Here is a 901,851-nt window from a genome sequence, read left to right as displayed (position 1 = left end):
GGCGAAAAGGGTGAGCAGGTCGTGACCTTCCTCAATGCGCTGACGGCTCCTGTCTTCAAACTTGTCGCCATCCTGATGAAGGCCGCCCCCATCGGTGCCTTCGGCGCCATGGCCTTCACAATCGGCAAGTACGGCATCGGTTCGATCGCCAACCTCGCCATGCTGATCGGCACCTTCTACATCACCTCGCTGCTCTTCGTTCTGGTCGTGCTCGGCGCCGTCGCCCGCTATAACGGCTTCTCGATCCTGGCGCTGCTGCGCTACATCAAGGAAGAGCTGCTGCTGGTTCTCGGCACCTCGTCGTCCGAGGCCGCACTGCCAGGGCTGATGAACAAGATGGAAAAGGCCGGCTGCAAGCGCTCGGTCGTCGGCCTCGTCATCCCGACAGGCTATTCCTTCAATCTCGACGGCACCAATATCTACATGACGCTGGCCGCCCTTTTCATTGCCCAGGCAACCGGCATCCAGCTCTCCTGGGGTGATCAGATCCTGCTGCTGCTCGTGGCGATGCTGAGCTCGAAGGGGGCTGCTGGAATCACCGGCGCCGGCTTCATCACGCTTGCCGCGACGCTCTCCGTCGTGCCCTCCGTGCCAGTCGCCGGCATGGCGCTTATCCTCGGCATCGACCGCTTCATGTCGGAATGCCGGGCGCTGACCAACCTCGTCGGCAATGCGGTCGCGACGATCGTCGTGGCACGCTGGGAAAAGGAACTGGATACCGCGCAGCTCGCCGCAGCTCTCGGCGGCCAGACGGAAGAGGCGGCACCGGCCGGCGGACTTCAGCCCGCCGAATAGACCAGCCGATCGTTGGTAATCCTTGCAGCGGCCCGTTCCACAACGGGCCGTTCGCGTATCGAGAATTTCGTTCTCTCGTCGTCATTCCCGGCCATTGTGCAGCCTTGTGCCTAGGATCTGCTACCGACCCGAGGCAGATGCTCCGGACAACCGGGGGACAAGCCCGAGCATGACGAAGGAGGGTCGGCGGACTTTCTTCAGCGGCCCCAGGCCCGTTATCCAACGAGCCCGGTTTCGTTCCGCTCAGCCGCGATTATCGCCGAGTAGGCGATCGTAGACGGCGCCGATCGCGTTTGCTTCCTTCTCCAGAGCGAAATTCGACCTGACATGGCGCAACGCATTCTCGCCATGGGCAATCGCGAGAGTTGGATTTGCGATGTAAGGGGCGATGGCCCGCGTCAGCGCCTCACCATCGCCGGCGGCCACCACCGAGCCGGTCTCGCCTTCGGCGATGAGTTCGGCATAGGCGCCGGCGTCCGATGCCACCACCGCGGTCCGCGACGCCATGGCTTCGAGCGGCGTCAGACCGAAGCCCTCATTGCGGGAAGGGGCTACGTAAAGCGTCAAACGGCGATACCAGATTTTGATATCGGGCACTTCACCGAGGAAAAGGATACGGTCGGCGAGGCCCGCGGCGGCGACATCGGCCTTGAGCTTTTCGCCGAAGGCGGTGTGCTCCGCCGTCACGCGGCCGGAGACGACGGCCGTCCATTCGGGGTGCTGCGGCAAGAGGTCGATCATCGCTTGGACGAAGAGATCGGTGCCTTTCTGATGACGCACGCGGCCGAAGCAGCCGACGAGATAGCGTCCGCGCAGCCCGGTGGCGCCAATGCCATCGTCGGCCGTTTCCGGCGGGTGGAACAAGGAAAGGTCGACGCCGTGCTGGATGACCGTGTGAGGCACCTCGAGAAAGGAGCCGGAACGGTCGCTGGTCGCGATTACCGCATCCATGCGGCGGATCAGCCATCTCGTATAGGCGGTGTGACGGCGTTGCGCGGCCGAGGTGAAGAGCAGCTTCAGCGGCATGCGCAGGACATGACGAAGCAGGATGCCGACGGCCATCTCATTGTTGCGGCGGGCGTGCCAGACGCGGTGACGGCGCCGGGCCGGCGGGCGCCAGAGCCCGAAAAGCTGCGCCCAACTCAGTTTTGGCAGGCCCTCCGGCAGGCCCGGCCCGAGCGTTGCTATGCGCATGCCAAGCCGGATCTGGCACGGGATGAGCTGGACGATGGTCGAGGTGACGCCGGAGAGCCGGCGCTTGAAATTGGGCGCGATGATCTCGACGTCACGAATGTCCGGCAAGGATGGATCTCATGTCTGGCGGGCGATCAGCCCCAGGAAACCTGGAGGATTTCATAGGCCTTGGAGCCACCGGGCGCGTTGACCTCGATGGAATCGCCGACTTCCTTGCCGATCAGCGCACGGGCGATCGGGGAGGAGATGGAGATGCGGCCGGCCTTGACGTCGGCTTCCTGGTCGCCGACGATCTGGTAGGTCTTTTCTTCCTCGGTGTCCTCGTCGACGAGCTTCACCCTGGCGCCGAACTTGATCTTGTCGCCCGACATCTTGGTGAGATCGATAACTTCGGCGCGCGCCGTCAGGTCTTCCAGCTCGGTGATGCGACCCTCGTTGTGGCTCTGGGCTTCCTTGGCTGCGTGGTATTCGGCATTTTCGGAAAGGTCGCCATGGGCACGGGCTTCGGCGATCGCCTCGATGATTCGGGGACGCTCTTCCTGCTGACGCCAGCGCAGTTCTTCCTGCAGCTTGACGAAACCACCCTGTGTCATCGGTACCTTATCAACCATTTTTCTGTCCTTCACTCCTTGCGGCCGCCCGTCTTGCGTCAGCACAGTCAGGCACACACAAAAGAAAACAGGTCCCGAAGGGGAGCTTCGGAACCGTGCCACAATCATAGTTGCATGCTTATAGCAGATCGCCACGGCTGATTTCCAGAAAATTCGCATAAATGAAACCCAACCCGCTGGTACGTCAGGTGATGTGCGCCAAAACGGGGCATAAGCGGGGACGTCGGGATTGACTTTGCAACCAAGAACATATAGTGAACATTCTAATGAAGAAGTCGCTAACCGAACGTTTGGCCATCCTTTCAGACGCCGCGAAATACGGTGCTTCCTGTGCTTCCAGCGGCACAGTGAAACGCGATTCGCGCAGAAGCGGCGGACTGGGTTCGACCGAGGGGTCCGGCATCTGCCATGCCTATGCTCCGGATGGGCGGTGCATTTCGCTTCTGAAGATCCTGCTCACCAATTTCTGCATCTATGACTGTGCCTATTGCGTCAATCGCTCCTCTAGCAATGTCGAGCGGGCACGCTTCACGGCGGAGGAGGTCGTCTGGCTGACGCTCGAATTCTACCGCCGCAACTATATCGAAGGCCTCTTCCTGTCCTCCGGTATCATTCGCTCTTCCGATTACACGATGGAGGAGCTGGTCCGCATCGTGCGTGAGCTGCGGGTAACCCACAATTTCCGCGGCTATATCCATCTCAAAGCGATCCCTGAGGCGTCGCCGCATCTGATCGAGGAGGCGGGGCTTCATGCCGACAGGCTGTCGCTCAATATCGAACTGCCGACCGATAGCGGGATTTCCCGTTTCGCACCGGAGAAGAAGCCTGCCAGTATCAGGCGATCGATGGCTGATCTCAGGTTGAAGATCGAGGCTGCTGATGAACCGACGCTTAAGACCAAAAAACGACAGCGTTTCGTCCCGGCCGGCCAGAGCACGCAGATGATCGTCGGCGCGGACGGGGCCAATGATGCGACGATCCTGGCGAGCAGCGGCCGGCTCTATAGCAGCTATGGCCTGAAGCGCGTCTATTATTCCGCCTTCAGCCCTATCCCCGACGCCTCTAAAAACCTGCCGCTGATCAAGCCGCCGCTGATGCGCGAACACCGGCTTTACCAGGCCGACTGGCTCTATCGATTCTACGGTTTCGGCGTCGAGGAAATCACTGCAAACCAGGCGGGCGGCATGCTCGATCTCAATCTCGATCCGAAGCTTGCTTGGGCGCTTGCCAACCGAGGCGAATTTCCCGTCGACATCAACAAGGCCGAGCGCGAGCGGTTGCTGCGTGTTCCGGGTCTCGGCACTAAGACGGTGAAGGCGATCGTTTCGGCGCGCCGTTTTCGCCGCCTGCGGCTCGACGATCTCTCGCGGCTCGGCGTCTCGATCAAGAAAGTTCAAGCCTTCATCTCAGCGGAAGGCTGGTCGCCCCGACGGCTGATCGACCGCCCGGACCTGCGCGCCATGTTTGAGCCGCAGCCTGAACAATTGTCGTTGCTGTGATGCGCAGGGTCGTGCTTGCGGGACGCGGAGATTTAGGCGAATGGCGGGATGCCGCGCGCGCCTTGGCAGCCGCCGGCATATTGCCCGAGGAGATCGACTGGCGCGGAAAAAGCGCTGAGGCCGATCTTTCGTTTCAACGCGATGCCATGCCGCCGGAGCCTGCGACATCACGCAAGCCGATGACGGTGCCGCCCGCTTTCATCGAGCTTGCGGAGACGGTTCTCTGCCATTCCGATCCCGCGCGATTTTCCTTGCTTTACCGTCTGCTCTGGCGGCTGCAATTGGACCGGCGACTGCTTGAAGTGGCTTCCGATGAGGATGTCTTGCGGGCCAGGCTGATGGCGAAGAATGTTCGGCGTGACGCGCACAAGATGACAGCCTTCGTCCGTTTCAAGGAAGTTGGTGCGGTATCGGCAGCGCGTCGGAAATTCCTCGCCTGGTTCGAGCCCGACCATCATATCGTAAGGCGCACGGCTCCGTTTTTCCAGCGCCGTTTCAACGACATGGACTGGCTGATTGCTACGCCCAAGGGGTCGGCCGCCTGGGACGGCGATCGGCTGACAATTGCCGACGAGCCATGCGACAGACCTAATCTCAGCGATGCCACCGACGAGCTCTGGCGTACCTACTACGCCAATATCTTCAACCCGGCGCGTTTGAAGGTGAAGGCGATGCAGGCGGAGATGCCGAAGAAGTACTGGAAGAACCTGCCGGAGGCCGATCTCATTCCTGGCTTGATTGCATCGGCCGAAAGCAAGGTGCGGGAGATGGCGGCGCGGGAGGCGACGCAATCGCTGCCGTTCCACGACCGCTTGCAGCAGGCGGCACGCAATCTCCCGGCAGAACCTGAGGCTCCAGCGGGCACGCTGGAAGCACTGCGCGCGGAAGCCGCCGTCTGCACGCGCTGTCCACTGCATGCCAATGCCACCCAGACCGTGTTCGGGGAGGGGCCGCGCGATGCGCAGGTGATGTTTGTCGGCGAGCAGCCGGGCGACCAGGAGGATATTGCGGGCCGCCCCTTCGTCGGACCTGCCGGCAGGCTTCTCGATCAGGTGATAGCAGAGGCCGGCATCGACCGATCGAGGCTCTACGTCACCAATGCGGTCAAACATTTCAAGTATGAGCCGCGTGGCAAGCGGCGCATCCACCAAAAGCCCAATATGAGCGAGGTGAAGCATTGCCGCTGGTGGCTCGATCGGGAGCTGGCGCTGATCAAGCCGAAACTGATTGTCGCAATGGGGGCAACGGCGCTTGCGGCGCTGACCGATGTGAAGGAACGGCTGCAGGATGTCAGGGGAAGGGCGATGGCGATCGAAGGAGGGCGTACGCTCTTCGTCACCGTGCATCCATCCTATCTGCTGCGCATTCCTGACGAGCGGCTGAAGGCAGAGGAACTGGCGCGGTTTCGCGAGGATATGATCGAAATTCAGCGGCTTATGGTCTTAGCCGCATAAATTGATTCCGGCGAAATAGCGCCAGCGCCCATCGAGCGATGGCGCTATCTCTTTGTTTTTACGCAATCCAGCAAGACTGCGGCACAGTTCTGCTGGAATTGCTCTCATGTCAAGCGAAGTAGCTCTGCAGCGGCCGGACTTCGAGATTGCCCGCCCTCAGCGCCTTGATCGCCTGAGCGGCGGCTTCGGCGCCGGCCATCGTCGTGTAATAGGGCACCTTCTGCATCAACGTTGCGCGGCGCAGTGACTTGGAATCCGAGATCGCCTTGTTGCCGTCCGTGGTGTTGATGACGAGCTGGACCTGGCGGTTGCGGATCGCGTCTTCGATGTGCGGACGGCCTTCCAGGACCTTGTTGATCTTGGTGGCGGTGATGCCGTTTTCGCCAAGGAAGCGGGCGGTGCCGCCGGTTGCCAGCACCTTGAAGCCTTCTTCGACGAGGATGCGGATCGCCGGCAGCACGCGCGCCTTGTCCTCATCACGCACGGAGACGAAGACTGTTCCATCACGCGGCAACTCGACGCTGGCGCCGAGCTGCGACTTGGCGAAGGCCAGGGCAAAATCGGTGTCGAGGCCGATTACTTCGCCGGTCGAGCGCATTTCCGGGCCGAGCAGCGTGTCGACGCCGGGGAAGCGGGCGAAGGGGAAGACGGCTTCCTTGACAGCGATGTGGGTGAGCTTACGCGGATCGGGCTTCTGCCCATAGGCGGCGAAGGTCGCGTCGAGCGTCTCGCCGGCCATGACGCGGGCGGCGATCTTGGCGATTGGCGCGCCAATGGTCTTGGCGACAAAGGGCACGGTGCGCGAGGCGCGCGGATTGACTTCGAGAACGTAGACAGTGCCGTCCTTAATGGCGAACTGGACGTTCATCAGGCCGCCGACATTGAGCGCCTTGGCCATGGCTTTGGCCTGGCGCTCCAACTCGTCGAGCAGTTCGACCGGCAGCGAACGCGGCGGCAGCGAGCAGGCCGAGTCACCGGAATGGATGCCGGCTTCCTCGATATGCTCCATGATGCCGGCGACATAGACGTCGGTGCCATCGGAGAGGCAGTCGACGTCGACTTCGATCGCGTGGGTGAGGTAGCTGTCGAAGAGCAGCGGATTCTTGCCGAGCAGCGTGTTGATCTGGCCGGTCTTGTCGTTGGGATAACGCTGCTTGATATCCTCAGGCACCAGTTCCGGAACCGTATCGAGAAGGTAGGTCTGCAGCTGGCCTTCCGAATGCAGGATCTGCATGGCGCGGCCGCCGAGCACGTAAGACGGGCGCACGACAAGCGGGAAGCCGATTTCGGCGGCGACGAGGCGGGCCTGCTCGACCGAATATGCGATGCCGTTGTTCGGCTGGTTAAGATCGAGTTTCATCAGAAGCTTCTGGAAGCGGTCGCGGTCTTCGGCGAGGTCGATCGCGTCAGGCGCGGTGCCGAGGATCGGAATACCGTTCTTCTCGAGCGCCTCGGCGAGCTTCAGCGGCGTCTGGCCGCCGAACTGGACGATGACGCCGACGACTTCGCCCTTCTCCTGTTCGGCGCGCAGGATCTCGATCACGTCTTCGGCCGTCAGCGGCTCGAAGTAGAGGCGATCCGACGTGTCGTAGTCGGTCGAGACGGTTTCGGGGTTGCAGTTGATCATGATCGCTTCATAGCCAGCATCCTTCAGCGCGAAGGCGGCATGGCAGCAGCAATAGTCGAACTCGATGCCTTGGCCGATGCGGTTCGGGCCGCCGCCGAGGATGACGACCTTCTTGCGGTCGGAGACTTGAGCTTCCGAGCGGGCGGCGCCGACGAAGGGCGTCTCGTAGGTCGAATACATATAGGCCGTAGGCGAAGCGAATTCGGCCGCACAGGTGTCGATACGCTTGAAAACCGGACGCACGTTCAGGCTGTTGCGGAGTTCCGCGACTTCCTTCGGGCGCTTGCCGGTCAGGGTCGCCAGCCTCGCGTCGGAGAAACCCATGGCCTTCAGCATGCGCAGGTTCGCGGCATCGCCGGGCAGGCCATGCTCGCGGATGCGGGCTTCCATGTCGACGATATTCTTGAGTTCGGCGATGAACCAGGGATCGATCTTGCAGCCTTCATGCACCTCTTCGATGCTGAGGCCCTGGCGCAGCGCCTGGGCGACCATGCGCAGGCGGTCCGGCGTCGGCGTGCCGATGGCTGCGCGGATGGCGTTCTGGCTGGATTCCCCTTCTTCGAAATCGGGGATCTCGATTTCGTCGAGGCCGGTCAGGCCGGTTTCGAGGCCGCGCAGCGCCTTCTGCAGCGATTCGGCAAAGGTACGGCCGATCGCCATGACTTCGCCCACCGATTTCATCGCCGTGGTCAGGACCGGGGAGGCGCCGGGGAATTTCTCGAAGGCGAAACGCGGGATCTTGGTGACGACATAGTCGATGGACGGCTCGAAGGAAGCCGGCGTTGCGCCGCCGGTGATGTCGTTTTCCAACTCGTCGAGCGTGTAGCCGATGGCGAGCTTCGCGGCGACCTTGGCGATCGGGAAGCCGGTGGCCTTGGAAGCGAGTGCCGAGGAGCGCGAGACGCGCGGGTTCATTTCGATGACGACGAGGCGGCCGTCCTTCGGATTGACGGCGAACTGGACGTTCGAGCCGCCAGTCTCGACGCCGATCTCGCGCAGCACCGCGATCGAGGCGTTGCGCATAATCTGGTATTCCTTGTCGGTCAGCGTCAGCGCCGGAGCGACAGTGATGGAGTCGCCGGTATGAACGCCCATCGGATCGATGTTCTCGATCGAGCAGATGATGATGCAGTTGTCCGCCTTGTCGCGGACCACTTCCATTTCATACTCCTTCCAGCCGAGCACCGATTCTTCGATCAGCACTTCGGTAGTCGGCGAAGCGTCGAGACCGCCGCCGACGATCTCGAAGAATTCCGAGCGGTTGTAGGCAATGCCGCCGCCGGTGCCGCCGAGGGTGAAGGAGGGGCGGATGATGGCGGGCAGGCCGACATGGTCGAGTGCCTGGGCGGCGATCGCCATGGCATGGTTCAGGTAGCGCTGCTTGCGGTCGCTCTCGCCAAGATTCCACTGGTTTTCCAGCTCGTCCAGCGCCTTGTCGAGGTCGGGACCGGAGAGGCTTTCGCGCAGTTTGGTGCGCTCGGCTTCGTGCGTCTTGCGGTCCAAATCCTTGATGTCGGTGGCGTTCGCCAGCATCGAGCGCGGCGTTTCAAGGCCGATGCGTGCCATAGCCTCACGGAACAGCGCGCGGTCTTCGGCCATGTCGATGGCCGCCGGCTTGGCGCCGATCATCTCGACATTGTAGCGGTCGAGCACGCCCATGCGCTTCAGGGATAGGGCTGTATTCAGTGCCGTCTGGCCGCCCATGGTCGGCAGCAGCGCGTCCGGGCGCTCCTTGGCGATGATCTTCGCGACAACTTCCGGGGTGATCGGCTCGACGTAAGTTGCGTCTGCCAGCCCGGGGTCGGTCATGATCGTCGCCGGGTTGGAGTTGACGAGGATGACGCGGTAGCCTTCTTCTCTCAAAGCCTTGCAGGCCTGGGTGCCGGAATAGTCGAATTCGCAAGCCTGGCCAATGACGATCGGTCCCGCGCCGATGATGAGGATCGATTTGATGTCTTGGCGCTTCGGCATGGCGATATCCATTTTCTGGCTGCGCAGAAAACCGGCCAGGGTGGGAGATCACCGGGTCGGTTGCGCATGCTGGGTCTTTTCAGGCTAGAAGCGGCTTATAGGCAAATGTATTTGCAAACGGAACCCCATAAATCGCGGAATCGACAGGAATTCGAACCGGCGCGGACGCCTATTCCCGGCCGGGGATGACGAGTGCCCGGATTTCGCCGCTGCGCGCCGGATTGACGATCGCGTCTGGGGCTTCTGCAAGCCCAATCCTGCGGGAGATCAACGGCTCGACCTTGATCCTGCCGGAGGCGATCAGATCGGCGGCGCGGCCATGGGTGAAGGGGTTGACGAAGGAGCTTATCAGCCTGACTTCGCGAAACAGCAGGTCAAAAGGCTCGATCTCGATTTTTGCCCCCTGCGGCATCACGCCGAGAATGACGGCAGTGCCGCCGCGGCGGGCAAGCCGCGGCGTCTGTTCCATGGTTTCAGCGACGCCGGCGCATTCGAAGACGACGTCGGCGCCGCCGGGCAGCAATCCGTCTGCGGCGGTGATGCGGGCAACGATATCGCCGTCGCCTGGATCGGCCGTTGCCGTGGCGCCGAGGATTTCGGCCAAGCGTCGTTTTTCGGCGCTGCGCGTCACCAGCACGACGCGAGTCGCGCCGGCGAGCCTGGCCAACTGAAGGGTGAGCAGGCCGATCACGCCGCCACCGAGCACGATGACTGAGGCGCCGGCGTGCAGCCCGGCAAGATCGACGCCGTGGATGCAGCAGGCGAGCGGCTCGCAGAAGGCGCCGTGGAGCGGATCAAGATCGGTCGGCAGCGCAAAGGCCTGGCTTTGCGGCATGCAGACATAATCGGCAAAGCCGCCGTCGCGGTGAATGCCGATCGCCTGCAGGTTCCGGCAGAGATTGACTCGGCCGCGCCGGCATTCCCCGCAGCCGCCGCAGGAAATGTTCGGATCGCCGGTCACCCGCATGCCGGGGCGGAAATCGGTCACATCAGGTCCGACGGTCTCGACGATGCCGGCGAATTCATGGCCGAGCGTCACCGGCGGCTTCGACGGAAATTCGCCGTGGAAGACATGGCGGTCGGTGCCGCAGATGCCGCAGGCCTCGATCCGGACGAGCAATTCACCCGGGGCTGGTATCGGGTTTTCGACTTCGCAAAGCTGCAACTGTCCTGTCGCTTGCAGGCGCACCGCCTTCATCGCCATCTCCTCCTGCATTCTCCCCTTTCACCAGGAAGAGCGAAAGCGGGAGTCTCGTCAAGCGGTTGAGGCATCTTCTTTACGTGATGGGACGCATGTTGAGGCATGGCTGCGGCCGACCGAACTGACGGAACAATATCCTCTCCCTGAAGTTTTCGAGCCGAGAAACTGGAGGCTGTGATGATGGATCCAAAAGACAAGGAACCGGCAGAAGGCTCGCGGGACACCGTGGATAGTGAGCTAGCACGTCAGGGGGAGGGCAAGCCGCATGGCAGCGGCAAAAGTGGCGGACAAAAGGGACCGGCGCAGCCAAGCCCGAGGAAAAAGTGAGCGGTTCAACCGCCCGTATTGCAGGCGGACGAAGCCGCTGGAATTCCTCGTGCTGGCGGTTATATAAATTCCTTGAGTGCAAGCACGGGCATTGCCGGGGAGAACGAAAATGGAATGGAGAGGCCGGCGTCAGTCCGACAATGTCGAGGATCGTCGCGGCGAGCCCACCGGCGGCGGTTTTGGCCGTGGCGGTGGTTTCAGCTTTCCCTCAGGCGGCGGTGTTCGCCGCGCCGGCGGTGGCTTGAGCATTGGCACGATCATCTTCCTCGTCGTCATCTATCTGATCTTCAAGGCGATGGGCATCGACCTGATGCAGGTGCTGGACACCGGGGGCATGTCCAGCGGCCCCGGCTACGAGCAGAGCGAATCCGGCGCCCGCACCCCCGCCAATGACGAAATGACTGCTTTCGTGCGGACCGTCCTTGCCGAGACCGAGGATACCTGGAACGGCATTTTCCAGGCACAGGGCCGGGATTACGAGGAGCCTCGGCTCGTACTCTTCTCCGACCAGACGCAGTCGGCCTGCGGCTTCGCCTCTGCCGCGACCGGTCCGTTCTATTGCCCTGGAGATCATAAGGTCTATCTCGATACGGCCTTCTTCCAGGAGTTGTCCGATCGCTTCGGCGCATCCGGCGATTTTGCCGAAGCCTATGTCGTTGCGCATGAGGTCGGCCATCACGTGCAGAACCTGCTTGGCATCCTGCCGAAGTTCAACGAGGCCCGTCAGCGCATGAGCGAGGAGGAGGCCAACAAGATGTCGGTCCGCGTCGAGCTGCAGGCCGATTGCTTCGCCGGCATCTGGGGCAAGTATACCCAGCAGAAGGGTATCCTGGAGGCGGGCGATCTCGAGGAGGCGCTGAATGCCGCACAGCAGATCGGCGACGATACGCTGCAGAAGCGCTCGCAAGGTTACGTCGTGCCCGAGAGTTTCAACCACGGCACCTCGGCGCAGCGCGTCAGATGGTTCAAGCGCGGTTTCGACAGCGGGCAACTGACGGCGTGTGATACGTTTTCGGGGCCAGTTTGAGGTTCCAGACCTGCCGGGCAGCCCCCTCATGCGACCCTTCGGGCCACCTTCTCCCCGAGGGGAGAAGGGATTGCCACGACGTCTCGACTCCCTCTTCTCCCCTCGGGGAGAAGGTGCCCGTAGGGCGGATGAGGGGGCTGCAAAGCAAGGCGTTCATTTGCAATCTCTTCAAATCCTCCCGCGTTACCTCTCACTGTCCATATGCTGCAGCAAATGTTCCGGATAACGCCCGCCCGCAGCCGCATCCTTCGGCACGACGCGTTCAATGGCGGCGAAATCTTCTGCCGACAGATCCACCGCAAGTGAACCGAGCGCCTCAGTCAACCGGTCGCGGCGGCGGGCGCCGATGAGGGGAACAATGTTCTGCTTGGATTGATCTGGATGCCGCGGCGATTGCAAGGGAGTTTTATTGCTACGATTCGCCGGAACGACGGTGCGCGTCTACCGGTTGAGGCCCTGACGATTTTCCCGTAGAACTCCTGAGATGCTTCCGGATGTTCACCGATTGTTTCAGTTTCTTTTCTGAGCTATGTCACTTTCCGGCGACGGAGATCGTCTTTTCAGAAACAGCTGCTGTAGAGATGCCTCATGCTTGATCCGAGATTCGTTCGCCGCGGCCTTTTCCTGGTCTTCGTCATCCTCTTCCTCGACATTATCGGCATCGCCATCATCATGCCGGTGCTGCCCGCCTATCTGGAGCAGCTGACCGGCGGCAGCGTCAGCGATGCGGCGATCGACGGCGGCTGGCTGATGCTCGTCTATGCCGGCATGCAGTTCCTGTTCGCGCCGTTGCTCGGAAACCTGTCCGACCGCTTCGGCCGCCGGCCGATCCTTCTGCTTTCGGTGCTGACCTTCGCCATCGACAACTTCATCTGCGGCATCGCCACCAGCTTCTGGATGCTGTTCGTCGGCCGCGTGCTTGCCGGCATCAGCGGCGGCAGCTTCGCCACCTGCTCGGCCTATATCGCCGATATCAGCACGGAGGAGAACCGCGCGAAGAACTTCGGACTGATCGGCATCGCCTTCGGCGTCGGCTTTACCATCGGCCCTGTCATTGGCGGATTCCTCGGGGAATTCGGCCCACGCGTACCCTTCCTCGGCGCTGCCGCTTTGTCGCTTCTCAATTTCATCGCCGCCTGCTTTCTGCTGCCGGAAACGCTGGAGGCGAAGAACCGCCGCCGCTTCGAGTGGAAACGCGCCAACCCCCTCGGCGCGCTGCGCCAGATGCGCCATTACCCTGGCATCGGCGGGGTCAGCCTCGTCATGTTCCTGTTTTTCCTGGCGCATGCCGTCTATCCCTCGGTCTGGTCCTTCGTCTCCACCTACCGCTACGGTTGGAGCGAGGGCCAGATCGGCCTGTCGCTCGGCATTTACGGCATCGGTGCTGCGCTCGTCATGGGCCTTGTCCTGCCGCGGATCGTGCCTGTGCTTGGCGAGTGGAAGACCGCGCTTCTCGGCCTCTGTTTCTCGGCTGCAGGCTTGACCGGCTATGCCTTCGCCTGGGAGGGCTGGGTGGTCTATGTCGTCATCGTGGCGACCGTCATCGAAAACGTCGCCGATCCGGCGCTGCGCAGCATTGCCGCCGGGAAGGTGCCGCCTTCGGCGCAAGGCGAGTTGCAGGGCGCGCTGACCAGCCTCAGCAGCATCACCACCATTGTCGGGCCATTGATCTTCACGCAAATGTTCGGCTATTTCACGCGGCCTGAGGCGCCCGTCACCTTTGCCGGTGCGCCGTATCTCACGGCTGCTGTGCTCATTGTTGTGGCCGCCGGGGTATTCCTCACGAGGGTTCGAGCCGGGGAGCCGGCCGAGGCGCTGGAAGGTGTGGGCTGAACCGATCAGAAATGGTGATGGTATGATGAATTTTTCATCATCTGCCTGTTTTGGGGTAGTTCTTTGCGGGGCTTTGATTTAAGCCCGAGTGATATTTTTGCGCCACTACGCGGCGTTGCAGATCTCAATCACAGGACTGGTGTCATGGACACGCCGATCGACGCGCGCAGCCTTGCGCCGACAAACGATAATCGTTGGGGTGCGCATTTTCGTGCAACACTGGCGCTCGGCATTCCGCTAATCGGCGCACAGCTCGCTCAGCTCGGCATCAATACCACCGACGTGATGATCGTCGGCCGCCTCGGCGCCGAGCATCTGGCAGCGATGGTGCTGTCGGCTCAATTCCTCTTCACCATCCTCATCTTCGGTTCGGGTTTTGCCATCGCCGTCATTCCGATGGTGGCGCAGGCCTATGGCCGCGGCGACGTCGTCTCTGTGCGCCGATCGCTGCGCATGGGTCTGTGGGTGGTGATTGGATATTGGGCCGTCATGCAGCCCGCCTTCTTCTATTCCGAACAAATCCTGCTCTTCGCGCAGCAGAAGCCAGAGGTAGTCAAGCTCGCGCATGGCTATATCATGATCGGTCAGTTCGGTGTGCTGCCGGCACTGCTCTTCAACGTGATGCGCGCGCTGGTCAGCGCCATCGGCAAGGCCGGCATCATTCTCAACGTCACCATCGTGACGCTGGTGATGAACGCGTTCTTCGCCTATGCCCTCGTGCTCGGCCATTTCGGCTTTCCGGCGATGGGGCTCGAGGGTGCGGCGATCGTATCGGTCGTGGTGCAGACGGCTGGTTTCCTCTTCATCCTTGCCTTCGTGCAGAGGCGGGAGGAGACGCGCCGCTACGAGATCTTCGTGCGGTTCTGGAAGCCCGACTGGCATGCGCTGCTGGAAGTCATCCGGCTCGGTTTCCCCATCAGCGTCACCATCCTTGCCGAGGTTAGCCTGTTCACGGTGGCCTCGCTGCTGATGGGCTATATCGGCACGATCGAACTCGCCGCCCACGGCATCGCCCTGCAATGGGCTTCGATCGCCTTCATGATCCCGCTAGGCCTCAGCCAAGCGGCGACGGTGCGCGTGGGCGTCGCCCACGGGCAGGGCGATTATGACGGGCTGGTGCGGGCTTCGATCATGGTGTTCATCCTCGGCTGCGCCATTTCGGCGGTGGGCTCGGTGCTCTTTGCCACAATGCCCCAATTCCTCGGCAGCTGGTTCCTCGACGTCAGTTCGCCCGAGGCGCCCGAGGTGCTCTCCTATGCCGGGCCGCTGATCGTCGTTGCCGGGCTTTTCCAACTGGTCGACGGGCTGCAGGTGATCGCTAATGGACTGCTGCGCGGCCTGAAGGACGCGCGCGTGCCGATGATCATGGCGCTGATAGCTTACTGGCCGATTGGCTTCTTCCTAGCCTGGGCCTTCGCTTTTCCGTTGGGTCTGGGCGGCATCGGCATCTGGTTCGGCTTCCTCGTAGGGCTGGCGGCGGCCGCCGCCATGCTCTGCGGACGCTTCTATCTTCTCGTTCGCCGGGAGGGCGCGATCGCCGGCGTCTGAGCCGGCGTCCTTTCCCTCAGGCCGCGACAGGCTTGTAACTGCCGATATCGGCTCGAATGCCGAGACGCGAGAACATTTCCTGCGGATCGAAATTTGCGGCCTTGTGGGCGGCCGTCACGGCTGCTCGCGCACGCTCGACGACTTCGGTATTTTTCCATTCGGCGATGGTAACGAAATTGAATTCGCCGGGACCTGAGACCTGCTCCAGCACCCGGTGATCGATGAAGCCCTCCTGTGCCTCCAGCAGCTTGTGGGTCATCATCACTTTGACAAGAAATTCCTCACGCGCCGCCGCCGGCACGATGAACTTGTCGACACGATAGAAAGCTCCGCTCATCTATATCTCCTGCATCGGATCTGCGGGTTGTTCTGTAATTCCTCAAGCATGGTTGAGGTCAATAGTGAAAGGGCAGGGGCCGGTCGAATGTCCATTCCTTTCCTGTTTCGGGGACATTGTCCAAGCTTGATGCAACGGTGCGCCAGAAGCGGTTGCTGGCTCGGCTTCAAGTAACGACAGAGCAGGCATTGCGTGCAGCTTCAACGTTGGGTGCGTCGATGAGCGATTGGACAAGTCGATCTCAGCCAAGATCGCTCCAAGCCGCGGCTAGAAGTTCTTTCTTGCCTTCTGTCTCCCTGCTATCCTGGAAGTGAGGAGACCGCGCCATGAGCGAGAACCGAAAGCTGGCTGCAATCCTGGCCGCAGACGTGGTCGGGTACAGCCGGCTTGCCGGCGCCGATGAGGACCGCACCCTGGCGAGGTTACGGGCACTGCGCAGCGATCTCATCGATCCGACGATCGCCGTGCACCATGGCCGGGTGGTGAAGCGCACCGGCGATGGTGCGCTGGTCGAGTTCCGCAGCGTGGTGGACGCCGTGCGCTGTGCCATTGAGGTGCAGAACGGTATGCTGGAGCGCAATGACGGCGTGCCGCAGGACCGTCGCATCGAGTTTCGGATCGGTATTCATCTGGGCGACGTCGTGGAGGAAAGCGATGGCGATCTGATGGGCGACGGCGTCAACATCGCCTCGCGATTGGAGGGCGTCGCCGCGGCAGGCGCGATCTGCCTGTCCGAGGATGCCTATCGCCAAGTCAAGGCGAGGCTCGACCTCTCGGTCAGCGATCTCGGCAGCACGCTACTCAAGAACATTGCCGAACCGATCCGCGTCTATTCGCTGCAAGTCGGCAGCGTCGGGACCAAGGCAGCCGCCACCTCGGAAACCGCAACGAGTCCACCTGCGAGGGCAACGTCGCCGAAGCTGTCGATCGCCGTCCTGCCCTTCGCCAACATGAGCGGTGACGCCGAACAGGACTACTTCGCCGACGGCATCTCGGAAGACATCATCACGGCGCTATCGAAGTTGTCGCAGCTCTTCGTCATCGCCCGCAATTCGTCATTTACCTTCAAAGGCAGGAACGTCCATGTGCAGGAGGTGGGCACGAAGCTCGGCGTGCGGCATGTTCTTGAGGGCAGTGTGCGCAAATCAGGCAACAGGGTACGCATCACCGCGCAGCTCATCGACGCGACCACCGGCGGGCATCTATGGGCGGAGCGGTTCGATCGAGACCTGACCGACATTTTCGCGGTTCAGGACGATGTCACGCAGCAGATCGTCGACGCACTGGCGGTCAACCTGACAGAAGGTGATCGGAAAAGGCTGGTGCCGGGCCAGACCGGTCACCCCGAGGCCTATGACTGCTTCCTGCGTGGCCGGGAGCTGTGGCACCGGCTGACGAAGCAAACGAACAGCGACGCCCGCGATCTTTTGCAACATGCCGTCGAACTGGACCCCAACTTCGCCTCGGCACATGCCTTTCTCGCCCTTACCCATGGGCTCGACTACCTGAACCGGTGGAGCGCGTCGCCGCAACGCTCGCTCCAGCAGGCCGAAGAGGCTGCGATGCTGGCGGTGGCGCGGGATGAGAGCGACCCCGTGGCGCACTGGGCATTGAGTGTCGTCAGGCTTTACTCACGGCAGCACGATAGAGCCATCGGCGAGGCCGAGCGTGCGATAGGCCTCAACCCGAACTTCGCCGAAGGGCAGGTCAGCCTCGGCGAGGCACTTCTCTATTCAGGCAGATCTCACGAGGCACTCGCCTGTTTCGATCGGGCGAGGATCTTGAACCCGTATTTTCCGGATGTCGTTCTCCACTTTCAGGCCTGGGCCTGGTTTCAACTGCGAAGGTACGAAGAGGCCGTTGAATTGTTGGTGCAGCGCGTGAGCCGCAATCCCGTCACCGACGTCTCTCGCGCGCTTCTGGCCGCCTGTTACGGACACCTCGGCCGGTTCGAAGAGGCTCGGGCGACGTGGCAAGAGGTGCTGCGCGTTAATCCCGACTTCTCCTTGGAATACCGCCGCAAAGTCTTGCCCTTCAAGAACCCCGCCGATTTCGACCTCGCCATGGAGGGGCTACGCAAGGCCGGTGTCGTACAATGATGAGTGATCAATGCCCGATCTTGAACCTGTTCGCCATTTCGGCGGAAGATGAACAACAGCCGGTGCCGGCGTAACCACCACCTCCAGCGCAATCTGCCATCAAGGTCTGCTTTCAGGAAGCTGCGAAGTCGCCCTCTACTTGCGGCGCAAAGCAGCCCTATCCTTCAACAAAGAAAAAAGACGCTATGGGCAGATAGCGGTCCTTTCTCTGATAGCTGTCTTTCAAGATTCAAGAGATGCCACATTACGTTGGTGGCTGCCGGTTTAACAGAGTTTGCGAAACCGGCACTTCTTGAAACTAGCGCTCTGCAAGCGCCGGTTCGCCCTTCTTCTCGCGCACCATGTTGACGAAGCGGCGGAAGAGATAGTGGCTGTCCTGCGGGCCGGGGGAGGCTTCCGGATGGTGCTGGACGGAGAAGACCTGCTTGCCGAGCACGCGCAGGCCGCAATTGGTGCCGTCGAAAAGCGAAATATGAGTCTCTTCAACGCCGTCGGGCAGCGACTTCGAGTCGACCGCGAAGCCGTGGTTCATCGAGACGATCTCGACCTTGCCCGTCGTGTGATCCTTGACCGGATGATTGGCGCCGTGATGGCCCTGGTGCATCTTTTCGGTCTTGGCGCCCAAGGCGAGGCCGAGCATCTGATGGCCGAGGCAGATGCCGAAGACCGGGATATCGGTCTTAACAAGCGTCTTGATGACAGGAACGGCATATTCGCCGGTTGCCGCTGGATCGCCGGGACCGTTCGACAGGAAGATACCGTCCGGCTGCAAGGCGAGCACGTCTTCGGCGCTCGTTGTTGCCGGCACGACGGTCACCTTGCAGTCGAGGCCGGCAAACAGGCGCAGGATGTTGCGCTTGACGCCGTAATCGAGGCAGACGACGTGATATTTCGCATCCGCCGCACCGAGTTCGCCGTAACCTTCGTTCCAGACCCACGGCGTCTGCGCCCATTGTGAGGACTGGCCGGACGAGGCGATCTTGGCAAGATCGAGACCTTCCAGGCCGCTCCAGGCCTTGGCTTCGGCCTTCAGCGCCTCGATGTCGAAGACGCCGTTGGCGTCGTGGGCGATCACCGCGTTCGGGGCGCCGTTCTCGCGGATCCAGGCGGTGAGCGCACGCGTGTCGATGCCGCAAAGGCCGATGATGCCGCGGGCCTTGAGCCACTGGTCGAGATGCTTGGCGGCGCGGTAGTTCGAGGGGTCGGTGATGTCGGCCTTGAAGATGACGCCGACGGCGCCGTGGCGGGCGGCAGGCGTCAGGTCCTCGATATCTTCGTCGTTGGTGCCGATATTGCCGATGTGGGGAAAGGTGAAGGTGACGATCTGGCCGAGATAGGAGGGGTCGGTCATGATCTCTTCGTAGCCGGTCAGCGCCGTGTTGAAGACGACTTCAGCCTGGACCTTGCCGGTGGCGCCGATGCCCTTGCCTTCGATCACTGTGCCGTCGGCAAGAACGAGCAAAGCGGTCGGCTTTTCGGTTGTCCAGGGTGCTGTTGCGGTCATCTTCATCCCGTTTCCGGCGGCCGATGCGCTTAGCCGCGCTCGTCGCCATTTGATCTCGCAGACGTGTGGGCACGGCAATGCCGCGCGCTTCAGGCCTGATCACGAATTTTGGTGCAGGTGGCGGTAAATAGCCACGCAATCGCTGAGCGTCAATCTTTGTAGCCGGGATTGCGGCCGTTTTCTTGCGCTTTATCGCGCCGATGGCGCAATTTATTTGATCCGTCGCATCGGCGTGGTTTATGAAGCGGCATCAAAAAAGGAGTGAAGACATGCTGCGCGATCAACTCGCCACCCAGCTGAAAGAGGCGATGAAGGCCAAGGATTCGGAGCGGCTGTCGACCGTTCGGCTGATTCAGGCGGCGATCAAGGACCGCGACATTGCCAATCGCGGTACCGGCAAGGAGCAGGCGAGCGACGACGAGATCCTGCAGATCCTCGCCAAGATGGTGAAGCAGCGCGACGAATCGGCAAAGATCTATGAGGAGAATTCCCGACCGGAGCTCGCTGCCAAGGAGCGTGCGGAAATCGCCGTCATTCAGGACTTCATGCCGAAGCAGCTTTCCGACGGCGAAGTGCGCGCCAATATCTCGGCGATTATCACCGAGACGGGTGCTGCCGGCGTCAAGGACATGGGCAAGGTGATGGCGGCGCTCAAGGAGCGTTATGCCGGCCAGATGGATTTCGCCAAGGCATCGGCAACCGTCAAGGAGCTTTTGAACGGATAAGCCTCAGATGGCCCGTCTCGCCTGCGGCTCTTCACCGACCGCAGGTCCGAGCACGGCCTCGGCGGCGGCATCGACGATCGCAAACTTCGCCGCCTGGTAGTTCCAATATTCGAGGATAAAGCGCCGGGACAGCCAGAAGTCGCCCTTGCGCGAAGGTTCTGTCCAGCCGACGCTTTCCATGGTCGTGGCCTGGGTCAGAAGCCGCTTCAGATGGGTATTCGAAATCATGAATTGCTCGCGGAGCTCCCGGAGCGACAGTGGGCCGATAACGACGCGCTCGGCCGCCCGAGGAAATTGCGGAAGGCGGGAGATCAGGTAATCCATCACCAGTCCGCCGGAATTCGCCCAGTTGAAGAGGTTGAAGGTGGGGCCCGGATTGCGCACGGACTCACTGCCGATGATCGCCCTTGCGATCCGCGGCTGAATCGCAGCCATTGTCGCGGAGGGGTCGGCGGTGATCTGGTCGGCGCGTTCGCCGCCGTCGAGGCTGTCGAGGATCATCATATGGGTGACGAGCCATCGGATGAAATGCTGTTCGGCGATTTCGGTCGGTTCCAGATAGCGTGTGCGCTTGTCAGGTCCAGGCCCCACACGCAAGAAACGATAGGCCAGCATTTCCTGCATGAAGGCCGCGGCCGTGTTGCGGCTGGCGATGTCATTCTTGACTGCGAAATCGACAAAGCGGCCGGAATAAAGGCCACCGCTCTGGCCGTCGTCGGGATGACCGTAATGAAGTGCGAAGCCGGCATGGGCCATCAACCAGCGCTGCTGCGCGGCGAAAATCGATGCGATGCGCGGGCTCTCGCGATAGATCGCAAGCAGTTGATTGGCGCAATAGAGGATCGCAGCGAGAAAGCGATCGTCTGCTGCAAGATTTTCCGCGGTGAAAGCCATTGGGAAGGGTCCAGGAGTTCGGCGCAACATCTTTCATTCACGCGCCGTCTGTCAACGGTTCCGTCGATAAGCGGTTAATTTTAAAGGGAGAGTTGGCAACTGAGCCTAAAATTTAAGAAGGCAGGAGCTGGGGGCGCTCCTGCCTTCTTGCTCTTTGCTTCCGCCGGCAACGCAGGGCTGAGGCCCAAGCCGGAGGGTATTTGCAAAGGCACCCTTGCGAAGCGGCGCCGGGGGTAGGGATGGTGCTTCGCTCGGGGATCGCTTTGTTGAGATCAAACCTATTGCGGTGCGGCCGTCTGTTCAAATTACAAAAAAATAATGATTGCCGGAAAAGGCGCTTCGAGAGGCTTCGAAGCGAAGGTTCGACAAGCGCCGCGAGGATGAGGACGCCCAAGCGGCGGCTGCGATAAGTGACTGTTTTGGAAAGATTTAATTCAACTCAGCCGAACGATCCCGCTCATGCCGAAGCGCCTGCAGTGCCCGGCTTCAGAGACGTTCGGCGACAATAATGTCGCACCCTGTCGCAGTGGTCGGTCACGAGTTTTTGATTGGATAACTGACGCCGCCGACGTCGGTGCACTTGCCTGTGAATAGCGGGTTTTCCTGACGAGTTTCGTGGCATGGCGCGGCAAAGCAGCTTATATGGAGCTTGGCCAAGAGGGATAAATGCGCTTTTCGAACACCTTTCTCGATGAGATCCGCGACCGCGTTCCGATTTCGAACGTGATTGCGCGCCGCGTCAGCTGGGACAAGCGTAAGACCAATGTCTCGCGGGGCGACTACTGGGCCTGCTGCCCCTTCCATGGCGAGAAATCGCCGAGCTTCCACTGCGAGGACCGAAAGGGTCGGTATCACTGCTTCGGCTGCGGCGTCACCGGCGATCACTTCCGCTTTCTGACGGAGCTGGAGGGCTTGAGTTTTCCCGAGGCGGTGCAGCAGATCGCCGACATGGCCGGCGTGCCGATGCCGCTTGCCGATGCCGCGATGGAGAAGCGCGAGAAGGAGCGCGGCTCGCTGATCGACGTCATGGAAATGGCGACCAGCTTCTTCCAGGACCAGCTGCAGACGGCCAATGGCGCAAAGGCGCGCGCCTATTTGCGCGATCGCGGGCTGACGGGGCGTACCATCGAGACCTTCCGTCTCGGTTATGCGCCTGACAGCCGCAATGCGCTGAAGGAATTCCTCGCGGGCAAGGGCGTCTCCAAGGAGCAGATCGAGGCCTGCGGCCTTGTCGTTCATGAAAACGTGCCGGTCTCCTACGACCGTTTCCGCGACCGCATCATGTTCCCGATTCTTTCGTCCCGGGAAAAGGTGATCGCCTTCGGCGGCCGCGCCATGTCATCAGATGCGCCGGCGAAATATCTGAACTCCAACGAGACTGAGCTCTTCCACAAGGGTAATGTCCTTTACAATTTCGCCCGCGCGCGCCGCGCCATACAGGGTCCCGGCCGCGGCGATCAGGATGACAATGCGAGCGGCACCATCATCGCCGTCGAAGGCTATATGGACGTGATCGCGCTCTATCAGGCGGGTATCGAAAACGCCGTTGCGCCGCTCGGCACTGCGCTCACCGAAAACCAGCTCGAGCTGCTCTGGAAGATGGTGCCGCAGCCGGTGCTCTGCTTCGATGGCGACGGCGCCGGCATTCGCGCCGCCAATCGCGCCGCCGAGTTGGCGCTGCCGCGTCTGAAGCCCGGCCGTTCCGTCCGCTTCGCGCTTCTGCCTGACGGCAAGGACCCGGACGACCTCGTGCGCGACGAGGGCCGCGCGCCTTTCGACAAGGTGATGAGCCAGGCAAAGCCGCTTTCGGAGATGCTGTGGAGCCGGGAGATCAACACCGGCAAGTTCGATACGCCCGAGGCGCGCGCCGAGCTCGAAGCGCGGCTGAAGCAGCTCGTCGCCGTCATCGCCGACGAGAATGTGCGCCGTCATTACCAGCAGGATATTCGCGACCGGCTGAATGCCTTCTTCCAGCCGCAGTTCCAAAACCGCAACAGCGGCGGGCGGCGCGGTTTCAGCAGCAGCCCCCGGAGCGCCCTCGACAAAGCGGCCAAGGCAGGACCGAAAAGCCCCAGCCTGATTTCCGATCGGCTCGCCCGCTCAGGCCCGGTGCGCGGACACCGGGACAATACGGCGTTGCGCGAAAGCGTGCTTGCGCTCACCATCGTCAATCATCCGGCCCTGATGATCGATGATTATGATGAAATCGCCGCGATCGAATATGACAGCCGCGAGCTGCAACGGCTCTGGTCGGCGATGCTTGGCGCAGCCGCTGCCGTCGCCGGTCCGCATCTGACGCGCGAATATCTGACTGAGCGGCTGGAATTCGAAGGTTTCGGTCCGCTCATCAAGAGTCTCGACCAGCAGGTGCGCAATGCGAGGCTCTGGACGGCGACCGAGGAGGCGGCGATGGAGGATGCTCGTGAAGGCTATCGTCAGGCGCTCGCCTTCCACAAACGGGCGAAGGCGCTGCGCCGGCAGAAGATGGAACTCGAACGCGAGATTGCGCTGGCGACCGAAGCCGGCGACGGCGAGGCGATCATTCAGCTGATACGGGCGCAGCAGGAAGTGCATCTCGAAGGCGTACGCCTCGAGAACCAGGAGGCGATTATCGACGGCTTCGGCGTGCTTTCCGGCCGTGTCAAAGGGGCGGCGAACCACTGATGCCGCTCAGCGAACGCAAGGAGCCCGGTTTTTTCGTTTCCGATGCGCTGTTTCCCGCCGGCCGCTCGCCTCTCGACGTCCTGAAGCAGGTCTATGGTTATTCCTCCTTCCGCGGCAAGCAGCAGGAGGTGGTCGAGCACGTGGTTTCAGGCGGCGATGCCGTGGTGCTCTTTCCGACAGGTGCAGGCAAATCGCTCTGCTTCCAGATCCCGGCGCTTTGCCGTGACGGCGTCGGCATCGTCGTTTCGCCGCTGATTGCGCTGATGCGCGATCAGGTGGAGGCGATGAAGCAGCTCGGCATCAGGGCTGCGGCACTCAATTCGTCGCTGTCGCGCGAAGAGTTCGTCGAGGTTCGCCGTGCGCTTTCGGCTGGAAAGCTCGACCTTCTCTACGTCACGCCCGAGCGCATCCTGACGGACGGTTTTCGCGAGCTAATCGCCAGTGATAAGATTGCGCTGTTTGCGATCGACGAGGCCCATTGCGTCTCGCAATGGGGCCATGATTTCCGCCCGGAATATCGCGAGCTCGGCCGCCTCGGTGAACAGTATCCCGGCGTTCCCCGCGTGGCATTGACGGCAACGGCCGACCCGCACACGCGTGACGATATCATCGAGCGGCTGGGGCTCGGCAAGGCCGAAATCTTCACCACCAGCTTCGACCGGCCGAATATTGCCTATGAAATCGTCCAGCGCGACCAGCCGCGCCAGCAGCTGCTGCGCTTCCTCTCCGGCCATAAGGGCAACAGCGGCATCGTCTATTGCCTGTCGCGCGCCAAGGTCGAGGATACGGCCGATTGGCTGAACGGGAAGGGCATCCGCGCACTGCCCTATCACGCCGGCATGGACCGGGCGCTGCGCGACGCCAATCAGGATGCTTTCCTGAAAGAAGAGAATCTGTGCCTGGTCGCCACCGTCGCCTTCGGCATGGGCATCGACAAGCCGAATGTGCGCTATGTCGCCCATCTCGACCTGCCGGGTTCGGTGGAGGCCTATTATCAGGAAACCGGGCGCGCCGGCCGAGACGGGTTGCCGTCCGAGGTCTGGATGGCCTATGGCATGGCCGACGTTATCCAGCGCCGCCGCATGATCGATGAGGGCAACGCCGCAGACGAAATCAAGCGGGTTGAGCGCGCCAAGCTCAATTCTTTGCTCGCGATCTGCGAAACCGCCTCCTGCCGCCGGCAGGCGATCCTTGCCCATTTCGGCGAGGCGCATGCCGGCCAATGCGGCAATTGCGACACCTGCCTGAAGCCAGTCGAGACCTGGGATGGCACGGAAGCGGCGATCAAGGCGCTGGCCGCGGTCTACCGCACCGGCGAGCGGTTCGGCGCCGGTCATGTCATCGATGTGCTGGTCGGTAACGTCAACGAAAAGACCGAGCGTTTCGGTCATGTCGATATGCCGGTCTTCGGCGCCGGCAAGGACATTCCGGCGCGGACTTGGCAATCCGTCTATCGCCAGCTGCTCGCCATGGGGCTGATCCGTATCGATCATGAGGCCTATGGGGCGCTGAAGCTGGAGCCGGAGGCGCGCGCCGTCTTCAAGCATGAACGGCAGGTCTTCTTCCGCAAGGACCGGCCGGCATCGGAACGGCGTACGAAGAAGGCCGAGCGCAGCGAGCGCAAGTCAGGCCTGTCGGGCGCCGACGGCACGCTTTTCGAGGCGCTGAGAGCCGAGCGCATGGCGATCGCCAAATCGCTCGGCGTGCCGCCTTACGTCGTCTTTCCCGATACGACGCTGATTGCCTTTGCGACGGAACGGCCGCGCAGCCGCAAGGAATTGCTCGGCATATCGGGCGTCGGGCAATCGAAGCTCGAGCGTTATGGCGACACTTTCCTGGAGATCATTCTCTCGCACAACAAGGATTGAACGGGCTCGCTGATTTTGGCGCAGCGAGAAGACAAGCAAGCAGCGATATGCTAACCCGATTGCTATAAAAAACGTCAGGAAGGGCCGCCCATGACCTCGCCATTTCTTTCTCATCTCCGGGCCGAGATTTCGGCGCTCAGAGATGCCGGCCTCTACAAGTCAGAGAGGGTCATCCGTTCCAAGCAGGCTGGCGAGATTGCGATTTCCACCGGCGAGCGGGTACTGAATTTCTGCGCCAACAACTATCTCGGCCTTGCTGATAACGAAGAGCTGGCCGAGGCCGGCAAGAAGGCGCTCGACCGCTATGGCTACGGCATGGCCTCGGTGCGCTTCATCTGCGGCACGCAGGAGGAGCACAAGCAACTTGAAGCACGCATTTCCTCCTTCCTCGGCATGGAAGACACGATCCTCTATTCCTCCTGCTTCGACGCCAATGGCGGCCTGTTCGAAACGCTGCTTGGCGAAGAGGATGCGATCATCTCCGACGCGCTGAACCATGCCTCGATCATCGATGGCGTGCGTCTCTCCAAGGCCAGGCGCTTCCGGTACGCCAACAACGACATGGCAGCGCTGGAAGAAGAGCTGAAAAAAGCCGAAGGCAGCCGCTTCAAGATGATTGCGACCGACGGCGTCTTCTCCATGGACGGCATCATCGCCAATCTGCAGGGGGTGTGCGATCTCGCCGAGAAATATGGCGCGATGGTCATGGTCGACGACAGCCACGCCGTCGGCTTCGTCGGCAAGAACGGCCGCGGCTCGCCGGAACATTGCGGCGTCGAGGGCCGCATCGACATTATCACCGGAACGCTCGGCAAGGCGCTCGGCGGCGCTTCAGGCGGTTATACCTCAGCCAGGGCGGAGGTCGTCGAATGGCTGCGGCAGCGCTCGCGGCCCTATCTGTTCTCGAATACGCTCGCCCCCGTCATCGCCGCTGCCTCGCTGAGAGTGTTCGACCTGATCGAAAACGGTGATGCCCTTCGCAAGCGCCTTTCCGACAATGCCGATCTCTTTCGTATTGAAATGACCAAGCTCGGCTTCAAGCTTGCCGGCGAAGGCCATCCGATCATCCCGGTCATGCTTGGCGATGCCAAGCTCGCGCAGGACATGGCAAGTCTGATGCTGAAGAAGGGGATCTATGTGATCGGCTTCTCTTTCCCTGTGGTGCCGAAAGGCCAGGCCCGCATCCGCACGCAGATGTCGGCGGCGCATTCGAGGGCGGATGTGGAGCGGGCGATTGCAGCCTTTGCCGAGGCCGGGCGGGAGTTGGGGGTGATTTGAGCGGGGCTTGCTTCCTCTTCTCCCCAGGGGGGAGAAGATGTCCGTCAGGACAGATGAGGGGGGTGAGCGAAGCGAGGTTTCGAGCGGTAAGCGAGAAACAATATTGGATTTGAGCGGTGTGCCGTGTGGCCCCCTCATCCGCCCTACGGGCACCTTCTCCCCGCTGGGGAGAAGAGGGAATAGCGAAGTCTGCGCCAAGCAAGGTGGGATAGTTGAATGTCGAACATGATGAAGGCGCTGGTCAAGTCGAAGCCCGAGGTCGGGCTTTGGATGGAGAATGTGCCGGTGCCGGAGGTCGGGCCGAACGATGTGCTGATCCGGGTGAAGAAATCGGCAATCTGCGGCACCGACGTGCATATCTGGAACTGGGACCAGTGGGCGCAGAAGACCATTCCGGTGCCGATGGTCGTCGGCCATGAATTTTCCGGCGAGATCGCCGAGATCGGTTCGGCGGTCACCCGCTATCATGTCGGCGAGCGCGTTTCCGGCGAGGGGCATATCGTCTGCGGCAAGTGCCGCAACTGCCGGGCGGGCAGGGGGCATCTCTGCCGCAACACGCTCGGCGTCGGCGTCAACCGGCCGGGCTCGTTCGGAGAGTTCGTCTGCATTCCCGAAAGCAATGTCGTGCCGATCCCGGGCGATATTTCAGACGAGATCGCCGCGATCTTCGATCCGTTCGGCAATGCCGTGCATACCGCACTTTCCTTCGATCTTGTCGGCGAGGACGTGCTCGTCACCGGCGCCGGGCCGATCGGCATCATGGGAGCACTCGTTGCCAAGCGTTCCGGCGCCCGCAAGGTCGTCATCACCGACATCAATCCGCACCGTCTGGATCTGGCGCGCAAGCTTGGCATCGACCATGTCGTCGACGCCTCGCGCGAAAACCTTGCCGACGTGATGAAGGCGATCGGCATGACGGAGGGTTTCGATGTCGGGCTCGAAATGTCGGGTGCAGCGCCCGCCTTCCGCGACATGATCGACAAGATGAACAATGGCGGAAAGATTGCCATCCTCGGCATCGCGCCGGCGGGCTTCGAGATCGACTGGAACAAGGTGATCTTCAAGATGCTCAATCTCAAGGGCATCTACGGCCGCGAGATGTTCGAAACCTGGTACAAGATGATCGCCTTCGTGCAGGGCGGCCTCGACCTTTCGCCCATCATCACGCATCGCATCAAGATCGACGATTTCCGCGATGGTTTTGAGGCGATGCGGTCGGGCAATTCCGGCAAGGTCGTGATGGACTGGATGTGAGGGAAGACGACATGCTCTACGAGGGAAGCTGCCATTGCGGCAACGTTGCTTTCGAGGTCGAAGGCGAATTCACCGAGGCGCTGGACTGCAACTGTTCGCTCTGTCGCAGGCGGGGAGGACTTCTCGCTTTCGTCCCGCGCGAGAAACTGGTGCTGAGGACACCGGAAGACGATCTTTCGACCTATACTTTCAACCGGCACGTCATCAAGCATTATTTCTGCGCCAATTGCGGCATCGCCCCCTTCGGCGAGGGCGTGGCGCCGAACGGTGCCGCGATGGCTTCGATCAATCTGCGCTGCATTCCCGCGATCGATCTCGGCGCGCTGAAGGTGACGCCTTACGACGGCCAAGCTCGTTAGCCAATGTTTGCCCGGATCGGGCGAATATACCGTCGGCACAATTGCAAAAAATGGCCGGAACAACTGGGGCGGCGGGCAAAATTCCGGCCGCCCTTGTCTTTTGTTTGCTGCTTCTTAAATAAGGTTCGCAATCGCAGCCGCGGTTCAAAGCCTGTGGATAAGGCTTTTTCCGAGTTTTCGCGGGCTTTTTTGCTGGAAAAGCTTGACGAGAACAAAAAATGTGGGAATCACCGTTCGACTTGTTGAAACGGTGAACAGGGTCAAGGCGGATCGCGCAACCATGGCCGGAAATCCAAAGGCAAGAAAGCTTTGCTGTCCGGTACCGGCGATCGTGGTTAATCAGGCTTTAAATGTCATCCCGTTAGGTGGGCTCAGGTGATTCAAGGGCGACGCGAGCGGCGCGTCAGGCCCTGAGACGGCCCATTCACCGTAGCGAGATTGGATAGCGTCAGGAAGGCGACGATATAAATGGCAACCAAGGTCAAAGAGAACGAAGACGCGGAAGTCGAACGCGACGGCGCAAGCGACGGCCCTCTTCTCGATCTTTCCGACGACGCGGTCAAGAAGATGATCAAGGCCGCCAAGAAGCGCGGCTACGTGACGATGGACGAGCTGAACGCCGTCCTGCCGTCCGAAGAAGTGACCTCCGAGCAGATCGAAGACACGATGTCGATGCTGTCGGACATGGGCATCAACGTCATCGAGGACGAGGAAGCCGAAGAAGCCGGTGCTTCCGGCGGTGGCGATGACGACGACGCCGGCGGCGATGAGGACAGCGAAGGCGGCGAACTCGCGCCTTCGGCCGGCACCGCGCTTGCGACCGCCAAGAAGAAAGAGCCGACCGACCGTACCGACGACCCGGTGCGCATGTATCTGCGCGAGATGGGCTCGGTGGAGCTTCTGTCGCGCGAAGGCGAAATCGCAATCGCCAAGCGCATCGAAGCCGGCCGTGAGACGATGATCGCGGGCCTCTGTGAGAGCCCGCTGACCTTCCAGGCCCTGATCATCTGGCGCGACGAACTCAACGAGGGCACGACGCTGCTGCGCGAGATCATCGATCTCGAGACGACATATTCCGGTCCGGAAGCCAAGGCCGCGCCGCAGTTCCAGAGCCCCGAGAAGATCGAGGCCGACCGCAAGGCGGCGGAAGAGAAGGAAAAGACCCGGCGCGCCCGTTCCGGCGACGACGACATTACCGATGTCGGCGGCGAAGGCCTGCCTCCCGAAGAGGAGGAAGAGGACGAGGACGAATCCAACCTGTCGCTGGCCGCGATGGAAGCCGAGCTGCGCCCGCAGGTCATGGAAACGCTCGACATCATCGCCGAGACTTACAAGAAGCTGCGCAAGCTGCAGGACCAGCAGGTCGAGCAGCGCCTTGCCGCCACCGGCACGCTGTCGTCCGCGCAGGAGCGCCGCTACAAGGAGCTCAAGGACGAGCTGATCAAGGCGGTCAAGTCGCTGTCGCTCAACCAGAACCGCATTGATGCGCTGGTCGAGCAGCTCTATGACATCAACAAGCGCCTCGTGCAGAACGAAGGCCGCCTGCTGCGTCTGGCCGAATCCTACGGCGTCAAGCGCGACTCTTTCCTGGAGCAGTATCAGGGCGCCGAGCTCGATCCGAACTGGATGAAGTCGATCGGCAATCTGGCCGCTCGCGGCTGGAAGGAATTCGCCAAGGCCGAGAATACGACGATCCGCGACATCCGCCAGGAGATTCAGAATCTCGCGACGGAAACCGGCATCTCGATCTCGGAATTCCGCCGCATCGTGCACATGGTGCAGAAGGGCGAGCGCGAAGCCCGCATCGCCAAGAAGGAAATGGTCGAAGCGAATCTTCGCCTCGTCATCTCGATCGCCAAGAAGTACACGAACCGCGGCCTGCAGTTCCTCGACCTCATTCAGGAAGGCAATATCGGCCTGATGAAGGCGGTCGACAAGTTCGAATACCGCCGCGGTTACAAGTTCTCGACCTATGCGACATGGTGGATCCGTCAGGCGATCACCCGCTCGATCGCCGACCAGGCCCGCACGATCCGCATTCCGGTGCATATGATCGAGACGATCAACAAGATCGTCCGGACCTCGCGCCAGATGCTGCACGAGATCGGCCGCGAGCCGACGCCGGAAGAACTGGCCGAAAAGCTCGCTATGCCGCTCGAAAAGGTCCGCAAGGTCCTGAAGATCGCCAAGGAGCCGATCTCGCTTGAAACGCCGGTGGGCGATGAAGAAGATTCGCATCTCGGCGACTTCATCGAGGACAAGAACGCGCTGCTGCCGATCGATGCCGCCATCCAGGCGAACCTGCGCGAGACGACGACCCGCGTTCTCGCCTCGCTGACGCCGCGCGAAGAGCGCGTGCTGCGCATGCGCTTCGGCATCGGCATGAACACCGATCACACGCTCGAAGAAGTCGGCCAGCAGTTCTCGGTCACCCGCGAACGTATCCGCCAGATCGAAGCGAAGGCGCTGCGTAAGCTGAAGCATCCGAGCCGATCGAGAAAGCTGAGAAGCTTTTTGGACAGCTAAGAAACTCCAAGCTGCGCTCGATCCTCGACAGCTGAGGTTTCGACAATTGCCGTCATGATTGGAAAGCCGGGCGTCGTGCCCGGCTTTTGCTTTTGTGATTAATACCAATGATCCCGGCGGCTTTCTTGTCGCTCAGTGGTGACAAGATTATAGTCCGGCCACGGGGGAAGAAATCGATCGCGGTGCGCGAGCGAGGACCGACGCATGCCCGTGTCGGGCGAATCCTCCGTTCGGAGGTGCAAGATGACCACGTACATTGTGTTGATCAACTGGACGGACCAAGGCGTGCGCACTGTTCGCGACTCGTCAAAACGGCTGGATGCGGCGAAGAAACTGCTAGGCGACATGGGCGGCTCCTTCAACCAGTTCTTTCTGACGATGGGCGGCCACGACATGGTGGCTGTCTGCGAAGCGCCTGACGATGCCGTCATGGCGAGATTTGGCCTTTCGCTGGCGATGGCCGGCAATGTCCGCACCCAGACACTGAAGGCATTCCCGGAGGCTGCCTATCGAGAGATCATCGGCTCGCTCAGCTAACGCATGAGAATTTCAGCGCCTCTCCCCATCAAGGGCGCGGCCTCGGCCCCGCTCGTGGGTGGCCCGTTGCCCAGGTCTGAGGAGGGAACGGATGGCGCACCGGCCAGCGGATGGCTTCGGCACGATCACGAGGTTTTTTGCTTTTGCGGCTTGATGCTGCCGGCTTTAAAGGCCACATCGCTGCTGTGACAGACGAAGTGGACTTGGCGGAGACGAATCACGAAACGGCAAAACGGCGGCCCGAAATCCGCTGGGGTATCGGTGTGTCCGTGCTTCTGCACGTGCCGGTCGTTGCGCTTCTGATTTTCGGCTTGCCGAAGATCGAACCGAAGCCCCCGGAGGACGAGAACGTGAAGGTCGAGCTCGTCCCGCCGCCGGAGGAGAAGAAGCCGGAGGAGAAAAAGGCCGAGGAAAAGCCGCCGGAGCCGAAGCCACCGCAAGAGGCTAAGAAGGAACCTCCGCCACCACCACCGCCGCCTCCACTGGCAAGGAAAGCTGTCGAGCAAGCCAAGCCGAAGCCCATGCAGACCCTCAAACCCGTTACTGAATTTGGAGATAAGACTAGCGGTCCTGACAAGGCCCTGGCGGGAAATGCTTCTCAAGGTGCAAAGAAAGCCGCAACAACTCCACCCCAGCACGATGATGCCTCGGCGCAGGAGCCAACAAGAACTGTTGACGCAAAACCCAAAGCTGAGGAGCCTCCATCAAAACCCGTGCCAGATGAGGTGAAGCTGCCGGAGGTGGCTGCGATAGACGTTTCTCCGGAAAGCAAAGGGCCGCCGACGGAAGCCTCCGGCGAAGCCAATACGAGGATCGGGCCGGCCAAACCGCCTGAGCAGAACATCTCCGATAAGCCGAAAATCCTCCCTGAAACCAAGGACCTGCCGGAGGCGAAAACGCTATTTTCTCGGGCTGCCGATGGCAGTTTATTTGCGCAAACGGCGATGGATGGCCTTTCACGAAAACAGCGAGTGGCGACGCTTTGCACCACTGAGCTGCAGGGTCAACTTGTTCACGGCTCGCCGCCCTATTTCCCTTCCGCATTGCCGAGTTTCGGCCTGCGGGCTGGTACGATTCTGGACGTGAAGGATGCAGCCTTTGGCACAGCCAAAGGCTGGTTCCAGGTTCGCTTCCGTTGCGAGGTGGACGAGGGAGCTACCAAAGTGGTGTCCTTTGCTCACCAGGTCGGCGGACGAATCCCTCGCAGCGAGTATTCCAAATATGATATTGATAACTAAAGCGCGCCGCGATCTTTCGTCGTCTCGCAGCCAGCTACGCGCAAGGAACTCTACCTAACCTTTCCTCATTGGCCGTGATGGTACGGTGAAGAAGGACAATGATATGTCGAACGAGATCGAGCGTTTGCTTGAGCGCCAGGACGAAGCCGTCAGCGTGCTGTTCCTGGAAAACAAAGGCGACGAGCTGACCGATATCCTGGTGGCGGCGCTCGAAGAGGCGTTCGATATCCTGCTCGAAGCAGCCCCAGCCGAAACGATTCATTGACATCTTTCAAGACATTGCCGGCAGGACCTTTCGGCGCCCGCCTGTCCGGCTACCGGATGGAGCGGGATGCGCTCGGCCGTTCGGCCGCGAGCGTCTTTCGCCTGGAAGGCGAGGGCCTTCCGGCGCTCTATCTGAAGGTCGAGGCGGCGGGGCCGTTCGGCGAACTTGCCGATGAGGCGGCCCGGCTCGCCTGGCTCAAGGCCTCCGGCCTGCCTTGCCCGGAGGTGATCGCCCGTGAAAGCGACGACGAACGTAACTGGCTGCTGCTCAGCGCGCTGCCGGGAACCGATCTCGCCAGTGCTTCGGCGCTGGCGCCCCTGGCGCGCATCGAATTGCTGGCGGAGGCACTGCTCGATCTTCATCGCCTGCCGATCACTTCCTGTCCGTTCGATCACCGCCTGGAAAAGCGCCTGCCGGTAGCCAAGGCGCGCATGGAAGCAGGAATCGTCGATGAGGAGGATTTCGATCCGGCCCGGCTGGGAAAAAGCGCCGTCGAGCTCTTTGCTGAGCTCGAGAGCATGAGGCCGGGCAGCGAGGATCTCGTCGTCACCCATGGCGACGCCTGCCTGCCGAATTTCGTCGCTTCCGGCGGCCAATTCTCAGGCTATATCGATTGCAGCCGCCTCGGCGTCGCCGACCGCTATCAGGATATCGCGCTCGCCTGCCGCAGCATCGCCGATAATTTCGGCAAGGCGCTGGTGCAGCCATTTCTCCATCGTTACGGCCTGCCGGCGCCCGATCCGGCGAGGCTCGGTTACTATCAGCTGCTGGACGAGTTCTTTTAGATGGTTGCGTCATAAAGGCGCGGCTGGCAGAGTTGCCGGCATCGGACCTGCGGATGTCAAATGCCGAAAAACCAGTTCAGGATGCTGCGCTCGGCGCTTCCAGGCGTCGAAGCGGTGGAAGCCGAAACGCCTCACAGTTTCGCCAGGCACACGCATGAGCAGTTCGGCATCGGCCTCGTGTCGTCGGGGGCGCAGAAATCGCTCAGTGGGCGCGGCATGGTGGAGGCGGAGGCTGGCGATATCATCACCGTCAATCCGAACGAGGTGCATGATGGCGCGCCGATCGGCGAGCGCCGATCGTGGCGCATCCTCTATTTCGATCCGGAGATCGTCACCGGCCTCTCACAAGAGATCGGCGCAAGGCGCTCGGAAATCTCCCATCCCGTCATTCGCGATGCGGCGATCGCCAGCCGCTTCGGAACGCTGTTTCGCGCGGTGACCGCGAGTGCTGCCGACGGGCTGCTCTGCGAGGAACTGCTGCTGCAACTCGTCGCCAATGTCATGCGGGAAGACGACGGCAGCGAGGCGAGGCCGCCGGTGCCGTCATCCATCCGCGCGGCGCGGGATCTGATCGACGACGATCCTCTTGCCGCCGTCTCGCTGGCCGATCTTTCCCGGGAAAGCGGCCTCAGCCGCTTCCAGCTGCTGCGCGGCTTCGCGAAGGCGACGGGACTGACGCCGCATGCCTATCTCGTCCAGGCCCGCATCCATATCGCCCGGCGGCTGATTGCTCAGGGCACGCCGCTTGCCGAAGCCGCCTTTGCCAGCGGCTTTGCCGACCAGAGCCACATGACGCGCGTCTTCGTGCGCAAATACGGCCTGTCGCCGCGGCTTTATGCCGGGGCATTTCTCTGAGCGGTGGAAGGCTGATTCGTGGTGCCGCAGGCTGCGACCTCTCTCCTGCGTCCTCCTAGAGGTGCCCCCGCAAGGGCCTCGAAGGACGGGGCTGGCCACTTTGCTTCGATTCATGCCCTGCAATTTCGTTCAAGACCCCGGCTGACCGCTGCTGTTTCTTCGGCGCATCCAATCGGAGGCGCGGAATGTCGAGACAGGTTCAAGGTTATTTCTATCTGGCGCTCGCCATGCTGACGGTCGGCAGCACTGTCATCGCGAGCAAGATCATTGCTTCAGGACTGCCGCCGTTTACCGCCACCGCCTTGCGCTTCGCCCTCGCTCTTCCCGTCCTCTTCCTGCTGATGCGGGCAAACGGTGCCCGGTTGCCGAAGCTCTCCAGGCATGACCGTCTCGTCCTCGTCATTCAGGCCGGCGCCGGCAGTGTCGGTTATACGACGCTGCTGATATCGGGCCTCAGCCTGACCTCGGCCGCCGATGCGGGCGTCATCATCGGCACGCTGCCGGTGGTCTCGGCGGCGGTTTCGATCCTGCTGCTGCGCGAACGGCCGGGGCGCGCCCTGCTTCTGGCCGTGGCGCTGGCGAGCGTCGGCGTGTTTTCGATCGCCTTCACACCGGAGGCGACCGGCGGTTCGCTTGCCGGCAATCTGCTGATTTTTCTCGCGGTCATCTGCGAGGGCTTGTTCATTCTGTTGAACAAGCGGCTGACCGTCGACATTCCGCCGCTTGCCCAGTCGACGCTGATGACCGGCATCGGCTTCGCCGTCTCGATCGTTCCGGCCATTTTCGAGGCGCCCCTCACGCATGGGTTTTCAGCCAGTGCTGCCGCTGCCGTCGTCTATTATGCTCTGGTACCGACCGTCGGCGGCTTTCTGCTGTGGTATGCGGGGGCAGAGAGGGTGAGCGGCACGGAAGCCGCGCTCTTCACCGCGCTTGCGCCGATTTCGGCCGTCATGCTCGCTTTCGTCATTCTCGGCGAGCCGATCGGCTTCAACCAGATTGCCGGCATTGTCTGCGTGCTGGCGGCCGTGTTCGGGCTCGCCATTGCAGGAAGCCACAGGAAATTCATCGAAGGGAAATGATCATGCAGTTCAGCCATTCCAACGCGATATGGCAGGCTTTTCCGCAGCTTGCCGCCTGCGCGCTTTTTGCCGAAGGCATTCATGCGGCAGCTGACGTCGAAGAGGCGATCGCAAGTTTCAGCGCGATCGCCGCGGCCCGCCTTGCGGAAGCCCAGGAAAGCGGATTCCCGGAGATCCAGGCGTGGCGGCGCGGCTTTTCCCGCATGGGCTTGAAGCCGACGCAGTATCGCGCGGCATCCGAGGCGCTTCTGCGTCGCTTCCGCCAGGAGCACGCCCTGCCGCGCCTTCATCCGCTCATCGATCTCTGCAATGCGATTTCGCTCGCCTTTGCCATCCCTGTCGCCGTCTTCGACACGGAAAACATTGCCGGCGATCTCCAGGTGCGGCATGCAACGGGGCATGAGACCTATCTCACCTTCACCGGTCAAAGCGAACATCCGGAGCCGGACGAGGTGATCTTCGCGGATGACGAAGGCAGAGCACATGCCCGCCGCTGGACGAACCGGCAGGGCGGCCTGTCGGCGGTGCGGGAGATGACGCGCTCGGTGCTGGTCGTCGCCGAGGCGCTGCATGCCGGGGCCGGCGAGGATACCGCCAGCTTGGTTGCGACGCTCGCGGATGCGCTCGCGCGTCACTGGTCGGCGACAGCGGCGACCGCCGCCCTCAGTCAGGCATCGCCGCGTTTCACATTCCAGGTGTAAGGGAAGGAAACGCTCGGGGCTTGGGCCGGCGGCATGAGCGCCCTATCTCAGGGGCATACTTATCTTCTGGAGACGAACCCATGTTGGACAAGTCGATCAAGATTCCGGGGCCTGACCATCCGATCACCGTCGAGCACAATCCCTGCCGCGTCGTCGTCACCGTCGCCGGCCGGACGATTGCCGACAGCCGCAACGCGCTGACGCTGCGCGAGGCTTCCTATCCGCCGGTCCAGTATATCCCTCGCAGGGATGTCGATATGTCGCTGCTTCAACGCACCGATCACGCCACACGTTGCCCTTACAAGGGCGATGCCTCTTATTACAGTATTGCTTTGGGCGGCAAACGCTCCGAGAACGCGGTTTGGACCTACGAAGCCCCGCATGCCGCCGTCAGCAACATCAAAGACCATCTCGCCTTCTATCCCGACCGTGTCGACGCAATCGAGGAATTGGCTTCGCCCGAGGCCGGCGCTTTCTGAGGATCGCCGGATGGCGGGCGCTGAAAATCGTTCGGGCGGAACCTGTCGCCTTCAGCATCGTTAGGGGCATCATCGAAGGAGCATGCTGTGCCGAAATTCCACTTCCAGCTCTTCGATCGCGATGGTGTCGGCACCGAGACCGGATACGAATTCGAATCCGTCGAGGCTGCCAAGGCAGAGGCGCGAAGGGTCCTCGCGGAAATGGCAGCCGAAGGCCTGCCGACTGCGCCTTTGAACATGCTTTCGGTCGAGCTTTTCGACGAAAGCCGCAAACCACTTGCGGAAATTCGGCTGATTCTGGAAGAGATCGCGAAATAGAAGCGACCGGAACTCCACCGGAGAAATGCCTGTCGACGCTTCCCGGCAATCGCGGAACTATGTCAAATTTAATTGCCGCCCGCCGGGGTGGGTCTTAATGCATGTCGCTCCCGGAAGTGTGCGGATGAGGACATGCATGAAAGCAAGGAGCTAGAGCGCATCCATCGACCAGTTGGATTGATGCGTACATGGGACCCCCCGGCTTCCAGAGGCCGTCATCGAATGACGTCGAGCCATTCATTGCTGAAGACGAGACTGGCGACTGTGACAGGATCGCCGCGCTCGTCGCGGACGGTAACGGCAATCGTCATGCGGTCACCTGCCGGCAATTCGTCTCGTGCCACGTCCAGCAGGATGCGGGTCACCTCTTTGGGGATGTCTTCACGAGATTTGAGCTCGGTGCCGTGCTCGTCGCGGGTCGGACCTTCCCCGTTGTGTAGATCGAAATAGTAGCGAGCCATGTTCTTTCCTGCGCGTCAGAGAGGAAATAACCAATGAAGACAATTGTTCCCGAGGCTAGGCCTTGATGCCTACAGAAAATACAGGTCGCACCGAGACGGCCCCGAGCCCTTGCGATAGCGGGAGACAGGAGCGTGATTGAGCCCTTGTTGCTGAACCTTGGAAGCCGTGATGTGCTATCGAACGAGGAGGAAAACCTTCTTCGATCGATCCTCGTCAAGGACAGGCAATTCTCCGTCGGAGAAGATCTCGTTTCCCAAGGCAGCCGGCCGCCCTTCAGCACGCTGCTGCTCGATGGGTTCGCGGCGCGCTACAAGGTGATGGCGGACGGCAGCCGGCAGATCACCGCTCTTCATGTTGCCGGCGACTTTGTCGACCTCCATGCTTTTCCCGTCAAGGTAATGGATCATGGCATCGTTGCGCTGTCACCCTGCCACGTCGCTTTGGCCGATCATGCCGACTTGAGGGCGATCACCGAGCGCATGCCGCATTTGACGCGGCTGCTTTGGCTCGACACGCTGGTCGACGGCGCTATTCACCGGGAATGGATCGTCGCCATGGGGCGGCGCTCCAAACGCGCTCAGATCGCCCATCTCGTCTGCGAACTCTTCATGCGGCTGAAGGTCGTCAGGCGCACCCGGGGTGAAAGCTTTCAGTTTCCGCTGACGCAGATCGAGATGGCGGACGTGCTCGGCATATCGGTGGTCCACCTCAACAAGACGCTGCAGGCTCTCAGGCGGGAGGGCGTCTTCACCTGGGAGAACCGAACGATCACCATCGTCGATTGGGAACGCCTGCAGGAGATCGCCGAATTCGACCCCGCCTATCTCAGCATCTCCAGAGAGCCGCGCTGATATCTGCCGCATCGCATGCGCGTTGAAAGGGAGGAACGGCGCCGTTAGGGTGGCGGGAATCACTTGACGGGACGATGCGTGACGAAGACTTTTCTACCCTACCTATTGGCGGCAGTTTTCGCCGCATTACCGGCCGCGGCGCAGAGCGAATGGCAGGCGGTCGAGGAGGTGCGGCCCTATTCGATTTCAGGCAAGACCGGCGCCGAACTTTATCAATCGATCGGCGCACAAGGCCCCAAGGCCGGCCTCACCGGCCGGGTCATCGCGCATACGACGTTCAAGCTCACCTGGACCCGCAAATACGAGCCGCAGGGCAATGCCTGCGCCATCGTCACCAATCGGCCGAAGCTCATCATCACCTACACACTGCCGCAGCCCTCGGCCGGGCTGCCGCCAGCCGTCAAGAGCAGCTGGGATGGCTTCATTTCAGGCGTTGCCGCGCATGAGCGGGTGCACGGCGAAACCATCAAGGACATGGTTAAGGAAATCGAGGCGATGAGCGTCGGCTTCACCGTTGCCGACGACCCCGACTGCAAGAAGATCAGGGTCGAGCTGACCCGGCGCCTCGGCGAGATTTCCGCAAAGCAGCGCCAGCGCGGCCGCGACTTCGACAAGGTCGAAATGGGCGACGGCGGCAATATCCAGCAGCTCGTTTTGAAGCTGGTGAATGGGCCTTAGCCGATGGCGGGCATCGATCTGCCCATGCGGGGGCCATTGACTTGGCCGTCACGGCGCGCCAACTCGCGGGCAATGTCATTGCGAGACGGAGAACGCCCGTGCCCCAGACAATCCTCACCCTGTCCACGCGCGGCCAGGGACTTTACGAATTCACCGATCAGGCCGAGGCCTTCGTCAGCGCCGCGGGACGGGACGAGGGGCTTCTCACTGTCTTCGTGCGCCACACGTCCTGTTCACTGCTGATCCAGGAAAATGCCGATCCTGACGTGCGCACCGATCTTCTCGCCTTCTTCCGTCGGCTCGTGCCGCCGGCCTCCGACCCATCGATGGGCTGGGTCGTGCACAGGGCCGAGGGGCCGGACGACATGCCGGCGCATATCAAAGCGGCGCTGACGCAGGTGTCGATCGGCATTCCGGTCGCCAGGGGGCGCTTGATGCTCGGCACCTGGCAGGGCCTCTACCTCTTCGAACACCGCGACCGGCCGCACCAGCGCGAAATCGTGCTGCATCTCGGGGCCTGAGAGCGCCGTGCGTCCTTGCCGAGGCTATGGCACGGCCATCAGCCATCGGCCACGCGGCACACCGATCAGCCCACCAGCCGCATGGCACCACGATCAGCCCTCATCCTGAGGCGCGTAGGCCATAGGCCGGAGCCTCGAAGGAGGGGGGCGGGTGATGAGCGATCTCCTTCAGACGAGAGATCACGCGAATCCCGATCGAAAGAAGAGCCGTCAAAAACCGCTCATCTTCTTGTGAATGCAAACTGAATGGTCGGTTCGAACAGCATTCAGCTTGCCGCATTTAGTGTCGAGGCAATCCCTTATGGGAGAGCTTAAAAGACCAATCGACGGAGACACTCCATGACGCATTTCCTCACCAAGGCTTGCCTTGCCGCAGTGCTCGCCCTCTCATCCATTCCGGCCACTGTTTCCACGGCGGCAGCCGCAGGGCCGCAGACGAACTTCATTGTCGAGGCGCAATATTATCGTCCAATCCGCGGCTGCTCGCCGATGCACGCCGTGAACAAGGCGCGCGATTTCGGCCTGCGCAGAGCCCACATCACCCGCATGTCGCCGCGTGTCGTCGTCGTCGCCGGACGCGATCGTCGCGGCTGGGACAGGATGGTCTTCGCCAATGTCCGCGGCTGCCCGCTGATCCGGCGTTGAATATTGCACGGCAAGCGCCTATGTGCGCTTGCCCTTTCGCCTTGACGGCGACACTTTCAGCCGTCTCTTCTCCGATTTGTATAAGTGATTCCACTGACGCTTCGGCGTGATGCGGAGAGTGGGGAGGGCGGCTCGACCGCACCGACTATGGAACGAAAGGTTTTTCGATGATGCAGTTTCTGGCAAAGGCGGGTCTTGCCGCCATGCTTGCCGCAGGCACTCTTGCCGGCACCGTGGTCCCGGCGGCCGCCCAATTCAGTTTCATTATCGGCGATCAGGATCGTGATCCGCCGCGCGATTATCGCCGTCCGCCTCCGCCGCCGGGCTTCGGCCGGCGCCCGCGTGGCTGCGATCCGCGGCTGGCGGAAGATCTCGCCCGCGATTGGGGCTTCCGCCGCCCGCGCGTCGTCGACATCACCCCGCGCCGCGTCATCGTTCAGGGCTGGACCCGCCGCGGCCCCGATGAAATGAGCTTCGCCAACGTCCGCGGCTGCCCCGCTTTACGCCGCTGATTTTCCAGATTACGGGCCTCGTCTCCTCGATGCGGCCCCAGAACCGCCTTTGCCAGTCTCCCCGATCGGCAAGGGCGGTTTTCTTTTTGTGCGATTCTTTACGCTCGGCCTGACTGCGTCCAAGGGCCCCTTCCCACGAGTGGGAGGGGCTAAGCTGCCGCGCTTCCGTTTACTGCTCGATGGCGAAGGTTACGGTGACGCTGACAGTGTAATTGTTCTCGCCGCCCTGGACGGGAACTGCAGCGTCGGCTTCCTTCATCATCGTGGCGCGATAAGCGGGCTGCGGCAGCGGGCGCGGCTCATTCTCGTTGATTTCGATGATGCGGCCGAGCTTGACGCCGGCGGCTTCGCTCAGCGTTTTGGCCTTCTTGACGGCTTCGGCGACGGCGTTCTTGCGCGCCTCTTCGAGCGCCCCATCCGGCTTGTCGTTGGTAAACTGGATGTCGCCGCCCTGATTGATGCCGAGTGTCACCGATTGGTCGATCACCTGGCCGAGCTTGGAAAGATCGCGCAGGCGCACAGTGACCGAATTGATAGTCTGGTAGCCGATCAGCTGCGGCTGCTGCTGCTGGCCATCGACCGGCTGCGGATAATTAAACTGCGGCTGGATGGAGAAGCCCGAGGTCTGCAGGTCGCGCTCGGCGATGCCGCCGTCCTTCAGCGCCTTCAGCACGTCATTCATCGCCTTGTTGTTCTCGTCGAGCGCTTCACGGGCGGTCTTCGCCTGCTTGACGACGGCGAGATTGACGACGGCCATGTCGGGCGCCAAGGACGATTCGCCATCGCCCGTCACCGAAATCACCGCCTCACGCGGCTTTGCTTCCTGCGCCAATACAGGCGCGGCACTGCCGAGCGGCAGGGCCAGAAGGGCAGTCATCACAAGTGTCTTGGACAGAATCGGCGCCATGTTTCATTCCCTAGTTGTCGTTTCCCGATGAGCTTTCTGTCGGTTGATTGTGAAGCTATTGCGGCGGAAGGGAAGGAGGCGGTGAAGGATCGGGAGAAAAATGTGAGGGTGGGAGGAGAGGGCGTTCCGTGGCCGCCCGCTCTGGCCGGGCCATCTACCCCACAAGCGGGGGATTGGCTGGGTGCGATCGCCCGCCAAACGATCAGCGTTCAGCCCGGGGAAACGCTGGAGAGACGCGAAGATTTCGCCACTTATGATCTCCCCACCTGTGGGGGATGCCCGGCAGGGCAAAGGGGCGCGGCACGGAAGGCCTGCATTCCTGCATCTTTTAACGCTCACCTTCCCAAATCCCGCAAAGCTGCTAGCAATGACGGCGGGTTAAGCAACAGGGGCTTCCGGACACGCCATGTCCGGCAAGGGGGCAGCATGCGCTTTATGACAATTCTTTCGATCGGCCTCGCCATCTGTTTGACGGGCTGCAGCCAAGTGGCAGAAAGGGCCGAAAACGCCGCCAACCGCTCATACACCAGCTATGCGCTGGGCAAACCCTATGTGGAGGTCGCCAATCTCGGTCAATCGCCGATGGCGCGGCTCTCCGGCTCCGAAGCAACCTTCGGGCCGATGATCGGCGCAACACCGTTGAAGAACGGCATGACGATCTACCGACATATGGCGCCCGCCGCCAGGACCGAGACCGGCACGAACTTCGTCGGCCTGGTCGGCAGCTCCATGATTTCCGAGAATAACCGGCTTTCCTATTTCCTGGTCGGCGCCGACGGGATCGTCAAGGATTGGGCCACGGGCTCGGTGCAGGGCAGCGCCAGCGACTGCGTGCAATATATCGGCGGCATCATCAACCGCTGCAACGATATGCGCCAGCTCCAGGCTTCGCTGGCACTCTACGACGCCAGGGTGGCGACCAAGGCCGGTCAACCCATTTCTAGCTGGGGCGAACCGTCTGCACCTGCGATCAACTGAGAATGCGCGGCAACCCGGGCGAGGTCTTGTACCTCACCCGGCGGCCGGGACCTTGGGCGGCTGACGCTGTCGCGCAGATCTGTGAAACGGTCTTGGGATAAAATCCTGCAAGACCAGAGGCCGAAGCCCGGGAGCGGATCGAAGGACCCGCCGCGCCTCAGGCGCCGAAATCATCCATGAAGGAGGGATGGATCGCGGGCTTGCGCTCTTCGCGGGCCTCGCGAATGCGCTGGGGAACCGCACCGAGACCGGCAACAAAACGGGTCAGGAGATTGCGATTGAAAAGTTTCTGTAGGCTCATGGCAGTTCACTCATTCTTTTTTTTGTTAGCTGGCGGCATATATTTTGCGCAGGCTGCCTTAACAACGGGCAATTTTGCATGACAGTTATGTGACAGCGGATGGTCATGAAAAAGCGGGTAGAAAAGCGATCACTTTAGCGTGACAAGAACCCGCCGGAGGCAGTCGATTGCCGCAGATCAATGCTCTCTGCACCGCGGCGTGTAAATTGTACGGTTTGGGTGGAAGTCATGCCCCGAGGAGAAGCTCAGATGAACCGATTTTTCGCATTGATCGCGACCGGAACGCTGATCAGCCTTGCCACGCTCATTTCGGCCTGCACATCGTCAGGATACATCGACCAGACTTCGTCGATCGACGGCGGTTACTACTACGAGAGTCAGCCGCTCAACCCGGCCTGCGGTGGTGGGTTCAGGCCAAGCGATGGGCGTTCGTGCAGTTATTAGAGGGTGCGATACTTGCCATGATCGCTTCGGCGGATATGTTCTCTACCGTGCAGTTATGCGAGTGTGTCTTTGGCGTTACAGCTATTTGTTGAACGAGGCTGTATCCTCCAGTTGTGTTGCAAGACATGGGGTCACGAACATGAAGCTCACGATCGCCACCACTTTTCTAGCACTCGTCGCAACGAGCGCCTTTGCAGCGGATGCAGTGCAGGACGTCCCAGCCGCCCCTGTTGCGGCTGCGCCAGTTTTCACTTGGTCAGGCCCGTATCTCGGCATCGATGGCGGCGCCAGTTGGCTAAACGGTGACTTCAGCGCCGGCGGCGCCAGCGATTCTCAGGATTTCAACGGCGGCGTTTTCGGTGCATTTGCGGGTTACAATTTCCAGTTCGACAACAACATCGTCGTCGGCATCGAGGGCAACCTCGAATACAACTGGAACGAAGAGGAAGCGCTAGGAGCGGATGTCGGCACCGATTGGGCCGGCGCTGTTCGTGGTCGTGTCGGCTACGCCTTTGACAGAGCGCTGCTTTATGGCGCGGCTGGCTGGACTGCTACGCGTGGATACGTTGACCTGCCGGGGCTAGACAAGGAAACCGAGACCTTCAACGGCTACACCGTCGGCGCCGGCGTCGACTTTGCCATCACCAACAACATCTTCGCCCGGGGCGAGTATCGGTATAATGACTTCGGCGAGAAAGACATTCTGGGCGTTGATGTCGACCTCAACCAGCACGAACTCAAGTTCGGCATCGGCGTGAAGTTCTAGGCACTGTCGGTTGGTCGGTGAAAAGAAGCCCCGCCAGGATAGCGGGGCTTTTGCGTTTCATGGCAATGCCATTAAGCCTGCCTGCAAGAGATGGTTGAAATGCGCTCGCTCAAGGGTCTAATCTCCAGACAACTGGGGATATACTAATGACAACCGTGCGCCGCTCAATCTTGAGCGCCTTCTTTTCCGCTGCCCTTGCTCCCATATGTCTTGCCGACGGTCCGACGTCGTCAGGTACCGGCTTCGCAGTAACCACGGATGGCTGGCTGCTGACCAATGCGCATGTCGTGCAGGCATGCAAGCGCATCGAAATAAAGGGCAGGGGTGACGCCGCCGACCCCCGGATTGATGCCACCAACGATCTAGCTCTGGTGAGGGTCGACGCGGCGAAGCCGTTGCAACCACTTGTCTTTCGTCGTGCGCCGACGCGGCTCGGCGAAGATATTCTAGCCATAGGCTTCCCGCTGGCAACGCTGCTGTCGGATTCGGTTAAGGTCACCACAGGCAATGTCAACGCGCTTGCGGGGCTTCGAAACGACACCCGATACATCCAAATTTCGACACCGATCCAGCCTGGCAATTCCGGCGGACCGGTCGTCGACCGCGATGGCTTTCTTATGGGCATCACCAGTGCGACGTTGTCGAAAGGCATCGCAGACGAAATCGGCATCACGGCACAGAACGTGAACTTCGCTATCCGCGCCTCGGTTGCGGATCTCTTCCTGCAGTCTCAGGGCATCGCTGGGCAATCCGGCGACAGGGCGGCAGACCAGCAGCCGCTGTCGACAGCCGACCTAGCGGACAAAATCACCCCTTCGGTGTTCCAAATTCTCTGCTACGGCGAGAAAGAGGAACAGGTGTCAGCCACCATGCCACGCGCGGCGACCAATCTGCCCGCACAGCCAACGACTTCATTCATCGATGCTCGAGGCTACGACGCGATCGGCTTCGATTACCGCGCCGTCAAGGACGTCACTTATGCGGGGTGCCACGAGATCTGTGAAGGCGACAGCCAGTGTAAGGCGATTACCTACAACACCAAGCACGGCGTTTGCTTTCTAAAGGATAACGTCGTGGCCCTGATACGCAATGCGGATGCAGTCGCCGCTTATGCATCGTCGAAGTCAGCCGATGTGATCGTATCAGATTTCACCAGCTATTCTGGCATGGATCTTCCCGGCGGTGACTACAAGCGCCTACGAGGCAGCAACTATTTGCAGTGTTTCACCGCTTGTATCAGCGACAACGCTTGCAAGGCATTCTCCTATGTTCCCAAAAAGTCCGAATGTTGGCTCAAGAACACAATCGGTCGGCCCAAGGCGACTAAAGGTGTGGAGTTAGGGGTTAAGTAAACGAAGGCACCTCATCCAGCACACACACCTCCGAGCCTGTTCGGCGCGAAGTTCTCACTTAAGCCATCGGCGAGGGCAAGAATATGGTGGGCCCGGAGGGACTCGAACCCCCAACCAAGCGGTTATGAGCCGCCGGCTCTAACCATTGAGCTACAGGCCCTCCGCGTCGGATGTCCGACGCCGTGATGCCGGAGGCCGGCACCTGGATGCCGGGGCAATGGTTCCCACGACATTGGTTCGCTCTAGCCCAAATTGCAGGGAGCCACAAGCGGGCAGGGCAACATCTGTGGATGATGCATATTTCGTGGGCAGAGGCACTGGAACCTTCGCACAGCGGAAACACTTATTCGAATCATATTCCGCTGAAAAGGGCGATTGCAGATGGTGGCTTCGAGCAGTGCCGTGGTGCTCATCGTGGAGGATGAGCCGCTGATCCGGTTCAATATCCTCGATGTGCTGGAGGATGTCGGCCATGTGGCGTTGGAGGCGGCGAATGCGGATGAGGCGCTGGTGGTGCTGAAGGGTCGGCAGGATGTCGATATCCTTTTCACCGACGTCAACATGGCCGGATCGATGGATGGCATCCAGCTTGCCAAGCGGGTGAGGGCGATGCGGCCGAATATCGGCATCATCATCACCTCGGGCATGGTGCGGCTCGATCCGATGGCCCTGCCTGCCAATACCACCTTCCTGCCCAAGCCCTATCTGCACGATACGCTGATTTCAACGATCGATTCCCTGATGGCTTGACGTCCTTGAGGCGTTGACGACCCGAGGTGACCGGGGGGCGCGCAGCCGCAAAACGGGGACAGGTTTTGCGGCTGCGCGCGAGGCGCTGCGAGGCGTGCCCCTCTTCAGGCGCGGCGGAGGGGACCCGCGCCCTCAGCCGAAGCTGCTCTTCAGCGCCTCATTCTCATGCTGAGCCTTCTTTTCGTAGATTGTGAACAGCGCCATCGAAAGCAGATAGGAGAGGAAGGGATCCCCTATCTGCGTGGCGATGTCGCGGGATGCGAGGACATGGCGCTCCAGCGCGGAGATGTCTTTCGGTGTTGCGGTTTCAACGAGGCGTTTCATGCTGCCATCTCCAGGAATTGCGTCACGACCGAGCGGGCCGGAACATGTCTGACATAAAGGGGTAGGGTCAGGCCGAGGGCGGCGCGCATCTTGCGCAGCACGCGGTCAGATACTTCGAAGGCGCCGCAGCAGACGGGATACTTGCCGTAGCCGTCTGCCCGGCCGAGTTCTTCCACTTCGGCGCCTGCGCGTTTGTAGACACGCTTGAGATAGGGTTCGTAGTTGGAAATCATCGTGTGGATGCCGTGGTCGAGCGCGCATTCGCAGAGCGCCAGCAGCATCATCGAGAAGGCGCGGCCGGCATCGATGTTGGGGAAATCCCTGGCGATCGCCTCTTCGTCGATGCACATACGCGTGCCTTCCCAGATACCCGGAGCCACGAGATCGGCGGCGGCCGGAAAGGTCTCACGGAAGACGTCGTAGAGAAGCGTCGGACCGGTCGTCGGCATCAGGCGCATGCCGCCATAAAGGCGCGTGCGGCTGTCGTTGCACCAGACGAGGTAGGCCGGAGAAAGTGAATCGTAGCTGTCGCGTTCGTAGGGGCCGATGACGGGAACGTCCCAGCCGAGCTGGTCGGCGAAGACCTTCTTGCGCAGGCGGAACATCTGCTCGAGTACGGCGGCGTATTTCTGATACTCATGTGCCTGAATGATAACGAACATTTTGCCCTCCAGCGTTTGCAGTTCGTGGAGAGCAGAATGGTTCAGGCGTGCCGGATCGGAAATTCCCTCAGATGGGCCCCCTCAGATGGGGGGATTAGCCCAAAAGTATGAGGCTTGGGTCACGACCGGCGAAAACGAGGCGCGGCCGGAAGATCGCGATCCTCCGGCATTTGAAGTGACACGTCGTAACTTCGGAAAATCGATTTCGATTCTCAGGGATTGATGATGCGCAGCTGCACCGCCCGCGAGGCGGCGGCCGAAATCGTGGCGCAGCCGAGCTTGAAGCGGGCGGTTTTCAGGTAATCGCGCGTCGTGTGCTCGGATATGCCCAATATCACCGAGATATCCTTGTAATCCTTGCCGAGCGCGGTCCAGTGCAGGCACTCGATCTCGCGCGGCGACAATGTCGGCACCGGATCATGCTCGCCATGCAGTTCATAGACGGCCTTGCGGTGGATCAGATGGGCGATCTCGATCCATTCGTTGCGGCAGCGGCGCACAAGCTCAGCCCATTCCTCGACCGGGATGCGGGCGTTCAGCGACAAGAGCGCGCGGCGTTGCGCCTTGTCGGCGACGGGAATGGAATAGCCGTTGCCGCCGATGCCGTGTTTCTGGGCGTCGACCAGCATGGCATAGGCTTCCGGGGTCGGCTCGACCTCGCTCCAGTCGAAGGGCAGTTGGCGCTCGAAGCCCTGCTTTACGATCGGATCGACTTTCACATAGCTGTTCAAGAGGTAGCGGGAGACCCAGGCATCCGGATAGGTGGTGCGCACGAAGGGGGAATCGATCTTGCTCGCGATCGTCTGGGCGAGATGGTAGGTCACGAAATCGAGACCATATTCTGCCTGGAGAATACGAATGGCGGCATCCACATTGGTTGCAGCCCTGATCTGTTCGAAAGCGGGTTCGAACTTGTCGCTGTAGGTATTCTCGGTCATTTCCATTGTCCCAGTTCTCTCAATCTTACCGCGAGGACCGTCATAAATACAAGGCATCCCCACATATGCGGGGAATGACAATCCGGCCGCCGCCTGCTAGCGCCTTTCATGAGGAGACCTCATATGGACAGCAAGAGACCGTTCGAGATTGCCGAATGCCGACAGGCCGCCAAAGGCCTGAAATCCAGCTGGCAGGACATGGCAGGTTCCGAAGCGTTGATCCGCGCCCTTGTTGCCGAACGCAACGGCGACACCCCTTTGGCGCTGTTCTGGACCGAGGTCCACCGGGCGCTTTGCCAGGAAAACAACGCTTTCTGACATGGCCCGCCCCGGCGGGCGGTGTAAGGCTTTCCCCGACATGAGAGGCCCGGCCCGGCAGCAATCAGCGCCGCGGCCGGATGGAATCACGCTTCGCGCATGCGCACTTTTTCATCACTGTTCCGTTTCCGATTTTGCGGGAAGAGTGTCGAGCGGCAATGTCGCGGGCGGGTGAAAGAAAAGCCCGTACTCCATGGATTTATGCCAATATGCTTGACGAAGTGTTTCAAGCGGAAACAGCGGCGTTCGGGGAAGAGGGTGGACTGTGCCATTATCGACGCTCCCCGTCTTCGGCGCGCCGCTCCGTCTTCCGTTGAAGCAAGCCGCACCCCTCTCCGCCTCCGGCGAGGCAAGCCGCATCCCTCTCTCCGCCATCGTGAGACCACACCTTCTCTCCGCCCTTATCCTCAGGCCCCCCGCAGGGGCCTCGAAGGACGAGGTCGGCCACCGGGGCTTACCTGGCCTTAACCGACCCCCGTTTGGACAAATCTGGCAGCGCCCCGTAGTCCAAGGCGATCAACGCCTCCTTTTTGCGGCGCGACCAGCCTTTGATCTGCCGCTCGCGGGTGATGGCATATGATGCGGTCGTAGGTTTCGGTAAAGACAAGTTCGACCGGAAGGCGTTTGGCAGTGTAGCCGTCATAGGTCGCGGCATTGTGCTCCCACACACGTGCCTCGATCTCTTGCTTGGTCAGCCCGGTATAATAGGAGCCGTCGCTGCAGCGGAGGATATAGACGGTGACTTCCATGGCGGCAGGCTAGCACGGGGAGCGAGCGGGGGGCAATCGCGCGGCAGGGTGCTCCCGCCGCCAGGGAGGCAGGCTGCACCCTCCCTCCGTTCTCCGGTGAGGCAAGCCGCACCTTCTCTCCGCCCTCATCCTAAGGCGCCGCGCAGGGGCCTCGAAGGACGAGGCCGGCCACCGGCGTCCTGGATTAACCGGCCTTGGCGGGCGGAGTGAGCCAGCCGGCGCGCGGCAGTTCCGGCCGTTGCGGCTTCGGGCGGAACTTCACCAGCACTTCACGTCCGTCGACGGAGGCCTGCGTGCGTTCCAGCGCGTCCCGCTCGGCGACTGCCTGGCGCCAATGTTCGCTGTCCCGGCCGTCAGGGCGGCCCTGTTCTTCCCAGATCGCATAGGCCCGTTTGCTGATCCACTCATGGCGTTTGTCGCTCATCTATCGATTCCGTTCGTGAAAGGCGTTATTCGGCAATTCTGTCCGGCAGAACAGGCGCGCGGCGCTTGGCTGCCATCAGCAAATCGAGTTCGATCGAGGAAGGCCCGAAACGGGTAAACAGACTCTCGGCCTGGTCGCTGCGCAGGCCATATTTGGAGGCGAATTCATCAAGGCTGTAAGGACGGCCGCGCAGGACTTTGGCCCGCCGCTCCGGTTCACGGATCTGCGTCATTGGTGGTAACCCCATCTGCTTTTACGAAGTGCGCGAACAAAACAGATTACAGCCGCAAAAGTTCCGTGATTTTTCAGGGTTTTTCCCGCCTCCCGCACAATCACACGCGGCAGGCATGGATTTTCACTAATCCGACTCATTGAGAAATTTTCGCCTAAAACATGCAGGAATTTCATGCGTTTAGAAAAACGGGTGCCGCCTCGGCCGAGAAATGGGCTTTATTCACGAAAGATTACTCTATAGAATCAATCGTGTTATTCGGTCCGCAGGGGCAAAAAACGCTGTGTTCCCCGCGTTCATGCTGAGCGAGCCAGGAGGACTTTGGCTTAATCCATCAAGAGGAGACAGACATGATGAATGCCCTGCCGCCACTTCATAACGGCCACGCGCCGTTTACCCTCCAGCAGCTATTTCGCGAAGCACTTTACGCCTTCGAGGAATGGGACAGCGAATTGACCGAACCGATCGTGACCCATGAAGGAAGGGTCATCCCGATCAGCTTCGTTTTCGAAGCCATGCGCGAATGCACCGACATCGTGCCGATGAATATCGTCGGTGCCGTCACCGAGCGGCTGACCAAGCCCTGGGAGGGCGAAGGTCCGCTTGACCAGATGACCTTCTCGACGGCCGCACGCGTCATGCGCGTGCTGGTGCGCAAACGCCTGCTTGCCAACGGCACAGCGGACCTTGTCGCCGTCTCGGCGCATGCGGCCGAGGACCAGAGCCGCGACTGACGGGAAAGGGATCGCGGCTAACGGATGTTGAGCTGCGATCCTTTTCCGCTTCGTCGGAACCTCCCCCATTTCCAGCCGTTTACTGAATGATCCCAGTTCGTACCGGATTTGGGAATTATTCAGTTATTCAGCGCTTTACAGCGTTCTCGCGCGTCTTGAATGCGCCGGCGCTGGAATGGCGCAGTCACAGCCCGTAGATGACGGGCGAGGAATAGCACCATGCTGAGATCCATCGTTCATGAAATCATCGGCACGCCGCGACGTGAGCCGGAACTTCCGCAATCGCTCGAGCAGTTTCGAGACAGCAAACGGGTGCTGATCATCTTCGCCGATGCGCAGGACGACCGCGCGGCAACCCAGGACGAATGGTTGCGGAACGCGCAGATGCGCCTCATCGAGGAAGACGTCGAAGTGTTCATCATCGCCGGCGGCGGCGCTTTCTCGCTGTTCGACGATGGCTGGGAACTTGATGCGGACGATATTCGCGAGCGGCTGCAAGGGCCATCTTACAGTGAGTTCGGGCTGATCCTGATCGGGCGTGACGGCGCGGTGAAGCTACGTTCAAGCGAGCCGCGGACGGCGGAAGAGATTTTCGCCGCGCTGGACAAGCTGCCGAAGAAGGCGTCGTGATAGCTGCTGGCGACGTGCGCCCAACCGCTCAGAGTTCGAAGGCTTCCTTGAGGCCGAGGCTCTTGCGTTCGCGCAGGTCGAGATCGGACTCGATATGGGCGATATGATGCAGCATCAGCTGGCAGGCGCGGTCGAGTTCCTTGCCTTCGATCGCCGAGATGATATCGCCATGTTCGGAATGGCCGCAGCTGGAAGCGGTCGACTGGCCGTAGAGCGCGATGACGAGGGATGAGCGGGCGACGAGCTCCTCCATGAAGCGCTGCATGATGGCGTTGCCCGAAATTTCCGCCAGCATCAGGTGGAAATCGCCGGATGCCTTGATCTCGGCGCGCCGGGCCGTCTGGCCGCGCTCGCTCATCAGGCGGCCTTCTTCCTGCAAAAGCTCTCGCAGATTCCCGATGTCATCAGGGGTGATCCGCGCCGCCGCCTCCCGCAATATGCCGGGCTCGACTAGGCGCCGGGCAGAAAAGATCTGGCGGGCCTCATCAGGGGAGGGATAGGCGACGAAGGCGCCGCGGTTCTTCTCGACGCTGACGAGGCCCTCATAGGAAAGCGCCTGCAGCGCCGCGCGGGCAAGTGTGCGGCTGACGTTGAAGAGATTGCCGACGTCGCTTTCGGAAAGCTTGGTGCCGGGGGAAAGCCTGCGCTCGACGATTGCCTCGCGAATGGCATCGCGGATCTGATGCGCGCCGGTTTCGGCGACTTCTTCGGCCTGCATGGCCTTGGCGGCGGATTTCATGAAAACTATTCCCTGATGGCGGGCAAACCATACCCGGCTTCGCGGGAAAAGTTAAACGGAATTTGTCATCGAAATGGCGGCTAAATTGTATACGATTTTTTGAGTAAATTGCAGACGATAGCCTAAATCCTGTGCAGGCGATGCGGTGCTTATGAAATGGGCCTGCACGGCTTTGAGTGTTAAAATCCTTTCCCGCTAAGGGCTTAGTTGGCGTTGGAAGCGATTGGCACGGCAGATGCATCATCTTTCCCGAACAGGGGAAGGCATGATGTCGAAAGCGGCAGAGATCGATATAGTATCCGTTTCGAAGGTCTACGGAGCGACGACGGCCGTGCACGGGATCAGCCTGAAGATTCCGGCCGGTTCCTATTGCTGCTTCCTCGGCCCGTCGGGCTGCGGCAAGACCTCGACGCTGCGCATGATCGCCGGCCATGAGAGCATTTCTTCCGGCGACATCAGGCTCGGCAAAACGGTCGTCACCGATCTTCCGCCTGCCAGGCGCGGCACGGCTATGATGTTCCAGTCCTATGCGCTCTTCCCGCATCTCGACCTGGTCGACAATGTCGCCTTCAGCCTGAAGATGAAGGGCGTCGACAAGGCGGAGCGGCGGGCCAAGGCGCTTGAGATGCTGAAGCTGATGCAGATGGAGCCCTATGCCAACAGGCGTCCGGCTCAGCTTTCGGGCGGCCAGCAGCAGCGTGTGGCGCTGGCCCGCGCCTTGATTACCGATCCGGAGGCGCTGCTGCTCGACGAGCCACTGTCGGCGCTCGATCCCTTCCTGAAGATCCGTATGCGCGCAGAGCTCAAGAAGCTGCAGAAGTCGCTCGGCATCACCTTCGTCCATGTCACCCACAGCCAGGAAGAGGCGATGGCGCTCGCTGACGTCATCGTCATCATGAATGACGGCCGGATCGAGCAGGCGGCGGCACCCCGCGAGGTTTTCGAGAAGCCGGCAACCGCCTTCGTCGCGCGGTTCATGGGTGATCACAACGTCTTGTCCGGCCGCGTGACGTCGAGCGCGGACGGCATGCTCGTCATGACCGTGCCGGAGGGGCAGAGCTTTTCCGTGCGGGGCGAGGGCAGGGAAGTCGGCGAACCTGTCGATATCGGCATCCGCACCGATCGCGTGCGTCTGCAGGTGGCGACAGAGTGGACGCTCGGCTTCAACGGCATAGTCTCCAACGTCGAATATCGCGGCTCCTCGGTGAAGATCACCGTTTTCGGCGCCGGCAGCGACGACTTCACCGTCATTGCTGACGATAGCGACTATTTCGCCCGTCCGGTCGCCGTAGGCGACGCGGTCTCGCTCAGCTGGGAGCGTGAGGATGCGGTGCTTCTCGGCCGCGCCTCTGCATGAACAATCAAAAACATCAACTTCCACATCAAGAAAAGGGGAACTGACATGACGACTGAAACGACATCGACTAAGGCGGAAAAGGGTCTTTCCCGCCGCACGCTCTTGAAGACGGGTGCTGCCGCCGTCGGCGCCATCGCCGGCTCCGGAGCCATCACCGGCTTTCCCACGATCTGGGCGAAGACGAACATCACGCTTCGCCAGTTCGGCACTGGCGTTTCGAACATCAACGCCATCGCCGAGAAGTGCAAAGCCGATCTCGGCATCACGCTGGAGATGACCGCGACCGATTCCGACGCTGCCGCCCAGCGTGCCGTCACCCAGCCCGACAGCTACGACATCGCCGACATCGAATACTGGATCGCCAAGAAGGTATTTCCAACGGGCGTGCTCCAGCCGATGGACGTCAAGAAGCTCAAATATTACGACAAGATCGTGCCGCTCTTCATCAACGGCAAGATGAAGCCGGACAGCGTCATCGCCCAGGGCACCGCACCGCACACCGTCGGTTTCGTTGAGGCGCAGGGCGCCAAGAAGTTCGCCAAGGAGCCGACGCAGTGGATGACGATGGTTCCCACCATCTACAATGCCGATACGCTCGGCATTCGTCCCGATCTCGTCGGCCGCGACATTACGAGCTGGGCCGACATCATGGATCCGAAGTTCAAGGGCAAGACCTCGATCCTCAACATCCCGTCGATCGGCATCATGGATGCGGCAATGATCATGGAGGCCTTGGGCAACATCAAATATGCCGACAAGGGCAACATGACCAAGGAAGAGATCGACAAGACGATCGACTTCCTCATCAAGGCCAAGAGCGACGGCCAGTTCCGTGCCTTCTGGAAGAGCTTCGACGAGTCGGTCAACCTGATGGCTTCGGGCGAGGTCGTCATCCAGTCGATGTGGTCGCCGGCCGTCGCCGCCGTCCGCTCCAAGGGCATCGCCTGCAAATACCAGCCGCTCAAGGAAGGTTATCGCGCCTGGGGCGGCGGCCTCGGCCTTGCCTCGCATCTGAAGGGCGCACAGCTCGATGCGGCGTACGAATACATCAACTGGTATACGTCGGGCTGGGTCGGCGGTTATCTCAACCGCCAGGGCTACTACTCCGCCTGCATGGAGACGGCCAAGAACTTCATGACGGCAGACGAATGGGGTTACTGGATCGAGGGCAAGCCGGCGCAGGGCGATATCCTCTCTCCCGAAGGCAAGGTCATGGAAAAGGCTGGTGCGGTGCGCGACGGCGGTTCCTTCGAAGCCCGCATGGGTGCAGTCGCCTGCTGGAACTCGGTCATGGACGAGGACCGCTACATGGTCCGCCGCTGGAACGAGTTCATCGCAGCTTGATCCCTCCTGGAGGGCGGGGAGCTGCTGTCTTTCGCTGACGCTCAAGACGTCGGTTCGCTCCGCCCCCTCAACAGCCCTTCGGGCATCGTCTCCCCACTGGGGAGAAGCGGGAGTTTTGCGGGCGGGCCGCATGACGACAGGTGGAGTTGTGGTAGCGGAGACGCTGCCACGATTCTCTTCTCCCCAGCGGGGGTCCGAAGAACGGGTCGAGACCGGTGGCTCGACCCAGGCACAGGTGCCGGCAGGCGCATGAGGGGGGCCGCACCCACCTTTGTTCCGCTTGATGTAATCAGAACGGAGAACCGGATATGGCGACCATTGCAGTGGAAACGGAGGAAGGCAGCCGCGGCGCAGGCGGCAGACGTTCTTTCCGCCTCTCCCCCTCAGCCATCTCCTATCTCCAGGCGACGCCGCTGATCGCCATTCTCGGCTTCTTCTTCCTGCTGCCGATCGCCATGATCGCTGTCGTCAGCTTCTGGGATTATGACTTCGCCGGCCTCTATCCTGATTTCCTCACCATGAACTACACCGACACGCTCGGCTCATGGGTGACGTGGAAGACCTATCTCAACACGCTGAAATTCACCGCCATCGTCTGGGGGCTGACGCTCGTCATCGGGTTCTGGGTCTCCTATTTCCTGGCATTCCACATCCGCAAGACTTCGACGCAGATGATCCTCTTCCTCGTCTGCACCGTGCCGTTCATGACCTCGAACATCATTCGCATGATCTCCTGGATTCCGGTGCTCGGACGCAACGGCCTGGTCAACTCGGCGCTGATCAAGATGGGCATCATTCCGCAGCCGATCGAATGGCTGCTCTATTCCGATTTCGCCGTCGTGCTTGCCATGGTGCATCTCTATACCTTGTTCATGGTGACGCCGATCTTCAACACGCTGATGCGCATCGACCGGTCGCTGTTCGAGGCGGCGCGCGATGCCGGCGCATCGGGCTGGCAGGTGCTGTGGAACGTCGTCATTCCGCTTGCCAAACCCGGCATGGCGATCGGCACGATCTTCGTCGTCACGCTTGTCATGGCGGATTTTTCGACGGTCCAGGTGATGTCCGGCGGCCAGAGCGCCTCGGTAGCGCTGATGATGAAGAACCAGATGTCGCTGCTGCAATATCCGGCGGCCGCCGCCAATGCGGTGGTGCTGCTTGCGGTCGTGCTGCTGATGGTCGCCGCCATCCTGCGGGTCGTTGATATCCGCAAGGAGCTTTGAGATGAATCACGAAAAACGCGGCCTCGAATTCTATCTGCTGGCGATCTTCTTCATCGTCTTCGTGCTGTTCCTCTACGGTCCGCTCTCGGCGATCCTGATCCTCTCCTTCCAGGGACCGGATGGCGGCCTGACCTTCCCGATGAACGGCGTTTCCACGCACTGGTTCTTCAACCTGTTCGAAAAGCAGGCGGTCGGCGATTTCGGTGCCTCGTTCCGTCGCTCCTTCACTCTCGGGCTGATGGTGATGGTGGTGACCGTCGTCGTGTCGCTGCTGGCCGGCCTTGCCTTCCGCCGCCGTTTCCGCGGTTCGACTGTGCTGTTCTACGCCACGGTCGCCAGCCTGGTCGTGCCGTCGATCATCATTTCGCTCGGCATCGGCGTTGTTTTTCAGGAGGGCGGTCTCAAGCCCGCATGGTATTCCTCGGCCTTCGGCGCACATCTGACCTGGACGCTGCCCTTCGGCGTATTGATCATGTTTGCCGTCTTCAACCGTTTCTCGCCCGCTTACGAGGAGGCGGCCCGCGATCTCGGCGCCACCTCCTGGCAAACCTTCCGCCACGTCGTGCTGCCGATGATCGCACCGAGCCTGATCGGCGTCGGGCTGTTCGGCTTCACACTGTCTTATGACGAATTCGCGCGTACATTGATGACATCGGGCAGCTACAATACGCTGCCGCTCGAAATCTACGGCATGACGACCAACGTCACGACGCCGGTGCTCTATGCGCTCGGGACGGTGACCACGCTGTTTTCCTTCACCATCATTCTCATCGCGCTCGGCATCATGACCATGCTGGGGCGGCGGCAGGCAAAGATAGACTGATATGCGCATCCTCATCGTCAATCCGAATACCACGGCCTCCATGACCGAGAAGGCTGCGGCCGCCGCGCGTGCGGTGGCGGCATCCGGCACGGAGATCGTCGCCGCGACATCCAGCATGGGGCCGGTCTCCATCGAGGGACATTATGACGGGGCGCTCGCGATTCCTGGCCTGCTCTTGGAACTTAAGGAGAGGCAGGCGGCGGGTTACGACGCGGCGGTGATTGCCTGCTTCGACGATACCGGGCTCGAAGCGGCGCGGAGTTTTGCCGATGTACCGATTCTCGGTCTCTGCGAATCCGCCGTGGTCACGGCGGGCTTCCTGGCGCAGCGTTTCACCGTGGTGACGACGCTGGAGCGGTCGCGGGTGCTGATCGACAATCTGGTACGCCGCTACGGCATGGGCGACCGGGCGAAGGTGCGCGCCTCTGATATTCCGGTGCTGGAGTTGGAAAACGCGGCCTCGGGCGCGATCGGCAAGCTGAGGGCCGAGATTGAGCGGGCGCTTGTCGAAGACGGGGCCGAAGCGATCGTGCTCGGCTGCGCCGGCATGACCGATCTGGCCAGGGAATTGCAGGAGATTTACGGCGTGCCCGTCGTCGACGGTGTCGCGGCCGCCGTCAAGCAAGCCGAGGCGCTGGTGTCGCTCGGGCTTTCCACCAGCAAGCGCGGCTCCTACGCCTCGCCGCTGCCGAAACCCTTTATGGGCGCGATGAGCGGTTTCTCGCCGGCCCCGAAAATCGGCTGAACCATGGCGGTCTCTTTCGATTTCAAAGAACTCAGCGAGCGCGAGCGTTACAAGCTGATGATCGGCACGATCATCCCGCGGCCGATCGCGCTGGTGACGACGGTCGACGAACATGGCCGGATCAACGCCGCGCCCTTCAGCTTCTTCAACTGTCTGTCGGCCGATCCGCCGATCCTGGCGATCGGCGTCGAGAACAATGCCGACATGTCATTCAAGGACACCGGCCACAATATTCGCCTGACAGAGGTCTTCACGGTCAACATCGTCTCCTTCGCCATCGCCGAGGCCATGCATGTCTGCGGCAGCAAATATCCGCGTGGTGTCGACGAGTTGAAGAAGGCGGGGTTGACGGCGATACCTGGCGCGAAGGTGGCGTCGCCCTTTATCGCCGAGGCGCCGGCCGCCTTCGAATGCCGGCGGCACGTGACGCTGGAGCTCGGCCGCTCACGGCAGATTATCCTCGGTGAGATCGTCTATGCGCATTACCGCGACGGCGTCGTCGATCGGGAACGGCTGCATGTCGATCCGGCCGCGGTCGATGCCATTGCTCGATTGGGGGGCGATACCTGCGCCACCATCCGCGATCGTTTTGAGATGCTGACGCCGAAGCTCTGAAGACCAAGTTTTGCTTTACTTTTTCTCTTCTGATGAGAATGGTCTGCAGCGGATCATTGCAGGAGAGGAGCGCCTATCATGACAATCGACAACGATCTCAGTCGGATCGCCGAGCAGGAAAAGGCGCTGAGCTTCGATGCCTTCGATCTCACCACTGCCTGGCAGCTCGGCAAGCTTCTGCAGGAGCTCGCCAGCGAGCGCGGCCTCGGCATCGCAATCGACGTGACGCTGCATTCGATGCCGGTCTTCTATGCCGCGCTCCCGGGCGTGACGCCGGACAACGTCAATTGGGTCAGGCGCAAGCGCAACATGGTGCTGCGTTATTTCCGCAGCAGCTATGCCTCCGGCCTGAAGCTCAGCAAGGATGGCAAGACGGTCGAGGACAACGGGCTTGATGGCGCCGATTATGCGCCGCATGGCGGCAGTTTTCCGATCAACGTCAAAGGCACGGGTTGCATCGGCGCCGTCACAGTCTCCGGTCTGCCGCAGCGCGACGACCACAATCTTGTGGTCGAGGCTCTGGCGCTGATGCTGGCGAAGGATCTCGATACGTTGCGGCTCTCTCCGCTGTGACGCCGCCGCATCTGCCGGAACAATCCGAGCGCCGGACGGTCGGCGCCGGCCGCTGAAACAGCCGTCAGAGCCTGCCGCCGGCCTCGGCGATGCCCTTCGTCAGGCTGCCCGTTGCCGGGAAAAGCGGGATGAGGCAAGCCTGCAGGGCGTGATAAATGTCGCCCTTGCCGGGGAAGAGCGCGTGCGAGGGAACGAGATCCTCCGTCAGTTCCTCGTGCCAGCCTCCGTTCCTGTGGTCGATGAAGGCGCGTTCGATCACGTTCCAGATCTTGCGGTAGCATTCCTCGTGATAGTCGCTCGGCAGGTGCTCATTGAGGAAATGCGCGGCAGCCGCACCCTCGCAGGCCGGCCACCAGAGCTTGTTGCGCTTGGCCGGTTTGTCGTCCCAGTCGAGCGTGTAGAAGAAGCCGCCCTTGTCATTGTCCCAGCCGAGGGCCATGGATTGTTCGAAAAGGGCTTTCGCCGCATCCGGCATCCATTCGATGCGTTTGCCGCCGAGGGCCCAGAGCTGCAGGATGAGGCGCGCCCATTCTAACCAGTGGCCTGGCGTCGTGCCGGCCGGGCGGAACATTTCGTTTGGATGATAGTAATCCTTGTCGAGGTTCCATTCGGCGTCGAAATGTTCGGCGACGCGCCAGTCGACCGAACCGGCCGCACGGCGGATGACGAGATCGGCGATGCTTTCGGCCTTGGCGAGGTAATCCCTGTCGCCGGTGGCTTCAAAGGCCGCCATCAGCGCCTCGGTCAGGTGCATGTTGGAATTCTGGCCGCGATAGGCGCCGCCGTCGAGCGGCTGCCACTCGGCGGTGAATTCCTCGGCGATCGCGCCGTGGCGCGGTTCCCAGAACTTCTTGTTCAGGATCTCGGTGATATCGGCCAGCATGCCGTCGGCCAGCGGATGCCCGATTGTCTTTGCCGAGGAGGCGGCGAGCAGGACGAAAGCGTGGCCGTAGCCCTGCTTGTTGGAATCGACCGGACCGTTATTGTCGAGCGACCAGAAATAGCCGCCGTTCTTGCGGTCGCGATGGTGGTTCCAGAGATAGTCCATGCCATGGTCGACGACGTCGCCGGCGCCGGGACGGCCGAGCAGGGCGCCGATCGAGAAACAATGGACCGCGCGCGCCGCAATATGGATGCCGCGCACCTGGCCCTCGGCATCGAGCGGCCTACCGGTGCTGTCGAGATCGTAGAAGCCACCCTTGGGATTGATCGAATCGTGCTGAAAGAAATCGAAGAGGCCATTTGCCTGCGCCAGCAGCCAGCTGCGGTGATAGGCGCGGCTTGTCCAGTTTCCAAGCGCGGCGTTGCCGGTTGCGGGTGCCATGATACTCCTCCGATTTCGTGCACAAGCCTAGCAAAGGCCTATATAGAGCTCGTGCGAGCCTGTCATCGCAGAAGCTTTGCAAAGCACGAAATCGATAGCCATATATTGACATAAAGATATCTTTATGTGATCTGGAAGTCTGGTCTTACGACGTCAAGGAGCCCTCCCGTGTTTGATACTCTCTTTGGTCCGGAAACGGGCAAGCGTGACGGCAGTGAAGTTTTCGCCGCTTTGAAGAAAGCCGCGAGCGAGCGCATCCTTGTTCTCGACGGCGCCATGGGCACGCAGATCCAGGGCCTCGGTTACGACGAAGACCAGTTCCGCGGCACCCGCTTCATCGGCTGCGCCTGCCATCAGAAGGGCAATAACGATCTTCTGATCCTGACCCAGCCGGATGCGATCGAAGAGATCCATTACAAATATGCCAAGGCCGGCGCCGACATTCTGGAGACCAACACCTTCTCCTCGACCCGCATCGCCCAGGCCGATTACCAGATGGAAGGCGCCGTCTACGACCTTAACAAGGAAGGTGCCGAAATCGTGCGCCGGGCAGCAATCCGCGCCGAGCGCGAGGACGGCCGCCGCCGCTTCGTCGCCGGCGCCATCGGTCCGACCAACCGCACCGCATCGATCTCGCCCGATGTCAACAATCCCGGTTTCCGTGCCGTCACCTTCGACGATCTGCGCGACGCCTATGGCGAGCAGATCGACGGGCTGATCGACGGCGGCGCCGACATCATTCTGATCGAGACGATCTTCGACACACTGAACGCCAAGGCGGCGATCTTCGCCTGCGAAGAACGCTTCGAGGCCAAGGGCGTGCGCCTGCCGGTGATGATCTCCGGCACGATCACCGACCTTTCCGGCCGCACGCTCTCCGGCCAGACGCCGTCAGCCTTCTGGAACTCGGTGCGCCACGCCAATCCTTTTACGATCGGGTTGAACTGCGCCCTCGGGGCGAACGCGATGCGTCCGCATCTGCAGGAGCTTTCGGGCGTTGCCGATACTTTCATCTGCGCCTATCCGAATGCCGGCCTGCCGAACGAGTTCGGCCAGTATGACGAAACGCCGGAGTTGATGGCGGCGCAGATCGACAGTTTCGCGCGTGAAGGCCTGGTCAATATTGTCGGCGGCTGCTGCGGCTCGACGCCGGAGCATATCCGGGCGATCGCCGAGACTGTCGCCAAATACAAGCCGCGGCCGATCCCGGAGCATCGTCCTTTCATGTCGTTGTCGGGCCTCGAGCCCTTCGAGCTGACCAAGGACATTCCGTTCGTCAATGTCGGCGAGCGCACCAACGTCACCGGCTCGGCGAAGTTCCGCAAGCTGATCACCAATGCCGATTACACGGCAGCCCTAGATGTCGCCCGCGACCAGGTGGAAAACGGCGCGCAGGTGATCGACATCAACATGGACGAAGGCCTGATCGATTCCGAGAAGGCGATGGTCGAGTTCCTCAACCTGATCGCCGCCGAGCCCGACATCGCCCGCGTGCCTGTCATGATCGACTCGTCGAAATTCTCGATCATCGAATCCGGCCTGAAGCGGGTGCAGGGCAAGCCGATCGTCAACTCGATCTCGCTGAAGGAAGGCGAGGAAAATTTCCTCGCACAGGCGCGGCTTTTGCGCAATTATGGCGCCGCCGTCGTCGTCATGGCCTTCGACGAAGCGGGACAAGCCGACAGTTATGAGCGCAAGGTGGAAATCTGCGAGCGCGCCTATAAGCTGCTGACCGAGAAGATCGGGTTCCCGCCCGAGGACATTATCTTCGACCCGAACATCTTCGCGGTCGCGACCGGCATCGAAGAGCACAACAATTACGGCGTCGACTTCATCGAGGCGACGCGGACGATCCGTGAGCGCATGCCGCTCGTGCATATCTCGGGCGGCGTCTCCAACCTGTCCTTCTCCTTCCGTGGCAACGAGCCGGTGCGCGAGGCGATGCATGCCGTGTTCCTCTACCACGCCATCCAGGCGGGCATGGACATGGGCATCGTCAATGCCGGCCAGCTCGCGGTCTATGACAACATCGATCCCGAGCTGCGCGACGCCTGCGAGGACGTGGTGCTGAACCGCCGTCCCGACAGCACCGAGCGGCTGCTCGAAGTGGCCGAGCGTTTCCGTGGCGCCGGGGCAAAGGAGGGTCGTGTCCAGGATCTCTCCTGGCGCGAATGGAGCGTGGAGAAGCGTCTTGAACATGCGCTTGTCAACGGCATCACCGAATATATCGAGGCCGATACCGAAGAAGCGCGCCGGCAGGCGGCCCGTCCGCTGCACGTCATCGAAGGGCCGCTGATGGCCGGTATGAATGTCGTCGGCGACCTGTTCGGCTCGGGCAAGATGTTCCTGCCGCAGGTGGTCAAGTCGGCGCGGGTCATGAAGCAGGCCGTCGCCGTCCTGCTTCCCTACATGGAAGAGGAAAAGCGCCTCAACGGCGGCGACGACCGACAGTCGGCCGGCAAGATCCTGATGGCGACCGTCAAGGGCGACGTGCATGATATCGGCAAGAACATCGTCGGCGTCGTGCTCGCCTGCAACAACTATGAGATCGTCGATCTCGGCGTCATGGTGCCGGCAACGAAGATTCTCGAAACGGCGATCGCCGAAAAGGTCGATGTCATCGGTCTTTCCGGCCTGATCACGCCGTCGCTCGACGAAATGGTGCATGTCGCGACCGAGATGGAGCGGCAGGGCTTCGAAATTCCGCTGCTGATCGGCGGCGCCACCACCAGCCGTGTGCATACGGCCGTGAAGATCCACCCCGGTTACAACAAGGGGCAGGCCGTCTACGTCACCGATGCGAGCCGCGCCGTCGGCGTCGTTTCGGCGCTGCTCTCGCCGGAGACGCGGCAGGGTTATGTCGAGGATGTCAGAGCCGAATATGCCAAGGTGGCGGCCGCGCATGCCCGCAGCGAAGCGGAGAAGGTGCGCCTGCCGTTGGCACGGGCCCGCGAGAATGCGCATAAGGTCGACTGGTCGGCCTACAAGCCGACGAAGCCGCAATTCTTCGGCACGAGGGTGTTCGAGGATTACGATCTGGCCGAACTCGCGAGATATATCGACTGGACGCCGTTCTTCCAGACCTGGGAATTGCGCGGCCGTTTTCCCGCCATTCTCGAAGACGAGAAACAGGGCGAGGCGGCGCGTGCGCTCTGGGCCGATACGCAGGCCATGCTGAAGAAGATCATCGATGAGAAGTGGTTCCGCCCGCGCGCCGTCATCGGCTTCTGGCCTGCCGGCGCCGTCGGCGACGATATCCGCCTCTTCACGGATGAAAGCCGCAGCAAGGAGCTTGCCACTTTTTACACGCTTCGCCAGCAGCTTTCGAAGCGGGACGGGCGGGCGAACGTGGCACTTTCGGACTTCGTGGCGCCTGTCACCAGCGGCGTGCCGGATTATGTCGGCGGCTTCGTGGTGACGGCCGGAATCGAGGAAATCGCTATCGCCGAACGGTTCGAGCGGTCGAACGACGACTATTCCTCGATCCTCGTCAAGGCGTTGGCCGACCGCTTCGCCGAAGCTTTCGCCGAGCGCATGCATGAGCAGGTGCGCCGCGAATATTGGGGCTATGCGAGGGATGAGCAGCTCAGTAACGAGGATCTCATCGGTGAAGCCTATACCGGCATCCGCCCGGCGCCCGGCTATCCCGCTCAGCCCGACCACACGGAAAAGGCAACGCTCTTCAAGCTGCTCGATGCAGAAAAAGCCGCCGGCGTGAAGCTGACGGAGAGCTATGCGATGTGGCCCGGCTCATCGGTCTCCGGCATCTATATCGGCCATCCCGACTCATATTATTTCGGCGTCGCCAAGGTGGAGCGCGACCAGGTGGAGGACTATGCCAAGCGCAAGGGCATGGAGATTTCCGAGGTCGAGCGTTGGCTTGGGCCGGTGCTGAACTACGTGCCGCGCAAGGCGGACGAGGAGATCGACGACGCGGCGTAGAGGTCCGCTCGTTGCCGTTCTTAATGCGATGAATCAACAGAGGATGAAGCCGGAAAATGATTCACTTTCCGGCTTCATGCTTTTGATGTGGCGCGATAATTTCCCGTGGTCAGGCGGTTTGAATTCGATAGCGGAAATGACGATGGAATGCATCCTTAGCTAGGTGAGGGAATGAGGCTGCAGTGCAAGTTACCATCCGAGCCGCAAAGGCCAGTCTGTCGAAATTGATTGATGCCGCTCCTTCCGGTGAGGAGGTGGTATCACCAAAGGGCGCAAGCCCGCGGTGAAGCTTGATCCGGTTGTACGATCCTCCTTCAAAATTGGCCTGCTCAAAGGACAAGTCTTTGGAGACTGGCCGGATTTCTTTGAGCCGATCGACGAGGGCGCGCCGGCTGTCTGGAAAGGGATCGGTTGGGTTTGCTTCTGCTTGATAGGTTTCCAGCCTTCCCCGAATTATCCGTATAACTTGGATAGCCTCAAGCCGTCAGCTCACGCCGATCGTCAGCTCGGCCACGAAGTCATAGGCATCGCCGCGATAGAGCGAACGGGTGAATTCCACGGCGCGGCCGGAGCTGAGGTAGGAGATACGCTCGATCGACAGGCCGGCCGCACCGACAGGAACGCCGAGAAGCTGGGCGTCGGCTTCCTTCATATTGGTCGCCGAAATACGCTGCACGGCACGCACCGGACGGACGTTGAGGCGTTCGAGCTCGGCGTAGAGCGAATTGGTGACGGCGGAGGGGTCCGGCAGGAATTCGCCGGAGACGCTGGCGTTTTCGATTGCCAATGGCTGGTCGTCGGCGATGCGCAGGCGCGAGAGTCGCGACACCTTCATGCCGGCGGGTAGGCCAAGGATCATCATTTCGTCGGGCGAGGGGGTATGCACGCCCTTGTGCAGCCATTCGGAGCGGGAGGACATGCCGCGGCGCGCCATGTCCTCGGTGAAAGAGGTGAGCTGCGACAGGCGCTGCTCGACCTTGGAGACTGGTTTGGCGACGAAGGTGCCCGAGCCGTGGCGGCGCACCAGCAGGCCATCGGCGACGAGCTCGTCGATCGCCTTGCGGACGGTGACGCGGCTGACGGCGGCAAATTCGGCGATGTCGCGTTCCGGCGGCAGCGCATCGCCCTGGCCGAGCGTGCCGGTGCGCACTGCTTCTTCGAGCGTGCGGCGCAGCTTGACATAGAGGGGTCCGGTACCCGCCGCCTGCAGGCGCTGCAAAGACAGAAGGGTGGCGAGATCGTCGGTCATGCCGCACCTCTCTGCTGATCGTTGAGGAGCTTGACCGCGAGTTCCACCGCGCCCTGCAGGGCATCGTTCTTCGGCCTGGCGAGCAGCGGCTTGTAGCGTTCGGAAAGCCAGGGCTCGTAAGCTTCCGCAAGACCGCCGAGCAGGCAGATCGACGGGCATTCCGGCCAGAGCAGCGCGTCGAGGCTTTCGCCGATCGCCGTTGCGGCGTCCCTGACGATACCGACCGCGACGACGTCGCCTTCTGACGCATGCTTGAAGACCATGGGCGCGTAACGGGCAAAATCCGTTGGCCGGGCCGTATGGGCGAAATTGACGATCTGCTCCGGGTCGTTGCCGTATTCGATCATGACCGCTTCGGTGATCGGCGATGCCGGGCGCACCCCGTCACGGGCGAGTAGCGACCGTTCCATGAGGTCACGGCCGAGGCGGGCGCCGCTTGCCTGGTCGCCGACAACGAAGCCCCAGCCGCCGATGCCCTTCAGCCGGCCATCCCTTCGCGCATTATAGACCGAACCGGTGCCGAAGGCGCCGACAATGCCGTCGGCATCGCCGAGCGCGCCCTGTAGGGAGATCAAGGCATCGGTGACGACACAGCCTTGGGCAAAGGGCAGGGCTCTTTCGATTCGTTTGCCGTAGTCCAAGACGTTGGCGCCCGCGACGCCGACGACCGATACAACGGAGGATAGGGCTTCAGCGTTGAGACCAGCGTCGCTGAGCGCCTGCCGGGCGGATTCGACGATGTTGAGCAGGGAGTTTTCCAGGTCGGACAGGATATTGGCAGGGCCTGCCTTACCGCGGCCAAGGACGTTGCCGTTTCTATCCGCGACCGCTGCCCGGCAGCTCGTCCCGCCGCCGTCTATGCCGATTGCAAGCTCCGTCATCGGGCCTCCGATACGCCGTTCCCCTTGGATTTTCTTACAATACCAAAAAAATACCATTTACCAAGTGGGGGCAGCGGCGAAAATTTATCTTTTTATCGCATTGATTTTGTTCAGCAAAAATTTTTAATGAATTTTTGAAGGCCGAAAAGTTAAATTTCATCTGGACAATTGGTATTTTTTTGGCCTTAATTCGGAAAAAGGGAACAGCATTTCGAAGCCCACGAAACCCGGCAGCAAAGCCAAGCCGGACCCGCTTCGAAGATGATCGGAGAATGATCCGCCGGCTTGGTAGGCTGGCGGATAATTTAGGATCCATAGCTTTCCCCTCAGTCATCGCGCGGTGCAGATTATCTGCAGGGTGCGCAGCCGGACCGCAGGCGATCGCCTTCGGCCTATCGAGCTTTCGGGGCCGGCAGTTGCTGGCGGCCCTCCAAGGGGCATTGGGCGTTTCCTCAGGCGCGCCAATTGCTTGTTTCAGATCGAAAACGGCGCCTCGGCGCTAAAAACAGGAGAGGGAAATGAAAAACACTGCTCTGAAAAGCCTGCTGCTTGCCTCAAGCCTTCTGACCTCGGCAGGTCTCGTCCATGCCGCCGATGTCACGCTGACCGTCGAAAGCTGGCGTAACGACGACCTGCAGATCTGGCAGGAGAAGATCATTCCGGCGTTTGAAGCGAAAAACCCGGGCATCAAGATCGTCTTCTCGCCGACAGCCCCGACCGAATACAACGCTTCGCTGAACGCCAAGCTCGATGCCGGCTCCGCAGGCGATATTATTACCTGCCGTCCGTTCGACGCCTCGCTCGAACTCTTCAACAAGAAGCAGCTCGTCGACATCACCAGCCTGTCGGGTATGGAGAACTTCTCGCCGGTCGCCAAGGCTGCCTGGACGACCGACGACGGCAAGTCCACCTTCTGCGTGCCGATGGCTTCGGTCATCCACGGCTTCATCTACAACAAGGATGCCTTCGACAAGCTCGGCATCTCCGTGCCGAAGACGCAGGACGAGTTCTACGCAGCCCTCGACAAGATCAAGGCCGATGGCACCTATATTCCGCTCGCCATGGGCACGAAGGATCTCTGGGAAGCCGCGACCATGGGCTACCAGAACATCGGCCCGAACTACTGGAAGGGTGAAGAGGGCCGCCTAGCCCTGATCGCAGGCAAGCAGAAACTGACCGATCCCGAATGGGTCAAGCCCTTTGAAGAGCTTGCCAAGTGGAAGCCCTATCTCGGCGATGGTTTCGAAGCCCAGACCTATTCGGACAGCCAGAACCTCTTCACGCTGGGCCGCGCCGCCATCTACCCGGCCGGTTCGTGGGAGATCGCGCTCTTCAACACGCAGGCGCAGTTCAAGATGGGCGCTTTCCCGCCGCCGGTTCCGAAGGCAGGCGACCAGGGCTATATTTCCGATCATCCTGATATCGGCGTCGCCCTGAACGCGAAGAGCACGCATCCTGAGGAAGCCAAGAAGTTCCTCAGCTGGGTCGCTTCGCCCGAATTCGCCGATATCTATGCGAACGCGCTGCCGGGCTTCTTCAGCCTGAACTCCAGCCCGGTGAAGATGTCCGATCCGCTCGCTCAGGAGTTCGTTTCCTGGCGCGGCCCCTACAAGTCGACCGTCCGCTCGACCTACCAGATCCTGTCGCGCGGCACGCCGAACCTCGAGAACGAGACCTGGGTCGAATCGGCCAATGTGATCAACGGCACGGATACGCCGCAGGCCGCCGCCGAGAAGCTGCAGAAGGGCCTCGATCGCTGGTACAAGCCGGCCAAGTGAATGCGATCAGGGGTGGCGTTTGCGGCCCCTCATCCGGCCTGCCGGCCACCTTCTCCCCGCTTGCGGGGAGAAGGAGACTCGCAGCGACCTCCCAGCCCGTTATCGCATCCCCAGCGGGGCGTTCCCTCTCTTGCCAACCGCAGAGAGTTCGGGTGAGGCGCGACATTTTCCATCTGCGCCAGCAAGATTGCGGCGAGGCGACAAGAACAGGCAAAAGCCATGAGCGAAACCGACAACGCGGCCGATATCGTCCCGATCAAGCGCCCGGTGCGCTGGCACATCTTCGTCTTCATGCTGCCTGCGGTGATCGTCTACTCCGCTGTCATGGTGCTGCCGCTCATCGAAACGCTGAGGCTCTCGCTCTATAACACTGTCGACGGGCAGCCGGCCTTCGTCGGGCTTGCGAATTTCAAGGTGCTGTTCGGCGATCCGCGATGGGCGCATGATTTCTGGAACGCCCTCGTCAACAACGTGATCTTCTTCGCCATCCACATGTGCGTGCAGAACCCGATCGGCATTGCGCTCGCAGCCCTGCTTTCGGTACCGAAGCTGCGAGGCGTCGCCTTCTACCGCACGGCGATATTCCTGCCGACGCTGCTCTCCTTCGTCATCGTCGGCTTCATCTGGAAGCTGATCCTGTCGCCGATCTGGGGTGTGGCGCCCTGGATGCTCGACCTCATCGGCTTGAAATTCCTGTTCGCGCCGTGGCTCGGCAAGCCGGGTTCGGCGCTGATCGCCGTGTCGCTGATCTCCAATTGGCAATATATCGGCATTCCGATGATGCTGATCTATGCAGCGCTGCTCAGCATTCCCGAAGAGGTGATCGAGGCCGCCGAATGTGACGGCGTCACCGGCTGGGCCCAGTTCTGGAAGATCAAGCTGCCGCTCATCCTGCCGGCGATCGGCATCATCTCGATCCTGACCTTCGTCGGCAATTTCAACGCCTTTGACCTGATCTACACGGTGCAGGGCGCGCTTGCCGGACCCGACATGTCGACCGACATTCTCGGCACACTGCTTTACCGCACCTTCTTCGGTTTCCAGCTGCAGCTCGGTGACCGCTCGATGGGTGCGACGATCGCGACCGTGATGTTCCTCATCATTCTCGCCGGCGTCTCGCTTTATCTCTTCGTCATCCAGCGGCGCATGCGTCGCTACCAGTTCTGAGGAGCGCGCATGTCCAAGGCACGCACATCTCCGATCCGCACCGGCCTCGTGCACTTGGCGCTCAGCGCCTATACGCTGGTCGCTCTGTTTCCGGTGTTCCTGACCATCGTCAACTCGTTCAAGGATCGTAACTCGATCTTCCGCGAACCGCTGATGATCCCGACGCCGTCGACCTTCAGCCTCGTCGGCTACCAGACGGTGCTGGGGCAGGGCGATTTCGCCACCTATTTCCAGAACAGCTTCGTTGTGACTGTTGTTTCGATCCTGCTGGTGCTGCTGTTCGGCGCCATGGCCGCCTTCGCTCTGTCTGAATACCGCTTCCGCGGCAATCTGCTGCTCGGGCTCTACATGGCGATCGGCATCATGATCCCGATCCGCCTCGGCACGGTGGCGATCTTGCAGGGCATGGTGGCGGCCGCTCTCGTCAATACGCTGACGGCGCTCGTCCTCGTCTATACCGCGCAGGGCATACCGCTGGCGATCTTCATACTGTCGGAATTCATGCGCACGGTTTCGGACGATCTGAAGAATGCCGGGCGCATCGACGGGCTTTCCGAATATGCGATCTTCTTCCGCCTGGTGCTGCCGCTGGTGCGCCCGGCCATGGCGACAGTCGCCGTCTTCACCATGATTCCGATCTGGAACGACCTCTGGTTTCCGCTGATCCTGGCGCCTGCCGAAAGCACCAAGACGGTGACGCTCGGTTCGCAGATCTTCATCGGCCAGTTCGTCACCAACTGGAATGCGGTGCTGGCGGCCCTGTCGCTAGCCATCCTACCGATCCTGATCCTTTACGTCATCTTCTCGCGGCAGCTGATCCGCGGCATCACGTCGGGAGCCGTCAAATGAACCAGGAGAAACCGATCCGCGTCGTCGTTGCGGGCCTCGGCAACATGGGCCGCAGCCACGCGCTCGCCTATCACAACAATCCCGGCTTCGAAATCGTCGGTCTCGTCAATCGCTCGACACCGGAGCTGGAGCCCGCGCTGCAGGGCTATACTGTTCATCCCGACTTCGCGACGGCGCTTGCGGAGCTGAAGCCGGATCTCTGCTCGATCAACACCTATTCCGACAGCCATGCCGATTATGCCGTCGCCGCCTTCGAGGCCGGTTGTCATGTCTTCGTGGAAAAGCCGCTGGCGACCACCGTCGCCGATGCCGAGCGGGTCGTTGCGGCAGCGGAGAAGGCGGGGCGAAAGCTGGTGATCGGCTATATCCTCCGCCATCATCCGTCCTGGATGAAGCTGATAGCAGAGGCGCGCAAGCTCGGCCCGCCTTACGTCTTCCGCATGAACCTCAACCAGCAGTCCAGCGGTCCGACCTGGTCGACGCACAAGTCGCTGATGCGCACGACCCCGCCGATCGTCGATTGCGGCGTGCATTATGTCGACGTCATGTGCCAGATCACCGATGCGAGAGCCGTCGAGGTGCGCGGCATGGGACTGCGTCTCTCCGATGAAATCGCCGCCGACATGTATAATTACGGCCACCTACAGGTGCTTTTCGAGGACGGTTCGGTCGGCTGGTATGAGGCCGGCTGGGGACCGATGATCTCGGAGACAGCCTTTTTCGTGAAGGATGTAATGTCGCCGAAGGGCGCAGTGTCGATCGTCATGGATCCGAATGCCAAGTCCGACGATATAGACACGCACACCAAGACCTCGGTGATCCGTCTGCACACGGCTGAAACCGGCCCGGACGGCAAATTCATCAGGCCCGACCAGGATATGAGGATGACAGGCGAGCCCGGTCATCAGGCGCTCTGCGACTTGGAACAGGCCTTCATGCTGAGGGCGATCCGCGAGGACCTGAACCTCGATCGCCATATGGCGGATGCGGTGGCGTCGCTGCGCATCTGCCTTGCCGCCGACGAGAGCGTGCGTACCGGCCAGCCGGTCAGATTGTAAGGGAAACACAGTGGGATCGCTTCAACTCAAATCCATCCGCAAGACCTATGGCACGCATGAGGTGCTGAAAGGCATCGATCTCGAAGTCAAGGATGGCGAATTCGTCATCTTCGTCGGGCCGTCCGGCTGCGGAAAATCAACGCTGTTGCGCAGCATCGCCGGCCTCGAGGACGTGACCTCGGGCGCCGTCGTCATCAACGGCCGCGACGAGACGCTGACGCCGCCGGCCAAGCGCGGCATCGCCATGGTGTTCCAGTCCTATGCGCTTTATCCGCACCTGACGGTCAAGGACAATATGGGGCTCGGCCTCAAACAGGCGGGAACGGCCAAGGACGAGATCGACAAGCGGGTCGGCAAGGCGTCCGGCATGCTCTCGCTTGCGCCTTATTTGGGGCGGCGGCCAGCCGAGCTCTCCGGCGGCCAGCGGCAGCGCGTCGCCATCGGCCGCGCCATCGTGCGCGAGCCGGAACTCTTCCTGTTCGATGAGCCGCTGTCCAACCTTGACGCGGCGTTGCGCGTCCAGACCCGGCTCGAAATCGCCCGGCTGCACCGCGGCCTGAAGGCGACGATGATCTACGTCACCCACGACCAGGTCGAGGCGATGACGCTTGCCGACAAGATCGTCGTGCTGAATGCCGGCTCGATCGAGCAGATCGGCTCGCCGATGGAGCTTTACAACCGCCCGGCCAACGTCTTCGTCGCCGGCTTCATCGGCTCGCCGCAGATGAATTTCGTCCCCGGTGAAAAGGTGGGCGATCATAGCGCCAAGACGATCGGCGTGCGTCCCGAACACATGACACTGTCGCGCGAGCAGGGGACGTGGCGTGCGAAGGTCGTGCATGTCGAGCATCTCGGCGCCGACACGATCATCTATCTGGAATCCGAGCAGTGCGGCCTGCTGACGGCGCGCCTTTTCGGCGAGCACCAGTATGAGCCCGATGAGATCGTCTATGCGACGCCGGATCAAGCGCGTGTGCATCGCTTTGACGCGGACGACCGGGCGATTCGGTGAGAGCGGCATTGTCAATTGTTTGGCGATAGGCCGGCATTGTGGGTTTCACTGGCAGATGGCATTCCTGACATGAGGGTCTGCGCCCGATTGTTCCACCAGCCAACCCCACACTCCGGCATGCTCGGCCTTGAGCCGAGCATCCAAACCGCATCCATCAGCAGCTACGGGCATGGATCCGAGGCTCAAGGCCTGGGATGACCGAGAGTGGTCAAGCCAAACTTGCCCCTGGCGTAGAGAGGCACACCGCGCCGGGTGTTTCAGGCGGTCACGACCTCTCCTCGATCATTCCTAACAATGAAAAGGCGCCGTTTCGCGGCGCCTCTTGCGTGAGCTATATTGGTGAACTCAGTCGCGGATGATCAGCAAATCGGCAGCCATGAAGCGCAGCGTCACGGTTTCTCCGGCCTGCGGCGGGGTGACGCCGGGGCTGTTGAACATGTCGAAGGAAATGACGTTGCCGCCGACATTCATGCGGGTGCGAATGACCGAACCGAGGAAGTGAGCCGAGACGACCTGGCCGGTCAGCGCCGTGTCGCTTCTGGCGGTGTCGGAGAGCGAGCCTGCTTCCGGGCGCAGCGCCAGCGAGATGATTTCGCCGGCCTTGTGAGCTGCGACCGACTGCTTCAGGGTGATCTTCTGATCGCCGATCCGAATGACATTGGCGTCGGGGTCCACGACTTCGGCTTCGATCAGGTTCAGCGTGCCGACGAAGGAGGCGACGAAGCGTGTGGCCGGCTTGTTGTAGATCTCGAAGGGCGAGCCGATCTGGTCGGCCTTGCCGGCATTCATGACGACGATGCGATCGGAAATCGACAGCGCCTCTTCCTGGTCGTGGGTGACGAAGACAGTGGTGATGCCGAGCTGCTGCTGGATCTGGCGGATTTCCTCGCGCAGTGACACGCGAATTTTGGCATCGAGGGCGGAGAGGGGTTCGTCGAGCAGCAGCACTTGCGGTTTAACGGCGAGCGCGCGGGCAAGCGCCACGCGCTGTTGCTGGCCGCCCGACAGCTGATAGGGGTAACGGTCGGCGAGATGATCGAGCTTGATCAGGCCGAGCATTTCCTTGACACGGGCGTCGATCTCCGGCTTCGGCGCGCCGGCGACCTTGAGCCCGAAGGCGACATTGTCATGCACCGACATGTTGGGGAACAGGGCATAGGCCTGGAAGACCATGCCGATATTGCGCTGGTTCGGCTTCAGCGCGCTCTGATCCTTGCCGTTGATGGTCAGCGTGCCGCCGGTCGGGGTTTCGAAGCCGGCGATCATGCGCAGGACAGTGGTCTTGCCGCAGCCTGACGGGCCGAGGAAGGAGATGAATTCGCCCTTCTCGATGTTCATGTTGAAATTCTTGACGACCTGAACCGGGCCGAAGGATTTCTGGATGTTATTCAGAGTGAGGAAAGACATGAGCCGGTTACCTTAAGCCTTTGCCGGGCGGGCTTTGCCGAAGCGGGAAACGAGATTGAGCAGGCCCATGCTGAGCCAGGTGATCGAGAAAGCGATGACGGCGAGCGCCGAAGGTTCATAGGCCTTGTTGGCGCCGACGAGCTGCAAATAGGGGCCGAAGGCCGGACGGTTGAGCAATGCGGCGAAGGTGAACTCGCCCATGACGATCGCCAATGTGATGAAGGCGCCGGAGAGTACGCCGCTCATGACGTTCGGGAAGATGCAGCGGAACATGATGGTCGTCCAGCGGGCGCCGAGGCTTTCGGCCGCTTCCGTCAACGTACGGACATCGATGGCGCGCATGGCAGTATCGACGGCGCGGTACATGTAGGGCAGGGACAGCGTGATATAGGAGAAGACCAGCAGGGCGTTGGTCCCGGTCGTCGAACCCGTCAGCGGCAAGTAGGATGACGAATTGTACATTCTGAGGTAGCCGAAGACGATGACGATCGCCGGAATGACGAGCGGCAGCAGCGTGATGAACTCGACGACGGGACGCATCTGCGGCAGGCGCAGGCGCACCCAGTACGCCGTCGGCACCACGAGCAGCATGCCGAAGACGATGGTGAGCAACGCCATCAGCATGGAGTAGCCGAAGGTCTCGCGGAATTGTATGTCCGAGAAAACCGACTGATAGGCGTCGAGGCTGTATTCGCCGCGGCGCATGCGCAGCGAAAATTCGATCGTGCCGATCAGCGGAATGATGAAATAGGATGCGCCGAGAATGATGGCGATCCAGGCTCCAAGACGTTGTGTTTTCATTTCTGCCACCGCTCGGCGCGCATGCGCAGCATGAGGTAAAGGACGTTGGAGACGCCTGTGATGACGATCATGCCGAGCGCAATGGCGTAACCAAGATTGGCATTGTGCAGAACGTCGCCCCGGATCTGCGCGTAGAGCAGGATCGGCACGATGTTGAGCGAGCTGCCAGTCAGCGCGAAGGCGGTGGCAATGGCGCCGAAGGCGTTGGCGAAGAGAAGCAGCGTGGTGCCGAGCAGGCTCGGCCACAGGATCGGCAGGGCGACCATCATCCAATATTGGCGGTTGGTGGCGCCGAGAATCTCGGAGGCCTCGCGCCATTCCTTCTTCATGCCGTCGAGCGCCGGCGTCAGGATCAGCACCATCAGCGGGATCTGAAAATACATATAGGTGATGGTTAGGCCGAAGAAGGACAGAAGGTTGAAGCCGGTGCCATAGAGGTTGAAGCCGAACCATTCCCGCAGGAATACCGTCACGAGGCCGGTGCGGCCGAGCGTCGCCAGGAAGGCGAAGGCAAGCGGCACGCCGGCGAAATTCGAGGCTACGCCGGAAAAGGTCAAAAGCGTCGAGCGCACCGAGGCGGGCAGACCACCGAGCACGACGGCCCAGGCGAGAAAAAATCCGATCAGCGCGCCGCCAAGGGCGGATGCCACCGAGACCTTGATACTGATCCAGTAGGCGCTCATGATCGATGGAGTAAAAAGATCGCCGATATTCTTCAGCGTGAAATCGCCCTCGGGCGTCAGGAATGCGCCCGCCACAAGATAGAGCGTGGGGATGATCAGGAACAGCAGAGAAAAAATGATGAAGGGCGCAATGCCCAGCCAGTCGATCACGCGGTCTTTGTTGATCAAGGGGGCGCTGCTCACCATCGGCGTTGAAACGGTACTCATGAAAAGCTCATCCTGGGCATCGGAGTGAGAAAACCTCCCCGCCCCTGGGGCGGGGAGGCCGGATCGGAGTTTACTTAACGTTGGCGCCGACGACGGAATCCCAGTTCTTGGTGATGGTTTCCTTGCCTGCCGCTTGCTCTTCGAGCGTCGGGAAGACGGCCTTTTCATAGGCTGCTGCCGGCGGCAGCTTATCGAGCAGTTCCTTCGGGATCTTGTTGTTCTTGGCAAGATCGTTGAAGCGGATTGGGTGGCAATAGCCCTTCAGCCAGCCGAGCTGACCTTCGTCGGAATAGAGGTATTCCATCCAGAGCTTGGCGGCGTTCGGGTGCGGAGCGAAGGCGGAAATCGCCTGCACGTATACACCGGCGACGACACCCGTCTTCGGAACGACGACTTCGAACGGAGGGTTGCCCTTCAGGCCTTCACCCCAAGACAACGCGTTATAGTCCCAGGCGATGATGATCGGTGTGGATCCCTGCGCGAAGGGAGCGGCCTTGCCGACGACGGGCACGAAGTTGCCGGCCTTGTTCAGTTCGGCAAAGAACTTCAGGCCTTCTTCGCCTGCCTTGGCAGCGTCACCGCCGGATGCGGAAAGCCCGGCGGCGTAGACGCCCTGGACAGCCTGGTTGGCGGTGCGCGGATCGCCTGCCAGCGCGACGCTGTTTGCGTAATCGCTCTTCTTCAGGTCGGGCCAATCAGCCGGCGATTCCTTGACGAGATCCTTGTTCACGAGGAACGAGAGAACGCCGTAGTAGTCGCCGTACCAGTAGCCTTCCGGATCCTTTGCTGTGTCCGGGATCGAATCCCAGGTGGAGACCTTGTAAGGCTGGATCAGACCGTCCTTCTTGGCGGACGGGCCGAAGGAGAGGCCGACGTCGATGACGTCGGGGGCCTGCGGGCCGGTGTTGCCCTTGTTGGCCTTGATCGCTTCGATTTCGTCACCCGAGCCGGCATCCGGGTTCAGCTCGTTGACCTCGAGGCCGTACTTGGCCTTGAAGCCCGCAATGACCTCGCCGTAGCCGCACCAGTCGTGCGGGAGAGCGATGGTGGTCAGCGTGCCTTCTTTCTTAGCGGCGGCGATCAGTTCTGCGCTCGGTTCTGCGGCGGCAATCGCGGTCGAAGCCACGATCATCGCAGTAGAAAGCGACAGGAGTCGAGAAATGTTAGAGATCACTGTTGTTCTCCTTCGGGTTTTCAGTGTCTGGCGATGCTGTTAATCAGCTTACATGAAGCTTGTGTGACGGTTGGATGACGTTAGTTTTGCCGGAATAGCAGGCGCTTGTGACTGATGTTTCATTTGCGACGGCATCGTTCACTTCCGCCAAGTCCGCGTTTGTTTTTCCCTCTCTTTTAGCCTTGCCCTCTTAACCCGGTTTGCGGAAAAGCCTGCTCTGCTCGAACAGCCCTTCCAGCGTCTTCATGCGCTCCTTCGTCTCGTCCCAGGTGGAATTCTGGACGGCCTCGATCAGAGCCTCGACAATGAAAAGAGTGACGACCGACGAATCCCAGGCCGATGGCGCTTCGATGCGGACGCGGAAAGCGTGCCGCGCGAGTTTGGCAGCGGGCGAGGCCCATTGGTCGGTGAAGACGACGATTTCGGCACCGCGCTTGCGGGCGGCGGTGGCAAGGCTGACCATTTCCTGCTCATAGCGGCGGATATCGAAGATGATCAGGATGTCGCCGGCGTTCATGTTGAGGGCATATTGCGGCCAGCTGCTGGAATTGGACGACAGCAGTGTCGTGGCCGGCCGGATGACCTGCATATGGGTGAAGAAATACTCGGCCAGCGCGCCGGTGATGCGGCCGCCGACGAAATAGAGGCCGCGCTTGCGATCCGACAGCAGCGAGGCGACGCTGTCGAAGGTCGCCGTATCGAGATCGGTCAGTGTCTGGCGCAGATTGCCCATGATGGCATCGGCGAAACGGTTGAGGATATGAGTGCCCGGCGCGTTTTGCGCCCAGCGATCGTGCTTGGTGATGGGATTGGAAATCGTCGCTTCGACCTCCTGATGCAGGCGTGCCTGAAAATCGGGATAGCCCTTGAAACCGAGCTTCTGCACCATCCGCACGACGGTCGGTGTAGAAACGCCGGCGTTCTCTGCGATCGTGGTGATGCTGCCGAGGCCGGAAACCGGATAATTGTCGAGAAGGCTTTCCGCCAATTGTTTCTCGGCACGTGTCAACACGCCGAGATGCGAATGTATGACGTCCGAAACCGTCTTCGACGCAGTGGTCACCTGATCTTGCTCCCCGGGGGTGGTCTGGCGCCACTCCTCCGACCAAAGTTAACAACGCTGTCACAATCCATGTCAACCACTGTCATGAAAAGAAATTTTCAGCGACTGCTTGACAGTCGCCAAAAGCTGAAGAATTCTTTTCTATAAAGCTTTTATTAAGGGATAGGAGTGGCGCCGTTGGTGCTGGCCCGGCCAAAAATCCTCAGCGAAGCGGATGGCGATTGCGTCGGGATCGAACGCATCGACGGCCGGAGCCCAGTGTTGCTCGTCTGCGAACACGCTTCGAAGACGCTTCCTGCCCGGTTCGGCGATCTAGGCCTGCCCAACGAAGCGCTGTCGAGCCATATCGCCTGGGATCCGGGTGCGCTCGCGGTTGCCCACGGTGTGTCGCAGGCGCTCGACGCGACTCTCGTCTTCCAGCGCTTCTCGCGGCTGATCTACGACTGCAACCGGCCGCCAAGTTCATTGGGCGCCATGCCGGAAACCAGCGAGATCTATGCCATTCCCGGCAACAAGGATTTGAGCGCCGAGGAGCGTCTGGCGCGCACCGATGCGCTTTACGTGCCTTTCCATGATGCCATCCGCGGACTGATCCGCGATCGTCGGGCGAGGGGGCAGGATACCGTCATCGTGACGATGCACAGCTTCACGCCGGTCTATCATGGACGGCAACGCGCCGTCGAACTCGGCATATTGCACGATGAGGACAGCCGGCTCGCCGACCGCATGCTGGAGGCTGCGGCCGGCGCGCCGCTTTACAGGACTGAACGCAACCAGCCTTACGGGCCTGCGGACGGCGTGACCCACACGCTGATCCTGCACGGGCTTTCGAACGGCTTGCGCAATGTAATGATTGAGGTCCGCAACGACCTCATCGCAGACGATGGCGGCCAAAGGGTCATGGCCGACTATCTGACAGGACTTCTCCAGCAAAGCCTGGAAGCCTGAATAAAAAAGAGAAGACCCGAGGGAGCAGTTTATCTGCGGACGTCCGCATGGCGAAAATGCCGCGGGCAATTGGCACTGAATCGGCCGCAATTCCGCGGCCGATCGTGAACAGGGGGAAGTCATGTCGGATTATACCGAGCTTGATAAGAAGCAGGATGTGCACATCCTGCATTCGATGGGCTATGCCCAGGAACTCGAACGGCGAATGAGCTCATTCTCGAATTTCGCCGTATCATTCTCCATCATCTGCATTCTTTCCGGCGGCATCAATTCGCTGGCTCAGGCGACTTCGGGCGCCGGCGGAGCGGCGATCGGCATTGGCTGGCCGGTCGGTTGCTTCATCTCGCTCGTCTTCGCCGTCGCCATGGCGCAGATCAGCTCCGCCTATCCGACGGCTGGCGGCCTCTATCACTGGGGCTCGATTCTCGGCAACCGCTTCACCGGCTGGCTGACCGCCTGGTTCAACCTGCTTGGTCTCGTCACCGTGCTCGGCGCCATCAATGTCGGCACCTATTATTTCTTCATGGGCTCCTTCGGCACAACTTACCTCGGCCTGACGGATTCCACGACGGTGCGCATCCTGTTCCTGGTGATCATCACCGGCGCTCAGGCCCTGGTGAACCACATGGGCATCGGATTGACTGCGAAGCTGACCGACTTTTCGGGCTACCTGATCTTCGCGACTTCGATCGCGCTGGCGGTCGTATGCCTTCTCGCGGCGCCCTCCTATGAATTCGGCCGTCTCTTCACCTTCGCCAATTATTCCGGCGAAGTCGGTGGCAACGTCTGGCCGTCCACCTCGGGCGCCTGGGTTTTCCTTCTCGGTCTGCTGCTGCCGATCTACACCATCACCGGCTATGACGCCTCGGCGCATACATCTGAGGAGACGGTCAAGGCCGCCCATTCGGTCCCGCGCGGCATGGTGGCCTCGGTTCTATGGTCGGCGCTGTTCGGCTATATCATGCTGTGCGCCTTCGTGCTGATGCTGCCGAACATGGATGAGGCGGCAAAACAGGGCTGGAACGTGTTCTTCTGGGCGATGGACAGCCAGGTGAACCCGGTCGTCAAGGACCTCCTTTATCTTGCGATCTTCGTCAGCCAATGGCTGTGCGGCCTTGCGACCGTCACCTCGGTCTCCCGCATGATCTTCGCCTTCTCGCGTGACGGCGGTCTGCCGGCCTCCAAGGCGCTGTCGAAGGTCAGCCCGCAGTATCGTACCCCGGTTGCCGCGATCTGGACGGGCTCGATCCTGTCGGTGCTGTTCGTCTGGGGCTCGTCGCTCGTTACGATCGGGGATACCCCGGTTTACACGATCGTCGTCTCGTGCACGGTCATCTTCCTATTCTTCTCCTTCGCGATCCCGATCACGCTCGGCCTCTTCGCCTGGGGCACGTCGAAGTGGGACAAAATGGGCCCGTGGAACCTCGGAGAGGGCGTCTTCAAGCTGTTCGCGGTGCTGTCGATCATAGCGATGATGCTGATCTTCATTCTAGGCATCCAGCCGCCGAACGAATGGGCGCTCTACATCACCGTCGGCTTCCTCGTGGTCACCGGCATCGTCTGGTTCGGCTTCGAGAGCCGTCGCTTCAAGGGGCCGCCGATCGGCGCCGACGTGGCGAAGCGCCAGGCCGAGATCGCGGCGGCCGAGGCGGCCGTCGGCGAAAGCGGCGAACGTTAAGCATCGAGGCTTCCCTCTCAAGTGGCGGGGCCGCATCCTGCGGCCCCATCACCGGATCAACGAAAAGGCATCGGGCCGTGATACCAGGCCGAGCGAATGCGATTTCGTTGCCCCGATTTCTTCAATTCCAGTTCAGGCGGATCAATCATGAGCAGCAGCTACACAATCGACGATCTTAGGAAGGATGTTGCCGAAGGGCGAATCGATACGGTTCTCGCCTGCCAGGTGGATATGCAGGGCCGGCTGATGGGAAAGCGTTTCCAGGGGGAATATTTCGTCGAGAGCGCCTGGAAAGAAACGCACAGCTGCAACTACCTGCAGGCGACCGACATAGAGATGGAAACCGTCTCCGGCTACAAGGCGACGAGCTGGGAGAAGGGATACGGCGACTATACGATGAAGCCGGATCTTTCGACGCTGCGCCGCATTCCCTGGCTCGAAGGTACGGCGCTGGTACTCTGCGACGTGCTCGACCATCACACCCATGAAGAGGTTGCCCATTCGCCGCGCGCGATCCTGAAGAAGCAGGTGAAGCGGCTCGAAGACATGGGCATGAAGGCCTATATGGCTTCCGAGCTCGAATTCTTCCTGTTCGACCAGAGCTACGAGGCGGCGCATGCCTCGGGCTACCGCAATCTCAAGCTCGCCAGCGCCTATAACGAGGACTACCACATCTTCCAGACCACCAAGGAAGAAGAGGTGATGCGGGCGATCCGCACCGGACTGCAGGGCGCCGGCATTCCGGTCGAGAACTCCAAGGGCGAGGCCTCCGCCGGCCAGGAGGAGATCAACGTGCGCTATGCCGATGCGCTCGCCATGGCCGATCGGCATGCGATCATCAAGAACGGCTGCAAGGAGATCGCCTGGTCGAAGGGCAAGGCCATCACCTTCCTGGCGAAGTGGAACTACAATGCGGCCGGCAGCTCTTCGCACATCCACCAGTCGCTCTGGAGCCTCGAGGAAAAGCCGCTGTTCTTCGACCATGCCGGCAAATACGGCATGTCGCCGCTGATGCACAATTACGTTGCCGGGCTTCTCGCCCATGCGAGCGAGATCACCTATTTCCTGGCGCCCTACATCAATTCCTACAAGCGCTTCATGGCCGGCACCTTTGCGCCGACCAAGGCGATCTGGAGCAAGGACAACCGCACTGCCGGCTACCGTCTCTGCGGCGAGGAGACCAAGGGTATCCGCATCGAATGCCGGGTCGGAGGCTCCGATCTCAATCCCTATCTCGCCTTCGCCGCGCTGCTTGCCGCCGGTATCGACGGGATCGAGAACAAGCTGGAGCTCGAAGCCCCCTTCGTCGGCGACGCCTATGGCGGCAAGGACATTCGCGAAATCCCGCGCACGCTACGCGCGGCAACGACTGAAATGACGGAATCGGGGATGCTACGCAAAGCCTTCGGCGACGACGTCATCGACCATTACACTCGTGCTGCCGAATGGGAGCAGGAAGAATACGACCGCCGCATCACCGATTGGGAAGTGGCGCGCGGGTTCGAAAGAGCTTAATAGCGTTTTGTGGGTTTGCTTGCCCCTCACCCTAACCCTCTCCCCGCTTGGTGGGAGAGGGGACTTGCCACACGGATCGCTCGAGAGTTCGGAAAATGGTGCGGCATATCCCTCCTCCCTGCGAGCGGGGAGAAGGTGCCGGCAGGCGGATGAGGGGCGGTCGCCCACCCACATTTTGAATGATACGAGGACAGGAAATCGATCATGGCAATGATCCAATGCATTTCACCGGTCGACGGATCGGTTTACGCGGAGCGCGCAGCACTTTCGCTCGACGCCGCCAAGGACGTGGTGGCGCGCGCCCGCGAGGCGCAGAAGGCCTGGGCGAGACGGCCGCTTGAAGAACGAGTTCAGCTTGTCCTGAAAGGCGCCGCACGGCTGAACGAGATGTCCGACGTCGTCGTGCCGGAGCTTGCCTGGCAGATGGGCCGGCCGATCAGGTATGGCGGCGAATATAAGGGCTTTAACGAGCGCTCCAACTATGTCGCATCGATTGCGGCGGATGCGCTGGCCCCGCTCGTCGTCGAAGAGAGCGATCGTTTCGAACGCCGTATCGAGCGCGAGCCGCACGGCGTCGTCTTTGTCGTCGCACCTTGGAACTATCCCTATATGACGGCGATCAACACGATCGCTCCGGCGCTGATGGCCGGCAATACGGTGGTGCTGAAACATGCCTCGCAGACATTGCTCGTCGGCGAGCGGCTGGTGCAGGCCTTCATCGAAGCCGGCGTTCCCGAAGACGTGTTCCAGAACGTCTTCCTCGACCATGAAACGACGTCGGCGCTGATTGCCGCCGGCAGCTTTAACTTCGTCAACTTCACCGGATCGGTCGAAGGCGGCCGCTCGATGGAGCGGGCCGCAGCCGGCACCTTTACCGGCCTCGGCCTCGAACTCGGCGGCAAGGACCCGGGTTACGTGATGGAAGACGCCGATCTCGATGCGGCCGTCGACACCCTGATGGACGGCGCGACCTACAATTCCGGCCAGTGCTGCTGCGGCATCGAGCGCATCTATGTGCATGAATCGCTCTATGACGCCTTCGTCGAGAAATCGGTCGCCTGGGTGTCGAACTACAAGCTCGGCAATCCGCTCGATCCGGAAACGTCGCTCGGGCCGATGGCGAACAAGCGTTTCGCGAAGGTGGTGCGCGAGCAGATCGCCGAGGCGGTTTCCAGGGGCGCCAAGGCGCTTGTCGACCCCAAGCTTTTTCCCCAGGATGACGGCGGCGCCTATCTCGCACCGCAGGTCCTCGTCGATGTCGACCATTCCATGGCCTTCATGCGCGAGGAGACCTTCGGCCCGGCGGTCGGCATCATGAAGGTGAAGAGCGACGAGGAAGCGCTCGCTTTGATGAACGACAGCCAGTATGGGCTGACGGCCTCGCTCTGGACCAAAGATGCCGAGCGGGCAGCACGTCTCGGCCGCGAGATCGAAACCGGCACTGTTTTCATGAACCGCGCGGATTATCTTGATCCGGCGCTATGCTGGACCGGCGTCAAGGAGACCGGCCGCGGCGGCTCGCTGTCGATCATCGGCTTCCAGAATCTGACGCGTCCGAAATCCTTCCACCTGAAGAAAGTCACAGCATGAGCAGCAGCAACATCACCGCAAACTGGAGCTATCCGACATCGGTCAAGCTCGGCCGGGGCCGCATCAAGGAGCTGGCCGACGCCTGCAAGAGCCTCGGCATCAAAAAGCCGCTGCTCGTCACTGACCGCGGCCTGGCCTCGATGGCGATCACCAAAACCGCGCTTGATATCCTCGAAGATGCCGGCCTCGGCCGGGCGATCTTCGCTGACGTCGACCCGAACCCGAACGAGAAGAACCTCGATGCCGGCGTCAAGGCCTTCAAGGACGGCGGCCATGACGGCGTCGTCGCCTTCGGCGGCGGCTCAGGTCTCGATCTCGGCAAGTGCGTTGCGTTCATGGCCGGCCAGACGCGGCCGGTCTGGGATTTCGAGGATATCGGCGACTGGTGGACGCGTGCGAGCCTCGAAGGCATCGCCCCGATCGTCGCGGTGCCGACGACGGCGGGCACCGGTTCGGAGGTCGGGCGCGCCAGCGTCATCACCAATTCCGTCACGCATGTGAAGAAGATCATCTTCCATCCGAAGTTCCTGCCGGGTGTGGTCATTTCCGATCCGGAACTGACCGTCGGCATGCCGAAGATCATCACCGCCGGCACCGGCATGGACGCTTTCGCGCATTGCCTGGAGGCCTATTCCTCGCCCTTCTATCATCCCATGTCGGCCGGCATCGCGCTCGAAGGCATGCGGCTCGTCAAGGAATTCCTGCCGCGCGCCTATCGGGAAGGTACCGATCTCGAAGCCCGCGCCAACATGATGTCGGCCGCCGCCATGGGCGCGGTCGCTTTTCAGAAAGGGCTCGGCGCCATCCATGCGCTCTCGCACCCGATCGGAGCCGTCTACAACACCCATCACGGCATGACCAATGCGGTTGTCATGCCGGCGGTGCTGCGCTTCAACCGCGCCGCGATCGAGGAGAAGATCGGCCGTGCAGCCGCCTATCTCGGCATATCGGGCGGCTTTGACGGCTTCTACGACTATGTGCTGACGCTTCGTTCCGAGCTCGGCGTGCCGGAGACGCTGACGGCGATGGGAATCGCGCCCGACCGCATCGACGAACTGTCAGCCATGGCGATCGAGGATCCGAGCGCCGGCGGCAATCCGGTGGCGATGACGCTCGAAAATACCAAGGCGCTTTTCAAGGATTGCTTCTGACAAGATCGCGGCGGACCTGCAGACCGGCCCGGAAAGCTCTTGCTTTCCGGGCCTTTTCGTCTCGGAAACATCCTGAATTTTAGGGATGTGAAAAATACAGGCTGCAATTTCGCCGCGCGCGTTCGCAATTTGTTAACCATGATTGTAAAGGATGGGTTAACCGCACGATGCTCCGACAGTGCGCACAAGAGCGATGCCGGCTCGCGCCATTTCCTCCGAGGACCGAACATGCCAGTCATTACATTCGCAAATACCAAGGGCGGCGCCGGCAAGACGACCGCTGTTCTGCTGCTAGCGACCGAGCTTGCCCGTCAGGGCTATCGCGTGACCATTCTGGATGCCGATCCGCAGCATTGGATTTCACGCTGGCACGAGATATCGGGGCACGTGCCCAATATTTCGGTGATCGATTTCGTGACGACCGCCTCGCTGCCGCAGCATATCAGCGAGAACAAGCATAATACCGACTATTTCATTGTGGATCTGCCGGGGGCCCGCAATCCGCTGCTTGCCACCGCCATCGGCCTTTCCGATCACGTGCTGATCCCGATCCAAGGCTGTGCCATGGATGCGCGCGGCGGCGCGCAGGTGCTCGAACTGCTGCAGTATCTGGACGAGAAGGCGGGCATCAAGATCGGTCATTCGGTGGTGCTGACCCGGGTCAACTCGATGGTGACGACGCGGGCGCTGCAGCTCGTCAAGTCGCTGCTCAGCGAGCGGCACGTGCCGGTGCTGGACACGGCGATCATCGAACGTTCGGCCTTCCGCGACATCTTCGACTGTGGCGGCACGCTGCAGACCATGGACCCCACGCGCGTCAGCAATCTCGACAAGGCGCGTGAGAACGCCACCTGTTTCGCCGAGGAAATCATGCGCAAGGTGCCTGTTCGGTTGACCGCCTCGGCTCGCATGGCGACAGCGGCCTGAATACACAAGCATTGAAACAAAAGGGCTGTCGGAGCGATCCGGCGGCCTTATCGTTTGTGACCAGTTTGGCTTTGGCTCAGTCGACGAACTCGACCGTCACACCGGGCTTGACCATTTTCGCAAGCTCGGTTGCATCCCAGTTGGTCAGGCGAATGCAGCCGTGGCTTTGGGTGCGCCCGATCTTGGAGGGCTCTGGCGTGCCGTGGATGCCGTAGGTCGGCTTGGAAAGCGCCATCCAGACGGTGCCGACCGGGCCGTTCGGGCCTGGGGGGATGTTGAGGATCTTGTCGTTGGCGCCCTGCTGAAAGTTGATCTTCGGGTTGTAGGTATAACCGGGATTGAACGCGACGCGCTCGACCGTCACCGTGCCGGACGGGGAGGGGGTGTCGGTTGAGCCGATCGAAGCGGGGTAGGCGGCGATGAGATTGCCGGCGCCGTCATAGGCGAAAACCTGTTTGCGCCCCTTGTCGGCGATGATGCGGGCGACCTCGCCGGTCTTCATCTCGCCTGGATTGACGACCTTGATCACCGTGCCGGGAACGCTGAAATCGGCGCCGGGGTTCATCTCCTTAAGGAAGGCCTCGTCCATATGGAAACGCTCGGCCAGCATTTCAGTGGTCGAGGTATAGGCGAGCGACGGCAGCAGCGCCTTATGCGAATAATCTTCCGGGATCTCCGCGACGAAGGGGCCGGCGGCATCGGCCGGCGTGATCGTATAGCTGACGACGGGCAGGCCGCCGTTCATGCGCAGCTCTTCCAGAATGGCATCGGTGTCATTGGGATCGAGATTTGACCCCGTCATCTGATTATAGGCATAAATGCCCTTGGTGACGTTCGAACCCATGTGCCCGTCGATGACGCCAGGAGAGATGCCGGCGCGGTCGAGGAAGACCTGCAGCGCGACGATCTCGGGCTTCGATTTGTTCTTCAGCGTGATCACGGGCTCGTCGGGTGCTGCCTTCGGCGCATCGGCGGGCGGGATCTGCTGATCGGGATCGATCGAGGCGTAATCGTCGCCCGACTGCGGATTGCCGATGCTGTTATCGTCCGGATAGGGCTCCTCGCCGAGCGGCAGGCGCTCGATCGCTGCGTCGCGCGGAATGCCGCCGGTGACGGCGCCACGCTCGGAATAACGCGTGTCGCCATAGGGGTTGTCGTCGGCATAGTAAGGATCGTTGCCGCCTTGGTCGGCATAGACCTCGCCTGGACGGGACCGGGGCGGATAGTAACCGCGGGCGCGCATTTCGGTGGCGACGACGTTGCCGTAGGCGTCGATCAGCACGCGGTTGCCGCTGCGGTCGCGGGCATAGGCAAAGCCGCGGGGGACATAATCGAGGATTTCGCCGTTCGGCGTCACCAGCACGACATCGCTCTGGCGGCGGTCACGAAACTGCTGCGCGCCAGCCTGCGGTGCTGCAGCCGCAACGGCTGCCAGCAGGGCCGCAAGGGAAAATGCCGACTTCAAAAAGCGATTCACGTCTCACACCTCGAACAGTGACTGGGCCGACACACACCCGCGAATTTTGACGCTAGTGTGGAATTTATGAAAGCGTGCTGAACAAAATATGAAAATCCCTAAGATTTCCTTTTACTCATAAACGTTTGCATCCTTGTGTCCGTTCCGCAAAATCCACGGTTGCGGCAAAAGCGCAAGAGGAGAACGGCGCCGATTGACGAAGGCCAGTGCGAAACCTAACGCTACGGCGGCCGATAAATCCTTGAGGAGACCCGAGATGATCGAATTTGCCACTGCAAGCGGGCCGCGCCTGATGCTCGATGAAACATCGGTGCTGGATATCGGCGGATGCATCGTCGACGGCGTCGATATCGCGCCAAAGCGCGCCATTCCCGACGATGGGGATCCGCGAATCGACCACTCGCTCGAAGGTTTTCTCTTCACCTGCGGGCCGGATCATATCCGCCATCGCCAGCCGATCGCCGGCCGTGCCGACGGCAAGGTCTATCCGCTGCACGGATCGGCCTCCGGCCACGCCGCCAAGATCCTGTGGACGAAATACGAGAATGGCAATGCCGAATGCCGCGCCGATATCGACATCATCACCGTCGAGGGATTGCCGCAGCGCATCGAGCGGCTGTGGCGGATCGACGGCGTGAACGGCGAGGTGCGGCTCGAAGACCGGGTTATCAATACCAGCGATCAGGTGGTGCCGACCTTCCTGATGTACCATATGAATGTCGGCGGCAAATGGCTGGACGACGGCACGCGGCTCGAAGGCCGGATGCTGGAGACTGGCGGCTTCCCCTGGACATTCGGCGAGGAGCCGGGCGGCATCTTCTGTGTGCCGGCGACGGCGACGGCGGAGGGCTTGGCGGAAGTCCGGCTCGGGCCGATCGCCGCAATCGGCGGCAGGACGCTCAGCGTGCGCTTCCGCGCCGATACGCTGCCTTATCTGCAGGTCTGGCGAAACCAGAAGGCGCCCGCTCATATTATCGGCATCGAGCCGGTGTCGCATCGCTGGGTATCGCGCGACGAGCTTCAGGCGGCCGGTGAATTTAACATGCTCGCCCCAGGCGAAAGCCGCAGCTATGCGCTGACCTTTGCGTTCCTGTGAGTGAAGTGTTGTTGACGCTTGCGGGCCTCCCGTCGTAGACCATCAGCCCACGATCTTTGAGGAGACAAGACGATGGATATTCGCCAGATCGACGATGAATATTCGGTTTCGGGGCAGATCACGCTTGAGGACCTCGACGAGATCAAGGCGCTCGGCTTCAAATCGATCGTCTGCCATCGCCCCGACCATGAAAGCCCCGACCAGACATCATTCTCCGTCATCGAGGCGCGTGCCAAAGAGCTCGGACTCGATATCGCCCACGTGCCGGTTGGACCGATGGGCGTGACCGAAGAGGCGGTGCAGGGAATGGTCGACGCGCTCGATGAATTTCCACGGCCGATGCTCGGCTACTGCCGCTCGGGCGCGCGCTCGACGGCGATCTACCAGAAAACCCACCATATCCGCAGTTGAGCATCGTGCGGGACGCTGATTTTCAGGCGCTGCTCCGCAGCGCCGCCACTTCCCATCACCCAGGAGACGATAATGAGCATTAAGCGTATCGACGTCGGCGCACGTATGAGCGGCGCCGTCATTCACGGCAACACGGTCTACCTCGCAGGCCAGGTGGGCGAGGGCGAAAGCGTCACCGATCAATGCAAGTCGGCGCTCGCCGAAGTCGACCGTCTGCTGGCGGCCGCCGGCAGCAGCAAGTCGAAGATCCTGCAGACCCTCGTCTATCTTTCCGACATTGCTTATTTCGGCGAGATGAACGCAGCCTGGGAAGCCTGGATCGATCCGACCAATCCGCCGGCCCGCGCGACCAGCGAAGCCAAGCTCGCCGCACCGAAGTACAAGGTCGAGTTCATCGTCACGGCTGCGCTCGACTAAGGTCGCCGCAGTTCCGTCTCTCAAAGCCGGTGGGGCAACCTTACCGGCTTTTTGTTTGCGCGATTTCCGAAAGCGTTCTGGTCGGTGTGATCGCTTCCGGATCGAGCTTCACCTCGATGATCGCCGGTTTGCCGCTTGCGCGTGCGCGCCCGAAAGCCGGCGCGAATTCCTCTGTGCCTTCCACCGTCTCGCCGTGGCCGCCATAGGCGCGGGCAAGGGCTGCGAAGTCGGGGTTGGTCAGATCGGTGCTGCTGACGCGACCGGGATATTCACGCTCCTGGTGCATGCGGATCGTGCCGTACATGCCGTTGTTGATAACGATTGCGATGATCGGCAGATCGTAGCGGATGGCGGTTGCGAATTCCTGGCCGTGCATCAGGAAGCAGCCGTCGCCGGCAAAACAGATGACCTCGCGCTCGGGAAAGAGCCGCTTGGCAGCCACTGCCGCCGGCAGGCCGTAACCCATCGAGCCGGAGGTGGGGGCTGCCTGTGTGTTGAATCGGCGGAAACGATGGAAGCGGTGCAGCCAGGTGGCGTAGTTGCCGGCGCCATTGGTGAAGATCGTTTCCGGTCCTATATTACTTTCGAGCCACTCCATGATCGGTCCCATATGGACGGCGCCCGGACCCGTGGCCGGCGGCTTCGACCAGGCGAGATAGACCTGATGCATATGCGCGGTCCGCTCCGCCCAGCGCGGCTCGGCTGGGGCTTCGAGATCGGCGAGTGCTTCGACAAAATCGGGGGGGCTGGCGCAGATGGCAAGATCGGGACGATAGACGCGGCCGAGCTCCGACGGGTCCGGATAAATATGAACGAGCGACTGGGCCGGGTAGGGGATGTCGAGCAGCGTATAGCCGGAGGACGGCATCTCCGACATGCGGCCGCCGAGCAGGATCAAGAGGTCGCTCTCCTTGATCTCCTTGGCGAGCCCCGGATTGATGCCGATGCCGACATCGCCGGCATAACAGGGGTGAAGATGATCGAACAGCATCTGTCGGCGGAATGAACAGCCTACCGGCAGCTGAAAACGTTCGGCGAAGGTTGCGAAATCGGCGACGGCATCGGCATCCCATCGCGTGCCGCCGAGGATTACCATCGGCCGTTCGGCCTTCAAGAGTCTTACATAAAAGTCGTCGATCTGGCTGCGGCCGGGATGGGCCTCGACTCTGGCATAACGCCTGGCGCGGGGCGCCTCGACCTCGTCGCGCAGCATGTCTTCCGGCAGGGTGAGCACCACGGGGCCGGGACGGCCGGAGGTTGCGACCGCAAAGGCGCGGGTGACGAATTCGGGAATGCGGGCGGCGGCGTCGATCTCACCAACCCATTTGGCGAATTCGGTGAAGGCGCGGCGGAATTCGACCTCTTGAAAAGCCTCCCGTTCGCGCGCCTCTCGTTGCACCTGGCCGATCAGGAGGATCATCGGGATCGAATCCTGCTTGGCTATATGCAGGCCGGCGGAGGCGTTGGTGGCGCCGGGGCCGCGCGTCACCATGCAGATGCCCGGTTCGCCGGTGAGTCTGCCCCAACAATCCGCCATCATCGCCGCCCCGCCTTCCTGCCGGCAGACGAGGACGTCGATATCGCTGTCGCGCAATGCGTCGAGAACGGCGAGGAAACTCTCGCCGGGCACGCAGGAGAGGCGTTTGACGCCATTTGCCTTCAGCGCCTCGACAATCAATTCCCCGCCCGTCTTTTTCATGATGATACCTTCTTCATGACGATGCCTTCCTCTCAAGCTCGGCGAGTTCCGCCAGAATTTCCTCTCTATGCTCGCCGAGACGCGGGCTGGGCCTGACGTAGCGCAAAGGTGTTTCCGACAGCACGACTGGCGTCCTGACCCCGGGGATGACGGTGCCGGCGGAATCGGCAAGGTCGATGCGAAGACCGCGAGCCTTCACCTGCGGGTCGGCGAACATTTCCTCGATTGTGTTGATCGCGCCTGACGGAACCGCGTTCTGCTCGCAGGCCTTCAGGAGATCCGCTTTCTGCCATTTCAGCGTCTCGGTGGAGATCAGGCGACGCACCTCGCCGCGGTTGGCGACGCGGGCTTTGTTGGTGGAGAAACGCTCGTCATCCGCGATCGTCTCCAGGCCGAGGATGGTAGAGAGGCGGCGGAACTGGCCGTCGTTGCCGACGGCCAGGATGAGATAACCGTCGGCCGTCGGTACGACTTCATAGGGCGAGATGTTCGGATGGGCGTTGCCGAGGCGGGGCGGTGCGGCGCCGGAGACGAGGTAATTCATGTTCTGATTGGCGAGCACGGCCGATTGCACGTCAAGCAGGGCCATGTCTATCAACTGGCCTTCGCCGGTTTTCAAGGCATGGATCAGGGCGGCCTCGATCGCCGAGACGGCATAGATGCCGGTAAAGATGTCGGCGATCGCCACGCCCGCCTTCATCGGCTGGCCGTCCGGCTCGCCGGTTATCGACATGAAGCCGGACATGCCCTGAACGATGTAATCGTAGCCGGCGAAGCCGGCATAGGGGCCGGTCTGGCCGAAGCCTGTGATCGAGCAATAAACGAGCCTCGGGTTCACCTCGCGAACGCTGTCGTAATCGAGCCCGTATTTGACGAGGCCGTCGACCTTGAAATTCTCGATTACCACGTCGGCAGTGGCTATGAGACGACGGACGAGCTGCTGGCCCTCAGGGCTCTTGAGGTCGACGGTGATGGAGCGTTTGCCGCGATTGGTGGCGTGGTAATAGGCGGCCGAGAGATTTTCGCCGTCCGCACCTTCGACGAAGGGCGGCCCCCATTGGCGAGTATCGTCGCCGCCATCGGGATTTTCAACTTTGATGACGTCGGCGCCGAGATCGGCGAGCATCTGGCCCGCCCAAGGGCCGGCCAGCACGCGGGCAAGCTCAATCACCCGGATACCGGTAAGCGGCGGCTTTTTCGTCGCGGTCTCGGTCATGGTCCTCCCGTCCAGTGTCTACGGCGCCAGCGTCACCTCAGATGTATCGGATAAGGGCTTTGAAGCAAAGCGGCGCTCTCGCCAGAGGATGTAGAAGCCCGACGCCATGATGATCGTGATGCCGAGCCATTTGACGGCATTCGGAAAGTCACCGAAAACAAGCCAGGCGAAGATCGTAGCTGAGACGATCTCGAAATATTGCAGCGGCGCCAGCGTCGACGCCGGTGCTGCCCGATAGGCGTAGACGCCGAGGATTCCGGCTGTGGCGGCCATAGCCCCGACGCCGGCGACATAGAACCAGGCGCTGCCTACGGGCATGACGGGATCGAAGAGATCGGAGCCGCTTCCTTCACCGATAAAAAGCAGGAGGGTGCAGAAGAGCAAGCCCCAGATGCCCATCTGAAACTGCATCGACCAAGGGTCCTCGCTGTGTGAGAGGACGCGGGTCATCAACACGAAGGTCGCGACGCAGAGCGCCGTCAGGATGGGCAGGAGCGCGATGTAGCCGACCTCTTCGAAACTCGGCTGAATGATCAGCATCGCCCCGAAGAAGCCGACGCCGCAGGCGGTGTAACGCCGCCAGCCGATCGTCTCCTTGAGGAAAATGCCGCCGAAGATGGTCACGATGATCGGCTCGATGAAGAAGATCGCGATCGCGTCGGCGACCGCCATGTATTTCAACGTGGTGACGAAAGAGATCATCGAGACGGTGATGATGAAGCCGCGGATGGCGTGGAACAGGCTCTGACGCCAAGAGAAATCGGCAAAGCTGCGCCTCCATAGCACGATCGGCAGCATGCAGAGCGCCTGCACGACGAAGCGGCCGGCGGTGATCTCGGCTGACGGGACGGTTACGACGGCAAGCTTGGCGAAGATATCGATGAGCGGCGAGACCATCACCGACAGAAACATCAGCGCCAGCCCTATCGTCACTTCGGAGGCGGACGAAGCGGCGCGGGCGGAGGGGCTACTCATGACGGATTCTTTCTGGCTTTGGATGTCGCGAGTGCCTCTTCGCACCAGTCCGCGAAGGCTGCGATCGCCGCATCGGCGCCAATTTCGTTCAGCGTCTCATGCCGCATACCCTGATATATCACTGTCCTGATACGAGAGAAGCCTCTGGCTTTCAAATTGTTTGACAGCCAGCGCACGGCTTTTCCACTCTCCGTCGCGGGATCATCGGCGCCGCCGACGAGATGGATTGGCATATCACGCGGCAGCCGATCCAGATGGAGTTTCTGCGGCGCGCGAAAAGTCAGCTCGAAGAGATCGAGCCAGAGCGAGACTGATGCGTCAAAGCCGCAGAGCGGATCGGCGATATATTTGTCGACTTCATCGGCGTGGCGCGACAGCCAGTCGAACTCGGTGCGGCGGTCCGGGATCGATTTTCCCCAAGCTTTGAAGGTGAGCTTCGGCAAGAGGCCGCTCGGGACGTCGGAGCCCTTCAGCATACGTTCCGCAAGGAGGATCGCCTGGGCGGCTCGGCCGGCAAGGCCGACTGCGAAATTCGAATTCCAGACGGCGACAGCATCGAAGTCGGACGGAGCGGTGACGGCGGCATTGAGCGCGATGAGGCCGCCCATCGAATGGCCAAATAGGATCACCTTCAGGCCGGGATTGCGCGAGGCCGCATGGGCGCGCATGGCAATGACGTCGCCGATCACCCGATCGACACCATTCCAGCGGGCGAAGCGGCCGATCGGCGCGTCGGGCGCGGTCGTCTCGCCGTGGCCACGGTGATCATGGGCATAGACGTGATAGCCGCGCCCCGCCATCGCCTCGGCAAAGCGGCCATAGCGCTTCGAGTGCTCCGCCAGGCCGTGCGATATCAACAGGATGCCGCGTGCCGGAGCGGCGGCTTCGGCATGGTGATAGGCCAGAGACGCTTCCCCTATGGCGAGCCTTTGCGTATCAGAAAACATCCGGATCCTCCCTGCCGCAGCAGAGCAGATCGCTACTGCATAATTCCTTAAAGCGGAATCGATTTGAGCAGAATATTCTGCAACCATAAGTGCGACAGCGTCCGTGCGGTAACTCAAGAACAGGGAGCTTCCCGGAACAGCCGACTGTTTCCGACGACGCAGTCGAGAACAAATTGCAGGATAGTTGCGATTCAGGGTTGCTGCCGTTTACGCTTTGTGCTTATCTGTTCCTGCATTGTTCTTCTTTTGGGGGTTGAAATGAGCAGCATGCAGTTGCGTACCTTTACATTCGCCGTGTCGATGATCCTTGCCGGCGCTGCCGTGGCGCAGGAGGCCGAGGGCCGTACCCGTTTCATTCTTGCTGCGAGCTGGCAGCCCGCCTTCTGCCAGACGAACCAGAAGAAGCCCGAATGCGCCAGCCAGACCGGCGAGCGCCATGACGCGACGAATTTCTCCCTGCATGGCCTGTGGCCGATGCGGCAGGATTATTGCGGCGTCAGCGACGATCAGAAGGCTGCCGACAAGGACGGCAAATGGGATACTTTGCCTGATGTCGCGCTTTCGGCCGAGGCGAAGGCGTCGCTTGCAAAGGCGATGCCCGGCACGCAGTCCGGCCTCGAACGGCACGAATGGATAAAGCATGGCACCTGCATGAAAATGAGCGTGGAGGATTATTTCGGCGTCGGCGTCCATCTGGTGGATGCGCTCAACACATCGGCCGTGCGCGATCTATTTGCCGCCAATATCGGCAAGACGGTCAAGGCGGAGACGATCAAGGCTGCTTTCGACAAAAGCTTCGGGCCGGGTGCGGGCGAGCGCGTCAAGATGAGCTGCCGGCGAGCCGGCAGTGTCAGGCTGATCAGCGAGTTGACGATCGGACTGTCTGCGGATGCGGGAGCGGCATCGGCCAAAAGCGCAAGCCTTGCCGATCTGATCCAGGGGGCGGGAAAAACCTCGTTCGGCTGTGACGAGGGCGTTGTCGATGCGGCGGGCTTCTGACCGGAATCCGGCGTAAACGGGTTTCGGCGTTGCTCACAGGCGCTGTTTCGCCTACATAGCGGCACGAAACGAAGTTTCCCGCCCGGAGCAGCGCAGCATGGCACGTCAATTCATCTATCATATGTCCGGCCTCAACAAGGCCTATGGCAACAAGAAGATCCTGGAGAACATCCACCTTTCCTTCTACCCGGATGCCAAGATCGGCATCCTCGGACCGAACGGCGCCGGTAAATCCACTGTGCTGCGCATCATCGCCGGCCAGGACAAGGAGTATACCGGCGAAGCCTGGCTCGCCGAGGGTGCCACAGTCGGCTATCTCGAGCAGGAGCCGAAACTCGACCCCACCAAGACGGTTTTCGAGAACGTCATGGAAGGTGTTGCCGCGAAGACGGCGATCGTCGATCGTTACAACGAATTGATGATGAATTACTCGGACGAGACAGCGGAAGAGGGGGCAAAGCTCCAGGACATCATCGACAGCCAGAACCTCTGGGATCTGGAAAGCCAAGTCGAGATGGCGATGGAAGCCCTGCGCTGCCCGCCGCGCGATGCCGAGGTCACCAGCCTGTCCGGTGGTGAGCGCCGCCGCATCGCACTCTGCCGCCTGCTGCTCTCGCAGCCGGATCTGTTGCTGCTCGACGAGCCGACTAACCATCTGGACGCCGAAACCATCGCCTGGCTCGAAAAGCATCTGCGCGACTATCCCGGCGCCGTGATGATGATCACCCACGACCGCTACTTCCTGGATAACGTCACCGGCTGGATCCTCGAACTCGATCGCGGCCGCGGCATCCCTTACGAAGGCAACTACTCCGCCTATTTGCAGGCCAAGGCCAAGCGCATGCTGCAGGAAAACCGCGAAGAGGCATCGCGCCAGAAGGCGATCAGCCGCGAGCAGGAATGGATTGCTTCCAGCCCGAAGGCTCGCCAGGCCAAGTCGAAGGCGCGTATCAAATCCTACGAGCAGTTGGTGGAGGCGGCCGAGAAGCAGCGTCCCGGCGACGCGCAGATCATCATCCCGGTCAGCGAACGGCTCGGCCAGGTGGTCATCGAGTTGGAAGGCATCACCAAGGGCTTCGAGGGTCGCACGCTGATCAAAGACCTGTCGATCAAGCTGCCGCCGGGCGGAATCGTCGGCATCATCGGCCCGAACGGCGCCGGCAAGACGACCCTGTTCAAGATGATCACTGGCCAGGAAAAGCCGGATAGCGGCTCGATCCGCATTGGCGAGACCGTGCATCTCGGTTATGTCGACCAGAGCCGCGACGCGCTGGCCGCCGACAAGACGGTCTGGGAGGAAATCTCCGGTGGCGCCGAAATTATCAAGCTCGGCAAGTTCGACATGAACTCGCGTGCCTACTGCGGCGCCTTCAACTTCAAGGGTGGTGATCAGCAGCAGAAGGTCGGCAATCTCTCGGGCGGTCAGCGCAACCGCGTGCACCTCGCCAAGATGCTGAAGGCCGGGGGCAATGTTCTGCTGCTCGACGAACCCACCAACGACCTCGATACGGAAACGCTCGGCGCTCTCGAAAACGCGCTCGAGAATTTCGCCGGCTGCGCCATCATCATCAGCCACGACCGCATGTTCCTCGACCGTCTGGCGACGCACATCCTGGCTTTCGAAGGCGAGGGCCATGTCGAATGGTTCGAAGGCAATTTCGAGGATTACGAGCAGGACAAGATCCGCCGCCTCGGCCCCGACGCCCTTAATCCTGGCAGTCAGGCTCACAAGCGCCTGACGCGCTGATTCTGCTTTATTTCTGCTTGCAAGGCCCCGGTTCGACCGGGGCTTTTTCATCTCGGGCCCTGTCGCAATTTGCGCAGGCAATTTCGCGAACAGTGTGAATTGCCGCTTGCCACCGCTTTTCAAATCACATAAAGATATCTTTATATCTTGATTGGGCTGATGATGAGCGAACCTTTGAAGCTGGGACTGGATGGGCTGGTGGACGTCTTGAAGGCGGCCGGCGAACCCACGCGTCTGCGTCTTCTGGCGCTTCTCGACGGCGGCGATCTGACGGTGACCGATCTTACCGAAATTCTCGGTCAATCGCAGCCACGCATCTCCCGCCACCTGAAACTGCTCGGCGAGGCTGAACTGATCGAACGCTATCAGGAAGGGGCCTGGGCCTATTTCCGCCTCAAACAGGACGGCAAGGCGGCCATGCTGGTGCGGGCATTGCTGAGACACGTCTCCGAGAATGATCCGACCATCCTTCGCGACGGCGAGCGGCTTTCACAGGTCAAGCGCCAGCGGGCCGAGCGGGCGCAGGCCTATTTCAGCCGCAACGCCGCCGAATGGGACGAGCTTCGTCGCCTGCACGCGGCCGATGAGGAGGTCGACGCCGCCGTCATTCGGCTGCTCGGCAACCAGCCGATCGATTCGCTGCTGGATCTCGGCACCGGCACCGGCCGCATCCTCGAACTCCTCTCCGGGCTCTACCGCCGCGCTGTCGGTGTCGACGCCAGCCGCGACATGCTGAGCGTGGCGCGCGCCAATCTCGACAAGTCGCGTATCACCAAGGCGACGGTGCGCCACGCCGATATCCTCAACCTTCCGTTCGAGGGGCAGGATTTCGACCTGGTGACGATCCATCAGGTGCTGCATTTCTTCGACCAGCCGGAGATTGCGATCGCGGAAGCGGCGCGCATGCTGCGGCCGGGCGGGCGGCTCGTGGTCATCGATCTCGCACCGCACACGCTCGAATATCTCCGCGACGAACATGCCCATGTCCGTCTCGGCTTTTCGCACCAGGCGATGTCCGACTGGCTGCGCAAAGCCGGGCTCGACGTCGAGCAGGTCGTCGATCTTCATCCGGGTCAGCAGGGCGGGCAGGGGTTGACGGTCACCGTCTGGCTCGCGCGCGATCCGAGGCGCCTCATGGCTTCGCAGACCAGCGAAGGCGCCGAAGCTACATTTGCCGGGAGAGTATGAACATGGCTTTGAAAAGCGAAGGACGCGGGCGCAACTTCGGGATCTCCTTCGAGTTCTTTCCACCGAAATCGGAAGAAATGGAGGCGCAGCTCTGGGATGCCGTCGCTAAGCTGCAGGACTGGGATCCGGATTTCGTGTCGGTGACCTATGGCGCCGGCGGCACCACCAAGGCGCCGACGCTGTCGGCGGTGACGCGCTTCCTGTCGCAGACGCCGCTTGCCACCGCTTCGCACCTGACCTGCGTCGGTGCGACGAAGGAGGAAACGCATCAAATGATCGATACGTTTCGCAAGGTCGGCGTAAAGCATTTCGTGGCGTTGCGCGGCGATGCGCCTGGCGGCGTCGGTGCGCCCTATCAGCCGCATCCCGGCGGTTACGCCAATGCCGCGGAACTGGTGGCCGGTCTCAAGTCGGTCGGTGATTTCGAGATTTCCGTCTCCGCCTATCCGGAAAAACACCCGGAAAGCCGTGATACGGCCGCCGATATCGAGATGCTGAAGCGCAAGGCCGATAACGGCGCTGACAGGGCGTTGACGCAGTTCTTCTTCGACAACGACAATTTCGAGCGCTACCTGGAGCGGGTGCGCGCCGCCGGCATTTCGATCCCGATCGTGCCCGGCATCATGCCGATCCAGAACCTGACGCAGCTGAAGCGTTTCGCCGGCGCCTGTGGCGCGGTCATCCCGGCCTTCCTCGATGAGCGTTTCGCGGGCTTCGACGACAAGCCTGAGGATCGGGCAAAGGTCGCGGCCGAAGTTGCTGCCGAGCAGATCGAGGATCTCGTCCGGCGCGGCATCGGTGATTTCCATCTCTATACGATGAACCGCGCGCCGCTGGTTTCCGCGGTGCTCGACAACCTCGGCTACTCCCGTCGGGCGCCAAAGAGCGCGGGCGCCGCCGCCTGATCCTTTCAGATGTTCAAAAGTGAAAAAGCGCATGTCGGGCGGGACATGCGCCTTTTCGTTGGCGGATTGATCAGGGGAGTTTAGGCACTATCAGCGCTACCAGCCCGTCAGCTCAAATAAAGAGCATGGACAGAACGAAAGCAAACGCTGCACTGACCAACAGAACATTCAAGGATTGCGTGAGTCCCATGTCTGTCTCCTCGCGTTAACCGGCCGATATTATGTCTGAAATATGTCGATTGAAAAGCGGATTTTATGCTGCGCTGCCGAAGCGGCCGGCGGATGAGGCGAATAGTGTTTTCGCAAATTATTGATATCACGAGATGATTTCGTGCTTATTTTTGTTCACAGATTTTAACGCGGCGTTAAATCGGGCGATTGCGGATTTACCTATGCGCCCGAAACATGGCGGCTCGGCAACCGGTTGAAAACATAGGGAATATGCAACCAGCTTTCAGGCAGCTTTCACCAGCAGGCGGTAGGCGCGGCCATCGAGGATGACAAGGCCCAAACCGATCAGCGCCATGCCCGTAAATTCGCCCACCGCCAGCCGTTCTCCGAGGAAAAGCACGCCGAGCAGCATGGCGCTTGGAGGCACCAGCAGGGTGACAAGCGAGGCGTTGGTGGCGCCCGCCGCCGCCATGATCCGGAAATAGAGAATGTAGGCGAAGGCGGTCGACACCAGCGCCAACGCCAGGATTGCGAGCAGGATATTGAGCGGCGGCAAGGAGAGCGTCCAGGGGCGATCGGCCATTAACGACAGCGGCAAGGTGATCAGCGAGGACGCGGTCAACTGGCCGGCTGCGGTGACTGGTGCCGGAACGTCCTTGAATCGCTTGCCGTAGGTGGCTGCGAACCCGTAGGAGATGGCGGCAAGCACAGGGAGCAGCAGCGCCCAGAGGGGGGCTTGGCCGCTGGCCGACAGGCCAGGGCCGACCAGTACGATCGTTCCGGCGAGGCCGACGAGGCAGCCGGCGATCTTGGCCGAGGACAGCTTTTCGTCGGAGGTGAGATAATTGGCAATCAGCACGGTCCAGATCGGCGTCGTCGCGTTCAGGATCGCCGCAAGGCCGGCGCCGATGCGGGTCTGGCCGAAGAAGATCAGCGCATGCGGCAGGGCATTGTTGATCAACCCGAGGATCAGGAATTCGCGCCAGCGGGCTTTCAGGGTCGAAAAGATATCGAAACGGCCGGCGATATAGACGTGCAGCGCCAGCCCGGCCAGCAGCAGACGGAGGAAGACGAGCGTCAGCGGCGGGATATGCTGGACGGCGATGCGCGCGAAGAAAAAGGAGCCGCCCCAGATAAGACCAAGCAGGAGCAGCAGGCTCCAGATCCAGGCACTCATTTTGCTGTCCATGCCATCTTCCTCCACCCAAAGCCGCATCGTCTAGACCCGGCGTCGCTCCTCAGCATTATGCTTTAACGCGGACGGTAAGCGGCACCACCCGTTTCTTGCGAAACGAGCGGCGGAAGTGCCGGAGGCGATCAGAGAGCGTTGAGAAGGGCAGGCGTCGCCCAGCCGTCGGCCGGTATGCCCAAGCGCTGCTGTTCCTTCTGGATTGCGATGCGCGTGCCGGAACCGAGAATACCGTCGATCTCGCCGACATCGTGGCCGAGTGACTGCAGCTTGGTCTGCAGCGTCTTCATCTGGTCGTTGGCAAGACCCTGTTCCGGTGTGCCCTTGAGATAGGTCGGGGCGCCGGAAAGGCGGGTGGCGAAATAGGCGGCCGACGTCGTGTAGATGAACGATTTGTTCCATTCGAGATAGATCTTGAAATTGGGATAGGCGATGAAGGCCGGTCCCATGCGGCCCTGCGGCAGGACCAGATCGCCCTCCAACTCACCGAAGGCCGTGTTTCCGTCGCGCGGCTTGACGCCGAGCGCGAACCACTCGCTCGCCTTCATTGCGCCGCCAAGGCCGGATTTCTCCCAAGGCAGGTTGTCGGGGAGGGTGACTTCCTGCAGCCAGGGCTGACCGCGCTCGAAGCCGAGATGCTGGATGAATTTCGCTGCCGTCAGAATGGCGTCCGGGCCGCTCTGCTTCAGGCGGACATGGCCGTCGCCGTCGCCATCCATGCCATAGGCGATGATGTCGCGCGGCAGCATCTGAACCTGGCCTATCTCGCCGGCCCAGGCGCCGGTGTTGGTGGCGGGGTCGAGGTCGCCGTGCTCGACCATTTCGATCAAGGCGATCAGCTGCGGGCGGAAGAGCTCCGGGCGGCGGCAGTCGTGCGATAGCGTCACCAGGGCATTGCGGGTGTTGAAATCGCCCTGGACGGCACCGAAATCGGTTTCCATCGCCCAGAATGCAGTGATCACGCCTGGGGGAACGCCGAATTCCTGCTCGGCCCGGGCAAAGACGTCGGCATATTGCTTCATCTTCTGGCGGCCGATGTCGAGGCGGGCCTGGCTAACAGTGCGCTGCGAGAATTCGAGGAAGGTCTGCTTGAAGACGCCCTGGGCGCGGTCCCGGCTCAGGACCTTGGGATCGATTTCGGCGCCGGCCAGCGCCTCGTCGGCGGCCGCGGCGCTGGCTCCTGCGGCGACCGCATCAGCCTTGACGCCCTGGAGGAAGGCCGACAGATCGCCGCCGCAGGGAGCTGCCGGAGCCGAGGCCGTGGGCGCCTGCTGGGCGGCCGCGCCGCCTGCAAAAGCAAGGCCAAACAGGAGGGCGAGTGCAGAGCGGCTTGCGAGCGAGCGGTGCATGAAGGTGGTCCTTATAGCAAATGGATATCCGTCGCTTTCACAGAGGAATGTGACGGAAGCAAGAAAGATTGAAAGACGTTACTAAGAATTTCTATCCTTGGAAACGGCCGCGACCCAATTGTTCCAGTTCTTTGCGCTGCCGGCAAAGACGTTGATGTCGGTCGGCCCCTTGATGCCGGGAATAACGCCGGTCGAGGTATATTGCCAGAAGGCCCAGCGGCGGTCGGAATAGGTCACTTCGGGATGTTTCGCCACCGAGCGGACCCAGAAATGATAATCCTGGAAATAGCCGGCGAGATTGTCGCGGTGGAAATCGACCGAGGTGTAGATAATCGGGCGCTTGCCGTAATAGGCCTCCAGCCGGTCCATGAAGCGCTGCATTTCGGAGCGCACCGTTACCGGGTCGGGACGATAGCGGCAGGTCTTCGATTCGGCGTTCCACTCGACGTCGAGCACCGGCGGCAGGCGCATGGCCTCCTTGGGCACGTTGCGGATGAACCAGTCGGCCTGCTCATCGGCCGAGGAGCAGAAATAATAGAAATGGTAGGGGGCGTGCGGGATGCCGGCGGCGCGCGCCTCGCGCCAATATTCGTCGAAGCGCGGATCGACCCTGTCCTTGCCTTCCGTCGCCTTGATGAAGGCGAAGCCGACGCCGGAATTCCTCACCGTCGCCCAGTCGATGTCACCCTGCCATTTGGAAATGTCGATGCCGTGGATCGCGTTCTGCTGCGGATGCTTCGAGCCGAAATCCTGAGGATCGGTGTCCTGGAAGCGCGTCTTTGGCTTTATCGATGCGGTTTCGAGATAGTCATGACCGGAGGAGGAGCAGCCCGCCAGCAGGATGGCCAGGGGCAGAACGCAAAACAAAAGCCGGCGCATGGGTATCCCGTCGTGAACCGAATGATCTCTTTGCCCCACAGCCTGACCTTCGAAAATGACGAGCCCAGCAGAGGAATAACCCTCTTTTCATCATATCAACGTAAAAAATCGGTTAGTTTCAAGCGAATTATGAGCGCCTGCTGATAATGGCCGCCCGCCAGGCGTAACCGCCGCCGACTGTTTCAAAGGACAATCGCGCATTGTGTTCCTCGGCCTGCGCTTCCAAGACCTCCTGCAAATCGGCGCGCGGAGTGACATGGAATTTCGCAAGCCAGGCCTGCAGCATGCGGCGGAACCAAGGCGGCAGGCCTTCCTGCTGGCCGAAATCGACGATATGCAGCTGGCCGCCTGGATTGAGTGCGGCGATCGACGCATCGACGGCGCGTTCCCAGTCCGGGATCATCGACAGGGCATAGGAGATCAGGATGCGGTCGAAGCCGCTGACGCCGAATTCGCGCGGGGTAAACGCCGTGGCATCGGCGACGCGGAATTCCGGGATTGTCGCTTTCGTGGCGAAGGTCTTGCGCGCCGAGATCAGCATTTCTTGGGAAATGTCGAGGCCGAACAGCTTGGCGCTCGGGAAATGCCTGTGAGCCAAAGCCATGTTGCGGCCGGTACCGCAGCCGACTTCGAGCAGGGTGCCGCTGTCTGGCACGTCGAGATTGCGAATCGTGCTGTCGCGGCCAAGGAGGTAATATTTGCGGGTCAGGTCGTAGATATGGCGCTGGTAGCGGTACATGCCATCCATCAGGCTGGCATGTTGATCGCCCTTTCCTGCCGTCTCGGCTCCGATCTTGCTCACGCCTTCTTCCCGTAAATGTGGAAGCCGCCGTAGATCGCCGAGCGATCGAGCGCGGTCAGCTCTCGCGACTTCTCTTCGAAATAATCCCATTGGTCGCGGATCGAAGGTGACAGACGGCCTTCGATGATGCTTCTTTCGGCGGCGGTACGGAAGATTACGCGAGCGCCTTCGCGCGCCGTGCGGGTGATCTCCCGCCAGACGTCGTTCAGCTGTCCGTCGGTCATCCAATCCTGCGCGTCGAGCAGGATATAACGGTCGCGGGAAGCCGCCGGCTCGCGGGCCAGAAGTTCGGTGAAGCTTGCGTGGTGGACGTTGACGCGGTCGATATTGGCGCGGATCACCTCGTAGTGCTCCGGCTTCAGATAGGTTGGCAGCGGGCCTTCTTCTTCGGTGCCGTAGCGGCGACCGAAGGCCTGCCAGGCGAAATAGTTGTCGCGCATCGGGAAATGACAGGCGAGCTTTTCCAGGCGATGCTTCAGCACCGGCGCGATCGAATGATCGTCAGAAAGACTTGCGAGCTCATCATATTGCTGCGGCGGAATGCCGAGGCCGAAGAGTGAGCTTTTGCGGCCGGTGATCCAGCGTACGACCGGCTTTTCAAACAGGGGTGCGATCTGCTCGTCGAAGAACTGGCGCTGCTCGCGGATCGAACGGGTTTTGGTCATTTCGCGCAGCTTGACGCCGTGCAGACGGGCAAGGAGGTGGGCAGCACCGATGAAGCGGCCGAGCAGGCCGGTTTCATAGATGTTGCGGTCGAAGACAGTGACGCGGCGGCGACCGAACTTGCGGCCGTTCCAGTAACTGCGCGTCGCCTCGTCGAGTTTGGCAGCGAGATGCTGATCATAAGCGCGGCTGTTCGATTTCTCGTTCGGCATCGCCAGGAAGCGGATGAGATCGGCGTGACAGGGAAGGTGCTTGAAGGCGGCAAGCTTCAGGCGGTTCAGCGCGATATGGTGCGGGTTGAGGTCGACGACGTCGATCGAAGCCGGCGCCTTGGAGAGATAGGCGAGCATGTTGCAGCCGCCCGAACCGATGGTGACGATGCGGTGATTGGGCTTCAACTCCATCGCCTGCATGTCGAGATCCGGATCCTCCCAGATCTGCGGATAGACGAGGCCGGAGAAGAGAAGACCGAAGAGCCGCTCGGAGAAGCCCTCCTTCGAAAAAGCCTTGTGGCGGAGAAGGGCGTCCTTGAGTTTCCGGTTCTTGCGGAAGCCGGCATCCGGTGCAAATTCTGACATGAGTCTGTCACCTTTTTAGCGTTCAGGGCGTGTAGCGCGCCACTGCTACAGTTTGATGACGTGGGCTGTGGGCCTGCGCCGTTCGAGAACGTCGCCCTCCTCGGAAAGTGATTGGGTGACGGAATATTCTTCGCGCCGTGCCCTTTCCGGCAGGCGGAATTCCTGCTTCTCTCCAAGCATTCGGAGGAATGCCATGCGATTTGTCCTGCGTGTCCTGAAGGCGCTTGCTCTCCTTGTCGTTCTCATCGTCGTTGCCGGCGCCGCCTGGCTGTTCGTCCGGCCGCCGGAGCTTCTGCGCGTCGGCGGCGGCTATGCCGCCAAGATCGTCTGCTCCAATGTCTTCATTGCCGGCCGGGAGGCGGACGATGTGCTCCATGACGATGTCCAGGCGCCCGGAAATCCGTTGCTTCGGCTGATGAGTGTAAGCGTCGATCGCGAAAACAGCCGTGTGACGGCGCGCTTCATGGGGCTGTTCGCGCCGAATTACGCCTTCTATCGCAGCGGTCTCGGTTGTACGAGCGTGCCGGACGGCGACTTCGAGGCGGCGGCGAATGCCATGCCCTTCGATGCGACGGTCAAAGCGGAGACGAATGATGCCTTATGGCCGCAGGGCGAGGGCGTAGGTGATCCCGACGAGAAGATCGCCTCGCTGCTGGGCGATGCCGGACTTTCCGGCCCGGCGATGCGGGCGATCGTGGTGGTGCGTGACGGCCGCATCGTCGACGAAGCCTATGGCGCCGGATTCTCCGCGAAGACGCCGCTGATCGGCTGGTCGATGACGAAGACGGTGAATGCCGCGATCCTGGGACGGCTGATGCTCGACGGCAAGATCTCCTTCGACGATGATCATCTTCTGGCGCAGTGGAAGGACGATGCCCGCGCCAATATCAAGGTTTCCGACCTGCTCGGCATGGAGAGCGGCCTTGCCTTCAATGAGAATTATGGCGATGTCGCGGATGTGACGCGCATGCTCTATCTCGACCCCGACATGGTGTCGTTGCCGGCCAATGCCCCGATAGAGGCGCCGCCGGGGCAGCGCTTCCGCTATTCGAGCGGCACTGCGGTGCTCTTGTCGCGTATCTGGATGGACAGGGTAGGCAATGCGCCGGCAGCCTTTTCCTATCCGCACGACGCGCTCTTCTCCACTCTCGGCATGACGAGTGCCGTCTTCGAACTCGACGCGCGCGGCACCTTTGTCGGAAGCTCCTATCTCTACGCGACGGCGCATGATTGGGCCCGCTTCGGGCAGTTCCTGTTGCAGGATGGCGTGTGGAACGGCCAGCGGCTGTTGCCGGAGGGCTTCGTCGGCGCCATGCGCACGCCGACGGCGGCGTCGAACGGCCGGTATACGCAAGGTCAGGCCTGGCTTGCGCCCGGTGGCTCGAGCGCCGCGTTCGGGCTGCCCGAGGATACGTTCTGGCTCATGGGGCATGACGGGCAGAGCATGGCGATCGTGCCTTCCGCCAATCTGATCGTCGTCCGGCTCGGCCTGACGCCGGGCTGGCTCGGCTATCAACCGCAGACGCTGCTGAAGGCAGTCCTGGCGGCGTTGCCGCAAGCGCGAGCGCCGCAACAGCAAGCCGAATCACACCGGCAGGCTCAGCCGCAGCCGTAGGTTACGACCGCTGTTTCAATTGGTTTGTTTTGGTAGCTGCCAGGTTTCAGTAATTACCCTGGGCGACATCATTCATGCCCTTGCGCTTGGCGTCGTAGTAATAGCCGCGCGCATAGAGGCGGACAGCGTCGTCTTCTTTGTTGTCGGAGACGAGCCAGGCGCCGCGCAGATATTTTGCGGCATATTTGATGTTGGTCTCGGCGTCGAAGAGGCCGCCCGGCGCACCGTCATAGCCCATAGATTTGGCGGTGTTGTATTTGATTTGCATGAGGCCGAAATAGCCGCGCTTGTTGTAAGCCTTCGGATTGTAGCGGCTCTCGCGATGAACGATGCGGTGGAGCAGCGTCTCGGGAATTTCATAGATCTTCGAATATTTCTGGATGAGCTTGGTGACGAAGCTCTTCTCGACGGTCGGAGCATCGTCCCTGTCGTCGTCGCTGAACATCGGGGGAGCCGTCGGCGGATCGATCGGTCCTGACTCATCGAAGCCGTAATCCATGGAACGCGGCGTGGTGTCGACTGCGGCAAGTGCTGCAAGCGCGCTGTTCTGCGGGGTGGCGGCAAAGGCAAGCTGCGTCGCCGGCTGTGACGGCGTTCCCGGGCGCGGCGTCGGCACGACGGATTGGATCGCTGTCATCTCGGGAGTCAGGGGGATCTGCGCATAGGCCGCCGGCTGTATGCCGGGCTGCATGGTCAGATCGGCAGGCTGGGAGCCCGGCGCGGTCGGCATCGCCGTTGCTGTGAGCGACGGAGCTGCCTGGGGAAGAACGCTGCCGGCGATCGCCTGGCCGGCAGCACCTTCAGCTGTCGGGACTGCGGCAAGCATCGCATCTTCGCCGGGCTTCGGCGTCGGCACCACGGTCTGAGCGGCTGTCAGTTCGGCCTGAGAGGTATATTCGACGCTCGTGCAGCCGGTGATCACGCCGCAGCAGAGCACCGTAGAAACGACAAGACTGCGTTTCAGGCCGGACAATCCGATCGCTACCATTCCGTCACTTTCGTGAAATCGCGCCGCCCCGGCAGCGTTATAAAAGTTACTAAAAAGCTTAAACCCGATGACCCCATTAACCTATTCGTTGCATTCCGGCAACCACGGAATATTTCTAAGCCGCAATACGGCGATACCCAGCCGTGACGGCGCCTGCAGCGATCAGCAGGGTGCCGCCGGTGCGGTTCACGGCGCGCTGAACGCTCGCCTTGCGAATCAGTCCGCGAGCGGAATGGGCCAGAAAAGCGTAGGTGGCGGCGTTGAGGATCGCCAGCACCAGGAAGGTCGCTTCCATGATCGTCATCTGCCCGAAGAAGGGCAGGGCCGGATTGAGGAACTGCGGCACGAAGGCGACGAAGAAGACGATACTCTTCGGATTAAGGGCGGTGACGATATAGGCGTGGAGGAAGATCTTAAGCGACTTTTCCTCCGGCAGATTGTCGTTGTCGGCGACCGGCTCGCCAATCACCGGAGCCCGCCAGAGCTTGATTCCCAGCCATATCAGGTAGGCGCCGCCGATCCACTTCAAGAGGGTGAAGAGGGCGGCGGAGGTGGCGAGCACCGCGCCGAGACCGAACAGGGACGCGGTCATTGCGGTGAAGTCGCCAAGCGCCACGCCGCTCACCGTCGCAAAGGCCGTCCGACGGCCATGACCGAGCGCATAGGAGACGACGAGCAGTATCGTCGGTCCCGGTATGGCCAGCATGATGGCGGATGCGGCAGCAAAAGCGAGCCAGGCTTCAAGCGACATGGAATCTCCTCCTATTCCGTCGGGAACAAGCAAAGACACCATATTAACCGTCCGTCAATCATGCTTCTTTGTATTTCTGGCCTATATTGTGCATGACTTCGGCAAACCATGCCGTCGACAGGTCAAAAGCTTTGCCACCTTTGATGCGGGGAAATTCTATAGTGCGCAACTTACCGTTCTGCGCTTCGTCATGGCCGGTGACGCCGGAAACCTTATTGAGCGCGCTTTCGACAGCGAGATCGACCATACTCTGGATCAGCCTGAGGTCGTCGGCGTTGGCCGGGGCCGAGCGAGCGAAATAGCCCGATTTCTGCACCAGCGAACGCTCTGCGTTCAGCAGGCTGGCGAATTGCTTCTGGAACCAGGCGCCGACATTGATCGTGTCGATCTTCACGTGACCGAAAGCGTCACGCTTGACGGTCTCACCCGCAGCTTCGCGCTCGGCGACGATGGCGTCGAGGCAGGCGCCTTCCGAGACCAAGACGGTGGCATGGCCGGTGCGGTCCATGATGTCCTTCAGGCGGGCGGCCTCGGCGTCGAGGTCGAAGGCTATTTCGGGCAGATAAACGGCGTCGATGCTCTTCAGATGCGCGTCCATCATCAGGCCGTCGACATATTGGTTGCGGCTGGTGCGCTGAAGATAGGCACGGGCGGTGGCTGCCGTCAGCCAGCCGCAATGGCGGCCCATCACCTCATGGATGACGAGCGTGCGCGGCGCGGCCGTCTGCTCGTTGCTGACATTGTCGAAGAAATGCGCGCCGACTTCGGCGGCCGTCCAGGCGCCGAGCGACTGGCGGATGGGGACGACATCGTTGTCGACCGTCTTCGGCAGACCGACGACCGTCAGGTCGTAGCCGTTGGCGGAGAGGTAGGCGGCAAGGTCGGCGGCGGTGGTATTGGTGTCGTCGCCCCCGATCGTATGGAGAATGGTAATGCCGTCATCGGCAAGACGCTCGGCGGCGACCCTCAGCGGGTTCTCGCCTTCCTTGACAAGGCCGCGCTTGACGCAGTCCGCGGCATTGGTGAGCTTGACGCGGCTATTGCCGATCGGTGAGCCGCCATAGCGGTGCAGCAGCGGCGCCGTTTCCCGCATTTGACTGGTGATCTCGATGCGGTCACCGAGCAACACGCCCTGATAACCGGACTTATAGGCGACGATGTCGATTTCGGGCGCAACGTCGCTGTAGCGTTCGATGAGGCCGCCAACTGCGGAGGAAAGACAGGGCGCCAGGCCTCCGGCGGTCAGCATTGCGACTTTCTGTTTGGCCATGATCCCTCCTATGGTGTTCAGTGCGGCAGCGTTAGCTAGCGCATGGATGCGGCAGGGAAAGGGCTCTGTAAAGTAAAGAATTTACGAAAAAAGCGGCTTTTTGCCGGGTTGAACGGCGAAGGTGGCGCGAAGTATCGATATAATCGTTTTAACCTGCTTTGCTTGTCGGGAACTGTTTGTGGAAATCGGCGGCTAAGTATCGAGTGGAATCGTGCGGCACTTTCTTACGGCAGATCCGGCGAAAGCGACCGACCGCTTGCTGCGATGCAATAATTACCGAATTGTGAAAACTGTTTTCGATCCTACGACCAATCGTCGCCTTGCAAAGGCTCAGATTCTTTGGTCAAGCTGATTGCTCATACTTGACAAGCGTGCGAGAGATTTTCGATGTCCTTCTGGGAAAAACTGTTGAATGCCATTGGCACTACCGCGGGCAATGCGCTTTCCGCGGTCGTCGAGGCAATCCGAACGGTTTTCGAAGGAGATCCCGAAACCCGGCGCAAAGTGGCGTTTTCCGTGGCGATCATTGCGCTTTCGGCCAAGATGGCCAAGGCCGACGGCGTCGTCAGCGAGAAAGAGGTCGAGGCCTTCCGCGAGATCTTCGAATTTCCCGAAGATCAGGCCAAGAATGTTGCCAGGCTCTATAATCTCGCGCGCCAGGATGTCGCCGGCTACGAAGCTTATGCCGAGCGGCTTTCGACGCTCTGCGTTACCTGCGCGGCCAATTGCCCGGTGCTGGAAGACGTGCTCGATGGCCTGTTCCACATTGCCAAGGCCGATGGGCTGATTCACGAGAAGGAGCTGAATTTCCTCAGCCATATCGCCGAGATCTTCCAGATGAGCGAGACACGTTTCGAGCAGATCGCCGCTCGCCACGTCTCGTCCGGCGGCGATCCCTACAAGGTGCTCGGCGTGTCGCCTTCCGACGATTTTCCGACGATCCGCCGCCGTTACCGCGGCCTCGTCAGCGAGCACCACCCAGATCGACTGATCTCGCGCGGGGTGCCGAAGGAGTTTCATTTGATCGCGAACGAGCGCATGGCGGCGCTGAACGCAGCCTATGCGGCGATCGAGAAGGAACGCCGCGCCGCATGACCTCTTTCGAGGCCGATTACCGAGGCGCTTACGTGCGGCCGTCTCCCAACCACGGCGAGCGGGCGGACGGGCGCCGTCCCGATATGATCCTGCTGCATTATACCGGTATGCCGACGGCCGATGGTGCGCTCGACTGGCTCTGTCGGGACGAGAGCCAGGTTTCCAGCCATTATTTCGTGCACGAGAATGGCGAGGTGATTCAGCTCGTGCCGGAGGCGCGGCGCGCCTGGCATGCGGGCAAGAGCAGCTGGCACGGCGAGAGCGATATCAATTCGCTGTCGATCGGGATCGAAATTGCCAATGCCGGTCATCCCGGCGGCCTTCCCGACTATCCGAAGGAGCAGATCGCAGCAGTCATCGAATTGTGTCGCGACTGTGTCAAACGTTGGTCGATTGCGCCGGAAAGAGTGCTCGGGCATTCCGATGTCGCACCGATTCGCAAGGTCGATCCGGGCGAAAAATTCCCATGGGCCGAGCTTCATCGGGCGGGTGTGGGCCATTGGGTCGAGCCAGCGACGATCACCGGTGGGCGTTTCTTTCAGCGCGGGGACGCCGGCCAACCGGTGGAAGCGCTGCAGTCGATGCTGTCGCTCTATGGTTACGGCACTGAAATTACGGGGGAATTCTCCCAGAAGACGGCGGGCGACGTGGAAGCCTTCCAGCGACATTTCCGGCCCGAACGGGTGGACGGGATTGCCGATTTCTCGACAATCGACACGCTGCACCGGCTGCTGTCGGCGCTACCGCGTTACTCCTGATTCTCGGAAATTACTGAGACGCGAAATTCCGCATTGCAGCGCGAAATTCGGCCTGCCACATCATTTCCCTATTATTTCCTCATTGCGATGGTCTAAGAACGTCCGCCAAGCGGTGCTCGGGGTTGTTTTTCGAGTTAAACCACGAGCGATATGTGAAACGATAAGAATTACCGTGAATCCCGATCGGTCCTTGATCTGGTATTCATTATGACAGCGAGGCGCGCGTCCGGAAATTCTTTGGGTCGGAGTGTTCAAGACTACATGAGAAAACTGATTGTTGTTGCTGCAACATGCGTTGGCATGGTGCTGGCGGGAAATAGCTTTGCGTTTGCGAATGATTGGGGTGTGCGAGCCGATGCGCCGGTGAAGAAAGTCGAGCGTCCTTTGAAGAAGGCAGAGCGTCCGTTGAAGAAAGCGGAACGTTCGGTCAAGCCGGCGAAGCGTCCGCTCAAGACGGCGGAACGCCCGCTGAAGACGGTCGAACGCCAGAGCGGTTATCCCGTCGCCAATGTTTCCGGCAATTCCTATTCCGCGCTGATCAGCAAATATGCGAACCAATATGCTGTACCGGTTGCGCTTGCGACCGCGGTCATCCGCGTCGAAAGCAATTTCAATCCGAATGCACGTGGCAGCCACGGTGAAATCGGCCTGATGCAGATAAAGCCTGCAACGGCCCGCATGATGGGTTATTCCGGCAGCGCCAAGGGGCTGTTCGATCCGGAAACCAACATCAAGTACGGCATGAAATATCTGGCTGCTGCTCATGATCTCGGTGGTGGAGAGACCTGCAACACCATCCTCAAGTATAATGCCGGCCACGGCGCAACGCGCATGAACCCGGTCTCGAAGACGTATTGCGGTAAGGTCCTGGCAATGCTCGACTGAGCCGCCGAGCGGACCGGAGGAAAATCCTCCGCCACTGTTTTTGCGATATGAATCGGCACGCGCGCCATGATATCCCAGCTCGAAACGAGGTGGGCCACCTCGAGATGAGGTGAGATATGGCAGTCGATTTCAGGTTCATCGTCATCGGGCGCGGCATGATGGGGGCGGCGGCGGCACGGCACCTCTCCTCCATGGCCGACGGCATCGCGCTGATCGGCCCGCCGGAGCCCGAGGAGCGCAAGGTCCATCACGGCGTCTTTGCCAGCCATTATGACGAAGCACGCATTACCCGCACCTTCGACGGCAATCTTGCCTGGGGAACCTTCGCCGCGCGGGCGCTCGGGCGCTACCGCGAGATCGAGGCGAAGAGCGGCATTTCCTTCTTTTCGGAAGTCGGCTGCCTCTTTACCGGTCCGCCGCCTAGGGATGAGCAGGATTTTCTTCTGAGGGCGCTGGCCGTCAGCCGAAGGCTCGGCAGCGATATCGAAACCGTCGCGCCGGCGGAGCTCGGGCAGCGTTTTCCCTATCTTACCCTCGGTCCTGATTTCATTGGGTATTTCGAGCGCAAGCGCGCCGGGCACATCAATCCGCGGGCCCTGGTGCGCGCGCAAGCCAAGCTTGCCGAGGAGGGCGGCGTCTTGCTGATCGACGCGACCGTGACGTCGGTGCGCGATACAGGCTCCCATGTCGAGGTGACGGCCGGCGACAGAAGCTACAGCGCCGAGCGCGTGTTGGTCGCGGCCGGGGCTTTCAGCAATTTCCATGCCCTGCTGCCGCGTCCCGTCGATTTGAGAGTGATGGCGCGCACCGTTGTCTTCTACGAAATCGGCGAGCGCGAGATGGCGGTTTTCGGCGACATGCCGTCGACCATCGTGCTTGGCGACCGGGAGGAGGACCACATCTATATCCTGCCGCCGGTGCGTTATCCCGACGGCAAGACCTATCTGAAGCTTGGCGGCGATACCGAAGCGCTTTCCTTCAGCCGGCTGGAAGAGGCCGGCACGTGGTTCCGTTCCGACGGCAGTGTGGCCGAGCGCGATCATCTCTCGCGCATCGCCCTGCAACTGATGCCGGAGCTTGCCGGCTGTCCGGCCACGTCGGCTCCGTGCGTGGCGAATTTCACGCCGACCGGTTATCCCTACGTCGGCTTCACGCCGTCGCCGCGGGTCGCAGTGCTGACCGGCGGCAATTTCGTCGCGGCCAAATCCTCCGATGAACTCGGGCGTCTCGGCGCCGTGCTTCTCAGGGAAGGGCGGCTCGGGGATGAGGATTTCGGCCGCGAGCTGACGCCAGTCTTCACTTGAGAGGAATATCATGGCAGTCGATTTCAAATATATCGTCGTCGGCCGCGGGCTGATGGGAGCCGCTGCCGCGCGGCATCTGGCGCGGCAGACGGATGGTGTCGCTGTGATCGGCCCGGACGAGCCTGGTGATCGCAAGGCGCATCAAGGCGTTTTCGCCAGCCATTACGACGAGGGGCGCATTACCCGCACCATCGATCCCGACCGCAACTGGGCGCTGCTCGCCAATCGCTCGATCGGTCGCTACCGGGAGATCGCGAACGAGAGCGGCATCGACTTCTATCGGGAGGCCGGCTGCGTCGTCGTCGCGCCTGATGGAAGCGATTATCTTGAAAGGACTCGGCAGGCCGCCGTTTCGCTCGGCGTCGAGACCAGGCTTCTGGACGTGGGCGGATTGAAGACTTCATTTCCCTTCTTTGCCTTTCCCGCCGGCAGTGCAGGTGTGTTCGAGGCGAGAGGCGCCGGACATATCAGTCCCCGCAAACTGGTGAATGCGCAATCACTGCTGGCAGAAAGGGCAGGCGCGACTGTCATCCGGGATCATGTGGTCTCGATCCGCGAGGAGGGCGGGCTGGCGACCGTCAACACTGCCGGAGGCCTCACCTATCGCGGTGAAAAGGTGCTGCTGGCGGCGGGCGGATTTTCCATTGCCGAGAATCTGTTGCCACGGCCAGTTGCCATGACGATTTATGGCCGGACCGTCACGCTATTCCAGGTCGGCGAGGCTGATGCGCTCCGGCTTGGGGCGATGCCGTCACTCATTCTCGACGTGCCCGGCATCCACATCTATCTGCTGCCGCCGATCCGTTATCCCGATGGCAAACTCTACCTGAAGATCGGCGGCGATCCCGACGATCTGATTTTACACAACGACATCGAGATGCGGGGCTGGTTCAGGACCGAAGGGCGCGAGAGCGTGCGCTCGCATCTGCAGCGCATCATCGCCGACCTCGTGCCTGATATGACGCCGCTGTCGATTTCGACGGCCGCCTGCGTCGTCTCGTTTACGGAAAGCAGCTATCCGATGATCGGCTATACCTCTTCGCCCAGGATTGCGGTGCTGACGGGCTGCGCCGGCACCTCGGCCAAGAGTTCGGACGAAATCGGCAGGCTCGGCGCGGAGCTGCTTTTGTCAGGCAGAATCAACGAACAGGGCTACTCCACGGATTTCACACCTAATTTCCGTTAAGCCTGTCCCCTATATTTCAGTAGCAATTACGGGCTCTCTCGTTTATGGGAGCCCTGCCAGTTGGCCGGGCAGCCGCGCTTTACCAATGCCGAAAGGCGGTAAGGTGAGGAAAGTCCGGGCTCCACGGAAACACGGTGCCGGATAACGTCCGGCGAGGGCGACCTCAGGGAAAGTGCCACAGAAAGCAAACCGCCTGTCATGACAGGTAAGGGTGAAAGGGTGGGGTAAGAGCCCACCGCATCTCCGGCAACGGATATGGCACGGTAAACCCCACCGGGAGCAAGACCGAATAGGGATGACGCGGCGGGCCGAAAGGCTCTCCGGCCGGTTTCCAGGCCAGTCATCCGGGTGGGTTGCGTGAGGCAGCGTGCGAGCGCTGCCCCAGAGGAATGGCTGCCACGTTCCGGTTCACGCCGGAGCCATACAGAACCCGGCTTACAGGCCAACTGGCGATTAACATCCGTGCTGCGGCAGGGCCGGGACTTCACCCTAAGCTGCTGAAACCAGCTGTTTTCAAGCTAAATTAATGCAGTTTTTGGTTGTTTGTTTGTGTCACGCTACCAATGCGCGCCAAGCTGAAAATGGCGCCGCTAACCCTTTGTTAAACTTAACAGCTTATAAATGTTTGATCATGCGTCCGTTGCAAAACGGGCGTATCCCATTGACGCCCATATGGTCCCATGCTATCCCAAATGCGCACTGCATCAGGGCAATCATTTGCCCATTCATCGCAAAGCAAAGGCGTCTTCCTTTCCGGATGCGTCGGGTGGGATTTGGTTCATCCGGCTTGCGAAGCTGTGCCTGATATTGGGACTTTCGGGCGTCTTTTTGTCCGGCTCCCTACGGAAACGGATGTTTCGAGTCATGAGCCGCTTCCTTTCGAACGCGACCAACAGGATCGACGCCAAGGGCAGGGTTTCCGTGCCTTCGGCATTCCGTTCCGTGCTGGCGCAGCGCAACGTCCAGGAGCTCTACTGTTTCCAGGACTTTGTGTTTCCGGCAATCAGCGTCGGTGGCCCGGATCTTCTCGAAAGATTCGAGCGGCAGATTGCTGCGGAAGATCCGTTTTCGCCGGACGCGAACGCGATGTCGCTTCTGATCCACGGAGGCGGGGTCTTCATGAAGCTCGATGCCGAGGGGCGGCTAATGGTCACGGATTTCATCCGCGACTTCACCGGCGTCTCGGACGAAGTGACCTTCGTCGGTCGGGCGGATCATTTTCAGCTCTGGCAGCCGCAGGTATTCTTGGCTGCGCAGGCGCAGGCACGAGGGGAGCGCAAGCTGGCGGGCAAGCGTTCCTGAAGGAACGAGGGAACGGAATGGTGACGAATCCTGGCGGAGGTTCAGCTGATGCCGGTGGCGGACCGGTTCGTCACATTCCTGTTCTTCTCAATGAAGTCCTCGCGGCGCTCTCGCCCGCACCCGGCAAGCTCATTCTCGACGGTACATTCGGCGCGGGTGGTTATAGCGCGGCCATTCTTGCGGCCGGCGCCGAGGTGATCGCGCTCGATCGCGATCCCAGCGCAATTGCCGCAGGCCAGGCCATGGTTGCCGCCCATGCCGGTCGTCTCACGCTCATTCACTCGCAGTTCTCGAATCTCGCCGATCATGCGCCGCGGGGCGGGCTCGACGGCGTCGTGCTCGATATCGGCGTCTCTTCCATGCAGATCGATGAGCCCGAGCGCGGCTTCTCCTTCCAGAAGAGCGGGCCGCTCGACATGCGCATGTCGGCAACAGGTGTTTCGGCCGCCGATGTCGTCAATCGCGCCAAGGTCGCGGATCTGATCCGCATCTTCCATTTTCTCGGTGAGGAAAACCAAGCGCCGCGAATCGCACATGCGATTGAGAAGCGGCGCGAGGAAAAGCCCTTCGAAACGACCCGCGATCTTGCCGGCCTCATCGAGCTGGTCACCCCGCGCAAGATGAAGGACAAGATCCATCCCGCGACGCGCGTCTTCCAGGCCTTGCGCATTTTCGTCAATGACGAACTCGGGGAACTGGCGCAGGCATTGTTTGCGGCGGAACGAGCTCTGAAGCCCGGCGGCCGGCTCGTCGTCGTGACCTTTCATTCGCTTGAAGACCGCATCGTCAAGAAATTCTTCTCCGACCGCGCCGGCAAGGCGACGGGCTCGCGGCACCTGCCGGCCGCACATGAGCGGGCGGCGACCTTCACGGCGATCGGCAAGCCGATGGTCTCGGCGAGCGAGGCGGAGGCCGAAGCCAATCCGCGCGCCCGCTCCGCCAAGCTGCGCGCAGGCCTGCGGACGGAGGCGGCCGCCGAGGCGGCGGATATGTCGCTCTTCGGGTTTCCCAATCTTGCCTCTCTCGGAAAGCTCGGAGGTTGACATGCTGAAAACGTTCGATCTCGTGCTCATCGGCGTCATGACGGCGACTGCCGCCGTCACCTACACGATCAAGCATCGCGCCGAATTGAAGCTCGAGGAGGTTCATCGCCTCGAAGCCGAGATCAAACTCGAGAAGGACACAATCGATCTTCTCAAGGCCGATTGGGCGCTGCAATCGCAGCCGAACCGGCTGGAGCGGCTGGTCAACGCCTACAATGCGGAATTGCAGCTGCAGCCGACGGATTCGACGGCGCTCGTGCATGCGAAGGAGCTGCCGATGCTGAAATCCGAGGTTCCGGTACCCGACGTAACGGAGGCCAAAGCCGGTGCCAAGGGTGCGACCGTGGCCAGCGCCAAAGGCGCGACCGGCAAAGCGCAGCCCCCGCCGATGCCCGTGCCACGCGGCGCGGCACAGCAGCGCGACGCTGTCGAGCAGCGTGGTGTGGTGGCGGATGAAGCAGACGAGATCGAAACGGGGTCGGTGGAATAATGTCGTTTCTTTCCCGCATCATGGTCCTGAAGAGCCAGGCGCATTTCTCCGCCGGCGTCTATAACCGCTTCGGCGGCCCTTCTGCCGGCGTGGCCATCGAGGGGTCGCGCAAGAAGAAGACGGGGCAGGCAAAAAGCCGCGTAGGGCTGCTGATCCTTGGCTTCATGGGTGTCTATGTCGTCATCGGTGGCCGTCTGGTCGAATATGCCATGAAGGATCAGGAGGTCGTCTCCAGCATCCTGCCGCCCGACCGGCTGATGGCCTCGCGGCCCGACATTCTCGATCGCAACGGCGAGGTGCTGGCGACCGACATCCGAACGGTCTCGCTGTTTGCCGAGCCGAACAAGATCGTTGACGTCGACGAGGCGGTGGAGAAGCTTGCAACTGTTCTGCCGGAGCTCGACGTCAAGGACACCTACAAGAAGCTTTCCGTCAAGAGCTCGCATTTCGCCTGGCTGCGCCGGCAGCTGACGCCGAAGCAGCAGAGCCAGATCCTGGCGCTCGGCATTCCCGGCATCGGCTTCCGGCCGGAGAAGCGCCGCTTCTATCCCGGCGGCTCGACCGCGGCGCACATCCTCGGCTATGTCAACATCGACAACCGCGGCGTGGCCGGCATGGAGAAGTTTATCGACGACCAAGGGCTCGCCGATCTCGCCTCGGTCGGGATGACGAGCGACCAGCCGCTCGAGCCGGTGCGGCTGTCGATCGACCTGCGCGTGCAGAACATCGTTCGCGATGCGGTTGTCAACGCCGTCAACAATTTCCAGTCCAAGGGGGCCGGCGCGGCTGTTATCGACGTGCACACCGGGGAAGTGCTCGGCATGGCATCGGCCCCCGACTTCGATCCGAACAATCCGCAGGAGGGCGCCAAGGAAGGCTGGCTCAACCGGATGACGAACGGCACCTTCGAAATGGGGTCGACGTTCAAGACCTTCTCGCTGGCGATGGCGCTCGACAGCGGCAAGGTGAAGATGTCGGACACGTTCGACGCCAGCAAGCCGATCTATATCGGCGGCTTCACCATCCATGACTTTCACGGGCAGCGCCGCTGGCTGACTGTTCCCGAAATCTTCCAGTACTCCTCGAACATCGGCACGGCGCGCGTGATCGATCTCGTCGGCATCGACTCGCAGAAGGATTATCTGACCAAACTCGGCCTGTTGACGAAGATGCAGACCGAGTTGCCGGAAGTGAAGATGCCGAGCCAGCCGCGTGTCTGGAAGAAAATCAATTCGATCACGATTTCCTTCGGTCACGGTGTTTCGACGACCGCGCTGCAGACGGGCGTGGCGGCAGCTGCTCTGGTGAACGGCGGCAAACTGATCGAGCCGACATTCCTGCCGCGCACCCGCGAAGAGGCCGATCAGATCGCCAAGCAGGTGCTCAAGAAGTCGACCAGCGACGAAGTGCGCTACCTTCTGGATTTCAATGGCTACAAGGGGTCGGGGCGCGTCGCCCGCGTGCCGGGCTTTGCCGTCGGCAGCAAGACCGGTACGGCGGACAAGGTGGTGAACGGGCGTTATTCCTCGACGCTCAACTTCAACTCCTTCATCTCCGCCTTCCCGATCGATAATCCCCAATATGTCGTCATCACCTTCTGCGACGAGCCGAAAACAGGCGAAAAGCAATATGGTGGAACGATCTCCGCCGGTACTGCCGGCCCGATCGCTCGTGAGATCATCCGCCGCGCGGCTCCCATTCTCGGCATCGAGCCGAAATTTGGGGAGGGCGGTTCGGCCTTGCTGGTGTCTTATTGAGTGTGAATGAATACCGACGCCGATTCGCGAGGGGTGAACCGGCTTCAAGAGAGAAAAGTGCGTTCGATGAAATTGCGAGACCTGGCCGGAGATCAGTTTCCGGAACTTGAAGCACAGCTCGAAGGCCCGGCAGGCTTGCTTGATATCTCAGGCCTGTCTTCGGATAGCCGCAAGGTGGAACCGGGCATTGCTTTTGTCGCGGTCGCCGGCACCAAGGCGGATGGCGCGGGCTTCATCGCGGATGCCGCCGGCCGCGGGGCCGCCGTCGCGATCACCTCCCAGGCTGTCGATGCTCCCATCCCGGTGCTTGCGGTCAAAGAACCGCGCCGCTTTCTTTCCATCGCCGCCGCCCGCTTTTACGGCAGGCAGCCTGAAACCATGGTCGCCGTCACCGGCACGGCAGGCAAGACTTCGGTCGCCTCTTTTACCCGCCAGATCTGGGCACATGCCGGTCATGCAGCCGCGATGATCGGCACAACAGGTGTCGTTTCGCCGACGCGCAATGAATATGGCGCGCTGACGACGCCGGATCCGGTGTCGTTGCACAAACTGCTGGCCGAGCTCGCCGACGAGGGTGTTACGCATGCCTCGATGGAGGCTTCCAGTCACGGCCTCGACCAGTGCCGTCTCGACGGTGTCAGGCTCGCCGCCGCAGCCTTCACCAATCTCGGCCGCGATCACATGGATTATCATCCCACGATCGAGGCCTACATGTCCGCCAAGATGCGGCTGTTCGATACGCTGCTGCCGAAGGGTGCGCCGGCGGTCGTCTTCGCGGACGATCCGTGGTCGGCGCAGGCCATCAAGGTGGCTGCCGATGCCGGTCATGACGTCCGCACCGTCGGGCGCAAGGGTCAATATCTGTCGCTGAAACGCGTCGAGCATTTCCGCCACAAGCAGACGGCCGAGATCCATATCGGTGACGAGATCTTCGAGGTGGATATTCCACTGGCCGGCGATTTCCAGGTCGCCAATGCGCTGGTCGCGGCAGGCCTTGCCATGTCCACGGGGGTCGAGCCGAAGGTCGCGATGGCGGCGCTTGAAAAACTGGTCGGCGCGTCCGGCCGCCTCGAACTGGTCGGCCATACCAAAGATGGCGCACTTGCTTATGTCGATTATGCCCACAAGCCGGATGCGTTGGAAAATGTGCTGAATTCGGTGAGGCCCTTCACCACCGGCCGCGTCATCGTCGTCTTCGGCTGCGGCGGCGACCGCGACCGCGGCAAGCGGCCGATCATGGGTGAAATCGCCTGCCGCCTTGCCGATGTCGTGATCGTCACCGACGATAATCCGCGTTCGGAGGAGCCGGCTGCGATCCGGGCCGAGATCATGGCGGCAGCAGGTTGCGCCTCCGAGATCGGCGATCGCGCCACGGCTATCCGTGAGGCGGTTGGCATGCTGAAATCCGGCGATACGCTGATCGTCGCCGGCAAGGGGCACGAGGAAGGGCAGACGATCGGGAGCGTCACACTGCCGTTCTCCGATCATGCGGAGGTGCGCAAGGCCTTGGAGGAACTGAAATCTTGAGCTGGCTCTGGACGACCGAGGACATGATTGCAGCAATGGCGGGGCGCCCTTTCGGCACTTTGCCCGAAGGCATCACCGGCATTTCCATCGACAGCCGCTCCGTTACATCAGGCGAAGCGTTCTTCGCCATCAAGGGTGACCGTGTCGACGGTCACGACTATGCATCGATGGCGATGGCGAACGGCGCTTCGCTTCTCGTCGTCAGCGAGGCGAGGCTTCCTGCCCTCGGCCGCCTGACGGTACCGATGATCGTCGTCGACGACGTGCTGGCGGCACTCGGGCGTCTGGGGCAGGCTTCTCGCGAGCGCTCGCGGGCAAAGATCATCGCCGTCACCGGTTCCGTCGGCAAGACGACCACCAAGGAGATGCTGCGGCACGTGCTGTCGCCATCGGGCAAGGTGCACGCCTCCGTCGCTTCCTTCAACAATCACTGGGGTGTGCCGCTGACACTGGCGCGGATGCCTGATGACACGGATTACGGCGTCTTCGAAGTCGGAATGAATCATCCCGGCGAGATCCGACCGCTGGTGGCCATGATCCGTCCCGATGTCGCCGTCATCACGACGATCGCACCGGCGCATCTCGGCAATTTCAAGAGCATAAAGGAGATCGCTGCCGCGAAAGCAGAGATCTTCGAGGGGCTCGAGCCCGGCGGCCATGTTGTGCTCAACCGGGACAATGACCAGTTCAATTTCCTCGATCGAACGGCGCAGTCGCTCGGCATCGAGCATATTCATTCCTTCGGCCAGCATGCCAAGGCGGAATTCCGGCTCGCGGAATTCAACGGTGCGGACGAGAATTCGACACTATGGCTGACGATCGGCGGAGAGACGCTGGAGGTGGCGATCGGTGCGCCGGGCCGCCATATCGCCGAAAATGCGCTCGCTGCCCTCGGTGTCGTCACGATCGTCGGCGCCGATCTGGACAAGGCGATTGCGGCACTTGCGACGCTGAAGCCGGAAAAGGGCAGGGGCAAACGCCACCGGCTGTCGATCGGCGGCGGTAACGGCAGCTTCACGCTGATCGACGAGAGCTACAATGCCAATCCCGCCTCGATACGGGCGGCGATCGCGTTGCTCGCAGCTGCCGAGCCGACTGGGCGCGGACGCCGTATCGCCGTGCTCGGAGACATGCTCGAGATGGGCGAGTATGCCGAAAAGGTCCACAGCGATCTCGCCGGACCGCTGCTTGCGGCCGGCATCGAACATGTCTGGCTCGCAGGCGCCGAAATGACTGCGCTGAAGGAATCACTGCCGGAAAGCGTCCACGTCCAGTATTGCGAAAAGACGGACGACATGACGGACTATGTCTTGAATTCGGTCGCACCGGGCGACGTGTTGATGGTGAAATCGTCTCTGGGCATTGGTTTCGGCAAGATCGTCGCCGCGCTCCTTGACAAGTTCCCGGCATTTGCCGACACGCAACGCGAACTTTGATCGGGTAAACAAGGGGCCCTGAATGCTGATCTGGCTTGTCGAACTGTCGGAATATTTCAAATTTCTGAATCTGTTCAGATATATCACTTTCCGCACAGGGGCCGCTCTCTTCACCTCCGCATTGATCGTCTTCCTGTTTGGGCCGACGATCATCAATTCGCTGCGCATCCGCCAGGGCAAGGGCCAACCGATCCGCGCCGACGGGCCGCAGACGCATTTCAAGAAGGCCGGCACGCCGACCATGGGCGGCCTGATGATCCTGGCCGGCATCGTCGGCGCTTCGCTGCTCTGGGCCGATCTTTCCAACGTCTATGTCGTCGCCACGCTGCTGGTGACGCTGGGATTCGGGGCGATCGGCTTTTATGACGATTATCTCAAGGTGACCAAGCAGAGTCACAAGGGCTTCTCCGGCAAGGCGCGCCTCGGCATCGAGTTCGTCATTGCCGGTATTGCGGTCTATTTCATGATGCGCACGGCCCTTGCCTCCGGGGCGGCGGGCTCGACCTTTGGCTCTTCAATCGCCTTTCCATTCTTCAAGGACTTCCTGATCAATCTCGGCATTATGTTCGTCGTCTTCGGCGGATTCGTTATCGTCGGTGCCGGCAATGCCGTGAACCTGACGGATGGCCTCGATGGGCTTGCCATCGTGCCTGTGATGATCGCCGCCGCCTCTTTCGGCGTCATCGCCTATCTCGCCGGCAACGTCGTGTTTGCGAACTACCTGCAGATCAATTTCGTGCCCGGCACCGGCGAGCTTGCCGTCGTGCTCGGCGCCGTCATCGGCGCCGGCCTCGGCTTCCTTTGGTTCAACGCGCCTCCCGCCGCCATCTTCATGGGCGATACGGGCTCGCTTGCGCTCGGCGGCACCATCGGCACCGTTGCCGTCGCCACCAAACATGAGATCGTCATGGCAATCATCGGCGGTCTTTTCGTCATGGAGACGCTGTCGGTCATCATCCAGGTGGGCTTTTTCAAGATGACCGGCCGGCGCGTCTTCCTAATGGCGCCGATCCATCATCACTTCGAGAAGAAGGGCTGGACCGAGAGCCAGGTGGTGATCCGTTTCTGGATCATCGCCGTCGGCCTCGCTCTGCTCGGCCTCTCGACGCTGAAACTCCGGTGAGGCGGCGATGATCCCGGTCACGACGCTCAAGGACAAGAAGGTCGCGCTCTTCGGGCTCGGCGGCTCCGGTTTTGCCACTGCCCGCGCGCTGGTCGCCGGCGGCGCCGAGGTGACGGCCTGGGACGACAATCCCGACAGCGTCGCCAAGGCGTCGGCGGAAGGCATCCGGACGGAGGATCTGCACAATATCGACTGGGGTCAGCAGGCGCTGTTCGTGCTGTCGCCCGGCGTGCCGCTCACCCATCCGAAGCCGCACTGGACAGTGGACCTTGCGCGGGCGGCCGGCGTCGACATCGTCGGCGACGTCGAGCTCTTCGTGCGCGAGCGCCGCGCCCATGCGCCGGATTGCCCCTTCATCGCCATAACAGGCACCAACGGCAAATCGACGACGACGGCGCTGATCGCCCACATACTGAAATCCGCCGGCTACGACACCCAGCTCGGCGGCAATATCGGCACGGCGGTGCTGACGCTCGATCCGCCGAAGGCGGGACGTTATTACGTCGTCGAATGCTCTTCCTACCAGATCGATCTGGCGCCGACGCTGAACCCTTCCGCGGGCATCCTGCTCAATCTGACGCCCGATCATCTCGACCGTCACGGCACGATGCAGCACTACGCCGACGTCAAGGAACGCATGGTTGCGGGCAGCGATGTCGCGATTGTTGGCATCGACGACAGCCATTCGGCATTGATCGCGGACCGCATCGAGCGGGCTAATGTCAAAGTGGTCCGTATCTCGCGCCGGAGTGCGGTGGCTGACGGTATTTATGCCGAGGGCACCAAGCTCGTTCAAGCCGCCGGCGGCGCCATGCTGCCTTTCGCCGATCTCGACGGCATCCAGACGCTGCGTGGCAGCCACAATGCGCAGAATGCCGCCGCGGCGGTTGCCGCCTGCCTTGCCATCAGGGTTTCCGCCGACGCCATCCGCGCCGGCCTCGTCTCCTTCCCCGGCCTTAAGCATCGCATGCAGCCTGTGGGCAAACGAGGCCGCGTCGTCTTCGTCAACGATTCGAAGGCGACGAATGCCGATGCGGCCGCACCGGCGCTTTCGAGCTACGATCGCATCTACTGGATTGCCGGCGGCTTGCCGAAGGCGGGCGGCATCACGACGCTGGCGCCCTATTTCCCGCGCATCGCCAAGGCCTATCTGATCGGCGAGGCGGCGGCGGAGTTCGCCGCCACCCTCGGCGAGGCCGTGCCCTACGAGATCTCCGGCACGCTGGAGCGCGCAGTCGTACATGCGGCGGCCGATGCGGAGCGCGACGAAGCTGCTGCTTCCGCCGTGATGTTATCCCCGGCTTGCGCAAGCTTCGACCAGTATAAGAATTTCGAAGTCAGGGGCGATGCCTTCGTCAGCCATGTGGCCTCCCTTGACGGAATGACGATGCTGATCGATCCGGCAATAGGAGAGAAATGACATGGTAAGCCGCGCGGAACGTGGGCCTCTGGCCGATTGGTTCTGGACCATCGACCGCTTCTTCCTGGCGATGTTCATCTTCCTGATGGGCATCGGCTTCATGCTGTCGTTTGCGGCATCTCCAGCTGTTGCCGAGCGCATCGGGCTCGAACCCTTCCACTTCGTCAAGCGTCATGCGGCCTTCATGATCCCCTCGATCGCCGTCATGCTCGGGCTGTCCTTCCTGACGCCGCGCCAGGTGCGGCGAACCGCAATCCTGCTCCTGATCATCTCGCTTGCGATGATGGTGCTGGTGCTGTTCGTCGGGCAGGAGGTCAAGGGCGGCAGGCGCTGGATCTGGATCGCCGGCCTTTCGATCCAGCCGTCGGAATTCATGAAGCCCGCTTTCGTCGTCGTCTGCGCCTGGCTGTTTGCCGAGCATGCGCGTCAGCCTGAAATCCCCGGCAATCTCTTTGCCATTATCTTGTTCGGCATTGTCGCCGCGCTGCTCGTTGCGCAGCCCGACCTCGGCCAGACCATCCTGACGACCGCTGTCTGGGGTGGCATGTTCTTCATGGCCGGCATGCCTTGGATCTGGATCATGCTGCTCGGCATCGGCGGCGCCGGCGGTCTGCTCGGCGCCTACTACGTCTTTCCGCACGTTGCGCTGCGCATAGACAAGTTCATGACCGGCGAGGGCGACACGTTCCAGATCGACACGGCCCGTGAGGCGATCATCCGCGGCAGCTGGTTTGGTCAGGGACCGGGCGAGGGCATTGTGAAGCGCATCATCCCGGACGCGCATACCGACTTTATCTTCTCCGTCGCTGCCGAGGAATTCGGCATCGTCTTCTGCATGGCGCTCGTCGCGCTGTTTTCCGTGCTGGTGCTGCGCGGCCTGTCGCATGCCTATCGCGAGCGCAACGATTTCAACCGCTTCGCCGTCGCCGGTCTCGTGCTGCAGATGGGCATCCAGTCGATCATCAACATCGGCGTCAATCTCGAGCTGCTGCCGGCAAAGGGCATGACGCTGCCGCTTATCTCCTACGGCGGCTCGTCCATGGTGGCGATCTGCGTCACCGCCGGCTTTATTCTGGCGCTGACGCGCCATCGCCCGGAAAAACGTGCGCAGGACCGGAGCCTCTTCCGCGTCCCGCACGGAATGCCCGCGGAGTAAGAGGTCATGAGCAAAGGCATCGTGCTGCTTGCCGCCGGGGGGACCGGCGGCCACGTGTTCCCGGCGGAGGCGCTGGCCTTCAAGCTGAAGGAGCGTGATTATTCGGTGCATCTCGTCACCGACAGCCGAGCCGAACGTTATGCCGGCAAGTTCCCGGCCGAGCAGATCCATGTCGTGCCGTCGGCGACGATCGGCTCGAGGAACCCGGTCGCCGTCGCCCGCTCGCTGTGGACGCTGTGGAGCGGCATGCGAGCGGCCAAAAGGCTGATCCAGCGGCTGAAGCCGGTGATTGTCGTCGGCTTTGGCGGTTACCCAACCGTGCCGCCGCTGCTGGCCGCCACGCGGCTCGGCGTTGCCTCGATGCTGCATGAGCAGAATGCGGTCATGGGCCGGGCAAACAAGGCGCTGGCTCCGCGCGTCAAGGCGATTGCCGGCGGCTTTCTGCCGGAAAGCGGCGATGCTTTTTCCGAGAAGACGGTTGCAACAGGCAATCCCGTGCGCCCGGCGATCCTTGCCGCGGCCGAGCAGCCCTACCTGCCCTCGCATCCCGGCGAGCCGTTCAATCTTGTGGTCTTCGGCGGCAGCCAGGGCGCGCAGTATTTTTCCAAGGCCATGCCGACGGCGATCAGCCTGCTCGACGACGGCCTGCGCGGACGGCTCAGGGTGACTCAGCAAGTGCGCCCTGAGGATATGGAGATGGTCAGCGGCTGCGTCGCCAAGCTGGAGATGGGAGCCGATATCGCGCCATTTTTCAACGATATGGCGGAACGCCTTGCCCGGGCACATCTGGTGATCTGCCGCTCCGGCGCCTCCACGGTCTCGGAAATCTCCGTCATCGGACGCCCGGCCATTCTGGTGCCTTATCCGCATGCGCTCGACCATGATCAAGCGGCAAACGCCGCCGCGCTGGCTGCGACCGGAGGAGCGAAGGTGATCCCTCAGTCGGAGCTTTCGCCTGAACGCATCGCCTCTATACTGAGCCATGTGATGAACGATCCGGACAAGCTTTCGCACATGGCGGCGGCGGCCAAGCTCGCCGGAAAACCGGATGCGGCGAACTTGCTTGCCGACATGGTTGAGGCTATTGCCGCCGGCAAGACAGTCTCGGAATTCAAGAGGACACGCGCATGAAACTGCCGAAGGCGATCGGTCTCGTCCATTTCATCGGCATTGGCGGCATCGGCATGAGCGGCATTGCCGAAGTGCTGCACAATCTCGGCCACAAGGTGCAGGGATCGGATCAATCAGACAGCGCCAATGTGCAGCGCCTGCGCGACAAAGGCATTGAGGTCTTCGTAGGCCATCGCGCCGAAAATCTCGGCGATGCCGAAGTCGTCGTCGTTTCGACGGCGATCAAGAAGAGCAATCCGGAACTCATCGCCGCGCGTGAAAAGCTGCTGCCGGTGGTGCGCCGCGCCGAAATGCTTGCCGAGTTGATGCGCTTCCGCAATGCGATTGCCATCGGCGGCACGCACGGCAAGACGACGACCACCTCGCTGGTCGCCACCCTGCTCGAGGCTGGCGGGCTCGATCCGACAGTCATCAATGGCGGCATCATCAACGCCTACGGCACCAATGCCCGCATGGGCGAGGGCGAGTGGATGGTGGTCGAGGCCGACGAATCCGACGGCACCTTCCTGAAGCTGCCCGCCGATGTCGCCGTCATCACCAATATCGATCCCGAACATCTCGACCATTACGGCAGTTTCGACGCCGTGCGCGCCGCCTTCCGGCAGTTCGTCGAGAACGTGCCGTTCTACGGCTTCGGCGTCATGTGCCTTGATCATCCCGAGGTGCAGTCGTTGGTCGGCCGCATCGAGGACCGCAAGATCATCACCTATGGCGAGAACCCGCAGGCCGACGTGCGTTTCAAGAATGTGCGCATCGACGGCACGCGCTCGATTTTCGACGTCGAGATCCGCCGCCGCCGCACCGGCCAGAGGACCGAGCTCAAGGGGCTGGTCATGCCGATGCCCGGCCGCCACAATATATCGAACGCCACGGCGGCGATCGCGGTCGCCAACCGGCTCGGCATATCGAGCGAGGCTATCGCCAAGGGGCTTGCCTCCTTCGGCGGCGTCAAGCGCCGCTTCACGCTGACCGGCGAATGGAACGGCGTGCAGATCTTCGACGATTACGGCCACCATCCGGTCGAGATCAAGGCGGTGCTGAAGGCGGCCCGCGAGGCCTGCAAGGGGCGCATCATCGCCGTCCACCAGCCGCACCGTTACACGCGTCTCGCGAGCTTGTTCGAGGAATTCGCCGCCTGCTTCAACGACGCCGACAGCATCTTCCTTGCGCCCGTTTATGCGGCGGGCGAGGATGCGATCGAAGGTATCGACTCGATATCGCTCGTCTCGCGCATCAAATCCGGCGGCCATCGCGACGCCCGCTTCCTCGCTTCGGCGGAGCTTCTGCCGCAAATGGTTGCGGAGGTTGCAAAGCCTGGCGATTTCGTGGTTCTGTTGGGGGCTGGGAGCATCACATCATGGGCAGCAGCACTGCCCAACCAACTGGAAGGCCTATCGGGAAAGTCCGCATGAAACAGGTGAATGGGGAAAAGCTTCTCGCGTCTCTCGGAGACGGTGTAAAGGATATCCGCGGCCGTATCACGCCGGATGCCCCCATGGATCGCGTCACCTGGTTCAGGGCCGGGGGTCTGGCCGAACTGATGTTCCAGCCGCATGACGTCGACGATCTCATTGCCTTCCTGAAGATATTGCCGGAAGAGGTGCCGCTGACGGTGGTCGGCGTTGGCTCCAATATCTTGGTGCGCGACGGCGGCATTCCCGGCGTGGTGCTGCGCCTGTCGGCCAAGGGCTTCGGCTTCGTCGAACTGGCCGGTGAAAACCGCATCCTTGCCGGCGCCATCTGCCCGGACAAGCATGTCGCGGCGATGGCGATGGACAATGGCATCGGCGGCTTTCATTTCTTCTACGGCATACCCGGCGGCATCGGCGGCGCGGCACGCATGAATGCCGGGGCGAACGGCGTCGAGACGCGTGAGCGGCTGATCGAGGTTAACGCCGTAGACCGCAAGGGCAACAAGCATGTGCTTTCCAATACAGAGATGGGCTATTCCTACCGGCATTCAAAGGCACCCGCCGATCTGATCTTCACTTCGGTGCTGTTCGAGGGCTATCCGGAAGATCGCGCCCAGATTCGCGCCGAAATGGACGCTGTGCGCAATCACCGCGAGACGGTGCAGCCGGTGCGTGAGAAAACCGGCGGCTCGACCTTCAAGAACCCGCCGGGCCATTCGGCCTGGAAGCTGATCGATGAGGCAGGCTGCCGCGGCCTCGTGATCGGCGGCGCACAGATGTCGTCGCTTCACTGCAACTTCATGATCAACATGGGTCAGGCGACGGGCTACGATCTCGAATATCTCGGAGAGCAGGTGCGCCGTGAGGTCTTCGAGAAAGACGGCATCAAGCTCGAATGGGAAATCAAGCGCCTCGGCGTCTTCATGCCCGGCCGGGAAGTGCGCCCGTTCCAGGGCGTGACGAGCGAATAAGCTATTCTACTGCCTGTTTAAGGCCTTCGCGCGGGGTGACGACGGGTGACCAGCCGAGAACGTCGCGCGCTCGGGATATGTCGACCTGCAGCGAACCACAGAGGCGCTGATAGACGGCTTCCTTCCCGAGTGCCTTTGCCGCCATGTGCAGCAGTGCAGGCGGGAAGGGGACCAGCATCGGCTTGACGCCCAGCCCCGCGGCAATTCCCCTGATGAGATCAGGCGTCGAGAGGTCCTCGCCATCTCCAGCAAGGAAAGTCTCGCCCGCAGCGGCGGGATGGTCCATGCAGGCGATGATCAGATCGACGAGATTTTGCACTGCGACCAATGTGCGGCGGTTCTTTAGCGAAGCGAAGGGGAGCGGCAATTTCCTGCGGACAAGATTGACGAGCAGCGCGAAGTTGCCGCGTGCGCCGGGACCATAAACCAGCGGCGGGCGGATGATGACGACTTCCATGCCGGTGCGCGCTGCGATTTCGCGCAGGCCGATTTCGCATTCCAGTTTCGAAATGCCGTAGGGATCGATTGGGTTCGGCCTGTCGTCGTGCCGGAACGGCCGGTCGGTCTGTTCTCCGTTGACCTTGATGGTGCTGATGAAGACGAACCTCTGCACGCCGGCGTGGGCGGCTTGTTCGGCGAGATTGAGCGCGGCGGCGGTGTTGACCCGGCGGAACTCCGCTAGCGGATCGGCTGCGCGGTCGTTCATGATGTGAACGCGGGCGGCGAGATGGACGATGACGTCGACGCCTTCAAGCGCGGCTGTCCAATCGGTTCCGTCGGTAATTTCAATCGGAAAATGCGCTACCTCAGGCGGAAAGGGAGAGGCCTGGGATCTCGTGGTCGCCACGAGCTCGCAAGTTTTGTCTATGTGCAGTCGTTTGACAAGCGGACTACCGACGAAGCCGGCTGCGCCGGTGACGAGGCATCGCATGATTTTCTCCCTGCTCACCCATGCGTCTTCGCTAGCCGGAAGTGATATCGGCATCAATAGAAAAGCGGTGACGCCCGCGCCGAGACCCTTTGCATTAATCAAATCGAGACGCTGGGCCGCCGCCTCACTGTTGCCGGTATCCGGCTGAGAGATGACACCCGATTCTGTTGACTGATTCCATCGCGACTGAGCGCGATTGGATATGTCGTTGAATGAATGGGCTTTTTCGATTCCGCTCGGGTTCATTTCCCGGGCGCGAAGGGAATGGTTGCACAATCAGCAAAAGTTAAAAGGCCGCATAACTCCGGGCTAACAGTTAACGAAAGTAAACACTTCATTAACCATAATGATGCTCTAATGCATGTGAGGCCCGGCAAAGGCGCGAACGACGCAGACAGCTTCGCGCAAGCGTCGATTTCAAAAGTGGAAGTTATTTTTGGGGGTGTTGATGAGTCGCAAGCATGTCGCTGTCCTGATGGGCGGATTTTCCTCGGAAAGGCCTGTCAGCCTTTCCTCGGGAAAGGCTTGCGCAGAGGCCCTCGAAGCCGAAGGCTTCAAGGTGACGTGCATCGACGTGGCGCGCAACGTCTCCGAGAGGCTCGCGGCGCTGAAGCCCGATGTCATCTTCAATGCGCTGCATGGGCCCTTCGGGGAGGATGGCACCATCCAGGGTATCCTAGAATATCTCGAGATCCCCTATACGCATTCGGGCGTGCTTGCCTCGGCTCTGGCGATGGACAAGGACAAGGCGAAGCTTGTTGCCGCTGCCGCCGGCATTCCGGTCGCCGAATCGCAGGTCATCAATCGTTTCGCTTTTCCTTCGGTCCATCCGATGAAGCCGCCCTATGTGGTGAAGCCGGTGCGTGAAGGGTCGAGCTTCGGCGTCGTGATCGTCACCGAAGATCAGACCCATCCGCCGCAGGTGGTCAGTTCGCCCGAATGGCGCTATGGCGAAGAGGTGCTGGTCGAGCGCTATGTCTACGGCCGCGAGCTCACCTGCGGTGTCATGGGCGAGACTGCGCTCGGTGTCACGGAGGTGGTGCCGCAGGGACACAATTTTTATGATTACGATTCCAAGTATGCTGCGGGCGGTTCAAAACACGTCATCCCGGCGAAAATTTCACCGAATATTTACCAAAAAATACAAACATTGGCGCTAAGGGCGCATCAGGCAATCGGTTGTCGCGGCGTCAGTCGGTCCGACTTTCGTTACGACGATCGTTTCTCCGAAGACGGCGAAATCATCTGGCTGGAGGTCAATACCCAGCCAGGCATGACTCCTACCTCGCTCGTGCCCGAAATGGCCGGTCATGCCGGCTATTCCTTTGGTGAGTTTCTCCGGTGGATGGTGGAGGACGCGTCTTGTTTGCGTTGACGGTCAAGAGGATAGGGCGCCCCAGCCATCATGCTGTGCTTCCGATCGTGGAAGCCGAAGAGCGATTCGTGCTGCCGCGTCCGCTGCGCCGCGTCACTCGTTTCTTGATCAGCCTCGGTAGCGGCCGCATCTACATTCCGGCCCATACCGGGACGGTGTCGGCGCTTGCCTTTTTGGCTGCGACCGGCCTCTACGGTATGTCGCTCGGCGGTCACACCGAAGCCGTCGCGCAGGCCACGACGACGGCCGCAGGTTTTGCGATCGAGAATGTGAAGGTCTCCGGCAATTCGGAAACCTCCGAAATCGAGATCCTGCAGCTGATCGGCCTCGACGGCACGACCTCACTGGTCGCGCTCGACGTCGATGCGGCCCGCCGGAAGATCGCGCACCTTCCCTGGGTCGAGAATGTCGAGGTTCGAAAGATCTATCCGAGGACGATCGAAGTGAAGCTCAAGGAGCGTGAGGCCTATGCGATCTGGCAGCACGGGCAGGAGCTTTCGCTGATCGAGAAGAACGGCAGCGTCATTGCGCCGTTGCGCGACAACAAATTTTCGTCGCTGCCGCTCGTCGTCGGGCGCGACGCCGAGACCGCGGCGGCTTCGCTCGGCGACGCCTTCGCGAAGTGGCCCGACGTGAAGGCCCGGGTGAAGGCCTATGTCTGGATATCGGGCCGTCGTTGGGATCTACACATGGATAACGGCGTCATCGTCAAGCTGCCGGAAGACGGCATCGATCAGGCGCTGGCCACGCTTTCGAAGTTCGACAAGGAGCATCAGCTCCTGGAGCGGGACATCGCCGCGGTCGATCTGAGATTGCCCGACAGGACCGCGATCCAGCTGACGCCGGAAGCGGCGGTCCGCCGGCAGGCGGCGGTTACGGAGCGTACCAAGGAATTGAAGAAGGCGGGGCAGAATATATGAGCTTGTTCGGTTCATCCCATTTCGGATTGCCGCGCCTGAAGCCGCTTTCGTCGAAGCGGTCGCATGTCGTTTCGGTGCTCGACATCGGCTCGACCAAGGTCGTCTGCATGATCGGCCGGCTGACGCCGCGCGAGGAAAGCCAGATCCTGCCGGGCCGCACGCACAATATCGAGATCATCGGCATCGGCCATCAGCGCTCCCGCGGCATCAAGACCGGCGTCATCGCCGATCTTGATGCGCTGGAAGGCGTCATCCGTCTTGCCGTCGATGCGGCGGAGCGTATGGCGGGGCTGACCGTCGAGAGCCTGATCGTCAACCTGACGGCCGGCCGCCTTGGCAGCGACATCTACACCGCGACGATTGATCTCGGCGGTCAGGAAGTCGAGCTTAACGACCTCAAGAAAGTGCTCTCGGCTGCCTGCCAGCAATCGCTGCGCCAGGACCGCTCGGTGCTGCATTCGCTGGCGACCGGCTTCTCGCTCGACGGCGAGCGCGGCATTCGCGACCCGCTGGCAATGTACGGCGATGCGCTCGGCGTCGACATGCATGTCGTGACCGCGGAGCGCTCGGCACTGAAGAACCTCGAGCTTAGCGTCAATCGCGCGCATCTTTCTGTCGAAGGTATCGTCGCGACGCCTTATGCATCGGGCCTTGCCGCTCTCGTCGACGACGAGGTCGAGCTCGGCTGTGCGGCGATCGACATGGGCGGCGGCACGACGACGATCTCGGTCTTTGCCGAAGGCAAGCTCGTTCATACCGATGCCGTCGGGCTCGGCGGCCATCATGTCACCACAGACCTCGCCCGCGGCCTTTCGACCCGCATCGAGGATGCCGAGCGGCTGAAGGTCGTGCATGCCTCCGCGCTCTTGAATTCCTCCGATGAACGCGAGCTGATCTCGATACCGCCGATCGGCGAGGACGATCGCGACCAGCCGTCGCAGGTGCCGCGGGCGCTCGTTTCGCGCATCGTATCGGCCCGAATCGAAGAGACGATGGAACTGATCCGCGACCGTATCCAGCGTTCCGGCTTCAGCCCGATCGTCGGAAAACGCGTCGTGCTGACGGGAGGCGCGAGCCAGCTGACCGGCCTTGCCGAGGTGGCGCGGCGCATTCTGGCCCGCAACGTCCGCATCGGCCGTCCGATGGGCGTCTCGGGACTGCCGACGGCGGCCAAAGGCCCGGCCTTTTCGACGGCCGTCGGCCTGATGATCTATCCGCAGGTCGCGGACATGGAGACACATGCGTCACAGAGCGGTCTGCTCATGTCGCTTGGGGGAAATAACAGCCGCATAGCCCGCATGGGTCAGTGGCTGAAGGAAAGCTTCTGAAATTTGCGTAATTGGCCGGCGTGGCGATGCGGCCAGAGAGAGAAGGAACAGGTACCATGACCATCAAGCTGCAAAAGCCTGACATCACAGAGCTGAAGCCGCGCATCACCGTGTTCGGCGTCGGCGGCGGCGGCGGCAACGCCGTCAACAACATGATCACCGCGGGCCTCCAGGGCGTCGACTTCGTCGTTGCCAACACGGATGCGCAGGCGCTGACGATGACGAAGGCCGAGCGCATCATCCAGCTCGGCGCCAACGTCACCGAAGGCCTCGGCGCCGGCTCGCAGCCGGAAGTCGGCCGCGCGGCCGCCGAAGAGTGCATCGACGAGATCATCGATCACCTGAACGGCACGCATATGTGCTTCGTCACCGCCGGCATGGGCGGCGGCACCGGCACCGGTGCTGCTCCCGTCGTCGCGCAGGCCGCCCGCAACAAGGGCATCCTGACGGTCGGCGTCGTCACCAAGCCGTTCCATTTCGAAGGCGGCCGCCGCATGCGCCTGGCCGAGATGGGCATCCAGGAACTGCAGAAGTCTGTCGACACGCTGATCGTCATTCCGAACCAGAACCTCTTCCGCATTGCCAACGACAAGACGACCTTCGCCGACGCTTTCGCCATGGCCGACCAGGTTCTCTATTCCGGCGTTGCCTGCATCACCGACCTGATGGTGAAGGAAGGCCTCATCAACCTCGACTTCGCCGACGTCCGCTCGGTGATGCGTGAAATGGGCCGTGCGATGATGGGCACCGGCGAGGCCTCCGGCGCCGGCCGCGCGTTGCAGGCAGCCGAAGCGGCAATCGCCAACCCGTTGCTCGACGAAACCTCGATGAAGGGTGCCCAGGGCCTGCTGATCTCCATCACCGGCGGCCGCGACCTCACCCTCTTCGAAGTCGACGAAGCTGCGACCCGCATCCGCGAAGAAGTCGATCCGGACGCCAACATCATCCTGGGCGCCACCTTCGACGAATCGCTCGAAGGCATCATTCGCGTCTCGGTCGTCGCGACCGGTATCGACCGGGCGATCAGCGAAGCCGCCGAGCGCAACTTCCAGCCGGCCGCCAGGCCCGCTATCCGTCCCTCCGCGGCTGTTGCTCCGGCAGCGGCCGCAGTTCAGCCTGCGCCGGTTATGCAGGCACCGAAGGCCATCGATCCGATCGCGCAGACCATCCGCCAATCCGAGATGGAACGTGAGCTCGAAATTCCGGCCCCGCGTGCCAGCGCCCCCGTCCAGCAGCCTGCTGCGCAGCAGGAAGTCTTCCGTCCGCAGAGCAAGATCTTCGCGCCTGCACCGGAAGCTCCGGCCATGCGTCCTCAGGTGCAGCAGCAGGCTCCGGCGCCGGTAATGAGCCAGCCGGTGATGAGCCAGCCCGTCCAGCAGCAGCCCATCCAGCCGCAGCCGATCCGACAGGAGCCGATTATCCGGCAGGCGGCTGAACCGGTGCGCATGCCGAAGGTCGAGGATTTCCCGCCGGTCGTCCAGGCTGAACTCGACCACCGCACGCAGCCGGCTTCGGCGCATCAGCAGGAAGAGCGCGGCCCAATGGGCTTGCTCAAGCGAATCACCAATTCGCTTGGCCGCCGCGACGATGACGCGGTTGCCGCCGACATGACCGCCGCGCCGCCGGCCGCATCGCAGCAGCGCCGTCCGTTGTCGCCGGAGGCAAGCCTCTATGCGCCACGCCGCGGCAATCTCGATGATCAGGGTCGTGCAGTTCCGCAGGCTCGCATGATGCAGGAAGACGATCAGCTGGAAATTCCGGCATTCCTGCGCCGCCAGTCGAACTGAAATATCGCGGGCTTCGGCACCGTTCATGCCCGGGATCCAGGTCCCGGGCATTGCTGTTTTCGGCCGAGAATTCCTGAGCGATATCAATCGTGTGACTTCGTAACAAAACGAAAGAAACAGTGATTTGGATTGGAGCGCCGGCGCACGTAAATATGGCGCAAGAAAACTGCGCTGGGAGTCGTCTAGACGAGGCTCTTTCTGCAGAAAGAATGATAACCGCGCCGTGGCACCAACCGCTGGAGCGGAAAAATAAAGGCAGATTTTATGGCTATTGGCTTGCTGGGTTTTCAAACGACGGTATCGCGTCCGGTGACGCTCTCGGGCATCGGCGTTCATTCGGGCGCGAATGTCTCGATCACGCTGAACCCGGCCGAAGCGGACACTGGCGTCGTTTTCCAGCGCCTGCATGATAATGGCGACATCACCGAACTGAAGGCCGTCTCTTCGCAGGTCGGCAATACAGACCTCTGCACGGTGCTCGGCTTCTCACCCACGCATTCAATCGCGACGATCGAACATGTCATGGCCGCCGTCTATGCTCTCGGCCTCGACAATGTCCTCATTGAGGTGCAGGGCGCAGAAATGCCCATCATGGACGGCAGTTCGCTGCCCTTCGTCGAAGCGATCGAGCAGGCCGGTCTCATCTCGCTCGGCGTCAAGCGTCGCTATATCCGCATCACCAAGCCGGTGCGGATCGAGCATGGCGGCTCCTGGAGCGAATTCCGTCCCTATGACGGCACGCGCTTCGAAGTCGAGATCGATTTCGAATGCCCACTGATCGGCCGGCAAAAGTGGGCCGGCGACCTAAACGCCGCCGTCTTTAAGTCCGAACTTTCCCGCGCCCGCACCTTCGGCTTCATGCGTGATGTTGAACGTCTCTGGGCATCGGGCCATGCGCTCGGTTCTTCGCTTGAAAATTCCGTCGTCATCTCGGACGACAATACCGTCATCAATGTCGAAGGCCTGCGATATGCCAAGGACGAGTTTGTTCGCCACAAGACGCTTGATGCCGTTGGCGACCTGTCTCTCGCTGGCGTCCAGTTCATCGGTTGCTACCGATCCTATCGTGGCGGCCATAAGATGAATGCCAATGCTTTGAAGGCGCTGCTCGCCGATCCCTCCGCCTACGAGGTGGTCGAGACCTCGACGCCGCGCCAGCGCGTCGCCGCTCGTGAACTGATCGCCGTCAACGCTTCGGAATTCGCTCCCTGGTCGGCATGACCTCCAGCATATTCTCAAGACCAGGCCGCCTCTTCCCGGAGGCGGTTTTTTTATGTCGGCCCGAGTCTGTGGTGACAGGCATTTTCTCGCAGTTGCTTAGCTGCCACAGGTCGGCAAGAAGGTGAAAAGCCGGCCAATCCGGCGGCGGCTGCCACAAAAATGCGTTAATGCCTTATCATTGCGTTGCTCTTGATGCACATTTGTGGCTAGAAACGCCAGCGAGGCGTGGCTGTCGTGGAGCGAGCGGCGGCATTGGGGTTCTTTTGAATGGCTTATGCAGGATCTGAAGGTATGATGAAGACAGCGCGCGCTTTGTTCGCATCGCTTCTGGTGCTGAGCGCAGGCGCCTCGATCTCCGGCTGCCAGTCGGATCCCGATATCGACATCACCAAGCTTGGCCTCGAAACCGATCCGCCTGACGTGCTCTACACCCAGGGCCTTGCCAATATGAAGGCGGGCAACATGGCGGAAGCAGCGCGCAAGTTCGATGCAATCGATCGCGAGAACCCATTCTCCGAATGGGCGCGCAAGGCGCTGGTCATGAGCACCTTTGTCAAATACCGCCAGGGCAAGCTCGATGATGCGCTTGCCTCGGGTAATCGCTACATGTCGCAATATCCGAAGTCCCAGGACGCTGCCTATGTGCAGTATCTCATCGGTCTCACCTATTCCAAACAGATCGTCGACGTGACCCAGGACCAGCGCGCCTCGGCTAAGACGATCGAGGCGATGCAGGCTGTGATCGACAACTACCCGAACTCCGAATATGTCGATGACGCGCAGGCGAAGATCCGCTACGCCCGTGATCAGCTCGCCGGCAAGGAAATGCAGATCGGCCGCTACTATATGGAGCGGAAGGAATATCTCGCCGCAATCTCGCGTTTCCGCATCGTCGTCGAGAAATATCCGAATACGAACCAGATCGAGGAAGCCTTGGCCCGTCTCGTCGAGGCTTATTACGCCATGGGTATCGTCGACGAGGCGCAGACCGCGGCAGCCGTTCTTGGTCACAACTATCCGGACAGCCAGTGGTACGCCGATTCCTACAAGCTGCTGCAGACAGGTGGCGCCGAGCCGCGTGAGAACAAGGGCTCCTGGATCGCTGCGGCAGGCAAGAAACTCCTGCTCGGTTCCTAAGTCCCATGCTGATCCAGCTTTCGATCCGCGATATCGTCCTGATCGATCGGCTGGATCTTGCCTTCGAGACCGGTCTGTCCGTGCTGACGGGCGAGACCGGCGCGGGCAAATCCATCCTGCTCGACAGTCTTTCGCTGGCGCTCGGCGGGCGCGGCGATGGCGGTCTGGTGCGCCATGGCGAAGACAGGGGCCAGGTGACGGCGGTGTTCGACGTCGGCATGGACCACGGGGCGCGGGTGCTCCTGCGTGAAAACGGCATCGACGACGAGGGCGACCTGATCTTCCGCCGTCAGCAATCGGCCGATGGTCGCACCAAGGCCTATGTCAACGATCAACCGGTGGGTGTGCAACTGATGCGCCAGGCCGGCCAGATGCTGGTCGAGATCCACGGCCAGCACGATGATCGCGCTCTTGTCGACACGAATGCCCATCGCAACCTGCTCGATGCCTTTGCCGGCCTCACCGATGAGGTTGCTGAGGTCTCCCGCCTGTATCGTATTTGGCGCGACAGCGAACGGACGCTGAAAAAGCATCGCGAGAAGGTGGAAAGTGCGGCGCGCGAGGCTGACTATCTGCGTTCCTCTGTGGCAGAGCTGGAGAAACTCTCGCCACAGGACGGCGAGGAGGACGAACTCGCCGAAAGCAGGCAGAGGATGATGAAGGCGGAGCGAATAGCCGGCGACATCGCCGAAGCCTCCGAATTCCTGAACGGCAATGCCTCGCCGGTGCCGCATATCGCCTCGCTGGTGCGCAGACTGGAGCGCAAGAGCCATGAAGCGCCCGGGCTGCTCGAAGACACCGTGACGTTACTCGATGCTGCGCTCGACCAGCTTTCCAATGCGCAGATGGAAGTCGAGGCAGCGCTGCGCAAGACCGAATACGATCCGCGAGAACTGGAGCGGGTGGAGGAGCGGCTTTTCGCGCTCAGAGCCGCGTCGCGCAAATATTCCGTGCCCGTCACCGAACTGCCGGCGCTTGCGGTGCGCATGATCGCTGATCTCGCCGATCTCGATGCAGGCGAGGAGCGGCTGGCGCATCTGGAAGCGGAGGTCGGTCTGGCGCGAGAGAATTACGATTCGGCGGCGCGCTCGCTTTCCGACAAGCGCCATCAAGCCGGCACTGCGCTGGCTGCTGCCGTAATGGCCGAACTGCCGGCGCTGAAGCTCGAACGCGCTCGTTTTATGGTCGAGATCACCACGGATGCGCAGGAGGCGCTTCCCGAAGGCATCGACGTCGTCGAGTTCCATGTCCAGACCAATCCCGGCACGCGCCCCGGCTCGATCATGAAGGTGGCCTCCGGCGGTGAGCTGTCGCGTTTCCTGCTGGCGCTGAAGGTGGCGCTCGCCGATCGCGGCTCCGCCCCAACGCTCGTTTTCGACGAAATCGATACCGGTGTCGGCGGTGCTGTGGCCGATGCGATCGGCCAGCGGCTGAAGCGGCTGTCCGAGCGGGTCCAGGTGCTGTCGGTCACACATGCGCCGCAGGTCGCGGCGCGGGCGGCAACGCATCTGCTGATCTCCAAGGGGCCGGCGGCCGAGGGTTCCGAAAAAATCGCCACGCGCGTCGCGACGATGGCGCACAAGGATCGCACCGAGGAGATCGCCCGCATGCTCGCCGGCGCCTCGGTAACGGAAGAGGCGAGGGCGGCGGCGAAGCGGCTGCTGGCCGGTAACGGCTGATAGCCGCAGCCGGCACGCTGACAAATACCCCGCTTCGCGCTATGCCGATTGCTCCGATTAGCGGCGATACGTTGCCATGCGCCTGTTCCATTTCAGCGATAACTCCGGCATCGCAGCGTTCGAGCCGCGTGCCGTTAGCATCCCCCCAATCCGCCCGGCCGGCCAGGAATGGCTGAACGGTCCGCTCGTCTGGGCGATCGATGCCGATCATGACTTCATGTATCTCTTTCCGCGAGATTGCCCGCGGATTCTGATCTGGGCCACGTCCGAGACGCCGGAAGCCGAGAGGCGGCATTGGCTTGCAGGTTGCCGGGCAGCAGCCTATGTCGAGCGTCGTTGGCTGGAACGGCTCTCGGCGGTGACAGTTTATCGTTACGCGCTGCCGGCCGAAGGTTTCGAGGAGCTCGGCGATGCGGGCATGTGGGTGGCTCGCCGGCGTATAGTTCCGATCGAATGCACCGCCATTTCGCGGCTCGACCGGGAATTCATGCCGCGCGGAGTGGAACTGCGGGTGGTCGACAGTTTGCAGCCGCTGAAAGGCCTGTGGAACAGCGGACTGCATGTCAGCGGCATCCGGCTGCGCAACGCGTTGGATTGGGAATAGGCTGGTAGGCAGTCCTCACCGGTCAGGGTAAGCAGGCTCTCTTTTCATCCGGCGATTTTGCTCTAAAAACAATGCAGATTTCTGGCCAGATTCTCTGGAGTGATGTTCCATGTCCACCGAAGGTTCCGCCATCGACACGTTGACGATCGAAGAGGCTGCCGCCGAGCTCGAGCGGCTGGCAAGGGAGATCGCGCACCACGACGCGCTCTATCACGGCAAGGACCAGCCGGAGATTTCAGATGCCGATTACGATGCGCTGAAGCGCCGCAACGATGCGCTGGAAGCGCAGTTTCCCGAGCTGATCCGTGAGGACAGCCCGTCGCGACGAGTCGGTGCAGCGCCCTCGGTCACCTTCTCGCCCGTCGTCCATGCGCGGCCGATGCTGTCACTCGACAACACGTTTTCGCAGGAGGACGTGCAGGATTTCGTTGCCAGCGTCTACCGCTTCCTCGGCCGCCTGCCGGACCAGTCGATTGCTTTTACCGCCGAACCGAAGATCGATGGGCTATCGATGTCGATCCGCTACGAGAACGGGAGACTGACGACGGCTGCGACACGCGGTGACGGCACCACGGGGGAAAACGTCACCGCCAACATCCGCACCATATCCGAAATTCCCAACCAGCTGCCGAAGGGTGTCCCCGCAGTCGTGGAAATCCGCGGCGAGGTTTATATGGCCAAGAGCGATTTCCTGGCGCTCAACCGCCAGATGGAGGCGGAGGGCAAGCAGACCTATGTCAATCCGCGCAACACGGCGGCGGGATCGCTGCGCCAACTCGACGCCAAGGTGACGGCGAGCCGCAAGCTGAAATTCTTCGCCTATGCCTGGGGCGAGATGTCGGACATGCCGGCCGACACGCAATTCGGCATGGTGCAGACCTTCAAGGACTGGGGCTTCCCGGTCAATCCGTTGATGAAGCGGCTGAATTCGGTCGCCGACATCCTGGCGCATTACGACGAGATCGGCCTCAAGCGCCCGGATCTCGATTACGATATCGACGGCGTCGTCTACAAGGTCGACAGCCTGGAACTGCAGCAGCGCCTCGGCTTCCGCTCGCGAAGCCCGCGGTGGGCGACGGCGCATAAATTCCCGGCCGAGCAGGCCTTCACCGAGGTCGAGAAGATCGAGATCCAGGTCGGCCGGACCGGTGCGCTGACGCCTGTGGCCCGGCTGAAGCCGATCACGGTCGGCGGCGTCGTCGTCACCAACGCGACACTGCACAATGAGGACTACATCAAGGGCATCGGCAATAGCGGCGAGCGCATCCGGCCGAAGGAGCACGATATTCGCGAGGGCGATACCGTCATCGTCCAGCGCGCCGGCGATGTCATTCCGCAGATCCTCGACGTGGTGATGGAAAAGCGTCTCGCCGAGGCGAAGCCATATGATTTTCCCAAGACCTGCCCGGTCTGCGGTTCGCATGCGGTGCGCGAGGTCAATGAGAAGACCGGCAAGATGGATTCGGTGCGCCGCTGCACGGGCGGCTTCATCTGCCGGGCGCAGGCGACGGAGCATCTGAAGCATTTCGTTTCGCGCAACGCCTTCGATATCGAGGGGCTCGGTTCGAAGCAGATCGACTTCTTCTTCGAAAATGAAGATGCGTCGCTGCAGATCCGCACGGCGCCCGATATCTTCACCTTGGAGAAGCGCCAGGCGCAGTCGCTGACCAAGCTGGAGAATATCGACGGCTTCGGCAAGGTCAGCGTCGGCAAGCTCTATGCGGCGATCAACGAGCGGCGCAGCATTGCGCTCCACCGTTTCATCTATGCGCTCGGCATTCGCCATGTCGGTGAAACTACGGCAAAACTCTTGGCGCGCTCCTACGGCACCTATGAAGCCTTTGCGGCCGCGATGAAGGAGGCCGCACCGCTTTCCGGCGACGCCTGGAACGATCTCAACGCCATCGAGGGTATCGGTGAGGTCGTGGCGCGCGCGATTGTCGAGTTCTACAAGGAGCCGCGCAACATCGAAGTGATCGGCCGTCTGCTTGAAGAAGTGACGCCCGCAGCGGCCGAGCAACCGGTGACGACGGGCAGTCCTGTGGCTGGCAAGACCGTGGTCTTCACCGGCTCGCTCGAAAAATTCACCCGCGACGAGGCGAAGGCAAGGGCCGAAAGCCTCGGCGCCAAGGTCGCGGGATCGGTATCGAAGAAGACCGACATCGTCGTTGCCGGTCCCGGCGCCGGCTCGAAGCTCGACAAGGCGCGCGAACTCGGCGTCCAGACGATGGATGAGGATGAGTGGCTGGCGCTGATTGGCGGATGAGGAAGCCGGCGTCAGAATGCCCGCATCCTGTTCGGCGTTGCCTCGGCCTTGTGCGAGGATCTGCTGCGCCCGTTGCCAATGCTCGTGATAAGCCGGGCAAGCCCAAGCATGACGAGGGATGCGGATAGACCCCTCCGACTCAGGTCCTCAGCCGCGCCATCGTATAGGCATCGGCATAGTGTCCGGCGCGATATCCGAAAGCACGCAGATGCCCTTCCTTTTCGAAGCCGAACTTCTCGTAGAGAGCGATCGCAGCCGCGTTGTCGGTATATACGGTCAGTTCGAGCCGCTTGATGTCGAGCCAGTCGTCGGCTGCATCGACCATCGCGCCAAGCAGGATGCGGCCGAATCCGCGACCGGTGAAGTCGTCATGCACGCCCATGCCGAGGCTGGCGACGTGCTGGCGACGGCCGCTAAGGCGGTTGAGCCCGCAATTGCCGACGATCTTGCCATTTAGAGTCACGACAAGGTTGAGCGCGCCCGCCGATGGGTTTTCCATGTTCTTGCGGACCTCCTCAATCCGCTGGTAAGGCGGCCGCAGCGTGCCGGCCCGATAGCCCGGTAAATTTATAAGATCGGTGATCTCTTCGGCGTCGGAAAGACGCACGGCTCGCACGACGACACCGTCGGGCAGGGGCGCCCGGCCGCGGAGTTCATTCTCTTCGTTTTCAGGCATGGCATCTCTCCTTGGGTTACAGCGAGGAGAGCCGGGATTTTTTGGAAAACCCTGCTCGCCTCGGCAGGGTTCTCGGGATGATCGGACGGCTAGAGCACGCTTCGATTTTTCAGAATCGCAGATTCGCAAATCAGCTGAAATATGATTCTCTGTCCTACCGGAAAAGGACGGCCTAAGGATGACGCACCCATATTCTGAGGATCTTCGCGAACGGGCGATGGCGCGCCTGAACACCGGAGAAACGATACGATCGATCGCAGCAGCACTTGCGATTGCTCCCTCCTGTGTTTCGAAGTGGAAGAAGCGCCTTGCGGAGACCGGCGCTCTGACGCCCGGCCGCGTCGGCGGTCGCAAGCAGCGGACTTTGTCCGGCGAACGGGCCGACTGGCTGCGCCAGCGCTGTCGATCCGGCCCGTTCACGACGCGAGGCCTTGTGGCGGAACTGGCCGAACGCGGCATCAAGACCGAGCGACGCGCCGTTTGGGTGTTCGTCCGGGCCGAGGGCCTGAGTTTCAAAAAAAACGGTTCTGCCGGCCGAGCAGACGCGGATGGATATCGCCAGGAAACGGTTGCGTTGGAAGACCCATCAACGGCGGATCGAAGCGCAGCGGCTGGTCTTTCTCGATGAGACCTGGATCAAGACCAACATGGCGCCCCTCAGGGGGTGGGCACCGCGTGGTCAACGCCTATGTGCCGCGGTTCCGCATGGGCACTGGAAAACCCTGACATTCATTGCCGCCTTGCGCTGCGACCGCATCGACGCCCCTTGGGTCATCGATGGGCCGATCAACGGCGAACTCTTTACCCTCTATATCCAGAGGATCCTCGTGCCCACGCTCGCCAAGGGCGACATCGTCATCCTCGACAATCTCGGCAGCCATAAGGGCCAAGCTGTCCGTCGTGCCATCCGGGCCGCAGGCGCGCACCTCTTCTTCCTGCCGCCTTACAGCCCGGACCTCAATCCCATCGAGCAAGTCTTTGCCAAGCTTAAGCACCTAATTAGGAGAGAACAGCCTCGCACAGTCGAAGCGACATGGCGCAAGGCTGGTGAAATGCTCGACTGCTTCTCGCCAGCAGAATGCGCAAACTACCTCACAAACTCAGGATATGCTTCCGTATGAAAGCAGCAGGCTCTAGTGACGCACCATCGCTCCCGCGTACCCTGGAGGGGTCGTGGCGATATGATGCATGGTATGCGTCACAGAGTTGATCATGCGCGAAAGTTTCCCCATCCGCGTGCAGATGTCAATAGGCCGGGATTTGCCTTCGCCTCCGGCTGACATTATGCCGGTAGGGCAGACGATTCGGATTTTACCCTTGAAGACCATTGCCATCGATTTCGAGACAGCCAACGAGCAGCGCGGCAGCGCCTGTTCTGTCGGGCTTGCCTGGATCGAGGAGGGTAGGGTGACGCGCGTCGAGGAGCGGCTGATCCGCCCCAGAGACATGCGCTTTTCCGGCATGAACATCGCGATCCACGGAATTCGGCCGGAGGATGTCGAGGATGCGCCTGAATTTCCCGAGGTGATGGACGAGTTCTACGACGATATCAGCGGCGCGACGATGATCGCGCACAATGCGGCATTCGACTTCAGCGTCTGGCGGGCGAGCCTCGATCTCTACCGGCAATCCTATCCTGAGCTGACCTATCTCTGCAGCCTGAAGATGGCGCAGCGCATCTGGCCGCATTTCCTCTCGCATCGGCTGAACCTGATCGCCGAGCATCTCGGGCTGCGCTTCATGCACCATAATGCCGCCGAGGATGCGGCGGTTTGCGCGGCTGCGGCGATCGAGATGGCAAGGGCGGTCAAGGCGAAGGCCGTGGAAGCAATCCCGGCGCTGATCGGTATGACGCCGGGGCGGCTGACGGCGCGTGGCTATGCGCCCTGCACCTGCCGGAAGGCCTGAACGCCCCGCAACAACAGCGATTTCTTGCAAAGCCCAGGTGCATGCTTATCTAGAATGCGGATCATCCAGGGAGCCGCCATGACCAAGCTTCGCACGTTTCTTCTCGCCGCATTTTCCTTCGCCGCTATTTCCGCGGGCGCCGCCTCGGCCGAAGTCGTCGGCAAGGTCGGGGTCGACTGGATCGGCAACGACATCATCGTCGAGGCACTCTCCGACCCGGAGGTCAAGGGCATCACTTGCCACGTCACCTATTTCGATCGCAGCCTGATCGATCGGTTTAAGAACGGCAACTGGTTCGAAGATCCGTCCAACAATTCGATCGCTTGCCGCCAGACCGGACCAATCGAGATCGGCAACATCGACCTCTCCAAGGACGGCAGCGAGGTGTTCCGCCAGGGCATGTCGCTGATCTGGAAGACGCTGGTTGTCAACCGCATCTACGACAAGGCCAACGACACGCTGATCTATCTCGCCCATTCGCGCCAATTGACCGATGGTTCGGCGAAGATGTCGATCTCGACCGTTCCGCTTTATGGGCAGAGCGTGACTTGGAAGAATGGGAAGCCATAGGGGCTGGAGATCCTTTCTTCTGATGTGCCGTCCGCCTCCTCATCCGACCCTTCGCGCCACCTTCTCTCCTCGGGGGGAGAAGGGGTAAGCCGCACCGTCTCCGCATACTTGAAGGCTTGGTGTGCTACCCCTCTGCCCTTCGGAGTAAGGGACCGCACACGCTAAGCATGTGTACTTTCTGACGAAAAACAGGAAAGGCCCGGACGAGCCGAGCCTTTGAATTTCGTATCTAAAAGAATATCAAGCCGCCTGGTTCAACTCGTCGGCGATGACCGTATCGAGGTTGAGGAAGCAGACCATGGTCTTCTCGAGTGCGACGATGCCGCGGCAGAAGGCGCGCTGGGCTTCCGGGATGATTTCCGGCGGCGGCTGCAGGTCTTCGCTCTTGATGGTCATCATGTCGGAAACCTGTTCGACCAGCAGGCCGACCAGCTTGCCGGCGATGTCGGTGACAATGATCGCCGAGCGCTCGGAGGGTTCGGTCATCTTCATGCCGAGGCGGCAGGCCATGTCGATGACCGGGATCACCGCGCCGCGCAGGTTGATGAGGCCCAACACGTAGGGCGGGGTATGCGGCATCGGCGTCACCGGCGCCCAACCGCGGATTTCGCGGATGGCCATGATGTCGATGCAGAATTCCTGGTCGCCCAGATGGAACGAAACGATTTCGAGATAGGCGCCCGACTGCTTGATGGCGTTGTTGTTCATGATCAGAATTCTTCCCAGTTGTCCCCGGCGGGAGCGGCGATGGCTTTGGCGGCAGAACCGCCGTTGAATGCGCCCGCGACTTTGCCGATCAGGCTGCGTGCGGGAGAAGGTCTCGAATGCGAGGCGGCGGTTGCCTCTCGCGGCGTTTGCCGGGCGCTCATGCCCTCGCCGGTTTTGAACTGCTTGATCAGTTGCGTCAGATTTTCGGCGTCGACGGCGAGCGTATGGCTTGCGGCATTCGTCTCTTCCACCATGGCCGCGTTCTTCTGCGTGACCTGATCCATCTGGCTGATCGAAGTATTGATTTCGTTCAATCCGACTGATTGTTCGCGCGCAGAGGTTACGATTGATTTAACATGTTCGTCGATGCGCAGAACATCTTCGCCGATCTGGCGAAGCGCTTCACCCGCGGCTGTCACCAATTCGCCGCCGATCTTCACTTCCTCGCCGGATTTTCCGATCAACGTCTTGATATCCTTGGCAGCACCCGCAGCACGGCCGGCGAGTTCGCGCACTTCTTGGGCAACGACGGCGAAGCCCTTGCCGGCCTCGCCGGCGCGCGCTGCCTCGACACCGGCATTGAGCGCCAGGAGGTTCGTCTGGAATGCGATTTCGTCGATGACGTTGATGATCTTGCCGATCTCGCGGGAGGCGCCCTCGATTCGCTCCATCGCGGCCATCGCATCACCGACAACGATGTCCGACTTCGCGGTATTCTCGCGGGTGTGAGAGACCATGTGGCCGACTTCCTCGGCGCGGCTCGTGGCGTTACGGACAGTGGCGGTGATCTGGTCGAGGGCTGCCGAGGTTTCTTCCAGGGAAGCGGCCTGCTGCTCGGTGCGCTTGGCGAGATCGTCGGCGGCGGCGCGCATCTGGCGGCTGTTCGCCTCGATCGAGCTGCTGTTGATGGCGATGTCACTCATCGCCCTGCGCAGCGTCGCGGTCGTCTGGTTGAAATCCAGGCGCAAGCGCTCCAGCTCTTCGCGGAACGGCTGGTCGATGGTCACGGTCACGTCGCCGCCCGAAAGGCGGGTAAGGCCGGCGCCGAGAGCGGCGACGGCGGCGCTGAGCGCTTCGGCGTCGGCGAGCTTGGCGGCTTCGCGGGCACGGTGCTCAGCATCGCTGCGCTGTCTGTCTGTCTGGGCTTGGGCTTCAAGGTCGCGCTTCTCGATAGCGGCGAGGCGGAAGCCGTCGGCGGCGCGAGCCATCTCGCCTATTTCGTCGCCGCGGGTCTTTTCAGCGACGTTGCTGGCGAGATCGCCGTTCATGATGCGCTGCATGCTTTCGCGCACGGCGCCGATGCCACGCCGGATCGAGCCGCCATGGACATATTGCAGGACACCCATGACGAGGATGGCTAGGACGCCGAGGCCGATCTGCAGGATGAGGGCCTCTCGCGACACGGCATTGGCGAGCTCGACATGCTGCTGGGCGAAAACCGTGCCTTCAGCGGCGAGCTTGTCGAGGGTCGCGGTCAGCTCTTCGCCGGCGCCGTCGATCGCGTCGTCGATTTTGTCGAATTCCGCATCAGCCGCGCCCTGCTGAACCAGCGCGACGAGATCGACACGTATTGCCTTGCCGATTGCGGCGACATCGGCGTCATAGCTCTTCAACAGGCTGTCGACTTGCATTTCATTCGCAAGAAGGTGCATCTCTTTCGAACCACCCGAAAGAGCAGTCAGCGAATCACCGATTAGTTTGATGCGCTCGGGCTCGACGGCCTTGCTGTCCTTGTCGACGATGATGTCCATCGCGGCCAAGACCATCGTCAGATTCGCAAGCCGCATGTCGCCGATATGGTTGACGCTCGCCTGGATCTCGCCGGCGCGGCGCAACGCCGTGTCGACCCGCATGTTCTCGTACCAGCCGACGCCGAGCATCGTTCCGAAACCGATGAAGGCCGCACCGCCCAGAGTCCAGAGCCGCTGGCTGACCGACAGGCTCTTGCGCACCGATGAATTCGTCATGAAAAGACCCCTCCACAAACCGCTCGGGTTTATGTTTTTCTTACCCTCATGCGGACGTCCGGAGGTTTCGCCACTCGGCAGACTTCATGTCAGAACGGCTCGACCGGGCCGCACGCACTGCTAAATATAGATGTGACGGCTTAAGCCTTTCCTAATGATGTTTATTGTGAGACCGTCGGTTCGGGCAGAAGGGAAGTCGTTCAGGCGCAATGCTTTTTGATGAACTCCAACTCTGGCAGACTGACTTTCGGGTGATCGACGGCTGCGGTTCGTGAGACAATTAATCACGGGTCAAAAAACATATTCTTGAATTGCGCGCCTTCGGCCGAGACGATAATCACGCCGGCAGGGGCGGGTGGCACATCCGCCTGATCGAGGATCACGCCATGAAGAGATTCCGCATCGCCGTCTGGATCGGTGTTCTGATACTTGCTGGGATTCTCGGCGCGGTGAGTTATTCCATGAAGTCGCGGGACGTCGTGGCGGAAGCTCCCTTCGGCGTGCCTTTCACGTTGGTTTCCCAAAGCGGCCAGCCGATCACCGAGCAGGCGCTGCGCGGCAAGCCGACGGCGCTGTTCTTCGGCTTTACCCATTGCCCGGAAGTTTGCCCGACAACGCTGTTCGAACTGAACGGCTGGATGGAGAAGGTCGATCCCAACGGTGACAATCTGCAGGCCTATTTTGTGACCGTCGATCCGGAGCGCGATACGCCCGAGATCATGAACGAGTACTTGTCCAACGTTTCCAAGCGAATTACCGGCATTTCGGGCCCACCGGACAAGATCGCCGAGGTCATCAAGGGGTTCCGCGTCTATGCCAAGAAGGTGCCGGTCGACGAGAAGGATCCAAACGGCGACTATACGATGGATCATACTGCGTCGGTCTTCCTGCTCGATTCCGCCGGGCGGTTTTCCGGAACGATCGCCTATGGCGAAAATCCGGACACGGCGGTAAAGAAGCTGGAGAATCTCGTCCATAAGGGGTGATGGCTTCAGCGTGATGGGACGTTGGCTCGACCGATGGCGGGCAACGGAAACGGGAAAGACCGCCTATCGTGAGTGAAATCCGCCTTTACGTGTCGACCACCGAAAGCCAGGCCGAAGCGATCCTCGATCTCCTGACCCAAGTCTTCGGCGAAGAAGACTTTGCCATCGGCACCACCGAAATCGATGAGAAGAAGGATATATGGGAGGCCTCGGTCTATATGATGGCCGAGGACGAGGCGGATGTGCGCTCCCGCATTGAGGCAGCGCTGAAGGTCGCTTTTCCCGATGCTCAGCTGTCGCGAGAAGTCATCCCGGATGTCGATTGGGTGGCGAAATCGCTGGAGGGCCTGAAGCCGGTCAGGGCGGGGCGCTTCCTGGTGCATGGCTCGCATGACCGAGACAAGGTCCGCTCCGGTGACATCGCCATCGAGATCGATGCCGGCCAAGCCTTCGGTACCGGCCATCACGGAACGACGGCCGGTTGCCTGGAGATGATCGATGCAGTGATGTGTTCGCGCCGGGTTCGCAATGCGCTTGATCTCGGCACCGGCAGTGGCGTCCTGGCGATCGCGGTGCGTAAGCTCAAAAACATCCCGGTGCTTGCGACCGATATCGATCCGATCGCTACGCGGGTCGCTGCTGAGAACGTACGACGCAATGGCATCGCGTCTGGCATCGTCACGAAGACCGCACCGGGGTTCCATTCGACGGCCTTCTCGGAGAATGGCCCCTTCGACCTCATCATCGCCAATATTCTCGCCCGGCCCTTGATTCGGATGGCGCCAAAGCTCGCCACGCATCTTGCGCCCGGCGGATCGGTGATCCTTTCAGGCATTCTCGCGTCACAACGGTGGAAGGTGATCGCCGCCTATAGCGGCGCGCGGCTCCGCCATGTCAGGACGATCTGGCGGAACGGCTGGGTGACGATTTATTTCGATCGGCCTTGAGGAGGGAGAGGATCGGGGCGACGGGTGCGACTTACTCCCTCTTCTCCCCGCTGGGGAGAGGAGGGAACAAGTCGTGACGTCAGTTGTCCCACAGGATAGTGCGGTTTCCGTGCCGTTCTCAAAAGAAAAAGGCGGCGCCGATGGCACCGCCTTGGACCGGTCTTCCGGTCAATGCCCGCGAGCTCGAAGGAGGAGGAGCGCTCGAGCGGGCTCTACTGCATTCCAATAGGCCGGTCCGGGAGGGAGGAGACGGACAGGCTTTAAGCTTAGAAGGCGTAGCTGGGCGCGCCCTGGTGGCGCGTGACGCGCTGGCCGGCACCGAGAAGCTTGAGGCTGTCCTCGTTCTGCGGGCGGCGGGCGCCGATCACGTGACGCACAGTCTGGCGTTCGCCAGCCTGCACCGGGCTGCTGTATGCGAAGCGCGAGAGAGAGGCGGTCATTTCAAAATTTCCTTTGTTTGCTGGCTCATCCGAACCGTTCGATGGTGGCTATATAGCTATTCTCAAATGCGGAGGCAGAGGGTTTTCATCATGGGAGCCATGCGGCCAATGCATAAAGCGTGCCAAATTAACTTTTGGCGTCACAGTTCCGTCAAAATGCCGAGCAGGCCCAACGGTTTCGCCTCGTTTCGTCGCTTTTTCTCCCCATCGATTTAAATTTCGCTAACATGGCCGGCATCCCGTTAACCAGATTCGTTTCAACCATTCGGATTTCCAGCATGTTCCAGTCTTTCGAAGTCACCTCCACGCCGCAGTTCGGCAAGGAACGAGTTTCGGCGCTGCGCGCTACTTTCGATTCGCTAGGCATCGATGCTTTCCTCGTGCCGCGCGCCGATGAGTTCAACGGCGAATATGTTCCGGCCTGCTCCGAGCGGCTGGCATGGCTGACGGGTTTCACCGGCTCGGCGGGCATCGCGCTGATCCTGCGGACGCAGGCGATCGTCTTCGTCGACGGGCGCTATGTGACGCAGCTCGCCGAACAAGTCGACGGCTCGGTGTTTTCGGGCGGCGATCTGGTGAACGAGCCGCCGCATGTCTGGCTTGCCGCAAACGGAACTAAGGGGCTGAGGCTCGGCATCGATCCCTGGCTTCACGCCGGCGCGGAGGTACGGCGTCTGGAAAGGGCACTGGCGGAGATCGGCGGGAGGTTGGTCTTCCTGCCGTACAATCCGCTCGACAGGTTGTGGAGCGATCGGCCTTCCGAGCCGCTCGGCGCCGTCACCATCCAGAATGTCGCCCAAGCCGGCGTGCTGGCAAGCGATAAGATTGCGACGATTGCCGCTGATCTTTCGAAGAAGAACCTCGCCGCGGTGCTGATTGCGGATCCCTCCTCGATTGCCTGGATCTTCAATATCCGCGGTGCCGACGTGCCGCACACGCCGCATCCGCTGGCGCGCGCCATCATCCACGCCGACCGGCGGTCCGAACTCTTCCTCGACAAGCGCAAGACTGGAATCGAGACTGAGGCTTATCTCGGGCAGATATGCACGCAACTTCCGCCATCGGCGCTCGAAGAGAGGCTTGCTGCCGTGTCCAGGGATGGCGGCCGCGTGCTGATCGATGCTGATATCGCCTCCCATGCGCTGGCGGAGATTATCCGCAAGGCGGGCGGCGAAGTGGTGGAGGGCGCCGACCCCGCTAAGCTGCCGCGCGCGGTGAAAAATGACGTGGAAATCAACGGCTCGGCCGCTGCACATCTGCAGGATGGAGCAGCGATGGTGGAATTCCTCTATTGGCTGTCGCAGGAGAAGCCGGGCAGCGTAAGCGAGATTTCTGCTGCCGAACATCTGGAGGCGGTGCGCGCTCGAGTCGGCCAGAGCATGCAGAATCCGCTGAAGGATATATCCTTCGATACGATCTCGGGCGCCGGCGAACATGCGGCGATCATGCATTATCGCGTTACCACCGCGACCAACCGGATGATCGAAGCAGGCGAACTTTTCTTGATCGACTCCGGTGCGCAATACATCAACGGCACGACCGATATTACCCGCACGGTCGGGATCGGCACGGTGTCGGAAGAGCATCGCCGTTTCTTCACGATGGTGCTCAAGGGAATGGTTCAGATCAGCACGGCACGTTTCCCGAAGGGTACACGCGGCTGCGACCTCGATCCGCTGGCGCGCATCGCGCTGTGGCGGTCGGGCGCCGACTTCGCCCATGGCACTGGACATGGGGTCGGCTCTTATCTCTCTGTGCATGAGGGACCACAGCGCATCTCCCGGCTTTCGACGCAGGAATTGCTGCCGGGCATGATCCTTTCGAACGAGCCGGGTTATTACCGGCCGGGCAGCTTCGGCATCCGCATCGAGAACCTGATCTATGTGCGCGGCGCCGAGGAGATCGAAGGCGGCGACATGCCGATGCTCGGCTTCGAGACGCTGACCTTCTGCCCGATCGACCGCAGCCTCGTCATTCCCGAGCTTCTAACCCATGATGAGCTGCATTGGTTCAATGACTATCACCGCCGCACATGCGAGGCGCTGATGCCGCTGATCCACGATCCCGACGTCAGGGCGTGGCTCGAAAACGCGACGCTGCCGCTCGAATATTAGGCAACAGGCGGCGGAATACTGTTTTCGGGCTGCAAGGCCGCGCACTTTCAGGCGCAAGGCCAGGGTTCAGGCGCCGATCGTGTAGCGCCATGCCATCACGACAACCCAAGCGGCAACCAGCATCCATGTATGGGAAATGCGCAGGCCGACGAAGAGGGCAACGATCAGCGCCAGTTTCGATTCCCAGCCGCCAATGAAGAAGGCAGGTGCGACAAGAGTGGTCAGCACGGCGGCCGGCACGGCGTTCAGCGCCGCTTCCATGCGCGGGGGAATGCTCTTCATTCGGGTGATGAGGATATAACCGCCGATGCGGGTGGCGAAGGTGGCGACTGCTGCGGCGAGTATGACGAGCGCCATATGGAGATCGAATTCCATGGCTCAGACCTCGTGCACTTCGGATTGAAGAGCGTCGGCTTCGAGATCCGGCACCTCGCGCGGCAGCGGCAGCAGGGCAGCCAGCACGATGCCGGCGGCCGCACCCAGGCTGACATGCCAGGGCGAGCCGACATAGCGGTAGGCGAGCACTGATGCTACCGCGCTGACGAGCGCCACCGGCAGGAAGTTGTCGCGCTTGCGGAAGCCGAGGACGATGCCGAGGAAATAGGCCGGCAGCAAGATATCGAGTCCAATTGCCTTGGGATCGCCGATGAAGCCGCCGAGCAGGCCGCCGGCGACGCTGATCAGCACCCAGGGAATGTAGATGATGACGCCGAAGCCGAGATACCAGGCGAAGGTAAGCGGTTTGCCGGCTTCGCCCCGCTTGACCGCCTCGGCAAATTGCGGATCGACGAGCAGGAAAAAGGTGAAGAACTTCTGCACCGGGGTGAAATGGCCGATGTAGCGTGCTAAGGCCGCCGAATAGAGCACATGGCGAAAATTGACGGCTAGGATCGACAGCACGATCAGCCAGGCATGAACCTGGTGGCCGAAGAGTTCGATTCCGACCATCTGGCTGGCACCGGCATAGACCGTTGCGCTCATGAAGGCGGCCTCGGAAAGCGACATGCCGTTTTCAACCGCCAGTGCTCCGAACAGCGCGCCAAAGGGCGCCGATGCCAGCGCAACGGCCGAGCCGCCCCGCAAACCTTCAACAAAGTCGGCGCGATTCATGTGAGTGTCCTGTTGGAAATTCAGGTTTTCCTTATGGGCTACGGTCTTCCGCGGCAATTGAATTTCGTTGATTGACCGATCGATTTCGCTGAAGCATCAACGTCGTGATTGCATTTGTCGGAGAACCAGGCATGCAGAAAATCGAATTTTCCAGGGAAGAAAAGGCTGAGATCGTTTCGCGCATCCGCGCTTATTTCGACCGCGAACTGGATCCCATCGGAACCCTGCCGGCCGAATTCCTGCTCGATTTTTTTACCCAGGAGATAGGGCCTTACTTCTACAATCGAGGGCTGAGAGATGCCCAGGCTGCCTTATTGAAGAGAATGGAAGACGTGGCCGAAGATATCCATCTTCTCGAGAGAGAGCAGAAATCCAGCGCCTGAAAATCAGACGGCAGGCCTGCTTAACGCCAAATTATGGCTGCGGCGATACGGTCGGCGCTTTCCTTCACCAGGTTGGTGTCATTTGGCCCTGATTGTCTCTGTTATTGATGAACCACGATCCGCCAGGCTTGCCAACGCGATGCTCTTGCTCGCCTGGCTTGCGCTGGCGTCTGCGCTTTGCTGGTCCGAAACGGTATGGCGTGACGAAGTTCGCGCACTGTCACTGGCCCTTCAGGGAGACAATTTCGCCGCTATGCTTCGCCAACTGCAGGGTGAGGGGCATCCTGCCCTGTGGTATATCCTGCTGCGCGCCGCCTATGTCATAGTCGGCTCACCCGTCGTCTTGAAAATCGTCGCACTGACGATTGCGGCGGCCGCCGCCTACCTTCTTGTTTTCCGGTTGAAACTGCCCCTTCCCATCATGCTGCTGTCGCTGTTCAGCAGCTTCTCGATTTTCGATTATGCGGCAATGTCGCGAAATTACGGCATCAGCATGCTGGTGGTCTTCCTTATCGTCCTGAGCTGGGAGAGGGGAGTACGCAACGGGATATTGCTCGGCTTTTTGTTTGCCTTGCTGGCAAATACCAATGTCCACTCGGTCGTCCTCGTCGGCGGCTTTCTCGCCTATTGGTTTTTCGATCTGGTTCTGGCGCGGCCAAGACCCCCTTTGAGCGCATATCGGGCCTTTGTGACAGCTGCTGCCATTGCCGCGGTCGGCGTTGTTCTGTGCGTCATGACGGTCTATCCGACCTTCAACGATGCCGGGCAGAACGATCTCGCGGACAAGAATTTCGCTTTGCTTGTCCTTTCTGCCTTTACCGCGGCCAGTTCCTATTTCATGGCATTCTACCCCAACCGGGTCCTTGAACTGATCGTGGCTGATCCATTGCTCGCCCGGATTTTCGCGTCGCTCATGGCTGTACTCATCTATGGCAGTCTGTTGGGGCTGGCCAACCGGCGACCGGCGATGTTCGCAGCAGCACTGGTTCTCCTCGGGCTTTCCCTGCTTTTTACGCTCGTTTATCCAGGTAGCTACAGGCATCAGGCGCTGTGGCTGGTCTTCATGATCGCAATCACCGCTTTGACCCAGCCCCCTCGGCTCGGCCCCGTCGATGTTGCCGGCACCGAAGCTGCCGTCGTCGTGAAGATCGGGCGTCTGTGCTTGATGATATTGCTCGCGCTGCAGGTCGCTTCCGGCATCGAGAGGGTCCATCAATTCCTTTTCAGCGATATGCCGCTCAGCCGAGCCCAGGATCTCGGCTCGTTCATTCAATCTCGTCCTGATCTCAAGGATGCGATCATCATGGCGGATCCCGACTATCTCGTTGAAGCCTTGCCCTATTTCGTTTCCAATCGCACCTATCTTCTAAGAGAGGAACGGTTCGGTGCCATTGTGCATTATACTCGCAATGCGCGGCTTTCTCTCAGCCTTGCCGACATTCTGCAGACGGCGCGGCAGTTGCAGCAGAGCGAGCATGCCCCCGTCGTCATTCTTCTCTCACAGCGGCTTGACCGAATTGCCGCGCCGGTCTCATTGCGCGAAAGTTACAATTGGCTAATGTCCCTGACGCCAGAGGACATTTCCGCATTCCGGAGCGAAACGACCCTCGTCAAGCGCTTCGGCCCCGTTGCCGGCAGCGATGAGACATTCGACGCCTATTTGTTGAAATAGTCGGCGATCGCAAGCTCATTGGCGCAAGGCATCTGCGCTTTTAATCACAGCGATGCCATGCGCCCGCATCTCATCGATAGCGGCGGCAACACCTTCGGGGGTAATGCCGCGACTTGCATCCTCGATGAAGCGCACGCGCACACCAGGCATCATCTCGAGCGCGTCGAGCGCCGAGAACTTGACACAGTAATCGGTCGCCAGCCCGCAAACGTCGAGATCGGTGACACCTTGTTCCTGGAGAAAATTGGAAAGACCGGTCGAAGCATCCCGGTCATTGTCGCGGAATGCCGAATAGCTGTCGATCCTGGGATCCTCGCCCTTCTGCTGGATCAGGTCGATCTCTTCGGATCTCAGGTCCGGATGCAGTTCGGCGTCGAGCGTACCCTGGATACAGTGGTCGGGCCACATCATCTGTGGCTTGCCGGACAATTCGCCCATCTCGAAGGGAGCGGCGCCCGGATGGGCAGAGGCGAAACTGCCGTGGCCGGGCGGATGCCAGTCCTGCGAGGCGACGATCAAATCATATTTGCCGCTGTCGATCAGCCGGTTTGCGACGGGAACCACCTTGTCGCCGTCCGGCACCGGCAGATTGCCGCCGGGACAGAAGCCGTTTTGGATATCGACGAGCAGCAGCGCTTTCATCAAGGCCAATCCCTTCGCGTTATTGCAATGCAAATGCCAAATGCACCGAACACACCACTAGTGGATTTCCCAGCGCGGGTGCGCAAGTGTTAATTCTAGTACCTCCGGTAGTGGCTGGTCGAAAAAGCACACGCTAATGCAACCGGGGATATTGGTCGCGCTGACTCTCCTCTCGAAATGGCGGGAGCAGAAGGTTTTACGCTGCGGGATCTCCCCGGCAGAGCCTCATTTTCCCGGTGTCAGCCTTCATCGGTTTACCGGCTGAGGTGCTGCAGCACCGTCTTCGACGGCGACGTCCGCTCGAGCTTGCCCGCCGCCGCGATTTCTGCCTTCTTGGCTCATCAGCAAATCGAGATTGAAGCCATGTCCGAGCCTCAAGCAGATGAAAAGATCGATGCCACCTTCCGCAATGGCTCGCTGACTGCGACCGGGATCATTCTTGGTTTCTCCCTCAATTTCATCAGTCTCTGGGTGTCCAATCCCAATGACTGGAGCCGCGTCGATCTGCTACCGATGTTGTTCCTGACCGTCGGTATCGCCATTCAGGTGAAGGTGTTTGCCGATCTGCTCGCGCGCGACTCCCTGCTCGCCGCAAAATATGACCGGGCTCGGCGACTGTTCCTGATCGGGCTGTCGATCGTCGCCGTCGGAATGGGGATCGCCCTGCTGAACGATATTCTCGGACTCAGCAGTATGCGGATGTTCGGGTAAGGGTTCCCACGCGGTATCACCGCAAATCACACGCGCTCGACGAACCCGTCCAGCACCCGTTTCTGACCGGCGCGATCAAAATCGATCGTCAGCTTGTTGCCTTCGATGCCGGTGATGTTGCCGTTGCCGAACTTCAGGTGGAAGACGCGGTCGCCGAGGGTGAAGCGCGACGGCTCCGAGGACGTGGACTTCGCCACCAGTTCGCCGTCGATCATGCGCCCCTTCGGGCCGCTTTCGCCGTAACCGATGCGTTCGACGGCGTGGCCGGAGCGGGTGCCCCAATTCTCGCGCGTGGCGTCGGTCCTGTTGGCCTGCGCACGTTTCCAGCCGGGGGTCGAATAGGAGTTGGCGAAAGGTTCGGCCTTGTCGAAGCGGGACTGGCCGTAGCCGCCGCGGCCGTAAGCGCCGTAGCTCTGTTCCATCTCGGCGACCTCGACATGGGTCTCCGGCAGTTCGTCCAGGAAACGCGAGGGCAGGGTCGATTGCCAGAGACCGTGGATGCGGCGGTTGGAGACGAACCAGATGTGGCAGCGGCGTTTGGCGCGGGTAATGCCGACATAGGCGAGACGGCGTTCCTCCTCCAGGCCGGCGCGGCCGCTTTCATCGAGCGAGCGCTGGTGCGGAAAAAGGCCTTCCTCCCAGCCGGGCAGGAAGACGGTGTCGAATTCCAGGCCTTTGGCCGAGTGCAGCGTCATGATCGAGACGGCATCGAGGTTCTCGTTGGTCTCGGCATCCATCACGAGGGAAACGTGCTCCAGGAAGCCGCGCATTGACTCGAAGCTTTCCATCGAGCGGATCAGTTCCTTGAGGTTTTCGAGACGGCCCGGGGCTTCGGCGCTCTTGTCGTTCTTCCACATGTCGGTATAGCCGGACTCTTCGAGGATCTGCTCGGCAAGTTCGGTATGCGGTGTGTTTTCAAGCAGCTCCTGCCATCGGCGGAAAGATTGAATCACATCGAAGAGGGCTTTGCGCGCCTTTGGCTTCAACTCGTCCGTTTCGATGATGTCGGCCGCTGCCGCCAGCATCGGGATGTCGCGGGCTCGGGCATAATCATGCAGCGCACGCACCGTTGTATCGCCGAGGCCACGCTTCGGCGTGTTGATGATGCGCTCGAAGGCGAGGTCGTCGGCCGGTTGTGCGACGAGCCGGAAATAGGCCATGGCATCGCGGATTTCGAGGCGCTCATAGAAGCGCGGGCCGCCAATGACTCGGTAGTTGAGGCCAAGGGTGACGAAGCGATCTTCGAATTCGCGCATCTGGAAGGAGGCGCGCACCAGGATCGCCATGTCGTTCAGCAGATGCTTGCTGCGCTGGAGTTGCTCGATCTCCTCGCCAATGGCGCGGGCTTCCTCCTCGGAGTCCCAGGAGGCGTGAACCTGCACCTTGACGTCATCGGGATCGGTGCGATCGGTGAACAACGTCTTGCCCAGACGCCCTTCATTATGGGCGATCAGATGGGCGGCGGCACCGAGGATATGTTCGGTCGATCGGTAGTTGCGCTCGAGCTTGATCACTTTGGCGCCGGGGAAATCCTTCTCGAAGCGAAGAATATTGTCGACCTCCGCACCGCGCCAGCCATAGATCGACTGGTCGTCGTCACCGACGCAGCAGACATTCTGCGGCTCGCCCTTGCTGCGCTGGGCCAGCAGCCTCAGCCACATATATTGGGCGGTGTTGGTATCCTGATATTCGTCGACGAGGATATAGCGGAAGCGGCCGTGATATTCCTTTAGGAGATCCGGATTCTTGCGGAAGATCGCGATCGGATGCATCAGCAGGTCGCCGAAATCGCAGGCGTTCAGCGTCGACAAGCGCGCCTGATAGGCGAAATAGAGATCGCGGCCGCGGCCATTGGCGAAGGCGCGGGCATCGCCTTCGGGAATATCGGCCGGTCCGAGGCCCTTGTTTTTCCAGGTGTCGATCATGCCGGCGAACTGCTTTGCCGGCCAGCGCTTGTCGTCGAGACCTTCGGCCTGGATCAACTGCTTGATCAGGCGGACGACGTCATCGGTGTCGAGGATGGTGAAATCGGAACTGAGGCCAACCAGCTCGGCATGGCGGCGCAGAAGCTTGACGCCGATCGAATGGAAGGTGCCGAGCCAGGGCATGCCTTCGACGGCGCCGCCGACGAGCAGGGCGATGCGCTCCTTCATCTCGCGCGCGGCCTTGTTGGTAAAGGTGACGGCGAGGATCTGCGACGGGAAGGCGCGGCCGGTATTGAGGATGTGGGCGATGCGGGTCGTCAGCACGCGTGTCTTTCCGGTGCCGGCGCCGGCGAGCACGAGGACAGGACCTTCCAGCGTTTCGACGGCTTCAGTCTGTTCCGGGTTCAGTCCAGCGAGATAATCCGGCCGCTTGCCGCCGTCGCGCGCCGCCATGGCGCGGGCGGCGATGCCGCCGCCAGCGGAGGGTCTTCCGGCTGCAGCGACGGACGGCTGCGGCTTGCGCGCCACTTCGCCGGGCTCTTCGTCGAAGAAGGGAATATCGTCGAAACTATTGCTCATGGCGCGTAATGTAGTGATTCGGGAAGGAAAGACCAGAAAAGATGTTCTGCTTTCATTCCCGAACCACCACTATTGCCTGGGTGCGGGTGGCGAGGCTGCCGCGGGTGAGCGGGCGAAAAATTCCGATCGCAGCCTGTCGGAACCGGCGCCGACCAGACGTCCTCGAAGCACGGACAGAAGTCCGGGATACTCGCCAACAAGGAGGCTGTCTATGCCGAAGGTCATTTCAAATCTCTGGTTCGCCGAGCAGGCACGCGAAGCCGTCGAATTCTACGTGTCGATGATTCCGGATTCCAGGATCGGCCGCACCACCATACTTCCGGCGGAAACGCCGAGTGGGCCTCCCGGCAGCGTCGAGCTGATCGAATTCACGCTCGGCAACCAAGCTTTCCTGGCGATGAAGGCCGGCCCGCTCGATAGCTTCAACCACTCGTTCTCGATCGCGGTTCTTCTCGATAGCCAGGCGGAGATCGACCGGATATGGGATGGCTTCCTCGCCAATGGCGGCACGCCGGAGGCATGCGGCTGGCTGAAGGACCGCTGGGGCCTGTGCTGGCAGATCGTGCCGCGCGCTCTCTCCGAGATGATCGCCGACGAAGATCGCGAGCGGGCAAGGCGTGTCACCGAAGTCATGCTCGGGATGGTCAAGATCGATGTGGCTGCGCTGGAGAAAGCGTTCAACGGCTGAGAGCCGGGAGGCGCGCGATCGCAATAAACCGGGCAGGGGTGACTTCGCCCGGTTTCATCCTGCGGGGGCGCGCTCACTGCCCCGCAATCAGAGCCGGCTTGCTCTTGCCGGCGGGAAATCGCCGATTTTCCACGGCTCGAATCACGGGCGCTATTGCACACCTTTTTGACCTTCATGTCACGTCGCTAAATGTGCTGATATCGCGACGCCCCTTTTCTCAACTACAATAAGAAACAGTTTCGTAGAGTAAAAAAATACCGGTGCATGCACAATTTTGTGCATTGCCACAAACGGCCGGTCAGCGTGGAATATACCTACGAAACTATTGATTCTTAGGAACGCCGTGGCCATCTCGATGGTTATACGGCTTAGAGCCTGCGGCATAACCTTAATGGAGGTCCCATGCTGAGTGAATCCGTATTCGATGCGTTTACCCGCAGTTATGAAGCGCGTCGCGAAAGCGACATGTCGGTCTCGGAATATCTTGATCTCTGCAAGACCGATCCGATCGCCTATGCCAACGCCACCGAGCGTCTGCTCGCTGCCATAGGCGAACCACAGATGGTGGACACCGCCAAGGACGCGCGCCTCGGCAGGATCTTCATGAACAGGACGATCCGGGTTTATCCGGCCTTTGCCGGTTTTCACGGCATGGAAGAGACAATCGAACGCATCGTCTCCTTCTTTCGGCATGCAGCGCAGGGGCTCGAGGAGCGCAAGCAGATTCTTTATCTGCTCGGTCCGGTCGGGGGCGGCAAGTCGTCCTTGGCTGAGCGGCTGAAGCAGTTGATGGAAGTGCATCCGATCTATGTGCTGAAGGCGGGCGAAGAGATCAGCCCCGTGTTCGAAAGCCCGCTCAATCTCTTCGATCCGGAGACGATGGGCCCGCTCCTGCAGGAGCAATACGGAATCCCGCAGCGGCGGCTGAACGGATTGATGAGCCCGTGGTGCCTGAAGCGGCTCGACGATTTCGGAGGCGATATCTCCCGATTCCGCGTCGTCAGGATACAACCCTCGCGATTGCGCCAGATCGCAATTGCCAAGACCGAGCCAGGCGATGAGAACAACCAGGACATCTCCTCGTTGGTCGGCAAGGTAGATATCCGCAAGCTGGAAACCTACTCTCAGAACGATCCGGATGCCTACAGCTATTCGGGCGGGCTGAACCGCGCCAATCAAGGCGTGCTCGAATTCGTGGAGATGTTCAAGGCGCCGATCAAGATGCTGCATCCGTTGCTGACGGCAACGCAGGAGGGCAACTATATCGGCTCGGAGAATATCGGCGCCATACCTTTCTCCGGAATCGTCCTCGCTCATTCGAATGAGGCGGAGTGGCAGACTTTCAAGGCCAACAAGAACAATGAGGCCTTCATCGACCGTATCTGTGTGATCAAAGTGCCCTATTGCCTGCGGGTGACAGAAGAACAGAGGATCTACGAAAAGCTGATCGAGGGATCGGAACTGGTGGACGCACCATGCGCCCCGGCAACGCTCGAAATGCTGGCGCGTTTCTCCGTTCTTTCGCGTCTGCGCAAGCACGAGAATTCGACCTTCTTCTCGAAGATGCGCACCTATGACGGGGAGAGCCTGAAAGAAAGCGATCCGCGTGCCCGCAGCGTCCAGGAATACCGGGATGCTGCCGGTATCGACGAAGGCATGGACGGAATATCGACCCGCTTCGCCTTCAAAGTGCTCGCCTCCACCTTCAATCACGACACGACTGACATTGGCGCTGATCCCGTCCATCTGATGTATGTGCTGGAACAGGCGATCCGTCGCGAGCAGTTTCCCGATGATGTCGAGAAGCGTTATCTCGAGTTCATCAAGGCCGATCTTGCGCCACGCTACGCAGAGTTCATTGGCAACGAGATACAGAAGGCCTATCTTGAATCTTATGCGGACTACGGACAGAATCTGTTCGACCGCTACGTAGATTATGCCGATGCGTGGATCGAAGATGTGGACTTCAAGGATCCCGATACTGGTCAGCTTCTCGACCGCGAGCTCCTCAATCAGGAGCTGACGAAGATCGAAAAGCCGGCGGGAATCGCCAATCCGAAGGATTTCCGCAACGAAATCGTCAAGTTCTCACTGAGATCGCGGGCAGCGAATGGCGGAAAAAATCCGTCATGGACGAGCTACGAGAAAATCCGGGAAGTCATCGAGAAGCGTATGTTCTCGCAGGTCGAAGATCTCTTGCCGGTGATTTCCTTCGGATCGAAGAAGGATTCGGAAACAGAAAAGAAGCATAGCGAATTCGTCTCGCGCATGGCCGCGCGAGGTTACACGGAACGGCAGGTTCGGCGCCTCGTCGAATGGTACATGCGCGTCAAACAGGCAAGTTAATGCGGAGCCATTATGCACATTGTCGACCGGCGGCTAAATCCGCGCGGTAAAAGTCTGGAAAATCGTCAGCGGTTCCTTCGACGCATGAAGGGAGCCGTGCAGCAGGCGGTGAAACGTTCGCTGCAAAATCGAAACATTCGAGACGTGCTCGACGGCGGGGAGATCAGCCTGCCGATCGATGGGATGGCAGAACCAAGCTTTCGAAGGGGTGAAGGCGGCATTGCCGACCACATCCTGCCCGGGAACCGGGCTTTCGTCGAGGGGGACATCATTCCGCGGCCGCCGGGCGGGAAGGGCGGAAAACCAAAAGATGCAGGCGAGGGCGACGGTGAGGATGGCTTCCGTTTCGTACTGACGCGGGAGGAATTCCTCGATGTGTTCCTTGACGACCTCGAATTGCCAGACCTCGCCAAGCGGCGTCTAGCCGAAACCGAGGAGGAAACTCCGTTCCGGGCCGGCTATTCCGTATCAGGGTCGCCTTCCAACATTGCCGTCGGCCGCACGACGAAGCTGGCAATGATGCGCCGCGTTGCGCTTGGCCGCCCACGCCGCGAAGAAATCGAAGCCCTGCAGCGGCAGATCGAGGAATGCAAGGACGAGGAGACCCGTCTGGCACTTGAGACAAAACTCAAAGCCCTGACGGAAAAAAGCCGGCGCATTCCCTATATCGATCCGCTTGATGTCCGCTATCGCCGCTTCGAAAACGAGCCGAAGCCAGTCGCTAAAGCGGTGATGTTCTGCCTGATGGACGTGTCAGGCTCCATGTCGGAGCACATGAAGGACCTCGCGAAGCGATTCTATCTGCTGCTCTACCTTTTCCTGTCGAAACGCTACAAGAAGGTGGAAATCGTCTTCATCCGTCATACCGACAGGGCTGAGGAGGTCGATGAGGAAACCTTCTTCTACGGCCCGGCGACGGGTGGCACGCTGGTTTCGAGTGCGCTTGCCGCAATGCGGGCAATTATCGCAGCGCGTTTCGACCCGGCGGAGTGGAATATTTATGGTGCCCAGGCCTCGGATGGCGACAACGCCCATTCGGACGGAAATCTGACCGGGCAGCTGCTGCGCGAGATTTTGCCGCTATGCCAGTATTTCGCCTATATCGAAGTCGGCGAGGAGGGCGGCGATTCTTCAATATCGCGATCGCCGCTGTGGATGCTCTATGATGGGATCCGTTCCGAACCGCTGCCGCTTTCAATGCGCAAGGTCTGCCGGCGAAGCGAAATATTCCCTGTTTTCCACGATCTCTTCCAGAAACGTGAGGCACAGTCGAAGGTGACGCCATGACCATGACGGTGAGGCCAAGAGAGCGGCTCCTATTCGAGGGGGCCGACTGGGACTTTGCAACGCTGCAGCGCATCCACGATGCGTGCGAAGAGATCGCGCTCGGTGAACTCGGCCTCGATGTCTATCCGAACCAGATCGAAGTCATTACCTCGGAGCAGATGCTGGATGCCTATTCCTCAACCGGCATGCCGCTCTTTTACCGTCATTGGTCCTTCGGAAAGCACTTCGCGCATCACGAGACCTTCTACCGCCGCGGGATGCGCGATCTTGCCTACGAGATCGTCATCAACAGCTCTCCCTGCATCTCCTATCTGATGGAGGAAAACACGGCGACGATGCAGACGCTCGTCACCGCCCATGCGGCCTTCGGCCACAATCACTTCTTCAAGAACAACTATCTCTTCAAGCTCTGGACCGATGCCGAGGGAATTCTTGATTATCTCGATTTCGCCAAAGGCTATATCACCCGCTGCGAAGAGCGCTACGGCGAGACGGCGGTCGAAAGAACGCTCGATGCGGCGCATGCGCTCATGTCGCATGGGGTGCATCGATATGCCGGCAAGACCACCATCGACCTTCGCCAGGAGGAGAAGCGGGAACAGGAGCGTCGCGCCCACGAGGAGCAGATGTTCAACGATCTGTGGCGCACGGTTCCCGTCGGGAAGGCGAAGAAGACGGGTGACATAGGCTTGGAAAAGCGGCGCGCCGCGCTCGGTCTCCCGCAGGATAATATCCTCTATTTTCTCGAGAAATCTGCGCCCCGGCTGCAGCCGTGGCAGCGAGAGATCCTTCGCATCGTGCGCCACGTCGCGCAATATTTCCATCCCCAGCGGCAGACCAAGGTGATGAACGAGGGAACCGCCACCTTCGTCCACTATCAGATCATGAACCGACTTCACGAGCGGGGGCAGATCAGCGACGGCAACTTCCTCGAATTCCTGAAGTCGCACGCCAATGTCGTCTTCCAGCCAAACTACGACGATCGGCGGTTCTCGGGTTTCAATCCCTATGCGCTTGGTTTTGCGATGATGCAGGACATCGAGAGGATCGTCACGAAGCCGACGGAAGAGGACCGGGCATGGTTTCCCGATATCGCGGGAAGAGGCGACGCGATGGTGGTCCTGCGCGACATCTGGGCGAATTACCGCGACGAAAGTTTCATCAGCCAGTTCCTCAGTCCGAACCTGATCCGACGGTTTCGGCTGTTCCATCTCTACGACGACCCGGAACAGACCGAAGGTGTGCTGGTTTCGGCAATTCACAATGAACGCGGCTATCTGCGCATTCGCCGCCAGCTCTCCCGCGAATACGATATCGGCTGGACCGATCCGGCAATCGATATCGTCGATGTCGATCTCGCCGGCGACCGTCGCCTGTTGCTGCAGCATATCGTCATGAACGGCTGCTATCTGCAGGAAGGTGACACGAAGCTCGTCCTGCAACATCTTGCCGATCTTTGGGGCTACGATGTGCTGCTTCAGGAAATCGACGGTTCGAGCAGCGTGGCGAAGGAACACACGGCAAGCCCGCGCAAGATCGTTCAATGATCCGGTTTTTTGCAACGTGTCGGGCTAAGGCGCATCGTACGCCTCCATCCTTTGTCCGCATCCGGCGGCGATCGGCAATTATCGATGGCAACAAACACAAAGGCTGCGTAATTTAACGCCGCTGCAATCGTTCATATTGGTCTCCACTCAACCCAAATCCACCTTGCAGCGACCTTTCGGGATAGCGCAAAGGCGAGCGACAATGAGTGAAACGCGGCGGAAGCTGACGACGATCTTCTGTGCTGACGTGCAAGACTACACACGGCTGATGGGGGCCGACGAGGAGGGGACGCTTGCGACGCTGAAGCGCTGCCGCGACGCGATGGCACATTTGATCGAGAGCCATGGCGGCCGCGTCGTCAACACCTGGGGCGATGGACTGATCGCCGAGTTTCCGAGCGTCGTCGAAGCCGTGCGCGCGGCCGTCGATACCCAGAACGAACTTGCCGGCTTCAATGCCGGCCGCCCGAGCGACGGGCGCATGCTCTTCCGCATCGGCATCAATCTCGGCGACGTGATCGTCGAAGGCGATGACATTTATGGCGACGGCGTCAATATCGCCGCGCGGCTGCAGACGTCGGCTTCGCCCGGAGGCATCGTAATATCAAGCACCGTCTACGATCAGGTGCGCAAAAAGGTGGCTGTTGGTTTCGAGTTTCTCGGGCCGCTGACAGTGAAGAACGTCGAAGAGGGCGTGCCGAGCTACGCGGTGAGAATCGGCGAGGGAGGCGACGAAACGCCGCCTGCCGAACGACCCGCCTCCCGGCAACAGCCAGCCGCCGCCGTCACGGCCGAGGCAAGGCCGGTGTCCGGCGGACGGAGGCTGTTTGCCGTGCTTGGCGTCATCGCCCTCGTGCTGATCTTCATCAATCTCCTGTCGTGGCAGGGTGTTTTCTGGGCGCGCTTTCCACTGCTTGCGATAGCCGTTGTTGCAGCGCTCGCCTGGAATCGTGAACAGACGCGTTTCGACCGCAGGATGGCCACGCTCGCGATTGTGGCGCTCGGCATCATCGGCATCAACGTCCTCACCTGGAGCGGGACCTTCTGGGCGGTTTGGCCGATACTGGGGATCGCAGCAACCATCGGCCTGCGGTGGTCGCTGCGTCGATAGCTAGTTCTTCACTGGTTTTGCTGGTTATCTCGCTTCTGTAACGACGGCGACAAGAGGTTTTCGAGTTTCGTTCAAGCAAAAGTGAGCGGCCGGGTTATTTCCAATCTTCGCTGATATTACAAATCGGTAATGCCGGCCGCTTATGCTTGTCGGTAAGCTGTAAACGCGCGATATTGTCGCACCAGATGGGAAGCTTGATCCCGCAGCGCCTCTTTCGACCGGCCCTGGTCCAACCTCGAGTCCCTCCGGAGACGTGAATGGCCTTTTGGAAGCAGTTTATACTTTCACTCATCGTCATCATTGCCGGCTTCGCCGCGTGGGTTTTCCTTGCGCCCGGCGCCGGCGATAAGATGCGTGATGCCGGCATCCCCGACAGTCTCGTTTCGAAGATTGCGCCGAAGGCCGAGGAGACTGCGGACGCCGGTGCTTCCGCCGGGGCACGGGGACAACGGGGCGAGGGGCAAGGACAGGGTCAAAACCGCCGCGGCGGCGGGCGCAACAGCGCCATTCTCGTCGCGACGGAAGCCGTCGTCCAGGGCGTCGTCAACGACCGGCTGAATGCCATCGGTACAGGCGATGCGATCCGTTCCGTCGCGGTAACGCCGCAGGCATCGGGCACGATCCGCGAAATCCTCATCAAGTCGGGCGACAGGGTGAAAGCCGGGCAGGTGCTCGCCAAGCTCGACAGCGAGGAGCAGGTGATCGCCCGCGGCCAGGCGGACGTGGCGGTGAAGGCCGCGGTCGAGAAATCCAATCTCTATCACAACATCAAGTCCAGCGTGTCGCGCATGGACGTCTTCGATTCCGAGATCGCCGAGCAGGGCGCGCGACTGCAGTTGCAGGCCGCCGAACTCAATCTCGCCCGACGCAACATCACGGCCCCGATCGACGGCATCGTCGGCATCGTGCCCGTCAATATCGGCGACAATGTCACCACAACCACGCCGATCGTCACACTGGACGATCGGTCGGAAATCCTCGTCGATTTCTGGGTGCCGGAGCGCTTTGCCAACACGGTTGCGGTCGGCCAGCCGGTTGAGGCGATGTCGGTGGCAAGACCGGGGCAGATGTTTTCCGGCGTGATCGAGGCTGTCGACAACCGCATTGATGCGGCAAGCCGCACGCTGCGCCTGCGCGCCCGCATCGACAATGCCTCCGACGAGCTGCGCGCCGGCATGTCCTTCAGCGTCAGCATGAAATTCCCCGGCGACAAATATCCGGCGGTCGATCCGCAGTCGGTGCAGTGGGATTCGCAAGGGTCCTTCGTCTGGCGTGTGACCGACGACAAGTCGCACAAGGTGCGCGTGAGCGTCGTGCAGCGCAATCCCGACTTCATTCTCGTCAAGGCCGACCTCAAGGACGGCGACAAGATCGTGACGCAGGGCCTGCAGCGCGTGCGTGAGGGTGGCGCGGTGCGTGTTTCCGCCGATGTTGCCGCGAGTGGGGAGGTCGCCACCCAATGAACGTGACGGAACTGCCTCAGGACCGAGCGTCGAGCAAGCAGAGTTTCACCGCGCTTTTCGTTCGCCGGCCGATCCTGGCGCTGGTGTTCAATACGCTGATGGTCGTCGCCGGCCTTGCAGCCTATGTCGGCGTCGAGGTGCGGGAGCTGCCTGATGTCGACCGTCCCGTCGTCACCGTGCGCACCACTTTCGACGGCGCTTCACCGCAGACGATTGACCAGGAACTGACCAAGGTGATCGAGGGTGCAGTCGCCCGCGTCAGCGGCCTGAAGTCGATCTCCTCGACCTCTTCCTTCGGCCAGAGCCGGGTGACGCTCGAATTCTCCGATGCGATCGATCTCGCCGTCGCCGCCAACGACGTGCGCGATGCAATCGGCCGCATCACGCAGAACCTGCCAGACGAGGCAGATGCGCCGCAGATCGTCAAGGCGGATTCGGATTCTTCGCCGATCATGCGCCTTGCCGTCACCTCCACCAAGCTCAACATGGACGACCTGACGCAGCTCGTCGAGAACGAGGTGATCGATCGCCTCGCCTCCGTCGATGGCGTCGCGGATGTCGAGGAATATGGCGACCAGGAGAAGGTCTTCCGCGTCGATGTCGATCAGGGGGCGCTCGCCAGCCGCGGGCTCACCATTGGCGACCTTACCAAGGCGCTCGACAATGCCGCGCTCGACGTGCCGGCCGGCTCGCTGAAGAGCGCGACGCAGGATATCGTCGTGCGTGCCACCGCCAATCTGCAGACGCCGGCGGATTTTTCCGATGTCATGCTGCAAGACCGCGTCCGGCTGGGCGATGTCGCGACGGTGACGCTCGGGCCGCGCGACGGCGATACGGCGCTGCGCTCGAACGGCAAGCCCGGCATCGGCCTTGGCATCATCCGTCAGGCGCAGTCGAATACGCTCAATATTTCGACCGGCATCAAGGCGGCCGTCGAGCAACTATCGAAGACGCTGCCCGAGGGAACGACGATCGCCATCACCAGCGACGATGCGGTCTTCATCCAGGGCGCGATCCATGAGGTGGTGCTGGCGCTGGTGCTTGCCGCCGTCATCGTCACCGCGGTTATCTATCTCTTCCTGCGCGACTGGCGGGCAACGCTGATCCCGGCCGTCAGTATGCCCGTGGCGCTGATCGGCACGCTGGCGGCAATTTACATGGTCGGTTTCTCAATCAACATCCTGACGCTGCTCGCCATCGTGCTGGCGACCGGCCTCGTCGTCGACGACGCGATTGTGGTGCTCGAAAACATCGTGCGCCGGCGCGCCGAGGGCATGGGACCGCGCGCGGCCGCCGTGCTCGGCACCCGCGAAGTGTTCTTCGCAGTTATCGCCACGACAGCGACGCTGGCGGCCGTCTTCATCCCGCTTTCGTTCCTGCCGGGGCAGGTCGGCGGTCTCTTCCGCGAATTCGGCTTTGTACTCGCCTTCTCGGTAGGACTATCGTCGATCGTGGCGCTGACGCTCTGCCCGATGCTCGCCTCGCGCATGCTGACGAAGCCGATGATTGAGGATCACGGAGCGCTCGGTCGCTTCGGCGGCGCGCTCGCCCGTTGCTACAAATGGGCACTGCACGGGTGCCTCAACGCGCCCTTCGTGGTTATCCTGGTCTCGTTGATGTTTGCCGGCGCGGCGCTCATCGCCTTCTCGACGGTCAAGAGCGAGCTCACGCCCGAGGAGGACCGGTCACTGGTGATGATGCGGCTGACGTCGCCGCAGGGATCGAGCCTCGAATATACCCGCGACAAGATGCAGCTCGTCGAGGAATATCTGCAGCCGCTGGTCGATAGCGGCGACATCCGCAACGTCTTCTCGATCTCCGGGCAGGGCGGCTCGCTGAACAGCGGCTTCATGGTGCTGACGCTTGCTCCCTGGGGAGAGCGTCACCGGACCCAGGCCGAGATCGTCGGCGACATCAATCAGGCGGCAGCGAAGGTGCCGGCGCTGCGCGGCAACGCCATATCTTCCAACAGCCTGCGCATCCGCGGCGCCGGCAGCGGCGTGCAGATGGCGCTTGTTGGGAACGATCACGAGGCGCTGACGGCGGCGGCCGCCAAGCTGGTGCAGGGGCTCGACGCCACCGGCCACTACGATACGCCGCGGCTCACCAACGAGCCCAGTCAAGCGCAGGTGTCGGTGGCGATCGACCGCGAGCGTGCTTCCGATCTCGGCATCGACATCACGGGGCTATCGACGGCGATCCAGTCGCTGCTCGAAGGGCGCTCGGTGGTCGATGTCTTCGTCGACGGGGAATCCTATCCCGTGCTTTTGACTTCGACGACGCGGCCTATCGATGATCCCACGGATCTCGAAAACGTGTTCCTGAAAACCGGTGACGGCAAGATCGTGCCGATGTCCGTCATCGCCACGATGAAGGAAGGATCGGTCGCGCCGCAGCTGAACCGCGAGCAGCAGCTCGCCTCCGTCGCGATCACCGCCGGCCTCAAGAACGGCATGTCGCTCGGCGATGCCGTGAGACAGGTGACGGAACTTGCCGAGCCCCTGCTGCCGCCCGGCGCACGTTTGCTGCCGCTTGCGGAAGCCGCGACGCTGGAAGAGAATTCGAGCGGCATGACGCTGACCTTCGGTTTTGCCATCGTCATCATCTTCCTGGTACTCGCCGCCCAGTTCGAAAGTGTGCTCTCATCGGTAATCATCATGTCGACGGTGCCGCTCGGCCTTGCCTGCGCCGTCTTCGCTTTGATCATCACCGGTTCCAGCCTGAACATCTATAGCCAGATCGGCCTGGTGCTGCTCGTCGGCGTGATGGCGAAGAACGGCATCCTGATCGTCGAATTCGCAAATCAGTTGCGTGACAGGGGCGAGAACGTGCGCTCTTCGATCGAGAAGGCCTGCGCGCTGCGCCTTCGCCCCGTGATGATGACGATGATCGCCACCATCCTCGGCGGCGTGCCGCTGGTCTTTGCCCACGGCGCGGGTGCGGAAGCGCGCGTGGCGCTCGGCTGGGTGATCGTCGGCGGCCTTGGCTTCGCCACGCTGGTGACGCTGTTCATCACGCCGGTCGCCTATCTCCTGCTTGCCCGCTTCGCCAAGCCGCATGCCCATGAGGAGGCGCGCCTGCACGAGGAGATGTCGGTCGCGACGGGGCCGCGCGCAGCGCCCGACGAGGAGCAGTTGCAGGCCGCCGAGTAAGCCTTCCATCCGCATTGAACACGCCGCCGGATTGCCATTCGGCGGCGTTTCTTATGGTGTATGAAGCCTTGCGGAATAAGATAAATTTCCTCTGAAGATTAGCCGTTTTTTAAGCATAAGCGGCAATGATCGTGGCCAGGAGCCGACTGGCCTTCTTCGTTTCTTGAAGGCAATGCGCTGGAGACCCAGCGACCCCGGACATGAGTGTCTGTGCGGAAGGTTCATCCCTGTTCAGTTGCGTTCTGTTGTGTTTTTGGAGTCTAGTTCCGTGAGTATTTATCAGCGCGTCTCCGTTGATGCGGCGCTCCATGTGCTGCGTGATATCAATCGCAATATGACGGTCACGCAGAACCACATCACGACAGGCATGCGAGTTGCCAAAGCGGCCGACAACGCTGTTTATTGGTCGATCGCCACCACCGCGCGCACCGACAACAAGGCCATTTCGGCGGTCCAGGACGCGCTCGGCATGGCGGCTGCGACAATGGGCACGGCCTATACCGGTGTCCAGAACGTCATCGACGTTGTCTCCGAGATCAAGGCCAAGCTCGTCGCCGCCACCGAGGACGGGGTCGACAAGAACAAGATCAACGAAGAACTCAAACAGTTGCAGGAGCAACTGCGCAGCGTTTCGGAATCGGCGACCTTCAACAGCGACAACTGGGTGATCCTCACCAATGACGCGACGCCGACGCAGCCGCGCCAGATCCCGGCTTCCTTCATCCGCAATGCCGACGGTACGGTCTCCGTGGGCATGCTGAGCTACCATATCGACAACACGCCTGTGGGGGCGACCACGTCCAAGGATGCGCGCTACCTGATCGATGACCGGGCCACTGGTTCCGGCGAATACGGCGTGTTGACCTCGGCCTATTTCGCTACGGAACTCGGCGCTTCGCAGGACTACGTGCTGATGACCAGCAAGAACGGCACCACCACCGGCCAGGTGGTGATTTCCGTCTCTTCAAGCACGACGAAAGGTCAGCTCAGCGAAATGATCAGCGTGGTTGATGCCGCCCTGACGCAGCTGACCACGGTCGGATCGGCCTTCGGCGCGCTGGAAAAACGCATCGAGCTGCAGAACGACTTCGCCACTCAGCTGCACGACAACATCACCGCCGGCATCGGCCGGCTCGTTGATGCCGACATGGAGGAGGAGTCGAGCAGATTGAGGGCGCTGCAGACGCAGCAGCAGCTCGGCCTCCAATCGCTGAACATTGCCAATGCGACCTACGACACCGTCAGGCAGTTGTTCCAGAATTTCTAAGGGTGAGATTGGGCGCTTGGAGCGGCACCGCAATGTTTGTTGTTTGGAGTCCGAGTATCTCGTAGGAAGATTTGGCGCGCCCACTTCTCCTCCTCATTCCTGTGCTCGTCACAGGAACGAGGAGGAGAACGAAGCGCGCCCGCCGACCCGGTAAAAACTGGTGATATCCGTGCCTTGCTGCAACATGGCTGCTGTTTCGGCGCCTGAAATTCCCCTATCAAGGGAACATCTTCATTTTCTTGCCGTATTCCTTGCCATTTGCTCGCATCAGTTTTGAACGGAGACCGTCCTGTCCATGATCAAGAAATTCATACTTCTGGCTGTCGCAGCAAGCTATCTCAGCGCCTGCACGACGACCGATCCCTATACTGGTGAGCAGAAGGTTTCCAATACAGCGGGCGGTGCTGCTCTCGGCGCGCTCGGTGGCGCTCTTGTCGGTGTGGCCGTCGGCGGCGGCGGGCATGGCAAGCGCAACGCAGCGCTGATCGGCGCAGGTATCGGCGCGCTGGCCGGCGGCGCGATCGGCAACTACATGGACCAGCAGGAAGCCGAACTGCGCGCCCAGCTTGAAGGTACCGGCATCTCCGTCACCCGCCAGGGCGACAACATCATCCTCAACATGCCCTCGAACATCACTTTCGACGTCGACCAGGACGCGGTGAAGCCGGGCTTCTATCCGACGCTGAATTCGGTGGCGATCGTGCTGCGCAAGTTCAACCGCACCCTGATCGACGTCAACGGCCATACGGATTCGACAGGCAGCCTGCAGCATAACCAGGACCTGTCACAGCGCCGCGCGCTTTCGGTTGCCGATTATCTCGGCGGCCAGGGCATCGACCAGCGCCGCGTCTCCGCCGTCGGCTTCGGCCCGTCCCAGCCCGTCGCCTCCAACGCGACCGAGGCCGGACGCGCCCAGAACCGCCGCGTCGAAATCCAGATCGCGCCGATCACGCAGGGCTGAGCAGGCGCTCTCTCAGACAACAGAAGGCCAGGCTCGCCCTCGGCCTCTTTAGTTTCTGCTGATCGCATCAATGCTGCATCGTCGCGCCTTTGGTGATCTTGTCGACAATCTTCTTGTCGGCTCTGATCGCGATGCCGACGATATTGGCGTCGTCAGGGGCATACTCGGCAAAGACGGCGCGGTTGGCGGCGTCATGGCCGGTGGCAAACATCTCCTCGATGAATATGGAGGCGGTTACCTCACGTTCCAGCGCGCGGCGGTGGATGGTCGATATCGTCGCTTCGTCGGCGGAAAGCACGATGATTGGCTGGATCGATAGCGGATTGTAGAGATTGCCGGCGCGGTCCTTGTATGGCTCTCCGATGATCTCGGGATATTGTCCGGCGATGCCTGTCGACAGGAAGGCTGTGACGTTCAGCTTCTGCCAGCCGGCAAGATTGTTTCGCAGGACGATCGCAATTTTGGTATCAAACATTCCAGTCTCTCTCATCAGGGTATCGAAACGCGTTGAGCCAGGATCTAACGCCGCAGGTCTTCGAGGGTCTTGAACGTTTGTGCGAGCCGCAGGTGGGCAGCGGCATGCTGGCCGCGCCCGCTGGCAGCGGCATCCTGACTGCGCCCGCCTTTCCCGGCATCGAGCGGATCGAGGCGCAGTTTTCCGGCAACGTCTTCGAGCCGCATCGGCACGATACCTATGCGCTTGGTGTCACGCTGCACGGCGTTCAGACTTTCACATATCGCGGCAAGCGGCGCTTCAGCCTGCCGGGGCAGGTGATCGTGCTGCATCCCGACGAGGAGCATGACGGCGGGGCGGCGACCGAGGCCGGGCTGCATTACCGCATGCTATACATGGAGCCTTCACTGCTGATGGAATGCCTTGGGGCGGAGAAGATCGGGCTTCCCTTCGTCGAGCAGCCCGTGATTGCCGATAGTGCGCTGGCGAAGGTGCTTTTGGGAGCGCTCGGCGCACTCGATCGGGAGCTGGAAGAGCTTTTCGTCGACGATTTCGTCAGCCGCGTCGCCGGCGGCCTGTCACGGCATTCGCAGATGCGCCGCCGGCCACTGGGCACGGTCGCCTGGCGGCAGGTACGGGCAGCACGCGATTATCTGGAGGCGCATGCGCTGAGGCCCGTGCGCTCGGGCGAACTGGAGAAGATTACCGGCCTTGACCGCTTCACGCTGTCACGGCATTTCCGCACGGCCTTTGCCACCAGCCCGCACCGCTACTTGCTAATGCGGCGCCTGCAGCAGGCGAGGGCGCTGATAGGTGCCGGCGAGGGTTTTGCCGATGTGGCGGCCGCGACGGGTTTTGCCGACCAGGCGCATTTCAATCGCCATTTCAAGAAGGCCTACGGCGTCACTCCCGGCCAGTGGGTCAGTCTCAGACGGGGTTTTCCGCAAGGCCGGAACGGCGCGCGATGAAGCGGGCGAGCGCCGGGCCGATCAGCAGAATGACCAGGAAGCGGCCGGTCTGCATGGCCATCACGAAGGGCACGTCTACATCGCTTGATGCGGCGATGATGGCGACGGAATCGGCGCCGCCGGGGCTGGTGGCGAGATAGGCGGTCAGCGGATCGATGCCGGCGAAGACGTGCAGTGCCGCTGCCATGCAGCCGCAGAGCGCCATCAGCAGCACAATGCAGGCCGCGACTCGCGGCAGGGCGCGCGCCACATGGCTGATGATCGAGCGGGTGAAACGCAGGCCGATGCTCCAGCCGACGAGCGCATAGGCGGTGGCAAGCAGCCACATCGGCAGCTCGATCTTCAAAAGGCCAACGCCCTGCAGGAAGGCGCCGAGAAAGAGCGGCACGATGATCATGCCTCCCTGTATGCGCAGGCGCCGCACGCCATGGGCGCAAAAGCCGGTAAAGGCGATCGTCGCGGCAAAGGCTGGCCAGTCTACCGGGGGAAAGAGGACGAGCGGCGGTGGCTCGCCGCCATCGGCCGCCACCCACAGCCGCGATACCACCGATGCGCCGACGGCGACGAAGACGACGCGCAGATATTGCATGAAGGCGACGAGGCGGGCATCGGCGCCATAGGCTTCGGACATGATGACCATGGCGGAAGCGCCGCCCGGCGAGGAGCCCCAGACGGCAGTCGTTCCCGGCAGCACCTGCCAGCGCGTCAAGAGCCAGCCGAGGCCGGTGGCGATGGCGATGACCGAGAAGATGAACAGCAGGAAGATCGGCGCGTCCTTCGCCATCGTGCCGAGAATATCAGGGGTGATGGTGCGCGCCATCATCAGGCCGACGAGGACTTGGCCGAACTGCAGCGGCAGAAGTGGCACGCGAAGCCTTCCCTTGCCGACGGTCAGCGCCAGCACGATGGCCGCGACCATCGGCCCGATCAGCAGCGAGGCGGGCAGGGCCAAGAGTTCGAGGAAGATGGTGAAGACTGTGGAAAGCGCGAGCAGCAACGCCCATTTCGGCAGGCCGGCATCCCGCAGCAGGCGGTGCGCGTGGCTGAGTGGCATGAATCCCCGTATGTTTCTCGGCCGGTGCCAAGCCCTGACGCTGAAGATGGGAGGAAGCTCCGGCATGACGAAGAGAGGCCGGCTCAAGGGCCGGTCGGTGCTGCTTCGGTATAGGCGGGCGCCGCGAGCGCGGTCAATTGCGAAATCTGGCTTCCGGCGAGGCAGCATGCGAATTTGATTCAAGCCGCCGCATCAAGTCCTTGTTATCTCATCTGAGTCGAACATGTTGGACGAGGAAATCGAGCAGGGCGCGCACACGCGCCGGCAGCGGTCCGCCCTGTCCCATATAGACGGCATAGAATTCTTCGATATCGCCGGGATTGGCGGCTTCCAGTACCGGCACCAGCCGGCGGGCATCGATATCGGCGCGCACGGTGAAGGCGGCCAGCCGCGCAAGACCGGCGCCAGAGAGCGCGAGATGGCGCATGGCTTCCCCGTCTCCAACCTGCACGCCCGGCGTGATCGGCACCGTCATCGTTTCGCCGTCCTCGCGCAGCGGCCAGCCCTCGACGGCGCGGGCATAGGAAAAGCCGATGCGGCAATGGCAGCTGAGATCGGCAACGCCACACGGTTCGCCATGACGCCTGAGATAATCGGGCGAGGCGACGATGAGCTTGCCGGTGGTGCCGAGCTTGCGGGCGATCAGGCTAGAGTTCTTCAGGGGGCCGGTGCGGATCGCAACGTCGGCGCGCTCTTCCATCAGGTCGACGATCCTGTCGGTGTGGGTGATATCGAGCGTAACGGCGGGATGAAGCGCCATGAAGGCAGGCACGAGCGGCGCCAGCACATGATTACCGAAGGAGGCGCTGGTGTTGATGCGGATGCGGCCCGAGGCCTGTTCGCCTGACGAAGCCTGGCGTTCGGCCTCGGCGATATCGGCAAGGATCGCGATGCTGCGCTCATAAAAGGCGCAGCCCTCCGGCGTCAGTTGCAGCTTGCGGGTCGAGCGGTTGACGAGGCGGGCGCCGAGGCGCGCCTCCAGCCGGGCGACGAGCTTGCTGACGGCCGACGGCGTCATGCGCCGCGCCGAGGCGGCTGCGGAAAAGCCGCCACGCTCGACAACACTGACGAAGACTTCCATTTCCCCCGAGCGGTTGATGTCCTGACGGCCCATGATGAATTCAAGTCACAGATGATGTTCTGTTTCGCAATCTATATCAACGGAAGTGCCGGGTCTATCTCGGAGGAGACACAGGAGACAGATCGATGGAGTACAGAAATCTCGGCGCATCGGGCCTCAGAGTGCCGGTCCTTAGCTTCGGCGCGGGCACGTTCGGCGGCAGCGGTCCGCTGTTCGGCGCCTGGGGCAATACCGATGCCGAAGAGGCTCGGCGGTTCGTCGACATCTGCCTCGAAGCCGGCGTCAATCTCTTCGATACGGCCGATGTTTATTCGGCCGGCGCTTCCGAAGAGGTGCTCGGCCAGGCGATCCGCGGCCGGCGCAACGCAGTGCTGATCTCGACCAAGACCGCGCTGCCGATGGGCGAGGGGCCGCAGGACTGGGGCACGTCGCGGGCGCGGCTGATCCGGGCGACGGAGGATACGCTGCGTCGGCTCGGGACCGATTATATCGACCTTTTGCAGCTTCACGCCTTTGATGCCTCGACCCCGGTCGAGGAGGTGCTGTCGACGCTCGATAGTCTCGTCGCCGCAGGCAAGATCCGCTATCTCGGCGTCTCGAATTTTTCCGGCTGGGAACTGATGAAGTCGCTCGCAGCGGCGGAGCGCTCGGGCTATCCGCGTTATGTCGCCCATCAGGTCTATTATTCGCTGGCGGGGCGCGACTATGAGTGGGAGTTGATGCCGCTCGGCTCCGATCAGGGTGTCGGTGCGCTCGTCTGGAGCCCGCTCGCCTGGGGGCGGCTGACTGGCAAGATCCGCCTCGGTGAGCCGCTGCCGGCCGCCAGCCGATTGCACGAGACGGCCCAGTATGGCCTGTCGACGACGAGAGGCTGTTCGACATCATCGAGGTGCTGGATTCGATCGCAGCGGAGACCGGCAAGACCGTGCCGCAGATCGCGATAAACTGGCTGCTCGGCCGGCCGACGGTATCGAGCGTCATCATCGGCGCCCGCAACGAAGATCAACTCAGGCAGAACCTTGGCGCGGCCGACTGGAGCCTGTCGAAGGATCAGATCGAAAGGCTCGACGCGGTCAGCGCGGTGACGGCGCCTTATCCTTATTTCCTCTATCGACGGCAGAAGGGCTTTGCGCTCCTCAATCCACCGATCGTCTGAGGCGGTCGGCCCGGCCTGTCCATGGCTCCTGGTCTACAACAAAAGGGGAGTGAAATCTTTTCCCAATCTTAACTGGACAGCCGCTTTGACTTGCCCCATACCGAGCCTGCCGCATATCTCCTTAAATCGGAATCGATGTAAGACGAAATTATGCAGCAATTTTAAAGTTCTACAGCGTCGATGTACGTCTGAACGGACGTGCTGCGCAGTAGTCTGCGGGACGCGGTCTCGTCCACGCGGAATGGGAGGGAGATCAATGGGATGGCGCTGAAGGATGCAAAGACTGGAACACGCAACGAGCCGGGGATATCGGCTGTGCTCGGTATTCTCAAACAGAGCTTCGGCGAGCGTTTCCAGACCGGCCAGTCCTTCCGTGAACAGCACGCCCATACGACCACCTATATCCCGCCGCAACTGCCCGACGGCGTTCTCTTTGCCGAAAGCGCCGACGATGTGAAGATGGCGGTCAGGGCCTGTGCAGCGCACAGAGTGCCGGTGATCGGTTTCGGCACTGGTTCCTCGCTGGAAGGTCAGGTCAATGCCGTCAACGGCGGTATTTCGATCGATTTCAGCCGCATGAGCCGGGTGCTCGAGGTCAATGCGGAGGATCTCGACTGCACGGTCGAGCCCGGTATCACCCGCGAGGCGCTGAACGTCCATCTGCGCGATACCGGCCTGTTCTTTCCGATCGATCCCGGCGCCAATGCCTCGATCGGAGGCATGGCGTCGACGCGGGCCTCCGGCACCAATGCGGTGCGCTACGGCACGATGAAGGACAATGTGCTTGCCGTCACGGCAGTCACCGCCAATGGTGAGGAGATCCGCACGGCGCGGCGCGCCCGCAAGTCTTCGGCCGGCTATGACCTGACGCGGCTCTTTGTCGGCGCCGAGGGCACGCTCGGCATATTGACCTCGGTGACGCTGCGCCTGCAGGCGATCCCGCAGAAGATTGCCGGCGGCGTCTGCGCCTTTCCGAGCATCAAGGCGGCCTGCGATGCCGTCATCATGACGATCCAGATGGGCATTCCGGTGGCCCGCATCGAGCTGCTCGATGCTGTGCAGATGCGGGCGTGCAACGCCTATTCCGGGCTGTCTTATGCCGAAAGCCCGACGCTTTTCCTTGAATTCCACGGCACAGACGAGACCGTGCCGCTGCAATCGGCAGCCTTCGCCGAGATTGCGGCTGAATGTGGCGGGAGCGAGTTTCTGTGGACCGCCAATGCCGAGGAGCGGACCAAGCTCTGGAAGGCGCGTCATAACGCATACTTTTCCGCGAGGGCGCTGGCGCCGGGGCTTGCCGCACTTTCGACCGATGTTTGTGTTCCGATATCGAGGCTTGCCGATTGCGTTTCCGAAACGCAGGCGGATATCGAGGAACATGGGCTGCTCGGCCCTATCGTCGGCCACGCCGGCGACGGGAATTTCCATGTGCTGCTGTTGTTCGATGACAAAAGCGCCGGAGACATAGCCAGGGCCGAGAGCTTCGTTGAGCGGCTCAACCGCCGGGCACTCGATATGGACGGAACATGCACCGGGGAGCACGGCATCGGGCAAGGCAAGATGGCCTTTCTGGAGCAGGAGCTCGGAGGCTCGGTGGATCTGATGCGACAGGTGAAGCAGGCGCTCGATCCGGACGGCATCTTCAATCCCGGCAAGATTTTCCACCAAGGCTGAAAACGGAATATTCTCATGAACTTGGGCCTTGCCCATCGCATGAATAGCGCTAGTGTCGACAACAGAACCCTGAACAGTGTCGGCAACACAATCCCGAATGGAGAATCCTTGCATTGGTAGGCCGGTTCCTCGTCTTTCTGGGGGGAGTGATCGTCGTAGTGCTGTTTGTGGCGCTGCTTGCGCCGTTGTTCATCGACTGGACGGATTTCCGGAAGAACTTCGAGGATCAGGCAAGCCGCATCATCGGTAAGAAAGTCACCGTCCACGGCACGGTGGATGCCCGTCTGTTGCCGTTTCCGTCGGTGACGCTGCATGACGTGCGTGTCGGTCAGGAGGCTGACGGCACGCCGATCGTCAAGGTCGAACAATTTTCCATGGATGCCGAGCTTGCGCCTTTCCTGTCGGGCGAGGCGCTGATCTTTGATATGCGCGTCGTCAATCCGAAGGTGCGCCTCAGATTGCTCAAGGACGGCACACTCGACTGGATGCGCGGCAGCCGCGCCGAAATACCGGCCAAAACAGTCGTTCTGGAAAATGTGCATGTCAGCGGCGGCGAAGTCGATTTCCTTGACGACCAGTCGGGCCGGGCGCGCCGTATCACTGGCCTGAATGCGGAGATGTCGGCCAAATCGCTCGCCGGCCCCTGGCGCGTCGAGGGCGATGCGGCCCTCGACGGCGAACACGGCAATTTCTCGGTTTCGAGCAGCCAGCCGGACGAGAAGGGCGTGCTGCGCATGCGCACGAAGCTGTCGCCGGACAAACATCCGGTCAGTATCGATCTCGACGGCGAACTGAAGCTGGTCGACCGCAAGCCGAACTATCAGGGCCAGCTTTCGGCGGCGATCGAAAACCGCAACAGCGCCAGGTCGGCCAACAAGAACGAGCAGCCGCCGAGGCTCAAGGGCCGCTTCGAGCTTACCAACGAACGTATCCGCATTCCCGAATACCGGATGGAGATCGGCCCGACGGACGATCCCTATGTGATAACCGGGGAAGCGACACTCGATACCGGCAACGCGCCTGAGTTCTTGTTGACCGCCGACGGGCAGCAGATAGACGTGAACCGCATCGGCAATCAGGGCGCGGCCGGCAAGACGACGCGGGATGCCGCGGTTTCGGCGCGCCAACGGTTGAATTCTCTGATCGATATCGTCGCGCAGGTGCCGATCCCGCAGGTGCCCGGCAAGGCAAGCGTCAAACTGCCGGCCATCGTTGCCGGCGACACAACGCTACGCGATGTGCAACTGGAGCTGGAGCCGGCCGGTACCGGCTGGATGATCGACAGCGCCGTCGGCACGCTGCCGGGGCGCACGCAGGTGGAAGGCAAGGGCAAGCTCCTGCTTCAGGGAGACCCCTCGTTCAACGGCCAGATCGTGGTTGCCTCGAACCAGCCAACGGGGCTAGCCTCCTGGCTGGCCGGCTCGGTCGACCCGGCCATCCGCCAATTGCGGCAGGCGGGTTTTTCCGCCAATGTCAGCCTGACTCATGAATTGCAGCGTTTCGAAAATCTCGAAATCGCCATCGGATCGGCGACGCTGAAGGGCCGGCTGGAACGGCAGGCGATCTCCGGCCAGACGCCGACGCTGTCGGTGGCGCTGAATGGCGACACGCTCGATCTTGACGCGCTGCAGGCGCTGGCCGGTCTCGCGACCGGCCAGGAGAGCGGCGACAATGTCCTCGACCATAAGATCGCCGCGCAGCTCAAGGCCGACAGGTTCACCGCCTTCGGGGTTGACGCCGAGAATGTCGAGACCACCTTCACGATTGCCGACGGGGCGCTTGCGGTCGACCGGCTGTCAGTCAAGAATCTCGCGGGCGCCGAGCTGACGGCGACCGGCCGGGCAGAAGGCTCGCTGCTCGACTATAAGGGTGCGGGTGAGATCACCTTCAAATCGGCCGATCCCGGCGGTTTCTTCACCATGCTGCGCGAGCATCTTCCGCACCATCCCGTGCTCGATCGGCTGGTGCGCAATGCCGGCTGGTACGGCAATACGGCGTTGCGCGGTGCGCTGACGCTCGGCGGCGACGAGGGCGATGCGATGACAGTGACGCTGGCCGGCGTCTCGAACGGCAGCCGGGTCAACCTCGATTACCGCATGTCCGATCTCCTGGCGCTGACCGGCAACGGCACGACGAGCCTTGAGGCGACGCTCGAAAACGCCGTGCCATCAATCCTGTTCGGTCAGGCCGGGCTCGACCCGCTGCCGGTCGATGTCGGCGCGAATGGCCGCCTGACCCTCAAGGTTAAGGCGTCGGGCAACGATCCTGCCGATGCGGCGCTGACCTTTGCGACCGACCGGACCTCGTTTACCGCAAAGGGCAAGGTTGACGTGCGGCCGGAGAGCTTCATGAATGGCCAGATCGCGCTTTCGCTCGACAGCGCCGATATCGACCCTTATCTCATCATGAACGGTATTGCCCTGCCGCAGACCGGAACGGGGTTGCCGCTCGGCCTGCAGGTCAATGCCGCCGTCGATAGCGACAAGATCGTTTTGTCCGATCTCAAGGGACATGCGGCCGACAACGCGTTTTCCGGTGCGCTGACATTCGATCGCAAGGCTGCGAAGACAACGGCGAGCGGCGAGCTGACGCTTGCCAAGGCAGATGCCGGCTGGCTCGGCGAGGCGGTGTTCGGCCAGATCGTCGATCCCGCCAGCGGCACGCTGTCGAAGGCGCCGCTGGGCCTGCCCACCTTCAAGGATCTGGACGTCAGGGTGAAGCTGTCGGCCAAGGAATTCTGGCCCGGCCTGCCGGAAACGGCCGTGTCCGATTTCACCAGCAACGTCGCCTATAAGGGCGACGAGTTGCAGCTCAACGACATGGCCGGCAACTGGGAAGGCGGCAAGCTCACCGGCAATCTTCTCTTCACCAATGCCGACGGCACCGGTTTCCTGCAGACGAAGCTGGCGCTTGCCGATTCCGATCTCGCCGGGGTCATCTGGCTGCGTGACGGCGCGCCGGTCGCCAACGGCAAGTTCGGATTGTCGCTGTCGATGGAGGCCTCGGGCAAGACGATCAGTGAGATCGCCAGCTCGCTCAATGGTTCGGGGGAGCTGAGACTCGGCGATATGAGCATACGCGGACTGAACCTTGCCATTCTTCCGCCGCTGCTTGCCGCCACCGACCCAATGCAGGAACAGATCAACGCCGGCAAGGTGCATCCGATCGTCGAGACGTTGCTCAATAACGGCGAGGCGAAGCTGCCGCCGCTCGGAATACCCTTCAACGTCACCGACGGGACGCTCAGGGTGCAGAATGTGACCGTGGCCAACGATCTGGCCCGGGTTACCGCCGACGCGCAGATCGCCTTGCCGGAGCAGCGGATCAGCGCGACGGTCGGTATCGGCCTCAATCCAGGCGCGGAGGCGCTTCCTGGTGTCGAACCGGCGCTACGGCTGAACTTTTCCGGCATGTTGCCGTCACCCGGCAAGACGATGGACGTGACCGATATCACCAGCTACCTGTCGCTGCGTGCTTTTGAGCGCGAGCGGCGGCGGGTCGAGCGGCTGCAGGCGATCGTGCTCGAAAAGCAGCGCCTGCGCCGCGAGGTGGCGCTCTATCGTTTCAATGGCGCCGAGCGCGTCAGAGCGGCCGAAATCGAACGGCAACGGCAGGCGGAGGAAGAGCGGCTGCGAAGACTGGCGCAGGAGGCGGCTGCGCAGAAGGCTGCTGCCGAGGCGGAGGCCGCACGTGCGGAGGCAAAAGCCAAGGCTGATGCGCAGGCGAGGGCGGCTGCCGAGGCGGAGGCGGCCCGGCGCTCCGGGCAGATGCAGCCCGGTCAGCTCGATTTCGACCATCTGCCGGGCATTCAGGCGCAATGAAGACGCGCGGGGTTTGCGTCGCCTGATATTTCAGATTTTTATTTGAATTCCCGGCGTCACGGCCGGCGGCCACAGCCGGCCTTCGCCCACGAAAGCACATGGAGCCGCAGCGCTGAGGACAGGTTGCTGTCCGGGGGGCGGTGGTCGTCGATCTCGGAAATCAGGGCGGCAAGCGACATGGAACGGCTTGCCGCAATCGTCTTCAGATCGGCCCAGAATTCATCTTCCAGCGAAAAGCTGGTGCGATGGTCATGCAGTGTCGCCGAGTGCTTGCGGATCATCAGCCGGTTCACATCGCAATCGGCTTGGAGGATCGATTCAAGGAAATCGCGCAAGTGGCTGATCGCCGATTCGTTTCCGGCTCTTCAAGCTTTGCGTGAAGCTTCATGCGCCGTCGTCATCCGTCTCGATCCGGCCATCGCGGTGAGCCTTGTCGGCCTTCTCGTTCAGAGTGCGGGTGAGCTGCTTTTCGGCCTTGGTGCGGCCGAAGGAAATACGGTTCTGCTCGGCCTGCTTCTCCTTTTCGGAGCGGGCCTGCTTTTTGCGAAACTGACGCAGATTGATGATTTCGGCGCTCATGCGCGAGGCTTGATCCTTATGAAAAAAGGGAGGCTCGGCCTCCCTTTGAAATCACTGCTTCTTGCGGAAGGAGTCGAGCGAGACGACGGAGCCAGGTTTTTTCTCTTCGCCGTCGGCCGTTTTTGCGCCGGCGGCTTCATCGGACTTTCCTGCCGCGTCGACGGGATAGGCGGTGATCTCACCGGACGGCAGTTCCTCGCCGTCGGCGAGCGGCACGTCGAATTCGAGCTCGAAATTGACCGAGGGATCATAGAAGCCGCGGATCGCATTGAACGGTATGACCAGCTTCTCCGGAACGTCGGAGAAGGAAAGGCCAATTTCGAAATGCGTTTCGGTGATCTTGAGATCCCAGAACTGATGCTGGATGACGATAGTCATCTGCTCGGGATATTTGGACTTCAGGTGCTGGGAGATGCGCACGCCGGCGGCACCCGTGAGGAAGGTGATGAAGAAGTGGTGGTCGCCGGGCAGACGACCCGTCGTTGCTACCTCCGCCAAAACCTTGCGGATGACGCCGCGAAGTGCATCCTGCGCCAGAATGTCGTAGCGGATATGATCCTGCCCCATGCTTTTCCTGTCTTTCGTCGGTTCTGAAGTCTTTTCACAAGGTTTATGGCACGTTCAGGCGCCTTGGGAAAGTCCGGAGCCGAGTCACGCATAGATCAGCATACATGATTTCAGTCTGAGGGAGAAGGTGAAGGCTTCTGTTGCCAGGTGCCTTCGGACCCCGCCTAGAGGTGCGAACCACTAGGACTTTGATTGAAGTGTCACACCGCGATTAAGCAGCGAGACGAGCTTCCGCATAGTTGTCGTTTGCAACTACAATTTTAGCCCGATAACGGCGGTACAATGCCGAGCAAAAAGTCGATCTTTACACCCTTGTCGATCCTATTTCGCCCCCATCAAAAGCCGGCCTTGATACCGCCGGTTTTTGGTGGAGGCGCCGGGTACCGCCCCCGGGTCCAATAGGTTTATTACACCGCTCATTTATTGCCATAGCCGGCCCGAGAGCCAGCAGGGCTGATATAGTGATTTCCGTCGTCCAAGGAAAGGGCAAACGTCATAAAAGCTTTAGTCGGGCGACAGAAAGAACGGGAAAATATCCGCCTGCGATTGGTTTCCTCAAAGCGAAGGCTTAAATTGGAGAAAACGGAATCAGCGCGACATGCAGCAATATCTCGATCTCCTCACCCATGTGATGGAAAAAGGCTCCGACCGGGGCGACCGCACCGGCACCGGCACGCGTTCGGTCTTCGGCTACCAGATGCGCTTCGATCTCGAGGAAGGCTTTCCCGTCCTGACGACGAAGAAGCTGCATCTGCGCTCGATCATCCACGAGCTTTTATGGTTCCTGAAGGGCGAGACGAATATCCGCTATCTCAAGGAGAACGGCGTCTCGATCTGGGATGAGTGGGCCGACGAGAACGGCGATCTCGGGCCGGTCTACGGTGCCCAGTGGCGCTCCTGGCCGGCACCGGACGGTGGCCATATCGACCAGATCGCCAATCTCGTCAAAGGTATCGTCAACAATCCGAACTCACGCCGCCACATCGTCTCAGCCTGGAATCCGGCCGAGGTCGACCAGATGGCGCTGCCGCCCTGCCATTGCCTGTTTCAGTTCTACGTGGCCGACGGCAAACTCTCCTGCCAGTTGTACCAGCGCTCCGCCGATATTTTCCTTGGCGTGCCCTTCAACATCGCCTCCTATGCGCTTTTGACGATGATGGTGGCCCAGGTGACGGGGCTCAAAGGGGGCGATTTCGTCCATACCCTCGGCGACGCGCATCTCTATCACAATCATTTCGACCAGGCGAAGCTGCAGCTGACGCGTCGGCCAAAGCCGCTGCCCTTCATGCGGATCAATCCTGAAGTGAAGGATATCTTCGGGTTCAGGTTCGAGGATTTCGAGCTGATCGGCTATGAGGCCGATGCCAATATCAAGGCGCCGATCGCCGTCTGAGCCGGGACTTTTCATGGCTGAAATCCGCAGGACCATCATCGCCGCCGTCGCACGCAACGGGACCATCGGCCGGGAAGGCGACATGCCATGGCGGCTATCGAGCGATCTCAAGCGCTTTAAGGCGCTGACGCTTGGCAAGCCTGTCGTGATGGGCCGCAAGACCTATGACTCGATCGGCAAGCCGCTGCCGGGGCGGCCGAACGTGGTCATTTCGCGACGAGCAGCGATCGAACACCCCGATGTCGGCATGGCCCATTCGCTGACCGAGGCGATCGACGCTGCCGACAGATTGGCGCTGCAAACCGGGGCCGGCGAAATCTGCATCATCGGCGGCGGGCAGATCTATGCTCAGGCCATCGATCTTGCCGATCGGCTATGCATTACGCATGTCGAGGCCGATCTTGACGGCGACGCGTTTTTTCCGGCGATTGATGCGGGCGTCTGGCAGGCGGGGGAGGTAGTCGCCGTGCCCGCTGGCGAGAAGGACAGCTACCCCACGCGCTACGTCGTCTATGAACGCCGTCGCGCCTGAAAACGAACTATTTTCCAATTAAATTGACCAAGTTTCTCACGCTGCGTTGAAAGCCGGTGCGGCGATACCTATAACGGTCACCAACGCATCGGCCGGTCAGCCCCCACGGTCCCGAATGCGGGGAAGACTTAACGAACAACGAGGTTTTGATGCCCTGGAGCAATCAGAATGGCGGCGGCGGCCCTTGGGGCGGCGGCGGTAACAATCAGGGACCATGGGGCCAAGGGCCGAACCGCCCACGTGGCGGCAAGGGCGGACCGCCTGATCTGGAAGACATCATCCGGCGCGGTCAGGATCAGCTGCGCAATATCGTTCCCGGCGGTTTCAATGGTGGCGTGGCGGCGATCGTCGTGGCGATCGTCGCTGTTTTCTGGCTGATCCAGTGCGTCTACACCGTCCAGCCGGACGAACGTGGCGTCGAGCTGCGCTTCGGCAAGCCGAGAGAAGAGATTTCCATGCCCGGCCTGCATTTCCGCATCTGGCCGATGGACGCGGTCGAGATCGTGAAGGTGACCGAGCAGCAGCAGAATATCGGCGGACGCAACAACAGCAATTCGACGGCTGGACTGATGCTTTCCGGCGACCAGAACATCGTCAACGTGCAGTTCTCCGTGCTCTACACGATCAATGATCCGAAATCCTATCTTTTCCGTCTCGAAAATCCGGCTGAAACGCTGCAGCAGGTTTCAGAAAGCGCCATGCGCGAAATCGTCGGCCGGCGCCCGGCACAAGATGCCTTCCGTGACAATCGCGGACCGATCGAAACCGAAGTGCGCAACATCATCCAGGATACGATGGATCGCTATGGCGCCGGCATTGCGATCAACCGCGTGACGATCGAGGACGTCGCACCGCCGCGCGACGTGGCCGATGCCTTCGAGGAAGTGCAGCGTGCCGATCAGGACAAGCAGCGCCTCGTGGAGGAAGCGAACCAGTACGCCAATCAGAAGCTCGGCCAGGCCCGCGGTGACGCGGCCCGCATCCGCGAAGCCGCAGCGGCCTATAAGGACCGGATCGTCAAGGAGGCTGAAGGTGAAGCGCAACGCTTCGTTTCGATCTACGACGAATATTCCAAGGCTCCTGACGTGACGCGGGAGCGGCTGTTCCTGGAAACGATGGAACAGGTGCTGAAGGGTTCCAAAAAAGTGATCATAGACCAAAAGGCGGGCGCCGTGCCTTATCTGCCTCTCAATGAGGTCGGCAGGCCGACGCAGCAACAACAGCAGCAGGGAGGCTGAGACCCATGTCGAACAGACTTCCGGTAATTCTGATCCTCCTGGCGGTCGTGCTGGTCGGGATCTATTCCTCGGTCTTCGTGGTGAGTGCCCGCGAACAGGCCATCGTCGTTCGCTTCGGTGAAATCCAGTCGGTCAAGACTGACCCTGGCATCTATTTCAAGCTGCCTTTCGCTTTTGCCGATGCCGACAGGGTGCAATACGTGCCGAAGCAGGAACTCCGCTTCGATCTTGACAATATCCGTGTCCAGGTTTCCGGCGGCGCATTTTATGAGGTAAATGCCTTCCTCATCTACCGTATCAATGACGCGCGCCGCTTCCGCGAAACCGTTTCGGGCGACAGGGAGGCGGCAGAAGCGCGGCTTCGTACCCGCCTCGATTCCGCTTTGCGCAGGGTCTACGGCGTGCGCAGCATCGAAGCCGCGCTCTCCCGGGAACGCGTGGCGATGATGCTCGAGGTTCGCAACGAACTGCAAGCCGATGCGGAGACGCTCGGAATCACGCTCGACGACGTGCGCATCAGCCGGACGGACCTCACTCAGGATGTTTCCGAGCGCACCTACAACCGCATGCGGGCCGAGCGACTGGCGGAAGCCGAACTGCTGCGGGCGCAGGGCACTGAGGAAGGCCAGCGCCGCCGCGCCATCGCCGACCGCCAGGTCGTTGAGCTGACCGCCGGCGCACAACGCGACTCCGAGATCCTGCGTGGCCAGGGCGATGCCGAACGCAACCGCGTCTTCGCCGAGGCATTCTCAAGGGACCCGGGTTTCTTCGAGTTTTACCGCTCGATGGCGGCCTATGCGGCGACGCTTTCGTCGCAGGACACAACGCTGGTTCTGTCGCCGGATTCGGAATTCTTCCGCTATTTCAACAACGCCGCCGGCGCCGCGCCGGCGAGCCCGGCTGCGTCGGCTCCCGCAACGCCCGGAACAACCGCTCCGGCGCCAGCCCAGCCGGCGAACTGAAAGCGCCGGGATCTGTTTCCCTCCAAGATCGAGAAAGGGTCGGCCCAGCGCCGGCCCTTTCGATTTCAAGAGGTAAGGCCGGGCTTTTGTGATGGTCCGTCAGATTGCACGGGGATTTCGCGAAAAGGTGATTTCACCCTCCATCATTCCGCCTTATGCTGGTGCTGAATATGCGCATTTACGCCTTATGAGGAAGCTTGATGGCCCCGACGATTCGCTTGCCCTTCAGACGAACGCTCGCGCTTCTGGCCAGCGCCACCATCCTGGCGCAAGCCGGCGTGAGCGGGGTGGCTTTTGCGCAAACCACGCCTGAAACAGCAGCGCCCGGGGTTGCCGCGCCTGTTCCGGCTGCTCCCACACCACCTGCATCTACCACGCCGCAGCAGACGCCACCGGTTCAGACCGTCATGCCGACCAACGGTCCGGCTTCCGTTGCCGATCTCGCAGAAGGGTTGCTCGATGCTGTGGTCAATATCTCGACCTCGCAGAATGTGAAGGATGACGAAGGGGTCGGCCCGGCGCCGCGTGCCCCTGACGGGTCACCATTCCAGGAATTCTTCAACGACTTCTTCAACAAACAGCAGGGCAACAAGGGCCCCAACCATAATGTCAGCTCGCTTGGATCCGGTTTCGTCATCGATCCGGCCGGCTATATCGTGACCAACAACCATGTGATCGAGGGCGCCGACGACATCGAGGTCAATTTCGCCAACGGCTCGAAGCTCAAGGCGAAGCTGATCGGCACGGATACGAAGACCGATCTTTCCGTGTTGAAGGTCGAGCCGAAGACACCGCTGAAATCGGTGAAATTCGGCGACTCCAGCGAGATGCGCATCGGCGACTGGGTCATGGCGATCGGCAATCCATTCGGCTTCGGCGGTTCGGTGACGGTCGGCATCATTTCCGGGCGCGGCCGCAACATCAATGCCGGCCCCTACGACAACTTCATCCAGACGGATGCGGCGATCAACAAGGGCAATTCCGGGGGGCCGCTCTTCAACATGAAGGGTGAAGTGATCGGCATCAACACGGCGATCATCTCGCCGAGCGGCGGCTCGATCGGCATCGGCTTCTCGGTACCGTCCGAACTTGCTTCCGGCGTCGTCGAGCAGTTGCGCCAGTATGGCGAGACGCGGCGCGGCTGGCTCGGCGTGCGCATCCAGCCGGTGACCGACGACATCGCCGACAGTCTCGGGCTCGACACCGCCAAGGGCGCGCTGGTCGCCGGCGTCATCAAGGGCGGTCCCGTCGACGACGGCTCGATCAAGGCGGGCGACGTCATTCTGAAATTCGACGGCAAGGCGGTCAATGAAATGCGCGACCTGCCGCGCGTCGTGGCGGAAAGCACGGTCGGAAAAGAAGTCGACGTCGTGGTGCTGCGCGACGGCAAGGAGCAGACCGTCAAGGTGAAGCTCGGCCGGCTCGAAGACAGCGATCAGGCGGCATCCGGCGATGCAGCGCCGGATGGCGTGATCACCCCTGATCCCGACGAAAACGACGATATGGATCAGCCGGATACTGGCGATCAGGCAGCGCCCGCACCGGGCACACCGGCGCCGGACCAGCACCAACAGGGCCAGGTATCGCCGGATGCGGCCATGCCGAAGAACGTGCTCGGTTTGTCGCTGTCGCTCCTCAGTCCCGAAACACGCAAGGCTTTCGGCATCGCCGAAAGCGTCGACGGCGTCGTCGTGACGGAGGTGGAGGCCGGCTCCGCCTCGGCCGAAAAGGGGTTGAAGCCAGGGGACGTTATCGTCGAGGTGGCACAGGAGTTCATGAAATCCCCGGATGCGGTCGCGGCCAAGGTGAAATCGCTGAAACAGGAAGGGCGCCGCAACGCCCAGCTGATGATCGCATCGGCAAACGGCGATCTGCGGTTCGTTGCGGTGCCGATGGAATAGGAGAACTGCGGCGGTGGCGACTAGGTGCCGCCTTCCTGTTCTCGCTCCACTCCTCCCGCATTCCTGTGACGAGCGCAGGAATGCGGGAGGAGGGGCGTTTCGGCCTTCTTAGCCCATCACGAAATCGGTCTTCCGATAACCCTGGATATAAAGAAGTGCCGTCAGGTCGGCGTGATTGATGCGCATCCGCGCCTGAGCGGCGACAGTGGGCTTGGCGTGAAGGGCGACGCCGGAGCCGGCGAGTTGCAGCATGCCGAGATCATTGGCGCCGTCGCCGACGGCGATTGCCTCCTGTGGCGAAATGCCGAGGCTTGCTGAAATCTCGTTCAGCGCATCCACCTTTGCCTGCTTGCCGAGGATAGGTTCGGCGACGAAGCCGGAGAGAATGCCATCCTCGTCCAGCAGCGTATTGGCGCGGTTTTCGTCGAAGCCAAGAGTGGCGGCGATGCGGCTGGTAAAGACGGTGAAGCCGCCGGAGACGAGGGCGGTGTAATGACCTTTCGATTTCATGGTGGCGATCAGCTCCGGCCCTCCCGGCGTCAGCGTGATGCGCTTGGCGATGACCTCGTCGACAACCGAGATCGGCAGTCCTTTCAAGAGGGCGACGCGCTCGCGCAGGGCGGGCTCAAAGGCGATCTCGCCATTCATGGCGCGGGCGGTGATGTCGGCGACCTTCTCCTTCAGGCCGACTTCTGCGGCGAGTTCGTCGATGCATTCCTGGCCGATCATCGTCGAATCCATGTCGGCGATCAGCAGCTTCTTGCGGCGGCTGTCCTGCTCCTGGATGACGAGGTCGATGGGGGCGCTCGAAATGACGGCGAGAAGATTGGCCTCGGCCGCTTGCGCATCCGCGCCGTCGCGCAGTGCGATGTCGCAGGCAACGCCGTCGGCCAGCCAGTAGAGGCCGGAAGCGGTTACTGCCTCGGCCGCTTGTTCGGCAATGCTGGGAGTAAGCACAGGATTTGACGGATTGGCAACAAGCGTGGCAACGAGGGCCATGATGGAAAACCTTCTGAGCGTAGAGAACGCGATCCTGATAACCGGGCCGACCGCCAGCGGCAAGTCCGCCCTTGCCGTGGAATTGGCCAAGCGCCATGACGGCGCGGTCGTCAATGCCGACAGCATGCAGGTCTACGATACGCTGCGGGTGCTGACCGCGCGTCCGTCGGAAGAGGAGATGCAGGGCGTGCCGCATCATCTCTACGGTCACGTGCCGCCGGGGGCCGGCTATTCCACAGGCGCCTGGCTGCGCGATGTCTCGGCGCTTTTGCCGGCCCTCAGGGCCGCCGGGCAGCTACCGGTTTTCGTCGGCGGCACGGGGCTTTACTTCAAGGCGCTGACCGGCGGTCTCTCCGAGATGCCTGATATACCGGAAGTACTGCGGGAAGACTTGCGCACGCGACTCGTGGAGGAGGGGCCGGATGCGCTTTACGTTGAGCTTTGCGAGGCCGATCCCGCCATGGCGGCAAGCCTCAACCGCCAGGACGGTCAGCGCATCGTCCGGGCGCTGGAGGTAATCAAAGCGACGGGACGCTCGATCGCCGATTTCCAGGTCCGGTCCGGGCCTGTGGTGATCGATGCCGACGAGGCCCGCAAGATAGTCGTTCTCCCGGACCGGGCGGTGCTGCATGCTCGCATCAATGGCCGTTTCGAAAAGATGCTGCAACAGGGTGCGGAAGACGAGGTGAAGGCGCTGCTTGCGCTCGACCTACCGGCCGAGGCGCCCGTCATGAAGGCCATCGGTGTGTCGCAGATCGCGGCGATGCTGAAGGGCGAGATGACCCGCGATGAGGTGCTGGAGAAGGGGGCTGCGGCGACACGGCAATATGCCAAGCGGCAAATGACCTGGTTCCGCAATCAGATGGACGAAAGCTGGGAGCGATTGACGCTTTAGCATGAGGCGATATCGTCTGGCTCGTTGCCAATCAACTGTCTTTCAGGATCGCATCATGCCTGCCATTTCTACGTTCCATGGCCTCTCGGCCTTTCCGCCGACGCCTGCCGATCCCGATGGCCGGGTGGACGTTGAGGGGCTCTGCCGCTTGCTGGCCCCCCTGTGCGAGTCAGGTGTGGCCTCCATCGGCCTTCTCGGCAGCACCGGGATATACGCCTATCTCACGCGCGAGGAGCGGCTGCGGGCCGTCAAGGCGGCGGTCGAATGCGTCAACGGCCGTGTTCCACTCCTCGTCGGCGCCGGCGCCCTGAGGACGGATCATGCCGTGGATCTCGCCAGGGACGCCGAGGCTGCCGGCGCGGATGCGCTTCTGCTTGCGCCTGTTTCCTACACGCCGCTGACCCAGGAAGAGGCCTACCAGCACTTCCTCGCTGTGGCCAAGGCAACCAGACTGCCGCTCTGCATCTACAACAATCCCGGCACGACGCACTTCATCTTCAGCCGCGAGCTTCTGCAGCGCCTCTCCGATGTCGAGACGATCAAGGCGGTGAAAATGCCGCTGCCGGCAGACGGCGATTTGCTTGGCGAGCTTGCGACTTTGCGGGAAAAGACCGATCTCGCGATCGGCTACAGCGGCGATTGGGGTGCGGCGGAGGCACTGCTTGCAGGCGCAGACGCTTGGTACAGCGTTATCGGCGGGCTTCTTCCCCGCGTAGCGCTCGCTCTGACCAAGGCCGCGATCGCCGGCAATGACGGCGAGGCGCGCCGGCTCGATGGTCTTCTGCAGCCGCTCTGGCACGTGTTCAAGGCGTATGGAAGCATTCGCGTGGTCTATATGCTGGCCGAGCATCTCCTTGGCGTTCGGGCGGAGCTTCCCCGGCCGCTCCTGCCGCTCGGGCGGGCGGATCGCCAGCGTGTGCTCGATGCTGCCCGGCCGTTGATCGCGCTGGAGCATCAATCCTTGTTGTAAAGGCTGCTCAGCGGCTTTTTCAGGATGCTTTCACGCAGAGACGGGCCGGGTTCCCGGCGGGTGATCTGCGGCTGGTCGGTCGGCGGCGCCGGCCGAGGAAAGACCGGCTCCTCGCGACGCAGTTCGCGGCGCAGCGCGTCCAGCCGCGGATCGATCGGGGCCGGTTCGGCCGGGTCCAGCCGCGGCGCCTGCGGCAGCAATTCGCGCCGGTAGGATTGGAGTGGCGCCGAAGCCGGTGCCGACGGGGTAACGGGTTTGGCATCGGAAGCATCGTCGGTTTCCTGAGCCTCGTCGAAATCTGGCATGGATGCCGCAACGCTCTGCTGAAAATTCGAAATGTCAGGCCCGACGGTCACCGCCCGCATGCGGGTGACGATCTTGCGCAAATCGACCGTATCGGGATCTTCCTCGCTATGCTTGCTGTTGGCGCTGGCGGCCTTCGGCAGGAGGTTCTCTTCAACACGGGAGAAGCGCATCCGCATCGGCACGCTGATCGCCTCGCCGAAGGCGATCGCCTCACCGTTGCCGATCGAGGAGATGAAGCTCGTCGTCGAGATCGATGAATTCGGGATGGCTGAACGAATGATTTCCTGGTCACGGTCATTGGCAAGGCGCATGGCAAAGAGCGTCGAGCACTGTGACAGGATCGTCTGGTCGAGCTCGCCTGGCCGCTGAGTGATGATGCCCAGCGAGACACCGTATTTACGGCCCTCCTTGGCGATGCGGGCGATCGCCTGGCGCGTAGGGATGAAGCCGAGGTTCGGATCGGACGGGATGTAGCGGTGGGCTTCCTCGCAGACGACGAGCATGTGGATGGCGCCGTCACTCCACAACGCCACTTCGAAAGCCATGCGGCAAAGCACGGAGGCGACCGAATTAACGACTTCGGAGGGAATGCCGGCAAGCTGGAAAGTGCAGATTGGTCTGTTATCTCCGGGGATGCGGAAGATCTGCGCGATGGTATCGGTGATCGTGTCGCTGATCGTGTTGTTGGAGAACATGAAGTGATAGCGCGGATCGTTGATCGCGGCGATGAGGCGCATCTTCAGCGACCGCAGGGAGGGCTTTTCCGCCCGGCCTTCGAGGCGGCCGATGCGCTCGTCGATCAGCGCCAGCAGATCGGCCATGCGGTAGGGAACCGGCGTATCGGCGGTGATCGAGCTCTTTTCCGTCGTGCGGCGCACCAGCGAGTTGTCGCTGCCGCGGAAGGCGCGTTTGGCCTCCGGCATGATGTCGCGCAGCATGTCGAGCTCTTCGGGCACGGGCGGGCGGCCGCGAAACACGACTTCGGCAAATTCCTCCAGCCGCATCAGCCAGAAGGGCAGGTCGAGCGTATCCGTATCGATGGTGACGGCGTGCTTGGGAAAGGCGGCGGCGAATTCATTGTGCGGATCGAGGATCAGCACGCGCAGCTTCGGATCGGCCGCGATCGCCTTGTGCAAAAGTAGCGATACGGCGGTCGACTTGCCGACGCCGGTCGAGCCGACGACGGCGAAATGCTTGGAGAGCATTGACGGGATGTGGATCGCCGCATCGATGCTTTCATCCTGCGTTAGCTTGCCGATGATGGCGGTCGTACCCGTTCCGGCATCGTAGATGCGCATAAGGTCGGCGGCGCGGATGCGATGGGCGATGGCGCCGAGATAGGGATAACGTGAGATGCCGGTCGAAAATTCCTCGCGCCCGTCCTCATCGACGCGGACTTCGCCGAGAAGCTCGGTCTCGATTCTGAACTTATTGTCCTCGCCTTCGCCCCAGGCATGGCTGCCGGTGTTCATTTGATAGACCAGGGCGACGACACGGTTGCGGCCGACGCTGATCGAAATCAGCCGGCCGACGGACCAGAGTTCTGTAAGATCGGTGCCGCCCTCAACGGCGACAGCGGCAATCGTGGCCCTGGAGCCGCTGCATGCAACGACGCGGCCGAGAAAGCGATTTCCCGGCGTATGGCCGTCGCGTCGATCGTGCTCGCTTGCCTTGCCAGACATGCGCAAGTCGTTGTTGAGCAAAGGCTACTCCCTGCGGTAGCGTTAAAGGATAAAGTCGATCCTTTAACAAATCCTTCATCCTATCGATTTTGGGAGGCGGGGGCCCAGGGCAGTTTTTTGTTGCGGCATGCGTTGACGCTGCGAAATTTTCTGTCTATCACTGCCGGCCATGAAAATCGCAACGGCTCTTATCGTGGTGGGAAAGCGCATGGGCAGGATGGTGTAACCATCCGGCGACAGCCACCCATGCGCTAGATGACAGGCTCCTCCGGGGCCTTTTTTTGTGCCCGAAATCGGGCTCCCGGCCACAAACGCAAATCCAGCATCAAACGGAACAGACACAGATGAGCACGGACAATCAGGCGGCAGGCAATCGGATGACGGGAGCGGAGATCGTTCTCAAGGCGCTGAAGGATAACGGCGTCGAACATATCTTCGGCTATCCCGGCGGCGCGGTTCTGCCGATCTATGACGAGATCTTCCAGCAGGACGAGATCAAGCACATTCTCGTTCGCCACGAGCAGGGGGCCGGCCATGCGGCCGAAGGCTACGCCCGCTCCACAGGCAAGGTCGGCGTCATGCTGGTGACCTCTGGTCCTGGCGCCACCAATGCGGTCACGCCGCTGCAGGATGCGCTGATGGATTCAATCCCGCTCGTCTGCCTGACCGGCCAGGTTCCGACCCCATTGATCGGCTCCGACGCCTTCCAGGAATGCGACACGGTCGGCATCACCCGGCCCTGCACCAAGCACAACTGGCTGGTCAAGGACGTCAACCAGCTCGCCGCCATCATTCATGAGGCCTTCCGCATCGCCCAGTCCGGCCGTCCAGGCCCCGTCGTCGTCGATATTCCGAAGGACGTGCAGTTTGCGACCGGCACATACACGCCGCCCGCCGATTACGCGATCCAGAAGAGCTACCAGCCGAAGATCCAGGGCGACCTCAACCAGATCCATGCGGCGATTGAGATGATGGCGAATGCGCGCCGTCCGATCATCTATTCCGGCGGTGGCGTCGTCAATTCCGGCCCCGAGGCCTCCAAGCTGCTGCGCGAGCTGGTCGAGCTCACCGATTTCCCTATCACTTCGACGCTGATGGGCCTCGGCGCCTATCCGGCTTCGGGCAAGAACTGGCTGAAGATGCTCGGCATGCACGGCTCCTACGAAGCAAACATGGCGATGCATGATTGCGACGTCATGGTCTGCATCGGCGCCCGCTTCGACGACCGCATCACCGGCCGTCTTAACGCCTTCTCGCCGAATTCGAAGAAGATCCATATCGATATCGATCCGTCCTCGATCAACAAGAACGTCCGCGTTGACATCGGCATCCGCGGAGATGTCGGCCATGTCCTCGAAGACATGGTCCGCCTGTGGCGGGCGCTGCCGAAGAGGCCGGAGAAGGGCCGCCTCGAGGATTGGTGGAGCGATATCGCCCGCTGGCGGGCGCGCAATTCCTTTGCTTTTACCAAGAGCAACGATGTGATCATGCCGCAATATGCGCTGGAGCGGCTCTATGCGCATACCAAGGACCGCGACACCTACATCACGACCGAAGTCGGCCAGCACCAGATGTGGGCGGCGCAGTTCTTCGGCTTCGAACAGCCGAACCGCTGGATGACCTCAGGAGGCCTCGGCACGATGGGCTACGGCCTGCCGGCGGCCCTCGGCGTGCAGATCGCCCATCCCGAAAGCCTCGTCATCGATATCGCCGGCGATGCCTCGATCCAGATGTGCATTCAGGAAATGTCGACGGCGATCCAGTACGACGCGCCGATCAAGATCTTCATCATGAACAACCAGTATATGGGCATGGTGCGACAGTGGCAGCAACTGCTGCACGGCAACCGCCTGTCGCACTCCTATACGGAAGCGATGCCCGATTTCGTCAAGCTTGCGGAAGCCTATGGCGCGGTCGGACTGCGCTGCGAAAAGCCGGACGAGCTCGACGACGCCATTATCGAGATGATCGAGGTCAAGAAGCCGGTCATCTTCGATTGCCGCGTCGCCAATCTCGCCAACTGCTTCCCGATGATCCCCTCGGGCAAGGCGCATAACGAGATGCTGCTGCCCGACGAAGCCACCGACGAAGCCGTCGCCAACGCGATCGACGCCAAGGGCCGTCAGCTCGTATAACGATAAGGTAGGAACCCAGGACCATGAACGCACATCTTCAGCCCACGGGCTCTGCCTATTTCATCTCTCCGGAAACGACCGCAGTCGAGAGCCATACACTTTCGGTTCTCGTCGACAACGAGCCCGGCGTCCTTGCCCGCGTCATCGGCCTGTTCTCCGGCCGTGGCTACAATATCGAGAGCTTGACGGTCTCCGAGACCGAGCACCAGGCGCATCTGTCCCGCATCACCATCGTGACGCGCGGCACGCCTCATGTGCTGGAGCAGATCAAGGCGCAGCTCGAACGCATCGTCCCTGTTCACCGCGTTGTCGATCTGACGGTGCGGGCCCGCGAACTCGGCCAGGACCGGCCGATCGAGCGGGAAGTTGCGTTGGTCAAGGTGATCGGCGAGGGCGAAACACGCGCCGAGACGCTACGGCTTGCCGATGCCTTCCACGCCAAGGTGGTGGACGCGACGATCGATCACTTCATTCTGGAGATAACGGGCAAATCCTCCAAGATCGACCAGTTCATCGCGATCATGAAGCCGCTCGGCCTGATTGAAGTCTGCCGTACGGGCATTGCGGCGATGAACCGTGGTGCGCAGGGGATGTGACCCTGCTAGCTCTGTTAGGTTTGTGCTGATAGCTGCCCCTCACCCTAACCCTCTCCCCGTAAACGCGGCGAGGGGACGCTCCAAACGAGAGCATGATGGGGACCGGAGAGGTTGCGACGTGTCCTTTCTCCCAGCTGACGGGGAGAAAGGTGGCGGCAGTCGGACGACGGGCTTTTCGGTCGGACAGCTACCGGAAATCACAGCATCTCCAGCGGCTTTTTCCCGGCCGGCGGCGGGAAGGCAGCGTCGAGCGCTTCCCAATCGTCGTCGGTGATATCAAGCGAGACACAGTCGCGGTTTTCGCGAACACGTTCGGCATTCGAGGTCTTGGGGATGGCGATGACGCCGTCGCGTTTCAGCAGGAAGGCGAGCGCCAGTTGGGCGGGTGTCGCCTGGTAGGCCTTGGCGATGTGGATCAGTTCCGGATGATGGAGGATATGGCCCTGCTCGATCGGCGAATAGGCCATTACGGGAATGCCGCGGCTTCGGCACCAGGGCAGGAGGTCGAATTCAATGCCGCGGCGAGAGAGATTGTAGAGCACCTGGTTGGCGGCGACATTGACGCCATCCGGCACGCCAAGTAGTTCCTCCATGTCATCAGTGTCGAAGTTGGAGACGCCCCAGGCGCCGATCTTGCCTGACGCCTTTAACATTTCGAAGGCGGCGACAGTCTCGGCGAGCGGATAGTTGCCGCGCCAATGCAGGAGATAGAGATCGATGCGGTCCGTGCCGAGGCGTTCGAGGCTGTGTTCGCAAGCCTCGATCGTGCCTTTCAGGCTGGCATTCCAAGGATAGACCTTGCTGACGATGAAGACCTCGTCGCGCCGTCCCCTGACCGCCTGGCCGACGATTTCCTCGGCGCCACCGTCGCCATACATTTCGGCGGTATCGATCAGCGTCATGCCGAGATCGATACCGACTCTGAGGCTTTCGATCTCGGCCTTGGCATGGCCGGCATCCTCGCCCATGGCCCAGGTTCCCTGGCCGAGCACCGGCACTTCCGCGCCGTTCGGGATTGTGATCGATGAGATAGGGTCGTCCTGCATGGTCTTGATCCTGGTCAGGAGATTGGGCTGCGCCGCTATCTTTCAAGTAATCCTGTCACCATGACAATGATGTATTGGTGTCGGCGATTTAGGACAGTTATGCTGACCTAAATAAAAGCTGGCTGCTGGAAAAGCCGGCTTCGGGAGGTTTCATGCCGCTGGATACGTTTCTCGCTCTCGTTCTCTTCGCCTTTACGACGTCGATCACGCCGGGGCCGAACAATATGATGCTTTTCGCTTCGGGCGTGAATTTCGGCTTCCGCAGGACTGTCCCGCATATGTTCGGCATCGGCGCCGGCTTCTTCTCGCTACTCATTGCCGTTGGTCTCGGGCTCGGTGCGCTGCTGCACACGATACCGATGCTCTATACCGTGCTGAAATTCGCCGGCGGCGCCTATCTCCTCTGGATCGCCTGGAAAATCGCTTCGTCGCGTTCGCTCAGCGAAGGCAAGAGCGGTGCGGCGCCAATGTCCTTTGTCTCGGCGGCGGCTTTCCAGTGGATCAATCCGAAAGCCTGGGTGATGGCGGTCACCGCAATGGCGACCTATACGAATCCGGAGCTTTATCTCGTCAGCGTGTTGATCGTCGGCCTGGCTTTCGCGGTGGTGAACGTGCCGAGCGTCTCAAGCTGGGCAGGCTTCGGCTCGGCGCTCAGGGAATGGCTTTCCGATCCGGTGCGGCTGAAGTGGTTCAATATCAGCATGGCCGTGCTTCTGGTGGCGAGCCTCTGGCCGATGCTAAAATAGAGCGATCGACGGTTTGGTCAGCATCAGCCAGAAAATGCCGAGGACGGCGGAGAAGGCCGGAAAGCCGAAGGCGAACCAGATGCGGTAGAGGCTGTTATAGCTGGGCGGCAGAGCGCCTCCCGAGCGTGCCGCGGCGCGGGCGAGGTCGCGCAGTTGGAGCTGGATCCAGACGACCGGCAGCCAGAACAGGCCGGTGACGACATAGAGCAGCAGTGACAGCGCAATCCAGCCCTCCGAAAGATTCCAGCCGATCGACCGCGCCAGCAGATAGCCGGTGACCGGCTGGAGAATGGCGGCGGTCGCCGTGAAGACGGTGTCGGCGATGACGACTGTTGCGGCGACATGGGCGATCAGGATGGGATCACGCGTGCGGTGCGCCATCACCATGAAAAAGGCGATGCCGGCGCCGGTGCCGAAGAGAACGGTCGCGCCGATGACATGGGCAAGCAGGAGCCATTCTTGGAGCATCAGCGTTCATCCAGGGTGGCAAGGGCCGTGAGCGTCAGCAGGATCGACGGCAGTACCTTGACAAGCGGGCCGAGCGGATCGAGCCAGAGCGCCGGTTCGAGAAGTGTGCCGCCGGTGAGATAGGCCAACGAGACGGCCAGCATGCCGAGGAGGGCGCGTTTGGCGAGCGGGCGGATTAGGACGGCGGCGCCGAGCGCGATATCGATGAGACAGGTGACAAGCGTCAGCATCGCCGCTGCCGCCTCGGGCATGAAGGGCAGGAAATGCGCGGATGCCTTCTCCAGCACCAGCGGCGGGATCAGGCCGGAGAGCAGCCAAAAGGCCGACAGGCCCGAAATGACGAGCGGCTTCAGCAGATAGAGCCGGGCGAACCAGAGATCCTGCACGCCGGAAGGATTGGCTGAAAGCGTTGCCGCGGCTGATGTCGCGGCAAGGCCGCTCTCCGCCTTCGCGCTTTTAATGCCTTCCGACATGACGGTCATTGCCGTCGAGCGCAGCGGCGACCGCCAGCCGAGCACGCCCGCGACATCGGCGAGCCATGTCACGGGCTGCGCCAGCCGCGGAGCAAGCGAAAAGACGCGGGCGGGCGGCAGGCCCAGCCATTGCCGGTGAAGGCGCACGAGATCGGCGAGCGTCAGCACCTCGTCGGCGGCAAGAACGATATCCCCGCGCAGATCGCCTGAAACCGCCCGCGACACGGCTTCCGCCACGTCGTCCACCGACAGGGTTTCGACCCCGCTTTCGGCGTGGATGAGCGGCAGCGCCAAGGGGAAGGCGGCAAGCGCCCGGATGAGCGACGAGCCGCCATGGGCATTGCGGCCGAGAACGAGGGCAGGGCGTAGGATGAGGTGGGGCATGCCGCTTGCCGCCAGCGCCTCATCGGCCCGCCGCTTGGTGGCGAGGAAAGGCAGATCGCCGGCCGCGCCCGCCGTCCTTGCCGATATCTGCACCATCAAAGGCTGAGAGCGTTTCGCAGCGGAATAGAGCGCCAGCATCGCATCTCCCTGTGTGGCTGCCAAATCATCCGACAGGCCGTCCTGCAGCGCGCCGGCGCAATTGACGACGGCATGCTGGTCCTTCAGGAGATCCTCCCAGTCCTCGGCCTTCGTCATGCGGGACAGATCGGCCCGCCGCCAGTTTATCGCAGGCTGCTTCAAACGCGCACGCTCAGGATTGCGGCCGAGCCCGGTCACGGCATGCCCATCGGCCGCGAGCCGGGCCGCGACGACGGAGCCTATGAAGCCGGTTGCGCCGAGAATCAGGATGTTCATGGCTGGAGATTAGCGGAAAAGTTTAAGGGGGATAGGAGGGGTTGGCGGGTGCGTGGGGTGTGATAGAAAAGGGGATGTTTGCGCTGCTTTCCACGGGCGATACTTTGAGAAGGGCGGGGCCTTGCAATGATTCCCCTTCTCCCCAGCGGGGAGAAGATCCTATCTGTCGTTTGGGAGAACATCGCATTGCACGACCATGATCACGACGACCATCACAACTACGACCATCACCACGACAACCGCTACTCCGACATGCAGGCGCGCGTCAAAGCGCTGGAGACGCTGCTGACGGAGAAGGGGTTGATCGATCCGGGGGCAATCGATGCGATCGTCGAGACTTATGAGAGGAAGGTGGGGCCGCGCAACGGTGCGCGTGTCGTCGCGAAAGCATGGAGCAACCCCGAATTCGCGGACTGGCTGAAACGCGATGCGACGGCGGCGATTGCGAGCCTTGGGTTTACCGGCCGGCAGGGCGAGCATATGCGCGCCGTCTTCAATACGCCCGACACCCATAACCTGATCGTCTGCACGCTCTGCTCCTGTTATCCCTGGTCGGTGCTCGGCCTGCCGCCGGTCTGGTACAAGGCTCCGGCCTATCGCTCGCGCGCCGTCATCGATCCGCGCGGCGTACTGGCCGAATTTGGGCTGGTGCTGCCTGCGGAGAAAAAGGTCCGCGTCTGGGATTCGACGGCGGAGTTGCGTTATCTCGTAATCCCCGAGCGGCCGGCGGGCACGGAAGGGTTGGATGAGACCTCATTGGCCGATCTCGTCAGCCGCGATGCGATGATCGGGACGGCGATCGCGGGCAGCTCGAAAATTTCAGCTGCCGGCAGTCCGGAGGCTCTGCCATGAACGGACCCCACGATCTCGGCGGGCAGATGGGTTTCGGGCCTATCGCCCCTGAAAAGGATGAGCCCTCTTTCCATGCCGACTGGGAGAAGCGGGCTCTCGGCATCACGCTTTCCTGCGGCGCTTTCGGCGCCTGGACGATCGATGAGAGCCGGCATGCCCGCGAAAACATTCCGCCGGCCGATTATCTTGCCGCCAGCTATTACGAGATTTGGATCCGCGGCGTCGAAACGCTGCTCGAACGGCACGGTTTTGCGACGCGCGAGGAGTTGCTGTCTGGGCGCAAGCTGCAGGAGGGCGCGACGCCGAAACGGGTGCTGAAGGCCGAGATGGTACAGGCGGTTCTCGCGAAAGGCGGGCCATGCGATCGTCCTTTCGAGGCCGCGCCGATATTTGCGATCGGCGAGACGGTGCGGACGAGGAATTTCAATCCGGCCACCCATACGCGCTTGCCGCGTTATGCCAGGGCCAAGACCGGCATCGTCGAAGCGGTGCAGGGTTCCTTCGTCTTTCCCGATGACAATGCGCATGGCAAGGGCGAGAACCCGCAATGGCTCTATACCGTCATCTTTGATGGCACGGAGCTCTGGGGTGAGGGTGCTGACCCGTCGCTGACGGTCTCGATCGATGCATGGGAGAGCTATCTTGAGCGTGTGTGAAATACCCTCTAAGCTCTCGCAACCGCCGGGTTTACCGAAGTCGCCGGAGGGTGATCCTGTTTTCCCTGAACCTTGGGCGGCTGAAGCCTTCGCCATAACCGTGCATCTGCTTGAGAAGGGGCTGTTTTCCTGGGCCGAGTGGGCCGAAACCCTCTCGCGGGAATTGCATCAGCCAGGCCGAGCCGAGGACGGCAGCGATTATTTCGACAGCTGGGTGGCGGCGCTCTCGGACCTGCTGGTCAGTCGCGGCGTCGCGGATGCATCCCTACTCCTCGACCTGCAGAAGAGCTGGCAGCGGGCGGCCGAAGCGACGCCGCATGGCAAGCCGATAGAGCTTGCCAACGATCCGCTGCGCTAAACGTCATGACGGGAACTGCCGATAGCACTCCTCGGCCACCGCGCGCAGCGCTTCGCGCGAGATTTCGCCGGTGACGGCATAACCGAGTTCGCCGTCGATCCAGTAGAAGGTTTCGAGATTGCCCGATGAGGCGAAGCGGAAGCTCGTCGTGCGGTTTTCCCTGTTGCGGCCGACCATGACGGTCAGGCGCTCGCCGGCCTGGTTCTCGTACATGAACATCGCGCCCGGCCGGCCGTCGACCGGCAGCAGGCGGCCGCCGACCAGCTTGAAGCCGAGGGGCTGCAGGTTCGGGATCTTGAGGTTCTCGATCGCCAGGCGCTTGCCGAGCCAGGTGGCGAGATGGGCTTCCTCGTCGGCGAAGACCTCGACGGGATGACGGACCTCGGCGGCATAGACGGTAAAGGCGGTCTCGGCCTGTTTCGGGAAGGTTTCTGAGCCGGTAAGCTGCAGCTCCGGCTTTTCTAGAAGAGCCGGGTCATAATACCCGCTGACGGCGCCGAGCGCAAAAACGAGGAGGGCCGCGGCGGCGAGTGCCCAGCGCTTCCGCGTGGGTGCGACCGCGCGTGAGGGCGCAACGAGCAGAGGATCAGTGTCCCTGGCCTTCTCGTACCCGGCAAAGAGGGAACGGATGCCTGCGTTCTGCGCCTGCCATTCGGCGATCATCGCCGCTTCGTCCGGGTTGTCCGCGAGGTAGGTCTCGATGCGGGCCCGCGAGCTTTGCGGCAACTGGCCGTCGGCATAGGCGTGGAGATCGGCTTCGGTGACGATCGGGTTGGTCTCGTTCATTTCGGTCTCCGAAGCGTAATGACGTTATCGGCCTTCAGATGCTCGGCGACGCGCCGGCGGGCGCGCGACAGGCGCGACATGACGGTGCCGATCGGGATATCGAGAGCGGCGGCGACCTCGCTGTAGCTATAGCCCTCGATGACGACGAGCATCAGCACGGCGCGGTGCTCCTCCGAAAGGCTGTTCAGCGCATCGTTGAGCCGGGCGCGCTCCAGCGGATCGGCCGGCGGTTCGGGCGCTGCCATATCCTCCGCAGCATTGAGCTCGACCAGGCCGTCGCGCGCCTTGCCGCGCCGGCCGTTGCGATAGAGATTGGTCATGATGGTCAGGACCCAGCCGCGCAGGTTGAGGCCGCGCCATTGGCCGCGGCGCGCCAGGACCTTCTCGACACAGTCCTGGAGCAGGTCCTCGCCATCGGCATCCGAGCGCGTCAGGCTGCGCGAATAGCGCCTGAGCGAGGGCAGGAGGGCCAGGATCTGGCCCTCGAACGTTTCCGGTGCGGGTATCTTCACGCCGGTTCCCTTGGCGTCAAGGTTTTGCGAGGTCCCAGTTGCCGCCGACACCGTCGCCGGTGATGTCGCCGGCCTTCTTGTCCTTGACCCAGTAATAAAGCGGCATGCCGTCCTTGGCCCATTGCTTCTTACCATCCTTGCGTTCAATGATCGAATATGCACCATCGGCCTTGGCATCGGAAGCGGCCATCAGCGGCGGCCAGTTCTTGGCGCAATCGCCGTTGCAGTTGGAAACGCCCTTGGCGTCTTTCTTGAAGGTGTAGAGGGTCATGCCATTTTCGCCGGCAAGCACCTTGCCCTTGGCGGTTTCGACTTCCTTGACGGGAGGGGCTGCGAAAGCAGCTGTCGCGGCAAGCGCGGCTGCCGCCGCGACGGACAGGAATTTCACGGATGTCATGATGTCTCTCCTCAGGTTGGGCACGCAATGCTGCGATACCTGATATGAGACACGGGGCGAGGCGGTTTTATTCCCGGCTGAGCGAAAGTTTTTCGCGCGCTCAGGATGAGGCTGGAGAGAGGCCGCGGAGAGCACAATACAAGCGAGGGATGCGATCTGCTCGGCGAAGGTGGACATCTTCGTTGTCTGCCGGTCATTTACATCATGCAGCTTTGCGGATATCCTGTATCCTTAATTTGGTTCGCAGAACCAGCCATTATGAGTTGCTGAATGATCCTGAAAAGCCAGGTCGAGTGGGCGCTGCATTGCTGCGCCATTCTCGCGGGCCTGCCCGAGGGCAGGTATCTCTCCACCAAGGCGCTCGCCGAGCTTCACGGTCTGCCGAAGGAATATCTCTCCAAGGCGCTGCAGAGCCTTTCGCAGGCCTCCCTGGTCGATACCACGCTCGGCCCGAGCGGGGGCTACAGGCTTGCGAGATCCCCATCCGAGATCAACTTCCTTGATATTGTCGAGGCTGTGGAGGGAAAGGCGCGTAGCTTCACCTGCACGAATATCCGCGAGAACAATCCGTGCCGGCCGGCAGGCTATTGCGACAGTAAGCCTTGCCCGGTTGCGCGCGTCATGTGGGAAGCCGACGAGGCTTGGCGAAATACGTTGAGAGCCGTCCGGCTCTCCGATCTTGTCGGCACCTTATCCGAGGAGGTGCCGGCGGACATCTGGCAAGACACGTTCCAATGGGTGCTCCAGCGCGCCGGCTGATCATGCCCTGAAGATGGTTCTGATGGTGTTCAGGATGGCATGCGCGTTGCGGACCTGTTCCGCAGGCAGGCCAGCGCTGTCGCGGAAGCGTTCGGCGCGGCCGGCGAGGGCTTCGGCGATTTCTTCGGCCAAACCGGGTCGTCGGGTGAACAGCGGCGCGAAGGCTTCCTGGTCGATTTCATAGACCGTCGCCGGGGTCAAGGCCTCCAAGGTGCAGACTTCCTGCATGCCGGCGAGCAATCCTGTCTCGCCGAAAAAATCGCCCGGTGCGAAGCGCCCGCGCTCTTCGCCTTCGCGCCGCGCCACGATGATGCCGGCGCGCACCATAATCAGCGAGGGCAGCATTTCGCGCTCCCGCACGATCACATCGCCCTTGCGGAACTGCCGGACAGTCGTGGTTTCGGCGAGTTTCTGCTTTTCATCTGACGTCAGTGTCGCAAAGACCGGAATGGCTTCGATCAGCGCAAGCGGCGTGACGCTCGGCGGCCTGGCGTTTTCTTCGGTCGGCAGATCGGCGGTCAGCACTTGGGCCGCGGGCGGAACCGCGAGAAGCAGGCCGGCGGATTTGCAATGACGATAGACGAGATCGAGCACCTCGTTTCGCGCCGTCACACGCAGGCTGGGGCTCGTCACCCGAAACAGCAGCTCGACCTCGAGTGCGGTGGCATCCAGCCCTTTCAGCGCGACGACCGGCGCAGGCTCCCGCACAATCGAATTGCAGCTCGTGAGCGCGGCGATCATGATCTGGCGGATCGATGCCGGCATCCGGGTCGGGGCGATGCGGATGGTGAGGATCAGCAGATGGGTCTCGTCCGGACGGCTAATATTGGTCAGGCCGAGTTTCGCCAGGAAGCTGTTGGGCAGAACGACGATATTGTTGGCGCCGGTCAGAATGTGCGTCGCGCGCCAGTTGCTTTCGACGACGCGTCCTTCCGTGCCGTCGCTCAAGAGAATCCAGTCGCCGATGACATAGGGCCGGCCGAGCGTCAGCGCGATGCCGGAAAAGACGTCGGCAAGCGTGTTCTGAAGCGCCAGACCGAGAATGATGGCGACCACGCCCGATGTCGCGACGAGGGTGCCGATCGGCACGCCGAAGACGTAGGCGAGGATCGAAAGCGCGATGCCGATATAGACGATGCCGACGACGAGATCCTGGAGCAGGCGGGCCTCACGCGGGCTGCCCTCCAGCACCAGATAGAGCCTGATGAAGCCGATGACTGCCCATGCCAGATGGACCCACCAGAGCGATTTCGCCAGGATGACGAGTAGGGCTCGCGGGTCCTCGGATTGATACCCCCTGAAACGATGCGGTTCGATGCCGCTGCCGACGAGGATCAGCGTCATCACCGCAAAGAAGAGGATCTGCACCACCAGCCGCGTCGTCGGCCGCTGACTGGAGAGGAAATACCAGACAATGATGCCGGCAAAGCCGACCACGATCAGGGACATCAGCGGCCTACCGAAGAGCGCGTCGTAGATCATCTCTGTCTGTCTCCGGAAGGGGCGGCGGCACATGATTCAGCGTGTCGGCCACCCGCGAAAGCGGCCGGCTCTCCGCGGGTGGCCGTCAGCGAATACTCACTTTTTCAGCGGGAAAGTCAGTTCTTTCTGATCGGTGTCGACGACGAAGACGGCGAGCAGGCGGGCGGGCTCGGTCTCGCTGCCATTGGCGCTGACGCCATGGCGGTCGCCCGGCATTTCGGAAAAGCTCTCTCCGGCCTGATAGACCTTGACCGGGCCGTCATTGACCTGGCTGCGGATCGATCCTTCGAGCACGGTGGCGTAGATGAAGGCCGAGTCCGGATGGGTATGGCCTCCGGAGAAGCCGCCCGGGCCGTATTCGACCAGCACGCCCTTGATGCTCTTGCCCGGCACGTTCGGCAGTTCGTGCTCATAGACGAGCGTCACCTTCGCGGATTTGCTGCTGTCGTGGGCGGCGCCACCGGTCGCTGTGAGAAAGGCGAGTGCGGCGGCGAGCATTGATGTCCTGATCATGGGAATCTCCTGTGTTGCTGGGATGGAGAGGACGCGCCCAAGCGACCGCGTCCTGAGGCAAGTCAATCACTTCGACTGGCTGATTTTGCGAACCACTCTTCGAAGGTGATCGTACCGAGCCGCGGATTGTCGTCGGAGACGAGCGACTGATCGTTCAGCCTGGCGCCGAAATATCTTGCCTCTGCATCGGCTTCGACAGTCCTCGGGTCCTTCATCGCCTTTAGATAGCTGGCGACGAGATCGCTGAGGCGAGCGCGTTCGGGACCCGATATCTCGATTGTCTTGTTGGCGGGGGCGGAGAGCGCCACGTCGGCCATGGCGTCGGCAACGTCATCGGAGGCGATCGGCTGCACATAGGCCGGCGACAGGCGGACCGTCTGGCCGACGGTGCCGGACTGGGCGATGCCGTTCAGGAATTCCATGAACTGCGTCGAATGCACGATGGTATAGGGAATACCCGAGGCCCTGATCAGCTTTTCCTGAGCGAGCTTGCCGCGGAAATAGCCGCTTTCCTGCAGGCGCTCAGTGCCGACGACCGACAGCGCGACATGATGCTTGACGCCAGCGGCCTTTTCGGCGCCGAGAAGATTGCGTCCCGAGGTCTCGAAGAATTCGAGCACGGCCTTGTCCTCGAAGGAGGGTGAATTGGCAAGATCGAGCACGACCTCTGCGCCCGCAAGCGCTTCCGCCAGTCCTTCTCCGGTGATCGTGTTGACGCCTGAGTTCGGCGAGGCGGCAATCACCTCATGGCCGCGCTTGCGCAGGCGCTCGACGGTTTTCGAACCGATGAGACCGGTTCCGCCAATGACAACGATTTTCATAACGGATCTCCTTTCGCTGCCGGGGTGCGGCAGCGTCAAAATGAATCTTCTCAATGAATTGCGAGGGTTAGTTCAGGCCAGCCTTATCGAGGCCGTAGGCCTTGTCGGCCGTGCCGGGCACAGTCTTGAAGCCGACATTGACGCGGTTCCAGGCATTGATTGCCATGACCACGAAGGTCAGGTCGGAGATTTCCTTTTCGGAAAGCTGGCCGCGAACCCGCTCATAGATCTCGTCGGGAACGCCGCCCTCCGGCAGTTTCGTCAGGGCTTCGGTCCAAGCCAGCGCGGCGCGCTCGCGGGGAATGAACAGGTTCGATTCCCGCCAAATAGCGACGTGATAGATCCTGAGCTCACTCTCGCCGAGGATTTTGGCCTGCTTCACATGCATGTCGAGGCAGAAGCCGCATCCGTTGATCTGCGAAGCGCGGATCTCGACCAGGGCCTGCAGCTTCTCGTCGATCACGCTGCTGCGGAGCGCCATGCTGAATTCCATGAACTTCTTGAAGAGCTCGGGTGACTGCTGGGCGTAGTTCAATCGCTGGGTCATGTCTTTCTCCTCTAATTAAGGACATTTAATATCCTTATGGATAGAAGATATCCTTAATTGCTGGACTGTAAAGTCATTCTCGCTTAGTCTGGCGGCATAAAGCCTATGCGCAAAAGTATGAGGAGGAGGGGATGGATATCGTTTCGGCATTACGGACCTTTCAGCGCGTCGTGGAGACGGGCTCGTTTTCAGCCGCGGCGCATGATCTCAATGTGACCCAGCCCGCAGTCTCCCGGCAGGTTGCGGCACTCGAGGGCCATTTCAACACGCGCCTGCTGCATCGCACGACGAGCGGCCTGTCGCTGACGGCGGAGGGGGAGAGGATGCTGCCGATGGCGCTCCGGATTCTCGAGGCGGTGGAAGAGCTCGGCGATGCCGCCGGATCGGATGGAGCGATCGCTTCTGGCAAGGTCAGGCTCAGCGTTCCGGCACCGCTCGGCCTCTATCTCAGCGAGCGGCTGGGCGATCTTCTCGCCGCTCATCCCAAACTCTCGGTCGAACTGCTTTTCAGGGAGCAGAGCTCCGATATGATCGAGGAGCGCCTCGATCTCGAAGTGCGCCTTGGCCCGGTCGCCGACAGCAGCCTCGTCTGCCGGCGGATCGGCTGGACGACGGCCTTCCTCGTCGCGTCTCCCGCCTATCTCTCGCGCAGGGCGGCTCCACGCGCCCCGAAGGACATCAAGGATCATGAATGCCTGTGCTACGCGAGGGCAGGCGAGGCCAACACATGGTCCTTTTCGAACGGCTCGGAAGATATATCGGTCAGGATCTCGCCGCGCCTGACCGCATGCAACGCCGTCGCCATTCACAGAGCCGCCCTTGCCGGCGCGGGACTGGCGGTGCTCTCCCACATCATCGCCATGTCCGATATCGCCGCCGGCCGGTTGATCCAGGTGATGAAGGATTTCCAGCCGAGCCGGCTGCCGGTCACCGTCGTCTATCCCTCGCGACGTAACATGCCGCTGCGCGTCAAGACCGTTCTGGATTTTGTGATGGATGCGATGGGGCAGGACCCGTCCATGTGTGCAGGCGCCGCGGACCGGGCCTGGAACGGATGAGCGCCGGGATCTGCCGTCGTCGGCCATGCCGCGTCAGTTTCCGCCTTGCCTAAGTCAGGCGAATCCTGCCAAGTCGTCTGATCATGCAATTTGCGCCGCAACAAGACGAAGCCCTGAAGGCTGTTTCGAAATGGCTGAACGAAGGGCGCTCGCCGCTCTTTCGCCTGTTCGGCTACGCCGGAACGGGCAAGACGACGCTTGCCCGGCATTTTGCCGAGAATGTCGACGGCGACGTCCTGTTTGCCGCTTTTACCGGCAAAGCCGCGCAGGTGCTGCGTTCGCGCGGCGCCTCCAACGCCAAGACCATCCATTCGCTGATCTATCGCCCGCGCGGCGAGGAGGCGGTCGAAGACGAGGAAACCGGCAAGACCTCGATTGCGCCAATGTTTGCGATCAACCGGCAAAGCCCGGTGGCGAAAGCGGCGCTGATCATCGTCGACGAATGCTCGATGGTGGACGAGGCGCTCGGCAAGGACCTGATGAGCTTCGGCACGCCGATTCTGGTGCTCGGCGATCCCGGCCAGCTGCCGCCGGTTTCGGGCGGCGGCTATTTCACCAACCAGGAGCCGGATTATCTCCTCACGGATATCCACCGGCAGGCGCGCGACAATCCGATCATCAAGCTCGCCATGCAGGTGCGCGAAGGCAACGAGATCATGTATGGCGACTACGGCACGGCCAAGGTGATTTCGAAGAACGAGGTGACGCAGCAACTCGTGCTCGACGCCGACCAGGTGCTTGTCGGAACCAACAGGACGCGGCGGCGCTACAATCAGCGCCTGCGTGAATTGAAGGGTTTTTCCGCCGATTATCCGCAGACCGGCGACAAGCTGGTCTGTCTTCGGAACGATCCTGCCAAGGGCCTGCTCAACGGGTCGCTGTGGCAGGTGATGACCTCGTCCAAGGAAACGACGAAGCCCGGCATCAACCTGCTCGTCCGTCCCGAAGACGACGACATGGACCGCGGGGCGGCTAAGATCAAGCTGCTCAAGCAGGCCTTCGAGGATGTCGAAGGCGAGATCCCCTGGAACACCCGCAAGCGTTACGACGAGTTCGACTATGGTTATGCCCTGACCGTCCACAAGGCGCAGGGCTCGCAATGGAACGAAGTCGTGCTCTTCGACGAGAGCTGGGCCTTTCGCGACACGCGGGAACGCTGGCTGTATACGGCGATCACACGTGCGGCGGAGACGCTGACGATCGTTCGCTGATCCCGATCGGGGCCGGCCCCTCATCTGCGTTCATCGCTGCGAACCGGACAGTTATGGTTGAAAGTGGAAGGAGACAGTGGCGCTCGTCAGGGGAATTAAGCCTGCACGATGCCCAGCAGCACGGCCTTGGCGATCGCCTGGAAGCGGTTGTTGGCGCGGAATTTCAGGATGATTCCGGCCTCGAGATCCCTGGTCTCATCATGCTTCAGATCGAGTGCCCGGGCGATGCGCTGCGTGGAATATCCCTCTGCCATCAGTTCCAGGCAACGCAGTTCCTGCGCGGTCAGGCTGGAACTGTCCTGATTGTCGTTGAGCGGCTGCGTCTCCATGCCGTCGTCGAAATCCAGGAGATCGCCGACCTGCTGGAGCTGGCGGTGCAGCGTCGACATTTCGGCCGTCAACTCGCGCTTGCGCACCTGCAAGACCTCGCGGAACATCGCCTCGGCCGATTCCTGCGAATCGGCGTTGCGAAGCTCGTCCATCAGTTCCTGGATAACTGCAATCGGCATGCCTGTCTCGCGGCAGACGGTGATGACGGCCATGCGCATCACGTCGTCCTGGCCATAAACGCGCATCAGGCCGATGCGATTGGCCGAGATCAATCCCTTTTCTTCGTAGAAATGCAGTGTCCTGTGCGTAACGCCGAATGCGTTGGCCATATCGGCGATAGGCACCGGACCTTCCGGCAGATCCGGCGGCAGCGCGGCCAAAGGCAGGAACCGGTATTTCGACCGGGCCTCCGAAGCGACACCGGCGGCAGCAAACAGGCGTTTGGAACCGTCTGGCATGAACCCTCCTAGGGCAGCTTGTTGCACCTCATGCGGTTTTGCCAGTTGCTTCCCGGTCGCGGCGAGTGGGGTTTCCTCTGAGCGTCTTCTATGGGAAAGAAGCAGTACGCGGCCTACGTTTACGCGACACAATGTCCACGTTATGCGTGAACGATCTTTTTTATAAGTGCTAAAAATAATCTCTTTTAAATGGGATAGCAACGCGACGGCGCGCTCTACAGGTTTTGCGCGAAGGTTCCAGCAAAACACGCGCTGCGCCCGCCGCATCTTCGCAGCCGGCGGGAACCGCTATTCCTGGTACGCCCCTCACTGTTGTGATGCCGATCCATCAATATCGGCGTCGCATTCATCTGCGATTCTCGTTGGCCATCGCCGGGCACTTGGCTTAAAAAGCGTGGCCTCCCGTTTCCGAGACCGATGGATAATCCGCCATGCCAGCCAAGCTCTCCGTGAACCTCAACGCCATCGCCATGCTGCGCAACCGGCGCGATCTGCCCTGGCCGAGCGTCGAAGCCCTCGGGCGCATAGCCCTTGCATCAGGCGCCAGCGGTCTGACGGTCCATCCGCGCCCCGACCAGCGCCATATAAGATTTTCCGACTTACCCGTCATCCGCAACCTGATCGACGACGAATTCCCGAAGGCCGAGTTCAACATCGAGGGTTATCCCACAGAGGAATTCCTCGAACTCTGCGCTGGCGCTGCACCCGAGCAGGTGACGCTGGTGCCCGACGACCCGTCGCAGGCGACCTCCGATCACGGCTGGGACTTCCGCAAACAACAGGCGTTCCTCACCGATGTCGTGGCGCGGCTGAAGAAGATGGGATGCCGGGTCTCGCTCTTTGCCGACGGCGATGGCGATGCGGAAGCGGTCAAGATCGCCAAGGCGGTCGGCGCCGACCGGATCGAACTTTACACCGGCCCCTATGGCGGCTGCTACGACGCGCCGGAGCGGGCAGCCCCGATCCTCGAAGCGCTTGGCCAGACCGCGGATGCAGCCCTGTCGATCGGCCTTGCCGTCAATGCCGGGCATGATCTGACGGTCGCAAACCTGCCTGATCTGGTGAAGCGCATTCCTGATCTTGCCGAAGTTTCCATCGGCCATGGGCTGACCGCCGATGCGCTGGAATATGGCATGGCGGAAACGGTGCGGCGGTTTTGCAGGGCTTGTGGGCAGAAGTTTTGACGATGGCGTCCAGCGATGGTACGGCGGAATCAACTGGTTTTGTCGTCGCATCGGTAGCGCCTGGGGTTACCCCCTCAGTCCTGCCGGACATCTCCCCCACAGGCGGGGAGATCGGCTGGGCGAGATGGCTTCTCCAAACAACTACCCTATAGCTGCCGCGCTACGGTAGCGAGGGAGCGATGGTCTAACCTCCTGCAACTCTCCCCTGTGGGGGAGATGCCGAAGGGCAGAGGGGGTGTCACACGGCACTCCCTCCTCCTCCGTCATTCGTGTCCTCAGGGCTTTACCGCGCGATGTTACAGGCATTTACGCACGGCGCGTCCACGCCGTGCGTAATTTATTCGACGTGGAGCTTTCTCGCTCGCGCTGCATCCCCGAGACGTTGCGCAGGGATGCATATCGGCTCAATGCCCCTCGGCGCTGCCAGCCGCCGTCAGTGCAGCCTTATGCGCCACGAAGAAATCCTTCAGCGGCAGCGGCTGTCTACCCGTTAGTTTGGTGAAGTCTCCGGTCACGATCTCGAATTTGCCGGCGCGGATGTTGGCGTCGGCAGAGACCAGCATGTCGGCGATGAAGCCGGGGAGGCCGGCGCCGCGGATGCCCTGGCCGAGCTGTTCGTCCGTGACGTCGACCACATCGAGCGGCTTGCCGGCGGCTTCGGAGACGGTGGCGGCGACCTGCCGATTGGTCAGAAGTTCAGTGCCGGTCAGCGTGTAGGTGGCGCTTTCGGCGGTGCCGGAGGCAAGGGCTGCGGCGATCGCCAGGGCGCAGTCGTCGCGCGATATCGTCGAGATTTTGCCATCGCCCGTGGCGCTGAACCATTTGCCGCCCTGTAGATTGTGGGGCATGCCATGCAGATAGTTGTCGTGATACCAGGCGTCGCGGATGATCGTGTAGGCGAGGCCGCTCGCCTTGATAGCATTTTCGGTGCCGAGATGGTCGGGTGCGAAAGTGACGAGCGAATCGTCGGGCGCCGGCATCGAGGTGTAGGCGATGTGCTTGACTCCTGCCTTGGCGGCGGCAGCGACGGCGGCCTTGTGCTGGGCCAGACGCTTGCCTGGGGTGTCGAGCGCGTCGGTGCTGATGATCAGCAGCCGGTCGACGCCGGCGAAAGCCTTTTCCAACCCTGCCGCGTCATCGAAATCGGCCTTGCGGGTGACGACGCCCTTGTTTGCGAGCTCTGCGAGCTTCTCGGGGCTGCGCGTTGCCGCGACGATGTTGCCGGGGGCAACCCTGTAGGTTTCGATGAGGTGGTGGATGACACGCTGGCCGAGCTGTCCGGCGGCGCCGGTGACCAGGATGGTTTCGCTCATGGGGTCGTTTCCTTTTGCGTTGGGCGGGGTGGTCTCAAAAAGAGACTAACTCTAGAATAGGAATTGACTTCGCGGTGTAAAGGAGGCAGTTTTTCGGCTCTACGTTACCAAAAGGGAACCAGCAGATGAGCGGCGCGGTCCTCAGTCTGAAGAACAAAATGGCGGGGGCGCGGCGCGAGATCGACCTTGCCGACCTCGATTTTTCCAATTGCCCGGTTCGGGACATGATGCAGCAGATCGGCGGCAAATGGTCGACGCTGCTGCTCGAGGTGCTGGCGGCCGAGCCCCGTCGGTTCGGCGAACTCAGGCGGATGCTGCCCGACATCTCGCAGCGTATGCTGACGCAGACGCTGCGCGATCTGCAGAGGGATGGTTACATCGCCCGCGAGGTCTTCCCGACCAAGCCGCCGAGCGTCGAATATTCTATGACCGATCTCGGCCGCTCGCTCTATCAGCCGCTGTCGCAGCTTCTGAACTGGGCGGAAGCGAATCACGATGCCGTTCGCGCCGCCCGTTCGCGTTTCGATTCCGCAGAGAGCTAAGCTTTGCCGCGGCGGCCTTCCGTCAGGAACAGCAGGAAGGCCAGTGCCGGGAAGGCGAAACCGATCCAGGCCGTCATCGTCCAACCGCCGGTCGCATAGGCCCAGCCGCCGAGCGCCGAGCCGAGCGCGCCGCCGGCAAAGAAGGTGGCCATGAAGAGGCCGTTCAGCCGGCTGCGATGTTCCGGGTTCAGTCCGTAGATGGCGCGCTGGCCGCAGACGAGATTGGTCGTTACTCCGAAATCGAGCATGATCGCCGCCACCGTCAGAAGGATCAGGGCGGTGAGCGAGCCGTCGTCTGCGAAATGACTGATCACGAAGGAAACCATGCCGAGCAGCATGGCGATCGTCGTGGCGATCCTGGTCATGCCGCGGTCGGCAAGCCGGCCGGCGATCGGCGAGGCGACGGCGCCGGCCGCACCTGCCAGCGCGAAGAGGGCAATGCCGTTCTGCGTCAGGCCGAAGGCCGGGCTTGCGAGCAGCAGAGGCGTCGTCGTCCAAAACAAGCTGAAGGCGCCGAACATGCCGGCCTGATAGAGGGCGCGGCGCTGCAGCACGCGCGAGGTCATCGCCAGATGGGCCATGGAGGCGAGCAGTTCGCCATAACGCAGCTTCGTCTTCGGCAGTCGCACTGGCAGGTTGGCGCGCAGGACGATGGCGAGCGCGATCATCAGCCCGGCGGTGAGGTAATAGACGACGTGCCAGGAGGAAGCTTGGGCGACGAAACTTGCGAAGGGCCGCGCCAGCATGATGCCGGCGAGCAGGCCGCTCATGACATTGCCGACGACCTGGCCGCGTGTGGCATCCGGCGCCATGTTTGCGGCAAAGGGTACGAGTACCTGGACGGCGACCGAGGCGAGGCCAATGGAGAGCGAAGCGGTGAGGAACATCGCAGGCGTCGTCGACAGTGCGGCGCCAATCAGTGCCGCGGCAGAGACGGCGATCAGCAGCAGCACCAGGCGGCGGTTTTCCGTGAGATCGCCAAGCGGCACGATCAGCAGCAGGCCGAGTCCGTAGCCGATCTGCGTCAGCGTGACGATCAGGCCGGTGGCGGCGGGCGTGAAACCGAGATCGGCGCTGATCGGGCCGGCAAGCGGCTGGCCGTAATAAAGATTGGCGGCCACCAGCCCGCAGGCGGCGGCGAAAAGGAAGGTGAGCCAGGGGGACAGCGTTCGTGGAATGGCCTTCTCAGGCGTCGTGGCTGAAATGCTCATCGGAAACTCCGGTATCCAAGGATTTGCGAGGATTGAATGCAAAAATGCTGGCTGCGGCCACCCGATCCTTGATCGGATGCCGTTATTTTCGATCGTCTCGCGCCCGACCTCAGGTCACGAGCTTCATCGACGCTTCGGCCGCGGCGAGCATCTCCTGCCTGCCTCGTCCTGTTTTGCCGATGACGCGCAAGCCCTTGGTGAAGCAAAGAAAGGCGAGGGCGGCGGCATCGGGGTCCACGGTCTGCGGAATGGTGCCGTCGGCCTGGCCGAGGCGGATGAGATCGGCCATCAGCTTCTCGTCGGCGGCAAAGGCGGTCGCGACGTTGGCGGCGGCTTCCTCGTCGAGCAGGGAGAAATCGTTGGCACCGCCGACGACCAGGCAGCCTTTGCGGCCGACATCGCCATAGGAGAGCTCGGTATAATACATCACCATCTGGAAGACTTTTTCGCGGCCCGTCTGCACGGACGCGATCATCGCTTCCAGACGCCGGCGGCCGAGCTGGCGGTAGCGCGCAAAGGCGGCAAGAAAGACGCCGCGCTTATCCTTGAACGCCTTGTAGATGCTGCCCGAAGCGAGATCCATCGCCTCGGTCAGATCGCTGATCGAGGTGGCGTGGTAGCCGCGTTCGGAAAAGACCCGCAGGGCCGCATCCAGAGCGGCGTCCATATCGAACTCGCGCGGACGGCCACGACTGCGAGCTTTTCCATCTGAGGTGAGGTTGTCAACGGTCATGATCCCTAATTAGGAAATGTCCGTTTCCAAATCAAGCGAAATTTTTGCGACGCAACAATCGGGGGCGACATCAGAGGGTAAGAACCCAGTTCTGGCCGTTCGCCTCGGGGCCGAACATGCGATGTCTCTCCTCGGAGACAAGTCGGAAGCCTGCTTTGACGTAGATGGCGCGGGCGGCTTCCAGCATGTCGTTGGTCCAGAGGGAAAGCTCGCGGTAGCCCTTCTGCCTGCAAAAGCGGATGCATTCGTCGACCAGCAGCTTGCCGAGCCCGAGACCGCGGGCCGATTTGTCGACATAGAGCAGGCGTAGCTTGGCGACGCCGTCGCCGCCATTGGTGACGAGGACCGAGCCGAGATTGATGCCTCCGCGCGCGGCAATCCAGCAATATTCGAGCGCCGGATCGAAATTGGCGAGGAATTTTCCGGCGACCTCGGCGACCAGCGCCTCGAAGCGCAGGTCCCAGCCATATTCCTCGGCGTAGAAGCGGCCCTGGCTCTGGACGATCCAGCCGATATCGCCGGCGCGATGGGGGCGGAGGATGGCCGGCGCCGGTTTGACGGCCGGATCGAGCAGAGCGCGGATGGTGCCCATAGCCGAGACGACAGCCTCCGGTTCGCCGTCGGCCAGCGTGTCGAAACGGGCTGCAATCTGTGCATTGGCGCGCCGGCCGAGTTCCTCGAACTGCTCTCGTCCCTGATCGGTGACAGTGATGACCTGGCTGCGTAGATCGGCCGGGTCGGGGCTGGTCTCGATCAGTCCCTCGGCGCGGAAACGCTTGAGGATGCGGCTGAGATAGGCCGGGTCGAGATGCAGGTCGCGCACGAGGCCGGCCGCGCTGACGCCGTCATGCGAGCCGATCTCAAACAGGATGCGGGCATCGGTCAGCGTAAACGGCGAGTCGAGATAGGCCTTGTTCAAGAGGCCGAGGAAGTTCGTGTAGAAGCGATTGAAATCGCGCGCGGTTTCGATGAGCGGGATATCGGACATGGCGAAAGGTCTCCAAGTGGAGACACCGAGGTTGCCGACAAAACCCGCGACTTCTCTTTCGTCATGCTCCGGCACCCCCCGAGCATCTGCCGTCAGTCGATAGGCAGCAGATCCTCGGCACAAGGCCGAGGATGACACCGGGTGAGATGAGGCGCGTCAACAACTGACAAAAGTCTCCGTATGAAGACTTTTGTCACGCATTTAATGGACTGAGTCAACTAAATTATCGCTGCGATTCAGGCGGCTTCTTCTTCCGTTTTTTTCTCAGCCCCAAAAGCGAACTCGACTGCCGCGCGCGCATGGATCGTCGTCGTGTCGAAGCCCGGCAGCGGCAGGCGGTCAGGATCGAGGATCAGGCAGATCTCGGTGCAGCCGAGGATGATGCTGTCGGCACCTCTTTCCATGGCGCGGTCGATGATCGCGATCAGCTTTTCGCGTGAACTATTGCGCACCCTGCCGGCGCAGAGCTCGTTGAAGATGATGTCGTGCACGGTGGTGCGGTCGGCAGCATCCGGCACCATAATGTCGAGACCGAGGCTCTTCATGCGGTCGGCGTAAAAACCGTGCTCCATCGTGTAGCGGGTGGCGAGCAGCAGCGGGCGTTTGCGGCCGGCGGCATGCAGCGATTTCGCCGTCTCGTCGATAATATGGATCAGCGGCACGGAGATCTTCTTCGCAACCTCGTCAGCGATCAAATGCATGGTGTTGGTGCAGATGAGGACGCAGCCGGCGCCGCCTACCTGCAGGCGCAGAGCCACATCGGCGAGGCGGCGGGCGGCCATGTCCCAGTCGCCGGCCTTCTGAAGCGCGACGATTTCCTCGAAATTGACCGAATGCAGGATGAGCTCCGCCGAAGCGAGGCCGCCTTTGCGGGCGCGCACCATCTCGTTGACGAGACGATAATAGACCGCCGAACTTTCGAAACTCATGCCGCCGATCAGGCCGATCGTTTCCATCACTTTACGCTCCCATGCTTCAACTTCCAAAATCATGCCGCAATCTCGGCGCGGCGTGTTTGCGTTATTTGTCCTTCACGCTTAATGTGTGCTATAAAATTGCGCGATTTTGAAAAATCGCGCAAAATGAAGGCGCAAGGTTGACTTCACACACATGCTGGACGATCGCGACAGACGTATTCTCGACATGCTGCAGACGGATTCAGGCATATCCGTCACCGACCTCGCGGAGCGCGTGGCGCTTTCCGTCTCAGCTTGTTCGCGGCGCATTCAGCGGCTGGAGGAGACCGGCTATATCGCCAGGCGCATCGTCGTGCTCGACCGCGAAAGGATGGGCGTGCCGACCACGGTCTTCGCGCTGGTCAAGACGGCCCATCATTCGGACGAATGGACGGAGAGTTTTCGCAGAATCATCAGAGATATTCCCGAGATCGTCGAGGCGCACCGGTTGACCGGCAATCACGATTACATCCTCAAGATCGTGCTGCCGCGCGTCGAGCATTACGATGTCATCTATAAGCAGATCGTCCGTAAGCTGGAACTTTTCGATGTGTCGGCTTCGATTTCGATGGAAAAGTTGAAGCATGGGATGGCGATACCCGTGGGTTACGCTCGGTGAACAGCGGTATGCTGAAAAGCAGAGTTGGGTCGCCCGAGGAGCCGTTACCCTGACTTCCATCGATAGGAATTGATTTTTCTCGATACGGAACATTTTTCGATGTATTATGTTCACCTTTGGTTCAGGAGGAGGGGAGGATATTTCCTCCTCTTGAAGGAGGAGGAGAACAATCATGAGAAAGCTGACTGTCGTTACGTTATGCTTGATCATGGGTGCCCCCGGCATCACGCCGGCACAGGCGTTTCCGGCTATCAATCCACCCAGGATCGAAGCGCAGCAGCAAATCGAGCATGTGCGATGGCGCGGCCACGGCGGCCACTGGGGTGGCGGCTATTACGGAGGCGGCTATCACGGCCATCATCACCATGGATCGGATTGGGGCTGGGCCTTAGGCGGTCTGGCCGTCGGCACCATCATCGGCGGCGCCTTGGCGCAGCCCTATTACGGCTCGTACTACGGTTCACCCTACGGCTATTACGGCTCGCCCTACGGCTATTACGGCTCGCCTTACCGCTATTATGGCTCGCCGTACCGCTATGGCGGCTATTATGGCCGGCCCTATCGGGCCTATGCATATGGAGGGGGCAGCAGTCACGTGAGCTGGTGCTACTCCCGGTATCGTTCGTACCGGGCGTATGACAATACCTACCAGCCCTATTATGGCCCCCGTCGTCAGTGCGTCGGTCCCTATTGATTGGCACTGACGCCGTCTGCATTATGAGCTGTTTTCAGGCCGCCCAACTTCTTCCGATCCGTTGGGCGGCCTTCTTCGACTGCGATCGGCGCAGGGGAGACATGCCGAAACGGCGGTTGCAACCTTCGCGGCGAAGGCCACATTGGCTCTAAGCGAAATGACGCAGAAGGGCAGGTCATGGGCGATCATCATGTGGTTGTTGTCGGCGGCGGTTTCGGCGGACTGCAGCTCGTCAACGGGTTGAAGGGCGCAGGGGTGAGGATCACGCTCGTCGACCGGCGCAACCATCATCTCTTCCAGCCGCTGCTCTATCAGGTGGCGACGACCATTCTCTCCACCTCGGAAATCGCCTGGCCGATCCGCCGCCTCTATGCCGACCGGCCCGACGTGACCGTGCTGCTCGGCGAAGTCGCCGATGTCGACAGCGGCGCGAAGACGGTTTCGTTACGCAACGGCATGACTCTCGGATACGACACGCTGGTGCTGGCGACCGGCGCGACACATGCCTATTTCGGTCATGACGAATGGGAGCCGGTAGCGCCCGGTCTGAAGACCCTGGAGGACGCGACGACGATCCGCCGGCGGGTGCTTCTTGCGTTCGAGAAGGCGGAGTTGGAGGCCGATCCGCTCGTGCGCGACGCGCTGCTCACCTTCGCCATTGTCGGCGCTGGGCCGACCGGCGTCGAGCTTGCCGGCATCATAGCCGAACTCGCGCATTTCACGCTGCCAAACGAATTCCGCAACATCGATACGCGCAAGACCCGTGTCGTGCTGGTCGAGGCCGGCCCGCGGGTGCTGCCGACCTTCGCCCAGGAGCTTTCGGCCTATGCCCAGAAGGCGCTGGAGAAACTGGGGGTCGAGATCCTCCTCGGCAAGCCGGTGACGGACTGCGGCGCCGACGGCGTGCAGATCGGCGAGACCTTCATCCCGAGCCGGACGATCGTCTGGGCCGCCGGCGTCACAGCTTCGCCGGCAGCTCGCTGGCTCGGCGTGCCGGCCGACCGGGCAGGGCGTGTGGTCGTCGAAGAGGATCTGAGCGCGCCCGGCCTGCCCGATGTCTTCGTCATCGGCGACACCGCCTCGGTGATGCGCGAGGACGGAAAGCCGGTGCCGGGTATCGCACCCGCAGCAAAGCAGCAGGGCGCTTATGTCGCCAAGGTCATCCGCGCGCGTCTTTCGGGCAAGCCGGCGCCGGCGCCCTTCCGTTACCGGCACCAGGGGAGTCTCGCGACGATCGGCCAGAGTGCGGCGATCATCGATTTCGGCCGGATCAAGCTGAAAGGCTGGATTGCTTGGTGGATTTGGGGCCTCGCCCATATCTACTTCCTGATCGGCACCCGCTCGCGCTTCGCTGTCGCCTGGAGCTGGCTGTGGATCTATCTCAGCGGTCAGCACAGCGCCCGGCTGATCACGCAGCGGGAGACGATGCGAGAGGAGGCGTAGGTTTTCTTCTTTTCGTCAGCTGAAGGACGGCGCGCCCGCAGCGTAAATGCAATACACCCAAGCTTGACATATCTCTGCACCCAGCCTTAGCATCCCGCCCGCGTCTTTCCACCACCTGGGTGTCGCATCCAGCCGTAACAACGGACAGAGGTTCCAATGCGCCAAGCCACTTCTCACGAAAATCACATTCGGATTTCTGAGAAATTGGTGGTTCATGCGCACTTTGAATCTGGGCATCCTCGCCCATGTGGATGCAGGCAAGACTAGCCTTACCGAAAGACTGCTTTTCCACGCCGGCGTCATCGACAAGCTCGGTAGCGTCGATAGCGGCGATACGCAGACGGACAATCTCGAACTCGAGCGGCAACGCGGCATCACGATCAGGGCCGCGGTGGTGTCGTTTAAGATCGGCGACAGGACCGTCAATCTGATCGATACGCCAGGCCATCCCGATTTCATCGCCGAAGTCGAGCGCGTGCTGGGATTGCTGGATGCCGCGGTCGTCGTCGTCTCGGCGGTCGAAGGCGTGCAGGCGCAGACGCGCGTGCTCGTGCGGGCGCTGCGGCGGCTCGGCGTTCCCTTCATCTTCTTCGTCAACAAGGTAGATCGCCTTGGCGCCCGCCATCAAGAGGTGCTGGAGGCGCTTGCCGCGCAGCTCTCGGTCCGGCCGGTCGCCATGTCTTCGGCCGTTAATGCCGGCACCAAGCTCGCCTGGGTCGAGGCGTTGGCAATAGGTCGTGAGCCGCTTTTTTCCGCGCTTTGCGAGGCGCTCGGGGAAAACGACGAGGCATTGCTCGATGACTATGTGCTCGCTCCCGATCGGCTGACGGAGGAAAGGCTCGGGACGTCCCTGGCAGATCAGGTGGCGCGGGGCCTGATACATCCCGTCTTCGCAGGCGCTGCGATGACCGGCGCCGGCATCTCAGCCCTGGCATCGGCCATTGGGACGATCCTGCCCGAGCGGCGCCCCGATCCGGATGGTCCGGTTGCCGGCAAGATTTTCAAGATCGAGCGCGGCTGGGGCGGGGAAAAGCTGTGCTATCTCTCCCTGACTTCGGGCACGATATGGCTGCGGCAATATCTGGATCTGCCGAAAGGCCCGGGGCGGGTGACGGCGATCCAGCTGTTCGAGGATGGCCGGATCCATGGCGCCGAGAGCCTCCGCGCCGGGCAGATAGCACGAGTCAGCGGCCTGGCGGGAGCGCGGATCGGCGACGCAGTGGGCGGCGATCGGTTTTCCGGCGGGCAGGCTCACTTTGCGCCGCCGACACTCGAAACCCGCGTGCTTGCCCGCCGCCCGTCCGACAAGGCGGCGCTCTGGCTGGCGCTGAACCAGATGGCCGAACAGGACCCGTTGATCAATCTGCGCCGGAACGAAGACACCGACGAGGTCTTCGTATCGCTCTATGGTGAGGTACAGAAAGAGGTTGTCCAGTCGACCCTGCTGGCGGATTACGGCATCGAGGCCAGCTTCGAGGAAAGCACAGTCATTCTGGTCGAGAGGCCTGTGGGAATTGGGACCGGTCTGCAGGTTCTTTTCAAGGAGCCCAATCCGTTTCTCGCCACCGTTGGCCTGCGGGTCGAGCCGCGTCCTCCGGGGGCGGGCAACAGCTTTGCGCTCGAAGTGGATGTCGGCCAGATGCCCGCCGCCTTTTACCGGGCGGTCGAGGAAACCGTGTTCGAAACGCTGAAGCAGGGTATGTCAGGCTGGCAGGTCGTCGATTGCCACGTGGCGATGACGGCGGCCCGGCACAGCTCGCCGGCAAGCACTGCCGCAGATTTCCGGCAGCTGACGCCCTGGGTGCTGGCAACGGCGCTTTCGAACGCGCAGACGGTGCTTTGCGAACCGGTCGACCGCTTTCATCTCGAAACGCCGGCGGAGAGCTTGAGCGGTGTGCTCACCTTGCTTGCGAAATCTGCTGCCATGGCGACGGATTCGGTGATCGCCGATGGCGTCGCTCGGCTGGAAGGCACTATCGCATCTCAGATGGTGCGGAGCGTCCGGCAGCAGTTGCCGGGGTTGACGGGCGGGACGGGGGTGATGGAAACCGCTTTCGATGACTATGCGCCGACCGCTGGCCCGCCGCGCTTGCGCCGGCGCTCGGGGCCCGATCCATTCAACCCTGTCGAATATCTGTTGCGCCTGCGCGGGAATGTCTAGGTCGCGCTCGATTGGGGAACATGGCCCTTCCCCGCCTATTATTATCTCAGAGTCCGGAGGCTTCCATGCCCGATATCAATACGTTTCTCACCTTTTATGTTGCCGTTCTGGCCATTCAGCTGTCGCCGGGGCCGGACATGATGCTTGTCATCGGGCGAGGTGTCGGGCAGGGGCGGCGCACCGCTCTTCTGAACGCGGTCGGCATCACGCTCCTTGCCGGGGCGATCCAGATCTTGTTGCTGATCCTGGGCGTAGCCTCGCTGCTTCAAGCCTCGCCGCTTGCTTTCGACATTCTGCGCTGGGCGGGAGCCGTCTATCTGGTCTGGCTGGGCGTCAAGCTGCTTTGCGGAGCGGGGCGGCATGGCGACGGCGCACGGACTGCGGCGCAGTCCGTCTCGACCGCGGCGGCGCTTCGCGAGGGCACGATCAACAATCTGACCAATCCGAAGGCGCTCGTCTTTCTCTTCGCCTTCCTTCCGCAATTCGTGAACCCTGAGAGTTCCTGGCCGGTGGCGGTGCAGCTTCTTGTTCTCGGGGCGGTGACCAAGCTTTCGAACTTCGTCATCCTCGGCGCCGTCGCATTCGGCGCGGGCGCGTTCGGCGGCTGGCTCTCGCGCCGGCCGATGCTGATCGTTTGGCAGGAGCGGTTCGCCGGTATCGTTATGATCCTCCTCGGTCTTCGCCTTGCCTTTTCAGGGGATGCCCGCCCCGTCCGATAACTGCCATCTTCCATAAAAACAGCCGTCGAAGTCGAGCTTTCCACGACTTCGGCGGCTGCGGCATTTCGCATCAGGGCGGCTGCCTGAGCAGCCGCCTTCCATTATCCTCAGGCCGCCAGCGAGGCGATGTCGATGACGAAGCGGTAGCGGACGTCGCTCTTCAGGACGCGTTCATAGGCTTCGTTGACCTGGTCGATGTTGATCTTCTCGATTTCGGAGACGATGTTGTGCTTGCCGCAGAAATCGAGCATTTCCTGGGTTTCCTTGATCGAGCCGATCATCGAGCCGGAGATGCTCTTGCGGCCGGGAATGATCGAGAAGGCGTGCACCGGGATTGGGTTTTCGGGCGCGCCGACGACCACGAAGGAGCCGTCCACCTTGAGAAGGCCGAGATAGGCGTTCCAGTCGATCTCGGCGCTGACAGTGCAGATGATCAGGTCGAAGGTACCGGCGAGCTTGGTGAAGGTTTCCGGGTCGTTGGTGGCGTAATATTCCTTGGCGCCGAGCTTCAGACCGTCTTCCTTCTTGGAAAGGGTCTGGGAGAGAACGGTGATGTCGGCGCCCATCGCCGAACCCAGCTTGACGCCCATGTGCCCGAGGCCGCCCATGCCGACGATCGCGACCTTCTTGCCGGGACCGGCGTTCCAGTGGCGCAGCGGCGAATAAAGCGTGATGCCGGCGCAGAGCAGCGGTGCGGAGGCGTCGAGCGGAAGGTTGTCCGGGATGGACATGACGTAGCCTTCCTTGACAACGATCGAGTCGGAATAGCCGCCCTGGGTGCGCGTCTTGCCGTCGGCTTCGAAGTCGTTGTAGGTGCCGCAGAGGCCCGGCATATACTGTTCGCGGTCGAGATCGCGCTCGGCGCAGCCGACGCAGGAATCGACGAAGCAGCCGACGCCGACACGGTCGCCGACCTTGAACTTGGTGACGGCGGAGCCGACGGCCGAGACAATGCCGGCGATCTCATGGCCCGGTACGATCGGATAGACGGCGTTCTTCCACTCGTTGCGGACGGTGTGAATATCAGAATGGCAGATGCCGGCGAACTTGATGTCGATGACGACGTCGTCGGGTCTGGGGTCGCGGCGCTCGAAGGTAAAAGGGGTCAGCGGTTTGGAAGCATCGGTCGCGGCATAGCCTCTTGCGATAGGCATGGGAACCATCCTTTTTCGGTTGTGGGGTGGGGTTGAGCGGGATGGCGCACTATTGCCCGGAACGCGGCGAGGGCGTTAGAGTGATCCTCTCAGCTTTTTGCACGATCCTGCAAAAGTGGGGTGCCTGCCTGTTTGAGAAATGTTCCAGACACTCTAAATGACGGCAGTAACGACGGCGTCGAATAGTTGACAGAAAGAGTTGCCGCATGACCTTGCCTTTCAGCGCCTATCAGGAGATCGTCGACCTCGCCATGCGCTTCGCGCCCGGGGACGGCGAGTTCTCGACCGCTGTCGGCAATCTTCATATCAGCCGCAGGTCGAAGCCCAGCGATCCCTTGCACAGCAGCTACCGACCCTGCTTCGCCTTCGTGCTGCAGGGGGCCAAAAGCCTGCAGCTCGGCACGGAAATGATCAGCTACGGCACCGGCGATTATCTCTTGACCTCGCTCGATCTGCCGGTCGCCTGGCGGGTTACGGAGGCAAGTCCCGAGGTGCCGCATCTCTGTCTCGGGATGGCGATTGATTCCGAAAAGCTGCTGGAGCTGCTCAGCCGCATCGATGTTCCGCGCCCGGCCTCCCATACCGACGGGCAGCGCGGAATGGTGGTCAGCGTCGCGCCGCCGGAACTCATGGATGCCGCCGTCCGCCTGCTGCGTTTGCTCGATCGTCCAGGCGACATTCCAGCCATGGCGCCGCTGATCGAGCAGGAAATTCTCTACAGGGTGCTGACCGGGCCGCACGGCGCCCGGCTGATCAACATCGCCACGGCAGACAGTCACAGCAACAGGATTGCCCGCGCCGTCGCATGGCTGAAGGAGAATTTCGCGCGGCCGTTGCGCATCGAAAACCTTGCCGAACGCGTCAATATGAGCGTCTCTTCCTTCCATCACCACTTCAAGTCGGTGACGGCGATGACGCCGGTGCAGTATCAGAAGCAGCTGCGGCTGCACGAGGCCCGACGGCTGATGCTCGTCGAGCGGCTCGATGCGGGCACGGCCGGCCACCGCGTCGGCTATCAGAGCCCGTCGCAATTCAGCCGCGAATACAGCCGCCTCTACGGCGCTTCGCCGGCCCGCGATATCGACGGCGTGCGCGAGATGGTGGCAGCGGAATAGACGCAGGTGGCTCCGGCCAAAGCGCGGTATTAAAGGATGCTTGACGTTTCCCGGCTAGGCTGGCGCCATCAATCAAGCAGGCACCGCCGTTCGCATGACGCAAGCACCGTTTCTTTCCATCGTCGCGCCTTGTCACAACGAGGAAGAGGGCCTGCGTGAATTCTGCCGCCGTGCGGCCGCTGCTGCTCGGAGCGTCGCCGGCGATGCATTCGAGATTATCCTTGTCGATGACGGCTCGTCCGACGGCACCTGGGAGATCATTTCGGAACTGGCGGCAAAAGTTCCGCAGGTGCTCGGCGTTCGCCTCCTGCGCAACCACGGCCACCAGCTGGCGTCGACGGCCGGCCTTTCGGCTTCGCGGGGCGAGCGCGTTCTCCTGATCGACGCCGATCTTCAGGATCCGCCCGAGCTGCTTTTGATGATGATGCCGATCATGGAGCGCGGCGCCGACGTCGTCTACGGCCAGCGCACGCGCCGCGAAGGCGAAACCTGGTTCAAGCTCGCGACTGCTTCGCTGTTCTATCGCGCGCTTTCCAGGCTCGCTTCCGTGACCATTCCGCGCGACACCGGTGATTTCCGGCTGATGCGCCGGCGCGTCGTCGATATCCTGCTGGCGATGCCGGAGCGCGATCGCTTTATCCGCGGCATGGTGAGCTGGATCGGCGGCCGGCAGGTGGCTCTGCCTTATGAGCGGGACGCGCGCCTTGCCGGCTCGACGAAATATCCGCTGCGCAAGATGATCAATTTCGCGCTGGATGCGATCACCAGCTTTTCGACGACGCCGCTACGCATCGCCACATGGCTCGGCATGATCAGCGCCGGCATCGCGATGGCGCTGCTCGTCTATACCTTCGTTCGCTGGCTGCAGGGCGAGACGGTCACCGGCTGGTCGTCCATCATGGCCGCCGTTAGCGCGTTCAGCGCCATCCAGCTGATCTGCATCGGGATCATCGGCGAATATCTCGGCCGTCTCGTCCAGGAGAGCAAGAAGCGGCCGATGTTCATGATCGAAACGATCCTGCGGGGCAGCGAACACGCCGAGCTGCCGACGGTCTTTTCGGAGATGGGAGCCGGCGACAAGCGCGCCGCGCTGGATGCGGCCTTCGGATTCGAAGAGTTGGCATCGTCGCAAAAGAGTAATCGGATCGGATAATGGACCAGATTTCCACACCTGCTGTAGCCGCAGCCGGTTCTGATGAATTGGCAGCCCGGCAGGATTCCACCATTGCGATCGCCGTTTTCGTAGCGTCTGTCGCCATCCTGGTCGTGTTGTTCCGCTTTCCGCCAGTTCTTGATTACGCCAATCACTATGCCCGTATCTGGCTTCTATCCGGAGGCATCGGCGAGCAGCCGTTTCCCGAGATCTATGCGGTCGATTGGAACCGCACCTTCACCAATGTCGGCATCGATCTTCTGGCGATCAGGATAGGGCCCCTTGTCGGCGCGGACAGGCTGGCGCGCGCCTTGCTTTTCCTGGCGATCGTGCTGCCGCCGCTTGGCGCGATCGCGCTGCACCGGACGCTTTTCGGCAGCCGGTCCTACTGGCAGATCGCCATGCTGTCGCTTGGTTGGTGCGCCACCGTGATTGGTGGCTTCATCAATTTCCAGATCGGTCTCGGCATGGCCTTGTTCTTCGCATGCGCCGATCTTCGGCTGCAGCGCCGCAACTTCGCCCTGCTGTTTGCCTGGCGGCTTGCCGCCGCGCTGCTGCTGACGGTGATGCACATCTTCTCGCTCGGCTTCTATATGGCGATCATCTGCGGCCTCGAATTTTCCTGGCGTTTCGACATCTTGCGATCGAAGTCCCGCCTGGTGAGACTCGCCAGTCGGTTAACACCGGCGCTGGGCGCCTGCGTTTTGCCGCCGATCGCACTCTATCTCCGTTCGCCAGCTTTGCCCAACGCCGGTGATAACGGCCTTGCCCTTGCCTGGAATGACAGCGTCGTCCTGATTGTCATGAATGTGCTCTCCGCGATCACCACATACATTCCGGTGGTAGACGTGGTGATGGTTCTGCCATTGATCCTCATCTGCACCCGTGCTTCACGCGCGGGCGATATCCGCGTGCATGCGGGGCTTGCCGTGGCCGCCAGCGGACTGCTGCTGCTCTCTTGTGTTTCGCCTCGCCATATGCTCGGAACCGGATGGATCAGTTGGCGCTTTCCGATCATGACGGCGCTCGTCGCCATGGCGATGGTGTGTCCTTTCGCCAGTCTGGCGCGCCGCCAGGCGCTATTGCTGGCGCTTATCGTCAATCTCGCGGTTTTCGGCCGGACGGGCTGGATCGGTTGGAACTGGTGGCTTGCACAAAAGGACGTCGCTGCCGTAGAGACCGTACTCAAAAAGGTGCCGGTTGGCGCGGCCGTTCTGCCCCTCGGGCATGACCCGAGGATGGTGAGTGGCCTTGCGCACTCCAGCCGGTATTTTTTCTTCAGAGAGGAGACTTTCTGGCATCTGCCGACGCTTGCCACGCCTTTCGCGCATGCGTTCGTGCCGACGCTCTTCACCGCGAACGGCAAGCAGCCGCTATCGGTTCTGACACCATGGTCTGAGATCGCGGTCCCCGAAGGCAATCTGCTGTCGATCGGCGTGCTTTCGTGCCCGGCGATGATGCAGGTCTATGAAAACTTCACACCCTATCTGTCGGACTGGCGCGGGCGTTTCGATTTCATCCTCGTCGCGAACGCCGATATTCCCGACCGCTATGTCGGCACCGCGATGCCGGCTGGTCTGACGCTGATCGAGGATGCCGGTTTCGCCAAGCTCTACGCGATCGACAAGGCGGCGCCGGCAAAACCGCTTTCGATTCCCGCCGGCTGCGCGGCGGCTCTATGACCCGCTGCCTGCCCTGAGATGGAGCGCAAGCTCTCGCGCTTGCCTGGCCGTGTCTTCGTCGCAGACCAGCACGTTGCCGAGGCCGGACAGCAACACGGCGGCGATCGACTGCGCCTTGTTCAGGCCGCCTGACGCGAAGACGACATTGGGAATGGCGCGCAGCGCTTCCAGCTCGGGCGCGATCGCGCATCTGTTGATCGCATGGTCGATCGGCTGCCCCTTCTTATCGACGAACTGGCCGAGCACGTCACCACAGGCACCGGCTGCGAGCAATTCCTCGATGTTGATGTTGCGTGGCAAGCCGTAGCGCATCAGCAGCGAACGCTCGGTCATGTCGCCGATGCTGAGCACGATGACGTCATTGGTCTCGATCTGTCGAAAGGCCGATTCAAAAACATCCTGCCGGATGATTGCCGTCCGCGATTCCGGGCTGCCGGCATAGATCGGTGCAGCAAGATAGGAGCATTCCGCATTGAGCTGGCGGGCAAGGTCGCTTGCAATGTCAAAGGTATTGATTTCGATGCCGTGCGTCAGCCCGCCCATGACCGAATTGACGCAGATATCAGGCCGTCTGAGCGAAGGCATATGCCGCACCATTTCGCGGAGGGTCGCTCCCCACCCGACGCCAACGCCGCGGATATTGCCGGCGTTCAGCAACTGGACGAGATAATCGGCCGCCGCCTGGCCGAGCAGGACGGGAATGAGCTCTTCGTCCTCCGGTGTCGGTACGATGATCGCGCGATTTAGAGAGAATTCCGCCGCCAGCTGCTGCTCCAGGGCGACGCATGAGGTCAGCCGGGAATTGAGGGTAATCGTCACAAGGCCGGATCGGCGAGCCTCGGCGATGATCTTGTTGACGCGAAGCCTGTTGGTCGAAAGCGCTTCTGCGATTTCGCCCTGCGTGCGTCCCTCCATGTAATAGAGCCAGACCACGCGCACCTGCATCTGCTCGTCCGAGAGCGCTACGGGCGCGGAAGAAGCACTTCTGTTCTGTGACATGCGATAATCTGCGCCTCCGCTTCTACGCCATGGATCTCAAATCCCCGGAGCTTGTCAATCGCAGGAGCCCGTCGTCAGCCGCTTCACCTGTCAGTCGGTTCTCCGGCCGGTCGACTTGTTGAAGGGATGCAAGGCTTCCGTGCCTACATGACACGAAATGCGGTCGTTTTCCCGCAGATGTCGATCAGTAGGCACGCTCGCGACGATGCGCTTCCGGCTTTCGTCGATGCGCAGATGCACGTTGTTCTCATCGCCGACGGTTTCGATCAATTCGACATGGCCATCGAACCGGAGATCATGCGCCGATCCGGCGCCGAGGCTGATCGAACCGGGTCTGATGCCGACGAGATCCGTGTCTCTCGGAAGCGCGAGGTCGCTGGGGCCGAGTTCATCCAGTTCGATCAGGTTCATCGGCGGAGAACCGATGAAGCCGGCAACGAAGACGGTTTCGGGACGGCGATACACCTCGATCGGTGTCCCGATCTGCTCGATTCGGCCGCCGTTCATGACGACAAGCCTGTCGGCGAGCGTCATCGCCTCGAGCTGGTCGTGCGTCACATAGAGGCTGGTCGTCTTAAGCTGCCGCTGCAACCTCCGAATTTCGACGCGCATTTGCACGCGAAGCTTCGCATCCAGATTGGACAAGGGTTCGTCGAAGAGGAAGGCGGCGGGATCGCGGACGAGAGCGCGGCCCATGGCGACGCGTTGGCGCTGTCCGCCTGAGAGCTGACGGGGGCGTCGCTCGAGAAATTCGCCGATTTCCAGAATGTCGGCGGCGTCAGCGATCCGCCGGTCGATCTCGTGGCGAGGAACGCGGCGGTTCTTAAGTCCGTATTCGAGATTCTGCCGAACGGTCATGTGAGGATAGAGCGCGTAGTTCTGGAAGACCATCGCGATGTTGCGGTCGGCCGGATCGACCTGGCCAACGTCATTGCCTGAAATCCTGATGTGCCCGGAGCTTATGGCTTCCAGGCCCGCAATCATCCGCAGCAAGGTCGATTTTCCGCATCCTGATGGGCCGACCAGCACAATCATTTCGCCGTCCGCGACAGTCAGATTGATGCCTTTCACTGCCGGAACCGGTCCGTAGTTCTTCTTCAGGTCGATCAGTTCGATAGCCGCCATGATATCCTTCCCCCGAGGTCGTCATACATTTGTAACACGCTATTGACATTTGTAACAAGTGACCCCAACCTTGTTTTATCGCCGCTCTGGGAGGGGTTGACCGGCGCTCCACGCACCGGTCGGCGAACAAAGGCAATGGAGAGGAAAACGAAATGACGGCAATGTCTTTGATAGGATCCCGTTTCGGACGGACAATCCGGTCATTCGCGGCGGGCGCTGCACTGGTGGGGCTCGGGCTGACGAATGCAGGCCACGCCAGCGCCGCCGATCGCGTCAAGATCGAATGGTGGAATGCGGCAGGCGGCCGCTTGGCCGAAATCACCACCCAGCTGATTAAGGACTTCAACGCCTCGCAGGACAAATACGAGGTCGTCGGCATCGGCAAAGGCAATTACGAGGAGACCATGGCGGCGATGGTGGCCGCCTACCGCGTCCATCAGCAGCCGGTGCTGATCCAGGCCGCCGAGCGCGGGTTCCTCACCATGTACAATTCCGGCGCCATCATTCCAGTGCCGCAGCTGATGGAGAAGGAAGGCTACAAGGTCGACTGGAATGATTTCGTCGCGCCGGTCGCGGGCTTCTATCTGGTCGACGGCAAGCCGGCGGCGATGCCCTTCAACAGCTCAACGCCGATCTTCTGGTACAATGCCGATCACTTCAAGGCAGCCGGCTTCGACAAGCCGGGCCAGACCTGGCAGGAGCTCGACAAGCAACTGCGCGCTATCAAGGAGAAAGGTGTCTCGAAGTGCCAGATGGCGCTTGCGAACGACTTCTACTGGAGCCTGATCGAGAACTACGCGGCGATCCAGGACCAGCCTTACGGTACCAAGGCGAATGGCTTCGGCGGCCTCGACACCGAATTCATCTTCAACAAGAGCCCATTGATGGTCGGTCAGGTGACACGCCTCAAGACGTGGATGGACGCCGGCATCCTGCAGATCGCCGGGCAGGGGCTCTCGCCGGACCAGCTGTTCACCTCTGGAACCTGCTCGACTTATGTGGCCTCCACCGCGGCGCACGCCGCCGTCGAGAGCGGCGCGAAATTCAATTGGAGCGCAACGTTCCTGCCGCATGAGGAAGGCATCGAGCCGAAAAACAGCACCATTGGCGGCGGGGCGCTCTGGGTTCTCAAAGGCAAGTCGGAAGAAGAATATGCCGGCGCGGCGGCCTTCCTGAACTTCGTCGCCTCACCGAAGACGCAGGTCTGGTGGAGCAAGCAGACAGGCTATGTCCCGGTGACGAATACAGCCTATGAGCAGGCCAAGTCCGAGGGCTACTTCAAGGACCACCCGACCCGCGAGATCGCCATTCTCCAGCTCACGCGCGGTACCCCGACAGACAATTCGCGCGGCTTCCGCTTCGGCAATCATAACCAGTCGATGGCACTTCTGGTGGAAGAGATCCAGGGCGTCTGGACCGGCCAGAAGACCCCGCAACAGGCGCTGGATGCGGCGGCGACCCGCGGAAACCAGATCCTTCGCCAGTATGAGCAGCTTCATGCAGCAAAGTAGAACCTTGGGAAGGATGGAAGGCGCCGCGCGGCGCCTTCGCATCCCCGATCTTCTGTCGACGGGCCGCTCGGTCGCGCAGCCGTCGGAGCCCGGGTTGAAGTCCGCCCACTTCAACAGACCGTGGCTTGCCTTCGGCCTTGTCGCGCCGCAGCTGCTGATCCTGCTGTTCTTCTTTTTCATTCCCTCTTACAAGGCGCTATCGCTGGCCTTCGTTCAGGTCGATCCCTTCGGCGGCACCGAGATTTTCATCGGACTGACAAATTTCTACAATCTCTTCGCCAGCCCGGAATATCGCGGCAGCGCGCTGTTCACGCTCTGGTTCACCGTTGCACAGAACTGCGCGACGCTTCTGCTTGCCGGGCTGTTTGCCTTCGCGACCGATTTTGTGATCAGGGGCAGGGGGATCTACAAGAGCATCATCCTCCTTCCCTATGCGATCGCGCCTGTCATATCGGGCGTGATCTGGGCCTTCCTGTTCAATCCGGCGGTTGGGCCGATCGCGCAGCTTCTGCACGGGTTCGGCTTCGACTGGGATCCGAACCGGCGGCCTTTCGATGCGCAGCTGCTGGTGACCATCGCTTCTGTCTGGAAGAATGTCTGCTACGACTACATATTTCTCGTCGCCGCATTGCTTGCTGTGCCTGTCTCGCTTCTGGAAGCGGCAAAGCTCGACGGCGCAAGACCCGTCCGGCGCTTCTTCACGATTTCACTTCCGCTGATCTCGCCGACGATCTTCTTCCTCGTGGTGATGAACTTCGTCTACGGCCTGTTTGAAACCTTCGGCATTATCGACGCGGTCACCCGCGGCGGCCCGGCCGGGGCGACGAACAGTCTGGTCTACAAGGTGTATCAGGATGGTTTCGTGCAGCTAGACCTCGGCTCGTCGGCCGCGCAATCCGTGCTTTTGATGCTGATTGCCATCCTCTTCACCATCGTTCAATTCCGCGCTCTCGAGCGCAAGGTCAATTACCAGGTGTAGCCATGCCCGAACGCCATCTCGGTCTTTCGATCTTCTGCCACGCCATATTGCTGATCGGCGCGGCTTTTGTCTGCCTGCCGCTCTACTTCGCCTTCGTCGCCGGCTCGCTGACCTTGCAGGAGGTTCAGCAGGCGCCGTTCCCGGTGGTGCCGGGCTCGCATTTCTTCGAAAACCTGGCCGCCGCCTGGCAACAGGGCGAGTTCTCCCAGCTGTTCCTGAATTCGATCATCGTCACCGCCGGCATCGTCGTCGGCAAGCTGGCGATCTCGCTGATCGCCGCGTTCGGCGTCACCTATTTCCGCTTCCCGTTCCGCATGACGGCGTTCTGGCTGATCTTCGTGTCGCTGATGCTTCCGGTCGAGGTCCGCATTATTCCGACCTATGAAGCGGTCGCAGATGCGGCCGGGCCGATCCGCTGGCTGGCTGGCACGATCGGCCTGTCCGGTATCGTCGAAGACCTGACCGGATACAGCATCGAAGCCTCGTTGAAATGGACCATGGTCAACAGCTATGCTGGCCTGATCCTGCCGCTGATCGCCTCCGCCTCGGCGACCTTCCTGTTCCGGCAGTTTTTCCTGACCGTTCCCGACGAACTTTGCGAGGCGGCCAAGCTCGACGGCGCCGGCCCTCTGAAGTTCTTCAAGGATATCCTGCTGCCGCTGTCGAGCGCCAATATCGCTGCGCTATCGATCATCCTGTTTCTCTATGGCTGGAACCAGTATTTGTGGCCGCTGCTCTTCACCACCAACAAGGAGATGGGAACGGCCGTCCTCGGGCTGAAGCAGCTCGTCCCGGTCTCCGACTCCGCGCCCGCCTGGAACATTGCGATGAGCGCTGCGCTGCTCGTCATGCTGCCGCCGGCGGCTGTCATTCTCTTCATGCAACGCTGGTTCACAAAGGGACTGGTGGACTCCGGAAAGTAACACGCGACATCTCAAGGATATTCAGACGATGGTGCATATCATCGGCCACCGTGGCGGCCGCAATCTCTGGCCCGAGAACAGTCTCTCGGGCTTCCGCAAACTCGCGCAGATGCCTGTCGACGGCGTGGAGTTCGACATCCACCTGACGCGTTCGGGCGAAATGCTCGTCATTCACGACCCGACGCTGGAGCGCACAACGGATGCGCGCGGGCCGGTCGCCGATCTCGGCTCAGGAAAACATCGTGAAATCAGCCTCAAGGACAGTGACGGGGAAGCGATCCCCACCCTGGAAGAGGTCCTCGCCGTCTTCAAGAATACGCCCCTCGAGCTTCATATCGAACTGAAGACCCACGCCGATGGGACGCCTTACGAGGGGCTCGCCGCCGAGGCATTTGCCGCCGTCGAGCGGCTTGGTCTTATGGAGCGCTCGATCCTGACGAGTTTTCATCCCGACGTGCTTGCCGATATTCGCAAGGCCGCCCCTGGAATTCGCACCTTGTCGTCCTTCGACGCCAAGTCTGCCGAGCGTCTCGGCCTTGCGAGCGGCCTCAGCCTGATGATGCAATATTCGGATATCATCGCCGTCGAAAAGTCGCTGCTTCAGGCGAAGTGGGAGGAGATCACCAGGCTCGTGCCGCTCGACCGGCTCGGGGCCTGGGTTCCGAACGAAATGAGCGATCTCGAATATTGGCTTGCCAAACCGATCAGACAGATAACCACGGACCGTCCGGACCTCGCCTTGCAGGCGCGGGGGTGAGGCATGCTCAATAGCCGCATCGATTATCCCGGCATGTCAGGCACCATGGACAGCGTCGATCTCGTGATCTTCGATTGCGACGGCGTGCTGATCGACAGCGAACCGATTGCCAGCCGTACCCTGGCGGAAACGCTCCAAGGCGCAGGCATTGCGATCACCGCAGCGCAGGCTCATGTCAAGTTCACCGGCAATTCGGAAAGCATCATCGCCGAGATGTGCCGGCACGAATACGGGATCATCGATATCGCTACGTTGTTCGAAAAGTGGCATCTTCATCTATTCGAGGAATTCGCGCGCTCGCTGACGCCCATTGCCGGCATTGCCGAGGTCGTCAACAGTCTCGACCGCCCTAAATGCGTCGCATCGAACAGCACGATGCGGCGGCTGCGCAACAGCTTGGGCAAACTCGATCTCTGGAGCGCCTTTGGGGAAGGCGTCTTCAGCGCCGAATTCGTCTCCCGGCCGAAGCCGGCCCCCGATCTGCTGCTGCATTGCGCCGAGCGTTTCCGGGCCCGGCCGGCCAGATGCATCATGATCGACGACAGCGTTCATGGTGTGGCGGCAGCAATCGCCGCAGGCATGACGGCCATCGGATTCGTCGATCCGGCCGATCCGAGGCCGGGCCGCCGCGCCGTGCTTGATGCCGCCGGAGCCGCCGCCGTTGCGACTGGGGCGGGGGAGCTCCCCGCCATTCTGGAAAAAGTCGGAGGGAGGCTGTGATGGCGCCCCGGGCGGAGGGCGCGTTCAGCGCCAGCCTCCTTGCCATGTCGCCGTGACCGCGTAATGTCCCTGGAGGCGGGGATTTTTCCAGACAACAGACATTGAAGATCGACTGCAGCTGCTAATCAACCCGATCCTTGCCGATCCGAAACGAGAGATCATGAGCGACACATCTCACACCGCAGAAGCCGGCGCCAAATATGTCATCGGCGTCGATGTCGGCACCGGCAGCGCCCGGGCCGGCCTGTTCGATATGGCCGGCAGCATGCTTGCCTCCGCCAAGCGGAATATCAGCCTGTTTCATGAAGCCGGTTCCATCGTCGAACAATCGAGCAGCGAAATCTGGAGCGCCGTTTGCGCGGCTGTGCGAGAGGCCGTCGCCGCAGCCGGCGTCGATCCGGCTTCAGTGGTCGGGCTCGGTTTTGACGCCACCTGCTCGCTCGTCGTCCTCGGCGAAGGGGGCAAGCCGCTTCCAGTCGGGCCTTCGGAAGATCCGGACCGGGACATCATCGTCTGGATGGACCACCGCGCCGTCCCGCAGGCGGAGCGCATCAACGCCGTCGGGCATGACGTGCTGCGCTATGTCGGCGGCCGCATCTCGCCCGAGATGGAGACGCCCAAGCTTCTCTGGCTCAGGGAAAACCGCCCCCAGGTATTCGATGCCGCCTGGCAATTCTTCGATCTTGCGGATTTCCTCACCTGGCGAGCGACCGGCGACCTCTCGCGCTCGACCTGCACGGTCACCTGCAAATGGACCTATCTCGCTCATGAGAAGCGGTGGGACAGCGGTTATTTCCATCAGATCGGTCTCGGCGTGCTGGCGGAGGAAGGGTTTGCCCGCATCGGCAAAGTCATTGTCGAGCCCGGTTCGGCGCTCGGCCAGGGGCTGAGCGCGGCTGCGGCGGAGGAACTCGGGCTGACGCCCGGAACTGCCGTGGCAGCCGGGCTGATCGATGCTCATGCGGGCGGTGTCGGAACCGTCGGCGCCGATCCGCGAGCCAACCTTGCCTATGTCTTCGGGACCTCTTCCTGCACGATGACATCGACGACAGAACCGTCTTTCGTGCCCGGTGTCTGGGGGCCCTATTATTCGGCGATGGTGCCGGGCCTCTGGCTGAACGAGGGAGGCCAGAGCGCCGCCGGTGCGGCGATCGACCATCTCCTCTCCTTCCATCCCGCGGCCAGGGAGGCGAGGGAGCTTTCGAAGAGCGCCGGCGTTGCGCTGCCGGTCCTGCTTGCCGACATGGCCACCCGCAAGGCGGGCCGTTCTTCCGACGCCGTCAGGCTGGCGGCCGGGCTGCATGTCGTTCCCGAATTCCTCGGCAACCGTGCACCCTTTGCCGATCCGCACGCCCGCGCGGTCGTTGCCGGTCTCGGCATGGAACGGGACGTCGACAACATGGTCGCGCTCTACATCGCCGGGCTTTGCGGCATCGGCTACGGCCTCAGGCAGATCATCGACACGCAGGCCGAGGCGGGCGTGACCGTCGATAACATCGTCATCAGCGGCGGGGCCGGTCAGCACGATCTCGTCCGCCAGGTGCTCGCCGATGCGAGCGGCAAGCCAGTGGTGGCGACGAAGGCAGAGGAGCCGGTATTGCTGGGAGCGGCCATTCTCGGCGCTGTCGCCGGCCGGCAATTTGCCGATGTTGGCGAGGCAATGAGCGATCTCACCAAGGTGGAAAAGCGTTTTCAGCCGTCAGAAGGCGAGATTTCAGATCTTCACCGCAGGCGTTACGAAGCGTTCAAGGAGCTTCAGACTTTGGCGCGCAAGCTTCGCAGCGATGGCTGACAGCGCTGCGCGGCAAATGCCGCGAACTAGTTATTGATGGCGATGATCGCCCAATGGCTTTCCTCGCAGGCGTTGTCGTCGCAGACTGCACCCATCCAGACAGCGCCATTTGCAAGCATGACTCCTTCGCTGCTGACGAAGAGATCCTCATATTGCTGGCCGCCGACAGCGCGACGGGTCTCCGGCGTCACCAGATCGTCGAAATTCTCGATGAAATCCTCGGCGTTTTCGACATTATAGGTTTCGCCATCTGCCTTTACGCTCAGGGGATATTCGGCAAGGCCTGCGATGGTCTCGGCATCGCCGGTGCGCATCGCCTGGACGAGTTGGCGCAGCGGCCGGTCGATGCCGGCGGCATCACCGTGCAATTCCTCGATGCGGTTATAGACTTCACTATCCGACTGCGCGGCGGCGCGACCGGTGAAGGGCGTCGTTACCAGGAGCATCGCTCCGGCTAGGAGAAGGGCAGCAGGTAGACGCGACATAGAAATCTCCCGGCAAATGACATTATGCAGCATTATGGAATCTCAATCCGGTGTCCGCCTATCCAATTCTGGTGCGCCACCGGCCTTTCCCGTATAAAAATCTGCCGGGCCTGCTTGACGGCCTGATCGGATTGCCGCATAAAGGTCGCGAACCGTACCGTACGGTACGTATATGGGAGCCGTGACCGTGTCCGTCGATATTGCTGAGCCGAGCGAATTTTCGTCGCGCCAGAACGCCGTTCTGGAGCAGGCGCTGCGGCTGCTCGTTGATGGCGGCGAGAAGGCGCTGACGACCTCGGGTGTTGCGCGCGCCGCCAATTGCTCGAAGGAAAGCCTCTACAAGTGGTTCGGCGATCGCGACGGCTTATTGTCGGCGATGATCGCCTATCAGGCGAGCAAGGTGCGCACCTTCGAGCGCAACGGCGAACGGCTTACGGCGACGAGCCTGCACGACCATGTCGTCATCTTCGCCCGCGACCTGCTGGAAGTGCTCGCCGGCGACGTCTCGCTGGCGCTGAACCGGCTGGCGATCGGCCAATCCCACCGCGACGGCTCGAAGCTCGGCAAGCTCCTGCTCGAACGCGGCCGCCGCCAGATTGACCGGCGCGCCATGGCGCTGATCGATGCCGGCAAGAGGGCAGGGCTCCTGCGCTTTGCCGATGCCGACGAAGCCTATCACACGCTTTACGGCCTTGTCGTTTCCGACCTGCATGTGCGCATGCTGCTCGGCGAACCGGGCCTCAAGGATACCGCACGCCAGGCGGAGAGGGCGGTGACCGCCTTCCTCCGGCTTTACGGCACGGAGAAGGTTCTGGCGGAGATGCCGGCTCTCGGCTGATTTCGCCTTAATGACACTCAACAGGACAAGCACAAGGGAAGGAACTTCAAATGCGCGTCTATTACGATCGTGATGCCGATCTCAACCTCATCAAGGCCAAGAGGGTCGCCGTCATCGGCTACGGCTCGCAGGGCCGCGCCCATGCGCTGAACCTGAAGGACAGCGGCGCCCAGAACGTCGCCATCGCGCTCAAAGCCGGTTCGCCCACCGTCAAGAAGGCCGAGGCCGATGGCTTCAAGGTCATGACCGTCGCCGAAGCCGCCGGATGGGCCGACCTGATGATGATGGCGACGCCGGACGAACTCCAGGCCGACATCTACAAGTCAGACATCGCTCCGAACATCCGCGACGGCGCTGCCATCGCTTTCGCCCACGGTCTCAACGTTCACTTCGGCCTGATCGAGCCGAAGGCTTCCGTCGACGTCGTCATGATCGCCCCGAAGGGCCCGGGCCACACGGTTCGCGGCGAATACCAAAAGGGCGGCGGCGTTCCCTGCCTCGTTGCCGTTCATCAGAACGCCTCCGGCAACGCCCTTGAACTCGCTCTCTCCTACGCCTGCGGCGTTGGCGGCGGCCGTTCCGGCATCATCGAAACCAATTTCCGCGAAGAATGCGAAACCGACCTTTTCGGCGAACAGGTCGTTCTCTGCGGCGGTCTCGTCGAGCTCATCCGCGCCGGTTTCGAAACGCTGGTTGAGGCTGGCTATGCGCCTGAAATGGCCTATTTCGAGTGCCTGCACGAAGTGAAGCTGATCGTCGACTTGATCTATGAAGGCGGCATCGCCAATATGAACTACTCGATCTCCAACACGGCCGAGTGGGGCGAATACGTCACCGGCCCGCGCATCATCACCGAAGAAACCAAGGCTGAGATGAAGCGCGTGCTCAAGGACATCCAGACCGGCAAGTTCACCTCCGAATGGATGCAGGAATACCGGTCGGGTGCGGCCCGCTTCAAGGGTATCCGCCGCAACAACGACAGCCATCAGATCGAGGAAGTCGGCGCCAAGCTGCGCGGGATGATGCCCTGGATCGGCAAGAACAAGCTGGTCGACAAATCGGTCAACTAAGCTGTTTCAGCGAAGCAAAACGGAAAGGCCGGAGTAAAAGCTCCAGCCTCCAGACTGCAGATAACCCCCGGCTGAGCTGGGGGTTATCTGATTCATTGCGACATACTGAAGAAAGCTGCTCCCGAACCAAGAGGCGAGCTGCGGTTTGTTGGGAACGGAACTGGAGTTGGTCGGTTAGTGGAATCTATTCGATCTGCTTCAGGGACCAGATGTCTAAGGCCGGAATTCTTACCTTTCATCGCTGCATAAATTATGGCTCCTATTGGCAGGCACGCTGTCTGGCCGAAGGCCTCGCGTCCATGGGAGTAGAAGCCGTTCTTCTCGAACACATGTCTGATCGCGTGAACCGCGCGGAATGGCAATGCGCGCTGAAACCGCTGCTTCCTGCCGCAACGCCGAAGGAAGACTACCCGCTCTACAAAGCAAAGATCCGGAAATTCTTTCAATCGTTTGCCAGCTTGCCTCTTTCATCGCCGTTTCCCTTGGAGAACCCAGCCGCGATGGACGACTATTCGCTCATCGTCGTCGGCAGCGACGAGGTGTGGAACCTTCGCCATCCCTGGTATGGCGGGTATCCGGTGTTTTATGGAGAAGGCCTGCGATGCGGGCGTGTTGTCTCCTATGCCGCGACGTTTGGAAGTCTGACATCGTCGGAGCGACTGGAGGGGTGGGCGGAAAAGCTGCGAAAGTTCTCTCATATTTCTGTCCGGGACCTCCATTCGGAGCGGATCATCCGCGAGACATTGGGAATAGAGCCCGAACTCGTTCTCGACCCCTGCCTGCAATTTCCGCAGACGATGAAGGCGAGCCGGGATGACGGGGAGGCGGCAGCCTATATAGCCGTCTACGGCCACAGTTTTCCCACATGGTTTCAGGATACCGTGCGCCGGTGGGCAGGAGACCGGGACTATCCGCTCGTCAGCATCGGCTATCGGAACGATTGGGCCGATGAGCAATGGATTGACGCCGGCCCGGAGGACTTCGCCAGCTTTATTTCCGAAGCAAAGGCTGTCGTGACGAACTTCTTTCATGGATGCGTGTTCTCGCTGGTCAACGATAAGCCGTTTGCATGCGTCCTCTCAGATTACCGTTCCAACAAGATTCGCGATCTAACGCGGCTCGTCCGAGCTGAAGATCATGTTCTGACCGAAGATACGACTTCCACGCATCTGGATGGCATCCTCGGTAATCCCCTTCCTATGGGCATTTCCGAGCGGATATCTTCGCTGCGCGACACATCCAACGCCTATCTCAGCCATGCCTTGCAATAGCTCCGGTCAAAAGAATCGGCTCGCGCCAGGCATCGCTCCCAAGGATATTGCAGGCTCCGGCTGCTGCATCGGCTGCGGCTCCTGTGTCGCAAGGTCAGCGCGACCTGATGTGCACATGGAACTCGACCGGTACGGGCAGATGAAGCCGGCAGGCCCGAAGACGTGGTTGCAGGCCCGTGATGAAGATTTTGCGCGAATTTGCCCGTTTTCACCGGTGGCCCGGGACGAGGATGAATTGGCGGCCGAATGTTTTGCCGGTGCGAAAAACCGAGACCCTCTGCTGGGTCGTTACGAGGCTGCCTTTGTCGGCTATGTCGAGGAAGGGGAGTACCGTTCGAACGGCAGCTCCGGCGGAATGGTCACCTGGGTGGCAGCGGAATTGCTGCGCCTGGGGCTTGTCGACGGTGTTGCTCACGTCAAGGAGAGCGATGATCCGCAATCGGAACGGCGCCTGTTTCATTATTCGCTGTCACGTGATCTGCAGGAACTTCAGGCGGGCGCTAAATCTCGATATTATCCAGTCGAGCTTTCCGGAGTGCTTCAGTCCATTCGCGAGGCGCCGGGCCGGTATGCCGTGGTTGGGATTCCTTGTTTCATCAAGGCGGTGCGACTGGCCTGTGCCGATGACCCAGTATTGAAGGAGCGAATTGCCTTCACGCTTGGGCTGTTTTGCGGCCACATGAAAAGCGCGCGAATGGCCGAGAGCTTCGCATGGCAGATGGGGCAGGACATCGGGAAGGTTAAACGGCTCGACTACAGGAAGAAAACCCAGGATCGGCCTGCGAATTGGTATCGGGCTCAGCTGACACTCGAAAACGGCGAGACGTGCGCCCAGGACTGGTGGCATCTGGTCGATGGGGACTGGGGTGCGGGTTTTTTTCAGAATTCTGCCTGCAATTTCTGCGACGACGTCGTGGCAGAAACCGCAGATATCGCTTTCGGGGATGCCTGGAAGGAGCCCTACTCCTCTGATGGAAGAGGAACGAACGTGGTGATCGTCCGCTCAACAGCACTTCTAGATGTGATCCATGCGGGGATTGCTGAGAACAGGATCGCACTGTCTTACGTCGATTCCGACTTGGTCGTAGCCACCCAGGCCGCCGGATTCCGCCAGCGTCGCGAGGGCCTCGCATTCCGGCTGACCTGGCCTCGTATGGGCATGCGCCCGCGAAAACGCGTCCGTCCCGGCAGACATGGCTTGTCCCGACAGCGCATGGCGGTTTACATCATGCGCTATTGGATCAGCTTCTGGAGTCATCGCGTCTTTTCGATCGCCGTTTTCTTGCAAAGCCCCAGACTTTACATTCTGTGGGCTCGTGCTGCCTTGGCATGCTATCAGGGGGTCGCCTATTCCCGAGGACCGATCGGCAGGATAGCCCAGAGCCTGGGTTTAGCCGGCTCCGAGGGACGCACGTGATTCAAGCCCCAGCAATCGGGCTGCTGACTTGGCAACGCGCGACACATATCCGCTATCCCTGCGTGGTGCGTAACGTTCGACCATTTCTTCGCAGAAGCCGGCGAATTCTTCGGGCACCAGGGGCGCACTGGTATGGTGCGGCGCGATACCTCTATGCTCCGGCGTGAAGCAGAACGTCACCGTTACGTCGAAATCTTCGAGGGCCTGCATCTGCCGGTCGAACCAATCGAGGGCGTTGGGCCGGAATCGGTCCGCCCAGGAAAGTCCGGTGCGCACAGATTTCACGCCTAACCGCCTCATCCAGGCAGCAGCCTCATCCAGCCGCGGGTCTTCGAAGTGGAACCATTGCACCAGCCCTAAATCAGGCGTGTGTTTGGCAAACTCCTCAAGCGCCGGTTTGGGCGTTCCGTCTTCGCGCAGAATGCCCATATAGTAGTGCCGATAGTAGGAGGAGCCTTCGGCTTCGCGATGACGCGTTGTTGCCTCCCATGATCGAGGCAGGTCGTAGAGGCTGTACCATTGGCAGCGCTCGACTTTGCCCTTGAGCAACTCGGCAGTTCGTTGAAGGCCCCACAATTGCACTTCCTCCGCACCGAAGGTCGAGACGCCCACTTCGCTGACCCAGATCGGCAGATCGGTGACAGCGCGTATTTCGTTGATTTTCTCCGGCCACTCATGAATTTGCCAGAGATTCCAGTCGAGGGGGAAACCATGCAGCGCGACGGCATCGAGGTGATCGAGCACGCCGTAATTCTTCATGCGGCTGATGAAGAAGGGGTCGATTGGAGATATTCCGCCGAGCACCTTCGTCAGTTCCGGATTCTTGGCTGCGATGGCATCGGCCGCCAGGATTGCCATTTGCGCAAACAGGCTCCATTCAGGATCGATCTCCGGATCCCAGTGCGATTTGTTGTTCGGCTCGTTCCAGATCATCGTGGCTTCGATCATTTGACTTCCCCGGGCAGGATTTAACGAACGGGTTATAAGGTCACTTCGTTGAGCGTCATCACTTTTGCACCCCAGTCGCCGACCACAACGGTGGTGACGGAGGCCGGTGCAATATCAAATCTGGACCAAGCGTCGATTGGCAGTCCCAGAACATGGCTGACAGCCGCCTTGATGACATCGGCATGAGACACTAGCGCTAAGCGCCTATCGTTGCCGCGACGGGCCAATGTCTCTATGAGCCCGAAAATCCGAGTTTGGACGTCCAGCATCGTCTCGCCTCCTGGCGTGCGGACGAGGCTGCGTGTGGTATTCCATCGGCGCCAAAGGGGATCATCATTGAGAACTTCGAAGGTTTTTCCGGACCAGTTGCCGAAATTCACTTCGTCCAAAGCATCGTCCGTTTGCGGCAGAGACAGGCCACAGGCTGATGCGATACCTACTGCAGTCTCCCGTGTTCGTTCGCGCGGGCTGGTGTAGATCTCATTGATGTCCTCTCGGCGCAGCCTCTCCCCGAGACGCTGAACTTGCGAGCGTCCGGATTCGCCAAGCGAAATACCGGCTGTACGGCCCGCCAGGAAATTCCCGACATTGTCGTGCGCTGCGTGACGTACCAGGAAGAAGGTTGCCGTCATTCCGCGGCTCCGAGCAGAACATCCTCCTCATCGTCGATGAAATTCTGCGTCCGGCGGCGGGCCTCGTAATCGGTGAACTGCTGCGGCGGCGATTTCATGAAGTAGCTCGACGGCCCTGTCAGAGCTCCGCCCAGCCCTCTGTCGAGGGCCAGTTTCGCGCAGCGTATTGCATCGATGACAACGCCGGCGGAATTGGGCGAGTCCCACACCTCAAGCTTGAGCTCCGCATTGAGCGGCACGCCGCCGAAAGTGGTGCCCTCGAGCCTGATATAAGCCCATTTGCGATCAGTGAGCCAGGGGACGTGGTCACTTGGTCCTACATGTACATCGTCGGCAGGAAGCGGAATATCCAATTGGCTGGTGACCGACTGGGTCTTGGAGATCTTCTTTGATTCCAGCCGCTCGCGCTCCAACATATTGAGGAAATCAGTGTTTCCGCCGAAATTGAGCTGATAGGTGCGATCCACACGGACGCCCCGTTCGCGGAAGAGATTGACGAGCATTCGGTGGACGATCGTTGCCCCCACCTGGCTCTTGATATCGTCGCCGATGATCGGCAGCTTCCGGGCGGCGAACTTCTGCTGCCATTCCGGTTTGGAGGCTATGAATACCGGAATGCAATTGATAAAAGCGCAACCTGCCGCCAGCGCCTGTTCGGCATACCACTTGGTTGCTTCTTCGGAGCCAACGGGAAGATAGGAAACTAGCACGTCCGTCCCGGTTTGCCTGAGGATTTCCGCTACGTCCGCCGGCGGCTCCGCCGATTCCTCGATCCGATCCTGGAGATACTTCCCTATCCCATCCATCGTCCTGCCGCGTTTCACCTCGACGCCAAGCGGAGCGACATCTGCGAAACGCTGCGTGTTGTTTGGTTCGGCGTATATCGCCTCCGCGACATCGCGCCCTACTTTTGAAGCGGCGACGTCGAAGGCCGCGGATATCTCAATATCGTGCACATGATATCCGCCGAGATCAACGTGCATGAGACCTGGAACCGGCTCGTTTTCCCGGGCGTTATCATAGTAGGTAAGTCCTTGAACCAATGACGAGGCGCAATTGCCAACTCCCACCAATCCAACACGAATGGATTTCGAACGCATGGTTCCCTCCAAGGGCTGCTTGCTGAGGCATCTACAAAGCTAACAAGCGGGAACTGCGCCGGTTCCCGATACCTTCCCGTTTTTTTCGATCGCGTCTGACGATGATCCAACCAGCTCGGGCAGGCATTGCTGCAAGGAAGGAGGACCGGATGCTGGTCTATGGCGATGTCGAGCACATCGAGAACGCAGCAGCAGTACGCGCATCGATTTCAAGATTGATGATGGCGTGCATCGAAATGCAGCCGAGCCGGCAGCGCCACGAAACCCTGGTTCGAGCATTCATCCTGACTGGAGAACTGGTTCAGGGACTGGCCGATCAGGAATTCGGGGGAAAAGGCGCGGACGATATCTCCGAGCTTCAGGATGCAGGCGCGAAATTTCTGCGCATGCAGGCACGGGAGATCATGCAATCTTGGCGAAACGGGTTTTCCGGCAGTTTGTCCTTTCCAGAGGATTGGACAACCAAACTCGAATCTCTCGCCAGCGCCGATCCGGTGCGAATGAAGCGCGCAGAGGGCTACGCCTTTTATGCTTTGTATCCCGAGAGCTATATCGAGGCGGCTTCGATCTCAAACTCGACGTCTAAAACAGTCGTCATCGGGATCCGAAGCATCGGGACCGGACTCGCGGCTCTGGTTTCTGCAGCCTTGGATGCCGAGCCGGCCTATTCGCTGCGCCCGACTGGCCACCCCTTCGAGCGGTACGTACGCGTCACACCGGCTCTTTCCGAGCGGATTCTCGCCGACCATCGCACCGATTTTGCCATCGTCGATGAGGGGCCGGGGCTATCGGGGAGCTCGTTCGGCTGCGTTGCGGACTGGTTGCAGGCCAACGGCGTGGCGTCTGATCGGCTTCATTTTTTCCCGAGCCACACGGGTGAACTAGGCCCGCATGCAAGCAAGCCGCATCGGACCCGTTGGCGGGATCGGCCACGCCATGTCGTCAGCTTCGACGAGCTGACCCTCAAGACCCAAGATCCAAAACATCGTCTGCAGACATGGGCGTCCGATGTTGTCGGCGTTGCACGTTCGTCCTGGCGGGACCTCTCCGGTGGCGCATGGCGCGCGGTTCGGTATCGTGATCCTTCACATTGGCCGCCGAGCTATATGCAGATGGAAAAACGCAAATTCCTGATGGAAGCCGAAGGAGGGGCGTGGCTTGTCAAGTTTGCCGGGCTTGGCGGGAGCGACTCGGACAAGGCCAGAAGAGGCTCCTTGCTAAGCGAAGCCGGTTTTATTCCGAAGATTGCCGGTACCTGTTACGGATTTGTCATCGACGAATGGCTGGATGGAACGCCCCTCGACCATAGTGGTGCAAGCAGGCGCGACATCGCGGATCACCTCGGACGTTATCTCGGTTTTCGTGCCCGTCACCTCCCGGCGCAAAACGGCGGCGCGTCGATCCAGAAATTGTGTGAGATGGCGATTTTCAATATTGCGGAAGCGGCAGGATCGGATACGGCAGAAAAATTGAGGTGCGTGATAAGCACGCCCGAGCGGCTAGCCGGACGATTGCGACGGGTCGATACGGACAACCGGCTTCACCCATGGGAATGGCTGACGACCACCAGCGGGCGCATCGTGAAGACGGATGCGCTCGATCACAACGCGGCCCACGATCTGATCGGGTGCCAGGACATTGCCTGGGATGTCGTGGGCGCCTGCGTGGAATTCGAACTCTCGAGTAAGGAGCGTTATCGTCTTGCCGATCTCGTCGCTCAGGAGGCGGACTGCGATTTGCGCGATGATGTGCTCAAGCTTTTCGAGGCATGTTATCTCGGTTTCCAGATAGGTTTGTGGTCGCAGGCGAGGGCGAGCGTCGATGACGCCGAGAGGGAGCGGATTGAAAGCACCATCAAACGCTACCTGGACCGCCTGCCGCAGTTGATCGGAGCCTGACTGCGGAAGCGGTCTGGATCCGAAGTTTTTCAGCAAAGTGACGGAGGCGGTTCCGCCATCGGGTGGCGGCTTCCATGTTCCACCAGATAAACTTCCCGTTCCGGATTGGCACGAATGACAAACCCGGCGCTTCTCAGCATCGCTTCGACCGCCGCCTTGTTCGGAATGAACCAATTTGTGGGGTCGCCAGCGTAACGTTCTTCCAAGAAATACACTTTGGGAAAGCCGCGCTGCTCAAATATTGTCGTGTTGAAGAAGTCGTAATTTTCGCTGAGTGCCGCGACTTCCTCTCCCCCCCGCTGCATGCATTGAAACAGCATCTGGCCGCCGACGACATGCTCATGCAGAAGGTCGAGTGCCAGCAGCGGATGCCGCAGGTGATAAAGGACACCCATGAAAAGGACCAGGTCAAATCTCTCCTTCAGTTTTTCCACCTCGTACACCGACATCAGCTTGAACTCGATATCCTCACCTGTCTGTCTGGCTACGAACTCGGCTTGCCTGAGATAATGCGGGTCGGAGTCGATTCCGACGACCCGTCCGGCATTTCTTCTTTTCATTTCAAGTGCATAGAATCCGGCGTTGCAGCCGATGTCGAGCACGCTGCACCCCCGGAGATCTTCAGGCACAACCTGGTGAAAGTGGGCCCATTTGAAGGACGGGTAGTCACCAAGAAAATGATCAGGCGCGGTCTGTACGCCGCTAATTCGCAGGTTGTGAAACCATGGCCTCAGGGCTGCGATGTCCCTTTCCAGTCGAGCCTGCTCGTTCATTCCGTACTCCGATCCGCAGCGTCGATCATTGCTTCGACTGCGCCGCCGAGACGTGTGTCCGGTTACGTTTGAATTTTCTGATCGCCGACCGTATCTGCTCGACGGACCGGGGGCCGATCCCCGCGAGCTTGAGGAGTTCGGCATTCTTCATATCTGCCAATTGGCTCATTCGGTGAATTCCGCTTCTGGCGAGCGAACGGGCGATCCATCCAGGGAGACAGGTGGTCAATAAGGGATCTTCGGTATCTCCCCCTCCAGTCTTCGTCCGCTTTTGAGATACCTGCGGCATGTTCAGCTTGAGCCGGCTTCGTCAGATGTGGTCGAACCCTCTTGATGGTTTTCGGTTCCCGCTGAAGAAGAAAAACCCGCCAATTGTGTGCGAGATGGTCCTTCTCGGCCGACAAACAGATCTCTGGACGGTGAATTTAGTCATCAGAATTGTGCGACGGATTGGTGTTGGGCGGCATATCTCCCGGACGGATGATGCGCGAATTACCGGTGTCGGGCGCCGGTTCCACCATTTCGGTGTCGCCGATGGGAGGAGGCCTGAGTTCGCCGTTGCAGTCATCCAGTTTCTTGGAGAGATCTTGATGGTCATCCGCTGAATCGCGATCCTGGTTTGACTGTGACGGGGCGACGCATTTGTCAGGCGGCGCCTGTGCGTTCGCCTGGAGCGATAGGGGGAGGATCGCCACGGTGAGCGATAGCGCGCTTAGGAGTCGTTTGAACTTCCGGGATGTGGTCGGCATGCCAAACCTCCGTTGGCGTTTATCCGGATGTCATTTCAGTCCTTCTTCCGAATTGGGCCTCCACCAAGTCCTTAGGGGCCGGCCGCAGGGGCAATCTGCATCTGCACAGGCTGAAACTTGTCCGGCGGTCCGGAAAGTGGTTTCTGGCCCGTCAAGCGCTCGTCGGCCGAGGCTCGATGTCCCTCGGTTTGGGTGGTGGAATTCGTCGTTTCCGTTCCGATGCCGGGGTTCGAATCGAAAGTCCGCGCCGTGTTCGAATTCGTCGAGCTTTGCGGATTCCCGGAAAGCTGGTCGGTGCCAATTGGCTGCGGCGTAACTTTGCCGTCGGATGAAGCGACGCGCCAAACGGTATTGCCGGCATCATCGGCAACAAGCAACGCTCCCGTCCCATCGATCCCCACTCCGACCGGTCGCCCTTTTGCCTGATCGCCCTGGATAAAGCCTGTGACGACGTCCTGCGCCTTGCCAGATGGCTTGCCATTCTGGAACGGTACGAAGACAACTTTGTAACCATTGAAGCTATTCCGGTTCCAGCTGCCGTGCTCGCCGATGAAGGCGCCGTTGGCGTATGCGGCTGGAAGCGCGGAATTCATCGAGAAGGTCAATCCGAGCGCGGCAACATGGCTGGACAGGGCGTAGTCCGGTCGGATTGCCTTTTCGACCATGTCGGTTCGTGGCGGATGAACGCGAGCGTCGACGTGGTTGCCGTAGTAGCTCCAAGGCCAGCCGTAGAAGCCGCCGTCCTCCACAGAGGTCATATAGTCGGGAACGAGGTTTGGGCCGAGCTCGTCACGCTCATTGACGACAACCCAGAGCGCACCCGTTTCGGGGTTGAAGGCAAGGCCGTTCGGGTTGCGCAGACCGGAGGCGAAAACGCGGGCCGCGCCGGTCTGCCGGTCGACCTGCCAGACCGCTGCACGACCTTTTTCTGCTTCGAGCCCGTTCTCAACGATATTGGAATTCGATCCGACCGAGACATAGAGCGTCAGGCCGTCGGGGCTGAGGGCCAGATCCTTTGTCCAATGATGATTAATCGGGCCGCCGGGAAGCGGCGTCAGGATTTTCGGCTGCGCGGCGACCTCGTTCCGTCCGAGTTCGTAAGGGTAGGCCAGGATGGCGCTCGTCGTGGCGACGTAAAGCGTATTGTCTATCCAGGCAAGGCCGAAGGGAGAATCGAGCTTCTTCAGCAGGTCATGGCGTTCATCGACGGTGCCGTCGCGATTGGTGTCACGCAGCAGCGTAATGATATTGCTCTCTTTCTGTTCACCGCTGCCACCGTGGGCGATCGACATGATCCAGCCGCGGATGAGATCCTTCGGCCGCGAGGTCGGTTCGCCGGTCGGGCCGCGGGACTGGACGACGAGCACGTCGCCGTTTGGCAGGGTATGGACCGTGCGTGGATTGGCAAGGCCCTTCGCATAGGCACTGATCTTCAAGCCGTCGGGAACGGCAGGAGTCTCTCCTTCCTTCCAGCCGACCACTTCCGCGACCTTCACATCAAATATCAGGGAGGAAGATGGCTCAGGCAGAACCGGATCCGGGCCGATCTGCTGCGACAAATCGAATTCGGCCTCCCGCGCCGACGTACCGAATCCGAGGAAAAGCGATAGAACCGAGGTGGCGAGAATGAGGGATCTCATCATCATACCCTCCAGGCCAATCTGGCATATTTGCGGGCGGAAACAGCGGCTGCCACCAGGCAAAGCGCTGAAGTAACGGCCGAGAGCGCCAGTCCATAAGGCACGACGGCAGTCCATCCGTCGCCGGCATGGACAAGGCTGTTCAGGAAGGCAAGGGCGAGGATGATCAGGTAGAGAAGCACAGACGGGAAAGCCGACCGCAACGGACGGGTCCGGGGCCGCGCGAGGTCAATCAAACCAGCCAGGATCGCAATCACACCGAACACGAGGCCGGCGCACAACAGCCAGGCGGAGAAGTTTTGCCACATGAGGTTGTTGCTCTGCCAGAAGGCGATATCGGTCGCGAGCGCAAGCGTGAAGCAGACGAAAGGGAACGGGACGAAGAGCGACTGTATCGGATAGGCGGCCGCGTCTCTATCGTCGGGTGAAAGTACAGCCATGGCATGCTCCGAGAGGCAAGTGCGCAGATATACGATTCAACCGTGGAGGCAGCGGATGGTTCCGTTGCAGCGGGACTGGCTTACGAACCGCCTCCTCGACCAATAGCGGCTGCTGCCTTTCGCGCGTACCGCCGGAGTGACAATGTAGGGAGGCAGTTAAATTCCGTCCATCATTCCCGTGACATGCGCGGGAGGAGTACGATGTTGTCGCCTGAACGCGCGGCGGGCGCCAAGACTGCCGCCAAACACGGGGCGAAGCTCCGACCTTTATCGTTGCGCACTCACGATGAGCCAGCGGGTCGGCCTGCCGTCATATCCGCCGCCATCGCTTTCCTCGACGGCGAGGTTGCGCCAGCCGCCTGCCGTCAGAAGCGCCGAAAGCCAATGGGCGGATGGATAGTTGTAATAGCGCCCGAAGCCATCATGCCCTTCGGCTTCTCCCGACTTGAAGCTTGCGTGGAGGATGCCGCCGGTTCTGAGCGCGCGGTGAATGCGGGCGAAGACGTCGTCCAGGGTCGTTCTCGGGACATGAAGGAGGCTCGCTTCGGCCCAGACGCCGTCGAACGCGGCCTCGGCGTTGAGATCCTCAAACAGCATGACCCTGACCTCCCTGCCGATTCGCGCCTCGGCTTGTGCCGCGAGTTCGGGTGAACCGTCGGTTGGCGTCACGTCGAAGCCTTGAGAGAGCATGTAGGCACTGTCCTGTCCGCCGCCGCAGCCAAGTTCGAGGATTGCGGCCCCCGGCGCAAGTCGGGCAAGAAAAGTGTCGAGCTTCTGTTTCGGCAGGCTGCGCGCGCGATTGGCGTATATCGCTGCGTTATTGTCGTAGAAGGCGGAGGTGCTGTCATGGGGCATGGGGAGCGGCCGGTCCGGATCGTCGGTTGGATTGGAGATGCCTTTCGGCAAGCCGGTCGGCGCCGATGATGTCGATGACGAGGATGCCGTCGGGTATTTGCCGGTAGAAGGCGACATGACGCATGTGGAGGAGGCGGCGCAGGCCGGCGCCAAGTGCGTCGCACTCATCGCCCATGGAGGGCACGCGCGACAGAAGTATTAAAATCCGATCCCAGTCAAGAAGATAGGCATCCGCCTGCGCCTCGCCGAAATGTAGATTGGCATATTCGTCGATGCCTGACAGTACGGCGTCGGCCGTTCGGGTCAGCCTATAGGTTGATGTCACGCAGCTTCACCTTCGTTTCCAACAAAATGTCGGGAATGCGCCGGTCGCTGATACCAGTCTCCTCGGCCTGCCTCAGGATCTCGCGCAGTTCGTCGTCCTCGAGCTTACGATGGTCCTGGTCCTTCGCGATCAGCTCCGCCAGGAATGCGTCGGCGCTGTCGTATCTGCCGCTTGCGACACGGCGCGAGATGTAATCCGCCAGATTATCCGGAAGCGAGATCGTCATTTTCGCCATTGAATTTCCTGCCGTCCGTGCGTGCCGGTTCAGCTGTCCCTGATGCCTGTTACGATTCCCCACCCCGTGATAGAAGCGTTGCCGCCCGCCGTCGAGCGCTTGGGTCACATGAGGGTCAGTCTTCTTTAATGATTGCATCGGCGTCGGCGAGTTCGAGAACTGTCGTCAGCCCGGCCGCTTTGAAGGCGAGGCCGAGAGCGGCGCCCACCATGTCAGTGCTGGCGCCGCCGTTCGCGTGAAAGGTCTGAAGGTCAGGCCGGGATCAGGCGCGTCCAGCCGTGCTCATCGTTCGTTACGCCCTTCTGCAGACTGACGAGCTGCTGTCGCAGTTCGCTGGTCAGCTTGCCAGTCTGTCCGTCTCCGACCAGAAACTCGCCGCCGGCATGTCGAACCAGGCCGATGCCCGCCAGGACTGCGGCAGTGCCGCAAGCGAACGCTTCGACAAGCCTGCCGCTGGCGGCATCCTCCTGCCATTCCGCGAAGGAATAGGGACGCTGCTCCACGCGCAAGCCCCTTTCTTCTGCGAGCACGATGACGGAAGCCCGAGTGATGCCCGGCAGGATCGTGCCGCCAAGGGGCGGGGTCACCATCGATCCATCATTCATCACGAAGAAGACGTTCATGCCGCCGAGTTCTTCGACCCAGCGATGCTCCGCGGCATCCAGGAAGACGACCTGATCGCAACCCCTCTTCGCGGCTTCCGCTTGCGCCACGAGGCTGGCTGCGTAGTTTCCGCCGCATTTTGCAGCGCCGGTGCCGCCGCTGGCTGCACGGGTGTATTCCGTTTCGACCCAAAGAGAGACGGCCTTCGCGCCGCCCTTGAAGTAGGCGCCGACCGGTGAGGCGATGATGCAGAAGATATATTCCTGAGCCGGACGAACGCCGAGAAACGCCTCGTTGGCGAACATGAAGGGGCGAAGGTAGAGGCTGGCGTCGCCAGCCGGAATCCAGGCCTTGTCGACGCGGACCAGTGCTTCGACCGCCTTCAAAAAGAGTTCTTCGGGCACGGGAGGCATCGCCATGCGGGTTGCCGATTGCGCGAAGCGGCGTGCGTTCTCTTCAGGCCGAAAGAGCAGAATCCGGCCATCGTCAGCCTTGTAGGCTTTCATGCCTTCGAAGATTTCCTGAGCGTAATGCAGCACGGCGCTCGCAGGATCGAGCTCCAAGGGTCGCCTGGGCGTAACCTTCGTATCATGCCAGCCCTTGTCGGCCGTCCATCGCGCCAGGACCATGTGATCCGTGAAGATCTTGCCGAAGCCGGGCGTCTCAAGTGCCTGGATGCGGTCGGCGTCCGAGACGGGGGTCTTGTGGAGTTCGATTTTGATTTCGGGAGAGGCCGACATCACGGTCATTGCTGGCACCTTGATAGTAAATTGAATAGTGGCGGCGACACTACCGCCGCCGAGCCGGTTTTGGAAAGGTCTGAAGCAGCCGGTTTCGGCTTGATCAGCGTAATAATCGCTTGAGGTGGCTGACGTCGAGCAACAAATTCGGAATCGAGCGCCTGCGATCGAGGATGGCGTCACCATCGGTCGATTCGGGAACTTCATTCTTATCGGGAATGACGTTCGCGAATTTCATACCCAGGCTTTGGAATATGTGATCTCCAACTTATCGTTATGACAAAGAAAATAGGTCAGCATTATTGACATAATTTCCGCCGCATGATTTGTCGGCGGTACAGAAAATACGAGGAAACCTCCATGCTGAACTGGGACACCATGTTTGCGTCGCGCTCATCGCGCATGCGCGCATCCGAAATCCGCGAGCTCCTGAAGCTTCTCGACCAGCCCGACATTATTTCCTTTGCCGGCGGCATTCCGGATCCGGCGCTGTTTCCGGCCGAGGAATTCCAGCGGGCCTATGCCGATATCTTCGCAGGTGCCGCCGTCAATTCGGCGCTGCAATATTCGGTCAGCGAAGGCTACAAGCCGCTGCGCGAATGGCTGGTCAAGCAGATGGCCGCCCTCGGCATTCCCTGCGAGCTCGACAATGTCTTCATTGTCTCCGGCTCACAGCAGGGGCTCGATTATCTCGGAAAGCTCTTTCTTTCGCCCAATGATACCGCGCTCGTGACCTGGCCGACCTATCTTGGCGCGCTGCAGGCCTTCAATGCCTATGAGCCGGCCTATGACCAACTGACGCCGAGCGGCAACCGGACGCCCGAGTCCTACCGCGTGGCGGCTGCGGCTGCCGGCGGCAAGGTGAAATTCGCCTATCTCTCCGCAGATTTCTCCAATCCGACCGGCGAAACCGTCGATCTCGCCGGCCGCAAGCGGGTGCTGGCGCTCGCCGAAGAGCTCGACATTGCCGTCATCGAGGATGCCGCCTACCAGTCGCTGCGTTACGACGGCGAGCCGATCCCGCCGATCCTGGCGTTGGAGATCGCCGAGAAGGGCCATATCAACGACACGCGCACGATCTATTGCGGCAGCTTTTCCAAGACGCTGGCGCCCGGCCTTCGCGTCGGCTTCATCGTCGCCAATGCGCCTGTCATCCGCAAGCTGGTGCTGATGAAGCAGGCGGCTGACCTGCATTCCTCAACGATCAATCAAATGGCGATATCCGATGTCGCCGTGCGCGGTCTCGACAAGCAGGTTGCCAAGATTAAAGCGGCCTACAGCCATCGCCGCGACTGCATGCTGGCGGCGCTCGAGAAGTACATGCCCAAGGGCACGAGCTGGACGAAGCCGGAAGGCGGCATGTTCATCTGGATCACGCTGCCGGAAGGCATGGACGGCGCCAAGCTGCTGGCGAAATCGCTCGAGACCGCCAAGGTCGCCTTCGTGCCCGGCAAAGCCTTCTTCGCCGACGGCTCCGGCGCCAACACCTTCCGCGTCAGCTTCTCCTGCGCGAATGAGCAGATGATCGAGGATGGCATTGGTCGGTTAGGTAAGTTGATCACTGAGATTGGTGGGTGAGTGTTGGGAGTGGGGTGCAACAAAACTGTTGTGCCGTATGGCCCTATCCGACCCCTCGGGCCATCGACTGGGGTTGAGCCACGGGTCTCAACCCGTCCTTCGGACCCCCGCTGGGGAGAAGATGGAGCAAGCCGCTCGCTTCAATTTCCACTGCAGACGTTTCTAGGAAACGAGACCATTCCGCTTCTCCCCATCGGGGAGCAACCATGTTTAATTCTTGCGGTGTTGTGGCGTCCATTCGGTCTTTCGAAAGAGGATTGTGTTGGCGAGAACGATGAGTTTTCGGGCGACGGCTATAACGGCGCACAGGTGCTCCTTTCCGCTCTGACGCAAGCGCGTGTAGAAAGCGGCGAGATCCGGATTGTGCCGGGTTGCCGTGAATGCGCACATGAACAGGCTCTTTCGCAGGCGTTCGCGACCACCCTGGATGCGGCGTCTGCCGTGATATTTTCCGCTATCGTCGTCATAGGGTGCGACGCCGGCAAGGGCGGCGATCTCGGCGCGGCTGGCATGGCCGAGTTCGGGCAGCCGAATGATCAAGCACAGGGCGCTGCGCAGCCCGATCCCCTTGATGGAGATCAGCAGATCGAGCCGTTGCGCCAGGTCGCAATCGTCGCGAACCGTCTTTTCGAGCCGCAGCAGATGGGCCTTGCGGCAGGTTTCGAGGCGGGCGACCTCGCGCAGGTGGCGGCGTTTGATCGCCTCCGACAAGGCGGTCTCGGCAAAGGTCTTGACCAGCGCGATCTGCTGCTCGATCTGTTCCAGATAGGTCAGTTCGGCGGCCAACTTGTCGAAGCGTGCGTCCGGCAGCGCCGGCAACTGCTCGAGACTTGCCGTGAAGAGCGCAATCAGCACGGCATCGAGCCGATCGTTCTTGGCCCGCTTGAGCCGGCTCTTGGCAAAGAAGCGCAACTGCGCCGGCTGCAGACGCGCCGCCGGCCGCTTGCCGGCCCGCAGATGCGCCAGCAGCCGCCATTCATAGCCGCCGGAGGCTTCGAAGCCGATGCGGCTGACGTCATGCTCTCGAAGAAAGGCGTCAAGCGCCTTCAGGCCAGCGGTGTCGTACGTGACCCTCAGCCTTGCCTTACCGGGATGGAGGGCAATGTCGAGATGGCTTTTGCCGACATCGATTCCGGCACAGATCATGCTATTATCGGTCATCTTCGTCGTCCCTGTCTTGGATACGAACCCCAAGGTTCCTGCAACCACACGGGCCAGATGAAGAGCCGGTTGCGATCCTGCTCCCCACAGCCCAAAACGGCTAAGAAGGTGACGATCCGACAACCAGCTGCCGGGCGGGCGGCCACCCGCCCGGCAAGCATCAATATCCTACATTTTTTTCATCCAAGAAGATGCCTGAAGGCAGATGAGGGGCTGCATGGCACGCCCTCTCATCCCTCATTCCTGTGCTCGTCACAGGAATCCAGCCACGGCGCGTCCGCGCCGTGATTGAACTCCTATTCGTGAAAGACTCTCTCGTGCCCAAGGACTTGGGCACGCTGGATTCCTGTGACGAGCACAGGAATGAGGGAGGGGAGGGAACTGCTTCCGCCTTCTTCTCTGAGGAAAGGACGCTGTCTTTCACCGTGTCATGCCTGATCTTCTCTCGCTATTGCTGGAGATGCGGGCCGAAAAGCTCGAGGTCGGCTTCGCCGAGCCGGTCGCTCGCCGTATTCAGCTGGTGCCAATAGGGATAGATCACCGGCGGCAGGCTGACGGCGTCGAGACGCTTGCGCTCCTCATCCATGAGTTTCAGCTCGGCAGCGGCGATGTTGTCACGGAACTGGGCTTCGGTGCGCCCGCCGATGATGACCGAGGTGACCGCCTTGCGGCCGATCAACCAGGCAAGCGCCACCTGGGCCGCCGAGACGCCGCGCTCTTCGCCGATTGCCACCAGCGTCTCGACGATGTTCCAGAGGCGGTTTTCGTCGCGGATCGGCGGCTCGGTCCAGCCGGCGAACTGGCGCGTTCCCTCGGGAGCGGCCTGGTTGCGGCGGTGTTTGCCGGAAAGCAGCCCGCCGGCAAGCGGGCTCCAGACCAGCACGCCCAGGCCCTGGTCGATCGAAATCGGCAGCAGCTCGTATTCGGCATCGCGCGCTTCGAGCGTGTAATGGATCTGCTGGCTGACGAAGCGCTGGTAGCGATGCTCATTGGCGATGCCGAGCGCCTTCATAATGTGCCAGCCGGAGTAGTTCGAGCAGCCGACATAGCGCACCTTTCCCTGCTTGATCAGCGTGTCGAGCGCTTCAATCGTCTCTTCGAGCGGCGTCTGGCCGTCCCATTCATGCACCTGGTAGAGGTCGATGACGTCGGTCTTCAGGCGCTTGAGGCTCGCCTCGCATTCGCGGATCAGGTGGTAGCGCGACAGGCCGCGGTCGTTCGGACCGTCGCCCATGCCGAAGCGCGCCTTGGTAGCGAGCAGTACGCCCTGCGGCCGCTTGCCGGCGAGCGCATCGCCGATGATGTTTTCGCATTCGCCTGACGAATAGACGTTGGCGGTATCGATCAGATTGATGCCGGCATCGATGCACATATCTATCATCTTTTTCGCCTCGGAGACGCCGAGATCGCCGACCATCTTCGCCCAGCCGACCCCGCCGAAGGTCATGGTGCCCATAGTCAAAGTCGAAACCTTCAGGCCGGAGCGGCCGAGCAGACGATATTCCATCGAAACTCCTCCTTCATCAAACGCGATTGACGTACCTCAACGCGGTAGAATGGCAATGGCGGCAGGTTCACGCCTGCGTGAGGGCCGGCGAGATTGCCGCCCAGAGACTGCGATCGATCGTGGGGGGCGTGAGCCGCGCGGCAGATCGTACAATATGTGATTGGCTTGTCGACGGGAATCATCCTGAACGGAGCGATCAGACGGCGGGTCCAGGCCGCGTCAGGTCTCGTCCTTGTTTTTCCTCTGAATGTTGTCGCGAAGCGAAGCGATCGTATCGCGAATCCTGCCGACGGTTTCGACGTCGAGACCGACGGCTTTGGCGATGCAGTCGAACACATGGGTGGCGCGGCTCTTGAGGGCCTGTCCCTTCTGTGTCAGGCGGAGAAGCACCTGGCGCTCGTCGGCGGGGTTGCGATTGCGGGTGACGAGGCCGACATTTTCCAGCCGCTTCAAGAGCGGGGTGAGGGTGCTGGAGTCAAGGAAAAGTGTCTCGCCGAGATCCTTCACCGTGCGGTCATCACGCGCCCACAGGGCCGTCATCACTAGGAATTGTGGATAGGTCAGGTCCAGCTCATCGAGCAGCGGGCGGTAAAGCTGGTTGAAGGCATGGCCTGCCGAATAGATTGAAAAGCAAAGCATTTCATCGATTTTCGGCACGTCGGCGAGATCATTCGTTCGGGTGTTTTTCATCACGCTCTCCTCTGATTTCAATGTAATTTGTGCACGATCTATTTGCAAGCTATTGACGTCCGGCATGCCGTCCCTTATTTAGATTGTGTACAAGTAAATCGCTTACAAATAACAAGCCGAAGGGAATGCAGCTGGTGGCTCCCGGTTCGGCTCCCATTGAATCTCAACGACGAAAGGATATGACCCATGTTCAAGTTCGCTGCTGTCGCCGCCCTGGCGGCCGCTCTTCTGCCCGGTGCTGCCGTCGCTCAGCCGGCCAAGCCGACCGTCGTCCTCGTTCACGGCGCCTTTGCCGATTCCTCCAGCTGGAACGGCGTTGTCGAGATCCTGCGCAAGGACGGCTTCCCGGTCGTCGCTGCCGCCAATCCGCTGCGTAGCGTTTCGGGCGACGCCGCCTATGTTTCCGACGTCCTCGGCAGCATTGCCGGCCCCGTCGTCCTCGTCGGCCATTCCTATGGCGGGCAGGTGATCTCGACCGCCGCGAATGGCCACGACAACGTCAAGTCGCTGGTCTATGTCGCGGCCTTCGCGCCGGAGGCCGGGGAATCGGTTGCCGACCTCGCTGGCAAATTTCCCGGCGGCACCCTGGGCGCAGCGCTTGCAGCCCCGGTGAAGCTCAGCGCAGGCGGCGTCGACCTCTCTATCGACCAGGCCAAATTCCGTGATCAGTTCGCCAGCGACGTGCCGGCTGAACAGGCGGCCCTGATGGCGGCGGCCCAGCGGCCAATCACCGAAGCGGCCCTGACCGAAAAATCCGGTGAGCCTGCCTGGAAGAAGCTGCCGTCGTGGTTCGTCTACGGCACCGGCGACAAGAATATCCCGGCCGCAGCCCTTGCCTTCATGGCCGAGCGGGCAGGCTCCAAGCGGACCGTCGTGGTCGAGGGCGCGTCCCACGTCGTTATGGTTTCGCAGCCGCAGAAGGTGGCGGAAGTCGTCGAAGAGGCCGCGAAGTAGCGTCTATCGGAGAGGCGACGGCAACGCAGTGGTTTCAGGGCGCAGCGCAGCTGCTGCCTCCTGTCACATCTCTGTCAACGACCACTAATAAGGGAGGGGTGACGCAATTCCCGAGGACCCCTCCCATGAAGACGATCGTTTCCGCCGCTGCTCTTCTCGCCGCGAGCCTCCTTGCCGTTCCGGCTTCGGCCGCAAGCCTCGTTCTCTACACCAGCCAGCCTAACGAAGACGCGCAGGCGACGGTCGACGGCTTCATGGCCGCCAATCCTGACATCAAGGTCGACTGGGTGCGCGACGGCACGCCGAAGATCATCGCCAAGCTTCAGGCCGAGATCCAGGCCGGCAATCCGGTCGCCGACGTCCTCCTCATCGCCGACATGGTGACGCTGGAGCGCCTCAAGGAAGACGGCAAGCTGCTCGCTTACAAGTCGCCGGAAGCCGCAGGATACGACGCCAGCCTCTATGACGCCGACGGCTATTATTACTCGACCAAGCTGATCACGACAGGCATCATGTACAACACCTCGGCCGCGATGAAGCCGACGAGCTGGAAGGACCTGACGAAGCCTGAGACCAAGGGCTTCGTTACCATGCCGAGCCCGCTCGCTTCGGGTGCTGCGCTGATCCACGCCCAGACGCTGGCCGCAGTTCCCGGCCTCGGCTGGGATTATTACAAGGCGCTTGCCGAAAACGGCGCGATCGCTGCCGGCGGCAATGGCGCCGTCCTGAAGTCGGTCGCCTCCGGCGAGAAGGCCTACGGCATGGTCGTCGACTATCTGCCGATCCGCGAGAAGGCCAAGGGCGCACCCGTCGAATTTGTCTTCCCGAGCGAAGGCGTTTCGGCCGTCACCGAGCCGGTCGGCATCCTTGCCAGCACCAAGAATGCAGAGGCTGCCAAGAAGTTCGTCGATTACGTGCTCTCGGAAAAGGGCCAGGAAGGCTTCCTGAAGCTCGGCTATATCCCGGCCCGCAACGGCATGAAGCTGCCGGAAGGTTTCCCGGCGCGCGATACCATTAAGGTCCTGCCGATCAAGGCAGCGGAAGCGTTGAAAAATACCGATCAGGATCTGAAGACCTTCTCCGGTATTTACGGCTCGAACTGATCCAGCCATGCAAGGATATGTGAGACCGGGAAACAGCCAGCCCGCCTGGCTGTTTCCTTTTATCGTCATATCAGTCCTGATCTTCAGCGTGCTGCCGCTCGCCCGCCTCGCCATGGTCGGGATCGTGGCCTTCGCCAGCGGCGGCGTCATCGATGTGCTGAGCGAACCGTCACTCTGGCAGGCCACCTATTACACCATCGTCACCGCGGTCCTGGGCACGATCATTTCCCTTGCCATCGGCTGCCTCTTCGCCTTCGTGCTGACGCTGACCGATATCAGCGGCAAGGGGTTGCTCAGCTTCTTCTTCGTGCTGCCGATGATGATCCCGCCGCAGGTGACGGCACTTGCCTGGGTGCAGATGTCGGGGCCGTCGAGCCCGCTGTTGAAGGCGCTCTCGCTTGCGCCGCCGCTGGGTTCGCCGCAGCCGCTCTATTCGGTGGGCGGCATTGCGCTGCTCTATGGCGTGCAGCATGCGCCGCTGGTCTATCTGGCGCTGCGCGCCGGGCTGATGACGCTGCCGCGCGACGGCGTCGAGGCCGCGCGGCTTTCCGGCGCCTTGAGCCTCAGGGTGTTCCGCGACATCATCCTGCCGCTGTCTCTGCCCGGCATCATCGCCGGCGCGGCGATCTCCTTCGTCTCCTGCACCGGCAATTTCGGCATTCCCGCCATTCTCGGCATCCCGGCCTCGATCTACACGCTGCCGACGCTCATCTTCACCAAATTCTCTGCCTTCACCAGCCGCACCTTCGGTGATGTCGCCGTGCTCTCCGGCATCATCGCCATGATCTCGGTCGCAGGCTTGATGATCCAGGACCGGGCGCTCAGAGGCCGCGACTATCGCGTCATCGGCCTGTCGGGGGCAAGTGCCGTCTTCGAGTTCGGCCCCTGGCGCTTCGCCTTCCCGCCGCTCCTCTGGGCGATCCTGTTCTTCATGCTGGCCGCCCCCTTCTTCGCGCTTGTTGCCGGTGCGCTGGTGCCGGCTTATGGCGTACCACTCACCTTCAAGACTATGTCGCTGCATGCCTTTCAGGAGATCCTATTCCGGCAGGCGGTGACACGCACGGCCTTCGTTAATTCGCTGTCGCTTGCCGGCGCGACCGCACTTGGTCTGCTTGTGGTGACAGTGCTTGCGGCCTATGCACTGACGCGACGCAGAGACATGGCGTCGCGGATCGTTTCCAGCCTGATCGAGATACCCTATTCGCTGCCGGGCATCGTCATGGCGGTCTCCTTCATTCTCGTCTTCGCGGCACCGATCCCCGTCCTGCACGTCTCGCTCTACGGGACGATCTGGATCACCCTTATTGCCTATTTTTCCTCCTTCTTCGCCGCCAGCCTGAAGCCTGTCGTCAGCGCCTTCCACCAGCTCGATCCGGCGCTGGAAGAGGCCGCGCGGCTTTCCGGCGCCGGCTTCTTCCGCAGGCTTTCCGATATCATCGTGCCGCTGATCGCGCCGGCCGCCGGCGCTTCCGTCATCCTCGTCTTTCTCATCGCCTGCAACGAGCTGACGATCTCGGCGCTGCTCTGGTCGGCCGGCACCCAGACGCTCGGCGTCGCGATCTACAATCTCGACGACAGCGGCAGTTCCGACCTTGCCTCGGCACTGTCAGTACTCGTCGTGCTGATGGTCGTCGTCCTAATGCTGCTCTTGGAACTCCTGTCCAAACGCCTGCCGAAAGGGGTGGTCCCGTGGCGCAACTGATCCTCAACCAGGTGGCCAAGGATTTCGGCACCGGGCGGGCGGCCGTCAGCGGCTTTTCGCTCGATGTGCGCGACGGCGGCTTTCTGGCGCTGCTCGGGCCTTCCGGCTGCGGCAAGACGACGGTGCTGCGAATGATCGCTGGTTTCGAGACGCCCTCCGACGGCTCGATTCATCTCGGTGAGCGGCTGCTGGCAGATGCCGCCCAGTCGCTGCCGCCCGAGAAGCGCAACATGGCGATGGTCTTCCAGTCCTATGCGCTCTGGCCGCATATGAGCGTCGCCGACAATGTCGGCTATCCCCTGAAGGTGCGCGGTGTCTTGGGCGAGGCATACCGGGCGAAGGTCGGCGAGGCGCTTTCCGCGGTGCGGCTTGCCGATCATGCCGGGCGGCGGCCGGCCGATCTCTCCGGCGGCCAGCGCCAGCGCGTGGCGCTCGCCCGCTGCCTGGTGACGTCGCCCGATGTCGTGCTGCTTGACGAACCGCTCGCCAATCTCGACCGGCACCTGAAGCAGGAGATGGAGGAGACTTTTCGCGACTTCCACCAGCGCTCGGGCGCAACGATGATCTACGTCACCCACGATCAGAGCGAGGCAATGGCGCTGGCGACCGACGTCGCCGTCATGTCCGAAGGACGCTTGCTACAGGTGGCGCCGCCGGCCGAAATCTATGCCCGCCCGGAAGGACGAATCGTCGGCGGGCTGATCGGGCGCGGCGCAATCCTGACGCTGCCTATCATGGGCGGCGAGCGCCATCTGGAGTGGGACGAGCTGCAGGATGCGCTGCAGGCGGCCAATACCGATGGCGCCGATATTCTGGTGCGGCCGGAGGATGTGATCATCGGCGGCGAGGGCGCTCCCGCGACCGTCGAATCCGTGCTGTTCGAGGGCGAGCGCTACGCCGTCAAACTGACGCTCGGAAACGGCCAGACGTTGCGCGCCTTCAGCCGCGCCGTTGTCGGGGCCGGCGAGAAGATACGCGTCGTCATCCGTGCCGGATGGCGGCTTTGACGGAGGCGGGTGACCCTTACGGTCGTTGAAGCTTGGCGATAATGTTGAAAGTCGCCGATGCCTCGTTCCGAATCGAAAGAAGTTGAATATTTCTAAGCGCCGTGGAAAAACGCGTTGAGGCGATCGGTTCGCCGGGCATGCATTATTCTAGTTCTGATATTTGCGGACTATCGGGGCTTGTAGCCTACCAGACACGCAGCCGTGCGGAACCGGATGCCGACGCGGCTTGTTTCGGTCCTGGAAGCCAAGCTTATCCGCAATTTTCTTGGCCCTGCCATCTTTTCCTGCGGCGATTGCCGGATAAGGTACTGCGCGCAACCGGACCTTTCTCATGTCGCTCCGCCTCGCCACCTTCAACGTCGAAAACCTGCTGACCCGTTTCGATCTCACGGGTTTTCGCAACCAGCTGCGCCAGGATCGCGTCATCAAGCTTTTCGAGGTGAACAGCGAGGGCGTCTACCAGCAGCTCGAGCAAGCGCGCGTGATCGCCGCCACCGATGATACGAGGCAGATGACGGCGCTGGCGATCGCGGATGCCGACGCCGATATTCTCTGCCTGCAGGAAATCGACAATATGGCCGCCCTTCAGGCGTTCGAATACGGTTATCTCTTCCGCATGGTCGGAAACGGCTATCGGCAGAAATTCCTGGTCGAGGGCAATGACAGCCGCGGCATCGATGTCGCCGTGCTGATGCGCGAGGAAACGCGCGATGGCCAGAAGATCGAGCTTAGAGATATCAGAAGCCATGCGATGACGACCTATCGCGATTTCGATCTCTTCGACGAGGAACTGGCGCTTACCAATCGTATCGACGACAAGATATTCAAGCGGGACTGCCTGGAACTCGACCTCCTGATCGGCGGCAGGCCTTTCTCGCTCTATGTAGTGCATTTCAAGTCGATGGGCAGTGCGCGCGACGGCCTGGACGGCCGGCAATCGACACTGCCGCTCCGTCGCGCCGAGGCGCGCGCCGTGCGCCGCATCATCGAGGACCGCTTCGGCGCCGGCCACACAGCCTCGAAGAGCTTTGCCATCTGCGGCGACATGAATGACTATCAGGAGCGCGTCGACGTCGTTGGGCGGCGTGGCGCCGGCTATCGTTTCGAGCATCAGGTGGAGACCGAGAGCGCGCTCGACGTCTTCAGCCATGACAGCTTTGCTGAAAATGTCGTCCGCCGTCGTCAGCCCCTCGACCGCTGGACGCTTTATCATGCGCGCGGGCCGCAGGAGCAGCACCTCTGCCAGCTCGATTATATCTGGCTTTCGCCCGCACTTGCCGCCCTTAATGCCGGACGCCTGCCCGAGATCATCCGCAGCGGCCAACCCTACCGCACCATCTTCCCGCCGGGCCAGGAGGTGGAGCGTTATCCTCGTACCGGCTGGGACCGGCCGAAGGCCTCCGACCATTGCCCCGTCGTCATCACACTGGATCTCCCATGAAAACGAATTTGAAGATAAATTTTCCGAACACTGATTTTTCCGATGATTTCGCCGGCTGGCCGCCGGAAGCTACGGTCTTCCCCATCGCCGGCGTCGATCTCCGCGTCCTGCCCGGCACTCATCCTTTCGTCGCCGCCGAGGAATCGGCGATCCGCGAGAATTGGCTGAGGGAGATCGCCGCCAACCCGGCACTCTTCGACGGGCGCCTGATCTTCCAGCAGCGGCTGTCGCTCGGCGAGGAGGGAATTTCGGGTGAGGGCTACGTCACGCCTTTTTCCGCCTTCATGTACTGGCGCCGCCAGCCGCAGCGCCAAGGCGGGCTGCACATCTTCGCCTATCCCGTGCTCGAAAGCTCCGACGGCGCGCTGGTTGCGATCCGCATGGGTGCGCACACCGCCAATCCCGGCCAGGTCTATTTCGCCGCCGGCTCGTTGGAACCCGAGGATATCTTCGACGGGCGCTGCGACATCGAGGCCAACATGCGCCGCGAGGTGCTCGAGGAAACCGGCCTTAATCTTTCCGATTCGGTGGCGGGGCAGGGGCTCTTTGCCAGCCACGCCAGGCGTACGGTGACGTTGCTGAGGCTCTTCCGTTTCGACCTGACGGCCGACGAGATGGTCGAGCGGATCGAGGCCCACATGCTGGTTGCCGAAGACAAGGAGATCGCGGGTGCGGTGGCGATCCGTTCGGCTGATCGGAACGCTTATCCGTATAACATCGCGATGCTGCCGGTGATTGACTGGTATTTCGGGAAGAGGGGCGCATAGCGCGCGGCAATCAGAGGCCGACCTCGTCCTTCGAGACCCCTTGGGGGGTACCACGCTCGCCAAGCGCTTCCGAGAAAGATCGATTTTCATTAACGATCCCGCGCAAATTGCCGAGTGCAGACGTCTCCGGCCGGCGACGGGTTGTTCTTACCCGAGTTAGCGCCTTGCACTCGGTCGCACGGTCGGGCAGGTTGACGGCCCGACGATCGATTCAAGGAGGCCGATGTGGCGCGAAGCTACAGCGTCTATGACGTGTTCACCGATCGAAAGCTTGCGGGCAACCCACTCGCAGTGGTTTTCGACGGCGACGATCTCAGCGACGAGGCGATGCAGGCGATCACCCGAGAGATCAATCTCTCCGAAACGGTTTTCGTGCAGCCTTCGACCAATCCCGCCTACGCGGCGAAGCTCAGAATCTTCACGCCGGGCCGCGAGCTGCCCTTTGCCGGCCATCCCACGGTCGGCACTGCGGTGGCGCTGGCCGAGCGGGCTCATGGCGCAGCGGCCCTCGATCTCGTCATGGTGCTCGAGGAAAACGTCGGGCCGGTGCGTTGCGCCGTGCGGCTGAGGCAGGGTGAGGCGAGCTTTGCCGAATTTGACCTGCCGCGCAAATCGCAGCAAGCCGTCATGCCGCTCGACAAGCTCGGCATCGCCGATGCGCTGTCGCTGAAGGTCACCGAAATCGGCTTTGAAAATCACGTCCCCTCGGTCTGGAGCGCCGGCGTTCCGTTTCTGCTCATTCCGGTGCACGATGTCGGCACGGCTCAGCGGGTGGAATTCGATCCGCAGCTTTGGGAAAAGATCGTGCCCTTCGCCGATGGCGCGCTTGCCTCGGCCTATGTCTATTGCCGCGGCGGCGTCAACCACGTTGCGAAGTTCCATGCGCGCATGTTCGCCAGCGGCATGGGCATCGTCGAAGATCCGGCCACCGGCGCGGCGGCGGCGGCGCTCTCCGGAGCAATCCGCCATTTTGACCGGCTTACGGACGGGCACCACCCGATCATGATTGAGCAGGGCGTCGAGATGGGTCGTCCGTCCTTCATCCACCTGCATATCGATGTCGAAGGCGGGACGATTTCCAACGCGCGGATCGGCGGCCAGGCGGTGCGGCTGGCGAGCGGCACACTTGAGCTTTGAGTTTGCGAGAGCGCCGCGCTCCGTCAGCCGGGACGCTCTATCACCTTGAATTGGCGCATCATCCCTCTCGAAGATCGATTCCGAGTTCTAGGAGTGTGTGCCGCATTTCGGCGCTGCGGAAAAATCTTTGAGATTAACCAAAGAATTTTCGCTGATGCGCTGGACAAGCCTGCCGATCCTGTTTATACGCCCCGTCACACCGCGCAGCCAAGCGCGAACGGGTGATTAGCTCAGTTGGTAGAGCAGCTGACTCTTAATCAGCGGGTCGTAGGTTCGAGCCCTACATCACCCACCAAATCTCTTGATAAGATTGATTGAATAGCGTCAGCGCATGGTCTTGTTTCTAGGCCGACCGCATGTCTCGGCATGACTGGCCGTGTCGACCTGCGCACCCTATCTCTCCCCTATTAACGGGAGGGGTCATGAGAACCGTCATATTCATCGTGGCTTTATCCTTGCCGCTGCCGGCCTTTGCAGCGAGCGCAGTGGAGGTCAAAGCGGGGGACCACAGCTGCAGCGAGCTTGCGCAGATCATCCGGCAGAACAAGAAGGTCTTTGTCCGTGTCGGCCTCGGCGGCCGCAGCTTCCGCTACCCGCCGGCGCAGTGCGACATGGGCGACAAGCGCAGCACGACAAGCGTTGGCGATGCCGAAGGGAGGACTTGCGTTCTGGACTATGCCTGCGTGTTCGACCCGGCGTCGCCCTATAATTTCCCCTGAAGAATTCGTTCTCAGTTGCGTGGGATATCATCCAAAACCGCTCACGTTTTTTGTCGTTCATCACGCTCTCGCGTCCAGGAGTTCCCATGAAAAGCCTCTTTTTGGCCTTCGCCCTGTTGTTTCCGTCCGCAGCCCTTGCCGCCGAGGCGGTAGAGGTCAATGCCAGGGATCACAGCTGCAAGGAGCTTGCGCAAATCATCCGTAAGGACAAAGCCGTTTTCGTGCGCATGGGCATCGGCGGTCGCAGCTTCCGTTATCCGCCGGCCCGATGCAATCTGGGTGACAAGTACGACACTGCAACGGTGAGGGATAGAGACGGGAAGATGTGCGTTCTCGACTACGAGTGCGTGTACGATCCGCAATCCTTCTACAACAGGATTCCCAACTAACATCGGGCTGCAGGGGCGCTTCACGCGGCGAGCGTGAAATCGCCCGGTCTTGCCCGACAGGCCAAGAAAAAAGGCCGGGCGAAACTCGCACCGACCTTCCTCGATCTGTCTCAATGACGGCTGCCAGTACATCCGTGGTCAGCCGTCAGAGACAAATTTAATAATCTCTAAATAAGTGCCGATTGCGGTTATTCAAGGGCCGGCCGTAGAAAAGAAGCCGTGCCGGCGCGTCACCAGTTCCCCGGGATCATTGCATAGATCCTCCTTGGCGTGTCCTGCCGGATACGCCAAGGAGGCATCTAGCGCGGCTCCTTATGACCGGGCAGCGATTACTGCTGGGCAGGAGCGGCCGGCGGGGTGGCCGGTGCAGGTGCCGGAGCAGGCGTTGCGCTGTTATCGGTCGGAGCGATCGGCTTAGCCGGGGCCGGCTCGGACTGGGTCGTGGAGGCTGTCGTATCCGGCGAAGTGCCGGGAGATGTGCTGCTCCACTGCGAATAGGCGAATGCAGCAACAGCGATCACGGCCAATGCAGCAACCCAAACAACCCACGTATTGCTGCTGCGCGCCGGCGGCGTCGTGCGCAGGTCCAGGTTCGGGTTCAGCGGGCGGTTCGGATCGTTGGCATTATTGGGGTCGTACGTCATGGTACTTTCTCCTCTTTCGGTGTGTGAGAAATGGACGAGCGGGACTTTTGTTCCATTCTGGCGGCGAAGCGTTTGTATTGCCGGGGTTTTTGGGGTTGGAGCGGCTTCTCGAGCGGTAGCGAAAGGCAATTGCGGGGGATGACACCTGAGGAGATCGCTGGCTGTCATATGTACGGCACAGCCGCCGTATAGACGGACCTAACCGCAGCGGAAGCGTCGTCCTTGACAGGACGGGGTGTCTTTGCCAATGCTTTGGTTCTGGGGTTGCGATCACCCCACGAGGCGACATGCTGAAGAATCGCGTCCGGTACAACCGATCAACGGAGGGACGCGTGATGCCGTCATTTCTCGAAATATCTCCCGACAAGCTCAGCCGCCTCATCGGAACACCCGGTGCGCCCTGCATCATCGACGTCCGCACGGACGAGGATTTCGCGCTCGATCCGCGCCTGGTGCCGGGCTCGATCCGGCGCGACCACGCCGAGGTTGCGTCGTGGGCTGATGGCATCGATGCCGATGCCGTCGTCGTGGTCTGCCACAGGGGAGCCAAGCTCAGCCACGGCGTCGCCGCTTATCTCAGGCATGCGGGGATCGAGGCGGAAAGCCTCGAAGGCGGTTTTGAAGCCTGGGCCGCGGCCGGACCAACGGTGCCCGAGGCGAAACTGCCGCGCCGCGACGGGCTGGGGCGCACCGTCTGGGTGACCAGGGCGCGGCCGAAGATCGACCGCATCGCCTGTCCCTGGCTGATCCGGCGCTTCGTCGATCCGAACGCCGTGTTCCTGTTCGTGCCGGCCCCTGAGGTTGTCGCCGTCGGCGAGCGCTTCGGAGCTGCGCCCTTCGATATCGAGGACGTGTTCTGGAGCCATCGCGGCGAGCTCTGCACCTTCGACGTGATGGTCGAGGAATTCGGGTTGGCGTCCGAACCGCTCTTGCGCCTGGCGCGGATCGTCAGGGCGGCGGATACGGGCAGGCTCGATCTGGCACCCGAGGCGTCCGGTCTGCTTGCCGCCTCGCTCGGCCTCTCCAGAATGTATTCCGACGATCTGGAGCAACTCGAGGCCGGAATGCTTCTCTACGATGCCTTCTTCCGCTGGTGCCGTGATGCGACCGACGAGACCCACAACTGGCCCGCGCCGAAAAAGAGGGCATGAGATGGTCGATATGACGGAGAATGCGCCGGCTGGACAGGCGGGCAAGAAAGACGCGGGCGAGGGGCATCACCACGGCGTTTCGTTCGGGGAGGCCTTCCGGGTGTGGCTGCGCGTCGCCGCCTTGAGCTTCGGCGGCCCGGCCGGCCAGATCGCCGTCATGCACCGGATCATCGTCGACGAAAAGCGATGGATCGGCGAGCACCGCTTCCTGCATGCCCTGAATTATTGCATGCTGCTTCCTGGGCCGGAGGCCCAGCAGCTCGCCGTCTATATCGGCTGGCTGATGCACCGCACATTGGGCGGTCTCGTCGCCGGCGTGCTCTTCGTGCTGCCGGGCTTCCTGTCGATCCTCGGCCTCAGCTATATCTACGCGGCTTACGGCAGCATCGGCATCGTCGCCGGCCTGTTCTTCGGCCTGAAGGCGGCCGTCCTTGCCGTCGTCGTGCAGGCAGTCATCCGCATCGGCAGCCGCGCGCTGAGGAACCGCGTCATGCTTGCCATCGCGGCCGTGGCCTTCGTCGCCATCTTCTTCTTCCACGTGCCGTTCCCGCTGATCGTGCTGGCCGCCGGCATCGGGGGGTTCCTCGGCGGCCAGTCCGGGCTTGCTGCCTTTAGTCCGGGCGGCGGCCACAAGGCCGCAAGCGGCGCGGTGCTGTCGGATGCCGAATCGGCGCTGGGCGAGGGTATTCCCGCGCATGCGCGCGCCAACCTCGCCTGGTCGCTGCGCATATCGGCTATACTGCTCGCCCTCTGGCTGGCGCCGGTCGCCGCCCTTTACGCGTTCTTCGGACAAGGTGACGTCTTCAGCCAGATCGGCCTGTTCTTCAGCAAGATGGCGGTCGTCACCTTCGGCGGCGCCTATGCCGCGCTCGCCTATGTCGCGCAGGCCGTGCAGCATTTCGGCTGGCTGAAACCCGGCGAGATGCTGGACGGTCTCGGAATGGCCGAGACCACGCCGGGGCCGCTGATCATGGTGCTCCAGTTTGTCGGCTTCATGGCCGCCTTTCGCAATCCCGGCTCGCTCGATCCGATGCTTGCCGCCACCCTTGCCGCGATCCTGACGACATGGGTGACCTTCGTGCCCTGTTTCCTCTGGATATTCCTCGGCGCGCCCTTCATCGAAAAGCTGCGCGGCAATGTGGCGCTTGCCGGGGCAATGTCGGCGATCACGGCAGCGGTGGTCGGAGTCATTCTCAACCTCGCCATCTGGTTCGGGCTGCATACGCTGTTTGCCGAAGTCGCGCAGGTCAGTTTCGGCAACCTGCGGCTCGATATTCCAGAGCTGCAATCTGCCGTACCGGCGGCAATCGCGCTTTCCGCCGCCGCCGCCATCGCGCTCTTCCGCTTCAAGACCTCGGTTATCACGACGCTCTTCGGCTGTGCGATCGCCGGCATGCTCTGGACACTGGCGATGAATTGATCAGACCTCTGCTCCCTCGACGGGAATGCGGGTCGCGAGCATCTTGTCAATGCGCATGCCGTCCATGTCGAGCACCTCGAAGCGCCAGTCTTCGAAGAGGAAGGTTTCGCCGGCTTCCGGGATATGTTGAAGCTGATGCAGCGCGAAGCCCGCCAGCGTATGGAAATCGGCGTCGGGGCGATCCCTGAGGCCGAGCCGTTCGAAGGCATCGAAGGCCGGCATCATTGCGTCGATCAGCAGCGAACCGTCTTCCCGCACGACGATGTCGGGCTCCTCGTCGGCGCCCGGCAGATCGCCGGCGATGGCCTCGAGCAGGTCGGTCTGGGTGACGATACCCTCGAGACTGCCATATTCGTCGACGACGATGGCGAGGCGTACGGGCGACGCCTTGAAGCTGTCGATGACGCGTACGACCTTGGTACCCTCATGCAGCACCAGTGGCTGCTTGATCACCTCCAACGGCCTGACCTTGCCGCCGTCGAGGACCTGATCGAGAAGATCCTTCTTCAATACCATGCCGATGGGTTCGTCGATCGAGCCGCGGGCGACCAGCAACTGCTCATGGCTGCACTCTCGGATCGTCTTCAGAATCTCCGCCTCGCTGTCGTCGGCATCGAACCATTCGATGTCGAGACGCGGTGTCATGATATCGGAGATCGGCCGGTCGCCGATGTTGAATACCCGCTCGACGAGTTGCTGCTGCACCTGGTTCAGAAGACCCGCCTCCTGGCTCTCGGCGACCAGCAGCTTCAACTCCTGCGGTGAGTGGAACGAGGATTCTCCGGTTCCGGCGCGAAGGCCGACGGCTCGCAGCACAAGGTTGCCCATGCCGTTCAAGGTGAAGATCGCCGGCTTGAACAATAGCAGGAAGAGGCCGAGGGGCCGCACGACCGCAAGCGAGGTGGCCTCGCTGCGCTGCAGCGCCAGACTTTTGGGCGCGAGCTCGCCGAGCACGATATGCAGCGCCGTGATGATGACGAAAGCGATGACGATCGCAACGGTATGGGCGCCGGTCGTTACCCATGGCTCAGGCAGCCAGGAGAGCAGCGGTTCGATCAGGTGGGCGAGTGCCGGCTCGCCGACCCAGCCCAGAGCCAGCGACGAGATGGTGATGCCGAGCTGGGTGGCGGCGAGATTGGCGTCGAGATTGTCGATGGCGCGCTGGAGAGCGGAGGCATTCATGCGACCGGCCGCGACGAGCTCGGCAACACGGCTGCGCCTCATCGAAACCAGTGCGAATTCGGCGGCGACGAAGAAGCCATTGGCAGCGACGAGAAAGAACACGGCTAGTATCCCGACAAAGTCGAAGAGCCCGCCCGCGGATTCGGACATATTTTGCTTACCCCTGAATTGATGCGAGTCCGAAACTACACGCTCGCACAGAGCTGGCAAGGCGCGGCCGCCATTCTTGCGATGCCACACGCTTATCGCTTCGGCGCTTCGAAGAGCTCGACAGGGTTTCCGGCCGGGTCTTCCAGCAGGATCTGCTTGCCGCCGATGCCCTGGACCATGTCGTTGCGAAAATGCGCGCCCGCCTGGCGCAGCTTGGTGACTTCGGCTTCGAGGTCGGCGACTTCGATCTGGATGCGGTTCCATCCGCCGGGCTCCGGTTTTCGTCCGTCGGGCATTGCCTGGGAGGCGCCACCCGGCCCGGTCGTGCCGCTGACGAGCAGGCGAAAACCGTCCCTCGTCAGAATGGCGAAGCCGGGGGCCGGGTGAAGCGCGACCGAGAAGCCGAGATGCCGCGTGTAGAATTCCAACGCGGCGTCGACGTCGTCAACGATATAACGCATGCTGATGCCAGGCATGATTTCCTCCATCATCTCTTAAGTCGAGCGATCCCATACGGCGGGTTCAACGGCGCCCGCGCTCGATCAAGGCGCGGAGCAACGCTCCGTTATTTGAATCTGCGCCCAATTCCGCAGAAAATCGAATCCGATCTTCGGGGCTAATGCGTGGATTGCGTCGTGTCGGGAAAAGGGCTGTTCGCTGGAACGTATAAGATTGAACTAAGATATGAGACCAACTACGCAGGCGTCTGATTCCATACCATGACTTAATTTGAGTTTCAGTTTCGGTTCATCTTTTCGGGCCTAATTTGCTCCTGCGCGCCCGACATGAGGAACCCCACATGAAAAAGCTCTTCTTTCCGCTTCCTTCCTTCTCTCGCCGATCATCGCCTCCCAAGCCAGCGCGGATGATTTTCGCCGCCCGCCTGTCGTCGTCCAGAAGAAGGTGATCGTCAAAGAGACCTTCGTGCGGCCGCATTGGAACAAGGGATATCGCGTCAATGCCCGCAAACGTCGCCAGTTTCGCGACGTCAACGACTACCGCCGCTACCGCTTGGCGCCTCCGCCCCGCGGCTATCGCTGGGTGCGCGCCGACAACGATTTCCTGCTGACCGGCGTTACCAGCGGGGTGATCTCCAGCATTATCGTCGGACGCTGATTGGGAATGGATGAGGGCGGCGGAGGCCGTCCTTTCCGGTTTTGGGGAGAGAGGAGAGGACGTGCCGTGTGGCCCCCCTCTGGCCTGCCGGCCATCTCCCCCACAGGTGGGGAGATCGGCTGGGCGCGGCGGCTTCCCCAAGCAACTCAAGTATGGTGATTGTCGATGCCGTTGGAGTGGGAGCGATGGTCAAGCCTCCTGCCGATCTCCCCCCTTGTGGGGGAGATGGCCGGCAGGCCAGAGGGGGGCGCCAAGCACGCCGAGGCTGCCGGAAGGAAACACATGGTGTTTCGCGGTGATACACCTTTCCAATCCTCCAGCATCTCCTCATCACCCCCGCCTGCATGGCACCACCCGCTCCGCGATAATGCCGAGCAATCCCCTTGCTTTACGCCCCAGCTCATCGGCAGCCTCGTGCGTCAACGGATGCAGCCCCTCGATCGGCGGCAATGGATCGCATTCCTCGCAGACGCAGCGATAGGGTTTGATCGCTGTCGCCTTCATGCCGCCTGCCGGCTCCAGCTGGCGAAGGGGTCGGGCAGGTTGCGCCAGCGTTCAGGTGTGAAGGCATTGCTTTTCACCAGACAGGCGTCGAGTTCGCTCCTGATCCACGCCTCGTCCATCGGGTCAGCGCCGATGAAGACGATTTCCTGGCGGCGGTCGCCCCAGACGGGGTCGAGATAGGGGCCGATGGCGCTGATGAAGCCGGGTTCCTCGGGCCATTGTTCGCGCGGCACAGAAGCCCACCACAGGCCCATCTTGGAGGTGCGGACGATCGCGCCCGCCTGGCTGACCTCGCCGACATGGTGCGGCCGCGTCGCCAGCCAGAAGAAGCCCTTGGCGCGCACCACGCCCGGCCATGTCCTGTCGAGAAAGGCCTGCAATTTTGCCGGATGGAAGGGCCGCTTCTCGCGATAAACGAAGGAGCGAATGCCGTATTCCTCGGTCTCCGGCACGTGATCCCTGAAGCCGTGCAGTTCCTTGTACCAGAGCGGATGGGTCTCGGCCCTCCCGATTTCGAAACGGCCGGTGCCGAGCACCTCCTTCAGCGCAACCTTGCCGAAATCCGCCTCGATCAGTTTGACATTCGGATTGAGGCCGACGATGATCTTGCGCGCGGCGTCGCGCTGTTCATCGCTTGCGGTTCCGATCTTGTTCAGCACCACCACATCGGCGAATTCGATCTGCTCGACCAGCAGGTCGACGATCGTCCTGTTGTCCCCGTCGCCCGCGGTTTCGCCGCGGTCGGCGAGAAAATCGGCCGAGGCGTAATCGGCGAGCAGATTGGCGGCATCGACGACGGTCACCATCGTGTCCAGCCTTGCAACGTCGGACAGGCTTTCGCCATTCTCGTCGCGAAATTCGAAGGTGGTGGCGACGGGCAGGGGCTCGGCGATGCCTGTGGATTCGATCAGCAGGTAATCGAAGCGGCCCTGATCGGCGAGAGCGCGCACCTCCTTCAACAGGTCGTCACGCAGCGTGCAGCAGATGCAGCCATTGGTCATCTCGACCAGCTGTTCCTCGGTGCGCGAGAGATTGGCGCCACCATCGCGCACGAGTCTGGCGTCGATGTTCACCTCGCTCATATCGTTGACGATGACGGCGACGCGCAGGCCCTCACGATTGGTGAGCACATGGTTGAGCAGCGTCGTCTTGCCGGCGCCGAGAAAGCCGGAGAGCACCGTGACCGGAAGTCTGTTGTCCATGGGAACCTCATTTACGTTATATGTTATATCATTACATAAATGGCTACGAAAAAAGGCGGAACGGGGTCATCCGCCTCTTTCCGCCTCAGCATTCTCCAGAGCGTCGCATAAGAGTCATGCGCTGGAGAGGCAAGCCTTCATGCTGTCGGCGATGCCGCGCATGAGGGTGAAGTAGAGATCGGGGCCGGCCTTGAGCGTCGCTGCTTCCGGGTCGAGCACACCCGATTTGGCGCTCGTGCCCTCGATGACGACCTTGACCAGGCGTGGCTCGAATTGCGGTTCGGCAAAGACGCAGGTTGCGCCGAGTTCGCCGACCTTACGGTGGATTTCCGACACGCGCTCGGCGCCGGGAATGGTTTCCGGGCTGACTGTGATCGAGCCGGCGACGCGGATGCCGTAACGGTACTCGAAATACTGGTAGGCGTCGTGGAAGACGACGAAGGGCTTGTCCTTGACGGGGGCGACGGTGGCGGCGATCTCCGTGTCCAGTGCCGTCAGCTTGTCATCAAGCGCCTTGGCATTGGCCTGATAGGTCAGCGCATTGGCGGGATCGGCGGCGACCAGCGTGGTGGTGATGACAGTGGCCATCGCCTTCGCATTCATCGGATCGAGCCAGAGATGCGTATCGAAGGCGCCGTGCCCGTGCCCGTGCTCATGCTCTTCATGATCATCATGATGCGCTTGGCCATTGTCATGTCCGAGCTCAGCCGCATGGTCGTGACCATGGTCATTTCCGGCGGCATCCGCATGCTCGGGAACGCTTTCATGGTTCCCGTCGTCATGCGCCTCGAAGGCGCCGCCTTCGCGGAAGGGCAGCTTGGTCAAACCAGGCGCATTGTCGAGTTCGACGACACTGGCGTTCGAGCCCAGCGCCTCGAGCGGCTTTTCCAGGAAAGCCTCCAGGTTCGGGCCGACCCAGAAGATGACCTTGGCCTCCTGTAGCGAGCGCGCGTTAGAAGGCTTCATGCTGTAGGTGTGCGGGGAGGAGGCGCCATCGACGATCAGCTCCGGCTCACCCACGCCCTCCATGATCGCCGCAACGAGCGAATGAATCGGCTTGATCGAAGTGACGACGACGGGAGCATCGGCGGCCCGCATCGTGCCGGCAAAGAGCAGGGCGGGTATCGCAAGGGCCGGGATGGCGAGGGCAGCCGGTATTCTGAGGGCCAGGCTGTCCAGGGCAGGCCCCAGGGCGCGTTTCATCATATGCTCCGCTTGAATTGCAAATGTTATGTTATTACATCAATTGCGTTATGCTATAACGTGTGCAATAGCAGGATGCAACAGCGCTGTCGGAAAATTTGATGCTCTCTCCCGCAAATACCAAGGGCGAACGGCTGGTTTCGCTCGAAAATGTCGGCGTTCTGCGCGGCGGCCGCTGGCTGGTGCGCGGCGTCGAATTTTCCGTTTCGCGCGGCGAGATCGTCACGCTGATCGGGCCGAACGGCTCGGGCAAGTCGACGAGCGCCAAGGCCGCCATCGGTGTTCTGAAGCCGGATGAGGGCAGGGTGGAGCGACGCCCGGGCCTCAAGGTCGGCTATGTTCCGCAGAAGCTTTCGATCGACTGGACGCTGCCGCTGACGGTGCGCCGGCTGATGACGCTGACGGGGCCACTGCCGGAGCGCGACATCCAGGCAGCGCTCGAAGCCGCCGGCGTCGCCCATATGATAGGCGCCGAGGTTCAGCATCTCTCCGGCGGCGAGTTCCAGCGGGCGCTGATGGCCCGGGCGATTGCCCGCAAGCCCGACCTGCTGGTGCTCGACGAGCCGGTGCAGGGGGTGGATTTCTCCGGTGAGATAGCGCTTTACGACCTCATCAAATCGATCCGCAACGCCAGCGGCTGCGGCATCCTGCTGATTTCCCACGATCTCCACGTCGTTATGGCCGAGACCGATACGGTGATCTGCCTCAACGGCCATGTCTGCTGCCGCGGAACGCCCGAGACCGTCAGCCGCAGCCCGGAATATGTGCGCCTGTTCGGCAGCCGGGCAGCCCAGACGCTTGCGGTCTACAGCCATCACCACGATCATACCCACCTGCCGGATGGCCGAGTGCGTCATGCCGACGGCACTGTGACGGATCATTGCTATCCCGAGGATGGGCATCATGCTCATGGGGGCCATGAACACGCGCATGACCACGGGCATGAGCACGCACATGGCTCCCATGAGCACGGGCATGACCACGCTCACGACGATCATCATGGGCACGATCATGCGCATGAACACGCCCATTCCCGCAGCGGAGAGGGCCGCCATGCTTGACGATTTCTTCGTGCGCGCCATCCTTGCCGGTGTCGGGCTGGCGCTGACGACGGGGCCGCTCGGCTGCTTCATCATCTGGCGGCGCATGGCCTATTTCGGCGATACGATCGCCCATTCGGCACTTCTCGGCGTCGCGCTGTCGCTGTTGTTCGAACTCAACCTGACGATGGCCGTCTTCGCCGTCGCCGCGCTCGTATCGGTGTTGCTGCTCTTCCTGCAGAAGCGCCAGGCGCTCTCGGCCGATGCGCTTCTCGGCATCCTCTCTCATGCCACGCTGGCGATCGGCCTCGTCATGGTCGCCTTCATGAGCTGGGTCCGGATCGATCTCATCGCCTTCCTGTTCGGCGATATCCTTGCCGTGTCCACATCGGACATCGCGCTGATCTGGGGTGGCGGGCTCTTCGTGCTGGCGGCGATCGCCTGGCTCTGGCGGCCGCTGCTCGCGGCCACCGTCAATGCCGAGCTTGCCGAGGCCGAGGGGCTGCGGCCCGAGCGGGCGCGGCTCTTCTTCATGCTGCTGATGGCCGTCGTCATCGCAATAGCCATGAAGATCGTCGGCATCATGCTGATCACCTCACTGCTGATCATTCCGGCGGCTGCAGCGCGCCGCTTCTCGGTCACGCCGGAGATCATGGCAGTGCTCGCCGCGCTGATCGGGGCGGCCGCCGTCGTCGGCGGGCTGTGCGGCTCACTGACCTACGACACGCCGTCCGGCCCCTCGATCGTGGTCGCGGCGCTGATCCTCTTCATTCTCAGCCTGCTTCCCGTCAGGCGCCGCGCGCTCGCGCAAGGACAAGGCTCATGACAACACCGCAACTCACCAAGAACCAGGCGCTGGTTTTCGAAGCGCTCGAGAAGGCCGAGGGGCCGCTCAGCGCCTATACCATCCTCGACAAGTTGCGCGACCATGGTTTTCGCGCGCCGCTACAGGTCTACCGGGCGCTGGAAAAGCTGCTCGAATACGGCGTCGTGCACCGGCTCGAAAGCATCAATTCCTTCGTCGCCTGCGCCCATCCCGGCGACAATTGCCATAGCCACGGTATCGTCGCTTTCGCCATCTGCGAAAGCTGCGGCCAGGTGATCGAATTCCACGACCACGAAGTCGACCACCGGCTGATGGGCTGGGTGCGGGGGCAGAAGTTCAAGCCGGAGAAGACCACGATCGAGATTCGCGGATTTTGCGAGGCCTGCGCGGCATGAAGTGAGTAACCGTTCCGTTTACAAACGGTGCGGCGATGAAGGAAGGCCGGCAAACCGGCACTCCGTTTGTTGACAACTTTTTTCCGTCCGAGTCATCCTCGTCCTGGCTTTCGAGGATCTGCTTCGTGTCCCCGATACGGAGATGCCCGCGACGAGCGCGAGCATCAGGAAATAGGGTCGCTCACTCTGCCGGCTGTCGGGCAACCCCGGCCAACCGCATCAACCGTTCCGATTAGTTTTTTCCCGAACCGCCCTTGCCGGGCCCGCCATTACCGCCCTTTCCAGCCCCGTCGCTGCCCGGGCTCTCATTGCCACCATTGCCAGCGCCGTCGTTGCCACCCTTGCCAGCGCTATCTTTGCCGCCCTTGCCAGCATCGCCGTTGCTGCCGCTGCCGGCACCGTTGTTGCCTCCGCTGTCCGCGCCGTCCTGACCGCCTTTGCCAGCACCGTCATTGCCTCCGCTGCCTGCGCTGCCTGCGCTGTCGTTGCCGCTCTTGCCGGCACCGTCATTGCCTCCGCTGCCCGCGCCATCGTTGCCGCCCTTGCCGGCACCGCCGTTACCGCCGCTGCCCGCGCCGTCGTTGCCGCTCTTGCCGGCATCGCTATTGCCGCCGCTGCCCGCGCCGTCATTGCCGCCCTTGCCGGCATCACCGTTGCCTCCGCTGCCCGCGCCGTCGTTGCCGCCTTTGTCGGAACCGCCGTTGCCGGCCTTGCCATGGCCGTGATCTTCCCCGTCCTTGCTGCCGCTGTGATGGTCTTTTCCACCCTTACCGGGTTCATCCTTGGCGTGGTCGTGATCCTTTCCGCCTTTGTCGCGGCCGTGATGATCGTGGTCCTCGCCGCCCTTGCCGCCCTTGTCGCCCTTGCCGCCCTTGCCGCCCTTGCCGCCCTTGTCGCCCTTGTCGCCCTTGCCGCCCTTATCGCCCTGGTCACCGCTGCCGCCCTGGTCGCCACTGCCGCCCTGGTCGCCACTGCCGCCCTGGTCGCCACTGCCGCCCTGGTCGCCACTGCCGCCCTGGTCGCCACTGCCGCCCTGGTCGCCACTGCCGCCCTGGTCGCCACTGCCGCCCTGGTCGCCGCTGCCGCCCTGGTCGCCGCTGCTGCCCTGGTCGCCGCTGCTGCCCTGGTCGCCGCTGCCGCCCTGATCGCCGCTGCCGCCCTGATCACCGCTACCGCCTTGGTCGCCGCTGCCGCCACTTTGGCCGACGTCTTTGCTGTCACCGTCATCGCCACCGTTGCCATTGCTGACGTGCGAGTTGGTGTTGGATGTCTTCTTGCCACCGACGTCACGGCTGCTGCGATCCTTATCATTCGGACCGAACTTGTTATCAGCCTTTATTGCGCGGGTGGGCATGCACAGCCTGTATTCGAGGCTACCGCGGACTGCGGCCTTGCAATTAACAACTGTGGGGGCTGCCGTCGCCAAGCTGCTGCTTGCCAGAAGGGACGCCACAGCAAGGCTGAACTTCGCTGCTCTGCTGATCATTTCACTGGTCTCCCAAGGTTAACTAACCGTTAATTGGGAGAATATTTATACTAACAAGGAATTAATATGAAGAACAAACCAGGATTAACCTGTTCATTTCTTATAATACGGTTAAATTCACAAGTATAAAATTTTAATAAATTTTTATCCTGGCTGTGCTATCCTCTGAAGACGAACTGAGGGAATCGGCTATGAAGCGTCTCCTTTCTCTTGCCTTTTTTTTGGTGATTTTATCGCATTTTCATGCAGTTGCCGGATCGTCGCTGCCTGTGACGCGAAGCATCGGCGCGCCGGTGGGATTCGCTGCCGCCTGTGCCAAGTACAGGTGGCTTTGCGGCAGGATGGCGTCACAACAGTTCGACGAGCAGGCTGGGATTGGGCTTCTTCAAAAGATCAATCGTGCCGTAAATCGGCGTATCGTTTCGGCAGAAGATCGCTCTCCCTCCGGAAACGGGGATGTTTGGTCTCTGCCGGTGGCCGGCCGTGGCGACTGTGAGGACTACGCCCTTCAGAAAATGAAGGACCTGGTCGACGCCGGTTTTCCATCGAACAGGCTGGCACTTTCCGTGGTGATTGGACCACACGATCAAAACCATGTCGTTCTGATTGCCCGCACGGCTCAGGGCGATTATGTGCTCGACAATCTCACCAGCGCCGTTAAGCCTTGGCGCACGACGGGTTATACGTTTCTGGCCACCCAGGATTTCCAGTCGCGCACCGGTTGGCGCGTGACGCTTGCCGGTCCGCGCGCCGGCGAGTTCTCGTGATCTGCAAGCCGCAAGGCGGCGCGCGCGCTATCTTTGCCGAAAGCTCAGCCGAGCCAGGAGCGGGCCCGTGACCAAAACCGAACTTGCCGATCTCTATCGCGGCTACATCGCCTGCCTGAATCGGCAGGACTGGCTCAATCTCGGCCAGTTTGTCGATGACGGTGCGGTTCATAACGGCCGGCGGCTTGGACTTGCGGGCTACATCGCCATGCTGGAGCGGGATTTCGATGAGATTCCCGATCTTTGTTTCAGCGTGCGGATGCTTCTTAGCGATCCGCCTTACGTTGCTTGCCGGCTGGGCTTCGACTGTTCGCCGAAAGGAAAGTTTCTCGGGCTTGATGTGAACGGGAGGCGCGTTTCCTTCGCCGAGAACGTGATCTACGAGTTTCGCGGTGGGAAGATCATCGAGGTTTGGTCGGTCATCGACAAGCCGACGATCGAGGCCCAACTTGGGGACGCGCTTTGACCCAGCGGAGCGGGACTTCGTCAGATGATGGCGACGCGCTCGCCGAAGGGCGTGTCCGCGTCGAAATTGCAGGTGCCGATCCGATCGCTTTCACCCGACAATAGCCGCTGTTCCGTCGCGTCTTCGCCGCTTTCTTCCCCTTCGCCGGATAGGGCGTGCCCATGCCGCTTTCCTGGATGTTCGTCTTGGTCGACGAGCAGATCCGCATGCGGAACAAGATTGCCCGCACCATTCGTGTCCGCAACTCCCTTCGATGCCTGCTGGTCGGCGGTGATACGCGACTGGCGGGCGGCAACCCAGGCATTGTCGGGTTCCGAGCCGATCGAGGTGCTGATGCCGACCTTGGTGGGCTGGGACTCGGCGGTGGAGGAGATGCGGTTGACGGCTTCGACCATGGGGCACTCCTGCTGGTGTGAACCGGCGGACCAGTTGAGCCGTCATCCGACCGCTGATTGGCCGATCCGGGATTCAATATTGGGCCTCAGCGGGAAAACGCAAGACGGCATGGCTACTCCCGGAAAAGGCGGAATCAGGTGCAAAGGCGGGAAATTCGACGATGGATTGCATGGCCGGCAAGCTGCCTGGTGCGTGCAAGATGTAAGAATCAGAAACACTTTGTGACTAAGCTACTACAAAAGCTGCGCTTTTCGACTTGCGAGGCAAGTAGAGATGACAGATATTGCTCACATGTTGAGGACGCTCTCATGATCCGAATGATAGAAGACCCTGCCGAACTGGCTGGCGAAGACATCACTGGCAAATATATTCTCCGGAAGCTGAATTATCATTGGTTCGCTTACGGCAAGGCGGCCATCGTGACCGCCTGTAAAGGCACGATCCTCCATCTCGATCGGGAGGAAACGGTTTATTCCGAGCGCTGGAGTCGTCGTGCCTATACCGGGAGCGGTAAGCGTTATCCCGGCGGTATCTGCCCCATTTCGGCGGTCGCCTGTGTTTGCGATACCCCCGATGACGTCAATGCCGTCATTCAGCTGGATGTCGAAGCACAGGACGAATTCTATCAGCTGATCGCCAAGACGGAAGCCAAAGTTCGGGCGCTTGCCGCTTCGTCGGGAGAGAACCAGTTTCTGGAAGCGGCCGAATAGGTACTGCCGCAACGACAGTCTCCGGCCACGCAACTTCGGAAACAATGACGTCTGTTATCGGGGGGCGGGTCCATTTGCGCCTTGCCACGGGGCGCGGGCGTTTCACCTCCTGAGTCAGGTATAAGACTGTCAGGCTTTTGCGGCCGCTGCCGACATCAGAAGGCGCTCGCCCCGGTGGAACGGAAAACCCTCATGACGCAGGACCACAGCCAGCCGCGTCGCTCGTTTGCGGCGGCGCCATCGCTCGCTCGCGATAACCGTCGCAGTGATGATTCTCGCACTGTTCTGGCCCGCCGGCACGTTCGCCTGGCCACGCGGCTGGATCTTTCTCGGCCTTTTCCTGGCGCTGACTGCAATCGCGCTCGTCTGGATCTGGCGGACGAATCCGGGATTGTTTGCGGCGCGTAGCCGATATCAGAAGGGAACCAAGCGCTGGGACGCCGTGGTCGCGACGCTGACGATCATTCTCTTTGCTGCCATTCTTCCGGTCGGCGCGTTCGACGACGGCCGTTTCCACTGGTCGCCGAAACCCTGGTGGGTCGTTGTCCTCGGCTATCTCCTGATGAGCGCGGGCTATCTCGGCCTCACCTGGGCGCAATCGGTCAACCGGCATTTCGAGCCGACGGTGCGCATCCAAACCGATCGCGACCACAAGGTGATCGACAGCGGGCCCTACGCCGTGATCCGCCACCCCGGCTATGCAACCGCCATTTTGCTCGCCGCCGGAGCGGCGCTGTCACTCGCGTCGCTCTATGCGTTGATTCCCGTGGGGCTGCTCGTCGTGGTGCTCTTTGGCCGGACGCTCGGAGAGGAGGCGGAGTTGCGCAAGGGACTTGAAGGATATGCGGAGTATATGGATCGGGTGCGCTGGCGCTGGATCCCGGGTGTTTGGTGAGGGCTGCAATATCCGATTATTTGTCCTTCACATGCGCTCCGTGCACTCGCTCCTGTCGTCGCTCACCCCCCTCATCTGCCTGCCGGCATCTTCTCCCCGTTGGGGAGAAGGGACTCGTGGCAGCGCCTGGAGCCATTCCGCTAGGAAATGATGGTCGGCGGCTCGCTCCCTCTTCGCTGCGGCGGGAGAAGATGCCCGTCAGGGCAGATGAGGGGGTGAGGAGCGGAAGCGGCGAGCGAAAGGCAAATTAAGCATATTTTCCTGGAAGAGGCCCCTCTCAATCACCCAATCACCCTGAGATCCCGCGCAAACCGCTGCCAATTCGCCACATAATTTTCCGCCGAGCGGCGAATACCCTCGACAGCCGCCTCGTCAAGCACCCGCACCACACGGGCGGGTGCGCCGACGATTAACGAGTTGTCAGGGAATTCCTTGCCCTCCGTCACTAGCGCATTGGCGCCGACGAGGCAGTTGTTGCTGATCTTTGCGCCGTTCAGAATGGTCGCTCCCATGCCGATCAGCACGTTGTCGCCGAGCGTGCAGCCATGGAGAATGGCGTGGTGGCCGATGGTACAGCCCTTTCCCGTCGTCAGCGGAAAGCCCATGTCGGTATGGGCCATGACGCCTTCCTGGATGTTGGTGCCGGCGCCGATGGTGATCCTCTCATTGTCGCCGCGCAGCACCGAGCCGAACCAGATGCCGACATTTTCGCCGAGTTCGATATCGCCGATCACATGCGCATCCGGCGCGATCCAGTGGAGGCCGGCGGGCGGCAGTTTGGGGGTCAATCCGCCAAGCGCATAGACGGGCATCGGTCTCTCCTTAGATAATGTCGACCGAGAGCGTCGCAACACCGTCGATGCCGCAGGTGATGCGGTCGCCCCTCGCAACCGCGCCGACGCCGGCCGGCGTGCCGGTCATGATCACGTCGCCGGGCGCCAGCACGAAGAGCTTCGAGAGTTCGGCGATGATTTCCGGCACCTTCCAGATCATCTGGTTGAGGTTGCCGTCCTGGACACGTCGGCCGTTCTGCTCCAGCCAGATCCGGCCTTCAGTGGGATGGCCGAGGCGGCTTGCCGGGACGATTGCGGAGACCGGGGCGGATTGCTCGAAGGCCTTGGCAAGCTCCCAGGGACGGCCGAGCTTCTTGGCCTCGCCCTGCAGGTCGCGGCGGGTGAAATCAATGCCGACGGCATAGCCATAGATGCAGCCGAGCGCATCGGCGGCCTGAATGTTCGCCCCGCCCAATTTCAGCGCCAGCACACATTCGACCTCGTAATGCACGTCGTTCGAAAGCGGCGGGTAAGGGAAAGCATTGCCAGCCGGCAGCAGGTTGTCGGGGTTCTTTTGGAAGAAGAAGGGCGGCTCGCGAGAGGGATCGTGACCCATCTCGATCGCATGGTCGGCATAATTGCGCCCGACGCAATAGACGCGGCGCACCGGAAAGCGCTCGTCGCTGCCTTCAACCGGCAGTAGAACCGGTGCGGGACGCGGGATGACGGTGGCGGGATGGGGCATAGCGGGCCTTTCCTGTGCTTATCGAGTCTTTGGCTCATCTTAGACGGAAAACCGCGCGGCGGGGAAGCGTGCCCGGCAGATTGACGCTGCCGCCGCAGGGCGATATCGTTTCTGCCATGAGCCGGATTTTCGCAGTCTCCACGACGTCTCCGACCACCGTTTGGCGGTGGGTGGCAGACGCGTGAACTGATCCGTTCATTGCAGAAGACACCAACCCGCCGGAAACGAGCGGGTTTTTTGTTGCCGCTCGTCTTCCGCATTCGAGGACGAGATCGTGGACGAACTTCAGAAACAGAATCTTGCCGAGCGGGCGCTTGCCGCTGCCGGCTGTTGTCTCGCCAGCCGCTATGCAGGGGCTGCCTTTGCATATGTCACCGGCTCCATCATGCGCGGTGAGGGGACCACGTTTTCGGACATCGATCTCGTCGTGGTGTTTCCGTCGCTCCAGACAGCCTGGCGGGAATCGTTCACCGAAGACGGTTTTCCGGTCGAGGCCTTTGTCCACGATCCGCAGACGCTGGCGCATTATCTCCATGCAGATGCGGAGAGCCGCTGTCCGATCATGGTCAATATGGTTGCGACGGGCAGCATCGTAGGGCCGAATATCGAGCGCGCCCGCGCTATCCAGGCAAAGGCGGCGAAAGTGCTGGCGGCAGGGCCGAAACCTCTCGACGGCCCAAGCTACGATATGCTGCGCTATCAGGTCACGGATCTCGCCGACGATCTGCGCGGCGCCCGCCCGCCCGAAGAGATCGCCGCTATCTCAGCACTTCTCTACCAGCAGCTAGCCGACCTCATCCTGCTCGGGCGCGGCGCATGGACCGGCCGCGGCAAGTGGGCGCCGCGCCTCATCAGGAAGCTCGAGCCCCGATTGGCGGCGGAATTCGATACGGCGTTCAGGCTTGCGGTGCAGGGTAACAGCACCCGGTTCCTGGCCTTGGCCGACAGGGAGCTCGACTTACACGGCGGGCGCTGTTTCAATGGCTTCAGCAGGAGGCTCCGGTGGCGGCGCGGCGGTCGGAAGAGTATCTGTAACATTGGCGAGTGTTCGAGATTGGATGGAAGATGTTTGCGACCGAATTCAAGAATGCCTCTCAGCCGCGAGTGAGGCGTACCGCCAGATTGCTGCTCAGAATTCCCATGCAACGGGATCTCGATTTCCTCACTCGACTTTTTTCGCGGCCGGAAGTGGTCGCGCATCGGCCCGTGCCCCGGCCCGATACGCCGGAGGAAAGTGCAGCACGGCTTGCGCGTGACATCGGCCATTGGAAAGATCATGGGGTCGGGCGTTGGGCGGTCGAGTCAGACAATGCCCTGATAGGATTTGGCGGCGTAACCGTTTCCAAGGAATTCGAAGGCGTCAATCTTTCCTATCATCTGCAACCTGATAGCTGGGGGCGCGGATATGCCACGGAATTGGTCAGGGAAACGCTGACCTTTGCCTTCGACGATCTGCAGGCGGAGAAGGTGATCGGATTGGTTCGAACCGCCAATGCCGCTTCGAGACGCATTCTTGAGAAATGCGGCTTCTGTTTCGAGCGCGAGGTGATCCTGCACGGCGCGCCCACCAACATGTACATGTTCGCGAGGTCATCCAGACGCCCACGGTAACAGTGCGCAGGCCCAGGACGATCTCTGCTTGGCACCAGAAGCGGCCACTATGAAAGCCATTTCGCTCGTGCTCAGCTCTTGGTCGCCTCGACTCTGGTCGTTGGCTTCAGCAGGAAAAGGCGAGGATCGATCCGATCACCTGCCAGCGTCCCATCGGCTCAGCCAGAATGAACCGTGCAAGAATCATGGTGATGATGCCGGCGGTGGTGGCATCGGCATATTCGAGGCCGACAAAGATCAGCCCCTGGCAGATGGCGAGCCCCATTCCGCCGATGACGAGCAGTTCGAGGCCGCGGGCCCGCACGAGTGTCACCATGTCGCCGAAATGCCGGTGCAAGATCGGCATCAGGATCGCCCAGGCGATCAGCACCCGCCAGAAGCAAAGCGCCCAGGGCGGCATCTCCGAAGAAACCCATTTCGCGGCGATATAGACGCCGGCCAACAGCAGCCAGCAGAAAACCCCCACGGAATAGGCGCCTGCAGGCGAACCGCTCGCCGCCTGTTCCGTCTCGACCGTGTCGCGATGGACCGCCAAGACATGTATCACCATGGCCCAGTTATGCCACAATTCCCCGGGGGCCGCACAGATGAAGGCGTCGGCACTTCTCCTGTTGCGCGCGAGGACGACGTTCATTGTCGGCGGGCCGGCTACGATGAAAACGCAGCATTTCCCGATCACTAGGCGCTTGGGGCCGACAGCCGACGAGCCTCGGCCGCTTCGCGCCATAACCCGCCATTCCGCCTCATGCGGGTGATTAGATCACGAATTCCTCTTGGTACGCCTGTGGCTCAGGGACGACCGTAACCTCCACCGGAATGATCCAATTTGCCACGTAGCTTTCGCAGTCGGAACGCTGGAGGTCGGGCTGCACGCACCCCGCCGCATCGACCGCGCGACATCGTAGCGTATATCGCCCCACGTCTTCAGGGGTCCACATGTACTCCCACAAGCGCCATGCAAAGGGGCGTTCTGTTTCGAGGAGCCTTGCCTCGCGCCAGCCCCTGCCATCTCCGGTGCAGACCTGAACCTGCCGGACAGCAGCCTCTCCGCTCCAGGCGGCTCCGAAAATCCGGTACGGTTGGCCGACGATGAGATGCGCCCCCTGTACGGGGCGCGCGATCTGCGCTTTGACCTCCATCTCCGCAAGGGGGACCAGCGTGGGTTCCCCGAGGCTGCGCTCCCAACGGAAATAGTCGCGCGCTTGCCAATAGCCAAGGAAGGGTTGCTCCACGACCGTGATATGCGTGATCCACTTGACCCAAGCCATGCCGAACCAGCCACCCACGACCGCGCGTAGCGGGTGGCCGTGATCGCGCGTCAACGGCTCCTCGTTCATCGAATAGGCAAGGATCGTGCTGTCAGCGATGGCCTTCTCAAGCGGTAAACTGCGTGCAAAAGCGATGGGGCCGGGAGAAGCCGTTTTCTTGTTCGTGTCGACGACGCCGCTGTCGGCGCCAATGAGCAGAACCTCACGTGCGGTTCGCTTAATACCGGCCAGTTCCAGAATCTCGCGCAGAAGAACACCTGTCCACGCGGCATTGCCGACGGCGCCGTTCTGCCACTGCAGCCCCTCCCTCGGCGGCACATAGTAGACGCGCCCGTTCCCCGCGCATTCGACGACTGCAGTGAATGTCGTGCTCCGCATCGCCTTGATGCTGTCGAGGTCAAGTTCGATCGGCCGCTCCACCGCCCCGTCAATACGCAATCTCCAGTCTCGCGCATCGAGCTCCGGTGACGGAAAATGGTTTCGCACGAAGAACAGCTCGGTTGGGATTAGCCCATCGGAGAGCGACGCAAACGGAAACTCGGTGTTTGGTGGGGACTTCTGTCGAACTATCAGACTGGGTTGCTGTGGTGTCGGCATCGTCCTCGTCTCCCCTTCCAAGAGCACAACGTCGGCTCTCCATTGCGCGAATTCCCTCGGTCACATCGCTCCTCGCAGTGCGTCTGTCGCATTCCGCCTAAGGGCAGCATTCTAGCACATACCGCGCCTTGCTCGGACCGACCTCGACCGGCAGCAAAGAGCCGTTAGTGGTCAACGCGTCACGGCAATTTTGTACCAGCCGCGGACACCGCGCCCCCGCAAAGGACCAAACTAACCAAGAGCCCCTTGCTCCGCGCAAATCCTGTCGATCAGTGCATCGAGTTCACCTCTCGGCGGGCGGCTTTTGGCCAGCCGCTGCTTGAGGTGCATGATCGGTTCGGCGAGGATTTCATCGAGGCTCTCGGCACAGGTGAAGTCGCCCGCCACACGCTTGACCTTCGAATTGTCGAAAATTGCCGTCCATGCCTTGTCGCCGAGGAGGGAGCCGATCCATTCCGGATTGTACTTGATCAACGTGTCCGTTGGCACATGGACGATCTTCGCCTCCACGCCGAGCAATCTTGCGATCGTCTTTTGAATATCGTCCCAGATGTGGGCTCTGTCCGAGGTGATGTGGAAAATCTCATTCAGCGCGGCCTTTTTACCGAAAAGCCCGACGAAGGGCACGGCGAAGTCGACTGAGCGGGTGAGCGTCCAGGGCGTGTGGCCGTCCCCGGCCACGATGATGGGGTCGCCGTCGAGCATGCGCCTCGCCATGATATCGCTGTCGCCCATCATGATCGGCAGGCCGGTGCGGACGGTGTGGCTGGGGCGGACGATCGTCCATGCAAGATCGCCGGATTTCCTGAGCAGTTCCTCGCAGGCGATCTTGGCCTTGCTGTAGGGCCAGTAAGGATTGATCGCCGGGGTCTCCTCGGAGATCACGTAATGACGCGGCGGCTTTTCGTAGACCGAGGCCGATGAGATGAAGATGTATTGGCCGCAATTGCCCGAAAAGACCCCGATGTCACGCGACACTTGATCCGGCGTGAAGGCGATGAACTGGCAGACGACGTCGTAATTCGCCCTGGCGAGATCGACATAGGCGGCCGATCCAAGTTCGCCGACGATCGAGGTTACCCCCTCAGGCAAGGCGGCGCTTCTCAGGCCGCGATTGAAGACGCTGACATGATGGCCTTCGGCAACGGAGCGTTCGACGCATGGATGGGAGATCTGGCCGGTGCCGCCAATGAAGAGGACTTTCAAAGCCATGGAGTGACCTCAGGGTCTGTGGGCGGGATATGCGGTCACTCTTCATAGCGCGAAAGAGCTTGATCGTCTTCCGCAAATCGCAGGCCACACTGGCGGTCGGCCTTTCAACGGCGGCAAGCGGCTTCGAACTTGCCGCCGCAGGACCGACAGCGTCTATGCTTGCGCCTTGCGATAGGATGCGACGACGAGCCAGATTGCCGAAAGCAGGAAGTAGAATGCTCCGAATGCCGCATAGGGGACGATATCCAGGATCGTCGGCGCCGTGGTGCCGAGGGACTGGCTGATCATGAAGCCGCCGGCAAGGGCCGATTGGGCGCCGCTCAGGATCATCACCCATTGGGCGCCGTAGAGGCGCCAGCGCCTGACGCCGGTATAGAGTTGCAACAGGCCGGAGAAGATCGCCCAAACGCCGAACGCGGCAAGAACCGCATAGGTGCTGCTGCTGACGGCGATGATGACGGTGAGCGTCATGATCGTGCTGACCACGACATTCAGCGCTTGGGACGGGTTGGCCTTCAGGCCGCCGTTGGCCCGGGCGTCGACCAGATTGGCCAGCGCATCCCATAGAGGGTAGATCACCAGCAGAAAGGCGGCGGGGCCAGACTGACGCCCCAACAGAATGGCGGTGGCAATCCAGGTGACGGAGAATGCGGCACGTGTGAAATAATAGGATGGCAGCCAGTTGGACTGGCTTGAGGAAAAGCTTTGCATCGGAGGGTTCCCTGTTTTTTTGGCTACCTACTAGTAGGAAGTCTATTGGATCGAGTCAACGCCATGGCCGGACACCTTCTTGTGAGGGGATGAGGACAGCAATAGGCTTGACAATATGCCTACCAAAAGATAGGCGACGCTATGAAAGCAATGGCTTCGACTTCCGATAAAATCCTCGACATCGCACAGTCTCTCATTGTTGCGGGAGGCTATAACGGCTTCAGCTATGCCGATATCTCGGCTGCCATCGGCATCAGGAAAGCGAGCATCCACCATCATTTTCCCACGAAGGCCGATCTCGTCTCGGCGCTGGTGGATCGCTACATCAAGCAGGCGCAGGCGGGTCTGCAGTCTCTGCGCGAGCAGGCCGCAAACCCGGCCGATCAGCTGCAGTTCTATATCGACTATTGGCACACATGCATTCGGGATGCCTCGCAGCCGTTCTGCGTCTGCGCAATGCTGGCGAGTGAAATGCAAATGCTGCCGGACGAGGTCGCATCCCGCGTCCGCGCGCATTTCCAGAATCTCGCCGGCTGGCTAACCTCGGTGCTGGAGGCTGGGGTCGAGCAAGGTCTGTTTCAGCTGGAAAAGCGGCCGGAGGAGCAGGCGCAAATGCTGATGGCATCGGTCCATGGGGCGATGCTGTCGGCGAGGGCTTTGGGCAATACCGGGGTGTTCATCGCAGTCGTTGCCCCTGAGTTTGCGAGGCTGCGGTCAGCGGGTCGCTAGGATTAACCCCTAGTCCGAAGCCGCCTGCTGGTGAAATCTAGTCCCTCAGGTCATTCCTCGCCATCGGCGGCCAGCCCATCCCGCACGATCGCGTAATAGCCGGCAAGCTCGGGAATATCGGCGGCCAGCTTGTCGAAGACCGGGTCCGACGGGGCGAGCGTGGCGGCATATTTGGCGTCGATGAATGCCTGGTGGGCGGCCAGCGCTTTGGCGTCGGCCTTGTGCACGACGGTGAAGACGGGTGAGGGGGCGGTGCGGCCCTTGACGATGATGCGGTCGAGTTCGACGACGATATAGGTGTCAGCGACCAGCCTTGCGGTTTCCTCGCCGAGCAGCAGCGCCACGCCGTAATTCTTCGAGGCGCCTTCGAGGCGGGAGGCGAGGTTGACGCTGTCGCCAAGGCAGGAATAATCGAAGCGGCGGGTCGAGCCCATGTTGCCGACGATGCACTCGCCGGTGTTGATGCCGACGCCCATCTTCAAGACATGCGGCTTGCGGCCGAGTGCGGCCGCCTCCCGCTCCAGCTGACCGTTCAGACGCGAAATCGCCGCCTGCATGGCGAGCGAGGCGCGCACGGCGTGAAGCGCATGGTCGGGGTCGTCGAGCGGCGCATTCCAGAAGGCCATGATGCAGTCGCCCATATATTTGTCGATCGTGCCGCCGTGATCCATTACCACGTCTGAAAGCGGCGTCAGCAACCGGTTGATCAGGCCGGTCAGCTGCTCCGGATCATCTTTCAGCGTCTCGGCGATCGTGGTGAAGCCGCGCACGTCTGAGAACAGAACCGAAAGCGTGCGTCGCTCGCCGCCGAGCTTCAGCTGCGACGGGTCACTCGACAGGCGCTTGACGAGATCGGGCGAGATGTATTGGGCGAAGGCGCGGGTGATCTGACGCTTGTTGCGGCGCTCCTCGGCGAAATCGAAGGCGGCCTGGCCGAAGACAACCGAGATATAGGCGACCGTCGGGCCGAGCGGTGAAACGAAGACATGGGTGAGCCGGATGCCGGCGGCACTGACGGCCGCGAAGGCGAGGAGGGCCGCCACGCTGTTCACGACCGTCAGCCAGCCCGTTGAGCGCCAGACGGTGGCGGCGGCAAGCAGCACCGATATCAGGATGCAGGCGGCTACCGTCGGCAGCCGGGCCTCGGCGATCGACAGGCCGCCGCGGATATTGTCGTAGATCGTAGCCTGGATTTCGACGCCGGAGACTAGCTTGCCGGTATGAACTGTATAGGGTGTGGCGAAGGCGTCGACGCCACCCTTGTCGATGGCGGGCGCATTCTGCAGGCTGAGGCCGACGAGCACGACGCGGTCCTTGAAGTAGCCCGGCGGCAGCAGGTTCTTCGGGTCAAGCGCCTGGTAATAGGAGACCGTGGGATAGCTGCGGGCCGGGCCGAAGGATTGGATAAGCCGGCCGGCAGGCAGCGCTTCGGGCGCCACGCCCGAGGCCTTTGCCAGCATCGCCGCGAAGCCATCCTCATAGCCCGGGATGCGTCGGAAGATGCCGTCACCGCTCAGATCGATCGAGGCGATGCCGGTGACGGCGCCCGCTTCGGTCAATTGCGGCAGGGGTGTCGCCCGGATCAGTTGCGATGCCTGCGGCGTCTCGATCAGCGTCTCGTCGCCGGCCAGCACGACATCGGGGCCGACGGCCCTGGTGATCGCCGCGTCATTATCCGATGATGAGGGTTCGGCCATGATGATATCAAGGCCGATGACGCGGGCGCCGGCGGCGCGCAACTGGCTGATGAGCTCGGCATGCAGGCTGCGCGGCCAGGGCCATTGCGCGTTTATATCGGCAAGCGAGGGTTCGTCGATGGCGACGATGACCGGCCCGCCGGGTGGCGGACGGGGATCGTCGACGGTCGACAGATAGTCGAAGCTTCTGAGCTCCAGCAGCGACCAGGCGGGGAGGCGCGACAGGAGCGAGATGGCGATCAGCGTGGTCAGCGACAGTATCAGGAGCCTGAGATGACGGCTCCTGATCTGCCTAGCCTGCCGGGGCTTGTCCCGCATCCGCATCAGAAGCGGACTTTGAGCGTGCCCTTGAAGGCGCGGCCCCAGCCGGGCACGCCGGGCGTGATCTCGAAGTCCTCATCGAGCAGGTTATAGGCGGCTGCCTCCAGCTCGACCCGCTTGTCGAACGGCTCCCAGACCAGGTGAGCGTCGAGGGTCCAGTAATCGTCGAGCTTGGTGCCGAACCGATCGCCGTCGCGCTCGCCGATATAGTTGGCGGCAACTGTGGCCTTGACCTTGGCTTCGTTCACCCAGGTCAGCGCAATCTGTCCGGAGTTCTGCGGTATGAAGGGAAGGGGGCCACCGTAGATCGGCTCGAGCGGGTCCCTGTTCTCCGAATCCATATAGGCATAGGTGGCGGAAAGACCGAAACCGTTGCCGAGCGCGACGTTGGCAGTGACGGAAGCGCGATCGATGCTGCCGCGCGAAATCGGCAAGCTGGTATCCGAGGGAAGCGAGATCAGCGGAAAATCGATCGAGAAATCGTGGAGTTCCTGATGCTGGTACTCCACCGAAGTGAAGAAGCGGTCAGTCCATTCGGCATCCCATTGTAGGGCAAGCGTATCTGTATAGCCTTGCGGATTGGTGGAGAACTGGTTGGCCTGCAGCCCGAGTATGCCGATTGGGGCAAGGGTCGGCACTGTGGTGTCAACACTTTGCCGCATGAAGGCGGCACGCAGCCAGTGGTTTTGAACCGGCGCCCAGGCGAGGCCGAAGCGCGGCTCCAGCCGGCTGATGTCGATGCCATCGCCTTCCAGGCGCGTGGCAAACAAGGCGTATTCGCCCTTGAGATCGGGCGTGATCTCATGCAGCACATCGACATAGGCGCGACCGATACTGACGGTGTTGTTGGCTGTGCTGGGACCGCTGATGACTTCCGGGATGACCGGGAAGAGAGGAATGATTTCATAAGACCGGGATGAGACGGTCTTGCTGGTGTCTATCCACCCACCCTCGATCCCGTATCGCCAGGTTAGCGGCCCGCTGCCGATGGAATGGCTGAGCGCCCCGATGTAAGTTTTGGATGAGATGTCCTCGACCCCATCAAGGACGGGAATGATGTCTGGATCGGGTAGGGGGAAAAGAGGCGCATCGTCGGCTTGAAGAGAGCTTGCTGTCCGCGATCTGGTTTCCGAATAGAGGAATGCACCGTTCAATATATTTTCATAGGCGAAGGTGTGGCTCCAGCCGATGCCGGCATTGGTTAGCTCGTTCTCCACATCGCGGCGGAAATATTCCGACGTTACTATCGTTCTGATCGGAATGCCCGCCAAATTGAACAGGTCCGTCAGGACCGTGCCCTGCGTTTGCGCGTCCAGCGTTCCATCATTCTTGCCATGGTTGACGAAGGCTACCACGCGATCATCAGGCGTGACCGTTGCCGTCAGATAACCGTTGGCGCCCAGCAGCTTGTTGTCCGTCTGGACATCGCCGAAATTCCGGTAGTCGCGGTCGAGCGCCAGCTCTTCCCAGGTCAAGTTGCCGTAGAAGCTGATCGGGATGGTCTCATTGGAATACCCCTGGATATCGGCTTCACCGATACGTCTTGTATGCCCGTCGACGCTGTTGATGCCGCCGCCGAGCGAGCCTTCGATGAAGGGGACATCGAAGAGCGACGCGGAGCGCGAACGGCCGGAGAGCATGTGCGGAGAAATCAGCAAGCCCTGGATGAAGGATGAGTAGCTCGACGCATTGCCGCGGTTCTGGATGATATTGTCGTCGCTGAAGTTGGCGGCGTTTACGAAAGGAAAGATGCTGCCCTTGATCGACTGGTCGATATAGCCGCTGCCTTCGAAAGGATCGAAAACGGCATCGCCATAATAGCGGCCCCAGGCATCCAGGCCCTGCAGTCGGAAGGCGTTGTTCAGCGTCGAGCCGGCGCTTGCATTGGCGCCAAGACCGCTGTAATCGCCGCCGCGGGCACGCGAGCGACGCAGAAATTCCTGGGCATTGCGGATCGCACCATCAGCGTCATAGTCGTCGATGTCGACGGCCGTGCGGAAGGCTGGAATCGCCGGATCGTTGTTGTCCAGTCGGTCGGCATTGTCGAGCGCCTGCTCGGAGGGGATGCGGTCGCCCTTTTCATAATGGGCGGCGGCGAGCATCAGCTGCGATTGCGAGTGGGTGGGGTTGGCGGTGCTGGCGGCGAGCAGGTCTTCCAGCGCCTTGTCGCGCTCTCCTATCTGCAGGTAGTAGCGGCCGCGGGCGAGAATGGCGATGTCGAAGCCCGGCTCGGCGGCGAGCGCCGTGTCGATCTCGCGCTTGGCTTCCTTCATGCGCCCCTGATCGAGATAGAGGATCGCGAGATTGGCATGCGCCACTGGATCTTGCGGATCGAGCGCGATCGCCTTGAGAAAGGCCTCCTCCGCTTCGCCATTGGCGTCACGCGAACTCTGCAGCAGGCCGAGCGAGTTCAGCGTGCCCGACGAGCCGGGCGCAAGCTCGATTGCGCGGTTCAGGTCCGCGAGAGCGCCGTCTGTATCGCTTTCATAGGCTGCCTTGTATTCGGCGCGGGCGGAGAGCGCCATCGGATGGTCGGGGTCGAGCGCCAGCGAGCGTTCTATCGCCTCCTTCATCTGCTCACGGTCATCGGTGAGCTGCGCCAACTCGGCGCGGACCGCCGGCAGGGTCGGGTCATCGGGATAGCGCCGTTCCGCTTTCTTTATTATCTCGAGCGCTGCGCGCGGGTTTTCCAGGAAGCCTGCGGTATAGGCCTGCATGATTGCGCCATAAGGGCCGGCGCTATTGGCCGGCGGCGGTTCGGCATGGGAGGGGTCAGCGAGGGAGCGGGCGAAATAGCCACCATATTGCGCCATGTTGCGACGCGTCGGGTCGAGCTGCGGCAGGGCCTTCTGGAAGAGCTTTGCGGCATCGCCATAGCGCTTTTCGGAGCCGGCAATGGTGGCGTCAATCAGGTCGACGCGCGCCTGCTGGGCTGCCGTCAGCTTGCGGCCGCGGATATTCTGCAGTGTTGCGGTGGTTGCCTGGCGTCCGTCGTAGGCGCTCTGCGCTTCGGCCAGTTCCAACCAGTCCTCGGTGGTGCGGCGCTCGGGAGCCAGCGCCAGCAGGCGGCGACGCTCGGTCGCCATGCGATCGGCTCGCAGCGGCGACGTCGGCAGCAAGTCGAAGCCGCCGCGCAGGTCCAGATAAAAGAGCATCTGTTCACGGTCGTCAGGATTGACGCTGAGGATCTTGTGCGGCGCCTGGCCAATGGACGCCACGGCGCCTTCGCCCTCACTTACATCGACGCTGCCCTGCGGGTTGCTGAGCGCCACGCGGCCTTCGAGCACGATCATCGAGGTCTTGGCGTCTTCGACGGTCATCGTCCAGTCGGTGCCGCGGATAGCTGCTGCGGCAGCCGGTGTTTCCACAGTCAGGCCCTGGCCGCCGCGCTCGGCGCGTGCCCAGATGGTGCCGGATTGGAGATTGAGCACCGTATCGCCGCTGGCGGCCATCTTCTTGACCTGCAGCGACGAATTGCGACCGAGGCGGACCTGCGTGTGATCGGAAAAGACAATGGCGAGCTGGCCGTTGGCATTGGTGCGCAGCACGTCGCCGGTGAGGAGATCCTGATTGATGTCAACGACGCGCCAGTCCGACACGTCGATGAATCGCACTTCCTCACCGGTCTTGCGGGCAATGACTGAGCCGGCGACCGGCGTGGCGCGCGGCACGGGATCGGCCATTGCCGGCAGTCCGAAACCAGGCACGGCAAATGCAAGCGCCACCCCGATGCGACAGATGTTACTGGAATAACCCCGCATGTCCTCGACCCCATACCCCGCTTCCCCTTTGTCCGCGTAGAGTGGAAAAGTCAAGCATGTTGCACACGTGTTCTTGCTTTCGCCAACAAGTGTAATATCAGGGAAACACTTTGAGGTATGGAGTATTCAGGTGAGCGAATTTGAAAGTGTCACTGAGGTAATGCTGAGCAATCCCTCGAGCGGGGACGTCAGTACCGAGTATTTCGATCATATCAAGAAAATCAATGACATATTTTATGATCAGATCAAAATATCCGATCAGAAGGCGGCTTATATCTTTACTTTCATGCTCGCCTTTCTGGTAAGCTCCAGCGAGGTGAGGGCCGTCTTCAGCCTGGGGCGCTACACCGGCGGTACGCCGGGCAGCATACTGTTCTCCGGCCTGCTTGCCGCAGCTTCGGTCTTCTCAATGCTGTCGGCGATTCTCGTCGTGCTGCCGCGGCGTCTCGGCACCTCCACGTCGCTGTTCTGGGGCGCCTGGCCCAAGCATCGCGACATGTTCTTCGAGGCGGCTGTCCGCCGTGACGAGCGCTACCTCTTCGACCAGTATTTCGAAAACGCCAACATCCTCTCCGCCATCGCCTGCAACAAGTATCGCTGCGTCATCTTTGCCTTTCGCGGGCTGATGGTGAGCGTGATCGCCTATGTGCTGCTCTTGGCGGCGGGGTGAGAGTGAGGCGGCGACCTCAGGGAGGCAGGGCGCGCCGAGGCACGCCCTGACCATTCAATCCTCGACTTCGAGGACGAGCTCGATCTCGATCGGCACACCTAAGGGCAGGCTTGCGACGCCGAGGACGACGCGGCCGGAGAGTCTTTCCTCGCCGAAGACCTGGAGCAGCATTTCGGATGCTCCATCAGCGACCTTCGGGTGGTCGCGGAAATCGCCTTCGGTCGCGATATAGACGCCGAGCTTGACGACGCTGACGACCCTGTCCAGCGAGCCGAGGTACTCTCTGGCGGCGGCGAGGGCGCTGAGCGTCGCCGTTTCGGCGGCCTTCCTGCCGTCCTCTAATGTCAACGCGCCGCCGATGCGGCCGATATACCGCGGCTTGCGGTCGACGACCGGCAGCATGCCGCTGAAGAAGACGAGATTGCCTGTCCGGATCGCCTCGACATAGGCCCCGAAGGGCGTCGGCGGCGGGGGAAGCGTGATGCCGAGGTCCCGCAGCCGCTGTTCCGCGCCGGCTGCCTGCGCTTTTTGATGGTTTACCATTTGCCCAGATGTGCGCCGCCGTCGACGTGCAGCACCTCCCCGGTGATGCGTGGGGCTTCCGTCAGGAAGAGGACCGCTTCGACGATCTCGTCGACATTGGAAATGCCTGCTATCGGAGAGAGCGTGCTCAGGAAATCCTTCGGATTGTCCTTGTGCAGTGGCGTGTCCACGACACCGGGAGCGACGATATTGAAGCGAATTTTCTCGTTCGCATATTCCATCGCCAAGTTTTTGGAGATGGCGTTGATGCCGCCTTTCGTCATCATCGACACCGAAGCGGAGAAGCCGGCGATCGGATGATCGGTCAATGGCGTCGTGATGCTGACGACGCTGCCGCCTGACTTCTGCGCGCGCATCTGTCTGACGGCCAGCTGGGTCAGATGGATGAAACCTTCGAGATTGGTCGAAGACAACGTCCGGAAATCCGTCATCGTGAAATCGACAAACGGCTTGGCCAAGAAGATGCCGGCATTGTTGACGAGCGCGTCGATAGAGCCGAAGCGATCGATCGCGGTCTTTGCAACCCGCGCTGCGGTTTCGGCATCGCCGATGTCGCCATCGACGAGAGCCAGCCGGTCGGAGGCCTCGAAGGCGTCCGAGGCGCTGACCCGGCGCGAGGTGGCGACGACATTGTAGCCGCGCGCGATAAAGGCGTTGACGAGGCTGCGCCGATACCCTGGGAGGCGCCCGTGACGATGACAGTCTTATTCGTAGTCATGTTGAACTCCGTGATCTGGTTCGGGCAACGTCGCGCCTGATCGGCCGGGTCGCTCGAGATGGGGCCGCCGCGATCGCGCCGCCATCGGCTTGTTGTTCGTTTTCGCAAGAGGAAGATGGCGAAAACTCCATTCCCCGATTAGATGGAAATATCTGGATTCTCTTTTGCATCAGTGCAAAAGTGGGCGCATGGCCGATCTCAACGACATCGCCGTTTTCGTGAAGGTGGCGCAGTATGGCGGCTTCAGCCGTGCGGCCCATTCCCTCGGCATGCCGGTTTCAACCGTCAGCCGGAAGGTGACGTCCCTCGAAGAGCAGCTCGGCGTAACGCTGCTGCAGCGCACGACCCGCAAGCTCAGCCTCACCGCACAGGGTCGGGCCTATTACGACAGGTGCAGCGAGCCGCTCGCCCATCTCATGGACGCCGAGCAGGCGCTGACGGAGACGCAGAGGCAGCCGGAAGGCCCGCTGAAGATCTCCGTGCCCGTCATCTTCGGGCAGGACGTCTTCTACGAATTCATCTCGTCCTTCCTGAGGACATATCCCGATATCCAGATCGATCTCTTCGTCACCAACCTTTTCCTCGATCTGGTCGCCGAGAATGTCGATGTCGCCATTCGTTTCGGCGAACTCAAGGATTCTTCCATCGTCGCGCAGCGGCTCGGCCGGAGTGTGCGCTATCTGGTTGCGACGCCCGACTATCTTGAGGGCAGGGCCCTTCCATCAAAGCCCGAGGACCTGAAGGATCATCGATGCGTGCTCCTGAACGGCCGCAACGGCGAGGCGGATTGGCATCTCGTCAGCGGCCGCAAGTCGGCCCACGTGCGCGTGTCCGGGCCGGTCTCCAGTCGGGACTTCGAGGCGGTCAGCGCCTTTACCTATCGCGGCCACGGTATCGGGCTGCTGCCTTCGACCTATTGCGACGAAGAGATCAACGGAGGCGAGCTCATTCGCCTGCTGCCGGACTGGTCCTCGCCGGAAATCTTCGTGCACGCCGTCTATCCCACCCGCCGCTTCCTGCCGCTGCGCCTGCAGGTTTTTCTGGAAGCGCTGAAGGCGTGGAAGAACCCTTTATGGTCGCCTTTGCGTTGAGGTCCTGGAAAGCTGCATGGCAGGAGAGTCTCTCTATGAGTTCCCCGCAGCGGCCTCGAGGGGCAAGGCAGGCGCTCCTGATATCACTGAAAATTGAAACCCCGCACGAGGCCGGGCGTCCTTCGCCGGCCAAGCTGTGTTACATTTCCCTGCTCGATGCGCGGGGATTTGCCGATGCTGGCCACACTTGCGGTGCTCATGGGTCTTACCGGAGTCGTGCCGACAGCTGGGGCGGGCGCAAACGAGGTTGATGTGACGCTGGTGCTTGCCGTCGACACCTCGCGGTCAATGGATTTCGAAGAGATCGGCATTCAGCGCGACGGTTATGTCGAGGCGCTCAAGCACAAGGAATTCATCGATGCGGTCAAGGGCGGGCTCACCGGCCGCATCGCCATCAGCTATTTCGAATGGGCGGGCTATGTCGTCCAGGATTCGATGATCGACTGGCAGGTGATTGAGACGGAAGCGGATGCGATCGCCTTCGCCGATAAGCTTGGCGCCCGGCCGATAGCCACGCAACGGCGCACCTCGATCTCAACAGCCATCGATCAGGGCGCCAGCATGATCACCACCGGACCCTTTCGCGGCAGGCGTGAGGTGATCGACGTCTCCGGCGACGGTCCGAACAATTCCGGCAGCCCGGTGACGGGCACCAGGGACAAGGCGGTGGCGTCGGGCATGATCATCAACGGGCTGGCGATAATGCTGCGTCCTTCCGATGCTCCCGGAGGGCTCGACAAATATTACGCCGATTGCGTGATCGGCGGCCCCGGCAGCTTCGTGCTGCCGGTCCACAGGATTGAGGATTTCGCCATCGCCGTGCGCCGCAAGCTGGTGCTCGAGATCAGCGGCATTTCACCCTCGCCGACGGTGGAGAGGATAGCCGCCGACGCGCCGACGGCGGACTGTCTAATAGGCGAGAAGCAGTGGCGGGATATATTCGATCGGTGAGTCGCGACCTGATGAGCCCGGAGAGGGTATGCCGTGTGGTTGTCACATGGCATACCGACAAAGCAAAGAAGAAAGCATCTGCCACTCGAAGAGCCTCACCTTGAGGTGCCGACGGGCAAGGCGGCTGCTCCGTGCCGCCACCTATAACGGCAGCTGCCTGCCGGCCTGTTCGCTGACCATGTATTCGGCGTACCAGTCCGGCCAGTTCTCGTCGTGTTTGCCGCCATTGCGCTTCTCGTGTTCGCCGTGGGCCTCGGCGGCGCGGCGGAGGGCGGCCGCGAGGTCGCTCGATGTCGAGAAGGCCGTCTCATCGGCGTCGATGCGTCCTGGCAGGCGTGTGGTGACTTCCTGGAACAGCCAGCCGTTGCCATCGGGATCCTTGAACGAGGCGAAGGAACGATAGCTGCGGTGGTCGGGGTCGCGGCCGGCGATGCGCAGGCGCCCGAAGAGATAGGGCTCGTCCTTGCCGGCGTAGACGCCTGAAGCATCGTGGAAGACCTCGCTCACCTCGACGCCGCGGGCGATGAGATCGCGCCTTGCGGCCTCGACGTCGGAGACGATGAGATAGAGGCCTTGGGCGGAGCCGGGAGCGGCGGCGGTGACATTCTTGCCGAAGATGATCGCGCAACCGGAGCCCGGTGGGGTGAACTGGATCACGCGGAAATCGGCGTCATTGGCGAAATCGGCGTCGAGCCTCCAGCCAAGGCTCTCGTAAAAACGTTTGGCACGGTCGACGTCGGAAACGGGAATGACGACCACTTCGAGCTTGGTGTCGACCGGTCGTGTTTTCATGGATTCGGTTGGGGGTTCACTGCGCATTGCATTGCTCATCTTCAGCTCCCTTGAGGTTTGGACGCATTAAGAATGGCGATACATGTCGGGATCGAGTGGACCACAGCCCGGGTGGAGCGTCGAATCAATTCTTCTGTCGACATGAAGAAGACGGCGGGCCATCCCGCCGTCTGTTGCGCTAGCTTTTAAGCAGCAAGGGCGGCGCGCGTTTTGCCGATCATCAGAGCGGCGCGCGCAGCCTCGCGGCCCTTTTCGACGAAATGAGCGCGGTAGATCTGCGTGTGATGCTCCGTTTCCTGATAGTGATGCGGTGTCAGTGAGACCGACAGCACCGGAACGCCGGTATCCATGCCGGCGCGCATCAGGCCATCGACCACGGCCTGGGCGACGAATTCGTGGCGGTAGATCCCGCCATCGACGACGAAGGCGGCGGCAATGACGGCGGCATAGCGCCCGCTCGCGGCAAGATCGCGCGACAGCAGCGGCATTTCGAAGGCGCCGGGGACGTCGAATACGTCGATCTGTTCGGCGGGAACAAGCTGTTGGAAACCTTCGAGCGCACGGTCGACGATATCGGCGTGCCAGCCGGCTTTGACGAAGGCATAACGGGTGGGTGTCATGGTAATCTCCTTTGGCGTACAGACACATCACCCAAGGCGATCACGAGCATCCGCAGCCAGCCCGGAGGGCAGCAGCAGCGCACGTTCTCTTTCATCCGGACTATGACCGTCGGCTCAGGCATCTCACCTGATCTGCTGACCCTTCCGAGGAAGGCGCTCGCGGGCTCGCAATCGAAACTGCATACCGCCGGTAGGGACTTTCACCCCGCCCTGAGAACGGCGCGGACAATAGGGCCAAGGCGGCGGGCTGGCAATAGGGAAGACGTTTTCGTCCGAAGGGCACGTGCCCCATCACCCTTGCGCAGCGCGCGCATCCACCTACATGCTTCCGCTGAGGACATCCATGTCGAAAAAGCATGCTGCTCGGCCTCATTGAGGGGTAGAGCAGCAATCATGGGAGAGAGCGATGCCAGAATCTTTCGTCGTGCGCCGCGAGGCGCATCTTGCGGCGCCGCCGGCGGCGGTGTTTGCACTGATGACCGATCCCGAGAAGATCCTGCGCTGGATGGGGACGGAGGCCGAGGTCGAGCCGGAGCCGGGTGGGCTCTATCTCGTCAACGTCACCGGCGCCCGTTTTGCGCGTGGCTCGTTTCGCGAGGTGGTGCCGGTGCATCGGCTTGCCTACAGCTTCGGCTGGGATGGCAGCGAGGTGGTGCCGCCGGGATCGAGCCTGGTCGAGATCGACCTGATCGAGCAAGGAGGAGGAACGCTTTTGCGGCTCACCCACAGCGGTCTGCCGAGTGCGGAGCAATGCGCCGGTCATGAGGAGGGCTGGGCGCATTATCTCGGCCGGCTCACGGAAGTCGCGGTCGGGCGGGACCCGGGTCCAGATCCTTTTTACGGAAGGACATGAACGGTTTTCGGCAGGCGACGGGATGCTCCCCAAGCGCTTGACGCTACGGGAAGAACGGTCCGCTGCGGTCAAAAAAAGTGCTGCTTTATCGTCCGCAACATGAACGCGCAGTTCATCTCCAGTTCAATTTGGCGGTCCTAAGGTGATTGCGGCTGGATGAAATGGAGTTTTCGATGAAGGCACTTTCTATCGCGGCTGCCTTGCTCGCTGGCAGCTTCTCGATTGGCACAGCTCAGGCGATGCCGATCGGGGCAATCAAGGTTGAGAGCACTGTCACAAAGGTCGACTACGCCTGTGGTCGCGGCTGGCATCTGACCCGCTGGGGCGAATGCCGGCGCAACTGGCGCCGCCCGCCGCCTGTAGCTTTCTATGGCGGTCCGCCCCGCTGGGGCTGGGAGCGGCGTCATCGCGATTGGGATGGCCCGCGCTGGCGCTATGAGGGGCGCTGGGACCGCGAACGTCGCTGGCGCGATGACTACTAAAACTCTTTGACAGAGGCAAACGAACGAGGGCCGGTGCGATGTTTCGCCCGGCCTTTATCAGCTGAAATAACGCTGCGCTCAGATGCGGCTGACGAGCCAGTGCTTTCCGTCGATCAGCTCTTCGAGCTCGGCCGGATCCTTGACACCGAACTCGAACCATTCGACGAGTTCCTTCGCCTTCCGTTTGCTTTCTTCGGCTGTAAACTCGATCCCATAACGCGCGCACCAGCGCCGAAGGATCGACGTCAGCAACGTCATGTCATTCCCGTCCAGCGGGTCTTTCGGCCAGTATGTCGTGCCCATAGCAACCCCTCAATCGCTAATGACAAGTTCGCACATAATCGAATCAATGTCGCGCAATTTAAAGGTGTTTATTGGGTTGTTTTCCACCGTGATGAATGGTTTTCCACAGACTTGTTTGGAGGTGGGGTTGACAGGGTTGCGGAGGGACTCGGCGGGGGCAAGTGCCGATAGGAAATCCACCACAGGTGTCAGGCTGATGTCCCGGGGTTGCCCGCGTCCTGTTGCAAATGCCAATGTTAACCCATGGATCTGCCTTCCTCCATTGCCTGGCTGATTGACGAGGCTGCGGCTTCGCCCGGCCCCGAACGGTTTCTGGCCGAGCTCGGGCGCCGGCTGCTGGCCGACGGCCTGGAGCTTTCCGGCGGCGCGCTGACACTTTCGGTGCCGCATCCGATCATAGCGCGGCGTAGCTGGCTGTGGCGGGCGGAAACCGGAGCCGTCATCGAGGCGCTGGGGTTTGCCGCCGCACCGCAAAGCGATGCCGGGCGCGAATGGCTAGCCGGGCTCGGGCCGGTTTGGGAGGAGAGGATTGGAGCTTCGCGGGACGGCGCCGTGCTCGGCTGGGCGGGCATCGGCAAGGGGGCAGGGGCGGACGAATTTTCTCCTGATGAAGCCGCGCGGCTGCAGGACGTCGCGCGTTTTGCTGCGGCGCCGCTCGCAGCCCTTGCGGCGCGGGAAGCGCAGGCGGCGCTGCTGGAAGCCTACCTCGGCCGGCGCAGTGCGGCTCGCGTTCAGTCGGGTGCGCTTGCCCGGGGGACCGGCGAAACCATTCGCGCCGCTCTTCTCTGCGCCGATTTGCGGGATTTCACCGCGATTTCCCAAGTGACGGAGCCGCAGGCGATGATATCCGCGCTCGACGCTTATTTCGACCGCGTCGCCGGCGCCGTGCATGCCTTCGGCGGCGAGGTGCTGAAATTCATCGGCGACGGCGTGCTGGCGATCTTTCCCGTCACTGCTGCTTCCGGCAACGGGGCCGGAGCTGATCGAGAGGCCTGTGAGGCGGCGCTTCGGGCTGTCGCCGCCTGCCGCGCCGGCATGGTTCATCTCGATCGGATGCGTGAGGCTGAGGGGCTGGCGCCGCTGCCCTTCGGGGCCGCCCTGCATTTCGGCGAAATCCTCTGGGGCAATATCGGCGCCGCCGACAGGCTTGACTTCACCGCCATCGGCCCGGCGGTCAATCTGGTCAGCCGGCTGGAAGGGCTCTGCAAGCCGCTCGGCCACAGCGTGCTGATCTCAGGCGCCGTGGCGGCGAATACCCAGGCCGCGCTGACGCCGCTCGGCGAGCACGCCCTGCGCGGCATCGCCGAGCCGTGCGCCGTCTTCACTTTGGCTGAGGATTGAGCCTGAGATGAGAACTGTCCGCTTGTGCAAGCAGTGCCGTCCCTTCCCAGAAACAGCGCAAAAGAATCATGATTGTTAAACTCCGCTTTTTTGGCTAAAGCCTCTGCCGGTCAGAGGGGAGTTTTCAGATATGACTCGATACGTACATAAATTTTTCTCGGCCCTCGGCCTGTCCGCAATGCTCGTGGCAGGGGCCGCGCAGGCCGATGACGGCAAGAAAGTCTCGGTCGTCGACGATCGCGGCGTCACCGTCGAGGTTCCGGCACAGCCGAAGCGCCTTGCCTCGATTTCCTATTTCGCAGATGACGTCGCGCTGGCACTCGGCATCAAGCCGGTCGCCAGCACCTATATGACGAAAGGCCGCGAGCCCGAATTCCTGCTGGGCCGGACTTCCGGAATGAAGCAGATCGGCCAGCGCGCTAAGCCCAATCTGGAACTTCTCTCCGAAGCCAAGCCGGATCTGATCGTCGCGATCCGCCGCTATACGGTCGGCAATGCGGCGCAGCTTCAAAACATCGCGCCCTACGTCGCCTATAATATGGAACTGCTCGAAGAGAGCTACAGCGAGACCGCCGCCCTTTCCAAGCTGCTCGGCCAGCCCGAACGCGGCGAGCAGCTGAACGCCGAATTCCGCAAGCATCTTGCGGAATTTGCCGCCAAGGCGCCGAAGGGCGTTCACCCGCGCTTCCTGATCATGTGGGGCGGCGCGACACCCTTCGCCTTCCACACGGAAAATACCTCGGCCTCGATCGTCGCCGCGATCGGCGGCGACAATGTTCCGGGGCCGAAAACTCCGGGCGGCGAGTTCGGCATCGACCTCAGCCTCGAAACCATGCTCGAGAAGGATCCGGAGGTCATCTTCGTCTATGATTCCGGCCCGGATCGCCCGCATGAGAGCAACCCGATCTGGTCGCAGCTGTCGGCAGTCAAGAACAACCGCGTCTTCTACGTCGGCGACCAGTGGGTCGAGACCAACGGCCCGATCGCCCGCGAAATCGTGCTGCGCGAGGCTGCGCACTACCTTTACCCCGACACGTTCCCGGCTGTCGATGTCAAGGCCGAGGCTGCCAAGCTGATCCCGGCCGAACTGCAGAACTAAGTCCAAGGAAAAGGCCTGCGATGAGCCCCCGGCAATCATTCCTGGCCATAGGGCTCATTGTCGCGGCCGCGATGCTGGCGGCGATGCTCGGCTTGCTGGTTGGCGCTAAGACGCTTTCGGCCGAGACAGCGCTGCGCGTGCTCCTGGCGCCCGACGGCAAGCTCGAATCTGTCCTCGTCTGGACGCTGCGGCTGCCGCGCAGCCTGGCGGCGGCCGCCGGCGGGGCGGGCCTTGCCGTTTCCGGCTACTTGCTGCAGACGCTGACGCGCAATCCGCTGGCCGATCCCGGCATTACCGGCGTGACATCCGGGGCGGTCGCGCCGATCGTCTGCTGCTTCGTCTATCTGCCCTGGCTTTCGCCTGCCTATTATCCCTTCATCGGCCTTGCCGGCGGGGTCTTGGCTGCCTCGGTGACATTCTGCGTTTCGCGCGGCGGGCAGGGGCGGCCGCTGCAGCTCGCGCTCGGCGGCGTCAGCGTCTCGCTGTTCTTAAGCGCGATCACCACCTATGTGCTGCTCTTGACCGGGCCGCAATCGGCATCGCTGCTCTTCTGGCTCGCCGGCGGCTTCCAGGGGCGCAGCTGGTCACATGTCCTCTATATGCTGCCCTGGACGATCGCCGGGGTTGCCGGGGCGCTCCTTTTGCGGCGCGTCATCGGCATGTTCATGCTGAGCGATCATGCGGCGGCCGGCATGGGCCTGCAGCTCGGCCTGTGGAAGCCCCTCGTTCTCATCCTTGCCGTCATTCCGGTCGCGGGCGTTGCGCCCGTCGCCGGGCCGGTCGCCTTCGTCGGTCTTGCCGCTCCCCACATCGCCCGGCTGCTGAAACCCCGCGGCACGGGTTGGGAGATCGGGTTGAGCGCCTCGCTCGGCGCGCTGATCGTGACGGTCGCCGATGTTTTCGCGCGCAGCATCGCCATCCCGCGTGAACTGCCCGTCGGCATCATCACCGCAATGCTTGGCGGCCCGATCTTCATCTATCTCGTCCAGCGCGGGCGGCTGAGCCTCGCGGGTGAGACGCGATGAGCGCGCCGGCATCGACATCGGCCGGTTCGGCAAGTCTCGGCATGGCCGTCGCGCTTGGCGTCTTCGCCATCCTGTCGCTTGCGGCGGCTGTCTTCCTCGGCGTCGCCGATATTCCCGTGGCCGACGTCGCGGCCGTGTTGACCGGCGGCGGCTCGGCGGAAGCGCGGCTGATCATTTTCGATATCCGGCTGCCGCGCATCGCCACCGGCATTCTCGCCGGCATCCATTTTTCGCTGGCGGGATATCTGCTGCAGACGATCACCCGCAATCCGCTTGCCGATCCGTCGCTGATGGGCGTGTCGCAGGGGGCGACGCTGTCGGTGACGATCTTCCTGCTCCTTACCGTCTATATTTTCAAACCAGGCTCGAACACGCTGGCCGAACTGCCGGTCGCATGGCTGCCGGCGGCAGGTCTAGCCGGCGGTCTGCTTGCCGGCGGCGTCATCTATCTGCTTGCCTTCCGTCTCGGCCTCAGCGCGCTACGCATCACGCTCTGCGGCGTGGCGGTCGGCGCGGTGCTACATGCGGTGGCGATCGGCCTAATCGCCGGATGGGGATCGGCCCGCATCGAGATCATTCTCGAATGGCTGTCCGGCAGCCTTTACGCCCGCAGCTGGGATCACGCGCTCTTCCTGCTGCCGTTCACCATCGCCGGCCTCACCATGCTGCCGGTGATCTACCGGCCGTTGATGCTGCTGCAGTTCGATGCGGCCGTCGCCCGGTCCTTCGGGCTCGGCTATCGCAGGCAGTTCTCGATCGTGCTGATCGTCTCCTGCGCGCTTGCGGCAAGTGCCGTCGGCGCGGTCGGGCCGATCGTCTTCGTCGGGCTCATCGTGCCGCATCTCGCTCGCTTCCTGGCCGGGCGGAATTTTAGGCTGTCGCTGGCGCTGACGATCGTGCTCGGCGCCGTCGTCGTCGCGCTCGGTGATCTCATCGGCCGGCTACTCGGCCATGCCGAGGAAATCCCGATCGGCGTGGTCACGGCCGTTTTCGGCGTGCCGCTTCTGCTCGCGCTGCTGCGCAAAACCATGTGAGGCCGAAATGCCATTGTCCTGTTCCGACCTCTCGGTCGTCTACAACAAGCGAAAGGCCCTCAGCGGCTTCAGCCTTTCGCTCGAAAAGGGCGAGATCCGGGCGCTGATCGGCCCGAACGGCTCTGGCAAGAGCACGGCGCTGCATGCGCTGGCGGGCCTCATCCAACCGGCTGCGGGCAGGGCGTCGTTCGACGGCGTCGCCGTCGCCTCCATGTCGCGCCGGATGCTGGCAAAAAGGCTCGCCTTCCTGCCGCAGCAGCCGGCCGCACCGGATGAAATGACCGTCGCCCAGCTCGTGCGCCAGGGCCGCTATCCGCATGTCGGCCTGTTCCGCTCTTATGACAGCCGCGACGAAGAGGCGATCGAATGGGCGCTCGAAAACACCGGCCTGTCCGATTTGGCCGACCGCAGCCTGCGTGAATTGTCCGGCGGTGAACGGCAGAGAGCGTGGATTTCAGCTGCACTGGCCCAGGAAGCGGAGATCCTGCTGCTCGATGAGCCCACTTCCTTCCTTGATATCGGCTATCAGGTCGAGGTGCTCGATCTCCTGCATCGGCTGAGCCGGAAGAAGGGCGTGACCATCGTCATGGCGATCCACGACATCAACCAGGCGATTGCCGTCAGCGACCGCATTTCGCTGCTCGAAAAGGGGCAGCTCAGGTTCGATGGCCCGCCGCGTGAGCTTGCCGAATGCAACCTCGTCCAGGACATCTTCCGCGTCAGGGGCCGCTTCGTCCAGGTCACGCCCGACAGCCCGCCGCATTTCGATGTCGAGCTGATGCGGCTGCAGCCGGCAGTATCTAGCGCTTTACCAACCTGAAGACGATTTTCGTCTGGGTGTAATAGTCCAGCGCATCGGCGAAGTCAGGCGTCCAGCCGTCCGCAACGAAGGGGATGAAGCCGTCATATTCGAGCTTGCGTGCGGAGACGTCGAAGCCCGCTTTTTCGAAGGCGCGGCCGTAATCGGTGATCGACCGATCCTGAACGACGGTGTTGGTGCGGTTGGCGACGAGCTCGCGCCATTTCGGCCAGAGCGGATTGTCCGTGTGGCAGCCGGTCACCGCATAATAGACGCCGCCTGATTTCAGTGCCTGGCGGATATCGGCGGCGTGCGCGTCGATATCGGGGACGAGATAGATGACCTCATGGCTGACGGCGAGGTCGAATTCCTCGCTCCAGCCCTCCAGTCTGCCGCCGACCTGATGCTGGATCGGCAGATTGCCTTTCAGCGTCTCGGCCTTGGCGATCGAGGTTTCGGCTATGTCGATGCCGAGCGCCTTGCGGAAGGGGCGGATCGCATAAAGGTGCCGCAGCAGGCCGCCCTGATTGCAGCCGAAATCGAGCACGATCTTATCGGAGAGGTCTCGCTCGAGCATCAGATCGATCAGGTGGCGCCAGATGGGCGCATGTCCATCGGCCATCCTGTCCTCGGCATCGGGGTCGATGTACCAGGTACCAATGTTTTTCTGCGCATCCTCAGCCATCCCTCACCCTCACATCATGCGGATCGTGGCGCCGGTCTTAGGGTGCGTGATTGTGCTTGGCTAGGGCCGAAGCTGGTTTTCAAGCACCTTTCGCGGCTCCAAGTAACATTGCAAAGAAATGTTTGCAAAGATGTGTTTGCAATAGTACGCTTCAGCCATGAAAGATCCACGCTCCAAGCCTGCGGCAGATGCCGCCGCCTCCCGCACCGTCAGCCGGGTCGTGCCCGAACCCACCGCGCTGAAGGCGTTGGCGCATCCCGTTCGGCTGCGCATGCTCGGCATGCTGAGGATCGACGGCCCCGCCACTGCGACGCAGCTCGCCGTTCGGTTAGGCCTGAACAGCGGCGCGACCAGCTATCACCTGCGCCAGCTCGCCCAATACGGTTTCATCGAGGAAGCGCCGCATGTCTCGCGGCGCGACCGCTGGTGGCAGGCCCGCCACGAGCTGACCTCGGTTCCCCCGAGCGAATCCGAAGGCGAGGCGCTCGATCTCGACATGGCCTTCAACCAGGCGGCTCTCTCGCTGCAGGTCGGCCAGATGCAGCAGGCGCTGGAGGAATATGCCGAGCTGCCGGCGGAATGGCGCAGGGCGACAACGACCGACGACATCATCATCCCAATGACGGCGGAACAGGCCGAGGCTCTGACGAAGCGGCTGACAGGCATCATCCTTGAAGCGATGCGGGCCGCCCCGCCGCTGGGGGAGGCGACTTCCCGGAATCCTGGCATGGTTCCCTTCTATGTCATGCTGCACGCCTTCCCCTATCCGGGCCGGCTGCCGCACTGCGAGCGGGAGGACGAGCGGTGAGAGAAGGCAGGCCATTCCTGGCGCTTGCCGCCGCAGAGACACTTTCACTTTCTGGCACCCGGCTATCGACCATCGCCATCCCCTGGCTGGTGCTGAGCGCCACAGGCAGCCCGGTGCTGACCGGGCTGACGGCGATGATGGAGATGCTGCCTTATGTGCTCGCCAAGGCGCTCGGCGGGCCGCTGATCGACCGCATCGGCGCCAAGCGCATCGCGATCATCTGCGACACGGCTTCCGTGATCGCGGTCGGGCTGGTGCCGCTTCTCGATCTCTTCGCTGTACTGACCGTGCCGGTGCTGCTGCCCCTCGTCTTTGCCATGGGTGTGCTGCGCGGGCCCTCCGATGCCGCCAAGCAGGCGATGGTTCCCGATATTGCTGCGCTGGCAGCCGTGCCGCTCGAGCGGGTGACCGGCACCTCCAGCGCCATCGAACGGCTGGCCTCAACGGTGGGCGCTGCCGGCGCCGGCGCATTGATCGGGTTGATAGGCCCGGGTCAGGCGCTCCTCGTCAACGCCGCCACCTTCGCCGCCGCAGCGCTGGTCGTCGCGACCGGCATACCCGGCATGCGGCGCGCTCCCGATCGGTCCGTCGCGCCGTCGGGCAAGCTGCCTTCCTATCTCGACGATCTCCGGGAAGCCTGGCGCTTTCTCCGCGGCGACGCCGTGCTCGTCAGCATTGTCGCCATGGTGGCGATCACCAATCTGCTCGATCAGGCTTATCACGCCGTGCTGCTGCCGGTCTGGATCCGGGACGCCGGTCACGGGCCGGAGCTGCTCGGCGCGATGTTTGCCGTCTTCTCCGGCGCTTCCATCGCGGGCGCGGCGATTGCCGCTGTTATCGGCGAACGCATGCCGCGTCTGATCGTCTATACCGTGGCCTTCCTCCTGACCGGATTTCCGCGCTTCCTGATGCTCGTGGTGGATGCGCCGCTCGGCTCCGTGTTTGCAACACTCGCAATCGCAGGCTTTGCCTCCGGTTTCCTCAACCCGATCCTGTCGGCGGTGATCTTCGAGCGGATCCCCAAACCGCTGACCGGGCGCGTCACCGCGATGAACACCGCCCTGTGCTTTGCTCTCATTCCCTTCGGCGGCCTCGTCGGTGGCGCGCTGATCAGCACAATCGGGCTTGGCGCGGCGCTGCTCCTCTGCGGCCTCGCTTACCTCGCCGCGACCCTCTCTCCGCTGGCGCTCAAGAGCTTTCGCGGTTTTGACAAGGCGGTGGCATCAGCGCCGCGCGGGCCTAGCCTTGACCTCCGATTTCCTCGATCAACAGATCGATGAAGCAGCGGACGCGCGGCTCCAACACGCCTTTGTCGGAATAATGCGCCACGATTTTCGTGTCGTCGGTTTCTAGATCAGGGAGGACTTGCCGGAGACGGCCGGCGGTCAAATCGGCGGCAATGAGGAAGTTCGGCAGGAGCGCGATCCCGAAGCCGGCCAGGGCAGCGTCGTGGAGGGCTTCACCGCTGTCGAGTCTCAGGCGGCTGCGCCCCTGCGCCTTGATCCAGCCGCCACCGCTGCGAAAGCGCCAGCCCTGCCTTTGGTCGCGGTTGGTGAAGAACAGGCAGTCATGGGCGGCCAGATCCGCCATATCATTGGGGACGCCGCGTTCGGTGAGATAGGAGGGCGAGGCGCAGAGCAGCACCTTGTCACTGGCGATCACGCGCGTGATCAATCGGCTGTCGGCGGCCGACGACTTCGCGCCAATCCCGATCGCCAGATCGAAGCCATCCTCGACGATGTCGGTGGCGTGATCGGTGAAGCTCACTTCGACCTGCACGTTGGGCCACGTGCGAAGATATTTTTCGAGTAAAGGGAGCATGACCAGCCGCCCGAAGACATCGGGAACGGCGAGCCTGAGAACGCCTCGCGGCAAACCACTTCGCCCCGCAATGCTCGCCTCCGCCTCGTCGACCGATGCCAGGATCTGCAGCCCCTGGTCATAGAACACTCGTCCTTCATCAGTCAGGCTGAGTGTCCTCGTCGTACGGTTGAGCAGGCGCGCGCCGAGCCGCTCCTCGAGGCGGGTGACGGCCTTTCCCGCCGCGGAACGGGAGAGGCCCATGGCCTGCCCCCCGGCGATAAAGGTTCCGGCATCGACGACGGCCATGAAGATCAGGATGTCGTTCAGGTTAGTGCGCGGCATGAGGCAACTCGAGCGATTCGACTGCAGCCTTAAGTCGGTCGCGACGTGACCGATTCAAGGCTCGCATCATCAACGCCGACCGCGCCAGTTAGGTCCCGGACGCATCGAAATGATGCCGGCCAACGACAGCTGCCGTTTCGCATTACTACAGCGCATATCGAAGGCTCGCGCCAAGCCTCGCCGTCAGCGCCAGCCGAGCGCCGGAGCGACGTGAGCGAGGATCGCCTCGATGACGTGGGCGTTGTAGTCGACGCCGAGCTGGTTGGGTACGGTGAGCAGCAGTGTGTCTGCCTCAGCAATCGCCTCGTCTTCCGCAAGCTGCTTGACGAGCACGTCAGGTTCGGCAGCGTAGCTGCGGCCGAAGATCGCCCGCGTCTTCTCGTCGATGAAGCCGATCTTGTCGCCTTCGTCGTTGCCGTAGCCGAAATAGGCGCGGTCTCGGTCGTCGACCAGCGCGAAAATGCTGCGGCTGACAGAGACGCGCGGCTGGCGCGTATGGCCGGCCGCCTTCCAGGCCTCGCGATAGGCGCGGATCTGGGCCGCCTGCTGGACGTGGAAGGGCTCGCCCGTCTCGTCGTCCTTCAGCGTCGAGCTCTGCAGGTTCATGCCGAGCTTGGCCGCCCAGACGGCGGTGGCATTGGAGCTTGCGCCCCACCAGATCCGCTCGCGCAGGCCTTCCGAATGCGGCTCGAGACGCAGGAGGCCGGGCGGGTTCGGAAACATCGGCCGCGGGTTCGGTTTGGCGAAGCCTTCGCCGCGCAGCACTTCGAGGAAGACTTCGGCATGATGCCTGGCCATGTCGGCCTCGCTCTGGCCTTCCGGCGGCGCATAGCCGAAATGGCGCCAGCCATCGATCACCTGCTCCGGCGAGCCGCGGCTGATGCCGAGTTGCAGCCGCCCGCCGGCGATGAGATCGGCCGCACCGGCATCCTCGGCCATATAAAGCGGGTTCTCATAGCGCATGTCGATAACCGCCGTGCCGATCTCGATCCGGCTGGTCTTGGCGCCGACGGCGGCAAGCAGCGGAAAGGGCGCGGCGAGCTGCCGGGCGAAATGGTGCACGCGGAAATAAGCGCCATCGGCGCCGAGCTCCTCGGCCGCAACGGCAAGGTCGATCGACTGCAGCAGCGCATCACCTGCCGAGCGCGTCTGCGATTGGGGCGAGGGCGTCCAGTGCCCGAACGAGAGAAAACCGATCTTCTTCATGGCGCGCCTTTTATCCGTTGCATCTCTTGGTGGATTGGTCATCGCATAGTTTCGGTGCGCAAGACAATCGTAACCGGATGGAACCTGCGCTTGGCCGGCGACTCTTGCAGAAGCGGGATGCGAGACAATGCCCGCAAATATCGGGAAATGAGTCGCTTTTCCCGGGCCGAGTATGCAGGCAGCGGTCGTCATTCGGGAACTCCGCTTTCACGGAGGTGTTTGATGGATGCGCCTGTGGCGCCGGCGCTTTCCCCAGGACAGAGAGGCGGAACGATGTCTATCAATCTCGAAAATGCAGTGGTCGTCATTACGGGAGCATCGAGCGGCATCGGTCAGGCCACTGCCGAGGCCTTCGCTCGGCGCGGAAGCAGGCTGGTGCTCGCGGCCCGCAACGGCGAGGCCTTGGAAAAGGTTGCCGAGACGTGCCGGGGTCTGGGTGCGGAGGCGATTTCCGTTGTTACTGACGTCACCGAGCCTGCTGCCGTGCGGTCGCTGGCCGACAGGGCAAAGGCTCTCGGCGATATCGACGTCTGGGTGAGCAATGTCGGCGTCGGCGCGGTCGGTCGGTTCGAGGAGACGCCGATCGAGGCGCATGAGCAGATCATCCGCACCAATCTGATCGGCCACATGAACGATGCCCATGCGGTGCTGCCGATCTTCTTGAAGCAGGACCGGGGCGTCTTTATCAACATGATTTCGCTCGGCGGCTTTGCGGCGGCACCGTTCGCGGCCGCCTATAGCGCCAGCAAATTCGGCCTGCGCGGCTTCTCCGAGGCGCTGCGGGCGGAGGTTGCCGACAAGCCGCGCATTCATGTCTGCGACGTCTATCCCGCCTTCGTCGATACGCCTGGCCTCAGGCACGGCGCCAATTATGTCGGCCGCCAGGTTTCCGCGCCGCCGCCGGTTCTCGATGCGCGCCGGGTCGCCGAGGCGATCGTCGGCGTCGCCAGATCGCCACGCGCAACCACCACCGTCGGCGTGGTCACAACTGCGACGCGGCTCGCCCATCTGCTGGCACCCAATCTCGCCGCCAGAGCGCTCGGCCGGCTGATGGGCGCCTATTTCAAGCGGGCGCCGCGCGCCGTCGAAAGCGACGGCAATCTCTACCGGCCCTCCACCGACGCCGCCCAGATCGATGGTGGGCTGCGATCGCCGCACCGGTATTCGGCGCCGCTCCTTTTCGGTCTGGTCGCGGTTGTTGTGCTCGCGCTTGCGGCTGCCGGGCCAAGGAGGTACCCACGCCGGCGGCTGGCTTCGGGCAACCGGCCTCGGTTTTGGTAGGGGTCGGGTGGTGCAGATGCTGGATGTTTATACGCGTTCCGTGCGGCATAAACCGACGGGAGGCGTCGAACCATCATCTGCGCCCCAAGCCCTCCCTGCTGGCGAGCCGCAGCCACGGACCCAGATGAAAGGCGCTCATCAGCAGGTACATCGGCATCATTCCGCCGACAGGGAAGGCACTGGGCGTGGTCATGCAGATCATGTCGGGGGTGCCGGTTGCCGCCGTCAGCACCGCCATAATGGCGAATGTCGGAGCGGAGGCAAGCGACAGGTAATCGGCGGCGGAGGAGGACATGACAGTCACTCCTTGCCGTAGCGGTCGTGATGGCGCCACCAGATGCCGGTTTCGTTGCGGCCCTTCGGGGCACGGTCGAGCCATTGGTACATGCCCCAGAGCCCGTCCAGCCCGCGCGCATAGCTCGAATAGCTGTGGTAGACGACGCCGTCGATGAGTTCGAAGGCGCTGACGCCGGGGCGGTCGCGGGTGTAGGTAGGGACGTCGGTGCCGGTCATCGAAGCGATCTGGACGATGGGTTCGTCGCTGCCGCGCGACTGCCATTCCGGCACGGGCTTGCCAGTTGGCGGTTCGGGGGCGGGCGGTTCGCGACGGTAGTTGTATTCGATCTCCCCGCGACGCTGTTGCTCCGGGCTGAACCAGACGCTGAAATCGGCGTTAAAATCGCTGCCGGCGGAGGAGGCCCAGGGGAAACTCCAGTCCATGCGCCGCTTGAAGGCCTCAAGCTTTGCGAGCGGCGCGCGCGAGACGGCCCAGAAGGCGACGTCGTGGTTTTCCAGGTGGACGAAGAAGCCGTTGAAGCCGTCGGCGATCGAGGAGCAGGAGGGGCATGCGGCGCTGTAATCCGGTCCGAACATGAAGTGATAGATCAGGAGCTGCGAACGCCCGCCGAACAGATCCTTCAGCGAAGCTTCGCCGCCTTCGGTATCGAAGCGGTAGTCCTTGTCGATCCTCACACGGGGCAATTGCTGGCGTTTGGCCGCCAGCGCATCGCTTTGCCGCGTCAGTTCCTTTTCCTCCTCGAGCAGATCAAGTCTCGCCGCCAGCCATTGCTCGCGGGTTGCGTTCAGCATTGCCGTCATGGTCTTCTCCTTTGCCTGTCTCTCGTCGTAACATCCGGCGCGGTTGCCTGCCGTTGAGCGAAGATTACGGCGGGAGGACAAATGCCGGGAGTGACAAGTGTGACGGGATTTGAATGGACTCGCTGATTACGGCCGCTGCACAGGCGCTGGCATCCGGCGATACGCTTGGAGCGCTGAAACGGGTGGCGCTGCGCGACGACGCGCCGGCGTTGGCGCTGCGCGGCATCGCCATGGCGCAGCTCGGAGATCTCATCCGCGCCAAGGCGCTGTTGAAGAGTGCCGCGCGCGCCTTCGGGCCGCGGGAGGCCGTGGCCCGCGCCCGCTGCGTCGTCGCCGAGGCCGAGATCGCACTCGTCTCGCGCGATCTCACCTGGCCGCCGAAGGCGCTGGAGGCGGCGCGCAAGGTTCTGGAAGCGCATGGCGACCGGATCAACGCCGCCCATGCCGGTAATATCGCCATTCGCCGGCTGATGCTGATCGGCCGCCTCGACGAAGCCGAGCAGGCGCTGGCTGCGCTCGACCCGACGCCGCTGCCGCCGCCATTGCGGACCGCCCATGAACTTGTCGCGGCCGGCATCGCCGTTCGGCGCCTGCGCACGCAGGTGGCGCGCGCAGCACTCGAACGGGCACAGCTTGCGGCCGAGCGGGCGAATATGCCCGTGCTGGCGGCGGAGGTCGAAGCCGCTGGACATGTGCTCGATCTGCCTGCGGCGCGGCTGGTTTCGCGTGGGCATGACCGGCCGCTGCTGCTTGCCGAGGTGGAGGCGCTCTTTTCAAATGGCACGCTCGTCGTCGACGCCTGCCGCCATGTCGTGCGCGCGGGCGGTGCGGTGGTGCCGCTGGCGAGCCGGCCAGTGCTTTTCGCGCTTGCCCGTGCGCTTGTCGAAGCCTGGCCGGCAGATGTGTCGCGGGGAGCGTTGATCGCACGCGCCTTCCGCGGCAAGCATGCCGATGAATCGCATCGCGCCCGGCTGCGCGTCGAGATCGGCCGGCTGCGCGCGGAACTAGCCGGCCTGGCGGAAGTCTCGGCTACCAAGCGCGGTTTTGCCCTTTCCCCTGCCGGCGCTTCTGAGGTTGCCGTGCTTGCGCCGCTCGTCGAAGGGCCGCATGCGGCGGTGCTCGCTTTCCTCGCCGATGGCGAAGCGTGGTCGAGTTCGGCGCTGGCAATCGCGCTCGGCACCAGTCCGCGCACCGTGCAGCGGGCGCTGGATGCGCTCGCTGGCGAGGAGAAGGTGCAAGCGATCGGACGCGGGCGGGCACGCCGCTGGATGAGCCCGCCGCTCTCCTCTTTCCCGACGATCTTGTTACTCCCGGGACCACTGCCGAGCGACTAGTATGGGTCAACCGACATGGAGGAAGACATGAAGACATCGGCTGCGACCATTCTGCGTGAATATGGACCCTTTCCGGGTGCTGAGCGCGTTCACGGCGTCACCTTTGACGGCCGGCATGTCTGGTTCGCCTCAGGCGACAGGCTGAACGCGCTCGATCCCGAAAGCGGTGAGGTGGTGCGGTCAATCGAGGTCGCCTCCCATGCCGGCACGGCCTTCGACGGCGAGTTCCTCTATCAGATCGCCGAGGATGTCATTCACAAGATCAACCCCAAGACCGGCCAGATCCTTTCCACCATCCCGGCCCCCGGCAATGGCGGCGATTCCGGCCTTGCCTGGGCCGAGGGTACGCTCTGGGTCGGCCAGCATCGCGGCCGCAGGATCCATCAAATCGATCCCGAAACCGGCAAGATCCTGCGCACCATCGAATCCAACCGCGTCGTCACAGGCGTCACCTGGGTCGACGGCCAGCTCTGGCACGGGACCTGGGAGGGCGACGACAGCGACGTCAGGCGCATCGATCCGCAGACGGGCGAGGTGCTGGAGCGGCTCGACATGCCCGAAGGCGCCGGCGTCTCGGGGCTGGAATCCGACGGCGCAGGCTGCTTCTTCTGTGGCGGAGGCAATAGCGGCAAGATCCGCGCCGTGCGCCGGCCATGAGCGCTGCGCCGCCGGGCGCGGGTGCTGCTCCTTAAAAGAAGGAGCTTTGGCGCGATATCCGTCTGCTTTAGCTTCAGGCGCGGCATTCCCCCGAGCCCCTCATGCTGAGGTGCGCAGCCCTTAGGGCGGAGCCTCGAAGCACGCGCCCAAACGCTGCTCCTTGCCGCCCCCGTCGCCAGCACGTCCACATTCGCCGTTGCGGCCCCGGGGGATGAGGCTCTCTTGAGTGCCGGCACCAACCAATTGATTATGCGGAAACAAAATCGCTGAGAATACGCCGGTTTATGCAGACCCATCATCTTTGAATAAAAGCGCCATTCCGATCGCATCGATGAACCGACCATCGATGCGCGCGGCGCGACGGATTATGCCTTCGCGCACGAAGCCCAGTTTTTCATAGAGTGCGATGGCACGGCTATTGTCCTCGTACACATCGAGTTCGATCCTGATAAAACCAGCTTTCCGCGCGGCTCTCAAAGTCATTTCGATGAGCTTCCGTCCAAGACCCTGGCCGCGATAGGCGGGAAGAATCCCCATGCCGAGCTTTCCGCGATGAGCGTGGGACGGGAAGAAATGCCGGCTGATGTCGCACCAGCCGACGACCTCTTCGCCAATCACGGCAACGAATTGCGGATTGCCCTTTGCGATCATGCCCATTACGAACTCACGCGTCTGAGGCAGGGGCGTGGCTTCCAGCATAGATAGGTACTTTTTCTCCCGCGCAACCACGTCGAGGGCGCGATGAAAACTGTCGATATGCGCAGCAGTGATCGGTTCGACGCTGATGCCTGACGTTTTGGGTGTCGTTGCGGCCACAAGCTCTCCTTCGCAGACAGCGAGATATCCAAGACAGACATGTCGCGGACACGCACCGAAGCGCATAATTCACCGTCCGTCAACTTTTGCGTGTCAACCGCTTGGCCAGCTGGCCAGGGTACGCACGGTCATGATCGGCAACAGACCGGCGATAACAAGCGCGCGCCCCATTCTGCCGAGTTCGATAAGGATGCAAATCGAGGCGGGTAAGGAATTCATCGCCGTCTCTGTCAAGTTCATCGACGGAAAGGCTGCTGAAAGCGTCGCCCATTATGCGCGGCTGGAAGGATTGCATTTTTCTCCTTCGAAGGGTGACGGCGAGCGGGCGCAAGTGCCTGTCTTGTCTCATGACGGTGGGGTGGTCGGCTATCTCGTGTGGCAGCCGATCCGCCCGGGCTTCATGCTGCTTCAGCAGGTGGCGCCGGCGGGGCTCGGCTGTCTGGCCCTGCTGATCGCTGCGGTGTTCTGGCTCGGACGGGGATTGCATCGCACTTCGCTGACCCTGCTGGACAGTCAGGCCGAGCTCACCCGCCACCGCAACCATCTGGAAGAGATGGTGGCGGACCGAACGGCCGAAATCGAAAGGCAAAGGCAGGAGCTGGACCGCCTGCTGGTGCACGAACGCCAGGTGAATGCGCTGCAGCGCCAGTTCGTCGCCATGGCTTCGCACGAATTTCGAACGCCGCTTGCCATCATCGACGCGGCCGCCCAGCGGCTCTGCCGCTCGACGACCAACGTCAGCGGTGAGTATGTTCACGAAAAAGCCGGAGTGATCCGCAGCGCGGTGGTGCGCATGGTCGATCTCATGGAGAGCATCCTTGCCAGCGGCCGGCTCGAAACCGGAAAGATCATACTGAAGCGGAGCGAGGGTGATCTGAAAGTCTTGCTCATCACCTGCTGCGATCGACAGCGCGAGCTTAGCCTTTCGCATGTCTTTCATCTCGATCTCGAGCTCATACCTGGCATATTGACCTTCGACCGAAGCGCGATGGAGCAGGTCTTCACCAATCTGATTTCGAACGCCATCAAATATTCGCCCGATCAGCCTGATATTTATGTGCGCGCGCGGGTTGACGAGAAAATGGTGGAAATCACCATTACCGATAGCGGCATCGGCATGGACGCGGATGATCTGCCGAAACTGTTTCAACCTTATTATCGCGCCCGCAGCGCGACGGGCATTGCCGGAACCGGCCTTGGCCTCAACGTCGTCAAGCAGGTCGTCGAGCTCCACGGCGGCACCGTCGAGGTGACGAGCGAGCTTGGCAAGGGCACTACATTTGCCATTTCTCTGCCAATAGAATCTCTATTGTCGGATCAACAAGTCGCAGCTTAAGGAAGAGCTTATGGTTACAGTCCTGTGCATAGAAGACGAAGTCGAGATCCGGAATCTCCTCGTCGAAGAGTTGAACGAAGCGGGCTACAGGACGCTCGAGGCCTCGAACGGCGCAGAAGGCCTGGAAATGATCCTATCGAAATGGCCGGATATCGTCATCAGCGACATTTCCATGCCTGTTATGGATGGGCATCAGCTTCTGGCGGAAATCCAGATCAATCATCCGGAGCTCTCCAACATTCCCTTCATCATGCTGACGGCGCTGACAGACCGGGAAAACACGCTCGCCGGCCTGCGGGCCGGGGCGGCGGATTATCTGACGAAGCCGCTCGACTTCGACCTGCTGCTTGCCAAGCTGGAGGGCTGCGTGACGCGGCTGGAGAACGATAAGGCGCTCAATCGGTCGTTTTGATGGGTGGGCGAGACCAGCGCGTCCGAAATCGTTGGCTGATTCGATCGGCGTGCTGTGTGGCACCCCCTCTGGCCTGCCGGCTATCTCCCCCACAAGGGTGGAGATCGGCAGGAGGCCTGACCTTCGCGGATCACCAATGTTGCGCAGTTTGCGGCGTTATTGTTTGGGGAAACCGGCGCTTCCAGCCGATCTCCCTCATTGTGGGGGAGATGGCCGGCACTGCATGACCTTTCGGTCGCTCTGATGTCCTACCGTTTTTCCGAGGGATGTGTTGTAAGCTTTATCGTGCGGCCTTTCCCAACACGTCCCCCAACGCCGCAAACACTCTCTCATCCAGCGTCTGCGACACATTGAACCGCATGAAATTCGTCGCCGATTGCGACAGGCTGAACGCATTGCCCGGCGCCAGCACGATCCGCTTTTCCAACGCCGCCCGCGCGACATCAGCTGCGTCGAGGCCGTCCGGCAGTCGGCACCAGAGGAACATGCCGGCCTGGGGCTCAAGCCAGGGTTTTATCCCCGAACTTTTTAGGCGCGCGGAGACTTCGCTCATGACGCGCGCCAGCCGCTGCCTGAGCATTTCCATGTGTTTGCGGTAGCCGCCGTCGCTCAAGACGTTGAGCACCAGCTCGGCCGTCATCCGGCCGCCGCCGAAGGAAGTGGCGATCTTGAGGTCGGTGAGGCCCTCGATCCATTCGGGCCTGGTGGCGATGAAGCCGCAGCGGGCGGAGGCCGAAAGCGTTTTGGAAAAGCTGCCGATATGGATGACCCGCTCGAGCCCGTCGAAAGCGGCGAGGCGGGGCGCTGCCACATATTCGAAATCGGCGAAGATATCGTCCTCGACGATGGTGAGGTCGAACTGCTCGGCGCACTTCAGCACCCGGTGGGCCGTGACGGGAGAGAGTGTCGCGCCGGTGGGATTGTGGATGGCCGAGTTGGTGATGTAGAGCCGGGGTCGATGTTCGGCGAGCGTCTGTGCGAAGAGTTCGAGATCGGGGCCTGACGGTGTGTAGGGCACGCCGACGATCTTCGCCCGGTGGGCGCGCAGCAATGCGTGAAAGTTGAAGTAGCAGGGGTCGTCGACCAGCACCGTGTCGCCGGGTTCGAGCAGGAAACGGCAGAGAAGGTCGATGGCCTGCGTGCCAGACTCGGCGAGCAGGATCTGATCCGGCGAGGCCTCGATGCCACGCTCGCCCATGCGCCGCGAAATCAGCTGGCGCAGCGGCGGCAGACCGAGCGGCGAGCCGTAATCGGCAAGGGCCTTCCCCTCGGCGCGCGCAAGCGTTCTGAGTGCCCGGCGCACGCCCTCGCCGGGCAGCCAGGAGGGCGGCAGCCAGCCGCAGCCGGGCTTCAGATCGGCTTCATCCGCCTCCAGCGATTGCCGCGAAATCCAGAAGGGGTCGACGGCGCGGTCGAGCTTCGGTCCGGCCTCGGTCAGCGCGAAGGGGGCCGCTTGGTTGGCGACATAGAAGCCGGAGCCCGGCCGGGACATGATCGCGCCTTCGGCGACCAGGCGCTCATAGGCGTCGACAACGGTCGAAGTCGAGAGCTTCATGCTGGCTGCGAGGCCGCGCACCGAGGGCAGCCTTGCCCCTGGCGTCAGGCTGCGACCGGCAATGCGCTGCCGGATCGTCGTCATCACCATCTCGACGCGCGTGCGTCCCGCTATCTCTTCGTTCATCCGTACTGCCTTTTGAACCATAACAGTTTTGCAAAATCGTATCAGACCGTCACTGTCGTGGCTATCGGTTTTGGCGGATAAGACTGGACGGCCCGTTCTTGCGAATTCGATTCAACTAACGCGCCTCAGGTTATTGTTTATGCATGCCGTTCTCTCAAGGCCGCAGGGTTTCGACGGCATGTGTCTCGGAAGGAATGCATGATGGAGCGAATGACGGCAGGGTGGGTCAATGGTTTGATCGGTGTGGTGATCTTCAGCGGTTCGCTGCCGGCGACGCGCTTGGCGGTGGCGCAATTCGATCCCGTCTTCCTGACCGTTGCGCGCGCGGCGATCGCCGGGCTGCTGGCGCTCTGCCTGCTGATCGTCTTTCGTGAGAAGCGGCCGGCCGGGCGCGATATCCTCTCGCTCGCCGTTGTCGCGCTCGGCGTCGTGATGGGCTTTCCGCTGCTGACCGCGCTGGCGCTGCAGCATGTCACGTCAGCCCATTCGATCGTCTTCGTCGGTCTGCTGCCTCTTGCAACGGCCATCTTCGGCGTCATCCGCGGCGGTGAGCGGCCGAAGCCGGCCTTCTGGTTGTTCTCGGTTCTCGGCAGTACGCTCGTGGGGGGCTTTGCCCTGACGCAAGGCCTGACGGCCTCGCCGGTCGGCGACCTGCTGATGCTTGCGGCAATCCTTGCCTGCGGTCTCGGTTATGCCGAGGGCGGCAGGCTGTCGCGCACGCTCGGCGGCTGGCAGGTGATTTCCTGGGCGCTGGTCCTGTCGCTGCCGATCATGATCACCGTCGCGTTCATCTACCGGCCGGCAAGTTTCGCCGGAATAGAAACGCCGGCGCTCGTCGGACTTGCCTATGTCTCGCTGTTCTCGATGCTGATCGGCTTCATCTTCTGGTATCGCGGCCTCTCTCAGGGCGGCATCGCCGCCGTCGGCCAGTTGCAGTTGCTCCAGCCCTTCTTCGGTCTGGCGCTTGCCGCCACCCTGCTGCACGAGCCGGTGACGTGGGCCATGCTCGGCGTGACGGTCGCGGTCATTCTCTGCGTGATGGGCGCGCGGAAGTTCGCGAGGTAGTGGCTGCCTCAGGCCACAAAGCTGCCGCTCAATCGTCAGCAAATAGCCCTGTTGTCGCCGCACCGAGCCCTTTTCAGCCTTCATCGTTGCGACCTCGCCAGCCTTTTCTAGCGGCTGAGCGATCGACCGAGGCGGTCTTTGCTGCCGTCCAAATCACCGGAAAAGGAATGAAAATGATCACTCGTTACACATCCCTCGCAACGATGACAGCCGCGGTGTTCAGTCTGCTTGCTCTCAGCCCGGCATCCGCGACCGAGCTTGCCCAGGCACAACAGCAGCCGCCGGCACAGGGCCAGGCGCCCATGCAAGGACAGGGTGGTACCGGTGCGGCTTCCCCTGTCAGTGATCAGAAACTCGAGGCCTTTGCCGTTGCCTACGTGCAGGTCGATAAAGTCAGGCAGGAATATTCCGCCAAGATTGACGCGACGAAGGATCAGGCTTCGAAGCAGAAGCTGCAGGATGAAGCCAAGAAGCAGATGGTCGAAACCGTCCAGGCCTCTCCCGACATCTCCGTCGAGGAATATTCCTCGATCCTGACGGCCGCGCAAAGCGACCCGGCTCTCGCCAAGAAGGTTCTGGACAAGATCGGCACCCCGCCGCCGGCGCAGCCGCAGCAGCGATAGGCTTGTGCCTAAGGCCGCAGCGCCCGCCGTTTGTTCCGGGCGCTGCCTGGAAGCCGATTGCGGTTGCGGTTGGCGGAACTCCGGCATTTTCCTTAGAACGACACGAGGGACGGACGGAAACTTCAATCGCCCGTCCCAATCCTGACGTCATCTCACTTGGCGGGTACGACGAGCGCCTCATCCTTGCGTACAATATAAGTCGCCAATTCCGAGCCCATGCCGCTGCCGACGTTCTTTGCCGAATGCACCACGCCGGAGGGAATGAACAGCGACTGACCGGCCTTGAGCGTCACCGGCTCCCTGCCTTCGAGCTTGTATTCCAGCGTGCCCTCGAGAACGAAGGCGATCTCTTCGCCCGGATGCGAGTGGTTCGGCGCGAGAACGCCCGGGGCGATATCGACGCGCACCTGGACGACTTCGTGGCCCGGCACGTCTATATCGTTCTTGATGAGGTCGGTGCGCTCTATCGGCTGCTCCGCATGCGCTGCCGCAGCGCCGCCGAGAACGAAGGCGAGCGCCATGGCCTGGATCATTTTCATCGTGTCATCCTTCCTGAATTGACCGTTCCGGCTCGTTGGCCGCATCGCCATTTCAGTCGATGATTGAACCAGGCATGTGTCTGGAAACCTGCCTTTTTGTAAGCAAGTGTATCCGCGGACCCGACCGGGAGTCTGCAAGAGCGGGGTTTCCTACGCGAACCGCATCGCGGATCTCGCGCGCGCCTTCGCCGCTTCTTCCTCGCGATCGCGAGGCGGCTGAGACGTCTCCAATGAATCGAGCAGTTCGCGGGCGCAGGCAGCGATCGAACCCACCGCGCGTTCGAACGCGGCCTCATTGCGCTTCGACGGCTTGGTCGTGCCGCTGAGCTTGCGTACGAATTGGAGCGCGGCATCGTGAATCTCTTCGTTCGTCGCCGGCGGATCGAAATTGAACAGGGGTTTTATGTTTCGGCACATGGTTTGCTCACGTGATATCTCTTCGCCGCCGGAGGGCAGCGGCCTTGCATGAAAAGTAGTCGCGTGAGCGCGAAATGCAACGGGGCCTGGAAGATGGGCGGGAGAGAGGCGGTCACGGGGGGCCGGCCTTTTTCGCCGTGCCGTGTGGCACCCCCTATGCCCTGCCGGGCATCTCCCCCACAGGTGGGGAGATCGGATGGGCGCGATGGCTTCCCCAAGCAAAGACCGTATAGCTGCTGCGCTGCGGCGGTGAGGGAACGATGGTCCAACCTCTTGCCGATCTCCACCCTTGTGGGGGAGATGCCCGGCAGGGCAGAGGGGGTATGCCGTACCGCTCCCCGGCAAGGGAGATCCCGTCGCTCTCACCCTCAAGCCGCCGACGTCGAACCTCTCACGCCGAGTGTCGCAATATCCGTCACCCCGCCCGATGACTCGAAATCGAAGATCTTCTGCGTCACCAGCGCAGCCGCGCCCCTAGCCCAGGAGTTATCCTCCCAGTCGGGCAGCAGCGGCGGGGCGGTGCGGAAGGTGCGGGCGGCAAGCGCTTCGCGCAAGGGCGTGAGGAAGGGGTCTCCGAGCGAGACGGCTTCGCCGCCGGCGACGATGACTTCGGGGTCGGTGATGTTGACGAGGTTGGCGAGTGCGGTGCCGATCCCGCGGCCGGAATGGGCGACGAGGGCGGTGGCGGTGGCGTCGCCTGAGGCGAGCGCTTCGCGGAGTTCGGGGAGGCTGAGTTCCTCGCCGCGGCCGGTCGCCTCGCGCCAGCGGCGCAGCATCGAGAGTTCGGAGTGGTAGGCCATCAGGCAGCCGCGCTTGCCGCATTCGCAGAGGCGGCCGTTCTCCTCGAACAGCGTGTGGCCGAACTTGCCGGCAGCGCCATTGGCACCGCGATAGAGCTTGCCGTCGATGACGAGCGCACAGCTGATACCGACGCCGACGGCGAGCACGGCCATGTTGCGGTGCTGGCGGCCGAGGCCGAAGAGCTGCTGGGCGATGGCGTAAGCGTTGGTATCGTCTTCAAGCCAGACCGGCACGTGGACGCGGCTTGCGACGAGCGCGGCGAGGGGGACGTCGTCCCATTTGAAGCGGTGGCTGCGCACGCAGGCTGCTTGTTCGTGGTTGATGACGCCGGGCATGGAGATGCCGATGCCGGCGAGCTTGGCTTTCGGCCGGCCGGCGAGCTTCACCAGTTCGGGCACGGTGCCGGCGAGCAGGTCGGCGACATAATCCGGATCATGGCCCTCAAGGCCGACGCGCATGGCGGCGACGGGATTGGTGGCGAGATCGGTCGCCACGCATTCCACCGAATCCACCATCAGCTTGAAGCCGAGGGCGAGCGAATGCTCGTAATTGATCTCGACTGGGATCGGCCGGCGGCCGGCGAGGCCGGGCACGGCCTTGCCCTCGGTGACGATGCCTTCCTCCAGCAGGTCTGAAACGACGAAGGTGACGGCGGCCGGGCTCAAGCCGATCACCGTCGCGATATCGGCGCGGCTCCTCGGCCCTTCGCGGCGGAGAAGGTTGAGGATGAGGCGTCGGTTCATGGCTCTCGCCGTGGTCTGGTCGCCTTTCAGCTTCACGATGCATTCCTTAATTTTGTAAATTAATTATTGCGGGCTGAAAAGATCTATGCATAAGTTCCGCTGCGGATCAACTCAGCCAAGCGTTTTATCGCTGGAATTGGCGGGTGATCTCCGCGTTGCAAAACCTGGTCAGTCGTTCCACGGGGAAGGCGATGGCTGGGAGTTGTCGATCGATCAACTGGGAGGAATTCAATGGCATTTTTGAAGCAATTTCCGTCGACTACCCGCAGGCGCTTCCTAAAGGGTGCGGGCCTGGTTTCTGCCGCTGCCGTCACCGGCAGCTTCCCGATCCCGGCGATCGCGCAGGTCCAGGAGGTCACCATGATCTCCGACGAAAACAATGCAGCTGCGCTGGACGCGCTGAAGGCAATTGCTGCTGGCTTCAGCAAGGAAGCCGGCGTCAACGTCGTCATCAACAACATGGACCATGAGGCCCATAAAACGGCGATCCGCAACTATCTGGTCGCCGGCGCGCCCGATGTTTGCTCCTGGTTTTCGGGCAACCGCATGCGCGCCTTCGTCAAGCGCGGCCTGTTCGACGATATTTCCGATCTCGTCGAGAAGGAGAAATATAAGGACGTGCTCGGCGCGACCATCGGCGCCGTCACTGAAGACGGCAAACAATACGGGCTGCCCACCGGCGGCACGCTCTGGGGCATGTTCTACCGCAAGGATGTGTTCGAGCAGCATGGCCTGACGGTGCCGAAGACGGCCGAAGAATTCATGGCCTATGGCGACAAGTGCAAGACGGCGGGGATCACGCCGGTTGCGATGGGCACCAAGGAATTGTGGCCGGCGGCCGGCTGGTTCGACCAGATGAACCTGCGCATCAACGGCCTCGACAAGCATATGGCGCTGATGAACGGCGAGATGAGCTATCTCGATCCGGCGCTGACGGCGGTGTTCGACCAGTGGGAAGCGATGATCGGCAAAGGCTTCTTCACGCCGAACCACACCTCCTTCGGTTGGCAGGAGGCCGCCGCACTACTGGCACAGAAGAAGGCCGGCATGATGAACCTCGGCGCCTTCCTGCGTTCGGCCTTCACCGAAGCTGATCTGCCGCAGCTCGCTTACGCGACCTTCCCGGTGCTCGATGCCAAGATCGGCCATTTCGAGGAGTTCTCAGTCAATTCGATCCACATTCCCGCAAAGGCCAAGAACAAGCAGGGCGCACGCGAATTCCTCGCCTATTTCTATCGTCCGGAAAACCTGGCCACCTATCTGGAGCCGGGCGGCAACGTGCCGCCGCGCAACGACCTGCCGCCCAGCAACGATCCGCTCGTCAATATCGCTGTCGAGACGATGAAGACGGTGCAGGGCACCTCGCAATATTACGACCGCGACAGCGACCCGGACATGGCCCAGGCCGGCCTCGTCGGCTTCCAGGAATTCATGGCCAAGCCGGAACGGCGCAAGGCGATCCTGACGCGGCTCGAGGGGACCCGGAAGCGGATTTATAAGATCTGAGCTTGCTGCCGGACCGCGCTTTTTACTCGACGTCATCCTCGGCCTTGTGCTGCCTTGTGCCGAGGATCTGCTGCCCTATCGGTTCGGGGTTAGATGCTCGGGACAAGCCCGAGCATGACGAAGGAGGGGTGGCAGGCTTTGCCAGCATACCGAGGGCGTCGCTTTACTCCCGGCGGCGCCCTCCCTCCACTCGACGTCATCCTCGGCCTTGTGCCGAGGATCTGCAGCGCATCGACGTGGTCAGATGCTCGGGACAAGCCCGAGCATGACGAAAGGAGGGGTTGGCGGGCTTTGACAGCGACCTTAGCGCAGAAAAGCTCATACGAATAACATGAGGGCTCCTGACATGCAGACATTATGGCGCCGCCAGCGGTGGTGGCTGACTCCGACTCTGCTCATCGCGCCTGCGATCGCGCTGTTCTTCACCGTCATCCTGCTGTCGGCGGTGCGCAGCGTCTGGATCAGCTTTCACGAGTGGGACGGTTTCGGGCCAATGGTCTGGATCGGGCTCGGCAATTACGTCGAGCTCTACAACGATCCGCAATTCTACGTGTCGCTGAAGAACAATCTGATCTGGCTGATCATGTTCATGGCAGCGCCGCCGATCGGGCTGTCGATCGCGCTCTTGGTCAACCAGAAAATCGCGGGCATGCGCTTTCTGAAGTCGCTGTTCTTCATTCCGCTGGTGCTGGCTTCGGTGACGGTGGGCGTCGTCTTCACCTGGGTCTATACGCCGGAGTTCGGGCTGCTGGCGCTGATCTTCCGCGCCTTCGGGGCGGTGGCGCCGGCGGTGCTTTCCGATGAGCATTTCGTCACTTTCGCGATCGTCATCGCCGCGCTCTGGCCGCAGATCACCTTCTGCATGGTGCTCTATCTCGCCGGCCTCAACAATCTGAGCGAAGAGCTGATCGGCGCCGGCCGGGTCGATGGGGCGAGGGGCTGGAACATGCTGCGCCATATCGTGCTGCCGCAACTCACCCAGGTCACTTTCATCGCCATTGCCGTCACGGTCGTCGGGGCGCTGCGCTCCTTCGACATGATCTCGGTGATGACCGCGGGCGGGCCGTTCGGCTCCTCCTCGGTGCTCGCATACCAGATGTACGAGCAGTCGATCTTTTCCTACCGCTTCGGCTACGGCGCAGCGATCGCCTCGGTGCTCTTCGTGATCATGGCCGTGTTCATCGCCTGGTATCTCACCCACATCATCCGCAGCGAAGAGAGGGGAGGCTGATGTATCCTCGTCCTATTCCGGAAACCGCGATCTGGCAGCGCCGCTTCTATGTGTTGGCCGTCGTCGTCGTGCTCATCCTCTGGCTCTGCCCGCTCTTTGCGATCGTCCTCACCTCCTTCCGCTCGACGGCCGATGTGATGGGCGGCAATCTCTGGGGCTGGCCGACCGAGATCGGCGTCATCGACAATTACAAGGCCGTCTTCACCGACACGCCGATGGCGCGCTATTTCCTCAACAGCCTGACGATCACCATTCCTTCGGTGATCGGCGTACTCGTCATGTCGACGCTCGCGGGCTTCGTGCTGTCACGCTACCGCTTTCGCGGTAACATGCTGATCTTCGCGCTCTTCGTCGGCGGCAATTTCCTGCCGCACCAGATCATGATGATCCCGGTGCGCGACCTGATGGTGCGCCTCGACCTGATCGATACGACGGTGGCGCTGATCATCTTCCACGTCGCCTTCCAGACCGGCTTTGCGACGCTCTTCATGCGCAATTTCATCGCGGCCCTTCCAGACGAGCTGTTCCAGGCGGCGCGCGCGGAAGGGGCGTCGCCCTTCCAGACGCTCATCCATGTGGTGATCCCGCTGGTGCGGCCGGCGCTGGCGGCGCTTGCCATCCTGATCTTCACCTTCGTCTGGAACGATTATTTTTGGGCCGTGGTGCTGACCGTCAGCGACAGCGTCAAGCCGGTGACGGCGGGCCTTGCCAATCTGCGCGGCGAGTGGGTCTCGGCCTGGAACCTCGTTTCGGCAGGCACAATCGTCGTCGCCGTGCCGCCCGTCGTGATGTTCTTCCTGATGCAGCGGCATTTCATCGCCGGCCTCACCATGGGCGCGGTGAAGGGATGAGTCGGCGTCTTCCGTTTCAACAAGAGAGGGCCAGGATATGACCAGTCTCGAACTTCGTGCGATCAACAAGAATTATGCCGCCTATCATGCGCTGCGCGGCATCGATCTTTCCGTGGCGCAGGGCGAATTCATCGTCATGGTCGGGCCATCCGGCTGCGGCAAGTCCACGCTCTTGAAGAGCATTGCCGGGCTGGAGGCGATCTCTTCTGGCCAGATCCTGATCAACGGCCGCGATGTCAGCAAGCAGGAGCCGGGCGATCGCGGCATCGCCATGGTGTTCCAGTCCTATGCGCTCTATCCGCATATGACGGTGGCGGAGAATATGGGCTTCGGCCTGAGGATGGCGAAGCGCCCCAAGGCCGAGATCGATGCGGCGGTCGCCCGCGCCGCCAAGATCCTGCGCATCGACGACCAGCTGGAGAAGCGGCCGAAGCAGCTTTCCGGCGGCCAGCGCCAGCGCGTGGCGATCGGCCGGGCGATAACCCGTTCGCCCGAGGTCTTCCTGTTCGACGAGCCGCTGTCTAATCTCGATGCGGCGCTGCGCACCCAGATGCGCGTCGAACTCAGCAGTCTGCATGCCGAGCTTGGCGCCACCATGGTCTATGTCACCCACGACCAGGTGGAGGCGATGACCATGGCAAGCCGCATCGTCGTGTTGAACAAGGGGATCATCGAGCAGGTCGGCTCGCCGCTGGAGCTTTACCGCAACCCCGACAATCTTTTCGTCGCCGGCTTCCTCGGCGCCCCAAGGATGAATTTCCTCGGCGTTACCATCGACGCCGTCGCCGGCCGCAGCGTCACGGTTTCGGCGCCCGGCCTTTCGCCGCTGACGGTGGAGCTTGCCCAGCCGACCGCGCTTTCGAAGGGCACCGGGCTGACGCTCGGCGTGCGGCCGGAGGCGATCTCGGTGGTCGTCGAGGGCAGTGGGGACGGGGCCATGCATGGCGAGGTCCGCCTCGTCGAGCATCTCGGCCGCGAGACCATTCTCTATGTCGATGCCGGCAATCTCCGCACCATCGCGTCGGAAAGCGGCACCGGCAACATCACCGCGCAGCTCTCCTACGTCGCGCCCTTTGCCGCCGGGCAGAAGGTGGCGCTGAAGCTCGATGCGAACGAGCTCTATCTCTTCTCCCCCGATGGCGGCCGCACGATCAGCGCCCGCAAGACGATCCTCGACAAGTAATTAGGAAAGAACCGCCCGTGTCCGACAAGACCCTCTCCGCATGGAACACCGTCAAGACCGACCGCTTCCTCGTCGGTGTGCCGCATTATCCCGAGCATGTCGACGAAAGCTATTGGGAGCGCGATGCCGAGCGCATGGCGAAAGCCGGCTTCAACGTCGTGCGCATGGCCGAATTCGCCTGGCACATTCTGGAGCCGAAGCTCGGCACCTATGATTTCGATCTCTTCGACCGCGCCATATCAATCCTCGGGCGTCACGGCATCGACACGATCATGTGCACGCCGACCGCCACGCCGCCGCGCTGGCTGACGGCGGCCCACCCCGAAATTCTAAGGGTCGACGGCAAGGGCCGGCCGATGAGCCACGGCTCGCGCCAGCATTGCGACACGGCAAGCCCGGTCTTCCGCGAACATAGCAAGCGCATCACCTGGGCGATGGCCGAGCACTACCGCGACAATCCTTTCGTCGTCGGCTGGCAGACGGATAACGAGCTGAACACCAGCATGCCGGAGAGCTTTTCCCAGGCGACGCTCAGCGAATTCCAGGCCTTCCTCGCCGATAAATACCGCGAAATATCAAAGCTCAACGCCGCCTGGGGCGGCGATTTCTGGGCGACGGCCTATGACAGTTTCGAACAGGTGGTGCTGCCGATCGAATTCGGCCCGACCTTTCCGAGCCCCGGCCATCTGCAGGATTACCACCGCTTCCTCGCCTTCTCCACCGCGCGCTTCCAGCACGACCAGGTGGAGATCCTCAGGGATGTGAAACCTTCCTGGTTCGTCTTCCACAATCTCGGCGGCTTGAGGGATATCGATTTCCGCGGCCAGTTCAGCAAGGATCTCGATTTCGTCGGCTACGACATCTATCCCATGCTCTATGACGAGTTCATGCGGCTCGGCAACCACGCCAAGGTGCAGGCGCTGCACCTCGATATCTGCCGCGGCTTTTCCGGCAATTACATCGTGCCCGAGCAGCAATCGGGCTTCGGCAGCCAGCCGGGCTTCTGCACGCTGACGCCGGAGCCGGGCGAACTGCGCCGCATGGCGCTCTCCTCGGTCGCGCACGGCGCTGACGGCCTGATGTTCTTCCGCTGGCGGCCCGCCCATTTTGGCGCCGAGATCTATTGGATGGGCATCATCGACCATGATGATATCGGCCGCCATCGCTATGAGGAGGCTACGCGCTTCGCGACCGAGATGACGGCGCTGAAAGACAAGATCCTCGGCACCTATGTCCGCATGGATGTCGGCATCGCCGGCTCCGATTTCGACAATCAGGAAGCCCACAAGACCTATCCGATCGGCCTGCCGAGCCCGCAGGACGACGCGATCCTGCTGCATCAATATTGCTACGACCGCGGCATCGCCTGCGGCTTCATCCATCCGGAGGACGATCTTTCCAAGCTGAAGCTCTTCTATGTGCCCCATTGGGTGATGTGGAAGGACGAATGGACGGCGAGGCTCGAAGCTTTCGCCGCGTCCGGCGGCACCGTCGTCATCGGCGCGCGCACGGGCACCCGCACGCAAGACAATCACGTCATCCGCGAAACCGCGCCCGGCACCGCGCTTTCTAGGCTGACCGGTGTCCGCGTCGAAGATTTCGGACGTCTCGCCGCCCCCGGCGCCAACGGCCTCTTCGACGTGATGGAGCGCTCCGGCGGTCTCGTCATCCCGCCGAACAAGCCGGCCGAAAGCCATCGCCGCCAACGCCGCTTCAAGATCGGCAATCGCGAAATGACCGCCGGTCATTTCTACGAAAACCTCACCATCGATCCCGACGTCGAAGTTATCGCAGCCTGGTCCAACCGCTACGCCGAAGGCCAGCCGATGGCGACCTCCCGCAAGGTCGGCAAGGGACAGGTGGTCTATCTCGGGACGTATCTCACGCCCGAGTTGACCGAGGCGCTGACGGAGCGGCTGTTCGCGCCGGCGGGTGTGGAGCCGCTGGTTGGTGGGCTGCCGGAGGGCGTGGAGGTGACGATGCGAATGAACGACGAACGGCGGCTGCTGTTTGTGCAGAATTATATGGATCAGGCGGTGACGGTGGATGGCGTGCCTGCCGGGCGGGATCTACTGGATGGGGAGAAGATGGTGGTGGGGAGGCTGGAGCTTGAGGGGTATGGGTGTGCGATTGTGGAGGTGGAGGGGTGAGGGGCGGCGCCAACCATGAAGAAAGGTGTAGCGCGCGCTCTTTGCGCGCGGACGTCTGTGCAGAGTTGTAGCTCCGGTGGTAGTTCAAATTGAAGGAGCATTGGGATCGGATGCAATTCGCCGATTTCAACGGGCAGCGACTGTTGGGTCCGAGCTATCTCATTATTGAGAGACAAGGCTCCTTTGCGCCCCATAATGATCATCGAGTTACCGCTCGCTGTTGCTGCAAACCTGACATTGTGAAGTGACAACATGGGGTCGCAGTTTCGCCGACAGCAGTCCTTCGTCCTCGTCCGAATTCGGACGAATGACCGCGCCATTTCGTCGCCAAGCCAGCGTTGCAGGAGGTCGAGTTGCGAGCCCGAAGGCCGGTCAACGAGGGTGGTGCCTATGGGAGGCGACAGCGCGCGCGAACGGGAGCCTACGACCCGGGCTTGTGACAAAGTCGATCGAGCGTGTCTCGAAGTGCGGCGGCGGCCTGATCGCGCTCATCGGTAGACATAAGCTCGGGATCAGCTTCCAATCTCAGGTGCGGCAGTTCGGTCCGGACTGTAAGATGGCTGCGGATCAGGTTTTCCTTCAGATCGACCACGCGATAGGTGGCGACTGGATAGGCTATTCCCTTTACGTGGACATGCCCCAGTTCCTCACAGTCGATCATGTCCTTCACCTGTGCAAACGTCTCATAAGAAATGAGCACGGTGCCCGGCGCCGCTTCCTGCTCAAGGCGCGAGGCGAGATTCACGGCGCCGCCGATTATCGTGTAATCCATCCGGTCCTCGCTGCCGAAGTTGCCCACAGTGCAGTAGTCTGTGTGAATGCCAATGCGGCAGCGCAGCGGTGTTTCAATCCCGATATCGCGCCAGATTTCCCCAAGCTCGCTCATTCGCTTTTGCATGGCGAGAGCCATCTGCACGCAGGCGAGCGCGTCATTCTTGACGCCGCGGGTTTCCGGATCGCCGAAAAACATCAGGATGGCGTCTCCGACATACTTGTCGATCGTCGCGCCGTGATCTGAAGCAATCTTCGACATTTCAGTCAGGTAGTGATTGAGGAGTTGTGTGAGATCCTCGGATTCCATTTTGTCTGTGGTTTCGGTAAAGCCAGCGATATCGGAGAAGCATATCGTCAGCTTCTTCCGCTGGCTGGCGATCCTGACGTCCTGGCGGCCGGTGAATATGGAGTTGTACACTTGTGGCGCCAGGTATTTCGCCAGCTTGCTGGAAAGCGCCTCGAGAGCTGCGGATTTCTCGGCAAGATTTTCCTCCCGTTGCTTCAGCTCGGTGATATCAGAGTAGACGGCCACCGTGCCGCCAGCCGTGATCCGCCGCTCGCTAATCATGATCCATCGCCCGTCGCGACGCCGCTGCACCCACGTTTCACCAGGGTTGCGATGCCGCCAAAGCCGTTCGGCAACCCACTCCTCGACTCGCCCCTCAGCATCCTTGATGTAGCCGCCCTCAGCGGACCGGCGAATAATCTGCTCGAATGTCGTGCCGGGAATCAATTCCTCCAGGCCGGCGTACAACAGCTCGCGGTAGCGGCTATTGCTCAACACGAGCCTGTCCTCGCCATCGTACAGAGCGAATCCCTCGGAAATGCTCTCGATGGCATCCACAAGCCGCTGGCGCGCTTCCGCAACCTCGCGTAGGCTGTTTTCCTCCACCTCGACCGCAGTATCCCGGAACAGCCTGAGCGCCCCGGCCATGCGGCCGATTTCGTCGCGGCCTCCTACGGGCATCTGCGCATGCAAATTGCCGCCCGCGATTGCCAGCATGCTTTGGCTCACCTCTCCTAAGCGGGCGAGAAGGCTGCGGTCGACATAGAGCCAGACAACCAGAACCGAACTCAGCAGGCTTAGAAGGGCGGAGCCAAGGACAATGCCGGTGCCGTAGCGCCGGACGACCGAGGCTTCGAGGGCGGACGCGGCGATCTCATCGTTTGCCTTTGCAACCAGGCGATCGACGGCCGCGGTAAGGTCGCGCGATAGATGACTGTTTTCAGCCAAAAGCTGCTCCCCCTTTGCCAGGACAGCAAACTCGTCCTGTCGTACCTTCGGGATCCCGTTCTCACCCTCGGTCAGCGACTTCAACTCGTCCAACCGTTGTTGGAAGCGGGTCCGCAACTTTTCGTCGATCTCCGTGGAGACCGTTTCGAGTACGGCGAGCGACCGGCGCAGCGGAAACAGGATCAGCTTCAGATCTCCCGGCGTATGCACGTTGGCAGTCTTGACCAGCGCATCATTGACTGCTGAGATTTCCTGCTGCGCCCTCTGCTGGGGGATGTAGGCCGCGATTGCCTTGACCAGGTCGCTCGGCGCCGCAGCACGCGCGTTGGGTGGTGCAGCGGAATCAGCCGCCGCTGCGCGCCACTGGGGAACCTTCGAGTTCATCACGGCGATACCGGGCGCGATGAGACGCTGACTTGCAGTTGTCGTGTCCGATAAGCGGCGCAGCAACTCCGCCTTGCGCTGAACTATGGTAAGGCGAGCGGCGACAAGATCGTCGAGAGCGTCGAGGTTTCGTCGTAGACCAATCACCGCATGTTCGATTTCAGTCACCGCCGTCGCGTTGGCCGCGGTGCCTTTGAGTGCGGCGAGCAACTCTTCGAGACGCCCCATCTCGACTCCGATCGCAGCCGAGACCTCGTTGTGCTGAATCGTGCTGGTCGCCGCCAGCACGGACGGCGCGGTTGAGGCGACCCTCTCAGCCTGGCGCGACAGTTGGAGAGAGGCGAGCGCCGTCGGCACCCGTTCCTTGGTGATGCGATCGAGCACGTCGCCGACCTGAAGGAAGGCATAGAGAGCTGCGGCGGTCGCGAGCACTGCGAAGGTGCTGATGCCGAAGAAAGCGAGCAATAAGCGCCCTCGTATACCGACGCTTTCAAACATAGCGACAACTGCAAGGTCTTGCTTGCGCAGCCATTAAAGTCTGCACAGATTGGCCTAAAACGATCCATCCGGCCGGCGGTTGATTATTCCAGCGGCACGTATTCGCCACCCTTCCAGACATACCAAATCCAGCTTTGAACGGTGAGGTCGCCCTTGTCGTCGAAATCGATCCGGCCCATTACCGTTTCAAATTGATTGCCTTGCATTGAGCCGATCACCTCTTGCGGCCTTAGAGAACCGGCCTTCTTCACCGCCTGCGACCAGACCTGGACGGCGGAGTAACTGAGCAGTGTGTAGCCTGCCGGCTCGAAATTCTCGGCACGGAAACGCTCGACGACTTGAGCCGCCTGAGGAACGCGCCGTGGGTCCGCACTAAACGTGAAGAGGGTACCCTCCGCGGCAGATCCGGCGATCAGTGCAAAGTCCTCGCTCGCCATGCCATCGCCTGAGACGAGTTGAAGTGCGTAGGCACTGTCTCGCGAAGCGCGAGCCATAAGTGCGACCTCGGGCAAATACCCACCAACATACAACACGGCGATGCCGGCGCCCTGTAACGCAGAGATCTCGGCCGTATAGTCATTCTTCCCAGGGGTGAAGGCCTCGTAGATCGCTTCGGTGACACCCCGCGTATTCAACTGCTTCCTGGTCTCGTCAGCGAGCCCCTTCCCATAGGTGGTGTTGTCGTGAAGGATCGCTATTTTCTTGTCACCCCAACGATCGGCCAAATAGTTGCCGGCTACCACCCCCTGCGCGTCGTCGCGGCCAATGACGCGGAAAACATTGGCGCGACCTTGTTCGGTCAAGAGCGGATTGGTCGAACCGGGTGAAATCTGTAGAACTCCCGCGGCCTCGTACACCTTGGACGCCGGGATTGAGGCTTGGGAACAATAATGCCCGATGACGAGCACTACGCGATCAGCCACCAGTTTCTGGGCGGCCGCCACAGCCTGCTCGGGATCGCAAAAGTCGTCGACCGTGATGAGTTGCACCTTCTGCCCGAGCACGCCGCCAGTCGCGTTGATGTCGGCCACTGCCATCTCTGTGCCGCGCTGCATCTGCTCCCCAATCCAGGCGAGCGGTCCTGTGACCGGGCCTGCCGCTCCGATCAGGATCTCCGCCCGCGCCATACTGCCGAGCGAAACGACGAGCGCGACGATAGCTGCAGTGATGCTGCTGCGCATAGTGAACCTCCTTCACAGCTTACGCCAATTTTGTCGCCGCCGACAGCCCCTGCGCAGGCGCAGATATCTCGGCCATTTCTGCAGCGCACTTGCCTCTTATCCGCAAGGGCTGGTCAGCAGTTGACGTTCCTGCGGGTACCTCATTGTCTGCTTTGGGCAAATCCCAGCCTTTGGCGGCAAGAACTTTGACGTCCGCTTTTGGTGCTGGGTTTAGTAGCAGCGGACGGGTGGCTTCCGGCCCCGAGTAAGACATGAGCTGGGGGCGGACCGACGTGCGGTTACGTCGCATACCGCCGGGTGTTCGTCGGCCGCGCCTATTGCGGACATTCTACAAAGGCGAGGTAGTCTGCGAGTGGTATCCGGGGGCTTGGCCTGTGAATTACAGCCTTAAGACCGGATATGTAGACGTCTACATTCAGAGGCAGGACAGTCTGTCAGTGAGGTGATTAATTGGAGCGGGCTGGCGGTCGCTAACTAGGCTCCGGCTGATAGAGGGACACAATATCCCTAGTTGCCCCAGCCGATTTGGAATCGATCGAATCGAATTTCGCTCAACGGCCGGTTGGCAGTGCTCAGCCTTACCGAACGAAGAATGAGATGAAGCTCGGGGGAATAATATTGTTCGAAAATAATCGGAGGCAATTCCGTCAGTTCCAGACGGCTGTTGATGGCCCAAACCTTGTAGGAACAGGATTCAATAGTTTCCTCTCCCAAGCCGTCGAACCTAAGAAAAGTCGTGCCCGAAACGGATTTTTTGCCATTGATGAAAAGCGTGGTGCCGGATTGCCAGTTCTTCTTTTGTGGTAGATCGTCCAACGCAATCGCATTCGCGTATTTCAACTCATGCGTCCCGCTGGCACTCACTCTCTTTTCGACGAGCAAGGGGTGCAAATATACAGCCGACACCGGCTGCAGTGAGCCGTCGCGCTCCATCAGCCGTTGTTCGGTGAGACCCAGGCCCTCCGGCTTGTAGAAAACGGAATAGAAAGGCGCTTCTCTGGTCAGGAGCACGCCCTGTTCGGCTTCTTTAGCGGTTAAGCAATCGCCGAAGGCTGGTACCGACAATGTTATTCCAACCAGTAGTGACAAACTTCTTAGCAAGATCGACATCCCGGATTCCCTTGATCAGAGCCCGCTACCACCGTGCTTGGGTGAAATTGGGGAGATCGAAGTCGCCGGCGCGGAGCTCGCCCACAGCCCAACCGAACTTGACCCGTGGTGGGGCAGGGCAAGCCCTATTTCGCGGGGCCTCGCGCCAGTCGAAAATCCATTCACCATACCAAGACACCCGCTATAAACCCTAATCTCACAACCCCACGCCCAACCCTCCCAAACACCGGTATTTCCGCACTCGCCGCCCGCTTCATTTCAACCTTCCTTAAGCGCCCGCCCCATACCGTCACCCTCAAAATCGAGGGGGTCCACTCCATGTTCACCGTTCTGACATGCATGACCGAGCAACACGATCTTTCGCTGGTCGGGCTTGCGGGTTTGATCTGCTTTCTTGCTAGCCATTGCGCGATGGTTCTGCTCGATCGGGCGATGTCGTCGAGTGGCGCTGCGCGGTGGATATGGATGCTGACGGCGGGGGCGGCGGGCGGTTTCGGGATCTGGGCCACGCATTTCGTCGCCATGCTGGCTTATGACCCCGGTGTCGTCGTCGGGTATCATGCCGGCCTGACGCTGGTTTCGCTGCTGGTCGCGATCGTGGCGACGATGGGCGCCGTTGCGGCGAAGATCGCCCATGACAAGTGGGTGGCGAATGCGCTTGCGGGCGTGCTCTTCGGCGTCGGCATTGCGTCGATGCACTTTACCGGCATGCTCGCCATCGAATCTCCGGGAGAGATCGCCTGGGACGAGCAATTCGTGGCGGCGTCGGTTGTTCTCGGCATCGCCTTTTCGGTTGCCGCCTTTCGGTTTGCGGGCAGGGGCGGGCGGTCGCTTCTGGCCAGGTTCGCGCCAACGCTTCTGTTGACATCAGGCGTCGTCGCCTTGCATTTCACCGCGATGGCAGGTGTCACCGTAACGCCAGGCGTTGCGGCGCTGGATCCCGCAACGCTGCTTTCGCCTGATGTCATGGTGGCGACGATCGCCGCCGTCACCTTTTCGCTGCTGACCGCGGGTTTTGCGGCAGCCATATTCGCCGTGCGATCGGAGGCCAAGGCCGCCAGGGCGGAGCGCAACTTCAAGCTCTTCGTCCAGGGCGTGACCGACTACGCCATCTGCACGCTCGACCCTAACGGCAAGGTCAGCAACTGGAATGCCGGCGCCGAGCGCGCCAAAGGCTATAGCGCCGACGAGATCATCGGCGCGGATTTCTCGCTGTTCTATTCCGAGGAAGACCGCCGGAAGGGCCTTCCGCAGCGGGCGCTGGAGACCGCCCGCCGGGAAGGCAGGTTCGAAGCCCAGGGCTGGCGCTATCGCAAGGACGGATCCTCCTTCTGGGCTCATGTCGTCATCGATGCGATCAACGACGAGAGCGGCGCGTTGATCGGCTTTGCGAATATCACCAAGGATAACACCAAGCAGAAGGCGGATGCCGACCGGATCGAGGAGGTAACCCGCAATCTCGACGTCGCGCTGCAGAATATGGGGCAGGGCATCTGCCTGTTCGACGGGGATGAGCGCCTGGTGCTCTGCAACAAGCGCTATCTCGAAATCTTCCGCTTTCCCGAGGGGTCGGTGCACCCCGGAATGGCCTACCGGCAGATCGTCGGAATCGGCTATGCTGCCAATACCGAGGACGCGGCGGAAGCGGCCGCGCGGGCCGAGGCGCACTATACCAGGAACATGGCGCTGATCAGGGGCGGGGCCGGCAGCGCGGTTCACAAATATCCGAGCGGCAAATCGCTCCAGCAGAATGTCAACATGCTGCCCAATGGCGGCTGGGTCGTGACCTTCGAGGACATCACCGATCGGCTGAAGTCCGAGGAGCAGGTCGCCTTCTGGCCAAGCATGATGCGCTGACGGGCCTGCCGAACCGGCTGCAGTTCGGCGAGCGCGTCTCGGAGGAACTGATGGTCGCGGAGCGGGTGAGGGGCAAGGTGGCGGTCGTCGGCATCGACCTCGACAAGTTCAAGGAGGTCAACGACCAACACGGGCACGGCACCGGCGACATGGTGCTCGTCGAGTTGACGCGCCGTCTCGGCGAGGTGCAGCAGGGGGGCGAGTTCATCGCCCGCTTCGGCGGCGACGAGTTCGCGGCGATCAAGCGCTTCGACGATTTGAGCGCCCTCCACGATTTCATCACCCGCCTGGAAGGCGCGCTCGGTGGAATCGTCTCCGTCGACGGCTTCGAGATCAAGACAGGCGCCAGCCTCGGCGTTGCGATCTATCCCGGTGACGCCGAGAGCGTCGACGGGCTTCTCGCCAATGCCGATCTTGCCATGTACCGCGCCAAGCAATCCCTGCTGCAGAAAGTCTGCTTCTACGAGGCCGCGATGGACGAGACAGCGCGCCACCGCCGCGCGCTTGCCAACGACCTCTGGGCCTCAATCGATCGCAACGAGCTTCATCTGCACTATCAGGTGCAGAAATCGGTGCGGACGGGCGAGATTACCGGTTACGAGGTCCTGCTTCGCTGGCACCACCACGAGCGCGGCAACATTCCACCGATAGATTTCATCGGCCTTGCCGAGGAATGCGGCGCGATCCTGCCGATCGGTGAATGGGTGCTGCGCGAAGCCTGCCGGGAGGCAGCAAGGTGGAACAACAACCACAAGATCGCCGTCAACCTCTCGCCGGTCCAGCTTGGCCATGCCGACATGGCGGCCGTCATCTCTGCCATCCTCTCCGAAACCGGTCTCGACCCACGCCGCCTCGAAATCGAGATCACCGAAAGCTCGATCATCATCGACAAGGACAAGGCGCTGGGGACCATGCGAGAGATAAAGGCGCTCGGCGTCTCTATCGCCATCGACGACTTCGGCACCGGCTATTCCTCACTGGAAACGCTGCGCTCCTTCCCCTTTGACAAAATCAAACTGGACAAGAGCTTCATGGCCGAAGTCGAGAGCAACGCCCAGTCCGAGGCCATCGTCCGCGCGATTCTCGCGCTGGGTCGCAGTCTTGAGGTGCCGGTATTGGCGGAAGGCGTTGAAACGCAGGCACAGCTCGACACGCTTCTAGAAGAGCAGTGCGACGAGGCGCAGGGGTATCTGCTGGGCAGACCGCAGGCGATGAGTGATGTGGCGGTGGAGAAGGCGGCTTGAGGATTCGCGAGGGTGTGCCTTGCGGCCCCTCATCCGCCCTAGGGCACCGTCTCCCCGCTGGGGAGAAAAGGGAAACGAGACCTCGCGGCATAATCCCTTCTCCCCAGCGTGAATGGCAAAAAAATAGAGCATTTCCGGACTCAGACAGAACGGAAATGCTCTCCTAGTTTGGTGCGCAGTAATATCAATGTCGGCTTCGCACCTCTCGCATCTCGCCAGGTGGCTATTCGTCTGGCGCCGCCGACGCGGCGTTTTCCAGCGAGGTGCGGATCTGATCAATCTTGCCGTCGGCATCGCCAACCCCGAGAATGGTCTTGGCTTTATCCAGGACCGTCGGGCTGACCTGACCGGTTTTCGTTGCGGAAGCCAAGGCGTCCTCCAGCGCCTGATCGCCCAGCAGGGGATCGTCGGCCGCAGGCTCGATACCGTTGTCGATTTCATACTGGGCATAAGCCACGGCATAGGCCGATATGGCAGCCATGCGCGGGTCCGATGTATGCATCAACGCCCTGTAATTTCGTTTCAAGGAATTCAGGCCCGCAAGTTGCGCCGACAGGTTCTTCTCCTTGGTGCTGGTCGTTGCGGTGTCTGACTTGCCTGATTTGGACTTGCCCGGTGCCTCGGACGATTTGCCTCTCACGGCTGACGAGTTGGAATTGCCGTGGTTTGAACCGCTGTTGCGGCCGCCACCGTTTCCGTGGCCACCGCCGTTACCGCCGCCGTTGCCACCACCATGGCCGCCGCCGTTTCCGCCGTCCTTTGCCAGTGCGCTCATGTCGAGCCCCGCAATCGTTGCCGGGCTTGCTGCAAGCGTCAGCGAAAGCACGGCCAGGGACGCTAAGGTTGTTATCCGCATCGTTTCCTCCAATGAGACCAGATGCCGTGCAACTGCACGACGAGATCTGACTTGGAGGATAGATTGCTATCGCGCTCTGCACATCGGACGGAGGTCTGGCGAAAGGCCCGGCTATGGTCCCAGAAGAAGCATCTGAGACTCGGCCTGCGGGCGGCCATGGTCGAAGCTCGCGAAGGCGCGAGAACCGGTTCAGGGAAGACTATCGCGAGCTTTCCAGGTGGCTCTCGCCACGCAGAAGGTTCAGCCAGGCCTGCGACACTTTCTCTCCGGCTGTGCCCCCGAAGTGGCAATCGTCGTAGCGGTCGTCTCCATCGAGTAACGCGTCAGAATTGACGCCCTCTCGGATACCGTGGCCACTTCTTGATAGAGCCAGTTGCGCCCGTACGATCGGATTGTCCGAAATGTGCTCCTTGAAGCCGCCGTTGCTCGGTTCCAGGCATTTCGATGCGATCGAAATGTAAACGGGTGCTTCGACGCCGTGCTGACGCAATGTGTCGACGATCGACATGAAATGTTTTTGATAGGCCTCCCCGGTGGTGCCGTGAACGAGGTCTGCCTCTCCTTGCACCCAGAGGACGCTCGTTATCCGATAACCGGAATCGTGAAGCTGTTTCATTGTATCGACAAGCATAGGATTGAGGTCACCGCCTGTCGCCCATCGTGCGACCTCTGATCCGCCGTATGCGAGAGGTGCGAGCACGACGCTGTCGTTTTGTCCCGACGCGATCAATTTGTTCCCAAGAAGCGTCCAGTACTCTCCCTTGGTATTGGTCGAGCCAAGAAGCGGCGACGCCGCGATGAAGCACCGTTTGTCAAAGGCGTTTACAACGCGAGCGCCATAATCCGACCGGTGCCGTTGCCCACCGTAGTTGGCCGCGTTCGATTGGCCAAGAATGAGTAGGACAGCAGTTCGATCAGTTTGGGTCGGGCAGGTCACAGCGGTTTTTGATTCATCGGCAATGAGTCGTTCCTTATCGTCGAAAGTATAACGGCTTGGAGCTGCCGCCTGCTCTCCGGTTACTATTTTCTTCGCCGCGGAAAGTTGCGGCCAAGGAAAGATCTCATGTCTCGCGCTCGTGCCGCCGAGAAGGTACATGGCAATCAGGGCTGCCAGGCCGACTGCTACTGTTTTACGCATGTTGTTACCTTTAAAACATCATTCGGACTATTCGAAGCTAGTCCAGCCACGAAAGTTCCTTTACACCTGCCACATCTGCTTGCTCGTGCATGCTCTTTGCAAAAAGAGTTCTTCGCGAAATCCGAGCCCGATCGTCGACTAGTCGCGTGGCGTCGCCAAAAACCTGCTCTAAACTATAGATCGGACCAGTGATTACAATCATCCGGATGGGTGAGAAATCGTGCTCCGCAGCATCAGCTTCATGGAGAAAACTCCCGTTGCTCGTCCACTGAAAGACGATCACAGATTGTGGCCCGAGGACAATGTGGGAGCAGAGCACCGGCGCTATTCGTCGCGGCCAACTGGTGGGGTCGGCGTTGGAAGGTCGATCTGGTGGGGGCAACACCGCGGTCGTTCGCAGTATTGCGCGCGACTGCATCTCCCGCGGGTCAGCCCGCGACAGGAATGAAGAAGGAGAGTTGTTTGCCGCAAATCACGCCAGGCGTAAATCGAGCAGCGGGTGCAGCTTCTTCAGATTCGGCAGGGATTTTGCCTGCCACGGATGCTGATTGGTGCCTTTGACGATGAGCAGCAGGTCGTCCATCTTTCTGGCTTCGATGGTCAGCTTCGCCAGGAGGTTGATGCCCGAGGAGTTCAGGAATTCGAGGCCCGTCAGGTTGAACGTTACCTGTTTGTGCCCCTCACGGAGAAGGCCTGTTATCAATGAATAGATCGGCGCATAGGCGTCCGGTCCTGCCAGGCGGAAGACGCCATCGAAATACACCTCGTTTTTTTCCGCCCATACGCGGAAGCTTTCGTCGCTGATTTCCATTCTTCGCTCACCGATTGGAGGAGGGTGGCATCGCCACAGCTGCAGTCGTCGTCAGTATGATATGCTCGTCATTGTTCTCTTCGAATGTCCATGCCATTCTCGCATCGTAATCGCTCAAAAGGGTTAGCAGGCCCAAACCGGAACCACTTTCCGGCGATATGGCGTTGGTTTCGATTTGCTCAAGAAGAAGTGCGCCGGGTTCCTTCGATTGAAGGCGCTGCAGGAGCTGCTGGAAGCGAGACGATGTCGCGCCGTCAATGGCATTCTTGACCCTGAACAGAAAGCTTCCATCGATAATGTCGGCTTCGATAAGGATCTCGCCAGGCTGTCGAAATTTGACGGCATTTTCGATCAGCTCGTTGCTGAGGTATCCGATATCATGATGCGCCTGCAGGTAATCTTTCCTTGACCGGGAATAGGGCAGCGCCATGATCTCCGCTATGAAGTCCGAAGTCATTCCTGAATGCTTCCATCCAAGCTGAAGCGGCCCATCACTCAATGTCAGGCGAGCGCCAGAATCCAAGCTTATCTCCGCCAAAGATTCGATGCCGTATATTTTAGGCGCCATGTCTCACCTATGCCGTACTGCGAGAAGCGTGATGTCGTCGTAGATCTTCTGCGATCCGATGAAGTGCATCAGTGTCGTGACAATGCCGGAAACGACCTTCTCGGCGCTTTGCCCCTTCAAGCGAAGCGCTTCGCTGCAGAGACGTTCGATGCCAAACATCTCCCCCGCGCCGTTCGCTGCTTCCGTTACGCCGTCGGTATGCAGGAGGATCAGGTCGCCTTTCTCGAACGTTATTTCACGAGTTTTGATGAATGCAGAAATATCGGCGTCCAAGCCGATCGGTATGCCGAGATCCATGGTGTCGACGCGTTGGATCTCACCGTTCGCCCGCACGATGACGACTTCCTCGTGCTGCCCGGACAAGATCATCTCCTTGCCGTCATAGTCGAGAAAGGCCAGGGTGAGATGCTTGTCTATTCTCGTCCTTACTAAGTTCTTGAACAGGGCGCTGTTTAGATCCGCCAGAAATTTGACGGCGTCGGTGTTCCCCGCCTCCTGAAGGGCGCGGGCGACAGACTGGACCATCAGCATCAACACGCCGCTTTCGAGCCCGTGACCGGTGACGTCGCCGATCCCGATCTTCAACCGCTTTCCGTTCTTCAAGACGTCGTAATAGTCGCCGCCGACTTCTTCCGCAGGTCTCATATAGGCTGCGATCTCGATGTCCTGAAATTCCTCCAGCTCCTGTTGCAACGGAAGAACCATGAGCTGGATTCTTTCAGCGACGGCCACCTCTGTTCCGAGACGGCGATTTTCTCGCTGGAGCTGTGCATTCAACGCCGAGATCTCTTCCTTCTGATCTGCGATCTGGGCCGTTCGTTCTTCGACGAGTTGCTCGAGATTTTCGGTGTGATAGCTGATCTGTTCGGCCATCCGATTGAATGCTTCACCGGCAGCACCGACCTCATCCTTGCTTGTTATCGCCACTCTGACCGAATAGTCCTGGGCCTGAATGCGCTTAGCGGCCCCCGCAAGTGCGCTGATCCCGCTCGTTATGCGTTTCGAAGCCGCAAACACAGCGATCGTCACAATCAGCAGCGACATCAAGATCGCCAGGATCTGATAGATCACGATCCGGTTGGTGGCTTCGGAAATTTTCGCCTGGGCGGCATAGAGCGAGGCGTCGATTTCCCGTTCCGGCACAACCACTCCCAGCAACATCGCCTCCTGCCGAACCGGGCCGCTGGACCAGAGATTCGTCGCAGGCAGTTTTTTGACGATAACGATATAGGGAACCTCGTTACCGTCCCGCTGCAGCAGCAGATGTTGAATGCCCTGTTCCCGGTCGAGAGCCAGTTTCGCTATCGCAGGCTGGGCGCTTCCTTTCAAGGAACGCTCCAGCCCGGTCACGCCGGTTCCGCTCGCACCGCTCGCAGAACGCAGCCCGAGCGTCTGTTCGCCTGTTCCGTTGATCGCAACCACGTTTCCGTCGGACATGGCCAGGAAGCCGAAGCCGGACTGGGCCACTTTCACATTTTCAACCGTCTGGGCGAGTTGGTCGAGCGTGATATCGGCGCCGGCTGTCCCGGCGACGTCCTTGCGGTCGGCGGTCCAGAGCGGATGAAAGAAACTGACGATCAGCTTGCCGGTAATGGCATCCGTATAGGGAGCCGTCTGCGTGATATCGTCCGCGACGGGTCGCGTTTTCATGTCCCTGGCCCATCCCTGCCAGGACTCATACAGGCCGGGAAAAAAGAAGTTCCAGAAATCAGCCTCGTTATGCCCGGGATAAAGGCGGTCGAAGGTCTGAGCCTGATCGGTATAGGGCGCCGTCCTGAAGATCGGTCGTTCCCTCGGTCCGATGTAATACATCTGCAGCTTTGAAGCGCCGTGCTGTAGCAGGCTCGGCGCAACGAGATCGAGAACCGCGCTTGTCTCTATATCGCGTCTGATTTCGGGTTTCGGCTGATGGTCCTCACCGAGCAGGTAACCCCAGACGCTGACGACCGAAGCGGAGCCGGGGGCATTTTGCGACCATTTCCCCTTCTCATCGTAAGACAGACTGACACTGTCCGGCGATGTGCGGGCGATTGCGGCGCCGACATCGGAATTGCGCACGGGATTGTCGATCTGCGCCTGCAGCACGCCTGCCAAGGTGTCGACGTCGTTGTGAACCTGCCGCAGGAGCAGGTTCACCTGGGCTGCGGTCGAATCGGCATAGGTGCGGATATATTCCTGGCTTGCGGCTTCCAGGCCCTGGCCGACTTCCAGCGTTGCGTCACGCGACAGCCTCTGAACATTCCAAAGCGCCAGCCCGCCGCTGACCAATAAGTCGAAGAGAACGGCTCCACCGACGACCAGGATGAATTTCGCCCGAAACGAGCTCAGTCCAACCGGTCTTTTCGATGATCCCATATCCATTATAGCGGCTTTCGACCAGAGGCTGCCCAGATCGGCCAGCCTGCATAACCTTTAGGGTGAAGAGCGGCAAAGACGTGATCCTTGAATCCTTGCCGGAATCTGCGAATGAAATCCGGCGGGTCGCCGCGGCGCACCGCCATCTCGCCTGCATAGACATTTTCCCACGCTTCGATGATATCTGCGAAATCCTGGGGGTCGCCGTCAAGGTTCGTCACCATGAAGCAGTCGACCTTGATGTCCTCGAAGCCGGCATTGAGGAGGAGATGGCGGCTTTTCGGGCCCATCTCGACATCCATGTCGAAGTGTCTGAACAATTTTGCCACTTCCTCGTAGGTCCATCTTATCGAGTCGGCATGCGGCTCGCCCAAACAATGCGAATTCTTTTCATTTGTGATGTAGACACGGCCGCCGGGCTTGCAGATGCGATAGAGCTCCCGCAGCAGCATCTCGGGGCGGTCGAAAATCTGTAGCGAGTGCCGGCAGGTTACAAAATCGAATTGATTGTCTCGAAGCAGCATCTGTGATGCATCGCCATAGGTGTACTCGATGCCTTCCATGCCGAACTCGGCGGCGACCTTGCGGGCATAGTCGAGACTGCGCACGGAGTGGTCCAGTGCGACAAGGCGCGTCGGGTTGAATTCCCGTTGAACCAGAGCCGCAAAATCACCAATGCCGCAACAGATATCGGCCATGACCTGACCGTTGCGCAGACCGTGGCGTGGTAAGAGTTCGCGTTCGTGCCTCCATGTCATTTTCGTCTGCGTGCGCAGAATGGGAATGAAGCTCTCGTCCTCGACAAAGCTTTGCCCGGGATAAAAGGCTGAATCATAGACTTCAACCGACAGGTTTGGTTGCGATGTCGTCAATGTCTCGAACAGCGAGGCAGACCACGCCATCACGCTCGACGTAATGATCTTAATCTGCCGTTCCGGCCTGGTTCGGCAGCCTGCCGCTACGACCTCGGAGAGGGCGGCGAAGGCCGTCATATTGATGTGCGTCAGGCGTTTCACATTGAGGTAAACGATGCCGCTGTATCTTTCCAAACTTTGCCGCAACAGTTCGAGGGCATCGGCAATCTCGGCGGTGCTTTCGGGTCGCATCTTGCCGGACAACACGAGCTCCTGGTTTGTCGGATCAAACCGCACGGTGTAGGGCAGGGGAGGCAGGCTCATTGGAAATCCTCGGCCGAGGGGAAATCGGTAGTGATTTCGATCCCGTCCTCGCCGTCTCTCTCGATGCGGATAGAGGCGCCTAATATTGTCGCCAGATTACCGAGCAAAGCCTCATTGGGCTTGGTAAGAAGGTGACCGGAGCCGTTGTCGAGGCCAGGCTCTATTTCGCTTGATCCTACCTTGATGTGTTTGCGGCGGAATTCCTCATCACAAGGAAAGGCAATTCTCAGCCGATTGAACGTCGCGTTGCGTGAGAGGCTGAAACGTATCTTTCCCCGTTCGTTTGTCGCGCGGAAGGCAAGTTCTATGAGCTCGTTGGCAGCGACCGAAAGAAAGTTGGAATAGCGAGCCGGATCGCTATGACCCTGGCCGAGGATATCGGAGAGATATTCGGTAATCTCGTCGCAAAACCGCCATTGAGATTTGAACATCGCAATGTTCATTTCCAGTGATACCATCGGCTCAAATGCGTGGTCGTCGAAGCGGGATGCTTCCTCTTCCAATATGTCCTCCGTTCGTCTGTCAGGAGCGTTGGATCTGCACGCAATGTAGAAGCACGGCGAAAAGTTTCGAGCACTATCGTCGGGCGTGGTTTTTGAATGCTTCTGCCCCTTTGATGAATTCGTCAATGGCCTCGACGGGAAGCGGCCTGCTCAGCAGATAGCCCTGAAGCCGGTCGCAGCCCACGCTGTGCAGCCATTCTGCCTGACCCGGCATTTCAACTCCCTCGGCTGTCACCTGCATGTCGAGGTCATGTGCAAGGTTCACGATGCAACGGACGATTGCCTGGCTTTTCAGATCGGTTTCGAGATCAGTGATAAAGTATTTGTCGATCTTGATCGTGTCGAAGGGAAATGTCTTGAGATAGCTCAGGGAGGAATATTCCGTACCGAAGTCGTCAAGCGAAATTCGTATGCCCAGCACATTGAGCGTGTTGAGCGTATCAATGTTGTTGACGGTCCGCTCGAGCAGCACGCTCTCGGTTATTTCGAGCTCCAGACGCTCGGGCGGCAGTCCGACCAGGTCCAGCGTCTGGGAAATCCGGTCGGTCAGGCCGCTTGTCAAGAATTCAGCCGCTGACACATTGACGGCGACGAGGTAGTTGTCCGGCCATTTCATCGCCTCGCGACATGACTGCTCCAACACCCACGCCCCGATATCCGGCATCATTCCGTCTGCCTCGGCCATCGGAATGAATACCGACGGTGGAATTTTTCCAAGCAGGGGGTGGTGCCATCTCAGCAACGCCTCGAAGCCGACAATGCAGCCGCCCTCGGCAATCGGCTGGTATTCGACATAGAATTGCTGTTGGTCGAGTGCCATGCGCAGACTGCGGCGCAGCAGTTCTCGCTGCTCCAGCAATTCTAGCATTGTTGGGTCATAGGCTTTTGCCCGACCACGCCCCTCTTTCTTGGCGGCGTAGAGTGCGAGGTCGGAAGCCTTCATCAGCTGTTCCGGACTCGTGCCGTCTGACGGAGCGGTGGATATGCCGATGCTGGTGCCGACAAAGAGCGCAATGCCGTCTATCGTGAAGGGTTTTTTGAACGCGGCAACCAGATCTTCGGCCAGGAGGTGCGCTTTGGCCGGATGTCCTCCGCCAAGGGAGATCACCGTGAATTCGTCGCCAGCCAATCGATAGGCCCTGTCATCGCTGGAGAGGCAGGCTTGGATACGCCTTGCGGCCGATTGAAGAAGCTGGTCGCCCGCCGCATGCCCGAGCGTGTCGTTTACGGGCTTGAAATCGTCGAGGTCGAGTTGCATCAATGAAAGAGTCTCATTCGAGCTTGCAGTCTCCTGCAACAGCGCGCTCAGGTCCTCGCTGAACTGGCGCCGGTTCGGCAGTCCAGTCAGCGGATCATGTGTGGCGAGATGCAAAAGAGTTGCGCGCTCGTCGTCAACCTGCTCCTCGGATTGGAGCACGGCAAACAGATCACCGATCCGATAGATCGTCAGGTCATGTGATCCGCCGAGTGCGTCTGTTATTCGCAACGGCTGGGCGCTGTCACCCAGTGAACGGAAAGCCAGCATGACTGCTGATTTGTCCAGCTCCGGAAAATGCTCCCAGAAGGAGGCGGCTGGTTTTAAGGAGGTGGGCAGCGCATTGCCAAGCAAATTTTCAACGGGATTGAAATCGCGATCAAAGAACATAAGCCGGTCGACCGGGCCCCCCGAATCGATTGTCTCCGTTTTTTCGAGGGCCAAGCTGGCAGCAGGAATTTTCCGCATGTCGGAGGCTCTCCCTGATTGAAATGTCCTACCAGATATTATAGCAACTTAACTACCGCACAACTTGTGCACGTTAAGAAATACATTAGGCATTTCTGATTAACAATCCCCAACCTTTGCCAACGCACTCACGGCTGTGGACGCGCCTGCACTGATTTGACGGAGTCATTCGCCACCTCAGAGTGGCGGCGGGGGGACGAGAGAACGAATTGCCGCGCGATTGTTCGTGCGCTGCGGCTCAGGCAATGGCAGCCCATAGTTCGCGCACCATCTGGCGCAGCGCCAGCGCCTCGGCCCATCTGTCCGTCGAGTCGTTGCCGTCTCTGGCGGTGATCGCATAGGGTTTGGGGCCTAATTCGCAGGTAAAGACCAGTTCGGCGTCATCGGCTGCGCGTGATCGCCAATGGCGAAAGCCGTAGTCCCACCACTGCAGGAAGAGATCGACCCAGGGCCGGTGATGCGCAAAGGAGATTTCGATCTGCACCTGTTCGCGTGAAGCGACGCGGCCGTGAAATGCATGGGCATTCTGCAGGATGCGCCTGATATGCGCGTGATTTTCCTCATCGACCGGAAAGGCGAATTCGCGCCCGACCAGGAAATGCGACAGATCGGCCAGCAACGGCAGATCGGGACGTCGATCGAGCAGATCGAGCGTGAAGAACAGGTCCGTCGTCATCCTGTCGCGATGGGTTTCGATGAATACCGGAATACCGGCATTTTCGGCGAGCCGCATCCAGCCATCGAGAATCGGCAGGCAATCCTCGATCCGGCGGGGGCGGATATCGGGCTGCAGGTTGATGTGGCTGACCGGAAAGGCCGCGGCAAGTTCCAGCGGCAGACGCAAATCCTCGATGCTGCGGGGAAAGCAGACCGCCTCGATCTTCAAGCCGGTGCCCCGAATGGCCTTGTTGAGGCGGATGACATCGTCGCGGTTGGTATAGTGCGCACTGATGCCGTCGAAGCCCGCCGCGCAGATCGCAGCGATATTGTCGTCGAGGCTCGGCTCGAACCCGTCTGTGTGCCGGCGCTCCATGGCCCAGAGCGACTGGAAGATCAGGAGCTTCTGCATCATGCGGCCCGCGCGCTTTTCAGAAGGGTCTTGAGGTTCACGCCCGGATCGGCCAATGCCACAGGCTCGGGACAGATAGATGCGGCAATCAGCATTTCAGCAAGCTTGATATGCTTGGCCAGGCCGTTGCCGATGCCAAGACCCGCGGCGGCCACCAAACGCCCGTCATCGAGATAGAATTCGAGCTCTCCCTCTGGCGCCGATCGCCGGACGCTCTGATGCGCGGGCAGCGGCTGCCCCGCCACCTGGAGGCCGAGATCGTACTGGTCGGACCAGAACCAGGGAATGGCGGCGAAAGTCTCGGCGGCGCCGGCCATGTTCCGTGCTGCGGTCTCGGCCTGCGTTCTGGCATTGCGCCAGCTTTCATAGCGGATATGTCCTCCGCCGGGTTGAGCCACCGCGGCGCAATCGCCTGCGGCAAATATGTTGGGCGCGCTGGTGCGAAGACATGCGTCCGTCAGAATGCCGTTGCCCGTGGCCAGCCCCGATGCTTCCGCCAAGGTTATTTCAGGCTGGACCCCGATGGCACTGACGACGAAATCAGCGGGCAGGATGGTGCCATCGCTCAAGACGACAGCGTCGTCGCCGATTTCCGCAACGCTGCGGTCAAAGTGGAAGCGCACACCTTCGGCGACATGTCGGGCATGCAGCTTGTCGGCAAAGCGGGCAGGGACGGCGCGGCCCAAAGGTTTCGGCGCGGCCTCGATCACATCGACCGTAACGTCCTTTGCGCGAAGGACGGATGCGAGTTCCATCCCGATCAGACCCGCGCCGATGATCGCGACGCGTCGGCCGGGCGCGACATTGGAGAAGATCGCTTCGGCGTCGGCGTGGGTGCGAAAATCGAGCGCACGTTCCGCGCCCGCGCATGCAAGCCGCCTCGGCCGTGCGCCGGTGGTCAGCAGCAGCTTTTCGTAACCCAATAGCTGACCGTCGCTCAAGCTTACGGTCGCGGCGGCGGGATCCAGCTTGGAGACCGAGCAGCCCTTGAGATAGGTGATACCGGCCACCTCCAGCGCTTCTTTCGGGCAGATCAGTTTCATCCGCACCATGCCATCGGGAGTTTTCGACAGAGGTGGCCGTTCATAAGGCATATGAGGCTCGGCTCCGACCAGCGTGACGGCTCCGGAATAGCCCGCTTCGCGCAGGGCGAAAGCTGCCCGGGTTCCGGACTCGCCTGCACCGATGATGACGATACCGTCCATTGCATTCTCCAGTAGAAAGAGCAGCCGGCGCTGGTGAGGAGGAGACGCCGGCCGGGGAGGATCAGTTCTTGTTGGCGGATTCCGCCAGGTTCTTTGGCCACTTAACCGAGGGCCACGCGCACCTCTCCGTCGACGACCTCCGCCGGATAGGTCTTCAGGTTCTCGCACGCCGGCAGCCTCAGCGCTTCACCTGCTCGGTAATCGAAAGCGCCGGAATGCTTCGGACATTCCACCTCGAAATCCATGACCAGTCCGTCGGCGAGGTGGATCGCCTCGTGTGTGCAGAGCCCGGCCGTGCAGTAGACGCTGTCATCCGGGCCCCGGTAAATCGCGTAGGTGCGTCCGCCATGATCGAAACGGATGGCGCCTTCCTGTTCGATGTCCTCAAGTCTGCCCGCTGAAACCCAGGTCATTCGGCGGCTCCTTCCGTTTCGAGGCGAGCCTTGCGGGCTTGAAGCCTTTCCTTTCGTCTGCGGTAGCGTTCCTGCATCTGCGCTTCGCCTTCGGGCGAGCCGTCGTGCCAGGTGCCGAACCACTTATCGAGCGGGATCAGGGCGTCGCCGTAATTCACCTCGAAATATTTGTGGTGGAGGTAATGCGCATAGGCGTGACTATCGACTAGCGTCTCCCTGCCGATCTCGACCTTGTCGAAGCCGACATGGCCGGGAATTGCCCCAAAGCCGGCATAGTGCAACTGATAGAGCATGATGACCGGATTGGAGGGCAGGATCAGGTGGTAAAACGCCGTTCCCAGATAGAGCAGATGCTCGACCGGATGCATCGACAGTGATGACCAGGGCGAAGGGTTGACCGAATTGTGGTGGACCGAATGCACCCATTTATAGAGAAAGGGTGTGTGGATGAGCCTGTGAATGCAGAAGAAGTGGAACTCGTGAATGATCGGAACCACGAGCGCGACGAGCGCCAGCATCCAGGGGTTTTCGGCAAAGCCGAGCCACGGCGCATAGCCGTTGGCATAGGCCCAGAGCATACCAGCCTCGATGGTGGTCCAGATCACGACGCCAGACAGGAAGGTGCGCAGAATATTGTCGAGGTTCTGGCTTTGGAACCAGAAGGCGTTGTTTTTCTGGTCGGCGGGAAACTTGCCATTGTACTTGAAGCGGTTTTCCTGCCGCTTCAGAACATAGAGATGCAGTTCGAAGGCGCCATAGAACAGGAACACGCAGATCGCATTCACGGCGTACAGCCAGGCGATCCAGCCGAGGCTCAGCATCTGCATCGTCGCGGCCGGGGGAATGATCCAGCCCCAATAGGCGATTGCAGACACCGCAAAAATGAGATTCCAGGGAAGGAAGTAGTGCGGCAGCCATTTCAGGATAGCCGTCAGTTGCGGGGGGAAGACGAAAAGCGGCGCGGTTTCGACCGGCTGGTTCGGCGCCCAATCGCCGCGCTTGTTACGCTTGCCGAAGTTCAGATCATCCATTGGCGTCTCCTCCGGGCGCCTGATGTCTCGGTGCCCGCACACATTTTTAGTAAAGGTGAGGGCGGCCCACGCGCCTTGATCCGATGCGGCTCCTTGCGCGCCGGATCTTCTCCTGACGCAAAAGTTAGCAGGGTGCGTTTCGAACGGCGAAGGCTTCTTTGATCTAATTAGATCAAAGCCCTTCCTTGGTGATGGTGATGAAGTGGATCGGGCTCCGGTCCGGCTCGATCTCGGTCAAGCCGATGCGGCGCAGGATGTGGTCGAGCGCCCTCCGCGCCTGAGCTTCCGGCGCCTGATCAAGTACCACATCCATGATGCCGTCCTTCAGGGCCGCGCGGGTATAGTCCGTCAATTCATGTCCAACGAAGAAGACGTTGCCGCCGCGCGGATGGCGGCGAAGCACTTCGATCAGGGCGGAATTGGCGCCGCCGGCATTGTAGAGGCCGGCAAGGCCGGGATACATCTCCAGGGCCGACCACAGGAGATCGGCGCTGGCCCGCTCGTCATCGCCACCGAATCCTAGCCATTCGAAATTGGAGGCTCCGGGATGATCGCGAAAATAGTCGGAGAAGCCGCGGATCCGATCGCGATGCACCTGATAGATGGGATGGCAGATCGCAACCACAGGCCCGGCTCGAAGGGCCATTCGACTGATATAGAGCGCAGCCGTCCGGCCAGCGGCATTGTTGTCGATGCCGACGAATTCTCCGACGCGGTCGGAAGCGCGGGTGACGACATGGACCACGGGCAGGCCTTGCGCATTCACCTTTTCCACCGCGGCGCTGATCACCTGGCTGCTCGGCACGGCAAGGATCAAGCCGGCGCGTGAAAGGTCGGTGGACAGGATGCGTCGGGCAATTGCCTCCGGATTCAGCTCGTCGGTGAAACTGCGGTGCACAACGACCAAGGGATCGAGAGTTGCCGCAATCCTTTCGAAGGCGTGGGAAAGGCGACGATAGAAGCTCGTTTCCGGGCGAACCATCAGCACTTCGATCCGGAGCAGGCCGCGATGGGCGTCGGGAAGCTTGCGCGGGTAGTCCAGGTGACGCGCGGCGGATACGACCTTTTCGACCAGTTCCGGCCGAACGCCCCCGCGTCCGTTCAGGACCCGCTCGACCGTGGCCGTTCCAACGCCGGCGTGGCGGGCGATATCCCGATAATTCGGCTTGCTCACTTCCAAGTCCTTCGGATGCTAACGCGTTGTGGTTGATCCTATGGGCAATCTGTCGTTCTTCATACAGCTGAGCCCCAAGACTCACAGAGCTTGTAACGCGGGTGCAGCCGATCTATGGTTTTTCCCAGTTCAGCATGAGATTGCAGGCAGTATTTCACCATTAAACCGGACGCGGGGGATTTTGTCCTCCGGCCGGGTCGAAGGAGCTGAGCAATGAAAATTCTCATGGTTCTCACATCGCATGATCAGCTGGGAAATAGCGGCAAGAAAACCGGCTTCTGGCTCGAGGAGCTCGCCGCCCCTTACTTCGTCTTCCGTGACGCCGGGGCCGAGGTCGTGCTCGCGTCGCCGAAAGGAGGCCAGCCTCCGCTCGATCCGAAGAGCAATGAGCCGGCATTTCAGACGGACGACACGAGGCGATTTGAAAAGGACCCGGCCGCGACGGCTGCGCTTGCCAACACACTGAGGCTGTCCGACATCGACCAGGCCGATTATGACACTGTGTTCTTCCCCGGTGGCCATGGCCCGCTTTGGGACCTGACGAACGACCGCAATGCGCACGCGCTGATCGAGGAGACGCTTGCGGCGGGAAAGCCGCTGGCGCTCGTCTGCCACGCACCGGGAATCCTGACCAAGGTCAAGGCGCCAGACGGCGGGCCGATCGCGAAGGGGCGGACGGTGACCGGATTTACCAATTCCGAGGAGGCCGCGGTGCACCTCGTCGAAATCGTGCCCTATCTGCTCGAAGACGTGCTGAGAGAGCAGGGAGCGAAGTTTTCCGCGACCGAGGACTGGGCCGTGCATGTCGTCCAAGACAATTTGCTGATCACCGGGCAGAATCCGGCCTCTTCCAAGCAGGCTGCACGCCTGCTGCTCAACGCCGTGGGCGAGCAGGCGGCAGCCTGAAATGCGGTGGCGGGGCAGTGGCCGCGGACTTTGCAACACCAGATGAAGGGGTCTGGCATGAGCAGGAAATATACGGGCAAATGTGCATGCGGTGCGATACAGTTCGGCTTCGATACTGATCCAACCTTCGTCGCGGAGTGCCATTGTCTTGATTGCAAGAAGGCCTCAGGCGGCGAGGCCGCCACTTTCTTCGCCGTGCCGCAGGACGATTTCGCCCTGACCTCGGGCAGGCCAAAAGCGTTTCACTATGTCGCCGATTCCGGCAGGGGGCTCGATCGCAACTTCTGCCCCGAATGCGGCGCGCGGTTGTTCAGCAGCAATCTCGAAAGTTTTCCCGGCCTCGTCTTCGTGACCCTTGGCAGCCTGGATCGGCCCGAAGTGATACAGCCAAGCGTCGAAATGTTCACCAAACGCCGGCTGGCTTGGGCAACGCCGCTCCACCTTCCGCAGTTCGAAGGCATGCCGAGCTGACGGCCGCGCGGCTGCGCGTGATTTTCTTGAAGAAAAGATCGAACCCGTGTCGGATCGGCGATGGTTTATCCGTCCTTAGCTCGTTCATTCCGTCCACCCAAAGGATCACGATCATGCCAAGCACCATACGCCTGCACCGCGTTTTCGCCACGAGCCCGGAGAAAGTCTATCGCGCCTTCATCGAAGCAGATGCGCTCGCAAAATGGCTTCCGCCGAACGGCTTCCTCTGCACAGTGCATCACCTGGAGCCGGCCGTCGGCGGTACCTTCAGAATGTCCTTCCGCAACTTCACCACCGGCAAAAGCCACGCTTTCGGCGGCGAATTTCGTGAGCTCGTCCCGGGCGAACGGGTTCGCTATACCGACAAGTTCGACGACCCGAACCTGCCGGGCGAGATGGAAGTCACCGTAACGCTGAAGAGAGTCTCGGTTGGCACTGAGGTGGATATCACCCAGGCCGGCGTCCCCGACCTCATCCCGCCCGAAGCCTGCTACCTCGGCTGGCAGGAGTCGCTGCGCAACCTTGCCGGGGTCGTCGAGCCTGACATCAACGAATGATGCATTTGCGCGAGACTTGAAGAGCGGCGCCGCGCAGCCGCTTGCCGCTTCTCCGCCCATCATTCCGCAGATATTCTGTGGAATGGGGGCGGAGAGGCGGAGCTTGCAGGGGCCGGGGGCGTGGTCGGCCGCAGTCGGCCGACGTTGCTAAGCGTGATCCGCGCTTTGCTTGATGGAGCCGATCGTCTCGCGTGCGGGAAGCAGCGAAGACAGCCAGAGGGAATAGGTCAGGGATAAACCCGTCGACCACAGGATCTTCGGCAAGATCATCACCTCGGAGATCAGTCTGGCCAGTTCCGGCGGATCGATCTCCCAAGAGAACAACGCCGCCGCCGGCTCCGGCTGTCGGGTCTCCAAGCTTGCTTTCTGCATGTCCTCGAGCACGGACGCAGTGGCGGCTTGTTCGGCTGCCGACGGGTTCAGAACTGGAACGATGGCGGTTTTATCATCATTTTCGGTTTCGCCGGACATTTGGAGCTCCTTGTTTGGCTTCGTTGTAGAAGGCGATCCGGAACAAGAAGTTTCACCACATGTCGATGAAATGATCGCGGCGTGGACGCGAAGCGTCCTTTGTGCGTCCGAAAAGACCTACGGCTCGCCAGCGCTAGGGGCGCCTCCAGTGCGGCCTTCGATCTCAGCCTCGGTAATTGCCGTCGCGCCGCGCTGGCAGGATGCCTCTCTCGCAGCGAATTCCGAAGAGAAATTAACCGTCGCAAGAAAATCGCCTTTTATTTCACAGTATATATGTTAACACTTTATTAGGAGTGGGGAGTATTCCGGTTCTGAATTAAGAAAAATGGTGTTTGCCTCGACAATACCGGGGCGGCGACGTGTTCCTGCGTGTCGTCTTAGCCTTAATATTCTTAAATCGGTTCCAGATTACTTGTTTTGAGTCATGGGGGTATTTTAATGGCTACGCAAAGCACCGGCGGTGGCAGCACGACTTCTTTCACCAATGCGCCACAGGCGAAGGATGACTCTTACATCTGGACGGAAGATCAGCTGCTCAGTCTTCAGCTCTACAATGCGGCCACCAAAACCATAACCCTTGACGTGATGTCGAATGATCTTGGCGGGAATGCCAAATCCCTCTTCTCGGTCGACGACGGAGATGGCAATCCAATTACCACTGACTATGAGCTTATTGCAAAAGACGTCGGAGCGAACGGGGCATCTGCCTGGGAGACGACCCTGCTCGGCAATTGGGTCAGGATCAACAATGGAAAGATCGAATACCGTCTGAGCGATGGAAGCGGCATCGCGGGCTCGGGCGCGGATTTCAACACGCTGTCTGCCGGTGAAATCCTTAAAGATAGTTTTGTCTATGCGATACGGCTCGGCAACGGCACGCTGAGCGAGGCAAATGTGACGATTTCGCTCACCGGCGCCAACGATGCGGCTGCGATCGTCGTCGATGCGACGGTGACCGACGACCGGGCGACGGTCGAGGCGGGTGCGGCCGGCAGCGGCGATCCGAGCGCCTCCGGCAAGCTGACGGTCAGCGACGTCGACGACGGCGAGGCGGTGTTTGCCGCCCCGGCATCGCTGAATGGCATCTATGGCAGCTTCAGCTTCAATGCCGCCACCGGCAGCTGGACCTATACGCTCGACAACAGCCGGGCGGCGACGCAGGCGCTCAACCAGGGCGACGCGGTCAGCGACACGCTGAGCGTCAGCTCGCTCGACGGCACCGCCAGCCACAACATCGTCGTCGCCATCACCGGCGCAGATGATGGTCCAGCTCGGCAGGCTCCGACCGACATTAAGCTGACGCCCGTCGTTCCGGCGGACAGCGTCAACTTCAATAGTTTCGAGTTCAGTGGTCTGCTGTCGGCGACTGATCCCGACGCGGGTGGATTCAGTTTCAACATTGCTTCGCAGTCGAATCCGGGCTTGTTTTCGATAACCGGCAATACGCTTCATTCGAGTGCACTATCGACGAACGGTACATTTTCAGTGACGGTAACGGCAACGCAGACCGGTGATCCTATAGGGCCGACCTTCGAAAAGACCGAGACGTTCACTGTAATCACCGGTGGCAATGGCAACTCACTGGACAATCCGACCGGTGGAACCGGCGACGATGTGCTCTACGGTGGCGGCGGTAACGATATGATGTTTGGGCTGGGAGGTGACGACACTCTTTTCGGTCAAGACGGCAACGACACGCTAAACGGTGGTGCTGGCAACAACATTCTTACCGGTGGCGTGGGAAATGACACCTTCTTTTTCCAAAAGTTTGCCACCACCACGAACCATATGACTGATTTCAATGCTGGGACGAATAGCACAACCGTTGACAGGTTCCAGTTGGACGTTGGAGGCGGCACATTCGAGTTCGCCGTCGGCAACAACAATACAATTGTGGACAATGTGAAGGTGGGGAGCAACGCCACGATCAATGTTGCCGGAACGGAGGTTGCTGTCAAAACAGACGTGAGCGTCACGAACGCAACCGTCCAGAGCACCATCGATGGTTACGGCAACATAACCACAGGGGCATTGTTCGTGTTCCACAATACGGATCTCGGCCATGCGGCGGTCTACTACGATCAGAACCCAGGTTCAGCCGGCGGCGCGGTGCTGGTGGCGGAATTCGACAACATCACCACCCTCGGCGGGCTTGCGAATTTTAACTCGGGCGACTTCTTGTTTGGTTGAGGCGGTTTGGGATTGCGTAACGAGGTAGTTTTCCGACAGCAGCCGGACTGAAGGTCATTTCGGCGGCCGGGCCTGACGGGGCCTCTCGGGAGTCTGTGCGCCCAGAGCTCTGGGCGCACAGGTTTTGTCGGGTGGCAGATAGTGTCATGTCACGCGTTACGGCATCCCGCTCACCTCAATTGGTCCCATCGTTTGGTCTTGCCTTTGCGCTGTCATTGGTAGTGTCCGACGCGGTTTTTCCGTCCGGTTGCTGGCCGAAATAGGTGCCGCCGAGATGGCCGCCGGCGCTGGTGTTTCTGACCTGCTGTTCGGCGCGTTTCTGAAGTTCTCGAACGTTGGTCTTGCTCATGTTCGGCTCCTTTTTCGAGGTTCTCGACTTTTCACCAACCGATGGGGACCGGGACTGTTCCAAATTTTCTGCCGGAACACTTCCAGGCTTTCGCGGTTTTTCCTATTCAACCAAGGAGAAACGACGATGGGCATGACCACCCCCAAGGACGGCGCCCCCGGCACCACCGATCAATCGCCTCGGTGGGAAGGACCGAAGGGAAACACCCCGCGCGGATATCTCAAACCCAAGGACGATCCGGACAGGAATCGCGACGCCAATGGTGAGAACAACCGCGATCCTGAAATGAACGACATTTCCGACGCAATGAAGCAGAAAGGCGAATGACATGGGCAATCCGAAAAAGGACGCCGCCGGTCAGTTTGCCAAATCCCGAGCTGACCGGAAAGCCAGCGGCGTTGCCAGCGCCAAGCCGACTGTGATCACCGGCTCGGAGGACGCCACGGTGAACAAGAACCCGCCGGGTAAAAAGAAGCCCGAGAAGGACTGGGACATCAATTACGATCCCGCCGATATGAATGAGGGACGGATGCGCTGAGCCGGTAGCGCACCCGCCTCATCCGACGCGGCCCCTTGCGGGGCAACTCAGGATGAGGCTCGTGAGCGATGGCCCGACATTCAGGCTTGGGCTGCCCCGGCAAAATAGGCCGGGTGGTTGATATCGGCGAGCAAGCCAGGTTCCATGGGCTGCCAGCCGAGGAGAGTGCGGGTGTGTGCACTCGAGGTGGGCACGTCGAAGCCGGCGAACATTCCAAACCAGCCAAAATGCTCAGCCGCCTCTTGCCGCGACAGCGAGACGGCAGGCACGCCGAGGCGGCGGCCGATGAGCTCCGCAATCTCCCGGAAGGGCACACCCTCTTCGGCGACCGCGAGGAAGGGGCCACCGCTGGCGCCATGCTCCAGCGCCAGGCGGTAGACCCGGGCGGCATCGCGCCTGTGCACGGCTGGCCAGCGATTGCCCCCGTCGCCGATATAGGCGGAAATTCCTTTCCGCCGGGCGATATCAATCAGGATCGGGATGAAGCCGTGATCGCCATGGCCGTGCACTGATGGCGGGAGCCGGACGGTGGAGGCGCGCACGCCGCGGGCGACAAGCGATGCCGCAGTGATTTCGGAGGCGCGGGGATAGGTTTCGGTCGTTGGCATCGGTGGGTCCTTCTCCGTGCCGATGCGGCCAGGCGCATGGCCAAGGCCCGCTGTGACCAGCAGCGGATGGTTGGAGCCCCGGAGGGCTTCGCCGAGCGCCTCGATGGCGCGCCGGTCGGCGGCGCAACTCTCCGCGAATTTCGAGAAGTCATGGTTGAAGGCCGTGTGGATGACGCCGTCGGCCTCAGCCGCGCCGCGCTTCAAACCCTCCAGGTCGTCAAGCGTGCCGCGCTGGACCTCGGCTCCTGATGCCGCCAGTTCGGCCGCTCCCTTGTCCGAGCGGGCGAGGCCGAGAACCTGATGGCCGGCGCCGATCAACTCCTTGACGACGGCCGAGCCCACCCAGCCTGTGGCTCCGGTAACGAATACGCGCATGTCGATATCTCCTGATTGGACGCAGACAGATATCGAGCAGGCTGGTATCATGGTAAAGTAGTGATCTTATCATGGTATAAAAGCTAACAGGATGAGCGAATTCGTGGCCTCCGAAAACCGGCTCGGCGCCTACCTCAAGGACCGCCGCGCCAAGCTTGATCCCGTCGCCCTCGGCTTTGCCGGCGACCGGCGCCGTACGCCGGGGCTTCGCCGCGAGGAGGTGGCGAGCCGCGCCAATATCAGCCCCACCTGGTACACATGGCTGGAGCAGGGCCGCGGCGGTGCGCCTTCGGCCGACGTGCTCGACCGGATCGCGCGCGCTTTGATGCTAACGGATATCGAGCGCGAGCACCTGTTTCTGATTGGGCTTGGCCGCCCGCCCGAAGTGCGCTACCGCAGCGACCAGGGCATCACGCCACGGCTGCAGGGCGTGCTCGACGCGCTTGATCCGTGCCCGGCGCTGATCCGCACCGCGATTTGGGACGTGGTCGGCTGGAACCGGGCGGCGACCGTGCTACTGACCGACTACGGCGCGCTGCCGCCGGAAGAGCGCAACGTGCTGCGCTTCATCTTCCTCGACCCGCGCGTGCGCGCTGCTCAATATGACTGGGAAAGTGTCGCCCGCTTCGTCGTCGCCGCCTTCCGGGTGGATGCGGCGCGCGCAGGTGCTGCCGCCGAGGTGGAGCCGCTGGTCGACGAACTCTGCCGCAAGAGCCCAGAATTCCTGGCCATGTGGCGCGACAACGATGTGCGCACCCATGGCGAGGGCGCCAAGCACATCAAGCACCCGGCGCTCGGGCTGCTCTCCTTCGAATATTCGGCCTTTCAGGTAGACGGCCGGCCGGATCTGAGCATGGTGGTGTATAAACCGGCGACGGCGGAGGATGCGGCGAGGATCAAGAGTTTGCTGGAGTGACGGGTTTATCCGCGTTATTTACCAGCGAGCTAATCGGTTCACCGTTATCGGGAATTTTTCACCTATTAGCTGTGCTAAGCGATAACAACGCCTCAATCCGGACATATCTACAGTGATGCTGTGCATCGATGCGAAAGCCGGGCGGGTGGGGGATTTCAAATGAATTTGTATCGTGCTGTGGTTTTGGTCGCCGCTTCGAGCTTGGTCGTGTTGTCAGCGTCCGCAGCATCCGCCTGCAGTTGCAAAAAAATGTCCGACAAGGAGAAATTTGCCAGTTCCGATCTGGTCGTAAGGGGTCGCATGAAGTCGGTGACCGTCGGCGTCGATATGCCAGATCCAAAATCGAACAGCGACATACCGCGCTTGGTGCGCGGCGAGTTCGAGGTCGAGAAGGTGCTGAAAGGAAGCTTTAAGGGCAAGATACTGCCAATTCATACGGGTTTCGGAACCGGAGACTGCGGTCGTTTGGCAGAGTTTCTGACCGGGACGTATTTATATCACGACAGGAAAATGAACGTCGTCGAATTCGGCATGTCAAAAACCGAACTTCCGGGGCAGACCTTCTATTTTACGGGAATTTGTGATTACGCGAAATTTCCGGAGAAACAACAATAACCACGGCCCTTCCTCGACGCGGTGAGCGCTGGAACCGATCCCTTTTCATCGGGATTTAACGTTAGCAATTGAAAGCGCAAAGCGTCGCCCGCACACCCGCCTCATCCTTCGAGGCTTCAGCTTTCGGCCTCCGCACCTCAGGATCAGGCTCTCTCGAGCTCTGGTGCTGCATTCTCCAACGTCTGCCGTCAGGGGCGGCATCCCACGACGTCCCTTATGCTGAGGCGCGTAGCCCGTGAGGGCGAAGCCTCAAAGCATGCGTCGCAAGGTTGATTCTTGCCGGCACGCGCGCGCACACTGAGCTCGATCGAATCCATAACTCGTAACGGATACGGCTTTGCAGCCGACGGCACGTTCGTCTTCGGCGATTCCTAGGGCAGTGAGGGTATCGGTGACGGCATCCGACTTCGCGACCGCGGTCAACAGTCAGCGGCATCAACATCGCGTGCCGGGGGACCGCGGCAGATGCTCTCTGCATCTCAAGCACTGAGACTGTCAAAATCTCCATGGTGCACGACGCCTTGGACATACACTTCGTCCGATTGGCCTTCACAGGCCTAATACCGACTTTGCCCCGCCCATTCTCCACTGGCGGGACAACGTTTATCTGGCAGCCCGGCCATGACTGAGCCGTGGTAATAACGACCGTATTACTGCAGCGTGCGCGTCTGAATCGGTTCAGCCGGCGCGTGAGAAGGGGACGCGGAGAGAGAGCTGCCTTCCAGGCCGGTCGCCACCACCGAGACGCGGAATTTGCCGTCGAGGCTGCGGTCGAAAATCGCGCCGACGACGATATCGGCGTCGTCCTGCACTTCGTCGCGAATGCGGCTTGCCGCTTCGTCCACTTCGAACAGGGTCATATCCGAGCCGCCGGAGATCGAGATTAGCACGCCTTTGGCGCCCTTCATCGAAATATCGTCCAGTAGCGGGTTGGCGATTGCCGCTTCCGCCGCCTTCATCGCCCGGCTTTCGCCGGCGGCTTCACCGGTGCCCATCATGGCGCGGCCCATGCCCTGCATGACCGACTTCACGTCGGCGAAATCGAGGTTGATCAGACCTTCCTTGACGATGAGGTCGGTGATGCAGCCGACACCGGCAAAGAGCACGCGGTCGGCTGTCATGAAGGCATCGGCGAAGGTGGTTTTCGCATCGGCGATGCGGAAGAGGTTTTGATTGGGAATGACAATAACGGTATCGGCGGCCTGACGAAGCGCCTCGATGCCAGCCTCCGCCGTCCGCATGCGGCGATTGCCCTCGAAGGTAAACGGCTTGGTGACGACGCCAACGGTCAGGATGCCGGCCGCACGTGCGGCGCGCGCGATGACCGGGGCTGCGCCCGTGCCCGTTCCTCCGCCCATGCCGGCGGTGACGAAACACATGTGTGATCCTGCCAGGTGATCCATGATCTCGTCGAGCGATTCTTCTGCCGCCGCATGTCCGATTTCCGGCAGGGAACCGGCGCCGAGGCCCTCCGTCACATTGGCGCCGAGCTGAATGCGGCGCGATGCCTTTGAGGTGGCAAGAACCTGGGCATCGGTGTTTGCGGCGACGAATTCGACGCCTGCCAGCTTTTCCGCGATCATATTGTTGATCGCATTGCCGCCGCCGCCGCCGACGCCAACCACCGTGATTTGCGGCCGCAGCCCGGTAATGCCGCTCTTGGCGTCCGTCATCGTCTTCTCCTTTGATATCTCGTTTCCGCACGCCCTCGTCGCGGACAGCGAATCGGCGTCGAGCATAGTCGCCCAACAAGGCAGAGGCGAGGCGAAAGAAGCGGTGGCGCCTTGAGCGACGCGAATGTTCTCGTCAGCTCTGCGTCGGCAAATCCGAAGCGGCGGGCAAGTGCATGTCCTCTCGCAGTGGGACGCAGGCGAGACATCCTAGCTGTGCTGCTGATTTGGATCACAAGCGCCGGCGGGGCGTGAACTAAAGCCGCGCCGCGGTGTTTACAGGCATACCTCTTCTCTGAAAGGAACATCCGCATGCAAAGACTCTTGCTCTCCGGTCTTGCCCTTGCAGCATCGGCCGCCACCGCCTTCGCCCAACAGCCGCCCGCTCCACCACCCGCCGGCGAGCCACCCGCAGCGAATGAGCCTGCATCGCCAGCCCCGCCTGCGCCTGATGATGAGAGGGTGATGCGTCACGGGGCGGATGAGCAGTCCCGAGATCGCCCCGACTACCGCTGGCATGGTTCGAGAGGCGACATGGGCTTCCGTGATTATCGCGGTCATCGCCTGCCGCCGCCGTCCAAGGCGGCCCGGTTCCAGATCGAGGATGGAAATACCCGGATCGACCTGAAATGCGCTGAGGACGAACCGACGAAGGTTTGCGCCGATCTGTTGCTCCAGGTGATGGATCGCCTGCAGGGCCAGGATTGACTTCGCGCAGCCGCGCTTGTCACGCAAGGCGCGCCAGCTTTGATTGGCAGAAGGCAATCATTGATTCTTCCAGGACTTGATGCCGACCGATTTTCAGCATTCAGCCCTTCAATGATTGGCTGGGCTTGCTGGCGACCGGTGCTGTCGGCGATCATCTCGACGCCAGCCTAATTTCGCTCAAGACATCCACCGGCGGAAATCGCACACAGTCTGCGGGATCAAAAGTCACCGAGAATTGCCTCCGGTTCCGATTTGCCCAGCTGATCGCTGCCTGCAACCTTGCCTTCGGGATTTTGGCGGCGATCGTGCAATGCGGCACCCAGTTGCCGGGCCAATAGTGCTCGTGACAGTGGACGGGCTCGATTTCCCGGTGAAGCGCCGCATGCAACTGGAAGAGCCACTCGTCGTGATCCGGCCGCGCCCATAAGACGAGGAATTGGTTCTCGAAGGAACCGATCCGTGAAAAACTTAACGTAACGGCAGGGCGGCTGCGGAAAACACGCTCGGCTGCCTCTGCCAACCGGTCGACCGCAATCTCCGGATAAACGGCGAGGGTGACATGAGGCGGATAGTTCTTGAAAACCGGGGAAGCGGTGTCGTTCAGACATTTGAGGGTGATCCCGAAAGGCATTTGCGAGCGTATCCGATCCGTTCCTGTAGACCATAAACGCACGCCAGTCGATGTCGAGCGGCCAAAAGGACTGATTGCGGCCGGCGCACATTGCCATCGGGAGATGCGCGTGACAGGCTCGAAAGGAGGACATCAGTCATGACAGGAAACGGAATGGGAGAGATGAGATGATCGATCACATCACCATCGCTGTGAGTGACCTCGAGAAGAGCAAGGCATTCTACGAAAGCGCTCTCGAGCCCCTTGGCTACCGCTGCGCCTTCGGCAAGCAGGGGGTATTCTGGGCCTTCGACGTCGGCGGCAGCCTGTTCGAGATCCAGCGCACTGACGACAAGCCGCCGCTCACGCGTGTGCACGTCGCCTTCCGGGTGCGAGACAGGGCAGAGGTCGCGGCCTTTTATCAGGCGGCGCTTTTGGCCGGAGCGCGAGATAACGGTGCGCCCGGTCCAAGGCCGGAATATGCCGAAAACTATTACGCCTGCTTCGTTCTCGATCCCGATGGATACAATATCGAGGCAATGATCAATGAACCCGTGCCGCAGGCGTGAGGACGTCGGACTCATAGGATATCGCCGCCGGGGGAGGTCGATTATGCCGAGTTTCAAAAATGCCGTTGTTTCTTTGCCTGGCAGGGAGCGGGTCGCGAAGACGCCGTTCGGGGCGAGAATCGTCATTCATGCCACGGCCGCCGAAACCGGTGGCGCGTTCGGCATGTGGGAAACCTTTACGCCGCCGGGGCATGGCCCGGCTCCGCACACGCACACGCGGGAGACGGAAGTCTTTCGGATCATCCGCGGGCTCTATCGATTCCAGTGTGGCGACGAGGAATTCGACGCACCGGTGGGAACCGTCATCGTTCTGCCGCCACATATACGCCATAGCTGGCGAAATATAGGCGAAGAACCTGGCCAGATGTTCGGCACTGTGACGCCGGGCGGCTGCGAACAATTGTTTATCGATATCGAGACCTCAGGCGCTGATACGCCTGAAAAGATCGCCGTGATCGAAGCGCGGCTCGGGATCGTCAACGACATGACGCTGGCTCTCGGATTGACCGGACCGCAACCGCACTGACCAGGCGCACCCGGTTGGGCGGTTGTTCAGCTTCGGACCATAGCCCGCCATGCTGCTGGCGGAGTGGCAAAAGCACGGGAGAAGGCCCGATTGAAAGCGGCTTCGGTGGCATAACCGGCGTCGCAGGCGATCGCCGCAATCGGCCGGGCCGTGGTGGCGAGCGCTGTGCTGGCGAGAGTGAGACGCCAGTCCCTGACATAGCGGATTGGCGAGGTGGTCAGCATCTCCTGGAAGCGATCGGCGAGCGCGCTGCGCGAGAGGCCGGCAGCCGCTGCCAGCTGTTCCAGAGACCAGTCACGGCCGGGGTCGCCATGGATCAGGGAAAGGCAGCGCGAGAGAGCAGGGTCGGCAAGTGCAGTGAGCCAGCCTGTTGCCTTTGGCGCGGCCATGGTGATCTGCTGGCGCAGGATCTCGATGAAAATGATCTCTGTCAGCCGCGGCAGTATGGAGACGCCGCCAGCGCGCGGCCGATCGACTTCATCGACCATCTGGCGGATGGTGGCGCGCAGCCAATCGCCGTCATTGGCGGCACGGGTTCTCACATGGATGAGCTTCGGCAGCGACTGGCGCAGAGGCCCAAAGCTCAAGCCGTCCCACTGCAGATAGCCGCAGAGCAGCCGTACTCCTTGTGCCGCCTCGCCATAACGCAGCACGGGAATTTCACGCCACGGCTTCTGCGGCAGGTCGCGGGTCGGCAGCACCAGCATGCCGTCCTTGCCCGCGCCGAGTTGATGCCCGGTACCGAAGGGAAAGACCACCACGTCGCCGGCTTCCAGATCGGTCTCTTCGCCTTCCGTTTTCAGCCAGCAGTTCCCGGCCACGAGGATGTGAAAGGGCATGGTGCCATGTGCCTTGGCCGAAAGACCTGCCAGTGACGGCTGAGCGTCCGTCTGCCAGTCGCCTGTCGGCATGAAGCAGAACTGCAGTGAGCCGGAAAGGCGGATGGTTGCAAGCAGCGACGAAAGCACGTCGTCCCGCGCGACACCCTGAGCGTCTGGATTTTCAGGTAAGACTTCAAGCATTACGGCCAAATACGCGCCCCGCGCATCCTCCTATCATCAGCTCGTTCACACCAACCGGACAGCTTCGCTGGGATGAAAACGTCAACTCACTGGGAGAATACTATGCAAACGCCAAGCGACAAACTGGTCGTACTGATCACCAAGGGCATCGATTCCGAACTGTCCTCCGTCGCCTTCACTATTGCAAATGGCGGCATCACCGCCGGGCTGAAGGTCTCGGTGTTCCTTACGAGCACGGCGGTCGACCTGGTGCGCAGGGGCGGTCAGCGGTTGACGCATGTGCCGCCGCTCGATCCGCTTCCGAGCCTGATCGACAATTTCCGTCAGCGCGGAGGTACGATCTGGGCTTGCCCGCCTTGCGTGACCTCACGCGGTTACACACAGGAGGACCTGCTCGACGGGGTCGTCATCGTCGGCGCCAGCGCCATGCATGCGGAGATCAAACAAGGTGCGGCGACGCTGTCGTTTTGAGCAGACGCCTCTATTCTTGCGCTCGGCAATATACTTGTGAGATTGTACGGCTATACGTGCGATACTGCGTGATCAGGGCGGCGCGGAGGCTTCGATGATGCCGGTGAGGGTCAATGAGCGGCTATCGGTGGCGGGGCAACCCGATCCAGGCGATTTTGCCGATTTCGCCAAGGAGGGCTTCGCCGCCGTCATCAACGCCAGGCCCGATGGCGAGGAGGCGAGCGAGCCAGGCAATGCGGCAGAAAAGTTTTCCGCTGCCGCCGCCGGGCTTTCCTACAGTTTCGTGCCGGTGAACGGCAACGAGATTACCGAGGCCGACATTCGCGCCTTTCAGGCGGCGATGGCTGAGGCGAAGGGACCGGTCGTCGCCCATTGCAAGAGCGGCACGCGGGCATTGACGCTCTATGTGCTCGGCGAGGTGCTCGACGGGCGGATGAAGCCGGCGGATGTCCAGACCTTCGGCGAAGGCCTTGGCTTCGATCTTGCCGGCGCACGCCGCTGGCTCGAAAAGGCGGCAAGCCGACGACCTCGGGTGAAGGCCTTCTTCGAACCCCGGACCTGCAGCGTGCAATATGTCGTGTCCGATCCGGCGACAAAACGCTGTGCCATCATCGATCCGGTGCTCGACTTCGACGAGATGTCGGGCGCGACGGGAACGGTGAACGCCGATGCCATCCTTGCTTACATCGAGAGCGAACGGTTGACGGTCGAGTGGATTCTCGACACGCATCCGCATGCCGATCACTTCTCCGCCGCCCATTATCTCAACGAAAAGACTGGCGCGCCGACAGCGATCGGCGTCCATGTCACCGATGTGCAGAGGCTTTGGAAGGAGATCTATAACTGGCCGGCGCTCGCGACCGACGGCTCGCAATGGGACCGGCTCTTTGCCGATGGCGACTCGTTTGAAATCGGCGGTCTTACGGCCCGAGTGATGTTTTCGCCCGGCCATACGCTGGCATCGGTGACCTATGTGGTCGGCGACGCCGCCTTCGTGCACGATACGATGTTCACGCCGGATTCGGGTACGGCGCGCACCGATTTTCCCGGCGGCAGCGCGACCGCCCTCTGGCACTCGATTCAGGCGATCCTATCGCTGCCCGAGGAGACCCGCCTCTTTTCCGGCCACGATTATCAGCCCGGGGGTCGTCACCCGCGCTGGGAAAGCACGGTCGCAGCCCAAAAGCGCGCCAATCCGCATATTGCGGGAATGGACGAGGCCGGCTTCGTGGCGCTGCGTGAGGCGCGCGACCGTACGCTGCCCAAGCCGAAGCTGATGCTGCATGCGCTGCAGGTCAACATCCGCGGCGGTCGGCTGCCGGAACCAGAGGAGAACGGCCGCCGGTATCTCAAGATCCCGCTGGATGCTTTATGACGGCGACGGCGAGGCGGCGACGGCCGCCATGAGCTCGCTGGCCTTTTTCCCGGATTGGCCTATGATTTCCTACCGCCCCGTGCTTTGCGCATCTGATAGGACGCGCGGCGCCGGAGGGCGTGTGCGCCCGCTCGAACGGAGTTTCGAAATGCTCGAACGAAATCAGCTTCCTTTGCGCCCGGCAGCACCCGGTTTCGCGGTCGCCTGGGTCACGGTCATTGCCGGCGCCAGCGTCGCTCTCAGCCTGCTTTTTGCCTGCGTTACGCCTTTCGTTGCCCTGGCGGCAGTCTCGGCGGTCGTTCTTCCCCGGAAGATGGCGATAATGGCGGTGCTGTTCGCCTGGCTTGCCAACCAGACGGTCGGATATCTCATACTCGGCTATCCCCAGACCTTCGACAGCTTTGCCTGGGGGCTGACGATCGGTGTCGCCGCATTTGCATCGCTCGTGGCATCGCTCGGCGTGCTTCGCCTCAAGGCCAGCCTTGCCGCCACCATGGCCGCCGCCTTTATCGCCGGGTTCGTCGCGTATGAAGCAGTGCTCTTTGCAGCGACGGTAGCGCTTCCGTCCGGCGATGGCGCGTTTTCGGCAGCGGTCGTCGCCGAGGTTCTTTTGATCAATTCTCTGGCCGTAATCGGGCTGATCTGCCTGCATATCGGCGCAGCGGCCGGGCGCGCGCTCGTTGCAGCACAGCCGGGACCGGCGCTGCCTTAGGCCATTGCCTCCACACATATCGGTTCAAAGCTGCCCTGTCGCCTTCCGACACTATGCAGAATGCGCGAAGCCGGGTTGAGATAGCGGCCGGCAACGGCTATCTCGTTCAGACCCGCAAGCGGATCCTCCGCCAAACCATAAGGCGCATAGCTTCCATGAGCCCCGATTTCCTCGTTACCCATTCCGGTGGTTTCCATGCCGACGAGCTGCTGTCGAGCGTCATCCTGACGCGGCTTTTCCCGCAGGCGCGTCTGATCCGCAGCCGGGCGCCGGAATGGATCACGCCAGCCCCGGACCGGATCATCTATGATGTCGGCGGAGCCTATGATCCTGCCGCCGGCATATTCGATCATCATCAGCGCGGCGCGCCACTGCGAGACGACGGCCAGCCCTACAGTTCGTTCGGCCTGATCTGGAAGCACTACGGCCGCGAATATCTCGTAGCCTCCGGTCTCCCCGATCATCATGTCGAAGCCCTGCACTCCACTTTCGACATCGGTTTCGTGCTGCCGATCGACCTGACCGACAATGGCGCGCTCAGCCCTTCGGGCCCTTTGGCCAGCCTGACGCTGCCGGCGCTGCTCGAGACCCTGAAACCGGTGTTCGATGAGGAGGAACCCGAGGCTGACGATCGTGCCTTCCGTGCGGCGCTGGCCATTGCCCGCAGTTTCATCGATGCCGGGATCGCTCAGAGGGCCGCAAAACTGCGAGCCGAGGCGATCGTGTATCGGGCGATCGAGGTTGCTGGGCAGGGGCGTATTCTGGAATTGCCGAGAGGGATGCCCTTCCGTCCCGCCATCGTCAAGGCCGGCGCCGATCACCTGCTGTTCGTCGTCCACCCGCGCGAAAAGGATTGGTGCGTGACCGGCATTCGCCGTGGCGACGACGGGTTCGAGCTTCGGGCCGATCTGCCGGCAACCTGGGCCGGCCTTACCAATAGTGAGCTGGAGGCGGTCTGCGGCATCGAGGGCGCTAGCTTCTGCCATAACGGCCGCTTTATCGCTGCCGCCAAAACCCGGGAGGCGGCGCTTGCCATGGCCGAATTGGCCGTGCAAGAGGCGCTTTCGATCGGAGTATAAGTCGGGTGGCGCGGCGCCATTCTCCAGCAGATCACCGCGTGCTGACCGGGTTTCGGACCCGGTATTTGCATCGGGCCACAAGATATCGGATTGCGCCCAACGTGCCAGCAATCGTGGAAGCGATTGACTTGCATCCGCGAAGGACTAACTTTAACCCCTAGCAACCACCACCCCCGCGCGAATGATGGCCGAGGGTGAGAGTGGCTGGCGACCTTGAGGAGGATGAGGTTTGCCGTGGATTACCGTGCTGTTCTGCTGATTACTGCATCCGTCATTGCCCTTTTCCCTCTCAACGCTGGAGCGCAGGAGGGGGATGCGACGGCTGGCGCCACCGTTTTCAAGAAATGTGCCACCTGTCATGTCGTCGAGTCCGATACGAACAAGGTGGGTCCGTCACTGAACAAGCTGTTCGGCCGAAAGGCCGGAACGCATCCTGATTTTGCTTATTCTGCGGCGATGAAGGCGGCCGGCGAGGGTGGTCTCGTTTGGGACGAGGCGACGTTGCGTGACTATCTGCATAATCCGAAAGCCAAAGTGAAGGGCACCAAGATGGCCTTCGCAGGAGTGAAGGATGACCAGGAAATCACCAATCTCATTGCCTATCTCAAACAATATTCTCAATGACGGGCAATACTCCAAATGACGATTTGCCGGCGGCGGCGCATGCCTAAATCGTCGTAATTGCCGACATTTTCTATTTGTGCGATAATAAACTCGACATTTTTGTGGAGTGCGGTTTCACGGTCGGTCGGCCCAGGAGGGGCGGAAATGGCTGTTGTGCTGATTCTCGTCTTGGTTGTCGTTGGCTCCGTGCTGTTCCACGTGCTGAGCCCGTGGTGGTGGACGCCGATCGCGTCCAACTGGAACTATATCGACAACACGCTCGTCATCACCTTTTGGATCACCGGCATCGTCTTCGTGGCGGTGGTTTCGTTCATGGCCTATTGCGTCTTCCGCTTCCGCCACAGACCGGGCAATCGGGCGCATTATGAGCCTGAAAATCGCAGACTGGAATTGCTTCTGGCCTCGGGAACGGCAGTTGGCGTCGCGGCAATGCTGGCGCCTGGCCTGATCGTCTGGAACCAGTTCATCACAGTGCCCGCCGATGCCGCATCGGTCGAAGTCGTCAGCCAGCAGTGGCTGTGGAGCTTCCGCCTGCCGGGCGCGGACGGAAAGCTGGGCCGCGCCGAGACGCGTGACGTCACTTCCGACAATCCGCTGGGCCTCGACAAGAACGATGCAAACGGCCTCGACGACATCATCGTCGAAGGCGGCGAGCTTCATCTGCCGATCGGAAAGCCCGTGCACATATTGCTGCGCTCCGTCGATGTGCTCCATGATTTCTACGTGCCGGAATTCCGCGCCAAGATGGACATGATCCCCGGCATGGTCACCTATTTCTGGCTGACACCGACACGCACGGGCACGTTCGAGATCCTCTGTGCCGAACTTTGCGGCGTCGGTCATCCGCAGATGCGCGGCACCGTCATTGTCGACAGCGACGCGGACTATCAGACCTGGCTCGGGCAGCAGCAGACATTCACCCAGCTGACGGCGTCATCGGGAGAGCCGCCGCCGGCAAACTGAACTGGCGGGAAGACGGCCGGAGGCCGCAGGCCGCTCTAACCAAACGGCTGACATAGGAGGAGATATCATGGTCGAGATTCCGTCCGGCAGCGCAGGTGTCATCCCGACCGCCGAAGTCGAGGATGTCGAGCTTTATCATCCGCACAGCTGGTGGACGAAATATGTGTTCAGCCAGGATGCCAAGATCATTGCCGTCCAATATTCGCTGACCGCCATCTCGATCGGCCTAGTGGCGCTGGTGCTCTCCTGGCTGATGCGCATTCAGCTCGCCTTTCCCGGCACTTTCGCCTTCATCGATGCCGATCACTATTACCAGTTCATCACCATGCACGGTATGATCATGGTGATCTATCTGCTCACTGCGCTCTTCCTCGGCGGCTTCGGCAACTACCTCATCCCGCTGATGGTCGGTGCGCGCGACATGGTGTTTCCTTATGCGAACATGCTGAGCTACTGGATCTATCTGCTGGCGGTGCTGATCCTCGTCGCCGGCTTTTTCGCGCCCGGCGGCCCGACGGGGGCCGGCTGGACGCTTTATCCGCCGCAATCCGTTTTGTCAGGCACACCCGGCGGCCAGGACTGGGGCATCCTCTTGATGCTGACCTCGCTGATCGTCTTCATCATCGGTTTCACCATGGGCGGCCTGAATTATGTGGTGACCGTGCTGCAGGGACGCGCGCGCGGCATGACGCTGATGCGGATGCCGCTCACCGTCTGGGGCATCTTCACAGCGACCGTTATGGCGCTCTTGGCCTTTCCGGCGCTGTTCGTCGCCTGCGTCATGATGATGTTCGACCGCCTGCTCGGCACCAGCTTCTTCATGCCCGCCATCGTCGAGATGGGCGAGCAGCTCAAGCATGGCGGCGGCAGCCCGATCCTGTTCCAGCACCTGTTCTGGTTCTTCGGGCATCCGGAGGTCTATATCGTCGCGCTGCCGGCTTTCGGCATTGTTTCGGATCTCATCAGCACGCATGCGCGCAAGAACATCTTCGGCTACCGGATGATGGTCTGGGCGATCGTCATCATCGGGGGCTTGAGCTTCGTCGTCTGGGCGCACCACATGTATGTCAGCGGCATGCACCCGGCCTTCGGCTTCTTCTTCGCCACCACGACGCTGATCATCGCCATCCCGACGGCGATCAAGGTCTACAACTGGGTGCTGACGCTCTGGCGCGGCGATATCCATCTGACGCTGCCGATGCTCTTTGCGCTCGCCTTCATCGTCACCTTCGTTAATGGCGGTCTGACCGGCCTATTCCTCGGCAATGTCGTCGTCGACGTGCCGCTGTCGGATACGATGTTCGTCGTTGCACATTTTCACATGGTCATGGGCGTGGCGCCGATCCTCGTCATCTTCGGGGCGATCTATCACTGGTATCCTAAGGTGACGGGACGCATGCTGGATGAGACGCTCGGCCATATCCACTTCTGGATCACCTTCCTCGGCACCTATGCGATCTTCTTTCCAATGCATTATCTCGGCCTGCTTGGTGTGCCGCGCCGTTATTTCGAGATGGGAGAGACGGCCTTCGTGCCACCGTCTGCTCATACGCTGAACATCTTCATCACCGTCATGGCGCTCGTTGTCGGGGCCGGGCAGATCGTCTTTCTGTTCAACCTGGTCTGGAGCCTTTTCCGGGGCAGGGAGGCTGGCGGCAATCCTTGGCGGGCGACGACGCTCGAATGGCAGACGCCTGAGACGCCGCCCGCACACGGCAACTGGGGCAGCGATCTGCCCGTCGTCTACCGCTGGGCCTATGATTACAGCGTGCCGGGGGCGGACGAGGATTTCATTCCGCAGAATGTGCCGGCAAGCGGCGGCGGAACGCGGGAGGTCCCGGCATGAACGTCGTGCTGATCTTCCTCGCTGCCATAGCCGCCATCATGATCTGGTGGCTGGCCGGACAGCGGCTGACCTCGAAGCCCTGGCTTGAAACCGGCTCGCTGCAGCAGCCGGATCATCATGGTGCAGACCGGCCGCCTGTGCCTGCGGTGAAAATTGGCCTCTTCGTGTTTCTAGCAGTCGTCGGCGCGGTGTTCAGCCTTGCCGTCAGCGCCTATTTCATGCGCGCGGCCTCAGCGGACTGGTGGGGGATGCCGGTTCCGCGGTTGCTCTGGGTGAACACCGCGGCACTTGCCTTGAGCAGCGCGGCACTGCAATGGGCCAAACATCAAGCACAGCATGGTCGCATGGAAAGCCTACGGCTGGCGCTTGCGACAGGATTTGCGCTAGCCGTCTTCTTTCTCGCCGGGCAGATCCAGGCATGGCGGGAATTAACGGCGGCCGGATACATCCTGGCCGACAATCCCGCCAACAGCTTCTTCTATATGCTCACCGGCCTGCACGGGCTGCATATTTTGGGCGGGCTTGCTGTGCTCGCGCATACGACGGTCAAGGCGTTCGCAGCCGATGTCGCGCCGGATAGACTGCGGCTCAGCGTCGACCTATCGGCCATCTATTCGCATTTCATGCTCGCCGTCTGGCTTTTGCTCTTCGCGCTCTTTGCCGGCTGGGCGAATGATTTCGTCGATCTCTGCCGCACGTTGATAAGCTAGGGGATTTGCAGATGGCACATTCTGTCCAGACACACGGTGAGGCAGACCTCAGGCCCGCGGGCCTTCGCGGAGTCGCGGCCGATTTCAGCTCGGATCAGCGCGCCTTCAAGACTGCCTCCTGGGGCAAGGCGATGATGTGGATTTTTCTGCTCAGCGACACCTTCGTCTTCGGCTGTTTCCTGATCGCCTATATGACCGCCCGCATGTCGACGCCCGTCGCCTGGCCCAATCCGAGCGAGGTCTTCGCGCTCCACATCGGCGGCCAGGACGTGCCGCTGATCCTGATCGCGATCATGACCTTCGTGCTGATCTCCAGCAGCGGCACCATGGCGATGGCGGTCAATTTCGGCTATCGCCGCGACCGCCGCGTGACCGCGATACTGATGCTGCTGACGGCACTTCTTGGCGCAACCTTCGTCAGCATGCAGGCTTTCGAATGGACGAAACTGATCACCGAAGGCGTGCGCCCCTGGGAGAATCCATGGGGGGCAGCCCAGTTCGGATCGACCTTCTTCATGATCACCGGCTTCCACGGCACCCATGTGACGATCGGCGTCATCTTCCTCCTCATCATCGCCCGCAAGGTCTGGCGGGGCGATTTCGACGTGGAACGGCGCGGCTTCTTCACCAGCCGGAAAGGCCGCTACGAGGCCGTCGAGATCATGGGCCTCTACTGGCATTTCGTCGACCTCGTCTGGGTCTTCATCTTCGCGTTTTTTTATCTGTGGTGAGGTCGTCATGAGCGAGACAACGGCGCATGCCCAAACCCAAACGGCGCATGCACAAGCACACACGGGACAGCAACATCCGATCCGGCTCTATCTCTTCGTCTGGGGCCTACTCTTCGTGCTCAGCGCTTTTTCCTACCTGGTCGATTATTTCGGCATTCAGGGCTATCTCAGATGGACGCTGATCCTTCTGTTCATGATGCTGAAGGCCGGGCTGATCGTCGCGGTCTTCATGCATATGGCCTGGGAGCGGCTGGCGCTCGTCTACGCCATCCTGTTGCCGCCGGTGCTGGTGCTGGTCTTCGTGGCACTGATGGTATCGGAATCGCAATACACGATCTTTACGCGGCTCGCCTTTTTCGGCGCGGCCCCTTAAATATTGTCGTCGGGGGCTGAGTGCGACGTCCGAGATGACTGCCGCAGGCCCGGTCTGAACTCCTCTGAACTTTCTTATCGAACGGGCCAACACCTCGACGGGAGACGCCTTATGGCTGAGATATTGCTTTTCCACCACGCACAAGGGTTGACCCCTGGAGTGCATGCCTTCGCAGACGACATCAGGGCGGCGGGCCACATCGTCCACACGCCTGATCTATTCGATGGACGCACGTTCCTTAGCATCGAGGAGGGGCTCGCCTATATCGGCGAGATCGGATTCGACACCATCAGAGAACACGGCGTCCGGCTCGCCGACGAACTGCCTCCCGAACTGGTCTATGTCGGCTTCTCGTTTGGCGTGCTCCCAGCGCAGAAGCTGGCGCAAACACGGCCTGGAGCCCGCGGGGCTCTGCTTTTTTATTCCTGCCTGCCGATCAGCGGCGAGTGGGCGTTCGGACCCTGGCCGGAGAGCGTCCCGGTCCAGATCCACGGCATGGACAACGATCCGATCTTCGTCGGCGAGGGTGACATCGATGCCGCCCGCGAAATCGTGGCGAAGGTCGCGGACGCGGAGCTTTTCCTCTATCCCGGCGACCAGCACTACTTCGCCGACAGCTCGCTTCCGACATATGACGCGGATGCTACCGCGCTGCTCACTGCCCGTGTGCTTGCGTTTCTGGAGCGCGTCTGATCCGGCGCTGATGGCCCGCTCGAACCCCGCGACCGTAAATCTAAAATTCCCATATAAAATATGTCCTGAAACATGATGAAGGTCGCGCCGGGCGCCGGACTCGGCAATGATGGCGCCGTTTGTCATTCCGATCTTGGAGTCCAATGATCTTCATTCCGCTTCCCTTCGTCGTTGCTCTCCTGCTGCTCATCCTCTTCGTCGCTGTTCTCAGGCGCGATGAGGAGGTGGCGCCGAACCTGCCTTTTCTGGCGCTGATCCTGGTCTCGGCGCTGCAATCCGCGCTTTCCGGCCTGCGTTGGGGCTATGGTGTGCAGGGCGTGGGGCTGGTTGCGCCCGTGATTGCAGCAGTGGTGCCGCCGCTTGCCTATGGCGGGGTTTCCAGGCTGGTGAGGACGAGCCGGCGGTCGCTTGCTGGGCGGATCGGGCTGCATGCCGCGCCCGCTATCTTCATCCTGCTGCTGGTGACCTTCTGGCGGGATGCGATCGACGTGGCGCTGGTGCTCATCTTCTTCGGTTACGCCGTGGCAATCCTGCTTTTGATGCGCCCGGGGGCGGACGCGCTGCGGCTCGCGCCCTTCGAAGGCGCCGTGCCGGCCTATCGGGCGATCATCTTCGCGGCAGCCGCGCTTTGTCTCTCGGCCGCTGTCGATATTCTGGTCTTCCTCGATTTCATCTCAGCGCATAGCGTGCGGGCGCTGGCACTGATCAGCGTGGGAAATCTCGCCGCCCTCGTTATCCTCGGCATTGCTGCGGCAGCCGCTAGCCGCAGCCGGGTGCCGCCGGAAATAACAGAGGTAGCGCCGAGGTCTGATACAAGCGAGGACAAGGGGACGATCGCGGCGGTCGATGCGCTGATGGAGGCAAAGAAGCTTTATCGCGACGCCAATCTCAACCTCGACCGGCTGGCCCGCAAGGCCGGAATCCCCGCCCGTCAGATCTCGGCAGCGATCAATCGGGCGATGGACAAAAACGTCTCGCAGTATGTCAACGACTACAGAATCGGCGAGGCCTGCCGCCTGCTCTCCGCCACCGAAAAATCGGTGACCGAGGTGATGTTCGAGGTCGGCTTCCAGACCAAGTCGAATTTCAATCGGGAGTTCCGGCGCGTGACCGATATGACGCCGGTGGCTTGGCGGCAGAGGAATAGGTGAGCGGCAATCACCCGCCCTCGTCCTTCGAGGCTCCGGCCTCTGGCCTACGCACCGCAATAACACGGTTGCTGAGGTGCCCCGCAGGGGCCTCGAAGGAAGAGGACGGCCACTGCGCCAATCTTTCCTATCCAAGTACACAATCGCGATCGAGGACCGCCTGAAACATGTTCGAGGTCGCGGCTTTATCGCCGGTGGCCATACTGTCGGCATGAACACGACATCGGAACATGAACGACACCTTGCCGCCAGGCTCAGATCGCTTTCGATCGAGCCCGCGGCCTTGGAGACAAAGCCGCCGGAGCGCCGAGCCCGGCGGCTGAGAGCGGCAACGATGCTGGCCCTTGCGGGGGCGGTGTCGCTGGCGGCGGTTTACCGGCCAGATGCGCTCGAGCGGATCGAGGTGGCGCTTGCAAGGCTTGTGGGCGATGACGCAGCGTTACCGGCTGATGGAGCGGCGTTGCCAATCATGGATTTGCCTGAGGATGCGACGGTTGAAAAAGCCACGCCAAATCAGGACAGCGTCGCACTGACCAGGGGTACGACCGCGGCAAGCCGCGAGATCACAGGCTCCGGTTATGTCGTGGCGCCCGACATCGCCACCGTTTTTTCCAAATATGAGGGGCGGATCGTCGCCATCGAGGTCGCGGCCGGCGATCCGGTCGTAACCGGCCAGGTGCTCGTGCGGCTTGATGATGTTGGTGCACGCTTCGCGCTCCGTGGCGCTTACATAGCTGGGCGGGCGGCGGAGTTGGCGCTGGAGGCGAGGAATATCGAGCTTGCCCAGGCGCGGTCTTCGCTGGATCGTGCAGAGCGGTTGGCTGGGCGCGACGCCATGTCGGGCGAGGCGCTGGAGGCGGCGCGCACCGCGTTCGATACGGCCGGGAATGCCGCGGCACAGGCAAGGCAGGATCTCGAAAAGGCGAAGCTCGATATCGACAGGGCGTGCGAGCAGATGGAGGCGCTGACCGTGCGGGCGCCGATTTCCGGCACCGTGACGCGGCTTGATGCGCATGTCGGCGACATCGCGCTGTCGCGCGAGGATAGCGTGCGGGAGAACGAAAGCCTGCTTGCCATCACCGATACGGCAAGTCTGGTCATCGATGCCGATGTGGCCGAGGTCAATATGGCGCTAATGCACCCGGGTCTCAAAGGCGAGGCCGTGCTCGACGGCTTTCCCGATAAGCCCTTCGCGGTCGAAGTGGCGAAAGTTGCGCCGGTCATTTCCAAGGAGAAGGGCACCGTGACGTTGCGCCTGTCGGCCTCTTCGCCGCCACCGGGCATGCGGCCTGCAATGGCGGCGCGCATTCGGCTGGTGGTGGGCGAGGAGGCGGGTGTTCCTGTTTTTAGAGGCGATCCTGCGGATCGCGGGTCAAGATGAGAATGGTGGATGCCGCGGTTGTCCCCTCCGGGAGGCCTTCTGGCCGGAGAGAGAGGACGTGCCCGCGCAAAGTCTGCGCTTGCTCCCCCTTCTCCCCAGCGGGGAGAAGGGGGCCCGAAGGGTCGGATGAGGGGCGCACGGCACTCCGTTCATTGCCCTTCGCTTGCGCTCAGCGCACTCGCTCCTCTCGTCGCTCACCCCCTCATCTGCCTGCCGGCATCTTCTTGGATGAAAAAAATGTAGGATATTGATGCTTGCCGGGCGGGTGGCCGCCCGCCCGGCAGCTGGTTGTCGGATCGTCACCTTCTTAGCCGTTTTGGGCTGTGGGGAGCAGGATCGCAACCGGCTCTTCATCTGGCCCGTGTGGTTGCAGGAACCTTGGGGTTCGTATCCAAGACAGGGACGACGAAGATGACCGATAATAGCATGATCTGTGCCGGAATCGATGTCGGCAAAAGCCATCTCGACATTGCCCTCCATCCCGGTAAGGCAAGGCTGAGGGTCACGTACGACACCGCTGGCCTGAAGGCGCTTGACGCCTTTCTTCGAGAGCATGACGTCAGCCGCATCGGCTTCGAAGCCTCCGGCGGCTATGAATGGCGGCTGCTGGCGCATCTGCGGGCCGGCAAGCGGCCGGCGGCGCGTCTGCAGCCGGCGCAGTTGCGCTTCTTTGCCAAGAGCCGGCTCAAGCGGGCCAAGAACGATCGGCTCGATGCCGTGCTGATTGCGCTCTTCACGGCAAGTCTGGAGCAGTTGCCGGCGCTGCCGGACGCACGCTTCGACAAGTTGGCCGCCGAACTGACCTATCTGGAACAGATCGAGCAGCAGATCGCGCTGGTCAAGACCTTTGCCGAGACCGCCTTGTCGGAGGCGATCAAACGCCGCCACCTGCGCGAGGTCGCCCGCCTCGAAACCTGCCGCAAGGCCCATCTGCTGCGGCTCGAAAAGACGGTTCGCGACGATTGCGACTTGGCGCAACGGCTCGATCTGCTGATCTCCATCAAGGGGATCGGGCTGCGCAGCGCCCTGTGCTTGATCATTCGGCTGCCCGAACTCGGCCATGCCAGCCGCGCCGAGATCGCCGCCCTTGCCGGCGTCGCACCCTATGACGACGATAGCGGAAAGTATCATGGCAGACGCCGCATCCAGGGTGGTCGCGAACGCCTGCGAAAGAGCCTATTCATGTGCGCATTCACGGCAACCCGGCACAATCCGGATCTCGCCGCTTTCTACACGCGCTTGCGTCAGAACGGAAAGGAACACCTGTGCGCCGTCATAGCCGTCGCCCGAAAACTCATCGTCCTCGCCAACACAATCCTCTTTCGAAAGACCGAATGGACGCCCCAATACCGGAAAAATTGAACATGGTTGCTCCCCGCTGGGGAGAAGGGCGTTCACGGCAGCCTCTCCGTCCCTCAAATCTCGGATTAGTCAAGCAACACCAAGGAGCAGAACCATGACAGACACCACAGAATCCTATATCGCCCTTGTCGGCGTCAGCAAGTCCTTCAGAATCGGAGCGGAGACGATTCCGATCTTTTCCGGGCTCGATCTCTCCATTCCGCGTGGCGATTTCGTTGCGATCATGGGACCCTCTGGTTCCGGGAAATCGACATTGCTCAACATGCTCGGTGGTATCGACAGCCCGGATGCCGGCGAAATCAGGGTCGGCCGCAGTCGTATCGAGCAGATGGGCGAAGGAGCAAGGGCGGTCTGGCGGGCACATGCCATGGGCATCGTCTTCCAGTTTTACAATCTACTGCCGATGCTGAATGCGGCGGAAAACATCGAGCTGCCGCTGCTGTTGAAGCCGCTCGGCCGCAAGGAGCGGCGGGCTCGCGTCGATACGGTGATGGATCTCGTTGGGCTTGCGGGCCGGCAGCGGCAGTTTCCCTCGAGCATGTCGGGCGGGCAGCAGCAGCGCGTCGGCATTGCCCGTGCCATCGTCACCGATTCCGGTCTTATTCTCTGCGACGAGCCGACCGGCGATCTCGATCGCAAATCGGCCGATGATATCCTGGAGATGCTGAGTTTTCTCAATCTCGAGTTTCAGAAGACCATCATCATGGTCACGCATGATCCCGAGGCCGCTTCCTTTGCCCGGCGCACGCTACGTCTCAACAAGGGCGAATTCATCAGCGAGGAAAGGACGGGCCGATGACCTTCCTCCAGCTTATGCGGCGCAATGTCTGGCGCAAGCGGCTGCGCGCCATTTTGCTGATGTTTTCAGTCGGCGTCGCCTTCCTGATCTACGGGCTTACGGCGAGCTTCGTTAGCGGCAGCCAAGGAGCGGCCGGCGCCAGCAACAATCTGCTCGGCGTCTTCAACAGATCGAGTCGCGGGCTGCCGTTGCCGCTTGCTTACCTCAACCGGATCGCGGCCGACCGGGATGTCGCCGCAGTCGCCTATACCGCACGCATGCGGGGCTTCGTCGAGGTCGAAAAGAATGTGGTTGCCGTCAGCGCCGTCGATCCACAGGCGATCGCCGCCGCCAACGGCGACGAGCTCAAACTGACGCCGGAGTTGATCGCGGCATTGGAAGAGGCCGGTGATCGGGTGCTGGTCGGCAGGGCACTGGCGGAAGCCGAGGGCTGGTCGATCGGCCAGCGCATCGGCTTTACCGGGCAGCTTGCCAGGACTGACGGCAGCCGCAATTGGAGCTTCACGATCGCGGGTATTTTTGAGGGCGCGGATGCCGGCACCGATACCTATTTCATGCTCGCCCGCTACGACGCCCTCAATGCCACTCGTGCGCGCGACAAGGATACTGTCGATGCCTTTGTGGTACGTCCGCGCCCGGGCGTGTCACCAAGTGTGCTGGCAGCGCGGATCGATGCTCTATTCGCAAATTCGGCGGCGCAGACGAGGACGCAGTCGGAAAAGCAGTTCCTTGAAGCGTTTCTCCGGCAATTCGCTGATATCGGCCTGATCGTGAGCCTCGTCGTGGGGGCGGCCTTCGTCACCATCCTGATGATCGCGGTCAACACTATGCTCTTCGCAGTGAGGGAGCGGCGTTTCGAGATCGGCGTCTTGAAGGTGCTCGGCTTTTCCAGTCCGCGGATTCTCGCGCTCATTCTTGGCGAGACATTGTTTATCTTTCTTGTCGGCGGCGCGGGCGGACTTGTCCTCGCCAAGCTTGCGACGCTTTCCATCGGACCGGAGTTCGGCCTCGTCTTCGGCACGAGCGTGCTTGCGAAATCTCTCGCCATCATGGCAGGGCTCGGCCTGCTGACCGGGCTGTTGCCTGCGGTGATCGCCGTGCGCCTGCCCATCGTCAACGCCTTCAGAACGAGATAATCCAATGTTATCAACGCTCAAGCAGACCTTTCTTATGATCAGAGTCAACCTTGGCAGCTTGCCGCGCCGGCTGTGGATCTCGTTGTCGATGGTGCTGTCGGTCGCTCTCGTCGTGGCGGTGCTCTCAGGTTTCCTGGCGATGGCGCACGGTTTCGAGGCCGCGCTCGCTGGCGCCGGGTCGGCTGATATCGCCGTCATTCTCGGCGGCGGCACCAACCAGGAGACCGGTTCGGAGGTGCCGGCCGAGGCAATCCGCAGCCTTGCGGCCATGAGCGGCGAGACCGGGATCGCGCGCGACCGCGCGAGCAATCCGGCATTGTCGCGCGAGACCGTCGTTCCCATCGATGTCAGGCAAGGCGAAGGCGTCGAGCAGACGATGTCGCTCAGAGGCATGGATCCGGCGGGCCCCGGCTTGCGTGAACGCGCGCGGCTTTCGCGGGGGCGGCTGTTTTCGCAAGGCGCGCGTGAGATCGTCGTCGGTGCCCGCATCGCCGATACTTTTCCTGGTTTCGCAGTTGGCGACACGATCCGCCTTGGCGCGCTCGACTGGAGGATCGTCGGGCATTTCACTTCAGACGGCAGCGCCTTTGAATCCGAGATCTGGGCGGATCTGGAGGCGGTGCAATCGGCTTTCGATCGGCAGGGGCAGGTGCAGAGCCTGCGTGTCCGCCTCGATGGCGGAGGCGATCCCGCAAGAGCACTGGCGACGTTGCGTGATCGTCTGTTGGCCTTGCCCGGTACACCGCTCGTCGTCGTTTCCGAGGCTGATTTCTACGCCGGCCAAGCCGAGCGCACCGAAAGCCTGATCCGCCTATTCGGCTGGCCGATCGCGCTCCTGATGGCGATCGGCGCGGCGGCGGGTGCCTTGAATACGATGATGAGTTCGGTTTCCGACCGCAGCGTCGAAATCGCGACACTGCGCCTCCTCGGTTTTGCCCGCCTGCCGGCCTTCGTCGCTACCTGGGTGGAGGCGGTACTCCTGTCGGCGGCCGGCGCCGGACTCGGTGTCTTCGCCTCCAAGCTCGCTTTCGATGGTTTGCAGGCAAGCACGATGGGCGGCAACACGACCAGGATGGCCTTTCAGCTCGACGTCACTCCCGACGTGGTGTTCACCGCCGGCCTTCTTGGCCTTGCCATCGGCATCCTGGGCGGCGCCCTGCCGGCGATTGCCGCCGCTCGCCTGCCGCTGACTTCGGCGCTGCAGGCGAGGGGAGAAATAGCGCAGAGATGATCGCCCGCCCCGTCATTCGAGAGGCCCTCTGGCCTGCTCACGATCGGGGCTGATTGGCCAAGCTGGCGCTGGGGCTTCATGCGAATCGCGAGCAGAATCACTGCGGTACAGCCTGGAAGGAAGATGTCTCGCTGCCCGACGTTCCTCGATTTATTCGCCTCTGAGTCGCCATTTTCCCTGTTTGGGTTGCGGCTTTTCAGCGCCTTGTCGGACCGGGCGCCGTTGCCTGTGGAACAAAACCCGTAAACCGGTCGCTGCCGCATTGACAACATCTTCTCGCCTTCTTGCCGTGGACGGTTGCCCCGGCCGCAGGACGATCGGCCGATCCCGGTCGGTCTCAGTGGCGACATAGCGATCCGACGAACAGGGCAACATTGGTGATATGACAATCTACTATGTGAACTCAGCGACTGGCTCCGACCGCAACGGTGGGACGAACCAGAACTCGGCTTTTGCGACTTTGTCCAAAGTGGAATCCTTGGCTCTGAAACCAGGCGACAGCGTGCTGCTCGCCAAGGGGAGCGTGTTCAACGAACAATTCGATATCAAATATTCCGGCAGCGAGAGCGCGCCGATCAAGATCGGCAGTTACGGGACGGGGGCGGCCCCCATCATCCACAGCGGCGGCGACGGCATCCACAGTCTTTATGCCTCCAACATCGTGATCGAGAACCTCAAGATATCGAACACCGGCGGTGCGGGCATTTATGGCGGCAATGTCACGAATTGGACGGTGCGGGACGTCGAGATTGCCAAAACCGGATTATCGAAAAGTGCAGGTGCGATCACCTTCCGGACCAGCAAGAATGTCACGGTCGAAGGCAGCAAGATATCGGACGTCAGGGGCGACGGCTTCTGGATTCAGAAAGTCGAAGGTGTCAAACTTCTGAACAACGCCGTTACCAGCGCGAATGGCTCGACGGCAGATGCCGTGCAGATCAACGACAGCAGCAGTATTCTGGTCAAGGGTAATCATCTCGACCAGACCCATGCCAGCAGCCCCAAGGGCGTTATCGCGTTAATCGGGGCTGCAAATGCCGTGGTCGAGGACAATGTGCTCACCGGCGGCGGCTTCGGTATCAGCGCGCAAGTGGGCAAGAACGTCGCGATCCACGACAACGACATCTCGGGATATCATGGTTACGACTGGTCCTTTGCCATCGGTCTCGGCGACCAGGGCGACGCGCGAGACTACGATATCGCCGGCAATCATATCCATGATGGCGCATGGGGCGTGGTCATCACCGCCCCCATCGGCAGCCCCAGCTATGTCCGCACGAATATCAAGGTCCACGACAATGTCTTCAATGACCTGTCTCAGGCGGCGCTGAAGCTCGACAGGCCGGCATCGGGCTCTTTTTACAACAATACCGTCGAGAGTGGCGTCACGGCCACCAGCATTGCGCGTTCCGTTGCCGACGCGCACACCTTTTCCGTCAGCAACAACCAGACCATCGCCAATGTCGAGACTGTGCTGGCGATCTCGGCTACCAAGGCTGCCGCTACGACGGAAGCGGCCATGGATGCCGCGGTCGTCGCTGCCCATGACAATTTGAAGATCATCACTGACACCGGTGCGGCCCATCACGGCAATCTTCTCGAAAACGACAGCTCAGACAACGGAACCCTGGCGCTCCGTCGCTTCGGCCACGAAACCGTCGGCAAGCACGGACTGACTCTGACGGGCGATTATGGCGTCATCCATGTGGAGCGCGATGGCAACTATTCCTACACGCTCGATGAAACGAAGCTCCCCGACCATGATGGACATGTGAGCGAATCCTTCAGTTACGAAATCAATGATGGCAACTCGCATCATAGTGACGCGGATGCGCTGACCGTTTACATCCATATGGATGGCTTGCTGAGCTGAGTGGCCCGAGTGCGAGGAGCGGGTTGATCCCGCCCTCGTGTTCCGAGGCTCCGGCCTTTGGCCGGACGCCTTGGCCTCGTCCTGACCGTCAAGCGGCAGCACGGCGCTTACCGTTCATTCACCTTTTAGTCGTTATTTCCTAGATTATCTTCTCGTAAGTTGTATTATCCAGGGGAGCAGCCTCCGCCAGGCGCTTCTCGGGAATAAGGCAGGCCCATGGTCTGCTGGCTGCCGTAACGTAACGGCAATGGAACGCCATGTTGTTGAGCATGGCTTCAGCTCCCGATCGCATCAGATCCACTCGTTGCAGCCGAACCAGACGGCTGCGCGACAATGCGAGAACACGGCGATATGACAATCTATTATGTGAATTCAGCGACGGGCTCCAACACCAATGCCGGCACCAGCGCAGAAGCGGCTTTTGCGTCATTCTCGGCAGTGGAAAACTTGAAGCTGCAGCCGGGCGACAGCGTGCTGCTCGCGGCGGGTACTGTTTATAACGACCAGCTTGACCTGAAATATTCCGGCACCGCCGCTGCCCCAATCACCATCGGCAGCTACGGCGTCGGCGATGCGCCCGTCATCACGAGCCCTAATGACGGCATTCACAGCCTATACGCATCGAATATCGTCATTGAGAATATCAAGATATCAGATACTGGTGGCGCGGCCATCTATGGTGGCTATGTCTCAAATTGGACCATCCGAAATGTCGAGGTTGATCACACCGGATTATCCAAATCCGGTTCTATCACCTTCCGTACCGGCTCGAACATCACGATCGAAAACAGCACGATTAACGACGTCAATGGCGACGGCATCTGGGTCGAGAAGTTCAACGGTGTCACGCTCCTCAACAACACCGTCACCAATGCCCACGGAACCACTGCCGACGCCGTCCAGATCAACGACAGCAGCAACATCGTCATCAGCGGTAATTATCTTGATCAAACGGGTGCAGTCACGCCAAAGGGCGTCCTGACGCTCGTCCGGCCTGTGGATGCTGTGATCGAGGGGAACACCATCCTCGGCGGCGGCTTCGGGATCAGCGCACAAGCCGGCACAAATGTCGCCATCCATGACAACGACATCTCAGGCTATGGCGGCTACAGCTGGTCCTATGCGATCGGCCTCGGCGACCAGGGGGATACGCGTAATTACGATATCGCTGGAAATTACATCCATGACGGCGCCTGGGGCGTGGCAGTCAGCGCCGCGGGCACGACCACTTATGTCCGCGAGGGTATCGAGATCTACGGCAATCTCTTCGACGACCTGACCCAGGCGGCATTGAAGGTCGACCGGCCGGCATCCGGATCCTTCCATGACAATTTTATCGAGAGCGATGTCACGCCATACAGCATTTCCCCCTCGATCATCGCTGCAGGCACCTTTCCCGTCAGCGATAACACGATCGTCGAAGAAGGTCCTACTACGCTTGCGAGCGCCGACAGCCTCGCCGCCGCGGATGCGAGCGTCAGCCTCGTATCGGACACCGGGCTCACATCCCACAACGACCTGAAACTTGCTGCCGACAAGATTGCAGCGGATAAAGTCGGCGCTCATCATGACAATCCAATCTGGGAAAACGGCATATCGGATGAAACCCTGCTGCTTCGTCACTTCGGCAAGGCTGCTGTCGAAAAGCACGGGTCGACATTTGGCAACGGCGATCACGGCGTCACCATGGAAGCCGCCGATCTTGCTGGCCCGGAAAACGGCAGCGAAATTTCACACCATGAGATCACGCCTCAGCCGTTGCATCATTCAGAAGCGGATCCGCTGATCGTCTCTATCCTTCAACACGGCATGCTGCACTGAGGATAGCAGGGAGCATCGCCGCTACGGGGAGAAGCCGTGGCGGCATCAGAGGTCGCCAAGCAGCGTTCGGTGAAAAACGCTCTCTTGTCGCTCGCCGCCATCGGCTCAGGAAGAGAGGCCGATCGTAATCGTGGCGGAAAGCACGCCGCTATCGAGCTTCTCAAAATCGAAGATGTGATCGGTAGCGTCCTGCGGAATGAGGCCGTCATTGTCGTTGCGCGTATCGCGGCGGGGGCGTTCACGATAGTCGGGATGCTCACCATAGATGATGTCACTCAGGGCGTCGTCGAAATAGAGCTGGCTGACGAGAAGCTCCTTGCCGTCTGCGAGGATGCGGCAATGAACATGCGGCGTGCGGCCACTATACCATCCCGGATAGGCGGTCAAAAAACTTGCCTGCCCGGCCTCGTCGGTCAGTTGGCGACCGCGAAATGCGAGCCCGCTGATTGCCTCGGCGTCACTAAGCGTACACATCTTCGCAGCCTCTCGGCCGGAATAGATGCCACGGTGATCGGTATGCCAGATTTCGATGTCGGCGTTTTCGACCGGCCGGCAGTCGGCGGCATGGACGATACGAAGGGCCAGCCGCAACGGCAGTCCGGCTTCTCCTTCAGAGATGTCTTGGCGGGCCGGGACGTCGTTGACATGGCAGGGGCCACGGGTCTGGGCCAGGGTCACGACGCAATTCGGGCGAGTGCGGAAGAGCGGCGCGGGCAGCTTTTCCAAGGCGACAGACTTGGTGCCGCCGCTCAGAAAATCAGTGCCCTTCCAGTCGAATTTCCTGGCTGCCGCCGCGGCATGCCGCCGCGGCCAGATTGCCGTCGCAACAACCGAGGATGCGGCAATCGCGGCGCCGCCAAGTACAAGAGTGCGCCTCTTCATATGTCCTCCTTTGTCTCAGGACCTGGCGTGTAAGGGGGCAGGCCAGCACCTTCAGTTAAATCCCGGCAATGATCACGGTGACGAGGCTGTCGGCGAAGCAGGGCGATGCCATCAGACCTTAGATGGCAACCTGTTCGCCAAGCTCGACAACGCGGTTTGACGGCAGGTTGAAATAGTCGGAGGGATCGATGGCAAAGCCTTCCAGCGCCATGAATATGCGTTCCTGCCAGCCGGGCAGGCCGGTGTTCGGCGTCCTGACGAGGTTGCGGCGGCCGAGATAGAAGGACGTTTTCATGATCTCGAACTTGAAACCTCCTTCTCTACAGAGCGCCAGCGCCCTGGTGACATCAGGATCGTCCATGAAGCCGAAAGTGATATCGAGACGCACGAAACGCGGCGAGAGTTGGCTTATCTTGATGCGCCTGTTGTCGGGAACATAGGGTTCGTCCTCGGTCCAGACAGTGAGGATGACGTTCTGTTCGTGCAGCACATGATTGTGCTTGAGATTGTGGAGCAGAACGTTCGGCGTCCGGTCTGGCACGCTGGTAAGAAAAACCGCCGTTCCCGGAACGGTAACCGGTGAATGATCCGACTTCCGCTCGATCGACCGGATGAAGGAATCGAGCGGAATTTCGTTGTTGGCCCGCAGTCTCTTGAGGTAGGCTTGCCCCCGGGTCCAAGTCCACATCAAAATCATGATTGCCAGCGCCAGGGCGACCGGAACCCAGCCGCCATCGTGGATCTTCAGCAGATTGGCTGCCAGGAACAAGACTTCGATAATGAAGAGCGGCAGCAGCAGCATGGCGGCGAGCGTGAGCGAGTAGCCCCAGACAGCCCGCAGGAATTGGAAGGACAGCATGGTCGAGATGACCATGGTCCCAGTTACCGAGATACCGTAGGCAGTCGCCAGCGACTCGGAGTCGCCAAAGGAAAAGATCAGCATCAGCACGCCGACCAGCAGGAGGAGATTGACGCTCGGTACGTAGATTTGGCCCGTGTTGGTCTCGGACGTGAATTTGATCCGCAGCCTCGGCAGGAAGCCGAGATGAACCGCCGAGCGGGCGAGAGAAAAAGCGCCGGTGATGACGGCCTGGCTGGCGATGATCGTCGCCATCGTCGCCAGTATGACAACTGGCAACAGGATCCAATCCGGATACATCAGAAAGAATGGGTTGGTGGCCGTTTCGGGATGGGCGAGAACGAGCGCGCCCTGGCCGATATAGTTCAGAAGCAATGCAGGAAAGACGAGTACGAACCACGCCGTCTGGATGGGGCGGCGGCCGAAATGCCCGAGATCGGCATAGAGCGCTTCGGCACCCGTCACCGTCAGAAAAACGGCGCCGAGCACGATGAGGCCGACCGTGCCGGCATGGGCGAGGAACGAAAGCGCATTGATCGGATTGAGGGCGGCCAGAATCCTCCAGTCGTCGCCGATATGGATCAAGCCGCCGGCAGCCATGGCCAGAAACCATAAGACCGTTATCGGCCCGAAAAACATGGAGACAGCTGCAGTCCCCCTCGACTGCGCGGCAAAGAGAACGATCATGATCGCAGCCGAGGCGAGCGGGACATAATCGGCAAAGGTCGGCGTGACCAGCTTCAGACCTTCGAGCGCTGACATGACCGAGAGGGCAGGCGTGATCATTGCATCGCCGATGAAGAGGGCTGCCCCGATCAGCCCGGCGAAGAACAGGACCGGCACGTTTCGTCCCATCTTCTTCATCAGGAGGGCAAGCAGCGAGAGGGTACCACCTTCGCCGTCATTGTCCGCCCTGAGAAGGAACAGCACATATTTGAAAGTCACGATAACGGTTAGCGTCCAGACCATCAGAGAGATCAGGCCGATCACTTCCGGCTCGTGTATGCCATCGGCAGCAAAAGGCCTGAGCGCCTCGCGAAAGGCGTAGAGCGGGCTGGTGCCGATATCGCCATATACGACGCCGACTGCACCGACGACCAATCCGACAAAGCCGCTCCGACTGCCGAGGTCACTGCTCTTGTCCGCATGTGTTGAAGTCATGTTTCCCCGCTCACGCCTCTTGCTTACAGACAGAAACATATGCCGCATTGGAGAAGGGCAAGTAAATTCGTGTCGGTGCAATCTTTTCGTGGCGAAGCGAAGCATGACTGTCGGCCCCGACATGTCTGCCGCGAGGAGTTCGGAATGAAGCGATTTCGGCCCGGAAAATAATATAGTAGGCATTCGAAATCACTTTTTAGGCAGGGGGCGAGTGAGATGGAACCCACTCAATTGTTCGAGCTGGTCATTGCGATGTTTCTCGCGATCATCGCGCTGCATTACGCTGCTCACAGGCTGGGTTTGCCACCGTCCGTTGCGCTGCTGGCCGGCGGCGCTCTGCTAGCCTTCGTGCCGGGGCTACCGGCGATCACCGTAGATCCCGGGCTGGTGCTTGTCATCTTCCTGCCACCGCTCTTGATGGACGGCGCCTGGGCCATTGCTCTCGTGCGGCTGCGGCGCCATATGATCGGCATTGCCTCGCTCGCCGTCGGAGCAGTATTCTTCACCTGTGCCGTCGTGGCCGTCGTGACCCATCTTCTCTTTCCGTCACTTCCCTGGGCCGCCTGTGCAGCACTTGGCGCGATCGTTGCACCGCCGGATGCGGTGTCGGCCCGCGCCGTGCTGGAGCGCGTCAGGCTGCCGCGGCGGCTGCAGATTCTGCTGGAAGGCGAGAGCTTGCTGAACGATGCGAGCGGTCTGGTTCTATTTCGCTTTGCCGTCGCCGCCGCCGCAACGGGAAGTTTCAGCGCGATGGAGGCGGCTTCCAGCTTCCTTGTGCTGGCGCTCGGCGGCATGGTCGTCGGCGTCGTTGTCGGAACGGTGTGGGTGAAATTCGTCCGGCGCCTGGGCGACGAATATCTCATCATCGCCGCCACTGTGCTGCTCGCCTGGATTTCCTATCTGCTCGGCGAATTGCTGCACGTTTCCGGCGTCATTGCCACGGTTACCACGGGTCTGATCGCTTCCTGGCACCAGCACACCGTATTCTCGGCCGCAACGCGCATGCGAGGCACGTCGTTCTGGACTGTGATGATCTTCCTGATGGAAGCTTCAGTTTTTACATTGATCGGGCTGTCGTTGCGCGACGTCGTTGAGCGCGGCGGTGGTTTTACCACAGTTATCGCGACCATGGGACTACCGATGCTGGCGATCCTCGTGACGCTCGTGATCGCCCGCTTTGCATGGGTCTTCGCCTCAGATCTCGTCATCCGCCTTTGTGCTCCGCTGGGGTTCAAACGCGCTGAGCCGCTGGGCGCCGGCGGCGCCACCGTCCTCAGTTGGGCCGGCGTGCGGGGCGTGGTGACGCTTGCCCTGGCGCTCAGCCTGCCAGAAGAATTCCCCGGCCGCGACTTCATCCTCGCAACATCATTTGCCGTCATTGTCGGAACCGTGCTCGTCCAGGGAACGAGTTTGGGGCGGATAATTGCCTGGGCACGGCTGGTGGAGCCGGAGACGGAAAGGGCGCGTCTCACAATGAGTCAGGCCGAAGCCGCCATGGCGCAGGCGCAGCTTGGAACCGTCCAAAACCTGGCATACGACCCTGAGGGAAATCTCATCCACCCGCAATTGCTGGAGCGATACCAACGCCGAGCCACCGCTATCGTCGATTACGCCGCGAGAACGGAACATTATATCCCGATGCTTCACGCCCATTTTGATGTCGTTCTCGAGGCGGTTGCGACCGGCCGTCGGGAACTCATTCGGCTCCACCGCGCCGGTGATATCGACGACGAGACGCTGGAGGAGCTGGAACGGGATCTCGATCTGGAGGAATTGAGCGCGATTTCAGCTAAAGCCTGAGTTTGCAATCGAGTCAGATCGAAGACGGCCGGTAAAAATACGCACTGCATTCGAAGTATTCGATGCGATCCTGGAAATATAAATCCCATCGTAACTAATGCCGTTCCACCGGATCGTTGCGAGATTCCGGCGGATTGTTCCGCTTCGGCTCCCATATGGCATCGGGCTTTCGTCACCCCCAACATCGAATTCTCCATTTTTCGACTTCGCCAGCTGAGCGTTTGCAGATTGCCAATATTCGTCCGTTTTGCGGGTGCCGTCGCCGGTCGCCTAAGTTTTATTTCTTTAAATACAGGAAAAAATACGCGGTCAAATTGCTTCTAATTGCCGCCATGATTCAACTATACGTTCCAGCCGCGATTTTTTCTTCGCCACATTTCGGATGTTTGAAATTATCCAAACAATGGTGAGAAACAATGAAAATTATTCTCGTCATAGCCCTCACGGTTTTTGCCGTGCCGTGTGAGGCCGACATGCTCGTCACGGCTTCGAAATATAATCGCATGCACGAACGTTCTATTTCATTTCTCAGCATCAATCCCCGCAGAACGTCGTGGTGCGGAGCATTCCTCGCCTTTGTCGCCAAACGATCGTCACGCCAGCCGCCGCCCAATCCCAATATGGCAGTTTCCTGGAAAAGCTTCGGCAAACCTGTCTTCTTTCGTTCGGCAAGGCGGGGAGATGTCGTTGTGATCCGAAGCGGCAGGCGGTTCCATGTCAGCCTGTTCGATCACTTCGATCAGCGGCGCCAGTACGTCTATCTCTTCGGCGGCAACCAATCCAACCGCGTCCAGCTGTCACGCTACCGCGCCAGCTCGGTCGTTGCCGTTCGACGATAAAGCCGTTCTGTTGATTGGCACCTGGCCCAACGGTCGGCTCTCGTGCTGAGGTTCGGAGGCTGCGCCTCGAAGAGGGGCGGCTTATCGTCGGAATTTGCGCACCGATCGTCAATCAAACCCGTCCAACGCACATAGCACGCCATCGACTGGGATTGAGGCCAGCCTTTCGCGCGTGATGTCGAATCGCCAGGCTTTGACCAGATTCTCGGATCGATAAGAGCCATCTGGCTCTTCCGCCATCCTGCCGAGTGCAAAGATGGGGGCATCAGGAAACCGCCTCGATGAGCAAAAGGCCGGCTGCAGAAGTTCGTGGTGGGGGCTCGGCTTTGAGATCGTTACCTGGTCGATCACGGTCCAGACGGGGAGACTTCCATTCATGCCGGTCTGGCGTCGAAGCACCAGCAAAAGCTTTGCGCCGCATTTTAGCTCGGCTGCCGCATAGGCTGGGCCTCCGACCATTCCTGGTAGTACCGTTCCGCCGATCTCCACGCAGCCCTTCGCAGGAGGAGGCGTCGATTTTCCACGCACCTCACTGGCATCGCCGGTGGCTGGAATCAGCGTGAGAAGAGCGGCAATCGCGGGGAGATATCGAGACATGGGAAACCGTTGAGGACACGTGGCGAGGGAGGGGCTGGTTGAATTCTCAGTGCTGAAGTGAGGACCGTAATCCTGCTCTGGAAGACGTCAATGGTTGAGGTTGCAAGTGGAACAAGGTCAGTCGCGGCTGACACTGCGGAAGGCAGCGATGATGCTGTCGGCGGCCAGCCGGGCTTCGTCTGCGTTCGTCTGGAAATTAGTGACGGAGAGCCGCATAACGTCGCGGCCGCGCCATTTGGCGCCGCCTGCGAAGAGGGTGGCGTTTTCACAGATCTTTGCGATGGTCTTGCGGGTGATTGCATCGCTCTCTTCGTCCGGGCGGTCTGTGGCGAAGTGGAGGATGATTTGGTTCAGTGTGATTTCGTTCAAGATGGTGATGCCTGGTTCGCGCTGGAGATGCTCGGCCAGCAGGCGGGCCGACGCGCAACATTGGTCGATGAGGGCGGCGATGCCATCGCGGCCGAGATGTTTCAGCATCGCCCAGGTGGCGAAGCCCCGAGCGCGCCGGGAAAGCTCCGGCACGTAATGGGAGGGATCGCGCTCGCCCTCGGCTGCGAGTGGCAGGTAGCTTGCGGCGATCGTCATGGCGCGGCGGTGGGCAAGCTCGTTGCGCACGATCGCATAGCCGCAGTCATAGGGCGTCTGCAGCCATTTATGACCATCCGTCGCCCAGCTATCGGCCGCCTCGACCCCGCGGCTGAGGTGGCTGAATTTCTCCGAAGCCTGCGCCCAGAGGCCGAAGGCGCCGTCGATATGCACCCAGGCGCCTTTTTCCTTCAGGGTCGGGATGATCCGACGAAAATCGTCAAAACCGCCGGTATTGATCTGCCCGGCCTGGAGGATGGCGATGCAAGGGCCGATGACCGACGTAAGCGCGTCGCCGAGCGCGGCCGGATCGATCCGGCCCATTGGATCAGTCGGCAGGCGCAACACCCGGTCATGGCCGAGGCCGAGGAATTGAAGCGCCGAGAAGACGGTCGTGTGGGCGTCGTCGCCGATCAGCACCGTGATCTCGGGCGCGCCGAACAGGCCTTTTGCGTCCGCATCCCAGCCAGCCTTGCGCAGCACCTCGCCGCGGGCAGCGGCAAGGCAAGTGAAATTGGCGACCGTGGCTCCCGTGACGAAGCCGACGGAGCTTTCGGGCGGCAGCTTCAGGATGTCGAGAAGCCATCTCGCCGAGACCGTTTCGACGGCGGCCGCGGCCGGGGCGGCGACGTGGTTTCCGGCATTCTGGCCCCAGGCGCTGGTCAGGAAGTCGGCCGCCACGCCGACCGGATGAGAGCCGCCGATGACCCAGCCAAAGAAGCGTGGGCCCGTGGTGAAATGCAGGCCGGGTTCGGCGTTCGCGGCGAGCTGCCTGATGACATCGGCCATATCGGCGCCGGCCGCCGGCAGCGGCTCGTCGAAGGTGGCGAGCGAAGCGGCATAGTCGTGCCGGGGCACATGGCGGGCCGGCGCGCGCTCACGAAACCCGGCTGCAAGCCGCGCGGCTTCCTGAAACAGAGATGCGATTGCCGACATGCGATCCCCCTGCGCCGGACGCCCGCCGGTCCTGGGGACCGCCTCCAGGCAAGCTGCCGGCGCCGGCAAGTCTATCCGATATCGCCATCGCTGTCTTGGTTCGCGAAGAATCGATCCAGGCGGGTTTGGCTTCGGCTGAAGCGTTGCGGCGCGGACCCAAAGGCTTACAGCATATCCCCAAGGCTCCAGTGGTTGCTCCAGCGGGCGTCGATTTCGTCGTCGACGTTCTGGTAGCGGATGTCGGTGGAGAGGCGCAGCCGCCGGGTGCGGTCTTCGTTGTTGGTGGCGGCGTGGATTATGTAGGGGGAGTGCAGCACGACGTCGCCAGCCTCGTAATCGGCGGCGAGCCAGCGGGCGTTGAAGCGCTCGGCTATATCAGGCAGGTCCTTGGAGATCCAGCCGCCTTCGGCCATTTGACTGTTATAGGCGCTGATCCGCTCTTCCGGCGAGAGAGTGCCGCTGTTCGCCTGGAATTCCGCCTCCATCCTGCGGCCGAGCGCATGCGAGCCTTCGAGATAGACGAGGCCGCCCATTTCGGCGGGGATGTCTCCGATCGGGATCCAGGCAGTGACGAGCCGGCTGGTGCCGCCGCGGAGGTAGACGAGATCGTAGTGGGCGGGGGTCGCCACCGCCGTGCCGGGTTGGACATAACGCATCAGCTTGCGTTTGTGGAGATAGGAGATGCCTTGGAGGAAGGCGTCCATGAAGCGAACGAGCCGCGGCTGGGCGCAGAAGCCTTCATAGGCGGCGGAGCGGACGATCGACATTAGGCGGCGGTTGGCGAGGTTCCAGTCGAAGCCTTCGGCGGCCGCGATGCCAAGTGCGAAATCATGGCCGGGCGCCAGCAGGCCGGTTTCGGCGAGGTGGGCGAAGACCCAGCGGCGGAAATCGATCACTTCGGCGCGCGGCAGAAGGCCCTTCAGCCAGACATAACCATCCTCCTCATAGCGGCGGCGGATGGCCTCGACGCCTAAGGCAGGATCGGTCTGCGTCAGCAGGCCGAGCCTTTCTGCAGGGATTGTCTTGCCACGGGCGGCGAGGGGCGATTGCATCACTTTCATCCCGGCAGCATTCGCGACAATTGACATTTCATTCATCCTTGCTTTGACTTACCTGCCTCCAGCTTGTCGGTTGCGTGGGCCGATCGCCATGGAGGAAAGCTGCAGCTGGATTTTTCGCTCATGAGAGAAGCAGAGGCCATCTATCGATCTCCCCTTGCCGCGGCCGGCGGGCTTGCTGTGACGGGCAGCGGCAGGCAGCATGCGCGCCATGCCGTGAAGGACAGGAGGCTGCCGAGCTTTGCGGCCGTGTTGGTGGAGCGCGGGCGGGGGTTTCTCGAAACCGCTGCGGGCGGGCGCCAACCCGTGGAGGGGCCGGCGCTCTTCTGGTTGTTTCCGAACCGCCCGCATTCCTATGGGCCTGACGAAGCTGGATGGGACGAGCGCTGGGCGCTGTTTGAAGGTTCGTTCACGCGGGATTTCGTGCGGATGCGGCTGATTGGCGAGCGTCATCCCCTCGTGACGCTGCGCCATCTCGAGGAGGTGGTGCGGCTCTTCGCGCGGCTGCATGCCGATCTCGTCGACGACAGCCATCTAGGACAGGCCTCGGCGGCATTGGCGCTCCATCGTATCGTCATCACCGCCGCGCGGCAGGCGAGCGCTGCCGCAGGTCGCGAAGGCGAGGGTGCGTCCGCCGATCTCGTCGAGACGCTGCGGGGCAGGGCGCTGCAGCCGCTCGACCTTGCCTCGTTTGCCTCCGAGCACGGCATGTCGCCGGCCACGCTGCGGCGTAAATTCATAGCCGAAACGGGCATGCCGCCAAAGGACTTCCAGCTTCGAGCGCGTATGGACCAGGCCAAGCAACTGCTCGCCATGTCAGACGAGAAGATCGAAACCATCGCAGCCATGGTCGGTATCGAAGACCCGTTCTATTTCTCTCGCGTCTTTCGTGAGCGCGAGGGCTGCAGCCCCCGTGAATTCCGGATGCGATATAAGCGAGGTTGAGCTGTTGCAGTATGGATCGCGGTCTTTGCTGCGATCTTGAACAAATCAAGCATTACGTGAAGAGGAAGACGATTTTCTCCAATAAATGTTGATTTTATGCCGGCTGTTTTCAAAATTTTCTAAGGATCTGCTGAAATCTATTGCCTTCTTTCGAAGTATCCATCAATGATGTACGAAATATCATTCGCGCTGCTGTCAAGGCCGCTCTGTCGATCAGCGAGGGATATGCACTGAAATATTTCATTCTCTATGCGCTCGTGTGCTCGGTAGTCGGGATAATTCTTCTCGTCGTCTTCCATCAGATTGCACCGGTTCAGATGGAGAGACCTGGCGATCAAACGGCCTTCGAACCGGATGATCTGGTCGTGCGGTCGACCCGCGAACCAACGACAGACCAGCCCGCCATGCGGCCTCTCAACCAATGGGATCTGCGGCTTGGCAATCAGCCGGAGGCGCAGCCCGATCAATCAGGTGTGCGCAAAGGCGGCCGGGTGGGAACGCCGGCGCAGTAGGTAGAGTTGGCGCTGCCATTCGGGCGCGGCCTTCTCCAAGGCTCCTCATGCTAAGGTGTGCAGCCCGCGAGGGCGGAGCCTCGAAGCACGCGGCTCAACGCTGCTTCTTGCATTCATCAACCGCCGATATACCCGCCGTCAGGATGATCCTTCGAGGCCCTGCGGGCACCTCAGAGTCTGTGAACCTTTTGGATTTCGTCGTTTTCGAAAGAGCTGAGCCATTGATTTAACTCGCATCGAAAAATTGTAAAATCGATAGGTTCACAGGCTCTCAGGATGAGGCTCTCTTGTGTGTTGGCGGGCCGCGATGGGGCCAGGCGCCAATCGAACTCGCGCTTCCGAGTTGCATCCACTGCAGTCGGCTGCGATGACATATCTCCGATACTCCGGGAGGTGGCGATGGATGCAGGCGGCGTGACGATCAGGCTCATAGGTGCAGACGAGGTGGAGGCTTTCCGGCATATCCGCCTGGAAGCGCTCCGCGCCGAGCCGTCCTCCTTTGCCACCCGCTACGAAGACTGGGAAATTCTGTCTCTGCAGGAGTGGCGCGATCGGCTGAGCGAGCCGGTTTTCATAGCCTTTCGCGAAGGCGAGCCCGTCGGCATCATGGGCTTGTTTCGGCAGCGGTCGAGCAAGATGGCCCACCGCGCCACGATCGTCATGGTCTATGTCCGCGCCAAGCTGCGCGGAACGGGCCTTGCCGTCAAACTACTGGAGGCGATTTCCGATCACGCGCGCAATATCGGCATCCGTCAATTGGAACTCTTCGTCAGCGCCGAAAATACGGCGGCGATACGGTTCTACCAGCGGCAAGGTTTTGCCGAAATCGGCCGTATCCCCGGCGGCGTGCTGGAGGATCGCCGGGAGATCGACGATGTGATGATGGCGCGGCGGCTGATGGGTTAGGCCGTCGCGGCGCGGCGGACCATCGGCCTCTTGACCTCAAGTGGGATTGGGGTTGCAGGATGCAGCCTGAATCGGAGGTCGCCGTGATGAAAATCCTGATGGACAAGGACATTGACGATAGCGGGTTGATGGCGGTCGCGATCGACGCGCTGGAGACCGCCTTCCATGCCAGGGCCGCCAACCGGTTGATCTCGCCACCGAGGCATCATGTGTCGTTTCCTGATCGAGGCGATCTCGTTTTTACCGTTGGCGGTATCATGGGCGAGAAGCCGCTCGCGGGTTTTCGCGTCTACGACACATTCGATGGGGCTGAGCATGCGCAGATCGTCGCCGTATGGTCGGCCGACGACGCCAGGCTCAAAGGGATCGTTCTCGGATCGCTCTTGGGAAGCCTCAGGACTGGCGCGATCGGAGGTTTGGCGATCCGGCATCTCGGCGCGCCTGACGCCAAAATCGTCGGCATCATCGGCAGGGGAGCGCAGGCGCGAACCCAGCTTGCAGCGGCTGCCGCCGTTCGCAACCTCGATCACGCCCGCGTTTATAGCCGCGATGAGAAAAATCGTGCTGACTTTGCAAGCGAGATGCAGCTCGCCCTGGGTCTTAAGGTGGAGCCTGTCGACAGCGTCTCGAAAGCCGTTGATGAGGCCGATATCGTCATCTGCGCGACGACAAGCCAAACGCCCGTCCTCCATGCGGGCGATTTAAAGCCCGGCGCGCACGTCAACACTGTCGGCCCGAAAACGCTTCACGGATGCGAACTCGGCTTGGATCTCGCAGACGCGGCGGCCGTGATCGCGACGGATTCTCCCGAACAAACGCGCGCATACCCATCGCCCTTTTTCCTGACAGGCTCCGGCAGCGACAGCCGCCTGGTCGATCTCGCCGACATCATTGCGGGGAAAGCGTCAGGGCGGAGATCGCCCGAAGAGATAACGCTGTTCTGCTCCGTAGGCCTTGCCGGAACTGAAGTCGTCGTCGCCGCGGCGGTGCTCGATAGGGTGGGGTGTCGGTGTAGACCTTGAGTCAAAGACGCCCTTCAAGCCTCTGTTCATTCTATCTATTCGGGCCTTCTGCCGTCAGGCCCAGCACATCCCGCATGCCATATTCGCCGGGTGCGCGCCCTGCAATCCAGCGGGCGGCGGCAAGCGCGCCGCGGGCGAACATGCCGCGATCGAGAGCCGAATGCGACAGCGTCACGACTTCCTCGGCGGCGGCGAACAGGACGCTGTGTTCCCCGACGATCCCGCCGGCGCGCAGGACGGCGAAGCCGATCTCGCCGGGCAGTCGCTCGCCGGTGACGCCGTCGCGCCCACGCCGCTCGACGGATGCGAGGGAAACGCCGCGGCCCTCGGCGGCCGCTTCACCGAGCATCAGCGCCGTACCGGACGGCGCATCGATCTTCCTGTTGTGGTGGGCTTCGAGGATTTCGATATCCCAGTCATGCTGGGGAAGAGCGCGCGCCGCCTGGGCCACGAGGCCGACCAGCATGTTGACGCCGATGGAGAAGTTGCCGGAGCGCAGGATCGGAATCGTTTGGGCGGCGGCTGCGATCCTTTGGATATCACCCGGCTCGAAACCTGTCGCTCCAATCACCAGGGCCGGCCCGCCTGCCGAGGCACAGAGGCCGGCGAGTTCGGCGGCGGCATTTCCCGTCGTGAAATCCAGGATCACGTCGGCGGCTGCAATTGCGGCCGCACGGTCGATCAACCCTTCACCGGCGGAGCCAGGGCGGCCGATGCCGCCGATGACGACAAAAGCCGGATCGGCCGCGAGCAGCGGCAGTATGGTGCGACCCATGCGGCCGTTCGCGCCGGCGACGGCTATTTTGACAGGGGAGGTCACGTGTTTTCCTTGGCTGGAATATTTACGATGGAGCGGCCGCTTGCATCCGGGGTTCGCGCCGGAACGGCATTCTGGACCTACCGCAATTGCGCTGCCGGCGTAAAGCAGGGGATTTGTTGCCCCCGTCCCTGTGAACGACTGGCCTTACCAGTTGCCGGGATCGGCGGTGTGATCGATGCTGGCGAATTCATCAGCCTTGTTCCGGTCGAGATTTACCTCCGTGGTCACCTTCGTCTCGTCGGTGACCGAGTAGCGGTCAGGGACAGGTCCCTTCGAAAGTTCCTGGTACAGGAGCAAGGCTGCCTCCTCGGCGGTATCGGCCTCGATCTCGCGGGTGAGGGTAACGGTGAACTTGTGCATGGCTTCGGCCCTTTCAATCGCGCGCAGACGATGCTTGCCACTCTGACACCCTTTTGCGGCGAGGACGCAAGGCCGTTGCCGAAATAACATGCATAGGCTGGAGAAAGGCGATCTCTCTCTTATTTCAGTAGAATTGCAAACCAAGAGGGAAGGACCGCCGCAATGGCAAAAAACACGATCTGCCTATGGTACAACAAAGACGCTGAAGACGCGGCCCGCTTTTATGCCGCGACGTTTCCCGACAGCGCGGTGGGTGCTGTCACTCGGGCGCCGGGAGATTATCCTGACGGTAAGCAGGGAGATGTTTTGGTTGTTGAATTCACCGTCGCCGGTATCCCTTGCATCGGTCTGAACGGCGGCCCTGCATTCAAACACAGTGAAGCCTTCTCGTTTCAGATCGCTACGGAGGATCAGGAAGAAACCGATCGTTTGTGGAACGCCATCGTCGGTAATGGCGGCCAGGAAAGCGAGTGTGGCTGGTGCAAGGACAAATGGGGTTTGTCCTGGCAGATTACACCGCGTGTCCTCTCAGAAGCGCTCTCGGCGGGTGGTGATCAGGCAAAGCGTGCATTTGACGCGATGATGACGATGAGAAAGATCGATGTCGCGGCGATCGAGGCGGCTCGGCGCGGTTGAGGCGCCATCGCCCGCCCCGAGGCCGACAGATGTCGGGCTGTCAGAACCAGAGATCGCGTACGCGGCGCCCGTCGGAGGGAAGATCTTTGAATGTGTCGAGCCCGTCGAAATGATCGATGGGGAGATCGGCGACGAGTTCCGGCGGTGCAAGCCGCATGTTGACCGCTATGCGGCGGCGGCCATTCTTTTGCAGGCGCAGACCGCGCCAGCTCAAGACCCAGGCACAGGATGGGCAGAACAAGATTCGAGCGACGACGCTGCCCTGCCGGACCGGGTATAAGAGGCGGTCTGGCCGATAAGGGTGATCCGCTCTCCTTCGTAATCATAGGCCCCGAGCGTGCCGTAGCGTCGGCAGAGGGTGCAGTTGCAGGCGGTGATCGATCCCGGATCGCCTTCGAGGGTCCAGCCCGTCTTGCCGCAATGACATGAGCCCGTCAGCAGGAGTGCTCGGATCCACTTCCCCGTTCAACGGCTGCATCCTGCCTCAATCGTGCAACGACCGCAATTGGCGCGTCGATCGCTCGGCCGCTGCCTTTCACGGGCCTGTGGCCGTTCCGAGGGGTGGTCATCGCCATGGCGCTGACGTCGATGGCGGTGAAGCAATCAATCTGACAGTCATCTGGGGCATTCGGCTACCATCGACGGCGTAACGACTGGGTGCTTCATTCCCGAAGACAATCGAGTAACCATCGCCGGCTCGCCTGAAGGCTGACCGAATGACCTACGGCGGCAACAAGGCCTCTCCTCGAAAGACCTCTGCCCTATAGGTCGAAGTGCCCGCGGGCGGAAATCCCGTCCTGCGAACGCGTCCTCGATCAGCCGGTGGATGGAATATGGCCGAGCGATCACTACGGGGTCATGGTCGATATCGACTCCGGTCAAATGCAAGGGCCGGCTGACGGCGCTGTGGGTCTCGATAAAGGCCGAATTCGTCGTGCCTATTCCACAAGCCCGAAGATCGGGCCATAGCCGCCATGCCAGGACCAATCGTTGCGGTCTAATGCTGGATAGTAAAGCCCAACACCTCGTCCGCCATCCAGAAACAACGCGTCAGGGCATTGCAGTCGGTCCCGGAAGAGCCGTGCGAATTCATGGAAATTGACCCCGTCTTCGCTGATTGCGAAGCGAACCGCGCCACCCGCGCAGACGCCGACCCCGCTTCGACGGCTCCGGTCTGTCGAGCCGGGGATGAAGATCGGGTTCAGCTTGCCGGCGATGACGAGCATTGGGCCGGACTGCGTGGCGAACCGCACCTTGGGGGCACGCCTCAGAAATTCATCGGTCGGGAGTATGTCGGCGCCCGCTTCACCAAGAAAGAACACGCCGTTCGGTTTCTTGTAGAAATTCGGCACCTGACCGGGGGGGGCCTCCGGCCCCTGCGGTATTGGCGGACTTCAATTCCCTGGCGTTTTCGACATACAGTCCCATCGGCGAAAAATCGGCCCGGTACATTCCGGCATTGATGGCCAAGGCCAACGTTTTCCCCTCGGCGCGAACGGCTTCGGCCAAGCGTGAAAAAGCGCGGTATGGTTGGCCATCGGCGCCCTTCCAGAACAGGCGCAGGTCGGCTTTTCCTGCTTCCAGCGTGCAAACGACGTACGCCGCCTGGTCGAAAGTTTCCTGTTCGCATGGCTCTGCATGCGCCTGAGGCAGGAATGTCATCATTGTCGCCAGCATCATGGCCGCGGCGAGCATGGCTTGTTTGACATAGGGCATTGGTATCAGAATAGTCATGACGAGATATGATTTCCTATCGTGCGGCGGCAGCACCGGGTTTTTCATCGCCATCGGCGACGGCCGGAATAGGAATTTTTACCGGTACAGCAACGATTGTCAGCCGGGATGAGTATCCAAGATTTCTCGTGAAACGCGTTCTGCCTCCTTCTTCTGCTGGAACGAAAAGATAGCGTCATGCTCTTCTTCTCCCGCTGGCAGAAGAGTGGATCAGACCGATGAGGTGGGAAGGAGTCTCAGCGGCAAAACGCCTCCATCATCAGAATCCAGGCACCCCGCAAAGGTGGGAACATTCAATCCTACCAGGCGGTACGGGCGGTGCCGAGCGCTGTTGTATGAGAGGATGAGACGTGGGCGACGTGCGCCTTGAGCGATACGACGCAGTTTCCCGGAAAGCTAAGTTTGTGCGCCGTCAAGTGCTTCAGCAGCGCTTCTGCGTCGCGCTTCTCGGTCAACGGAAATGTCACAGTCATGCGGGTTCCTCATACTGAGCATCTGCGGAAATTAATGGTTAAATTCTCTTGTGCTGCAACAAGAAAATTTGAATGATAAAATTAAAATCGATTAGCTTTTGGTGGGGTTTTTTAAAATCGTTTGAATTAGCTTCCTCGGTTTCCCATGGATTGGGCAGTGGTTCGGCCGCGCGAGCGAGATCCGCATAGTGCGCTCCAACAAGCACTCGAAGCGTTAGGAGCAATGCCTTCGATGAAGGCATTGGTGGATGCTGAGAGATGGCGCTGCCGATTCAAGATCAGCCGCTCACCGTGTATGGCGGGCAGCCCAATTCCTGAGCCGCAGTCCATTGAGCTTGATGAAGCCTTCGGCATCATGATGATCATAAGCGATGGAACTTTCCTCGAAGGTGACGAGGTCGGCGGAATATAGTGAGCAGGGCGAGCTGCGGGAAATAACCGAGGCGCTTCCCTTGTAGAGCCTGACCGTCACCTCGCCGTTGACGAAGGCCTGGCTTCGGTCGATCAGCGCCTGCAGCATGTGCCGCTCGTGACGGGCGTATTTCGAATGTCGAGCTGGCAAAAGAGGTGGGGCTGTCGCCTTCGCCCTGCCTGCGCCGCGTGCGCCTTTTGGAAGAGGCTGGGATCATCGATCGCTACGTCGCCGTACTGGATCCGGCCAAGGTCGGCGCAGGGCTGACGGTTTTCGCCCGCGTGTGGTTCAAGACCCAGGATGCCGAGGTCACGCTGCGGTTCGCCGAAGCCGTCAGGCGCTTTCCGGAGGTGATGGAATGTTACCTGACGGCAGGGGAGTGTGATGCCGTGCTTCGGATCGTCACTGCCGATCTGCACAGCTACTGGCGTTTTCAGGCCGACCACCTGACGCGCATTCCGAGCGTCCTCAACGTCAAGACCGATGTGCCGATGGAAACACTGAAGCGGAGCTTCGAACTGCCGTTGCGGTAGCGTTCTAAGGCATTGCGTTTCGGAGCCATATAGCGCGGGGTTGACTAGCCCCCTCCTTCGAGGCTGCTACGGGGCGCCTCGGGGTGAGGCTGGAGCGGCGCGGAAGGCGGCGATCCGCCGCCTGCGCTTCATTCGGCAACTATGCTTTCAGCGCGGCGGCATAGTCGGCCGCGTAGGACTTCAGTGAGCGCGGGGGCCTTGGCGGTGAGCGTCTCGACGTCGCCGGTCAAGGCGGCCGTCCAGTTCTGGGGGACGGGATAGAAGATCGAAGCGAGAAAGCTTGCATAGCCGGCCGGCACGCCAGCCCCCGTCAGCATTTCAATGAAGGCCTCGTCGGAGACGGCGTTATAGGTGACGGGCTTGCCGATTGCTTCGGAGAGGATGGCGGCGGCTTCGGCATAGGAGAGCGCTACCGGGCCGGTCAGGTTGAAGGCCTTGCCGTCGAAGGACGAGGAGGTGAGCGCTGCCACGCCGCTTGCCGCGATGTCTCGGGCGTCGATGAAACTCGACTTGCCTTCGGCGGCGGGAAGCGCGATCTGGAGTGGTCGATGCCTGGTTTCCAGAAGGTGTGGAAGTTGTCGGAAAACCAGTTCGGGTGCAGGATGACATAGGGCGTGGGGATACGGTTTCGGCACTCTCTCACTGGGCGGAGCAGAACATGGACGCAATCTTTGCGGCGCAGCGTGGGCGTATGATGAAAGGGATGCCGGTTGATGGTGCCGGAGGTTCGACGTAAGCAAGATCTGCTGTTCCGCGATTACGCAGTCCTCATCCTGCGCAGGCGTGCTGCGCACCACCGCCATGCGGGCGCAACGACGTAGCCGACGGCCGGGATGGTCGCAAGCCCGAGGAGGATGCCGACGAGACCCGAGCCGGCAGCTTGGACCAGCCAGGAAACCACGCCGCCAACGGCAGGCATTGCGTGCGCGGCGCCTTCCCCGGCATCGTGGAGCAGATGGCTCAGCCAGCCAAAGCCAAAGCTTTCGGCGCCGTGTACAATGATGCCGCCGCCGACCCAGATCATCGCCGCTGTCCCGATCAGACCCAGCACCTTGAGAAGATAGGGCATGCCCTGCACAAGGCCGAGCCCGAGCATGCGAGGGAACGCGCCTGTCCGGGAGCGGGAAGAGCGCTGGACAAGCCAGAGGCCGAAGTCGTCCGCCTTTACGATCAAGGCGACGACCCCGTAAACGGCGGCCGTGATCAGAGTACCGACCAGGGCGAGAATCAGCGCCTGCATCGCCAGACCCGAATCGGACAGGGAGCCGAGGGTGATCGCCATGATCTCGGCCGAGAGGATGAAATCGGTTCTGATGGCGCTCGCGACCTTTTCGTCCTCGAAGGTCTTAGGGTCGACGCTGATCGTCTCGAGAGCGTGCTCATGGGCATGGGCCGCGTGCGGCACGACGAGTTCGTAGACCTTTTCGGCGCCTTCGTAGCAGAGGTAGAGCCCACCAAGCATGAGCAGCGGCATTACGGCCTGCGGCACGAGCAGGCTAAGGACGAGTGCGGCCGGCAGGAGGAAGACCAGCTTGTTTTTGAGGGAACCGATGGCGATCCGCGCGATGATCGGCAATTCGCGCGCAGCCGAGAGGCCGGTTACATAACGCGGCGTGACGGCTGCGTCGTCGATCACGACCCCGGCGGCTTTGGCGCCGGCTCTGCCCGCCTGGGCAACCACGTCGTCCAGAGAAGCGGCGGCCGCCTTCGCAAGCGCTGCGACATCATCAAGGAGAGCAATCAGGCCGACACTCACAAGTAAACCTCTCATTCAGGGACAATGACGGCGAGAATATCCAATCGGGCGGCAGCCGGAAAGGGGCGCCTCTACGCTTGGCGGTGCCTGACCGAAAGGTCAGGTAAGCGAGCCGCTCATTCAATCTGGACATGAATGTGGTCATCATGACGCGCGGCTCGGCAGCCTTGGAAGCGGACATGGGCGTCGGTGATGCGAAGCGCATTCTTCAGATGCGGCTCGATGAAGATCTTCTGCAGGCCAAAGCGCGCGACGCCTTCCGTCGTCAGCCAGGCGATCGCTGCCGCGGTGCGCTGCTCCTCGATCTGGTAGGCCGGGAAGAGTGGCTGCAGGGCGTCGAAATCCCAACGCGTGGTAGCCAGTCGTGGCGACCCGCGCAGGGCAGTTCGTCGCCCTGGGCGGGCTCCTCGAAGGCAAAATAGCCGATCGGGGAGCGTGTGGCGCCGTTCAGGAAGGCGCCGTCGGCATCTTTGTAATAATAGGCGAAATCGAGTTTTTTGCCGTCGGCATGAGAGAGATGCGGCAGCAGCGGAAAACCGTCGACGAAGGGAAAGTTCGCATCCAGCGCGACGGTAACGGTACCGGGAAACTGCTTATCCATGTGGGCGGCGAGTGCCCCTGCCAGATCGCGCAGTTCAGGCGTCACATAGTTGCGGTTGAGCGCGCAGTAGATCGGCGAGCGGATGACCAGCGGATCGGCGGTGCCGACGAAGCAGGCAAGCGGAACCCGGCCAAACGCGGGCGCGTTGAGGTGCGCGACGAAGGTGCCGCCGGCGTAGAGAAGCAGAAAGAGCGCGAGGTTGGCGGCAAGTCGGCGCAGGCGCAAGGCGCGTGCGACGGCAAGCGTTATCAAATAGGTGAGGCCGCCGATTTGGGTGAGCAGCGTCAGAATGATGACGATCAGAGCGTGGAGGATAAAGCGGAGCACGGGGCAGCCTTGTGGAGGGGGGGTGCGTTGCCATAGGTGAGTGAGTGGGAATGCGCAAGACGGTCGGCGCATTCGCCTGACACTTCGAGTTTTGGCAGCCAGCGGCCTCGGGATGGCAAAACGGCTTATGTCGGCTGCCGAGACGATCGCCCGCGAGTTGTCCATCCGGCTCCTGCGTCTGGATACCAACAGCGCGCTTCCCGAGGCCCAGCAGCTCTATCGCGGCATCGGCTGGACCAAGATCGAGCGGTTCAATGACGATCCATAGCCGGATATGTTCGTCGAAAAGCGTGTTTGAGCGCGACCGGCTTTGTCCGGAAGTGGCTGCGATGGTGCTGTGCGATGCTTGTGCGCGGCCTCACCGTTGATGCCATTGCGGACATCCAAGGGTGAGGGCGCGGAGCCGGTTGCGAATATCCTCAGACGCGCATCGACAACTCAATGTCGTCTTCGAACGGGACCGACAGATAGCCAGCGGCGGCGGAGCGAACGCGGGCGAGATATTCGGGGCTGAGGTCGGCATTGTCAGCGACGATGAGGGCGCCCGGTCGAAGTCGGTCTTCCACCAGCTCCAGGATGTCACGATAGAGGCCCTTGGCGCCGTCGAGAAACAGGAGGTCGATGGTATCAGGAAGATCGGTGCCGAGGGTGTACAGGGCATCTCCCTCACGGATTTCGACAAGGTCGACGAGGCCGCCAGCCGTCAAGTTTTCGCGCGCTCGCCTCAACTTCGTCGGTTCGAACTCGCTGGTGATCAGCCGGCCGCCGCCATTGTCGCGCAGTGCTGCAGCAAGGTGGAGGGTCGAGATGCCGAAGGATGTGCCGAACTCGATGATCGTTTGAGCACGGCAGCTGCGCGCCAGCACATAGAGCAGCTTGCCAGCTTCGCGCGAGACAGGAAGCCAGAGATCCTTCAGTCGCCCGTAAAGGTCGAGATATTCCGTCTTGCTGCTGATCAGGCGCATCCGCTCTTCGCTGGTAAGCTCGGATACGGTGGGGCTCGTCGCCGCGGCGGCTTCTTCGAACAGGCGGTTGAGGAGAGGCGCGAGCGGCGCGGTGGTCAGTGTCGTCATTGAAGGGTTCCTTGGAATGATGAGGTTCTTGCGCTGGGTGAAAAATACGAATATTCCCTCGCATTTTCTAATCGCATTGCGGAGCGCCGCCATGAGCGACCGGCCAAGTACCCGGATTTCTTCACGAAAGCAGCCCAAGCAGGCCCGCTCGACGGAGCTCGTGGCGGCGATCCTCGATGCTGCTGCTCAGGTTTTGGCGCGTGAGGGAGCCCATCGCTTCACCACGGCGAGGGTAGCGGAGAGGGCGGGCGTCAGTATCGGTTCGCTCTACCAGTATTTCCCCAACAAGGCGGCAATCCTCTTCCGGCTGCAGAGCGACGAATGGCGGCAGACGAACGGCATGCTCGCCGATATTCTTGCCGATGCACGACGACCGCCGTTCGAACGGCTGCGCAGCCTTGTTCATGCCTTTCTTCGCTCCGAGTGTGAGGAGGCGGCGATGCGAGTGGCACTTCACGACGCAGCGCCGCTTTATCGCGATGCGCCGGAGGCGCAGGCGGTGAGGGCGTCGACCGCATCATCGGGCTGTTCATGCAGGAGGTGCTGCCATCGGTCCCGGAGGCAAGCCGGGCACTTGCCGGTGACCTGATCGTCACGACGCTCGCCACGGTGGGCAAGCAGTTCTCGGAGGCTCCCCGAAGCTTGAGCGAGATCGAAACCTACGCCGAAGCCATGGCCGACATGTTCGCCGCCTATCTTGAAAAGCTCGAATGCGGCCAGGACACGGTGAATTCCTAACAAAGGACCGCAACACGGCAAATGAGAGGCTTTCTGCGAGCCGGCCACGGATTATCGCAGCCCCTGTCACGGCGCAGGGGCAGCCCTGATGGACCATTTCGGATTCCTATTGGTGACCCAACTGCTTCGACAGTTCGGCAAAAAGCCGGTCGCGGGCCGTGTTCATCTGCACCAGATCGACGGCAACGGTGATGGCGCGGCGTCCTTCGAGGCTATTGATGTCGAGCTTTTTCTCGCAGCACCATTGCCGAACGGCATCGGTGACGATGGTTATTTGGCTGTCGTCGAGTGAAATAAGTGACAAGAGCATCTTCGTACCCTCTATGAAGCGGCAAGAGCACGACGGTCTCTCAAGCGGTCGTGCCGATGATCCGATGGGCCGATGACGCGTACTCTACGCTCATTCTGCAGCAATGCCACAGCTATTTGGACACGCTTAGTTGACCGCAGGTCGCGAACAGGACTGCTGAGCGTTATGGTCCGCTGAGGCAATCCGGATGTCGCAGATAGCGAATGCCGGGATAGGGGATCGAGCGGGGACCCTGGCGTCGCCTTTTCGGGCTAACCCGTAAGACTTCTGCTCGGCGAGGCTCCGTTTGATCCGCACGGACGAGCGTCTGTTATAATCGCGACGATCCCCGGTCGCATGGCCTGGCCGAACTTTGCGAGGCGTCAGATGACTGACGTTCAGGAACGGCTCCTTGAGAGCAAGATGACCGAGATCCAGCAGGCCCGGTCCTGGAGCCCGCGGGGCCTCGCCAAATTCGAAAACCTGATCCGCAGCGGTGACGATCTGTCCCTCTACCGGATCAACCCGCTGGCTTTCGCGCACGACGTCGCCATTTTGGAGGCGGAAAGCATCGATCTCTTTCTCTATGCGACGCGCAGCGGTTTGTTCGAGATGAGCTGGGACGTCGTATGTCCCCAATCCGGAATGGTGCTCGATAGTTTCGGCGCCTTGAGAACGCTGAAGACTCACTATGTCTGCGGCCTGTGCGACGTCTCCGGCGAAACCGACCTCGACGATTTCATCGAAGTCACGTTCACAGTGTCGCCGCAGCTGCGCCGGCTGTCTTTTCACGATCCCGGCTCGCTCTCGGTTGAGGATTTTCACTGGAAGGCACGGTTTCTCAGCGATGCGCGAGTGCCCGGTCAGCAGGTCCGCTTCCTCGACGTCCTGAAAGGGCTGGTGCGCGGCCTTTCCTTCCTGACACCGGGTTCAGTTACGACGATCAGGGCTGAACTCGGCCCAGGTGCGCTCGCTGGCATCAATGTGGAGACCCAGGCGAGCTTTGCGCTGCCGGTGACAGGCCAGCCCGTTACGGCGCCGGCACTCCTCAGGATCGGGTACGACGGTCGGCATTTTTGCCCTTTGTCCTCAGCGGTTCGGCCCGGCCCGGTCATCGTCGAAGTCGAGAACTCGGCTGCCGCGCGCGGCTCACTACTCCTCATCAACTGGCCGCCCGAGATCCTGGCGCAGACCACCAAGCCGGTTCTCGATTTCGATCCTTACATGTCGGGCGGGATGCTGCTTGCGCGCCAGACTTTTAGGAGGCTGTTTCGCTCCGAATGCGTTGATGAAAGGGAGGGCCTCGGCATTCGCCAGGTGACGCTTCTCTTCACCGATCTCAAGGGTTCGACCGCGATGTACGAGCGGCTCGGCGATCTCAATGCCTATGCGCTGGTGCGCGAGCATTTCGCCCTGCTCGGCGCCACGGTGCAGGAGCATTCGGGCGCGATCGTCAAGACGATCGGCGACGCGGTGATGGCGGCCTTCTCCCGCCCGAGCGACGCCATCTCGGCTGCTCTGCATATGCTTGAAGAAATTGAGCGCTTCAACGGCGAGCATGGCGATCCCAGCATCATCCTGAAGATCGGCGCCCATTGCGGTCCGTCGATCGCCGTGACCTTGAACGACAACCTCGATTATTTCGGGCAGACCGTCAATGTCGCGGCACGGGTGCAATCATTGGCCGAGGCCGGCGAGATCTGTCTATCCGAAGCCCTGTTTTCGGCGCCTGACGTCAGCCGGCTGCTCTCCGGACACAGGGTGGTCGCCTTCGAGGCTCCGCTTCGGGGCGTCGAAGGGATGGCATGCGTCTACCGGGTGATGCCGGCCTAATCCCAAGTCCGTTGATTTATGAAAGTCGTCATGAAAATGGACGACCGCGAGATGCGTGTGGAGAAGCCCATAAAAAAGCACGGGCAAAATGTGACGGGATCGACGCGAGGCGAGACGGCGATGGCAGACGCCTGGTTCTGACGCCGGAAGAAATATTCTTCCGGCGATGCTCACGCTCGAGATCGCCGGACCGAACCGGCGGCTCGCTTATTTCGCCAGTACGACATGCGTGGCTTTTTCGCTGGCGGCATGCTCGACGACGCGGAAGCCCAGAGCAGGAAGGTCGACGCCTGCAAACATCGCTTCGCCCTTGCCAAGCACGACGGCCGAGACGGCGAAATGCAGCTCGTCGATCAGACCCGCCTGAAGATATTGGCGGACGGTCGCCACCCCGCCGCCGATCTTCACATCCTTATCGCCGGCCGACGCCTTCGCCTGGTCGAGTGCCTCATGAATGCCGCCGGTGACGAAATGGAAGGTGGTGCCTCCCTCCATGACAACCGGTTCGCGTGGATAATGGGTGAGGATATAGGTCGGCGCGTGGTAAGGCGGGTTCGGACCCCACCAGCCTTTCCATGCGTCGTCGGGCCATTCGCCGCGGATCGGGCCGAACATGTTGCGCCCGAGAATGAAGGCGCCCAAATTGGCCATGGCGCGGGATGCGTAATCCTCGTCGATTCCGGATGAACCGTCGTCCTTACCCATCATCGCGCGGAAGGTGCGCGTGTGGAAGAACCACTGAAACATTTCCGACCCGCGCTTTCCGAGCGGATCATTCAGGCTTTGCTCCGGCCCAGCGCCGAAGCCATCCACGGAAACGGAAAACCCCGCGACGCGCACCTTAGACATGCTTTACTCCATCTGATTGCGAATTGAAACTAGTTGTTATCTCGCACGAGTGATCCTATAATGCAACTGGTTTCTGCAGGAGATGCTTCGTGGATATAGAATTGCGGTCCGGCTGTCCGATCAACCTGACGATGGAGGTGCTCGGCGACCGATGGAGTCTGATTATTATCCGCGACATCATGTTCGGCAACCGCCGGCATTTCCGCGATCTGCTCAATCATTCGGAGGAGGGGATCGCCTCCAATATCCTGGCTGCCCGGCTGAAGCGGCTGCTCTCGCTCGGCTTCATCAGCAAGCGGGACGATCCGAGCCACAGCCAGAAAGCAATCTACAGCCTGACGGAACCGGCAATCCAGCTCGTTCCCCTGTTCGCCATGATCGGCGCTTGGGGCAGGCGTCACCTGCCGGTGAGCGAGGACCTCAGCATTCGCGCCGAGTTGCTGGAAGAGGGCGGACAGCCGCTCTGGGACGAATTCATGGAGGATCTTCGGCGGATCCACATCGTCGATCCGATCGGCGGGGCAAACGGGACGGTGACTTCGCCGGTGCTGGCGAAGCTGACGGCGGCATTTCTGGTGGTGCGGGAGAAGATGGCGGCTGAGGTGGCGTGATTTAGGCGAAGGGTGGTGGTGGAAGGTGTGCGTTGCGACTAACTAATCTTGTCGCTTTGTTCATTGACTCGTGGGGCTGGGGTTATGATCGTTTTCAACCTTCCAATAGGATTTTCCTGTTGTTGCTTACGTTTTCGTAAGTCCATTTCAATCCCCGTCGGCATTCCTGCCTGTTATAGTCGCTCCCAATCCGCTCTTTCAGATTGACTTGCAACGCCTGGCCGTCGATTTCACCGGTGATCGAACCTGTCCTTCCTTATCGCTTGATACAAGTTCGAATTCTCCGGCTCGGCCGTCTAGACCCCCCTCGATAAATTCGCTCACCGGTCTCCAGCTTCCATCGATTTGTTTCCCCGGGCGTTTCCGAGGTGGGCGATGCTTACGGCCTTGCTGGGAAATTCAACAGTGCGGTGTCTCCTGATGTCATAGGTCACCTTGCAAATGCGGCCGCTCGGAAGGTTCGATCCCGGCTAGACAGCACGACGGAGAGCCGCTGGGAAGCATTTACGTACCAACAAAAAGCCCCGCACGTAGATGCGGGGCCTTTGCAGTACTGACGACTGAATTTACCGGCACTGACGGCGCGGGCCGTAGCTCGGCTGGTAGGTGTTGTCGTAGGCTCGGTAGGACCGGTAGCGGGCGTAGCAATATTCAGCATGCGAGCTGTAGCCACGTGAACTGTAGGCGCCCGGCTGCGACGCGATGATGCCGCCGATGAGGGCGCCAGCCGCCAAGCCGCCAATGATAGCGCCGGTGTTGTCGTGGTGGTGGTGGTGCCAGCGGTGGTCATAACGGCGATCCCAGCCGTAGCGGTCGTCTCGGTAATAGTCGCGATCGCGGTGGTAATGGCGTCGCGGATACCACCTGCGGCCATTGCTGAACTGGCCAGGGCAGTTCGTGAAGTTATTGCAGCCGACCGCGATGATCCGAGCATCGCCGCCCCCGGTCTCCGGCAGCACCGCCTGTTGTACCGAGCTCGGCACAAAGACTGGGCCTGCAGATGCGGGCATTCCTGAGAATGCCGTCGCAATCGACAGGGCAATGATGGCGAATCTTTGCATGTTACTCACCTTAGGTAAACCGATGTATCAGGGACAACGTTGCGGGAGGGATTTGGTTTCATTTTGGGATGGATTCACCTTTCGTGGCTGAATATTCAGGGAAAAGTTCAAATTGAAAGAAGATGTCCAATTGGATCTTTACTGGGAAGCTCGATGATCTCGACGTAGCGGCGTTGCGGCGCCGGGATAGGAAGGATCATTATGCAGCTCTCCAGAATTTTTGGCGTTCTCTGTCTCTCCACCAATTTGGCGCTCGCGCCCCTCAACACCATCTTTCCAGATCTCTCGCCAGCTTTCGCCAAGGGCGGCAACGGCGGCGGTGGCGGTGGTGGTAACGGCGGCGGCGGTGGCGGTGGTGGTAACGGGGGCGGCGGTGGCGGTGGTGGAAGCGGCGGCGGCAGCCATGGCGGCGGCAGTGGAAGCAGCGGCAGCCATGGCGGCGCCGGCAGCAAGAGCAGCGGCGGAAAGGATAGCGCCAGCTCCAGCGGCAAGACGACCGGCAGCCGCAGCGCGAAGAGCTCGGGCAAGTCGATCGAGGCCGGGAAGACGAAATCGACCAAGCAGACCGTCAGCACGAAAGGCGCGGCCAAGAAGACGACTATCGCCGCAGCGCCTGCGACTAGGCCCGCGAAGAAGCCCGCGGCGGAACTCGCGGGACTGAATTCGCTGAAGCGCAATTACCACGCGCTGATGAATACCGCGGACCCAAAGATGGCAGCGATCGCGGCGTACGCTACCGCTTACGCTCAGTATGAGTTGGCCAACGGGGTTGCCCCGCCGGCGGACGATCCTGTTCTCGGCGACGCCGCTCTGACGACAGCACTGGCTTCGGCGACCAAGACGGGCACGCTCAGCCCCGAAGCTTTGGCCTGGGCTAAGGACACGCTCGGCATCGGCACGGCTGTCGGCACGATCGACCAGATGAGAGACGCGTTGGCGGCTGCGGCGCCGGTCGCGAAAGAACCAATGGCGGAGACCCCGACGACGGAGACTCCGGCAACCGAGACTCCGACTGGCGAAACCGCCGAGGGCAGCGAGACGACAGATCCTAGCGCAACCGCGGAAACGCCGGAAGCCGAGACGGGCAGCACGGAAGAAGTATCGGGAACGACCGAATCGGCGCCGGCTGTAGATTCAACCGAAACCTCGGCCACAGCAACGAGTACCGAGGCGACTGGCCTCTAAATCACCGGAAATGGCTAGCGTATCGGTTCGAAATCGGCATAAATTTCCGGGCCGATACGTGGATCAAATTGTTAGCGCGCTTTTGTGCGTCTGAAACGAGGATCACGGGCAGGGTGTCGTGCGGAAACTGACGCGTGCCGTCAGACTCGCTTGCCGCCGGCAAGCAGTCGAAGCTGGTCTTCATCATGCACACCCTGCCGATAAAGCTCGATAATCAGGGCTCCGAGACGATCGGCTTCTCCGCCTGCTCTGTCGATATCGAGCCCGCTACACAGGGCTTCATGCACGCGCCTGCAAATATCGAGATCTGCGGAGGCGAGTGGTTCGTCACGCGTGCTGAAAAGCTTGTCTGACATCGCAATCAGCCCTTTTGGGATGCCGTGAATCGGTATTGTGCAAAAAAATAATTTCGCAGCCCTTGCTTCGCAAGATGGGCGAACGTCCGAAATCAGAACAATATGGGAGCCGCGGCAAGACGCGGCGCCGGGGTGGAGCTGAAATCAATCGGCGCCTCGGCCGGACGAAATAGGCAGGGCAGAAGATCTCTATTTGGCCGCGGGATCCTTACCGCCCTGCTGCGACAGGCGCAGCTCTTTCAGGCGTTTGGTCTTTTCCCGGCGAGCCCGCTGCTCCGCCTCGATGGTTTCCTTTGCGGCACGCTCGGTATTTTCGAAACGGACCTGCCGGTAAGCCTTTGATGAGGGTTCACGTTCTCTTTTCATGGCCGCTAAACGCAAATCGACGAAAACGGTTTCATGATAAAACCGTTTTGCCAAAAAGCGGCGCGGCCGGCGGGCGCATCATCAGCGCCCGGCGATACGTCGGATCAGCCTTTGATAAAGGCGAGGATGTCGGGATTTATGATATCGGCATGGGTCGTGCACATACCGTGCGGAAATTTCTCATAGACCTTGAGCGTCGCATTCTGCAGGAGCTTGGATGAAAGCAGCGCGGAGTGGGCGATTGGCACGATCTGGTCGTCGTCGCCATGCATGACGAGGCTCGGCACGGTGATGATCTTCAGGTCTTCGGTGAAGTCGGTTTCCGAGAAGGCCTTGATACCGTCGTAATGCGCCTTGGCGCCGCCGATCATGCCCTGGCGCCACCAATTGTTGATGACCGGTTCCGACACTTTCGCACCCGGTCGGTTGAAGCTGTAGAACGGGCCGGCGGGAAGGTCATGATAGAATTGAGCGCGGTTGGCAGCGAGCTGCCTGCGCAGGTCGTCGAAGACTTCGATCGGCAAACCGCCCGGATTGGCTTCGGTTTTCACCATGATCGGCGGTACGGCGCCGATAATGACGAGCTTGGTGACCCGGCCCTGCGGCTGACCGTGGCGGGCGACATAGTGGGTCGCTTCGCCGCCGCCGGTGGAATGGCCGACATGGACGGTATTCCTGAGATCGAGATGCTCGACGACGGCTGCGGCATCGGCAGCGTAATGGTCCATGTCGTGGCCGTCGGCCACCTGGGTGGAGCGGCCGTGGCCACGCCGATCATGGGCGACGACGCGATAACCCTTGTCGAGGAAGAACAGCATCTGGGCGTCCCAGTCGTCGGAGCACAGCGGCCAGCCGTGATGGAACATGATCGGCTGGGCGCTCTTCGGCCCCCAATCCTTATAGAAAATCTCAACGCCGTCCTTGGTTGTGACTGTATTCATCTCATGGCTCCTTATAAATTGGACTGACTAAAAAGGCTGCTGCAGGCGGGATTGGCAGCGCCACGAGCGCCGTGACGCCAATGACGGGATAAGAAAGTCGCGCCGGGGATGGAAGTAGTTATTGAATGCCTCGTTCTACTTTATTGATATGACAGAAGTTTGCATGATCAGTTGTCAGGACGCTCAGTGCCCTGTTAACCGGCGACGGCGACGCAATAGGGCGGTCCTTGCCCGACTGCTTCGCGCCGCGACTTCCTTTGACGTTAGCTCGGCAGCACCGCGAGGCGGCCGAGCTAACGGGCAATGTCCGCAATGAGCCACTTTATTCCGGTTCTTGCAATCTATACGTTCGGGTAGGTGTGTTTCGCCTTCGGTTATGTTGTTGCGGATGCAGCGCGCTGGCGCTCACTTGAACGGGGATCGACGCCCAACCATCTAATCCTCACAACAACGCCATAGCGACGATCGCAACTGCGATTGCTTTGCCGGCGGCGGGACGGCCGTCTGCCGCCTGAGGATCAGAACATGGGTTACATGGATAAGGATATAGTGCCCCAGAATGACGGGGCGCTGATCGATGCCTATTCGCAATCGATCGCAGCGGCAGTCGACACGGTCGGGCCGGCGGTCAGCCGGATCGAGCGGGCGGGTGGCCGGCAGGGACACGGGTCGGGCTTTGCCGTCTCGCCCGACGGCCTGATCATTACCAACAGCCATGTCGTCGACGACGCCAAGGTGGTTCGCATCACGACGCCTGACGGATTCGTCACCGAAGGCCGGGTGCTCGGCCGGGATGTCGATACCGATATCGCTCTCATTCGCGCCAATGCCAGCACCGGGGCCTGGGCGAGGCTCGGCGATTCCCAGCGGCTGCGCAGGGGCCATATCGCGATCGCGATCGGCAATCCGCTGGGCTTCGAATGGACCGTCACTGCCGGAATCGTCTCGGCGCTCGGCCGATCGATGCGGGCGGCCAGCGGCCGGCTGATGGAGGATGTCATCCAGACCGATGCCGCGCTCAATCCCGGCAATTCCGGCGGGCCGCTGGTGTCTTCCGGTGGCGAGGTTATCGGCGTTAATACCGCCGTCATCCAGGGCGCACAGAGCATCGCCTTTGCCGTGGCATCGAACACCGCCAACTTCGTGGTGTCGGAGCTTCTCCGCTATGGCCAAGTCAGGCGCGCCTTCATCGGTATAGCAGGCGACACGATCGTGTTGCCGCGCCGGGTTGCGCTCGCGGCGGGTACGGTTCAAACGACATCCGTCCGGGTCCGCAGGGTCGAACCGGAGGGGCCGGCTGCAAAAGGCGGGCTGCAGGAGGGCGATTACATTCTCGCCATCGACGGCAACCCGGTCGGCGGCGTCGACGATATCGTCAGACTGATGGATGGCAGCAGGATCGGCAAGGAGACGGAAATCCTGGTGTTTTCGATGTCCGGCCGGATCGAGAAGAAGATATTGCTGCCGATGGCGCGGTCATAACCATTGGCTAGTTTCATAGCACGGTGAGCGCACGGATCGGCATTGCAGCTATCTCCACGCCCGCAGACCAGCCTGTCGGGGCTGCCTATGGAGATGGCGCTGATGCGAGCGCCTAGGGGCCGCGCAACCACCCAAGGAGGCCGCTGCGACAAAGGTATAATGCTACGTCAGGCGCTGACCACCTCCGGCTCCGTCCCGGAAAAATCCACTGCCGCGAAGGCCGCCGCCAGTACCTCCGGCCCGGCACCGTTTTTTGCCGCGTCGGTGGAGAGGATCTGACGGTAGCGCCGCGCCCCGGGAAGGCCGGTGAACAGGCCGACCATGTGGCGGGCCACGTGCTGCAGCCGGCCGCCGGCGGCGATATGACGCTCGGCATAGGCCATCATCCGGTCGCACAGCGCCTGCCAGTCAGGCTCGACCGCCGGCGCGCCGAAGAAGCGCCGGTCGACGTCAGCGAGGATCGCCGCGTTCTGGTAGGCGGCCCGGCCGAGCATGACGCCGTCGACATGGGCGAGGTGCTGGGCGGCCTCGTCGAGTGTGCGGATGCCGCCGTTGATGCCGATGAACACATCGGGCCAGCGCTGTTTTATCCGGTAGACGATTTCGTAGTCGAGCGGCGGGATCTCGCGATTCTCCTTCGGGCTCAAGCCCTTCAGCCAGGCCTTGCGAGCATGGATCCAGATCGCGTCGGCGCCTGCATCGAGAACGCGGGTGATGAGTTCCGGCAGCGCCTCTTCCGGCTCCTGCTCGTCGACGCCGATCCGGCATTTCACCGTCACGGGCGCGGTCGCGATCGCCTTCATCGCCGCGACGCATTCGGCCACCGTCTCCGGCGTCAGCATCAGGCAGGCGCCGAAGGTGCCCGATTGCACGCGGTCGGAGGGGCAGCCGACATTGAGGTTGATCTCGTCATAGCCATAGGGTTCGGCGATTTTCACCGCCTCCGCAAGTTTGGCCGGATCCGATCCGCCAAGCTGCAGCGCCAACGGATGTTCCGCCGGGTCATGGCCGAGCAACCGCTCGCGCGGGCCATGGATGATGGCGTCGGCCACCACCATCTCGGTATAGAGCAGCGCCTCCCGGCTGATCTGGCGGTGGAAATAACGGCAATGCCGATCCGTCCAGTCGATCATCGGGGCGACCGCAAATATCGGCCTCTTCTCAGTCATCGACGGTCCATTGTTCCTTGTAGCCGCGGCGCCTCAATGTTGGCGCCCTGCATCGCCGCTCCGGCGAGATCATCATTAAAGGCGCATATAACACCTGGCCTTGCGATGGACAAATCCAAGCGTGGCAAACAAAAACGGCGCCCCTTTCAGAGCGCCGTTCCTGCCGCCGAAGCGATAATCTAGCTTACGAAGCCGAGATGTTGACAGCCTTCGGGCCCTTGCCCATGCGGTCCGGCTCGGTGTCGAAGGTAACCTGCTGGCCTTCGCGCAGCGACTGGATGCCAGAAGCCTGCAGCGCGGAGATGTGGACGAAAACGTCCTTTGCGCCGCCGTCCGGCGTGATGAAACCAAAACCCTTGTCCTGGTTGAAGAATTTTACGGTGCCTTTGGTGGCCATTGGGATAGTCCTTTTCCCTTAGTCTGTGTTTATCCGCGCCCCCGAGAGGAAGCGGACGGCTTTAGCTTTCGTCCCGATTGGGGTTGGGTACGAAGGGTCAGTCGGAGAAGTCACGTACGGGGAAAGAACGTCTACGCAGGCGGGTATTCCCGCGCCCCTTCCGGAACGGAAGAGATACCACATCAGTCCAGTCACCGGCATGCAAATGCCCGAGTAGGTGGATTGGTGCCATCATTTCGGTCAAAATGCAAGCGTCAATATTGTGGCATGACCTTGATAATGACCGGAAATGCCGAAGATTCAGGTACTTGACAAAAAGTTAGCGGATCCTTGCGCCGACGTGCCATATAGGGATTCCGTGCCGAAACGGGATGAGGGGCACGTGGCCGCGCATGGATTTTGCGGAGCGGCGGTCGAAGCGGCAGGCCACATTGATCAGCCCTCATCGTGAAGAGAATCGCAGAGCCTGCCTCTGGTGTTGCCGGTCCCGTCTTTGCTCCGCACTCTCCCTAAGGTGCGGAGCCCGCGGGACGAAGTCTCGAAGGACGGGGGGCGGCTCACCGGCCCCATTGCCTTGATTCTGCATAGGGGCTTTGTGGAATGCAGGTAAGGAGTTGCGCTCCCGCCCTCGTGGTTCGAGACGGCCCCTTGGGCCTCCTCACCAGGAGGGCTCTCTTTTGGCGCCTGCGGCTTTACTGCGCATCCCCCAGCAGTGCACTCAGGCTCCAGGGATTATCGCCCTGCTGATCGGCGATGTCGTCGACCTTCCAGCCGCCGTGCTCGCGGACCAAGGTGTAGAAGAGTGTCACCTCTTTGCCGTTTTCGAACTCCACCTCCACTTCGGCCCTGTCATCCAGCAGGATCGGCTGGCCGATCCTGACGTTGCTCGCCTCGCCGTCCTGGCCCGCAATGACGGGGTCGAAATCGACCGCGCCGACATCACCCTCCGGCGTATTGTCGAGATCGGCCTGGAGAAGCTTGTTAAGATGGTCGGAAAAGAAGATCGAATAGGGCGAGGGCGCTTCGGCGTCGCTCCTGTCGGTGTCGTAGCTGTAAAGCGCCTTGAGCAGCGCCTTCGGCGTCTTGTAGGTCTCCGCCGCGGCGGGCACGGCCGCGAACGCCGAGACGGCGAGGGCGAGAATGAAAGCGGGCAGACGCATGCGGACGTTCCTCGGATGAGCAGAGAATCATAGCCGAAACGCGCGTCGAGGTGGAGCGGCATTTTCGGAGGTGTCTCGACGTGGCCGCCCCCTCTGCATCTCCTGCTGGTGGCGGCAGGCAAATGCCTTAGATTGCCGCTGTGAGGCCCGCAAGACTGCGAGCCCCACCGGCGTTGAAAGCCGATCATGACGCATATCGGCGTCTGGCAGAAATCCTGTCGTGATTAGATCAAAGCATCGTGCAGCAGGCTCGACGGCTCAAAAATGTCCTTCACGGCGAGGGTGAAGTCGTGGCTGGTGATGTTGCCGGCTGCGTCATAAGCCTCGGCCGTGAAGGTCAGGCTGTGGGTGCTTTCGTAGTCGATCGCAGCCTTCGTCTGGATCTTGTTGCCGACGAGCTTGAAGATGCCGTCGGCATCATCCGTCAGCCGCCACTTCACCGTGCCGCCTTCCGGATCGACGGCGGAGAGAAGGCCGACCGAGGTGCCGATCGCGACATTCTCGGAGATCGAGCTGCGCGAGAAGGAGAGCTTGATCGGGGCCTGGTTGACCGGTGCCTCGTTGACGTCGAGCACGTTGATGGTGATGTCCTTTTCGACGGTCACCGTGCCATCGGAGACCGCGACCCTGATCGTGTGCGACTGATCCGTCTCGTAGTCGAGCGCCTTGGAGGTGATGATGCGGTTGCCCTTCAGCCGGAAGTGATCGCCAGCGCCGTCGAGCAGCGTATAGGTGAGGGTGTCGCCGTCGGCGTCCTTGGCGCTGAGCAGACCAACGGTGGTCCAAATCGGAGTATCCTCGGAGAGGGCGGTTTTCGACAGCTGGATATTGGTCGGCGCGCTGTTGTTGCGTGTGAAAGTTTCCGTGGCGAAATCGTAGAGACCATCGGCAAAACGGGCGAATTCAATGTCACGCAGCGTATCCGTCCCCTCCTGCTCGCTGGTTAGGATGTGGGCGCCATTGTCGGGCGCGAAGGAATAATTGGCGAAATTGCCGTAGAAGATTGCCGTGTCGGTGCCGGCGCTGCCGTCGAAAGTGTCGTTGCCACCTGTCCCTGTGAAGACGTCATCGCCGCCGCCGGTCTTGACGTCGATGCCGAAGGCGGTGCCGCTGATGGAGACCGAGCGGGTTGCCAACTCGTCGGAGAGATCGGCATGGGCGCTGTCCGCCAACCTCAGGGAGATAATCATGTCCTCGAAAACCGATCCGCGGGAGAGGATGATTTGTTCGAAACTGTCGAACTGCGCGGCCGAACCAAGCACGCCACCACTAAGAAGGTTGCCTTCGAACGTTTCCAGGATTTCGAAGTTCTTCACGGTGAGACCGACAAGACTGCCGGCATTCAGGCTATCGGTGTCGGCGCCGCCGTCGATTGTTCCCGAGAACGCGATGCCGGATCCATATACGGTCAGGGTCACGATATCGTTGCCGCTGCCGGCGTCTATATCGAAGACTTCGCCGTAGCCGTAAGACTCGCCATCTATGATGGTGTCATTGCCTGCGCCGCTTTTGATGATGTCGTTGCCCGCTCCCGCATTGATCCCATCCTCACCGGTGCCACTGTCAAGAATGTCGTTGCCGTCAGTTCCGATCAACACGTCGTTACCGCCGGCGGTCTTGACGTCGATACTGGAGCCGATGCCGCTGATGTAGGCCGAGCGGCTTCCCAACTCGTCTGAAAGGTCGGCATGATCGTCGTCTGCCAATTTCAGTGTGACGGCAAGGTTTTCGCCGCCCGGCATCTCGGAGTAAGTGATCTTGTCGAAGCTTTCGAACTGCGCTGCAGTGGCGATAATGTCTATTTGCGATTCAAGGATTTCGAAGTTCTGGATCGTTATGCCGGTTAGATCTGAGGCGTGCAGTTTGTCAATGCCGGCACCGCCGTCGATTATCCCGGAATTCGCGAAGCCGTAGAAATCGTTCCCTACAACCACGGTATCGTCGCCGTCGCCCGCATCGATATCGTAGACCACGCCAGCGGCAACACCAGCATCGCCATCACCGATCGTGTCGTTGCCCGCACCGCCCCTGAGGACGTCATTTCCGGCGCCGCCGCTGATCTGGTCGTCGCCGTCGCCGCCATTCAACTGGTCATTTCCGGAATAACCCCGAATGATGTCGTTGCCTGCGCCTGTTGTGATCGCATTGTCACTGTTCGAGCCCGTGACCTCTGCCGAAACCGACCCGAGCTCATCGGCTAGATCTGCCGCACCGGAACCCGAGACGACTAGGCTGACCTTGGCGTGAGGATTAGCGGCGGAATAGCGGATGACGTCGTACGCTTCGAACTCGGCTCCGGTCTTGGTAACTGTGGCGCCGTTTGTGTTCAGAATATTCAAGGCCATATTGAAACTTTCAAAAGGATGGATTTTGCCGACGCATCTCTGCGTCGGCGGCAATGGCGTTGCGGCTAGATCAGCGCTTCATGCAACGGGGCTGAAACCAACGGCTCAAAAATGTCCTTCACGGCGAGGGTGAAGTCGTGGCTGGTGATGTTGCCGGCCGCGTCATAGGCTTCGGCGGTGAAGGTAAGGCTGTGGGTGCTTTCGAAGTCGATCGCAGCCTTCGTCTGGATCTTGTTGCCGACGAGCTTGAAGATGCCGTCGGCATCATCCGTCAGCCGCCACTTCACCGTGCCGCCTTCCGGATCGACGGCGGAGAGAAGGCCGACCGAGGTGCCGATCGCGACGTTCTCGGAGATTGAGCTGCGCGAGAAGGAGAGCTTGATCGGCGCCTGGTTGACCGGTGCCTCATCGACATCGAGCACGTTGATCGTGATGTCTTTTTCGACCGTGACCTTGCCGTCGGAAACGGCGACCTTGATCGTGTGCGACTTGGCCGTCTCGTAATCTAGCGCCTTCGAGGTGACGATGCGGTTGCCCTTCAGCCGGAAGTGATCACCAGCACCGTCGAGCAGCGTGTAGGTGAGGGCGTCGCCGTCGGCATCCTTGGCGCTGAGCAGACCGACCGTTGTCCAGATCGGTGTGTCCTCGGAGAGGGCGGTTTTCGAGAGCTGGACGTTGGTTGGCGCGTTATTGGTGCTCGTGAAAGTTTGCGTGGCGAAATCGTAGATGCCATCGGCAAAGCGGGCGAATTCGACCTCTGTCAGCGTATCCGTGCCTTCGGCGGCGCTCGTCAGAATGTGATCGCCATTGTTCACCGCGAAGGAATAATTGGCGAAATTGCCTGAGAAGAGCGCGGTGTCGATACCGGCGCCGCCATCGATGGTGTCGTTGCCGGCGCCGCCCGTCAATTTGTCGTTGCCGGCATTGCCGTTGAGGATATCGTTGCCGCCGCTGCCGTCAAAAATGTCGTTGCCGTCGGTGCCGGTAAACTCGTCGTCGCCGCTACCGGTCTTGACGTCAATGCCGGAGGCGTGGCCGGCGACGAAAGATCCGAGATCTCCCAGTTCGTCGGAGAGATCGAGATGAGCGCTGTCCGTCACGGCCACCGAGGCGCGAAAATCGCCGAACGGATCGGTTGACCAGACGATTTTGTCGAAGCTTTCGAACTGCGCGCTCGAACCGGAAACGGTATATCCTGCCGTTTCCAGGACTTCGACGTTTTTAATCGTCAGGCCCAGAAGCGAGCTGGCTCGTAGCGTATCGATTCCGGCGCCGCCATCGATCGTTCCGAAATTCATTGAAGCGAATGTCTCTACAGCTATGGAATCGTCGCCGTCTCCCGCATCGATCTCAACGACCTCAGGGTTCGGGCCGAAAATCTCACCATCGTCGATCGTATCGTTGCCCGCGCCGCCCCTGATGACATCATTTCCGATGTCCCCGGAGATGTGGTCATTGCCGTCACCGCCATTCAGCGTGTCATTGCCAACTCCGCCATTGATCCAATCGTTTCCGGCGCCGCCGTTCAGTGTGTCTGAACCGTCGCCGCCTGCGATGGTGTCGTTGCCTGCGCCTGTCGTGATCACATTGTCCCCGCCTGAGCCCGTGACATCTGCCGAGCCCGAGCCCAGTTCGTCCGAAAGGTCTACCGTCCCGGAATCCGAGATGACCAGGTGAGCTGCAACGAGAGGATTGATTTCGGAGTCGCGGATGAGATCGTAGGCTTCGAACTCCGCCCCGGTCTTGGTAATCGTGGCGCCGTTGGTGTCCAGGATATTGAGCGGGGTTCCCGGCTCGGTGCTGTTGACCGTGAAGCTTTCCGTCGCGAAGTCGTAGACGCCATCGGCAAAGCGCGCGAATTCAACGTCTATCAGTGTATCCGTGCCTTCCAGCGCGCTCGTCACGACGCGGCTGCCATTGTCGACCGTGAAGGAATAATCGACGAAATTGCCGGCGAAAACAGCCGTGTCGATGCCCGAGCCGCCATCGATAGTGTCGTTGCCGCCGCCGCCGGTCAGTTTATCGTCGCCGTCATGACCACTGATGACGTCGCTGCCGCCGCTGCCGTCGAAAATGTCGTTGACGTCGCTGCCCGTGAACTCATCGTTGCCGTCGCCGGTCTTGACGTCGATACCGGAGAAGCCGTGGACACGACTTCCGAGATCTCCTAATTCGTCGGAAAGATCGAGATGGGCGCTGTCCGTCACCACTAGCGAGGGGTCATAACTGAAGAAGGGGTCGGTCGACCTGACAATCCTATCAAAGCTCTCGAACTGCGCGCTCGAGCCGCTTACCTGGAAATCGGCCAGTTCAAGCACTTCGACGTTCTCGATCGTCAGGCCGCGGAGCGCCGAGGCTCGCAAGATGTCGATCCCGGCACCGCCATCAATCGTTCCCGATATTAGTGGAGCGAATCGCTCAATGGTTATCAGATCGTCGCCGGCGCCGCCGTCAATGTCGATGATTTCTGGCTGCAGGCCGCCGTCAGGTCCGAGCACAAAGCCAAAACCGCCATCGCTGATCCGATCATTGCCGTCGCCGCCGATCAGTATGTCGTTGCCGGCGTTGCCATAGATCGTGTCGTCGCCAGCGCCGCCGGTCAGCGTGTCTGCGCCGTCGCCGCCTGAGATGGTGTCGTTGCCGGCACCCGTCGTAATCGTGTTGTCGCCGCTCGAGCCGGTCACGTTCGCCGATACCGAGCCCAGCTCGTCGGCCAGATCTGCAGCCGAGGAATCGGAGACGATGAGAGAGACAGGTACGGAAGGAGTGGCTTCAGAGTAGCGAATAACGTCGTAGGCTTCGAATTCAGCGCCTGTGTTGGTGATTGTAGCGCCGTTTGTATCCAGAATATTCAAGGCCATATTTTAGTCTTCTCCAAAAGATGGGTTTTACTCTGAAAAACGAGAAAATCCCCGAAAGAACCGTTTACTGGTTCACCGGACGACAACCTCTCGGGGATCTATGCCAACCGAAAGTGAAGTTTTCAATGAAAAATTGTGATTTTTTCTTTGATTTTTAACGAAAAGGTAAAGCTGAAATTCTGCGGAAGGATTTTGAATTTGCAAACCAAAACTCGTATTTTAGTCTTTTAATTCACAAGCGTCCTGTGCGGAGATAAGCTCGCGTATAAGCGGGAAAATTGTATTCCCCTGGGGCGCACTCGAACTGCGCGTCGTCGGTGTCGCTTTTCCGTCTAATGACGGGCTTGGCGCCTGCCATAAGAGGACGGCTTCCAGTGAGACCTCTCATGCGAGCTTGATGAGGCCCGCCGCGGTCGGGGTAAATCCGCAGGCGCGGTAGAAGCCGGCGAGATGCGGCTCGAAATCGACATGCAGCCATTCAGCGCCGCGCTCGCGGGCGATGCCCGTAGCCTGCCTGACCATGCGCGTCGCGATGCCCTGCCGCCGCATATCGGGATGGACCGAGGTATCGAGGAGGAAGGCATGAATGCCGCCATCCCAGGCGACATTGACGAAGCCGACGAGCCTGTTGGCGTGATAGGCGCCAATGTGTGCGAGGCTGCGAGGCAGGATGCGGGAGAAGTCAGGTGCTTCCGGCGTGTTCCACGCTGCGGACCAAAGGCTGGTGAGTTCGGCGGGCGAGGGAAATGGGTCGATGCGCAGTTCTGGCATGGCTGCTCCCGTTCGCTCATCAGTTGCCGGGAGTGTTTTCCGACAATTTCGCCCGCTTCGCAACCGATCTGCCACATCGGTCCCGGACGGGAAGCGTATCCCAGCAGCGCACAGCTGACGCTTTGTTGACCGGATCCTGTTCCGGAACATAATAAGAAGATCTAATCACTCGGCTGCGGAGAAGGTCCATGTGCGGACGCATATTCGTCAAGACCTCGCTTGAAGAGCTGATCAGCAATTTCCCATTTGCTGTCAGGGGCGGGGATATTCACGGGCTCGGATATCGCTTTCCCCGATGGAATGGCGCGCCGTCGCTGGATTACCCATCATCGTCAGGGACGTCGTGCGCGAGCCTGATATAACAGGCCCCATTCACCGGCTCAGGCGGGAGCCATTCACGAAACCATGCGGCAAGACATCCTCACGAGGAGAGGACAAGCATACCAGACGATGCCGGAACGCTGTTACGATCGTTCGCAACAATGCTGTTCGCAGCAGACGCAGCGCCGGATCCGGGACTTCGGCGGCTATGAGATCGGCAAGCGCCGAAAGCCTGATGTCATCGATGCGATCGCAGACGAGGTGGCGGAATTCCTCTGCACCTATCTCGACATCAAGGCGCACGGCCGACCTGCAAAGAGGGAAGCCTTAATTCTCGGCGTTAGGCAAATCGCGAAAGCGACTATTGGCAAGCGCCCGGCGAGAACCTAAACGCGTACCCATATCTTCCGAAGCGGCATGCCAACACACCCGGCCATCTCCCGATCCTGCTCCTCAGTCGTATCGGTAATATTCGGATTTCGCGCATCAAGCGCAAAGCGGCCGAACGCGGCGGGCCAGATGTGACGCAGGTCGTTCAGTGAGACGGTGCCGCCGCAGCAGGGGGCTTCGGTGTTCAGGTCTTTGAAGCCATCGGCAGAAGCGGTATCCATGGCGTCTCCCCACCATTCCTCGGCGTCCGCGCCGCAGGCGCTGCATTCCACGCCGGACCAGTTCTCGCCGGGATCGTAGAATCTGACCTCATCTTCGAAGCTTGCAGTCACTTCGTCCGCTTTGGTGGCGATGGCTTTTAGCAGGGAGACCGCACTGTCTGCGACGTCGGGGGAGGGCTGCCAATAAGGATCTGCGGGGACATAGCGCGGGAAGTTTCGGACATCGGCGCCCTCCTTTGTGCTTAAAACATCGCTAGGTGTTACTGCACCAAAAGAGCGGAATGCGCTAGCGTCCCGGCCGTCCGGTCTTGCCCTTCGTCCGTCCCTTGCGCTTCTGCTCGCCCGGCTCCTCATAACTGCCGGCTCCAACCCGGCCGCGCACGACCGGCCTGACACCATCGTCGCGTTCCGGCTGCCCTTCCAGCAGTGGTGAGAAGCGCTTCGTGCCCTTGGCGGCGTCGAGCTTTTCCGGCACATGGCCGATCACCGGCTTTTCCGTGCGGCCGACGGTCATTTCGTCGAGGGTGTTGCGGCGGAAGAGGCTCTTGTTGTCGGCGGGAGTGGCGACATGGCGGCCCATTTCGTTGAGGTCCGGCTTGCGGAAGAGGGGGGTTGACGTGTCGGTGCCTGGGCCCATGTCGTCGAGGGTGGGTTTGGAGAAGTAGGTGGGTGTGGCCCCCTCATCCGCCCTGCCGGGCACCTTCTCCCCGCTGGGGAGAAGGGATTCGCGGCTGGCTTTACCACTTCTCTTGCCACCTTCCTGGTTGCGGGCTTCCTCCCTTGCCATCGGATCGTCCATGGCGGCGAGTTCCACGGCCTTGAGGCGTTTGATTTCGTCGCGGAGGCGGGCGGCTTTTTCGAAGTCGAGGTCGGCGGCGGCGTCGCGCATGCTCTTTTCGAGGGCGTTGAGGTGGGCCTGCAGGTTGTTGCCGACGAGGTTGCCACCGTCGGCGAAGCCTTTGCCCGAGACGCCCGAGATGTCGGCGCGGACGTGGTCGCGTTCGTAGACGCTGTCGAGGATGTCGGAGATCTTGGCCTTGACCGATTCCGGCGTGATGCCGTTTTCGAGGTTATAGGCCATCTGCTTTTCGCGACGGCGGGCGGTCTCGTCCATGGCGCGCTGCATGGAGCCGGTGACGTTGTCGGCATAGAGGATGACCTTGCCGTCGACGTTACGCGCTGCACGACCAATGGTCTGGATCAGCGAGGTTTCCGAGCGCAGGAAGCCTTCCTTGTCGGCGTCGAGGATGGCGACGAAGCCGCATTCGGGGATGTCGAGGCCCTCACGCAGCAGGTTGATGCCGACGAGCACGTCGAAGGCGCCGAGGCGTAGATCGCGGATGATCTCGATGCGTTCCAGCGTGTCGATATCGGAGTGCATGTAGCGCACGCGCACGCCCTGCTCATGCAGATATTCGGTCAGGTCCTCGGCCATGCGCTTGGTCAGCACGGTGCAGAGCGTACGATAGCCCTTGGCGGCGGTCTCTCGGATCTCGCCGAGCACGTCGTCGACCTGGGTGCGGGCCGAGCGGACTTCGACCGGCGGGTCGATCAGGCCGGTCGGGCGGATCACCTGTTCGGCGAAGACGCCGCCTGATTGTTCCAGCTCCCAGCTGCCCGGCGTCGCCGAGACGGCGATCGTGTCGGGCCGCATGGCGTCCCATTCCTCGAAGCGCAGCGGCCGGTTGTCCATGCAGGAGGGCAGGCGGAAGCCGTATTCGGCCAGCGTTGCCTTGCGGCGGAAGTCGCCGCGATACATGCCGCCGATCTGCGGCACAGTGACATGGCTCTCGTCGATGAACACGATGGCATTGTCGGGAATGTATTCGAACAGCGTCGGCGGCGGATCGCCGGGGTCGCGGCCGGTGAGGTAGCGCGAATAGTTCTCGATGCCCTGGCAGGAGCCGGTGGCTTCCAGCATCTCGATATCGTAGCGGGTGCGCTGCTCCAGGCGCTGCGCCTCCAGCAGGCGGCCGGCCTTTTCCAGCTCGGCAAGGCGCAGCCTGAGCTCTTCCTTGATCGCCTTGATGGCGCCGTTAAGGGTCGGGCGCGGCGTGACATAATGCGAGTTGGCGTAGATCTTCACCGATTTCAGGTCGCCGGTCTTCTGTCCGGTCAGCGGATCGAATTCGGTGATGGCGTCGATCTCGTCGCCGAACATGCTTATGCGCCAGGCCGCATCTTCCAAGTGGGCGGGGAAGATCTCAATGGTGTCACCGCGCACGCGAAAACTGCCGCGGGTGAAATCCATGTCGCGGCGCTTGTATTGCTGGGCGACGAGATCGGCCAGCAGTTGGCGCTGGTCTAGCCGGTCGCCGACATTCATCTGGAAGGTCATCGCCGTATAGGTCTCGACCGAGCCGATACCGTAAATGCAGGAGACCGAGGCGACGATGATGCAATCGTCGCGTTCGAGCAGCGAGCGCGTCGCCGAGTGGCGCATGCGGTCGATCTGCTCGTTGATCGAGCTTTCCTTCTCGATATAGGTGTCGGAGCGCGGCACATAGGCTTCCGGCTGGTAATAATCGTAGTAGGAAACGAAATATTCCACCGCATTGTCGGGGAAGAAGTTCTTGAATTCGGAATAGAGCTGGGCGGCCAGCGTCTTGTTCGGCGCCAGGATGACGGCTGGGCGCTGCGTTTCCTCGATCACCTTGGCCATGGTGAAGGTCTTGCCGGAGCCGGTGACGCCGAGCAGCACCTGGCTGCGCTCGCCGCTCTGCAGGCCTTCGACGAGATCGCGGATCGCCGTCGGCTGGTCGCCGGCCGGCTTGTATTCGGAAGCCATGCGGATGGTGATGCCGCCTTCGGATTTGTCCGGACGGGCAGGGCGGTGCGGCGTCCAGATCTTGCCGTTCTTGTGCAGCGGATTGCCGCTCTCGATCAGCTTCGACAGCGCCTCGACAGTGGCCGTGACGCCGCCGGGCGAGATGCTGCCGGCATCCTCGAGCGAAATATCGAGACCCGCCACCGGGTTCAGGCCGGCGGCGGCGCGGGTCTTCGGGTCGGAGGAGCCACCGATCGAGACGCCGCGTGCGGTCTTGCTTGCCGTCGCTTTCTTGTTGACGCTGACGGCTTCGGTATGCTTGCGCGCCTCGTTCTCAACCTTCTTGCGGTGCTTGCCAGCCTTGGAGGCAATCTCGCGCTGGCTCTCGACGCCGGAGGCTTCGGCATCGGCCTCCAACTGCCTCACCCAATCGGCGACGGAGCCGGAGAGGGGAGCGCCCTCAAAGGACGATTGCTGGGCTTCCTCGAAACCATTCGAGGTCGGAGATTTTTTCGGAGCTTTGGCCATGGCGCGAATATGGAGAGAGTCAGCGCGAAAGGGAAGAGGGAAAGAGTACAAAAGGGAAACGAATGAATCGTTCGGATTGGCTCAACAATTCCTCGAGTTGTGGCTGTCAGCGGGCACCCGCCTCGTCCTTCGAGGCCCCTGCGGGGCGGCCTGAGGATGAGGCTCTCTTGGGCGGGGGCACCGTTGCCATCGTCTCGCCTGCGCTGGAACCGGGATCGGCCCTCGGCAGTTAATCGGATATCATTTCAGCTTCAGGTGCGACTGCCATTAGCGACCATTCCGCCTTCTGGAAAAAATCGATCTGGATCGAACTTGATACCGGCGAGCGGCTGGTTCTCCGCTCACCGCAGGATGCGCTTTATGCACTCGTCTCCGACTGGCCGATCAATGGCGGCGTCCATCAGCAGAGGGCGATCGATTTCTGCCGTGCCTGGCTTGCCGGGCGCATGCCGGCTGAAACGGTGCGGCAGGCCTTTATCCTCGCGGCGCTGGAGGCTGGCGTGGCGATCAATGATGATGATGATGATGGGAATGGGACCCCAAGTTCGGTTTCAAACCCCGGGCATAAATAGAGCTATTCAGCCAGACCCGCGTCTAATGCGCGGCGTCGAACAATTTTTATGTATTGCAAATATTATTCGCGCTGTGTTTGTAGAAATGCGCAGCGTTTATCACGCTCCGATTCTTTGGAGAAACAACCGAATGAGAATAAAAATCCTCGCTTGCGCTGCCCTGCTGATGCTGGTCGGCTGCAATGCCCCAGTGTCGCAATCCGTTGCGGATTCCCAACGTGCGCCCTCCAGTGACGTCCGACAGAACTTCATCAACATCGTATTCAAGAGAAGTTACAGACACGAAGCGGGAGAAGTGGTTTGGGCGCGGATTTCCAGCGTGGTGCTGCTTGAGCCTGAGAAAAAGATCTATGCTTACTGTGTGCGTGTGGTGCCCAAGCACAGCTGGGGCGACTGGGCCTATCTCGGCGTCTCCTTCACGGATGGTCAAATCCTCGGCGCGACGGCGAATGACTATCGTTGCAAGGACAAGCGGCTGCACTACTATCCGTTTCCTGAGCTGACCGGCATGAAGACCTGACGCGGCTGCGAGGGCTCCGCCCGCGTCGGGTTTTGCTGGTCGTAGCCATCGACCGCCGGCGCGCCCGCCTCGCCGTTCGAGGCGCCTCGGTGAGGCTCTCGTGGGCCTCGCCGACATAGCCGGCGCGCCGATAGGGGCTGCGGCATCTTCCAACCTCCCGCTGCTGGAAGCGGACTGCGCATCCCGCAGTCCGCGCAGCGGATAGGCCGTGCCAGCGAAGGCAACAGCTAACCCTCGAGGACCATCCTCACACCTTGCTCAAGCAAAGACGGCTTCCCTTGAATCATCCATTGTCGACGCCCTGCAGTACCATACGAGCAGGACGACCGATCCAATGGGAACTAACAGTCCGAGAAGCTGCCACCATCCGCTTCGGTTGATGTCATGAAGGCGTCGGGCGGCCATGGATATCCATGGAAGAAGCGTGGCCAGCGACCAGATCAGTCTCAAGGTTTCGCTCCGATCCACGAAGTACAAAACGATGGAGACAAGAAAGGAGAAGAGAAAAGAATACCAGAATTCCGATCGGCCCGCTCTGCCGCTAAAGTTCACATAGTTCTTGAAAAAGCTTCCGATGGCCTGGCCGAAACCCATGGCCGGCGGCGGGCCGCCGAAGCGGTTCGGCCCGACCAGCGGTTTTCGGAAGACGAAGATCAATGGCACGCCGATCAGGGTCAAGACGATCAACCAATGAAACAGTGAAAAATTGCCCATGAGATACCCCAGCGGTTAGAACAGCTCAGAGATAAGCGATGTTTGTTTCCGGAGGATTAACTTGCTTGTGATCCGATGTGTTCGCAATCACAGCTTGAGAAATTGCAGCTGCCATGTTGACGGCGCGATAATGCTTTGAGAAGGCTGTATCGCCGTCGCTCAGCGTTTGAGCAGCACGCTTGCTCGCACCGGCTGCTCAATGCCCTTCAGCGCCAGCATGCGCGTTTCGGCGTCTGCCGCGAGGTCGGGAGCCTTCGCGGCCGTTTCGGCCGAGATCAGTATCTCGCCGGCGGCGGCCTGGGATTCGAGCCTTGCGGCCTGGTTGACGACGCCGCCGATCGCGGTGAAATCGCTGCGGAAGCTCGAGAATTCGCCGATCTGCACCTCGCCGGAATGGATGCCGACGCCGACGCCCAAGGTGCGACCGGACAGCGCGTCGAGCGCCAGCCCGCTCAGCGCCGCGGCGCAGTTGCGCTGGATCTCCTGGGCGGCCCTGATCGCCGCACCGGCGTGATCCTTGCGGATGATCGGGAAATTGAAGATCGCCATCAGACCGTCGCCCATCTGCTTGTTGACGATGCCGTCATGCGCCCAAATCGCCTGGGCGCAGCGATCCTGGAACAGGCTGACGATTTCACTCAAGTGCACTGCCTCGATACGCTGGGAAAGATCGGTAAAGCCCCTGATGTCGGCGAACAGAATGGTGGCGTCGACAGTGATCTGGCGCTGCTTCTGCACATATTGGAACGAGCGCTCGCAGATCGTGCAGATATCGGGATTCATCTTGCTGCGGGTAATGCCGAGGGCGCGGAAGGGAAGCGCAAGCGGGCCGCCGATCGGGATCGGCATATGCATCTGATCCCAGCAGCCGCGGCAGATCCTGGCGCTGCCGTGCCTTGCCTGCTCCGTGAAGGTGGATTCTGTTGTCATGTCGTACGATCCAATGGCCGTGGTGAAGCTTCCGTCAACATGTGGGTTTTGGCAACTGTTGTGTTGGTTGAGCAGGTTTCGTCAGCCGCGGGCGGAACAGTTGCTTTGGCCAACGGACCAACTGCGTTGGCTTACGGACCAACTGCGTTGGCTTACGGACCAACTGCGTTGGCCTGCGGACCAACTGCGTTGGCCGCGGGATAACAGACACACTTGTTACTCCCACTGTTCGATGCCCGATGCGAAACTATGTCCGACCAACCGCGATGCACCGGCCTTCGGACAAGAAGGCGCGGGAACTCGCCCCATCGAGGAGATTGAAGCGATGACTGCAACAGAGAATGGAAAGGGCGGACAGGCCATGCAGCGGCCGCCTGTCGTGCCGCAGCAGGCCTGGGAGGCGGCTCACAGGCAGCTTCTGGTGAAGGAAAAGGCGCATACGCGTGCTCGTGACGCGCTTGCCGCCGAGCGGCGGCGCATGCCGTGGATGGCCGTCGCAAAGCAATATGCTTTCGGAGCGCCGCAGGGCAGGATCAGCTTGCTCGACCTGTTCGAAGGCCGGCACCAGCTCATCGTCTACCGCGCCTTTTACGAGCCCGGCGTCTTCGGCTGGCCCGAGCATGCCTGCCGCGGCTGCTCGATGGTTGCCGATCAGGTCGCACATGTCGCCCATCTCAACGCCCGCGACACGACGCTGGTCTTCGCCTCGCGCGCGCCGCAGGCCGACATAGCGCGGCTGAAGGAACGGATGGGATGGACGATGCCCTGGGTGACGATCACCGACGACTTCGACAAGGATTTCGGCGTCGACGAGTGGCACGGCACCAATGTCTTCTACCGCGACGGCGAGCGCATCTTCCGCACCTATTTCGTCAACAACCGCGGCGACGAGCAGATGGGCGGCACCTGGAATTATCTCGACATCACGCCGCTCGGGCGCCAGGAAGTCTGGGAGGACTCCCCTGCTGGCTATCCGCAGACCCCGACCTATAAATGGTGGAACTGGCACGACAGTTACGTTGCCGAGGCCGAGCCAGACAAAAAATGGGTCGAAGTCTCCGATGCCGGCGAGGCGGCGTTCCGGGAGGAAGCAGCAAAGGCGAAATCGTAGGCCGGAGCCTCGAAGGGCGAGGGCGGATGGATGACACCTGTGGACATCGTCCCAGGCCAATCGGAAAACCGCTGTTGCCTTGCCGGGCACCGACCATGCATAGTGGGAGGTGACTTGGAGGGGTCGATGGCCAGATTGCCTGCGCTTGTTCTGATGATGCTTCTCCTGCCCGCCGCGGCGCATGCCGAACGCCGCTGCGGCTGGCTGGACAATCCCTCGATGGCCAAATGGTTGCTCATGGATGCCGGCGGCGGCTGGACCATCATGGACAATGGCAGCGGCTACAAGGCGGCCGAGGGAATGGACAAGATCCCGGACCTGACGACCGGCGAATTTGTCTACACCTATGCCGCGCATGGTTATGCCTGCGCCTGCATGGACGTCGACACGGACGGTGAGGAGGGAATCACCCGTATTTACTCCGTGCGGCAATTGCCGCTCTCGCGGTGTCGGAACGACGCCGCCATCCGCTGGTTCCTCGATAAGGACTAGCGATCGGGCCGGGCAATCCTTCGGCATTGAGCGCCGCATCTCAGAACAGAAATCAGGAAGCGTGTCCGTTATCGCACAGGGACCGGCGCGGCCGGAACTTTGTCGTGTGCGCTGGGTTTGAGGTCGGCTCACAGGAGAAGACGATGCCGTCCTTCACGCAGCCGCGCCCGGCGCCCGGCAATTTCCAATTCCCCGGCGAACAGCGGCAGGGCGACCCGATGATGGGCACAATCAATGCCGAGCTTGCCGACAAGGGTTTTCTCGTCACCAGCACCGACGAACTCATCACCTGGGCGCGCACGGGCTCGCTGATGTGGATGACCTTCGGTCTGGCCTGCTGCGCCATCGAAATGATGCAGATGTCCATGCCGCGCTACGATGTCGAGCGCTTCGGCGTCGCCCCGCGCGGAAGCCCAAGGCAGTCGGACCTGATGATCGTCGCGGGCACACTGTGCAACAAGATGGCGCCTGCGCTGCGCAAGGTTTATGACCAGATGCCGGAACCGCGCTACGTAATCTCCATGGGCTCCTGCGCCAATGGTGGTGGCTACTACCATTATTCCTATTCCGTCGTGCGCGGCTGCGACCGCGTGGTGCCGGTCGACATCTATGTTCCCGGCTGTCCGCCGACGGCCGAAGCGCTGCTCTATGGCATCCTGCTCCTGCAAAGGAAGATCCGGCGCAATGGCAGCATCGAACGGTAGCGCCGATGACACGAGGAAATCAGTTACCATTTCGACACGCATGCCTTCTACCTCGGAAACTTTCGAGGGAAAGTCGCGTTGTAGCGGTTGCCGTCGGTGTGCCCGGCGGCCCGCTTGCCCATGGGAGGAGCAAGATCCATGAAAGTCCTGATCGTTGAAGACGAGAACATCATTGCCATGGAACTCGAGCGTATCGCGCAGGATGCTGGCCACCAGACTCTCGGGCCGGTTTCGACAATCGAGCAGGCGCTCGCCTATGCTCAGAGAAGCGATGTCGCACTGGTCGATCTCAGCCTTGCCGACGGCTTGAGCGGCGCGCAGCTCGCGCGCCGGCTGATCGATCGCCACGGCGTCGACGTGATCTTCGTCACCGGCAGTCCGGAAAGCGTCGGAAACGGCATCGAGGGCGCTCTCGATGTGATCGCCAAGCCCTTCACCGACGAGAGGATCGCCAGCGCGCTTTCGCGCGCGCAGTCCCTGCGCAGAGATTACGAAGGCAAGAACGCTGTCTTCTGACTGCGTAAAGTCGTATTCTTCCGCTGCCATTGTCATCGGGAGGAGATGCCAGGATGAAGCACGCGCTCATTGCCGTTTTCTTCGCCCTCACGGCCTGCGCCAGTACTTCAGGCGAACCGCAGCCGCTACAGGGCAGTCTCACCTATGGCGGTAAGGTCATTCATTCGCCCTATCGCCCGGGAACAGTGGTCAACCACACCTTTCTCGGTGCGTTCGGCTACCGTGTCTTCGAGACCTATGTTGTTCAACCGGACGGGACGCTCAAATTGACGTCGCAAAGCACGGGGCCAGATTTCCTTTGGCGGTGAAAGGGGCGCCTAGCGACGGCTGGGCCTTCCTCTTTATCCCGCTAGTCCCGCGGGCTCATCGAGGTGTGATCGCCGGTGCCTCGATTGCGTCTTTTCCGACGTTCAGGTGATCGATCGCCAGTTGGATGAATGCCTTGACCAGCGGCGACAGGTGCTGGTTGCTGGGATAGACGACATGCAGACCGCCGGGCGGGGTCGTGTAGCCGTCGAGGACGCGCCGCAGCCGGCCGTCCGCGATGCAAGCCGCAGCCATTCTTTGCGGCAACTGTGCGATGCCGAAGCCGGCGATCGCGGCAGTCATGACCGCCTGAATTTCGTTGGCGGCGAAACGTCCGGACACCGTGACCGTTTCCTTGATGCCGGCGCTCTCCAGCACCCAGTGCGCACCAGCCGCCGACGGACCCGCGATGACGCAGGCGTGATGGGCGAGGTCCGCCGGACGATCCGGCGCGCCGCAGCGGGCGAGATAGTCGGGGCTGGCGCAGAAAATCCTGTAGGTCGAGCCGAGCTTGCGGGCGATCAGCGTCGAATCCTCCAGAATGCCGGTGCGGAAGGCGAGGTCTATGCCGTTCTCGATGAGATTGAGCCTGTCGTCGGTCAGGCGCAATTCCACCTTCGTCTTGGGGTAGATTGCCAGGAAATCGGAGATGGCGGCGGAAAGGAAATGACCGCCGAAGCCGACCGGTGCGGAGATGCGGATCGTGCCGGCGGGCTCCGCCCGCGCCTCGGCCAGGCGCAGATTTGCCTGCTCGAAGGCGCCGAGCGCCGCGCTGCACTCCTCGTAATAAAGGCGCCCCGCATCCGTCAGCCTGAGGCTGCGAGTGGTGCGCTGCAGCAGCCACACTCCCACCTCGCGCTCAAGCGCGGCGATACGGCGGCTGACCGTCGTCTTCGGCATGGCAAGCAGGCGGGCGGCGGCGGTGAAGCTGCCGGCCTCGACGACGCGGGCGAAGATAAGGATGTCGTTGAGATCCAGCATTGTATTCACCAGTGGCACGATGTTTCCCTGATGTAGCCTATTATGGTTCAATTCGACAGGTCTTATCTTCTGGCTGATCGCCAACCACAAGGAGCAGAGAGATGAGCAATGGAAGAAGCGTTCTGGTAGCCGGCGCCACCGGCCAGCAGGGCGGCGCGGTCGCGCGCGCACTGATGGCGCGGGGGGCATCGCGTCAAGGCGATCAGCCGCAGGCCGGACAGCGACGCCGCAAATCGGCTGGCCGCCGCCGGAGTGGAGATCGTCGGGGGTGATCTCGATGATGCGGCGTCGGTGACGAAGGCCGCAAGCGGCGTCGACACGATGTTCCTGATGGGCAACAGCTATGAGGCCGGAACGGAAGCGGAAACCCGCCAGGGCATAACCGCCGCCAATGGAGCGAAGGCCGCCGGCATCGGCCACCTGATCTATTCCTCCGTCGGCGATGCCGACAAGAAGACCGGCATTCCGCATTTCGACAGCAAATATCTGGTCGAGCAACATATTGCCGGTCTAGGCATTCCCTACACGGTCAGTGCACCCGTCGCCTTCATGGAAAACACCGCGGCGCCGTGGGCTATCGACGGGCTGCGCCAGGGTGTCTATGCCGCGGCGCTGCCGCCCGCGCGCGTGCTGCAGCAAATCTGCCTCGCCGATATCGGCGCCTTCGTCGCGGCCTTGGCCGAACGGCGCGAAAAGGTGTTCGGCCAGCGTTTCGACATTGCGGGTGACGAATTGTCGGGCGAGGAGCAGGTGAGGATCCTCTCCGAAACGCTAGGGCGCCCGATCGCCTACCAGGAGTTACCGATTGCCGCAATGCGGCAGCAGAGCGAGGATGCGGCGCTGATGTTCGAATGGTTCGACCGCACCGGCTACGACGCCGACATCGCCGCCCTGCGCCGGGATTTCCCTGAGGTCGGCTGGCACCGCTACCGCGGTTGGGCGCGCGCGTTTGACTGGAGCGTTCTCGAGAGGGCGACCGGGTGAGGCGATCTCGCGGCCATCAAGAATGGCAGATCCTCGGCGCGGGCCGAGGACCACGGAGAAATCCCTCCAGTTTCAGAACCACTATCCCCTTGCGGCGGGCGTCGGCCAGTTCATAATGAGCCGTCGTCCTTGGAGGGGAGGCTTCCATGCCGTCGAGTTTCCATGTCGAAAGTGCAGATGGCTATGAGCGGCTTATGGGCCGGTGGAGCCGGACGTTGGCGCCGATGCTGATCGACTTCGCGGGGCTGGCGGATGGGGATCGCGTGCTCGATGTCGGCTGCGGCACCGGCAGCCTGACGTTCACGCTTGCGCAGAGGCCGGGGCTGCGGGAAATCGCCGCTATCGACTATTCGCCTGTGTTTGTCGAGGCGGCGAAGCGGGCCAATAGCGATCCGCGGGTCACCATCCAGCAGGCGGATGCCTGCGCGCTGCCCTTCGAGAATGACCGTTTCGACAGAGCGATGTCGTTGCTCGTCCTGCATTTCGTGCCGGAGGCGGGCAAGGCGGTGGCCGAGATGGCCCGCGTCGTGCGGCCCGGCGGCACGGTCGCCGCCGCGGTCTGGGACCATTACGGCGGCATGTCGGGCATGCGGATGATGTGGGATACGGTCGTCATGCTTGACGAGAACGCGCTGCCGCTACGCCGCAAATATTGCTTCCAGCCAATGATGCGGCCAGGGGAGATGAAGCAGAGCTTCATGGCAGAGGGCCTCGCTGATGTCGAGGAGACGTCGCTTCTGATCCGGATGAATTACCGTTCCTTCGACGATTACTGGCAGCCGATCGCTGCCGGCGAGGGACCGCTTGGGAGATATGTCTCCGGGCTCGAGCCGGAGAAGCGCAAAGCGGTGGATGCCGCCCTCAGGGCAGCCTACGAAGCGGGCGAGCCGGACGGGCCGCGGTCGTTCGCGTCTGTAGCTTGGGCGTGCCGGGGCAAGGTGGTTTAAGCAGGTGCGCCACGGCTCTAAAATCTCATCCTGATGTGCCCCGCAGGGGCCTCGAAGAGCGAGGGCCGCAGCAGCACAGTAGCGGATTGCCAGCTATCTCGGCTGGACGATGTGTTTCATTTTTCATCATCGTCTTCGTGCTCAAAAATATCGGCGAGGAATTCCATGCAGACGTTCCCGCCTTCTCTGTGCTGCATGAAACCTGAGCCTTTTCAGCAGATTACAAATCGTCCATGTCGTGATATCGCCGCATTTCCTACAGATTGCCGTCGCAATCGGCTGTCAGCCTGTCACCATCAAGTGATCAGGAGGTGATCGGGCATGAGCCTCTCTTTCCCGACGATGGCGGCGATCCGGTTCGGTTATGGTTTCCGGCCGGGCGAGGTGGCGCCGCAAAGCAATGATGAGCTGATCGGGCAGTTGTTCAAAGGCGCGGCGGCAACGCCGGACTTTCCGCTCGGCGGCCCCGACATGCGTCATCGGGCGATCCTCAGCCTGCAGGACCAGCTGAAGCAGATCAGGGAAGATGCGAAGACGGTCACCGACGATCCCACGCGGCGCGAGATGCGCAAGGCTGTGCAGCGCCAGGCGCAGCAGCAGTTCCAGCACGATGCGAACCTGCGGCTGATGCAGGCGGTGCTGTCGCCCTACGGCTTTTACGAGCGGCTTTCGACCTTCTGGACCGATCATTTCTCCACCAGCGCCAACAAGAGCCTGCCGATGCGCCTTATCGTGCCGCTCTACGAGGCCGAGGCAATCCGGCCGTTCATTTCGGGCAGGTTCGGCGATCTTCTGCGTAGCGCCACCGCTCATCCCGCCATGCTGATCTACCTCGATCAGGCGGATTCGCTCGGGCCGGATTCGGCCGGCGGCGTCAAGCGCAACAAGGGGCTGAACGAAAATCTCGGACGCGAGCTCCTGGAACTCCACACGCTCGGCGCCGGCAGCGGCTATACCCAGGCGGATGTTACTGCCGCGGCCATGGTGCTGACGGGGCTCACTATCGACCGCAAGGAGATGGATATTGCCTTTCGGCCGAACATTTCGGAGCCCGGCACGCATGAGGTGCTCGGCGTCAGTTATGGCGGGCGGCGGCGCTCGCGCGAGGATTATCTCGACATGCTCGATGACCTCTCGGTCCATCCGAAGACGGCGGCCCATATCAGCCGTAAGCTCGCGGTGCATTTCGTCTCCGACCAACCAGACGAGGGGATGGTCTCCGATATGGCGGCCGCGTGGAAGAAGACGGATGGCGACCTCATCGCCGTCTATACCGCCATGCTCGATCATCCCGCCGCCTGGCAAAACGAGGGCGCCAAAGCACGTCAGCCGTTCGATTTTGTTGTTGCTGGTCTGAGGGCGCTGAATGCAGGGCCGGTCAACGGCGTCGTCGGCAGCTTCCTGGCGGCCAATCAGCAAGGAACGGATGAGGGCGATATGGCGGCAAATACGCCTGGCATGGCGGGAGCGCCAGTGACGACGGATCCCGCCGGAGAGGCGCGGGACAAACGGCTCAAGGCCTTTCGGGCGGCGCGCGCACTGGGGCAGGGGGCGCTGAAGCGCATGGGGCAGCCGACCTGGCAGCCGCCGAGCCCGGCCGGTTTCGAGGAAGGCTTTTCCGCCTGGATCACCGGCAGCCAGCTTGCCGAGCGCCTGGCCTGGGCAAGGCGGGCTGCGGCGCAGTTCGGCCGCGACGAGGATCCGCGCGAGTTCCTGAGATCGACGCTTGCCGATGCCGCGCGCGATGAAACGATCCGCGTGGTGTCGCAGGCGCCGAACAAGATCAGCGGTTTGACGCTGGTGCTGGCATCGCCGGAATTCAACCGCCGATAGGAGGCTCCCAATGAACCGGATTTTGCTTTCCCGCCGCGGCTTTCTGACCTCTGCCTGCTGTCTTGCCGCCGCCCCCGTCTTCACGCCGGTCACCTTTGCGGCGATGCCGGGCGATAATCGTTTTGTCACTATCGTCCTGCGCGGCGCGATGGACGGGCTCGACCTGGTGCAGCCTTACGGCGACGCCGGTTTTGCCGCGCTCAGGCCAACCTTGGCGCTGACGCCGGACAGCGGACTTCTCGATCTCGATGGGCATTTCGGCCTCAATCCCGCCGCCGCCGACCTGATGCCGCTCTGGAAGAGCCGAGAACTCGCCTTCATCCATGCGGTGTCGACGCCCTATCGCGACCAGCGCAGCCATTTCGACGGGCAGGACATGCTTGAGTCCGGCGGCGAACATGTCGCCGAAGAAAAGACCGGCTGGCTGAACCGGGTGCTCGCGGTCATTCCCCGCTCGGATGCGCGTAAGGCGATCGACGTCAATACGTCGACGGAGCTGATCCTCTCCGGGCCGAACAATGTCGACGTCTGGGCATCGGATTCCAATCTGGCGCCGGCGCGTGACGAGATGCAGTTCCTTGCGCGGCTCTATGCCGGCGATCCGCCCTTCGCGGCTGCACTTGCCGAGGCGACGCGGGCCGACAGCGCCGCGATGATGGTCGAGCCGGACGGTGAGCGCGGCGAGAAGATCGGCGACGTCGCGGCGCTCGCGGCCAACATGCTGAAGGGCGATTACCGCATCGCCAGCTTCTCAATCACCGGATGGGACACCCATATCGGCCAGGCCGGCCAGTTCAAGCGGCCGGCAGGGGATCTCGCCCAGGCGATCAACACGCTGAAGGCGGCGCTGGGCTCGGAGATCTGGGCAAAGACGGTGGTGCTCGCCATGACGGAATTCGGCCGCACCGTCCGCCAGAACGGCTCCGCCGGCACCGACCACGGCACCGGCGGCTGCGCTGTCCTTGCCGGCGGCGCGATCAACGGCGGGCGCATCCTCGGCCGCTGGCCGGGGATCGGCGATGGTCAGCTGCTCGACAACCGCGACCTGATGCCGACGGCTGACGTGCGCGAGGTGGCGGCGGCGATGCTCTACCGGCAGTTCGATGTCGGCGTGGATGATCTGACAGGGAAGATATTTTCCGGGCTGGCGTTTGATAAGGGGTCGCAGTTTTTGAAGGTGTGAGGCGCTGCCGGGCCCTTCGCTTGGGCTCAGGGCGTTCGTCGCTGCAATCGATTCACTGGATCGATTGCTCGGGCTTCGCCCGACCGCTCCTCACCCCAACACGTCGTAAAGCCGGAAGATGAAACTGACCTGATAGACCAGGTTGACGATGACGAAGGTCGTGTGGAAGCGGCGGTTCGCGGTCCAGGCGGCGAGGGCGCAGAGGAGGATGTAGACGAGATTGCGGACGGGATATTCCCAGCCGAGTGATAGGATGCGCTCCGGACCTTTGATCGCCGTATCGAGGATATCGACGGCATAGATCAGGCCGAGGACGCCGAAGAACCATTTGCGCCGCGAAATGAAATATTCCTCGTAGCCGCCATATTCGTCGAGGCTTGCCGGAAAGAGCAGGGCACAGAGCAGGAAGAACAGGCTGCAGAAGCAGACGAGGAAGAGATAGATGCCGAAGCCGATGGCGGGCACGGCCTGCAGCCGGTATTCCCACCACCAGATATGGATGATGAAGAGGAACAGGGACAGGGCCCAGCCAAGGTGAACGGGATAAACCTCCGCCTTGGCCGGATGCTGGACGATGCCGGCGATGCCAGTGAGCAGCCTCGCGAGTGAAAGGCTGATGACCATGCCCATCACCACCTTGATGTGAAGGAAGACCTCCGGCGAGCTGACCGTTTCCATGCCTTATCCCCTCGGGTTCAAGCTTGTCACTCCGCGGGGACGGCCTTGGGTTTGCCCTCCTCGTCGAGCGCCACCATGATGAAGGTGCCGGCGGTTACCTTTTCCATCTTGGCGTAGCGCGAGCGATGCGCCCAGGCTTCGACGATCAGCGTGATCGAGGTACGCCCGACACGCTCGACATCGGTATAAACCGACAGCGTATCGCCGATCTTGACCGGCAGCTCAAAGGCCATTTCCTTAACCGCTGCGGTGACGACGCGGCCCTTGGCGCGCTCGGCGGCGCGGATGCCGGATGCAAGGTCCATCTGCGCCATGACCCAGCCGCCGAAGATATCGCCGGCCGGATTGGCATCGCCCGGCATGGCGAGCGTGCGCAGCGTCAGTTCGCCTCTGGGCTTGGCGGTGTCGGTCATGGAAAATCCCTCACTGTCTGGATCGATTCTGTCGTGACGTTAGGCGAACTCCGTGTCCTTACCAATGCCTTTCAGTGGGACGGCCGCTGCGGAACTAATATTCGCAGCTCGCAGCGATTTAATTCCCTTCAAATTCAGGTGGTTGAATTTTGCAACCCGTCGCCTCACCTTACGTTATGTGAGAATCCACTAATCCAACTTTACCGTCCGGTAATTCAGCTGTTCCAGTATGTGACGAACTACAAATGTAAGAATCGCCGGGAACACTCATGCGCAACGTCAAGATCTCCACCCGTCTTTACTGCCTCGTCGGCTTCACGCTTGCCGTGCTGGCGGCGACGATGGTCTTCTTTCTGAACTATTCCTATTCCGAGTTGCAAGCGGAGCGGAAGGCGGGGCTGGAGAAGATGGAGGCGACGGCGCTCGGCATTTTCGACAAATATTACAAGATGGAACAGGCGGGCACCATGACCCGCGAGCAGGCGCAGGCGGCGGCCAAGGACGTGATCGGCGCGATGCGCTACGGCGCCGACGGCTATTTCTGGATCAACGACATGCGCCCCGCCATGGTGATGCACCCGATCAAGCCGCAACTGAACGGCACCGATATCTCCCAGATGAAGGACCCGACCGGCAAGTTCCTGTTCGTCGAGTTCGTCAACAAGGTGAAGAAGGACGGCAAGGGCTTCGTCGATTATTACTGGCCGAAGCCCGGCGCCGATGAGCCGGTGCTGAAATATTCCTATGTCGCCGGCTTCGAGCCCTGGGGCTGGATCGTCGGAACTGGCGTCTACGCCGATGACCTGGCGGCGCTCTATCGCCAGAATGCGTTCTGGGCGGCAGCGCTCTGCCTGCTCGGCGCAGCACTTACGATCGCGATCGCCTACGCCATCGTGCGCAGTGTTACGGCGCCGATCGCCCGGCTGAAGACGGCGATGAATGCGATCGCCGCCGAGGAAGCATCGGTGGAGATTGCCGGCAGTGCGTGCCGCGACGAAGTCGGCCAGATGGCCAAGGCGCTGCTGGTGCTGCGCGACTCCGTCGACGAACGCAGCGCGCTGCGCGGCCGTGAAGACGAAAGGCAGCGGCAGATCGAGGACGAACGCCGCGGCAATGAAGCGAGCCTGCGCTCGGCTTCCGAGCGGCAAAACCGCGCCATGCAGGCGCTCGGCGTCGGCCTGGAGAGGCTTGCAAGCGGCGACCTCACCGTTGCAATCGGCGATATCGGTGAGGACTACGCCAAGCTCAGGAATGATTTCAACGCCGCCGTCGATGCGCTGAACGGCGTCATCCACGCGATTGCTGAATCGAGCCGGGTGGTCAACGACAGCGCATCCGACATCAGCGAGGCGACCGGCAACCTGTCGAAGCGTACGGAACAGCAGGCAGCGGCACTCGAAGAGACGGCGGCGGCACTCGATGAGATCACAGCCACGGTCAAGACCGCATCCGAGCGGGCGAACGAGGCGCGCGAGATGGTGGCCGAAACCAAAGCGAGCGCCGGCCGCTCCGGCGACATCGTCCGCAACGCCGTGACGGCGATGGGCCGGATCGAGGAATCGTCGAGCCGCATCAACCAGATTATCTCTGTTATCGACGAGATTGCCTTCCAGACGAATCTGCTGGCGCTGAACGCCGGCGTCGAGGCTGCGCGGGCCGGCGAGGCTGGCCGCGGCTTTGCCGTCGTTGCCCAGGAAGTGCGCGAACTCGCGCAACGCTCGGCCAACGCCGCCAAGGAGATCAAGGAGTTGATCAGCCGGTCGGCTGCGGAAGTCGAGGGCGGGGTTGCGCTGGTGCGCTCGACGGGTGAGGCTCTGCTGGAGATCGAGGCGCTGGTAAACCAGGTGAACGACCATGTCGCTTCGATCGCGACGGCGGCGCGCGAGCAGTCGACCGGACTGAACGAGATCAACAGCTCCGTCAACCACATGGACCAGATGACGCAGCAGAATGCGGCGATGGTCGAGGAGACGACGGCGGCAAGCCGCACGCTCGCTGACGAGAGTACCCAGCTGAAGACCCTGCTTTCGAACTTCCGCCTGCGCGAGGCGGGGCGGCCGGCCGAGAGCCGGTACACACGGGCAGCGTGAAAAACAGCAAAGATAAAAGGCCGGGCGACTGGCCTTTTTCATTTCCACCGCCTTCAGATTGTGCCGGTAAGTTTTCATTCACCGTTTTTAACTAAAATTGGACCGAGTTTTTTCGGTCACTCTGCGGCCGGCCCATGGAAGCGATAAGAGTATGGCGTTTGTTTCCTTTCCGCGGCGAGCCTTCCTGCCCGTGCTGCTCTCGGCGGCGCTGACCACCTGTTCGATCAGCGACGGGCTAGTGCCCCCGGCCAATGTCGACAATGGCACCCGGGTCAGTTCGATTTCACCGTCTCGCGGTGCAGCGCGTATGGCGCGGGCGGAGCGCCTTGCGCCGGCGGAAACTCAGGCCTCTTATCCTGTCTTCGGCCGGCCTGTCGGCAGCAGCCAGGGCTCGGTCGATTATCTCGATACGCCGAACCTTGCCGGCACCGGGCACGCGGCACAGGCGCCGCAGACGCTGGCCGCGCCGGAATCCCAGGGCCGCAAGCTGCCGATGATCGATAGCGATGAGGCGCTGGCGGCAGGCCAGCCGAACGGCAACTGGGGCGGCACGCAGAACCTTGCTGTCCCGTCCGGCGGCGTCAACATGGATGAAGAGCTTGGGGCCGAACCGGTCGTCGGGCTGGCGCAGGAACAGCAGCAGCAGATTGCCGAGGGCAATGCCAGCGAACCCGTCGTCGACGGCATCGGCACCGACAACCCGGCTCAGATCAATCAGCCAATGCGCCAGTCCGCACCCCGGTCAATGCCGCATCCGGCAGCGCAGGCTGAGATGAGTCGAGCGCCGGCCTGGAACGACGGCAGCCCGGTCTTGGAGCCAACCCGCGTTCCCGAAGAGGACGAGAGCGAAGAAGTCGCGATGCTGCGGCCGAACAACCCGATGATGAGCGAGCCCGTTGCGCCTGTCGACCCGAGCGTCATGCCGGCCTCCGAGCTTGCCTGCCGGCGCGAGTTGAAGCGCCTGGGCGTGCTCTTCGACGAGAAGCCGCCGATCTCGCAAGGGCCGGCCTGCCAGGTGCCCTATCCGGTATCGCTGAAGGGGCTTTCCGGCAATATCGGCGTCAAGCCGGCCGTGACGCTGAACTGCCAGGTGACGCTCGCCTTCGCCAAATGGGTGAAGAACGAGCTGGCGCCGTCGGCCCGCTTTCGCTACTGGAGCGGCATCAAGACGATCCAGCCGCTCGGCGGTTATTCCTGCCGGCGCATGAACAACAGCCGGCAGAGATATAATCCGATGTCGGAACATGCCCGCGGCAACGCGATCGACGTCGGCAAGTTCGTGCTGAAGAACGGCCACGCGATCGACGTGCGCAAGAAGGGCCTGTTCTCCTATCGCGAGGGCCGGCTTCTGAAGGCGGTGCGCACCGACAGCTGCCGCTATTTCAATACCGTGCTCGGGCCGGGCAGCAACCCGGAACACTGGAACCACTTCCACTTTGATCTGCGCTCCCGCAAGAGCGGCAAGGTCTATTGCGATTAGGCGAAGGCGCGGTTGCCCGCCGCGGCAATTGGGCCCTGGTTCCAAGAAAAGAGTTCATCCCAGCCGCCGGACGCGCTATGGACCGGCGAGGCGGATTGCTATTGGAAAGTCTGATCCATGAGCTATGAATTCCATGTCGGCCAGAAGGTCGTCTGCATCAACGATACCTTCAAGCATGTCAGCATCGACCAGCTTATTCGCAAGGGTGAGATCTATACGATCCGCTGGGTGGGCGAATATACCCATTATGTCGACGGCACCTTCATCGGCGTCAAGCTCGCGGAAATCCACCGCGGCAATGATGACGGCCCGGAAGGTTATGGCGCTGCCGACATGCCCTATCGCGCGACGCGGTTCCGGCCGCTGGTGAAGGACAAGATCGCATCGCTGCGCAAGCTGCTCGCCCCGACACCGGATGCGCCGGCGGAGCCGAAGGAAAAGGTTCGGAAGAAAGAGAAGGTCTGAGCGCCGGACTTACGTCAACGGCATCAATGCTGCGGCGACATGATTGTACCCTCTGGTCGCCTGTGCGACAGTCGGCAGCGTGACACGCCGAGGAGGGGCCGGTGCGGACGATTTCGACGATCCTGGAGCTTTGTACCGCCATCGCCATGAGTGTTGCGACAGCAGGAGTGGCGGCCGCCGATCCGCTCGTTTTCAGCTATCATGGATGGCGGGTCGATCTCACCAATGCCAGAGGTGCGGAGCCCGACAAGGAGATGGTCGCGGCCGTCAAAAGGCAGCTCGACATCGTCGAGCATGTCAGTCTGAAGCCCGATGTCCTCGCCTTCATGCGGACGATTCCGATCTGGGCCAACGCCGCCGTCGCCGGCTTCGGTCCCGGCCATTACAGCAGCAAGACCGGCATCGACCTGCGTGTCAGGAGCCTCGATCCCGACAAACCGATCATCCTGCACGAGCTTCTGCACGCTTATAACGACCGGATGCTACCCGGCGGATTCGGCAATGGCGATGTCGGGCAATTCTTCAACAACGGCCGCGGGCTTTGGCCCGGCGATTCCTACATGATGAGCAACGATCGGGAATTCTTCGCGGTCACGGCGAGCGTGTACCTGTTCGGCGATATCGAACGGCCGCCCTATTCGCGCAGCCAGTTGCGTCAGAAGCAGCCGCGATATTATCAGTGGCTCGCCACCCTCTTCGACGACGGCCGGCCGCGGTCTTAAGACCGTAACGCCAATCAGGCCGTTTTCCGGCTCAGCAACAACGCGCTCGCGAGGCAGCCTTTCACCTGCGGTCAAAATAAATCGTATCCGATTAAATCGGAATGGTGTTGACATCGATTTCCAATAGGCATATTAAGGCGCATCCGAATAAAGCGGATGCGATATAAATTCATCGAAAGGACACCGTTATGACCGAGAAGCTTCTTTTCACTGGCAAGACCCACATCGCCGGCGGCCGCGAGGGCTATGCACGCAGCAGCGACGGCACGCTCGACATCAAGCTGCCGCAGCCGCATCCGGCGGCCGAGAACCTGTTCGGCGCAGCCTGGTCGGCCTGCTATATCGGGGCGATCGGGCTTGCCGCCTCGCAGCGCAAGATCGCGCTGCCCGCCGGTCCCGAGGTCGACGCCGAGATCACCCTCAATACTGGCAACGGCTCCTTCTTCCTGCGTGCGCGTCTCGACGTCAGCCTGCCCGGCATCGAACGCGGTGTCGCCGAGGAACTGATCGAAGCAGCCCATGGCATCTGCCCTTATTCCAAGGCGACGCACGGCAATATCGACGTCGAGACCCGGCTTGTCTGACCGGAAGGGCCGGCGCCTTTCGCCGTCATCTTCGAAGCGGGGGTCTACCGTTTTGCGGCAGACCCGTTCCTAAACTAGTCTCTATCGACCGATCCGGAGAACATGCCATGATCGACAGCCATACAGAGCCACACCGGGCCTATGACGAGTTTTCGCTCGTCGTCGACCCCGATGTCTACGAGCCGCTGCCCGATGATTGGCTGATCGGCATCACCGACGTCATCAGTTCGACCGTGGCAATCGGGGCAGGGCGCTACGAAGACGTCAATTATGCCGGCGCCTCGATCATCGCGGCACTCGGCAATGCCTGGGGCTCGTTCGATTTCCCCTTCGTGTTCCGCGGGGACGGGGCGGCTTTCGCCCTGCCGCCGCACGGGATCATGGCTGCGACATCGGCATTGCGGCAGGTGGCGGGCTTCGCTGCGACCGATCTTCACCTCGACCTTCGTGTCGGGCTGCTGACCGTGCGCGAGATCCGCGCCGCCGGTCGCGACGTAAAGATCGCGCACTATGCCGCCTCCGAGACCGCGACTTATGCAATGTTTGCAGGCGGCGGCCTCAAATGGGCGGAGCAGCAGATCAAGAATGGCCGCTATCTGGTCAAGCCTGGGCGCTGCGCAGCGAGGCCGGACCTCACAGGCCTCAGCTGTGATTGGGCACCGTTCCCGAGCCGGCAGGGCGAGATTCTGTCGCTGTTGGTCGAGCCTCGCGACCACACCAGCCCGGAGATTTTTGCGGCGCTGGCGAAGCGCTTGCTTGCTGCTTTCGATACTGCATCGCACCGGTCTTATCCGATTTCGGCAGAGAGCGCGGTGCCGAGGGATGGCGCAAAGCAAGTCAGTGCGACAGCCTGGTCCGAAGTCGCCTCCAATTCGGATTTCCGCAAATTCGACGACGGTCTGCGCCTGACGCTGGACTGCACGCCGGAGGAGATCGACAGGGTCGAAGCCATTCTCGTTGCGGCAAGAGCGCGTGGCGAGATCGATTTCGGCCTGCACCGCCAGTCGCATGCGCTGATGACCTGCCTCGTGCCATCGGGCCGGCCGGATTCGCATCTGCATTTTCTGGACGGAATGGGCGGCGGCTACGCGAAAGCGGCCGAGATGATGGAGGAGGGCGCGCTTGCAGCAACGTCGTCGCGCCAGCCTGAAAGAGCAATCAGGGCAGCAGAGGCATAGCCCGACCGTGGATGCTCGACCGCGACATCCGCAGCTACGGATGATCGCGCGGCTATTCGACGGAGAGAGCGAGGGGCTCACGAATCGGCAATCTCGGGACGCCTCTATTGGAAAAACGCGTATGATCCGACTGGAGGTTTCTTCGACGCCAGGGGCATCAAGATCCCGGTCGCCGTCAGTGCTTTTCCCGACGAGATCTACCAGGCGCCGAAGAGCTGGGCGGAGAAGGCCTATCCGAAGCTCATTCACTACAACAGGCTGGAGAAAGGGGGTCACTTCGCCGCATGGGAGCAGCCGATGGCTTTCGCTGCCGAACTCAGGACGGCATTCCGGCCGCTGCGGCAGTAGATCACGAAGCGCGCCGCGCTTTCAGTCCTTGGCGGTTCCTCGTATCGCGAGGCTTGAGAGGATGTCACCGAGCTGGGACGGCGCCAACTCGGTTTCCTGTTCGATCACGGCGGCAGTGAACCATCTGAGTTCGGTATGTTCATCACCGACGAGTTGCGGCAATCCCTGCCATTGATCGACGTGATAGACGTGAAAGGTGGCCGATGACTCAGGCGGAGCTTGCGATACGAACTTTGCCGCAAGCCGCCACCGCTCCGGCGTGATGCCTATTTCCTCCATTAATTCCCGGCGCATGGCCGTCTCGGCGTCTTCGCCATCCTCGATATGGCCGCCGGGGAGGCTCCAGCGACCCGGATAGATCCTGCGCTCCGAATTTCGCCTTGCGAGAAGCAGCATCCCGTAGCGGTTCAAGGCACCCATCGCGATCTCGGGCATGTGGTCTCCTCGCTGCGGAAGAAAATGCGTCGCCGCAAACATGTCACCAGCTTGTGACTGCTGTCGCCATCATGGCTTTTCCGGTTCGGCCTGCGCTCGCAACAGGTTGTCGCGCAACCTCGTCACCGATTGCCGTACGACGGGGAAATCATCGCCGAGGCCACTGGCGGCAATCAGCGTGCCGCCGGGGTCGACCTCGACGAGGAGATCGCGCCCAGCCGGCGTCAGGCTTACGCGGACCTGCCGTTCATCGGCGGGATCGCGATGGCGCGTGAGATAGCCTGCCGATTCCAGCTTCTTGAGGATCGGCGTCAGCGTGTTGGATTCGAGGAACAGTTTTTCCCCCAGCATGCTGACCGTCTGGCCATCCTCCTCGGAAAGGGCGACCAGGGCGATATATTGCGTGTAGGTCAGGCCAAGCTCGTCCAGGATCGGTTTATAGGCGCGGCCGAAGGCGAGATTGGCGGAATAGACGGCGAAGCACAGGAAGTTCGAAAGCTTCTTGCCGCTCTCGCGGGGTTGCGGGGAGGCGGGCATGTCGGGTGCTTTTGTGTTTTTAAATGCGGGCATGGCTTTATCCGTCCAGCTTGATGAATGCCGATACATATACATCGCGTCCGATTAAATCGCAAGCTTTGATTCCTCATTCCACATTAACGAAGCGCTGGTGATTGTTAATTGCAACTTCCGCCTTCACGGCCAGCGCAAAGCCGCCGTCGCCACCGGTGCGTCCCAGAGCGCGATCTCCTCGTCGCTCAGTAAGGCGAGGGTGACGGACAGTCCCTGCATGTCGAGCGAGGTGACGTAGGTTCCGACAAGCGAGCGCTCGATCGGGACGGCTATCTCCTCGATGACACGGCGGGCGCAGGCATAGGCGAGGTAGAGTTCGGCAGGCGGCGTGCCGCCGAGGCCGTTGATGAAGAGCAGCGCCCGGGCACCCGGCGTGACCGTGATGTCGGCGATGATGGTCTCGCAAAGATGCCCGATAATGGCGTCCGCGGCGGTGAAGGGCTGCCTGGCATGGCCGGGCTCACCGTGGATTCCGACGCCCATTTCCATCTCGTCGGGTCCGAGCGAAAACGTCGTGCGCTCGGTCTGCGGCACCGTCACGCCGTTCAGCGCGACCCCCATCGAGCGGACGCGGGTGTTCAACCTCTCGCCAAGCTGCTTCAATTCGGCGAGCGGCATGCCGCGTTCAGCGGCGGCACCCAGAATCTTTTCGACAATCAGCGTCCCCGCAACGCCACGCCGGCCACGGCCTTCGCCTGTTCTCGACGTCTCGATATCGTCGCTGACGACGATCATGTCGAGGCCGTGGCGGTCACCGGCCATCTCGATCGCCATTTCGAAATTCATCAGGTCGCCATCATAGTTCTTGACCACGAGCAGGCAGCCGGCGCCGGTATCGGTCTCTTCGATGGCGGCAATGATCTGGGCGGGCGTCGGCGAGGTGAAGATATGGCCGACGCAGGCGGCGTCCAGCATGCCCTGGCCAACGAAGCCAATATGCATCGGCTCGTGGCCGGCGCCGCCGCCTGATATCAGCGCCACCTTGCCTGATGTCAGTTGGCTGCGGCGGACGCATTTGCGCTCGGCCCCGAACACCACCAAGGCCTCATGGGCGCGCACAAAGCCTTCGACGCTTTCGGCGACCATGGTTTCCGCGGTGTTCATGAACTTCTTCATCAAGCCCCTCCCAAGGCCAAAAACATTACGCTACGTCAGTTCTCTCACTCTTCACTGCTCGCTCGCCCCTGATATCGCGACGATCTTCTGCACCAGATCGGAGATCGCCTCTTCCAGGAGGCGGTTTTTCCTGTCGTCGCCGAAGTCGGGCACCATCAGCGACAAGTGCCGCAATTTCTCGGAATGGCCGAGATCCGGGAGCTTGCCGGGATGGGCGGCCTGATAGGCTTCGAGAAAGCGTTCTTCTTCGGCGGCGCTGAAGTGGCAGACGCGCACGATTGTCGCGAGATGGCGTGCCGGCAGCGGTGTCGCATAAGTCGGGCTGGTGATCTGCGTGACGAAGCTGCGGTGCTTGCCGAGCGCCGTGGCCAGACGCTGGCGCGTGCCGGACGGCCTATTGTCGATGATCTGCGCCAGAATGGACTTGTAGGCGATTATGGCGTCTTCGGTGTCTTCGCGCGCCATCCTACTCTCCGGCTGCCCTTGTGCCATCGGCGTTGAGGCCTGTTATCGCCGATCTTATCGCGGGACGGCGGGCCGGCGCCACGGAAAAATTCCGGAGGCCGGCGGCAAGCAGCCCCGGGAGATAGCGGGGATCGCCGGCCATGTCGCCGCAGATGCTGACGGGCTTGCCACCGGCAAGTCTTACCGCCAGCTCGATCAGCCGGAGTACGGCGGGTGCTGCCTTGCCGGCATCGGCCTCGTTGCCGTCGCGGGCGGAGGCGACGAGGTATTGCGTGAGGTCGTTTGTGCCGAAGGAGAAGAAGGCGGCCGATCTGAAAGTGTCGAGCATAAATGCGGCCGATGGCACCTCCACCATCATGCCGATCGGCGGCATCCGGTGCGGTAGGGCGCGGCGGCCGAGCTTTTCGGCTTCCTCGCGGAACAGTTCGCGCATCCTGGCGATCTCATCGGGAAAGGTCACCATCGGCAACATCACCGAAAGCTTGCCGAAGACGGCAGCGCGCAGCAGGGCGCGGGCCTGGACGCGGGCGATTTCCGGCCGGGCAAGCAGCAGCCGGATGCCGCGCAGGCCCGGCTCGAGAGCCGGCAGGTCTTCGAGGCCGGCAAGCGGCTTGTCTCCGCCTATATCCAGCATTCTTATGATTACCGGCTTTTCGCCCGCCTGTTCCAGCACGCGGCGATAGATCGCCAGCTGGCGTTCCTCATTGGCGGCATCGGCGATCGAGGTGACTGAAAATTCCGAGCGCATCAGGCCAACGCCCGCCGTTGCCGGATCGAGCGCGTCGATCTCGGCGGGGTCGTTGATATTAATGGAGACGAGGATCGGTACGCCGTCCGCCGTGTGCAGTTCGCGGCTTTCGGTCTTGGTGTCGCCGGCTGGCGCGAGCGGCGGGATCAGCATGCCACCCGCCTTGAGAATGACGACGCCGGCGTCGCCATCGACGCCCACAGGATCGCGGTCCGCGACTGAAAAACGGCCTGTGCCGACCACCATCGGCACTGATTTTGCCCGGGCGAGCAAAGCGACGTGGCCTGCGGCGCTGCCTGCAAACAACGCAATACCACCGCCCTTCGACCAGTCATGGGCGAGGAAGCGGCTCGGCTCCATATCCTTGCCGACGAAGACCGAGCCGGGCGGGAAATCGGCGACCGGGGTGCCGGCAAGCGCCCCGAGCACGCGGTTCTTGATGTCGAGAATGTCGATGGCGCGCGCTCGCATCTGTTCCTCGTCGGCCGTTTCGAGTTCGCCGATATAGGCGTCGAGCGTGGCGACCCAGGCGAAGACGACATTCTCGTCGGCTTGCATGCGCGCGCTCGTTGCTTCCGGGATGGTCGGATCGCGCAGCACCTCGATCTGGAAATCAATGATATCGCGGCTTTCTGCATCGGCGCCCTCGGCGAGGCGCTCGAGTTCGCCGATCGAGATATCGATCGCCTTTTCAAGCGCGCCATAGCCGCCGGCAGTCTCGGGCGCGGAAGCAGCCCTCGGCTCTTCCGCGAGAAAGGCAGGGCCGAATGCGATTCCCGGGGATGCGCTCTTTGCTTTCAGCCTAAGCGGTTCTGCCATGTTTCTTATCCTCATCGAAGTTGCGCTCGATGAGGTCCTTTAGGGCACGGATCGCCTCTTCGGCGAGAATGCCGTCCGCGCGTATTCTAAGGATCGAACCTTTGCGGATCCTCGCGCCCATAATCTTGATGATGCTCTTGCCGTTCAGCCAGACGTCACTGCCGTTGACGGCGACCTCGATCGAGCAGGGGAAAGATTTGGCAAGGCGCGTGAAGGTGACGGAGGGGCGGGCATGCAGCCCGACGCCGTGCTTGACTTCCACCTCTATCTGGCAGTTCAGGTGCAATTGATCGGGCTCCTGTTTTTCACCACGCAATCGGTTCGGCATCAGGGCGACAGTTCCTCTGCCGTGGCGACGACCTTGGCAAGCGACGCGCCCCCTGAGGCTTCGGCGGCGGCGATGACCGCGCCTTCGACGAGCGGGGCGTTGCAGATGGAGACGAGCGCCGAACGGGGAAGGCCGAGCATTTCGATCGCCATCTCACTGTTGGTCTCGGCGCCGCCGAGATCCACGAAGACGGCGACGCCGGCATCTGACCAGGCGGCCTCGATCGCCTTCAGGATGCCGCCGGCATCGGTGCCGAGATCGCCATGGACGTTGCCGCCCGACCAGGCAAGCGGCACGCAATCGCCGACCATCTGCCGCACCATGTCGGCGATGCCCCTTGCCACCAGTGGCGAGTGGGAGACGATCACGATGCCCACATTTGCTGTCTTTCCATTCATCTCGGTCCTTTCATTCATCGGGGCGGCGCTCCCCGAGATAGCGGCAGATCGCCGTTGTCAGCAGCGCGCAGCTCGACGCGCCGGGATCGACATGGCCGATCGAGCGGTCGCCGAGATAGGCGGCGCGTCCGCGCATCGCTTTCATCGCGGCTGTCCTGTCGGCGGAGCGCTCGGCTTTGCGCGCGACGTCACCGAGTGGAGACCGCTTGGCCAGCGCCGCATGGACGGGATAGAGCACGTCGAGCAGCGTCTTGTCGCCGGCGTGCGACCGCCCGCGTTTTGCCACCGCGTCAATCGCCTGTTTCAGCACCAGGGAAAAATCGGCCTTCTCCTCGCTTTTACGAAGCTCGCGGCCGATCTCGATCAGCAGCGTTCCGTAGAGCGGGCCGGCCGCACCGCCGACATTCATCACCAGCGTCAGGCCGATCTTTTCGACGGCGTCGGGGAAGGGCAGGCTGGACAGGCTTTCGCCCTCGGCGCTCACCGCCTCGCAGCCACGCCGCATATTGGTTCCGTGATCGCCATCGCCGATGGCGCGATCGAGTGCGCAGAGGTGATCGGCGTTTTCCGCGATCGTCGCGCGGCACACTTCGATCAGTTCTGCCACAAGCACCGGTTCCGCCTGCACTGCCTTCCTCCCTGACGCCCGTCTCCCGCGGGCTTTCAAACTTTACCCGGTCAGGCGAGGCTTGCCGCCACGCCGAACGCGCCGGCGACCGCGACCGCGCCGGGATCGGCGACACCCGCGAGATCCCTTTCGCCGACATAGGAGGCGCGTCCGGCTCTCGCCTTCGTCATCGTCTTCGTCGACTCCGCGCCTGATGCCGCTGCCCTTGCCGCGGCAGCGATATCGCCTGACGCGAGCGCCTGCAGGGCAGGCGAGAGTGCATCGACCATCGTCCGGTCGCCGACTCCTGCTCCTCCATAGAACGTCATCCTGTCGAGCCCGGCAAGAAGCGCTGCTGATATATCCGCTCTATCGGCCATCGCCTTTGCCGCGGCGGTGAAGAAGATCGACAGCAGCACGCCGCTCGATCCGCCCATGCTGGTGCCGAGGATGTCGCCGAGCGAGGCAAGCGTTGCCGCCGGCTTATCGAGCGGCAGCGTGTCGAGGCGGGCAAGCACGCTGCGCGCGCCTGTCGCCACCGTCGAGCCGGTATCGCCGTCGCCGACGCGGCCGTCCAGCCGGTTGAGCTCGTTTTCCTGTTCGATCAGGTGCTCGCAGAGTGCCGTGATCAGGCGCCGGTAGCGGCTGTTCTCCCCTGGTGTGGCTGCGCCGTTCAAGTGGCTCGCCGTTCTCGGCGCGGCGATAACCCTGATCTCGTGGCGTTTGACGGCCGGCATCCAGGCATGCGGCTCGACCACTGCCGTCAGCGCCGCTTCGCGCACGGCATCCAGCCGGATCAGCGACAGCGAGAAGCCGTTCATGTTGAGCGCGGTCATCATCGGCGCCGGGCCGACGATCAGCCTGATGTGGCGGCCAAGCGGCGAGGACAGCACTGTCTTGGCGATGACGGTCATTTCGAGCGGCGGCACGGCGCCGAGATTGTTGAGGAGGAGGGCGTGGTCTGCCCCTTCGCGCAAAGCCGGGGTCAGGCGCGCCGCCATGGTGGCGACAATATCGGCGACCGGCTGCAGCGCGATGCGCTCGGCGCCGGGTTCGCCATGGATGCCGAGGCCGAGTTCGCCTTCTTCAGCGCCGAGGCGATCCTCATGCGCCTGGCCGGGCACGCTGCAGGTCGAGAGCGACATGCCGAGCGAGACGATATCGCCGGCAGCAGCCGAGGCGTGGGCCGCGACCGTCTTCAGCTCCTCGCCTCTTTCGGCGTGATAGCCCGCGATCTTGTGGACGAACAGTGTGCCGGCGACGCCGCGCGGCTGGTTGATGCCGGGGATGGCGATGTCGTCGGCGACGATAACCATTTCGACGTCGAAGCCCTCGGCGCGCGCCTTTTCGGCGGCAAGGCCGAAATTCAGGCGGTCGCCGGTATAGTTCTTGACGATCAGCAGGGCGCCTTTCGGGCCGGTCACGGCGCGGATCGCCGTCAGCACCGCATCGACGCTCGGCGAGGCGAAGATCTCCCCGGAGACGGCCGCCGTCAGCATGCCCTTACCGACGAAGCCGGCATGGGAGGGTTCATGGCCGGCGCCGCCGCCCGAGATGATTGCGACCTCTGACTTGTCCCAGTCCGCACGCAGGATCACCTTGATGTCGGGAAAGCTGTCGAGACGGGCGAGACGGCCGCTGCTCGTCGTCAGAAGCAGGCCGTCCAGAGCTTCGGTGACGATCGTTTCCCTGCGGTTGAAGAAGTGTTTCATCGGTTGAGACCCGTCCGTTTGTTTTTCATGCCATCATCATTTTGTTTGCCGGTCACGACAGGCGCTGTCCAGCCGCATCGAAATAAAGCGGATCGCGCAGCGTCAGGCTGATGCGGTCGCCCGGCGCGATCGCCAGATATGGATCCGCGAGTGTGACGAGTTTGTGATCCCGCGCAGGCTGCTTGGGATCGGCCACCCGGATATGGAGATGGTTCTGGTCGCCGAGATGCTCGATCCAGTCGACCTCGGCATTGGCATCCTTGCCGACGACGATATCGAGATGTTCGGTGCGGGCGCCGACGGTTTTTGTGCCGAATGGCGGACGGCCGCCCGGCAGCAGATCCGCCGGCAGAAGGTTGATGTGCGGCTGGCCGAGGCGGGCGGCGACATGCAGGTTGGCGGGATTGCCATAGATTTCGCGCGGCGTTCCCACCTGCATCAGCCGGCCCTCGGCGACGATGCCGATGCGATCGGCCATGGTCATGGCTTCCACCTGGTCGTGGGTGACATAGAGCAGCGTCGAACCGAGCTCCTTCTGGATGCGCTTCAGCTCCAGGCGCAGTTCGGCGCGCAGCTTGGCGTCGAGCGAGGACAGCGGTTCGTCCATCAGATAGATCGCCGGCCGGCGCACCAGCGCTCGGCCAATCGCGACGCGCTGCATCTCGCCGCCGGAGAGCCTGGTCGAGCGGTTTTCGAGCTTGTGGTCGATGCGGACCATGCGCGCAACCTCGCGCACGCGCCGGTCGATCTCCTCCGCACTCAGCTTGCGCACCGGCGCCTTCAGCGGGAAGGCGAGGTTCTCGTAAACCGTCATGTGCGGGTAGAGCGAATATTGCTGGAAGACGAAGGCGACGTCGCGCCCGGCCGGCGCTTCGGCCGCGACATTGCGGCCGCCGATCTCGATGCGGCCGCTGTCGGGCCTTTCGAGGCCGGCGATCAGCCTGAGCGTCGTGGTCTTGCCGGCGCCTGTGGGACCGAGCAGCACGACGAACTCGCCGTCGCGGATAAAAAGATCGAGCCCATCAAGAGCCTGGGTGTCGCCGAAGCGCTTGCTGAGATTTCTGAGGACGACATCAGCCATGCCGGGTCTCCTTATAGAGCTGGGATGGCACCGCGCGGCCCGAGACGCAGTCGAAGAGCGCGAGGTTCGCCGGATTGAATTCGAGGCCGACGGTCTCGCCGATCCGGAAACTGCGACTGGCGGGAACGCGGGCCTTGATCAGACCGCCCGGGGTTTCCACGGCAACAACCTGGTTGGTGCCGAGATATTCGCTGCCATAGACGGCGCCGCGAAGGGGCGAGGCGTCGCTGAAGCGGATATGCTCGGGCCTGACACCGAGCGCCAGTTCGCTTTCTGCCATGTCCTGATGAATCTCGGGAACGGCGACATTGACGCCGTCGAGCAGGATGGATGTGTCGCCGCTCTTCAGGCCGGAGGTGAAGCGCATGAAGTTCATCGGCGGTGAGCCGATGAAGTCGGCGACATACATGGTCGCCGGCTTGGCATAGATCTCTTGCGGCGTGCCGAACTGCTCGATGACGCCGTGGTTCATCACGGCGATCTTGTCGGCCATCGCCATCGCCTCGTGTTGGTCGTGGGTAACGTAGACCGTGGTGGCATGGATGCGGTTGTGCAGCTCGCGAAGCTCGTGGACCATGATCTCGCGGAACTCGGCATCAAGCGTGCCGAGCGGCTCATCCATCAGGAAGCATTTCGGGCGGCGGACGATGGCGCGGCCGAGCGCCACGCGCTGCCGGTCGCCGCCGGCAAGGCCAGAGACCGAGCGGTCGAGAATATGGTCGATCTGCAGCAGGCGGGCGGTCTCTTCGACGCGCTGACGGATCTCGGCCTTGGGCATGCCCTGCGACAGCAGCGGGAAGCCGATGTTTTTGCGCACATTCATATGCGGGTAGAGCGCAAAGAGCTGGAACACGAAGGCGATGTCGCGGGCACTGGCGCGGTTGAAGGTGACATCCTCGCCGTCGAGATGAATCTTGCCGCTCGAGGGCAACTCGAGGCCGGCGATCATGCGAAGCGTCGTCGTCTTGCCGCAGCCGGAAGGCCCGAGCAGCGCCAGGAACTCGCCGTCATGGACGCTGAAGGTCGAATTCTCAACGGCGACGAAGTTGCCGAATTCCTTGCGGAGATTTTCGATCCGGATGTCCGCCATGGTTTACTCCGGGAATTTCGAGACGATGATGAACATGACGGTGCCGATCAGCAGGGTCACCAGCGAATAGGTGTAGAGCACCAGCAGGAAGGGCTGGAACAGCATGAGGAAGCCGAGCCCGATCAGCACGGTGGCGATATTCTCCATCGGACCGCGGCGCAGCAAGAATGGCCGTTTCGGGCGGGCAGGGGTGCGGGTGCGTGTCTCGATCAGGTGGCTCATTTGCGGACGGCTCCGAAGGTGATGCCGCGCAGCAGCTGCTTGCGCAGGAGAATAGTGAAGACGAGGATCGGGATCAGGAAGATCGTCGTGCCGGCGGCGACCGCCGGCCAGTCCTGCCCGCCTTCGCCGATGATCGTCGGGATGAAAGGCGGCGCGGTCTGGGCCTCGCCCGAGGTGAGAAGGGCGGCGAAGGCATATTCGTTCCAGGCGAAGATCAGGCAGAAGATCGCAGTCGCGGCAATGCCGGTGGTCGCCTGCGGCAGCACGACCTTGCGGAAGGCTTGCAGCCTCGTATAGCCGTCGATCATCGCCGCCTCCTCGTATTCGCGCGGGATCTCGTCGATGAAGCCCTTGAGCAGCCAGACGGCGAGCGAGACGTTGACGGCGGTATAGAGCAGGATCATGCCGAGCGCCGTGTCCGACAGGCCGAGCTCGCGATACATCAGGTAGATCGGGATGGCGACGGCGATCGGCGGCATCATGCGCGTCGACAGGATGAAGAACAGCAGGTCGTCGGCGAGCGGCACCCTGAAGCGGGAGAAGCCGTAGGCGGCGAGCGTCCCGAGGAAGACTGCCAGGAAGGTGGAGCCGAAGGCGATGACAAGCGAGTTGACGAAGCGCGGCAGGAAGTTTGACGGGCCTGCGATCACCATGTTGCGCTTGCGCGTCACCTCATCGCAGGTGCCGACCGGCGCCGGCAGCGAGGCGATATAATCGGGCGTCTGCCGGGTGCGCGTGGTGAAGAGATTGCAATAGCCCTCGAGCGACGGCGTGAAGACGATCTTCGGGGGATAGCTGATCGAATCCGGCGGCGATTTGATGCTGGTCAGGAAGATCCAGACGAGCGGGATGAGGGTGACCAGCGCATAGAGGACGACGATCGTGCCGGCGATGCGCTTGCTGTTGAGGCTCGGCTCGACGACCGAATGGGCTGTATTGGCGGCGCTCATCTTTGCTTCACCTTGTTCAATGCCTTGACGTAGATATTGGCGAGGCCGAACACCGCGACGAAGAGGACGATGGCGAAGGCCGAGGCCCGGCCGGTCGCCCAGCTTTCGAAGGCGGCGCGTTTCAGCGTAATCGAGGCAACCTCGGTGACCGAGCCCGGTCCGCCGCCGGTCAGCAGCGTCACCATGTCGAACATCTTGAAATTCTCGATGCCGCGGAAAAGCACCGCGAGCATGATGAAGGGCAGGGCCATCGGCACGGTGATCGACCAGAACTGACGCCAGGGCGATGCACGATCGACCTCGGCCGCCTCGTAGATATAGTCGGGGATCGAGCGAAGCCCGGCGAGGCAGATCAGCATCACATAGGGCGTCCACATCCAGGTATCGACGATGATGATCGCCCAGGGCGCCAGAGAGACATTGCCGAGCATCTGGACATCGGATGTCGGAATGCCCGATACCAGCGAGACGGCATAGGCGAACAGGCCGATCTGCGGTTCGTAGAGAAAGCGCCAGAAATTGCCGACCACGGCGGGCGACAGCATCATCGGGATCAGGATGATGGTCGTCCAGAAGGCATGGCCGCGAAACTTGCGGTCGATCAGGTAGGCAAGCGCAAAACCGATCACCGTCTGCAGCAGGATCGTCCAGAAGACGAAATGGGCGGTGGTCTGCATCGCCTGCCATATGTCGGGATCGTTGAGAACACGCTCATAATTTCCCAACCCGACGCCCTGGACCGGCGCATTCGGCCGGTTGGCACGATAATTGGTGAAGGAGAGATAGACCGCCCAGATGAGGGGGAAGATGTTGATCGCCAGGAGCAGGGTGATGGCAGGCGCGATGAACAGCCACGCGATCGCCCTGTCGGAGAGGCCGCGGACGTGCCGGGCGAGCGAGGCGGGCGTTGCCCTTGCTGTCGCGTCGGCGGCTTTCTCGACAATCGAGGGATGGGAAATGGTCAAGGTTTCACCCGGTCTTTTAGGGTATGAAAGATCCGGCGGCCCGGCTCGTCTGCCGATCCGGGCCGCCATCCTGGTGAGGATGGCGCGCAGAGGGATGCCGCCAGTCCCGTCAGGCACTAGATTTTGCCGTCGTCCTTGAAGACGTCGCTCCAGTCCTTCACCAGGCCGTCAAGCGCTTCCTTGGCGGTGCCGTTGCCGGCGACAACGTAGTTATGGACGCGCTTCTGCATGGCCTGTAGCAGCGAGGCGTAGCTTGGCTCGGCCCAGAAGTCCTTTACGATCGCCATCGAGTCCAGGAAGGCCTGGGCATAGGGCTGGCTCTTGGCGAAATCAGGCGCGTTGACGACCGAATTGAGGCAGGAGAAACCGCCGAGTTCCCACCACTTGGCCTGCACCTCGGGCTGTGCGAACCATTTGATGTATTGCAGGGCGGCGTCGCGCTTGTCGGAATAGGAAACCACCGAGATGCCCTGACCGCCGAGCTGGGCGAAATGCGCCTTCTCCGCCGGATTGGGGAAGAAGCCGATCCTGTCGCCGCCGACCTTCTCGTCCTTGTAGAGGCCGGGCCAGGTGAAGGCGAAGTTCATCTGCATGGCGACCTGGCCGGATTTGAAGGCGTCGGCGGATTCGACCATGTAGACGTTGGAGCTGCCGGGCGGCGTGCAGCAGTCATAGAGCGACTTGTAGAATTCGAGGCCCTTGACCGCGTCGTCCGAGTTGACGAAGCCTTCCATCTCGTAGGGCTTCTTCGGGTTGTCGTACTGGAAGCCCCAGTCGTAAAGGACGTTGGTGACGCCCATGGTGATGCCTTCGGAGCCGCGCTCGGTATAGATCGAGGCGCCATAGACGGTCTTGCCGTCGATCTCACGCTTCTGGAAGAACTCGGCGATCTGTTTCAGCTCATCGTAGGTCTTCGGAGCTGCGAGATCGTGGCCGTATTTCGCCTTGAACTCCTTCTGGAGTTCCGGCTTTTCGAACCAGTCCTTGCGGTAGGTCCAGCCGACGACGTCGCCCATGGCCGGCAGCGCCCAATAGTTCGGCGTGTTCTTCGGCCATTCCGAGTAGCCGACAACAGTCGCCGGCACGAAGTCATCCATCTTGATGCCTTCCTTGTCGAAGAAGTCGTTCAGCTTGACGTAATGGCCGTTCTCGGCCGAGCCGCCGATCCACTGGCTGTCGCCGATGATGAGGTCACAGAGTTTGCCGTGAGAATTCAGCTCGTTAAGGAAGCGATCGGCGTAGCTCGTCCAGGGAACGAACTCGAACTTCATCTGCGTGCCTGTCTTGGCGGTGAAGTCCTTCGAGAGCTCAACGAGTGCATTGGCAGGGTCCCATGCGGCCCAGCACAGCGTAAGTTCATCGGATTTGGCGAGATTGGGCAATGCCGACGACATTACGAACGCCGTGGCCAGCCCCAAAAGGGCTTTCGATGTTTTCTGCATAAGTTCCTCCCAGAACCAAGACCGGCTCCCCACCGGCGTCGCATGTTCACCCGTTTCAGAAAATGCTCACATGAACTCCTCAATCATCATGTTTAGCAATGTGTTTAGTGATAGCGCATTTTATAAACATTGCAAGTGATATTAGTTACTGCGGCGCACAGGTGCTGCCGGGCGGGTTTCGACCGATCTCCTCGCAACTCGTGAAAATTTCCCGTGCAGGCGTACCGATACGACGAAATCCGGCCTCGCTGGCGGATGGACCGCAGGGTATGGACCTCGACGCCGCTCCTGTTTTCCCGGGAGCGGTTCAAACTTGGCCTCGCCTCCGGTGAGGCCTTCTTCTTTTGTCCATGCCGGCCGTCTCGGGAAATTCCGGCGCAGTGCGATATTTAGCCTTTCGGGCCTGATGCAACAGGCGTATTCAGCCAGTGCGTGGTTCAACCGCGCTCCCCTCGCGGCAGATCTCCGATCGGCTTCCTCCCGCTTCCCTGCCGCGTCATTCGTAATTTTCATTGGCAGATCCATGACCACGGCAGAGACGAGCGAGCAGGGACAAGAGGCGGCAAACGGCCGCCAGGCGAAGATCGTGGCTCTGGTCGTTGCCGTTTCCTTCTTCATGCAGATCCTTGACGGCACGATCGTCGCCACCTCGCTGCCGCAGATGGCGGCAAGCTTCGGCGTGCAGCCGGTGTCGATGAGCATCGGCATCACCGTCTACATGCTGACGATGGCGGCCTTCATTCCGCTGTCGGGCTGGCTCGGCGATCGTTTCGGCGCGCGCCGCGTCTTCCTGGTGTCGATCGGCGTCTTCACCGGCGCCTCGCTGTTCTGCGGGCTCTCCGGCAGCCTCACAGAATTCGTGCTGTGGCGGGCGCTGCAGGGGGCAGGGAGCGCGCTGATGACGCCGGTCGGGCGCATCATCGTGCTGAAGAATGCCCGCAAGTCCGAACTCGTCCAGGCGATTGCGCTCATCACTTGGCCGGCCCTGACGGCGCCCGTGGTCGGCCCTGTGCTCGGCGGCTTCATCACCACCTATGCCAGCTGGCACTGGAACTTCCTGATCAATATTCCGATCGGCATCGTCGGCATGGGGCTGGTGCTGCGCTTCGTGCCCGAACAGCGGGAGGCCGATCCCGGCCGGCTGGATGTTCTCGGCTTTGTCCTGAGCGCGGCCGGATTGACCCTGCTGCTCGCGGCCTTGGAGCTTTCGGTCAAATGGGAAGGCGGGATTTGGCCGGTCATATCGATGCTGGCGGCCGGCGTCGTATTATCGGTTATGGCGACGCGGCATTTCCTTGCCGTCGACAATCCGCTGCTCGATCTTTCGGCTTTCCGCGTCCAGACCTTTTCGATGTCGACGCTCTCGGCGGGCACGGCTTGCCGAACGGCCATCAATGCGACGCCTTTCCTGCTGCCTCTCTTGTTCCAGCTCGGCTTCGGACTGAGCTCGATTGCCGCCGGCGCCTATCTGCTCGTGTATTTTCTCGGCAATTTCAGCATGAAGGCGGTGACGACACCGCTCTTGCGCTTCTTTGGCTTCCGCACCGTTCTCGGGCTCAATGGACTGATTGCCGCGCTTTCGATCGTTGCTTGCGGTTTCCTGACGCCGGAGACGCCGCCGTTTTTCATCCATGCGCTGCTCTTTCTCGCCGGCCTGTCGCGGTCGATGGAATTCACGGCGCTGAACACGCTCGCCTTTGCCGATATCGGCCCGGCGCAGCGAAGCTCGGCCTCGACGCTGTCGAGCATGCTGCAGCAGATGTCGATGCTGCTCGGCGTTGCGGTAGCAGCCGCCGTGCTCAATATTTCCTCTGCTCTCAGAGGTGCTGACAATCCCGTCATGGCCGATTTCCGATGGGCCTTCGTCGTGGTCGGCGCAATCGGCATCGTCTCGTCGCTGCGCTTTCTGCAATTGCCGAAGGAGGCGGGCGCCGAAGTTTCCGGCCATCGGAAATTCCAGAAGCGCTAACGTCGCCTGCGACAAGAGCGAGCGATGAGCGATGTTTACCTCAGGCGGTCAATGCAATACGACAGTGCTCATGCCGACGACTCGGAACGCTTGCGGGCGGTCGTTGCTTAGAGAGAACGCCGGGAGACGGAATGAGCAATTCTAGCGGCGATGCGGATGCCCTGATCCACATCCTCTATATCGACGACGACGAGGGGCTCGCGCTCCTGATGCAGAAAAACCTTGCGCGCTGCGGCTTTTCGGTCGAGTGGGCGCAGAGTGGTGCTGCCGGCCTGGCGCGGATCGCCGACGGCGGCATCGATGCGGTCGTGCTCGATCATCTCCTGAGCGGCGAGACCGGACTAGACATTCTGCCCTGCATCACATCCGTGCCGGATCATCCGCCGGTCATCTATGCAACGGGGTCGGACGACACCAGCATTGCGGTCGCGGCGCTGAAGGCGGGTGCCGATGACTACATGCTGAAGGGGATTTCGGCCGATTATTTCGACCTGCTCGCCGCCGCCCTCGAACAGGCGCTGGAGCGGGCCCGCTTCCGCCGCGAGACGGCGCAGGCGCAGGAGGTGATCCGCCAGCAGCGCGACCATGCCGAAATGCTGCTTGCCGAAGTCAACCACCGCATCGCCAACAGCCTCGGCCTCGTCGGCGCGCTGATCCGCATGCAATCCTCGATGACCCAGGACCAGGTGGCGATCGATGCGCTGCACGAGACGCAGATGCGCATCAACGCGATCGCGAGCGTCCACCGCCGGCTCTACACCAACCGGCAGGTCGGCTCGGTGCAGGTCGATGAATATCTGGACAGCCTGCTGACCGAGCTTGAAGCTTCGATGCGCGACGACAAGCGGCCGCACCGTATCGTGCTGACGGCAAAACCGGTCAATCTGGCGACCGACAAGGTGATCACGCTCGGGTTGATCGTCAGTGAACTCGTCACCAATGCTTTCAAATATGCCTATCCCGACGGCGTCTCAGGCGAGATCCGCGTTGTTGTCGATCAGATCGACGGCGAATTGCGCCTGATCGTCGAAGATGACGGAGCGGGGTTTGCTCCAGAGAACTCGGCGAGGGGAACGGGCCTCGGCACACGGATTTTGACGGCGATGGCCGCAAGCTTGAAATCGGATTTCACTTACGATCCCGGGCATGATGGGACGAGGGCGATGCTGGTGTTTTCGTTGCATGAGGAGAAGTAGGTAGAGGTGGAAGGTCACGATGAAGGGTGTGTGCCTGCGGCCCTCTCATCTGGCTGCCGGCACCGACGACCGGGGTCGAGCCACGGGTCTCGACCCGTCCTTCGGCCCCCTCTGGGCAGAAGAGATTGGCGGCAACGTCTCGACTCCCTCTTCTCCCCAACGGGGAAGGTGCCTGTAGGGCGGATGAGGGTGCCGCAGGCACACCTTGTCCTATTTTTACTAGAGCTTGCCGGCATAACGTCATCGAACCTAACGCGGCGGGAGGAAAGCATGACAACGATCCGCACACCTCGCGAAGTCTACGATTTTTGGTTCGTTCGATGTGGCCGCGACCTATGGTTTCGCCCCCCGCGGGAACTCGATGTCGAGATCCGGGATGTTTTCCGCGATACGCATCTGGCGCTTGCCGCGGGCGTCGGCGATGAATGGCGGGCCGGTCCGGTGAGCCGGCTGGCGGCCGTCGTCGTGCTCGATCAGTTTCCCCGCAACATCTATCGCGGCACGGGGCTTGCCGTTGCTACCGACGGGCTTGCCCTTCGGGAAGCCAAGCTTGCGCTTGCGGCCGGTGCCGACCAGGCGGTTGAACATGCTTGCCGGACCTTCTTCTACCTGCCCTTCGAACACGCCGAGAACCTCGACGAGCAGGACCGTTCGGTGGCCCTGTTCACCGCGCTCGGTGACGAGGAATATCTCGATTATGCGATCCGTCACCGCGAGGTAATCGCCGCCTACGGGCGCTTTCCTCACCGCAATGCCATGCTCGGGCGGGAATCGACGGCAGCAGAACTCGACTATCTCTCTAAGCCCGATGCAGGGTTCTGAGCTGTTTGGACGAATGAGCGCGGCATGGACAAGCTCGGTGGGCCGGGCGCTTTAGGCATCTCCCGCCTTTCTGTCGCCTTTCTTTGCGATGAAAAGCGAGCATTCAATTTCGATGACAACCTTTTCGGAGGCTTTTTTGCGGCTGAGATCCATCCTGCTTCGCACCATTCTTCTCGTGACGCTGGCGCTCGCCGGTGCGCATTTCGAGAGCGCAGCAGCCTTCGCGCAGGAACCGCAGCCGCAGGGGGCAGCAGCAGAGGCGCCGCTTGTCGATACGCCTTCCGCCCAGGCGGCGAAGGAGATCGAGAAGGCGAAGGTCCAGCTTGGCTCACTTCAGGACAGCGTCAAGGCGAACGCCGATAATGACGATGCGCTGGTCGGGCTTGCAACCAAGGCCGACGAGCTCAGCCGCGCCGTCATCACCATATCGGTCAACCTGAGACCGCGTTTCGACCAGATCAAGAACCGGCTGGCCGAGATCGGCGAGCCCCCAAAGGATGGGCAGCCTCCCGAGGCGCAGATCGTCACGGACGAGCGGAATGCGCTCGCCGCCGAGCGCGCGCAGATCAACGCGGTGACGGGCGATGCGGAAAACCTGTCGATCGCGGTGACGAAGCTCATGAACGAGATCATCGAGATGCGGCGGCAGCTGTTTGCCGATACGCTCTTCAAGCGCACCGAAATCTCGGTCTCCGTCCTCGACGATGCGGCGACTTCCTTCGTGCGGGAGACTGGCGAATTTGCCACGGCGCTGTCGAGCTGGGCCACCTTCGTCTGGAAGTTCAAGCGCTTCCCGCTTTTTGCGGCGATCTTCCTGTCGCTCGCTTCGGCACTCATTCTGCTTTCCGGCAGCTACCGGCTGTTCGGCTCATATCTGCGCCGGGACAAGGCTGTCGAGAACCCGTCCTATATCGGCCGGCTGTCGATCGCCTTCTGGTCGACGCTGATCCGCACCCTGGCGCTCTCGGTGCTGCTCGTCACGTCCTTCTTCTTCCTGAACAGTTTCAACGTGCTGCGGCCGGATATCGCGCCCGTCATCGGCGCTCTGTTCGGGGCGATCGGGCTGGTCTATTTCGTCGGCCGCTTCGTCAATGCTATCTTCGCGCCGCACGAACCGCGCTGGCGGTTAGTCAAGCTTTCCAACCTCGGCGCGCGCTCAATCGGTTATTGCCTCCTGGCGATGGCAGTCATCAACGGACTCGACTATCTCTTCAGCAGCATCGGCGAAGCGATGGGCTCGCCGCTGGTGCTGACCGTGGTCAGAAGCCTGGTCGCCGCGCTCATCATCGGCATCATCCTGATCGTAGCCTCCTTCGGCAAGCCGATGCTGGCGAGGAACGGTGATCCCGACGCGCCGGGCCGACATTGGCCGCGCGGCATGGCAATCATCCTGCGCGTCGTCGGCACTGCCCTGATCGTTTCAGCGCTCGCGGGTTATGTGGGGCTGGCGCGTTTCGTCGCCACACAGCTCATCATCACCGGCGCAGTCGTTGCCACCATGTATGTCGGTCTGCTCTCCGGCAAGGCGATATCTCGGCAGGAGAGCTTCGGCGATACTTTCTTCGCGCGCTTCCTGACACGCCGTTTCAACCTCGGACCCGTGGCAATTGATCAGGTTGGCCTGCTCGTCGGCCTTGCCATCTATGCGGTGGCGCTGCTCGTCGGCATTCCGCTTATCCTGCTGCTTTGGGGCTTCCATGTGCAGGACCTGCAGCTGATCGCCTACCGGCTGTTCACCGAGGTCAAGCTCGGCGGCATCAGCATTTCGCTGCTCGGCATCTGCACCGGCATCTTGCTGTTTGCCGGCGTCTACCTGCTAACCCGCTGGCTGCAGCGCTGGCTCGACGGCAATGTGATGGCTCGAAGCCATGTCGATCTTGGCGTACGCAATTCGGTGAAGACAGGTATCGGCTATCTCGGCGTCGGCATTGCGGCGATCATCGGCGTCTCCGCCGCCGGCATCGATCTGTCGAGCTTCGCGCTCGTCGCCTCGGCGCTTTCGGTCGGTATCGGTTTCGGCCTGCAGAACATCGTCTCCAACTTCGTGTCAGGCCTTATTCTGCTGGTCGAGCGGCCGTTCAAGGTCGGCGATCACGTCGTCTCCGGCACGGCCGAAGGGATCGTCAAGCGCATTTCGGTGCGCGCTACCGAGATCGAGACTTTCCGCAAGCAGGCGATCATCGTGCCGAACTCGGAACTGATCAACGGCCTCGTCGGCAACTGGACGCACCGCAACAAGATCGGTCGCTCGGAAATCCCGGTTTCCGTCAGCTACGACGCCGATCCGCAAAAGGTCATGGATATTCTCTTAGAGTTGACGGCGAAGATACCGCTCGTCATGCGCAATCCCGAGCCGCATGTCGAATTCCTGCGCTTCGGCCCCTATTCGCTCGATTTCGAGCTGCGCTTCTTCCTCGCCGACATGGGCGACGGCCTGACGGTGCGCAACAATCTCAGGATCGATATCCTCAAGCGCTTCAAGGCGGAAGGCATAGAGATCCCACTGCCACAGAGCGACCTTACCATCCATCGAGAGGCTGCCCCCGTCCTTCCCAATGCGGTCAGGCATGCGGACGGCCATGAGAATTCCGAGAATAGACCGGTGGAGGAAGAAGAGCGGCCGGTGCGCCAGCTGCGCGGGCGCGCAGCGGAGAGCTGAACAGCTTATTCAGCCATCATTCACAGGTCTATGTGCATGATGCCTTCCATCGGGATCGCTGCCGAGGGCAGCACCGATCTTTCGAGGGGAGGGCGCGTTAGCGCCGCCGCACATGATGGCAAGATTTGCCGCCGTTCTGCTTGTCCCGCTGCTTGCCGCGCCCGCGGTCAATGCCGCATCCATCACGAATACCGATCCTGCCGCCGTGGTGCTCGTCATCACCGAGGGTGGGCAGCGCGTCGAAGTCGTGGTCGATGCCGGCGCTTCCGAAAGTCTCTGTTCCTCCGGCTGCTTCATGACGACACCCGACGGCGACCGGATCGGGCTGGATGGCGGCGAGACGATCGACATCGTCAAAGGCTCGGCGGTCGTCAAGTAGGATTGCGGACCTGTCAGGCTGGACGGCTCAGATAACGCGCTTGCCGTCCGCATCCAGGACCTTCTCGCCGTCTTCCTTGGTGCAGGCACCCTTGTGCGTCTCCGGCAGGATTTCCAGGACCACCTCGGACGGTCGCGACAGGCGCGTGCCGAGGGGCGTGATGACGAAGGGTCGGTTGATCAGGATCGGCTGCGCCAGCATGGCGTCGAGAAGCTGGTCATCAGTCAGATCAGGATTGTCGAGGCCGAGTTCGCCATAAGGCGTATCCTTCTCGCGAAGGGCTTGGCGCACGGTGAGACCGGCATCGGCGATCATTCTCGCCAGCTCCTCACGCGATGGCGGGTTGTTCACATAGTCGATGATATCAGGCTCAATGCCGGCATTGCGGATCATGGCCAGCGTGTTGCGCGAGGTGCCGCAGCCGGCATTATGGTAGATGGTGACGTTCATAGCTTCGCCTCTGATGGCAGGGTCGATGAGGATGTCTCGGCTGACTGCAGCAGCCAGGTGAACAGAAAAAGAGCGACGGCCGCGCCCAGGATTTCAGCGATCCAGAAACCCGGAAGATCGACCGGGCGAATGCCGGAGAATGTGTCGGTCAGTGAGCGGGCGAATGCAACGGCCGGATTGGCGAAGGAGGTCGAGGCGGTGAACCAGTAGGCGGCGGTGATGTAAAGACCGACCGGCCATGGCACCGCCTTCTGCTCGAACCTGATGCCGGCGAGAATGACCGCGACAAGGCCGAAGGTCGCCAGACCTTCGGAAAACCACTGCGCGCCGCCGGTCCGGACCTTGCTCGATATTTCCAGAAGGGGGTGCGCAAACATCAGATGAGCGGCGATCGTCCCTGCGATGCCGCCGGCGATCTGCGCGAGCACATAGCCGCCCAGATCACGTCTCGGCAGCGAACGCGACATAGCGAAGACCAGCGAGACGGCCGGATTGAAATGCGCGCCGGAGATCGGTCCAAGGGTGGTAATCAGAACCACCAGGATCGCGCCGGTCGCAAGCGTGTTGCCGAGGAGAGCGAGGCCGATATCGTCAGTCAGCGATGTCGCCATGATGCCGGAGCCGACGACGGTTGCGACAAGCATTGCAGTGCCGAGCGCCTCTGCGACCAGCCGGCGTGATAGATCGAACGGCGCCATCAGCCGTCCCTCGCCGGTTTCGCGGTCGTGCCTTCCATACCGCCGATCTGGCGCAGGTGCTGCTCCAGTGCCAACTTGTCGATCGACGACAGCGGCAGGCTGAGGAAGGCAATGATCCGGTTCTTGAGGAAGCGGGCGGCCTGTGCGAAGGCGTGGGCTTTCTCGACCTCGCTGCCCTCGACGGCGGCCGGATCCTCGACGCCCCAGTGAGCGGTCATCGGATGGCCGATCCAGACAGGGCAGGCTTCGCCGTGGGCGGTGTCGCAGACGGTGAAGATGAAATCCATCTCCGGTGCGTCGGGCTTGGCGAACTCGTCCCAGCTCTTCGAGCGGAAGCCGGTCGAGGGATAACCCAGTGCCGCAAGCTCCTTCAACGCCCGGGGATTGACCTCGCCCTTCGGCTGGCTGCCGGCGGAATAGGCCCTGAATCGGCCCTTGCCTTCGGTCTCGAGGATGGATTCGGCCAGGATTGAGCGGGACGAATTGGCGGTGCAAAGAAAGAGCACGTTGTAAACACGGTCAGCGGTCATTGCAGTTCCTCCTTGATTGCAGACGCACAGCATGTGGCGATGGCGACGGCGGGCGCGCAGATTTGCGTGTTTCCGCCGCAACAGTCCTCCATCAGGAAACGGATCAGGCCGCCAAGCGCTTCGTAGTTGGCGGTGTAGATGATGGAGCGGGATTCCCGCTGCTGGGTTATCAGGCCAGCTCGCTCCAGCTCCTTCAAGTGGAAGGAGACGTTGGACGGCGAAACATCCGCTCTTTCGGCGATGATGCCCGCTGCCAATCCCTCCGGACCCGATACGACAAGCATGCGAATGATATGAAGGCGCGTTTCCTGCGAAAGCGCGCCGAAGGCGGCGAGGGCTTGACGTTGATCCATATTTCAATAATCCTAGAATAATTGAAACGAGGATTAGCGCAAATGAACGTCATCGACAACTCGAAAGTTCATGCTGAGGACATCAATCTCGGCCTGTTGCTCACCGCGCTCGCCGGCGACAAGGACGCGCCACTGGTTTTCTATTACGACGGCCGGCGGGTGAAGCCGGGCTATCATATCACCGAGGTCAAGGCGGGCCAATTCTCGGGCCTCGATTGCGGCGCCAATCCCGAGGCATGGACTGAGATATTCATCCAGCTGTTAGATATCGAGGAAGGCGACCGCACACACCTGCCGGCCGGCAGGTTTTACTCCATCATCCGCAAGGTGACGGAGCATGTTCAACTCGACGGTTCAGCCAAATTGACCTTCGAGGTCAGCGACGGCGTGGGCCCGATGCAGCTTTATTGCGCGGCGATGCCGGTTTCGCGCGCCGGCGCAGTGCATGTCGAGTTGTCGCCGCGGCCGGCAAGCTGTAAGCCCCGCGACCGCTGGCTGGCGGAAGAAAACAAGAGAGCGGCGGCTTGCTGCGGACCGCCAGTGGCAGGGAGCGGTTGCTGCGCATAAATGCATGAGATTTCGCGCGGGCGATGTGAAGATTTCATGACTGAGCGCCGGCATGTAGATGGAACTCGCCGATTTAATGTCGGCGTCGTCCGCTTCACCGTGTGATATCGTTGGGAATTGCTGCAGAAGATCGAGGCGCTTCCTGCGTTCGCTGGGTTTGCCGTCAGTGTCTGATTGATGCCTGCCTATCCCACCATCTGAGCACCCGCATCGCCCGCAGTGTGATCCAGCGCGACGGCTGGCCTTGAGCCTCGTTGACATGGAACCAGACGCGCCCGGGCAGGGTCCAGTCCAGCAGCCATCGGCCGTCGTTCGAGCGCCTTGAGCGAAGGTGGCCGATCGCCTCGCCGAGACGTGGATCGGGATCGGCGCCGGTCAACATGGCGCTTGAGCGGAAATAATCGAGCGCACGCAGGATGTCGTAGCGCCAGCGATTGGGGTGGAGGAAGCGCAGGAAGCGTTCGTCCGCCGGTTCGCCGGTGCCGAGGCGGCGGAAGAGATTGCGTTCGAGCAGGAACTTCTCGCCGGTGCTGCACGCCTCGCGAGACTGGGGCGTGCCGCCCGTCGATCTTTCGAATTCGAGCAAGCCTTCCAGCACGTTGATCGTGCTGGCGAAAGAGGAGCGAAGGGAACCGCGGACTCGTTCGCAGTTCCAGCCGCCGTCGTCGAGGCGCTCGCCGGTGAGCCTCTCCACGATGCGGGAGACGTCGATGCCGAAATAGGCGCGGTCTGCGACGGTCCGGCCGTTGATGCATTCCTCGACTTCACCCTCCCAGTAAAGCTGGCCGCCTTCTTCCCAGTGGGCGCTGGCACCGAGCAGTGGCCGTCCAGGGCTGGCCGTGCTCGCGCCACTCACGAGGATCGAAATCGGCCGGTAGAAAGGCGCCGCCGGCCCATTGTCCATCGTCGTCCTGAAAGGAGAGGAGCTTTGCGCCCCAGCCTTCGGTCTCCACTTTGGCTCGCTCTGCCATCCATTCCGGCTGCGGGGCGTCAAGCAAGTCGCACATCACCTGCCAGCGGATCGAGGGGTCGGAATCGAGAAGCCATTCGATCACCGGGTCGGGTTTGGTCATGGGCGGACCTCTTCGGCGGAACGGTCGGTAACCTGTTATAATCGCTTTGACCGCGTGCTGCCAGCGCGACGGGGCGGGGTGGGCCTTTCACACGAACGACCAGTTACCCATATCCCGCGCTGCCGCATTGATCCTCAATCATATCTGCAAGAAATTGGATGCGGCCCATCGGCGGTCAAGGCTGGTGACGCGCAGAACCCCGGGCGTCATCCTCGGTCCTCTCGAGGATCTGTTTCACATCCATTAAGTGTCTGAGAATAAATGTTTTCCGTCAAGCAATCGCTGTGGCCAGATGCTCGGCACGAGGCCGAGCATGACCGGAGGAGACTTTGTCAACAAAGGGGTGGCCTCACCGGGCCGCTTCTTCGTTTTATACCGGGACGTGCCGATTAATAATTAGTCAAATTAATTGATGTATCAGTTCGGGCTGGGGACGGATTTTAATTTAAAGGTTTACCATGGCGTTTTTGGGTATTTCGGGGATGCAATATTCCGGAGAGATGTTTGCCGGCGCGCGTATTATCGTCGCGGAAGATTCAAACGTATTCACGTCGATGATCAGCAAACGTCTCAAGGAGTTGTTCGACATTGATGTCGAGATCTGCCGTAACTTCGAGGATCTGCAGTTTTCCTACGACAAATCGTCCGATCCGATCACGCTGGCGATTTCGAACATCAACCTGCCCGGTGCCGAAAACGGCGAAGCGCTGGAATATCTGGTTGACCTCTCCATCCCGACCATCGTCTTTACCGGCACCTTCCATGAGGGCATGCGCGACAAGCTGATCGCGAAGGATATTGTCGACTACATCCTCAAGGACAATATTTTCGCCGTCGACCTTCTGGCGGAGTCGATCTGCCGGTTCCTGACCAATCATCGCCATCACGTGCTGATCGTCGACGACAGCGCGACGGCGCGCGCCCTGCTGTCGAGCCGGCTGAAGCGCTATAATTTCCGAGTGAGCACCGCCGAAAATGGCGCCAAGGCGCTGGAGATCCTGAAGTCCAATCGCGACATCGGCCTGATGATCACCGATTACAATATGCCCGATATCGACGGCTTTGAACTGACGCGGCGCATCCGGGCCCATATCGGCTCGCACGAATTGCGCATCATCGGTGTTTCCTCGTCCTCGAACCGGCTGCTTTCGGCGCGGTTTCTGAAGGCCGGCGGCAACGATTTCATGCTGCGTCCCTTCATCGACGAGGAGTTCTACTGCCGCGTCAACCAAAATCTCGACACGCTGCTGCAGATCCAGTCCATGCGCAAGGAGCGGGCAGTTGCCTGATGGCTCTTCCAGGATCAGGGTTGAGATGAAGCCAGTGGCGATGGCCGCTGCAGGGCGCCGGATTTTTGCAATTACAGGTAACCCTAGTATTTGTCCTCTTCACGTGGACGAGGGTCTCGGTTATCGTCCGCCGCGCCGTAGGCAGGGCCGAGTCGAGCTCGTCAGGCGCATGGGGGAGTAGCGGCTGTGGCTTTTCAGGCGGATTTTCAGCGGGATGGGCTTGGGCTGCGTTCCGGCGGGCTCAAGATACTTCTGGTTGAAGATTCCCGGATGTTTTCCGCCGTGCTTTGTCATCGGTTCCAGACGGAACTTGGCCTTGCTGTCAAATCCTGCTCGTCGCTGAAAGCGCTTCGCAGGGAACTTGCCGAAGACGGTCACGGCTACACCATGGCCGTCGTTGATCTCAACCTGCCGGATTCGCCCTATGGCGAGGCGCTCGACTGTACGATCGAGCACGATATTCCAGCAATCGTCTTCACCGCCACGTTCGATCTCAACACGCGCAACAAGATCATGGAGCGCAATGTCATCGATTACGTGCTGAAAGACAATGAGTTCGCGCTCGACAATCTGGTCGCCACCGTCCGCCGTGCGATCTCCAACCGCAAAACCCGGGTGCTCGTCGTCGACGACGTGGTCTCGGTACGCCAGGTTCTCGTTGATCTCCTGAAGGCACAGCAATATCTGGTCGTCGAGGCAAGCTCGGGGCTCGAGGCGCTGGCGGCGCTCGAAGCCTATAGCGATATTGAACTCGTCGTCACCGATCATCACATGCCCGACATGAGCGGTTACGAGCTGACGCGGCGCATCCGCCATCGCTTCGGTTCAGACCGGTTACGCGTCATCGGCGTCTCCTCCTCCAACGATCGCATGCTGTCCGCGAGTTTCCTGAAAGCCGGCGCCAGCGATTTCGTCTATCGGCCCTTCGTGCCCGAGGAGCTTCAATGCCGCATCGCCAACAATGCGGAAACACTGGCGCAGATGCGCCAGTTGAGGGCCGCTGCAGCCTGTGACTATCTCACCGGCCTTTATAACCGCCGCTATTTCTACGACAATGGCCCGAAGCTGGTGAACGAATGCCTGCGGCTCAAAGTGCCAAGCTCGGTCGCCATTCTTGATATCGACCATTTCAAACGGCTGAACGACACATACGGCCACGAGATCGGCGACAAGGTGCTGAAGGCGGTTGCAAACAGGCTGTTCACGATCTTCGATGGCAGCGACAACCTGCTCTCGCGCCTCGGCGGCGAGGAGTTCGCCATCCTGTTCCCGCAGATGGATTCGGCCGCCGCCACCAAGCTCTGCGACGAGATCCGCTCGGATATTTCGCGGCTGAAGGTAACGGCCGACGACGAGGAACTCGGCGTCACCATCTCGATCGGGATTGCCGAAATCGGCAGTTACGAAACCTTCGAAAACTACCTCAACGCCGCCGACCAGTTCCTCTACATGGCCAAGCATCGCGGCCGCAACCAGGTCTATTCCGACGCCAAGATGACGGAGGAGGCGGCGCAGTAGGTTGCTTGCGCTTACTCGGCGTTATCAGCCTCACGCCGCAACGGCCTGCCTTGCCGTTGCCATGGTCATCTTGCGCTCGGCGCGTTCCTGCTGCGGCGAGCGGTGGTAGAGTTCGCGATAACACTTGGAGAAATGCGAGGCCGAGACGAAGCCGCAGGCGACGGCGACCTCGACAACCGGCATCGAGGACTGAACCAGCAGGTGGCGCGCACGGTCAAGTCGGATTTCGAGATAATAGCGCGCCGGCGAACGGCCCATCTCCTGGCGGAACAGCCGTTCGATCTGGCGTCGGGAGAGGCCGGCGCCATCGGCGATCTCGATCAGCGACAGCGGCTCGGCGAGATTGCCTTCCATCAGCTCGATGATCGACAGGACCTTGGCGTTCTGCACGCCGAGGCGGGCGCGCAGCGGCAGGCGCTGGCGGTCGTGCGGGTTGCGCACGCGGTCGGTCAGGTGCTGTTCGCAGATGCGGTTGACCAAGCTTTCGCCGAAATCCTCACCGATCAGGTTCAGCATCATATCGAGCGAGGCGGTGCCGCCGGCGCAGGTATAGAGATTGCCGTCGACCTCGTAGAGATCGGCATAGACCTCTGCCTGCGGAAAGGCTTCGGAAAAGCCGGGCAAGTTCTCCCAGTGGATGGCGCAGCGCTTGCCGTTCAGAAGACCGGCCTGCGCAAGCACATGCGCGCCCGTACAGAGGCTGCCGACGGCGACGCCGCGATTGTAGCATTCGCGTAGCCAGGCATTGACGGATTTGTTGTTGAATTCCTCGATATCGATGCCGGAACAGACGAGCACCATGCCGGGACGGTTTTCGCCGCCGAGATGCCGGCGTTCCTCGGCGAGCGAGGAATTCGCCTCGATGCCGATGCCGCAGGAGGAATAGACCTTTTCTCCGTCGACCGAGGCAAGCCGCCAAGTATAGGCCTGATAGCCGAGCATGCGGTTGGCGATGCGCAAGGTGTCCACCGCTGCCGAAAAGGGCAGCATGGTGAATTGCGGTACCATAAAGAAGACCAGTGAGCGCTTCTTGATCTGCATCCTGTTCATAGCGAAATCCATGCTCGAGGGGCGATGACATATTCGTTGCGCGGAATGCGTCGCGCCGATGTCCTAAAAGCGACAGTGGCATGGAAAAATGCGGCCGGTAAGAGCAAATATGCGACATTGACCGGAATTTGACCAGTCACATCGCCGGTCGGGGCAGAAACAAGGCTCACGGACGGCTGAAATTCGAGACTGAAGACGGCGGGGCACTGCACAGCGGGCACGAAGAAGGCGGCGTTGCGCGAGGCAGACGCCGCCCTCATCTCAGGAGGAATGTCGCATTCATTACATGGTCCGGTGTTTGCTGTCGTCGGTGCTCGGCCAGCCGATATCCTTGCGGACGTCAAACGGCATGGCTTCAATTTCACGGGCGGTCCGCCAGCGCGTCCAGGCAAGCACGAGCTTATGGGCGTAGTGGCCCAGATCGAAGCGGCCTTCGCCGGAGGGGAGGGTCTTGCCACCACCCCGATAGGTGAGCGTGGTCATTATTCAGTTCCTTTCCTAAGTCAGCGGCATGGTCATCGATGGGAGGATCGTCCATGTCCACACAGTTAATATGGGCGTCGGGAACTCATCATTCAAACGAATAGAGCTTATGGATAACATCAAGGAGATTGAACGATCTCAGCGCCTTCCAATAATGGCCTATGGCTCGCACTGTTGGGAATAGAGGCCAGCTGGCGACCTTGCGAAGCGGCATGCGCTTACACTCTAGGTTCATAATCGAATGTCTCGCTGCGTGTCGGCGGCGAGGCCAGCGTCACGGATTTATGAACTTGTCATAGGTCTTAGCGACGAACGGCACCTAATCTTCTTAAAGAGATGCACAACGGCATAGCACGGCGCTGAGCCTTCGGGCCTTGCCCCTCACTCCCGATAACCCCACGGAGCGGACATGCCGAACCACATCCAACTGGCGGCGATCGGACGGGTGTTCGTCAATCTCTTCAGCGGCGTGCTGGCCCCCGTTGCATATGCCGCGCTATCGCTGAGCCCAAGCCTTCTCTCTATTTTCCTGATTCTGCTGGTCGTCGCCCTGCTCGTCGGAGGGCGCGCTGCCGCTCCCTCGAAAGACGCTCGCGTGTTCGCGGGCGTCCTGGATATTCCTTATCCTGTTCGGTACCAGGGTATCTCCGCTGCCGGGCATCGCCGCGGAATCCTTGGCGAGCCGTATTGCCTATGTCGCGGCAGCCTTGATCGATGCGAGGCGGCTGCATCAGGCCGCTCTTAAGTCGAATGTCGATCGCCCATAGAAAGCCGTGCTCATGTCCGTGAGCGTGCTGCAAAAAGCTTTGGAACCATGTCCCTCCCACGTCGTTGCCGCTTGGTAACTGCCAATGATGCAAGGAGGAAACGATGATTTCCGCAGATCAGATCCGTGAACATATGGAAGTGCGGGCTGCCGACGGCACTCACGTCGGAACCGTGGATCAGCTTGACGGTCCGACCCGCATCAAGTTGACGAAAACCGACTCGGAGGACGGCAAACATCATCTGATTCCGCTCGATTGGGTCGATCACGTCGACGCCCATGTTCACCTGTCGAAGAATGCCCGGGATGTCCGCAGCCAGTGGGCCACCGTCAATTGAGGAGTGCGAGGCTGCGGCTTAGGCTGCGGCCTCCTCCTGCAAGGGGCCTCATTCCTCGTCCGGACGAGAGGAGATCGAAATGCCAGCCAAATCCAAGGCCCAGCAGAAAGCGGCAGGTGCCGCACTTTCAGCCAAACGCGGAGAGACGCCGAAGAAGGAACTCAGGGGCGCTTCGAAGCAGATGGAAAAATCCATGAGTGAAAAACAGCTCGAGGAATTCGCGTCGACCAAGACCAAGGGCAAACCCGAGCATGTCTCCAAATGATCGTTCAAGACCCCGCGAGACCTATGTCGTGGTCGAAAGCATCGAAAATCCTGCGACGTCATAGGCCTCTGAAAGGGCACCGAAAATCGCGCGGGCGGAGCCGTCACGGTCTTTGGCCATCCATCGCAGCTCGAACGTGACGCCAGGGCGGCCCTCGCTGGTCTGCCCAAAGGAAACGAATTGGGCAGCGCAACCGAACGGTGCAAGCACCTCCGACAGTTCCGGCAACTCGGCTTCGGAGCTGTGAAGGACGAGTGTCGCTTTCTGTTCGCAACGCAGCCACATGTCCAACTGCTTCATCGGCGACAAGATAATGAAGGCGACCGCGGTCGCTGCCGTTCCGGTCAGAATCTGGCCGCCGCCGAAGCAGAGACCGACGACGGTCATGAACCACATGGTCGCGGCCGTGGTGACGCCGGTCATCGTGTCTCCACGCCTCAGGATGGCGCCGCCGCCGATGAAGCCGACGCCCGTCAGCACGCCGAGGGGAAAGCGCAGCACGTCCATCTGAGTGAAATAACTAAAGGTTTTTCCGTAGGTCGATAGAAGGAGGTTTGCCTGGATCATCGCCAGGCAGGCGGCAAGAGCCACCAGGATCGTAGTCCTGAAGCCCGCCGCGTGACCGCCGCGCTCGCGATCGAGGCCAATCAGTCCGCCTGCGATCACCGTTAATATCATCCGTAAGGCGATCTCCCACCAGCTTGGCGTGAGCGGCATCGCTTCCGTCAGGAATGAAGGCATGGTCTGATCCCGACTGTGTTGCCGCTCTTTCGCTGCCGGCCAAGCATTCGTTCCTCCTGGGCTACAGTGCATCGGTTGAGATAAACGCAATGTCGGCCAGGACGTTCCCGGAACGCCAGGAGCGTTGACGTTTGCAACAGGGCAAGATTGGCGGTTTGTCGGTCATCGGTGTATGGTTCCGGCGGGGCAATTCCCCCACCAATCATAAGAGTGCGTTGCGTTTAAAACGGAGACATCGATTGGCTGTTGCCTTCACCAAGGAAGAGAGTTTCGAAACCGCTTCGGAAACCCTGTTGCCGGACCGGCCAATTTCGCCGCATCCCAACCTCGTCACGGAAGCGGGATTCAGGGCTCTCGAATTGCAGTTTCAGCAGGCGCGCGCGGCCTATGATGCGACGAGCGCCATCGAAGACGTAAATGAGCGGCGGCGGCAGGCTGCCAATCCTGTACGTGATCTCCGATACTTATCCGCCAGACTTCGCACCGCCCAGCTCATGCCTAACCCTACGTCAGCCGACGTGGTTGCCTTTGGCAATACGGTCACTTTCAGCCGCGACGATGGACGCGTGCAGACTTATCGGCTCGTTGGAGAAGACGAAGCAGATCCCAAGGCGGGATCGATTTCCTACGTCTCTCCGGTGGCGCAGCTGCTGATGGGCAAGGCTGTCGGCGATGTGGTGGAGACAGGCGGCCAGGAGCTGGAGATTCTCGCCATCTCCTAGAGAAGATCGTCAAAGTATGCCGAGTTCGGAGACGCCGCCGAATTCTCCGGCGAGAGCGAGCGGATCGGTACGAAGGATTTTGACGAAACCAGCGAGTTCGGCAGCCGCACGGCCTACGTGTGATCGTTCCGACCGACTAAATCCCTCTGCCGGGGTGGAGCCTGGAGAAGAGGCATCTTGACGGTCATTAAAGCCGACGCTTCGCCACGGCGACGACCTCGCGCGTCAACTCCGCCAGGCGGTCGGCGGCGAGGCGGTTTATCTGCCAGTAGAGTGGGACGTCCAGCGGCGTGTCGGCAACAAGTTCGACGAGCCGCCCCGATGCGAGATGATCGCGGGTGAGCTGGGTCGGGTTCATTCCCCATCCCATTCCGGAAAGAGTGGCTTCGACGAAGCTTTGCGGCGAGGGCAGCCAATGTGTGGGGTAGTCCAGATCTTGGCTGAAGGTTTGCCTTACCCAGCTGCTCTGAAGCCTGTCCTTTTGATTGAAGGTCAGGGCCGGAGCGTTGCGGATCGCCTCCGATGTCACGCCGTCCGGGAAGTGGCGGGCGACAAAATCGGGTGTCGCGGTGGCGTTGTAACGGAGAGTTCCAAGGGCGAAGCGCCGGCATCCCCGGATCGGCTTCTCCAGACTGGTGACGGCTGCGATCACCCGTCCCCGCTGCAGCCATTCGGCGGTGTGATCCTGATCGTCGACGGCGACATTCAACAGATAGGACGAGGTCTTGGAGAAATTCGACATGGCCTCCACAAACCATGTGCCGAGGCTGTCGGCGTTAGTCGCGATCTGTAGCGTAACCCTTTGGCGTGGCTCGTCGGGATCGACGAGAGCCGGGAGCTGCCCGAAAAGCTCAACCTCAAGCATACCGACATTCTCGATGTGACGGCAGAGCCATTCCCCTTTTTCGGTTGCCGTACAGGGGGTGCCTCTGGCGATCAGGATAACGCCGAGGCGTTCTTCGAGTTGCTTCACCCGCTGCGACACCGCCGACGGCGTCACATTCAACACGATCGCCGCCCTTTCGAAGCTGCCGGTCTGGACGACGGTTGCAACGGCGCGAAGAGCGGGATAGTCGAGCATGGATTAGTTTCGCTTAATCAAGGTAAGATGGATTAATTAGACTAAGCCAACTTCACGCGATACCGCAACTCTGTCTAAGCTGAGAGCGGTTGGCGAAACGATGAATTTTTCAATTTATATCACGGGCCTGATGATGGGCCTCAGCCTGATCGTCGCGATCGGCGCGCAGAACGCCTTCATTCTTCGACAGGGCCTGCGTAGTGAACATATCTTCGCCGTCTGCCTTACCTGCGCCTTGTCCGACGCGGCGCTGATCATGCTCGGCGTGACCAGCCTCCGGCAGATCGCCGGATTGCTGCCTTGGCTCGATCCGGTCATGCGCTACGGGGGAGCCGCGTTTCTGGCCTGGTACGGAGCCAAGAGCTTCTATTCCGCCTTACGGTCGTCCGCTGTGCTCACAGTTACGGAAGCCGATACGGCAAGCTTTTCCCGGACGCTTGCGACTTGTCTCGCGCTGACCTGGCTTAATCCGCATGTCTATCTCGACACGGTCGTGCTGCTCGGCACGATATCGACGCGCTATCCGGGGCAGCAGGCTTCCTTTGCCGCAGGCGCCGTAACCGGCTCCTTCCTATTTTTCTTTGCGCTCGGATATGGCGCGACGTGGCTGCGGCCGTTCTTTTCCAGGCCGGCCTCCTGGCGGATGCTCGAGACCCTCGTCGCTGCGACGATGTGGATTATCGCCTTCAAGCTGATAGGCGGGATGTGAGTCGATCGCCGTGTGAGGCGATCGGCCCGGCGCCTGTCAGATCCGAGCCAGAGGTCAGCATCATGCGCGCGTTTCCACGAGTCTCAGACCCCGCTTTGGTCGCGCAGCGACGTTAAGGAGCGGCAACTCCATTTCACGCTGGCAGTCGGCCAAGAGGTGCGACGGAAATCGCTTCAATTCCCGGAGCGCATGTTCGTGATTCGCATCCCTGCGCCGGCGCGTCTTGAATGCGGAAACGGCCTGTAGGATATTCCAGGTGCTTGATTGCGCCATGTCTAGCCTCCTTTGCTGCATCAGTTCCGATACATAGACTATGGGGAGCGATTGACATTCAATCAAACAAAATGATATGGGGTTAAAGATCAGAAAAATTGAAAGATGCGACGATGAGCCTTCCCTTTCGCCGTCCCATTCCTTTGCTTGACAACGATGTGTTGCGCACCTTCGTCGCCATCGCCGAGACGGGCAATTTTTCCACCGCCGCCGAAGCGGTCTTCCGGACGCCGTCGGCGGTCTCCATGCAGATCAAGAAGCTCGAGGAGCAGCTCGGAGCGACGCTGTTTTTACGCGATGCCCGCTCGGTGTCGCTGACGCGCCATGGCGAAATGCTGCTCTCTTACGCCCGCAACATCCTGGCGCTGTCGAACGAGGCGGTGTCGCGCTTCATCATGCCGGAACTCACCGGGGTCGTCCGGCTCGGCGCGCCGGAGGATATCGGCGAGCGGCTGCTGCCGAGAATCCTAAAGAGCTTCGCCGAGAGCTATCCCGGCATCATGGTCGATGTGACGATCGACATGAGCGTCGGACTGAAGAAGCGCATGGAAGAGCAGAGGCTCGACCTGGCGCTGATCAACTGCGCGACTCGGCCGTTTCCGACCGGTGGCGAAGTGGTGTTTCGAGAGCGGCTGGTCTGGGCCGGCGCAAGGTGCGGCTCGGCGCATCGGCGCGATCCCCTGCCGATTTCGATCTGGGAGGATGGCTGCATCTGGCGGCAGGAGGCACTTGCCCAGCTTGAACGCAACAAGCGGCCTTATCGCGTCGCCTATCTCAGCGGTCACACGATGGCGCAGCGCGCCGCCGTGCTTTCCGATCTCGCCATCGCGCCGCTGCCGCTCTCCTATGTCAGCGAGGACATGTCGATCCTCGGCCTGCAGGAAGGGCTGCCGGAGCTCGGCTCCTTCGATATCCGGCTGCTGACCGCCTCGCAGATGTCGGGACCGATCGAGACGGTGGCCGACAGCATCCGGAGCGCGTTTGCCGAGAGAGCGAAGGCTGTCGCCGCCTGAGGATGTCTTTCAACCGTGAACTTTTTCGCCACTTGTGCGTTAGGGGCGCGGATGGCATGAGTGCCGTTCGGGGTTGATTTCAAACAAGGATATTCGAAATGACGACAACGGCCAAAATTGCCGCAGCCTTCATGGTTCTTCTTGCTCTTTCCTCCTGCGGCAACACGATCCGCGGTATGGGAAAAGATACGGCGAACGCCGTCAACGCCACCCAGGATGCAGGCCGCTCGGTCGACCGGGCTGCGAGGAAGTAATCGGCCGGCAGCTTTGCCGGACTGAAAGGCCATCCGAGGCCGGATCAAGGCACCGGAGGATATGCCTTTTCGAGGCCGCCGGATCGGCTAAGACCGGTCCGGAAGGCTTGATAGGCGGGATGCTGGCTTGAGCGAGCGGTTTCCATCAGCCGAATCTGCAGGCGATGCGGCGCCTCGGCCCCGAGCCACAATCCGAGATTTTCGAGCTTGAGCGAGTTCAGGAAATGCGACTTCGCGGCAAGGTCGAGATGGCGTCGCAGGCCGTCGAGCAGGTTGTCGTCCTGGGCGGCATTTTCCATGAGCAGGGCCAGATATGATTTATCGGCTTCCGACAACGCGGCGAGCTTTTCCGCAACGGTATCGCGGTCGGGAAAGGGAAGGTTGCCTGTCATTCGAATCGTCCGGTCGTTGGCGCCATCTGCCGTTATAGGCTCGCTTTGACTTTTTCGGCTACATCGGCCGGCACCCATTTCATCCACAGGTTCTCGTAATTGCGCAGGAAATAGATCGCGGCATCCTCGTTGCTTTCGCGATTTTCATCCTGCCAGGCGAGCACTTGGTTGATCGTCTCATTGTCCCATTTGCGGGTCTTGAGATAGGTCGTGACAGGTCCGGCGCGGCTGGCGAAAGACCTGGTCATCAGCGTGAAGGCGCGCGAGACCGGATAGGAATTGAGCTCAGGCCTGATACAGCCGGCAACCGCGGTGCAGCGGTCCCATTCGGCCTTGTTGTGACTGACGCCGAAGCTCAGCCGCGTCATGTCGTATTTGCCGAGGATGGCGGTCGGCGCCCAGTAATAACCGAGCCAGCCGGTCTTCTTGTCGAAAGCCCGGGCGATCGAGGCGTCGAGCCGCTGAGGACTGCCGGTTTCGATAAGTTCGAAGCCTTTTTTGTCGGCGGCGAGGGCCTTGAAGAGGTTGGTGGTCGATATCTGGCAACTCCAGTCGGCGGGACAGTTGTAAACCGCGCCTTTCGACGGATCATCCTCGGCAGGGAAAAGCTCGGGGTGCTTCAGCGCGTCCTCGACCGAGCGAATATCGGGATTGGCGTCGGCAATGAATTTCGGGATAAACCAGCCCTCGACCGCGCCATCGGCGAGTATCTCGGCGCCCTGCACCAGCCGACCGGTGTTGACGGCCTGATCGAGCAGGGCCCTGACGGAATTGATCCAGTATTCTGAAGCGATATCGGGGGTACCTTTTTCGTTCATCGAGGCGAAGGTCGGAAGAGTGTCGCCGTCGACGATGGTGACGGAGCAGCCGTAGCCCTTTTCCAGGATGATCTTGTCGAAGTTTGCGGCAATGCCGGCCGAGGCCCATTTCATCTCGGCGATCGAAACTTTGCCGCACTCGGCGGCTTCGGCCGGCGCGGTCGCGCTAAAAAGAGCCGCGGCAAAGACGGCCGAAATCAAAAGCGTCTTCATAGTCTTCCCCGAATTCTTCTTAAAGAACGTGCTGCCGGGATTCACCTGGGCGATCCCGCAACAGGGGTTTCCGGTTCACGGGCGCCGTCCTACCGGCTCCGGCAACTCGTCGCGGACATGTTTGGGCGTATTTTGTCGAAGCCTACGCGTTCGCTCGCAGAAATCAACTGTCTTCTGCTGGTGGTTGCGGTACTAAATTATTGAATTCGAATAATATAATTTCGGCTGAAATTTCCCCAGATCGAAAATGGATGCTGTCTGCGAACGCCGGCGCAATGGTGGCGAAAATTCCGCCGAGCAGATCAAAAAAAGTCAAAATTAACGTTTGCGTAAGGCTTCAATAACTCTCCGGTAAGAATGTGCCGTTATCAGTTGGGGCGTGGCGGCAACGACCGCTGCTTCTCCGGTTCAGGTAGTGCGTACCGGAGAAAGCGAGCTTCGCCGTGTAGGGGCGAAGACGCCTGAGTTTTCGGCAAACCGCGCAGAGCCAAGGCCATGCGCGGTTTTCGCGCTTTCGCGAGAATAGTCGAAGTCTTGACCCGGGATCGGCGGCCATTGTAGGCCTCCGGCTCGTGCATCGGCCCGAAATCTGAACCTATTTTCGGACGCGCGATGCGCTAGGGAAAGGCGGCCGCCATGGCAAGAGCGATCATGCTGCAGGGAACCGGCTCGGATGTCGGCAAGACGGTGCTGGTGGCGGGGCTCTGCCGGCTTGCGGCAAATGCCGGGCTCACCGTGCGGCCGTTCAAGCCGCAGAATATGTCGAACAACGCTGCGGTCGCCGATGACGGCGGTGAGATCGGCCGGGCGCAGTGGCTGCAGTCGATGGCTGCACGCACGCCCTCGTCGGTGCACATGAACCCGGTGCTGCTCAAGCCGCAATCGGAAAACGGCAGCCAGATCATCGTGCAGGGCAGGGTGTTCGGGCAGGCGAAGGGGCGGGATTACCAGCGGCTGAAGCCGCAACTGCTCGGCGCCGTGCTCGAAAGCTTCGAAAATGTGTCTGCCGGCGCCGACCTCGTCGTCGTCGAGGGTGCCGGCTCGCCGGCGGAAATCAATCTTAGGACCGGTGATATCGCCAATATGGGGTTTGCGACGAAGGCGGGCGTGCCCGTCGTGCTCGTCGGCGATATTAATCGCGGCGGCGTCATTGCCTCGCTGGTCGGCACGCAGGCGATTCTCGATGAGGGCGATCGAGCGATGATCGCAGGTTATCTCATCAACAAGTTCCGCGGCGACGTCTCGCTCTTCGATGACGGGATTCGCGCGATCGAAGGCTTCACCGGCTGGCCCTGCTTCGGCGTCGTGCCGTGGCTGCAGGCTGCCACGCGCCTGCCGGCCGAAGATTCGGTCGTGCTCGAACGGCTTGCCAGGAGCCGGACCGGGGCGCTGAAGATCGCCGTGCCGATGCTGCCGCGCATTGCCAATTTCGACGATCTCGATCCGCTGAGGGCGGAGGCGGATGTCGAGCTGGTCTTCGTCCGAGGGGGCGAACGGTTGCCTGCCGATGCCGGTCTCGTCATTCTTCCAGGGTCGAAATCGACGATAGCAGACCTCGCCGATTTCAGAGTTCAAGGCTGGGACCGCGATCTTGCGGCGCATGTCCGGCGCGGCGGACGGGTGATCGGCATTTGCGGTGGCTACCAGATGCTCGGTCGTATGGTGCATGACCCGCGCGGCATCGAGGGCGGCACGAGCGAGACGCCGGGGTTGGCGCTGCTCGACGTCGAGACCGAGATGGCGCCGGAGAAGACCGTGCGCAACAGCCATGCCCGCTCGACCGAATATGACGTGCTGCTTGCCGGCTACCAGATCCATCTCGGCATCACCCGCGGCCCGGATTGTGTCAGGCCTTCCGCGATCATCGACGGCGCCCCCGATGGAGCGGTTTCGGCGGACGGCCGGATCATGGGCACCTATCTGCACGGGCTGTTCGGCAGTGACGCTTACCGCGCCCGGCTGCTGGAGAGCTTCGGGCTTTCCGGCGGACAGGGGAACTACCGTGAGAGCGTGGAGCGGGCGCTTGACGAGGTTGCAGGGGAACTGGAGCGCTGCCTGGATGCGCGGTGGTTGGGTGAGTTGCTGGAGGTCGGGAGAATTTGCTGAGCGCAAGGGCAGTGAAGGGCGTGCCGTGCAGCCCCCTCATCCGACCCTTCGGGCCACCTTCTCCCCGATGGGGAGAAGAGGGGGAGCAAGTTGCCGTCCTTCGTTTCTATCGCAAACGCTTCAAGAGGGCAGGACATAGCCGCGATTCCCTTCTCCCCGGCGGGGAGAAGATGCCGGCGGCAGATACGGGGGCCACAGGCACATACCTATACTGTGTATCCAATTCTCTATCACATCATTCTCGCGGGAGTAGTATCGCAATGCGAAGCAGGCTAAAAAGTCGTGTGTGCGGCTAGGCCTTTCGGCGCCTGTCCTGTTGTTCCCGGCGCCGACCTCGATGGTGACGCCATTCCAAGTTCCCCACCTCATGCGGAGGTTTTCAAAATTAAAGATCATATTCAGTGGATTATAGAGCAGGGAATCACCAGCGAGCATATCGGCGATCTCGTCGCCGGCCTGTGTGAACGGTTGATCGCGGACGGGTTTCCGATCTGGCGGGCAAGCATCCGCATGCCGTCCCTACATCCTATGTATCGCGGCATCGCCGCCAATTTCATGCGGGGCGGTGAGACCGTTCTCGAGAATGCGGAGCACGGCAGCGAGACCGAGCGCAACTTCGAGAAGACGCCGATATTCTTTCTTCTGAACCGCGGTGAGAAGACGGGGCGGTGGAACCTGGCGAAAGGCGAGGGTCTCCACTACGGCGAGCTCCACCAATTTGCGCTTGCCGGCGGCACGGACCATGTGGTCACTCTTTTCGAGTTCCCGAAGGAAGTCGCGCTGCGCGGGCTCGGTTTCTCTCTGACGAGTGACGCTCGGGGCGGATTTTCAGATGATCAGCTGGCGATCATCGATGAACTGTTCCCAGCGCTGGGGCTTGCCGCTTACCGTGTCGCGGTATCCAAGACCGCGACCGATATCCTCGCCGTCTATACCGGCGCCAGGACGAGCGCGCGCATCCTTGCCGGTGAAACCCGCAGGGGAATGGGCGGCTCCATCGACGCCGCCATCCTGCTTGCCGACCTCCGCAACTTCACGGCGCTGACCGAGGCGTATCAGCCGGGGGAGATCGTCGGCTTTCTCAACGAGCACTTCGAGCTGATCGACCGGCACGTCGAGGAAAATTCCGGCGAGATCCTCAAGTTCATGGGCGATAGCGTGCTGGCGATCTTTCCGACGGACGCTGAGAATCCGCAAAAGGCCTGCAAGGCCGCATTGGCTTCGGCACAGAACCTGTTGAGGGCAAACGAGGAGCTCAATCGCGAGCGAACGCTGAATAGCGGCCCCGATATCGGGATTGATGTCGTCTTGCATCTCGGCGAGGTTTTCTACGGAAATGTCGGCGCCCAAGGCCGGCTGGACTTCACCGTGATCGGCAGGGCGGTCAACGAGGCGTCGCGGCTCGAGAAGCTGTGCGGAACGCTTGAGCAGCCCCTGCTGCTGTCGGAAAGCTTCGCAGCGACCTGCGCTGTGCCCTGCGACTATCTCGGCGCTTTCGAGCTGCGCGGCGTCTCGAAGAGAGCCGACGTTTACAGGCTTGCCGGCGCCGCTTCTTAGGCTCGCTCAGATCTCGCCCGACACCTCGCGGCGGCGCCGGTCGAGTTCTTCGCTGTAGCGGCGCAGCGTGTGGCTTTCGCTGAGCTGTCCCACGACCTTGCGCTCGATCAGATTGTTGACGACGGCGAGCGCTTCGCTTTCGCTCTTGTCGAAGATCGCCGCCGCCTGTTTGGCATTCATCTGCGGCTGCAGGAAATCATTGCGATAGCGGACGAAATCGGCAAGCGTCTGGCCCTCGTCCTGAACGTCGGTCGGGTTAGCGTAGATCTCCGGGACTAGTACGAGGCCAGCATATTTATCGTTCTCGTCGACGAGAATGACGCGCTGGGTCGAGCCGATCGGGAAGGCCCTCCTGAAGTCTTCCAGCGAGATATCGGCCCTTGCCGTCTTCACGTCGGCGCGCATCAGCTTGTTCACGGTGAGATTGCGGATCCAGCCGACGTCGTGGGCGCTGCGGATGCTCTCGCCGCGCAGATGGAAGCGCCATGTGGCGAAGGAGTAGCCGAAGGTCGAGCGCACGACGAGCGAGGAGGTGATGACGGCCGCAAGAACCAGTGCCGTGATCGGGAAATCGCCGGTGATTTCGAGCGCCAGAAAGGTCATCGTCAGCGGCCCGCCAATGACGGCGACCGCCAGGGAACTCATCCCGACCACAGCATAAATAACCGGCGTCAATGTCGCATCGGCAAAATAGGGGCCGCAATAAGCAAAGAGCTTGCCCAGCAGGGCGCCCATGAACAGCGAGGCGAAGAACAGACCACCCCTGAAGCCAGAACCGATCGAGATTGCCGAAGCCAGCGATTTCAGGAGAAAGAGACCGATCAGCGCCGGGATCGCCACGTCGCGGGACAAGTTAAGATGCAGCGCCCCGTGGCCGGGCGAAAGGACCTGCGGCGAGATCATCGCGAGAAGCCCGACGATGATGCCGCCGAGCGCCGGGCGAAAGGGCGGAGCGATCGAGCTTTTGCGCGCCACCTCCTCAATGAAGGCCACGCCCTGCATGAGGAGAATGCCAACGCCGGCGCAGAAGACGCCGAGCAGCAGCGCCGGGACATAATCGGCCGGCACGACCGAGCCGAAGCTGCCAATATCGATGGTGAAATCGCCCTCGGCAAGCAACCTTGCGATGAGGGTCGAAACGAGGGCGGAGACCACAACCGGGGTTAACGATACGATGGTGTAGGTGCCGATGTCAGCTCGAAGGCGTAGAAGGCGCCCGTCAGCGGCGCATTGAAGGCGGCGGCGATGGCGCCGGCCGCGCCGCAACCGACGAGGATACGCAGGTCCGAGCGGCGCAGCTGCAGCTTCAGGCCGAATTTGGAAGCGATGCCGGCGGCGAGCTGGGTATAGCCGGCTTCCAGGCCGACGGAGGCGCCGAAGCCGTTGGAGATCAGGTTCTGTACGGCAACGATGATGCTATCGGTCAGGGAGAGGCGGCCGCCGTGCAGCGCATTTGCCTCGATCGGGTCGACCATGGGTTTCTTGCGCCGTTTGGCGAGCACCAGGAGCAGCAGGCCGAGCAGGGCGCCACCAATGAGAGGGGCGGTGAGCAGCAGCATCTTGTCCTGGATTGCCGACGCGCTCAGCCTTTCACTGTCGGCGATGCCGAAAACAATCTGGTGCAGCTCGCTGGAGACATAGCTCATGCCGGTCACGGCAAGGCCCGAGGCGATGCCGACGATGGCGCCGGCCAGCGACAGGCCGACTTCGCTGCGGCGCGTCAGGGCGCGCAGTCGCCCCGGATCGAAGAAAACACGCAGCGCGCTCAGGCGGCGCCGATCCATTTTCATAAGCATGGCTAGACAACTAGGCGAGGAGAGGCCGGGTCAAGGGCGGAGGTGCAGTCGCCTTGCAACGCAATTGCGGCGAAAAGCCGACGGCCACATCAAACATTCATGACGTAAGCCGCTGATAAAAGACGATACTTCCGGTAGGGTCAGTGGTGTTGGCCGGCCTTTCGCGCAGTCCAGCGGGAAGGCGGTGGCGAAGGTCGGTTGACTTCACCCGCCGGCTTGCCTAACCATCCGAGGAATAACGGATGGTTCCGGATCGGCATTTCGCCTTCCGGATGAAAAGGGAATGTGACGGGGCGGACCCACATCGGGCGCCTTCATCACAGCCGACCCCGCGACTGTAGAGCGGTCAGGGTCTTCCATCCGGCATCGGACCTCTTCCGGCCTAACCGTAATAGTGCAGGCGGGCGGGATGGGCGACATGCCGGAAAAGCCACTGGAGATGCATGGTGATCAACCGGGGTCGGACGCCTCTAACTCTACGAATCGTCCACCTTTTCACCGAGGCAGCCGGGAAGGCGAGGCAGATCCGCTGGCACGATCAGGGGCGACCGGGCTTCCGGTTCGCCCCCGATCGCCGCCGATAACCGCGAGCCAGGAGACCTGCCTTCCGTGCCGGGCGAACAGCCCAAACCTGGGCAAGAGACCCGCTGCCAGCACGGAGGTTGTTTTGGCTGAAAGAACGAATTCAGCGCCGCCTCTGGTGGTGCGTATGAGAGGTGCCGGTTCGTCGCCTGCAGGTTATGTCTGCGTATTACGCGCCTTCCTTTCCTCCCTCATTCCTGTGCTTGTCACAGGAATCCGGCCACGGCGCGTCCGCGCCGTGATTAACTATGCGCAGGCAACGAATGAGCCTTCCGTGCCCAAGGACTTGGGCAAGCTGGATTCCTGTGACAAGCACAGGAATGAGGGAAGTGAATGGGGTGGCGCGGCTTTCCCAAGCAAAGTTTTGGCTACCGTGGCTCATAAAGTTAAAACTAGAACAAGCTGCAGCGGCACGCCTCCTCAGAGGAATATTCGGGCATGACCACCACGCTCATCCTCGGCGGGGCACGCTCCGGCAAATCCCGTTTCGCCGAAAATCTCGTTATGGCAAGCGGCCTCGAGCGCCACTATCTCGCCACCGGCCGTGCCTGGGACGAGGAGATGCAGACGCGTATAGCCCAGCACAGGACCGATCGCGGCCCTTCCTGGATGACGCATGAGGAGCCGCTCGATCTTTTCGGCGTGCTTGGCGCCATCGATGGCGAGGGACGCATTGTGCTTGTCGATTGCCTGACGCTCTGGGTGACCAACCTGATGATGGCGGAGCGCGAGATGGCTGTGGAATTTGCCGCGCTCGCCGATTTCCTCCCCGGCGCCAAGGCGCAACTCGTCTTCGTTTCCAACGAGGTTGGTCTCGGGATCGTCCCTGACAATCGCATGGCGCGCGATTTTCGCGATCATGCCGGACGGCTGCACCAAACAATCGCGGCGAAGGCCGACGAGGTCTATTTCATTGCGGCCGGTCTGCCGCTGAAAATGAAGGGTTGAAGTTCCATGAACCAGCAGAAAATTCCCGCAACCGTCATCACCGGCTTCCTCGGCGCCGGCAAGACGACGATGATCCGCAACCTGCTCACCAATGCCGGCGGCAGAAAGATTGCGCTTATCATCAACGAGTTCGGCGATCTCGGCGTCGATGGCGAGGTCCTGAAGGGCTGTGGAGCGGAGAATTGCAGCGAGGACGATATCATCGAACTCACCAATGGCTGCATCTGCTGCACAGTCGCCGACGATTTCATTCCGACGATGACGAAGCTCCTGGAGCGCGAAAAGCGGCCCGACCATATCGTCATCGAAACCTCCGGCCTCGCCCTGCCGCAGCCGCTGGTCGCCGCCTTCAACTGGCCCGATATTCGCACCCAGGTGACCGTCGACGGCGTCATTACGGTCGTCGACAGTGCGGCCGTTGCCGCCGGCCGTTTCGCCGACGACCATGATGCAGTCGAGGCGGCGCGCAGCGAGGACGACTCGCTCGATCATGAGAGCCCGATCGAGGAGCTGTTCGAAGACCAGCTCACATGCGCCGATCTCATCGTGCTCAACAAGACCGACCTGATCGATGGCGATGGCCTTGACCGCGTGAAGAGCGAAGTCGCCTCCCGCATTGCCCGCAAGCCGGTCATGATCGAAGCCAGGAATGGCGAGGTGCCGGCAGGCGTGCTGCTCGGCCTCGGCATCGGCACCGAAGACGATATCGCCAACCGCAAGTCCCATCACGAGCTGGAGCACGAGGAGGGGGCGCCACACGACCACGACGAATTCGAAAGCTTCGTTGTCGAACTCGGCGCTGTTTCCGATCCGACGGGCTTTGTCGAGAAGCTGAAGGGCATCATCACCGAGCATGATGTGCTGCGCCTCAAAGGCTTCATCGACGTCTTGGGCAAGCCCATGCGCCTGCAACTGCAGGCCGTCGGCAGCCGCATCGACCAGTATTTCGACCGCGCCTGGGCAGCGGACGAGGCGCGCCGCACGCGCCTCGTCGTCATCGGCTTGCATGAAATGAACGAGGACGCGGTACGCAAGGCGATCGAAGCGCTCGTTCAGGGATAATCGATGCATCTGCTTCTTGCCCAGCAGGGAACGATCAGCGACGGCGAGGAGGCGATCGACCTCGGCCAGTCGCCCGGCGATATCCTGTTTCTTTCGGCTGCCGACACCGAACTCGCCGCGATTGCTGCCGCCTATCACGAGTGTGAAGGGATGCCGCATTCGCTGAGGCTCGCGAATCTGATGAGCCTCAAGCATCCAATGTCGGTCGATACCTATGTCGAGCGAACGGCCCGGCACGCCAAGTTGATCGTCGTGCGTGCGCTCGGCGGCGCCAGCTATTTCCATTATGCGCTGGAGGCGCTGCACGCCGTTGCTGCCCGCAATGGCGTGAAGATTGCGGTATTGCCTGGCGATGCCAAGCCGGATGCCGGGCTGGTTCCTTTCTCCAATGTTGACCTCGACGATCTCAACGGGCTGTGGGCCTACCTGATCGAAGGCGGCGACACCAATGCGCGGGATTTTCTCGCCTATGCTTCGGCGATGCTGTCAGCGGCGGAGAAGCCGGCGCCGGCAGTGCCGCTGATGAAGGCGGGCATCTGGTGGCCGGGGCGAGGGGCGATCGGGGTCGAGGAGTGGCGGCGGGTCGTCGGTTCGCATGTCGCGCCAACGTCGTCCGTCAAGCGTGTGACACCAAGCTCGACAGAAGAGGTGGAATTCGAACCCACGTCCCCCATCGTCGCCATCAGCTTCTACCGTGCCCTAGTCCAGAGCGGCGAGACCGGGCCGGTCGAGGCGCTGATCGAGGCCCTGGCCGCGCTTGGCCTGCGGCCGCTGCCGGTCTTTGCCTACAGCCTAAAGGATCCCGTTTCGACAGGCGTTCTCGAGAGCGTGTTTTCGGCGTTGAAACCGGATGTCGTCATCAACACAACGGGCTTTGCGGTCTCCGCACCGGGCGCGGACCGGCAACCGACGGTGCTGGAGGCGGATGGCGCCGTCGTGCTGCAGGCAATCCTGTCGGCTTCGTCGAGGGAGGCCTGGGTGGCTTCGTCGCAGGGTCTGTCGGCGCGCGACCTCGGCATGAATGTGGCGCTGCCTGAAGTCGATGGGCGAATATTGGCGCGGGCGGTGTCCTTCAAGACGGCGGCGCGTTACGACGCTGTTGTCGAGGCGAACATCGTAGCCAGCATGCCCGATGCCGGTCGGGTGCGTTACACGGCGGAACTGGCCGCCAACTGGGCGCGGCTGCGCGGGACGCCAGCCAATAGGAGGCGCATCGCTCTCGTGATGGCCAATTATCCAAACCGCGACGGCCGGCTCGGCAACGGCGTCGGGCTCGACACGCCGGCCGGCAGCATCGAGGTGCTTCGGGCAATGGCGGCCGCGGGTTATCCAGTCGCCGATCTTCCGGCCGATGGTGACGCGCTGATCCAGCATCTGATGGAGGGGCCGACCAATTCGGGACATGACGGCCGGCTTATCCGCGAGGCGCTTTCGCTCAGTCGCTACAAAGATTTCCTGGAATCGCTTCCCAAAAAGATTCAAGAGGAGGTGACGGCCCGCTGGGGCGAGCCAGAGAACGATCCCTATTTTCGCGATGGCGTCTTCGCCCTGCCTTTCGCCCGCTTCGGCGGTGTCCTGATCGGCATCCAGCCGGCGCGCGGCTACAATATCGATCCAAAGGACAGCTACCATTCGCCGGATCTCGTACCGCCGCATGGCTATATCGCGTTCTATGCTTTCCTGCGGCGCGAATATGGCGTCGATGCCGTCATTCACATGGGCAAGCATGGCAATCTTGAATGGCTGCCGGGTAAGGCGCTGGCGCTGTCGGAGACGTGCTACCCGGAAGCGATCCTTGGACCGCTGCCGCATCTTTATCCCTTTATCGTCAATGATCCGGGCGAGGGCACCCAGGCCAAGCGCCGCACCGCCGCAGTCATCATCGATCACCTGACGCCGCCTTTGACGCGGGCCGAGAGCTATGGGCCGCTCAAGGATCTAGAGGCGCTGGTCGATGAATATTACGAAGCTTCGGGCGGCGATCCCCGCCGCATTCGGCTGCTCAGCCGCCAGATCCTCGATCTCGTCACCGATATCGGGCTGGATCGGGATGCGGGGATTGCGAAAGGCGAGAGCGAAGGTGAGGCGCTGAAGAAGCTCGACGCCTATCTTTGCGATCTGAAGGAGATGCAGATCCGCGATGGGCTGCATGTCTTCGGCGTGTCGCCGGAGGGGCGGTTGCTGACGGATCTCACCATGGCGCTGGCGCGGGTACCGCGCGGGCTGGGAGTGGGTGGCGATGCGAGTTTGCAGCGGGCGATTGCGGGGGATGCTGGGTTGAGTTTCCCCCTTCTCCCCAGCGGGGAGAAGATGTCCGTCAGGACAGATGAGGGGGCGAGCGACGGTAGGAGCGAGCGGCTGAGCGCAAGCGAGGCGGAGTCTGCGGTCCCCTCATCCGACACTTCGGGCCACCTTCTCCCCGCCGGGGAGGAGGGGAGTCGCGCGCTTCAGCGTCCGTTCGACCCACTCGATTGCGATATGGCGACTCTTTGGACTGGCCCGCGTCCGGCTGTCCTCGCAGATATCCTCGACGCCCCCTGGCGCAGTAACGGTGACACCGTCGAGCGCATTGAACTGCTCGCCGCCAAGCTCGTTTCCGGTGAAATGGCGTGCCCAACCCTCTGGGTCCAAACCAGAGCTGTGCTGGACGAAATCAAAGCGTGTCTCAAGCCATCCATCCTTGCCTGTGGTCCGGCCGAGATCGCCAGCCTGCTCCGGGGCCTCGACGGCCGTTTCGTGCCGCCCGGCCCATCCGGTGCGCCGACGCGCGGACGGCCGGATGTCTTGCCAACCGGGCGGAATTTCTACTCTGTCGACAGCCGGGCGGTGCCGACAGCGGCTGCTTACGAACTCGGCAAGAAATCCGCGGAACTGCTGATCCGCCGATACGTGCAGGATCACGGCGAATGGCCTGTCTCCTTCGGGCTGACAGCCTGGGGCACGTCCAACATGCGCACCGGCGGCGATGATATTGCTCAGGCCTTAGCGCTGATCGGCGTCGAGCCGGTCTGGGACATGGCCTCACGGCGTGTCACCGGCTACGAAATCATTCCGCCGGCTCTGCTGCGGCGACCGCGGGTTGACGTGACGCTGCGCATATCCGGTTTCTTCCGCGACGCCTTCCCAGAGCAGATCGCGCTGTTCGACAAGGCGATCCGCGCTGTCGGCGCGCTCGAAGAGGACGCGGCGGATAATCCGATTGCCGGGCGAATGCGCGGCGAGACCGCGCGGCTCGCTGCGGCTGGGCTCGATGAGAACACGGCGGCGAAGCGGGCGGGCTATCGCATCTTCGGCTCGAAACCGGGCGCCTATGGCGCGGGGTTGCAGGCACTGATCGATGAAAAGGGCTGGGAGCGGCGTGCCGATCTTGCCGAGGCCTATCTTGTGTGGGGAAGTTATGCCTATGGCGCCGGCGAGGAAGGCAGGGCCGAACGCGGCCTTTTCGAGGAGCGGTTGCGCTCTGTGCAAGCTATCATTCAGAACCAGGACAATCGCGAGCATGACCTGCTCGACAGTGACGACTACTACCAGTTCGAAGGCGGCATGGCGGCGGCGGCTGAGGAACTCACCGGTAAACGCCCCGCAATCTATCATAACGATCATTCCAGGCCCGAACGACCGGTGATCCGCGCGCTTGAAGAGGAAATCGGCCGCGTCGTGCGCGGGCGCGTGGTCAATCCAAAATGGATAACGGGCGTCATGCGCCATGGCTACAAGGGAGCGGCCGAGATCGCCGCCACCGTCGATTATCTCTTCGCCTTCGCGGCGACGACGGGCGCGGTCGGCGCGCATCATTTCGAGGCGGTCTTTCGGGCCTTCGTCGCCGATCCAGGCGTGCGTGACTTCATGATCGAGAAGAACCCGGCGGCATTCGACGAGATGCGAGAGCGGCTGCGCGAAGCGATCGATCGCGGGCTCTGGACGCCGCGCAGCAATTCGGCCCGGTTCGACCTGGCAGCCACGCAACTGAATGAGGTGCACTGATGAGCGACGAGATCCTGGAAAACGAAGCGGCCAAGGATGATGCGCGCCACGCCGAGAAGATGGCGAAGAAGAAGGCTGCGCGCGACAAGATCATGGCGACCAAGACGGACGGCAAGGGCTTGATCATCGTCCATACCGGCAAGGGCAAGGGCAAGTCGTCAGCCGCATTCGGCATGATCTTCCGCCACATCGCGCACGGCAAGCCGTCAGCCGTCGTGCAGTTCATCAAGGGCGCGATGTGGACCGGCGAGCGCGACCTGATCGAGAAGCATTTTTCCGATCTCTGCCAGTTCCACACGATGGGCGAGGGCTTCACCTGGGAAACGCAGGACCGGGCCCGCGACATCGCCGCCGCCTCGGCGGCCTGGGAAAAGGCCAAGGAGTTGATCCGCGACGAACGCAATTCCATGGTGCTGCTCGACGAGATCAACATCGCGCTGCGCTACGATTATCTCGACATCAACGATGTCGTCGCCTTCCTGAAGAATGAGAAACCCGCCATGACGCATGTCGTGCTGACAGGACGCAACGCCAAGGAAGAGCTGATCGAGATCGCCGATCTGGTGACGGAGATGGAACTCGTCAAACACCCGTTTCGTTCCGGCATCAAAGGGCAGCCCGGCGTGGAGTTCTGAGGTCAGGTGCTTTGCGACTAAACGCCGAGCCAGATCCGCAGGGGATTTGCCGGATCGGCGAGCAGCTTGACCGCCAAAGCGACGCAGACGATCACGAGCAGCGGCTTGATCAGCTTTGCGCCGATGCGCATGGCAAGCCGTGAGCCCACTTGTGCGCCGAGGAATTGGCAGACGCCCATCAGCAGGCCGATCTTCCAGAGGATCGCGCCGAAGCTTGCGAAGACGATCAGTGCACCGAAATTCGAGCCGAAGTTCAAAAGTTTGGTGTGGGCCGTCGCCTTCAGCACGCCGAAGCCGGCGAGGGTGACGAAGGCGAGCATGAAGAAAGAGCCGGTGCCGGGGCCGAAGACGCCGTCGTAGAAGCCGATGGCCGGCACCAGCGTCAGGCCGAAGGCGAAGGGCGTGATGAGGCGGTGTTTGTCAAGATCGTTGAGGTTCGGCTTGACGGCAAAGAAGATTGCGATTGCCAGCAGCAGCACAGGCATGATCGCTTGAAGCACCTGGCCTGGGACGATCGTCGCAAGAGCGGCGCCGAGTGCCCCGCCCATGAGGGCCATCAGCGCCATCGGCAGCTGTTCGGAAAGCTCCACATGGCCCTTGCGGGCATAGGCGAGCGTCGCGGAAGCTGCGCCGAAGATCGATTGCACCTTGTTGGTTCCGAGCGTCTGCAGCGGCGGGATGCCGGCGATCAACATGGCGGGAACGGTGATGAGACCGCCGCCGCCGGCAATTGCATCGACGAAACCGGCAAAGAAGGCAGCCGCGCAGAGCAGCAGAAGCAGATGGAGGGCAATGTCAGGCAAGATGCTATTCCAGAAGGGCTTTCAGCCCGCCTTGTTGCATTTCCCTCTCCAAGCTGCAATGGCTGCAAGGACACAGCAACGGCACAATCGGCTGCTTCCATGAGCGACATTTCTTTCAATCCCACACGGCGCCATGTGCTCGGTCTTGGCTGCGAGCGTGGGGCACAGCCTGCGGAGGTGTTGGCGCTCGCCTTTGAGGCGCTCAAGGCTGCGGGTATCGGCGCGGATGAACTCGCCGCCGTCGCTTCCATAGGCAGCCGCCGGCAGGAGGCGGCAATCTGGTCAGTCGCCAGGCATTTTGCCGTGCCGGCCCGATTCTTCGACGCTCCTCGGCTGGAGCGGGAAACGCCGCGGCTCAGAAATCCATCGGCCGTCGTCTTTGCTCGCGTCGGCTGCCATGGCGTTGCGGAATCGGCGGCGCTTGCTGCGATCGGCGACGATGCCGAACTGGTGCTTGGCAAAATCAAGTCGGCGCAGGCGACGGCGGCAGTCGCCCGAGGCGGGTTGCAGAAAGCCTGACGGTCGCTATGGTGGCGGCAATTCGCGGCGCCAACCGGCAGGCTCGCGATTCACATTTAGAGGATATATTATGCACAAGGTCATTTATGACACTGACCCGGGCGTTGACGACGCCATGGCGCTTCTCTTCCTACATCGCCATCCCGAAATCGATCTGATCGGCATCACCACGGTCTTTGGCAATGCATCGGTGGAGACGACGACGCGCAATGCGCTCTTCCTCAAGCGCGAGTGGAATATTCCCGCGCCGGTCGCCAAAGGCGCCAGCGTCACCATCGATGCCTCGCGCGCCGAGCGGGAATGGCCTTCCATGGTGCATGGCGACAACGGCCTCGGCGATATCGAGGTGCCCGCAGCGATCGACCTGCCGCTCGATCCGCGCCCGGCGCACCGCTTCATCATCGACACCGTGCGTGCCAATCCCGGCGAAGTGCGCCTGGTCGCGGTCGGACGGATGACCAATCTGGCAATGGCGCTGAAGGAGGATCCCGAGATTGCGACCCTGGTCAAGGACGTCGTCATCATGGGTGGCAATTTCTATGTGCCCGGCAATGTCTCGCCGGTCGCCGAGGCCAACATTCACGGCGATCCTGAGGCCGCCGACATTGTCATGACCGCGCCCTGGAAGGTGGTCGTCATCGGCCTCGACGTCACCTCGATCACCACGATGAGCCGCAGTTATCTTGGCAGGATGGCGGCCGAGGGAGATGGCGCCGTGAAACTGCTCGATGCACTCTCGCAGTCCTATATCGACTTCTACAAGCATGCGGTCGAGGACGGCATGATGGTGCATGACAGCTGCGCCGCAGTCTACGTCGTGGCCCCGGAACTGTTCTCGTCGATATCGGGGGCGGTGCGCGTCGTCTGCGGCGGCATTGCCGACGGCCAGACGATCGTCAAGCCGGATGGCCGCCGCTTCCCGCCCGGCGATTGGGATGATCGGCCGAGCCAAATCGTCACCACAGGGATCGAGTCGGAAAAGGTCCTAAAGCTGATCCGCGATACGCTGCTTCGCGGCTGAGGGCCTTGAAGGCTGATTGCAGCAGGCGCCAACTTTCGACTTGCTTTTTTCGGGGTCACCCTCGGCCTTGTGTAGCCTTGTGTCGAGGGTCTGCCGCGGCCGCCACAGATACTCGGGACAAGGCCGAGAATGACGAAGAGGAGTTGGACGACTTTGTCAGCAGTCCGTGCAGCGGGCGGTCTCGTTTGGGTATATTATAATATATTCACGCTGTTGCGTCGCTTTCCTGCGATATTGAATCCGCTTGCTTGCAAAGTGAGTCATCGTTATCTCAGCAACTTCAAGTGAGGCAGCGCGGGCGGCGTTGACCTTGGCCCTCGCTGGGCCTAGATCAACAAAATGTTGAATAGCGCATTCTCCCATTTGCCGGCATTGGAGCCGGGCAGCGTCTGGCTCGTCGGGGCCGGTCCGGGTGATCCGGGTCTGCTGACGCTCTTGGCCGCCAAGGGGCTCGCCGAGGCCGATGTGATCGTCCATGATGCGTTGGTCAATGAGGACTGTCTGAGGCTCGCGCACCCCGGCGCCGAACTCGAATATGCCGGCAAACGCGGCGGCAAACCCTCGGCCAAGCAGCGGGATATTTCGTTGCGTCTGGTGGAACTGGCGCACACCGGCAAGCGGGTGCTGCGGCTGAAGGGTGGCGATCCCTTCGTCTTCGGGCGCGGCGGGGAGGAGGCGCTGACGCTGGTCGAGCACAATATCCCTTTCCGCATCGTGCCGGGGATCACCGCCGGTATCGGCGGGCTTGCCTATGCCGGCATTCCGGTGACGCACCGCGAGATCAATCATGCGGTGACGTTTCTTACCGGCCATGATTCCTCCGGCATCGTGCCCGACAGGATAGATTGGGAAGCGATCGGCAAGGGTTCGCCCGTGATCGTCATGTACATGGCGATGAAGCATATCGCCCAGATCAGCGCCAATCTCATTGCGTCGGGCCGCTCGCCGTCCGAGGCCGTAGCTTTCGTCTGCAATGCGGCGACCGGTGCGCAGCAGGTGCTGGAGACGACGCTCGGGCAGGCGACCGAGGCTGTTGCCGCCTCCGGGCTCGAGCCGCCGGCGGTGGTCGTCGTTGGCGAGGTAGTGCGGCTGCGGGCCTCGCTCGACTGGGTTGGCGCTCTCGCCGGACGACGCCTGCAGCCCGATCCGTTCCGCCAGTCCGGCCAGGTGCGGGCATGAGCGGCCTCCTGATCGCAGCTCCTTCCTCCGGTGCCGGCAAGACGACGGTGACGCTTGGGCTCCTGAGGGCGCTTCGCCGGCGCGGCATCGCGGTCGCGCCGGGCAAGGCCGGCCCCGACTATATCGATCCCGCCTTCCATGCGGCGGCAAGCGGCACGCCTTGCCTGAACTTCGACCCCTGGGCGATGCGGCCGGAGCTGATCTCGGCCAATGCGACGCTGCATCGCTCCGGCGACCGCATTCTCGTCGTCGAGGCGATGATGGGACTGTTCGATGGGGCGGCCGACGGCAAGGGGACGGCAGCGGATCTGGCCGCCCAGCTCGGCCTTTCCGTGGTGCTGGTCGTCGACGGTTCGCGCATGTCGCAATCGATAGCACCGCTGGTGGCGGGTTTTGCCGGTTTCCGCGCCGATGTCCGCGTTGCCGGCGTCATCCTCAACAAGGTCGGCAGCGAACGGCACGAGGCGATGCTGCGTCAGGCGCTCGAGGCGATCCGGATGCCCGTGATCGCCGTGATCGGCAGCGACAAGGCGCTTGCCTTGCCGGATCGCCATCTCGGCCTTGTTCAGGCCTGTGAACATCCGAGCCTCGAAGGTTTCATCGAGCATGCGGCGGATGCCGTCTCCGAGGAATGCAATTTCGAGTTTCTGCTGCGCATCGCGAGGCAGGGCCTCAACCGACCGTCGGCTGCCAATATTGATCGTCTGCCGCCGCTCGGCAGTCGCATTGCAGTGGCCCGCGATATCGCTTTCGCCTTTTCCTATGAACATATGCTGCTTGGCTGGCGGCGGCGGGGGGCTTCGATTTCCTTCTTCTCGCCGCTTGCCGACGAGGCGCCTGCTGCCGACGCCGATGCGATCTATCTGCCCGGGGGTTATCCCGAGCTGCATGCCGGAACGCTTTCCCAGGCGCCCAATTTCCGCGCCGCCCTCCTCGATGCGGCGGCGCGCGGCATCCGGATCTATGGCGAGTGCGGCGGCTATATGGTGCTCGGCGAAGGGCTGATTGACGCAGAGAGGAAGCGTCACGAGATGCTCGGCCTGCTGCCCGTCGTCACTAGCTATGCCGCGCGCAAACGCCATCTCGGTTATCGCCACGTCATGCCGCTCGACGGTGCAATCTTTCAGCGGGCGATGACGGCGCATGAGTTCCACTATTCGACCCTCATTTCCGAAGGCGAGGGCGAACGGCTGTTTCAGGTCCGGGATGCGATCGGAACCGATCTCGGCCGGGCGGGGCTGCGGCGCGGGCAGGTTGCGGGTTCCTACATGCATCTGATCGATCTCGCCGGGATTGCCGCGTGAGCGCGCCGATCGTCCATGGTGGCGAAGTTACCGCCGCTGCTGCCGCCTTTGGCGGCAGGCCGGAGGACTGGCTCGACCTTTCCACCGGCATTAACCCGTGCCCGGCTGCCCTGCCAGAAATCCCGACAAGGGCCTGGCACCGCTTGCCGGACAGTTATCTGGTCAATCAGGCAAGGCGGGCGGCGCGCGATTACTATGGGAGCGGCCAGATCCTGCCGCTGCCGGTGCCCGGAACGCAATCGGTGATCCAGCTTCTGCCGCGGTTGCTGACAAAGGGTGAGGGCGCCAGGGTCGCCGTCGTGGCGCCGACCTATGGCGAGTATGCGCGCGCCTTTATTTCGGCCGGTTTTGCCGTCGAGACCGTCAATGATGTCGCTGCGATCGGAACCGAGCATCGGCTTGCCGTCGTCGTCAATCCGAACAATCCCGATGGGCTGACATGGCCGAACGAGACGCTGATCGGACTGCACGAGAGGATGAAGGCGGTCAATGGGCTTCTCGTTGTTGACGAGGCGTTCGGCGATGCCGATCCAGCGCTGAGTCTTGCGGGCGTCGCGCAGAGGCTCTCAAACCTGGTGATCTTTCGCTCTTTCGGCAAGTTTTTTGGGCTCGCCGGCCTGCGGCTCGGTTTCGTGATTGCACGTGACGACATTCTCAAGCGTTTCGAGGAGTGGCTCGGGCCCTGGGCGGTTTCCGGGCCGGCGCTTTCGATAGCAGGCTCGCTTCTGCGTTCGGACGTTTCTTCCATCCGCCGGCTTATCGATGAACGCAGCGCCGGGCTTCGTGCGGTGCTGGGCGGGGTCGGCCTCCGGATCGCAGGGGGAACAGGGTTGTTTGCCCTTGTCGACGATGCCAGGGCGAGCGACATTTACACGCATCTCTGCCGGCATCATATTCTCGTCCGCAAGTTCGACTATGCGCCCGAATGGCTGCGTTTCGGGCTGGCGCCCGATCCGGCGGCGGACCGGCGGCTTGGCGAAGTCCTTCAGAGATTTGAGCGATGACGATCGACCTAAACCTTCTCGTGCTGCTTCTGGCGCTGCTGCTCGACCGGATTGTCGGCGATCCGCAATGGCTCTGGTCGCGCGTGCCGCATCCTGTCGCGATTTTTGGAGCGGTGATCTCCTATGCCGACCAGCAGCTCAATCCTTCAAGCCTTACGGGGCATCAACGGCGGATGAACGGCGTTGCCGCCATCCTGGCGCTGCTGCTGCTCGCTGTGGGGGCCGGCTTCGTGTTCAACCGGTTTTTCGCGCTGTTCGGCCTCGGCGGCATCCTGCTGGAGACCGGACTGGTGGCGGTCTTTCTGGCGCAGAAGAGCCTTGCCGACCATGTCGCTGCCGTTGCCGTCGCCCTGCGCGAGGAGGGGCTTGCCGGTGGACGGGCCGCCGTCTCCCGCATTGTCGGGCGCGATCCCGAGACGCTGGATGAGCCGGCCGTCTGCCGTGCTGCGATCGAAAGCCTTGCCGAGAACTTCTCCGATGGCGTCGTCGCGCCGGCGATTTGGTACGCTATCTTCGGCCTGCCAGGGCTTTTCGCTTACAAGATGCTGAACACGGCGGACTCGATGATCGGCCATAGATCGGAAAAATATATCGATTTCGGCTGGGCGGCCGCTCGGCTCGACGATCTCGCCAACTGGCCGGCGGCGCGCCTTTCGATCCTGCTGATTGCTGCAGGCGCCTGGATCCGGCGCGGCACCAGCGCCTGCCGCGAGGCGATCCGGGTGGCTATGCGCGACGGCGGCTTGCACCGTTCGCCGAATTCCGGCCGGCCGGAAGCGGCAATGGCTGGTGCGCTGAATGTCCAGCTCGCAGGACCGCGCATCTATGGCGGTGTGCTCGTTACCGAGCCGATGATCAACAATCCCGGACGCGATGTCGCGACATCCGGCGACATCGAAGACGGGGTCTCAGTGTATCAGGCGAGCTGCATGGTGCTTGCCGGCGTGACGTTCGGATTGTTTTTGTGCTCTCTGTGAGGGGCTTGCGGTAGAGCTCACGCCCCAGTGGACAGTCCCGTCCCAAACGTTTATGCGAAACGCCTCATATCTCCATCAGACCGGAAGCAGAGCGATGACAGTTCAGATTGAACTACCGTGCCCGAAGTGCAAAAGCACCAAGATGAAATTCGAGCGTCCGGAGATCCGGGAGACGGATATCATAAGCTGCGCGGCTTGCGGCCATAATCTCGGCACCATGGCCTCCATCCGCGAAAGGATGAACAAGGCCTATCAGCAGCTCAAGCAGAGGCCGGCGGCGCGCAAGCTTCAGTGAGGCGGAGCGGCCGTCCTGCGGCGCTCAAATCCGTCATTGCCCTGTTAGAATTGTGATTACCATTCGGGTTAAAGCTATATAATCAAGTATCGTCGTAGTCTCTCTGGCGTGAGGGCGCAATCAAATGCGCGGGTGCGAAGAGGGATTATCATGAAGACGATTTTTGCCGCCGCGGCGGTAAGCTTATTGCTGCAGTTTTCTCCGGTTGCCGCTGAAGCAGCAACGCTGGTTGCCAATATCAGCATCGGCAAACAGACCATGACCGTCACCGAGGACGGCTTTGTCAAATATCGCTGGAAGGTTTCGACCGCGCGCAATGGTTATGTCACGCCGACCGGCTCCTGGAGCGCCAAATGGCTATCGCGCGATCACCGTTCGCGCAAATACGACAATGCGCCGATGCCGTATGCTGTATTTTTCAACGGCGGTTACGCCGTTCATGCCACCTTCGATCTGAAGCGTCTCGGCACACCGGCCTCGCATGGCTGCGTTCGCTTGCATCCCGACAATGCGGCCGAGTTCTTCTCACTGGCGCGGCAGGCAGGTCTTGCCAATACCCGCGTCGTCATCACGCGTTGATCCCGGATCAGCGCGTTAACCTGAATTCGGCGTCGGACCGCAGACGACGCCGTGCCGCGCCTGGCGGGAAGGACGTGCAACGGGCGTGCCTGCTTCAAAAATCTCAATGCTGGCAACGTCGATCGTCGCGATCCTTCAAATAGCCGGACATGCTGGAACGCGATCGCAATTCCTTCCAGCCCAGCTTGATGATTATCAAATGCCGGCGCGCATAATTTGATTCAGATCAAAGACCGGTGCGGATGTTGGACAGCCGCATCCTGTTTTCGGCGCCAGCACTCGCCGGCGTTCCATTGCTGTTTAGGCAACACCTTATTGTCAAATTGCCGCGACGCCCGGACGAAAGCATTGGCTTTTGAAAAGGATTTGCCTATGAGGGGGTTTAAATCGTCATTTCATGAGGTACAGCGCGTGACCGCTACATTCGACAAAGTTGCCGACATTATTGCAGAAACCAGCGAGATCGATCGCGCCACGATCACGCCGGAGAGCCATACGATCGACGACCTCGGTATCGACAGCCTCGATTTCCTCGATATCGTCTTTGCGATCGACAAGGAATTCGGCATCAAGATTCCGCTCGAAAAGTGGACGCAGGAGGTCAACGAAGGCAAGGTTTCCACCGAAGAATATTTCGTGCTGAAGAACCTCTGTGCCAAGATCGACGAGCTCAAAGCGGCCAAGGCCTGAGCGACACATCAGTCTTTTTCGAACGCCCTGCCGCCCTGACTATGGCGGCCGGGCGGTTTCGTTCCTAATTAGGCGTCACCGGCGGGCGGATTTGGCCTTCCGGGCCGGAGGATCCGAATGCTGCTGGAATATTTCCAGATGATTGACCGCGTCGAAGCGGTGGACCTGAAGAAGGCTACGCTGACGGCGCGATCCGTCGTGCCGGCCAAGAGCCCCGTTTTCGAAGGCCATTTTCCCGGTATGCCGCTCGTTCCCGGCGTGCTCCTGATCGAAACCATGGCGCAGGCTTCCGGCATGCTGGTGCTTGCCGCCTCCGACTTTGCCGCCATGCCCTTCCTGATGTCCGTCGACGGCGCCAAGATGCGCACTTTTGTCGAGCCGGAAGCCGTGCTCGATATCGAGGCGGTGTTGGAGCATGACGGGTCGGGTTTTGCGGTCACCAAAGCCAAGATCACCAGCGGCGGCAAGAAGGTCTGCGATGCGCAGCTGAAACTGCGTACCATGCCCTTCAGCGAAGTTCCGCTCGGCGATATCGTGAAAAAACGCGCCGGCGAGGTCGGGCTTCTCGAAGCGATCGCAGCGCAGGGAGTGGTTGGATGAGCAAGGCCGCAAACGACGTCGTCATTTCAGGCGTCGGTATCGTTACCTGTCAGGGCGTCGGCAAGGAGGCGCATGTCGCGCTGCTTTCGGCCGACAGCACGCCAAGGGCGATCGTCGAGACAGAGAAATTCAAACCCTATCCGGTGCATCCGCTGCCTGAGATCGACTGGTCGCAGCAGATTGCCAAGCGCGGCGACCAGCGCCAGATGGAAAACTGGCAGCGCATCGGCGTCTTCGCCGCGGGTCTTGCGCTCGACGATGCCGGATTCAAGGACAATATCGAGGCCTGCGGCACGATGGACATGATCGTAGCGGCCGGCGGCGGCGAGCGCGACATCAACGTCGACACGCTGATCGTCGACGAGGGCTTGAAGCGCAACGACCGCGAACTGCTGCTCAATGAGAAGCTGACGACGGAGCTGAGGCCGACGCTGTTCCTGGCGCAGCTTTCCAATCTGCTTGCCGGCAATATCTCCATCGTTCACAAGGTCACTGGCTCCTCGCGGACCTTCATGGGCGAAGAAGCGTCGGGTGTTTCCGCCGTCGAGACGGCGTTCTGGCGCATTCGCTCCGGCGAATCCACCCATGCGCTGGTCGGCGGCGCCTTTGCTGCCGAGCGTCCGGACATGATCCTGCTCACTGAAGCGATCGGCGCGCATACGCGCGGCGAATGGGCGCCGCTCTGGTCGCGCTCGGACCTCGAGGGCGGCGGCATGATCACCGGTTCGGCCGGCGCTTTCCTGGTGCTGGAATCGCGCAAGCACGCGGAAGAGCGCGGCGCGCACATCTATGCGACGATCAGCGCCGTTGAAGGCGATCGCGGCAACCGCGCTGCCGGCAATTTCGAAGTGCGGATGGAACGGCTGCTGAAGCCTGCCGCCGAGCTGCCGGCAGAGAGCATGGCGATCTTCTCCGGTTCGACCGGCATGCATGACATCGCCGCCCGCGAAAAGGCGGTGCTGGAACATCAGCTTCCGGGTGCGGCGATCCGCGGCTTCGGCGGCGTTTCCGGTCACACGATCGAAGCGCAATTCCCGCTAGGGCTGGCGCTCGCAGCCCTTGCAATCGATGCCGAGGCCAAGGTTCCACCCTTCGACGTCGCCCATGAAGCGCCGATGAAGGCGGGAACGAAGGCGGCCGTCGTAACTATGGTCGGACATCAGCGCGGCGAGGGCGTCGCCGTTCTTTCCGCAGAGGCGTGAGGAGAGAGATATGACAGCTTCCGCTTACAGAGATCATCTCGGCCGACCGATCGTCGCAGTGACCGGCATAGGCATCATCACCTCGCTCGGCCAGGGCCTGAAGGACAACTGGGCGGCCCTTTCCTCGGGCACCTCTGGTATCCACGCAATCAACCGCTTTCCGACCGAAGGCCTGTCGACACGCATCGCCGGCACCGTCGATTTCATCGAAATTCCGGTGCCGAACGCCGTCGAGCGTTCCTATGCCTTTGCCCGCGAGACTACCATCGAAGCATTGGCCGACGCCGGTCTTTCAGGCGATTTCAACGGTCCGCTGTTCCTTGCCGCGCCGCCGATCGAGCCGGAATGGAGCGCCCGCTTCGAACTTGCAGACCGTTCGCCGGCCGCCGATCATCCAGGCGACGCCTATGAGCGCTTCCTGACCGCGCTGCGCCAGCGGCCCGACCCGGCCTTCCACGAGGCGGCGCTGTTCGGTGCGATTTCCGAGCGTCTGGCCGACCGGTTCGGCACGCGCGGCCTTCCCGTGACGCTGTCGACGGCCTGCGCTTCCGGCGTCACCGCGATCCAGCTCGGCATCGAGGCGATTCGTCAGGGGCGCACCGATCGCGCATTGACGGTTGCGACCGATGGGTCGCTCAGCGCCGAAGCGCTGATCCGCTTCTCGCTTCTGTCGGCTCTTTCGACGCAGAACGATCCGCCGACCAAGGCCTCCAAGCCGTTCAGCAAGGACCGCGACGGCTTCGTCATCGCCGAGGGTGCGGCGACGCTGGTCCTGGAATCGCTGGAAGCGGCGGTCGCCCGCGGTGCCAGGGTGCTCGGCATCATGAAGGGCGCCGGCGACAAGGCCGATAGCTTCCACCGCACTCGCTCCTCGCCCGACGGCGGACCGGCTATCTCGACGATCCGCGCGGCCCTTGCCGACGCCGGCATCGACGAGAGCGGCATTGGCTACATCAATGCGCACGGCACCTCGACGCCTGAGAACGACAAGATGGAATACGGCGCGATGTCGGCTGTCTTCGGCGAACGACTCGTCGGCATTCCCGTCTCGTCGAACAAATCGATGATCGGCCATACGCTGACGGCAGCGGGTGCGGTCGAAGCGGTGTTCTCGCTGCAGACGATGCTGACGGGCACGTTGCCGCCGACGATCAACTACACCAATCCCGATCCGTCGATCGTGCTTGATGTCGTGCCGAACAAGAAGCGGGAAGCCCAGGTTTCGGCCGTGCTTTCCAACTCCTTCGGCTTCGGCGGGCAGAATGCCAGCCTTGTCATGGCGCTCGAACCGGCTTAAGCGGTTCCCGACTAATTTAAGACGAGACGAACGCCTTCGAGGCGAGGGATTTTGCCATGCGCGCTTTGCAACTGATCGATGACCGCAAGCTTGAGATCACCGACCTGCCAGAACCGGACGCACCCGTTGCAGGCGAGGTGACGCTGCGCGTCAAGGCGGTGGCCCTCAACCATATCGACGTCTGGGGCTGGCGCGGCATGGCTTTCGCCAAGCGCAAGATGCCGCTCGTCATCGGCGCGGAAGCCTCCGGCGTCGTCGAGGCGATCGGTCCCGGTGTCGCCAACGTCCTGCCGGGCCAGCTGGTTTCGATCTACGGCGCGCGCACCTGCGGCCTCTGCCGTCCCTGCCGCGAAGGCCGCGACAATCTCTGCGAACATGTCTCCGGCGTGCACGGCTTCCATCTCGACGGCTTCGCGCAGGAAAAGGTGAACCTGCCGGCGCGTCTGCTGGTTCCGGCCCCTCCCGGTGTCGATGCGATCGGCGCAGCATTGGCACCCGTCACCTTCGGCACGGTCGAGCATATGCTGTTCGACAATGCCAAGCTCGAGCCCGGCGAGACGATCCTCGTTCATGCCGGCGGCTCCGGCATTGGCACTGCGGCGATCCAGCTTGCCAAGAAGATCGGCTGCACCGTGATTACCACGGTCGGTTCCGATGACAAGATCGAGAGGGCCAAGGCTCTCGGCGCCGATCACGTCATCAACTACCGCACCGACCGCTTCGAAGGCGTGGTGCGCAAGCTGACCAAGAAGAAGGGCGTCGACGTCGTCTTCGAACATGTCGGCAAGGACACCTGGGCAGGCTCGATACTCTGCATGAAGCGCGGCGGGCGCCTCGTCACCTGCGGCTCGACCTCGGGCGTCTCGACAGAGATGAACCTGATGATGCTGTTCCAGCAGCAATTGAAGCTGCTTGGCTCCTTCGGCTGCCGCATGGAGAACATGGCCGATGCGATGCAGAAGATGGGCCGCGGGCTCGTCCATCCCGTCATCGATACGGAAGTCGGATTCGACGATATCGACCGGGCGCTGGAGCGGATGGAAAGCCGCCAGATCTTCGGCAAGATCATTCTGAAGATGGACTGACCTCACGTGAAGCTGTTCATTACCCGGGTCGTTCTGGCGCTCAGAAATTTCCAGCAATGGCTGGTGGCGCAGGTGATGTTCGGCTTCCTGAATGTGCTGAAGCTGTTTCCGGCCGATGGCGCGATTCGCTTCGCCGACCGGATGATGCGCCGCCTCGGCCGGCGGACGCGCCGTCATAGACTGATGCTTGTCAATCTGCGCAACGCTTTCCCTGAGAAGAGCGAGGCCGAGATCGAAGAGATCGCGCTCGGCAGCTGGGGAAATATGGGCCGGCTTGCGGCCGAATACGTCTTCCTCGACGAATTGTTCGACTACGACCCCGAACGGCCGGAGCCGGGCAGGGTGGAGGTGTCGGGCATCCCCATCTTCCTCGACCTGCGCGACAATCCGCGCCCCTTCATCGTCTTTACCGGCCATACCGCCAATTTCGAGCTGCTGCCGGTGGCGGGCGCGGCCTTCGGGCTCACCGTCACCGTACTTTTCCGGCCGCCGAACAATCCCTATGTCGCCAAGAAGGTGTTCGATTTCCGCAGTGCGCGCATGGGCAAGCTGGTGCCCTCGCATGCCGGCTCCTCCTTCGCGCTCGCACGCCAGTTGGAGGCGGGCCAGGGGGTGGGCGTGCTCGTCGACCAGAAATTCGGCAAGGGGCTGAAAGGCACCTTCTTCGGGCGAGAGGTGAAGACCAATCCGCTGTTGCCGAAGCTGGTGCGCCAGTTCGATTGCGAGGTCTATCCGGCGCGCTGCATCCGCCTTCCGGAGAATCGCTACCGGCTGGAAATTGAGCCGCGGCTGGAGATGCCGCGCGACGCCAAAGGCAATCTCGACCTGCCTGCCGCCGCCCAGCTACTCAATGACAAGGTGGAAAGTTGGGTGCGGGAATATCCGGAACAGTGGCTTTGGTATCACGACCGCTGGCAGATCAAGAAGACGCTCGCGCCTTGAAAATCAAACCCTGATTTATCAGCGGTGAAAAGCGGCAGGTGCTCTCGGATTGAAAACGAGTAAACTTCATGTTAGCCGTCACTACCAGGGCGAGAATAATATCCACCTCAGGGCGCATTTGGGAAATGCAGCCACACAATTTGGACACCCACGTGGGACAATGGGAGTGGGAGGCGTCTTGCTGGAGCTTTTTCGAGCCTTTTCCTTGCGCTGCGCGCAAATAGAGGAAGCCATACGCCAAGGCGACGATCAGCGCGTCATGTTGCTCGACCGTCATGTCGAGCCGCTGGTCGAGGCCATCCTGGCCTGCCGGGCGGCCAATCTGCTCGAAGTCTACATGCAATTGCAGTTCGTCAGCCATCTTGTCGCCCGGGACGCGGACGACAGCGCCAGTGTCAGAGAACATGCGGCGGTGCTTTCCTATCTGCTCGACTGTTATTTCGGCACGCATGCGCCGGATTGGCGGGTGCCTTCGCCGCAGGATGTGCGCATCGAGCCGCCGGCAGCCTATGTGCCCGACACCGACAATGGCCACTTCCTCAACGCCGCGATCCTCGAAAGCCTGCCGGATCGGGTGGCGGTGCTGACCAGGGACTACCGCTACCTCTATTCCAACGCGGCCAACAGTGCCCATCTGGACAGGAAGCCGATGGAACTGATCGGGCGTCACCTCTCCGAATTCATCGGCGAGGAGCGCTTCGCCGAATGCGCCAAGCATAAGCTGGACGTCTGTTTTGCCGGCGGGGAGGTCGACTACACTTATGAGCGCCGGACCGGCGGCGGTGTATCCCGCCAGGTGCGCTGTCGCATGTCGCCGCTGCGCGATGCGGGCGGCATTGTCATCGGCGCTCTGATCGTGATGGATCGGTAGTCTACAGCAAGTCCGTTTTTCTTCGAATCACGGAATTGTTCTATCTCTTTGTTTTCACGCAATTCCGGACGCAAAACCGCTGCACACTTTTGCTGGAATTGCTCTAATTTACGCCGTCGCCCAGACGGCGAGCTCGTAGCCGTCGCGGTCGAGGAAATGGAAGCGGCGGCCACCCGGAAAATCGGTAATCGGCCGGCAGATCGTGCCGCCGGCCCTTTCGACCGAAGTCAGCACTTCTTCCAGATCCCTGGCGTAGACGACGACGAGGGGGCCGCCCGGCCTGACGGGGCCGAAATCGGTGAAGCCGCCCTTCAGCCGGCCGTCGTCAAATTCGCAGTAATTCGGGCCGTAATCGGTGAAACGCCAGCCGAAGGCCGAGCCGTAAAAGGCTTTGGCGGCGGCGATGTCGGAGACGTTGAATTCAACATAGTCGATGCGGCGGTCGTTGTGTTCGGAGTTTTCAGACATCTATCTCTCCATCAGGGCTTTCAGCATGACGAGATCCTTCTCGATATGCGCGGCATCAGCGGCAAATTGCGCATCTGTCATGCCGGGCAGACGCAGCAACGTGAACATGACCTCGCAGCCATCGCCGTTCGGTACGATGCGCAGGGCATTATAAACCCGGAGCCCGGATTCGATCGTCACCGTATGATCGATCACGCCGAATTCATTGGCGGGAACGAAGCTCACTTTGATGGTGCCGAGGGGACCGTGGGCGATCCAGTCGGCGCCGTCGGGCTCGAAACCGGTGGCAAGGCCGGAGGCCCAGAGCGGCATGTTCTCCGGCTTGCGGGCGAAGTCGTAGACATCCCGCCAGTCGCGCTCGATCGACTGGTGGATGATTTTTGCAGGCATTGTCGCCATGGTGCAGGTCCTTGTATTTGGGTTTCCCTGAATAATAAGGCCGGCCGGCGGTGTCTTGAACAAAACGGTCAGCCGGATCCTTCCCGCGTGCCGAGTTGGTTAAGAATGATCGCAGGGGTGAGAGTCGAGAGTTCTGCGACCTCGCGTGTCATGTGGGCCTGGTCGGCAAAGCCCGCTTCGAGCGCGATGCGGGCGAGTGGCATCGTGTCCACCCTGCGGCAGAGGTCGAGGAAACGCTGGAACCGGCGGATGCGTTCCAGTGTCTTTGCGCCATAGCCGAAATGATGGTGGCAGCGGCGGCGCAGTTGCCTTTCGCTCATGCCGAGCTGGTCGGGCAGGCCGGAGGTTGGGCGGCCGCTGTCGGCGGCGGCGAAGATCACGGCGGCGTCTTGGGCGGGCTCCTCCTCATCGCGCGCGGCCCCTTCAAGCAGACGGCCGAACAGCGTCGCGGCGGCCGCGGGGTCCGGGCAATCCCGCAGCCGCGCCTCGAATTCGCTGGTATCCTTCCGTCCGATATCGGCAAGCGGCACCGACAGGCCGACCAGCGCCGAGAGCGGCGTCTTCAGCCAGGATGCTGCGGCGCCCGGCGCAAAGCGCGCGCCGATGACGGTCGCGCCCGGCCTTATGATCGGGAAGGCCGCGATCCGGTCAGGACCGGCGACGACAAGCCGTCCGTCCATCCAGAGGAGATCACAATAGCCATCCGGCACGATCGCCACCGTGGCCGCCGCCCCGTCCCTAAGTGTATGCGACCAGAGGCAGCTGAAATGGCGCCGTAGCGCTGGCGGCGGCGCATATTCGCGGTAGCGGCCGGCGCGGGGCGCAAGCATCGCCATGTCTTTTCGTCTTTTCGAAACCAAACGATATCTCCCGAGGTCCGCATGATAACATGAGATAGGGCAGTACGGGCGATCGCGAATATTTTGCGGCTTCCGGATCGGGCTGCAGATGAAAAGTTGTCGGACAAGTCAGACGATCAAAGCTGCATTTCAATGGCTTTTGCGAACCGATTAGACCCTCGCGAGACTTGCCGTTTGAGCGAGACAGTGCCACAACACCGGTCCAAATGACACATCGGAGGTTTGTCGTGGAAAAGGCAGAAATCGGACTGATCGGCCTTGCGGTCATGGGCTCCAACCTGGCGCTCAACATCGCGGAGAAAGGCAATAAAATCGCGGTCTTCAACCGCACGCCTGAGAAAACCGACGAATTCTACGAAAGCGCCGGCGATCTGAAGAAGCAGATCATTCCCTGCAAGACCATCGAGGAGTTCGTCGATGCAATCCGGCCGCCGCGTCCGATCATTATCATGATCAAGGCCGGTGACGCTGTCGACCAGCAGATGGAGGCGTTGCGCCCGCATCTTGCCAAGGGCGACATCATGATCGATGCCGGCAACGCCAATTTCCGCGACACCGTCGCCCGCTTCGGCCGTCTCAAGGATACTGAACTGACATTCATCGGCATGGGGGTTTCCGGCGGCGAAGAGGGTGCGCGCCACGGCCCGTCGATCATGGTCGGCGGTACCGAAGAGTCCTGGAAGCGCGTCGAGAAGGTGCTGACGTCGATTGCCGCCCGCTACAATGACGAGCCCTGCGTCGCCTGGCTCGGCAATGACGGCGCCGGCCATTTCGTCAAGACCATCCATAACGGCATCGAATATGCCGACATGCAGATGATCGCCGAGATCTACGGCATCCTGCGAGACGGTCTCGGCAAGAGTGCCTCCGAAATCTCCGGCATCTTCGGCGAGTGGAACAAGGGCCGGCTGAACTCCTATCTGATCGAGATCTCCGAGAAGGTGCTTGCGGCGAGCGATCCCGTCTCCGGGGGGCCGATGGTCGACATGATCCTCGACAAGGCAGGCCAGAAGGGCACCGGCAAGTGGTCGGCGATCGAGGCGCAGAACATGGGCATTCCGGCAACGGCGATCGAGGCCGCGGTTGCCGCCCGCAGCCTCTCCTCAATGAAGTCTGAGCGCGAAGCCGCCGAAAAGATCTTCGGTAATCTCGGCAGCGTCTTCCCGACCGCCTACGGGCCCGAGCTCAACAAGGATCTGGAACTGGCACTGTTTGCCGGCAAGATCGGCGCCTATGCGCAGGGCTTCGCCGTGATGGCGGAAGCTTCCAAGGAGTTCAACTGGTCGCTGCCGATGCCTGTTATCGCGAAGATCTGGCGTGCCGGCTGCATCATCCGCTCGCAGTTCCTCGATGAGATCACCAGGGCTTTCACCGATGCGCCCGATGCGGCGAACCTCATCGTCACGCCGGCCTTCTCATCCATGGTCAAGGAATCGATCCCGGCGCTTCGCCGCGTCGTGACCGCCGCTCTCGCCGCCGGCCTGCCGGTGCCGGCGCTGACCTCGGCGCTCAGCTATTTCGACGCCTACCGCCAGGGCAGGGGGACGGCCAACCTCATCCAGGCCCAGCGCGACTTCTTCGGCGCTCACGGCTTCGACCGCCTCGATGGCAAGGACTTCCACCACGGCCCCTGGGGCAGCGGTGCTGCGACCTTCTGAGGTTTGCGGAGAAAGACATCGAGGAAGCCCGGCGTTGCGCCGGGCTTTCTTGTGAGATCGCTGCCTGACCCGACAACTGTGTTGTTTCTGCCTGTGCAAACTGGCTTGTTGATTTCCGACTTTCCCTTCATAGCATTTGCGGAAGACCGTTCCGGAGAACTAAAGGAATGCTCATCCGATACGAGACGCCGGCAGATATCGAAGCGATTCAGAATTTGACCTCGGCCGCCTTCAAGCCGATGCCCTATAGCGAGGGTACGGAAGCGGAGATCATCCGGAGGCTTCGCTTGAGCGGCGATCTGGCGATATCGCTGATTGCCGAGGAGGATGGCGAGATCCTGGGGCACGTCGCGTTCTCGCCGGTGACGGTCAACGGAGTACATGACGGCTGGTTCGGGCTGGGGCCGATAGCGGTCACGCCGGAGAGACAGCGGCAGGGCATCGGAAGGGCGCTTACGGCGAAGGGGCTCGAATTGCTGAAGGAGATGGGCGCGAGGGGGTGCGCGCTGATCGGCAATCCCGAGGTCTACAGCGGTGCGGGCTTCAGCAGCGACGGCCAATTAACATATCAGGATCTCGATACGCGGCTTGTGCAGCGGATTGTTTTTCACGGACCGGCGCCGAGCGGGGTGCTTCGGTTCGCTCCAGCGTTCGAAAAGTAGTGGAAGGGCGAGACATGTCAGAGGCGGGCGCTATTAGCCTCCGAACCAAGCGTCTGAAGCTTCGTATGCCTGACATCGACGACTTCGATGCCTACGCCCCGATAATGGGCCTCGCCACGGTCCGCCGGGATGGGCGGCCCCTTTGATCTGCGGGCGGCGTGGGGGATGTTCTGTCACGACGTCGCTCTCTGGCAGCTTTTCGGGCACGGCGCGATGATGATCGACCTCAGCGAAACCGGCCAATGCATCGGCCAGGTGGGGATCAACCATGGGCCGCTCTTTCCGGAAAAGGAGCTGGGCTGGTTCGCTTATGACGGGTTCGAGGACCGCGGCTATGCGACCGAGGAGGCTTCGGCGCTGCGGGAGGGCCTTCCAGACGCTCAAACTGTAGTCGCTCGTCAGTTATATCGCGCCTGACAATTCTGCATCCGTTGCCGTTGCCGAACGGCTGGGGGCGCGTCTTGATCCGGCAGCGCCTCGAACTGATCCTGCCGATCTCGTCTATCGTCACCTACTTCCTAAGACCGGGCGGTAAGCGATGAGGCATGTCTCAATCCTTACATCTTGATAGGTCAGGATCGGTGCTGCAAGAAATGGGAATAGCGGATGACGGCCGCAAAACAGGAACATTGGGACGAGGTTTACCGCACGAAAGCAGCTGACAAAGTCAGCTGGTATCAGCCGACGCCCGTGCCTTCGCTCAGGGCGCTTGACGAGCTGCATGTGCCGGTTACGGCCGCGCTGATCGATGTCGGCGGCGGCGCGTCGAGCCTTGTCGACCGTCTCCTCGAGCGCGGCTGGTCCGACCTCACGGTTCTCGATATCGCTGCGCCGGCGTTGGATGTCGCCAAGGCACGGCTGCATGGTGACGCCGCCCGGGTCGCCTGGCTCATGGCCGATGTCACCGAATGGCGACCAGGGCGGTGCTACGACATATGGCACGACCGCGCCGTCTTTCATTTCCTCACCGAGCCGGAGCAGCGGATCGCCTATCGCCGCGCCCTGGAAACCGGCACGGCGCCGGGCAGCGTCGTGATCATCGCCACCTTCGCACCTGACGGGCCGGAGCGGTGCAGCGGTCTGCCGGTTCAGCGTTACGATGCGGCGGCGCTCGCGTCGGAATTCTCTTCCGCATTCGTCCTGGAAAGCGAGTGGCGTGAGGAGCATAGGACGCCTGCCGGGGGCCGGCAGTCGTTTCAGTGGTGCGTCTTTCGTCGGCGTTAAGGCGACTAGAGCCTTTCCGGGCTAGATTGAAGCATTCTGCCGGAGCAGGTTTTCGTCAGGGTAAAGGCGATTGGCGACGGGCATACCCCCGAGGTACGTCCGAGCCGATCGCCTTTGATCCTGGCTAGAGATGCCCGACCCACCGGCCGCACCGCTTCGCCGTGGCGAAGCGATAAGTGCATCCGGCGATTCTGAAGTCTTGCAGATTTGCCAGGCTAATCTGCGGGAGGGTTGGCTGAAACGGGCCGCCTGATCGACCGGCCGGCTTGGCCGTAGAACTGGGCTACGATACGCGCCGGCCGGTCGACCATCCGACTCCGTTTGAGCCAACAGAATGCTTCAATCTAACCCGAAAAGCTCTCGCCCCAAGGCAATCGAGGATGAAATCGGCCCGTTCGGCAACCCCGATTTTTGGCAGTATGACGACCTCGTAACCGAGGGTCGGATAGGTCGCGGCGAGCCGATCATATTCTGCGACGGCCTCTTCGAAGCCATGGCGGCGCTCAGGGTCGGTCGTGTAGATCTCGGGCCGTGGCGGCGTCAGAAAAACGCTTCCGTTATATCGATGGGCGGCGGTCATTCGTTCCAGGACCGGTTCGCCGGTCATGTGCTGCAGGCCGAGGCGGCATCGATCAGCCCGCGGTCGAAAAACCTCCAGCCCGTCCATTCGCACGCTGCCGTGTAGTCGGCCATCGCCATCTCGATCGCGCGGCGGGCAAAGGCAATCGCGTCGATCCAGGGCAGGGCGGTTCCACTACTCTCGAGCTCCTGCTTGACGATCCGCCTGCCAGGCTTTTCGACGATCCTATGACCGCGACGGCCAAGCTCAGCAAGCAGCGTCGATTTTCCGCCGCCGGAACATCCGGAAATCAGAACCGACACTAGCCTTCCCTGTGGGCGCGCGCCATTCCATGGTCCACCAGCCGGTCGATGATCTCGGCATAGCTGACGCCGCTTGCCGCCATCGCCTTGGAATACATACTGATATCGGTGAAACCGGGAATGGTGTTGAGCTCGTTGATGACGAAGCGCATGTCCGATGTCAGGAAGAAATCGACGCGTGCCATGCCGTCGCAGCCGACGGCCCGGAAAGCCCTTGCGGCCACGTCGCGCATGGCGGCCTCGATCTCCGCCGGCAGGTCGGCCGGCACTTTCAAGGCGGCGCCGTTCTCATTGATATATTTGGCGTTGTAATTGTAGAAGCCATGGCTTTCGGCCGGCACAATCTCGCCCGGGCGGGAGACGAAGAGCTTGCCGTCGGTATCCTCGAGCACGCTGAATTCGATTTCGCGACCGGCGACGAATTCCTCGGCGAGCAGAGTGCGGTCGTGGCGGAAGGCCTGCTCGAGCGCTGCGGCGAATTCCTGGCTGGCATGGACCTTGGCGACGCCGACCGACGATCCCTGCCGTGCCGGCTTGATGAAGAGCGGCAGGCCGAGTTCGCCTTCGAGCGCGGAGAATGAAGGGGCCGCACCCTCGTGGATCGTCACGGCGCGCGCCACCGGCAGGCCTGCCGCCCGCAGCAGGCGCTTGGCGATATCCTTGTCAAGGGCCGTGGCCGAACCGAGGATGCCGCAGCCGGCGAGCGGCACGCGCGCCACTTCAGCTGCGCCCTGCACCGATCCGTCCTCACCATGCGGGCCGTGCAGCACGGGAAACAGGACATCGATTTTTGGCAATTCATGCGGCGCGCCATGAGAGGGGGTGGCCAGCATACGCCCGCGGCCGCCCGGCATGAGGCAGATTTCCGTGCCTGACGAGGGCGTGGCGAGCCTACCGTCCTTGAAACTGCTCAGCAGCCATTGTCCCTGGCGGGTGACGAAGACGGGAAAGGCATCGTATTTCTCAGGCTCCAGGGCGGCCATCACGTTGGTCGCCGAGAGGATGGAAACTTCGTGCTCGGCCGAACGCCCGCCGAAGAGCACGGCGATGCGCAGCCTGTTGGGAGAAGGGGTCATGAAAGCCTCCGAAGCGATGGGATGTCTGAGAGATCAGGCCTCGATCGATATGCCGCGCTTGGCAAAGAAACGATCGAAGACGGCAAGCGGCAGCGTGACATCGGCCTGGCTCGCCGCGTCATGGCCGGACGGATTGTGGAATCGGATCGTCTCCTGCGAGGCTGATGTCACCAGCACGAGATGACCGCCCTTTGCCGGCGGCTCCTGCTCCGGCCAGCGGATGGCCGAATGCACCGAGGCGATGAAGAAGCGGCGTTTCGACAAAAGTTCCGGGATGGCTGACGTCTCGACATTGGTCATCGTCTCGGCGCCGAGGCCGAAACGCTCGCTCACGAAGCGGACGAAGGGAGCGTAGATCAGTCCCTTGATCGAGGCGTCGATCTCGTTGACGACATAGCCGCCGTAAACCGTGCAGGCGCGGGCAAGCTCAAGAGTAGGATGGATCTCACCGCGCGCAGCAAGGATCATCTTCAGGCAGGCCATGCCGCAGATATTCACCGCCCAGCACGCATATTCCTCGATGGTCACGGCTCCCGAATGGCGCCAGAGCGGGTCGCTGAGCAGCGCTTGCGATCCCTCGGCAAGCACCGGCAGCGTCATGCCGGGTGTTTCCCATTGGCTGAAATAGGGCACGCTGCTTTCATGCATTCTGTCGATTTCCCCGTGGCTCGTATGCGGGATGGCTGGCAATCAAGGCTTTTTTCGCGCTTGTCGAAGCCGGCTGCTCGATTTTGGTGGTGCCGGGCCTGGCGCTTCGCGATTTCCGCGGCAGGGTGATCGTCAAACCGCTTGCCCCACCTGCTTATCGCGGCATCCACTCGATCACGCGACGCCGCGGCGAGGGCTGCAATCCGAAGATCAAGGCTGTGCAGGAGCAATTGGCGAGGAGCGGATCGAGGGATGCAGGCGAGGTTGATATAGGGTTTCCAGGTCGGCCTTGACGTCGATGAAAGCCGATCATTGCGATCTGGCGATGGTCCGTTTGCGCCAGTAGCGGACAGTGTGGTCTGGTGCATCGATACAGGGATGAAAATAACAGGTAGAAAGCCATGGGTGGCAAATGGATTTCAGAAGAAGTTTGGCGTGACGCACTCTGGGTCGCCCGTGAGCAGCTACGTCACATGAAAAGGGATGGTGGTGACCCACGCCAAATTGCTCGGAAGCACAGACAGATTGACCGTATCCGAACTGCTGGTCTTCCGGACTGGCAGGAACGGGTTGAATGGGCAGGGTTTAAATTTCCGTCTCATTCGGACTGAGCAGTCCGCCTCGGGCCGAGAGTAGCCACAGGCGGGTTTTACCACTAACGGCCGGTGAACTACACCGCAGCCGCCAGTCAACCGCGCCGCGGCTTTTCTCCGCTCTTATTCCGCCATCGCCCTATCTGGTGTTTTCCGGCCAGATCGGTTGGCTGATGCTCTGCAGCAGTTCGGGTTCGACGCCGTCGATGCGGGCGATGACGGCTTTGGCCATTTCGCGGCCGGCCTGACGCACGTCCTCCTGAGCGGTGATGATTTCGGGGCGGATCCAGTTGAGGATCGGCACCGACTGCTTGGAGACCATGTCGAGATCGCGCCCGAGCGCCTTGCCGGCGGCTTCTATGCCGGCATTGACAGCGATCGCGGCGCTGCCGGCCGAGCAGACGATGCCATCAGGCGCATTGGCCGAGCGCATCATCACCTCGACGATGTCGCGGATATCGGCAAGCGCTGCGTCGGTGTTGACGCGCAACGGCACCTCCTCGGCGCCGTAGTCGTGCAGGCCGGTCTGAAAGCCGATGCGGATATGGGCGTAATAGGTGAGCTTACTCGGCGGCTGCAGCAGGGCGATGCGGCGCCGGCCTCGTTTGACAAGGCGTTCCACCGCCTGATGGGCGAAGGCCTCGTTGTCGAAATCGTGGAAGGGGTGGATGAGACCTGCATCGGTGCGCCCATGCGTGGCAAAGGGCATGCCACGTTCGGACAAGAGCCGCACGCGCGGGTCGTCCGGTTCGATGCGCGAGATGATAACGCCGTCGGCCGAGCCGGTTTCAAGAATATAGCGCACCGGCAGCATCGGGTCCTTGCTGTGCGAATGCGGTGTCACGACGATATGATAAGGCGTGCCAGACAGCACTTCGGATATGCCGAAGACCATCTGGCTCGAGAAGCCCATGATCTCCTCGTCGATGCTGAGAACGAGGGCGATGACGTTGGTCTTGCCAGTGCGCAGGCGCACGCCCGCCCGGTTCGGCTGGTAGCCGAGCTGGCGGGCGACCATGCGCACCCGCTCCTTGGTTTCGGCACCGATATCCGGCGCGTCCTTCAGCGCACGCGATACCGTGGTCACGCCGAGGCCGGTCATGAAGGCGATCGTCTTCAATGTCGGGCGCTCGCGCGTCACCGCCGTCGATGTCGCCTGTCCGAAATTTCCCTTGTTTTCCATCCCTGTAGGCCGCCTTGCGCGAATTGGTCTCGCTTATAGAGGCTTTCTCAGGCGCCGTAAGCCCGCCGCCTGCCAAAATCGCGCCTCCCTGAGGAATTCAATCTGTAACGATACAGTAGAAATGTCGAGTGGTTTTTCTTGTGTGCGTCGCAACATTGTTCGCACAGGTTGAATCGGTGATTCCTATAGGATTTTTCTGCAGCTGCGAAAAAGGTAATGGGGATCTCGAGATTGAATTATAAAAATTAATGTTAAATTTCATCGCACTGGTTAGACACAGCGCCTGCGGAAAAGTCTGCTCGTCCGCCGATTCAACGGGTGTGAAGCCGCCTTCCGAAACAGTCAGAAGTAGCAATCAGGATCTTTAAAGAAAAATTTACGGGCGGGCAGTTGCGTGGGGAAATCGATTGATCTAAGTTTTTCCGGCAACGTTTCAGTGAGGGAGGAGAACTCATGAAAATCCGTATGATGGCGGCTATGCTCGCCGCTTCAGCAGCACTTCCGATCAGCGCCAGCGCCACCGACCTCGAAGTCACCCATTGGTGGACGTCCGGCGGCGAGTCCGCTGCTGTCGCCGAGCTGGCAAAGGCATTCGACGCTACCGGCAACCACTGGGTCGACGGCGCTATCGCCGGTTCCGGCGGAACTGCTCGCCCAATCATGATCAGCCGCATCACCGGCGGTGACCCGATGGGCGCCACCCAGTTCAATCATGGCCGCCAGGCGGAAGAGCTTGTCCAGGCGGGCCTGATGCGCGACCTGACCGATGTCGCGACCGCGGAGCACTGGAAGGACATTATTCGTCCGTCTAGCCTGCTCGATTCCTGCACGATCGACGGCAAGATCTACTGCGCTCCGGTCAACATCCACTCCTGGCAGTGGCTGTGGCTTTCGAACGCTGCCTTCAAGAAGGCCGGTGTCGAGGTTCCGAAGAACTGGGACGAATTCGTCGCTGCCGCTCCGGCTCTCGAAAAGGCCGGTATCATTCCGCTCGCTGTCGGCGGTCAGCCATGGCAGGCGACAGGCGCCTTCGACGTGCTGATGGTCGCGGTCGCCGGCAAGGACGTGTTCAACAAGGTCTTCAAGGACAAGGATGCAGAGGTCGCCGCCGGACCCGAGATCGCCAAGGTCTTCAAGGCTGCCGACGACGCCCGCCGCATGTCCAAGGGCAGCAATGTCCAGGATTGGAACCAGGCGACCAATCTCGTCATCACGGGCAAGGCCGGCGGCCAGATCATGGGTGACTGGGCGCAGGGCGAATTCGCACTCGCCGGTCAGAAGGCCGGCACCGACTATACCTGCCTTCCGGGCCTCGGCGTCAACGAGATCATCTCGACCGGCGGCGACGCCTTCTATTTCCCGCTGCTGAAGGATGAGGAAAAGTCCAAGGCACAGGCCGTGCTCGCCAAAACCCTGCTCGATCCCAAGACCCAGGTTGCCTTCAACCTGAAGAAGGGTTCGCTGCCGGTTCGTGGCGATGTCGATCTTGCCGCCGCCAACGATTGCATGAAGAAGGGTCTCGACATCCTGGCGAAGGGCAATGTGATCCAGGGCACCGACCAGCTGCTTTCGGCCGACAGCCAGAAGCAGAAGGAGGACCTCTTCTCCGAATTCTTCGCCAACCCGTCGATGACGCCGGAGGCCGCGCAGAAGCGTTTCGCCGAAATCATCGCCTCGGCTGACTGATCGGCAGATTCACTGCCCTTGCGATCCGGCTCCGCGGAGCCGGATCCTCCCGCAAGTTTCGATGGTCTTGCCGGCCCATCCGGCCGATCCAGCGGGCAGGGGTGAGAGACGGCCGTCACCGGCCGCAGCTGCGATTTGAGGAGAAGTGTTCATGACGGGTCAAGCGCAAGCAGGCCGGCCAAACAAGTTACTGCGCAATCTGAACGCCAAGATTGCGTCCATCCCAATGATCCTGACAGCGCTGGTGATCTTTGTCGGCGGCACGTTCTGGACGGTCTTTTATTCTTTCACCAATTCCAAGCTCCTCCCGCGGTTGAGCTTCGTCGGCTTTGACCAGTATCACCGTCTCTGGGCGGCACCCCGCTGGGTTACTGCGATCGAAAATCTGGCGCTCTACGGCGTCCTCTCGCTGATCTTCAGCCTGGTCATCGGATTTGTGCTCGCCGCACTCATGGATCAGAAGATCCGTTTCGAAAACACTTTTCGCACCATCTTTCTCTACCCCTTCGCGCTGTCCTTCATCGTGACCGGTCTCGTCTGGCAATGGGTTCTGAACCCAGATTTCGGCGTCCAGTCGGTGGTGCGTTCGCTCGGCTGGACAAGCTTCACCTTCAATCCGCTCTATACGCCCGAAATCGTCATCTACGGGATTCTGATCGCGGCGCTTTGGCAGGGAACGGGCCTCGTCATGTGCCTGATGCTTGCAGGTCTGCGGGGCATCGACGAGGATATCTGGAAAGCGGCCCGCGTCGACGGCATCCCGGTGTGGAAGACCTACCTGCTCGTCGTCATTCCGATGATGCGGCCCGTGTTCATCACGACGATCGTCATCATCGCCTCCGGCATCGTCAAGGTCTACGACCTCGTGGTGGCGCAGACTTCGGGCGGTCCCGGCATATCATCGGAAGTGCCGGCCAAATACGTCTACGATTACATGTTCCAGGCGCAGAATCTCGGTCAGGGCTTCGCCGCATCGACGATGATGCTGGTCACAGTCGCGATCATCATCGTTCCGTGGGCCTATCTGGAGTTCGGAGGAGGGCGCAAGCGTGGCTGATATCGAAACTCTCAACACCACGGCTGTCGGCCTCGACGCCGTCTCACGGAGGCTCGGCGACGGGCCGAGCGGTCCGAAGCCGCGCCCGACGCTGTCAGCGCGCAACATCATGCTCTACGGAACGTTGACGGTTGCAGCGCTCTATTATCTGCTGCCGCTCTATGTGATGGTCGTGACTTCACTGAAGGGCATGCCGGAGATCCGTCTCGGCAACATTTTCTCGCCGCCGGTGGAGATCACCTTCCAACCTTGGGTCAAGGCCTGGGCGGCGGCCTGCACTGGCCTCAACTGCGACGGCCTTTCGCGCGGTTTCTGGAACTCGGTGCGCATCACGGTGCCGTCTGTCATCATCTCGATCGCCATCGCTTCGGTGAACGGCTATGCGCTGGCAAACTGGCGATTCAAGGGTTCGGAGCTCTTCTTCTCGATCCTGATCATCGGAGCGTTCATTCCCTATCAGGTGATGATCTATCCGATCGTCATCATCCTGCGTGAAATCGGCATCTACGGCACGCTGACCGGCCTCGTCATAGTGCATTCGATCTTCGGGATGCCGATCCTGACGCTGCTCTTCCGCAACTACTTCGTGTCGCTGCCGGAGGAACTGTTCAAGGCGGCGCGCGTCGACGGGGCGGGCTTCTGGCAGATATTCCTGAAGATCATGCTGCCGATGTCGCTGCCGATCTTCGTTGTCGCCATGATCCTGCAGGTCACCGGCATCTGGAACGACTTCCTGTTCGGCGTGGTTTTCACCCGGCCGGATACCTATCCGATGACCGTGCAGCTCAACAACATCGTAAATTCCGTCCAGGGTGTGAAGGAATACAACGTCAACATGGCAGCGACGATCCTCACCGGTCTGGTGCCGCTGATCGTCTATTTCGTCTCCGGGCGGCTTTTCGTTCGCGGCATCGCCGCTGGCGCAGTGAAGGGGTGATCACATGAACATGAATTCAACTGTCTCCAATTCCAGCGTCTCGATCAAAGATCTGTCGCTGAACTTCGGATCAGTCAGCGTGCTCAAGGATCTCAACCTTGAGATCAACGACGGCGAATTCTTGGTGCTGCTCGGATCGTCCGGCTGCGGCAAGTCGACCTTGCTCAACTGCATCGCCGGCCTGCTCGACGCTTCGGAAGGGCAGATCTTCATTAAGGGCAAGAATGTCACCTGGGAAGAGCCGAAGGATCGCGGCATCGGCATGGTCTTCCAGTCCTATGCGCTCTATCCGCAGATGACCGTCGAGAAGAACCTCTCCTTCGGCCTTCGCGTCGCCAAGGTGCCGCAGGCCGAGATCGACAAACGCGTGGCGCGTGCGGCCGAAATCCTGCAGATCCAGCCGCTCCTGAAGCGCAAGCCCGCCGAACTATCCGGCGGCCAGCGCCAGCGCGTGGCAATCGGCAGGGCGCTGGTGCGCGATGTCGACGTCTTCCTGTTCGACGAGCCGCTGTCCAACCTCGACGCCAAGCTGCGTTCAGAACTGCGTGTCGAAATCAAGCGCCTGCACCAGTCGCTGCAGAACACGATGATCTATGTCACGCACGACCAGATCGAGGCGCTGACGCTGGCCGACCGCATCGCCATCATGAAGAGCGGCATCATACAGCAGCTCGACGACCCGACGACGATCTACAACCGGCCGCGCAACCTCTTCGTCGCCGGCTTCATCGGCTCGCCGTCGATGAATTTTCTGCGCGGCGAACTGGTCAAAACAGGTGACGGCATCGCTTTTACCGCAAACGGCGTCAACTTCTCGCTCGCCGCCTATGGCGCCAACGAGACGCTGCAGCCCGGCCGCAGGGTGGTACTCGGCGTCCGCCCCGAACACATCAAGGTCAACGAGAATGCTGGGGGCGAAGAACATGACGCTACCGTCGATATCGAGGAACCGATGGGGGCGGACAACCTTCTGTGGCTGAAACATGCAGGTCACACGATGTCGGTCCGCGTCAACGGCGCACGCCGCTTTGATGTCGGCGCCAGGGTGAAGCTGAGCTTCGACATGGCGCTGGCTTCGGTGTTCGATGCGGAGAGCGAGCTGCGTCTTTAGGAGATTCTCCGGGCGGGCGAATTCGGCGAGAAGGCCTACCCCACCCTCCGTCATCCTCGGCCTTGTGCCGAGGATCCATGCCCGTGGCTGTTGGTGGATGCGGTGTGGATCCTCGGGTCAAGCCCGAGGATGACGGAGGCGGGGCAGGCGGAAGGAGCCGTGACGAACGACAGCTACCGGATGGCGATCATGCGCCGTCCTCTTCAAAAACTGCAATTCGGAAATGAAATCGTGACGCAACAATCGACCCCTTCCAGCATCGACCTTTCCGGTTCGTGGCAGCTCACCTCCGTTGATGGCGAGATCAAAAGCGTTATCACCCTACCAGGCGACGTGCACACGGCGCTGCATCGGGCCGGCCTGATCCCTAATCCCTATTTCGGTCGCAACGAGGAGAAGGTGCAGTGGGTTGCCCAGCGTGAATGGGCGGTCGAGCGCAGCTTCACGCTGCATGAGGTCGAAGGCGACTGGTATCTCGATATCGACTATCTCGACACGGTCGCCAGCGTCCACGTCAACGGCTTTCTGGTGCTCGAAGCTGACAATAGCTTCCGCCGCTACCGGCCGGATGTCTCGAGCATGCTGAAATCGGGCGACAACTCCATCCGCATCGTCTTTGCCTCCAACCCCGGCGTCGGCGCCGAACGGCAGAAAAAGCAGCCCTTCTACATTCCCTACAGCACCGGCAATTCGCCGATCCCCGATGGCAACATGCTGCGCAAGCCGCAATGCCATTTCGGCTGGGACTGGAACATCGCCATTGCGCCGCTCGGCATCTACGGCACGGTTGCTCTCAAGAAGCTCGAAACTGCGCGCATCGAACATGTCGTCACCCGCCAGGTCCACAATAATGACGGCTCGGTCGACCTGACGGTCACCGCGAGCCTCTATTCCAAGCATGCCGGCGTCGCCCAGATCTATTTCGAGTTTGACGGCGAACGGGTGCGCCTCGACGTCGGCGTCAAGGGCGAGACTGATGTCAATTATCTCTTCCATATCGACGAGCCGCGGCTCTGGTGGCCTTCCGGCAGCGGCGAGCAGGCGCTCTACACGCTGTCGGTGGAAGTGTCCGACGAGGTGGTGACCAGGCAAATCGGCCTTCGCACCATCGAGCTGGTCACTACGCCGGATGCAGCAGGCGCCCGCTTCGCCTTCAGGATCAACGGCCGCGAGATCTTTTGCCGCGGCGCCAACTGGATTCCGGCCGATGCGCTATATTCGCTGTCTTCGCCCGAGAAGACTGAAGATCTGCTGCAATCGGCAAAAGCCGCCAACATGAACATGATCCGTGTCTGGGGTGGCGGTTTCTACGAGCAGGATCATTTCTACGATCTCTGCGACCGGCGCGGCCTCCTGGTCTGGCAGGACTTTATGTTCGCCTGCAATCTCTATCCCTCGACCGACGACTTCCTCGACAATGTGGCGGTCGAGGTGGATTACCAGGTGCGCCGGCTTTCGTCGCATCCCTCCATCGCGCTGTGGTGCGGCGATAATGAGCTTGTCGGCGCGCTGACCTGGTTCGAGGAATCACGGAAAGACCGCGACCGCTACCTCGTCTCCTACGATCGCCTCAACCGGACGATCGAGCAGGCGGTGAAGAAGGCGTTGCCCGGTGCGCTGTGGTGGCCTTCGAGCCCGGCTTCCGGCTATCTCGATTTCGGCGATGCCTGGCATGCGGACGGGTCCGGCGACATGCACTACTGGTCGGTCTGGCACGAGAACAAGTCATTCGATAATTACCGGTCGGTACGGCCGCGCTTCTGCTCGGAATTCGGCTTCCAGTCCTATACCTCGCTGCCTGTCATCAGGACTTATGCCGAGGAGAAGGATATGAATATCGCTTCTCCCGTCATGGAGCTGCACCAGAAGAATACTGGCGGCAACGAGCGCATCGCCGGCACGATGTTCCGCTATTTCCGCTTTCCCAAAGATTTCCCGAATTTCGTCTACCTCTCCCAGATCCAGCAGGGGTTGGCAATCAAGACGGCGGTGGAATATTGGCGGTCGCTGAAGCCCCATTGCATGGGCACGATCTATTGGCAGCTCAACGATACCTGGCCGGTCGCCTCCTGGTCGAGCCTGGATTATGGCGGCCGCTGGAAGGCGATGCATTATCTCGTCAAACGTTTCTTCCAGCCGGTCGCGGTCGCCGCCATTCCCGCCGAGGACGGCAAGACGATCCGCTTCTCGCTCGTTAACGACACGCTTTCAGATGTCAGCATCGATCTGTCGATATCGCTTCTGACGATGAAAGGCGAGCGGAAGCATCTGAAAGACGTGCAGGCCATGTGTTCGCCGGATGCGGCGGTGACGGCTGCGACAATCGATGTGTCCGAGATTGCCGAGGGAACATTGCTTGCCTGGCATTTCACCGCGTCGAACGGCATGGGCGGCGAGGGGCACTATGTCAACGGCACCTATAAGGCGCTGGAGCTGGATCCGTCGGGCCTGACCGTTACCCATGAATATGTCGAGAAGAGCGGCGTCGTCGACATCAACATCACCGCTAAGGGACTTGCGCTCTTCGTGATGATCGAGAGCGAGACGGACGGCAAATATTCCGACAATGCGTTCGATCTGGCGGCAGGCGAGAGCCGCCGCATCACCTTCACCCCGGCACGTCAACTCGAACGCGGCAAGCTGCCGGAATTCCGCTTCTACGACCTGCATTCCTGCCAATCGGCGGATTGATCCTTCCAAGAAACGGGTACGACGCCCAAGGAGAATAAGATGACGAAACTCAGCTACCAGCTCTACAGCGCGCGCAACTTCCAGCCCTATTCTGTGATTTTCGAAAAGCTCGGCAAATCAGGCTATGCCGAAGTCGAAGGCTTCGGCGGCATCTACGCCGATCTCGACGATGCGGGACTGAAGAGCCTTCGCGCCGATCTCGACAAGAACGGCCTCGTGATGGCGAGCGGCCATTTCAGCCCCGACTTCCTGGATAAGGAAGTTCAGAAGTCGCTCAACATCGCCAGAATACTTGGCATGGATTCGATCTATGCCCCGCATCTGGCGGCAGACCAGCGCCCCTCGGACGGAGCCGGTTGGCTGGCCTTCGGCAAGCGTCTGCAGGAAATGAGCAAGCCCTATAAAGATGCCGGCTACGAGTTCGGCTGGCACAATCACGATTTCGAATTCGTCAAGCTTGCTGACGGCTCGCTGCCGATTGAGCGCATCTTCGAAGGCGCGCCGGACATCTCCTGGGAAGCCGATATCGCCTGGGTCATCCGCGGCGGCGCCGATCCCTTCGCCTGGATCGACAAGCTCGGCTCGCGCATCACCGCAGTTCACGTCAAGGACATCGCGCCGGCCGGCGAGGCGACAGATGAAGATGGCTGGGCCGATGTCGGCCATGGCAGGGTCGAGTGGGCCAAGCTGATTGCCGCACTTCGTGGCACCAAGGCGAAGCACTTCGTCGTCGAACATGACAATCCGAAAGACATCGACCGCAACATCAGCCGTTCGATTGCATCCTTCCAGACTTATTGAGGTACATCATGACCAGGGAACTTGGCGTCGGCATCATCGGATGCGGCAACATCTCCACCACCTACTTCTCGCTGGCACCGCTCTTCAAGGGGCTGAAGGTGCTGGCCTGCGCCGATATCAATATTCAGGCTGCCGAGGCGCGCGCCAAGGAATACGACGTCAAAGCGCAGACGATCGACGAACTGCTCGCCAATGACGAGATTGACGTCGTCGTCAACCTGACGATTCCGGATGCGCATTTTCCGGTATCGAAGGCGATCCTCGAGGCCGGCAAACACGTCTATTCGGAAAAGCCGCTGGTGCTTTCGCTCGAGCAGGGCGAGGAGCTTCGCCGCATCGCCAAGGCGAAGAATCTAGCCGTCGGCTGCGCGCCGGACACTTTCCTCGGCGGCGCCCACCAGCTTGCCCGCAAGTTCATCGATGACGGCGGCATCGGCCGGGTTACTTCGGGCGCCTGCTATGTCATGAGCCCCGGCATGGAGATGTGGCATCCGAACCCTGATTTCTTCTTCCTGCCGGGCGGCGGTCCGATCCTCGATCTCGGCCCCTATTACATTGCCAATCTGATCAACCTGATCGGCCCTGTGAAGCGCGTCGGCGCGATGACCTCGATGGCATCGGAAACCCGCACGATCACCAGCCAGCCGCGCTATGGTGAGATCATCCCGGTGAAGACGCCGACAACGATCCAGGCGCTGCTTGAATTCGTCAGCGGCGCCACCGTGACGCTGTCGGCGAGCTGGGATGTGTGGTCGCACCGCCATGCCAATATGGAGCTCTACGGCACCGACGGCTCGCTTTACGTGCCGGACCCGAACTTTTTCGGCGGCACCGTCGAAGCCAGCGGCCGCGACAAGGACATCAAACCGCTGGAAGACTGGGATCATCCCTTTGGCAAGATCAACCAGGAAAACCCGAACGGGGCGCGCGCCAACTATCGCACGGCCGGCCTTGCCGATATGGCGATGGCGCTGATCGAGGGACGCGACGCGCGCTGCTCGCTCGACCGCACGCTGCACGGGGTCGACGTCATGACTTCGATCCTGAAATCGGGCGAGGAGGGCCGTTTCATCGAGCTCACGACGACCTGCACGCAGCCGGCCGCGCTTGGTATCGAAGAGGCGCAGGCGCTGTTGAGGTAGTAGAAACTCGCGCCGTTCGCTTGCCGTATCGGCGCGTTTGATCCAATAGTTTCGTCACGTTCGGGCATGTGCCACGGCTGTCCGGCTCGCTCCGATGGTACAGCCCGGGCTGATACCTGACAGAATGAACCGGGTTGATGGTCGACAAGTCATAGTGTGTCGGAGGGAGGGCTTCCGATGCCATTTGTGGAGACTTGTCGCATGGAAGAACGTGTTCGGATGCTGTCGGACTATGCTTTGGGGCACTGGAGTGTGAGAGATCTTTGCCGACGCTACGGTGTGAGCCGGGATACATTTTACGCCTGGCGCAAACGGCAGATGAGCGGAGCGCCGGATTGGTTTGTCGATCGGTCGCATGGCACGGTTTCGTGCCCGCATCGCACGCCGTCAGCCCTTGCCGATGAGGTGATTGCGCTACGCCGGCGGTTTCCGCATATGGGGCCGCGCAAGCTGCTGGCGCTGTTGCAGCGCCAGTCTGCGCAGACCGCTTGGCCGGCGGCCTCGACGATCGGCGACATCCTCAAACGGGCAGGCCTTGTGGACACTGCCAAGCGGCGACGCAGGGCACTGGACCAAAGCCGGCCGTTCACCGAGGCAACAAAAGCCAATGACGAATGGAGCGTGGACTTTAAGGGCTGGTTCCGCACCCGCGACCAACAACGCATCGATCCACTGACGATCAGCGACAGCTATAGCCGTTTTCTGATCGATGTCCAAATTGCTCCACAGACCATCGACGGCGTGCGGCCTGTCTTCGAACGAGCCTTTCGCACCCATGGGCTACCGTTTGCGATCCGCTGCGACAATGGTTCGCCTTTCGGCAGCCATGGGGCCGGCGGCCTGACCCGATTATCGACTTGGTGGATCAAGCTCGGCATCGAGGCGCACTTCATCTCGCCGGCATCGCCCCAGGAGAACGGCAGGCACGAGCGCATGCATCGTACTCTCAAGGCCCAGACATCCAAGCCACCGGCCGATAATGCCGGCCAACAGCAGGCCCGTTTCGATGCCTTTCGCCGGCACTACAATGAGGAGCGCCCGCATGAAGCGCTGGGTCAACGACCACCGGCCGATCTCTATCGACCCTGCCAGCCGCGTGTGATGCCCGAGCGTCTCGACGATCCCTGGTATGATGCCGATCATCAAGTGCGTCGCGTGCGAGACAACGGTGAGATCAAATGGAAGGGAGGCCGACTCTTTGTCAGCGAAGCCCTTGCCGGCGAACTCGTCGGCCTGAGCGAGCTCGAAAACGGTGACCACGTCGTGCGCTTCTGCAACCGCGACATAGGCCTCATCGGCCCGGACGGACGCTTTCGTCGCTTCGCTCCGCCGCGACCGCCCGGGCCGATGAGGCCTAAAGCAGCACATACGACAGAATGAAAACTGTCAGGTATCATCCCGGTCCAAAATGTCGATCATCAACCCGGTCGTTCACGATGGCTGCCCCTCACCCTAGCCCTCTCCCCGTTGGAACGGGGAGAGGGGACGTGCCAAAACGCAGTTTTGAGTTTGGAGGAAGCCGGTGCGGCATCTCCCTTCCCCCTGTTTAGGGGAGAAGGTGCCGGCAGGCGGATGAGGGGCTGCCGTCGGAGATCTCTTGGGTCGAGGTGTGGAATGACGACAGTATTGTATTTTATCAGGAGTTATTCAGATGAGCTGGCAACCGGCCGCAGACCGCTATTCGAAAATGAAATATAACCGCACGGGCCGCTCCGGTCTGAAGCTGCCGGCCGTCTCCCTCGGCCTTTGGCATAATTTCGGCGATGACACGTCGCATGACCGCAAGATCGACATGTGCCGCACGGCCTTCGACCTCGGCATCACCCATTTTGACCTCGCCAACAATTACGGGCCGCCTCCTGGAAGCGCGGAGACCGCTTTCGGCGAGATACTGCGCACCGAATTTTCCGGGCTTCGCGACGAGCTGATTATCTCCTCGAAGGCCGGCTACGATATGTGGCCGGGTCCCTACGGCGAGTGGGGCAGCCGCAAGTACCTGATCGCTTCCTGCGACCAGAGCCTGAAGCGCATGGGCCTTGATTATGTCGATATCTTCTATTCGCATCGCTTCGATCCGGAGACGCCGCTCGAGGAAACCTGCGGCGCGCTCGATCATATCGTCCGCTCCGGCCGGGCGCTCTATGTCGGCATCTCCTCCTACAATTCGCAGCGCACCCGCGAAGCCGCCGCGATCCTCAAGAGCCTCGGCACGCCCTGCCTGATCCACCAGCCGAGCTATTCGATGCTCAACCGCTGGGTCGAGGATGACAAGCTGCTCGATACGCTCGATGACGTCGGCATGGGTTCGATCGTATTCTCGCCGCTCGCCCAGGGCATGCTGACGACCAAGTATCTCGCCGGCATTCCCGACGACAGCCGAGCGGCGCAGAATCATTTCCTCAAGCGCGATTTCATCCGTCCCTCGATCATCGACAATATCAGGAAGCTGAACGAGATCGCCGAACGGCGCGGCCAGACGCTGGCGCAGATGGCGATTTCCTGGGTGCTGCGCGGCGGACGCGTGACTTCGGCGCTAATTGGCGCCAGCCGCTCCTCGCAGATCGTCGATTGCGTCAAGGCGCTGGATAATATCGAGTTCTCGGCTGAGGAACTGAAGGAGATTGATGTCTATGCCAAGGAGGCCGATATCAATCTCTGGGCGAAGTCGGCGGAGCGGGACTAAGAGAGAGATGGGAGTGCTGCTTGCTCCCTCTTCTCCCCGCTGGGAAGAAGGGGAAGGCGAGATAGCCACGCTAATCTGACGTACGTACCACATTTTATTTCGGAGGAGCCGCCATGATCCGCAATCCCATCCTGCCCGGGTTCAATCCCGATCCGTCGATCTGCCGCGTCGGCGACGATTATTACATCGCCACCTCGACTTTCGAATGGTATCCGGGTGTGCAGATTCATCATTCGCGAGACTTGGTGAACTGGACTCTGGTGCGCCGGCCGCTGGAGCGCGCCTCGCAGCTCGACATGCGCGGCAATCCCGATAGCTGCGGCATCTGGGCCCCGTGCCTTTCCTATGCCGACGGGCAGTTCTGGCTGGTCTATACCGACGTTAAGCGTTTCGACGGCAATTTCAAGGATGCGCATAATTACATCGTGACCTCTCCCTCGATCGAGGGAGAATGGTCCGAGCCCGTCTATGTAAATTCTTCCGGCTTCGATCCCTCGCTCTTCCACGACGATGACGGCCGCAAATGGTTCGTCAACATGCAGTGGAACCACCGTACCGAAAGCTTCGGTGGCTCGCCGAAATCGCCGGCCTTCGACGGCATCCTGCTGCAGGAATGGGATCCGGAGGCGAAGGTGCTGAAAGGCCCGATCCGCAACATCTTCGCCGGGAGCCCGCTCGGCCTCGTCGAAGGCCCGCATCTCTTCAAGAAGAACGGCTGGTATTATCTGACGACCGCCGAGGGCGGCACCGGCTATGACCACGCCGTCACCATGGCGCGTTCGCGCCGCATCGACGGGCCCTATGAGATGCATCCAAACACGCATCTGATCACCTCGAAGGATCATCCGGGTGCGGTGCTGCAGCGGGCAGGGCACGGCCAATATGTCGAGACACCCAATGGTCAGGCCTATCACACTCATCTCAGCGGCCGGCCGCTGCCGCCGAAACGGCGATGCACGCTGGGGCGCGAAACGTCCCTGCAGAAATGCGTCTGGCGCGACGACGATTGGCTCTATTTGGAAAACGGCACCTCGGTGCCCGATGTCGATGTGCCGGCTCCCTTCGGTGCTGTGCCGGTCGAGAAGCCGATGCGCAGCGAGTACAGTTTCGATGGAGGCAAGCTGCCGGCTGATTTCCAGTGGCTGCGCACGCCCGAGCCCGGGCGCATCTTCAGCCTGACGGATCGACCCGGCCATCTCAGGCTGATCGGACGCGAGAGCATCGGCTCCTGGTTCGAGCAGTCGCTGGTCGCGCGCCGGCAAGAGCATCATAGTTTCCGCGCTGAGACTGTGATCGAATTTTCACCCGACAACTATCAGCAGGTTGCGGGGCTGACGCAGTACTACAATCGCCATAAGTTCCACGCGATTGCCGTGACGCTGCACGAAACGCTCGGCCGATGCGTGACGATCCTCTCCTGCAATGGCGACTATCCGAACAGTCGCCTGAGCTTTCCCGCTGAAAGCGGTGTAGCGATCCCGGCCGAGGGCCGTGTCCAGCTTGCGATGGAAATCCGCGAGAATGACCTGCAATTCTTCTGGCAGACGGAAGGCAAGGGCGCCTGGCAGCCGATCGGCCCTGTCCTCGACGCCGGCGTGATTTCCGACGAGGGCGGACGCGGCGAGCACGGCTCCTTCACAGGCGCCTTTGCCGGCGTGTTCGCCTTCGATACGTCGGGGCGAGGGAAGACGGCGGATTTCGATTGGTTCAATTATGATGAATTGTGAGGGGTGGCCCTTATCCTTGCGCCTCGCTTTCACTCATTGCATTCGCTCCTAAAGTCGCTCACCCCCTCATCTGCCTGCTGGCATCTTCTCCCCGCTGGGGAGAAGGAACTCGTGGCAGCACCTCGCTCCCATTGAGACCTTTACGATAGGAAACGATGGTCGGCGGCTTGCTCCCTCTTCTCCCCAACGGGGAGAAAGATGCCCGTAGGGCAGATGAGGGGGTGAGGAGCGTTAGCGACGAAAGCCTTGAGCGGCAGGCGAAAGGCATTAATGGCTACATGTATCCGCCTCGAAGGACGAGGGGCGGTCATCTGCTGCAACGACACATCAAAAGAAAAGCCGGCGCAGAGGCCGGCTAAGACGAACGCGGCTGCACAGGGATACTGGCCGGTTCCAAACGCTTTGTGACTGAACAATAACCTTCATTACATGCCGAGGCAGCGGAAAAGGGCGCAACGAGAACGCCGGTAAGACGGCTCCGCAAAGGAATGGGCGGCGGGGCGGATGCCGGTGCTTGCCTCGGCTCTCTTATCAAGCATGAATATCACCGGATGATGACATCCGGAGCCGACCGATGCCTTTCTTTCAGGGAGAATTGCCGGCGGGCGACGGCAATCGGAAGCCGGCTATCGGCGGCTTGTCGCCGATGGATGATCGGCTTCACGAAGGCGAGGGTGTTGGCGAGGCGTGAATGCAGTGTTCATGTTCCCGAAGGATGTCAAAGCGTCACAGAGTGACTATATAGCGGGCCGAAATACTTCGAGCATCTGCAAGAGTCCTGCATGACCCCTATTATTTCCGTTCAGAACCTGACGAAGACTTATGCCAACGGGTTCGAGGCCCTGAAGGGCATCAACCTCGATGTCGAGAAGGGCGAGATCCTGGCTCTGCTCGGGCCAAACGGCGCCGGCAAGACGACCCTGATCTCGATCATCTGCGGCATCGCCAATCCGAGCGGCGGTCGCGTGCTGGTGGCCGGCCAGGATGTCGTAAAGGATTTCCGCGCGACCCGCTCGATGATCGGGCTGGTGCCGCAGGAGTTGACGACCGACCAGTTCGAGACGGTGTTCAACACGGTGAGCTTTTCGCGCGGGCTGCATGGCAAGAAGGCCAATCCAGCGCATATTGAGAAGGTGCTGCGGGCGCTCTCGCTTTGGGACAAGAAGGACAATACGCTGCGTCAGCTCTCCGGCGGCATGAAACGACGGGTGCTGATCGCCAAGGCGCTTTCCCACGAGCCGGATATTCTTTTCCTTGACGAGCCGACTGCTGGCGTCGACGTGACTCTGCGCAAGGACATGTGGCATGTCGTCGAAGAACTCCGGGCTTCGGGCGTCACCATCATACTGACGACCCATTATATCGAAGAGGCCGAGGAAATCGCCGACCGTGTCGGCGTCATCAATGGCGGCGAGCTGCTGCTCGTCGAGGAAAAGGCGGCGTTGATGGCCAAGCTCGGCCGCAAGCAGCTCATCCTCGATTTGGCGGAACCGCTAAGCCGGCTGCCAGACTGCTTTGCTGGCAATGGCCTCACTCTCGAAGCCGACGGAAGCCGTCTGACTTATGATTTCGACGCCGATAACGAGCAGGATAGCATCGCGACGCTGCTGACCCGGCTCGGCGAGAACAATATCCATTTCAAGGATCTCTCGACGCGGCAGAGTTCGCTCGAAGATATCTTCGTAGCGCTGGTGGGAGCGGGCAAATGAACTTCGAAGCGGTCAAATCGATCTACTTCTTCGAGATGGCGCGCACGCGCCGCACGCTGCTGCAGAGCGTCATCTCGCCGGTCATCTCGACCTCACTTTATTTCATCGTCTTCGGAGCGGCAGTCGGTTCGCGTATTCAGGAAGTGGAGGGCGTATCCTACGGTGCTTTCATCACGCCGGGCCTCATCATGCTGACGCTGCTCGGCCAGTGTATTAGCAACGGCTCCTTCGGGATCTACTTCCCGAAGTTCACCGGCACGATCTATGAGGTGCTGTCGGCGCCGGTGGCGATGACGGAGATACTGCTCGGTTATGTCGGGGCCGCGGCCACCAAGGGCCTGATTATCGGCGTCATCATTCTCATGACCGCCAATCTCTTCGTCGATGTCAGGATCGAACATCCCTTCATGATGATCCTGTTCTTCCTGCTGACCGCGATCACTTTCAGCCTGTTCGGCTTTATGATCGGCATCTGGGCCGGAAATTTCGAGCAGCTGAACCTCATTCCCATGCTTGTGGTGCCGCCGCTGACCTTTCTCGGCGGCAGTTTCTATTCCGTCAGCATGCTGCCGCCATTCTGGCAGGCGGTCAGCCACTTCAACCCGGTGCTCTACCTCGTCAGCGGCTTCCGCTGGAGTTTTTACGGGATCGCCGATGTCAACCCGGCGATCAGCCTGGCGATGATCACCATGTTCCTGGCAATCTGCCTGGGAACGCTCGGCTGGATCTTCAAGACGGGGTATCGGCTGCGCAACTGACCGCTTGAACGTCGATGATCGGAGAAGCCGATAGTGCTATCGGCTTCTTCCGTTTTTCTTTCGCGTCCGGCGGAGGCATCTGCTGTCTCATTCCAATGAAGTGGCGAGACAGCTGTTATGAGCATCGAAGGTCAGAAGGTGATAATTGTCGGCGGCAGTTCGGGCATGGGGCTGGCACTTGCCGGGCGTCTGCTCGAGGAGGGGGCGTCGGTGACGATTGCCGGGCGCGGTCAGGAGAAGCTTGCGACAGCTTGCCGTCATCTCGGCGACCACCCGAAACACCGAACCCATGTCGTCGATATAGGCCGGGAGGAGGAGGTCGCGGCGCTGTTCCGGGAGTGCGGACCGGTCGATCATATCGTCAGCACGGCGGCGGAAATCGAAGGAGCCTATCAGCTGCTGTCGTCGCTCGAGCTGGCGGCGGCAGAAAAGGTGGTCCAGAGCAAGTTATACGGGCCGCTGCTGCTGGCGAAATATGGCGCCTCCCAACTGCCGTCGTCAGGTTCGATCACTTACACTTCAGGTATTGCGGCCTATCGGCCGCTCGCGCGCGGATCGATGGTCGCGGCCGTCAATGCGGCACTCGAAGGCTTGGTCAGGGCGCTTGCCGTTGAACTGGCGCCCATCCGCGTCAACGCGGTCTCGCCGGGCTGGGTTGACACGCCGATCTGGAGCTTCGTTGCCGGTGATGCCAAGCAGGCGAGGCTGGATGCGATGGCGCAGCGCCTGCCGGTTGGGCGGGTTGGGCAGCCCGAGGATATGGCCGATGCGATCCGTTTCCTGATCGGCAACGGTTTCACCACGGGCATTACCCTGCATGTCGAAGGCGGGCATCGGCTGGTCTGACTGGCGAAAGATTTTCGCTGGCCGATTGCAGAAGGAAAGCGATGTGCGGCGGCTGGACGCGCCGACGTCGCCACATCATCACCAGCGAGGTAGCAAGTGGTCGGCCGGGCCATGGCAGTTCGACGAGATCGCCGCGCGCAATGGACGGCCCCACCGCAAGACTTGGGACCAGGCCGTAGCCGGCGCCTGATGCCACGAGACGGATGATTGTTGCGATGCTGTCCGCCTCCGTGGCGACGGCCGGCGGAGCAAAACCCGCTTCGGCAAAGGCGGTATCGAGCAGGCGGCGATAGACGCAGCCGGCCGCGGTTGCGATGAACGGGGCGGTGTGCAGGGCTGCGAGGCTTTCCGGCGGCGAGATTTGCGAGCTGCCGGCGGCAATCAGCACCAGCGGCTCGCTGGCGACGCGGCGTGTCACAAAGCGCTCGTCCTGCTGGCCGCGATCGAACGTGAAGACGACATCAACCGAGCCATGCTGCAATTTCGCATGCAATTCGCCACTGCCACCGACCTTGAGTTTGAGACCGAGATCGGGATTTTGCCTGCGGAGGAGGGAGAGCCAGGGCGCCAGCCTTTCAGCGGCAATGGTTTCGAGCGTGCCCAGGGTGATAGAGGATCCGGAAATGCCGGCGGCAACACGGACGGCGGTCTGCGCCTCATCGCTCAGCGCCAGTATCTCTTCCGCATAGGTCTTCAGTGTCATGCCTGCCGGTGTGGGAGCGACGCCCTGCCGGGAGCGGAGGAAGAGTTCAACGCCCATCTCCTCTTCGAGTGCCTGGATTTGATCACTGAGGCTCGACTGAGCGAGATTGACCTCGGCAGCGGCGCGCGTGAGGTTTCCGTGCCGGATGACGGCCAGGAAAGTCTTCAGTTGTCGTGGGGTCATGTCGGGCTCCGCCATTTGCGCGAATGCAGGATATCAACAAAGGCGATCCAGCCGCAATGCGGGGTCTGTCAGGCACTTCTGACGAGCAGGGCGCCAACAGATGAAAAGGGTGCCGGCTGCGAGCCGCGCCATGTTGAGCTCGGAGGCTTCGCCGAGAAAGACTGCGCCTATCGCTAGGGTCACCAGCACGTTGCAGCGCTCAGATCGGGGCGAGTTTCGAGAGCGGCATTTTCTGCGAGCATTGAAACCGCACGTTGACGAGATGGAAATTTCTGTCTAGCTGTACGGTCATGAAGATCGCAATGGTTCTTGTCATGGTGATAGGGCGCATGGGCAGGATGGTGTAACCATCCGGCGATCAGCCCCATGCGCGGTAAATCAAGCTCCTGACGGGGCTTTTTTTGTGCTCTGAATTTGCGCTGCGCCTCGTCGGATTCCCACAATCTCCCTGACACCATGGACAAGACCATGTCACGCGACAATTCTGCGCAGACTTCCGGCAACCGCCTGACCGAGAAGGCGGCGGCGACTTCGACTGCGGCGCCCCGACGTACGATCCTTCTCCTGCTGACGGCGCTCTCGGTGTTGCCGGTCAATATATATCTGCCGGCGCTGCCAAATATCGCCGCCACGTTCCAGGCCGATTTCGCGATCGTCAATCTTTCCATTGCGGGCTACGCGATCATCAATGCCCTTACGGAAATCGTCGCCGGCGCGATGTCGGATCGTTATGGGCGCCGGCCGGTCGCGCTGATCGCCGTTTCCATTTTCATTGTCGCGTCGATCGGCTGCGCGCTGGCGCCCAATATCGGCATCTTCCTGTTGTTTCGCGTGATGCAGGCGTCGATCGCCGCCTGCTTCTGCGTCGCTCTCGTTGCCATCAAGGAGACGGCGGGCGAACGCGGGGCCGCCAACAGGATCGGCTACGCCGCCATGGGATGGGCTATCGCGCCGATGCTCGGCCCGAGCGTCGGCGGCATTCTCGACGAAGCGTTCGGATGGCGGGCGATCTTCATCGCTCTTGCGCTGATAGGCGCAGCCATCCTCGCCGTTTCCATGCGCGAGCTGAAGGAAACAGCCGGACCCGCGTCGAGACCAACAGGCAATTACCTTGCTTCCTACAGGCAGATTCTCGGTTCGGCGCGGTTCTGGGCCTATACGCTGTGCATGGCCTGCCCCACCGGCACTCTCTATATCTTCCTCGGAGGCGCTTCCTTGGCAGTCAGTTCCTCACTCGGTGGGTCGAGCGCGAAACTGGGCTTCTTCATGGGAATGGTTCCCGCGGGATTCATTCTGGGCAGTTATCTCGCTGCCCGATTGACGAGGAAATCGCTCAGCACCACGCTCGTCATTGCGCGTTTATCGACGTGCATGGGTCTGCTTTTGGGGCTGATCTTGTCGATCTCGGGCGTCACGCATGTCCTGGCATTTTTCGGACCCTGTATGTTCATCGGCATCGGCAATGGCTTGACCTTTCCGGCCGCCAATCTGGGCGTGATGTCGGTTCGCGCCCATCTCGCCGGCACCGCTGCAGGCCTTGCCGCAGCCATGTCGATCGCCGGCGCCGCGCTGATCGCTTCGATCGCCGGGCTGTTTCTCCGAGAGGCAGGAGCAGTGTCGACGCTGTTTGCGATGTTGCTGACATCGGCGTCACTTGCCTTGTCGGCAGCGTTTTTTGCAGCTTTTATCGACCGGCGACTTGCGGTCCGTATGCCCAATGGAGAGCCGGTCGAGAGCGGATCGGCGGCATGATTTGTTCTGTCGGATCAATCCCGCATGCGCAATTCGTCCGTCTGCATCTGCAAGGAGCCCAGCGTCTCCAGGAAGCTCATGCCGAGCAAGCTCTGGTCAAGCCGGCCGTCCTCGGCGACGCTGGCTGCAACATTGTTGCGGACGATCGGACCGATCGCCACCTGGTCGAGCGTAATGGGGGCCGCGCGGCTGCGGCCGTTGGCGGTCATGACCGTCATCGAGTAGGTGAGGCCCGTGAGATCGATGCCGATGCGTTCAGCATCCTCGTGTGAGAGCGCGACCATGCTAGAGCCGGTGTCGACGGGCATCTCGACAGTCCGGCCATTCGCATTGACGTCCGCTTCGAAATGGCCATTCAACAGCTTGTGCAGGATGATTTCCGCGCCACCTTCGCTGGTCGCGACGACGACGGCGCGGCCAGGAATGAGACCAGCGAGCACCCGGTTGCCGACGCCGATCGCTTCCTGACGATAGAGATAGACGGTCACGAGCGCCAGGATGATGACCAACCAGATTATCATCTGGCGCATCGTTTCACCGACGCTGCGCGCCCAGATCCCGGCCGACAACATCAGTGCGATCGGCAGCAGGTAAACGAAGCGGCCGAACTCGTCACTTTGCAAGCCGAGAATGCGGCCGCTGTCGCCGTTGAGGATCAGCACGGCAAGGCCGATGCCGATCACGACGAGAATGACGGTGAATCGGATCATGAAGGCCGCCCCGGCCGCTCGGCGAGGCTTGTTTTCATCCGGCCCGTCGTCGCGGCGGTTGCGAGCCTCGCCGGCAGTTGCGCCATGATCCCGCGCCTTTCGGCATCGGTATAGTTCATCCAGCCACCGATTTCCTGAAGAGTGCGGCCGCAACCGGCGCAAAAACCGGTGGTTGAAACCATGGAGCAGACGTGAATGCAGGGTGTTTGCATGGCTGATATATCGGAGTTTCAAAGAGTGGTGGCAAGGGCGCAAAGGGTGGCGATTTCGCAAATCTGCTGCGTCGCGCCCAGCGTGTCGCCGGTGTGGCCGGCAAGCTTGCGGCGGATGACGGCGGTGAAGGCGAATCCTGCGACACCGGTGGCGAGCAGGCCGGCGACGAGCGGCCGCAGGCCGAATGCCGGCCAGATCAGAAGTGCTGCGAGCAGACCGGCCGAGACGAGCGCAAAATGCATCGCCGCCTCATTCGGCTGGCCAGTTGAGGCGGCCACGCCATCGGCCTTTGCGGCCGGCAGCCGTTGCCAATGCCAGGCGATAGCGCCACGGCTGAGTGCTGCGACGGCGGCAACGGCAAGCGCTGCGGCGAGCGGTGAGGACTGGCGGACAATGGCGGCGAGTGCGGCCGCACGGATTGCGAAGGAGAGGATTAGCGCTATCGCGCCATAGGTACCGATCCGGCTGTCCTTCATGATGATGAGGCTCTGTTCGCGGTTCTTGCCGCCGCCGATGCCGTCGGCCGTATCGGCCAAGCCATCTTCGTGCAGCGCGCCGGTGGCAAGAGCCTGGATCGAGAGCGCAAGCAGGGCCGCCATCAGGGGATCGGCGCGCAGGCCTGAAAGAAGGAGGAGGGCGAGCGCCGGGACGAAGCCGATGACAAGACCGGCGAGGGGAAAGGCGCGCACCAGGCGGCCGAGCCTGCCGTCATAGCCTTCGAACAGCGCTGGCGGCATCGGAAGGCGGCTAAGAAAGGCGACGGCGCGGGCGGTGTCGACCGCATAGTCCTTGATCTTCATTCTGTTTCGTTCTGCCGGAGGGCTACGGCGCTTTAGGTGTTGTTCGCTTCGCCCGCCGGCTTTAAGAGAGAGCCACCGCAAAGAAGCTGATTTGCGTCAAAAAAACAAGAATAGCCATTCATAGGAATACGCACCGATGAGCGTTTCAGGCCTGCCTTTCGACGATTTCCGTACCCTGCTCCGGGACCTGCCGGGGCCGGATGCACGCGCGCTGGTGGCCGCACGCGAACGCGACGCGCAACTGACCAAGCCGCCGGGCGCGCTCGGACGGCTCGAGGAGATTGCTTTCTGGCTTGCCGCCTGGACGGGCCGTCAACCGGCCGTCAACCGGCCGCTGGTGGCGATCTTCGCCGGCAATCACGGTGTCACCAGACAGGGAATCACACCCTTTCCGCCCGCGGTGACGCAGCAGATGGTCGAGAATTTTGCAGCCGGTGGAGCTGCGATCAACCAGATCTGTGTCGCTTATGATCTCGGGCTGAAAGTCTTCGATCTGGCGCTCGATTACCCCACGGGCGACATCACCGAGGAAGCCGCGCTTTCCGAGCGCGACTGCGCAGCAACCATGGCCTTCGGCATGGAGGCGATCGCCGGCGGCACCGACCTGCTCTGCATTGGCGAGATGGGCATCGGCAACACGACGATTGCAGCAGCGATCAACTATGCGCTCTACGGCGGATCGGCGCGCGACTGGGTGGGCCCCGGCACCGGCTCGGAAGGCGAGATGCTGGAGCGCAAGATTGCGGCGGTGGAAAAAGCGGTCGAGCTGCATAGCGACCATCTCGACGATCCCCTGGAGATCATGCGCCGGCTCGGTGGACGCGAGATTGCCGCAATGGCAGGCGCCATCCTGGCCGCCCGCATGGAGCGCATCCCGGTGCTGATCGACGGCTATGTCGCGACTGCCGCGGCGGCGATCCTGAAAGCCGCCAATCCCTCCGCGCTCGATCATTGCCTGATCGGCCATGTGTCCAGCGAGCCCGGCCATCTGCGCGCAGTCGAGATGCTTGGCAAGACGCCGCTTCTGGCGCTCGGCATGCGGCTCGGTGAGGGCACTGGTGCGGCGCTTGCCGCCGGCATCGTCAAGGCCGCTGCTGCCTGCCATTCCGGAATGGCGACCTTCGCCCAGGCGGGTGTGAGCAACAAACATTAAGGCCGCGGCCGGCGCAGCCGACCCACCGGGCTTTGCTTGCGCCGTCCGGGTGGATTCGCTATTGGCTGGTCAACAAGGGGAGATGGTACAGTTTTTCCCCGCACCGTGGTGCAACGGGAAGAGGAGGGGGCGTCTTGACGAAGCCTGCGGTGACGAAAGAGACCGGGCTTGGGCATTTCATCGCCGCCGCCAGCTATTCCTGGGCAGGCTTTCTGCGCGTGCTGAAAGAAGCGGCCTTCCGCCAGGAACTCGGCTTCTTCGTCATTTCAATGGCAGCGCTGGCGCTGGTAGGGGCGAGCATCGGCGAGATTGTCGTCGCGGCGCTGTTGTTTCTCGGGCTTTTTTCGATGGAAGCCATGAATACCGCCGTCGAAGAGGTGATCGACAGGATTTCGCCGGAGATTTCGATTGTCGGCAAACATGCTAAAGATCTCGGCTCCTTTGCGGTGACCTGCATGATCGCCGCCTGCTCTCTTTATCTCGGCTTCGTCATCGTCAAGCACCTCTTCTTCGGCGCCGCGTGACATTCCCGAGCTGAATCAGGCAAAACTCTTACGCTTGCGCGCGACTGCCTGAGCCTCTTCGACGGCCGGCAGGCTCTGGAGCACGCGCTTGGCCGGCAGGATGGCGATAACCTCCGTGCCTTCACGCAGCTTCGATTTCAGCAGGAACTGTCCGTCATGCTTGGCAAGGATCGCCTGGACGATCGGCAGGCCGAGGCCGGTGCCCTGTTCGGCGCTCTTGATGGCGATCGAACCCTGGCCGAAGGCCGAGAGGACGACGGGAATCTCTTCTTCCGGAATGCCGGGGCCGTTGTCCTTGATCGAGATGTATTGTCCGCCGCCGGCCGTCCAGCCGACCTTGACGTGGATTTCACCTCCCTGCGGCGTGAATTTGACGGCATTGGAGAGGAGGTTGAGCACCACCTGGCGCATCGACTTCTCGTCCGCCCAGATAGCCGGCAACTGCCGTTCGAATTGATCCGAAATGGCAATGTTCTTGGCGCGGGCGCGCAGCTGCACCATGCCGATGCAATCCTCGGTGATATCGAGCAGCGAGATCGCTTCCTCGCTTAGTTCGTATTTGCCGGCCTCGATACGGGACAGGTCGAGGATTTCGTTGATGAGATCGAGCAGATGCTGGCCGGAGCGATGGATATCGCCAGCATATTCCTTGTAGGTCGGATTGGCGAGTGGTCCCATGACTTCGGCCGACATCACTTCGGAGAAGCCGAGAATGGCGTTGAGCGGCGTCCTGAGTTCGTGCGACATCGAGGCAAGGAAGCGGGACTTGGCGAGGTTTGCCTCTTCGGCGCGGCGGCGCGCCTCATCAGACATCGATTTCGCCACTTCCAGCTCGGCGATTAGGTCGTCCTTCTCCGACTGGTAGGAGAGGATCCTGAGGTTCGATTTGAAGAGCCGGTCGCTGATATAGTTGAAGAAGACGAGCGTGGTGGTGAAGAGCCCGGTCAGGCTGATTTCGAGGAGGTCGCGTGACAGGCTGCTCTTGGCGCCAAGCGCCAGGACCGTCGGCGCGAAGGCCACCAGCACGGCTGGCGTCAGCATGAAGTTCGACATCGCGGTGACGGAAAGCGCAATCAGCAATGTTGCGCCCTTGTAGAGAATGAAGCTCGACGGCTCGCAGGTGTCGCACCCCTGCAGCGCAAAGACGGCCCAGCAGCAGCCGACCAGGAATTGGCCGGCGAGCAGCAGGCGGCGCCATTTGCGGGCGCTCTCGGAGGTGATCTCCTGTCGGCGCGCGCGCCGGGCGAGCAGGATGTTGCAGGTATGACAGGTGAGCGTCAGCAGCGCCCAGAAGAGCAATTGGGTATCTTGAGTGAAATAGACGCCGAGGGCGGTGATGATGACGACGAAGAGCGGCATGATCGTCGCGCCCTGCATCATCGACGCTATATACATCTTGAGTACGTCACGGTCGAAGGCGGAATTAGACGCATGACCGGACTGCAGGCGCTCGCGCGTCTGCCGCACAGCCTTGGAAACGGCCTTGTTGCGGTGGCTGCGCGACCTGTCGACGATAATCTTGTCGGTCGATGTGCTTACGCCGGTACTCATGTGCACGTTGAAACTTCACCCCTGGGTGGATAAGAGCTTAACCGGCAATTCTTAAGAAGATGTTTGCCATCTTTGCCAAGGATTTGTTTTTTAAGGAGGCGAAAGCGTGACACGTGGCCTGCGCCTGATTCGTGACGGCGTGACCGCTTTTGTCCTGCTGGTGCTCCTGGCGCTGATTGCCGCCAAGATCAACGATCGAGCAACAATCAAGCGTGCAGGCGCCTTTCATGCTGCCGATGGCGACAGTCTGACATTGGGCGGGGAGCGCTTCCGCCTCGAAGGCATTGACGCGCCGGAGCTCAACCAAAGCTGTGAACGGGCGGGAAAGGCCTGGGCTTGCGGGCGCGTGGCGCGGGAGGTGTTGCAGGAGATGGTTCTGGCATCGGAAACGCTTTGCCAGGGCGATCGGCGCGACCGCTACGATAGGCTGCTTGTCGTCTGCCGAAGCGGGACGGGCGGCGACATCAATGCCGGCATGGTGCGCCGAGGCATGGCCGTTTCCTATGGTGGCTACGGTAAGGAGGAGGCCGAGGCGAGGGGAGCGAAGGCGGGGCTGTGGGCCGGGACTTTCGAGCGGCCGCGCGATGTGCGCGATCATGCCCGTCACGAATCCGGTTACGGCGACGCGCTGCGCTTCCTCAGGCGGATCGTCGGATGGGAGTAAGGTGATGACCGATGAAGCCAAGCTGGAAACTCTGCGGCGGGAAATTGCCGCCTGTCGCGTCTGTCGCGACGCCCCGGCAAGCGGACCTCAGCACCGACTGCCGCACGAGCCGCGGCCGGTGGCGGTGATCTCTTCGCGTGCACGCATCCTGATCGCGGGGCAGGCGCCCGGCCTTCGGGTGCATGAGAGCGGTCTGCCGTTTGACGATGCATCGGGCGACCGGCTGCGGTCATGGCTCGGCGTCGACAGAGCAAGCTTTTACGACCGCAGCCGATTCGCCATCGTGCCGATGGGCTTCTGCTTTCCTGGCTACGACGACAAGGGCGCGGACCTGCCGCCCCGCCGCGAATGCGCTCCGGTCTGGCGGCAAAGGGCGATCGCGGCAATGCCGCAGATCGAGCTGGTGCTGGCCGTCGGCCAATATGCGCAGGTTTGGCATGTGGCTGACGAGAGACGAGGCAATATGACGGAGACCGTGCGGGCTTGGCGTGACAGCCTCGTGTCCGGCCGGTCCCCGGCGGTGCTGCCGCTGCCGCATCCGAGCTGGCGCAACAGCGGCTGGCTGAAACGCAATTCCTGGTTCGAGCAAGAATTGCTTCCTGTGTTGCAGGAGCGGGTGAAAATGCTGCTTTCCTGAAACAAAATTCTTTTCCTCGCGCGGAATCGGGTTATACAAAGAAAATAATTCGAAAGGACTGACGTGCGCATGGACCGCCTCGACCGAAAAATACTGCGTCTGCTGCAAGAAGATTCGACCCTTGCCGTTGCTGACCTCGCCAAGAAGGTGGGGCTTTCGACGACGCCCTGCTGGCGACGCATTCAGAAAATGGAGGAAGATGGCGTCATCAAGCGTCGGGTCGCCATCCTCGATCCGGAGAAGGTCAACACCAAGGTCACGGTTTTCGTATCGATTCGCACGGCGACTCATTCAATCGAGTGGCTGCGCCGCTTTTCCGAGGTGGTCGCCGAATTCCCCGAAGTGGTCGAATTCTATCGAATGAGCGGCGATGTCGACTATCTCCTGCGAGTCGTCGTGCCCGATATCGCCGCCTACGACGCCTTTTATAAGCGGATGATCGCCAAGATCGAGATTCGCGACGTCTCCTCCGCCTTTGCGATGGAGCAGATCAAGTATTCGACGCAGCTGCCGCTCGACTACATGATTCTTGAGAACGCCAAATCCAACGAAGATTGAAGTCGCCAATAGGTTGCGACCGACCGCTGGCCGGCAGTCGCATATACCGCGTGGGATTCGCCCCGGAACCCCGGTCTCTGAGGCGATTCGCCCGCACGCAGGAATGCGGCGCCTGGAAGCGGCTTTCGAAGAATGTGGCTCTAGCTGCAAAAGAAAGCCGGAAAAATCGCGAGAAAACGCTTCAGTTTCACCAAAATGCTAGAAAAATATATAGCCTGGTAACGATTGCGCAGCTATGATGTGTGGCATCAATGAGCATCCTGTCATCATTTTGACTCATTGGTATCGAAATCAGAACACCATTTTCTACACCGCTACCTTGTATAGGTTCATTAGTTGGCGGTAGAGTTTGATGTGCTTCACCATTGTGTTCGGCGGGGTCGAACGATGGAGATTTGAGAATGCGGCATAGCGTTTGCGGCTTGCGATGGAGGTTTCCATTGCGGGGCCGTTTTGTGCGTTTGTCATCTAATTATTTGAATTGTTGTATAAAAATCACGTTGCTGGCGAAAGTTGCTCCAGCGAACCCCTCTCGGATATATTGAGAATTGCTTGAATGCGCCTTCTGTGTGATGACGGTTCGGCGGTTCGATCGATCCGCACGCCGAGATGGCTGTTCAAACTGGGCCGGCTTCAAATTGACTACCCGATGAGACGTCAGCCCCGATCGACAAAGGAATGGATTGGTAAATGAACATCAGAATGGTTTTGCTCGCATCAGCAGCAGCATTTGCTGCATCGACGCCGGTTCTTGCTGCTGACGCTATTGTTGCTGCTGAGCCGGAACCGGTTGAATATGTTCGCGTCTGCGACGCTTACGGCACCGGCTACTTCTACATCCCGGGCACCGAAACCTGCCTCAAGATCGAAGGCTACATCCGTTTCCAGGTTAACGTTGGCGAAGACGTCGGCGGCGACTCTGACTGGGATGCAGTCACCCGCGGTCAGGTTCAGTTCACCGCCAAGAGCGACACCGAATATGGTCCGCTGACCGGCGTCATCGTCATGCAGTTCAATGCTGACAATGCCACCGACCAGGAAGCCAAGCTCGACTCCGCTTACCTCGACGTCGCGGGCTTCCGCGCCGGTCTGTTCTACAGCTGGTGGGACGATGGTCTCTCGGGTGAAACCGACGACATCGGCTCGATCGTAACGCTGCACAACTCCATCCGTTATCAGTACGAAAGCGGCGACTTCTACGCTGGTCTCAGCGTCGACGAACTGGAAGACGGCTTCTACAAGTCTGGCGAAGGCCCGAACAACGTAGGCGTTGCCTTCGGTCTCGGCGGCAAGGCTGGCGCCTTTAGCTACCAGCTCACCGGCGGTTGGGACTTCGACAACGAAGACGGCGCTATCCGTGCAATGGGCACGGTTGACATCGGCCCCGGCACGCTCGGCCTCGCAGCCGTGTACTCTTCCGGCCCGAACTCCTACTACTCCGCAGCTGAATGGGCTGTCGCTGCCGAATACGCTATCAAGGCAACCGACAAGCTCAAGATCACTCCTGGCGTCCAGTACTACGGCGACTACTACGTTGCTGGCGACGACTTCAGCGACGGCGATGCCTGGAAGGTCGGTCTGACGGTTGATTACCAGATCGTTGACAACTTCTACGCCAAGGCTTCGGTTCAGTACCTCGATCCGGAAGACGCTGACGACTCCACGACGGGCTACTTCCGCCTGCAGCGTTCGTTCTAATCCAATTGGTGAGTGTCCCCGGTCTTCGGGCCGGGGACGCTTAAAATCAGTTTCTGATCCGAGTGACCTCCAGCTACGGGGACGGGTCCGGTCTTCCCTGCCGGACCGTCCTTGCAGTGTTTTTGACACGCGCTCTCGTGGCTGCATTTCGGAGCACTATCCAGGTAAGCCGAACCGGCATATTGTGTATCGCACGTCGGCATCCTGCAGGCCTTGATTGAGGCCATTCTTATTCTCAAGAGAGTTTGGGTTGACATTGGGCATTGGTTGGCTTTGCCGCGACGGTTCGTGGAAAGAAGAATCCAATGCCGACAATGTGATTACAGCTTTGCTGGAGAGAGAGATACAACCCTTTCGGGGCGGCATTCATTCATACTCTCGGCTTGTTCGCATGGATGATCTCAGCAACTTTGATATTTTGCAGCCGTCGTTTCCAGCGGTGGTTTTGCTTCTGCCAGTCGCAATCTGAAAATACCGCGCTCAAAGCGGGTCAGTCGCCTCGAGGACGGGCTTGGCGCACTGCTGATAGAGCGTTCGACCCGTCACTTCCGGGTGACAGAGATCGAGCTTTTTACGAAAGATGCCAGACCATTCTGCAGGAGGCCGATCGCGCCAAATCGATCGTCACCGAGAAAGTCCGTCGCTCATCGAACGTATCGGCGGTTTAAATTGCGTCGACGAGCTCGCCGAGCTTCCGACGCTGGCGATGACCCCGTGGGTGTCGTTCCATAGTTGGGAACTCATCGGTCCGAATGACGACAATTCACGATGCCGCCTGCGCCGGCCTCGGCTTCGAGCTTCTGCTCGAAAGCGCGTGCGAGGTGAATCTGCAGGCCGGCAGGCTGGTGCGGGTGCTGCCGAATGGCAGTCGGAGGAAAGCCAGTTTTATATCGTCTTCACGACGGCCAAGGCCATGTCCCCGGCAGTCAGAGTGCTGATCGACTTTCTGGTGGAAAAATCCAGGCCCCATTGACGACGAGGCGAAATCCTCAGCGCTATTTCAGCCGCGCCAACAGCTTTTCACCGCTCAGCTCCCTGACCGCATCCCTGCCGATCCAGCGGGCGGTTTTATCTGGACGTTCAGCCAGCAGCTTCGCCAACCCCAGCGCCGGCCCATGGCAGGTGCGATTGCGCTTTCCGATGCTGCGCAGTGCCCAACTGACCGCCTTGCGAACGAAGCTGCGGGAATCGCCGGAATGCGCCTCGATCAGCGGCAGCCAGGAAAGGATGGCCATATCGATCTCGCCCTTTCGATGGACGGCGGCGCCAGCGATCATTGCAAAAGCGGCGCGACGGACAAATTCGCGCTCTTCGGCAGCGAATTCCGGAATGAGCTCGTCCAGGCCCGCCTCGACGAAGAGATCGGCAGAGCAGTCGACGATTTCCCAGGAGTCGAAATCATGAGCCCAGTTTCTTGCCTCTTCTAGCGTCAGCCGCTTCGGCTCGGCGGTATAGAGAGCGAGCAGTCGAGCCTCGCGGATATTGCTTCGCCAGAGCTGCATTGCCCTGAGGTGATTCCTCTTCGCCAATCTGGCGACTGCCCTGATATCAGGATTGGAAATTCCGAGGGCGCGGTCGGTGACGATGCCGAATCGCGCCATTCCGGCGGCATTCTCCTCCGAGCGCAGCGTTTCGAGATGCGCGATCAATTCAGCCGGATCGGAGGAGGGACCGATCATTTCTCAAGCCGGGCGAGCAGCGAGGAGGTGTCCCAGCGATTGCCGCCCATTGCCTGCACGTCGCCGTAGAACTGGTCGACGAGGGCGGTGACCGGCAGCTTGGCGCCGTTGCTGCGCGCTTCGGCGAGCACGATGCCAAGATCTTTCCGCATCCAGTCGACTGCGAAGCCGAAATTATATTTGCCGGCATTCATGGTCTTGTGGCGGTTTTCCATCTGCCAGGAGCCGGCCGCGCCTTTCGAGATTACCTCGACGACCTTTTCAATATCGAGGCCGGCGCGCTTGCCGAAGTGCAGCGCTTCAGAAAGCCCCTGGACGAGGCCAGCGATGCAGATCTGGTTGACCATCTTGGTAAGCTGTCCGGAACCGGCCGGCCCCAGGTGGCCGACCATGCGCGCATAGGCGTCGATCACCGGCCGGGCTCTCTCGAAGACGGCTTCATCGCCGCCGCACATGACGGTCAGCACTCCGTTTTCGGCGCCGGCCTGGCCGCCGGAGACTGGAGCGTCGATAAAATCCACACCCTTTTCCTTTGCCGCGGCATAAAGCTCGCGGGCGACTTCGGCGCTGGCGGTGGTATTATCGATCAGCACGGAACCCGGCTTCATGCCGTGCAGAGCCCCGTTCTCACCCGAGGTCACCGAACGGAGATCGTCGTCATTGCCGACGCAAACGAAGACGAAGTCGGCGCCAGCCGCAGCCTCTGCCGGTGTGGGCGCGGATTTGCCGGAGAATTTCTCGGCCCAGGCAGCGGCTTTCTCGGCTGTGCGATTGTAGACGGTGACATCGTGGCCGCCCTTCGTTTTCAAATGACCGGCCATGGGGAAGCCCATGACGCCGAGACCGATGAACGCGACTTTAGCCATATGTCCTATCCTTATCCTGAGTGAGAGGCCTTGAGGATTAACCGAAACGGCGCAAGCAGAAAAGCCGTGAAGACGGACTTCCTTCCGGTTGGCGCATATGAGGCTGGTCTCCATTCAGCCGAGCCCTAGATGGGAACGACGAATAACGTTTCCCGAGGGGTGACATGAACGAAGTTCCAACGATCGAGCCACGTCGCAAGGGCCGCAGCGGCACCCAGGCGATGCTTATTCCGTCGCGGCAGATGATCGAAGATCAGATTCGATTGGCGCCTGAAGGTGTTCTTACTGAGGCCGGCGTCCTGCGCCGCCGGCTCGCGGCCCAGTACGGAGCGGATGCCTGCTGTCCGGTGACGGTGCAGCGGCATTTGCGTGCGATCGCCGAATTATCCTTCGGCGCGCTGGAGAAGGGCGAACCGCTTTCGACGGTGACGCCATATTGGCGCATGGTCGATCCGGCGAGCCTGCTTGCGAAACGTCTTGCCGGCGGGCCCGGCTTCATTCGCGAGCAATTGGCTGCCGAACGTCGAGAGAAGTAGCGAGGCAGAGCGCGAGGAACTCCGCCTGATCGCGATTCCGGGCGAGTTTACCGAAGGCGGCATGGGAAGAGCCCTCACCACGTCAAACGCGAAAAAATATTCCGCGAACGGCGCAACAATGGCAAACTCGTATTATCGATATAATCTGTAGTCTATGTCAGTATTTGTGCGAATTGGGGGCCGGCTCTGGAACGGAGCGTGATAACCGCCGTCGACCGACAGGACATTCAAATGCTCAAGCGTAGACAGGCGCCCGGACCATTTTCGCACCGCCACCGCGGCCCTTCCGAGCATTCGCATGGCGGCGGTGTGCAGCCATGCCAGGCTCACCGCGCGAGCTGATCTTCGAATTTCGCAGTAAAGGACCGTTTTCATGACCGCCACCTCTGATCCCATCAATTTTCTCTGGTTCATCCCTACATCGGGCGACGGCACTTATCTCGGCTCTTCCGACCTCAACCGGGCGCCGGAGATCGGCTATCTCACCCAGATCGCGCAGGCCGTAGACCGGCTGGGCTATTCTGGCGTGCTGTTGCCGACCGGGGTTGCGTGCGAGGAATCCTTTGTGACGGCAGCCGCACTGGCGGCAAAGACCGAGAAGTTGCAGTTCCTGGTGGCGATCCGCCCGGGCACGGCATCGCCTGCCTATTATGCGCGTCTTGCGACAACGCTCGACCGCATTTCCAACGGCCGCCTGCTGCTCAACATCGTCGTGGGCGGCAGCCCGGCGGAGCTTGCCGGCGACGGCATCCATCTCGAGCATGACGAGCGCTACGCCCATGCCGAGGAGTTCTTTACTGTGTTCGAAGAGCTGCTGGACAAGGGGACGGCGAGCTTCGACGGCAAATACATCAAGGCGACCAATGCGCGCCTCGGCTTTCCCTCGGTGCAGAACCCGCGCCCGCCGCTTTATTTCGGCGGCTCGTCGGATGCCGGCATCGATTTCTCGGTCGGCCGCGTCGACAAGTACCTGACCTGGGGCGAACCGCCGGCGCAGGTGGCCGAGAAGGTCACCAAGGTGCGCAAGGCGGCTGCTGATCGTGGCCGCGAGGTGACCTTCGGCATCCGCCTGCATTTCATCGTGCGGGAAACGGACGAGGAGGCATGGGAGGCGGCCGAGCGGCTGATCCGTCATCTCGACGACGAAACGATCCGCGAGGCGCAGGAGCGCTTTGTCCACGAATCCGATTCAGTCGGACAGAAGCGTATGGCCGCTCTTCACGGCGGCCGCCGCGACAAGCTTGAGGTCTCGCCGAACCTATGGGCCGGCGTCGGCTTGGTGCGCGCCGGCGCAGGCACCGCGCTTGTCGGCTCTCCGAAGACGGTGGCTGCCCGCCTGCGCGAATATCAGGGACTTGGCATCGACACAGTGATCGGCTCCGGCTACCCGCATCTCGAAGAGGCCTATCGTGTGGCCGAGCTGCTCTTCCCCGAGCTCGGCATTACTCGCGAGCAGCAGCGTCTGGCATTCAACAATGAATTCGGCCGCAAGCAGATATTCGCCGGCGGCAGCCATGGCGGCAACCTGAAAGTCGTCTCAGGCTCCTGAATTCAAAAAGATGCAGAGCATGTATCGCTGGAAGCCGTCAGCGGTTTCCGGCGTTTTTCCGCATGTCGGTTGCCCTTCAGGCTGGCGAGTCGCAATTATACATAGTCGATGGGCTATGCTGGATGTGTTCGTGGCTTTTCGATTGTTGTATGCTCGCGGGCTGGCCCCAGTCTTTTCCAATCCATTTGTCGCTTTCTATGTCGCTTGACATACGTATATCTCGATGGCTATATGTTAATTCATAGCTGTACAGGTATGTGTCTTCATGTCGAACGCTCAGGACGTGCTCTTCAGGACGCTTGCGGATCCTACCCGGCGCGCGCTTTTCGAGCGGCTGTGCCGGGAAGGGGAGAAGACGGTCGGAGCGTTGACGGCGCAGGCCGGGGTCTCGCAGCCGGTCGTTTCGAAACATCTTGGGCTGCTGAAGAAAGCCGGCCTGGTGCGCGACCGTCATGAGGGGCGGCAGACGCATTACAGCGCGCAGCTCGGCGCGCTTGCGCCGCTCGTCAACTGGACGAGCGAGATGGCCGGCTTCTGGCAAAGCCGCTTCAATGCCCTCGAAGATTTGTTGAAGAGGATGGATCAATGACAGACATATCGACCGAAGCACGTTCCGTCGTCATCGAGCGGGAGATGCCTTTTCCGGCGGAAAAGATCTGGCGGGCGCTGACCCAGCCGCACCTGATTCAGGAGTGGTTGATGAAAAGCGACTTCAAGCCGGTCGTCGACCATCGCTTTAACTTCAACGCCGATTGGGGTGCGGTCGAATGCCGCGTTCTGGAAGTCGAGCCCCACAAGACCCTCGCTTACAGCTGGGGCGCCTATGGCCTCGAAACCGTCGTGACCTGGACGCTCACATCCACGGGCGCGGGTACGCATCTGCGCATGGAGCAGTCGGGTTTCCGGGCGGATCAGCGGCAGGCCTATGGCGGCGCCAGGAGCGGGTGGCCGCAATTCTTCGACAAACTGGAGCAGGTGTTGGCGCGGATTGACTGATCCATCGCCAAGCGGGCGGGCCGTCGCGCTGATTTCGAGGAGCTTCATTGAACTTGAACAACTGGTTTCGGCAGGTCCACCGTTGGCTGTCCGTTGCCTTTACGCTGGTCGCCATCGCCAATATCATCGCCATGGTGCAGGAGGAGTCGGCGGTCTGGATTGGGCTCTTGGCGCTGCTGCCGCCCGGGCTGCTTCCCGTTGCCGGTCTAACCCTTGTTCGTGCTGCCATATGCCGCGACACGGAGGCATCGGCGGTTAGGAGGAAATCTATGACGGGCAGAACGTCGAAAGGCGCGGAGAAGGTCACGAAAAAGACCGCCAAACCGGCGGGGGCGGCGCCGAAGCTTCTGTCGGGCGGCAACCCGCAAATCCCCAAGGGTTACGGCGATGCGCCCGTACAAGCCTACATCGCCGCCATGCCGGACTGGAAAAATGAGATCGGGCGTCGCCTCGATGCGCTGATCACCAGAACCGTGCCCGGCGTCTGCAAGGCGGTCAAGTGGAACTCGCCCTTTTACGGCATGGAAGGGCAGGGTTGGTTCCTCGGCGTCCATTGCTACGCCAGCTATGTCAAGGTGGCCTTCTTCAAGGGCGCGTCGCTGCATCCTCTGCCGCCAGGCGAGTCCAAGCAGAAAGAGGTGCGTTACCTCGATATCCGCAAGGACGATCCCTTCGACGAGGCGCAAGTCGCCTCCTGGGTAGAGCAGGCGAGCCGGTTGCCCGACGAACGGATGTGAGGTTTTGATGCGCGGCGACGGGAGAACGACAAAGATGAAGGAGGCCACGGCAACCATGAAGAAGACGGATTCCAAGGAAGGGAACGGGCAAGCCTCTCCCTCTCAACTGATTGATGCGAGGATCGAGGAGCTCAAGGATTGGCGCGGCGACATGCTCGCGCGGGTCCGCGCGCTCATCAAGCAGGCCGAACCCGAGGTGGTCGAGGAATGGAAGTGGCGAGGGGTTCCGGTGTGGGAGCGCGCCGGCATCATCTGCACCGGTGAGACCTATAAGAGCGTGGTCAAGCTTACCTTCGCAAAAGGAGCCTCGCTTGAGGATCCGAACGGGCTTTTCAACTCCAGCCTCGACGGGAACACCCGGCGCGCCATCGACTTTCATGAAGGCGACGAGATCGACGAGGAGGCGCTGAAGGCGCTCATTCGAGCCGCGGCAGCGCTGAATACGTCGGTGCGCGCGGCCGGCTCGCGGAAGAAATCAAGCAGCGCGTGACGGGTCATCCGGCCGCGTTAGTGAATTGGGCATGCCTTGCGTTCGAGAAAGAGCTCGAGATTGCCGAGGCCGATCTCGGTGCCCTGAAGGCGAGCGCCGTTGTCGGCGTAGCCGTCGAGGAAAACCACTTGCTCGGTGAAGACCATTCTGGTGCCGCTGGGTTCGACGTTGAAGGCGACGGTGACGAGCGAGGCTGAGATGCGGGTTTGGCCGAGCTTCATCTCATAGGCATAGATGATGCGGGTATCCGGCACGATATCGATGTAGTGGGCGTCATAGGCGTGCAGAAGCCCATCGGTGTCGGCGGTATAGTTCCTCTCTGTGCCGCCCGGCCTGAAATCGAGCGCATATTCCAGCGGCACCCATTCGCCGTGGCAGGCAAACCATTGCCGCTTCGACTCCGGCGTCGACCAGGCGCGAAAGACCCGGGCGACGGGCGCCTTCAGGCGGCGCTCGATGACGAAGGTGGTATGTTCGGCAGAGCGTGTCGTCATTCGGGGAGGGTCTCCGGCTCATCGGCGAGAAATTGATCCAACCTGTCAAAGGCGGCGTTCCAGCGGGTCTTTCGCTGTTCCACCCAGCGCTCGATAGCGGCGAGCGCATCCTGCTGCAGGCGATAGGTTCGCACCCGGCCGGATTTTTCGGACAGCACGAGGCCGCTCTCCTCCAACACCTGCAGATGTTTCATCACCGTCGGCAGGGCGACGGCGAGCGGTGCGGCCAGTTCGGTGACCGAGGCCGGGCCGCGGCCGAGGCGGTCGATCATCCCGCGGCGGCTGCGGTCGGAAAGCGCGTGGAACATGCGGTCTAGATCCGCCTGGTTTTCGATCATTCCGCCGCATCCCGAAAGCGGGCGGGCAGCCTGTCCTGATAGGGATAGAACTTGAAATAAGGGCGGGCCTCTTCCAGCGCCCTGGCGAAGGACGGGCGCGCCAGCAGCCTGTTGTAATAGGCGCCAAGTTTCGGCTGCTCCTGTGAGAACGGGACCAGCGTCTCGGCATAGAAGAGGGCCGGGGCTGCAGCGCAATCAGCCATGGTGAAGGCATCGCCTGTTATCCAAGGGCTTTCGCCCAGCTGCTTTTCGATCATCGCATAGGCAGTGGTGAGCGTCGCTTTGCAGGCGGCCATCTCTATTTCGTCTGCCGTGCCCTCTGGACGCCGGCGATGGCTGACGAGGGTCTGCATCGGCACCTGGACATATTGGTCGAAGAAGCGGTCCCAGAGGCGGACCTGCAGCGCCCGATCGATCTCCAGCGGCAGCAGGCGCACGGGGCCGGGATAGTAATGGTCGAGATATTCGATGATGATCGTGGTTTCGGGAATGGTGCTGTCGCGCGCCTCGTCCCTCAACAGAGGCATCTTGCCGATTGGCCAGAAGCGGAAGAGATCGGCGCGCGAAGCCTCGTCGGACAGATCGACGAGGCGATTTTCGAACGGAGTCGTGTTTTCATAAAGCGCGATCAGCACCTTGTGGCAGAAGGAGGCGAGCGGATGCCCATAGAGCACGAGCGACATGCGGCGACCTTTCTTATCCGGTAGAAAACTTTACCGAATGACTAAGTATCAGGTCCGAAAGCGCCGCGCAATACATACTTCGCTAGTCGTGCGACTATTCCCTCAGCCGATGTATCGAGCGATCACCAGGTGGCCCGGTGTCGGCTGACCGTCTTCCATGCGGACGTTGATCTCTGATACCTCGACGAGTTCGAAACCGGTCGCCGTCAGACGTTCCCTGACATAGGTATCGGCATGGGCGAAGCGCTGATGCGGCCCGACCATGTAGGCGCGGCCGGCAAGCGTCTCTTCGGGCAGGGTTTCGGAGGAGAAGATGAACAGACCGCCCGGCATCAGGTTTTCGGCGGCGCCGAAGAAGAGCGGTTCGAGCGCACCGAGATAGGGGAGCACGTCTGTGGCGGTGATGAGGTCGAACGCCTCCTCGTCGTTGTCGTCGAGGAAATCCTCGACCTCGGCGACGAATAGCGTCTCGTAAAGATCTTTTTCATGCGCGATCTCGACCATCTTCTCCGATATGTCGATGCCGGTCATGTCCTCGCACAGGTCGCGCAGCGCACCGCCGGTGAGACCGGTGCCGCAGCCGAGATCGAGCAGCCGCTTGAACGGGCCGAGCTTCAATGCCTGCAGGCGCTGGCGCACCAGCATCGGCACGTGATAGCCGAGTTGCTCGACGAGTACGTCCTCGAACACCTCGGCATGCTGATCGAACAGCGTTTCGACATAGGCGTCAGGAGCCTTGACCGGGATTTCGCCGCGGCCCATCGCGGCGATGCGCACGGCGGCTCCGCCGTGATCCTCGGGATCGATCGCCAAAACGTCCTGGTAGGCCGCCACCGCCGCGTCGACATCACCGGATTTCTCCAGCGCCAGTGCGCGGTTGTAGGCCTCGGCAAGGGCTTCTTCGTTGATCTTCTTTGCCATCGCGGTCCATGTCCTTCTGTTTTCAGGCATGGCTCTACGGCGGCTTTCGATGTTTTGCAATGGCGCGGCTACAGGCGCAGAATGGCCGAAAAGAAGACGACGGGAGGAAATGCCATGGAAGCGGAGCAAGACAGGATGCGACCGGCAAGGGAAGAAGAGGGTGAGCGCCCCTTGCTGCTGCCCACGACGCCGGGCGAGATCACCAATACACTTAGCCACTATTACCGCGGCGAGCTCGGGCGGATGACGAGCTGGCGCGACCGCATCGACCGGACGTCCAACTGGGCGATCACCGTGGTGGCGGCGCTGCTTTCGGTGTCGTTGTCGACGCCGACCTCGCATCACGGCGTGCTGTTGTTCGGTATCATGCTGGTGACGCTGCTTCTGATGATCGAGGCGCGGCGCTACCGCTTCTTTGACATCTACCGTGCCCGAATCCGGCAAATCGAACGAAACTATTTCGCGCAGATCCTGGCGCCTGACGCGGCGGCCCGGGGCGAATGGGCCACGGTCATCGCCAACAGCCTGCGCAAGCCGCGTTTTCTGCTCAGCTATCATGAGGCGATGCACCGGCGGCTTAAGCGTAATTACGGCTGGATGTATTTCATCCTGTTTCTGGCATGGTGTCTGAAGATCACGACGCCGAAGCTACAGACGGAGGGCATGCCAGCGCTGCAGGCGCAGTCTTGGACCTATGTCATCGACAACGCAGTGCTCGGGCCGGTTCCCGGCCTTGCCGTCATCATCGGCGTCGTCGTCTTCTACCTCGGCATCCTCGTCTTCGCGCTGCGCCCGGACCGTGACGAAGGCGAATTCGGCCACGGCGAAGCGCATGTCTGACGCGCTCAGATCAGTGCAGGATGAACTCGCCCTTCAGCGCCCGCCACTCGGTGGCCGAGATCAGCTTGCGGTGGACGTAGCGCACCGAATGCAGCGGTCCGTCGAGCTTTTCCTGCCAGAACTTCAGGAAACCGCGCATTTCGGGAAAATCAGGGGCGAGGTCATAATCCTGCCAGACATAAGTCTGCAGGATCGTAGGGTGATCCGGCAGGCGGTAGAGGATCTGGGCAGTTGTCAGACCGTAGCCCTGCAGTTGCTTTTCCATGTCCTTGTGCATCGTATTCAGCTTCTTCTCGTTCCCACTCGCGCTTTATTAGCGCTAGGCGAAATGGAAACATGCGAATGGTTAACGCAAGCTTAACAGATACGTTGCCGAGGAAGTATTCTTTTTTATTTTCAAGTGCTTGGCAGCATAGCGAAGCGAGTGCTGCCATGCCGGTTTGAGCAATCGCTGTCCCAGAAACGATTGTACTTTTCGGCGTTATGCCTACCGTTTCAGATGCCGCGTCAGGCGACGCTCAATCCAGGCCCAGAGATGGCGCAGCGCCTCGACGATGGTGAGATAGAAGATCGCTGCCCAGAGATAGGTCTGGTAGTCGAAGGTGCGGGAGAAGGCGTAGCGCGTTTCGCCCATCAGATCGAGCACTGTGATGATGGCCACCACGGCCGAGCCTTTGATCAATAGGATGATCTCGTTGCCGTAGGGGCGAAGCGCCACGATGAAGGCCTGCGGCAGGATGATCTTGCGGAAGGCGATGCTCCTATGGATTCCGAGGGCAGCCGCTGCTTCGCGCTGCCCGTGCGGTACGCTTTCGATTGCGCCGCGCAGAATCTCCGCCTGGTAGGCCGCGGTATTGATGGTCATGGCGAACAGGCCGCAATACCACGCGTCTCGGAAGAACCACCAGAGGCCGACGGCTTCCAGCTGGGGGCGGAATACGCCGAGGCCGTAATAGACCAGGAAGAGCTGGGCAAGCAGCGGTGTGCCGCGGAAGAAATAAATATAGGCATAGGAAAGCCAGTTCAGCAGGTTGTTTTTCGACAAGCGCGCCATAGCAAGCGGCAGCGACAGGAGTGCGCCGCAGACCACCGAAATGGCTACAAGACTGAGCGTCACCCAGAGGCCGTGCAGATAGCGGGGGCCATAGCGGGTGAATTTCTCGATATCCCAGCCATTGATGACGGTGAAGATCAGCAGCGCGGCCAGCATGGCCCAAAATGCGACGAAGATACAGCCGGCAAAACGTGCCGTTGTCATCGGCTTCGCCACCTGGCGCGGCGCGGGCTGCGGCGGGATCAATGTTTCGGCGTAGCTCATCGACGGACCTCCGAACGCTTGGCCCAGCGATCGACATAGGCGAGCAGGAAGGAGGAGAGGATGGCGAGCACCAGATAGAGACAGCAGGCGATGCCATAAAAAAAGAAGGGTTCCTTGGTCACCCGCACGGCAACGTTCGTCTGGCGCAGGATGTCGGCCAAGCTGATGATCGAGACGTAGGATGTGTCTTTCAGAAGCACCATCCAGAGATTTGTGAGGCCGGGTAGCGCGATGCGTATGAGCTGCGGCAGAACGATGAGGCGCAGAGTGCGGCCGCGATGCAGGCCCAGCGCGTCTCCGGCCTCATATTGGCCCTTGGGAATGGCGCGAAAGGCCGAGAGCAGTACTTCCGAGCAATAGGCGGAAAAGACGACCGACAGCGCGATGACGCCGGCGAAGAAAGCATTGATTTCGATCGGCGGCCCGACATAGCCGGCAAGCTCCAGGAGAGACTGGATGAGCATCTGCATGCCGTAATAGATGATGAAGAGCGTCAGAAGCTCCGGCAGGCCGCGAAAGATCGTCGTATAGATACCGGCCGCCAGCCTCAGGGACTTTTCGTCCGACTGCTGGCCGAGCGCGACAAGGAAACCGATGACGAGGCCGATGGGCAGGGTGACGATCGCCACCGATACGGTGACCTGCAGCCCAAGGGCGATCTCGTCGCCCCAGCCAGTATCGCCACAGGCAAGTATCGTCGACTGACCCAACCAGGTGAAGATGCCGACGGGTCCGCATAGCGGATCGAAAATGTGCACAAGTGAGCTCCAGAAGGAGCCAAGCGCGGAAAACAATCCGCCCATGCGAGAATTCCCCTCACGGCTTTTGCCGTTTTGATCTTGCCACCTTTGTCAAACAAAAATGGCGGAAGAGCAAGCCTTCCGCCATTCGCTTGATCGGCCAGATACCGAATTTCTTATTCGCCGTAAACGTCGAAATCGAAGTACTTGTCCTGGATCTTCTTGTATTCGCCGTTGGCGCGGATCGCTGCGATCGCCGTGTTGAGCTTTTCCTTCAGCGGATCTCCCTTGCGGATGGCGATGCCTGCTCCTTCGCCGTTGATTTCCTTGTCGACCGGCAGGGTCGTCAGGATCTTGCAGCAGGCGCCGGCGTCGGACTTGACCCATTCGGAGAGAACGACGACGTCGTCGATGACGGCATCGACACGGCCGCTGGAAACGTCAAGCTTGTATTCGTCGGCGGTGGGATAGAGCTTCAGCTCGGTATCGGCGAGGTGCTTCTCGGCGTAGTTGGCATGCGTCGTGGAAGTCTGTGCGCCGATCACCTTGCCCTTGAGGCCGGCAACGTCAGTGATCTTCGAATCCTTCGGCACGGCGATGGCCGGAGGCGTGTTGTAGTACTTGTTGGAGAAGTCGACGAGCTTCAGGCGCTCCGGCGTGATCGACATGGAGGAGACGATCATATCGAACTTCTTGGCGTTCAGAGCCGGGATGATGCCGTCCCAATCGGTGCTGACGAAGGAGCATTCCGCTTTCATCTCGGCACAGAGCGCCTTGGCGATATCGATGTCGAAGCCCTGGATGGTGCCGCTGGCATCGACGAATTCGAAGGGCGGATAGGTCGAATCGGTGCCGATCACGTATTTCTCGCCATCGGCCATGGCCGAACCGGCAAAGAGCGACATTGCCGCGATCGAGGCTGCCGCGAAGATACGGGTGGAGATATGCATGAGGATCCTCTCTGTTGGTAGCCATCGCGCTTTTTTCTCTTGGGCTGACGGCTGCTGTTCAACGGTGACGGGCACCGCCTTGCGGCGATAATCAGACTTTTTTTCACGGAAATGCAACAGAAATTCCCACCAATTGTGCGGTGCAAATAACAGGTGAGATGAACGAAAGCAGACTGCAACATTCACCGGAGGTTAATCCGCTGATTCCTAGAAACGGAACAAATCGGCGGTTTGGCACTTTGCCAATTCGCCGTTTCGCCTCATTGCGAAACTAGGGCGAACCGAGGCCTGTCGGCCTTCAGGAAGCTCAAACAGGATCGAGGAAACCCGATGGGCAAGAAATCAAGATTGTTTGCAAGCGCAGCTTTCCCGCTGCTTTCTCTCTCGTTGGCGCTGCAGCCGGCATCGGCAGTGGCGGCCGCGCGCGGCGCTACGACCGAGGCTGCGGCCGTACGGCAGATCGAACAGGGCAGCTTCGAAGTGGCGCAGGACGCGCCCTCCGAAGAGGAACTCTTGAAGAAGAAGCGCAAGCAGAAGGGGGAAGCCCCGGCCGAACAGGCGCCGGCCGCCGAGCAGCCGAAGGAGGCGCCTGCCGAGAAGCCGAAGGCCGAGCGCAAGGAGGCGCCGGCGCCCGAACCCAAGGCGGAGCCGGAACCGCCGAAGGCCGAAGCGCCGAAGGAGGAGCCCGCGCCGAAGGCCGAGAGCAAGCCGGAGCGGAAAGCCAAGCAGGCAGCCCAGCCGGAGGCCGAGCCGCAACAGGAAGAACAGCAGCCGGTAACGCAGGAAAAGCCGAGAAAGCCGAAGAAGCAGCAGACTGAGCAGGCCGAGCCGGAAGCTCAGCCGGCCCCTGAACAGCAGCCGGCGGCAAAGCAAGCCCAGCCGGAGACCGAACAGGCCCAGCCCGAGGTCAAGCCGGAAGGCGGCAAGAAGGGTCAGGACAAGGCCCAGAGCCGAGATAAGGGCAAGGCTAAGACCGAGACCGCCGCTCCCGAGGCGGTGACGCCCACCGAGGAACAGGCCAAGCCCGCAGTTGAGCCGGAAGCAAAACCCGCTGCCGAAGCGCCAGCCAAGAAGCCGAAGAAGGGCGAGGCTGCAGCCCCGGCGGTGAAGCCAGCCGAAGAAAAGGCGGCCGCTCCCGAAGCTGCGCCAGCCGAAGCGCCGACGGATGGCACGGCTGCCAAGCCTGCCGCCAAACAGCCCACCGCTGAGCAACCCACCGCTGAGCAACCCGCCGCCAAACAGCCCGCCGGCGAAGAGCCGGCTGCGCCCGCCACCGACACGGCCCAGCCGCTGCCGGAAGCCAGCGGCGGACAGCAGGTGGAGCAGGCCATTCCGGCACCGGAAAAGGTTTCTCCCGAGGAGCTGGAGCGCCGGAAAAAGATCGCCGCAGATCCGGCCAAGAGCAACGAGACCGTCGTGCTGCCGGTCGAGAACGGTGCCGCCGTGCTTGACAGCGACAAGGATGCCGATCGCAGCAAGGGGCGGGAAGGTCGCCGTGACCGCGACAAGCTGCGGGCCGAAAGCCAGGAGGTGAAGGTGCCGACCTCGGATGCGGATGCGCAGGCTCCTGCCGCCGCTGCGGCGCCGTTGATCAAGCTCGAGGCGGTCACCAGCGAGAAGGGCACGAGGCTCGACACCCGGCCGCAATTTGCCCGTCCCGAGGGAGCGCGCATCGAGGATCAAACGGACGATAACCGGGTGATCATCCAGTACAACAATCAAGTGATCGTGCGTAGCGACGACGACAGGCGGTTCCTGCGCGACGGTGAACGGCCGATCTATGAAGAGCTCCCGGACAATCGCTATCGCGAGATCATCACCCGGCCGGAAGGCTATCGGATCGTCACCATTCGCAACCGCTACGGCGACATCATCCAGCGGTCGCGCGTCGATTCCCGCGGGCGCGAATACGTGCTCTACTACTCACCTGATCTCTACGAAGATCCTGATCGCGGCTATTTCGATGACCCGGGCGCTGATCTGCCGCCGATGCGGCTGCGTGTCCCGCTTAACGACTATATCATCGACACCAGCAGCGATCCTGACCGGGACTATTACGAATTCCTCAGCGAACCGCCCGTCGAGCAGGTGGAGCGTGTCTATTCGCTTGACGAAGTGAAGTATTCTGCCCGTATTCGCGACAAGGTGCGCCGCATCGACCTCGATACGATCACCTTCGCGACCGGCAGCGCCGAGATCCCGATGACCCAGGCGCGCACATTGCGCAAGGTTGCCGACGCGATCAGCCAGGTTCTGAAGAAAGATCCGAGCGAGACCTTCCTGATCGAGGGCCATACGGATGCCGTCGGTTCCGACCAGAGCAACCTGGTCCTCTCCGACCAGCGGGCGGAATCGGTCGCCAATGTGCTCTCCGACGTCTATGGCATTCCGCCGGAAAACATGGCGACGCAGGGCTACGGCGAACGTTACTTGAAGGTCAACACGTCAGGCCCCGAACAGGAAAACCGCCGCGTCACCATCCGTCGCGTCACTCCGCTGGTGCGTCCGGTCGCCGCCAACCAGTAGCTGATCCGCCCCTCCCTGGCGTCAGGGAGGGGCGCTGACCTCCTCTTCTCCCGCCGGGAGAAGGGGAAGTGGCCTTTTCTTACCCTCTCTATCGGCCGGCTTTCGTAGCCGCGTTTTCGATGACGTCGGCGACTTTCTTCGGCTGGGATGCGAAGACGGCGTGGCTGCCCTTGATCTCGGTCATGTCGCTGCCGGCTCGTTTGGCCATGTCACGCTCCAGCTAGCCTCGGCAGCAAAGGCGATTCCGGCGGTGGCAAATGCAAGACTTGCGATGAAAGTCAGATGCTTATTCATGGGGTTACTCCTAGTGGTGATGTTGAAGGGCGGGATATGAAATTCTTAGGGTTCAGCCGAAGGTGAAGGCGTAAGCCTGGACGCCCGGATCGAGGAAGCGGATTTCGAAGGTGCGGGCGGTGACGGCGCCGGACTCGCGAACGAGCTGGTAAAGCCGCGTTGCGGTGACCGTGCCATTGCCGTCTGCGTCGATGTCGGAGCCATGATCGGCTCCGGGCGCCTTGCCATCGAGCCTCACCTGGAAACGGACCGGTTTGGCGTCGGCGCCGGGGCCGAGCACGAGATGCAGATCGCGGGCGCTGAAACGATAGGCGATGCCGCCCCCCGGCTGGTCGAGCGTTGCCTGATCCTTACCGACGGTCCAGGCGCCGGACAGGCCCCATGCATTGATGCTGGGCTTGGCGATCGAGTAGTTCTGCGGCGTATCGGCCTGCAGCCCTTCGGGAGAGACGAAATTTTCGGCCTGTGCGTAGCCGAGATAGGTCTCGCCGGAGCCGATGTTGGCGAGGTCGGGACCCGCTTCCACACCCTTGGCATCGGGCGCAACCGGGGCCGTTTCCACCATCTGGTTGCCCGCTTCGCGCAGCAGGTCCTGGATGGCCTTTTCAGTCCTGCCGTAATTGCCTTCGCCGAAATGGTGATAGCGGATCTGACCTTTGGCATCGATCAGATAGGCGGCAGGCCAGTAGCTGTTCTCGAAAGCGCGCCAGATTTTGTAGTCATTGTCGATCGCAACCGGGTAGCCGATCTGAAAGTCGCCGACAGCCTTCTTGACATTGTCGATTTTCTTTTCGAAGGCAAATTCCGGGGCGTGCACGCCGATGACGACCAGGCCCTGATCCGCATATTTTTCCGCCCAGGCCCTGACATAAGGAATGGTGCGAATGCAGTTGATGCAGGAATAGGTCCAGAAGTCGACGAGCACCACCTTGCCCCGCAGCTGCTCCTTGGTCAGAGGCTTCGAGTTCAGCCATTCGACCGCGCCGTCGAACGAAGGCGCGTAAGCTTCGACGGGCAGATCACTGCGGAAAGGCTTGCTTCCATCGGCCGCGGGAATGATTGTGTCGCTGCTCGCCACCTCAGAGGGCGTGCCGGCGACGGGCTTGGCATGCAGCCTGTCCAGCAGGGTCTGTTCCAGCGAGGCGGTGCTGGCATAGGAAAGGCGCGCCAGAAGGCTGGTGTCGAGACCGAGCGCGATCACCGCCACGCCCGCCAACACGGCAGCGCCGACAGCTTGGCGGATTCGATCGCCAACGCCGAGCGAGCGCTTCATCGCGGCGAAGATTTTACCGCCGATCAGCAAGGCGACGGCAAGCGACGTCGCAGCACCGGCGGCATAGGCGATCAAGAGGGCGGTTGTCTGCAGGTTGGCGCCTTGCAATGCCGCGCCGGTCAGCACAAGGCCGAGAATTGGTCCGGCGCAGGGCGCCCAGAGCAGGCCGGTGGCGACGCCGAGGATGAGCGCGCTCCTGACCGACGGCGCGGTGCGTCCGCCACCGCCGGCGTTCAGAAGATTGTTGCCGAGGTCGACGATCGGGCGGGCCAGCGTGCTCGCGAAGCGCGGCGACAGCAGGCTCACTCCGAAGAGCCCGAGCAGGACGATCGCGGCGAGGCGGCCATATTCATTGGCGCGAATGGCCCAGCTACCGCCGACCGCTGCAAGCGTGGCGACCAGCGCGAAAGTGGAGGCCATGCCCGCCAGCATCGGCAGTGTGCTCTTGACGAAGGGCTGACCGGCGCGGGCGAAGACGAAGGGGAGGATGGGGAGAATGCAGGGGCTGAGGATGGTCAGCACGCCTCCAAGATAGGCAATGATCAGAAGTGTCATCATCGTTTCCTTTGAAACCGAGTGATCGGGCTCTGGACGGCGATGGGCCTGAACCAGCAACGGCGGCGATGTAGCCGCGCGGAGGTATCTCCGATGTGTCCGGTTTGATGGAGAAATGTACCGAACTATTGCGCCGGCGCGCGGGCGATACAAAAGAATACACAGTGTCTGGGGCTCAGAGGCGGCGGCGAAAACCGCTGTGGTGCGCGAAATGCTCTGACGAGGCGGCGCATTTGTATCAGAATGTATCTCGGCAGGCGGAGGCTACACTCGCATTCAAAATCCGCAGCCTGTGACATATGGGCGATACAAGCCGAACGTCATCTGAGTGCCGTGATCCATTCGACAGGAGAGACCGATGTCAGAGCAAATCAACCATCACCGCCGCCGCTTCTTCGGCATGACGGCCATCGCCCTTGCGGCCGTCGAATTCGGAGTAGCCGGCGCGGCCGCAGCCCAGCAGGCGCAGCCTTCCAAAGCCGTTTTGCCTGGCGCGAAGGCCGGTAGCCATACCTCCTTCGAAGCGCTGAAGCAGGTCAGAACCGATGTGCTCGATATCGGCTATGCCGAGGCGGGAAAGGCGGACGGCCCGGTCGTGCTGCTGCTTCATGGCTGGCCCTACGATATTTACAGTTTCGTCGATGTCGCGCCGCTGCTTGCCTCGGCCGGCTACAGGGTGATCGTGCCTTATCTGCGTGGCTACGGCACCACCCGCTTCCTCGATGACAAGACACCGCGCAACGGCCAGCCTTCGGCGCTTGCCGCCGACATGATCGCCCTGCTCGATGCGCTCAAGATCGAAAAGGCTGTCATTGCCGGTTACGACTGGGGCGGACGGACCGCCAATATCATGGCGGCGCTGTGGCCCGAGCGCTGCAAGGCGATGGTATCGGTGAGCGGCTACCTGATCGGCAGCCAGGAGGCCAACAAGAAGCCGCTTCCGCCGAAGGCGGAACTTGCCTGGTGGTACCAGTTCTATTTCGCCACCGAACGCGGCCGCCTGGGCTACCAGAGCAACACGCATGATTTCGCAAAGCTCATCTGGCAGACGGCATCGCCGAAGTGGAATTTCGACGACGCAACTTTCGACAGATCGGCGGCCGCCTTCGATAATCCCGACCATGTGGATATCGTCATCCACAATTACCGCTGGCGCCTGGGGCTTGTCGAAGGCGAGGCGAAATATGATGCCTATGAGAAGAAGCTTGCCGCTCTGCCGATGATTTCGGTGCCGACGATCACCATGGAAGGCGATGCAAACGGTGCGCCGCATCCGGAACCTTCCGCCTACGCCGGAAAATTTTCCAGGAGGTACGAACATCGCACGATCGGTGGCGGCATCGGCCACAATCTGCCGCAGGAGGCGCCGCAGGCCTTCGCCCAGGCGGTCATCGACGTCGACCGCTTCTGATTGGCGGCAAAGCTTCGTTGCTCGCGCGGGCGGAATATGCGTAGGTCGCATCTGGCACTTCGATAAGAGCGAGGCGGCGGGCGCGGCCGCAATCGTGAGGAATAGGCAATATGGATCATGTCGATCACATCCTGATCGTCGACGACGATCGTGAAATCCGCGAGCTGGTCTCGGGCTATCTGCAGAAGAATGGCCTCAGGACCAGCGTTGCCGCGGATGGGCGCCAGATGCGCAGTTTCCTGGAAGCCAACGCCGTCGACCTGATCGTGCTCGATATTATGATGCCCGGCGACGACGGGCTGGTGCTGTGCCGCGAATTGCGCGCCGGCCGGCACAAGGCGATCCCGATCCTGATGCTGACGGCCCGCACCGACGAGATGGACAGAATCCTCGGTTTGGAGATGGGCGCCGACGACTATCTCGCCAAGCCCTTTGCCGCGCGCGAGCTTCTTGCCCGCATCAAGGCGGTGCTGCGGCGTACCCGCATGCTGCCGCCCAACCTGCAGATCAGTGAGGCTGGTCAATTGCTGACCTTCGGTGACTGGCGGCTCGACACGGTCGCACGTCACCTTCTCGACAAGGAAGGGACCGCGATTGCCTTGAGCGGTGCCGAATACCGGCTGCTTCGTGTCTTCATCGACCATCCGCAGCGCGTGCTCAACCGCGACCAGCTTCTGAGCCTGACGCAGGGCCGCGACGCCGAACTCTTCGATCGCTCGATCGATCTTCTTGTCAGCCGCCTGCGGCAGCGCCTGGGGGACGATGCGCGCGAGGCGACCTATATCAAGACGGTGCGCAGCGAAGGTTATGTCTTCTCGGTGCCGGTCGAAATTTCTGAGCCGCGCCGATGAGAGCCGATATTGCCATCCTGGCGAACCTGACGTGGCCGAGAACTCTGCGATCGCGGATATTTCTCATTCTTTTGATCGGTTTGGCCTTCGCCTATGGGCTCTCCTTCAGTGTTCTCTACATGGAGCGCTACATGTCGGCCAAGGCGGTGATGCTCGGCACGCTGGAGAACGACGTCGCGACATCGATTGCCGTTCTCGATCGGCTTCCGGCAAGTGAGCGCGGCGACCTTCTGGACTGGCTGAGCCGCGGCAACTACCGTTTCGAACTTGGGACTGGCCTTGCCGGTGCGCCCGACAGCTCCAGCAAGGCGAGGGAGATCGCAGGAAAGATAGAGGCGGCCGCCGGGCATCGCTTTCCAATCCGCGTCGAACGGATTCCGGGTGAGGTGAGCCGGCTGCAGGCGCATCTTACGCTGAGCGACGGAACTCCTCTGACGATCGATGTCACACCGAGAGGCGTGATGCCGATCGCCGCATGGCTGCCTTATGTTTTCGCGATCCAGATGGCGCTGCTCATTCTCTGCACCTGGTTTGCGGTCCGCCAGGCGATCCGGCCGCTCGGCGAGCTCGCCGCTGCTGCCGATGCGCTCGATCCTGATAAGGACGGTCAGGCTTTGAGCGAGGCCGGTCCGAGCGAGGTGGCGCATGCGGCAAGAGCGTTCAATGCGATGCGGGAGAGGATCGCCCATTATCTCGAGGAACGGGTGCAGATACTGGCGGCGATCTCGCATGATCTGCAGACGCCGATCACCCGCATGCGGCTGCGCGCCGACATGGCGGAGGATTCACCTGAGAAGGACAAGCTGGTGCATGATCTCGCCGAGATCCAGCGTCTCGTCCAGGACGGCATCGCCTATGCGCGCAGCGCCCACGGCAGCGGAGAGAAGAACGCCCGCATCGATCTCGCCTCGTTCATCGACAGTATAGCCTACGACTATCAGGACACTGGAAAGGCCGTTACGGTCGTCGGTCTGGTTGAAGGCGCCGCCTTCACCAGGCCGCACGCCCTTCGCCGTATTCTGTCGAATTTCATCGACAATGCCTTGAAGTTTGCCGGCGCCGCCGAGATCAGCGTCGAGCGAGGCGCTGACAATTCCGTCGTCATCAGCGTTATGGATCGCGGACCCGGCATTCCGGATGATATGCTCGAAGCCGCGATGCAGCCCTTCTTCCGGCTCGAGCAATCCCGCAATCGGGAGACGGGCGGCACAGGTCTCGGGCTGGCAATCGCCCAGCAACTGACGGCCAAGATCGGCGGTTCTCTGAAGCTCTACAATCGCTCGGGTGGCGGACTGGCGGCTGAAGTCACCATTCGGTGATGTTGAAATTATCGGAATGGATTGTACGGGAAAATGTCCTGGACGCCGGATGCTACGTTTTGTGACATTTCGGCCGAGTCCGGAAACATGCTGGATATATCGATCCGTCAAACCACACTCCGTCAACCCGGCCGCGGTAGCGGCCAGTCGCATGAAGCGACGCAACAAGGAGTGTTTCCGTGACCAAGATCGACAAGGTACTTTATACCGGCAGGACCCGCACCACCGGCGGACGCGACGGCGCCTCGCAGAGCGATGACGGAGAGCTGGACATCAGGCTCTCGCCTCCCGGCAGCGCCCGGCCCGGCACCAATCCCGAACAGCTTTTCGCAGCCGGCTGGTCGGCCTGCTTCATTGGTGCGATCGGCATTGCTGCCGGCAAGCTGAAGGTCAGGCTGCCGGCAGAGACCGCTGTGAATGCGGAGGTCGACCTCGGTACGACCGATGGCGACTATTTCCTGCAGGCCCGTCTCAAGGTCAGTCTACCTGGCATCGAAGCGGATGTGGCAAAGGCGCTGGTGGATGAGGCGCACCGGACCTGCCCCTATTCGAAGGCGACGCGCGGCAATATCCACGTCGAAGTGACCGTTGCCTGACGCACAGGGATTGCCGGTCGGCCTCATGATGGAGGATTTGATGAGATTGATGATCATCTGCATTCTGGGAGCTACGGTCTTCGCCGCGCCCTGCGTTTATGACGTGAGTTCGCGCGAGCCTTCGCCGCTGGCGAGCCTCGTCGCGGCGGCGTCCGCAGCCTCCTCGGATCAATAGGGAGAAAGACAGTGAAACTCTACCAGAATGAAATTTCTTCGGCCACATCGAGGGTCCGGATCGCGCTCGCCCTGAAGGGACTGACGGCCGAAGCACTGCCGGTCTCGATCCTCGGCGAAGAGGCCGAGAGCCGGCAGGATGGATATCGCAGCGTCAACCCTCAGGGGCTGGTGCCGGCTTTGCTGACGGATAGCGGCGCGCTCATCACCCAGTCGCTGGCGATCGTCGAATATCTCGACGAGATTCAGCCTGAGCCGCCTCTGATGCCTGAGACCGCCGAAGACAGGGCGCAGGCCCGGTCGATCGCGCTGGCGATTGCCGCCGAGATCCACGCGCTACTGCCGCCGCGGATCGGCCTGCATCTCAAGACCGCCTTCCAGGCGGATGCAGATGCCATCACAGCCTGGAGCCGTCACTGGATCGGCGAAGGGATGGGCGCCGTCGAGAGGATGATCGCTGGCCGCAGGCATGGTGCCTTCGCCATCGGCGATCGGCCTGGTCTTGCCGATATTTTCCTCTTCCCGCAGGCAATCAGTGCCCGGCGCTTGGGCTTCGATCTCGCCCAATGGCCTGGTATTGCGGACATCGTTGCGAAGCTCGAAGCGATACCGGCATTTCAGGAGAATGCCCCGGCGCCAAGGAAATGACGTGAACGATGGAGAAGCGGCTGCGGTTGATGACGGCCGCTTCTCAATCAACGATCATCGTGGCGAGGGCACTTTCGAGGCTGCCGAGATCCTCGGCAGTCAGGTTGAGCTGCGCTGCCCCGATGTTCTCCTCCAGGCGATGCAGCTTGGTGGTACCGGGGATCGGTACGATCCAGGGCTTCTGGGCAAGCAGCCACGCGAGCGCCCCTGAGCGGAGGTGGCGCGCTTGCGCGCGGCGATGTCCGTGAGATCGACGAGGCCTAGTTGGCCTTTCGTGCTTCCTGCGAAAAGCGCGGCACGATGTTGCGGAAATCCTTGCTGTCGAATGTAGTAGCCTCGCTGGTTGCGCCGGTGAGGAAGCCCTTGCCGAGTGGGCTGAACGGAATGAAGCCGGTGCCGAGTTCTTCGAGCACCGGCAGGATGTCCTGCTCAGCTTCGCGCCACCAGAGCGAATATTCGCTCTGCGGATTCGTTGTTGTAGGGACCGTAGGCTTCGGCTGTGTCGAAGAATGTCACGCCGCGTTTGATGGCCGCCGGATCAGTGCGACGGCATCCTGGATACTGTCGCCGGCCCATTACCATAACTCAGCCCCATGCAGCCGAGACCGATGTCCGAGACTTGAAGTCCGCTGTTTCCACGTTGACGCAACCGCATAGCCCTTTCCTTTCAGCCTCGATATTCGCTGTCGGTGACATGCTCCATCCAGTCGACGACCTTACCTTCGAGCTGTTCCTGGATGGCGATGTGGGTCATCGCGGTCGTTGGCGCGGCGCCGTGCCAATGCCGCTCGCCCGGAGCGAACCAGACCACGTCTCCGGGGCGGATCTCTTCGATGGGGCCGCCTCCACGCTGGACGCGGCCGCAGCCTACCGTGACGATCAGCGTCTGGCCGAGCGGATGGGCGTGCCAGGCGGTGCGGGCGCCGGGTTCGAACGTGACGCTGGCGCCGGCCGCGCGAGCGGGATAGGTGACGGAAAACAGAGGGTCGATACGCACCGTGCCGGTAAACCAGTCTTTCGGCCCCTTGGCCGATGGCTGCGAACCGTTTCGTTTGATTTCCATGAGGGTGTTTCCCTCTGCCGTTCGAACAGGATCGTCCGCGTTCCAGGATAGGTAGCGCGTGGCTTTAGCCTGGATTAGATGGTATCTCCGGCAAGGACCTATGAGAAAGTTTCATAAATGCCGCGCCCGACCATTGATGATCTCACCGTCTTTCTAGCCGTTGCCCGCGCGCAGAGCTTCACGAAGGCGGCGGGGAAGCTCGGCGTATCGCAATCGGCGCTCAGCCACACCATCGGGGGGCTGGAGGAGCGGCTCGGGCTGCGATTGCTGACGCGCACGACGCGCAGCGTATCGCCGACCGAGGCCGGCCAGCGCCTGCTCGCCACCATCGGTCCGCGAGTGGACGAGATCGAGACCGAACTCGCAGCCCTCAGCGCGTTTCGGGAAAAGCCGGCCGGCACCATCCGCATCAACGCCGGCGAACATGCGGCGGAGACGGTGCTCTGGCCCGTCCTGGAAAAACTCCTGCCCGACTATCCCGACATTAACCTCGAGATCATCGTCGATTACGGCCTGACCGACATCGTCGCCGAACGCTACGATGCGGGCGTGCGGCTGGGGGAACACGTTGCGAAGGACATGATCGCGGTGCGCATCGGTCCCGACATGCGCATGGCCGTGGTCGGCGCTCCCGCTTATTTCGAACGACGTCCGAAGCCGTCAAGGCCGCAGGATCTTATGGACCACAACTGAATCAACCTGCGCCTGCCGACCTATGGCGGCATCTATGCGTGGGAGTTCGAGAAGGAAGGACACGAACTTAAGGTTCGCGTCGAAGGACAGTTGGTGTTCAACAATATTGGGCTGCGGCTGAATGCGGCGCTGGCCGGAGCGGGGCTGGCCTATATGCCGGAGGATGCCGTGGAACTGCATGTTGCCAGCGGCCGGCTCACGCGCGTGCTAGAAGACTGGTGCCCGCCGTTTCCCGGCTACCATCTCTACTATCCGAGCCGCCGGCATGCTTCGGCGGCTTTCGCGCTGGTCGTAGATGCCCTTCGCCTTCGGCGATAGAGGCCTGTTTCCCGGCCGACAGCCCACGCATGCAGATCAGCGCCGACGACCTTCCCAAACGGACCTCCGTAGCTCTTTGAAGCCGCGGCAAATGGGACTGCGCGGCTGATTTGACATTCTATCGGTCGCCGCTACTTCAAATAAAAACTGAAGGAAACAATGAATGAATACTGCTGTGCCTGCCACGAAAGCTCGGACTGGAGTGTCCGGTTTGGACACAATTCTGGCGGGCGGACTCTCCACGGGCCACGTGTTTCTACTGGAAGGGAATCCGGGAGCGGGCAAAACCACCATTGCCCTGCAGTTCCTGATCGAAGGCGCACGGCTTGGTGAGCGCGGACTCTACATCACCCTTTCGGAAACGGAGAGCGAATTGCGGGCCGGCGCCGCGTCGCATGGGATGCTGATCGACGGCAATATCGAGGTCTTCGAGGTCGTGCCGCCGGAAAGCCTGCTTGATGCCGATCAGCAGCAGAGCCTGCTTTATTCGTCGGATCTCGAACTTGGGGAGACGACAAAGGAGATTTTTGCCGCTTTCGAACGCGTCAATCCTCGCCGCGTGGTTGTCGATAGCCTTTCCGAGATAAGGCTGCTTGCACAAAGCTCGCTTCGCTACCGTCGGCAGATCCTGGCGCTCAAACATTATTTTGCCCGACGGGGCGCGACGGTCCTTCTGCTCGACGATCTCACCTCCGACGTGCTCGACAAGACGGTGCACAGTGTCGTTCACGGCGTCATCCATCTCGAGGAACTGGCGCCGAGTTACGGTTCCGAGCGCCGACGTGTAAGGATCATAAAATATCGCGGACAAGCCTTTCGGGGCGGTTATCACGATTTCATCATTCAGACCGGCGGCGTCATGGTGTTTCCCCGTCTTGTTGCCGCCGAACACAGATCGACGTACCTCCGTGATCAGATTTCCTGCAATATCCCGAAGCTGGACCTTCTTCTTGGGGGCGGCCTTGAACGAGGTTCCAGCACGCTTATCCTCGGTCCTTCCGGCACAGGCAAAAGCACGTTTTCGTTTCAGTTCCTAGCGGCGGCGGTCGCACGAGGCGAGAAGGCGGCGGCCTTCATCTTCGACGAGGAGCTCGGCTTGCTCTTTGCGCGCCTGAAGGCGCTCGGAATCGATCTCGAAGCGATGAGGGATGCGGATCAAATCCACATCGAACAGCTCGATGCCGCCGAACTGTCGCCGGGCGAATTCGCCCACCGGGTGCGCGACTGCGTCGACAAATCGGGAGCAAAAACAGTCATCATCGACAGTATCAACGGATATCAGTCTTCAATGCCGGATGAGAACTCGCTGATCCTTCACATGCATGAGCTGCTGCAATATCTGAACAGGCGTGGCGCCAACACCTTTCTGACCGTCGCCCAACACGGACTGGTTGGTGACATGAAGGCACCCGTCGACGTTACATATCTCGCCGATACCGTCATTCTGCTACGCTACTTTGAGGCTGCGGGAAAGGTACGGCGGGCGGTTTCGGTGATCAAGAAGCGGACCGGCTTTCACGAAGATACCATCCGGGAGTACCGCATCGACGCTTCCGGCCTGACGCTTGGAGAGCCCCTCATCGGGTTCCAGGGCGTTCTTCGCGGCGTGCCTGAATTCATCGGCACTTCGGCGCCGCTGCTGTCGAGCGATGTTGGGGATAGCGGCAATTCCTAATTCCGGCAAACCGAAAGCACTGATCTACGCCCCCGCCGGGCGTGACGCCTGGGTGGCTATTTCGTTGATCGAAGAGGCCGGACTAGCATCCATTGCCGCGGCCGACCTCTCCATGTTCGCCTCGTCACTCAGCGATGACATCGCGTTCGGCGTTCTGACGGAAGAAGCGGTTCGCTCGAGCGATTTGAAGGCGATCGCCGCCTGGGTGTCGGCACAGCCGAGCTGGTCGGACCTGCCGTTCATAGTCCTCACCACGCGGGGTGGCGGGCCTGAGCGAAATCCGGGTGCGGCCAGGCTTTCCGAGGTACTCGGCAACGTCACCTTCCTCGAAAGGCCGTTCCATGCAACGTCCTTCATCAGCGTTGCCCGGACCGCCCTGAAGGGACGTCAGCGCCAGTACGAAGCGCGCGCGCAGCTCGAGGCCCTCGGCGAGGGAGAGCGGCGGCTGCAGGCCGCGCTCGCCGCGGGTCGTCTCGGGGCATGGGAGCTGGAACTGTCCTCGACGGCCTTGTCAGTCTCGGCGACATGCAAGGCAATTTTCGGCCGAGATCCAGACGATGAAGTGACTTTCGACGATCTGATCGCAAGCATTCATCCCGAGGACCGGGATCTGGTGCAGGCAAGCCTGCGCCAGACGATCGACACCGGGCGGGACTATTCGATCGAGCACAGGACGATCTGGCCGGATGGATCCTTGCATTGGACAGAGGTCCACGCGCAGCTCTATGCCGACAGATATGGTTCCGCCAGGAAGCTCGTCGGCGTCTGCTCCGACACCACGGCTCGCAAGACCGCCGAGGAAAATCTGAGACGGCTCAACGAAAATCTCGAAGAACGCGTCAGGGAACGGACGAGGGAGGTCAACGCTGCCCATCAGACCCTGATCGAGGAGGTTGCCCAGCGTGAGCGCGCCGAGGAGCAGCTTCGCCAATCCCAGAAAATGGAGGCGATCGGCCAACTCACGGGCGGCGTCGCCCATGATTTCAACAACCTGCTGATGGTGGTTCTTGGAAATCTGGAGCTGCTGGGAAAGCATGTCGCCGGAGATGCCAAGGCGACGCGTCTGGTCGAGGGTGCACTGCAGGGCGCACAGCGGGGAGCGGCGCTGACGCAGCGATTGCTGGCTTTTGCAAGACAGCAGGATCTGCAGGTCAAGGCCGTCGATCTCGCCGAGCTGGTTTCTGGGATGAACGACCTGCTACGGCGCTCGGTCGGCCCCTCGGTCAGCATCGAGACCATGCTGCCGGCTGCGTTGCCGCCGGCGCTCGCCGATGCGAACCAGCTGGAACTGGCCCTGCTCAACCTTGCGGTCAATGCCCGTGATGCGATGCCGGAAGGAGGCACGCTGTGCATATCCCTGCGCGAGGAACAGGTCATCGGTAATGATCGCGATGTCGGCGAGGGCAGCTATCTTGTGCTTGCGGTCGCGGATAGCGGCATCGGTATGGATGCGGACACGCTGAAGAAGGCAGTCGATCCGTTTTTTTCGACCAAGGAGCTCGGAAAGGGGACAGGTCTTGGCCTGTCGATGATCCATGGGCTCGCCGTCCAGCTCAATGGGGCTCTTGTTCTGACAAGCGAAGTCGGGGTGGGAACGACCGCGGAATTGTGGCTTCCGGCGACCGGACTGCGCCCCGAGCGGCCGGTCGATGAATTGCCTGCACCTCAAGCCGCGTCGAGACTGAGGATTCTTTTGGTCGATGACGATGCTCTAATCGCGATGAGTTCGGTCGACATGCTGGAAGATCTCGGCCACGAGGTCGTCGAAGCAAATTCCGGCTCCGAGGCGCTCGAGCTCATCAGGAGCGGTGAGCATTTCGACTTGATGATCACCGATTATTCGATGCCCGGCATGACGGGCGCGCAGCTCGCCCTGTCGGTGCGGGGCCTGTACCCGCACCTGCCGATCGTTCTGGCGACAGGTTATGCCGATCTTCCTGCCGGCACGGACATTGATCTTCCGCGATTGGGAAAGCCCTACAATCAGGCTCAACTCGCCAAGGAAATTACCAAGGCAATGGCAAGCGCCGCGCCTCCGATTTTGAGACCTGGCCGCAATGCAGGCGCTTCAGGCGCTAACCTGTCCAAGGCCGACGACAGCCGCGATGAAATCGGCGATGGCGCCTGTGTTGTCTAGATCGAAGACCGGTAGGGACGTATCCGCTACGGCGTGATCGGCGGCGATCGCGCAGATATGAGGATCGGTCGGCGCCAGCGGCTCGCGATTGGCGGCCTCCAGGCGTCGCGCCTCGATCTTCGGGATCGGCTCGCGCTTATAGCCTTCGATCAGAACGAGATCGCAAGGGGCAAGCCGCGCGAGGATTTCCTCGAACTCGGGTTCGGGCGCGCCGCGGAGCTCATGCATGATGGCGTAACGAGTGCCGGAGACGATGGTGACCTCGTGGGCGCCGGCCTGGCGGTGACGGTAGCTGTCGGCTCCAACCTTGTCGATGTCGAAATCATGATGGGCATGCTTGATCGTCGAGATCCGGTAGCCGCGGCGGGTGAACTCCGTCACCAGCCGGACGGCAAGCCCGGTTTTGCCCGAGTTCTTCCAGCCGGCGATGCCGAAGATTTTCGGTGCGGTCATGTGCGCAGGGCCTCCAGCCAGCGTTCCGCCTCGATGAGATCGTCAGGCGTGTTGATGTTGAAGAAGGGGTCGAGCAGGCTGGCGCGGGTCGGATGCAGCGGAAACGCCACTTCCGTAACGTCATGCCGCAACAGGAAGTCACGCACGCGGCGTTTCGCGTCGGTGGCGATCCAGTCTTCCAGGTCGGTGGCCAGTGTCACCGGCCAGAGACCGAAGACCGGATGGCTGCGGCCCTCGGAGGCGGCAATGGCGATCTGCGACGGGCGCTCCAGGGCTGCGGCCAGACGGGCGACGAGATCGATGGGAAAGAACGGGCAATCCACAGAGACGGTTACGACATGGGAAATCGCCGGAAGGCCGGCGCCGTAGACCATGGCCGCGTGGATGCCGGCCATCGGCCCGGCCTTGCCAGGAATGCGGTCGGGAACCGCGGCCACGTCCTCGGCGACTGCGTCAGCGTTGACAGCAACTGAGATGACCTGCTGCGAGAGACGGAGCAGCACATGGCGAAGCAGGCTCTCGGTTCCGAGCATCACCTCCGCCTTGTCGCGGCCCATGCGCTGCGAGCGGCCGCCGGCCAGCACGACGCCTGCTATGTCGGATCTGTCGAGCGGGAGTTCAGCCATCATCCTGCCTCAAACCGGTGAGCGCGGCGCCGATTCCTGCGCGATCGGGGGCACGCGGCGCTTGGCTTCACGATAGAACGTATAGAGGCCGGAAGCGATGACGATTGCGGCACCGAGGAGTGTCCAGCTGTCAGGCACTTCAGCGAAGAAGAAAAAGCCGAGCAGCGAGGAGAAGATCAGGCTGGTATAACGAAAGGGCGCGACGAAGGAAATTTCCCCGGTGCGCATGGCGAGGATCACGGACTGATAGCCGACGAGTACCAGCACTGAGGCGAGAAGGAGGTGTCCAAGGGAAGTCACGCTGACCGGCTGCCAGCCGCCGAGCACGGGAATGAGAAGCGCGCCGAAGAAGGAGATGGAGGTCGCGGTGATGACGGTGATCATCAACGATGGAATCTTCGGATCGATCGAGCGGGTGGCGAGATCGCGGCCGGCCGTCGTCATGACCGCACCGACGCAGAGGAGGGCGGCGGCGGTGAACCCTTCGGGGCCGGGGCGGATAATAATCATCACGCCGACGAGGCCGACGATGATCGCCGACCAGCGCCGCCAACCGACAGGCTCCTTGAAGAAGAGCGCGGCGCCGAAGGTGACGACCAGCGGCAGTGACTGCAGGATCGCTGAGGCATTGGCGATCGGCATCATGCCGAGCGCGGTGATATAGGTGACGGCAGAGAGCATCTCGCAGATGATGCGGAGAATGATCATCGGCTTCAGCACGACGCGCCAGGAGCGCAGCGCGCCCATTTTCCTGGCGATCAGGTAGACGAGCAGGCTTGTGAAAAGGCCGCGCAGGAACATGATCTCGCCCGCATTCATATGGGCGATCACCGATTTGGAGAGTGCGTCGCTCGCGGAAAAGCCGGCCATCGCCATGCTCATATAGATGGCGCCCTCGGTATTGCGTGACCGCGACATGAAGAGATTCCCTTTACCTGTGCGCTCCTTCTTAGTCGGGATGATAAATGAAGGGAATCGAATGAATGTCACACCCTGGGATAAATCGATGATGCAGCGCACAATGACGCTGACGTTACGGCAGGCGACTATATGGAACTTGCGTCAAATGCCGATCTAGCTCGCGAATCCGATGTGGCCAGTATAATTTCCTTCCCAACCCGGTTGCGAAACTGATCGCTGATCAAGACCATCCGCATTCGCGAGTTTTGCCTTTGCGCGCGGGAAACGGGTGGCTGCATCGACTGATGTCTGAGATCTGGGATGCCTCGACAACTGAGGAGAAACGGACATGACCCTTCTGACCGACAAAACCGCGATCATCACCGGCGCAAGCTCGGGCATCGGCCATGCGGCCGCGAAGGTTTTTGCACGCCAAGGCGCGAGACTGGTAATCAACGGCCGGCGGCAGGAGGCGCTCGATGCCGTCGTCGCCGAGATCGAGGCAGAGGGCGGTGAGGCTGTCGCCATTGCCGGCGACGTCAGGGACGAGGCGCTGCAAGCAAGGCTGGCCGAAACAGCGGTTTCGCGGTTCGGTACGCTCGATATCGCCTTCAACAATGCCGGTGGACTCGGCGAGATGGGGCCGGTCGGAGGAGTGTCACTGGAGGGCTGGCGCGAGACGATCGAGACCAATCTGACGGCCGCCTTCCTCGGCGCCAAGCACCAGTCGGCGGCGATGGGAGAGGGCGGCGGTTCGCTGATCTTCACCTCCACCTTCGTCGGCTACACTGCCGGCATGCCCGGCATGGGCGCCTATGCGGCGAGCAAGGCCGGCTTAATTGGTCTCGTGCAGGTGCTGGCCGTTGAACTCGCGTCCCGCAAAATCCGCGTCAACGCGCTGCTGCCTGGTGGGACCGATACGCCTGCCAGCATCACTAACGCGCCCGATGCCACCGCGGAACTGCTCGCCTTCGTCAATGGGCTTCATGCGTTGAAACGCATGGCGCTGCCAGAAGAGATCGCCAATGCGGCGCTCTTCTTGGCGTCCGACCTGTCTAGCTTCGTGACGGGGACGGCGATGTTGGCGGATGGTGGGGTGTCGATCAGCCGGACGTAATTGGGTGAGGGGCGTTCATTTTGTCTTCGCTGGCGCTCCGCGAAGCCAGGCAATGAAGGGCGTGCCGTGTGGCCCCCTCATCTGCCTGCCGGCATCTTCTCCCCGAGGGGAGAAGGGACTCGTGGCGGCGCCTTGCTCCCTCTTCTCCCGAGCGGGGAGAAGATGCCCGTCAGGGCAGATGAGGGGGCGAGGAGCGTCGGCGGCAAGCGAAAGGTATATGGCTGCTTCAGGTTCCAGCTTCAATGCCTTCCCAGCCCGCCTACGACATGATCAACCCGCCATCGACATTGATCGTCTGGCCGGTGATGTAAGCGGCGTCGTCGCTGGCGAGGAAGGTCACCAGGCCGGCGACGTCCTCGCCGGAGCCGGCGCGTTTCATCGGGATGCCCTCGACCCATTCCTTCATCAGCTCGCCCGGGCCGTAATTGCCGAGCAGCTTGCCCCAGGCCTGGTCGTTGTAGGCCCACATGTCGGTCTCGATGATGCCGGGGCAGAAGGCGTTGACGGTGATGTTATCGGTCGCGACTTCCTTGGCGAGGCTTTGGGTGATGCCAACGACGCCCATTTTCGAGGCGGCGTAGTGCGGCGTGAAGATGAAACCGTCGCGGGCCTGGCCGGAGGCGGTGTTGATGATGCGGCCGCCGCGCTTGTGTTTGCGCATTCTTGCAATGGCCTCCTGGGCGCAGAGGAAGACGCCCTTGGTGTTGACTGATATGACCTTGTCCCACTCGTTTTCCGTCAAGTCTTCGACGCGCGCGATGGTGATGACGCCGGCATTCTGGATCGACACGTCGACCGCGCCGAATTCCTTTTCGGCCGCATCGTAGAGCGCGATGACGCTCGCCTTGTCGGTGACGTCGCCGATAAAGGAGATCGCCTTGCCGCCTTCAGCACGGATCTGTTCGGCAACGCCGTGGACCAGGTCCTCATTCGCCGAGACGACGAGATTGGCGCCTTCGCGCGCGAAGCGCCTGGCGATGGCAGCGCCGATGCCGCGGCTGCCCCCGGTGATGACGACGGTCTTTTGCTCAAAGCGTTTCATGCTCTTTCCTCGTCTCCTGACATAAGCAGCAAATCTCGGCGCAACCGCCCGTTCGATCGGCGCGAAGGGCGGGCAGACGGCGATATCGCACGCCGTCATGCCCGTTAGTCCCTTCTGCGCCTCGGTCTCAGCCAGGGAGGAGGCGAGACCGTTCATTTTCCAGCGGCCGGCTTCTCATCTCATCACCAGCAGCAGAAACCGCCATCGACGAGAAGATCGACGCCGGTCACGAAACTTGCTGCATTCGACAGAAGGAACACCGCCGGACCTACCATTTCGTCGACGGTTGCCATGCGCTGCATCGGCGTCTGCTCTTCGAAGAGCTTGGTCTGGTGGACCATCTCAGGACGGGTGTTCATCGGCGTTGCCGTGTATCCGGGGGAGATGGTGTTGACGCGAATGCCGCGGCCGACCCATTCCATGGCCAGAGACTTCGACATGTGGATGACGCCCGCCTTGGAGGCGTTGTAATGCGCCTGGCTCAGCCCCCGGTTGACGATGACGCCGGACATGGAGGCGATGTTGACAATGGAGCCGCGCCCATTCTTCAACATTGCGCGGGCCTCGGCCTGGCAGGACAGGAATATGCCCTTGAGGTTGATATCCATCAGCGTCTGATATTGATCCTCCTCCATCTCCTCCGCCGGGTTGGCGTTGGCGATGCCGGCAGCGTTGACGGCAAGCGTCAGGGTGCCGAGATCGGCTTCGGTGCGTGCGACGGCATCTGCAAGGGAGGATTTGCTCGTGACGTCAGCCGCGATCTCGATCGAGCGGCAGCCGGCGGCGCGGATATATTCGGCTGTCCTCGCCAGTCCGTCGTCGGTCCGGCGGTCGAGCAGGGCCACGTCGGCGCCGCATTGGGCAAGGCCCATGGCAATGCGCTGCCCGATGCCGCTGCCGGCGCCGGTGACGATGGCAACCTGGCCGCTGAGATCGAAAAGCTTCGGGGCGTTCAGAGTGATGTCGGACACCGCTCTTCCTTTCTCTGTTGTTTTGTTTTCACGCAATTCCTGACGCAAAACCGCTGCACACTTTTGCTGGAATTGCTTTAGATGGTAGCGAGCTCCATGACCGAAACGTCATTCGCCTGGTCACGATCGAGGATCCCTGCTTGCTTGCCTTGTGCGAGCACGAGAATGCGATTGGAGACGCCGAGCACTTCCTCGAGGTCCGAGCTTACAACGATGACCGCCACGCCCTGTTTGGCAAGATTGACGATAATGTCGTAGATGCCGGCGCGGGCGCCGACATCAATGCCTCTCGTCGGTTCGTCGAGCACGACGACCTTCGGATCGCGCATGAGCCACTTGGCGATCACGACCTTCTGCTGATTGCCGCCTGATAGGTCCGAGGCGTATTGCTCGGCACGGCCCTTGACGCCGAACTTGGCGACGGCCTTTTCCGCAAAGGAGCGCTTGATGCGCGGTGTGATCCAGCCGCCGCCCAGTTTGTCGAGATTGGCGTAGACGATGTTCTCGCTGATCCGGTGCCCGACGACGAGGCCTTGCTCCTTGCGGTCTTCGGGAACCATCACGATACCCCTCGCGATCGCGTCCGCGGGATCGCGCAGGCTCAGTTCCTCGCCTTCCAGTTTGATCGAACCGGCGCTGATCGGATCTGCGCCCGAAATGGCACGCACCAGTTCGGTGCGGCCGGCGCCGACCAGCCCGGCGATGCCGAGAATTTCGCCGGCCCGCACCTCGAAGGTAACGTGACGGAACGAGTCGTCCGGCGAGCTCAGGCCGGAGACTTGAAGCACCGGGCGATCTGTCGGAACGGGCAGGGTGGGGAACAGGCGGTCAAGCGGGCGTCCGACCATGCTCTCGACAATGGTTCGCACCGGGGTGGCGCTGTCTGCGAATTCCTGCACCCGCTCGCCGTCGCGAAGAACGACGATGCGGTCGGTGATCTTCTTGATCTCTTCCATACGGTGGGAAATGTAGACGATGCCCACGCCTTCCGACCGAAGCTTGCGAACCTGTTCGAACAGAGCTTCCGTCTCTGCGCCGCCCAGGGCGGCTGTCGGCTCATCGAGGATCAGCAGCTTTGCGTTGAGCGCCAGCGCCTTGGCGATCTCGATGAGTTGCTGATTTGCCGTGGAAAGGCCGGCGACCTTCCGCGTTGCCGGTATGTGAAGGTTCAAGCGAGCAAGCTGGTCCTGGGCGCGGCGAACCATCTGGGCACGATCGACGACGCCGTTTTTCATCGGCCAGCGTCCGATGAAGACGTTTTCGGCGATCGAGAGTTGTGGCAGAAGCTGCAGTTCCTGGTGGATCAGGACAATGCCCTTGTCGATCGCCTCCCTGGGATTGGCCGGGGCATAGGGCTGCCCCAGCCATGTCATCGATCCTTCGGACGGCGTGCGGGAACCGGCTATGATGCCCGACAGCGTGGACTTGCCTGCTCCGTTTTCACCCAGAAGAGCAACCACTTCGCCGGGACAGACGTCCAGGCTGACATTCTTCAGCACTTGGAGCGGCCCATACCACTTGGATATGCCCCTCAGGGAGAGAACGGGATCAGTCATGGCACACCTCCTCAAGACCTCGGCTTTATCAGGGATGGTTGGCGATGAAGCCTGCGACGTTTTCCTTGGTTGTCAGCGTGGCATCCATGAGCTGGACCGGGGGTACCTTCTCGCCGGCGACAAGCTTGGCGGCATTTTCAACGGCGTCGCGGCCCATCTTCTGTGTCTGCTGAGTGGCCGTAACGTCGAAGACGCCCTTGCTGAGGGCTTCGAGCGCTGCGGTGTCGCCGTCGAAGCCGCCAACCACGATCTTCTGGGAAGGTTTCGCGACCTTGATCGCCTGGGCGGCGCCGAGTGCAAGAGCATCAGCCTGAGCGAATACGATCGAAACGTCCGGGTTGGCCTGCAGCATGTTCTGCATGATCTGGAAGCCTTCATCCTGGCTCCAGATGTTGGAGTACTGCTCGGCGACGACCTTCACATCCGGGTTGGCCTTAAGAGATTCACCGCAGCCCTTCGAGCGATCGACTTCCGGGGTCGTGCCCTTCTGGCCATGAATGATGACCATCTTCCCCTTGCCGCCGGCTTCCTTCAGGATATAGTCGCAGACGGCCTTGGCTGAGGCGACGGAATCCGTTGCGAGGAATGTGTCGCCCGGGGCCCCCTCCGCGTTGCGGTCAACGTTAACCACCGGGATGCCGGCATTCTTGGCGAGCTTGACCGGAACGCTCGCAGCGGCCGCACCTGCCGGAATGTAGATCAGCGCGTCGATTTTCTGGGTCAGAAGATCCTGGATCTGGTTGACCTGTGTCGGCCCGTCGCCCTTGGCGTCGACCGTAATGACCTCGATGCCGCGCTTCTTGGCTTCGGCCTCGACCGATTGCTTGATCTGGTTGAAGAAGTTTGCCTGCAGGTTGGCGACGGCGAGGCCGAGCTTCTTCAGTTCCGCCGCGTGTACCGGACCAAGCATGAGACCGAGCAGTGCGGCAGATGCGAGCATGGTGCGCGCTATTTTCATTGTAGTTCCTCCGTTGTTAATGGCACCCTCGGGTATGTCCTCCCCCTCGGGTTATTGATCCGCCCCGATCTTTCAGGGCGGAATTCCGGGTCCGCCAAAGCGGCGGAGCCTGCTCGTCAGGCTCGACGCCGACGAATGGTTTCAGCGCCGACCGCAAGCACGATGACGATGCCGATGATCACCTGCTGAAGAAACGGTGAGACGTTGAGAAGATTGAGACCGTTGCGCAGCACTCCGATGATGAGAACGCCGATCAGAGTTCCTCCGATGCCGCCCGTACCGCCGGAGAGCGACGTCCCGCCGATAACGACTGCGGCGATGGTGTCGAGCTCATAGCCGAGGCCGCTGGAGGGCTGGACGGAATCGAGCCGGGCTGCGAGCACGACGCCTGCAAGTCCCGCAAGGACCGCACTCACGACATAGACGCTGATCGTTACAAGCGGAACATTGATGCCGGCCAGGCGCGCAACCTCGGGGTTTCCGCCCACGGCATAGAGCATGCGACCTTCGGACCGGAAGTGCAGGAAAAGCCATGCCGCCAGAACAACCGCAAGCATAAGAAAGACTGTGGCAGTCATGACGCCAAAGTGGCGATCGATCGCCAGCATCATGAACCAGTCGGGGAAGCCGACGATTTGCTGGCCGTCGGTGATCATGTTGGCAACGCCGCGGGCGGCCGACATCATTGCCAGAGTGGCGATAAAGGCCGGAACCCTGAACTGCGTCACCAGAAGTCCGACGATCAGTCCGCAAACAGCCGAGGCGATCAGCGCAAAGGCGATGCCGACGGGCAGGGGCAGGCCGGCGACGTTTGCGGTCCAGCCCATGACCATCATCGCCAGGGCGAGTGCCGAGCCGACGGAGAGATCGATGCCGCCGATCAGGATGACGAACGTCATGCCGACCGCCATAATGCCGAGAACGGTGATCTGGTCGAGAATGTTCAGGCCGTTTCGAACCGATAGAAACGTGTCCGTGCTGAAGCTCAGAAAGATGCATAGCGCGAGCAGACCCACGAGCGGGCCGGTAGCTCCCTTGAGCTTGCCCAGCCACGCACCGGACGAAAGCCTGTGTTCATTGATATCGAGCGCCACCATTGCTCCTCCCTATGCTTTAGGCCTTTATCGGTTATCCGTTCAATGCAGAATAAATATTCATGCCTGCTGGAAAATTCATTAACAACTTGGTTTCCGGCTGTCAATAACATTTCCGGTCACGTACGCTCTCGAGAGCTTCGCCAGAGGGGTTGACTAATCGATCTGTTGTGCAAAAATATTGATGATTGAATATTTATGCACACGAGGAGCCCATGGATACGACAGAACTCGAGCGTATCGCCCGCGAAATCCGATTGCGCGATCTCCAGGCGGTTTTTGAAGCTGGCGCCGGCCATATTGGTGGAGAGATGTCGGTCATCGACATTTTGACCGCCCTCTATTTTCGTGCGCTGAATGTCTGGCCTGATCAGCCCAAACACCCCAACCGCGACAGGTTCGTGCTTTCAAAGGGGCATACGGCTTGCGCTCTCTACGTGACGCTCGCAAAACGCGGCTTCATTCCGGAAGAGGAGATTTCCACCTTCTTGCAGCCGCATTCGAGGCTGAACGGACATCCGAATTGCAATAAGGTTCCTGGCGTCGAGACGAACACGGGGCCGCTCGGCCACGGTCTTCCGGTCGCAGTCGGAATGGCGAAGGCCGCCAAACTCTCGGGCGGGAAATTTCACACCTACGTCGTCACCGGAGACGGTGAGATGCAGGAGGGGTCCAACTGGGAAGCGATAATGGCGGCCGCCCAGTTCAAGCTCGATAATCTGACGCTGGTCATCGATCACAACAGGTTCCAGCAGGGAGCTGCGCTCGCCGAAACCAATGATCTCGCCCCTCTTCGTCCGAAGCTTGAAGCCTTCGATTGGGAAGTCACCGAAATCAATGGGAACAAGATGAGCGAAGTCGTTCCTGCTCTCGAACACCGGGGATCAAGGCCACATTGCATCGTCGCCCACACCAACAAGGGCCATGGAATCTCGTTCATGCAGGACCGGGTCGAGTGGCACCACAAGGTTCCGAGTAGGGAACAATACGAAATCGCATTGGCAGAATTGTCGGAGGCACTGTAATGAACGCGCCAGTAAACCCACCCAAGCTTCACGATTGCCGCGACGCATTCGCCTCCACGCTCGAGCGGCTGGCTGCCGAAAACGAAACGATCGTTGCCGTCTGCAATGATTCCGTCGGTTCCTCCAAGCTCGGCGGCTTCAAGTCGAAGTTTCCGGAGCGCCTCGTCAATGTCGGGATCGCGGAGCAGAACATGGTCGGCGTCGGTGCAGGGCTTGCCAATGGCGGACGGCTGCCCTTCGTGTGCGGCGCTGCTCCGTTTCTCACGGGCCGGTCGCTGGAGCAGATCAAGGCCGACATTTCCTACTCGAACGCCAACGTCAAGTTGGTCGGCATTTCGTCCGGAATGGCATATGGCGAACTCGGCCCGACCCATCACTCGATCGAAGATTTCGCCTGGACGCGGGTCCTGCCCAATCTCCCGGTCATCGCGCCCTGCGACCGGATCGAAACTGCCGCTGCCGTCGCCTGGGCGGCAACCTACAGCGGGCCCTGCTTCCTGCGTCTGTCGCGGGTCGGTGTGCCCGACCTGCTTCGGGAAGGCCATAAATTCGAACTGGGCAAGGCGAATCTCCTTCGCCAAGGTTCCCAAGTCACTCTGATCGCCAATGGGACATTGACGCATCGCATTGTGAAGGCTGCCGAAATTCTCGCAGACCGCGGCATCGATGCCAGGGTGCTCAACCTCGCAACGGTTCGTCCGATCGACGAGGAGGCCATCATCGCCGCAGCTAGGGAAACCGGAGCGATCGTCACGGCCGAAGAGCACTCAATCTTTGGCGGGCTCGGCTCCGCGGTGGCCGAAGTGGTGGTCGACCATGCTCCAGTGCCGATGAAGCGTCTCGGGGTTCCCGGCGTCTACGCCCCGACCGGTTCAGCGGAGTTCCTGCTCGACGAATTCGGGATGGCGCCGTCCGCAATCGCCGACGCCGCGCAGTCGCTGATCGAGCGCAAGTGATTGGGATCACGTGACCGGCCGGGACGCTTGCCGTCCCGGCCAGCACCTGATCCGGGGAGGATAGAATGCGGGCAATTCTGGCAATCGACCAGGGCACGACCAATTCAAAGGCAGTTCTCGTTTCCGAGAAGGGAAAAATCATCGGCAGAGGTTCGGCTCCTGTCGGTATCGGCTATCCGAAGCCGGGCTGGGTCGAACAAGACCCACAACGGCTCTACGCATCGGTCTGCGAAGCGGTCGACGCCTGCCTGAAGGCTGGCCCCGATGTGACTATCGAGGCCGTAGCTATTTCCAACCAGCGCGAGTCCGTCACCGCCTGGGACGCCGACACCGGAGAGGCGCTCGGACCGGTGGTCAGCTGGCAGTGCCGTCGAACGGCACAGGATTGCGAACGTTTGATTGCCGAAGGCCAGCTTGCCCGGGTGCAGGCGCTGACAGGCCTGCCATTGGATCCAATGTTCCCGGGTTCGAAATTCCGATGGCTGCTCGACCGCATTCCGGCCGGGCGATCGGTGCGGCTGGGAACGATCGACAGCTGGCTCGTCCACTGCCTGACGGGGGGGCGCCGGTATGCCTGCGACGCGTCGAATGCCGCCAGGAGCCAGTTGTTCGATCTCAGGGAGCAGAGATGGAGCGAAGAGCTCGGCGAGATCTTCGGCGTCGATATCGCGCTGCTGCCCGAGGTCCTCGACAGCTCCGCCGATTTCGGCAGGACCCAAGGCTTGCCGGGTGTGCCTGACGGTACTCCCATCATGGCCGCGATCGGCGACAGCCACGCCGCCCTGTTCGGTCATGGGGCCTTCAGGCCGGGCGACGGCAAGGTGACCTTCGGGACCGGCTCTTCGGTCATGACGACGCTTTCCCAGTTCATTCCTCCACGCAACGGCATCACGACAACGGTCGCGTGGCGTATCGGGGGAAAGCCGACTTTCGCTTTCGAAGGCAATATTCTGGTTTGCGCCGCCAGTCTTCCCTGGATGGCTGACATTCTCGGCCTCGCGGATGTCGCGGCCCTTGTCGAACTTGCAGCGAGCGCCGAGCGGGGCGGACCTGGATTCGTGCCGGCGTTCGTCGGCCTGGGTGCGCCTTACTGGAATGCCGATGCACGTGCGCTGTTCTCCCAGATCGACTTCAATACCACACGCGCGCAGATGGCTCGCTCGGTAACTGACTCCATCGCCTTGCAGGTGCATGACGTGATCGCGGCAATGCGGAGGCAGAGCGGTGGCGAACTTGGCGCGCTCTATGTCGATGGCGGACCGAGCCAGAATCGCTTCCTGATGCAGTGTGTGTCGAACCTGATCGAACATCCCGTGATCCAGTGCGAAGCACCCGAGTCGTCGGCCTTGGGCGCTGCATATCTCGCGGGGCTCTCGCTCGGCATGTGGAGCGATCTCCATGTTGTCGCGACGTTGCCGCGAAACACTGAGATCATCGAGCCGCAACCCATGGACCGCGCGGGACTTCTCGATACCTGGAATGATGCGCTCGCCCGCTCGACGTCCCGCGAAACACAGGCTAAAGGTGAATAAAAATTCAATCTGGGATTAGCGATGACTCGCCTCAACGAACTCCGCCTCATTTCAAGGGTCGCCCAGATGTACCACATAGAGGGACGGCGACAGGCGGAGATCGCAGAGCACCTTCGCCTGTCGCAGGCGACGGTGTCGCGGATGCTGAAGCGCGCTGAGGCTGAAGACATCGTGCGAACCAGCGTGATCCCTCCCGTCGGCACCTATAGCGAGCTTGAGGGCGCGCTTCGCGAGAAATACGGTCTGCCGGAGGCGATCGTCGTCGAGTGCACGGAAGATCGGGACGGGGCCATCATGGCCCGGATCGGCGAGGCAGCGGCGCATCTCTTGGAGGTGACGCTGGCGCCAGGGGAGATCATCGGCGTTTCGAGCTGGAGCCAGACCATTTTCAAGATGGTCGAGAACATCCATCCTCAGAAGAGCGCTCAGGCGAAATACGTCGTCCAGACCCTTGGAGGCATGGGCGATCCTTCGGTGCAGACGCATGCGACGCAGCTGACCACGCGGCTTGCACGACTGACCGGCGCCGAGCCGAAACTGCTGCCCGTGCAGGGCGTTACGACATCAAGGGAAGCAAAACTTCTGATGCAGGCCGACCCGTTCGTGCGCGAGACGATGGACCTGTTCGGCAGCATAACGCTTGCGATCGTCGGAATCGGAGCCGTCGAACCGTCCGAACTTCTCGCACGGTCCGGCAACATCTTTTCGTCCCGCGAACTCTCCGATCTCGCGGAAGCGGGCGCCGTCGGCGATATCTCGCTTCGCTTCTTCGATAGGAACGGCAAGCCGGTCAAGACGCCGCTGGACGACCGGGTCATCGGGCTTCCGCTCGAGGATCTCGAACGGGTGGATCGGGTCATCGCTCTTGCCGGGGGCGCCAAGAAGACCGAGGCGATCGCAGGCGCGCTTCGCGTCGGGGTGATCGATATGCTTGTGACCGACAAATTTACCGCGCAGCGATTGATCGACTGACGGGTAGGATAGCGCCCGCCGCACCCGCCCGGGGGGTCCACTTAGAACGACGGCTGATCGTCGTGGCCTGAGGCTCTCCCGCGAGCCCGGCTGAATACTTGGGAGTTTGCCGCACCGTATCCCTGCCCCTCGTTCGAATTCAGGGTGTTCGGCGCTGCGATCGATTCACTGGATTGATCGCTCCCCCCTTTGCGGGGCCGGGCCTCACCCGCCAGTGACACTCATGTGCCGCGCCACAGCGGGACGATTATGAGTCCGGTCGATGATGAAGTCGTGGCCTTTTGGCTTGCGGGTGATGGCTTCGTCGATGGCGGCGCAGAGGAGGGCGTCGTCCTCGGTGGCGCGGAGCGCGGCACGCAGATCCGCGGCGTCGTTCTGGCCCAGGCACATATAGAGCGTGCCGGTGCAGGTGAGCCGAACGCGGTTGCAGCTCTCGCAGAAATTATGGGTCATCGGCGTGATGAAGCCGAGGCGGCCGCCGGTCTCGGAAACCCTGACGTAACGCGCCGGGCCGCCGGTCTGGAAATCAATGTCAGTTAGCGTGAACTGACGTTCGAAATCGGCGCGCAACTCTGAGAGCGGCAGGTATTGATCGGTGCGGTCCTCTTCGATCTCGCCCATCGGCATGGTTTCGATGACGGTGAGGTCCATGTCGCGACCATGGGCGAAGCGCAGGAGATCGGGCATCTCGGCATCGTTGAAATTTTTCAGCGCCACGGCATTGAGCTTGATCTTGATACCAGCTTTCTGCGCCGCGCCGATGCCTTCCAGGACCTTGTCGAAATCGCCCCAGCGGGTGATCTTGCGGAACTTGTCGGGATCGAGCGTATCGAGCGAGACGTTGATGCGGCGCACGCCGCAATCATAAAGCTCGGCGGCGTAGCGGGAAAGCTGTGAGCCGTTGGTCGTCAGCGTCAACTCATCGAGACCGGAGCCGATCTTTTCGCCGAGCTTGCGCACGAGATATATGATGTTCTTGCGCACCAGCGGCTCGCCGCCGGTCAGCCTGATCTTGCTGACACCCTTTGCGATGAAGGCCGAACAGAGGCGGTCGAGCTCTTCGAGCGTCAAAAGATCCTTCTTCGGCAGGAAGGTCATATTCTCCGCCATGCAATAGGTGCAGCGGAAGTCGCAGCGGTCGGTGACGGAGACGCGGAGATAGGTGACCGCCCGGCCGAAAGGGTCGATCATCGGATGCGCATCTGCCGTGAGCGGCGATGCGTTGCCTATCGTTCCCACTCTCTTATTCACCAATTCCTCCGCGGCGGGGATTTGAAGCGCGCCGAGCGGGATGGGCCCCGTTTTCAAGCGACATCTTTCTATTTGTGCATATGTGATTGCCCCGTCAAGGGAAACGGATTTCGCACACGCTAATTTGCGCTTGCCTCGAAAAAGCCGAACGCCTACTTCTCCAAGGGAAAGAGGGTGATAGAGATGAGCGATATCTGGCCGAGCGAACTTCGCGTTTCTAAGGACCGGCAGCGGCTGGTGGTGACCTTCAACGACGGCCAGAGCTTCGATCTTTCGGCCGAACTCCTGCGCGTTCTGTCACCGTCGGCCGAGGTGCAGGGCCACGGGCCGGGACAGAAGGTGACGGTGCCGGGCAAACGCAATGTCGCGATCGTCTCGATGACGCCGACCGGCAATTATGCGGTCCGAATCGGTTTCGATGACATGCACGATACCGGCATCTACACCTGGACCTACCTGCGCGAACTGGGCGAACGGGGGGCGGAGCTGTTTTCGGCCTATGAGGACGAACTCCGGGAAAAGGGCATGAACCGCGACACCGCGGAAAAGCCGCGCTGAATCTCAATATATGGCCATCGGGGGACACATGGCGAAAGCGAATAGAAAGAACTGGCTGCGCGCCAAAGGCAGCGCCGCCGGCAGCAAGGTGACCTTCCTCGAACTGTTCTTCGATCTGGTCTTCGTCTTTCGATCTCGCAGCTTTCGCATGCGCTTGCCGCCCATTATACGCCTCTCGGCGCTGCCGAAGCGGCAGTGATGACCTTCGCCGTCTGGTGGGTGTGGATATTCACCGCGTGGGTGACGAACTGGCTCGATCCCGACAAGAAGCCGGTGCGCGGCATGCTGGTCGTGCTGATGATGCTGGGCCTAGTGCTTTCCGCCTCCATCCCCGAGGCCTTCGGCGACAAGGGACTGCTTTTTGCCGGCGCCTATGTGACGATGCAGGTCGGCCGCTCGCTGTTTGCCACCTATGCGATGACGCGTGTCGACCGGGCCAATACGCTGAATTTCGCGCGCATCACAAGCTGGCTTGCGGTCGCCGCCGTCTTCTGGATCGCCGGCGGGCTCTTGGAGCATGAAGCCCGGCTTATCGCATGGCTGATAGCACTTTCGATCGAATATGCCGGGCCAGCCGCGGGCTTTGCGGTGCCTGGGCTTGGCCGATCGAGGCCCGGCGACTGGGACGTTTCCGGCGCGCACATGGCTGAGCGCTGCGCGCTCTTCGTCATCATCTGCCTCGGCGAGGCGATTCTCGTTTCAGGCCGCACCTTTTCCGAGCTGCCGATTTCGGGTCTGACCAGCCTGATCTTCGTGACTGCCTTTATCGGCACGGTCGCCATGTGGTGGCTCTATTTCCGCTTCGGCCACGGGCGCGCCGCTCATCGCATCGAGCATGAGGAGACGCCGGGGGCTCTGGCGCGGCAGGCTTTCACCTACGCGCATATCCCGATCCTGGCCGGCATCATCGTGCATGCGGTGGCGGTCGAATTCATGTTCTCGCATCCGCACGAGACGGGTGACTTCGGCGTCGGGGCGGCGGTGCTCGGCGGCTCCGGTCTGTTCCTCGCCGGCAATCTCTGGTTCAAGGGCGCGACCAGCGGGCAGATGCCACTGTCGCATCTTGCCGGCCTCGTGTTGGTGATCCTGCTAGCCTTCGCAGCGCCCTTCCTCGAGGTCTATCTGCTCGGCATCCTGGCGACGCTGGTGCTGATCATCGTCGCCGCCTGGGAATATCGCTCGCTGAGCGGCACATCGACGGCGCCGTCGCTGCATTGAACCTCAAGCGCCTCGCCTCGAACTTGGTTCATGCGAGGCGCTTGAGGGTCTTTTTATGCATGTCGTCCTCCCAAGACCGCTGCACACTTTTGGGCAACATGCATCAGTCATCGTCGCGCAGATCTTTCAGCAGCACGGCGATGATGCGCTCCATCGAGGTGGCCGTCGCCATGCATTGTTCGATCGGCTCGTCCGAGAGGGTGCGTTCGATGAGATCGGTCTGGATCGCCATCGCCGCCTCGGTCACTTTGCGGCCTTCGCCGGTGAGATAAAGGCGCAGCACCCGCTTGTCGCGCTCGTCGCCGCGCCGCTCGATCAGACCCCGTTGCTCCATCTGCGGCAGCAGCATGCTCATGTTGGAGCGGCCGACGAGAAGCTTGCGCGCCAGCTCCTGCTGCGAGATACCCTCGAAACGGTAGAGATTGACCAGAATATCGAGGTGTGGCGGCTTGATATCGAGATCGGCAAGCGAGCGGGTCAGGGACTGCTGCATCAGCTGGCAAGCGCGTGCCACCGCGATCCAGCTGCGAAAACGCGGATGATCCCAGGGCAGGGATTGATTTTTGTTCATTGTTGTACTTTATTGTTCAGTGTTGAACAGTCTTTTGGATTCCCACTATGGCAAATTTCGCGCTTGAGGTCACCCGCCTCGGATTTCGGGTTCTGCAGGCGATATCGCCGCGGCTGGCGGGCAGGGCGGCATTCCTGCTGTTCTGCCGCACACCATCGCCGCGGCCGAAGGGAGAGAAGGCAAAGACGGCGCACGCGGCTGGTGCGGCGCGGCTTGCCGGCGCGGAACGCTTTGTCCTCAGGCTTGCCGGCGGCGCCAAAGCGCATGCCTATCGCCTCAACGGCGGAGCGATCGGTCAGCGCAAGCGCTACCTCGTCACGCATGGCTGGGGCTCGAGCACCGTCTACATGGCAGATCTCGTCTCGATGCTGGCGGCGACAGGTGCCGAGGTGGTGGCGCTCGATTTTCCCGGCCATGGGCACGCGGGTGGCCGTTTCCTGCATATGGGGCTTGCGGTCCAGGCGATCGCGGCAGCAGGGGAGCGCTTCGGTGCATTCGACGCGGCGATTGGCCATTCCTTCGGGGGCGCGGCGCTGATGGTCTCGGCGGCGGGCCTGATCCCGGATGCTGCGCCCGTTACCGGGGAGCGACTGGTGCTGATCGGCGCGCCGAGCGAGATGGCCTGGCTTTTCACTGATTTCGGACGGATGATCGGGCTTCGCGCCGCCGCGCAGGCTGCGTTGGAGAATGAGGTTCATCGTGTCACTGGGCGAAGACTCGGAGATTTCGACGCCAACAATACGGCGGGCTCGATCGGCCGGTCGGTCCTGGTGATCCACGCCGAGGACGACAAGGAAGTGTCAGCGGCCCATGCCCGGCGTTACGGCGCGGCGAGTAAGAGAGTGCGGCTGTTCTGGGCGAACGGTTTCGGCCATCGGCGCATCATCGGCGCGCCTCCGGTGCTCGGCGCGATCGCGGCCTTTCTCGCAGTCGGCGTGGACGAGGGAACCGACGAAAGCATCAAAAAAGATGCTGAGATCATTCCGCTATTTGAGCTTCCGGCGAGGCGCGTGGCATTGTAGCGTCCGTGGCAAAGATCAGCCGCGGCGGGACGCTTCATGAAAATCATCAGCAGCATCGAAGAGCTCAATACCATCTATGGCGCCGGCCTATCACAGGCTTCGGTCGACAAGGTGACCAAGCGGTTGACGCCGCTTTACCGTCAGATGATCGAAATCTCGCCGTTTGCGGCGCTTGCGACCGTCGGGCCGGAAGGGCTTGATTGTTCGCCACGTGGCGATCTCGGCGGCGTAGTGCGCGTCGTCGACGACGAGACGCTGTATCTGCCGGATTGGCGCGGCAACAACCGTGTGGATTCGCTCTCCAATATCGTGCGTGATCCCAGGCTCGCGCTGATGTTTCTGATCCCCGGCTCCAACACCACGATGCGCATCAACGGCCGCGGCGTCGTCTCGAACGACGATGCGCTGCTTTCGAGTTTCGAGATGGACGGCAAACATCCGCGCACCGTCATCGTCATTTCGATCGACGAGGTCTATTTCCAGTGTGCGCGCGCCGTGATACGCGCCGAACTCTGGAATGCCGGGCATTTTGCTGATCCGGCGAGCTTGCCGACGCCGGGCCAGATGCTGAAGGCTGCCGTCAGCGATTTCGATCAGGAAACCTACGACCGGGAATGGCCGGGACGGGCGGCGAAGACGATGTGGTGAACCGCTGTCATCTCATTGTGACGGCGCAATTTTGACAGAGTTCGCCCTTTACTCGATGTTATCCTCGGCCTTGTGCTGCCTTGTGCCGAGGATCTGCTGCACCGGCGGCAGATGCTAGGGACAAGCCCGAGCACGACGAAAGAAGGTTGTCACCTTGTGGCGACAGCGTGCTTATCATGAGGGTTCCGTGTCAGGCCTTGTAGATCAGCCAGCTCTTGCTGAAGTCCTTCTGCATGCCGTCCTGATAGAGGACGATACAGTTGCGGCCGGCGTTCTTAGCGCCGTAAAGGGCGATGTCGGTCTTGCTGTAAAGCTCGCCGGCATCCTCCGCATTCGAGGCCATGCAGATGCCGATCGAAACGGTGATCGGGCCGTAATTCACCCGCGTGCGGGAATTCTTGAACGGCGTAGTTTCCAGCGTGCGGCGGATGCGTTCGGCGATCGCCGTCACTTCCTCGGCTGTGTTGCCCTCGATGATCAGGGCAAATTCCTCGCCGCCGGCACGGGCGACGAAGACGTCTCGCCGGACATTGCTGCGGATGACGGAGGCGACCGTGGCGAGAATCTTGTCGCCGACGGGATGGCCGTAGGTGTCGTTTATCTTCTTGAAGTTGTCGATGTCGGCGAGCAGCAGGGCGGTTACCGGCCGCATGCCGGGATTGTTGAAGACCGCTGACAGCCGGTCATCGAAGGCGCGGCGGTTGGAAAGGCGCGTCAGTGAATCGGTGTTGGCGATGCGCTTGTATTCATCGAGTTCCTTGCGGACTTGGTCCATCTCCTGCGAGCGCTGGACGACGTCCTCGACGGTGCGTTCGCCATGCGCCATGGTATCGCCAGTCGCCTGGCTCAAAAGTTCGATAGCGCTTTCGATCAATTCGGCGCTGGCATTGCTCTTGGAGGTGATGCGCTTATGGGTCTCGCCGAGCAGCCTTGTATAGCTTTCGAGCGAACTTTGCTCCTGCCTCAGGATTCGCAGCAGGCCGTCGAGTTCGCCTGATATGCGCGTATGGGCATCGTCGAAGACGCGTGCGGGGCTGCTGGTGAAATACTGCGCGCCCAGCGCATCGAGTTCGGCCTGGGTCGCCTGGCTGCCGAGAGCTGCGAGTTCACGGGTGAGCGCCGGATTGGAGCCGATATAGGCCTCGTAGAAGAGTTCGTAATTGCGGGGTATCGGCGCGACGCCCATCGAGCGCATTGCGTAGGTGATCTGGCCCGCTACGTCGGGAACCTGCACCTTGGGCGCGACAGCCGTATTCATCCGGCAAACTCCTCATTTCTTCGAAGGCAATATTTATTTGTTAGCTTAAATTTCTTGGGAAAAGATTAAAGCGACATATACCAAAGATTACATATGAAAACTTCGCGGCCGGTTAGTACTTCAAGTACGTCTATGATTTTTCAAGGAAAAACGTATCCTTATCGGGACAGTGCATACCCGTTGCGCGGGAGGCGGTATTTAAAAAACTTACAGTTCTTTTCTCCTTAGAGATCGTATTCATCTTGTCGACAGCAAGTTTTGGTTGTTTCCTATTTTCGGAAGCAATGCGGAATGACGGTTCACCGCCAAACCCGACACCGCCAAAAAGCCAGGACGTAAGATCATGGAAAGCGGCCGCGCCATTTTTTCGTTATCCTCGTTTTCATCGTCTTCGCAGGCGGTGCCTTGCTGCTGGAGCATGCCCGTCTCTTTGCCGGCGCATTCCGGACGGAGATTCTGGCGCGGGTGGATGATGGAGATGTGATAAGCGCCGCAGATAATCAGTAAGCGCGCAAATATCGGAAGGTCGCGCCGTGCGGCGCCTTATCCGGCAGGCGGATGAGGGGCTTTACGGCAAGCCGTCAGCTTCCCCTTCACCTGACTTCAAAGACACACCAGACAATCACCCCAAATTCAATTCCTGGAAGAAATCATTGCCTTTGTCGTCGATGACGATGAAGGCGGGAAAGTCTTCGACCTCGATCTTCCAGACCGCTTCCATGCCGAGCTCAGGATATTCCAGCACTTCGACCTTGCGGATGCAGTCTTTGGCGAGGCGGGCGGCGGGGCCGCCGATCGAGCCCAGGTAAAAGCCGCCATGTTTCTTGCATGCCTCGCGCACAGCGCGCGAGCGGTTGCCCTTGGCGAGCATCACCATCGAGCCGCCGAAGGACTGGAACTGGTCGACGTAGCTGTCCATGCGGCCGGCCGTCGTCGGGCCGAAGGAGCCGGAGGCATAACCGGCCGGCGTCTTGGCGGGGCCGGCATAATAGACCGGGTGATTTTTCAGGTAGTCGGGCATGCCTTCGCCCTTCTCCAGCCGTTCGCGGATCTTGGCATGGGCGAGGTCGCGGGCGACGATAATGGTGCCCGTCAGCGAAAGGCGCGTCTTGACGGGGTGCCTCGATAGTTCGGCGAGCACTTCGGCCATCGGCTTGTTGAGGTCGATATGCACGGTCGATTCCGACAGTTTCGCTTCGTCGATCTCCGGCATGTATTTCGACGGATCGGTTTCGAGCTGCTCGACAAAGATGCCGTCGCGGGTGATCTTGCCCTTGGCTTGGCGGTCGGCGGAACAGGAGACGCCGAGGCCGATCGGCAGCGAGGCGCCGTGGCGGGGCAGGCGGATGACGCGCACGTCATGGCAGAAATACTTGCCGCCGAACTGAGCGCCGACGCCCATCTGCTGCGTCAGCTTGTGGATTTCCTTTTCCATTTCGATGTCGCGGAAGGCATGGCCGCTCTCGGAGCCTTCGGTCGGCAGTTCGTCGAGATAACGGGTCGACGCAAGCTTGATGGTTTTCAGGTTCATCTCCGCCGAGGTGCCGCCGATCACGATCGCCAGATGATAGGGAGGACAGGCTGCCGTCCCCAACGTCAGGATCTTCTCCGTAAGGAAGTCGATCATCCGGTCGTGGGTCAAAAGCGAAGGCGTACCCTGATAGAGGAAGGTCTTGTTGGCTGAACCGCCGCCCTTGGCGACGAAGAGAAAGTCGTAGGAGTCCGTGCCTTCCTCATAGATATCGATCTGCGCCGGCAGGTTATTCCTAGTGTTCTTCTCTTCGAACATCTTGATCGGCGCGAGCTGCGAATAACGCAGGTTCTTCTTTTCATAAGCGTCGAGCACGCCTCTCGAAAGCGCCGCCGCATCACCGCCCTCTGTCCAGACCCTGCGGCCCTTCTTGCCCATAATGATCGCCGTGCCAGTGTCCTGGCACATGGGCAGCACGCCGCCGGCGGCAATATTGGCGTTCTTCAGCAGATCATAGGCAACGAAACGATCGTTGTCGGTCGCTTCAGGATCGTCGAGGATGGCGGCAAGCTGCTTCAGATGGCCGGGGCGCAGCAGGTGGTTGATGTCGGCAAAGGCGGTTTCGGCAAGCAGCCGGATTCCCTCGGAATCAACCGCCAGGATTTCCTGGCCCTTGAAATTGTCGACCGAGACGTAATCGCTGCTGATCTTGCGATAGGGGGTGGCATCCTTGCCAAGCGGGAAGAGATCGTCAGCCATCCAAGTGACCTTTCTGGTGGGCGTGCGTCGCTAAAATTGGAACCGGTCTAAATCTGCTGCGAAGCAAATGCAATTAGGATGGGGCGGAGTCTGGAGCTGGGGCCATATGGTGCCACATTTTGCAACCTGCCCGGCACACGCAATAAGCGAGGCGAAAGCGAGATCTGTCGCGAAGCGGCCGACTTCAGGTTGCCTTCAGTTCAAGCCCGGTTCATATTCCCGGCAGCGTTAACCTGCCGGGGCTTCCAATGACAAATGCAAAGCCAACTGCTGTCGACGACCTTCTCGTTTTTTTCGAACATGACTGGATCAGGGGCGATCTGCTGCGCCTCGCCAGCGATCCCGAAGGAGCGGCCATGTATGTTCGCTTCGTCAATGGCGTCCGCATCGACGCCAAACATGGGCCTGACCACGAAACGATCATTGAGGGCAAGTACGGAACCTTCAAAGTGACACCTGACGGTCACTTCACATATGAGCTGGATTACACGCTCGACGTGGTGAAGAATTTGGGTAAGTCCGATCAGCTCATCGAAAAGCTGAATTACAAGATGTCCGATGGCTCCGGGGGCACGGATCTCGGCGTGCTGACCCTGGCGATCGACGGCGTCAACGAAGACGAAAAATACCACGAAGTCCTGGATTTCGATGATATGGGAGTCTTATCAAGGGCAGATGATTTCTCTCTTCCCAATTACCGTGGCTTTGCGCTCTCCGTGAACGGTAGCCACGACCTGACGCTTCTGAACGGCATCGTCTATGATAACATTCCGGGCGTCGACGCCATTACCGAGGACGGTTTCAGCGATACCGTTCTGTCGCCGGGTTCTGCGCCCGTAACCCTGAAAATGGTCGATGGCGGGGAGTTCACCTTTCAGAGCGTTTCGATCGCCGAATTGTCGGCGTCGCCCTTTCACCTGACGCTCACAGCCCTGAGCGACGGCCAGATCGTCTATCAGCAGGAACTCGAGGTTACCGGGCCCAATCTCGAGGTCGATATCGAAGACATCGAAGAAATCCGCTTCGACTTCATGGGCAATTCGGTGGTGATGGACAATTTTTCGCTGTTGGTTTGAGGCTTGTCTGGTGTGCCGTGTGTGCCCGTCACCCTAACCCTCTCCCCGTAAAAACGGGGCGAGGGGACGTGCCCTGCGAGAGGTTGGCGAGGGACTGAGAGGTTGCGGCTATCTCCCCTTCGCCACGCAAGCGGGAAGGTGCCGGCAGGCGGATGAGAGGCGTTGCGCCTGTTGTCCTTTACTTCGGTCCGATCATCGTTTCCGGGCGCACGATCGCGTCATATTCTTCCGACGTCACCAGGCCGCTGGCGAGCGCCTCCTCCTTCAAAGTCGTGCCATTCTTGTGCGCCGTCTTGGCGATCTTGGCGGCGGCGTCGTAGCCGATCTTGGGGGCGAGGGCGGTGACCAGCATCAGCGAGCGCTCGAGGCCGGCCTTGATATTGTCCTCGCGCGCCTCGATGCCGACAACGCAGTTGTCGGTGAAGGAGACGGCCGCGTCGGCAAGCAGCTGCACCGACTGCAGGAAATTATAGGCCATCATCGGATTGTAGACGTTGAGTTCGAAATGGCCCTGGCTATCGGCAAAAGTCAGCGCGGCGTGGTTGCCGAAGATGTGGATGCAAACCTGCGTTAATGCTTCGCACTGAGTCGGATTGACCTTGCCGGGCATGATCGACGAGCCTGGCTCGTTTTCCGGCAGTGCCAGTTCACCCAGGCCGGCGCGCGGGCCGGAGCCGAGCAGGCGAATATCGTTGGCGATCTTGAAGAGGGCGGCAGCCGCCGCATTGATGGCGCCATGCGAAAAGACCATGCTATCATGCGAGGCGAGCGCTTCGAACTTGTTCGGCGCGCTGACGAAGGGCATGCCGGTGATATCAGCGATCTCTTCGGCGACCTTCTCGGCAAAGCCGACCGGCGCGTTGAGGCCGGTGCCGACGGCGGTGCCGCCCTGGGCGAGCTCGCAGAGGCCCGGCAGGGTCATCTCGATGCGCTTGATGGCCGAGCCGACCTGGGCGGCATAGCCGGAGAATTCCTGGCCGAGCGTCAGTGGTGTGGCATCCTGAGTATGGGTGCGGCCGATCTTGATGATGTGGCTGAACTCGGTGACCTTCATATCCAGGGCGGCATGCAGGTGCTTCAGCGAGGGCAGCAGGTGATGGGCGATCCGTTCGGCGCAGGCGATGTGCATGGCCGTCGGATAGGTGTCGTTCGACGACTGGCTCATATTGACGTGATCGTTCGGATGCACCGGCTTCTTGGAACCCATGACGCCGCCGAGCATTTCTATGGCACGATTGGAGATCACCTCGTTGGCATTCATGTTGGACTGTGTGCCGGAACCGGTCTGCCAGACGACCAGTGGAAAGTGCTCGTCGAGCTTGCCGTCGATCACTTCCTGGGCGGCGTCGACGATGGCCTTGCCCAGCGCCGGATCGAGCTGGCCGAGCGACATGTTGGCGCGGGCGGCCGCCTGTTTCACGATGCCGAGCGCGCGCACGATCGACAGCGGCTGCTTTTCCCAGCCGATCTTGAAATTGCCGAGCGAACGCTCGGCCTGGGCGCCCCAATATCGGTCGGCGGCGACATCGATGGGGCCAAAAGTATCGGTTTCGGTGCGGGTTGCGGTCATGAGCCTTGCCTTCCTCTCGCATGCTGTTTTCTGGCTTCTTCGAAAGATGTGGTCTTATAGGTTGGAAACCAGGGTAAGAAAACAGGATGCTGTGCGAGATATTGATACTCACAGTCATGTTTGCGCCGGCCGAGCGGCGTGCTTTTTCGGCCACGTTGGAAATTTTATGTATCGGCACGTTTTTGCCGTACTGGTCCGGCGGCGAAAATTCGGTAAAAAATTAACTAATAATTTCATAATTTTGTGTGAACTGCTGTGCGGCGCCGCGCAGGATTCCTCTCACATGAAATTGAGTCCGCTAGCGCTGGCGGCGAAGGCCGGTTTCTGATCAATGAGGCCCTACGCTGCTTGAGTTTCGCGGGATTTGAGCTGAGAACAGCATGACATCGGGACTGGAATATATATGACGTTCGTTTTGAAAAGCGCGGTATCCGCATTGGCAGTTTCCTGCGGCCTGGCAATGATGGCCGCTCCCGCGCATGCCTATACGCTGATGGATATGCTGCGCGGCGACAGGCAGCGGACCCAGAGCACCATTTTCATGGATCAGATGCCGCCCGGGCGTGTGGCGCCGCGTGGCGGCGAAGGCGGATCGCTTGGCGGGCTTGACCCGGAGGCGCCGCTGCCGAAGGTGAGCGGTCCGCGTTATTACACCTATAAGACCGAAGCCCTGCAGTTCGTCGATACCAGCAAGTTTGCCGATCCTATCGTCACTGGTGCGGTTGCTGAGGTTTCGCCGGGGAGCGATTCCGAACCGGTGGTGCAGCGCCGCTTCCTGGCGCAGGCCAAGGTTCGTGCCAATGCCGACGTCGCCAAGGCGCTCGAAACCTATTACAGCGACAGCCGCAATCCGCTCGTCTGGGTCGACGGCAACCAGATCAACGAGCGCGCCCAGTCGGCAATGGCGGCGCTGGCCGATGCGGCTTCCGTGGGTCTCGACCCTGCCGATTACGCCGTGCAGGCGCCGGCCGTCGATCCGGCCAATCCCGATCCTGCTGCGCGCGACCGGGCGCTGACGCAGTTCGAGCTGGAACTTTCGGCCAAGGTGCTTGCCTTCGTGCAGGACACGGTCCGCGGCCGCATCGATCCGAACAAGATTTCCGGCTATCACGATTTCCAGCGCAAGGTCGTCAATCTGGCGCCGGTGCTGAAGCTTGCCCGCATGAGCCCCAATGCCGGCGCCTACATCGCCAGTCGTTCGCCCGATAGTACGCAGTTCGAGGCGCTGAAGGCGGAGCTTGCCAAGCTTCGCGCTGCCGACAGCAATGAGGAGCAGATCCTCATTTCGCTCCAGGGCCTGCTCAGACCCGGCGACAGCTCGCCCGAGATCGCCAATATCGTCGAGGCGCTGCAGAAGCACGGGTCCGAGACACTGAAGACCGATCATGCGGCGACGTTCGCAGCTTACGCCGGAGGCAGCGACTATTCGCCAGACATCGTCTCACTCGTCGAGGACTTCCAGAAAGAGCACGGCCTGAAGCCGGATGGTGTTATCGGCCAGGCGACGGTGCGCGCCATGACGGGCGGCGACACCAATGCCTCGAAGATCGACAAGCTCGTTGTCGCCATGGAACAGGTCCGCTGGCTGCCGGAAGATCTGGGTTCCCGTTACGTCATGATCAACCAGCCGGCCTACATGGCCTACTACCACAATGACGGCAAGGAACAGCTGTCTATGCGCGTGGTGGTCGGCGGCAAGAACAACCAGACCTATTTCTTCAACGACGAGATCGAGACGGTGGAGTTCAACCCGTTCTGGGGCGTGCCGCAGTCGATCATCATCAACGAAATGCTGCCGAAGCTGCGCTCGGACCCCAACTACCTCGATCAGCTCGGGTATGAGGTTGAGGTGAATGGCCATGCCGTCGCCTCGTCCAGCGTCGACTGGTACGGCTCGACCGCGAATGTTTCGGTGCGCCAGCCGCCAAGCGGCGATAACGCCCTCGGCGAACTGAAGATCCTGTTCCCGAACAGCCACGCGATCTACATGCACGATACGCCCTCGAAGAGCTTCTTCAAGCGCGACATGCGGGCGCTCAGCCACGGTTGTGTCCGCCTTGCCAATCCGCGCGCGATGGCGGCCGCCGTGCTCGGCACGACGGTTGACGATGTCGCCAGGCAGATTGCAAGCGGCCAGAACCATGCGGTGAAAGTGCCGCAGAAGATCCCGGTCTACGTCTCCTATTTCACCGCCTGGCCGAACAAGGACGGCGTGGTGGAGTATTTCGATGACGTTTACGGCCGTGACGCCTATGTCGAGAAGGCTTTCGACGCGACGACCAAGGCGCGTGGGGCGCAGATCTAATACAGGTTTATTGGGCTATTGAATGGGCGGTCTTCGGGCCGCCCGTTTCGTTATTGGGGTGTCTGCGTGCTGCAATATGAGGATCGGATGCGCCGTGCCGCCCCCCATCCGACCCTTCGGGCCACCGATGAAAAAAATGTAGGATATTGATGCTTGCCGGGCGAGTGGCCGCCCGCCCGGCAGCTGGTTGTCGGATCGTCACCTTCTTAGCCGTTTTGGGGCTGTGGGGAGCAGGATCGCAACCGGCTCTTCATCTGGCCCGTGTGGTTGCAGGAACCTTGGGGTTCGTATCCAAGACAGGGACGACGAAGATGACCGATAATAGCATGATCTGGCCGGAATCGATGTCGGCAAAAGCCATCTCGACATTGCCCTCCATCCCGGTAAGGCAAGGCTGAGGGTCACGTACGACACCGCTCCCCGCTGGGTAGAAGGGGGAACAAGCGGCGCACACCTCGTAACAATGGGACGTTTTGATGGGAGCAGGGGATCAGAGGCTTGTCCCTTCTACCCAGCAGGGAGAAGGTGCCGGCAGGCGGATGAGGGGGCTACAACTGCAGGGCATCGGCGAAGTTTCCAGCCCTCAAACAGCAGCCTTCTCCGCATTCTCCCGCAGCAGCCTTTCCACCAACTCCACCGTTAGTTCATCATAGTGCGTGATGATCACGTCCGGGTTCAAAGTCGAGACCGGCACATCCGAGTAGCCGAAGGGCACGGCAATCGACGGCACGGCGGCGTTTTTGGCCACGGCGATATCGTTGATGCTGTCGCCGATCATCACGGTTCGGGAAATATTGCCGCCGGCGCGCTCGATGGTGCCGGTGAGGTGACGGGCGTCGGGCTTGCGGTATTGGAAGGTGTCGCCGCCGATGACTGCTTTGAAATAGTGGGCGAGATTGAGCTTGCCGAGCAGACCGAGCGCGAGGCTTTCCATCTTGTTAGTGCAGACGGCGAGGCGGTAGTCAGCGGATTTCAGGCGGTTCATCGCGGCGACCAAACCGGGATAGGGTTCCGTATGGCCGGGCATATTGCCGGCATAATGGGCGACGAAGCGTTCCACCAGCAGCGGCAGGCCGTCTTCCGCGAGCGAATGGCCGCGCAGCCGGCAGGCGCGCTCGATCATCACCCGCGCTCCCTGGCCGACGAGGTGAGTGAGGTCGTCATAACTGACCGGTTCGAGGCCGAGGGCTGCGATCGTATGGTTCAGGCTTTCGACGAGATCGGCATGGGTGTCGAGAAGGGTGCCGTCGAGATCGAAGACGACGAGCGGGGCGGGGGCAGGGGTCAAGGGGTTTGCCTCTTTGAGCGATGGGCGTCTTGCGAGCGGCTTCGATGGACGACGCGTCATTCCCAGGAATGATGATATCGGTAGGCGATCGTGGGGAGGAAAGCAACGGCCTGAGGATTCGCGGGAAGCCGCAGGCGTTTGTTTCGGCTTTTCATTTTCCGTGATGATTTTGACTTTCGTTTGCCAGGCGAGCCGTGTAAACAGCACATCCAACGCAATAATTCGGAGCTGGCGGCGCATGGATGCGCGCGAAATGAAGATCAAGGCCGCCGAGGCCGCGCTCGCCCATGTCGAAAGCGGGATGCGTCTCGGCATCGGAACTGGGAGTACAGCGGAAGAATTCGTCCGTCTGCTGGCGGAGAAGGTCGCAGGCGGCTTCCAGGTCGAAGGTGTTCCGACGTCCGAACGAACGGCGCGGCTCTGTGTCGAGCTCGGTGTGCCGCTGAAGTCGCTAGACGAGCTGCCGGCGCTCGATCTCACGGTTGACGGTGCCGATGAGGTCGATCCGGCGCTCAGGCTGATCAAGGGCGGCGGCGGCGCGCTGCTGCGCGAAAAGATCGTCGCCGCCGCTTCGCAGAGGATGATCGTCATTGCCGACGAGAGCAAGCTGGTCGAGACACTCGGCGCCTTCGCGCTGCCGATCGAGATCAATCCGTTCGGTCTCGTCTCGACGCGGATCGCCATTGAAAAGGTCGCCGCTCGGCTCGGGCTTTCCGGCGAGCTCAACCTGCGCCATTCCGGTGACGGAGAGTTTACCACGGATGGCGGCCATTACATCATCGATGCATCTTTTGGCCGCATTCCTGATGCAGAGGCGCTTTCGAGCGAGCTGAATTCCATACCCGGCGTCGTCGAACACGGGCTCTTTATCAATATGGCGGCACTTGCGATCATCGCCGGTCCTGCGGGTGCGCGCACGCTGCAGGCAAACAGATAACAGGAGCATACACTTATGATGAACATTGCAGGTCTTGGCCGTCTTGCCGCTGCGACCATCGTTCTTTCCGGGCTTGTCTTCGGCTCCGCCGTCAAGGCGCAGGAAGTTTCCGAAGAGCAGCTGAAGGCGGCGCGCGCGGCGATTGACGCGATCGGTGCCACTGCCCAGTTCGACAATATCCTGCCCGGCCTCGCCGAGCGCCTGAAGGCCGGCCTGATCCAGGATTCGCCGAACTATCAGGACATCATTTCATCGACCGTCGACGCGCAGGCGCTGAAGCTGGCGCCGCGCCGCGGTGATCTGGAAAAGGAGGCGGCGCTCACTTATGCCAAGGCCTTCACGGTCGACGAGCTGAAGGCGATTGCGGATTTCTATAATTCCGACGTCGGCAAGAAGCTGCTGCGCGATGGTCCAGTCGCCTCCCGCGAAACGGCCAAGGCTGCCGACATCTGGGCGCAGGGCATTTCGCGAGACCTGGAAAAGCAGAGCAATGCCGAGCTGTCCAAGGTCATCAAGGCGCCACCGCCGGCAACCGAGAGCCCAGTGGCTCCTGCACCCGCTCCGGCGCCAGCCCCGGCTGCCCAGAAGTAAGGGCTGCCTCCGCAGATTTGCAAAAGCCCGGCATCGTCCGGGCTTTTTTGTTATGATGGATACGGCAATAACGGCGAGGTTTTGGTGAGGCTACATGTCCGATCATCACGAGGCGGTGCAAGTGCGGATATCAGGCAGGGTCCAAGGTGTCGGTTTTCGCATGTGGACTCGCGATGAGGCGCTGCGGCTCGGCGTAACGGGTTGGGTCCGCAACGAAGCCGACGGATCTGTCTCCGTCTTGATCGCTGGAGCGGATAATGCGATTTCGATGATGATCGAGCGTTTGAGGCGCGGACCTGCAGGGGCATCGGTCTCAAGCGTCGAGACGGAAGCGGCTCAGCTCGAGAATATGCCGAGGGATTTCCGCATTACCGGCTGAGAGCGTCAAATCCTCGAGAGAGAAAATATGCCACGCGCGATCAGCCCCAATCCTTCGAACTCTTGGCCAGCTGCCATACGCCGGTCTCATCCGGCTCTACGCGCTTGTTGCCGCGGTAGAAGATCGGCAGCCCTGTTTTCTTGTCCATGGCAAAGCGGCTTGGCGTGAATTTTTCGCCCTCGTGGCCCTGGATGGCGAGGTTGAGCGCTTCCTTGAACTTGCCGGCCCTGCACAGGTTGGCGAAGAGAGTTTGATCCATCTTTTGCTCCGGCATCCTTTCAGTCTCGTGCATTGCCTGCCAGCCTCTGCCGACGCGGTCAACCGTAAACGGTGACCGGGGCACCTTCCGATCAAGATTCGGCCATGGAGTACGGGAAGACGCAGCAGCGGGGCTTTTGTTTTTATGATGATCACCCCTATATCAGCAACGTCCTTCCAGCGATTCCCTTCCGGAGCTTCTCATGTCTTCCTATGATTACGACCTTTTCGTCATCGGCGGTGGTTCCGGAGGCGTGCGCGCTGCGCGCGTCGCCGCCTCGCTCGGCAAGAGGGTGGCGATTGCCGAGGAATATCGCTATGGCGGGACATGCGTCATCCGCGGCTGCGTGCCGAAGAAGCTCTTCGTCTATGCTTCGCAATTCCACGAGCACTTCGAGGATGCGGCGGGTTTCGGCTGGACGGTCGGCCGAAGCAGCTTCGACTGGAAGAAGCTGGTGGCCGCCAAGGATGCGGAGATCGCGCGGCTGGAAGGCCTCTACAAGAAAGGGCTCGCCGGCGCCAACGCCGAGATTCTGGAAACGCGCGCTGAACTCGTCGATGCCCATACGGTGCGGCTCGTGAAAACAGGGCAGACGGTGACGGCTAAGACGATCGTAATCGCCACCGGCGGACGCCCGAACCCGCATGTCGCGCTTCCCGGACACGAGCTTTGCATTTCTTCCAACGACGCATTTCATCTCGAGGAACTGCCAAAATCGATCGTGATCGCAGGCGGCGGTTACATCGCCGTCGAATTCGCCAATATCTTCCATGGCCTCGGCGTGGCGACGACACTGATCTATCGCGGCGCCGAGATCCTGTCCCGCTTCGACGAGGATTTAAGGCGGGGGCTGCACGAGGCGATGGTCGCCAAGGGCATCCGCATCCTCTGTCATGACACGCTGCAGCAAGTTTCGAAGACCGACGATGGGCTGGTGCTGGAGACGCTGAACAGCGGCACGCTGCAGGCCGATGTCGTGATGCTTGCGCTCGGGCGCGATCCGAATACGGAAGGCCTCGGTCTCGAGGCAGCCGGCGTCGCCATCGACGAGCGCGGCGCCATCATAGTCGATGATTATTCCCGTACAAACGTCGAAAATATCTATGCTCTCGGTGATGTCACCAATCGGGTACAGCTGACGCCGGTGGCGATTCACGAGGCGATGTGCTTCATCGAGACCGAGTACAAGAACAATCCGACCCGGCCGGACCATGACCTGATCCCCACCGCCGTCTTCTCACAGCCCGAGATCGGCACCGTCGGCCTGTCGGAAGAGGAGGCGGGCAAGCGTTATGGCGAGCTCGAAGTCTACCGGGCCCAGTTCCGGCCGCTGAAGGCGACGCTTTCGGGCCGGTCCGAGCGGATGATCATGAAGCTGATCGTCGATGCGGCGAGCCGCAAGGTGGTGGGGGCTCATATCCTCGGGCACGATGCCGGTGAGATGGCGCAGCTGCTCGGCGTCACGCTCAAGGCCGGCTGCACCAAGGACGATTTCGACCGGACGATGGCGCTGCACCCGACCGCGGCCGAAGAGCTCGTCACCATGTATGCGCCGAGCTACCGCATCCGTGATGGGCAGCGCCTCTGAGCCCTGTTAACTAGTGATGCGCGGCGCGCGGATGACTTTGAGGAAAAGCGCCTTCATCGCGTCGGCGATGCCGTCGGTCGGCGTGACTTCGAAATAAAGGCCGGGCGAGGCGCAGGCCTGCATTTTCGTCGGTATCTCGCTCTGGAAGGGCTTGATCCAGGTGTTGTACCAGTTGTTGCTGGGCAGCGGCAGGTAAGTCGTATAGAGCACGGCGATCTTGACGCCTCGGTCCTTCAGCGGCTTGCAGAAAGACGTGTCGATCGGCTCCTGGCAGCGACCGCCGGTCGTCTTCTTGGTACATGTCGAGGGCTTGTAGCTGTCGCCGACGCCGTCGGCGACGAAAAACAGGATTTTTTCAGGGCTGATATTCGAGGTTCCGTCGCCCGCGGGGTCGATGATAGTGTTGATCTGCGTCATCGCACTGTCGAAGCTCGTGAGCTGGTCACTGTTGTAATTCTGGTAAGGAATTGTCATCAGGTCGACCGCGTCGGTATAATTCTTGACTTTTGTCAGGTCGGAGGTGAGGCCGGAAATCGTCGTCAGCTTCGCGTCCTCGGCCTTGGTGCCGAAAGTGTAGACACCCATCCGAAACTGATCGCTGCTGACGCGCTCGGCCTTGGCCGTATCGGTCAGCGCCTGGGTAGCCTGGCGAACCACGTCGATGCGCATGGTGACGCCGAGGCTCTTGGCTATGGTGTAGTTGTTGGTGCTCTGGTCCATCTGGTGACAGGCGAAAGCGCAGCCGGTCTTGGCTTGCAGCTTCGAAACGTCGGTTGCGGTCGCGCCGACGCCCATGGAAGGCGTGTTGTCGAGCAGGATGTAGAAATCCATGAAGGCGGCAGTCTGGTATTCAGCTGTCGCCGTGCCGGAGATGGTGATCGAATCCCGGCCAAAAATGCGCATGAAGGTAGTCGGCACGGTCGCGGTGAAGGAAACTTGCGAGTTCAGCTTATTGGCGGTCTTGGTGACGTCGATGCCGAGATCGATATGAATGTCGGTCAGTTCACCCGACGTCTGCGACATGAAGATGTTGCGGGCGTCGGTGTTGCCAAGCGAGACCGTGCCGTTGCCGTTCATTGTCATTGCGGCGGCGACCGCGCCCGATTTTTCGGCGATCGAACCGACGGCCGCAGCATCGGCGGCGGCGTAGAGCTGCGTTCTCAGGCTCAGTGCGCGGGCCACGTCGACCGCCATGCCGGCCGCACCCACGAGCGGCACCATCAGCAATGCCGTCATGATGCCGAAATTGCCCGAGCGGTCCAATATGAAGCCGGGCGGAAGGATCGCCATGACATGTCCCCGAATTGAAACTCCTTCAGCTTCTACATGCAAAGTCTGAAATATGGGGAAATCGACATGGTATATGCTGGTTTAAAGCTTCCGGTGATTGGCCTTTGCAAGCTTGATCTAAAGGTCTATAAGCCGCCGGATATTAAGACAGGGCATCCGAGGAATGGATGTGAGTGAGGTTGGTAAAATGGCAGAGAACTGGACCCCGAGCAGCTGGCGGCAGAAACCGATCCTGCAGGTTCCCGAATATCCCGATGCAGCCGCTTTGGCGGCAACAGAGGCCACTCTCGCCAGCTATCCGCCGCTCGTCTTCGCAGGCGAAGCGCGCCGCCTGAAGAAGCATCTCGCCAATGTCGCTGAGGGCAACGGTTTTCTGCTGCAGGGCGGCGACTGCGCCGAGAGCTTCGCCGAACACGGCGCCGACAACATCCGCGACTTCTTCCGCGCTTTCCTGCAGATGGCCGTCGTGCTGACCTTCGGCGCGCAGCTGCCGGTCGTCAAGGTCGGCCGCATCGCCGGCCAGTTCGCCAAGCCGCGCTCGTCGAATGTCGAGAAGCAGGGCGACGTGACGCTGCCCGCCTATCGCGGCGACATCATCAACGGCATCGAATTCACCGAGGAGTCGCGCATTCCGAACCCGGAACGCCAAGCCATGGCCTATCGCCAGTCGGCCGCGACGCTGAACCTCCTGCGCGCCTTTGCGATGGGCGGTTACGCCAACCTCGAAAACGTGCATCAGTGGATGCTCGGCTTCGTCAAGGACAGCCCGCAGGGCGAGCGCTACCGCAAGCTTGCCGACCGCATCAGCGAAACCATGGATTTCATGAAAGCGATCGGCATCACTTCGGAAAATCACCCGAGCCTGCGCGAGACCGATTTCTTCACCAGCCACGAGGCGCTGCTGCTCGGCTACGAGGAAGCGCTGACCCGCGTCGATTCCACCTCCGGCGACTGGTATGCCACGTCAGGTCACATGATCTGGATCGGCGACCGCACGCGCCAGGCAGATCATGCCCATATTGAATATTGCCGCGGCATCAAGAACCCGATCGGCCTGAAATGCGGCCCGTCGCTGCAGGCCGATGATCTGCTGCAGCTGATCGACATTCTGAATCCCGCTAACGAAGCGGGCCGTCTGACGCTGATCTGCCGCTTCGGCCATGAAGAGGTCGCCGAAAACCTGCCGCGTCTCATTCGCGCCGTCGAGCGCGAAGGCCGCAAGGTCGTCTGGTCCTGCGACCCGATGCACGGCAACACGATCACGCTCAACAACTACAAGACCCGTCCCTTCGAGCGAATCCTGTCGGAAGTCGAAAGCTTCTTCCAGATTCACCGCGCCGAAGGCACACATCCAGGCGGTATCCATGTCGAGATGACCGGCAAGGACGTGACGGAATGCACCGGCGGCGCCCGCGCCGTCACAGCCGACGATCTGCAGGACCGCTACCACACCCATTGCGACCCGCGCCTCAATTCCGACCAGGCGCTCGAACTCGCCTTCCTGCTTGCCGAGCGGATGAAGGGCGGCCGCGACGAGAAGCGCATGGTCGTCAACGGCTGAGGATAGCCCGAAACAGATGATGAAAAGCCCGGCTCGACCGGGCTTTTTATTGGCTTCAGATGCTGGCCTGAACGCTGTGCAGGTTGGCGTAGACGCCTCCTTGCGCCATCAGATCATCATGCGTGCCCTGTTCGACAATGCCATCGCCCGTCAGGACCAGGATGCGGTGGGCGTGGCGGACTGTCGACAGGCGGTGGGCGATGACCAGGGTGGTCCTGCCATTCGCCAGACTGAGCAGCGCCTGCTGCACCGCCCGTTCGCTCTCGTTGTCGAGGGCGCTGGTCGCTTCGTCGAAGATCAGGATTTCCGGATCTTTGAGGAAGGCGCGGGCGATGGTGATGCGCTGGCGCTGGCCGCCCGAAAGCTTGACGCCGCGCTGGCCGATATCGGTGTCATAGCCGTTCGGCAGAGCCATGATGAAGTCGTGCGCATTGGCGGCGCGGGCGGCCGCTTCGAGCTCGCCATCGGTCGCGTCCAGCTTGCCGTAACGCAGGTTTTCCGCAACGGTGCCGGCAAAGAGATAGACGTCCTGCTGCACCACCCCGACATGGCGTCGCAGCGAAGCCAGCGTGACGTCGCGGATATCGGTTCCGTCGATACGGATCGCCCCAGCTTCGACATCGTAGAAGCGCGGTATCAGCGCGCAAAGCGTGCTCTTGCCCACTCCAGAAGGGCCGACCAGCGCGACAAACTCTCCGGGGGCGATGGTGAGGGAAAGCCGCTCCAGCACCCTGGGACCATCGGCTTCGTAGCCGAAGGCGACGTCGGAAAAACTGATCTCGCCCCTTGGCGCCGGCATCGGACGGGCGTCCGGTCGATCGGTGATATCGGGATTGATTTCCAGGATCTCCATGGCTCTCGTGAAGCCGGTATAACCCTCCTGCCAGAGGCGCACGAAATTCGCGAGCCGCTGCACGGGATCGACCAGCACGCCGACGCAGAGCAGGAAGGTCAGCATATCCGGGATGGTAAGGCCCGCTGTCAGGATGCGTAGGCCTCCTGCGATGATCACCAATATGGTGACGAGCTGGGCGAAGCTTTCGGTGCCTACCGAAAACCAGGCCTCGCTGCGGTAGCCGTCGGCGCGGCTTTGCAGGAAACGCTGGTTTTGTGTGGCGAAGCGCTGCCGTTCCAATGCTTCGTTGGCGAAAGACTGGACGACACGGATGCCGGCAAGCGCATCCTCGACACGCTCGTTGACGGCGGCGACCTGGCGCTTGCTGGCTTCGAGCGCATGGTTCATGCGCCGGTTGAAATAGAGTGCATAGGCCACCGCCTCCGGAGTGAGCAACAGGATGAGGGTTGCCAGCAGCGGGTCGATGAAGAACAAGACCAGCATGGCGCCGCCATATTTCAGGACGGCAATGGAGAGATCCTCGGGGCCGTGGTGAAAGAGCTCGCCCAGCCAGAGGGAATCGTTGGTGATGCGGCTCATCAACTGCCCGGTGCGTTGGCCATCGTAGAAGCTGAAGGACAGCTTCTGGCAATGCTCGAAGAGTTCCTGCCGCACCGTCGCCTCGATGCGGGCACCCATGACGTGGCCGCGATAATCGACGAAGAAGATCGCAGCTATCTGGGCGGCCAGAACGGCGAGCATCACACCGCCCATCGCAAGGATTTGAGCGAAAGCCTCCGGGGCATCCGGCAGCGCGAGAAGACGGCTGGTGACGATGTTGGCGCAGAGCGGCAACACCACGGCGGTGCCGGCGACGAGGACGGCGCAAAGCAGATCCGCCAGCAGCAAAGGCAGATGCGGGCGGTAATAGGAGATGAACTTGCGCATACGCGACCAGCGCCGCTCACGTTCAGCGGCGTTCAAATCGTCGCGGAAGGAGTTCAGGAAGGGGTTATGGCGTCGCGAGCTTTTCCTCGCGCGAGAGAATTGCGTGTGCATGAAGCAGAATGTCCTTGTGGGCGATGTTTCCTTTCTGTCTGGACAGGGTCGCTCTCATGTCAGTCTCCCGGCGGGTTGAATAAATTGAGCCATCAGTATCACCGAGATCAGCGTCCGGTTCAACGCGATGACGAGAGGAGGTCGGCGGGTGTGGTCAACGGGCAACATTCGGCGACCGCCGGCCAATCGTGAACGCTTCAAGATTTCTGATTGCTTGTTCAGGGGAATGGATTTGACGACGAGGTCTCGTGGCCGCAAGTTTCTCCAGGACCGAGGAGAGAGCTATCATGAGCGAACAACATCTAGGGGGCTGTCTTTGCGGCGCCGTGCGATTTTCAATTCGGGCAAAGCCCGGGCCTGTTGTCGGTTGCCACTGTTCGCAATGCCGCCGTCAGACGGGACTTTATTATGCTGCGGTCAACGTGCCGCGTGCGGCGCTTTCGGTGGAAGACGACCAGGCGGTCCGCTGGTATCGTTCGAGCGGCGAGGCGCAACGCGGCTTCTGCGGCAATTGTGGCTCGGCGCTGTTTTGGCAGGGGGATGAATCGCCGGAGGTTTCCGTCCTGGCCGGAGCTTTCGACGAACCGAGCGGCCTTGCCTTCAGCCATCACATTTATTGCACTGACAAGGGTGATTTCTACGAGATAACGGATGGTCTGCCGCAATATGACAGGTATCCGCCGCGTTGATTTGAGAGTGCCCCGCCTCAGGTCTTGGTCGCGAGCGCGGCGCTGAGACGAGCGACGTCTTCGCGCAGCGCCGTCAGTTCGGTCAGGACGCGCATATCGATCTTCTGGTGCAAGGAGAGCACTTCGAGTTCGGCCTTGAGATTGACTTCGTAATCCTTGGCTGCCTCGAAGCGGTCGCGCTCGGCCTGACGGTTCTGCGACATCATGATGATCGGCGCTTGGATGGCGGCGAGCATCGAAAGGATCAGGTTCAGGAAGACGAAGGGGTAGGGATCGAAAGCGCCACTCGCCAAAACGATGGTGTTGATCGCCGTCCAGACGACGAGGAAGGCCAGGAAGCCGAGGATGAACGACCATGAGCCGCCGACACGGGCGATGCTGTCGGCGATACGTTCTCCAAAAGAGGCCTCGGCAGAAAAGGCGGCGTTGACGTCGGTCGAGATGATCTTGCGCTCGTGCGCTTTCGCCAGCACGCGCTTTTCCGTGTCGCCCAGTTCGTCGGCCGGTTTGTCGAAATGATGGTGCACGAAGTTCGAAAAGTTATTCATGGCCTGTTTCCAATGACCGTTATCGATGCTGCCGCTTTCATGCGTCAGTATTCCGCTCCGTCGGTAAATTGCAATGCATCGGTGCCGTAAGCCTCCAGCAGGCCTGTTCACAAAAAATTCGTGAGCTCGGTGCAACGCTTTGGTCGCGAACGTGTTGCGGTAACGGGAGCCGCAGGCTAAACAAATGACATGACACAGGAAAACGCTCTCTCCGATATCTTCCGCATCGCTATCGGCCAGCTCAATCCCACGGTCGGCGATGTCGCCGGCAATCTTGCCAAAGCACGTGAAGCACGCGCTGATGCAGGCCGAGAGGGCGCGCATCTTCTCGTGTTGACCGAGCTTTTCATCTCCGGCTACCCGCCGGAAGATCTGGTGCTGAAGCCGGCCTTCATCCGTGCCTGCTGGAAGGCGGTGGAAAGCCTTGCGGCCGATACCGCCGATGGCGGGCCGGGCGTCATCATCGGTTTTCCCCGGCAGGACCAGACCGGACGCTATAATTCCGTCGCCGTGCTTGACGGCGGCAAGGTCGTCGCGGTGCGCGACAAGGTCGATCTGCCGAATTACGGCGAGTTCGACGAGAAGCGGGTCTTCGTGCAGGGGGCCATGCCGGGGCCGGTGAATTTCCGCGGCGTGCGGCTCGGCATTCCGATCTGCGAAGATATCTGGGGTGATCTCGGCGTTTGCGAGACGCTGGCCGAAAGCGGGGCGGAGATCCTGCTGTCCCCGAACGGGTCTCCCTATTATCGCGGCAAGGTCGATATCCGTCACCAGGTGGTACTGAAGCAGGTGATCGAGACCGGCCTGCCGCTGATCTATGCCGCCCAGCTCGGAGGGCAGGACGAGCTCGTGTTCGACGGGGCGAGCTTCGCCTTCAATGCCGACAAATCGCTCGCCTTCCAGATGAGCCAGTTCGAGACGGCACTTGCTGTGACGACGTGGAAACGTGGGGAAGCCGGCTGGCGCTGCGCCGAAGGGCCGATGGCGCGTATTCCCGAGGGCGAGGAGGCCGATTATCGCGCCTGCCTGCTCGGCTTCCGCGACTACGTCAACAAAAACGGTTTCAAAACCGTCGTTCTCGGCCTTTCCGGCGGCATCGATTCGGCGATCTGCACAGCGATCGCGGTCGATGCTCTCGGAGAGGAGCGGGTGCGAACGGTGATGCTGCCCTATCGTTACACCTCGGAAGATTCACTGAAGGATGCAGCCGACTGTGCCAAGGCGCTCGGCTGCCGCTATGACATCGTACCGATCGAGCAGCCAGTAACCGGCTTCAGCAGCGCGCTGTCCAACCTCTTCGAGGGAACTGAGAGCGGAATCACCGAGGAGAATTTGCAGAGCCGCGCGCGCGGCGTCATCCTGATGGCGATTTCCAACAAGTTCGGCGCGATGGTGGTGACGACGGGCAACAAGTCGGAAATGTCGGTCGGTTACGCCACGCTCTATGGCGACATGAATGGCGGCTTCAATCCGATCAAGGATCTTTACAAGATGCAGGTCTATGCGCTGGCGCGCTGGCGCAACGAGAATGTGCCGCCGACTGCGCTCGGGCCGTCGGGCGAGGTGATCCCGCAGAATATCATCGACAAGGCACCCTCAGCCGAGCTTCGCCCGGACCAGAAGGACCAGGATTCGCTGCCGCCCTATCCCGTCCTCGACGATATTCTCGAATGCCTGGTGGAGAAGGAAATGGCGGTCGAGGAGATCGTCGCGCGCGGCCATGACGTCGCCACCGTCCACCGCGTCGAGCACCTGCTCTATCTTGCCGAATATAAGCGCCGGCAATCGGCGCCGGGCGTTAAGATCACGAAGAAGAACTTCGGCCGCGACCGACGCTACCCGATCACCAACCGGTTCCGGGATCGCTGACGTGATCGTGATCGCTGACGCAATCGGGATCGCTGACGCAAGCGACATATCAGGGGGGCAACATGCGCAGCTCGGTCGAGATCTACAATGTCGGGACGGGCAGGGCTCGCGAGGTCTGGCAGACGGACAGGCTGGTGGAAGCGCCGAATTTCTCAGCCGATGGCTCCTATCTCCTGCTGAACGGCGACGGGCTGCTCTTCCGGCTGCCGCTCGATGGCGGCGAGGTGGTGAAGGTCGATACGGGCTTTGCCGTCAATTGCAACAATGATCACGGCATTTCGCCTGATGGCACTGAGATCGTCATCTCGGACAAGACGGAATTCGGCAAGTCGACGATCTACATCCTGCCGGTCGAAGGCGGCACGCCGCGGCTCATCACGCAAAACCAGCCGTCCTATTGGCATGGCTGGTCACCGGATGGCCGCCAGCTCGCCTATTGCGGCATTCGCGACGATCTTTTCGACATTTGTACGATCTCAGTCGACGGCGGCGTCGAGACGCGGCTGACGCATGGCGAAGGCCGCAACGACGGGCCGGATTATTCCGCCGACGGCCAATGGATCTATTTCAATTCCAGCCGCACCGGGCTGATGCAGATCTGGCGCATCCATCCGGATGGCACAGGCCTCGAACAGGTGACGTCGGACAATCAGGGGAACTGGTTTCCCCATCCATCGCCCAAAAACGACAAGGTGCTGATCCTGTCCTACGATCCTTCGGTCTTCGACCATCCGCGCGATCTCGACGTGCGGCTGCGGCTGATGGATATGGACGGCGGCAACCTGAAGACGCTGTTCGAGCTTTTCGGCGGGCAGGGCACGATCAACGTGCCCTGCTGGTCTCCTGATGGTGACGAGTTTGCTTATGTCAGGTATTTTCCGGCGGCTTAAGCCGCTGCCGCTCGGCGCCGCCTGCGAGCGGCGTCCGCCAGATCTTCCAGCACACTCACCGACATATCCCAGTCAATGCAGCCATCGGTGATGGACTGGCCGTAGACCAGCGGCTTGCCGGGAACGAGATCCTGGCGGCCGGCAACGAGGTTGCTTTCGATCATCATGCCCTTGATGTGGTGATTGCCCGCGGAGATCTGTCCGGCGACGTCCTTGACAACCCGTGGCTGGTTCATCGGATCTTTGCCGCTGTTGGCATGGCTGGCGTCGATAAGGATGCGCGGGGTGACCCCGACTTTCAGGCATTCCGCTGTGACGGCTCCGACATCGGCCGCCTCATAATTCGGCCGCTTGCCGCCTCGCAGAATGATGTGGCAGTCTTCATTCCCCTTCGTCGAAGCGATTGCCGCCTGTCCGTCCTTGGTGACGGCCGGGAAGTGGTGCGGCTGCGAAGCGGCCAGGATCGCGTCGATCGCGACGCGAGCGCCGCCGTCGGTGCCGTTCTTGAAGCCGATCGGGCAGGAGAGGCCGGAGGCGAGCTGGCGATGGATCTGGCTCTCGGTCGTGCGGGCGCCGATCGCACCCCAGCTGACGAGATCGGCAATGTATTGCGGTGTGATCGTCTCGAGGAATTCGACACCCGCCGGAAGGCCCATCGCGTTGACGTCGAGCAGCAGGCGCCTGGCAATTCTCAGCCCTTCCTCGATACGGTAGCTGCCATCGAGATGCGGGTCGTTCATCAAGCCCTTCCAGCCGACTGTGGTGCGGGGCTTTTCGAAATAGACGCGCATGACGATTTCCAGATCACTGGAGAAGCGCTGTCGCTGCTCGGCCAGCCGCGCGGCATATTCGCGTGCAGCAACGGGATCGTGGATGGAGCAGGGGCCGATGACGACGATCAGGCGGTCGTCTTCACCCTTGAGAATCTGGTGGATGGCATTGCGGTTGCTGGTCACCGTCTCGCTGACTGAAGCGGTTCGGGGAATTTCAGCGATGATATCGGCGGGTCTGGTCAGCGGGGTGATCTCGAGAATACGCAGATCATCGATGGTGTCGGGCACGGCATGGCTCCTGTTTGGTCATACCGTGCGGAACAGAAAAGCCGCCAGGTAGACTAGCGGCTGTTCGGGTTGTCGTCGCGTTGAATTCAGTTACGCACAGACCCGCATCCGCTGGAAGCAGCGGTACGAATAAAATCGCGAGGAGGCGTAGGCTGAAGTCGTCGACATTGCGCGTATGTAGCGTCGCGGCCGCTCATTGTCACGCAAAATCTGCGAGGCGAAATCACGGGTTCGCCTCTTTGAGGCTGACGTGCCGACGCTTGCCTCCGTTCCGATTTCCTGAAATAGATCCGCCGTCAGGTGCCCGCCCTCGAGGCGGGAGAATCGGGAATCCGGTGCAAGGCCGGAACGTGCCCAACGCTGTAAGGCCGACGTCTGCCGCTTCATCACGCCACTGGCTTTGCCGGGAAGGCTGCGGCAGATGGATGAAGCCAAGTCAGAAGACCGGCCTGGCGCGATAGACCCAACCCGCGCGGACGGCGGGCGGTTGCGTTGTTGGGGATTTGACGATGCGACCCTTTGATGCGGATGCCCTTTCGGCGGTGTCCGGTTTTTCGCCGGCCGAGCGCGAAGCCGTGTATCACGCGATCATGACGCGGCGTGACGTGCGCAGCCAGTTCCTGCCCGATCCCTTGCCCGACGATGTCGTGGCACGGCTCTTGACTGCCGCCCATCATGCGCCCTCGGTCGGCTTCATGCAGCCGTGGAATTTCGTCCTGGTGAAAAGCGAAGCCGTGCGAGCACGCGTAAGGGATGCCTTTGCGAATGCGAATGAGGAGGCGGCACTGATGTTCGAGGGCGAACGCCGGCAGACCTATCGCTCCCTGAAGCTGGAAGGCATCGTCGAGGCGCCGCTCGGCATATGCGTGACATGCGATCCCACCCGCGGCGGCAGCGTCGTGCTGGGGCGGACGCACAATCCGCGGATGGATTCCTATTCGACCGTTTGCGCCATTCAGAATCTCTGGCTTGCCGCCCGCGCCGAAGGGGTCGGCATCGGCTGGGTCAGCATCTTTCGCGAAGGCGACCTGAAAACAATTCTCGGCATACCGGAGCATATCGAGGTGGTCGCCTGGCTCTGCGCCGGCTTTGTCGACCGTCTTTATGACGAACCGGAACTTTCGGTCAAAGGTTGGCGGCAGCGGCTGCCGCTCGAGGAACTCGTTTTCCACGACGGATGGGGACGCAACGATCCGTAGCAATTACTGCTGCTGTGGTTGCGGCCCCGGCGTCGCCGGATTGGCAAGGTCGATCGAGCCCTGGTCGCCCGCAAGGAATTGCGGGCCGACCTGACGAACCTTGTTCTGCGTGGGGTCGTAGGGACGTTCGGCAACGGATGGCTGCGGCGGGGCTGATGCTGCCGCTGTATCTTTCGTCGGCGGTTTAGTGCGGACCGTCGTTATCGAGCCCTGCTCCGGCGGTTCGCTCAGGGCCTGCTTGCCGCGCATCTCCTCGTAATAGGCGGTGAGATTGCAGGCGCAGGAATTTTTCTCGCCAGGCGCGCGGTTCTTGTAGACAAAAGCGTTCTTCATGGCGCTATAGGGCGCGCCCGTTGCGACCGAGATCATGTTCGAGGAGTCGGTGCTGGTCACGTCGCGATAGAAGAGCTCGGTTTCAATGCCGGGGCACATCTTGGCGCAGGTCTGGGCATCGCGGCCGAAATCCACCGAAGTGGTATTTGAGCTGATCGGGAAGAAGCCACCGTCGCAGCTGCGCACGCAGATGGTGCTGATCGGTGAAAACATTTCGGCCCTCGGCAGGCCGTAACGCAGATCGGTCTCTTCACCGCCGCCGAGCGGAATGAAGGTATCGGTGCGCATCGCCTGTTCCTCGACACTCGGGGCGGGGTCGTCTGCGCTACGCTCGGTCGGGGCATAGAAATTGTCGCTGTTGCAGCCGTTGCGTTCGAGTGCCGCCGTCAATTCTCGGCGCGCGTCGTCAGTGCCGTCGCCCTGGTTGCGCAGCTCGTCGCGGCGCTCCTGGAGATAACGGATATTGTCGATCATCCGGGCTTCGGCGTCAGAGAGTTCGGCGCAAAAATCGGCGTTGTCACTGCCAATCACGACCATGCTGCCGGAAGTGCATCCGTTATTGCGCAGATCGTTGCGGACCTTGCGCAGCTCGAGGTTCTGCTCGGCCATGGCATTTGCATATTGGCGCGCTTCCGGCCCGTTATTGCTACCGATCGATCGTGGCAGGTCGGCAAGGCGACCGCGCAAGTCGTTGCAAATAGCGCTGGTCTGTGCGGCGGCCGGTGATGCCAGCGCAAGCATAAGAGCAAGAGACAGATTTCGGCGTTTCACGGCGTCGTCCGGGAATGAGAAAGTGTCGATCGGTCAAAGGTGGCGTCCATCCGCCGTACCTTGTCTCTTAACGTGTTTCTCTTAATAAGCTTGGATGAATTCCTAGCGCATTTTCGAGATTTTAGCCAGAAGATGTGGGTAATCTTCCGTTAGGTAAGTAGAACTTCGACGAGGCGCTCATCTGGTATGAGAAGCTCATGGGACGTCCCGCAGAAAGCAAACCGATACCGGGCATGGCTCAGTGGCGTAACATGGGCGGGGCCGGCCTGCAGGACGGATTGCCCATGGCGCTGCCCCTCGCAGTTCCCATCGGCAGTAGGCGCTTTCGGTGTCAGCGTCGTCAATGGTTGACACGAGGGGACGTGCAATTCCAATGTCGGCTTCGGATGGCCGTCGCAAATCGCGCAGGTCAGTGCGGGGGGCGCAGCGAAGGCGAAAATGGCAGGCATTTGCAAGGAGCTAAGCTCCCCCATAACGACGGCCCCGACAGCCCAACACGGTCTCCACGTCTTCGTGGATGGTTGTTATGACCCCGGTTCCGGGCACGGAGGCTGGGCCTTTGTCGCCTATCGCGATTCTGTGGAAATCGCGTCCAGCTTCGGCGGTGTGCGTGATTCCGCCAATAATTCGATGGAATTGACCGCCGTCTTGCAGGCAGTCATGTGGATCAATAGCGAAGCAACGGGCGAAGCCGCGACCATCTGGTCGGATTCGATCTATGCCGTCAAAGGCTGCAACGACAGGCGGCACATTTGGAAGAATAACGGCTGGAAGAAAAACAATCCGAATGGGAACGCCCGCAGCCGGGCGATCGCTAATGCGGAACTCTGGAAAGCGGTCGATCTTCAGCTATCCCGGAACGCCCTCGTAACCATTGCCTGGTGCAAGGGCCATTCCGGCATATCAGGCAACGAACGCGCGGATGAGCTTGCGGATGGAGGACGGCTGTCGATACGGGGCGCGTGATATGGGGATATCCACTGGCTGCGGATGCCTGGGATGGCACGGCGTCAAAACTCCACGGGGCGCCATTGCATCAGGGCGCAAGGCCGCCGCCAGAGATGGCATAAATGCACCCTTCAGCCATTTCCGGTTATGTCCAAGTTTCAGCATCAGCTAACGGCGCCATCGAGGCCGATCAGGCTTGAAGAATGTGCCTGCGCGTCAGCTCCATCAGACCATCGGTATCGCGTCGCTCTATCGCATCGACCATCTGCTGATGTTCGCGGCCGGATTGCTCGATGCGGGCGCGCGTTCGCCACTGCGACACCGGCGCGGAGGATGTCCGCTGGCGAATTTCCGTGATCAGCTCCACGAGTTCCTGGTTGCCTGCGAGAGCAAGCAGATGGCGGTGGAAGGCGAGATTGGCTTCGTAAAGTTCGAGCGTGGTGCCGTTCAGCACCAGATCGTCGAAGCGTGAAGCCAGAACCCGCAACTTCGCAATATCTGCCTCGCTCGCATTCGCGACGATGCGGTCGCTGACGGCGACTTCGAGGATGACGCGAATGTCGCTGACCTCCCGGGCACGGCGCCCGTCTTGCTCATGGACGTGGTAACCACGATTGGGGACATGCTCCACCAGTCGCTTCTGCACCAATCTGTCGAGAGCTCTGCGGACCTCGGGTCGCGTACAGTTATACCGCCTTTCGAGATCGATCTGCTTCAGCCAGGTTCCGGGCGGGAGACGGCCGGCAAGGATATCCTGGAGAATGAGTTCGGTCACATCGGAGGTTTGCGGCTCTTGTGCTTGCGCCGTCGCTCCGCTTTCCAGCGAATTCATGCAATTCTCCCCAGCCCGATTTCGGCGATGACTATCATAGCTCTCCCCCGGCCAACAACGAGGCCGATTGACAGCGTCGAAAAATATTCCAGCTCATGACTTGCGTGCCCGATTTAATTGGAGCATAAAATTGGCGCCAATTTGATTACCATTATATGAGGCGGGTTGTAAATCCATGCAGAACTCCGATGCGGTCTGGGAAATCGTCGAGAGAAAGCGCGCGGCGTTCTTCGAGTTGAGTGACCGCATCTGGGATATTCCCGAGACCAATTACCTCGAACATCAATCTGCCGAAGAGCACGCCCGCATGCTGGAAAGAGAGGGCTTTCGTGTCGAGCGCGGCATTGCCGGGTTGCCGACGGCGGTTATGGGAGAGGCGGGCGAGGGTGGCCCGGTCATCGCAATCCTTGGCGAGTTCGATGCGCTGCCGGGATTGAGCCAGGAGGCCGGTATTGCCGAGCAGCGGCCCTTGGTCGACGGGGGCAATGGTCACGGCTGCGGCCATAATATGCTGGGCGCCGGATCCATGCTCGCTGCCGCTGCGATCAAGGATTTCCTTGCCGGAAGCGGCTTGATGGGAAGGGTGCGCTATTATGGCTGCCCCGCGGAGGAAGGCGGCTCTTCGAAGGGTTTCATGGTGCGCGCCGGCGTTTTCGACGACGTGGATATCGCGATCTCCTGGCATCCGGCAGCCTTTGCCGGGGTCAACAATCCCATCTCGCTCGCCTGCAATGAGATCAACTTCCATTTTTCGGGGCGGGCGTCGCATGCTTCCGCGACGCCGCATCTCGGCCGCAGCGCTCTCGATGCAGTGGAACTGATGAATGTAGGCGTCAATTATATGCGCGAGCACATGCCTTCCACTGCGCGTATCCACTATGCCATCACTGACGCGGGCGGTGGAGCGCCTAACGTCGTGCAGGCACGCGCGACGGTACGCTATCTCGTCCGTGCTCGGACCTTGCCGGAACTCCTGTCTCTGGTTGCCCGCGTCAAGAAAGTTGCCGAAGGTGCTGCCCTGATGACCGAGACGACGGTCCGGAGTGAAATTGTCAGCGGGGATGCCAATCTCGTTGGCAATACACCACTCGAGGAGTGCATGTTCGCCCATCTGCAGCGGCTTGGCCCACCAGTGTTTGATGATGCCGACCGAGAAACGGCCCGCAAGTTCCAGCAGACCTTCAACGCAGAGGATATCGCCGCGTCCTATGGTCGTTTCGGGCTGAAACCGAACGACGACCAGCCGCTCTGTGAGGAGATTTTTCCGTTGAATGCCGGTGACGGCACTCTGGTCGGCTCCACCGATGTCGGGACGGTCAGCTGGGTGGTGCCGACCGTGCAGATGCGAGGGGCTACCTACGCTGTCGGTACGCCCGGACACTCTTGGCAACTGGTTGCGCAAGGGAAACTGCCGGCTGCCCACAAGGGAACCGAACACGCCGCCAAGGTAATGGCGAGCACGGCCGCCGATCTCATCGGTAACCCCGCATTGATTGAAGCTGCCAAGGCCGATCACAGGGCGCGTCTGGAGCGTACGCCTTTCGTCAATCCGATACCTGATGACGTTAAGCCGCCATTGCCGGAGAAGGCTGATGCCTAACCCCGACCTGCTGCCCGACCGTGAACGCCTGATGGCGCATATCCGCGAGTTTGCCCGTCGGGTGAAATTGTCCGGAGCGCCGGAGGAGCTCGAGAGCTTTCATTATCTTCAGGCGCAGATGGAGAGCTACGGATACGGAACGCAGCTGCTGTCACATGATGCATTCATCAGCCTGCCCGGCCCGGCGAAGGTCGGGGTCGAAGGCGAAGACCTCCGTTGCATTACCCATTCGATGTCGGTTTCGACGGCTGCAGCGGGCATCAGCGGAGACCTTGAATATGTCGGCGACGGCAAGGAAGCCGATTTCGTCGGCAAGGACTTGGCCGGCAAGATCGTCCTGGTCGACGGGATTGCGACGGAGGAAGTCGCCGCGTTGGCGAGCGCGGCCGGCGCCCTCGGCGAAATCCATGTCAGCCCGAATGAGAATCTCTACGAAATGTGCGTGTCGCCGGTCTGGGGCAGCCCGTCGCAACACACGCGCGCCCATCTGCCGAAAACCGTGATCTGCACCATCGCGCGGGAAGATGGAGTGCGCCTTCGCGACAGGCTCGCGCGCGGCCAGAAGGTCCGTGCGACGCTCACGGCAGAGGTCGACACCGGCTGGCGCAGGACGCCGCTGCTTGTTGCAGAGCTTCAGCCGGCAGGCGAGGACAAACCGTTCGTACTGTTTTCGGGCCATCATGACACCTGGCATTTCGGCGTCATGGACAATGGCGGCGCGAACGCGTCCATGCTTGAGGCGGCACGCTTGCTTGCCCTTCATGCGGGTGATTGGCGACGCGGCCTGCGCATCTGCTTCTGGTCAGGCCATTCGCACGGTCGCTATTCCGGCTCGGCCTGGTATGCGGATGAATTTTTCGACGAGCTCGATCGCCGCTGCGCCGTGCATGTCAATGTCGACTCCACGGGCGGCGAGGGCGCAACCGTCCTCACCAATTCCGGTGTCATCGACGAGTTGAAGCCGCTGGCTCTTGAGGTGATCGAGGACGTCACCGGACAAAGGCATGCGGGCAGGCGGCATGGCAGAGCGGCGGATCATTCATTCTGGGGTGTCGGCATCCCCTCGATGTTCGGCAGCCTCAGTCATCAGCCGCCAGGCCCCGTCAAGACGCTGAGGGCGCTCGGTTGGTGGTGGCACACGCCGCACGACACGGCAGAGCACATCGATCCCGACAATCTGAGCCGGGATACGCGAATCGTGCTGGAAACACTTTGGCGCCTGCTGACCTCGCCCGTCCTGCCACTTGACTATTCCGTCTACGCACACGCTCTCAGCCAAGAGGTTTCGCGACTGCATGCTGAGCTTTCCGGCCGTATCGACATCTCGGCCCTCGCAAATGCAATTGACGAGTTGGGCATCAGCGCGAAGGCGGTCATGGAGATGAAGGACCCGTCTTCTGCAAAGACGGCGCGCGTCAACGCATCGCTGATGCGCGCCGGCCGCCATCTCGTGCCGCTGAATTATACGAGCGGCGACCGCTTTCACCATGATTCCGCCCTCCCGCACCCCGCCTGGCCGTCACTTGAGGGGCTGCGGGCGCTGGCCGCGCAGCCCGTCGGATCGCCAGACATACCTTTCTACGCTGTTCATGCGCGCCAGACTAGAAATCGCCTGATCCATGGACTGAGGGAAGCCAATGCGGCTTTGCGTGCGGCCCTGGAGGACTGACGCAGCCATAGCAGAACTGACAGGTGGCCATTTGGCCGCCGAAAGGGGAACAGAAAATGAAAAATAGAAAATTGCCTGCCGTTTTGTTCGGCGCCATTGCCTTCCTGACTTCATTCGCTGCCGGCGCCAAGGACTGGACGCATGTCAAGGTCGGCATCGAAGGGGCTTTCCCGCCCTGGAACCTCATGGATTCCAGCGGCAAGCTGGCCGGCTTCGACGTCGACCTCATCAATGACCTGTGCAAACGCGCCAAAGCCGACTGCGAACTCATCGCAGGCGATTGGAATGCGATGATCCCCAGCCTCAATGCTGGAAAATTCGATCTGGTGATGACTCTCGGCATTAACGAGAAGCGGAAGCAGGTGGTCGATTTCACCGTGCCCTACGCGAGCGGGGTCGCGAGCTTCCTGCTTCTGAAGGACGGGCCGGTGTCCCCTCTGCCGATGGCCGGCGAGCGGCTGAATTTGAACGACAAGTCCAAGGCAGATCCGGTGATGGCCGCGATCGGCGAAGCCCTCAAAGGCAAGACGGTCGGCGTGGTCCAGTCGACCAGCCAGGAGCAGTTGATCAACGCCTATTTCGGATCCGACGTAACAGTGCGCGCCTACAAGAATTCCGGCGAGCGCGATCTCGATCTGAAGGCCGGGCGCATCGATGCAGGTTTCGATAGCGGCGTTTATGAAACCTCCGTGCTCGGCAAGCCCGGCAATGACGATCTGATGATGTCCGGCCCGCTGGTGAAAGGCGCGATGTTGGCTACCGAAGTCGCACTCGGCATGCGCAAGGGCGAGACCGATCTGAAGGCCAAATTTGATGACGCAATCAGGCAAGCCGCCAAGGATGGCACGATCAGGCAGCTCTCGGAAAAATGGAGCAAGATCAACCTGACACCGACCTTTGACGCTCCCTAAGCGCCTTTTCGGCGCATCATGCTCAGCAGAGGCTATGACAATGTCAGTTGCTGCAAAAACATGCTCTTCCGGAGCAGCATTATGAGCCAGCCTGGTTTTTTTGAGCTTGCCGGCTTCGGTGCGGATGGCTGGGGCCATGCTCTTCTGGCCGGAGCCTGGATGACCATCCTTGTTGCAATCGCCGGCTATGCCGTCGGCGCCTGCATCGGGACCCTTGGGGCATGGGCCAAGATTGCCGGCAACGGTTTTGCTCGCGCGGCCGCCGATGCTTATACGACGGTGCTGCGGGGCATTCCCGATCTGCTGGTCATCTACCTCTTCTATTTCGGCGGCAGCGCCGTGGTTACGGCGGTCGGCCGGCTTTTCGGCGCCGAAGGTTTCCTCGGCTTTCCGGGCTTTCTTGCCGGCTCCCTCGCCGTGGGCGTCACCTCCGGCGCTCAGTTCACGGAAGTGCTGCGAGGTGGATTCAGGGCGGTCCATCCGGGTGAGATCGAGGCGGCTATTGCCTGCGGCATGCCGCGCTGGCTTCGCCTGCGGCGGATCGTTGCGCCGCTGACCCTGCGTCACGCGCTTCCCGGTCTCGGTAACGTCTGGCAGGTCGTCCTGAAGGAGTCGGCACTGGTATCGATCACCGGTGTTGCCGAACTCCTGCGCCAGGCGCAGGTCGGCGCTGGATCGACCGGGCTGCCATTCGATTTCTACCTGATGGCCGGCGCGATCTATCTGATGATCTCGACAGTTTCGAGCATCCTTCTCCAGCAGGCGGAGCGGCGCCTGTCGCGCGGCGTGGGGAGGAGCGGATGATGGATTGGCAGTTTCTCAACGAAACATTTGTGAGCCTGGTCGCCGCAATTCCGCTGACGATCGAGCTTTCCGTGACATCGATCTGCCTTGGTGCCATTCTGGCCCTGTTGCTGGCGCTTGCCCGCCTCTCCGGCGTTGCCGCGCTCGATTGGTTCGCGCGGCTCTATGTCTTCATCTTCCGCGGCACGCCCCTGTTGGTGCAGATATTTCTTATCTATTACGGTCTCGGCCAGTTTCCAGCCGTGCGGCACAGCGTCTTCTGGCCGTTTCTCCGCGATCCTTACTGGTGCGCGGTGCTGGCGCTGACCTTGAATACAGCCGCCTACGCCAGCGAGATCATTCGCGGCGGCCTGCTCTCGGTACCGCACGGGCAAGTTGAGGCTGCCCGCGCTTGCGGCATGCATCGCTTCCTGTTGTTTCGCCGGATCGTCCTGCCGCTGGCAATCCGGCAGGCATTGCCCGGATACGGCAACGAGATGATATCGATGGTCAAGGCGACGTCACTTGCCTCGATCATTACGCTGATGGAGGTAACCGGAGTCGCCGCCAAGATCATCTCCGAGACCTACCGGGCAATCGAGGTCTTCGTCGTCTCCGGGGCCATCTACCTCGCCCTCAATTTCTTGCTGACGCGTCTCATTCAATTCGCCGAGTACAGGCTTAGCCCGCATTTGCGCGCTCCCGTTCCCGTCAGCCGAGAGAGCAGCACCATAGCGACCCCTGCAGGAGAGCATCGATGACGGCCACACAGATCGCACTCAGCGTGCGCGACATGCACAAGAGCTTCGGACCTCTCCAGGTCATCAGGGGCATCTCGCTTGATGCCCTGGAAGGCGATGTCGTTTCCATTGTCGGCTCGTCGGGTTCCGGGAAATCGACGTTCCTGCGTTGCATTAATCTGCTGGAAACGCCGGATTCGGGTGAAGTGACTGTCGCCGGCGAAACGATCTCGATGCAGCGCAACGCCGGCGGTGTGCACCGCCCGGCGGATCGAAAGCAGGTCGATCGTATCCGCTCTCGGCTCGGAATGGTGTTCCAGAGTTTCAATCTCTGGTCTCACAAGACGGTCCTCGAAAACCTTATCGAGCCACCGATCCATGTTCAGCGCCGTTCACGCGCCGAATGCATCGACGAAGCTGAAGCGCTGCTGGCCAAAGTCGGCATCGCCGATAAACGCAATTTCTATCCCGCTCATCTTTCCGGCGGCCAGCAGCAGCGCGCCGCCATTGCCCGCGCCCTCGCCATGCATCCAAAGGTGATGCTCTTCGATGAACCGACATCGGCGCTCGATCCGGAGCTTGTAGGAGAGGTCCTACGCGTCATGCGCGCCTTGGCGGAAGAAGGACGCACCATGCTGGTCGTCACACATGAGATGGGATTTGCGCGCGACGTCTCCAGCCGCGTCGTCTTTTTACATAAGGGCGTGGTCGAGGAAGAGGGCAAACCTCAGGATGTCTTCTCGAATTCGAAGTCGGAGCGCTTCCGCCAGTTCATCAATCAATAGGTCATCAAGCTCAATCAAGAAGGGGAACTCAGTATGAAATACCTGACCGCAATCATGGCCGCGATCACTATGGTCGCCAGCTTAGCCGTTTCGACGGCGGCACGCGCCGAGGAGAAGAACTGGACGCATGTGACGATTGCGACCGAGGGAGCGTTTCGGCCGTGGAACTTCACCAAGGCAGACGGTAGCCTTGACGGGTACGAAAAGCTGATCAAGTATTTTTGCGCTCATATGAAGGTCGAATGCACGACCGTGATCCAGCCTTTTGACGGCATGATCCCGGCTCTTAACGCTGGAAAGTTCGACGCAATCGTTTCGGGGATGTCTGCAACCGCCAAGCGCGAGGAGGTCATTGCCTTCAGCGATTCCTACGGCACGACGGGTCAGACCTTTGCGACATTGAAAGACTCCCCGCTCGCAAATCTGCCTTTGAAGGGCGAGGTATTTTCGCTCGCCACCGATGAGGCTGGCGCGGTGGCCGCGCTGAAGCAGATCGAGCCGTTGCTCAAGGGTAAGACAGTCGGCGTGCAGACTGCATCGATCGCCGCGAGCTTCCTCGACAAATATTTGAAGGGCGTCGTTGATGTCCGTGAGTACAAGACGACGGAACAGCACGATCTCGATCTTAAGGCCGGTCGCGTCGACCTCGTCATGGCGTCCATGGCATATCTTTCGACAGCGGCGGCAAAGCCGGGCAACGAGGACCTCATCGTCACTGGCCATCGTTTCCAGGGCGGCATGCTTGGGCGTGGAAGCTCAGTTGGTCTGCGTAAGGAGGATACGAAACTCAAATCTATGTTCGACGAGGCGATCGCAGCAGCCAAAGCAGACGGCACGATCGTCAAGCTATCGCAGAAGTGGTTCGGCTTTGACGTAACGCCGAGGTAAAACGCGGCTGGATGCCAGCACTTGCGAAATCTCGGCGAGTGCTGGTTATCCGTGAATCTTCTGGTCGCAATGCCGGCTTATGCCGGCTGCGATGCCTCGACGACGGCGAGCGCTGCCATGTTGACGACGCCGCGCGAGGTAACCGACGGCGCGAGGATGTGCGCGGGCATGGCGGCGCCGAGCAGAATCGGGCCAACATGCAGGCCGTCGGTCATCGACTTGATCACACCGAGCGTGATGTTGGCGGCGTCGAGGTTGGGGAAGACGAGCAGGTTTGCCTCGTCGTGCAGCGTGGTGTGCGGCATGACGCGCTTGCGCAGCGCTTCGGTGATCGCGCTCTCGCCGTGCATTTCGCCGTCGACTTCGAGATCCGGGGCAGCATCGCGCACGAGCTGCAGGGCATTGCGCATTTTCGTGGCGCTTTCGGATTCGCGTGAGCCGAAGTTTGAATGCGAGACGAGGGCGGCGCGCGGGGTGATGCCGAAGCGGCGGATTTCCTCGGCAGCCATGACAGTCGCCTCTGCGATCTCTTCGGCGCTCGGATTGAAGGTGACGTAGGTGTCCGTGAAGAAGGTGGCGCCGCGCTGTGAGATCATCAGGCTGAGGGCTGAGAAATCGCGGACATCCGTGCGCTTGCCGATGATCTGGCGCACGTCGCGCAGGTGTTTCTCGTAACGGCCTTCGAGGCCGCAGATCAGCGCATCGGCCTCGCCGCGCTTCAGCGCCAGCGCGCCGATGACGGTGGTGTTGGTGCGCACGATAGTGCGGGCCGCTTCCGGGATGACGCCTCGGCGGCCGACGAGCGAGAAATAGAGATCGACATATTCGCGAAAGCGCGGATCGTCTTCCGGATTGATGACCTCGAAATCCTGCAATGGCCGGATGCGCAGACCGTAGCGCTTGAGGCGTGTCTCGATGACCTGTGGGCGGCCGATCAGGATCGGTTTGGCCAAGCCTTCCTCAAGCAGCACCTGGGCGGCGCGCAGCACGCGCTCGTCCTCGCCTTCTGAGAAAATGACGCGCTTGCGCTCGGCGGCCTTTGCCGCCGTGAAGATCGGCTTCATGACGAAGCCGGAACGGAAGACGAAACGGTTCAGCTGATCGAGATAGGCGTCGAAATCCTGGATTGGACGGCGTGCGACGCCGCTCTGTTCGGCGGCCTTGGCGACGGCAGGGGCGATGCGCAGGATGAGGCGCGGATCGAAAGGGGAAGGGATCAGATAGTCGGGCCCGAAGACTGGGGTCTCGCCGGAATAGGCGCGGGCAGCGACGTCGGAGGGTTCTTCGCGGGCAAGCGCTGCGATGGCGCGCACGGCCGCCATCTTCATTTCCTCATTGATCGTCTCGGCGCCGCAATCGAGCGCGCCGCGGAAGATGTAGGGGAAGCAGAGGACGTTGTTGACCTGGTTGGCAAAGTCCGAGCGGCCGGTGCAGATCATCGCATCGGGACGGGCGGCGCGGGCGAGATCCGGCATGATCTCCGGAGTCGGATTGGCGAGCGCCATGATCAGCGGCTTGTCGGCCATTTGCGCCAGCAGCTCCGGTTTCAGCACGCCGGCGGCCGAGAGACCCAGGAAGACATCAGCGCCGCCGATATTTTCGGCGACCGTGCGGGTGTCGCTCTTCTGGGCATAGACGGACTTCCATTCGTCCATCAGTTCGGTGCGGCCCTCATAGACGAGGCCTTCGATATCGTGGACCCAGATGTTTTCGCGCTTGGCGCCGAGGGTCACCAGCAGATTGAGGCAGGCAAGGGCGGCAGCACCGGCGCCCGAGGCAACGATCTTGACGTTCTCGATGGCTTTGCCGGCGAGTTCCAGCCCGTTCAGGATAGCGGCGGCGACAATGATCGCCGTGCCGTGCTGGTCGTCGTGGAAGACCGGGATCTTCATCTTCTCGCGCAGGCGCCGCTCGACCTCGAAACATTCCGGCGCCTTGATGTCTTCCAGGTTGATGCCGCCAAAGGTCGGCTCCAGCGATGAGACGGTCGAAACCATCTGCTCGACGCTCGCCGCATCGATCTCGATGTCGAAAACGTCGATGCCGGCGAATTTCTTGAAGAGCACGGCCTTGCCCTCCATGACAGGCTTGGAAGCGAGCGGGCCGATATTGCCGAGTCCGAGCACGGCGGTGCCGTTGGAAATGACGGCGACGAGATTGGCGCGCGAGGTATATTCGGCCGCCATTTCAGGGTTGTCACGGATGGCAAGGCAGGGAGCGGCAACGCCCGGCGAATAGGCAAGCGCCAGGTCGCGCTGGTTGCCGAGCGGCTTGGTCGCCTGGATCTCCAGCTTGCCGGGGCGGGGGTAGCGGTGGAAAAACAGCGCCTGTTCGTCGAGATCGCCGCCCGGTGCGTTCTTGTCCGTCTTGGATTTATCCTGGTGATCCATTGCCGCCTCCGTGCACGTCTTTTTCTGGAGTTTCTCCATACATCAATCGGATACGTGCGACAGTATGGAAATGAGGGATGGTAGAAGTTTTCGCGCGGGGCATGTCCCACGGAACCACGGGCCGGCCGAGTATCGGCGCCGGTACTAATCCTTTTGGAAACTTGTTTGATGCCGCCTGCAAGCGCAAAATGCCGCCGCGACGGTGCGGGGCGCCGGTCGCATGGAGGAAATCATGGACAATTTGAACCTCACGACCCTGCAACGGGGTCAGACGATGGTTAATGACGTGGCCATGGATGCGTTTGCCGCCGGTTTTCGCGGCAGTCTCCTGACCAGCAAAGACATGAATTACGGTGAGGCGCGGGCGATCTGGAATGCGATGATCGATCGCCGGCCGGGTCTGATTGCGCGCTGTGCAGGGGCGGCTGATGTCGTGCGCGCGGTGCGCCTTGCACGCGACAACAATCTGCTCGTTTCGGTGCGCGGCGGCGGGCACGGCATTGCCGGCAACGCGGTCTGCGAGGGCGGCGTCGTCATTGATCTGTCGCCGATGAAATCGGTGCGGGTCGATCCCGAGACGCGCCGCGCCAGGATCGAGCCGGGCGCGACGCTAGGCGACGTCGACAAGGAAACGCTAGCATTCGGACTGGTACTGCCAACCGGCATTAATTCCACGACCGGCATAGCCGGCCTGACGCTCGGCGGTGGTTTCGGCTGGCTCACGCGGAAATTCGGGTTGACCCTCGACAATCTGATTTCGGTCGATGTGGTGACGGCCAACGGCGAACTGGTGAAGGCGAGCGAGACGGAGCGGCCGGACCTGTTCTGGGCGCTGCGCGGCGGCGGCGGCAATTTCGGCGTCGTGACCTCCTTCGAATTCCAGCTCAACCCGCTCCAGCCCGAAGTTTTCGCCGGACTGGTCGTGCATCCCTTCGCCGATGCGGAAAACGTTCTCAGGGAATATCGCGAGGCGCTGGAAACAGCACCCGACGAGCTGACCTGCTGGGTGGTGATGCGCCAGGCGCCGCCGCTGCCGTTCCTGCCGGCCGATTGGCACGGCAAGGAAATCGTCGTGCTTGCTATGTGCTATTGCGGGGACATGGCGGCGGGCGAAAAGGCGGCGGCGAGGTTGCGCGGGATCGGAAAGCCGATCGCCGACATTGTCGGCCCGATGCCGTTCATCGGCTGGCAGCAGGCATTCGACCCGCTTCTAACGCCCGGCGCCCGTAACTATTGGAAGAGCCAGGATTTCGCCTCCCTTTCCGATGCGGCGATCGAGGTTCTCATCAATGCCGTGCGGAAGCTGCCAGGGCCGGAATGCGAAATATTCATCGGCCATGTCGGCGGCGCCGCCGGCCGCGTGCCGACCGAAGCCACGGCATTTCCACAGCGCAGTTCGCATTTCGTCATGAATGTCCATGCACGCTGGCGGGAAACCGAGATGGACGGAAACTGCATCGGCTGGGCGCGCGAACTTTTCGAGGCAACCAAGCCGCATGCTGTGGGCACTGCCTACATCAACTTCATGCCTGAGGACGAGACCGACCGGGTCGAAATGGCCTACGGGGCTAATTATGCGCGCCTTTCGGAAATCAAGCTGCGCTACGATCCGAACAATTTGTTCCGGATGAATCAGAATGTGAAGCCGATGGCGGCGGTCCGAGCTGCTTGAATAGATGAAGCGTAGAAGACCCCGCCCAAAACCGCTCCCCACAAGGGTCCCTTGTGGGGAGCGGTTTACCCACCGCGCTTCGGCGTCATCGTCACGTCAGCGCCATAGGCATCGCGCAGTTGGTTCTCCTGTCCCGGCTGCCGGTCGGCGGCCTGGTGCAGCGGTATCGTGTCGTAGCCCTGCAATCGCGTTCCCTCGATCAGCGTAACGTCGGAATTCCCAGGATTGTCGGAGCGCTCGAACCAGTCGACGGAGTGGTGCAGGAAATTCATTTCGATCGCCCGGTTGGTGACCCCGTGGCCGACGATCGCGACGTTGTGGTCGCCGTTTTCGGCCTCGCGCATGACGGTCTGAAGGAAGAGACGCACCCGCTGCGCCACGTCCGCCCGGCTTTCGCCGTCCGGCGGCCGCGCATAGAACTTGCCGCTATTGTTGCGCAGCCTCGCCCATTTTTCGAACTCCTCGGGGAATTTCTGCTTCTGCTCGGCACGGTCGTAGATTTCGGTGAAGAGGCCGAAATCCTGCTCGCGCAGAAGATAATCTTCCCTGACATCGCCGACGAAGTTTTCCGGCAGCGCTTCGAGCAGCGCATCCTTGCTCTGGCGCGTGCGCAGAAACGGCGAATACCAGATATGCAGCTTCTGGAATCCCTGGCTCGGCAGCCCTTTGAGGTACGAAGCGATGACAGCGCCTGCCTCAGCCGCCTGGCGATAGCCCCATTCAGTCAGCGGCACATTATGATCGCCGAATTGGCGGTAGGCCTGTTCGTTGATGTTGCCGAGGGATTCGCCGTGGCGAACGAGAAAGAGACGCATCGGCCATCCCGCTTTGTCGGACATGGAATCGTTGTCATCATGAACGCGCTCGATCGGCAGGGCAATATTGCCAGCCGAAAAGGGGCGTAGCGTCTGGTCGCCGCTTGCCCCCAATCCGCTTGGCCCGTCGATCTTGGTCACTCAGTTCCAAATCGAGAAGCGAGAGAGCGTCTTCCGGGCTATTAGCGGCCCTGGAAGATCTTGATGAGTTTTGGCGTAAACCGGTGAGCCTTGATGTCGAGCAGATCCTGATACGTAGCGCGACCGGAGATCGCTGCCGTCAGATATCGCTGACAGGCGATTCTCGGAGCGTCATTGTCGGAAACGTTTGTCACGATCCCCGCGGCGCGCCGCGCATTTGCATCGAAATCCTTTGTGCACACTTTGACGAACTCGTTTCTCGCTCTCGCGCTGCCTTGCAGCAGCGTTACTGTTGCATCATAGTCCTGCTGCGTCGGTGCACAGCCGGCAAGCAGTGCCATAGAAATCATTATTGTCGCGGTTCGGGCGCGCATCATCAATATCCTCCAGGTTACGCCTTGATCGGCAGCTGCTGTTAATTTGATTCTCGGCATGCGGGAAAGGCCCAGGACCTCGCAGGGAGAAATTGCGATAATCGGATTTCCGATGTCGCTATTGCGAGCTTCGTAACGATGGGATCTGCGTTTACCATCCAGACGGAACGGCGGGTTGGCAGGGCTTTTCCCCAGCTTGTCATCTTCCTGAAACACGAGTCTGGTTTTGGAAGGCTAGATGAAAGATGGGGCACGAGCACTGTTCGTGACAGACATGATGGAACCCAGACATTTCCGCACGCTCTTCATTTCCGATGTGCATCTCGGCTCGAAGGCCGCGAAGGCTGATTTCCTGCTGGATTTCCTGCGCTACCACGAAGCCGATACGATCGTGCTCGTCGGCGACATCGTCGACGGCTGGCGCCTGAAGCGCAACTGGTACTGGCCGCAGGTCTGCAACGACGTCGTCCAGAAACTGCTGCGCAAGGCGCGCAAGGGCACGCGCGTCGTCTACATCCCCGGCAATCACGACGAATTCCTACGCGACTTCCCGGGCATGCATTTCGGCGGCATCGAGGTCGTCGAGCGCATGATGCATGACGGCGCGGACGGCAAGAAATACCTGATCCTGCACGGCGACGAGTTCGACGTCGTTGTCCGCAACGCCCGCCTGCTCGCCTATCTCGGTGACTGGGCCTATGATACGGCAATCCGCATCAACATCCTGCTCGCCGCCGTCCGCCGTCGCCTTGGCATGCCATATTGGTCGTTTTCCGCCTGGGCGAAGCTGCAGGTCAAGCATGCGGTCAATTTCATCGGCGAGTTCGAACGCGTCGTGGCTGAAGAGGCGCGCAAGAGCGGAGCCGACGGGGTGATCTGCGGCCACATCCACCACGCCGTCATCCAGGAGATGGACGGCATCCGCTACATCAACACTGGCGACTGGGTGGAAAGCTGCACAGCGGTTGCAGAGCATGAGGACGGCACGTTCGAGCTGATCACCTGGCGAGCGCTTGCTAGCGCAGTGCCGGCGCTTACCGCAGTCGAGCGTCTCGAAGAGGCGGAACTCGCCGCGCAGGCAGCGTGATTTTACAGCCGTCGCAGTCGCGGCGGCTCGCCGGCAATTTAGCCGTTACCGCGAGGTAACAGGCCCAATTTATTTTCTAAAACGTTTCCGGACGGCTATTTCTCGCAATGGTCGCGCCCCGGGGTGGTGTGTTAGGAAAACATCTAGTTTCCTTCAGGTCCACCGATGATTCCCGCTCAACATTCTTCGGGTGAGGGAGCGCCGCCGCGCTTCCGGCTGCTCAGCGCGCTGTCCTATTGCGCGCCGCTGCTCGTCAATGGCGTCGTGCTGCCATTTTTCCCGGTTTGGCTGCAAACCCATAGTTTCAGTGACCGTGAAATCGGCATTATTCTCGCCATACCGATGGTGGTTCGAGTCCTGGTAGCACCTGTCGTCGCCATGATCGCCGACCGCATGAAGGAGCGCTCGACCGTGCTGCTCTGGTCGGGTGGCCTGTCGCTGCTGACGGCGATCGCGCTTTACTGGACGACCAGCTTTTGGCCGGTGACAATCATCTTCGCGCTGCAGGGCGCCACCTTTGCGCCCTATGTGCCCGTGGTCGAATCGATCGTCATTTCAGGCGTGCGCCGCTGGGGGCTCGATTATGGGTCGATGCGCGTATGGGGCTCGATTGCCTTCATCGTCTCGACGCTCCTCGGCGGTCAGCTGATCGGCCGGGGGGGCGGCGGCATGGTGCTCGTCGTCATGGTGTTCGGCTTCACGATGATGGTGGCGATGGCGATCTTCTGTCCGCGGATCGGGCCCACACGGCGGCGCGGCCAGCCGATCGACCTGCCGGCCGCCACCGGCAGCGGGTTGCGCGAACCACATTTGCTGCTGCTCCTGATCGGAGTTGCCATCCAGCAGTCGAGCCACGCGGTGCTCAATGCTTTTTCCTCGATTTATTGGCATCAGCTCGGCTTTTCCGGCACCGAGGTCGGCTTGCTCTGGAGCGCCGGCGTTGCTTCGGAGGTGACGGTGTTCTTTCTATCGAAGCGTCTCAATCGGCGCTTCAATGCCTGGACATTGATCCGCTTCGGCTGCGCCATCAGCGTCTGCCGCTGGATCCTGTTTCCCATGAATGCCGGCTTTGCCGGCTTCTTCCTGCTGCAATGTTTCCACGGCTTCACCTATGCCTTCGTGCATACCGGCGTGCAGCGGAGAATCGTGGCGACGGTGCAGGAAACGCAGGAGGCCTCGGCGCAGGGCGCCTATTTCTTCTATGTCGGCATGGCGATGGGGTTGATGACCATCGCTTCGGGCTACCTCTACGCCTGGCTCGGCTTTGTCAGCTATTACGTCATGGCGCTCGTCGCGCTTTCCGGCCTCGGGCTGGTCATCTCAGCCTACTATCTTCAGCCCCAGAGGGTGCTTTCCGGCGGAAAGACCAGGGAAGCGGCGTAGCGCAGGCCGGGTTGGCGGTCGCGGGCAAGCAGCAGCGGGCCGTCGAGATCGACGAAATCGGCATCCTGCGCGAGCAGCACGGCTGGCGCCATCGCAAGCGAAGTCCCGACCATGCAACCGATCATGATCGAAAAGCCGAGCCTCACCGCTTCGGCCTTCATCGCCAAGGCCTCGGTGAGGCCGCCTGTCTTGTCGAGCTTGATATTGATCGCATCATAACGGTCGGCAAGGCTTGCGAGGTCTCCGGTGTGATGCACACTCTCGTCGGCGCAGACGAGCAACGGGCGGCGGATTTCGGCAAGCAGCGCATCGCGGCCTGCCGGCAACGGTTGCTCGACGAGGGCAACGCCCGCCTCCGCGGCGATCTGCAGATGACGTTCCAGCACCGCCTCCGGCCAGCCCTCATTGGCGTCGAGAATGATCGCAGCATCGGGTGCGGCCGCGCGGACTGCGCGGATGCGGCTTTCATCGTCGCTGGTTCCCACCTTGACCTTGAGCAGAGCGCGACCGGCATGTTCGCGCGCCTGCGCGGCCATCACTTGCGGCTCGCCGAGCGAGATGGTGTAGGCTGTCGTGAGCGGTTTGAGCGCCGTGAGGCCGAGGCGGGCGGCGACCGTTTGGCCCGTCCGTTTTGCTTCGAGATCCCAGAGAGCGCAATCCACGGCGTTGCGTGCGGCACCCGGCGTCATCGCCGACAAGAGGTCGTCGCGCGAAATGCCGGATTCGATCAGCGGGCGCGCTGCCTCGATCTGGGCCAAGACGCTCTCCATGGTCTCGCAGTAGCGGCGGTAGGGCACGCATTCGCCATGCCCTTGCGCGCCTTCTTCCGTGACTTCGCAGCTAATGACCTCGGCCTTAGTCTTTGCGCCGCGCGAGATGGTGAAGGTCCCGGCAATCGGAAAGGAATTCATCTGGATATCGAGGGTGCGCGGCATTATTGCTATCCTGCGAGCATGGAAATTGGACGTTGCTTCTGTATATTGACGCGCCGGCGGCGATCCGCTTCGCGAGTCGGCAATGTCGCCGTAAGCCTTGAAAGACACAAGTATCTTGAACGCCGAGAATCGCAACGCCGCCTCACTGCAAGTGGACGACCGGCCAGATGGTTCGGGGCAGCATGTTCGTCTCAGCGGCAATTGGCGCAGCGCCTATGTGCATCTTGTGCTGCGCGACTTCGAAAAGCTTCGGCGAGAGAAGACCGGCAATCTGACGCTCGACCTCTCTGATATATCGGAGATCGATACCGCCGGCATTTGGCTTCTTTGCCGCCTAAAGAAGGATGAGGAAGCAGCCGGGCGCACGGTGCGCTTCGTCGGCACCAATCCGCATATCGATGAAATGCTGGAGATGTTTTCCGAGGAACCGGCCAAACCGGAGCCGGAACAGAAGGAGAAGGTCTCGCTTGCCGCGCGCATCTTGGCGCCGATCGGCAAGATGACTTACGATATCTGGGATAATCTCGCTGCCTCGATGTATATCCTGGGTTCGGCGGTGCGCGGCGCTCAGATGAAGCTCGGCCGCGGCAGTGGCGTCTCGCCGGCCTCCATCGTCAACCAGATCGATCATATGGGGGTTCGCGCCGTTCCGATCATCCTGCTGATGTCGTTTCTGATCGGCGCGATCATCGCCCAGCAGGGCGCTTTCCAGCTGCGTTATTTCGGGGCGGAGGTTTTCGTCGTCGATCTGGTCGGCATTCTGCAGCTGCGCGAAATCGGCGTGCTGCTGACTTCGATCATGATCGCCGGGCGCTCCGGCAGCGCGATCACGGCTGAAATCGGCTCGATGAAGATGCGCGAGGAAATCGACGCGCTGAAGGTGATGGGGCTGAACCCGATCGGCGTATTGATCTTCCCGCGGCTGGTGGCGCTGACCATCGCGCTGCCGCTTCTGACAGTATTGGCGAATTTCGCTTCGCTGGCGGGGGCTGCGGTCGTCGCCTGGGGCTACTCCGGTATCACCTTCGCCAATTTCCTGGCGCGACTGCACGAGGCGATTACGCTGTCAACCGTGCTGTCGGGCATGATCAAGGCGCCATTCATGGCGCTCGTCATCGGCATCGTCGCCGCCGTCGAAGGGCTGAAGGTCGGTGGCAGTGCGGAGTCGCTCGGCCAGCACGTGACGGCCTCGGTGGTGAAGGCGATTTTCGTCGTCATCCTGATGGACGGGCTTTTTGCGATGTTCTATGCAGCGATCAACTTCTAGTATGGCGGGCAGGGTGGACGAGCAGCCAATCGAAAGCGAAGGACGGGGCAGGGATGTCGTGCTTTCGGCGCGCGACGTCACCGTCGCCTTTGGCTCCAAGGTGGTGCTCGACAAACTGAATCTCGATATCTATCGCGGTGAGATCCTCGGCTTCGTCGGTGCTTCGGGCACCGGCAAATCGGTGCTGATGCGAACGGTGCTGCGGCTGCTGCCGCGCCGCTCCGGCACGATCAAGATCCTGGGCCAGGACTTCGACGAGCTCAACGAGCCGCAGCGCAACGCGCTCGACATGCGGCTCGGCGTGCTCTTCCAGCAGGGCGCATTGTTTTCGTCGCTGACTGTCAAGGAAAACATCCAGGTGCCGATGCGCGAATATCTCGATCTGCCGCACTCGCTAATGGATGAGCTGGCGCATCTGAAGATTCGCATGGTGGGCCTCGCGGCCGATGCCGCCGACAAATACCCGTCCGAACTCTCAGGGGGCATGATCAAGCGCGCAGCTCTTGCCCGCGCGCTGGCGCTCGATCCGGAGCTCGTCTTCCTGGACGAGCCGACCTCCGGTCTCGACCCTATCGGCGCAGCCGAATTCGACGAACTGATCGCCAACCTGCGCGATAGTCTCGGACTGACCGTCTATATGGTGACGCACGACCTCGACAGCCTGTTTTCGGTTTGTGACCGTATTGCCGTGCTCGGAAAGAAGCGGGTAATGGTGGAAGGCACGATCGACGACATGCTGGCCTATGACGATCCGTGGGTGCAGGCCTATTTTAGAGGTAAGCGAGCACGGTCGATCGTGCCGCAGGACAATGGCGCGCGGCACGGCAACGGCAGCGGCGGGAAGTGACCGGATAGATGGAAACCAAAGCCAATTACACGATTGTCGGTTTTTTCACGGTGCTGGTGATCGCGGCCGCATTCGGCTTCGTCTACTGGATGGCCGAATATGGCCGTGGCGGCCCGATGACGGAGCTGATCGTGCGTATTCCCGGCTCGGCGAACGGGCTCAGCGTCGGCTCGCCGGTACGCTTTAACGGTATCCAGGTGGGCTCGGTGCAGACGCTGTCGATCGATGCCGACGATCCGCAATATTCGCTGGCCTTCACCCAGGTGCGCACGGACGCACCGATCTACCCTTCCACCAAGGCCGCGCTCGAAATTCAGGGCCTGACGGGGGCCGCCTATATCGAACTGTCGGGCGGCCGCAAGGGTGAGGAGAGTATCCTTAAACATGCAATCGAAAACGGCAAACGCGCCGTCATCGTCGCCGACCAGTCGAGCGTCACCAATCTTCTGGCGACCGCCGATAAGATCCTTGATCGCGCCAATGACGCGGTTGGCGAACTTCAGGGTTTCATCGAAGATTCGCGTGCTCCGCTGACCCAGACGTTCAAGAATGCCGAAACCTTCTCGGATGCGCTGGCCAAGAATTCCGGCAATATCGACGCCTTCCTGCAGAGCGTCGGTGAGCTCTCCAACACGGTGAAGGCGGTTTCCGGGCGTGTCGATTCGACGCTTCAGGCGGTGGAATCGCTGGTCAGGGCCGTCGACGCGAAGAAGGTCGACAATATCGTCTCCAATGCCGAGAAGATCACCGCCAATGTCGCTGATGCCTCAGGCGATCTCAAGGGCGCGATCAAGAAGTTCGACGAGACGGCCACCACCTTCAACGATTTCGGCAAGCAGGCGCAGGCAACGCTCGACCGCGTCGATACGCTCGTCGCCCAGATCGACCCGGCGAAGATCAAGGGTTCGGTCGACGATATTTCGCAAGCCACAAAGGATGCGCGTGCGGCAGTCGCCTCGATCCGCGACGTCGCCAATACGGTTTCGTTGCGCCAGAAAGATATCGACCAGACGATTCAGGACGTGTCGCAGCTTGCCAACAAGCTGAATTCGGCTTCGACACGCATCGACGGCATTCTCATCAAGGTCGATGCGCTGCTTGGAACCGACAACACGCAATCGCTGTTCGCCGAGGCGCGCGATACGCTGGAATCCTTCAAGAAGGTGGCCGATAATCTGAACTCGCGAATCGGTCCGATCGCCGATAATCTTCAGAAATTCTCGAGCGGCGGCTTGCGCGACGTGCAGACCCTCATCAACGACATGCGCGGAACCGTGAGCAATCTCAACGATACGATCAGCAACTTCGACCGCAATCCGCAACGCCTGATCTTCGGCGGGGACACGGTCAAACAGTACGACGGCCGGACGCGGCGTTAACAGGGAAAGTCAGGGGTAGCCCAGTATGGTCGCATCGCATCTGTTGTCGCGCCGTTCGTGGATCAGGGGAACGGCGATCGCGCTGCCGCTGACTGCGTTGATCCTGTCGGGCTGTGGCACTTCAGCCAAGAACGATACCTATGATCTCTCTGCGGCCGTCGATGGCGATGGACCTGCTGCCAAATCCCGCCAGATCCTGATTGCCGGCCCGACGGCACTCAGATCGCTCGACAGCGATCAGATCGTTATCCGCGTCTCGCCGTCGGAAATCCAGTATCTGTCGCGGGCGCAGTGGGGCGATAAGCTGCCGCGCATTGTGCAATCGAAACTGGTCGAGGCCTTCGAGAATTCCGGAAAGCTCGGCGGCGTCGGCATGCCGGGGCAGGGGTTGGCGATCGATTACCAGATCGTCACCGATATCCGCGCATTCGAAATCGACGCCTCGAGCGGCAACCAGGCGGTGGTCGAAATCTCCGCCAAAATTCTCAACGACCGAAACGGCTCGGTACGCGCCCAGAAGGTGTTCCGCGCCATGACGCCGGCCGGCGGCGACAACGTGGGCTTCGTCAAGGGTCTCGACCGCGCCTTTTCGACGGTGGTGTCGGAGATCGTCGGCTGGACGCTGCGCGCAATCTGAGATTGCGTTTTCGCAGGTGCGGCTTGGAAATCAAGGGTGGCCGATACGGAAAAAATATTGGCGCCACGAGGTTGAGGCGTTCATCGTATTAAATTTATTCATGAATTTGTGGAAAGCGTCGTGTTAGCGCTGTCAGGAGGCATGCTGCATGGTGGTGTGTTCCGGCGTGCAAATTTGACCCCCTTGGCGGGGTAATCGGCGTCCAATTTTGACCCCCCTCAGATTTCATCTGACCATCCGGCTTTTAGCGGCGGATGGAGCGGGAGTTGAAGCGAGTGGATACGATTGCGCGTGTTCGACGGGCCTTCCATGTGCAGGGCTGGTCCGTGAAGAAGATCGTCCGGGAACTTCATGTGTCGCGCAACACGGTTCGCAAGATACTGCGTTCCGACGAGACGGATTTTACCTATGAACGAGAACGGCAACCGTTGCCAAGGATCGGAGCCTGGAAGGCGGAGATTGAGCGGTTTCTGACAGCCAATGAGGGCAAGCCGTCGCGCGAGCGGCTGACGTTGATCCGGATTTACGAGGAGGTTCGGGCACTCGGCTACGATGGCAGTTATGACGCGATCCGGCGATACGCCAAGACCTGGGCGAAGAACCGGGGAGCAGTGACGGCGGAAGCCTATGTGCCTCTCTATTACGCTCCAGGTGAGGCTTACCAGTTCGACTGGAGCCACGAGATCATTCTGGTCAACGGCGTGACGACGACCGTCAAGGTCGCCCATGTCCGGCTCTGCCACAGCCGGATGATGTTTGTCCGGGCCTACATGCGCGAGAGCCAGGAGATGGTGTTCGACGCGCATGACAAGGCCTTCGCCTTCTTCCGTGGCACCTGCACGCGCGGCATCTACGACAACATGAAGACGGCGGTCGAAGCGGTGTTCGTTGGAAAGGAGCGACAATACAATCGCCGCTTCCTGCAGATGTGCAGCCACTATCTGGTCCATCCCGTTGCCTGCACGCCTGCATCCGGATGGGAGAAGGGACAGGTCGAGAACCAGGTTGGTCTCGTGCGCGAACGCTTCTTCACCCCACGCCTTCGCGTCAAAAGCCTGGAAGAGCTGAACGTCTGGCTGCTCGATAAATGCATCGCCTACGCCAAGGCACATCGCCATCCCGAGCAGACGGAGCGGATGATCTGGCAGGTGTTCGAGGAGGAGCGCGGCAGCCTGGTGCATTACGTTGGACCGTTCGACGGTTTCCACTGCGTCCCGGCCTCCGTGTCGAAGACCTGCACCGTCCGCTTCGACAACAACAAATACTCCGTCCTCTCAACGGCGGTCGGCCGCCCTGTCGAGGTTCACGCCTATGCCGAGAAGATCGTCATCAGGCAGGACGGGGTGAACGTCGGTGAGCATCAGCGCTGCTTTGGTCGTGGCGAGACGATCTACGATCCTTGGCATTATGTACCTGTTCTAGCTCGCAAACCTGGCGCTTTGCGCAACGGGGCGCCTTTCCGCGAATGGGTTTTGCCCGCAGCGATGGAGAAAGTGCGCAGGCGGCTGAAGAGCGTCTATGACGGTGATCGGCAAATGGTCACCATCCTCGGCTGCGTTCCGGCGGACGGTCTGGCGGCTGTCGATGCTGCCTGCCAGGAGGCTTTGGATCAGGGCGTCTGCTCGGCCTCGGTGATCATCAATATTCTGGCCCGCAGCCGTGATCCGGCTCCGGCCGCAGCTCTGCAAACCCCGGATGCGCTGCGTCTGACCCATGAACCGGTCGCCGACTGCGCACGCTATGACAGCCTCAGGAGGGCAAGTTGATGGAACGCACGCAGGTTCTCGAACTCATGAGCACGCTGAAGCTCTATGGAATGCGTAGCGCTTACGACGAGGTCATGGGTAACGGCATCAAGCGGCAGCACGAACCGCCCCGCATCGTCGGCGATCTATTGCAGTCGGAGATCGCCGAAAAGCAGGCACGCTCCATTCGCTACCAGCTCAGCATCGCCAAGCTGCCGCTTGCCAAAGACATCGACGACTTCGACTTCGCTGATACGCCCGTCAATGAATCCCTGGTGCGGGAATTGGCCACCGGCACCTTCGTCGCCGATCAACGCAACGTCGTCCTCGTCGGCGGCACCGGAACCGGGAAGAGCCATCTCGCCATCGCGATTGCCCGTGCACTGATCCGCAACGGAACACGCGGGCGCTTCTTCAACGTCGTCGATCTGGTCAATCGGTTGGAAACGGAAACGCGCAGCGGCAAGCAAGGTCGGACGGCCGACTACCTCAACCGTCTCGACTTCATCATCCTCGACGAACTCGGCTATCTGCCATTTGCCCAGGCAGGCGGTCAGCTCCTGTTCCATCTGATCAGCAGGCTCTACGAACACACGTCGATCATCGTCACCACGAACCTGGCGTTCGGCGAATGGCCGACGGTGTTCGGCGACGCCAAAATGACGACAGCACTTCTGGATCGTCTGACCCATCATTGCGAGATTGTCGAAACCGGAAACGAGTCCTGGCGCTTCAAGAACCGCTCTCAAAGCTAAAGCCGAAGACGATCATCACCCGCACTTGGCCTACCCTCTGCAACCCCGGCCAGCGCCGGGCAGGCCAAGTGCTGATCTACACCACCAAGGGGGTCAAAATTGGATGCCGATAAGGGGTGAATTTTGGACGCCGATTGACATGGTGGTCGCACGAGTATTCGGAAAGTCGTCATCTGAAGCGGTTCAGCGAGAAAAGGAACGGCTGGCAGCGTTGCAGCAACTCGATCTGCTCGACACGCCCAAGGACGAAGGCTTCGAGCGAATCGTCCGCCTTATAAAGCAGGTATTTTCCGTCGACATCGGCATCGTGTCGCTGATCGATGCGCACCGGCAATGGTACAAGGCCTGTTCCGGCATGTCGGGCGACGAGGTCTCGCTCGAAGACACATTCTGCCGCTACGTGGTGGACTGTGACGAGCCTGTCATCGTTCCTGATGCCAGCAAGGATTTGCGCTTTGCAACGCATCCTGCTGTCACCGGCGCGGACCATATCCGCTTTTATGCCGGCGTTCCGCTCAGAACGAAGGCCGGCCACATGATTGGAACCGTGTGCGCCATCGATCGCCGGCCCAGATCGTTCGGCAGCAAAGATCTTTGTATTCTCGAAGAATTGGCGGGAGCAGCGATGGACCGCCTCGAACTCATGCAGTCTGCCGCTACCGACAGCCTGACCGAGGCTATGACGCGGCGAGCCTTCAAGCAGGAAGCCGATCAGCTGATTTCCCTCGCGCTGCGGCATCAGCATGACCTGTCCTGCATCGTTTTCGACATCGATCATTTCAAGAAGGTGAACGATGGGTACGGGCATGCCGCAGGTGACGCGGTTCTCAAGTCGGTCGCATCGATCTGCAGGGCGACCCTTCGCGCCGGTGATTTGTTCGGCCGTATCGGGGGTGAGGAATTTGCCGTCGTTCTGCCGCATGTCGATCGGGAGAGAGCGGCCGCCGTCGCCGAAAAACTCAGAACCGCCATCGCCTCGCAGGTCATTTTCGGCGATCACGGCTCGCTGACCGTCACGGCAAGCCTCGGAACTTCGGCGCTATCTATCGTCAGCAGAGACATCGAAACACTGCTCGCTCAAGCGGATGCGGCGATGTATCAGGCAAAACAGGGCGGGCGCAATCGCTGCGTCTCATGGAGTTCCATTCACGCCGATCACGCCATTGGCGCGCGGCGGCGCGTGCTGAAGGCAGGTTCGATCCTATTTAACGACCGGCGCTCGACTATCGACTGCACCGTCAAATCGATCGGCGCGGAGAGCGCAGGCATTTCGGTTTCGAATACGGCGGGCATCCCCTCGGAATTCACTCTTGCCATCAAGGGCGAAGGTTTCGAAACCAATTGCCGAGTGATCGCGCAAGACCGGCAAAACCTGGAAGTGGCTTTTCGGTAGCAAAACTGTCGCCATCCTTCAACGTCGCATGCCGGTTACTTCGTCGGCTGCGCATCCGTCATCGTCGCTGCAGGCTGGCTGCCTGGCGTGGTGGAGGCGGTGGCGGTGGGCGATGACGGCAGCGTGCTGTCGAGGAGGCTCGCCATCTTGTCGTCGCGCAGGCTTGCAGTCTTTTCACCCATGACGACGCCGACGACGCGGCGGCCATCTTTCAGCGCCGAGGTCACGACATTGTAGCCTGAGGCATCGGTATAGCCCGTCTTGATGCCATCGACGCCGTCATAGCGGTACATCAGATTGTTGTGGCCGCGCAGTTTCATGCCCCGGAACTTAAAGCCGCGCATGGAGAAGAGCTTGAACTCCTCGGGGAAGTCCCGCATCAGCGAGACGCCCAGTGTCGCCATATCACGCGCCGTGGTGACCTGCTCCGGATCAGGCAGGCCCGAAGGGTTCTTGAAAACCGTGTCGTTCATGCCGAGTTGGTGCGCCTTGTCGGTCATCGTTCTGGCGAAGGTCTGTTCGGAGCCGCTGAGATGTTCGGCGATCGCCACGGCAGAATCGTTGGCGGACAATACCACGATGCTTTCGACAGCTTCACGCAGCGTCACCTGGCGGCCGGCGCCAATAGCGAGTTTGAAGGGCTCCTTGCTCTCGGCATTTTCCGACATGGTTAGCTTCTGGTCCCAGCTGAGACGTCCCTCGTGCAGCGCCTCAAAGGCGAGATAAAGCGTCATCATCTTGGTCAGCGACGCGGGATAGTTGAGATCGTCCTGGTTGGAGGCTTCAAGGACCTGACCGGATTGCGCATCAATCACAAAGCTTGCCTGACCGGCCTCAGCCGAGATGAAAGCGCCCATCAGCAGGGTGGACGAAAGCGCGATGGCAAGAAGCCGGGATGTCGTCGTGGTCATCGGTATTGCTGTCTCTTTCGTTACGCGGCCGAGGAGCCGTTGGCTTTAACGCAAGCGGATCGAAAAAGTTTGTGACGGAATGAAGGTAGGGGGCAACAAAAAAAGGCCCATCCACAGATGATACCTTTTGTCTCGGCCTCCGGATATATGACGACTGGGGCAGAGGCCGATCATGGTCGATACGGCTGCGAGGGATGTACCTGAAATCGATTAGGTTTTGGTCGTCACGTTTGGGACCGAGCGCTTGCTTCCGATTTGATATCAGGTGTTGTGGCCAGAGCTTTGTGAAAAGCAAATGTCGACGGCGGGGCGGACCTTCACCATCGCGTCGCCGGCATCGAAACCATCAAGCGTTTCATTGTGGTGAGCGATGATCGCGGAGAAGGTGAGGGTCGCCGTGTCACCGGTTGCGTGGCCGTCGGCAACCAGGGTCACGTCATAGCCGAGCGAAACGGCCCGCCTGACGGTCGTGTCGACGCAGAATTGCGACATGCAGCCGCCGACTATGAGGTGTGTAATCGAACGTTCTTGCAAGCGGTCGGCAAGATCGGTCCCGAAGAAGGAGTCGGCGCTTTTCTTGCGCACGACGATCTCACCTTTTTGCGGCGCAATCTCCCGGCGCAGCGCCCATCCCGGCGTGCCCACGGCCAATCGATGACCGCTGTCGCCATCATGCTGCACCAGCACGACCGGCACGCCGGCCTGTCGCGCTTTTTCCTTGAGCAACGCCAGCCGAGCAACGGTCTCATCAAGTGCGGAATCGACCTCGGGCTGGCGCTCCGGCGTTGCCTTTCCGGAGAGAATTGCATTCTGTACGTCGATAATCAGGAGGGCCTTGGTCATCTTGTTCGCGGTTCCAGGCTGGGGAGAAGATCATACCCCCGGCATCAGTGAAAGCCGCCTGACACATGTTCAGGCGGCTTCATTTCCACGATATCGGCCAGACTCTATCTCAGCCTGCCCGCTGCGTGGGCGAGCATGGTGTAAACCTTGCCCGTATCCGACGTCAGATAGGACTGTGTGACTGTCTGGTTCGGGTCGGTTCGGGCGACGTCGGCGAGCAGCTTTTCGAAATCGCCGATATAGCGGTCGACGGCGGTGCGGAATTCCGGTTCGCGGTCGTATTTGCGCTTGATCTCGTCGAAGGTCTGCTGGCCCTTCAGCGTGTAGAGGCGTCGGGTGAAGACGTCGCGCTCGCCGCGCTGGTAGCGGCGCCAGAGATCGACCGAGGCATCGTGATCGATGGCGCGGGCGATATCGACGGAGAGCGAATTCAGCGATTCCACGACATGGCGCGGATTGCGGCTGTCGTTGCTGCGTGCGGCCGGTGCGGCGGTTTCCGCAGAGCGGGCGGAAGCACGGGCCGGCGCTTGGTCCGCGGCCTCTTCACGGGATGCGCCCCGCAGAAGATCGCTAATCCAGCCGCCGCTTTCCCGGGCCGGTTCCTGGCGGCCCAATTCCCGGCGAGTGGGGGCTGGCTGCTGAGCGGCCCGCTGAGGAGCGGCGGCCGAAGCGGACGGCGTAATCGTTCCGCGCAGACCTGCCGCTTCGATCGGCGCAGGCGCTGCCGGCTGCGGCGGCTCGGCTGCGATCGGCTGAGCCGGGCGCGGAGCCGGCTGCGCCTGGGCAAGCGAGCGGGCGGCGGGTTCGGAGATTTCGAGCTGCTGGCTGGAGCGGCCGACAAGCTGCGAGATATCCTGCAGGGCCTTGATCTGTTCGGCGACGGCGCGGCGCATGGCCGAGGCGCTTTCCTTGGCTTCCTCGGGCAGGTCGAAGGCGCCGCGCTTCAGTTCGGCGCGGGTGGCGTCGAGCTCGTTGCGGATGTCGGCAGCGGAGCGGCGGATGTCCTCGGTAGCGCCGGAGAAGCGGCCGACGGCATCTTCAATCGCCTCGCGCAGCGATTCCCGCATGTGCTGGGCAGCACCGTCGGAGGCGCGGCCGGCTTCGCCGAGCATGCGCTCGACTTCCGACAAGGAGGCGGTGAGGCCGCCGCGAATGCGATTGGAGAGATCGCCGGAACGGCGTTCGACATTGGCGAAGGTGCTGTCGATCGTCGTATTGGCCTCGTCGCCGGCGCGGGTGATCGCCTCGCGCATCGTCTCGGCGGCCTCCTGAGCGCGCTTCTCGGTCTCCGTCAGAACGCGGCCAATATCGGCGAAGGAAGATTGTACGCCCTGGCGCAGGTTGCCGGTGACCTGGTTGGAGCGTTGCTCGGCCCGCTCGAACACGGTTTCGATCATGTCGCCGAGGCCGCGCATGGTCTTTTCGATCTCATCGGAGCGCTGGACCAGGCTGACGGAGAGGGCCTGCAGCGCGCCTTCACGCTCCTCGAGCGTCGAGGCGAGGTTGGACTGGGCGGCACCCAGAAGCTGCGAGGCCTGGGTCAGAACCTTGGAATGTTCGTCGAAGCGGCCGATGATGCTGCCGACCTGGGCCAGCGTCTGGCCAGAGATGTCGGAGAGGCGGTCGACCTTGCCTTCGAGAAGCCTGGTCGATGCGTTGACCATTTCGGCCGCCTTGGTGGCGGAGTCGGCAAAGCGGGTCGTGGTTTCGCTGAGACGCCCGTCGACGCTCGTCAACTGTTCGGCGGCGCGGTTCATCATCATCGCCATCGCCGCGCTGCTTTCCGACAGTCGCTGAACCAGGCCGTTGACGTTGCCGACCAGGCTATTCTCGATGGCGCTGACGGCGTTGGCGACATTCTCGGTGCGGGCGGCAACGGCGCTGGCGAGCGCTTCGTTCTCGGCGCGCAGACGGTCGGCGCTGAGATTGGCTGCGGCGGTAATGCGGGCAGCCGCCTGTTCGCCGGCATCGGTGTAGCGATCGATGATCGGGCGGGCGGTTTCGTCAAGGATGCGGGTCAATTCGACAGAGCGGCCTGACAGCATCGAATTGAGGTCGCGGGTGCGTTCCTCAAGCGTCGAGCGGATCGAGTTGCCGCGCGCTTCAAGCGCCCGGTCGACGTCGGAGAGAGAGGTATCGATCTCGCGGGCGCGCTCCTCGAGATTGGAGCGGATGGCGCTGCTGCGCGCTTCGAGCGCCCGCTCGACATCCGCCATGGTGGCGGAAATCTCGCTGCCGGCCCCCGACAGCGTCGTGCGGATGGCATTGCCGCGCGCCTCGAGAGACTGGCCGGCGTCCGACAGGGCCCTGGAAATGGCATTGACCTGCGTGCCGACAACGGTCTCTGCCTCGGCGACCTTGTTGACGATGGCATTGCCGGCTTCCGAGAAGGTCTGGGCGACGGCAGCGGCCTGGGTTGCCAGGCGGTTCTGAGCTTCGGCAACCCGCGTGACGATCTGCGAAGAGCGCTCATCCATGGTGCGGGTGAATTCATCGCTTTTCGCATTGAGATCCTCGGCGAACTGCTGGCCGGTCTTGCCGAGCAGTTCCGTCGTTCTCGTCGCTTCGCCTTCCATTCCCTGGGCTGCTTCGGCCACCGCGCTGCGCAGCGTCGAGGCGAGGCCGGCGGCCTTGCCCTCGATGGTGCGGTTGACGGCGTCGAGGCCGACGGTCAACGCGCGATCCATAGTGGAGAGGCGTTCCTCGATGCGTGCGTTACCGCGGTCCAGGGTTTCGCCGAGACTTGCCGTGCGGCCCTCGATGGCGCCTGCAAGCGTGGTCGTGCGGCTGTCCAACGTCTCGGCGAGATTGGCGGTGCGGCTGTCGATTGCCTGTGTAAGATTGGAAGCGCTGCCTTCGAGCGTCGCCGAGATGCGTCGGGTGGCGTCGTCACCGAGCGCGCCGAGGCGGGAAATGCCGTCGGCAAGCACGCCGGAGAGCTGGCTGCTGGCGGCTTCGACCTTTTCGGCAACGCCGCCGACGCCGTCGCGGATGCGGGTCTCGATCGCCGTAAGGCCGGCCTCCATACGAGAACCGGTTTCTTCAAGACGTCCCGCAAGGTTCTCAACCGACTGGTCGAGATGGGCGGAAAGGTCTTGGGCGGAGCTCGAAATCGTGTTCGCCGCCTCCTGGAAGCGGCCGGCGATCTGGCCGGCGCCGGCGCGCATGCGATCTTCCAATGTCTGGGCGCCGGCATCGATCGCCTGGCGGATCGAGGCTTCACGGTCTTCAAGCGACATTTCGAGCATGCTGACGCTCGTCGCCACTGAAGTGCCGATGCTGGTCGCCTGTTCAGTGAGCGTATCGCTGATCTGCGCATGCGCCTGGCTCAGCGACAGCTCGATGGCATTGCCGCGATCCTCAAGCGTCGTGCGAATGCGCTCATGGGCGGAAGCGAGCCCGCCTTCGATGCGCGCCGCGGCCTCCTCGGCCAGGCTCCCGAGCCGCGCATGGGCATCGCTGAGGCGGCCTTCGATGCGGCCGGTCAAGCCGCCGACGAGATCTTCAAAGCGAGCACCGCCCGCATCGAGAACCCCCGAAATCACCGCACTGTGCTCGGAGAGCGCGGATTCAAGCCGCCGCTGATTATCGGCATAGGCGTTATGGATGGCGTCCGTCTTGTCGGCAAAGGCGCCGGCGACGCGGGCCTCGGCGCTGGTGACAGCCTCCATGATTGCATTGCTGCGGGCTTCGAGGGCACTGTCGAATCGGCTCTGGTTGTCATCGAGTGAAATAGCGAGCGCCATGGTCTTTTCGTCGAGCGCATCGGTGAGCCGATCATGGCTTGCCGTTACGGCACCGACGAGCGCGGCTGCGCGGTGTCCCAGGGCTTCCTCGAGGCGGATCTGCCCTTCGCTTAGCGAGGCGGCCAGCGCGCTGGCCTTCTGGTCGAGCACGCCATTCAGGCGTTCATGTGTGCCGGAGACCGCATTGGTGATCGCATCGGCGCCGGATGTCAGCGTCTCCTCGAGACGGCTCTGGCTCTCGTTCAGCGAAATGGCAAGGGCCATCGCCCGATCGTCGAGCGTCTCGGACAGGCGGTCATGGGTGGCGGAAACTGCATTGAGGAAGGATTCCGAGCGGCTCTCCAGCGTGTCCTGCAGACGGCTCTGGCCTTCGTTCAAGGAGGCGGTAAGTGCCGATGCCTTCTCCTCGAGGGTCGCGGCGATACGCTCATGCGTACCGGAGACGGCCTTGAGGAAAGCCTCGGAACGGGATTCCAGCGTGTCTTCGATCCGCGTCTGGTTCTCGTTGAGAGAGATTGCGAGCGCCATCGCCTTCTCGTCCAGCGTTTCCGACAGGCGGTCATGCGTGCCTGAAACGGCATTCAGCAGCGCCGCCGACCGGGTCTGCAGCGTGTCCTCGATGCGAGCCTGGCCTTCGGTCAGTGAGTTGGTAAGCGCCATCGCCTTTTCATCGAGGGTCTCCGAGAGACGCTCATGAGTGCCGGATACGGCATTCAGCAGGGCAGCGGAGCGGGTTTCGAGCGTATCTTCGATGCGTGCCTGAGTTTCGTTCAGCGAGTTGGCAAAAGCTGCCGCCTTACCTTGCAGCGTCTCGGCAAACCGGTCATGCGTGCCTGAGACGGCGTTCAGCAGGCCTGCGGAACCATTTTCGAGCGTTTCCTCGATGCGGGCTTGGCTCTCGTTCAAGGAAATAGCAAGCGCCATCGCCTTTTCATCAAGGGTCTCGGCAAGCCGGTCGCTCGTGCCGGACACGCTGTTCAACAAGGCTTCGGCGCGGGTTCCGAGCGCGTCCTCGATGCGGGCATGGCGCTCGTCGAGCGAGGTCGTCAGGGCCGCAGCCTTGGTATCCAGTGTTTCCGACAGCCGATCATGCGTGCCTGAGACGGCGTTGAGGAAGGCTGCGGAACGGGTCGCCAACGTGTCTTCGATGCGGCTCTGGCTCTCGTTCAAAGAGATGGCGAGCGCCATTGCCTTTTCGTCGAGCGTTTCGGAGAGGCGGTCATGCGTGCCGGAAACGGCGTTAAGCAGCGCCTCGGAGCGGGTTTCGAGCGTATCCTCAATGCGGGCCTGGCTCTCGTTTAAAGAGATGGCGAGCGCCATCGCCTTTTCGTCGAGCGTTTCCGCAAGACGGTCATGGGTGCCGGAAACCGCGTTGATAATGGCGTCGGAGCGGGTCGTCAGCGCTTCCTCGAAGCGGCCGTGATGGGTGGTCAGCGCATCGATCAGCGCTCCGCCGCGCTCCGCCATGACGCTGTCGATACGCTCATGGGCTGTGCCAACCGCGTCCCGGATTTCTGCTGCGCGCGCTGTCAATACGCTGGTGAGTTCCTCGGCGCGGCCGCCGAAGGCCGTCGTGACCTGCTCGGTGCCGGCGGCAACGGCGGCGGTCAAGTCGGCAGTGGTCGTGCGCAGCGTATCGCGGAATTCGGCTGAGCGGGCCTGAAGATTGTTGTGCAGGTCGGAGGTACCGGATGCCAGCGCCAGCGCGATGTCCGAGGTGGCGCTCTGCAGCGCCGAGGTCAGCTCGCCGGTGCGGCTGGTGAGTGCGGTGGTGATTTCTTCGGTGCGGCTATTGAGCGTGCTCTCCAGCACTTCATGGCCGGTTGCGAGCGCCGTCGCAAGCGCCAGCGACTGGTCGGTCATCGACGAGCCGAGCCGGTCGATATTGGAGCTCAAAATGCCCTCGATCGAATCCGAACCGCCGGTCAGCGTTTCGTTGATGCGGGCAAGGCTCTCCATCAGCTTGGTGTCGAGCGACCCGGTGCGCTTGTCGAAAGCGCTGGTGAATTCGGCAACACGCTCGTCGAAGGCGGTCGACAGCTGGGCAACGGTCGTCTGCAGGCGCTCTTCGAAGAAGCCGGAGCGCAGATCAAGATCCATGACGGCGTCGTCGGCGGTGCTCTGCAGGCTCTGGCGGAAGCTTGCGCCCTTCTCATCGAGCGCGCTGTTCAGCTTCGAGAGCACGTCGTCGAGCGTGCCGCTGATGGTGCGTTCGCCCGATGTCAGGCTCTCGTTGATCTCGCGGGTGCGGGCGATCAGGATTTCATTGAGCTGATGCGTGCGCTCGTTTAGCGCCGCGTTCAGCTTCTCGGTGCTGCTGTCCATGGTCGAGGCGCGCGTCTCGAACTGGCTGAGCAGTTTTTCGCCGTGTTCATTGAGGTTGACGGAGAGCGCCTCGAGGCGGTTGTCGAATTCGGTGGCGAGCGCAAAACCGGAGGCGTTGAGGGTCTGGAGCAGGCTGTCGGTCTTGGCGGCGAGCAGGCTGCCCATCGACTGCAGGGCGCTGTCTGATTTTTCCAGGATCGTCGCCGCGCGCGTGTCGATCAGCGAGGCGAAGGCTTCGCCCGACGTGGCGAGCCGCACGGCGATCTCTTCGGTCGCCAGCGACAGTTCTTCCTTCAGCTGGTCGTGGACGCTGCCGATCGAGGTGCGGATGCGGTCGGCATGGTTGACGATCGCCTCCCGCTCCGAACCGAGTTCATGGACGAGGCCGCGCACGCGCAACTCGTTGTCCGCATAGGAGCGTTCCAGCGCGTTGACCTCGGAATGGACCAGCGTTTCCAGCTCGGAAGCGCGCGCGATGGTGCGCTCGATGCCTTCGTTCATGGCCGAGACCTCGCGACGTACCGCCTGGCCAACGGTCATGATGCGTTCGGAGGCAATGGTTTCCGGCTCCGCCAGGCGCAATGCCACCTCTGCCATGGAGCGGGCGGCGTTGCGCATGTCCTGAGCGCGGGAGATCATGATGGCGAAAGCATAGAACATCATCACCGGAATGATGATGCCGACGAGGCCGGCAATAACGCCGGGCAGGGCAACCAGATCGGCGATCGAGCGGATCTGCCAGATCTGCGGCGTATAAATCAGCGACATCAGGCCGAGGCCCGCCATGACCCAAAGCACGGAAAACAAGGTAGCAGTGCGCACTGCCGAGCGGCTGGAGGCGCCGTCGAAGGATTTTAGGATCGAGGCGGGCGTATTGCGGCTGGCATCATTGGCGGGCGCGAAGGCCGGCGCTCGGGAGGCCTGCTCGGCCCCGACGCCGCGGCGGTTGCGGCGCTGCGCTTCTTCCTGGGCCTGCTGATTGCGCGCATTCGATGGATCAGACACATTTCCCTCCGGCGCCTGAGGCGCGTCGCCGCGGCGAGACGGCACGTTATCCTTGCCGAAGTCGATCTGGAGCGCCTCGTCCAACGCCTTGAACGCCTTGTCCTCGATCGACTCATTGTATTTGTTATTCGCCATTCGATTACGCCTCGTTACTGTCGGCCGGCCCGGTAGCGCATCCCCGGTTTCCGCCTGCCCGGGAACAACTTTGCCGTTACGGCTCTCCATCCCAATCGCGGACGGATAAGCATGTCATTTCAGAGTAGATAGCCGCTTTTTCAAACGGAAGGTATCAAAACACTACCATTATCCACTCACTCGGCAAAGGCGCGTACCATAAACCCGCTCCACCAGTATCGTAGTGACACATCTGGGCTCAGCACACAATTAATGAAGGCTTGCGATTCACGACTTGTTAACTTGTTGTTAACACCTTTGAATCCGAAGCCCTGCTTAAAAACCAATAATTTAGGGATGTTTAACGGATGTTAACCATACGGTGAGATTTCGGTGCCCGATGTGCCGGAATTTAACGCGATGGCCACCCTCCTGACGCAGAACTGTAGCAAGTGCGGACGATGTGAGACGGGAGACGTGGCAAATGGCAGGCCAGCTGGCAGCATTGAAAATCGTATTCGAGGCGCCTGATAATGGACAAGGGCCGTGTCCCTCGAAGGTACGGCCGATCGATCTCGTCCATCTCGCGAAACAGACAATGGGCGACAAGTCTCTGGAAATCGAAGTCCTTCAGATGTTTGCGCGCCAAGCGCGGGCGTGCCTCCAGGATATGGCAAGCGGCGAAACCGTGCGTGTCGGCGCGGCTGCGCACCGGCTGAAAGGTGCGGCGAGTTCGGTCGGCGCATTCCGCGTTTCGCAGACGGCTGAGGTCGTCGAGGAAACCGGCGGCGATGCCGGCGCAATGGCGGCGCTCGGCGCTGCCGTCCTCGACGCCGAGAATTTCATTCTCAAGCTCTGCCGCGGCTGACCTCCAACTCTCCTTTCGTTGATCGAACGGGGCCCGTTGTTTCATTGCGGAACCACGGGTCTTTTTGCGACGTCCCAGATGACGCTTTGAAGACGGCGGTCGAAGGCCCGATCTGCGAGGTTAGGGCGGATTTCCGAATGTTGACTGACGCGTCGATTTGTCGGAAGAAACTCCGCCCACCCATTTGAAGACCGGAAATAGTCCTGATGCCCAAACTTACCATCGTCGCCTTCGACGGTACGCGCTTCGACCTCGACGTCGACCAAGGCTCCACCGTGATGGAGAATGCCGTGCGCAACTCGGTGCCCGGCATCGAGGCAGAGTGCGGCGGTGCTTGCGCCTGCGCCACCTGTCACGTTTATGTCGACGAGGAATGGACGGAGAAGGTCGGCCAGCCGGAAGCGATGGAAGAGGATATGCTCGACTTCGCCTTCGATGTGCGCCCGACCTCGCGGCTCTCCTGCCAGATCCGGATGAAGGCGGCCTATGACGGGCTCGTCGTGCACGTGCCCGAACGCCAGGCCTGAGATATCGCTGCCAGCACATTGTCCCGAAAATCGGAGTCCGATTCTCGGAGGCGAATATCCGCCAATCATTACCACAAAAAAGACGCCTCGCGCGCTGGTGCGAGCGAGGCGAGGCGGGCGCATTACCAACGGATGAGGGAGGAACATCCGCGGCTTCGGAACGCGCCAGGAGAACCCAGCGAGGAAAGTCCAGATGCCGTAGCTGAACTTTCGAATGTGTTCATATTAACGCGTTCCGGTTGAGTCTGCCAGGATGAAAAATGACCATTAAAACGCTGGGGAAGGCGTAAGTTTCGCACAAGTTTCGTTGCGCAGCTAAGTTTTTCTGCTCGTCATCAGCTCGAAAAAGCCTTATTTTCCGCCGGCTCGACCGTTGATTCGATTTTTCAGCAATCTCAGCATGCGCTTCTTGAAGTTGACCGCCTCAACCCGATCGAATCGCGCCTGCAGCCGATCGTGCTCCTCTATGCCGCGAGTTGATTCGTTGGAGACGAGCTCCTGCATGGCCTCGCAGCTGCGCTGCTGCGGCAATGTGCGGATAGCGCGCTCCATGGCACGGGCCTGATCTCTGGCGATCTCGGCATGACGCTCCTCGTGGCGCTTGATATCGCTTGACAGTGCATCCCATATCATCGACAGCTCCTTGCTGGCGCCTCTGCGGCTGTTCCAGCGCGGCAGGATGATCTGGGTGTGAACCGTGACCTTGACATTGCCGACGCGGCATCGGCCGTCATCCTGGATATAGGTGGCCTCGCCGCCGAAGCGAATCTTGGTGGCGCCGGGATGGCGTGCCGACGAACCGCTCGCCGTCGGGCCGCGGCGGCTGAGTTCCCGGTCTAGCTCATCGGCGGTTTTGCCGCGGATGTCGAAATAGGAATAACTTTTCGATGCGATCACTTCAGCTGCCGTTGGACTGCTGAGGGAAAGAGCAATGGAAAAGGCGACAGGAAGGCACATATAACGCATTGCAAGCGGCATTCTGAACGCAACCCATGTTGAAATCGGCAGGAGCTTGGGGCATAGCCACCGTTAGCGCAATATCGGATGGCGGCTTTTTTCGTCATCAATAGGACAAGTCTGGTGACAGGGCTCGAAGGCAGTTTCTGGCGTGTCGGCCATGGCCGGGAAATTGAACTCGGCCGTCGTTCGGCGATCATGGCGATCATCAATGTGACGCCGGACTCCTTCTCCGACGGCGGACGTTTTGAAACCCTCGATGCCGCCGTCGAACACGCATTGCAGGCGGTCAGCGACGGTGCTGCGATCGTCGATATCGGTGGCGAATCGACTCGGCCGGGTGCGGCGTCGGTCAGCCCTTCGGAAGAGCAGGCGCGGGTGTTGCCCGTGATCGAGACGCTGCGCGGTCGTACCGAGGCGCTGATCTCGATCGATACGTACCGTGCCGAGACGGCGCGGCTGGCGGTCGGCGCCGGCGCCCATATTGTCAACGACGTCTTCGGACTACAGAAAGATGCAGGTATCGCGGATGTGGCCGCGGCCACCGGGGCGGGGCTCTGCATCATGCATACCGGCCGCGACAGGGTCAAACTTGCCGATGTGATTGCCGACCAGACGTATTTCCTCGAACGGTCGCTGGCGATCGCCGCCGCGGCCGGAGTTACCAGCGACCGGATCGTGCTCGATCCGGGATTCGGCTTCGCCAAGGAGACGGCCGAGGAAAACCTGGAGCTGATGGCGCGGTTTTCCGAACTGTCGCGCTTCGGTCTGCCGCTGCTTGCCGGCACGTCACGCAAGCGCTTCCTCGGCGCGGTGACGGGGCGCGAGGCGCCGGAGAGGGATGCAGCGACGGCCGCATCAAGCGCGCTGCTCAGGCTTCAAGGGGCTGCGGTTTTCCGGGTGCACAATGTCGCAATCAACAGGGATGCGCTTGCTATCGCCGATGCTATGCTCAATGCGCGCCAGGGATTCGAGAGGAAGCGGCCGACATGACCACCTACACGATCACGCTGCAGAACTGCGCCTTCTTCGCGCGCCACGGCGTGCATGACGAGGAGGAATTCCTCGGTCAGCGCTTCTTCGTCGATGCCGAGCTCGACGTCGTCGCGGGCGAGGCGCTGGAAAGCGATTCGATCAATGACACCGTCAATTACGGCATTGCCTTTACGGTGATCGAGGAGATCGTCACCGGCAAGCGACGCTATCTCATCGAAGCCCTGGCGCTCGATATTGCCAAGGGCCTCTGTCAGACGTTCCCGCAGGTGCGGCGGGCGAAGATCACAGTGCGCAAGCCCAATGCGCCGGTGCCCGGGGTGCTCGATTTCGTGCAGGTGAGTGTTGAGCATTTTGCCTGAGGCCGCATCGCAATCGGCCACACTCGGCCTCGGCGGCAATATCGGCGATCCGGTAAAGGCGATGGCCACGGCGCTGCAGAGACTGGACGGGCGCGACGACTGTCGTGTCACCGCCGTGTCGCGGCTCTATCGCACGCCGCCGTGGGGTAAAACGGACCAATCGTTCTTCTTCAATGCCTGCGCTGCGGTCGAAACCCGGCTCCCTCCAGAGGCGTTGCTCGACGTTTGCCTGTCGATCGAGCGCGAGATGAAACGCGAGCGTTTCGAGCGCTGGGGACCGCGTACGCTCGATATCGACGTGCTGACCTATGGCAATGTCGTCCAGCAGGCGCCGCGGCTGGAGTTGCCGCATCCCCGTATGACCGGCCGCGGTTTCGTCCTGATGCCGCTTGCTGATATCGCCCCAGGCCTTCTCGTCAGGGGCCGGCCGGTCAGCGATTGGCTGCTCGAGGCCGACGTGACCGGCATCGAGGTCGCCGATGACAGCGGCCACTGGTGGCGGAGCGCCTGAAGCACGGATCCTAAAACGCGAAACGGCGGGGAAACCCACCGCTTCAGGAAAATCCGTCATGCAATCCGTCTACTGGATGGAGCCGACGGCCATTTCGTCGACCTGACGAGTCAATGTCAGGCCGATAACCGGGATCATCTGGCTTTCGACCTTGACCGACACGGTGACGTTCATCGTCTTGTCGTCACGCACGCGGGCGATCATTGCGCCGTTCAGTTTGGCGCGGTTGATGCCAACCACGACGGTGTCCTCGGTAACGGCGCCGGAGACAACGTCAAGACCCTTTCCGGCGGCACCGTCGAGGAATTTGCCCTTGTAGGTGGAGCCCGACTGCGAGATGACGGCGCTCATCGGCTGCTTGAAGACGCCGACGCGGCAGGTGCCGTCGAGCTTGATGCCGGCAGTGCCGTCGCCGGTGGGTTCACCGGTCAGATTGCAGGTGAATTTCGTGCCCTTGTACTTGCCGGCGACGATCTCGCCGGGGCCCTTCCACGAGCCGGTGACGGATTCGAAGAAGGCCTTGTCGCGGGTTGCGGCCGTGGCTGCCGGAGCGACGTCTGCGACAGGAGACAATGCCGCGGCGGCGAGGCCGCATAAGAAGAGAAACTGGCGCGAATACATGGATTTTCCTTGGCAAACACCACTCACGAACTGGTGCCAAGTTTTGCCGAAGAATGGTTAATCCTTCCTTTCGATTGTGCCGAAATGCGAGGGATTGGATTTCTGTCATGCCCCGCGGATTTTAGGATCCGGCGGCTACAGTGTTGAATCTCCTTAACTTCGCCAACTTCACCCAAGGGAAGGCGAGAGCTGCGGAATCGCCTCGTCAGTTAAGAATTGTTGCCGCGCGGCGACATTGAAGGTGTGAGATCGCCGATAAAATCGCCGATTCCCGGCCGCTTTACCGCGCGAAAGGCAAGTGGACGACAAAGATCCATCGCCGCGATTCCGATGCGAGCAGTCATCAGACCGTTGATCACGCCCTCGCCGAGTCGGGCCGATAGCTTTGAGGCCAGCCCGTGGCCGAGCACCTGCTGGACGAGACTGTCGCCGACAGCGATCGAGCCGGTGACGGCGAGGTGGGCCAGCACGTCACGCAGGAGGCGGAACATGCCGAGCGTGCCGGGGCGGCCTCCGTAGAGCTCGGCCATGGCGCGGATGAGGCGGACGGACTCGTAGAGCACATAAAGCAGATCGACGATCGCGCGGGGGCTGACGGCGGTGACGATCGAGACGCGCTTGGAGGCGTTGACGATGAGCGCCCGCGCTTTGCGATCGAGGGGAAAGAGCAGTTCTCGTTCGGCCAGGGCGATCAGATGCGGGGGGTCGATGACCTCACCCTCGGTCGCCTTCAGCGTCGCGCGGCCCTTCGATGTCTCGGGATTGGCCGCAAGAAGCGTAGTGAGGCGCGCAACGACGGCGCGCGCTTTCGCCGGCCGTGTTTCGAGGATCGCTGCCTCTGCTTCCGCCTTGATCGCCTGAACAGCGGCAAGGCGCATCATGCCCGCGGTCTCGCGGATGACAAGGGCAAGCACGGCGAGGACGCCGATCGCCAGCACGCCAAGAGCTGCATAACCCAGCCAGTCGGCACGGGTGAAGAGATCGCGGATCAGCCGGTCGGTCCAGAGGCCGATGCCGAGCGACAGCAGGATCCCGAAGGCGCCTAGTGCGATCTTGCCGAAGGAGGAGCGCCGCTTGCGCGGTGTTGCCACTGGCACTGCGCTCGCATCCCTGTCCGGATTGATGAAGGGATCCTCCTCGTCGGGCGTCAAGACGATGTCGTCCGAGAAGCTTTCCGGTCTGCGCCGGCCTTGCTGTTGCCGACCATTGTCGCGCGGTACGGCAGCCTCATCCTCATAGGCGAAGGCGGCGGGTGGGCGGTGCGGCAAATCGGAGGGGGGCTTACTCATGCGAGACGGTCTCCGAACAGGAACTGCATGGCGCGGTCAAGGCGGATATGCGGCACCGAGAGCTTGATGCCGCCGCCGGTCTCCTCGAGATGGGGTGGGCGGAATCTGACGACGTTAACGTCGGGCAGGATATCGGCGGTCTCGCCGGAAGCGATGCGGTCGAACAGGCTTTCCGGATCCCGCGGCAGGTCTCCGGGGAAGATCGCGGTCTTTCTCTGGCCGTCGAATCGTTCGCCGGCAATGGTTTCGCCCTCCATCGGCGTGCCGACGATGACAGGCAGTTCATGGCCGTCGCGTTTGACCGATGCCTCGCGCGTGGCGCGTACGGAGGCGAGTGCCATCACGTCGATGCCGGCTCCGGCCATGCCGATGCGGGCGATGGCGCGATCGACGAGGCGGCGGGTCAGCGCATCGAGCCGATCATGGCTCTCATGATGGAGATGGTCGGCCTTGGTTGCGGCGACCAGCACACGGTCGATGCGGCGCCCCAGCAGCGACGAGAGCAGCGAATTGGTGCCCGGGCGGAAGCAGGCGAGCACGTCGGTCAGCGCGCGCTCCAGATCCTGAACGGCTTCGGGGCCGCGGTTCATGGCCTGCAGCGCGTCGACCAGCACGATCTGGCGATCGAGCCGGGCGAAATGCTCGCGGAAAAATGGTTTGACGACGACGGATTTATAGGCCTCGTAACGCCGCTCCATCATCGTCCAGAGCGAGCCGCGATCGGGACGTGTGCTCGGCGGCAGGACGAGCGGGGCGAAAGTCAGCGCCGGCGAACCGTCGAGATCGCCAGGTAGAAGCAGCCGCCCGGGCGGCAAGGTGGATAGCGAGCGCTCGTCGGCCTTGCAGGCCTTGAGGTAATCCGCAAAGGCGGTGGCAAGCGCGCGGGCAGCCATCTCGTCGGCGCCGGCATTTATGTCGGCGGCACGGGTCAGCGCCAACCATTGCCGCGACAGTTCGGAGCGCACGCCGATTTGCGCAAGCGCGATCGTTTCCTCGCTGAAGGTGCGGTAATCCTTGCCGAGCAGCGGCAGGTCGAGCAGCCATTCCCCTGGATAATCGACGATATCGATTGACAGCCGGCCGGGCGAGAACAGGCGGTTCCAGCCGCTGGCGCTCTGATAATCGAGCGTGATGCGCAGTTCGGAAATGGCGCGAGTGGAATCCGGCCAGACGCGATCCTTCACCAGCGCCCGGATATGATCCTCATATTGGAAACGGGGCACAGCGTCATCCGGCTGCGGCTCCAGCCGCACGGCTGAAACGCGCCCCGACTGCACCGGCTCGAACAGCGGCAGCCGGCCACCATGCAGGAGATTGTGAACAAGCGAGGAGATGAAGACCGTCTTGCCGGAACGGGAGAGGCCGGTGACGCCGAGCCGCACGGTCGGATTGACGAGGCCGCTTGCCCTGTCGGCGAGATTATCAAACGCGATGCGGGCGTCGTCGGCGAGGGATGTCAGGCGTGGCGGCAAGGCGCAATTCCGGTTGATGACTGCCGGCAATATAGGAAGACTGCGTCGCCCGAAAAAGAAGCGCAGCGAAAGACTTCAGACGACGAGGAAATCGATAAGGCGCCAGCCGCTGGCGGAAGCGTCAAAATCGACAACGGCGAGGCCCGCCGTCGGAAAGCCGGCGGGAAGTGCGTTCACCATAGCCTCGTGGCCGATCAGCGCCTCAAGCGCCTGCTCGATCGTCGGGTTGTGGCCGATCAGCATGACGGCGGCCTTATCCTGCGCATCGACGATCTCGACATACGTATCGACCGTCGCGTTGTAGAGCGCGTCGATGTAATTCACATCCAGTGCCACACCCATCGCCCGATGGACGGCATCGGCGGTGTCGCGGCAGCGCAGCGCCGTCGAACTGATCAGAAGATCGGGACGGTAGCCCTTGTCGGCGGCTTTGTCGGCGATAACCTCGGCATCGCCGTAACCTTTTTCGTTGAGCGGCCGGTCGAAATCGCGCTGTCCGGGTTCTGCCCAGGCGGCCTCGGCATGACGCAGGAGATAGATGCGATTGGGCGGAGGCAGCGGTACGGTCATGGGCAAATCCAGGGTCGGCGGGTCTTTTCAGTAGCGGTTGCGATCCTCCGCCGTCAACCGCCAGCCATGCCGCAACGGCCCAAAACGTGGCCGAAAACACGGCGTTTTGAAGACGAGACGAAAATTGCGGCCGCGAATAAGCATGAGAAAATAGTCCGTTAGCCGAAAATTGTAACAGATTTAAAAATCTGTTTAGCTGTCGTATTTGGCTTGAATCGCGGCTAGCGCTTGGGATATACACCCCGCCAGATGAGATGTTCTTCAGGAGAATCGCGTTGAGTGAGAAGATCGATCTTAGCAATTACGTTCCCTCGGAAGAGGAAGAATTCATGAACGTAAACCAGCGTGCCTACTTCAGGGCAAAGCTGGTCGCCTGGAAAAACGATATCCTTAGAGAAGCGCGCGAAACACTCGACCATCTGGCCGAGGAAAGCGCAAACCATCCCGATCTCGCCGACAGGGCGTCGTCGGAAACCGACCGGGCGATTGAACTTCGCGCCCGCGACCGGCAGAGAAAATTGATCTCCAAGATCGACGCGGCGCTGCAGCGCATCGAGGACGGCACCTACGGCTATTGCGAGGAAACCGGCGAACCGATCGGTCTCAAGCGTCTCGACGCCCGCCCGATCGCGACGCTGTCGATCGAGGCGCAGGAGCGCCACGAACGTCGCGAAAAGGTCTACCGCGACGAATGACAATCCCCATGCAGAGATGAGACAAATTCAGCGCCGCGATCCGATCGTGGCGCTTTTTGTTGAGCCATCTCCCGGCGTGTCGAAGAGGAGGTTACGGGAAAGAGTCGGTCGCCAGAGCTTTCCAGATTGGTTCCCGCTCCGCCTGCGTGGGGAGATCGATTGTGACGAGGGTGCCATTCATGATCCGCCGTCGCATCATGTCGGCCCGGTCGGGCTCTGTTCGACAGAGGCCCCGATCGTGAAGAGCCTGGAGGCGGGAGCGTGACATCTGCAACTCGCCGGCCAGCAGGCGATCCAGGCGTATGCTCGTTGGAAACGGAGCCGCCAGTTCGATTTCCAGGCTCGTCCAGCCTCGGGTCTCGTGCCGGATCTCCTTGGCGATGTCGAATTCGGCGAACTCGTCCACACGCTGTGACTTGCGCCGCAGCGCATCAAGATTGAAGGTTTCCGCCCGAATCCAGTCCGGGTCGTTGGACTGCAGCGCGTCGAGAATCATCGGATCGACGTCTCGAATATTCCGGCGTTCGAAGATCGGGCGGTTCCATGTCCTTTCGCAGATCAGGCATTTGTAAATCAGCCAGGCGTCAAGCTTGCGACCGTTGGCATTGAGCCGGACCTTGCCGCTGGATCGGAAAGCTCTGAGGCCCCCGCATCCACCGCAGGCAATCCATGGCTGGGGCGCCGTTTTGGGAGTGATGGTCCATCGGACCCGAAGTGTCTTGCACATATCGTCTTGGTCTTCCGTTCGGAAGTCCATCAAGATGGTGCATGAGAAAACCCTTGCGGGCGCGGTATGGCGATGTTGTGGGCGGCTGAAGAGCTGAGACAGCGGAGCTGCACATGGCACATTGTAACAATGCCAAACCGGTCTCTCGCCACCACCCGATGAACATGTTCGCAAGCCGCCAGCGCGTCGCTTGCGGCTACACGGGTGAAACTGGGGTGAGACCGGTATTTACTTAGGCAAAGTCTACCTCGGATGCGCCAATGCTCTTCAACCTGATCGATAGCAAATGATCGGCGTGATAGGGAGTCCCCAAGGTGTTGGCGAGGTGAAAGTCGCAGCATTGCGGCTTTTATGCAACTTAATGACGAAGCTAACGGATGACAACCGAGATGTAAGCGTTTGTCTTACTTGTCGCGGTTGACGCTCATTTCGCCGAAGATGCGGGCGACTTCTTTCTGCAGGTCGGTGTCGGCACCGGTGATGGGGGCAAGCTCGGGATCACGGCGCGGCTGGTTGGCCGCCTGAGGTGCGGCCTGGCGAGGGGCCTGATTTGCCGGAGCCGGCACGATCCGCTCGGCCGTCAGATTGTTCGACATTTCCTCTTCCAGCACACGTTGGAAATCACGGCGGATCGCCGCTGCCGATTGCGCGGCCGCATCATCCTCGGCCGTAGCGGCAGCGGCGCGCGGCGCCGGCATATCCGGGGCGGAGACCTCGGGCTCGATGCGCTGCTGCGGCAGCACGCGCTGGCGGGCGGCATCCAGGATTTCGGCGGCGCTTGCGGTATCCCGGAACGATGCCGGTTGCGCGCTGGCGGGAGCAGAGGGGCGCTCCGGGGTGCGCGGCTGGTGCGGGGCAGCGCGCAGGGGTTGGTCGCGTTCGGCCGATAGAGGTGCCGTCACCGGTTCTGGCGGAAGAGGGCTGGTGGCCACCGGCGGCGGCATGGTGGGCGGGGCCGATGGTTCGGGGCGCGGCCGCGGCTCCGACGCGGGCGCAGCGAAGGAGGGCTCGGCGCCGGGGGTGACCGGCGCACGGGCGGCGGAAACAGGCGGTGTTTCCGGCCGCGGGACTGCGGTCGGCCGCTCGGCAACAGGCTCCGGGCGTGAGAGGCTTTCCGGCTGTTCGGACTTCTCCGGCAGGATGCGGCTTTCAATGACGATATCAGTCGGGCCACCGATCATGATAAGATGCTCGACATCATCTCGGCGCACCAGCACCAGCCGGCGGCGGGCGTCGACGGCTGCCGCATCCAGCACCTGCAGGCGGGGCTGACGGTTGCGGCCGCCGCGTACGAAGGGCGAAGGGGCGCGACCTCGCATCAGCCAGAGTGCGAGAATGAGCAGGAGGAGCGCCAGGCCGACGCCACCGGCCGCAAGCAGGAAACGGCTGCCATAGGCTGCGACAAGATCATCGAACATGGTCACTCACTCCATTTCACATTCGGCACATATTGACGACTTTTCCGTTCCTTAGGCAAGGGCAGCCGGTCCTGTCCAGCCATGCACGAACGCGATTTCGTGTTATGCCGAATTGCAGCTGCCGGCTTCGCGAGGGCCGCTGCCGCAGGTATCCGGCGCAGATGGCGCTCTTGCCTGTGAATTCAAGCGGTCTTGCCGGCGACCGGTGTTTTTGCCGGCGTGGCAAATTGCTAAGAAGGAAAGAGCGCCTGATTCCCGCTTCTTGTTCGTGCTACGAGGTGGGAGGGGCTTATGCGAGGAATATATGACGAAACCGCGTCAGGTCGACGACTATAACGCACCGCTTGTGGATCGTGGGGGGCGTTCTGGCACGGTTTTGCGCATTCTTCTCCTGGCGCTGGTGCTGATCGCGGCCGCAGGGGCTTTTGTAGTCTTCAAGCGATCGCTCGACAACGAGATGGTGCTCGGCGGTCTCGGCGTTCTCGCCATGGTCGGCATCTTCTTCCTGGTATCTTCCGTTATCGGCTTCATCGAGGTGATGCCGCAGCGCCAGTCCGACAGCTTGGCGCGCGCCTTCCTCAACGGCCACCCGGACGGCACGCTGATCACCGACGAAAAGGGCCGGATCATCTATGCCAACGCGGCCTATGGCGCGCTCACCGGCGCGCGCAAGGCAACAGAAGTGCAGACGCTGGAAACGCTGCTGTCGCGGCACCGCGAATCCAACGAGGCGCTCTACCGGCTGGTCAACGGTCTGCGCGAGGGCAAGGAGGGCCGGGAGGAATTCCGCCTGCTGCGCGCCGTCGGGCCCGGCAGCAACAGCTCGGGCGCGCATTGGTACCGGCTGAAGGTGCGGCTGCTGCAGCCGGAGGATGATGGCGGCAAGCCGCTGCAGATCTGGCAGATCACTGACATTACCGCCGAACGCGACGATCAGGAGCGCTTCTTCAAGGAGCTGCAGAATGCGATCGACTATCTCGACCACGCGCCGGCCGGCTTCTTCTCCGCCGGCAGGAAGGGCGAGATCTTCTACCTGAACGCGACGCTTGCGGAGTGGCTGGGCCTCGACCTGACCAAGTTCCTGCCGGGGTCGATGTCGGTCGGCGACCTGGTGGCAGGCGAGGGGCTGGCGTTGATCCAGTCGGTGCAGGCCGAGCCCGGTCTGAAGAAGACCGTGACGCTGGATCTCGATCTGCGCAAGACCAATGGCCAGAGCCTGCCGGTGCAGATCATCCATAGCGTCACCTCAATGCGCGACGGGGCGCCCGGTGAAAGCCGGACGATCGTGCTGGCGCGCGAAAAGAGCAGCGAGAGCGGCCAGTCGGCTTCGGCGGCCGCCATGCGCTTTACCCGCTTTTTCAACAATACACCGATGGCAATCGCCTCGGTCGACGGCGACGGACGCATCCTGCGCACCAACGCGCCGTTCCTCAAGCTGTTCTCCGGCATCGTCTCGCGCGACGACCTGGAAAAGGCGCCATATCTGGAAACGATCGTGCAGGAGAGCGATCGGCCGCAACTAGCCGCGGCGCTGACGGCCGCCAAGGACCGGCAGAGCGACATCCCGCCGCTCGACACCCGCACGCCGACAGACGAGGCGCGCTATTTCCGCTTTTATGTCAACGCCGTTATCGACCAGAGCGACGAGGCGCCGGAAGAGGCGGCGATCGTCTATGCCGTCGAGGTGACCGAGCAGAAGGCGCTGGAAGCGCAGATGGCGCAGACGCAGAAGATGAACGCTGTCGGAACGCTGGCCGGCGGTATCGCGCATGATTTCAACAACGTCCTGACGGCGATCCTGCTTTCTTCCGATCACCTGCTGCTGCAGGCGCGTCCTTCCGATGCAAGCTTCGCCGATCTGATGGAGATCAAGCGTAACGCCAACCGCGCCGCGGTGCTGGTGCGCCAGTTGCTCGCCTTCTCACGCAAGCAGACAATGCGGCCTTCGGTGCTGAACCTCACCGATGTCGTCGGCGACCTGCGCATGCTGGTCGACCGGCTGCTCTCCGGCACCAATGTCAAGCTCGATGTGCAATATGGCCGCGATCTCTGGCCCGTCAAAACCGACCTTTCGCAATTCGAGCAGGTGCTCATCAATCTCTGCGTCAATGCGCGCGACGCCATGCCTGACGGCGGCACGCTGACGCTGCGCACCCGCAATTTGACCGCAGCCGAGGTCGCGGCCTTCAATTACTCCTACATGCCGGCCGAGGACATGGTGCTGGTCGAAGTCGCAGATACTGGTACAGGCATCGCGCCGGAGATCATGGACAAGATTTTCGAGCCCTTCTTCACCACCAAGGATGTCGGCAAGGGCACCGGGCTTGGTCTCGCCATGGTCTACGGCATCGTCAAGCAATCGGGCGGCTACATCCAGCCGGAATCCGAAGTCGGCAAAGGCACGACCTTCCGGGTCTTCCTGCCGCGCCACATCCCAGAACCGGCGATTGCCGCGGAGCCGGGTTCGATCGACAACGCCATCAATGAAGTCCCAGCCGCGCCGGCGGTGGCCGCGCAGCAGCCGGAGGACCTGACCGGCTCGGCCGTCGTCCTTCTCGTCGAAGACGAGGAAGCGGTGCGCCGCGGCGGCAAGCGCATGCTGGAAACGCGCGGCTACACCGTGCATGAGGCTGGCTCGGGCGTCGAGGCGCTGAGCATCATGGAGGAGCTCGAGGGCAAGGTCGACATCGTCGTTTCCGACGTGGTGATGCCTGAAATGGACGGCCCGACGCTGCTGCGCGAGTTGCGTAAGAACTATCCCGACCTGAAATTCATCTTCGTTTCCGGCTATGCCGAGGACGCCTTCGCCCGCAATCTGCCGCCGGATGCGAAATTCGGATTTTTGCCGAAACCGTTCTCGCTGAAGCAGCTTGCCGTGGTGGTGAAGGACACGTTGGATAGCTGATTACGGCTTGATGGTTTGCGGAGAGGCACACTGTGTGGCACCCCCCTCTGCCCTGTCGGGCATCTCCCCCACAGGTGGGGAGATCGGCTGGGCGCGATGGATTCCTCAAACAACTGCCGTATGATTGTTCCGCTACTGTAGCGAGGGAACGATGGGCCGGCCTCTTGCCGATCTCCACCCAGTGGGGGAGATGTCCGGCAGGACAGAGGGGGTGCCACACGGCCAACCCTCTCTGAAAATCCCTAAGCCGATAAAATCGAACCCACCAATTACTCACCCAACGCCACGGCAATCTCTGCCGCAAGCCGCGCATTGTTTTCCACCAGCGCGATATTCGTCTTCAGGCTCTGCCCGTCCGTCAGGTCGAAAATGGTCGAGAGCAGATAGGGCGTCACCGCCTTGCCGGTGATTTCGTCGCGTTCGGCACTATCAAGCGCCCGCTCGATATAGATCTCCATCTCCTCACGCGCGATTTCGTCGGCTTCCGGCACCGGATTGGCGACGAGCATGCCACCGTCGATGCCGAGCTGTTCGCGCACCGTCTGGAAATTGGCGATGGCCGCCGGGCTGTTCAGCGAGAGCGGGCTGCGGATACCTGATGAACGCGACCAGAAGGCGGGGAATTCTTCGCTCTCATAGGTGACGACAGGTACGCCGCGGGTCTCCAGCACTTCAAGCGTCTTTGGAATGTCAAGGATCGCCTTGGCGCCGGCGCAGACGACGATAACGCCGGTGCGCGCCAATTCCTCAAGATCGGCTGATATATCGAAGCTTTCCTCAGCGCCGCGATGCACGCCGCCGATGCCGCCTGTGGCAAAGACACGAATGCCGGCGCGGGCCGCCGCGATCATCGTCGCAGCAACCGTCGTTGCGCCGGTGCGCCGTTCGGCGATCGCGAAGGCGAGATCGGCGCGTGACACCTTCATGACCTCCTTTGCCTTGGCAAGCTGCTCCAGTTGCGCAGCTTCAAGGCCGATATGAAGGGTGCCGTGGATGACCGCGATCGTCGCCGGCACCGCGCCCTGTTCGCGAATGATCGTCTCGACGCTGCGCGCCATTTCGATATTGCCGGGATAGGGCATGCCATGGGTGATGATGGTCGATTCCAGCGCCACCAGTGGTGCGCCGCGCTGCTTGGCGCTGGCGACCTCCTTCGAATAGGCGATCGGCAGAAGAGGGGAGATGGGCTTGGTCATGGTCTTGTCCTGTGATCGGCAGAGCATGATACCAAAAGCGTGGGCGGCTTTCGAAACGGCATCTTGCTCAACTCTTTAATTCAGCCGCTTCAATGCAGAATTCTGACCTTGGGAACAAGGGCAAGCGCCTCATTCAAGAGATTCGGAGTCAGATTTTCGTTGACGGCGTGCCGTGACTGCACCGTGAGCGCTGCCGCCGCCGCGCCGTAGCGAACGGCCTCCTCAAGCGGCAGGCCTGATATCAAGGCGGCGAGCGTGCCGGCGGCAAGGGAATCGCCGGCGCCGGTAACATCGGCGACGGTTTCGGCGATTGGCGGCTGCAGCGCCACGGCGCGGTCTTTGCAAATCGCAACGAGCTCGCGCCGTCCGCGGGTGACGACGGCGTTTCTGATGCCGATCTCATTCAGGAGCGGCGGCCAACCGCCCGAATCCTCCGGCTGCAAGCCGATAACGGCAGTGGCTTCGGCCTCGTTCAGGAACAGATAGTCGATATCCCTAATACAGGGTTTCAGCCGGACCACCTTGGCCGGCGAGATGGCGATGGCCGCAACGGGTTTGGCCAGGGAGTTCGCCTTGGCGACGATCGCCGCGATTGTCTCTTCCGGCAGATTGGCGTCGACGAGAATGAGATCATGCGTGGCGAAGGCCTCGCGCACCCAGCGGATGGACAGGCGCCGCGGCACGAAGAAACGGTAGAGATCCATATCGGCGAGGGCGATCACGAGGTCGCCGTTCTTCTCGATGATCGCCGTATAGCTCGGTGTCTTGCGGTCGAGGAAGACGAAAGGCCGGTCGTCGATTCCGGCGAAATCAGCAGCTTCGCCGACCAATTCGCCGAAGGGATCGCCGCCGCGCGGCGAGATCATCGTCACGTGAAAGCCCAATCTTGCAAGGTTACGCGCCGCATTGAAACCGCCGCCGCCCGGCTCCTCGAACCAGGTGCCGGGATTGCTGGCGCCTGGCGCCGTTTCGCCGGAGATGCGGCCACGCCTGTCGATATGGGCACCGCCGAGAACGAGAATCTTTTTCATCAACTTACCCGGGATCATAAAGTGCGAAGGGCGAATCGATGGTCATTGCCCGGCCGCGGCAAAGCTTGCGCAGAGGGTCTAAGCCGTTGCTTTGCATCGATAAAACAAATGTAGAACACGGACGGTTTTACCTTTTTCGTTCAAACGTTTGTGCGCCTATTGCGGGAATGGAACAAATAGGGTACAAACTCGACATTGCTTGAGCGGCTTCAATAACCTAAAGGTGGATCGGATGTCTCAGAATACATTGCGGCTGGTAGAGGACAAATCGGTGGACAAAAGCAAGGCGCTTGAAGCGGCACTCTCACAGATAGAGCGGTCGTTCGGCAAGGGCTCGATCATGAAACTCGGCTCCAATGAGAACGTCGTCGAGATCGAGACGGTTTCGACGGGCTCGCTTGGTCTCGATATCGCGCTTGGAATTGGCGGCTTGCCGAAGGGCCGCATCATTGAAATCTATGGGCCGGAAAGCTCGGGCAAAACAACGCTTGCGCTGCAGACCATTGCGGAATCGCAGAAGAAGGGCGGCATCTGCGCCTTCGTCGATGCCGAACACGCGCTCGATCCAGTCTATGCCCGTAAGCTTGGCGTCGATCTGCAGAATCTGCTGATCTCTCAGCCAGATACCGGAGAGCAGGCGCTCGAAATCACCGACACGCTGGTGCGCTCCGGCGCCGTCGACGTTCTCGTCGTCGACTCGGTCGCCGCGCTGACGCCACGCGCCGAAATCGAAGGCGAGATGGGCGACAGCCTGCCGGGCATGCAGGCCCGCCTGATGAGCCAGGCGCTGCGCAAGCTGACCGCGTCGATCTCCAAGTCGAACTGCATGGTGATCTTCATCAACCAGATTCGCATGAAGATCGGCGTCATGTTCGGTTCTCCGGAAACGACGACCGGCGGCAATGCGCTGAAATTCTATGCCTCCGTGCGCCTCGACATTCGCCGCATCGGCTCGGTCAAGGAGCGCGAAGAGGTGGTCGGCAACCAGACCCGCGTCAAGGTAGTCAAGAACAAGATGGCGCCTCCTTTCAAGCAGGTCGAGTTCGACATCATGTATGGCGAAGGCGTGTCGAAGACGGGCGAACTCGTCGATCTCGGCGTCAAGGCCGGTATCGTTGAGAAGTCGGGCGCCTGGTTCTCCTATAACAGCCAGCGTCTCGGCCAGGGTCGCGAAAACGCCAAGACCTTCCTGCGTGACAATCCGGATCTCGCCCGCGAGATCGAGCTGGCGCTGCGCCAGAATGCCGGCCTAATCGCCGATCGTTTCCTGCAGAATGGTGGTCCGGATGCCGATGACGGCGATGCTGCCGCGGAAATGTAATTTTCGCGCTTGAACTGATTTGAAATCTCAGCCGGCCGCATTCCCTCATCAGAATGCGGCCGGTTTTGTTTGTCGGCTGGACAGTGGCGGAGGCGAACGTTAAAAGCCGATGGATTTGAATTTATCTGCCTACGGCAGCATTGAAGGGCATAGAATGAGCGGCGTAAACGACATCCGGTCGACCTTCCTCGACTATTTCAAGAAGAACGGCCACGAGATCGTTCCGTCCAGTCCGCTCGTGCCGCGCAACGACCCGACGCTGATGTTCACCAATGCCGGCATGGTGCAGTTCAAGAACGTCTTCACCGGCTTGGAAAAACGTCCTTATGCAACCGCGACAACCTCGCAGAAATGCGTGCGCGCCGGCGGCAAGCATAACGACCTCGACAATGTCGGCTATACCGCGCGTCACCTGACCTTCTTCGAGATGCTCGGCAATTTCTCCTTCGGCGACTATTTCAAGGAGAATGCGATCGAGCTGGCCTGGAAGCTCGTGACCGAAGGCTTTGACCTGCCGAAACATCGCCTGCTGGTGACCGTCTATTCCGAAGACGAGGAAGCAGCGGCTTTGTGGAAGAAGATCGCCGGTTTCTCCGACGACAAGATCATCCGCATCCCGACCTCCGACAATTTCTGGCAGATGGGCGATACCGGACCCTGCGGACCCTGCTCGGAAATCTTCATCGACCAGGGCGAGAATGTCTGGGGCGGCCCTCCCGGTTCGCCTGAGGAAGACGGCGACCGGTTCCTGGAATTTTGGAACCTGGTTTTCATGCAGTTCGAGCAGACCGAGCCGGGGGTTCGCAATCCGCTGCCGCGTCCGTCGATCGACACCGGCATGGGTCTGGAACGCATGGCCTGCATCCTTCAGGGCGTTCAGAGCGTTTTCGATACCGATCTTTTCCGCACGCTGACCGGCACCATCGAGGATACGATAGGAGTCAAGGCGGAAGGCAGCGCCAGCCACCGCGTCATCGCCGACCATCTGCGTTCCTCGGCCTTCCTGATTGCCGATGGCGTGCTGCCGTCGAATGAGGGCCGCGGCTATGTGCTGCGCCGTATCATGCGTCGCGCCATGCGGCACGCCCAGCTTCTCGGCGCCAAGGAGCCACTGATGTACAAGCTGCTGCCGACGCTGGTGCAGGAGATGGGCCGCGCCTATCCGGAGCTCGTGCGGGCCGAGGCGCTGATCTCGGAGACGCTGAAGCTCGAAGAAGGTCGCTTCCGCAAGACGCTGGAGCGCGGCCTGTCGCTGCTGTCGGATGCGACCGCTGATCTCGGCAAGGGCGACATGCTGGATGGCGAGACCGCCTTCAAGCTTTACGACACCTACGGCTTCCCGCTCGACCTGACGCAAGACGCCCTGCGCGCTCGCGAGATCGGCGTCGACATAGCTGGTTTCACCGATGCCATGGAGCGCCAGAAGGCCGAAGCCCGGTCGCACTGGGCCGGCTCCGGTGAGAAGGCAACCGAAACCGTCTGGTTCGAGCTTAGGGAAAAGCATGGCGCAACCGAGTTCCTCGGTTACGACACAGAGAGCGCTGAAGGCGTGGTGCAAGCGATCGTCAAAGACAACGCCGTGGCCGACGAAGCCAAGGCCGGCGACAAGGTGCAGATCGTCGTCAACCAGACGCCTTTCTATGGAGAATCCGGGGGTCAGATGGGCGATACCGGCGTCATCTCCTCTGACCACGGCAAGATCGAGATATCGGACACACAGAAGAAGGGGGAGGGCCTCTTCGTGCATTCCGGCACGGTCGTCGAAGGTGCATTCAAGACCGGCGATGCTGTCGTTCTGACTGTCGACCATGCCCGCCGTTCGCGCCTGCGCGCCAACCATTCGGCAACCCACCTGCTGCACGAGGCACTGCGCGAAGTGCTCGGAACTCATGTCGCGCAGAAGGGCTCGCTGGTTGCGCCCGAGCGTCTGCGCTTCGACGTTTCGCACCCCAAGCCGATGTCGGCCGAGGAGTTGAAGGTCGTCGAGGACATGGCAAACGAGATCGTTCTGCAGAATGCCCCCGTCACGACCCGCCTGATGAGCGTTGATGACGCGATCGCCGAAGGCGCAATGGCGCTCTTCGGCGAGAAATACGGCGATGAGGTGCGCGTCGTTTCGATGGGCACGGGTCTGCACGGCGCGAAGACCGACAAGCCTTACTCGGTCGAACTCTGCGGTGGTACGCATGTGTCGGCCACCGGCCAGATCGGGCTCGTCCGTATTCTCGGCGAAAGTGCAGTCGGCGCCGGCGTCCGTCGTATCGAAGCCGTGACCGGTGAAACGGCGCGTGAATATCTTGCCGAGCAGGACGAGCGCGTAAAGACGCTCGCGGCGTCGCTCAAGGTGCAGCCGTCGGAAGTCCTGTCGCGCGTCGAGGCGCTTATCGACGAGCGCCGCAAGCTCGAGAAGGAATTGGCCGACGCCAAGCGTAAACTCGCCATGGGCGGCGGGCAGGGCAACTCGGCCGATGCCGTGCGCGAAGTTGCCGGCGTCAAGTTCCTCGGCAAGGCTATATCGGGCGTCGACCCCAAGGATCTGAAGGGCCTGGCCGACGACGGCAAGACCAGGATCGGCTCCGGCGTCGTCGCCCTTGTCGGCGTGTCCCACGACGGCAAGGCGAGCGCAGTGGTTGCGGTGACGTCGGATCTCGTTCAGCGCTACAGCGCTGTCGACCTCGTCCGCATCGCCTCGGCTGCTCTCGGCGGCAAGGGGGGCGGCGGCCGCCCCGACATGGCCCAGGCCGGCGGCCCCGACGGATCGAAGGCTGATGACGCCATAGAGGCCGTGGCTTTGGCGCTCGCCGGCTGATCATCAGATCTGCGGGATTTTCAAACGGCGGAGGCTCGGCTTCCGCCTTTTTTCGTTTCAGCTTCCGCAGCAGGTCCGCAGGATTTGTCAATTCGATATATGGTTGTCTGTGGTCGTTCGGTTTGCATAAGGCTTTGACATGAACGGCGGCACGGCATGGGCGCTTTACGAGACCCGTCTAAGACGGGTTTCGGCCTACATTCACGACCATCTCGATGAAGAGCTGGATATGGAACGTCTGGCCGAGATCGCCTGTTTGTCGAGCTATCACTGGCACAGGATTTACCGGGCGATCTATGGCGAGACGCTGGCGGCCACCGTCAAGCGGCTCAGGCTGCATCGCGCCGCGGGCGAGATCGTCCGCACGGAGCTTGCCGTCAGTGATATTGGGAAGCGATCAGGCTATCCCAATCTCCAATCTTTCAACCGCATCTTCAAATCGGTCTATGGCATGCCGCCGGCGCGCTACCGGAAAGAGGGAGGCCATGCAGCGTTCCAACCCTCACCTAACGGAAAGTCAAAAGTCGTGTTTGATGTTACCTTGCGGCAGATCGAGCCGATCGAGCTGATCGGCGTCGCCCACACCGGTTCCTACATGCAGATCGGCAAAGCCTTCGAAACATTGTTCGGCACGCTTTACGCCCGCGGCCTTGCCAAGCCGGATATGCGGATGATCGGCGTCTATCTCGACGATCCCGACATCGTGCCGGCCGAAAAACTGCGCTCCATCGCCTGCGTCACCAGCACCCCAGGAGTTCCCACCGAAGCGCCGTTCGAGCGACATAGGATCGAGGGTGGCAACTATGCCGTCCTGCGCCATAAGGGTCCTTATGCGGACATGTATAAGGCCTATCAGTGGCTTTATTCCGAATGGCTGCCGAACTCGGGACGACAGTTGAAGGACAGTGTCATGTTCGAGGAATATCTCAACAATCCGCGCGATGTGCCGCCGACAGAACTGATGACGGATATTCACATGCCGCTTGCCTGACGGCTGGATCCCGGCGCGGCGTTCCGGACGTCGCGCCGGATTGACAGTCAGGCAGCCTGCATCGTCTTGCCGGCCTCGTCGTCCAATGCGTTCGCGCGTTTGTAGGCCTCGCGCTCGCTGATGCGGCCGAAATAGTCGATGAAGGCCTGGCGCTTTTCGATGCTGCCAAAGCCGAGACCCCAGCCGATATGCGCACCCACATAGACGTCGGCGGCGGTAAAGCGCTCGCCGGTGACGTAGGTCGATTGGGAGACCGCCATCTCAAGTGTATTCATGACGTCGCCGAAACCGCCGCAACCGGCCATGCGTAGGCGTTCCGCAGGGATTTCGAAGCCGAGCGCCTTCATCGTTACCGCCGATTCCAGGGGGCCGGCAGCAAAGAACATCCAGCGGTAATAGCGGGCGCGTTCCTCCGGCCTCGGCGCCAGGCTCTTTTCCGGGAAAGTTTCTGCCAGATAGGCGCAGATCGCTGCACATTCGGTGACGACGGTGTCGCCGTGGCGGATTGCCGGCACTTTGCCCATCGGATTGACCCGAAGATATTCCGGCGCCTTCATGGTTTCGCCGAAAGTCAGCAGCTCGGTACGATAGGGCTGGCCGATCTCCTCCAGCATCCAACGCGCGATGCGGCCGCGCGACATCGGGTTCGTATAGAATACCAGCTCTTCGCTCATGACGTCCTCCTCGTGACGCTGTTGTGCGGAATCAATAGCGCGGCGAAGTCTTTGTGCAAGCCCGGAGCTAGAGCGCTTTGCGGTACTGGATGAAACCCGAGCGCTCGGCGATCCTGTCGTAGAGGCGCCGCGCGGTCGCATTGCTTTCATGAGTCATCCAGTAAAGCCTGCCGGCACCCGTTGAGCGGGCAAGCTCGGCGACGCCTTCGATCAGCGCGGCTCCGGTGCCGAGCCCGCGTTGACTGTTTTCGACATAGAGATCCTGCAGATAGCAGGTCCATTGCGGCAGCCAGCAGGACCGATGGAAGATGGCATGCACGATGCCGACGAGGCGGCCGTCTTCGTCGAAGGCGCCAAGCGCATGCATGGGTTCGTCGGGATCGTGGAAGCGAGCCCAGGTAAGATCGGTCGTCTCGGCCGGGATAACCACTTCGTAGAACCGCTGGTAAGCTGCCCATAACGGCTCCCAGGCGGCACGATCTGAAGGTTTGAGCGGGTGCACGGTCACCGTCATTTTCTCTCCCAAATGAAATCGGCGGGGAAATCCCCGCCGTTCAATGCTATTGCGAAAAGACGGGCTTACGCCATTGCCTTCTGCAGGTTCTGATCGATCTTGTCGAGGAAAGCGGTGGTCGAGAGCCACGGCTGATCGGGGCCGATCAGCAGCGCCAGGTCCTTTGTCATGAAACCGGATTCGACGGTGTCGACGCAGACCTTTTCGAGCGTCGAAGCGAACTTGGCAAGTTCGGCATTGTCATCGAGCTTGGCGCGGTGGGCGAGGCCTCGGGTCCATGCGAAGATCGACGCGATCGAATTCGTCGAGGTTTCCTGACCCTTCTGGTGCTGGCGGTAGTGGCGGGTGACCGTGCCGTGAGCCGCTTCGGCTTCAACCGTCTTGCCGTCCGGCGTCAGCAGAACCGAGGTCATCAGGCCGAGCGAGCCGAAGCCCTGGGCGACGGTATCGGACTGAACATCGCCGTCATAGTTCTTGCAGGCCCAGACATAACCGCCGGACCACTTCAGGGCCGAAGCGACCATGTCGTCGATCAGGCGGTGTTCGTAGGTGATGCCGGCTTCCTTGAACTGATCCTTGAATTCGGTCTCGTAGACTTCCTCGAAGATGTCCTTGAAGCGGCCGTCATAGGCCTTGAGGATGGTGTTCTTGGTCGAAAGATAGACCGGCCACTTGCGCATCAGGCCGTACATCATCGAGGCGCGGGCGAATTCGCGGATCGATTCATCAAGGTTGTACATGGCCATGGCAACCCCGGCGCCCGGCGCGTTGAAGACTTCCTTTTCGATGACGGTGCCGTCTTCGCCGACGAACTTAATCGTCAGCTTGCCCTTGCCTGGGAATTTGAAGTCGGTGGCGCGATACTGGTCGCCGAATGCATGGCGGCCGACGACGATCGGCTGCGTCCAGCCGGGAACGAGGCGCGGCACGTTGCGGCAAATGATCGGCTCGCGGAAGATGACGCCGCCGAGGATGTTGCGGATCGTGCCGTTCGGGCTCTTCCACATTTCCTTGAGGTTGAATTCCTTCACGCGGGCTTCATCAGGCGTAATGGTCGCGCACTTGATGCCGACACCGTACTTCTTGATGGCGTTGGCGGCGTCGACCGTGACCTGGTCGTTGGTGGCGTCGCGATTTTCGACCGAGAGGTCGTAATAGTCGATGTCGAGGTCGAGATACGGATGGATCAGCTTATCCTTGATGAGCTGCCAGATGATGCGCGTCATTTCATCGCCGTCGAGATCGGCGACGGGATTAGCGACCTTGATCTTCTTCATGTATCTGCCTCGTTAAGCTTGGAAGGGGATATTGCCCCGGCTGGGTGATGTAATCCGGAGCGCTATAGCATTGTGAGCCGGGAACGCAAAGCTGCAACGGGCAGGGACATGACGTTTTTGCCTCCATTGCCAAGTGCTGGAAAATGGCTACCCTCCGCCGCCTGAGCCCCGAGTCCCGGACATTTACCATGATGAAGATCGCCGTTCTGTTCGCCGGCCTGCTTGCCGCCGGGTCTGCCGCACCTGGCCTCTCGCTTGCAGCTGACGCGGCAGCGCCGGTGAAGGAAATCATGAAGGACACGCAGACGAACTGGGCGAGCGACGCCAGCGACTGGATCGATGTCTTCGAGGAAAGCATGCTCGGCCGGCTCTACAGCAAGGATTTCAGCGACAAGTACAAAGCAGCCGCTCAGAACCCCGCTGCGGACGAGGATGGCATTTCTCCCTTCGACTATGACGTGATCGTCAACGGGCAGGATGCCTGCCCCCTGCAGGATCTCTCTATCGAAAACGGCCAGCCGGCAAACGGCACGACAGAGGTGACTGTGAAATTCAAGGCAGCGACTTGCCTGGAAGGCGCCCCCAACAGAGATGACTTTACGACGGTGCGTTTCGAGGTAATCGAGGAGAATGGCAAATCCGTCGTCGACGACATCATGGTTCAGGGTGAGGAGGGGCAGGGGCCGATCTCGCTCAAGGCTACCATGGCGCAGATTGCCAACGGCCAGTAAGCGAGACATTCGAGCGGCGGTTTGATTTCCGCTCCCGCGGCGGTATCTATCGATCGTCATGGCATGAGGGGCTCATGCATTTGTCTTCCAAGTTTCAGTTTCGCGACTGGCTGCTTGCCAACGATCCGGCGCTGTCACGCCTTCGCATGGCGACGCGGGTGACATTGACCATCGTCCTTTCGGTCTTGATCCTGCTTGCCATCCAGGCGCTGATCGCACCATTGCCGAGGGCCGCCTTCGGCCTCGGTATCGTTCTGTCGATCGAGGGCGGGGTGGCTGTGCGCGACAAGGGCAATTCGCGCCAACTGGTGACGCGGCTTCTCGGTTGTGGCGCAAGCATTGCCGTTGTGGGCATCGCGGCCGGGCTGGAGGATCACCGATTTTTCTCCGATCTCGTCTTTCTGGCAGTGATCGCGCTGGCGTCAGCCGCACGGGTGTTCGGGCCCCGCGGCTTTGCGATCGGCATGTTCGCTTTCACCTCCTATTTCATGGGCGCCTATTTCCAGCCGTCGTTTGCCGAGCTGCCTGAAGTGGCGTTCGGTCCAATTGTCGCGGTGCTTGTCGGCCATGTGGTGAGGGCGGTGCTGCTGCCGGACGATTGGCGGCGCGATCTACTGCGCTCGCTCGAAAGCGTCCGCGGCCGGATCAACCACATCCTCTTCAAGCTTGCTGCCGTTGCCGGCGGCGATGTCGGCGACGACGACCGGCAGGAGCTGCGCCAACTGGAGGATCGGCTGAAGGAGGCGGTGCTGATGGCCGAGACCTTCATCCCGCGTCCGCCCGGGGGCGTGTTCGACGGCGCCGCAGATTCGGCCGCGGAGCTGGCGATCCGGCTCTTCGATGCCCATCTTGCCGCTGAAAGCGCAATCGTGCTGAGCGTTCAGAGCCCGCCGCCCTTTGCACTCGTCCACGCAGTGATCGAAGCGGATACGGCGGAGCTGGCAAGATATGAGGGTATGGCCGACGCCATCAAGGATCAGCCGCAGGGTGAAACCATGCGGGCGCTTCTCTGGCTCGGTGAGGCGCGGCAGCAACTGAGCGAAGTGATCAACCAGGGTCAGGCCCACTTTTTTTCCAGTATCGATGCGGCCGAGGACACCGGACAATCCCCGATGGTCGATTTTTCGTTGGCCAACCCGCTGCTGAGAGCAGCGTTGCAGATCACGATCGCCGCGGCGATCGCCATGAGTTTCGGCCTGCTTTTGTCGCGCGAGCGTTGGTTCTGGGCAGTGCTTGCCTCCTTTCTGGTCTTCACCAACACCAATTCGCGTGGTGATACGGCGATGAAGGCGCTGTCGCGTTCACTCGGCACCGTGCTCGGAATTGCCATGGGCCTCGTGCTTGCAACGCTCATTTCAGGCCAGTCGGCGATCGCCATTCCAGTCGCGGTCATCTGCATCTTCCTCGCCTTTTATTTCCTGCAGGTTTCCTACGCGACGATGACCTTCTTCATCTCGATCGTGCTATGTCTGGTCTACGGCATGACCGGCGTGCTGACGCTCGATCTCCTGAAGCTGCGTATCGGCGAGACCATGATCGGGGCGGCGGCCGGAACGGCGGTCGCTTTCCTCGTTTTCCCCACCCGCACGCGCGGCGCGCTCGATACGGCGCTCGACCGCTGGTTCCTGGCGCTGCGCGCCCTGCTCGATGCGATCGGCGACGGTGGCAGCCCGCCCGCTCGGCTCCTCCTGGTCGGTGGTGACGCGGCCGGGCCAAATCCGCCAAACGCTGGCGATCTTCCTCTCCAGCACCTATTGGGCACGCATCCTGGCGAAGAATTACGAAGCGACGGCTGTCACTGATCAGGAGAAGCTGATCGCTGCGGATCTGGCGCTGATCGATGATGCTGCGCCACGCGGCTCTGCTTGTTTCTTCATCAAGCGCAAGGCGTCGCGGACGACGGGACGGCATTTGCCAGTGTCGCGAGAAGGCGCCCGGGTGGGGCTCGAAATGATCGGTTCGGCGCTGGAAAGGCTCTATCCGCAGGCCGACACCTTGCCGTTTGCGTCGGGCGAGGCTATTGCGCGCTCAAAACAGGGATAAGACCATGGCAGGCACGAACAGCGAGCGTCAACTTATGGCCGAAGGGCCAGCCATCATTCTGGTCGAGCCGCAGATGGGTGAGAATATCGGCATGGTGGCGCGCGCCATGGCGAATTTCGGCCTTGCGGAACTGCGCCTCGTCAATCCGCGCGACGGCTGGCCGAACGAGAAGGCGCAGGCGACTGCCTCCAAGGCCGATCACGTGATAGAAGCGACGAAGGTCTATGACACGCTGGAGCAAGCGATTGCCGACCTCAATTTCGTGTATGCAACGACGGCGCGCAGCCGCGACAACTACAAGCCTGTGCGCTCACCGGTTTTTGCCGCGCAGACGCTGCGCACAAGGTTCCGGGCGGGCGAGGCAACAGGTATTCTCTTCGGCCGCGAGCGTTGGGGGCTGACCAATGAAGAAGTAGCGCTGGCGGACGAGATCGTGACCTTTCCGGTCAATCCCGCCTTTGCCTCGCTGAATATTGCTCAGGCAGTGCTTCTGATGTCCTATGAATGGATGAAGTCCGGCATGGAAGATCTGGAGGCCGTGCCGTTCCAAGCGCTCGAGCAGCGGCCTTCCACCAAGGAGCAGCTCTTCGGCCTGTTCGACCAGCTGGAAGAAGCGCTCGATTCGCGCAACTATTTCCATCCGCCCTCGAAAAAGCCGAAAATGGTCGACAACCTTCGCGCTGTTCTCTCCCGCCGGGCCTTCACCGAACAGGAAATCAGCGTGTTGCGCGGCGTTATCTCCTCCCTCGATCGCTTTTCGCGTAACACTCCGCGTAAAGGCGGTTCCACCAGATCCGGCAAGGAAGCGCCAACCGATGACAGCGCCGACCAATGAGCTGAAGCCCGTCCTCGTCTTCGATTCGGGCATAGGCGGGCTGACCGTGCTGCGCGAGGCGCGTGTGCTGATGCCGGAGCGCGGCTTCATCTATGTCGCCGACGATGCCGGCTTTCCCTATGGTGGTTGGGAAGAACAGGCGCTGAAGGAGCGCATCATCGGGCTCTTCGGCAAGCTGCTTCAGGAGCATGATCCCGAAGTCTGCATTATAGCCTGCAACACCGCTTTCACGCTCGTCGGCGCCGACCTGCGCGCCGCCTTTCCTCAGATGACCTTCGTCGGCACCGTGCCGGCGATCAAACCGGCGGCGGAGCGGACGCGTTCGGGGCTGGTCTCGGTGCTGGCAACCCCGGGTACCGTGAAGCGAGCCTATACGCGCGACCTCATTCAGTCCTTCGCGCAGCAATGCCACGTGCGTCTTGTCGGCTCGGAAAACCTTGCCCGCATGGCCGAAGCCTATATTCGCGGCGACGCCGTATCCGACGAGGCCGTGCTCGCCGAGATCGACCAGTGCTTCGTCGAGAAAGAGGGTCACAAGACCGATATCGTGGTGCTTGCCTGCACGCACTATCCCTTCATGGCAAATCTCTTCCGCCGGCTTGCACCCTGGCCGGTCGACTGGCTCGATCCGGCCGAGGCAATCGCGCGGCGCGCCCGCACGCTGGTGCCGCTGGTTGCCGATGCCGTGCATCCGGATAATTTCGACTTTTCAGTCTTCACGTCAGGCAAGCCCGATTTTGCCACGCGGCGGCTGATGCAGGGATTCGGCCTGAGGGCGTGAGCGGAATTGTCCTGTGAGTTGGCGAAATTCGGCCCTGAAAAACTGTCTATTCTTTGATAGACGGAGTGTTGCCGTTTCGGAAGAATGGCACTTCATTCATGTGAGTCTCTTCGCCGCGAGGATCAGCATTGCAGGTTGGCATCGATATGGGATTGGCGTCCGGCGCTCCGGCGACGCTCGATATCGAGGAGCTGCTGGCGACCCGTCTGCTCGTGCAAGGCAATTCAGGCTCCGGCAAATCGCATCTCCTCCGCCGTCTACTCGAGCAATCAGCCCAATGGGTGCAGCAGGTCATCATCGATCCCGAAGGTGATTTCGTCACCCTCAGCGACAGGTTCGGCCATATCGTCGTCGACGGCGAACGCACCGAGGCGGAACTGGCAGGCATCGCCAACCGCATCCGCCAGCATCGCGTTTCCTGCGTTCTGACGCTCGAAGGTCTCGATATCGAGCAGCAGATGCGCGCTGCCGCCGCCTTCCTCAACGGCATGTTCGATGCCGATCGCGAATATTGGTATCCCGTTCTGGTCGTCGTGGACGAGGCGCAGATGTTTGCGCCGTCGGTCGGCGGAGACGTCTCGGAAGATGCGCGCAAGATGTCCTTGGGCGCGATGACCAATCTGATGTGCCGCGGCCGCAAGCGCGGTCTTGCTGGGGTGATCGCGACGCAGCGGCTCGCCAAGCTCGCAAAGAACGTCGCGGCCGAAGCTTCGAACTTCCTGATGGGCCGCACCTTCCTCGATATCGACATGGCGCGCGCAGCCGACCTGCTCGGCATGGACCGGCGCCAGGCGGAAATGTTCCGGGATCTGAAGCGCGGCAATTTCGTCGCCCTCGGGCCGGCCCTGTCCCGCCGGCCGCTGCCGATCCAGATCGGTGCGGTGGAGACCTCAGCGCGCTCATCGAGCCCCAAGCTGATGCCGTTGCCCGATGCGCCGCAGGATGTGGAAGACCTGATCTTCACGCCTGACCCGGAGGAATTTCAGCGCCCGATCATGCGTCGCGCGCCGCCGGCGCCGCGGCCGACGACCGATATCCTGGCGGAACTCTCGCGCTCGACGCCGGCCGCATCCCCAGCGCCGGTGGAGGCGAGGGCGAGCCAGGTGGAGATCTCCCCCGAGGAACGGGAGGAGCGCCTGGCCGGCGTGCTTGCCGAAATTCTTGACGATCCCGCATCCGGCTTTCGCACCGACTCCGTACTCTACCAGGATTTTCTCGTCCGGCTGCGCATGCGCCGCGTGCCGGGACCACCGATCGCGCTGCCGGATTTTCGAAGGCGCGTGGCGATCTCCCGCTCCGGAGTCGATGCGGCGACGGCCGGAACGGAGGCCTGGGCAACGGCACTGTCGCTATCGGCGCGAGTCACCGACGACCTGCAGGGCGTCTTCCTGATGCTCGCCAAGGCCGCGGTCTGCGATGAGCCGTGCCCGTCGGACGCACGCATCGCCCGCGCCTATGGCACCCATTCCGCACGCCGCGCCCGCCGTTTGCTCGGCTATTTCGAGGAGCAAGGCATCGTCGTCGTGCATACGGATTTTTCCGGCAAGCGCATCGTTGCTTTCCCAGACATGAATTGCCAGACGGCACCTGGCGACGCAAACGCGCCGGATACTGGCGATCAGCCTCTGGCTGCGGAATAGTAGCCTTACCGCACTACGGCGCTGTTGACATTTTCATGACGGGCCTCTAAAGACCGGCCCAAGCACCGGGCAGCAATGTCCGGTGTTTCATTTGACATGTCCCGTGGATCGTTTCTGTTCGCGTAACCGAAACGTCCTGTCAGGCCTCGGAAGAGGTCAGAGGAGGGCGTGTTTCCTTCGCGCGGTTTGGCAACAAGCCGGCATAAACCTTTGAAAGGAAATACGATGAGCAAGCGCGAATCGTCCAAGTATAAAATTGACCGCCGTATGGGCGAAAATATCTGGGGCCGTCCGAAGTCCCCGGTGAACCGCCGCGAATACGGCCCGGGCCAGCACGGCCAGCGCCGCAAGGGCAAGCTGTCGGACTTCGGTGTGCAGCTGCGCGCCAAGCAGAAGCTCAAGGGTTACTACGGTGACCTGCGCGAGAAGCAGTTCCGCGCGATCTTCGCCGAAGCCGCCCGCCGCAAGGGCGACACCTCGGAAAACCTGATCGGTCTGCTGGAATCCCGCCTCGACGCGATCGTCTATCGCGCCAAGTTCGTTCCGACGGTCTTTGCTGCCCGTCAGTTCGTCAACCATGGCCACGTGACCGTCAACGGCGTCCGCGTCAACATCGGCTCCTACCGTTGCAAGGCTGGCGACGTCATCGAAGTTCGCGAAAAGTCGAAGCAGCTGGTGACCGTTCTGGAGGCCGTCAGCCTCGCTGAGCGTGACGTGCCCGACTATATCGAAGTCGATCACAACAAGATGGTCGCCACTTACGGCCGCGTTCCGACCCTCAGCGACGTTCCGTTCCCGGTCGTCATGGAACCGCATCTGGTCGTCGAATTCTATTCGCGTTAAAAAACCAGGCGTTTCGCATATGGAAAAGCCGCTCTTTCGGGCGGCTTTTTTGTTATCCGGAGAGAAGCGATGGCGGATTTGCAGGCGACCCTTGATAGCATCTACAGCGATATCCTGCCGCGTATCGGCGAGGGCAAGGTCGCCGATTATATTCCCGAGCTTGCCAAGGTTGATCCACGGCACTTCGGCATGGCGATCGTCACCGTCAACGGCCAGGTCTTTCGTGTCGGCGATGCAGACATCTCCTTCTCGATCCAGAGCATATCCAAAGTCTTCATGCTGACCTTGGCGCTCGGCAAGGTGGGGGAGGGCCTGTGGAAGCGCGTCGGGCGCGAACCATCGGGATCGGCCTTCAATTCGATCGTGCAGCTCGAACATGAGAGCGGCATCCCCCGCAATCCCTTTATCAATGCCGGCGCGATCGCCGTCACCGACGTCGTCATGGCCGGCCATGCGCCGCGCGAGGCGATCGGCGAGCTGCTGCGTTTCGTGCGTTATCTTGCCGATGACGAGTCGATCACCATCGATGACAAGGTGGCGCGGTCGGAGACGCAGACCGGATACCGCAACGTTGCGCTTGCCAATTTCATGCGCGCCTATCGCAATCTCGACCATCCCGTCGACCACGTACTCGGCGTCTATTTCCACCAATGCGCTCTGTCGATGAGCTGCGAGCAACTGGCGCGGGCGGGGCTGTTCCTGGCGGCGCGCGGCAGCAATCCGATGACCGGTCACTCCGTGGTCTCGCCGAAGCGGGCGCGGCGCATCAATGCGCTGATGCTGACCTGCGGCCATTATGACGGCTCGGGCGACTTTGCCTATCATGTCGGCCTGCCCGGCAAGAGCGGCGTCGGTGGCGGCATTTTTGCGGTGGCGCCCGGCATCGCCTCGATCGCGGTATGGTCGCCGGGGCTGAACAAGGTCGGCAATTCACAGCTTGGCGCCGTGGCGCTTGAGATGCTTGCGGCCCGCACCGGCTGGTCGGTTTTCGGCGATTGAGACTGTGTTGCCGGATGACTTTCTGCTAAGGCAGGCAGACTTTCGATAGGACGGAGCAATGAATATCGCAGCCAACATCGCTGATGATCCGGAGACTGGCGAAATCGACGACGGCGCAGGCCCTGCACTCTTTGCCGATGCGCCACGTTCGGTCTCCTTCAACAAGCTGCGCAAGCGCCTGCTCAGGCAAGTACGTCAGGCTTTCGACGATTTCGACATGCTGAAGGGGCAGAAGCGCTGGCTGGTTGGCCTTTCCGGTGGCAAGGATTCATACGGTCTCTTGGCGCTGCTGCTTGATCTCAAATGGCGCGGGCTGCTGCCCGTCGAGCTCTTCGCCTGCAATCTCGACCAGGGACAGCCCAACTTTCCAAAGCATGTGCTGCCGGATTATCTGACGAAGATCGGCGTCCGGCATCGCATCGAATATCGCGACACCTATTCTATCGTGAAGGAGAAGGTGCCCGAAGGCGCCACCTATTGCTCGCTCTGTTCGCGGCTGCGGCGCGGCAATCTCTACCGCATCGCGCGGGAGGAGGGCTGCGACGCCTTGGTGCTCGGCCATCACCGTGAGGACATTCTCGAAACCTTCTTCATGAATTTCTTCCACGGCGGGCGGCTTGCCTCGATGCCGGCAAAACTTCTGAACGACGAGGGCGACCTGATGGTGCTTCGGCCGCTCGCCTATGCCGCCGAGGACGATCTTGCCAGGTTTGCCGTCGCCATGCAGTTCCCGATCATCCCCTGCGATCTCTGCGGCTCCCAGGACGGGCTGCAGCGCAATGCCATGAAGGACATGCTCGCCGATATCGAACGGCGCATGCCTGGACGCAAGGACACGATGCTGCGGGCGCTTTCGCATGTGAACCCGTCGCATCTGCTCGATCCGAAGCTCTTCGACTTTTCCAGCCTTGGTGTCACCGATCCTTCATGAAAGGCCGGCTAAGCAGGCTGGCTCTTTGCATGAAGGACAGCAATTCGCATGACTATTTCAGATCAGGATATTCTCTTTCTCGGCGAATGCGTGAGGGAGGCGGCGCGCGCGGAAATCATGCCGCGCTTTCGCAACCTCGGCGATACGGATGTTTCTGAAAAGACCTCGGCGACCGATCTGGTGACGCAGGCGGATCTGCTCGCCGAACATCGGATCACGGCCGCCCTGAATGAGCGTTTTCCCGCGGCGCTCGTCGTCGGGGAGGAGGCCTATGACGCCGACAAGTCGGTGGTGCCGGCACTTGCCGATGCCGAGCTTGCCTTTGTCATCGATCCGGTCGACGGCACGTTCAATTTCGCCGCCGGGCTTCCCGTCTTCGGAACGATGCTCGCGGTGACCGTCAGGGGCGAAACCGTCGCCGGCATCATTCACGATCCAGCTCTCGGCGATACAGTGACGGCGATCAAGGGGGCAGGCACCTTTCTGGTTCGCCAGGATGGACAATCGAGCAGGCTGAAGGTGGCTGAGCCTGCCGCCTTGAACCAGATGGTCGGCGGCATGTCGTGGGGCCATATGGAAGAGCCCGATCGCTCGCGCATCTGCGCCAACATGGCAAAGGCCCGGATGACCTTCGCTTTCAATTGCTCGGCCTATGAATATTGGATGGTCGCGTCCGGCAAGCTGCATTTCATCGGTCATTCGAAGCTGATGCCCTGGGATCATCTGGCCGGCGTGCTCGCGCACCAGGAGGCCGGCGGCCACACGGCGAAATTCGATGGCACGCCTTATCGTCCTGGCGAGACGGCGGGCGGCATCATCTCTGCGCCTGATCAGGAAAGCTGGCAGCTGATCCGGCGCGAGATCGTCGGCAGCTGATAGGCCTCGGACGAAGTGAAGGATTTGATATGACAACGACTGTTGATGTGAGCGTTCTTGCCGATCTTTTGCGCCTCGCGGCAAAGGCCGAGATCCTGCCGCGTTTCCGCCGGCTCGGCCGGGACGAGGTGCGTGCCAAGAGCGAGGCGACCGATCTTGTCACCGAGGCCGACGAGCGGGCCGAGCGGATGATCAAGGCGGAAGCGCAACAGCTCTGGCCGGACGCGCTGTTCCTCGGGGAAGAGTCGGTCGCGGCCGACCCGGCGCTGCTTGGCAGGCTTGCCGATGCCGATCTCGCGATCGTTGTCGATCCGGTCGACGGGACGTTCAACTTCGCCGCCGGCATCCCGGCCTTCGGAGTTATGGCCTCCATCGTTTCCGGCGGCGAAACCATTGCCGGCATCATCTATGATCCGATGGGGGATGACTGGGTGATGGCGGAGAAGGGCGGCGGCGCCTGGCTCCGCAGGCCGGATGGCGAGGCGCAGCGACTGCGCGCGGCAGAGCCTGTCGCGCTTGATCAAATGGTCGGCATGGCTTCGACCGGCTATCTCCCGCAGGAAAAGCGCGCCGAGGTCCTTGGCAATCTCGCCAAAGTTCGTTTCCTCACCAACTACCGCTGCGCGGCTCACGAATACCGCACCTTCGCCGGCGGGCACGTCCATTACCTGATGTACAATAAGCTGATGCCTTGGGATCACCTTGCCGGCGCACTGATTTCGCAGGAGGCCGGCGCCTACGCCGCCCGCTTCGACGGCTCGCCCTATCTGCCGCAGCATCTCGATGGCGGGCTGCTGGTTGCGCCCGACAAGGCTTCGTGGGACATGCTCCGGCGTGAGGTGTTGACGATCTGAAGCCGATGAAAGGTCGGCCAAGGCATTGGCCGCACCTGCCATCGCTTACCCGTAGAGCTTCTCCATAAGGAAGTTTTCCAGATACTGCCCGCGCTTCTCGACGATTTGCTCGGTTATCACGCGGAACCCTTTGCGTTCAAAAAACGGTCGAGCCGTCCGGCTGGCTTCCGTGTGGATCCGCTTGAGCCCGAGTTTCGAAGCTTCCTCCTCGACCCTGTACAGCAGGCGGCTTGCGACGCCGCACCCCTGAAATTCGGGGTGCACGAACATCATATCCAGGCACCCGTCGCCGGTCAGATCAGAAAATCCGACAGGTTCTCCGTCGATTTCCGCAATCCAGGCAGGCCGGCTGATCCTTCGTTCCGCCCATAGGCCGCGATCCGCTACCTTTGCCCAGGCTTCGATTTGAGCAATGGAATAATCTTTCGACGAGACCTCCCGAATGGCGCGCAAGAATATCTCGATTGTCGCATCCGCGTCACCTGCTACGTAGGGCCTGATCAGAATTCGGTCGTTCATCGAGGATTCCTTGAAACGATCCGACGCGCTTGCTTCAGAAGTGGGCCGCACCCGGTTCGAGCTGCGGACTATCGCCCGGATGCGTGAAGAGCTTGCCGTTCTCGGCCCAGAGCGTGGCTGCGATCGTCAGCAGGCCGAACAGTGCGAAGCCGCCGAAGAGCGGCTGAACCGTGCCGTTGAACATCTGGCCGACCAGGCCGCCGAGGACGGCGCCGAAGGTCGTCGATACGAAGCCGGTGACGGCGGTCGCCGTGCCGGCGAGATTGCCCATCGGCTCGAGGCTGATGGCGGTGAAATTGGTGGCGATCACGGCAAACATCATCAGGACGATGGTGAAAATGGCGTACGCGATGGCGAAATCCGGCTTGCCCGCCAACGCGATGACGAAGCCGAGGGCCGACAGTGCCGTGAATATCAGAAGGGCGGCGTGCGAGATCCGACGCATGCCGAACTTGCGAACGAAGAAGCCATTGGCGAAATTGGCGACGGCGATGCCGCCGGCGGTAGCCGCAAAGGCAATCGGCAGCCAATCGCCGAGGCCGTAGACTTCGCCGAAAACCTGTTGCACCGAAATCACATAGGCGCTGATGACGCCGGTGAACATGGTCAGACCGATCATGTAGCCGCAGGTGATGCGGTTGGTAAGCACGGTCTTGAAGCCGTCCGCGACGGAGCCGACCGACAGCGGCAGGCGTTCTTCCGGGGGCAGCGATTCCTTCAGCCTGAGAAGAGCCCAGACGAACAGGATACTGGCGACGGCGCCGAGCAGGATGAAGATCCAGTGCCAGTTGGCGTAGAGGATGATGAGCTGGCCGACCGAAGGCGCGACGATTGGCACGATCATGAAGACGATCATCACGTAGGACATGACCCGGGCCATCTCGCGGCCGCCGAAGCAGTCGCGGACGATGGCCATGGTGGTGATGCGCACCGCCGCGCCGCCCACGCCCTGAACGAAGCGCATGAGGAGCAGCATTTCGAAGCTCCCTGTTGCGGCGGCTGCAAACATCGCGACCACATAGCAGGCAAGGCCGCCGAGCAGGATGTTGCGGCGGCCGAACGTGTCGGAAAGGCTGCCGAAGAATATTTGCGAGACGCCGAAGCCGAAGAAGAACACGCCGATGATGAGCTGGGCGTCGTTGGCGTTGGTGACGCCGAGGGAATGGCCGATATTGGGCAATGCCGGCAGCATGCTGTCGATAGCCATGGCAATGCTGGCGGTCATGACGGCGATGGTGACGACGAATTCGCCGAAACCCATGCCGATGCGGCGGGACCCCTGGTTTTCCTGGTGCGGTTTATGCGGCGTCATGCGGTGAAATCCTGGATGGGGAAGGGACCGGCCGTTCACACGGCCGGATTGTGCTGATGGAAGAGCCGGCCCTTCTCGGCGATCAGCACGAAGACAAGGCCGATGATCGAGACGATGAAATAACCGGCGACCATCGGCAGCGCCGTGCCGTCGAAAGCCTGGCCGATGCCGGCGCCGATAAGGGCGCCGCCGACCGTGCTCATGAAGCCGAGAACGGATGAAGCGGTGCCGGCGACGTGCCCGAGCGGCTCCATGGCAAGCGAATTGAAGTTCGAGCCGATCCAGCCGAACTGGAACATGGCAAGCCCGAAGAAGGAGATGAACAGTGCAAACGGCATGGGCTCGGAGCTTGCCATCTGGACGATCAGCCAGATGGTGTTGATGGCGATGAAGCCGAGGAGCGAGCCGTGTGACAGGCGGCGCATGCCGAGCTTGCCGACAAAACGGGAATTGAAGAAGGACGACAGCGACATGAAGATCGCCACGCCGGCAAAGGCGAACGGGAAATAGACGCCGAGGCCGTAGATGCCGACATAGATCTGCTGGGCGGAGTTGATGAAGCCGAACAGCGCACCGAAGATGAAGGTGCTGGCGATGGTATAGCAGAGCGCCACGCGGTTGGTCAGCACCAGCTTGAAGGCGCCGAATATCGAGCGGGCGGTGAAGGGGCGGACATTCCGCGGATGCAGGGTTTCCGGCAGGCGGACATAGGCCCAGACGCCGATCGCCGTCGCCATTGTGGCGATGAAGAGGAAGATCAGGTGCCAGTTGCCGAAGAACATGACGACCTGGCCGGTGCCGGGCGCAATCACCGGCACGATCATGAACACCATCATGATGAGCGACATGACCTCGGCCATCTGTCGGCCGCCATAGATGTCGCGGACGATTGAGATGGTGATGACGCGGGTGGCAGCCGAGCCGACGCCCTGGATGAAGCGCAACACCAGAAGGCCTGCGAAGGAGGGAACGAAAACGATTCCGATGGCGGACGTGATATAGACTACGAGGCCGATCAGCAGCGGCGTGCGGCGGCCGAAGCGGTCGGAGAGCGGACCGTAGAAAAGCTGGGCGCAGCCGAAACCGAGCAGATAGGAGGAGACGACGAATTGCCGGTGATTCTCGCTTTCGACTCCGAGGCTCGCGCCGATCTGCTGCAGCGCCGGGAGCATGATGTCTATGGCAAGTGAGTTGATGGCCATCAGGAAGGCGGCAAGCGCGATGAACTCACGCTTGCCCATGGGCAGGCGGCCCGCGGACACGGCTTGTGATGAATCTGTCACAATGAAATTCCCATAAACAGGCCAAGGCGCTGCTCACCGCAGCGCCTCGGACTCGAGAAACAGATTTGGAAACCGGGCGGACGTCCGGTGACCGGTCAGGCGGCGCCGCGAACGGTGACGCCGTTTTCCTGGAGATGCTGCTGCAGTTCACCGGCCTGGAACATTTCCCGGACAATGTCGCAGCCGCCGATGAACTCGCCCTTTATGTAAAGCTGCGGAATCGTCGGCCAGTTGGAATAATCCTTGATGCCCTGGCGGATTTCCGAATCGGCGAGCACATTGATGCCCTTGTAGTCGACGCCGATGTAATCGAGAATCTGCACGACCTGGCCGGAGAACCCGCACTGCGGAAACTGCGGCGTGCCCTTCATGAAGAGGACGACGTCGTTGCTCTTGATTTCGTTGTCGATGAATTCGTGAATGCCGCTCATGGGATCTGATCCTTTCAACAGGCGAGTTAAAGGCCCGCCGTTTCAATCGTTTCCCTTAGATAGCATGTGACAACAGGAATTCCAGCCGCCCGATCCAAAAAAAGACCAATGTGGTCAGACCACTTTGGGATTGTTGCCGTTGCGTTACGGCCGAAGTGTTGCCGCGCGTCTTAGACCCGACGCTGACGGCTGCGGCCAGCGGCGGTACGGCGCTTGCTGATCTGTTTGCGGGCGGGCTTGCGCTTCGGCGTCTTGCGGGCAGCCGTCGTGGTTGCGGCAGGGCGCGCCTTGCGCCTCCTGCGCTTCGTCGTGACCCGGCCGGTGGTTTTCTTCAGAATTTCCTTCAGTACGCTATCGACGACGCCCGATATCAATTCTTTGACAAGATCAGCCACAAAACCCCTCCATTCGCCGCGAAAACAACGTGGCTGCTATTGAATTCCAGAAGAGTTCGGTTAGCAAGGCGCCTTTGAGATCATGCCTGCTTTTTGGCGATATCAGTGACCGGCAGCCGGATCGCAGCAACAGACCGGTCTTTGGCCGGGCGGAACAGCGAAATGAAATTGATAAAGAAGCGGGTCGTCCTGCATTTCCCAGGCTTCGAGCCGCTCGACGGCCTTGCCCACCGAGCGCGGTACGAACGCTCAGCCAGACAGAGTGCTGCCGTCTGGGGCTACTCGGTCGAAACCGGCGCGCCGGAGGCGGGAAGCGATCCTCTCAGCTTCGAGGTCACGACGGGCAGCGCGGGAGCCTATGAGGCGGCGCCTGCGGCGCAGACCAGTTCCGCCGGCTGGCGGACGAAGAGCCGGATCCACATGGTTGATCACGACATGCTCGTGCGCGGGCTGCGCATCCGCAATACGCTGAGCCGGATCATTGCAGGCTTTCGAAGCTGCGCCGAGATCATGCTGGAAGGTGGTATGCGGGGATATTTCAGGCATGCGTGGCGTTTCGGCCTGTTCTTCCTTTTTCCGTTCCTGCTGACGGCGCTGGCAATCGTGCTGACGGCCGAGATCGTTATACTGCCCTATAGTCTCGGCTTTTCCGCCTGGCACGTGCTCTGGAGCGGGCCACTGGCGCTTTGCTTCTTCATCTTCGCCTTCCTGCCTTTTTCCGAGCGTTTCCATACGCTGCATCTTTTTGCCGATTGGGAAATGGCAGTGGCGCTCGGCCGTATGGATCGGGCCGACTTCAACGACTGGCTGGAAGAGCGGGCGACGGCGGTGCGCACGGCGCTCGCCGAGGAGGCGGACGAGTACGTGATCTCCTCGCATAGCATGGGATCGAGCGTCGCCGCCCATGTGATCGGCATATTGCTTGAAAGGGAGCCGGAGATCTTCAAGGGCAGGCGCGTCGTGTTTGCCACACTCGGCAGCGCCATTCTGCAATGCGCCCTGCTGTCATCGGCAAGCCTGCTTCGCGCCCGCGTTGGCCTGATCGCCCGCTGTCCGGAGATCTTCTGGCTTGACGTGCAATGCCTGACGGATTCGATCAACTTCTACAAGGTGCCGGTTGTGGCCGTCTCCGGCCATGCAGATGCGCCGCCGGCAAAGATCCTTCTTATCCGCGTCAAGCAGATGCTGACGGGTGAACATTACCGGAAGATCCGCAAGGACCAGCTGCGGGTCCATCGGCAATATGTGCTAGGCCCAGATCTCAAGGCGTCCTTTGATTTCACCCTGATGACGTCAGGACCGATGCCGGCCTCTGTCTTTGCCTCTCCGGAACAGAATAAGCTGCCGGCTTGAAGGCTGGCCTCCAGCGCTGTTGGCTGGTTACGATATTGCCGATCTGATCCCGCCACAGCCAGCACGCGTCCAAGAGCCGAGGACGTTACTTTACGGCGCTCCAGCGCTTGCATTCAGACGGTGTACGAAATCCGCAAAGAAGGCTGAGGCATGAATGGCTCTTCGGTGGACGGCGATCGTCTGGGGAATTTCAGAGAACGCTCCCTCCACCAGCCGGAAGCCGGTAATTCGCTCCAAACTCTGAACGAGGAATTCGGTCAATCCTGCAGCCGCGTCGCACTGCGATCTGACAAGACGATCGATTGCAGCTGCCGGACTGTCAGTATGCGAGACAGTAGCTTTTTCAAGAATACGCTCGAGCTGCTTCGTATAGGCGGCGCTTTTTGCGGAGGCTATCCGCACTCCCTCAGCATCGACGTCTCCGACGGTTCGAAACGCCGAGCCCTCCGGCACCAAATAGGTCGCTCTGACGGAAATGTAGGGAGGTGAAAAGGAGAACCGATCGGCTCTCGAGGGGTCCGAGGCAATAAAAGCAATGTCCCACTCGCCGCGATCCGCAGCGGCGAGGATGTCGGCGGCTGAGCCGTACTGGATCAGCGACAGGCCGCAATCCAATTGCTCGGCAATCTTGTGACCGATCTGAGCGCTTGGGCCGACCAAGGCGCCGGCCTGATCGTCCCAACGGACCAACGCTGCATTCGACATGTTGACGGCGGCCCGGATTATGCCCGCCGGTGCTATCTCGGACAGAACTTTCTCGCGCGTCGACATCGGCGCGAACTCCTAAGATGCAAAGCGGGCTGCGAGCGCCTCCGATCCTCTTGCAAGGAGGGCGACGTCTACGCCAACGGCGGTGAACAACGTCCCGAGCGAAATGCAGCGGGCGGCGAAAGTCTCGTCCGGCGTGAGGATGCCTGCCGGCTTTCCGAGAATTTTCAGGCGTCCGATCGCATCTTCGATCGCCGCGACCACCTCGGGGTGTCCCGGTTGTCCAGGATGGCCAAAGCTGGCCGCCAGATCGGCGGGACCGATGAAGACACCATCGACGCCTTCGACCGCTGCGATCGCCTCCAGCCGACCGAGTGCCTCTCGGGTCTCGACCTGCAGAAGCAGGCAGATCTCCTGTTCGGCAACCCGCGCGTAGTTCGGCACGCGCCCGAAGCGGGTGGCGCGCGTCAAGGCGGAGACCCCGCGAACCCCGTCCGGCGGATACCGTATGGCGGCGACCGCTGCCTTCGCTTCCTCCTCGTTCTGCACATAGGGAATGAGGAGCGTCTGGACGCCGATGTCCAGAAAGCGCTTGATCAGCACGGGATCGTTGAATGCCGGGCGTACGACTGGGGAAACGTCGTAAGGCGCGACCGCCTGCAATTGCGGCAGGACGGTAAGGACGTCGCTTGGAGAGTGCTCGGTATCGAACAGCACCCAGTCGAAGCCCGAGGGCGCGACGATTTCTGCCGCGTAGCTTCCGGGAAGGCCGCACCAGAGACCGATCTGGCTCTGACCGGCTCTCAATTTTCGTTTGAAGTGATTGATAGGAAGTTCCATCGGCGCCTCACACGAACGAGACGCCGATCGAGCCGACCGGACCATAGTCGGCTTGGATGACATCGCCCTTGGCTATGTCCACCGGGCGAGTAAACGAGCCTGCAAGAACGATCTGGCCCTTCTTCAACCCGGCTCCGACGGCATGAAGCTTGTTCACAAGCCAGGCGACGCCCGCGGCCGGATGCCCCATGATAGCTGCTGAAACACCCGATTCTTCGATGATGCCGTTTTTTGAAAGGGTCGCGCCAACCCAGCGGATGTCAATATCCATTGGTCGGATGATACGACCACCAACGACGATCGCTCCAAAAGCAGCGTTGTCGGCGATCGTATCAGTGATCGCTCTGGGTACCTCGGTTCGGTAATCGATGATCTCAAGCGCAGGGACGACAAACTCCGTTGCGCGCATGACATCATAGATCCGAGTCCCCGGTCCCTCGAGATCCTCACCCATCACGAAAGCGAGTTCGACTTCGAGGCGAGGCTTGATAAAGAGCTCCGCTTTGATCTGCGCTCCGTCGTTAAAAAGGGCGTCGTCGAGAATGACGCCGTAGTCGGGCTCCGTCATTTTCGAGGCCATCTGCATCGCCCGCGATGTCAGTCCGATCTTATGACCCGCGATTCGCGCCCCCTTTGCAATCCGGGCCTGCGCCCAGAGTGCTTGGATCTCGTAAGCGTCTTCAAGTTCCAAATTCGGATATGTCCTGCTCGGCTGGACGATCGGCTTGCGTTCGGTTTCTGCCTTCAGCAGTGCGTCGGCTGCCGCCTGGCGTTCCTTTTCGGTAATCATGATGTGGCTCTGCTGGTTTCGTTATTTGATCGGGGGACGCGGCAGGATGGCCTCGCCCGGCTCCATGACGTAGGTGTAGTCGAGCGAGAACCAGGGCCCACTGACGTCCGTATCGGATGGGTGCGGCTCGACATGACGGACAAAGTCGCCTGTCAAAGCCGCGGTGACGCCGAACTGCACATCGGAATCAATGTTCGGATCGCTCGGGTCGAAGACCTGGGAAATGAGGGTTTTGTATCCCTGTTTGAAGATCAGCGCGTGCAGATGAGCAGGTCGGTAGGGGTGGCGGCCTTGCGCTCGGAGAAGCCGACCTACGACCCCGTCGACAGGTATGGGATAGCCCACCATCTTGACCGTTCTAAACCAGAACCGACCCTCGTCGTCCGTAGTGAACTTGCCGCGCAGGTTCATTTCCGCCTGATCAGGATCCTGGTTCTCGTAAAGGCCGACAGGTGAGGCGTGCCATACGTCGACCTCGGCGCCCTGGATGGGCTTACCTCCTCGATCAACCACCTTCGCGTGGACGAACAGGGGTGTTCCCGGCGTTTCCGAGCGGATGATGGTTCCGCCGTTCTCGACCCGCGGAGAGTTGAGCCGCCAGAAGGGCCCGAGCAACGACTGTGACGTCTCGGTCTGCCCGTTGTCGCCGTTGTTGAGCAGGCACACGAGCGACGAGACGCCAAGCGATCCGGCCATAAGCACGAACTCATTGTGGCTGTCGGTCTGCAGTTGCCCAATTTCGTTGAGGATGGCGGTCGCTTCGCGAAACTCGACTTCCGACAGTCTGACCTCCCGCACGAATGCGTGGAGGTGCTTCACCATTGCAACGAGGATCTCCCGGAGCCGTGGATCCCTGGTGCGGTTCATCACGGCGAGAACGGCAGGCGTCAACTCGCTTTCGGTTCTAATTACCATCAGGCTACCTCCCAATGAGGTTCGACTATCAGAATAATCGATTATTTGTCAACCTGAGACCGGGCGATCAATGCTATGGGCGGAGGAACAGGTGTGGTATTTTTTAGTTAATCTATTGAATCGACGTGTTAAATAGGCTCTACCGGGGCGTAGACGCTGGGCATTTAGTGGTTTCTGGCGTATTCATGTTGACATCAATAATCGTTTATCTTATCGATTATCGAAAATATGGCGGGTTGTTTTGGGAGGAAAGATGAAATCGGCCGACGACAGCTTTCTTGCGCCCTTGACAGACGACGGGCCGTCGGCCGGCTTCCTCGACGATGGCAAGAACACCATCGGCAGTCAGCTCGCATCGCGCCTTCGGGAGGCGATCATCTCTGGTGAACTGGAAGCCGGCAGCAAGATCAATCTCGATAAGGCGCGGAAGACTTTCAATGTCAGTCTGAGCCCGTTGCGGGAGGGCTTGGCCAGGCTCATTTCAGACGGTCTAGTCGAGTTTCAGGACAACAGAGGCTATCGCGTCGCGCCGATCTCCCTGGCTAATCTCGAAGAGGTCACGAGCCTGCGCGAGGAGCTCGAGGTTTTCGCGTTACGTGAATCCATGCGTTTCGGAGACGTCGATTGGGAGGGAAACGTCATGCGTGCACTTCATCGTCTAAACCGCACGGAGCGTGACGCCGCGCATCCTGAAACGCTGGAGCACTGGGAGGCGCTTCACCGCGAATTCCACCTCACCTTGATTTCGGGCTGTGGCAAACCTCTGCTACTTCACTTCTGCAGTCTTCTGCTGAATCTCAACGACCGATATCGCCGCGTTTTCCTGATCCGTACGTCGGGGGACCGCAATGTAGGGCAGGAGCACAGCGAGATTGCCCAGGGAGCGGTCGCGCGTGATGTCGACTATGCCTGCGAGAAGCTCCGCCAGCACATCCATCGCACCGGCACCAATCTTCGCAACCACCTCGCGACGAAGGGAATCGTGTGATGGCTGCCGTAACATCGAAATCGGCGCCCATAATTGGCGTCGCTCACTTCTCATCGATACTGCTGCCTCCTGTGGAGTTTGCGAAGGCCGCTGCACGCGCGGGATTCTCCAGGATCGGGCTCAGGCTGCATCCGGCGTTCCCTGGTGCGCCCTATTACGAGCTGCCTGTCGGAGGTTCGGTTGCGGGCGAGCTGAAATCCGTTCTTGCCGGTGAGGGCGTCGAGGTTTTCGATATCGAGTTCTTCGTAATCGACCCCGCTTTCGACGCGTCGTCGTTGGAGGCCACAGTCGCCGCGGCTGCGGACATTGGAGCACGCCGGCTCAGTGTCTGCGGAGACGATCCTGATCAATCCAGATTGGTCTCGAACTTCGCGGATCTCTGCCGCCTTTCGGACCGCTACGGCTTGGCTGTCGATGTCGAGAACATGGGTTGGCGGGTGACTAGAACCTTCCGGGACAGCGTCAGTCTTGTGAAGGCGAGTGATGCCCGCAATGCCGGCGCCCTCGTCGACGGAGTACATTTCTTCAGGAATGGCGGCACGCTCGCCTCGCTCCGGACCGAGATGCGCTGGGTAAGGCACGTTCAGTTGTGCGATGTCGCTGGACCGGCGCCGGTGACGCCAGAGGAGATGATCGCTGAAGCTAGAGGCGGGCGGTTCGCGCCGGGAGAGGGCGAACTACCGTTGAAGGAACTCGTCGCAGCGATCGGCAGCTCGGCGGCGATCTCAGTGGAAGTCCCACTCGCAGGGTTTGCCTCGCCTGAGGCGCATTTGAAGCATCTGTACGACAAGGCCGAGGGATTATTCGGGCCGGATCGCTGATCCGGCGCCGGCGGGGCGTGAGCCGCGTCGGAGGGAGGAAGTCAACATGGGTTATGCGTTCGATTTTGGTGCGGTCTTCGACCGCGCCCCGGAATTGTTTTGGGGTTCGCTTGGGACGCTCGGTCTCGCGGTCACCGGAATGATCCTTGCGCTCGCGATCGGTATCCTCGGCGTCGCCGCTAGAACATCCAAGAACAAACTCGTTCGAGCTCCGGTGATTGCCTTCGTCGAGATCGTTCGAAACACACCGTTCCTGGTGCAGATATTCTTCATCTACTTCGCGCTTCCGCTCATGGGCATCCGTCTGAACCCTACCGCTACCGCTGTCATCGCGCTGGGGATCAATGGCGGCGCTTATGCGATCGAGATCATTCGAGGCGGCGTGGAAAGCGTGAGCAAGGGCCAGGTCGAGGCAGGTTTCGCTTTGGGTTTGCATAAGGCCGATGTGTTCCGGCTGATCGTTCTGAAGCCGGCTCTGCGGGCGATCTATCCGTCCCTGACCAGCCAGTTCGTGATGCTGACCTTGACGACCTCGGTCTGCACTTCGATCGCCGCCTACGAGTTGACCTCGGCGGCCCAACGGATCGAATCCGACACTTTTCGAAGCTTCGAGGTCTATTTTAGCGTGACCGCAATCTACCTGGTCATCTCGAGCCTGATGATGGGCATCTTCGCCATTATCTCCCGTTCCTACTTCAACTACCCGACCCGATAGGAGGCGTTCATGGGTCCCATCGGCGAAAACGAGCTGTTCTTCCTCTTACAGGGTCTGAAGTGGACCGTGCTGCTGGCCATCATCGGCTTTGTCGGCGGAGGCATATTCGGAATCCTGATCGCTCTGGTGCGCACGTCGCAGAACCGTGTCGCACGTTTCGTATCGTCGGGCTACATCGCGCTCTTCCAGGGCACGCCGCTGCTGATGCAGCTCTTCGTCGTCTACTACGGCGTCGCGCTATTGGGCGTGGACGTCAATGCATGGATCGCTGTGGCCATCGCGTTCACGCTCCATGCAAGCGCCTTCCTGGGCGAGATCTGGCGCGGCTCGATCGAAGCCGTTCCGAAGGGCCAGACCGAAGCCGCGAACGCACTCGGGCTGCATTACATCTCCCGAATGAAGGACGTTGTCCTCCCACAGGCGCTGAAGATTTCGATGCCCGCAACCATCGGATTTCTCGTTCAGCTCATCAAGGGCACATCGCTTGCAGCAATCGTCGGCTTCATCGAGCTGACCCGTGCCGGACAGATCATTTCGAACCAGACCTACCGCCCACTGCTCGTCTTCGGGATCGTCGGAATGGTCTACTTCATCATTTGTTGGCCTCTCTCCCACATCGGGAGCGGCCTCGAAAAACGGATGGCGAAAGCCGCCCGCTAACCTTGCTTCGCCCGAAGCAAAGACCACAGAGGAGGAGAATGGAAATGCATAACAATCGCAGACAATTTCTTGGAATGGCCCTGGCTACGGCCGCCTTCGTCACGGTGGGCGCCGCAGCGGCTTCCGCGGCGACGGTCGAGGAGATCAAGGCCAAGGGCACGATCGTCGTCGGCATTCAGGGCGATAATGCGCCATGGGGCTTCGTCAACACGAGCGGCAAGCAGGACGGGTTCGATGCCGATGTCGCGACACTCTTCGCCAGGGAACTCGGAGTTAAGGTCCAGTTCCAGCCGCTCGCCGTCGCCAATCGCATTCCGGCCCTGACCACCGGAAAGGTCGATATCCTGTTCGCCACGATGGCGATGACGGAAGAGCGCGCCAAATCAATCCAGTACAGCAAGCCATACGCGGCGAACACGATCTCGCTCTATGCGGCAAAGGCCGATACCGCGAAAACGCCTGCCGATATTGCCGGCTGGGAAATTGGCGTGCCGAAGTCCAGCTCACAGGACAAGGCCATTACCGACGCTGTTGGATCGACGGCGACCGTCCGCCGCTCGACGACGACGCCTCGACCATTCAGGCACTGGTCTCCGGACAGGTCAAGGCCGTCGGAGGCAACATGTTCTACGGACAGCGGCTCGATGCCGCCAGCCCCGGCACCTACGAGCGCAAGATCGACTTCCTGACGACTTACAATGGCGTTGGAACGCGACTGGGCGAGAAGGACTGGAACGAGACCGTCAATGCCTTCCTCGACAAGATCAAGGGAAATGGCGAACTTGCAGCCATCACCAAGAAGTGGATGAACATCGATCTGCCGAAGTTCCCGGAATCCATCCCCAACATCCCGTTCACCGTCAAGTAAAGCATACATGGAGGGCGCCGTGCTCAGTTCCGCTAATGACCAGTCGACATTGATATCCCTTGAAAAGGTTCAGAAATGGTACGGCTCCTTCCATGCGTTGAAAAACATCAGCCTGTCGGTTCGCAAAGGTGAGAAGATCGTCCTTTGCGGGCCTTCGGGTTCCGGCAAGTCGACGTTGATCCGCTGTATCAACGCTCTCGAGTTGATCCAGGAAGGCAGGATCGTCGTCGACGGACAGTCGCTCGACGGCACGAGCAAGGCGGTTGACGCCATTCGGCGCGAAGTCGGGATGGTGTTCCAGAACTTCAATTTGTTCCCCCACATGACCGTTCTGCAGAACTGCGCGCTTGCGCCCATGAGGGTCCGCGGAACCAGCCGGGCTGACGCCGAGAGGCTGGCGAGAAAATACCTCGAACGGGTTCGAATCCTTGATCAGGCGGAGAAGTATCCCGCGCAGCTCAGCGGTGGCCAGCAGCAGCGTGTCGCTATTGCCAGGGCGCTTTGCATGGAGCCCAAGGCGATGCTGTTCGACGAACCCACATCGGCGCTCGATCCGGAAATGGTCAAGGAAGTGCTGGACACGATGATCGGCCTCGCACGCGACGGCATGACCATGATCTGCGTGACCCATGAAATGGGTTTTGCCCGTCAAGTTGCAGACCGGGTCATCTTCATGGCTTCCGGCGAGATCATAGAGGAGGCCGAGCCCGAGGTCTTCTTCAAGTCTCCAACGCATGAGCGCACCAAGGCCTTCCTTGGCGAGATCCTCGCACATCACTGAGCCGATTGGGTTATCGAAATGAACAACAACACATTCCTCGTCGGTCTCATCGGGGCCGACATCCAGATGTCGAAGTCTCCCGCGCTTCATGAAACCGAGGCGCGGCACCTGAAACTGGATTACCATTACGAACTCGTCGACCTCGCCGAGCGCGGTCTACCCGCTTCTGCGTTGTCAGGACTGCTCGCAGAACTTGAGGACCGTGGCTTCGCAGGAAGCAACATCACGCACCCGTGCAAGCAAACGGTCATCGCTCATCTTACGAGCCTGTCCGAGGACGCCGAGATGCTCGGAGCGGTCAACACAGTCGTGCTTCGGGACGGAAAGCGGATCGGGCACAATACGGATTGGTATGGCTTCTATAAGAATTTCGAGCGGGGCATGCCCGGTGTCGCCAAAACGCATGCCGTCCTGCTCGGCGCAGGCGGCGCAGGAGTCGCCGTCGCGCACGCGGCCATCAAGCTCGTTATCGAGATACTCTCGATCTTCGACCAGGACACAAATCGCGCAGCCGCGCTTGCCGATCAGCTCAACCGGCGCTTCAAGAACCTGCGCGCAGCCGATCAGAGACGTCGGCGCGGCGCTCGATTCTGCGGATGGGCTGATCCACGCTACCCCGACCGGCATGCGAAGTCACCCGGGTCTCCCGATCGACCCGGAATGGCTTCACCCACATCACTGGGTCGCCGATATCGTCTACATGCCGCTCGTGACCGAACTTCTGGCCCTGGCGGAGGAGAAGGGGTGCAAGACCTTGCCGGGCGGCGGCATGACCGTGTTCCAGGCCGCGGCGGCCTTTGAACTGTTCACGGGTGTAAAACCGGATGCGGAACGCATGTCGCGCCACTTCGAAGAACTGTGTCGAGCTCCAGCCTGACCAGGAGGACATGTCTTGCCGCACATCATCATCGACTATAGCCGGGGTGCTGCCGAAAGGGTGGCGATCGATGAATTGACCAGAGCCGTCCACTATCGGGTGCGCGACGGAGGCCTGGTGAAGCCCACTGCCGTGCGGACCTTCGCCAGGGAGGCGACCTTCTCCTGCGTCGGCGACGAGCATCCGGAAAATCACTTCGTCCAGATAATTGTGCGCATGGCGCCTGGCCGGCCGGCAGAAACGAAGCGAGAGTTGTTGAAGGCGGTCCTCGAAGCTGCGCGCGATGTCGCAGCCCCCGCGCTGCAAGCAGGGCGGCTGGGGCTGCGGGCCGATCTTTACGAGTCCGATCCGAATTTCGCATTCCAGGAAATAGCGTTCGCCTAAGCTTGGCAACGCCCTCACAAGGAGAATTACAATGAGCCTGATCTACGTTCTGAATGGCCCAAATCTCAATTTGCTCGGCAAGCGTCAGCCTCACATCTATGGTCACGAGACGCTGGCCGATGTCGAGGCAGACTGCCGGAAAGTGGCCTCAGAACTCGGCCACGAGATCCGTTTCCACCAGAGCAACCGTGAATATGAAATCATCGACTGGATTCACGAAGCGCGCGAAGACGGAGGCGGCATCGTCATTAATCCGGCAGCATTCACGCACACGTCGCTTGCGATCCTCGATGCCTTGAACACGTTCGAAGGTCCCGTCATCGAGATCCATATCTCCAACATGTATAAGCGCGAAAGCTTCCGTCATCATTCCTTCGTTTCCCACCGCGCCGACGGCATCATCACCGGTCTTGGTACGGAGGGCTATCCGCTCGGAATCCGCCGCGTCGCGACGATGCTTACGGCACCCAAGAAGGACTGACAAATGACTCCTCCGGTCAAACTGGCGGTCCTCGGCGCGGGGCTTATCGGGAAACGCCACATCAAACACGTGCTGGACGAGCCGATGGCGGAGCTTGTCGCTATCGTCGACCCGAGCCCGGTTGGAAAGGGGATCGCCAGCGAGGTTGGCGTCAAATGGTTTTCGACCTTTGCTGAGATGGTCGCCGCAGCGCGTCCTGACGGCGTTATCATCGCGACGCCCAACCAGATCCATGTCAGAAACGGTTTTGAGGCCCTCGAGGCCGGCATCCCGGCATTGATCGAGAAGCCCATCGTCGACGATATTGCTGCTGGCGAGAGGCTCGTTGAGATGGCCGAGGCCAAAGGCGTTCCGCTGCTGACCGGACATCATCGCCGACATAATCCGATGATGCAAAAAGCTAAACAGATTATCGAAAGCGGAAAGCTCGGACGAATACTGGTCGTGAATGCCATGTTCTGGCTATTCAAACCGGAGGAATACTTCGACACTTCCTGGCGGCGCGAACGCGGCGCGGGACCAGTCTTTCTCAATCTGATCCACGACATCGACAACCTTCGCTACCTATTCGGGGATGTCACGGCGGTCCAGGCGCTCGAATCCAACGCAGTTCGCGGAAACGCCGTTGAGGAGACCGCGGTGATCCTCATCGAGTTCAAGAACGGAATTCTCGGGACTGCTTCCGTTTCGGATTCCGTCGTCGCGCCATGGAGTTGGGAGATGACGACCGGCGAAAACCCCGCTTACCCTAAAACCGAGGAGGCTTGCTACATGATCGGCGGCACCCACGGGTCGCTGTCGGTGCCGTCGCTCAACATGTGGAGCAATCCGGGCAAAAGGAGCTGGATGGAACCGTTCGAATGTCATCGCGCCGAAATCGAGAACGAGGATCCGCTAGTCCTGCAGATACGCCAGCTTTGCAGGGTCATCAGAGGGGAAGAAGCGCCGCTGGTCAGCGGACGTGAGGGACTAGAAACCTTAAAGGTTATCGAAGCCGTGAAGCGATCCGCCGCGGCGGGCAAGCGTATCAGCCTGACCTAAATCGTTCGCGCCAGGTTACGGCGGTCGGGGAGCATTAGTCATTCACCGAGCTGAAGCGCGGTGGCAGCATTCCTGGGATGTCCCTTGGGTCAAGCCCGAGGGCAGGAATGAGGGAGGTTGAAGCACGGCGCATGCGAGGCCGGACACCGTTGTCATGCAGAACCGCTTTGCAGAGAACTAAAGACCCGGAAGGAAAGAATCCTTCCGCCCGGGCCTCTTTATTTCAAAGCTTCGGCCGGCCGAAGCCGGCATGTCAATCCGGCGCGGAGGTCTGCAGGGCGAGAGCGTGCAATACGCCGCCCATGTTTCCCTTCAGCGCCTCGTAGACCATCTGGTGCTGCTGTACGCGGCTCTTGCCGCGGAAGGCTTCAGCGACGACTTCGGCGGCGTAGTGATCGCCGTCGCCCGCCAGATCGCGGATCGTCACCTTGGCACCGGGAATCCCAGCCTTGATCATGTCTTCGATATCGCCGGGTTTCATGGCCATGATCGTTACTCCTTGCGCATCATTCCGCGGCAAGCTCGCCGCGGCCTTCCATGAAGTCAGGGAACCACGATTCATGGGCATCGCGCAATTGCTGAATCGGCAGTGAAATAAGATCGCCGACATCAAGTGTATCGCCCCCGACCGTGCCGAGGCGACGGAAGGGAACGCCGGCGCCTTCCGCATTGACGCAGACGAAATCGGCGACATCGGCCGGCACAGTCAGCACATAACGGGCCTGGTCTTCGCCGAAGAGCAGCGCATGCGCAGCACCCTTGCCTTCGCCGAGATCGATCTTCATGCCTTTGTCCGAGGCCATGGCCATTTCGGCGAGCGCGACGGCCAGACCGCCCGAGGATATGTCGTGGCAGGCGGTCGCCTGGCCGTTGCGGATGACGGAGCGGACGAAATCGCCATTGCGGCGCTCGGCGAAGAGATCGACTTCCGGCGCCGGCCCTTCACGACTGGAGAGCAGGTCTCTGAGATAGACGGACTGACCGAGATGGCTGCCGTCGACGCCGATCATGATTACCTTGTCGCCGTCATTGGCGCTGCCGATGCGGACCATCTTGCGCCAGTCCGGCAGCAGGCCGACGCCTGCAATCGTCGGCGTCGGCAGGATGGCGACGCCATTGGTCTCGTTGTAGAGCGAGACGTTGCCGGAGACAATCGGAAAGTCGAGCGCGCGGCATGCTTCGCCGATTCCCTTCACCGCCTGCACGAACTGGCCCATGATCTCGGGCTTTTCGGGGTTGCCGAAGTTCAAATTGTCGGTGGCGGCAAGCGGCTCGGCGCCGGTCGCGGTGATGTTGCGCCAGCATTCGGCGACCGCCTGCTTGCCGCCCTCGAAGGGATCGGCCTCGACATAACGCGGCGTCACGTCGGAGGAGAAGGCAAGCGCCTTGCTCTTGTGGCCATCGACGCGCACGACGCCGGCGTCGCCGCCGGGGAGCTGCAGCGAGTTGCCCTGGATCAGCGTGTCATACTGCTCATAGACCCAGCGGCGGCTCGACTGATTGGCGGAGCCGACGAGCTGGAGCAGCGCCTGGCCGTAATCCTTAGGCGCCGCGACGAGATTGGCGGGCAGGGGCGCAGGCTTGCCGGATTCACGCCAGGGGCGGTCATATTCCGGCGCCTGGTCGCCGAGATCCTTGATCGGCAGGTTGGCGACTTCTTCGCCCTGATGCATGACGCGGAAGCGCAGGTCGTCGGTCGTCCTGCCGACGATGGCGAAGTCGAGGCCCCATTTGACGAAGATCGCCTTGGCCTGCTCTTCCTTTTCCGGCTGCAGCACCATGAGCATGCGCTCCTGGCTTTCCGACAGCATCATCTCATAGGCGGTCATCCGCTCTTCACGGACCGGCACCTTGTCGAGTTCCAGCAGAATGCCGAGATCGCCCTTGGCGCCCATTTCGACGGCCGAGCAGGTGAGGCCGGCCGCACCCATGTCCTGGATGGCGATGACGGCGCCGGTCTGCATCAACTCGAGGCAGGCTTCGAGCAGGCATTTTTCGGTGAAGGGGTCGCCGACCTGAACTGTCGGGCGCTTTTCTTCGATCGATTCGTCGAATTCGGCCGATGCCATTGTCGCGCCGCCGACGCCGTCGCGGCCGGTCTTGGCGCCGAGATAGACGACCGGAAGGCCGACGCCCTTGGCTTCGGAGAGGAAGATGGCGTTGGATTTGGCGATACCAGCGGCAAAGGCGTTGACGAGTATGTTGCCGTTATAACGCGCATCGAACTCGACTTCGCCACCGACCGTGGGAACGCCGAAGGAATTGCCGTAACCGCCGACTCCGGAAACGACGCCGGAGACGAGATGGCGGGTCTTCGGATGATCCGGTTCGCCAAAACGCAGCGCGTTCATCGCGGCGATCGGGCGCGCGCCCATGGTGAAGACGTCGCGAAGGATGCCGCCGACGCCGGTCGCAGCACCCTGGTATGGCTCGATATAGGAGGGGTGGTTGTGGCTCTCCATCTTGAAGACGACGCAATCCCCGTCATCGATATCGACGACGCCGGCATTCTCGCCAGGCCCCTGGATGACGCGTGGCCCCTTGGTCGGCAGCGTGCGCAGCCATTTCTTCGAGGATTTGTAGGAGCAGTGCTCGTTCCACATGGCCGAGAAGATGCCGAGCTCGGTGAAGGTCGGCTCGCGGCCGATCAGATCCAGGATGCGCTGGTACTCGTCCGGCTTCAGGCCGTGGCTTGCAATGAGTTCCGGCGTGATCGGGATGGTGTTTGGAATGGTCATGAGCGGAAAGTCCCTGGCGCGTTTTGCGCTGTCTTTAGCTTATGTAGCGGCGACGCGCGACAGAAAAAAGCCCGCCGTCAACAGAGGGCGGGCAGGCTTTTCTCGTAAAGGCGCCAATCGCTCAGAACTTGTAGCCGATCTGGATGCCGGCGCGCGTCATTCCGTCATTCGGGCCGTCGCAGAGATCGGCATGAGAGGAGTGGGCGATCTGGGCCATCACGTTCCAATTGCGGGTTAAACGGTAACCGGCGCCGACATATTCGTGGAACAGGACGCGGCAGCCGAGTTCCGGGCCGTCATCATTGTCGTCCAGCTCGCCGGTATGGATGACGCCGCCGAATCCGGCTTCGGCAAAGAGTTTTTCATTGAGATCGACTGTCCAGGTGAAGCCCGTGAAGAATTGGGTTGCTTCACCCGAAGTGCCGATCGACGTGCCGAGATGGACACGAGGATGCAACAGCTGTTGCTGCCAGCCGACAGCCTGCTCATATCCGAAAGGATCGAAGAGAGCGGTAATCTCCGGAAAGACGCCATCTTCCCCGGCACGACCCGATTGCACCGAGGCGGAGGCCCCGAAACGCAATTCATCGAATATCTGCTCGCCGGCATTGACCGAACTCGCCATCGAGGTGACGGCTACGGCCGCCACGGATGCCAGCCCCAAGAAGCGTAACGCCATCTTTCCGAACTCGACCCTCATCTGCCGTCCTTTGATTCGCACCAAGCGGGAATGACAAAGAGGTAGCATGGGGGTCGCAGTGGTAAAGCGCTCTCGTCAGGCGTGTGCTCTTTTTTCGGAATTATGGCGTGTATTTGCAACAGGTCATATTTCGCCGTCATAGGCGGATCCGCCATTTTCCAGCAGCCGGCGCAGGATCATCAGGCCTGCGGTCAATTCCTGGCCCGTTTTGGGTGAGGAGAAGCCGATGCGAATGCGGTAGTAGGTTTTCTCGCTGCGAGCCGCCTTGAATTCGTCTTCGTCATCGACCAGCACGCCGTCGCGAAAGGCTGCATTCTTAAAGGTGCCGGACATCCAGGGCTCCGGCAGTTTCAGCCAGAGGAAGGGCGCATGTGGGTGCGACGCGAAGTCGAAACCCCGCAGATGCTCGCGGGCGAGGTGGGCGCGCCGGGAGAGTTCTCGGATAACTTCCTTGCGGATTTCGTGCGCCCGGCCGCTTTCGACCAAGCGGGCACAGGTCTCCGCCAGGATGAAAGGCAGGCCGCCCGTGACCATCCTGTGCGTCACCTTGATGCGCTGGGCAAAATGTGGCGGGCAGGCGACCCAGCCGCCGCGCACACCGGCGGCGACCGATTTCGACAGGCCGTTGACCAGGAAGGTGCGGTCGGGCGCAAGCGCGGCGATGAGTGGCGTCTCATCGTCGGCCATGCCGCCGTAGAGGTCGTCCTCGATTAGCCAGACGCTGTGCTTTCTGGCAATTGCAGCAATCGCTGCGCGCCGCTCGTAGGGCATGATCGTCACTGTCGGATTATGCACGGTCGGCATCAGGAAGGCGATCTTCGGATGCTGCTGCTGGCAGAGCCGTTCGAAATCGTCAGGAATGAAGCCGAATTCGTCCGAATCGACCGTCACCGTGCGGCGGCCGAGAAGGCGGGCGCTGCGGCTGACCTGGGTATAGGTCAGATTTTCGAAGACGATCTTGTCGCCCGGCGCCGAGACAGCGGCAATAACGGCGACCGCCGCGGCATGGGCGCCGAGCGTCGGCACGATGTTTTCGACCTCCGGTGTCCAGCCGCTGCGGGCAAGCCAGCGGCGGCCGGCGTCGAACCAGTTGCGCGGAAAACTACGGGAATAGGAGGAAATCTCGGTGAGATGCTGTTCGCCGATCTCGGCGAGGATGGCTGAGATGATCTTGCCTTGGCCGAGGTCTGGGGCGGCTGTCGTATCGAAACGGATCTTGTCAGCGGGCGCGTCCTGAAAGCGAGTGCCGCCGAGCGAGACGGCCAGTGCATCGGTTTGTTCGCCGGGCGGCGTTTCGGCGCGGTTCAGCACATAGGTGCCGCGGCCCACCTCGCCGGCAACCAGGCCGCGCTCGTGCACCAGCGCATAGGCGCGGCCGATCGTGCCGATCGTCACGCCGATATCATAGGCAAGATTGCGCTGCGGCGGCAATTTGCTGCCGGCGGGCAGGGCGCCGCTCGCAATGGCGGATTCGATGCTGTCGGCAAGTCGGAGATAGACCGGCCCGGAGCCGCGGGAAAGATCAGGAAGCCAATTTGTCATGGTGACAATTGCTTATATTGTCACCGCATACCTGTCAAGATTAAGAATCAATCCCAAGGACGAGCCGAGAGGATTCCTGAAATGTCTGCATTGCCCGACATCAATACGCCAATTGTACCTATTGTCTCTTATGAGGACAGGCGCGTCATCCTTCCCAGCCCGCCTGTCGAAGCGACGACGCATCTGGGACGGATCTGGGCCGCCATTCGTCTTTGGCATCAGAAGCGGGAGGGCCGGCGCGCGCTCAGGGAGCTTACTGCGGCAGGACTCAAGGATATCGGGGTTTCGCAGTCCGAAGCCGCACGCGAAATCAGCAAGTCATTTTTCTGGGACTGATGCTGCGGGTGACCGCAGCGATCATTTGCAGGCCCTGTTGCCGCCGGACCAACGATTGACATCGGCGGCGATGCGGCCGGCGACAGGCTCCTGCATCATCGGACCAAAGGCCTGCAGATGGGCGGGGTTTCCCTCGGCCTGGACGACGAGCAGCGGCCGGCTTTCCGGGCTGCCCTTGTGGACGAGCAGGATGCGCGGCCGACCGGAGAAGGAATTGAGTTCCGGAGCGAGCTTATAGGCTGCAAAGGCCGGATCGCCAGATTTGAACCAGCAGGCATTGGCGCCGAGCGCTACGCGCTCCATCGTCGGCAACGCCGCCCGGTTTGGGCCTGCCGCCGGTGCCGGCGACTGGCAGGCCGCGACAACGGTTGCCAGAGCGGTCAACAAAGCGGCGTTTGCGACGGTGAGGCGAGGGCGCATTGATCTTGCTCCAGTGATCCGGATGAAGGTCTTCTCGGCTGCATGCCGTTGCCCGCGGTAGGCCTGCGGGCGGCATGGCTGAGGTGAGGTCAGGCGGCGACGACGTCGAGCGCCGAGGCGAAGAGGGCCCGGCCATCCGAACCGCCATGGGCGGCCTCGATCAGGTTTTCCGGATGCGGCATCATGCCGAGCACATTGCCCTTTTCGTTCATCACGCCGGCAATGTCGTTGATCGAGCCGTTCGGATTGGTGCCCTCGGCATAACGGAACAGAACCTGACCATTGCCCTCGATCTTCGCCAACGTCGCTTCGTCGGCAAAATAATTGCCGTCGTGATGGGCGACCGGGCAACGGATGACCTGTCCTTGCGCGTAGGCGCGGGTGAAATCCGTCTCGGCATTGACGACTTCGAGCTTGATCTCGCGGCAGACGAATTTCAGCGAGGCGTTGCGCATCAGCGCGCCCGGCAGCAGGCCCGCTTCGACGAGGATCTGGAAGCCGTTGCAGACGCCGAGCACCTTCACGCCCTTTGCAGCCTTGTCGATGATCGCCTGCATGACCGGCATGCGGGCGGCGATCGCGCCGCAGCGCAGATAATCGCCATAGGAGAAGCCGCCGGGGATGACGATCAGGTCAACGTCGGGGATTTCCGTCTCCGTTTGCCAGATCGTCACCGGCTGGTGACCCGAGATCTTGGTGAGAGCGGCGATCATGTCGCGATCGCGGTTGAGGCCCGGAAGTTGAACGACGGCTGATTTCATAGAGTCCCCGCATTTCGCGAAAGATATTGGACTGGAACGCTCTCGGCGAGCCATACTCCATTGTCCGCGACAAAGAAAGAATGGCCTTCTGAAAACATGGCGGCTGCGTCGACACGCAGAATGATATAGTCGCCCTTGCGGCGCACGGCGACAATTTTCGCCGTATCGATGTCGGCCGACAGATGGACGTGGTGCCGCTCCATCTTCTTCAGGCCTTCGCGCTCGATCGACGGCCAGTTCGTGAGTGACGTGCCGTGAAAGAGAACTGCCGGCGGTTCAACCGGGGCTAACGCCAGATCGACCGCGACACTGTGACCTTGATTGGCGCGGATCCTGTTATCGACAAGCGTGAAGCGTTTCTTCGGACTGTTGTCGATGATCTCGACGATATCGGCGCGGGAGACGCCGTATTTCGACGTCAGCACCTTTTCGAGATCATCGAACGACGCCCAACCCTCGGCATCAAGCGTCAAGCCTGCGGCATCCGGCGCATGGCGCAAAACATAGCTCATGAATTTCGAGACTTCCGTCTCCAGCTTTGCCTTCAGCATGACGCTCAATCCATAAGACCCGCCGGTTGACGGGCAGGTCCGCAGGTCAGTCGATCGCGATCGCGTAATTCTCGATGACCGTGTTGGCGAGCAGTTTTTCGCACATCGCCTTGAGGTCTGCCTCGGCGCTGGCCTTGTCGGCGCCTTCGAGCTCGAGGTCGAAGACCTTGCCCTGCCTTACATGGCCGACGCCCGAAAAGCCGAGGGCGCTGAGCGCCCCTTCGATGGCCTTGCCCTGCGGATCGAGAACGCCGTTTTTCAGCGTGACGGTGACACGAGCCTTGATCACTTTGTCTTTCCTGCCTTACTTGACCAGACGATCTTTACTTAACCAAAACGGGGCCGGTGCCGCGCACAGGCTCGTTTTCATTGATGATGCCGAGACGGCGAGCGACTTCGGAGTAGGCTTCAAGCAAGCCACCGAGGTCGCGGCGGAACCGGTCCTTGTCCATCTTCTCGCGGGTTTCGATATCCCAGAGCCGGCAGCTGTCCGGCGAGATCTCGTCGGCGAGGATGATGCGCATCAGATCGCCTTCGAAGAGGCGGCCGCATTCGATCTTGAAATCGACAAGCTGGATGCCGACGCCGAGGAAGAGACCGGTCATGAAATCGTTGACGCGGATGGCGAGTGCCATGATGTCGTCGAGCTCGGCCGGATTGGCCCAGCCGAAGGCGGTGATGTGCTCTTCGGAGACCATCGGATCGTCGAGCGCATCGGACTTGTAATAGAACTCGATGATCGAGCGGGGCAGCACGACGCCTTCCTCGATACCAAGGCGCTTGGCGAGAGAACCGGCAGCGACGTTGCGCACGACGATCTCCAGCGGGATCATCTCCACTTCCCTGATCAGCTGCTCGCGCATATTGAGCCGGCGGATGAAATGGGTGGGGATGCCGATCTTGTTCAGGTGGCTGAAGATATATTCGGAAATGCGGTTGTTGAGGACGCCCTTGCCGTCGATGACTTCGTGTTTCTTCTTGTTGAAGGCGGTGGCATCGTCCTTGAAGAACTGGATCAAAGTGCCCGGCTCCGGACCCTCATACAGAATCTTTGCCTTGCCCTCGTAGATACGGCGGCGACGGTTCATCTTGGTCATTCTCTGTTGTTGGCGCTCTTGGGATAGCGCGAGTGGATCGATCTCGTGGCGTCCCCTTAAAGGAAAAGAGAGTGTTTCACAATCCGCCTGTCGCTCCTTCCCCGGTTTCCGGATTTCGTGGCCGCGGTTCCCGGATTTGGTGGCCCTATTTCCGGATTTTACGGAATAGCGCCAAGAGAATCGAATGAATTCGCTTTACGAGTCTAGCGGCTTTTCCTCTACGGTGGAATGAAGGCGAAATGGCGGGCCGCTTATACAGGTTTTATTTGACTCTTCTGCTTGGCAGCGCGCGGCGAAGATGCGTCTGCAGGCCGCGCGCGGCGGTCAGCCCGAGGCGCCAGCATCCAGCGCGAATGAAGGAGGGGATCTGCATGGCCGGCATCGGCCGGGCGAGCGCATAGCCCTGCAGCGTGTCGCAGCCGAGTTGCTCCAGAATGCGGACATGATCCGCCGTCTCCACGCCCTCGGCAATGACGAGTATATTGAGCGAGCGCCCGATATCGATGATCGCGCCGACGAGCTTACGCTGCTCGGCCGAGTGCGGCAGCATGCGGATCAGCTCGCGATCAATCTTCAGCGTGTTCGGGCTCAGGCGCAGAAGGCTGACGATCGAGGCGTGGCCGGTGCCGAAGTCGTCGATATGGATGTCGATGCCGAGCTTGCGCAGCTTTTTCAAATTGGCGGCCACCGCCTCGTCGCAATCATTGAGCGAGATCGATTCCAGCAGTTCGAAGGCGATGGCGCCGGGTTCGATCTTCAGGGCGCGGAGCTTTTTGCCGAGGTCGGGATCGGTCAGCCGCCGGGCGGAGACGTTGACCGATATTTTGGGGATCGACAGCCCATCCTTGATCCAGGCACGCCGGTCTGCCAGCGCGCGCTCCAGGATCAGGGCGTCGATCGTCGAGACGACGTCGAGATCCTCGGCGATATCGAGAAAGCGATCCGGCGTCAGCAGCCCGTGCACGGGGTGTTGCCAGCGGGCGAGCGTCTCGATGCCTGTGACATCGAGCGTGCGGGCGTCGAACTGCAACTGATAGAACGGCACGAATTCATCGCGCTCCAGGCCGATGAGGATTTCATCGGCGAGCTGCTTGGCGGAGACGATATCGTTGCGGGCCGATGCCGAGAAGAATTCGAAGCGGTTTCGGCCAAGACCCTTGGCGCGATAGAGCGCAATGTCGGCGTCGAGCAGCGTCTGCTTGGCGTCGAGCTTGGCGCCGCCATCGACCGCGATGCCGATGCTGGCGCCGAAACGGCAGTCATGCCCCTCATATCTGACGGGCCGGCGCAATTCGCGGATCAGGCGTTCGGCCAGGCTGGCGATCTTCTTCGATGCAGCATCGACGGCGCAGAGGATGACAAATTCGTCACCGCCGATACGCGCGACGAAATCAGCGGCGCGAACGGAATGTCTGAGCACACTTGCGGTGTGTTGCAGCATTGCGTCGCCCGCCCGATGGCCGAGGGTATCGTTGATCTGCTTGAAGCGGTCGAGATCGATATGCAGAACCGCCAAAGCGAGGCCGTTAACCCGGCATTCCGCTGCTCGGTCATCCAGCATCTTGTCTAGATAGCGGCGGTTGGGCAGGCCGGTGAGGTAATCGTGCAACGCCAGATGCTCGATGCTCTCCTTGGCGGCTTCGAGTTCGCGGTTGCGGGCTTCCGCCAAATCCTTGGCGCGCTGCAGCTCGTTGCGAAGCGCGACCTCCTCGGTGACGTCCCAATTGGCGCCGATCAGTTTGCGTTGGCCGTTGCCGTCGACGAAGAAGGCCGAGCGGGCACGGATGATTCGTTCGACTCCGTCGCCGCGGATGATGCGGTATTCCTGCTGAAAATCGCTGCCGCTTTCGACGCTGCGATCGGCGAGGCCGAGCACGCGTTCACGGTCATCCGGATGCAGGCTCCTGGCCCAGGCGTCACCGCCGATCTTGCGTGCCGCACCCTGCAAGCCGTAGATGGCAATCAGGCGATCATCCCATTCGACGACGTCATTTTCGATATCGGCCTCGAAGACGCCGATGCGGGAAACTTCCAGCGCCAGGTCGAGCCGGCGCGACAGGCGCGACAGCGTCTCCTCGGCTTCCTTGCGGGCGGTGATATCGGTATCCGTTCCAACGACGCGCGTCGGTACGCCATTCTCATCCCACTCGACGCAGGCCCCACGGCAGTCGATCCAGACCCAGTGGCCGTCCCTGTGGCGTTCACGATATTGGAAGATCTGATAATCCGGATCGCCGGCATTCTGCCGGTCGATCGCATGAGCGACAAAGTCGCGGTCGTCCGGATGGACGAGTTGCAGCCAAGCCTCGTAGTCGCCGGCGACGTCCTCGTCCGGCGCCATTCCCCGGATGGTTTTCCACGTCGGCGAATAATATTTCCGGTTTAGACGGTAATTGTGGTCCCATACGCCGAGGCCGGAACCAACAAGCGCATGGTTCCAGCGGCTCTCGCGCTCAGCCAGATCAGAATCGTCGGTCGACCCATCGCCGGCCTCAGCCGCTGCAGGATCGCCATGCGCTTCATGGGCCCCTGAATGGGCTTTCCTCACGGGCATTCTCGCTGATTTCATCTCGGCGCAGTCTGCGGCACTTCTATTAAGAAAGCCTTAGAAAGTGGTCGCTGAAATGACGAGCGCCGGGTCTCCCAAATCAGACAGAGAGGCGGCTGAGGAACTGGGCGAAGACCATTGTTCCTTCCGGCCAGGGGCCGTGCCCGGATTCAGCGCTGATATGTCCCGCCTCGCCGGCATCGACGAGGAAGGAACCCCAGCAACTGGCGATATCGTCGGCATGCTCGTAGCTGCCGAACGGATCATTGCGGCTGGCGACGGTGATGGAAGGGAAGGGCAGTGGGTCGCGCGGATAGGGCCCGAAGGTCATCAGGTGCTTGGGGCGGATATCCGGATTGGTGACTTCAGGCGGAGCGACGAGGAAAGCGCCTGCCACCCGCTTGCGGAAATGCGGGATGGCATGGATTGCCGAGGGCACGCCGAGCGAGTGGGCGACGAGCACAACGGGGCGGGTCGAGGCGTTCACCTCTTCGGCGATACGGGCGATCCAGTCCTCGCGGACCGGCTTCGTCCATTCGGCCTGTTCGACGCGCCGCGCCGTGCTGAGCTTCGCCTCCCAGCGGCTCTGCCAATGGCCGGGGCCGGAATTGGTATAGCCGGGGATGATAAGGATATCTGCGTCTGAGGCTTTCATAGAGCCGCCGATGTGAGAAAGCCCGCCCAAGATGTCAAGAGGGGGCGGCAAGGGAGAGAGCGACACGGGCGATGAATTTTGTTATGTTGCTCCAGTGCCGGTTGCGGATTTCGTATCGGCTTGCCCGCCGATGCCTATCCGCGGCCGACCAAAGTCTCGGCTGAGGAGGAGAAAGCCATGGCGGCATTTCATGTCATGACGGGTGCCAGTGAAAACCTGGCGCGGCCCGTGGTCAATCGTATCAGTATCGCCGACGTCTTCGACGCGCTGAAGCGCGGGCTCGACGATTTCAGTGAAAAGCCTTCCCACTATGTGTTCTTGTGCCTGATGTATCCAATCGCCGGCGTCTTCCTGACGCTGTGGACCTCCGGCGCCAACCTGCTGCCGATGGTATTCCCGCTGATGTCCGGTTTCGTGCTGATCGGTCCGATTGCGGCGATCGGTCTTTATGAGATCAGCCGCCGACGCGAGGAAGGCCTCGATACGTCATGGACGCATGCGCTTGAGGTGCGCCATTCGCCGGCGCTGCCATCGATCATCGCCGTCGGACTGATGCTCTTTGCCCTTTTCGTCGTCTGGCTGGTGACGGCACAGACGCTGTACGCCAATCTTCTCGGTGATGTGTTCCCGCGCACCATGACGGACTTCACCCGCCAGGTCTTCGGTACGGCCCAGGGCCTGCAGCTGATCATCTGGGGCAATCTCATCGGTTTTGTCTTCGCGCTCGTCGTGCTGGCGATATCGGTCATCACCTTTCCGCTTCTGCTCGACCGCGACGTCGGAGCGGTTGCCGCCGTCGTGACCTCGATTCGTGCGACGATCGCCAATCCGGTACCGGTGCTGCTCTGGGGCCTGATCGTCGCCGGACTTCTCGTCGTCGGCACCATCCCGGTCTTTGCTGGACTCGCACTCGTTATCCCGATCCTCGGCCACGCGACCTGGCATCTCTATCGCAAGCTGATTGCGCGGGAAGCTGTGTAGCTTCGGTCCTGCCCGCGGGAAAACCTTGATACCGTGGGATCCCCGATTTTCGGGAACCTCGAACCTGCCTCGGAGTTTTTTTACTCCGAGGAGAGATTTCAGAGGTGATGATGACGCATCTGTTTGCCCGCTTCGCAAGCAAGACATCGGAATGGGCGGGTAAGCCCGTCATCTTCATCCTGGCACTGTGCGTCGTTATTATCTGGGCCTTGCTCGGACCTTTCTTCGACTATTCGGAAACCTGGCAGCTCATCATCAACACGGGAACGACCATCATCACCTTCCTGATGGTCTTCGTCCTGCAGAACGCCCAGACGCGCGACACCCGGGCAATCCAAGCCAAACTCAACGAAATCATTTTGACAAGCCATGCGGAGAACCGCTTTATCGGCATCGAAAATCTCGACGAGGAAGAGCTGAAACATCTCGACGAACTGGTCGCCAAGGCCGCCAAGGGCAGGGGGCAGACGGAGGCCTGCCGAACAGCGGAGGCGGAAAGAGCGGAGACGCGGAAGAGAGGGAATGGACGTAAACGAGGAGTTTCGGCAAAGGCGGTGAAGCAGAGGTAGTTGCTGGAGCAGCAGCTGGTTGGTCAAACAATCTCCACAACCATAACACTCAGTGATTGCAACCCCTTGGAAGAGATGCCTTGTTCCAGGGCTATAGTTTTGATTTCGGGAGGGCACAAGATTGGCGGGTTTAGTCGCGGAGCTATTAGGAGCAGCGCTTGCAATGGCCTTGACAGGAGCGGCCGTTGCATGGGTTCTACGGAAATTTACTAGCCTTACTCTCGTGCAGTCCTATGCCATTGGTGTATTTATCATGACATGTTTTGCGCCGGCTTTGCATGGACGCAATATGCAGTTGGCGGGGTGATCGGATTCGTCATTCTGTACTCAACACGTCCCAACCCTAAGGATGGCAACCGAAATGAAGGCTCCCACCATTAGGAGAGCCGTGTAAGACGCTTCGGTCTATCTCGCTTAATAGCACTTGAGCGCGCAGGCATGACAAGTGCGTTTACAAGAGTAAGTAAACACGAAACGGCGCCCAGAAAGGCGCCGCAAAGTATCGATTTGGAAAACGCTCAGGCCTGCCCAAACACCCGCCGGAAAATCGTATCCACATGCTTCGTGTGATACCCAAGGTCGAACTTCTCCCGAATATCCTCCTCGGACAAGGCAGCCCTGACCTCAGCATCAGCCAGCAGTTCTTCCAGAAAATCCTTGCCCTGTTCCCAGACTTTCATGGCATTGCGCTGCACCAGCCGGTAGGCGTCTTCGCGGGAGGTGCCGGCCTGGGTCAGCGCCAGGAGGACGCGCTGGGAGTGGACGAGGCCGCGGAACTTGTTGAGGTTCTTCTCCATGTTTTCGGGATAGACCAGCAGCTTTTCGACGACGCCGGCCAGACGCGACAGGGCGAAATCGAGGGTGACTGTGGCGTCCGGGCCGATCATGCGTTCGACCGAGGAATGGGAGATATCGCGCTCGTGCCAGAGGGCGACGTTTTCCATGGCCGGCAGGGCGTAGGAGCGGACCATGCGGGCAAGGCCGGTAAGGTTTTCGGTCAGCACCGGGTTACGCTTGTGCGGCATGGCCGAGGAGCCCTTCTGGCCGGGCGAGAAGTATTCTTCCGCCTCCAGCACTTCGGTGCGCTGCAGATGGCGGATTTCGGTCGCGAGCCGCTCGATCGACGAGGCGACAACACCGAGGGTCGCGAAATACATGGCGTGGCGGTCGCGCGGGATGACCTGGGTCGAGACCGGCTCGGCCTTCAGGCCGAGTGCTTCGGCGACATGTTCCTCGACGCGCGGATCGATATTGGCGAAGGTGCCGACGGCGCCCGAGATGGCGCAGGTCGCGACTTCGTCGCGGGCAGCGACGAGACGCTGGCGGCAGCGCTCGAATTCGGCATAGGCAAGCGCCAGCTTGACGCCGAAGGTGGTAGGCTCGGCATGGATGCCGTGCGAGCGGCCGATGGTGACGGTGTCCTTGTGTTCGAAGGCGCGGGTTTTCAGTGCTGCGAGCAGCCGGTCGAGATCGGCGATGAGGATATCAGTGGCGCGCACCAGCTGGACGTTGAAGCAGGTGTCGAGCACGTCTGATGAGGTCATGCCCTGGTGGACGAAGCGCGCATCCGGGCCGACGATTTCGGCGAGGTGAGTCAGGAAGGCGATGACGTCATGCTTGGTGACCGCCTCGATTTCGTCGATGCGGGCGACGTCGAAGGTGGCCGCACCCCCTTTTTCCCAGATCGTCCTTGCCGCCGATTTCGGGATGACGCCGAGTTCGGCCAGCGCGTCGCAGGCATGTGCCTCGATCTCGAACCAGATGCGGAACTTGGTTTCGGGAGACCAGATGGCGACCATTTCGGGCCGGGAGTAACGCGGGATCATGGGCGGCTGCCTTCACTTCGAGAGGTTTGCTTCATTGAGTTAGCGCCCCTGTAGCAAAGACCGGCGGCAATCTCAACGCATGCGTTTGCTGAGATGATAGCTGCTGACGACAAGGCAGACGAGGCCGAGCGGCAGGAAAAGGCGAAGGCCGATCACCAGAAACTGGTAGACGGCACTGATGCCGGTGAAGACGAACTGGAAGGCCCAGGCGACGCTGCCGAAGGGCGCGTGCCAGCGCGAATAGAAGATCCGGTATTCCATGGCGAAGAGGAAGGCGGTCATCAGGATCGTGGCTGCCGTCAGCGTCACGAAAAAGGCGGCGAAGCGCGCTTCCGGTGGCCTGTTATAGGCAAAAAACCGAGCGACCGGCAGGGCGAAGGGCCAGGAGAGCAGGCCGCCGAGAAAATAGAGTGCCGCCAACTCGGCGAGCCGGCTCGTCTCGAGGCCGTTGCGGAGGTAAAGGCCGAGCATGGCGGCGGCCAGCATCTGCACGCCCCAGAGCAACGCGCCGGCAAACAGATCGCCTAAGGGCGGCTTTGCCGCCCTTAGGCGATCCATCCTGGGGCGATCCATGCTCAGGGATGGACCGGGACGGCGATCCAGCGTCCGTTCCTCTCAGCATCGAAGGCGAGAACCAGCGCAATGTGAATTTGATTTCCGTCTTCCGGCTGGTAGACCACCGCGCCGCCGATCCTGAATTCGACCGAGCATGTGCGCTCGGCCGGAACAGCCGTTGCCTGCCGCGCAGCCTGACGGTTCGGGACACCTTCCTTCTCGATCATCTGCAGGCTGAAACCAAGGACACGCTTGTCGACCGTTGCGCATTCCTTCGGCGTCGGCACCGGCATCTCGCCGAGCGAGAGCGTATAGGGCGTCTTCGGCGGCCCATCGATCGCAAGTGTGGTGTAGCGAAGTGTCTTCGAGGGCGAGCCGAGCTCGGTTGGCGGGTTGAAGGCGGCAATCAGACCCGGATTTGTCAGAAGGTCGTACTTATCCATCTGGCTGCGCGCCGCCGTTAAGTTCTGGCGTCGGGCCTTGGAAAGATTGGCGTCCTTATCCGTCAGTTCGGTGCGAAAGGGGGTGCCTTCGAGATATTGGCCGCCGTCGGTATTGATGAAGTAGGTTTCCGAATAGGGAGTCTTGCTGTTTTCTTTGATGCCGAATTCCTGAAATGCGAAGACCTTGCCGTCAGCGGAAAAGCCGATCGGCTGGATGCTGGCAATGTCTCCGGCCAGCGACAAGCCGGGCAGGCCAGCCAATGCGGCGGCAATCATGCCACCAAAGATCAGACGCTTCCTCATGCTCGTGCCCCTTCGGCTGCCTGACGCAATTCGGCGACGGTCTTACGATAGCTGTCGACCGTACCGCCCTTGAAAATTGCCGAGCCGGCGACGAGCACGTTGGCGCCGGCGCGCGCGATATCAGTCGCCGTTTCCACGGTGACGCCGCCGTCGACCTCGAGTTCGATCGGCCGGTCACCGATCAGAGACTTTGCCGCGGCGATCTTGGCCGTCATCGCGGGAATGAATTTCTGTCCGCCGAAACCGGGATTGACCGACATGATGAGGATGAGGTCAACGTCGTCGACCACGTTTTCGACGGCGCTCAGCGGCGTCGCCGGATTGATCGTCACGCCGACCTTCTTGCCAAGATTGCGGATGGTTTGCAGTGAGCGGTGCAGATGTGGCCCGGATTCGGCATGCACGGTGATGCGGTCGCAGCCCGCCTTGGCGAAGGCTTCGAGGTAGTCATCGACCGGAGAGATCATCAGATGGCAGTCGAAAGTGGCATTCGTATAGGAACGCAGCGACTTGATGACATCGGGACCGAAGGAGATGTTCGGCACGAAATGCCCATCCATCACGTCAAGGTGGATCCAGTCGGCGCCGGCGGCCGTTACGTCGCGCACCTCCTCGCCGAGCCTGGCGAAATCCGCCGCGAGGATCGAAGGGGCAATGCGAATGGGCAGCGTCATCAAGTCTTACTCCCGTATGGGCGCCATCTGCGCACGGCGCCGGAATTCAGGGCTGGCGGCCGCTCATTGAGTCGGCGCAGCAGGTGGAAAAAAGCCATTGCCCCGCCATTCAAGCAGGCGGTAGGGGTTTTGCGAAAGCTCGTGCGCGCCGGTGAAGGCGACCGCGCCGATCGGTGTCTGGAACGTCGTGCCGACAAGGGTCTCCCGCAGCGGCTTACCGGCGGCAGCGGCGGCTTCGGCCGCCTGGCCGGCAATCAGGGCCGCCGCCAGGGATGGCAGGACATAACCTTCAGGCTCGGTGCCCTTGGCGCGCAAAGCGCCGGCCGCCGGCGCGCCTTCTGGCAAAAGCGCATATTCGGGCAGGGCGACGGCACGCACGCCGGGGGCGAGAGGCAGCGGCTGATCGGCGGCGCGCATGGCGTCGCCGCCGAGGATCGACAGCGGAATGTTTTCCGCCTTGGCGTCGCGGGCCATGACGGCGACGTCGTTGCGATCGCCGCCAACGAAGACCCTTGTGGCGCCGGCCCGTTTCAGGCGGCGGACGAGGGCGATCTGCTGCTCCTGTCCCGGACGGTAGGTATCGGTGAAAACTGGCTTCAGGCCGTTCTGCTCCAGCGCATTGCGCACGGCTTCCGTCAGTTCGCGGCCATGAATGGTGCCGTCCTCGATCAGCGCGATCGGGTCGGCTGCCCAGTCCTTGAGGATCACCTCGATGATCTTTGCCGCCTCAGTGCCGTCGGCCGGTGCCAAGCGGAAGAGCGGCCAGCCGTTTTTCAGCGCATCCTCCATCAGGATGCGCGAACGTGCCGAAACGGTGATCGCGGGAATATTGGCGTCCTTCAGCTTCGGCAGTGCGCCTTCCAGCGTCTCACTGCAGAGAAAACCAATGGCAATCTGCACCTTGGCACTCACGAGCGCATCGGCGACCGCCGCGCCGCTATTGTCCTCGCAGGTCTCGTTGACGGCGACGAGGGTATTGCCTGATTGCTGGATCTCGAAACCGGCGCCGGCGGCGATCTGCGCGCCGAGCAGGCCGAGCGGCCCGCCCTGCGGGGCGACGACGCCGATCGTCACGCCGGCCGCATGACCTTGCGTCGCCGTTCCGAGCAGCGTCAGAAAGGCTGCTATGCCACGCAGGTTGATCATGAAAGGCGAAGATCCCTAGCCATCGTCCATGCCCTTTTATCCGTAAGGCCGCAATCGTCAAAGAAAAACAAGCGGAACCCAGCGCTTTTCACCGGTCCTATTGTAGAAAAGGTAACCGATGCTCGCCATATTGGCGCGATAGCAAGTCGAACTACGGTGCCGGACCTCATTTCAGTCGCGCAAAGGACACTGTAGCATTTTGAATTGCTGCATAGTTCTCCTAAATCGATCCCGATTTAAGGAACGACGCAGGCAGAAGAGCGCGCGGAGAAGCACGTGTTGAACAGGCAGCATATCGACCCCGGCCTTTATCGCGATGCCATGAGCCGTTATGCCGGTCATGTGCAGCTCGTGACGACGGCGATGGAAGGTCTGCGCCGCGGCGTCACCATCACCGCCGCCTGCTCGGTATCGGACAATCCGGCTTCGGTGCTGATCTGCCTCAACAATACCAATCCGAAGAACGAGATCTTTTTCCGCAGCGGCATCTTCGTGCTCAACACGCTCGGCGCCCACCACCAGGCCGTCGCCGACGCTTTTTCCGGGCGCACCGCGATTGCCAATGACGAGCGCTTCGCCAGCGGCCGTTTCGACACGCTCGTCACCGGCGCCCCCGTTCTTGCCGATGCGCTCGCCGCCTTCGACTGCCGGGTGACCGACATCAAGGAAATGCCGACACACAATGTCATCTTCGGTGAGGTTGCCGCCGTCCGCTTCAGCGAGAAGCACCCGGCGCTCATCTATATGAACCGGGATTATCACACGCTGTAATGCGGCTGGCGGGTAAGGAAACAGAGAATGGATAATGCCGGGATCGAGGAAATGTTTCAGGGGCTCGGCCCCGTCACGATCAAGCGGATGTTCGGAGGCAAGGGCATCTATCATCTCGGGCGCATCGTCGCCGTCGAAGTGCGCGACGAGATGCTGCTGAAAGCCGATGAGACGAGCGCCCCGGAATTTGCTGCCGCCGGCGCCACGCAATGGGCCTATGAAGGCAAAAAGGGCAAGCCGGTGAAAATGCCCTACTGGTCGATTCCCGAAGAGGCTTACGACGATCCCGATCTGATGGCGAAGTGGGTGCGGCTCGCCTATGAGGCGGCGCTTCGCGCCGAAAGTTGAGCGGGTGGCAAGGCTGCGATCGCCGCCTTGGTGAAGGCTGACAGCGGTTCCGGCAAATCCGTCAAGGGAAACCAGCCGAAATCCGAAAGCTTGTCCGGCTCGGTCAATTGCGGCTCGCCATCGACGTCGCGCGCGAGATAAAGGATCGAGATCCAGTGCTGGCGGTCGGCATCGATGATCTGTTCGGTCATGCCGATGCGCTCGATCCGGCCGATCCTGAGGCCGGTTTCTTCCTCGGCCTCGCGGCGCGCAGCTTCTTCAGCCGGCTCCATGTGATCGACCTTGCCGCCGACGATGTTCCAGTAGCCGGCTTCAGGTGGCCGAATGCGCTTGTAGAGAAGGATCCTGCCTTGGCGTAGGATCACCAAGCCGACGCCAAGGCCCGGGAAGTCGACGCCAGGCTTGCCCAATGGATGTTATACCTTGGCGCTGCCGGCGATCAGCATGAAGGCGGGGATATCGTCGCCGAAACCGACCGGAGTCGGGCCGTCATCGTGATCACGATGACGGCGGCGGTCGCGGCTGTCGTCATTTGCCGGATAAGGCCGATTGTTGCGCGCATTGTTTTGCGGCTTCTGCTCTGCTTTGCGCTCGTTCTTCACGACTTCGGCCTTTGCTGGTGCTGCTGTGATCACTTGGACGTCATTATCCTGTATGTCGTTATCAGATTTATGACTCGCAGTACTGTGTCTGCCGCGTCCGCGCCCGCGATCCTTGTCGCCACGTTCGCGTCCGTTGCGGCGAGGACGGTCGCTGTCCTTGCCTTCTTCCGCCGGTGGCAGCGAGTTCAGGTCGCCATTCAGCCATTCGACATTTTCGCCGATCAGCCTCTCGATCGCGTCGACGAATTTCGTGTCGCGCTTGGTGACGAGAGTGAAGGCGGCGCCGGATCGGCCGGCGCGGCCGGTGCGGCCGATGCGGTGGACATAGTCCTCGGAGTGGATCGGCACGTCGAAATTGAAGACGTGGCTGACATCGGGAATGTCGAGACCGCGTGCGGCAACGTCGGAGGCCACCAGCAGCTGGAGGTTGCCGTCACGGAAGTTCTGCAGCATCGTCGTGCGGGAACGCTGGTCCATGTCACCATGCAGCGCACCGACGGAGAAGCCGTGGCGTTCCAACGAACGGAAGAGATCGGCGACATCCTTCTTGCGGTTGCAGAAGATGATCGCGTTCTTGAGTTCGGTCTGGGCGCGGACCAGCTCACGTAAAACCGCGCGCTTCTCGTAATCCTTGCTGTGCGAGGCGACGAAGCGCTGCGTCACGGTCTTTGCGGCCGAAGCGGGCTTTGCCACTTCGATGCGCTCCGGGTTCTGCAGGAACCGGTCGGCGAGCTTCTGGATCTCCGGCGGCATGGTGGCCGAGAAGAACAGCGTCTGGCGGGTGAAGGGGATGAGCTTGGCGATGCGCTCGATGTCGGGAATGAAGCCCATGTCGAGCATGCGGTCGGCCTCGTCGATGACAAGGATTTCAACGCCGCTCATCAAGAGCTTGCCGCGCTCGAAATGGTCGAGCAGGCGGCCGGGCGTGCAGATCAGCACGTCGGCGCCGCGCTCGAGCTTGCGATCCTGGTCCTCGAAGGAAACGCCGCCGATCAGAAGCGCGACATTGAGGCGGTGGTTCTTGCCGTACTTCTCGAAATTCTCGGCGACCTGAGCGGCGAGTTCGCGCGTCGGCTCGAGGATCAGCGTGCGGGGCATGCGGGCGCGGGCGCGGCCCTTTTCCAGAAGCGACAGCATCGGCAGGACAAAGGATGCCGTCTTGCCGGTGCCCGTCTGCGCGATGCCGCAAATATCGCGGCGTTCGAGCGCAAAAGGAATGGCTCCCGCCTGAATAGGCGTGGGGGTCGAATAGCCCGCATCGGCAACGGCCGATAGCACTTTTTGGCTCAAGCCAAGGTCAGCGAATGTCGTCAAAGGGAAAACTGTTTCCGTTCCGGTTCGGCCGAGCTCTGAACGAGTCGGCGGGATTGCATGCCGCAATGCAGCGCGACATAGCTCCGAATGGCCGGCAAGTCAAGAAATAGAGAGGCCGCACCCTGTGCAGAGTGAAGCTTTGGTTACCGGGCGGGTATTACTTGATATAGGTGGCGAGTTTAAGGCCCGCATTCATGAAATATACTGGATCGACCGCATGGCCGTTCTGGCGCACTTCATAATGCAGATGGGTACCGGTCGAGCGGCCGGTGCTGCCGGCAAGGCCGATGACGTCGTTGCGGTCGACCGTATCTCCGGCCGTGACCAGAACCTGGGACATGTGGCCATAACGCGTCGAGATGCCGTTGCCGTGATCAATCTCGACCATATTGCCGTAACCGCCTGTCCAGCCGGCCGATATCACCTTGCCGGGCGCTGTCGGGCGGATCTTTTCGCCCGGCGAAAAGCGGAAGTCTACGCCGGAATGCAGCGCCAGGCGGCCCAGGAAAGGATCGCGCCGGTTGCCGAAGGGGCTGGTCATTTCCTTGCCGATGGCGGGGTTGCGGAAGGGCAGGGATTCGGCGGTATTACGCACAGCTTCGAGCCGTGTCAGCGCGCCGTCGAGAGCGATCAGCGAATTGTTGAAATCATCATTGCTCTCCGGCTCGACGAATGGGCCGCCAACGGCGCTGTCGTCCCAGTCCTGCTTGGTAGCGGTCTCGGGCATCGGAATCTTGAACCGGGTCAGCACGCTCTCGATGGCATTGGCGGCATTGCCGGCGTCGCTCGTCAGTTGCTCGACGCGGTTGCGCTGGTCCTGTTCGACATCCTTCAGCGACAGCGTCACCTTGGAGAAGATGCGGTCGGCGCGATCGCCGACCGTCTCTGTGGCCGGTACGTAGGCAAGAGTCGTATTGTCGGGAGTGGCGTCGGCTGGTGCGCCGCCTGCGAGCTGTTTCTCGATAGCCTCGATGCCGCTTTCGCCAAGCGAAGCGCGCTTGTCCTTAATGGCCGGGGCATAGGATTGCGCAGGCGAAGACGGCGCGCTTTCCTTATCTGTGAGCCCGGAGCTTTCGGCACGATCGAGCAAGTTGTCGAGCTTGCCGTGGCGTGAGGTGAGCGCCATCTGCTGCTCCATCAGCTTGTCGACTTTGTCTTCCACTACCTGCTGGTCAAGAAGCTGACGGGAGGTGATGCGGTCGACCTGGGCGCGAAGGGCGGCGATGCGGTCCTCATAGTCGTGCTGCATGCGGGCCTGGCGCGCCATGGCGGCGCCGATCAGGTCGTCGCGCAGGACGAGATAGGAGGTCGCCAGCAGATAGCCGATGGAAAAGACGCCGAGGAAGCAGAAGGCGAGAGCGGCCATCCACGGCCGAACCGTCATGTAGCGGACCTTGTCACCGCTTGCCAGGATCAGAATATGTTCCTGCGCCTGCTTGCCGAATACCCGGTGCTGATGTCCGCCGTTCACGCAGGCTCTCCCGATTGATGCTCTACGCCTCTTTCGGAAAATTAGACACGTTTATGGTTAATGAATGCTTTCGTCGTCGCGGTTTACGTTAGAAAATCGATCAGCTCACGCATGGCTGATCGATGCCAGGGAGCGGTAGAAGGATGGCGTCAGCCCGGCTTCGGCGCGAGCGAGATCGTTGAAAGGCGGCTTCAGCGGCCCGCGGAAATTGGCGCGCACCAGCTCCTGAAAGGCCTTTGCCGGATCGCGTTTCTCCCGCGCGCAGAGGAAGCGGAACCATTTGGCGCCGACGGCGACGTGACCTTTCTCGTCGTTGTAGATGACATCGAGCACCGCTGCGCTTTCGAGATCGCCAGTCTCACGCATCTTCGCCTGCAGCGAAGGGGTGACGTCGAGACCGCGGGCTTCCAGAATGAGCGGCACGACGGCGAGTCTCGCCGTGAGATCATTGCGCGTCGAATGAGCCGCCTGCCACAACCCGTCATGGGCGGGAAGATCGCCGTAATCGGCGCCGAGGTCATTCAGGCGGGCGCGCACCATGCGGAAATGCTTCGCTTCCTCGAAGGCGACCTGCATCCAGCCGTCGAAGAAGGAATTGGGCACAGGCTCGGTCGCGAATCGTGCGACGATATCGAGCGCCAGATCGACGGCGTTGAGCTCGATATGAGCAATGGCATGGAGAAGGGCGATCCGGCCTTTCAGCGTGTGCAGCGAGCGCCTTTCCACCTGGGTCGGCGGCGTCAGTACCGGTTTCTTGGGGCGACCGGGCCTCTCCGGCAGGGCTGCGTCGAGCGGTGAGCGCAGCGACACCCGGCGGGCGAACCAACGGGTGGCGCTTTCCTGCGCAAGGGCGGTCTTGCGGTCGAGATCGGCTGAGCGGATGGCGTCGATAGCGCCGCCGCGCAGCGAGCTTATCGCGAGATCACCGGTCACGCGGCCAGGTTCCTGACGGCTTCGAGGACGGTCTCGGCATGGCCCTGCACCTTCACCTTCTGCCAGATCGTCGCGATCGTGCCGTCCTGGCGGATGAGGAAAGTCGTGCGCTCCACGCCCATGAAATTGCGGCCGTACATACTCTTTTCCTTCCAGACACCGTAGGCCTGGAGCGTCGTCTTCTCTTCGTCGGAGGCGAGCGCCACCGAAAGACGGTGCTTTTTGATGAACTTGTCATGGCAGGCTGCCGAATCGGGTGACATGCCGATAACGGCAGCACCTGCTGCTTCAAACTCCGGCGCCAGCGCTGTGAAAGCCAGCGATTCGGCCGTGCAGCCTGTCGTATCGTCCTTGGGGTAGAAGAAGATAACGAGGGGCCGGCCGTGAAAATCGGAAAGCGAGACACGGCCGCCGCCATCGCGGGGGAGGTTGAAGTTGGGGGCCAGGGCACCGATGCCGGGAACCGCCATTGGGAAAACCTTTCTTTTGCCGGGTTTATGGATGACACTCTCTGTCCCCGAATTATATATTGGACGGAAACCCGTCCAGCATGGCCGGGTTCAATTCTTCGATTTAAGGGAGAGCCCGAGGGCGCATGTCAGCCATCCGCGGCGAAAAGGTCACGTTTCGCAAGAAGGATATCGTTGCGCTGGACCGCTTGCCGTCCGCTCAGGCCGAGGATCCGATCATCGTTCATTGCCCGCCGCCGCGTTCGCCGATGCGCCGGACGGCGAAGCTGACGTCAGTTTTTCTAGGACTGATTCTCCTTATCCTTGCTGCCATCGTGTTCACCATCGAAGGCGGCATGTTCGACAAGCCGCTGTCTCAGCAGGCGCAGGCGGCGCTTGATGGCGTGGCTGGACCGCGTTACCGCGCCGAAGTCGGCTCCACCGTCATCCGGTTCACCTCCGACTTCCGACTGGCGCTGGAAGCGCGCAACGTCAATATGATCGACCAGAAGAGCGGCCAGCATCTGTCGACGACGGGTTCGGTGCGCCTGGGCCTCGATCCGCTGCAGCTTTTCCGCGGCCGCATCGCCGTTGCGGATATCGAAGCGGAGGATATCGCACTCGACACCGCGCTTCTGCCTTCCGGCAACCCGGTCAAGCTTGACGATCTGCGCCTCGACGCCATGCCGGCGGTGATGGAGACGATCTTCGCGCAACTCGACGTGTTCGACAGCATCGTGACGCGCGGCTCGACGAATTCGGTGCGCATCTCCGGCATCGACATCAAGCTTGCCGATACCGCGAACGGCCCGCTGTCGCTCGTCGTCGACAATCTGGTGTTTGCTCTTGGCGGGCCATCCTCGCTGCAATTGAGAGGCGAGGTGGCGCTTAACGGCGAGGTGGCGGAACTCGACGTGCTGGCCGAGAAGGAAGACGGCCAGGTGTCGAAGGTGACGGCGACGCTCAAGCATGCGAACCTGACGCCGTTTACGCTGAAACGCAACGATCAGGGCGTGATACGGCAGGGACTTAACACTTTTGCCGATCTGACTGTGTCGGCCACCAGGGCGCGCGATGGCGTCGAGCCGGCGCTCGCGGCGACGATCGACGTCGATCCCGGTCTGATCTATGCCGACGGCGATCCGCAGGAACTGTCGGGCGGGCAAATCAATCTGTCCTATGACTTCGTCAAGCAGACAGTCGAGATCGCTAAATCGAATCTCCGGTTCGGCGCAACCACGCTGCCCCTCAATGGCGCGCTGATCGATCTCGACAAACTCGATCCTAAAGCCGGCAAGGGCTTCGGCATCGATCTGCTCGTCAGCGGCGGCACTGCCGCCCCGAGCGGCTCCGGCGAAGAGCCTGTTGCCTTCGATGTCCAGGCGACCGGACGCTATATGGTCGCCGGCCGGGAATTCCTGTTTCCCAATATGACTGTCTCCAGCCCGCTCGGCGCGCTCTACGGGGCGTTGCACATCAGGCTCGGTGACAAATCGCCGGAAATCAGCTTTGCCGGCCAGTCCAGAGAGCTGCAGACGACGGCGATCAAGCAGCTCTGGCCGTTCTGGATGGCGCCTAAGGTGCGCACTTGGGTGCATGGCAATCTCTTCGGCGGCACCGTGACCGATGCCTCGATTTCAGTCTTCATTCCCTTTGGTCGGCTTGACGAGGCAGCCGGCGGTAAAGGATTGAAGCTCGACACCAATCAGATCCGCATTGGCTTCGATATTGCAGGCGCGCGGATGAACGTCGCCGGCGACATTCCGCCGGTCCGTGATACGGCGGCGCATTTCGATCTGACCGGTCCCGTTGCAACGATTTCGATCAAGAGCGGCATGTCCTATTTTCCCTCCGGCCGGTCCGTCGGCCTCGGGCAGGGAACGTTCGTCATACCGTCCGCCTACGACAAACCGCTGATGGCCGATATCGATCTTGCGGTCTCGGGCGCGGCGGACGCCATAGGCGAGCTCCTCACCTATAAGCCGATCCGGGTGCTGCAGCGCGCCGGCTTTACGCCCGACGATTTCAAGGGGCATATCGACGCGAATGTGAAGGCGCATTTCGGACTACTGTCGTCACAAAACCCGCCGCCGGCCGAGTGGAAGGCCGCCATGAAGCTCGCTGACGTCGATCTTGCCAAGCCGTTTTCCGGCCGCACGATCAGCAATGTCAGCGGCATTCTGAACGGCGATCCGAAGCAGATCACGCTCGACGCCAAAGGCGAGATCGACGGCATTCCTGCCGATATCGATCTGACCGAGCCGGTCGAGGCGTCGTCGGGTGTGCAGCGGCAGCGCGTGATTACGGCGACGCTCTCCGATGAGCAGCGCAGCAAGGTGATGCCCGGGCTTTCCGATATCGTCAGGGGCAACCTGAAGATGGTGCTGACGCGGATCGACGATGACCGGCAAGACGTTCAGCTCGACCTCACCAAATCGATGCTCGACCTACCCTGGATCGGCTGGTCGAAAGGCAGCGGCATTGCCGCCTCCGCGGAATTCGAAATGTCCGGCCCGCCCGAGAATACCGAGATCAAGAATTTCCGGCTGAAGGGTGACGGCTTCGGCGCCAGCGGATCGCTTGTTGTCGGCAAGACCGGCCTTATCTCGGCGGATTTCGACAGCGTCAGGCTCTCCTCGCTCGACGATTTCGCTCTGTCGGTCAAACGCAGCAAGGGCAATTTCGACGTCTCCGTTTCCGGCGACAGCGCCGATGCGCGGCCGATCATCGCCCGATTAAAATCGGGCTCGGAGGGCGGCGAAGACGGCGATGGCGACAACACCGGCGTATCGGTGCGCGCCAAGCTGAAAAACGTCGTCGGCTTCAATGACGAGAAGGTCGGCAATTTCCAGGCGCAGGTGTCACTGCGCGGCGACAAGCTGCAGACGCTGAATTTTTCCGGCATCACGGACAGCGGCGAGGCCGTTGTCAGCCAGATGAAGGACGGCGGTGTCATCAATATCACCAGCGGCGACGCCGGTGCGGTATCGCGTTTTGCCGATCTCTATCAGCACATACAGGGCGGCCTGCTCAACCTGGCTATCCGGCTTTCGCCGCAGGGTGGATGGGACGGCTCGCTGGATGTGCGCCGCTTCTCGATCGTCAACGAACAGCGCCTGCATTCGATCGTCTCGACACCTGTCGGAAACGAGCAGCGAAGCCTCAATGAGGCGGTCAAACGCGACATCGACACCTCTTCGCAACGCTTCCAGCGCGGCTTTGCCCGCGTCATCTCGCGCAATGGCATGGTCGGTATCGAGAACGGCGTGCTGCGCGGCGACCAGATCGGCGCGACTTTCCAGGGCGTGGTGCGCGACCGCAAGGGCAATATGGATATGACCGGCACCTTCATGCCGGCCTATGGCCTCAACCGCCTCTTTGCCGAATTGCCGCTGATCGGCGTCATCCTCGGCAATGGCAGCGACCGCGGCCTGATCGGCATTACCTTCAAGCTCACCGGCAAGTTCGACCAGCCGAACCTGCAGATCAATCCGCTATCGATCATCGCGCCTGGTGTTTTCCGGCAGATTTTCGAATTCCAGTGAGGAAAAGCGAGACTTAGATATCTTTCCGCCTGAGGAGATAGTCGAGACCGCCGACCCGATACCAGCGGTAGCCATAGGCATCGAGCATGACCGTATGGCGCCCTTTGTCGTCGGCTTCGCTGCTTGCCCCATCGGCAATATCGATCAGCAATCGCCCGAGTTCACCAACATCAGGATCGAAGGTCACTTCCGTCGGGTGCGGATGCAAGTTATGCAGGATCAGCACCGAATTGCCGCGCCAGTCATAACGCAGCGCCAGCACGCCGTCGTCACCTGTGTCGACCGTTGAGAAATCGCCCCAGCCGATCTCGGGAGCCTCCTTGCGCATCCGGATCATCCGCTCGGTCCAGTTCAAGAGCGAATTCGGATCGCGCCGCTGGACGGCGACATTGATATGTTCGAAACCGTAGGGGCCGTCCTTGATAACAGGCGAAACGGACTTCGCGCTTTTGGTGAAACCGCCTTCCGGCTCCGTCGACCATTGCATCGGCGTGCGCGCGCAGCTGCGCTCCGGCAGGCACAAATCGTCGCCCATGCCGATTTCATCGCCGTAGCGGATGACTGGCGTTCCGGGCAGCGAGAACAGCAGGCTGTAGGCCAACTCGATCCTGCGACGATCGCCGCCGAGCATGGGCGCGAGGCGCCGGCGAATGCCCCTGTCGTAGAGCTGCATGCCCTTTTCGGGGCCAAACGCGGCGAATACTGCGTCGCGCTGCTTATCCGTCAGGCGACCGAGATCGAGTTCATCGTGATTGCGAAGAAACAGCCCCCATTGCGCGGTCGCCGGGCGCGGCTTGGTGACCTCCATCGCCTTCTTCAGAGGCCGCGTGTCGGCGGTCGCGAGCGCATAAAACAGCGTCTGATTGACTTGGAAATTGAACATCATCTGCATGCGGTCGCCATCGTCGCCGAAATATTCGAAATTGTCCTTCGGCAGGATATTGGCCTCCGCCAGCACGATGGAGTCTCCCAGGCGCCATTGCAGGAATTCGCGAAACTTCCTCAGCATGTCAAACTGCTCGACCGGCTTGGTGACCTCGGCGCCCTTCGTGGCAATGATGAAAGGGGCAGCGTCCATTCGGAAGCCCGAGACGCCGAGCTGAATCCAGAAGCCCATTATCTTGAGGATCTCCGCCTGCACCTCAGGATTGGAGGTGTTGAGATCAGGCTGGTGATCGTAGAAGCGGTGGAAATAATAGGCCCTGGCTTTTTCGTCATAGGTCCAGGTCGTCTTCTGGACACCCGGGAAGACCATGCCCTGATCAGCGTTTGCAGGCTTTTTGTCTGACCAGACGTACCAATCGCGATAGCGTGACTGTGGATCGCTTCTGGCGTCTTCGAACCAGGGATGATCCTTCGAGGTGTGATTGATCACCAGATCGATCAACACCCGGATGCCCCGCTGTTTGGCACCATGGGTGAACTCGACGAAGTCGCCAAGCGACCCATAGCGCGGGTCTACATTATAGTAATCCGAAACGTCGTAGCCGTCGTCGCGACCGGGCGAAGTCTGGAACGGCATGAGCCAGATTGCCGTCACGCCGAGGCCGGAGAGATAGTCGAGACGGCGCATCAGGCCTTGAAAATCACCGACGCCGTCGCCGTTCGCATCCATGAAGGTCTCGACGGACAGGCAGTAGATGACGGCGTTCTTATACCAGAGGTCGTTGATCATGACGGCGCTCCAAATGCATCTGGTCGCAAATCCCGTCGGGCGGAAAAGGTTCCGGGAAGGCGATATCGTGGCGCGGCCGGCTGGATAATTGTGATCCATAGCGACAGGCTGGTCATTGATGCTTTGCTTATTTTAGATAATTCTGATGTAGTGTTGGTGCCAGGTGCAGCAGCGGTTGGCGCAATGTCGGAGAATGCCATGCAGTGCGCCCGGACAGTCTCGTTCCTATCGGCCACCATGATGGCCGTGACAGTCGGTGAGGCTTCGAATTCTGCAGAAAAGGGCGCACGGCTGAAACCGGTGAAGAGCATCCCCTCCGAGCATGTCCTACTGGTTCCGCTCGACGCAACGATGACGCCGCCGATCTTCTCGATCGGCTGGTGGTCGCGCGTACGACCCGCTTCGGAGGTCAATCCGCCCGGACCTCTCCTTCGAGAGACGAAACAAGACGAAGCGGAATACCGATGGCGGGCCGACTGATCCCGCGCCAAAGGAAAAGCCGGCGTGGCGGCCGGCTTCAAGGTCCGTCTAATTCGAAGCCACCTACGCCGCGCGGCGGATCAGGATGTGCTTCTTCTTGCCGAGCGAGAGCTTGATGACGCCATCGGCGGTGATTTCGCCGCTGCCGATCAGGCGACGTTCGTCGCTGACAGCCTCATCATTGATGCGCACTGCGCCGCCCTGGACGTGGCGACGAGCCTCGCTGTTGGAGCCGGCCAGGCCGGCGCGGACCATCAGCGAGAGCAGGCCAATGCCGCCGTCAAGCTCGGTGGCCGGGATCTCGACCGAAGGCAGGTTTTCGGCAACGCGGCCTTCCTCAAAGGTGGTGCGCGCCGTTTCGGCGGACGCCTCGGCTGCCTCACGACCGTGGACGATCGCGGTCGCTTCCGTGGCGAGAATCTTCTTCGCCTCGTTGATTTCGGCGCCGCCGAGCGCCTCGAGTCTGGCGATCTCGGCCAGCGGCAGGCGGGTGAAGATCTTCAGGAAGCGGCCGACATCGGCATCCTCGGTGTTGCGCCAGTACTGCCAGAAATCATAGGGGCTGAAGACGTCCTCGTTCAGCCAGACGGCGCCGGAGGCGGTCTTGCCCATCTTGGCGCCCGAGCTCGTGGTCAGAAGCGGCGTCGTCAGCGCGTAAAGCTGCGGCGTCCCCATGCGGTGACCGAGATCGACGCCGTTGATGATGTTGCCCCACTGGTCCGAACCGCCCATCTGCAGACGGCAGCCGTAGCGGCGGTTGAGCTCGACGAAGTCGTAGCCCTGCATGATCATGTAGTTGAATTCGAGGAAGGAGAGCGACTGCTCGCGATCGAGGCGCAGCTTGACGCTGTCGAAGGAGAGCATGCGGTTGACCGAGAAATGCCGGCCGACATCGCGCAGGAATTCGATATAGTTGAGCTTCAGCAGCCAGTCGGCATTATTGACCATGAGGGCATCGGTCGGGCCGTCTCCGAAGCGCAGGATGCGCGAGAAGATCTTTTTGATGCCTTCGATGTTGGTCGAGATCGCCTCCGGCGTCAGAAGCTTGCGCTGCTCGTCACGGAAGGAGGGGTCGCCGACCATCGAGGTGCCGCCGCCCATCAGCGCGATCGGCCGGTGGCCGGTCTCCTGCAGCCAGTAAAGCATGGTGGCGGAGATCAAATTGCCGATATGCAGGCTCGTCGCCGTTGCGTCGTAGCCGACATAGGCCGTCACGACCTCCTTCGCGAACAGGTCGTCGAGGCCGCGTTCATCGGAAACCTGATGAATGAAGCCGCGCTCTTTCAGCGTGCGGAGGAAATCGGACTTGAACTCGGACATGGCTTTCGTCTCTTCGTGCCTGCACTGCGCCCACCGGGCTTCGCGCAACTTCGTTGTTGTTGATCTGTGGCGGCGCGTTTAGCACTGTTTTTGCAAAAGTGCATCCGGGAATCGCATGGGAGGCAAGCCTCATGGATGTGGTCAGAACAGCGATCGGCCTGATGAGCGGCACGTCGATGGACGGAATCGATGTCGCGCTGATCAGAACCGACGGCCGCGGCTTCATCGAGCGCGGGCCGTTCGTGGGCGTGCCGTATGATGCAGAGTTTCGTGCGCGTCTCAAACGGGCGCTGGAACTGGCACGGCCGCTTCGCGACAGGAACGAACGGCCGGGGGAACTTCGCGAGATCGAGGACGAATTCACCCTACGGCATGCAACTGCCGTTACGGCATTCCTCGAGCGTTTCGGGTTCACGCCCAATGGCATCGACGTTGTCGGTTTCCATGGCCAGACGGTGCTTCACCGGCCGGACGAGGGACTGACGATCCAGATCGGTGACGGCCGGGAACTGGCGCGCCGAACGGGCCTGCCGGTGGTTTACGACATGCGTGCCAACGACATGGTGCATGGCGGGCAAGGTGCGCCACTGGTGCCGGTCTATCACGCTGCCCTTGCGGGAAAATTCCAGCAGGCGGGAGAGGCGGTGTGCTTCGTCAATATCGGCGGCATCTCCAACCTCACCTATGTCGGCGCTGACGGCCGGATTGCCGCCTTTGACAGCGGCCCTGGCAATACGCTGATCGACCAATGGATAGAGATGCAGACCGGCAAAACCTATGATCCCGGCGGCCAGATCGGCGGGCGCGGCAAGATCGTCCCGGCTCTGGCGGAGCGGTATCTGGACAGCCCGTTCTTCCGCGGCAATGTCCGCCGTTCGCTCGATCGCGGCGATTTCGCACCACTTCGGCCTGGCGATGCGAGCCTCGAAGACGGCGCCCGGACGCTTGCGCATGTCGCCGCCGCATCGATCGTCAAATCCGCCGGGTTCCTGCCCGAACGTCCCTCGGCCTATATCGTCTGCGGCGGCGGACGGCTGAACGGCACCTTGATGGCCGAACTCTCGGCGATGGCCGAGGGATCGAAAGTGTTGAGCGCCGAGGCCGCGGGCTTCGACGGCGATGCGATGGAGGCCGAGGCCTGGGCCTATCTTGCCGTACGCTCGCTGGACGGGCTGCCGCTTACCTTTCCCGGCACGACGGGAGTTGCGGCTCCCGTCACCGGGGGCGTGCTGGCAACGCCCTGACAAGCGAAAAACCCAGCGCGTCGTGAGGATGCCGGTGGGCAGACGCCGGCGCCATGCGGTCAGCGGATCCGCTTGGCCGCCGGCTCGGGCACGAGCTCGCCGTTGAGGCGACGGTCGAGATAATCCTCGCATTCGCTCATCAGCGTCTCCACCTGACCATTGAAGAAATGGTTGGCGTTGGCGACGGTGCGATGGGTGATGAGGATGCCTTTCTGGGTTTTCAGCTTCTCCACAAGGCCGTTGACATCCTTTTCCGGTGCCACCTTGTCAGCCTCGCCGTTGATGATCAGGCCGGACGAGGGGCACGGCGCCAGGAAGGAGAAGTCGTAAGTATTCGGCTGCGGGGCGATCGACATGAAGCCCTCGATCTCCGGCCGGCGCATCAGAAGCTGCATGCCAATCCAGGCGCCGAAGGAATAACCGGCGACCCAGCAGGTTTTGGAATCAGGGTGTAGGCTCTGAACCCAGTCGAGCGCGGAGGCGGCATCCGAGAGTTCGCCGGCGCCATGATCGAATTCGCCCTGGCTGCGGCCGATGCCCCGGAAATTGAAGCGCAGCGTCGTGAACCCGCGCTTCTGGAACATGTAGAAGAGCTGATAGACGATCTGATTGTTCATCGTGCCGCCGAACTGCGGATGCGGATGCAGGATGAGCGCGATGGGCGCGCTTTTTTCTTTGGAGGGCTGGTAGCGGCCTTCAAGACGGCCGGCTGGGCCGTTGAAAATAACTTCGGGCATTGGTACTCCGGGTTTTATTTCGTGTTCGCGCTGCGTTGGATGACAACATGACTTGACTAATGTTGTCAGCTTTTCTAAAACGCAGTTTAGAACAATTCGAAACTTGCATGGCGATCCACGCTTCGTGGAACGTGTCATAAGGCAAGCCCGGCGGAAATTTCAAGAAAAATGCACCGCGGCCGCTGAAGCAAGCTCGTCAAGCGCAGGACTGAGGATCATGGCGCCGTCACGCCTTTATCTCGACTGGAACGCCACATCGCCGCTGCACCCTGCAGCGCGGGATGCGATCATGGGCGCCATCGACATATTCGGCAACCCGAACAGCGTACATGGAGAGGGCCGTGCCGCCCGCGCCGCCATTGAGGGAGCGCGGCGCAAGGTGGCCGCCCTTGCCGGCACCGATCCGGGCAACGTGATCTTCACCAGCGGCGCGACGGAAGCTGCCAATCTGGTACTGACGCCGGATTTTCGTATGGGCCGCACGCCGCTTCAACTCGGCCACCTCTATTTTTCCGCCGTTGAGCACCTGGCTGTACGAGAGGGAGGCCGGTTCCCGAAGGATGGCACGACCGAGATTCCGGTAACGAATGCCGGTATCGTCGATCTGAACGAGCTGGCCGCGCTTCTCGATGCCCATGACAAATCGACGGGCCTTCCGATAGTGGCGATCATGTTCGTCAACAACGAGACGGGCATCGTCCAGCCGGTCGAAGAGGCGGCAAAGATTGTGCGGGCGCACGGTGGTCTCTTTGTCGTCGACGCCGTGCAGGCGGCCGGCCGTCTGCCGATCGAGATCGAGCGCATCGGCGCGGATTTCATCATCGTCTCCTCTCACAAGATCGGTGGACCGAAGGGGGCGGGTGCACTGATCGCGCGCGGCGAGGCGCTGATGCCGAAGGCGCTTATCCGCGGCGGCGGGCAGGAAAAAGGTCACCGCTCGGGGACACAGAATTCGCTGGCGCTGATCGGCTTCGGAGCTGCGGCGGAAACCGTGCTTCAGGATCTTGAGGAACGGAACGCTGCGATTGCTGCGCTTCGCGACAGGCTGGAAGCCGGCATGCGCGCTGCCGCGCCCGATGTTATCATCCACGGTACCGGTGGTCCGCGGGTCGCCAACACAATTTTCTTCACGCTCCCTTGCCTGAAGGCGGAGACCGGGCAGATCGCTTTCGATCTTGAAGGCGTTGCCCTTTCGGCGGGCTCTGCTTGCTCATCCGGCAAGGTTGGCGAAAGCCATGTGCTGACGGCGATGGGGCGCGACGCCAAGCTCGGTGCGCTGCGCATCTCGCTCGGCTTTTCGACCACTGAAGAGGATATCGACAGGGCGATCGCCGCCTTCGCGAAGATCGCCTGCCGGCGCAAGTCGGCGAGCGAGGCGGCTTGACCGCCTCATAAACTTGCGGAAACACAAATTTCCGCTTGCCAATCGGGCTGAAAAGTTCCTTTTGGCCTCCTACATCAGGGCAAAGAATTTGCCGGGGCAAGTCAATTGCCCATACGCTACAAGCTGCCGGACCTTGTATCCGGCGAGATTGGAGAACGAAATGGCTGCCGTGCAGGAAACGATCGACCAGGTCCGCCTGATCGATGTGGACCAGTACAAATACGGTTTCGAGACCGTCATCGAAATGGATAAGGCGCCGAAGGGCCTGTCCGAGGATATCATCCGCTTCATTTCGGCCAAGAAGCAGGAGCCGGAGTGGATGCTGGAATGGCGTCTCGAGGCCTATCGGCGTTGGCTGACGCTGGAAGAACCGACCTGGGCGCGCGTCAACTATCCGAAGATCGATTTCAACGACATCCATTATTACGCCGCGCCGAAGAGCGCGCCGGGTCCGAAGTCGCTCGACGAGGTCGATCCGGAGCTCTTGAAGGTCTATGAGAAGCTTGGCATCCCGCTGCGTGAGCAGGAGATCCTGGCCGGTGTCGAGAAGCCGAAGATCGCCGTCGACGCCGTTTTCGACAGCGTCTCGGTCGTCACCACCTTCAAGGCGGAGCTGAAGAAGGCCGGCGTGATCTTCATGTCGATCTCGGAAGCCATCCGCGAACATCCCGATCTCGTCCGCAAATATCTCGGCTCGGTCGTGCCGACCTCGGACAATTATTACGCGACGCTGAATTCGGCTGTCTTTACCGACGGCTCCTTCGTCTTCGTGCCGAAGGGCGTCCGCTGCCCGATGGAGCTTTCCACCTATTTCCGCATCAACGAGAAGGGCACCGGCCAGTTCGAGCGCACGCTGATCATCGCGGAAGAGGGCGCTTACGTCTCCTATCTCGAAGGCTGCACCGCGCCGCAGCGCGATGAAAACCAACTGCATGCGGCCGTGGTCGAGCTCGTGGCTCTCGACGATGCTGAGATCAAATATTCCACCGTCCAGAACTGGTATCCGGGCGACAAGGAAGGCAAGGGCGGCATCTACAACTTCGTCACCAAGCGCGGCGATTGCCGCGGTCACCGATCGAAAATCTCCTGGACGCAGGTCGAAACCGGGTCGGCGATTACCTGGAAGTACCCGTCCTGCATCCTGCGCGGCGACGACAGCCGCGGTGAATTCTACTCGATCGCCGTCTCCAACGGCCATCAGCAGATCGACAGCGGCACCAAGATGATCCATCTCGGCAAGAACACGTCGAGCCGCATCGTCTCCAAGGGCATCGCCGCCGGCGTTTCCAACAACACCTATCGCGGCCAGGTCTCGGCTCACCGCAAGGCGTCGAACGCGCGCAATTTCACCCAGTGCGATTCGCTGCTGATCGGTGACAAGTGCGGCGCTCACACCGTGCCTTATATCGAGGCGAAGAACTCGACGGCGCAGTTCGAGCACGAAGCGACGACCTCGAAGATTTCCGAGGACCAGCTGTTCTACTGCCTGCAGCGCGGCATCCCCACCGAAGCGGCGATCGCGCTGATCGTCAACGGCTTCGTCAAGGAAGTCCTGCAGGAACTGCCGATGGAATTCGCGGTCGAGGCGCAGAAGCTGATCAGCATCTCGCTGGAAGGGAGTGTTGGCTAAGCGGTTTTCCGTCATCCTCGGGCTTGTCCCGAGGATCTATGCACAACTGCGGAGGATCGGGTGAGCGGGTTTGTCTACATGATGTCCGACAAACCAAGAGGTGTAATCTACACCGGCGTCACCAGCGATCTTCAAGGGCGCGTATGGGAACACCGCAACAAAATCCATAAGGGTTTTACGGAGAAATACAGAGCGAAAAACCTCGTCTGGTTTGAAAGCCACCCGAACATTGTGCTGGCGATCCAGCGAGAGAAATCTCTAAAACGCTACGTGCGTGAATGGAAAATCAAGCTCGTCGAGGAGCTCAACCCGACCTGGATGGACCTTTACGAGCGCATCGACGAAATCGAGAATGTCTATCGGCCGCATGAGAATACGCGGCAGTGGAGCGATTACAATTGAAGGCTTAGATCCTCGGGACAAGCCCGAGGATGACGATCGAGACCGGTGAAAACGGTCAATTGGGCGGCCCTTGAAGCCGCTCTATGAATAGGAAGAATGGTATGCTTGAAATCCGAAGCCTGCACACCCTTAGTGACGTCATCCTCGGGCTTGTCCCGAGGATCTACGCACGTAAGCGGAAAGTCTCGTCGGAGCAGTAGAGCGATTACAATTGAAGGCTTAGATCCTCGGGACAAGCCCGAGGATGACGGATCGAGGCCGGTGCGAACGGTCAATCAGGCGGCACTTGAACCCGCTTTATTAACAGGAAGAACGAAATGCTTGAAATCAAGAACCTTCATGCCCGTATCGCCGAAGATGGCACCGAGATCATCCGTGGCCTGAACCTCACGGTGAAGGCCGGCGAAGTGGCGGCGATCATGGGGCCGAACGGCTCCGGCAAGTCGACACTCTCCTACGTGCTGTCGGGCCGCGAAGACTATGAGGTGACCGAGGGCGACATCCTATATAACGGCGAGAGCATTCTCGAGCTCGATCCGTCCGAACGCGCCGCCAAGGGCATCTTCCTCGCCTTCCAGTATCCGGTCGAAATCCCCGGTGTCGCCACCATGCAGTTCCTGAAGGTGGCGATGAACGAACAGCGCAAAGCGCGTGGCGAGGACGAGCTGACGACTCCGGATTTCATGCGCCGTGTCAAGGAAGCAGCGGCCAAGCTGCAGATCAATACCGAAATGCTGAAGCGGCCGCTCAATGTCGGTTTCTCCGGCGGCGAGAAGAAGCGGGCCGAAATTCTGCAGATGGCGCTGCTGGAGCCGAAGCTCTGCGTGCTCGACGAAACCGATTCCGGCCTCGACATCGACGCGCTGAAGATCGTTGCCGACGGCGTCAACGCGCTGCGTTCGCCCGACCGCGCCGTCGTCGTCATCACCCACTACCAGCGCCTGCTCGACTATATCGTGCCTGACACCGTCCACGTCCTTTACAAGGGCCAGGTGGTCAAGTCCGGCGACAAGACCCTGGCGCATGAGCTGGAAGCCAATGGTTACGCCGACATCATCGGCGCAGCAGCGGCCTGAGTTCGGGTGGAAAGGACAACGTCCATGAACATGCAGACGACGAGCCGTCTCACCGCGGCCGAAACGGCGCTGATCGAGGCCTTCAACCATCAGATCGGTGACCTGCCCGGCAATGGTGCAGTGACGGCGCTGCGTGACCGGCTTCTCGACGACCTCAAGAAAGCCGGCTTGCCGACGCGCCGAATCGAAGCCTGGCACTATACCGACCTCAAGAATCTGCTGCGCGCCGTACCGGCGCAAGTGGGTGATGCCGGCTCCAATGCACTCGAGCCGGTCGTTGCCGGTTCCTCGGTGCTGGCGGTCATCCAAGGCCATGCCAATCAGAAGGCTACCATCGATGGTCTTGGGCTTTCGGCCTATTCCGAACGGCTGATCGACGGTTCGGCTGTCGAAAGGCTCGATGCATTGGGCAGCGACGATGCGGTCGGCCGGATCAACGGCAGCTTCGTGCGTGACGGCTATGTCGTCGATGTGCCCGATGAAACCGAGCTTGAAAATCCGCTGGAAATCCAGTTCATCCATGCCGGCGGGCAGACGCATACGCGTCTCCCGGTTTCCTTCGGCGCCGGCGTCAAGGGAACGGTCATCGAGCGTCACCATGCGGTGACGGGCGATGCGGCCTTCGTGTCCCACGTCAGTGACATCGCGGTTGGCGAGGGCACGGAGTTGACCTGGATCATCCTGCAGCAGCAGGGCGTCGACGACACGCATCTCGGCCAGATCCGCGTCGATCTCGGTGCCGATGCCAAACTTCGCCTGTTCGTCATCAATGCCGGCGGCAAGCTGGTGCGCCAGGAACTGAATATCAAGGTGACGGGCGAGGGCGCCGATCTGACGCTGCGCGGCATCAATCTGCTCGGGGCCGAGAGCCATACCGATGTGACAATGGTGCTCGGCCACGATGTGCCACATACCGGTTCGACCGAAGTGATCCGCAATGTCGTCTTCGACCGCGCAAAGGGCGTCTTCCAGGGCATGATCCGGGTTGCGCCTGACGCCCAGAAGACCGACGCCAAGATGGCCTGCAACACGCTCTTGATGTCCGACGACGCCGAATTCTCGGTGAAGCCGGAGCTCGAGATCTTCGCCGACGACGTGCAGTGCGGCCATGGGGCGACCGTGACCGATATCGACGCCAATCATCTCTATTACCTGATGGCGCGCGGCATTCCGGAAAACAAGGCGCGGGCGATGCTCGTCAATGCTTTCGTCGCCGAAATCATCGAGGAACTGGAAGACGAAGGTCTGGTCGAAGCGCTGGAAAGCGTGATCTCGGCCTGGCTCGAAAAGCACGCCTGATCGGATAAATGCCATGGACAAGATTGTGCCGGCCACTGAGTACGACGTCGAAGCCATCCGCCGGGATTTTCCGATCCTGGCGGAGAAAGTGCACGGCAAGCCGCTGGTGTATCTCGACAATGGCGCCTCGGCACAGAAGCCGCGGTCGGTGATCGACGCCATCTCGCATGCCTACGGCCATGAATACGCCAATGTGCATCGCGGCCTGCACTATCTCTCTAACGTCGCGACGGATGCCTATGAGGCAGCCCGCGAGAAGGTCCGCCGCTTCCTCAACGCGCCTGATGTCAACGACATCGTCTTCACCAAGAATTCGACCGAAGCGATCAATACTGTCGCCTATGGCTGGGGCATGCCTAAGATCGGCGAAGGCGACGAGATCGTCCTGACGATCATGGAGCACCACTCCAATATCGTGCCCTGGCACTTCATCCGCGAGCGCCAGGGCGCCAAGCTGGTCTGGGTGCCGGTCGACGACGAAGGCGCCTTCCATATCGAGGATTTCGAGAAGAGCCTGACGGAGCGTACCAAGCTTGTCGCCATTACCCATATGTCGAATGCGCTCGGCACGATCGTTCCGGTCAAGGAAGTCTGCCGCATTGCCCATGAACGCGGCATTCCGGTGCTGATCGACGGCAGCCAGGGCGCCGTGCACCTGCCGGTCGACGTGCAGGATATCGACTGCGACTGGTACGTCATGACAGGCCACAAGCTCTACGGCCCGTCGGGAATCGGCATTCTCTACGGGAAGAAGGAGCGGCTCTCGCAGATGCGCCCCTTCCAGGGCGGCGGCGAGATGATCTTCGAAGTCGCCGAGGACTGGGTCACCTACAACGATCCGCCACATCGCTTCGAAGCCGGCACGCCGCCGATCGTGCAGGCGATCGGGCTCGGTTACGCCCTCGACTATATGGAGAAGGTCGGCCGCGAGGCAATCGCCCGGCATGAGGCCGATCTCGCAGCTTACGCGACCGAGCGCCTCCGGTCGGTCAATTCGCTGCGGATGTTCGGGACAGCACCCGGCAAGGGGAGCATTTTTTCCTTCGAACTGGCAGGCATTCACGCCCATGACGTCTCGATGGTAATCGACCGGCAGGGCATTGCCGTGCGGGCCGGCACCCATTGTGCCATGCCGCTCTTGAAACGCTTCGGCGTCACCTCCACATGCCGTGCATCGTTCGGCATGTACAATACCCGCGCCGAGGTCGATGCCCTGGCCGATGCGCTTGACTATGCGCGCAAGTTCTTTGCCTGAGGAGTGTCCGTGATGAGCCTGGACGAAAGCGAACAGAAGATCGATGTGCGCGAAGGCATCGTGCATTCCAGCATCCCGGCCGATGAACTGGCGCGGCTCAGCGATGACGTCATTGCCGCGCTGAAGACCGTCTATGACCCGGAAATCCCCGCCGACATCTTCGAACTCGGTCTGGTCTACAAGATCGACATCGAAGACGACCGGATGGTAAAGATCATGATGACCCTGACCGCGCCCGGCTGCCCGGTTGCCGGCGAGATGCCGGGGTGGGTGGAGAATGCCGTCGGCGCCGTCGAAGGCGTGTCGGGCGTCGAGGTCGAAATGACCTTTGATCCGCCGTGGACGCCGGACCGGATGTCCGAGGAGGCGCAGGTCGCCGTCGGCTGGTACTGAGCTGCGCTAGGAGCAGTAGCGCGCGCGGTATTGATCCGTTTACCTCGGGCGACTACATTTCATTCACGAAGCACCGGATCTTGAACCCGGTTGTGGAAGGAGAAAAAGCCGATGGGCTTTGCAGTGATGAGCATGACGGAAGGGGCTGCCGCCCGCGTCAAGGCGATCGTCGAAAATTCCGGACCGGAGGCGAAGGGCGTTCGCGTCGGCATCAAGAAGGGCGGCTGCGCCGGGATGGAATATACCATCGACCTGGTGACCGAGCCGAATGCCAAGGACGATCTGATCGAGCGCGACGGCGCCAAGGTCTGGGTCGAACCCTCAGCCGTGCTTTATCTGCTCGGCACGGAAATGGGCTTCGAGCAGACGACGCTCCGCTCCGGCTTTACCTTCACCAATCCCAACCAGACATCGGCCTGCGGCTGCGGTGAGTCGGTCGAGCTGAAACCTGCCGATCTCGCGGCCCTTGCCGCGCAGCGCCAGAGCGAGCCGGCGCATTCCTGATAGCCGTCCCCCTTAGGCTGATGGGGAATTCTCCATCAACTGCTTCCTAACAAAACGGTCGCGGGCCTGTGTCTCGCTTATGGACGAGCAAGGCGAGGCGCCGCGCCACATATTGTGTCCTGCTCAGCGGAACCCGTCATAAAAAACGGCTGCGAGTGGGATCGCATATCGATGTCTAGGAAAGAGACGACGCGGCAGCCGTGGGGGTTCTTACGGGCCAGCCGAATACCGAGATTGGTAGAAAACAACGGATCCGGGTTCGATCTCGCACGAACGTTTCGATTTGCCACGGTCGGATGGATGCTCGCCTTCCGCGACCACGAAGCGAGATCCCGGCACTTCCCAGCGCCATTCAGCCTCCTGGTATCCAGATGTCAGTGGAAAGGGTACTCCAGGAGCGGTCAAGGGGGCTACCGTCCTGAGGTGACGGCCAAGGTCGCGTAATCCTGTTGCATTAAAGTCTTTGCCGTTCTCCACGGCAATTCGACATCGTGTGAACAGGTCGCGCCAAACACCGGACAGGTCTTCGCTAGCACCTGCACTGGTCACGAGGGCCAAATTCAGAAGGACTGGCAAGGCAACGTGACGCAAGCGGCATACTTCCTGAAATGGTATTTGTGCCACCAATGGGCGATCCCAAAATGCGGATCGGCACGTGTGAAAATAGAGTAACGAATAGGGCCATGGCTTTGAGGATTGCCTAGTCGCGCTTGATGCTCATCAGCATTTCCCACATGTCGGCGCCGGTCTCGAAGACCATGGCGTTCGCCTCGCAGCTCTGCTCCGCTTCGATCAGGTCGGTGAGTTCGGTGGCCGGATTGACATCCGAATCCGTCGGACCGACGATGGCCTCGACGCTGCCTGGGGCAACGGAGGTGAGGCTGGTGTTCAGCCGGTTATAATCAGGGGTGCTGCTGTTTGCAACGTTGCTGGCGATCGCGCTGATCCGTCTCGTCTGTGCCCGCATTCCCAAAAGAGCAGTGCCTGCAATATTGGATATGCTCATCAGCCGTTTCCCCAGAACTGGATCGTCGTCTTTTACCTGCAAGGATTTAGGGAATGCTGAAGGCGTTGCGTTAGCAGAGACCTATGGGTACGCAACCATGCCGTCAGATGTGCTTCGCAATGGCACGGCACGCAGCCATATCGCGGGATCTCGACGGGCACAAACCTACAGAACCACAACGCTTGGACGGATCAAGTAGGGACGAGCATTCACAGCAACATCGAGGCTCCGCGATCGATATAGGTATCAAGAAACTGCTCGAGGCGCGGGTTTCTCGGTCGCTTGAAAACCTCTTGGGGCGGACCGGTGAACAGCACCTTGCCGTGATCGAGAAAGATGATCTGCTGGCCGACCGTTGCGGCAAACCCGATCTCGTGGGAAACGACGACCATTGTCATGCCTTCGGCGGCGAGATCGCGCATGACGTTCAGCACCTCGCCGGTCAGTTCGGGATCGAGTGATGAGGTTGGTTCGTCAAAGAGCATGATCTTCGGGTTGAGAGCCAGGGCCCGCGCGATAGCAACACGCTGCTGCTGTCCTCCCGAGAGCTGTGACGGATAGTGGTTTGCCCGGCCCTCGAGACCGACCTTGGCGAGTTGAGCCATTGCCCGCTCCTCTGCCTCCTTGCGGTTCTTTTTGTGAACCGTCTTCAGCGCCTCGCTGACGTTGCCGAGCGCCGTCATGTGTGGCCAGAGATTGAACTGCTGAAAAACCATGCCGATCTGGGCGCGAATCCGGCGATTGGCGGCAGCCGGCAGCCGCTCCCTTACGCCATTCGCATTTTCCGCAAAGCCGAGCACCTCGCCATTGACGGCAATGGTCCCCTTCGTCGATTCTTCCAGAAACGCCATGCAGCGCAGTAGCGTGCTTTTGCCGGATCCCGACGGACCGATCACGCAGGAAACCTGTCCCTGCGCGATATCAAGATCGATACCGTTCAGTACGGTGGAATCGCCAAACGTCTTGACAAGATTTTTGACTGCGATCGCGGGAACACTCATATGTTGAAAAACCTGAATCTGGTTAGTTTCGTTTCGGCGAGACGACCGAGCCAGCCGGTGATTTCGACCAGCGCCCAGTAGAAGAGGGCGAGGACAAAAAGCGCTTCGACAAATGCATATTGCTGCGATCCGATGGCGCTCAGTGTTGCCGTCAGTTCCGGCACGGTGATGATCGACAACACGGCCGTCTCCTTCATGAGGATGATCGTCATGTTGAGCAATGGCGGCAGCACCAGCATGGTCATCTCAGGCAGCAATATGCGCCTGACGATCTGCGTGTGTGTCAGGCCAACGCATAGACCCGCTTCGATATGCCCCTTCGGGACGGCGGCAAAGCCCGAGCGGAATATCTCGCTGAAATAGGCCGCGCCGTAGATGGACAGGCCAACGACGCCTGCCGGGATCGGATTGAGCGACAATCCGATGAAGGGGCCCCCGTAGTAGACGAGGAATATCTGAATGAGGAACGGCGTGCCGCGCAGCACTGCGATGACAATGCCGAACGCCCTGTCCAAGAGCACCCCGCCAAAACGCCGCGCGACAGCGACAAGGAAACCCAGAACGGCAGCGGCAAGAGCGGCGACGATCCAGATAACGATCGTCACGAAGGCACCGCTGGCGATCTCCGGCAAATGGCTGAAAATCACATTGATATCGAAGGTCATCGCGGTACTCCCGGCAGGGAGCGTTCGATCAGACCGCCGGCAAGCGCTACGATCCAATTCATGGCGAGGTAGATCAGACCGGCGGAAGCGAAGATTTCGAGCGGCAGAAAGGTGCTGCCGGCAAGGTCCTGGGCCATGCGCGTCAGCTCGACGATCCCGACAACGGAGACCAGCGAAGAAGCCTTCAAGATAAGGATCGCTTCGTTGACGAGCGCCGGAAAGGTCAGCCGCAGAGCGATCGGCGCCTTGATCCGGCGGAAGATCTGCATGGGCGTGAGGCCGACCATCTCGGCGGACTCGACAAGGCCCGACGGAACGCTGGCAAAACCGCCGCGTAGATTTTCAGCCTGATAGGCAGCCGTGCACATCGAAAGGCCAACGATCGCCGCAACGATACTCGGCACGTTGATGCCGATCACCGGCAGAAGGTTATAGATCAGTAACAGCTGCACCAGCAGCGGCACGCCGCGAAAGAAGCTGATGAAAATCTTCCCCGGCAACACGAAAAGCCGTTGCCGCGAAAGGAGCATGGCGGAAACAATGATAGCGATCGCAAAGCCGATCAGAATCGAAACTACGCTGATCGTAACGGTGTAGATCGAAGCTTGCAGAAGAAGCTCGAAAAGTTTGGTGGACATGGGCGGTGCTTGCCTGCGTGCTGCGGCCGTGACGTCTGTTCCACGGCAAATTGCGCCCCGGCCGATGGCGGGGCGCGGGCATTTCACCGGCGATGATCAGAATGCCGGATCTTTGACAGCGTCAGGCGTGTCGAAAGACGCACCGAACCACTTCTTTTGCAGCTCCGCCATACGCCCGTCTGCCTTTATCTTGAGCATTGCGGCATCGATCGCGTCCATCAGCGGCGCGTGATCGGCGTCCTTGAGACCGATGAAGCCGAAATAGGACTTCTTTCCGAAAGGCGGCAGGACGACTTCGAAAGTGCCCTTTCGCTGGCTGGCGACAAAGGCGATGTTCGGGAGCGAATTGGCAACGCCGGCAATACGGCCGGCTGCGAGATCGGCGTAGGTCTCAGTGAAGGCAGGATATTCGCGCACATCGACTTTGGTCGGCAGCGTGTCGGAGAATTCCTTCAGCTGGTCGAGCTGGGCAGTTGCCTTGCCGACACCAATCGTCTTGCCGGCAATGTCTTCCGGCTTGCTGATCGTTGTGTCGCCGGCTTTCTTGAGGATGGCAATCGTCGCTTCGGCGATCGGCGGCGTGAAGCGATAGCGCTCCATGCGCTTCTTGGTGATCGTTGCAGGACCTGCGACGACATCGAACTTACCGGCTTCAAGCGCGGGGAAGACGCCGTCCCAGGGAAGTGCCACCCACTCGATCTTGACGCCAAGTTCCTTGCCGATCTCGGCAAAAAGGTCGACGTTCAGGCCCGTATGTTCACCGGCATCGATATAGTCAAACGGTGCGAAGGCCGTTTCGGTGCCAACCTTGAGCGTGCCGGCTGCCTTGACGGCCGCCAGCGTATCGGCTGCGTGGGCGGAAAAGGCTGCTCCTAACAGGAACGCAGCGCCGACCAGACCCGTCAGCAGTGACTTTGCCTTCATGATCATCTCTCCAGTTTTATTCCTCCGACGGAGGAGTTTTGTTCCCGATTTTGATTTCAATGCGCGGATTTTTATGCTCCGCTTTTGACTATACAAATAGATATAGGCTGGCTTAGAGTGTCAATGTAAAAGTCGAGGAACGCAAAAATTGTGCCGGGTTGTGGCAATCTTTGCCGGTGTGACGCGACCGCTCCGGCACATTGATCGTGACGCCCAACGAGGTGTGGACTTGGTGTCGATTTATCAGCGTATTTTCATGGATATCGAGGCGAAGATCATCAGCGGCGATTGGCGGCCCGGCGACCGTATTCCCATAGAACATGAACTGGTCACGGAATATCAATGCTCGCGCATGACTGTCAGCAAGGCACTGTCGGCTCTGGTCGAGCGCGGCATGATCGTCAGAAGGCGCAAGACCGGTTCGTTTGTTGCGTCGCCCCAGATCGACCGCACGGTAATGGATATTCAGGATATCAGCACCGAAGCGGAACTGGCCGGGCACGAACACCGCTTCGAGCTTCTCACACGTAAAGTCGAACGCCTTGGAGAAACGGACGCACAACAGCTGTCGGAAACCCCCGATGCGGAGATACTCAGGCTTCAATGCCTGCATATCGTGGACGGCAAACCCTATGCCATCGAACGGCGGATCATCATGCTCGACGCCGTCCCCCGTGCGCGTGACGAGAGCTTCGCCTCAATCCCGCCCGGCAAATGGCTGCTTGCAGAAGTTCCCTGGTCCAAGGCCAAACACGTCATCCGCGCCGTCTCGGCCGATCCGGCGACGGCGCGAATGCTGGAGACAGAAAGAGGCCAGGCGTGCCTTAGCCTAATCCGGCAGACCTGGCAGAACGGCCGGACGGTGACATATGTCGAGATTACCCATCCAGGCGACCGGTTCCAGTTCGCAGGGACGTTTCATCCGATGGCAAATTGAGTTGGCGCACACCACGCGAGGTTCTGCAAGTGATCGATGAGCGCTTCAAGACGATCCCGCTCAAGGGTCTGCAAGCCTTCGAGGCAGTGGGGCGTTGCGGCGGCGTGACGGCTGCGGCACTGGAGCTCAAGGTCTCGCCGGGGGCAATCAGCCAGCAAATTCACAAGATCGAAAGTTTTCTCGGAGTTTCGCTACTGGAGCGGAGCGGGCGAACCGTTGAGCTGACCGCCTGGGGCCGGCTTTATCATCAGGAGATTTCGAAGGGATTTGAGCAATTTGCATTCGCTCAGCAGTTGTTGGAAAGGGCACGCAACGAGACGCCGCTGGTCCTTAGCGCGCTTTCTTCCGTCGTCAACAGATGGATCGGCAGGCGAATCTTCGACTGGCAGGCCATACACCCCGATGTTCAAGTGAGAATTATCGGACGGGACAAGGAGCCCAGGATCGGTTTCGACGATATCGATTTCCGCGTAAGCTACGGGTCGGACGTCCTGCAGCACGACCATTATACGGAACTGTTTCGCGATTGGGTCGTGCCTGTCTGCTCGCCGTCGCTGATGCAGGATCGCGCGCACGCGGCCCGGGATCTCTTTGAGCAGCCGCTTCTGCATGTCGAGTGGGAAAGGCACTTTACGCCTTACCCAAGCTGGGCGGAGTTTGCGGCCATGGCCGGTATACCGTTCGACGCATCGACGCCCGGCCTCTCCTTTACCCTGTCGAGCAGCGCGATCGACGCAGCCGTCAACAAGCGTGGCGTCGTCCTCGCGCAGATGTCGATGATTACCGATGAGCTCGAGGCGCAGACGCTCGTCACTCCCGTCGACATGCGGATGCCGCTGCGCGAAAGCTACTTTCTGGCCTGGGACCGAGCGGCACTGCAAAAGCCGCGCGGCCGCGAATTCCGCGACTGGCTCGTCGCCATTTCCCGTCAGCAGGCTTTGGTGTCAGCGCCCAAATGGCCGTTTTAGAAAATCTAAAACGGACCTTAGCGCCGCGATGTTGATGAAAATTTGCGCCTGGTGATAATTTGAGCGGCCACCTTCAATCGGCGGCATGCATAAGGGGAGAGCTCGATGGCGCGAACTGACAAGATGAAACTTGGGACCTTCGTCTACACTTTCGGCTTTCATCCGGCCTCGTGGCTGCATCCGGCCAGCGATGTCGGCGGCGCCAATGACTTCGCCCATCTGCTCGATGTCGCTAAACGATCCGAGGCGGCCAAGTTCGATTTCATGTTCATGGCGGATTCTCCGGCTGCCGCAGTCGGTGATCCGAATGCGCTTGCCCGTATTCCGACCAAGATGAATCGCTTCGAACCCCTCTCACTGCTATCAGCATTGGCCGTCACGACCAGCAATCTCGGTCTCGTTGCGACGGTGTCGACAAGTTATTACGAGCCATACAATGTCGCCCGCCTGTTCGCCTCGATTGACCATCTGAGCAACGGGCGCGTCTGCTGGAACGTCGTCACCTCCGACCATGACGAAACCGGCTACAACTTCAATCGCGAGGGACTTGATCCGCACGCGCTACGCTATGAGCGCGGCAACGAATTCGTCGATGTCGTTTTCGGCCTTTGGGACAGCTTCGAGGAAGGTGCTCTGCTTCTCGACCGCGAAAGCGGTGTCTATTATGACAAGGACAAGCACCACACACTCAATCACAAAGGCAAGCATTTCCAGGTCCGCGGACCCCTCAACATTGCGCGAACGCCCCAGGGCCGTCCCGTCATCGCCCAGGCCGGCGGTTCGGAACCCGGAATGGACATGGCGGCGCGCGCTGCCGAGATCGTCTTCAGCCTCGCGTCGAATATCGAGCGGAACAGGGCCTTCTACGAAAACGTCAAGAGCCGCATGCCGGCCTATGGGCGCAATGCCGACGACCTAAAGATCATGCCGGGCATCGTTCTCAACGTCGGTGAAACGGAAGCCGAGGCAAAGGCGAAGGTCGATTATTTGATCGACAAGATGCATCCTGATGTCGGCCGGTTGATGCTTTCCGAATTCCTGGAAGCGGACTTGCGCGACGTGCCGCTCGATAAGCCCTTCCCCATGGATCGACTTCCGGCGGCGCCGAAGGGGTCACGCGCCTTGTTCGACGAATTGGTCGGTTTCGTCAGGAGCGGCCATACCGTCGGCGAGCTCATCCGGCACTATGCCGAGAAGCATACCGGAAATGGCATTACAGGCACGCCCACCCAGATCGCCGACTTTATGGAGGAATGGTTCGAGACGCGGGCCGCCGATGGCTTTATACTGATGTTCCCGACCCTGCCGTCCAGCCTCGACGATTTCGTGAGGCTCGTGCTGCCCGAGCTTCGCCGCCGCGGTCTGTTCCGCGAGGAATATGAGGGAAGGACCCTGCGCGAAAACCTCGGTCTTTCAATGCCGGCAAATCGCTTTGCCGAAACGCGGACGCCGGCCCGATGAGTGCCGCGGCTTTGATCAGCGAAGCAGATTTCAAGCTTTCGATGCGTCATCTGGCGGGTGCAGTCAGCGTGATCACGGTCGGCGACGGAAAAAACCACACCGGCTTCACCGCAACCTCGGTCTCTTCATTTTCGGCGGAGGTGCCCTCGGTCATCGTCAGTGTCAACCGCGCATCTTCCTCGTGGCCGATATTGCAGCGGTACGGCTGTTTCTGTGTCAACGTGCTCGCAGCCGACCAGCAGCAGGTGGCGCAATCCTTTGCAGGTTTCGACGGACGCAAGGGCATCGAACGCTTCGGTAATGCCGGATGGTATCGCCTCAGGACTGGCGCGCCCGTTCTCGAAAACGCTCTTACCGTGCTGGACTGCAAGCTCGAAACGGCATTCCACCATCATTCCCATGCGATTCTGATCGGACATATTGGCGCTGTCCAAGTCCGACAAGGCATAGGGCCGCTCATCTATTGGCACGGTGGCTATCGTGAACTCCGGCGGAGGTCGATTGCCGCGTTCTAGCGGAGCCGCTCCGACAATAGCCCTATCGAGGCAACATCCGCATTGGCAAAGGCAAGTCTGAGGTAATGCTCTTGTCTCTCGCCGAAATAGGCGCCCGGCAAACAGACGATGCCTGATTCCCTGGCGAGTCTTTCGGCGACCTCTGAAGATGATCGATCGGCGAAAGGGTGGCGGACGAAGGCGAAATAGGCGCCGATCGCTCCTATTTCCCAATCATGCAAGCTGGAAAAGACCAGCTTTAACGCATCCGCCCGGCGCGCGATTTCCACCCGGTTGCCGGCCCGCCAATCGGCAAGCGCGGGGATAGCCGATGCAACGGCGATCTGAGCCGAGCGCGGTGCGCAGATCTGCATATTGTCCATCACCTTGGCGATCTCGGCGACGAGCTTGGGTCCTGCCGTGATGGCACCCAGCCTGTGGCCGGGGATGCAAAAGGATTTCGAAAAACTGTAAAGAAGGACGACCGTGTCCTCCCATCCCGGCTCGGACAGGAGTGAGTGCGGCCGGCCGTAATCCTCGCCCAGGAAATCGCGATAGGTTTCATCAAGGATCAGCCAGGTGCCATACTTCCGGCAAAGAACAAAAAGCTCGTGCAGCAGGCTTGGCGGATATACCGCTCCGGTGGGATTGCTGGGTGAGACGACTGCCAGCACCTTGGCGCCGGCAGCAAGTGCTGCTTCGGTCGAACTCGGATCAGGCAGAAAACCGCTGGCAGGATCGCACTCAACCAATCGACGTCCGATCCCCAGCATCGACAGCGTCGTATCGTGATTGAAATAGAAGGGATTGGTGAGAGCCACCGTGTCGCCCGCGCCAGCAAGGGCGATCGCCGCGCACATGAACGCCTGATTGCAGCCGGCGGTAATGTGGATATTCCCTTCGGAAAGGTCGGCGCCGTAAAGCGCGGCGAGATGTGCTGCATAGGCCTTGCGTAACACGGGCTCGCCTTCGATCGGACCGTAGCCTGTCATCGCCTGCTGTCCGGCCGCCTCGGCAAGCAGGCGAAGCATCTCCGGATGGGCGGCATAGCCGGGTACGGCTTGCGATAGATCGATGAGCGGCCCCTTGTTTCCTTTATATTCGCGGCTCCAGGCAATGACGGAAGGAATGGGCGGGGCCGAGAGTCGGGAAACACGTAAATTGGGTTTTGCAGCGATCATGTCGATTTCTCTTTGATGGCAATTGCTACAACGATACCAATTACCTTCTCAACCCCTTTGTCGGCTGACGGAACAGAAGCGGAGACATATGCGCATGGCGTGGGACAAAAACCGACTCGAACAGTTGCGCGCAGATTTCGCGGACGCCAATGGTGGTGAGATATTCGATGAGAAGTTTCGGAAAGTGGCGGAGAAGATCATCTCCAAGAACGGCACGAGACTGAATCGCAGATTGCCTGGTAGGGCGTTCGCCATCGCAATGCCTTGAGGTGCTTGGCACAGTTATAGGCTGTGACGAAGGCAAGGACATGGGCTTTCAGGCTTTCGAGATTAACGCGACGCTACCCAGTCGTGCCAATCGCTTTCGCTGCCGTTGAACACATTGAGGTCGATCTTGCCGTCGACGCCGTCGGAGAGGCCGGAGCCGGAATACTGCCAGAACACCCACTTGCGGCCGGGATAGACCTTGGAGGGGTGAGCGGCTACCGAGCGCAGCCAGAAGGGATAGTCAAGCATCTGGCCCTTCAGATTGTCGCGATAGAAGTCCGGCGCCGTGTAGATGATCGGGCGCTGGCCGTAATGCCGCTCGAGCTTGTCCATGAAGACCTGCATCTTTTCCCGGACGCGAGCGGGGGAGATGCGCCGCTTGCAGCTCGATTCACCGTTCCACTCGACGTCGATGACGGGCGGGAGGGCGTTGGCTTCCTTCGGAACGTTGCGGATGAACCAGTCGGCCTGTTCGCCGGCTGTCCGGCACCAGTAGAAGAAGTGATAGGCGCCATGTTTCAGCCCGGCTTCCTTGGCGCGGCGCCAATTCTTCTTAAACATCGGGTCGAGGTGATCGCCGCCGTCCGTCGCCTTGATGTAGACGAAGTTGGCGCCCTGCTGGCGCAAAGTCTCCCAGTCGATCTCGCCCTGCCAGCGCGACACGTCGACGCCATGCACGGCAAGCTTTCTCGGCGAAGTTCTGCCGAAGTTGATCGGTTTGGCATCGCGGAAGCGGTGGCTATAGATTCGCGAGCGTTTGGGGGAATTCGGGCCGGCGTCAGGATCGACATCCGGGGCATCGGGCATCAGCATCGCGACAGGCCTTTCCGTCGGCATCGGCATGCCGACCGGCCTGTCGGCAGGCGCGAGCGCTTGCGGCTCCGGAACGGGCCCTGTCCAGCTCAGCGCCTGCTGCGGCGGGCTTGCCTGTGGCGCAGGGTCGCCGACAGCAGCAGCCGGTATCGGGCCGTTCGGTTTGGTGATCGCATTGGTCGTTTCTGCCGACGGCACAGGGGTGAGCACATCTTCGGCGCCCGAGCTTGCGGCGCATCCCGACAGGATCAGGGTGGCGAGGAGGATTGCTGGCAATGCCGATGGACGCATGAGAACCTGCACGCAAAACAAAGGTCGACGGCAACATTCCCGATGAAGAAAAACCGCCCATTTCGAATTGCTAACAGAGACTTGCTAAGAAAGGTTAAATTTGAACCCTGTGCCTCGCAGGGCTGTGTCAGGGATGGCACGAGCGGTGCATGGAAGGCCGAAGTGTCGGCAGCCCCTCCCGAATTCGTCGGGAAGGGCTTACCAAGTCATGTCATTCCGCCGCTTCGGCGTAGCTTTCCACCGGCGGGCAGGTGCAGATGAGGTTGCGGTCGCCATAGACGTTGTCGACGCGGTTGACAGGTGACCAGTATTTGTCGACGCGGAAGGCGCCGGGTGGGAAGCAGGCCTGCTCCCGGCTGTAGGGGCGATCCCATTCGCCAACGAGGTCTTCGACGGTGTGCGGCGCGTTTTTCAGCGGGTTATTGGCCTTGTCCATGCGTCCTTCCTCAATGGCGCGGGCTTCCTCGCGGATCGCCAGCATCGCCTCGCAGAAGCGGTCGAGCTCGGCCTTGGTCTCGCTTTCCGTCGGCTCGATCATCAGCGTGCCTGATACCGGCCAGCTCATGGTCGGTGCGTGGAAGCCGCAGTCGATCAGGCGCTTGGCGACGTCGTCGACGGTCACGCCTGCGCTGTCGACCAGTGGACGCGTGTCGATGATGCATTCATGCGCGACGCGCCCGGTCTTCGACTTATAGAGCACGTCATAAGCGCCCTTCAGCCGGGTGGCGATGTAGTTGGCGTTGAGGATCGCCACCTTGGTCGCCTGGGTCAGGCCTTCGCCGCCCATCATCAGGCAGTAGCTCCAGGAGATCGGCAGGATCGAGGCCGAGCCGAAGGCCGCCGCCGATACGGCACCCGGCCGCCCATCGGTTTCCGGATGACCCGGGAGGTAGGGCGCCAGGTGCGCCTTGACGCCGATCGGGCCCATGCCGGGGCCGCCGCCGCCATGCGGGATGCAGAAGGTCTTGTGCAGGTTGAGGTGCGACACGTCGGAGCCGATGTCACCGGGGCGGGACAGGCCGACCATGGCGTTCATGTTGGCGCCGTCGAGATAGACCTGGCCGCCGTGCTGATGCACGAGATCGCAGATTTCCTTGACTGTCTCCTCGAACACGCCGTGCGTCGAGGGATAGGTGATCATGCAGCAGGAGAGGTTTGCTGCGTGCTCTTCAGCCTTGGCGCGGAAGTCGTCCATGTCGATGTCGCCGTTCTCACGGACCTTGACGACGACAACCTTCATGCCGACCATCTGGGCGGAAGCGGGGTTGGTGCCGTGTGCCGATGTCGGAATCAGGCAGACGTCGCGATGACCGTCGCCATTGGCGATATGATAGTTGCGGATCGTCAGCAGGCCGGCATATTCGCCTTGCGCGCCGGAATTCGGCTGCATCGAGAAGGCGTCGTAGCCGGTGACGGCGCAGAGCTTTCCCGTGAGGTCATCCAGCATCTCGCGATAGCCGAGCGCCTGGTCCGATGGCACGAAGGGATGGATATCGGAAAATTCCGGCCAGGTGATCGACAGCATTTCCGCCGTCGCATTGAGCTTCATCGTGCAGGAGCCGAGCGGGATCATCGCGCGGTCGAGCGCGAGGTCACGGTCGGAGAGCCGCCGGATGTACCGCGTCATCTCGCTTTCAGCCCGGTTCATGTGGAAGATCGGGTGGGTGAGATAATCGCTGGTCCTGAGGAGGTCCTTCGGCAGGCGGTAGGAAGGCTCGAAATCCGCGACGGCGAAATTGCCGCCGAAGGCGCGCCATACCGCTTCGAGTGTCGCGGGCCGCGTGCGCTCGTCGAGGCTCATGCCGATCTTCGTTTCGCCGACCTTGCGCAGATTGACGCCTTCGGCGACGGCAGCGCGTAGGATCAGGCCCTGCATATGGCCGACATCGACAGTGATCGTATCGAAGAAGCTTTCCGGCTCGACCTTGTAGCCGAGCTTCTCCAGGCCCTTGGCCATCAGCACGGCCTTCTGGTGCACCTGCTGGGCGATCGCCTTGATGCCCTTCGGGCCGTGGAAGACCGCATACATCGAGGCCATGACAGCAAGCAGCACCTGGGCGGTGCAGATGTTGGAAGTCGCTTTCTCCCGGCGGATGTGCTGTTCGCGGGTCTGCAGCGACAGTCGATAGGCGCGGTTGCCGCGAGCATCGACGGAAACGCCGACGAGGCGGCCGGGCATGGAGCGTTTGATGGCGTCCTTGACCGCCATATAGGCGGCGTGCGGACCGCCGTAGCCGACCGGAACGCCAAAACGCTGCGAAGAGCCGACGGCGATATCGGCGCCCATCTCGCCCGGCGATTTCAGCAGCGTCAGCGCGAGAATATCGGCGGCAACGATTGCGATGGCGCCAGCCTGGTGCAGGCGCGCAATCAGGCCGGTGAAGTCATGCAGGTGACCGTGCGTGCCGGGATATTGGAAGATCGCGCCAAAGACGTCGACGGGATCGAGATCGGTGAAGGGATTGCCGACGATGACCTGCCAGCCAAGCGGCTCGGCACGGGTGCGAATGAGGGCGATGGTCTGCGGATGGCAATCGGCATCGACGAAGAAGGCTTTCGACTTCGACTTCGAAACGCGCTCGGCCATCGCCATGCCTTCGGCGGCGGCGGTCGCCTCGTCAAGCAGCGAGGCGTTGGCGACGTCGAGGCCGGTCAAGTCGCAGATCATCGTCTGATAGTTGAGCAGCGCTTCGAGACGGCCTTGGCTGATCTCAGGCTGATAGGGCGTATAGGCCGTGTACCAGGCGGGGTTTTCCAGAATATTGCGCTGAATGACCGGCGGCGTGATCGTGCCGTAGTAGCCCTGGCCGATCAACGAGACCAGCACCTTGTTCTTGTTTGCCGTCTCGCGCAGCTTGTCGAGCGCTTCGCGCTCGGTCATCGGCGCGCCCCAGACGAGCGGCGCCTTCTGACGGATGGCGGGCGGCAGCGTCGCGTCGATCAGGCCGTCGAGGCTGTCATAGCCGATCACCTTCAGCATCTCGGTCATCTCGGTCGGCGAGGGGCCGATGTGACGGCGATTGGCGAAATCGTAGGGCTGATAATCGGTGAACTGGAATTCGGTCGGCGTCGTCATTACGCGGTGAGCTCCTTGTAGGCGGCCTCATCGAGCAGACCATCGGCATCGGCGGGGTTCTTGAGCTTCAGCTTGAAGAACCAGCCGGTGCCTTGAGGGTCGGAGTTGATGAGCGAGGGGTCGGCGACGATCGCCTCGTTGACCGCGGTGATCTCGCCATCGAGCGGACAATAGACCTCGGAGGCCGCCTTGACGGATTCAACGGTCGCCGCGTCGTCGTTCTTGGCGAAGCTCTTGCCCACTTCAGGCAGTTCGACGAAGACAAGATCGCCCAGCTGTTCGACGGCATAAGTGGTGATGCCGACGGTTGCGACATCGCCGTCAAGTTCGAGCCATTCATGTTCAGCGGTAAATTTCAGCATGGAAATATCCTCTCGGGAAACAGGGTTTCAGCGTTTGTAGGTCGGCTTGACGAAGGGTAGGGCGGAGACGGTGACCGGCAGGAACTTGCCGCGCACCTCGGCGTAGACAAGGGTCCCTACGGTGGAATGGGAGACGGGCACGTAGCCCATAGCGACGGGACCTTCGACGCTGGGGCCGAAGCCGCCCGACGTGACTTCACCGATTTCGACCTTGCCCTCGGCATCGGCGTAGAGCTTGGCATGGCCGCGCACCGGCGCCTTGCCCTCCGGCTTGAGGCCGACACGGCGGCGGGCGGCGCCGTTTTCGAGTTCGGAGAGGATGCGGCCGGAGCCCGGAAAGCCGCCGGCGCGTGCGCCGCCGGTGCGGCGTGCTTTCTGCATCGCCCATTCGAGCGCTGCCTCGACCGGCGAGGTGGTGGTGTCGATATCGTTGCCGTAAAGGCAGAGGCCGGCTTCCAGACGCAGGGAGTCACGGGCGCCGAGGCCGATCGCCTGGACGTCCGGATGTTCGAGCAACCGCATAGCGACATCTTCGGCCTTGTCGGCCGGGACGGAAATTTCGAAGCCGTCCTCGCCACTATAGCCGGAGCGCGAAACCAGGCAGGAAACGTCGTGCAGCCGGCAGTGGCGTACATCCATGAATTTCATCGCCGCGACGTCGGCCCAGAGCTCGGCGAGAACCTCGACGGCGCGCGGTCCCTGCAGCGCGATCAAGGCGCGGTTCAGAAGCGTGATGTCGCACTGGTCGCCGATGTGGGTCTGCAGATGGGCCAGATCGGCCTCCTTGCAGGCGGCGTTGACGACAACGAAAAGGTGGTCGTCGACGTGTGTGATCATCAGATCATCGAGGATGCCGCCGGTGTCGTCGGTAAAGAAGCCGTAACGCTGGCGGCCGGCCGGGAGCCCGAGAATATCGACCGGCACCAGGCTTTCCAGCGCCAGCGCCGCATCCTCATAGCTGCCCGACTTCGCCTTCACGATGACCTGGCCCATGTGGGAGACATCGAAGAGGCCAGCCTCGGCGCGGGTATGAAGATGTTCCTTCATGACGCCCGCCGGATATTGCACTGGCATGTCGTAACCAGCAAACGGCACCATGCGGGCGCCGAGCGAAAGATGCAGGGCATGCAGCGGGGTTTTCTTGAGGGCAGCAGTATCGTCCAAACGACGCCTCCGGGGTTTGCGCCTCTTATTAAGGCGCGGGCTCAAATCTGAAGGCGCGGCTGCGCGCTTCTCTCCTGAGCCCCCTCTGTCCCTTTGCCTGAGATTGTTATCCCTTCGGCGAGCGTTTCGAAAACGCTTCTCTCCAGAGTTCCGTCTGCCCCCTTGCTGGTCCTTTGGCCTGAGAGTTTCCGGGGCGGTTGCTCCTTCGGCACCGGTGGCAGAAGCACCGGATTCTCCCAACAGGGTTGGCCGCAATTATCCGGCGGGCGCAGCGCTTGGCAAGGCCAAATGTCGTGACCTGACAAATTTTTGTCGCCAAAGTCAGGGAAGGGCGCGATCTGCGGCAAATCTGCTTTTGCATTCGGCTGGGAAAACGGCTATCGCGACATGCTGTTGAAGGGGATCTCATGCGGCAGACAGGACTGAAAGCGACGCTCTTCCTGCGCATGCTTTGCGCCTTGGGCTTGCTTTTGCTCGGATTCGCCCATCAAGCGCCGCAGGCTGTCGCTTCCGATGGTTATGATGCCGCGGCCTACGTGCTACCCGACGGCAGCTTTGCCTCGCTCTGCGTCACCGTGAAGGAGGCCGAAGGCAAGACTGTCGGCTTCAAGCCGAATTGCGAAGCCTGCCGGCTGTCTGCATCGGTGATCCTGCCGACGCCGGATGCGGGTTGGTGGCTGGAGCGAAAGCTCGCCTCGCTGATCAACCCGCCGATCGGGACTTCAGCCGTTGCCGCTGTCAGTACTGTAGACCGGCCGAATTCGCGCGGGCCTCCGGCCCTCATCTGATCTGCCTCCGCAACCTATACGCAAAATGCCGGTTCGCCCGAAGAAGTTCGCGGCCGGCGAGGAGATATCGATGAAAACAATCAAGACTTTCGCGCTTGCCGCGCTTCTTTCCGCAACTGCCTTCGCAGGCGCCGAGGCGCATGTCACCTTCCTCGACAAGGAGGCGAAGCTCGACAGCACCATTCTTGCGACGCTGCAGGTGCCGCACGGCTGCGATGGCAAGGCGACCACGGAAGTGCGGGTCAAACTGCCGCAAGGCTTCGTCTTCGCCAAGCCGCAGCCGAAGGCCGGCTGGGAACTCGAGGTAATCAAGGGCGACTACGAGAAGAGCTACGACAATCACGGCGACAAGGTGAAGACGGGCGCCATCGAGATCCGCTGGAAGAACGGCAATCTCTCCGATGATTTCTACGATACCTTCGTCATCCAGGGCAAGGTGTCGGGCGTCGAAGCCGGCAGCTCGCTTGCCTTTCCGGTGACGCAGCTGTGCGGCGATAAGGTCACGGCCTGGGATCAGGTGGCTGGAGAAGGCGGCGATCCGCACGCGCTGAAAAGCCTGGCGCCGCTCCTGAAGGTCGTTGCCGGTGATGATCATGGCCACGACCATGACGATATGGCCGGGATGAACATGTCCGGAATGTCCGCCATGCCCGGCATGGACATGTCGGCAGCAATGCCAGCCGGCGACACAGTCAAGGCCGGCGACCTCGAAATCTCCGGCGCCTTCGCCAAAGCGATGCTGCCCGGCCAGCCGGTCGGCGGCGGCTTTTTCACGGTGAAGAACAACGGCAAGATGGATGATCGCCTGCTCTCCATCAGCTCGCCCGCGGCGGGCGAGGTTCAGATCCACGAGATGGCTACCAAGGACAATGTCATGCGGATGCGCCAGCTGAAGGATGGCATCGCCATTGCCGCGGGCGAAACGGTCAAGCTCGAGCCCGGCGGCCTGCATCTGATGTTTCAGAAGGTGAAGACGCCATTTAAACAGGGTGACACGGTGCCGGTGACGCTGAGCTTCGAGAAAGCTGGCAAGGTCGATCTGGTGCTGCAGGTGCTGTCGGCCCAGGGCAAGTAGGGCCGGCCGATTCACACAGAGAGCCTGCGGTTGCGATTACAGCTGCGGGCTTTCTATTCGAAGCGGCTTGTCTGTTAGACATCCTCGTAGGATTGCAGCGCCTGCCGCAGGCCTGTCTGTGGTTGCTGGTTGCCCTTTGCCATCAGGTCGAGCGCCACCTCCGTCGACTGGATGATGCTGGAAGGCTCCTCGGCCTGATCGGACGCCCCGCCGTTCAATTGCCGGTCAGCGATGCGCTTTGCATCACGCGCCGCCGTGCTCGTAGCGACGCGCTGGGGGATCCTCAGCGATTCGAAGGCAATGGCGGCGGTGTTGGCCGATATGGACAGGAGCTGCGTCATGCCGTCACGATATTCGCATGGTCTTGGTGCTATCGTAACAAAATCATTGGCATTTTACCGAGTGGCAAGAATTCGCGCGGTTCCATTGGAGTCGTCGCCGAACTGAGGTAAATCCGGCTTATGATTCAGGCTTTCCTTGTCGCGCTGGGCGGCGCAATCGGTTCCGTCCTCAGATATTATGTCGGCCAATGGGCGCTAAAGCTCATGGGGCCGGCCTTTCCCTGGGGCACTCTTGCCGTCAATGTCGTCGGCTGCTTCGTCATCGGTGTCTTCGCCGAACTGGTCGCGCGGAAGTTCAACGCATCGATGGAACTGCGCCTGCTGCTGATCACCGGCTTTCTCGGCGGCTTCACCACCTTCTCTGCTTTCTCGCTCGATGCCATCTCGCTCTTCGAGCGCGGCGAGGCTGTCGCCGGCGGCCTCTACATAGCAGCGAGCGTCGGCCTTTCGATGGCGGCCGTGTTCGCGGGCCTCGCCATCATGCGCGCTTTGGTCTGATTCCGGTTTCCGTTTTGCATGAAAATGCTCTAAGGCTGCGGCAAGAACGCCGGCTTGGCCCGCGCTGCAATTTCCGAAAGACTATTCATGGCTGGCATAGAACATATCAAGGTTGAAGCCGACGAGGCGGGCATGCGGCTCGATCGCTGGTTCAAGGTGCATTTTCCCGGGCTGGGCTTCGGGCCGCTGCAGAAGCTGCTGCGCTCCGGCCAGATACGCGTCGACGGCGGACGGGTGAAATCGGACGCACGCGTGCAGCCCGGCCAGACGGTACGCGTGCCGCCGCTCGATGTCGACGCCAAGCTGAAAACCGGGCCGATCGCCGGCAAGGATCTCAAACATTCCACGGATTTCGACCTCCTGTCACGCATGGTGCTGCACGAGGACGAAAAGGTGATTGTCCTCAACAAACCGCCCGGCCTTGCCGTCCAGGGCGGCTCCGGCGTCGCCAGGCATATCGACCAGATGCTGGAGGCCTGGACCAGCCCGAAGGGCGAGAAGCCGCGGCTCGTCCACCGCCTCGACCGCGATACGTCAGGCGTGCTCGTCATCGCCCGTACCCGGGGTGCGGCACAGAAGCTGACCGCCGCCTTCCGCGAGCGTGATACGAAGAAGACCTATTGGTCTCTGGTCAAAGGCGTGCCGCGCAAGCGTGAGGACAAGATTTCGACCTGGCTCGTCAAAGAGCCGACCGCTGATGGCGACCGCATGCGCATCGCCAAGCATGGCGAAGACGGCGCCGATCATGCCGTGTCCTACTACCGCATCGTCGAGACGGCGGCGCAACGTCTCGCCTGGCTGGAGATGGAGCCCTATACAGGGCGCACGCACCAGCTGCGTGTCCATGCCTTGCATATCGGCCATCCCATCATCGGCGATCCCAAATATTTCGACGACGATCCGAACTGGGATTTTCCCGGCGGTATCCAGAAGCGGCTGCACCTGCACGCCCGCCATATCGACATCCCGCATCCCTCAGGGGGGCGCCTGCGCGTCACCGCGCCTCTGCCGCCGCATATGGTGCAGAGCTGGAACCTGCTCGGCTTCGATGAAAATTCGGCTCCCATCCTGGACGACCAAGAATGAAACTTGCGCTTTTTGATTGCGACGGCACCTTGGTCGACAGTGCCGGGCTTATCCATGAAACCATGCGGCGCACCTTCGAGAAGTTCGGCAAGGCTGAGCCGCGATTTGAGGACACCAAGGCCATTATCGGCCTGTCGCTGGATATCGCCATTGCCCGCATGCAGGGCAAGCCGCACGTCGGGCAGGAAGACGTCGAGATGACGGCGCATTACAAATCGCTGTTTACCATCGTGCGTCAGGATCTCGACTACCGGGAGCCGCTGTTTGCCGGAATCCGCGAGATGATCGATGCGATCAGCGGCCGCGAGGATCTGCTGATCGGGGCGGTGACGGGTAAATCCCGCCGCGGTTTGAAGCTCGTAATGGACACGCACGGCTTCGACAGGCATTTCGTCGTTGCGCGCACCGCCGACGACTGCCCCTCCAAGCCGCATCCGGCAATGGTGACGGAATGTTGCGACGAAACCGGGATGAATGCCGCCGATACCATTGTCATTGGCGATGCGGTTTACGATATGCAGATGGCAAAGGCTGCCGGCGCAAAAGCGATCGGTGTTGCCTGGGGCTATGCCAGCGTGGATGAACTGATCGCCAACGGCGCCGATGCGATCGCCTATCATCCGAACGAGATATTGCGCCATTTTTCTTGAGGTGAGCCCATGCGCGATCTGCTGAACGATCTTTCCGAGGGTCTGAGCCATCCCGATCCCATCCGTCGGGCGCAGATCCAGATGAAGAAGCCGCTGCCGAAGCGTTTCTATACCGACGTGGCGGTCGCCGATCACGAGGGCAGCTTCGCGATCACGCTCGACGGCAAGTCGGTGCGCACGCCGGCACGTCAGGTTCTTGCCGTTCCCACAGAGGCGCTCGCACAGCTTGTCGCCGCCGAATGGCGTGGGCAGGGCGAGGAAATCGATCCGGTCACCATGCCGGTGACCCGGCTGGTCAACACCGCGCTCGATGGCGTGGCAACCAATACGCAGGCCATCTTCGAAGACATTCTCCGCTTTTCCTCGAGCGACCTCATCTGCTACCGCGCCGACACGCCGGAGCTGTTGGTCGAGCGCCAGAGGGAGCATTGGGACCCGGTAATCGACTGGGCCGCCCACGATCTCGGCGCCCGTTTCATCCTCGTCGAAGGGGTGATGCCTCACGAACAGCCGCGAGAGGCGACCGCGGCCTTCGCCGTGACACTGGCGCGGCATCAGAGTCCCATGGCGCTCGCTGCCCTCCATACGGTCACGACGCTGACCGGCTCGGCGATCCTGGCGCTCGCGTTTGCCGAGGGCCGGCTGACGGCGGAGGAGGCGTGGTCGCTTGCTCATCTCGACGAAGACTGGACGATCGAGCATTGGGGGCGGGACGAGGAAGCCGAGGAGCGAAGAGCCAAGCGCTTCGCCGAGTTCAAGGCGGCAGCGGATGTTTTTTTCGCCCTAAGCACCTGAAACATATTGCCTTCCCAGACATTATGGCGAAATCTGCGACTCCAACGGGGTGGTGCGGGATTTTGCGATGGATTGGCTGAGGTCGAGTTTTTGCCGGACCGTGCTCGTCTGTATTGCGCTGACGGCCTGCGGCAGCCTCTCGGCCAACAAGCCGAAGGCACCGCTCTATGATGTGCGCAGCGCTGTCGTTCTCTCCGGCCCGAACATCCCCGCCGAGCTGCTTGCCGGGATCAACGACCGCGTCAATGCCGCAATCAATGCAACGCTGCGCGACACCGTGCTGCCGCGGGTGGTGCTGACAATTCGCGTGGTTTCGATTGAGAAGGGACTCGGTTTCCAAAAGGACCGCAACGTCGCCAAAATCAGGGTTGATGCGGCTTCGGTCGACGACGGCTCGGTGATTGCCGTCAGCGCCTTCGACGTAACCAGTATGGCCGCCGACCCGAAACTTGCCGACGACATCATGGCCGAGGACGTCGCTGCACGGATCCGCTCGGTTTTCTCGCTCAGCGGACGCAGCCGCTAGCGCATATCGACCGCGAGAGCGGCGAGGGGAGATCGCATGAAGGAAATTCTTGAAGAACTGGAACGCCGCCGCGGCATCGCGCGTCTCGGCGGTGGCAAGGAGCGGATCGATGCTCAGCACAAGCGCGGCAAGCTGACGGCGCGCGAGCGCATCGACCTCTTCCTCGACGAGGGCACCTTCGAAGAGTTCGACATGTTCGTGGAGCACCGCTCCACCGATTTCGGCATGGATAAGAGCCGTATCGCCGGCGACGGCGTCGTCAGCGGGTGGGGCACGGTCAACGGCCGCACGGTCTTCGTCTTCGCCAAGGACTTCACCGTCTTCGGTGGCTCGCTTTCGGAAGCGCATGCCGAGAAGATCATGAAGGTGCAGGACATGGCGCTGAAGAACCGCGCGCCGATCGTCGGCATCTACGATGCCGGCGGCGCCCGCATCCAGGAAGGGGTCGCCGCGCTTGGCGGTTATGCCGAAGTCTTCCAGCGCAATGTGCTTGCCTCGGGCGTCATTCCGCAGATCTCGGTGATCATGGGCCCCTGCGCCGGCGGCGACGTCTATTCGCCTGCGATGACCGATTTCATCTTCATGGTGCGCGACACCTCCTACATGTTCGTCACCGGTCCCGATGTGGTGAAGACCGTGACCAACGAGACGGTGACAGCTGAGGAGCTTGGCGGCGCTACGGTGCACACGACACGCTCATCGATCGCCGACGGCGCCTATGAGAATGATGTCGATACGCTGTTGCAGGTGCGCCGGCTGATCGATTTCCTGCCGCTTTCGAACACGTCGCCGTTGCCGGAGATCGAATGTTACCAATCGGTGACCGAGACCGATGCGTCGCTCGATACGCTGGTGCCGGCGAGCGCCAACAAGCCTTACGATATCAAGGAGCTGATCCGGAAGGTGGCGGACGAGGGGGATTTCTTTGAGATCCAGGAGAGCTTCGCCAAAAACATCGTCTGCGGCTTCGGCCGCGTCGAGGGCTCCACCGTCGGTTTCGTCGCCAACCAGCCGATGGTGCTGGCCGGCGTGCTCGACAGCGACGCCTCGCGTAAGGCGGCGCGCTTCGTGCGCTTCTGCGACTGCTTCAACATTCCGATCGTCACCTTCGTCGACGTGCCGGGTTTTCTGCCGGGCACGGCACAGGAATATGGCGGCCTTATCAAGCATGGCGCCAAGCTGCTCTTCGCCTACGCGGAGGCGACGGTGCCGAAGCTCACCGTCATCACCAGGAAAGCCTTTGGTGGCGCCTATGACGTGATGGCCTCAAAACATTTGCGGGGGGACCTGAATTATGCCTGGCCGACGGCGCAGATCGCCGTGATGGGCGCCAAGGGCGCGGTCGAGATCATCTTCCGCAAGGATATTGCCGATCCGGAGAAGATCGCCGCCCATACGAAAATGTACGAGGACAGGTTCCTGTCGCCCTTCGTCGCTGCCGAGCGCGGTTATGTGGACGAGGTGATCATGCCGCATTCGACCCGGCGGCGGCTGGCGCGCGGCCTGAAGATGCTGCGCAACAAGGATCTCGCCAATCCCTGGAAAAAACACGACAACATCCCGCTCTGATATCTGGCCGCGTTGCCTGCTGTCGAAAAAGTGAACGGCCGTCAGCGATCCGTGTGTTCAATCGTGGCCGGAGACGGGCTAACGCTCGGCTGCAATTTCTTTAATGGAGAGGTTTAATGTCAATTTTCGAGCGTCTTTCCGCCTATCGCCCCTATGGGCTAGCCGCTCTCAGAATCATCACCGCGCTGCTGTTTATCGAGCACGGCACCATGAAGCTTTTCGGCTTTCCGGCGTCACAAATGTCAGGTTCGCTGCCGCCGCTGATGTTGTTTGCGGCCCTTCTGGAACTGGTCGGTGGCATCCTCATTCTCGTCGGCCTGCTGACGCGGCCTGTGGCCTTCCTGCTGGCGGGCGAAATGGCGGTTGCCTATTTCATGGCGCATGCACCCAACAGCTTCTTCCCGGCCGTCAACCAGGGTGACGCGGCAATCCTGTTCTGCTTCGTCTTCCTTTACCTGTTCTTCTCCGGTCCCGGCGCCCTTGCCGTCGATAACCGGAAGACGGCTTGAAATGAACATTGTTTGCGGGGCGTTTCGGCGCCCCGCAGCGTTTCGGAATCAGGCGGTGAGCTTGAGGCCGGTGATGCCGGCGACGATCAGTGCAATACAGGCAAGACGGGAGACACTTGCCCCATCGCCGAGCAGCCAAATGCCCAGGAGCACGGTGCCGACCGTGCCGATGCCGGTCCACACCGCATAAGCGGTGCCGATCGGCAGGTACTTCACCGCCAGGCCGAGCAGGACGACGCTCACCACCATGGAAATGACGGTCAGCGCCGTCGGCAGCGGCCGCGTGAAACCCGCGGTGTATTTAAGGCCGATCGCCCAGCCACATTCGAAAAGGCCAGCGAGAAAAAGCAGAAACCAGGCCATACACCTCTCCTTGTTCAAGAGCGAGGCCGTCCCCGCGACGGTTGCATCCTCAGGACGCCGCAGTCGTCTGCGATAGTGCCTATATCAGTGAGGGAACGGCTGTCTTCAAGGTAGGAATCGGCATGGCTGCCATGCCACCCGTTTCTTGCCGGCCGCCAGAGAGGTCATGACTGGCCGCCGGCCTCGGCGGAAAGGCTCTTGGCACGGCGGCAGAGGCGGTCGAAAGTTTCGAGGAATCGCGAGCGGTCTTTCGGGCTGAAGGCGGCGTTGTAACCTTTGCTTTCCCCGGTTTCGCGCAAATGCGCACCGAGATCGCGCATGGCGCTCGCCATGCCGATATTAGTCTCGTCGAAGACACGCCCGGTCGGACCGCTGACGAAGGCGCCGGCGGCGACGCAGCGCACTGCAAGCGGCACGTCGGCGGTAACGACGACGTCGCCGGCGCCGGCGCGCTCGGCGATCCAGTTATCGGCGGCATCGAAGGCATTGGAGACGATGACGTTGTGGACCATCGGGTCGCGGGACGGGCGCAGGCCGGAATTGGCGACGAACGTGACTTCGAGGCAGTGGCGTTCGGCAACCTTCAGGATCTCCGGCTTCACCGGGCAGGCATCGGCGTCGACATAGATCATGGCGGTGTCCTCATGCCATCTGAATGGCCGGCCGTCTGACCATATCGATATGGGGAATGCCGTCTTCCAGATATTCCTGCGACGTCCCGACAAAGCCGAAGGATTCGTAGAAGCGGCGCAGATGGGCCTGCGCTGACAAGGCAATCGGATTTGCCGGATAACGCCGCTCACAGGCGGTGATCGATTCACGCATCAATGCGTCGCCCAGACGTTTGCCGCGATGGGCAGGCGAGACGACGACGCGGCCGATCTTGGACGGGTCCTGCGGCTCATGCGGTTTGAGGATCCGCGCCGCCGCCAGGAGGTCACCGCCCTCCAGCAGTCTGAGATGCAGGGCATCGATGTCCTTGCCGTCGAGTTCCGGATAGGGACAGTTCTGCTCGACGACGAAGACATCGACCCGCATTCGCAGGAGGTCGTAGAGCTCCCGCGCGGGGAGCTCATCGAGAGTCCTCAGATCGACCCGGTAGCTTGCTGCAGGCATCAGTAGACCACCACGCCGCGGATGCTTTCGCCCCTGTGCATCAGGTCGAAGCCCTTGTTGATGTCTTCGAGCGGCATGGTGTGGGTGATCATCGGATCGATCTGGATCTTGCCCTGCATGTACCAGTCGACGATCTTCGGCACGTCGGTACGGCCGCGCGCGCCGCCGAAGGCAGTGCCCATCCAGTTGCGACCGGTCACCAGCTGGAACGGACGTGTCGAGATCTCCTGGCCGGCGCCGGCCACGCCGATGATGACCGATTTGCCCCAGCCGCGATGGCTGGCCTCCAGCGCCTGGCGCATCACCTTGGTGTTGCCGGTGCAGTCGAAGGTGTAGTCGGCGCCACCGATCAGGTCGCCGCCCCGCTTGGTCATGTTGACCAGATAGGGCACGATGTCGTCGCCGACCTCCTTCGGATTGACGAAATGCGTCATGCCGAACTTCTCGCCCCAGGCCTTGCGATCCGGATTGATATCGACGCCGATGATCATGTCGGCGCCGGCAAGCCGCAGGCCCTGAATGACGTTCAGGCCGATGCCGCCGAGGCCGAAGACGATCGCCGTCGATCCGACCTCGACCTTGGCGGTGTTGATGACGGCGCCGATGCCGGTGGTGACGCCGCAGCCGATGTAGCAGACCTTGTCGAAGGGCGCGTCGGGGTTGATCTTGGCGAGCGCGATCTCCGGCAGCACCGTGTAATTGGCGAAGGTCGAGCAGCCCATATAGTGATGGATCTTATCCTTGCCGATCGAAAAGCGCGAGGTGCCGTCCGGCATCACGCCCTGGCCCTGGGTGGCGCGGATGGCGGTGCAGAGATTGGTCTTGCGCGATGTGCAGGAATAACATTCACGGCATTCCGGCGTGTAAAGCGGAATGACATGGTCGCCCTTCTTGACCGAGGTCACGCCCGGGCCGACATCGACGACGATGCCGGCGCCCTCATGGCCGAGGATGGCAGGAAACAGGCCTTCCGGATCGGCGCCCGACAGGGTGAAATCGTCGGTGTGGCAGATGCCCGTCGCCTTGACCTCCACCAGCACTTCGCCAGCCTTCGGCCCCTCCAGTTGCACGGTCATCACTTCAAGCGGTTTTCCAGCCTGAACGGCTACGGCGGCGCGAACGTCCATCTTCCTATCTCCTGCTAATTTGTCGGTTCCCAACTGCTTGCATCGGCCAAGCTTGACATGGCTGGCGAGCAGGGCTCAAGCGAATTCCATGATGACGGCGTCGACGGCCAGGCTTTCGCCGGCGGCGGCATTGATCTTCGAGACGACGAGATCGCGCTCGGCGCGCAAGACGTTTTCCATCTTCATCGCCTCGACGATCGCAAGCGTCTCACCGGCCTTGACCTCCTGACCCTCGGCGACGGCGATGGACACGACCAGGCCGGGCATCGGGCAGAGCAGGAGCCTAGAGGTATCCGGCGGCAGCTTCACCGGCATCAGCCTGTCGAGTTCCGCATGGCGCGGCGAAAAGACCTTGGCGATCAGCGACAGTCCCTGCCAGTTGATGCGCAGGCCGTTGAGGACTGGGCGGATCTGCGCGGCAATATCCTGGTCGCCGACCCTGCCGCTCCAGACCGGATCGCCCGGTCTCCAATCGGTGACAACGCTCCGGCTTTCACCCTCGATCTCCATCTCCATATCGAAAGGAATAGTGACGAGGCCATCGAGCAATCTGACAGCGACGTAGCTGTCTCCTGTTTTGACCACCCAATGCTCCCGCAGTGTGGCCGATGCGGCGCGCAGGCGATCGGCGAAACGTTCGCGGCGGTTCGCTTCGATGAGCGAGGCAGACAGCACGATTGCGGAAAGCATGGCTTCCTCCTGCCGGTCCGGCTTCATCGGCGCGAAACCGTCAGGATATTCCTCGGCAATGAAGCCAGTGGAAAGCCGGCCCTCGCGCCAACGCGGATGTTTCATCAGCGCCGACAGGAAGGGAACATTGTGCTCGATGCCGTCGACGACGAAGCCGTCCAGCGCCCGACCCATGGCCTCGATCGCTTCGCTGCGCGTCGGCGCCCAGGTGCAGAGCTTGGCGATCATCGGGTCGTAATACATCGAGATCTCGGCGCCCTCGTAGACGCCGGTATCGTTGCGGACGACAATGTTGCCGGTCCTTGCTTCGGCCGGAGGCCGGTAGCGTGTCAGGCGGCCGATCGAAGGCAGGAAGTTGCGGTATGGATCTTCGGCATAGAGCCGGCTTTCGATCGCCCAGCCGTCCAGTCTGACATCCTCCTGGCTGAAGCTGAGCGGCTCTCCCGCGGCGATGCGGATCATCTGTTCGACGAGATCAATGCCGGTGATGAGTTCGGTCACCGGATGCTCGACCTGCAGGCGGGTGTTCATTTCGAGGAAATAGAAATTGCGGTCGCGGTCGACGATGAATTCGACGGTGCCGGCGCTCTGGTAATCGACGGCTTTCGCCAGCGCCACCGATTGTTCGCCCATAGCCTTGCGCGTTTTTTCGTCGAGGAAAGGCGAGGGCGCCTCTTCCGCCACCTTCTGGTTCCGCCGCTGGATCGAGCATTCCCGCTCGCCGAGATAGACGACCTTGCCATGCGCATCAGCCAGCACCTGGATCTCGATATGGCGCGGCTCGACGATGAACTTCTCGATGAAGACGCGGTCGTCCCCGAAGGAGCTCTTCGCCTCGGAGCGGGCGCGCTCGAAGCCGTCGCGCACCTCGGCCTCGTTCCAGGCAATGCGCATGCCCTTGCCGCCGCCGCCGGCAGACGCCTTGATCATGACCGGATAGCCGATGCCGCCAGCGATCTTTTCCGCGCGGGCAGCGTCCTCGATGATGCCGAGATGGCCGGGCACGGTGGAGACGCCGGCCGCATTGGCGAACTTCTTCGATTCGATCTTGTCGCCCATCGCCATGATGGCCTTCGGCTTCGGGCCGATGAAGACGATGCCCTGCTTTTCCAGCTCGTCGCAGAAAGAGGCGCGCTCGGAGAGAAATCCGTAACCGGGATGCACCGCCTCGGCGCCGGTCGCCTTGCAGGCGGCGATGATCTTGTCGGCGACCAGGTAGCTTTCCGACGCTGCGGCGGGGCCGATATGGACGGCTTCATCGGCCATTTCGACATGCAGCGCATCCCGATCCGCGTCCGAATAGACCGCAACGGTCGAAATGCCCATGCGGCGCGCGGTCTTGATCACGCGGCAGGCAATCTCGCCGCGATTCGCGATCAGGATTTTCTTGAACATCGAGACTCCACCCAGAAATGCGTTCCGGAGTTTTACGCATAAAACACCGGAACGCACAATTGGGCTTGATACCAGCAGGCGGGAGACGTGAGATTAAGCCGCTTAATGTCAGGCGACGGCCGCTTCCGCGACCGATTCCTCGTCGATGATGCGCAGCCAGCGGCTGCGGGGCGGTTCCGGGCGATCGCGCAGCGTGACCGCGGCCATGATCCCGGCCCAGTGCGGATGGTTGGCGCCCGGCAGCGTTGCCTGCTCGATCTGGTGGAGGACGCCATATTCGGGCGGCGACACGGCGATCACCCCGTCTGCGGCGATGCCTCTGAAGATGCGCATCGCAAAATCGACGTCCTGGCGTGTGATGTTCTTGTGGTCGACGGCGCGCGACAGCTTATAGCCGCCGATGCCGTCTGTAATCGCCAGGCGAAGCTGGTCGAGGGCAAGCGCTCTCAATTCACCCGGGACATCGGCTGAAATCTCCATGACGTGAAGAATGAGCTCAAGCTCCAGCGCCGAGTTGACGATGCCGTCGGTCGTGAACATGCGCATGATCCAGGCAACGTTGATTTCATCAAGCGAGCCCTGCGGATAGGTGTAATGGACGATGAAACCGGCGATCTGCTCTACGAAGAAAGCGTTCCACTCGGCACATTTTTCGGGGCAGGAATTGTTGAGCGCCAACATTGCAACGACATCCTGGGACGTCCGGATGCCTTCGGGGAAAGCATGTTTGCGCAGCAGCACGATATCTTCGGCCATCAGCCGATGCTTGCCGGCCACGACACAGGCCGGAAAAGCGAGACGGAATTCGCTCATGTTTTAACTCCAGGCTTCATCATGAAGCCGGAGACAGTTTTAGCGACTGCGAATTGACGATCCCTCAAGAAGGGGGGTTAACCGCCTGCTGCGCGAATCACGAAGATTTTAGCGATCGCGCCTGCAGCCGCTCTCGCCAGATGATGAAGAGGCCGGATGCGACGATGATGAAAATGCCCATCCATTTGGAGAAATTCGGGAAATCATTGAACAGCGCATAGCCGAGCACTGTGGCCGAGATGATCTCGAAATATTGGAACGGGGCAAGCAGCGACAGCGGTGCAAGCCGGAACGCTCGCACCACCAGCATGTGCGCATATCCTGAGATCGAGCCGAGGGCGAGAAGCAGCGCAAGGCCGAGGCCGGAGGAGGGCAGGGATATGGCGAAGTCCCCATTGCCGGCGCTGCTGCCGACGAGAAGGGCGGCCGCCATGAAGATCGTTCCGCCGATGCCGGCCATCGTCTGCATGGTGAGCGGCGAATCAGCCTCGCCGATCGCGCGATTGAGGAAAAGGTAGAGCGAGAAGAGAAAGGCGCAGGCTACCGGCAGCAGCGCCTTCAGGCCGAAAATCTCGTAACTCGGCTGGATGACGATCATGGCGCCGCCGAAACCGACAGCGATCGCCATCCAGCGGCGCCAGCCGACCTTCTCTCCAAGGAACAGGGCCGACATGGCGGTCAGCATGAAAGGCTCGACGAAATAGATGGCAAATACGTCGGCCAGCGGCATGTATTTGACGGCGACAAAAAACAGCAGGCTCGCTCCCCCGTGCAACACGCCGCGCAGCAGATTCATCCACGGCCGCTTTGCGGAAAGCGCCCTGCGTCCAAAAACAGCAAAGAGAATCGGCAGGGTGCAGGCGATCTGGAAGAAGAAGCGATAGAAGGTGACCTGACCCGGCGACATCGCCTCAAAGGTCGCCATATATTTGGCGATGGCATCCATGGTGGGCAGAATGAACATGGCGCCGGACATGATTGCCAAGCCCTGCAGGGAATTTTGATGGGGCTTTGACATGGCTGCCGATTCTTATGGGAACAGTGCCCATCAATCACGGGAAAGGCGGGCAAATCAAGCCCGTGAAACCCCGCAAACGGTCAGGAGTCATTGACCGTTTCACCAAAAACCGTCTCGAAAGCGGCGCGCAGCCGGATGTCCACATCCGCCATCATGAGGGGAAGGCCGAGATCGACGAGGCTGGTGACGCCATAGGCAGATATCCCGCAGGGCACGATGCCGCTGAAATGATCGAGATCGGGATCGACGTTGAGCGACAGGCCGTGGAAGGTCACCCATTTGCGCAGCCGGATGCCGAGGGCGGCAATCTTGTCTTCAGCCATCGTGCCGTCTGGCAGCAACGGCTTTTCCGGGCGGCGCACCCAGACGCCGACACGATCCTCGCGGCGCTCGCCGCGCACGTTCATCATGTCGAGCGTACGGATGACGACCTCCTCGAGCGCGGCGACAAAGGCGCGTACATCCTGGCGCCTGCGCTTCAGGTCGAGCATGACATAGGCGACGCGCTGACCGGGTCCGTGATAGGTATATTCACCGCCGCGTCCCGTCGCAAAGACCGGAAAGCGATCCGGCTGGACGAGGTCGCCCGCATTGGCGCTGGTGCCGGCAGTATAGAGCGGCGGATGTTCCACGAGCCAGACAAGCTCGTCGCCGCCTTCTCCGATCGCCGCCACCTCGCGCTCCATCGTCTCCACCGCCGCCTCATAGGCAACGAGTCCATCGGCGATGCGCCAGCGCACCGGGCGGGTGCCGAGTTTCGGGAGCATGGAGAATTCGAGATCGGTGCGAAGCATGGCCATTCCTTGCCGCCTGTCCCAAATGCCTGACGAAACAGGGGCGGCAGGAGACCTATATGGACCCGTTTTCCGGCCAATTCAAATGCCGTGAAAGGTTTTCAAAAAAACTGTCATATCGCCCTTGTGCACCCCAAATGCTTTTGCTACATGCTGCCCCGCCGAAGCAAATCGGCACCTACCACGATGCGGTCGTGGCGGAATTGGTAGACGCGCAGCGTTGAGGTCGCTGTGGGGCAACCCGTGGAAGTTCGAGTCTTCTCGACCGCACCATCCCTATCAGGGAAACGTTCGCCGAGCGATAATTTCGGCATCCCTTGATCAGCCCGTGCCTATGATCGCTGCCGTTTCTGCAAAGGATCGGCAAAGCATAAGGGCATTGAGCAAACCATGCGAAAAACGATTCGGTTCTTCGGGCGACTCGCTCGAACTGCGAGATGTTGGGCGGTGGTTTAACCTATTATTAGTTCGACGAATACATAAGACGCTACAATTTCATATCTGCGGAAGTCTTGGGGATGATGGAAAAGAAAGAGGCGGCAGGCTGGTCATTCCTCGATACATATTTCGTCCTCGACATTATCGAGAAGGTGCTCCTGGGCTATCTCTTCGTTGCGATCGTTATGCGTGTCATGCCCCAGATGCAGGACAATCGGGCGATCATTGACTGTTTGTTGCTGATTTCGGAAGGAGCCGCCGCCTTTCTGATCCTGACGCGCCGGCCTACTCGGAACGCATCTTTGCGCCTCTTCGACTGGGCGTTCACCGCGATCGGGACGCTCTTCCCGCTGCTGGTCAGGCCTTCGGCAGCGGTGCCGTTCGCACCGCTCTGGTTCTGTTTTCTGGCAATGTTGCTGGGTTTCCTGCTGCAGATATCCGCAAAGCTGGTATTGCGGCGAAGCTTCGGCCTGGTGCCGGCAAATCGCGGCGTGAAGATCGGCGGGCCCTACAGGTTGATCCGCCATCCGATGTACGCAGGTTATCTGCTGACGCATGTCGGCTTCTTCCTGGCCCATCCGAGCTTTTGGAATTTTGCCATTTATGCCACGGCACTTGCCGCACAGTGTCTACGCCTTCTTGCGGAAGAGCGCCTGCTCAGGGAGGATCCTGTTTACGCGGCCTTCATGGCTACGACCCGCTACCGGCTCCTTCCATTGGTGTTCTGAAGCCAGACAGATCCCTGTTTAGAATGAAGGGGCCGATTCTCCGGCCCCTTATTTATCGGATCAATGCGTTGCGCGGCAGGCTTCTGTGCGCGAGGCGCCGCTGTCGGCACCTTTGGTATGGGAGCCGCTCGGGCCGACCATGCTATGGCACGGGGGGAGGGGCTTGATGCTTGCAGTCGCGGTCCTGTCAATCGCCGGTTTTGTCATGGCAACCGGGGCGAAGCCGTCGCTGTCATTGGTGTAATCGCTGGAATAGGCCGGAGCCTTGTGGTTGTTACTATAGTGCACGGGGGCAGGCGGCGCCATCTTGGAGGGCGCAAAGCCATCACTGTCGTTGGTATAATCATCGGAATAAGTCGGCTGAGCGAAGGCAGAGCCTGCAAGGCTGACGGCAAACAGGGATGCGGCGAAGGCAAATTTGATGCGCATGGTTCTTCTCCTCAATCTGTTGTTGTATTCAACAACATAAACCATCCCCGGCGGAGAAGATTTCGCGCGTCAATTGCGGCAATATTGTGAACTGAAGCCGGTCGCTTCATTGCCTTTTGTTCAAATGAAATCACGGTGTTGTTAACGAATTTGACGTTTCCGTTACGGCAATCGCCGAACAAAATAGACTGCAAGCTCTTGCTCCTGCTACAATCGGAAATTGTTAACTTTTGGTAATGTCCGGAACCAACAGGAGGCGGTGCGCCGCCTCCTGGCGGGTCGTTGATGCGGGTCTTTTCAGTCTTCGTTCGGGATATGCGCGTCAACCCCGGTCAGCTGCAGCTTGTTGCGGACATGGTGAACGCCGTCGACCGAGAGCGCGCCGAGCTCGACCTTGCGGGCAATGCCGATGGTCTCGACCGAGCCTTCGAGGGTGATGACATGACCGTCGGCATGAACCTCGATACTGTTGATATCGACCTCGGGAATGTTTTCGAGAGCGTCGTTCACCCGCGCCTCGAGCTCGTCGCTTTCGTCGCGATCGATCATACCGGCGCGTAACGAATCCTTGAGGCGATTCTCGTTGCCGTCTTGGTCTGTGCCATCGACTCGGAAACCTGTGTTGGGATCGCTGTCGAAATTTGCGGCAGTCTCGCCATACGGACGGTTTGCCGGGTCGCTGCCAGCGGTGCCATCGGCATAGGGCCAGCCGTCGTCGAGATTGCGTTCTTCGAGGTCGCGATAATCTTCTTCACGGGAAAGCTCGGGGGCCTCGCGTGAAATCGGGGTCTTGTCACCGATCCTTGCCATTGTAGTCGCTCCTAGTTTCTCTCGGGACAACGCCGACAGAGGCGAATGGTTCGGTGTGGCGGGCGTTTTGTCAGCCTTGGGTTTTCTCCCATTTTTTGACGAGGCGTTCGCGTTTCAGCCGCGAAAGCCGCTGCAGCCAGAAGATACCGTCGAGCTGGTCCACCTCGTGCTGGACGCAGATGGCGAGGAAACCTTCGGCGGCCTCCTCATGCACGATGCCGCCGGCATCCTGATAGCGAAAGCGGATCCCCCGTGGGCGTGTGACCTCTTCGATCGCGCCGGGCATGGAGACGCTGCCCTCGGCATGGTTCATCGTCTCCTGCGACCTCCAGGTAATCTGCGGATTGACGTAGAGGCGCACGCCGTCGGCCCGATCGAGCTCTAGCACCGTCACGCGGAGGAAGACGCCGATATGGGCGGCGGTGATGCCGACGCCGGGGGCTGCGCGCATGGTCGCCAGCAGGTCGTCGGCAAGCGCGGGCAGCGACGCATCGAAGGCCGTCACCGGTTTGCAGAGGGTCTTTAGGCCCGGATGCGGATAGCGCAGGATCGGACGGATGGGCATGAAGCGGGCTCCCCTCTCTTTGAGCGGCGGGAAACTATCGCCGGCCGCAGACATTGTCATCACGAAGCACGGTTGGCGCTTTACGACAAGGATGCTTTGAGCTAGCAGGGGCCAAGAATTCCGACCGCGGGAGCCTCGCGCGGGATTCGCTTATCCGCTTGTTGACAATGTGTTTTCGGCCGACATTTGCGAATGCTGTGCGGCAGTCGTTGAAATTCGAACCAGGTGCGAGGGCGGCAGATGACGACGACCGACACGGAAGACCGCATTCGCCGGCGCGATGACGAGGAAGCGGATATCTACGATGAGGACGGCAATGTCCGCGGCGATTTCCTGGCGCTCGTCGGTGCGGCGATCGCTGATCGTGACACGCTGTTCCTGCGCGGGAATGTCGCCCGCCTGCATGAATCCGAGATAGGCGACCTGCTCGAATCGATCCAGCCCGATCAGCGCCTGGCGCTGGTGCGGCTGCTCGGCGAAGATTTCGACATGACGGCGCTGACCGAGGTCGACGAGGCAATTCGCCGCGAAATCGTCGACCAGATGCCGAACGAGCAGATCGCGGCCGCCATCGGCGAGCTCGACTCGGACGATGCTGTTTACATTCTCGAAGACCTCGACAAGGAGGACCGGGAAGAAATCCTCGCCCAGATGCCGTTTACCGAGCGGGTGCGGCTGCGCCGGGCGCTCGACTATCCGGAAAGCTCGGCCGGACGCCGCATGCAGACCGAGTTCGTCGCCGTGCCGCCATTCTGGACGGTGGGCCAGACGATCGACTATATGCGCGACGAGGAGGATCTGCCCTATTCCTTCTCGCAGATCTTCGTCATCGATCCGACCTTCAAGCTGCTCGGCGCCGTCGATCTCGATCAGATCCTGCGCACCAAGCGGCAGACGAAGATCGAGCAGATCATGCGGGAGACCAACCATCCGGTTCCCGCCGAGATGGACCAGGAGGAGGCCGCCCAGCTCTTCGAACAGTACGACCTTCTGTCTGCTGCCGTCGTCGACGAGAACGGCCGACTGGTTGGCGTGCTGACCATCGACGACGTCGTCGACGTCATCCATGAAGAGGCGGACGAGGACATCAAGCGCCTCGGCGGCGTCGGCGACGAAGAACTGTCGGACAACGTGATCTCGACGGCGCGCTCGCGTTTCCTCTGGCTTCTGATCAATCTCGGCACGGCGATGCTGTCGGCGAGCGTTATCGGCCTGTTCGACGCCTCGATCGAGAAAATGATCGCGCTTGCGGTGCTGATGCCGATCGTCGCCTCGATGGGCGGCAATGCCGGCACGCAGACGATGACGGTGACGGTGCGCGCGCTCGCCACTCGCGATCTCGACATTTACAATGCCGGCCGCATCATCCGCAGGGAGGCCGGCGTCGGCCTTCTCAACGGCGCCGTTTTTGCGACGATCATGGGCGCGATCGCCGGCATCTGGTTTCATGACTATCAGCTTGGCGGGGTGATCGCGGCGGCGATGATCATCAATTTGATGGCGGCCGCGCTTGCCGGCATTCTGCTGCCGCTGCTGCTCGACAAGGTGGGTGCCGACCCGGCGATCGCCTCGTCGGTATTCGTCACGACGGTGACCGACTGTACCGGATTCTTCGCCTTTCTCGGCATTGCCACGTGGTGGTTCGGCATCTGACGGTTCTGCGAAATTGACTATTACGTAAAAGTCAATATTATTGCCGGTTCGAGGACGGGGAACACATGCCGGTGAACAAATATTATAGCATAACGGAGCTGACGCGCGAATTTGGAGTATCGACGCGCACGCTCCGCTTCTACGAAGACGAGGGACTGATCCATCCGGAGCGGCGAGGGCGCACGCGTCTTTTCCGGCCGGCGGACCGACGGCTCATTGGAGAAATCCTGCGCGGGCGGCGGATCGGTTTCACCATCGCGGAAATCCGCGAGATCATCCAGGTCTACAAGGAGCCGCCAGGCGAGCTCGGCCAGCTGAAACTTCTGATGAAGCGCGTCGACGAGAAGCGTGAGGACCTGCGCCAGAAGCGCAAGGACATAGACGATACGCTGACGGAACTCGACAATATCGAAGAGGCCTGCCTCGGCCGCCTTGCCGAAATCGGCGTTACCACCTGAGACTTGCCGCAGGGTGGCGCCGAACCTTTATTGCGCCTCGGCGCTGCATTCGCCGGCGATCGTCTGGACTCGCTCATCGCTCTGCAGATCGATCTTGCCCGCCTGCAGCGGTGTCAGCAGCGCCTGAGCCTGCAATCTGTCGAGCGTGCACTGGCAGAAGCTGCGGCAGAGGGCTGCGCCTTGCTGTATGACGCATGCGGAGTTGCATTGCCTAAGGTAAGTTTCGACCGGATCCGGCTGCGGCGGCGGGACGACAAGGGAAAGTCCGTAAGCGATCGCGATCAACACCGGCTGATGAACGAGGTAGAAGGCAAGGCTGTGGCGGCCAAGCTTCGCCGGCCACCAGGAGCCTGTGCCGATGGCCGCGAGCCGATGCGGCAGCCTAGTTCTGATGGCAATCAAGGCGCTGCTCAAGCCCACGAAAAACGGCGTAGCCCAGGGAAACAGCGGCACATAATCGTTAGAGCGTTGCGGCGTTTCGGCAAGCCCGATCCAGGCGAGATATCTCGGATCGAAGAAGGATGAGCGCAGAAGACCCGGTGTGCCGAAATTATCGAGAATCCAGGCGGCAAGGAGCGCGACTGTGACGAGGAGCGTGAAGGCGAGCGGCAATCTGACAAAAACGACGCCGATGAGCGTGAGCACCGCGATACAATGCAGGATGCCGAAATAGATCCACGTGTCCGGCATCGCGATGCGGGTGGCGATCGAAATGACCGCAGCCGCCGCGGCAATCATGCCGAAACGTTTCCAAAAGGTCGGCCAGCGAATTGTCGGCGTGCTGGAGAGCACCAGGCTGATGCCGACGATGAAGAGAAAGGTCGTGGCGATCGCCCGGGCATAGATCTTCAGCCAGCCGGTCTCGGCCGTGCCCGGCGCCAGATAGGCCATGAACTCCATGTCCCAGGTGAAATGGTAGCTCGCCATAGCGATCAATGCGACGCCGCGCGCCGTATCCAATAGGCCGATGCGCGGCGGTCTTGCCACCCCGTCGGCCTGCATTGCCGGCATTGTCATCAAAGTCCCCCGGTCGAATCATTTCCGTCGTTCGATGGCGTAACGCGGCGAATAGCAGAAAGGTGTGGATTTGATGGTGGCCCGGCATCCATGATTGCCAGCCGCGCCTGCGAGAAGAACTGCCGCCGTGTCAGCACGAAGATCACGGTCGCCGTCGTCAGCATGAAGACATAAGGATTAATGAACCAGCCGAGATAGCCGATCGACAGGAAGATCGCCCTGAGGCCCTCGTTGAAATTGCTGCCGGCGATGACATTCATGCGGATGACGCGCTCGGCGGCCCGCTCGGCGGCGATGATGTCGCTCTCGGCTTCGCGCATCATCGGGATGGAGCCGAAGAGGATGGTGCAGTAATTGAACAGCCGATAGGACCAGCCGAACTTGAAGAAGGCATAGCCGAAAAGCGCCGCCAGGCCGCCGACCTTCATCTCGAAGGCGGCTTGGCCGCCATGGAGCACGAAGGGCAGGTCGGCAAAGACGGCGTCGACCTTCTCCGTTGCGCCGAGCAGCGCGAAGCAGCTGCCCATCGCGAAAATCGAGGTCGAGGCGAAAAAGGCCGTGCCGTTCTGCAGTCCGGCCATGATCTGCGTGTCGATCATTTTCAGGTCGCGGCGCAGCGAATTGTAGATCCACTCCCGCCGCCGTTCGGTCATCGCGTGGGTCAGGCTGGTGCGGCCGAAGAAGGTGCGGCCCTTCAACAGCCAGGAATAACCCGCCCAGACACAGGCAAAGAAGGCCAGAGCGATATAATCCGCCGTCGTCATCAACGATTCAGTCTCCGCATGAATGCGGCCACCTTACATATGCGCAGCGATGCTGCAATGACCGGCAGGGCGTGCCCGGAACGATATAGCGCTATGAAAAGCGATTCCGATTTTCATAGCGCTGCGTTAGTGTGAAATGTCGCACCGACTCCATGCGATGTCGGTTCGCCGCTGGGATCCGAGACCGGCGGGGTTTAAATTCGCATTCCAGTGTTCAGAAGGCGCATCCATGTTTCTATCGGTATTCGACGTGTTCAAGATCGGTGTCGGACCGTCGAGCTCGCACACGATGGGGCCGATGTCGGCCGCCAATCGTTTTCTCGACCTGATCCTGTCGAACGAATGGCCGCGTCCGTCATCGGGCGCTCAGGTCGTCGCGATCAAGGTCAGCCTGCATGGCTCGCTCGCCCATACGGGGATCGGCCATGGCACGGGCAGGGCTGTCATTCTCGGACTGATGGGCGAAGCGCCCGACAGTGTCGATCCCGACAGGATGGACGGCATCATCGATACCGTGGAGCGCACCGGCCGCATCACGCCTGCGGGCCATCCGGCCTACCAGTTTCAGCCGAAGACCGATCTGATCTTCGACAAGAAACAGCCGCTGCCAGGCCATGCCAACGGCATGATCTTTTCCGCATTCGACAAGGACGGCCGGCTGCTCCTCAAGCGCATCTATTATTCGGTCGGCGGCGGCTTCGTCGTTACCGACACCGAGCTGGAGCAGATGCGGGCGAAGAAGAATGCGACGGGCGGCGTGCGCGTGCCATATCCCTTCTCGACCGCCAAGCAGATGCTGGAGATGGCGGAGCGCTCGGGGCTTTCGATCGCGCAGATGAAGCGGGCGAACGAGGAGAGTCAGCGCAGCCGTGAAGAGCTCGATCAGGGGCTCGACCGCCTCTGGGAAGCAATGCGCTCCTGCATCGAGCGCGGCCTCAAGGTCGAGGGTGTCATGCCCGGCGGCCTCAATGTCAAGCGCCGTGCCCGCCGCATCCACGACAAGCTGCAGGAGGAGTGGCGCAGCAACCGTGTCAATCCGCTGCTCGCCAATGATTGGCTCAGCGTCTATGCAATGGCCGTCAACGAGGAGAATGCGGCGGGCGGGCGCGTCGTCACCGCGCCGACCAATGGCGCGGCCGGCGTCATTCCGGCAACGATCCGCTACTATGAGCATTTCCACGAGGACTGGGACCAGAACGGCATCCGCGATTACCTGCTGACGGCTGCGGCGATCGGCGGCATCATCAAGCACAATGCCTCGATCTCCGGCGCCGAGGTCGGCTGTCAGGGCGAGGTCGGCTCGGCCGCGGCGATGGCGGCCGCGGGCCTTGCTGCCGTAATGGGCGGTACGCCGGAGCAGATCGAGAACGCCGCCGAGATCGCGCTCGAACATCATCTCGGCATGACCTGCGATCCTGTCGCAGGCCTCGTGCAGGTTCCCTGTATCGAGCGCAACGCGCTTGGCGCCGTCAAGGCCGTCACGGCGGCATCGCTTGCCGTCAAGGGCGACGGCCAGCATTTCGTGCCGCTCGACGCCTGTATAGAGACGATGCGCCAGACCGGCCACGACATGAGCGAGAAATACAAGGAAACTTCGACCGGCGGCCTGGCCGTCAACGTCGTCGAATGCTGAGCGTGCGAACTCCATAGCTTCACACTTGACGCCCGCCGCCAAAAGGATTTCAACGGCGGCATGGCATTGCATCTCATCAAACTCTGTGTCGGCGCCGACTCGATCGAGGATCTGCGCGAATGGGTGGCGGAGCGCTCGCTGCGCGCCATTGCCGCCGGGCTCGAACCGCATTCGGTTCACACGACGCGCATGGTGCCCAAACGCATGGAGGAGCTTCTCGACGGCGGCTCGCTCTATTGGGTGATCAAGGGACAGGTGCAGGCGAGGCAGAGGCTGCTCGACATCGAAACGTTCACCGACGATGAAGGAATTGCACGCTGCCGCCTGATGCTCGGCCCGGAGGTCGTCGAAACCGCGGTGCAGCCGAAGCGGCCGTTCCAGGGTTGGCGCTACTATACGCCGGATGACGTGCCGCCCGATCTGACGAGCTTGGGCGCCGGGATCGCCGAAATGCCCGCGGAGCTGCGCCGCGAGCTGACAGAGCTCGGCCTGCTCTAATTTTATCGCCCTAGAGCACGCTTCGATTTTTCAGAATCGCAGATTCGCAAATCAGCTGAAATATGATTCTCTGTCCTACCGGAAAAGGACGGCCGGCAAGGATGACGCACCCATATTCTGAGGATCTTCGCGAACGGGCGATGGCGCGCCTGAACACCGGAGAAACGATACGATCGATCGCAGCAGCACTTGCGATTGCTCCCTCCTGTGTTTCGAAGTGGAAGAAGCGCCTTGCGGAGACCGGCGCTCTGACGCCCGGCCGCGTCGGCGGTCGCAAGCAGCGGACTTTGTCCGGCGAACGGGCCGACTGGCTGCGCCAGCGCTGTCGATCCGGCCCGTTCACGACGCGAGGCCTTGTGGCGGAACTGGCCGAACGCGGTATCAAGACCGAGCGACGCGCCGTTTGGGTGTTCGTCCGGGCCGAGGGCCTGAGTTTCAAAAAAAACGGTTCTGCCGGCCGAGCAGACGCGGATGGATATCGCCAGGAAACGGTTGCGTTGGAAGACCCATCAACGGCGGATCGAAGCGCAGCGGCTGGTCTTTCTCGATGAGACCTGGATCAAGACCAACATGGCGCCCCTCAGGGGGTGGGCACCGCGTGGTCAACGCCTATGTGCCGCGGTTCCGCATGGGCACTGGAAAACCCTGACATTCATTGCCGCCTTGCGCTGCGACCGCATCGACGCCCCTTGGGTCATCGATGGGCCGATCAACGGCGAACTCTTTACCCTCTATATCCAGAGGATCCTCGTGCCCACGCTCGCCAAGGGCGACATCGTCATCCTCGACAATCTCGGCAGCCATAAGGGCCAAGCTGTCCGTCGTGCCATCCGGGCCGCAGGCGCGCACCTCTTCTTCCTGCCGCCTTACAGCCCGGACCTCAATCCCATCGAGCAAGTCTTTGCCAAGCTCAAGCACCTAATTAGGAGAGAACAGCCTCGCACAGTCGAAGCGACATGGCGCAAGGCTGGTGAAATGCTCGACTGCTTCTCGCCAGCAGAATGCGCAAACTACCTCACAAACTCAGGATATGCTTCCGTATGAAAGCAGCAGGCTCTAAATGCCGGTTTCGGACAACGGCGTGTGGATTTCAGCGCAGGCGCAGTTGCACCGGGGCGCTGCCGTCCGGCGACGTCACATGCAGATGAATGCGGGCTTCCGGCTGCGAATAGCGCCAGGCGCGGGCGCCGTGGCAAAGCAGCAGGTTGATGAGATCCCGGGTCTTGGCGGACTTCGCCCTCGGTCGTTGCAGACCGATCTCGGCAAGTCGCAGAGCCGCTTCGTGCAGCGGATGCAGGGGTGAACGCCCTTTGGCCCCGCGGCGGCGGTCGCCTGGCATTCCCGGAACATTCTCATTGATCGCCATTGTTTTCCCCGTACGCACTACTGATCGAGTTCAAAACCGGTGGCCGGAAACGCAAACACCGATTCCGGCCGTTAGGGGTGCCGCCGGCCTTGTCGCGGACGGCACCGAATAGCTCATTGTGCGGCTGCCCAGCACTTGATGCCGGCCTTCTTCAAGGCCTTGCAGGCGTTGACCGCATCGCGCTGATCGTCAAAGCCGCCGAAACGGGCGCGGTAGACCTGGTCATTGCCAGCGCCGTAGGCGACGGCGAAGGGCTTTGCCGAGGCCAGCGCCTTGCCGCCCTTGCTCTTGGCGCTCTCCAGGAGGTCCATGGCCATCTGGCGGCTCGGCGAGACGCCGACCTGCACGACCCAGCCCGCAGGCGCGGCGCTTGCCGGGGTGCTGCTGGTCGAAGCGGTCGTGACGTGGTCGACGGCGGCGTCGTCCTGGGCAGCCGGTGCGGCCACCGGAGCCTGCTGCTTGAAGCTTGTGGTCTTGACCCTGGTCGGCGCCGGCATCGTCTGGGCGACCAGCGGGTTGTCGGACTTCGGCGCCGATGTTTCGGTATAGGCAACCTCGGTCTCGGCCACCTCGCGCGCATCCGGCAGCGGGCCCTTATGCGGCAGGCTGAGATCGGCTGCAGCGGCAGAAACCGGCGGCTGCGCCGCGGTGATCGTCTTTGCGACCTGCTGGGGAGCAACCTGCTGTGAAGCGACCTGCTGCCGGGCCTTCTGCGGCTGAACAGGAGCGGGGGTTTCGATCATTTCAGGGGCGGGGGCTGTCTGGGCTACCAGCGCCGAATTTCCGCCACGGCTCGACGCCTTCGGCAGGTAGGTGGCGATCAGGTTGCGCATCTGGGCGTCGCGAGCCGACCCGGAAGTGCCGCCGAGCACGACGCTGACGATCGACTTGCCGTCGACCTGCACCGAACTCACCAGATTAAAGCCGGCGGCGCGCGTATAACCGGTCTTGATGCCGTCGACGCCGCGCACGGAGCCGACCAGCCGATTGTGGCTACGGATCGTGCGGGTGCCGAACTTGAAGGCGCGGGTGGAAAAATAGCCGTAATATTGCGGGAAGTGCTGGCGAAGGGCGATGCCGAGGCGGGCCTGGTCGCGGGCCGTCGTCATCTGCGCCGTATTCGGCAGGCCGTTGGCGTTGCGATAGGTGGTGCGCGTCATTCCGAGCGCATGCGCCTTGGCGGTCATCATCTGGGCAAAGCGCTCTTCACTGCCGCCGAGCATCTCGCCAAGCGCGGTTGCCGCATCATTGGCCGACAGAGTGACGAGACCGAGGATGCCTTGTTCGACGGTGATTGTGCCGCCGGCACGCACGCCAAGCTTGGTCGGCGCCTGGGCGGCCGCGTGAGCGGAGAAGGGAACCGGCGTATCGAGGCGAATGCGACCCTGCTCCAGGGCCTCGAAGGTCATATAAAGGGTCATCATCTTGGTCAGCGAGGCAGGATACTGCAACCGATCGGCATTCTCGCTGTAGAGAACGTTGCCGGTCTTGGCGTCGACGACGATGCCCGCATATTTCGGATTGGCCGCCTCCGCGTCGGCATTGACCGAATCAACCAGGACGACCGTGAGAGCCATCGAAAGGATCGCCAGGAGCTTCGCGAAGAAGCTGCCGGACCGGGACGATGATACGGAGGAGACTGACCTTGACACTATTCCACTCTTCGCTTTGCATTTCAGATATTGGGCAGGAACCGCACACCCCCCGCCGCACAGCTCGTCTTTTGAAATTACCGATTCAGCGTTACCAATCCGTTTATGATGAATCGTTTCATGCCTTCTCCGCCGGCATTTTAGGGACCTGTCGCAGATCGGTTCACAAGACGCGGCTCCACAAAGAGGCGGATCGCGGCATCAATATGTTCCCAGTCGGCGAGATGGCTGCTGGAGAATCGGTAGAGGACGCTGAGATCCTTGCCGACCTTGATGTCGCGCTGACAATCTCCGCTTGCGGCCTTGTCCGGAGTTGAAGGCAATATGCAGCGCACGACGTAGTCCGGCCCGCCTTTGACCGGGGCCGTGAGCAGCACTTCTCCGCCATAACCGGCGTCGGCGCGAAGTCGATGGAGTGTCAATCCGTCCGGGAAAGGCTCGGCTGCTCCTTCGATAAGATGCGAATAGATCGGCTCCAGCCGGCCGGACATGTCGCGCGACATGGTGCTTTGGGCGATCTGCAGGAAGATGAGGCCGGAGGATTGGGCGACATCGTCGAATCGCAGATGGTTGTCCTTGCCGTAACCCCGCATGGAGGGCCAGGCAAGGTAGAGATCGACGCGCTCGGCGACGCCGTCATGCCGCTGGCTCGGGAAGCGGATGGTATTTTCGGGGAATTTCACTGTGTCGCGGCCGATGGTCAGCGTGATTTCAGCCGTGCTGTCGGTGTTGCCGGCAAGGGAGATGTGCCGGCCGAACCAACGGCCGGCGATGCTGATGGCGACGGTCAGGACCGCTAGGACCGATATCACCGCCATCGTGCGCAGAAGAAACCTCCTCGAAAGAAGCGGCTGCTCGTCGGGTGCGCTTTGGGCGGCTTGGCTCATGGCGGTTCTTCGCGTTTCGGTCCGCCGCAGGAAGAACATGAGCCGCCGGTGCCGATGATGAATCTCATCGCCATGATCGAGCCGGCAGGGTTAATACTTCGCTAAGATTTTGGATCGCCGTTGTGCCGGGATGGACCCCTTGTCCCAAAAAGGAGCGAGCCGTTCCCGGGACAGCGGGAACGGCTCTTGGGCACCGGTCGGGGACGGGATGCGGGGACTGACCGGGCCGAAACCTGTGTTGGCTTTGCCGGCTGGCTGGTTTACCTGACGCTGCCGACGGCGACAGCGCGGCCGTCCTGAAGCTTCGACCAGCGGGCCGGATCGCTGGCGGACTGGCGCTTCAGATAGGTGTATTCGGTGTCCGACCACAGCAGCACCTTGTTGCGCATGTTGTCGAGAATGAAGTCGCCGTGATCGGTGCGGACGGTCAGCACAGCGTGGCCTTCGCCGTTCGGCTGCAGCACGACGGTGATCAGCGTGTCGGATGGCGAGAAGCCGTCCTCGATCAGCATCTTGCGCTTCAGCAGGGCATAGTCCTCGCAATCGCCGACGGTTGTGGGATAGGCCCAGCGTTCCTCGACACCGTAGATCTGTTCGTCCGTCTCCGGCTGAATCGACGAATTGACGGTGTAGTTGACCTTGAGAATTTCCTTCCAGCGGTCCTCCGTGAGGATGGCCGGCCCGGCATCGCCGCCGGCATAGGCGCATTCCGTCGGATTGGCCTTGCAGAATTCGTAGTGTCCGATCGGCGGGCTGGCATTGCCTGCCAGTGCCATGCTGGCGGGCGTTGCCTGTCCTGAGCCCGCCATTGCCATCATGATCGCACTAGCCAGAAGGCCGCCTTTCAGGATGTTCGCAGTCGTCATTGCCGTCTCCCCTAAGTTGAGACGACAATGACACGGACGTTTTTATCTCACGCAAAATTACGCAATAGAATTAAAGTCTTAGTTGATTCAAATGCCGATAAAACTTGGCTCGAATGCGAATAAACTTCAGTGCGTATTTGTGGCAAAATCGATTAAAATTGTAATGGACGCGACAAGGACTTCGTCCACGGAAAGCCTGCGCCGCCGTCGCGGCGTTAAGAGTTTTCGCTGGGCCGGATAAGTGCCGGCGGCGCTGCGACGGGATGTTTGCGGCGGCGATACCGGTGGAATCGGTCGGTTGGAATGGGCCGAAAGCAGAATATCGCTCGGATTCCGGCGTCCAGCATTAAAATTATTTTTGAGAAAGATCGCGAAATCGATCGGTGGCGGCGACGATTGCTGCGCTCATATCGGGGCCTGCGGTGGAATGGGAAGCGTGCGGAAGGATTACGAGTTCGCTTTGTGGCCAGGCGCGGGCCAGTTCCCAGGCGGTGACGAGCGGCGCCTCGATGTCGAACCGCCCCTGCAGCAGGATGCCGGGAATGTCGGCAAGCCGCGCGGCGTTCTTCAGGAGCATACCATCCTCCAGCCAGGCGCCGTTGACGAAGTAGTGGGTGATGATGCGGGCGCGCGTCAGCACATAAGCCGGATCGGCCCAGCGGCGCGGCAGTCCTTCCCCGGCGAGCAGGATCGAGGCTGCTTCCCAATCATGCCAGTCTCGCGCCGCCTTGAGACGCGTCTCAGCTTCCGGATCGTTGAGGAGGTGGTGATAGGCGCTGGCCATGTCGTCGTCCACCCCTGGCGTGCCGGACGGGATTCCCTGACGGAAGCGGTGCCATTCTTCCGGAAAAAGCGGCGCCATGCCGCGGCAAAGCCAGTCGATTTCCGATCGCCGCGTGGTGGTCACGCCCGATATGACAATCGCCCTGACGCACTGTGGATGCGATTCGGCATAGGCGAGCGCCAGCGTCGAGCCCCAGGAGTTACCGAACAGCAGCCAGCTGTCGATGCCTAGGAAGAGCCGCAGCCTTTCGATATCGGCCACGAGATGCCAGGTCGTATTGAGGGAGAGATCGGTTTCGGGATCTGCGGCACTCGGCAGGCTTCGGCCGCAATTGCGCTGGTCGAAGAGGATGATCCGATAGGCGTCCGGATCGAACTGGCGGCGCGCCGCGGTCGAACAGCCCGAACCCGGCCCGCCGTGCAGGACGAGCGCCGGCCGCCCCATCGGGTTGCCGCAGGATTCCCAATAGATCAGGTTGCCATCGCCCGTATCGAGTAGGCCGTGATCGTATGGTTCGATTTCCGGATAGAGGGCTGGCATCGGTGCACCTGCGGTCGAGATAGGCTTATTCATCATATCCATGACGAAGGGAGGACGGATGACAGGACGGGAATTGCCGGCCAAAACAATCCTGCCCGATTTCACGCGACCTGCTCCGGGCGAACGATGTCGCAGGTTGTTCCACTCATAACTTTATGTGCTTACTGGTTGGAAGGACTTGCGACAGGACTCGCGCCAATCTTCCAAAGCCGGATTTTCTGCCCGCTTGCAGATCGCTTGCGGGGAGGCTTGTGCGTTTCAACACGACCTGACCCGGTGCACGACAGACCCGGTGCGGCTCCGATTTGACAAACGCTTTCGGAGCGGTCCGTCACCAATGGACCCGCCACAAAGGCTCGCGGCAGGGCATGGGTTTTTTCAGGCTGTCAGAGGAATTCGCGCAGCGTCTCGCGGGACTGGATCGACAGAAATTCGATCGCCACGCCTTCGACGAAGTGACGCACGACGCGGCCGCGCATGTTGCCGAGGCGCACCGCCGTTCCGATCGAGGGACGCATTTCGACGTCGATGGCGGCGCCCGACAGCGACAGGTCCATGATGCGGCAGGTATAGCGCGTGCCATCCTCGAGCGTGAGTTCCGTCTTCGTATCACGCGGCGTCAGACGGTCATGGCGACGATCTTCCGGCAGGCCGAGCTCGTGCTTGTTGGCAAGCCAGGTGAGTTGGGCGGCGAGCTTCTCGCGCTTGCGCTCGGTGGCGTTGATCGACATGGTGAATCCGCGGCCGTCGAGTGTCTGGACGTAACCTTCGACGCGCCCGAGATGGTCGATATAGGCGACAACGCGTTCGTTGGCGCGCGGCCGGCCGGAGCAGGTGACGTACATGTCGCCGGGCGACATGTCGATCACCATGCATTCGAATTCCTCGTAATTCGCAAGCATGAGCCGGCCCTGCATATTGATCGGCACACGCTGGAAAACGCCTTGTTCAGGGCGCGGCGCAGGTCGTTGCGTCTGAGCTGGCTGGAACGAGTGCATCAAAGGGCTTCTTCATGAAAACTGGAGAGATTAATCCTTACCTCCAATCCATTAACAGAAGGTTGTTTCGCCCCATTGTGACATAGCCGAAAACGAGTGCGCGCCGTGTCCCGAAACGAGACGCTTTAACGCGCCTCGGCGCTCAGCAGCTGTGACACCATGCGGCGCATGGCCTGGCCGAATCCGATGCCTTTTGCCGCGACGACCTCGTTGATCGAGCGCAGTTCGGCCGGCGTGGCCTTGCTGAATTTTTCGGGCAGCAGACGGCTGCGGTCGAGCGCCAGGAATTCCAGCGGCACGATCTCCAGCCAGCTCGCAGCCGCCGTCGGAGCGATCGCGCCGAGCAGCCGGTCGCAGGCACCGTTAGACGAGCGCAGCGGCATCATGATGATCTCGAAGGAGGCCTGATGACCGACGGTGCTGTAGCCAGTGGTGTTGAACAGGGCCGGCATGGCATGGTCCATGACGCCCATCGCCGTGCGTTTGATGTCCGCATGCTGGCCATGCGCCCAGAGGGATGAAAAATGTTCACCGCGCAGGTCGCGCCCGAAGAAATCGCAGATGCGGGTGCCGGCGAGCCGGAAAACGATGTCTCCGTCGTCGCGCGCCTCAAGGATAAAGAGACTTTGCAGAAGATGGGGAACGGCAGAGGGTTCAACCTGTGATTTCAGCGGCGCATCGGCAGCGCCACGGATATGGTTCCAGTAGTCAAAAATTTCGATGGTCGTTTGCACACGCATTTCACACCAGCCTGTCCCATTCCGGAGCGTTTTCGGGCAGTCATTGCCCGTACAGCTTCTACCTTGCGGATTTCATGCCAGATCCGGGCCGTTAAGGTTAAGAAAGGGTTTCGGTTGAGGCGCGGCGTCCATCGTGACAATGTCCAGCCATCGCTCCGACTTTCGGAGTTCAGCACAATCTGCCGATCCGGGGTCTTTCCAGGAATTCGGGTTACGCCGCCCGGCACTACGGGCGGCTTTTTTTTTGGTCATGCCTCCTGTATGGCTGAGGCCTCAACGAGGCGATAAAGATGAACGAGCAGACGGGCGCGCCAGACAAGGCGCCCGAACCTTCCGAGGCCGAGCCGCCGGCGCGGCCCCCGCGCGTACCGGTCTTCAACCTTCCGCCGGCGCTGCTCTTCAGCCTATGCCTGCTTATCCTCATCTATGCAGTGCAGGCGCTCGTTCTATCGGACGATGCGGTGGGCTGGCTGCTGTTTACCTTCGGTTTCGTCCCCGCTCGCTACGTGATTCCGCTATCGCAGCAGGGGCTGGAGCTGTTCTGGACGCCCGTTACCTATTCGCTGCTGCACGGCAGCACCCAGCATATCCTCTTCAACGCCTTCTGGCTGATGGCCTTCGGCGCACCGGTCGTGCGCCGCATCGGGACGTTACGCTTCCTGTTCTTCTGGATCTTGTCCGCCGCCGCTTCCGCCGCCCTGCACGCGATCCTGAATTGGGGAGACGTATCGCTGCTGATCGGCGCGTCGGGCGTCATTTCCGGGCTGATGGGGGCGGCCTGCCGATTCGCCTTTCCGGCCGATCGGCGACCGATGCCGGTTGCGCATCTCAACGCCCGGCTTTCTGTCGTCGACGCCCTGAAGAGCCGGACCGTCGTCATTTTCATTCTTCTCTGGCTGGTCGGTAACGCCCTGATCGCCGTCGGCATTCCGCTCGTAGGCGACAGCGACCAAGAGATCGCCTGGGATGCGCATATTGGCGGCTTCGTCTTCGGATTCCTTTTGTTTTCGTTGTTCGACCGGGCGCCACGGCCGCCTGCAGAACCGAAGGGAGCGGAGAAGGATATGTTGCAATCCTGAGCCGGGCGGTGCACCATCGAACGATCCGCGATTGGGGGGAGAAGCCGTCGTGGATGCCTGTGACACATGTCACAGGCTCGACAAAGGAGGTTCGAATGACCAGTTCAGTCAAAGCAATCCTCGACCTGAAGGGCAGGGACGTCGTCACCGCCGGGCCGAACACCACCGTCGCCGAGGCAGCCGCGATTCTGAGCAAGAAGAAGATCGGCGCCATCGTTGTGGTCGGCATGGAGAACCGGATTTCCGGCATGTTCACCGAACGCGATCTCGTGCATGCCATCGCCAAACACGGCAAGGGGAGTCTCGATCAGCCGCTCTCGCAGGTGATGACTTCAAAAGTCTACCGTTGCCACGAGGAGACGACCGTCAACGAGCTGATGGAACTGATGACCAGCCGCCGCTTCCGCCACGTACCGGTGGAAAGCAACGGCAAGCTTGCCGGCATCATCTCGATCGGCGACGTGGTAAAATCGCGGATCGCCGAAGTCGAGCGCGAAGCCGAGGACATCAAGGCCTATATTGCCGGCTGAGGGTCCGGCTATTCAAACGTGCTGTCGCTCCTGTCGGGGCGACGCGTCACGGAGCGCTGGCGTAGACTTCCTGCATGCGCTTGATCTCGGGAAGCCTGGCTCTGGCTTCCTCGTAGCCCCGCTCGATGGCCTCACCGGCGCGATGGAATTCCGAGAGGCCGATATAGCTCAGGCGCGGCTGCAGCGAAATGTCGGGCGGATCGCCGGCAAGGCGAGCGCGGGCAATTCTGTCCTGGATAATGTTGAAGGCCTGCACCATGACTCCGGTCATGCCGAGGCGGGCATAGGGCGCTTCTTCCTGTTTCTGCACTTCCTGCTGCGAGAGGCTGGCATTGTGGCGGACGACGGCCGAGCGGCCGTAGAGATCGTAATTGAGATTGACGGCGACGACCAGCGGCTGCTCATAGGCGCGGCAGACGGAGACGGGAACCGGGTTCACCAGCGCGCCGTCGACCAGCGTGCGGTGATTGCTGCGGACCGGCTCGAAGATGCCGGGTAGCGCATAGGAGGCGCGCAGCGCCGTGATCAGCGAACCATTGGCGATCCAGACCTCGTGGCCGGTATTGACCTCGGCCGCGACTGCGACGAACGGCCGGTCCAGATCCTCGACGTTCAGGCCCTCGAGATGTTCCTGCATGCGTTTGGTCAGCCGCATGCCCCCGAACAACCCGCTGCCGCCGATCGTCAGATCGAGCAGACTGGCGATGCGGCGCATGGTCAGCGAGCGCGCGAAGCTTTCGAGTTCATCGAGTTTGCCGGCGAGATAGCAGCCGCCGACCAGCGCGCCGATCGATGTGCCGGCGATCATGCCGATCTCGATCTTTGCTTCGTCCAAAGCACGCAAGACGCCGATATGGGCCCAGCCGCGGGCCGCGCCGCCGCCAAGAGCGAGCGCGATCTTGATTCTGGTGACAGGCGCGGGCGCAGGGATTGTCTCGAGTATCGTCGCCATGCCAGAACCGGAACCTTCGCCTTCAGCGCTTTGACGGTGCAGACTCCAGTTCAGCATTGCGCTCTCCCCTCCAGTAGAACACGTAAGTCTTGATAGTGTGCCCGATCGGTTGCCAAATGGTATATAGAACTGGTTTCTGGCACAATAAGGGGCAAATGCCAGTATAGTTCAGTCTATTTTCCGTAGACGTCCTGCGGATCGAAATGACGCTCGTCATCGACGATGTCGAGCATCGGCTTTCCGTCGCGCAGCGTCACCGTCCGATAGAAGCAGGAACGGCGGCCGGTGTGACAGGTCGCGTCATGGCCGGCGACCTCGACCTTCAGCCATATGGCATCCTGATCGCAATCGGTGCGAATTTCCTTCACCGTCTGAAGATTGCCCGAGGTCTCGCCCTTTTTCCAGATCTTGCCGCGCGACCGGCTGAAATAATGGGCCGTGCCCGTCTGGATGGTCAACGCCAAGGCCTGGGCATTCATATGCGCGACCATCAGCAGTTCGCCATCGCCGGCGTCGGTGACGATCGCAGTGATCAGGCCACGGTCATCGAAACGCGGCGTGAAATCGCCGGCGTCTTCCAACGCCGACTTGTCCTCGGATGGTTGATTGAAGATCAGTTGACTCATTGCGGCCCTCCCGAGGGAGTCGGTATCAGCGGCTCCGCACCATGCTCATGAAACGGGCCTGATCGGCCGGCTCGGTCTTGAACGTTCCGGTAAACGTCGTGGTCAAGGTGGTCGAACCCTGCTTCTGAACGCCACGCATCGCCATGCACATATGTTCGGCCTCGATGAGTACGGCAACACCGCGCGGGTTAAGCGTATCGTCAATGGCCCGGGCGATCTGCGCGGTCATCGTTTCCTGGGTCTGCAGGCGCCGCCCATAGATCTCGACGACACGGGCAATCTTCGACAGGCCGAGCACGCGGCCATCAGGCATGTAGGCGACATGCGCCCTGCCGATGATCGGAACCATATGGTGTTCGCAATGCGAGTAGAACGGAATGTCCTTGACGAGGACCATGTCGTCGTAACCGGCGACCTCCTCGAAGGTTCGGCCGAGCACGTCTTCCGGCGCCATGTCGTAACCGGCGAAAAGCTCGCGGTATGCTTTGGCGACACGAGCCGGCGTCTCGATGAGGCCTTCGCGCGTCGGATCGTCACCGGCCCAGCGCAACAGAACGCGAACCGCTTCTTCTGCTTCCTGCTGGGAGGGGCGGTCCGATTCACGGTTCGGTTGCGGAAAGTTCTTTACGATGGCGTCCATGATCAATGGTCTCCTGGCCCGCATCGCGGACCCATCTGTCGGAATCGCCACTGGTCAGTCCCATGCGGGAATTCATGCACCTTTGGCAGGCTCCGGGGCTTTCAGGGCTGATTTCAAGCGCCCATCCGGCACGGTTTCCCAATCAAACTTACACAAGGCCATTGCATTTTCATGGCCTTGGAACGACATACATATAGGAAGACGGCCATTATATGTAAGTATCCTGGGATGACACGGTGTGTTTTTTGTTTCAACGACAATGACAGCCCTATTTAGGCCGATCCGCAGCGATTTTGGAGCGGAAATCCAGCATGGACGACATCTACAACAGCAAAATCCTCGAATTCGCCGGCAATATACCGTTGACCGGGACGCTTGATAATGCCGATGCGACCGCCCAGGCGCACTCCAGGCTTTGCGGCTCCAAGGTGCGTATCTGGCTGAAGATGGACGGCGATGTCGTAACCGGCTTTTCCCATGACGTAAAAGCCTGCGCCCTCGGCCAGGCCTCGTCCTCGATCATGGCCCGCCATGTCGTCGGCGCGACATCGGGCGAATTGCGGCAGGCGCGACTGGACATGCTCGCTATGCTGAAGGCGGACGGGGCGGGGCCTGGCGGACGGTTCGAAGACATGCGCTATCTCCTGCCCGTGCGGGACTACAAGGCTCGTCACGCTTCCACGATGCTGACCTTCGACGCCGTCGTCGATGCGATCGGGCAGATCGAGGCGAAACGGGCGGAAGTTGTCGAGGCGTAACCGAAATGTGCGAGTCTTGCGTCCGGCATGCTGACGATGAGGACGATGGCGGCGCGGCCGCATCGAGACGCGCGCACGCGAGAACTGCGCACTACTCCCGCAATTATAGCGGACCGTTTCGCAAGACCCCGGACCGCCTGCTCGGCATGGGGTTTATCCGCCTCTATCAGCTGACTCTTTCCGGCTTTGTCGGCAATTCCTGCCGCCATGTCCCGACCTGCTCGGAATATGGTTACGAGTCGATCGCCCGCCACGGATTATGGGCCGGCGGCTGGATGACGCTGTTTCGAGTGGGCCGTTGCGGCCCGGGCGGCACCAGCGGCCTCGATCCGGTTCCGGAAGTGCTCGGAGACGGCTTCCGCTGGTGGACACCGTGGCGGTATCTCTCGCTCGGACGCAAAAGAGGGTGAGGATGATGACGATGCCCGGCGAGTACAGGCGTGCATCCTCAGATTTCGACGCCTACCTTGACGACGTCCGCACCGATACGCTGATCGACAGCCGAAATGCGATCTATACGATGACCCAGGGTGTCTTCCAGACGTTTCGCCGACGGCTTGATATCGAGGAGGCGATCCGCTTTGCCAATCTGCTGCCGCCGGTGCTGCGGGCGATTTTCGTCGCCGACTGGGATCCCGATGAGGTCAAACGTCCCTTCGAGGATCGCAGGACGATGACTCGCGAAGTTCAGTCACTGCGGAGTGACCACAATTTCTCGCCCGACACCGCCATTCGCGAGGTGGCGGCGGCCGTGCGAAAACGAGTCGACGAAACGGCATTCGACAGGGTGCTACAGACCTTGCCAGAAGGAGCAGCGGAGTTCTGGCGGCCATGAGCACGTTCATCGCCCTGCTGCACAGCATCGTCCTGGCGCCAGGTCGCCGGGTGATCATGGAAGACTTGCGCGCGCTTGCCAGAGAGCTCGGCTATCGCGAGCCGCGCACTCTGGTTTCAACAGGCAATCTCGTTTTCGAGGCCGACGACATGCGTCCGCATGAAATCGAGGTTGCGCTGGAAGAGGCCTTTGAAGAAAAGTTCGGCAAACATGTCGATATCATCGTGCGCAGCGACTGCACCTGGATGGCGCTCTGCGGCACCAACCCCTTCAGGGACGGCAGCGGCGACCAGGTGATCGTCCGGGTGATGCGCCTGCCGATCGATCCTGAGAAGGTGGAGGCGCTGAAGCCGCTGATGGCGGAAGGACAACGCATCGCCGTCGTCGGCGGCGACCTCTGGATCGATTTCGCCGGCAAACCGAGCCAGTCAAAACTGCTTTCGGCGCTGACGACCAAGCGGCTTGGCGTCGGAACGATGCGCAACTGGAACACCGTTTGCGGTCTTGCGCAAATGATCATGTGAGCCGGCTGCTTTACTCCCGAGCGAAACCTGAGTATCAGGCGGCAGCGCCTCCCGCTTGGGTGTCGCGTCATTTCAACCACCCGCATTCGTTGGCGGGACTGGACAAGGAGAATTTCGATGTCCCAATCCGTTTCCCTGACATTTCCCGATGGTTCCGTGCGCAGTTTCCCTGCTGGCGCGACCGGCAGGGATGTCGCCGAATCCATTTCCAAGTCGCTTGCGAAGAGCGCCGTCGCCATCGCGATCGACGGCGCCGTGCGCGATCTTTCCGATACCGTGAGCGACGGCAAGATCGAGATCATTACCCGCAAGGATCCTCGTGCGCTGGAGCTCATCCGCCATGACGCCGCGCATGTGATGGCCGAAGCGGTGCAGGAGCTTTGGCCCGGCACTCAGGTGACGATCGGCCCGGTCATCGAGAACGGCTTCTATTACGACTTTGCCAAGAACGAGCCCTTCACACCCGACGATCTGCCGAAGATCGAAAAGAAGATGAAGGAGATCATCGCCCGCAACGCGCCGTTCACCAAGCAGATCTGGTCGCGCGAAAAGGCCAAGGAAGTCTTTGCCGCCAAGGGCGAACAGTACAAGGTCGAGCTCGTCGATGCGATCCCGGAAGGGCAGGATCTGAAGATCTATCATCAGGGCGACTGGTTCGACCTATGCCGCGGCCCGCATATGGCCTCCACCGGCCAGGTCGGCACGGCCTTCAAGCTGATGAAGGTTGCCGGCGCCTATTGGCGCGGCGACAGCAACAACGCCATGCTATCGCGCATCTACGGCACGGCATGGGCCGATCAGGCCGACCTGGACAATTACCTGCATATGCTGGCGGAAGCCGAAAAGCGCGACCACCGCAAGCTTGGCCGCGAAATGGACCTGTTCCATTTCCAGGAAGAGGGCCCGGGTGTCGTCTTCTGGCACGGTAAGGGCTGGCGCATTTTTCAGACGCTCGTCGCCTATATGCGCCGTCGGCTTGCCGTCGATTATGAAGAAGTCAACGCGCCACAGGTGCTCGATACGTCGCTCTGGGAAACCTCCGGTCACTGGGGCTGGTATCAGGAAAACATGTTCGGCGTAAAGTCGGCGCATGCGATGACGCATCCCGACGACAAGGAAGCGGATAATCGCGTGTTCGCGCTGAAGCCGATGAACTGCCCCGGCCACGTGCAGATCTTCAAGCATGGCCTGAAGTCCTATCGCGAACTGCCGATCCGCCTTGCCGAATTCGGGCTGGTGCACCGCTACGAGCCGTCGGGCGCGCTGCATGGTTTGATGCGCGTGCGTGGCTTCACGCAGGACGACGCGCATATCTTCTGCACCGACGAGCAGATGGCAGCCGAATGCCTGAAGATCAACGATCTGATCCTCTCGGTTTATGAAGACTTCGGCTTCAAGGAAATCGTCGTCAAGCTTTCCACCCGGCCGGAAAAACGCGTCGGCTCCGACGCCCTCTGGGATCGCGCCGAAGCCGTCATGACAGATGTGCTGAAGACGATCGAGGCTCAATCCGAAGGTCGCATCAAGACCGGCATCCTGCCGGGCGAGGGCGCCTTCTACGGTCCGAAGTTCGAATATACGTTGAAGGATGCGATCGGCCGCGAATGGCAATGCGGCACGACGCAGGTCGACTTCAACCTGCCGGAACGCTTCGGCGCCTTCTACATCGACAGCAACTCCGAAAAGACGCAGCCTGTGATGATCCATCGCGCCATCTGCGGCTCGATGGAACGCTTCCTCGGCATCCTGATCGAGAACTTCGCCGGCCATATGCCGCTCTGGGTATCGCCGCTGCAGGTGGTGGTCGCAACGATCACATCGGAGGCTGATGCCTACGGACTTGAAGTGGCCGAGGCGCTGCGCGATGCCGGTCTCAACGTCGAGACCGACTTCCGCAACGAGAAGATCAACTACAAGATCCGCGAGCATTCCGTCACCAAGGTTCCTGTCATCATCGTCTGCGGCAGGAAGGAGGCCGAGGAGCGCACGGTCAATATCCGCCGCCTCGGCAGCCAGGACCAGGTTTCGATGGAGCTTGACGCCGCCGTCGAGAGCCTCACCCTCGAGGCCACGCCGCCCGACATCCGGCGCAAGGCCGACGCAAAGAAAGCCAAGGCGGCCTGAAAATCGGGGGAATACGACAGCGCCGACTTCGGCGCTGTCGGAAATATCTTTCGCGAAGGGCAGCCGCCCATGCGCCTCTCGTCTGCACTTCCAAATCTTCCTGTCAATGAATGAAATCCGCGCCTGGCGCATCGGCCGATGCGTAGACCAAAATGATAGCGTCCTTTGCGCGTCTGATCAGACGCGCGGCGCTGCAGAGCGCCGACCGATCGGCTTGATGTAAGCCCACGGTGAAGGCCGTCTTGCGATAGAGGGCTTCTGACTGCCAGTCCTAGTGGTAACACTAGGAGTAGTCATATGACGAAGCATCCAATTGAGGTGATCACGTCTGTAGAGCGCCGTCGGCGCTGGTCACGCGAAGATAAAGAGCGCCTTGTCGCTGCGTGCTTTGAGCCAGACGCGGTCATCTCCGAGATTGCCCGCGCGGCCGGCATCCATGTCAGCCAGTTGTTCCGTTGGCGCAAAGAGCTTTGCCGGATCGAGGAGCCAAGGTCTGATACGGCGACTTTGGTGCCGGTGATCGTATCCGAGGCCGCTTCGACAGTCTCTCCCGTTCAACCGGAATCGCCCACCACATCCCACCCTCGTCGGAAGCGTAGCGATGTGACAATCGAGCTTGGACGGGGTCGGCGCGTGCGCGTGGATAGCGACATCGATACGGATGCCCTTGGCCGGATTCTCGATTGCGTGCTGGGGCTGCGATGATTCCGGTTCCGAGTGGCGTGAAGGTCTGGCTGGCGACAGGCCACACCGATATGCGAAAGGGCTTCCCCGGTTTGTCGTTGATGGTGCAGGAGGCGCTGAAGCGCGACCCGATGTGTGGACACCTGTTCGTATTCCGCGGCCGCGGTGGCGGTCTGATCAAGGTGATCTGGCATGACGGCCAGGGCGCTTGCCTGTTCACGAAGAAGCTGGAGCGCGGCCGCTTCATCTGGCCATCAGCGGCCGATGGCACGGTGGTGATCACGCCTGCGCAGCTCGGTTATCTGCTGGAAGGTATCGACTGGCGGATGCCGCAAAAGACCTGGCGGCCGACGTCGGCCGGATAAGCAAAAACACTGGAATGACAGGGTCGAATATGATTCCATCCTGTCATGAGCAATGCGACCGAAGAGCTTCCGGACGACCTTGCCAGTGCGCTTGCACTGCTGGCCCAGGAACGCGCTCGACGTGTCGCAGCCGAAGCAGAAGCAGCGACCTCCAAGGCAGAAGCCGCCAGCGCAAAGGCACTCGTATCGCATTCCGAGGCGCTGATCGCGCGGCTGAAGCTGGAGATCGACAAGGTTCGCCGTGCACTCTACGGCAGCCGGTCCGAGCGCAAGGCGCGGCTCCTGGAGCAGATGGAACTGCAGCTCGAGGAGTTGGAAGCGGACGCCGGTGAAGATGAACTGGCGGCGGAGATCGCAGCCAAAGCTTCAGCCGTCAAAGCCTTCGAGCGCAAGCGTCCGTCACGCAAGCCCTTTCCCGAACACCTGCCGCGTGAGCGCGTCGTAATCGCCGCTCCCACGAATTGCGCCTGTTGTGGATCGGTTAAACTGTCGAAGCTTGGCGAAGACATTACCGAGACCTTGGAAGTCATCCCGCGTCAGTGGAAGGTCATCCAGACGGTGCGGGAGAAGTTCACCTGCCGCGAGTGTGAGAAGATCACGCAGTCACCCGCACCCTTCCATGTGACACCCCGCGGTTTTGCCGGGCCGAACCTGCTGGCGATGATCCTGTTTGAGAAGTTCGCCCAGCACCAGCCGCTCAATCGCCAGAGCGAGCGCTACGCCCGCGAGGGCGTCGACCTCAGCTTGTCGACGCTGGCCGATCAGGTTGGAGCATGTGCCGCGGCGTTGAAGCCCATTCACTCCCTGATCGAGGCGCATGTCCTTGCTGCCGAACGTCTGCACGGCGACGACACGACCGTGCCGATCCTGGCCAAGGGAAAGACCGATACGGGCCGCATCTGGACCTATGTCCGGGACGATCGGCCGTTCGGAGGGCTCTCTCCGCCGGCGGCCCTTTACTATGCCTCGCGGGACCGACGGCAGGAGCATCCGGAGCGCCACCTGAAGACCTTCAACGGCATTCTGCAGGCGGACGCCTATGGCGGCTACAATCCGCTGTTCAAGGTTGATCGCGATCCAAATCCTCTAAGGCAGGCGTTTTGTTGGGCACACTCGCGGCGTAAGTTCTTCGTGCTCGCCGACATCGCCGCAAATGCCAAGCGTGGAAAGAATGCCGCGCCGATCTCGCCTATGGCGCTCGAAGCCGTCAAACGGATCGACGGCCTGTTCGATATTGAGCGCGAGATCAACGGGCTTACGGCCGATCAACGCCTGGAGCGTCGCCGGAGAGACTGTCTGCCACTCGTCGATGATCTGCAGGTCTGGCTTCAAACCGAGCGGGCAAAGCTCTCACGCAGTTCTCCGGTGGCGGAGGCGATCGACTACATGCTCAAGCGCTGGGATGGCTTCACATCATTTCTGCAGGACGGCCGGATTTGCCTGACGAATAATGCGGCAGAGCGAGCGCTCAGAGGCTTTGCGCTCGGCAGAAAATCCTGGCTCTTGCCGGATCAGACCGCGGTGCAGATCGTGCGGCCTTCATGGCCACATTGATTATGACGGCAAAACTCAACGACATCGATCCGCAGGTGTGGCTGGCCGACGTTCTTGCCCGCATCGCTGATACGTCGATTACCAGGCTGGAGCAGTTGCTTCCGTGGAATTGGACGCCGCCGACCGTCAACGCTCAAGCGGCCTGACCTGCGGCCTTCACCGGAGGCTTACGGCTTGATCGCTGGCACGCCGCAGAAGCGTGCCTGGTAGAATCAATCCAGGCTGGCGCCGCCGCCGCCGCCCTGCGGCACGAGCTGTTCGTAGGAGGGCAGAGGCTCCTCCGGAGCCGGCTGGACACCCGCAGGCGGCGGCGTGCCGGCCGGCGCCTGCTGCACCGTGCGGGCCGCCGGGCTCTCGGGCTGCTGCGGCTCCTGGTCCTTCATCAGAACCTCTACATCGGTATTCCGGCCGGCAACCACTGTAAAATCGCGCTGATAGATCTTGTCCTTGTTGCGGGCGATGGCAGAATATTCGCCTTCGGCAAGGACCATGGTCGGAAAGGCGCTGACGCTTTCGCCGACACTGTCGCCGGCGGCAGTCAGGATCGACCAGGCCGTGTCGGCAATCGCCTCGCCGCCGGATTCGGAGACCAGCTTGAAGGTCATCTGGGCGGCGCGGTGCTGGATCGTTGCCTCTGTGAGCTTGCCGGCCTCGACCTGGATGTCGGCTCGAATGACGGCGTTGACGCTGCCATATTCGGAAACGATGTGATAGGTGCCGGCATTGAGGCGCACGACGGTGTTCGGCGAGACGTCGGCCATGACGAGGCCACGCTCGCCATCGTCGCGCACTTCCGAGGAATAGATCGAGAAGCTCAGCTGGTCGGGGCGGATGCGGGCATCAGTGCCGGAGACGGCATTGAGCAGCAGGCCGCCGGCATCAAGGACCATCACCTGCTTGTCGACCTCGCCGTCAGCAGGAACGGTCAGCTTCTTGGTGACACCGGCGCGGCCGAAGGAGACATTGACGAAATAATCGCCCGGAGCGAGCTGGAAGGCGGCGGGTCCGCCCTTGGCGCTGGCGATCAGCGGCAGCTTGCCGTCGGCGCCGGCGATCGGGCTGAAGACATACCAGGAAAGGCCATCCTCGACAGGCGTACCGTCGGCCGTCAGTTTGGCTTCCATCGCGACGTCGCGCAGCTTGGCGCCCTCAGGCGCGGCGCCGGGCGCGATGAAGGCATTGAGCTTAGGCATCTTCGACGTCGAGTCGAGCTGTTTGAAATCCTTGAAGGCATCCTGCGCACCGGCGCCGAGGGGCATCAATACCATCAGGGCGATGGCGAGGCCGATGCGTGCAAGAGGCGAAATGCCAAACATCTGTTTCGTGAACCGATTGACTTCTGAAATCGCAAAGGCCACTTCAAGACCAACGCGATGGCAAATTCAAGACCCACGCTTTGCAGCAGCATAAAAATGAAAGTTTCTCCCGCATGAAATCCGATATCAAGCTGATCGATTACCTCGCCGTGCGCCGTTCAATTCCCGCTTTTCAGATGTGCGAACCCGGCCCGGAAAAGGCCGAAATCGAAGAGATCCTGCGGCTCGCTTCGCGCGTTCCCGACCACGGCAAGATCGCTCCCTGGCGCTTCATCGTCTATCGCGGAGATGAGCGTGCGCGCCTCGGCGAGGAGCTTCTCAAACTGGCGCTCGAGGCAAAGCCGGACCTTTCCGCAGAGATGATCCAGGTCGAGCGCACCCGCTTCACGCGCGCGCCCGTGGTTGTCGCCGTCGTCAGCAAGGCGGGGCCGCACATCAAGATCCCGGAATGGGAGCAGGTCATGTCGGCGGGCGCGCTTTGCTTCAACGTCATTCTTGCTGCCAATGCCAACGGCTATGTCGCCAACTGGCTGACGGAATGGTTCGCCTATGATGAGCGCGCCTATCCTCTGCTCGGCGTCGGTCCCGGCGAAAAGGTGGCGGGCTTCATCCATATCGGCTCGACGACATTCCCGGCGATAGAGCGGCCGCGGCCGGAGCTTGCCGATACCGTGACCTGGGTCGGGGGAGCGGACTGATGTTCTACACCACCGACAGCAACCGGCATGGCCTTGCGCACGATCCCTTCAAGGCGATCGTTTCGCCGCGGCCGATCGGCTGGATCGGCAGCAAGGGCAGAGACGGCTCGATCAATCTTGCGCCCTATTCCTTCTTCAACGCTGTCGCCGACCGGCCGAAACTGGTGATGTTTTCTTCCGCCGGTCGCAAGGACAGCCAGCGCAATGCGGGGGAAACCGGCGCCTTCACCTGTAATTTCGTCAGCCGCGATCTCGCCGAAAAGATGAATCTGTCCTCGGCGGCGCTGCCGTACGGCAACAGCGAATTCGATTTCGCCGGGCTGACGCCGAAACAGTCCGAACGGATTGACGCGCCCTATGTCGGCGAGGCTTACGCCGTGCTCGAATGCAGGGTCACCGAAATCATCGAGCCGAAAACGCTGTCGGGCGCGCCGTCTGAAAACGTCCTCGTCTTCGGCGAGGTGGTCGGCATCCATATTGACGAGGCGATCGTCAGAGACGGCCGCCTCGACATGTCGATCGCCCGCCCTGTCGCCCGCATGGGCTACATGGATTACAGCGAAGGCAGCGATGTTTTCGAGATGTTCCGGCCGCAGATACCAAAGGCGGGAGCCTGAAGGCAAGGCATAGAAAGGCTTAAGAAATATGGTGAACCAATCTTAAACCTTTTGTCGCTACGGTCACAGCATTGAATGAAACGCGAAGGAATCGCGTTCAAGTGCTGGGGCGTCGCGTGATCGTAGAAGCTTTCCTTCGTTGGATCGAAACGGCCAAGACCGGTGATCGGGCCCGGGCCGCGAACGCACTCGGTCGAGCCTATCTGCAATCCGAGATGAGCGGGGAGGAGCGGGCGGCAGCCGAGATGGCGATGACCTTTCTTCTCGATGACCCGTCGCCGCGTGTGCGGCTTGCACTGGCCGAGGCGATCGCCTGGTCACCCGACGCGCCGCGCGGCCTGATCCTTTCGCTCGCCGCGGACCAGCCCGAGGTTGCCTGCCACGCCGTCACCTGTTCGCCGCTTCTCAGCGACGCCGATCTCGTCGACCTCGCCGCGCGCGGCAATGGCGCCACCCGCATGCTGATCGCGGCCAGGGCCCATGTCAGGCGCCCGGTCTCGGCGGCACTTGCGGAGGTCGGCGATGAAGACGAAGTGCTTTGCCTGCTCGAAAACGATGGCGCGGCCATCTCCAGCCAATCGTTGAAACGGATAGCCGAGCGGCTTGGCGATTGCTGCGATATTCGCAACCTGCTGCTCGACCGCAGCGATCTTCCGGCCGATGCCCGCCAGCTGCTCACCCAGCATGTCAGCAATGCGCTGGTCGGCCTGCCGTTGGCGCGGGCGGCGATCGGCCTGCCGCGGCTCCAGCGCATCAGCCGCGAGGCGACCGAGGCAGCCATTGTTTCGATCGCCGGTGATATCGCGCCGCGGGAGATCCCGGATCTCGTCGAACATCTGCGCCTCAACGACCGCCTGACGCCGTCCTTGCTGATGCATGCGCTCTGCGCCGGCAAGCTGGATTTCTTCGCTGCTGCAATCGTCGATCTGACAGCGTGCAGCGAGCGCAGGGTGCGCTCGATCCTGGCAACCGGGCGCATGCACGCGGTTCGCGCCCTCTACGAATCTGCCGGCCTGCCGAGGGATATCAGCGTGATCTTCGTCGAGGCGACGCTTCTGTGGCGCGAGGCCGCTCGAAGGGCGCCGGGCAGCATGCTGGGGACCGTCGGCGGCCGTCTTCTCGAAAAATTCCGCCATCACCATGGCGCACACGGCGCGGCCGGAGAACTGCTCGACATGGTGGAAAAGCTTCATGTCGCCGAACAGCGCCGATCAGCCCGTGTCTATGCGGCGCTTGCGGCGGCCTAGTCGTTCAGCCGAGTCACCACCCAGGAATAGCTGGTGGAGACGAAATGCACGGGTTTGGAAAGCGTCTCCCTGACGTCGCGGCCGGATGGCAGATGTGCGCGGTCCTGGCCGGCAATGTTTTCAGCAAAGCCGGCGAGGCCTGTCGGTTCTTCGGGTGCCACCGGAGCGGTGTCGGCGGCGGCAGCAGGCAACGGCGCCGGTTTCGCCGGTTCGGCGATGGCAAGCGCTTTCGGGGCCTCGCACACGGCGATGACCGAGGGATAGCTGACATTGGCATAGGCCTTGAGCCGGCGTTCGGCTTCGGCATCGCAAGCGGCAACTGTTTCCCAGCGCTTGTCGACCGTCGCAACATAGCTGCATTGGCTGACGGAATCGTCGCAACCGAGAATTGTCATTGCGATGAGCACCGCTTGCATATTCTGCCTCCTTGGCTATGAACCTTGAGATCGCCTTAGACGGCGCAATTCCAACCGAAACAAGGCGAAGGCATTAACTCTTCGTCATGTCGCAAAATCTGCGCCTACCGCAAACATTGGAAACCATCATGTCCGTCACTATCGCCCAGGAGCCGCCGCGTCAGGACGGCGTCATCCGCCTTCTCGATCTTTCCGACGCCTATGCAGCGTCGCTCTATCCCGCGGAGAGCAACCACATGGTCGACCTCTCCTTGCTGGAGAAACCTTCGGTAAGCTTCTTCGTCGCCCGCAATGAGGGGGCAATCGTCGGATGCTGCGCGCTGGTCGAGGCCGGCGACGGCACGGCGGAGATCAAGCGCATGTTCGTTGACCCGCAGGCGAGGGGATTGAAGATCGCGAGCGGATTGATGAATGCGCTGGAGGCGATCGCGGGGGAAAAGCGGCTGACGGCGATCCGGCTCGAGACCGGCATCCACCAGCCGGAGGCGATCGCCCTCTACCGTAAATACGGATACCAGGAGATCGAGGCTTTCGGCACCTATCTTCCGGATCCGCTCAGTCTGTTCATGGAAAAGCGGCTGGGATAGCAGCCTGCGAAGGCAGGTTCAGCCTTCGGCGACGCGTGGGATCGGTTTCGCCGGCGGCGCCTGTTCGTCGATGACGATCTGCGGCACCCTTTCGCTGCTCTCGGCGTTGCGGGCCTCGTGGATCCATTCGCGCCAGATGGCGACGATCAGCGCCATCAGCACCGGACCGATGAAGAGGCCGAGAAAACCCATCGTCTTGACGCCGCCGATAAGGCCGAAAAAGGTCGGTAGGAAGGGCAGCTTGATCGGCCCGCCGACGAGCTTCGGTCGCAGCGTCTTGTCGACGATGAAGAGCTCGACAGTGCCCCAGACGAAGAGGCCGATGCCGGCGACATGCGAGCCGCTCGCCAGGAGATAGATGGAGACGAGCGTGAAGGAGAGCGGCGCACCGCCAGGTATCAGCGCCATCACCCCCGTGAGCACGCCGAGCGTTACCGGCGACGGCACGCCGGCGATCCAATAAGCCACACCGAGCACAATGCCTTCGCCGATCGCAATCAGCGTCATGCCCATGACAGTGGAGCTGATCGTTGCCGGGACGACGCGAGAAATGCGCTCCCAGCGGTTCGGCAAGATGCGCTCGCCCAGCATGTCGATCTGCTTGGAGAAGGAGAAGCCGTCACGATAGACGAAGAACAGCGCGATCAGCATGAAGAGCAACGTCAGCAGAAGATGGAAAGCGCCTCCGCCGGCTGCCAGAACGGCGCGATAGATGTTGCCGATATGAGCGCCGCTGATCGCCTGGATGAGTTCGCCGAGAGCGCCGGGACTGCCGACATATTTGGTCCAGAGATCATCGAGATAGGGGCCGGCAAACGGCAGCGCGACGATCCAGTTCGGCGTCGGCGCGCCGGCACGGTTGGCGTGGATCGCCCAGGCGAGCCAAGTGCGCACTTCGCCCGTCGTATAGGTGATCGCAAGCCCGATTGGGATGACCAGGAAGGTAAGGATCATGAGGATGGCGATGGTGGCGGCGACCGTCGTATTGCCGCCAACGCGGGCAAGCAGCTTGCGATAGAGCGGCCAGCTGGCAAAGCCGATGACCAGGGCAGCAAGCACCGGCACGAGAAAACCATAGAAGAAATAGACTCCAGCGGCGACGACCAGCACTAGCAGCCAGCGCGCCGCAGAGATGGAGGGAATCAGTGGCGTGCGCATCGGCGCCGACGGCCCCAGCCATCGCGGCTCATGATTGGTTTTCTGACGGTCGAACACACCCACGCGCGCCTCTTCTTATTGTTGTACTCTGGTTATGGGCCATGAACCCGGCGGTTTCAAGGTGCGCACGGTGAAAGCCCATACAAAGCGTCGCAGTTCGACCATTCGAAAGCGTATCTTACTGTTGCGACCGGCGGAGAACCTTGAAGGCGTAGAATTGCGACTTCTGGCTTGTCGAGAAATTATTGTCGGATCTGAGGATGAGAACGTCGGTACCGTCCCGGGCCTTGCCGAGCGACATCGCCCCGATGTTGTCCGGGACGAGACCGATTGGCGCCAGATCGAGAACCTGGCTCTCGCGGGGCAGGCACTTCGTAGGTGGCGCCGACCGTTGCGGTGCTGGACAGGAGAACGAAAACGGCAGTCGCGGCAAATCGCTTCGTCATGGCAAGATCCGGCAAGGTTGAAAACGATTCGAACCGACGCACCCACCATTTCCTGGAAAGGTCGCGCGCCGTCCGCTTCATGCGCCGGTTCTTTGACGGAGTTGTTACGGTTCTTCGTCAGTTCCGTGAAATCGCTGATGCTAAAATGCGGCGCGCCGGGCGTATCAGTCAGATCGCTCGGCGCGCCTTACACGTGTTTAAATATCGAGGTTTTCGGCGAAAGCCGCGCGCTCCTGGATGAAGCGGAAGCGGGCTTCCGGCTTGGTGCCCATCAGATCATCGACGGCGCTGCGGGTGCCTTCGAAATCCACCTCGTCGATCAGCACCCGGAGCAGGGTGCGCTTGGCCGGGTCCATGGTGGTTTCCTTGAGCTGGGCTGGCATCATTTCGCCGAGACCTTTGAAGCGGCTGATCTCCACCTTGGCCTTGCCCTTGAATTCCGTCTGCATCAGCTCGGCGCGGTGATTATCGTCGCGCGCATAGGCGGATTTCGCTCCTTGGGTGATCTTGTAGAGCGGCGGCACGGCGAGGAAGAGATGACCGCCACGCACCAATTCCGGCATTTCCTGATAAAAGAAGGTGATGAGCAGCGAAGCAATGTGAGCGCCGTCGACATCCGCATCGGTCATGACGATGATGCGCTCGTAGCGCAGATCTTCCTGCCGGTATTTCGAGCGCGTGCCGCAGCCGAGCGCCTGGATGAGATCGGCGAGCTGCTGATTGGCGCCGAACTTCTCGCGGCCGGCGCTGGCGACGTTCAGGATCTTGCCGCGCAGCGGAAGGATCGCCTGGTTGGCCCGGTTGCGCGCCTGCTTGGCCGAACCGCCAGCCGAATCGCCCTCGACGATGAAGAGTTCGGCGCCTTCGGCGGTGTTCTGCGAGCAGTCTGCAAGCTTGCCGGGCAGGCGCAGCTTGCGCACCGCCGTCTTGCGGTTGACTTCCTTTTCCTTGCGTCGGCGTAGGCGCTCCTCGGCGCGCTCGATCACCCAGTCGAGCAGCTTGGCCGCCTCGTTCGGATTGTCGGCAAGATAGTGGTCGAAGGGATCGCGCAGCGCGTTCTCGACGATGCGCTGGGCCTCGACCGTCGCAAGCTTGTCCTTGGTCTGGCCGACGAATTCTGGCTCGCGGATGAAGACCGACAGCATGCCGACGGCCGAGATCATCACGTCGTCGGTGGTGATCTGGGCAGCGCGCTTGTTCTGCGTCAGCTCGGCATAGGCCTTCAGGCCCTTGGTCAGTGCGATGCGCAGGCCTGCCTCATGGGTGCCCCCTTCAGGCGTCGGGATCGTATTGCAATAGGAATGCACCTGCGGGTCGCCGCCATACCAGGTGATCGCCCACTCCATCGAACCGTGGCCGCTCGCCTTCTCCGTCTTGCCGGCGAAGATTTCGCGGGTGACGGTGAATTCCTTGCCCATCGTCGCCTGGAGATAGTCCTTGAGACCGCCGGGGAAATGGAATGTCGCCTTGTCGGGCACCTCCGACCCTTCGGGCAGTACGCCAGGCTCGCAGCTCCAGCGGATCTCGACGCCGCCGAAGAGGTAAGCCTTGGAGCGCGCCATGCGAAAGACGCGGGCGGCTTCGAACTTCATGTGTTCCCCAAAGATCTGAGGGTCGGGATGGAAGCGCACACGCGTGCCGCGGCGATTGTGGACGTCGCCCAGTTCTTCGAGCCCGCCTTGTGGCAGGCCGCGGGAAAAGCGCTGGCGGTAGAGCTTGCGGTTTCGCGCTACCTCGACTTCGAGGAAGTCGGAGAGGGCATTGACGACCGAGACGCCGACGCCGTGCAGGCCGCCCGAGGTCTCGTAGGCCTTGCCGTCGAATTTGCCGCCGGCATGCAGTTTGGTCATGATGACTTCGAGCGTCGACTTGCCCGGCACCTGTGGATGGTTCTCGACCGGAATACCGCGGCCGTTGTCGGTGACGGTCAGATAGCCCTGCAAATCGAGATGCACTTCGATGAAATTGGCGTGTCCGGCGACCGCTTCGTCCATCGCATTGTCGATGACTTCGGCGAAGAGGTGATGCAGCGCCTTTTCGTCGGTGCCGCCGATATACATGCCTGGGCGCATGCGCACTGGCTCGAGGCCCTCGAGAACGCGGATCGACGAGGCGCCGTAATCATCCGCGTTGGAGGCGACGGAGGCGGGACGGGGAGAGACGGGCTGTGCAGCCGCCGGCGCACGCTCGGGCGCGGCCGCAGGCTTCTGCGCCTCCTCGCGTTTTTCAGAAAGAGGCAGTCCGGAAAAAAGGTCGTTGCTGTCGTCCATGGAGCCGTTCAGATCTTCGTCCTGTCTTGGGTCTGGCTTGGCACTTGCATCCGCCGCCGACCCAAAATCACCGCATTTCATGTCACGTTTGCGAATCAGGCAGATTCTGCCAGAAAGCGCCGCGAGACGCGACACCGCCGGATTGGCGGGGTTTTGACACATGATTTGCGTTGCCGGGCGCGGAATGGCAAGCGGCGGCAGGCTTCAGGAAACCATCCGCATGCGAATGTCCACAAGTGATTACACCGTTATATCAGCAATTGCGGCCTTTTTCTTGTCAGCAGCCGTTCTTTCCGCCGGCGGACCGGCGCGGGCGGGCGACACCCTGCCGCCTTTCAAGGACGATCTGTTTTCGAAGCAGACTGTGCTCCAGACGAGCGACGGTGGCGCCTCCGAGGTTATCGATTACGACGAGATGCGCGATATCAACGACCGCGACCAGATCCCGGAGAAGCGGGCGCAGCAGAAATATGTGTCTCTCGCCATCCGCAAGGCCCAGGCGGACGAAACCCTCTCACTCGACGGCGTCAGGCTCGATGTCACCAGGGTGGGACCAGCCCAGAATGCTGCCTTCACGGTGATTTTCATCCACGGACGCGATGGCGACCGCCGGCTCGGGGCCAATGATTACAGCTTCGGCGGCAATTTCAACCGGCTGAAGAACCTCGTCGCCGGTAATGGCGGCGTCTATTATTCGCCGACGGTCAGGAGTTTCGACAGCAACGGCGTTGCCGCGATCGAAGGCCTGATCCGTTATGCCAGCGCGCAATCACAGGGCCGGCCCATCGTCCTTTCCTGCGCCTCGATGGGCAGCCAGATTTGCTGGGGCATTGCGCGTGACGGCGACAGCGTCAAGCGGCTGAAGGGCATGCTCGTCATGAGCGGTGTCACCGATCCCGATTTCACCAGGAGCGCGTTTTACAAGGCGAAACTACCGCTCTGGTTCGCGCATGGCAGCCGCGACCCGGTCTATGCCGCCGCCGACCAGCAGGCGCTGTTCGAGCGCCTGCGAAAGGCGAAATATCCGACGCACTTCACGCTATTTCAGACCGGCAATCACGGAACGCCGATCCGGATGATCGACTGGCGCAGGGCCTTGAACTGGATCCTTGCGGCTTAACGGGCGTTTTCCGGCAGAAATATGCTCGAGATCGCGGAGATTCCCGTTACGTCAGGGGCATGATGCTTTTCTTTACCGCAAGCTTTTGATAATGCGGCCGGGGATATGAAGTTTGTGGAAGGCCGGCATGACACCTGACGTGCGCCCGCTGGTGGCGGGAAACTGGAAAATGAACGGCACGCGTGCCTCGCTCGATCAGATCAAGGCGATCGCCGAGGGCGTTCGCCCGCCGCTCGCCGACAAGGTCGAGGCGCTGATCTGCCCGCCGACGACGCTGCTCTACGTGGCAACCGCGCTCTGCACCGACAGTCCGCTTGCGATCGGCGCGCAGGACTGCCACCAGAAGCCGTCGGGCGCACATACCGGCGACATCTCGGCCGAGATGATCGCCGATAGCTTCGGCACCTATGTGATCGTCGGCCATTCCGAACGTCGCACCGACCATGCAGAGACGGACCATCTGGTGCGCGCCAAGGCGGAAGCGGCTTTCGCCGCCGAGCTCACAGCGATTATCTGCATCGGCGAGACGGCGGCCGAGCGCCGGGCCGGGCAGGAACTCGACGTCATCAAGCGCCAGCTTTCCGCCTCGGTTCCCGATGCCGCAACCGCCGAGAACACAGTCATCGCGTACGAGCCGATCTGGGCGATCGGCACCGGGGTCACGCCGACATCAGGCGATGTCGAAAAGGCGCATGCCTTCATGCGTGCGGAGCTCGTCTCCCGCTTCGGCGATGAAGGCCGCAAGATGCGGCTTCTCTATGGCGGCTCGGTTAAACCCGCCAATGCCGGGGAACTGCTGGGCATCGCCAACGTCGACGGCGCGCTGATCGGTGGAGCGAGCTTGAAAGCCGCCGACTTCCTCGCCATCTACCGGGCCTATGAGGCGCTGCTCGCCTGACACGTTGTTCATAGCTCGGTTTATTCCGGCAGAAGGGCTTGGAATAGGCGAGAGCCTCATGTAAAGAGCCGCCAGAATTCTTACTTATGTCCGTCTCCAGGCGGGCAGGACTGGACCCATGCAGACAGTATTGATTGTCATCCATCTCATGATCGTGCTCGCCCTCGTCGGCGTCGTGCTCATCCAGCGCTCGGAAGGCGGCGGCCTCGGCATCGGCGGCGGTTCGGGCTTCATGTCGGCCCGCGGCACGGCCAATGCGCTGACCCGCACAACCGCAATCCTGGCGACTTTGTTCTTCCTCACCTCGCTCGGTCTCGGCATATTGACGCGCTACGAGGGCCGTCCGAGCGACATCCTCAACCGCATCCCCGCGACGAGCGGCCAGGGCAACGGCATTCTCGATTCGCTCGGCGGCGGTGCACAGGCCCCGGCGAACCAGCCGGCCGACAACGGCGTTCCGAGCAGCGGTGCGGCTGCGCCCGCACCACAGGCTCCGGCCGCGCAAGCTCCCGCAGCAGAGGCTCCGGCAGCCACCGTGCCTTCATCGACTGCTCCGGCAGCAACTGCCCCATCGACGACTGCGCCCGCAGCCCCGGCCGCGCCGGCACCGGCTCAGCCCTCCGGCGTCCCGACGGGACAGTAAACCGGGCTTCGACATAAACCGCCGGCAGGCCCTCGGGTCTGCCGGTTTTCTTTTGTGCAGATTCCCGGTCAGGCTCCGAAAATTCTGGAAAAGAATTTTTGGGCTGGTGGAATCGTTTTTGAAAAGGTATCCGGTGAATCCCATGGCGCGATACGTATTCATCACTGGCGGCGTGGTTTCCTCTCTCGGAAAAGGAATTGCGGCCGCGGCTCTCGGAGCGTTGCTGCAGGCCCGTGGATATCGGGTTCGGCTTCGCAAGCTCGATCCCTATCTGAACGTGGACCCGGGCACGATGAGCCCGACCCAGCACGGCGAGGTCTTCGTCACCGACGACGGCGCGGAAACCGATCTCGATCTTGGCCACTACGAGCGCTTCACAGGCCGTTCGGCGACCAAGACGGACAACATCACCACCGGCCGCATCTACAAGAACATCATCGACAAGGAACGCCGCGGCGACTATCTCGGCGCGACGGTGCAAGTCATTCCGCACGTCACCAACGAGATCAAGGATTTCGTCACCGAGGGCAATAAGGACTACGACTTCGTAATCTGCGAAATCGGCGGCACGGTCGGCGACATCGAGGCGATGCCCTTCATGGAAGCGATCCGCCAGCTCGGCAACGATCTGCCGCGCGGCACCGCCGTCTACGTCCATCTGACGCTGATGCCTTACATTCCGGCCGCCGGCGAGCTCAAGACCAAGCCGACCCAGCATTCGGTGAAGGAGCTGCAGGCGCTTGGCATTCACCCCGATATCCTGCTGGTGCGCGCCGACCGCGAAATTCCGGAAGCCGAGCGCCGCAAGCTCTCGCTATTCTGCAACGTGCGTCCGTCGGCCGTCATTCAGGCGCTCGATGTGGCCAATATCTACGACGTGCCGATGGCCTACCACAAGGAAGGGCTCGACGACGAAGTGCTCGCCGCCTTCGGCATCGAGCCGGCGCCGAAGCCGCGCCTCGACCAGTGGGAAGAGGTCTGCAACCGCATCCGTACGCCGGAAGGCGAGGTAACGATCGCGATCGTCGGCAAATATACCGGTCTGAAGGATGCCTATAAGTCGCTGATCGAGGCGCTGCATCACGGCGGCATCGCCAATCGGGTCAAGGTCAAGCTCGAATGGATCGAGTCGGAAGTCTTCGAGAAGGAAGATCCCGCGCCTTATCTCGAAAAGGTGCATGGCATTCTGGTGCCCGGTGGCTTCGGCGAGCGCGGCTCCGAGGGCAAGATCCATGCGGCGCGCTTCGCCCGCGAGCGCAAGGTGCCTTATTTCGGCATCTGCTTCGGCATGCAGATGGCCGTCATCGAGGCGGCGCGCAATCTCGCTGATGTGCCGGACGCGTCGTCGACCGAGTTCGGCCCGGCGAAGGAGCCAGTGGTCGGCCTGATGACGGAGTGGGTCAAGGGCAACGAGCTGCAGAAGCGCACGGCGGCTGGCGATCTCGGCGGCACCATGCGCCTCGGCGCCTACAAGGCGGCGCTGAAGAAGGGCACGAAGATCTCGGAGATCTACGGCTCGACGGATATTTCCGAGCGTCATCGCCACCGGTACGAGGTCAATATCGACTACAAGGACCGGCTCGAGAGCTGCGGCCTCGTCTTCTCCGGCATGTCGCCGGATGGCGTGCTGCCGGAGACGATCGAATATCCCGATCATCCCTGGTTCATCGGCGTGCAATACCATCCCGAACTGAAGAGCCGGCCGCTCGATCCGCATCCGCTGTTTGCAAGCTTCATCGAAGCAGCAACCGAGCAGAGCCGTCTCGTCTGACGACTGCGGCGCCAGATCGCGCGGCTATCGCGCGATCTCGTCAATCAGCCATTCTATTTTCAGGCAGCGGTCGGCAGCGGCCCGATATAGACCGAACGCGGGCGGATCAGCCGGCCGTCGAGCGCCTGTTCGCGAGCATGCGCCAGCCACCCCACAGTGCGGCCGATCGCAAAGACGCCGGTGAAGGCCTGGCGCGGGAAGCCCAGCGCTTCGAGCAGCAGCGCGGTATAGAATTCGACATTGACCTCGAGCCGCCGGTTGGGCTTGCGCGCTTTCAGGATCGCCAATGCGGCGGCTTCCACCGCCTCGGCGAGTTCGACGCGGGCGCTGTCGACCTGGCCAGACGAGATCAAAGGCGTCAGCGCGCCTTTCAGCGCATCGGCGCGGGGATCGCGGACGCGGTAGATGCGGTGGCCGAAGCCCATCAGCCTTTCGCCGCGATCGAGTGCATCGGCGAGCCATGTGCCGGCATTATCCGGCGTTCCCACCGCATCCAGCATATCGAGGACGGGACCGGGCGCGCCGCCATGCAGCGGCCCCTTCAGCGCGCTCAACGCCGCCAGAACCGAAGAGGTGAGGCCAGCCTGCGTCGAGGCGATGACCCGCGATGCGAAGGTCGAGGCGTTGAGCCCATGATCCGATATCGTCACGAGATAGGCGTCGAGTGCCGCCGTCTGCTCCTTGGTCGGCAATCGTCCGATCAGCATGCGCAGGATATCGGCCGCTTGTGGCAGCGAGGCGTCGGGCGCGATCGGTTTCTGCCCGCGCTGCAGCCTGAGAATCGCCGGCAGGAAGACCGCCGGCGCTGCCAGAAGGCTGAGCGCGATGTCGAAATCCTCGCCATCGGACAGCCGGGCTAACAGTGCCCGCATCGCATCGACCGGCGGCAAGGCGATCAAGGCGGCGTCGGCGGCTTTGATATGGGCGAAAACCTTCGTTCGTGCCTGTGCCAGCCAGTCGCGTAAGAGCGCCTCATCGAAGCTTCGCTCCATCAAGCCGTCGAGCAGCAGTGCAGCGACGCGCTCATAGGTGCCGCCTGCGACCAGATGATCCAGCGATACGCCGCGGATGATCAGTCGACCCGCTTCGCCATCGACATCCGACAGCTGCGTTTCGGCGGCAATAACATCTTCCAGGCCGTTTTTCATGTGGGTTCTCCTTTACGGCTCGAATGATCCGACCTAGTCTTATTGACGTCAATCTTGACGCAATTGATCAATGTGAGGCTGTGATGCCGTGGTTGACCACCCACGAGGCGCTGCAGGCGCTGAAGACCAAACCGCAGACGCTCTACGCTAATGTCAGCCGAGGGCGCATCCGCGCCAAGCCCGATCCCGCCGATCCGCGCCGCAGCCTCTATCACGCTGCCGACGTGCGGCGGCTTGCAGATCGCCATGCCGGCCGCCGCAAGGCCGAAATAGTGGCGGCCGAGACGATCCGCTGGGGCGATCCCGTACTTTCCTCGGCAATCTCCACCGTGACGGGCGGACGCCTTTTCTATCGTGGGAAGGATGTGGCCGGTTTCGCCGAGACGGCGACGCTGGAGCAGACCGCGGCATTGCTGTGGAATGGAGCGGAGACGCCTGCCTCCTCGACCGCGACCACGCATGGCTCTCCATCGCTTCAGGCCGCGTTCCTGGCGCTTGCCGGGCGGGTGACATCGGACCTGCCGTCGCTTGGCCGCTCGCCGGCGGCACTCCGGCGTGAGGCGAACGGAATTCTCGCCACGATCGCAGATGCGTTGGCACCAGGCGCTTCGGACCGGCCGCTGCATCTCAGACTTGCGGCAAGCTGGCAGCGGCCGGAGGCCGGCGAATGCCTGCGTCGCGCGTTGGTGCTGCTTGCCGATCATGAACTCAACGCCTCGGCCTTTGCTGCACGAGTCACGGCCTCATCGGGTGCGGCGCTATCCGCCGCCGTAATTTCCGGCTTGGCGACGCTGACGGGACCGCTGCACGGCGCCGCCTGGCAGAGCGTTGATGCATTGATCGAGGCAGCCTGCGCCCTCGGTCCGGCGCAGGCAATCCGCCGCACCCTTGCCCAGGGCAATCGCTTATCCGCCTTCGGTCATCCGCTTTATCCGGACGGAGATATCAGAGCGTTGGCGCTGCTTTCGCAATTTCCACTGCCACCTGAGTTCGCCGAGGTCAGGGATAGGGGCGAGGAGATCGTCGGGGAAAAGGTCAATGTCGATTTCGCGCTTGCCGCGATGGCGGCAGCCTTCGATCTGCCGAGAGAGGCGCCGATCGTCGTTTTTTCGCTTGCACGCTGCACCGGCTGGCTTGCGCATGCGATGGAGCAGATCGAAAGCGGCGAATTGATCCGGCCACGGGCACGTTATACCGGACCGGCGCCCGATATGAAGAGCAGCACTTGAGGATGCGGGGTTCGCTTTTTTCGCCTATTGAAATATCCGAATTCGGCTATCATGCCTCGTATGGAAGAAGACGGTTGGCGGGCGCTTTCGCAGATGCAGTTCCGCACGGTCACGGGGGCTTTCCATGAATATAACGTTTCTCAAGCTGTTTGCCGCCGGACTCGCTGCCGGCCTCATTCCGCAGGGCGCGGTACTCGCGCAATCTGCGGGCTGCGCGATCTCGCGCGATGGCGGCGCCCGCCAGACGCTCAGTTGCCCTGGTGGCGTCAAGGTGACGGCGGAGGCCGGCGCGTCTTTCCAACTCTCCGACCGCAATCGCGACGGCAGTCCCGATTCGGCCTCGCTGCGGCGCAAAGCGATCCTCGTCGATGTCGACGGCAGCCAGCATGCGGGTGGTTTCCAGGTGGTGACACCGCAGGCGATCGCTGCCGTGCGAGGCACACAATGGGCTGTTGACGTCGCGGGCGACAAGACCTCGGTCCTTGTCGTCAGAGGCAGCGTGGCCGTCCGCCGGCCTGCCGGCGAGCCGGTGGTGCTGTCACCGGGCGAGGGCGTCGATGTTAGCAGCGGAACCGAACCGCTGGTCGTGCGCCGCTGGCCCGCGCCCCGCGTCGCCGCCCTTCTTGCCCGCCTCGGCCAATAAATGCCATGAGTCATCGCCTGCTGACCGTGATCGCGCTGCTGCTCGCCGGTCTTTGGGGCGCGGCGCTCGGCTATCTCAATCTCAATGGCGGGATAGGCTTTCTCGACCGGATGGAGGCCTCGCTCGCCGACATTCGCAGCATCATTGTCGGAGCGAAGGCGCCGCCTCCCGTCGTCTCGATCGTCGCAATCGACGACCGTACGGCGGCGGCCCACGGCTATCCCCTGGACCGGGCGACACTGGCGCGTCTGGTCAATGCAATCAACGCTTTGAAGCCGAAGGCTCTGGCTCTCGACATCCTCCTCGTCGATCCGGGACCGGAGGAGGGCGATGCAGCACTAACCGCTGCCCTTGGAGAGGGACCGAGCGTGATTGCGGCGGCGGCCACCTTTGCGCAGAGCCGGCAGCGGGTTACCGACTTGGCGGACGATCCGCTTGCCGCCATCCCTGAAGCAGATCAGCTTCTCTTGCCGCTTCCGCGCTTTGCCAGCGCGGCCGCGGTCGGTGTCGTCAATGTCGCCACCGACCAGACCGGCACGCCTCGTTTCATTCCACTGATCTCGCGCGCCGCAGACCGGTTGGATCCGGCTTTTCCGCTGCGAGCCGCCTCGGTGGCGCTCGGTGTCGATCCCAGCATCGGACGCGATGCGATCATGCTCGGAGCATTGCGCATTCCCACGGATATTGGCCAGCGCCTACCGGTGACCTTCTATGGCCGGCGCGGCAGCATCGCCACGTCAAGCGCCGCCGATGCGCTTGATGGCAAGCTGGCGGCGGACGCGGTCACCGGCCGCATCGTCGTCATCGGCTCGACTGTCACCGGCGGCGGCGACGTCTTCCCGACGCCCTTCGATCCCGTGATGCCGGGCGTCGAGGTGATGTCGACCGCGATCACCCATCTCGTCACTGGCGACGGCATGGTGCGCAACCACAGGATCAGGCTGATCGATGCCGCCATCGCCGTCGGGCTGGCGATCATGCTGATTTCGCTGACCGCTTGGCGGCGAAGTGCTGCGGGCTATGCCATCATAGTGCTGGTGCTGGTCGTCTGGGCAATGCTCAATCTGGCGGCGTTTGCGCATGGCTATTGGCTGAGTGCCGCCCTGCCGATCGCCGCAGCGTTGCCGCCAGTGCTGATCTTCGGCGCAGCCGAGCTTTGGCTCGACCGCGGCCGCGCCCGCCATTTCGCCGAGCAGAGCGCGCTGCTGCAGCGCATCGAGGCGCCCGGTCTTGGAGAATGGCTGGCGCGCCATCCGAACTTCCTCGCCGCCCCGGTGCGCCAGAACGCGGCCGTCGTCTTCATCGATCTCTCGGGCTTCACCGGCCTCAGCGAAACCCTCGGGCCGGTCAAGGTGAGCGAAATGCTGAGCGGTTTCTTCGAAATCATCGATGAGGAGGCACGGGCCCACGGCGGCGCCATTACCAGTTTCATGGGCGACGGGGCGATGATCCTGTTTGGCCTGCCGGAAGTCGCCGCCGACGATGCCGCCCGGGCCATCGCCTGCGCGGTGCGGCTCTGCGAGCGCACCCGCGCATGGCTTCGGACGCAGGGGGGCTTTGCCGGGAAGAACATCGGTTTCAAGGTTGGCGCCCATTGCGGGCCGATCGTCGCCTCGCGGCTCGGCACCGGCGACAGGCAGCAGATCACGGCGGCGGGCGATACGGTGAACGTCGGAAGCCGCCTGATGGAGGTCGCCGCCCGTCATGGCGTCGAGCTGGCGCTCAGCGCCGAAATCGTCGGCGCCGCAGGCCCGGACAGCGTGCTCCTCAAATCAGGCCGGATCGAAGGGCCGCTGGAAACCGAACTGCGCGGCAGGGCAAGCCATATCGATGCCTGGCTGTGGCGCAGCCGCACGCTTTGACAATCGCTGCGGGAGCGGCTAGGAACGGCGCAAATATCCCGCCGGCTGGCTCCGGCCATGGCGCATTTCGCGCCTGAAAGCTCCGAAAGATCGAACTCATGACAGAATTCAACGGCGTCGTTGCGGCGATCGCCAAGGCGTTGCAGAAACGCGGTTACGCCGAACTCACCCCGGTACAGCAGGCGATGCTCGATCCGGCGCTTGCCGCTTCGGACGCACTCGTCTCGGCCCAGACCGGCTCCGGCAAGACCGTCGCCTTCGGATTGGCGCTGGCGCCGACGCTGCTCGACGGCAGCGAACGCTTCGGCAACGCCGGAGCGCCGCTCGCCCTCGTCATCGCGCCGACGCGCGAGCTTGCCCTGCAGGTGAAGCGCGAACTCGAATGGCTTTATGAAATGACCGGTGCGGTGATATCAAGCTGCGTCGGCGGCATGGACATCCGCAGCGAGCGCCGGTCGCTCGAGCGCGGCGCCCATATCGTCGTCGGCACACCCGGCCGGCTCTGCGATCATATCCGCCGCCATGCACTCGACATGTCGGAGCTGAAGGCCGCTGTGCTCGACGAGGCCGACGAGATGCTCGATCTCGGCTTCCGCGAGGATCTGGAATTCATTCTCGACTCGGCGCCGGACGAGCGCCGCACGCTGATGTTTTCGGCAACGGTGCCGGCGGCGATCGCCAAGCTCGCCAAGAGCTACCAGCGCGATGCCGTGCGGATCAGCACCGCGGCCGAGGAGAAGCAGCATGTCGATATCGAATATCGGGCGCTTGTCGTGGCCCCGAGCGACCGCGAGAACGCGATCATCAACGTGTTGCGCTATTACGAGGCGACCAACGCCATCGTGTTCTGTTCGACGCGCGCCGCCGTCAATCATCTGACCGCGCGCTTCAATAACCGCAATTTTTCCGTGGTAGCGCTGTCCGGCGAGCTGACGCAGAACGAGCGCAGCCACGCGCTGCAGGCGATGCGAGACGGGCGCGCCCGCGTCTGCATCGCAACCGACGTCGCCGCCCGCGGCATTGACCTGCCGGGTCTCGACCTCGTCATCCATGCCGACCTGCCGACCAATCCGGAAACGCTGCTGCATCGCAGCGGCCGCACGGGTCGGGCCGGTCGCAAGGGCATCAGCGCCATGATCGTGCCGCTGAATGCCCGGCGCAAGGCCGAGCGCCTGCTCGAGAATGCCGGCATTTCCGCAGCCTGGGCGCGGCCGCCGTCGGCCGAGGAGGTGAACGAGCGCGACGACGAGCGGCTGCTTGCCGATCCGATCTTCCACGACGCGCCGCAAGAGGAAGAACAGAAGCTGGTGCAGCAGCTTCTCGCGAGCCACGGCGCCGACAAGCTCGGCGCCGCTTTCCTGCGCCTTTACCGCACCAATCACTCGGCGCCGGAAGATCTGATCGAGGTTACGGTTCAGGACCATCGCAGCCGTAAGCGCCGCGACAATGCCGCCACCTTCGAGCCGGCGCAAAAGGGACCGCGCGAAGATTTCGGCCCAAGCGTCTGGTTCTCCGTCTCGGTCGGGCGCAAGCAGAATGCCGAGCCGCGCTGGCTGATTCCGATGCTCTGCCGCAACGGCAACGTCACCAAGCGCGAGATCGGCGCGATCAAGATGCAGCCCGAGGAAACCTATGTGGAGATTGCTGCAGCGAGCGCCGATAGCTTCCTGAATGCAATCGGACCGAACAAGGCGCTCGAACGCGGCATCCGTGTCACAAGGCTTCCCGGCACACCTGACCTCAGCCGCGCGGCTGCAGCGAAACCTTATGCTGGCAAGGCGTCGCGAGATGAGCGGCCGGGCGAGGCGTTCCGCGACGAGCGGTCGAAGAAAAAGTTCGGCAGGGGTTCGAACGGCGGCTATGCGGCAGCCGACAATGGCGGCGGAGAACGGCGCGACGCCAAGCCCTGGAGCAAGAAGGCAAGCAAGCCCGGCTACGATGGCGAGAAATCCGACAAGCCTAGATATGACAAGCCCAAATACGAGGGCGGCAAATATGAAGGCAAAGGCGGAGCGAAAGGCAAATTCTCGAAGAAGAAGCCGGGCTGATTTCTATCGGGTAGGATTCTTGACCGACAGGATCAGATGACGATGAAACGCTCCGGCATATCTCGTGTCGATCCGGCCGCCTTCATCAAGGCCAATCTGCCGATAGCGGCGGTCCCATCGATCCCCGAGATCCTGCTCCACTCGGCCGGGCCTGCGAGCGGCCTCTGGCGGCTCGCCGACTGCGGAGGGGGCGATCCGCCGCCGTACTGGGCCTACCCCTGGGCCGGCGGGGTCGTGCTTGCCCGCCATCTGCTCGACTGCTCGGAAAAGGTCGCCGGCTGCCGCGTCCTCGATCTCGGCGCCGGCTCCGGATTGGTGGCCATCGCGGCGGCGAAGGCTGGAGCAGCGATGGTGATGGCGGTCGATGTCGATGCCAATGCCATTGCAGCAATCGGTCTCAACGCAGCCATCAACGGCGTGACCATCTCGGCGGTCGCCGCCGATATCCTCGATGCGCCGCCACCGGAAGCGACTGATCTCATCGTGGTCGGAGATCTTTTCTATGATCCCTCGCTTGCCCTGCGTGTATTGGCTTTCTTGCGGCTTTGCCGGGCAAGCGGCATAGAGGTGCTGGTCGGCGATCCCGAGCGAGCCTATTTGCCGGATCGAGAACTCAGGCGAATCTCGACACAGGCGGTTGCGGACTTCGGCGCGACTGCCAGCGGTAGCGCGGTGCAAGCGGGCGTTTTTTCGCTCTCCTGATCGGGAAGAGGCGAGACTATACGAGAAGATCCGGCCGCAGCAGCATGACAGGGCAGTGTGCTCCGGCCGGCAGTTCCGGCGCGTGCGGCGGCCGGATAATGAGGCAGTCGGCTTGCGCAAACACCTTCATCATCGAGGAATCCTGCTTGCCGAACGGTTCGGCGAGCCAGTTTCCGGAAACGGACTTCGTAAGTTTCGCTCTGATATAGTCCTGCCGGTGATCATTGGCGCGCAGTGTGACGGCAGCCTCCACCGTCGTCTCACGCCGTACCGGCGGCAGGGAGGCGAGCTTGCGAATCAGTGGCTCGAGGAACAGCAGCGAACAGACGAGGCTTGAAACCGGATTGCCGGGCAGGCCGAGCACATGGGTTTCCCCAAAGCTGCCGACCATCAGCGGTTTGCCGGGGCGCATGGCGATGCGCCAGAAATCGAGCTGCATCCCGGCTTCCATCAGTGTGGCCTGCACCAGATCATGGTCGCCGACCGACGCGCCGCCGAGCGTGACGATGACATCGGCCTTGGCATCCCGGGCCTTATCGACCGCTGCGGTGATTTTTGCCTTGTCGTCGGGCACGATGCCGAGATCGAGTACATCGGCGCCGGCTTTCCGGGCCAGAGCTGCGATACCGAAGGTATTGGAGGCGATGATCTGCGAAGGTCCGGGAGTGCTTCCGGGCGGCAGCAATTCGTCGCCGGTTGCCAGGATGGCAATCAGCGGGCGCTTGAGAACCTCGACATCGGGCCGGTTCATGCCCGCCGCGACCGTCAACCGGGAGAAATCGAGCACGGTGCCGGCAGGCAGCACCGCTTCGCCTTCGGCGAAATCCTGACCGCGGGGGCGCACATGCTGGCCCTGCCTCACCGGGAACCTGGTTCTGATGCCGCCGTCGATCTTCTCCGCATCCTCCTGCAGCAGGACGCTGTCGGCGCCTGGCGGAACAGGCGCGCCGGTGAAGATACGCACGGCCTCTCCCTTGCCCACGCCTCCCTCGAAGCCGTGGCCGGCGGACGACGTGCCGATGACCTTCAGTTCAGCACCCGGCTCCGGTGCGTCCTCGCGGCGCAGCGCATAGCCATCCATGGCCGAGGCATTGAAGGGCGGCTGGGTCAGGCGCGCGGTAAGATCAACCGCCAGAACGCGGCCTTCAGCCTCGGCCAGCGGCAGCGCCTCCGACGCAGCGACGGGCTTGGCGCGGGAGAGCAGGCGGTCCAAGGCGTCGGCGACCGGGAGAAGGTTCATTTCGCCTCCGGATGACGGAAATCGCCTGACTTGCCGCCGGATTTTTCGAGCAGCCTGACGCCGCCGATCTCCATAGCCTTGTCGGCGGCCTTGGCCATGTCGTAGATCGTCAGGCAAGCGACCGAAACGGCGGTCAGCGCCTCCATCTCAACACCGGTCTTGCCGGTGAGCTTGGCGGTGGCGGTGACGCGCAGGCCGGGCAGGGCGGCATCTTCCTCGATTTCGACCGTGACCTTGGTCAGCATCAGCGGATGGCAGAGCGGGATGAGATCGGCGGTGCGTTTTGCCGCCATGATGCCTGCAAGGCGCGCCGTGCCGATGACATCGCCCTTCTTGGCATTGCCCTGACGGATGAGCGCAAGAGTTTCCGGCGCCATCTTCACATGACCCTCGGCGGTGGCGATGCGCACCGTCTCGGCCTTGTCGGAGACATCGACCATATGCGCCTCGCCGGAGGCATCGATATGGGTCAGACCGGACTTTGCGCCGCTCATATCATTCGGCCGCGATGGCGGCTTCGCCGAAGAGTAGCGCCCGGGTGGCGGCCGCCACGTCGTCCTTGCGCATCAGGCTCTCGCCGACAAGGAAGGTATTGATGTCGACGGCCTGCAGGCGCTGGCAATCGGCATGGGTGAAGATGCCGCTTTCTCCGACGAGGAGCCGATCACCGGGGACCATGGAGGCAAGCGTCTCGCTGACCGTCAGGCTGACTTCGAAGGTCCGCAGGTTGCGGTTGTTGATGCCGATAAGCGGCGAAGAGAGCTTCAGCGCCCGCTCCATTTCCGGCGCGTCGTGAACCTCGACCAGCACGTCCATGCCGAGCGAAAAAGCTTCGTCCTGCAGACGCACTGCATCGTCATCGCTCAGCGACGCCATGATCAGCAGAATGCAATCGGCCCCCCAGGCGCGCGCCTCGTGGACCTGATAGGTCTCGAACATGAAATCCTTGCGCAGGGCGGGCAGCGCGCAGGCAGCATGGGCCGCCGTCAAAAATTCCGGCGCGCCCTGAAAGCTCGGCATATCGGTCAGCACGGAAAGGCAGGCGGCGCCGCTGGCTTCATAGGCTTTTGCCAGCGCCGGCGGATCGAAGTCCGGGCGGATTAGGCCCTTGGATGGGCTTGCCTTCTTGATCTCGGCAATGAGACCGAACTGGCCAGCCTCACGCTTGGCAAGGAGCGCCCGATGAAATCCGCGAGGCGCTGACTGATCGGCCTGCATTGCCTTCAAATCGGCGAGCGACACCGCGGCTTTGGCGGCGGCTATTTCCTCGCGCTTATAGAGTTCGATCTTTTTCAGGATATCGGTCATCGGCCAATCCTAATCGATATCGTTGGAAACGGCGATGAGTTTGTCGAGGGCGAGCGCCGTGGCGCCGCTATCAAGCGAATGCGCGGCCAGCGCCATGCCGTCGCGGATCGTCTCGGCTTTGCCCGCGATGACGAGCGAAGCGGCGGCATTGGCGAGCGAGACATCGCGATAGGCATTCCTGGCGCCGCCGAGCACTTCGCGAAGCGCTGCGGCATTGGCGACGCCATCACCGCCCTTGATATCGGCGAGCATGCACGGGCTGACGCCGAAATCGGCGGGCGACAGCTCGAAGGTACGGATCTTGCCGCCTTCGAGCGCCGCCACCTTGGTGACGCCGGTCGTGGTGATTTCGTCGAGGCCATCCCCATGCACCACCCAGACGCATTCGGAACCGAGATCGCGCATGACTTCCGCAAGCGGCACCAGCCATTGCGGCGAGAAGACGCCAAGCAGCTGGCGGCGGACGCCGGCTGGGTTGGAAAGCGGCCCGAGCAGGTTGAAGATGGTGCGCGTGCCAAGTTCGACACGCGAGGGGCCGACGTGGCGCATGGCGGAATGATGCAGCTGGGCGAACATGAAGCCGACCCCCGCATCCGCGATGCAGCGCGTGATGATCTCGGGACCAACATCGATATTGACGCCGAGAGCTGCCAGATTGTCTGCTGCGCCCGATTTCGAGCTCAGTGCCCGGTTGCCGTGCTTGGCGACGGGCACACCGGCACCGGCGACGATCAGTGCAGCCAGCGTCGAGATATTATAGGTGCCGCTGGCATCGCCGCCGGTGCCGACGATGTCGATGGCATCGGCCGGCGCTTCGACGGTCAGCATTTTCGACCGCATGGTGTTGACGGCGCCGACGATCTCGTCGACGGTTTCGCCACGCACGCGCAGCGCCATCAGGAAGCCGCCGATCTGCGAGGGCGTCGCCTGGCCCGACATCAGGATCTCGAAGGCGGCACGGGCCTCGTCACGCGTCAGCGGCTCGCGGCTTGCGGCCTTGGCCAGGAACGGCTTCAGATCGGTCATAAAACCTCCTAGCGGACCGCCGCCTGTTCGGCGAGCGTCTGATTGATCGAAGCCCCATACTGTGTCTGCAGCAGGTTGACCATCTGGTCGAGAATATCATCGCCGGCGGCATTGGCCATGGCGGTGAGCTGGGCGTCGCGGTTGTTCAGCACGTCGCCGGTCGGCTGGCTGTTGACCTCGGTGACCTTCATCAGGATCTGCGTCGAGGGATCGGCGCCGACCGCGCTCGCAACCGTATCGACAGGGCCGGAGAAAGCGGCCTTGACAGCGGCGCGTCCGAGAACCGGATCATCGGTGGAGCGTGTGATACCGCTCTTGCTTTCGACGGCAATGCCGAGCGGCGCTGCAATGTCCGCAAGGGCGGTGCCCTTTTGCGCCTGGGCCTTCAATTCATCGGCCTTCTTGGCGAGTTCAGCCTTCTGCTGCTCTGCTGTCCAGTCCTCGACGGCTTTCTCGCGCACCTCGGCAATCGGGCGGTCCCGGTCCGGCGTGATTTCGCGGACGTTGAACCAGACATAGCCGTCATTGCCGATCGGAAGTGGCGAGGCATCGACGCCGACGTCGGTCTTGAAGGCTTCGCCGAGCAGCTGCTGCTTGGCGGGAAGATCCTTGACCTCTTTGCCGTCCTTGTCGGCACCCGTCGCATCGACGGCGTCGACGGTCACCGCCTTGAGCTTCAGCTGACCGGCGATATCCTCGAGCGTCGCGCCGCCGGCGCGCATATCCTCGATACGGTCATGAACATTGATCACTTCCTGAGAAGCGTTGGAAAGCGCCAGCTGCTTGCGGATGTCTTCCTTCACCTCGTCGAAGTTCTTGACCGTTTCCGGCTTGATGTTGGTGATGCGCAGGATGACCGGGCCGAACGAGCCGTCGACGACAGGCGTCGTGCCGCCATCCTTCGACACCGCAAAAGCGGCATCGGCGACGGCCTGGTCGGGAACCTTGTCCTTGGTGAACTCGCCGAGCAGCACGTCGCTTGCCGTCTTGCCCTGATCGGTGACCAGCTGGTCGAAGCTGGTGCCGCCCTTCAACGCCGTTTCGGCGGCGGTGGCGAGATCCTTGCTGGTGAAGGTCAGCTGTTCGATCGTCCGGCTTTCCGGCGTGCGATAACTGTCCTTACCCTTCTCGAAAGCTTCGCGGATTTGGTCGTCGGTAACGGTCGCGACATCGGCGATATCGGCCGGCTGCAGCTTGAGATAGATGAGCTTGCGGTATTCCGGTGCGCGGTAGCGTTGCTTGACGCCTTCGAACCAGCTCGCCAGCACGTCGTCGGCGGGCGCCTTGATCGGCTCGATATTGGCGTTGGTTAGCAAAAGGTAGTCTATGCTGCGGCTTTCATCGCCATAAAGCTTCAGTGCGTCGATCAGCGTCTTCGGCGCGGTAAAGCCGTTGGAAACGGCATCGACGATCTGGCTGCGGACGGCGACCTTGCTGCGCTCCCTGATGTAATCGTCCTGGCGGATGCCGGCATTGCGCAGGCGCGAAACGAACAGCTCGCGATCGAACTGGCCGTTGACAGCCTTGAAGGCCGGATCGTCGGCAATCAGTTGGGCGAGACGATCCTCGGACAGGCCGAGGTTCATATCTTCGGCGAGCTGGTCGAGCGAGGCGCCGGCAACGAGCTGTGACAGCACCTGCTGCTCAATTCCGAAGGCGCGGGCCTGCTCGGGCGTGAGGCGCATGCCGAACTGCTGGCCGATGCTTGCCACCTGACGCTGATAGGCAAGGTGGAATTCGTTCACCCCCACCTTCTGATCGCCGACGGTCACGACCGTGGTGCTGCTGCCGCCAGATATCAGCTCGCGCGATATGCCCCAGATGCCGAAGGAGGCCACCAGGAGAAGCAGGAGCAGCTTGGCAACCCAGGTCTGAGCAGCTCTTCTCAGAAGATGGAACATGGAAACGCAAACCTCGCAGTATTTATTGACCCGCGCACGGGCTGACATTCGACGTTCCTTAAAACAAAGCCGACAGGAAATGAAGGGTTGTCACGCGAAAAGCTGCGCATGGCCGCAAGCGCGACGCAAGGCGTTGATGGCGAACAAAAGATCGGCTGCCGGCGGAACCTTTCACGCCGCCATTTCGTTGAAGCGGCATCCCATGAAACAGGAGCAGACCATGGCAGAATTGAAAACCGCTTCCGCCGAATCCACCGCTGCGCGCGTCAAGGCGGATATCGCAGCAGACGATCTGTCGGCACAGGTTACGGCACTCCGTGAAGATCTCTCCAGATTGACGGACAGTGTGCGGGCGCTGGGGCAGGGGGCAAAGTCGGTGGTTACGGACGAAGCTTCGCTGATGACGGAACGGCTGCGCGACAAGGTTCGCGAAGAACCGATCATGGCGCTCGCGGTAACGGCAGGCGTAGCCTATCTTTTCGGCCTGCTGAGCCGCCGCTGAACACGGACTGCGGGACAGAAAAAAGCCGGACGCAAGGCGCGCCCGGCCTTTGGTCATGTCTGCCAGTTATGCAATCAGCGGCGGATGGCGCGGCCGATGAAGATCAGAATGCAGGCACCGATGAAGCCGGTGATCAGGTAACCAAGCCACCCCGCCAACGGCTGGATGTGCAACAGACCCAAGATCCAGTTGGCGACGATCGCGCCGACGATGCCGAGCAATATGTTCATGAGCACGCCCATATTGCTGCTCATGACCTTTTCTGCCAGCCATCCGGCAATGCCGCCGATGATGATGGCCGCAATCCAACCCACGCCTGCGTTTTCCATAGTGATCCCTCCTGGTGAAACAACTCGCAAGAATGCATGAAACAAAGGAAAGTTCCACTCCTGGAGGAAGTTAGGGATGCAGCACGGTGACCGGGGGTTCCAGCAGGTACGCGACCAGTTGGAACATTAGGCCGCTTAGCGCAAGAATTGCGAAGCCGAAAGGCATGATCATGCTTTTGCTAAACATTCTCTCCTCTCCCGTTTTGAGTAAAGCATAAGCCGAAGTGCGTGCTACGCAAGGTTATTACTAACAATTGGTTAAGTGAGATATTTAAGTAAAATGATAAAATCCAAGCGTGATCCCGCAGTTGTTCGCGGATATCATTCTGAAAGACACGGATAAATCGTATGTGCCTTCGATTCCCGCCCGGCAATTCTACGTTTCGGAGAGTTTTGGCTGAAGTAATCCGTTTCTCGACGGAACAGGGAGCCGTCGGATGCATCAATTCGGCGCAGGTGCTGAGTTATGTCCGGCCGCCGGCGGATTGATTTTGGCTCGGACTGCGTCATTTTTCCGGGGGTTCGTTCAATCAGGGAAAACCTCGATGCCAAAAGCTGCAATCGCTATCGCCTGCTGCCTCTGCCTGCTTACGCTCGCCGGCTGCGGCAATACCGCATACGGGCTGAAGAAGGATGGACAGGAGGCGAGCCACGCAATGGATAATGCGACCCATCGGGTGCTTTCGGCCGGCGCCAAGAAGTAATGGCGGCTGCCGGCGACACGCAGCAAATCTTGCATGAAAAAAGCCCGCCTGGGGTGAGGCGGGCTTAGCATAACAGAGAGAATGGACGGACCAAAACCGTCCCGACTGATACAGCATTTCCTTAAGGGGCCGCCGTACGTCATTCGACGTAGCCGCGACCGTTCCGGCAGCGCGTCAGGATCGGGTCAGAAGTTGCCCCAATTCTGAGCGCGGGCACGGGCGCGAATAATCCGGTATTCGCGACCGCCATAGAGCGAACCGATGGTCAGCAGAAGCGTCAGAACGTCCCAGATGATATGCATGTTATCCTCTCAGGTTGGACGGCTCTGCCGTCGATCGGTGAAGGTACAATAGCAATCTTTCGAACCTGCTTATATGACAAGAAATCGGGATGAGCAGGGAAAGGAGCAGGGCGCTTGCGGCGTCTGATAAGACGCGCGGCGCTGTAGGAGCAGCAACGTGAACAAATCAGCCGGCGCCAGCCCATGACGATTTTCTCCGTCCGCCACATCACGTCCTATCGTTACCGCCGGAAGGTCGATTTCGGCGAGCATCGCCTGATGTTCCGGCCGCGCGACAGTTTCGACCAGCGGCTGATCGAGGCGTCGCTGACCACCTATCCGGAGCAAAGTCATGTGCGCTGGATCCACGATGTTTTCGGCAATTGCGTGGCGCTCGTCGATTTTTCCCGGCCGTCGGTGGAGCTTCGTTTCGAAACCTGGATCACACTCGATCATACGCCGCAGCTCGCCCCGGACATTCGGATCGACGAGGCGGCGCTGACCTATCCTTTCTCCTACGACAAGGACGAAATCGCCGATCTCGCGCCGGCGATGCAGCGCCATTATCCCGATTCGGGCGATGAGGTCGGCCGCTGGGCGCGCCAGTTCGTGCGCCTGGGGCACCCGACGGAGACCGGGCACCTGCTGATGACGCTGTGTTATGCCATTCGCGAAAGCTTTGTCTATGCACGCCGCCAGGAACATGGAACGCAAACGCCGCTGCAGACCTTGCACCTTCGCTCCGGCACCTGCCGGGATTTCGCGCTTCTGATGATGGAGGCGGCACGCTCGCTAGGCCTCGCGGCGCGGTTCGTCACCGGCTATGTCTACGTCCCCGACCGGGACGGCTCCACCGTGCTGGGCGGCGGTTCCACCCATGCATGGTGCCAGGTCTATCTTCCCGGGGCCGGCTGGGCCGAGTTCGATCCAACCAACGGCATCGTCGGCAACCGCGACCTTATTCGCGTGGCCGTTGCCCGCGACCCGCGCCAGGCTGTTCCTTTGAGCGGCAGTTACGACGGGCAGGGCTCAGATTTCGAGAACATGACGGTGCAGGTCAACGTGACCACGCGACAGCCGTGGGTTGCCGAGGGGTAATGATACAGTAGCGGGGCAATGGTGAATTGCCTGGGCCAAGGTGCTTTGCCCGGGAAGGTGCGAGGCATATCGTGGGAACCGGGCGACGCGATCGACGTTCCATACTCACGTCCGCCCATGCCGGAGGGACGAGGAAGCCACAATGAAGATACGCGCCGGGTTTCATCTGGGCTATAAATGCATACAGCCGACGCCGATGCTGCTGGTCCTCAACATTCATCCCTCCCGTCGCGCCGATCTTCTAAGCGAGCAGGTCCTGACATTCGACCGGCCGATCGAGGCGTGGGAATATACCGACAGCTTCGGCAATGCCTGCAGCCGGATTGTCGCTCCGCCGGGGCTGACGACGATTTCCACCGAGTTCGAGATCTATGACACGGGGCAAGCCGACATCGTTCCCGTACAGGCAGTGCAGCACGCAATCAAGGATCTGCCCGACGAGGTGCTCGTCTTCCTGCTCGGCAGCCGTTACTGCGACACAGACAGGCTTTCGGATTTCGCCTGGGCGACCTTTTCATCAACGCCGCTCGGCTGGGCGCGCGTGCAGGCGATCTGCGATTTCGTGCATAACCACATCACCTTCGATTATCAGAAGGCCGACGTTCTCAGAACCGCGCATGGCGGCTTCACCGATAAGAGCGGCGTCTGCCGCGACTTCGCCCATCTCGCCATCGCGCTCTGTCGATGCATGAATATTCCTGCCAGATACTGCACCGGTTATCTCGGTGATATCGGCGTTCCTGCCGATCCGAATCCAATGGATTTCAGTGCCTGGTTCGAGGTCTTTCTCGGCGGGCACTGGCATACGGTCGATGCCCGCCACAACACCCCGCGTATCGGCAGAATTCTGATGGCGACAGGCCGGGATGCCACCGACGTCGCGATGTCGACGGCTTTCGGCCCGGCGATGCTTTCCCGCTTCGAAGTGATCACCGAGGAAGTGCCGTAAGTTGCAGCCATTGACTCACGGGCCGCCGCAGGTAGATCCTACGCCTTCTTCAGGAACTCGGTTTTCAGCACGAGGCCTTTGACCTGCTTGGTGTTGCACTCGATTTCGCCGGGACTGTCGGTCAGACGAATGCCTTTGACCAAGGTTCCACGCTTCAGCGTCTCCGAAGTCCCCTTGACCTTGAGGTCTTTGATCAACGTCACGGAATCGCCGTCGTGAAGCTGGGTTCCGTTGCTGTCCTTTACGATAATGTCTTCGGCCATGATGTCCTCGCTTGATAATGCGAGGGGGAAATCACGACGACAGGGGAGAGTCAATCACGAGCCCCATCCTGTCCCGTCCGATCGTCGTTCTCCTGCCCCCGATCCGCGGCTGACTTACCGCGGCGGAAGAGTGGTTGCCGGGTTGCAGAAGGAAAGCTGGCGGCGGGCCCGTGAATCGGAACGCCGTCGAGTGAGACTGAGACCAAGGTCCGACCCGACCCGGACTTCATGCCGATACCCAACCCTCGGTCGCCGCAATAGGTTTTCGCGGTGGCATGAGTTTGCGGAGTTTAGCGGTGACCAAGATTTTCGTTGTGGGGATGATACTGACGCCGGTTGTTTTCTGGGGTTCCATCGGTGCGCTGATCTACTCGATGTTGTCGTGAGCCGATGTTGCACTGTCAGTTCACGGCCAGAACCAGGCATAAGGGCACATGCACCTTCGCCACATCAGCAAGCATGTTCCCACTCGTCGAACCGGGTCATTCCTGTCCTCGCGCCTCTTGTTCATCGTCTCGGAACAAGTCCGTCAAGCAGGAAGTCCAGGCCTTTCCTGAAAACCCCGTCCCAATCATTGTCCAACAGCAGACGAGCACGCTCGATCGTCGGGTATTCTGCACCGAGATGAGCAAGGCGCTGCTGCCCGGCGAGCATGTCTTCGTCCGAAAGGTCGAAATTCGCACGAGTAATGGTCGCGCCCATCACATAGTTCCAGAGCGACCATATCCCGCCGTTCAAATCCGCCTCCTCGACACCGGCTCTGGATAAGACCCTGCCCAGCAGCTCCAGACGACCGAGGATGTTCGAGCCGAGTGCCCGGCGCGGCAGCAGCGATGCCGACCAGGGATGGCGCAGCATGCTGGCGCGCCAGTCTTCAAGCATATGATAGACCGCCTGACGCCAATCCGCCGATTCGATTATTTGCGACGGTCCACGATATTCCAGCACCGAGTCGAGCGCGAGATCAAAAACCTCCTCTTTGTTGGCGACATGCCAATAGAGGCTCATCGCGCCCGAGCCGAGGCGATCGGCCAGCCGACGCATCTTCAATCCCTCAACGCCTTCGGCGTCCAGCAGTTCAACCGCGGTCGCTACGATCCGTTCGAGCGAAAGAGGCGGTTCCTGTACGGAGGGGACCGGGGCAGCTTTCCGGTGAGGCCGTTTACTCTGAGTGCCGTCGCGTTTGGCTGCCATGTGTCTTTCCTAAAAAGATCGGGACATCGATTTAAGCCGGCGAAGCGACGGGTGTCGATCCTCGCCAGTTGACTCGTACAATGTACGATGCGATGAAGTCGTACGTTGTACGAGTCTCACTTGCCAAAGAGTTAACAGCGCAGTCCAGGAGGCGGTGAGGGTCGTTCCTCGCAGTCCTCACGGCCGGAAGAACATCATGTTACACGCAATCAAACATCTGCTCATCGGAGGGCTGATCATCATGACCACAGGAATTCCCAACGCGACGACGGCGGCGAATGAGGGTGACCTCAAGCTGACTGTCGTCAATCCAAAAAACCTCTACGATCCGACGCCGAATGGCTATAGCACGGCAGTGATCGTCCCCCGCGGCGCCCGGTTGGCCTACATCTCCGGACAGGGTGGCCAGGATAGCTCGGGAGCCTTGTCGGCGGACTTCGCCGTCCAGGTGAAGCAGACCTACGCAAATCTGCGCAGCGCCCTCGACGGCCTCGGCGCAAGGCCGGATCAGGTCGCCAAGCTCACGGTCTTCGTGGTCGAACACGATATGTCCAAGCTCGAGGTGCTGACGAGGAACGTCAAAGACATGTTCGGCGACGCACTCCCGGCCCAGACCCTTGTCCCTGTTCCCAAACTTGCAATCGATCCGATGCTGTTCGAAGTCGAAGCGGTCGTCATGCTTGAATAGTGGCTGCGACTGATCCGCCGGGCAGTTCTGATGGAGAAAATTGCAAATGGCGGAAGAGGTGGGATTCGAACCCACGGTACGGTTTCCCGCACGCCGGTTTTCAAGACCGGTTCCTTAAACCACTCGGACACTCTTCCAAGTTTTTGGGAAGCCTGAAGAAAGTCCGTTTCGGTCTTTCCGGTGGATCGGTGGTTTCTGCCGATTTGCTGCCCATTCACTCACAGGCCGGCTTTTTAGCAGCTTTGATGGCAGCGTCAACTTGTTCTGCAGAGAAGCGGCGTTGACAGCCGCTTCTCTCTGCCGCCGTCAGACCAGGACGGTGAAGTTGTCGAATGCGAGCTGCGGAAAGCCCGTGGGCTCGACATCGGGCTGAATATCGAAGCGGACAAAATCGACCGCTCCCAAGGCGGCCAGCGAAATATGCTGACCATCGGCAATGGTGTCTCCGTAGACCGTCAGTGACATCTCACTCACCTTGTTGCCGCCGATATAACCCTCGAAGGTGACCAGGGCATCGACACCTTCATAGGCGGGGTCGAAATTGGTTGCGACATCGACGCCCTCGATGGTGAAGAGCTTGCCATCAACGCGTTCGAAAAACGGATTATAGGGATTGGTGACGACGTACTCGTTGCCGCCGGATTCGGCGACCGCCCAAAGGTTGCCATCGAGTTTGTCGCCAAATTTGAATCCTGCATAGCCGGAGGCGATATCAGGCAGCCCGGGATATTCGGTGGGAGCATTCTCGAAATCGATGGAATACTGCCCTTGCGGAGGAGTGTGGACGCCGATGTTGAGGCTGGCGACGTCGGTGCCGCCCTTTCCATCGGAGATCTTAAATGAAAAATTCTCGCCGAAGATACCGCCGGGCTCAAGCGCGCTCGGATCATTGACCGTGTAACTATAGCTGCCGTTGCTCCAAATCGTCAGCGTCCCGTGCTCACCCTCAATGGTAAGATATGCCGGCTCGCCCGCCTTGTTGGGAATTCTCATTCCGTTGACGAACTGAACCTGAAGCAGATCGCCGTCGGAGTCCGAGGCGTTGTCGAGAAGGTTTCCTTCGATGGCCTCCGCTGGTGCGTAGTCGTGAACCTTCACGTCAGGCACTATTGGTTTGTGATTTGCCATGGCTCGTCTCCTAAAGATGAGCGTGGAAAGGACGCCGGGCTGCGACGCGAACGCCGCAAATAAACTTTCTACTCCACTTTGAGTCAAGCAACAAACTACACGCGGTAAGGGAGTGGCGCCAGATGCTGGCGCCGTGGGGACACGTATATCGGAGAGGAACAGCTGGTATGCTACCCTGGGAGGAAGGTTCCGGTTGTAACCAACGTCGGAAGAGCAGCTGCTGCGCGTGCCGGTGTCTCAATCCGGTACCGCTCTGACTTTGAAAGCAGGCCGACGTTTACCATGTGGCCCGCATCGGCACACCGATTTTGGCTCTGATTGCAACAACGGGAGAGCTTCCTGTTAGCAATTTATAAACCATATTTATTAGAATTATCGCTATCGCAGCGAAATCGTTCGCAAATTTGCCACGAACCCAGCAAGATTAAAGTCTCGTTAGGCGGGCGGGGATAAGGCGTTGTTGACCCAGGATGGGGCAGAGTTCCTTAACCATAACGATCTTTGAGCGGCGTGGGGCACATGAAACTGGAATACGGGGCGTCTATCGCAACGACAGCACGGTGGCTAGCGATATCGGCGATGTGTGCGACGGTTGCGGCGTGCGGCACGACACAGGCCGTGCCGAAGAAAAGAGCCCACGGCAAGGAATATTTTTCCGAATCCGAATATGGCGTTAAGGCCAGCCCCCGCGTCGCCACCGGCAACAATATCCCGAAGGGCGGCGGCCGCTACATGGTCGGCAACCCCTATGAGGTGAAGGGCAAGTGGTACTATCCGAAAGAAGACTTCGCCTATAACAAGGTCGGCGTCGCCTCATGGTACGGCTCCGCCTTTCACGGACGGCTGACGGCGAATGGCGAAGTTTACGACCAGATGCACCTATCTGCCGCGCATCCGACGTTCCCGCTGCCGAGCTATGCCCGCGTCACCAATCTCGAGAACGGCTCCTCCATCGTCGTGCGCGTCAACGATCGCGGCCCCTATCACGAAGGCCGCATCATCGACCTTTCCAACAAGACGGCCGACATGCTGGATCTGCAGCACAGCGGGACCGGCAAGGTGCGCGTGCAATATGTCGGCCGCGCCCGCATGGACGGCCATGACATGCCCTATCTGATGGCCTCCTACGTGCCGAAGGGCAGCCGCATTCCCGGCATCAATCCGGAAGGGCAGATCGCAACCGGCGTGATGGTCGCCTCCAACAGCCGCAAGATCACCCGCGATCAGTTGCAGAACGCCGAAGACTACGAGACGCCGGCGAATGTGCCGGTGCCGATGTCGGCGACCTCCTATGCCGGCTCGACGCCGAGCGCGCGCTACAATGCGGCGCCCGGCCTTGCGCCGGCCGCCCATGTTCTGGTGGCGCCGTCGGCTTCTTCCTCCAATGCCTCGCCGGGCTTCGATCAGATGGTGGTGCTGCCGGAGTTCGGTCCCATGCCTTATGAGCGGCCCTATGGCGGTTCGCAGGGCTCCCTCGCGCTCGGCTATCAGAACGAAGCTGTGAAGACAGTAACGGTCGATCTCGCCTTCGACGCGGTGATGGTGCGCAATGATGGCCTAACTCCGGCCTCCATCCTTGCCTCGGCCAGGCGCCAGCAGGCAAAATCGGCAGCGCGTTGAGCATGGCGATTGCATCGAATTTCGCCGCGCTCTAACCTTCTCAAAACGCCGTTGACCGATGGGAATTTGCGATGCTGAGGCCTGTGCTTCGTCTGCTTGCATGCCTGATGCCGCTCGCCGCCAGCGCACATGCCGCCGACGGGGGTGCAGCCGGTTTTGCCACCAAAGCGGCGCAGGCCTATATGATTGAGGCCTCCACCGGTACCGTGCTTCTCGCCAAGAATGAGGATCAGAGCTTTTCGCCGGCCTCGCTCGCCAAGCTGATGACGATGGATCTGGTGTTCGATGCGGTGACCAAGGGCGAGATCACGCTCGACACCGAATATCCCGTTTCCGAATATGCCTGGCGCACCGGCGGCGCGCCGTCGAGGACGGCAACGATGTTTGCGGCCCTCAAATCACGCGTGCGCGTCGAGGACCTGATCAAGGGCGTGGCGATCCAGGGCGCCAATGACAGCTGCATCATCCTCGCCGAGGGAATGGCCGGCAGCGAGGAGCAATTCGCTCAGTCGATGACCCGCCGCGCCCGCGAACTCGGCATGGAGAAAGCGGTATTCAGCAATTCCACCGGCCTTCCGGACGGCAAGAGCAAAGTGACGGCGCGCGAGATGGTGACGCTTGCCGCTGCCCTTCAGCAATCCTATCCCAATCTCTATCCTTATTTCGCGCAGCTGGATTTCGAATGGAACAAGATCTTCCAGCGCAACCGCAATCCGCTGCTCGGGCTCGATCTCGGCGCCGACGGGCTTGCGACCGGCTTTGCCGAGGGAGAAGGTTATTCGATCGTCGCGTCGGTCCAGCGCGACGGCCGGCGGCTGTTTTTGGCGCTTGCCGGCATCGCGTCCGACAAGGAGCGAACGGAGGAGGCCAAGCGCGTGCTCGAATGGGGGCTGACTGCCTTCGAGAGCCGTCAGATCTTCACTGAGCATGAAGTGATCGGCGCAGCCAGCGTCTATGGCGGCTCGGCGCGCACCGTCGATCTCGTCGCCAAGGCGCCGGTCAGCGTCTATATTCCGATCAGCAACCCCGACCGGCTTTCGGCGCGCATCGTCTATCACTGGCCGCTGACGGCGCCGGTGAAGCCGGATTATCAGGCCGGCACGCTCAGGATTTTCGCAGGCAGTCGGCTGCTCAGGGAAGTGCCGCTCTATACCGCGCAGGCGGTCGGTGAGGGCTCACTCAGCAGCCGGGCGGTCGACGCAGTGCTGGAGCTCGGCGAATCGCTGTTCTTCTCCTGGCTCTGGGACAAGTCCGCCCCCGGCTGAACGCCGGGATGAGGCTCTCGCGTACAGCTCTTCTTTTCCCGCGTGCCGTTGCCGCACAGTCATGCTTCAGACTTGAATGCCTGACCTTCTGCTACAATTTGCGGGGAAGGTGATTATGTCGCCGCCGCGAAAGGTTTTCCTTCCCGATGTCTTCGGATAGATAGAAGAGGCGGGGCGCGCGGGCGTGCGGCGTCCGGAATGCGGGAAGTTGTCATTGTCATCCGGTACGGGACTATTCGTTACGTTTGAAGGCGGGGAAGGCGCGGGGAAATCCACGCAGATCCGCCGCCTCGCCGAAGCGTTGAAAGGCGAAGGGCATGACGTGCTGGTGACGCGGGAACCGGGCGGGTCGCCGGGCGCGGAGGCCGTGCGCCACGTGCTTCTTTCGGGCGCGGCCGAGCCCTTCGGCACGCGGATGGAGGCGATCCTCTTTGCGGCGGCGCGCAACGATCATGTCGAAGAGGTGATACGGCCGGCCCTGACATCAGGCAAGATCGTGCTCTGCGACCGTTTCATGGATTCTTCGCGTGTCTACCAGGGCATCACCGGCAATCTCGACCCTGATTTCGTTGAGATGCTGCAGCGGGTCGCCATCAACGGCGTCATGCCGGATTGCACCTTGATATTGGATATTCCCGCAAAGGTCGGCCTGGAGCGGGCGCAGAAGCGCAGCGCCTCGGACGGTCCCGATCGCTTTGAAAAGGAGCGGCTCGAAACGCACGAAAAACGGCGCGAAGCCTTTCTCGATATCGCCGCGCGCGAGCCGGAGCGCTGCCACGTGGTTGACGCCATGCAGACGGAAGAGGCGATTGCCGCCGAAATCCTGGCGATCGTCAAGCGGCTGATGTCGCCCGCAGACGCGCTCGGATGCCGGAAGCCGCCCATTATGAGTGAAGTCCATTATGAGTGACGATCGGCCGGGACTGCTGGACGGCGCCATCTGGCCCGCCGAAAATACCAGGCTGTTTGGCCATGAGGAGGCGGAATCCTTTCTTGCCCAGTCCTACCGATCCGGCAAGGGTCATCACGCCATCCTGATCGAAGGGCCGGAGGGCATCGGCAAGGCGACGCTCGCCTTCCGCTTCGCCGACCACGTCCTCTCGCATCCCGATCCCGATGCTGCGCCGGAGAAGATCGGCGATCCGGATCCCGCCTCGGCCGTCAGCCGCCAGATCGCCTCCGGCGCCTCGCACAATCTCCTGCATCTCGCCCGGCCGGTGGACGAAAAGACCGGCAAGGTGAAATCGGCAATCACCGTCGACGAGGTGCGCCGCGCCGGCAAGTTCTTCTCGCAGACCTCGGGCACCGGCAACTGGCGAATCGTCATCATCGACCCGGCCGATGACATGAACCGCAATGCGGCCAACGCCATTCTAAAGATCCTCGAGGAGCCGCCGAAGCGGGCGCTGTTCCTGGTGCTTTCGCACGCGCCGGGCCGGCTGCTGCCGACGATCCGCTCACGCTGCCAGCCGCTGAAACTGGCGCCGCTTCCCGACGAAGCACTCGTTGCGGCCCTTGCCCATCTTGGCATAGCAGGCGAGGGCAGCGTGATTTCGGCGGCCAAGGGCAGCGTCGGCGAAGCCTTGAAACTGTTGAACTATGGCGGCAGCGAAATCATCGCTGGTTATGACGAAGTGCTTTCCGCCGAGGGGCCAACCGCCCGCAAGGCGATGCACCGGCTGGCAGAGGCGCTCTCGGGCAAGGAAAGCGATACGATTTTCGATTTCTTCGTCAGCCACGTCGGCGACGACATCATGAGCCGCGCTCGCGCGGCGGCAGGCGAGGGGCAGATCGCCGCGGCCGAACGGCTGGCGCGGCTCTATTCGGAGGTTACCGAGCGGCTTACCGTTTCCGACGCATATAATCTCGACCGCAAGCAGACGATCATCAGTATTCTCTCCGATATCAAGCAGCCCAGACTCTAGCCAAGGTATAGGCGGATCAGCCGGCCAGCAGCTTCCACGCAACGAGCGCAAGCGTGATGGCCAGGAGAATGCGAATGATACGTTCGTGCAGCTTCGGCGCCAGAAGGCTTCCCAGAATAATACCGGGAATCGAGCCGACGAGCAGGGCAAAGAGCATCGCCCAATCGATCTCGCCGATCAGCCAATAGCCGGTGCCGCCGATCAGGGTCAGGGGTACGGCGTGGACGATGTCGGAGCCGACGATTTCGCGGACATCGAGCCTCGGATAGAGCACGAGCAGGATCGTCACGCCAAGCGCACCGGCGCCAACCGAGGTCAAGGTGACAAGCACGCCGAGACAGAATCCGAGAATGACGGTGAGGGCAAGAATGGTCGTCGGCCGCGGCAGGGTGCGGTCGCCGATGGCGCGACGCGCAAATTCGAGGATCGGGCCACGAAAAATCAGCATGAACGCGGTCATGACGAGAAGCCAGCCGAGGGCTGATGTAATGGTGTTTGTCACGCCGATGCTCTTGCGATCGACACCTGCCAGCAGCCAGAGCATCAGCAAGGCGGCCGGGACGCTGCCGGCGGCGAGGCTGCCGATGATCTTCCAGTTGACGCGCCCATGCACGCCGTGAACAGCGGTGCCCGCTGTCTTGGTGATCGCAGCATAGAGAAGATCGGTGCCGACGGCAGTTGCCGGATGGACGCCGAAGAGCAGCACCAGCAGGGGTGTCATCAGCGAACCGCCGCCTACGCCGGTAATGCCGACAAGGGCGCCGACAAACAGTCCCGAAATCGAATAGAGAGGCTCGAATGTCAAGCAAGCGCCTCCAACGGCGCCCGGTGACGGGGATTGTGGTGGGTGAAAACTGGCACGTCGTTGGGTCCCGCCTCTCTTTCTGACGACCGGTAAATTGGGTGCGAGACGGAGTCAAGCTCACGACCCCGTGTCCTGGAATTCATGGGCGGCAGCGAAACTTGATGTTTCGCTCGACGGTGACATGCGCTAAGAGCGGCTGACCATTGATAAATAAGCCGGACCTTGGCCGCCATGACAGACAAGACATCCTTCTATATCACCACCGCGATTTCCTATCCCAACGGCAAGCCGCATATCGGCCATGCCTATGAGCTGATCGCGACGGATGCGATGGCTCGCTATCAGCGCCTGGATGGCAAAGACGTCTTCTTTCTGACGGGCACCGACGAACACGGCCAGAAGATGCAGCAGACGGCGCGCGCCGAAGGGATCCCGCCGCAGGCGCTCGCCGACCGCAACTCCGGCGAGTTCCAGGCGATGGCCAAGCTGCTCAATGCTTCGAACGATGACTTCATCCGCACCACGCAGGAGCGTCATCACGAGACATCCAGGAATATCTGGACGCTGATGGCCGACAATGGCGACATCTACAAGGACAGCTATGCCGGCTGGTACTCGGTGCGGGACGAGGCCTATTACCAGGAAAACGAGACGGAGCTGCGCGCCGACGGCGTGCGTTACGGCCCGCAGGGCACGCCCGTCGAGTGGGTGGAAGAGGCAAGCTATTTCTTCAAGCTCTCCGAATACCAGGAGAAGCTGCTGGCCCATTACGAGGCCAATCCCGATTTCATCGGCCCGGCCGAGCGCCGCAATGAGGTGATCTCCTTCGTCAAATCCGGCCTCAAGGACCTGTCGGTGTCGCGCACGACCTTCGACTGGGGCATCAAAGTGCCGAACGACCCTTCCCATGTCATGTATGTCTGGGTCGACGCGCTGACCAACTACATCACGGCGACGGGCTATATCGAGGACAAGAATGGCCCGAGGGCGAAGTACTGGCCGGCGGATGTGCACATCATCGGCAAGGACATCATTCGCTTCCACGCCGTCTATTGGCCGGCTTTCCTTATGTCTGCGAAGCTGCCGCTGCCGAAGCGCGTTTTCGCCCACGGCTTTCTGCTCAACAAGGGTGAGAAGATGTCGAAGTCGCTCGGCAACGTCGTCGATCCGGTCAATCTGGTGAATCATTTCGGGCTCGACCAGGTGCGCTACTTCTTCCTGCGCGAAGTCTCCTTCGGTCAGGACGGCAGCTATAGCGAAGAGGCGATCGGCACGCGCATCAATTCCGACCTCGCCAACGGCATCGGCAATCTCGCCAGCCGGTCGCTGTCGATGATCGTCAAGAATTGCGACGGCAAGATCCCGGAATGCGGCCCGCTGACCGACGAGGACAAGGTGATGCTTGCCCAGACCGATGCGCTGCATGCATCTACGCGCGAGGACATGAGCAAGCAGCTCATTCATCGCGCGCTCGCCTCGATCATTGCAGTCGTTTCGGAGGCCGACCGCTATTTTGCCGGCCAGGCGCCCTGGGCGCTGAAGAAGACGGATCCGGCGCGGATGGGCACGGTCCTTTATGTCACGGCCGAGGTGGTGCGCCAGATCGCCATCCTGCTACAGCCCTTCATGCCGGAATCGTCGGGCAAGCTGCTCGATCTTGTCGCCGCGCCTGCCGACAAGCGCGATTTTGCCGCGCTTGGCGAAGGTGGCCGCCTCGTTGCCGGGACGGTGCTCGAAGCGCCGACACCGGTCTTCCCGCGCTATGTGGCTCCGGAGGCCTGAGGCCGTGCTGATCGATACCCATTGCCATCTCGATTTTGCCGACTTCGAGGCGGAGCGCGACGAGATCGTCACGCGCGCCCACCAAGCCGGCGTCAGGCAGATGGTGACGATCTCGACGCGCGTGCGCAAGCTCGACGGGCTGCTCGCCATCACGGAGAAATATCCATCGGTGTTCTGCTCCGTCGGCACCCATCCGAACAATGCCGGCGACGAGCTGGACATCCAGACCGAAGAGCTGGTGCGCCTGGCGAAGGCGCATGAGAAAGTGGTGGCGATCGGCGAGGCGGGCCTCGATTATTTCTACGACACGCAGACACCAGAGGATCAGCAGACCGGCTTTCGGCGCCATATTGCCGCCGCTCGGGAAACGCAGCTTCCGCTCGTCATCCACAGCCGCAGCGCCGATGCCGATATGGCTGATATCCTGACCGAGGAAACGGGGAAGGGAGCCTTCCCCTTTATCCTGCATTGCTTCTCGGCAGGGCCGGATCTGGCGCGAACCGGTGTCGAACTCGGCGGCTACATCTCTTTTTCCGGCATTCTGACCTTCCCGAAATCGGAAGAACTGCGTGAGATCGCCAAGACGATCCCGCATGAACGGCTGTTGGTGGAAACGGACGCGCCCTATCTCGCTCCGAAGCGCTGGCGCGGCAAGCGCAATGAGCCGTCCTATGTCGTCAATACGGCCGAAGTGCTCGCCGAGACGATTGGCCTTTCCTATGCGGACGTCGCACGGATCACGACGGAGAACGCGTTTCGCCTGTTCTCGAAAATGCCAAGGATTTAGCAGGTGCTCTATCGGCGGCGCTTCACCATTCTCGGCTGTTCGTCGTCACCGGGCGTGCCGCGTATCACCGGCGACTGGGGCGCCTGCAATCCCGACAACCCAAGGAACCGGCGCACGCGCGCCTCATTCATGGTGCAGCAGTTCGCTCCTGATGGCGGTGTGACGACCGTCGTCATCGACACCGGACCCGATTTTCGTGAGCAGATGATCCGGGCAGGGGCCGACCATGTCGATGCGGTGCTCTACAGCCATCCGCATGCTGATCATATTCACGGCATCGACGATCTGCGCGGCTATTTTCACAATACGCGCCGGCGAGTGCCGATCTACGCTGACCAATTTACGATGGACAGGCTGCGTGAAGCCTTCGGCTATTGCCTGGAGACGCCGCCGGGCAGCAATTATCCGCCGATCGTGCTGCCTGTCGTCATCGAAAATCTTGACGAACCCGTCGAAATCCGCGGCCCCGGCGGCAAGATCGATTTTTTTCCGCATATCCAGCAGCATGGCGATATCAATTCGCTCGGCTTCCGCATCGGTGATGTAGCCTACTGCAGCGATATCAGCGATTTCCCGCCGCAGACCGTCGAGAAACTGAAAAATCTCGACGTGCTGATCATCGACGCCCTGCAATACACCTATCATCCGAGCCATCTGTCGCTGGAGCAGTCGCTCGACTGGATCGGCCGGCTGAAGCCGAAAAGGGCGATACTCACCCACATGCATACGCCGCTGGATTATGACGCGGTAATGGCGCAGACGCCGGACCACGTGGTGCCGGCGTTCGATCAGATGAGCTTCGAGACGGAGTTTCTCGCTTAACCCAGCGATGCAGCATGCTTACACGCGTGCAGCAGGATCGGGGACTGAGCCGCGACCCTGGCGCAGGTCACTGCATGTAGGGAAGAACCTCGACCGCGCCGCGATAGATCATGTCGAGCGAGACGTAGAGGATGATCAGCAGACCGATATAAGCGATCCAGCGATGGCGGCCGAGCAGACGGGCGATCAGGTTCGCGGCGATACCCATCAGCGCGATTGACAGACCGAGCCCGATGACCAGGACGCTCGGATGTTCGCGCGCAGCGCCCGCAACGGCGAGCACGTTGTCGAGCGACATCGAAACGTCGGCAATGACGATCTGGGTTGCCGCCTGGAAGAAGGTCTTTTTCGGCGCGCCTTCGCCGCTTTCCGCTACGCGATCCTCGTTATGGCCGTCGCGAAGCTCACGCCACATCTTCCAGCAGACCCAAAGCAGCAGCAGGCCGCCGGCCAGCAGCAGGCCGACGATCGCCAGCAGATAGACGGCAACACTGGCGAAGAGAATACGCAGGACCGTTGCGGCAAGAATGCCGACGATGATCGCCTTGCGCCGTTGTGTGGCCTCGAGGCCGGCAGCGGCAAGACCGATAACCACGGCGTTGTCGCCGGCGAGAACAAGGTCGATAGCAATGACCTGCAGCAAAGCCGTCAGACCGGCTGCCGTGAAGATGTCCATATGAAATGTCCCCAATGCGTCGAAAGCCGTGCTAGCGTCTCGATGGTTTGACGTCAACCGCCGAAGGCTGCAACAGACGGTGCGATTCACTGCCTGGTGTATCTGAAAAAGGACAGGCGGCAACGTTATGGAACTGCCGTGAAATGCCGCCGATCCGTCCCACTGCCGTGGAACATTCATCTCGGCTGCCGGTTCTCCAAGTCAGAAACCAGGCGTCGGGTCGACGGCTGGAAGGAGACATCGAGAGGAGCGTTCCGTGAGCAACATTCACCACGATACTAACCCCAGCTCTTCAGGCCCGATGGGCGGCGGCAGCCTTACGGCATTTTTCGACAGCCGGTCCGAAGCCGAATCTGCGATCTCCCGTCTCGAGGACGCGGGCGTGCCGGTCGCAAGAATAAGATTGATGCCGGGCTACGAAGCGGACGGAAAGAATGCCAGCGCCATAAGCGACGACCGCAGCGGCTTCTTCGACGCGCTGGCCGACTTCTTCTTCCCGGATGAAGATCGCGCGATGTACGCAGAAGGGCTGCGGCGAGGCGGCTTCCTCGTTCAAGTCAACGATATCGACGACGCGCTCTATGAGACCGTTCACGATATTCTCGACGACGAAGGCAGCATCGACATCGATGAGCGGGCAGATCTCTGGTTGTCGGAAAGCGGCCGTCAAGGTGGGTCGAATACCGGTTTTGCCGGCTCGGCCCATGGCGGCAAAGCTGCGGATGACCTGGCTGTGTCCGAGAGCGCATTCGAAGCTGAAACGCGACCGGTCGCGATACGCGACACCGCGCATGGAAGCGCCAAGGTGCGCGCTTACACCTATCCCGGAGGCAGCTCGCCATCGACCGATCCTGGCCGGCAAACGCAGTCGCAGTCGCAAGGCGGGTCGAACCAGGGATTCCGACGTGATCACTGATGTGTCGGCATGAGGAGCCGACCTCGATCGCCCCTGCTGAATAATTGAGGAGACGTCCATGCAATCGTCCATCAATCGCGACGGTTTCCTTCCGCCGGATCCCGATGAACTGGTCGCGGAAGGTGAGCCGCCGTTTGCCGACGCCGCCACCGCGACTGCGCGCGAGAAGGCCGACCACGATCTCGACCTCCTACAGCACGAAGTAAGGCTATTGCGCGCCCGGATCGGCATCCTGCGCGAGGATGCGGAATCGGCGCTGAAAGCCCAGGCAAACCTGATAGACGCAAGCGCCCATGTCCAGCTCGGCAACTATCCCTGGGCAAAGCTCGCCTTGGCCACGGGCGCGGCTTTCATCGCCGCCAGAATCGTTCGCAGCCTTCCGTTCGGCGCTTTGCTGGCCGGCCACCTCTCTGAGACGAGACGGTGGTGAAGGGCTGACCATCTGATACGCCCGGTCCTCCGACAATTCGGGGGCGAGCCCGATGTGCCGCCTACGGTTTTGACTGCGGGCCGCACTTCGCAGTTGCGCCAAATTCCATTTCTGACATTACCAACCGTAGCCGGCACTGTGCCGCAGGGGGTCTGCAGGACGGGGAGGCGCCCCGATGATGCGCACCGAGACAACGATCGGCAATGATAGCAGCTGGGCAACGATCAGCCTGCCTCGGCCAGACAGTTCCTCGATTGACGTTGATGGCGTGACGCTTCACAAAGTGCCAATCCTCTACAGCACAAGCGGCACCGTCCCGGGGACCACGATCACATGCGCAGCAATGACGACCGCCATTCCTTGCGGAAAATATTCACAGTCCTGACGATCCTGTTTTCCACACTGCTGCCAATCGGCGTCAATCCTGCTTCCTCGGCTGAGTCATCCGAATCCTCGGCGCCGATCCGTGTCATCATCGAATTGCCGAATGACGTTTCCGGTCGCGCTCTGGTCGATCGGATCGTTCCCGGCAATCAGGAGCCCACGCGGCCAGTCGCCGTCTCACCAGCGCCAGCACCGCCGTCGATCGCGACGTCGCTGCAGGATTTGCGCCAGCGCTTGCTCTCGCTCGTCAACGCAGTTCCAACCCTTCCGGGACAGATCCAGGCGGCGATCCGGCTCTTCCAGACAGACAATCGTATCGACCCTGTCAGTCTTATCCTGGCGGTCACACTCTTCGTAGCAGGCGGTTTTCTGGCGCAGCGCATCGCCTGGTGGTCGGGGCGAGGGCTTCTTCATTTTATACTGACCGCATCTGCCGACACGGTCCGGCAGCGGATCAAACTGCACGCCGCGCGGCTGTCGATGGGGCTTCTCGCATTGATCGGCTACCTCATCGGAAGCCTCGGCGCCTTTATCCTGTTTCCATGGCCCGCTGTGTTTCGCGACGTTGCGCTCATTCTGCTGTCAGCTGCGCTCATGGTGCGCCTCGGCGTGCTGGTGGGCCGCATCGTGATCGCTCCGGGCGCCCGCCTGCCGCATATGCGGCTTGTGACCCTTGTGACGTCGCTTGCGTGGTTCTGGTACTACTGGCTCCTTGCAACGGTGGCTCTGTTGGCAACCGGCTGGGCCACCATCGAAGTGATACGAACGATCGGGGCTCCGGCCATATTGGTCGATCTTTTTACCGCCGCATGGCTCGCGGTCGTCTCGATCGCGCTGATCGCGATGATTTGGCTGCGGCAGTTCCGTTCCGACGGGCCGCCGGTGAACCGGCTGATCAGCGTCGGCTTCAGCGCAAGCATTATTCTCTCATGGCTGTTATGGGTGTCGGGACTGCGTGCTGCATTCTGGACGGTGATCGTCATTGCGCTTCTGCCGCTGACGGTATCGGTAGCGCGCGATATCACTCGGCGCATCATCATCAATTCGCAGGATGAGCGTTCAGTGGACGATCCGACCGTCTTGGGATGGTCGGTCGTTATCATGCAGACGTTGCGCAACGGTCTTATCGTGGTTGCCGCGCTGCTCATTGCCCGCGCGTGGGATGTCAATCTCGGTGATCTTGCCGCAGCCGAGACGGTGACCACACGTCTGATCCGGGCGGGAATCCGGATCGTGATCGTCTTGCTGGTGACCGACGTCATCTGGAAGCTCGTCAGCACTCTGATCGACACGCAGATGGAAGTGGCGTCGCGGAACGTGAATGCAGGCCATCAGGAGGGGCCGGAGGCGCGCCGTCGTCAGCGGTTGAATACGCTTCTTCCCATTCTTCGCAATGTGCTGTTCCTCGCGATCGGCGCCGTCGGTTTCCTTATGATTCTGGATTCTGTCGGCATTCAGATCGGGCCGCTGCTTGCTGGCGCTGGTGTCGTCGGCATCGCCGTCGGCTTCGGTGCGCAAACGCTAGTCAAGGACATTATCTCCGGGGTCTTTTATCTGTTCGACGATGCCTTTCGCATCGGAGAATATATACAGGCGGCAAAATACAAGGGTACGGTCGAAGGATTTTCACTGCGATCGATCCGCTTGCGACACCACCGCGGTCCTGTCACCATCGTTCCATTCGGCGAACTTGGCGCGGTGCAAAATCTGAGCCGCGACTGGGTCATCGACATCATCACGCTTACGCTGAACTATGACAGCGACCTCGAGGAGGTCCGCAAGACCATCAAGCGCATTGGCGTCGAGCTTCTGGACGATGCCGAGCTGGGGCCCAATATCATCGAGCCCTTGAAAATGCAGGGCATCGAGCAGATGGCGGATTATGGCGTGCAGATCAGGCTGAAATTCATGGCCAAACCGGGCGAACAATTTGGCGTCCGCAGAAAGGCGCTTGCCATGCTGAAGAAGACCTTCGCCGAAAAGGGCATTCAGTTTGCAACACCGACGGTGCATGTCTCCGGCGGAACGGCCGATGCAGCGTCATCAGCCGCCGCGTCGGAGCTCCAGAGACCAACAAAACCAGTCTTGCCGATTGAGGATTAGCAAACCGCAAGGCTTCCACCCCTTGTTTGGAATGCCCGTGGGCGATGTGCGAGTCGAACTTGTCGGGCAATCGATCTAAAGGTACAGCCAGATGATTGATTTCAGGTCACTGACAGAAGCAGATTTTCCGATATTGTGTGAGTGGCTAAATAAACCTCATATGCGTGCTCACTACCAGAAGACGCCGATAACGATCGAGGAAGTCCAGAGGAAGTATTCTGAGCGCCTGAGCCCAAGCCATCCTACCCATTGCCATATAGCTTGTTATAATGGTGAGCCTTTCGGAACATTGCAGTGCTATTTGCTTCGCGACTATCCCGACTTCGCGTCTGAGATGGGCGAGCACGACGGCGTAGCGGTCGACTTATTTATCGGTGATGAGCAGTTCATAGGGAGGGGCTTGGGGAAAACTATGCTTCGCTCATATGTGCTGAACGTGGTTCCTTCACTTTTTCCCCACGACTGCAAATGTTTCATTTGTCACGCTAAAGAGAACCAAATAGCTATTCGGGGTTCGCTGTCCGCAGGGTTTCTGCCGTATCGAGACGTCATCGAGGGCGGAGTGGAAAGTCTGCTACTTTCATTCGACCGATCGAACCAGGCATGTCTGCCTTTTGTCCGATAATCTCGTTCGGCGATAAATCCCGCTGACCATTGCCGAGAGACGGTTCGGGGCCAAAAGCAACAGTCGGAAAACCGCTCTCCTGTTCCATAATCTACCTTATGCGACCGTTTTGTGGCCGCAAAGTTAAAGTGTCCTGTTTCTGCAAAACAAGAGTGTCACTCTCCCCGGGTTTTGATGAGCTGGGAGATTGCGGATGGGACTGACAGCGATGCGCGGTGTGGCCCTGCAAAAATCTAGGCATCCGTGCATCCGGACTGACGATATTCGAACCGTATTGGTCGGTTTAGCGTTGCCTTAAAGAAACTGTGCAAGGATACGCTCTTACCACCACACCGGCGAGCTGATGAAGTTTCGAAAAAACCCAGAGATAGCGCGCAGCCGCGCGGGCTGCCTAACCGGCCATGTGAGCGCCTTCGCGCCAGCGGTGTTTGCGGCCATTATTGCAGCTATCGTCGTCTGGGTGGCAACGAATTGGCGGCTGGAGCGCGCTCTCGCCGATGAACGTTCGATTGTCGCCGGTGAGCTTGCCACGATATCATCTCGGCTGCAGACGAATCTGAATAGCAATGTGAAACTGTTACAAGGGCTGGCGGCGGCTATCTCCGTCGATCCGGCAATGGGTCAGAACGGATTTTCCAAACTTGCAGCACGGATCCTGCAGCCTGATTCACAATTGCGAAGCTTCGCCGCGGCGCCTGACATGGTGGTCAGCTGGGTCTATCCGGAAAAAGGAAATGAAAGAGCCATCGGGCTCGACTACCGGAAGAACGAGAAGCAACGGGCTGCCGCGATGCTGGCGCGCAACACCCACAACATCGTCTTGACCGGCCCGGTGGAGCTTGTCCAAGGCGGAATGGCTTTTGTGGTCAGGTGCCCTGTCTATACCACCGACGGAAATAGCCAGGTCTTTTGGGGGCTGCTTTCCGGGATCATTCAAAGAAAGCCGGTCGTCGCAAACGTGGATATGACCTACGGCCGATGGACCCTCGCCGCGCGTCCGAAGCATGGATGGGGCCAAAATAACGGGATCGGCGCCTTCGAGTTCTATGCAAGTTTGTTGGCCTTCTGTGTCGTTGCCCCCATCGTCTGGGTCGGCTTTCTGACCAGATCGCGCCAAAGAACCATCGAAAAACTTCGCCTGCACAAGAAGAAGCTCGTTCGCGCGCGGCAACGCCTGGAATACCTGTCACTGCACGACGCGCTGACGGGACTTCCCAATCGACGGTTCGTCGACCAGATGATCTCGCAGCCGCCGCGGCCGGCTCCGCACGATTGCCTGATCCTCATCCATATCGACCTTGACCGGTTTAAAGAGATCAACGACACGAAGGGCCATGCCGGCGGTGACATCGTCCTCCAGGCCACGGCTTTGCGGCTCGCCGATTTGGCCGGTCCGAACGACGTCGCGGCTCGCATCGGTGGAGACGAGTTCATTTTCGCCAGCTGGAGCGCCAATCCTGAGCCTAAAGCAACCGAATTGGCCAAGCAGATTGTCGACGCGCTTCAGCGCAACATTTTTATCGATGGAGCAGCCTATGTGGTCGGAGCAAGCGTCGGCGTCGCCTGGGAGGCTGAACCTTCTCGACAGGACCTCGGCCAGTTGCTCCTGAATGCCGATCTGGCGCTCTACGAGGCGAAGAAGGCGGGTCGCGGTCGCGCGGCTATCTTCACCGAAGAGCTTCGAAGCGCCGCAGTCCATTCGAAAGAACTGGCGGATGAATTCAACCAAGCGCTCGAACGCGACGAGTTCGTCGCGTTCTTCCAGCCGCAGTTCGACGCAACCACATTGGCGGTCGCAGGCGTCGAAGCCCTCGCCCGCTGGGATCATCCGCGAAGAGGTCTGCTCGGCCCCACCGAGTTTCTTGATGCTGCGGAAAGGCTCGGGCGTAGCGGCGACATGGATAGACTGATCCTGCAAAAGGCACTCTTCGAGCTGACGAGATGGGACGGCTTGGGACTGCAAATCCCCCGGGTTTCGGTCAATATCTCCGCGCACCGACTGGCGCAGGCAAATCTGCTTGCCGAGCTTTCGGCCCTTCCCGCAGTGAGGGGCCGCCTGTGTTTCGAGCTGCTTGAAACAATCTCCTTCGATGAGCTTCAGCCTGCTCTCAATGAGGTGATTTCAGCCATCAAGGCGCTCGGCATAGAAATAGAAATCGACGATTTCGGCACAGAACATGCCAGTATCGTCAGCTTGCTTCGATTTGAACCCCGAAGGCTCAAGATCGATCGAGAGATTGTCAAGCCGATCCTCGCCTCTCCTTCTCAACGCCGTCTGGTCTCCTCAATCATCGAAATCGGCCGATCACAGAACATCGACATCGTTGCCGAAGGCGTGGAGACAATGGAGCACGCGAAGATCCTGAAAGATCTCGGCTGCCATCTGCTGCAAGGTTACGCTCTGGCGCGGCCAATGACCTCGGAGCAGCTGATCGAATTTTGCCATCAGCCGCATAGAGGAACCGCAAAGGCAGGCCGCTAGGTTGGCCGTCGGCTGTTTGTGCTTGCGGGTCTTCGTAAGCAGGTTCATTCTTATCCCCATTGAGAAGCCCGCCGGCAGCGGCCGATGTCGCTGTCGCATATAGGGTTTCGTGAGATGCCTGCGATGGAATGCGCCGGCTGCGGTTTCGACATTCAGAGCGGTTTTGCTTTCTGTCCGCGATGCGGCGCAAGGCAACCCCTCTCCTGCGCGGCCTGCGGTTATCCATGTCAGCCTGATTTTGCCTTTTGCCCGAGATGCGGCGCGTCAATCTCAGGCAAAGCCCAGCCGGCCGCGAAGCCGGCCATCGAGACGGCACCGGCTGAATCCGATGGCGATGCCGACCGTCGGCCGGTGACGGTGCTCTTTGCCGATCTCTGCGGCTTCACGACGTTGAGCGAGCAGATCGACCCCGAAATCATGCGGGTGCTGCAGAACGAATTGTTCGAAGAGATGACCCGGGCGGTGGAAGCCTATGGCGGCTTCGTCGACAAATTTGTCGGCGATGCACTGCTGGCGCTGTTCGGGGCGCCGGTCGCCCATGAGGACGATCCGGTGCGGGCGCTTGGCGCCGCACTTGATATGATCGATCGGGCCGCTGCGGTCGGCAAGCGCTGGCAGTCGCGTGCGGGCGTGCCGCTGCGCTTGCATATCGGCATCAATAGCGGCCCTGTGGTCACTGGCGGCTTCGGCGCCGCCAGTACAAAATCCTATTCCGTGACCGGCGACACGGTGAACACCGCACAACGGCTGCAATCCATGGCCGGCGAAAACGATATTCTCGTTGGTCCGCTGACCTACCGTCTCACCCGCCACGCCTTTGCCTTTGACAGCCTCGGCGCGCAAACCCTGCGCGGTAAGGTTGGAAACGTCCTCGTGCATCGGCTGACCGGACTGCTGGAAGCGCCGCATACGGCACGCGGGCTCGAAAGTTTCGGCCTTCAGGCGCCGATGGTCGGACGGGACGCGGAATTGTCGCGCCTGTTGACCTGCCTCGATCTTGCCTGTGGCGGCGCCGCGCAGCTTGTCCGCCTGATCGGCGAAGCGGGCATCGGCAAATCGCGTCTGGCCAGCGAATTCGTCGGGATCGCCGGCAACACGGACCGTTTTCCTGGGCTTGCTATCCGCAGAGCCACCTGCTCTCCCCTCGGCGAACAATCGTACGGCACGCTCGCCGCGGTCGTGCGGAGCGCCTATGGAATCGGCGAGCGGGACGATCCCGACAGGACACGGCAACTGCTGACAACGGGATTCCGTGCCCTCGATCTCGGGCCTGACGACGTCGCGGCGCTTTTGCCGCTCTTTTTCCATGTTCTCGGCCTCGGCGATCCCGATGGCGCGCTCCGGCACATCGAACCGGAACAATTGCGTCGCCAGATCTTCTATGCGGTCCGAACCATCTTCGAGCGGCGGCTGGCACAAGGCCCTCTCCTGCTTGTGATCGAGGATCTCCACTGGGCGGATGCCGCCTCACTGGAAGTGCTGCGTTTCATGATGGACCGGCTGGAGCGCAGCCGACTGATGCTGCTTGCGATTTACCGGCCGACGTCGCAGACGGATCCGCTGAACTCCGATCGCGTCAGCGTCACTGTTCAGCGTCTCGGCCCCCTCTTCGCTGCCGATGGGCAGAAACTGCTTGCCGCCTTTTTTGGCGAGGGTCACGGCAAGTTGCCGGCGCCAATGCGCAAGCGCATCCTCGAGCGCGCCGGCGGCAATCCACTGTTTATCGAAGAAATCCTGCGCGGCCTGATCGACATGGGCGCGCTGCACAATGACGGTCAGCGCTGGCATGTCGCAGCCGAAGACGCGGATGTCGATATACCGGTCAATCTGCAAGCCCTGTTGCTTGCCCGCGTCGACAGGTTACCGCAGGAGATCAGACGTCTGGCGCAGGAGGCTGCCGTCGTCGGCCCGAAGTTCGATACCGCCCTACTCCGCACCGTCGCGACCGATCCGGCCGGCATCGATGCAGCGCTGGATTATCTCTGCGATGCCAATATCATCGAGGAATTGCGTGGACCGGATGCCGAGATAGCGCCGGGCTATCGCTTCAGCCAGACCTTGATGCACGACGTCATCTACCACAATCTGCTGCTGCAACGCCGCATGGAGCTTCACCGACGGATCGGCCGGGCGCTGGAACGCCAATATGGCGTGGCGCCGGACCGAGCAGAGCATCTGGCGCAGCTCGGCCATCATTTCAGCCTGACCACCGAAAAGGCCAGGGGGGCCAGCTATCTCATGGCGGCCGGCGATATGGCGCGCAAGATATACGCCAATGACGATGCCATGCGTCTTTACCGACAGGCTCTTGCTGCCTTTGCCGACGAACAGGAGGCGCCGCCGGAGCAATTGGCACTGTTGGAGCGCCTTGGCGATCTCTGCGGTCCTGCCGGCCGGCGTGAGGCCGCCCTGAACCATTATCAGCGAGCACTCGCCATTCATCGCGCGAAAGATGATCGGATCGCCGCTGCGAGGATCTTGCGCAAGATCAGCCGCCTGCATCTCGATGCGGGACGCCGCGATCAGGCGGAGGCCCATTGTGCCGAAGCCGAAACGATGATCGCGCCGATCGATGCGCCGGTCGAACATGCCCATCTCCTGCAAGAACGCGGCCACCTCGCCTTCCGCACCGGCGACCAGGCTGCTGCTGCCGAATGGGCGACACAGGCGCTGCAATGCTTGCAAACACTGCCGATCGATGGAACGACCGAGGCCGGACGGGAGGCAGCGCGGGCGATGGCAGAGGCGCTGAACACCAAAGGTGCAGCACTCGCGCGTCTCGGACGCCGCCGTGATGCCGTGCAGGAAGTGGAGCGCAGCCTCTCGGTCGCCGAAAAGGCCGATCTGCAAAGCGCCGCCTGCCGCGCCTATTCCAACCTCGGCGTTCTCTACACGATCGTCGATCCGGCCAACGCCATCAGGATCTGCCGACGCGGATTGGAGGTCGCCACCCGCATCGGCGATCTCGGCTTCCAGGCGCGTCTTCTCGCCAATCTCGCGGTCTCCTGCTGCACCTTCACCGATCGCTGTGGAGCCGAGGGCGTGCCGGCGGCGGAGAAGGCGGTCGAAATCGACCGGGCGCTCGATCAGCGCGACCATCTGTCCGTACCGCTGATCGTACTCGGGCAGATACACCAATGCCATGGGCAGCCGAACCTAGCTCGTAAGTATTACGAGGAAGCCCTTGAGGTTGCGAAGGAAATTGACGAGCCGCAACTGCTCTTTCCGTGTTATGATGGCTTGGCGACACTGAGCCTTGAACACGACGACATGGATGAAGCGGAACGGTATTTCGCGCTGGCGCAGGATGTGTGCATCCGCCACAAGCTTGACCCCGGCACATTCGTCGTCTTGCCGTTTCTCGACTGAAGGCTTCGCATCTCACTCGTCGCTCTGCATCAATTCGCCAAAGCGATTCAGAGACATAAAGGGAGGAACTAACAATGCAGGAGAACCACGCCGATAAACCATTACAGCCTGGAGATCGCGCGCCCAACGTGGTGCTGGATGCGATCACCCGCCATGGCAAGATCGCCATCGATGATTTTCGCGGTCAGAAGCCGGTGCTCGTCGGTTTGTTTCGCGGCCTGCACTGCCCCTTCTGCCGCCGACAGATCGCCGCCATGGCCGAACTCACCGATGCGCTACAGGAAAAAGGCATCGATAGCCTCACGGTCGTCAATACTCCGATCGAGCGAGCGCGCCTCTATTTCCGCTACCACCCGCTTCCCAATTTGCTCGCGGCCTCCGACCCCGAACGGGTATCGCACAGAGCTTTCGGCTTGCCGAATATCGAGTTCACCGAATCCGAGAACGAATGGCCGTACAAGGTCAGCATGAGCACAATGTCGTCAATGCAGGTCGACATGCCGGGCGAGCTGCCAGAGCCCATGGATGTGATGGCGGCGATGGAATATCTCGACAAGGCCGACGGTTATGAATTCACCGAGGACGACACTCGGATGATCGCCACTGGCCATGGCCAGCTTGTCGGCGAATTCCTGCTCGATCGGGATGGCGTCGTGCGGTGGTGTTTCACGGAAGTCGAGGAAGGTGGCCGCAACTTGTTCGGCGGTCCCGCCCCCCGCGATGTAATGTCGGCGGCTTCAAATATGGCTGTTTGACACCTGTTGTGCTTATTGCGCTCTGAAGCGGGTGTGGCAGGTCGTGCAGGTCTGCAGCATGAGGTGAAAGGCGTGTTCCGCCGGCATTGCCGACAGCTCCTGCTCGCTTCGAACGTGAGTGCCGAGGGGGCCGCCACCCATGGCCTCCCCAGGCTTCATGCGCATGCCGGCGGGCATCGGTCCCGGATTATTCTGCGCGGCGACGTCGAGCGCGACGGCATAGTCGCGCAGGTCGTTTGCAATGCGGTCGAATCGCTCGCGCTCATCAAGAATGTTCGGCATGGCCTTTGATTGTGGGCTGGCCATCTCGGATGCGAAGTGTTCGGAAAGAACGACGCCGGATCTGTCGCGGATGGTGTCTGCTGCCCATCGGAACTCGGCTGCCTTATAGCTTGCCGGATCCTTGAACATGCCGGAAATTGTCTTTGCCGCCGCGGCCATGGCCTTCATGTCCGCCTGTCGAAGCGCCACGACATCCTCGGCGGCCGGCGACGGGACTGTCGTCAAGAGAGCGGCTCCCACGCCAGGGAGCAGTCCAAAAGTCGCCATGAAAAAGGTCCGTCTCATAGAGCTGCTTCCCAAACCGACGTGATGCCGCCTCTACGCATATCCCTTCTCATCTGGGCAACAACAGGGCGGACACCCTCCCCGAGGTTCTCGGCAATGGGCCGATGCGGAAGCGTTAACCGCTGCCGAATAATCTGCGGCTTCGATTGGAGTGGATCAATGAAAAGTGGCTATTCGCTCGCTCAGATAGGGCTTCACTGGCTGGTCGCCTTCATGGTGCCGGTGCAGTATCTGACTGGCGGCAGCATCGAGAGAATTCATCATGCAGTCCACATGGGGATGACGCCATCCGCGTGGGATGTCGTCCAGCATCAGCTCCATAACTACGCGGGGATCGCAATCGGCCTGCTGATGGGTGTGCGGCTCGCACTTCGCATATTTCAACCGCCCTCGCCTACCGCGCCCGGCACACGGACCGGATGGATCGCCACGGCGCTTCATCACGCCTTCTACGCCGCAATCATCGGCCAGGCATGCATGGGCGCCGTCGCCAGCTACTTTTGGTTTGGAATCGCACCGTACCACGTTCTGGGGTCGAAGATCATCCTGGCGATGGTGGCGTTGCATCTTGCCGCAGCGGCCTGGCACACACTGGTCGCCCGTGACGAGACGGTCGACCGGATGCTGCTGCCGCACCGGAAGCGGCCGGCAAAAAACGTCTAAGTGGCCAGGATGCGTCATATTAACGACTCGAATGTCGGCAATTGCTAGGTCCGCGATTGAAAACGGGCTGCATTACCTGTAGCTCTTCGGGAATGGGCAAGATGTACCGAATCACAGTGAGCACGTTGCTCGTGATGATGCGGCTGGTGATCGTCGTATCACTGGCGGGGTACTCGTTGGCGAACGCCAGCGCGGCGATGCATGGCTCACCGTTCCCCGAACCGCAAGTGGCCGCCGCAGAGATGATGCAGTCCCATGAAGGCCACGACGTGGCGGAGGCGGGCCATCACGACCATTCGCGCATCGACATGCCCGATGACGATGGAGGTGCGAAGCTCGTCAAGCAGGAATGCTGCAAGGATTTCTGCGGCGGGCTCGGCATCATTTGTGAAAGCCCCGACGTCGGTGGGCCAGTCGTAACCTCGATCCGGCAGTTCGTGGACGACCGCACGACCTTCGGCGAACAGCCGCCGCTCCACCGCCCTCCGAATATCTGAATAGAGACGCGCCCGCTCGATCGGGTCCATTCGGTCGCCGCCTGACTCCGGGCGAGCGCCCGTAGCTATCTCTCATTCGGAAATTTCATAATGAAACCCTCGCTTTTTGTGGTGGGGCTGCCGCTTGTCGTCGGCGGCTGCACATCCACACTTCCTCCCGACGTGGTGGCGTCTTCCGCCACGGTCGAACAGCCGTCGCCGCACCCGGCCGCATATCGGTCACCGGTCTCGGGCTTTGTCGCCAGGCAGCCCGTTGATGCCAAGCCGTGGCGTAGACAAAACGATCTGCAGTCTCCCGCGAAAGGAGACGCCTCATGATCGGCCTCCGAAAATTGACGTCCGTGCTGGCGTTTCCGTTGGTGCTGAGCGGTTGCGTCACGGGCGCCGAATATTCCAGCAAACAAGCAGGGTTCGCTTCTGTTGCCGACAAGACCGCGATAGCGACGAGAAAGCAAACGGTTTGGATCCAGAACCAGAATCAGGCGCGCTCTGTCGCTGCGGAGGTCAAAAATCTGCTCGCGCGACGGAAAACCCTCGATATCGAGACGGCGGTTCAAATCGCCCTGCTCAACAACAAGGGCCTTCAGGCTGCCTACGCCGATCTCGGCGACAGTGCGGCCGATGCCTGGCAGTCGACGATGTTCGTCAACCCGATAGTCTCGATCGGCGCGACAGGCATCGGCACGCCGGGATTGGAGGCCTTCAAGACCATCGAGGGGGTGATCACGACGAACATCCTGGCGCTTGCGACGAGGAATCGTGACGTTGCGATCGCCGACACCCGCTTCCGCCAAGCGCAACTGACCGCTGCCGAAAAAACGCTACAGGTCGCCGCCGAGACGCGGCGCGCCTGGATCGGGGCGGTGGCCGCCTGGGAGAATGTCGGGCAGCTGCAGCGCGCCCAGGCGACGGCGGACGCCGCCTCCGAACTTGCGGAGAAACTTGGCGAGACCGGTGCGATGACCAAGGGCGCCCAAGCGCGTGAACATGTGTTCGTCGCCGAGCTCGCCGGGGAGACTGCAAAGGCGCGCCTCGCAGCTCGCCTTACCAAGGAGGAACTCACACGGCTGATGGGTCTCTGGGGGGCCGACCTGGGCTACCGGATTCCGAACAGCCTGCCGCCGCTGCCTAAGGCCGTCGTCAGACGCGATACGATCGAGGCCGAGGCTCTGAGGAACCGCATCGATCTTCAGGTCGCGAAGCTCGAGCTGGAGGCAACCGCAAGATCGTACGGGCTCACCGAAGCGACGCGGTATGTAACCGATCTCGAAATCCTGACGGGTTTCGAAACGGAACGGGAAATCGAGGACGAGGAGAAGACCACCAGAACCACCGGCCAAGTCGAGCTGGAGTTCGCGATCCCGATCTTCGACGCCGGCAAGGCGCGGATGCGCAAGGCCGAGCTGGCCTATATGCGCGCGGCAAACCAGCTCGCGGAGAAGGCCGTCAACGTCCGTTCGGAAGCACGCTCCGCATACGAGGCGTACCGCTCGAACTACGACATCGCGCGGCACTACCGCAACAATGTCGTGCCGTTGCGCACCAAGGTCGAGGAAGAATCCCTGCTGACCTACAACGGCATGATCACCAACACCTTCGAGCTGCTCACCGACACGCGCGACAAGATCAACTCCATTCTGCTCTCCGTCAACGCCAAGCGCGATTTCTGGCTCGCGGAAGCCAACCTCGCGCCTGCGATCTACGGCGGCAGCGCGACCAGCGCGTCGGCAGAGACCGAAGTCGCCGCTGCCTCGGGCAGCAGCGGCGACGGCCATTGAGAAAGGAACCACCATGTTCAACAGACGACAATTGTTCGGTGCGAGCGCAGCGCTGCTGGCGGCGGGCACATGGACGAAAACCTCGGCGATGGGGCTGCCCGACGCCCCGACAATGGAATCGGCGGACATGCAGCCGCCTCTGCACCCAACTTCCGGCCCGGACTATCAGCCGGTCGTCACCCTCAACGGCTGGACCCTGCCCCACCGGATGAACAACGGCGTCAAGGAGTTCCACCTCGTCGCCGAACCGGTCGAGCGCGAGATGGCGGACGGCATGACCGCCTATCTCTGGGGCTACAACGGCCAGTCGCCGGGTCCGACGATCGAGGCGGTCGAAGGCGACCGGGTGCGCATCTTCGTCACCAACAAGCTGCCGGAGCACACGACAATCCACTGGCACGGCATGATCCTGCCGTCGGGCATGGATGGCGTCGGCGGGCTGACGCAGCCGCACATCCCGGTCGGCAAGACCTATGTCTACGAGTTCGACCTCGTGAAATCAGGCACTTTCATGTACCACCCGCACTCCGACGAGATGGTGCAGATGGCGATGGGCATGATGGGCTTCTTCGTCGTCCATCCCAAGGACCCGACATTCATGCGGGTCGACCGCGACTTCGTCTTCCTGCTCAACGCCTACGACATCGATCCCGGCTCCTATGTGCCGCGTGTCATGGAAATGACCGATTTCAATATGTGGTGCTGGAACAGCCGCGTGTTTCCGGACATCAGTCCGCTCGTCGTTTCAAGGAACGACAGGGTGCGGGTGCGGGTCGGTAACCTAACGATGACGAACCATCCGATACATATGCATGGCTATGACTTCGAGGTGACATGCACCGATGGCGGCTGGTTGCGACCTGAAGCGCGGTGGCCGGAGGTGAGCGTTGAGGTGCCGGTCGGCGCCATGCGCGCCTACGAGTTCGACGCCAAGTATCTCGGCGACTGGGCGATCCATTGCCACAAGTCGCATCACACGATGAACGCGATGGGTCACGACATCCCCACGTTCATCGGTACGGATAAGTCGAAGCTCGCCGAAAAGATCCGCAAACTTCAACCGGATTACATGCCCATGGGCACCAAGGGCATGGCCGACATGGGCGAAATGGAAATGCCCATTCCCGAGAACACCATTCCCATGATGACCGGCTGGGGACCCTATGGCCCGATCGAGATGGGCGGCATGTTCTCGGTCGTGAAGGTCCGCGAGGGCATCTCGGCGGACGATTACTCCGATCCGGGCTGGTACGAGAACCCGCCCCGGACACAGGCCTGGGAGTGGACGGGCGAACTACCGGACGCGACAAAGGCCAAAGACGCAAAAACACAAATCACGCCAAAGCCGACGAATGGCTGAGGCTCAATATCCACATCAAAAGGATCTACGCATGAAGAATTATGTATTGGCGCTGGCACTCGCGGCGCTCGCAACTTCCGCCTTCGCCTCGGGCAACCATGCCGGTGGTCACGGCGAGAAAATGGCGGTCGGAGAGCCTGGCGACAAGGCTAAAGCGACGCAGACGATCCGCATCACAATGAAGGAAACCGACGACGGGAAAATGTTGTTCACGCCGGCGGTCTTCAACGTCCGTAAGGGGCAGACGGTCAAGATCGAGATCAAGAACGCCGGAACCGTCGACCACGAATTCGTGCTCGATCAGGAAGACAAGATCCTGGAGCATAAGAAGGTAATGGAGAAGTTCCCGGAAATGGAACATGCGGACGCCAATTCGATCCGCCTTCCCGCCGGTCAATCCGGCGAGATCGTCTGGAAGTTCACGACCGATGGCGAGTTCAAGTTCGCCTGCCTGATCCCCGGCCACTATGAAGCCGGCATGCACGGCGACGTCAGCGTCGCCGGCAAGTAACCCTCGATAAAGGAGCCATGAACATGAAATCCGCAATGATCAAGATGGGCGTCGCCGCCCTCATCTCCGTCAGCGCCGCGTTCGGCGCCTTCGCCCAGGAATTCACCAAGGGCGTCGTCAATAAGGTGGACCCAAAAGCGCAGAAGGTCACCATCAAGCACGAGGACCTGAAAAACCTCGACATGCCGGCGATGACGATGGTGTTCCGCGTCGAAGACCCGGCTCTGCTGGAAAAGCTGAAGGCAGGCTCGAACATCGAGTTCGTTGCCGAACGCGTGAATGGCAAGCTCACCGTTACCGACGTAAAATAGCCGGCTCCTGCCGCCCGGACCCGTCCGGGCGGCAGGGCATCGAGGAGTGGAGACCGATGTACAGAAGAAGCTTCATCGCCATGGCGGCGTCCGCGCTGGCGTTTCCTGGCGGATCGGTTCTCGCCGCCGCGCCGGCGAAGATGACAGTCTACAAGGATCCGAATTGCGGTTGCTGTCATGAATGGTCGAAAGCGATGGCCGCTGCGGGATTTTCCGTCGATGCCCACGACACCGACGACCTTGCCTCGGTCAAGGCGCGGCTGGGCGTGCCTGCCGACCTACAGGGCTGCCACACCGCCGTCGTTGATGAATACTATATCGAGGGACACGTGCCACTGGAGGCCCTGCAGCGGTTGCTGCGGGAATGGCCGCCGCTCCGAGGGCTCGCCGTGCCGGGGATGCCGCCCGGCTCGTTGGGAATGGGCGACGATCCGCAGGCCTCCTACGACGTCTACGCGATCCCCACGGGGTCCGGCGCGCCTTACGTGCTCATGGAGGTCCGTCCCCAAAAAGGCTGAGACCTTCGACCAACTTGGCAGCGGACTGCCCGATCAGGAGACTGGAGCGTTGCACAGCGCCGCCCACAGATCGTGTTTCCAGTCGGCGCCCGGCCGCGCCGAAACGTCGACCCCATAGTCGGCGGAATTGATCCGCACCGTGGCGGGCGAAACGCAGCGCACGCTCGCCTTGTGCTGTCCCCCGTCGCGATAGAGCACGGCCCCAGCACCGTCGAATTCCGACAGGGTGATGACGACATCGAAATCAAAGGCAGAATCGTGGGAGACCGCGCCCTCCGCCAGACTGAGGCTGACCGACCGGCTGCCGCCGAACGAAGTTGTATGGAAGACCGCAAGCTCGGAAGCCGCCGACATCGATGCGGACTGTGCGATGAGAATCGAGGACAGAAGGAATCGGCGCATTTACCCCTCCCACGGAGAATGCGTCACGATCCTATCATATGCTTGGAGGCTCGGCGACCAATTGCGGCCTATCCGATTGGCATGGCTCGTGCGTCGAACTCGATCTGCCGAGCGCACGGTCGAAGTCTCTTGCAAGCATTGCGTCAGGGAAGTCCGGCCTTGCGGAATCCGTCGACGAAATGCTCAAGCGTCGCGGGATCGCGGAAGGGCTCCGTCATCGCCCAGTGAGCTGTCGAAAAATCCGGGTTGGCGACGAGGAAGAGTGCGGTCTCCGCCCGCGCCTCGTCGAGCCGGCCGAGCTGTGCCAGACTTGCCGCCAGGAAACGAAGGGAGCTTGTGCGATAGGTTTCGTCGTGGCGCAGCGTCTCGACAGCGGCCTCATATTGCCCGGCTGCATATTGCGCCTGGCCGAGCGCCAGATAATACCAGCCCGCCGGAAAGGGATTCAGCCGGAACGCCTTGCGAACATGCTCGAGGCCTTCCTCAATCCGCCCGGCGAGGACCGTGATGTCGGATAATGCGGCAAAGGTATCTGCTTCGTTCGGATCGAGTTCGATTGCCTTGGCGAATTGCGCATCCGCCTCGGCGAAATTGCGTTCATAGGCAAGCAGATAGGCGAGGACCCACCGGCAGCCGGCATCATTGGGGTCGATCGCGACCGCCTTGCGCGCCAGTTGCAGAGCGATGCCGCGGGTCGATTCCGTCGGTCCGCCGCTATGAACCCATCCCATCCAGTGGTTCACGGCAAGCCAGCGATAGGCCTCAGCATAGTCGGGGTCGAGGGAGATTGCGCGCGTCAGCATGAGATGCGCTTCCTCCGCCGCCTGCGGGGCATCGTCCATCAGCTTGCGCCCCCGCACGCAGAGATCATAGGCCTCGAGGTTTTTCGGCCGATTTCGCGGCGGCGGCGCGCGCAGCCGGCCGAGCAGCGCTTCGACGATCCTGGCCGTCACCTCGTCCTGAACCGCAAAGATATCGTCCAAGCTGCGGTCGAAACGTTCCGCCCAGAGATGATCGCCGCTGACCGCGTCAATCAGCTTGGCGTTGACGCGCACGCACCCAGCGGCACGCCTTGCGCTGCCCTCGAGCAGGTAGCGCACACCGAGCTCCTCGGCAATCCTCTGCACGTCGAGCGCCTTGCCCTTGTAGGCGAAGACGGAGTTGCGGGCGATGACGAACAGCCCGGGCATCCTGGAGAGATCGGTGATCAGGTCCTCCGTCAGCCCGTCCGCGAAGAATTCCTGATCGTTGCCGATATTGAGGAAGGGCAGCACAGCGATCGACGGTTTATCCGGCAGCAGCAAGGTTTTTCGCTTCATGCCGCTCAGTCGATGCACGGCTCCCGTAAAGCGATAGCCAACGCGCGGAACCGTTGCAATCCATTCGCCGCCGCCGGTGGACGGGCCGAGCAGCTTGCGCAGCTGCGCGATCTGTACGGTAAGGTTGCCTTCCTCGACCGCCATGCCTGGCCAGGCGGCGTCCATCAGTTCGGTCTTGGCAAGGATTTCACCTGGTCGCCCGACGAGCGCCGCAAGCAGCTTCAGCCCGCGGTGGCTGATGGCAATGGGATTATCGTTCCGAAGAAGCGTTCCCGCATCCGGATCAAGCACGAATGGACCAAAGGCAAAGCGCGAACCCTGCATAAAGCGGATCTATAGTCCGTTTGGTAGTTTTTGAGAACGTTTTGGCGAGGCTTAATTACGCCGCTCCTCCTATCCCGCAGAATTCCATCCTCTTTCAACTCATGGGCTCGCCCCACCATTGACCGAGGAGGAGATCTGCATGACCGCCGCAAGCACGACATCAGAGAGCGGGGATCGGATTCCATGGACTGCGATGGCCGGCATTATCGCGACGGTGACGGTGTTTGCCGTTGCGCAAGGACTGACCTACCCGCTGCTGAGTTTCATCCTGGAGCGACAGGGAATAACATCAGGCCTGATCGGCCTCTCGGCAGCGATGACGCCACTGGGTTTCATCATATCGGCGCCCCTCATTCCGGCGCTTTCGCGAGGCGTAGGCGGGGCGCGGCTGGCCATCCTCTGTTCGATCCTGGCTGCCCTTACCTTGGTGGCGATTGCCTGGACCCAGCAGGTTTGGGCCTGGATGCCGCTGCGTTTCCTGCTCGGCTTCTTTGCCAATCCGCTCTACGTGATCAGCGAAACCTGGCTGATCACGATCACGCCGGCACCGCGCCGCGGCCGAATCCTCGGCCTCTATTCATCGATCGTTTCGGCTGGTTTCGGCGTGGGCCCACTATCCCTCGGCCTCGCCGGCACGGAAGGCTGGCCGCCCTTCATGATCGGCACCATGGCCTTCCTAGCCTGCGGCCTGATCGTGCTTGCCGTTGCCCCACGCCTGCCCAACATGCCCGATGACGGCAAGGCAACGTCGGTCGGCGGCTTCTTCGCGCTGGCGCCGCTGCTGCTCTTTGCGGTTTTCACGGCCGCCGCTTTCGAGCAGATCCTGCTTTCGCTGTTCGCCGTCTACGGAGCGTCACTCGGCAGCACCGAGGGGCGCATCGCTTCGCTCATCACTTGTTTCGTCGCCGGCAATGCCGTGCTGCAGATTCTGCTCGGGCGGGCGGCCGAGCGGTTCGGCGCAACGCGCACGATATTATTCTGCGCCCTGACTTGCCTCATCGGCTGCCTGCCGCTGACGTTCATCTTCAACACCTGGCTCATCTGGCCTCTGGTTTTCGTCTGGGGCGGCGTCTCCTTCGGGCTCTACACCGCGGGATTGATCGAGCTCGGCGAGCGTTTCACCGGCCAGACCGTGGTCGCCGGCAATGCGGCCTTCGCCTTCGCATGGGGCATTGGCGGCATGGCGGGCTCGCCCGCGGCCGGATTGGCAATGCAGCTGATCGGGCATCAGGGTCTGCCACTATCGCTCGGTCTGCTCAGCGGTGTGCTGGCATTGCTCGTATGGGAAGAGAAACGGCGCGGCAGCGCCCCTCCCTGATCGCTGCAGTGAAGTGTCAGACCAATGTCATCGAAACCCTTTAAAGCGCCCCGCAATGAATTGGATTGATGCGAGGTGCTTTCGATGGCGACATTGCAGCAGGTCGCGTTCCGGGCAGGATGTTCGCTGGCGACCGCGAGCAGAGTTCTCAACCGCAACGGGCCAGCCAGCGATCTGATGGTGCACAAGGTGCGCCGGGCTGCCGCGGAACTCGGCTATCACTTCGCCGGCCGGCTCGGACGCAGGCCGGTGGTCGGCGTTTTAATTCCAAGCATCACCAATCCGGTCTTCGCCTCGTCGCTGTCAAGCATCCAGAACCGCATGCTGGTCGCCGGCCACGGCGTGTTGATCGCACAGTCGAATTACGATCCGGCGCGCGAGGCCGATGCCGTCGCCGCACTTCTGAACGACCGGCCGACCGGGCTGATCCTCACCGTCTGCGATCCGTCGACGAGCGAGGCGCTGCTTGCCGGGCTGCCACCGACCGTGCTTCTCAACAACCTGCCGACGGCGCGGTTTCCGGCGGCCGTCACCGCCGACAATCGCAGTGCCGGCCGCGAGATCACGGCCTTCCTGATAGGCATGGGACATCGGCACATATTGTTTCTCTCCGGCAATTTCGCCGCCTCCGACCGCGCCCGCCTTCGCTTTCAGGGCTATCTCGACGCCATGGCCGAGAACGGCCTGACGCCGCATGATGCGATCCAGATCTCCTTCGTCGGCGGCTACGACCAGCTCGATCTCAGCACGGCGATGAATTCGCTTTCGCCGACGGCGATCATCGCGTCCAATGATCTCCTTGCCCTCGGCGTTATCGGCGCGCTGAAACGCGAGGGGCTCTCGGTGCCGGAAGATGTCTCGGTCGCGGGCTTCGACGGCATCGCCATCGGCCGGCTGATCGATCCGCCGCTGACGACCATCGAAATGCCGGATGCCAGCATGGGTGCGACAGCCGCCTCGCTGCTTCTTGACATGGCGGAGAACGCCGCCCCTGCCCGCCATCTCGACGTCACTTATACGCTGCGCCGCGGCGGCACGGTGCGCGCCATCTGAAATGCCAGGAAAAACAAGAGGCCGCTACGCACTTGGCGTGGCGGCCCCTACCCTGGGTGGGGAAGCCGATCAGCTGCGCGGCAGCATGCCTTCGACATCGGCGGCCGCGTCGTCAAGCGCTTCCTTCGGATCGGCCGACTGGTCGACGATGCGCGAGAGGTTATCGACGATCGTCTGCGTGACCTTGACGCCGTTCGAGCCGGGGAAGGCATACCAGGGGATCATGACCGGCATCTGGCTGAGACCTGCCTGGAACAGCGGGTTCTGCTTGTAGAAATCGCCGAGATATTCGGGCGACTTGGCGGCGAGCTCGTTGTTCGGGACATAACCGGTGCCGGGCACGACGACGGAAGCGCCGTAAGGACCGGCGGCGAATTTGGCGAACTTCCAGGCGGCATCCTGCTCGGCAGCGTCATGCGTCAGGATGACGACAGCGTTGCCGCCTGTGGGAAGGCGGCCGTTAACCGGATCGATCAGCGGGATCTTGGCGGTGCGCAGATCGAATTTGCCGCCGACATTCTTGATGGTGTTGCGCAGTGCGCCCGTCGTCTGGAATTCGAAACCGACCTTGCCGGCAGCGAAAGCCTGCTCGCCGGCGGGCTTGGTGAAGACGGGCATGCCTCCTTCCGTGACCAGACGATGCAGGACCTCGACGGCCTTCTGGCCTTCCGGACCGTTGAAGGCAACCTTGCTTTCGTCCTCGCTCAGCATCTTGCCGCCGGCGCCGAAGAGCAGTGCAGAAAACATCCAGTCGTCGCCCTGCCAGCGGAAATCGATGCCGTCGACGCCGTTGCCGAGCGCCTTGATCTTGCCACCGAGCGCGATGACTTCATCCCAAGTCTTCGGCGGATTGTCGGGATTGCCGCCGGCCGCCTTCACCAGATCGGCGTTGTAATACATGATCGGGTTGGAAGTTGCGAAAGCGAGACCGACCTGCTTGCCCTTGACCTGGGCGAGTTTGAGAATCGTGTCGGAGAAGCCCTGCTCGGCCATGTTGCCGTCCTTCTGGACGAGCGGACCGAGATCGACGGCGACGTCGCGCTCGTCGAGCATGCGCAGGCGGTTCAGGCCGATGAAGGTGATGTCGGGCATTTCACTGGTGCCGGCCTGGCGAAGGATCGTCTGGATGCCTTCCTCGTAGGTCGCCGAGGGGCTGGCGAACTGGATCTTGATGTCGGGGTTCTCAGCCATGAACTTCTTCGAGATCGTGTCCATCACGTCTTTGAAGAAGCCCGGCATCGGGTAATGAACCGTCAGTGTCGTCTCGGCATGCGCGGGCAGCGCGATTGCCAAGGATACGGCCGCTGCGGCGAGAAGCTGGGTGATATGTTTCATCGCTCGTTCTCCTGGGTTGAAGCCGGTCAGCCTTTGAGACCGGTCATGGTGATACCCTCGACGAAACGCTTCTGCGCAAGCAGGAAGGCGGCAACGAGGGGAAGGGTAATGATGAGGGTCGCGGCCATCAGCGCGCCGTAATCGTCGCCGGCCTCGGCGGCGCGGAAATACATCAGCCCGAGTGGCGGCGTGGCGTAGTCCTGCTTGCTGATGACGACCAGCGGCCAGTAGAGATCGTTCCAATGCGCGACGACCGAGAAGATGGCGAAGGCAGTAACGGCCGGCCAGGCATTCGGCACGATGACGCGGCAAACGATGCCAAGTTCCGACATTCCGTCGAGACGCGCGGCATGGATGAGATCATCCGGCATGGCGCGGAAGATCTGCAGGAACATGAAGATCGCGAAGACCGAGATGGTGAAGGGCGCAACGAGGGCGGCGTAGCCGTTGAGCAGCGAGGCGCGGTTGAAGGCGACATAGAGTGGCAAGGCAGTCGCATGGATCGGCACCAGCAGACCGAGCATGACCAGCGCCATCATGGCCCGGGCGGCGGCGAAGCGCAGCTTCGCCATGGCATAGGCGCAAGGGATCGCCACCAGCACCTGGAAGAAGAAGATCAGCCCACAGACGACGACGCCGTTCCACAGAAGCTGCGCCATCGGCACCCGGCTCAGCGCCTTGGCGAAGTTCTCCGCATAGGTGAGATGCGCCGGAATCAGCGACAGCGACGAGGTGAAAATATCGCTCTGCGCCTTGCCTGCCGCCGAAATCATGAAGACGTAGGGCGAAAGGAAGATAATTGCGCCCAGGGAAAGCAGCGTCAGGCGAATGATGCGGCCGAGGGAAAAAGCGCCCGTCATGTGTAATGCACCCGGCGATCGAGGATGCGGTACTGCAGGAACATCAGCACCACGAGAATCAGGAGAAAGACGACGGTCATCGCCGAGGCGTAGCCGACGCGCAGGTAGACGAAACCTTCCTGGTAGATCGTAAAGAGCAGCACCTCCGACGCCTTGTTCGGGCCGCCTTCCGTCAGCGTCTTGACCGTCTCGAAGACCTTCACAGCGTTGGTGATGCTGATCGTGATGACAAAGAGCGTCGTCGGTCCGAGCATCGGCCAGGTGACGAGCAGAAAGCGATCGAGGGCGGATCTGGCGCCATCCACTTCGGCTGCCGCATAAAGCTCGCGCGGGATTGCGGTGAGCCCGGCCAGGAACAGCACCATGTTGAAGCCGGCCGACTGCCAGACGCCGATGATCGAGAGGCTGTAAAGTACCGTGCCGGAGCTGCCCAGCCAGTTCGGACCGGGCAATCCCGTCAATGCAAGAAGTGCGTTGATGGGTCCGATCGTCGGATGAAACATATATTGCCAGACAGTTGCCATAGCGACGATCAGTGAGGCGACCGGCAGGAAATAAGCGGTGCGAAAGAAGCTGCGCGCCGCCGTTTCGCTCTCGATCAGCATGGCGATACCGAGGCCGAGAAGGATTGAGACGGGCGCGACGATCGCCGTGTAGACCGTCGTATTCCACAGCGACTTGCGGAAAGTACGGTCGGTGATCAGATGCGCGTAATTCTCGAAGCCGACGAAGCGGAACTTACCGTAACCGAGTTCGAAATCGGTAAAGCCGAGGAGGATGACAGCCGCGACCGGCAAAAGCACGAAGAGCAAAAGGAGAACGATCGCCGGCAGCACCAGCATCCAGGCGATGCGGGCCTCGCTGCGCCGATTCGCAACGGCGGGATCGCCAACTACGCCCACGGAAACGACGCTAGCCATGCGCCCTCTCCCGCGCGATATCGCCTGCGGCGAGCCCATTGCCGGCCCCGGCGCGAGCAGCCAGCCGTCTACCATCCTCGGCGAAGGCCATGATCCGGCCTGTGTCGAGCCGCAGCCCGACCGGATCACCGGCGGCGAGGCCTGCGGCTTCTGGCGGCTGAACCTTGGCAATTACGGTCTCGCCGATCGCATCGAGGCGGCAATAGAGGATGACCTCCGATCCCAGGAACTCGACGCGCTCGATCCGGGCGGCAAGCCCGTCCTGGCGGTTGCGATCGAGAGAGACGAACTCGGGGCGAATGGCGAGCGTGACTGGCATCTTGCCGGCAGGCGGGTTTTTCAGCGGCAGCCGCAGGTCGCCAAAGGAAATTACACCGTCTTCGGCTTCCGCCGGCAATTGATTGATGCGCGGCTGGCCGATGAAGCGGGCGACCTCGATATGGGCGGGATCGTCGTAGATGACCTCAGGGCTTGCAATCTGCAGCAACCGGCCGCCCATCATCACAGCGACGCGATCCGCCATCGACAGCGCTTCCGCCTGATCATGGGTGACGTAGAGCGTCGGCACACCGGCGCGGCGATGAAGGTCGACGATCTCGCCACGGGCATGGACGCGCAGGTTCGCGTCGAGATTGGACAGCGGCTCGTCCATCAGGAAAATGCTCGGCCGGCGCACCATGGCGCGGGCGAGCGCCACACGCTGGCGCTGTCCGCCGGACATCTGGCCGGGCTTGCGGTCGAGCAAGTGTTCGATCTTGAGTGATGTCGCCATTTCCCGGACGTCGCGGGCGATCGCCGCGCAGGTGGCGCGCTGGCCCGGCATCAACGAGCCTATGAGGGGCAGCCGCTGCGTCGTCGACAGCCGGCGCATCGCCAGGGGCACGGCGATGTTTTCAGAGGCCGTCAGATGCGGATAGAGGGCGTAGGATTGAAAAACCATCGCGATGTTGCGGTCGGCGGCTGCCACGCCGGACATATCTTTCCCGCCGATCAGGATCTCGCCCCGGTCGGCGTGGTCGAGGCCGGCAAGCACGCGCAGGAGCGTGCTCTTGCCGCAGCCGGAGGGCCCCACCAGCGCGATGAATTCGCCGGCGCCGATATCGAGGCTGACGCCATTGAGGATCTGGTTGCCAGCGAAAGACTTGGTGATGCCGCGAAGCGAGAGCGCGCTCATTCCACCGGTTCCCGCTGCTTGACCGCCTGGGGATAGACCTCGTGGACGACGTCGTCGAGCACATGCGCGGTCATGCCGGGAACGGCGACTATCGCGCTTGCGACCGACGTATCGAACTCGTGAACGACGGCGCCGATCAGGCGCTCGCCCGGCATCTCCCGCTCCATCCTGTCGATGATAAAGGCAGCCGAAGGGCCCCAGGTCAGCTGGGTATTGTCGACACGACCCTGCCAGGCCCAGTGAAGGTGGCCGCTGGCAAACAGCGCGACGTCATGGGCCGATATCAGATCATAAAGCCGCCGGCGCTGAGCCGGGCGAACGCTCCAGTAGCCGGTATCGCCTTCATCGGGCGCATCGACGAACAGAGGCTTATGCGCGAAGAGTGCCACGCGCCGCGCGGCGCGATCCGCAAGCGCCCGCTCGAGCCACTCGAACTGCGCCTCCTCCTCATCATCTTCATGGCCGAGAAGCAGCGAATTCAATCCGATGAAGCGCCAGCCGGCCGCATCCTCCAGCCAGCGATCGTCACCGGCAAGGCTGCGCCAGCGGGCGAGCCGCTCGGCATTGACGGGCTGGTCCGAACCCTTGAGGTGCCCGACATCATGATTGCCGGGAACGATCAGCATCGGGATCGATACCTGGCGCATGAGATCCATCGAGAAGATGATGTCCTCGTCCTTGTCGGCGCCGTCGACGGTGAGGTCACCTGTATGGACGATCAGATCGGCGTCGGTCTCTTCGATCCAGCTCAAGAGCGGTGCCCAATTGCCGTTGAAATGCGGCTTGCCGGGGCTGAAATGCGTGTCGGTGATCTGAATGATTTTCATGGGGCGCGTCTCCGAGAACCTCGGAAGCGTCTCCCGGACGCTCCCTTCTCGGGGCCTCTCTAGAGGGCTCCCATGTCAATCAGACATCTGCGTTTTCAGCTGTTTTTCAGTTTTGACATCAATCTGTCACACAGCCGCAGGCCGCCTCCCGAACTGGGAGCCGGCCCATCTGCTGATTGGGTGGGGATCAGTGCCGCGGTGAGTTTGCGGGGATGGACGATACCGTCGCCGAAACGGGGTCGCTTGCGGGGAAGGTGTCTTCGAGACCTTCGTTCAGCTCCTCTTCCAGCGTTTCGCTGTCGTGGGTGGAACGCGCGCTCGGCTGGCCGATGAGACCCTTGCTGCCTTCGTCGAAGTTGCCGTTGCTCAAGGCATCATACCGGTTGATGCTGCCGTCCGGGCTGCGGCCGGGAAAGGCCGTCAGCTGAACCATCATTACCTTGGCGTGGTCGAGTGCCGTCGAACTGTCGAGTTCGCCATGAGAATTGTCGATTTTGACGGCAATCGACTCTCCTCCCTCGCCCAGAAATTCCACCGTGAAGAAGTTGCCGGACTGTGTCACGCGCGTATCGATCAACTGCATGGGAACCTCCTCTGTTCATGCCAAACCAACGGCGATCAGCATCAGGAGTTCCACGACAACGCCACTTCAACGCGATGCGTGGCGCGCCGAGGGTGAGATCCGCTGATAATTCGCCTGTATTTATGGTTAATTTATTAATAATTCGGGGCTTATCATTGGAACCATGCGGCCTTTCCGAGTGTTGTTGCTGCGCCGTGGAGGAACCTCGATGATACTGAAAATCCTTGCGCCAAAGATCGACGCCGATTGCCATGATACCGGCACCTATCCCGACGGGATCTTCGCCGAAAACCGCATCGACCTTTCATCGCTCCGCGACGACCGCCGTCGCTCGCCGCATGAACGCGATTACGGCGCCGACAGAAAACTGGAAAAACTGCCGCTCGGCTTCGTCTAAGCAGCCATAACCTCCTCTTGCCGGCCGGATGATCCCGGCCACATTCTCCTTTGACGCCACTCGTGCAGATCAGGAGAAGCCTTTGCCCTGGATTGCCTACATCACCCATTTCATCGCCGCGGCATTTCTGGCCAACGGCATCCCGCATTTCGTCAATGGCGTCAGCGGCCGGCCCTTCCGCACCCCATTCGCCAATCCAAGTTCGCCGACGGTGAATGTCATATGGGGCTGGGCCAACTTCCTCATCGCCTTCCTGCTCTTTGCCAATATCGGGCCGCTCTACATCGGCACTCCGGGCGATACGATCTTTGCCGCGGCCGGCATGCTCCTCACCGGCATCCTGCTCGCCCGCTTTTTCGAAAGCAGCGCCAGATAGTAGCTTGCATGATGATAGTCACTCCTGTAGTGACATCTGCCATGCAGCGGACAAGTTTCGGCCAATTCAAATGCCCGGCGGCGCGCGCGCTCGACAGCGTCGGCGACTGGTGGAGCATCCTGATTCTGCGCGACGCCTTCCAGGGGCTGTCGCGCTTCGACGAGTTTCAGAAAAGCCTCGGTGTGGCCCCGAACATCCTGACGCGGCGTCTAAAACATCTGACGGACCAGGGCCTGTTCGAACGACGGCTCTACCAGCAGCGCCCTGCCCGCTACGAATATGTGCTGACCAAGAAGGGCCGCGATTTCTTTCCGGTGTTGATGGCGCTGTTTTCCTGGGGAAGCCGGCACATTCCCGAAGAGGATCTCGCCTTTCTGCTCAGCGACGCCGCTTCCGGCAAAGCGCGCGAGACGGTGCTTGTGGACGCACGGACCGGCGAAGAAGTAACGCCCGAAAACACCAGCCTGCTCCCTGGACCAGCCGCCGATGACGAGGTGCGTGCGCGGATCGCCCGCATGCGCGCCTGGTATCTCGGTATCGACGCATAGAGAGGAAAATAGCATGGATCGCATCGTTGTCACCGGCATGGGACTTGTCTCGCCACTCGGCACCGGCGTCGAACCTGCCTGGAAACGTCTCGTCGACGGCACCTCCGGTCTCAGGGTGCTCCCGGACGATGTTGTCGGCGAGCTCTCGGCCAAGGTAGGCGGTGTCGTTCCTGGCATGGCCGAGGACGCGCAGGCCGGCTTCGATCCCGACCGCTCGATCACGCCGAAAGACCAGAAGAAGATGGATCGCTTCATCCAGTTCGCGATGGCAGCGACGGAGGAAGCTGTGAAGCAGGCCGGCTGGACGCCGACCGACGAAGGTTGCCGTGAACGCACCGCAACGATCATCGCTTCGGGCGTCGGCGGCTTTCCTGCAATCGCCGAAGCGGTGCGGATCGGCGAGACGCGGGGCGTGCGGCGGCTATCGCCCTTCACCGTGCCCTCCTTCCTCGTCAACCTCGCCGCCGGCCAAGTCAGCATCCGCTATGGTTTCAAGGGGCCGCTCGGCGCGCCGGTGACGGCCTGTGCCGCCAGCGTTCAGGCGATCGGTGATGCGGCGCGGCTGATCCGCTCCGGCGAAGCCGATGTGGCGATCTGCGGCGGTGCCGAGGCCTGCATCGACAAGGTTAGCCTCGGCGGCTTTGCCGCCGCGCGTGCGCTGTCCACCGGCTTCAACGAGACGCCGGAATTGGCTTCGCGGCCCTTCGACACGGCACGCGACGGTTTCGTCATGGGCGAAGGCGCCGGCATCCTGGTCATTGAAACGCTCGCCCACGCGCTGGCCCGCGGGGCGACACCACTTGCGGAACTCGTCGGCTACGGCACGGCGGCGGATGCCTACCACATGACCGCAGGTCCCGAAGATGGCGACGGCGCGCGCCGGGCGATGGTGGCGGCACTCAGGCAGGCGAAGATTCCGGCCTCGGAGGTCAGGCACCTCAACGCGCACGCGACGTCGACACCGGTCGGTGACAGAGGCGAGATCGCTGCGATCGGCACGATCTTCGGCCGCAATGGCGCCATTGCCGTCAGCGCGACGAAGTCGGCGACAGGCCATCTGCTCGGCGCTGCGGGCGGGTTGGAAGCAATCTTCACCATTCTTGCGCTGCGCGACCAGATCGCGCCGCCGACCCGCAACCTCAACGAAGCCGATCCGGCCGCCGACGGCATCGACATCGTCGGCAAGACGGCGCGGCCGCTTGCCACGGACTATGCCATCACCAACGGCTTCGGCTTCGGCGGCGTCAATGCCAGCGCCCTCTTCCGGCGCTGGTCGTAAAGTCCGTTTTCCTTGTGCTGAAATTCGCTTACACTTCCGCTCTATCGGGGGCTCGCTCCCCGATGGAGCCGGAGATCAATCCATGCGCGCCTTTCTCGCAGTTCTCATTCTGTGTGCCGCGTCCGCCCTCTCTCCTCTCTCGGCCCATGCCGAAGATCCGATCGACACCACGCGAACGATGATCGAGGAACAGATCAAAGCCTTCCTCAAGGACGATGCCGAAACCGCCTATTCCTTCGCCGCCCCCGGCATCAAGGCGATGTATCCCGACAAGAACCTGTTCTTCGCCATGGTGAAGAAGAGCTACGAACCGGTCTATCACCCCGGCAATTACGCCTTCGGCCGCAGCCGCTCGATCGATAATGGCGCGCTGATCTACCACGAAGTTCTGATCTCAGGACGCGATGGCAAGGACTGGACGGCGATCTATCAGGTCACGCGCCAGCCAGACGGCAGCTACCGGATCAACGGCGTTCAGATCATGCCGGATGCGGACAGCAAGGGAATTTGATCAAACTGCGTTCGGCCGATCAAACGGGATCGAGATCACCTCTCGCCCATTCCTCCATCGTTTCCGCCATGAAATCGGCGAAGCGGCCTTCGGCGATCGCCTTGCGGATGCCCTGCATCAGTTCCTGATAATAAGCGAGATTGTGCCAGGAGAGCAGCATGCCGCCGAGGGCTTCGTTGGCGCGGACGAGATGGTGGAGATAGGCGCGCGAATAATCGCGCGAAGCCGGGCAATTCGATTGTTCGTCGAGCGGACGCATATCCTCGGCATGGCGGGCATTGCGGATATTGACCTTGCCGCGGCGGGTGAAGGCCAGGCCATGGCGGCCGGAGCGGGTCGGCATGACGCAGTCGAACATATCGATGCCACGGGCGACGGATTTGAGGATATCGTCAGGCGTGCCGACGCCCATCAAGTAACGCGGCTTTTCCACGGGCAGGACCGGAAGCGTCTCTTTCAGCATGTTCAGCATCACGTCCTGCGGCTCGCCGACCGCAAGACCGCCGACGGCATAGCCCTTGAGGCCGAGCTTGGTGAGTTCCTCGGCCGAACGGATGCGCAGGGCCGGGATATCGCCGCCCTGAACGATGCCGAACATCGCCTTGCCCGGCTGCTCGCCGAAGGCCACCTTGCAGCGCTCGGCCCAGCGCAGCGACATTTCCATGGCGCGCTCGATCTCCTTCGGTTCGGCCGGCAGCGCCACGCATTCGTCGAGCTGCATCTGGATGTCGGAGCCGAGCAGCCCTTGGATCTCGATCGAGCGCTCCGGCGACATATGATGCAGGCTGCCGTCGACATGCGATTTGAACGTGACACCCTGCTCGTCGAGCTTGCGCAGGCCGGAGAGCGACATGACCTGGAACCCGCCTGAATCCGTCAGGATGGGATGTTCCCAGCGGATCAGCTTGTGCAGGCCGCCGAGGCGGGCGACGCGCTCCGCTGTGGGTCGCAGCATCAAGTGATAGGTATTGCCGAGGATGATGTCCGCGCCGGTCTCCCGCACCTGATCGAGATACATGGCCTTGACGGTGCCGACTGTACCGACCGGCATGAAGGCCGGCGTGCGGATCGCGCCGCGCGGCATGGAAATCTCACCGAGACGGGCACCGGCATCGGTCTTCTCGAGCGTGAATTGGAAGTTCTCTGTCATCTAGTCTTTCCGGAAAAGAAGGCTCGCGTCGCCGTAGGAGTAGAAGCGGTAGCCCGTGGAAATCGCGTGTTCATAGGCCGCATGCATGGTTTCGAAGCCTGCGAAGGCCGAGACCAGCATGAACAGCGTTGAGCGCGGCAGGTGGAAATTGGTCATCAGCATGTCGACCGTCTTGAAGCGGTAGCCGGGCGTGATGAAGATCCCGGTGGCGCCGGCCCAGGGCTTGATCTCTCCGCTTTCCCCGGCGGCGCTCTCGATCAGCCGCAACGAGGTCGTGCCGACACAGACGATGCGCCCGCCTCTTTCCCGCACAGCATTCAAGCGCGCGGCGACGTCGGCGCTGACATAGCCGCTTTCGAGATGCATTTTGTGATCGTCGGTATCATCAGCCTTAACAGGCAGGAAAGTGCCGGCGCCGACATGCAGCGTGACGAAATGGCGTTCGATGCCGGCCCTGTCCAGGGCCTCGAACAGCCCAGGCGTGAAATGCAGGCCGGCGGTTGGGGCTGCAACGGCGCCTTCCTCGCGGGCATAGATCGTCTGGTAATCGGCCCGGTCGCGCTCGTCCTCGGGGCGCTTGGCGGCGATATAGGGCGGCAGCGGAATATGGCCGACGGCGGCGATCGCCTCGTCGAGCACCGGACCGGAAAGATCGAAGGCGAGCGTCACTTCGCCCGCTTCGCCTTTTTCCTCCACCGTCGCATCGAGCGAGCCGATCATGCAGCTTTCGCCGCTGTGGCCGAAGGCGATGCGATCGCCTTCCTTGATGCGCTTGCCCGGTTTGGCGAATGCCTTCCAACGGCTGGGACCGACGCGCATGTGCAGCGTTGCCGAGACCTGCTGACCGCCGGCGCCGTCGCGATGGCGGATGCCCTCGAGCTGGGCGGGGATGACCTTCGTGTCGTTGAAGACGAGCGCGTCGCCGGCGCGCAGAAATGACGGCAGATCCGAAACGCGATGGTCCGACAGTGCGCTTGCCGCTTTTGCGTCCACGACGAGCAGGCGTGCGCTGTCGCGCGGCTCGGCGGGCCGCAGGGCGATGCGCTCCTCGGGCAGATCGAAATCGAAAAGATCAACGCGCATAAGTGTACTTTCAGGCAAAGCGAAACCCGCCCCGCGCTCTCGCGCAAGGGCGGGTTTCAGCAGAAATCACAATCAGACGTCGGCGGCAACCCGCATAGAGACGATCGAGTCCGGATCGGAGACCGGCTCGCCGCGCTTGATCTTGTCGACATTGTCCATGCCTTCGATCACCTGGCCCCAGACGGAATACTGCTTGTTCAGCCACGGAGCGTCGGTGAAGCAGATGAAGAACTGCGAATTGGCCGAGTTCGGGTTCTGCGAACGCGCCATCGAGCAGGTGCCGCGCACATGCGGCGTCGCCGAGAACTCCGCCTTCAGGTCCGGCTTGGCGGAGCCGCCCATTCCGGCGCGGCCGGGATTGAAGGTTTCCGAACCCTTCTTGCCATATTCGACGTCGCCCGTCTGAGCCATGAAATCCTGGATGACGCGGTGGAAAACGACGCCGTCATAGGCCTTCTCGCGGGCGAGTTCCTTGATGCGGACCACGTGCTCAGGGGCGACCTGCGGCAGCAGCTGAATGACTACTTTGCCCTTGGTTGTTTCCAGGATAACGGTGTTTTCGGGATCCTTGATCTCGGCCATTGTCTTCTCCTCTTTCTTTCTCTCGTAACCTACTTCTTGCCCAGGGTGACCTTGATCATCCGGTCGGGATTTTTGACTTCGCCATTCTGGCCTTCGCCGCGCTTGATTTTGTCTACGTTCTCCATGCCGGACACGACCTTGCCGACGACGGTGTACTGGCCGTTGAGGAAGGAACCGTCGGCAAACATGATGAAGAACTGCGAATTGGCGGAATTCGGATCCTGCGAGCGGGCCATGCCGACGGTGCCGCGCACGAACGGTGTCTTGGAGAATTCAGCCGGGATATCGGGCAAGTCGGAGGAGCCGGTGCCGGCGAGGCTGGCATCGAAGCCCTTTTCCATGTTGCCGTATTTGACGTCGCCGGTCTGGGCCATGAAGCCGTCGATGACGCGGTGGAAGGCGACGTTGTCATATTCGCCCTTCTTGGCAAGCGCCTCGATCTGGGCGACATGTTTCGGCGCTACATCCGGCATCAGTTGGATCACCACCGGGCCGTTCTTCAGCTGAATGGTGAGATAATGATCGGCCGACTGGGCCAACGCATCCCCCGCGAAGGAGGCGAGATACAGCACGCCGGCAAATGCGAGATAGAAGAGTTTCATGTGAGCTCCGTTGCGGCGTTATCCGCCTAGGCTTTTGCGCCTGCTAGTTTGGGCGCTTGGATGTGAGGGCTTGCTGGACGGCGGCCGGGACGAAAGCGCCGACATCGCCGCCCATGGCGGCGATCTGGCGGACCAATGTGGCGGTAATAGGCCGTGACGCCGTGCCGGCCGGCAAAAAGATGGTCTGGATATCGGGCGCCATCGTTCGGTTCATGCCGGCCATCTGCATTTCATAATCAAGGTCCGTGCCATCGCGGAGGCCGCGGATCAGAAGCGTGGCGGCATGAGCACGGGCGGCATCGACGACCAGATTGTCGAAGGCGACGACAGTGATGTTGCCGGTCTTACCGGGCAAGACTTCGGCCAGCGACAGGCGGATCAGCTCGGCTCTCTCTTCGAACGAAAAGAGCGGCGCCTTGCCGGGATGGATGCCGATCGCGACGATGACTTTTTCGGCGACGTTCAGCGCCTGGACCAGAACATCCACATGTCCGTTGGTGATCGGGTCGAAGGACCCAGGATAAAAAGCTGTCGTCATCTGGCCCGGCCATTCGTTTGACGCCTTTTGTCACGGATGCAGACTTGTCGCAAGTGATTTACCGGGCCGCGCCGCACGGCTGAACAGCGGATGAACATGCCATTCAAGGCCGTTTCAGACGGGATCTGCTTAACTCGGATCATCAATGCAGCCAATGCCATTCCGGCAGCCGGCGCTCCCGAAAGACCTGGATCCATGCTGATCGTGCTCGTTGCGTTTGCCGTCACTTTCTCCCTCGCCGCCGAGCTGGCCTATGGCTATTTCGCCGATCGCCACGAGGTGAACTGGGTGCGGCCGGAGCTTGCCGAACATGCGGCGATCGTGCGTGCTCAAGGCCGGCTGCGCGGAATAAAGGCCGGCTGCGCCAGGAGAAACGGTCTTCGAATCTGAACGCCAGATGAACGAGACATTCAAGGAGGCTTCAGACCGCCATTGCTAAACACCCCCTCAACATCCGACGGAACCATTCTTAAACGGATGCGTTCACTCAACCGACACAGAAATGCGTCAAAGCGCGGCAGGAAGGACTAATAATGCCCGGCAAAATTACGATGATTAACGTGCTCTGGATGGTTATGGTCACGGGCATGCTCACCGCAACTGTCGCTCTTTATGATCAGAAGGTCGATACCTCCAAAATTTATGGCCCCTATGCCTCGGCCCGCACGGCCGTACTGGGCCAGTACTGAGGAGCGAGTACGCAACTCCCCAGGAAAGGAATGCCTATGTTCACGATCTTGACAGTGCTAACCGCCCTCATCAGCGTCATGTTCATCGTGTCTGTGGCCTCGACGATATCAGCGCTGCGGCGCGAAGGCGAAGAGGTGAAGGCGCTGAACGAAAAGCATAGCGCGTTCTGACATTCCTCTCTTCCCCTCCCATGAGCGGCGCCCTTTCGCCGCCTGGGCTTTTCAAAGCCGGATGCAACCAGCGTCCGGCTTTTTTCTTGGGCAATGAGCCGGCCTGAGCCAACAGAGTGCTTCAGCTTGGAAGCAACGCTCTAACAGAAAAGGGCGGCTTGAAGCCGCCCAGTTCATTCGATCATTCCTCGGCAGCACCGCCCGGATCGCCATCGGCGACAGGTGTTTCATCGGCGCGTGCGGTACCTTCGGCCGCGTCGACCGCGCCTTCCGTCTCATCATCCTCCGGCTCGCTGATGCGCTCGACCGAGACGACCTTCTCGTCCTTGGCCGTCGAGAAGATGGTGACGCCCTTTGTGGCGCGGCTGGCGATGCGGATGCCGCCGACCGGCACTCGGATCAGCTGGCCGCCGTCGGAGACCAGCATAATCTGATCGCCGTCATCAACCGGGAAGGCCGCCACCAGCTCGCCGATCTCTCCGGTTTTCGACGTATCGGTGGCGCGGATGCCCTTGCCGCCGCGGCCGGAGATGCGGAAGTCGTAGGAGGAAGAACGCTTGCCGTAGCCCTTTTCGGAGACGGTGAGCACGAATTGCTCGCGCGCCTTCAGTTCTTCGTAGCGCTCGTCGGAAAGTTGCCCCTCTTCTGTGACTTCTTCGCCAACGAGAGCGATGTCCTCTTCATCAACGCCTATCGCACGGCGTTCGGCGGCGGAGCGCTTGAGGTAGGCGGCACGTTCCCATGGCTCGGCATCAACATGGCCGACGATCGTCATCGAGATGATGCGGTCGCCGTCGCCGAGATTGATGCCGCGCACGCCGATCGAGTTGCGGCCGGCAAAGACACGAACGTCGTCGACGGAGAAGCGGATGCACTGGCCAAGCGCCGTGGTCAGAAGAACGTCATCCCGATCAGTGCAAGTCTCGACGGAGAGGATTTCGTCGCCCTCTTCCTCGAGCTTCATGGCGATCTTGCCGTTGCGGTTTACCTGGACGAAGTCCGAAAGCTTGTTACGGCGAACCGTACCGCGCGTCGTCGAGAACATGACGTCGAGATTGTCCCAGCTCGCCTCATCCTCGGGCAAGGGCAGGATGGTGGTGATGCGTTCGCCGGGTTCGAGCGGCAGCATGTTGATCAGCGCCTTGCCGCGCGAGGTCGGCGTGCCGATCGGCAGGCGCCAGACCTTCTCCTTGTAGACAATGCCGCGCGACGAGAAGAACAGAACCGGCGTATGGGTATTGACGACGAACAGCCGGCTAACGAAATCCTCGTCGCGGGTGGTCATGCCGGAGCGGCCCTTGCCGCCGCGGCGCTGGGCCCGGTAGGTGGTCAGCGGCACGCGCTTGATGTAGCCGAGATGCGAGACGGTGACGACCATGTCTTCGCGGGCGATCAGATCCTCGTCGTCCATTTCGAGGCCGCCATCGACGATCTCGGTGCGGCGCGGCGTGCCGAACTCGTCGCGGACGGCTGATAGTTCGTCCTTGACGATGGTCTGGATGCGGACACGCGAGGAAAGAATATCGAGATAATCCCGGATCTCCTCACCTATTTTGTTGAGTTCATCTCCGATTTCGTCGCGGCCGAGTGCCGTCAGTCGGGCAAGGCGCAGTTCGAGGATAGCGCGCGCCTGCTCTTCGGAGAGGTTGTAGGTCAGGTCGTCGTTGATGCGGTGGCGTGGATCGTCGATCAGACGGATCAGGCTTTCGACATCTTCGGCCGGCCAGCGGCGCGTCATCAGCTCTTCGCGGGCCGACTGCGGATCAGGCGCCTGGCGGATGACACGGATGACTTCGTCGATATTGGCGACGGCGATCGCGAGACCAACCAAGACGTGGGCGCGCTCGCGCGCCTTGCGCAGCAGGAACTTGGTTCTCCGGCTAACGACTTCTTCGCGGAAAGAGACGAAGGCGCGCAGCATGTCGAGCAGCGTCAGCTGCTCCGGCTTGCCGCCGTTCAGCGCCACCATGTTGCAGCCGAAGGAGGTCTGCAAAGGTGTGTAGCGGTAGAGCTGGTTAAGGATGACCTCGGCATTGGCGTCGCGTTTCAATTCGATGACCACGCGATAGCCCTGGCGATCGGATTCGTCGCGCAGATCGGAGATGCCCTCGATGCGCTTTTCGCGCACGAGCTCGGCCATCTTCTCGATCATCGTCGCCTTGTTCACCTGGTATGGAATTTCGGTGATGATGATCTGCTCGCGGTCGCCGCGCATCGGCTCGATGGTGGCAACGCCGCGCATGATGACGGAACCGCGTCCGGTCTCGTAAGCCGAGCGGATGCCGGCGCGGCCGAGGATCTTGGCGCCCGTCGGGAAGTCGGGGCCGGGAATGATCTGCATCAGTTCCGGCAGCTCGATCGCCGGATCGTTGATCAGCGCAATGCAGCCGTCGATGACTTCGGAGAGGTTGTGCGGCGGGATGTTGGTCGCCATGCCCACCGCGATGCCGCCGGCGCCGTTGACGAGCAGGTTCGGGAACTTGGCGGGAACGACGACCGGCTCGGAGAGCGTGCCGTCATAGTTGTCGCGGAAGTCGACGGTTTCCTTGTCGAGATCGTCGAGCAGCGAATGGGCAGCCTTCTCCAGGCGGCACTCGGTGTATCGTTCGGCCGCCGGCGGATCGCCGTCGACCGAGCCGAAATTGCCCTGACCGTCGATCAGCGGCAGGCGCAGCGACCAGGGCTGCGCCATGCGGGCAAGCGCGTCGTAAATAGCGGCGTTGCCGTGCGGATGGTATTTACCCATCACGTCGCCCGTAACGCGGGCGCATTTGACGTATTTCTTGTTCCAGTCGATGCCGAGCTCGGACATGCCGTAGAGGATGCGCCGGTGCACGGGCTTCAGGCCGTCGCGCACGTCGGGCAACGCGCGGCTGACGATGACGCTCATGGCGTAATCGAGATACGACCGCTGCATTTCCTCCATGATGGAGATGGGCTCGATGCCTGGCGGGAGCTTCCCGCCGCCGGGGGGTGTTTGCTCAGTCAAAACAGATCACGATCTCTTCTAGAATCACTTGAAGATTTATAGCGGAAAGCCTGTTCCCGCGCCATTTTCTGAGCGCGTTTTGAACAGGCTTTTGCGGCCGAAAAAGGGTAAAGCGCCGGACTTGTGCGGCCGGACCGGACAAATCGGCCGCGGGCCGCCGCAGCATATTTGCCAAATCGAAATCCCCGCTTCACAATCGCAGAAAACCACGCACCCATATGGGCTTCCGGAGAGACGATGGCAAGCGCCGACCAGTTGATCAACGCCTTTACCACGCTCATCGTCACCATCGACCCGCCGGGGCTCGCACCGCTCTTCCTGGGGCTGACAATCGGCATGAGCCGCGCCGAGCGCCGGCAGGTGGCGCTGCGCGGCTCGACCATTGCCTTTATCATCCTTGCCGTCTTCGCCCTGTTTGGCGCAGGCGTGCTCGGCGTGCTCGGGATCTCAATCGGCGCCTTCCGCCTCGCCGGCGGGCTCCTGCTCTTCTGGATCGCCTTCGAGATGGTGTTCGAGAAGCGGCAGGACCGCAAGGAGAAGACGACCGAGGTGGCGATCACCAGGGATCATATCGAGAATATCGCCGTCTTTCCCCTCGCCCTGCCGCTGATCGCCGGCCCCGGTGCGATCTCGGCGACCATTCTGCTTTCCGGCACACTGGCGACTTCGGTCGAAAAAGCCCAACTGATCGGCGTCATCGCCGCCATTCTGCTGCTGACCTTCCTCATGCTGCTGATTGCTGAAAGGCTCGACCGCTTTCTCGGCGTCACCGGTCGGGCGATCCTCACCCGCCTGCTCGGCGTCATCCTCGCAGCCCTTGCGGTGCAGTTCGTCGTCGACGGCGCGAAAGCCGCGCTCAATCTCATCAGCGCGACTCCGCATTGAAATGGCAGCACATGTTCGGGGTGACCCGACGAGATCAACTGCCGTGACATCAAAGAAAAAGAGCATGACGCCGGCCCGGACATCATGCTCTCGGATGCTCTCACAAAGCTAGAACAGGCGGCCGATCAAAACGGGATGTCGTCGTCGAGATCGCGCGAGAAATTGCCGCCACCACCGCCGCGGCTCGGCGAGGAGGATGACGGGGCGCCGTAGTCGTCGCCATAATCATTGTTGCTGCTGCCGCGGCCGCCAAAGCCGGAGCTCGCGCCGCCGCCATCGCCGCGGCCGTCGAGCATCGTCAGCGTCGAGTTGAAGCCCTGCAGCACGACCTCAGTCGAGTAGCGGTCCTGGCCCTGCTGGTCCTGCCACTTGCGGGTCTGCAGCTGGCCCTCGACATAGAGCTTGGCGCCTTTCTTCACATATTGCTCGACGACTTTGCAGAGGCCTTCGTTGAAGACGACCACAGTGTGCCATTCGGTCTTTTCGCGGCGCTCGCCCGAATTGCGGTCGCGCCAGGTTTCCGAGGTGGCGATACGGAGGTTGGCGATCGGCCGGCCATCCTGAGTGCGGCGGATTTCGGGGTCTGCACCCACGTTTCCAACCAGAATTACCTTGTTCACGCTACCAGCCATGCTTCTCACCCTGCCTGCCGCCCTGCCCGGCGGCGTTAATCGATCAGCGCACCTTAAACCATAGCGAACCGCAGATGCGCGCGAACGGTGTTTAATCCACAGTTTATCCCATCAGAAAGCCGCATGCATTCATCAGGAATTTTGTTCTTTATTTGTTCTAGTTTATCCGTATGATCCTGTCAACAGAATCGAAAACCTTGAGTCATCCAGGATATTCAGCCTCGACTCGCCCGCCGGCATCACTAAATAAGGGCTGTTATCCAGAAAACCAAAGCAGAGACGATGAGCGAACTGAAGACGATCTCCATCCGCGGCGCGCGCGAGCACAATCTGAAGAGTATCGATCTCGATCTGCCGCGCAACAAGCTGATCGTCATGACCGGTCTTTCAGGCTCGGGCAAATCCTCGCTCGCCTTCGACACGATCTATGCCGAGGGCCAGCGGCGCTATGTCGAGAGTCTGTCGGCCTATGCCCGGCAATTCCTCGAAATGATGCAGAAGCCCGATGTCGACCAGATCGACGGGCTGTCGCCTGCCATTTCGATCGAGCAGAAGACCACCTCGCGCAACCCGCGCTCGACGGTCGGCACCGTCACCGAGATCTACGACTACATGCGCCTGCTCTTTGCCCGCGTTGGCGTTCCCTATTCGCCGGCGACCGGCCTGCCGATCGAGAGCCAGACCGTCAGCCAGATGGTCGACCGCATCGTGGCTTTCGGCGAGGGCACGCGTCTTTACATTCTCGCGCCGCTCGTGCGCGGCCGCAAGGGCGAATACAAGAAGGAACTGGCGGAGCTGATGAAGAAGGGCTTCCAGCGCGTCAAGGTTGACGGCCAGTTTTACGAGATCGCCGAGGCGCCTGTTCTCGACAAGAAATACAAGCACGACATCGACGTGGTGGTCGATCGTATCGTCGTGCGCCCGGATGTGTCGGCACGTCTCGCCGACAGCCTTGAAACCTGCCTGAAACTCGCCGACGGGCTGGCGATCGCCGAATTCGCCGACAAGCCGCTGCCGCCGGAGGAGACCTCGGCCGGCGGTTCGGCCAACAAGTCGCTGAACGAGACGCATGAGCGCGTGCTGTTTTCGGAAAAATTCGCCTGCCCGGTCTCGGGCTTCACCATCCCGGAAATCGAACCCAGGCTCTTCTCCTTCAACAACCCCTTCGGCGCCTGCCCGACCTGCGACGGCCTCGGCGCCCAGCAGAAGATCGACCCCGACCTGATCGTACCCGAACCGGAGCGGACGCTGCGCGACGGGGCGATCGCGCCCTGGGCCAAATCGACTTCGCCTTACTACAATCAGACGCTGGAAGCGCTCGGCAAACATTACGGCTTCAAGCTCGGCACCCGCTGGAACGACCTGTCCGACGAGGCCAAGGACGTCATCCTCAACGGCACCGACGACAAGATCGAGTTCCACTACGCCGACGGCGCCCGCTCCTATACGACGCACAAAAATTTCGAGGGCATCATCACCAATCTCGAGCGGCGCTGGAAGGAAACCGATTCCGCCTGGGCGCGCGAGGATATCGAGCGCTTCATGTCGGCCGCCCCCTGCCCGGCCTGCAATGGCTATCGGCTGAAGCCGGAAGCGCTGGCGGTGAAGATCAATAAGCTGCATATCGGCGAAGTGACCGAAATGTCGATCCGCATCGCGCGCGACTGGTTCGAGGCGCTGCCGGCGACATTCAATGCCAAGCAGAACGAGATTGCCGTCCGGATCCTCAAGGAAATCCGCGACCGCCTGCGCTTTTTGAACGATGTAGGCCTGGAATATCTAAGCCTGTCACGCAATTCCGGCACGCTGTCGGGCGGCGAGAGCCAGCGCATTCGCCTCGCCTCGCAGATCGGCTCGGGCCTGACGGGCGTGCTCTACGTACTTGATGAACCATCCATCGGACTGCATCAGCGCGACAACGCCCGGCTGCTGGATACGCTGAAGCACCTGCGCGATATCGGCAACACCGTCATCGTCGTCGAGCATGACGAGGATGCGATCCTCACGGCCGACGACGTGGTCGACATCGGTCCGGCCGCCGGCATACATGGCGGCCAGGTCATCGCCCATGGCACGCCGCAGGATATCATGGACAATCCGAAGTCGCTGACCGGCAAATATCTCTCCGGCGAACTGGGAGTTCCCGTTCCCGAGGAACGCCGCAAGCCGAAGAAGGGCCGCGAAATCAAGGTGATCGGCGCGCGCGGTAACAATCTGAAGAATGTCACGGCATCCATTCCGCTTGGCGTCTTCACGGCTGTGACCGGAGTCTCCGGCGGCGGCAAGTCCACCTTCCTGATCGAGACGCTCTATAAATCGGCGGCGCGCCGCGTCATGGGCGCGCGCGAAATTCCGGCTGATCACGACCGCATCGACGGTTTCGAGCATATCGACAAGGTGATCGACATCGACCAGTCGCCGATCGGCCGCACGCCGCGCTCGAACCCCGCGACCTATACCGGCGCCTTCACGCCGATTCGCGACTGGTTCGCCGGTCTGCCGGAAGCCAAGGCGCGCGGCTACCAGCCAGGCCGCTTCTCCTTCAACGTCAAGGGCGGGCGCTGCGAGGCCTGCCAAGGCGACGGCGTCATCAAGATCGAGATGCACTTCCTGCCCGATGTCTACGTCACCTGCGACGTCTGCCATGGCAAGCGCTATAACAGAGAGACGCTCGACGTCACCTTCAAGCAGAAGTCGATCGCCGACGTGCTCGACATGACGGTGGAAGAAGGCGTCGATTTCTTTGCGGCAGTCCCCGCCGTGCGCGACAAACTGCAATCGCTGAAGGATGTCGGCCTCGGTTACATCAAGGTCGGCCAGCAGGCCAATACGCTCTCGGGCGGCGAAGCACAGCGCGTCAAGCTCGCCAAGGAGCTGTCGAAACGTTCGACCGGACGCACGCTCTATATTCTCGATGAACCGACGACGGGCCTGCATTTCCATGACGTCGCCAAGCTGCTCGAAATGCTGCACGAGCTCGTCAACCAGGGCAATTCGGTGGTGGTGATCGAGCACAATCTCGAAGTCATCAAGACGGCCGACTGGGTGCTCGATTTCGGCCCCGAGGGCGGTGATGGCGGCGGTGAAATCGTGGCTGTCGGCACGCCCGAGGCAATTGTCAGGGAACAGCGCTCCTATACCGGCCATTTCCTGAAAGAGTTGCTGGAGCGGCGGCCTGCGAAGAAAGCGGTTGCGGCGGAATGACGATGAGGCTGGCGTCGCCTAATGATCTGGAAACGATCGCGACGCTGACGGCAGCCGCCTATCGTCCCTATACCGAGCTCTTCGGCGCTCCACCGATCCCCGTGACGGAGGATTACGCGCCGCGGGTCGACCGCGGCGAGGTCTGGCTGCGCGAGATCGGCGGCGAAACGGTCGGCCTCGTGGTCGCAGAGCAGCATTCCGATTACCTTATGCTGTTCAGCATCGCGGTCTCGCCGACCTTTCAGGGCGCCGGACATGGGCTCTCGATGTTGCGCTGGCTGGAGGGCAAGGCGCGGCAATGGGACATTCCGGAGATACGCCTCTACACCAATGCGCGGATGGAGCGAAATATCGCGCTTTATCGCGCCTTCGGATTTCAGGAAACGGGTCGGCGGCCGAGCCGTTATCGGCCAGGATGGACGCTCGTCGATATGGCGAAAGAGATCGATGCAGCCTGAACGGCTGCGAACCGGGAGGACGACATGACGAAATCCGGCACTATCCGCACCGGCATCGGCGGCTGGACCTTCGAGCCCTGGCGCGGGCATTTCTTTCCCGCCGACCTGAAACAGAAGGACGAGCTGCATTATGCCAGCCGCCAGTTGAAGGTCATCGAGGTCAACGGCACCTATTACAGCACGCAGAAGCCGGCGGTTTTTGCCAAATGGGCGGCCGATGTGCCCGAGGGATTCATCTTTTCGCTCAAGGCGACGCGTTTCGTCACCAATCGGCGGGTGCTTGCGGAAGCCGGTGAATCGATGGAGCGCTTCCTCACCTCCGGAATCAGCGAGCTCGGCGATCATCTCGGGCCGCTGCTCTGGCAATTCGCCCCGACGAAAAGGTTCGATCCGGAAGATTTCGAGGCCTTCCTGAAGCTGCTGCCGGCAAAGCAGGATGGGTTGGCGCTCCGCCACGTCGTCGAGGTGCGGCACGATTCCTTCAAGGTGCCGGAATTCGTTGCTCTGCTTGCTAGATATGGCGTGGCGCCGGTTTGTGCCGAACATCTCGAGTATCCGATGATCGCCGATGTGACGGCCGATTTCGTCTATGCCAGGCTGCAGAAGGGATCGGATGATATCCCGACCTGCTATCCCGATAAGGATTTGAAGGCCTGGGCCAAGCGGCTCGAGACCTGGGCCGAGGGCAAGGTCCCGGACGATCTGCCGCTGATCGACGGGAAGCGCCAGGTCAAGGCCGCGCCGCGCGACGTCTTCGCCTTCATGATCCACGAGGGCAAGGTCAATGCGCCGCACGGGGCGATCGCCCTGCAGCAGTTGCTGGCGAAATAGGCGGTTGAGACTTAGTCCGGGCTAAAGTGGCAACACCTCGGCCGCGAGCTCTTCCGCCGTCAGCCCCTTGCCGGCGCGCTGGCCAGCCTCTCCGTGCAGCCACACGCCGGCGGCCGCAGCCTCGAAAGTCGGCAGGCCCTGGGCGAGCAGTCCGCCGATGATGCCGGCAAGGACATCGCCGGAACCTGCGGTGGCAAGCCAGACAGGCGCATTGGTATTGATGAGCGCGCGCCCGTCCGGCGAGGCGATGACTGTGTCGGCGCCCTTATAGACGATCGCGGCATTGGCGCGGCGGGCAGCGGCAACCGCCTTGTCCACCTTCCCCAGTGCGTCGTCTTCGCCGATATCGGGAAAGAGCCGCGAAAATTCGCCCTCGTGCGGCGTCAGCACCAGACGCGGCTCCCCGCGAAACAGGGCGAAAAGCTGTTGCGGATCGTCCTTGAACGACGAGATGCCGTCGGCGTCGAGCACGAGCCGGCGATCGGCAAGCGCAGCGACGAAATCGCGTGCCCTTGCCCCGATGCCGAAGCCAGGACCGAGGACGAAAGTCTGCAGCCGCTTGTCGGACAGCCACTCCGCAAGGTCTGCCTCGTCATCGACTGCATGCAGCATGACCGCCGTGAGATGCGCGGCATTGGCGGCCATCGCTGCGCCGGGTGCGGCGATCGTTACCAGACCGGCGCCGGCCTTCAGGCCGGAGACCGCCGACATACGGGCAGCCCCGGTCTTGTCGGCCTCGCCTGAAAAAACGACGAGATGACCGCGCTTGTATTTATGGGTTTCGAGCCGCGCGGCCGGCAGCACGGCCTTCCAAGCATCAGGTGTGTTCTCGGCGATGGCGCCGCCCGCCTCAGCCCGGATGATCCGGGCGGGAATGCCGATGCCGAAGACCTCCAACTCGCCGCAAAGCTCCCGGCCCGGCATCAGGAGATGGCCGGGCTTGCGGGTCATGAAGGTAATGGTGTTGCGAGCCTGGAAGGCAGCACCCAGCACCTTGCCGGTGCGGCCATCGACGCCGGAGGGCAGATCGATGGCGAGCACTGCAATACCGGCCTCGGCGACATGCTCGGTCAAGGCGGCCACATCGGCCGGCACCGCGCGCCCGAGCCCTGCTCCGAACAGACCGTCGATGACGACGTCGCCGGCTTCCGGCCGGTAAAGGCCGAGTTCCTGTCCCTGCAATGGGCAGCCGGCCCGAGCGCGGGCGGCATCGCCTTTCAGCCTTGCGGGATCGCCGAGATGAAAAAGCGCCACGGTCGCTCCGCTCTCCAGCAGACGCCTTGCCGCGACATAGGCGTCGCCCCCGTTGTTACCGGGGCCGCAGAGCACGACGAAACGCATCGCCCCAGGATGAAGCCTGAGCGCGGCAGCCGCGGCGGCGGCCCCCGCCCTTTCCATCAGGCCGAAGGAATCGATTCCCGAAGCAGCCGCGGCCGCATCGATGGCGCTCATTTCGGCAGGCGTGACCAGAAGCTCTGAGAGATGTTTGCTCATGAGCCTATTCAATTCAAAAAACGCACAAAAAACAACCGCCTGAAGAGACACGCAATGGGGCTAAATTTGTGCATTTGCTTATATTTTAATCGACTCGCACCCTGCTTTTCCAGTCGACGGAAAAGCTGACTTTTTCGGTTTTCGGCCCATTTTTCTTCAACGGCGATGTTTTTTCCACCTCTCTTGTCACCAAATCGACATTAAATCACCCACAGACGCGCCGGTTTCGACAAAATCGACGTCTTTTTTCAATAAGACGGATTTCAAACTGGCACGATATCTGCATCATGTCCGCGAGCGGGAACATCCCTGCCATAACAGGAGAAGCGGAGAGACATTTTCTCATGAAAAAGATCGAAGCGATCATTAAGCCCTTCAAGCTGGACGAAGTGAAGGAAGCCCTTCAGGAAGTCGGCCTGCAGGGTATTACAGTCACGGAAGCCAAGGGCTTCGGTCGTCAGAAGGGCCACACGGAACTCTACCGCGGCGCCGAATACGTCGTCGACTTCCTGCCGAAGGTGAAAGTCGAGGTGGTGCTGGCGGACGAGAACGCGGAGGCGGTCATCGAGGCCATCCGCAAGGCGGCTCAGACCGGCCGCATCGGCGACGGCAAGATCTTCGTCTCCAACGTCGAAGAGGTTATCCGCATCCGTACCGGCGAGACCGGCATCGATGCCATCTGACCACTTTGCCAAGCGCGCAAAGTCCGATAGCGTCACCGCGCCCACCTATTGTTATCACAAATTGGAGGAAGGTATTTAATGGCGACCGCAAGCGAAATTCTGAAGCAGATCCAAGAAAACGACGTCAAGTTCGTCGATCTGCGCTTCACCGACCCGAAGGGCAAGCTGCAGCACGTCACGATGGACGTTGCCAGCGTCGACGAGGACATGTTCGCTGACGGCGTGATGTTCGACGGCTCTTCGATCGGCGGCTGGAAGGCCATCAACGAATCCGACATGGTGCTGATGCCCGACACTGAAACGGTGCATATGGACCCGTTCTTCGCTCAGTCGACCATGGTTATCGTCTGCGATATTCTCGATCCGGTTTCCGGCGAAGCCTATAATCGCGATCCGCGCGGCACCGCCAAGAAGGCCGAAGCCTATCTCAAGGCATCCGGCATCGGCGACACGGTGTTTGTCGGCCCGGAAGCCGAATTCTTCGTCTTCGACGATGTCAAGTACAAGGCCGATCCCTACAATACCGGCTTCAAGCTCGATTCGACGGAACTGCCGTCGAACGATGACACCGACTATGAAACCGGCAACCTCGGTCACCGCCCGCGCGTCAAGGGCGGCTATTTCCCGGTTCCGCCTGTTGACAGCGCCCAGGACATGCGTTCGGAAATGCTGACGGTGCTCTCCGAGATGGGCGTGGTGGTCGAAAAGCATCACCATGAAGTCGCCGCCGCCCAGCACGAACTCGGCATCAAGTTCGATACGCTGGTGCGCAACGCCGACAAGATGCAGATTTACAAATATGTCGTGCACCAGGTGGCCAACGCCTACGGCAAGACGGCGACGTTCATGCCGAAGCCGATCTTCGGCGACAACGGCTCGGGCATGCACGTGCACCAGTCGATCTGGAAGGGCGGCAAGCCGACTTTTGCCGGCGACGAGTATGCCGGCCTCTCGGAGACCTGCCTGTTCTACATCGGCGGCATTATCAAACACGCCAAGGCGATCAACGCCTTCACCAATCCGTCGACGAACTCCTACAAGCGTCTCGTCCCTGGTTATGAAGCCCCAGTTCTGCTCGCCTATTCGGCCCGCAACCGCTCGGCTTCCTGCCGCATTCCGTTCGGCTCCAACCCGAAGGCCAAGCGCGTCGAAGTCCGCTTTCCGGATCCGACCGCCAACCCCTATCTCGCCTTTGCCGCCATGCTGATGGCCGGCCTCGACGGCATCAAGAACAAGATCCATCCGGGCAAGGCCATGGACAAGGATCTCTACGATCTGCCGCCGAAGGAGCTGAAAAAGATCCCGACCGTCTGCGGCAGCCTGCGCGAAGCGCTCGAAAGCCTCGACAAGGACCGCAAGTTCCTGACAGCAGGCGGCGTCTTCGACGACGACCAGATCGATGCCTTCATCGAACTTAAGATGGCAGAGGTGATGCGCTTCGAAATGACGCCGCATCCGGTCGAGTACGACATGTATTATTCGGCCTGATCGGCCGCAATGACGGAAAGTCCCGGTTCGCCGGGGCTTTCACCTCCCCGGGTCATGAACGCCAGAAGGAGGATATGACGTTCATGTGACGCGCTGGTGCAAAAATCTTGATTTGCACCGCACCAATCACCAAATTTGGTGATGAAAGGAAGTCGTACCATGAAAGAAAAACTAGCAAAGTTCAATATCGGCGAAGTGGTCCGGCACAAGGTATTTCCGTTTCGCGGCGTGATCTTCGACGTTGATCCGGAATTCGCGAACACGGAGGAATGGTGG

General features: G+C 61.4%; 850 protein-coding genes, 4 tRNA genes, 2 other RNA genes, 42 pseudogenes and 5 riboswitches (2 of these 903 cut by a window edge). Of the genes and pseudogenes, 515 read left to right on the top strand and 383 right to left on the bottom strand.

The features are described from left to right. Positions 1–795 carry the 3' portion of a dicarboxylate/amino acid:cation symporter gene (locus NXC14_RS15385; protein WP_085778875.1) on the top strand. It extends 540 nt beyond the left edge of the window, so the window shows 795 of its 1,335 coding nt (coding positions 541–1,335); its start codon lies beyond the left edge, outside the window; its stop codon occupies positions 793–795. A 243-nt stretch (positions 796–1,038) separates the two neighbouring features. Here the strand turns inward: NXC14_RS15385 and NXC14_RS15380 are convergent, their stop codons facing one another. Together NXC14_RS15380 and greA (NXC14_RS15375) are read right to left on the bottom strand one after the other, a co-directional pair. Then, a complete protein-coding gene (locus NXC14_RS15380) occupies positions 1,039–2,097 on the bottom strand; it encodes a glycosyltransferase family 4 protein (RefSeq protein ID WP_085778874.1) in 1,059 nt (352 codons plus the stop codon). 26 nt (positions 2,098–2,123) lie between these two features. Further along, positions 2,124–2,600, bottom strand: coding sequence for a transcription elongation factor GreA (greA, locus tag NXC14_RS15375; protein WP_085778873.1), 477 nt, complete (start codon positions 2,598–2,600; stop codon positions 2,124–2,126). 266 nt (positions 2,601–2,866) lie between these two features. On the opposite strand from greA (NXC14_RS15375), the gene NXC14_RS15370 reads away from it, so the two are divergent. Next, the gene (locus NXC14_RS15370; RefSeq protein WP_085778872.1) at positions 2,867–4,099 is read left to right on the top strand and encodes a putative DNA modification/repair radical SAM protein; all 1,233 of its coding nucleotides are present in this window, start codon (positions 2,867–2,869) and stop codon (positions 4,097–4,099) included. Then, on the top strand, positions 4,099–5,553 hold the full coding sequence (locus NXC14_RS15365; RefSeq protein WP_085778871.1) for a UdgX family uracil-DNA binding protein: 1,455 nt from the start codon (positions 4,099–4,101) through the stop codon (positions 5,551–5,553). The genes NXC14_RS15370 and NXC14_RS15365 overlap by 1 nt, the downstream gene beginning before the upstream one ends. Before the next feature lie 109 nt (positions 5,554–5,662). Here the strand turns inward: NXC14_RS15365 and carB are convergent, their stop codons facing one another. Together carB and NXC14_RS15355 are read right to left on the bottom strand one after the other, a co-directional pair. Beyond that, the gene (carB, locus tag NXC14_RS15360) at positions 5,663–9,151 is read right to left on the bottom strand and encodes a carbamoyl-phosphate synthase large subunit (protein WP_085780138.1); all 3,489 of its coding nucleotides are present in this window, start codon (positions 9,149–9,151) and stop codon (positions 5,663–5,665) included. 169 nt (positions 9,152–9,320) lie between these two features. Further along, positions 9,321–10,349, bottom strand: a complete 1,029-nt coding sequence (locus NXC14_RS15355; RefSeq protein WP_085780137.1) for a zinc-dependent alcohol dehydrogenase family protein — start codon at positions 10,347–10,349, stop codon at positions 9,321–9,323. Between the two features lie 439 nt (positions 10,350–10,788). Between NXC14_RS15355 and NXC14_RS15350 the strand changes: the two genes are divergently transcribed. Beyond that, complete coding sequence (locus tag NXC14_RS15350) at positions 10,789–11,706, top strand: neutral zinc metallopeptidase (RefSeq protein WP_085778870.1); 918 nt, start codon at positions 10,789–10,791, stop codon at positions 11,704–11,706. 183 nt (positions 11,707–11,889) lie between these two features. Here the strand turns inward: NXC14_RS15350 and NXC14_RS15340 are convergent. Beyond that, positions 11,890–12,069 (bottom strand): annotated as a pseudogene (locus NXC14_RS15340) (aldo/keto reductase); the annotation flags it as partial. Between the two features lie 225 nt (positions 12,070–12,294). On the opposite strand from NXC14_RS15340, the gene NXC14_RS15335 reads away from it, so the two are divergent. Both NXC14_RS15335 and NXC14_RS15330 read left to right on the top strand, forming a co-directional pair. Beyond that, positions 12,295–13,539 (top strand): TCR/Tet family MFS transporter, encoded by a 1,245-nt coding sequence (locus NXC14_RS15335; RefSeq protein ID WP_085778868.1) that lies wholly within the window; start codon positions 12,295–12,297, stop codon positions 13,537–13,539. 144 nt (positions 13,540–13,683) lie between these two features. Next, positions 13,684–15,087 carry an MATE family efflux transporter gene (locus NXC14_RS15330; protein ID WP_085778867.1) on the top strand — a complete coding sequence of 468 codons (1,404 nt, stop codon included), beginning with the start codon at positions 13,684–13,686 and terminating at the stop codon, positions 15,085–15,087. Positions 15,088–15,103: 16 nt separating this feature from the next. Here NXC14_RS15330 and NXC14_RS15325 read toward each other — a convergent pair whose 3' ends face one another. After that, positions 15,104–15,424, bottom strand: a complete 321-nt coding sequence (locus NXC14_RS15325; protein WP_085778866.1) for an antibiotic biosynthesis monooxygenase — start codon at positions 15,422–15,424, stop codon at positions 15,104–15,106. Positions 15,425–15,750: 326 nt separating this feature from the next. Here NXC14_RS15325 and NXC14_RS15320 point away from each other — a divergent pair, with 326 nt between their 5' ends. Next, a complete protein-coding gene (locus tag NXC14_RS15320; protein ID WP_085778865.1) occupies positions 15,751–17,523 on the top strand; it encodes an adenylate/guanylate cyclase domain-containing protein in 1,773 nt (590 codons plus the stop codon). A gap of 298 nt (positions 17,524–17,821) precedes the next feature. Here NXC14_RS15320 and carA read toward each other — a convergent pair whose 3' ends face one another. Then, on the bottom strand, positions 17,822–19,027 hold the full coding sequence (gene carA / locus NXC14_RS15315) for a glutamine-hydrolyzing carbamoyl-phosphate synthase small subunit (protein WP_085780136.1): 1,206 nt from the start codon (positions 19,025–19,027) through the stop codon (positions 17,822–17,824). 269 nt (positions 19,028–19,296) lie between these two features. Here carA and NXC14_RS15310 point away from each other — a divergent pair, with 269 nt between their 5' ends. Next, a complete protein-coding gene (locus NXC14_RS15310) occupies positions 19,297–19,752 on the top strand; it encodes a GatB/YqeY domain-containing protein (protein WP_085778864.1) in 456 nt (151 codons plus the stop codon). A 3-nt stretch (positions 19,753–19,755) separates the two neighbouring features. Here NXC14_RS15310 and NXC14_RS15305 read toward each other — a convergent pair whose 3' ends face one another. Further along, positions 19,756–20,646 carry a hypothetical protein gene (locus NXC14_RS15305; RefSeq protein WP_085778863.1) on the bottom strand — a complete coding sequence of 297 codons (891 nt, stop codon included), beginning with the start codon at positions 20,644–20,646 and terminating at the stop codon, positions 19,756–19,758. A 666-nt stretch (positions 20,647–21,312) separates the two neighbouring features. Between NXC14_RS15305 and dnaG the strand changes: the two genes are divergently transcribed. The 15 genes from dnaG (at position 21,313) to NXC14_RS15230 (ending at position 36,852) form a co-directional block, all read left to right on the top strand. Beyond that, positions 21,313–23,310 (top strand): DNA primase, encoded by a 1,998-nt coding sequence (dnaG, locus tag NXC14_RS15295; RefSeq protein WP_085778862.1) that lies wholly within the window; start codon positions 21,313–21,315, stop codon positions 23,308–23,310. Beyond that, entirely contained in the window at positions 23,310–25,178 is a 1,869-nt protein-coding gene (gene recQ, locus NXC14_RS15290) for a DNA helicase RecQ (protein ID WP_085778861.1), read from the top strand. The genes dnaG and recQ overlap by 1 nt, the downstream gene beginning before the upstream one ends. Positions 25,179–25,268: 90 nt before the next feature. Next, entirely contained in the window at positions 25,269–26,456 is a 1,188-nt protein-coding gene (locus NXC14_RS15285) for a glycine C-acetyltransferase (protein ID WP_085778860.1), read from the top strand. Positions 26,457–26,672: 216 nt separating this feature from the next. Continuing rightward, the gene (gene tdh / locus NXC14_RS15280) at positions 26,673–27,710 is read left to right on the top strand and encodes an L-threonine 3-dehydrogenase (RefSeq protein WP_085778859.1); all 1,038 of its coding nucleotides are present in this window, start codon (positions 26,673–26,675) and stop codon (positions 27,708–27,710) included. An 11-nt stretch (positions 27,711–27,721) separates the two neighbouring features. Then, positions 27,722–28,069, top strand: coding sequence for a GFA family protein (locus NXC14_RS15275; RefSeq protein ID WP_085778858.1), 348 nt, complete (start codon positions 27,722–27,724; stop codon positions 28,067–28,069). A 468-nt stretch (positions 28,070–28,537) separates the two neighbouring features. Continuing rightward, positions 28,538–30,595, top strand: a complete 2,058-nt coding sequence (gene rpoD / locus NXC14_RS15270; RefSeq protein WP_011426193.1) for an RNA polymerase sigma factor RpoD — start codon at positions 28,538–28,540, stop codon at positions 30,593–30,595. Positions 30,596–30,838: 243 nt separating this feature from the next. Continuing rightward, positions 30,839–31,132, top strand: coding sequence for a GYD domain-containing protein (locus tag NXC14_RS15265; RefSeq protein ID WP_011426192.1), 294 nt, complete (start codon positions 30,839–30,841; stop codon positions 31,130–31,132). Between the two features lie 143 nt (positions 31,133–31,275). Further along, positions 31,276–32,370 (top strand): DUF930 domain-containing protein, encoded by a 1,095-nt coding sequence (locus tag NXC14_RS15260; RefSeq protein ID WP_085780135.1) that lies wholly within the window; start codon positions 31,276–31,278, stop codon positions 32,368–32,370. A gap of 103 nt (positions 32,371–32,473) precedes the next feature. Further along, positions 32,474–32,635, top strand: coding sequence for a hypothetical protein (locus tag NXC14_RS33030; RefSeq protein ID WP_198175456.1), 162 nt, complete (start codon positions 32,474–32,476; stop codon positions 32,633–32,635). Positions 32,636–32,691: 56 nt separating this feature from the next. Further along, positions 32,692–33,420, top strand: a complete 729-nt coding sequence (locus NXC14_RS15255) for an APH(3')-II family aminoglycoside O-phosphotransferase (protein ID WP_245362158.1) — start codon at positions 32,692–32,694, stop codon at positions 33,418–33,420. A gap of 60 nt (positions 33,421–33,480) precedes the next feature. After that, positions 33,481–34,275, top strand: a complete 795-nt coding sequence (locus tag NXC14_RS15250) for an AraC family transcriptional regulator (RefSeq protein WP_085778856.1) — start codon at positions 33,481–33,483, stop codon at positions 34,273–34,275. Positions 34,276–34,460: 185 nt separating this feature from the next. After that, on the top strand, positions 34,461–35,354 hold the full coding sequence (locus tag NXC14_RS15245) for a DMT family transporter (RefSeq protein WP_085778855.1): 894 nt from the start codon (positions 34,461–34,463) through the stop codon (positions 35,352–35,354). A 2-nt stretch (positions 35,355–35,356) separates the two neighbouring features. Beyond that, positions 35,357–36,055, top strand: a complete 699-nt coding sequence (locus NXC14_RS15240; RefSeq protein WP_085780134.1) for a phenylalanine--tRNA ligase beta subunit-related protein — start codon at positions 35,357–35,359, stop codon at positions 36,053–36,055. 80 nt (positions 36,056–36,135) lie between these two features. Beyond that, positions 36,136–36,534, top strand: a complete 399-nt coding sequence (locus NXC14_RS15235) for a DUF427 domain-containing protein (protein WP_085778854.1) — start codon at positions 36,136–36,138, stop codon at positions 36,532–36,534. An 87-nt stretch (positions 36,535–36,621) separates the two neighbouring features. Next, a complete protein-coding gene (locus NXC14_RS15230; RefSeq protein ID WP_020921849.1) occupies positions 36,622–36,852 on the top strand; it encodes a hypothetical protein in 231 nt (76 codons plus the stop codon). Between the two features lie 215 nt (positions 36,853–37,067). Here NXC14_RS15230 and NXC14_RS15225 read toward each other — a convergent pair whose 3' ends face one another. Next, positions 37,068–37,313, bottom strand: a complete 246-nt coding sequence (locus NXC14_RS15225; protein ID WP_085778853.1) for a hypothetical protein — start codon at positions 37,311–37,313, stop codon at positions 37,068–37,070. A gap of 132 nt (positions 37,314–37,445) precedes the next feature. Between NXC14_RS15225 and NXC14_RS15220 the strand changes: the two genes are divergently transcribed. The 5 genes from NXC14_RS15220 (at position 37,446) to NXC14_RS15200 (ending at position 40,521) form a co-directional block, all read left to right on the top strand. After that, complete coding sequence (locus NXC14_RS15220; protein WP_085778852.1) at positions 37,446–38,165, top strand: Crp/Fnr family transcriptional regulator; 720 nt, start codon at positions 37,446–37,448, stop codon at positions 38,163–38,165. 78 nt (positions 38,166–38,243) lie between these two features. Next, complete coding sequence (locus NXC14_RS15215; RefSeq protein ID WP_085780133.1) at positions 38,244–38,843, top strand: DUF922 domain-containing protein; 600 nt, start codon at positions 38,244–38,246, stop codon at positions 38,841–38,843. Between the two features lie 98 nt (positions 38,844–38,941). Next, a complete protein-coding gene (locus NXC14_RS15210; protein WP_085778851.1) occupies positions 38,942–39,364 on the top strand; it encodes a secondary thiamine-phosphate synthase enzyme YjbQ in 423 nt (140 codons plus the stop codon). Between the two features lie 339 nt (positions 39,365–39,703). Beyond that, a complete protein-coding gene (locus NXC14_RS15205; protein ID WP_085778850.1) occupies positions 39,704–40,009 on the top strand; it encodes a hypothetical protein in 306 nt (101 codons plus the stop codon). 167 nt (positions 40,010–40,176) lie between these two features. Next, positions 40,177–40,521, top strand: coding sequence for a hypothetical protein (locus tag NXC14_RS15200; RefSeq protein WP_085778849.1), 345 nt, complete (start codon positions 40,177–40,179; stop codon positions 40,519–40,521). Positions 40,522–40,690: 169 nt separating this feature from the next. On the opposite strand, the gene NXC14_RS15195 is transcribed toward NXC14_RS15200, so the two are convergent. Beyond that, complete coding sequence (locus NXC14_RS15195; protein WP_085778848.1) at positions 40,691–41,428, bottom strand: SIMPL domain-containing protein; 738 nt, start codon at positions 41,426–41,428, stop codon at positions 40,691–40,693. A gap of 426 nt (positions 41,429–41,854) precedes the next feature. Here NXC14_RS15195 and NXC14_RS15190 point away from each other — a divergent pair, with 426 nt between their 5' ends. After that, positions 41,855–42,406, top strand: a complete 552-nt coding sequence (locus tag NXC14_RS15190) for a hypothetical protein (RefSeq protein ID WP_085778847.1) — start codon at positions 41,855–41,857, stop codon at positions 42,404–42,406. 157 nt (positions 42,407–42,563) lie between these two features. Here NXC14_RS15190 and NXC14_RS33025 read toward each other — a convergent pair whose 3' ends face one another. Beyond that, a complete protein-coding gene (locus NXC14_RS33025) occupies positions 42,564–42,707 on the bottom strand; it encodes a hypothetical protein (RefSeq protein ID WP_168296739.1) in 144 nt (47 codons plus the stop codon). 249 nt (positions 42,708–42,956) lie between these two features. On the opposite strand from NXC14_RS33025, the gene NXC14_RS15185 reads away from it, so the two are divergent. From NXC14_RS15185 to NXC14_RS15175, 3 genes are all read left to right on the top strand, one after another. Next, complete coding sequence (locus NXC14_RS15185) at positions 42,957–43,151, top strand: hypothetical protein (protein ID WP_085778846.1); 195 nt, start codon at positions 42,957–42,959, stop codon at positions 43,149–43,151. Positions 43,152–43,290: 139 nt separating this feature from the next. Next, positions 43,291–43,917, top strand: coding sequence for an outer membrane protein (locus NXC14_RS15180; protein WP_085778845.1), 627 nt, complete (start codon positions 43,291–43,293; stop codon positions 43,915–43,917). Positions 43,918–44,063: 146 nt separating this feature from the next. Next, a complete protein-coding gene (locus NXC14_RS15175) occupies positions 44,064–45,269 on the top strand; it encodes a trypsin-like peptidase domain-containing protein (RefSeq protein WP_085778844.1) in 1,206 nt (401 codons plus the stop codon). Between the two features lie 84 nt (positions 45,270–45,353). On the opposite strand, the gene NXC14_RS15170 is transcribed toward NXC14_RS15175, so the two are convergent. Then, positions 45,354–45,429 (bottom strand) — tRNA-Ile (locus tag NXC14_RS15170). 221 nt (positions 45,430–45,650) lie between these two features. On the opposite strand from NXC14_RS15170, the gene NXC14_RS15165 reads away from it, so the two are divergent. Continuing rightward, positions 45,651–46,019, top strand: a complete 369-nt coding sequence (locus tag NXC14_RS15165) for a response regulator (RefSeq protein WP_085778843.1) — start codon at positions 45,651–45,653, stop codon at positions 46,017–46,019. A gap of 132 nt (positions 46,020–46,151) precedes the next feature. Here NXC14_RS15165 and NXC14_RS15160 read toward each other — a convergent pair whose 3' ends face one another. The 3 genes from NXC14_RS15160 to NXC14_RS15150 all read right to left on the bottom strand — a co-directional run bounded on the left by NXC14_RS15160 (position 46,152) and on the right by NXC14_RS15150 (position 47,943). Beyond that, the gene (locus NXC14_RS15160) at positions 46,152–46,343 is read right to left on the bottom strand and encodes a hypothetical protein (protein ID WP_020921840.1); all 192 of its coding nucleotides are present in this window, start codon (positions 46,341–46,343) and stop codon (positions 46,152–46,154) included. Next, positions 46,340–47,005 (bottom strand): acyl-homoserine-lactone synthase, encoded by a 666-nt coding sequence (locus tag NXC14_RS15155; protein ID WP_085778842.1) that lies wholly within the window; start codon positions 47,003–47,005, stop codon positions 46,340–46,342. Before NXC14_RS15155 ends, NXC14_RS15160 begins: the two co-directional genes overlap by 4 nt. 212 nt (positions 47,006–47,217) lie before the next feature. Then, positions 47,218–47,943: a LuxR family transcriptional regulator gene (locus tag NXC14_RS15150; RefSeq protein WP_085780132.1), complete on the bottom strand. Its 726-nt coding sequence runs from the start codon at positions 47,941–47,943 to the stop codon at positions 47,218–47,220. Positions 47,944–48,066: 123 nt separating this feature from the next. Here NXC14_RS15150 and NXC14_RS15145 point away from each other — a divergent pair, with 123 nt between their 5' ends. Then, positions 48,067–48,261, top strand: a complete 195-nt coding sequence (locus tag NXC14_RS15145; RefSeq protein WP_020921837.1) for a hypothetical protein — start codon at positions 48,067–48,069, stop codon at positions 48,259–48,261. An 86-nt stretch (positions 48,262–48,347) separates the two neighbouring features. Here the strand turns inward: NXC14_RS15145 and NXC14_RS32455 are convergent, their stop codons facing one another. The 4 genes and pseudogenes from NXC14_RS32455 to NXC14_RS15130 all read right to left on the bottom strand — a co-directional run bounded on the left by NXC14_RS32455 (position 48,348) and on the right by NXC14_RS15130 (position 49,666). Further along, a complete protein-coding gene (locus NXC14_RS32455) occupies positions 48,348–48,533 on the bottom strand; it encodes a hypothetical protein (RefSeq protein WP_157131412.1) in 186 nt (61 codons plus the stop codon). A gap of 182 nt (positions 48,534–48,715) precedes the next feature. Further along, positions 48,716–49,010: pseudogene (locus NXC14_RS15140) on the bottom strand (GIY-YIG nuclease family protein). Positions 49,011–49,194: 184 nt separating this feature from the next. Continuing rightward, entirely contained in the window at positions 49,195–49,434 is a 240-nt protein-coding gene (locus tag NXC14_RS15135) for a DUF2934 domain-containing protein (protein WP_085778841.1), read from the bottom strand. A gap of 25 nt (positions 49,435–49,459) precedes the next feature. Beyond that, on the bottom strand, positions 49,460–49,666 hold the full coding sequence (locus tag NXC14_RS15130; RefSeq protein ID WP_085778840.1) for a hypothetical protein: 207 nt from the start codon (positions 49,664–49,666) through the stop codon (positions 49,460–49,462). 350 nt (positions 49,667–50,016) lie between these two features. On the opposite strand from NXC14_RS15130, the gene NXC14_RS15125 reads away from it, so the two are divergent. Together NXC14_RS15125 and NXC14_RS15120 are read left to right on the top strand one after the other, a co-directional pair. Further along, positions 50,017–50,400, top strand: coding sequence for a hypothetical protein (locus NXC14_RS15125; RefSeq protein ID WP_038690240.1), 384 nt, complete (start codon positions 50,017–50,019; stop codon positions 50,398–50,400). 219 nt (positions 50,401–50,619) lie between these two features. Continuing rightward, positions 50,620–51,030: a DUF4174 domain-containing protein gene (locus tag NXC14_RS15120; RefSeq protein ID WP_085778839.1), complete on the top strand. Its 411-nt coding sequence runs from the start codon at positions 50,620–50,622 to the stop codon at positions 51,028–51,030. Positions 51,031–51,058: 28 nt separating this feature from the next. On the opposite strand, the gene NXC14_RS15115 is transcribed toward NXC14_RS15120, so the two are convergent. Further along, positions 51,059–51,769, bottom strand: a complete 711-nt coding sequence (locus NXC14_RS15115; protein ID WP_085778838.1) for a GntR family transcriptional regulator — start codon at positions 51,767–51,769, stop codon at positions 51,059–51,061. Between the two features lie 268 nt (positions 51,770–52,037). Between NXC14_RS15115 and NXC14_RS15110 the strand changes: the two genes are divergently transcribed. From NXC14_RS15110 to NXC14_RS15080, 7 genes are all read left to right on the top strand, one after another. Beyond that, complete coding sequence (locus tag NXC14_RS15110; RefSeq protein ID WP_085778837.1) at positions 52,038–53,126, top strand: ABC transporter ATP-binding protein; 1,089 nt, start codon at positions 52,038–52,040, stop codon at positions 53,124–53,126. Between the two features lie 45 nt (positions 53,127–53,171). Further along, a complete protein-coding gene (locus NXC14_RS15105) occupies positions 53,172–54,470 on the top strand; it encodes a PotD/PotF family extracellular solute-binding protein (protein ID WP_085778836.1) in 1,299 nt (432 codons plus the stop codon). 308 nt (positions 54,471–54,778) lie between these two features. Then, positions 54,779–55,693, top strand: coding sequence for an ABC transporter permease (locus tag NXC14_RS15100; RefSeq protein WP_085778835.1), 915 nt, complete (start codon positions 54,779–54,781; stop codon positions 55,691–55,693). Position 55,694: 1 nt separating this feature from the next. Then, positions 55,695–56,516 (top strand): ABC transporter permease, encoded by an 822-nt coding sequence (locus NXC14_RS15095; protein ID WP_085778834.1) that lies wholly within the window; start codon positions 55,695–55,697, stop codon positions 56,514–56,516. Position 56,517: 1 nt separating this feature from the next. Continuing rightward, positions 56,518–57,261 carry an aspartate/glutamate racemase family protein gene (locus NXC14_RS15090; RefSeq protein WP_085778833.1) on the top strand — a complete coding sequence of 248 codons (744 nt, stop codon included), beginning with the start codon at positions 56,518–56,520 and terminating at the stop codon, positions 57,259–57,261. Between the two features lie 3 nt (positions 57,262–57,264). Beyond that, the gene (locus NXC14_RS15085; protein ID WP_085778832.1) at positions 57,265–57,876 is read left to right on the top strand and encodes a flavin reductase family protein; all 612 of its coding nucleotides are present in this window, start codon (positions 57,265–57,267) and stop codon (positions 57,874–57,876) included. Between the two features lie 78 nt (positions 57,877–57,954). Continuing rightward, on the top strand, positions 57,955–58,449 hold the full coding sequence (locus NXC14_RS15080) for a heme-degrading domain-containing protein (RefSeq protein ID WP_011426147.1): 495 nt from the start codon (positions 57,955–57,957) through the stop codon (positions 58,447–58,449). A gap of 64 nt (positions 58,450–58,513) precedes the next feature. Here NXC14_RS15080 and NXC14_RS15075 read toward each other — a convergent pair whose 3' ends face one another. Then, entirely contained in the window at positions 58,514–59,773 is a 1,260-nt protein-coding gene (locus NXC14_RS15075; RefSeq protein ID WP_085778831.1) for an AGE family epimerase/isomerase, read from the bottom strand. Between the two features lie 168 nt (positions 59,774–59,941). On the opposite strand from NXC14_RS15075, the gene metH reads away from it, so the two are divergent. Together metH and NXC14_RS33390 are read left to right on the top strand one after the other, a co-directional pair. Further along, positions 59,942–63,715 (top strand): methionine synthase, encoded by a 3,774-nt coding sequence (metH, locus tag NXC14_RS15070; protein ID WP_085778830.1) that lies wholly within the window; start codon positions 59,942–59,944, stop codon positions 63,713–63,715. A 182-nt stretch (positions 63,716–63,897) separates the two neighbouring features. Beyond that, positions 63,898–64,121: pseudogene (locus NXC14_RS33390) on the top strand (type II toxin-antitoxin system prevent-host-death family antitoxin); the annotation flags it as partial. Between the two features lie 78 nt (positions 64,122–64,199). Here NXC14_RS33390 and NXC14_RS15060 read toward each other — a convergent pair. Together NXC14_RS15060 and NXC14_RS15055 are read right to left on the bottom strand one after the other, a co-directional pair. After that, positions 64,200–64,964 carry a GntR family transcriptional regulator gene (locus NXC14_RS15060; protein ID WP_085778829.1) on the bottom strand — a complete coding sequence of 255 codons (765 nt, stop codon included), beginning with the start codon at positions 64,962–64,964 and terminating at the stop codon, positions 64,200–64,202. After that, complete coding sequence (locus tag NXC14_RS15055) at positions 64,961–65,845, bottom strand: N-acetylglucosamine kinase (protein ID WP_085778828.1); 885 nt, start codon at positions 65,843–65,845, stop codon at positions 64,961–64,963. Before NXC14_RS15055 ends, NXC14_RS15060 begins: the two co-directional genes overlap by 4 nt. 518 nt (positions 65,846–66,363) lie before the next feature. Between NXC14_RS15055 and NXC14_RS15050 the strand changes: the two genes are divergently transcribed. From NXC14_RS15050 to NXC14_RS15030, 5 genes are all read left to right on the top strand, one after another. Then, positions 66,364–67,623, top strand: a complete 1,260-nt coding sequence (locus NXC14_RS15050) for an ABC transporter substrate-binding protein (protein WP_085778827.1) — start codon at positions 66,364–66,366, stop codon at positions 67,621–67,623. Between the two features lie 219 nt (positions 67,624–67,842). Further along, complete coding sequence (locus NXC14_RS15045; protein ID WP_085778826.1) at positions 67,843–68,790, top strand: sugar ABC transporter permease; 948 nt, start codon at positions 67,843–67,845, stop codon at positions 68,788–68,790. 9 nt (positions 68,791–68,799) lie between these two features. Then, positions 68,800–69,639, top strand: coding sequence for a carbohydrate ABC transporter permease (locus NXC14_RS15040; protein ID WP_085778825.1), 840 nt, complete (start codon positions 68,800–68,802; stop codon positions 69,637–69,639). Beyond that, on the top strand, positions 69,636–70,697 hold the full coding sequence (locus NXC14_RS15035) for a Gfo/Idh/MocA family oxidoreductase (RefSeq protein ID WP_085778824.1): 1,062 nt from the start codon (positions 69,636–69,638) through the stop codon (positions 70,695–70,697). Before NXC14_RS15040 ends, NXC14_RS15035 begins: the two co-directional genes overlap by 4 nt. A gap of 10 nt (positions 70,698–70,707) precedes the next feature. Beyond that, positions 70,708–71,709, top strand: coding sequence for an ABC transporter ATP-binding protein (locus NXC14_RS15030; RefSeq protein ID WP_085778823.1), 1,002 nt, complete (start codon positions 70,708–70,710; stop codon positions 71,707–71,709). 345 nt (positions 71,710–72,054) lie between these two features. Here NXC14_RS15030 and NXC14_RS15025 read toward each other — a convergent pair whose 3' ends face one another. From NXC14_RS15025 to NXC14_RS15005, 5 genes are all read right to left on the bottom strand, one after another. Continuing rightward, positions 72,055–73,116 carry an ABC transporter ATP-binding protein gene (locus NXC14_RS15025; protein WP_085778822.1) on the bottom strand — a complete coding sequence of 354 codons (1,062 nt, stop codon included), beginning with the start codon at positions 73,114–73,116 and terminating at the stop codon, positions 72,055–72,057. Between the two features lie 12 nt (positions 73,117–73,128). Continuing rightward, positions 73,129–73,917 carry an ABC transporter permease gene (locus tag NXC14_RS15020; RefSeq protein ID WP_085778821.1) on the bottom strand — a complete coding sequence of 263 codons (789 nt, stop codon included), beginning with the start codon at positions 73,915–73,917 and terminating at the stop codon, positions 73,129–73,131. Further along, positions 73,914–74,807 carry an ABC transporter permease subunit gene (locus NXC14_RS15015; RefSeq protein ID WP_085778820.1) on the bottom strand — a complete coding sequence of 298 codons (894 nt, stop codon included), beginning with the start codon at positions 74,805–74,807 and terminating at the stop codon, positions 73,914–73,916. Before NXC14_RS15015 ends, NXC14_RS15020 begins: the two co-directional genes overlap by 4 nt. A 70-nt stretch (positions 74,808–74,877) precedes the next feature. Beyond that, complete coding sequence (locus NXC14_RS15010; protein WP_085778819.1) at positions 74,878–75,981, bottom strand: ABC transporter substrate-binding protein; 1,104 nt, start codon at positions 75,979–75,981, stop codon at positions 74,878–74,880. Between the two features lie 190 nt (positions 75,982–76,171). Then, positions 76,172–77,044: a MurR/RpiR family transcriptional regulator gene (locus tag NXC14_RS15005; protein ID WP_085778818.1), complete on the bottom strand. Its 873-nt coding sequence runs from the start codon at positions 77,042–77,044 to the stop codon at positions 76,172–76,174. 177 nt (positions 77,045–77,221) lie between these two features. Here NXC14_RS15005 and NXC14_RS15000 point away from each other — a divergent pair, with 177 nt between their 5' ends. The 6 genes from NXC14_RS15000 to NXC14_RS14970 all read left to right on the top strand — a co-directional run bounded on the left by NXC14_RS15000 (position 77,222) and on the right by NXC14_RS14970 (position 84,853). Continuing rightward, positions 77,222–77,992: an N-formylglutamate amidohydrolase gene (locus NXC14_RS15000; protein ID WP_085778817.1), complete on the top strand. Its 771-nt coding sequence runs from the start codon at positions 77,222–77,224 to the stop codon at positions 77,990–77,992. Between the two features lie 121 nt (positions 77,993–78,113). Next, positions 78,114–79,670: an amino acid permease gene (locus tag NXC14_RS14995; RefSeq protein WP_085778816.1), complete on the top strand. Its 1,557-nt coding sequence runs from the start codon at positions 78,114–78,116 to the stop codon at positions 79,668–79,670. Between the two features lie 147 nt (positions 79,671–79,817). Continuing rightward, positions 79,818–81,185 carry a glutamine synthetase family protein gene (locus NXC14_RS14990; RefSeq protein ID WP_085778815.1) on the top strand — a complete coding sequence of 456 codons (1,368 nt, stop codon included), beginning with the start codon at positions 79,818–79,820 and terminating at the stop codon, positions 81,183–81,185. 204 nt (positions 81,186–81,389) lie between these two features. Beyond that, positions 81,390–82,775: an aldehyde dehydrogenase family protein gene (locus NXC14_RS14980; RefSeq protein WP_085778814.1), complete on the top strand. Its 1,386-nt coding sequence runs from the start codon at positions 81,390–81,392 to the stop codon at positions 82,773–82,775. Continuing rightward, positions 82,772–83,926: an iron-containing alcohol dehydrogenase gene (locus tag NXC14_RS14975; protein ID WP_085778813.1), complete on the top strand. Its 1,155-nt coding sequence runs from the start codon at positions 82,772–82,774 to the stop codon at positions 83,924–83,926. The genes NXC14_RS14980 and NXC14_RS14975 overlap by 4 nt, the downstream gene beginning before the upstream one ends. 228 nt (positions 83,927–84,154) lie before the next feature. Beyond that, on the top strand, positions 84,155–84,853 hold the full coding sequence (locus NXC14_RS14970; RefSeq protein WP_085778812.1) for a ParA family protein: 699 nt from the start codon (positions 84,155–84,157) through the stop codon (positions 84,851–84,853). A 76-nt stretch (positions 84,854–84,929) separates the two neighbouring features. Here NXC14_RS14970 and NXC14_RS14965 read toward each other — a convergent pair whose 3' ends face one another. Continuing rightward, a complete protein-coding gene (locus tag NXC14_RS14965) occupies positions 84,930–86,330 on the bottom strand; it encodes a L,D-transpeptidase (protein WP_085778811.1) in 1,401 nt (466 codons plus the stop codon). A 256-nt stretch (positions 86,331–86,586) separates the two neighbouring features. On the opposite strand from NXC14_RS14965, the gene NXC14_RS14960 reads away from it, so the two are divergent. From NXC14_RS14960 to NXC14_RS14950, 3 genes are all read left to right on the top strand, one after another. Then, positions 86,587–87,426 (top strand): DUF4432 family protein, encoded by an 840-nt coding sequence (locus tag NXC14_RS14960; RefSeq protein ID WP_085778810.1) that lies wholly within the window; start codon positions 86,587–86,589, stop codon positions 87,424–87,426. A gap of 72 nt (positions 87,427–87,498) precedes the next feature. Next, positions 87,499–87,837: a TIGR01244 family sulfur transferase gene (locus tag NXC14_RS14955; RefSeq protein WP_085778809.1), complete on the top strand. Its 339-nt coding sequence runs from the start codon at positions 87,499–87,501 to the stop codon at positions 87,835–87,837. Positions 87,838–87,909: 72 nt separating this feature from the next. Then, positions 87,910–88,254, top strand: a complete 345-nt coding sequence (locus NXC14_RS14950; RefSeq protein ID WP_085778808.1) for a RidA family protein — start codon at positions 87,910–87,912, stop codon at positions 88,252–88,254. Between the two features lie 40 nt (positions 88,255–88,294). Here the strand turns inward: NXC14_RS14950 and NXC14_RS14945 are convergent, their stop codons facing one another. From NXC14_RS14945 to NXC14_RS14930, 4 genes are read right to left on the bottom strand one after another with little or no spacing between them, the layout of a single operon-like run. Beyond that, positions 88,295–89,953: a thiamine pyrophosphate-binding protein gene (locus NXC14_RS14945; protein WP_085778807.1), complete on the bottom strand. Its 1,659-nt coding sequence runs from the start codon at positions 89,951–89,953 to the stop codon at positions 88,295–88,297. A gap of 13 nt (positions 89,954–89,966) precedes the next feature. After that, positions 89,967–91,169, bottom strand: coding sequence for a CaiB/BaiF CoA-transferase family protein (locus NXC14_RS14940; protein ID WP_085778806.1), 1,203 nt, complete (start codon positions 91,167–91,169; stop codon positions 89,967–89,969). Positions 91,170–91,187: 18 nt separating this feature from the next. Continuing rightward, a complete protein-coding gene (locus tag NXC14_RS14935) occupies positions 91,188–92,144 on the bottom strand; it encodes a DMT family transporter (protein ID WP_085778805.1) in 957 nt (318 codons plus the stop codon). Continuing rightward, on the bottom strand, positions 92,141–93,091 hold the full coding sequence (locus NXC14_RS14930) for an alpha/beta hydrolase (protein WP_085778804.1): 951 nt from the start codon (positions 93,089–93,091) through the stop codon (positions 92,141–92,143). Before NXC14_RS14930 ends, NXC14_RS14935 begins: the two co-directional genes overlap by 4 nt. 258 nt (positions 93,092–93,349) lie before the next feature. Between NXC14_RS14930 and NXC14_RS14925 the strand changes: the two genes are divergently transcribed. The 4 genes from NXC14_RS14925 (at position 93,350) to metF (ending at position 97,930) form a co-directional block, all read left to right on the top strand. Continuing rightward, a complete protein-coding gene (locus NXC14_RS14925) occupies positions 93,350–94,090 on the top strand; it encodes a ribonuclease (RefSeq protein ID WP_085778803.1) in 741 nt (246 codons plus the stop codon). Between the two features lie 97 nt (positions 94,091–94,187). After that, a complete protein-coding gene (ettA, locus tag NXC14_RS14920; RefSeq protein WP_085778802.1) occupies positions 94,188–95,837 on the top strand; it encodes an energy-dependent translational throttle protein EttA in 1,650 nt (549 codons plus the stop codon). A gap of 162 nt (positions 95,838–95,999) precedes the next feature. Then, complete coding sequence (locus NXC14_RS14915) at positions 96,000–97,025, top strand: metalloregulator ArsR/SmtB family transcription factor (RefSeq protein ID WP_085780130.1); 1,026 nt, start codon at positions 96,000–96,002, stop codon at positions 97,023–97,025. A 2-nt stretch (positions 97,026–97,027) separates the two neighbouring features. Continuing rightward, entirely contained in the window at positions 97,028–97,930 is a 903-nt protein-coding gene (metF, locus tag NXC14_RS14910) for a methylenetetrahydrofolate reductase [NAD(P)H] (protein ID WP_085778801.1), read from the top strand. A gap of 454 nt (positions 97,931–98,384) precedes the next feature. On the opposite strand, the gene NXC14_RS14905 is transcribed toward metF, so the two are convergent. From NXC14_RS14905 to NXC14_RS32450, 6 genes are all read right to left on the bottom strand, one after another. Then, the gene (locus NXC14_RS14905) at positions 98,385–99,290 is read right to left on the bottom strand and encodes a DMT family transporter (RefSeq protein WP_085778800.1); all 906 of its coding nucleotides are present in this window, start codon (positions 99,288–99,290) and stop codon (positions 98,385–98,387) included. A gap of 128 nt (positions 99,291–99,418) precedes the next feature. Next, the gene (locus NXC14_RS14900; protein WP_085778799.1) at positions 99,419–100,639 is read right to left on the bottom strand and encodes a lytic murein transglycosylase; all 1,221 of its coding nucleotides are present in this window, start codon (positions 100,637–100,639) and stop codon (positions 99,419–99,421) included. Between the two features lie 81 nt (positions 100,640–100,720). Continuing rightward, positions 100,721–101,518: a GH25 family lysozyme gene (locus NXC14_RS14895; RefSeq protein ID WP_085778798.1), complete on the bottom strand. Its 798-nt coding sequence runs from the start codon at positions 101,516–101,518 to the stop codon at positions 100,721–100,723. Between the two features lie 127 nt (positions 101,519–101,645). After that, complete coding sequence (locus NXC14_RS14890; RefSeq protein WP_085778797.1) at positions 101,646–102,320, bottom strand: class I SAM-dependent methyltransferase; 675 nt, start codon at positions 102,318–102,320, stop codon at positions 101,646–101,648. Then, positions 102,317–103,561 carry a DUF3419 family protein gene (locus NXC14_RS14885; RefSeq protein ID WP_085778796.1) on the bottom strand — a complete coding sequence of 415 codons (1,245 nt, stop codon included), beginning with the start codon at positions 103,559–103,561 and terminating at the stop codon, positions 102,317–102,319. Before NXC14_RS14885 ends, NXC14_RS14890 begins: the two co-directional genes overlap by 4 nt. Positions 103,562–103,606: 45 nt before the next feature. After that, positions 103,607–103,756: a hypothetical protein gene (locus NXC14_RS32450; RefSeq protein WP_157131411.1), complete on the bottom strand. Its 150-nt coding sequence runs from the start codon at positions 103,754–103,756 to the stop codon at positions 103,607–103,609. Between NXC14_RS32450 and NXC14_RS14880 the strand changes: the two genes are divergently transcribed. Continuing rightward, a complete protein-coding gene (locus NXC14_RS14880; protein WP_085778795.1) occupies positions 103,755–105,176 on the top strand; it encodes a serine hydrolase in 1,422 nt (473 codons plus the stop codon). The genes NXC14_RS32450 and NXC14_RS14880 overlap by 2 nt on opposite strands. Before the next feature lie 46 nt (positions 105,177–105,222). On the opposite strand, the gene NXC14_RS14875 is transcribed toward NXC14_RS14880, so the two are convergent. From NXC14_RS14875 to NXC14_RS14865, 3 genes are all read right to left on the bottom strand, one after another. Continuing rightward, complete coding sequence (locus tag NXC14_RS14875) at positions 105,223–106,164, bottom strand: lytic transglycosylase domain-containing protein (RefSeq protein WP_085778794.1); 942 nt, start codon at positions 106,162–106,164, stop codon at positions 105,223–105,225. 115 nt (positions 106,165–106,279) lie between these two features. Beyond that, positions 106,280–106,915, bottom strand: a complete 636-nt coding sequence (locus NXC14_RS14870; protein WP_085778793.1) for a LysE family translocator — start codon at positions 106,913–106,915, stop codon at positions 106,280–106,282. 58 nt (positions 106,916–106,973) lie between these two features. After that, positions 106,974–108,185 (bottom strand): pyrophosphate--fructose-6-phosphate 1-phosphotransferase, encoded by a 1,212-nt coding sequence (locus NXC14_RS14865; RefSeq protein ID WP_085778792.1) that lies wholly within the window; start codon positions 108,183–108,185, stop codon positions 106,974–106,976. 387 nt (positions 108,186–108,572) lie between these two features. On the opposite strand from NXC14_RS14865, the gene NXC14_RS14860 reads away from it, so the two are divergent. From NXC14_RS14860 to murB, 18 genes are all read left to right on the top strand, one after another. Next, positions 108,573–109,280, top strand: a complete 708-nt coding sequence (locus NXC14_RS14860; protein WP_085778791.1) for a DnaJ family molecular chaperone — start codon at positions 108,573–108,575, stop codon at positions 109,278–109,280. Then, entirely contained in the window at positions 109,277–110,038 is a 762-nt protein-coding gene (locus NXC14_RS14855; protein WP_085778790.1) for an N-acetylmuramoyl-L-alanine amidase, read from the top strand. Before NXC14_RS14860 ends, NXC14_RS14855 begins: the two co-directional genes overlap by 4 nt. 261 nt (positions 110,039–110,299) lie before the next feature. After that, the gene (locus NXC14_RS14850) at positions 110,300–110,923 is read left to right on the top strand and encodes a lytic transglycosylase domain-containing protein (RefSeq protein WP_085778789.1); all 624 of its coding nucleotides are present in this window, start codon (positions 110,300–110,302) and stop codon (positions 110,921–110,923) included. 116 nt (positions 110,924–111,039) lie between these two features. Beyond that, positions 111,040–112,227, top strand: coding sequence for an FAD-binding oxidoreductase (locus NXC14_RS14845; RefSeq protein WP_085778788.1), 1,188 nt, complete (start codon positions 111,040–111,042; stop codon positions 112,225–112,227). Between the two features lie 10 nt (positions 112,228–112,237). After that, on the top strand, positions 112,238–113,413 hold the full coding sequence (locus tag NXC14_RS14840) for an FAD-dependent oxidoreductase (RefSeq protein ID WP_085778787.1): 1,176 nt from the start codon (positions 112,238–112,240) through the stop codon (positions 113,411–113,413). A 56-nt stretch (positions 113,414–113,469) separates the two neighbouring features. Further along, an RNA gene (rnpB, locus tag NXC14_RS14835) (RNase P RNA component class A) lies at positions 113,470–113,867 on the top strand. Between the two features lie 410 nt (positions 113,868–114,277). After that, positions 114,278–114,715 (top strand): division/cell wall cluster transcriptional repressor MraZ, encoded by a 438-nt coding sequence (mraZ, locus tag NXC14_RS14830; protein WP_221112217.1) that lies wholly within the window; start codon positions 114,278–114,280, stop codon positions 114,713–114,715. 17 nt (positions 114,716–114,732) lie between these two features. After that, complete coding sequence (gene rsmH / locus NXC14_RS14825) at positions 114,733–115,758, top strand: 16S rRNA (cytosine(1402)-N(4))-methyltransferase RsmH (RefSeq protein ID WP_085778785.1); 1,026 nt, start codon at positions 114,733–114,735, stop codon at positions 115,756–115,758. Position 115,759: 1 nt separating this feature from the next. Then, positions 115,760–116,248: a hypothetical protein gene (locus tag NXC14_RS14820; RefSeq protein ID WP_085778784.1), complete on the top strand. Its 489-nt coding sequence runs from the start codon at positions 115,760–115,762 to the stop codon at positions 116,246–116,248. Beyond that, the gene (locus tag NXC14_RS14815) at positions 116,248–118,005 is read left to right on the top strand and encodes a penicillin-binding protein 2 (protein WP_085778783.1); all 1,758 of its coding nucleotides are present in this window, start codon (positions 116,248–116,250) and stop codon (positions 118,003–118,005) included. The genes NXC14_RS14820 and NXC14_RS14815 overlap by 1 nt, the downstream gene beginning before the upstream one ends. A 6-nt stretch (positions 118,006–118,011) precedes the next feature. Continuing rightward, positions 118,012–119,532, top strand: coding sequence for a UDP-N-acetylmuramoyl-L-alanyl-D-glutamate--2,6-diaminopimelate ligase (locus tag NXC14_RS14810; protein ID WP_198175455.1), 1,521 nt, complete (start codon positions 118,012–118,014; stop codon positions 119,530–119,532). Continuing rightward, positions 119,529–120,968 (top strand): UDP-N-acetylmuramoylalanyl-D-glutamyl-2,6-diaminopimelate--D-alanyl-D-alanine ligase, encoded by a 1,440-nt coding sequence (locus tag NXC14_RS14805; protein WP_085778782.1) that lies wholly within the window; start codon positions 119,529–119,531, stop codon positions 120,966–120,968. The genes NXC14_RS14810 and NXC14_RS14805 overlap by 4 nt, the downstream gene beginning before the upstream one ends. Before the next feature lie 22 nt (positions 120,969–120,990). Beyond that, the gene (mraY, locus tag NXC14_RS14800; RefSeq protein ID WP_085778781.1) at positions 120,991–122,091 is read left to right on the top strand and encodes a phospho-N-acetylmuramoyl-pentapeptide-transferase; all 1,101 of its coding nucleotides are present in this window, start codon (positions 120,991–120,993) and stop codon (positions 122,089–122,091) included. Positions 122,092–122,098: 7 nt separating this feature from the next. After that, positions 122,099–123,511: a UDP-N-acetylmuramoyl-L-alanine--D-glutamate ligase gene (murD, locus tag NXC14_RS14795; RefSeq protein WP_085778780.1), complete on the top strand. Its 1,413-nt coding sequence runs from the start codon at positions 122,099–122,101 to the stop codon at positions 123,509–123,511. Between the two features lies 1 nt (position 123,512). Continuing rightward, the gene (gene ftsW / locus NXC14_RS14790) at positions 123,513–124,667 is read left to right on the top strand and encodes a putative lipid II flippase FtsW (protein WP_085778779.1); all 1,155 of its coding nucleotides are present in this window, start codon (positions 123,513–123,515) and stop codon (positions 124,665–124,667) included. A gap of 6 nt (positions 124,668–124,673) precedes the next feature. Then, the gene (gene murG / locus NXC14_RS14785; protein ID WP_085778778.1) at positions 124,674–125,798 is read left to right on the top strand and encodes an undecaprenyldiphospho-muramoylpentapeptide beta-N-acetylglucosaminyltransferase; all 1,125 of its coding nucleotides are present in this window, start codon (positions 124,674–124,676) and stop codon (positions 125,796–125,798) included. Beyond that, a complete protein-coding gene (murC, locus tag NXC14_RS14780; protein WP_085778777.1) occupies positions 125,795–127,210 on the top strand; it encodes a UDP-N-acetylmuramate--L-alanine ligase in 1,416 nt (471 codons plus the stop codon). Before murG ends, murC begins: the two co-directional genes overlap by 4 nt. Beyond that, positions 127,207–128,181, top strand: a complete 975-nt coding sequence (gene murB / locus NXC14_RS14775; RefSeq protein WP_085778776.1) for a UDP-N-acetylmuramate dehydrogenase — start codon at positions 127,207–127,209, stop codon at positions 128,179–128,181. Before murC ends, murB begins: the two co-directional genes overlap by 4 nt. 1 nt (position 128,182) lies before the next feature. On the opposite strand, the gene NXC14_RS14770 is transcribed toward murB, so the two are convergent. Further along, complete coding sequence (locus NXC14_RS14770) at positions 128,183–129,112, bottom strand: SDR family oxidoreductase (RefSeq protein WP_085780128.1); 930 nt, start codon at positions 129,110–129,112, stop codon at positions 128,183–128,185. Positions 129,113–129,560: 448 nt separating this feature from the next. On the opposite strand from NXC14_RS14770, the gene NXC14_RS14765 reads away from it, so the two are divergent. The 9 genes from NXC14_RS14765 (at position 129,561) to ligA (ending at position 141,429) form a co-directional block, all read left to right on the top strand. Beyond that, positions 129,561–130,487: a D-alanine--D-alanine ligase gene (locus tag NXC14_RS14765; protein WP_085778775.1), complete on the top strand. Its 927-nt coding sequence runs from the start codon at positions 129,561–129,563 to the stop codon at positions 130,485–130,487. Next, complete coding sequence (locus tag NXC14_RS14760) at positions 130,475–131,407, top strand: cell division protein FtsQ/DivIB (protein WP_085778774.1); 933 nt, start codon at positions 130,475–130,477, stop codon at positions 131,405–131,407. The genes NXC14_RS14765 and NXC14_RS14760 overlap by 13 nt, the downstream gene beginning before the upstream one ends. Further along, positions 131,404–132,735: a cell division protein FtsA gene (gene ftsA, locus NXC14_RS14755; RefSeq protein WP_064803798.1), complete on the top strand. Its 1,332-nt coding sequence runs from the start codon at positions 131,404–131,406 to the stop codon at positions 132,733–132,735. The genes NXC14_RS14760 and ftsA overlap by 4 nt, the downstream gene beginning before the upstream one ends. A 56-nt stretch (positions 132,736–132,791) precedes the next feature. Further along, positions 132,792–134,522 carry a cell division protein FtsZ gene (gene ftsZ, locus NXC14_RS14750; RefSeq protein ID WP_085778773.1) on the top strand — a complete coding sequence of 577 codons (1,731 nt, stop codon included), beginning with the start codon at positions 132,792–132,794 and terminating at the stop codon, positions 134,520–134,522. Between the two features lie 264 nt (positions 134,523–134,786). Then, entirely contained in the window at positions 134,787–135,743 is a 957-nt protein-coding gene (gene lpxC / locus NXC14_RS14745; RefSeq protein WP_085778772.1) for a UDP-3-O-acyl-N-acetylglucosamine deacetylase, read from the top strand. Positions 135,744–136,010: 267 nt separating this feature from the next. Then, positions 136,011–136,880 carry an outer membrane protein assembly factor BamD gene (locus tag NXC14_RS14740; protein ID WP_170965882.1) on the top strand — a complete coding sequence of 290 codons (870 nt, stop codon included), beginning with the start codon at positions 136,011–136,013 and terminating at the stop codon, positions 136,878–136,880. A 5-nt stretch (positions 136,881–136,885) separates the two neighbouring features. Then, the gene (gene recN, locus NXC14_RS14735) at positions 136,886–138,559 is read left to right on the top strand and encodes a DNA repair protein RecN (RefSeq protein WP_085778771.1); all 1,674 of its coding nucleotides are present in this window, start codon (positions 136,886–136,888) and stop codon (positions 138,557–138,559) included. A gap of 76 nt (positions 138,560–138,635) precedes the next feature. After that, positions 138,636–139,163 carry a DUF6886 family protein gene (locus NXC14_RS14730; RefSeq protein WP_085778770.1) on the top strand — a complete coding sequence of 176 codons (528 nt, stop codon included), beginning with the start codon at positions 138,636–138,638 and terminating at the stop codon, positions 139,161–139,163. 109 nt (positions 139,164–139,272) lie between these two features. Continuing rightward, the gene (gene ligA, locus NXC14_RS14725; protein WP_085778769.1) at positions 139,273–141,429 is read left to right on the top strand and encodes an NAD-dependent DNA ligase LigA; all 2,157 of its coding nucleotides are present in this window, start codon (positions 139,273–139,275) and stop codon (positions 141,427–141,429) included. Positions 141,430–141,568: 139 nt separating this feature from the next. Here ligA and NXC14_RS14720 read toward each other — a convergent pair whose 3' ends face one another. Further along, entirely contained in the window at positions 141,569–142,105 is a 537-nt protein-coding gene (locus NXC14_RS14720; RefSeq protein ID WP_085778768.1) for a GNAT family N-acetyltransferase, read from the bottom strand. A gap of 178 nt (positions 142,106–142,283) precedes the next feature. On the opposite strand from NXC14_RS14720, the gene NXC14_RS33020 reads away from it, so the two are divergent. The 3 genes from NXC14_RS33020 to NXC14_RS14705 all read left to right on the top strand — a co-directional run bounded on the left by NXC14_RS33020 (position 142,284) and on the right by NXC14_RS14705 (position 144,583). Beyond that, positions 142,284–143,226 (top strand): IS630 family transposase gene (locus NXC14_RS33020; protein WP_176536422.1). Its coding sequence is split into 2 segments (ribosomal slippage): positions 142,284–142,619 and positions 142,621–143,226, totalling 942 coding nucleotides; the frame shifts between segments, so codons are not numbered across the junction. A gap of 196 nt (positions 143,227–143,422) precedes the next feature. Continuing rightward, positions 143,423–144,013 carry a 3'-5' exonuclease gene (locus NXC14_RS14710; RefSeq protein WP_085778767.1) on the top strand — a complete coding sequence of 197 codons (591 nt, stop codon included), beginning with the start codon at positions 143,423–143,425 and terminating at the stop codon, positions 144,011–144,013. 78 nt (positions 144,014–144,091) lie between these two features. Continuing rightward, positions 144,092–144,583 (top strand): CreA family protein, encoded by a 492-nt coding sequence (locus NXC14_RS14705; RefSeq protein ID WP_085780127.1) that lies wholly within the window; start codon positions 144,092–144,094, stop codon positions 144,581–144,583. 240 nt (positions 144,584–144,823) lie between these two features. Here NXC14_RS14705 and NXC14_RS14700 read toward each other — a convergent pair whose 3' ends face one another. Together NXC14_RS14700 and NXC14_RS14695 are read right to left on the bottom strand one after the other, a co-directional pair. Next, positions 144,824–145,291 carry a chemotaxis protein CheW gene (locus tag NXC14_RS14700; RefSeq protein ID WP_004668786.1) on the bottom strand — a complete coding sequence of 156 codons (468 nt, stop codon included), beginning with the start codon at positions 145,289–145,291 and terminating at the stop codon, positions 144,824–144,826. A gap of 2 nt (positions 145,292–145,293) precedes the next feature. Continuing rightward, positions 145,294–147,258, bottom strand: coding sequence for a HAMP domain-containing methyl-accepting chemotaxis protein (locus NXC14_RS14695; RefSeq protein ID WP_085778766.1), 1,965 nt, complete (start codon positions 147,256–147,258; stop codon positions 145,294–145,296). Between the two features lie 386 nt (positions 147,259–147,644). Here NXC14_RS14695 and NXC14_RS14690 point away from each other — a divergent pair, with 386 nt between their 5' ends. Both NXC14_RS14690 and NXC14_RS14685 read left to right on the top strand, forming a co-directional pair. Next, entirely contained in the window at positions 147,645–148,244 is a 600-nt protein-coding gene (locus NXC14_RS14690) for an SCO family protein (RefSeq protein WP_085780126.1), read from the top strand. 68 nt (positions 148,245–148,312) lie between these two features. Further along, positions 148,313–149,191 (top strand): 50S ribosomal protein L11 methyltransferase, encoded by an 879-nt coding sequence (locus NXC14_RS14685; protein WP_085778765.1) that lies wholly within the window; start codon positions 148,313–148,315, stop codon positions 149,189–149,191. Positions 149,192–149,457: 266 nt separating this feature from the next. Here NXC14_RS14685 and NXC14_RS33015 read toward each other — a convergent pair whose 3' ends face one another. Continuing rightward, positions 149,458–149,631: a hypothetical protein gene (locus tag NXC14_RS33015; protein WP_004668779.1), complete on the bottom strand. Its 174-nt coding sequence runs from the start codon at positions 149,629–149,631 to the stop codon at positions 149,458–149,460. Positions 149,632–149,909: 278 nt separating this feature from the next. Here NXC14_RS33015 and NXC14_RS14680 point away from each other — a divergent pair, with 278 nt between their 5' ends. After that, positions 149,910–151,745: an aminopeptidase P family protein gene (locus NXC14_RS14680; RefSeq protein ID WP_085778764.1), complete on the top strand. Its 1,836-nt coding sequence runs from the start codon at positions 149,910–149,912 to the stop codon at positions 151,743–151,745. A 66-nt stretch (positions 151,746–151,811) separates the two neighbouring features. Here NXC14_RS14680 and NXC14_RS14675 read toward each other — a convergent pair whose 3' ends face one another. Both NXC14_RS14675 and NXC14_RS14670 read right to left on the bottom strand, forming a co-directional pair. Next, positions 151,812–152,120, bottom strand: a complete 309-nt coding sequence (locus NXC14_RS14675) for an AzlD family protein (RefSeq protein WP_085778763.1) — start codon at positions 152,118–152,120, stop codon at positions 151,812–151,814. Between the two features lie 3 nt (positions 152,121–152,123). Continuing rightward, on the bottom strand, positions 152,124–152,855 hold the full coding sequence (locus NXC14_RS14670; RefSeq protein WP_085778762.1) for an AzlC family ABC transporter permease: 732 nt from the start codon (positions 152,853–152,855) through the stop codon (positions 152,124–152,126). Between the two features lie 131 nt (positions 152,856–152,986). On the opposite strand from NXC14_RS14670, the gene NXC14_RS14665 reads away from it, so the two are divergent. Continuing rightward, entirely contained in the window at positions 152,987–153,238 is a 252-nt protein-coding gene (locus NXC14_RS14665; protein ID WP_085778761.1) for a DUF2164 domain-containing protein, read from the top strand. Positions 153,239–153,320: 82 nt separating this feature from the next. After that, the gene (locus tag NXC14_RS14660) at positions 153,321–154,910 is read left to right on the top strand and encodes a hypothetical protein (RefSeq protein WP_085778760.1); all 1,590 of its coding nucleotides are present in this window, start codon (positions 153,321–153,323) and stop codon (positions 154,908–154,910) included. 15 nt (positions 154,911–154,925) lie between these two features. On the opposite strand, the gene pncA is transcribed toward NXC14_RS14660, so the two are convergent. Next, entirely contained in the window at positions 154,926–155,552 is a 627-nt protein-coding gene (pncA, locus tag NXC14_RS14655) for a bifunctional nicotinamidase/pyrazinamidase (RefSeq protein WP_085780125.1), read from the bottom strand. Positions 155,553–155,915: 363 nt separating this feature from the next. Here pncA and NXC14_RS14650 point away from each other — a divergent pair, with 363 nt between their 5' ends. Beyond that, complete coding sequence (locus NXC14_RS14650; RefSeq protein ID WP_085780124.1) at positions 155,916–156,263, top strand: hypothetical protein; 348 nt, start codon at positions 155,916–155,918, stop codon at positions 156,261–156,263. A 26-nt stretch (positions 156,264–156,289) separates the two neighbouring features. Here NXC14_RS14650 and NXC14_RS14645 read toward each other — a convergent pair whose 3' ends face one another. Further along, positions 156,290–158,767, bottom strand: a complete 2,478-nt coding sequence (locus NXC14_RS14645) for a UvrD-helicase domain-containing protein (protein WP_085778759.1) — start codon at positions 158,765–158,767, stop codon at positions 156,290–156,292. 211 nt (positions 158,768–158,978) lie between these two features. On the opposite strand from NXC14_RS14645, the gene NXC14_RS14640 reads away from it, so the two are divergent. From NXC14_RS14640 to NXC14_RS14600, 9 genes are all read left to right on the top strand, one after another. Further along, positions 158,979–159,455 carry a VOC family protein gene (locus NXC14_RS14640; protein WP_085778758.1) on the top strand — a complete coding sequence of 159 codons (477 nt, stop codon included), beginning with the start codon at positions 158,979–158,981 and terminating at the stop codon, positions 159,453–159,455. A gap of 402 nt (positions 159,456–159,857) precedes the next feature. Continuing rightward, positions 159,858–161,801 (top strand): PrkA family serine protein kinase, encoded by a 1,944-nt coding sequence (locus tag NXC14_RS14635; protein ID WP_085778757.1) that lies wholly within the window; start codon positions 159,858–159,860, stop codon positions 161,799–161,801. A gap of 12 nt (positions 161,802–161,813) precedes the next feature. Next, positions 161,814–163,088, top strand: a complete 1,275-nt coding sequence (locus tag NXC14_RS14630) for a YeaH/YhbH family protein (RefSeq protein ID WP_085778756.1) — start codon at positions 161,814–161,816, stop codon at positions 163,086–163,088. Continuing rightward, on the top strand, positions 163,085–164,635 hold the full coding sequence (locus NXC14_RS14625) for a SpoVR family protein (protein WP_085778755.1): 1,551 nt from the start codon (positions 163,085–163,087) through the stop codon (positions 164,633–164,635). Before NXC14_RS14630 ends, NXC14_RS14625 begins: the two co-directional genes overlap by 4 nt. A 202-nt stretch (positions 164,636–164,837) precedes the next feature. Beyond that, positions 164,838–165,746 carry an adenylate/guanylate cyclase domain-containing protein gene (locus NXC14_RS14620; RefSeq protein WP_085778754.1) on the top strand — a complete coding sequence of 303 codons (909 nt, stop codon included), beginning with the start codon at positions 164,838–164,840 and terminating at the stop codon, positions 165,744–165,746. A 257-nt stretch (positions 165,747–166,003) separates the two neighbouring features. Continuing rightward, complete coding sequence (locus tag NXC14_RS14615) at positions 166,004–167,209, top strand: efflux RND transporter periplasmic adaptor subunit (RefSeq protein ID WP_085778753.1); 1,206 nt, start codon at positions 166,004–166,006, stop codon at positions 167,207–167,209. After that, positions 167,206–170,361, top strand: a complete 3,156-nt coding sequence (locus tag NXC14_RS14610; protein ID WP_085778752.1) for an efflux RND transporter permease subunit — start codon at positions 167,206–167,208, stop codon at positions 170,359–170,361. Before NXC14_RS14615 ends, NXC14_RS14610 begins: the two co-directional genes overlap by 4 nt. A gap of 268 nt (positions 170,362–170,629) precedes the next feature. Then, a complete protein-coding gene (locus NXC14_RS14605; protein WP_085778751.1) occupies positions 170,630–171,628 on the top strand; it encodes a flagellin in 999 nt (332 codons plus the stop codon). Positions 171,629–171,923: 295 nt separating this feature from the next. Further along, the gene (locus NXC14_RS14600; protein ID WP_085778750.1) at positions 171,924–172,589 is read left to right on the top strand and encodes an OmpA family protein; all 666 of its coding nucleotides are present in this window, start codon (positions 171,924–171,926) and stop codon (positions 172,587–172,589) included. A gap of 67 nt (positions 172,590–172,656) precedes the next feature. Here the strand turns inward: NXC14_RS14600 and NXC14_RS14595 are convergent, their stop codons facing one another. Then, a complete protein-coding gene (locus tag NXC14_RS14595) occupies positions 172,657–173,064 on the bottom strand; it encodes a DUF2000 family protein (RefSeq protein WP_085778749.1) in 408 nt (135 codons plus the stop codon). 32 nt (positions 173,065–173,096) lie between these two features. On the opposite strand from NXC14_RS14595, the gene NXC14_RS14590 reads away from it, so the two are divergent. Continuing rightward, complete coding sequence (locus NXC14_RS14590) at positions 173,097–174,011, top strand: AraC family transcriptional regulator (protein WP_085778748.1); 915 nt, start codon at positions 173,097–173,099, stop codon at positions 174,009–174,011. Here the strand turns inward: NXC14_RS14590 and NXC14_RS14585 are convergent. Next, positions 173,971–175,065, bottom strand: coding sequence for an AbrB family transcriptional regulator (locus NXC14_RS14585; RefSeq protein ID WP_085778747.1), 1,095 nt, complete (start codon positions 175,063–175,065; stop codon positions 173,971–173,973). The genes NXC14_RS14590 and NXC14_RS14585 overlap by 41 nt on opposite strands. A gap of 208 nt (positions 175,066–175,273) precedes the next feature. Next, on the bottom strand, positions 175,274–176,179 hold the full coding sequence (locus NXC14_RS14580) for a LysR family transcriptional regulator (protein WP_085778746.1): 906 nt from the start codon (positions 176,177–176,179) through the stop codon (positions 175,274–175,276). A gap of 92 nt (positions 176,180–176,271) precedes the next feature. On the opposite strand from NXC14_RS14580, the pseudogene NXC14_RS14575 reads away from it, so the two are divergent. From NXC14_RS14575 to NXC14_RS14565, 3 genes and pseudogenes are all read left to right on the top strand, one after another. Then, positions 176,272–177,302 (top strand): annotated as a pseudogene (locus NXC14_RS14575) (aldo/keto reductase). Positions 177,303–177,563: 261 nt separating this feature from the next. Next, on the top strand, positions 177,564–178,976 hold the full coding sequence (locus NXC14_RS14570; protein ID WP_085778745.1) for an FAD-linked oxidase C-terminal domain-containing protein: 1,413 nt from the start codon (positions 177,564–177,566) through the stop codon (positions 178,974–178,976). Positions 178,977–179,089: 113 nt separating this feature from the next. Further along, positions 179,090–182,797 (top strand): AsmA-like C-terminal region-containing protein, encoded by a 3,708-nt coding sequence (locus tag NXC14_RS14565; protein WP_085778744.1) that lies wholly within the window; start codon positions 179,090–179,092, stop codon positions 182,795–182,797. A 56-nt stretch (positions 182,798–182,853) separates the two neighbouring features. Here NXC14_RS14565 and NXC14_RS14560 read toward each other — a convergent pair whose 3' ends face one another. From NXC14_RS14560 to ssrA, 4 genes are all read right to left on the bottom strand, one after another. Then, positions 182,854–183,078, bottom strand: a complete 225-nt coding sequence (locus tag NXC14_RS14560) for a ribbon-helix-helix domain-containing protein (RefSeq protein ID WP_085780123.1) — start codon at positions 183,076–183,078, stop codon at positions 182,854–182,856. Between the two features lie 103 nt (positions 183,079–183,181). Then, on the bottom strand, positions 183,182–183,376 hold the full coding sequence (locus NXC14_RS14555) for a DUF4169 family protein (protein WP_085778743.1): 195 nt from the start codon (positions 183,374–183,376) through the stop codon (positions 183,182–183,184). Between the two features lie 51 nt (positions 183,377–183,427). Continuing rightward, positions 183,428–183,943 (bottom strand): SspB family protein, encoded by a 516-nt coding sequence (locus tag NXC14_RS14550; protein WP_085778742.1) that lies wholly within the window; start codon positions 183,941–183,943, stop codon positions 183,428–183,430. Between the two features lie 126 nt (positions 183,944–184,069). Continuing rightward, positions 184,070–184,431, bottom strand: a transfer-messenger RNA (tmRNA) gene (ssrA, locus tag NXC14_RS14545). Positions 184,432–184,541: 110 nt separating this feature from the next. Here ssrA and NXC14_RS14540 point away from each other — a divergent pair. The 5 genes from NXC14_RS14540 to NXC14_RS14520 all read left to right on the top strand — a co-directional run bounded on the left by NXC14_RS14540 (position 184,542) and on the right by NXC14_RS14520 (position 189,969). Then, positions 184,542–185,336 carry a thymidylate synthase gene (locus NXC14_RS14540; RefSeq protein ID WP_085778741.1) on the top strand — a complete coding sequence of 265 codons (795 nt, stop codon included), beginning with the start codon at positions 184,542–184,544 and terminating at the stop codon, positions 185,334–185,336. A 13-nt stretch (positions 185,337–185,349) separates the two neighbouring features. Continuing rightward, positions 185,350–185,868 (top strand): dihydrofolate reductase, encoded by a 519-nt coding sequence (locus NXC14_RS14535; protein WP_085778740.1) that lies wholly within the window; start codon positions 185,350–185,352, stop codon positions 185,866–185,868. A 149-nt stretch (positions 185,869–186,017) separates the two neighbouring features. Continuing rightward, positions 186,018–187,106, top strand: coding sequence for an FtsH protease activity modulator HflK (gene hflK / locus NXC14_RS14530; RefSeq protein ID WP_011426043.1), 1,089 nt, complete (start codon positions 186,018–186,020; stop codon positions 187,104–187,106). A gap of 5 nt (positions 187,107–187,111) precedes the next feature. Then, on the top strand, positions 187,112–188,068 hold the full coding sequence (locus NXC14_RS14525; protein ID WP_085778739.1) for a protease modulator HflC: 957 nt from the start codon (positions 187,112–187,114) through the stop codon (positions 188,066–188,068). A gap of 200 nt (positions 188,069–188,268) precedes the next feature. Continuing rightward, positions 188,269–189,969: a DegQ family serine endoprotease gene (locus NXC14_RS14520; protein WP_085778738.1), complete on the top strand. Its 1,701-nt coding sequence runs from the start codon at positions 188,269–188,271 to the stop codon at positions 189,967–189,969. Positions 189,970–190,077: 108 nt separating this feature from the next. Here the strand turns inward: NXC14_RS14520 and serB are convergent, their stop codons facing one another. Beyond that, a complete protein-coding gene (gene serB / locus NXC14_RS14515) occupies positions 190,078–190,968 on the bottom strand; it encodes a phosphoserine phosphatase SerB (RefSeq protein ID WP_085778737.1) in 891 nt (296 codons plus the stop codon). On the opposite strand from serB, the gene miaA reads away from it, so the two are divergent. Next, positions 190,967–191,863 carry a tRNA (adenosine(37)-N6)-dimethylallyltransferase MiaA gene (gene miaA / locus NXC14_RS14510; RefSeq protein ID WP_085778736.1) on the top strand — a complete coding sequence of 299 codons (897 nt, stop codon included), beginning with the start codon at positions 190,967–190,969 and terminating at the stop codon, positions 191,861–191,863. The genes serB and miaA overlap by 2 nt on opposite strands. Before the next feature lie 55 nt (positions 191,864–191,918). After that, positions 191,919–192,833, top strand: a complete 915-nt coding sequence (locus NXC14_RS14505) for a dihydrodipicolinate synthase family protein (RefSeq protein ID WP_085778735.1) — start codon at positions 191,919–191,921, stop codon at positions 192,831–192,833. Here NXC14_RS14505 and NXC14_RS14500 read toward each other — a convergent pair. Further along, positions 192,818–194,842, bottom strand: coding sequence for a DUF87 domain-containing protein (locus NXC14_RS14500; protein WP_085778734.1), 2,025 nt, complete (start codon positions 194,840–194,842; stop codon positions 192,818–192,820). The genes NXC14_RS14505 and NXC14_RS14500 overlap by 16 nt on opposite strands. A 323-nt stretch (positions 194,843–195,165) precedes the next feature. Between NXC14_RS14500 and NXC14_RS14495 the strand changes: the two genes are divergently transcribed. Together NXC14_RS14495 and ilvN are read left to right on the top strand one after the other, a co-directional pair. Further along, positions 195,166–196,956 (top strand): acetolactate synthase 3 large subunit, encoded by a 1,791-nt coding sequence (locus NXC14_RS14495; protein WP_085778733.1) that lies wholly within the window; start codon positions 195,166–195,168, stop codon positions 196,954–196,956. Positions 196,957–196,979: 23 nt separating this feature from the next. Next, positions 196,980–197,552, top strand: coding sequence for an acetolactate synthase small subunit (ilvN, locus tag NXC14_RS14490; RefSeq protein ID WP_011426035.1), 573 nt, complete (start codon positions 196,980–196,982; stop codon positions 197,550–197,552). Between the two features lie 197 nt (positions 197,553–197,749). Here the strand turns inward: ilvN and NXC14_RS14485 are convergent, their stop codons facing one another. After that, positions 197,750–198,598, bottom strand: a complete 849-nt coding sequence (locus NXC14_RS14485) for an aldo/keto reductase (protein ID WP_085778732.1) — start codon at positions 198,596–198,598, stop codon at positions 197,750–197,752. A 152-nt stretch (positions 198,599–198,750) separates the two neighbouring features. On the opposite strand from NXC14_RS14485, the gene NXC14_RS14480 reads away from it, so the two are divergent. Then, a complete protein-coding gene (locus tag NXC14_RS14480; protein ID WP_085778731.1) occupies positions 198,751–199,344 on the top strand; it encodes a LysE family translocator in 594 nt (197 codons plus the stop codon). Here the strand turns inward: NXC14_RS14480 and NXC14_RS14475 are convergent. Further along, positions 199,336–199,812: a DUF2269 domain-containing protein gene (locus NXC14_RS14475; protein ID WP_085778730.1), complete on the bottom strand. Its 477-nt coding sequence runs from the start codon at positions 199,810–199,812 to the stop codon at positions 199,336–199,338. The genes NXC14_RS14480 and NXC14_RS14475 overlap by 9 nt on opposite strands. After that, entirely contained in the window at positions 199,812–201,083 is a 1,272-nt protein-coding gene (locus NXC14_RS14470; RefSeq protein ID WP_085778729.1) for an SDR family oxidoreductase, read from the bottom strand. Before NXC14_RS14470 ends, NXC14_RS14475 begins: the two co-directional genes overlap by 1 nt. A 186-nt stretch (positions 201,084–201,269) precedes the next feature. Between NXC14_RS14470 and nthA the strand changes: the two genes are divergently transcribed. The 3 genes from nthA to NXC14_RS14455 are packed head-to-tail and all read left to right on the top strand — an operon-like array spanning position 201,270 to position 202,949. Next, on the top strand, positions 201,270–201,935 hold the full coding sequence (gene nthA / locus NXC14_RS14465; RefSeq protein WP_085778728.1) for a nitrile hydratase subunit alpha: 666 nt from the start codon (positions 201,270–201,272) through the stop codon (positions 201,933–201,935). Next, positions 201,932–202,591: a nitrile hydratase subunit beta gene (nthB, locus tag NXC14_RS14460; protein ID WP_085778727.1), complete on the top strand. Its 660-nt coding sequence runs from the start codon at positions 201,932–201,934 to the stop codon at positions 202,589–202,591. Before nthA ends, nthB begins: the two co-directional genes overlap by 4 nt. Further along, positions 202,578–202,949 carry a nitrile hydratase accessory protein gene (locus NXC14_RS14455; RefSeq protein ID WP_085778726.1) on the top strand — a complete coding sequence of 124 codons (372 nt, stop codon included), beginning with the start codon at positions 202,578–202,580 and terminating at the stop codon, positions 202,947–202,949. The genes nthB and NXC14_RS14455 overlap by 14 nt, the downstream gene beginning before the upstream one ends. A 3-nt stretch (positions 202,950–202,952) precedes the next feature. Here NXC14_RS14455 and NXC14_RS14450 read toward each other — a convergent pair whose 3' ends face one another. Genes NXC14_RS14450 through NXC14_RS14440 form a run of 3 tightly spaced genes read right to left on the bottom strand, consistent with a single transcriptional unit; the run spans position 202,953 to position 204,644 of the window. After that, on the bottom strand, positions 202,953–203,735 hold the full coding sequence (locus NXC14_RS14450) for an anti-sigma factor (RefSeq protein ID WP_085778725.1): 783 nt from the start codon (positions 203,733–203,735) through the stop codon (positions 202,953–202,955). Beyond that, complete coding sequence (locus NXC14_RS14445; protein ID WP_085778724.1) at positions 203,732–204,247, bottom strand: RNA polymerase sigma factor; 516 nt, start codon at positions 204,245–204,247, stop codon at positions 203,732–203,734. Before NXC14_RS14445 ends, NXC14_RS14450 begins: the two co-directional genes overlap by 4 nt. Positions 204,248–204,263: 16 nt before the next feature. Then, positions 204,264–204,644 (bottom strand): hypothetical protein, encoded by a 381-nt coding sequence (locus tag NXC14_RS14440; protein ID WP_085778723.1) that lies wholly within the window; start codon positions 204,642–204,644, stop codon positions 204,264–204,266. 270 nt (positions 204,645–204,914) lie between these two features. On the opposite strand from NXC14_RS14440, the gene NXC14_RS14435 reads away from it, so the two are divergent. Next, positions 204,915–205,403, top strand: coding sequence for an Rrf2 family transcriptional regulator (locus tag NXC14_RS14435; RefSeq protein ID WP_085778722.1), 489 nt, complete (start codon positions 204,915–204,917; stop codon positions 205,401–205,403). Here the strand turns inward: NXC14_RS14435 and NXC14_RS14430 are convergent, their stop codons facing one another. The 4 genes from NXC14_RS14430 to NXC14_RS14415 form a co-directional block, all read right to left on the bottom strand. Continuing rightward, entirely contained in the window at positions 205,404–206,885 is a 1,482-nt protein-coding gene (locus NXC14_RS14430; RefSeq protein ID WP_085778721.1) for a cyclic nucleotide-binding domain-containing protein, read from the bottom strand. A 96-nt stretch (positions 206,886–206,981) separates the two neighbouring features. Further along, a complete protein-coding gene (locus NXC14_RS14425) occupies positions 206,982–207,398 on the bottom strand; it encodes a cupin domain-containing protein (protein WP_085778720.1) in 417 nt (138 codons plus the stop codon). A gap of 62 nt (positions 207,399–207,460) precedes the next feature. Further along, on the bottom strand, positions 207,461–208,219 hold the full coding sequence (locus tag NXC14_RS14420; RefSeq protein ID WP_085778719.1) for an SDR family oxidoreductase: 759 nt from the start codon (positions 208,217–208,219) through the stop codon (positions 207,461–207,463). Positions 208,220–208,286: 67 nt separating this feature from the next. Continuing rightward, complete coding sequence (locus NXC14_RS14415; RefSeq protein WP_085778718.1) at positions 208,287–208,766, bottom strand: carboxymuconolactone decarboxylase family protein; 480 nt, start codon at positions 208,764–208,766, stop codon at positions 208,287–208,289. A gap of 131 nt (positions 208,767–208,897) precedes the next feature. On the opposite strand from NXC14_RS14415, the gene NXC14_RS14410 reads away from it, so the two are divergent. Both NXC14_RS14410 and NXC14_RS14405 read left to right on the top strand, forming a co-directional pair. After that, positions 208,898–209,824 carry a LysR family transcriptional regulator gene (locus NXC14_RS14410; protein WP_085778717.1) on the top strand — a complete coding sequence of 309 codons (927 nt, stop codon included), beginning with the start codon at positions 208,898–208,900 and terminating at the stop codon, positions 209,822–209,824. 83 nt (positions 209,825–209,907) lie between these two features. Continuing rightward, positions 209,908–211,035 (top strand): ATP-dependent RecD-like DNA helicase, encoded by a 1,128-nt coding sequence (locus NXC14_RS14405; RefSeq protein ID WP_085778716.1) that lies wholly within the window; start codon positions 209,908–209,910, stop codon positions 211,033–211,035. Between the two features lie 95 nt (positions 211,036–211,130). Here NXC14_RS14405 and NXC14_RS14400 read toward each other — a convergent pair whose 3' ends face one another. Continuing rightward, positions 211,131–211,823: a MerR family transcriptional regulator gene (locus NXC14_RS14400; protein ID WP_085778715.1), complete on the bottom strand. Its 693-nt coding sequence runs from the start codon at positions 211,821–211,823 to the stop codon at positions 211,131–211,133. A 431-nt stretch (positions 211,824–212,254) separates the two neighbouring features. On the opposite strand from NXC14_RS14400, the gene NXC14_RS14395 reads away from it, so the two are divergent. Beyond that, positions 212,255–213,007, top strand: coding sequence for a pyridoxine 5'-phosphate synthase (locus tag NXC14_RS14395; RefSeq protein WP_085778714.1), 753 nt, complete (start codon positions 212,255–212,257; stop codon positions 213,005–213,007). Positions 213,008–213,411: 404 nt separating this feature from the next. Here NXC14_RS14395 and NXC14_RS14390 read toward each other — a convergent pair whose 3' ends face one another. Then, on the bottom strand, positions 213,412–214,320 hold the full coding sequence (locus NXC14_RS14390; RefSeq protein WP_085778713.1) for an SDR family oxidoreductase: 909 nt from the start codon (positions 214,318–214,320) through the stop codon (positions 213,412–213,414). Between the two features lie 125 nt (positions 214,321–214,445). On the opposite strand from NXC14_RS14390, the gene NXC14_RS14385 reads away from it, so the two are divergent. Next, positions 214,446–214,862 carry a helix-turn-helix domain-containing protein gene (locus tag NXC14_RS14385; protein ID WP_085778712.1) on the top strand — a complete coding sequence of 139 codons (417 nt, stop codon included), beginning with the start codon at positions 214,446–214,448 and terminating at the stop codon, positions 214,860–214,862. Here the strand turns inward: NXC14_RS14385 and NXC14_RS14380 are convergent. The 4 genes from NXC14_RS14380 to NXC14_RS14365 all read right to left on the bottom strand — a co-directional run bounded on the left by NXC14_RS14380 (position 214,859) and on the right by NXC14_RS14365 (position 218,750). Continuing rightward, on the bottom strand, positions 214,859–216,073 hold the full coding sequence (locus NXC14_RS14380; RefSeq protein WP_085778711.1) for an MFS transporter: 1,215 nt from the start codon (positions 216,071–216,073) through the stop codon (positions 214,859–214,861). The genes NXC14_RS14385 and NXC14_RS14380 overlap by 4 nt on opposite strands. A gap of 109 nt (positions 216,074–216,182) precedes the next feature. Beyond that, complete coding sequence (locus NXC14_RS14375) at positions 216,183–216,806, bottom strand: TetR/AcrR family transcriptional regulator (RefSeq protein WP_085778710.1); 624 nt, start codon at positions 216,804–216,806, stop codon at positions 216,183–216,185. Positions 216,807–216,876: 70 nt separating this feature from the next. After that, positions 216,877–217,794: a helix-turn-helix domain-containing GNAT family N-acetyltransferase gene (locus tag NXC14_RS14370; RefSeq protein WP_085778709.1), complete on the bottom strand. Its 918-nt coding sequence runs from the start codon at positions 217,792–217,794 to the stop codon at positions 216,877–216,879. Positions 217,795–218,030: 236 nt separating this feature from the next. Further along, positions 218,031–218,750, bottom strand: a complete 720-nt coding sequence (locus NXC14_RS14365) for an aspartate/glutamate racemase family protein (RefSeq protein WP_085778708.1) — start codon at positions 218,748–218,750, stop codon at positions 218,031–218,033. Positions 218,751–218,904: 154 nt separating this feature from the next. Here NXC14_RS14365 and NXC14_RS14360 point away from each other — a divergent pair, with 154 nt between their 5' ends. The 5 genes from NXC14_RS14360 to NXC14_RS14340 all read left to right on the top strand — a co-directional run bounded on the left by NXC14_RS14360 (position 218,905) and on the right by NXC14_RS14340 (position 224,386). Further along, positions 218,905–219,369, top strand: coding sequence for an Lrp/AsnC family transcriptional regulator (locus tag NXC14_RS14360; protein ID WP_085778707.1), 465 nt, complete (start codon positions 218,905–218,907; stop codon positions 219,367–219,369). Positions 219,370–219,541: 172 nt separating this feature from the next. Continuing rightward, the gene (locus tag NXC14_RS14355; RefSeq protein ID WP_085778706.1) at positions 219,542–220,063 is read left to right on the top strand and encodes a BA14K family protein; all 522 of its coding nucleotides are present in this window, start codon (positions 219,542–219,544) and stop codon (positions 220,061–220,063) included. A gap of 177 nt (positions 220,064–220,240) precedes the next feature. Next, on the top strand, positions 220,241–221,506 hold the full coding sequence (locus tag NXC14_RS14350) for an NAD(P)/FAD-dependent oxidoreductase (RefSeq protein ID WP_085778705.1): 1,266 nt from the start codon (positions 220,241–220,243) through the stop codon (positions 221,504–221,506). Between the two features lie 214 nt (positions 221,507–221,720). Further along, a complete protein-coding gene (locus NXC14_RS14345; protein ID WP_085778704.1) occupies positions 221,721–223,667 on the top strand; it encodes a TetM/TetW/TetO/TetS family tetracycline resistance ribosomal protection protein in 1,947 nt (648 codons plus the stop codon). Between the two features lie 65 nt (positions 223,668–223,732). Then, positions 223,733–224,386, top strand: coding sequence for a LysE family translocator (locus NXC14_RS14340; RefSeq protein ID WP_085778703.1), 654 nt, complete (start codon positions 223,733–223,735; stop codon positions 224,384–224,386). A 107-nt stretch (positions 224,387–224,493) separates the two neighbouring features. Here the strand turns inward: NXC14_RS14340 and NXC14_RS14335 are convergent, their stop codons facing one another. Then, complete coding sequence (locus NXC14_RS14335; RefSeq protein WP_085780122.1) at positions 224,494–225,540, bottom strand: NAD(P)-dependent alcohol dehydrogenase; 1,047 nt, start codon at positions 225,538–225,540, stop codon at positions 224,494–224,496. A gap of 206 nt (positions 225,541–225,746) precedes the next feature. Between NXC14_RS14335 and NXC14_RS14330 the strand changes: the two genes are divergently transcribed. The 3 genes from NXC14_RS14330 (at position 225,747) to NXC14_RS14320 (ending at position 229,490) form a co-directional block, all read left to right on the top strand. Then, positions 225,747–226,655, top strand: coding sequence for an AraC family transcriptional regulator (locus NXC14_RS14330; protein ID WP_085778702.1), 909 nt, complete (start codon positions 225,747–225,749; stop codon positions 226,653–226,655). 94 nt (positions 226,656–226,749) lie between these two features. Continuing rightward, on the top strand, positions 226,750–227,808 hold the full coding sequence (locus NXC14_RS14325) for a glycosyltransferase family 2 protein (protein ID WP_085778701.1): 1,059 nt from the start codon (positions 226,750–226,752) through the stop codon (positions 227,806–227,808). Continuing rightward, complete coding sequence (locus NXC14_RS14320) at positions 227,808–229,490, top strand: hypothetical protein (protein ID WP_085778700.1); 1,683 nt, start codon at positions 227,808–227,810, stop codon at positions 229,488–229,490. The genes NXC14_RS14325 and NXC14_RS14320 overlap by 1 nt, the downstream gene beginning before the upstream one ends. Here the strand turns inward: NXC14_RS14320 and NXC14_RS14315 are convergent. Together NXC14_RS14315 and NXC14_RS14310 are read right to left on the bottom strand one after the other, a co-directional pair. After that, the gene (locus NXC14_RS14315) at positions 229,485–230,489 is read right to left on the bottom strand and encodes a sugar-binding transcriptional regulator (RefSeq protein WP_085778699.1); all 1,005 of its coding nucleotides are present in this window, start codon (positions 230,487–230,489) and stop codon (positions 229,485–229,487) included. The genes NXC14_RS14320 and NXC14_RS14315 overlap by 6 nt on opposite strands. Before the next feature lie 90 nt (positions 230,490–230,579). Next, positions 230,580–231,614, bottom strand: coding sequence for a sn-glycerol-3-phosphate import ATP-binding protein UgpC (locus tag NXC14_RS14310; protein WP_085778698.1), 1,035 nt, complete (start codon positions 231,612–231,614; stop codon positions 230,580–230,582). A 152-nt stretch (positions 231,615–231,766) separates the two neighbouring features. Here NXC14_RS14310 and NXC14_RS14305 point away from each other — a divergent pair, with 152 nt between their 5' ends. The 6 genes from NXC14_RS14305 to NXC14_RS14280 all read left to right on the top strand — a co-directional run bounded on the left by NXC14_RS14305 (position 231,767) and on the right by NXC14_RS14280 (position 238,296). Further along, the gene (locus NXC14_RS14305) at positions 231,767–233,125 is read left to right on the top strand and encodes an extracellular solute-binding protein (protein ID WP_085778697.1); all 1,359 of its coding nucleotides are present in this window, start codon (positions 231,767–231,769) and stop codon (positions 233,123–233,125) included. 13 nt (positions 233,126–233,138) lie between these two features. Continuing rightward, complete coding sequence (locus NXC14_RS14300) at positions 233,139–234,104, top strand: ABC transporter permease subunit (protein WP_198175530.1); 966 nt, start codon at positions 233,139–233,141, stop codon at positions 234,102–234,104. A gap of 2 nt (positions 234,105–234,106) precedes the next feature. Continuing rightward, positions 234,107–235,027 (top strand): ABC transporter permease subunit, encoded by a 921-nt coding sequence (locus NXC14_RS14295; protein ID WP_085778696.1) that lies wholly within the window; start codon positions 234,107–234,109, stop codon positions 235,025–235,027. A 28-nt stretch (positions 235,028–235,055) separates the two neighbouring features. Beyond that, on the top strand, positions 235,056–235,784 hold the full coding sequence (locus NXC14_RS14290) for a glycerophosphodiester phosphodiesterase family protein (RefSeq protein ID WP_085778695.1): 729 nt from the start codon (positions 235,056–235,058) through the stop codon (positions 235,782–235,784). A gap of 3 nt (positions 235,785–235,787) precedes the next feature. Then, positions 235,788–236,504, top strand: coding sequence for an HAD-IA family hydrolase (locus NXC14_RS14285; protein ID WP_085778694.1), 717 nt, complete (start codon positions 235,788–235,790; stop codon positions 236,502–236,504). Positions 236,505–236,664: 160 nt separating this feature from the next. Next, positions 236,665–238,296, top strand: coding sequence for an FGGY-family carbohydrate kinase (locus NXC14_RS14280; protein ID WP_085778693.1), 1,632 nt, complete (start codon positions 236,665–236,667; stop codon positions 238,294–238,296). A 26-nt stretch (positions 238,297–238,322) separates the two neighbouring features. On the opposite strand, the gene NXC14_RS14275 is transcribed toward NXC14_RS14280, so the two are convergent. Then, a complete protein-coding gene (locus tag NXC14_RS14275) occupies positions 238,323–238,781 on the bottom strand; it encodes a hypothetical protein (protein WP_085778692.1) in 459 nt (152 codons plus the stop codon). A 172-nt stretch (positions 238,782–238,953) separates the two neighbouring features. On the opposite strand from NXC14_RS14275, the gene NXC14_RS14270 reads away from it, so the two are divergent. From NXC14_RS14270 to NXC14_RS14255, 4 genes are all read left to right on the top strand, one after another. Then, positions 238,954–239,619, top strand: a complete 666-nt coding sequence (locus NXC14_RS14270) for a TetR/AcrR family transcriptional regulator C-terminal domain-containing protein (protein ID WP_176536237.1) — start codon at positions 238,954–238,956, stop codon at positions 239,617–239,619. A gap of 50 nt (positions 239,620–239,669) precedes the next feature. Then, entirely contained in the window at positions 239,670–240,689 is a 1,020-nt protein-coding gene (gene ilvC, locus NXC14_RS14265) for a ketol-acid reductoisomerase (RefSeq protein ID WP_085778691.1), read from the top strand. 209 nt (positions 240,690–240,898) lie between these two features. Beyond that, positions 240,899–241,960 carry a polysaccharide pyruvyl transferase family protein gene (locus tag NXC14_RS14260; protein ID WP_085778690.1) on the top strand — a complete coding sequence of 354 codons (1,062 nt, stop codon included), beginning with the start codon at positions 240,899–240,901 and terminating at the stop codon, positions 241,958–241,960. Between the two features lie 115 nt (positions 241,961–242,075). After that, positions 242,076–243,377 carry a Coenzyme F420 hydrogenase/dehydrogenase, beta subunit C-terminal domain gene (locus NXC14_RS14255; RefSeq protein ID WP_085778689.1) on the top strand — a complete coding sequence of 434 codons (1,302 nt, stop codon included), beginning with the start codon at positions 242,076–242,078 and terminating at the stop codon, positions 243,375–243,377. Here NXC14_RS14255 and NXC14_RS14250 read toward each other — a convergent pair. The 3 genes from NXC14_RS14250 to NXC14_RS14240 are packed head-to-tail and all read right to left on the bottom strand — an operon-like array spanning position 243,351 to position 246,057. Then, on the bottom strand, positions 243,351–244,325 hold the full coding sequence (locus NXC14_RS14250) for a beta-xylosidase (protein WP_085778688.1): 975 nt from the start codon (positions 244,323–244,325) through the stop codon (positions 243,351–243,353). The two genes, NXC14_RS14255 and NXC14_RS14250, sit on opposite strands and share 27 nt — an antisense overlap. 32 nt (positions 244,326–244,357) lie before the next feature. After that, positions 244,358–244,957, bottom strand: coding sequence for a histidine phosphatase family protein (locus NXC14_RS14245; RefSeq protein ID WP_085778687.1), 600 nt, complete (start codon positions 244,955–244,957; stop codon positions 244,358–244,360). Continuing rightward, a complete protein-coding gene (locus tag NXC14_RS14240; protein WP_085778686.1) occupies positions 244,954–246,057 on the bottom strand; it encodes an inositol-3-phosphate synthase in 1,104 nt (367 codons plus the stop codon). Before NXC14_RS14240 ends, NXC14_RS14245 begins: the two co-directional genes overlap by 4 nt. A 149-nt stretch (positions 246,058–246,206) precedes the next feature. Between NXC14_RS14240 and NXC14_RS14235 the strand changes: the two genes are divergently transcribed. Next, positions 246,207–247,955 carry a hypothetical protein gene (locus tag NXC14_RS14235; RefSeq protein ID WP_085778685.1) on the top strand — a complete coding sequence of 583 codons (1,749 nt, stop codon included), beginning with the start codon at positions 246,207–246,209 and terminating at the stop codon, positions 247,953–247,955. Positions 247,956–247,984: 29 nt separating this feature from the next. Here NXC14_RS14235 and NXC14_RS14230 read toward each other — a convergent pair whose 3' ends face one another. The 9 genes from NXC14_RS14230 to NXC14_RS33875 all read right to left on the bottom strand — a co-directional run bounded on the left by NXC14_RS14230 (position 247,985) and on the right by NXC14_RS33875 (position 254,553). Continuing rightward, on the bottom strand, positions 247,985–248,728 hold the full coding sequence (locus NXC14_RS14230; RefSeq protein ID WP_085778684.1) for a TIGR04290 family methyltransferase: 744 nt from the start codon (positions 248,726–248,728) through the stop codon (positions 247,985–247,987). Positions 248,729–249,153: 425 nt separating this feature from the next. Continuing rightward, positions 249,154–249,477 carry a hypothetical protein gene (locus NXC14_RS14225; RefSeq protein ID WP_085778683.1) on the bottom strand — a complete coding sequence of 108 codons (324 nt, stop codon included), beginning with the start codon at positions 249,475–249,477 and terminating at the stop codon, positions 249,154–249,156. Between the two features lie 71 nt (positions 249,478–249,548). Beyond that, positions 249,549–251,120 carry a sorbosone dehydrogenase family protein gene (locus NXC14_RS14220; protein WP_085778682.1) on the bottom strand — a complete coding sequence of 524 codons (1,572 nt, stop codon included), beginning with the start codon at positions 251,118–251,120 and terminating at the stop codon, positions 249,549–249,551. After that, positions 251,120–251,557, bottom strand: a complete 438-nt coding sequence (locus NXC14_RS14215) for a DUF2231 domain-containing protein (protein ID WP_085778681.1) — start codon at positions 251,555–251,557, stop codon at positions 251,120–251,122. Before NXC14_RS14215 ends, NXC14_RS14220 begins: the two co-directional genes overlap by 1 nt. A gap of 267 nt (positions 251,558–251,824) precedes the next feature. Next, positions 251,825–252,412 carry a class I SAM-dependent methyltransferase gene (locus NXC14_RS14210; protein WP_085778680.1) on the bottom strand — a complete coding sequence of 196 codons (588 nt, stop codon included), beginning with the start codon at positions 252,410–252,412 and terminating at the stop codon, positions 251,825–251,827. Further along, positions 252,402–252,737 (bottom strand): type II toxin-antitoxin system RelE/ParE family toxin, encoded by a 336-nt coding sequence (locus NXC14_RS14205; RefSeq protein ID WP_085778679.1) that lies wholly within the window; start codon positions 252,735–252,737, stop codon positions 252,402–252,404. Before NXC14_RS14205 ends, NXC14_RS14210 begins: the two co-directional genes overlap by 11 nt. Next, the gene (locus NXC14_RS14200; protein WP_085778678.1) at positions 252,721–252,972 is read right to left on the bottom strand and encodes a transcriptional regulator; all 252 of its coding nucleotides are present in this window, start codon (positions 252,970–252,972) and stop codon (positions 252,721–252,723) included. The genes NXC14_RS14205 and NXC14_RS14200 overlap by 17 nt, the downstream gene beginning before the upstream one ends. Before the next feature lie 251 nt (positions 252,973–253,223). Then, positions 253,224–254,324, bottom strand: a complete 1,101-nt coding sequence (locus NXC14_RS14195; RefSeq protein ID WP_085778677.1) for a branched-chain amino acid aminotransferase — start codon at positions 254,322–254,324, stop codon at positions 253,224–253,226. Positions 254,325–254,418: 94 nt separating this feature from the next. Continuing rightward, positions 254,419–254,553: a hypothetical protein gene (locus NXC14_RS33875; protein WP_281064495.1), complete on the bottom strand. Its 135-nt coding sequence runs from the start codon at positions 254,551–254,553 to the stop codon at positions 254,419–254,421. Positions 254,554–254,675: 122 nt separating this feature from the next. Between NXC14_RS33875 and NXC14_RS14190 the strand changes: the two genes are divergently transcribed. Further along, positions 254,676–255,893 (top strand): PLP-dependent aminotransferase family protein, encoded by a 1,218-nt coding sequence (locus NXC14_RS14190; RefSeq protein ID WP_085778676.1) that lies wholly within the window; start codon positions 254,676–254,678, stop codon positions 255,891–255,893. A 210-nt stretch (positions 255,894–256,103) separates the two neighbouring features. On the opposite strand, the gene NXC14_RS14185 is transcribed toward NXC14_RS14190, so the two are convergent. From NXC14_RS14185 to NXC14_RS14175, 3 genes are all read right to left on the bottom strand, one after another. Beyond that, positions 256,104–257,054 carry an IS110 family transposase gene (locus tag NXC14_RS14185; RefSeq protein WP_085778675.1) on the bottom strand — a complete coding sequence of 317 codons (951 nt, stop codon included), beginning with the start codon at positions 257,052–257,054 and terminating at the stop codon, positions 256,104–256,106. A 448-nt stretch (positions 257,055–257,502) separates the two neighbouring features. Further along, complete coding sequence (locus tag NXC14_RS14180; RefSeq protein WP_085778674.1) at positions 257,503–258,561, bottom strand: aldo/keto reductase; 1,059 nt, start codon at positions 258,559–258,561, stop codon at positions 257,503–257,505. Positions 258,562–258,780: 219 nt separating this feature from the next. Continuing rightward, positions 258,781–259,251, bottom strand: coding sequence for a MarR family transcriptional regulator (locus NXC14_RS14175; protein WP_085778673.1), 471 nt, complete (start codon positions 259,249–259,251; stop codon positions 258,781–258,783). 186 nt (positions 259,252–259,437) lie between these two features. Here NXC14_RS14175 and NXC14_RS14170 point away from each other — a divergent pair, with 186 nt between their 5' ends. The 10 genes from NXC14_RS14170 (at position 259,438) to NXC14_RS14125 (ending at position 268,470) form a co-directional block, all read left to right on the top strand. Continuing rightward, on the top strand, positions 259,438–260,205 hold the full coding sequence (locus NXC14_RS14170; RefSeq protein ID WP_085778672.1) for an alpha/beta hydrolase: 768 nt from the start codon (positions 259,438–259,440) through the stop codon (positions 260,203–260,205). 125 nt (positions 260,206–260,330) lie between these two features. After that, the gene (locus NXC14_RS14165) at positions 260,331–261,308 is read left to right on the top strand and encodes an ABC transporter substrate-binding protein (protein WP_085778671.1); all 978 of its coding nucleotides are present in this window, start codon (positions 260,331–260,333) and stop codon (positions 261,306–261,308) included. A 7-nt stretch (positions 261,309–261,315) separates the two neighbouring features. Further along, complete coding sequence (locus tag NXC14_RS14160; protein WP_085778670.1) at positions 261,316–263,010, top strand: iron ABC transporter permease; 1,695 nt, start codon at positions 261,316–261,318, stop codon at positions 263,008–263,010. Then, positions 262,998–264,017, top strand: coding sequence for an ABC transporter ATP-binding protein (locus tag NXC14_RS14155; protein ID WP_085778669.1), 1,020 nt, complete (start codon positions 262,998–263,000; stop codon positions 264,015–264,017). The genes NXC14_RS14160 and NXC14_RS14155 overlap by 13 nt, the downstream gene beginning before the upstream one ends. Before the next feature lie 331 nt (positions 264,018–264,348). Continuing rightward, positions 264,349–265,458 (top strand): endonuclease/exonuclease/phosphatase family protein, encoded by a 1,110-nt coding sequence (locus NXC14_RS14150; protein WP_085778668.1) that lies wholly within the window; start codon positions 264,349–264,351, stop codon positions 265,456–265,458. Continuing rightward, positions 265,455–266,225, top strand: a complete 771-nt coding sequence (locus NXC14_RS14145; RefSeq protein WP_085778667.1) for an NUDIX hydrolase — start codon at positions 265,455–265,457, stop codon at positions 266,223–266,225. Before NXC14_RS14150 ends, NXC14_RS14145 begins: the two co-directional genes overlap by 4 nt. Before the next feature lie 225 nt (positions 266,226–266,450). After that, positions 266,451–267,362: a PhzF family phenazine biosynthesis protein gene (locus NXC14_RS14140; RefSeq protein ID WP_085778666.1), complete on the top strand. Its 912-nt coding sequence runs from the start codon at positions 266,451–266,453 to the stop codon at positions 267,360–267,362. Positions 267,363–267,581: 219 nt separating this feature from the next. Then, positions 267,582–267,657 (top strand) — tRNA-Lys (locus NXC14_RS14135). A 127-nt stretch (positions 267,658–267,784) separates the two neighbouring features. Next, entirely contained in the window at positions 267,785–268,081 is a 297-nt protein-coding gene (locus NXC14_RS14130; protein ID WP_085778665.1) for a hypothetical protein, read from the top strand. Between the two features lie 86 nt (positions 268,082–268,167). Further along, positions 268,168–268,470, top strand: a complete 303-nt coding sequence (locus tag NXC14_RS14125; protein ID WP_085778664.1) for a hypothetical protein — start codon at positions 268,168–268,170, stop codon at positions 268,468–268,470. Between the two features lie 329 nt (positions 268,471–268,799). Here the strand turns inward: NXC14_RS14125 and NXC14_RS14120 are convergent, their stop codons facing one another. Next, a complete protein-coding gene (locus tag NXC14_RS14120) occupies positions 268,800–269,114 on the bottom strand; it encodes a hypothetical protein (RefSeq protein ID WP_085778663.1) in 315 nt (104 codons plus the stop codon). A 335-nt stretch (positions 269,115–269,449) separates the two neighbouring features. On the opposite strand from NXC14_RS14120, the gene NXC14_RS14115 reads away from it, so the two are divergent. Both NXC14_RS14115 and chrA read left to right on the top strand, forming a co-directional pair. Then, the gene (locus NXC14_RS14115) at positions 269,450–270,265 is read left to right on the top strand and encodes a sulfurtransferase/chromate resistance protein (RefSeq protein WP_085778662.1); all 816 of its coding nucleotides are present in this window, start codon (positions 269,450–269,452) and stop codon (positions 270,263–270,265) included. A gap of 1 nt (position 270,266) precedes the next feature. Then, complete coding sequence (gene chrA / locus NXC14_RS14110) at positions 270,267–271,685, top strand: chromate efflux transporter (RefSeq protein WP_085778661.1); 1,419 nt, start codon at positions 270,267–270,269, stop codon at positions 271,683–271,685. Here the strand turns inward: chrA and NXC14_RS14105 are convergent, their stop codons facing one another. Together NXC14_RS14105 and NXC14_RS14100 are read right to left on the bottom strand one after the other, a co-directional pair. Beyond that, the gene (locus NXC14_RS14105) at positions 271,686–273,017 is read right to left on the bottom strand and encodes a hemolysin family protein (protein ID WP_085778660.1); all 1,332 of its coding nucleotides are present in this window, start codon (positions 273,015–273,017) and stop codon (positions 271,686–271,688) included. It abuts the gene before it with no gap. 92 nt (positions 273,018–273,109) lie between these two features. Next, entirely contained in the window at positions 273,110–273,493 is a 384-nt protein-coding gene (locus NXC14_RS14100; protein WP_085778659.1) for a VOC family protein, read from the bottom strand. A gap of 364 nt (positions 273,494–273,857) precedes the next feature. Between NXC14_RS14100 and NXC14_RS14095 the strand changes: the two genes are divergently transcribed. Then, positions 273,858–274,133 carry an RcnB family protein gene (locus NXC14_RS14095; protein WP_085778658.1) on the top strand — a complete coding sequence of 92 codons (276 nt, stop codon included), beginning with the start codon at positions 273,858–273,860 and terminating at the stop codon, positions 274,131–274,133. Positions 274,134–274,463: 330 nt separating this feature from the next. On the opposite strand, the gene NXC14_RS33005 is transcribed toward NXC14_RS14095, so the two are convergent. The 3 genes from NXC14_RS33005 to NXC14_RS14085 all read right to left on the bottom strand — a co-directional run bounded on the left by NXC14_RS33005 (position 274,464) and on the right by NXC14_RS14085 (position 277,042). Further along, entirely contained in the window at positions 274,464–274,637 is a 174-nt protein-coding gene (locus tag NXC14_RS33005) for a hypothetical protein (protein WP_198175454.1), read from the bottom strand. Further along, positions 274,634–275,839, bottom strand: coding sequence for a zinc metallochaperone GTPase ZigA (gene zigA / locus NXC14_RS14090; RefSeq protein ID WP_085778657.1), 1,206 nt, complete (start codon positions 275,837–275,839; stop codon positions 274,634–274,636). Before zigA ends, NXC14_RS33005 begins: the two co-directional genes overlap by 4 nt. 114 nt (positions 275,840–275,953) lie before the next feature. Next, positions 275,954–277,042, bottom strand: a complete 1,089-nt coding sequence (locus NXC14_RS14085) for a zinc ABC transporter substrate-binding protein (protein ID WP_085778656.1) — start codon at positions 277,040–277,042, stop codon at positions 275,954–275,956. Between the two features lie 101 nt (positions 277,043–277,143). Here NXC14_RS14085 and NXC14_RS14080 point away from each other — a divergent pair, with 101 nt between their 5' ends. From NXC14_RS14080 to NXC14_RS14070, 3 genes are read left to right on the top strand one after another with little or no spacing between them, the layout of a single operon-like run. After that, positions 277,144–278,103, top strand: a complete 960-nt coding sequence (locus NXC14_RS14080; protein ID WP_085778655.1) for a metal ABC transporter ATP-binding protein — start codon at positions 277,144–277,146, stop codon at positions 278,101–278,103. Beyond that, entirely contained in the window at positions 278,096–278,908 is an 813-nt protein-coding gene (znuB, locus tag NXC14_RS14075; RefSeq protein ID WP_085778654.1) for a zinc ABC transporter permease subunit ZnuB, read from the top strand. Before NXC14_RS14080 ends, znuB begins: the two co-directional genes overlap by 8 nt. After that, positions 278,905–279,303, top strand: coding sequence for a Fur family transcriptional regulator (locus NXC14_RS14070; protein WP_085778653.1), 399 nt, complete (start codon positions 278,905–278,907; stop codon positions 279,301–279,303). Before znuB ends, NXC14_RS14070 begins: the two co-directional genes overlap by 4 nt. Before the next feature lie 232 nt (positions 279,304–279,535). Here the strand turns inward: NXC14_RS14070 and NXC14_RS14065 are convergent, their stop codons facing one another. Beyond that, positions 279,536–280,789, bottom strand: coding sequence for a hypothetical protein (locus NXC14_RS14065; RefSeq protein ID WP_085778652.1), 1,254 nt, complete (start codon positions 280,787–280,789; stop codon positions 279,536–279,538). A gap of 191 nt (positions 280,790–280,980) precedes the next feature. Between NXC14_RS14065 and NXC14_RS14060 the strand changes: the two genes are divergently transcribed. After that, entirely contained in the window at positions 280,981–281,556 is a 576-nt protein-coding gene (locus tag NXC14_RS14060; protein WP_085778651.1) for a transglutaminase-like cysteine peptidase, read from the top strand. A 67-nt stretch (positions 281,557–281,623) separates the two neighbouring features. Beyond that, a complete protein-coding gene (locus NXC14_RS14055) occupies positions 281,624–282,022 on the top strand; it encodes an ester cyclase (protein ID WP_085778650.1) in 399 nt (132 codons plus the stop codon). 20 nt (positions 282,023–282,042) lie between these two features. Here the strand turns inward: NXC14_RS14055 and NXC14_RS14050 are convergent, their stop codons facing one another. Next, complete coding sequence (locus tag NXC14_RS14050; RefSeq protein WP_085778649.1) at positions 282,043–282,417, bottom strand: hypothetical protein; 375 nt, start codon at positions 282,415–282,417, stop codon at positions 282,043–282,045. A 309-nt stretch (positions 282,418–282,726) separates the two neighbouring features. Between NXC14_RS14050 and NXC14_RS14045 the strand changes: the two genes are divergently transcribed. Then, entirely contained in the window at positions 282,727–283,128 is a 402-nt protein-coding gene (locus NXC14_RS14045) for a hypothetical protein (protein ID WP_085778648.1), read from the top strand. 192 nt (positions 283,129–283,320) lie between these two features. After that, positions 283,321–284,023, top strand: a pseudogene (locus NXC14_RS14040) (isoprenylcysteine carboxylmethyltransferase family protein). Positions 284,024–284,304: 281 nt separating this feature from the next. Here NXC14_RS14040 and NXC14_RS14035 read toward each other — a convergent pair. Both NXC14_RS14035 and NXC14_RS14030 read right to left on the bottom strand, forming a co-directional pair. Beyond that, positions 284,305–284,835 (bottom strand): gamma carbonic anhydrase family protein, encoded by a 531-nt coding sequence (locus tag NXC14_RS14035; protein WP_085778647.1) that lies wholly within the window; start codon positions 284,833–284,835, stop codon positions 284,305–284,307. 10 nt (positions 284,836–284,845) lie between these two features. Then, entirely contained in the window at positions 284,846–285,541 is a 696-nt protein-coding gene (locus NXC14_RS14030) for a fumarylacetoacetate hydrolase family protein (RefSeq protein ID WP_085778646.1), read from the bottom strand. A 274-nt stretch (positions 285,542–285,815) separates the two neighbouring features. On the opposite strand from NXC14_RS14030, the pseudogene NXC14_RS14025 reads away from it, so the two are divergent. Next, positions 285,816–286,576 (top strand): annotated as a pseudogene (locus tag NXC14_RS14025) (nucleotidyltransferase domain-containing protein). Between the two features lie 30 nt (positions 286,577–286,606). Beyond that, a complete protein-coding gene (locus NXC14_RS14020; RefSeq protein ID WP_085780119.1) occupies positions 286,607–287,152 on the top strand; it encodes a GNAT family N-acetyltransferase in 546 nt (181 codons plus the stop codon). Positions 287,153–287,267: 115 nt separating this feature from the next. Here NXC14_RS14020 and NXC14_RS14015 read toward each other — a convergent pair. The 4 genes and pseudogenes from NXC14_RS14015 to NXC14_RS14000 form a co-directional block, all read right to left on the bottom strand. Then, a pseudogene (locus tag NXC14_RS14015) lies at positions 287,268–287,702 on the bottom strand (DMT family transporter); the annotation flags it as partial. A 205-nt stretch (positions 287,703–287,907) separates the two neighbouring features. After that, positions 287,908–289,017: a sulfite oxidase gene (locus NXC14_RS14010; protein ID WP_085780118.1), complete on the bottom strand. Its 1,110-nt coding sequence runs from the start codon at positions 289,015–289,017 to the stop codon at positions 287,908–287,910. 231 nt (positions 289,018–289,248) lie between these two features. Further along, positions 289,249–290,229, bottom strand: a complete 981-nt coding sequence (locus NXC14_RS14005; protein ID WP_085778645.1) for an SDR family oxidoreductase — start codon at positions 290,227–290,229, stop codon at positions 289,249–289,251. 153 nt (positions 290,230–290,382) lie between these two features. Beyond that, positions 290,383–290,940 carry a DUF308 domain-containing protein gene (locus NXC14_RS14000; protein WP_085778644.1) on the bottom strand — a complete coding sequence of 186 codons (558 nt, stop codon included), beginning with the start codon at positions 290,938–290,940 and terminating at the stop codon, positions 290,383–290,385. 141 nt (positions 290,941–291,081) lie between these two features. Between NXC14_RS14000 and NXC14_RS13995 the strand changes: the two genes are divergently transcribed. Beyond that, the gene (locus tag NXC14_RS13995) at positions 291,082–291,669 is read left to right on the top strand and encodes a TetR/AcrR family transcriptional regulator (protein WP_085778643.1); all 588 of its coding nucleotides are present in this window, start codon (positions 291,082–291,084) and stop codon (positions 291,667–291,669) included. Positions 291,670–291,719: 50 nt separating this feature from the next. Here NXC14_RS13995 and NXC14_RS13990 read toward each other — a convergent pair whose 3' ends face one another. Both NXC14_RS13990 and NXC14_RS13985 read right to left on the bottom strand, forming a co-directional pair. Then, positions 291,720–293,690, bottom strand: coding sequence for an adenylate/guanylate cyclase domain-containing protein (locus tag NXC14_RS13990; protein WP_085778642.1), 1,971 nt, complete (start codon positions 293,688–293,690; stop codon positions 291,720–291,722). Next, positions 293,690–297,448 carry a FecR domain-containing protein gene (locus tag NXC14_RS13985; protein WP_085778641.1) on the bottom strand — a complete coding sequence of 1,253 codons (3,759 nt, stop codon included), beginning with the start codon at positions 297,446–297,448 and terminating at the stop codon, positions 293,690–293,692. The genes NXC14_RS13990 and NXC14_RS13985 overlap by 1 nt, the downstream gene beginning before the upstream one ends. Positions 297,449–297,578: 130 nt before the next feature. Between NXC14_RS13985 and NXC14_RS13980 the strand changes: the two genes are divergently transcribed. After that, on the top strand, positions 297,579–298,118 hold the full coding sequence (locus NXC14_RS13980) for a Pycsar system effector family protein (RefSeq protein ID WP_085778640.1): 540 nt from the start codon (positions 297,579–297,581) through the stop codon (positions 298,116–298,118). 54 nt (positions 298,119–298,172) lie between these two features. On the opposite strand, the gene NXC14_RS13975 is transcribed toward NXC14_RS13980, so the two are convergent. Together NXC14_RS13975 and NXC14_RS13970 are read right to left on the bottom strand one after the other, a co-directional pair. Continuing rightward, positions 298,173–298,661, bottom strand: a complete 489-nt coding sequence (locus NXC14_RS13975; RefSeq protein ID WP_085778639.1) for a RidA family protein — start codon at positions 298,659–298,661, stop codon at positions 298,173–298,175. Further along, positions 298,655–299,379 (bottom strand): annotated as a pseudogene (locus NXC14_RS13970) (SDR family oxidoreductase). Before NXC14_RS13970 ends, NXC14_RS13975 begins: the two are co-directional and overlap by 7 nt. Before the next feature lie 188 nt (positions 299,380–299,567). Between NXC14_RS13970 and NXC14_RS13965 the strand changes: the two are divergent. Both NXC14_RS13965 and NXC14_RS13960 read left to right on the top strand, forming a co-directional pair. Beyond that, positions 299,568–300,470: a LysR family transcriptional regulator gene (locus NXC14_RS13965; protein ID WP_085778638.1), complete on the top strand. Its 903-nt coding sequence runs from the start codon at positions 299,568–299,570 to the stop codon at positions 300,468–300,470. A 174-nt stretch (positions 300,471–300,644) separates the two neighbouring features. Continuing rightward, positions 300,645–301,421, top strand: coding sequence for a DUF1194 domain-containing protein (locus NXC14_RS13960; RefSeq protein WP_085780117.1), 777 nt, complete (start codon positions 300,645–300,647; stop codon positions 301,419–301,421). A 141-nt stretch (positions 301,422–301,562) separates the two neighbouring features. Here NXC14_RS13960 and NXC14_RS13955 read toward each other — a convergent pair whose 3' ends face one another. Together NXC14_RS13955 and NXC14_RS13950 are read right to left on the bottom strand one after the other, a co-directional pair. Then, positions 301,563–302,252, bottom strand: a complete 690-nt coding sequence (locus NXC14_RS13955) for a VOC family protein (RefSeq protein WP_085778637.1) — start codon at positions 302,250–302,252, stop codon at positions 301,563–301,565. A 146-nt stretch (positions 302,253–302,398) separates the two neighbouring features. Further along, positions 302,399–302,833 carry a 6,7-dimethyl-8-ribityllumazine synthase gene (locus NXC14_RS13950; protein ID WP_064694549.1) on the bottom strand — a complete coding sequence of 145 codons (435 nt, stop codon included), beginning with the start codon at positions 302,831–302,833 and terminating at the stop codon, positions 302,399–302,401. Positions 302,834–302,912: 79 nt separating this feature from the next. Then, positions 302,913–303,055, bottom strand: a riboswitch (FMN riboswitch). Positions 303,056–303,239: 184 nt separating this feature from the next. Between NXC14_RS13950 and NXC14_RS13945 the strand changes: the two genes are divergently transcribed. After that, a complete protein-coding gene (locus NXC14_RS13945; protein ID WP_085778636.1) occupies positions 303,240–303,686 on the top strand; it encodes an SRPBCC family protein in 447 nt (148 codons plus the stop codon). Between the two features lie 173 nt (positions 303,687–303,859). Continuing rightward, positions 303,860–304,168, top strand: coding sequence for a hypothetical protein (locus NXC14_RS13940; RefSeq protein ID WP_085778635.1), 309 nt, complete (start codon positions 303,860–303,862; stop codon positions 304,166–304,168). Positions 304,169–304,246: 78 nt separating this feature from the next. On the opposite strand, the gene NXC14_RS13935 is transcribed toward NXC14_RS13940, so the two are convergent. Further along, on the bottom strand, positions 304,247–304,471 hold the full coding sequence (locus tag NXC14_RS13935; protein ID WP_064803538.1) for a hypothetical protein: 225 nt from the start codon (positions 304,469–304,471) through the stop codon (positions 304,247–304,249). Between the two features lie 243 nt (positions 304,472–304,714). Here NXC14_RS13935 and NXC14_RS13930 point away from each other — a divergent pair, with 243 nt between their 5' ends. The 5 genes from NXC14_RS13930 to NXC14_RS13910 all read left to right on the top strand — a co-directional run bounded on the left by NXC14_RS13930 (position 304,715) and on the right by NXC14_RS13910 (position 309,790). After that, entirely contained in the window at positions 304,715–305,812 is a 1,098-nt protein-coding gene (locus tag NXC14_RS13930; protein ID WP_085778634.1) for an adenylate/guanylate cyclase domain-containing protein, read from the top strand. 130 nt (positions 305,813–305,942) lie between these two features. Continuing rightward, positions 305,943–306,911: an ABC transporter substrate-binding protein gene (locus NXC14_RS13925; RefSeq protein WP_085778633.1), complete on the top strand. Its 969-nt coding sequence runs from the start codon at positions 305,943–305,945 to the stop codon at positions 306,909–306,911. Between the two features lie 20 nt (positions 306,912–306,931). Beyond that, positions 306,932–307,936, top strand: a complete 1,005-nt coding sequence (locus NXC14_RS13920; protein WP_085778632.1) for an iron ABC transporter permease — start codon at positions 306,932–306,934, stop codon at positions 307,934–307,936. Continuing rightward, on the top strand, positions 307,933–308,970 hold the full coding sequence (locus NXC14_RS13915) for an iron ABC transporter permease (RefSeq protein ID WP_085778631.1): 1,038 nt from the start codon (positions 307,933–307,935) through the stop codon (positions 308,968–308,970). The genes NXC14_RS13920 and NXC14_RS13915 overlap by 4 nt, the downstream gene beginning before the upstream one ends. A gap of 7 nt (positions 308,971–308,977) precedes the next feature. Then, entirely contained in the window at positions 308,978–309,790 is an 813-nt protein-coding gene (locus NXC14_RS13910) for an ABC transporter ATP-binding protein (protein ID WP_085778630.1), read from the top strand. Here NXC14_RS13910 and NXC14_RS13905 read toward each other — a convergent pair. Beyond that, a complete protein-coding gene (locus NXC14_RS13905) occupies positions 309,771–310,454 on the bottom strand; it encodes a class I SAM-dependent methyltransferase (protein ID WP_085778629.1) in 684 nt (227 codons plus the stop codon). The genes NXC14_RS13910 and NXC14_RS13905 overlap by 20 nt on opposite strands. A 157-nt stretch (positions 310,455–310,611) precedes the next feature. Here NXC14_RS13905 and NXC14_RS13900 point away from each other — a divergent pair, with 157 nt between their 5' ends. Both NXC14_RS13900 and NXC14_RS13895 read left to right on the top strand, forming a co-directional pair. Then, the gene (locus NXC14_RS13900; protein WP_085778628.1) at positions 310,612–311,262 is read left to right on the top strand and encodes a helix-turn-helix domain-containing protein; all 651 of its coding nucleotides are present in this window, start codon (positions 310,612–310,614) and stop codon (positions 311,260–311,262) included. Continuing rightward, positions 311,259–312,542: an MFS transporter gene (locus NXC14_RS13895; protein ID WP_085778627.1), complete on the top strand. Its 1,284-nt coding sequence runs from the start codon at positions 311,259–311,261 to the stop codon at positions 312,540–312,542. Before NXC14_RS13900 ends, NXC14_RS13895 begins: the two co-directional genes overlap by 4 nt. Here the strand turns inward: NXC14_RS13895 and NXC14_RS13890 are convergent. Both NXC14_RS13890 and NXC14_RS13885 read right to left on the bottom strand, forming a co-directional pair. Further along, positions 312,502–313,407, bottom strand: a complete 906-nt coding sequence (locus tag NXC14_RS13890) for a LysR family transcriptional regulator (protein WP_085778626.1) — start codon at positions 313,405–313,407, stop codon at positions 312,502–312,504. The genes NXC14_RS13895 and NXC14_RS13890 overlap by 41 nt on opposite strands. A 183-nt stretch (positions 313,408–313,590) precedes the next feature. Next, positions 313,591–314,613 carry an LLM class flavin-dependent oxidoreductase gene (locus tag NXC14_RS13885; RefSeq protein WP_085778625.1) on the bottom strand — a complete coding sequence of 341 codons (1,023 nt, stop codon included), beginning with the start codon at positions 314,611–314,613 and terminating at the stop codon, positions 313,591–313,593. 273 nt (positions 314,614–314,886) lie between these two features. On the opposite strand from NXC14_RS13885, the gene NXC14_RS13880 reads away from it, so the two are divergent. After that, positions 314,887–315,894 (top strand): SDR family oxidoreductase, encoded by a 1,008-nt coding sequence (locus tag NXC14_RS13880; protein WP_085780116.1) that lies wholly within the window; start codon positions 314,887–314,889, stop codon positions 315,892–315,894. A gap of 73 nt (positions 315,895–315,967) precedes the next feature. On the opposite strand, the pseudogene NXC14_RS13875 reads toward NXC14_RS13880, so the two are convergent. Both NXC14_RS13875 and NXC14_RS13870 read right to left on the bottom strand, forming a co-directional pair. Then, positions 315,968–316,177, bottom strand: a pseudogene (locus tag NXC14_RS13875) (hypothetical protein); the annotation flags it as partial. Between the two features lie 17 nt (positions 316,178–316,194). Continuing rightward, a complete protein-coding gene (locus NXC14_RS13870) occupies positions 316,195–316,992 on the bottom strand; it encodes a thioredoxin family protein (RefSeq protein ID WP_085778624.1) in 798 nt (265 codons plus the stop codon). A gap of 113 nt (positions 316,993–317,105) precedes the next feature. On the opposite strand from NXC14_RS13870, the gene NXC14_RS13865 reads away from it, so the two are divergent. Next, positions 317,106–318,326, top strand: a complete 1,221-nt coding sequence (locus NXC14_RS13865) for a helix-turn-helix domain-containing protein (protein ID WP_085778623.1) — start codon at positions 317,106–317,108, stop codon at positions 318,324–318,326. 27 nt (positions 318,327–318,353) lie between these two features. Further along, positions 318,354–318,983, top strand: a complete 630-nt coding sequence (locus tag NXC14_RS13860) for a PQQ-binding-like beta-propeller repeat protein (RefSeq protein WP_085778622.1) — start codon at positions 318,354–318,356, stop codon at positions 318,981–318,983. 282 nt (positions 318,984–319,265) lie between these two features. Here the strand turns inward: NXC14_RS13860 and NXC14_RS13855 are convergent, their stop codons facing one another. Next, entirely contained in the window at positions 319,266–319,799 is a 534-nt protein-coding gene (locus tag NXC14_RS13855; protein WP_245362098.1) for a GNAT family N-acetyltransferase, read from the bottom strand. A 100-nt stretch (positions 319,800–319,899) separates the two neighbouring features. On the opposite strand from NXC14_RS13855, the pseudogene NXC14_RS13850 reads away from it, so the two are divergent. After that, positions 319,900–321,135: pseudogene (locus NXC14_RS13850) on the top strand (HAMP domain-containing sensor histidine kinase); the annotation flags it as partial. A 10-nt stretch (positions 321,136–321,145) separates the two neighbouring features. Beyond that, a complete protein-coding gene (locus tag NXC14_RS13845) occupies positions 321,146–321,547 on the top strand; it encodes a response regulator (RefSeq protein ID WP_085778621.1) in 402 nt (133 codons plus the stop codon). 280 nt (positions 321,548–321,827) lie between these two features. Here NXC14_RS13845 and NXC14_RS13840 read toward each other — a convergent pair whose 3' ends face one another. Then, positions 321,828–323,249, bottom strand: a complete 1,422-nt coding sequence (locus NXC14_RS13840) for a PLP-dependent aminotransferase family protein (protein WP_085778620.1) — start codon at positions 323,247–323,249, stop codon at positions 321,828–321,830. A gap of 180 nt (positions 323,250–323,429) precedes the next feature. On the opposite strand from NXC14_RS13840, the gene NXC14_RS13835 reads away from it, so the two are divergent. Together NXC14_RS13835 and NXC14_RS13830 are read left to right on the top strand one after the other, a co-directional pair. Then, positions 323,430–324,293: a DMT family transporter gene (locus tag NXC14_RS13835; protein WP_085780114.1), complete on the top strand. Its 864-nt coding sequence runs from the start codon at positions 323,430–323,432 to the stop codon at positions 324,291–324,293. A 173-nt stretch (positions 324,294–324,466) separates the two neighbouring features. Then, entirely contained in the window at positions 324,467–324,916 is a 450-nt protein-coding gene (locus tag NXC14_RS13830) for a DUF4168 domain-containing protein (protein WP_085780113.1), read from the top strand. Positions 324,917–325,068: 152 nt separating this feature from the next. Here the strand turns inward: NXC14_RS13830 and NXC14_RS13825 are convergent, their stop codons facing one another. From NXC14_RS13825 to NXC14_RS13815, 3 genes are all read right to left on the bottom strand, one after another. Beyond that, complete coding sequence (locus NXC14_RS13825) at positions 325,069–325,455, bottom strand: cupin domain-containing protein (protein WP_085780112.1); 387 nt, start codon at positions 325,453–325,455, stop codon at positions 325,069–325,071. Between the two features lie 150 nt (positions 325,456–325,605). Further along, the gene (locus NXC14_RS13820) at positions 325,606–325,872 is read right to left on the bottom strand and encodes a DUF2277 domain-containing protein (protein WP_085778619.1); all 267 of its coding nucleotides are present in this window, start codon (positions 325,870–325,872) and stop codon (positions 325,606–325,608) included. A 368-nt stretch (positions 325,873–326,240) separates the two neighbouring features. After that, positions 326,241–327,452, bottom strand: coding sequence for an ROK family protein (locus tag NXC14_RS13815; RefSeq protein ID WP_085778618.1), 1,212 nt, complete (start codon positions 327,450–327,452; stop codon positions 326,241–326,243). Between the two features lie 195 nt (positions 327,453–327,647). On the opposite strand from NXC14_RS13815, the gene NXC14_RS13810 reads away from it, so the two are divergent. From NXC14_RS13810 to NXC14_RS13790, 5 genes are all read left to right on the top strand, one after another. Beyond that, a complete protein-coding gene (locus NXC14_RS13810; protein WP_085778617.1) occupies positions 327,648–328,922 on the top strand; it encodes an ABC transporter substrate-binding protein in 1,275 nt (424 codons plus the stop codon). 346 nt (positions 328,923–329,268) lie between these two features. Next, positions 329,269–330,153 carry a sugar ABC transporter permease gene (locus NXC14_RS13805; RefSeq protein WP_085778616.1) on the top strand — a complete coding sequence of 295 codons (885 nt, stop codon included), beginning with the start codon at positions 329,269–329,271 and terminating at the stop codon, positions 330,151–330,153. Beyond that, on the top strand, positions 330,153–331,004 hold the full coding sequence (locus NXC14_RS13800) for a carbohydrate ABC transporter permease (RefSeq protein ID WP_085778615.1): 852 nt from the start codon (positions 330,153–330,155) through the stop codon (positions 331,002–331,004). The genes NXC14_RS13805 and NXC14_RS13800 overlap by 1 nt, the downstream gene beginning before the upstream one ends. A gap of 37 nt (positions 331,005–331,041) precedes the next feature. Next, entirely contained in the window at positions 331,042–332,187 is a 1,146-nt protein-coding gene (ugpC, locus tag NXC14_RS13795) for a sn-glycerol-3-phosphate ABC transporter ATP-binding protein UgpC (RefSeq protein WP_085778614.1), read from the top strand. A gap of 17 nt (positions 332,188–332,204) precedes the next feature. Beyond that, a complete protein-coding gene (locus NXC14_RS13790) occupies positions 332,205–334,337 on the top strand; it encodes a beta-galactosidase (protein WP_085778613.1) in 2,133 nt (710 codons plus the stop codon). Positions 334,338–334,758: 421 nt separating this feature from the next. Here the strand turns inward: NXC14_RS13790 and NXC14_RS13785 are convergent, their stop codons facing one another. The 3 genes from NXC14_RS13785 to NXC14_RS13775 form a co-directional block, all read right to left on the bottom strand. Continuing rightward, a complete protein-coding gene (locus tag NXC14_RS13785) occupies positions 334,759–337,227 on the bottom strand; it encodes an adenylate/guanylate cyclase domain-containing protein (RefSeq protein ID WP_085778612.1) in 2,469 nt (822 codons plus the stop codon). Between the two features lie 83 nt (positions 337,228–337,310). Then, positions 337,311–338,408 carry a branched-chain amino acid ABC transporter substrate-binding protein gene (locus NXC14_RS13780; RefSeq protein ID WP_085778611.1) on the bottom strand — a complete coding sequence of 366 codons (1,098 nt, stop codon included), beginning with the start codon at positions 338,406–338,408 and terminating at the stop codon, positions 337,311–337,313. Between the two features lie 507 nt (positions 338,409–338,915). Then, positions 338,916–339,518, bottom strand: a complete 603-nt coding sequence (locus NXC14_RS13775; RefSeq protein ID WP_085778610.1) for a hypothetical protein — start codon at positions 339,516–339,518, stop codon at positions 338,916–338,918. A 318-nt stretch (positions 339,519–339,836) separates the two neighbouring features. On the opposite strand from NXC14_RS13775, the pseudogene NXC14_RS13770 reads away from it, so the two are divergent. After that, positions 339,837–342,619: pseudogene (locus tag NXC14_RS13770) on the top strand (EAL domain-containing protein). A gap of 223 nt (positions 342,620–342,842) precedes the next feature. On the opposite strand, the gene NXC14_RS13765 reads toward NXC14_RS13770, so the two are convergent. The 13 genes from NXC14_RS13765 to NXC14_RS13705 form a co-directional block, all read right to left on the bottom strand. Next, positions 342,843–343,475 carry a hypothetical protein gene (locus NXC14_RS13765; RefSeq protein ID WP_085778609.1) on the bottom strand — a complete coding sequence of 211 codons (633 nt, stop codon included), beginning with the start codon at positions 343,473–343,475 and terminating at the stop codon, positions 342,843–342,845. Between the two features lie 199 nt (positions 343,476–343,674). Beyond that, entirely contained in the window at positions 343,675–344,613 is a 939-nt protein-coding gene (locus tag NXC14_RS13760; protein ID WP_085778608.1) for a sialate O-acetylesterase, read from the bottom strand. A gap of 472 nt (positions 344,614–345,085) precedes the next feature. Continuing rightward, positions 345,086–345,424, bottom strand: coding sequence for a hypothetical protein (locus tag NXC14_RS13755; RefSeq protein WP_085778607.1), 339 nt, complete (start codon positions 345,422–345,424; stop codon positions 345,086–345,088). A 7-nt stretch (positions 345,425–345,431) separates the two neighbouring features. After that, complete coding sequence (locus NXC14_RS13750; RefSeq protein WP_085778606.1) at positions 345,432–345,992, bottom strand: hypothetical protein; 561 nt, start codon at positions 345,990–345,992, stop codon at positions 345,432–345,434. 3 nt (positions 345,993–345,995) lie between these two features. Next, a complete protein-coding gene (locus NXC14_RS13745; protein WP_085778605.1) occupies positions 345,996–348,356 on the bottom strand; it encodes a SpoIIE family protein phosphatase in 2,361 nt (786 codons plus the stop codon). After that, entirely contained in the window at positions 348,353–349,525 is a 1,173-nt protein-coding gene (locus NXC14_RS13740) for a class I SAM-dependent methyltransferase (RefSeq protein WP_085778604.1), read from the bottom strand. The genes NXC14_RS13745 and NXC14_RS13740 overlap by 4 nt, the downstream gene beginning before the upstream one ends. Continuing rightward, entirely contained in the window at positions 349,522–350,028 is a 507-nt protein-coding gene (locus NXC14_RS13735; protein ID WP_085778603.1) for a hypothetical protein, read from the bottom strand. The genes NXC14_RS13740 and NXC14_RS13735 overlap by 4 nt, the downstream gene beginning before the upstream one ends. 73 nt (positions 350,029–350,101) lie before the next feature. Next, positions 350,102–351,751 carry an EAL domain-containing protein gene (locus tag NXC14_RS13730; RefSeq protein WP_085778602.1) on the bottom strand — a complete coding sequence of 550 codons (1,650 nt, stop codon included), beginning with the start codon at positions 351,749–351,751 and terminating at the stop codon, positions 350,102–350,104. A gap of 238 nt (positions 351,752–351,989) precedes the next feature. Beyond that, a complete protein-coding gene (locus NXC14_RS13725; RefSeq protein WP_085778601.1) occupies positions 351,990–352,823 on the bottom strand; it encodes a xylose isomerase in 834 nt (277 codons plus the stop codon). Further along, entirely contained in the window at positions 352,820–354,025 is a 1,206-nt protein-coding gene (locus NXC14_RS13720; protein ID WP_085778600.1) for an FAD-dependent oxidoreductase, read from the bottom strand. Before NXC14_RS13720 ends, NXC14_RS13725 begins: the two co-directional genes overlap by 4 nt. 101 nt (positions 354,026–354,126) lie before the next feature. Next, positions 354,127–354,438 carry a MocE family 2Fe-2S type ferredoxin gene (locus NXC14_RS13715; protein WP_085778599.1) on the bottom strand — a complete coding sequence of 104 codons (312 nt, stop codon included), beginning with the start codon at positions 354,436–354,438 and terminating at the stop codon, positions 354,127–354,129. Beyond that, a complete protein-coding gene (locus tag NXC14_RS13710) occupies positions 354,435–355,469 on the bottom strand; it encodes a sterol desaturase family protein (RefSeq protein WP_085778598.1) in 1,035 nt (344 codons plus the stop codon). Before NXC14_RS13710 ends, NXC14_RS13715 begins: the two co-directional genes overlap by 4 nt. A 172-nt stretch (positions 355,470–355,641) precedes the next feature. Continuing rightward, positions 355,642–356,643, bottom strand: a complete 1,002-nt coding sequence (locus NXC14_RS13705) for a LacI family DNA-binding transcriptional regulator (RefSeq protein WP_085780111.1) — start codon at positions 356,641–356,643, stop codon at positions 355,642–355,644. A gap of 213 nt (positions 356,644–356,856) precedes the next feature. Between NXC14_RS13705 and NXC14_RS13700 the strand changes: the two genes are divergently transcribed. From NXC14_RS13700 to NXC14_RS13690, 3 genes are all read left to right on the top strand, one after another. Then, a complete protein-coding gene (locus NXC14_RS13700; protein WP_085778597.1) occupies positions 356,857–357,549 on the top strand; it encodes a type 1 glutamine amidotransferase domain-containing protein in 693 nt (230 codons plus the stop codon). Between the two features lie 57 nt (positions 357,550–357,606). Beyond that, positions 357,607–358,020, top strand: coding sequence for a GFA family protein (locus tag NXC14_RS13695; protein ID WP_085778596.1), 414 nt, complete (start codon positions 357,607–357,609; stop codon positions 358,018–358,020). Between the two features lie 113 nt (positions 358,021–358,133). Further along, positions 358,134–358,577, top strand: a complete 444-nt coding sequence (locus NXC14_RS13690) for an SRPBCC family protein (protein WP_085778595.1) — start codon at positions 358,134–358,136, stop codon at positions 358,575–358,577. Between the two features lie 147 nt (positions 358,578–358,724). Here NXC14_RS13690 and NXC14_RS13685 read toward each other — a convergent pair whose 3' ends face one another. Beyond that, complete coding sequence (locus tag NXC14_RS13685) at positions 358,725–359,048, bottom strand: hypothetical protein (protein ID WP_085778594.1); 324 nt, start codon at positions 359,046–359,048, stop codon at positions 358,725–358,727. 438 nt (positions 359,049–359,486) lie between these two features. On the opposite strand from NXC14_RS13685, the gene NXC14_RS13680 reads away from it, so the two are divergent. Next, positions 359,487–361,238, top strand: a complete 1,752-nt coding sequence (locus NXC14_RS13680; protein ID WP_085778593.1) for a VCBS domain-containing protein — start codon at positions 359,487–359,489, stop codon at positions 361,236–361,238. 175 nt (positions 361,239–361,413) lie between these two features. Here the strand turns inward: NXC14_RS13680 and NXC14_RS33000 are convergent, their stop codons facing one another. Then, complete coding sequence (locus NXC14_RS33000) at positions 361,414–361,587, bottom strand: hypothetical protein (protein WP_097600084.1); 174 nt, start codon at positions 361,585–361,587, stop codon at positions 361,414–361,416. Positions 361,588–361,713: 126 nt separating this feature from the next. Between NXC14_RS33000 and NXC14_RS13675 the strand changes: the two genes are divergently transcribed. Both NXC14_RS13675 and NXC14_RS13670 read left to right on the top strand, forming a co-directional pair. After that, complete coding sequence (locus NXC14_RS13675; RefSeq protein ID WP_085778592.1) at positions 361,714–361,914, top strand: hypothetical protein; 201 nt, start codon at positions 361,714–361,716, stop codon at positions 361,912–361,914. Position 361,915: 1 nt separating this feature from the next. Next, positions 361,916–362,125 carry a hypothetical protein gene (locus tag NXC14_RS13670; RefSeq protein ID WP_085778591.1) on the top strand — a complete coding sequence of 70 codons (210 nt, stop codon included), beginning with the start codon at positions 361,916–361,918 and terminating at the stop codon, positions 362,123–362,125. 80 nt (positions 362,126–362,205) lie between these two features. Here NXC14_RS13670 and NXC14_RS13665 read toward each other — a convergent pair whose 3' ends face one another. After that, positions 362,206–363,108, bottom strand: coding sequence for an SDR family oxidoreductase (locus tag NXC14_RS13665; RefSeq protein ID WP_085778590.1), 903 nt, complete (start codon positions 363,106–363,108; stop codon positions 362,206–362,208). 91 nt (positions 363,109–363,199) lie between these two features. Between NXC14_RS13665 and NXC14_RS13660 the strand changes: the two genes are divergently transcribed. Both NXC14_RS13660 and NXC14_RS13655 read left to right on the top strand, forming a co-directional pair. Beyond that, positions 363,200–364,024 (top strand): helix-turn-helix transcriptional regulator, encoded by an 825-nt coding sequence (locus NXC14_RS13660; RefSeq protein WP_085778589.1) that lies wholly within the window; start codon positions 363,200–363,202, stop codon positions 364,022–364,024. A gap of 159 nt (positions 364,025–364,183) precedes the next feature. Then, a complete protein-coding gene (locus NXC14_RS13655; RefSeq protein ID WP_198175453.1) occupies positions 364,184–364,639 on the top strand; it encodes a hypothetical protein in 456 nt (151 codons plus the stop codon). A 650-nt stretch (positions 364,640–365,289) separates the two neighbouring features. Here the strand turns inward: NXC14_RS13655 and ftsZ (NXC14_RS13650) are convergent. Continuing rightward, positions 365,290–366,312: a cell division protein FtsZ gene (gene ftsZ, locus NXC14_RS13650; protein ID WP_085780110.1), complete on the bottom strand. Its 1,023-nt coding sequence runs from the start codon at positions 366,310–366,312 to the stop codon at positions 365,290–365,292. 309 nt (positions 366,313–366,621) lie between these two features. Here ftsZ (NXC14_RS13650) and NXC14_RS13645 point away from each other — a divergent pair, with 309 nt between their 5' ends. Further along, the gene (locus NXC14_RS13645; protein ID WP_085778587.1) at positions 366,622–367,017 is read left to right on the top strand and encodes a hypothetical protein; all 396 of its coding nucleotides are present in this window, start codon (positions 366,622–366,624) and stop codon (positions 367,015–367,017) included. Between the two features lie 151 nt (positions 367,018–367,168). On the opposite strand, the gene NXC14_RS13640 is transcribed toward NXC14_RS13645, so the two are convergent. Beyond that, complete coding sequence (locus NXC14_RS13640; RefSeq protein WP_085778586.1) at positions 367,169–367,648, bottom strand: 2'-5' RNA ligase family protein; 480 nt, start codon at positions 367,646–367,648, stop codon at positions 367,169–367,171. Between the two features lie 167 nt (positions 367,649–367,815). Here NXC14_RS13640 and NXC14_RS13635 point away from each other — a divergent pair, with 167 nt between their 5' ends. Next, positions 367,816–368,196 carry a VOC family protein gene (locus NXC14_RS13635; RefSeq protein WP_085778585.1) on the top strand — a complete coding sequence of 127 codons (381 nt, stop codon included), beginning with the start codon at positions 367,816–367,818 and terminating at the stop codon, positions 368,194–368,196. Positions 368,197–368,239: 43 nt separating this feature from the next. Further along, the gene (locus NXC14_RS13630) at positions 368,240–368,722 is read left to right on the top strand and encodes a cupin domain-containing protein (RefSeq protein ID WP_085778584.1); all 483 of its coding nucleotides are present in this window, start codon (positions 368,240–368,242) and stop codon (positions 368,720–368,722) included. A gap of 26 nt (positions 368,723–368,748) precedes the next feature. Here the strand turns inward: NXC14_RS13630 and NXC14_RS13625 are convergent, their stop codons facing one another. After that, positions 368,749–369,744, bottom strand: coding sequence for an AraC family transcriptional regulator (locus NXC14_RS13625; protein WP_085778583.1), 996 nt, complete (start codon positions 369,742–369,744; stop codon positions 368,749–368,751). A 102-nt stretch (positions 369,745–369,846) separates the two neighbouring features. Here NXC14_RS13625 and NXC14_RS13620 point away from each other — a divergent pair, with 102 nt between their 5' ends. From NXC14_RS13620 to NXC14_RS13530, 19 genes are all read left to right on the top strand, one after another. Next, positions 369,847–370,215 carry a DsrE family protein gene (locus NXC14_RS13620; RefSeq protein ID WP_085778582.1) on the top strand — a complete coding sequence of 123 codons (369 nt, stop codon included), beginning with the start codon at positions 369,847–369,849 and terminating at the stop codon, positions 370,213–370,215. Between the two features lie 94 nt (positions 370,216–370,309). Then, on the top strand, positions 370,310–371,590 hold the full coding sequence (blh, locus tag NXC14_RS13615; protein ID WP_085778581.1) for a bifunctional sulfur transferase/dioxygenase Blh: 1,281 nt from the start codon (positions 370,310–370,312) through the stop codon (positions 371,588–371,590). Between the two features lie 148 nt (positions 371,591–371,738). Beyond that, positions 371,739–372,302, top strand: coding sequence for a hypothetical protein (locus NXC14_RS13610; RefSeq protein WP_085780109.1), 564 nt, complete (start codon positions 371,739–371,741; stop codon positions 372,300–372,302). Between the two features lie 155 nt (positions 372,303–372,457). Beyond that, positions 372,458–373,381, top strand: a complete 924-nt coding sequence (locus NXC14_RS13605; RefSeq protein ID WP_085780108.1) for an MYG1 family protein — start codon at positions 372,458–372,460, stop codon at positions 373,379–373,381. A gap of 234 nt (positions 373,382–373,615) precedes the next feature. Continuing rightward, a complete protein-coding gene (locus tag NXC14_RS13600) occupies positions 373,616–374,005 on the top strand; it encodes a cytochrome c family protein (protein WP_198175452.1) in 390 nt (129 codons plus the stop codon). A gap of 144 nt (positions 374,006–374,149) precedes the next feature. Then, positions 374,150–374,968: a cytochrome c oxidase subunit II gene (locus NXC14_RS13595; RefSeq protein WP_085778579.1), complete on the top strand. Its 819-nt coding sequence runs from the start codon at positions 374,150–374,152 to the stop codon at positions 374,966–374,968. A gap of 67 nt (positions 374,969–375,035) precedes the next feature. Beyond that, a complete protein-coding gene (gene ctaD / locus NXC14_RS13590) occupies positions 375,036–376,814 on the top strand; it encodes a cytochrome c oxidase subunit I (RefSeq protein ID WP_085778578.1) in 1,779 nt (592 codons plus the stop codon). Further along, a complete protein-coding gene (locus tag NXC14_RS13585; RefSeq protein ID WP_085778577.1) occupies positions 376,811–377,524 on the top strand; it encodes a cytochrome c oxidase subunit 3 in 714 nt (237 codons plus the stop codon). Before ctaD ends, NXC14_RS13585 begins: the two co-directional genes overlap by 4 nt. 11 nt (positions 377,525–377,535) lie before the next feature. Beyond that, positions 377,536–378,255: a heme-copper oxidase subunit III family protein gene (locus NXC14_RS13580; RefSeq protein ID WP_064810664.1), complete on the top strand. Its 720-nt coding sequence runs from the start codon at positions 377,536–377,538 to the stop codon at positions 378,253–378,255. Between the two features lie 7 nt (positions 378,256–378,262). Further along, a complete protein-coding gene (locus NXC14_RS13575) occupies positions 378,263–378,628 on the top strand; it encodes a cytochrome C oxidase subunit IV family protein (protein ID WP_085778576.1) in 366 nt (121 codons plus the stop codon). 111 nt (positions 378,629–378,739) lie between these two features. Beyond that, the gene (locus NXC14_RS13570; RefSeq protein ID WP_085778575.1) at positions 378,740–379,321 is read left to right on the top strand and encodes a dienelactone hydrolase family protein; all 582 of its coding nucleotides are present in this window, start codon (positions 378,740–378,742) and stop codon (positions 379,319–379,321) included. A 143-nt stretch (positions 379,322–379,464) separates the two neighbouring features. Then, positions 379,465–380,472, top strand: coding sequence for an AraC family transcriptional regulator (locus NXC14_RS13565; RefSeq protein WP_085778574.1), 1,008 nt, complete (start codon positions 379,465–379,467; stop codon positions 380,470–380,472). 109 nt (positions 380,473–380,581) lie between these two features. Further along, complete coding sequence (locus tag NXC14_RS13560) at positions 380,582–381,850, top strand: efflux RND transporter periplasmic adaptor subunit (protein WP_245362156.1); 1,269 nt, start codon at positions 380,582–380,584, stop codon at positions 381,848–381,850. 411 nt (positions 381,851–382,261) lie between these two features. Next, positions 382,262–383,212 (top strand): IS110 family transposase, encoded by a 951-nt coding sequence (locus tag NXC14_RS13555; protein WP_085778572.1) that lies wholly within the window; start codon positions 382,262–382,264, stop codon positions 383,210–383,212. Positions 383,213–383,306: 94 nt separating this feature from the next. Continuing rightward, positions 383,307–384,011, top strand: coding sequence for an ABC transporter ATP-binding protein (locus NXC14_RS13550; RefSeq protein ID WP_085778571.1), 705 nt, complete (start codon positions 383,307–383,309; stop codon positions 384,009–384,011). Continuing rightward, positions 384,008–385,147 (top strand): FtsX-like permease family protein, encoded by a 1,140-nt coding sequence (locus NXC14_RS13545; protein ID WP_085778570.1) that lies wholly within the window; start codon positions 384,008–384,010, stop codon positions 385,145–385,147. The genes NXC14_RS13550 and NXC14_RS13545 overlap by 4 nt, the downstream gene beginning before the upstream one ends. 4 nt (positions 385,148–385,151) lie before the next feature. Then, positions 385,152–386,378, top strand: coding sequence for an ABC transporter permease (locus NXC14_RS13540; RefSeq protein ID WP_085778569.1), 1,227 nt, complete (start codon positions 385,152–385,154; stop codon positions 386,376–386,378). Positions 386,379–386,760: 382 nt separating this feature from the next. Then, positions 386,761–388,251 (top strand): right-handed parallel beta-helix repeat-containing protein, encoded by a 1,491-nt coding sequence (locus tag NXC14_RS13535; protein WP_085778568.1) that lies wholly within the window; start codon positions 386,761–386,763, stop codon positions 388,249–388,251. Between the two features lie 351 nt (positions 388,252–388,602). Next, positions 388,603–390,072 carry a right-handed parallel beta-helix repeat-containing protein gene (locus NXC14_RS13530; protein WP_198175451.1) on the top strand — a complete coding sequence of 490 codons (1,470 nt, stop codon included), beginning with the start codon at positions 388,603–388,605 and terminating at the stop codon, positions 390,070–390,072. A gap of 105 nt (positions 390,073–390,177) precedes the next feature. Here the strand turns inward: NXC14_RS13530 and NXC14_RS13525 are convergent, their stop codons facing one another. Both NXC14_RS13525 and NXC14_RS13520 read right to left on the bottom strand, forming a co-directional pair. Continuing rightward, positions 390,178–390,954 carry a protocatechuate 3,4-dioxygenase gene (locus NXC14_RS13525; protein WP_085778566.1) on the bottom strand — a complete coding sequence of 259 codons (777 nt, stop codon included), beginning with the start codon at positions 390,952–390,954 and terminating at the stop codon, positions 390,178–390,180. 118 nt (positions 390,955–391,072) lie between these two features. Next, a complete protein-coding gene (locus tag NXC14_RS13520) occupies positions 391,073–392,974 on the bottom strand; it encodes a potassium transporter Kup (RefSeq protein WP_085778565.1) in 1,902 nt (633 codons plus the stop codon). Between the two features lie 216 nt (positions 392,975–393,190). Here NXC14_RS13520 and NXC14_RS13515 point away from each other — a divergent pair, with 216 nt between their 5' ends. Next, complete coding sequence (locus NXC14_RS13515; RefSeq protein ID WP_085778564.1) at positions 393,191–394,774, top strand: Na+/H+ antiporter; 1,584 nt, start codon at positions 393,191–393,193, stop codon at positions 394,772–394,774. Between the two features lie 416 nt (positions 394,775–395,190). Then, complete coding sequence (locus NXC14_RS13510; protein WP_085778563.1) at positions 395,191–395,613, top strand: TIGR02594 family protein; 423 nt, start codon at positions 395,191–395,193, stop codon at positions 395,611–395,613. 108 nt (positions 395,614–395,721) lie between these two features. On the opposite strand, the gene NXC14_RS13505 is transcribed toward NXC14_RS13510, so the two are convergent. The 3 genes from NXC14_RS13505 to NXC14_RS13495 all read right to left on the bottom strand — a co-directional run bounded on the left by NXC14_RS13505 (position 395,722) and on the right by NXC14_RS13495 (position 398,819). Next, entirely contained in the window at positions 395,722–396,210 is a 489-nt protein-coding gene (locus NXC14_RS13505) for a hypothetical protein (RefSeq protein ID WP_157131407.1), read from the bottom strand. 117 nt (positions 396,211–396,327) lie between these two features. Next, positions 396,328–397,731, bottom strand: coding sequence for an aspartate aminotransferase family protein (locus tag NXC14_RS13500; RefSeq protein ID WP_085778561.1), 1,404 nt, complete (start codon positions 397,729–397,731; stop codon positions 396,328–396,330). Positions 397,732–397,895: 164 nt separating this feature from the next. Beyond that, the gene (locus NXC14_RS13495; protein ID WP_085780107.1) at positions 397,896–398,819 is read right to left on the bottom strand and encodes a phytanoyl-CoA dioxygenase family protein; all 924 of its coding nucleotides are present in this window, start codon (positions 398,817–398,819) and stop codon (positions 397,896–397,898) included. A 93-nt stretch (positions 398,820–398,912) separates the two neighbouring features. Here NXC14_RS13495 and NXC14_RS13490 point away from each other — a divergent pair, with 93 nt between their 5' ends. From NXC14_RS13490 to NXC14_RS13475, 4 genes are all read left to right on the top strand, one after another. After that, complete coding sequence (locus NXC14_RS13490) at positions 398,913–399,734, top strand: AraC family transcriptional regulator (RefSeq protein WP_085778560.1); 822 nt, start codon at positions 398,913–398,915, stop codon at positions 399,732–399,734. A gap of 140 nt (positions 399,735–399,874) precedes the next feature. Next, positions 399,875–400,246 carry a hypothetical protein gene (locus tag NXC14_RS13485; RefSeq protein WP_085778559.1) on the top strand — a complete coding sequence of 124 codons (372 nt, stop codon included), beginning with the start codon at positions 399,875–399,877 and terminating at the stop codon, positions 400,244–400,246. 399 nt (positions 400,247–400,645) lie between these two features. After that, positions 400,646–401,152 carry a GNAT family N-acetyltransferase gene (locus NXC14_RS13480; RefSeq protein ID WP_085778558.1) on the top strand — a complete coding sequence of 169 codons (507 nt, stop codon included), beginning with the start codon at positions 400,646–400,648 and terminating at the stop codon, positions 401,150–401,152. Between the two features lie 83 nt (positions 401,153–401,235). After that, positions 401,236–402,174, top strand: coding sequence for an ornithine cyclodeaminase family protein (locus NXC14_RS13475; RefSeq protein ID WP_085780106.1), 939 nt, complete (start codon positions 401,236–401,238; stop codon positions 402,172–402,174). Between the two features lie 31 nt (positions 402,175–402,205). Here NXC14_RS13475 and dapB read toward each other — a convergent pair whose 3' ends face one another. Further along, a complete protein-coding gene (gene dapB, locus NXC14_RS13470) occupies positions 402,206–402,994 on the bottom strand; it encodes a 4-hydroxy-tetrahydrodipicolinate reductase (RefSeq protein ID WP_085778557.1) in 789 nt (262 codons plus the stop codon). 144 nt (positions 402,995–403,138) lie between these two features. Continuing rightward, positions 403,139–403,354: a hypothetical protein gene (locus NXC14_RS13465; protein WP_085778556.1), complete on the bottom strand. Its 216-nt coding sequence runs from the start codon at positions 403,352–403,354 to the stop codon at positions 403,139–403,141. Between the two features lie 162 nt (positions 403,355–403,516). On the opposite strand from NXC14_RS13465, the gene NXC14_RS13460 reads away from it, so the two are divergent. Continuing rightward, the gene (locus tag NXC14_RS13460) at positions 403,517–403,990 is read left to right on the top strand and encodes a VOC family protein (protein ID WP_085778555.1); all 474 of its coding nucleotides are present in this window, start codon (positions 403,517–403,519) and stop codon (positions 403,988–403,990) included. A 40-nt stretch (positions 403,991–404,030) separates the two neighbouring features. Here NXC14_RS13460 and NXC14_RS13455 read toward each other — a convergent pair. From NXC14_RS13455 to NXC14_RS13445, 4 genes and pseudogenes are all read right to left on the bottom strand, one after another. After that, positions 404,031–404,431 (bottom strand): annotated as a pseudogene (locus tag NXC14_RS13455) (GFA family protein). 497 nt (positions 404,432–404,928) lie between these two features. Then, a pseudogene (locus NXC14_RS13450) lies at positions 404,929–405,706 on the bottom strand (phosphodiester glycosidase family protein). A 317-nt stretch (positions 405,707–406,023) separates the two neighbouring features. Beyond that, complete coding sequence (locus tag NXC14_RS32995) at positions 406,024–406,197, bottom strand: hypothetical protein (RefSeq protein WP_176536321.1); 174 nt, start codon at positions 406,195–406,197, stop codon at positions 406,024–406,026. A gap of 286 nt (positions 406,198–406,483) precedes the next feature. Beyond that, positions 406,484–406,726, bottom strand: a pseudogene (locus tag NXC14_RS13445) (argininosuccinate synthase); the annotation flags it as partial. Here NXC14_RS13445 and NXC14_RS13440 point away from each other — a divergent pair. Then, positions 406,726–407,142 (top strand): annotated as a pseudogene (locus NXC14_RS13440) (Lrp/AsnC family transcriptional regulator); the annotation flags it as partial. The pseudogenes NXC14_RS13445 and NXC14_RS13440 sit on opposite strands and share 1 nt — an antisense overlap. A gap of 139 nt (positions 407,143–407,281) precedes the next feature. Here the strand turns inward: NXC14_RS13440 and NXC14_RS13435 are convergent. From NXC14_RS13435 to NXC14_RS13425, 3 genes and pseudogenes are all read right to left on the bottom strand, one after another. Beyond that, positions 407,282–407,758, bottom strand: a pseudogene (locus tag NXC14_RS13435) (SDR family NAD(P)-dependent oxidoreductase); the annotation flags it as partial. Between the two features lie 141 nt (positions 407,759–407,899). Further along, positions 407,900–408,898, bottom strand: coding sequence for a DUF808 domain-containing protein (locus tag NXC14_RS13430; RefSeq protein WP_085778554.1), 999 nt, complete (start codon positions 408,896–408,898; stop codon positions 407,900–407,902). 116 nt (positions 408,899–409,014) lie between these two features. Next, positions 409,015–409,826, bottom strand: a pseudogene (locus NXC14_RS13425) (hypothetical protein). Positions 409,827–409,920: 94 nt separating this feature from the next. Between NXC14_RS13425 and NXC14_RS13420 the strand changes: the two are divergent. Further along, positions 409,921–410,094, top strand: a pseudogene (locus NXC14_RS13420) (GNAT family N-acetyltransferase); the annotation flags it as partial. Between the two features lie 151 nt (positions 410,095–410,245). On the opposite strand, the gene NXC14_RS13415 reads toward NXC14_RS13420, so the two are convergent. After that, on the bottom strand, positions 410,246–410,899 hold the full coding sequence (locus tag NXC14_RS13415; protein WP_085780105.1) for a class I SAM-dependent methyltransferase: 654 nt from the start codon (positions 410,897–410,899) through the stop codon (positions 410,246–410,248). Positions 410,900–410,990: 91 nt separating this feature from the next. Here NXC14_RS13415 and NXC14_RS13410 point away from each other — a divergent pair. Continuing rightward, a pseudogene (locus tag NXC14_RS13410) lies at positions 410,991–411,637 on the top strand (TetR family transcriptional regulator). Positions 411,638–411,743: 106 nt separating this feature from the next. On the opposite strand, the gene NXC14_RS13405 reads toward NXC14_RS13410, so the two are convergent. Further along, complete coding sequence (locus NXC14_RS13405; RefSeq protein WP_085778553.1) at positions 411,744–411,947, bottom strand: hypothetical protein; 204 nt, start codon at positions 411,945–411,947, stop codon at positions 411,744–411,746. A 366-nt stretch (positions 411,948–412,313) separates the two neighbouring features. On the opposite strand from NXC14_RS13405, the gene NXC14_RS13400 reads away from it, so the two are divergent. Next, on the top strand, positions 412,314–413,759 hold the full coding sequence (locus NXC14_RS13400; protein ID WP_085780104.1) for an adenylate/guanylate cyclase domain-containing protein: 1,446 nt from the start codon (positions 412,314–412,316) through the stop codon (positions 413,757–413,759). A gap of 207 nt (positions 413,760–413,966) precedes the next feature. Here NXC14_RS13400 and NXC14_RS13395 read toward each other — a convergent pair whose 3' ends face one another. Further along, the gene (locus NXC14_RS13395; RefSeq protein ID WP_085778552.1) at positions 413,967–414,608 is read right to left on the bottom strand and encodes a dihydrofolate reductase family protein; all 642 of its coding nucleotides are present in this window, start codon (positions 414,606–414,608) and stop codon (positions 413,967–413,969) included. Positions 414,609–414,697: 89 nt separating this feature from the next. Between NXC14_RS13395 and NXC14_RS13390 the strand changes: the two genes are divergently transcribed. Next, positions 414,698–415,219 (top strand): helix-turn-helix domain-containing protein, encoded by a 522-nt coding sequence (locus NXC14_RS13390; protein ID WP_085778551.1) that lies wholly within the window; start codon positions 414,698–414,700, stop codon positions 415,217–415,219. Positions 415,220–415,785: 566 nt separating this feature from the next. Here the strand turns inward: NXC14_RS13390 and NXC14_RS13385 are convergent. After that, complete coding sequence (locus tag NXC14_RS13385) at positions 415,786–416,280, bottom strand: BA14K family protein (RefSeq protein ID WP_085778550.1); 495 nt, start codon at positions 416,278–416,280, stop codon at positions 415,786–415,788. A 201-nt stretch (positions 416,281–416,481) separates the two neighbouring features. On the opposite strand from NXC14_RS13385, the gene NXC14_RS32990 reads away from it, so the two are divergent. Continuing rightward, entirely contained in the window at positions 416,482–417,465 is a 984-nt protein-coding gene (locus NXC14_RS32990; RefSeq protein WP_198175450.1) for a hypothetical protein, read from the top strand. Positions 417,466–417,605: 140 nt separating this feature from the next. Here the strand turns inward: NXC14_RS32990 and NXC14_RS33385 are convergent, their stop codons facing one another. From NXC14_RS33385 to NXC14_RS13360, 3 genes are all read right to left on the bottom strand, one after another. Next, entirely contained in the window at positions 417,606–417,821 is a 216-nt protein-coding gene (locus NXC14_RS33385; protein WP_085778548.1) for a hypothetical protein, read from the bottom strand. 189 nt (positions 417,822–418,010) lie between these two features. After that, positions 418,011–418,241, bottom strand: coding sequence for a hypothetical protein (locus tag NXC14_RS13365; RefSeq protein ID WP_085778547.1), 231 nt, complete (start codon positions 418,239–418,241; stop codon positions 418,011–418,013). 50 nt (positions 418,242–418,291) lie between these two features. Further along, entirely contained in the window at positions 418,292–419,128 is an 837-nt protein-coding gene (locus NXC14_RS13360; protein WP_085778546.1) for an alpha/beta hydrolase, read from the bottom strand. Positions 419,129–419,653: 525 nt separating this feature from the next. On the opposite strand from NXC14_RS13360, the gene NXC14_RS13355 reads away from it, so the two are divergent. Beyond that, positions 419,654–420,610, top strand: a complete 957-nt coding sequence (locus tag NXC14_RS13355; RefSeq protein WP_085778545.1) for a trypsin-like peptidase domain-containing protein — start codon at positions 419,654–419,656, stop codon at positions 420,608–420,610. Between the two features lie 167 nt (positions 420,611–420,777). Here NXC14_RS13355 and dusA read toward each other — a convergent pair whose 3' ends face one another. The 6 genes from dusA to NXC14_RS13325 form a co-directional block, all read right to left on the bottom strand. After that, complete coding sequence (gene dusA / locus NXC14_RS13350; RefSeq protein WP_085778544.1) at positions 420,778–421,779, bottom strand: tRNA dihydrouridine(20/20a) synthase DusA; 1,002 nt, start codon at positions 421,777–421,779, stop codon at positions 420,778–420,780. A 184-nt stretch (positions 421,780–421,963) separates the two neighbouring features. Then, positions 421,964–422,176, bottom strand: a complete 213-nt coding sequence (locus NXC14_RS13345; protein ID WP_003540801.1) for a cold-shock protein — start codon at positions 422,174–422,176, stop codon at positions 421,964–421,966. 692 nt (positions 422,177–422,868) lie between these two features. Next, entirely contained in the window at positions 422,869–423,336 is a 468-nt protein-coding gene (locus tag NXC14_RS13340) for a DUF3828 domain-containing protein (protein WP_085778543.1), read from the bottom strand. A gap of 224 nt (positions 423,337–423,560) precedes the next feature. Beyond that, complete coding sequence (locus tag NXC14_RS13335; RefSeq protein ID WP_085780103.1) at positions 423,561–425,681, bottom strand: calcium-binding protein; 2,121 nt, start codon at positions 425,679–425,681, stop codon at positions 423,561–423,563. Between the two features lie 65 nt (positions 425,682–425,746). Next, entirely contained in the window at positions 425,747–428,542 is a 2,796-nt protein-coding gene (locus NXC14_RS13330; protein WP_085778542.1) for a metal-binding protein, read from the bottom strand. A 384-nt stretch (positions 428,543–428,926) separates the two neighbouring features. Next, on the bottom strand, positions 428,927–429,313 hold the full coding sequence (locus tag NXC14_RS13325; RefSeq protein ID WP_085778541.1) for a GNAT family N-acetyltransferase: 387 nt from the start codon (positions 429,311–429,313) through the stop codon (positions 428,927–428,929). A 188-nt stretch (positions 429,314–429,501) separates the two neighbouring features. Between NXC14_RS13325 and NXC14_RS33380 the strand changes: the two are divergent. Then, a pseudogene (locus NXC14_RS33380) lies at positions 429,502–429,686 on the top strand (SOS response-associated peptidase); the annotation flags it as partial. Between the two features lie 77 nt (positions 429,687–429,763). Continuing rightward, positions 429,764–430,024 carry a hypothetical protein gene (locus NXC14_RS32980; protein WP_198175448.1) on the top strand — a complete coding sequence of 87 codons (261 nt, stop codon included), beginning with the start codon at positions 429,764–429,766 and terminating at the stop codon, positions 430,022–430,024. Here NXC14_RS32980 and NXC14_RS13315 read toward each other — a convergent pair. Together NXC14_RS13315 and uvrB are read right to left on the bottom strand one after the other, a co-directional pair. After that, the gene (locus tag NXC14_RS13315) at positions 430,021–430,245 is read right to left on the bottom strand and encodes a hypothetical protein (protein ID WP_245362097.1); all 225 of its coding nucleotides are present in this window, start codon (positions 430,243–430,245) and stop codon (positions 430,021–430,023) included. The genes NXC14_RS32980 and NXC14_RS13315 overlap by 4 nt on opposite strands. A 286-nt stretch (positions 430,246–430,531) precedes the next feature. After that, entirely contained in the window at positions 430,532–433,540 is a 3,009-nt protein-coding gene (gene uvrB, locus NXC14_RS13310) for an excinuclease ABC subunit UvrB (RefSeq protein WP_085778539.1), read from the bottom strand. Positions 433,541–433,779: 239 nt separating this feature from the next. Here uvrB and NXC14_RS13305 point away from each other — a divergent pair, with 239 nt between their 5' ends. Then, positions 433,780–434,112, top strand: a complete 333-nt coding sequence (locus NXC14_RS13305; RefSeq protein WP_198175529.1) for a DUF982 domain-containing protein — start codon at positions 433,780–433,782, stop codon at positions 434,110–434,112. A 130-nt stretch (positions 434,113–434,242) separates the two neighbouring features. Continuing rightward, entirely contained in the window at positions 434,243–434,632 is a 390-nt protein-coding gene (locus NXC14_RS13300) for a hypothetical protein (protein ID WP_085778537.1), read from the top strand. Positions 434,633–434,890: 258 nt separating this feature from the next. Here the strand turns inward: NXC14_RS13300 and NXC14_RS13295 are convergent, their stop codons facing one another. Beyond that, positions 434,891–435,346 (bottom strand): DUF805 domain-containing protein, encoded by a 456-nt coding sequence (locus tag NXC14_RS13295; RefSeq protein WP_085778536.1) that lies wholly within the window; start codon positions 435,344–435,346, stop codon positions 434,891–434,893. Between the two features lie 159 nt (positions 435,347–435,505). Then, complete coding sequence (locus NXC14_RS13290; RefSeq protein ID WP_085778535.1) at positions 435,506–436,276, bottom strand: adenylate/guanylate cyclase domain-containing protein; 771 nt, start codon at positions 436,274–436,276, stop codon at positions 435,506–435,508. Between the two features lie 325 nt (positions 436,277–436,601). On the opposite strand from NXC14_RS13290, the gene NXC14_RS13285 reads away from it, so the two are divergent. The 5 genes from NXC14_RS13285 (at position 436,602) to NXC14_RS13265 (ending at position 439,407) form a co-directional block, all read left to right on the top strand. After that, a complete protein-coding gene (locus NXC14_RS13285) occupies positions 436,602–437,387 on the top strand; it encodes a DUF899 domain-containing protein (protein ID WP_085780102.1) in 786 nt (261 codons plus the stop codon). 126 nt (positions 437,388–437,513) lie between these two features. Further along, a complete protein-coding gene (locus tag NXC14_RS13280) occupies positions 437,514–437,879 on the top strand; it encodes a DUF4087 domain-containing protein (protein ID WP_085778534.1) in 366 nt (121 codons plus the stop codon). A gap of 143 nt (positions 437,880–438,022) precedes the next feature. After that, positions 438,023–438,583, top strand: coding sequence for an NADH-quinone oxidoreductase subunit B (locus NXC14_RS13275; protein ID WP_085778533.1), 561 nt, complete (start codon positions 438,023–438,025; stop codon positions 438,581–438,583). Between the two features lie 138 nt (positions 438,584–438,721). Beyond that, on the top strand, positions 438,722–439,099 hold the full coding sequence (locus NXC14_RS13270) for a response regulator (protein WP_085778532.1): 378 nt from the start codon (positions 438,722–438,724) through the stop codon (positions 439,097–439,099). Between the two features lie 53 nt (positions 439,100–439,152). Beyond that, positions 439,153–439,407, top strand: coding sequence for a hypothetical protein (locus NXC14_RS13265; RefSeq protein ID WP_085778531.1), 255 nt, complete (start codon positions 439,153–439,155; stop codon positions 439,405–439,407). Positions 439,408–439,462: 55 nt separating this feature from the next. Here the strand turns inward: NXC14_RS13265 and NXC14_RS13260 are convergent, their stop codons facing one another. Beyond that, on the bottom strand, positions 439,463–440,386 hold the full coding sequence (locus tag NXC14_RS13260) for a LysR family transcriptional regulator (RefSeq protein WP_085778530.1): 924 nt from the start codon (positions 440,384–440,386) through the stop codon (positions 439,463–439,465). Positions 440,387–440,487: 101 nt separating this feature from the next. On the opposite strand from NXC14_RS13260, the pseudogene NXC14_RS13255 reads away from it, so the two are divergent. The 4 genes and pseudogenes from NXC14_RS13255 (at position 440,488) to NXC14_RS13240 (ending at position 445,333) form a co-directional block, all read left to right on the top strand. Next, positions 440,488–441,370 (top strand): annotated as a pseudogene (locus NXC14_RS13255) (NmrA/HSCARG family protein). A 146-nt stretch (positions 441,371–441,516) separates the two neighbouring features. Then, positions 441,517–442,317, top strand: a complete 801-nt coding sequence (locus NXC14_RS13250) for a class I SAM-dependent methyltransferase (protein WP_085778529.1) — start codon at positions 441,517–441,519, stop codon at positions 442,315–442,317. Between the two features lie 321 nt (positions 442,318–442,638). Further along, positions 442,639–444,150, top strand: coding sequence for a DUF1800 domain-containing protein (locus NXC14_RS13245; protein WP_085778528.1), 1,512 nt, complete (start codon positions 442,639–442,641; stop codon positions 444,148–444,150). Between the two features lie 10 nt (positions 444,151–444,160). Continuing rightward, complete coding sequence (locus NXC14_RS13240; protein ID WP_085778527.1) at positions 444,161–445,333, top strand: DUF1501 domain-containing protein; 1,173 nt, start codon at positions 444,161–444,163, stop codon at positions 445,331–445,333. A gap of 90 nt (positions 445,334–445,423) precedes the next feature. Here NXC14_RS13240 and NXC14_RS13235 read toward each other — a convergent pair whose 3' ends face one another. Beyond that, a complete protein-coding gene (locus NXC14_RS13235; RefSeq protein ID WP_085778526.1) occupies positions 445,424–446,011 on the bottom strand; it encodes a hypothetical protein in 588 nt (195 codons plus the stop codon). 26 nt (positions 446,012–446,037) lie between these two features. Further along, positions 446,038–446,424 (bottom strand): acyl-CoA thioesterase, encoded by a 387-nt coding sequence (locus NXC14_RS13230; protein WP_085778525.1) that lies wholly within the window; start codon positions 446,422–446,424, stop codon positions 446,038–446,040. Positions 446,425–446,693: 269 nt separating this feature from the next. Here NXC14_RS13230 and NXC14_RS13225 point away from each other — a divergent pair, with 269 nt between their 5' ends. The 7 genes and pseudogenes from NXC14_RS13225 to NXC14_RS33375 form a co-directional block, all read left to right on the top strand. Beyond that, positions 446,694–448,514 (top strand): methyl-accepting chemotaxis protein, encoded by a 1,821-nt coding sequence (locus tag NXC14_RS13225; RefSeq protein WP_085778524.1) that lies wholly within the window; start codon positions 446,694–446,696, stop codon positions 448,512–448,514. A 151-nt stretch (positions 448,515–448,665) separates the two neighbouring features. Then, entirely contained in the window at positions 448,666–449,994 is a 1,329-nt protein-coding gene (locus tag NXC14_RS13220; RefSeq protein ID WP_085778523.1) for an extensin family protein, read from the top strand. 117 nt (positions 449,995–450,111) lie between these two features. After that, positions 450,112–450,459 carry a hypothetical protein gene (locus NXC14_RS13215; protein ID WP_010030441.1) on the top strand — a complete coding sequence of 116 codons (348 nt, stop codon included), beginning with the start codon at positions 450,112–450,114 and terminating at the stop codon, positions 450,457–450,459. Between the two features lie 101 nt (positions 450,460–450,560). Continuing rightward, a complete protein-coding gene (locus tag NXC14_RS13210; protein ID WP_085778522.1) occupies positions 450,561–451,181 on the top strand; it encodes a hypothetical protein in 621 nt (206 codons plus the stop codon). 188 nt (positions 451,182–451,369) lie between these two features. Continuing rightward, positions 451,370–451,765, top strand: coding sequence for an Ohr family peroxiredoxin (locus NXC14_RS13205; RefSeq protein ID WP_085778521.1), 396 nt, complete (start codon positions 451,370–451,372; stop codon positions 451,763–451,765). 107 nt (positions 451,766–451,872) lie between these two features. Beyond that, positions 451,873–452,943 (top strand): DUF3095 family protein, encoded by a 1,071-nt coding sequence (locus tag NXC14_RS13200; RefSeq protein ID WP_085778520.1) that lies wholly within the window; start codon positions 451,873–451,875, stop codon positions 452,941–452,943. After that, positions 452,937–453,291: pseudogene (locus tag NXC14_RS33375) on the top strand (epoxide hydrolase); the annotation flags it as partial. The gene NXC14_RS13200 and the pseudogene NXC14_RS33375, both read left to right, overlap by 7 nt. Before the next feature lie 21 nt (positions 453,292–453,312). On the opposite strand, the gene NXC14_RS13190 reads toward NXC14_RS33375, so the two are convergent. The 15 genes from NXC14_RS13190 to NXC14_RS13120 form a co-directional block, all read right to left on the bottom strand. After that, positions 453,313–453,726: an NUDIX domain-containing protein gene (locus tag NXC14_RS13190; protein ID WP_085780101.1), complete on the bottom strand. Its 414-nt coding sequence runs from the start codon at positions 453,724–453,726 to the stop codon at positions 453,313–453,315. Positions 453,727–453,795: 69 nt separating this feature from the next. Beyond that, positions 453,796–454,296, bottom strand: a complete 501-nt coding sequence (locus tag NXC14_RS13185; protein WP_085780100.1) for a MarR family transcriptional regulator — start codon at positions 454,294–454,296, stop codon at positions 453,796–453,798. Positions 454,297–454,419: 123 nt separating this feature from the next. Then, on the bottom strand, positions 454,420–455,412 hold the full coding sequence (locus NXC14_RS13180) for a dihydroxyacetone kinase subunit DhaK (protein ID WP_085778519.1): 993 nt from the start codon (positions 455,410–455,412) through the stop codon (positions 454,420–454,422). A 51-nt stretch (positions 455,413–455,463) separates the two neighbouring features. Beyond that, on the bottom strand, positions 455,464–455,877 hold the full coding sequence (locus NXC14_RS13175; protein ID WP_008535099.1) for a hypothetical protein: 414 nt from the start codon (positions 455,875–455,877) through the stop codon (positions 455,464–455,466). A 1-nt stretch (position 455,878) separates the two neighbouring features. Further along, positions 455,879–457,444, bottom strand: coding sequence for a putative PEP-binding protein (locus NXC14_RS13170; RefSeq protein WP_085778518.1), 1,566 nt, complete (start codon positions 457,442–457,444; stop codon positions 455,879–455,881). Then, entirely contained in the window at positions 457,428–457,772 is a 345-nt protein-coding gene (locus NXC14_RS13165; protein WP_085778517.1) for an HPr family phosphocarrier protein, read from the bottom strand. The genes NXC14_RS13170 and NXC14_RS13165 overlap by 17 nt, the downstream gene beginning before the upstream one ends. Further along, positions 457,772–458,170 carry a dihydroxyacetone kinase phosphoryl donor subunit DhaM gene (dhaM, locus tag NXC14_RS13160; protein ID WP_085780099.1) on the bottom strand — a complete coding sequence of 133 codons (399 nt, stop codon included), beginning with the start codon at positions 458,168–458,170 and terminating at the stop codon, positions 457,772–457,774. The genes NXC14_RS13165 and dhaM overlap by 1 nt, the downstream gene beginning before the upstream one ends. A gap of 10 nt (positions 458,171–458,180) precedes the next feature. After that, positions 458,181–458,798: a dihydroxyacetone kinase subunit DhaL gene (gene dhaL, locus NXC14_RS13155; protein ID WP_085778516.1), complete on the bottom strand. Its 618-nt coding sequence runs from the start codon at positions 458,796–458,798 to the stop codon at positions 458,181–458,183. A 50-nt stretch (positions 458,799–458,848) separates the two neighbouring features. Continuing rightward, positions 458,849–460,489, bottom strand: a complete 1,641-nt coding sequence (locus NXC14_RS13150) for a dihydroxyacetone kinase subunit DhaK (RefSeq protein ID WP_085778515.1) — start codon at positions 460,487–460,489, stop codon at positions 458,849–458,851. A 52-nt stretch (positions 460,490–460,541) separates the two neighbouring features. Continuing rightward, positions 460,542–461,570 carry an ABC transporter ATP-binding protein gene (locus NXC14_RS13145; RefSeq protein WP_085778514.1) on the bottom strand — a complete coding sequence of 343 codons (1,029 nt, stop codon included), beginning with the start codon at positions 461,568–461,570 and terminating at the stop codon, positions 460,542–460,544. Beyond that, positions 461,563–462,660 (bottom strand): ABC transporter ATP-binding protein, encoded by a 1,098-nt coding sequence (locus NXC14_RS13140; protein ID WP_085778513.1) that lies wholly within the window; start codon positions 462,658–462,660, stop codon positions 461,563–461,565. Before NXC14_RS13140 ends, NXC14_RS13145 begins: the two co-directional genes overlap by 8 nt. Positions 462,661–462,663: 3 nt before the next feature. Next, on the bottom strand, positions 462,664–462,882 hold the full coding sequence (locus NXC14_RS13135) for a hypothetical protein (protein ID WP_085778512.1): 219 nt from the start codon (positions 462,880–462,882) through the stop codon (positions 462,664–462,666). After that, positions 462,879–463,832, bottom strand: a complete 954-nt coding sequence (locus tag NXC14_RS13130) for a carbohydrate ABC transporter permease (RefSeq protein WP_085778511.1) — start codon at positions 463,830–463,832, stop codon at positions 462,879–462,881. The genes NXC14_RS13135 and NXC14_RS13130 overlap by 4 nt, the downstream gene beginning before the upstream one ends. Continuing rightward, positions 463,829–464,797 (bottom strand): sugar ABC transporter permease, encoded by a 969-nt coding sequence (locus tag NXC14_RS13125; protein WP_085778510.1) that lies wholly within the window; start codon positions 464,795–464,797, stop codon positions 463,829–463,831. Before NXC14_RS13125 ends, NXC14_RS13130 begins: the two co-directional genes overlap by 4 nt. Positions 464,798–464,913: 116 nt before the next feature. Beyond that, on the bottom strand, positions 464,914–466,239 hold the full coding sequence (locus NXC14_RS13120) for an ABC transporter substrate-binding protein (RefSeq protein ID WP_085778509.1): 1,326 nt from the start codon (positions 466,237–466,239) through the stop codon (positions 464,914–464,916). Between the two features lie 523 nt (positions 466,240–466,762). On the opposite strand from NXC14_RS13120, the gene NXC14_RS13115 reads away from it, so the two are divergent. From NXC14_RS13115 to NXC14_RS13095, 5 genes are all read left to right on the top strand, one after another. Then, positions 466,763–468,208: an MFS transporter gene (locus NXC14_RS13115; RefSeq protein WP_085778508.1), complete on the top strand. Its 1,446-nt coding sequence runs from the start codon at positions 466,763–466,765 to the stop codon at positions 468,206–468,208. A 131-nt stretch (positions 468,209–468,339) separates the two neighbouring features. Then, complete coding sequence (locus NXC14_RS13110) at positions 468,340–469,404, top strand: histidine kinase dimerization/phosphoacceptor domain -containing protein (protein WP_085778507.1); 1,065 nt, start codon at positions 468,340–468,342, stop codon at positions 469,402–469,404. Between the two features lie 270 nt (positions 469,405–469,674). Next, entirely contained in the window at positions 469,675–470,226 is a 552-nt protein-coding gene (locus NXC14_RS13105; protein ID WP_085778506.1) for a DUF924 family protein, read from the top strand. A gap of 136 nt (positions 470,227–470,362) precedes the next feature. Next, positions 470,363–472,885 carry a mechanosensitive ion channel family protein gene (locus NXC14_RS13100; RefSeq protein WP_085780098.1) on the top strand — a complete coding sequence of 841 codons (2,523 nt, stop codon included), beginning with the start codon at positions 470,363–470,365 and terminating at the stop codon, positions 472,883–472,885. 112 nt (positions 472,886–472,997) lie between these two features. Further along, positions 472,998–473,264, top strand: coding sequence for a hypothetical protein (locus NXC14_RS13095; RefSeq protein WP_085778505.1), 267 nt, complete (start codon positions 472,998–473,000; stop codon positions 473,262–473,264). A 27-nt stretch (positions 473,265–473,291) separates the two neighbouring features. Here NXC14_RS13095 and arsC read toward each other — a convergent pair whose 3' ends face one another. From arsC to NXC14_RS13075, 4 genes are read right to left on the bottom strand one after another with little or no spacing between them, the layout of a single operon-like run. Next, entirely contained in the window at positions 473,292–473,714 is a 423-nt protein-coding gene (gene arsC / locus NXC14_RS13090) for an arsenate reductase (glutaredoxin) (protein WP_085778504.1), read from the bottom strand. After that, positions 473,711–474,412: an MIP/aquaporin family protein gene (locus NXC14_RS13085; RefSeq protein ID WP_085778503.1), complete on the bottom strand. Its 702-nt coding sequence runs from the start codon at positions 474,410–474,412 to the stop codon at positions 473,711–473,713. The genes arsC and NXC14_RS13085 overlap by 4 nt, the downstream gene beginning before the upstream one ends. Further along, positions 474,412–474,942: an arsenate reductase ArsC gene (locus NXC14_RS13080; RefSeq protein WP_085778502.1), complete on the bottom strand. Its 531-nt coding sequence runs from the start codon at positions 474,940–474,942 to the stop codon at positions 474,412–474,414. Before NXC14_RS13080 ends, NXC14_RS13085 begins: the two co-directional genes overlap by 1 nt. Then, positions 474,939–475,295, bottom strand: coding sequence for a metalloregulator ArsR/SmtB family transcription factor (locus NXC14_RS13075; RefSeq protein ID WP_085778501.1), 357 nt, complete (start codon positions 475,293–475,295; stop codon positions 474,939–474,941). The genes NXC14_RS13080 and NXC14_RS13075 overlap by 4 nt, the downstream gene beginning before the upstream one ends. 42 nt (positions 475,296–475,337) lie before the next feature. On the opposite strand from NXC14_RS13075, the gene NXC14_RS13070 reads away from it, so the two are divergent. Next, positions 475,338–475,862 (top strand): DUF6428 family protein, encoded by a 525-nt coding sequence (locus NXC14_RS13070; protein ID WP_085778500.1) that lies wholly within the window; start codon positions 475,338–475,340, stop codon positions 475,860–475,862. 163 nt (positions 475,863–476,025) lie between these two features. On the opposite strand, the pseudogene NXC14_RS13065 reads toward NXC14_RS13070, so the two are convergent. Further along, positions 476,026–476,935: pseudogene (locus tag NXC14_RS13065) on the bottom strand (squalene cyclase). Between the two features lie 458 nt (positions 476,936–477,393). On the opposite strand from NXC14_RS13065, the gene NXC14_RS13060 reads away from it, so the two are divergent. Next, complete coding sequence (locus NXC14_RS13060; protein WP_085778499.1) at positions 477,394–478,224, top strand: response regulator; 831 nt, start codon at positions 477,394–477,396, stop codon at positions 478,222–478,224. 186 nt (positions 478,225–478,410) lie between these two features. Then, entirely contained in the window at positions 478,411–479,742 is a 1,332-nt protein-coding gene (locus NXC14_RS13055; protein ID WP_085778498.1) for a diguanylate cyclase, read from the top strand. A gap of 30 nt (positions 479,743–479,772) precedes the next feature. Here NXC14_RS13055 and NXC14_RS13050 read toward each other — a convergent pair whose 3' ends face one another. Together NXC14_RS13050 and NXC14_RS13045 are read right to left on the bottom strand one after the other, a co-directional pair. After that, on the bottom strand, positions 479,773–480,792 hold the full coding sequence (locus NXC14_RS13050) for a GlxA family transcriptional regulator (RefSeq protein ID WP_041678677.1): 1,020 nt from the start codon (positions 480,790–480,792) through the stop codon (positions 479,773–479,775). A gap of 282 nt (positions 480,793–481,074) precedes the next feature. After that, positions 481,075–481,275: a hypothetical protein gene (locus NXC14_RS13045; RefSeq protein ID WP_085778497.1), complete on the bottom strand. Its 201-nt coding sequence runs from the start codon at positions 481,273–481,275 to the stop codon at positions 481,075–481,077. A gap of 433 nt (positions 481,276–481,708) precedes the next feature. Between NXC14_RS13045 and NXC14_RS13040 the strand changes: the two are divergent. The 3 genes and pseudogenes from NXC14_RS13040 to NXC14_RS13030 all read left to right on the top strand — a co-directional run. Then, a pseudogene (locus tag NXC14_RS13040) lies at positions 481,709–482,042 on the top strand (hypothetical protein); the annotation flags it as partial. Between the two features lie 103 nt (positions 482,043–482,145). Continuing rightward, the gene (locus NXC14_RS13035; protein ID WP_085778496.1) at positions 482,146–482,379 is read left to right on the top strand and encodes a DUF2171 domain-containing protein; all 234 of its coding nucleotides are present in this window, start codon (positions 482,146–482,148) and stop codon (positions 482,377–482,379) included. A gap of 79 nt (positions 482,380–482,458) precedes the next feature. Further along, positions 482,459–482,644, top strand: a complete 186-nt coding sequence (locus tag NXC14_RS13030) for a DUF3008 family protein (RefSeq protein WP_085778495.1) — start codon at positions 482,459–482,461, stop codon at positions 482,642–482,644. A gap of 21 nt (positions 482,645–482,665) precedes the next feature. Here the strand turns inward: NXC14_RS13030 and NXC14_RS13025 are convergent, their stop codons facing one another. After that, entirely contained in the window at positions 482,666–483,385 is a 720-nt protein-coding gene (locus tag NXC14_RS13025) for an MgtC/SapB family protein (protein ID WP_085778494.1), read from the bottom strand. A 239-nt stretch (positions 483,386–483,624) separates the two neighbouring features. On the opposite strand from NXC14_RS13025, the gene greA (NXC14_RS13020) reads away from it, so the two are divergent. Next, positions 483,625–484,107 carry a transcription elongation factor GreA gene (greA, locus tag NXC14_RS13020; protein ID WP_085778493.1) on the top strand — a complete coding sequence of 161 codons (483 nt, stop codon included), beginning with the start codon at positions 483,625–483,627 and terminating at the stop codon, positions 484,105–484,107. Between the two features lie 187 nt (positions 484,108–484,294). Here greA (NXC14_RS13020) and NXC14_RS13015 read toward each other — a convergent pair whose 3' ends face one another. After that, positions 484,295–485,188, bottom strand: a complete 894-nt coding sequence (locus NXC14_RS13015; protein WP_085778492.1) for a LysR family transcriptional regulator ArgP — start codon at positions 485,186–485,188, stop codon at positions 484,295–484,297. A gap of 100 nt (positions 485,189–485,288) precedes the next feature. Between NXC14_RS13015 and NXC14_RS13010 the strand changes: the two genes are divergently transcribed. Then, entirely contained in the window at positions 485,289–485,897 is a 609-nt protein-coding gene (locus NXC14_RS13010) for a LysE/ArgO family amino acid transporter (protein ID WP_085778491.1), read from the top strand. A 60-nt stretch (positions 485,898–485,957) separates the two neighbouring features. On the opposite strand, the gene NXC14_RS33370 is transcribed toward NXC14_RS13010, so the two are convergent. Beyond that, positions 485,958–486,170: a hypothetical protein gene (locus NXC14_RS33370; RefSeq protein WP_085778490.1), complete on the bottom strand. Its 213-nt coding sequence runs from the start codon at positions 486,168–486,170 to the stop codon at positions 485,958–485,960. Positions 486,171–486,283: 113 nt separating this feature from the next. On the opposite strand from NXC14_RS33370, the gene NXC14_RS13000 reads away from it, so the two are divergent. Together NXC14_RS13000 and NXC14_RS12995 are read left to right on the top strand one after the other, a co-directional pair. Next, positions 486,284–487,183, top strand: a complete 900-nt coding sequence (locus tag NXC14_RS13000) for a LysR family transcriptional regulator (protein ID WP_085778489.1) — start codon at positions 486,284–486,286, stop codon at positions 487,181–487,183. A gap of 98 nt (positions 487,184–487,281) precedes the next feature. Further along, on the top strand, positions 487,282–487,437 hold the full coding sequence (locus tag NXC14_RS12995; protein ID WP_011425752.1) for an entericidin A/B family lipoprotein: 156 nt from the start codon (positions 487,282–487,284) through the stop codon (positions 487,435–487,437). Positions 487,438–487,481: 44 nt separating this feature from the next. On the opposite strand, the gene NXC14_RS12990 is transcribed toward NXC14_RS12995, so the two are convergent. After that, positions 487,482–487,829 carry a hypothetical protein gene (locus NXC14_RS12990; protein ID WP_085778488.1) on the bottom strand — a complete coding sequence of 116 codons (348 nt, stop codon included), beginning with the start codon at positions 487,827–487,829 and terminating at the stop codon, positions 487,482–487,484. 32 nt (positions 487,830–487,861) lie between these two features. Further along, positions 487,862–488,860: a glycine betaine ABC transporter substrate-binding protein gene (locus NXC14_RS12985; RefSeq protein WP_085778487.1), complete on the bottom strand. Its 999-nt coding sequence runs from the start codon at positions 488,858–488,860 to the stop codon at positions 487,862–487,864. 636 nt (positions 488,861–489,496) lie between these two features. Here NXC14_RS12985 and NXC14_RS12980 point away from each other — a divergent pair. Together NXC14_RS12980 and NXC14_RS12975 are read left to right on the top strand one after the other, a co-directional pair. After that, positions 489,497–490,966: a cobyric acid synthase gene (locus tag NXC14_RS12980; RefSeq protein WP_085778486.1), complete on the top strand. Its 1,470-nt coding sequence runs from the start codon at positions 489,497–489,499 to the stop codon at positions 490,964–490,966. A gap of 468 nt (positions 490,967–491,434) precedes the next feature. After that, entirely contained in the window at positions 491,435–492,523 is a 1,089-nt protein-coding gene (locus NXC14_RS12975; RefSeq protein ID WP_085778485.1) for an adenylate/guanylate cyclase domain-containing protein, read from the top strand. A gap of 6 nt (positions 492,524–492,529) precedes the next feature. On the opposite strand, the pseudogene NXC14_RS12970 reads toward NXC14_RS12975, so the two are convergent. Beyond that, positions 492,530–494,319, bottom strand: a pseudogene (locus NXC14_RS12970) (chloride channel protein). 226 nt (positions 494,320–494,545) lie between these two features. Next, positions 494,546–494,942: riboswitch (cobalamin riboswitch) on the top strand. Between the two features lie 397 nt (positions 494,943–495,339). On the opposite strand from NXC14_RS12970, the gene cobU reads away from it, so the two are divergent. From cobU to cobO, 4 genes are read left to right on the top strand one after another with little or no spacing between them, the layout of a single operon-like run. Further along, a complete protein-coding gene (cobU, locus tag NXC14_RS12960) occupies positions 495,340–495,849 on the top strand; it encodes a bifunctional adenosylcobinamide kinase/adenosylcobinamide-phosphate guanylyltransferase (RefSeq protein WP_085778484.1) in 510 nt (169 codons plus the stop codon). A 6-nt stretch (positions 495,850–495,855) separates the two neighbouring features. After that, the gene (cobW, locus tag NXC14_RS12955) at positions 495,856–496,911 is read left to right on the top strand and encodes a cobalamin biosynthesis protein CobW (protein ID WP_085778483.1); all 1,056 of its coding nucleotides are present in this window, start codon (positions 495,856–495,858) and stop codon (positions 496,909–496,911) included. 3 nt (positions 496,912–496,914) lie between these two features. Continuing rightward, positions 496,915–500,895 carry a cobaltochelatase subunit CobN gene (cobN, locus tag NXC14_RS12950; RefSeq protein ID WP_085778482.1) on the top strand — a complete coding sequence of 1,327 codons (3,981 nt, stop codon included), beginning with the start codon at positions 496,915–496,917 and terminating at the stop codon, positions 500,893–500,895. Further along, the gene (cobO, locus tag NXC14_RS12945) at positions 500,895–501,530 is read left to right on the top strand and encodes a cob(I)yrinic acid a,c-diamide adenosyltransferase (protein WP_085778481.1); all 636 of its coding nucleotides are present in this window, start codon (positions 500,895–500,897) and stop codon (positions 501,528–501,530) included. The genes cobN and cobO overlap by 1 nt, the downstream gene beginning before the upstream one ends. 17 nt (positions 501,531–501,547) lie before the next feature. Here the strand turns inward: cobO and NXC14_RS12940 are convergent, their stop codons facing one another. Next, positions 501,548–502,333: a TSUP family transporter gene (locus tag NXC14_RS12940; protein WP_085778480.1), complete on the bottom strand. Its 786-nt coding sequence runs from the start codon at positions 502,331–502,333 to the stop codon at positions 501,548–501,550. A 99-nt stretch (positions 502,334–502,432) separates the two neighbouring features. On the opposite strand from NXC14_RS12940, the gene NXC14_RS12935 reads away from it, so the two are divergent. The 15 genes from NXC14_RS12935 (at position 502,433) to NXC14_RS12865 (ending at position 515,898) form a co-directional block, all read left to right on the top strand. Beyond that, positions 502,433–502,852, top strand: coding sequence for a cobalamin biosynthesis protein (locus NXC14_RS12935; RefSeq protein ID WP_085778479.1), 420 nt, complete (start codon positions 502,433–502,435; stop codon positions 502,850–502,852). Between the two features lie 70 nt (positions 502,853–502,922). Then, on the top strand, positions 502,923–503,873 hold the full coding sequence (locus NXC14_RS12930; protein ID WP_085778478.1) for a nucleoside hydrolase: 951 nt from the start codon (positions 502,923–502,925) through the stop codon (positions 503,871–503,873). Positions 503,874–504,212: 339 nt separating this feature from the next. Next, on the top strand, positions 504,213–505,052 hold the full coding sequence (cobA, locus tag NXC14_RS12925) for a uroporphyrinogen-III C-methyltransferase (RefSeq protein WP_085778477.1): 840 nt from the start codon (positions 504,213–504,215) through the stop codon (positions 505,050–505,052). Then, positions 505,049–506,356 (top strand): cobyrinate a,c-diamide synthase, encoded by a 1,308-nt coding sequence (locus NXC14_RS12920; RefSeq protein ID WP_085778476.1) that lies wholly within the window; start codon positions 505,049–505,051, stop codon positions 506,354–506,356. Before cobA ends, NXC14_RS12920 begins: the two co-directional genes overlap by 4 nt. Beyond that, entirely contained in the window at positions 506,353–507,360 is a 1,008-nt protein-coding gene (cobD, locus tag NXC14_RS12915; RefSeq protein ID WP_085778475.1) for a threonine-phosphate decarboxylase CobD, read from the top strand. The genes NXC14_RS12920 and cobD overlap by 4 nt, the downstream gene beginning before the upstream one ends. Then, positions 507,357–508,337 (top strand): adenosylcobinamide-phosphate synthase CbiB, encoded by a 981-nt coding sequence (gene cbiB / locus NXC14_RS12910; protein WP_085778474.1) that lies wholly within the window; start codon positions 507,357–507,359, stop codon positions 508,335–508,337. Before cobD ends, cbiB begins: the two co-directional genes overlap by 4 nt. A gap of 94 nt (positions 508,338–508,431) precedes the next feature. Continuing rightward, entirely contained in the window at positions 508,432–508,632 is a 201-nt protein-coding gene (locus tag NXC14_RS12905) for a hypothetical protein (protein WP_085778473.1), read from the top strand. A 150-nt stretch (positions 508,633–508,782) separates the two neighbouring features. Continuing rightward, positions 508,783–509,211, top strand: a complete 429-nt coding sequence (locus NXC14_RS12900) for a L,D-transpeptidase (protein WP_085778472.1) — start codon at positions 508,783–508,785, stop codon at positions 509,209–509,211. A gap of 411 nt (positions 509,212–509,622) precedes the next feature. Then, positions 509,623–509,901: an acyl carrier protein gene (locus NXC14_RS12895; protein WP_003540486.1), complete on the top strand. Its 279-nt coding sequence runs from the start codon at positions 509,623–509,625 to the stop codon at positions 509,899–509,901. Positions 509,902–510,018: 117 nt separating this feature from the next. Continuing rightward, positions 510,019–510,501, top strand: coding sequence for a 3-hydroxyacyl-ACP dehydratase FabZ family protein (locus NXC14_RS12890; protein WP_085778471.1), 483 nt, complete (start codon positions 510,019–510,021; stop codon positions 510,499–510,501). Next, positions 510,498–511,703: a beta-ketoacyl-ACP synthase gene (locus tag NXC14_RS12885; protein ID WP_085778470.1), complete on the top strand. Its 1,206-nt coding sequence runs from the start codon at positions 510,498–510,500 to the stop codon at positions 511,701–511,703. The genes NXC14_RS12890 and NXC14_RS12885 overlap by 4 nt, the downstream gene beginning before the upstream one ends. 10 nt (positions 511,704–511,713) lie before the next feature. Further along, positions 511,714–513,000 (top strand): beta-ketoacyl-ACP synthase, encoded by a 1,287-nt coding sequence (locus tag NXC14_RS12880; RefSeq protein ID WP_085778469.1) that lies wholly within the window; start codon positions 511,714–511,716, stop codon positions 512,998–513,000. A gap of 56 nt (positions 513,001–513,056) precedes the next feature. Beyond that, positions 513,057–514,085 (top strand): zinc-binding dehydrogenase, encoded by a 1,029-nt coding sequence (locus NXC14_RS12875; RefSeq protein ID WP_085778468.1) that lies wholly within the window; start codon positions 513,057–513,059, stop codon positions 514,083–514,085. A 6-nt stretch (positions 514,086–514,091) separates the two neighbouring features. Then, positions 514,092–515,027, top strand: a complete 936-nt coding sequence (locus NXC14_RS12870; protein ID WP_085778467.1) for a lipid A biosynthesis lauroyl acyltransferase — start codon at positions 514,092–514,094, stop codon at positions 515,025–515,027. 178 nt (positions 515,028–515,205) lie between these two features. Further along, positions 515,206–515,898, top strand: a complete 693-nt coding sequence (locus NXC14_RS12865; RefSeq protein ID WP_198175447.1) for a PAS domain-containing protein — start codon at positions 515,206–515,208, stop codon at positions 515,896–515,898. A 108-nt stretch (positions 515,899–516,006) separates the two neighbouring features. Here NXC14_RS12865 and NXC14_RS12855 read toward each other — a convergent pair whose 3' ends face one another. The 3 genes from NXC14_RS12855 to NXC14_RS12845 all read right to left on the bottom strand — a co-directional run bounded on the left by NXC14_RS12855 (position 516,007) and on the right by NXC14_RS12845 (position 517,625). After that, positions 516,007–516,366: a VOC family protein gene (locus NXC14_RS12855; RefSeq protein ID WP_085778464.1), complete on the bottom strand. Its 360-nt coding sequence runs from the start codon at positions 516,364–516,366 to the stop codon at positions 516,007–516,009. Further along, a complete protein-coding gene (locus NXC14_RS12850; RefSeq protein WP_085778463.1) occupies positions 516,367–516,765 on the bottom strand; it encodes a polyketide cyclase in 399 nt (132 codons plus the stop codon). Between the two features lie 68 nt (positions 516,766–516,833). Next, the gene (locus tag NXC14_RS12845; protein WP_085778462.1) at positions 516,834–517,625 is read right to left on the bottom strand and encodes a helix-turn-helix domain-containing protein; all 792 of its coding nucleotides are present in this window, start codon (positions 517,623–517,625) and stop codon (positions 516,834–516,836) included. A 206-nt stretch (positions 517,626–517,831) separates the two neighbouring features. Between NXC14_RS12845 and gndA the strand changes: the two genes are divergently transcribed. The 4 genes and pseudogenes from gndA to NXC14_RS12825 all read left to right on the top strand — a co-directional run bounded on the left by gndA (position 517,832) and on the right by NXC14_RS12825 (position 521,169). Continuing rightward, on the top strand, positions 517,832–519,283 hold the full coding sequence (gene gndA / locus NXC14_RS12840) for an NADP-dependent phosphogluconate dehydrogenase (protein WP_198175446.1): 1,452 nt from the start codon (positions 517,832–517,834) through the stop codon (positions 519,281–519,283). 167 nt (positions 519,284–519,450) lie between these two features. Next, entirely contained in the window at positions 519,451–519,945 is a 495-nt protein-coding gene (locus NXC14_RS12835; protein ID WP_085778460.1) for an N-acetyltransferase, read from the top strand. A gap of 14 nt (positions 519,946–519,959) precedes the next feature. Then, positions 519,960–520,480 (top strand): annotated as a pseudogene (locus NXC14_RS12830) (GNAT family N-acetyltransferase). A 71-nt stretch (positions 520,481–520,551) separates the two neighbouring features. Further along, positions 520,552–521,169, top strand: a complete 618-nt coding sequence (locus tag NXC14_RS12825) for a class I SAM-dependent methyltransferase (RefSeq protein ID WP_085778459.1) — start codon at positions 520,552–520,554, stop codon at positions 521,167–521,169. A 367-nt stretch (positions 521,170–521,536) separates the two neighbouring features. Here the strand turns inward: NXC14_RS12825 and NXC14_RS12820 are convergent. The 4 genes and pseudogenes from NXC14_RS12820 to NXC14_RS12805 form a co-directional block, all read right to left on the bottom strand. Then, positions 521,537–522,051: pseudogene (locus tag NXC14_RS12820) on the bottom strand (AAA family ATPase); the annotation flags it as partial. Beyond that, complete coding sequence (locus NXC14_RS12815; protein ID WP_085778458.1) at positions 522,051–523,127, bottom strand: D-alanine--D-alanine ligase family protein; 1,077 nt, start codon at positions 523,125–523,127, stop codon at positions 522,051–522,053. The pseudogene NXC14_RS12820 and the gene NXC14_RS12815, both read right to left, overlap by 1 nt. 33 nt (positions 523,128–523,160) lie before the next feature. Beyond that, positions 523,161–523,775 carry a C39 family peptidase gene (locus tag NXC14_RS12810; protein ID WP_085778457.1) on the bottom strand — a complete coding sequence of 205 codons (615 nt, stop codon included), beginning with the start codon at positions 523,773–523,775 and terminating at the stop codon, positions 523,161–523,163. A 732-nt stretch (positions 523,776–524,507) separates the two neighbouring features. Then, positions 524,508–525,551 (bottom strand): LacI family transcriptional regulator, encoded by a 1,044-nt coding sequence (locus NXC14_RS12805; RefSeq protein ID WP_085778456.1) that lies wholly within the window; start codon positions 525,549–525,551, stop codon positions 524,508–524,510. Between the two features lie 453 nt (positions 525,552–526,004). On the opposite strand from NXC14_RS12805, the gene NXC14_RS12800 reads away from it, so the two are divergent. From NXC14_RS12800 to NXC14_RS12735, 13 genes are all read left to right on the top strand, one after another. Then, positions 526,005–527,237 (top strand): ABC transporter substrate-binding protein, encoded by a 1,233-nt coding sequence (locus tag NXC14_RS12800; RefSeq protein ID WP_085778455.1) that lies wholly within the window; start codon positions 526,005–526,007, stop codon positions 527,235–527,237. A 151-nt stretch (positions 527,238–527,388) separates the two neighbouring features. Continuing rightward, positions 527,389–528,294 (top strand): sugar ABC transporter permease, encoded by a 906-nt coding sequence (locus tag NXC14_RS12795; protein ID WP_085778454.1) that lies wholly within the window; start codon positions 527,389–527,391, stop codon positions 528,292–528,294. Then, entirely contained in the window at positions 528,287–529,231 is a 945-nt protein-coding gene (locus NXC14_RS12790) for a carbohydrate ABC transporter permease (protein WP_085778453.1), read from the top strand. Before NXC14_RS12795 ends, NXC14_RS12790 begins: the two co-directional genes overlap by 8 nt. 4 nt (positions 529,232–529,235) lie before the next feature. Then, positions 529,236–530,342, top strand: coding sequence for an ABC transporter ATP-binding protein (locus NXC14_RS12785; RefSeq protein WP_085778452.1), 1,107 nt, complete (start codon positions 529,236–529,238; stop codon positions 530,340–530,342). 231 nt (positions 530,343–530,573) lie between these two features. Then, positions 530,574–533,033, top strand: a complete 2,460-nt coding sequence (locus NXC14_RS12780) for a glycoside hydrolase family 2 protein (RefSeq protein WP_085780097.1) — start codon at positions 530,574–530,576, stop codon at positions 533,031–533,033. 39 nt (positions 533,034–533,072) lie between these two features. Next, positions 533,073–533,834, top strand: a complete 762-nt coding sequence (locus tag NXC14_RS12775; RefSeq protein ID WP_085778451.1) for a sugar phosphate isomerase/epimerase — start codon at positions 533,073–533,075, stop codon at positions 533,832–533,834. A gap of 8 nt (positions 533,835–533,842) precedes the next feature. Next, the gene (locus NXC14_RS12770) at positions 533,843–534,976 is read left to right on the top strand and encodes a Gfo/Idh/MocA family oxidoreductase (RefSeq protein ID WP_085778450.1); all 1,134 of its coding nucleotides are present in this window, start codon (positions 533,843–533,845) and stop codon (positions 534,974–534,976) included. Between the two features lie 201 nt (positions 534,977–535,177). Beyond that, a complete protein-coding gene (locus NXC14_RS12765) occupies positions 535,178–536,356 on the top strand; it encodes an integrase core domain-containing protein (RefSeq protein WP_245362094.1) in 1,179 nt (392 codons plus the stop codon). 271 nt (positions 536,357–536,627) lie between these two features. Continuing rightward, positions 536,628–537,659: an L-glyceraldehyde 3-phosphate reductase gene (mgrA, locus tag NXC14_RS12760; RefSeq protein ID WP_085778449.1), complete on the top strand. Its 1,032-nt coding sequence runs from the start codon at positions 536,628–536,630 to the stop codon at positions 537,657–537,659. Positions 537,660–537,772: 113 nt separating this feature from the next. Beyond that, complete coding sequence (locus NXC14_RS12755; protein ID WP_085778448.1) at positions 537,773–539,386, top strand: glycoside hydrolase family 43 protein; 1,614 nt, start codon at positions 537,773–537,775, stop codon at positions 539,384–539,386. A gap of 782 nt (positions 539,387–540,168) precedes the next feature. After that, complete coding sequence (locus NXC14_RS12745) at positions 540,169–541,095, top strand: ABC transporter ATP-binding protein (protein WP_085778446.1); 927 nt, start codon at positions 540,169–540,171, stop codon at positions 541,093–541,095. Further along, on the top strand, positions 541,092–541,853 hold the full coding sequence (locus tag NXC14_RS12740) for an ABC transporter permease (protein ID WP_085778445.1): 762 nt from the start codon (positions 541,092–541,094) through the stop codon (positions 541,851–541,853). The genes NXC14_RS12745 and NXC14_RS12740 overlap by 4 nt, the downstream gene beginning before the upstream one ends. A gap of 117 nt (positions 541,854–541,970) precedes the next feature. Beyond that, positions 541,971–542,699 carry an SDR family oxidoreductase gene (locus NXC14_RS12735; protein WP_085778444.1) on the top strand — a complete coding sequence of 243 codons (729 nt, stop codon included), beginning with the start codon at positions 541,971–541,973 and terminating at the stop codon, positions 542,697–542,699. On the opposite strand, the gene NXC14_RS12730 is transcribed toward NXC14_RS12735, so the two are convergent. Both NXC14_RS12730 and NXC14_RS32975 read right to left on the bottom strand, forming a co-directional pair. After that, complete coding sequence (locus tag NXC14_RS12730; protein ID WP_085778443.1) at positions 542,662–543,585, bottom strand: LysR family transcriptional regulator; 924 nt, start codon at positions 543,583–543,585, stop codon at positions 542,662–542,664. The genes NXC14_RS12735 and NXC14_RS12730 overlap by 38 nt on opposite strands. Positions 543,586–543,764: 179 nt before the next feature. Next, the gene (locus NXC14_RS32975; protein ID WP_198175445.1) at positions 543,765–544,028 is read right to left on the bottom strand and encodes a hypothetical protein; all 264 of its coding nucleotides are present in this window, start codon (positions 544,026–544,028) and stop codon (positions 543,765–543,767) included. A gap of 25 nt (positions 544,029–544,053) precedes the next feature. Here NXC14_RS32975 and NXC14_RS12725 point away from each other — a divergent pair, with 25 nt between their 5' ends. Beyond that, on the top strand, positions 544,054–545,337 hold the full coding sequence (locus tag NXC14_RS12725; RefSeq protein WP_085778442.1) for an MFS transporter: 1,284 nt from the start codon (positions 544,054–544,056) through the stop codon (positions 545,335–545,337). 14 nt (positions 545,338–545,351) lie between these two features. Here the strand turns inward: NXC14_RS12725 and NXC14_RS12720 are convergent, their stop codons facing one another. Genes NXC14_RS12720 through NXC14_RS12710 form a run of 3 tightly spaced genes read right to left on the bottom strand, consistent with a single transcriptional unit; the run spans position 545,352 to position 547,060 of the window. Beyond that, positions 545,352–546,047: a TIGR02281 family clan AA aspartic protease gene (locus NXC14_RS12720; protein WP_085778441.1), complete on the bottom strand. Its 696-nt coding sequence runs from the start codon at positions 546,045–546,047 to the stop codon at positions 545,352–545,354. Continuing rightward, on the bottom strand, positions 546,044–546,259 hold the full coding sequence (locus tag NXC14_RS12715; RefSeq protein ID WP_085778440.1) for a DUF1289 domain-containing protein: 216 nt from the start codon (positions 546,257–546,259) through the stop codon (positions 546,044–546,046). The genes NXC14_RS12720 and NXC14_RS12715 overlap by 4 nt, the downstream gene beginning before the upstream one ends. 18 nt (positions 546,260–546,277) lie before the next feature. After that, entirely contained in the window at positions 546,278–547,060 is a 783-nt protein-coding gene (locus tag NXC14_RS12710; RefSeq protein WP_085778439.1) for an adenosylcobinamide-GDP ribazoletransferase, read from the bottom strand. 136 nt (positions 547,061–547,196) lie between these two features. On the opposite strand from NXC14_RS12710, the gene cobT reads away from it, so the two are divergent. Beyond that, positions 547,197–548,213, top strand: a complete 1,017-nt coding sequence (gene cobT, locus NXC14_RS12705) for a nicotinate-nucleotide--dimethylbenzimidazole phosphoribosyltransferase (protein WP_085778438.1) — start codon at positions 547,197–547,199, stop codon at positions 548,211–548,213. A gap of 134 nt (positions 548,214–548,347) precedes the next feature. Next, on the top strand, positions 548,348–548,737 hold the full coding sequence (locus NXC14_RS12700) for a diacylglycerol kinase (protein WP_085778437.1): 390 nt from the start codon (positions 548,348–548,350) through the stop codon (positions 548,735–548,737). Between the two features lie 15 nt (positions 548,738–548,752). Here NXC14_RS12700 and NXC14_RS12695 read toward each other — a convergent pair whose 3' ends face one another. Beyond that, a complete protein-coding gene (locus NXC14_RS12695; protein ID WP_085778436.1) occupies positions 548,753–550,288 on the bottom strand; it encodes a HAMP domain-containing sensor histidine kinase in 1,536 nt (511 codons plus the stop codon). Positions 550,289–550,394: 106 nt separating this feature from the next. Here NXC14_RS12695 and NXC14_RS12690 point away from each other — a divergent pair, with 106 nt between their 5' ends. The 5 genes and pseudogenes from NXC14_RS12690 to NXC14_RS12665 all read left to right on the top strand — a co-directional run bounded on the left by NXC14_RS12690 (position 550,395) and on the right by NXC14_RS12665 (position 554,818). Beyond that, positions 550,395–550,952 carry a thermonuclease family protein gene (locus NXC14_RS12690; protein WP_085778435.1) on the top strand — a complete coding sequence of 186 codons (558 nt, stop codon included), beginning with the start codon at positions 550,395–550,397 and terminating at the stop codon, positions 550,950–550,952. Between the two features lie 4 nt (positions 550,953–550,956). Continuing rightward, entirely contained in the window at positions 550,957–551,589 is a 633-nt protein-coding gene (locus tag NXC14_RS12685; RefSeq protein ID WP_085778434.1) for a uracil-DNA glycosylase family protein, read from the top strand. A gap of 69 nt (positions 551,590–551,658) precedes the next feature. After that, positions 551,659–552,147 (top strand): Lrp/AsnC family transcriptional regulator, encoded by a 489-nt coding sequence (locus tag NXC14_RS12680; RefSeq protein ID WP_004678404.1) that lies wholly within the window; start codon positions 551,659–551,661, stop codon positions 552,145–552,147. A gap of 690 nt (positions 552,148–552,837) precedes the next feature. Further along, the gene (locus NXC14_RS12670; RefSeq protein ID WP_085778433.1) at positions 552,838–553,845 is read left to right on the top strand and encodes a porin; all 1,008 of its coding nucleotides are present in this window, start codon (positions 552,838–552,840) and stop codon (positions 553,843–553,845) included. A gap of 391 nt (positions 553,846–554,236) precedes the next feature. Further along, positions 554,237–554,818 (top strand): annotated as a pseudogene (locus NXC14_RS12665) (LysR substrate-binding domain-containing protein). Positions 554,819–554,840: 22 nt separating this feature from the next. Here NXC14_RS12665 and NXC14_RS12660 read toward each other — a convergent pair. Both NXC14_RS12660 and NXC14_RS12655 read right to left on the bottom strand, forming a co-directional pair. Further along, complete coding sequence (locus tag NXC14_RS12660; protein ID WP_085778432.1) at positions 554,841–555,524, bottom strand: DNA alkylation repair protein; 684 nt, start codon at positions 555,522–555,524, stop codon at positions 554,841–554,843. Beyond that, positions 555,521–556,390 (bottom strand): NAD(P)-dependent oxidoreductase, encoded by an 870-nt coding sequence (locus NXC14_RS12655; RefSeq protein ID WP_085778431.1) that lies wholly within the window; start codon positions 556,388–556,390, stop codon positions 555,521–555,523. Before NXC14_RS12655 ends, NXC14_RS12660 begins: the two co-directional genes overlap by 4 nt. Positions 556,391–556,554: 164 nt before the next feature. Here NXC14_RS12655 and NXC14_RS12650 point away from each other — a divergent pair, with 164 nt between their 5' ends. The 6 genes from NXC14_RS12650 (at position 556,555) to NXC14_RS12625 (ending at position 560,698) form a co-directional block, all read left to right on the top strand. Continuing rightward, positions 556,555–556,926 carry a hypothetical protein gene (locus NXC14_RS12650; RefSeq protein WP_085778430.1) on the top strand — a complete coding sequence of 124 codons (372 nt, stop codon included), beginning with the start codon at positions 556,555–556,557 and terminating at the stop codon, positions 556,924–556,926. A gap of 373 nt (positions 556,927–557,299) precedes the next feature. Beyond that, entirely contained in the window at positions 557,300–558,475 is a 1,176-nt protein-coding gene (gene ssuD / locus NXC14_RS12645; protein WP_085778429.1) for an FMNH2-dependent alkanesulfonate monooxygenase, read from the top strand. A 265-nt stretch (positions 558,476–558,740) separates the two neighbouring features. Next, entirely contained in the window at positions 558,741–559,064 is a 324-nt protein-coding gene (locus NXC14_RS12640; protein WP_085778428.1) for a metalloregulator ArsR/SmtB family transcription factor, read from the top strand. After that, on the top strand, positions 559,061–559,471 hold the full coding sequence (locus tag NXC14_RS12635; protein ID WP_085778427.1) for an SRPBCC domain-containing protein: 411 nt from the start codon (positions 559,061–559,063) through the stop codon (positions 559,469–559,471). Before NXC14_RS12640 ends, NXC14_RS12635 begins: the two co-directional genes overlap by 4 nt. Before the next feature lie 269 nt (positions 559,472–559,740). Next, positions 559,741–560,208, top strand: a complete 468-nt coding sequence (locus NXC14_RS12630; protein WP_085780096.1) for a DUF1801 domain-containing protein — start codon at positions 559,741–559,743, stop codon at positions 560,206–560,208. Between the two features lie 34 nt (positions 560,209–560,242). Next, positions 560,243–560,698, top strand: a complete 456-nt coding sequence (locus NXC14_RS12625; protein WP_085778426.1) for a DUF1801 domain-containing protein — start codon at positions 560,243–560,245, stop codon at positions 560,696–560,698. Positions 560,699–560,715: 17 nt separating this feature from the next. Here the strand turns inward: NXC14_RS12625 and NXC14_RS12620 are convergent, their stop codons facing one another. From NXC14_RS12620 to NXC14_RS12605, 4 genes are all read right to left on the bottom strand, one after another. Next, positions 560,716–561,192 (bottom strand): SRPBCC family protein, encoded by a 477-nt coding sequence (locus tag NXC14_RS12620; RefSeq protein ID WP_085778425.1) that lies wholly within the window; start codon positions 561,190–561,192, stop codon positions 560,716–560,718. Continuing rightward, positions 561,189–561,530: a metalloregulator ArsR/SmtB family transcription factor gene (locus tag NXC14_RS12615; RefSeq protein ID WP_085778424.1), complete on the bottom strand. Its 342-nt coding sequence runs from the start codon at positions 561,528–561,530 to the stop codon at positions 561,189–561,191. Before NXC14_RS12615 ends, NXC14_RS12620 begins: the two co-directional genes overlap by 4 nt. Then, positions 561,527–562,213, bottom strand: coding sequence for a glutathione S-transferase family protein (locus NXC14_RS12610; protein ID WP_085778423.1), 687 nt, complete (start codon positions 562,211–562,213; stop codon positions 561,527–561,529). Before NXC14_RS12610 ends, NXC14_RS12615 begins: the two co-directional genes overlap by 4 nt. 102 nt (positions 562,214–562,315) lie before the next feature. Further along, positions 562,316–563,134 (bottom strand): methyltransferase domain-containing protein, encoded by an 819-nt coding sequence (locus NXC14_RS12605; protein WP_085778422.1) that lies wholly within the window; start codon positions 563,132–563,134, stop codon positions 562,316–562,318. Positions 563,135–563,248: 114 nt separating this feature from the next. Between NXC14_RS12605 and NXC14_RS12600 the strand changes: the two genes are divergently transcribed. After that, positions 563,249–563,974, top strand: coding sequence for a DUF2270 domain-containing protein (locus NXC14_RS12600; protein WP_085778421.1), 726 nt, complete (start codon positions 563,249–563,251; stop codon positions 563,972–563,974). A gap of 10 nt (positions 563,975–563,984) precedes the next feature. Here the strand turns inward: NXC14_RS12600 and NXC14_RS12595 are convergent, their stop codons facing one another. The 4 genes from NXC14_RS12595 to NXC14_RS12580 form a co-directional block, all read right to left on the bottom strand. Further along, a complete protein-coding gene (locus NXC14_RS12595) occupies positions 563,985–564,251 on the bottom strand; it encodes an usg protein (protein ID WP_085778420.1) in 267 nt (88 codons plus the stop codon). A gap of 210 nt (positions 564,252–564,461) precedes the next feature. Beyond that, positions 564,462–565,292 (bottom strand): ABC transporter permease, encoded by an 831-nt coding sequence (locus NXC14_RS12590; protein WP_085778419.1) that lies wholly within the window; start codon positions 565,290–565,292, stop codon positions 564,462–564,464. Then, entirely contained in the window at positions 565,289–566,095 is an 807-nt protein-coding gene (locus NXC14_RS12585) for an ABC transporter permease (protein WP_085778418.1), read from the bottom strand. Before NXC14_RS12585 ends, NXC14_RS12590 begins: the two co-directional genes overlap by 4 nt. 113 nt (positions 566,096–566,208) lie before the next feature. Then, positions 566,209–566,982, bottom strand: a complete 774-nt coding sequence (locus NXC14_RS12580) for a transporter substrate-binding domain-containing protein (protein WP_085778417.1) — start codon at positions 566,980–566,982, stop codon at positions 566,209–566,211. A gap of 330 nt (positions 566,983–567,312) precedes the next feature. Between NXC14_RS12580 and NXC14_RS12575 the strand changes: the two genes are divergently transcribed. After that, complete coding sequence (locus NXC14_RS12575) at positions 567,313–569,508, top strand: OmpA family protein (protein WP_085778416.1); 2,196 nt, start codon at positions 567,313–567,315, stop codon at positions 569,506–569,508. An 88-nt stretch (positions 569,509–569,596) separates the two neighbouring features. Here NXC14_RS12575 and NXC14_RS32415 read toward each other — a convergent pair. Both NXC14_RS32415 and NXC14_RS12570 read right to left on the bottom strand, forming a co-directional pair. Next, positions 569,597–569,728, bottom strand: a pseudogene (locus NXC14_RS32415) (alpha/beta hydrolase); the annotation flags it as partial. Between the two features lie 126 nt (positions 569,729–569,854). Continuing rightward, positions 569,855–571,630 (bottom strand): cytochrome c biogenesis protein DipZ, encoded by a 1,776-nt coding sequence (locus tag NXC14_RS12570; protein ID WP_085778415.1) that lies wholly within the window; start codon positions 571,628–571,630, stop codon positions 569,855–569,857. A 358-nt stretch (positions 571,631–571,988) separates the two neighbouring features. On the opposite strand from NXC14_RS12570, the gene NXC14_RS12565 reads away from it, so the two are divergent. From NXC14_RS12565 to maiA, 6 genes are all read left to right on the top strand, one after another. Then, entirely contained in the window at positions 571,989–573,041 is a 1,053-nt protein-coding gene (locus tag NXC14_RS12565) for an alpha/beta hydrolase (protein WP_085778414.1), read from the top strand. Positions 573,042–573,151: 110 nt separating this feature from the next. Then, on the top strand, positions 573,152–573,892 hold the full coding sequence (locus NXC14_RS12560; RefSeq protein WP_085778413.1) for a response regulator: 741 nt from the start codon (positions 573,152–573,154) through the stop codon (positions 573,890–573,892). Then, on the top strand, positions 573,889–575,211 hold the full coding sequence (locus NXC14_RS12555; protein WP_085778412.1) for an ATP-binding protein: 1,323 nt from the start codon (positions 573,889–573,891) through the stop codon (positions 575,209–575,211). The genes NXC14_RS12560 and NXC14_RS12555 overlap by 4 nt, the downstream gene beginning before the upstream one ends. Positions 575,212–575,390: 179 nt before the next feature. Beyond that, positions 575,391–575,807 carry an organic hydroperoxide resistance protein gene (locus NXC14_RS12550; protein ID WP_085778411.1) on the top strand — a complete coding sequence of 139 codons (417 nt, stop codon included), beginning with the start codon at positions 575,391–575,393 and terminating at the stop codon, positions 575,805–575,807. Positions 575,808–575,847: 40 nt separating this feature from the next. Next, the gene (locus NXC14_RS33870) at positions 575,848–575,982 is read left to right on the top strand and encodes a hypothetical protein (RefSeq protein WP_280953019.1); all 135 of its coding nucleotides are present in this window, start codon (positions 575,848–575,850) and stop codon (positions 575,980–575,982) included. 11 nt (positions 575,983–575,993) lie between these two features. Continuing rightward, positions 575,994–576,629, top strand: coding sequence for a maleylacetoacetate isomerase (gene maiA / locus NXC14_RS12545; protein ID WP_085778410.1), 636 nt, complete (start codon positions 575,994–575,996; stop codon positions 576,627–576,629). Between the two features lie 43 nt (positions 576,630–576,672). Here maiA and NXC14_RS33865 read toward each other — a convergent pair. Together NXC14_RS33865 and NXC14_RS12535 are read right to left on the bottom strand one after the other, a co-directional pair. Next, positions 576,673–577,284 (bottom strand): annotated as a pseudogene (locus tag NXC14_RS33865) (aldo/keto reductase). 12 nt (positions 577,285–577,296) lie between these two features. Further along, positions 577,297–577,692 (bottom strand): cupin domain-containing protein, encoded by a 396-nt coding sequence (locus tag NXC14_RS12535; RefSeq protein ID WP_085778409.1) that lies wholly within the window; start codon positions 577,690–577,692, stop codon positions 577,297–577,299. Positions 577,693–577,809: 117 nt separating this feature from the next. On the opposite strand from NXC14_RS12535, the pseudogene NXC14_RS12530 reads away from it, so the two are divergent. From NXC14_RS12530 to NXC14_RS12520, 3 genes and pseudogenes are all read left to right on the top strand, one after another. Continuing rightward, positions 577,810–578,703: pseudogene (locus tag NXC14_RS12530) on the top strand (LysR family transcriptional regulator). Between the two features lie 163 nt (positions 578,704–578,866). Next, positions 578,867–580,378: an ATPase domain-containing protein gene (locus tag NXC14_RS12525; protein ID WP_085778408.1), complete on the top strand. Its 1,512-nt coding sequence runs from the start codon at positions 578,867–578,869 to the stop codon at positions 580,376–580,378. Further along, positions 580,353–582,515 (top strand): hybrid sensor histidine kinase/response regulator, encoded by a 2,163-nt coding sequence (locus NXC14_RS12520; protein WP_085778407.1) that lies wholly within the window; start codon positions 580,353–580,355, stop codon positions 582,513–582,515. The genes NXC14_RS12525 and NXC14_RS12520 overlap by 26 nt, the downstream gene beginning before the upstream one ends. Here NXC14_RS12520 and mobB read toward each other — a convergent pair. Genes mobB through NXC14_RS12505 form a run of 3 tightly spaced genes read right to left on the bottom strand, consistent with a single transcriptional unit; the run spans position 582,447 to position 584,512 of the window. Further along, entirely contained in the window at positions 582,447–582,968 is a 522-nt protein-coding gene (gene mobB / locus NXC14_RS12515) for a molybdopterin-guanine dinucleotide biosynthesis protein B (protein ID WP_085778406.1), read from the bottom strand. The genes NXC14_RS12520 and mobB overlap by 69 nt on opposite strands. Then, the gene (mobA, locus tag NXC14_RS12510) at positions 582,965–583,594 is read right to left on the bottom strand and encodes a molybdenum cofactor guanylyltransferase MobA (RefSeq protein WP_085780095.1); all 630 of its coding nucleotides are present in this window, start codon (positions 583,592–583,594) and stop codon (positions 582,965–582,967) included. The genes mobB and mobA overlap by 4 nt, the downstream gene beginning before the upstream one ends. Before the next feature lie 9 nt (positions 583,595–583,603). Beyond that, positions 583,604–584,512 carry a DMT family transporter gene (locus tag NXC14_RS12505; RefSeq protein ID WP_085778405.1) on the bottom strand — a complete coding sequence of 303 codons (909 nt, stop codon included), beginning with the start codon at positions 584,510–584,512 and terminating at the stop codon, positions 583,604–583,606. Positions 584,513–584,843: 331 nt separating this feature from the next. Between NXC14_RS12505 and NXC14_RS12500 the strand changes: the two genes are divergently transcribed. Next, on the top strand, positions 584,844–585,611 hold the full coding sequence (locus NXC14_RS12500; protein ID WP_085778404.1) for an SDR family oxidoreductase: 768 nt from the start codon (positions 584,844–584,846) through the stop codon (positions 585,609–585,611). A 259-nt stretch (positions 585,612–585,870) separates the two neighbouring features. On the opposite strand, the gene NXC14_RS12495 is transcribed toward NXC14_RS12500, so the two are convergent. From NXC14_RS12495 to NXC14_RS12475, 5 genes are all read right to left on the bottom strand, one after another. Further along, positions 585,871–586,653 carry a glucose 1-dehydrogenase gene (locus NXC14_RS12495; protein WP_085780094.1) on the bottom strand — a complete coding sequence of 261 codons (783 nt, stop codon included), beginning with the start codon at positions 586,651–586,653 and terminating at the stop codon, positions 585,871–585,873. A gap of 182 nt (positions 586,654–586,835) precedes the next feature. Then, complete coding sequence (locus NXC14_RS12490) at positions 586,836–587,624, bottom strand: SDR family oxidoreductase (protein ID WP_085778403.1); 789 nt, start codon at positions 587,622–587,624, stop codon at positions 586,836–586,838. A 77-nt stretch (positions 587,625–587,701) separates the two neighbouring features. Further along, the gene (locus NXC14_RS12485) at positions 587,702–589,180 is read right to left on the bottom strand and encodes a sugar ABC transporter ATP-binding protein (RefSeq protein ID WP_085778402.1); all 1,479 of its coding nucleotides are present in this window, start codon (positions 589,178–589,180) and stop codon (positions 587,702–587,704) included. A gap of 28 nt (positions 589,181–589,208) precedes the next feature. Further along, positions 589,209–590,138, bottom strand: a complete 930-nt coding sequence (locus NXC14_RS12480; protein WP_085778401.1) for a sugar ABC transporter substrate-binding protein — start codon at positions 590,136–590,138, stop codon at positions 589,209–589,211. A gap of 116 nt (positions 590,139–590,254) precedes the next feature. After that, positions 590,255–591,235 carry an ABC transporter permease gene (locus NXC14_RS12475; RefSeq protein WP_085778400.1) on the bottom strand — a complete coding sequence of 327 codons (981 nt, stop codon included), beginning with the start codon at positions 591,233–591,235 and terminating at the stop codon, positions 590,255–590,257. 212 nt (positions 591,236–591,447) lie between these two features. Here NXC14_RS12475 and NXC14_RS12470 point away from each other — a divergent pair, with 212 nt between their 5' ends. The 4 genes from NXC14_RS12470 to NXC14_RS12455 all read left to right on the top strand — a co-directional run bounded on the left by NXC14_RS12470 (position 591,448) and on the right by NXC14_RS12455 (position 595,717). Then, positions 591,448–592,257: a transketolase gene (locus NXC14_RS12470; RefSeq protein ID WP_085778399.1), complete on the top strand. Its 810-nt coding sequence runs from the start codon at positions 591,448–591,450 to the stop codon at positions 592,255–592,257. Next, a complete protein-coding gene (locus NXC14_RS12465; RefSeq protein ID WP_085778398.1) occupies positions 592,257–593,213 on the top strand; it encodes a transketolase family protein in 957 nt (318 codons plus the stop codon). The genes NXC14_RS12470 and NXC14_RS12465 overlap by 1 nt, the downstream gene beginning before the upstream one ends. A gap of 65 nt (positions 593,214–593,278) precedes the next feature. Further along, on the top strand, positions 593,279–594,745 hold the full coding sequence (locus tag NXC14_RS12460; RefSeq protein ID WP_085778397.1) for an FGGY-family carbohydrate kinase: 1,467 nt from the start codon (positions 593,279–593,281) through the stop codon (positions 594,743–594,745). A 21-nt stretch (positions 594,746–594,766) separates the two neighbouring features. After that, on the top strand, positions 594,767–595,717 hold the full coding sequence (locus NXC14_RS12455; protein WP_085778396.1) for a sugar-binding transcriptional regulator: 951 nt from the start codon (positions 594,767–594,769) through the stop codon (positions 595,715–595,717). Positions 595,718–595,921: 204 nt separating this feature from the next. Here the strand turns inward: NXC14_RS12455 and moaA are convergent, their stop codons facing one another. After that, a complete protein-coding gene (gene moaA / locus NXC14_RS12450; RefSeq protein WP_085780093.1) occupies positions 595,922–596,968 on the bottom strand; it encodes a GTP 3',8-cyclase MoaA in 1,047 nt (348 codons plus the stop codon). A gap of 183 nt (positions 596,969–597,151) precedes the next feature. Between moaA and NXC14_RS12445 the strand changes: the two genes are divergently transcribed. Both NXC14_RS12445 and NXC14_RS12440 read left to right on the top strand, forming a co-directional pair. Next, positions 597,152–597,526, top strand: a complete 375-nt coding sequence (locus NXC14_RS12445) for a DUF971 domain-containing protein (RefSeq protein ID WP_020921463.1) — start codon at positions 597,152–597,154, stop codon at positions 597,524–597,526. A gap of 28 nt (positions 597,527–597,554) precedes the next feature. Beyond that, positions 597,555–598,744 (top strand): annotated as a pseudogene (locus NXC14_RS12440) (low temperature requirement protein A). 103 nt (positions 598,745–598,847) lie between these two features. Here NXC14_RS12440 and NXC14_RS12435 read toward each other — a convergent pair. Then, positions 598,848–599,315, bottom strand: a complete 468-nt coding sequence (locus NXC14_RS12435; RefSeq protein ID WP_085778395.1) for a MarR family transcriptional regulator — start codon at positions 599,313–599,315, stop codon at positions 598,848–598,850. A gap of 47 nt (positions 599,316–599,362) precedes the next feature. On the opposite strand from NXC14_RS12435, the gene NXC14_RS12430 reads away from it, so the two are divergent. Both NXC14_RS12430 and NXC14_RS12425 read left to right on the top strand, forming a co-directional pair. Then, positions 599,363–600,337 (top strand): alpha/beta fold hydrolase, encoded by a 975-nt coding sequence (locus NXC14_RS12430; RefSeq protein WP_085778394.1) that lies wholly within the window; start codon positions 599,363–599,365, stop codon positions 600,335–600,337. Between the two features lie 36 nt (positions 600,338–600,373). Then, positions 600,374–600,985 (top strand): pyridoxamine 5'-phosphate oxidase family protein, encoded by a 612-nt coding sequence (locus tag NXC14_RS12425; protein ID WP_085778393.1) that lies wholly within the window; start codon positions 600,374–600,376, stop codon positions 600,983–600,985. A 190-nt stretch (positions 600,986–601,175) separates the two neighbouring features. Here NXC14_RS12425 and NXC14_RS12420 read toward each other — a convergent pair whose 3' ends face one another. The 3 genes from NXC14_RS12420 to NXC14_RS12415 form a co-directional block, all read right to left on the bottom strand. Continuing rightward, positions 601,176–602,243, bottom strand: coding sequence for a GGDEF domain-containing protein (locus NXC14_RS12420; protein WP_085778392.1), 1,068 nt, complete (start codon positions 602,241–602,243; stop codon positions 601,176–601,178). A gap of 237 nt (positions 602,244–602,480) precedes the next feature. Then, positions 602,481–602,663, bottom strand: coding sequence for a hypothetical protein (locus NXC14_RS32410; RefSeq protein ID WP_157131404.1), 183 nt, complete (start codon positions 602,661–602,663; stop codon positions 602,481–602,483). Positions 602,664–602,865: 202 nt separating this feature from the next. After that, positions 602,866–604,473 (bottom strand): fumarate hydratase, encoded by a 1,608-nt coding sequence (locus tag NXC14_RS12415; protein ID WP_085778391.1) that lies wholly within the window; start codon positions 604,471–604,473, stop codon positions 602,866–602,868. Positions 604,474–604,721: 248 nt separating this feature from the next. Between NXC14_RS12415 and NXC14_RS12410 the strand changes: the two genes are divergently transcribed. Next, positions 604,722–605,549 (top strand): VCBS domain-containing protein, encoded by an 828-nt coding sequence (locus NXC14_RS12410; RefSeq protein ID WP_085778390.1) that lies wholly within the window; start codon positions 604,722–604,724, stop codon positions 605,547–605,549. 178 nt (positions 605,550–605,727) lie between these two features. Here the strand turns inward: NXC14_RS12410 and fumC are convergent, their stop codons facing one another. Next, on the bottom strand, positions 605,728–607,119 hold the full coding sequence (gene fumC / locus NXC14_RS12405) for a class II fumarate hydratase (protein ID WP_085778389.1): 1,392 nt from the start codon (positions 607,117–607,119) through the stop codon (positions 605,728–605,730). Between fumC and NXC14_RS32405 the strand changes: the two genes are divergently transcribed. Together NXC14_RS32405 and NXC14_RS12400 are read left to right on the top strand one after the other, a co-directional pair. After that, positions 607,118–607,447, top strand: a complete 330-nt coding sequence (locus tag NXC14_RS32405; protein ID WP_157131403.1) for a hypothetical protein — start codon at positions 607,118–607,120, stop codon at positions 607,445–607,447. The two genes, fumC and NXC14_RS32405, sit on opposite strands and share 2 nt — an antisense overlap. Before the next feature lie 75 nt (positions 607,448–607,522). After that, the gene (locus tag NXC14_RS12400; RefSeq protein ID WP_085778388.1) at positions 607,523–609,424 is read left to right on the top strand and encodes a murein L,D-transpeptidase; all 1,902 of its coding nucleotides are present in this window, start codon (positions 607,523–607,525) and stop codon (positions 609,422–609,424) included. A gap of 583 nt (positions 609,425–610,007) precedes the next feature. Here the strand turns inward: NXC14_RS12400 and NXC14_RS12395 are convergent. Beyond that, on the bottom strand, positions 610,008–610,712 hold the full coding sequence (locus NXC14_RS12395; RefSeq protein ID WP_085778387.1) for an HAD family hydrolase: 705 nt from the start codon (positions 610,710–610,712) through the stop codon (positions 610,008–610,010). A gap of 238 nt (positions 610,713–610,950) precedes the next feature. Here NXC14_RS12395 and rpiA point away from each other — a divergent pair, with 238 nt between their 5' ends. The 3 genes from rpiA (at position 610,951) to NXC14_RS12380 (ending at position 612,619) form a co-directional block, all read left to right on the top strand. After that, positions 610,951–611,649 (top strand): ribose-5-phosphate isomerase RpiA, encoded by a 699-nt coding sequence (gene rpiA / locus NXC14_RS12390; RefSeq protein ID WP_085778386.1) that lies wholly within the window; start codon positions 610,951–610,953, stop codon positions 611,647–611,649. A 15-nt stretch (positions 611,650–611,664) separates the two neighbouring features. Next, on the top strand, positions 611,665–612,240 hold the full coding sequence (locus NXC14_RS12385) for a DUF2059 domain-containing protein (protein WP_085778385.1): 576 nt from the start codon (positions 611,665–611,667) through the stop codon (positions 612,238–612,240). A gap of 94 nt (positions 612,241–612,334) precedes the next feature. Beyond that, entirely contained in the window at positions 612,335–612,619 is a 285-nt protein-coding gene (locus NXC14_RS12380; RefSeq protein WP_085778384.1) for an acylphosphatase, read from the top strand. Between the two features lie 40 nt (positions 612,620–612,659). On the opposite strand, the gene NXC14_RS12375 is transcribed toward NXC14_RS12380, so the two are convergent. Beyond that, positions 612,660–612,893, bottom strand: coding sequence for a hypothetical protein (locus NXC14_RS12375; RefSeq protein WP_020921455.1), 234 nt, complete (start codon positions 612,891–612,893; stop codon positions 612,660–612,662). 187 nt (positions 612,894–613,080) lie between these two features. On the opposite strand from NXC14_RS12375, the gene gor reads away from it, so the two are divergent. Next, entirely contained in the window at positions 613,081–614,466 is a 1,386-nt protein-coding gene (gene gor / locus NXC14_RS12370) for a glutathione-disulfide reductase (protein ID WP_085778383.1), read from the top strand. A gap of 6 nt (positions 614,467–614,472) precedes the next feature. Here the strand turns inward: gor and NXC14_RS12365 are convergent, their stop codons facing one another. Then, on the bottom strand, positions 614,473–615,756 hold the full coding sequence (locus NXC14_RS12365; RefSeq protein WP_085778382.1) for a pilus assembly protein TadG-related protein: 1,284 nt from the start codon (positions 615,754–615,756) through the stop codon (positions 614,473–614,475). 187 nt (positions 615,757–615,943) lie between these two features. On the opposite strand from NXC14_RS12365, the gene NXC14_RS12360 reads away from it, so the two are divergent. After that, positions 615,944–617,317, top strand: coding sequence for a 3-deoxy-7-phosphoheptulonate synthase class II (locus NXC14_RS12360; RefSeq protein WP_085778381.1), 1,374 nt, complete (start codon positions 615,944–615,946; stop codon positions 617,315–617,317). A 55-nt stretch (positions 617,318–617,372) separates the two neighbouring features. Here NXC14_RS12360 and NXC14_RS12355 read toward each other — a convergent pair whose 3' ends face one another. Further along, on the bottom strand, positions 617,373–619,211 hold the full coding sequence (locus NXC14_RS12355; protein WP_085778380.1) for an ABC transporter ATP-binding protein: 1,839 nt from the start codon (positions 619,209–619,211) through the stop codon (positions 617,373–617,375). Between the two features lie 287 nt (positions 619,212–619,498). Here NXC14_RS12355 and NXC14_RS12345 point away from each other — a divergent pair, with 287 nt between their 5' ends. Then, positions 619,499–619,900: a GFA family protein gene (locus tag NXC14_RS12345; RefSeq protein ID WP_085778379.1), complete on the top strand. Its 402-nt coding sequence runs from the start codon at positions 619,499–619,501 to the stop codon at positions 619,898–619,900. Positions 619,901–619,917: 17 nt separating this feature from the next. Here the strand turns inward: NXC14_RS12345 and NXC14_RS12340 are convergent, their stop codons facing one another. Beyond that, complete coding sequence (locus NXC14_RS12340) at positions 619,918–620,448, bottom strand: DUF1003 domain-containing protein (RefSeq protein ID WP_085778378.1); 531 nt, start codon at positions 620,446–620,448, stop codon at positions 619,918–619,920. A 189-nt stretch (positions 620,449–620,637) separates the two neighbouring features. Between NXC14_RS12340 and NXC14_RS12335 the strand changes: the two genes are divergently transcribed. Next, positions 620,638–622,317 (top strand): NAD+ synthase, encoded by a 1,680-nt coding sequence (locus NXC14_RS12335; protein ID WP_085778377.1) that lies wholly within the window; start codon positions 620,638–620,640, stop codon positions 622,315–622,317. A 62-nt stretch (positions 622,318–622,379) separates the two neighbouring features. After that, on the top strand, positions 622,380–623,207 hold the full coding sequence (locus NXC14_RS12330; RefSeq protein ID WP_085778376.1) for a TolB family protein: 828 nt from the start codon (positions 622,380–622,382) through the stop codon (positions 623,205–623,207). Here NXC14_RS12330 and NXC14_RS12325 read toward each other — a convergent pair. Next, the gene (locus NXC14_RS12325) at positions 623,204–624,268 is read right to left on the bottom strand and encodes a 3-deoxy-7-phosphoheptulonate synthase (protein ID WP_085778375.1); all 1,065 of its coding nucleotides are present in this window, start codon (positions 624,266–624,268) and stop codon (positions 623,204–623,206) included. The genes NXC14_RS12330 and NXC14_RS12325 overlap by 4 nt on opposite strands. Positions 624,269–624,549: 281 nt before the next feature. Continuing rightward, positions 624,550–624,736: riboswitch (cobalamin riboswitch) on the top strand. Between the two features lie 41 nt (positions 624,737–624,777). Here NXC14_RS12325 and bluB point away from each other — a divergent pair. Then, entirely contained in the window at positions 624,778–625,467 is a 690-nt protein-coding gene (bluB, locus tag NXC14_RS12320) for a 5,6-dimethylbenzimidazole synthase (protein ID WP_085778374.1), read from the top strand. Positions 625,468–625,470: 3 nt separating this feature from the next. On the opposite strand, the gene NXC14_RS12315 is transcribed toward bluB, so the two are convergent. Continuing rightward, positions 625,471–626,571 carry a DUF2865 domain-containing protein gene (locus NXC14_RS12315; RefSeq protein WP_085778373.1) on the bottom strand — a complete coding sequence of 367 codons (1,101 nt, stop codon included), beginning with the start codon at positions 626,569–626,571 and terminating at the stop codon, positions 625,471–625,473. A 438-nt stretch (positions 626,572–627,009) separates the two neighbouring features. Here NXC14_RS12315 and NXC14_RS12310 point away from each other — a divergent pair, with 438 nt between their 5' ends. After that, positions 627,010–627,537: a ribonuclease H gene (locus tag NXC14_RS12310; RefSeq protein ID WP_085778372.1), complete on the top strand. Its 528-nt coding sequence runs from the start codon at positions 627,010–627,012 to the stop codon at positions 627,535–627,537. Between the two features lie 172 nt (positions 627,538–627,709). Here the strand turns inward: NXC14_RS12310 and NXC14_RS12305 are convergent, their stop codons facing one another. Beyond that, on the bottom strand, positions 627,710–628,351 hold the full coding sequence (locus NXC14_RS12305) for a GntR family transcriptional regulator (protein WP_085778371.1): 642 nt from the start codon (positions 628,349–628,351) through the stop codon (positions 627,710–627,712). A gap of 175 nt (positions 628,352–628,526) precedes the next feature. Here NXC14_RS12305 and NXC14_RS12300 point away from each other — a divergent pair, with 175 nt between their 5' ends. The 7 genes from NXC14_RS12300 to NXC14_RS12270 all read left to right on the top strand — a co-directional run bounded on the left by NXC14_RS12300 (position 628,527) and on the right by NXC14_RS12270 (position 635,727). Then, positions 628,527–629,951, top strand: a complete 1,425-nt coding sequence (locus tag NXC14_RS12300) for a M20 family metallopeptidase (RefSeq protein WP_085778370.1) — start codon at positions 628,527–628,529, stop codon at positions 629,949–629,951. Next, entirely contained in the window at positions 629,944–631,620 is a 1,677-nt protein-coding gene (locus NXC14_RS12295; protein WP_085778369.1) for a M28 family peptidase, read from the top strand. The genes NXC14_RS12300 and NXC14_RS12295 overlap by 8 nt, the downstream gene beginning before the upstream one ends. Before the next feature lie 56 nt (positions 631,621–631,676). Continuing rightward, positions 631,677–632,531 carry a transporter substrate-binding domain-containing protein gene (locus tag NXC14_RS12290; RefSeq protein ID WP_085778368.1) on the top strand — a complete coding sequence of 285 codons (855 nt, stop codon included), beginning with the start codon at positions 631,677–631,679 and terminating at the stop codon, positions 632,529–632,531. An 81-nt stretch (positions 632,532–632,612) separates the two neighbouring features. Continuing rightward, a complete protein-coding gene (locus NXC14_RS12285; RefSeq protein ID WP_085778367.1) occupies positions 632,613–633,335 on the top strand; it encodes an ABC transporter permease subunit in 723 nt (240 codons plus the stop codon). Further along, the gene (locus NXC14_RS12280; protein WP_085780092.1) at positions 633,335–634,075 is read left to right on the top strand and encodes an ABC transporter permease; all 741 of its coding nucleotides are present in this window, start codon (positions 633,335–633,337) and stop codon (positions 634,073–634,075) included. Before NXC14_RS12285 ends, NXC14_RS12280 begins: the two co-directional genes overlap by 1 nt. Next, positions 634,072–634,839: an ATP-binding cassette domain-containing protein gene (locus NXC14_RS12275; RefSeq protein WP_085778366.1), complete on the top strand. Its 768-nt coding sequence runs from the start codon at positions 634,072–634,074 to the stop codon at positions 634,837–634,839. The genes NXC14_RS12280 and NXC14_RS12275 overlap by 4 nt, the downstream gene beginning before the upstream one ends. Positions 634,840–634,872: 33 nt before the next feature. Next, complete coding sequence (locus NXC14_RS12270) at positions 634,873–635,727, top strand: transporter substrate-binding domain-containing protein (protein ID WP_085778365.1); 855 nt, start codon at positions 634,873–634,875, stop codon at positions 635,725–635,727. Positions 635,728–635,804: 77 nt separating this feature from the next. On the opposite strand, the gene NXC14_RS12265 is transcribed toward NXC14_RS12270, so the two are convergent. Beyond that, positions 635,805–638,117: an NADP-dependent malic enzyme gene (locus NXC14_RS12265; protein ID WP_085778364.1), complete on the bottom strand. Its 2,313-nt coding sequence runs from the start codon at positions 638,115–638,117 to the stop codon at positions 635,805–635,807. Positions 638,118–638,349: 232 nt separating this feature from the next. On the opposite strand from NXC14_RS12265, the gene NXC14_RS12260 reads away from it, so the two are divergent. Next, positions 638,350–639,789 (top strand): FAD-binding oxidoreductase, encoded by a 1,440-nt coding sequence (locus NXC14_RS12260; RefSeq protein ID WP_085780091.1) that lies wholly within the window; start codon positions 638,350–638,352, stop codon positions 639,787–639,789. 65 nt (positions 639,790–639,854) lie between these two features. On the opposite strand, the gene NXC14_RS12255 is transcribed toward NXC14_RS12260, so the two are convergent. Both NXC14_RS12255 and NXC14_RS12250 read right to left on the bottom strand, forming a co-directional pair. After that, the gene (locus NXC14_RS12255) at positions 639,855–640,604 is read right to left on the bottom strand and encodes a phosphoglycerate mutase family protein (RefSeq protein ID WP_085780090.1); all 750 of its coding nucleotides are present in this window, start codon (positions 640,602–640,604) and stop codon (positions 639,855–639,857) included. 182 nt (positions 640,605–640,786) lie between these two features. After that, on the bottom strand, positions 640,787–641,119 hold the full coding sequence (locus NXC14_RS12250) for a hypothetical protein (protein WP_085780089.1): 333 nt from the start codon (positions 641,117–641,119) through the stop codon (positions 640,787–640,789). A gap of 274 nt (positions 641,120–641,393) precedes the next feature. Between NXC14_RS12250 and NXC14_RS12245 the strand changes: the two genes are divergently transcribed. Then, positions 641,394–642,206: a UDP-2,3-diacylglucosamine diphosphatase gene (locus tag NXC14_RS12245; protein ID WP_085780088.1), complete on the top strand. Its 813-nt coding sequence runs from the start codon at positions 641,394–641,396 to the stop codon at positions 642,204–642,206. A gap of 165 nt (positions 642,207–642,371) precedes the next feature. Beyond that, on the top strand, positions 642,372–643,589 hold the full coding sequence (locus NXC14_RS12240) for an MFS transporter (RefSeq protein WP_085778363.1): 1,218 nt from the start codon (positions 642,372–642,374) through the stop codon (positions 643,587–643,589). On the opposite strand, the gene dgcA is transcribed toward NXC14_RS12240, so the two are convergent. Next, positions 643,541–644,524 carry an N-acetyl-D-Glu racemase DgcA gene (dgcA, locus tag NXC14_RS12235; RefSeq protein WP_085778362.1) on the bottom strand — a complete coding sequence of 328 codons (984 nt, stop codon included), beginning with the start codon at positions 644,522–644,524 and terminating at the stop codon, positions 643,541–643,543. The genes NXC14_RS12240 and dgcA overlap by 49 nt on opposite strands. 97 nt (positions 644,525–644,621) lie before the next feature. Here dgcA and NXC14_RS12230 point away from each other — a divergent pair, with 97 nt between their 5' ends. The 7 genes and pseudogenes from NXC14_RS12230 (at position 644,622) to NXC14_RS12200 (ending at position 652,547) form a co-directional block, all read left to right on the top strand. Further along, a complete protein-coding gene (locus NXC14_RS12230; protein WP_198175444.1) occupies positions 644,622–645,791 on the top strand; it encodes an MlaE family lipid ABC transporter permease subunit in 1,170 nt (389 codons plus the stop codon). Position 645,792: 1 nt separating this feature from the next. Then, on the top strand, positions 645,793–646,638 hold the full coding sequence (locus NXC14_RS12225) for an ABC transporter ATP-binding protein (RefSeq protein ID WP_085778360.1): 846 nt from the start codon (positions 645,793–645,795) through the stop codon (positions 646,636–646,638). 8 nt (positions 646,639–646,646) lie between these two features. Beyond that, positions 646,647–648,017 (top strand): MlaD family protein, encoded by a 1,371-nt coding sequence (locus NXC14_RS12220; RefSeq protein WP_085778359.1) that lies wholly within the window; start codon positions 646,647–646,649, stop codon positions 648,015–648,017. 25 nt (positions 648,018–648,042) lie between these two features. Further along, positions 648,043–648,654 (top strand): ABC-type transport auxiliary lipoprotein family protein, encoded by a 612-nt coding sequence (locus NXC14_RS12215; protein WP_085778358.1) that lies wholly within the window; start codon positions 648,043–648,045, stop codon positions 648,652–648,654. Between the two features lie 266 nt (positions 648,655–648,920). Continuing rightward, positions 648,921–650,478 (top strand): annotated as a pseudogene (gene istA, locus NXC14_RS12210) (IS21 family transposase). Beyond that, positions 650,420–651,154 (top strand): IS21-like element helper ATPase IstB, encoded by a 735-nt coding sequence (gene istB, locus NXC14_RS12205; RefSeq protein ID WP_085777969.1) that lies wholly within the window; start codon positions 650,420–650,422, stop codon positions 651,152–651,154. The pseudogene istA and the gene istB overlap by 59 nt, the downstream one beginning before the upstream one ends. 139 nt (positions 651,155–651,293) lie before the next feature. After that, complete coding sequence (locus NXC14_RS12200) at positions 651,294–652,547, top strand: sensor domain-containing diguanylate cyclase (protein ID WP_085780087.1); 1,254 nt, start codon at positions 651,294–651,296, stop codon at positions 652,545–652,547. Between the two features lie 35 nt (positions 652,548–652,582). Here NXC14_RS12200 and NXC14_RS12195 read toward each other — a convergent pair whose 3' ends face one another. The 3 genes from NXC14_RS12195 to NXC14_RS12185 form a co-directional block, all read right to left on the bottom strand. Beyond that, positions 652,583–653,458 carry a D-alanyl-D-alanine carboxypeptidase family protein gene (locus NXC14_RS12195; RefSeq protein ID WP_085778357.1) on the bottom strand — a complete coding sequence of 292 codons (876 nt, stop codon included), beginning with the start codon at positions 653,456–653,458 and terminating at the stop codon, positions 652,583–652,585. A gap of 261 nt (positions 653,459–653,719) precedes the next feature. Beyond that, positions 653,720–654,301: a cysteine hydrolase family protein gene (locus tag NXC14_RS12190; protein WP_085778356.1), complete on the bottom strand. Its 582-nt coding sequence runs from the start codon at positions 654,299–654,301 to the stop codon at positions 653,720–653,722. Positions 654,302–654,405: 104 nt separating this feature from the next. Next, positions 654,406–661,512, bottom strand: coding sequence for a hypothetical protein (locus NXC14_RS12185; RefSeq protein ID WP_085778355.1), 7,107 nt, complete (start codon positions 661,510–661,512; stop codon positions 654,406–654,408). A gap of 463 nt (positions 661,513–661,975) precedes the next feature. On the opposite strand from NXC14_RS12185, the gene NXC14_RS12180 reads away from it, so the two are divergent. Then, entirely contained in the window at positions 661,976–662,359 is a 384-nt protein-coding gene (locus tag NXC14_RS12180) for an Hpt domain-containing protein (RefSeq protein WP_085778354.1), read from the top strand. A gap of 206 nt (positions 662,360–662,565) precedes the next feature. Further along, on the top strand, positions 662,566–662,886 hold the full coding sequence (locus NXC14_RS12175) for a 2Fe-2S iron-sulfur cluster-binding protein (RefSeq protein ID WP_011425597.1): 321 nt from the start codon (positions 662,566–662,568) through the stop codon (positions 662,884–662,886). A gap of 351 nt (positions 662,887–663,237) precedes the next feature. Here NXC14_RS12175 and NXC14_RS12170 read toward each other — a convergent pair whose 3' ends face one another. Next, positions 663,238–663,864 (bottom strand): DUF922 domain-containing protein, encoded by a 627-nt coding sequence (locus NXC14_RS12170; RefSeq protein ID WP_085778353.1) that lies wholly within the window; start codon positions 663,862–663,864, stop codon positions 663,238–663,240. Between the two features lie 102 nt (positions 663,865–663,966). On the opposite strand from NXC14_RS12170, the gene folP reads away from it, so the two are divergent. Genes folP through folK form a run of 3 tightly spaced genes read left to right on the top strand, consistent with a single transcriptional unit; the run spans position 663,967 to position 665,709 of the window. Further along, a complete protein-coding gene (folP, locus tag NXC14_RS12165; RefSeq protein ID WP_085780086.1) occupies positions 663,967–664,836 on the top strand; it encodes a dihydropteroate synthase in 870 nt (289 codons plus the stop codon). Next, entirely contained in the window at positions 664,833–665,198 is a 366-nt protein-coding gene (gene folB, locus NXC14_RS12160; protein ID WP_008525873.1) for a dihydroneopterin aldolase, read from the top strand. Before folP ends, folB begins: the two co-directional genes overlap by 4 nt. After that, positions 665,191–665,709: a 2-amino-4-hydroxy-6-hydroxymethyldihydropteridine diphosphokinase gene (gene folK, locus NXC14_RS12155; protein ID WP_085778352.1), complete on the top strand. Its 519-nt coding sequence runs from the start codon at positions 665,191–665,193 to the stop codon at positions 665,707–665,709. The genes folB and folK overlap by 8 nt, the downstream gene beginning before the upstream one ends. Positions 665,710–665,778: 69 nt before the next feature. Here folK and NXC14_RS12150 read toward each other — a convergent pair whose 3' ends face one another. The 4 genes from NXC14_RS12150 to NXC14_RS12135 all read right to left on the bottom strand — a co-directional run bounded on the left by NXC14_RS12150 (position 665,779) and on the right by NXC14_RS12135 (position 669,661). Continuing rightward, complete coding sequence (locus NXC14_RS12150; protein WP_085778351.1) at positions 665,779–666,330, bottom strand: hypothetical protein; 552 nt, start codon at positions 666,328–666,330, stop codon at positions 665,779–665,781. Between the two features lie 209 nt (positions 666,331–666,539). Further along, positions 666,540–667,619, bottom strand: a complete 1,080-nt coding sequence (locus tag NXC14_RS12145; protein WP_085778350.1) for a TIGR01620 family protein — start codon at positions 667,617–667,619, stop codon at positions 666,540–666,542. Beyond that, positions 667,616–669,091, bottom strand: a complete 1,476-nt coding sequence (locus NXC14_RS12140) for a YcjX family protein (RefSeq protein ID WP_085778349.1) — start codon at positions 669,089–669,091, stop codon at positions 667,616–667,618. The genes NXC14_RS12145 and NXC14_RS12140 overlap by 4 nt, the downstream gene beginning before the upstream one ends. Positions 669,092–669,166: 75 nt before the next feature. Continuing rightward, positions 669,167–669,661 (bottom strand): histidine phosphatase family protein, encoded by a 495-nt coding sequence (locus NXC14_RS12135; protein WP_085778348.1) that lies wholly within the window; start codon positions 669,659–669,661, stop codon positions 669,167–669,169. A 275-nt stretch (positions 669,662–669,936) separates the two neighbouring features. Here NXC14_RS12135 and dksA point away from each other — a divergent pair, with 275 nt between their 5' ends. Next, a complete protein-coding gene (dksA, locus tag NXC14_RS12130; protein WP_008525884.1) occupies positions 669,937–670,356 on the top strand; it encodes an RNA polymerase-binding protein DksA in 420 nt (139 codons plus the stop codon). A 91-nt stretch (positions 670,357–670,447) separates the two neighbouring features. Here dksA and NXC14_RS12125 read toward each other — a convergent pair whose 3' ends face one another. Together NXC14_RS12125 and NXC14_RS12120 are read right to left on the bottom strand one after the other, a co-directional pair. Next, positions 670,448–671,083, bottom strand: coding sequence for a DUF1062 domain-containing protein (locus NXC14_RS12125; protein WP_085778347.1), 636 nt, complete (start codon positions 671,081–671,083; stop codon positions 670,448–670,450). Between the two features lie 404 nt (positions 671,084–671,487). Further along, on the bottom strand, positions 671,488–672,501 hold the full coding sequence (locus NXC14_RS12120) for a flagellar biosynthetic protein FliO (protein WP_245362093.1): 1,014 nt from the start codon (positions 672,499–672,501) through the stop codon (positions 671,488–671,490). 304 nt (positions 672,502–672,805) lie between these two features. Here NXC14_RS12120 and NXC14_RS12115 point away from each other — a divergent pair, with 304 nt between their 5' ends. Next, complete coding sequence (locus tag NXC14_RS12115) at positions 672,806–675,406, top strand: PAS domain-containing sensor histidine kinase (RefSeq protein ID WP_085778345.1); 2,601 nt, start codon at positions 672,806–672,808, stop codon at positions 675,404–675,406. Between the two features lie 269 nt (positions 675,407–675,675). Here the strand turns inward: NXC14_RS12115 and NXC14_RS12110 are convergent, their stop codons facing one another. Both NXC14_RS12110 and NXC14_RS12105 read right to left on the bottom strand, forming a co-directional pair. After that, a complete protein-coding gene (locus tag NXC14_RS12110; protein WP_085780085.1) occupies positions 675,676–676,602 on the bottom strand; it encodes a pseudouridine-5'-phosphate glycosidase in 927 nt (308 codons plus the stop codon). An 89-nt stretch (positions 676,603–676,691) separates the two neighbouring features. Beyond that, positions 676,692–677,636, bottom strand: a complete 945-nt coding sequence (locus NXC14_RS12105; RefSeq protein ID WP_085780084.1) for a carbohydrate kinase family protein — start codon at positions 677,634–677,636, stop codon at positions 676,692–676,694. Between the two features lie 229 nt (positions 677,637–677,865). On the opposite strand from NXC14_RS12105, the gene recA reads away from it, so the two are divergent. From recA to NXC14_RS12090, 3 genes are all read left to right on the top strand, one after another. Then, positions 677,866–678,954 carry a recombinase RecA gene (gene recA / locus NXC14_RS12100; protein ID WP_085780083.1) on the top strand — a complete coding sequence of 363 codons (1,089 nt, stop codon included), beginning with the start codon at positions 677,866–677,868 and terminating at the stop codon, positions 678,952–678,954. A gap of 154 nt (positions 678,955–679,108) precedes the next feature. Continuing rightward, complete coding sequence (gene alaS, locus NXC14_RS12095) at positions 679,109–681,763, top strand: alanine--tRNA ligase (RefSeq protein WP_085778344.1); 2,655 nt, start codon at positions 679,109–679,111, stop codon at positions 681,761–681,763. Between the two features lie 139 nt (positions 681,764–681,902). Continuing rightward, positions 681,903–682,754 (top strand): AraC family transcriptional regulator, encoded by an 852-nt coding sequence (locus tag NXC14_RS12090; RefSeq protein ID WP_085778343.1) that lies wholly within the window; start codon positions 681,903–681,905, stop codon positions 682,752–682,754. A gap of 47 nt (positions 682,755–682,801) precedes the next feature. Here NXC14_RS12090 and NXC14_RS12085 read toward each other — a convergent pair whose 3' ends face one another. The 3 genes from NXC14_RS12085 to NXC14_RS12075 form a co-directional block, all read right to left on the bottom strand. Continuing rightward, complete coding sequence (locus NXC14_RS12085; RefSeq protein WP_085778342.1) at positions 682,802–683,428, bottom strand: glutathione S-transferase family protein; 627 nt, start codon at positions 683,426–683,428, stop codon at positions 682,802–682,804. Between the two features lie 67 nt (positions 683,429–683,495). Next, entirely contained in the window at positions 683,496–683,942 is a 447-nt protein-coding gene (locus NXC14_RS12080) for a GNAT family N-acetyltransferase (protein WP_085778341.1), read from the bottom strand. 65 nt (positions 683,943–684,007) lie between these two features. Next, positions 684,008–685,219, bottom strand: coding sequence for an NADP-dependent isocitrate dehydrogenase (locus tag NXC14_RS12075; protein ID WP_020921416.1), 1,212 nt, complete (start codon positions 685,217–685,219; stop codon positions 684,008–684,010). Positions 685,220–685,407: 188 nt separating this feature from the next. Here NXC14_RS12075 and NXC14_RS12070 point away from each other — a divergent pair, with 188 nt between their 5' ends. The 10 genes and pseudogenes from NXC14_RS12070 (at position 685,408) to NXC14_RS12025 (ending at position 695,752) form a co-directional block, all read left to right on the top strand. Beyond that, positions 685,408–685,950: a hypothetical protein gene (locus tag NXC14_RS12070; RefSeq protein ID WP_085778340.1), complete on the top strand. Its 543-nt coding sequence runs from the start codon at positions 685,408–685,410 to the stop codon at positions 685,948–685,950. Between the two features lie 74 nt (positions 685,951–686,024). Further along, positions 686,025–687,993: pseudogene (locus NXC14_RS12065) on the top strand (FUSC family protein). A gap of 4 nt (positions 687,994–687,997) precedes the next feature. Beyond that, positions 687,998–688,828, top strand: a complete 831-nt coding sequence (locus NXC14_RS12060) for an RNA methyltransferase (protein ID WP_085778339.1) — start codon at positions 687,998–688,000, stop codon at positions 688,826–688,828. After that, complete coding sequence (gene murI, locus NXC14_RS12055; RefSeq protein WP_085778338.1) at positions 688,809–689,609, top strand: glutamate racemase; 801 nt, start codon at positions 688,809–688,811, stop codon at positions 689,607–689,609. Before NXC14_RS12060 ends, murI begins: the two co-directional genes overlap by 20 nt. 128 nt (positions 689,610–689,737) lie before the next feature. After that, positions 689,738–691,249, top strand: coding sequence for an ATP-binding protein (locus tag NXC14_RS12050; RefSeq protein ID WP_085778337.1), 1,512 nt, complete (start codon positions 689,738–689,740; stop codon positions 691,247–691,249). Between the two features lie 225 nt (positions 691,250–691,474). Next, positions 691,475–692,092 (top strand): 30S ribosomal protein S4, encoded by a 618-nt coding sequence (rpsD, locus tag NXC14_RS12045; RefSeq protein ID WP_064685423.1) that lies wholly within the window; start codon positions 691,475–691,477, stop codon positions 692,090–692,092. Between the two features lie 69 nt (positions 692,093–692,161). Next, on the top strand, positions 692,162–693,091 hold the full coding sequence (locus NXC14_RS12040; protein WP_085778336.1) for a glutaminase: 930 nt from the start codon (positions 692,162–692,164) through the stop codon (positions 693,089–693,091). Positions 693,092–693,149: 58 nt separating this feature from the next. After that, entirely contained in the window at positions 693,150–694,022 is an 873-nt protein-coding gene (ttcA, locus tag NXC14_RS12035) for a tRNA 2-thiocytidine(32) synthetase TtcA (RefSeq protein WP_085778335.1), read from the top strand. 48 nt (positions 694,023–694,070) lie between these two features. Beyond that, on the top strand, positions 694,071–694,898 hold the full coding sequence (locus NXC14_RS12030) for an inositol monophosphatase family protein (RefSeq protein WP_085778334.1): 828 nt from the start codon (positions 694,071–694,073) through the stop codon (positions 694,896–694,898). 29 nt (positions 694,899–694,927) lie between these two features. After that, the gene (locus NXC14_RS12025) at positions 694,928–695,752 is read left to right on the top strand and encodes an inositol monophosphatase family protein (protein WP_085778333.1); all 825 of its coding nucleotides are present in this window, start codon (positions 694,928–694,930) and stop codon (positions 695,750–695,752) included. 45 nt (positions 695,753–695,797) lie between these two features. On the opposite strand, the gene NXC14_RS12020 is transcribed toward NXC14_RS12025, so the two are convergent. From NXC14_RS12020 to NXC14_RS12000, 5 genes are all read right to left on the bottom strand, one after another. Next, complete coding sequence (locus NXC14_RS12020) at positions 695,798–696,271, bottom strand: GNAT family N-acetyltransferase (protein WP_085778332.1); 474 nt, start codon at positions 696,269–696,271, stop codon at positions 695,798–695,800. 34 nt (positions 696,272–696,305) lie between these two features. After that, entirely contained in the window at positions 696,306–697,583 is a 1,278-nt protein-coding gene (locus NXC14_RS12015; protein ID WP_085778331.1) for a multidrug effflux MFS transporter, read from the bottom strand. A gap of 35 nt (positions 697,584–697,618) precedes the next feature. Beyond that, positions 697,619–698,824, bottom strand: a complete 1,206-nt coding sequence (locus NXC14_RS12010; RefSeq protein WP_085778330.1) for a multidrug effflux MFS transporter — start codon at positions 698,822–698,824, stop codon at positions 697,619–697,621. Positions 698,825–698,961: 137 nt separating this feature from the next. Further along, positions 698,962–699,297, bottom strand: a complete 336-nt coding sequence (gene grxD, locus NXC14_RS12005) for a Grx4 family monothiol glutaredoxin (protein ID WP_011425564.1) — start codon at positions 699,295–699,297, stop codon at positions 698,962–698,964. Positions 699,298–699,467: 170 nt separating this feature from the next. Beyond that, positions 699,468–699,692, bottom strand: coding sequence for a hypothetical protein (locus NXC14_RS12000; RefSeq protein WP_085778329.1), 225 nt, complete (start codon positions 699,690–699,692; stop codon positions 699,468–699,470). 162 nt (positions 699,693–699,854) lie between these two features. Between NXC14_RS12000 and NXC14_RS11995 the strand changes: the two genes are divergently transcribed. Then, on the top strand, positions 699,855–701,045 hold the full coding sequence (locus NXC14_RS11995; RefSeq protein WP_085778328.1) for a hypothetical protein: 1,191 nt from the start codon (positions 699,855–699,857) through the stop codon (positions 701,043–701,045). A gap of 90 nt (positions 701,046–701,135) precedes the next feature. Here NXC14_RS11995 and NXC14_RS11990 read toward each other — a convergent pair whose 3' ends face one another. The 4 genes from NXC14_RS11990 to NXC14_RS11975 are packed head-to-tail and all read right to left on the bottom strand — an operon-like array spanning position 701,136 to position 704,298. Next, entirely contained in the window at positions 701,136–701,816 is a 681-nt protein-coding gene (locus NXC14_RS11990) for a transporter substrate-binding domain-containing protein (RefSeq protein WP_085778327.1), read from the bottom strand. A 12-nt stretch (positions 701,817–701,828) separates the two neighbouring features. Continuing rightward, complete coding sequence (hpaI, locus tag NXC14_RS11985) at positions 701,829–702,593, bottom strand: 4-hydroxy-2-oxoheptanedioate aldolase (protein ID WP_085778326.1); 765 nt, start codon at positions 702,591–702,593, stop codon at positions 701,829–701,831. A 7-nt stretch (positions 702,594–702,600) separates the two neighbouring features. Then, positions 702,601–703,383, bottom strand: a complete 783-nt coding sequence (gene hpaH / locus NXC14_RS11980) for a 2-oxo-hept-4-ene-1,7-dioate hydratase (RefSeq protein WP_085778325.1) — start codon at positions 703,381–703,383, stop codon at positions 702,601–702,603. A 21-nt stretch (positions 703,384–703,404) separates the two neighbouring features. Beyond that, on the bottom strand, positions 703,405–704,298 hold the full coding sequence (locus NXC14_RS11975; protein WP_085778324.1) for an intradiol ring-cleavage dioxygenase: 894 nt from the start codon (positions 704,296–704,298) through the stop codon (positions 703,405–703,407). Between the two features lie 253 nt (positions 704,299–704,551). On the opposite strand from NXC14_RS11975, the gene NXC14_RS11970 reads away from it, so the two are divergent. The 10 genes and pseudogenes from NXC14_RS11970 (at position 704,552) to NXC14_RS11925 (ending at position 711,914) form a co-directional block, all read left to right on the top strand. Next, entirely contained in the window at positions 704,552–705,286 is a 735-nt protein-coding gene (locus NXC14_RS11970) for a GntR family transcriptional regulator (RefSeq protein WP_085778323.1), read from the top strand. Next, a complete protein-coding gene (locus tag NXC14_RS11965; protein WP_085778322.1) occupies positions 705,286–706,107 on the top strand; it encodes a sugar phosphate isomerase/epimerase in 822 nt (273 codons plus the stop codon). The genes NXC14_RS11970 and NXC14_RS11965 overlap by 1 nt, the downstream gene beginning before the upstream one ends. A gap of 46 nt (positions 706,108–706,153) precedes the next feature. Further along, positions 706,154–706,822, top strand: a complete 669-nt coding sequence (locus NXC14_RS11960; protein ID WP_085778321.1) for an amino acid ABC transporter permease — start codon at positions 706,154–706,156, stop codon at positions 706,820–706,822. 9 nt (positions 706,823–706,831) lie between these two features. Further along, positions 706,832–707,482 (top strand): amino acid ABC transporter permease, encoded by a 651-nt coding sequence (locus NXC14_RS11955; RefSeq protein ID WP_085778320.1) that lies wholly within the window; start codon positions 706,832–706,834, stop codon positions 707,480–707,482. A 44-nt stretch (positions 707,483–707,526) separates the two neighbouring features. Continuing rightward, a pseudogene (locus tag NXC14_RS11950) lies at positions 707,527–708,350 on the top strand (transporter substrate-binding domain-containing protein). A gap of 7 nt (positions 708,351–708,357) precedes the next feature. Then, positions 708,358–709,131, top strand: a complete 774-nt coding sequence (locus tag NXC14_RS11945; RefSeq protein ID WP_085778319.1) for an amino acid ABC transporter ATP-binding protein — start codon at positions 708,358–708,360, stop codon at positions 709,129–709,131. Between the two features lie 18 nt (positions 709,132–709,149). Beyond that, positions 709,150–710,008 (top strand): annotated as a pseudogene (locus tag NXC14_RS11940) (shikimate dehydrogenase). A gap of 15 nt (positions 710,009–710,023) precedes the next feature. Beyond that, entirely contained in the window at positions 710,024–710,392 is a 369-nt protein-coding gene (locus NXC14_RS11935; protein ID WP_085778318.1) for a 5-carboxymethyl-2-hydroxymuconate Delta-isomerase, read from the top strand. 31 nt (positions 710,393–710,423) lie between these two features. Beyond that, positions 710,424–710,873 (top strand): type II 3-dehydroquinate dehydratase, encoded by a 450-nt coding sequence (gene aroQ, locus NXC14_RS11930; RefSeq protein ID WP_085778317.1) that lies wholly within the window; start codon positions 710,424–710,426, stop codon positions 710,871–710,873. 3 nt (positions 710,874–710,876) lie between these two features. Then, complete coding sequence (locus NXC14_RS11925; protein ID WP_085778316.1) at positions 710,877–711,914, top strand: Gfo/Idh/MocA family oxidoreductase; 1,038 nt, start codon at positions 710,877–710,879, stop codon at positions 711,912–711,914. Between the two features lie 253 nt (positions 711,915–712,167). On the opposite strand, the gene NXC14_RS11920 is transcribed toward NXC14_RS11925, so the two are convergent. The 4 genes from NXC14_RS11920 to NXC14_RS11905 form a co-directional block, all read right to left on the bottom strand. Then, positions 712,168–712,401, bottom strand: a complete 234-nt coding sequence (locus tag NXC14_RS11920) for a BolA family transcriptional regulator (RefSeq protein ID WP_004676237.1) — start codon at positions 712,399–712,401, stop codon at positions 712,168–712,170. A gap of 19 nt (positions 712,402–712,420) precedes the next feature. After that, a complete protein-coding gene (purL, locus tag NXC14_RS11915) occupies positions 712,421–714,652 on the bottom strand; it encodes a phosphoribosylformylglycinamidine synthase subunit PurL (RefSeq protein WP_085778315.1) in 2,232 nt (743 codons plus the stop codon). Between the two features lie 121 nt (positions 714,653–714,773). Continuing rightward, complete coding sequence (locus NXC14_RS11910) at positions 714,774–715,352, bottom strand: acyloxyacyl hydrolase (protein ID WP_085778314.1); 579 nt, start codon at positions 715,350–715,352, stop codon at positions 714,774–714,776. Positions 715,353–715,475: 123 nt separating this feature from the next. Further along, positions 715,476–716,894 (bottom strand): PLP-dependent aminotransferase family protein, encoded by a 1,419-nt coding sequence (locus NXC14_RS11905; RefSeq protein WP_085778313.1) that lies wholly within the window; start codon positions 716,892–716,894, stop codon positions 715,476–715,478. A gap of 81 nt (positions 716,895–716,975) precedes the next feature. On the opposite strand from NXC14_RS11905, the gene NXC14_RS11900 reads away from it, so the two are divergent. Beyond that, a complete protein-coding gene (locus tag NXC14_RS11900) occupies positions 716,976–717,230 on the top strand; it encodes a DUF1127 domain-containing protein (protein WP_085778312.1) in 255 nt (84 codons plus the stop codon). Between the two features lie 21 nt (positions 717,231–717,251). On the opposite strand, the gene NXC14_RS11895 is transcribed toward NXC14_RS11900, so the two are convergent. The 7 genes from NXC14_RS11895 to NXC14_RS11865 all read right to left on the bottom strand — a co-directional run bounded on the left by NXC14_RS11895 (position 717,252) and on the right by NXC14_RS11865 (position 723,262). Continuing rightward, entirely contained in the window at positions 717,252–717,650 is a 399-nt protein-coding gene (locus NXC14_RS11895; protein ID WP_085778311.1) for a hypothetical protein, read from the bottom strand. Positions 717,651–717,739: 89 nt separating this feature from the next. Further along, positions 717,740–718,411 carry a phosphoribosylformylglycinamidine synthase subunit PurQ gene (purQ, locus tag NXC14_RS11890; RefSeq protein WP_085778310.1) on the bottom strand — a complete coding sequence of 224 codons (672 nt, stop codon included), beginning with the start codon at positions 718,409–718,411 and terminating at the stop codon, positions 717,740–717,742. Beyond that, positions 718,408–718,962 carry an RNA 2'-phosphotransferase gene (locus NXC14_RS11885; protein ID WP_085778309.1) on the bottom strand — a complete coding sequence of 185 codons (555 nt, stop codon included), beginning with the start codon at positions 718,960–718,962 and terminating at the stop codon, positions 718,408–718,410. Before NXC14_RS11885 ends, purQ begins: the two co-directional genes overlap by 4 nt. Before the next feature lie 46 nt (positions 718,963–719,008). Next, positions 719,009–719,251 (bottom strand): phosphoribosylformylglycinamidine synthase subunit PurS, encoded by a 243-nt coding sequence (gene purS / locus NXC14_RS11880; protein ID WP_085778308.1) that lies wholly within the window; start codon positions 719,249–719,251, stop codon positions 719,009–719,011. A 34-nt stretch (positions 719,252–719,285) separates the two neighbouring features. Further along, complete coding sequence (gene purC, locus NXC14_RS11875) at positions 719,286–720,050, bottom strand: phosphoribosylaminoimidazolesuccinocarboxamide synthase (protein WP_085780082.1); 765 nt, start codon at positions 720,048–720,050, stop codon at positions 719,286–719,288. Positions 720,051–720,321: 271 nt separating this feature from the next. Further along, on the bottom strand, positions 720,322–722,613 hold the full coding sequence (locus tag NXC14_RS11870) for an EAL domain-containing protein (protein ID WP_085778307.1): 2,292 nt from the start codon (positions 722,611–722,613) through the stop codon (positions 720,322–720,324). A gap of 94 nt (positions 722,614–722,707) precedes the next feature. Beyond that, positions 722,708–723,262: an alpha/beta hydrolase gene (locus NXC14_RS11865; RefSeq protein ID WP_085778306.1), complete on the bottom strand. Its 555-nt coding sequence runs from the start codon at positions 723,260–723,262 to the stop codon at positions 722,708–722,710. A 177-nt stretch (positions 723,263–723,439) separates the two neighbouring features. Here NXC14_RS11865 and NXC14_RS11860 point away from each other — a divergent pair, with 177 nt between their 5' ends. Beyond that, positions 723,440–724,243: a DUF2189 domain-containing protein gene (locus tag NXC14_RS11860; RefSeq protein WP_085778305.1), complete on the top strand. Its 804-nt coding sequence runs from the start codon at positions 723,440–723,442 to the stop codon at positions 724,241–724,243. A 110-nt stretch (positions 724,244–724,353) separates the two neighbouring features. After that, positions 724,354–724,812: a low affinity iron permease family protein gene (locus tag NXC14_RS11855; RefSeq protein WP_085780081.1), complete on the top strand. Its 459-nt coding sequence runs from the start codon at positions 724,354–724,356 to the stop codon at positions 724,810–724,812. A 518-nt stretch (positions 724,813–725,330) separates the two neighbouring features. Here the strand turns inward: NXC14_RS11855 and purB are convergent. The 5 genes from purB to NXC14_RS11825 form a co-directional block, all read right to left on the bottom strand. After that, positions 725,331–726,638, bottom strand: a complete 1,308-nt coding sequence (gene purB / locus NXC14_RS11845) for an adenylosuccinate lyase (RefSeq protein WP_085778304.1) — start codon at positions 726,636–726,638, stop codon at positions 725,331–725,333. A gap of 72 nt (positions 726,639–726,710) precedes the next feature. Further along, positions 726,711–727,196 (bottom strand): hypothetical protein, encoded by a 486-nt coding sequence (locus NXC14_RS11840; RefSeq protein WP_085778303.1) that lies wholly within the window; start codon positions 727,194–727,196, stop codon positions 726,711–726,713. A 17-nt stretch (positions 727,197–727,213) separates the two neighbouring features. Then, on the bottom strand, positions 727,214–727,939 hold the full coding sequence (locus NXC14_RS11835; RefSeq protein ID WP_085778302.1) for a DUF2259 domain-containing protein: 726 nt from the start codon (positions 727,937–727,939) through the stop codon (positions 727,214–727,216). After that, positions 727,936–728,613, bottom strand: coding sequence for a ribulose-phosphate 3-epimerase (gene rpe, locus NXC14_RS11830; protein ID WP_085778301.1), 678 nt, complete (start codon positions 728,611–728,613; stop codon positions 727,936–727,938). Before rpe ends, NXC14_RS11835 begins: the two co-directional genes overlap by 4 nt. Positions 728,614–728,676: 63 nt before the next feature. Then, a complete protein-coding gene (locus tag NXC14_RS11825; RefSeq protein ID WP_085778300.1) occupies positions 728,677–729,759 on the bottom strand; it encodes an ABC transporter substrate-binding protein in 1,083 nt (360 codons plus the stop codon). Between the two features lie 276 nt (positions 729,760–730,035). On the opposite strand from NXC14_RS11825, the gene NXC14_RS11820 reads away from it, so the two are divergent. Both NXC14_RS11820 and NXC14_RS11815 read left to right on the top strand, forming a co-directional pair. Further along, the gene (locus NXC14_RS11820; RefSeq protein WP_085778299.1) at positions 730,036–730,530 is read left to right on the top strand and encodes a flavin reductase; all 495 of its coding nucleotides are present in this window, start codon (positions 730,036–730,038) and stop codon (positions 730,528–730,530) included. 27 nt (positions 730,531–730,557) lie between these two features. Continuing rightward, positions 730,558–730,878, top strand: a complete 321-nt coding sequence (locus NXC14_RS11815; RefSeq protein ID WP_064705086.1) for a TfoX/Sxy family protein — start codon at positions 730,558–730,560, stop codon at positions 730,876–730,878. On the opposite strand, the gene NXC14_RS11810 is transcribed toward NXC14_RS11815, so the two are convergent. The 5 genes from NXC14_RS11810 to NXC14_RS11790 form a co-directional block, all read right to left on the bottom strand. After that, on the bottom strand, positions 730,848–731,288 hold the full coding sequence (locus NXC14_RS11810; RefSeq protein WP_085778298.1) for an NUDIX domain-containing protein: 441 nt from the start codon (positions 731,286–731,288) through the stop codon (positions 730,848–730,850). The two genes, NXC14_RS11815 and NXC14_RS11810, sit on opposite strands and share 31 nt — an antisense overlap. 6 nt (positions 731,289–731,294) lie before the next feature. Continuing rightward, positions 731,295–732,794, bottom strand: coding sequence for a DEAD/DEAH box helicase (locus NXC14_RS11805; protein ID WP_085778297.1), 1,500 nt, complete (start codon positions 732,792–732,794; stop codon positions 731,295–731,297). Between the two features lie 157 nt (positions 732,795–732,951). Then, a complete protein-coding gene (locus tag NXC14_RS11800; RefSeq protein ID WP_085778296.1) occupies positions 732,952–734,265 on the bottom strand; it encodes a peptidoglycan DD-metalloendopeptidase family protein in 1,314 nt (437 codons plus the stop codon). Positions 734,266–734,370: 105 nt separating this feature from the next. Further along, positions 734,371–735,198 carry a ferritin-like domain-containing protein gene (locus NXC14_RS11795; protein ID WP_085778295.1) on the bottom strand — a complete coding sequence of 276 codons (828 nt, stop codon included), beginning with the start codon at positions 735,196–735,198 and terminating at the stop codon, positions 734,371–734,373. Then, on the bottom strand, positions 735,195–735,668 hold the full coding sequence (locus tag NXC14_RS11790) for a peroxiredoxin (RefSeq protein WP_085778294.1): 474 nt from the start codon (positions 735,666–735,668) through the stop codon (positions 735,195–735,197). The genes NXC14_RS11795 and NXC14_RS11790 overlap by 4 nt, the downstream gene beginning before the upstream one ends. Before the next feature lie 125 nt (positions 735,669–735,793). Between NXC14_RS11790 and NXC14_RS11785 the strand changes: the two genes are divergently transcribed. Continuing rightward, entirely contained in the window at positions 735,794–739,192 is a 3,399-nt protein-coding gene (locus NXC14_RS11785) for an AsmA-like C-terminal domain-containing protein (protein ID WP_085778293.1), read from the top strand. Positions 739,193–739,205: 13 nt separating this feature from the next. Here the strand turns inward: NXC14_RS11785 and NXC14_RS11780 are convergent, their stop codons facing one another. After that, positions 739,206–740,867 (bottom strand): alpha-amylase family protein, encoded by a 1,662-nt coding sequence (locus tag NXC14_RS11780; RefSeq protein ID WP_085780080.1) that lies wholly within the window; start codon positions 740,865–740,867, stop codon positions 739,206–739,208. Positions 740,868–741,050: 183 nt separating this feature from the next. Here NXC14_RS11780 and NXC14_RS11775 point away from each other — a divergent pair, with 183 nt between their 5' ends. Continuing rightward, entirely contained in the window at positions 741,051–741,347 is a 297-nt protein-coding gene (locus NXC14_RS11775) for a hypothetical protein (protein WP_085778292.1), read from the top strand. Between the two features lie 63 nt (positions 741,348–741,410). Here NXC14_RS11775 and tyrS read toward each other — a convergent pair whose 3' ends face one another. Beyond that, complete coding sequence (gene tyrS, locus NXC14_RS11770; RefSeq protein WP_085778291.1) at positions 741,411–742,667, bottom strand: tyrosine--tRNA ligase; 1,257 nt, start codon at positions 742,665–742,667, stop codon at positions 741,411–741,413. A gap of 131 nt (positions 742,668–742,798) precedes the next feature. On the opposite strand from tyrS, the gene NXC14_RS11765 reads away from it, so the two are divergent. Then, positions 742,799–743,911: an anhydro-N-acetylmuramic acid kinase gene (locus tag NXC14_RS11765; protein ID WP_085778290.1), complete on the top strand. Its 1,113-nt coding sequence runs from the start codon at positions 742,799–742,801 to the stop codon at positions 743,909–743,911. A 59-nt stretch (positions 743,912–743,970) separates the two neighbouring features. Here NXC14_RS11765 and NXC14_RS11760 read toward each other — a convergent pair whose 3' ends face one another. Further along, a complete protein-coding gene (locus NXC14_RS11760) occupies positions 743,971–744,648 on the bottom strand; it encodes an alpha/beta hydrolase (RefSeq protein WP_064705075.1) in 678 nt (225 codons plus the stop codon). A 217-nt stretch (positions 744,649–744,865) separates the two neighbouring features. Between NXC14_RS11760 and NXC14_RS11755 the strand changes: the two genes are divergently transcribed. The 8 genes from NXC14_RS11755 to sufA all read left to right on the top strand — a co-directional run bounded on the left by NXC14_RS11755 (position 744,866) and on the right by sufA (position 752,591). Then, on the top strand, positions 744,866–746,032 hold the full coding sequence (locus NXC14_RS11755; RefSeq protein ID WP_085778289.1) for a cysteine desulfurase family protein: 1,167 nt from the start codon (positions 744,866–744,868) through the stop codon (positions 746,030–746,032). 160 nt (positions 746,033–746,192) lie between these two features. Next, entirely contained in the window at positions 746,193–747,662 is a 1,470-nt protein-coding gene (sufB, locus tag NXC14_RS11750) for a Fe-S cluster assembly protein SufB (protein WP_064802824.1), read from the top strand. 60 nt (positions 747,663–747,722) lie between these two features. Further along, entirely contained in the window at positions 747,723–748,064 is a 342-nt protein-coding gene (locus NXC14_RS11745) for a GIY-YIG nuclease family protein (protein ID WP_085778288.1), read from the top strand. 317 nt (positions 748,065–748,381) lie between these two features. Further along, positions 748,382–749,140 (top strand): Fe-S cluster assembly ATPase SufC, encoded by a 759-nt coding sequence (gene sufC / locus NXC14_RS11740; RefSeq protein ID WP_064691723.1) that lies wholly within the window; start codon positions 748,382–748,384, stop codon positions 749,138–749,140. Between the two features lie 24 nt (positions 749,141–749,164). Next, a complete protein-coding gene (gene sufD / locus NXC14_RS11735; protein ID WP_085778287.1) occupies positions 749,165–750,439 on the top strand; it encodes a Fe-S cluster assembly protein SufD in 1,275 nt (424 codons plus the stop codon). A 13-nt stretch (positions 750,440–750,452) separates the two neighbouring features. Continuing rightward, complete coding sequence (locus NXC14_RS11730) at positions 750,453–751,694, top strand: cysteine desulfurase (protein ID WP_085778286.1); 1,242 nt, start codon at positions 750,453–750,455, stop codon at positions 751,692–751,694. A gap of 12 nt (positions 751,695–751,706) precedes the next feature. Continuing rightward, complete coding sequence (locus tag NXC14_RS11725; RefSeq protein WP_064705069.1) at positions 751,707–752,087, top strand: SUF system Fe-S cluster assembly protein; 381 nt, start codon at positions 751,707–751,709, stop codon at positions 752,085–752,087. Positions 752,088–752,198: 111 nt separating this feature from the next. Then, positions 752,199–752,591 (top strand): Fe-S cluster assembly scaffold SufA, encoded by a 393-nt coding sequence (sufA, locus tag NXC14_RS11720; protein WP_085778285.1) that lies wholly within the window; start codon positions 752,199–752,201, stop codon positions 752,589–752,591. 77 nt (positions 752,592–752,668) lie between these two features. Here the strand turns inward: sufA and NXC14_RS33360 are convergent. The 6 genes and pseudogenes from NXC14_RS33360 to NXC14_RS11690 all read right to left on the bottom strand — a co-directional run bounded on the left by NXC14_RS33360 (position 752,669) and on the right by NXC14_RS11690 (position 756,825). Then, positions 752,669–753,182: pseudogene (locus tag NXC14_RS33360) on the bottom strand (hypothetical protein). Positions 753,183–753,291: 109 nt separating this feature from the next. Beyond that, a complete protein-coding gene (locus NXC14_RS11710) occupies positions 753,292–753,597 on the bottom strand; it encodes a flagellar basal body rod C-terminal domain-containing protein (RefSeq protein WP_085778284.1) in 306 nt (101 codons plus the stop codon). Between the two features lie 209 nt (positions 753,598–753,806). Further along, positions 753,807–754,598, bottom strand: coding sequence for an amino acid ABC transporter ATP-binding protein (locus NXC14_RS11705; RefSeq protein ID WP_085778283.1), 792 nt, complete (start codon positions 754,596–754,598; stop codon positions 753,807–753,809). Then, on the bottom strand, positions 754,595–755,263 hold the full coding sequence (locus NXC14_RS11700) for an amino acid ABC transporter permease (protein ID WP_085778282.1): 669 nt from the start codon (positions 755,261–755,263) through the stop codon (positions 754,595–754,597). Before NXC14_RS11700 ends, NXC14_RS11705 begins: the two co-directional genes overlap by 4 nt. Continuing rightward, on the bottom strand, positions 755,260–755,901 hold the full coding sequence (locus NXC14_RS11695) for an amino acid ABC transporter permease (protein ID WP_085778281.1): 642 nt from the start codon (positions 755,899–755,901) through the stop codon (positions 755,260–755,262). Before NXC14_RS11695 ends, NXC14_RS11700 begins: the two co-directional genes overlap by 4 nt. A 96-nt stretch (positions 755,902–755,997) precedes the next feature. Further along, a complete protein-coding gene (locus NXC14_RS11690) occupies positions 755,998–756,825 on the bottom strand; it encodes a transporter substrate-binding domain-containing protein (RefSeq protein ID WP_085780079.1) in 828 nt (275 codons plus the stop codon). A gap of 229 nt (positions 756,826–757,054) precedes the next feature. On the opposite strand from NXC14_RS11690, the gene hutC reads away from it, so the two are divergent. The 4 genes and pseudogenes from hutC (at position 757,055) to NXC14_RS11670 (ending at position 760,726) form a co-directional block, all read left to right on the top strand. After that, positions 757,055–757,762 carry a histidine utilization repressor gene (gene hutC / locus NXC14_RS11685; protein WP_085778280.1) on the top strand — a complete coding sequence of 236 codons (708 nt, stop codon included), beginning with the start codon at positions 757,055–757,057 and terminating at the stop codon, positions 757,760–757,762. Positions 757,763–757,791: 29 nt separating this feature from the next. Continuing rightward, on the top strand, positions 757,792–758,730 hold the full coding sequence (locus NXC14_RS11680; RefSeq protein ID WP_085778279.1) for a LysR family transcriptional regulator: 939 nt from the start codon (positions 757,792–757,794) through the stop codon (positions 758,728–758,730). A 105-nt stretch (positions 758,731–758,835) separates the two neighbouring features. Further along, positions 758,836–760,191 carry an LLM class flavin-dependent oxidoreductase gene (locus NXC14_RS11675; RefSeq protein WP_085778278.1) on the top strand — a complete coding sequence of 452 codons (1,356 nt, stop codon included), beginning with the start codon at positions 758,836–758,838 and terminating at the stop codon, positions 760,189–760,191. Further along, positions 760,188–760,726: pseudogene (locus tag NXC14_RS11670) on the top strand (flavin reductase family protein). Before NXC14_RS11675 ends, NXC14_RS11670 begins: the two are co-directional and overlap by 4 nt. Here NXC14_RS11670 and NXC14_RS11665 read toward each other — a convergent pair. Further along, on the bottom strand, positions 760,703–761,866 hold the full coding sequence (locus tag NXC14_RS11665) for an aminotransferase (protein WP_085778277.1): 1,164 nt from the start codon (positions 761,864–761,866) through the stop codon (positions 760,703–760,705). The pseudogene NXC14_RS11670 and the gene NXC14_RS11665 overlap by 24 nt on opposite strands. Before the next feature lie 94 nt (positions 761,867–761,960). Between NXC14_RS11665 and NXC14_RS11660 the strand changes: the two are divergent. Beyond that, positions 761,961–762,089, top strand: a pseudogene (locus NXC14_RS11660) (agmatinase); the annotation flags it as partial. A gap of 7 nt (positions 762,090–762,096) precedes the next feature. On the opposite strand, the pseudogene NXC14_RS33355 reads toward NXC14_RS11660, so the two are convergent. The 5 genes and pseudogenes from NXC14_RS33355 to gcvT all read right to left on the bottom strand — a co-directional run. Beyond that, a pseudogene (locus NXC14_RS33355) lies at positions 762,097–762,198 on the bottom strand (IS481 family transposase); the annotation flags it as partial. Beyond that, the gene (locus tag NXC14_RS11655) at positions 762,197–763,237 is read right to left on the bottom strand and encodes a GH25 family lysozyme (RefSeq protein WP_085778275.1); all 1,041 of its coding nucleotides are present in this window, start codon (positions 763,235–763,237) and stop codon (positions 762,197–762,199) included. The gene NXC14_RS11655 and the pseudogene NXC14_RS33355, both read right to left, overlap by 2 nt. Before the next feature lie 211 nt (positions 763,238–763,448). Then, positions 763,449–766,313, bottom strand: coding sequence for an aminomethyl-transferring glycine dehydrogenase (gene gcvP / locus NXC14_RS11650; protein ID WP_085778274.1), 2,865 nt, complete (start codon positions 766,311–766,313; stop codon positions 763,449–763,451). Beyond that, positions 766,313–766,675, bottom strand: coding sequence for a glycine cleavage system protein GcvH (gene gcvH, locus NXC14_RS11645; protein ID WP_085778273.1), 363 nt, complete (start codon positions 766,673–766,675; stop codon positions 766,313–766,315). The genes gcvP and gcvH overlap by 1 nt, the downstream gene beginning before the upstream one ends. A 27-nt stretch (positions 766,676–766,702) precedes the next feature. Next, positions 766,703–767,839 (bottom strand): glycine cleavage system aminomethyltransferase GcvT, encoded by a 1,137-nt coding sequence (gcvT, locus tag NXC14_RS11640; RefSeq protein ID WP_085778272.1) that lies wholly within the window; start codon positions 767,837–767,839, stop codon positions 766,703–766,705. Between the two features lie 75 nt (positions 767,840–767,914). Further along, positions 767,915–767,995: riboswitch (glycine riboswitch) on the bottom strand. Next, a riboswitch (glycine riboswitch) is annotated at positions 767,996–768,088 on the bottom strand. It lies immediately after the preceding riboswitch. A 158-nt stretch (positions 768,089–768,246) separates the two neighbouring features. Between gcvT and NXC14_RS11635 the strand changes: the two genes are divergently transcribed. Both NXC14_RS11635 and NXC14_RS11630 read left to right on the top strand, forming a co-directional pair. Next, a complete protein-coding gene (locus NXC14_RS11635) occupies positions 768,247–768,627 on the top strand; it encodes a hypothetical protein (protein ID WP_085778271.1) in 381 nt (126 codons plus the stop codon). A 70-nt stretch (positions 768,628–768,697) separates the two neighbouring features. Further along, positions 768,698–769,702, top strand: a complete 1,005-nt coding sequence (locus NXC14_RS11630; protein WP_085780078.1) for a copper chaperone PCu(A)C — start codon at positions 768,698–768,700, stop codon at positions 769,700–769,702. A gap of 74 nt (positions 769,703–769,776) precedes the next feature. Here NXC14_RS11630 and NXC14_RS11625 read toward each other — a convergent pair whose 3' ends face one another. Then, positions 769,777–770,043: a hypothetical protein gene (locus NXC14_RS11625; RefSeq protein WP_085778270.1), complete on the bottom strand. Its 267-nt coding sequence runs from the start codon at positions 770,041–770,043 to the stop codon at positions 769,777–769,779. 120 nt (positions 770,044–770,163) lie between these two features. Between NXC14_RS11625 and crcB the strand changes: the two genes are divergently transcribed. The 7 genes from crcB to NXC14_RS11590 all read left to right on the top strand — a co-directional run bounded on the left by crcB (position 770,164) and on the right by NXC14_RS11590 (position 775,676). Beyond that, entirely contained in the window at positions 770,164–770,541 is a 378-nt protein-coding gene (crcB, locus tag NXC14_RS11620; protein ID WP_085778269.1) for a fluoride efflux transporter CrcB, read from the top strand. 87 nt (positions 770,542–770,628) lie between these two features. Next, the gene (locus tag NXC14_RS11615; protein ID WP_085778268.1) at positions 770,629–771,627 is read left to right on the top strand and encodes an RluA family pseudouridine synthase; all 999 of its coding nucleotides are present in this window, start codon (positions 770,629–770,631) and stop codon (positions 771,625–771,627) included. Beyond that, positions 771,624–772,277, top strand: a complete 654-nt coding sequence (locus tag NXC14_RS11610; protein ID WP_085778267.1) for an HAD-IA family hydrolase — start codon at positions 771,624–771,626, stop codon at positions 772,275–772,277. The genes NXC14_RS11615 and NXC14_RS11610 overlap by 4 nt, the downstream gene beginning before the upstream one ends. A gap of 9 nt (positions 772,278–772,286) precedes the next feature. After that, a complete protein-coding gene (locus tag NXC14_RS11605; RefSeq protein ID WP_085778266.1) occupies positions 772,287–773,072 on the top strand; it encodes an ATP12 family chaperone protein in 786 nt (261 codons plus the stop codon). A 67-nt stretch (positions 773,073–773,139) separates the two neighbouring features. Continuing rightward, the gene (locus tag NXC14_RS11600) at positions 773,140–773,598 is read left to right on the top strand and encodes a hypothetical protein (protein WP_085778265.1); all 459 of its coding nucleotides are present in this window, start codon (positions 773,140–773,142) and stop codon (positions 773,596–773,598) included. A 36-nt stretch (positions 773,599–773,634) separates the two neighbouring features. Further along, a complete protein-coding gene (locus NXC14_RS11595; RefSeq protein WP_085778264.1) occupies positions 773,635–775,167 on the top strand; it encodes an acyl-CoA carboxylase subunit beta in 1,533 nt (510 codons plus the stop codon). A 116-nt stretch (positions 775,168–775,283) separates the two neighbouring features. Continuing rightward, entirely contained in the window at positions 775,284–775,676 is a 393-nt protein-coding gene (locus tag NXC14_RS11590; protein WP_085778263.1) for a DoxX family protein, read from the top strand. Positions 775,677–775,724: 48 nt separating this feature from the next. On the opposite strand, the gene sugE is transcribed toward NXC14_RS11590, so the two are convergent. From sugE to lipB, 8 genes are all read right to left on the bottom strand, one after another. Then, positions 775,725–776,039, bottom strand: coding sequence for a quaternary ammonium compound efflux SMR transporter SugE (gene sugE / locus NXC14_RS11585; protein WP_085778262.1), 315 nt, complete (start codon positions 776,037–776,039; stop codon positions 775,725–775,727). A 164-nt stretch (positions 776,040–776,203) separates the two neighbouring features. Beyond that, on the bottom strand, positions 776,204–776,671 hold the full coding sequence (locus NXC14_RS11580) for a YaiI/YqxD family protein (protein ID WP_085778261.1): 468 nt from the start codon (positions 776,669–776,671) through the stop codon (positions 776,204–776,206). Between the two features lie 10 nt (positions 776,672–776,681). Further along, the gene (locus tag NXC14_RS11575; RefSeq protein WP_085778260.1) at positions 776,682–777,155 is read right to left on the bottom strand and encodes a GNAT family N-acetyltransferase; all 474 of its coding nucleotides are present in this window, start codon (positions 777,153–777,155) and stop codon (positions 776,682–776,684) included. Beyond that, the gene (locus tag NXC14_RS11570) at positions 777,155–778,282 is read right to left on the bottom strand and encodes an S-(hydroxymethyl)glutathione dehydrogenase/class III alcohol dehydrogenase (protein ID WP_085778259.1); all 1,128 of its coding nucleotides are present in this window, start codon (positions 778,280–778,282) and stop codon (positions 777,155–777,157) included. The genes NXC14_RS11575 and NXC14_RS11570 overlap by 1 nt, the downstream gene beginning before the upstream one ends. Before the next feature lie 75 nt (positions 778,283–778,357). Then, positions 778,358–780,367, bottom strand: a complete 2,010-nt coding sequence (locus NXC14_RS11565) for an acetyl/propionyl/methylcrotonyl-CoA carboxylase subunit alpha (RefSeq protein ID WP_085778258.1) — start codon at positions 780,365–780,367, stop codon at positions 778,358–778,360. A gap of 108 nt (positions 780,368–780,475) precedes the next feature. Next, the gene (locus NXC14_RS11560; RefSeq protein ID WP_085778257.1) at positions 780,476–781,180 is read right to left on the bottom strand and encodes a hypothetical protein; all 705 of its coding nucleotides are present in this window, start codon (positions 781,178–781,180) and stop codon (positions 780,476–780,478) included. Between the two features lie 97 nt (positions 781,181–781,277). Beyond that, positions 781,278–782,198, bottom strand: coding sequence for a DMT family transporter (locus NXC14_RS11555; RefSeq protein WP_085778256.1), 921 nt, complete (start codon positions 782,196–782,198; stop codon positions 781,278–781,280). An 80-nt stretch (positions 782,199–782,278) separates the two neighbouring features. Continuing rightward, positions 782,279–782,998, bottom strand: a complete 720-nt coding sequence (gene lipB, locus NXC14_RS11550; protein WP_085778255.1) for a lipoyl(octanoyl) transferase LipB — start codon at positions 782,996–782,998, stop codon at positions 782,279–782,281. 182 nt (positions 782,999–783,180) lie between these two features. Between lipB and NXC14_RS11545 the strand changes: the two genes are divergently transcribed. Both NXC14_RS11545 and NXC14_RS11540 read left to right on the top strand, forming a co-directional pair. Further along, positions 783,181–783,265, top strand: a tRNA-Leu gene (locus NXC14_RS11545). Positions 783,266–783,513: 248 nt separating this feature from the next. Then, positions 783,514–784,158 (top strand): methyltransferase, encoded by a 645-nt coding sequence (locus NXC14_RS11540; RefSeq protein ID WP_085780077.1) that lies wholly within the window; start codon positions 783,514–783,516, stop codon positions 784,156–784,158. 60 nt (positions 784,159–784,218) lie between these two features. On the opposite strand, the gene NXC14_RS11535 is transcribed toward NXC14_RS11540, so the two are convergent. From NXC14_RS11535 to NXC14_RS11525, 3 genes are all read right to left on the bottom strand, one after another. Next, positions 784,219–784,587 carry a hypothetical protein gene (locus NXC14_RS11535; protein WP_085778254.1) on the bottom strand — a complete coding sequence of 123 codons (369 nt, stop codon included), beginning with the start codon at positions 784,585–784,587 and terminating at the stop codon, positions 784,219–784,221. Between the two features lie 297 nt (positions 784,588–784,884). Beyond that, positions 784,885–785,397 carry a BON domain-containing protein gene (locus tag NXC14_RS11530; RefSeq protein WP_085778253.1) on the bottom strand — a complete coding sequence of 171 codons (513 nt, stop codon included), beginning with the start codon at positions 785,395–785,397 and terminating at the stop codon, positions 784,885–784,887. Between the two features lie 70 nt (positions 785,398–785,467). Continuing rightward, positions 785,468–785,962, bottom strand: a complete 495-nt coding sequence (locus NXC14_RS11525; protein WP_085780076.1) for a peptide deformylase — start codon at positions 785,960–785,962, stop codon at positions 785,468–785,470. A gap of 240 nt (positions 785,963–786,202) precedes the next feature. Between NXC14_RS11525 and mgtE the strand changes: the two genes are divergently transcribed. Both mgtE and NXC14_RS11515 read left to right on the top strand, forming a co-directional pair. Then, positions 786,203–787,615, top strand: coding sequence for a magnesium transporter (gene mgtE / locus NXC14_RS11520; RefSeq protein ID WP_085778252.1), 1,413 nt, complete (start codon positions 786,203–786,205; stop codon positions 787,613–787,615). A 65-nt stretch (positions 787,616–787,680) separates the two neighbouring features. Continuing rightward, the gene (locus tag NXC14_RS11515; RefSeq protein ID WP_011425479.1) at positions 787,681–788,073 is read left to right on the top strand and encodes a MerR family DNA-binding transcriptional regulator; all 393 of its coding nucleotides are present in this window, start codon (positions 787,681–787,683) and stop codon (positions 788,071–788,073) included. Between the two features lie 27 nt (positions 788,074–788,100). Here the strand turns inward: NXC14_RS11515 and NXC14_RS11510 are convergent, their stop codons facing one another. Next, positions 788,101–789,090 (bottom strand): heparan-alpha-glucosaminide N-acetyltransferase, encoded by a 990-nt coding sequence (locus NXC14_RS11510; RefSeq protein WP_085778251.1) that lies wholly within the window; start codon positions 789,088–789,090, stop codon positions 788,101–788,103. Then, the gene (locus tag NXC14_RS11505; RefSeq protein ID WP_085778250.1) at positions 789,090–789,854 is read right to left on the bottom strand and encodes a DUF599 domain-containing protein; all 765 of its coding nucleotides are present in this window, start codon (positions 789,852–789,854) and stop codon (positions 789,090–789,092) included. Before NXC14_RS11505 ends, NXC14_RS11510 begins: the two co-directional genes overlap by 1 nt. Before the next feature lie 229 nt (positions 789,855–790,083). Here NXC14_RS11505 and NXC14_RS11500 point away from each other — a divergent pair, with 229 nt between their 5' ends. The 3 genes from NXC14_RS11500 to NXC14_RS32970 all read left to right on the top strand — a co-directional run bounded on the left by NXC14_RS11500 (position 790,084) and on the right by NXC14_RS32970 (position 793,029). After that, positions 790,084–791,487 (top strand): L-serine ammonia-lyase, encoded by a 1,404-nt coding sequence (locus tag NXC14_RS11500; RefSeq protein ID WP_085778249.1) that lies wholly within the window; start codon positions 790,084–790,086, stop codon positions 791,485–791,487. Positions 791,488–791,547: 60 nt separating this feature from the next. Beyond that, the gene (locus NXC14_RS11495) at positions 791,548–791,985 is read left to right on the top strand and encodes a DUF1489 family protein (RefSeq protein WP_085778248.1); all 438 of its coding nucleotides are present in this window, start codon (positions 791,548–791,550) and stop codon (positions 791,983–791,985) included. Positions 791,986–792,086: 101 nt separating this feature from the next. After that, a protein-coding gene (locus NXC14_RS32970; protein ID WP_176536422.1) for an IS630 family transposase occupies positions 792,087–793,029 on the top strand; the annotation gives its coding sequence in 2 pieces (ribosomal slippage) (positions 792,087–792,422 and positions 792,424–793,029; 942 coding nt in all). Positions 793,030–793,075: 46 nt separating this feature from the next. On the opposite strand, the gene NXC14_RS11485 is transcribed toward NXC14_RS32970, so the two are convergent. From NXC14_RS11485 to NXC14_RS11455, 7 genes are all read right to left on the bottom strand, one after another. Further along, on the bottom strand, positions 793,076–793,351 hold the full coding sequence (locus tag NXC14_RS11485; RefSeq protein ID WP_085778247.1) for a hypothetical protein: 276 nt from the start codon (positions 793,349–793,351) through the stop codon (positions 793,076–793,078). Positions 793,352–793,464: 113 nt separating this feature from the next. Then, positions 793,465–795,003 (bottom strand): D-alanyl-D-alanine carboxypeptidase, encoded by a 1,539-nt coding sequence (locus tag NXC14_RS11480; protein WP_085778246.1) that lies wholly within the window; start codon positions 795,001–795,003, stop codon positions 793,465–793,467. Between the two features lie 140 nt (positions 795,004–795,143). Beyond that, positions 795,144–795,929 (bottom strand): hypothetical protein, encoded by a 786-nt coding sequence (locus tag NXC14_RS11475; RefSeq protein WP_085778245.1) that lies wholly within the window; start codon positions 795,927–795,929, stop codon positions 795,144–795,146. Positions 795,930–796,150: 221 nt separating this feature from the next. After that, a complete protein-coding gene (locus tag NXC14_RS11470; protein ID WP_085778244.1) occupies positions 796,151–796,756 on the bottom strand; it encodes a transglutaminase-like cysteine peptidase in 606 nt (201 codons plus the stop codon). Positions 796,757–797,108: 352 nt separating this feature from the next. Then, positions 797,109–798,080 (bottom strand): prolyl aminopeptidase, encoded by a 972-nt coding sequence (pip, locus tag NXC14_RS11465; protein ID WP_085780075.1) that lies wholly within the window; start codon positions 798,078–798,080, stop codon positions 797,109–797,111. A 386-nt stretch (positions 798,081–798,466) separates the two neighbouring features. After that, complete coding sequence (locus NXC14_RS11460; protein WP_085778243.1) at positions 798,467–799,078, bottom strand: PilZ domain-containing protein; 612 nt, start codon at positions 799,076–799,078, stop codon at positions 798,467–798,469. A 125-nt stretch (positions 799,079–799,203) separates the two neighbouring features. Then, the gene (locus tag NXC14_RS11455) at positions 799,204–799,818 is read right to left on the bottom strand and encodes a PAS domain-containing protein (RefSeq protein WP_085778242.1); all 615 of its coding nucleotides are present in this window, start codon (positions 799,816–799,818) and stop codon (positions 799,204–799,206) included. Between the two features lie 290 nt (positions 799,819–800,108). Between NXC14_RS11455 and NXC14_RS11450 the strand changes: the two genes are divergently transcribed. Both NXC14_RS11450 and NXC14_RS11445 read left to right on the top strand, forming a co-directional pair. After that, positions 800,109–800,897: a rhomboid family intramembrane serine protease gene (locus tag NXC14_RS11450; RefSeq protein ID WP_085778241.1), complete on the top strand. Its 789-nt coding sequence runs from the start codon at positions 800,109–800,111 to the stop codon at positions 800,895–800,897. A gap of 95 nt (positions 800,898–800,992) precedes the next feature. Continuing rightward, positions 800,993–801,427 carry a CBS domain-containing protein gene (locus tag NXC14_RS11445; RefSeq protein WP_085778240.1) on the top strand — a complete coding sequence of 145 codons (435 nt, stop codon included), beginning with the start codon at positions 800,993–800,995 and terminating at the stop codon, positions 801,425–801,427. Positions 801,428–801,473: 46 nt separating this feature from the next. Here the strand turns inward: NXC14_RS11445 and NXC14_RS11440 are convergent, their stop codons facing one another. The 3 genes from NXC14_RS11440 to folE form a co-directional block, all read right to left on the bottom strand. Then, a complete protein-coding gene (locus NXC14_RS11440; RefSeq protein WP_085778239.1) occupies positions 801,474–802,436 on the bottom strand; it encodes a patatin-like phospholipase family protein in 963 nt (320 codons plus the stop codon). Positions 802,437–802,552: 116 nt separating this feature from the next. Further along, the gene (hisI, locus tag NXC14_RS11435) at positions 802,553–803,005 is read right to left on the bottom strand and encodes a phosphoribosyl-AMP cyclohydrolase (RefSeq protein WP_085778238.1); all 453 of its coding nucleotides are present in this window, start codon (positions 803,003–803,005) and stop codon (positions 802,553–802,555) included. A gap of 25 nt (positions 803,006–803,030) precedes the next feature. After that, positions 803,031–803,645, bottom strand: coding sequence for a GTP cyclohydrolase I FolE (gene folE, locus NXC14_RS11430; RefSeq protein ID WP_085778237.1), 615 nt, complete (start codon positions 803,643–803,645; stop codon positions 803,031–803,033). A gap of 311 nt (positions 803,646–803,956) precedes the next feature. Here folE and NXC14_RS11425 point away from each other — a divergent pair, with 311 nt between their 5' ends. From NXC14_RS11425 to NXC14_RS11390, 8 genes are all read left to right on the top strand, one after another. After that, positions 803,957–804,403 (top strand): iron-sulfur cluster assembly scaffold protein, encoded by a 447-nt coding sequence (locus NXC14_RS11425; protein ID WP_085778236.1) that lies wholly within the window; start codon positions 803,957–803,959, stop codon positions 804,401–804,403. 5 nt (positions 804,404–804,408) lie between these two features. Continuing rightward, positions 804,409–804,813 (top strand): membrane protein insertion efficiency factor YidD, encoded by a 405-nt coding sequence (yidD, locus tag NXC14_RS11420; protein ID WP_085778235.1) that lies wholly within the window; start codon positions 804,409–804,411, stop codon positions 804,811–804,813. Further along, positions 804,810–805,238 carry a DUF2267 domain-containing protein gene (locus NXC14_RS11415; protein ID WP_198175443.1) on the top strand — a complete coding sequence of 143 codons (429 nt, stop codon included), beginning with the start codon at positions 804,810–804,812 and terminating at the stop codon, positions 805,236–805,238. The genes yidD and NXC14_RS11415 overlap by 4 nt, the downstream gene beginning before the upstream one ends. Next, entirely contained in the window at positions 805,235–805,762 is a 528-nt protein-coding gene (locus tag NXC14_RS11410; RefSeq protein ID WP_085778234.1) for a DUF1697 domain-containing protein, read from the top strand. The genes NXC14_RS11415 and NXC14_RS11410 overlap by 4 nt, the downstream gene beginning before the upstream one ends. A 117-nt stretch (positions 805,763–805,879) precedes the next feature. Continuing rightward, on the top strand, positions 805,880–807,886 hold the full coding sequence (gene thrS, locus NXC14_RS11405; RefSeq protein WP_085778233.1) for a threonine--tRNA ligase: 2,007 nt from the start codon (positions 805,880–805,882) through the stop codon (positions 807,884–807,886). 297 nt (positions 807,887–808,183) lie between these two features. Further along, positions 808,184–808,591, top strand: a complete 408-nt coding sequence (locus NXC14_RS11400; RefSeq protein ID WP_004675073.1) for a transposase — start codon at positions 808,184–808,186, stop codon at positions 808,589–808,591. Then, positions 808,588–808,935 carry an IS66 family insertion sequence element accessory protein TnpB gene (tnpB, locus tag NXC14_RS11395; RefSeq protein ID WP_008536653.1) on the top strand — a complete coding sequence of 116 codons (348 nt, stop codon included), beginning with the start codon at positions 808,588–808,590 and terminating at the stop codon, positions 808,933–808,935. The genes NXC14_RS11400 and tnpB overlap by 4 nt, the downstream gene beginning before the upstream one ends. Before the next feature lie 45 nt (positions 808,936–808,980). Beyond that, a protein-coding gene (locus tag NXC14_RS11390) for an IS66 family transposase (protein ID WP_085779012.1) occupies positions 808,981–810,635 on the top strand; the annotation gives its coding sequence in 2 pieces (ribosomal slippage) (positions 808,981–810,439 and positions 810,439–810,635; 1,656 coding nt in all). A 66-nt stretch (positions 810,636–810,701) separates the two neighbouring features. Here the strand turns inward: NXC14_RS11390 and NXC14_RS11385 are convergent. Next, the gene (locus NXC14_RS11385) at positions 810,702–811,805 is read right to left on the bottom strand and encodes a hypothetical protein (protein WP_085780073.1); all 1,104 of its coding nucleotides are present in this window, start codon (positions 811,803–811,805) and stop codon (positions 810,702–810,704) included. 113 nt (positions 811,806–811,918) lie between these two features. Between NXC14_RS11385 and NXC14_RS11380 the strand changes: the two genes are divergently transcribed. The 3 genes from NXC14_RS11380 (at position 811,919) to NXC14_RS11370 (ending at position 814,367) form a co-directional block, all read left to right on the top strand. Then, on the top strand, positions 811,919–812,503 hold the full coding sequence (locus NXC14_RS11380; RefSeq protein ID WP_085778232.1) for a nitroreductase: 585 nt from the start codon (positions 811,919–811,921) through the stop codon (positions 812,501–812,503). After that, positions 812,503–813,120, top strand: coding sequence for a flavin reductase family protein (locus NXC14_RS11375; RefSeq protein WP_085778231.1), 618 nt, complete (start codon positions 812,503–812,505; stop codon positions 813,118–813,120). Before NXC14_RS11380 ends, NXC14_RS11375 begins: the two co-directional genes overlap by 1 nt. 101 nt (positions 813,121–813,221) lie before the next feature. Beyond that, positions 813,222–814,367: a DUF2336 domain-containing protein gene (locus NXC14_RS11370; protein ID WP_085778230.1), complete on the top strand. Its 1,146-nt coding sequence runs from the start codon at positions 813,222–813,224 to the stop codon at positions 814,365–814,367. Here NXC14_RS11370 and NXC14_RS11365 read toward each other — a convergent pair. Continuing rightward, complete coding sequence (locus NXC14_RS11365; protein WP_085778229.1) at positions 814,364–814,783, bottom strand: hypothetical protein; 420 nt, start codon at positions 814,781–814,783, stop codon at positions 814,364–814,366. The two genes, NXC14_RS11370 and NXC14_RS11365, sit on opposite strands and share 4 nt — an antisense overlap. A 128-nt stretch (positions 814,784–814,911) precedes the next feature. On the opposite strand from NXC14_RS11365, the gene NXC14_RS11360 reads away from it, so the two are divergent. After that, positions 814,912–815,370 carry a GNAT family N-acetyltransferase gene (locus NXC14_RS11360; protein WP_085778228.1) on the top strand — a complete coding sequence of 153 codons (459 nt, stop codon included), beginning with the start codon at positions 814,912–814,914 and terminating at the stop codon, positions 815,368–815,370. An 18-nt stretch (positions 815,371–815,388) separates the two neighbouring features. Here NXC14_RS11360 and NXC14_RS11355 read toward each other — a convergent pair whose 3' ends face one another. From NXC14_RS11355 to parE, 3 genes and pseudogenes are all read right to left on the bottom strand, one after another. After that, entirely contained in the window at positions 815,389–816,591 is a 1,203-nt protein-coding gene (locus NXC14_RS11355) for an AI-2E family transporter (protein WP_085778227.1), read from the bottom strand. A gap of 115 nt (positions 816,592–816,706) precedes the next feature. After that, a pseudogene (locus NXC14_RS33350) lies at positions 816,707–816,889 on the bottom strand (esterase-like activity of phytase family protein); the annotation flags it as partial. A 282-nt stretch (positions 816,890–817,171) separates the two neighbouring features. Further along, positions 817,172–819,244, bottom strand: a complete 2,073-nt coding sequence (gene parE, locus NXC14_RS11345) for a DNA topoisomerase IV subunit B (protein ID WP_085780072.1) — start codon at positions 819,242–819,244, stop codon at positions 817,172–817,174. 220 nt (positions 819,245–819,464) lie between these two features. Here parE and NXC14_RS11340 point away from each other — a divergent pair, with 220 nt between their 5' ends. From NXC14_RS11340 to NXC14_RS11325, 4 genes are all read left to right on the top strand, one after another. Next, complete coding sequence (locus NXC14_RS11340) at positions 819,465–820,364, top strand: phospholipase (protein WP_085780071.1); 900 nt, start codon at positions 819,465–819,467, stop codon at positions 820,362–820,364. A 127-nt stretch (positions 820,365–820,491) separates the two neighbouring features. Continuing rightward, positions 820,492–821,262 carry a triose-phosphate isomerase gene (gene tpiA / locus NXC14_RS11335; protein ID WP_085778226.1) on the top strand — a complete coding sequence of 257 codons (771 nt, stop codon included), beginning with the start codon at positions 820,492–820,494 and terminating at the stop codon, positions 821,260–821,262. Positions 821,263–821,380: 118 nt separating this feature from the next. Further along, positions 821,381–821,905, top strand: a complete 525-nt coding sequence (gene secG / locus NXC14_RS11330) for a preprotein translocase subunit SecG (RefSeq protein ID WP_085778225.1) — start codon at positions 821,381–821,383, stop codon at positions 821,903–821,905. A gap of 142 nt (positions 821,906–822,047) precedes the next feature. Further along, on the top strand, positions 822,048–823,676 hold the full coding sequence (locus NXC14_RS11325; RefSeq protein ID WP_004673124.1) for a CTP synthase: 1,629 nt from the start codon (positions 822,048–822,050) through the stop codon (positions 823,674–823,676). 59 nt (positions 823,677–823,735) lie between these two features. On the opposite strand, the gene NXC14_RS11320 is transcribed toward NXC14_RS11325, so the two are convergent. Next, a complete protein-coding gene (locus NXC14_RS11320) occupies positions 823,736–824,824 on the bottom strand; it encodes a citrate synthase/methylcitrate synthase (RefSeq protein WP_085778224.1) in 1,089 nt (362 codons plus the stop codon). Positions 824,825–824,907: 83 nt separating this feature from the next. On the opposite strand from NXC14_RS11320, the gene NXC14_RS11315 reads away from it, so the two are divergent. The 5 genes from NXC14_RS11315 (at position 824,908) to NXC14_RS11295 (ending at position 831,308) form a co-directional block, all read left to right on the top strand. Further along, positions 824,908–826,053 (top strand): citrate synthase, encoded by a 1,146-nt coding sequence (locus NXC14_RS11315; protein ID WP_085778223.1) that lies wholly within the window; start codon positions 824,908–824,910, stop codon positions 826,051–826,053. A 124-nt stretch (positions 826,054–826,177) separates the two neighbouring features. Further along, the gene (locus tag NXC14_RS11310) at positions 826,178–826,696 is read left to right on the top strand and encodes a FecR domain-containing protein (protein WP_085778222.1); all 519 of its coding nucleotides are present in this window, start codon (positions 826,178–826,180) and stop codon (positions 826,694–826,696) included. A gap of 5 nt (positions 826,697–826,701) precedes the next feature. Continuing rightward, positions 826,702–828,558, top strand: coding sequence for an adenylate/guanylate cyclase domain-containing protein (locus NXC14_RS11305; RefSeq protein WP_085778221.1), 1,857 nt, complete (start codon positions 826,702–826,704; stop codon positions 828,556–828,558). Positions 828,559–828,656: 98 nt separating this feature from the next. Then, positions 828,657–830,606, top strand: a complete 1,950-nt coding sequence (locus NXC14_RS11300; RefSeq protein WP_085778220.1) for a DEAD/DEAH box helicase — start codon at positions 828,657–828,659, stop codon at positions 830,604–830,606. Between the two features lie 42 nt (positions 830,607–830,648). After that, a complete protein-coding gene (locus NXC14_RS11295; RefSeq protein ID WP_085778219.1) occupies positions 830,649–831,308 on the top strand; it encodes a 50S ribosomal protein L11 methyltransferase in 660 nt (219 codons plus the stop codon). A 16-nt stretch (positions 831,309–831,324) separates the two neighbouring features. Here the strand turns inward: NXC14_RS11295 and glp are convergent, their stop codons facing one another. Genes glp through NXC14_RS11270 form a run of 5 tightly spaced genes read right to left on the bottom strand, consistent with a single transcriptional unit; the run spans position 831,325 to position 836,783 of the window. Then, on the bottom strand, positions 831,325–832,548 hold the full coding sequence (glp, locus tag NXC14_RS11290) for a gephyrin-like molybdotransferase Glp (protein ID WP_085778218.1): 1,224 nt from the start codon (positions 832,546–832,548) through the stop codon (positions 831,325–831,327). Next, positions 832,545–833,042, bottom strand: coding sequence for a cyclic pyranopterin monophosphate synthase MoaC (gene moaC / locus NXC14_RS11285; protein WP_085778217.1), 498 nt, complete (start codon positions 833,040–833,042; stop codon positions 832,545–832,547). Before moaC ends, glp begins: the two co-directional genes overlap by 4 nt. Before the next feature lies 1 nt (position 833,043). Continuing rightward, positions 833,044–833,856 carry an indole-3-glycerol phosphate synthase TrpC gene (trpC, locus tag NXC14_RS11280; protein WP_085778216.1) on the bottom strand — a complete coding sequence of 271 codons (813 nt, stop codon included), beginning with the start codon at positions 833,854–833,856 and terminating at the stop codon, positions 833,044–833,046. 9 nt (positions 833,857–833,865) lie between these two features. Beyond that, the gene (trpD, locus tag NXC14_RS11275; protein ID WP_085778215.1) at positions 833,866–834,882 is read right to left on the bottom strand and encodes an anthranilate phosphoribosyltransferase; all 1,017 of its coding nucleotides are present in this window, start codon (positions 834,880–834,882) and stop codon (positions 833,866–833,868) included. Between the two features lie 8 nt (positions 834,883–834,890). Continuing rightward, on the bottom strand, positions 834,891–836,783 hold the full coding sequence (locus NXC14_RS11270; RefSeq protein WP_085778214.1) for a peptidylprolyl isomerase: 1,893 nt from the start codon (positions 836,781–836,783) through the stop codon (positions 834,891–834,893). 220 nt (positions 836,784–837,003) lie between these two features. On the opposite strand from NXC14_RS11270, the gene NXC14_RS11265 reads away from it, so the two are divergent. Next, complete coding sequence (locus NXC14_RS11265) at positions 837,004–837,285, top strand: hypothetical protein (RefSeq protein WP_085780070.1); 282 nt, start codon at positions 837,004–837,006, stop codon at positions 837,283–837,285. Positions 837,286–837,359: 74 nt separating this feature from the next. Here NXC14_RS11265 and NXC14_RS11260 read toward each other — a convergent pair whose 3' ends face one another. Beyond that, positions 837,360–837,614, bottom strand: a complete 255-nt coding sequence (locus NXC14_RS11260; protein ID WP_064802691.1) for a GlsB/YeaQ/YmgE family stress response membrane protein — start codon at positions 837,612–837,614, stop codon at positions 837,360–837,362. A gap of 545 nt (positions 837,615–838,159) precedes the next feature. Here NXC14_RS11260 and NXC14_RS11255 point away from each other — a divergent pair. The 3 genes from NXC14_RS11255 to NXC14_RS11245 all read left to right on the top strand — a co-directional run bounded on the left by NXC14_RS11255 (position 838,160) and on the right by NXC14_RS11245 (position 840,646). Continuing rightward, positions 838,160–838,318 carry an entericidin gene (locus NXC14_RS11255; protein WP_085778213.1) on the top strand — a complete coding sequence of 53 codons (159 nt, stop codon included), beginning with the start codon at positions 838,160–838,162 and terminating at the stop codon, positions 838,316–838,318. Positions 838,319–838,803: 485 nt separating this feature from the next. Then, positions 838,804–839,697 carry a transglutaminase family protein gene (locus NXC14_RS11250; RefSeq protein WP_085778212.1) on the top strand — a complete coding sequence of 298 codons (894 nt, stop codon included), beginning with the start codon at positions 838,804–838,806 and terminating at the stop codon, positions 839,695–839,697. Between the two features lie 142 nt (positions 839,698–839,839). Then, positions 839,840–840,646, top strand: coding sequence for a transglutaminase family protein (locus NXC14_RS11245; protein WP_085778211.1), 807 nt, complete (start codon positions 839,840–839,842; stop codon positions 840,644–840,646). A gap of 38 nt (positions 840,647–840,684) precedes the next feature. On the opposite strand, the gene NXC14_RS11240 is transcribed toward NXC14_RS11245, so the two are convergent. Together NXC14_RS11240 and NXC14_RS11235 are read right to left on the bottom strand one after the other, a co-directional pair. Further along, on the bottom strand, positions 840,685–840,909 hold the full coding sequence (locus NXC14_RS11240) for an alkylphosphonate utilization protein (RefSeq protein ID WP_085778210.1): 225 nt from the start codon (positions 840,907–840,909) through the stop codon (positions 840,685–840,687). A 507-nt stretch (positions 840,910–841,416) separates the two neighbouring features. Then, on the bottom strand, positions 841,417–842,103 hold the full coding sequence (locus tag NXC14_RS11235) for a TetR/AcrR family transcriptional regulator C-terminal domain-containing protein (RefSeq protein ID WP_085778209.1): 687 nt from the start codon (positions 842,101–842,103) through the stop codon (positions 841,417–841,419). A gap of 196 nt (positions 842,104–842,299) precedes the next feature. Between NXC14_RS11235 and NXC14_RS11230 the strand changes: the two genes are divergently transcribed. Next, positions 842,300–842,791, top strand: coding sequence for a RidA family protein (locus tag NXC14_RS11230; protein WP_085778208.1), 492 nt, complete (start codon positions 842,300–842,302; stop codon positions 842,789–842,791). A 47-nt stretch (positions 842,792–842,838) separates the two neighbouring features. On the opposite strand, the gene NXC14_RS11225 is transcribed toward NXC14_RS11230, so the two are convergent. After that, positions 842,839–842,928 (bottom strand) — tRNA-Ser (locus NXC14_RS11225). A gap of 169 nt (positions 842,929–843,097) precedes the next feature. Next, positions 843,098–844,006: an Ig-like domain-containing protein gene (locus NXC14_RS11220; protein ID WP_245362092.1), complete on the bottom strand. Its 909-nt coding sequence runs from the start codon at positions 844,004–844,006 to the stop codon at positions 843,098–843,100. A 432-nt stretch (positions 844,007–844,438) separates the two neighbouring features. Between NXC14_RS11220 and NXC14_RS11215 the strand changes: the two genes are divergently transcribed. From NXC14_RS11215 to NXC14_RS11200, 4 genes and pseudogenes are all read left to right on the top strand, one after another. Continuing rightward, positions 844,439–845,539 carry a septal ring lytic transglycosylase RlpA family protein gene (locus NXC14_RS11215; RefSeq protein ID WP_085778206.1) on the top strand — a complete coding sequence of 367 codons (1,101 nt, stop codon included), beginning with the start codon at positions 844,439–844,441 and terminating at the stop codon, positions 845,537–845,539. 71 nt (positions 845,540–845,610) lie between these two features. After that, a complete protein-coding gene (locus tag NXC14_RS11210) occupies positions 845,611–846,804 on the top strand; it encodes a D-alanyl-D-alanine carboxypeptidase family protein (RefSeq protein WP_085778205.1) in 1,194 nt (397 codons plus the stop codon). A gap of 214 nt (positions 846,805–847,018) precedes the next feature. Beyond that, a pseudogene (gene tmk / locus NXC14_RS11205) lies at positions 847,019–847,698 on the top strand (dTMP kinase). An 8-nt stretch (positions 847,699–847,706) separates the two neighbouring features. Continuing rightward, entirely contained in the window at positions 847,707–848,729 is a 1,023-nt protein-coding gene (locus NXC14_RS11200) for a DNA polymerase III subunit delta' (RefSeq protein ID WP_085778204.1), read from the top strand. A 16-nt stretch (positions 848,730–848,745) separates the two neighbouring features. Here NXC14_RS11200 and NXC14_RS11195 read toward each other — a convergent pair whose 3' ends face one another. Beyond that, positions 848,746–849,534, bottom strand: a complete 789-nt coding sequence (locus tag NXC14_RS11195) for a sulfite exporter TauE/SafE family protein (protein WP_085778203.1) — start codon at positions 849,532–849,534, stop codon at positions 848,746–848,748. Between the two features lie 231 nt (positions 849,535–849,765). Here NXC14_RS11195 and metG point away from each other — a divergent pair, with 231 nt between their 5' ends. Genes metG through NXC14_RS11180 form a run of 3 tightly spaced genes read left to right on the top strand, consistent with a single transcriptional unit; the run spans position 849,766 to position 852,925 of the window. Next, positions 849,766–851,316, top strand: a complete 1,551-nt coding sequence (metG, locus tag NXC14_RS11190) for a methionine--tRNA ligase (protein ID WP_085778202.1) — start codon at positions 849,766–849,768, stop codon at positions 851,314–851,316. Between the two features lie 4 nt (positions 851,317–851,320). Further along, positions 851,321–852,103 (top strand): TatD family hydrolase, encoded by a 783-nt coding sequence (locus tag NXC14_RS11185; RefSeq protein ID WP_085780069.1) that lies wholly within the window; start codon positions 851,321–851,323, stop codon positions 852,101–852,103. 3 nt (positions 852,104–852,106) lie between these two features. Next, positions 852,107–852,925 carry an MBL fold metallo-hydrolase gene (locus tag NXC14_RS11180; RefSeq protein ID WP_085778201.1) on the top strand — a complete coding sequence of 273 codons (819 nt, stop codon included), beginning with the start codon at positions 852,107–852,109 and terminating at the stop codon, positions 852,923–852,925. Positions 852,926–852,992: 67 nt separating this feature from the next. Here the strand turns inward: NXC14_RS11180 and NXC14_RS11175 are convergent, their stop codons facing one another. Next, entirely contained in the window at positions 852,993–853,601 is a 609-nt protein-coding gene (locus NXC14_RS11175; RefSeq protein WP_020921320.1) for a TerC family protein, read from the bottom strand. A gap of 256 nt (positions 853,602–853,857) precedes the next feature. Here NXC14_RS11175 and NXC14_RS11170 point away from each other — a divergent pair, with 256 nt between their 5' ends. The 7 genes from NXC14_RS11170 to NXC14_RS11140 all read left to right on the top strand — a co-directional run bounded on the left by NXC14_RS11170 (position 853,858) and on the right by NXC14_RS11140 (position 864,665). Then, positions 853,858–854,517: a hypothetical protein gene (locus NXC14_RS11170; RefSeq protein ID WP_085778200.1), complete on the top strand. Its 660-nt coding sequence runs from the start codon at positions 853,858–853,860 to the stop codon at positions 854,515–854,517. Between the two features lie 58 nt (positions 854,518–854,575). After that, entirely contained in the window at positions 854,576–854,947 is a 372-nt protein-coding gene (locus NXC14_RS11165) for a hypothetical protein (protein WP_085778199.1), read from the top strand. Positions 854,948–855,280: 333 nt separating this feature from the next. Beyond that, entirely contained in the window at positions 855,281–857,434 is a 2,154-nt protein-coding gene (locus tag NXC14_RS11160; protein ID WP_085778198.1) for a mechanosensitive ion channel domain-containing protein, read from the top strand. 91 nt (positions 857,435–857,525) lie between these two features. Then, positions 857,526–858,059, top strand: a complete 534-nt coding sequence (locus NXC14_RS11155; RefSeq protein ID WP_085778197.1) for a GNAT family N-acetyltransferase — start codon at positions 857,526–857,528, stop codon at positions 858,057–858,059. Between the two features lie 343 nt (positions 858,060–858,402). Further along, positions 858,403–860,541, top strand: a complete 2,139-nt coding sequence (locus tag NXC14_RS11150; RefSeq protein WP_085778196.1) for a bifunctional diguanylate cyclase/phosphodiesterase — start codon at positions 858,403–858,405, stop codon at positions 860,539–860,541. A gap of 123 nt (positions 860,542–860,664) precedes the next feature. After that, on the top strand, positions 860,665–863,910 hold the full coding sequence (locus NXC14_RS11145; protein WP_085778195.1) for an adenylate/guanylate cyclase domain-containing protein: 3,246 nt from the start codon (positions 860,665–860,667) through the stop codon (positions 863,908–863,910). Positions 863,911–863,984: 74 nt separating this feature from the next. Beyond that, the gene (locus NXC14_RS11140; protein WP_085778194.1) at positions 863,985–864,665 is read left to right on the top strand and encodes a peroxiredoxin-like family protein; all 681 of its coding nucleotides are present in this window, start codon (positions 863,985–863,987) and stop codon (positions 864,663–864,665) included. A gap of 12 nt (positions 864,666–864,677) precedes the next feature. On the opposite strand, the gene NXC14_RS11135 is transcribed toward NXC14_RS11140, so the two are convergent. Further along, positions 864,678–865,232 carry a cytochrome c gene (locus NXC14_RS11135; RefSeq protein ID WP_085778193.1) on the bottom strand — a complete coding sequence of 185 codons (555 nt, stop codon included), beginning with the start codon at positions 865,230–865,232 and terminating at the stop codon, positions 864,678–864,680. Positions 865,233–865,391: 159 nt separating this feature from the next. Between NXC14_RS11135 and NXC14_RS11130 the strand changes: the two genes are divergently transcribed. The 8 genes from NXC14_RS11130 to NXC14_RS11095 all read left to right on the top strand — a co-directional run bounded on the left by NXC14_RS11130 (position 865,392) and on the right by NXC14_RS11095 (position 870,870). Continuing rightward, positions 865,392–865,895 (top strand): cytochrome b/b6 domain-containing protein, encoded by a 504-nt coding sequence (locus NXC14_RS11130; protein WP_085778192.1) that lies wholly within the window; start codon positions 865,392–865,394, stop codon positions 865,893–865,895. A gap of 101 nt (positions 865,896–865,996) precedes the next feature. Beyond that, the gene (locus NXC14_RS11125; RefSeq protein ID WP_085780068.1) at positions 865,997–866,392 is read left to right on the top strand and encodes a hypothetical protein; all 396 of its coding nucleotides are present in this window, start codon (positions 865,997–865,999) and stop codon (positions 866,390–866,392) included. 90 nt (positions 866,393–866,482) lie between these two features. Continuing rightward, positions 866,483–866,710, top strand: coding sequence for a hypothetical protein (locus tag NXC14_RS33345; protein WP_085778191.1), 228 nt, complete (start codon positions 866,483–866,485; stop codon positions 866,708–866,710). Then, positions 866,707–868,170 (top strand): TolC family protein, encoded by a 1,464-nt coding sequence (locus NXC14_RS11115; RefSeq protein WP_085778190.1) that lies wholly within the window; start codon positions 866,707–866,709, stop codon positions 868,168–868,170. The genes NXC14_RS33345 and NXC14_RS11115 overlap by 4 nt, the downstream gene beginning before the upstream one ends. Before the next feature lie 13 nt (positions 868,171–868,183). Continuing rightward, complete coding sequence (locus NXC14_RS11110; protein ID WP_085778189.1) at positions 868,184–869,530, top strand: copper oxidase; 1,347 nt, start codon at positions 868,184–868,186, stop codon at positions 869,528–869,530. Positions 869,531–869,561: 31 nt separating this feature from the next. After that, positions 869,562–870,041 (top strand): plastocyanin/azurin family copper-binding protein, encoded by a 480-nt coding sequence (locus NXC14_RS11105; protein WP_085778188.1) that lies wholly within the window; start codon positions 869,562–869,564, stop codon positions 870,039–870,041. 23 nt (positions 870,042–870,064) lie between these two features. Further along, positions 870,065–870,352 carry a copper-binding protein gene (locus NXC14_RS11100; protein WP_085780067.1) on the top strand — a complete coding sequence of 96 codons (288 nt, stop codon included), beginning with the start codon at positions 870,065–870,067 and terminating at the stop codon, positions 870,350–870,352. A 56-nt stretch (positions 870,353–870,408) separates the two neighbouring features. After that, positions 870,409–870,870: a DUF411 domain-containing protein gene (locus tag NXC14_RS11095; protein ID WP_085778187.1), complete on the top strand. Its 462-nt coding sequence runs from the start codon at positions 870,409–870,411 to the stop codon at positions 870,868–870,870. A gap of 33 nt (positions 870,871–870,903) precedes the next feature. Here NXC14_RS11095 and NXC14_RS11090 read toward each other — a convergent pair whose 3' ends face one another. Next, entirely contained in the window at positions 870,904–871,272 is a 369-nt protein-coding gene (locus tag NXC14_RS11090) for a hypothetical protein (RefSeq protein ID WP_085778186.1), read from the bottom strand. Between the two features lie 143 nt (positions 871,273–871,415). After that, positions 871,416–872,915: a winged helix-turn-helix domain-containing protein gene (locus tag NXC14_RS11085; protein WP_085778185.1), complete on the bottom strand. Its 1,500-nt coding sequence runs from the start codon at positions 872,913–872,915 to the stop codon at positions 871,416–871,418. 139 nt (positions 872,916–873,054) lie between these two features. On the opposite strand from NXC14_RS11085, the gene NXC14_RS11080 reads away from it, so the two are divergent. Continuing rightward, entirely contained in the window at positions 873,055–874,233 is a 1,179-nt protein-coding gene (locus NXC14_RS11080; protein WP_157131400.1) for an MFS transporter, read from the top strand. A gap of 84 nt (positions 874,234–874,317) precedes the next feature. Beyond that, the gene (locus NXC14_RS11075; protein WP_085778184.1) at positions 874,318–875,286 is read left to right on the top strand and encodes a substrate-binding domain-containing protein; all 969 of its coding nucleotides are present in this window, start codon (positions 874,318–874,320) and stop codon (positions 875,284–875,286) included. 69 nt (positions 875,287–875,355) lie between these two features. On the opposite strand, the gene NXC14_RS11070 is transcribed toward NXC14_RS11075, so the two are convergent. The 6 genes from NXC14_RS11070 to NXC14_RS11045 form a co-directional block, all read right to left on the bottom strand. Continuing rightward, a complete protein-coding gene (locus NXC14_RS11070) occupies positions 875,356–876,621 on the bottom strand; it encodes an ABC transporter substrate-binding protein (protein WP_085778183.1) in 1,266 nt (421 codons plus the stop codon). A 26-nt stretch (positions 876,622–876,647) separates the two neighbouring features. Then, on the bottom strand, positions 876,648–877,481 hold the full coding sequence (locus NXC14_RS11065) for a carbohydrate ABC transporter permease (RefSeq protein ID WP_085778182.1): 834 nt from the start codon (positions 877,479–877,481) through the stop codon (positions 876,648–876,650). Beyond that, positions 877,478–878,401 carry a sugar ABC transporter permease gene (locus NXC14_RS11060; protein ID WP_085778181.1) on the bottom strand — a complete coding sequence of 308 codons (924 nt, stop codon included), beginning with the start codon at positions 878,399–878,401 and terminating at the stop codon, positions 877,478–877,480. The genes NXC14_RS11065 and NXC14_RS11060 overlap by 4 nt, the downstream gene beginning before the upstream one ends. Then, positions 878,394–879,575 (bottom strand): ABC transporter ATP-binding protein, encoded by a 1,182-nt coding sequence (locus NXC14_RS11055; protein WP_085778180.1) that lies wholly within the window; start codon positions 879,573–879,575, stop codon positions 878,394–878,396. Before NXC14_RS11055 ends, NXC14_RS11060 begins: the two co-directional genes overlap by 8 nt. After that, positions 879,572–880,402 carry a metallophosphoesterase gene (locus NXC14_RS11050; protein WP_085778179.1) on the bottom strand — a complete coding sequence of 277 codons (831 nt, stop codon included), beginning with the start codon at positions 880,400–880,402 and terminating at the stop codon, positions 879,572–879,574. The genes NXC14_RS11055 and NXC14_RS11050 overlap by 4 nt, the downstream gene beginning before the upstream one ends. 187 nt (positions 880,403–880,589) lie before the next feature. After that, a complete protein-coding gene (locus NXC14_RS11045) occupies positions 880,590–880,985 on the bottom strand; it encodes a hypothetical protein (protein WP_085778178.1) in 396 nt (131 codons plus the stop codon). Between the two features lie 208 nt (positions 880,986–881,193). On the opposite strand from NXC14_RS11045, the gene NXC14_RS11040 reads away from it, so the two are divergent. The 5 genes from NXC14_RS11040 (at position 881,194) to NXC14_RS11020 (ending at position 884,096) form a co-directional block, all read left to right on the top strand. Next, positions 881,194–881,382, top strand: a complete 189-nt coding sequence (locus NXC14_RS11040; protein WP_085778177.1) for a hypothetical protein — start codon at positions 881,194–881,196, stop codon at positions 881,380–881,382. Positions 881,383–881,464: 82 nt separating this feature from the next. Continuing rightward, the gene (locus tag NXC14_RS11035; RefSeq protein ID WP_085778176.1) at positions 881,465–881,758 is read left to right on the top strand and encodes a hypothetical protein; all 294 of its coding nucleotides are present in this window, start codon (positions 881,465–881,467) and stop codon (positions 881,756–881,758) included. Positions 881,759–881,799: 41 nt separating this feature from the next. After that, positions 881,800–882,306: a helix-turn-helix domain-containing protein gene (locus NXC14_RS11030; RefSeq protein WP_085778175.1), complete on the top strand. Its 507-nt coding sequence runs from the start codon at positions 881,800–881,802 to the stop codon at positions 882,304–882,306. Positions 882,307–882,319: 13 nt separating this feature from the next. Further along, entirely contained in the window at positions 882,320–883,585 is a 1,266-nt protein-coding gene (gene fabF, locus NXC14_RS11025; RefSeq protein WP_085778174.1) for a beta-ketoacyl-ACP synthase II, read from the top strand. Positions 883,586–883,667: 82 nt separating this feature from the next. Continuing rightward, complete coding sequence (locus NXC14_RS11020; protein WP_085778173.1) at positions 883,668–884,096, top strand: DUF4864 domain-containing protein; 429 nt, start codon at positions 883,668–883,670, stop codon at positions 884,094–884,096. Between the two features lie 19 nt (positions 884,097–884,115). Here NXC14_RS11020 and tgt read toward each other — a convergent pair whose 3' ends face one another. The 5 genes from tgt to coaD form a co-directional block, all read right to left on the bottom strand. Next, positions 884,116–885,246 (bottom strand): tRNA guanosine(34) transglycosylase Tgt, encoded by a 1,131-nt coding sequence (gene tgt / locus NXC14_RS11015; RefSeq protein ID WP_085778172.1) that lies wholly within the window; start codon positions 885,244–885,246, stop codon positions 884,116–884,118. Next, complete coding sequence (gene queA, locus NXC14_RS11010) at positions 885,247–886,329, bottom strand: tRNA preQ1(34) S-adenosylmethionine ribosyltransferase-isomerase QueA (protein WP_085778171.1); 1,083 nt, start codon at positions 886,327–886,329, stop codon at positions 885,247–885,249. Positions 886,330–886,401: 72 nt separating this feature from the next. Further along, positions 886,402–886,911 carry a peptidylprolyl isomerase gene (locus NXC14_RS11005; RefSeq protein WP_085778170.1) on the bottom strand — a complete coding sequence of 170 codons (510 nt, stop codon included), beginning with the start codon at positions 886,909–886,911 and terminating at the stop codon, positions 886,402–886,404. Positions 886,912–886,940: 29 nt separating this feature from the next. Next, complete coding sequence (locus NXC14_RS11000) at positions 886,941–887,513, bottom strand: peptidylprolyl isomerase (RefSeq protein ID WP_020921292.1); 573 nt, start codon at positions 887,511–887,513, stop codon at positions 886,941–886,943. A 43-nt stretch (positions 887,514–887,556) separates the two neighbouring features. Continuing rightward, positions 887,557–888,051 carry a pantetheine-phosphate adenylyltransferase gene (coaD, locus tag NXC14_RS10995; protein ID WP_085778169.1) on the bottom strand — a complete coding sequence of 165 codons (495 nt, stop codon included), beginning with the start codon at positions 888,049–888,051 and terminating at the stop codon, positions 887,557–887,559. Positions 888,052–888,141: 90 nt separating this feature from the next. Here coaD and NXC14_RS10990 point away from each other — a divergent pair, with 90 nt between their 5' ends. The 3 genes from NXC14_RS10990 to NXC14_RS33860 all read left to right on the top strand — a co-directional run bounded on the left by NXC14_RS10990 (position 888,142) and on the right by NXC14_RS33860 (position 888,911). Then, the gene (locus NXC14_RS10990; protein WP_085778168.1) at positions 888,142–888,441 is read left to right on the top strand and encodes a hypothetical protein; all 300 of its coding nucleotides are present in this window, start codon (positions 888,142–888,144) and stop codon (positions 888,439–888,441) included. A gap of 143 nt (positions 888,442–888,584) precedes the next feature. Next, positions 888,585–888,740, top strand: coding sequence for a hypothetical protein (locus NXC14_RS32965; protein WP_198175521.1), 156 nt, complete (start codon positions 888,585–888,587; stop codon positions 888,738–888,740). Between the two features lie 36 nt (positions 888,741–888,776). Beyond that, positions 888,777–888,911 (top strand): hypothetical protein, encoded by a 135-nt coding sequence (locus tag NXC14_RS33860; protein WP_010056528.1) that lies wholly within the window; start codon positions 888,777–888,779, stop codon positions 888,909–888,911. A 181-nt stretch (positions 888,912–889,092) separates the two neighbouring features. On the opposite strand, the gene gyrA is transcribed toward NXC14_RS33860, so the two are convergent. Further along, entirely contained in the window at positions 889,093–891,900 is a 2,808-nt protein-coding gene (gyrA, locus tag NXC14_RS10985; protein WP_085778167.1) for a DNA gyrase subunit A, read from the bottom strand. 237 nt (positions 891,901–892,137) lie between these two features. On the opposite strand from gyrA, the gene NXC14_RS10980 reads away from it, so the two are divergent. Next, complete coding sequence (locus NXC14_RS10980) at positions 892,138–892,785, top strand: MarC family protein (RefSeq protein ID WP_085778166.1); 648 nt, start codon at positions 892,138–892,140, stop codon at positions 892,783–892,785. Between the two features lie 125 nt (positions 892,786–892,910). Here the strand turns inward: NXC14_RS10980 and NXC14_RS10975 are convergent, their stop codons facing one another. Then, on the bottom strand, positions 892,911–893,417 hold the full coding sequence (locus NXC14_RS10975) for a single-stranded DNA-binding protein (protein ID WP_085778165.1): 507 nt from the start codon (positions 893,415–893,417) through the stop codon (positions 892,911–892,913). A gap of 282 nt (positions 893,418–893,699) precedes the next feature. On the opposite strand from NXC14_RS10975, the gene uvrA reads away from it, so the two are divergent. Genes uvrA through NXC14_RS10960 form a run of 3 tightly spaced genes read left to right on the top strand, consistent with a single transcriptional unit; the run spans position 893,700 to position 897,910 of the window. Next, the gene (gene uvrA, locus NXC14_RS10970) at positions 893,700–896,621 is read left to right on the top strand and encodes an excinuclease ABC subunit UvrA (protein ID WP_085778164.1); all 2,922 of its coding nucleotides are present in this window, start codon (positions 893,700–893,702) and stop codon (positions 896,619–896,621) included. After that, positions 896,618–897,079 (top strand): GNAT family N-acetyltransferase, encoded by a 462-nt coding sequence (locus tag NXC14_RS10965; RefSeq protein WP_085778163.1) that lies wholly within the window; start codon positions 896,618–896,620, stop codon positions 897,077–897,079. Before uvrA ends, NXC14_RS10965 begins: the two co-directional genes overlap by 4 nt. 24 nt (positions 897,080–897,103) lie before the next feature. After that, positions 897,104–897,910: a DUF72 domain-containing protein gene (locus NXC14_RS10960; RefSeq protein WP_085778162.1), complete on the top strand. Its 807-nt coding sequence runs from the start codon at positions 897,104–897,106 to the stop codon at positions 897,908–897,910. Between the two features lie 21 nt (positions 897,911–897,931). On the opposite strand, the gene NXC14_RS10955 is transcribed toward NXC14_RS10960, so the two are convergent. Then, positions 897,932–899,404: an NAD(P)H-hydrate dehydratase gene (locus NXC14_RS10955; RefSeq protein WP_085778161.1), complete on the bottom strand. Its 1,473-nt coding sequence runs from the start codon at positions 899,402–899,404 to the stop codon at positions 897,932–897,934. Between the two features lie 344 nt (positions 899,405–899,748). On the opposite strand from NXC14_RS10955, the gene NXC14_RS10950 reads away from it, so the two are divergent. The 3 genes from NXC14_RS10950 to hspQ form a co-directional block, all read left to right on the top strand. Continuing rightward, the gene (locus NXC14_RS10950) at positions 899,749–900,087 is read left to right on the top strand and encodes a P-II family nitrogen regulator (RefSeq protein ID WP_015339877.1); all 339 of its coding nucleotides are present in this window, start codon (positions 899,749–899,751) and stop codon (positions 900,085–900,087) included. Between the two features lie 78 nt (positions 900,088–900,165). After that, positions 900,166–901,575, top strand: a complete 1,410-nt coding sequence (gene glnA / locus NXC14_RS10945; protein ID WP_085778160.1) for a type I glutamate--ammonia ligase — start codon at positions 900,166–900,168, stop codon at positions 901,573–901,575. A 159-nt stretch (positions 901,576–901,734) separates the two neighbouring features. Further along, positions 901,735–901,851, top strand: partial view of a heat shock protein HspQ gene (hspQ, locus tag NXC14_RS10940; protein ID WP_085778159.1) — the 5' portion only. It continues 213 nt past the right edge of the window; 117 of the gene's 330 nt are visible here — the first part of the coding sequence; its start codon is at positions 901,735–901,737; its stop codon lies off the right edge, out of view.

Source organism: Rhizobium sp. NXC14, assembly GCF_002117485.1.
Taxonomy (GTDB): domain Bacteria; phylum Pseudomonadota; class Alphaproteobacteria; order Rhizobiales; family Rhizobiaceae; genus Rhizobium.
This window is presented reverse-complemented; position numbering and strand designations above follow the sequence as displayed.

What these genes read in the sequence shown, in the direction of transcription:
- NXC14_RS12640 (WP_085778428.1), top strand. Translation starts at nt 558,741, where the DNA reads ATGTCGAACGCTCAGGACGTGCTCTTCAGGACGCTTGCGGATCCTACC.
- NXC14_RS12855 (WP_085778464.1), bottom strand. Translation starts at nt 516,366, where the DNA reads ATGTCTGAAAACTCCGAACACAACGACCGCCGCATCGACTATGTTGAA.
- metG (WP_085778202.1), top strand. Translation starts at nt 849,766, where the DNA reads ATGACAGACAAGACATCCTTCTATATCACCACCGCGATTTCCTATCCC.
- NXC14_RS14290 (WP_085778695.1), top strand. Translation starts at nt 235,056, where the DNA reads ATGGTGCATATCATCGGCCACCGTGGCGGCCGCAATCTCTGGCCCGAG.
- NXC14_RS14895 (WP_085778798.1), bottom strand. Translation starts at nt 101,518, where the DNA reads ATGCGCCGGCTTTTGTTTTGCGTTCTGCCCCTGGCCATCCTGCTGGCG.
- NXC14_RS11760 (WP_064705075.1), bottom strand. Translation starts at nt 744,648, where the DNA reads ATGCCCGAAGTTATTTTCAACGGCCCAGCCGGCCGTCTTGAAGGCCGC.
- NXC14_RS13395 (WP_085778552.1), bottom strand. Translation starts at nt 414,608, where the DNA reads ATGTCTAAGGTGCGCGTCGCGGGGTTTTCCGTTTCCGTGGATGGCTTC.
- NXC14_RS13905 (WP_085778629.1), bottom strand. Translation starts at nt 310,454, where the DNA reads ATGGCTGAGGATGCGCAGAAAAACATTGGTACCTGGTACATCGACCCC.
- NXC14_RS13585 (WP_085778577.1), top strand. Translation starts at nt 376,811, where the DNA reads ATGAACGTCGTGCTGATCTTCCTCGCTGCCATAGCCGCCATCATGATC.
- NXC14_RS11145 (WP_085778195.1), top strand. Translation starts at nt 860,665, where the DNA reads ATGGAATGCGCCGGCTGCGGTTTCGACATTCAGAGCGGTTTTGCTTTC.
- NXC14_RS33860 (WP_010056528.1), top strand. Translation starts at nt 888,777, where the DNA reads ATGTTCACGATCTTGACAGTGCTAACCGCCCTCATCAGCGTCATGTTC.
- NXC14_RS15085 (WP_085778832.1), top strand. Translation starts at nt 57,265, where the DNA reads ATGGCGGTCTCTTTCGATTTCAAAGAACTCAGCGAGCGCGAGCGTTAC.
- NXC14_RS13415 (WP_085780105.1), bottom strand. Translation starts at nt 410,899, where the DNA reads ATGACGACACTGACCACCGCGCCGCTCGCGCCTCTCCTCAACCGCCTG.
- coaD (WP_085778169.1), bottom strand. Translation starts at nt 888,051, where the DNA reads ATGACGACAGCTTTTTATCCTGGGTCCTTCGACCCGATCACCAACGGA.
- NXC14_RS13710 (WP_085778598.1), bottom strand. Translation starts at nt 355,469, where the DNA reads ATGGATGATCTGAACTTCGGCAAGCGTAACAAGCGCGGCGATTGGGCG.
- NXC14_RS14350 (WP_085778705.1), top strand. Translation starts at nt 220,241, where the DNA reads ATGGGCGATCATCATGTGGTTGTTGTCGGCGGCGGTTTCGGCGGACTG.
- recN (WP_085778771.1), top strand. Translation starts at nt 136,886, where the DNA reads ATGCTGATCCAGCTTTCGATCCGCGATATCGTCCTGATCGATCGGCTG.
- NXC14_RS15035 (WP_085778824.1), top strand. Translation starts at nt 69,636, where the DNA reads ATGAACCAGGAGAAACCGATCCGCGTCGTCGTTGCGGGCCTCGGCAAC.
- NXC14_RS12120 (WP_245362093.1), bottom strand. Translation starts at nt 672,501, where the DNA reads ATGTTCGATGATCTTGTCGCAGCCTATGGCAGCCGTTTCCTGCTTGCG.
- NXC14_RS15370 (WP_085778872.1), top strand. Translation starts at nt 2,867, where the DNA reads ATGAAGAAGTCGCTAACCGAACGTTTGGCCATCCTTTCAGACGCCGCG.
- NXC14_RS13270 (WP_085778532.1), top strand. Translation starts at nt 438,722, where the DNA reads ATGAAAGTCCTGATCGTTGAAGACGAGAACATCATTGCCATGGAACTC.
- NXC14_RS12430 (WP_085778394.1), top strand. Translation starts at nt 599,363, where the DNA reads ATGGCAAATTTCGCGCTTGAGGTCACCCGCCTCGGATTTCGGGTTCTG.
- NXC14_RS12770 (WP_085778450.1), top strand. Translation starts at nt 533,843, where the DNA reads ATGACCAGGGAACTTGGCGTCGGCATCATCGGATGCGGCAACATCTCC.
- NXC14_RS14195 (WP_085778677.1), bottom strand. Translation starts at nt 254,324, where the DNA reads ATGACCGTGATGTCGGCCTCTCCCGAAATCAAAATCGAACTCCACAAG.
- NXC14_RS11570 (WP_085778259.1), bottom strand. Translation starts at nt 778,282, where the DNA reads ATGGACGTTCGCGCCGCCGTAGCCGTTCAGGCTGGAAAACCGCTTGAA.
- NXC14_RS13730 (WP_085778602.1), bottom strand. Translation starts at nt 351,751, where the DNA reads ATGCGGAAAATTCCTGCTGCCAGCTTGGCCCTCGAAAAAACGGAGACA.
- glnA (WP_085778160.1), top strand. Translation starts at nt 900,166, where the DNA reads ATGGCGACCGCAAGCGAAATTCTGAAGCAGATCCAAGAAAACGACGTC.
- NXC14_RS13330 (WP_085778542.1), bottom strand. Translation starts at nt 428,542, where the DNA reads ATGGCCTTGAATATTCTGGATACAAACGGCGCTACAATCACCAACACA.
- NXC14_RS13265 (WP_085778531.1), top strand. Translation starts at nt 439,153, where the DNA reads ATGAAGCACGCGCTCATTGCCGTTTTCTTCGCCCTCACGGCCTGCGCC.
- NXC14_RS13820 (WP_085778619.1), bottom strand. Translation starts at nt 325,872, where the DNA reads ATGTGCCGAAACATAAAACCCCTGTTCAATTTCGATCCGCCGGCGACG.
- NXC14_RS11100 (WP_085780067.1), top strand. Translation starts at nt 870,065, where the DNA reads ATGAAATCCGCAATGATCAAGATGGGCGTCGCCGCCCTCATCTCCGTC.
- NXC14_RS13830 (WP_085780113.1), top strand. Translation starts at nt 324,467, where the DNA reads ATGATCACTCGTTACACATCCCTCGCAACGATGACAGCCGCGGTGTTC.
- NXC14_RS11455 (WP_085778242.1), bottom strand. Translation starts at nt 799,818, where the DNA reads ATGCGTGTGCAAACGACCATCGAAATTTTTGACTACTGGAACCATATC.
- NXC14_RS11725 (WP_064705069.1), top strand. Translation starts at nt 751,707, where the DNA reads ATGAGCCTGGACGAAAGCGAACAGAAGATCGATGTGCGCGAAGGCATC.
- NXC14_RS12880 (WP_085778469.1), top strand. Translation starts at nt 511,714, where the DNA reads ATGACAGCTTCCGCTTACAGAGATCATCTCGGCCGACCGATCGTCGCA.
- NXC14_RS11555 (WP_085778256.1), bottom strand. Translation starts at nt 782,198, where the DNA reads ATGTCAAAGCCCCATCAAAATTCCCTGCAGGGCTTGGCAATCATGTCC.
- NXC14_RS11605 (WP_085778266.1), top strand. Translation starts at nt 772,287, where the DNA reads ATGCGCGATCTGCTGAACGATCTTTCCGAGGGTCTGAGCCATCCCGAT.
- NXC14_RS13680 (WP_085778593.1), top strand. Translation starts at nt 359,487, where the DNA reads ATGGCTACGCAAAGCACCGGCGGTGGCAGCACGACTTCTTTCACCAAT.
- NXC14_RS14125 (WP_085778664.1), top strand. Translation starts at nt 268,168, where the DNA reads ATGAAAAGCCTCTTTTTGGCCTTCGCCCTGTTGTTTCCGTCCGCAGCC.
- NXC14_RS13285 (WP_085780102.1), top strand. Translation starts at nt 436,602, where the DNA reads ATGACTGCAACAGAGAATGGAAAGGGCGGACAGGCCATGCAGCGGCCG.
- NXC14_RS11840 (WP_085778303.1), bottom strand. Translation starts at nt 727,196, where the DNA reads ATGGATCGCCTAAGGGCGGCAAAGCCGCCCTTAGGCGATCTGTTTGCC.
- dgcA (WP_085778362.1), bottom strand. Translation starts at nt 644,524, where the DNA reads ATGCCGCGCACCCTCGATATCCAGATGAATTCCTTTCCGATTGCCGGG.
- NXC14_RS12835 (WP_085778460.1), top strand. Translation starts at nt 519,451, where the DNA reads ATGCTCATCCGATACGAGACGCCGGCAGATATCGAAGCGATTCAGAAT.
- NXC14_RS14695 (WP_085778766.1), bottom strand. Translation starts at nt 147,258, where the DNA reads ATGACGAATTCATCGGTGCGCAAGAGCCTGTCGGTCAGCCAGCGGCTC.
- cobT (WP_085778438.1), top strand. Translation starts at nt 547,197, where the DNA reads ATGAGCGTTTCAGGCCTGCCTTTCGACGATTTCCGTACCCTGCTCCGG.
- NXC14_RS14990 (WP_085778815.1), top strand. Translation starts at nt 79,818, where the DNA reads ATGAGCAGCAGCTACACAATCGACGATCTTAGGAAGGATGTTGCCGAA.
- NXC14_RS11945 (WP_085778319.1), top strand. Translation starts at nt 708,358, where the DNA reads ATGGAGGGCGCCGTGCTCAGTTCCGCTAATGACCAGTCGACATTGATA.
- NXC14_RS12480 (WP_085778401.1), bottom strand. Translation starts at nt 590,138, where the DNA reads ATGAAAATAGCGCGCACCATGCTCGCATCTGCCGCACTGCTCGGTCTC.
- NXC14_RS13985 (WP_085778641.1), bottom strand. Translation starts at nt 297,448, where the DNA reads ATGCGGGGTTATTCCAGTAACATCTGTCGCATCGGGGTGGCGCTTGCA.
- NXC14_RS12485 (WP_085778402.1), bottom strand. Translation starts at nt 589,180, where the DNA reads ATGACTGATCCCGTTCTCTCCCTGAGGGGCATATCCAAGTGGTATGGG.
- NXC14_RS15245 (WP_085778855.1), top strand. Translation starts at nt 34,461, where the DNA reads ATGTCGAGACAGGTTCAAGGTTATTTCTATCTGGCGCTCGCCATGCTG.
- NXC14_RS13145 (WP_085778514.1), bottom strand. Translation starts at nt 461,570, where the DNA reads ATGGCTGATGTCGTCCTCAGAAATCTCAGCAAGCGCTTCGGCGACACC.
- NXC14_RS13355 (WP_085778545.1), top strand. Translation starts at nt 419,654, where the DNA reads ATGGGTTACATGGATAAGGATATAGTGCCCCAGAATGACGGGGCGCTG.
- NXC14_RS14360 (WP_085778707.1), top strand. Translation starts at nt 218,905, where the DNA reads ATGCTGGACGATCGCGACAGACGTATTCTCGACATGCTGCAGACGGAT.
- NXC14_RS32995 (WP_176536321.1), bottom strand. Translation starts at nt 406,197, where the DNA reads ATGACTGTGACATTTCCGTTGACCGAGAAGCGCGACGCAGAAGCGCTG.
- NXC14_RS14310 (WP_085778698.1), bottom strand. Translation starts at nt 231,614, where the DNA reads ATGGCGGCTATCGAACTGATCGACCTGAAGAAGAACTACGGACCGGTT.
- NXC14_RS11300 (WP_085778220.1), top strand. Translation starts at nt 828,657, where the DNA reads ATGACAGAATTCAACGGCGTCGTTGCGGCGATCGCCAAGGCGTTGCAG.
- NXC14_RS15310 (WP_085778864.1), top strand. Translation starts at nt 19,297, where the DNA reads ATGCTGCGCGATCAACTCGCCACCCAGCTGAAAGAGGCGATGAAGGCC.
- NXC14_RS12935 (WP_085778479.1), top strand. Translation starts at nt 502,433, where the DNA reads ATGAGCGACATTTCTTTCAATCCCACACGGCGCCATGTGCTCGGTCTT.
- NXC14_RS14260 (WP_085778690.1), top strand. Translation starts at nt 240,899, where the DNA reads ATGTCTAAGGCCGGAATTCTTACCTTTCATCGCTGCATAAATTATGGC.
- recA (WP_085780083.1), top strand. Translation starts at nt 677,866, where the DNA reads ATGTCTCAGAATACATTGCGGCTGGTAGAGGACAAATCGGTGGACAAA.
- NXC14_RS14160 (WP_085778670.1), top strand. Translation starts at nt 261,316, where the DNA reads ATGCAAGGATATGTGAGACCGGGAAACAGCCAGCCCGCCTGGCTGTTT.
- folE (WP_085778237.1), bottom strand. Translation starts at nt 803,645, where the DNA reads ATGGACGCCATCGTAAAGAACTTTCCGCAACCGAACCGTGAATCGGAC.
- NXC14_RS14405 (WP_085778716.1), top strand. Translation starts at nt 209,908, where the DNA reads ATGCAATTTGCGCCGCAACAAGACGAAGCCCTGAAGGCTGTTTCGAAA.
- NXC14_RS13655 (WP_198175453.1), top strand. Translation starts at nt 364,184, where the DNA reads ATGAATTTGTATCGTGCTGTGGTTTTGGTCGCCGCTTCGAGCTTGGTC.
- NXC14_RS13385 (WP_085778550.1), bottom strand. Translation starts at nt 416,280, where the DNA reads ATGCAAAGATTCGCCATCATTGCCCTGTCGATTGCGACGGCATTCTCA.
- NXC14_RS13900 (WP_085778628.1), top strand. Translation starts at nt 310,612, where the DNA reads ATGAAAGATCCACGCTCCAAGCCTGCGGCAGATGCCGCCGCCTCCCGC.
- NXC14_RS13665 (WP_085778590.1), bottom strand. Translation starts at nt 363,108, where the DNA reads ATGCGCGTATTCGTTACCGGAGCCACAGGCTGGGTGGGCTCGGCCGTC.
- NXC14_RS15045 (WP_085778826.1), top strand. Translation starts at nt 67,843, where the DNA reads ATGAGCGAAACCGACAACGCGGCCGATATCGTCCCGATCAAGCGCCCG.
- queA (WP_085778171.1), bottom strand. Translation starts at nt 886,329, where the DNA reads ATGCGCGTTGATCTTTTCGATTTCGATCTGCCCGAGGAGCGCATCGCC.
- NXC14_RS13785 (WP_085778612.1), bottom strand. Translation starts at nt 337,227, where the DNA reads ATGTTTGAAAGCGTCGGTATACGAGGGCGCTTATTGCTCGCTTTCTTC.
- NXC14_RS12815 (WP_085778458.1), bottom strand. Translation starts at nt 523,127, where the DNA reads ATGACCCCTTCTCCCAACAGGCTGCGCATCGCCGTGCTCTTCGGCGGG.
- NXC14_RS11535 (WP_085778254.1), bottom strand. Translation starts at nt 784,587, where the DNA reads ATGCGCATCAAATTTGCCTTCGCCGCATCCCTGTTTGCCGTCAGCCTT.
- NXC14_RS13880 (WP_085780116.1), top strand. Translation starts at nt 314,887, where the DNA reads ATGTCTATCAATCTCGAAAATGCAGTGGTCGTCATTACGGGAGCATCG.
- NXC14_RS13625 (WP_085778583.1), bottom strand. Translation starts at nt 369,744, where the DNA reads ATGCTTGAAGTCTTACCTGAAAATCCAGACGCTCAGGGTGTCGCGCGG.
- serB (WP_085778737.1), bottom strand. Translation starts at nt 190,968, where the DNA reads ATGGCCCTCGTTGCCACGCTTGTTGCCAATCCGTCAAATCCTGTGCTT.
- NXC14_RS13070 (WP_085778500.1), top strand. Translation starts at nt 475,338, where the DNA reads ATGAACGTCATCGACAACTCGAAAGTTCATGCTGAGGACATCAATCTC.
- carB (WP_085780138.1), bottom strand. Translation starts at nt 9,151, where the DNA reads ATGCCGAAGCGCCAAGACATCAAATCGATCCTCATCATCGGCGCGGGA.
- NXC14_RS13095 (WP_085778505.1), top strand. Translation starts at nt 472,998, where the DNA reads ATGATGGCAAGATTTGCCGCCGTTCTGCTTGTCCCGCTGCTTGCCGCG.
- NXC14_RS12745 (WP_085778446.1), top strand. Translation starts at nt 540,169, where the DNA reads ATGACCCCTATTATTTCCGTTCAGAACCTGACGAAGACTTATGCCAAC.
- fumC (WP_085778389.1), bottom strand. Translation starts at nt 607,119, where the DNA reads ATGACCGCAACCCGCACCGAAACCGATACTTTTGGCCCCATCGATGTC.
- NXC14_RS12885 (WP_085778470.1), top strand. Translation starts at nt 510,498, where the DNA reads ATGAGCAAGGCCGCAAACGACGTCGTCATTTCAGGCGTCGGTATCGTT.
- dnaG (WP_085778862.1), top strand. Translation starts at nt 21,313, where the DNA reads ATGCGCTTTTCGAACACCTTTCTCGATGAGATCCGCGACCGCGTTCCG.
- NXC14_RS33030 (WP_198175456.1), top strand. Translation starts at nt 32,474, where the DNA reads ATGTCGAACGAGATCGAGCGTTTGCTTGAGCGCCAGGACGAAGCCGTC.
- NXC14_RS12590 (WP_085778419.1), bottom strand. Translation starts at nt 565,292, where the DNA reads ATGAGCTACGCCGAAACATTGATCCCGCCGCAGCCCGCGCCGCGCCAG.
- NXC14_RS10980 (WP_085778166.1), top strand. Translation starts at nt 892,138, where the DNA reads ATGGCAAGCGCCGACCAGTTGATCAACGCCTTTACCACGCTCATCGTC.
- NXC14_RS13620 (WP_085778582.1), top strand. Translation starts at nt 369,847, where the DNA reads ATGCAAACGCCAAGCGACAAACTGGTCGTACTGATCACCAAGGGCATC.
- NXC14_RS13360 (WP_085778546.1), bottom strand. Translation starts at nt 419,128, where the DNA reads ATGAATACAGTCACAACCAAGGACGGCGTTGAGATTTTCTATAAGGAT.
- NXC14_RS12410 (WP_085778390.1), top strand. Translation starts at nt 604,722, where the DNA reads ATGACAAATGCAAAGCCAACTGCTGTCGACGACCTTCTCGTTTTTTTC.
- NXC14_RS15060 (WP_085778829.1), bottom strand. Translation starts at nt 64,964, where the DNA reads ATGACCGACGATCTCGCCACCCTTCTGTCTTTGCAGCGCCTGCAGGCG.
- NXC14_RS12785 (WP_085778452.1), top strand. Translation starts at nt 529,236, where the DNA reads ATGAACATGAATTCAACTGTCTCCAATTCCAGCGTCTCGATCAAAGAT.
- NXC14_RS11675 (WP_085778278.1), top strand. Translation starts at nt 758,836, where the DNA reads ATGGCGCGAACTGACAAGATGAAACTTGGGACCTTCGTCTACACTTTC.
- NXC14_RS11255 (WP_085778213.1), top strand. Translation starts at nt 838,160, where the DNA reads ATGCCAAAAGCTGCAATCGCTATCGCCTGCTGCCTCTGCCTGCTTACG.
- NXC14_RS11530 (WP_085778253.1), bottom strand. Translation starts at nt 785,397, where the DNA reads ATGGCAAGGATCGGTGACAAGACCCCGATTTCACGCGAGGCCCCCGAG.
- NXC14_RS14255 (WP_085778689.1), top strand. Translation starts at nt 242,076, where the DNA reads ATGGAACTCGACCGGTACGGGCAGATGAAGCCGGCAGGCCCGAAGACG.
- NXC14_RS14850 (WP_085778789.1), top strand. Translation starts at nt 110,300, where the DNA reads ATGAGAAAACTGATTGTTGTTGCTGCAACATGCGTTGGCATGGTGCTG.
- NXC14_RS13315 (WP_245362097.1), bottom strand. Translation starts at nt 430,245, where the DNA reads ATGGATACCGCTTCTGCCGATGGCTTCAAAGACCTGAACACCGAAGCC.
- folB (WP_008525873.1), top strand. Translation starts at nt 664,833, where the DNA reads ATGACCACCTACACGATCACGCTGCAGAACTGCGCCTTCTTCGCGCGC.
- NXC14_RS11115 (WP_085778190.1), top strand. Translation starts at nt 866,707, where the DNA reads ATGATCGGCCTCCGAAAATTGACGTCCGTGCTGGCGTTTCCGTTGGTG.
- NXC14_RS11655 (WP_085778275.1), bottom strand. Translation starts at nt 763,237, where the DNA reads ATGCGTCCATCGGCATTGCCAGCAATCCTCCTCGCCACCCTGATCCTG.
- NXC14_RS14395 (WP_085778714.1), top strand. Translation starts at nt 212,255, where the DNA reads ATGCCAGCCAAGCTCTCCGTGAACCTCAACGCCATCGCCATGCTGCGC.
- NXC14_RS11485 (WP_085778247.1), bottom strand. Translation starts at nt 793,351, where the DNA reads ATGGCGATCAATGAGAATGTTCCGGGAATGCCAGGCGACCGCCGCCGC.
- NXC14_RS13520 (WP_085778565.1), bottom strand. Translation starts at nt 392,974, where the DNA reads ATGACTTCAACACATGCGGACAAGAGCAGTGACCTCGGCAGTCGGAGC.
- NXC14_RS11505 (WP_085778250.1), bottom strand. Translation starts at nt 789,854, where the DNA reads ATGACGACGGCGGATTATATCGCTCTGGCCTTCTTTGCCTGTGTCTGG.
- NXC14_RS14940 (WP_085778806.1), bottom strand. Translation starts at nt 91,169, where the DNA reads ATGACCGAGACCGCGACGAAAAAGCCGCCGCTTACCGGTATCCGGGTG.
- yidD (WP_085778235.1), top strand. Translation starts at nt 804,409, where the DNA reads ATGTGCGAGTCTTGCGTCCGGCATGCTGACGATGAGGACGATGGCGGC.
- NXC14_RS14845 (WP_085778788.1), top strand. Translation starts at nt 111,040, where the DNA reads ATGGCAGTCGATTTCAGGTTCATCGTCATCGGGCGCGGCATGATGGGG.
- NXC14_RS11110 (WP_085778189.1), top strand. Translation starts at nt 868,184, where the DNA reads ATGTTCAACAGACGACAATTGTTCGGTGCGAGCGCAGCGCTGCTGGCG.
- NXC14_RS12800 (WP_085778455.1), top strand. Translation starts at nt 526,005, where the DNA reads ATGAAAATCCGTATGATGGCGGCTATGCTCGCCGCTTCAGCAGCACTT.
- NXC14_RS12615 (WP_085778424.1), bottom strand. Translation starts at nt 561,530, where the DNA reads ATGATCGAAAACCAGGCGGATCTAGACCGCATGTTCCACGCGCTTTCC.
- NXC14_RS15365 (WP_085778871.1), top strand. Translation starts at nt 4,099, where the DNA reads ATGCGCAGGGTCGTGCTTGCGGGACGCGGAGATTTAGGCGAATGGCGG.
- NXC14_RS11835 (WP_085778302.1), bottom strand. Translation starts at nt 727,939, where the DNA reads ATGAGGAAGCGTCTGATCTTTGGTGGCATGATTGCCGCCGCATTGGCT.
- NXC14_RS14995 (WP_085778816.1), top strand. Translation starts at nt 78,114, where the DNA reads ATGTCGGATTATACCGAGCTTGATAAGAAGCAGGATGTGCACATCCTG.
- NXC14_RS15120 (WP_085778839.1), top strand. Translation starts at nt 50,620, where the DNA reads ATGCTGAGATCCATCGTTCATGAAATCATCGGCACGCCGCGACGTGAG.
- NXC14_RS14525 (WP_085778739.1), top strand. Translation starts at nt 187,112, where the DNA reads ATGTCGAACAGACTTCCGGTAATTCTGATCCTCCTGGCGGTCGTGCTG.
- NXC14_RS15160 (WP_020921840.1), bottom strand. Translation starts at nt 46,343, where the DNA reads ATGAAACGCCTCGTTGAAACCGCAACACCGAAAGACATCTCCGCGCTG.
- NXC14_RS14595 (WP_085778749.1), bottom strand. Translation starts at nt 173,064, where the DNA reads ATGTTTGATACCAAAATTGCGATCGTCCTGCGAAACAATCTTGCCGGC.
- NXC14_RS11865 (WP_085778306.1), bottom strand. Translation starts at nt 723,262, where the DNA reads ATGAAAGCCTCAGACGCAGATATCCTTATCATCCCCGGCTATACCAAT.
- NXC14_RS12040 (WP_085778336.1), top strand. Translation starts at nt 692,162, where the DNA reads ATGGCGGATTTGCAGGCGACCCTTGATAGCATCTACAGCGATATCCTG.
- NXC14_RS15285 (WP_085778860.1), top strand. Translation starts at nt 25,269, where the DNA reads ATGACCTCGCCATTTCTTTCTCATCTCCGGGCCGAGATTTCGGCGCTC.
- NXC14_RS13535 (WP_085778568.1), top strand. Translation starts at nt 386,761, where the DNA reads ATGACAATCTACTATGTGAACTCAGCGACTGGCTCCGACCGCAACGGT.
- NXC14_RS13910 (WP_085778630.1), top strand. Translation starts at nt 308,978, where the DNA reads ATGCCATTGTCCTGTTCCGACCTCTCGGTCGTCTACAACAAGCGAAAG.
- zigA (WP_085778657.1), bottom strand. Translation starts at nt 275,839, where the DNA reads ATGGACAACAGACTTCCGGTCACGGTGCTCTCCGGCTTTCTCGGCGCC.
- NXC14_RS14535 (WP_085778740.1), top strand. Translation starts at nt 185,350, where the DNA reads ATGGCTGAAATCCGCAGGACCATCATCGCCGCCGTCGCACGCAACGGG.
- NXC14_RS11450 (WP_085778241.1), top strand. Translation starts at nt 800,109, where the DNA reads ATGAACGAGCAGACGGGCGCGCCAGACAAGGCGCCCGAACCTTCCGAG.
- NXC14_RS11385 (WP_085780073.1), bottom strand. Translation starts at nt 811,805, where the DNA reads ATGTTTGGCATTTCGCCTCTTGCACGCATCGGCCTCGCCATCGCCCTG.
- NXC14_RS11790 (WP_085778294.1), bottom strand. Translation starts at nt 735,668, where the DNA reads ATGGCGGTTCCCGGCATCGGTGCCCTGGCCCCCAACTTCAACCTCCCC.
- cbiB (WP_085778474.1), top strand. Translation starts at nt 507,357, where the DNA reads ATGACGATCGACCTAAACCTTCTCGTGCTGCTTCTGGCGCTGCTGCTC.
- NXC14_RS11955 (WP_085778320.1), top strand. Translation starts at nt 706,832, where the DNA reads ATGGGTCCCATCGGCGAAAACGAGCTGTTCTTCCTCTTACAGGGTCTG.
- NXC14_RS14365 (WP_085778708.1), bottom strand. Translation starts at nt 218,750, where the DNA reads ATGGAAACGATCGGCCTGATCGGCGGCATGAGTTTCGAAAGTTCGGCG.
- NXC14_RS11510 (WP_085778251.1), bottom strand. Translation starts at nt 789,090, where the DNA reads ATGACAATGCCGGCAATGCAGGCCGACGGGGTGGCAAGACCGCCGCGC.
- NXC14_RS12465 (WP_085778398.1), top strand. Translation starts at nt 592,257, where the DNA reads ATGAACGCGCCAGTAAACCCACCCAAGCTTCACGATTGCCGCGACGCA.
- NXC14_RS14180 (WP_085778674.1), bottom strand. Translation starts at nt 258,561, where the DNA reads ATGGAATATCGTCTGCTCGGCCGCTCCGGCCTGAAGGTTTCGACTTTG.
- gor (WP_085778383.1), top strand. Translation starts at nt 613,081, where the DNA reads ATGTCTTCCTATGATTACGACCTTTTCGTCATCGGCGGTGGTTCCGGA.
- NXC14_RS12535 (WP_085778409.1), bottom strand. Translation starts at nt 577,692, where the DNA reads ATGGAAATCAAACGAAACGGTTCGCAGCCATCGGCCAAGGGGCCGAAA.
- NXC14_RS13700 (WP_085778597.1), top strand. Translation starts at nt 356,857, where the DNA reads ATGAAAATTCTCATGGTTCTCACATCGCATGATCAGCTGGGAAATAGC.
- NXC14_RS13325 (WP_085778541.1), bottom strand. Translation starts at nt 429,313, where the DNA reads ATGCCAGAACTGCGCATCGACCCATTTCCCTCGCCCGCCGAACTCACC.
- NXC14_RS33015 (WP_004668779.1), bottom strand. Translation starts at nt 149,631, where the DNA reads ATGACCGCCTCTCTCTCGCGCTTCGCATACAGCAGCCCGGTGCAGGCT.
- NXC14_RS15175 (WP_085778844.1), top strand. Translation starts at nt 44,064, where the DNA reads ATGACAACCGTGCGCCGCTCAATCTTGAGCGCCTTCTTTTCCGCTGCC.
- NXC14_RS14425 (WP_085778720.1), bottom strand. Translation starts at nt 207,398, where the DNA reads ATGATCAGGACATCAATGCTCGCCGCCGCACTCGCCTTTCTCACAGCG.
- sufB (WP_064802824.1), top strand. Translation starts at nt 746,193, where the DNA reads ATGGCTGCCGTGCAGGAAACGATCGACCAGGTCCGCCTGATCGATGTG.
- NXC14_RS12695 (WP_085778436.1), bottom strand. Translation starts at nt 550,288, where the DNA reads ATGAGTACCGGCGTAAGCACATCGACCGACAAGATTATCGTCGACAGG.
- NXC14_RS15225 (WP_085778853.1), bottom strand. Translation starts at nt 37,313, where the DNA reads ATGGCTCGCTACTATTTCGATCTACACAACGGGGAAGGTCCGACCCGC.
- NXC14_RS10960 (WP_085778162.1), top strand. Translation starts at nt 897,104, where the DNA reads ATGACGAAATCCGGCACTATCCGCACCGGCATCGGCGGCTGGACCTTC.
- NXC14_RS11595 (WP_085778264.1), top strand. Translation starts at nt 773,635, where the DNA reads ATGAAGGAAATTCTTGAAGAACTGGAACGCCGCCGCGGCATCGCGCGT.
- NXC14_RS11215 (WP_085778206.1), top strand. Translation starts at nt 844,439, where the DNA reads ATGAAACTGGAATACGGGGCGTCTATCGCAACGACAGCACGGTGGCTA.
- NXC14_RS11085 (WP_085778185.1), bottom strand. Translation starts at nt 872,915, where the DNA reads ATGCAGGGTTCGCGCTTTGCCTTTGGTCCATTCGTGCTTGATCCGGAT.
- NXC14_RS13670 (WP_085778591.1), top strand. Translation starts at nt 361,916, where the DNA reads ATGGGCAATCCGAAAAAGGACGCCGCCGGTCAGTTTGCCAAATCCCGA.
- NXC14_RS13280 (WP_085778534.1), top strand. Translation starts at nt 437,514, where the DNA reads ATGGCCAGATTGCCTGCGCTTGTTCTGATGATGCTTCTCCTGCCCGCC.
- moaC (WP_085778217.1), bottom strand. Translation starts at nt 833,042, where the DNA reads ATGAGCGGCGCAAAGTCCGGTCTGACCCATATCGATGCCTCCGGCGAG.
- NXC14_RS14270 (WP_176536237.1), top strand. Translation starts at nt 238,954, where the DNA reads ATGGGAGCCGTGACCGTGTCCGTCGATATTGCTGAGCCGAGCGAATTT.
- murC (WP_085778777.1), top strand. Translation starts at nt 125,795, where the DNA reads ATGAAACTGCCGAAGGCGATCGGTCTCGTCCATTTCATCGGCATTGGC.
- NXC14_RS11260 (WP_064802691.1), bottom strand. Translation starts at nt 837,614, where the DNA reads ATGGAAAACGCAGGCGTGGGTTGGATTGCGGCCATCATCATCGGCGGC.
- NXC14_RS14950 (WP_085778808.1), top strand. Translation starts at nt 87,910, where the DNA reads ATGAGCATTAAGCGTATCGACGTCGGCGCACGTATGAGCGGCGCCGTC.
- NXC14_RS13915 (WP_085778631.1), top strand. Translation starts at nt 307,933, where the DNA reads ATGAGCGCGCCGGCATCGACATCGGCCGGTTCGGCAAGTCTCGGCATG.
- NXC14_RS11305 (WP_085778221.1), top strand. Translation starts at nt 826,702, where the DNA reads ATGAGTCATCGCCTGCTGACCGTGATCGCGCTGCTGCTCGCCGGTCTT.
- NXC14_RS15250 (WP_085778856.1), top strand. Translation starts at nt 33,481, where the DNA reads ATGCCGAAAAACCAGTTCAGGATGCTGCGCTCGGCGCTTCCAGGCGTC.
- NXC14_RS14235 (WP_085778685.1), top strand. Translation starts at nt 246,207, where the DNA reads ATGCTGGTCTATGGCGATGTCGAGCACATCGAGAACGCAGCAGCAGTA.
- NXC14_RS15165 (WP_085778843.1), top strand. Translation starts at nt 45,651, where the DNA reads ATGGTGGCTTCGAGCAGTGCCGTGGTGCTCATCGTGGAGGATGAGCCG.
- NXC14_RS11965 (WP_085778322.1), top strand. Translation starts at nt 705,286, where the DNA reads ATGGCTGCCGTAACATCGAAATCGGCGCCCATAATTGGCGTCGCTCAC.
- dhaM (WP_085780099.1), bottom strand. Translation starts at nt 458,170, where the DNA reads ATGAATGGAAAGACAGCAAATGTGGGCATCGTGATCGTCTCCCACTCG.
- NXC14_RS13945 (WP_085778636.1), top strand. Translation starts at nt 303,240, where the DNA reads ATGCCAGAATCTTTCGTCGTGCGCCGCGAGGCGCATCTTGCGGCGCCG.
- NXC14_RS12145 (WP_085778350.1), bottom strand. Translation starts at nt 667,619, where the DNA reads ATGAGTAAGCCCCCCTCCGATTTGCCGCACCGCCCACCCGCCGCCTTC.
- NXC14_RS11780 (WP_085780080.1), bottom strand. Translation starts at nt 740,867, where the DNA reads ATGATCAACGACCTCTGGTATAAGAACGCCGTCATCTACTGCCTGTCC.
- NXC14_RS14640 (WP_085778758.1), top strand. Translation starts at nt 158,979, where the DNA reads ATGCCGAAGGTCATTTCAAATCTCTGGTTCGCCGAGCAGGCACGCGAA.
- NXC14_RS14475 (WP_085778730.1), bottom strand. Translation starts at nt 199,812, where the DNA reads ATGCTCCAAGAATGGCTCCTGCTTGCCCATGTCATCGGCGCGACCGTT.
- NXC14_RS13490 (WP_085778560.1), top strand. Translation starts at nt 398,913, where the DNA reads ATGAGAGAAGCAGAGGCCATCTATCGATCTCCCCTTGCCGCGGCCGGC.
- NXC14_RS33000 (WP_097600084.1), bottom strand. Translation starts at nt 361,587, where the DNA reads ATGAGCAAGACCAACGTTCGAGAACTTCAGAAACGCGCCGAACAGCAG.
- NXC14_RS14340 (WP_085778703.1), top strand. Translation starts at nt 223,733, where the DNA reads ATGCCCGATATCAATACGTTTCTCACCTTTTATGTTGCCGTTCTGGCC.
- NXC14_RS14415 (WP_085778718.1), bottom strand. Translation starts at nt 208,766, where the DNA reads ATGACCCAGCGATTGAACTACGCCCAGCAGTCACCCGAGCTCTTCAAG.
- NXC14_RS14170 (WP_085778672.1), top strand. Translation starts at nt 259,438, where the DNA reads ATGTTCAAGTTCGCTGCTGTCGCCGCCCTGGCGGCCGCTCTTCTGCCC.
- NXC14_RS13105 (WP_085778506.1), top strand. Translation starts at nt 469,675, where the DNA reads ATGACAACGATCCGCACACCTCGCGAAGTCTACGATTTTTGGTTCGTT.
- NXC14_RS11235 (WP_085778209.1), bottom strand. Translation starts at nt 842,103, where the DNA reads ATGGCAGCCAAACGCGACGGCACTCAGAGTAAACGGCCTCACCGGAAA.
- NXC14_RS12380 (WP_085778384.1), top strand. Translation starts at nt 612,335, where the DNA reads ATGTCCGATCATCACGAGGCGGTGCAAGTGCGGATATCAGGCAGGGTC.
- NXC14_RS11315 (WP_085778223.1), top strand. Translation starts at nt 824,908, where the DNA reads ATGCCGTGGTTGACCACCCACGAGGCGCTGCAGGCGCTGAAGACCAAA.
- mgtE (WP_085778252.1), top strand. Translation starts at nt 786,203, where the DNA reads ATGACGACGACCGACACGGAAGACCGCATTCGCCGGCGCGATGACGAG.
- ftsA (WP_064803798.1), top strand. Translation starts at nt 131,404, where the DNA reads ATGAGCTTGTTCGGTTCATCCCATTTCGGATTGCCGCGCCTGAAGCCG.
- NXC14_RS15185 (WP_085778846.1), top strand. Translation starts at nt 42,957, where the DNA reads ATGAACCGATTTTTCGCATTGATCGCGACCGGAACGCTGATCAGCCTT.
- NXC14_RS14690 (WP_085780126.1), top strand. Translation starts at nt 147,645, where the DNA reads ATGAAGAGATTCCGCATCGCCGTCTGGATCGGTGTTCTGATACTTGCT.
- NXC14_RS12365 (WP_085778382.1), bottom strand. Translation starts at nt 615,756, where the DNA reads ATGGCGATCCTTCCGCCCGGCTTCATATTGGACCGCTCGGGCAATTTC.
- NXC14_RS13345 (WP_003540801.1), bottom strand. Translation starts at nt 422,176, where the DNA reads ATGGCCACCAAAGGCACCGTAAAATTCTTCAACCAGGACAAGGGTTTT.
- NXC14_RS11200 (WP_085778204.1), top strand. Translation starts at nt 847,707, where the DNA reads ATGAGTGACGATCGGCCGGGACTGCTGGACGGCGCCATCTGGCCCGCC.
- NXC14_RS12330 (WP_085778376.1), top strand. Translation starts at nt 622,380, where the DNA reads ATGCGCAGCTCGGTCGAGATCTACAATGTCGGGACGGGCAGGGCTCGC.
- NXC14_RS14860 (WP_085778791.1), top strand. Translation starts at nt 108,573, where the DNA reads ATGTCCTTCTGGGAAAAACTGTTGAATGCCATTGGCACTACCGCGGGC.
- NXC14_RS14275 (WP_085778692.1), bottom strand. Translation starts at nt 238,781, where the DNA reads ATGTCGCGTCTACCTGCTGCCCTTCTCCTAGCCGGAGCGATGCTCCTG.
- metF (WP_085778801.1), top strand. Translation starts at nt 97,028, where the DNA reads ATGGCTTTGAAAAGCGAAGGACGCGGGCGCAACTTCGGGATCTCCTTC.
- NXC14_RS11165 (WP_085778199.1), top strand. Translation starts at nt 854,576, where the DNA reads ATGCAATCGTCCATCAATCGCGACGGTTTCCTTCCGCCGGATCCCGAT.
- NXC14_RS14030 (WP_085778646.1), bottom strand. Translation starts at nt 285,541, where the DNA reads ATGCCCCATCCCGCCACCGTCATCCCGCGTCCCGCACCGGTTCTACTG.
- NXC14_RS14900 (WP_085778799.1), bottom strand. Translation starts at nt 100,639, where the DNA reads ATGCACCGCTCGCTCGCAAGCCGCTCTGCACTCGCCCTCCTGTTTGGC.
- NXC14_RS12625 (WP_085778426.1), top strand. Translation starts at nt 560,243, where the DNA reads ATGAAGGAGGCCACGGCAACCATGAAGAAGACGGATTCCAAGGAAGGG.
- NXC14_RS13185 (WP_085780100.1), bottom strand. Translation starts at nt 454,296, where the DNA reads ATGCCCGCATTTAAAAACACAAAAGCACCCGACATGCCCGCCTCCCCG.
- NXC14_RS11095 (WP_085778187.1), top strand. Translation starts at nt 870,409, where the DNA reads ATGTACAGAAGAAGCTTCATCGCCATGGCGGCGTCCGCGCTGGCGTTT.
- NXC14_RS14330 (WP_085778702.1), top strand. Translation starts at nt 225,747, where the DNA reads ATGACCTTGCCTTTCAGCGCCTATCAGGAGATCGTCGACCTCGCCATG.
- NXC14_RS13695 (WP_085778596.1), top strand. Translation starts at nt 357,607, where the DNA reads ATGAGCAGGAAATATACGGGCAAATGTGCATGCGGTGCGATACAGTTC.
- NXC14_RS15015 (WP_085778820.1), bottom strand. Translation starts at nt 74,807, where the DNA reads ATGAGTACCGTTTCAACGCCGATGGTGAGCAGCGCCCCCTTGATCAAC.
- NXC14_RS14035 (WP_085778647.1), bottom strand. Translation starts at nt 284,835, where the DNA reads ATGCCCGTCTATGCGCTTGGCGGATTGACCCCCAAACTGCCGCCCGCC.
- gcvP (WP_085778274.1), bottom strand. Translation starts at nt 766,313, where the DNA reads ATGACGACGCCGACCGAATTCCAGTTCACCGATTATCAGCCCTACGAT.
- NXC14_RS13220 (WP_085778523.1), top strand. Translation starts at nt 448,666, where the DNA reads ATGGCGTTTGTTTCCTTTCCGCGGCGAGCCTTCCTGCCCGTGCTGCTC.
- NXC14_RS12085 (WP_085778342.1), bottom strand. Translation starts at nt 683,428, where the DNA reads ATGAGCGAAGAGCTGGTATTCTATACGAACCCGATGTCGCGCGGCCGC.
- purC (WP_085780082.1), bottom strand. Translation starts at nt 720,050, where the DNA reads ATGAACCGTCGCCGCCGTATCTACGAGGGCAAGGCAAAGATTCTGTAT.
- NXC14_RS15205 (WP_085778850.1), top strand. Translation starts at nt 39,704, where the DNA reads ATGACGCATTTCCTCACCAAGGCTTGCCTTGCCGCAGTGCTCGCCCTC.
- NXC14_RS12195 (WP_085778357.1), bottom strand. Translation starts at nt 653,458, where the DNA reads ATGACCACGACGACATCCCGGCTTCTTGCCATCGCGCTTTCGTCCACC.
- NXC14_RS12525 (WP_085778408.1), top strand. Translation starts at nt 578,867, where the DNA reads ATGAATACTGCTGTGCCTGCCACGAAAGCTCGGACTGGAGTGTCCGGT.
- NXC14_RS14370 (WP_085778709.1), bottom strand. Translation starts at nt 217,794, where the DNA reads ATGTCCGATATCCCGCTCATCGAAACCGCGCGCGATTTCAATCGCTTC.
- NXC14_RS14185 (WP_085778675.1), bottom strand. Translation starts at nt 257,054, where the DNA reads ATGACCGATAATAGCATGATCTGTGCCGGAATCGATGTCGGCAAAAGC.
- NXC14_RS15125 (WP_038690240.1), top strand. Translation starts at nt 50,017, where the DNA reads ATGATGAATGCCCTGCCGCCACTTCATAACGGCCACGCGCCGTTTACC.
- NXC14_RS12475 (WP_085778400.1), bottom strand. Translation starts at nt 591,235, where the DNA reads ATGGTGGCGCTCGATATCAATGAACACAGGCTTTCGTCCGGTGCGTGG.
- NXC14_RS14005 (WP_085778645.1), bottom strand. Translation starts at nt 290,229, where the DNA reads ATGGCTTTGAAAGTCCTCTTCATTGGCGGCACCGGCCAGATCTCCCAT.
- NXC14_RS12360 (WP_085778381.1), top strand. Translation starts at nt 615,944, where the DNA reads ATGGCAGAGAACTGGACCCCGAGCAGCTGGCGGCAGAAACCGATCCTG.
- NXC14_RS12600 (WP_085778421.1), top strand. Translation starts at nt 563,249, where the DNA reads ATGGAAGCGGAGCAAGACAGGATGCGACCGGCAAGGGAAGAAGAGGGT.
- NXC14_RS13120 (WP_085778509.1), bottom strand. Translation starts at nt 466,239, where the DNA reads ATGCAGAAAACATCGAAAGCCCTTTTGGGGCTGGCCACGGCGTTCGTA.
- NXC14_RS14480 (WP_085778731.1), top strand. Translation starts at nt 198,751, where the DNA reads ATGCCGCTGGATACGTTTCTCGCTCTCGTTCTCTTCGCCTTTACGACG.
- NXC14_RS12260 (WP_085780091.1), top strand. Translation starts at nt 638,350, where the DNA reads ATGGACAATTTGAACCTCACGACCCTGCAACGGGGTCAGACGATGGTT.
- NXC14_RS11005 (WP_085778170.1), bottom strand. Translation starts at nt 886,911, where the DNA reads ATGGCCGAGATCAAGGATCCCGAAAACACCGTTATCCTGGAAACAACC.
- NXC14_RS11785 (WP_085778293.1), top strand. Translation starts at nt 735,794, where the DNA reads ATGTCAGCCATCCGCGGCGAAAAGGTCACGTTTCGCAAGAAGGATATC.
- NXC14_RS12980 (WP_085778486.1), top strand. Translation starts at nt 489,497, where the DNA reads ATGGCAAGAGCGATCATGCTGCAGGGAACCGGCTCGGATGTCGGCAAG.
- ilvC (WP_085778691.1), top strand. Translation starts at nt 239,670, where the DNA reads ATGCGCGTCTATTACGATCGTGATGCCGATCTCAACCTCATCAAGGCC.
- ettA (WP_085778802.1), top strand. Translation starts at nt 94,188, where the DNA reads ATGGCACGTCAATTCATCTATCATATGTCCGGCCTCAACAAGGCCTAT.
- NXC14_RS14770 (WP_085780128.1), bottom strand. Translation starts at nt 129,112, where the DNA reads ATGCGATGCCTCGTCACCGGCGCAGCCGGCTTCGTCGGTAGTCCGCTT.
- NXC14_RS12170 (WP_085778353.1), bottom strand. Translation starts at nt 663,864, where the DNA reads ATGCCGCTTGCAATGCGTTATATGTGCCTTCCTGTCGCCTTTTCCATT.
- NXC14_RS11445 (WP_085778240.1), top strand. Translation starts at nt 800,993, where the DNA reads ATGACCAGTTCAGTCAAAGCAATCCTCGACCTGAAGGGCAGGGACGTC.
- NXC14_RS13690 (WP_085778595.1), top strand. Translation starts at nt 358,134, where the DNA reads ATGCCAAGCACCATACGCCTGCACCGCGTTTTCGCCACGAGCCCGGAG.
- NXC14_RS12720 (WP_085778441.1), bottom strand. Translation starts at nt 546,047, where the DNA reads ATGATCCGATTCACCGTCATTCTCGTCGTGATCGGCATCGGCCTTGCC.
- cobU (WP_085778484.1), top strand. Translation starts at nt 495,340, where the DNA reads ATGACCACCACGCTCATCCTCGGCGGGGCACGCTCCGGCAAATCCCGT.
- NXC14_RS14215 (WP_085778681.1), bottom strand. Translation starts at nt 251,557, where the DNA reads ATGGCTGTACTTTCACCCGACGATAGAGACGCGGCCGCCTATCCGATA.
- NXC14_RS12990 (WP_085778488.1), bottom strand. Translation starts at nt 487,829, where the DNA reads ATGACAGGCAACCTTCCCTTTCCCGACCGCGATACCGTTGCGGAAAAG.
- NXC14_RS33025 (WP_168296739.1), bottom strand. Translation starts at nt 42,707, where the DNA reads ATGAGCCTACAGAAACTTTTCAATCGCAATCTCCTGACCCGTTTTGTT.
- NXC14_RS12795 (WP_085778454.1), top strand. Translation starts at nt 527,389, where the DNA reads ATGACGGGTCAAGCGCAAGCAGGCCGGCCAAACAAGTTACTGCGCAAT.
- NXC14_RS13300 (WP_085778537.1), top strand. Translation starts at nt 434,243, where the DNA reads ATGAGAATAAAAATCCTCGCTTGCGCTGCCCTGCTGATGCTGGTCGGC.
- glp (WP_085778218.1), bottom strand. Translation starts at nt 832,548, where the DNA reads ATGAACCTTCTCCCGGTCGCCGACGCCTTGGACCGCCTGCTCTCCCGC.
- rsmH (WP_085778785.1), top strand. Translation starts at nt 114,733, where the DNA reads ATGGTGACGAATCCTGGCGGAGGTTCAGCTGATGCCGGTGGCGGACCG.
- murG (WP_085778778.1), top strand. Translation starts at nt 124,674, where the DNA reads ATGAGCAAAGGCATCGTGCTGCTTGCCGCCGGGGGGACCGGCGGCCAC.
- NXC14_RS12470 (WP_085778399.1), top strand. Translation starts at nt 591,448, where the DNA reads ATGGATACGACAGAACTCGAGCGTATCGCCCGCGAAATCCGATTGCGC.
- NXC14_RS12290 (WP_085778368.1), top strand. Translation starts at nt 631,677, where the DNA reads ATGAAAAATAGAAAATTGCCTGCCGTTTTGTTCGGCGCCATTGCCTTC.
- NXC14_RS12070 (WP_085778340.1), top strand. Translation starts at nt 685,408, where the DNA reads ATGATGAAGATCGCCGTTCTGTTCGCCGGCCTGCTTGCCGCCGGGTCT.
- NXC14_RS33875 (WP_281064495.1), bottom strand. Translation starts at nt 254,553, where the DNA reads ATGAAATTCGCGAACGTCATTCCCGATAAGAATGAAGTTCCCGAATCG.
- NXC14_RS12685 (WP_085778434.1), top strand. Translation starts at nt 550,957, where the DNA reads ATGACCGATGAAGCCAAGCTGGAAACTCTGCGGCGGGAAATTGCCGCC.
- NXC14_RS12265 (WP_085778364.1), bottom strand. Translation starts at nt 638,117, where the DNA reads ATGGATCACCAGGATAAATCCAAGACGGACAAGAACGCACCGGGCGGC.
- NXC14_RS14010 (WP_085780118.1), bottom strand. Translation starts at nt 289,017, where the DNA reads ATGCCGACACCACAGCAACCCAGTCTGATAGTTCGACAGAAGTCCCCA.
- cobN (WP_085778482.1), top strand. Translation starts at nt 496,915, where the DNA reads ATGCATCTGCTTCTTGCCCAGCAGGGAACGATCAGCGACGGCGAGGAG.
- NXC14_RS11070 (WP_085778183.1), bottom strand. Translation starts at nt 876,621, where the DNA reads ATGAAACATATCACCCAGCTTCTCGCCGCAGCGGCCGTATCCTTGGCA.
- NXC14_RS12015 (WP_085778331.1), bottom strand. Translation starts at nt 697,583, where the DNA reads ATGACGCCGCATAAACCGCACCAGGAAAACCAGGGGTCCCGCCGCATC.
- NXC14_RS11765 (WP_085778290.1), top strand. Translation starts at nt 742,799, where the DNA reads ATGGATGTGGTCAGAACAGCGATCGGCCTGATGAGCGGCACGTCGATG.
- NXC14_RS13965 (WP_085778638.1), top strand. Translation starts at nt 299,568, where the DNA reads ATGGCCGATCTCAACGACATCGCCGTTTTCGTGAAGGTGGCGCAGTAT.
- NXC14_RS13975 (WP_085778639.1), bottom strand. Translation starts at nt 298,661, where the DNA reads ATGGTAAACCATCAAAAAGCGCAGGCAGCCGGCGCGGAACAGCGGCTG.
- NXC14_RS13885 (WP_085778625.1), bottom strand. Translation starts at nt 314,613, where the DNA reads ATGAAGAAGATCGGTTTTCTCTCGTTCGGGCACTGGACGCCCTCGCCC.
- NXC14_RS12385 (WP_085778385.1), top strand. Translation starts at nt 611,665, where the DNA reads ATGATGAACATTGCAGGTCTTGGCCGTCTTGCCGCTGCGACCATCGTT.
- NXC14_RS11050 (WP_085778179.1), bottom strand. Translation starts at nt 880,402, where the DNA reads ATGAAAATCATTCAGATCACCGACACGCATTTCAGCCCCGGCAAGCCG.
- NXC14_RS32405 (WP_157131403.1), top strand. Translation starts at nt 607,118, where the DNA reads ATGAGCCTTGCCTTCCTCTCGCATGCTGTTTTCTGGCTTCTTCGAAAG.
- NXC14_RS10975 (WP_085778165.1), bottom strand. Translation starts at nt 893,417, where the DNA reads ATGGCTGGTAGCGTGAACAAGGTAATTCTGGTTGGAAACGTGGGTGCA.
- NXC14_RS12030 (WP_085778334.1), top strand. Translation starts at nt 694,071, where the DNA reads ATGACTATTTCAGATCAGGATATTCTCTTTCTCGGCGAATGCGTGAGG.
- NXC14_RS33005 (WP_198175454.1), bottom strand. Translation starts at nt 274,637, where the DNA reads ATGAAGGCGACAGCGATCAAACCCTATCGCTGCGTCTGCGAGGAATGC.
- NXC14_RS12445 (WP_020921463.1), top strand. Translation starts at nt 597,152, where the DNA reads ATGAGCGATATCTGGCCGAGCGAACTTCGCGTTTCTAAGGACCGGCAG.
- NXC14_RS14840 (WP_085778787.1), top strand. Translation starts at nt 112,238, where the DNA reads ATGGCAGTCGATTTCAAATATATCGTCGTCGGCCGCGGGCTGATGGGA.
- NXC14_RS11635 (WP_085778271.1), top strand. Translation starts at nt 768,247, where the DNA reads ATGCGGCAGACAGGACTGAAAGCGACGCTCTTCCTGCGCATGCTTTGC.
- NXC14_RS14385 (WP_085778712.1), top strand. Translation starts at nt 214,446, where the DNA reads ATGAGCGGCGCGGTCCTCAGTCTGAAGAACAAAATGGCGGGGGCGCGG.
- NXC14_RS13890 (WP_085778626.1), bottom strand. Translation starts at nt 313,407, where the DNA reads ATGCCGCGCACTAACCTGAACGACATCCTGATCTTCATGGCCGTCGTC.
- NXC14_RS14550 (WP_085778742.1), bottom strand. Translation starts at nt 183,943, where the DNA reads ATGGGGCAGGATCATATCCGCTACGACATTCTGGCGCAGGATGCACTT.
- NXC14_RS14375 (WP_085778710.1), bottom strand. Translation starts at nt 216,806, where the DNA reads ATGACCGTTGACAACCTCACCTCAGATGGAAAAGCTCGCAGTCGTGGC.
- carA (WP_085780136.1), bottom strand. Translation starts at nt 19,027, where the DNA reads ATGACCGCAACAGCACCCTGGACAACCGAAAAGCCGACCGCTTTGCTC.
- NXC14_RS12495 (WP_085780094.1), bottom strand. Translation starts at nt 586,653, where the DNA reads ATGAAACGCTTTGAGCAAAAGACCGTCGTCATCACCGGGGGCAGCCGC.
- grxD (WP_011425564.1), bottom strand. Translation starts at nt 699,297, where the DNA reads ATGAGCGGCATTCACGAATTCATCGACAACGAAATCAAGAGCAACGAC.
- NXC14_RS12300 (WP_085778370.1), top strand. Translation starts at nt 628,527, where the DNA reads ATGCAGAACTCCGATGCGGTCTGGGAAATCGTCGAGAGAAAGCGCGCG.
- hisI (WP_085778238.1), bottom strand. Translation starts at nt 803,005, where the DNA reads ATGAGTCAACTGATCTTCAATCAACCATCCGAGGACAAGTCGGCGTTG.
- NXC14_RS12075 (WP_020921416.1), bottom strand. Translation starts at nt 685,219, where the DNA reads ATGAAGAAGATCAAGGTCGCTAATCCCGTCGCCGATCTCGACGGCGAT.
- NXC14_RS11410 (WP_085778234.1), top strand. Translation starts at nt 805,235, where the DNA reads ATGAGCACGTTCATCGCCCTGCTGCACAGCATCGTCCTGGCGCCAGGT.
- NXC14_RS12740 (WP_085778445.1), top strand. Translation starts at nt 541,092, where the DNA reads ATGAACTTCGAAGCGGTCAAATCGATCTACTTCTTCGAGATGGCGCGC.
- NXC14_RS13990 (WP_085778642.1), bottom strand. Translation starts at nt 293,690, where the DNA reads ATGCGGATGCGGGACAAGCCCCGGCAGGCTAGGCAGATCAGGAGCCGT.
- NXC14_RS33345 (WP_085778191.1), top strand. Translation starts at nt 866,483, where the DNA reads ATGAAACCCTCGCTTTTTGTGGTGGGGCTGCCGCTTGTCGTCGGCGGC.
- NXC14_RS12805 (WP_085778456.1), bottom strand. Translation starts at nt 525,551, where the DNA reads ATGGAAAACAAGGGAAATTTCGGACAGGCGACATCGACGGCGGTGACG.
- NXC14_RS14620 (WP_085778754.1), top strand. Translation starts at nt 164,838, where the DNA reads ATGAGTGAAACGCGGCGGAAGCTGACGACGATCTTCTGTGCTGACGTG.
- NXC14_RS14165 (WP_085778671.1), top strand. Translation starts at nt 260,331, where the DNA reads ATGAAGACGATCGTTTCCGCCGCTGCTCTTCTCGCCGCGAGCCTCCTT.
- NXC14_RS13860 (WP_085778622.1), top strand. Translation starts at nt 318,354, where the DNA reads ATGAAGACATCGGCTGCGACCATTCTGCGTGAATATGGACCCTTTCCG.
- blh (WP_085778581.1), top strand. Translation starts at nt 370,310, where the DNA reads ATGATGCCGGTGAGGGTCAATGAGCGGCTATCGGTGGCGGGGCAACCC.
- NXC14_RS14675 (WP_085778763.1), bottom strand. Translation starts at nt 152,120, where the DNA reads ATGGAATTCGATCTCCATATGGCGCTCGTCATACTCGCCGCAGCAGTC.
- NXC14_RS12580 (WP_085778417.1), bottom strand. Translation starts at nt 566,982, where the DNA reads ATGCATATCTCCACCCGTATCTTCGCGGCAGCCTCGATCGCGGCAATG.
- NXC14_RS14230 (WP_085778684.1), bottom strand. Translation starts at nt 248,728, where the DNA reads ATGAACGAGCAGGCTCGACTGGAAAGGGACATCGCAGCCCTGAGGCCA.
- miaA (WP_085778736.1), top strand. Translation starts at nt 190,967, where the DNA reads ATGATGGAAAACCTTCTGAGCGTAGAGAACGCGATCCTGATAACCGGG.
- NXC14_RS14450 (WP_085778725.1), bottom strand. Translation starts at nt 203,735, where the DNA reads ATGAACGAGACCAACCCGATCGTCACCGAAGCCGATCTCCACGCCTAT.
- NXC14_RS12435 (WP_085778395.1), bottom strand. Translation starts at nt 599,315, where the DNA reads ATGAACAAAAATCAATCCCTGCCCTGGGATCATCCGCGTTTTCGCAGC.
- NXC14_RS11130 (WP_085778192.1), top strand. Translation starts at nt 865,392, where the DNA reads ATGAAAAGTGGCTATTCGCTCGCTCAGATAGGGCTTCACTGGCTGGTC.
- NXC14_RS11665 (WP_085778277.1), bottom strand. Translation starts at nt 761,866, where the DNA reads ATGATCGCTGCAAAACCCAATTTACGTGTTTCCCGACTCTCGGCCCCG.
- NXC14_RS13760 (WP_085778608.1), bottom strand. Translation starts at nt 344,613, where the DNA reads ATGCGTAAAACAGTAGCAGTCGGCCTGGCAGCCCTGATTGCCATGTAC.
- NXC14_RS13235 (WP_085778526.1), bottom strand. Translation starts at nt 446,011, where the DNA reads ATGGAAACGGTCAGCTCGCCGGAGGTCTTCCTTCACATCAAGGTGGTG.
- chrA (WP_085778661.1), top strand. Translation starts at nt 270,267, where the DNA reads ATGGTCGATATGACGGAGAATGCGCCGGCTGGACAGGCGGGCAAGAAA.
- ctaD (WP_085778578.1), top strand. Translation starts at nt 375,036, where the DNA reads ATGGTCGAGATTCCGTCCGGCAGCGCAGGTGTCATCCCGACCGCCGAA.
- NXC14_RS14050 (WP_085778649.1), bottom strand. Translation starts at nt 282,417, where the DNA reads ATGGTCGAAGCCGTCAACCGCATCTCCTCCACCGCCGAGTCCCAGCCC.
- NXC14_RS14570 (WP_085778745.1), top strand. Translation starts at nt 177,564, where the DNA reads ATGGCGCTGAAGGATGCAAAGACTGGAACACGCAACGAGCCGGGGATA.
- NXC14_RS32980 (WP_198175448.1), top strand. Translation starts at nt 429,764, where the DNA reads ATGCCGGAACGCTGTTACGATCGTTCGCAACAATGCTGTTCGCAGCAG.
- trpC (WP_085778216.1), bottom strand. Translation starts at nt 833,856, where the DNA reads ATGACCGATATCCTGAAAAAGATCGAACTCTATAAGCGCGAGGAAATA.
- NXC14_RS13050 (WP_041678677.1), bottom strand. Translation starts at nt 480,792, where the DNA reads ATGAACAGGATGCAGATCAAGAAGCGCTCACTGGTCTTCTTTATGGTA.
- NXC14_RS15130 (WP_085778840.1), bottom strand. Translation starts at nt 49,666, where the DNA reads ATGACGCAGATCCGTGAACCGGAGCGGCGGGCCAAAGTCCTGCGCGGC.
- NXC14_RS14145 (WP_085778667.1), top strand. Translation starts at nt 265,455, where the DNA reads ATGAAAACGAATTTGAAGATAAATTTTCCGAACACTGATTTTTCCGAT.
- mobB (WP_085778406.1), bottom strand. Translation starts at nt 582,968, where the DNA reads ATGACCGCACCGAAAATCTTCGGCATCGCCGGCTGGAAGAACTCGGGC.
- NXC14_RS11325 (WP_004673124.1), top strand. Translation starts at nt 822,048, where the DNA reads ATGGCGCGATACGTATTCATCACTGGCGGCGTGGTTTCCTCTCTCGGA.
- NXC14_RS13810 (WP_085778617.1), top strand. Translation starts at nt 327,648, where the DNA reads ATGGCATTTTTGAAGCAATTTCCGTCGACTACCCGCAGGCGCTTCCTA.
- NXC14_RS12605 (WP_085778422.1), bottom strand. Translation starts at nt 563,134, where the DNA reads ATGGCAAAGAAGATCAACGAAGAAGCCCTTGCCGAGGCCTACAACCGC.
- uvrB (WP_085778539.1), bottom strand. Translation starts at nt 433,540, where the DNA reads ATGGCCAAAGCTCCGAAAAAATCTCCGACCTCGAATGGTTTCGAGGAA.
- NXC14_RS15150 (WP_085780132.1), bottom strand. Translation starts at nt 47,943, where the DNA reads ATGACCGAGAATACCTACAGCGACAAGTTCGAACCCGCTTTCGAACAG.
- NXC14_RS13405 (WP_085778553.1), bottom strand. Translation starts at nt 411,947, where the DNA reads ATGCTCTTGTCACTTATTTCACTCGACGACAGCCAAATAACCATCGTC.
- cobO (WP_085778481.1), top strand. Translation starts at nt 500,895, where the DNA reads ATGAGCGACGAGATCCTGGAAAACGAAGCGGCCAAGGATGATGCGCGC.
- pip (WP_085780075.1), bottom strand. Translation starts at nt 798,080, where the DNA reads ATGCCAGCCCTCTATCCGGAAATCGAACCATACGATCACGGCCTACTC.
- NXC14_RS13340 (WP_085778543.1), bottom strand. Translation starts at nt 423,336, where the DNA reads ATGCGTCTGCCCGCTTTCATTCTCGCCCTCGCCGTCTCGGCGTTCGCG.
- NXC14_RS14335 (WP_085780122.1), bottom strand. Translation starts at nt 225,540, where the DNA reads ATGCCTATCGCAAGAGGCTATGCCGCGACCGATGCTTCCAAACCGCTG.
- NXC14_RS14730 (WP_085778770.1), top strand. Translation starts at nt 138,636, where the DNA reads ATGCGCCTGTTCCATTTCAGCGATAACTCCGGCATCGCAGCGTTCGAG.
- NXC14_RS13605 (WP_085780108.1), top strand. Translation starts at nt 372,458, where the DNA reads ATGAGCCCCGATTTCCTCGTTACCCATTCCGGTGGTTTCCATGCCGAC.
- NXC14_RS14175 (WP_085778673.1), bottom strand. Translation starts at nt 259,251, where the DNA reads ATGAAAAACACCCGAACGAATGATCTCGCCGACGTGCCGAAAATCGAT.
- NXC14_RS12610 (WP_085778423.1), bottom strand. Translation starts at nt 562,213, where the DNA reads ATGTCGCTCGTGCTCTATGGGCATCCGCTCGCCTCCTTCTGCCACAAG.
- NXC14_RS12185 (WP_085778355.1), bottom strand. Translation starts at nt 661,512, where the DNA reads ATGGCGAATAACAAATACAATGAGTCGATCGAGGACAAGGCGTTCAAG.
- NXC14_RS12595 (WP_085778420.1), bottom strand. Translation starts at nt 564,251, where the DNA reads ATGCACAAGGACATGGAAAAGCAACTGCAGGGCTACGGTCTGACAACT.
- NXC14_RS14440 (WP_085778723.1), bottom strand. Translation starts at nt 204,644, where the DNA reads ATGACATCCGTGAAATTCCTGTCCGTCGCGGCGGCAGCCGCGCTTGCC.
- NXC14_RS13725 (WP_085778601.1), bottom strand. Translation starts at nt 352,823, where the DNA reads ATGATGCAGAAGCTCCTGATCTTCCAGTCGCTCTGGGCCATGGAGCGC.
- NXC14_RS11475 (WP_085778245.1), bottom strand. Translation starts at nt 795,929, where the DNA reads ATGTTCTTCCTGCGGCGGACCGAAACGCGAAGAACCGCCATGAGCCAA.
- NXC14_RS14045 (WP_085778648.1), top strand. Translation starts at nt 282,727, where the DNA reads ATGATCCGAATGATAGAAGACCCTGCCGAACTGGCTGGCGAAGACATC.
- NXC14_RS12125 (WP_085778347.1), bottom strand. Translation starts at nt 671,083, where the DNA reads ATGTGCAAGACACTTCGGGTCCGATGGACCATCACTCCCAAAACGGCG.
- NXC14_RS13740 (WP_085778604.1), bottom strand. Translation starts at nt 349,525, where the DNA reads ATGAGCCTGCCTCCCCTGCCCTACACCGTGCGGTTTGATCCGACAAAC.
- NXC14_RS12890 (WP_085778471.1), top strand. Translation starts at nt 510,019, where the DNA reads ATGCTGCTGGAATATTTCCAGATGATTGACCGCGTCGAAGCGGTGGAC.
- NXC14_RS11700 (WP_085778282.1), bottom strand. Translation starts at nt 755,263, where the DNA reads ATGACCTTCGATATCAATGTGATTTTCAGCCATTTGCCGGAGATCGCC.
- NXC14_RS14935 (WP_085778805.1), bottom strand. Translation starts at nt 92,144, where the DNA reads ATGAGTAGCCCCTCCGCCCGCGCCGCTTCGTCCGCCTCCGAAGTGACG.
- NXC14_RS15200 (WP_085778849.1), top strand. Translation starts at nt 40,177, where the DNA reads ATGATGCAGTTTCTGGCAAAGGCGGGTCTTGCCGCCATGCTTGCCGCA.
- NXC14_RS12200 (WP_085780087.1), top strand. Translation starts at nt 651,294, where the DNA reads ATGGTGGTCGCACGAGTATTCGGAAAGTCGTCATCTGAAGCGGTTCAG.
- NXC14_RS10965 (WP_085778163.1), top strand. Translation starts at nt 896,618, where the DNA reads ATGACGATGAGGCTGGCGTCGCCTAATGATCTGGAAACGATCGCGACG.
- NXC14_RS14670 (WP_085778762.1), bottom strand. Translation starts at nt 152,855, where the DNA reads ATGAATCGCGCCGACTTTGTTGAAGGTTTGCGGGGCGGCTCGGCCGTT.
- NXC14_RS13110 (WP_085778507.1), top strand. Translation starts at nt 468,340, where the DNA reads ATGAGCAATTCTAGCGGCGATGCGGATGCCCTGATCCACATCCTCTAT.
- NXC14_RS12755 (WP_085778448.1), top strand. Translation starts at nt 537,773, where the DNA reads ATGATCCGCAATCCCATCCTGCCCGGGTTCAATCCCGATCCGTCGATC.
- purQ (WP_085778310.1), bottom strand. Translation starts at nt 718,411, where the DNA reads ATGAAATCAGCCGTCGTTCAACTTCCGGGCCTCAACCGCGATCGCGAC.
- NXC14_RS15115 (WP_085778838.1), bottom strand. Translation starts at nt 51,769, where the DNA reads ATGAAATCCGCCGCCAAGGCCATGCAGGCCGAAGAAGTCGCCGAAACC.
- NXC14_RS15075 (WP_085778831.1), bottom strand. Translation starts at nt 59,773, where the DNA reads ATGGCACCCGCAACCGGCAACGCCGCGCTTGGAAACTGGACAAGCCGC.
- NXC14_RS13835 (WP_085780114.1), top strand. Translation starts at nt 323,430, where the DNA reads ATGGAGCGAATGACGGCAGGGTGGGTCAATGGTTTGATCGGTGTGGTG.
- NXC14_RS13920 (WP_085778632.1), top strand. Translation starts at nt 306,932, where the DNA reads ATGAGCCCCCGGCAATCATTCCTGGCCATAGGGCTCATTGTCGCGGCC.
- alaS (WP_085778344.1), top strand. Translation starts at nt 679,109, where the DNA reads ATGAGCGGCGTAAACGACATCCGGTCGACCTTCCTCGACTATTTCAAG.
- NXC14_RS13870 (WP_085778624.1), bottom strand. Translation starts at nt 316,992, where the DNA reads ATGACGGCAATGCTGAACGCAACCCGCGAGCAATGGCTGGCGGCGAGA.
- NXC14_RS14585 (WP_085778747.1), bottom strand. Translation starts at nt 175,065, where the DNA reads ATGCCACTCAGCCACGCGCACCGCCTGCTGCGGGATGCCGGCCTGCCG.
- NXC14_RS14115 (WP_085778662.1), top strand. Translation starts at nt 269,450, where the DNA reads ATGCCGTCATTTCTCGAAATATCTCCCGACAAGCTCAGCCGCCTCATC.
- NXC14_RS12850 (WP_085778463.1), bottom strand. Translation starts at nt 516,765, where the DNA reads ATGGCGACAATGCCTGCAAAAATCATCCACCAGTCGATCGAGCGCGAC.
- NXC14_RS14495 (WP_085778733.1), top strand. Translation starts at nt 195,166, where the DNA reads ATGAGCACGGACAATCAGGCGGCAGGCAATCGGATGACGGGAGCGGAG.
- NXC14_RS12585 (WP_085778418.1), bottom strand. Translation starts at nt 566,095, where the DNA reads ATGGGCGGATTGTTTTCCGCGCTTGGCTCCTTCTGGAGCTCACTTGTG.
- NXC14_RS14400 (WP_085778715.1), bottom strand. Translation starts at nt 211,823, where the DNA reads ATGCCAGACGGTTCCAAACGCCTGTTTGCTGCCGCCGGTGTCGCTTCG.
- gcvH (WP_085778273.1), bottom strand. Translation starts at nt 766,675, where the DNA reads ATGCTGAAATTTACCGCTGAACATGAATGGCTCGAACTTGACGGCGAT.
- NXC14_RS11560 (WP_085778257.1), bottom strand. Translation starts at nt 781,180, where the DNA reads ATGAGCGAATTCCGTCTCGCTTTTCCGGCCTGTGTCGTGGCCGGCAAG.
- NXC14_RS10990 (WP_085778168.1), top strand. Translation starts at nt 888,142, where the DNA reads ATGAACATGCCATTCAAGGCCGTTTCAGACGGGATCTGCTTAACTCGG.
- NXC14_RS13495 (WP_085780107.1), bottom strand. Translation starts at nt 398,819, where the DNA reads ATGTCAATTGTCGCGAATGCTGCCGGGATGAAAGTGATGCAATCGCCC.
- NXC14_RS13575 (WP_085778576.1), top strand. Translation starts at nt 378,263, where the DNA reads ATGAGCGAGACAACGGCGCATGCCCAAACCCAAACGGCGCATGCACAA.
- NXC14_RS11245 (WP_085778211.1), top strand. Translation starts at nt 839,840, where the DNA reads ATGAAGATACGCGCCGGGTTTCATCTGGGCTATAAATGCATACAGCCG.
- NXC14_RS11320 (WP_085778224.1), bottom strand. Translation starts at nt 824,824, where the DNA reads ATGAAAAACGGCCTGGAAGATGTTATTGCCGCCGAAACGCAGCTGTCG.
- NXC14_RS12175 (WP_011425597.1), top strand. Translation starts at nt 662,566, where the DNA reads ATGCCCAAACTTACCATCGTCGCCTTCGACGGTACGCGCTTCGACCTC.
- NXC14_RS11060 (WP_085778181.1), bottom strand. Translation starts at nt 878,401, where the DNA reads ATGGCTAGCGTCGTTTCCGTGGGCGTAGTTGGCGATCCCGCCGTTGCG.
- NXC14_RS11230 (WP_085778208.1), top strand. Translation starts at nt 842,300, where the DNA reads ATGTTACACGCAATCAAACATCTGCTCATCGGAGGGCTGATCATCATG.
- NXC14_RS14085 (WP_085778656.1), bottom strand. Translation starts at nt 277,042, where the DNA reads ATGAAACGCGCCCTGGGGCCTGCCCTGGACAGCCTGGCCCTCAGAATA.
- cobA (WP_085778477.1), top strand. Translation starts at nt 504,213, where the DNA reads ATGTTGAATAGCGCATTCTCCCATTTGCCGGCATTGGAGCCGGGCAGC.
- NXC14_RS11425 (WP_085778236.1), top strand. Translation starts at nt 803,957, where the DNA reads ATGGACGACATCTACAACAGCAAAATCCTCGAATTCGCCGGCAATATA.
- ftsZ (WP_085780110.1), bottom strand. Translation starts at nt 366,312, where the DNA reads ATGACGGACGCCAAGAGCGGCATTACCGGGCTGCGGCCGCAAATCACG.
- NXC14_RS14485 (WP_085778732.1), bottom strand. Translation starts at nt 198,598, where the DNA reads ATGCAGGACGACCCTATCTCATCGATCACAATCCCGAACGGCGCGGAA.
- NXC14_RS15095 (WP_085778834.1), top strand. Translation starts at nt 55,695, where the DNA reads ATGAATCACGAAAAACGCGGCCTCGAATTCTATCTGCTGGCGATCTTC.
- NXC14_RS11695 (WP_085778281.1), bottom strand. Translation starts at nt 755,901, where the DNA reads ATGTCCACCAAACTTTTCGAGCTTCTTCTGCAAGCTTCGATCTACACC.
- NXC14_RS11580 (WP_085778261.1), bottom strand. Translation starts at nt 776,671, where the DNA reads ATGATCTATGTCGACGCCGATGCCTGCCCGGTGAAGCCGGAGATCCTG.
- NXC14_RS12295 (WP_085778369.1), top strand. Translation starts at nt 629,944, where the DNA reads ATGCCTAACCCCGACCTGCTGCCCGACCGTGAACGCCTGATGGCGCAT.
- NXC14_RS11155 (WP_085778197.1), top strand. Translation starts at nt 857,526, where the DNA reads ATGATTGATTTCAGGTCACTGACAGAAGCAGATTTTCCGATATTGTGT.
- bluB (WP_085778374.1), top strand. Translation starts at nt 624,778, where the DNA reads ATGCGACCCTTTGATGCGGATGCCCTTTCGGCGGTGTCCGGTTTTTCG.
- NXC14_RS12025 (WP_085778333.1), top strand. Translation starts at nt 694,928, where the DNA reads ATGACAACGACTGTTGATGTGAGCGTTCTTGCCGATCTTTTGCGCCTC.
- NXC14_RS14245 (WP_085778687.1), bottom strand. Translation starts at nt 244,957, where the DNA reads ATGACGGCAACCTTCTTCCTGGTACGTCACGCAGCGCACGACAATGTC.
- NXC14_RS14815 (WP_085778783.1), top strand. Translation starts at nt 116,248, where the DNA reads ATGTCGTTTCTTTCCCGCATCATGGTCCTGAAGAGCCAGGCGCATTTC.
- mobA (WP_085780095.1), bottom strand. Translation starts at nt 583,594, where the DNA reads ATGGCTGAACTCCCGCTCGACAGATCCGACATAGCAGGCGTCGTGCTG.
- NXC14_RS14610 (WP_085778752.1), top strand. Translation starts at nt 167,206, where the DNA reads ATGAACGTGACGGAACTGCCTCAGGACCGAGCGTCGAGCAAGCAGAGT.
- NXC14_RS12020 (WP_085778332.1), bottom strand. Translation starts at nt 696,271, where the DNA reads ATGAACGACCGAATTCTGATCAGGCCCTACGTAGCAGGTGACGCGGAT.
- NXC14_RS15325 (WP_085778866.1), bottom strand. Translation starts at nt 15,424, where the DNA reads ATGAGCGGAGCTTTCTATCGTGTCGACAAGTTCATCGTGCCGGCGGCG.
- NXC14_RS13685 (WP_085778594.1), bottom strand. Translation starts at nt 359,048, where the DNA reads ATGTCCGGCGAAACCGAAAATGATGATAAAACCGCCATCGTTCCAGTT.
- NXC14_RS11135 (WP_085778193.1), bottom strand. Translation starts at nt 865,232, where the DNA reads ATGAGACGGACCTTTTTCATGGCGACTTTTGGACTGCTCCCTGGCGTG.
- NXC14_RS11970 (WP_085778323.1), top strand. Translation starts at nt 704,552, where the DNA reads ATGAAATCGGCCGACGACAGCTTTCTTGCGCCCTTGACAGACGACGGG.
- NXC14_RS13015 (WP_085778492.1), bottom strand. Translation starts at nt 485,188, where the DNA reads ATGCTCGACTATCCCGCTCTTCGCGCCGTTGCAACCGTCGTCCAGACC.
- NXC14_RS11105 (WP_085778188.1), top strand. Translation starts at nt 869,562, where the DNA reads ATGAAGAATTATGTATTGGCGCTGGCACTCGCGGCGCTCGCAACTTCC.
- NXC14_RS13135 (WP_085778512.1), bottom strand. Translation starts at nt 462,882, where the DNA reads ATGAGCCACCTGATCGAGACACGCACCCGCACCCCTGCCCGCCCGAAA.
- NXC14_RS14355 (WP_085778706.1), top strand. Translation starts at nt 219,542, where the DNA reads ATGAGAAAGCTGACTGTCGTTACGTTATGCTTGATCATGGGTGCCCCC.
- NXC14_RS11150 (WP_085778196.1), top strand. Translation starts at nt 858,403, where the DNA reads ATGAAGTTTCGAAAAAACCCAGAGATAGCGCGCAGCCGCGCGGGCTGC.
- parE (WP_085780072.1), bottom strand. Translation starts at nt 819,244, where the DNA reads ATGGACGACAGCAACGACCTTTTTTCCGGACTGCCTCTTTCTGAAAAA.
- aroQ (WP_085778317.1), top strand. Translation starts at nt 710,424, where the DNA reads ATGAGCCTGATCTACGTTCTGAATGGCCCAAATCTCAATTTGCTCGGC.
- NXC14_RS12710 (WP_085778439.1), bottom strand. Translation starts at nt 547,060, where the DNA reads ATGAAGATCAAGGACTATGCGGTCGACACCGCCCGCGCCGTCGCCTTT.
- NXC14_RS15305 (WP_085778863.1), bottom strand. Translation starts at nt 20,646, where the DNA reads ATGGCTTTCACCGCGGAAAATCTTGCAGCAGACGATCGCTTTCTCGCT.
- NXC14_RS32990 (WP_198175450.1), top strand. Translation starts at nt 416,482, where the DNA reads ATGCAGCTCTCCAGAATTTTTGGCGTTCTCTGTCTCTCCACCAATTTG.
- NXC14_RS13060 (WP_085778499.1), top strand. Translation starts at nt 477,394, where the DNA reads ATGGCGTTTTTGGGTATTTCGGGGATGCAATATTCCGGAGAGATGTTT.
- NXC14_RS15080 (WP_011426147.1), top strand. Translation starts at nt 57,955, where the DNA reads ATGACAATCGACAACGATCTCAGTCGGATCGCCGAGCAGGAAAAGGCG.
- NXC14_RS11990 (WP_085778327.1), bottom strand. Translation starts at nt 701,816, where the DNA reads ATGTCGACGCGCGAGAAAGTTCTGTCCGAGATAGCACCGGCGGGCATA.
- NXC14_RS15350 (WP_085778870.1), top strand. Translation starts at nt 10,789, where the DNA reads ATGGAATGGAGAGGCCGGCGTCAGTCCGACAATGTCGAGGATCGTCGC.
- NXC14_RS14630 (WP_085778756.1), top strand. Translation starts at nt 161,814, where the DNA reads ATGCACATTGTCGACCGGCGGCTAAATCCGCGCGGTAAAAGTCTGGAA.
- NXC14_RS12920 (WP_085778476.1), top strand. Translation starts at nt 505,049, where the DNA reads ATGAGCGGCCTCCTGATCGCAGCTCCTTCCTCCGGTGCCGGCAAGACG.
- NXC14_RS32450 (WP_157131411.1), bottom strand. Translation starts at nt 103,756, where the DNA reads ATGGCATTCCTCCGAATGCTTGGAGAGAAGCAGGAATTCCGCCTGCCG.
- NXC14_RS11500 (WP_085778249.1), top strand. Translation starts at nt 790,084, where the DNA reads ATGTTTCTATCGGTATTCGACGTGTTCAAGATCGGTGTCGGACCGTCG.
- NXC14_RS11815 (WP_064705086.1), top strand. Translation starts at nt 730,558, where the DNA reads ATGGATAATGCCGGGATCGAGGAAATGTTTCAGGGGCTCGGCCCCGTC.
- NXC14_RS13045 (WP_085778497.1), bottom strand. Translation starts at nt 481,275, where the DNA reads ATGACCACGCTCACCTATCGGGGTGGTGGCAAGACCCTCCCCTCCGGC.
- thrS (WP_085778233.1), top strand. Translation starts at nt 805,880, where the DNA reads ATGTCCCAATCCGTTTCCCTGACATTTCCCGATGGTTCCGTGCGCAGT.
- NXC14_RS12080 (WP_085778341.1), bottom strand. Translation starts at nt 683,942, where the DNA reads ATGACGGTGACCGTGCACCCGCTCAAACCTTCAGATCGTGCCGCCTGG.
- NXC14_RS13750 (WP_085778606.1), bottom strand. Translation starts at nt 345,992, where the DNA reads ATGGCGCCTAAAATATACGGCATCGAATCTTTGGCGGAGATAAGCTTG.
- NXC14_RS13180 (WP_085778519.1), bottom strand. Translation starts at nt 455,412, where the DNA reads ATGAAGAAGTTCATGAACACCGCGGAAACCATGGTCGCCGAAAGCGTC.
- mraZ (WP_221112217.1), top strand. Translation starts at nt 114,278, where the DNA reads ATGAGCCGCTTCCTTTCGAACGCGACCAACAGGATCGACGCCAAGGGC.
- NXC14_RS13640 (WP_085778586.1), bottom strand. Translation starts at nt 367,648, where the DNA reads ATGCCTTTCGGGATCACCCTCAAATGTCTGAACGACACCGCTTCCCCG.
- NXC14_RS15135 (WP_085778841.1), bottom strand. Translation starts at nt 49,434, where the DNA reads ATGAGCGACAAACGCCATGAGTGGATCAGCAAACGGGCCTATGCGATC.
- NXC14_RS13660 (WP_085778589.1), top strand. Translation starts at nt 363,200, where the DNA reads ATGAGCGAATTCGTGGCCTCCGAAAACCGGCTCGGCGCCTACCTCAAG.
- sufD (WP_085778287.1), top strand. Translation starts at nt 749,165, where the DNA reads ATGAACATGCAGACGACGAGCCGTCTCACCGCGGCCGAAACGGCGCTG.
- NXC14_RS11380 (WP_085778232.1), top strand. Translation starts at nt 811,919, where the DNA reads ATGAAATCCGATATCAAGCTGATCGATTACCTCGCCGTGCGCCGTTCA.
- NXC14_RS13275 (WP_085778533.1), top strand. Translation starts at nt 438,023, where the DNA reads ATGCCGTCCTTCACGCAGCCGCGCCCGGCGCCCGGCAATTTCCAATTC.
- NXC14_RS33385 (WP_085778548.1), bottom strand. Translation starts at nt 417,821, where the DNA reads ATGTCAGACAAGCTTTTCAGCACGCGTGACGAACCACTCGCCTCCGCA.
- NXC14_RS13960 (WP_085780117.1), top strand. Translation starts at nt 300,645, where the DNA reads ATGCTGGCCACACTTGCGGTGCTCATGGGTCTTACCGGAGTCGTGCCG.
- purB (WP_085778304.1), bottom strand. Translation starts at nt 726,638, where the DNA reads ATGATCCCGCGTTACTCCCGGCCCGAAATGGTCGCCATCTGGTCTCCC.
- mgrA (WP_085778449.1), top strand. Translation starts at nt 536,628, where the DNA reads ATGAGCTGGCAACCGGCCGCAGACCGCTATTCGAAAATGAAATATAAC.
- NXC14_RS12280 (WP_085780092.1), top strand. Translation starts at nt 633,335, where the DNA reads ATGGATTGGCAGTTTCTCAACGAAACATTTGTGAGCCTGGTCGCCGCA.
- NXC14_RS12635 (WP_085778427.1), top strand. Translation starts at nt 559,061, where the DNA reads ATGACAGACATATCGACCGAAGCACGTTCCGTCGTCATCGAGCGGGAG.
- NXC14_RS11460 (WP_085778243.1), bottom strand. Translation starts at nt 799,078, where the DNA reads ATGCACTCGTTCCAGCCAGCTCAGACGCAACGACCTGCGCCGCGCCCT.
- nthB (WP_085778727.1), top strand. Translation starts at nt 201,932, where the DNA reads ATGAACGGACCCCACGATCTCGGCGGGCAGATGGGTTTCGGGCCTATC.
- NXC14_RS11925 (WP_085778316.1), top strand. Translation starts at nt 710,877, where the DNA reads ATGACTCCTCCGGTCAAACTGGCGGTCCTCGGCGCGGGGCTTATCGGG.
- NXC14_RS13865 (WP_085778623.1), top strand. Translation starts at nt 317,106, where the DNA reads ATGGACTCGCTGATTACGGCCGCTGCACAGGCGCTGGCATCCGGCGAT.
- NXC14_RS14225 (WP_085778683.1), bottom strand. Translation starts at nt 249,477, where the DNA reads ATGCCGACCACATCCCGGAAGTTCAAACGACTCCTAAGCGCGCTATCG.
- NXC14_RS12335 (WP_085778377.1), top strand. Translation starts at nt 620,638, where the DNA reads ATGACACAGGAAAACGCTCTCTCCGATATCTTCCGCATCGCTATCGGC.
- NXC14_RS11020 (WP_085778173.1), top strand. Translation starts at nt 883,668, where the DNA reads ATGCGCGCCTTTCTCGCAGTTCTCATTCTGTGTGCCGCGTCCGCCCTC.
- NXC14_RS12060 (WP_085778339.1), top strand. Translation starts at nt 687,998, where the DNA reads ATGGCAGGCACGAACAGCGAGCGTCAACTTATGGCCGAAGGGCCAGCC.
- NXC14_RS14505 (WP_085778735.1), top strand. Translation starts at nt 191,919, where the DNA reads ATGCCTGCCATTTCTACGTTCCATGGCCTCTCGGCCTTTCCGCCGACG.
- NXC14_RS33370 (WP_085778490.1), bottom strand. Translation starts at nt 486,170, where the DNA reads ATGGCGCAATCAAGCACCTGGAATATCCTACAGGCCGTTTCCGCATTC.
- NXC14_RS12455 (WP_085778396.1), top strand. Translation starts at nt 594,767, where the DNA reads ATGACTCGCCTCAACGAACTCCGCCTCATTTCAAGGGTCGCCCAGATG.
- NXC14_RS11125 (WP_085780068.1), top strand. Translation starts at nt 865,997, where the DNA reads ATGTACCGAATCACAGTGAGCACGTTGCTCGTGATGATGCGGCTGGTG.
- NXC14_RS11615 (WP_085778268.1), top strand. Translation starts at nt 770,629, where the DNA reads ATGGCTGGCATAGAACATATCAAGGTTGAAGCCGACGAGGCGGGCATG.
- NXC14_RS14100 (WP_085778659.1), bottom strand. Translation starts at nt 273,493, where the DNA reads ATGCCTGGCATCAGCATGCGTTATATCGTTGACGACGTCGACGCCGCG.
- NXC14_RS11175 (WP_020921320.1), bottom strand. Translation starts at nt 853,601, where the DNA reads ATGGACATCTTCACGGCAGCCGGTCTGACGGCTTTGCTGCAGGTCATT.
- NXC14_RS11075 (WP_085778184.1), top strand. Translation starts at nt 874,318, where the DNA reads ATGGCGACATTGCAGCAGGTCGCGTTCCGGGCAGGATGTTCGCTGGCG.
- NXC14_RS13610 (WP_085780109.1), top strand. Translation starts at nt 371,739, where the DNA reads ATGCTCGAACGAAATCAGCTTCCTTTGCGCCCGGCAGCACCCGGTTTC.
- NXC14_RS14130 (WP_085778665.1), top strand. Translation starts at nt 267,785, where the DNA reads ATGAGAACCGTCATATTCATCGTGGCTTTATCCTTGCCGCTGCCGGCC.
- NXC14_RS11080 (WP_157131400.1), top strand. Translation starts at nt 873,055, where the DNA reads ATGACCGCCGCAAGCACGACATCAGAGAGCGGGGATCGGATTCCATGG.
- NXC14_RS13515 (WP_085778564.1), top strand. Translation starts at nt 393,191, where the DNA reads ATGGAACCCACTCAATTGTTCGAGCTGGTCATTGCGATGTTTCTCGCG.
- ugpC (WP_085778614.1), top strand. Translation starts at nt 331,042, where the DNA reads ATGACCAGTCTCGAACTTCGTGCGATCAACAAGAATTATGCCGCCTAT.
- NXC14_RS11895 (WP_085778311.1), bottom strand. Translation starts at nt 717,650, where the DNA reads ATGCGCCCTCGCCTCACCGTCGCAAACGCCGCTTTGTTGACCGCTCTG.
- NXC14_RS13200 (WP_085778520.1), top strand. Translation starts at nt 451,873, where the DNA reads ATGATCGACAGCCATACAGAGCCACACCGGGCCTATGACGAGTTTTCG.
- NXC14_RS11090 (WP_085778186.1), bottom strand. Translation starts at nt 871,272, where the DNA reads ATGCGCCGATTCCTTCTGTCCTCGATTCTCATCGCACAGTCCGCATCG.
- hpaH (WP_085778325.1), bottom strand. Translation starts at nt 703,383, where the DNA reads ATGATTACCGAAAAGGAACGCCAGGCGGCAGCCGACGCACTGCTGAAG.
- NXC14_RS12255 (WP_085780090.1), bottom strand. Translation starts at nt 640,604, where the DNA reads ATGCGTCTCTTTCTCGTTCGCCACGGCGAATCCCTCGGCAACATCAAC.
- NXC14_RS12190 (WP_085778356.1), bottom strand. Translation starts at nt 654,301, where the DNA reads ATGACCAAGGCCCTCCTGATTATCGACGTACAGAATGCAATTCTCTCC.
- NXC14_RS13840 (WP_085778620.1), bottom strand. Translation starts at nt 323,249, where the DNA reads ATGGTTCAAAAGGCAGTACGGATGAACGAAGAGATAGCGGGACGCACG.
- NXC14_RS12420 (WP_085778392.1), bottom strand. Translation starts at nt 602,243, where the DNA reads ATGAATACGGCTGTCGCGCCCAAGGTGCAGGTTCCCGACGTAGCGGGC.
- NXC14_RS14190 (WP_085778676.1), top strand. Translation starts at nt 254,676, where the DNA reads ATGCTGAACTGGGACACCATGTTTGCGTCGCGCTCATCGCGCATGCGC.
- dusA (WP_085778544.1), bottom strand. Translation starts at nt 421,779, where the DNA reads ATGACTGAGAAGAGGCCGATATTTGCGGTCGCCCCGATGATCGACTGG.
- NXC14_RS15255 (WP_245362158.1), top strand. Translation starts at nt 32,692, where the DNA reads ATGGAGCGGGATGCGCTCGGCCGTTCGGCCGCGAGCGTCTTTCGCCTG.
- NXC14_RS11910 (WP_085778314.1), bottom strand. Translation starts at nt 715,352, where the DNA reads ATGAGGGTCGAGTTCGGAAAGATGGCGTTACGCTTCTTGGGGCTGGCA.
- NXC14_RS13570 (WP_085778575.1), top strand. Translation starts at nt 378,740, where the DNA reads ATGGCTGAGATATTGCTTTTCCACCACGCACAAGGGTTGACCCCTGGA.
- NXC14_RS12900 (WP_085778472.1), top strand. Translation starts at nt 508,783, where the DNA reads ATGAAGACGATTTTTGCCGCCGCGGCGGTAAGCTTATTGCTGCAGTTT.
- NXC14_RS12670 (WP_085778433.1), top strand. Translation starts at nt 552,838, where the DNA reads ATGAACATCAGAATGGTTTTGCTCGCATCAGCAGCAGCATTTGCTGCA.
- NXC14_RS13130 (WP_085778511.1), bottom strand. Translation starts at nt 463,832, where the DNA reads ATGAGCGCCGCCAATACAGCCCATTCGGTCGTCGAGCCGAGCCTCAAC.
- NXC14_RS15145 (WP_020921837.1), top strand. Translation starts at nt 48,067, where the DNA reads ATGGACAGCAAGAGACCGTTCGAGATTGCCGAATGCCGACAGGCCGCC.
- NXC14_RS13115 (WP_085778508.1), top strand. Translation starts at nt 466,763, where the DNA reads ATGACCACGGCAGAGACGAGCGAGCAGGGACAAGAGGCGGCAAACGGC.
- NXC14_RS13775 (WP_085778610.1), bottom strand. Translation starts at nt 339,518, where the DNA reads ATGTCGATCTTGCTAAGAAGTTTGTCACTACTGGTTGGAATAACATTG.
- NXC14_RS12425 (WP_085778393.1), top strand. Translation starts at nt 600,374, where the DNA reads ATGAAAATCATCAGCAGCATCGAAGAGCTCAATACCATCTATGGCGCC.
- NXC14_RS13025 (WP_085778494.1), bottom strand. Translation starts at nt 483,385, where the DNA reads ATGCCTTCATTCCTGACGGAAGCGATGCCGCTCACGCCAAGCTGGTGG.
- NXC14_RS14240 (WP_085778686.1), bottom strand. Translation starts at nt 246,057, where the DNA reads ATGCGTTCGAAATCCATTCGTGTTGGATTGGTGGGAGTTGGCAATTGC.
- NXC14_RS14540 (WP_085778741.1), top strand. Translation starts at nt 184,542, where the DNA reads ATGCAGCAATATCTCGATCTCCTCACCCATGTGATGGAAAAAGGCTCC.
- NXC14_RS14345 (WP_085778704.1), top strand. Translation starts at nt 221,721, where the DNA reads ATGCGCACTTTGAATCTGGGCATCCTCGCCCATGTGGATGCAGGCAAG.
- NXC14_RS12725 (WP_085778442.1), top strand. Translation starts at nt 544,054, where the DNA reads ATGTCACGCGACAATTCTGCGCAGACTTCCGGCAACCGCCTGACCGAG.
- NXC14_RS12345 (WP_085778379.1), top strand. Translation starts at nt 619,499, where the DNA reads ATGAGCGAACAACATCTAGGGGGCTGTCTTTGCGGCGCCGTGCGATTT.
- NXC14_RS14150 (WP_085778668.1), top strand. Translation starts at nt 264,349, where the DNA reads ATGTCGCTCCGCCTCGCCACCTTCAACGTCGAAAACCTGCTGACCCGT.
- NXC14_RS12225 (WP_085778360.1), top strand. Translation starts at nt 645,793, where the DNA reads ATGGCGGGCAGGGTGGACGAGCAGCCAATCGAAAGCGAAGGACGGGGC.
- NXC14_RS14930 (WP_085778804.1), bottom strand. Translation starts at nt 93,091, where the DNA reads ATGTTTTCTGATACGCAAAGGCTCGCCATAGGGGAAGCGTCTCTGGCC.
- NXC14_RS11140 (WP_085778194.1), top strand. Translation starts at nt 863,985, where the DNA reads ATGCAGGAGAACCACGCCGATAAACCATTACAGCCTGGAGATCGCGCG.
- rpe (WP_085778301.1), bottom strand. Translation starts at nt 728,613, where the DNA reads ATGACGCTGCCCATTCGCATTGCCCCTTCGATCCTCGCGGCGGATTTC.
- NXC14_RS11575 (WP_085778260.1), bottom strand. Translation starts at nt 777,155, where the DNA reads ATGCCTGCAGCAAGCTACCGGGTCGATCTGAGGACTCTCGATGAGCTC.
- NXC14_RS12245 (WP_085780088.1), top strand. Translation starts at nt 641,394, where the DNA reads ATGATGGAACCCAGACATTTCCGCACGCTCTTCATTTCCGATGTGCAT.
- NXC14_RS13175 (WP_008535099.1), bottom strand. Translation starts at nt 455,877, where the DNA reads ATGGCGCGCGAAGACACCGAAGACGCCATAATCGCCTACAAGTCCATT.
- NXC14_RS11030 (WP_085778175.1), top strand. Translation starts at nt 881,800, where the DNA reads ATGCAGCGGACAAGTTTCGGCCAATTCAAATGCCCGGCGGCGCGCGCG.
- NXC14_RS12340 (WP_085778378.1), bottom strand. Translation starts at nt 620,448, where the DNA reads ATGAATAACTTTTCGAACTTCGTGCACCATCATTTCGACAAACCGGCC.
- NXC14_RS13635 (WP_085778585.1), top strand. Translation starts at nt 367,816, where the DNA reads ATGATCGATCACATCACCATCGCTGTGAGTGACCTCGAGAAGAGCAAG.
- hpaI (WP_085778326.1), bottom strand. Translation starts at nt 702,593, where the DNA reads ATGGAACTTCCTATCAATCACTTCAAACGAAAATTGAGAGCCGGTCAG.
- NXC14_RS13645 (WP_085778587.1), top strand. Translation starts at nt 366,622, where the DNA reads ATGCAAAGACTCTTGCTCTCCGGTCTTGCCCTTGCAGCATCGGCCGCC.
- murD (WP_085778780.1), top strand. Translation starts at nt 122,099, where the DNA reads ATGATCCCGGTCACGACGCTCAAGGACAAGAAGGTCGCGCTCTTCGGG.
- NXC14_RS13540 (WP_085778569.1), top strand. Translation starts at nt 385,152, where the DNA reads ATGTTATCAACGCTCAAGCAGACCTTTCTTATGATCAGAGTCAACCTT.
- hflK (WP_011426043.1), top strand. Translation starts at nt 186,018, where the DNA reads ATGCCCTGGAGCAATCAGAATGGCGGCGGCGGCCCTTGGGGCGGCGGC.
- NXC14_RS12630 (WP_085780096.1), top strand. Translation starts at nt 559,741, where the DNA reads ATGACGGGCAGAACGTCGAAAGGCGCGGAGAAGGTCACGAAAAAGACC.
- NXC14_RS14885 (WP_085778796.1), bottom strand. Translation starts at nt 103,561, where the DNA reads ATGTCAGAATTTGCACCGGATGCCGGCTTCCGCAAGAACCGGAAACTC.
- NXC14_RS14325 (WP_085778701.1), top strand. Translation starts at nt 226,750, where the DNA reads ATGACGCAAGCACCGTTTCTTTCCATCGTCGCGCCTTGTCACAACGAG.
- NXC14_RS14615 (WP_085778753.1), top strand. Translation starts at nt 166,004, where the DNA reads ATGGCCTTTTGGAAGCAGTTTATACTTTCACTCATCGTCATCATTGCC.
- NXC14_RS14975 (WP_085778813.1), top strand. Translation starts at nt 82,772, where the DNA reads ATGAGCAGCAGCAACATCACCGCAAACTGGAGCTATCCGACATCGGTC.
- NXC14_RS11360 (WP_085778228.1), top strand. Translation starts at nt 814,912, where the DNA reads ATGTCCGTCACTATCGCCCAGGAGCCGCCGCGTCAGGACGGCGTCATC.
- tnpB (WP_008536653.1), top strand. Translation starts at nt 808,588, where the DNA reads ATGATTCCGGTTCCGAGTGGCGTGAAGGTCTGGCTGGCGACAGGCCAC.
- NXC14_RS12680 (WP_004678404.1), top strand. Translation starts at nt 551,659, where the DNA reads ATGGACCGCCTCGACCGAAAAATACTGCGTCTGCTGCAAGAAGATTCG.
- NXC14_RS13225 (WP_085778524.1), top strand. Translation starts at nt 446,694, where the DNA reads ATGCGCAACGTCAAGATCTCCACCCGTCTTTACTGCCTCGTCGGCTTC.
- NXC14_RS11710 (WP_085778284.1), bottom strand. Translation starts at nt 753,597, where the DNA reads ATGAGCATATCCAATATTGCAGGCACTGCTCTTTTGGGAATGCGGGCA.
- NXC14_RS13545 (WP_085778570.1), top strand. Translation starts at nt 384,008, where the DNA reads ATGACCTTCCTCCAGCTTATGCGGCGCAATGTCTGGCGCAAGCGGCTG.
- NXC14_RS32965 (WP_198175521.1), top strand. Translation starts at nt 888,585, where the DNA reads ATGCCCGGCAAAATTACGATGATTAACGTGCTCTGGATGGTTATGGTC.
- NXC14_RS13525 (WP_085778566.1), bottom strand. Translation starts at nt 390,954, where the DNA reads ATGAAGAGGCGCACTCTTGTACTTGGCGGCGCCGCGATTGCCGCATCC.
- crcB (WP_085778269.1), top strand. Translation starts at nt 770,164, where the DNA reads ATGATTCAGGCTTTCCTTGTCGCGCTGGGCGGCGCAATCGGTTCCGTC.
- NXC14_RS14925 (WP_085778803.1), top strand. Translation starts at nt 93,350, where the DNA reads ATGAGCAGCATGCAGTTGCGTACCTTTACATTCGCCGTGTCGATGATC.
- NXC14_RS13205 (WP_085778521.1), top strand. Translation starts at nt 451,370, where the DNA reads ATGACCGAGAAGCTTCTTTTCACTGGCAAGACCCACATCGCCGGCGGC.
- ilvN (WP_011426035.1), top strand. Translation starts at nt 196,980, where the DNA reads ATGAACGCACATCTTCAGCCCACGGGCTCTGCCTATTTCATCTCTCCG.
- NXC14_RS15240 (WP_085780134.1), top strand. Translation starts at nt 35,357, where the DNA reads ATGCAGTTCAGCCATTCCAACGCGATATGGCAGGCTTTTCCGCAGCTT.
- NXC14_RS12460 (WP_085778397.1), top strand. Translation starts at nt 593,279, where the DNA reads ATGCGGGCAATTCTGGCAATCGACCAGGGCACGACCAATTCAAAGGCA.
- NXC14_RS14470 (WP_085778729.1), bottom strand. Translation starts at nt 201,083, where the DNA reads ATGAACATCCTGATTCTCGGCGCAACCGGCTTCATAGGCTCCGTCGTC.
- istB (WP_085777969.1), top strand. Translation starts at nt 650,420, where the DNA reads ATGGAACGCACGCAGGTTCTCGAACTCATGAGCACGCTGAAGCTCTAT.
- NXC14_RS11065 (WP_085778182.1), bottom strand. Translation starts at nt 877,481, where the DNA reads ATGACGGGCGCTTTTTCCCTCGGCCGCATCATTCGCCTGACGCTGCTT.
- NXC14_RS12115 (WP_085778345.1), top strand. Translation starts at nt 672,806, where the DNA reads ATGACGAAACCGCGTCAGGTCGACGACTATAACGCACCGCTTGTGGAT.
- NXC14_RS12215 (WP_085778358.1), top strand. Translation starts at nt 648,043, where the DNA reads ATGGTCGCATCGCATCTGTTGTCGCGCCGTTCGTGGATCAGGGGAACG.
- NXC14_RS14705 (WP_085780127.1), top strand. Translation starts at nt 144,092, where the DNA reads ATGACCAAGCTTCGCACGTTTCTTCTCGCCGCATTTTCCTTCGCCGCT.
- NXC14_RS32410 (WP_157131404.1), bottom strand. Translation starts at nt 602,663, where the DNA reads ATGCTCCAGCAGCAAGGCACCGCCTGCGAAGACGATGAAAACGAGGAT.
- NXC14_RS14220 (WP_085778682.1), bottom strand. Translation starts at nt 251,120, where the DNA reads ATGATGAGATCCCTCATTCTCGCCACCTCGGTTCTATCGCTTTTCCTC.
- NXC14_RS13550 (WP_085778571.1), top strand. Translation starts at nt 383,307, where the DNA reads ATGACAGACACCACAGAATCCTATATCGCCCTTGTCGGCGTCAGCAAG.
- NXC14_RS12305 (WP_085778371.1), bottom strand. Translation starts at nt 628,351, where the DNA reads ATGAATTCGCTGGAAAGCGGAGCGACGGCGCAAGCACAAGAGCCGCAA.
- tdh (WP_085778859.1), top strand. Translation starts at nt 26,673, where the DNA reads ATGTCGAACATGATGAAGGCGCTGGTCAAGTCGAAGCCCGAGGTCGGG.
- NXC14_RS14870 (WP_085778793.1), bottom strand. Translation starts at nt 106,915, where the DNA reads ATGTCGCTTGAAGCCTGGCTCGCTTTTGCTGCCGCATCCGCCATCATG.
- NXC14_RS15355 (WP_085780137.1), bottom strand. Translation starts at nt 10,349, where the DNA reads ATGAAGGCGGTGCGCCTGCAAGCGACAGGACAGTTGCAGCTTTGCGAA.
- NXC14_RS12355 (WP_085778380.1), bottom strand. Translation starts at nt 619,211, where the DNA reads ATGCACACGCAATTCTCTCGCGCGAGGAAAAGCTCGCGACGCCATAAC.
- NXC14_RS11310 (WP_085778222.1), top strand. Translation starts at nt 826,178, where the DNA reads ATGAATATAACGTTTCTCAAGCTGTTTGCCGCCGGACTCGCTGCCGGC.
- NXC14_RS14600 (WP_085778750.1), top strand. Translation starts at nt 171,924, where the DNA reads ATGATCAAGAAATTCATACTTCTGGCTGTCGCAGCAAGCTATCTCAGC.
- NXC14_RS14020 (WP_085780119.1), top strand. Translation starts at nt 286,607, where the DNA reads ATGTTTGCGACCGAATTCAAGAATGCCTCTCAGCCGCGAGTGAGGCGT.
- NXC14_RS14520 (WP_085778738.1), top strand. Translation starts at nt 188,269, where the DNA reads ATGGCCCCGACGATTCGCTTGCCCTTCAGACGAACGCTCGCGCTTCTG.
- tpiA (WP_085778226.1), top strand. Translation starts at nt 820,492, where the DNA reads ATGACACCTGACGTGCGCCCGCTGGTGGCGGGAAACTGGAAAATGAAC.
- NXC14_RS14430 (WP_085778721.1), bottom strand. Translation starts at nt 206,885, where the DNA reads ATGATCTACGACGCGCTCTTCGGTAGGCCGCTGATGTCCCTGATCGTG.
- NXC14_RS33870 (WP_280953019.1), top strand. Translation starts at nt 575,848, where the DNA reads ATGAGATTGATGATCATCTGCATTCTGGGAGCTACGGTCTTCGCCGCG.
- sufA (WP_085778285.1), top strand. Translation starts at nt 752,199, where the DNA reads ATGGGCTTTGCAGTGATGAGCATGACGGAAGGGGCTGCCGCCCGCGTC.
- NXC14_RS11960 (WP_085778321.1), top strand. Translation starts at nt 706,154, where the DNA reads ATGGGTTATGCGTTCGATTTTGGTGCGGTCTTCGACCGCGCCCCGGAA.
- NXC14_RS13080 (WP_085778502.1), bottom strand. Translation starts at nt 474,942, where the DNA reads ATGACCGCTGACCGTGTTTACAACGTGCTCTTTCTTTGCACCGCCAAT.
- NXC14_RS12010 (WP_085778330.1), bottom strand. Translation starts at nt 698,824, where the DNA reads ATGGGCAAGCGTGAGTTCATCGCGCTTGCCGCCTTCCTGATGGCCATC.
- NXC14_RS12555 (WP_085778412.1), top strand. Translation starts at nt 573,889, where the DNA reads ATGAGAGCCGATATTGCCATCCTGGCGAACCTGACGTGGCCGAGAACT.
- NXC14_RS15275 (WP_085778858.1), top strand. Translation starts at nt 27,722, where the DNA reads ATGCTCTACGAGGGAAGCTGCCATTGCGGCAACGTTGCTTTCGAGGTC.
- lipB (WP_085778255.1), bottom strand. Translation starts at nt 782,998, where the DNA reads ATGGCCATGCTTCGCACCGATCTCGAATTCTCCATGCTCCCGAAACTC.
- NXC14_RS13245 (WP_085778528.1), top strand. Translation starts at nt 442,639, where the DNA reads ATGAGCCTCTCTTTCCCGACGATGGCGGCGATCCGGTTCGGTTATGGT.
- secG (WP_085778225.1), top strand. Translation starts at nt 821,381, where the DNA reads ATGCAGACAGTATTGATTGTCATCCATCTCATGATCGTGCTCGCCCTC.
- NXC14_RS11515 (WP_011425479.1), top strand. Translation starts at nt 787,681, where the DNA reads ATGCCGGTGAACAAATATTATAGCATAACGGAGCTGACGCGCGAATTT.
- NXC14_RS14315 (WP_085778699.1), bottom strand. Translation starts at nt 230,489, where the DNA reads ATGTCACAGAACAGAAGTGCTTCTTCCGCGCCCGTAGCGCTCTCGGAC.
- NXC14_RS13165 (WP_085778517.1), bottom strand. Translation starts at nt 457,772, where the DNA reads ATGCCGAACCGATTGCGTGGTGAAAAACAGGAGCCCGATCAATTGCAC.
- NXC14_RS13930 (WP_085778634.1), top strand. Translation starts at nt 304,715, where the DNA reads ATGGATCTGCCTTCCTCCATTGCCTGGCTGATTGACGAGGCTGCGGCT.
- NXC14_RS13000 (WP_085778489.1), top strand. Translation starts at nt 486,284, where the DNA reads ATGAGCCTTCCCTTTCGCCGTCCCATTCCTTTGCTTGACAACGATGTG.
- NXC14_RS12220 (WP_085778359.1), top strand. Translation starts at nt 646,647, where the DNA reads ATGGAAACCAAAGCCAATTACACGATTGTCGGTTTTTTCACGGTGCTG.
- NXC14_RS11905 (WP_085778313.1), bottom strand. Translation starts at nt 716,894, where the DNA reads ATGACAAATTGGCTTCCTGATCTTTCCCGCGGCTCCGGGCCGGTCTAT.
- NXC14_RS11240 (WP_085778210.1), bottom strand. Translation starts at nt 840,909, where the DNA reads ATGGCCGAAGACATTATCGTAAAGGACAGCAACGGAACCCAGCTTCAC.
- NXC14_RS12505 (WP_085778405.1), bottom strand. Translation starts at nt 584,512, where the DNA reads ATGTCGCGGTCACGCAATACCGAGGGCGCCATCTATATGAGCATGGCG.
- NXC14_RS13825 (WP_085780112.1), bottom strand. Translation starts at nt 325,455, where the DNA reads ATGAAAATGATCCAGGCCATGGCGCTCGCCTTCGTTCTCGGCGGCGCT.
- NXC14_RS13190 (WP_085780101.1), bottom strand. Translation starts at nt 453,726, where the DNA reads ATGCCCGAGATCGCGATGGGTGCCTTGAACCGCTACGGGATGCTGCTT.
- NXC14_RS12400 (WP_085778388.1), top strand. Translation starts at nt 607,523, where the DNA reads ATGACGTTCGTTTTGAAAAGCGCGGTATCCGCATTGGCAGTTTCCTGC.
- NXC14_RS13010 (WP_085778491.1), top strand. Translation starts at nt 485,289, where the DNA reads ATGAATTTTTCAATTTATATCACGGGCCTGATGATGGGCCTCAGCCTG.
- purL (WP_085778315.1), bottom strand. Translation starts at nt 714,652, where the DNA reads ATGACCATTCCAAACACCATCCCGATCACGCCGGAACTCATTGCAAGC.
- NXC14_RS14285 (WP_085778694.1), top strand. Translation starts at nt 235,788, where the DNA reads ATGCTCAATAGCCGCATCGATTATCCCGGCATGTCAGGCACCATGGAC.
- NXC14_RS12520 (WP_085778407.1), top strand. Translation starts at nt 580,353, where the DNA reads ATGTTGGGGATAGCGGCAATTCCTAATTCCGGCAAACCGAAAGCACTG.
- NXC14_RS11375 (WP_085778231.1), top strand. Translation starts at nt 812,503, where the DNA reads ATGTTCTACACCACCGACAGCAACCGGCATGGCCTTGCGCACGATCCC.
- tyrS (WP_085778291.1), bottom strand. Translation starts at nt 742,667, where the DNA reads ATGTCCGAGTTCAAGTCCGATTTCCTCCGCACGCTGAAAGAGCGCGGC.
- NXC14_RS11055 (WP_085778180.1), bottom strand. Translation starts at nt 879,575, where the DNA reads ATGAGCGCGCTCTCGCTTCGCGGCATCACCAAGTCTTTCGCTGGCAAC.
- NXC14_RS15195 (WP_085778848.1), bottom strand. Translation starts at nt 41,428, where the DNA reads ATGGCGCCGATTCTGTCCAAGACACTTGTGATGACTGCCCTTCTGGCC.
- NXC14_RS14960 (WP_085778810.1), top strand. Translation starts at nt 86,587, where the DNA reads ATGATCGAATTTGCCACTGCAAGCGGGCCGCGCCTGATGCTCGATGAA.
- NXC14_RS14765 (WP_085778775.1), top strand. Translation starts at nt 129,561, where the DNA reads ATGAGTCGCAAGCATGTCGCTGTCCTGATGGGCGGATTTTCCTCGGAA.
- NXC14_RS14875 (WP_085778794.1), bottom strand. Translation starts at nt 106,164, where the DNA reads ATGGTAGCGATCGGATTGTCCGGCCTGAAACGCAGTCTTGTCGTTTCT.
- NXC14_RS12735 (WP_085778444.1), top strand. Translation starts at nt 541,971, where the DNA reads ATGAGCATCGAAGGTCAGAAGGTGATAATTGTCGGCGGCAGTTCGGGC.
- NXC14_RS12905 (WP_085778473.1), top strand. Translation starts at nt 508,432, where the DNA reads ATGACAGTTCAGATTGAACTACCGTGCCCGAAGTGCAAAAGCACCAAG.
- znuB (WP_085778654.1), top strand. Translation starts at nt 278,096, where the DNA reads ATGCTTGACGATTTCTTCGTGCGCGCCATCCTTGCCGGTGTCGGGCTG.
- NXC14_RS15330 (WP_085778867.1), top strand. Translation starts at nt 13,684, where the DNA reads ATGGACACGCCGATCGACGCGCGCAGCCTTGCGCCGACAAACGATAAT.
- NXC14_RS12715 (WP_085778440.1), bottom strand. Translation starts at nt 546,259, where the DNA reads ATGCAAACACCCTGCATTCACGTCTGCTCCATGGTTTCAACCACCGGT.
- NXC14_RS11045 (WP_085778178.1), bottom strand. Translation starts at nt 880,985, where the DNA reads ATGCAGTTGATCGATACGCGCGTGACACAGTCCGGCAACTTCTTCACG.
- NXC14_RS12985 (WP_085778487.1), bottom strand. Translation starts at nt 488,860, where the DNA reads ATGAAGACGCTTTTGATTTCGGCCGTCTTTGCCGCGGCTCTTTTTAGC.
- NXC14_RS14865 (WP_085778792.1), bottom strand. Translation starts at nt 108,185, where the DNA reads ATGGCCAAACAGAAAGTCGCAATGCTGACCGCCGGAGGCCTGGCGCCC.
- NXC14_RS13580 (WP_064810664.1), top strand. Translation starts at nt 377,536, where the DNA reads ATGGCACATTCTGTCCAGACACACGGTGAGGCAGACCTCAGGCCCGCG.
- NXC14_RS13845 (WP_085778621.1), top strand. Translation starts at nt 321,146, where the DNA reads ATGGTTACAGTCCTGTGCATAGAAGACGAAGTCGAGATCCGGAATCTC.
- NXC14_RS13260 (WP_085778530.1), bottom strand. Translation starts at nt 440,386, where the DNA reads ATGCTGGATCTCAACGACATCCTTATCTTCGCCCGCGTCGTCGAGGCC.
- NXC14_RS13480 (WP_085778558.1), top strand. Translation starts at nt 400,646, where the DNA reads ATGGATGCAGGCGGCGTGACGATCAGGCTCATAGGTGCAGACGAGGTG.
- ftsW (WP_085778779.1), top strand. Translation starts at nt 123,513, where the DNA reads ATGGTAAGCCGCGCGGAACGTGGGCCTCTGGCCGATTGGTTCTGGACC.
- NXC14_RS12560 (WP_085778413.1), top strand. Translation starts at nt 573,152, where the DNA reads ATGGATCATGTCGATCACATCCTGATCGTCGACGACGATCGTGAAATC.
- NXC14_RS12570 (WP_085778415.1), bottom strand. Translation starts at nt 571,630, where the DNA reads ATGACACTTCTGATCATTGCCTATCTTGGAGGCGTGCTGACCATCCTC.
- NXC14_RS11040 (WP_085778177.1), top strand. Translation starts at nt 881,194, where the DNA reads ATGATACTGAAAATCCTTGCGCCAAAGATCGACGCCGATTGCCATGAT.
- NXC14_RS14410 (WP_085778717.1), top strand. Translation starts at nt 208,898, where the DNA reads ATGGATATCGTTTCGGCATTACGGACCTTTCAGCGCGTCGTGGAGACG.
- NXC14_RS11690 (WP_085780079.1), bottom strand. Translation starts at nt 756,825, where the DNA reads ATGAAGGCAAAGTCACTGCTGACGGGTCTGGTCGGCGCTGCGTTCCTG.
- NXC14_RS13675 (WP_085778592.1), top strand. Translation starts at nt 361,714, where the DNA reads ATGGGCATGACCACCCCCAAGGACGGCGCCCCCGGCACCACCGATCAA.
- NXC14_RS11755 (WP_085778289.1), top strand. Translation starts at nt 744,866, where the DNA reads ATGGCGCCGTCACGCCTTTATCTCGACTGGAACGCCACATCGCCGCTG.
- NXC14_RS14295 (WP_085778696.1), top strand. Translation starts at nt 234,107, where the DNA reads ATGCCCGAACGCCATCTCGGTCTTTCGATCTTCTGCCACGCCATATTG.
- NXC14_RS11295 (WP_085778219.1), top strand. Translation starts at nt 830,649, where the DNA reads ATGAAACGCTCCGGCATATCTCGTGTCGATCCGGCCGCCTTCATCAAG.
- NXC14_RS11250 (WP_085778212.1), top strand. Translation starts at nt 838,804, where the DNA reads ATGACGATTTTCTCCGTCCGCCACATCACGTCCTATCGTTACCGCCGG.
- NXC14_RS14915 (WP_085780130.1), top strand. Translation starts at nt 96,000, where the DNA reads ATGAGCGAACCTTTGAAGCTGGGACTGGATGGGCTGGTGGACGTCTTG.
- NXC14_RS12285 (WP_085778367.1), top strand. Translation starts at nt 632,613, where the DNA reads ATGAGCCAGCCTGGTTTTTTTGAGCTTGCCGGCTTCGGTGCGGATGGC.
- NXC14_RS11920 (WP_004676237.1), bottom strand. Translation starts at nt 712,401, where the DNA reads ATGGCCATGAAACCCGGCGATATCGAAGACATGATCAAGGCTGGGATT.
- NXC14_RS14980 (WP_085778814.1), top strand. Translation starts at nt 81,390, where the DNA reads ATGGCAATGATCCAATGCATTTCACCGGTCGACGGATCGGTTTACGCG.
- NXC14_RS13595 (WP_085778579.1), top strand. Translation starts at nt 374,150, where the DNA reads ATGGCTGTTGTGCTGATTCTCGTCTTGGTTGTCGTTGGCTCCGTGCTG.
- NXC14_RS14635 (WP_085778757.1), top strand. Translation starts at nt 159,858, where the DNA reads ATGCTGAGTGAATCCGTATTCGATGCGTTTACCCGCAGTTATGAAGCG.
- NXC14_RS14060 (WP_085778651.1), top strand. Translation starts at nt 280,981, where the DNA reads ATGAAGCGTCTCCTTTCTCTTGCCTTTTTTTTGGTGATTTTATCGCAT.
- NXC14_RS15105 (WP_085778836.1), top strand. Translation starts at nt 53,172, where the DNA reads ATGACGACTGAAACGACATCGACTAAGGCGGAAAAGGGTCTTTCCCGC.
- NXC14_RS11610 (WP_085778267.1), top strand. Translation starts at nt 771,624, where the DNA reads ATGAAACTTGCGCTTTTTGATTGCGACGGCACCTTGGTCGACAGTGCC.
- mraY (WP_085778781.1), top strand. Translation starts at nt 120,991, where the DNA reads ATGCTGATCTGGCTTGTCGAACTGTCGGAATATTTCAAATTTCTGAAT.
- NXC14_RS11265 (WP_085780070.1), top strand. Translation starts at nt 837,004, where the DNA reads ATGGCAGAATTGAAAACCGCTTCCGCCGAATCCACCGCTGCGCGCGTC.
- NXC14_RS11995 (WP_085778328.1), top strand. Translation starts at nt 699,855, where the DNA reads ATGAAATTGATAAAGAAGCGGGTCGTCCTGCATTTCCCAGGCTTCGAG.
- NXC14_RS12180 (WP_085778354.1), top strand. Translation starts at nt 661,976, where the DNA reads ATGGCAGGCCAGCTGGCAGCATTGAAAATCGTATTCGAGGCGCCTGAT.
- NXC14_RS12310 (WP_085778372.1), top strand. Translation starts at nt 627,010, where the DNA reads ATGGCAGGCATTTGCAAGGAGCTAAGCTCCCCCATAACGACGGCCCCG.
- NXC14_RS13250 (WP_085778529.1), top strand. Translation starts at nt 441,517, where the DNA reads ATGCCGTCGAGTTTCCATGTCGAAAGTGCAGATGGCTATGAGCGGCTT.
- NXC14_RS11600 (WP_085778265.1), top strand. Translation starts at nt 773,140, where the DNA reads ATGGATTGGCTGAGGTCGAGTTTTTGCCGGACCGTGCTCGTCTGTATT.
- NXC14_RS12375 (WP_020921455.1), bottom strand. Translation starts at nt 612,893, where the DNA reads ATGCCGGAGCAAAAGATGGATCAAACTCTCTTCGCCAACCTGTGCAGG.
- NXC14_RS13500 (WP_085778561.1), bottom strand. Translation starts at nt 397,731, where the DNA reads ATGTCGGCAATCGCATCTCTGTTTCAGGAAGCCGCGCGGCTTGCAGCC.
- NXC14_RS13075 (WP_085778501.1), bottom strand. Translation starts at nt 475,295, where the DNA reads ATGGATCAACGTCAAGCCCTCGCCGCCTTCGGCGCGCTTTCGCAGGAA.
- NXC14_RS11900 (WP_085778312.1), top strand. Translation starts at nt 716,976, where the DNA reads ATGTCTGCATTGCCCGACATCAATACGCCAATTGTACCTATTGTCTCT.
- greA (WP_085778873.1), bottom strand. Translation starts at nt 2,600, where the DNA reads ATGGTTGATAAGGTACCGATGACACAGGGTGGTTTCGTCAAGCTGCAG.
- NXC14_RS15320 (WP_085778865.1), top strand. Translation starts at nt 15,751, where the DNA reads ATGAGCGAGAACCGAAAGCTGGCTGCAATCCTGGCCGCAGACGTGGTC.
- NXC14_RS15155 (WP_085778842.1), bottom strand. Translation starts at nt 47,005, where the DNA reads ATGTTCGTTATCATTCAGGCACATGAGTATCAGAAATACGCCGCCGTA.
- NXC14_RS14305 (WP_085778697.1), top strand. Translation starts at nt 231,767, where the DNA reads ATGACGGCAATGTCTTTGATAGGATCCCGTTTCGGACGGACAATCCGG.
- NXC14_RS12150 (WP_085778351.1), bottom strand. Translation starts at nt 666,330, where the DNA reads ATGTATTCGCGCCAGTTTCTCTTCTTATGCGGCCTCGCCGCCGCGGCA.
- NXC14_RS14700 (WP_004668786.1), bottom strand. Translation starts at nt 145,291, where the DNA reads ATGAACAACAACGCCATCAAGCAGTCGGGCGCCTATCTCGAAATCGTT.
- NXC14_RS12765 (WP_245362094.1), top strand. Translation starts at nt 535,178, where the DNA reads ATGGAAGAACGTGTTCGGATGCTGTCGGACTATGCTTTGGGGCACTGG.
- trpD (WP_085778215.1), bottom strand. Translation starts at nt 834,882, where the DNA reads ATGACCGATCTGAAGCCGTTCCTGGCCAAGGCCGCAAGCCGCGAGCCG.
- lpxC (WP_085778772.1), top strand. Translation starts at nt 134,787, where the DNA reads ATGGCTATTGGCTTGCTGGGTTTTCAAACGACGGTATCGCGTCCGGTG.
- NXC14_RS13085 (WP_085778503.1), bottom strand. Translation starts at nt 474,412, where the DNA reads ATGGCGCCGTTCGATCTATCACGCCGGCTGGTCGCAGAGGCGCTCGGC.
- NXC14_RS15050 (WP_085778827.1), top strand. Translation starts at nt 66,364, where the DNA reads ATGAAAAACACTGCTCTGAAAAGCCTGCTGCTTGCCTCAAGCCTTCTG.
- tgt (WP_085778172.1), bottom strand. Translation starts at nt 885,246, where the DNA reads ATGACAGAGAACTTCCAATTCACGCTCGAGAAGACCGATGCCGGTGCC.
- NXC14_RS15335 (WP_085778868.1), top strand. Translation starts at nt 12,295, where the DNA reads ATGCTTGATCCGAGATTCGTTCGCCGCGGCCTTTTCCTGGTCTTCGTC.
- NXC14_RS11495 (WP_085778248.1), top strand. Translation starts at nt 791,548, where the DNA reads ATGGCATTGCATCTCATCAAACTCTGTGTCGGCGCCGACTCGATCGAG.
- NXC14_RS15020 (WP_085778821.1), bottom strand. Translation starts at nt 73,917, where the DNA reads ATGAAAACACAACGTCTTGGAGCCTGGATCGCCATCATTCTCGGCGCA.
- NXC14_RS13530 (WP_198175451.1), top strand. Translation starts at nt 388,603, where the DNA reads ATGACAATCTATTATGTGAATTCAGCGACGGGCTCCAACACCAATGCC.
- NXC14_RS12620 (WP_085778425.1), bottom strand. Translation starts at nt 561,192, where the DNA reads ATGACGACACGCTCTGCCGAACATACCACCTTCGTCATCGAGCGCCGC.
- NXC14_RS13400 (WP_085780104.1), top strand. Translation starts at nt 412,314, where the DNA reads ATGACTGACGTTCAGGAACGGCTCCTTGAGAGCAAGATGACCGAGATC.
- NXC14_RS15055 (WP_085778828.1), bottom strand. Translation starts at nt 65,845, where the DNA reads ATGACGGAGCTTGCAATCGGCATAGACGGCGGCGGGACGAGCTGCCGG.
- NXC14_RS12240 (WP_085778363.1), top strand. Translation starts at nt 642,372, where the DNA reads ATGATTCCCGCTCAACATTCTTCGGGTGAGGGAGCGCCGCCGCGCTTC.
- NXC14_RS14070 (WP_085778653.1), top strand. Translation starts at nt 278,905, where the DNA reads ATGACAACACCGCAACTCACCAAGAACCAGGCGCTGGTTTTCGAAGCG.
- NXC14_RS14720 (WP_085778768.1), bottom strand. Translation starts at nt 142,105, where the DNA reads ATGCCTGAAAACGAAGAGAATGAACTCCGCGGCCGGGCGCCCCTGCCC.
- NXC14_RS12775 (WP_085778451.1), top strand. Translation starts at nt 533,073, where the DNA reads ATGACGAAACTCAGCTACCAGCTCTACAGCGCGCGCAACTTCCAGCCC.
- NXC14_RS13030 (WP_085778495.1), top strand. Translation starts at nt 482,459, where the DNA reads ATGCCAGCCAAATCCAAGGCCCAGCAGAAAGCGGCAGGTGCCGCACTT.
- NXC14_RS12565 (WP_085778414.1), top strand. Translation starts at nt 571,989, where the DNA reads ATGTCAGAGCAAATCAACCATCACCGCCGCCGCTTCTTCGGCATGACG.
- NXC14_RS14280 (WP_085778693.1), top strand. Translation starts at nt 236,665, where the DNA reads ATGAGCGACACATCTCACACCGCAGAAGCCGGCGCCAAATATGTCATC.
- NXC14_RS11160 (WP_085778198.1), top strand. Translation starts at nt 855,281, where the DNA reads ATGCGCAGCAATGACGACCGCCATTCCTTGCGGAAAATATTCACAGTC.
- NXC14_RS11540 (WP_085780077.1), top strand. Translation starts at nt 783,514, where the DNA reads ATGGAAAAGAAAGAGGCGGCAGGCTGGTCATTCCTCGATACATATTTC.
- murB (WP_085778776.1), top strand. Translation starts at nt 127,207, where the DNA reads ATGAAACAGGTGAATGGGGAAAAGCTTCTCGCGTCTCTCGGAGACGGT.
- NXC14_RS13565 (WP_085778574.1), top strand. Translation starts at nt 379,465, where the DNA reads ATGATCTTCATTCCGCTTCCCTTCGTCGTTGCTCTCCTGCTGCTCATC.
- NXC14_RS13465 (WP_085778556.1), bottom strand. Translation starts at nt 403,354, where the DNA reads ATGCACAAGTTCACCGTTACCCTCACCCGCGAGATCGAGGCCGATACC.
- NXC14_RS13955 (WP_085778637.1), bottom strand. Translation starts at nt 302,252, where the DNA reads ATGAGCAATGCAATGCGCAGTGAACCCCCAACCGAATCCATGAAAACA.
- NXC14_RS10955 (WP_085778161.1), bottom strand. Translation starts at nt 899,404, where the DNA reads ATGAGCAAACATCTCTCAGAGCTTCTGGTCACGCCTGCCGAAATGAGC.
- ftsZ (WP_085778773.1), top strand. Translation starts at nt 132,792, where the DNA reads ATGACCATCAAGCTGCAAAAGCCTGACATCACAGAGCTGAAGCCGCGC.
- NXC14_RS13240 (WP_085778527.1), top strand. Translation starts at nt 444,161, where the DNA reads ATGAACCGGATTTTGCTTTCCCGCCGCGGCTTTCTGACCTCTGCCTGC.
- NXC14_RS11860 (WP_085778305.1), top strand. Translation starts at nt 723,440, where the DNA reads ATGGCGGCATTTCATGTCATGACGGGTGCCAGTGAAAACCTGGCGCGG.
- NXC14_RS14320 (WP_085778700.1), top strand. Translation starts at nt 227,808, where the DNA reads ATGGACCAGATTTCCACACCTGCTGTAGCCGCAGCCGGTTCTGATGAA.
- NXC14_RS11470 (WP_085778244.1), bottom strand. Translation starts at nt 796,756, where the DNA reads ATGACGACTGCGAACATCCTGAAAGGCGGCCTTCTGGCTAGTGCGATC.
- rpoD (WP_011426193.1), top strand. Translation starts at nt 28,538, where the DNA reads ATGGCAACCAAGGTCAAAGAGAACGAAGACGCGGAAGTCGAACGCGAC.
- rpsD (WP_064685423.1), top strand. Translation starts at nt 691,475, where the DNA reads ATGAGCAAGCGCGAATCGTCCAAGTATAAAATTGACCGCCGTATGGGC.
- NXC14_RS14120 (WP_085778663.1), bottom strand. Translation starts at nt 269,114, where the DNA reads ATGACGTACGACCCCAATAATGCCAACGATCCGAACCGCCCGCTGAAC.
- NXC14_RS15025 (WP_085778822.1), bottom strand. Translation starts at nt 73,116, where the DNA reads ATGTCTTTCCTCACTCTGAATAACATCCAGAAATCCTTCGGCCCGGTT.
- NXC14_RS15265 (WP_011426192.1), top strand. Translation starts at nt 30,839, where the DNA reads ATGACCACGTACATTGTGTTGATCAACTGGACGGACCAAGGCGTGCGC.
- NXC14_RS13555 (WP_085778572.1), top strand. Translation starts at nt 382,262, where the DNA reads ATGACCGATAATAGCATGATCTGTGCCGGAATCGATGTCGGCAAAAGC.
- NXC14_RS12135 (WP_085778348.1), bottom strand. Translation starts at nt 669,661, where the DNA reads ATGACCGTACCGCTGCCTCCGCCCAATCGCATCTATCTCCTGCGTCAT.
- NXC14_RS14210 (WP_085778680.1), bottom strand. Translation starts at nt 252,412, where the DNA reads ATGCCCCATGACAGCACCTCCGCCTTCTACGACAATAACGCAGCGATA.
- NXC14_RS13800 (WP_085778615.1), top strand. Translation starts at nt 330,153, where the DNA reads ATGTATCCTCGTCCTATTCCGGAAACCGCGATCTGGCAGCGCCGCTTC.
- NXC14_RS13460 (WP_085778555.1), top strand. Translation starts at nt 403,517, where the DNA reads ATGGCAAAAAACACGATCTGCCTATGGTACAACAAAGACGCTGAAGAC.
- NXC14_RS14200 (WP_085778678.1), bottom strand. Translation starts at nt 252,972, where the DNA reads ATGGCGAAAATGACGATCTCGCTTCCGGATAATCTGGCGGATTACATC.
- NXC14_RS14105 (WP_085778660.1), bottom strand. Translation starts at nt 273,017, where the DNA reads ATGTCCGAATCCGCGGGCGGGCTCTTCGACTTTGTCGGGATACTAGCC.
- NXC14_RS11730 (WP_085778286.1), top strand. Translation starts at nt 750,453, where the DNA reads ATGGACAAGATTGTGCCGGCCACTGAGTACGACGTCGAAGCCATCCGC.
- NXC14_RS11210 (WP_085778205.1), top strand. Translation starts at nt 845,611, where the DNA reads ATGCTGAGGCCTGTGCTTCGTCTGCTTGCATGCCTGATGCCGCTCGCC.
- NXC14_RS12650 (WP_085778430.1), top strand. Translation starts at nt 556,555, where the DNA reads ATGAACGAAGTTCCAACGATCGAGCCACGTCGCAAGGGCCGCAGCGGC.
- NXC14_RS12415 (WP_085778391.1), bottom strand. Translation starts at nt 604,473, where the DNA reads ATGGCTGACGATCTCTTCCCGCTTGGCAAGGATGCCACCCCCTATCGC.
- NXC14_RS14390 (WP_085778713.1), bottom strand. Translation starts at nt 214,320, where the DNA reads ATGAGCGAAACCATCCTGGTCACCGGCGCCGCCGGACAGCTCGGCCAG.
- NXC14_RS13290 (WP_085778535.1), bottom strand. Translation starts at nt 436,276, where the DNA reads ATGACAACAGAATCCACCTTCACGGAGCAGGCAAGGCACGGCAGCGCC.
- NXC14_RS11630 (WP_085780078.1), top strand. Translation starts at nt 768,698, where the DNA reads ATGAAAACAATCAAGACTTTCGCGCTTGCCGCGCTTCTTTCCGCAACT.
- NXC14_RS13230 (WP_085778525.1), bottom strand. Translation starts at nt 446,424, where the DNA reads ATGACCGACACCGCCAAGCCCAGAGGCGAACTGACGCTGCGCACGCTC.
- NXC14_RS13335 (WP_085780103.1), bottom strand. Translation starts at nt 425,681, where the DNA reads ATGGCCTTGAATATTCTGAACACAAACGGCGCCACAGTTACCAAGACC.
- NXC14_RS11270 (WP_085778214.1), bottom strand. Translation starts at nt 836,783, where the DNA reads ATGTTCCATCTTCTGAGAAGAGCTGCTCAGACCTGGGTTGCCAAGCTG.
- NXC14_RS13170 (WP_085778518.1), bottom strand. Translation starts at nt 457,444, where the DNA reads ATGGCAGAACCGCTTAGGCTGAAAGCAAAGAGCGCATCCCCGGGAATC.
- NXC14_RS15100 (WP_085778835.1), top strand. Translation starts at nt 54,779, where the DNA reads ATGGCGACCATTGCAGTGGAAACGGAGGAAGGCAGCCGCGGCGCAGGC.
- murI (WP_085778338.1), top strand. Translation starts at nt 688,809, where the DNA reads ATGACAGCGCCGACCAATGAGCTGAAGCCCGTCCTCGTCTTCGATTCG.
- NXC14_RS13925 (WP_085778633.1), top strand. Translation starts at nt 305,943, where the DNA reads ATGACTCGATACGTACATAAATTTTTCTCGGCCCTCGGCCTGTCCGCA.
- NXC14_RS13505 (WP_157131407.1), bottom strand. Translation starts at nt 396,210, where the DNA reads ATGTCTCGATATCTCCCCGCGATTGCCGCTCTTCTCACGCTGATTCCA.
- NXC14_RS14625 (WP_085778755.1), top strand. Translation starts at nt 163,085, where the DNA reads ATGACCATGACGGTGAGGCCAAGAGAGCGGCTCCTATTCGAGGGGGCC.
- NXC14_RS13940 (WP_085778635.1), top strand. Translation starts at nt 303,860, where the DNA reads ATGAAGGCACTTTCTATCGCGGCTGCCTTGCTCGCTGGCAGCTTCTCG.
- fabF (WP_085778174.1), top strand. Translation starts at nt 882,320, where the DNA reads ATGGATCGCATCGTTGTCACCGGCATGGGACTTGTCTCGCCACTCGGC.
- NXC14_RS13935 (WP_064803538.1), bottom strand. Translation starts at nt 304,471, where the DNA reads ATGGGCACGACATACTGGCCGAAAGACCCGCTGGACGGGAATGACATG.
- NXC14_RS12875 (WP_085778468.1), top strand. Translation starts at nt 513,057, where the DNA reads ATGCGCGCTTTGCAACTGATCGATGACCGCAAGCTTGAGATCACCGAC.
- NXC14_RS14380 (WP_085778711.1), bottom strand. Translation starts at nt 216,073, where the DNA reads ATGAGCATTTCAGCCACGACGCCTGAGAAGGCCATTCCACGAACGCTG.
- NXC14_RS14065 (WP_085778652.1), bottom strand. Translation starts at nt 280,789, where the DNA reads ATGATCAGCAGAGCAGCGAAGTTCAGCCTTGCTGTGGCGTCCCTTCTG.
- rpiA (WP_085778386.1), top strand. Translation starts at nt 610,951, where the DNA reads ATGGATGCGCGCGAAATGAAGATCAAGGCCGCCGAGGCCGCGCTCGCC.
- NXC14_RS12250 (WP_085780089.1), bottom strand. Translation starts at nt 641,119, where the DNA reads ATGCGCGCCCGAACCGCGACAATAATGATTTCTATGGCACTGCTTGCC.
- NXC14_RS14080 (WP_085778655.1), top strand. Translation starts at nt 277,144, where the DNA reads ATGCTCTCTCCCGCAAATACCAAGGGCGAACGGCTGGTTTCGCTCGAA.
- ssuD (WP_085778429.1), top strand. Translation starts at nt 557,300, where the DNA reads ATGACCGCCACCTCTGATCCCATCAATTTTCTCTGGTTCATCCCTACA.
- NXC14_RS14680 (WP_085778764.1), top strand. Translation starts at nt 149,910, where the DNA reads ATGTTCCAGTCTTTCGAAGTCACCTCCACGCCGCAGTTCGGCAAGGAA.
- NXC14_RS14580 (WP_085778746.1), bottom strand. Translation starts at nt 176,179, where the DNA reads ATGGGCCGTCAGGACATCAACCGCTCGGGGGAAATGGAAGTCTTCGTC.
- NXC14_RS11855 (WP_085780081.1), top strand. Translation starts at nt 724,354, where the DNA reads ATGACGCATCTGTTTGCCCGCTTCGCAAGCAAGACATCGGAATGGGCG.
- NXC14_RS13215 (WP_010030441.1), top strand. Translation starts at nt 450,112, where the DNA reads ATGAGCTATGAATTCCATGTCGGCCAGAAGGTCGTCTGCATCAACGAT.
- NXC14_RS14740 (WP_170965882.1), top strand. Translation starts at nt 136,011, where the DNA reads ATGGCTTATGCAGGATCTGAAGGTATGATGAAGACAGCGCGCGCTTTG.
- NXC14_RS14855 (WP_085778790.1), top strand. Translation starts at nt 109,277, where the DNA reads ATGACCTCTTTCGAGGCCGATTACCGAGGCGCTTACGTGCGGCCGTCT.
- NXC14_RS14820 (WP_085778784.1), top strand. Translation starts at nt 115,760, where the DNA reads ATGCTGAAAACGTTCGATCTCGTGCTCATCGGCGTCATGACGGCGACT.
- NXC14_RS13630 (WP_085778584.1), top strand. Translation starts at nt 368,240, where the DNA reads ATGCCGAGTTTCAAAAATGCCGTTGTTTCTTTGCCTGGCAGGGAGCGG.
- ttcA (WP_085778335.1), top strand. Translation starts at nt 693,150, where the DNA reads ATGAATATCGCAGCCAACATCGCTGATGATCCGGAGACTGGCGAAATC.
- cobW (WP_085778483.1), top strand. Translation starts at nt 495,856, where the DNA reads ATGAACCAGCAGAAAATTCCCGCAACCGTCATCACCGGCTTCCTCGGC.
- NXC14_RS11340 (WP_085780071.1), top strand. Translation starts at nt 819,465, where the DNA reads ATGCGAATGTCCACAAGTGATTACACCGTTATATCAGCAATTGCGGCC.
- sufC (WP_064691723.1), top strand. Translation starts at nt 748,382, where the DNA reads ATGCTTGAAATCAAGAACCTTCATGCCCGTATCGCCGAAGATGGCACC.
- pncA (WP_085780125.1), bottom strand. Translation starts at nt 155,552, where the DNA reads ATGAAAGCGCTGCTGCTCGTCGATATCCAAAACGGCTTCTGTCCCGGC.
- NXC14_RS14560 (WP_085780123.1), bottom strand. Translation starts at nt 183,078, where the DNA reads ATGATCCGCAAGCACTCGGCGACACTGCATGACCATCGCACCAGCTTT.
- NXC14_RS12810 (WP_085778457.1), bottom strand. Translation starts at nt 523,775, where the DNA reads ATGCATGAAAGCAGCGTGCCCTATTTCAGCCAATGGGAAACACCCGGC.
- NXC14_RS14880 (WP_085778795.1), top strand. Translation starts at nt 103,755, where the DNA reads ATGCGATTTGTCCTGCGTGTCCTGAAGGCGCTTGCTCTCCTTGTCGTT.
- NXC14_RS11525 (WP_085780076.1), bottom strand. Translation starts at nt 785,962, where the DNA reads ATGCCCATCCGTCCGATCCTGCGCTATCCGCATCCGGGCCTAAAGACC.
- NXC14_RS13035 (WP_085778496.1), top strand. Translation starts at nt 482,146, where the DNA reads ATGATTTCCGCAGATCAGATCCGTGAACATATGGAAGTGCGGGCTGCC.
- NXC14_RS11000 (WP_020921292.1), bottom strand. Translation starts at nt 887,513, where the DNA reads ATGAAACTCTTCTATCTCGCATTTGCCGGCGTGCTGTATCTCGCCTCC.
- NXC14_RS14250 (WP_085778688.1), bottom strand. Translation starts at nt 244,325, where the DNA reads ATGATCGAAGCCACGATGATCTGGAACGAGCCGAACAACAAATCGCAC.
- NXC14_RS14435 (WP_085778722.1), top strand. Translation starts at nt 204,915, where the DNA reads ATGATCCTGAAAAGCCAGGTCGAGTGGGCGCTGCATTGCTGCGCCATT.
- NXC14_RS13995 (WP_085778643.1), top strand. Translation starts at nt 291,082, where the DNA reads ATGAAAGCAATGGCTTCGACTTCCGATAAAATCCTCGACATCGCACAG.
- NXC14_RS15040 (WP_085778825.1), top strand. Translation starts at nt 68,800, where the DNA reads ATGTCCAAGGCACGCACATCTCCGATCCGCACCGGCCTCGTGCACTTG.
- NXC14_RS15090 (WP_085778833.1), top strand. Translation starts at nt 56,518, where the DNA reads ATGCGCATCCTCATCGTCAATCCGAATACCACGGCCTCCATGACCGAG.
- NXC14_RS14970 (WP_085778812.1), top strand. Translation starts at nt 84,155, where the DNA reads ATGCCAGTCATTACATTCGCAAATACCAAGGGCGGCGCCGGCAAGACG.
- NXC14_RS14810 (WP_198175455.1), top strand. Translation starts at nt 118,012, where the DNA reads ATGAATACCGACGCCGATTCGCGAGGGGTGAACCGGCTTCAAGAGAGA.
- NXC14_RS13950 (WP_064694549.1), bottom strand. Translation starts at nt 302,833, where the DNA reads ATGACACCCACCCGTTATGCCTTCGTCAAAGCCGGCTGGCACGCCGAT.
- NXC14_RS12110 (WP_085780085.1), bottom strand. Translation starts at nt 676,602, where the DNA reads ATGACCAAGCCCATCTCCCCTCTTCTGCCGATCGCCTATTCGAAGGAG.
- NXC14_RS13720 (WP_085778600.1), bottom strand. Translation starts at nt 354,025, where the DNA reads ATGGACGGTATCGTCATCATCGGTGCAGGCGAGTCCGGAACCCGGGCA.
- NXC14_RS12275 (WP_085778366.1), top strand. Translation starts at nt 634,072, where the DNA reads ATGACGGCCACACAGATCGCACTCAGCGTGCGCGACATGCACAAGAGC.
- NXC14_RS12660 (WP_085778432.1), bottom strand. Translation starts at nt 555,524, where the DNA reads ATGATCGGTCCCTCCTCCGATCCGGCTGAATTGATCGCGCATCTCGAA.
- NXC14_RS12995 (WP_011425752.1), top strand. Translation starts at nt 487,282, where the DNA reads ATGACGACAACGGCCAAAATTGCCGCAGCCTTCATGGTTCTTCTTGCT.
- NXC14_RS32455 (WP_157131412.1), bottom strand. Translation starts at nt 48,533, where the DNA reads ATGGCACAGTCCACCCTCTTCCCCGAACGCCGCTGTTTCCGCTTGAAA.
- NXC14_RS13510 (WP_085778563.1), top strand. Translation starts at nt 395,191, where the DNA reads ATGAAAATTATTCTCGTCATAGCCCTCACGGTTTTTGCCGTGCCGTGT.
- NXC14_RS14300 (WP_198175530.1), top strand. Translation starts at nt 233,139, where the DNA reads ATGGAAGGCGCCGCGCGGCGCCTTCGCATCCCCGATCTTCTGTCGACG.
- NXC14_RS12575 (WP_085778416.1), top strand. Translation starts at nt 567,313, where the DNA reads ATGGGCAAGAAATCAAGATTGTTTGCAAGCGCAGCTTTCCCGCTGCTT.
- NXC14_RS14650 (WP_085780124.1), top strand. Translation starts at nt 155,916, where the DNA reads ATGTCCGAGCCTCAAGCAGATGAAAAGATCGATGCCACCTTCCGCAAT.
- NXC14_RS13780 (WP_085778611.1), bottom strand. Translation starts at nt 338,408, where the DNA reads ATGCGCAGCAGCATCACTGCAGCTATCGTCGCGCTCGTCGTTTCGCTC.
- NXC14_RS12930 (WP_085778478.1), top strand. Translation starts at nt 502,923, where the DNA reads ATGCACAAGGTCATTTATGACACTGACCCGGGCGTTGACGACGCCATG.
- NXC14_RS13295 (WP_085778536.1), bottom strand. Translation starts at nt 435,346, where the DNA reads ATGGGCAATTTTTCACTGTTTCATTGGTTGATCGTCTTGACCCTGATC.
- NXC14_RS14665 (WP_085778761.1), top strand. Translation starts at nt 152,987, where the DNA reads ATGCAGAAAATCGAATTTTCCAGGGAAGAAAAGGCTGAGATCGTTTCG.
- NXC14_RS11775 (WP_085778292.1), top strand. Translation starts at nt 741,051, where the DNA reads ATGTCGGAGAATGCCATGCAGTGCGCCCGGACAGTCTCGTTCCTATCG.
- NXC14_RS15235 (WP_085778854.1), top strand. Translation starts at nt 36,136, where the DNA reads ATGTTGGACAAGTCGATCAAGATTCCGGGGCCTGACCATCCGATCACC.
- NXC14_RS12500 (WP_085778404.1), top strand. Translation starts at nt 584,844, where the DNA reads ATGACCCTTCTGACCGACAAAACCGCGATCATCACCGGCGCAAGCTCG.
- NXC14_RS12270 (WP_085778365.1), top strand. Translation starts at nt 634,873, where the DNA reads ATGAAATACCTGACCGCAATCATGGCCGCGATCACTATGGTCGCCAGC.
- NXC14_RS14420 (WP_085778719.1), bottom strand. Translation starts at nt 208,219, where the DNA reads ATGAAAATCGTTGTCATTGGCGGAACCGGTCTCATCGGTTCGAAAACC.
- NXC14_RS14905 (WP_085778800.1), bottom strand. Translation starts at nt 99,290, where the DNA reads ATGGACAGCAAAATGAGTGCCTGGATCTGGAGCCTGCTGCTCCTGCTT.
- NXC14_RS13755 (WP_085778607.1), bottom strand. Translation starts at nt 345,424, where the DNA reads ATGGAAATCAGCGACGAAAGCTTCCGCGTATGGGCGGAAAAAAACGAG.
- NXC14_RS13805 (WP_085778616.1), top strand. Translation starts at nt 329,269, where the DNA reads ATGCAGACATTATGGCGCCGCCAGCGGTGGTGGCTGACTCCGACTCTG.
- ligA (WP_085778769.1), top strand. Translation starts at nt 139,273, where the DNA reads ATGTCCACCGAAGGTTCCGCCATCGACACGTTGACGATCGAAGAGGCT.
- NXC14_RS15110 (WP_085778837.1), top strand. Translation starts at nt 52,038, where the DNA reads ATGTCGAAAGCGGCAGAGATCGATATAGTATCCGTTTCGAAGGTCTAC.
- NXC14_RS14555 (WP_085778743.1), bottom strand. Translation starts at nt 183,376, where the DNA reads ATGAGCGCCGAAATCATCAATCTGCGTCAGTTTCGCAAAAAGCAGGCC.
- NXC14_RS15190 (WP_085778847.1), top strand. Translation starts at nt 41,855, where the DNA reads ATGCGCTTTATGACAATTCTTTCGATCGGCCTCGCCATCTGTTTGACG.
- NXC14_RS12730 (WP_085778443.1), bottom strand. Translation starts at nt 543,585, where the DNA reads ATGACCCCACGACAACTGAAGACTTTCCTGGCCGTCATCCGGCACGGA.
- uvrA (WP_085778164.1), top strand. Translation starts at nt 893,700, where the DNA reads ATGAGCGAACTGAAGACGATCTCCATCCGCGGCGCGCGCGAGCACAAT.
- gndA (WP_198175446.1), top strand. Translation starts at nt 517,832, where the DNA reads ATGACACATCGGAGGTTTGTCGTGGAAAAGGCAGAAATCGGACTGATC.
- NXC14_RS15180 (WP_085778845.1), top strand. Translation starts at nt 43,291, where the DNA reads ATGAAGCTCACGATCGCCACCACTTTTCTAGCACTCGTCGCAACGAGC.
- NXC14_RS11590 (WP_085778263.1), top strand. Translation starts at nt 775,284, where the DNA reads ATGTCAATTTTCGAGCGTCTTTCCGCCTATCGCCCCTATGGGCTAGCC.
- NXC14_RS13150 (WP_085778515.1), bottom strand. Translation starts at nt 460,489, where the DNA reads ATGAAACACTTCTTCAACCGCAGGGAAACGATCGTCACCGAAGCTCTG.
- NXC14_RS11400 (WP_004675073.1), top strand. Translation starts at nt 808,184, where the DNA reads ATGACGAAGCATCCAATTGAGGTGATCACGTCTGTAGAGCGCCGTCGG.
- NXC14_RS11625 (WP_085778270.1), bottom strand. Translation starts at nt 770,043, where the DNA reads ATGACGCAGCTCCTGTCCATATCGGCCAACACCGCCGCCATTGCCTTC.
- NXC14_RS11870 (WP_085778307.1), bottom strand. Translation starts at nt 722,613, where the DNA reads ATGCCCGTGAGGAAAGCCCATTCAGGGGCCCATGAAGCGCATGGCGAT.
- NXC14_RS11975 (WP_085778324.1), bottom strand. Translation starts at nt 704,298, where the DNA reads ATGGTAATTAGAACCGAAAGCGAGTTGACGCCTGCCGTTCTCGCCGTG.
- NXC14_RS13765 (WP_085778609.1), bottom strand. Translation starts at nt 343,475, where the DNA reads ATGCGGATAACAACCTTAGCGTCCCTGGCCGTGCTTTCGCTGACGCTT.
- NXC14_RS12825 (WP_085778459.1), top strand. Translation starts at nt 520,552, where the DNA reads ATGACGGCCGCAAAACAGGAACATTGGGACGAGGTTTACCGCACGAAA.
- NXC14_RS14000 (WP_085778644.1), bottom strand. Translation starts at nt 290,940, where the DNA reads ATGCAAAGCTTTTCCTCAAGCCAGTCCAACTGGCTGCCATCCTATTAT.
- NXC14_RS14645 (WP_085778759.1), bottom strand. Translation starts at nt 158,767, where the DNA reads ATGAGCAATAGTTTCGACGATATTCCCTTCTTCGACGAAGAGCCCGGC.
- arsC (WP_085778504.1), bottom strand. Translation starts at nt 473,714, where the DNA reads ATGAACGTCACCATCTACCATAATGCCGGCTGCGGCACCTCGCGCAAC.
- NXC14_RS11705 (WP_085778283.1), bottom strand. Translation starts at nt 754,598, where the DNA reads ATGAGTGTTCCCGCGATCGCAGTCAAAAATCTTGTCAAGACGTTTGGC.
- NXC14_RS11825 (WP_085778300.1), bottom strand. Translation starts at nt 729,759, where the DNA reads ATGATCAACCTGCGTGGCATAGCAGCCTTTCTGACGCTGCTCGGAACG.
- NXC14_RS11565 (WP_085778258.1), bottom strand. Translation starts at nt 780,367, where the DNA reads ATGTTCAAGAAAATCCTGATCGCGAATCGCGGCGAGATTGCCTGCCGC.
- NXC14_RS12655 (WP_085778431.1), bottom strand. Translation starts at nt 556,390, where the DNA reads ATGGCTAAAGTCGCGTTCATCGGTCTCGGCGTCATGGGCTTCCCCATG.
- sugE (WP_085778262.1), bottom strand. Translation starts at nt 776,039, where the DNA reads ATGGCCTGGTTTCTGCTTTTTCTCGCTGGCCTTTTCGAATGTGGCTGG.
- NXC14_RS11885 (WP_085778309.1), bottom strand. Translation starts at nt 718,962, where the DNA reads ATGCTGAAGGCAAAGCTGGAGACGGAAGTCTCGAAATTCATGAGCTAT.
- NXC14_RS13140 (WP_085778513.1), bottom strand. Translation starts at nt 462,660, where the DNA reads ATGGCGGACATCCGGATCGAAAATCTCCGCAAGGAATTCGGCAACTTC.
- NXC14_RS11365 (WP_085778229.1), bottom strand. Translation starts at nt 814,783, where the DNA reads ATGCAAGCGGTGCTCATCGCAATGACAATTCTCGGTTGCGACGATTCC.
- NXC14_RS11440 (WP_085778239.1), bottom strand. Translation starts at nt 802,436, where the DNA reads ATGCTGAACTGGAGTCTGCACCGTCAAAGCGCTGAAGGCGAAGGTTCC.
- NXC14_RS13715 (WP_085778599.1), bottom strand. Translation starts at nt 354,438, where the DNA reads ATGACCTGGGTTTCAGCGGGCAGACTTGAGGACATCGAACAGGAAGGC.
- NXC14_RS14945 (WP_085778807.1), bottom strand. Translation starts at nt 89,953, where the DNA reads ATGAAAAAGACGGGCGGGGAATTGATTGTCGAGGCGCTGAAGGCAAAT.
- NXC14_RS12090 (WP_085778343.1), top strand. Translation starts at nt 681,903, where the DNA reads ATGAACGGCGGCACGGCATGGGCGCTTTACGAGACCCGTCTAAGACGG.
- recQ (WP_085778861.1), top strand. Translation starts at nt 23,310, where the DNA reads ATGCCGCTCAGCGAACGCAAGGAGCCCGGTTTTTTCGTTTCCGATGCG.
- NXC14_RS10950 (WP_015339877.1), top strand. Translation starts at nt 899,749, where the DNA reads ATGAAAAAGATCGAAGCGATCATTAAGCCCTTCAAGCTGGACGAAGTG.
- NXC14_RS14955 (WP_085778809.1), top strand. Translation starts at nt 87,499, where the DNA reads ATGGATATTCGCCAGATCGACGATGAATATTCGGTTTCGGGGCAGATC.